At 38.4% G+C, this 922,746-nt stretch carries 799 protein-coding genes, 24 tRNA genes, 10 rRNA genes, 1 other RNA gene, 7 pseudogenes and 3 CRISPR repeat arrays (1 of these 844 running past the window's edge); of the genes and pseudogenes, 287 read left to right on the top strand and 554 right to left on the bottom strand.

Annotation, left to right across the window (positions count from 1 at the left end; genetic code table 11):
* Positions 1–403: 403 nt before the first annotated feature.
* Complete coding sequence (locus OLW01_RS06690; RefSeq protein WP_268075996.1) at positions 404–1,144, top strand: YciK family oxidoreductase; 741 nt, start codon at positions 404–406, stop codon at positions 1,142–1,144.
* A gap of 51 nt (positions 1,145–1,195) precedes the next feature.
* Here the strand turns inward: OLW01_RS06690 and OLW01_RS06685 are convergent, their stop codons facing one another.
* From OLW01_RS06685 to OLW01_RS06675, 3 genes are all read right to left on the bottom strand, one after another.
* Positions 1,196–2,206 (bottom strand): GGDEF domain-containing protein, encoded by a 1,011-nt coding sequence (locus OLW01_RS06685; protein WP_268075994.1) that lies wholly within the window; start codon positions 2,204–2,206, stop codon positions 1,196–1,198.
* Between the two features lie 45 nt (positions 2,207–2,251).
* Positions 2,252–2,698: a terminus macrodomain insulation protein YfbV gene (gene yfbV / locus OLW01_RS06680; protein ID WP_268075990.1), complete on the bottom strand. Its 447-nt coding sequence runs from the start codon at positions 2,696–2,698 to the stop codon at positions 2,252–2,254.
* A gap of 140 nt (positions 2,699–2,838) precedes the next feature.
* Positions 2,839–5,409: a VolA/Pla-1 family phospholipase gene (locus OLW01_RS06675; RefSeq protein WP_268075988.1), complete on the bottom strand. Its 2,571-nt coding sequence runs from the start codon at positions 5,407–5,409 to the stop codon at positions 2,839–2,841.
* A gap of 246 nt (positions 5,410–5,655) precedes the next feature.
* On the opposite strand from OLW01_RS06675, the gene OLW01_RS06670 reads away from it, so the two are divergent.
* A complete protein-coding gene (locus OLW01_RS06670) occupies positions 5,656–6,543 on the top strand; it encodes a gluconeogenesis factor YvcK family protein (protein ID WP_268075986.1) in 888 nt (295 codons plus the stop codon).
* A gap of 70 nt (positions 6,544–6,613) precedes the next feature.
* On the opposite strand, the gene dcd is transcribed toward OLW01_RS06670, so the two are convergent.
* Positions 6,614–7,204, bottom strand: coding sequence for a dCTP deaminase (dcd, locus tag OLW01_RS06665; RefSeq protein ID WP_268075985.1), 591 nt, complete (start codon positions 7,202–7,204; stop codon positions 6,614–6,616).
* A 50-nt stretch (positions 7,205–7,254) separates the two neighbouring features.
* On the bottom strand, positions 7,255–8,331 hold the full coding sequence (gene apbC / locus OLW01_RS06660; protein ID WP_268075984.1) for an iron-sulfur cluster carrier protein ApbC: 1,077 nt from the start codon (positions 8,329–8,331) through the stop codon (positions 7,255–7,257).
* A 101-nt stretch (positions 8,332–8,432) separates the two neighbouring features.
* Here apbC and metG point away from each other — a divergent pair, with 101 nt between their 5' ends.
* Together metG and OLW01_RS06650 are read left to right on the top strand one after the other, a co-directional pair.
* The gene (gene metG / locus OLW01_RS06655) at positions 8,433–10,475 is read left to right on the top strand and encodes a methionine--tRNA ligase (protein WP_268075983.1); all 2,043 of its coding nucleotides are present in this window, start codon (positions 8,433–8,435) and stop codon (positions 10,473–10,475) included.
* A 90-nt stretch (positions 10,476–10,565) separates the two neighbouring features.
* A complete protein-coding gene (locus OLW01_RS06650; RefSeq protein ID WP_268075982.1) occupies positions 10,566–11,750 on the top strand; it encodes a class I SAM-dependent rRNA methyltransferase in 1,185 nt (394 codons plus the stop codon).
* A gap of 95 nt (positions 11,751–11,845) precedes the next feature.
* Here the strand turns inward: OLW01_RS06650 and OLW01_RS06645 are convergent, their stop codons facing one another.
* From OLW01_RS06645 to OLW01_RS06615, 7 genes are all read right to left on the bottom strand, one after another.
* Entirely contained in the window at positions 11,846–12,751 is a 906-nt protein-coding gene (locus OLW01_RS06645; protein WP_268075980.1) for a glucosaminidase domain-containing protein, read from the bottom strand.
* A 21-nt stretch (positions 12,752–12,772) separates the two neighbouring features.
* A complete protein-coding gene (locus tag OLW01_RS06640; RefSeq protein ID WP_268075978.1) occupies positions 12,773–13,057 on the bottom strand; it encodes a hypothetical protein in 285 nt (94 codons plus the stop codon).
* A gap of 203 nt (positions 13,058–13,260) precedes the next feature.
* The gene (locus tag OLW01_RS06635) at positions 13,261–13,689 is read right to left on the bottom strand and encodes a hypothetical protein (RefSeq protein WP_268075976.1); all 429 of its coding nucleotides are present in this window, start codon (positions 13,687–13,689) and stop codon (positions 13,261–13,263) included.
* Between the two features lie 102 nt (positions 13,690–13,791).
* Positions 13,792–14,862 (bottom strand): 23S rRNA (cytidine(2498)-2'-O)-methyltransferase RlmM, encoded by a 1,071-nt coding sequence (rlmM, locus tag OLW01_RS06630; protein ID WP_268075974.1) that lies wholly within the window; start codon positions 14,860–14,862, stop codon positions 13,792–13,794.
* A gap of 17 nt (positions 14,863–14,879) precedes the next feature.
* Complete coding sequence (locus OLW01_RS06625) at positions 14,880–15,299, bottom strand: DUF423 domain-containing protein (protein WP_268075972.1); 420 nt, start codon at positions 15,297–15,299, stop codon at positions 14,880–14,882.
* Positions 15,283–15,915 (bottom strand): alpha/beta family hydrolase, encoded by a 633-nt coding sequence (locus tag OLW01_RS06620; protein ID WP_268075970.1) that lies wholly within the window; start codon positions 15,913–15,915, stop codon positions 15,283–15,285. The genes OLW01_RS06625 and OLW01_RS06620 overlap by 17 nt, the downstream gene beginning before the upstream one ends.
* A 108-nt stretch (positions 15,916–16,023) precedes the next feature.
* Complete coding sequence (locus tag OLW01_RS06615) at positions 16,024–16,914, bottom strand: transcriptional regulator GcvA (RefSeq protein ID WP_268075968.1); 891 nt, start codon at positions 16,912–16,914, stop codon at positions 16,024–16,026.
* A 220-nt stretch (positions 16,915–17,134) separates the two neighbouring features.
* Between OLW01_RS06615 and OLW01_RS06610 the strand changes: the two genes are divergently transcribed.
* On the top strand, positions 17,135–17,410 hold the full coding sequence (locus tag OLW01_RS06610) for a hypothetical protein (protein WP_268075966.1): 276 nt from the start codon (positions 17,135–17,137) through the stop codon (positions 17,408–17,410).
* A gap of 54 nt (positions 17,411–17,464) precedes the next feature.
* Here the strand turns inward: OLW01_RS06610 and kdsA are convergent, their stop codons facing one another.
* The gene (gene kdsA, locus OLW01_RS06605; protein WP_268075965.1) at positions 17,465–18,319 is read right to left on the bottom strand and encodes a 3-deoxy-8-phosphooctulonate synthase; all 855 of its coding nucleotides are present in this window, start codon (positions 18,317–18,319) and stop codon (positions 17,465–17,467) included.
* A 140-nt stretch (positions 18,320–18,459) separates the two neighbouring features.
* Between kdsA and cmoA the strand changes: the two genes are divergently transcribed.
* The 3 genes from cmoA (at position 18,460) to OLW01_RS06590 (ending at position 20,663) form a co-directional block, all read left to right on the top strand.
* Complete coding sequence (gene cmoA, locus OLW01_RS06600) at positions 18,460–19,188, top strand: carboxy-S-adenosyl-L-methionine synthase CmoA (protein WP_268075962.1); 729 nt, start codon at positions 18,460–18,462, stop codon at positions 19,186–19,188.
* A complete protein-coding gene (gene cmoB / locus OLW01_RS06595; protein ID WP_268075961.1) occupies positions 19,189–20,148 on the top strand; it encodes a tRNA 5-methoxyuridine(34)/uridine 5-oxyacetic acid(34) synthase CmoB in 960 nt (319 codons plus the stop codon).
* Between the two features lie 107 nt (positions 20,149–20,255).
* Positions 20,256–20,663: a hypothetical protein gene (locus OLW01_RS06590; protein ID WP_268075959.1), complete on the top strand. Its 408-nt coding sequence runs from the start codon at positions 20,256–20,258 to the stop codon at positions 20,661–20,663.
* 183 nt (positions 20,664–20,846) lie between these two features.
* On the opposite strand, the gene OLW01_RS06585 is transcribed toward OLW01_RS06590, so the two are convergent.
* The 6 genes from OLW01_RS06585 to sohB all read right to left on the bottom strand — a co-directional run bounded on the left by OLW01_RS06585 (position 20,847) and on the right by sohB (position 32,825).
* Positions 20,847–21,608, bottom strand: a complete 762-nt coding sequence (locus tag OLW01_RS06585; protein ID WP_268075958.1) for a DUF599 domain-containing protein — start codon at positions 21,606–21,608, stop codon at positions 20,847–20,849.
* Positions 21,608–23,764 (bottom strand): exodeoxyribonuclease V subunit alpha, encoded by a 2,157-nt coding sequence (gene recD, locus OLW01_RS06580; protein ID WP_268075957.1) that lies wholly within the window; start codon positions 23,762–23,764, stop codon positions 21,608–21,610. Before recD ends, OLW01_RS06585 begins: the two co-directional genes overlap by 1 nt.
* Positions 23,761–27,513, bottom strand: a complete 3,753-nt coding sequence (gene recB, locus OLW01_RS06575; protein WP_268075956.1) for an exodeoxyribonuclease V subunit beta — start codon at positions 27,511–27,513, stop codon at positions 23,761–23,763. The genes recD and recB overlap by 4 nt, the downstream gene beginning before the upstream one ends.
* On the bottom strand, positions 27,513–30,992 hold the full coding sequence (recC, locus tag OLW01_RS06570) for an exodeoxyribonuclease V subunit gamma (protein ID WP_268075955.1): 3,480 nt from the start codon (positions 30,990–30,992) through the stop codon (positions 27,513–27,515). The genes recB and recC overlap by 1 nt, the downstream gene beginning before the upstream one ends.
* A gap of 120 nt (positions 30,993–31,112) precedes the next feature.
* Entirely contained in the window at positions 31,113–31,517 is a 405-nt protein-coding gene (locus OLW01_RS06565; RefSeq protein WP_268075953.1) for a thermonuclease family protein, read from the bottom strand.
* Positions 31,518–31,778: 261 nt separating this feature from the next.
* Positions 31,779–32,825, bottom strand: coding sequence for a protease SohB (sohB, locus tag OLW01_RS06560; protein ID WP_268076171.1), 1,047 nt, complete (start codon positions 32,823–32,825; stop codon positions 31,779–31,781).
* Between the two features lie 1,267 nt (positions 32,826–34,092).
* Here sohB and OLW01_RS06555 point away from each other — a divergent pair.
* The 5 genes from OLW01_RS06555 (at position 34,093) to OLW01_RS06535 (ending at position 37,132) form a co-directional block, all read left to right on the top strand.
* Positions 34,093–34,611: a PTS sugar transporter subunit IIA gene (locus tag OLW01_RS06555; protein ID WP_268075952.1), complete on the top strand. Its 519-nt coding sequence runs from the start codon at positions 34,093–34,095 to the stop codon at positions 34,609–34,611.
* Positions 34,612–34,613: 2 nt separating this feature from the next.
* On the top strand, positions 34,614–34,964 hold the full coding sequence (locus OLW01_RS06550; protein WP_268075951.1) for an ArsC family reductase: 351 nt from the start codon (positions 34,614–34,616) through the stop codon (positions 34,962–34,964).
* A 117-nt stretch (positions 34,965–35,081) separates the two neighbouring features.
* Positions 35,082–36,224, top strand: a complete 1,143-nt coding sequence (gene dapE, locus OLW01_RS06545) for a succinyl-diaminopimelate desuccinylase (RefSeq protein ID WP_268075950.1) — start codon at positions 35,082–35,084, stop codon at positions 36,222–36,224.
* 13 nt (positions 36,225–36,237) lie between these two features.
* Positions 36,238–36,912 carry a M15 family metallopeptidase gene (locus OLW01_RS06540; protein WP_268075948.1) on the top strand — a complete coding sequence of 225 codons (675 nt, stop codon included), beginning with the start codon at positions 36,238–36,240 and terminating at the stop codon, positions 36,910–36,912.
* On the top strand, positions 36,905–37,132 hold the full coding sequence (locus OLW01_RS06535; RefSeq protein WP_268075946.1) for a DUF2897 family protein: 228 nt from the start codon (positions 36,905–36,907) through the stop codon (positions 37,130–37,132). The genes OLW01_RS06540 and OLW01_RS06535 overlap by 8 nt, the downstream gene beginning before the upstream one ends.
* A 468-nt stretch (positions 37,133–37,600) precedes the next feature.
* Here OLW01_RS06535 and OLW01_RS06530 read toward each other — a convergent pair.
* The 7 genes from OLW01_RS06530 to OLW01_RS06500 form a co-directional block, all read right to left on the bottom strand.
* A protein-coding gene (locus tag OLW01_RS06530; protein WP_268073582.1) for an IS3 family transposase occupies positions 37,601–38,712 on the bottom strand; the annotation gives its coding sequence in 2 pieces (ribosomal slippage) (positions 37,601–38,451 and positions 38,451–38,712; 1,113 coding nt in all).
* 582 nt (positions 38,713–39,294) lie between these two features.
* Entirely contained in the window at positions 39,295–40,188 is an 894-nt protein-coding gene (locus OLW01_RS06525) for a hypothetical protein (RefSeq protein ID WP_268075944.1), read from the bottom strand.
* A 45-nt stretch (positions 40,189–40,233) separates the two neighbouring features.
* The gene (locus OLW01_RS06520; RefSeq protein WP_268075942.1) at positions 40,234–40,650 is read right to left on the bottom strand and encodes a hypothetical protein; all 417 of its coding nucleotides are present in this window, start codon (positions 40,648–40,650) and stop codon (positions 40,234–40,236) included.
* Complete coding sequence (locus OLW01_RS06515; protein ID WP_268075940.1) at positions 40,640–41,440, bottom strand: hypothetical protein; 801 nt, start codon at positions 41,438–41,440, stop codon at positions 40,640–40,642. Before OLW01_RS06515 ends, OLW01_RS06520 begins: the two co-directional genes overlap by 11 nt.
* Positions 41,441–41,644: 204 nt before the next feature.
* Positions 41,645–41,721: transfer RNA gene (locus OLW01_RS06510), tRNA-Pro, on the bottom strand.
* A gap of 78 nt (positions 41,722–41,799) precedes the next feature.
* Complete coding sequence (locus tag OLW01_RS06505; RefSeq protein WP_268075938.1) at positions 41,800–43,338, bottom strand: DUF3413 domain-containing protein; 1,539 nt, start codon at positions 43,336–43,338, stop codon at positions 41,800–41,802.
* On the bottom strand, positions 43,339–43,554 hold the full coding sequence (locus OLW01_RS06500) for a DUF1414 domain-containing protein (protein ID WP_268075936.1): 216 nt from the start codon (positions 43,552–43,554) through the stop codon (positions 43,339–43,341).
* A 244-nt stretch (positions 43,555–43,798) separates the two neighbouring features.
* Here OLW01_RS06500 and OLW01_RS06495 point away from each other — a divergent pair, with 244 nt between their 5' ends.
* Both OLW01_RS06495 and rnd read left to right on the top strand, forming a co-directional pair.
* Positions 43,799–44,794 (top strand): nucleoid-associated protein, encoded by a 996-nt coding sequence (locus OLW01_RS06495; protein ID WP_268075934.1) that lies wholly within the window; start codon positions 43,799–43,801, stop codon positions 44,792–44,794.
* Positions 44,795–44,835: 41 nt separating this feature from the next.
* Complete coding sequence (gene rnd / locus OLW01_RS06490; protein WP_268075933.1) at positions 44,836–45,972, top strand: ribonuclease D; 1,137 nt, start codon at positions 44,836–44,838, stop codon at positions 45,970–45,972.
* A gap of 50 nt (positions 45,973–46,022) precedes the next feature.
* On the opposite strand, the gene OLW01_RS06485 is transcribed toward rnd, so the two are convergent.
* The 5 genes from OLW01_RS06485 to OLW01_RS06465 all read right to left on the bottom strand — a co-directional run bounded on the left by OLW01_RS06485 (position 46,023) and on the right by OLW01_RS06465 (position 51,152).
* Positions 46,023–46,535: an energy transducer TonB gene (locus tag OLW01_RS06485; RefSeq protein ID WP_268075931.1), complete on the bottom strand. Its 513-nt coding sequence runs from the start codon at positions 46,533–46,535 to the stop codon at positions 46,023–46,025.
* A gap of 236 nt (positions 46,536–46,771) precedes the next feature.
* Positions 46,772–47,776, bottom strand: coding sequence for an ABC transporter ATP-binding protein (locus OLW01_RS06480; protein ID WP_268075930.1), 1,005 nt, complete (start codon positions 47,774–47,776; stop codon positions 46,772–46,774).
* Positions 47,776–49,296 (bottom strand): ABC transporter permease, encoded by a 1,521-nt coding sequence (locus OLW01_RS06475; protein WP_268075929.1) that lies wholly within the window; start codon positions 49,294–49,296, stop codon positions 47,776–47,778. Before OLW01_RS06475 ends, OLW01_RS06480 begins: the two co-directional genes overlap by 1 nt.
* Positions 49,293–50,330 (bottom strand): type 2 periplasmic-binding domain-containing protein, encoded by a 1,038-nt coding sequence (locus OLW01_RS06470; protein ID WP_268075928.1) that lies wholly within the window; start codon positions 50,328–50,330, stop codon positions 49,293–49,295. Before OLW01_RS06470 ends, OLW01_RS06475 begins: the two co-directional genes overlap by 4 nt.
* A gap of 9 nt (positions 50,331–50,339) precedes the next feature.
* Positions 50,340–51,152 (bottom strand): hypothetical protein, encoded by an 813-nt coding sequence (locus OLW01_RS06465; RefSeq protein WP_268075927.1) that lies wholly within the window; start codon positions 51,150–51,152, stop codon positions 50,340–50,342.
* Between the two features lie 592 nt (positions 51,153–51,744).
* Between OLW01_RS06465 and sbcB the strand changes: the two genes are divergently transcribed.
* The 3 genes from sbcB (at position 51,745) to OLW01_RS06450 (ending at position 55,564) form a co-directional block, all read left to right on the top strand.
* Positions 51,745–53,187 carry an exodeoxyribonuclease I gene (gene sbcB / locus OLW01_RS06460; RefSeq protein ID WP_268075926.1) on the top strand — a complete coding sequence of 481 codons (1,443 nt, stop codon included), beginning with the start codon at positions 51,745–51,747 and terminating at the stop codon, positions 53,185–53,187.
* A gap of 204 nt (positions 53,188–53,391) precedes the next feature.
* Positions 53,392–54,012, top strand: a complete 621-nt coding sequence (locus OLW01_RS06455) for a hypothetical protein (protein ID WP_268075925.1) — start codon at positions 53,392–53,394, stop codon at positions 54,010–54,012.
* Positions 54,013–54,358: 346 nt separating this feature from the next.
* Positions 54,359–55,564: a conjugal transfer protein TraF gene (locus tag OLW01_RS06450; RefSeq protein ID WP_268075924.1), complete on the top strand. Its 1,206-nt coding sequence runs from the start codon at positions 54,359–54,361 to the stop codon at positions 55,562–55,564.
* Positions 55,565–55,713: 149 nt separating this feature from the next.
* Here the strand turns inward: OLW01_RS06450 and pyrF are convergent, their stop codons facing one another.
* The 8 genes from pyrF to gyrA form a co-directional block, all read right to left on the bottom strand.
* Positions 55,714–56,430 carry an orotidine-5'-phosphate decarboxylase gene (gene pyrF, locus OLW01_RS06445; protein ID WP_268075922.1) on the bottom strand — a complete coding sequence of 239 codons (717 nt, stop codon included), beginning with the start codon at positions 56,428–56,430 and terminating at the stop codon, positions 55,714–55,716.
* 2 nt (positions 56,431–56,432) lie between these two features.
* On the bottom strand, positions 56,433–57,581 hold the full coding sequence (locus tag OLW01_RS06440) for a hypothetical protein (RefSeq protein WP_268075920.1): 1,149 nt from the start codon (positions 57,579–57,581) through the stop codon (positions 56,433–56,435).
* Positions 57,581–57,868 (bottom strand): LapA family protein, encoded by a 288-nt coding sequence (locus tag OLW01_RS06435; protein WP_268075919.1) that lies wholly within the window; start codon positions 57,866–57,868, stop codon positions 57,581–57,583. The genes OLW01_RS06440 and OLW01_RS06435 overlap by 1 nt, the downstream gene beginning before the upstream one ends.
* A 10-nt stretch (positions 57,869–57,878) precedes the next feature.
* Positions 57,879–58,163, bottom strand: a complete 285-nt coding sequence (locus tag OLW01_RS06430) for an integration host factor subunit beta (protein WP_268075918.1) — start codon at positions 58,161–58,163, stop codon at positions 57,879–57,881.
* 97 nt (positions 58,164–58,260) lie between these two features.
* Positions 58,261–59,934: a 30S ribosomal protein S1 gene (gene rpsA / locus OLW01_RS06425; protein WP_268075917.1), complete on the bottom strand. Its 1,674-nt coding sequence runs from the start codon at positions 59,932–59,934 to the stop codon at positions 58,261–58,263.
* A gap of 136 nt (positions 59,935–60,070) precedes the next feature.
* Positions 60,071–60,754 carry a (d)CMP kinase gene (cmk, locus tag OLW01_RS06420; RefSeq protein WP_268075916.1) on the bottom strand — a complete coding sequence of 228 codons (684 nt, stop codon included), beginning with the start codon at positions 60,752–60,754 and terminating at the stop codon, positions 60,071–60,073.
* A gap of 29 nt (positions 60,755–60,783) precedes the next feature.
* Complete coding sequence (gene serC / locus OLW01_RS06415) at positions 60,784–61,869, bottom strand: 3-phosphoserine/phosphohydroxythreonine transaminase (RefSeq protein ID WP_268075915.1); 1,086 nt, start codon at positions 61,867–61,869, stop codon at positions 60,784–60,786.
* Positions 61,862–64,516: a DNA topoisomerase (ATP-hydrolyzing) subunit A gene (gene gyrA / locus OLW01_RS06410; RefSeq protein WP_268075913.1), complete on the bottom strand. Its 2,655-nt coding sequence runs from the start codon at positions 64,514–64,516 to the stop codon at positions 61,862–61,864. Before gyrA ends, serC begins: the two co-directional genes overlap by 8 nt.
* 218 nt (positions 64,517–64,734) lie before the next feature.
* On the opposite strand from gyrA, the gene ubiG reads away from it, so the two are divergent.
* From ubiG to rdgC, 6 genes are all read left to right on the top strand, one after another.
* Positions 64,735–65,433 carry a bifunctional 2-polyprenyl-6-hydroxyphenol methylase/3-demethylubiquinol 3-O-methyltransferase UbiG gene (gene ubiG, locus OLW01_RS06405; protein WP_268075912.1) on the top strand — a complete coding sequence of 233 codons (699 nt, stop codon included), beginning with the start codon at positions 64,735–64,737 and terminating at the stop codon, positions 65,431–65,433.
* Entirely contained in the window at positions 65,415–66,110 is a 696-nt protein-coding gene (locus tag OLW01_RS06400; protein WP_268075911.1) for an HAD family hydrolase, read from the top strand. The genes ubiG and OLW01_RS06400 overlap by 19 nt, the downstream gene beginning before the upstream one ends.
* A gap of 481 nt (positions 66,111–66,591) precedes the next feature.
* On the top strand, positions 66,592–68,871 hold the full coding sequence (gene nrdA / locus OLW01_RS06395) for a class 1a ribonucleoside-diphosphate reductase subunit alpha (RefSeq protein ID WP_268075909.1): 2,280 nt from the start codon (positions 66,592–66,594) through the stop codon (positions 68,869–68,871).
* A gap of 77 nt (positions 68,872–68,948) precedes the next feature.
* Entirely contained in the window at positions 68,949–70,079 is a 1,131-nt protein-coding gene (nrdB, locus tag OLW01_RS06390) for a class Ia ribonucleoside-diphosphate reductase subunit beta (protein WP_268075907.1), read from the top strand.
* Between the two features lie 14 nt (positions 70,080–70,093).
* Positions 70,094–70,357, top strand: a complete 264-nt coding sequence (gene yfaE / locus OLW01_RS06385) for a class I ribonucleotide reductase maintenance protein YfaE (RefSeq protein WP_268075906.1) — start codon at positions 70,094–70,096, stop codon at positions 70,355–70,357.
* A gap of 168 nt (positions 70,358–70,525) precedes the next feature.
* Complete coding sequence (gene rdgC, locus OLW01_RS06380) at positions 70,526–71,422, top strand: recombination-associated protein RdgC (RefSeq protein ID WP_268075904.1); 897 nt, start codon at positions 70,526–70,528, stop codon at positions 71,420–71,422.
* Between the two features lie 153 nt (positions 71,423–71,575).
* Here the strand turns inward: rdgC and OLW01_RS06375 are convergent, their stop codons facing one another.
* Positions 71,576–72,472 (bottom strand): hydrogen peroxide-inducible genes activator, encoded by an 897-nt coding sequence (locus OLW01_RS06375; protein ID WP_268075903.1) that lies wholly within the window; start codon positions 72,470–72,472, stop codon positions 71,576–71,578.
* A 190-nt stretch (positions 72,473–72,662) separates the two neighbouring features.
* Here OLW01_RS06375 and OLW01_RS06370 point away from each other — a divergent pair, with 190 nt between their 5' ends.
* The 5 genes from OLW01_RS06370 (at position 72,663) to OLW01_RS06350 (ending at position 78,765) form a co-directional block, all read left to right on the top strand.
* Positions 72,663–73,364 (top strand): response regulator transcription factor, encoded by a 702-nt coding sequence (locus tag OLW01_RS06370; protein WP_268075902.1) that lies wholly within the window; start codon positions 72,663–72,665, stop codon positions 73,362–73,364.
* Positions 73,357–74,769 (top strand): ATP-binding protein, encoded by a 1,413-nt coding sequence (locus OLW01_RS06365; protein WP_268075901.1) that lies wholly within the window; start codon positions 73,357–73,359, stop codon positions 74,767–74,769. The genes OLW01_RS06370 and OLW01_RS06365 overlap by 8 nt, the downstream gene beginning before the upstream one ends.
* A gap of 95 nt (positions 74,770–74,864) precedes the next feature.
* Positions 74,865–75,791 carry an AAA family ATPase gene (locus OLW01_RS06360; RefSeq protein ID WP_268075900.1) on the top strand — a complete coding sequence of 309 codons (927 nt, stop codon included), beginning with the start codon at positions 74,865–74,867 and terminating at the stop codon, positions 75,789–75,791.
* A gap of 11 nt (positions 75,792–75,802) precedes the next feature.
* Entirely contained in the window at positions 75,803–76,738 is a 936-nt protein-coding gene (locus OLW01_RS06355) for a DUF58 domain-containing protein (RefSeq protein WP_268075898.1), read from the top strand.
* Positions 76,735–78,765: a transglutaminaseTgpA domain-containing protein gene (locus OLW01_RS06350; RefSeq protein ID WP_268075896.1), complete on the top strand. Its 2,031-nt coding sequence runs from the start codon at positions 76,735–76,737 to the stop codon at positions 78,763–78,765. The genes OLW01_RS06355 and OLW01_RS06350 overlap by 4 nt, the downstream gene beginning before the upstream one ends.
* A gap of 100 nt (positions 78,766–78,865) precedes the next feature.
* On the opposite strand, the gene OLW01_RS06345 is transcribed toward OLW01_RS06350, so the two are convergent.
* The 4 genes from OLW01_RS06345 to OLW01_RS06330 all read right to left on the bottom strand — a co-directional run bounded on the left by OLW01_RS06345 (position 78,866) and on the right by OLW01_RS06330 (position 94,694).
* On the bottom strand, positions 78,866–79,486 hold the full coding sequence (locus OLW01_RS06345) for a hypothetical protein (protein ID WP_268075895.1): 621 nt from the start codon (positions 79,484–79,486) through the stop codon (positions 78,866–78,868).
* Complete coding sequence (locus OLW01_RS06340; RefSeq protein WP_268075893.1) at positions 79,486–92,154, bottom strand: cadherin-like domain-containing protein; 12,669 nt, start codon at positions 92,152–92,154, stop codon at positions 79,486–79,488. Before OLW01_RS06340 ends, OLW01_RS06345 begins: the two co-directional genes overlap by 1 nt.
* A 23-nt stretch (positions 92,155–92,177) precedes the next feature.
* Positions 92,178–93,401, bottom strand: coding sequence for a TIGR03032 family protein (locus OLW01_RS06335; RefSeq protein ID WP_268075892.1), 1,224 nt, complete (start codon positions 93,399–93,401; stop codon positions 92,178–92,180).
* Positions 93,402–93,539: 138 nt separating this feature from the next.
* On the bottom strand, positions 93,540–94,694 hold the full coding sequence (locus tag OLW01_RS06330; RefSeq protein WP_268075890.1) for a S8 family peptidase: 1,155 nt from the start codon (positions 94,692–94,694) through the stop codon (positions 93,540–93,542).
* Positions 94,695–94,886: 192 nt separating this feature from the next.
* Here OLW01_RS06330 and OLW01_RS06325 point away from each other — a divergent pair, with 192 nt between their 5' ends.
* From OLW01_RS06325 to OLW01_RS06315, 3 genes are all read left to right on the top strand, one after another.
* The gene (locus OLW01_RS06325) at positions 94,887–95,939 is read left to right on the top strand and encodes a tetratricopeptide repeat protein (RefSeq protein WP_268075889.1); all 1,053 of its coding nucleotides are present in this window, start codon (positions 94,887–94,889) and stop codon (positions 95,937–95,939) included.
* A gap of 10 nt (positions 95,940–95,949) precedes the next feature.
* Positions 95,950–96,393, top strand: a complete 444-nt coding sequence (locus tag OLW01_RS06320) for an FAD synthase family protein (protein WP_268075887.1) — start codon at positions 95,950–95,952, stop codon at positions 96,391–96,393.
* Positions 96,394–96,454: 61 nt separating this feature from the next.
* Positions 96,455–97,237: a hypothetical protein gene (locus OLW01_RS06315; protein WP_268075885.1), complete on the top strand. Its 783-nt coding sequence runs from the start codon at positions 96,455–96,457 to the stop codon at positions 97,235–97,237.
* Between the two features lie 164 nt (positions 97,238–97,401).
* Here OLW01_RS06315 and OLW01_RS06310 read toward each other — a convergent pair whose 3' ends face one another.
* From OLW01_RS06310 to bioB, 8 genes are all read right to left on the bottom strand, one after another.
* Complete coding sequence (locus OLW01_RS06310; RefSeq protein ID WP_268075884.1) at positions 97,402–98,097, bottom strand: SDR family oxidoreductase; 696 nt, start codon at positions 98,095–98,097, stop codon at positions 97,402–97,404.
* Positions 98,098–98,181: 84 nt separating this feature from the next.
* Entirely contained in the window at positions 98,182–98,898 is a 717-nt protein-coding gene (locus OLW01_RS06305) for a ZIP family metal transporter (protein WP_268075883.1), read from the bottom strand.
* A gap of 227 nt (positions 98,899–99,125) precedes the next feature.
* On the bottom strand, positions 99,126–101,660 hold the full coding sequence (locus OLW01_RS06300; protein WP_428980177.1) for a glycogen/starch/alpha-glucan phosphorylase: 2,535 nt from the start codon (positions 101,658–101,660) through the stop codon (positions 99,126–99,128).
* Positions 101,661–101,952: 292 nt separating this feature from the next.
* Complete coding sequence (gene pgm / locus OLW01_RS06295) at positions 101,953–103,596, bottom strand: phosphoglucomutase (alpha-D-glucose-1,6-bisphosphate-dependent) (protein WP_268075882.1); 1,644 nt, start codon at positions 103,594–103,596, stop codon at positions 101,953–101,955.
* Positions 103,597–103,860: 264 nt separating this feature from the next.
* Positions 103,861–104,553 (bottom strand): dethiobiotin synthase, encoded by a 693-nt coding sequence (gene bioD, locus OLW01_RS06290; RefSeq protein ID WP_268075881.1) that lies wholly within the window; start codon positions 104,551–104,553, stop codon positions 103,861–103,863.
* A 44-nt stretch (positions 104,554–104,597) separates the two neighbouring features.
* Positions 104,598–105,416, bottom strand: coding sequence for a methyltransferase domain-containing protein (locus OLW01_RS06285; protein WP_268075880.1), 819 nt, complete (start codon positions 105,414–105,416; stop codon positions 104,598–104,600).
* On the bottom strand, positions 105,413–106,576 hold the full coding sequence (gene bioF / locus OLW01_RS06280) for an 8-amino-7-oxononanoate synthase (protein WP_268075879.1): 1,164 nt from the start codon (positions 106,574–106,576) through the stop codon (positions 105,413–105,415). Before bioF ends, OLW01_RS06285 begins: the two co-directional genes overlap by 4 nt.
* Before the next feature lie 19 nt (positions 106,577–106,595).
* Entirely contained in the window at positions 106,596–107,642 is a 1,047-nt protein-coding gene (bioB, locus tag OLW01_RS06275) for a biotin synthase BioB (protein WP_268075878.1), read from the bottom strand.
* 101 nt (positions 107,643–107,743) lie between these two features.
* Here bioB and bioA point away from each other — a divergent pair, with 101 nt between their 5' ends.
* Positions 107,744–109,015 carry an adenosylmethionine--8-amino-7-oxononanoate transaminase gene (gene bioA / locus OLW01_RS06270; RefSeq protein ID WP_268075877.1) on the top strand — a complete coding sequence of 424 codons (1,272 nt, stop codon included), beginning with the start codon at positions 107,744–107,746 and terminating at the stop codon, positions 109,013–109,015.
* Positions 109,016–109,060: 45 nt separating this feature from the next.
* Here the strand turns inward: bioA and OLW01_RS06265 are convergent, their stop codons facing one another.
* Positions 109,061–109,441 carry a hypothetical protein gene (locus OLW01_RS06265; RefSeq protein ID WP_268075876.1) on the bottom strand — a complete coding sequence of 127 codons (381 nt, stop codon included), beginning with the start codon at positions 109,439–109,441 and terminating at the stop codon, positions 109,061–109,063.
* 83 nt (positions 109,442–109,524) lie between these two features.
* Here OLW01_RS06265 and asnS point away from each other — a divergent pair, with 83 nt between their 5' ends.
* Entirely contained in the window at positions 109,525–110,919 is a 1,395-nt protein-coding gene (gene asnS, locus OLW01_RS06260; RefSeq protein ID WP_268075875.1) for an asparagine--tRNA ligase, read from the top strand.
* Positions 110,920–111,046: 127 nt separating this feature from the next.
* On the opposite strand, the gene OLW01_RS06255 is transcribed toward asnS, so the two are convergent.
* The 8 genes from OLW01_RS06255 to thrS all read right to left on the bottom strand — a co-directional run bounded on the left by OLW01_RS06255 (position 111,047) and on the right by thrS (position 118,870).
* On the bottom strand, positions 111,047–111,349 hold the full coding sequence (locus OLW01_RS06255; protein ID WP_268075873.1) for an integration host factor subunit alpha: 303 nt from the start codon (positions 111,347–111,349) through the stop codon (positions 111,047–111,049).
* Between the two features lie 2 nt (positions 111,350–111,351).
* Positions 111,352–113,733 carry a phenylalanine--tRNA ligase subunit beta gene (pheT, locus tag OLW01_RS06250; RefSeq protein WP_268075872.1) on the bottom strand — a complete coding sequence of 794 codons (2,382 nt, stop codon included), beginning with the start codon at positions 113,731–113,733 and terminating at the stop codon, positions 111,352–111,354.
* Between the two features lie 25 nt (positions 113,734–113,758).
* Positions 113,759–114,739, bottom strand: a complete 981-nt coding sequence (pheS, locus tag OLW01_RS06245) for a phenylalanine--tRNA ligase subunit alpha (protein WP_268075871.1) — start codon at positions 114,737–114,739, stop codon at positions 113,759–113,761.
* A gap of 334 nt (positions 114,740–115,073) precedes the next feature.
* On the bottom strand, positions 115,074–115,628 hold the full coding sequence (locus tag OLW01_RS06240; protein ID WP_268075870.1) for a DJ-1 family glyoxalase III: 555 nt from the start codon (positions 115,626–115,628) through the stop codon (positions 115,074–115,076).
* Between the two features lie 126 nt (positions 115,629–115,754).
* Positions 115,755–116,111, bottom strand: a complete 357-nt coding sequence (rplT, locus tag OLW01_RS06235) for a 50S ribosomal protein L20 (protein ID WP_268075869.1) — start codon at positions 116,109–116,111, stop codon at positions 115,755–115,757.
* A gap of 14 nt (positions 116,112–116,125) precedes the next feature.
* Positions 116,126–116,323, bottom strand: coding sequence for a 50S ribosomal protein L35 (gene rpmI / locus OLW01_RS06230; protein WP_016955023.1), 198 nt, complete (start codon positions 116,321–116,323; stop codon positions 116,126–116,128).
* 74 nt (positions 116,324–116,397) lie between these two features.
* The gene (gene infC / locus OLW01_RS06225; RefSeq protein WP_268076169.1) at positions 116,398–116,937 is read right to left on the bottom strand and encodes a translation initiation factor IF-3; all 540 of its coding nucleotides are present in this window, start codon (positions 116,935–116,937) and stop codon (positions 116,398–116,400) included.
* Between the two features lie 19 nt (positions 116,938–116,956).
* The gene (gene thrS / locus OLW01_RS06220; protein ID WP_268075868.1) at positions 116,957–118,870 is read right to left on the bottom strand and encodes a threonine--tRNA ligase; all 1,914 of its coding nucleotides are present in this window, start codon (positions 118,868–118,870) and stop codon (positions 116,957–116,959) included.
* 323 nt (positions 118,871–119,193) lie between these two features.
* Between thrS and OLW01_RS06215 the strand changes: the two genes are divergently transcribed.
* Entirely contained in the window at positions 119,194–120,828 is a 1,635-nt protein-coding gene (locus tag OLW01_RS06215; protein WP_268075867.1) for a S16 family serine protease, read from the top strand.
* Between the two features lie 82 nt (positions 120,829–120,910).
* Positions 120,911–121,423 carry a 3-hydroxyacyl-[acyl-carrier-protein] dehydratase FabA gene (gene fabA, locus OLW01_RS06210; RefSeq protein ID WP_268075865.1) on the top strand — a complete coding sequence of 171 codons (513 nt, stop codon included), beginning with the start codon at positions 120,911–120,913 and terminating at the stop codon, positions 121,421–121,423.
* A 51-nt stretch (positions 121,424–121,474) separates the two neighbouring features.
* Here the strand turns inward: fabA and rmf are convergent, their stop codons facing one another.
* From rmf to OLW01_RS06180, 6 genes and pseudogenes are all read right to left on the bottom strand, one after another.
* Entirely contained in the window at positions 121,475–121,651 is a 177-nt protein-coding gene (gene rmf / locus OLW01_RS06205; RefSeq protein WP_268075863.1) for a ribosome modulation factor, read from the bottom strand.
* 256 nt (positions 121,652–121,907) lie between these two features.
* Positions 121,908–123,635 carry a DUF3466 family protein gene (locus tag OLW01_RS06200; protein ID WP_268075862.1) on the bottom strand — a complete coding sequence of 576 codons (1,728 nt, stop codon included), beginning with the start codon at positions 123,633–123,635 and terminating at the stop codon, positions 121,908–121,910.
* Between the two features lie 2 nt (positions 123,636–123,637).
* Positions 123,638–125,533, bottom strand: a complete 1,896-nt coding sequence (uup, locus tag OLW01_RS06195) for an ATP-binding cassette ATPase Uup (protein ID WP_268075861.1) — start codon at positions 125,531–125,533, stop codon at positions 123,638–123,640.
* Positions 125,511–125,777 carry a glutaredoxin family protein gene (locus OLW01_RS06190; protein ID WP_268075860.1) on the bottom strand — a complete coding sequence of 89 codons (267 nt, stop codon included), beginning with the start codon at positions 125,775–125,777 and terminating at the stop codon, positions 125,511–125,513. Before OLW01_RS06190 ends, uup begins: the two co-directional genes overlap by 23 nt.
* On the bottom strand, positions 125,774–127,876 hold the full coding sequence (gene rlmKL / locus OLW01_RS06185) for a bifunctional 23S rRNA (guanine(2069)-N(7))-methyltransferase RlmK/23S rRNA (guanine(2445)-N(2))-methyltransferase RlmL (protein ID WP_268075859.1): 2,103 nt from the start codon (positions 127,874–127,876) through the stop codon (positions 125,774–125,776). Before rlmKL ends, OLW01_RS06190 begins: the two co-directional genes overlap by 4 nt.
* 112 nt (positions 127,877–127,988) lie before the next feature.
* Positions 127,989–128,366 (bottom strand): annotated as a pseudogene (locus OLW01_RS06180) (TlpA family protein disulfide reductase); the annotation flags it as partial.
* Between the two features lie 194 nt (positions 128,367–128,560).
* On the opposite strand from OLW01_RS06180, the gene OLW01_RS06175 reads away from it, so the two are divergent.
* Together OLW01_RS06175 and OLW01_RS06170 are read left to right on the top strand one after the other, a co-directional pair.
* A complete protein-coding gene (locus OLW01_RS06175) occupies positions 128,561–129,373 on the top strand; it encodes a DUF2989 domain-containing protein (RefSeq protein WP_268075858.1) in 813 nt (270 codons plus the stop codon).
* Positions 129,374–129,952: 579 nt separating this feature from the next.
* Positions 129,953–132,271, top strand: coding sequence for a hypothetical protein (locus tag OLW01_RS06170; RefSeq protein ID WP_268075856.1), 2,319 nt, complete (start codon positions 129,953–129,955; stop codon positions 132,269–132,271).
* Between the two features lie 172 nt (positions 132,272–132,443).
* Here OLW01_RS06170 and OLW01_RS06165 read toward each other — a convergent pair whose 3' ends face one another.
* Complete coding sequence (locus tag OLW01_RS06165; RefSeq protein WP_268075855.1) at positions 132,444–134,378, bottom strand: CHASE3 domain-containing protein; 1,935 nt, start codon at positions 134,376–134,378, stop codon at positions 132,444–132,446.
* A 399-nt stretch (positions 134,379–134,777) separates the two neighbouring features.
* Here OLW01_RS06165 and OLW01_RS06160 point away from each other — a divergent pair, with 399 nt between their 5' ends.
* Positions 134,778–137,201, top strand: coding sequence for a hypothetical protein (locus OLW01_RS06160; protein ID WP_268075854.1), 2,424 nt, complete (start codon positions 134,778–134,780; stop codon positions 137,199–137,201).
* A gap of 165 nt (positions 137,202–137,366) precedes the next feature.
* On the opposite strand, the gene OLW01_RS06155 is transcribed toward OLW01_RS06160, so the two are convergent.
* Positions 137,367–137,792: a thiol-disulfide oxidoreductase DCC family protein gene (locus OLW01_RS06155; RefSeq protein ID WP_268075853.1), complete on the bottom strand. Its 426-nt coding sequence runs from the start codon at positions 137,790–137,792 to the stop codon at positions 137,367–137,369.
* A gap of 776 nt (positions 137,793–138,568) precedes the next feature.
* Between OLW01_RS06155 and OLW01_RS06150 the strand changes: the two genes are divergently transcribed.
* Positions 138,569–138,994: a SulA-like leucine-rich domain-containing protein gene (locus OLW01_RS06150; RefSeq protein WP_268075852.1), complete on the top strand. Its 426-nt coding sequence runs from the start codon at positions 138,569–138,571 to the stop codon at positions 138,992–138,994.
* Between the two features lie 499 nt (positions 138,995–139,493).
* On the opposite strand, the gene OLW01_RS06145 is transcribed toward OLW01_RS06150, so the two are convergent.
* From OLW01_RS06145 to metA, 15 genes are all read right to left on the bottom strand, one after another.
* The gene (locus OLW01_RS06145; RefSeq protein ID WP_268076168.1) at positions 139,494–140,333 is read right to left on the bottom strand and encodes a 2OG-Fe(II) oxygenase family protein; all 840 of its coding nucleotides are present in this window, start codon (positions 140,331–140,333) and stop codon (positions 139,494–139,496) included.
* A 25-nt stretch (positions 140,334–140,358) separates the two neighbouring features.
* Positions 140,359–140,886, bottom strand: a complete 528-nt coding sequence (locus OLW01_RS06140) for a phosphatidylglycerophosphatase A family protein (protein ID WP_428980184.1) — start codon at positions 140,884–140,886, stop codon at positions 140,359–140,361.
* The gene (gene thiL, locus OLW01_RS06135) at positions 140,870–141,847 is read right to left on the bottom strand and encodes a thiamine-phosphate kinase (protein WP_268075850.1); all 978 of its coding nucleotides are present in this window, start codon (positions 141,845–141,847) and stop codon (positions 140,870–140,872) included. Before thiL ends, OLW01_RS06140 begins: the two co-directional genes overlap by 17 nt.
* A gap of 15 nt (positions 141,848–141,862) precedes the next feature.
* Positions 141,863–142,282 carry a transcription antitermination factor NusB gene (gene nusB, locus OLW01_RS06130; RefSeq protein WP_268075849.1) on the bottom strand — a complete coding sequence of 140 codons (420 nt, stop codon included), beginning with the start codon at positions 142,280–142,282 and terminating at the stop codon, positions 141,863–141,865.
* Positions 142,283–142,304: 22 nt separating this feature from the next.
* Entirely contained in the window at positions 142,305–142,769 is a 465-nt protein-coding gene (ribH, locus tag OLW01_RS06125; RefSeq protein WP_268075848.1) for a 6,7-dimethyl-8-ribityllumazine synthase, read from the bottom strand.
* A 121-nt stretch (positions 142,770–142,890) separates the two neighbouring features.
* Positions 142,891–144,003 carry a bifunctional 3,4-dihydroxy-2-butanone-4-phosphate synthase/GTP cyclohydrolase II gene (ribBA, locus tag OLW01_RS06120; RefSeq protein ID WP_268075847.1) on the bottom strand — a complete coding sequence of 371 codons (1,113 nt, stop codon included), beginning with the start codon at positions 144,001–144,003 and terminating at the stop codon, positions 142,891–142,893.
* A gap of 12 nt (positions 144,004–144,015) precedes the next feature.
* Complete coding sequence (locus tag OLW01_RS06115; RefSeq protein ID WP_268075846.1) at positions 144,016–144,666, bottom strand: riboflavin synthase; 651 nt, start codon at positions 144,664–144,666, stop codon at positions 144,016–144,018.
* A 3-nt stretch (positions 144,667–144,669) separates the two neighbouring features.
* The gene (ribD, locus tag OLW01_RS06110; protein WP_268075845.1) at positions 144,670–145,800 is read right to left on the bottom strand and encodes a bifunctional diaminohydroxyphosphoribosylaminopyrimidine deaminase/5-amino-6-(5-phosphoribosylamino)uracil reductase RibD; all 1,131 of its coding nucleotides are present in this window, start codon (positions 145,798–145,800) and stop codon (positions 144,670–144,672) included.
* A 33-nt stretch (positions 145,801–145,833) separates the two neighbouring features.
* Positions 145,834–146,301, bottom strand: coding sequence for a transcriptional regulator NrdR (nrdR, locus tag OLW01_RS06105; RefSeq protein WP_268075844.1), 468 nt, complete (start codon positions 146,299–146,301; stop codon positions 145,834–145,836).
* A gap of 78 nt (positions 146,302–146,379) precedes the next feature.
* Positions 146,380–147,636, bottom strand: a complete 1,257-nt coding sequence (glyA, locus tag OLW01_RS06100; protein ID WP_268075843.1) for a serine hydroxymethyltransferase — start codon at positions 147,634–147,636, stop codon at positions 146,380–146,382.
* A 197-nt stretch (positions 147,637–147,833) separates the two neighbouring features.
* Complete coding sequence (locus OLW01_RS06095) at positions 147,834–148,799, bottom strand: PstS family phosphate ABC transporter substrate-binding protein (RefSeq protein WP_268075842.1); 966 nt, start codon at positions 148,797–148,799, stop codon at positions 147,834–147,836.
* Positions 148,800–148,989: 190 nt separating this feature from the next.
* A complete protein-coding gene (locus OLW01_RS06090) occupies positions 148,990–149,937 on the bottom strand; it encodes a porin (RefSeq protein ID WP_268075841.1) in 948 nt (315 codons plus the stop codon).
* 243 nt (positions 149,938–150,180) lie between these two features.
* On the bottom strand, positions 150,181–151,068 hold the full coding sequence (rluF, locus tag OLW01_RS06085; RefSeq protein WP_428980176.1) for a 23S rRNA pseudouridine(2604) synthase RluF: 888 nt from the start codon (positions 151,066–151,068) through the stop codon (positions 150,181–150,183).
* Between the two features lie 79 nt (positions 151,069–151,147).
* A complete protein-coding gene (gene metH, locus OLW01_RS06080; protein WP_268075839.1) occupies positions 151,148–154,846 on the bottom strand; it encodes a methionine synthase in 3,699 nt (1,232 codons plus the stop codon).
* Between the two features lie 172 nt (positions 154,847–155,018).
* A complete protein-coding gene (metA, locus tag OLW01_RS06075) occupies positions 155,019–155,951 on the bottom strand; it encodes a homoserine O-acetyltransferase MetA (RefSeq protein WP_268075838.1) in 933 nt (310 codons plus the stop codon).
* Between the two features lie 364 nt (positions 155,952–156,315).
* Here metA and OLW01_RS06070 point away from each other — a divergent pair, with 364 nt between their 5' ends.
* The 6 genes from OLW01_RS06070 to OLW01_RS06045 all read left to right on the top strand — a co-directional run bounded on the left by OLW01_RS06070 (position 156,316) and on the right by OLW01_RS06045 (position 162,960).
* Positions 156,316–157,497, top strand: a complete 1,182-nt coding sequence (locus OLW01_RS06070; protein ID WP_268075837.1) for a 3-dehydroquinate synthase — start codon at positions 156,316–156,318, stop codon at positions 157,495–157,497.
* Positions 157,497–158,405 carry a UbiA family prenyltransferase gene (locus OLW01_RS06065; protein ID WP_268075836.1) on the top strand — a complete coding sequence of 303 codons (909 nt, stop codon included), beginning with the start codon at positions 157,497–157,499 and terminating at the stop codon, positions 158,403–158,405. The genes OLW01_RS06070 and OLW01_RS06065 overlap by 1 nt, the downstream gene beginning before the upstream one ends.
* Positions 158,406–158,407: 2 nt before the next feature.
* The gene (locus OLW01_RS06060; protein WP_268075835.1) at positions 158,408–159,202 is read left to right on the top strand and encodes an EboA domain-containing protein; all 795 of its coding nucleotides are present in this window, start codon (positions 158,408–158,410) and stop codon (positions 159,200–159,202) included.
* A 52-nt stretch (positions 159,203–159,254) separates the two neighbouring features.
* Positions 159,255–160,139, top strand: coding sequence for a TatD family hydrolase (locus OLW01_RS06055; RefSeq protein WP_268075834.1), 885 nt, complete (start codon positions 159,255–159,257; stop codon positions 160,137–160,139).
* 136 nt (positions 160,140–160,275) lie between these two features.
* Positions 160,276–161,568, top strand: a complete 1,293-nt coding sequence (gene eboE, locus OLW01_RS06050; RefSeq protein ID WP_268075833.1) for a metabolite traffic protein EboE — start codon at positions 160,276–160,278, stop codon at positions 161,566–161,568.
* A 15-nt stretch (positions 161,569–161,583) separates the two neighbouring features.
* On the top strand, positions 161,584–162,960 hold the full coding sequence (locus OLW01_RS06045; RefSeq protein ID WP_268075832.1) for an alkaline phosphatase family protein: 1,377 nt from the start codon (positions 161,584–161,586) through the stop codon (positions 162,958–162,960).
* Positions 162,961–163,058: 98 nt separating this feature from the next.
* Here OLW01_RS06045 and OLW01_RS06040 read toward each other — a convergent pair whose 3' ends face one another.
* From OLW01_RS06040 to smc, 3 genes are all read right to left on the bottom strand, one after another.
* Complete coding sequence (locus OLW01_RS06040; protein ID WP_268075831.1) at positions 163,059–163,853, bottom strand: tetratricopeptide repeat protein; 795 nt, start codon at positions 163,851–163,853, stop codon at positions 163,059–163,061.
* A gap of 161 nt (positions 163,854–164,014) precedes the next feature.
* Positions 164,015–165,055 (bottom strand): cell division protein ZipA, encoded by a 1,041-nt coding sequence (zipA, locus tag OLW01_RS06035; RefSeq protein WP_268075830.1) that lies wholly within the window; start codon positions 165,053–165,055, stop codon positions 164,015–164,017.
* 45 nt (positions 165,056–165,100) lie between these two features.
* On the bottom strand, positions 165,101–168,616 hold the full coding sequence (smc, locus tag OLW01_RS06030) for a chromosome segregation protein SMC (RefSeq protein WP_428980183.1): 3,516 nt from the start codon (positions 168,614–168,616) through the stop codon (positions 165,101–165,103).
* Positions 168,617–168,749: 133 nt separating this feature from the next.
* Between smc and cysZ the strand changes: the two genes are divergently transcribed.
* Positions 168,750–169,466, top strand: a complete 717-nt coding sequence (cysZ, locus tag OLW01_RS06025; RefSeq protein ID WP_268075828.1) for a sulfate transporter CysZ — start codon at positions 168,750–168,752, stop codon at positions 169,464–169,466.
* A gap of 464 nt (positions 169,467–169,930) precedes the next feature.
* Positions 169,931–170,056: a hypothetical protein gene (locus OLW01_RS06020; protein ID WP_268075827.1), complete on the top strand. Its 126-nt coding sequence runs from the start codon at positions 169,931–169,933 to the stop codon at positions 170,054–170,056.
* 577 nt (positions 170,057–170,633) lie between these two features.
* On the opposite strand, the gene OLW01_RS06015 is transcribed toward OLW01_RS06020, so the two are convergent.
* From OLW01_RS06015 to dsbC, 5 genes are all read right to left on the bottom strand, one after another.
* The gene (locus tag OLW01_RS06015) at positions 170,634–170,975 is read right to left on the bottom strand and encodes a zinc ribbon domain-containing protein YjdM (protein WP_268075826.1); all 342 of its coding nucleotides are present in this window, start codon (positions 170,973–170,975) and stop codon (positions 170,634–170,636) included.
* Between the two features lie 127 nt (positions 170,976–171,102).
* A complete protein-coding gene (gene tadA / locus OLW01_RS06010; protein ID WP_268075825.1) occupies positions 171,103–171,612 on the bottom strand; it encodes a tRNA adenosine(34) deaminase TadA in 510 nt (169 codons plus the stop codon).
* 9 nt (positions 171,613–171,621) lie between these two features.
* Positions 171,622–172,653, bottom strand: coding sequence for a LacI family DNA-binding transcriptional regulator (locus tag OLW01_RS06005; protein WP_268075824.1), 1,032 nt, complete (start codon positions 172,651–172,653; stop codon positions 171,622–171,624).
* 92 nt (positions 172,654–172,745) lie between these two features.
* Positions 172,746–174,458: a single-stranded-DNA-specific exonuclease RecJ gene (gene recJ / locus OLW01_RS06000; protein WP_268075823.1), complete on the bottom strand. Its 1,713-nt coding sequence runs from the start codon at positions 174,456–174,458 to the stop codon at positions 172,746–172,748.
* 1 nt (position 174,459) lies between these two features.
* On the bottom strand, positions 174,460–175,182 hold the full coding sequence (gene dsbC / locus OLW01_RS05995) for a bifunctional protein-disulfide isomerase/oxidoreductase DsbC (RefSeq protein ID WP_268075822.1): 723 nt from the start codon (positions 175,180–175,182) through the stop codon (positions 174,460–174,462).
* A 478-nt stretch (positions 175,183–175,660) separates the two neighbouring features.
* Between dsbC and OLW01_RS05990 the strand changes: the two genes are divergently transcribed.
* The 4 genes from OLW01_RS05990 to OLW01_RS05975 all read left to right on the top strand — a co-directional run bounded on the left by OLW01_RS05990 (position 175,661) and on the right by OLW01_RS05975 (position 178,801).
* Positions 175,661–176,482, top strand: a complete 822-nt coding sequence (locus OLW01_RS05990; protein WP_268075821.1) for a mechanosensitive ion channel family protein — start codon at positions 175,661–175,663, stop codon at positions 176,480–176,482.
* Positions 176,483–176,584: 102 nt separating this feature from the next.
* Entirely contained in the window at positions 176,585–177,601 is a 1,017-nt protein-coding gene (gene msrP, locus OLW01_RS05985; protein WP_268075820.1) for a protein-methionine-sulfoxide reductase catalytic subunit MsrP, read from the top strand.
* 46 nt (positions 177,602–177,647) lie between these two features.
* Entirely contained in the window at positions 177,648–178,256 is a 609-nt protein-coding gene (gene msrQ / locus OLW01_RS05980) for a protein-methionine-sulfoxide reductase heme-binding subunit MsrQ (RefSeq protein ID WP_268075819.1), read from the top strand.
* 110 nt (positions 178,257–178,366) lie between these two features.
* A complete protein-coding gene (locus tag OLW01_RS05975; RefSeq protein WP_268075818.1) occupies positions 178,367–178,801 on the top strand; it encodes a hypothetical protein in 435 nt (144 codons plus the stop codon).
* A gap of 43 nt (positions 178,802–178,844) precedes the next feature.
* Here the strand turns inward: OLW01_RS05975 and OLW01_RS05970 are convergent, their stop codons facing one another.
* Positions 178,845–179,285, bottom strand: coding sequence for a tellurite resistance TerB family protein (locus OLW01_RS05970; protein ID WP_268075817.1), 441 nt, complete (start codon positions 179,283–179,285; stop codon positions 178,845–178,847).
* A gap of 37 nt (positions 179,286–179,322) precedes the next feature.
* Here OLW01_RS05970 and OLW01_RS05965 point away from each other — a divergent pair, with 37 nt between their 5' ends.
* Both OLW01_RS05965 and OLW01_RS05960 read left to right on the top strand, forming a co-directional pair.
* On the top strand, positions 179,323–180,150 hold the full coding sequence (locus OLW01_RS05965) for an SDR family oxidoreductase (protein ID WP_268075816.1): 828 nt from the start codon (positions 179,323–179,325) through the stop codon (positions 180,148–180,150).
* Between the two features lie 27 nt (positions 180,151–180,177).
* Complete coding sequence (locus OLW01_RS05960; RefSeq protein ID WP_326498594.1) at positions 180,178–180,606, top strand: FKBP-type peptidyl-prolyl cis-trans isomerase; 429 nt, start codon at positions 180,178–180,180, stop codon at positions 180,604–180,606.
* Positions 180,607–180,665: 59 nt separating this feature from the next.
* On the opposite strand, the gene OLW01_RS05955 is transcribed toward OLW01_RS05960, so the two are convergent.
* From OLW01_RS05955 to OLW01_RS05910, 10 genes are all read right to left on the bottom strand, one after another.
* Complete coding sequence (locus tag OLW01_RS05955; protein WP_268075815.1) at positions 180,666–183,068, bottom strand: ABC transporter substrate-binding protein; 2,403 nt, start codon at positions 183,066–183,068, stop codon at positions 180,666–180,668.
* Between the two features lie 47 nt (positions 183,069–183,115).
* Positions 183,116–183,553, bottom strand: a complete 438-nt coding sequence (locus OLW01_RS05950) for a YqaA family protein (protein ID WP_268075814.1) — start codon at positions 183,551–183,553, stop codon at positions 183,116–183,118.
* A 50-nt stretch (positions 183,554–183,603) separates the two neighbouring features.
* A complete protein-coding gene (locus tag OLW01_RS05945; protein ID WP_268075813.1) occupies positions 183,604–184,326 on the bottom strand; it encodes a gamma-glutamyl-gamma-aminobutyrate hydrolase family protein in 723 nt (240 codons plus the stop codon).
* A complete protein-coding gene (locus OLW01_RS05940; RefSeq protein WP_268075812.1) occupies positions 184,278–185,279 on the bottom strand; it encodes an amidoligase family protein in 1,002 nt (333 codons plus the stop codon). The genes OLW01_RS05945 and OLW01_RS05940 overlap by 49 nt, the downstream gene beginning before the upstream one ends.
* Positions 185,280–185,319: 40 nt before the next feature.
* Positions 185,320–186,396 (bottom strand): AI-2E family transporter, encoded by a 1,077-nt coding sequence (locus OLW01_RS05935; protein ID WP_268075811.1) that lies wholly within the window; start codon positions 186,394–186,396, stop codon positions 185,320–185,322.
* Positions 186,397–186,523: 127 nt separating this feature from the next.
* Positions 186,524–186,910 (bottom strand): septal ring lytic transglycosylase RlpA family protein, encoded by a 387-nt coding sequence (locus tag OLW01_RS05930; protein WP_268076165.1) that lies wholly within the window; start codon positions 186,908–186,910, stop codon positions 186,524–186,526.
* Positions 186,911–187,082: 172 nt separating this feature from the next.
* A complete protein-coding gene (locus OLW01_RS05925; protein ID WP_268075810.1) occupies positions 187,083–187,391 on the bottom strand; it encodes a hypothetical protein in 309 nt (102 codons plus the stop codon).
* Positions 187,392–187,755: 364 nt separating this feature from the next.
* Positions 187,756–187,944 carry a nucleotidyltransferase substrate binding protein gene (locus OLW01_RS05920; protein WP_326498599.1) on the bottom strand — a complete coding sequence of 63 codons (189 nt, stop codon included), beginning with the start codon at positions 187,942–187,944 and terminating at the stop codon, positions 187,756–187,758.
* 43 nt (positions 187,945–187,987) lie between these two features.
* On the bottom strand, positions 187,988–189,172 hold the full coding sequence (locus tag OLW01_RS05915) for a BaiN/RdsA family NAD(P)/FAD-dependent oxidoreductase (protein ID WP_268075809.1): 1,185 nt from the start codon (positions 189,170–189,172) through the stop codon (positions 187,988–187,990).
* Positions 189,173–189,720: 548 nt separating this feature from the next.
* Positions 189,721–189,999, bottom strand: coding sequence for a hypothetical protein (locus tag OLW01_RS05910; RefSeq protein ID WP_268075808.1), 279 nt, complete (start codon positions 189,997–189,999; stop codon positions 189,721–189,723).
* Between the two features lie 216 nt (positions 190,000–190,215).
* Here OLW01_RS05910 and panB point away from each other — a divergent pair, with 216 nt between their 5' ends.
* Positions 190,216–190,965 (top strand): 3-methyl-2-oxobutanoate hydroxymethyltransferase, encoded by a 750-nt coding sequence (gene panB / locus OLW01_RS05905; protein ID WP_268075807.1) that lies wholly within the window; start codon positions 190,216–190,218, stop codon positions 190,963–190,965.
* 101 nt (positions 190,966–191,066) lie between these two features.
* Here panB and OLW01_RS05900 read toward each other — a convergent pair whose 3' ends face one another.
* The 4 genes from OLW01_RS05900 to hemA all read right to left on the bottom strand — a co-directional run bounded on the left by OLW01_RS05900 (position 191,067) and on the right by hemA (position 195,917).
* Positions 191,067–192,602: a DUF3369 domain-containing protein gene (locus OLW01_RS05900; RefSeq protein WP_268075806.1), complete on the bottom strand. Its 1,536-nt coding sequence runs from the start codon at positions 192,600–192,602 to the stop codon at positions 191,067–191,069.
* 79 nt (positions 192,603–192,681) lie between these two features.
* Positions 192,682–193,557 (bottom strand): peptide chain release factor N(5)-glutamine methyltransferase, encoded by an 876-nt coding sequence (prmC, locus tag OLW01_RS05895; protein WP_268075805.1) that lies wholly within the window; start codon positions 193,555–193,557, stop codon positions 192,682–192,684.
* A gap of 1 nt (position 193,558) precedes the next feature.
* Positions 193,559–194,650 (bottom strand): peptide chain release factor 1, encoded by a 1,092-nt coding sequence (prfA, locus tag OLW01_RS05890; RefSeq protein WP_268075804.1) that lies wholly within the window; start codon positions 194,648–194,650, stop codon positions 193,559–193,561.
* Positions 194,651–194,660: 10 nt separating this feature from the next.
* Positions 194,661–195,917 (bottom strand): glutamyl-tRNA reductase, encoded by a 1,257-nt coding sequence (hemA, locus tag OLW01_RS05885; RefSeq protein WP_268075803.1) that lies wholly within the window; start codon positions 195,915–195,917, stop codon positions 194,661–194,663.
* Positions 195,918–195,989: 72 nt separating this feature from the next.
* Here hemA and lolB point away from each other — a divergent pair, with 72 nt between their 5' ends.
* The 5 genes from lolB to OLW01_RS05860 all read left to right on the top strand — a co-directional run bounded on the left by lolB (position 195,990) and on the right by OLW01_RS05860 (position 200,849).
* Complete coding sequence (gene lolB / locus OLW01_RS05880; RefSeq protein WP_268075802.1) at positions 195,990–196,583, top strand: lipoprotein insertase outer membrane protein LolB; 594 nt, start codon at positions 195,990–195,992, stop codon at positions 196,581–196,583.
* Complete coding sequence (gene ispE / locus OLW01_RS05875) at positions 196,580–197,431, top strand: 4-(cytidine 5'-diphospho)-2-C-methyl-D-erythritol kinase (RefSeq protein ID WP_268075801.1); 852 nt, start codon at positions 196,580–196,582, stop codon at positions 197,429–197,431. Before lolB ends, ispE begins: the two co-directional genes overlap by 4 nt.
* Before the next feature lie 79 nt (positions 197,432–197,510).
* On the top strand, positions 197,511–198,458 hold the full coding sequence (locus OLW01_RS05870; protein WP_268075800.1) for a ribose-phosphate pyrophosphokinase: 948 nt from the start codon (positions 197,511–197,513) through the stop codon (positions 198,456–198,458).
* A 158-nt stretch (positions 198,459–198,616) separates the two neighbouring features.
* Positions 198,617–198,880 carry a DUF3081 family protein gene (locus OLW01_RS05865; RefSeq protein ID WP_268075799.1) on the top strand — a complete coding sequence of 88 codons (264 nt, stop codon included), beginning with the start codon at positions 198,617–198,619 and terminating at the stop codon, positions 198,878–198,880.
* Positions 198,881–199,241: 361 nt separating this feature from the next.
* Positions 199,242–200,849: a GGDEF domain-containing protein gene (locus OLW01_RS05860; protein WP_268075798.1), complete on the top strand. Its 1,608-nt coding sequence runs from the start codon at positions 199,242–199,244 to the stop codon at positions 200,847–200,849.
* 12 nt (positions 200,850–200,861) lie between these two features.
* Here OLW01_RS05860 and lolE read toward each other — a convergent pair whose 3' ends face one another.
* From lolE to OLW01_RS05845, 3 genes are read right to left on the bottom strand one after another with little or no spacing between them, the layout of a single operon-like run.
* Positions 200,862–202,103 carry a lipoprotein-releasing ABC transporter permease subunit LolE gene (lolE, locus tag OLW01_RS05855; RefSeq protein WP_268075797.1) on the bottom strand — a complete coding sequence of 414 codons (1,242 nt, stop codon included), beginning with the start codon at positions 202,101–202,103 and terminating at the stop codon, positions 200,862–200,864.
* Positions 202,096–202,800: a lipoprotein-releasing ABC transporter ATP-binding protein LolD gene (lolD, locus tag OLW01_RS05850; RefSeq protein ID WP_268075796.1), complete on the bottom strand. Its 705-nt coding sequence runs from the start codon at positions 202,798–202,800 to the stop codon at positions 202,096–202,098. Before lolD ends, lolE begins: the two co-directional genes overlap by 8 nt.
* The gene (locus OLW01_RS05845; RefSeq protein ID WP_268075795.1) at positions 202,793–204,028 is read right to left on the bottom strand and encodes a lipoprotein-releasing ABC transporter permease subunit; all 1,236 of its coding nucleotides are present in this window, start codon (positions 204,026–204,028) and stop codon (positions 202,793–202,795) included. Before OLW01_RS05845 ends, lolD begins: the two co-directional genes overlap by 8 nt.
* A 494-nt stretch (positions 204,029–204,522) precedes the next feature.
* Between OLW01_RS05845 and dsbB the strand changes: the two genes are divergently transcribed.
* A complete protein-coding gene (gene dsbB / locus OLW01_RS05840) occupies positions 204,523–205,032 on the top strand; it encodes a disulfide bond formation protein DsbB (RefSeq protein WP_268075794.1) in 510 nt (169 codons plus the stop codon).
* 81 nt (positions 205,033–205,113) lie between these two features.
* On the opposite strand, the gene OLW01_RS05835 is transcribed toward dsbB, so the two are convergent.
* The gene (locus OLW01_RS05835; RefSeq protein WP_268075793.1) at positions 205,114–205,413 is read right to left on the bottom strand and encodes a hypothetical protein; all 300 of its coding nucleotides are present in this window, start codon (positions 205,411–205,413) and stop codon (positions 205,114–205,116) included.
* Between the two features lie 131 nt (positions 205,414–205,544).
* Between OLW01_RS05835 and OLW01_RS05830 the strand changes: the two genes are divergently transcribed.
* Positions 205,545–206,381: a CvfB family protein gene (locus tag OLW01_RS05830; protein ID WP_268075792.1), complete on the top strand. Its 837-nt coding sequence runs from the start codon at positions 205,545–205,547 to the stop codon at positions 206,379–206,381.
* 149 nt (positions 206,382–206,530) lie between these two features.
* On the opposite strand, the gene OLW01_RS05825 is transcribed toward OLW01_RS05830, so the two are convergent.
* From OLW01_RS05825 to fadI, 3 genes are all read right to left on the bottom strand, one after another.
* On the bottom strand, positions 206,531–207,304 hold the full coding sequence (locus tag OLW01_RS05825) for a glucosaminidase domain-containing protein (RefSeq protein WP_268075791.1): 774 nt from the start codon (positions 207,302–207,304) through the stop codon (positions 206,531–206,533).
* 200 nt (positions 207,305–207,504) lie between these two features.
* The gene (fadJ, locus tag OLW01_RS05820; RefSeq protein WP_268075790.1) at positions 207,505–209,652 is read right to left on the bottom strand and encodes a fatty acid oxidation complex subunit alpha FadJ; all 2,148 of its coding nucleotides are present in this window, start codon (positions 209,650–209,652) and stop codon (positions 207,505–207,507) included.
* Complete coding sequence (gene fadI, locus OLW01_RS05815; protein WP_268075789.1) at positions 209,652–210,962, bottom strand: acetyl-CoA C-acyltransferase FadI; 1,311 nt, start codon at positions 210,960–210,962, stop codon at positions 209,652–209,654. Before fadI ends, fadJ begins: the two co-directional genes overlap by 1 nt.
* Positions 210,963–211,225: 263 nt before the next feature.
* On the opposite strand from fadI, the gene OLW01_RS05810 reads away from it, so the two are divergent.
* On the top strand, positions 211,226–211,708 hold the full coding sequence (locus tag OLW01_RS05810) for a glutathione peroxidase (RefSeq protein WP_268075788.1): 483 nt from the start codon (positions 211,226–211,228) through the stop codon (positions 211,706–211,708).
* A 149-nt stretch (positions 211,709–211,857) separates the two neighbouring features.
* A complete protein-coding gene (ppnP, locus tag OLW01_RS05805) occupies positions 211,858–212,139 on the top strand; it encodes a pyrimidine/purine nucleoside phosphorylase (protein WP_268075787.1) in 282 nt (93 codons plus the stop codon).
* Positions 212,140–212,224: 85 nt separating this feature from the next.
* Here the strand turns inward: ppnP and parE are convergent, their stop codons facing one another.
* Genes parE through OLW01_RS05780 form a run of 5 tightly spaced genes read right to left on the bottom strand, consistent with a single transcriptional unit; the run spans position 212,225 to position 216,638 of the window.
* Complete coding sequence (parE, locus tag OLW01_RS05800) at positions 212,225–214,150, bottom strand: DNA topoisomerase IV subunit B (protein WP_268075786.1); 1,926 nt, start codon at positions 214,148–214,150, stop codon at positions 212,225–212,227.
* Between the two features lie 32 nt (positions 214,151–214,182).
* Complete coding sequence (locus tag OLW01_RS05795) at positions 214,183–214,764, bottom strand: YqiA/YcfP family alpha/beta fold hydrolase (protein ID WP_268075785.1); 582 nt, start codon at positions 214,762–214,764, stop codon at positions 214,183–214,185.
* A 24-nt stretch (positions 214,765–214,788) separates the two neighbouring features.
* On the bottom strand, positions 214,789–215,550 hold the full coding sequence (locus OLW01_RS05790; protein ID WP_268075784.1) for a metallophosphoesterase family protein: 762 nt from the start codon (positions 215,548–215,550) through the stop codon (positions 214,789–214,791).
* A complete protein-coding gene (locus OLW01_RS05785) occupies positions 215,551–216,015 on the bottom strand; it encodes a DUF1249 domain-containing protein (RefSeq protein ID WP_268075783.1) in 465 nt (154 codons plus the stop codon).
* Entirely contained in the window at positions 216,000–216,638 is a 639-nt protein-coding gene (locus OLW01_RS05780; RefSeq protein WP_268075782.1) for an NUDIX domain-containing protein, read from the bottom strand. Before OLW01_RS05780 ends, OLW01_RS05785 begins: the two co-directional genes overlap by 16 nt.
* An 81-nt stretch (positions 216,639–216,719) precedes the next feature.
* Here OLW01_RS05780 and OLW01_RS05775 point away from each other — a divergent pair, with 81 nt between their 5' ends.
* A complete protein-coding gene (locus OLW01_RS05775) occupies positions 216,720–218,069 on the top strand; it encodes a TolC family outer membrane protein (RefSeq protein ID WP_268075781.1) in 1,350 nt (449 codons plus the stop codon).
* An 11-nt stretch (positions 218,070–218,080) separates the two neighbouring features.
* On the opposite strand, the gene OLW01_RS05770 is transcribed toward OLW01_RS05775, so the two are convergent.
* The 3 genes from OLW01_RS05770 to OLW01_RS05760 form a co-directional block, all read right to left on the bottom strand.
* The gene (locus tag OLW01_RS05770) at positions 218,081–219,004 is read right to left on the bottom strand and encodes a GGDEF domain-containing response regulator (RefSeq protein WP_268075780.1); all 924 of its coding nucleotides are present in this window, start codon (positions 219,002–219,004) and stop codon (positions 218,081–218,083) included.
* A gap of 162 nt (positions 219,005–219,166) precedes the next feature.
* A complete protein-coding gene (gene tyrA / locus OLW01_RS05765; RefSeq protein ID WP_268075779.1) occupies positions 219,167–220,135 on the bottom strand; it encodes a bifunctional chorismate mutase/prephenate dehydrogenase in 969 nt (322 codons plus the stop codon).
* 6 nt (positions 220,136–220,141) lie between these two features.
* A complete protein-coding gene (locus OLW01_RS05760) occupies positions 220,142–221,209 on the bottom strand; it encodes a 3-deoxy-7-phosphoheptulonate synthase (RefSeq protein ID WP_268075778.1) in 1,068 nt (355 codons plus the stop codon).
* 283 nt (positions 221,210–221,492) lie between these two features.
* On the opposite strand from OLW01_RS05760, the gene OLW01_RS05755 reads away from it, so the two are divergent.
* The gene (locus OLW01_RS05755) at positions 221,493–221,888 is read left to right on the top strand and encodes a VanZ family protein (RefSeq protein ID WP_268075777.1); all 396 of its coding nucleotides are present in this window, start codon (positions 221,493–221,495) and stop codon (positions 221,886–221,888) included.
* Positions 221,849–222,793, top strand: coding sequence for a ketopantoate reductase family protein (locus tag OLW01_RS05750; RefSeq protein ID WP_268075776.1), 945 nt, complete (start codon positions 221,849–221,851; stop codon positions 222,791–222,793). The genes OLW01_RS05755 and OLW01_RS05750 overlap by 40 nt, the downstream gene beginning before the upstream one ends.
* On the opposite strand, the gene thiI is transcribed toward OLW01_RS05750, so the two are convergent.
* The 3 genes from thiI to pomA all read right to left on the bottom strand — a co-directional run bounded on the left by thiI (position 222,771) and on the right by pomA (position 226,057).
* Positions 222,771–224,219 (bottom strand): tRNA uracil 4-sulfurtransferase ThiI, encoded by a 1,449-nt coding sequence (gene thiI / locus OLW01_RS05745; RefSeq protein ID WP_268076161.1) that lies wholly within the window; start codon positions 224,217–224,219, stop codon positions 222,771–222,773. The two genes, OLW01_RS05750 and thiI, sit on opposite strands and share 23 nt — an antisense overlap.
* A 120-nt stretch (positions 224,220–224,339) precedes the next feature.
* The gene (locus OLW01_RS05740; RefSeq protein WP_268075775.1) at positions 224,340–225,287 is read right to left on the bottom strand and encodes a flagellar motor protein MotB; all 948 of its coding nucleotides are present in this window, start codon (positions 225,285–225,287) and stop codon (positions 224,340–224,342) included.
* Between the two features lie 11 nt (positions 225,288–225,298).
* On the bottom strand, positions 225,299–226,057 hold the full coding sequence (gene pomA, locus OLW01_RS05735) for a flagellar motor protein PomA (protein WP_268075774.1): 759 nt from the start codon (positions 226,055–226,057) through the stop codon (positions 225,299–225,301).
* Positions 226,058–226,371: 314 nt separating this feature from the next.
* On the opposite strand from pomA, the gene OLW01_RS05730 reads away from it, so the two are divergent.
* The 4 genes from OLW01_RS05730 to OLW01_RS05715 all read left to right on the top strand — a co-directional run bounded on the left by OLW01_RS05730 (position 226,372) and on the right by OLW01_RS05715 (position 229,912).
* Positions 226,372–226,617 (top strand): exodeoxyribonuclease VII small subunit, encoded by a 246-nt coding sequence (locus OLW01_RS05730; protein WP_268075773.1) that lies wholly within the window; start codon positions 226,372–226,374, stop codon positions 226,615–226,617.
* Positions 226,617–227,501, top strand: a complete 885-nt coding sequence (gene ispA / locus OLW01_RS05725; protein ID WP_268075772.1) for a (2E,6E)-farnesyl diphosphate synthase — start codon at positions 226,617–226,619, stop codon at positions 227,499–227,501. The genes OLW01_RS05730 and ispA overlap by 1 nt, the downstream gene beginning before the upstream one ends.
* A gap of 4 nt (positions 227,502–227,505) precedes the next feature.
* Complete coding sequence (gene dxs / locus OLW01_RS05720; RefSeq protein ID WP_268075771.1) at positions 227,506–229,371, top strand: 1-deoxy-D-xylulose-5-phosphate synthase; 1,866 nt, start codon at positions 227,506–227,508, stop codon at positions 229,369–229,371.
* Between the two features lie 97 nt (positions 229,372–229,468).
* Positions 229,469–229,912, top strand: coding sequence for a MarR family winged helix-turn-helix transcriptional regulator (locus OLW01_RS05715; RefSeq protein ID WP_268075770.1), 444 nt, complete (start codon positions 229,469–229,471; stop codon positions 229,910–229,912).
* Positions 229,913–230,003: 91 nt separating this feature from the next.
* Here OLW01_RS05715 and OLW01_RS05710 read toward each other — a convergent pair whose 3' ends face one another.
* The 10 genes from OLW01_RS05710 to sdhC form a co-directional block, all read right to left on the bottom strand.
* The gene (locus OLW01_RS05710) at positions 230,004–230,285 is read right to left on the bottom strand and encodes a c-type cytochrome (protein ID WP_268075769.1); all 282 of its coding nucleotides are present in this window, start codon (positions 230,283–230,285) and stop codon (positions 230,004–230,006) included.
* Positions 230,286–230,402: 117 nt separating this feature from the next.
* Complete coding sequence (locus tag OLW01_RS05705; protein ID WP_268075768.1) at positions 230,403–230,795, bottom strand: acyl-CoA thioesterase; 393 nt, start codon at positions 230,793–230,795, stop codon at positions 230,403–230,405.
* 83 nt (positions 230,796–230,878) lie between these two features.
* A complete protein-coding gene (sucD, locus tag OLW01_RS05700) occupies positions 230,879–231,751 on the bottom strand; it encodes a succinate--CoA ligase subunit alpha (RefSeq protein ID WP_268075767.1) in 873 nt (290 codons plus the stop codon).
* The gene (gene sucC, locus OLW01_RS05695) at positions 231,751–232,917 is read right to left on the bottom strand and encodes an ADP-forming succinate--CoA ligase subunit beta (RefSeq protein WP_268075766.1); all 1,167 of its coding nucleotides are present in this window, start codon (positions 232,915–232,917) and stop codon (positions 231,751–231,753) included. The genes sucD and sucC overlap by 1 nt, the downstream gene beginning before the upstream one ends.
* Before the next feature lie 182 nt (positions 232,918–233,099).
* Positions 233,100–234,662, bottom strand: a complete 1,563-nt coding sequence (gene odhB / locus OLW01_RS05690) for a 2-oxoglutarate dehydrogenase complex dihydrolipoyllysine-residue succinyltransferase (RefSeq protein WP_268075765.1) — start codon at positions 234,660–234,662, stop codon at positions 233,100–233,102.
* A 12-nt stretch (positions 234,663–234,674) separates the two neighbouring features.
* Positions 234,675–237,491, bottom strand: coding sequence for a 2-oxoglutarate dehydrogenase E1 component (gene sucA, locus OLW01_RS05685; RefSeq protein WP_268075764.1), 2,817 nt, complete (start codon positions 237,489–237,491; stop codon positions 234,675–234,677).
* A 108-nt stretch (positions 237,492–237,599) separates the two neighbouring features.
* Complete coding sequence (locus tag OLW01_RS05680; protein ID WP_268075763.1) at positions 237,600–238,310, bottom strand: succinate dehydrogenase iron-sulfur subunit; 711 nt, start codon at positions 238,308–238,310, stop codon at positions 237,600–237,602.
* Between the two features lie 12 nt (positions 238,311–238,322).
* Complete coding sequence (gene sdhA / locus OLW01_RS05675; RefSeq protein WP_268075762.1) at positions 238,323–240,086, bottom strand: succinate dehydrogenase flavoprotein subunit; 1,764 nt, start codon at positions 240,084–240,086, stop codon at positions 238,323–238,325.
* On the bottom strand, positions 240,087–240,434 hold the full coding sequence (sdhD, locus tag OLW01_RS05670; protein WP_268075761.1) for a succinate dehydrogenase, hydrophobic membrane anchor protein: 348 nt from the start codon (positions 240,432–240,434) through the stop codon (positions 240,087–240,089).
* Positions 240,428–240,802 (bottom strand): succinate dehydrogenase cytochrome b556 subunit, encoded by a 375-nt coding sequence (gene sdhC / locus OLW01_RS05665; protein WP_268075760.1) that lies wholly within the window; start codon positions 240,800–240,802, stop codon positions 240,428–240,430. The genes sdhD and sdhC overlap by 7 nt, the downstream gene beginning before the upstream one ends.
* A gap of 558 nt (positions 240,803–241,360) precedes the next feature.
* On the opposite strand from sdhC, the gene gltA reads away from it, so the two are divergent.
* The 16 genes and pseudogenes from gltA to OLW01_RS05590 all read left to right on the top strand — a co-directional run bounded on the left by gltA (position 241,361) and on the right by OLW01_RS05590 (position 262,408).
* The gene (gene gltA / locus OLW01_RS05660; RefSeq protein WP_268075759.1) at positions 241,361–242,641 is read left to right on the top strand and encodes a citrate synthase; all 1,281 of its coding nucleotides are present in this window, start codon (positions 241,361–241,363) and stop codon (positions 242,639–242,641) included.
* A 142-nt stretch (positions 242,642–242,783) separates the two neighbouring features.
* Positions 242,784–244,136 carry an MATE family efflux transporter gene (locus OLW01_RS05655; RefSeq protein ID WP_268075758.1) on the top strand — a complete coding sequence of 451 codons (1,353 nt, stop codon included), beginning with the start codon at positions 242,784–242,786 and terminating at the stop codon, positions 244,134–244,136.
* The gene (locus OLW01_RS05650) at positions 244,115–245,164 is read left to right on the top strand and encodes a DUF3080 family protein (RefSeq protein ID WP_268075757.1); all 1,050 of its coding nucleotides are present in this window, start codon (positions 244,115–244,117) and stop codon (positions 245,162–245,164) included. The genes OLW01_RS05655 and OLW01_RS05650 overlap by 22 nt, the downstream gene beginning before the upstream one ends.
* Before the next feature lie 190 nt (positions 245,165–245,354).
* Entirely contained in the window at positions 245,355–247,745 is a 2,391-nt protein-coding gene (locus tag OLW01_RS05645) for a PVC-type heme-binding CxxCH protein (RefSeq protein ID WP_268075756.1), read from the top strand.
* A gap of 10 nt (positions 247,746–247,755) precedes the next feature.
* Positions 247,756–248,901, top strand: a complete 1,146-nt coding sequence (locus tag OLW01_RS05640) for a Gfo/Idh/MocA family protein (protein WP_268075755.1) — start codon at positions 247,756–247,758, stop codon at positions 248,899–248,901.
* 151 nt (positions 248,902–249,052) lie between these two features.
* The gene (locus OLW01_RS05635; RefSeq protein WP_268075754.1) at positions 249,053–250,492 is read left to right on the top strand and encodes a divalent metal cation transporter; all 1,440 of its coding nucleotides are present in this window, start codon (positions 249,053–249,055) and stop codon (positions 250,490–250,492) included.
* Entirely contained in the window at positions 250,493–251,629 is a 1,137-nt protein-coding gene (locus tag OLW01_RS05630; RefSeq protein ID WP_268075753.1) for a Gfo/Idh/MocA family protein, read from the top strand.
* Positions 251,630–251,647: 18 nt separating this feature from the next.
* On the top strand, positions 251,648–252,340 hold the full coding sequence (locus OLW01_RS05625) for a 3-keto-disaccharide hydrolase (RefSeq protein WP_268075752.1): 693 nt from the start codon (positions 251,648–251,650) through the stop codon (positions 252,338–252,340).
* A gap of 618 nt (positions 252,341–252,958) precedes the next feature.
* Complete coding sequence (locus tag OLW01_RS05620; RefSeq protein WP_268075751.1) at positions 252,959–254,566, top strand: right-handed parallel beta-helix repeat-containing protein; 1,608 nt, start codon at positions 252,959–252,961, stop codon at positions 254,564–254,566.
* A gap of 131 nt (positions 254,567–254,697) precedes the next feature.
* Positions 254,698–254,856, top strand: a complete 159-nt coding sequence (locus tag OLW01_RS05615; protein WP_268075750.1) for a pyrimidine/purine nucleoside phosphorylase — start codon at positions 254,698–254,700, stop codon at positions 254,854–254,856.
* A gap of 161 nt (positions 254,857–255,017) precedes the next feature.
* A pseudogene (locus OLW01_RS18485) lies at positions 255,018–255,326 on the top strand (IS982 family transposase); the annotation flags it as partial.
* A 68-nt stretch (positions 255,327–255,394) separates the two neighbouring features.
* Positions 255,395–255,526, top strand: a pseudogene (locus OLW01_RS18480) (IS982 family transposase); the annotation flags it as partial.
* Positions 255,527–255,904: 378 nt separating this feature from the next.
* The gene (locus tag OLW01_RS05605; RefSeq protein WP_268075749.1) at positions 255,905–257,362 is read left to right on the top strand and encodes a carbon starvation CstA family protein; all 1,458 of its coding nucleotides are present in this window, start codon (positions 255,905–255,907) and stop codon (positions 257,360–257,362) included.
* Between the two features lie 361 nt (positions 257,363–257,723).
* Positions 257,724–257,800, top strand: a tRNA-Val gene (locus OLW01_RS05600).
* Between the two features lie 711 nt (positions 257,801–258,511).
* Positions 258,512–258,970 carry a hypothetical protein gene (locus OLW01_RS05595; protein ID WP_268075748.1) on the top strand — a complete coding sequence of 153 codons (459 nt, stop codon included), beginning with the start codon at positions 258,512–258,514 and terminating at the stop codon, positions 258,968–258,970.
* Between the two features lie 117 nt (positions 258,971–259,087).
* Complete coding sequence (locus tag OLW01_RS05590) at positions 259,088–262,408, top strand: bifunctional diguanylate cyclase/phosphodiesterase (protein WP_268075747.1); 3,321 nt, start codon at positions 259,088–259,090, stop codon at positions 262,406–262,408.
* Here the strand turns inward: OLW01_RS05590 and OLW01_RS05585 are convergent.
* The 5 genes from OLW01_RS05585 to OLW01_RS05565 all read right to left on the bottom strand — a co-directional run bounded on the left by OLW01_RS05585 (position 262,386) and on the right by OLW01_RS05565 (position 272,144).
* Positions 262,386–263,945 carry a diguanylate cyclase gene (locus OLW01_RS05585; RefSeq protein WP_268075746.1) on the bottom strand — a complete coding sequence of 520 codons (1,560 nt, stop codon included), beginning with the start codon at positions 263,943–263,945 and terminating at the stop codon, positions 262,386–262,388. The two genes, OLW01_RS05590 and OLW01_RS05585, sit on opposite strands and share 23 nt — an antisense overlap.
* 674 nt (positions 263,946–264,619) lie before the next feature.
* Positions 264,620–265,651 (bottom strand): cytosolic protein, encoded by a 1,032-nt coding sequence (locus OLW01_RS05580; RefSeq protein WP_268075745.1) that lies wholly within the window; start codon positions 265,649–265,651, stop codon positions 264,620–264,622.
* Positions 265,652–265,936: 285 nt separating this feature from the next.
* Positions 265,937–267,865, bottom strand: coding sequence for a bifunctional metallophosphatase/5'-nucleotidase (locus tag OLW01_RS05575; protein ID WP_268075744.1), 1,929 nt, complete (start codon positions 267,863–267,865; stop codon positions 265,937–265,939).
* A 597-nt stretch (positions 267,866–268,462) separates the two neighbouring features.
* Positions 268,463–270,526, bottom strand: a complete 2,064-nt coding sequence (locus OLW01_RS05570) for a hypothetical protein (RefSeq protein ID WP_268075743.1) — start codon at positions 270,524–270,526, stop codon at positions 268,463–268,465.
* 19 nt (positions 270,527–270,545) lie between these two features.
* Positions 270,546–272,144 carry a sulfatase family protein gene (locus OLW01_RS05565; protein WP_268075742.1) on the bottom strand — a complete coding sequence of 533 codons (1,599 nt, stop codon included), beginning with the start codon at positions 272,142–272,144 and terminating at the stop codon, positions 270,546–270,548.
* A gap of 476 nt (positions 272,145–272,620) precedes the next feature.
* A CRISPR array of direct repeats spans positions 272,621–273,188; the repeat unit is 28 nt.
* A 90-nt stretch (positions 273,189–273,278) separates the two neighbouring features.
* Positions 273,279–274,088: a CRISPR direct-repeat array (repeat unit 28 nt; unit sequence TTTCTAAGCTGCCTGTGTGGCAGTGAAC).
* Between the two features lie 169 nt (positions 274,089–274,257).
* On the opposite strand from OLW01_RS05565, the pseudogene OLW01_RS05555 reads away from it, so the two are divergent.
* From OLW01_RS05555 to OLW01_RS05545, 3 genes and pseudogenes are all read left to right on the top strand, one after another.
* Positions 274,258–274,824 (top strand): annotated as a pseudogene (locus tag OLW01_RS05555) (IS1634 family transposase); the annotation flags it as partial.
* 71 nt (positions 274,825–274,895) lie between these two features.
* A protein-coding gene (locus OLW01_RS05550) for an IS3 family transposase (protein ID WP_268073582.1) occupies positions 274,896–276,007 on the top strand; the annotation gives its coding sequence in 2 pieces (ribosomal slippage) (positions 274,896–275,157 and positions 275,157–276,007; 1,113 coding nt in all).
* Positions 276,008–276,024: 17 nt separating this feature from the next.
* A pseudogene (locus tag OLW01_RS05545) lies at positions 276,025–277,065 on the top strand (IS1634 family transposase); the annotation flags it as partial.
* An 18-nt stretch (positions 277,066–277,083) separates the two neighbouring features.
* Positions 277,084–278,611: a CRISPR direct-repeat array (repeat unit 28 nt; unit sequence TTTCTAAGCTGCCTGTGTGGCAGTGAAC).
* Between the two features lie 128 nt (positions 278,612–278,739).
* Here the strand turns inward: OLW01_RS05545 and cas6f are convergent.
* From cas6f to OLW01_RS05505, 8 genes are all read right to left on the bottom strand, one after another.
* Positions 278,740–279,393 (bottom strand): type I-F CRISPR-associated endoribonuclease Cas6/Csy4, encoded by a 654-nt coding sequence (gene cas6f, locus OLW01_RS05540; RefSeq protein ID WP_268075739.1) that lies wholly within the window; start codon positions 279,391–279,393, stop codon positions 278,740–278,742.
* A gap of 24 nt (positions 279,394–279,417) precedes the next feature.
* Positions 279,418–280,452 (bottom strand): type I-F CRISPR-associated protein Csy3, encoded by a 1,035-nt coding sequence (csy3, locus tag OLW01_RS05535; protein WP_268075738.1) that lies wholly within the window; start codon positions 280,450–280,452, stop codon positions 279,418–279,420.
* A gap of 25 nt (positions 280,453–280,477) precedes the next feature.
* Positions 280,478–281,449 carry a type I-F CRISPR-associated protein Csy2 gene (gene csy2, locus OLW01_RS05530; protein ID WP_268075737.1) on the bottom strand — a complete coding sequence of 324 codons (972 nt, stop codon included), beginning with the start codon at positions 281,447–281,449 and terminating at the stop codon, positions 280,478–280,480.
* Positions 281,446–282,699, bottom strand: a complete 1,254-nt coding sequence (locus OLW01_RS05525) for a type I-F CRISPR-associated protein Csy1 (RefSeq protein ID WP_268075736.1) — start codon at positions 282,697–282,699, stop codon at positions 281,446–281,448. The genes csy2 and OLW01_RS05525 overlap by 4 nt, the downstream gene beginning before the upstream one ends.
* Positions 282,693–286,067 (bottom strand): type I-F CRISPR-associated helicase Cas3f, encoded by a 3,375-nt coding sequence (gene cas3f / locus OLW01_RS05520; RefSeq protein ID WP_268075735.1) that lies wholly within the window; start codon positions 286,065–286,067, stop codon positions 282,693–282,695. The genes OLW01_RS05525 and cas3f overlap by 7 nt, the downstream gene beginning before the upstream one ends.
* On the bottom strand, positions 286,064–287,062 hold the full coding sequence (cas1f, locus tag OLW01_RS05515; RefSeq protein WP_268075734.1) for a type I-F CRISPR-associated endonuclease Cas1f: 999 nt from the start codon (positions 287,060–287,062) through the stop codon (positions 286,064–286,066). Before cas1f ends, cas3f begins: the two co-directional genes overlap by 4 nt.
* A gap of 127 nt (positions 287,063–287,189) precedes the next feature.
* On the bottom strand, positions 287,190–287,714 hold the full coding sequence (locus tag OLW01_RS05510) for a BrxR family transcriptional regulator (protein WP_268075733.1): 525 nt from the start codon (positions 287,712–287,714) through the stop codon (positions 287,190–287,192).
* Between the two features lie 77 nt (positions 287,715–287,791).
* Positions 287,792–287,962, bottom strand: coding sequence for a BrxR family helix-turn-helix transcriptional regulator (locus OLW01_RS05505; protein ID WP_268075732.1), 171 nt, complete (start codon positions 287,960–287,962; stop codon positions 287,792–287,794).
* A 293-nt stretch (positions 287,963–288,255) separates the two neighbouring features.
* Between OLW01_RS05505 and efpL the strand changes: the two genes are divergently transcribed.
* The 4 genes from efpL to OLW01_RS05485 all read left to right on the top strand — a co-directional run bounded on the left by efpL (position 288,256) and on the right by OLW01_RS05485 (position 290,990).
* Positions 288,256–288,822 carry an elongation factor P-like protein EfpL gene (gene efpL / locus OLW01_RS05500; protein ID WP_268075731.1) on the top strand — a complete coding sequence of 189 codons (567 nt, stop codon included), beginning with the start codon at positions 288,256–288,258 and terminating at the stop codon, positions 288,820–288,822.
* A 322-nt stretch (positions 288,823–289,144) separates the two neighbouring features.
* Positions 289,145–289,255 (top strand): YaeQ family protein, encoded by a 111-nt coding sequence (locus tag OLW01_RS05495; RefSeq protein WP_428980175.1) that lies wholly within the window; start codon positions 289,145–289,147, stop codon positions 289,253–289,255.
* Between the two features lie 269 nt (positions 289,256–289,524).
* A complete protein-coding gene (locus tag OLW01_RS05490) occupies positions 289,525–289,935 on the top strand; it encodes a YaeQ family protein (protein WP_268075730.1) in 411 nt (136 codons plus the stop codon).
* Between the two features lie 92 nt (positions 289,936–290,027).
* Positions 290,028–290,990 (top strand): alpha/beta hydrolase, encoded by a 963-nt coding sequence (locus OLW01_RS05485; RefSeq protein WP_268075729.1) that lies wholly within the window; start codon positions 290,028–290,030, stop codon positions 290,988–290,990.
* Positions 290,991–291,150: 160 nt separating this feature from the next.
* Here OLW01_RS05485 and OLW01_RS05480 read toward each other — a convergent pair whose 3' ends face one another.
* The 4 genes from OLW01_RS05480 to OLW01_RS05465 are packed head-to-tail and all read right to left on the bottom strand — an operon-like array spanning position 291,151 to position 293,674.
* The gene (locus tag OLW01_RS05480) at positions 291,151–291,663 is read right to left on the bottom strand and encodes a YcgN family cysteine cluster protein (RefSeq protein ID WP_268075728.1); all 513 of its coding nucleotides are present in this window, start codon (positions 291,661–291,663) and stop codon (positions 291,151–291,153) included.
* Entirely contained in the window at positions 291,663–292,328 is a 666-nt protein-coding gene (locus OLW01_RS05475) for a fumarylacetoacetate hydrolase family protein (RefSeq protein ID WP_268075727.1), read from the bottom strand. The genes OLW01_RS05480 and OLW01_RS05475 overlap by 1 nt, the downstream gene beginning before the upstream one ends.
* A 22-nt stretch (positions 292,329–292,350) precedes the next feature.
* Entirely contained in the window at positions 292,351–293,388 is a 1,038-nt protein-coding gene (locus OLW01_RS05470; RefSeq protein ID WP_268075726.1) for a lytic murein transglycosylase, read from the bottom strand.
* Positions 293,381–293,674 carry a YcgL domain-containing protein gene (locus tag OLW01_RS05465; protein ID WP_268075725.1) on the bottom strand — a complete coding sequence of 98 codons (294 nt, stop codon included), beginning with the start codon at positions 293,672–293,674 and terminating at the stop codon, positions 293,381–293,383. The genes OLW01_RS05470 and OLW01_RS05465 overlap by 8 nt, the downstream gene beginning before the upstream one ends.
* Positions 293,675–293,869: 195 nt before the next feature.
* Here OLW01_RS05465 and minC point away from each other — a divergent pair, with 195 nt between their 5' ends.
* From minC to folE, 4 genes are all read left to right on the top strand, one after another.
* Positions 293,870–294,604, top strand: coding sequence for a septum site-determining protein MinC (gene minC / locus OLW01_RS05460; protein ID WP_268075724.1), 735 nt, complete (start codon positions 293,870–293,872; stop codon positions 294,602–294,604).
* A gap of 11 nt (positions 294,605–294,615) precedes the next feature.
* The gene (minD, locus tag OLW01_RS05455; RefSeq protein ID WP_268075723.1) at positions 294,616–295,425 is read left to right on the top strand and encodes a septum site-determining protein MinD; all 810 of its coding nucleotides are present in this window, start codon (positions 294,616–294,618) and stop codon (positions 295,423–295,425) included.
* 6 nt (positions 295,426–295,431) lie between these two features.
* On the top strand, positions 295,432–295,695 hold the full coding sequence (gene minE, locus OLW01_RS05450) for a cell division topological specificity factor MinE (RefSeq protein WP_268075722.1): 264 nt from the start codon (positions 295,432–295,434) through the stop codon (positions 295,693–295,695).
* A gap of 269 nt (positions 295,696–295,964) precedes the next feature.
* The gene (folE, locus tag OLW01_RS05445; protein WP_346434232.1) at positions 295,965–296,606 is read left to right on the top strand and encodes a GTP cyclohydrolase I FolE; all 642 of its coding nucleotides are present in this window, start codon (positions 295,965–295,967) and stop codon (positions 296,604–296,606) included.
* Between the two features lie 100 nt (positions 296,607–296,706).
* Here the strand turns inward: folE and OLW01_RS05440 are convergent, their stop codons facing one another.
* From OLW01_RS05440 to ffh, 10 genes are all read right to left on the bottom strand, one after another.
* Positions 296,707–296,994: a ferritin-like domain-containing protein gene (locus OLW01_RS05440; RefSeq protein WP_268075721.1), complete on the bottom strand. Its 288-nt coding sequence runs from the start codon at positions 296,992–296,994 to the stop codon at positions 296,707–296,709.
* A 145-nt stretch (positions 296,995–297,139) separates the two neighbouring features.
* Entirely contained in the window at positions 297,140–299,179 is a 2,040-nt protein-coding gene (ligA, locus tag OLW01_RS05435; RefSeq protein ID WP_268075720.1) for an NAD-dependent DNA ligase LigA, read from the bottom strand.
* A gap of 17 nt (positions 299,180–299,196) precedes the next feature.
* On the bottom strand, positions 299,197–299,649 hold the full coding sequence (locus tag OLW01_RS05430; protein WP_268075719.1) for an EVE domain-containing protein: 453 nt from the start codon (positions 299,647–299,649) through the stop codon (positions 299,197–299,199).
* Between the two features lie 112 nt (positions 299,650–299,761).
* Positions 299,762–301,420 (bottom strand): long-chain-fatty-acid--CoA ligase FadD, encoded by a 1,659-nt coding sequence (gene fadD / locus OLW01_RS05425; RefSeq protein WP_268075718.1) that lies wholly within the window; start codon positions 301,418–301,420, stop codon positions 299,762–299,764.
* Positions 301,421–301,718: 298 nt separating this feature from the next.
* Entirely contained in the window at positions 301,719–302,369 is a 651-nt protein-coding gene (locus OLW01_RS05420; protein WP_268075717.1) for a DNA-J related domain-containing protein, read from the bottom strand.
* A 67-nt stretch (positions 302,370–302,436) separates the two neighbouring features.
* Positions 302,437–302,790, bottom strand: coding sequence for a 50S ribosomal protein L19 (gene rplS / locus OLW01_RS05415; RefSeq protein WP_268075716.1), 354 nt, complete (start codon positions 302,788–302,790; stop codon positions 302,437–302,439).
* 17 nt (positions 302,791–302,807) lie between these two features.
* Entirely contained in the window at positions 302,808–303,575 is a 768-nt protein-coding gene (gene trmD / locus OLW01_RS05410; RefSeq protein WP_268075715.1) for a tRNA (guanosine(37)-N1)-methyltransferase TrmD, read from the bottom strand.
* A gap of 3 nt (positions 303,576–303,578) precedes the next feature.
* The gene (rimM, locus tag OLW01_RS05405) at positions 303,579–304,109 is read right to left on the bottom strand and encodes a ribosome maturation factor RimM (protein WP_268075714.1); all 531 of its coding nucleotides are present in this window, start codon (positions 304,107–304,109) and stop codon (positions 303,579–303,581) included.
* 20 nt (positions 304,110–304,129) lie between these two features.
* Positions 304,130–304,378, bottom strand: coding sequence for a 30S ribosomal protein S16 (gene rpsP / locus OLW01_RS05400; protein ID WP_268075713.1), 249 nt, complete (start codon positions 304,376–304,378; stop codon positions 304,130–304,132).
* 246 nt (positions 304,379–304,624) lie between these two features.
* Positions 304,625–306,007, bottom strand: coding sequence for a signal recognition particle protein (gene ffh / locus OLW01_RS05395; protein ID WP_268075712.1), 1,383 nt, complete (start codon positions 306,005–306,007; stop codon positions 304,625–304,627).
* A 253-nt stretch (positions 306,008–306,260) separates the two neighbouring features.
* Here ffh and OLW01_RS05390 point away from each other — a divergent pair, with 253 nt between their 5' ends.
* Both OLW01_RS05390 and OLW01_RS05385 read left to right on the top strand, forming a co-directional pair.
* Positions 306,261–307,049, top strand: a complete 789-nt coding sequence (locus OLW01_RS05390) for a cytochrome C assembly family protein (protein WP_268075711.1) — start codon at positions 306,261–306,263, stop codon at positions 307,047–307,049.
* Positions 307,050–307,142: 93 nt separating this feature from the next.
* Positions 307,143–308,414 (top strand): HlyC/CorC family transporter, encoded by a 1,272-nt coding sequence (locus OLW01_RS05385; RefSeq protein ID WP_268075710.1) that lies wholly within the window; start codon positions 307,143–307,145, stop codon positions 308,412–308,414.
* Between the two features lie 97 nt (positions 308,415–308,511).
* Here the strand turns inward: OLW01_RS05385 and csrA are convergent, their stop codons facing one another.
* The 3 genes from csrA to OLW01_RS05370 form a co-directional block, all read right to left on the bottom strand.
* Complete coding sequence (gene csrA, locus OLW01_RS05380; protein ID WP_268075709.1) at positions 308,512–308,706, bottom strand: carbon storage regulator CsrA; 195 nt, start codon at positions 308,704–308,706, stop codon at positions 308,512–308,514.
* 151 nt (positions 308,707–308,857) lie between these two features.
* Positions 308,858–311,482, bottom strand: a complete 2,625-nt coding sequence (gene alaS, locus OLW01_RS05375; RefSeq protein WP_268075708.1) for an alanine--tRNA ligase — start codon at positions 311,480–311,482, stop codon at positions 308,858–308,860.
* A gap of 143 nt (positions 311,483–311,625) precedes the next feature.
* Positions 311,626–312,084: a regulatory protein RecX gene (locus OLW01_RS05370; protein ID WP_268075707.1), complete on the bottom strand. Its 459-nt coding sequence runs from the start codon at positions 312,082–312,084 to the stop codon at positions 311,626–311,628.
* Positions 312,085–312,494: 410 nt separating this feature from the next.
* On the opposite strand from OLW01_RS05370, the gene OLW01_RS05365 reads away from it, so the two are divergent.
* Complete coding sequence (locus OLW01_RS05365; RefSeq protein WP_268075706.1) at positions 312,495–314,204, top strand: sodium:solute symporter family transporter; 1,710 nt, start codon at positions 312,495–312,497, stop codon at positions 314,202–314,204.
* A 255-nt stretch (positions 314,205–314,459) separates the two neighbouring features.
* Here the strand turns inward: OLW01_RS05365 and OLW01_RS05360 are convergent, their stop codons facing one another.
* Positions 314,460–314,930, bottom strand: coding sequence for a YaiI/YqxD family protein (locus OLW01_RS05360; protein WP_268075705.1), 471 nt, complete (start codon positions 314,928–314,930; stop codon positions 314,460–314,462).
* A gap of 15 nt (positions 314,931–314,945) precedes the next feature.
* Positions 314,946–315,968 carry a GGDEF domain-containing protein gene (locus tag OLW01_RS05355; RefSeq protein ID WP_268075704.1) on the bottom strand — a complete coding sequence of 341 codons (1,023 nt, stop codon included), beginning with the start codon at positions 315,966–315,968 and terminating at the stop codon, positions 314,946–314,948.
* Positions 315,969–316,112: 144 nt separating this feature from the next.
* Here OLW01_RS05355 and OLW01_RS05350 point away from each other — a divergent pair, with 144 nt between their 5' ends.
* Genes OLW01_RS05350 through OLW01_RS05340 form a run of 3 tightly spaced genes read left to right on the top strand, consistent with a single transcriptional unit; the run spans position 316,113 to position 318,131 of the window.
* Positions 316,113–316,676, top strand: a complete 564-nt coding sequence (locus OLW01_RS05350; RefSeq protein WP_268075703.1) for an elongation factor P hydroxylase — start codon at positions 316,113–316,115, stop codon at positions 316,674–316,676.
* On the top strand, positions 316,673–317,827 hold the full coding sequence (locus OLW01_RS05345; protein WP_268075702.1) for an ATP-NAD kinase family protein: 1,155 nt from the start codon (positions 316,673–316,675) through the stop codon (positions 317,825–317,827). The genes OLW01_RS05350 and OLW01_RS05345 overlap by 4 nt, the downstream gene beginning before the upstream one ends.
* 4 nt (positions 317,828–317,831) lie before the next feature.
* Positions 317,832–318,131, top strand: coding sequence for a YfcL family protein (locus OLW01_RS05340; RefSeq protein ID WP_268075701.1), 300 nt, complete (start codon positions 317,832–317,834; stop codon positions 318,129–318,131).
* An 81-nt stretch (positions 318,132–318,212) separates the two neighbouring features.
* Here OLW01_RS05340 and OLW01_RS05335 read toward each other — a convergent pair whose 3' ends face one another.
* The gene (locus OLW01_RS05335; RefSeq protein WP_268075700.1) at positions 318,213–319,379 is read right to left on the bottom strand and encodes a lactonase family protein; all 1,167 of its coding nucleotides are present in this window, start codon (positions 319,377–319,379) and stop codon (positions 318,213–318,215) included.
* A 179-nt stretch (positions 319,380–319,558) separates the two neighbouring features.
* Here OLW01_RS05335 and OLW01_RS05330 point away from each other — a divergent pair, with 179 nt between their 5' ends.
* Positions 319,559–319,924 carry a cytochrome b562 gene (locus OLW01_RS05330; protein WP_268075699.1) on the top strand — a complete coding sequence of 122 codons (366 nt, stop codon included), beginning with the start codon at positions 319,559–319,561 and terminating at the stop codon, positions 319,922–319,924.
* Between the two features lie 214 nt (positions 319,925–320,138).
* Here OLW01_RS05330 and OLW01_RS05325 read toward each other — a convergent pair whose 3' ends face one another.
* Complete coding sequence (locus tag OLW01_RS05325) at positions 320,139–321,341, bottom strand: glycoside hydrolase family 117 protein (protein WP_268075698.1); 1,203 nt, start codon at positions 321,339–321,341, stop codon at positions 320,139–320,141.
* A gap of 374 nt (positions 321,342–321,715) precedes the next feature.
* Between OLW01_RS05325 and OLW01_RS05320 the strand changes: the two genes are divergently transcribed.
* The 3 genes from OLW01_RS05320 to OLW01_RS05310 are packed head-to-tail and all read left to right on the top strand — an operon-like array spanning position 321,716 to position 323,371.
* Positions 321,716–322,375 carry a YehS family protein gene (locus tag OLW01_RS05320; protein WP_326498593.1) on the top strand — a complete coding sequence of 220 codons (660 nt, stop codon included), beginning with the start codon at positions 321,716–321,718 and terminating at the stop codon, positions 322,373–322,375.
* A 60-nt stretch (positions 322,376–322,435) separates the two neighbouring features.
* On the top strand, positions 322,436–322,696 hold the full coding sequence (locus OLW01_RS05315) for a DUF5062 family protein (RefSeq protein ID WP_268075697.1): 261 nt from the start codon (positions 322,436–322,438) through the stop codon (positions 322,694–322,696).
* Between the two features lie 18 nt (positions 322,697–322,714).
* Positions 322,715–323,371, top strand: a complete 657-nt coding sequence (locus OLW01_RS05310) for a YceH family protein (protein WP_268075696.1) — start codon at positions 322,715–322,717, stop codon at positions 323,369–323,371.
* Between the two features lie 113 nt (positions 323,372–323,484).
* Here the strand turns inward: OLW01_RS05310 and OLW01_RS05305 are convergent, their stop codons facing one another.
* From OLW01_RS05305 to OLW01_RS05275, 7 genes are all read right to left on the bottom strand, one after another.
* Complete coding sequence (locus tag OLW01_RS05305) at positions 323,485–324,006, bottom strand: EF-hand domain-containing protein (RefSeq protein WP_268075695.1); 522 nt, start codon at positions 324,004–324,006, stop codon at positions 323,485–323,487.
* Positions 324,007–324,148: 142 nt separating this feature from the next.
* Positions 324,149–325,525: a sensor histidine kinase gene (locus tag OLW01_RS05300; protein WP_268075694.1), complete on the bottom strand. Its 1,377-nt coding sequence runs from the start codon at positions 325,523–325,525 to the stop codon at positions 324,149–324,151.
* Positions 325,526–325,590: 65 nt separating this feature from the next.
* The gene (locus tag OLW01_RS05295; protein WP_268075693.1) at positions 325,591–326,271 is read right to left on the bottom strand and encodes a response regulator transcription factor; all 681 of its coding nucleotides are present in this window, start codon (positions 326,269–326,271) and stop codon (positions 325,591–325,593) included.
* 311 nt (positions 326,272–326,582) lie between these two features.
* On the bottom strand, positions 326,583–327,728 hold the full coding sequence (locus tag OLW01_RS05290) for a DUF1501 domain-containing protein (protein ID WP_268075692.1): 1,146 nt from the start codon (positions 327,726–327,728) through the stop codon (positions 326,583–326,585).
* Positions 327,729–327,779: 51 nt separating this feature from the next.
* Positions 327,780–329,150 carry a DUF1800 domain-containing protein gene (locus OLW01_RS05285; protein ID WP_268075691.1) on the bottom strand — a complete coding sequence of 457 codons (1,371 nt, stop codon included), beginning with the start codon at positions 329,148–329,150 and terminating at the stop codon, positions 327,780–327,782.
* A gap of 141 nt (positions 329,151–329,291) precedes the next feature.
* On the bottom strand, positions 329,292–330,365 hold the full coding sequence (locus OLW01_RS05280; RefSeq protein ID WP_268075690.1) for an acetate--CoA ligase: 1,074 nt from the start codon (positions 330,363–330,365) through the stop codon (positions 329,292–329,294).
* A 39-nt stretch (positions 330,366–330,404) separates the two neighbouring features.
* Positions 330,405–330,965 (bottom strand): TMEM165/GDT1 family protein, encoded by a 561-nt coding sequence (locus OLW01_RS05275; RefSeq protein ID WP_268075689.1) that lies wholly within the window; start codon positions 330,963–330,965, stop codon positions 330,405–330,407.
* 173 nt (positions 330,966–331,138) lie between these two features.
* On the opposite strand from OLW01_RS05275, the gene OLW01_RS05270 reads away from it, so the two are divergent.
* Entirely contained in the window at positions 331,139–331,975 is an 837-nt protein-coding gene (locus OLW01_RS05270) for an HDOD domain-containing protein (RefSeq protein WP_268075688.1), read from the top strand.
* A 57-nt stretch (positions 331,976–332,032) separates the two neighbouring features.
* Here OLW01_RS05270 and argJ read toward each other — a convergent pair whose 3' ends face one another.
* From argJ to aspS, 15 genes are all read right to left on the bottom strand, one after another.
* Positions 332,033–333,277 (bottom strand): bifunctional glutamate N-acetyltransferase/amino-acid acetyltransferase ArgJ, encoded by a 1,245-nt coding sequence (gene argJ, locus OLW01_RS05265; RefSeq protein ID WP_268075687.1) that lies wholly within the window; start codon positions 333,275–333,277, stop codon positions 332,033–332,035.
* Between the two features lie 143 nt (positions 333,278–333,420).
* A tRNA-Lys gene (locus OLW01_RS05260) sits at positions 333,421–333,496 on the bottom strand.
* Between the two features lie 38 nt (positions 333,497–333,534).
* Positions 333,535–333,610: transfer RNA gene (locus tag OLW01_RS05255), tRNA-Lys, on the bottom strand.
* Between the two features lie 38 nt (positions 333,611–333,648).
* Positions 333,649–333,724, bottom strand: a tRNA-Lys gene (locus tag OLW01_RS05250).
* Positions 333,725–333,761: 37 nt separating this feature from the next.
* Positions 333,762–333,837 (bottom strand) — tRNA-Lys (locus OLW01_RS05245).
* Positions 333,838–334,052: 215 nt separating this feature from the next.
* Positions 334,053–334,838 carry a tol-pal system protein YbgF gene (gene ybgF / locus OLW01_RS05240; RefSeq protein WP_268075686.1) on the bottom strand — a complete coding sequence of 262 codons (786 nt, stop codon included), beginning with the start codon at positions 334,836–334,838 and terminating at the stop codon, positions 334,053–334,055.
* A gap of 23 nt (positions 334,839–334,861) precedes the next feature.
* Positions 334,862–335,407, bottom strand: a complete 546-nt coding sequence (pal, locus tag OLW01_RS05235) for a peptidoglycan-associated lipoprotein Pal (RefSeq protein ID WP_268075685.1) — start codon at positions 335,405–335,407, stop codon at positions 334,862–334,864.
* A 62-nt stretch (positions 335,408–335,469) separates the two neighbouring features.
* Positions 335,470–336,828, bottom strand: coding sequence for a Tol-Pal system beta propeller repeat protein TolB (gene tolB / locus OLW01_RS05230; RefSeq protein ID WP_268076157.1), 1,359 nt, complete (start codon positions 336,826–336,828; stop codon positions 335,470–335,472).
* Positions 336,829–336,832: 4 nt separating this feature from the next.
* The gene (gene tolA, locus OLW01_RS05225) at positions 336,833–337,756 is read right to left on the bottom strand and encodes a cell envelope integrity protein TolA (RefSeq protein WP_268075684.1); all 924 of its coding nucleotides are present in this window, start codon (positions 337,754–337,756) and stop codon (positions 336,833–336,835) included.
* 3 nt (positions 337,757–337,759) lie between these two features.
* On the bottom strand, positions 337,760–338,182 hold the full coding sequence (gene tolR / locus OLW01_RS05220; RefSeq protein ID WP_268075683.1) for a protein TolR: 423 nt from the start codon (positions 338,180–338,182) through the stop codon (positions 337,760–337,762).
* A gap of 5 nt (positions 338,183–338,187) precedes the next feature.
* On the bottom strand, positions 338,188–338,898 hold the full coding sequence (tolQ, locus tag OLW01_RS05215; RefSeq protein ID WP_268075682.1) for a protein TolQ: 711 nt from the start codon (positions 338,896–338,898) through the stop codon (positions 338,188–338,190).
* 330 nt (positions 338,899–339,228) lie between these two features.
* Positions 339,229–340,245, bottom strand: coding sequence for a Holliday junction branch migration DNA helicase RuvB (gene ruvB / locus OLW01_RS05210; RefSeq protein ID WP_268075681.1), 1,017 nt, complete (start codon positions 340,243–340,245; stop codon positions 339,229–339,231).
* A 3-nt stretch (positions 340,246–340,248) separates the two neighbouring features.
* Entirely contained in the window at positions 340,249–340,875 is a 627-nt protein-coding gene (gene ruvA, locus OLW01_RS05205; protein WP_268075680.1) for a Holliday junction branch migration protein RuvA, read from the bottom strand.
* A 30-nt stretch (positions 340,876–340,905) separates the two neighbouring features.
* Positions 340,906–341,427, bottom strand: coding sequence for a crossover junction endodeoxyribonuclease RuvC (ruvC, locus tag OLW01_RS05200; protein ID WP_268075677.1), 522 nt, complete (start codon positions 341,425–341,427; stop codon positions 340,906–340,908).
* Between the two features lie 174 nt (positions 341,428–341,601).
* On the bottom strand, positions 341,602–343,377 hold the full coding sequence (aspS, locus tag OLW01_RS05195) for an aspartate--tRNA ligase (RefSeq protein ID WP_268075675.1): 1,776 nt from the start codon (positions 343,375–343,377) through the stop codon (positions 341,602–341,604).
* Between the two features lie 249 nt (positions 343,378–343,626).
* Between aspS and OLW01_RS05190 the strand changes: the two genes are divergently transcribed.
* Together OLW01_RS05190 and OLW01_RS05185 are read left to right on the top strand one after the other, a co-directional pair.
* Positions 343,627–345,045 (top strand): DEAD/DEAH box helicase, encoded by a 1,419-nt coding sequence (locus OLW01_RS05190; RefSeq protein WP_268075673.1) that lies wholly within the window; start codon positions 343,627–343,629, stop codon positions 345,043–345,045.
* 390 nt (positions 345,046–345,435) lie between these two features.
* Positions 345,436–346,602 (top strand): hypothetical protein, encoded by a 1,167-nt coding sequence (locus OLW01_RS05185; RefSeq protein ID WP_268075671.1) that lies wholly within the window; start codon positions 345,436–345,438, stop codon positions 346,600–346,602.
* Positions 346,603–346,877: 275 nt separating this feature from the next.
* Here the strand turns inward: OLW01_RS05185 and OLW01_RS05180 are convergent, their stop codons facing one another.
* The 7 genes from OLW01_RS05180 to OLW01_RS05150 form a co-directional block, all read right to left on the bottom strand.
* A complete protein-coding gene (locus OLW01_RS05180; protein ID WP_268075669.1) occupies positions 346,878–350,363 on the bottom strand; it encodes a response regulator in 3,486 nt (1,161 codons plus the stop codon).
* Positions 350,364–350,471: 108 nt separating this feature from the next.
* On the bottom strand, positions 350,472–350,768 hold the full coding sequence (locus OLW01_RS05175) for a DUF1244 domain-containing protein (protein ID WP_268076155.1): 297 nt from the start codon (positions 350,766–350,768) through the stop codon (positions 350,472–350,474).
* A 53-nt stretch (positions 350,769–350,821) separates the two neighbouring features.
* A complete protein-coding gene (gene kdsB / locus OLW01_RS05170) occupies positions 350,822–351,595 on the bottom strand; it encodes a 3-deoxy-manno-octulosonate cytidylyltransferase (protein WP_268075667.1) in 774 nt (257 codons plus the stop codon).
* Positions 351,592–351,780: a Trm112 family protein gene (locus tag OLW01_RS05165; RefSeq protein WP_268075665.1), complete on the bottom strand. Its 189-nt coding sequence runs from the start codon at positions 351,778–351,780 to the stop codon at positions 351,592–351,594. Before OLW01_RS05165 ends, kdsB begins: the two co-directional genes overlap by 4 nt.
* Positions 351,770–352,759 (bottom strand): tetraacyldisaccharide 4'-kinase, encoded by a 990-nt coding sequence (gene lpxK / locus OLW01_RS05160; protein ID WP_268075663.1) that lies wholly within the window; start codon positions 352,757–352,759, stop codon positions 351,770–351,772. The genes OLW01_RS05165 and lpxK overlap by 11 nt, the downstream gene beginning before the upstream one ends.
* Positions 352,759–354,528, bottom strand: a complete 1,770-nt coding sequence (gene msbA, locus OLW01_RS05155; protein ID WP_268075661.1) for a lipid A export permease/ATP-binding protein MsbA — start codon at positions 354,526–354,528, stop codon at positions 352,759–352,761. Before msbA ends, lpxK begins: the two co-directional genes overlap by 1 nt.
* Positions 354,529–354,606: 78 nt before the next feature.
* The gene (locus OLW01_RS05150) at positions 354,607–356,997 is read right to left on the bottom strand and encodes a DNA internalization-related competence protein ComEC/Rec2 (protein ID WP_268075659.1); all 2,391 of its coding nucleotides are present in this window, start codon (positions 356,995–356,997) and stop codon (positions 354,607–354,609) included.
* Positions 356,998–357,030: 33 nt separating this feature from the next.
* On the opposite strand from OLW01_RS05150, the gene OLW01_RS05145 reads away from it, so the two are divergent.
* A complete protein-coding gene (locus OLW01_RS05145) occupies positions 357,031–357,558 on the top strand; it encodes a DUF2062 domain-containing protein (protein ID WP_268075657.1) in 528 nt (175 codons plus the stop codon).
* 219 nt (positions 357,559–357,777) lie between these two features.
* Here the strand turns inward: OLW01_RS05145 and OLW01_RS05140 are convergent, their stop codons facing one another.
* On the bottom strand, positions 357,778–358,149 hold the full coding sequence (locus OLW01_RS05140; RefSeq protein WP_268075656.1) for a hypothetical protein: 372 nt from the start codon (positions 358,147–358,149) through the stop codon (positions 357,778–357,780).
* A gap of 248 nt (positions 358,150–358,397) precedes the next feature.
* Between OLW01_RS05140 and OLW01_RS05135 the strand changes: the two genes are divergently transcribed.
* The 4 genes from OLW01_RS05135 to OLW01_RS05120 all read left to right on the top strand — a co-directional run bounded on the left by OLW01_RS05135 (position 358,398) and on the right by OLW01_RS05120 (position 364,829).
* A complete protein-coding gene (locus OLW01_RS05135) occupies positions 358,398–360,662 on the top strand; it encodes a multiheme c-type cytochrome (RefSeq protein ID WP_268075655.1) in 2,265 nt (754 codons plus the stop codon).
* A gap of 207 nt (positions 360,663–360,869) precedes the next feature.
* The gene (locus OLW01_RS05130; protein WP_268075654.1) at positions 360,870–362,216 is read left to right on the top strand and encodes a DUF2254 domain-containing protein; all 1,347 of its coding nucleotides are present in this window, start codon (positions 360,870–360,872) and stop codon (positions 362,214–362,216) included.
* Positions 362,217–362,353: 137 nt separating this feature from the next.
* Positions 362,354–363,469: a phosphoserine transaminase gene (locus tag OLW01_RS05125; protein WP_268075653.1), complete on the top strand. Its 1,116-nt coding sequence runs from the start codon at positions 362,354–362,356 to the stop codon at positions 363,467–363,469.
* Between the two features lie 190 nt (positions 363,470–363,659).
* Positions 363,660–364,829, top strand: coding sequence for a 3-phosphoglycerate dehydrogenase family protein (locus OLW01_RS05120; protein ID WP_268075652.1), 1,170 nt, complete (start codon positions 363,660–363,662; stop codon positions 364,827–364,829).
* 147 nt (positions 364,830–364,976) lie between these two features.
* On the opposite strand, the gene phoR is transcribed toward OLW01_RS05120, so the two are convergent.
* From phoR to OLW01_RS05085, 7 genes are all read right to left on the bottom strand, one after another.
* Positions 364,977–366,311, bottom strand: a complete 1,335-nt coding sequence (gene phoR, locus OLW01_RS05115) for a phosphate regulon sensor histidine kinase PhoR (protein ID WP_268075651.1) — start codon at positions 366,309–366,311, stop codon at positions 364,977–364,979.
* Positions 366,311–367,000 (bottom strand): phosphate regulon transcriptional regulator PhoB, encoded by a 690-nt coding sequence (phoB, locus tag OLW01_RS05110; RefSeq protein WP_268075650.1) that lies wholly within the window; start codon positions 366,998–367,000, stop codon positions 366,311–366,313. The genes phoR and phoB overlap by 1 nt, the downstream gene beginning before the upstream one ends.
* A 268-nt stretch (positions 367,001–367,268) precedes the next feature.
* The gene (gene der, locus OLW01_RS05105; protein WP_268075648.1) at positions 367,269–368,741 is read right to left on the bottom strand and encodes a ribosome biogenesis GTPase Der; all 1,473 of its coding nucleotides are present in this window, start codon (positions 368,739–368,741) and stop codon (positions 367,269–367,271) included.
* 188 nt (positions 368,742–368,929) lie between these two features.
* Entirely contained in the window at positions 368,930–369,349 is a 420-nt protein-coding gene (locus OLW01_RS05100; RefSeq protein WP_268075647.1) for a type 2 periplasmic-binding domain-containing protein, read from the bottom strand.
* Positions 369,350–369,362: 13 nt separating this feature from the next.
* A complete protein-coding gene (locus OLW01_RS05095) occupies positions 369,363–370,514 on the bottom strand; it encodes a hypothetical protein (RefSeq protein ID WP_268075646.1) in 1,152 nt (383 codons plus the stop codon).
* Between the two features lie 95 nt (positions 370,515–370,609).
* Positions 370,610–371,335, bottom strand: a complete 726-nt coding sequence (locus tag OLW01_RS05090) for a UDP-2,3-diacylglucosamine diphosphatase (protein ID WP_268075645.1) — start codon at positions 371,333–371,335, stop codon at positions 370,610–370,612.
* A gap of 99 nt (positions 371,336–371,434) precedes the next feature.
* Positions 371,435–371,926 (bottom strand): peptidylprolyl isomerase, encoded by a 492-nt coding sequence (locus OLW01_RS05085; protein WP_268075644.1) that lies wholly within the window; start codon positions 371,924–371,926, stop codon positions 371,435–371,437.
* Between the two features lie 136 nt (positions 371,927–372,062).
* Between OLW01_RS05085 and cysS the strand changes: the two genes are divergently transcribed.
* The gene (cysS, locus tag OLW01_RS05080) at positions 372,063–373,463 is read left to right on the top strand and encodes a cysteine--tRNA ligase (protein WP_268075643.1); all 1,401 of its coding nucleotides are present in this window, start codon (positions 372,063–372,065) and stop codon (positions 373,461–373,463) included.
* Between the two features lie 145 nt (positions 373,464–373,608).
* Here the strand turns inward: cysS and OLW01_RS05075 are convergent, their stop codons facing one another.
* The 17 genes from OLW01_RS05075 to pyrG form a co-directional block, all read right to left on the bottom strand.
* On the bottom strand, positions 373,609–373,980 hold the full coding sequence (locus OLW01_RS05075) for a c-type cytochrome domain-containing protein (protein WP_268075642.1): 372 nt from the start codon (positions 373,978–373,980) through the stop codon (positions 373,609–373,611).
* A gap of 98 nt (positions 373,981–374,078) precedes the next feature.
* Positions 374,079–374,193, bottom strand: a 5S ribosomal RNA gene (gene rrf / locus OLW01_RS05070).
* Between the two features lie 54 nt (positions 374,194–374,247).
* Positions 374,248–374,362 (bottom strand): 5S ribosomal RNA (rrf, locus tag OLW01_RS05065).
* 133 nt (positions 374,363–374,495) lie between these two features.
* Positions 374,496–377,377: ribosomal RNA gene (locus tag OLW01_RS05060) — 23S ribosomal RNA — on the bottom strand.
* Positions 377,378–377,645: 268 nt separating this feature from the next.
* Positions 377,646–379,177, bottom strand: a 16S ribosomal RNA gene (locus tag OLW01_RS05055).
* The 16S, 23S and 5S rRNA genes sit together here, the layout of an rRNA operon.
* A 520-nt stretch (positions 379,178–379,697) precedes the next feature.
* Entirely contained in the window at positions 379,698–380,645 is a 948-nt protein-coding gene (rpoS, locus tag OLW01_RS05050; protein WP_268075641.1) for an RNA polymerase sigma factor RpoS, read from the bottom strand.
* A gap of 82 nt (positions 380,646–380,727) precedes the next feature.
* Complete coding sequence (locus OLW01_RS05045; RefSeq protein WP_268075640.1) at positions 380,728–381,555, bottom strand: peptidoglycan DD-metalloendopeptidase family protein; 828 nt, start codon at positions 381,553–381,555, stop codon at positions 380,728–380,730.
* A gap of 29 nt (positions 381,556–381,584) precedes the next feature.
* On the bottom strand, positions 381,585–382,532 hold the full coding sequence (locus OLW01_RS05040; protein ID WP_268075639.1) for a DUF368 domain-containing protein: 948 nt from the start codon (positions 382,530–382,532) through the stop codon (positions 381,585–381,587).
* 76 nt (positions 382,533–382,608) lie between these two features.
* Positions 382,609–383,256: a protein-L-isoaspartate(D-aspartate) O-methyltransferase gene (locus tag OLW01_RS05035; RefSeq protein WP_268075638.1), complete on the bottom strand. Its 648-nt coding sequence runs from the start codon at positions 383,254–383,256 to the stop codon at positions 382,609–382,611.
* 89 nt (positions 383,257–383,345) lie between these two features.
* Positions 383,346–384,101 carry a 5'/3'-nucleotidase SurE gene (gene surE / locus OLW01_RS05030; protein WP_268075637.1) on the bottom strand — a complete coding sequence of 252 codons (756 nt, stop codon included), beginning with the start codon at positions 384,099–384,101 and terminating at the stop codon, positions 383,346–383,348.
* Complete coding sequence (gene truD, locus OLW01_RS05025; RefSeq protein ID WP_268075636.1) at positions 384,098–385,120, bottom strand: tRNA pseudouridine(13) synthase TruD; 1,023 nt, start codon at positions 385,118–385,120, stop codon at positions 384,098–384,100. The genes surE and truD overlap by 4 nt, the downstream gene beginning before the upstream one ends.
* The gene (gene ispF, locus OLW01_RS05020; protein WP_268075635.1) at positions 385,117–385,599 is read right to left on the bottom strand and encodes a 2-C-methyl-D-erythritol 2,4-cyclodiphosphate synthase; all 483 of its coding nucleotides are present in this window, start codon (positions 385,597–385,599) and stop codon (positions 385,117–385,119) included. Before ispF ends, truD begins: the two co-directional genes overlap by 4 nt.
* A gap of 27 nt (positions 385,600–385,626) precedes the next feature.
* The gene (gene ispD, locus OLW01_RS05015; RefSeq protein WP_268075634.1) at positions 385,627–386,328 is read right to left on the bottom strand and encodes a 2-C-methyl-D-erythritol 4-phosphate cytidylyltransferase; all 702 of its coding nucleotides are present in this window, start codon (positions 386,326–386,328) and stop codon (positions 385,627–385,629) included.
* Positions 386,329–386,373: 45 nt separating this feature from the next.
* Positions 386,374–386,673, bottom strand: a complete 300-nt coding sequence (gene ftsB / locus OLW01_RS05010) for a cell division protein FtsB (RefSeq protein WP_268075633.1) — start codon at positions 386,671–386,673, stop codon at positions 386,374–386,376.
* A gap of 23 nt (positions 386,674–386,696) precedes the next feature.
* Entirely contained in the window at positions 386,697–387,341 is a 645-nt protein-coding gene (locus OLW01_RS05005) for a hypothetical protein (protein WP_268075632.1), read from the bottom strand.
* A 103-nt stretch (positions 387,342–387,444) separates the two neighbouring features.
* Positions 387,445–388,740 (bottom strand): phosphopyruvate hydratase, encoded by a 1,296-nt coding sequence (eno, locus tag OLW01_RS05000; protein WP_268075631.1) that lies wholly within the window; start codon positions 388,738–388,740, stop codon positions 387,445–387,447.
* 63 nt (positions 388,741–388,803) lie between these two features.
* Positions 388,804–390,441: a CTP synthase gene (gene pyrG / locus OLW01_RS04995; protein ID WP_268075630.1), complete on the bottom strand. Its 1,638-nt coding sequence runs from the start codon at positions 390,439–390,441 to the stop codon at positions 388,804–388,806.
* 785 nt (positions 390,442–391,226) lie between these two features.
* Here pyrG and OLW01_RS04990 point away from each other — a divergent pair.
* Positions 391,227–392,600 (top strand): sensor histidine kinase, encoded by a 1,374-nt coding sequence (locus OLW01_RS04990; protein WP_268075629.1) that lies wholly within the window; start codon positions 391,227–391,229, stop codon positions 392,598–392,600.
* A 23-nt stretch (positions 392,601–392,623) separates the two neighbouring features.
* Here OLW01_RS04990 and yghU read toward each other — a convergent pair whose 3' ends face one another.
* The 3 genes from yghU to guaB form a co-directional block, all read right to left on the bottom strand.
* On the bottom strand, positions 392,624–393,487 hold the full coding sequence (gene yghU / locus OLW01_RS04985) for a glutathione-dependent disulfide-bond oxidoreductase (RefSeq protein WP_268075628.1): 864 nt from the start codon (positions 393,485–393,487) through the stop codon (positions 392,624–392,626).
* A 362-nt stretch (positions 393,488–393,849) separates the two neighbouring features.
* Positions 393,850–395,427, bottom strand: a complete 1,578-nt coding sequence (gene guaA, locus OLW01_RS04980; RefSeq protein ID WP_268075627.1) for a glutamine-hydrolyzing GMP synthase — start codon at positions 395,425–395,427, stop codon at positions 393,850–393,852.
* A gap of 75 nt (positions 395,428–395,502) precedes the next feature.
* Entirely contained in the window at positions 395,503–396,972 is a 1,470-nt protein-coding gene (gene guaB, locus OLW01_RS04975) for an IMP dehydrogenase (protein WP_268075626.1), read from the bottom strand.
* Between the two features lie 164 nt (positions 396,973–397,136).
* Here guaB and xseA point away from each other — a divergent pair, with 164 nt between their 5' ends.
* The 3 genes from xseA (at position 397,137) to OLW01_RS04960 (ending at position 400,203) form a co-directional block, all read left to right on the top strand.
* Positions 397,137–398,474: an exodeoxyribonuclease VII large subunit gene (xseA, locus tag OLW01_RS04970; protein WP_268075625.1), complete on the top strand. Its 1,338-nt coding sequence runs from the start codon at positions 397,137–397,139 to the stop codon at positions 398,472–398,474.
* Between the two features lie 59 nt (positions 398,475–398,533).
* A complete protein-coding gene (lpxL, locus tag OLW01_RS04965; RefSeq protein ID WP_268076153.1) occupies positions 398,534–399,460 on the top strand; it encodes an LpxL/LpxP family Kdo(2)-lipid IV(A) lauroyl/palmitoleoyl acyltransferase in 927 nt (308 codons plus the stop codon).
* 107 nt (positions 399,461–399,567) lie between these two features.
* Positions 399,568–400,203 carry a TcpQ domain-containing protein gene (locus tag OLW01_RS04960; protein ID WP_268075624.1) on the top strand — a complete coding sequence of 212 codons (636 nt, stop codon included), beginning with the start codon at positions 399,568–399,570 and terminating at the stop codon, positions 400,201–400,203.
* 56 nt (positions 400,204–400,259) lie between these two features.
* On the opposite strand, the gene OLW01_RS04955 is transcribed toward OLW01_RS04960, so the two are convergent.
* The 3 genes from OLW01_RS04955 to OLW01_RS04945 all read right to left on the bottom strand — a co-directional run bounded on the left by OLW01_RS04955 (position 400,260) and on the right by OLW01_RS04945 (position 404,181).
* Positions 400,260–401,921: a flagellar assembly protein A gene (locus OLW01_RS04955; RefSeq protein ID WP_268075623.1), complete on the bottom strand. Its 1,662-nt coding sequence runs from the start codon at positions 401,919–401,921 to the stop codon at positions 400,260–400,262.
* 87 nt (positions 401,922–402,008) lie between these two features.
* A complete protein-coding gene (locus tag OLW01_RS04950; protein ID WP_268075622.1) occupies positions 402,009–402,719 on the bottom strand; it encodes a DUF2982 domain-containing protein in 711 nt (236 codons plus the stop codon).
* A gap of 661 nt (positions 402,720–403,380) precedes the next feature.
* On the bottom strand, positions 403,381–404,181 hold the full coding sequence (locus OLW01_RS04945; protein ID WP_268075621.1) for a TatD family hydrolase: 801 nt from the start codon (positions 404,179–404,181) through the stop codon (positions 403,381–403,383).
* 149 nt (positions 404,182–404,330) lie between these two features.
* Here OLW01_RS04945 and OLW01_RS04940 point away from each other — a divergent pair, with 149 nt between their 5' ends.
* The 5 genes from OLW01_RS04940 to OLW01_RS04920 all read left to right on the top strand — a co-directional run bounded on the left by OLW01_RS04940 (position 404,331) and on the right by OLW01_RS04920 (position 410,401).
* Positions 404,331–404,792 (top strand): Hsp20 family protein, encoded by a 462-nt coding sequence (locus OLW01_RS04940; protein ID WP_268075620.1) that lies wholly within the window; start codon positions 404,331–404,333, stop codon positions 404,790–404,792.
* A 433-nt stretch (positions 404,793–405,225) separates the two neighbouring features.
* Positions 405,226–406,041: a 2,5-didehydrogluconate reductase DkgB gene (gene dkgB, locus OLW01_RS04935; RefSeq protein ID WP_268075619.1), complete on the top strand. Its 816-nt coding sequence runs from the start codon at positions 405,226–405,228 to the stop codon at positions 406,039–406,041.
* A gap of 565 nt (positions 406,042–406,606) precedes the next feature.
* Positions 406,607–407,632: a transglutaminase domain-containing protein gene (locus tag OLW01_RS04930; RefSeq protein WP_268075618.1), complete on the top strand. Its 1,026-nt coding sequence runs from the start codon at positions 406,607–406,609 to the stop codon at positions 407,630–407,632.
* 372 nt (positions 407,633–408,004) lie between these two features.
* Positions 408,005–410,008 carry a methyl-accepting chemotaxis protein gene (locus OLW01_RS04925; RefSeq protein ID WP_268075617.1) on the top strand — a complete coding sequence of 668 codons (2,004 nt, stop codon included), beginning with the start codon at positions 408,005–408,007 and terminating at the stop codon, positions 410,006–410,008.
* Positions 410,009–410,038: 30 nt separating this feature from the next.
* Positions 410,039–410,401, top strand: a complete 363-nt coding sequence (locus OLW01_RS04920; protein ID WP_268075616.1) for a DUF3718 domain-containing protein — start codon at positions 410,039–410,041, stop codon at positions 410,399–410,401.
* Between the two features lie 328 nt (positions 410,402–410,729).
* On the opposite strand, the gene groL is transcribed toward OLW01_RS04920, so the two are convergent.
* The 3 genes from groL to OLW01_RS04905 form a co-directional block, all read right to left on the bottom strand.
* Positions 410,730–412,376 (bottom strand): chaperonin GroEL, encoded by a 1,647-nt coding sequence (gene groL, locus OLW01_RS04915; protein ID WP_268075615.1) that lies wholly within the window; start codon positions 412,374–412,376, stop codon positions 410,730–410,732.
* A gap of 50 nt (positions 412,377–412,426) precedes the next feature.
* Positions 412,427–412,717, bottom strand: a complete 291-nt coding sequence (locus OLW01_RS04910; RefSeq protein WP_268075614.1) for a co-chaperone GroES — start codon at positions 412,715–412,717, stop codon at positions 412,427–412,429.
* Between the two features lie 221 nt (positions 412,718–412,938).
* Entirely contained in the window at positions 412,939–413,580 is a 642-nt protein-coding gene (locus OLW01_RS04905; protein ID WP_268075613.1) for an MOSC domain-containing protein, read from the bottom strand.
* A gap of 454 nt (positions 413,581–414,034) precedes the next feature.
* Between OLW01_RS04905 and OLW01_RS04900 the strand changes: the two genes are divergently transcribed.
* On the top strand, positions 414,035–414,727 hold the full coding sequence (locus tag OLW01_RS04900; RefSeq protein WP_268075612.1) for a hypothetical protein: 693 nt from the start codon (positions 414,035–414,037) through the stop codon (positions 414,725–414,727).
* Positions 414,728–414,858: 131 nt separating this feature from the next.
* On the opposite strand, the gene acs is transcribed toward OLW01_RS04900, so the two are convergent.
* Positions 414,859–416,799 (bottom strand): acetate--CoA ligase, encoded by a 1,941-nt coding sequence (acs, locus tag OLW01_RS04895; protein WP_268075611.1) that lies wholly within the window; start codon positions 416,797–416,799, stop codon positions 414,859–414,861.
* Positions 416,800–417,105: 306 nt separating this feature from the next.
* On the opposite strand from acs, the gene OLW01_RS04890 reads away from it, so the two are divergent.
* Both OLW01_RS04890 and OLW01_RS04885 read left to right on the top strand, forming a co-directional pair.
* Positions 417,106–417,444 carry a P-II family nitrogen regulator gene (locus OLW01_RS04890; RefSeq protein ID WP_268075610.1) on the top strand — a complete coding sequence of 113 codons (339 nt, stop codon included), beginning with the start codon at positions 417,106–417,108 and terminating at the stop codon, positions 417,442–417,444.
* Between the two features lie 52 nt (positions 417,445–417,496).
* The gene (locus OLW01_RS04885; RefSeq protein ID WP_268075609.1) at positions 417,497–418,777 is read left to right on the top strand and encodes an ammonium transporter; all 1,281 of its coding nucleotides are present in this window, start codon (positions 417,497–417,499) and stop codon (positions 418,775–418,777) included.
* 154 nt (positions 418,778–418,931) lie between these two features.
* Here OLW01_RS04885 and OLW01_RS04880 read toward each other — a convergent pair whose 3' ends face one another.
* Positions 418,932–420,185, bottom strand: a complete 1,254-nt coding sequence (locus tag OLW01_RS04880) for a DNA recombination protein RmuC (RefSeq protein WP_268075608.1) — start codon at positions 420,183–420,185, stop codon at positions 418,932–418,934.
* Between the two features lie 289 nt (positions 420,186–420,474).
* On the bottom strand, positions 420,475–421,626 hold the full coding sequence (locus tag OLW01_RS04875; protein WP_268076151.1) for an MFS transporter: 1,152 nt from the start codon (positions 421,624–421,626) through the stop codon (positions 420,475–420,477).
* A 162-nt stretch (positions 421,627–421,788) separates the two neighbouring features.
* Here OLW01_RS04875 and OLW01_RS04870 point away from each other — a divergent pair, with 162 nt between their 5' ends.
* Positions 421,789–422,580, top strand: a complete 792-nt coding sequence (locus OLW01_RS04870) for an AraC family transcriptional regulator (protein WP_268075607.1) — start codon at positions 421,789–421,791, stop codon at positions 422,578–422,580.
* 192 nt (positions 422,581–422,772) lie between these two features.
* Here OLW01_RS04870 and nqrM read toward each other — a convergent pair whose 3' ends face one another.
* From nqrM to OLW01_RS04800, 14 genes are all read right to left on the bottom strand, one after another.
* Complete coding sequence (nqrM, locus tag OLW01_RS04865; RefSeq protein ID WP_268075606.1) at positions 422,773–422,997, bottom strand: (Na+)-NQR maturation NqrM; 225 nt, start codon at positions 422,995–422,997, stop codon at positions 422,773–422,775.
* An 8-nt stretch (positions 422,998–423,005) separates the two neighbouring features.
* Positions 423,006–424,022, bottom strand: a complete 1,017-nt coding sequence (locus tag OLW01_RS04860) for an FAD:protein FMN transferase (RefSeq protein ID WP_428980174.1) — start codon at positions 424,020–424,022, stop codon at positions 423,006–423,008.
* Positions 424,023–424,036: 14 nt separating this feature from the next.
* The gene (gene nqrF / locus OLW01_RS04855) at positions 424,037–425,263 is read right to left on the bottom strand and encodes an NADH:ubiquinone reductase (Na(+)-transporting) subunit F (protein ID WP_268075605.1); all 1,227 of its coding nucleotides are present in this window, start codon (positions 425,261–425,263) and stop codon (positions 424,037–424,039) included.
* 26 nt (positions 425,264–425,289) lie between these two features.
* Positions 425,290–425,898 (bottom strand): NADH:ubiquinone reductase (Na(+)-transporting) subunit E, encoded by a 609-nt coding sequence (nqrE, locus tag OLW01_RS04850; protein WP_268075604.1) that lies wholly within the window; start codon positions 425,896–425,898, stop codon positions 425,290–425,292.
* Between the two features lie 9 nt (positions 425,899–425,907).
* Positions 425,908–426,534: an NADH:ubiquinone reductase (Na(+)-transporting) subunit D gene (locus tag OLW01_RS04845; protein WP_268075603.1), complete on the bottom strand. Its 627-nt coding sequence runs from the start codon at positions 426,532–426,534 to the stop codon at positions 425,908–425,910.
* A gap of 2 nt (positions 426,535–426,536) precedes the next feature.
* Positions 426,537–427,316, bottom strand: coding sequence for a Na(+)-translocating NADH-quinone reductase subunit C (locus tag OLW01_RS04840; RefSeq protein WP_268075602.1), 780 nt, complete (start codon positions 427,314–427,316; stop codon positions 426,537–426,539).
* Positions 427,309–428,514, bottom strand: a complete 1,206-nt coding sequence (locus OLW01_RS04835; RefSeq protein WP_268075601.1) for an NADH:ubiquinone reductase (Na(+)-transporting) subunit B — start codon at positions 428,512–428,514, stop codon at positions 427,309–427,311. The genes OLW01_RS04840 and OLW01_RS04835 overlap by 8 nt, the downstream gene beginning before the upstream one ends.
* Positions 428,515–428,516: 2 nt before the next feature.
* The gene (locus OLW01_RS04830; protein ID WP_268075600.1) at positions 428,517–429,851 is read right to left on the bottom strand and encodes a Na(+)-translocating NADH-quinone reductase subunit A; all 1,335 of its coding nucleotides are present in this window, start codon (positions 429,849–429,851) and stop codon (positions 428,517–428,519) included.
* Positions 429,852–430,137: 286 nt separating this feature from the next.
* A complete protein-coding gene (fabV, locus tag OLW01_RS04825) occupies positions 430,138–431,322 on the bottom strand; it encodes an enoyl-ACP reductase FabV (protein WP_268075599.1) in 1,185 nt (394 codons plus the stop codon).
* 79 nt (positions 431,323–431,401) lie between these two features.
* Complete coding sequence (locus OLW01_RS04820) at positions 431,402–432,508, bottom strand: TRAP transporter substrate-binding protein (protein WP_268075598.1); 1,107 nt, start codon at positions 432,506–432,508, stop codon at positions 431,402–431,404.
* 56 nt (positions 432,509–432,564) lie between these two features.
* Complete coding sequence (locus tag OLW01_RS04815; protein ID WP_268075597.1) at positions 432,565–433,938, bottom strand: TRAP transporter large permease; 1,374 nt, start codon at positions 433,936–433,938, stop codon at positions 432,565–432,567.
* 1 nt (position 433,939) lies between these two features.
* Positions 433,940–434,503, bottom strand: coding sequence for a TRAP transporter small permease subunit (locus OLW01_RS04810; protein WP_268075596.1), 564 nt, complete (start codon positions 434,501–434,503; stop codon positions 433,940–433,942).
* A 17-nt stretch (positions 434,504–434,520) separates the two neighbouring features.
* Complete coding sequence (locus tag OLW01_RS04805; protein WP_268075595.1) at positions 434,521–434,844, bottom strand: BolA family protein; 324 nt, start codon at positions 434,842–434,844, stop codon at positions 434,521–434,523.
* Between the two features lie 22 nt (positions 434,845–434,866).
* On the bottom strand, positions 434,867–435,463 hold the full coding sequence (locus OLW01_RS04800; RefSeq protein WP_268075594.1) for an alpha-ketoglutarate-dependent dioxygenase AlkB family protein: 597 nt from the start codon (positions 435,461–435,463) through the stop codon (positions 434,867–434,869).
* Positions 435,464–435,542: 79 nt separating this feature from the next.
* Here OLW01_RS04800 and OLW01_RS04795 point away from each other — a divergent pair, with 79 nt between their 5' ends.
* From OLW01_RS04795 to OLW01_RS04780, 4 genes are read left to right on the top strand one after another with little or no spacing between them, the layout of a single operon-like run.
* Positions 435,543–436,715, top strand: coding sequence for a methyltransferase (locus OLW01_RS04795; protein WP_268075593.1), 1,173 nt, complete (start codon positions 435,543–435,545; stop codon positions 436,713–436,715).
* 55 nt (positions 436,716–436,770) lie between these two features.
* On the top strand, positions 436,771–437,370 hold the full coding sequence (locus OLW01_RS04790; RefSeq protein ID WP_268075592.1) for a peptidylprolyl isomerase: 600 nt from the start codon (positions 436,771–436,773) through the stop codon (positions 437,368–437,370).
* 47 nt (positions 437,371–437,417) lie between these two features.
* Positions 437,418–437,741: a hypothetical protein gene (locus OLW01_RS04785; protein WP_268075591.1), complete on the top strand. Its 324-nt coding sequence runs from the start codon at positions 437,418–437,420 to the stop codon at positions 437,739–437,741.
* Positions 437,742–437,787: 46 nt separating this feature from the next.
* A complete protein-coding gene (locus OLW01_RS04780; protein WP_268075590.1) occupies positions 437,788–439,104 on the top strand; it encodes an AmpG family muropeptide MFS transporter in 1,317 nt (438 codons plus the stop codon).
* Between the two features lie 287 nt (positions 439,105–439,391).
* On the opposite strand, the gene OLW01_RS04775 is transcribed toward OLW01_RS04780, so the two are convergent.
* A complete protein-coding gene (locus tag OLW01_RS04775; protein ID WP_268075589.1) occupies positions 439,392–439,532 on the bottom strand; it encodes a hypothetical protein in 141 nt (46 codons plus the stop codon).
* Positions 439,533–439,964: 432 nt separating this feature from the next.
* Between OLW01_RS04775 and OLW01_RS04770 the strand changes: the two genes are divergently transcribed.
* The 12 genes from OLW01_RS04770 (at position 439,965) to OLW01_RS04715 (ending at position 450,926) form a co-directional block, all read left to right on the top strand.
* Positions 439,965–441,284: an alkaline phosphatase gene (locus tag OLW01_RS04770; protein WP_268075588.1), complete on the top strand. Its 1,320-nt coding sequence runs from the start codon at positions 439,965–439,967 to the stop codon at positions 441,282–441,284.
* Between the two features lie 116 nt (positions 441,285–441,400).
* Entirely contained in the window at positions 441,401–442,468 is a 1,068-nt protein-coding gene (locus OLW01_RS04765) for a transporter family protein (RefSeq protein WP_268075587.1), read from the top strand.
* A gap of 140 nt (positions 442,469–442,608) precedes the next feature.
* A complete protein-coding gene (locus OLW01_RS04760) occupies positions 442,609–443,109 on the top strand; it encodes a peptide-methionine (S)-S-oxide reductase (RefSeq protein ID WP_268075586.1) in 501 nt (166 codons plus the stop codon).
* Between the two features lie 128 nt (positions 443,110–443,237).
* Positions 443,238–444,029, top strand: coding sequence for a CZB domain-containing protein (locus tag OLW01_RS04755; RefSeq protein WP_268075585.1), 792 nt, complete (start codon positions 443,238–443,240; stop codon positions 444,027–444,029).
* An 80-nt stretch (positions 444,030–444,109) separates the two neighbouring features.
* Positions 444,110–445,132 carry a tetratricopeptide repeat protein gene (locus OLW01_RS04750; protein ID WP_268075584.1) on the top strand — a complete coding sequence of 341 codons (1,023 nt, stop codon included), beginning with the start codon at positions 444,110–444,112 and terminating at the stop codon, positions 445,130–445,132.
* Between the two features lie 59 nt (positions 445,133–445,191).
* Positions 445,192–445,797, top strand: a complete 606-nt coding sequence (locus OLW01_RS04745; protein WP_268075583.1) for a PilZ domain-containing protein — start codon at positions 445,192–445,194, stop codon at positions 445,795–445,797.
* A gap of 89 nt (positions 445,798–445,886) precedes the next feature.
* A complete protein-coding gene (locus OLW01_RS04740) occupies positions 445,887–446,945 on the top strand; it encodes an agmatine deiminase family protein (RefSeq protein WP_268075582.1) in 1,059 nt (352 codons plus the stop codon).
* 17 nt (positions 446,946–446,962) lie between these two features.
* Positions 446,963–447,847 (top strand): carbon-nitrogen hydrolase, encoded by an 885-nt coding sequence (locus OLW01_RS04735; RefSeq protein ID WP_268075581.1) that lies wholly within the window; start codon positions 446,963–446,965, stop codon positions 447,845–447,847.
* An 87-nt stretch (positions 447,848–447,934) separates the two neighbouring features.
* Entirely contained in the window at positions 447,935–448,576 is a 642-nt protein-coding gene (locus OLW01_RS04730) for a glycine zipper 2TM domain-containing protein (protein WP_268075580.1), read from the top strand.
* Positions 448,577–448,661: 85 nt separating this feature from the next.
* Positions 448,662–448,922: a PepSY domain-containing protein gene (locus OLW01_RS04725; protein ID WP_268075579.1), complete on the top strand. Its 261-nt coding sequence runs from the start codon at positions 448,662–448,664 to the stop codon at positions 448,920–448,922.
* Positions 448,923–448,942: 20 nt separating this feature from the next.
* Positions 448,943–449,611 carry a response regulator transcription factor gene (locus tag OLW01_RS04720; protein ID WP_268075578.1) on the top strand — a complete coding sequence of 223 codons (669 nt, stop codon included), beginning with the start codon at positions 448,943–448,945 and terminating at the stop codon, positions 449,609–449,611.
* Entirely contained in the window at positions 449,604–450,926 is a 1,323-nt protein-coding gene (locus tag OLW01_RS04715; protein WP_268075577.1) for an ATP-binding protein, read from the top strand. The genes OLW01_RS04720 and OLW01_RS04715 overlap by 8 nt, the downstream gene beginning before the upstream one ends.
* A 100-nt stretch (positions 450,927–451,026) precedes the next feature.
* Here OLW01_RS04715 and OLW01_RS04710 read toward each other — a convergent pair whose 3' ends face one another.
* Positions 451,027–453,933, bottom strand: coding sequence for a bifunctional diguanylate cyclase/phosphodiesterase (locus OLW01_RS04710; protein ID WP_268075576.1), 2,907 nt, complete (start codon positions 453,931–453,933; stop codon positions 451,027–451,029).
* A 508-nt stretch (positions 453,934–454,441) separates the two neighbouring features.
* Here OLW01_RS04710 and ettA point away from each other — a divergent pair.
* Both ettA and OLW01_RS04700 read left to right on the top strand, forming a co-directional pair.
* Positions 454,442–456,109 (top strand): energy-dependent translational throttle protein EttA, encoded by a 1,668-nt coding sequence (gene ettA / locus OLW01_RS04705; RefSeq protein ID WP_268075575.1) that lies wholly within the window; start codon positions 454,442–454,444, stop codon positions 456,107–456,109.
* A 104-nt stretch (positions 456,110–456,213) separates the two neighbouring features.
* Positions 456,214–456,591, top strand: a complete 378-nt coding sequence (locus tag OLW01_RS04700; RefSeq protein ID WP_268075574.1) for a PilZ domain-containing protein — start codon at positions 456,214–456,216, stop codon at positions 456,589–456,591.
* Positions 456,592–456,857: 266 nt separating this feature from the next.
* On the opposite strand, the gene grpE is transcribed toward OLW01_RS04700, so the two are convergent.
* Both grpE and hrcA read right to left on the bottom strand, forming a co-directional pair.
* The gene (grpE, locus tag OLW01_RS04695; protein ID WP_268075573.1) at positions 456,858–457,460 is read right to left on the bottom strand and encodes a nucleotide exchange factor GrpE; all 603 of its coding nucleotides are present in this window, start codon (positions 457,458–457,460) and stop codon (positions 456,858–456,860) included.
* Between the two features lie 53 nt (positions 457,461–457,513).
* The gene (gene hrcA, locus OLW01_RS04690; protein WP_268075572.1) at positions 457,514–458,557 is read right to left on the bottom strand and encodes a heat-inducible transcriptional repressor HrcA; all 1,044 of its coding nucleotides are present in this window, start codon (positions 458,555–458,557) and stop codon (positions 457,514–457,516) included.
* A 151-nt stretch (positions 458,558–458,708) separates the two neighbouring features.
* On the opposite strand from hrcA, the gene nadK reads away from it, so the two are divergent.
* From nadK to OLW01_RS04675, 3 genes are all read left to right on the top strand, one after another.
* The gene (gene nadK / locus OLW01_RS04685) at positions 458,709–459,587 is read left to right on the top strand and encodes an NAD(+) kinase (RefSeq protein ID WP_268075571.1); all 879 of its coding nucleotides are present in this window, start codon (positions 458,709–458,711) and stop codon (positions 459,585–459,587) included.
* An 85-nt stretch (positions 459,588–459,672) separates the two neighbouring features.
* On the top strand, positions 459,673–462,990 hold the full coding sequence (locus tag OLW01_RS04680; protein WP_268075570.1) for an MHYT domain-containing protein: 3,318 nt from the start codon (positions 459,673–459,675) through the stop codon (positions 462,988–462,990).
* The gene (locus tag OLW01_RS04675; protein WP_268075569.1) at positions 462,981–463,973 is read left to right on the top strand and encodes an HD domain-containing phosphohydrolase; all 993 of its coding nucleotides are present in this window, start codon (positions 462,981–462,983) and stop codon (positions 463,971–463,973) included. Before OLW01_RS04680 ends, OLW01_RS04675 begins: the two co-directional genes overlap by 10 nt.
* Positions 463,974–464,026: 53 nt before the next feature.
* Here OLW01_RS04675 and OLW01_RS04670 read toward each other — a convergent pair whose 3' ends face one another.
* The 15 genes from OLW01_RS04670 to OLW01_RS04600 form a co-directional block, all read right to left on the bottom strand.
* The gene (locus OLW01_RS04670; protein ID WP_268075568.1) at positions 464,027–465,061 is read right to left on the bottom strand and encodes a Kelch repeat-containing protein; all 1,035 of its coding nucleotides are present in this window, start codon (positions 465,059–465,061) and stop codon (positions 464,027–464,029) included.
* Between the two features lie 156 nt (positions 465,062–465,217).
* Complete coding sequence (locus tag OLW01_RS04665; RefSeq protein ID WP_268075567.1) at positions 465,218–465,466, bottom strand: YheU family protein; 249 nt, start codon at positions 465,464–465,466, stop codon at positions 465,218–465,220.
* Between the two features lie 85 nt (positions 465,467–465,551).
* A complete protein-coding gene (locus tag OLW01_RS04660; protein WP_268075566.1) occupies positions 465,552–465,956 on the bottom strand; it encodes a DUF2802 domain-containing protein in 405 nt (134 codons plus the stop codon).
* Between the two features lie 5 nt (positions 465,957–465,961).
* Complete coding sequence (locus OLW01_RS04655; protein WP_268075565.1) at positions 465,962–466,453, bottom strand: chemotaxis protein CheW; 492 nt, start codon at positions 466,451–466,453, stop codon at positions 465,962–465,964.
* Positions 466,454–466,480: 27 nt separating this feature from the next.
* On the bottom strand, positions 466,481–467,293 hold the full coding sequence (locus OLW01_RS04650) for a chemotaxis protein CheW (RefSeq protein ID WP_268075564.1): 813 nt from the start codon (positions 467,291–467,293) through the stop codon (positions 466,481–466,483).
* Positions 467,293–468,066 carry a ParA family protein gene (locus OLW01_RS04645; protein ID WP_268075563.1) on the bottom strand — a complete coding sequence of 258 codons (774 nt, stop codon included), beginning with the start codon at positions 468,064–468,066 and terminating at the stop codon, positions 467,293–467,295. Before OLW01_RS04645 ends, OLW01_RS04650 begins: the two co-directional genes overlap by 1 nt.
* Before the next feature lie 14 nt (positions 468,067–468,080).
* Positions 468,081–469,223 (bottom strand): protein-glutamate methylesterase/protein-glutamine glutaminase, encoded by a 1,143-nt coding sequence (locus tag OLW01_RS04640; RefSeq protein ID WP_268075562.1) that lies wholly within the window; start codon positions 469,221–469,223, stop codon positions 468,081–468,083.
* 22 nt (positions 469,224–469,245) lie between these two features.
* Complete coding sequence (locus tag OLW01_RS04635; protein ID WP_268075561.1) at positions 469,246–471,504, bottom strand: chemotaxis protein CheA; 2,259 nt, start codon at positions 471,502–471,504, stop codon at positions 469,246–469,248.
* A gap of 15 nt (positions 471,505–471,519) precedes the next feature.
* Positions 471,520–472,263: a protein phosphatase CheZ gene (locus tag OLW01_RS04630; protein ID WP_268075560.1), complete on the bottom strand. Its 744-nt coding sequence runs from the start codon at positions 472,261–472,263 to the stop codon at positions 471,520–471,522.
* 21 nt (positions 472,264–472,284) lie between these two features.
* Positions 472,285–472,668 (bottom strand): chemotaxis response regulator CheY, encoded by a 384-nt coding sequence (cheY, locus tag OLW01_RS04625; RefSeq protein WP_268075559.1) that lies wholly within the window; start codon positions 472,666–472,668, stop codon positions 472,285–472,287.
* A gap of 45 nt (positions 472,669–472,713) precedes the next feature.
* Positions 472,714–473,436 carry an RNA polymerase sigma factor FliA gene (locus OLW01_RS04620; protein WP_268075558.1) on the bottom strand — a complete coding sequence of 241 codons (723 nt, stop codon included), beginning with the start codon at positions 473,434–473,436 and terminating at the stop codon, positions 472,714–472,716.
* Positions 473,437–473,442: 6 nt separating this feature from the next.
* Positions 473,443–474,315 carry a MinD/ParA family protein gene (locus OLW01_RS04615; protein ID WP_326498591.1) on the bottom strand — a complete coding sequence of 291 codons (873 nt, stop codon included), beginning with the start codon at positions 474,313–474,315 and terminating at the stop codon, positions 473,443–473,445.
* 4 nt (positions 474,316–474,319) lie between these two features.
* Positions 474,320–475,741: a flagellar biosynthesis GTPase FlhF gene (gene flhF / locus OLW01_RS04610; RefSeq protein WP_268075556.1), complete on the bottom strand. Its 1,422-nt coding sequence runs from the start codon at positions 475,739–475,741 to the stop codon at positions 474,320–474,322.
* Positions 475,742–475,790: 49 nt separating this feature from the next.
* Positions 475,791–477,938, bottom strand: a complete 2,148-nt coding sequence (gene flhA / locus OLW01_RS04605; protein WP_268075555.1) for a flagellar biosynthesis protein FlhA — start codon at positions 477,936–477,938, stop codon at positions 475,791–475,793.
* A 175-nt stretch (positions 477,939–478,113) separates the two neighbouring features.
* Positions 478,114–478,626, bottom strand: coding sequence for a VC2046/SO_2500 family protein (locus tag OLW01_RS04600; protein WP_268075554.1), 513 nt, complete (start codon positions 478,624–478,626; stop codon positions 478,114–478,116).
* Positions 478,627–478,744: 118 nt separating this feature from the next.
* On the opposite strand from OLW01_RS04600, the gene OLW01_RS04595 reads away from it, so the two are divergent.
* The 3 genes from OLW01_RS04595 to OLW01_RS04585 all read left to right on the top strand — a co-directional run bounded on the left by OLW01_RS04595 (position 478,745) and on the right by OLW01_RS04585 (position 481,702).
* A tRNA-Tyr gene (locus tag OLW01_RS04595) sits at positions 478,745–478,829 on the top strand.
* Positions 478,830–478,998: 169 nt separating this feature from the next.
* Entirely contained in the window at positions 478,999–480,666 is a 1,668-nt protein-coding gene (locus tag OLW01_RS04590) for a response regulator (RefSeq protein ID WP_268075553.1), read from the top strand.
* Between the two features lie 46 nt (positions 480,667–480,712).
* Positions 480,713–481,702: a pentapeptide repeat-containing protein gene (locus OLW01_RS04585; protein ID WP_268075552.1), complete on the top strand. Its 990-nt coding sequence runs from the start codon at positions 480,713–480,715 to the stop codon at positions 481,700–481,702.
* 118 nt (positions 481,703–481,820) lie between these two features.
* Here the strand turns inward: OLW01_RS04585 and msrA are convergent, their stop codons facing one another.
* The 7 genes from msrA to mpl form a co-directional block, all read right to left on the bottom strand.
* Positions 481,821–482,357 (bottom strand): peptide-methionine (S)-S-oxide reductase MsrA, encoded by a 537-nt coding sequence (gene msrA, locus OLW01_RS04580; protein WP_268075551.1) that lies wholly within the window; start codon positions 482,355–482,357, stop codon positions 481,821–481,823.
* Between the two features lie 108 nt (positions 482,358–482,465).
* A complete protein-coding gene (locus OLW01_RS04575) occupies positions 482,466–484,085 on the bottom strand; it encodes a methyl-accepting chemotaxis protein (RefSeq protein WP_268075550.1) in 1,620 nt (539 codons plus the stop codon).
* 251 nt (positions 484,086–484,336) lie between these two features.
* Positions 484,337–484,996, bottom strand: coding sequence for a tRNA (guanine(46)-N(7))-methyltransferase TrmB (gene trmB / locus OLW01_RS04570; protein ID WP_268075549.1), 660 nt, complete (start codon positions 484,994–484,996; stop codon positions 484,337–484,339).
* Positions 484,996–485,766, bottom strand: a complete 771-nt coding sequence (locus tag OLW01_RS04565; protein WP_268075548.1) for an ABC transporter permease — start codon at positions 485,764–485,766, stop codon at positions 484,996–484,998. The genes trmB (OLW01_RS04570) and OLW01_RS04565 overlap by 1 nt, the downstream gene beginning before the upstream one ends.
* Positions 485,763–486,683: an ABC transporter ATP-binding protein gene (locus OLW01_RS04560; protein WP_268075547.1), complete on the bottom strand. Its 921-nt coding sequence runs from the start codon at positions 486,681–486,683 to the stop codon at positions 485,763–485,765. The genes OLW01_RS04565 and OLW01_RS04560 overlap by 4 nt, the downstream gene beginning before the upstream one ends.
* A gap of 2 nt (positions 486,684–486,685) precedes the next feature.
* Positions 486,686–487,312, bottom strand: a complete 627-nt coding sequence (locus tag OLW01_RS04555; RefSeq protein ID WP_268075546.1) for a flavin prenyltransferase UbiX — start codon at positions 487,310–487,312, stop codon at positions 486,686–486,688.
* A complete protein-coding gene (gene mpl / locus OLW01_RS04550) occupies positions 487,312–488,670 on the bottom strand; it encodes a UDP-N-acetylmuramate:L-alanyl-gamma-D-glutamyl-meso-diaminopimelate ligase (RefSeq protein WP_268075545.1) in 1,359 nt (452 codons plus the stop codon). The genes OLW01_RS04555 and mpl overlap by 1 nt, the downstream gene beginning before the upstream one ends.
* 217 nt (positions 488,671–488,887) lie before the next feature.
* Here mpl and OLW01_RS04545 point away from each other — a divergent pair, with 217 nt between their 5' ends.
* Positions 488,888–489,052, top strand: a complete 165-nt coding sequence (locus OLW01_RS04545; protein WP_268075544.1) for a DUF3545 family protein — start codon at positions 488,888–488,890, stop codon at positions 489,050–489,052.
* Between the two features lie 69 nt (positions 489,053–489,121).
* On the opposite strand, the gene ung is transcribed toward OLW01_RS04545, so the two are convergent.
* The 8 genes from ung to pdxH form a co-directional block, all read right to left on the bottom strand.
* On the bottom strand, positions 489,122–489,781 hold the full coding sequence (gene ung / locus OLW01_RS04540) for a uracil-DNA glycosylase (RefSeq protein WP_268075543.1): 660 nt from the start codon (positions 489,779–489,781) through the stop codon (positions 489,122–489,124).
* Positions 489,782–489,984: 203 nt separating this feature from the next.
* The gene (gene thrC / locus OLW01_RS04535) at positions 489,985–491,274 is read right to left on the bottom strand and encodes a threonine synthase (protein ID WP_268075542.1); all 1,290 of its coding nucleotides are present in this window, start codon (positions 491,272–491,274) and stop codon (positions 489,985–489,987) included.
* Positions 491,275–492,228 carry a homoserine kinase gene (gene thrB / locus OLW01_RS04530; RefSeq protein ID WP_268075541.1) on the bottom strand — a complete coding sequence of 318 codons (954 nt, stop codon included), beginning with the start codon at positions 492,226–492,228 and terminating at the stop codon, positions 491,275–491,277.
* 1 nt (position 492,229) lies between these two features.
* A complete protein-coding gene (thrA, locus tag OLW01_RS04525; protein ID WP_268075540.1) occupies positions 492,230–494,689 on the bottom strand; it encodes a bifunctional aspartate kinase/homoserine dehydrogenase I in 2,460 nt (819 codons plus the stop codon).
* 233 nt (positions 494,690–494,922) lie between these two features.
* Entirely contained in the window at positions 494,923–495,855 is a 933-nt protein-coding gene (locus OLW01_RS04520; RefSeq protein WP_268075539.1) for a GGDEF domain-containing protein, read from the bottom strand.
* Positions 495,856–495,872: 17 nt separating this feature from the next.
* Positions 495,873–496,487: a chemotaxis protein gene (locus tag OLW01_RS04515; protein WP_268075538.1), complete on the bottom strand. Its 615-nt coding sequence runs from the start codon at positions 496,485–496,487 to the stop codon at positions 495,873–495,875.
* Complete coding sequence (locus OLW01_RS04510) at positions 496,484–496,849, bottom strand: response regulator (protein ID WP_268075537.1); 366 nt, start codon at positions 496,847–496,849, stop codon at positions 496,484–496,486. Before OLW01_RS04510 ends, OLW01_RS04515 begins: the two co-directional genes overlap by 4 nt.
* Positions 496,850–497,076: 227 nt before the next feature.
* On the bottom strand, positions 497,077–497,718 hold the full coding sequence (pdxH, locus tag OLW01_RS04505) for a pyridoxamine 5'-phosphate oxidase (RefSeq protein ID WP_268075536.1): 642 nt from the start codon (positions 497,716–497,718) through the stop codon (positions 497,077–497,079).
* A 113-nt stretch (positions 497,719–497,831) separates the two neighbouring features.
* Between pdxH and OLW01_RS04500 the strand changes: the two genes are divergently transcribed.
* Positions 497,832–498,158 (top strand): DUF6170 family protein, encoded by a 327-nt coding sequence (locus OLW01_RS04500; protein ID WP_268075535.1) that lies wholly within the window; start codon positions 497,832–497,834, stop codon positions 498,156–498,158.
* Positions 498,159–498,175: 17 nt separating this feature from the next.
* Here the strand turns inward: OLW01_RS04500 and OLW01_RS04495 are convergent, their stop codons facing one another.
* The 43 genes from OLW01_RS04495 to OLW01_RS04285 all read right to left on the bottom strand — a co-directional run bounded on the left by OLW01_RS04495 (position 498,176) and on the right by OLW01_RS04285 (position 541,598).
* Positions 498,176–499,456, bottom strand: a complete 1,281-nt coding sequence (locus tag OLW01_RS04495; protein WP_268075534.1) for an ATP-binding protein — start codon at positions 499,454–499,456, stop codon at positions 498,176–498,178.
* Positions 499,453–500,166 carry a response regulator gene (locus OLW01_RS04490; RefSeq protein WP_268075533.1) on the bottom strand — a complete coding sequence of 238 codons (714 nt, stop codon included), beginning with the start codon at positions 500,164–500,166 and terminating at the stop codon, positions 499,453–499,455. Before OLW01_RS04490 ends, OLW01_RS04495 begins: the two co-directional genes overlap by 4 nt.
* On the bottom strand, positions 500,167–500,574 hold the full coding sequence (locus OLW01_RS04485; protein ID WP_268075532.1) for a DUF3019 domain-containing protein: 408 nt from the start codon (positions 500,572–500,574) through the stop codon (positions 500,167–500,169).
* Complete coding sequence (locus OLW01_RS04480) at positions 500,564–501,508, bottom strand: MipA/OmpV family protein (RefSeq protein WP_268075531.1); 945 nt, start codon at positions 501,506–501,508, stop codon at positions 500,564–500,566. Before OLW01_RS04480 ends, OLW01_RS04485 begins: the two co-directional genes overlap by 11 nt.
* Before the next feature lie 145 nt (positions 501,509–501,653).
* Positions 501,654–501,983, bottom strand: a complete 330-nt coding sequence (locus tag OLW01_RS04475) for a DUF1904 family protein (RefSeq protein ID WP_268075530.1) — start codon at positions 501,981–501,983, stop codon at positions 501,654–501,656.
* A gap of 105 nt (positions 501,984–502,088) precedes the next feature.
* The gene (adk, locus tag OLW01_RS04470; RefSeq protein ID WP_268075529.1) at positions 502,089–502,733 is read right to left on the bottom strand and encodes an adenylate kinase; all 645 of its coding nucleotides are present in this window, start codon (positions 502,731–502,733) and stop codon (positions 502,089–502,091) included.
* Positions 502,734–502,960: 227 nt separating this feature from the next.
* On the bottom strand, positions 502,961–503,206 hold the full coding sequence (locus OLW01_RS04465; protein WP_268075528.1) for a hypothetical protein: 246 nt from the start codon (positions 503,204–503,206) through the stop codon (positions 502,961–502,963).
* Between the two features lie 96 nt (positions 503,207–503,302).
* On the bottom strand, positions 503,303–505,222 hold the full coding sequence (htpG, locus tag OLW01_RS04460) for a molecular chaperone HtpG (protein WP_268075527.1): 1,920 nt from the start codon (positions 505,220–505,222) through the stop codon (positions 503,303–503,305).
* Positions 505,223–505,427: 205 nt separating this feature from the next.
* Positions 505,428–506,030 carry a recombination mediator RecR gene (recR, locus tag OLW01_RS04455; RefSeq protein ID WP_268075526.1) on the bottom strand — a complete coding sequence of 201 codons (603 nt, stop codon included), beginning with the start codon at positions 506,028–506,030 and terminating at the stop codon, positions 505,428–505,430.
* Positions 506,031–506,149: 119 nt separating this feature from the next.
* Positions 506,150–506,485 (bottom strand): YbaB/EbfC family nucleoid-associated protein, encoded by a 336-nt coding sequence (locus OLW01_RS04450; protein WP_268075525.1) that lies wholly within the window; start codon positions 506,483–506,485, stop codon positions 506,150–506,152.
* A 34-nt stretch (positions 506,486–506,519) separates the two neighbouring features.
* Positions 506,520–509,090, bottom strand: coding sequence for a DNA polymerase III subunit gamma/tau (gene dnaX, locus OLW01_RS04445; RefSeq protein WP_268075524.1), 2,571 nt, complete (start codon positions 509,088–509,090; stop codon positions 506,520–506,522).
* A 9-nt stretch (positions 509,091–509,099) separates the two neighbouring features.
* Entirely contained in the window at positions 509,100–509,648 is a 549-nt protein-coding gene (gene apt / locus OLW01_RS04440) for an adenine phosphoribosyltransferase (RefSeq protein ID WP_268075523.1), read from the bottom strand.
* A gap of 105 nt (positions 509,649–509,753) precedes the next feature.
* Complete coding sequence (locus tag OLW01_RS04435; protein ID WP_268075522.1) at positions 509,754–510,119, bottom strand: response regulator; 366 nt, start codon at positions 510,117–510,119, stop codon at positions 509,754–509,756.
* A 105-nt stretch (positions 510,120–510,224) separates the two neighbouring features.
* Positions 510,225–510,353: a hypothetical protein gene (locus OLW01_RS04430; RefSeq protein WP_268075521.1), complete on the bottom strand. Its 129-nt coding sequence runs from the start codon at positions 510,351–510,353 to the stop codon at positions 510,225–510,227.
* 360 nt (positions 510,354–510,713) lie between these two features.
* Positions 510,714–511,514: a flagellin gene (locus OLW01_RS04425; protein WP_268075520.1), complete on the bottom strand. Its 801-nt coding sequence runs from the start codon at positions 511,512–511,514 to the stop codon at positions 510,714–510,716.
* Positions 511,515–511,598: 84 nt separating this feature from the next.
* Positions 511,599–512,333 carry a hypothetical protein gene (locus OLW01_RS04420; RefSeq protein WP_268075519.1) on the bottom strand — a complete coding sequence of 245 codons (735 nt, stop codon included), beginning with the start codon at positions 512,331–512,333 and terminating at the stop codon, positions 511,599–511,601.
* Between the two features lie 49 nt (positions 512,334–512,382).
* Positions 512,383–513,177 (bottom strand): phytanoyl-CoA dioxygenase family protein, encoded by a 795-nt coding sequence (locus OLW01_RS04415; protein ID WP_268075518.1) that lies wholly within the window; start codon positions 513,175–513,177, stop codon positions 512,383–512,385.
* Positions 513,178–513,945 (bottom strand): TylF/MycF/NovP-related O-methyltransferase, encoded by a 768-nt coding sequence (locus OLW01_RS04410; protein ID WP_268075517.1) that lies wholly within the window; start codon positions 513,943–513,945, stop codon positions 513,178–513,180. It lies immediately after the preceding gene.
* Positions 513,945–514,601, bottom strand: a complete 657-nt coding sequence (locus OLW01_RS04405; protein ID WP_268075516.1) for a TylF/MycF/NovP-related O-methyltransferase — start codon at positions 514,599–514,601, stop codon at positions 513,945–513,947. Before OLW01_RS04405 ends, OLW01_RS04410 begins: the two co-directional genes overlap by 1 nt.
* Positions 514,602–514,648: 47 nt before the next feature.
* Positions 514,649–515,350: an acylneuraminate cytidylyltransferase family protein gene (locus OLW01_RS04400; protein ID WP_268075515.1), complete on the bottom strand. Its 702-nt coding sequence runs from the start codon at positions 515,348–515,350 to the stop codon at positions 514,649–514,651.
* Positions 515,347–516,303, bottom strand: coding sequence for a dihydrodipicolinate synthase family protein (locus OLW01_RS04395; protein WP_268075514.1), 957 nt, complete (start codon positions 516,301–516,303; stop codon positions 515,347–515,349). Before OLW01_RS04395 ends, OLW01_RS04400 begins: the two co-directional genes overlap by 4 nt.
* Positions 516,296–518,554 (bottom strand): N-acetylneuraminate synthase family protein, encoded by a 2,259-nt coding sequence (locus OLW01_RS04390; protein WP_268075513.1) that lies wholly within the window; start codon positions 518,552–518,554, stop codon positions 516,296–516,298. The genes OLW01_RS04395 and OLW01_RS04390 overlap by 8 nt, the downstream gene beginning before the upstream one ends.
* A 763-nt stretch (positions 518,555–519,317) precedes the next feature.
* Positions 519,318–520,832 (bottom strand): hypothetical protein, encoded by a 1,515-nt coding sequence (locus tag OLW01_RS04385; protein WP_268075512.1) that lies wholly within the window; start codon positions 520,830–520,832, stop codon positions 519,318–519,320.
* Positions 520,833–520,863: 31 nt separating this feature from the next.
* The gene (locus tag OLW01_RS04380; RefSeq protein WP_268075511.1) at positions 520,864–521,814 is read right to left on the bottom strand and encodes a hypothetical protein; all 951 of its coding nucleotides are present in this window, start codon (positions 521,812–521,814) and stop codon (positions 520,864–520,866) included.
* A 29-nt stretch (positions 521,815–521,843) separates the two neighbouring features.
* Positions 521,844–522,731, bottom strand: coding sequence for a LicD family protein (locus OLW01_RS04375; protein WP_268075510.1), 888 nt, complete (start codon positions 522,729–522,731; stop codon positions 521,844–521,846).
* A gap of 45 nt (positions 522,732–522,776) precedes the next feature.
* Positions 522,777–526,298, bottom strand: coding sequence for a motility associated factor glycosyltransferase family protein (locus OLW01_RS04370; RefSeq protein ID WP_268075509.1), 3,522 nt, complete (start codon positions 526,296–526,298; stop codon positions 522,777–522,779).
* An 8-nt stretch (positions 526,299–526,306) separates the two neighbouring features.
* Entirely contained in the window at positions 526,307–527,533 is a 1,227-nt protein-coding gene (locus tag OLW01_RS04365) for an acyl-CoA reductase (RefSeq protein ID WP_268075508.1), read from the bottom strand.
* Positions 527,517–528,596: a LuxE/PaaK family acyltransferase gene (locus OLW01_RS04360; RefSeq protein ID WP_268075507.1), complete on the bottom strand. Its 1,080-nt coding sequence runs from the start codon at positions 528,594–528,596 to the stop codon at positions 527,517–527,519. The genes OLW01_RS04365 and OLW01_RS04360 overlap by 17 nt, the downstream gene beginning before the upstream one ends.
* Entirely contained in the window at positions 528,589–530,061 is a 1,473-nt protein-coding gene (locus OLW01_RS04355; RefSeq protein WP_268075506.1) for an AMP-binding protein, read from the bottom strand. The genes OLW01_RS04360 and OLW01_RS04355 overlap by 8 nt, the downstream gene beginning before the upstream one ends.
* Entirely contained in the window at positions 530,061–530,837 is a 777-nt protein-coding gene (locus tag OLW01_RS04350; protein ID WP_268075505.1) for an SDR family NAD(P)-dependent oxidoreductase, read from the bottom strand. Before OLW01_RS04350 ends, OLW01_RS04355 begins: the two co-directional genes overlap by 1 nt.
* Before the next feature lie 13 nt (positions 530,838–530,850).
* The gene (locus OLW01_RS04345) at positions 530,851–531,090 is read right to left on the bottom strand and encodes an acyl carrier protein (protein WP_268075504.1); all 240 of its coding nucleotides are present in this window, start codon (positions 531,088–531,090) and stop codon (positions 530,851–530,853) included.
* Position 531,091: 1 nt separating this feature from the next.
* Positions 531,092–531,646, bottom strand: a complete 555-nt coding sequence (locus OLW01_RS04340) for a GNAT family N-acetyltransferase (protein ID WP_268075503.1) — start codon at positions 531,644–531,646, stop codon at positions 531,092–531,094.
* Complete coding sequence (pseG, locus tag OLW01_RS04335; RefSeq protein WP_268075502.1) at positions 531,643–532,734, bottom strand: UDP-2,4-diacetamido-2,4,6-trideoxy-beta-L-altropyranose hydrolase; 1,092 nt, start codon at positions 532,732–532,734, stop codon at positions 531,643–531,645. Before pseG ends, OLW01_RS04340 begins: the two co-directional genes overlap by 4 nt.
* A 29-nt stretch (positions 532,735–532,763) precedes the next feature.
* Complete coding sequence (gene pseI / locus OLW01_RS04330) at positions 532,764–533,828, bottom strand: pseudaminic acid synthase (RefSeq protein ID WP_268075501.1); 1,065 nt, start codon at positions 533,826–533,828, stop codon at positions 532,764–532,766.
* A gap of 77 nt (positions 533,829–533,905) precedes the next feature.
* Positions 533,906–534,934, bottom strand: coding sequence for a glycosyltransferase family 9 protein (locus OLW01_RS04325; protein WP_268075500.1), 1,029 nt, complete (start codon positions 534,932–534,934; stop codon positions 533,906–533,908).
* Positions 534,935–534,977: 43 nt separating this feature from the next.
* Positions 534,978–535,664, bottom strand: coding sequence for a pseudaminic acid cytidylyltransferase (pseF, locus tag OLW01_RS04320; RefSeq protein ID WP_268075499.1), 687 nt, complete (start codon positions 535,662–535,664; stop codon positions 534,978–534,980).
* Positions 535,661–536,806, bottom strand: a complete 1,146-nt coding sequence (gene pseC, locus OLW01_RS04315; RefSeq protein ID WP_268075498.1) for a UDP-4-amino-4,6-dideoxy-N-acetyl-beta-L-altrosamine transaminase — start codon at positions 536,804–536,806, stop codon at positions 535,661–535,663. Before pseC ends, pseF begins: the two co-directional genes overlap by 4 nt.
* Positions 536,803–537,801: a UDP-N-acetylglucosamine 4,6-dehydratase (inverting) gene (gene pseB / locus OLW01_RS04310; protein ID WP_268075497.1), complete on the bottom strand. Its 999-nt coding sequence runs from the start codon at positions 537,799–537,801 to the stop codon at positions 536,803–536,805. The genes pseC and pseB overlap by 4 nt, the downstream gene beginning before the upstream one ends.
* Before the next feature lie 119 nt (positions 537,802–537,920).
* Positions 537,921–538,244: a hypothetical protein gene (locus tag OLW01_RS04305; protein ID WP_268075496.1), complete on the bottom strand. Its 324-nt coding sequence runs from the start codon at positions 538,242–538,244 to the stop codon at positions 537,921–537,923.
* The gene (gene fliS, locus OLW01_RS04300; RefSeq protein ID WP_268075495.1) at positions 538,231–538,662 is read right to left on the bottom strand and encodes a flagellar export chaperone FliS; all 432 of its coding nucleotides are present in this window, start codon (positions 538,660–538,662) and stop codon (positions 538,231–538,233) included. The genes OLW01_RS04305 and fliS overlap by 14 nt, the downstream gene beginning before the upstream one ends.
* 31 nt (positions 538,663–538,693) lie before the next feature.
* Positions 538,694–540,142 (bottom strand): flagellar filament capping protein FliD, encoded by a 1,449-nt coding sequence (fliD, locus tag OLW01_RS04295; RefSeq protein WP_268075494.1) that lies wholly within the window; start codon positions 540,140–540,142, stop codon positions 538,694–538,696.
* A gap of 17 nt (positions 540,143–540,159) precedes the next feature.
* Positions 540,160–540,648 carry a flagellar protein FlaG gene (locus OLW01_RS04290; RefSeq protein ID WP_268075493.1) on the bottom strand — a complete coding sequence of 163 codons (489 nt, stop codon included), beginning with the start codon at positions 540,646–540,648 and terminating at the stop codon, positions 540,160–540,162.
* 125 nt (positions 540,649–540,773) lie between these two features.
* Entirely contained in the window at positions 540,774–541,598 is an 825-nt protein-coding gene (locus tag OLW01_RS04285; RefSeq protein ID WP_268075492.1) for a flagellin N-terminal helical domain-containing protein, read from the bottom strand.
* 355 nt (positions 541,599–541,953) lie between these two features.
* On the opposite strand from OLW01_RS04285, the gene OLW01_RS04280 reads away from it, so the two are divergent.
* Positions 541,954–542,592 carry a carbonic anhydrase gene (locus OLW01_RS04280; protein WP_268075491.1) on the top strand — a complete coding sequence of 213 codons (639 nt, stop codon included), beginning with the start codon at positions 541,954–541,956 and terminating at the stop codon, positions 542,590–542,592.
* Positions 542,593–542,647: 55 nt separating this feature from the next.
* Here OLW01_RS04280 and rraB read toward each other — a convergent pair whose 3' ends face one another.
* The 17 genes from rraB to yceD form a co-directional block, all read right to left on the bottom strand.
* Positions 542,648–543,001 carry a ribonuclease E inhibitor RraB gene (gene rraB / locus OLW01_RS04275; protein WP_268075490.1) on the bottom strand — a complete coding sequence of 118 codons (354 nt, stop codon included), beginning with the start codon at positions 542,999–543,001 and terminating at the stop codon, positions 542,648–542,650.
* Entirely contained in the window at positions 543,001–543,741 is a 741-nt protein-coding gene (locus OLW01_RS04270) for a 1-acylglycerol-3-phosphate O-acyltransferase (protein WP_268076147.1), read from the bottom strand. The genes rraB and OLW01_RS04270 overlap by 1 nt, the downstream gene beginning before the upstream one ends.
* 79 nt (positions 543,742–543,820) lie before the next feature.
* The gene (gene parC / locus OLW01_RS04265; protein ID WP_268075489.1) at positions 543,821–546,097 is read right to left on the bottom strand and encodes a DNA topoisomerase IV subunit A; all 2,277 of its coding nucleotides are present in this window, start codon (positions 546,095–546,097) and stop codon (positions 543,821–543,823) included.
* Between the two features lie 128 nt (positions 546,098–546,225).
* The gene (locus tag OLW01_RS04260) at positions 546,226–547,014 is read right to left on the bottom strand and encodes a TatD family hydrolase (protein ID WP_268075488.1); all 789 of its coding nucleotides are present in this window, start codon (positions 547,012–547,014) and stop codon (positions 546,226–546,228) included.
* Between the two features lie 22 nt (positions 547,015–547,036).
* On the bottom strand, positions 547,037–547,363 hold the full coding sequence (locus tag OLW01_RS04255) for a PilZ domain-containing protein (protein WP_268075487.1): 327 nt from the start codon (positions 547,361–547,363) through the stop codon (positions 547,037–547,039).
* Positions 547,364–547,386: 23 nt separating this feature from the next.
* The gene (gene holB, locus OLW01_RS04250) at positions 547,387–548,322 is read right to left on the bottom strand and encodes a DNA polymerase III subunit delta' (protein ID WP_268075486.1); all 936 of its coding nucleotides are present in this window, start codon (positions 548,320–548,322) and stop codon (positions 547,387–547,389) included.
* Positions 548,323–548,324: 2 nt separating this feature from the next.
* Positions 548,325–548,954, bottom strand: a complete 630-nt coding sequence (gene tmk, locus OLW01_RS04245; RefSeq protein WP_268075485.1) for a dTMP kinase — start codon at positions 548,952–548,954, stop codon at positions 548,325–548,327.
* Between the two features lie 16 nt (positions 548,955–548,970).
* Positions 548,971–549,978 (bottom strand): endolytic transglycosylase MltG, encoded by a 1,008-nt coding sequence (mltG, locus tag OLW01_RS04240; RefSeq protein ID WP_268075484.1) that lies wholly within the window; start codon positions 549,976–549,978, stop codon positions 548,971–548,973.
* Complete coding sequence (pabC, locus tag OLW01_RS04235) at positions 549,962–550,774, bottom strand: aminodeoxychorismate lyase (RefSeq protein WP_268075483.1); 813 nt, start codon at positions 550,772–550,774, stop codon at positions 549,962–549,964. The genes mltG and pabC overlap by 17 nt, the downstream gene beginning before the upstream one ends.
* A 42-nt stretch (positions 550,775–550,816) precedes the next feature.
* Positions 550,817–552,055, bottom strand: coding sequence for a beta-ketoacyl-ACP synthase II (fabF, locus tag OLW01_RS04230; RefSeq protein WP_268075482.1), 1,239 nt, complete (start codon positions 552,053–552,055; stop codon positions 550,817–550,819).
* A gap of 69 nt (positions 552,056–552,124) precedes the next feature.
* Positions 552,125–552,364: an acyl carrier protein gene (acpP, locus tag OLW01_RS04225; protein ID WP_262792080.1), complete on the bottom strand. Its 240-nt coding sequence runs from the start codon at positions 552,362–552,364 to the stop codon at positions 552,125–552,127.
* 203 nt (positions 552,365–552,567) lie between these two features.
* Positions 552,568–553,308: a 3-oxoacyl-ACP reductase FabG gene (gene fabG / locus OLW01_RS04220; RefSeq protein ID WP_268075481.1), complete on the bottom strand. Its 741-nt coding sequence runs from the start codon at positions 553,306–553,308 to the stop codon at positions 552,568–552,570.
* 4 nt (positions 553,309–553,312) lie between these two features.
* Positions 553,313–554,248: an ACP S-malonyltransferase gene (gene fabD / locus OLW01_RS04215; RefSeq protein ID WP_268075480.1), complete on the bottom strand. Its 936-nt coding sequence runs from the start codon at positions 554,246–554,248 to the stop codon at positions 553,313–553,315.
* A gap of 58 nt (positions 554,249–554,306) precedes the next feature.
* Entirely contained in the window at positions 554,307–555,266 is a 960-nt protein-coding gene (locus tag OLW01_RS04210; protein WP_268075479.1) for a beta-ketoacyl-ACP synthase III, read from the bottom strand.
* Positions 555,267–555,272: 6 nt separating this feature from the next.
* A complete protein-coding gene (plsX, locus tag OLW01_RS04205) occupies positions 555,273–556,295 on the bottom strand; it encodes a phosphate acyltransferase PlsX (protein ID WP_268075478.1) in 1,023 nt (340 codons plus the stop codon).
* A gap of 11 nt (positions 556,296–556,306) precedes the next feature.
* Complete coding sequence (gene rpmF / locus OLW01_RS04200; protein ID WP_268075477.1) at positions 556,307–556,477, bottom strand: 50S ribosomal protein L32; 171 nt, start codon at positions 556,475–556,477, stop codon at positions 556,307–556,309.
* A 14-nt stretch (positions 556,478–556,491) separates the two neighbouring features.
* Positions 556,492–557,022, bottom strand: coding sequence for a 23S rRNA accumulation protein YceD (yceD, locus tag OLW01_RS04195; RefSeq protein WP_268075476.1), 531 nt, complete (start codon positions 557,020–557,022; stop codon positions 556,492–556,494).
* Between the two features lie 106 nt (positions 557,023–557,128).
* Between yceD and OLW01_RS04190 the strand changes: the two genes are divergently transcribed.
* Positions 557,129–557,719 (top strand): Maf family protein, encoded by a 591-nt coding sequence (locus tag OLW01_RS04190; protein WP_268075475.1) that lies wholly within the window; start codon positions 557,129–557,131, stop codon positions 557,717–557,719.
* A 61-nt stretch (positions 557,720–557,780) separates the two neighbouring features.
* Here OLW01_RS04190 and OLW01_RS04185 read toward each other — a convergent pair whose 3' ends face one another.
* Both OLW01_RS04185 and rluC read right to left on the bottom strand, forming a co-directional pair.
* Positions 557,781–558,431: an HAD family hydrolase gene (locus OLW01_RS04185; RefSeq protein WP_268075474.1), complete on the bottom strand. Its 651-nt coding sequence runs from the start codon at positions 558,429–558,431 to the stop codon at positions 557,781–557,783.
* Positions 558,431–559,402, bottom strand: a complete 972-nt coding sequence (rluC, locus tag OLW01_RS04180) for a 23S rRNA pseudouridine(955/2504/2580) synthase RluC (RefSeq protein ID WP_268075473.1) — start codon at positions 559,400–559,402, stop codon at positions 558,431–558,433. The genes OLW01_RS04185 and rluC overlap by 1 nt, the downstream gene beginning before the upstream one ends.
* 610 nt (positions 559,403–560,012) lie before the next feature.
* Here rluC and rne point away from each other — a divergent pair.
* On the top strand, positions 560,013–563,195 hold the full coding sequence (gene rne / locus OLW01_RS04175; protein WP_268075472.1) for a ribonuclease E: 3,183 nt from the start codon (positions 560,013–560,015) through the stop codon (positions 563,193–563,195).
* A 136-nt stretch (positions 563,196–563,331) separates the two neighbouring features.
* Here rne and OLW01_RS04170 read toward each other — a convergent pair whose 3' ends face one another.
* Genes OLW01_RS04170 through OLW01_RS04160 form a run of 3 tightly spaced genes read right to left on the bottom strand, consistent with a single transcriptional unit; the run spans position 563,332 to position 565,683 of the window.
* Positions 563,332–564,168 carry a segregation and condensation protein A gene (locus tag OLW01_RS04170; RefSeq protein ID WP_268075471.1) on the bottom strand — a complete coding sequence of 279 codons (837 nt, stop codon included), beginning with the start codon at positions 564,166–564,168 and terminating at the stop codon, positions 563,332–563,334.
* Positions 564,169–564,188: 20 nt separating this feature from the next.
* Positions 564,189–564,809, bottom strand: coding sequence for an L-threonylcarbamoyladenylate synthase (locus tag OLW01_RS04165; protein ID WP_268075470.1), 621 nt, complete (start codon positions 564,807–564,809; stop codon positions 564,189–564,191).
* Between the two features lie 37 nt (positions 564,810–564,846).
* Complete coding sequence (locus tag OLW01_RS04160) at positions 564,847–565,683, bottom strand: PHP domain-containing protein (protein ID WP_268075469.1); 837 nt, start codon at positions 565,681–565,683, stop codon at positions 564,847–564,849.
* Between the two features lie 383 nt (positions 565,684–566,066).
* Here OLW01_RS04160 and OLW01_RS04155 point away from each other — a divergent pair, with 383 nt between their 5' ends.
* The 8 genes from OLW01_RS04155 to OLW01_RS04120 all read left to right on the top strand — a co-directional run bounded on the left by OLW01_RS04155 (position 566,067) and on the right by OLW01_RS04120 (position 573,567).
* Positions 566,067–567,623, top strand: coding sequence for an anthranilate synthase component 1 (locus OLW01_RS04155; RefSeq protein ID WP_268075468.1), 1,557 nt, complete (start codon positions 566,067–566,069; stop codon positions 567,621–567,623).
* Entirely contained in the window at positions 567,623–568,225 is a 603-nt protein-coding gene (locus tag OLW01_RS04150) for an aminodeoxychorismate/anthranilate synthase component II (protein ID WP_487307248.1), read from the top strand. The genes OLW01_RS04155 and OLW01_RS04150 overlap by 1 nt, the downstream gene beginning before the upstream one ends.
* A 15-nt stretch (positions 568,226–568,240) precedes the next feature.
* A complete protein-coding gene (trpD, locus tag OLW01_RS04145) occupies positions 568,241–569,248 on the top strand; it encodes an anthranilate phosphoribosyltransferase (protein WP_268075466.1) in 1,008 nt (335 codons plus the stop codon).
* Positions 569,241–570,605 (top strand): bifunctional indole-3-glycerol-phosphate synthase TrpC/phosphoribosylanthranilate isomerase TrpF, encoded by a 1,365-nt coding sequence (gene trpCF, locus OLW01_RS04140; protein ID WP_268075465.1) that lies wholly within the window; start codon positions 569,241–569,243, stop codon positions 570,603–570,605. The genes trpD and trpCF overlap by 8 nt, the downstream gene beginning before the upstream one ends.
* 13 nt (positions 570,606–570,618) lie before the next feature.
* The gene (trpB, locus tag OLW01_RS04135; protein ID WP_268075464.1) at positions 570,619–571,812 is read left to right on the top strand and encodes a tryptophan synthase subunit beta; all 1,194 of its coding nucleotides are present in this window, start codon (positions 570,619–570,621) and stop codon (positions 571,810–571,812) included.
* Entirely contained in the window at positions 571,805–572,614 is an 810-nt protein-coding gene (gene trpA / locus OLW01_RS04130; protein WP_268075463.1) for a tryptophan synthase subunit alpha, read from the top strand. Before trpB ends, trpA begins: the two co-directional genes overlap by 8 nt.
* Before the next feature lie 90 nt (positions 572,615–572,704).
* On the top strand, positions 572,705–573,265 hold the full coding sequence (locus OLW01_RS04125) for a septation protein A (protein ID WP_268075462.1): 561 nt from the start codon (positions 572,705–572,707) through the stop codon (positions 573,263–573,265).
* A gap of 2 nt (positions 573,266–573,267) precedes the next feature.
* Positions 573,268–573,567, top strand: coding sequence for a YciI family protein (locus OLW01_RS04120; RefSeq protein ID WP_268076146.1), 300 nt, complete (start codon positions 573,268–573,270; stop codon positions 573,565–573,567).
* Positions 573,568–573,727: 160 nt separating this feature from the next.
* Here the strand turns inward: OLW01_RS04120 and OLW01_RS04115 are convergent, their stop codons facing one another.
* On the bottom strand, positions 573,728–574,519 hold the full coding sequence (locus tag OLW01_RS04115) for a DUF2189 domain-containing protein (protein WP_268075461.1): 792 nt from the start codon (positions 574,517–574,519) through the stop codon (positions 573,728–573,730).
* 360 nt (positions 574,520–574,879) lie between these two features.
* Here OLW01_RS04115 and OLW01_RS04110 point away from each other — a divergent pair, with 360 nt between their 5' ends.
* Genes OLW01_RS04110 through OLW01_RS04100 form a run of 3 tightly spaced genes read left to right on the top strand, consistent with a single transcriptional unit; the run spans position 574,880 to position 577,201 of the window.
* Positions 574,880–576,097: a pyridoxal phosphate-dependent aminotransferase gene (locus tag OLW01_RS04110; RefSeq protein ID WP_268075460.1), complete on the top strand. Its 1,218-nt coding sequence runs from the start codon at positions 574,880–574,882 to the stop codon at positions 576,095–576,097.
* A gap of 22 nt (positions 576,098–576,119) precedes the next feature.
* Positions 576,120–576,710: a 5'-deoxynucleotidase gene (gene yfbR / locus OLW01_RS04105; protein WP_268075459.1), complete on the top strand. Its 591-nt coding sequence runs from the start codon at positions 576,120–576,122 to the stop codon at positions 576,708–576,710.
* Between the two features lie 59 nt (positions 576,711–576,769).
* Positions 576,770–577,201 (top strand): BLUF domain-containing protein, encoded by a 432-nt coding sequence (locus tag OLW01_RS04100; protein ID WP_268075456.1) that lies wholly within the window; start codon positions 576,770–576,772, stop codon positions 577,199–577,201.
* On the opposite strand, the gene OLW01_RS04095 is transcribed toward OLW01_RS04100, so the two are convergent.
* Genes OLW01_RS04095 through prmB form a run of 3 tightly spaced genes read right to left on the bottom strand, consistent with a single transcriptional unit; the run spans position 577,193 to position 580,440 of the window.
* Positions 577,193–578,380, bottom strand: coding sequence for an MFS transporter (locus OLW01_RS04095; RefSeq protein WP_268075454.1), 1,188 nt, complete (start codon positions 578,378–578,380; stop codon positions 577,193–577,195). The two genes, OLW01_RS04100 and OLW01_RS04095, sit on opposite strands and share 9 nt — an antisense overlap.
* An 11-nt stretch (positions 578,381–578,391) precedes the next feature.
* Positions 578,392–579,486, bottom strand: a complete 1,095-nt coding sequence (gene aroC / locus OLW01_RS04090; RefSeq protein ID WP_268075450.1) for a chorismate synthase — start codon at positions 579,484–579,486, stop codon at positions 578,392–578,394.
* A 24-nt stretch (positions 579,487–579,510) separates the two neighbouring features.
* The gene (prmB, locus tag OLW01_RS04085) at positions 579,511–580,440 is read right to left on the bottom strand and encodes a 50S ribosomal protein L3 N(5)-glutamine methyltransferase (RefSeq protein ID WP_268075447.1); all 930 of its coding nucleotides are present in this window, start codon (positions 580,438–580,440) and stop codon (positions 579,511–579,513) included.
* A gap of 59 nt (positions 580,441–580,499) precedes the next feature.
* On the opposite strand from prmB, the gene smrB reads away from it, so the two are divergent.
* Positions 580,500–581,036: an endonuclease SmrB gene (gene smrB / locus OLW01_RS04080; protein WP_268075445.1), complete on the top strand. Its 537-nt coding sequence runs from the start codon at positions 580,500–580,502 to the stop codon at positions 581,034–581,036.
* A 9-nt stretch (positions 581,037–581,045) separates the two neighbouring features.
* Here smrB and sixA read toward each other — a convergent pair whose 3' ends face one another.
* Positions 581,046–581,549, bottom strand: a complete 504-nt coding sequence (sixA, locus tag OLW01_RS04075) for a phosphohistidine phosphatase SixA (RefSeq protein WP_268075442.1) — start codon at positions 581,547–581,549, stop codon at positions 581,046–581,048.
* A 254-nt stretch (positions 581,550–581,803) separates the two neighbouring features.
* On the opposite strand from sixA, the gene OLW01_RS04070 reads away from it, so the two are divergent.
* The 6 genes from OLW01_RS04070 (at position 581,804) to OLW01_RS04045 (ending at position 591,655) form a co-directional block, all read left to right on the top strand.
* Positions 581,804–584,596: an insulinase family protein gene (locus OLW01_RS04070; RefSeq protein WP_268075438.1), complete on the top strand. Its 2,793-nt coding sequence runs from the start codon at positions 581,804–581,806 to the stop codon at positions 584,594–584,596.
* Between the two features lie 119 nt (positions 584,597–584,715).
* Entirely contained in the window at positions 584,716–586,128 is a 1,413-nt protein-coding gene (gene rimO / locus OLW01_RS04065; protein ID WP_268075434.1) for a 30S ribosomal protein S12 methylthiotransferase RimO, read from the top strand.
* A gap of 549 nt (positions 586,129–586,677) precedes the next feature.
* Positions 586,678–587,907, top strand: coding sequence for an outer membrane beta-barrel protein (locus OLW01_RS04060; RefSeq protein WP_268075426.1), 1,230 nt, complete (start codon positions 586,678–586,680; stop codon positions 587,905–587,907).
* 189 nt (positions 587,908–588,096) lie between these two features.
* Positions 588,097–588,624 carry a polysaccharide biosynthesis/export family protein gene (locus tag OLW01_RS04055; protein WP_268075420.1) on the top strand — a complete coding sequence of 176 codons (528 nt, stop codon included), beginning with the start codon at positions 588,097–588,099 and terminating at the stop codon, positions 588,622–588,624.
* Between the two features lie 10 nt (positions 588,625–588,634).
* A complete protein-coding gene (locus OLW01_RS04050; RefSeq protein ID WP_268075417.1) occupies positions 588,635–590,902 on the top strand; it encodes a GumC family protein in 2,268 nt (755 codons plus the stop codon).
* Positions 590,903–590,911: 9 nt separating this feature from the next.
* On the top strand, positions 590,912–591,655 hold the full coding sequence (locus OLW01_RS04045; protein WP_268075414.1) for a tyrosine-protein phosphatase: 744 nt from the start codon (positions 590,912–590,914) through the stop codon (positions 591,653–591,655).
* Positions 591,656–591,693: 38 nt separating this feature from the next.
* Here OLW01_RS04045 and OLW01_RS04040 read toward each other — a convergent pair whose 3' ends face one another.
* The 15 genes and pseudogenes from OLW01_RS04040 to OLW01_RS03970 form a co-directional block, all read right to left on the bottom strand.
* Positions 591,694–592,812: a right-handed parallel beta-helix repeat-containing protein gene (locus OLW01_RS04040; protein WP_268075411.1), complete on the bottom strand. Its 1,119-nt coding sequence runs from the start codon at positions 592,810–592,812 to the stop codon at positions 591,694–591,696.
* Positions 592,813–592,919: 107 nt separating this feature from the next.
* Positions 592,920–594,371, bottom strand: a complete 1,452-nt coding sequence (locus OLW01_RS04035) for an oligosaccharide flippase family protein (protein ID WP_268075409.1) — start codon at positions 594,369–594,371, stop codon at positions 592,920–592,922.
* Entirely contained in the window at positions 594,368–595,513 is a 1,146-nt protein-coding gene (locus OLW01_RS04030) for a polysaccharide pyruvyl transferase family protein (RefSeq protein ID WP_268075407.1), read from the bottom strand. Before OLW01_RS04030 ends, OLW01_RS04035 begins: the two co-directional genes overlap by 4 nt.
* Positions 595,514–595,516: 3 nt before the next feature.
* On the bottom strand, positions 595,517–596,029 hold the full coding sequence (locus OLW01_RS04025) for a glycosyltransferase (RefSeq protein ID WP_268075405.1): 513 nt from the start codon (positions 596,027–596,029) through the stop codon (positions 595,517–595,519).
* On the bottom strand, positions 595,983–596,468 hold the full coding sequence (locus tag OLW01_RS04020) for a hypothetical protein (protein ID WP_268075402.1): 486 nt from the start codon (positions 596,466–596,468) through the stop codon (positions 595,983–595,985). The genes OLW01_RS04025 and OLW01_RS04020 overlap by 47 nt, the downstream gene beginning before the upstream one ends.
* Positions 596,469–596,473: 5 nt before the next feature.
* Positions 596,474–596,647, bottom strand: a pseudogene (locus OLW01_RS18475) (DapH/DapD/GlmU-related protein); the annotation flags it as partial.
* A 332-nt stretch (positions 596,648–596,979) separates the two neighbouring features.
* Positions 596,980–598,119: a glycosyltransferase gene (locus tag OLW01_RS04010; protein WP_268075397.1), complete on the bottom strand. Its 1,140-nt coding sequence runs from the start codon at positions 598,117–598,119 to the stop codon at positions 596,980–596,982.
* Complete coding sequence (locus OLW01_RS04005) at positions 598,116–599,231, bottom strand: glycosyltransferase family 4 protein (protein ID WP_268075395.1); 1,116 nt, start codon at positions 599,229–599,231, stop codon at positions 598,116–598,118. The genes OLW01_RS04010 and OLW01_RS04005 overlap by 4 nt, the downstream gene beginning before the upstream one ends.
* Positions 599,228–600,304 (bottom strand): acyltransferase family protein, encoded by a 1,077-nt coding sequence (locus OLW01_RS04000; RefSeq protein ID WP_268075392.1) that lies wholly within the window; start codon positions 600,302–600,304, stop codon positions 599,228–599,230. Before OLW01_RS04000 ends, OLW01_RS04005 begins: the two co-directional genes overlap by 4 nt.
* A 162-nt stretch (positions 600,305–600,466) precedes the next feature.
* Complete coding sequence (locus OLW01_RS03995) at positions 600,467–601,759, bottom strand: O-antigen ligase family protein (RefSeq protein WP_268075389.1); 1,293 nt, start codon at positions 601,757–601,759, stop codon at positions 600,467–600,469.
* A gap of 3 nt (positions 601,760–601,762) precedes the next feature.
* A complete protein-coding gene (locus OLW01_RS03990) occupies positions 601,763–602,971 on the bottom strand; it encodes an acyltransferase family protein (protein WP_268075386.1) in 1,209 nt (402 codons plus the stop codon).
* Positions 602,972–602,973: 2 nt separating this feature from the next.
* Positions 602,974–603,861 (bottom strand): glycosyltransferase family 2 protein, encoded by an 888-nt coding sequence (locus tag OLW01_RS03985; RefSeq protein ID WP_268075383.1) that lies wholly within the window; start codon positions 603,859–603,861, stop codon positions 602,974–602,976.
* Between the two features lie 59 nt (positions 603,862–603,920).
* Positions 603,921–605,321 carry an undecaprenyl-phosphate glucose phosphotransferase gene (locus OLW01_RS03980; RefSeq protein ID WP_268075381.1) on the bottom strand — a complete coding sequence of 467 codons (1,401 nt, stop codon included), beginning with the start codon at positions 605,319–605,321 and terminating at the stop codon, positions 603,921–603,923.
* Positions 605,322–606,054: 733 nt separating this feature from the next.
* Positions 606,055–606,804: a methylenetetrahydrofolate reductase gene (locus OLW01_RS03975; RefSeq protein ID WP_268075379.1), complete on the bottom strand. Its 750-nt coding sequence runs from the start codon at positions 606,802–606,804 to the stop codon at positions 606,055–606,057.
* Between the two features lie 23 nt (positions 606,805–606,827).
* On the bottom strand, positions 606,828–607,571 hold the full coding sequence (locus OLW01_RS03970) for a dienelactone hydrolase family protein (protein ID WP_268075377.1): 744 nt from the start codon (positions 607,569–607,571) through the stop codon (positions 606,828–606,830).
* Positions 607,572–607,774: 203 nt separating this feature from the next.
* Here OLW01_RS03970 and OLW01_RS03965 point away from each other — a divergent pair, with 203 nt between their 5' ends.
* From OLW01_RS03965 to OLW01_RS03935, 7 genes are all read left to right on the top strand, one after another.
* Positions 607,775–608,659: a hypothetical protein gene (locus OLW01_RS03965; RefSeq protein ID WP_268075375.1), complete on the top strand. Its 885-nt coding sequence runs from the start codon at positions 607,775–607,777 to the stop codon at positions 608,657–608,659.
* A complete protein-coding gene (locus tag OLW01_RS03960) occupies positions 608,659–609,504 on the top strand; it encodes an HAD-IIB family hydrolase (protein ID WP_268075374.1) in 846 nt (281 codons plus the stop codon). The genes OLW01_RS03965 and OLW01_RS03960 overlap by 1 nt, the downstream gene beginning before the upstream one ends.
* 187 nt (positions 609,505–609,691) lie before the next feature.
* Complete coding sequence (locus OLW01_RS03955; RefSeq protein ID WP_268075371.1) at positions 609,692–610,918, top strand: glycosyltransferase family protein; 1,227 nt, start codon at positions 609,692–609,694, stop codon at positions 610,916–610,918.
* A 98-nt stretch (positions 610,919–611,016) separates the two neighbouring features.
* Positions 611,017–612,759 carry a sugar phosphorylase gene (locus OLW01_RS03950; RefSeq protein WP_268075370.1) on the top strand — a complete coding sequence of 581 codons (1,743 nt, stop codon included), beginning with the start codon at positions 611,017–611,019 and terminating at the stop codon, positions 612,757–612,759.
* Positions 612,760–612,944: 185 nt separating this feature from the next.
* Complete coding sequence (locus OLW01_RS03945) at positions 612,945–613,646, top strand: DUF3334 family protein (RefSeq protein ID WP_268075369.1); 702 nt, start codon at positions 612,945–612,947, stop codon at positions 613,644–613,646.
* Positions 613,647–613,804: 158 nt separating this feature from the next.
* The gene (locus OLW01_RS03940; RefSeq protein ID WP_268075368.1) at positions 613,805–614,566 is read left to right on the top strand and encodes a sporulation protein; all 762 of its coding nucleotides are present in this window, start codon (positions 613,805–613,807) and stop codon (positions 614,564–614,566) included.
* A gap of 105 nt (positions 614,567–614,671) precedes the next feature.
* Entirely contained in the window at positions 614,672–616,777 is a 2,106-nt protein-coding gene (locus tag OLW01_RS03935; protein WP_268075367.1) for a tRNA(Met) cytidine acetyltransferase TmcA domain-containing protein, read from the top strand.
* A 37-nt stretch (positions 616,778–616,814) separates the two neighbouring features.
* Here OLW01_RS03935 and OLW01_RS03930 read toward each other — a convergent pair whose 3' ends face one another.
* From OLW01_RS03930 to rsgA, 4 genes are read right to left on the bottom strand one after another with little or no spacing between them, the layout of a single operon-like run.
* Entirely contained in the window at positions 616,815–617,516 is a 702-nt protein-coding gene (locus OLW01_RS03930; RefSeq protein WP_268075366.1) for a glycerophosphodiester phosphodiesterase, read from the bottom strand.
* A gap of 7 nt (positions 617,517–617,523) precedes the next feature.
* A complete protein-coding gene (locus OLW01_RS03925) occupies positions 617,524–618,408 on the bottom strand; it encodes a DMT family transporter (RefSeq protein ID WP_268075365.1) in 885 nt (294 codons plus the stop codon).
* 9 nt (positions 618,409–618,417) lie between these two features.
* A complete protein-coding gene (asd, locus tag OLW01_RS03920) occupies positions 618,418–619,275 on the bottom strand; it encodes an archaetidylserine decarboxylase (protein WP_268075364.1) in 858 nt (285 codons plus the stop codon).
* Positions 619,276–619,317: 42 nt separating this feature from the next.
* Entirely contained in the window at positions 619,318–620,349 is a 1,032-nt protein-coding gene (rsgA, locus tag OLW01_RS03915; protein ID WP_268075363.1) for a small ribosomal subunit biogenesis GTPase RsgA, read from the bottom strand.
* A 170-nt stretch (positions 620,350–620,519) separates the two neighbouring features.
* Between rsgA and orn the strand changes: the two genes are divergently transcribed.
* The 3 genes from orn (at position 620,520) to OLW01_RS03900 (ending at position 623,392) form a co-directional block, all read left to right on the top strand.
* A complete protein-coding gene (gene orn / locus OLW01_RS03910; RefSeq protein WP_268075362.1) occupies positions 620,520–621,065 on the top strand; it encodes an oligoribonuclease in 546 nt (181 codons plus the stop codon).
* 235 nt (positions 621,066–621,300) lie between these two features.
* On the top strand, positions 621,301–621,888 hold the full coding sequence (locus tag OLW01_RS03905) for a hypothetical protein (RefSeq protein ID WP_268075361.1): 588 nt from the start codon (positions 621,301–621,303) through the stop codon (positions 621,886–621,888).
* Between the two features lie 103 nt (positions 621,889–621,991).
* Entirely contained in the window at positions 621,992–623,392 is a 1,401-nt protein-coding gene (locus tag OLW01_RS03900; protein ID WP_268075360.1) for a S41 family peptidase, read from the top strand.
* Positions 623,393–623,423: 31 nt separating this feature from the next.
* On the opposite strand, the gene OLW01_RS03895 is transcribed toward OLW01_RS03900, so the two are convergent.
* The 10 genes from OLW01_RS03895 to dnaQ all read right to left on the bottom strand — a co-directional run bounded on the left by OLW01_RS03895 (position 623,424) and on the right by dnaQ (position 629,749).
* Positions 623,424–623,591, bottom strand: a complete 168-nt coding sequence (locus OLW01_RS03895) for a DUF2986 domain-containing protein (protein WP_268075359.1) — start codon at positions 623,589–623,591, stop codon at positions 623,424–623,426.
* A 415-nt stretch (positions 623,592–624,006) separates the two neighbouring features.
* Complete coding sequence (gdhA, locus tag OLW01_RS03890) at positions 624,007–625,359, bottom strand: NADP-specific glutamate dehydrogenase (protein WP_268075358.1); 1,353 nt, start codon at positions 625,357–625,359, stop codon at positions 624,007–624,009.
* 68 nt (positions 625,360–625,427) lie between these two features.
* Positions 625,428–625,805: a GreA/GreB family elongation factor gene (locus OLW01_RS03885; RefSeq protein WP_268075356.1), complete on the bottom strand. Its 378-nt coding sequence runs from the start codon at positions 625,803–625,805 to the stop codon at positions 625,428–625,430.
* A 164-nt stretch (positions 625,806–625,969) separates the two neighbouring features.
* On the bottom strand, positions 625,970–626,350 hold the full coding sequence (locus tag OLW01_RS03880) for a GreA/GreB family elongation factor (protein ID WP_268075355.1): 381 nt from the start codon (positions 626,348–626,350) through the stop codon (positions 625,970–625,972).
* Between the two features lie 509 nt (positions 626,351–626,859).
* A tRNA-Asp gene (locus OLW01_RS03875) sits at positions 626,860–626,936 on the bottom strand.
* A 76-nt stretch (positions 626,937–627,012) separates the two neighbouring features.
* Positions 627,013–627,089 (bottom strand) — tRNA-Asp (locus OLW01_RS03870).
* A 47-nt stretch (positions 627,090–627,136) separates the two neighbouring features.
* Positions 627,137–627,213: transfer RNA gene (locus OLW01_RS03865), tRNA-Asp, on the bottom strand.
* A 127-nt stretch (positions 627,214–627,340) separates the two neighbouring features.
* Positions 627,341–627,417, bottom strand: a tRNA-Asp gene (locus OLW01_RS03860).
* Positions 627,418–627,535: 118 nt separating this feature from the next.
* Positions 627,536–629,002, bottom strand: coding sequence for a TIGR03503 family protein (locus OLW01_RS03855; protein ID WP_268075354.1), 1,467 nt, complete (start codon positions 629,000–629,002; stop codon positions 627,536–627,538).
* Between the two features lie 33 nt (positions 629,003–629,035).
* Positions 629,036–629,749, bottom strand: a complete 714-nt coding sequence (gene dnaQ, locus OLW01_RS03850) for a DNA polymerase III subunit epsilon (RefSeq protein WP_268075352.1) — start codon at positions 629,747–629,749, stop codon at positions 629,036–629,038.
* A gap of 585 nt (positions 629,750–630,334) precedes the next feature.
* Between dnaQ and rnhA the strand changes: the two genes are divergently transcribed.
* Positions 630,335–630,796 (top strand): ribonuclease HI, encoded by a 462-nt coding sequence (rnhA, locus tag OLW01_RS03845; protein WP_268075350.1) that lies wholly within the window; start codon positions 630,335–630,337, stop codon positions 630,794–630,796.
* Positions 630,797–630,872: 76 nt separating this feature from the next.
* Here rnhA and OLW01_RS03840 read toward each other — a convergent pair whose 3' ends face one another.
* Entirely contained in the window at positions 630,873–631,634 is a 762-nt protein-coding gene (locus tag OLW01_RS03840) for a class I SAM-dependent methyltransferase (RefSeq protein WP_268075348.1), read from the bottom strand.
* A gap of 60 nt (positions 631,635–631,694) precedes the next feature.
* Between OLW01_RS03840 and gloB the strand changes: the two genes are divergently transcribed.
* The 3 genes from gloB (at position 631,695) to yaaA (ending at position 634,959) form a co-directional block, all read left to right on the top strand.
* Entirely contained in the window at positions 631,695–632,465 is a 771-nt protein-coding gene (gene gloB / locus OLW01_RS03835) for a hydroxyacylglutathione hydrolase (protein ID WP_268075345.1), read from the top strand.
* 80 nt (positions 632,466–632,545) lie between these two features.
* A complete protein-coding gene (locus OLW01_RS03830) occupies positions 632,546–634,162 on the top strand; it encodes a LysM peptidoglycan-binding domain-containing protein (protein WP_268075343.1) in 1,617 nt (538 codons plus the stop codon).
* Positions 634,163–634,182: 20 nt separating this feature from the next.
* Entirely contained in the window at positions 634,183–634,959 is a 777-nt protein-coding gene (gene yaaA / locus OLW01_RS03825; protein WP_268075340.1) for a peroxide stress protein YaaA, read from the top strand.
* A gap of 159 nt (positions 634,960–635,118) precedes the next feature.
* Here the strand turns inward: yaaA and OLW01_RS03820 are convergent, their stop codons facing one another.
* The 3 genes from OLW01_RS03820 to folB are packed head-to-tail and all read right to left on the bottom strand — an operon-like array spanning position 635,119 to position 636,760.
* Positions 635,119–635,919 (bottom strand): undecaprenyl-diphosphate phosphatase, encoded by an 801-nt coding sequence (locus OLW01_RS03820; protein WP_268075338.1) that lies wholly within the window; start codon positions 635,917–635,919, stop codon positions 635,119–635,121.
* Positions 635,916–636,410 carry a 2-amino-4-hydroxy-6-hydroxymethyldihydropteridine diphosphokinase gene (gene folK / locus OLW01_RS03815; RefSeq protein WP_268075336.1) on the bottom strand — a complete coding sequence of 165 codons (495 nt, stop codon included), beginning with the start codon at positions 636,408–636,410 and terminating at the stop codon, positions 635,916–635,918. Before folK ends, OLW01_RS03820 begins: the two co-directional genes overlap by 4 nt.
* Positions 636,410–636,760, bottom strand: a complete 351-nt coding sequence (gene folB / locus OLW01_RS03810) for a dihydroneopterin aldolase (protein WP_268075333.1) — start codon at positions 636,758–636,760, stop codon at positions 636,410–636,412. The genes folK and folB overlap by 1 nt, the downstream gene beginning before the upstream one ends.
* Positions 636,761–636,954: 194 nt before the next feature.
* On the opposite strand from folB, the gene plsY reads away from it, so the two are divergent.
* Positions 636,955–637,545 carry a glycerol-3-phosphate 1-O-acyltransferase PlsY gene (gene plsY / locus OLW01_RS03805; RefSeq protein ID WP_428980182.1) on the top strand — a complete coding sequence of 197 codons (591 nt, stop codon included), beginning with the start codon at positions 636,955–636,957 and terminating at the stop codon, positions 637,543–637,545.
* A gap of 14 nt (positions 637,546–637,559) precedes the next feature.
* On the opposite strand, the gene OLW01_RS03800 is transcribed toward plsY, so the two are convergent.
* Genes OLW01_RS03800 through OLW01_RS03780 form a run of 5 tightly spaced genes read right to left on the bottom strand, consistent with a single transcriptional unit; the run spans position 637,560 to position 642,146 of the window.
* Positions 637,560–639,197 carry a GGDEF domain-containing protein gene (locus OLW01_RS03800; protein WP_268075329.1) on the bottom strand — a complete coding sequence of 546 codons (1,638 nt, stop codon included), beginning with the start codon at positions 639,195–639,197 and terminating at the stop codon, positions 637,560–637,562.
* 49 nt (positions 639,198–639,246) lie between these two features.
* The gene (locus tag OLW01_RS03795) at positions 639,247–639,537 is read right to left on the bottom strand and encodes a GIY-YIG nuclease family protein (RefSeq protein WP_268075327.1); all 291 of its coding nucleotides are present in this window, start codon (positions 639,535–639,537) and stop codon (positions 639,247–639,249) included.
* A 3-nt stretch (positions 639,538–639,540) separates the two neighbouring features.
* The gene (locus OLW01_RS03790; RefSeq protein ID WP_268075325.1) at positions 639,541–639,900 is read right to left on the bottom strand and encodes an MmcQ/YjbR family DNA-binding protein; all 360 of its coding nucleotides are present in this window, start codon (positions 639,898–639,900) and stop codon (positions 639,541–639,543) included.
* A gap of 15 nt (positions 639,901–639,915) precedes the next feature.
* On the bottom strand, positions 639,916–641,751 hold the full coding sequence (locus OLW01_RS03785; protein WP_268075323.1) for an ABC transporter ATP-binding protein: 1,836 nt from the start codon (positions 641,749–641,751) through the stop codon (positions 639,916–639,918).
* Between the two features lie 47 nt (positions 641,752–641,798).
* Positions 641,799–642,146, bottom strand: a complete 348-nt coding sequence (locus OLW01_RS03780) for a HopJ type III effector protein (RefSeq protein WP_268075320.1) — start codon at positions 642,144–642,146, stop codon at positions 641,799–641,801.
* A 196-nt stretch (positions 642,147–642,342) separates the two neighbouring features.
* Here OLW01_RS03780 and OLW01_RS03775 point away from each other — a divergent pair, with 196 nt between their 5' ends.
* Positions 642,343–644,127 carry a choice-of-anchor I family protein gene (locus OLW01_RS03775; protein WP_268075317.1) on the top strand — a complete coding sequence of 595 codons (1,785 nt, stop codon included), beginning with the start codon at positions 642,343–642,345 and terminating at the stop codon, positions 644,125–644,127.
* 545 nt (positions 644,128–644,672) lie between these two features.
* On the opposite strand, the gene OLW01_RS03770 is transcribed toward OLW01_RS03775, so the two are convergent.
* Both OLW01_RS03770 and OLW01_RS03765 read right to left on the bottom strand, forming a co-directional pair.
* The gene (locus tag OLW01_RS03770; RefSeq protein ID WP_268075315.1) at positions 644,673–645,275 is read right to left on the bottom strand and encodes an HAD family hydrolase; all 603 of its coding nucleotides are present in this window, start codon (positions 645,273–645,275) and stop codon (positions 644,673–644,675) included.
* A 52-nt stretch (positions 645,276–645,327) separates the two neighbouring features.
* Complete coding sequence (locus OLW01_RS03765; RefSeq protein ID WP_268075313.1) at positions 645,328–646,308, bottom strand: aldo/keto reductase; 981 nt, start codon at positions 646,306–646,308, stop codon at positions 645,328–645,330.
* Between the two features lie 248 nt (positions 646,309–646,556).
* Here OLW01_RS03765 and OLW01_RS03760 point away from each other — a divergent pair, with 248 nt between their 5' ends.
* Complete coding sequence (locus OLW01_RS03760; protein ID WP_268075310.1) at positions 646,557–647,189, top strand: YiaD family glycine zipper/OmpA-like lipoprotein; 633 nt, start codon at positions 646,557–646,559, stop codon at positions 647,187–647,189.
* 122 nt (positions 647,190–647,311) lie between these two features.
* Here the strand turns inward: OLW01_RS03760 and OLW01_RS03755 are convergent, their stop codons facing one another.
* The 3 genes from OLW01_RS03755 to OLW01_RS03745 are packed head-to-tail and all read right to left on the bottom strand — an operon-like array spanning position 647,312 to position 649,380.
* On the bottom strand, positions 647,312–648,148 hold the full coding sequence (locus OLW01_RS03755; RefSeq protein ID WP_268075308.1) for a hypothetical protein: 837 nt from the start codon (positions 648,146–648,148) through the stop codon (positions 647,312–647,314).
* A gap of 49 nt (positions 648,149–648,197) precedes the next feature.
* Positions 648,198–648,377: a hypothetical protein gene (locus OLW01_RS03750; RefSeq protein ID WP_268075306.1), complete on the bottom strand. Its 180-nt coding sequence runs from the start codon at positions 648,375–648,377 to the stop codon at positions 648,198–648,200.
* Between the two features lie 13 nt (positions 648,378–648,390).
* Positions 648,391–649,380, bottom strand: a complete 990-nt coding sequence (locus tag OLW01_RS03745) for a hypothetical protein (protein WP_268075304.1) — start codon at positions 649,378–649,380, stop codon at positions 648,391–648,393.
* 101 nt (positions 649,381–649,481) lie between these two features.
* Between OLW01_RS03745 and OLW01_RS03740 the strand changes: the two genes are divergently transcribed.
* The 3 genes from OLW01_RS03740 to ruvX all read left to right on the top strand — a co-directional run bounded on the left by OLW01_RS03740 (position 649,482) and on the right by ruvX (position 651,538).
* Complete coding sequence (locus tag OLW01_RS03740; RefSeq protein ID WP_268075300.1) at positions 649,482–650,402, top strand: LysR substrate-binding domain-containing protein; 921 nt, start codon at positions 649,482–649,484, stop codon at positions 650,400–650,402.
* Positions 650,403–650,449: 47 nt separating this feature from the next.
* Complete coding sequence (locus OLW01_RS03735) at positions 650,450–651,007, top strand: YqgE/AlgH family protein (protein ID WP_268075298.1); 558 nt, start codon at positions 650,450–650,452, stop codon at positions 651,005–651,007.
* A gap of 90 nt (positions 651,008–651,097) precedes the next feature.
* Entirely contained in the window at positions 651,098–651,538 is a 441-nt protein-coding gene (ruvX, locus tag OLW01_RS03730) for a Holliday junction resolvase RuvX (protein WP_268075296.1), read from the top strand.
* Between the two features lie 2 nt (positions 651,539–651,540).
* On the opposite strand, the gene OLW01_RS03725 is transcribed toward ruvX, so the two are convergent.
* Together OLW01_RS03725 and OLW01_RS03720 are read right to left on the bottom strand one after the other, a co-directional pair.
* Positions 651,541–651,996 (bottom strand): hypothetical protein, encoded by a 456-nt coding sequence (locus OLW01_RS03725; protein ID WP_268075294.1) that lies wholly within the window; start codon positions 651,994–651,996, stop codon positions 651,541–651,543.
* Positions 651,996–652,367, bottom strand: a complete 372-nt coding sequence (locus tag OLW01_RS03720) for a glutathione S-transferase N-terminal domain-containing protein (protein ID WP_268075292.1) — start codon at positions 652,365–652,367, stop codon at positions 651,996–651,998. The genes OLW01_RS03725 and OLW01_RS03720 overlap by 1 nt, the downstream gene beginning before the upstream one ends.
* Before the next feature lie 242 nt (positions 652,368–652,609).
* Between OLW01_RS03720 and OLW01_RS03715 the strand changes: the two genes are divergently transcribed.
* From OLW01_RS03715 to OLW01_RS03680, 8 genes are all read left to right on the top strand, one after another.
* Positions 652,610–653,008 (top strand): acyl-CoA thioesterase, encoded by a 399-nt coding sequence (locus OLW01_RS03715; protein ID WP_268075289.1) that lies wholly within the window; start codon positions 652,610–652,612, stop codon positions 653,006–653,008.
* Between the two features lie 28 nt (positions 653,009–653,036).
* Positions 653,037–653,456, top strand: coding sequence for a gamma-glutamylcyclotransferase family protein (locus tag OLW01_RS03710; RefSeq protein WP_268075286.1), 420 nt, complete (start codon positions 653,037–653,039; stop codon positions 653,454–653,456).
* A gap of 86 nt (positions 653,457–653,542) precedes the next feature.
* Positions 653,543–654,199 (top strand): HAD family hydrolase, encoded by a 657-nt coding sequence (locus OLW01_RS03705; RefSeq protein WP_268075284.1) that lies wholly within the window; start codon positions 653,543–653,545, stop codon positions 654,197–654,199.
* A gap of 147 nt (positions 654,200–654,346) precedes the next feature.
* A complete protein-coding gene (locus tag OLW01_RS03700; protein WP_268075282.1) occupies positions 654,347–654,487 on the top strand; it encodes a DUF3149 domain-containing protein in 141 nt (46 codons plus the stop codon).
* A 199-nt stretch (positions 654,488–654,686) separates the two neighbouring features.
* Positions 654,687–655,097, top strand: a complete 411-nt coding sequence (locus OLW01_RS03695) for a YacL family protein (protein ID WP_268075280.1) — start codon at positions 654,687–654,689, stop codon at positions 655,095–655,097.
* 61 nt (positions 655,098–655,158) lie between these two features.
* Positions 655,159–655,395, top strand: a complete 237-nt coding sequence (locus OLW01_RS03690; protein WP_268075278.1) for a hypothetical protein — start codon at positions 655,159–655,161, stop codon at positions 655,393–655,395.
* Between the two features lie 13 nt (positions 655,396–655,408).
* Entirely contained in the window at positions 655,409–655,825 is a 417-nt protein-coding gene (locus OLW01_RS03685) for a hypothetical protein (protein ID WP_268075276.1), read from the top strand.
* A 10-nt stretch (positions 655,826–655,835) separates the two neighbouring features.
* Positions 655,836–656,834 (top strand): hydrolase, encoded by a 999-nt coding sequence (locus tag OLW01_RS03680; protein ID WP_268075273.1) that lies wholly within the window; start codon positions 655,836–655,838, stop codon positions 656,832–656,834.
* A 291-nt stretch (positions 656,835–657,125) separates the two neighbouring features.
* Here OLW01_RS03680 and OLW01_RS03675 read toward each other — a convergent pair whose 3' ends face one another.
* Positions 657,126–658,526, bottom strand: coding sequence for a class II fumarate hydratase (locus OLW01_RS03675; protein WP_268075271.1), 1,401 nt, complete (start codon positions 658,524–658,526; stop codon positions 657,126–657,128).
* A 271-nt stretch (positions 658,527–658,797) separates the two neighbouring features.
* On the opposite strand from OLW01_RS03675, the gene acnA reads away from it, so the two are divergent.
* The gene (gene acnA, locus OLW01_RS03670; RefSeq protein WP_268075269.1) at positions 658,798–661,521 is read left to right on the top strand and encodes an aconitate hydratase AcnA; all 2,724 of its coding nucleotides are present in this window, start codon (positions 658,798–658,800) and stop codon (positions 661,519–661,521) included.
* A gap of 50 nt (positions 661,522–661,571) precedes the next feature.
* Positions 661,572–662,711: a patatin-like phospholipase family protein gene (locus OLW01_RS03665; RefSeq protein ID WP_268075267.1), complete on the top strand. Its 1,140-nt coding sequence runs from the start codon at positions 661,572–661,574 to the stop codon at positions 662,709–662,711.
* Between the two features lie 248 nt (positions 662,712–662,959).
* Here the strand turns inward: OLW01_RS03665 and OLW01_RS03660 are convergent, their stop codons facing one another.
* The 9 genes from OLW01_RS03660 to OLW01_RS03620 all read right to left on the bottom strand — a co-directional run bounded on the left by OLW01_RS03660 (position 662,960) and on the right by OLW01_RS03620 (position 674,618).
* Positions 662,960–663,685 (bottom strand): esterase/lipase family protein, encoded by a 726-nt coding sequence (locus OLW01_RS03660; protein WP_268075264.1) that lies wholly within the window; start codon positions 663,683–663,685, stop codon positions 662,960–662,962.
* Positions 663,686–663,948: 263 nt separating this feature from the next.
* A 5S ribosomal RNA gene (gene rrf / locus OLW01_RS03655) occupies positions 663,949–664,063 on the bottom strand.
* A gap of 133 nt (positions 664,064–664,196) precedes the next feature.
* Positions 664,197–667,078: ribosomal RNA gene (locus OLW01_RS03650) — 23S ribosomal RNA — on the bottom strand.
* Between the two features lie 206 nt (positions 667,079–667,284).
* A tRNA-Ala gene (locus tag OLW01_RS03645) sits at positions 667,285–667,360 on the bottom strand.
* 202 nt (positions 667,361–667,562) lie between these two features.
* A tRNA-Ile gene (locus tag OLW01_RS03640) sits at positions 667,563–667,639 on the bottom strand.
* A 191-nt stretch (positions 667,640–667,830) separates the two neighbouring features.
* Positions 667,831–669,362, bottom strand: a 16S ribosomal RNA gene (locus OLW01_RS03635).
* A gap of 326 nt (positions 669,363–669,688) precedes the next feature.
* Positions 669,689–669,803: ribosomal RNA gene (gene rrf / locus OLW01_RS03630) — 5S ribosomal RNA — on the bottom strand.
* Positions 669,804–669,936: 133 nt separating this feature from the next.
* Positions 669,937–672,818: ribosomal RNA gene (locus OLW01_RS03625) — 23S ribosomal RNA — on the bottom strand.
* A gap of 268 nt (positions 672,819–673,086) precedes the next feature.
* Positions 673,087–674,618 (bottom strand): 16S ribosomal RNA (locus OLW01_RS03620).
* Between the two features lie 543 nt (positions 674,619–675,161).
* Between OLW01_RS03620 and OLW01_RS03615 the strand changes: the two genes are divergently transcribed.
* Positions 675,162–676,907, top strand: coding sequence for a sensor histidine kinase (locus OLW01_RS03615; protein WP_268075262.1), 1,746 nt, complete (start codon positions 675,162–675,164; stop codon positions 676,905–676,907).
* A 14-nt stretch (positions 676,908–676,921) separates the two neighbouring features.
* On the opposite strand, the gene OLW01_RS03610 is transcribed toward OLW01_RS03615, so the two are convergent.
* Positions 676,922–677,479 (bottom strand): response regulator transcription factor, encoded by a 558-nt coding sequence (locus tag OLW01_RS03610; RefSeq protein WP_268075260.1) that lies wholly within the window; start codon positions 677,477–677,479, stop codon positions 676,922–676,924.
* Positions 677,480–677,497: 18 nt separating this feature from the next.
* A complete protein-coding gene (locus OLW01_RS03605; RefSeq protein WP_268075258.1) occupies positions 677,498–678,703 on the bottom strand; it encodes a sensor histidine kinase in 1,206 nt (401 codons plus the stop codon).
* Between the two features lie 170 nt (positions 678,704–678,873).
* Between OLW01_RS03605 and sppA the strand changes: the two genes are divergently transcribed.
* Positions 678,874–680,733, top strand: a complete 1,860-nt coding sequence (gene sppA, locus OLW01_RS03600; protein ID WP_268075255.1) for a signal peptide peptidase SppA — start codon at positions 678,874–678,876, stop codon at positions 680,731–680,733.
* A 145-nt stretch (positions 680,734–680,878) separates the two neighbouring features.
* Here the strand turns inward: sppA and OLW01_RS03595 are convergent, their stop codons facing one another.
* The 4 genes from OLW01_RS03595 to OLW01_RS03580 form a co-directional block, all read right to left on the bottom strand.
* The gene (locus OLW01_RS03595) at positions 680,879–683,182 is read right to left on the bottom strand and encodes an efflux RND transporter permease subunit (RefSeq protein ID WP_268075254.1); all 2,304 of its coding nucleotides are present in this window, start codon (positions 683,180–683,182) and stop codon (positions 680,879–680,881) included.
* A gap of 12 nt (positions 683,183–683,194) precedes the next feature.
* Positions 683,195–684,214 (bottom strand): beta propeller repeat protein, encoded by a 1,020-nt coding sequence (locus tag OLW01_RS03590; RefSeq protein WP_268075253.1) that lies wholly within the window; start codon positions 684,212–684,214, stop codon positions 683,195–683,197.
* Between the two features lie 23 nt (positions 684,215–684,237).
* Entirely contained in the window at positions 684,238–685,617 is a 1,380-nt protein-coding gene (locus OLW01_RS03585; RefSeq protein ID WP_268075252.1) for a DUF1329 domain-containing protein, read from the bottom strand.
* Positions 685,618–685,707: 90 nt separating this feature from the next.
* The gene (locus OLW01_RS03580; RefSeq protein ID WP_268075251.1) at positions 685,708–687,813 is read right to left on the bottom strand and encodes a DUF1302 domain-containing protein; all 2,106 of its coding nucleotides are present in this window, start codon (positions 687,811–687,813) and stop codon (positions 685,708–685,710) included.
* Between the two features lie 362 nt (positions 687,814–688,175).
* Here OLW01_RS03580 and OLW01_RS03575 point away from each other — a divergent pair.
* From OLW01_RS03575 to OLW01_RS03560, 4 genes are all read left to right on the top strand, one after another.
* Positions 688,176–688,252, top strand: a tRNA-Met gene (locus OLW01_RS03575).
* Between the two features lie 158 nt (positions 688,253–688,410).
* Positions 688,411–688,487: transfer RNA gene (locus OLW01_RS03570), tRNA-Met, on the top strand.
* 159 nt (positions 688,488–688,646) lie between these two features.
* A tRNA-Met gene (locus OLW01_RS03565) sits at positions 688,647–688,723 on the top strand.
* Between the two features lie 800 nt (positions 688,724–689,523).
* Positions 689,524–690,354, top strand: coding sequence for a sulfite exporter TauE/SafE family protein (locus OLW01_RS03560; protein WP_268075250.1), 831 nt, complete (start codon positions 689,524–689,526; stop codon positions 690,352–690,354).
* A 148-nt stretch (positions 690,355–690,502) separates the two neighbouring features.
* Here the strand turns inward: OLW01_RS03560 and OLW01_RS03555 are convergent, their stop codons facing one another.
* The 3 genes from OLW01_RS03555 to OLW01_RS03545 all read right to left on the bottom strand — a co-directional run bounded on the left by OLW01_RS03555 (position 690,503) and on the right by OLW01_RS03545 (position 694,019).
* Positions 690,503–691,537, bottom strand: coding sequence for a methionine synthase (locus OLW01_RS03555; RefSeq protein WP_268075249.1), 1,035 nt, complete (start codon positions 691,535–691,537; stop codon positions 690,503–690,505).
* 27 nt (positions 691,538–691,564) lie between these two features.
* Positions 691,565–692,554, bottom strand: coding sequence for a DUF1852 domain-containing protein (locus OLW01_RS03550; protein ID WP_268075248.1), 990 nt, complete (start codon positions 692,552–692,554; stop codon positions 691,565–691,567).
* 505 nt (positions 692,555–693,059) lie between these two features.
* On the bottom strand, positions 693,060–694,019 hold the full coding sequence (locus OLW01_RS03545; RefSeq protein ID WP_268075247.1) for a TIGR03899 family protein: 960 nt from the start codon (positions 694,017–694,019) through the stop codon (positions 693,060–693,062).
* 373 nt (positions 694,020–694,392) lie between these two features.
* On the opposite strand from OLW01_RS03545, the gene OLW01_RS03540 reads away from it, so the two are divergent.
* The 6 genes from OLW01_RS03540 to OLW01_RS03515 all read left to right on the top strand — a co-directional run bounded on the left by OLW01_RS03540 (position 694,393) and on the right by OLW01_RS03515 (position 702,486).
* The gene (locus OLW01_RS03540; RefSeq protein ID WP_268075245.1) at positions 694,393–696,606 is read left to right on the top strand and encodes a two-component system response regulator; all 2,214 of its coding nucleotides are present in this window, start codon (positions 694,393–694,395) and stop codon (positions 696,604–696,606) included.
* A 360-nt stretch (positions 696,607–696,966) separates the two neighbouring features.
* Positions 696,967–698,523: a 2-isopropylmalate synthase gene (gene leuA, locus OLW01_RS03535; protein ID WP_268075244.1), complete on the top strand. Its 1,557-nt coding sequence runs from the start codon at positions 696,967–696,969 to the stop codon at positions 698,521–698,523.
* Positions 698,524–698,544: 21 nt separating this feature from the next.
* Entirely contained in the window at positions 698,545–699,645 is a 1,101-nt protein-coding gene (gene leuB, locus OLW01_RS03530; RefSeq protein ID WP_268075243.1) for a 3-isopropylmalate dehydrogenase, read from the top strand.
* Between the two features lie 82 nt (positions 699,646–699,727).
* On the top strand, positions 699,728–701,137 hold the full coding sequence (leuC, locus tag OLW01_RS03525) for a 3-isopropylmalate dehydratase large subunit (RefSeq protein ID WP_268075242.1): 1,410 nt from the start codon (positions 699,728–699,730) through the stop codon (positions 701,135–701,137).
* Positions 701,137–701,739, top strand: coding sequence for a 3-isopropylmalate dehydratase small subunit (gene leuD / locus OLW01_RS03520; protein ID WP_268075241.1), 603 nt, complete (start codon positions 701,137–701,139; stop codon positions 701,737–701,739). Before leuC ends, leuD begins: the two co-directional genes overlap by 1 nt.
* Before the next feature lie 429 nt (positions 701,740–702,168).
* Positions 702,169–702,486 carry a hypothetical protein gene (locus tag OLW01_RS03515; RefSeq protein ID WP_268075240.1) on the top strand — a complete coding sequence of 106 codons (318 nt, stop codon included), beginning with the start codon at positions 702,169–702,171 and terminating at the stop codon, positions 702,484–702,486.
* 14 nt (positions 702,487–702,500) lie between these two features.
* Here OLW01_RS03515 and syd read toward each other — a convergent pair whose 3' ends face one another.
* On the bottom strand, positions 702,501–703,040 hold the full coding sequence (gene syd / locus OLW01_RS03510) for a SecY-interacting protein (protein ID WP_268075239.1): 540 nt from the start codon (positions 703,038–703,040) through the stop codon (positions 702,501–702,503).
* A 43-nt stretch (positions 703,041–703,083) separates the two neighbouring features.
* On the opposite strand from syd, the gene queF reads away from it, so the two are divergent.
* From queF to OLW01_RS03480, 6 genes are all read left to right on the top strand, one after another.
* On the top strand, positions 703,084–703,932 hold the full coding sequence (gene queF / locus OLW01_RS03505) for an NADPH-dependent 7-cyano-7-deazaguanine reductase QueF (protein WP_268075237.1): 849 nt from the start codon (positions 703,084–703,086) through the stop codon (positions 703,930–703,932).
* A gap of 152 nt (positions 703,933–704,084) precedes the next feature.
* Complete coding sequence (locus OLW01_RS03500; RefSeq protein WP_268075236.1) at positions 704,085–705,650, top strand: GGDEF domain-containing protein; 1,566 nt, start codon at positions 704,085–704,087, stop codon at positions 705,648–705,650.
* Positions 705,651–705,710: 60 nt separating this feature from the next.
* Complete coding sequence (ppnN, locus tag OLW01_RS03495; RefSeq protein ID WP_268075235.1) at positions 705,711–707,069, top strand: nucleotide 5'-monophosphate nucleosidase PpnN; 1,359 nt, start codon at positions 705,711–705,713, stop codon at positions 707,067–707,069.
* A gap of 2 nt (positions 707,070–707,071) precedes the next feature.
* The gene (locus OLW01_RS03490) at positions 707,072–707,773 is read left to right on the top strand and encodes an SDR family oxidoreductase (RefSeq protein ID WP_268075234.1); all 702 of its coding nucleotides are present in this window, start codon (positions 707,072–707,074) and stop codon (positions 707,771–707,773) included.
* Between the two features lie 84 nt (positions 707,774–707,857).
* Positions 707,858–709,726: a hypothetical protein gene (locus OLW01_RS03485; RefSeq protein ID WP_268075233.1), complete on the top strand. Its 1,869-nt coding sequence runs from the start codon at positions 707,858–707,860 to the stop codon at positions 709,724–709,726.
* A gap of 23 nt (positions 709,727–709,749) precedes the next feature.
* A complete protein-coding gene (locus tag OLW01_RS03480; protein ID WP_268075232.1) occupies positions 709,750–710,757 on the top strand; it encodes an isocitrate dehydrogenase in 1,008 nt (335 codons plus the stop codon).
* A gap of 2 nt (positions 710,758–710,759) precedes the next feature.
* Here OLW01_RS03480 and OLW01_RS03475 read toward each other — a convergent pair whose 3' ends face one another.
* Both OLW01_RS03475 and ppc read right to left on the bottom strand, forming a co-directional pair.
* Entirely contained in the window at positions 710,760–711,341 is a 582-nt protein-coding gene (locus OLW01_RS03475; protein WP_268075231.1) for an SRPBCC family protein, read from the bottom strand.
* A gap of 257 nt (positions 711,342–711,598) precedes the next feature.
* Positions 711,599–714,226 (bottom strand): phosphoenolpyruvate carboxylase, encoded by a 2,628-nt coding sequence (ppc, locus tag OLW01_RS03470; RefSeq protein WP_268075230.1) that lies wholly within the window; start codon positions 714,224–714,226, stop codon positions 711,599–711,601.
* 593 nt (positions 714,227–714,819) lie between these two features.
* On the opposite strand from ppc, the gene OLW01_RS03465 reads away from it, so the two are divergent.
* The gene (locus OLW01_RS03465) at positions 714,820–715,800 is read left to right on the top strand and encodes a DMT family transporter (RefSeq protein ID WP_268075228.1); all 981 of its coding nucleotides are present in this window, start codon (positions 714,820–714,822) and stop codon (positions 715,798–715,800) included.
* Positions 715,801–715,938: 138 nt separating this feature from the next.
* Here the strand turns inward: OLW01_RS03465 and OLW01_RS03460 are convergent, their stop codons facing one another.
* From OLW01_RS03460 to OLW01_RS03430, 7 genes are all read right to left on the bottom strand, one after another.
* Positions 715,939–716,637, bottom strand: coding sequence for a glutathione S-transferase family protein (locus OLW01_RS03460; protein ID WP_268075227.1), 699 nt, complete (start codon positions 716,635–716,637; stop codon positions 715,939–715,941).
* Positions 716,638–717,052: 415 nt separating this feature from the next.
* Positions 717,053–718,063, bottom strand: coding sequence for a YbaY family lipoprotein (locus tag OLW01_RS03455; protein WP_268075226.1), 1,011 nt, complete (start codon positions 718,061–718,063; stop codon positions 717,053–717,055).
* Positions 718,064–718,202: 139 nt separating this feature from the next.
* The gene (locus OLW01_RS03450; protein WP_268075225.1) at positions 718,203–718,616 is read right to left on the bottom strand and encodes a VOC family protein; all 414 of its coding nucleotides are present in this window, start codon (positions 718,614–718,616) and stop codon (positions 718,203–718,205) included.
* Positions 718,617–718,883: 267 nt separating this feature from the next.
* Entirely contained in the window at positions 718,884–721,352 is a 2,469-nt protein-coding gene (locus tag OLW01_RS03445; RefSeq protein WP_268075224.1) for a glycoside hydrolase family 31 protein, read from the bottom strand.
* 191 nt (positions 721,353–721,543) lie between these two features.
* Entirely contained in the window at positions 721,544–723,343 is a 1,800-nt protein-coding gene (locus OLW01_RS03440; protein WP_268076145.1) for an alpha-amylase family protein, read from the bottom strand.
* A 192-nt stretch (positions 723,344–723,535) separates the two neighbouring features.
* Complete coding sequence (locus OLW01_RS03435; protein WP_268075223.1) at positions 723,536–727,834, bottom strand: alpha-1,6-glucosidase domain-containing protein; 4,299 nt, start codon at positions 727,832–727,834, stop codon at positions 723,536–723,538.
* Positions 727,835–727,869: 35 nt separating this feature from the next.
* Positions 727,870–730,779, bottom strand: a complete 2,910-nt coding sequence (locus OLW01_RS03430) for a TonB-dependent receptor (RefSeq protein WP_268075221.1) — start codon at positions 730,777–730,779, stop codon at positions 727,870–727,872.
* Between the two features lie 565 nt (positions 730,780–731,344).
* On the opposite strand from OLW01_RS03430, the gene OLW01_RS03425 reads away from it, so the two are divergent.
* On the top strand, positions 731,345–732,388 hold the full coding sequence (locus OLW01_RS03425) for a GGDEF domain-containing protein (RefSeq protein ID WP_326498597.1): 1,044 nt from the start codon (positions 731,345–731,347) through the stop codon (positions 732,386–732,388).
* Here the strand turns inward: OLW01_RS03425 and OLW01_RS03420 are convergent.
* Entirely contained in the window at positions 732,385–732,927 is a 543-nt protein-coding gene (locus tag OLW01_RS03420; RefSeq protein WP_268075219.1) for a hypothetical protein, read from the bottom strand. The genes OLW01_RS03425 and OLW01_RS03420 overlap by 4 nt on opposite strands.
* Positions 732,928–733,030: 103 nt before the next feature.
* Between OLW01_RS03420 and dgt the strand changes: the two genes are divergently transcribed.
* The 3 genes from dgt to OLW01_RS03405 are packed head-to-tail and all read left to right on the top strand — an operon-like array spanning position 733,031 to position 735,705.
* Positions 733,031–734,497: a dGTP triphosphohydrolase gene (gene dgt / locus OLW01_RS03415; RefSeq protein WP_268075218.1), complete on the top strand. Its 1,467-nt coding sequence runs from the start codon at positions 733,031–733,033 to the stop codon at positions 734,495–734,497.
* Positions 734,490–735,284, top strand: coding sequence for a nucleotidyltransferase family protein (locus tag OLW01_RS03410; protein ID WP_268075217.1), 795 nt, complete (start codon positions 734,490–734,492; stop codon positions 735,282–735,284). Before dgt ends, OLW01_RS03410 begins: the two co-directional genes overlap by 8 nt.
* The gene (locus OLW01_RS03405; protein WP_268075216.1) at positions 735,277–735,705 is read left to right on the top strand and encodes a hypothetical protein; all 429 of its coding nucleotides are present in this window, start codon (positions 735,277–735,279) and stop codon (positions 735,703–735,705) included. Before OLW01_RS03410 ends, OLW01_RS03405 begins: the two co-directional genes overlap by 8 nt.
* On the opposite strand, the gene OLW01_RS03400 is transcribed toward OLW01_RS03405, so the two are convergent.
* Positions 735,702–736,751 carry a M14 family metallopeptidase gene (locus OLW01_RS03400; protein ID WP_268075215.1) on the bottom strand — a complete coding sequence of 350 codons (1,050 nt, stop codon included), beginning with the start codon at positions 736,749–736,751 and terminating at the stop codon, positions 735,702–735,704. The two genes, OLW01_RS03405 and OLW01_RS03400, sit on opposite strands and share 4 nt — an antisense overlap.
* Positions 736,736–738,256, bottom strand: a complete 1,521-nt coding sequence (locus OLW01_RS03395; RefSeq protein ID WP_268075214.1) for a glutamate-cysteine ligase family protein — start codon at positions 738,254–738,256, stop codon at positions 736,736–736,738. The genes OLW01_RS03400 and OLW01_RS03395 overlap by 16 nt, the downstream gene beginning before the upstream one ends.
* Positions 738,257–738,404: 148 nt before the next feature.
* On the opposite strand from OLW01_RS03395, the gene trmB (OLW01_RS03390) reads away from it, so the two are divergent.
* On the top strand, positions 738,405–739,130 hold the full coding sequence (gene trmB, locus OLW01_RS03390; protein ID WP_268075213.1) for a tRNA (guanosine(46)-N7)-methyltransferase TrmB: 726 nt from the start codon (positions 738,405–738,407) through the stop codon (positions 739,128–739,130).
* A 153-nt stretch (positions 739,131–739,283) separates the two neighbouring features.
* On the opposite strand, the gene OLW01_RS03385 is transcribed toward trmB (OLW01_RS03390), so the two are convergent.
* The 3 genes from OLW01_RS03385 to OLW01_RS18470 form a co-directional block, all read right to left on the bottom strand.
* Positions 739,284–740,723, bottom strand: a complete 1,440-nt coding sequence (locus OLW01_RS03385) for a sugar porter family MFS transporter (RefSeq protein WP_268075211.1) — start codon at positions 740,721–740,723, stop codon at positions 739,284–739,286.
* A 126-nt stretch (positions 740,724–740,849) separates the two neighbouring features.
* A complete protein-coding gene (locus OLW01_RS03380; RefSeq protein WP_268075210.1) occupies positions 740,850–741,002 on the bottom strand; it encodes an SDR family oxidoreductase in 153 nt (50 codons plus the stop codon).
* A gap of 7 nt (positions 741,003–741,009) precedes the next feature.
* On the bottom strand, positions 741,010–741,183 hold the full coding sequence (locus OLW01_RS18470) for an SDR family NAD(P)-dependent oxidoreductase (RefSeq protein WP_428980173.1): 174 nt from the start codon (positions 741,181–741,183) through the stop codon (positions 741,010–741,012).
* Between the two features lie 241 nt (positions 741,184–741,424).
* Here OLW01_RS18470 and OLW01_RS03375 point away from each other — a divergent pair, with 241 nt between their 5' ends.
* The 4 genes from OLW01_RS03375 (at position 741,425) to OLW01_RS03360 (ending at position 745,725) form a co-directional block, all read left to right on the top strand.
* Entirely contained in the window at positions 741,425–742,030 is a 606-nt protein-coding gene (locus OLW01_RS03375; RefSeq protein ID WP_268075209.1) for an ANTAR domain-containing response regulator, read from the top strand.
* Positions 742,031–742,400: 370 nt separating this feature from the next.
* Complete coding sequence (locus tag OLW01_RS03370; RefSeq protein WP_268075208.1) at positions 742,401–743,159, top strand: di-heme-cytochrome C peroxidase; 759 nt, start codon at positions 742,401–742,403, stop codon at positions 743,157–743,159.
* 29 nt (positions 743,160–743,188) lie between these two features.
* Complete coding sequence (locus OLW01_RS03365) at positions 743,189–744,499, top strand: di-heme-cytochrome C peroxidase (protein WP_268075207.1); 1,311 nt, start codon at positions 743,189–743,191, stop codon at positions 744,497–744,499.
* Positions 744,500–745,071: 572 nt separating this feature from the next.
* Entirely contained in the window at positions 745,072–745,725 is a 654-nt protein-coding gene (locus OLW01_RS03360) for an RluA family pseudouridine synthase (protein WP_268075206.1), read from the top strand.
* 131 nt (positions 745,726–745,856) lie between these two features.
* Here the strand turns inward: OLW01_RS03360 and aroA are convergent, their stop codons facing one another.
* Entirely contained in the window at positions 745,857–747,143 is a 1,287-nt protein-coding gene (aroA, locus tag OLW01_RS03355; RefSeq protein ID WP_268075205.1) for a 3-phosphoshikimate 1-carboxyvinyltransferase, read from the bottom strand.
* A gap of 205 nt (positions 747,144–747,348) precedes the next feature.
* On the opposite strand from aroA, the gene ffs reads away from it, so the two are divergent.
* An RNA gene (gene ffs, locus OLW01_RS03350) (signal recognition particle sRNA small type) lies at positions 747,349–747,445 on the top strand.
* A gap of 546 nt (positions 747,446–747,991) precedes the next feature.
* Here the strand turns inward: ffs and OLW01_RS03345 are convergent.
* The 4 genes from OLW01_RS03345 to OLW01_RS03330 all read right to left on the bottom strand — a co-directional run bounded on the left by OLW01_RS03345 (position 747,992) and on the right by OLW01_RS03330 (position 750,068).
* Positions 747,992–748,591 carry a hypothetical protein gene (locus tag OLW01_RS03345; protein ID WP_268075204.1) on the bottom strand — a complete coding sequence of 200 codons (600 nt, stop codon included), beginning with the start codon at positions 748,589–748,591 and terminating at the stop codon, positions 747,992–747,994.
* Positions 748,592–748,654: 63 nt separating this feature from the next.
* Positions 748,655–748,786, bottom strand: a complete 132-nt coding sequence (locus OLW01_RS03340; RefSeq protein ID WP_268075203.1) for a hypothetical protein — start codon at positions 748,784–748,786, stop codon at positions 748,655–748,657.
* Positions 748,787–748,939: 153 nt separating this feature from the next.
* Positions 748,940–749,083: a hypothetical protein gene (locus OLW01_RS03335; protein ID WP_268075202.1), complete on the bottom strand. Its 144-nt coding sequence runs from the start codon at positions 749,081–749,083 to the stop codon at positions 748,940–748,942.
* Positions 749,084–749,558: 475 nt separating this feature from the next.
* Positions 749,559–750,068 (bottom strand): MarR family winged helix-turn-helix transcriptional regulator, encoded by a 510-nt coding sequence (locus OLW01_RS03330; RefSeq protein ID WP_268075201.1) that lies wholly within the window; start codon positions 750,066–750,068, stop codon positions 749,559–749,561.
* Between the two features lie 97 nt (positions 750,069–750,165).
* Here OLW01_RS03330 and OLW01_RS03325 point away from each other — a divergent pair, with 97 nt between their 5' ends.
* Complete coding sequence (locus OLW01_RS03325; protein WP_268075200.1) at positions 750,166–751,341, top strand: multidrug effflux MFS transporter; 1,176 nt, start codon at positions 750,166–750,168, stop codon at positions 751,339–751,341.
* Between the two features lie 26 nt (positions 751,342–751,367).
* Here the strand turns inward: OLW01_RS03325 and OLW01_RS03320 are convergent, their stop codons facing one another.
* The 8 genes from OLW01_RS03320 to ilvY all read right to left on the bottom strand — a co-directional run bounded on the left by OLW01_RS03320 (position 751,368) and on the right by ilvY (position 761,051).
* Complete coding sequence (locus OLW01_RS03320; RefSeq protein ID WP_268075199.1) at positions 751,368–752,021, bottom strand: HAD family hydrolase; 654 nt, start codon at positions 752,019–752,021, stop codon at positions 751,368–751,370.
* 10 nt (positions 752,022–752,031) lie between these two features.
* Entirely contained in the window at positions 752,032–752,946 is a 915-nt protein-coding gene (locus OLW01_RS03315) for a D-hexose-6-phosphate mutarotase (RefSeq protein WP_268075198.1), read from the bottom strand.
* Positions 752,947–753,128: 182 nt separating this feature from the next.
* Positions 753,129–754,370 carry a malic enzyme-like NAD(P)-binding protein gene (locus OLW01_RS03310; RefSeq protein WP_268075197.1) on the bottom strand — a complete coding sequence of 414 codons (1,242 nt, stop codon included), beginning with the start codon at positions 754,368–754,370 and terminating at the stop codon, positions 753,129–753,131.
* Between the two features lie 91 nt (positions 754,371–754,461).
* Positions 754,462–755,244, bottom strand: a complete 783-nt coding sequence (locus OLW01_RS03305) for a thermonuclease family protein (RefSeq protein WP_268075196.1) — start codon at positions 755,242–755,244, stop codon at positions 754,462–754,464.
* Positions 755,231–758,209, bottom strand: coding sequence for an EAL domain-containing protein (locus OLW01_RS03300; RefSeq protein ID WP_268075195.1), 2,979 nt, complete (start codon positions 758,207–758,209; stop codon positions 755,231–755,233). Before OLW01_RS03300 ends, OLW01_RS03305 begins: the two co-directional genes overlap by 14 nt.
* A 43-nt stretch (positions 758,210–758,252) precedes the next feature.
* Positions 758,253–758,690 (bottom strand): hypothetical protein, encoded by a 438-nt coding sequence (locus tag OLW01_RS03295; protein ID WP_268075194.1) that lies wholly within the window; start codon positions 758,688–758,690, stop codon positions 758,253–758,255.
* Complete coding sequence (locus OLW01_RS03290) at positions 758,678–760,111, bottom strand: protein adenylyltransferase SelO (RefSeq protein ID WP_268075193.1); 1,434 nt, start codon at positions 760,109–760,111, stop codon at positions 758,678–758,680. The genes OLW01_RS03295 and OLW01_RS03290 overlap by 13 nt, the downstream gene beginning before the upstream one ends.
* Before the next feature lie 52 nt (positions 760,112–760,163).
* Positions 760,164–761,051: an HTH-type transcriptional activator IlvY gene (ilvY, locus tag OLW01_RS03285; RefSeq protein WP_268075192.1), complete on the bottom strand. Its 888-nt coding sequence runs from the start codon at positions 761,049–761,051 to the stop codon at positions 760,164–760,166.
* A gap of 270 nt (positions 761,052–761,321) precedes the next feature.
* On the opposite strand from ilvY, the gene ilvC reads away from it, so the two are divergent.
* Positions 761,322–762,812 (top strand): ketol-acid reductoisomerase, encoded by a 1,491-nt coding sequence (ilvC, locus tag OLW01_RS03280; RefSeq protein ID WP_268075191.1) that lies wholly within the window; start codon positions 761,322–761,324, stop codon positions 762,810–762,812.
* Between the two features lie 384 nt (positions 762,813–763,196).
* Here the strand turns inward: ilvC and OLW01_RS03275 are convergent, their stop codons facing one another.
* The 18 genes from OLW01_RS03275 to rlmE form a co-directional block, all read right to left on the bottom strand.
* Positions 763,197–764,150 carry a hypothetical protein gene (locus OLW01_RS03275; RefSeq protein WP_268075190.1) on the bottom strand — a complete coding sequence of 318 codons (954 nt, stop codon included), beginning with the start codon at positions 764,148–764,150 and terminating at the stop codon, positions 763,197–763,199.
* A 161-nt stretch (positions 764,151–764,311) separates the two neighbouring features.
* Positions 764,312–764,629 carry a ComEA family DNA-binding protein gene (locus OLW01_RS03270; RefSeq protein ID WP_268075189.1) on the bottom strand — a complete coding sequence of 106 codons (318 nt, stop codon included), beginning with the start codon at positions 764,627–764,629 and terminating at the stop codon, positions 764,312–764,314.
* 44 nt (positions 764,630–764,673) lie between these two features.
* The gene (locus OLW01_RS03265; RefSeq protein WP_268075188.1) at positions 764,674–766,083 is read right to left on the bottom strand and encodes a hypothetical protein; all 1,410 of its coding nucleotides are present in this window, start codon (positions 766,081–766,083) and stop codon (positions 764,674–764,676) included.
* Positions 766,067–766,948 carry a lipoprotein NlpI gene (nlpI, locus tag OLW01_RS03260; protein ID WP_268075187.1) on the bottom strand — a complete coding sequence of 294 codons (882 nt, stop codon included), beginning with the start codon at positions 766,946–766,948 and terminating at the stop codon, positions 766,067–766,069. Before nlpI ends, OLW01_RS03265 begins: the two co-directional genes overlap by 17 nt.
* A gap of 172 nt (positions 766,949–767,120) precedes the next feature.
* The gene (pnp, locus tag OLW01_RS03255) at positions 767,121–769,235 is read right to left on the bottom strand and encodes a polyribonucleotide nucleotidyltransferase (RefSeq protein ID WP_268075186.1); all 2,115 of its coding nucleotides are present in this window, start codon (positions 769,233–769,235) and stop codon (positions 767,121–767,123) included.
* Between the two features lie 154 nt (positions 769,236–769,389).
* The gene (rpsO, locus tag OLW01_RS03250; RefSeq protein ID WP_268075185.1) at positions 769,390–769,659 is read right to left on the bottom strand and encodes a 30S ribosomal protein S15; all 270 of its coding nucleotides are present in this window, start codon (positions 769,657–769,659) and stop codon (positions 769,390–769,392) included.
* Positions 769,660–769,826: 167 nt separating this feature from the next.
* Positions 769,827–770,765 (bottom strand): tRNA pseudouridine(55) synthase TruB, encoded by a 939-nt coding sequence (gene truB, locus OLW01_RS03245; protein ID WP_268075184.1) that lies wholly within the window; start codon positions 770,763–770,765, stop codon positions 769,827–769,829.
* The gene (gene rbfA / locus OLW01_RS03240) at positions 770,758–771,162 is read right to left on the bottom strand and encodes a 30S ribosome-binding factor RbfA (protein WP_268075183.1); all 405 of its coding nucleotides are present in this window, start codon (positions 771,160–771,162) and stop codon (positions 770,758–770,760) included. Before rbfA ends, truB begins: the two co-directional genes overlap by 8 nt.
* A gap of 170 nt (positions 771,163–771,332) precedes the next feature.
* Positions 771,333–774,056, bottom strand: a complete 2,724-nt coding sequence (gene infB, locus OLW01_RS03235; RefSeq protein ID WP_268075182.1) for a translation initiation factor IF-2 — start codon at positions 774,054–774,056, stop codon at positions 771,333–771,335.
* Positions 774,057–774,077: 21 nt separating this feature from the next.
* The gene (gene nusA, locus OLW01_RS03230; protein ID WP_268075181.1) at positions 774,078–775,586 is read right to left on the bottom strand and encodes a transcription termination factor NusA; all 1,509 of its coding nucleotides are present in this window, start codon (positions 775,584–775,586) and stop codon (positions 774,078–774,080) included.
* A 26-nt stretch (positions 775,587–775,612) separates the two neighbouring features.
* The gene (rimP, locus tag OLW01_RS03225) at positions 775,613–776,068 is read right to left on the bottom strand and encodes a ribosome maturation factor RimP (RefSeq protein ID WP_268075180.1); all 456 of its coding nucleotides are present in this window, start codon (positions 776,066–776,068) and stop codon (positions 775,613–775,615) included.
* A gap of 486 nt (positions 776,069–776,554) precedes the next feature.
* Positions 776,555–776,640, bottom strand: a tRNA-Leu gene (locus OLW01_RS03220).
* 28 nt (positions 776,641–776,668) lie between these two features.
* Positions 776,669–777,016 carry a preprotein translocase subunit SecG gene (gene secG, locus OLW01_RS03215; RefSeq protein ID WP_268075179.1) on the bottom strand — a complete coding sequence of 116 codons (348 nt, stop codon included), beginning with the start codon at positions 777,014–777,016 and terminating at the stop codon, positions 776,669–776,671.
* Between the two features lie 9 nt (positions 777,017–777,025).
* Positions 777,026–777,787, bottom strand: a complete 762-nt coding sequence (gene tpiA / locus OLW01_RS03210) for a triose-phosphate isomerase (RefSeq protein WP_268075178.1) — start codon at positions 777,785–777,787, stop codon at positions 777,026–777,028.
* Positions 777,788–777,855: 68 nt separating this feature from the next.
* On the bottom strand, positions 777,856–779,193 hold the full coding sequence (gene glmM, locus OLW01_RS03205; RefSeq protein ID WP_428980172.1) for a phosphoglucosamine mutase: 1,338 nt from the start codon (positions 779,191–779,193) through the stop codon (positions 777,856–777,858).
* The gene (gene folP, locus OLW01_RS03200) at positions 779,193–780,029 is read right to left on the bottom strand and encodes a dihydropteroate synthase (RefSeq protein WP_268075177.1); all 837 of its coding nucleotides are present in this window, start codon (positions 780,027–780,029) and stop codon (positions 779,193–779,195) included. Before folP ends, glmM begins: the two co-directional genes overlap by 1 nt.
* 94 nt (positions 780,030–780,123) lie before the next feature.
* Positions 780,124–782,061 carry an ATP-dependent zinc metalloprotease FtsH gene (ftsH, locus tag OLW01_RS03195; protein ID WP_268075176.1) on the bottom strand — a complete coding sequence of 646 codons (1,938 nt, stop codon included), beginning with the start codon at positions 782,059–782,061 and terminating at the stop codon, positions 780,124–780,126.
* Positions 782,062–782,081: 20 nt separating this feature from the next.
* Positions 782,082–782,711 carry a 23S rRNA (uridine(2552)-2'-O)-methyltransferase RlmE gene (rlmE, locus tag OLW01_RS03190; RefSeq protein WP_268076142.1) on the bottom strand — a complete coding sequence of 210 codons (630 nt, stop codon included), beginning with the start codon at positions 782,709–782,711 and terminating at the stop codon, positions 782,082–782,084.
* Positions 782,712–782,796: 85 nt separating this feature from the next.
* Here rlmE and yhbY point away from each other — a divergent pair, with 85 nt between their 5' ends.
* Positions 782,797–783,093, top strand: a complete 297-nt coding sequence (yhbY, locus tag OLW01_RS03185; protein ID WP_268075175.1) for a ribosome assembly RNA-binding protein YhbY — start codon at positions 782,797–782,799, stop codon at positions 783,091–783,093.
* A 70-nt stretch (positions 783,094–783,163) separates the two neighbouring features.
* Here yhbY and greA read toward each other — a convergent pair whose 3' ends face one another.
* From greA to OLW01_RS03160, 5 genes are all read right to left on the bottom strand, one after another.
* A complete protein-coding gene (greA, locus tag OLW01_RS03180; protein ID WP_268075174.1) occupies positions 783,164–783,640 on the bottom strand; it encodes a transcription elongation factor GreA in 477 nt (158 codons plus the stop codon).
* Positions 783,637–786,858 carry a carbamoyl-phosphate synthase large subunit gene (gene carB, locus OLW01_RS03175; RefSeq protein ID WP_268075173.1) on the bottom strand — a complete coding sequence of 1,074 codons (3,222 nt, stop codon included), beginning with the start codon at positions 786,856–786,858 and terminating at the stop codon, positions 783,637–783,639. The genes greA and carB overlap by 4 nt, the downstream gene beginning before the upstream one ends.
* Positions 786,859–786,882: 24 nt before the next feature.
* Positions 786,883–788,007, bottom strand: coding sequence for a glutamine-hydrolyzing carbamoyl-phosphate synthase small subunit (carA, locus tag OLW01_RS03170; protein WP_268075172.1), 1,125 nt, complete (start codon positions 788,005–788,007; stop codon positions 786,883–786,885).
* A 371-nt stretch (positions 788,008–788,378) separates the two neighbouring features.
* Positions 788,379–789,182 (bottom strand): 4-hydroxy-tetrahydrodipicolinate reductase, encoded by an 804-nt coding sequence (gene dapB / locus OLW01_RS03165; protein ID WP_268075171.1) that lies wholly within the window; start codon positions 789,180–789,182, stop codon positions 788,379–788,381.
* Between the two features lie 117 nt (positions 789,183–789,299).
* Complete coding sequence (locus tag OLW01_RS03160) at positions 789,300–789,905, bottom strand: flavin reductase family protein (protein WP_268075170.1); 606 nt, start codon at positions 789,903–789,905, stop codon at positions 789,300–789,302.
* 145 nt (positions 789,906–790,050) lie between these two features.
* On the opposite strand from OLW01_RS03160, the gene tcdA reads away from it, so the two are divergent.
* The 3 genes from tcdA (at position 790,051) to OLW01_RS03145 (ending at position 793,087) form a co-directional block, all read left to right on the top strand.
* Positions 790,051–790,839, top strand: coding sequence for a tRNA cyclic N6-threonylcarbamoyladenosine(37) synthase TcdA (gene tcdA / locus OLW01_RS03155; protein ID WP_268075169.1), 789 nt, complete (start codon positions 790,051–790,053; stop codon positions 790,837–790,839).
* A gap of 247 nt (positions 790,840–791,086) precedes the next feature.
* Complete coding sequence (locus OLW01_RS03150; protein ID WP_268075168.1) at positions 791,087–791,302, top strand: PsiF family protein; 216 nt, start codon at positions 791,087–791,089, stop codon at positions 791,300–791,302.
* A 189-nt stretch (positions 791,303–791,491) separates the two neighbouring features.
* Positions 791,492–793,087 (top strand): cation:proton antiporter family protein, encoded by a 1,596-nt coding sequence (locus tag OLW01_RS03145; protein WP_268075167.1) that lies wholly within the window; start codon positions 791,492–791,494, stop codon positions 793,085–793,087.
* A gap of 8 nt (positions 793,088–793,095) precedes the next feature.
* On the opposite strand, the gene OLW01_RS03140 is transcribed toward OLW01_RS03145, so the two are convergent.
* On the bottom strand, positions 793,096–794,064 hold the full coding sequence (locus OLW01_RS03140; protein ID WP_268075166.1) for a tRNA-dihydrouridine synthase: 969 nt from the start codon (positions 794,062–794,064) through the stop codon (positions 793,096–793,098).
* 196 nt (positions 794,065–794,260) lie between these two features.
* Between OLW01_RS03140 and OLW01_RS03135 the strand changes: the two genes are divergently transcribed.
* Positions 794,261–794,980, top strand: coding sequence for a hypothetical protein (locus OLW01_RS03135; protein WP_268075165.1), 720 nt, complete (start codon positions 794,261–794,263; stop codon positions 794,978–794,980).
* 4 nt (positions 794,981–794,984) lie between these two features.
* Here the strand turns inward: OLW01_RS03135 and OLW01_RS03130 are convergent, their stop codons facing one another.
* From OLW01_RS03130 to alr, 3 genes are all read right to left on the bottom strand, one after another.
* On the bottom strand, positions 794,985–799,535 hold the full coding sequence (locus OLW01_RS03130) for a transporter substrate-binding domain-containing protein (RefSeq protein WP_268075164.1): 4,551 nt from the start codon (positions 799,533–799,535) through the stop codon (positions 794,985–794,987).
* Between the two features lie 28 nt (positions 799,536–799,563).
* Entirely contained in the window at positions 799,564–800,613 is a 1,050-nt protein-coding gene (locus tag OLW01_RS03125) for a response regulator (RefSeq protein WP_268075163.1), read from the bottom strand.
* 137 nt (positions 800,614–800,750) lie between these two features.
* On the bottom strand, positions 800,751–801,836 hold the full coding sequence (alr, locus tag OLW01_RS03120) for an alanine racemase (protein ID WP_268075162.1): 1,086 nt from the start codon (positions 801,834–801,836) through the stop codon (positions 800,751–800,753).
* 252 nt (positions 801,837–802,088) lie between these two features.
* Between alr and OLW01_RS03115 the strand changes: the two genes are divergently transcribed.
* From OLW01_RS03115 to OLW01_RS03090, 6 genes are all read left to right on the top strand, one after another.
* The gene (locus OLW01_RS03115; protein ID WP_268075161.1) at positions 802,089–802,679 is read left to right on the top strand and encodes an SPOR domain-containing protein; all 591 of its coding nucleotides are present in this window, start codon (positions 802,089–802,091) and stop codon (positions 802,677–802,679) included.
* 184 nt (positions 802,680–802,863) lie between these two features.
* Positions 802,864–803,469 (top strand): DUF4402 domain-containing protein, encoded by a 606-nt coding sequence (locus tag OLW01_RS03110; RefSeq protein WP_268075160.1) that lies wholly within the window; start codon positions 802,864–802,866, stop codon positions 803,467–803,469.
* A 53-nt stretch (positions 803,470–803,522) separates the two neighbouring features.
* A complete protein-coding gene (locus tag OLW01_RS03105; protein ID WP_268075159.1) occupies positions 803,523–803,975 on the top strand; it encodes a DUF4402 domain-containing protein in 453 nt (150 codons plus the stop codon).
* A 62-nt stretch (positions 803,976–804,037) separates the two neighbouring features.
* A complete protein-coding gene (locus OLW01_RS03100) occupies positions 804,038–804,829 on the top strand; it encodes a fimbrial biogenesis chaperone (protein ID WP_268075158.1) in 792 nt (263 codons plus the stop codon).
* Positions 804,830–804,876: 47 nt separating this feature from the next.
* Positions 804,877–807,792: a carboxypeptidase-like regulatory domain-containing protein gene (locus OLW01_RS03095; protein ID WP_268075157.1), complete on the top strand. Its 2,916-nt coding sequence runs from the start codon at positions 804,877–804,879 to the stop codon at positions 807,790–807,792.
* 108 nt (positions 807,793–807,900) lie between these two features.
* On the top strand, positions 807,901–808,671 hold the full coding sequence (locus OLW01_RS03090) for a MipA/OmpV family protein (RefSeq protein ID WP_268075156.1): 771 nt from the start codon (positions 807,901–807,903) through the stop codon (positions 808,669–808,671).
* 291 nt (positions 808,672–808,962) lie between these two features.
* Here OLW01_RS03090 and OLW01_RS03085 read toward each other — a convergent pair whose 3' ends face one another.
* A complete protein-coding gene (locus OLW01_RS03085; RefSeq protein WP_268075155.1) occupies positions 808,963–809,568 on the bottom strand; it encodes a peroxiredoxin in 606 nt (201 codons plus the stop codon).
* Positions 809,569–809,828: 260 nt separating this feature from the next.
* On the opposite strand from OLW01_RS03085, the gene OLW01_RS03080 reads away from it, so the two are divergent.
* From OLW01_RS03080 to OLW01_RS03070, 3 genes and pseudogenes are all read left to right on the top strand, one after another.
* Positions 809,829–810,035 (top strand): bacterioferritin-associated ferredoxin, encoded by a 207-nt coding sequence (locus OLW01_RS03080; RefSeq protein ID WP_268075154.1) that lies wholly within the window; start codon positions 809,829–809,831, stop codon positions 810,033–810,035.
* Positions 810,036–810,366: 331 nt separating this feature from the next.
* Positions 810,367–811,020 carry a sulfatase-like hydrolase/transferase gene (locus OLW01_RS03075; protein ID WP_268075153.1) on the top strand — a complete coding sequence of 218 codons (654 nt, stop codon included), beginning with the start codon at positions 810,367–810,369 and terminating at the stop codon, positions 811,018–811,020.
* A pseudogene (locus tag OLW01_RS03070) lies at positions 810,980–812,581 on the top strand (YHYH protein). Before OLW01_RS03075 ends, OLW01_RS03070 begins: the two are co-directional and overlap by 41 nt.
* Positions 812,582–812,688: 107 nt before the next feature.
* Here the strand turns inward: OLW01_RS03070 and OLW01_RS03065 are convergent.
* The 15 genes from OLW01_RS03065 to OLW01_RS02995 form a co-directional block, all read right to left on the bottom strand.
* Positions 812,689–812,764, bottom strand: a tRNA-Gly gene (locus OLW01_RS03065).
* 48 nt (positions 812,765–812,812) lie between these two features.
* Positions 812,813–812,898, bottom strand: a tRNA-Leu gene (locus OLW01_RS03060).
* A 33-nt stretch (positions 812,899–812,931) separates the two neighbouring features.
* Positions 812,932–813,007 (bottom strand) — tRNA-Gly (locus OLW01_RS03055).
* 39 nt (positions 813,008–813,046) lie between these two features.
* Positions 813,047–813,132: transfer RNA gene (locus OLW01_RS03050), tRNA-Leu, on the bottom strand.
* Positions 813,133–813,156: 24 nt separating this feature from the next.
* Positions 813,157–813,230: transfer RNA gene (locus OLW01_RS03045), tRNA-Cys, on the bottom strand.
* A 16-nt stretch (positions 813,231–813,246) separates the two neighbouring features.
* A tRNA-Gly gene (locus tag OLW01_RS03040) sits at positions 813,247–813,322 on the bottom strand.
* A 179-nt stretch (positions 813,323–813,501) separates the two neighbouring features.
* Positions 813,502–814,047, bottom strand: coding sequence for a CDP-diacylglycerol--glycerol-3-phosphate 3-phosphatidyltransferase (gene pgsA / locus OLW01_RS03035; RefSeq protein ID WP_268075152.1), 546 nt, complete (start codon positions 814,045–814,047; stop codon positions 813,502–813,504).
* A 43-nt stretch (positions 814,048–814,090) separates the two neighbouring features.
* On the bottom strand, positions 814,091–815,926 hold the full coding sequence (uvrC, locus tag OLW01_RS03030) for an excinuclease ABC subunit UvrC (protein WP_268075151.1): 1,836 nt from the start codon (positions 815,924–815,926) through the stop codon (positions 814,091–814,093).
* Positions 815,927–816,067: 141 nt separating this feature from the next.
* Positions 816,068–816,712 (bottom strand): UvrY/SirA/GacA family response regulator transcription factor, encoded by a 645-nt coding sequence (gene uvrY / locus OLW01_RS03025; protein ID WP_268075150.1) that lies wholly within the window; start codon positions 816,710–816,712, stop codon positions 816,068–816,070.
* A 327-nt stretch (positions 816,713–817,039) separates the two neighbouring features.
* On the bottom strand, positions 817,040–819,589 hold the full coding sequence (locus tag OLW01_RS03020; RefSeq protein WP_268075149.1) for a glycoside hydrolase family 3 protein: 2,550 nt from the start codon (positions 819,587–819,589) through the stop codon (positions 817,040–817,042).
* Positions 819,590–819,811: 222 nt separating this feature from the next.
* A complete protein-coding gene (locus OLW01_RS03015; RefSeq protein WP_268075148.1) occupies positions 819,812–822,784 on the bottom strand; it encodes a TonB-dependent receptor in 2,973 nt (990 codons plus the stop codon).
* A gap of 79 nt (positions 822,785–822,863) precedes the next feature.
* Positions 822,864–825,542: a glycoside hydrolase family 16 protein gene (locus OLW01_RS03010; RefSeq protein ID WP_268075147.1), complete on the bottom strand. Its 2,679-nt coding sequence runs from the start codon at positions 825,540–825,542 to the stop codon at positions 822,864–822,866.
* A 227-nt stretch (positions 825,543–825,769) separates the two neighbouring features.
* On the bottom strand, positions 825,770–826,606 hold the full coding sequence (locus OLW01_RS03005) for a LytR/AlgR family response regulator transcription factor (RefSeq protein WP_268075146.1): 837 nt from the start codon (positions 826,604–826,606) through the stop codon (positions 825,770–825,772).
* Positions 826,606–827,718, bottom strand: a complete 1,113-nt coding sequence (locus tag OLW01_RS03000) for a sensor histidine kinase (RefSeq protein WP_268075145.1) — start codon at positions 827,716–827,718, stop codon at positions 826,606–826,608. Before OLW01_RS03000 ends, OLW01_RS03005 begins: the two co-directional genes overlap by 1 nt.
* Positions 827,719–827,912: 194 nt before the next feature.
* Positions 827,913–828,003, bottom strand: a tRNA-Ser gene (locus OLW01_RS02995).
* 320 nt (positions 828,004–828,323) lie between these two features.
* On the opposite strand from OLW01_RS02995, the gene OLW01_RS02990 reads away from it, so the two are divergent.
* From OLW01_RS02990 to OLW01_RS02970, 5 genes are all read left to right on the top strand, one after another.
* On the top strand, positions 828,324–828,992 hold the full coding sequence (locus OLW01_RS02990; protein WP_268075144.1) for a Bax inhibitor-1/YccA family protein: 669 nt from the start codon (positions 828,324–828,326) through the stop codon (positions 828,990–828,992).
* A 159-nt stretch (positions 828,993–829,151) separates the two neighbouring features.
* Positions 829,152–829,541 carry a sulfurtransferase complex subunit TusD gene (tusD, locus tag OLW01_RS02985; RefSeq protein WP_268075143.1) on the top strand — a complete coding sequence of 130 codons (390 nt, stop codon included), beginning with the start codon at positions 829,152–829,154 and terminating at the stop codon, positions 829,539–829,541.
* A complete protein-coding gene (gene tusC, locus OLW01_RS02980) occupies positions 829,541–829,900 on the top strand; it encodes a sulfurtransferase complex subunit TusC (protein ID WP_268075142.1) in 360 nt (119 codons plus the stop codon). Before tusD ends, tusC begins: the two co-directional genes overlap by 1 nt.
* Before the next feature lie 29 nt (positions 829,901–829,929).
* The gene (locus OLW01_RS02975) at positions 829,930–830,187 is read left to right on the top strand and encodes a DsrH/TusB family sulfur metabolism protein (RefSeq protein WP_268075141.1); all 258 of its coding nucleotides are present in this window, start codon (positions 829,930–829,932) and stop codon (positions 830,185–830,187) included.
* Between the two features lie 12 nt (positions 830,188–830,199).
* On the top strand, positions 830,200–830,532 hold the full coding sequence (locus tag OLW01_RS02970; protein WP_268075140.1) for a TusE/DsrC/DsvC family sulfur relay protein: 333 nt from the start codon (positions 830,200–830,202) through the stop codon (positions 830,530–830,532).
* 237 nt (positions 830,533–830,769) lie between these two features.
* Here the strand turns inward: OLW01_RS02970 and OLW01_RS02965 are convergent, their stop codons facing one another.
* The 7 genes from OLW01_RS02965 to OLW01_RS02935 form a co-directional block, all read right to left on the bottom strand.
* Complete coding sequence (locus OLW01_RS02965; protein WP_268073583.1) at positions 830,770–832,413, bottom strand: IS1634 family transposase; 1,644 nt, start codon at positions 832,411–832,413, stop codon at positions 830,770–830,772.
* A 214-nt stretch (positions 832,414–832,627) separates the two neighbouring features.
* Complete coding sequence (locus OLW01_RS02960; protein ID WP_268075139.1) at positions 832,628–832,771, bottom strand: hypothetical protein; 144 nt, start codon at positions 832,769–832,771, stop codon at positions 832,628–832,630.
* A gap of 88 nt (positions 832,772–832,859) precedes the next feature.
* Entirely contained in the window at positions 832,860–834,152 is a 1,293-nt protein-coding gene (gene serS, locus OLW01_RS02955) for a serine--tRNA ligase (RefSeq protein ID WP_268075138.1), read from the bottom strand.
* A gap of 44 nt (positions 834,153–834,196) precedes the next feature.
* Positions 834,197–834,583 carry a fluoride efflux transporter CrcB gene (gene crcB / locus OLW01_RS02950; RefSeq protein WP_268075137.1) on the bottom strand — a complete coding sequence of 129 codons (387 nt, stop codon included), beginning with the start codon at positions 834,581–834,583 and terminating at the stop codon, positions 834,197–834,199.
* Positions 834,576–835,925: a replication-associated recombination protein A gene (locus OLW01_RS02945; protein ID WP_268075136.1), complete on the bottom strand. Its 1,350-nt coding sequence runs from the start codon at positions 835,923–835,925 to the stop codon at positions 834,576–834,578. The genes crcB and OLW01_RS02945 overlap by 8 nt, the downstream gene beginning before the upstream one ends.
* Positions 835,909–836,544, bottom strand: a complete 636-nt coding sequence (lolA, locus tag OLW01_RS02940) for an outer membrane lipoprotein periplasmic chaperone LolA (protein ID WP_268075135.1) — start codon at positions 836,542–836,544, stop codon at positions 835,909–835,911. Before lolA ends, OLW01_RS02945 begins: the two co-directional genes overlap by 17 nt.
* 2 nt (positions 836,545–836,546) lie before the next feature.
* On the bottom strand, positions 836,547–839,369 hold the full coding sequence (locus OLW01_RS02935) for a DNA translocase FtsK (protein ID WP_268075134.1): 2,823 nt from the start codon (positions 839,367–839,369) through the stop codon (positions 836,547–836,549).
* Positions 839,370–839,717: 348 nt separating this feature from the next.
* Here OLW01_RS02935 and ald point away from each other — a divergent pair, with 348 nt between their 5' ends.
* Entirely contained in the window at positions 839,718–840,803 is a 1,086-nt protein-coding gene (gene ald / locus OLW01_RS02930; RefSeq protein WP_268075133.1) for an alanine dehydrogenase, read from the top strand.
* A gap of 9 nt (positions 840,804–840,812) precedes the next feature.
* On the opposite strand, the gene OLW01_RS02925 is transcribed toward ald, so the two are convergent.
* The 7 genes from OLW01_RS02925 to rssA form a co-directional block, all read right to left on the bottom strand.
* Complete coding sequence (locus OLW01_RS02925) at positions 840,813–843,188, bottom strand: EAL domain-containing protein (RefSeq protein WP_268075132.1); 2,376 nt, start codon at positions 843,186–843,188, stop codon at positions 840,813–840,815.
* A 2-nt stretch (positions 843,189–843,190) separates the two neighbouring features.
* On the bottom strand, positions 843,191–843,745 hold the full coding sequence (locus tag OLW01_RS02920; RefSeq protein ID WP_268075131.1) for a YfiR family protein: 555 nt from the start codon (positions 843,743–843,745) through the stop codon (positions 843,191–843,193).
* 157 nt (positions 843,746–843,902) lie between these two features.
* Entirely contained in the window at positions 843,903–844,427 is a 525-nt protein-coding gene (locus tag OLW01_RS02915) for a PqiC family protein (protein WP_268075130.1), read from the bottom strand.
* Entirely contained in the window at positions 844,417–846,072 is a 1,656-nt protein-coding gene (gene pqiB / locus OLW01_RS02910; RefSeq protein ID WP_268075129.1) for an intermembrane transport protein PqiB, read from the bottom strand. The genes OLW01_RS02915 and pqiB overlap by 11 nt, the downstream gene beginning before the upstream one ends.
* A gap of 1 nt (position 846,073) precedes the next feature.
* The gene (locus tag OLW01_RS02905; protein WP_268075128.1) at positions 846,074–846,718 is read right to left on the bottom strand and encodes a paraquat-inducible protein A; all 645 of its coding nucleotides are present in this window, start codon (positions 846,716–846,718) and stop codon (positions 846,074–846,076) included.
* Positions 846,679–847,317, bottom strand: coding sequence for a paraquat-inducible protein A (locus tag OLW01_RS02900; RefSeq protein ID WP_268075127.1), 639 nt, complete (start codon positions 847,315–847,317; stop codon positions 846,679–846,681). Before OLW01_RS02900 ends, OLW01_RS02905 begins: the two co-directional genes overlap by 40 nt.
* Positions 847,314–848,264 carry a patatin-like phospholipase RssA gene (gene rssA, locus OLW01_RS02895; protein ID WP_268075126.1) on the bottom strand — a complete coding sequence of 317 codons (951 nt, stop codon included), beginning with the start codon at positions 848,262–848,264 and terminating at the stop codon, positions 847,314–847,316. Before rssA ends, OLW01_RS02900 begins: the two co-directional genes overlap by 4 nt.
* A gap of 375 nt (positions 848,265–848,639) precedes the next feature.
* Here rssA and OLW01_RS02890 point away from each other — a divergent pair, with 375 nt between their 5' ends.
* Positions 848,640–849,860 carry an EAL and HDOD domain-containing protein gene (locus tag OLW01_RS02890; RefSeq protein WP_268075125.1) on the top strand — a complete coding sequence of 407 codons (1,221 nt, stop codon included), beginning with the start codon at positions 848,640–848,642 and terminating at the stop codon, positions 849,858–849,860.
* Positions 849,861–849,883: 23 nt separating this feature from the next.
* Here the strand turns inward: OLW01_RS02890 and OLW01_RS02885 are convergent, their stop codons facing one another.
* The 5 genes from OLW01_RS02885 to rapA all read right to left on the bottom strand — a co-directional run bounded on the left by OLW01_RS02885 (position 849,884) and on the right by rapA (position 855,811).
* Complete coding sequence (locus OLW01_RS02885) at positions 849,884–850,285, bottom strand: DUF2721 domain-containing protein (RefSeq protein WP_268075124.1); 402 nt, start codon at positions 850,283–850,285, stop codon at positions 849,884–849,886.
* Positions 850,286–850,388: 103 nt separating this feature from the next.
* A complete protein-coding gene (locus tag OLW01_RS02880) occupies positions 850,389–851,243 on the bottom strand; it encodes a DUF3530 family protein (protein ID WP_268075123.1) in 855 nt (284 codons plus the stop codon).
* A 342-nt stretch (positions 851,244–851,585) separates the two neighbouring features.
* Positions 851,586–852,083 carry a DUF6942 family protein gene (locus OLW01_RS02875; protein WP_268075122.1) on the bottom strand — a complete coding sequence of 166 codons (498 nt, stop codon included), beginning with the start codon at positions 852,081–852,083 and terminating at the stop codon, positions 851,586–851,588.
* Positions 852,084–852,103: 20 nt separating this feature from the next.
* Positions 852,104–852,757: a bifunctional tRNA pseudouridine(32) synthase/23S rRNA pseudouridine(746) synthase RluA gene (rluA, locus tag OLW01_RS02870; RefSeq protein ID WP_268075121.1), complete on the bottom strand. Its 654-nt coding sequence runs from the start codon at positions 852,755–852,757 to the stop codon at positions 852,104–852,106.
* A gap of 129 nt (positions 852,758–852,886) precedes the next feature.
* Entirely contained in the window at positions 852,887–855,811 is a 2,925-nt protein-coding gene (rapA, locus tag OLW01_RS02865) for an RNA polymerase-associated protein RapA (protein ID WP_268075120.1), read from the bottom strand.
* Positions 855,812–856,207: 396 nt separating this feature from the next.
* Between rapA and OLW01_RS02860 the strand changes: the two genes are divergently transcribed.
* Positions 856,208–857,596 (top strand): PhoH family protein, encoded by a 1,389-nt coding sequence (locus OLW01_RS02860; protein ID WP_268075119.1) that lies wholly within the window; start codon positions 856,208–856,210, stop codon positions 857,594–857,596.
* 30 nt (positions 857,597–857,626) lie between these two features.
* On the opposite strand, the gene OLW01_RS02855 is transcribed toward OLW01_RS02860, so the two are convergent.
* Positions 857,627–857,830: a DUF1289 domain-containing protein gene (locus OLW01_RS02855; protein ID WP_268075118.1), complete on the bottom strand. Its 204-nt coding sequence runs from the start codon at positions 857,828–857,830 to the stop codon at positions 857,627–857,629.
* Positions 857,831–857,954: 124 nt separating this feature from the next.
* Between OLW01_RS02855 and OLW01_RS02850 the strand changes: the two genes are divergently transcribed.
* The 3 genes from OLW01_RS02850 to argR all read left to right on the top strand — a co-directional run bounded on the left by OLW01_RS02850 (position 857,955) and on the right by argR (position 859,851).
* Positions 857,955–858,275 (top strand): Hpt domain-containing protein, encoded by a 321-nt coding sequence (locus OLW01_RS02850; RefSeq protein WP_268075117.1) that lies wholly within the window; start codon positions 857,955–857,957, stop codon positions 858,273–858,275.
* An 11-nt stretch (positions 858,276–858,286) separates the two neighbouring features.
* A complete protein-coding gene (locus OLW01_RS02845; protein ID WP_268075116.1) occupies positions 858,287–859,204 on the top strand; it encodes a diguanylate cyclase in 918 nt (305 codons plus the stop codon).
* A 179-nt stretch (positions 859,205–859,383) separates the two neighbouring features.
* Positions 859,384–859,851 carry a transcriptional regulator ArgR gene (argR, locus tag OLW01_RS02840; RefSeq protein ID WP_268075115.1) on the top strand — a complete coding sequence of 156 codons (468 nt, stop codon included), beginning with the start codon at positions 859,384–859,386 and terminating at the stop codon, positions 859,849–859,851.
* Between the two features lie 59 nt (positions 859,852–859,910).
* Here the strand turns inward: argR and OLW01_RS02835 are convergent, their stop codons facing one another.
* The gene (locus OLW01_RS02835; RefSeq protein ID WP_268075114.1) at positions 859,911–860,612 is read right to left on the bottom strand and encodes a DUF445 domain-containing protein; all 702 of its coding nucleotides are present in this window, start codon (positions 860,610–860,612) and stop codon (positions 859,911–859,913) included.
* A 136-nt stretch (positions 860,613–860,748) separates the two neighbouring features.
* Here OLW01_RS02835 and OLW01_RS02830 point away from each other — a divergent pair, with 136 nt between their 5' ends.
* Together OLW01_RS02830 and OLW01_RS02825 are read left to right on the top strand one after the other, a co-directional pair.
* Complete coding sequence (locus tag OLW01_RS02830; protein ID WP_268075113.1) at positions 860,749–862,764, top strand: putative bifunctional diguanylate cyclase/phosphodiesterase; 2,016 nt, start codon at positions 860,749–860,751, stop codon at positions 862,762–862,764.
* Positions 862,761–863,033 carry a hypothetical protein gene (locus OLW01_RS02825; RefSeq protein WP_268075112.1) on the top strand — a complete coding sequence of 91 codons (273 nt, stop codon included), beginning with the start codon at positions 862,761–862,763 and terminating at the stop codon, positions 863,031–863,033. The genes OLW01_RS02830 and OLW01_RS02825 overlap by 4 nt, the downstream gene beginning before the upstream one ends.
* A 6-nt stretch (positions 863,034–863,039) precedes the next feature.
* On the opposite strand, the gene OLW01_RS02820 is transcribed toward OLW01_RS02825, so the two are convergent.
* Positions 863,040–863,306, bottom strand: coding sequence for a hypothetical protein (locus OLW01_RS02820; RefSeq protein ID WP_268075111.1), 267 nt, complete (start codon positions 863,304–863,306; stop codon positions 863,040–863,042).
* A gap of 37 nt (positions 863,307–863,343) precedes the next feature.
* On the opposite strand from OLW01_RS02820, the gene OLW01_RS02815 reads away from it, so the two are divergent.
* Positions 863,344–863,994: a hypothetical protein gene (locus OLW01_RS02815; protein WP_268075110.1), complete on the top strand. Its 651-nt coding sequence runs from the start codon at positions 863,344–863,346 to the stop codon at positions 863,992–863,994.
* A 797-nt stretch (positions 863,995–864,791) separates the two neighbouring features.
* Here OLW01_RS02815 and rplQ read toward each other — a convergent pair.
* The 28 genes from rplQ to rpsJ all read right to left on the bottom strand — a co-directional run bounded on the left by rplQ (position 864,792) and on the right by rpsJ (position 878,396).
* Positions 864,792–865,193 (bottom strand): 50S ribosomal protein L17, encoded by a 402-nt coding sequence (gene rplQ / locus OLW01_RS02810; protein ID WP_268075109.1) that lies wholly within the window; start codon positions 865,191–865,193, stop codon positions 864,792–864,794.
* Positions 865,194–865,229: 36 nt separating this feature from the next.
* Positions 865,230–866,219, bottom strand: coding sequence for a DNA-directed RNA polymerase subunit alpha (locus OLW01_RS02805; protein ID WP_268075108.1), 990 nt, complete (start codon positions 866,217–866,219; stop codon positions 865,230–865,232).
* 25 nt (positions 866,220–866,244) lie between these two features.
* A complete protein-coding gene (gene rpsD, locus OLW01_RS02800; protein ID WP_268075107.1) occupies positions 866,245–866,865 on the bottom strand; it encodes a 30S ribosomal protein S4 in 621 nt (206 codons plus the stop codon).
* 28 nt (positions 866,866–866,893) lie between these two features.
* The gene (rpsK, locus tag OLW01_RS02795; RefSeq protein ID WP_268075106.1) at positions 866,894–867,286 is read right to left on the bottom strand and encodes a 30S ribosomal protein S11; all 393 of its coding nucleotides are present in this window, start codon (positions 867,284–867,286) and stop codon (positions 866,894–866,896) included.
* Positions 867,287–867,301: 15 nt separating this feature from the next.
* Positions 867,302–867,658 carry a 30S ribosomal protein S13 gene (gene rpsM / locus OLW01_RS02790; protein ID WP_268075105.1) on the bottom strand — a complete coding sequence of 119 codons (357 nt, stop codon included), beginning with the start codon at positions 867,656–867,658 and terminating at the stop codon, positions 867,302–867,304.
* A 100-nt stretch (positions 867,659–867,758) separates the two neighbouring features.
* The gene (gene rpmJ / locus OLW01_RS02785) at positions 867,759–867,875 is read right to left on the bottom strand and encodes a 50S ribosomal protein L36 (RefSeq protein ID WP_262794359.1); all 117 of its coding nucleotides are present in this window, start codon (positions 867,873–867,875) and stop codon (positions 867,759–867,761) included.
* A 26-nt stretch (positions 867,876–867,901) separates the two neighbouring features.
* Positions 867,902–869,230, bottom strand: a complete 1,329-nt coding sequence (secY, locus tag OLW01_RS02780; RefSeq protein WP_268075104.1) for a preprotein translocase subunit SecY — start codon at positions 869,228–869,230, stop codon at positions 867,902–867,904.
* 7 nt (positions 869,231–869,237) lie between these two features.
* Positions 869,238–869,672, bottom strand: coding sequence for a 50S ribosomal protein L15 (rplO, locus tag OLW01_RS02775; RefSeq protein ID WP_268075103.1), 435 nt, complete (start codon positions 869,670–869,672; stop codon positions 869,238–869,240).
* 2 nt (positions 869,673–869,674) lie between these two features.
* Entirely contained in the window at positions 869,675–869,857 is a 183-nt protein-coding gene (rpmD, locus tag OLW01_RS02770; RefSeq protein WP_268075102.1) for a 50S ribosomal protein L30, read from the bottom strand.
* A 6-nt stretch (positions 869,858–869,863) separates the two neighbouring features.
* Positions 869,864–870,370: a 30S ribosomal protein S5 gene (gene rpsE / locus OLW01_RS02765; protein ID WP_268075101.1), complete on the bottom strand. Its 507-nt coding sequence runs from the start codon at positions 870,368–870,370 to the stop codon at positions 869,864–869,866.
* A gap of 9 nt (positions 870,371–870,379) precedes the next feature.
* Entirely contained in the window at positions 870,380–870,733 is a 354-nt protein-coding gene (rplR, locus tag OLW01_RS02760; RefSeq protein ID WP_268075100.1) for a 50S ribosomal protein L18, read from the bottom strand.
* Positions 870,734–870,742: 9 nt separating this feature from the next.
* Entirely contained in the window at positions 870,743–871,276 is a 534-nt protein-coding gene (gene rplF / locus OLW01_RS02755) for a 50S ribosomal protein L6 (RefSeq protein ID WP_268075099.1), read from the bottom strand.
* Between the two features lie 11 nt (positions 871,277–871,287).
* Complete coding sequence (rpsH, locus tag OLW01_RS02750) at positions 871,288–871,680, bottom strand: 30S ribosomal protein S8 (RefSeq protein ID WP_268075098.1); 393 nt, start codon at positions 871,678–871,680, stop codon at positions 871,288–871,290.
* A gap of 26 nt (positions 871,681–871,706) precedes the next feature.
* Entirely contained in the window at positions 871,707–872,012 is a 306-nt protein-coding gene (gene rpsN, locus OLW01_RS02745) for a 30S ribosomal protein S14 (protein WP_268075097.1), read from the bottom strand.
* Positions 872,013–872,022: 10 nt separating this feature from the next.
* Positions 872,023–872,559: a 50S ribosomal protein L5 gene (gene rplE, locus OLW01_RS02740; protein WP_268075096.1), complete on the bottom strand. Its 537-nt coding sequence runs from the start codon at positions 872,557–872,559 to the stop codon at positions 872,023–872,025.
* A gap of 20 nt (positions 872,560–872,579) precedes the next feature.
* Entirely contained in the window at positions 872,580–872,894 is a 315-nt protein-coding gene (rplX, locus tag OLW01_RS02735) for a 50S ribosomal protein L24 (RefSeq protein ID WP_268075095.1), read from the bottom strand.
* A gap of 10 nt (positions 872,895–872,904) precedes the next feature.
* Positions 872,905–873,273 (bottom strand): 50S ribosomal protein L14, encoded by a 369-nt coding sequence (rplN, locus tag OLW01_RS02730; RefSeq protein ID WP_268075094.1) that lies wholly within the window; start codon positions 873,271–873,273, stop codon positions 872,905–872,907.
* 155 nt (positions 873,274–873,428) lie between these two features.
* The gene (gene rpsQ, locus OLW01_RS02725; RefSeq protein WP_268075093.1) at positions 873,429–873,680 is read right to left on the bottom strand and encodes a 30S ribosomal protein S17; all 252 of its coding nucleotides are present in this window, start codon (positions 873,678–873,680) and stop codon (positions 873,429–873,431) included.
* On the bottom strand, positions 873,680–873,871 hold the full coding sequence (gene rpmC, locus OLW01_RS02720; RefSeq protein ID WP_262794378.1) for a 50S ribosomal protein L29: 192 nt from the start codon (positions 873,869–873,871) through the stop codon (positions 873,680–873,682). Before rpmC ends, rpsQ begins: the two co-directional genes overlap by 1 nt.
* Positions 873,871–874,284 (bottom strand): 50S ribosomal protein L16, encoded by a 414-nt coding sequence (rplP, locus tag OLW01_RS02715; protein ID WP_262794379.1) that lies wholly within the window; start codon positions 874,282–874,284, stop codon positions 873,871–873,873. The genes rpmC and rplP overlap by 1 nt, the downstream gene beginning before the upstream one ends.
* A complete protein-coding gene (gene rpsC / locus OLW01_RS02710) occupies positions 874,284–875,000 on the bottom strand; it encodes a 30S ribosomal protein S3 (RefSeq protein WP_268075092.1) in 717 nt (238 codons plus the stop codon). Before rpsC ends, rplP begins: the two co-directional genes overlap by 1 nt.
* A complete protein-coding gene (gene rplV / locus OLW01_RS02705; RefSeq protein WP_268076141.1) occupies positions 875,000–875,344 on the bottom strand; it encodes a 50S ribosomal protein L22 in 345 nt (114 codons plus the stop codon). Before rplV ends, rpsC begins: the two co-directional genes overlap by 1 nt.
* A gap of 10 nt (positions 875,345–875,354) precedes the next feature.
* Positions 875,355–875,633 carry a 30S ribosomal protein S19 gene (gene rpsS / locus OLW01_RS02700; protein WP_268075091.1) on the bottom strand — a complete coding sequence of 93 codons (279 nt, stop codon included), beginning with the start codon at positions 875,631–875,633 and terminating at the stop codon, positions 875,355–875,357.
* Between the two features lie 17 nt (positions 875,634–875,650).
* On the bottom strand, positions 875,651–876,475 hold the full coding sequence (rplB, locus tag OLW01_RS02695) for a 50S ribosomal protein L2 (protein ID WP_268075090.1): 825 nt from the start codon (positions 876,473–876,475) through the stop codon (positions 875,651–875,653).
* Positions 876,476–876,491: 16 nt separating this feature from the next.
* Positions 876,492–876,797, bottom strand: coding sequence for a 50S ribosomal protein L23 (rplW, locus tag OLW01_RS02690; protein WP_268075089.1), 306 nt, complete (start codon positions 876,795–876,797; stop codon positions 876,492–876,494).
* On the bottom strand, positions 876,794–877,399 hold the full coding sequence (rplD, locus tag OLW01_RS02685) for a 50S ribosomal protein L4 (RefSeq protein ID WP_268076140.1): 606 nt from the start codon (positions 877,397–877,399) through the stop codon (positions 876,794–876,796). Before rplD ends, rplW begins: the two co-directional genes overlap by 4 nt.
* A gap of 16 nt (positions 877,400–877,415) precedes the next feature.
* Entirely contained in the window at positions 877,416–878,054 is a 639-nt protein-coding gene (gene rplC, locus OLW01_RS02680; protein ID WP_268075088.1) for a 50S ribosomal protein L3, read from the bottom strand.
* A gap of 30 nt (positions 878,055–878,084) precedes the next feature.
* Entirely contained in the window at positions 878,085–878,396 is a 312-nt protein-coding gene (gene rpsJ / locus OLW01_RS02675; RefSeq protein ID WP_268075087.1) for a 30S ribosomal protein S10, read from the bottom strand.
* Positions 878,397–879,445: 1,049 nt separating this feature from the next.
* Here rpsJ and folE2 point away from each other — a divergent pair.
* The 10 genes from folE2 (at position 879,446) to OLW01_RS02625 (ending at position 893,243) form a co-directional block, all read left to right on the top strand.
* The gene (gene folE2 / locus OLW01_RS02670; RefSeq protein ID WP_268075086.1) at positions 879,446–880,375 is read left to right on the top strand and encodes a GTP cyclohydrolase FolE2; all 930 of its coding nucleotides are present in this window, start codon (positions 879,446–879,448) and stop codon (positions 880,373–880,375) included.
* Positions 880,376–880,727: 352 nt separating this feature from the next.
* Positions 880,728–885,194, top strand: a complete 4,467-nt coding sequence (gene gltB, locus OLW01_RS02665; RefSeq protein WP_268075085.1) for a glutamate synthase large subunit — start codon at positions 880,728–880,730, stop codon at positions 885,192–885,194.
* Between the two features lie 10 nt (positions 885,195–885,204).
* Positions 885,205–886,620 (top strand): FAD-dependent oxidoreductase, encoded by a 1,416-nt coding sequence (locus OLW01_RS02660; RefSeq protein WP_268075084.1) that lies wholly within the window; start codon positions 885,205–885,207, stop codon positions 886,618–886,620.
* A 122-nt stretch (positions 886,621–886,742) separates the two neighbouring features.
* The gene (locus OLW01_RS02655) at positions 886,743–887,327 is read left to right on the top strand and encodes a 5-formyltetrahydrofolate cyclo-ligase (RefSeq protein WP_268075083.1); all 585 of its coding nucleotides are present in this window, start codon (positions 886,743–886,745) and stop codon (positions 887,325–887,327) included.
* Positions 887,328–887,642: 315 nt separating this feature from the next.
* Positions 887,643–888,545 (top strand): LysR family transcriptional regulator, encoded by a 903-nt coding sequence (locus OLW01_RS02650; RefSeq protein ID WP_268075082.1) that lies wholly within the window; start codon positions 887,643–887,645, stop codon positions 888,543–888,545.
* A gap of 73 nt (positions 888,546–888,618) precedes the next feature.
* The gene (dusA, locus tag OLW01_RS02645; RefSeq protein WP_268075081.1) at positions 888,619–889,596 is read left to right on the top strand and encodes a tRNA dihydrouridine(20/20a) synthase DusA; all 978 of its coding nucleotides are present in this window, start codon (positions 888,619–888,621) and stop codon (positions 889,594–889,596) included.
* Positions 889,597–889,698: 102 nt separating this feature from the next.
* Positions 889,699–890,511, top strand: coding sequence for a CheR family methyltransferase (locus OLW01_RS02640; protein WP_268075080.1), 813 nt, complete (start codon positions 889,699–889,701; stop codon positions 890,509–890,511).
* Positions 890,505–891,131 carry a chemoreceptor glutamine deamidase CheD gene (cheD, locus tag OLW01_RS02635; protein WP_268075079.1) on the top strand — a complete coding sequence of 209 codons (627 nt, stop codon included), beginning with the start codon at positions 890,505–890,507 and terminating at the stop codon, positions 891,129–891,131. Before OLW01_RS02640 ends, cheD begins: the two co-directional genes overlap by 7 nt.
* 60 nt (positions 891,132–891,191) lie before the next feature.
* The gene (locus tag OLW01_RS02630) at positions 891,192–892,235 is read left to right on the top strand and encodes a protein-glutamate methylesterase/protein-glutamine glutaminase (protein ID WP_268075078.1); all 1,044 of its coding nucleotides are present in this window, start codon (positions 891,192–891,194) and stop codon (positions 892,233–892,235) included.
* Between the two features lie 120 nt (positions 892,236–892,355).
* A complete protein-coding gene (locus OLW01_RS02625; protein WP_268075077.1) occupies positions 892,356–893,243 on the top strand; it encodes a tetratricopeptide repeat protein in 888 nt (295 codons plus the stop codon).
* Between the two features lie 201 nt (positions 893,244–893,444).
* On the opposite strand, the gene serA is transcribed toward OLW01_RS02625, so the two are convergent.
* Both serA and rpiA read right to left on the bottom strand, forming a co-directional pair.
* On the bottom strand, positions 893,445–894,680 hold the full coding sequence (gene serA, locus OLW01_RS02620) for a phosphoglycerate dehydrogenase (RefSeq protein ID WP_268075076.1): 1,236 nt from the start codon (positions 894,678–894,680) through the stop codon (positions 893,445–893,447).
* Between the two features lie 81 nt (positions 894,681–894,761).
* The gene (rpiA, locus tag OLW01_RS02615) at positions 894,762–895,415 is read right to left on the bottom strand and encodes a ribose-5-phosphate isomerase RpiA (RefSeq protein WP_268075075.1); all 654 of its coding nucleotides are present in this window, start codon (positions 895,413–895,415) and stop codon (positions 894,762–894,764) included.
* Between the two features lie 149 nt (positions 895,416–895,564).
* On the opposite strand from rpiA, the gene rep reads away from it, so the two are divergent.
* Entirely contained in the window at positions 895,565–897,574 is a 2,010-nt protein-coding gene (rep, locus tag OLW01_RS02610; protein WP_268075074.1) for a DNA helicase Rep, read from the top strand.
* On the opposite strand, the gene OLW01_RS02605 is transcribed toward rep, so the two are convergent.
* From OLW01_RS02605 to tatA, 9 genes are all read right to left on the bottom strand, one after another.
* Positions 897,541–900,192 (bottom strand): sensor domain-containing phosphodiesterase, encoded by a 2,652-nt coding sequence (locus OLW01_RS02605; protein WP_268075073.1) that lies wholly within the window; start codon positions 900,190–900,192, stop codon positions 897,541–897,543. The two genes, rep and OLW01_RS02605, sit on opposite strands and share 34 nt — an antisense overlap.
* A 714-nt stretch (positions 900,193–900,906) precedes the next feature.
* Positions 900,907–901,302, bottom strand: coding sequence for a c-type cytochrome (locus OLW01_RS02600; protein WP_268075072.1), 396 nt, complete (start codon positions 901,300–901,302; stop codon positions 900,907–900,909).
* 227 nt (positions 901,303–901,529) lie between these two features.
* Positions 901,530–903,077 carry a hypothetical protein gene (locus OLW01_RS02595; protein ID WP_268075071.1) on the bottom strand — a complete coding sequence of 516 codons (1,548 nt, stop codon included), beginning with the start codon at positions 903,075–903,077 and terminating at the stop codon, positions 901,530–901,532.
* 401 nt (positions 903,078–903,478) lie between these two features.
* On the bottom strand, positions 903,479–904,483 hold the full coding sequence (gene hemB, locus OLW01_RS02590) for a porphobilinogen synthase (RefSeq protein ID WP_268075070.1): 1,005 nt from the start codon (positions 904,481–904,483) through the stop codon (positions 903,479–903,481).
* A 59-nt stretch (positions 904,484–904,542) separates the two neighbouring features.
* Positions 904,543–905,898 carry a GGDEF domain-containing protein gene (locus tag OLW01_RS02585; RefSeq protein WP_268075069.1) on the bottom strand — a complete coding sequence of 452 codons (1,356 nt, stop codon included), beginning with the start codon at positions 905,896–905,898 and terminating at the stop codon, positions 904,543–904,545.
* Complete coding sequence (locus tag OLW01_RS02580) at positions 905,898–906,770, bottom strand: TatD family hydrolase (protein ID WP_268075068.1); 873 nt, start codon at positions 906,768–906,770, stop codon at positions 905,898–905,900. The genes OLW01_RS02585 and OLW01_RS02580 overlap by 1 nt, the downstream gene beginning before the upstream one ends.
* A gap of 12 nt (positions 906,771–906,782) precedes the next feature.
* Positions 906,783–907,535 carry a twin-arginine translocase subunit TatC gene (gene tatC / locus OLW01_RS02575; protein WP_268075067.1) on the bottom strand — a complete coding sequence of 251 codons (753 nt, stop codon included), beginning with the start codon at positions 907,533–907,535 and terminating at the stop codon, positions 906,783–906,785.
* Positions 907,535–907,876: a Sec-independent protein translocase protein TatB gene (tatB, locus tag OLW01_RS02570; RefSeq protein WP_268075066.1), complete on the bottom strand. Its 342-nt coding sequence runs from the start codon at positions 907,874–907,876 to the stop codon at positions 907,535–907,537. Before tatB ends, tatC begins: the two co-directional genes overlap by 1 nt.
* A gap of 7 nt (positions 907,877–907,883) precedes the next feature.
* The gene (gene tatA, locus OLW01_RS02565) at positions 907,884–908,150 is read right to left on the bottom strand and encodes a Sec-independent protein translocase subunit TatA (protein ID WP_268075065.1); all 267 of its coding nucleotides are present in this window, start codon (positions 908,148–908,150) and stop codon (positions 907,884–907,886) included.
* An 86-nt stretch (positions 908,151–908,236) separates the two neighbouring features.
* Here tatA and OLW01_RS02560 point away from each other — a divergent pair, with 86 nt between their 5' ends.
* Genes OLW01_RS02560 through OLW01_RS02550 form a run of 3 tightly spaced genes read left to right on the top strand, consistent with a single transcriptional unit; the run spans position 908,237 to position 910,093 of the window.
* Positions 908,237–909,211: a hypothetical protein gene (locus OLW01_RS02560; protein WP_268075064.1), complete on the top strand. Its 975-nt coding sequence runs from the start codon at positions 908,237–908,239 to the stop codon at positions 909,209–909,211.
* Between the two features lie 29 nt (positions 909,212–909,240).
* On the top strand, positions 909,241–909,441 hold the full coding sequence (locus OLW01_RS02555) for a YqaE/Pmp3 family membrane protein (protein ID WP_326498590.1): 201 nt from the start codon (positions 909,241–909,243) through the stop codon (positions 909,439–909,441).
* A 10-nt stretch (positions 909,442–909,451) separates the two neighbouring features.
* Complete coding sequence (locus tag OLW01_RS02550; RefSeq protein WP_268075063.1) at positions 909,452–910,093, top strand: DUF2959 domain-containing protein; 642 nt, start codon at positions 909,452–909,454, stop codon at positions 910,091–910,093.
* A gap of 69 nt (positions 910,094–910,162) precedes the next feature.
* Here the strand turns inward: OLW01_RS02550 and OLW01_RS02545 are convergent, their stop codons facing one another.
* The 4 genes from OLW01_RS02545 to OLW01_RS02530 form a co-directional block, all read right to left on the bottom strand.
* On the bottom strand, positions 910,163–911,755 hold the full coding sequence (locus tag OLW01_RS02545) for a porin family protein (RefSeq protein ID WP_268075062.1): 1,593 nt from the start codon (positions 911,753–911,755) through the stop codon (positions 910,163–910,165).
* Between the two features lie 61 nt (positions 911,756–911,816).
* Positions 911,817–912,740 carry an XrtA-associated tyrosine autokinase gene (locus OLW01_RS02540; RefSeq protein WP_268075061.1) on the bottom strand — a complete coding sequence of 308 codons (924 nt, stop codon included), beginning with the start codon at positions 912,738–912,740 and terminating at the stop codon, positions 911,817–911,819.
* Positions 912,740–914,359 carry an XrtA system polysaccharide chain length determinant gene (locus OLW01_RS02535; RefSeq protein WP_268075060.1) on the bottom strand — a complete coding sequence of 540 codons (1,620 nt, stop codon included), beginning with the start codon at positions 914,357–914,359 and terminating at the stop codon, positions 912,740–912,742. The genes OLW01_RS02540 and OLW01_RS02535 overlap by 1 nt, the downstream gene beginning before the upstream one ends.
* A gap of 33 nt (positions 914,360–914,392) precedes the next feature.
* Positions 914,393–915,028 (bottom strand): XrtA/PEP-CTERM system exopolysaccharide export protein, encoded by a 636-nt coding sequence (locus OLW01_RS02530; RefSeq protein WP_268075059.1) that lies wholly within the window; start codon positions 915,026–915,028, stop codon positions 914,393–914,395.
* 429 nt (positions 915,029–915,457) lie between these two features.
* On the opposite strand from OLW01_RS02530, the gene OLW01_RS02525 reads away from it, so the two are divergent.
* The 7 genes from OLW01_RS02525 to OLW01_RS02495 form a co-directional block, all read left to right on the top strand.
* Positions 915,458–916,873 carry a TIGR03013 family XrtA/PEP-CTERM system glycosyltransferase gene (locus tag OLW01_RS02525; protein WP_268075058.1) on the top strand — a complete coding sequence of 472 codons (1,416 nt, stop codon included), beginning with the start codon at positions 915,458–915,460 and terminating at the stop codon, positions 916,871–916,873.
* A gap of 33 nt (positions 916,874–916,906) precedes the next feature.
* On the top strand, positions 916,907–917,719 hold the full coding sequence (locus OLW01_RS02520) for an XrtA system polysaccharide deacetylase (protein WP_268076139.1): 813 nt from the start codon (positions 916,907–916,909) through the stop codon (positions 917,717–917,719).
* A gap of 72 nt (positions 917,720–917,791) precedes the next feature.
* Positions 917,792–918,829, top strand: a complete 1,038-nt coding sequence (locus tag OLW01_RS02515; RefSeq protein WP_268075057.1) for a FemAB family XrtA/PEP-CTERM system-associated protein — start codon at positions 917,792–917,794, stop codon at positions 918,827–918,829.
* A 13-nt stretch (positions 918,830–918,842) separates the two neighbouring features.
* Complete coding sequence (locus OLW01_RS02510; protein ID WP_268075056.1) at positions 918,843–920,051, top strand: TIGR03087 family PEP-CTERM/XrtA system glycosyltransferase; 1,209 nt, start codon at positions 918,843–918,845, stop codon at positions 920,049–920,051.
* A gap of 18 nt (positions 920,052–920,069) precedes the next feature.
* On the top strand, positions 920,070–921,515 hold the full coding sequence (gene xrtA, locus OLW01_RS02505; protein ID WP_268075055.1) for an exosortase A: 1,446 nt from the start codon (positions 920,070–920,072) through the stop codon (positions 921,513–921,515).
* Positions 921,502–922,623 carry a TIGR03088 family PEP-CTERM/XrtA system glycosyltransferase gene (locus OLW01_RS02500; RefSeq protein WP_268075054.1) on the top strand — a complete coding sequence of 374 codons (1,122 nt, stop codon included), beginning with the start codon at positions 921,502–921,504 and terminating at the stop codon, positions 922,621–922,623. Before xrtA ends, OLW01_RS02500 begins: the two co-directional genes overlap by 14 nt.
* A gap of 9 nt (positions 922,624–922,632) precedes the next feature.
* Positions 922,633–922,746, top strand: partial view of an XrtA/PEP-CTERM system amidotransferase gene (locus OLW01_RS02495; RefSeq protein ID WP_268075053.1) — the 5' end (the start) only. 1,791 nt of this gene lie beyond the right edge of the window; only the first 114 of its 1,905 coding nucleotides appear in the window; its start codon is at positions 922,633–922,635; its stop codon lies off the right edge, out of view.

The raw sequence follows: 922,746 nt of genomic DNA, 5'->3' as shown, positions 1-922,746 counted from the left end.
GCTACATAAATGAGCTATAAAGACTTTATGCTCCTGCAAAGTCACCTTACCCCACATCCATGTGGGGCAACACAGTAGAAATGCCAAACAAACGCTGCCCTTCGGGTTCGTCCTAAACGCTTTTTGCTCTTTGTTGCTCGATATTGACATAGAATAACTATGCTACATATCTCGCGTCGCGATCAAAAAGCGTTTAGTTAGAACAAAATTTGTACTCCAAACGTCAACAGACCCTAGCGACTTTATCCATGCAAAAAGCTGAATCTTTAAGTCTGTTAGGTATGATACCTAACTCATTTAAGGATATATATTAAAAAAAAATCAAGTTTTAACGATTAGCAATTGGGGTGAAGGTATTTTTTAGCTAAAATGAGCAGCTTATATATATTAATAGATGTTTTTTATGTTTTCATTTTCTCCACAAGCAAATTGTTTATCCGGTAAAACCATTTTAGTGACAGGTGCAGGTGACGGCATTGGAAAAAGTGCCGCATTAGCATTTGCTAAGTTAGGCGCAGAGATCATTTTACTTGGTAAAACGACTGAAAAACTTGAGTCAGTGTACGATAAAATTGTATCACTTGGTTATCCTGAGCCAGCTATAGTGCCGTTAGACATGCAAGGCGCAACCAAACTGCATTACCAAGGTATGGCCGAAACAATTGAACACAACTTTGGTAAGCTTGATGGCATTTTACACAATGCTAGTCAACTTGGCACGATTATGCCGTTTGAGCAATGGCCTCAAGATATGCTTGAGAAAGTGATGCAAGTGAATGTGAATGCAGCATTCGTTATGACTCAGTGTTTAATTCCGCTACTAAAAAAATCAGACAATGCGTCGGTTATTTTTACCAGCTCATCAGTGGGCCGAAAAGCAAAAGCGTTTTGGGGAGCTTATGCTATTTCTAAATTTGCTACAGAAGGCTTAATGCAATTACTAGCCGATGAGTTTGACAATACAAAAATCCGTTTTAATTGTATTAACCCAGGCGCAACAGCCACAAAAATGAGAGCGACAGCCTACCCTGCTGAAAACGCAAACACAATTGCGCAACCAGACGAGATAATGCCAGCTTATCTTTACTTAATGTCTGATGAGAGTTTAACGGTGAATGGTCAAAGTTTAGATGCTCAAGTTTAATTGAGTAAAAACGATTCAGTTGCTACTCAAGTAGCAACTTTTTTAAATTAACTAAAAAAGTTCGATATCACTGTCGATATCAACGGCCTCAATTAATTTTTTGACTGCCAATTGATGATGGAGCGCTACTTGGTTTCGGCCATTTTCTTTACAAAAATACAGCGCTTTATCGGCTTGTTCGATGACTGTGTTAGGGTGCAAACTTGGGTTAATTCGAGAGGCACCCGCGCTCATTGTTACTCGCCCAACTTGAGGGAACAAATAAGAAACGACTGCTAACCGGAAACGCTCTAAAATATCAATAACTTGAGATTCAGTAACAAAACTGATTACAACAATAAATTCTTCCCCTCCATAACGGAACAACATATCACTATGACGAAAATTATGTTTCATAATATCTGAAAACAATAACAGAACTTCGTCTCCGTAAGTGTGGCCATATTTATCGTTAATCAGTTTAAAATTATCAATATCTAGAATAACTAACCAATTGTGAACATCTTCAGAAGGACAAAGGTGGGGTTCTCTGGGTTTTAAATCAGAAAAAAAATCACTTAAATTATGCTCTAACGTTTTTCGATTTAACAATCCGGTCAGGGTATCTATTTCACTTTCATGAATGGTACCGAGTAAATTTGCGGTAATGTTTGTGAGTTGCTCAATCGTTTTAATGAGTGTTTTATCAAGCTTAGCTAAATAGATCACTAATACGCCATAAACTTGATTTTTAACTAAAAGTGGTAATGTCAGTTGGTTATATTTATCACATGCCCCAACTTGATAATGTTTATCGGTAACGCAGTTTAAAACTTGTGGATCGGAACTAAAATCTGTCTCTAAACAATCAGTAATGGCAGATTCATTATAACGAATCGCAACTAGTTCCATTTGATGACGATGCTCCTTCGTTGAGTTCGATTCTACTTTCAATAGCGTAATCACGTCAAAAGTTAATAAATTTTCAAGCTCATCAAGCAATGCCGTCTTGATTGCGGGTTTATTTTGCTTGCTGGTAATATTAGCAACAGACTTTAGCAGATCAATGGTATTAGTAGTCAAAACATTCCCTGAAAATACATAATAATCAGACCGAATTAAACAATATTATAATTTGTCATTTATCCAAGTCTTATCCAATTTTTTAAAAGCTACAGCAAGCGCATTAGCCAAATCTAAATATGTTGGTTTATGCCCTATTCCTTTAAAATCAATCCCTTGAGATAAGATTTTATGCTCTAGTTGATAATACCAACTTGCTAAGCTCACTGGCAATAATTGCTTTGCCCGTTTACCTAACCAAATATAGCCTTGTATTGGCAAACTTAGCATTAAACAGCACATTGCAATTGATTGAGCGATAAAAGACTGACCTAAATACTGATATTGAGTAAAAAAAGTTACTAACACTATAATGGGAATGACAAAAGTGGCAAATTGGGTCGCCTTAATTACCCGGCATTCTGGAAACATACTATACAACTCAGGCTTTAACGGCCACTTTTTACCATAATCATAACCATCACGTATAATTGCTATCAAATTAACGCTCATGATTTTACCTCTTTACTTAACCACTAGCCTAAGCAAACATAAAAGGGTTTAGTTATTCACTAAACCCTGTTTCTTAAATTATAATATATTTTTACACAAGTACTAACTATCTATGTCTCAAATTGTCTGATTAAGTTCAATTATTGTGAAATCACACTCGTATCCTCCAGCAAGATAGCTTGACCTTCAGAAGCAAAATATTTTGCAATAATTAATTGCATTTCTTTAGTCACGGCTGCATTTTTTTCAGGAGATAACAAAGATGAATGACTACCCGCATTAAACCGGACAATACCAGAAATAGCTTCGGTTTGCATGATACTTTCTGTTACCGAAGGTAACGCTAAAATTTGAGCTAACCCTTCCGTACCCGCTATTGGCGAACCGCTAGCTTTAGGTGGAATTGTTTCATCCCAAGTGGCAGGCGTACCATCACCCCATATTTCGGTGATCAATACTGGTGTTTGAGTTTGTTGTAAACCGACTGCGTAGTGATTAGGATCTGCACTGTCTATAACCGTTTGCATCGCAAACGCAAACTGGTTAACCAGTGAGTTTAATGTTGCTTGTTTAGTTACGCTTAACGATTGCAAATAAACTGGGTAGTTAGCTAAATGTTCTTGCGCCCCTAGAGCTTGCACATTGACACCATTTTGCACTAAATGTAAAAAATAACCTTCGGCCAATTCAAATAACCCAAGTTCACTGCTATCTAATTCAGCCTGTGCGATAAAATTGGTTTTAGTGCTTGCATATATCGTCTCATCTGCCAGCAATTCAGCTATGTTAATTTGATTTTCAGCTAAATAAGTTAAAAAAGGCTGATAGTTTGATAAAACAATATTGCCTTTAATAAAGTTACCAAATGAATTTGAATCTAATAAAAAGTTGGCAATGCCACCTGCTGCATTGGCAAATACGCTGGCTTTTATATCAAACAAAGGGTCTGCACTTGGCGCTAATTCAGTATTAGCAAGCGTTGTAAAGTTTACCCCGACAATACCACCTAACGAGTGACCAATAAAATACACCTGTTGATTATTAAGCTTTTGCGATGAAAACTCCGTTTGGCTTAAATTAGCCAGTCCCACTCGTAAACCTAATAAATCAGCCACACCCTGTTTTAGATTATCACGTGTTGCACGCGCATTTTCTAAATTCATAAAGGCAGTCACCGATTCTGGGTTAGCTTGAACGTCCAAGTTACCATCATCATCTGTATCAAATCCACGGCTGCCGTGTAGTGTCATATCGATACTGACAGTAGCGAACCCGGCTTGCCCTAGCGCCCCTGTTAACGCCAGCATATCTTCTTTTTTACTGCCGATACCATGCTGCATAATCACAACTGGCCAACCGGCTTCTGGCATTTGAGTCACAGTTGCAGAGGTAGCCGTTAAATAAACCGGATCAGGAACGGTAATTTGCACATCAAGTTGATCCATTGCTTTCATTTTGGGCACGGGATTATATTGGGTAATATGTCTGTCAGAATCTAAGCCTAAATCTCTGAGTCCAAAACTCATGCATACTTGATCGTTTTCTGATTGAGCTTGTGTTGGTAGCGTTTGGCCTTGCATTATTGCACCTTGTAAAGTGGCTCCACTATCACATCTTGCTTGCCACCATGCATTATCACCTGTCGCACCAAATTTATTTTCGGCGGTAGCAACACCGCTATAGTAAGGCAAGCTAATAGAGGCTTGATACATTTTATTAATACAAAAAGGCAAAGCTTGATTAATACTTGCTATTTGTTCATCACTCGCAAGACCCGATTGAGCCAGTGCTAGCATGTCGGGGCAAGTGGCAGCTTGCGGCAATAATACGTCCTTGGTGGTTAATTGCTGGCCGTTCACTTCAACTGGTTGTGGCTGAGTAATAACCGGCATAGTTTGTGGGTTTTGTACCAATAACGATTTTATTACGGATAAACTGGGTGCCGATTGGGTGGTCATTGCCGCGGTTAAAATTAAATTTTGTTTATCTACACCAAATTCAGCTAATGCTGTTTCAAAAGAATTAATAACAGCTTGTAAGCTTTTTTGAGCGTCAGTTGCTAACGGTTGGGTGTTTAAATCTTGCCGAACAGACTTGTAGGTACTTGACATAGCGACAGCGTTATTTTCACTGTCAGTAATTTGATTACTAACCGAAATTAAATAGTTCGCGTTTAATTTAAGTGGTTTTAATGGAATAACAGCAATCTGGTTTTGACCCGATAAACTGGTTACAAAATCAACGCCAAAGGTTAGCTCTGCTAATACTTTACAGGCTTGGCCTTGAGGTACATTTTTACATTCTGGGTGGTTGGCATCGTTATCGCCCCCCATTACCGATTCAAATAACCGAACGGCACCAGCTTGAGCAATAGAGGCTTCATTTAAACTATTCACTCGAGAATCTAATTCAACTTCAATTAAAAAAGGTTGCTGATACGACCAACCATCTAATGAACTTACTGCAACAATGGGATCGGTAAAATCGCTTGCGTCGTCAACCGGTAGATTCAAAGTACCGTCTTGTGTTTCGCTAAACAGTAAATCATTTGGAATAGATAACTCACCATCCGCGGGTGAATAAACAATTTTTGAACTTGGAATGACGGTTTGGCCTTCACTTGCTTTATTGATATCTGATAGTGTATCGCCATCACAACCTGCCAATAATACCAACCCAACTGAAATTGCACATAGGTTACGCTTATGCATACGGCTTCCTTAAATAAAATAATAAATACTGATTAGACCAGCTAAAAATAGCGCAAATTACGCGGTTTCTCCACCGCAAAAACATAATTTTTTAACACTTTTTTAAATACAGCTTAAATTATTTGTTAAATAGCCGTCTAGATTGATAAAAATAAAGATTTATAGATGTGCTCTTTGCGCTTCTATGTTAATTTAAAATTTATTTTTATGGGTTAGTTTAAAGCCATTCTTGGATTCAAATATTAAATGCAATTACAACAAATTAATTTGGTCGCTATTGGCGGTGGTCATGGCTTAGGGAAAGTATTAAATACATTTTCATCACTGGGTCCAAACTTAACAGGCGTGGTTGCAACAACTGACAATGGCGGCTCGACTGGGCGTTTAAGAGAGAATGTCGATTCAATTGCTTGGGGAGACCTGCGCAATTGCATTACGCATCTAAGCAAAAGCCAACTTGGGTCAGATTTACTTAATTATCGTTTTCAACACAATGAACTTGATCAACACTGTTTAGGCAACTTAATCTTTTTTGCACTTGAGCAATTGGATGTCAGTCCAGTTGGCGTTATGGAAGTAGTTAGAAGACTGCTAAAAATTGACAGTAAACTTTACCCCATGACCGAGCAGCCCACTGATTTGATAGCACACTATGCCAACCAACCTTTGGTTCACGGTGAAATCAATATTGATAAACAAAGCCAGATGCCCGAATGTCTAACATTAGCGGATTCAGTCATAGCGCCAAGCCGAGTCACTAGAGCAATTTTAAATGCCAATGTTATTTTATTAGGCCCTGGCAGTTTCTTAACCAGTATTATGCCTGCTTTATTAGTAAAAGATATTTACCAAGCATTAGCACAAACATCTGCAAAAATCATTTTTATTGATAATTTGGCACCTGAACACGGCCCTTGTGCCAACGCCGATTTAACGAAAAGACTTAATTGGTTTAAGCAAAATTGTCCAGATATTCAAATATCTGGGGTGCTTTCAGGCGAAAATACCGAGCCGTTAAAATTTGATAACCTGACGCATATGCAAAGAGCGCTAAACGATAAAACGGTTTTTTACCGTCACGATGAGCGCAAATTAAAACAGGCTTTAACCGAACTTATTTGCGCTTTAAGATAAATTAAGAAGCGAATCGCGATATACCCTAAATGGCATATTGCGATTGCAAGTTGCGAGATTATTTAGTTATTTAACTTTTATCATCTTCACTAATTCGACTAGCAATGGCACCGTCTTGCCCTTTATATTTAGCATCAACTCTTTTGTTGTAAGGTCGAATTGCAGAACCAGACATAGTTTCAAAATTAAGTGCACCAATTTTCATTTTTGGTCTTAACGCTAACGGTAATTTACCACTGTTAAAAAACTCTAATACAATATTACCCGACCAACCCGGATCAATACGATGCGCAGTTACATGCACCATTAAACCTAATCTTGCAAGCGAAGAACGCCCATCTAACCAACCAACAATATTATCGGGTAAAGTGACTGATTCATAAGTTACTGAAAGCGCAAGTTCACCAGGATGTAAGAAAAAAGCCTCCCCATCTTCAATATAAATTTCGTCTGACATGACGCTATCGAGGGCTTTGTTCACTTCTTCTTTCGGCCCACTTAAATCAATAAATGGCGCAGAATGTTCTTGAAATACTCTAAATTTGTTGCCGAGCCTAATATCAATACTCACTCCACTGATCATATCTTGAGTGGGCGTCGGTAGAATTTGAATTTTGCCTTCATCCAAAGCATTAATAATATCTTGATCACATAAACGCATGGTTAATCTTCTTTATTTTTGTTGATTGCCTTTAATCGCTTTTCTTGGCATTAATCAACTTGTGTTATCGAAATACTTTGGCTAGCAGGTCTGGCCTGCGCCAACAAATACAACTCTAAAGCTAATTTTAAAGCTATCGCTTGATACGAATTATAAAATTGGGCGCTATTAAACCCTGAACCATCGCCATTATCCATAGTTTCGCGAATATTTATATCTAATGGTGTATGGCCCAATACTTTAACGCCTTCTTGGGTCGCTAACGTTTTTCCCCCATCGCGCCCAAAAATCGGCTCAATATGTCCACACTGGCTGCACGTATGCATGCTCATGTTTTCAACTAACCCCAACACACTAACATCCACTTTATTGAACATTGCAATGGCTTTTTTTGCGTCAGCTAATGCGATATTTTGCGGCGTAGTGACGACTAAAGCGCCACTCAAAGGTAAACTTTGAGTCAACGTTAATTGAATATCGCCAGTACCAGGTGGCAAATCAATGAGTAAATAATCTAATTCGCCCCACTGAGTTTCATTAAATAATTGTTGTAATGCACGGCTTGCCATCGGGCCACGCCAAATAGCTGCGTCATCAGGGTCGACTAAAAAACCGATTGAGTTGCATATAATACCCTCTGCCGTTTTGAGCGGCTGCATTATTTTGCCGTCATAAGTGTCTGGCTGCTCACCTTGTAAACCAAACATAAGTGGAATGGAGGGGCCATAAATATCAGCATCTAAAACGCCAACTTTAGCACCTTGAGCACGCAAACAGCGCGCAATATTAACGGTCGTCGTTGACTTACCAACCCCGCCTTTCCCGGATGCAATCGCAACCACATGTTTTATTTGAGCGAGTTTATTTTGATGCGCCTTATTTAAAGACGCTAATTGCGGCTCTTGGGTTATTGTTAACTGACTAAAATGTGATTTTAAATGGTTGGTTAATTCGGCCAAGTTAAACGGCATAGTTAACGATTTGACTTGCTGAGGATCATTTTTTTTGGTTTCTAAGGAAATATATTGAGCCAGATGACCAGCCTGATATTGAGTCAAAACATCAGCAATTTGAGCTTCGACGTCGGCTTTTTTCGCTGAATTTGTCTTAAAAATAGATTTAAACAAAATAAATTTACCCTTACACGTGAATAAGCAGATGAAATTAAGCGTCAATTTCAGTAGTATTCGCAGTTAATTTCCCCTGCATTTTAACGAATAGAATTTAAATGACTGATACCAGAAAAATTTTAGTAACTTGCGCACTGCCCTATGCCAATGGCTCATTACATTTAGGCCATCTATTAGAACATATTCAAACAGACATTTGGGTAAGATTTCAAAAATCTCGTGGTAATACCACCTATTTTGTCTGCGCATCTGATGCGCACGGCACGCCAATCATGCTAAAAGCTGCTGAAATGGGCTTAAAACCAGAAGACATGGTGAGCGCAATTCAACAAGAACACATGCACGATTGTAGTCAATTTTTAGTTGAGTTTGATAATTTTCATTCGACCCATTCAGATGAAAATAAAGTATTGGCTCAACATATTTATACGCAGCTAGATAAAAATAATTTTATTAGCCGAAGAACCATCGAGCAATTATTTGATCCTGAAAAAGAAATGTTTTTACCTGACCGGTACGTTAAAGGCGAATGTCCAAAATGTGGCGCTGCAGATCAGTACGGTGACAACTGCGAAGTGTGTGGATCAACTTATTCTCCAGTTGAGCTAAAAAATGCCCGTTCAATCGTTTCAAATGCCAGCCCTGTTTTAAAAGAAAGTGAACATTACTTTTTTGAACTTGGTCAATTCCAAGATATGCTTCAAGGTTGGCTAAAGTCTGGTACGTTGCAAGAACAAACCTCCAATAAATTAAGTGAATGGTTTGAAGAAGGTCTACAAGCTTGGGATATTAGCCGAGATTCACCTTACTTTGGTTTTAACATACCAGGCACAACCGATAAATATTTTTATGTATGGCTTGATGCCCCTATCGGCTATATGAGTAGCTTTGAAAATTTATGTAACAAAGAAAACATTAATTTTGACGAGTTTTGGGCCAAAGATTCCACCGCAGAGCTTCACCACTTTATTGGAAAAGACATCATCAATTTTCATGGTTTATTTTGGCCGGCCGTGTTAGAAGGTGCCGGATACCGAAAACCAACGGGCGTTCATGCTCACGGTTTTTTAACGGTTAACGGAACTAAAATGAGTAAGTCAAAAGGGACTTTTGTTAAAGCTCAAACCTATTTACAGCATTTAGAGCCCGAATATCTACGTTATTATTTTGCAGCTAAATTAACCAGCCGAGTTGATGATTTAGACTTAAATTTAGAAGACTTTGCACAGCGTGTAAATTCAGATTTAGTCGGTAAATACGTTAATATCGCCAGCCGTTGTGCCGGTTTTATTACCAAACAGTTCGATGGCAAGTTATCTGCTGATTTAATTGAACCTGAGCTAGTGACCGCATTTACCGATGCAGCTGAAAGCATCGCCCAATTATACGAAAACCGTGATTACAACAAAGCAATTCGTGAGATAATGGCACTCGCCGATAAAGCAAACCAGTTTATCGCCGATGAAGCGCCATGGGTACTAGCGAAAAATGAAGAAACGAAAACTCGCGCCCATCAAGTTTGCTCGTTATCACTTAACCTGTTCCGCATTTTAACCATTTATTTAAAACCTGTTTTGCCAGCTTTAGCGGCAAAAGTTGCCGAGTTTTTAAATGATGACCTAAATTGGGCAAATCACGCCAATTTGTTACTGGATCATAAAATTGAGAAGTTTAAACCTTTATTACAACGTTTAGACATGAAAAAAATTGAAGCCATGGTAGCAGCATCTAAGCAAAACTTAGCACAAAAATCTCCAGCTAAAACACAAGAGACACCGGCAAAACCAGCAAGCAATGAAATAGAGCCCATTGCCGATGAAATTGAATTTGATGATTTTGCAAAACTCGATTTACGTATTGCTAAAATAATATCAGCTGAACATGTTGAAGGTGCCGATAAACTTCTTAAAATTCAAGTTGATTTAGGTGGTGTTCAAAAGCAAATATTTGCTGGAATTAAATCGGCTTATCAACCTGAAGATTTACAAGGTAAATTAACCGTTGTAGTTGCCAACTTAAAACCCAGAAAAATGCGTTTTGGTCTATCGGAAGGCATGATTTTAGCGGCCGGTCCTGGCGGTAAAGATTTATGGATTTTAAACCCTGAAGACGGCGCTCAACCGGGTATGCGAGTAAAATAACCTTAGTCTGCTTCAATACCTTGATAAAAGACTTACTTATTAATTTTTAAACAGCCGCGATTGCGGCTGTTTTGTTTTAGGAAACAAAACATGGCTACAATTACACTGGTTAAAGGTCGTGAAAAATCACTACTACGCCGCCACCCTTGGATATTCTCAAGAGCAATAGCCAACGTTGAAGGTAACCCCGGCAGTGGCGACACAGTAGAAGTTTATAGCTTTAAAGGCGATTGGTTAGCCACTGCTGCCTATTCACCTCATTCGCAAATACGAGCTCGTGTCTGGACCTTTACACCGAATACAAAAATCGACCTGAGCTTTTTCATTCAAAAAATAAAATCAGCTAAGCAGTTAAGAGACGATTTAATCGCACCTGTTTCAAATGCTTATCGCTTGATTGCAGGTGAATCCGATAGTTTACCTGGCATTACGCTGGATGTTTATGACCAAATTATTGTCGGACAATTTTTGTCAGCTGGCGCTGAAAAACATAAACCGCTTATCGTTGAAGCATTAAATAATGTATTTCCCAACCAGCCAATATATGAACGGTCAGATGTTGCAGTACGCAAAAAAGAAGGTTTAAAACAAACTCGTGGCTGGCTACATGGCGAATCAGAGCTTCAAGTTTGGATTAAAGAACACGGCTTAGATGTGTTAATTGATATAGATAAAGGCCATAAAACTGGTTTTTATTTAGACCAAAGAGATAACCGCCAAGTAGCGGCTAAATATAGCAAAGGTAAAACAGTGCTTAATTGTTTTAGCTACACGGGCACATTTGGTTTGTATGCTTTGCAAGCTGGCGCTGAGTCCGTTATTAATGTTGATGTGTCAGACAGTGCACTTGAAACCGCTAACTTACAATACCAAAAAAACGGTTTTAAGCAGGGTTTTGAACAAATAAATGCTGACGTTTTTAAGTATTTACGTGAATGCAAACAGCAAGGTAAGCAATTTGACACCATAGTACTAGACCCCCCTAAATTTGCAGAAAATAAAGGGCAAGTCATTCGAGCATGTCGTGGTTACAAAGATATCAATATGCTGGCTTTACAAATATTAAAACCAGGGGGCACTTTATTAACTTTTTCGTGTTCAGGTTTAGTCGATGCTGACTTATTTCAAAAAGTAGTGGCAGACGCCGCTGTCGATGCCAAGGTTGAAGCTCAAGTGGTTGAAAAGCTAACCCAAGCAAAAGATCACCCTATTTCACTCAACTACCCTGAAGCATTTTATTTAAAAGGCCTAGTTGTTAAAAAGTCATTTGGGTAAGCTAAAAAGACAAAATAAACAAAAGCGAAAACAATAAAAGTTGCTGACCGAATGAATCACAGTTTTTGTCAGCAACTTTTAATAATTGTAAATGTTTAAATATTTTGAGACGCTTGTTTGGCGGCTTGTGCTGCCGTCTCAGTGTTTGCTTTAGCTTGATTAATCACACTTTGGTTATCGCGCAGCATTTCAATTAAATCTTGCACATAATCAGCGCCTCGCTCTGAATAATCAATTAACCCCGTCGTTAATACTTCAGCTGAGGGTAACTGTCCCATTTTTCGATAACTTGCTCGCATGTCTCTAACCACACGGTAAGCAGCATGGGTATTAACGTTAATATAATAACTGTCTAAAGCCTGATAAGCATGCTGGTAACTTGCGACTTCATGATTCATTCCTTCAATTCGAGCGTTGGGGACTAAACCGCATCCTTTTTGATAACACCATTGGCCAAAAAAGTTATTACCTTCGCGTGCAAATCTCGACGTCCCCCAACCTGATTCATTTGCCGCTTGAATCAAAATAAGTTCCGCAGGTATTACATCCATACGAATAAGTAAACTTTTTATTTTTTGATTCATCTGATTCGAATTTTCGGATAACGAAATTTTGTAACGCGAAAAAAGTTGCTGCAAATATTGGGTGCTGGATTTCGCTAATTTTTTATCACCATTTTTAACCGCTGGCGTTTGACTTGCTCGTTGGTAAGTTTGAACAAATTGTCGTGCCTCCTCTATCCACGCATTATGAGCTTTAATAAGCGGATAAAAATAACTAAAAAAGGCTAATTTTTTTTGCTGAACATCTGACATGCTAGAAAAATCTGGCGCTTTAGGGTAATTAGATAACCAAGCTGCTAATTTAGGTTTTTCTATGGTTACGATTTTAGTGTCGGGTTCGGGCTTGGGTTGAGGAATGTGTTGGTTCTGAATAAAAGGGTAAAATAGGCAAGCAATAAAAGCAGCCAAAATGATAATTTTTACTAAGGTTAATTTCATAAAAAGAATTCTACTATTATTTTATTTATTGATACTTCGCCATAATATGAGCCCACATTGATTACAACTATGCACTCGCTTGTCGTCATTTCGACTCAACAAGCCCCAAGCTAATATATCTTCGCTCGAACAATCTCGGCAATATAGTTTCTTATCAGCTAGTGTACCTGGGTATTGATTGACGTAATCATGAAGGGTCAGCATTTTAGCATAAGCTTGACGCTTTGAGCGTTCTGCTTTAGATGTTTTGTCTTTCTTTATAAAACTGAATAAATTTTTTTGACTAAGCTTTATTTCATTTTGCATTATGGATAACCGATTATTTGCAAATCTATGCTGGTTTACCAAACTGGTAAACTCAAATTGAGCCGCTTATTTTACCAGTTGAGCAAAGCTGACTATAGGTTATTTATGTGATCTAGCAAACAAACTTAAGGTTAATTTCAACTATATGTACTCTGATAGTTACATTTATATACAGACGTTTAATGCCGAGTTATGGTTAAAACTTATATATTAAAAGGTTTTGGGCATTTAGCTTGCCAATAGTTTCGATCCACATAATTATAAGTGCGAATATAAAGTTGATAGCCAATAATTTTGCGCCAAAATTCAACATTATTTTTTTTGGGACAAATGGTTTGAATTAAATAATCAATATGTTGTTTATCAGTAATATCTAATCGATCAGGGATTTGAATATAAACAGCGATTCCTTCATCGACAGCCCGCGCCCCTCTATATCGCCAAACGCCTTGAACAAAATCACTGGCCATTTCTCGATCTACTTCTTTTAACATAGCAACGGGTGCATATTCATGTTTATTATCACTACAAGATAAGGTAAGCAAGCAAACTAGGCTTACCAGCAACCACTTATGCTGAGTTAATATTTGGCTAAAATAATGAATAAAAACATCGCTTAATACCCGTTTCATGTGTAAATCCTAAGCACAAAAAAGCATTTCTGTATCACTGAGTATAGCCAAGTTTAACTCAAGTTTATTTCTCTGGATAAAATAAACTTGAGCACGAAAAGGCTATAAAGCTCTTAACAAGCAAGTGATTTCTTCTCTGTCATGGTACAAATGCTTGGCTTTAAATTCGTATTGTACGCCGGCTTGATAAAATTGTGTTTCAAGCGAACTCATCACCTCGGCAACATTTTGAAAGCGCTGTTTCATCGGCAGTTTTAAATTAAACATCGCTTCCTGACACCAACCATTAATAATCCACTTTGCCATTAAACTTGCAACTCTGGCTGGTTTTTCAACCATGTCACAAACCAACCAGTGTACGTTTTTCTTTTTTGGGCTATATTTAAAACCATCTTCCATATAATGTTTAACTTGGCCTGTTTCCATTAAACTGTCTGCCATAGGTCCGTTATCAATCGCAGTTACCATCATGCCTTTTTTCACCAATTGATAAGTCCAACCGCCAGGTGCAGCACCTAAATCGACAGCTCGTAAACCTGAGGTTAAGCGCGTTTCCCATTCGTGTTTTGGAATAAAGTGATGAAAGCCCTCTTCTAGCTTTAATGTTGAGCGGCTAGGTGCTTCTGAAGGAAACCTTAAGCGGCGAATGCCCAATAATAAATCGCTCGAGTTTGAAACTAAACTGGAACCTATTATTAGGTTACAAGAATCAAACATAAATAAATGTAGCTGGTATTTTGATTCGCTATCTAATAGCTTTCTTTTTTTCAGTGCTTGTCTAAGCGGAACTGTAAATTTTTTAGCAAACCCGGCAATTTCTTTCCCCTGATTCGTATCAGGGTATTCCATTCTAATATCTGAGAATTGATAATTTTTCTTTTCACCGTTTTGATAACACAGACTTTCTATAATAGGTGAAATTCGATCTTGCTCGTTTAACTCATCCAGTTTTGCAATCACTTTAAACCACTGGCGGGTAAAAATAAGGTCGTCTAATTTTACTTTGTTGAATAAACAAACACTCACTTCCTGAGTGAGTTCAAATTCAACATAAGCTTGGTTTTCTTTGGTTCGACAAAAACCGTATAAACCGGCCTCAGCAGCTCTTTGTTGAATTTCAGCTGCGCAATCTCGCTCAAAGCCACTGCGGCAATACAAAATATATTGGTTCATAAAAATCTTCTTGTGGGCTAACTTTTTATCTTAGGTTCGGGGAAAGTAATGTCTTTGGAATTAATACTAAAGGACAGGTAAATTAAACACCCCCATGCAATAACAAACATAATACCACCAATCGGGGTTAACAGTGCAATTGCTTTAAGATTCAGCAGGCTCATCAAATAAAGACTGCCACTAAAACATAAAATGCCGCCGATAAAAAACCTTGCAGCCCAAATTATCGCTTTTCGCTTACATAACAAGCATAATATTGAGCTAAATAACAAACCAAGTGCATGAATAAATTGATACAGGACGCCAGTTTTATAGGCTTCTAACATAGAAGATGTTAATACGCTTTTTAATGCATGCGCCCCAAACGCGCCCAATAAAACCGCACTACCCGCAAAACAACAAGCAATACAAAAATAAGTTTTAAATGAGTTTAGCATCAACAAATTCCTTAATCGAGTTAGCGGCTGTTTCAATCATTTGTAGTTGCGTAAAACCAGATGCTTTAAGAGGTTTTAAGCTATGATCTCCCGTTGCTATCCAATTAAACTGATAATTATCATTTATTTGATAAGTATCTACTTCAGCCCTTTTCCCAAAAGTATCGCGTTCGCCTTGAACTATGAGTCCCGGCAAATCAACTGAATTAAGTAAGGCTAATCTTAATTTTTCGGGCTTGCCCACTGGATGAAAAGGATAACCCAACGCAATATAACCCAATAGATTCACAGGCATTTTTGCATCTAAGCAGGCTTGTAGCGCAACCCGAGCGCCCATTGACTTACCACCAATAAACAAAGGCAGGTTGGCATCAACTCGATTCATCTGCTCAATAAAGCTTTGAGACAAAACAGGCATTTTATTGGGTGGACGTTTTTTACCTGTCTGTTGGATAAGTTGCATATATGGAAAATCGAACAAGATCACTTTGATCTTATTTTGTGACACTTCTGTAATTTTATTACAGATTTGTTTCATGAAATCTGAATTTGAACCAGCCCCGGCTCCATGCGCTAAAATAATTTGTGCCCGATAGGCTGTATCTACGGCTGTCATACGATTAATTAACCTTGTCTATTTGTTTTTACATTAATGCGGTTTGTTAATTTAAATTGAACGAATAACATATTGCCATTCTAAATGAATGATCTGACTAACCACAGCTTAACTTTCTTCTTGTGCGATTAAATCAAGCGCCCAGTCGATAAAAGCAGATATTTTCGTATCGTTTACATCTTTATCACGGCAAACTAAATAATATGCATCCTTAGTAATTAAACGCTCTGAAAATGGCTCTATCAAACGCCCAGCTTCAATCTCCGGGCGAGCCAACACACTATGCCCCAACGCCACCCCCTGCCCTAAAACCGCGGCTTGTAAAACCATTGATGAATGGCTAAAGATAGGTCCGTGACGCACATCTAAATCTTTAGGGCCTAGCTTCTGCCCCCATAACCGCCAGTATTTACGGCTTTTATCGTGTAATAAGGTATGCTTACGAAGATCTTCAAAATCATCAAGTGGCATTTTATTGTTTAATATACTAGGGGCGCAAACTGGGGCTAAATATTCAGTATGTAACTTATAAGCTGCAAGCCCTTTCCAGTTACCGGTACCTAAATAAACAGCGACATCGACCCCTTCGGTTAATAAACCTTCGTCTAAATCAACCGCTTTAATTCTAACGTCAATCTCTGGAAATTGTTCAGAAAACAAATTAAGGCGCGGAACTAACCATTGAATCGCAAAACTTGGTGGTACACCTACGGTAATAGAGTCGCTATTTTGAGTATTAAAAATAGCTTGAGTAGCATCTAGAATATTTTCAAAAACATCTTTTATTTCAAAGTAATAACTAGCACCAACTTCAGTTAATATGAGTTTTCGGTTACGCCTAATAAATAATTTAACGTTTAAAAAGTTTTCCAGTGTTTTGATCTGCTGAGACACAGCAGCCTGCGTCACAAAAAGTTCTTCAGCGGCTAAAGTCACACTTAAATGTCTGGCTGCAACTTCAAAACTCCGCAGTGCGTTGAGTGGCGGTAAACGTCTCATTAATTTCCAGTCCTTTATTCACCCAAATACAGCAATAAACATTAGAAAATCTAATGCATTTCATTGTGTTTTTCTATCTTGTAATTTAATTACATGATAGCTATACTTACAAACATCAGATAAATAAAGGCTTACAGCCAATCTGATGATTAAATGTTAAATAAAAACCGTTATTTTATTTCAATTATATATAACCTGTTAAAAGGTTAAGGAGTTATAAATGTTAACACTTAAAAAAGTAACAACTGTACTAGGCGTTTCAATTGCGTTATTTGCTTCATTTTCAAGTTTTGCAAATACTCAAAGCCAAGCCACGTTAAAGCAAGATATTGAATCAAATATCCAAACTTTGGCTAAATCTGAAATTGCTAAGTTAGTCACTGATTTAAACACAGAGTCTGCACAATCATTTGCAGTTAAAGTGAATATCTCAAATGCAATTAAATCAGATAAGAAAGCACAACCTGAAAAGTTGCAAACCCTGACTGCAGAATAAGCCCTGCTTTATCTGCACAGGGCTTCATATTTTATTTTACTAGACTAAGGAGATTTATCTTTCAATTTCAATCGGTTCAAAACTTTTTATTAAATCGTCTACCGCTTTAATTTGCGATAAAAACGATTCTAATTGGGTTAATGGGAACGCCGATGGGCCATCGCATTTAGCTGCTGATGGATTTGGATGAGATTCCATAAATAAACCTGCTATTTTTGTTGCCATACCAGCGCGAGCCAACTCGACCGTTTGGTGTCTTCGACCACTAGAGGCTGATCCCATAGGATCTCGGCATTGAAGCGCATGTGTAACATCAAAAATAATTGGACTTCCCTTAGTGACTTCTTTCATCACTGGAAAACCTAACATGTCTACAACTAAGTTATCATATCCGTGGCAACTTCCGCGTTCACACAAAATCACTTTATCGTTGCCACTTTCTTCAAATTTTTCAACTAAGTTTGTCACTTGCGACGGCGACATAAATTGTGGCTTTTTAACATTAATGATTGCTTGAGTTTCAGCCATGGCTTTAACTAAGTCAGTTTGACGCGCTAAAAATGCCGGCAGTTGAATCACATCCGCTACTTCAGCAACAGCTTGACACTGCTCAATTTCATGAACATCAGTGATAATAGGCAAATCAAAGGTTTTTTTAATTTCTTCAAATATTTTTAAACCTTCTTCCATGCCTGGGCCACGATAAGAATGAATAGAAGAACGGTTTGCTTTATCAAATGAAGCTTTAAATACGTAAGGAATGCCTAGCTTTTCGGTTACCGTTTTGTAGCTTTCTGCAATTTGCATGGCTAAATCGCGTGATTCCAAAACATTCATACCACCAAATAAAACAAATGGCTTGTCGTTATTAATCTCAATAGAGTTTAATTGAATGGTTTTTTGTGTCATTAATCATTTTCCGTTTGCTAAAATTGCCCTTATGATAGCATTGATAATGTAAAAAAATACGCTAAAGGCACTACATTTGCGCTTACATCAGGTAAAATACTGGCACATTTTATTCTAACTCTGTTTTAAACATTCAACCTATGAGCAATTTAGATAATATTTATGCCAACCCCCACCACAAGGTAAAAGATTTTGTATTTGATGAAACTGTTGTCGATGTTTTTTCAGATATGATCCAACGTTCAGTACCCGGCTACCAAACTATCATTTCAACCATAGGTCATTTGGCGCAAGAATTTGCTCAAGATAATTCAACTATTTACGATTTAGGCTGTTCGTTAGGCGCCGCTACGTTAGCAATGCGCCGTTCAATTAAAAATACTAACTGTAAGATTGTGTCGGTTGATAATTCTCAGGCGATGGTTGAAAGGTGTTTAACGCAACTTAATCATTTTAAAAGTGATGTTGAAACCCAAGTAATATGTGAAGACGCACTACAAGTTGAAATTGAAAAAGCGTCCGTTGTTGTACTTAATTTTACGTTACAGTTTATCCCGCCTGAGCAGCGAGCTGAGTTAATTAATAAAATTTATGCAGGCTTACAACCGGGTGGCATTTTAATTCTTTCGGAAAAAATACGTTTTGACGCCAACCAAATTCAAAATACCTTAGATGAGTTACATTTAGACTTTAAACGGGCGCACGGCTACAGTGAATTAGAGATTAGCCAAAAACGAACGGCAATTGAAAACGTAATGCGAACCGACACTTTAGAGACTCACTACCAACGTTTTGAACAGGCAGGATTTACAAATTTTAGCCAGTGGTATCAATGCTTTAACTTTACTTCAATGATGGCAATTAAATAAATGTTTACTCAGTTTTATCAAAGCCTAATAGATCATAATTTAACAAGCTGGCTTACTCAAATGCCTGCTTTGCTTAACCAATGGCAACAATCTAGTCGCCATGGCGACTTTACTCAATGGCAAAAAACAATTACAAACTTACCTCAAGCTACGCCAAGTCAAATTGATTTAAAATCATCTGTGCAAATAGGTTCAGCTGATGATTTAAATCAAGGTGAACAAATTCGGCTGTCTAAGTTATTGCCCAACTTAATGCCTTGGCGTAAAGGACCTTATCAATTATTTAATATTGAACTTGATACTGAATGGCGTAGTGACTGGAAATGGGACAGGTTACTGCCCTATATTTCGCCACTAAAAGGTAAAAAAGTGCTAGATATTGGCTGTGGCAATGGTTATCACATGTGGCGAATGTTAGGCGAAGGTGCAGACTTAGTTGTAGGCGCAGATCCGACTGAGCTTTTTGTTGCTCAGTTTCAAGTCATGCAAAAATATATGAATGAACCCAATGTGCATTTATTGCCTCTTGGGGTTGAGCAACTGCCTACCAGTAATGCTTTTGATACTGTTTTTTCAATGGGCGTTTTGTACCACAGAAAATCACCCATTGATTTTTTACAGCAATTAAAAGCTCAGCTCAAACCTGGTGGTGAATTAGTTTTAGAAACCATCGTTATTCCGGGCGACGAACATCAAGTATTAGTGCCAGGTGAACGTTATGCAAAAATGCGAAATGTATGGTTTATTCCTAGTAGTAAAGCTTTATCTCATTGGTTAACCCGCTGCGGTTTTAAAAATATATCAGTGGTTGACGAAACGGTTACTAGCCTAGATGAACAGCGTAAAACTCAATGGATGGAAAATGAATCTTTAGCTGATTTTTTAGATCCGAACGATATTACCAAAACCATTGAAGGTTATCCGGCACCAATAAGGGCAGTAATAACCGCAAATAAATAAGTTATTTAATAAATTAACAAAGCGTTAAGCTTTAAATTAATAAATTGGCTTGTTAGGCTGATGCTCGATTGCTAATCTTAAGCTATCTGTAGAAAAGGATAATAATAATGAATCAAGTTGAAATTACTAAACTGATGGAAGAGTCTTCTATTGATGCGGTTAATTATGTAAAAGAAGAATACGATATTGAGCTTAATTTTAGCATGGACAGCGTAGCTCAAATTGATAAAGTGCTATTGTGGAGTGTTGCCAAATTAAAAGATCAGCCTAAAAAGGACGATTTTATTTTTGTAATTTGTAACATGTTAGGCTCTTACATTGGCGAAACATTTAGAAAACACATAGGTGGTGAATGGTTATACGATGAAACCGATCCCAACGCACCAACCGTTTTGTTAAGCTTTTCTAGCCATACTTTTGCGTTTCCAGGTATTTGTTATCAAAAACTAGTGAATGATATTAATACCAGTGTTAATAAATATTTTGAGCTGGCGATTCGTAACGTTACCCAGTAACTCATCAAATAATAAATAAACAGCCAATACAATCATGTGACTGACTCGGTTGACCGCTTTATTTACCTAAAAATAAAGCAGCTATAAACCAGATCACTTTCAATTGGCTGTTCGATTAACGGCTGATTCAACGCCTAGTTTCGCAATAACACAACACTATAACAAAACGACAAAGCCTGCCTTTTAGTTATCCGGTCCGTTCACTTTTAAAGTTTTAGGGTTATCTCTGTAATATTGGCTCATACCTAGACCATCAACCAAAGTTTTTAATGAACGAGACCTAAACTCACGTAAATATAAAATTCTCATCACGATTAAACTTAACCCAATAAAAAGTAATGGATGAATAAACCAGCCCACAATCGATAATGCAAAATAATAAGATCGCATCCCACTATTAAAGTTATGTTGAGCTTGATCAATTAATTTGCCGGCATTAACGGCAAAAGCTTTTTTCATGTCTTCGGTTGCATTAGGATCATCAGTATTAGGCGCTGCCCCTATCATCACCGAAGCAAACCCATATTGTCTTAAAGCCCATGTGTATTTAAAAAAGGCATAAACCAACACTACAATAATTGCGAGTATTTTAAATTGCACCACAAACACAGTTTGTGGCCAAACCCAAGGTACATGTTGGACGATTTCATGAATAGTACCGGCTGAGGTTAACGCGGTTAATGCACCCGCAATAATAAACAACGTAGTTGAAGCAAAAAAGTTAATATTCTTTTCAATGTTACCCATTAAAGCCGCATCTAAAATTCGATTATCGCGCTCTAATAAGTGGCGCATCCAATCAATTCTTAAAATAATGAGGACACTGGATAAAGTCGCTCGTTTTTTTGACATTTTTCGAGCAAAAGTTGCATAACCAAACCAAATTGTTAAAAAAATTAAAACGACTGACATATCAATTATTTCAGCACTTAAAAAACGCATCATTAGCGATTACCTTGTGAAAAATTTATTAAGCGGTGAGCCAACCCCGAATAACGGTTTAGCTGAGTATTTAAAGCAGCATACCAAATTGGTTTCGCTGCGAGTATGATTAACTTTTGTTTTGCCCTAGTAAGCCCTGTATAAATTAATTCAGGCGATAATAAAGGGTTTGTTTGCTCTGGCAAAATTAACGCAACCTGCGAAAACTCTGAGCCTTGAGTTTTGTGAATCGTCATAGCATAAACAGTTTCAACTAAAGGCAAACGCGCTAAGCTTACTTTTTTATAACCAGATTCAGTCTCAAAATAGGCTTGTAATTTATTGTTTTCATCTGCCCATATTAAACCAATATCTCCGTTAAATAATCCATTAGTATAACTATTTTCAGTCACCATGACAGGACGTCCAGCATAATGCTGATTAATTTTTAAGTTAGCGATTTTTTTGGACAGCGCTTGTTCAATTTGAATATTTAACTGCTCTACGCCGGTTTGGCCGACTCTGTTAGGCACCAAAATTCTAAATTTAGCTAATGCGTCAAACGCTTGCTTTAGCGAACTTGCACGGCTAATTGCTAAATAATACTGCTGGCAAGCTGCATTAATAAATGTCTCTAACTGGCTCGGTTCAATCAAAGCTAATTCAATTGGTGAATCACTAAACTGATCAAGTTTGAGTTGCTCTGCTTCGTTTGGCGTCATTTTATGCCTTGATAGCCTCTGCCATGAATTTACAGGATTAGCAGTAATCACTTCTTTGGCAATTTCACCAATTTGACCACCAAAGCGGTGAGTTTTGGTTAAAAAGCTAATATGATCTGCTTTTTGTGCTGGGTTAATCACAACAGCTTGACCTGAAATTTGTTTGATTTGCTCTGCCGCTTTTGGGCTTACGCCTACTTGATAATTGGCGACTAAATCAGCCAATATATTGCCAGTTTCAACTGACGGTAATTGCTGGGCATCCCCCAATAAAATTAATCGGGTTGAATCAGGTAACGCCCTTAGCAGTCTGGCCATCATAGCTAAATCAATCATTGATATTTCATCAATTAATAATAAGTCACACTCTAATAGATTTAACGGGTTATATTTAGGCATGGTTTGGTTAGGTTTAATACCTAAAAGTCGATGTAAAGTACTTGCCTCTTCAGGAATTGCATCTAGTATCTGCAAATCAAGGCCTGCAGCTTTGAGCTGTTCTTTAGCACCGCAAATAGACTCTTTTAACCGTTGTGCCGCTTTACCAGTCGGCGCAGCCATTTTAATGTTCAGGCTATTCGATTTATGACTATCTGCCAATGAGCTGGCTTGTAACGCAGCTAATAAGCGAGTAACTGTATAAGTTTTACCTGTTCCGGGTCCACCACAGATAATACTCAGTTTTCTGCCCAATGCGTTGGCGACCGCAACTTGTTGCCAATCGGGTTCGTTTAAGTGGGCTTGTGTTTGCGGGAATAACTGGGTGAAAATGTCTTTAACAGCTTGTATTTGCTGTTGCGATACTGGGTGGTGCTGCGACTTTTCTTTTATTTTTTGAGCAACTTCGTTCTCAAATTGCCAATATCGTCTTAGATATACATGGGTTGAAGTGGTGTTAGTATTACTAGGCGCTGTAATATCGTGATCGCTTTGATCATGCGTGTTTTGATTACTCGTCGTTACATGACAACTAGAGTTGTCGCTACTAGCGGATAGCTTTAATAGTAAGTTTTCTACAATAATGGGCTGCTGAAATGGTTCAACGGGCGTTGATATCTTAGTTTTATATTCAATTAATCGATTAAGTAAGTGCGTTAATTGTTGATGGTCGGCAAATAAAAAACCTGGCTTATTAGCTGCCGGTGCGGCAACAGGCAATGTAGCAGATGAATTTAACTGAACTGTTTGTTCTACTTCGTTTTCCCATAAGGTTATTCCCGCAATATGCTTCAAAGGCAAACACGAGTGTCCTTGCCTTTGGTGCCATTGCAACGCTAAAAACAAATGAAAAATTTGTGCGTAGTCGTTTTCATCAAAGCGCGGTTGTAAGTCGTTTGATTGACTATCAATATCCACTTGATAAAATTGAAACATTTTATCTGCAAAAAAATAATCAATGGCTTCAATTGAATCTAGTGCTTGTTGGCATTGAATTAAGTTTAAATAAACGGGATTCATTCAGCCTCTCCAGAGCGAGTATCTTGGAGCTGAGCAATTTGTGGCTGCTCATTTTTAAGATAATCGTTGCTAAAAACTTGCTCAAGTTCGGTTAATAACTCACAGCTAATCGCGCTATGGTAAACACCATAAGGTTGATTATTGCTTTGTGCCATACCTCGTAAATACAAATAATAAACCCCACCAAAATGGAGTTCAGGTTGATAATCATCAAGTCGTTTTGTTAAATACCGATGCAAGGCTAAGCAGTAAATTAAATACTGTAAGTCGTAAAAATGTTGTTGGTTATTTAAAGTTAAAGCTTCTGGATTATAATCTTCCACTTGATAGCCTAAATGAGTCGACTTGTAATCAGCTACGTAATAACGGCCATTAAACTCAAATATTAAGTCAATAAACCCATGCATCATGCCATCTAATTCACTGGCGGTGGGTAAATAAATTGCCTGATTTTGTTTTCTGTGCTGCTTTAAAACCTTCATCAATAACCCAGTTTGGCTTTGTGATAACGGAAAATAAAATTCAGCTTCGCGTAAGGTTTGCTCGCGGCGCAAGTCCGCTAAACAAAAGCGTTGGGTTTCTGGCTCAATTACCGGTAGTTGGGTATGTAAAACCGAGTTTAGCCAAGCAATTAGTTCATTTTGCTGCTCGTCGTCTAATTGGCCAAAACGCGATACGGGCTCAGTAATTGAACTTTGCCAATCAGGCTCACTAAAATCTGTGTATTCTAAAATATCATGTAGTAAATTGCCGGTAGACGCCCCTTTTGCTAACGTAAATCGAAAAGCGTCTGGTGATATATCGGGGTTAAGAGTCGATTGCTCCGTGAGATTAAGTTCATCATTTATAGGTAAATTTGGTGTTGCTTGGGTATCAGCTGCTAATAAGTGAGCGGCCTCATCTTGTCGTTCGTAATCTTTTATACTGACTGAGGCATGCGCATTGCGGGTTATTTTTGAAAACGAATACAAGGACCAATTATCATTAATTTTAGTATTAAAGATTTGCGCTTGTATATTTTCATCTGGCACATCATTAGCGGTATATTGTAATGTTTCAAATTCTGGCGACAGCTCAATTAATTGACTCGAATGATGTGACGTTTCAACTAAAGCTTTTAAATAGTCAGGCCAAGCTTGTGCATTTTTAAGCTGTAGCGTTTTTGCTAAAGCTGAGTATTCAGATTGTTCAAACGGCGCAATGCCTAAATAACATCTATGCTCAGCTCGGGTAACCGCGACATATAATAAGCGAATAGATTCGGCAATGCCTTGCTCAGTTACTTTAGCAATGACCGATTGGTCTGCTCCAATTTGATGCACACTTTTTTTCAATGATTCATCGTAATAAGTGAAAAATTGTTTAGTCTGGCTACCAATTTTACTCGGGTCTGAATAAATGCTGGCAAATGGAATAAAGACCACCGGATATTCCAGCCCCTTAGAGCTGTGTTGAGTAATAATTCTAATTAAATTAGCTTCGCTTTCTAAACGCTGCTCTGCTTCATTGTGGCCATATTCTCTTTGTTGCCGATACCATTTAACTAACTGTTGTGGGTGTTTATACTGCCTAGTCGCTTGTTGCAACAATTCGGCTAAATGGATCATATTCGTCAGCTCACGCTCATGTTGGTGCGAAAGCGGCTGATAATAATGATGGATCAGATGCATTAACATCGCCATTACGCCCTTGTATTGCCACAATTGTTTAAGCTCTATTGCGGTATTTAGCGCAGCTTCCCATTCATCTTGATATTCCGCATGTTGGAATTTGGCTAGTTGCTCAGCGTTAAACCCAAATAATCGGGTGGATAACGCGCGAATTAATAAAGATTCGTTTTCTACCTCTAATAAGGCCGTTAATACATATTCAATTTCTTTGGCTTGCTCAGATAAAAATAAATTGGCTCTATCGCTTAAATATACGGCGCTTAGCCCAGCATTTGCTAAAGCTTGTTTAATAAATTCAGCTTCACGTCCGGTTTTAACCAATACCGCAATATCTTGCTGTTTAATTAACGCATCACCTAATTTAGCTTGCGTTAATAACCGAATGATTTCATTAGCGCACCATGTAGATAAGCTTTGACAATAATCCTCTTTTGTCGCATTACCCTTACTGCCTGTAGGTTTAGCAACCGAATCCAAATAAACATAGTTAATTGCACCAAATGATTGATTTTCATCCGTTAATGGCCGTTTATTAGCCGCCGCTTTTGGGGTTGAATGAATGTTTTCATAATCGATTCCATATCCAAAAACTGATTGGGCATTTTGATTTAATGGCCCCCCCCAAAATAAACGATTATAACCTGTTACAACCCCAGCCATAGAGCGCCAGTTGGTATCCATTACCCATTTAAAATCGGCCGCGTCTCTGGCTTTTAAATAAGTAAAAATATCTCCGCCTCTAAAACCATAAATGGCTTGTTTAGGATCGCCAATCATCATTAAACAATGCTGAATATCTGATTTTGGATATAAACAATCCAAAATTTGGTATTGCGCAGCATCCGTATCCTGAAATTCATCAACTAACGCAACTGGAAACAAGGTGTTTAATGCACAGGTTAATGGTTTAAGCTGCGCCTTGTTTGCACAAGATGCACTTTCGGCGATATGAGTTGTCTCGTTGGGGTTATTCGCTACTTGCTTTTCTGCCTGCAGCAGTTCACTTAATTGCACAATTAAATCGTCAAAATCCATTAAACTATTTTGCTGTTTAGCGACAATAAAAGCTTGTTTAATTTGATAGATGCCTTGTAAAACCAACTGACAAATTGGCACACTTTCGCGTTGCTGCTGCACCTTTGATTCAAGTTTGCTAATATCTTTTTTAACTTGTTCTCTAAGCTGTTTAAAGGGTTCAAACAAAGATTTTAAAAACGCATTACCTCTGTATCTATTTCCATTTATAAAATCGCCTGCAGCTTTAGGCGCAAGTTCGCTACTGTCAGAGTCTAGCCAATTGAGCAACTGAAACCACTCATCCAAGCGCAGATCTTTATCTTTATGATGAGTCACTAATGCTTCAAATACGGCGTCTTGCTCCGCACATAAATCTTTTTTTATCGCTTGTTTTTGTACATAACAAGCGTGCGCATAAGTTGACAAGGCTAGCTGCTGACCTTGCGCTACTTTACTTTCATCGACAGCGGTTAACACCTCGTTTTGGCGAATTGCATTTGAAAAGTGCTTTAAAAATTGTTCAGGTGTATGCCAGTTATTTTGTTGTAACAACGCAAATTCAGCTTCATTCTGATTAATTTTTCTTAGCCAGTCTTGTGCTGCAGTTAATAATAACTCGCTGGTATCTGCTTCCATTTTGGTGTCAAAATCGATGCCACTGGCAAAGGCTTGTTGTGACAATACTCGATTACAAAATCCATGAATGGTAAAAATAGCGGCTTCATCTAAATCTAGTAGAGCGAGCTTTAAAATGGGCTTAACTCTATCCGCCGGATACTTTTGTTCCATACTCGCAAAAAATGGATCACTCTGCCCTAAGTTTCCCCAGTTATTTAAGGCATTTCTCAGCTCTTTATCAATTCTGGCTTTTAATTCTTGGGTAGCAGCTTTAGTAAAAGTCATCACCAAGATTTGCTGAACACTAAGCTGTTTTTCAATTAAAAACCTTAGGTACAAGCGAGTAATGTTAAAGGTTTTACCAGTGCCGGCACTGGCTTCAATTAAATGACGCCCCTGTAATGGGAGTTCGCTAGGCGCTAAAATTGCAGGCGTTTGACTCATTATTTCACATCCTGTAGCGCATCGTATAACGGATAAAAAGCCTTAATTAAGGTTTCATGGTTGTTACTATCAAACGCTTGTTCAACTGGAAAAAACCATTGATAATATTCATTGTTCATTAATATTTCCGTTTGGAATTTTTCCCAAAGTATTATTTGCTCAGGGTTAGACGATAGTTCGTTAACTTGTGGCTTTTGTTTTTTATTTAAGGTTTTGCCTAAATAAACTTTGGCTAAATCCGCATAATATAAGCTTGGCGTTTTTACCCCTTGTTGCCACATTTTAATTAACTGCGTCAAGTGTTCTTTGGCTTGTTCTGAATCCATCTCAAGCGATAATCGTACTTGGCTTACGCCATCTTTTTTCGAATTTAAAAATACGCCGGTACTGTTAACTTGACTTAGTGGCGATTCACCTTGATTAAAATATATACAAGCCATTAAGTGATTCAACCAAAGCCGAATATCATCTTTAGCTTTGCGCACAGCCGCCCGCCACACAACAATATTCGGTTCAGGCCTGTTTAAGCTTTTTGGATGAGTGTCTGAAGCGCTCACTACATTATAATTTGCCTCAGGGTTGTATTCTGATTCATTAGCTGGGCCAGCTAAACATATTTGGGTAGATAATAAATAACCATTTACTTCAAGCTTAATATGTTGATTTAACAGCGTGTTAAAACCAAGTTTTTCAACCATAAGTTCAGATAACGCCTGACTATTTTCAATTACCTGCTGTTTTAGTGGCGACTCTGGTAAACGACCAGATAAACTTACTTGACGCGCTAACGGGTTAAGCAAATTTTCAGTTACCTCTGTATGTGGTCGAGGCACTGCTGACGTTAACATTTGCTGACAAAATGACTGGCGCAACAAATATTCATCTAACACATTCACACTAAAAGGTTCAACATCTTCTAGATTCAGTTGATAGTCAGACAAGTTAAGATTGAGCTGCTGTCTAGCAAAATAAGCAAGAGGATCAGCAAAAAAGCGCACTAACTCTTCAATATCCACCTCTATTAAGGTGTCCTCAGCATGAGTTGCTGATAAATAAGTATGTGCCTGACTGTCTGATGGCTGATGATTATTATTTTTAGGATAAATTAAACGACACCAATTTTTATCAAAACTAGGCCATTTACCCCGATAAGCTTGTTCACTAAACGCATGAAGTGGATTCACCTTTAATTGATTATTTTCAGGGAGTAATGCTGTATCCAATACAAATTGCCAACCGTAAGCTTGGCTCAAATAATCCATTAGCTCTTTTAAAATTAAGCTGGGTTGACGCGCTTCATTGTTTCTAATATCTCGTCCTTGATAGCTTAAATACAGACTATTACGAGCTGAAATAAGCGCTTCTAAAAATAGGTATCTATCGTCACCCCGTCGCGATCTATCACCTAATTTAGCTTGAGTGGAGGCCATTAAATCAAAACTAATTGGGTTTTGCTGGCGTGGGTACTGGCCATCATTTAATCCTAAAATAGCAATTACTTTAAACGGAATACTGCGCATAGGCACCATAGAACAAAAGGTAATTTGGCCTGTTAGAAAATGATTGCTTGCATCGGGCTGGCTAAAAAGCTGAGTCAAAAAATAACGAACGGTCGATAAATCAAGTGACTCATTAAATTCAGCTTTTTCGCAGCGTTCGGTTAACGCATTAATCGCATTATCTATAATAAAAAATGCATCTTGCTCTTGATCGTTTTCAGCAAAAAATTGCGTTTTTAATTCGTGCAAATATTGATGCCACTCAGCAGGCGTTCTATTTAACGTTAAACTTTTTGCATGGTATTGTAAGCGTTCTAATAAAAAGCATAACCGCCCGAGTAATATAGCGTTATTGCCTTCTACATGAGGCAACCATAGTTGCTCGTTTTCAATATGAGCTTCATCGCCCCAAGCGAAACCATAAATGAGTCGATCAAGGCCCCATTGCCAGGTAAAAGTAGCATCCGCGCTATTTAAATGACTCATTTTTGCTTTATGTGATTCATCAATTCCCCAATGAACGGCCGCCTCTGATAGCCAATACTCTATGGTGGATAATTCACTTTCGCTAAAACCAAACTGAGCTTGCAGTGCTGGCAAACGGATATAATCTAAAATTTTACTCACTTCAAAGCGACTGTCTGGCAAATTGAGTAAATCGGTAAAACTGTTAATGAGTGGCTCTGCATCTAATGAATTTCGATCTGCAATAGAGCAAGGTAATTTTATTTCATTGTCAGCACCGTACTCAATGGGTCGTTTAAATACAGCCTCAATATAAGGTGCGTAATCTTCAATCGCGGGGCACATCACCACAATATCCTGTGGCTGCAAACTTGGATTTTGTTTAAATTGATGCAATAAATAATCGTGTAAAACTTGAATTTCTCTTAATGCACTATGGCTTGCGCTAACAACGATAGAGTCATCAACTCTAGGTTCAGCAGGTTCAGTAGTCAAAGCTTCGTGGCGTGCGTCCTGTAGCGTTAAAATGTCAGCTTGAATCTGTTGCAAAACCGAGCGTTTGTCTACGTCAGAATCAAGTGTGTCTAAATCGCTGTATGCACTAATTTCAAAAGTATCTAGCTGCTGTAAACTATTAAAAAATGCCCGCCCTTGCCCACCTAAGTTGGCTAATATAGGGTTGCTGAGTTCAGTTTGATCGTTATCCCAATTAATATTTTGCTGTAACTTGTCTCGCTTTGCTTTTATTTTATCAGTTTGAATATCTCCCCAAAATTCGACACTGGGGTTTAAATGAAATAAGTGCACTGGAATATGCTGCGAAATGGCTTCAAAAAATGACAAGCTTTTAGGTGGTAAAGCGTTAATTCCAAAAATGTAAATTTGCTTAGGCAGTTTATCAAGGTGGTTAGGTAATTGAGAAATTGCTAAATCTTGTAAATTAGCTTGATGATAGGGCGCCTTATCTACAAGTGATCGCCAAATTTCAGCTTGCCAACTTGCGGTATTTAATAAACTATCAGTTGATAATTCATCCGGTTGCCGGTGCGCTTGCCAAGTGTCTAGCCACTCTGGCCGGTACAACATATATTGCTCAAATACATCAGCTAATTTACTGGCGAGTTGAAAGCGCCTTAATTGCTTTGAATGCTGCGCCGTTTGCCAATACTGATTCACTTCATCAGAAAATGATGAATTTATAAATTCGCTTTGCGTTAAAATATGTTCAATTCTAAACGCTAAAATTTCACGGCTATAGGGAGATTTTCTAGGAATTAAATCATCACCTAAAATTTGTCGGGCTAAATTCCAAATAAATCGGGATGGCATTGGAAAATCGATATTCATAGCAACGCCTTGGCTGGCCGCCAGTTGCATGTTTATCCAGTGTTGCATTCCTTGGCTTTCAACTAAAATTTCATCTTGTTCAAAAACCGAAGCTTGGCGTGTTGCTAATACTTTTTCCAATAAAATGATCAAATCTTCAAGTCGATTTGATGGATAAACAATAAACATACTAACCCTAAAAACGCCCACTTTGTAATAAGTAAATGATAAACGCTAAATGGCTCAATTTATAGAGGTTTTACCTGTCTGTGGTCCACAATATTTTAATAATAAACAATTAAGGTTAAGTTAACACCAAGGGTTTTGTTTTTTGCCACCTTGATACCGCACCGCTAAATTATGCTGTATTAATAAATCAGCTAAATCGATGCCATCAATTAACACCACGGCCAGTATTCTAAAATATTTATCACGTTGAATTTGCGTTAACGTAATTTGTTTGGCCGAGCTTAATGTATTTAACGTAAAACGCTTTGCTTGTTTGGCTAATTGTTTCTCTTGATGGCATTTACCTCTAATTTCAGGAGTGTCTGCCCCACTCACGCGAACATTAATTTCGTGACCAATTATAGCTGGCCAATCGGCCAAATTAACGGTAAACGTGTCGCCGTCATACACTCTAATTAATTCACTAACTTGAATATCACCAAAATCTGGTGGGCTGGCAAATACTCTAGCGCTCAAGGCGCTCATAAAAAAACCAAATAAGAGGGCGTAAAAAGTAGCTTGTTTCATTTATATTTTATTTTTATTAGACTGCAATAACTGACTAATCGTCAATATACAGTTAATCATTTGAATAACAAGCAATAAAAGATAAATGGTAGACAAAAAATAACGAGAGTGCGGATGGGGGTGAATGCGTTTTTTACAGCATATTATATCGGGTATAAAAACTGAACAGGCTCAATAATGAAAAAGCCTGCTCGTGTGAATTTAACTTTGAGAGTATGCTTACCTAAATTTGAGCTCAGATAGTTTGGTATAAAAACGGACAAATAAAGTTTCGAATGCTGTGCTAGCTGCAAAGGGCAATTTTTCCATAACACCTTTATTTACTTTATATTTAAATTGGTAAACTGAATGATTGGCTACTTGTTCAAATACATAATCATCACTCGTTTTAAGTTCGTCAACTAAACCCAATTTAAGTGCTTGTGATCCCATCCAATGTTCACCTGTGGCAACAGATTCAACATTTAAGCCACTGCGATATTCGCTAATATGTTCAACAAATAAGTGATGAATTTCTTCTAACTCAGATTTGAATTTTTCACGTGCTTTATCTGTATTTTCACCAAACATAGTTAAGGTACGTTTAAATTCACCTGCAGTAATTTGCTCAAACTCAACATGATTATTTTTAAGTACTTTATTAAAATTGGGTAATTGAGCTATCACCCCAATTGAGCCAACAATTGCAAATGGCGCGCTAATAATTTTATCGGCAACACATGCCATCATATAACCGCCACTCGCAGCTACTTTGTCTATCGCTATCGTTAACGGAATGTTTTTAGCTTTAATTCTAGCTAATTGAGATGCGGCTAAACCATAGCCATGAACCACACCGCCACCACTTTCTAAACGAATTAATACTTCGTCTTCAGGTGTTGCAACTGTTAAAACGGCGGTTATCTCTTCTCTTAAATGCTCAACTTCATGCGCATCGATACTGCCTTTAAAGTCGATTACAAATAAACGTTTGTCATTTTTGTCCGTTTTCTCTTCAGATTTCGCTTTAGCCTGCTTTTTAGCTAATTTAGCTGCTTCTTTAGCTTGTTTTTGCTTTTGCTTTAATTGGTTTTTATCTAGTAATTCAGACTCTATAGCTGATTGTGTTTGTTTAAAACGTTCGGTTAAATTATTGACTTCAAGCTCACCTTTTTGTGCCGATTTACCTTTTTTAGCACTGGCTGCTACCGCTACAATAACGATAAAAGCTAAAACAAAAGTTACTGTTTTAGTAAAAAACAACCCATATTCGTATAAAAATTCCATCATAATTCTCTTTAAAGGTTACCAATTAAGATAGCTTATCATAACAAAGTTGTTTGGGTTAAGCTCTTATAGTTAAGACTAACACTGCATTTAGCTTGATTTTAACTAAACTTGCCTGTTTTAGTTAAAAGAAAACATTAAAACAAGCTATAAAAACGATTGATTAAAAAATAACACAAACAAAATACACATAAAAAACAACAACATAGAACCACAAAGCAATTCAATCAACAAGGATATCCACAAATCTAGTGGATAACCCTTAAAAACAATATAAACCTCTTATTATAAGCTGATAAATTGGTCAAAAAAATCAATCAACAAGTCAATTTTTGACCAGTTTAAAAAATTGTCAATTTACGATTTATTTATGGCATTAAATCGCGCATCAATTCCTCACAAAAAGGTTTTTAAAAACCAAAAACTGAATAAGCGATCAAAAAACAGACACAATAAAAAACAATACAAATCATAAACTTAAAACTTACACACCGACTCACCCACAAAGTTATCTACAGTTTTTGTGGATTACTTAGTGAAAATAAAACAAACCTTACTAAAATTTAAATAAATGGATATTTTAACACCAGTTTAGCTATGGCTGCCATTAAGTTATTCACAGATTTAAGTTTAAACATGTTAAAAAACACTCAATTATTGAATAAATAATTTAAAATTTACAAGGTTATACACAATATTGTGAATAAATTAATACTTCACCCTTTAATAACTTAATTGTCCGGCTATTACTTAAAATCATGGATTACTTTGTCTCTTTACCAAAGGTTGAAGCGTTCAATATTGTTGAGTTTTAAATCACGATACATAACACTTAAAATAAAACATGTAATTACACCCAGCATAAACCTGTTATTTTGGCATCTATAGCAATATTTTTATCATAAAGTCTTATTTCTCTATCTTATGCGCAAAAAACAACCAGATTTTTTTATCTTTAAATACAGTTACTTAGACTTTACCCACTGGCTACTCAACAGGCTTATCAACAGTTTTTGTGGAAGAATGCAATTAAAAGTGCATATTTCAATTAAATCAGCGTAAATTAACAAATATACGTTTTATTTATGTGTATAAATAAGTTTAATTCACCAGTTACTCACATAATTATTCACAACCTAAATATGTGTAGCTAGAAATGCATAAACTCTGATAAAGAAAATGGCTCACTCTATCGCAATTTTTCATAGTTTAGGTAAACTAACTGCATTCTCAATACCGGTATTTATTCGCTTAGCCTGCGCTAGCGTTGCCAATATCAATCAGCCAAACGATCAAATCAAAAGTGACGAATCAACCAACGCAATTTAAACTCTCTGTCATGGCGCCTTGTAACGCCAAATTGCAAACGCTTGAGTCACATCCTTTAGAGTTGGTTCAGGCGGGTATTCTAGGGCCTGGCGTTTGTTTTGAGCCACTTGGTAGTCAAATATTTAGTCCTATTTCAGGTGAAGTGGTTTACCTACCCGAAACCTGCCATCAAATTAGAATAAAACATCCATCCGGTGTACTCATTCACATTGAATTTGGAATAAACACCCAAACATTAATGGCTCATAGCTTTAAACGTTATGTAAAAGCGAATGAAGTTGTCAAACGAGGATACCTCCTGTTTGACTACAACTTACCTTTACTCAACCAAAGGTTAGATTCAACAATGAGTTTTATGGGAATTGCTAATTTAACGGAGAATTACCAATTTTCAGCGTTTTATCATTCCGTAAAAGCAAAACAAGACGTCGCTTTTGTTATTCAAACTAAGGTTTAATTATGCTCACTCTTTATGGTATTAAAAATTGCGATACCGTTAAAAAAGCCAAAAAATGGCTCGACGATAATCAAGTTCAGTATCAATTTCATGATTTCAGATCAGATGGCATCACCCAACCACAAATTGAGCTTTGGTTAACTCAAATCGCTTGGGACAAATTGTTAAACAAGCGCAGCACCACTTATCGTCAGTTACCCGACGAAGTAAAAAATAACTTAAGTGAAAATAACGTTGCCGAATTATTAGCTGAGCAACCCACATTAATTAAACGGCCTGTGGTCGAACATCAACAAACTTACTCAGTTGGGTTTAACGCAGCAAATTGGCAAGATAACTTTGCTAAAGCTTAACAATATAAAGCGAAAACCATACACCTAATAACAGCTAATATAGGTTATATAAGCCGCTTGATATTAGTTACAGGCGAGTATGCTTTTATCTAAAAATATATTCATTAGAGGTTAACTATGAGCCAAGTCATAGATGTATTAAAAGATTTAATCCAACGTCAATCTGTCACACCGGAAGATGCCGGCTGTCAGGAAATGATGGGCGACGCACTAAATGCACTTGGATTTAATATTGAATCCATGGTTTTTGAAGACACTACTAATATGTGGGCTCGAAGAGGTACACAAGATCCCGTATTTTGTTTTGCAGGCCATACTGATGTAGTCCCTACTGGCCCAATTACCTCGTGGAAAACGCCACCTTTTGTCCCAACCGAGTTAGATGGTTACTTGCACGGGCGTGGCACCGCAGATATGAAAGGCAGTTTAGCGGCTATGATGGTAGCAACTGAGCGATTTGTAAAAAAGCACCCTGATCACAAAGGCTCAATTGCATTTTTAATTACCAGTGACGAAGAAGGCCCATTTATCAATGGGACAACTAGGGTAATAGATACCCTAGAAGCACGTAATGAAAAAATAACTTGGGCTTTAGTTGGCGAACCTAGCAGTACCGATAAAGTAGGCGATGTTATTAAAAATGGTCGCCGAGGCTCCCTAAGCGCTGATTTAACCGTAAAAGGAATTCAAGGTCATGTTGCCTACCCTCACCTTGCAAAAAATCCAGTGCATTTAGCCTCGCCAGCGTTAACTGAATTAAGCCAAATTGAATGGGATCAAGGTAACGAATTTTTCCCACCAACCAGTTTTCAAGTTTCTAATATTCACGCAGGTACTGGTGCAACCAATGTTGTTCCGGGTGAGCTAACAGTTCAATTTAATTTTAGATACTCAACCGAATTGACGGCCGATGAGTTAGTAAAAAAAGCAGAAGCTATTTTAGATAAACATCAGCTTGAATATGACATTGACTGGACGTACAACGGCTTACCATTTTTAACCGACAGTGGTGATTTTGTAAAAGCAGCTAATTATGCTGTTGAAAAAGTAGCCGGCTATAAACCACAATTATTAACAACAGGTGGAACATCTGACGGCCGTTTTATTGCCCCAACAGGCGCACAAGTGGTTGAACTAGGTCCAGTAAATGCCACTATCCACCAAATTGATGAATGCGTCAAAATGGCAGATATTGAGCAACTAACAGATATGTACGAAGCCATGCTAACTTATTTATTAACTGACAGCGTCAAAGCTTAAACGGTTAATCAATATGCAATTCACCCAAGCACAGCTAACCGGACTAAACAATACTCATTTATTTGAGCTTTATCCTAATCACTGTGTGCATATTAAAGCGGTGAGTGCCGTACAGTCACTGCAAAAAGCCAGCAAACAAGCTGGCTTTGACCTACGTCTTGCTAGTAGCTTTAGAAGTTTTAACCGCCAGCAAATCATATGGAATAACAAAGCCAGTGGCAAACAAACCTGTTTTAATCGAAATGAAGAAAAGCTAAATATTGCTGAGCTTTCAGCATTTGAATTAGCTGACAGCATTTGTTTTTTTAGTGCGATTCCGGGCACCAGCCGACACCACTGGGGAACTGATTTTGATATTTTTGATGCTAATGCTTATCAGGCTGGACAATCTCCGGCGCTAACCCAAAGTGAATATCTAACAGACGGCCCTAACTATCCACTTTATACATGGTTACAAGAAAAAGCCGCTGAATTTGATTTTATATTTCCTTTTACTTCAGATAAAAATGGCGTAAGCCCAGAACCTTGGCACATTAGCTTTTTACCTGTTAGCCATCAAGCTTCGTCACAGTTTTCAAAAGATCATTTAAGCCATTTGCTGAATGATCAGGCTATTCTGCTATCAGATGTTATACTCAAAAACATTGACTATTTTTATCCCAAATATATAGGACAATATCATGTCTAACCTTGTTATCATTATTCTTATCATTGTTGTTGTCGTTGCTTTAATAATCGGCCCGCTTTTTATGCTTGAAGGTAATGGTCGCTTTAATATTCCTAAAGGATTCAAAAATAAACAAGGTTATGATCAGGATGAAGAAGATGATTGGGATCAAGACCGTCATCAAAGTGCTCAAAGTTCAAGCGAACCTAAACCAAGTGAAAGTGTTGATGATAAAAAGTAAAAATAACGCAGTGTTAAAACGCGATGTAAAATCGCTGCTACCATTTTTTATATGGTATTGGATGTGGTTAAAATGTGGGGAAGAATAGCATAAGCTATGGAAAAGATTGGTCGGATTGAGAGGATTCGAACCTCCGACCCCTGACACCCCATAAAAACAACAAAAATAACTTTAAAATCAAAATATCACACAAAGAAACCATACAAATCCAACCTTACAATTCATTAGAAATGTAAAATAAATAAATACTTTAAAATCAGATATTTAATAAAAAACCAAAACCACTGTATTTGCGAACGGGTAAAACACATAAACAAAGCTAACATTTATAAATAATTAAAAACATCTCAAAATAACAATTTAATTTTATATTTAATTGATATTTCTCACGAAAACACAAATCCACAATTGAATTAAATTCTAAACTCAATATATTTTCCGTGAGCATAACCGGTAATACACCCATTTTTAATTGACGCTAAAAGTAGAAGGTTGCGTTATTAAAGCCTGTTTGTATTTCGGTGGTATGCCACCAATTGCCTTATTTGGTCGTTCATTGTTGTAAAACCATAGCCATTCTGTCGCATGATCTTGCACTTCGGCAATACTGCTGAATAAATACTGGTTCAGCCATTCGTAGCGAACGGTGCGGTTATACCGCTCCACATAAGCATTTTGCTGTGGGTTGCCTGGTTGGATAAATTTTAGTTCAACATCACGTTTTTCAGCCCACTCAGCCAATAACGCACTGATATATTCCGGGCCATTGTCACTGCGGATTTGCCTGGGCTTTCCACGCCATTCAATAACTTGATTGAGAGTGCGGACAACACGTTCAGCTGGCAGCGAGAAGTCTACTTCAATCGCCAGACCCTCACGATTAAAATCGTCAATGATATTGAGTAGCCTGAAGCTGCGGCCATCAACAAGCTGGTCATGCATAAAATCCATAGACCAACACTGGTTTATCGACTCAGGCACAGCAAGTGCTTCAGGTTTATCCCGTTTTAAGCGCTTCTTAGGCTTTATGCGCAGATTAAGCTCCAGCTCCCGATAAATCCTCAACACCCGCTTATGGTTCCAGCCAAAACGTTTCACATTACGTAAAAAGTAAAAACACATACCAAAGCCCCAACTGCGGTGATTTGTCGTTAGCCAAAGCAGCCAGTCAGCAATTAGCGCGTTCTCGTCACTCAGTTTGGCCTGATAGCGATAACAGGTTTCGCTAATCCCAAACAAGGAACACGCTAACTTGATGGCAATGGAATGGTTTTGCACCGCCTTTTGCGCCAACTCCCGTCGGCGCGACGGCTTTACCACTTTTTTTCGATGGCCTCTTTGAGGATTTCAGCCTTTAGTCGCTCCTCGGCATACATCTTTTTAAGCCGTGCATTTTCGGTTTCCAGCTCTTTTAATCGGGCCATCATGGACGCATCCATGCCGCCAAACTTGGCGCGCCATTTATAAAAGGTAGCCGAACTCATGCCATGCTCGCGGCATAGCTCCGGAACCGGCGCACCGGCTTCCGCTTGTTTTAAAATTGCCAGGATTTGGCTGTCGCTAAATTTTGATGTTTTCATGCAGAATCTCCTGCGTTTATGTTACGAGAAAATTCTACTTTTGACGTCAGTTATTTTTAGGGTGTATTACCAACCGACTTCGCATTTTTCAAATGCCGCTTCGCGGTCTGTTTTTGCTACGCAAAAAAATCACTAAAAATTATCTAATAATAATTTTAATAAGGTATATTCAAGTGGGTGGAGGGCTCCAGCCATGACTAGCTCAAAAAATTAGAATATCCAAATGGCTAACAGAAAACTACCCTGATGATTCACCAACACGAGCAACTGTTATAAATTGGATTAAATCTGGTCAAATTAAAGGGGAACGTGTAGGCGATAACGTAGTTTCACCCTACTGAATACACAGAACCAAACGCAACAGCAACCCAACCAGCGCTGAATGTGGTCACTGGACCCAATTTACCAGCACAAACATCAGTAAAGTATTTTCAAAAGTAAGGGATAAACTAGGAATTAGATCGGAACTGGACAAACCCACGCGCCCTACTTTTCACGAAATAAGAGCGCTGAGCATTCATCTATTTACCAAAGCCGGCTACGACCCACAATCACGAGCCGCACATACTGATGCTAAATCAACTAAGATATATCAACGAGGCCATGTTGAATGGGTGGAAGTACCTGCAGGGGAGGTTGGTTGATTTCGCTAGATTTGACTTCACATTGTGACCCTATCTCGATGTAATTTTTCACATTTTCGTCGAATCTTGATGAGACATCTGGCCAATCAATATTGTTTTCAATGTGACAAAATTTACATAATTCACTATAAACAATTCTAGCTATAGAGTTGGATAGCCCATAGGTGTTATTGGGGCCTTCCATTAAAGGTAACTTATAAGCAACACCTACAGCTTGAAACATAACAACAGGGGTGTTTTCAGCGTGGCTAATATTAAATACCTCCCAGATAACAAACCACCAAGTTAACAATTTAATAAACCTATCATCATCTAATTTATTTGACAAAAGATATCGTTTAAAATCTTGATCTTCTTCAACCAGTTTTCCAACTTCCACTATTGGATTACCTCGTTTCAGTTCTGAAATATGTTTAAAGATATCTGGAGAATTCGAAGGGAACAATCTGCGGTATAACTTTGACTTATTTGAAAAATTAATGTTATATCGATTTTCTAATTCTTTTAATGTTTCAAAAAATACTTCACGATGCTTATAATAATTAGAGAAATTATTATTCTGCATTGACACTCGTATTGACTCCGCCGTTTGTTGTGTACGGTGATTGGACGCAACAATTGCTGCGAATGGTATAGCTAGAGATGCAATTCCAATGGGTAACCTAAATAAAGTCCAAAAATATTCAAAGCACTTATCTGAATAGCACATGCTTAGATTTAATTTGAAGAAAAAGAAAACTGATAAAACAAGAGCTAGTAATATAGGTATGCTTATCGATAGCCAAAAGGCTTTTAATTGAAATAAATTATTGTGAGTTGAATTTTTATTCATTTATATTAGAAATAGCTGACAATTTAGCTTTGAATGATGTGCGTATTATGCAACATTAGTTTTATTTACGTTATCACAAGCACTTAATAGCCTTTGAGACAACTCTCTAATAAGATTTAGCTGTTCCAAGGTAAAATCTTCATCTAAATCGTAATCTGCGTTATGTCTTATCGATTTCATTCTATTCAAACAAGCGCTAATGCTTTTAAGCTTTTTCTTGTCTAGTGCCTTTTCGTAAAAATGAGCTTCTTTCGATAAGTAATAAACTAATGTAGAGTGAGTGCTACTAGGTTTATCATCTTCACCACGGTAATCAGGTACCGGAAATTCTAAAATTGATAAAGCTCTATGGTAAGCACCATAATACTGTTCCCTAGCTGCACATCTATATTCAATTTCTGAATCAGCATTCTCGAAAGTCTTATTTGATTTATCCAATATATCTTGGTAATTAATAGACACAAGCCACCTCTCTAATCTCCCTTTGAGCATCAGGAACTGAAATTCGCGTAATCCTAGTTGCAATTTTAGCAATTGAGTCATCATCGAGAATTTCGAGCAAGTGATCCATTAAATCCATATTTGCATCAATACAGTCAAAATCTTGATCGCAAGAAGTAAAATGTAAATCTATGAGTTCAGAATCGATAATATTCATTCCAGAACCAATGAATTTGATATTTTTACTTTCCATGTAAGAAATGCTCTCGTGAGTAGCTGTTTTTAATTGTTCAAAACTTAAATTCAACGATGTTAATGCTGCCGAAACATACTCATAAATCTCTTTATAAACATCGAATTCTTCATTTCTAGAATCCCCTTCAAAAAATTCACATTGCTCTAATATAAATTTCGCTTTTTCCATATCAAAGGTTTCTATACACGACTTTAAAGATTCTATAAGCAAACTTGCATATCCGTTTGTGGTAGCTATAGAGAATGCCAAGTCATGGGCTTTTAAATGCGCATTCCCAAGTTTAAGTGCTGAGATATAATTCCCTGCGTTAACAACCCTAACTCCACCGCTTATTCTTTGGGCTTTTTTGAAAAAGCAGTCTGCAGAACTTAGATCCCCATTCCAAATATGAAGCATAGCCATCAAGCACTCCTTATCTTCACTAACAGGAATATCAGATATCTGCTTTTTCAGCCTTAGAAAATCAATTGGTAGAAGTTCATTCCCTGAGACCATAGTATCCAAAATCCTGCTCACGATATCGTTATATTTAGTTTGTGGAATAGCTTTTGGCAATGTAAAAGATCCTAAATAGGTTTATAAAACATTCTAACTTGAGCATTGTACAAAAATAAGTTATAGCTTAAAACAAACAAAATCAAATTTAATTTAACTAATTCTATCACTGGATAAGGGAACGGAAATGGAACGAATATGGAACGGTTAAATCTATAGGGAAGAGAAAACCGAAATAAATCCGTTTATTATCAGTTGTTTAACTGGTCGGATTGAGAGGATTCGAACCTCCGACCCCTGACACCCCATGACAGTGCGCTACCAAGCTGCGCTACAATCCGACTTGTCGATATAATAATTAAATACTCAGCTATTGCAAGTATTTAATTATTATTAAGTTTATTTAAATTACTGATTGATTATTTATCAATCAAATGGCGCTTTAAATGGTTCACTGCACGTACTAAAGTTGACATATTAGGCGGTTCAACTAAATCACCTGTTGTTAGATCTGTACTTTGCATTTGTGCATCACCTTGGATACGCGTATTAATATCGTTGTACCAAACAAAGATATTATTTTTATCGGCCGTAACTAACCAGTTAGCCCGATAAGGTACTGAATAAAGGTTATGCCCAAACTTGCCATAATTAGTATAAAACGAGCAAGATAACCAGCCTTCTAATATGGTTGGCAATAAATCAAAATTACTGGTTAATTTTGGTAATTCAACCAGTTCACCTTTTACCAAAATTCGCCCATAAGTGTTTTTGGTGTCGTTCGCTAAAATAATCAAAATTTGTTTGTTATCAACGGGCTTATTAATCCAGCCACTTGCCGCTGCAAGTTCATCAATTTGCTGAAAACGAATAAACAAACTGTCATCACTGATTCGTTTTTGAGATTGATATTGGCTTAAATTTAACTGTCTAGTTAAATTATCTGGCGTAACATTTAAACTCACATTTGTTGTGATCAGCGCTGTGTCTAACACATTATTAATGTGCTGAGCTTTTTGTTTATAAATAGCTGGCATGCCTGACAAAAGTTCAAATAAAGCATCGTGCGGCGATACCGGTGACCAATGTTTAGCCACTGCCATTGATGGTTCAAGCTTTGTTTTGGCTTTAACTAATGCATCAATATTAGCCGCCCTAGTCGATAAAATTTGGACGTGTAAACTGCCCAACGGCGGCAAGCAGCTAAACTGGTAAGCTGGTGTATTGATTAGCTGCTCAGATAAATCAAATGTGAGTTCTTTACGTTGCTTATATTCCGCTAAGTCAACCAAACCTGACTGGCTTAAAACCGTTTTAGCTGTCATAGGTTGAGACAACGGCAACAAATTATCTTGTTTGGTAATGGGCGTGTACAACTGTAAATCAGCCCAAATGTGCGCTAAGTGCCCTGCAATAAAACATACTAAAACAACAGGAATCAATCGAGCATTAATATAAAAACGACGAAATTTTTCAAGGTTACGCCAAAGTGCATTAGCAAGTACCAGCTCAATCACAAACATGGCTGAAAATAGTAACAATACCGCAGCTTTAAAGCCGCCCGGTAAATTTTGAGTTAATAAACTAAAGTCGTTTTTAATGTAGTCTAACGACAATAAATTAATATGGTAGCCATAAACTGAATAAACCAAAGCATCAATAAATAGCAATAATAAACCAACGGCTGCAACTAATGCCGCCCATGGTCTGGCTACTTTAGGCTGATTAAATAAAGTAACCGGAAAAACCAGCAATAAATAGCCAATAAAAAATAAAAAGGCCACGTGGCCAATAGAATAAATAGCAAGATAAAGTTGGCTTAATAAAGTTTGGGGAATAGGCTCAGCAAACCAATAAATGGTCGAAATAAAAAAGCCGATGATCATATTGCTTAAACTAAACCAATGGCCCCAAGAATAGAGTTGTGATTTAGTTTGGCTTGCTTTATTTAACAGCATTTATGAATCCTTCAAAATACCTTTTAATGCCTGGCAAAACTGCTCGGTAATATGGGCTTTTTGCTCTGGGTAATTGTTTCTAATTACATCTGCAACGGTTTCGCCTAATGCCATCATTGACAAGGCAGCTGGGGCTTTTTGCGCTTCGATTGCGACTTTAAGCGCAGTAATAACTTTATCTAAATCTTGATTTGAATATTTGCTGGTTTGAGACATAAAAGGTATAAGTTTCCAAAGGTTATAAACTAAAAATTGCGCCAGAAAAATATATTTTTAACTAGACGATTATTGTATACTGATTTTGATTTTATCTAAACGCCACTTAAGCATTATTATTAAGCACTATTAATTATATCATTTAGACAGATAAGAGTGAGACTTTATTCTTATCAAATTAAATATCTCAACCAGAATGCTGGTTTCTTATTATCTTTTAACCAAATTAGAGTAAAAAAGCGATATGGCCGTCACAAGCGCACAACTATATTTTAACCGTTATGTAATTCACAATGAACAAGTTGAACTTCAATTGGATCAGTCTAGTTTAGTTGAAGGTGACAATGCGCTTTTTTTAGCTGAGCAACTCCACCAATCATTTGTTAAAAAAGGCCAAAAACAATATTGTGCATTTGCCCAAGATTCAGCCATAGTTGAACAAATTCAACAAGAGGTTGAACCTGAAACACTTGCCAATAATATTGGTACCCGTATTTTGTCAGAGCTAGATTTAGAAACCATTCCAGCTGAAAGCATTTTAGTGATTGCCTTTTACCATTATTTAGCAACAGACTATATGCTGGCAGCCATGTTAGGCGTAAAAGAGTCAGTTCAATTAAGTGAAGCGATAAACCCTCAGCGCTCTCAATATTTAGATATTGCCAATATTCAACTTGCCCTACAAGCAGACTTATCAGAATTACAAATTAACCCAGATTCAAATAAAGCTTTAGCTTATATTAAAGGGCGAGTCGGACGAAAAGTGGGCGACTTTATGGCTGAAGCATTTCAAATTGAAGAAAAGTTTGATTCAAAACAAGCGACTCAAAAGCTGGTTGAAACCGTTGAAACTTTTATAGAACAAGCTGGCTCGGACCCTGAAAAAACAAAAGCCGTTCGCGATATTTCGGTTGATGTGATGAAATCAGCCTCACAGTCAGGAGAGTTTATTCAGGTTAAAGACTTATCCGAAGAAATTGAAGATAAAACGGGTTTAACTGGTTTTTATGATCTTGCCGCGCAAGACGAAGAATTTAATGAAGAATGCCCAGTTTATTTATCGGCTTCAAAATCATTGCAAAAGTTTTTTGGTCAAGGCGGCGGCATGAGCCTGTCTTTTAACCGCGACTTATTAGGCGATAAAATCAAATTTGATCCTGTGTCTGAAACCTTAACTTTTCATAAAATTCCGCCTAATTTATTAGATGCTTTGAAAAAAGCGATGAAGAACGATTCATAAAAAGCGATTTACAAAAAATAATTAACCTGTAGAGACGAATAATGTCAGCCACCATAATTGAACACGATATTCAGCTAAATGAATTATGCGAACACTTAAGTCGTCTGCCCTACTTAGCGATAGATACTGAATTTGTCCGTGAACGTAATTTTTATCCTGATTTAGGCTTAATTCAAATCTATGATGATACTCAGGTTTTTTTAATAGACCCGTTAAATATCTCTGACTGGTCAAAATTTAAAGCACTGATAGAAAACCCAAATGTGGTTAAAATTATTCATTCTTGCAGCGAAGATATTGAAGTTTTAAAAGTCGCGATAGATGCAAAACCACAAGCGCTTTACGATACACAAATTGCAGAATCTTTAATTAGCGGCAAAAATGCAATGGGCTTAGCCGTATTAGTTAAAAAGTATACGCAGGTTGAGTTAGAAAAAGGACACGCCCGTACCAATTGGCTAAAACGCCCTTTAGCAGAAGAGCAACTTAATTACGCGGCCGATGATGTATTATATTTAATTGACGTTTACCGCCAGCAAATTTCAGCCTTAGACAAAATAAAACGACTCGACATTGTATTTTTAGATGTTCAAGATATTATCGATAAAAAATATAAGCCTATCGTGCCAGAATTAGCATGGCGTGATGTAAAATCTGCGTGGCAGCTTTCTCGTCGCGAGCTTGCGGTATTAGCTGAGCTCATTAGCTGGCGATTACATTATGCAATGCAGCGTAATTTAGCTGTTAACTTTGTAGTGCACGAACGCAGTATTTTATTGCTTTGTCAACGCCGTCCAAGTAGCTATAAAAGCTTAAGTAATATTCCTGGAATTCATCCGTTGGAAATAAAACGGCATGGGCATAGATTATTAAAATGCATCGAAAAAGCCAAAGCAATTGATGAAGACAACTGCCCTGAAAAAATTATACGGGTGGCTGAACTACCGCAATACAAAAAAATGTATAGTCGGTTAAAATCTCAAATTCAGACGATTGCAGACAGCGAGAACTTAAATATAGAATTTGTCGCCTCTAAAAGAACCATAAACCAATATATTGGTTACCATTTTAATGTCACCCAGTGGAGTCAAGAGTCGCTTCCCGAGCTTGCCAAAGGCTGGCGCGGCGACTTATTAAAAACGCCGCTGGACGCCATCATTAGTGAGTATAAAGACTAAATTCGTAACTATATTCATATAATAATAGCCATACCAAAGTTAACCTTAACTTACTTAGTTAAATTAAATTCAATCAGTACTTGTTGATTTGAATTACCAGTCTCAATGTATCGCCATTGCGACAATGCTTTTACAGCCGCCTTATCAAATATTTTTTTAGGGCTAGAGTCTAGTACTTTAATCTGGCTGGTATGGCCTATTTCATCTGTATTAAATTTTAGTAAAACCCAACCTTCCTGCGCATTTTTAACCGCGTTAAGTGGATATTCAGCTTCAACTTTTTCAATTGGTTTTAACGCTGGCGTTTGAGTTAAAGCTGGGGCTTTTCTGGGCGCAGGCTCTGGCTGTAACGCTGAAAATTCAGGATTATTTTTAACCTTACCAGCTTGATTTTCAATCGCTCGTTGAGCTTCGTTTGGATCGGATGTTGGTTGAGGGGTTTGCTCGTTTTCAACCTTATTGACAGGTTTGCCCTCTTTATCTACGGGCTGTGATTGGCAAGCAACCAAATTAAATACCGTCAAGCCTAATATGAGTGTCGTATTCAGATAATTTTTTTTCATTGTTATTCCGTTTTATATAATTGTATTCAATACACTTACGTTTAAAACTAGAATAAAAATAGCGGGCTAGCAAACCTAATTCGCTAATTTGTTAATGATTCGGCATTTAAGAAAATAAAATTGAAAAAACAACACATTAAAATGAATTAAAACTTAAATAAAGGGCAAAATGCCCTTTATTTATTTGTCTGTTTATTCGTTAAAAAGTGATTCAAACTTTATCAATGAAGCTACCATTAACTAAAAACCGCCAACGGATGAGTTGTCGACACGACCACAGCCACACGAGCACCTATGGCGATTGAATTTTCGTGACTGCTGCGTACTTTAACCTGAATGCCGCTGTCTAAGGTAATTGCATAAAGTCTGGATTCACCTTCAAACCTTTGCCAATCAACCTGACCGTTCCCTCCTTCAGCAACTGCTTGAACAGATAGATCATCAGGTCGGATTAACAAATCACATTTAGACAAATTTGATTGCGCTCGAACCGGAGCCATGCCTAGCTCTGTATGAGCACAATTTTCATTAACTTCAGCTGTTAAAAACGAGGCTTCACCTAAAAAACGGGCAACAAAACGGCTTTTAGGTTGATCAAAACAGATTTCGGGAGATGCCAGTTGCTCTAATTGACCTTTGTTGAGTACCCCTACTCTATCGCCAACTGACAAGGCTTCGTCTTGATCGTGTGTTACCCAAATGGCCGGTACTTTTGCTACTTTTAAAGCTTGGCGTATTTCCCAGCGTAAGCTGTCTTTTAATGCGGCATCTAAATTAGATAAAGGCTCATCTAGTAATACAAAGGCAGGTTCGTGCGCTAATGTTCTGGCGAGTGCAACTCGCTGCTTTTGCCCACCGGATAAACGTCCAGGTTTTGCATTTCGAAACGCATCTAACCCTAGTAGTTTGATCCAGTGATCAGCTAGTTTTTCATCTTTTAATTTAAAACAAACATTTTCTTGCACGGTTAAATGTGGAAATAACGCAAAATCTTGAAAAACCATACCAACATTGCGTTTTTCTGGAGCAATATTTTTGTTAGTGGTGGCTGTCCATCCTGGCAAACTAATTTCACCTTCACTAATAGGGACAAGGCCAGCTAAAGCTTGTAAAATGGTGGTTTTTCCGCAGCCCGTTGGGCCTACTAACATGAGTATTTCGTCATCACCCAATTGCAAATTTAACCTATCAACTACTCGGGTTTCGCCATAACTTACAGATAAGTTTGTTACTTTTAGCATTATTGCTTGCTATCCTCTTTCACGGAAAATTCAGCGCGGCGTTCACCGCTCAGCATTAAGATGAGTCCTAAACCAGAAATCAATACTAGCATTAAGCCAGGTAAAGCAGCGCGGCCAAAATAGCCGGCCTCGTATACTCGCCACAAATAAGTCGCTAAAGTTTCAAATCCAGTTGGGCCTAACATTAAGGTGGCTGGTAGTTCGCGCATTGCCTCTAAAAAAACTAAAGCAGCTCCAGCAATCATACCCCGTACCGTTAACGGCAGTGTCACCCGCACAAACGCTTCACGCGGACTTGCCCCTAATACTCGAGCTGCTTTTACTAAACTACCATCTAAATTTTCAGTGGTTGTTCGTATACTGCCAACCGCCAACGGTAAAAATCTAAGCACATAGGCAATCACTAATAGCGCTAGAGTTTGATACAAAAATGGCAGTTTTAAACCTAAATAAACCAAAGCTGTACCCATAACTATGCCGGGCACACCAAAACCAAAATAAGTAATACGCTCCATTAAGCGACCCGCTGGCCCACTAATGGCTGCATAAGCAACAGGCATAGCTAAAATAACCGCAACCATTGCCGCAATAAAAGAGGCGTAGGCAGAGTTCCAAGCAAAGCTCATATCAAACCCAGAGCTACCTTCACGCAATAGCCAAATCACAAAAATGCTTAAGGGAACAATAACCGACAAAATAAACGGTGGTAAGGCTGCTATTATCATCAAAGATGACTGCCAACGTTTCGGCCAAAAATTAAGATGTTTGCCGGGTCTTTCTTGAGTGGATTTTACTCTGGATTCTAAAAATAAAACCAAAGCAACCACAACCATTAACTGTAACGACAACATCGCAGCTTGGCTAAGCCCAAACGCGTTATACTCAACAAAAATTACTCGGGTAAATGTATCTAGCCCTAAAATGGCAGGAGTACCAAAATCTGACAATGCATACAAAGCGGCTAACAAAGCGCCTGCTGCAACACTATTAAATAAACGAGGCAGTACAATTCGCCAAATAGCAGCCCCTAAAGATAAACCCAGCGTACGCGCTGCATTAATTAAACTCGCATCCTGACTTAATAGAGCCGCCCGAGTTGTCATCATTACAAAAGGGTAAGTATATAGCGACATAACCAAAGCTGTGCCCCACAACCCACTAATAGGTGGAGTTGAAAAGCCAAGTAGGTTTTCAATTTCGCCGCCACGTCCAAATGAAAAATACAGGGTAAAAGCGCCTACATAACTAGGCAATGCCAAAGGAGATGCAAATAAAATAAGCCATAGGCGTTTCATCGGCAACTGCACATAGGCCGTTAAAAAAGCCAAAGGTACACCAATTAACACAGAGCCAACCACAGTTAACCCCATTAACGCCAAAGTATTACCCAGAACCGCTAAATTACGGGCATCAAACAATTCTGCGCTGTCTGATGCTAACTCAAATAATACTAAAACAGGTAACAGCGCCAGCAATGCAATTAGCAATGCCAGCGGATAAGATTTGGGGCAGTTTTTCACAGTACGCCGACTTTTCTCATTAAATTAAGGGTTGGGCGCAAATCGGCCAGTTTACGTAAATCCATTTTCGGAGGAGAGATACTTGCCAGTGGCACTAAACCTTGTGGCGATTTAACACCTTTAACCAGCGGGATCTCATAAGCTTCACTCGACAGGTAAGATTGAACCTGCTCGGTTAACAAATAACGAATAAAGTTAGCGGGTAAATCACCTTCACTCAACGCAACAATACCACTGCAATTAACCAAACAACCGGCATCATTTTTAGTAAAAGCTAAATCGACGTTTGCATCTGGTTTGCCCGCTTTTAACCTGAGCGTGTAATAATGATTAGCAAAACCTAAATCAACTTCGCCGCGCTCAACACCCATCACAACACCCAACTCACCGGCGTAAGATTTAGCGTGTCGACTAACGCCTTTTAACCAATCGGCTGTCGCTTTTTCACCTTCCAAAACTCGCATAGCAGTAACAAAAGATTGAAATGATGCATAAGCAGGTGCCCAGCCAATTTGTAAATCACTATCGGCTAACGCCATGATATCATCTGGAATTTGACTAGGTTGAACCCGCTCAGTGTTATAAGGCAAGGTTCTAATTCTGCCCGTCACTGGCGACCAGCCCGGATATTGAAAACCTTCTTTGAGCTGGCTACTTAAATCTTGTGGCAACGACTGCGCTAAACCGGCATCAGTAATCATACCCACCGAGGCGGTATCAACCGCCCAGAATAAATCTGCCCGGCGCACGCCTGCTTTTGATTCAGCAATAATCGTATTGGTTAAAGCAGCGGTTGCCCCACGACGAATTTTTAAATTTAATTGAGGATTTCGCTGTTTGATCGCATCTAGTACGTTTTCATACAAACCACCCTCGCCTCGTCCTAAATATAGGGTTAAATCCCCTTTTAATTTTGGAAGCGATTCAACTGAAACAGCTTGTTGAACTGCCGCATAAGCGGCGGCAAGCGATCCGGGTAAACAGGCAGTTAATCCTGCCGCTGTTAACCCTTGTACAAATCTTCTGCGATGCATAAAAAGTCCTTAAAACACGGATTTTCGGCCTGCTTCAGCGTCAGCCAGCAATTTTTTAGCGCGGTTGAGTTTAACTTTCATCGACTCTACAACCTGACGCACTTTATCAACACTGTTTTTGCCATCTAAAGCTTGCGGTAGTGTCACATTAAAATCTTTTTCTAAATCTTCAACCAGATCCGCATCCTGCTCTATTAAGGCGCCTTCAATACCTTCAAAACGCTGTAAATAGGTATCATGCACTAAAGTAACGGCCACTTCGTTTAATTTTTCAGCGTATTTTGCAACAACACGATCTAAACGAGTTTTAATATCTTCAAGGATTTCCGGTGCACTGGTTGGCTCAACTTCGGTTGTTTGAATTTTTTTAATTAAACCACGTTGTTGATACTGGGCGGCAAGTTTAACTGCTCCTAAGGCTTGCCACAAGGCTTGATTCAGTTTCTCCTGCTCTTTTCGTACAACTTTAACAGGCTCGCCTTTATCAATATTTTGTTTTACGCCATAAATGCCCTGCCAAATACTGGCATAAATAGGTACAAATTGCGTTTCAATTGCAGAATGGAAATCAACTTCTTCCCAAAACTCAATTAACTTATCTGAATCAGTCGCTTTTTTACCTTGTTTTTCATAGGTATCTACTACTGAATTAAAATTGTCTAACAACCAAGTTACTTCTTCAGAGTATTGACCCAAATGCTCCTGCAGATGGTTAACCTGATCCGTAATTTCACCATTTGCAGAGGCTGTTTGGCTAAACAGTGCAGTACTTAATGTCAGGCTAAGAAACAAGGCAGACGGAAGTATTTTGAAAGATTTCATAATAAAGTTCTTTTTGGAGAAAGGTGTGCGAATGATACTTATTCTTATCTTAAAAGTAAACCTTATGTCATCTTATCGTCATAAAGTAGGTGTTAGGAAAATTATACTTGGATTTTTGTCCTGAAAAATACAGTTTTTGCTTAATGATAGCTCTACAAACTTAGATTACCGCTAATTACCGAACCTTCAATTGTATGGTTTTCCCTGGTAAGGTGTGTTGGATGATCTCATTGATGAAATTAAACATTCAATTTATAAAGCGCACTTTAGGACCTTAGGATGCAAATTACCACGATTTTCCTGCTAGATAAGCATCGTTTTTCGCATCTGAAAACAGATAGCCTCTTGCTTTGCAAACCTTGCTGACATACCATCTGGCTCAATAATCCTTTGTTCTTTTTTGTCTGCTACAGTGCCTGCTTTTATGTTCATTAACCGTATATATGCACTTAATTGCTAAAAAACAAGTACAGAATACAATGCACACTCAAAGTATCAGCTAAGCATAAATTAATGACACAAAAAGATCATAAACCTAAATAAAATTCTAACCATATGATTTAGTTAGATTTATGACAGAATGTAAAGACAAATGAATCAAAAAATACAACCATCCCTCCTTTGGCATGATTATGAGACTTGGGGGGTCAACCCTAAAAAAGATCATCCAGCTCAATTTGCTGCAATCCGAACTGATCTTGATTTAAATGAAATAGACGAGCCAAAAGAGTTTTTTTGTTATCCGCCTGTTGATTATTTACCAGACCCTCAAGCTTGTTTAATCACTCAAATTACCCCGCAACTAACCCAAAAAAAAGGGGAATGTGAGCATCAATTTATAAAAAAAGTATTAGCAGAAATGAGCCACCCGCAAACCTGTAGCGTGGGTTATAATACGATTCGATTTGATGATGAAGTCACTCGCTATACGTTATACCGCAATTTATTTGACCCTTACGCTAGAGAATGGCAAAACGGCAATAGTCGCTGGGATATTATTGATTTAGTTCGAGCTTGTTACGCACTGCGGCCCGATGGCATTGAGTGGCCAACAAAAGAAGATGGTTCACCTAGCTTTAAATTAGAAGATTTAACCAAAGCAAATGGTCTAGCGCATGAAAAAGCGCATGATGCGGTATCGGATGTTAGAGCAACCATTGCCATGGCAAGGCTTATTAAAGATAAACAACCCAAGCTTTATGACTATTTATTTAGTTTACGTGATAAACGTAAAGCGGCTGAGCTCATTGATATTAATAACTTAACGCCACTGGTGCATATTTCATCAAAAATTAAAGCCACTCAAGGTTGCTGCACATGGATTTGTCCTATGGCGTGGCACCCAACCAATAGTAATGCTGTTATTGTGATTAATTTGGCAGTTGATCCCAGCCCACTAGCTGATTTAACCGTTGATGAAATGAAACAAAAATTATTTACGCCTTCAAGTGATCTAAGCCCAGACGAAGAGCGTTTACCTATAAAGCTGATTCATTTAAATAAATCTCCGGTATTAGCGACGGCTAAAAGTTTGTCTCCAGAAAATGCACAGCGCTTAGGTATAGACAGACAAGCCTGTTTAGCTAATTTAAATTACTTAAAACAAACACCACAAATTAGAGAAAAACTAGTACAGTTATATGAGTCAATTAGCTTTGACGATGAATCCGATGCTGATTATGCCCTTTATCAAGGCTTTGCTAGCCGTTCAGATAAGGCATTAATGGAACAAATTCAAGCGATGGATATTGCGCAGCTTGCTGGATTTTCATCTAATTTTGAGTCTGAAAAATATAATCAGCTTTGGTTTAGGTTAAAAGCAAGAAACTATCCGGAGCTGTTAAATGAAGCTGAGCAGTTAAAATGGCAAAGCCACTGCCAAGAAAGGTTAATGTCTAATTCAGGTGAATATGGGTTGAGTTTAGATAGCTTTAGCTCAAAATTAGAAAGCTTAGCCATTGAATATGAGCAAGATGAACAAAAATTAGCTGTTTTAAAATCACTTTTTTTATACACTCAACAAATTTATGGATAATTTGTTAGACATCAAGGTGGATGGTCCGCTAAACTGAGAGTATAAATGAATAACGTTCAATTATTTATTTTATAATTATTCTAACCAAGTTATGCTCGCCAGGTTATAAATATTGGACACCATAGAATACCCGTTCAATACGATACGTTTTTTGCCTAATGTTTGTTTTATAACTTAAGTGTTAACTTTGAAACAGAGAGTTTAATGATTGTGTCATTACCAGAATACATCCCTAAACAATTAAGAAGCATTTTAGAAATTGACGCCCATGGAATTAGCTTTCCTTGTAAATCTGGCTGCCAAATGCGTTTTATTCGTGACAAAATGGATATGGGTGGCTTTTATTCGTATAAACAATGGGGCGGTATTGATAAAGCATTAAAAGCGGCTATGAATAGAAATCGTCAATTAAAAATGCTTTACCCTACTCACAGAATTAAACGCCAGCATAAGCCAAAACCTGGTACAAGCTGTGGCTTTAATGGCGTGGGCTATCGCGAAAAGCTTGATAAACGACGTAATGAGATTGAACGATTTTATTGGGTCAGTTATCGGCGAAATGGCAAACCTGCAGTTAAAACATTTTCGTTAGGTTATTCTGATTTTTCACCCGATTTGCAGTTGCATGCTTACCGCACAGCCATTCAATTTAGAGCGGAGTGGGATGTTGTAGGCAACAGTATGGACGAAGATAAATATAAAAAATGGAAAACGGTGCGACTATACGATCCGGGTTTACCAAAATGCGATTACAGCCGAAAACGACGAAAAAAAGCCAATAATCAACAGCGCGCCAAGACCGAGTTAAGCCAAGAAAAAGCTTAATTTGTAAATTTAAAAAATCAGAAGTATTACCCAGTTTACTTCTGATTTTCACCTCAAAATTTGATCTCAATCACACTTTTCACGCTAGTTTTGTCAAATTTAGTTTTCTCGCTAATTTGCCACTTAATAAAAAATTAATTAATTTTTAACCATTTCTGGATTACAATTAGAGTTAACGATATCAATTACTACTTTGCACTTTTCGTAGAAGATGGATGTCGTTAACCAATTTTCGCTATTTTATAGGGGTAGCGAAAAAATATTGATGTATAGGCAAGATAACAATTAAGCTCACAGCTTAGGGAATAACCAGCCTATTAATAATAAACTATCAAGGAAACACACCATGAAAAAACTGTCATTTGCAATTTTAATGTCGTTATACGGCGTGCATGCGCAAGCAGCAGAAATCCGTGCTATGGGTATGGGTGGCGTTAGTTCCGTTGGCGGCAGCTATCTAAGTGCACCAACGAACAATCCAGCTTTGCTAGCCAGCCAAATTGACGAAACCGATGATTTTGGGATGATTTTACCAGGTTTATCAATCGAAGCCGAAGATTCAGACGATTTGGCCAACGGCATTGATGAATTTCAAGATGCTTATGACAGATTAGAAGACGCTTTAGATAATTATCAAGCAAACCCTGATCCAAATGCCGATCCTAAAATGATCGCAAAAGAAGAAAAAGAAGCGTTAATTGAAGCTTTTACTGGACTAGATAGTGAGTTACTGATTGGTGTGGATGCCGGTTTAGTAATTGCCGGCCACACACGTTTTGGTTCTATGGCGTTATTTGGTGATACCCAAATTGATGCAAAATTAATTGCCGATATTGATGAAGACCACGATAGTGAAGTTATTCGCGAGGCAAAATCAACAGAAGAACTTGAAGATAACTTAAATTCAGCGGCTCAAGTTATTGCGGCAAATGTTTTAGAGTTAGGTGTGACTTATGCTGACAATTATGAATATCAAGGTCACCAATTTAGCGTGGGTATCACACTAAAAAATCAAAGAGTTGACTTTTTTAACTATCGCGAAAATATTTCTGATTTCGACGAAGATGATTTCGATGCAGATGAATACTTAAATGACGAATCTAATTTTAATGTTGATTTAGGTATGGTTTATAAAGTAGACCAAAACTGGACTTTAGGTTTGTCAGCCCGAAACTTAATGAGCGCAGATTACAGTTCAATTGAAGTTAATGATAATATTGTGACTTATAAAATTGGCCCTGAATTTACCCTTGGTGCTGCTTATCAAGCAAGTTATGTCACTATTGCTGCTGATGTAGAATTAACAGGTACTGAAAGATTCAACGGTAGTGAAGATGACAGCCAATATGCGTCAATTGGTATCGAAGGTGACTTATTTAAATGGGCTCAGCTTCGTTTAGGTTACAAGCATGACATTGAAGGTAATTACGACGGTAAATACACCTTTGGATTAGGTTTGGCACCATTTGGCGTATTCCATGTTGATTTAGCTGGTCAATATGCAGAAGATAGAAAAGGCGCATTAGGCCTTCAGTTATCTTACACTTTTTAAGCCTTATACTTTTTAAGCTTGGTTAAACCTTAATTTATATTAGCGTTTAAAAATTAGCTTTAAATATTGGTTAAGCTACAAAAAAAACGGCGATACTTTTTAAGTATCGCCGTTTTGTTTTAAGCCTTATTGATGTGTTGTGACTGCGCTTAAGCTAAAGAGGCATTAATTTGCTTAAGTACCTCAGCTGGATTTTCAGCTTGTGTTATTGGCCGCCCTACTACTAAATAACTAGCGCCTGAATCTATGGCTCGTTTGGGTGTCATTATCCGTTTTTGATCGCCTTTATCTGAACCTTCAGGACGAATACCTGGAGTAACCAATTCAAAGTTTTGGCCTATCGCGTCACGTAATATTTCAGCTTCTTGAGCTGAGCACACCACCCCATCTAAACCAGATTGCTTAACTAAAGTCGCTAACATTTTAACTTGCTCAGCCGCAGATTTAGTCACACCAATACCAGCTAAATCACTTTCGTCCATGCTGGTGAGTACAGTAACCCCAATTAATAAGGGTGGGTTTTCAAAATTCTCTTCTAGTGCTTTTTTGGCAGTTTGCATCATCACCTGACCACCACTGGCATGTACATTCAGCATCCAAACACCTAAGCTAGCTGCTGCAACACAAGCTTTAGCTGTGGTTGCAGGAATATCATGAAATTTTAAATCTAAAAAAACGTCAAACCCTTTCTCGACTAAGGCCTTAACAAACTCAGGACCAAATAAAGTAAACATTTCTTTGCCTACTTTTAAGCGACATTCACTTGGGTTTAGCTTTTCAACTAGCTCTATCGCTTTATTTTTATCATTGAAGTCTAACGCGACTATTACGGGGGAATTACAAGCTTTTATGCTAGAAAGAGTCAAATTTAATCTCCAGTTAAACCAATTATAGGTTTGACACTGCCCCAGTGTTTACATCTAGGGCACTGCCAAAATAATAAACTACCTTGATAACCACACTGCTCACATTCATAGTTTGGTAGTTGCTTTATTTTATTAACGACCATTTTTTCTAAATTAAGCATCATTTGCTGTGCTTCAGGTGCATCTGTTTTACGTGCATTTAGTTTTAATAATTGCGCAAAACCGGCGATAGTGGCGTGTTTATCAAGCATACCAAGGACATTTTTTCGGGCTTCAGCCACCCTGTCTTGCTTATCGAGTATTTCAGCTATAGCAGCCACAACAGACGTGCTCTTAATTTGACTCGATATAGATAACAAAAAATCTAGTTGAATGGCAGAATCAGGAAACACTTTATTTAATTTAGGAATCAATAACGCAATATAATCAGGGCAAGTTTCAGCAAACAAGCGACTTAGTTTAGCTGCTTCTTGTAAATTAGCTTGTTCAATATAGTAATCAATTAAGTCTAAATAAGCACGCGCACAGGTTGGATCGTATCCAAGCGCACGCTGAAGCATATCTTGCCTAAGAGTAGCCGACTCAGTTGAGGCCATTTCACATAACAGGTAAGCCTTAGTGACATGATACAATTCGCCATCTTGTGAAATAATAGGCTCTATTGCTTCAAATGCTTGCTGCCAGTCTTTAAATGTTTGATAAATACGAGATAATATTAAGCGCGCTTCGCGTGAGCACTCTTTATCATCTAATAGAGGTAGCAGTAAAGTTTCGGCTCGGTCGTATAAAGCACAATCAACATAATCGCGCGCAAGTTGAATTATCGAAAGTCGGCGTTGTTCTGGACTTAATACGTCTTGTTTAGCTAAAAATTGGTGAATTTTAATCGCACGATCGTTTTCACCTTTTGCTCTAAACAGTTTGCCTAAAGCAATGTGAGTTGTGAATGTTTCGTTATTCACCTCAAGGTTTTCAATCAGCACATTTATGGCTTTATCTCTTTGATTGCTCAAAAATAAGTTAAGGCCGGATAAAAAATCTTGGTTGATTTTTTCGTGCTGTTTTAATTGTGATTGGCGATAGCTATTGCGCCCCATCACATATCCATAAAAAGCTGCGATGGGTAGTAATAAAAATAATAATTCTGGCATTATTTATCTTTTAGCTGCAATCTGAGCAGTTCTATCTCTTGATTTAATTTATTGATTTTCCAATTGCGTTTTTGCAATTGAATACGCATTTTTAATAGGTAATATCCCCAAGCAAAACAGCCTAAAGCAAACCCAATAAAAAGAAATATTGCCAACACCACAGATAGCGGCATCGACTGAACTGCAAGCAGGTAATTTAACTGTACTACGTCTGTGTTGTAAGACGAAAGTAACAATAAAATACCAGCTACCGCCAGTAATATAATAAGATAAAGTGCAGTTTTCAAAACGTGTAATCTACAGGTTATCGTTAACGCGTTCGCGCATTTCTTTACCCGGTTTAAAATAAGGGACGTATTTTCCGTCTAGCTGGACACTTTCGCCAGTTTTAGGGTTACGACCAACACGAGGGGCTCTATAATGTAATGAAAAACTGCCAAAGCCGCGAATTTCAATACGTTCACCAGTAGAAAGGGATTCAGACATGTAGTCAAGCAACTCTTTAACGCTAGCTTCCATTTCTTTTAAAGGAAGACTGGGTTGTTTGTTTGCCATCAATTCAATCAGTTCAGATTTTGTCATAATTATATACTCCGGTTAGGTCAACACCATTAGGTTACCAAAGTATAACAAAGGTATGGAAAAGGGAGTAGAAATAATCTACTCCCAATAGACATTATTAGTCTTTTTGTGCGTTTTTGAACGCTTCAGCCATTGCATTGCTGAATACAGCAGAATCTTGTTGTTTATTAACAGATTCTACAGCTGCTTTTTCGTCTGCTTCATCTTTTGCCTTAATAGACAAACTGACAACGCGGTTTTTACGGTCAACGCCAATAAATTTAGCTTCAACACTATCACCTTCGTTAAATTCAGTTGATGCATCTTCAACACGCTCGCGTGAGATATCTGCAACACGGATGTAGCCTTCAACGCTTTCAGCTAATTCAACAGTCGCGCCTTTCGCGTCAACACTGGTAACCTTACCACTAACAATAGCACCTTTTTTGTTTGCGGTCAGGTAGTTAGTGAACGGGTCTTCGTCGATTTGCTTGATACCAAGTGAAATACGCTCACGCTCTGCATCAACTTGTAATACAACAGCAGTCAGTTCTTCACCTTTTTTGTAGTTACGAACTGCTTCTTCACCTGTAACATTCCAAGAAATGTCAGATAAGTGAACAAGACCGTCGATACCACCGTCAAGACCAATGAAGATACCAAAGTCAGTGATAGATTTGATCTTACCAGTAACTTGATCGCCTTTCGCGTAGTTCTTAGCGAACTCTTCCCATGGGTTAGGTTTACATTGTTTTAAACCTAATGAGATACGACGACGCTCTTCATCAATTTCAAGTACCATAACTTGTACGCTATCGCCCAAGTTAACGACTTTTGAAGGGTGAATGTTTTTGTTAGTCCAATCCATTTCTGAAACGTGAACTAAGCCTTCAACACCTTCTTGAATCTCAACAAAACAACCATAGTCAGTTAAGTTTGTAACACGACCTTCAAGCTTAGCACCTTCAGGGAAACGATCGGCTAATTCAGCCCAAGGATCGCTACCTAATTGCTTAAGACCTAGAGAAACACGTGATTTTTCTTTATCAAACTTAAGTACTTTAACTGTGATTTCATCACCCACATTAACAATTTCGCTAGGATGCTTAACGCGTTTCCAAGCCATGTCTGTAATGTGTAATAGACCGTCAAGACCACCTAAATCTACGAATGCACCGTAGTCAGTTAAGTTCTTAACGATACCAGCTACTTCTTGACCTTCTTCTAAGTTAGCAAGTAACTCGCTACGCTCAGCACTTGTTTCTTGCTCGATAACTGCACGACGAGAAACAACAACGTTATTACGTTTTTGGTCAAGTTTAATAACTTTAAATTCTAGCTCTGCATTTTCAAGGTAAGTAGTATCACGAACTGGACGAACGTCTACTAAAGAACCAGGTAAGAATGCACGGATGCCTTCAACTTCAACAGTAAAGCCACCTTTAACTTTGCCGCTAATTAAACCAGTAACCGTTTCACTGTCTTCGCAAGCTTTTTCAAGGCGAATCCAAGCTTCATGGCGCTTAGCTTTTTCACGAGAAAGAATTGTTTCACCGAAACCGTCTTCAACAGCGTCTAGTGCAACATCAATTTGGTCACCAACATTAACTTCTACTTCACCTTGAGCATTGAAAAATTGCTCTGCAGGAATAGCAGCTTCTGATTTCAGGCCAGCGTCAACTAAAACAACGTCTTTCTGAATGGCAACGATAGTACCTTTTACGATGGCACCAGGGCGAGTTTCGATTTCATTTAAGCTTTCTTCAAAAAGCTGTGCAAAACTTTCGGTCATAAATAAAGTTTACTTAATATATTAATCCGAGTTATATCCGGCTAACCCAGGGTTGTTAAAAATAACCAGAAAGTCCATATTCTAGTTTCCTGCTCAGGTTTATACTCAAACCATTTGAGTACAGAGCAATAAATAATTAGGATTCTAGCTTTTCTTGCATGTAGGAAAAAACTTGATCGACTACTTGCTCAATCGTCATACTCGTAGAATCAATTTCAAGTGCATCACTGGCTGGCAATAATGGCGCAACGCTGCGATTACTATCTCTTTCATCTCGAGCTTGGATGTCGGCTAAAAGTTGTTCAATTTTAACGCTAGGATCGTGATCTTTCAACTGTAGATAGCGTCTTTTTGCTCTTTCTTGCGCTGAAGCGTTTAAAAAAACCTTCACATCTGCATTTGGAAACACAATTGTGCCCATATCTCGACCATCTGCGACTAAACCTGGCGATTCTTTAAAAGCACGTTGACGTCTTAATAAAGCTTCTCGAACTGTCGGAAGTGCAGCTACTTTTGACGCAACGGCACCTACTTTTTCGTTTCGAATTTCTTTAGAGACATCTTCGCCTTCAAGAATCACCATGGTTGAACCATCTGCTGATGATTTAAAATGCACGTCTAAACAAGATGCCAGCGGCGCGACAGATTCTTCATCAGACGGATCAATATCATGGTGAACGGTTGCGAGTGCTAATACACGATAGATAGCGCCGCTATCTAAAAAGTGCCAACCTAGTTTGTCTGCAATCTTCTTGCTGACAGTGCCTTTTCCAGCACCACTTGGACCATCAATTGTTATGACTGGAATTTGTTCCGCCATCCCTAACCTCTAATTTGTTATTTGCTTAACTAACCATTTTTATTTGCAAAATCTTGCATAAAGTCAACTAATGCTTGCACGCCTTCTAGCGGCATCGCGTTATAAATACTTGCCCGCATTCCGCCAACTGAACGATGACCTTTTAATGCCAGCAAACCTTGCGCTTTAGAATCTTGTAAAAATGCGGTGTTTAAATTCTCATCTTTAAGATAAAAAGGCACATTCATTTTTGAACGATACCGAGTTTCAACCCGATTTTGATAAAAAGCATTGTTGTCTATAAATTGATATAAAAGCGCTGCTTTTTCTTTATTTCTTTGTTCAATCGCTTTAACGCCACCTTGCTGTTTCAACCATTTAAATACTAAACCCGCTAAATACCAGGCATAAGTAGGTGGTGTATTAAACATAGATTCACTGTTTAATTGAACCGAATAGTCAAAAATAGATGGTGTTTGAGCTCGTGCTTTACCAATTAAATCTTTGCGTACTATAACAATCGCAAGACCTGAAGGGCCAATGTTTTTTTGCGCGCCGGCATAGATAAGTCCAAATTTAGAAACATCAATTTCTTTAGATAATATGCAAGATGACATATCCGCTATCAAAGGTTTATCTGTTTCCGGTATATAGTCAAACTCAATACCATCTACCGTTTCATTTGGACAGTAATGAACATAAGCCGCGTTTTTTGACAGTTGCCATTGTTCAAATGGTAACACAGAGCCGAGCCCATCTTTTTTATAGGTCTCAGCAGCGATATTAACATCACCAAAACGCTGAGCTTCAGTTAAAGCAGATTTAGACCAAGAGCCAGTTAATATATAATCGGCTACCCTGTTTTCTGGTAACAGGTTTAATGGGACTGACGCAAATTGTCCACGACCACCACCATGCATAAATAACACAGCATAATCGTCTGGAATATTCATTAATTCACGTAAATCACGTTCAGCCTGATAAGCAACATCTAAATAATCTTGGCTTCGATGACTAATTTCCATCACCGAGCAACCTTGTTGATTCCAATTCACAAATTCCTGCTGTGCCGTTGCCATCACTTCTTTTGGTAGCATGGCCGGTCCGGCACAAAAATTATATACAGGTTTACTCATGGCTATCGTCTTCACCTTCTGTATTTTGATCATCCGCAGCGTCATTGGTTGGCGCGGGGGCTTCAGTTGATGCTTGCTCTAATTCTGCTACTTCTTCTAAAGCTTCTTCTATTTCGTCTTCTTCTATCTCGTCAATTCGCTGTAACCCCACAACCAGTTCGCTTTCACCGGTTCGAATTAATCTAACACCTTGGGTGTTTCTACCAACCACTGATACTTCCGATACTCGGGTTCTAACTAGGGTGCCTTTATTACTAATCAGCATAATTTCTTCATTGTCAGTGACTTGCACAGCGCCAACCACAGCTCCATTACGTTCACTCACCTTTATAGAAACAACCCCCATTGTGGCTCGGCTTTTCGCAGGGTAATCATCTAATGCAGTACGTTTACCAAAACCATTTTCAGTCGCCGTTAAGATTTCACCATCGTTATGCGGCACAATCATTGAAACCACTTTTTGGTTTTCACCTAACTTAATACCACGAACACCGGTTGCTGTTCTGCCCATTGAGCGAACTTGCTGTTCGTTAAAGCGAACCACTTTACCTTCATTTGAGAACAACATAATGTCGTTATCACCATGGGTAATATCAACCCCAATCATGTGATCACCATCATTTAAATTAAGCGCAATAATACCGTTTGCACGAGGCCGCGAGTATTCTTTTAAAGCCGTTTTCTTCACGGTACCATTTGCAGTAGCCATGATAACGAATTTATCGTCTTCGTATTCTCTAACCGGTAAAATGGCACTAATGCGTTCGTTTTCTTCAAGTGGTAATAAATTAACAATTGGACGACCACGCGCCGTTCGACTCGCTAATGGTAATTGATAAACTTTTAACCAGTACAAGCGACCACGGTTTGAGAAACATAAAATATTATCGTGGGTATTTGCCACTAACAGTTTTTCAATGAAATCATCATCTTTCATTTTGGCAGCTGCTTTACCTTTACCACCACGTCGCTGGGCTTCATATTCAGTTAATGGCTGATATTTAGCATAGCCTTCGTGCGATAAAGTCACGACAACATTTTCTTCTGCTATCAAATCTTCCATATTAATATCATGAGCTGCGGCGGTAATTTCGGTTCGTCGCTCATCACCAAACTCAGCTCGAATAGCAATCAATTCATCACGAATGACTTCCATTAAGCGCACTGAGCTCGATAAAATATGGAGTAGCTCTGCAATTTCAGCTAATAAGTTTTTATATTCGTCTAAGATTTTTTCATGTTCTAAACCGGTTAAACGGTGTAAACGTAATTCTAAAATCGCTTGAGCTTGTTGCTCTGTTAAATAATATTGACCATCTCGGATACCGTAGGCATCTTCTAACCACTCTGGGCGGGCTGCATCTGTGCCTGCTCGTTCCAGCATGTTGGCAACATCCCCTAATTCCCAAGCTGTCGATATTAAAGCAGCTTTGGCTTCAACGGGTGTCGGCGAGCTTTTGATTAGTTCGATTATCGGGTCAATATTTGCTAGCGCTATTGCTAGGCCTTCTAAAATGTGGGCTCTTTCTCGTGCTTTACGTAATTCAAAAATTGTACGACGAGTAACCACTTCACGTCTGTGGTTTAAAAACGCTTTTAAGGTATCGACTAAATTAAATAAACGGGGCTGCTGGTTATCTAGCGCTACCATATTAATCCCAAATACAACTTGCATTTGAGTTAATGAATATAAATGGTTTAATAACACTTCGCCCGATTCGCCGCGCTTAACTTCTACCACAATACGCATGCCATCTTTATCAGATTCATCACGTAATGCTGAAACAGAATCTATACGTTTTTCTTTAACTAATTCCGCTATTTTTTCAATTAAACGTGCTTTATTTACTTGATATGGAATTTCAGTCACGATTATGGTTTCGCGACCATTATCTGCTACTTCTACTTCAGCACGTGCTCGTAAATAAATTTTACCCCGACCCGTGCGGTATGCTTGTTCAATACCCGCTCTACCACTAATCATAGCGGCAGTAGGAAAATCAGGGCCTGGAATATATTCCATTAATTCTTCCACGTTAATATCCGGGTTTTCAATCATGGCTAAACAGCCACCAATGACCTCGGTTAAATTATGCGGTGGAATATTGGTTGCCATGCCTACGGCGATCCCTGATGAGCCATTGACTAATAAATTAGGCACGCGCGTTGGTAAAACTTCAGGAATTTGTTCTGTGCCGTCATAGTTAGGTAAGAAATTAACCGTTTCTTTTTCTAAATCAGCTAACAGAGAATGTGCAATTTTAGCCATTCTCACCTCGGTATAACGCATTGCTGCTGCCGAGTCCCCATCAACAGAACCAAAGTTACCCTGCCCGTCTACTAGCATATAACGTAACGAAAAAGGTTGAGCCATACGAACTATGGTGTCATACACAGCGCTATCACCATGTGGGTGATATTTACCGATCACGTCACCAACAATACGAGCTGATTTTTTATATGGTTTGTTAAAATCATTTTTGAGCTCGCTCATTGCAAACAGAACACGTCTATGCACCGGCTTTAAACCATCTCTGACATCAGGTAAAGCGCGTCCTACAATCACGCTCATTGCGTAATCAAGGTAAGAATTTTTTAATTCATCTTCTATATTGATCGGAAGAATTTCTTTCGCCAAATCGCTCATAAACAGGACTATTCCCTAATTTGTAATACTTGTTCTTGTTAAATGGAACTATCTGTAAGTTAACTAATATAAAACAGACAACCACTTTTTAGCCCGCAATTCTAACACATTGTCAGCCTCATACCATTGAAAAATACAGATAAGCTTTAATAAGATGCTTGTTCAATTATCAGATCATTTTATAATGAGATTAAAATTCGCAACAAAATGGCTACACAGTGAATAATATAGACCCATTAGAAATAGAAAAATTTAATCAAATCGCACAACATTGGTGGGATTTATCTGGCGATTTTGCGCCTTTGCATCAAATGAACCCAACCCGCGTCAATTATATTGCAGAGTTGGCCCAACCTTTATTCGATAAAAAAATATTAGATGTCGGCTGTGGCGGCGGTATTTTGGCTGAAGCTTTAGCCAAACAAGGTGCGCATGTTACGGCAATTGATGCCGCCCCCGATTCAATAAAAGTGGCGCAATTACACGCTAAATCAGAACAACTTGACATTAACTACCAACACACCAGCGTGGAGCCTTTTGCTGAGCAATATCAAGCTCAATTTGACGTTGTTACCTGTTTAGAAATGTTAGAGCATGTACCTGATCCTGCCTCTGTCATTGAAGCATGCTGCAAATTAGTTAAACCTGGTGGCTATTTATTTTGCTCAACCTTAAATCGCTCCGTTAAGGGGTATTTATTAGGTATTGTCGCGGCTGAATATTTGTTAAATATAGTGCCCAAAGGGACTCATGATTACAAAAAGTTTTTACGCCCAAGCGAACTTATCAATATGATTGAATTACAGGGTTTAAAAGTATCACGCGTTAACGGCATCCATTTTAATCCGCTATTAAAAAGCTTCAAAATCAATTCAGACCCGGGAGTTAATTACATTTTATGTGCACAAAAAATCTAAGCAAACCTGCGGCCGTTCTGTTTGATTTAGATGGAACCCTACTCGATACCGCTCAAGATTTGGGCGAATCGCTCAATCATGTATTAACTGAATTAAATCGCCCGGTTAAAACATTTGAAGAATATCGCCCAGTTGCCTCACATGGCGCTCTTGGGTTGCTCAAGTTAGGGCTCGGTGTTGATTTTGATCAATTTGATAACCCGGCTATTCAAGGATTACGCGATAGGTTATTGGCAGAGTACGAAGCCAATATTAGCCGCTACACTCAATTATTTGAAGGGGTAGAAGCCTGTATAAATGAATTAGACAGCCAAGATATTCCATGGGGCATAGTCACGAATAAGCCTGAATTTTTGACGGATAAGCTTATTACTTTTCATCCGGCGCTCGATTCGTCGAAAATAAATATTAGTGGCGATAGTTTACCCCAAAAAAAGCCCGATCCTACTCCGCTATTACACGCGTGCAAAAGAATGAACGTAAACCCTAATGCTTGCTGGTACGTTGGCGATGCACAAAGGGATATAGAAGCGGGTAACCGAGCAAATATGATAAGCATGGTTGCTAATTGGGGCTATACGCAAGATCCTATGCCGGTAGAGCAATGGCAAGCTAATTATATACTTGAAGATGCAAATACATTAACCCAATTGCTGACTCAATTTAAAAATACCTAAAACGCCAAGTTAAAATTAAGTGCTTTAACGTGTTTTAGTTAAAAATGACGAACAAAACATCAAGCTTAGTTGATTATTTAAACTGATTGATTTTTAACCTTTGAACAATAAAAAAACAGATCGTTTAATTAATCTTCTGCCTCATAAAATAACCTAATTTTAGTATGGTTTTTTAGTAGAAAAAAATGACGTAAATTTTAATTTTTTTATTCTCAAACATTCAGCATTGAAAAGTGAGATATTAGCGTATTTCAAAATTTAAGAAGTTAGTGGGTACTAACGCTTTTTACTAAACTTAAATTCTTGTGATTTTCAAATCAAAACTTGGCTTGCTTTCAATGCAAAACCTCATTATCTTGTGTTAATTCTGATTTCTGCCCCAACATCTTGTGTATACCATTTAATCAACAGATGTTCGGGATACACCTCAGTGTCGATTAACCGCAGAAAGACAACTAAAAAAACAGGATTGAAGATTCGCATGAATGACCAGCTTTTAGTGACCAAACGTAACGGCGTAAAAGAACCTCTAGATTTAGACAAAATGCACAAAGTGATTACTTGGGCTTCAAGTGGTCTTAATAATGTTTCTGTGTCTCAAGTTGAAATGAAATCTCACATTCAATTTTATGATGGCATCAAAACAGAAGATATTCATGAAACTATTATTAAATCGGCAGCGGATCTGATTTCAGAAGAGTCTCCAGATTATCAATATTTAGCTGCACGTTTAGCGATTTTTCACTTGCGCAAACGTGCATATGGCCAATATGAGCCGCCAGCTTTATACAAACATGTGGTCGACTTATGTGAAGCAGGCAAATACGATACACATTTGCTAGCCGATTATACCGAGCAAGAATTTGCACAAATGGACGAGTTTTTAGTTCATAACCGCGATTTAAACTTTTCTTATGGTGCGGTAAAGCAGTTAGAAGGCAAATATTTAGTTCAAAACCGAGTCACGGGTGAAATATATGAAAGCCCTCAATTTTTATATGTTTTAGTGGCTGCCTGTTTATTTGCAAAATATCCAGCTGAAACACGAATGGATTATGTTGAGCGTTTTTATCATGCGATTTCAACGTTTAAAATATCATTACCAACGCCTATTATGTCAGGCGTGCGTACCCCTACTCGTCAATTTAGTTCATGTGTATTAATTGAATGTGGAGATAGCCTAGATTCAATTAATGCTACCTCAAGTGCCATTGTAAAATATGTTAGCCAACGAGCTGGAATTGGGGTCAATGCTGGTAATATCCGAGCGTTAGGCAGCACAATTCGCGGCGGCGAAGCTTTTCACACAGGCTGTATTCCATTTTATAAGCATTTTCAAACTGCGGTTAAAAGCTGTTCACAAGGTGGGGTTCGTGGTGGCGCAGCAACCTTGTTCTACCCACTATGGCATTTAGAAGTAGAATCGTTAATGGTGCTTAAAAATAACCGAGGTGTCGATGATAACCGAGTTCGCCATTTAGATTACGGTGTTCAATTTAACCGTTTAATGTATCAGCGTTTGGTTAAAAACGAATCGATCACTTTGTTTAGCCCAAGCGACGTACCTGGCTTGTACGATGCATTTTTTGCTGATCAACCTAAATTTGAAGAATTGTATGTGAAGTACGAAAACGATCCTTCTATTCGTAAAAAGGCAATAAAAGCCACTGAATTATTTGGTTTATTTGCACAAGAACGTGCCAGCACGGGTCGTATCTATTTACAAAATGTGGATCACTGTAATACACACAGCCCGTTTGATCCAAAAGTCGCACCGATTAAGCAAAGTAACTTATGTTTAGAAATTGCGTTGCCGACTAAGCCACTACGCGATGTAAACGACGAAGAAGCTGAAATTGCATTATGTACTTTATCTGCGTTCAATTTAGGTGCAATTAAAGAATTATCAGAACTGGATGAACTTGCGCAACTTACCGTTAGAGCATTAGATTGCTTATTGGATTATCAAGATTATCCAATCCCTGCAGCCAGAAACTCAAGTATCAACCGTCGAACGCTTGGTGTTGGGGTTATTAATTATGCTTATTACCTAGCCAAAAATGGCGTACGTTATTCTGATGGCAGCGCAAATGGATTAACACATAAAACGTTTGAAGCCATTCAGTATTATTTATTAAAAGCATCAAACGAATTGGCTCAAGAGCAAGGTGCCTGTGAAAAATTCTCAGAGACCACCTATGCACAGGGTATTTTACCAATTGATACTTATAAAAAAGATGTTGATAATGTGTGTGGCGAACCATTGCACCTTGATTGGGAAACATTAAGAAGCAATATTCAGCAACATGGTTTGCGCAATTCAACCTTGTCAGCATTAATGCCGTCAGAAACGTCATCGCAAATTTCAAATGCGACAAACGGCATTGAACCACCACGTGGTTTTGTCAGTATAAAAGCCAGTAAAGATGGTATTTTACGTCAAGTTGTGCCTGATTTTGAAAACCTAAAAAATCAGTATGAATTATTATGGAGCATTCCCTCTAATAAAGGTTATTTAGAGCTAGTTGCTATTATGCAAAAATTTATTGACCAAACTATCTCGGCTAATACCAATTATGATCCGGGCAAGTTTGCCAATAACCGAGTACCTATGCAGCAATTATTAAAAGATTTGCTTTATGCCTATAAGTTAGGGGTAAAAACCCTGTATTATCACAACACTCGCGATGGCGCGGAAGATCCGCAAAAAGATAGCCAACCAGCTGATGATGATTGTGCTGGCGGCGCGTGTAAAATATAATTATTAATCACTTTAGTTTCAGGGCCGTATTATTACAATGCGGCCCTATGCTTTGTTAAAGAGAAAAATCGTCCCTTATGAGTTACACAACTTTCAATAAAAACAACACAGACTATCTTAACGAACCCATGTTTTTTGGCAGCCTCGTGAATGTAGCTCGCTACGACAAACAAAAACATCCAATTTTTGAGCGTCTTATCGAAAAACAGCTAAGCTTTTTCTGGCGTCCGGAAGAAATTGACGTCAGTCGTGACAGAGCCGATTTTCAAAAATTATCAGAGCATGAGCGCCATGTATTTTTAAGTAACTTAAAATATCAAACCTTGCTTGATAGCATTCAAGGCCGCTCACCTAATGTTGCTTTACTTCCGATCGTTTCATTACCAGAACTTGAAACTTGGATTGAAACTTGGGCATTTAGCGAAACCATTCATAGTCGCTCATACACCCACATTATACGAAACATTGTTAATGAACCTGGTTTAGTGTTTGACGATATTGTCGTTAACGAGCAAATACTCAAACGCGCTTATGATATTTCGCACTATTACGACAAATTGATTCAAGCAACACAGCTTTACCATACTCGTGGCGAAGGTTGTTATGAAGTCAATGGCGAAGAAGTTGAAGTTAATTCAAAAGAATTAAAACGTTTAACTTATTTGTGTATTGCGGCAGTTAACGTGTTAGAAGCCATTCGTTTTTATGTGAGCTTTGCCTGTAGTTTTGCTTTTGCAGAACGAGAGCTAATGGAAGGCAACGCTAAAATTATTAAATTAATCGCCCGTGATGAGGCGCTTCATTTAACTGGTACTCAGCACATGCTTAACATTATGGCTGATGGACAAGATGATCCAGAAATGGCTGAAATTGCCCTAATGTGTCGCGAAGATGTGATTGAAATATTTAAAATTGCAGCAGAGCAAGAAAAAGATTGGGCAAAATATTTATTTAAAGATGGCTCAATGATTGGTCTAAACGAAGAAATTTTATGCCAGTACGTTGAATACATAACCAATACTAGAATGACAGCCATTGGCTTGCCAAGTATTTTTCCTACAACGCAAAATCCTATCCCATGGATTAACGCTTGGTTGGTGAGCGATAATGTTCAAGTGGCGCCTCAAGAAGCTGAAATTAGTTCATATCTTGTTGGTCAAATTGACAGTGAAGTCAATACTGATGACTTTGATGATTTTGAGCTGTAATTGCACAGCTCAAAATGTCTGATTTAATAAAATACACTGTTATTCAAAGTGAATATCAAGCATCAGGTGAATCCTGCTTGCTTGATTACCTTGAAAAAAAAGAGCTAGTTGTACACTTTCATTGTCGAGATGGCTACTGTGGTGCTTGCCGAACTGTTTTAATTGATGGCCAAGTAGACTACCCTAACCTACCCCTCGCGTTTGTCCGAAAAGGCGAAATTTTGCCCTGCTGTTGTCATCCAACAAGCGATCTAACGATAGAAGCTGAACCTAAATAACCAAGCTCAACCCCTTGGGTTTATTGATCGTAAACATGCTTTCTAAACAGATGTCTCAAACTGCTGATTTATTCAACATCTAGAATATTTCACGCGATAATTTGATGCAGGCATTCAGTAACTTGGGTATGATAGCTCACAACTTTTTAGAAATTAAGATACGGACTTATGTGGTTTAAAAACGCCTTTTTTTATCAATTCACCCAAGATGTAGAATTTAACGCTGAACAAATTGAAGAGAAACTACAAGAGTTTAGTTTCCAGCCATGCGGTAAAACCGATATGCAATCAATTGGTTGGACACCCGCGTTAGGCCCCAAAGCGGCAACCTTAACTCATAACGCTGGCGACTTTTTATTAGTATGCTTAAAAAAACAAGAAAAAGTGTTACCAGCAGCCGTAGTACGCGAACAATTAGAAGACAAACTTAAAGAGATTGAAGAAGCCGAAGGCCGTAAAGTTAAAGGTAAAGAAAAACAAAATATTAAAGAAGAGCTTATTCATACCCTATTACCGCAAGCCTTTACTAAATCTTCTTTTGTAAATGCTTATATTGCAATGAAAGCAGGTTGGATCGTTATCGAAGCATCAAGTCCAAATAAAGCAGAAGAGCTAACTGCTTATTTGCGAAAATGTTTAGGCTCACTCCCCGTGATTCCACTTGAGATTGAAACCCCACTAATGGCTACCTTTACAGAATGGATGCGTGGTGATCACCCAAGCGATTTCAGCTTAGGGACCGAGGTTGAGCTAAAAGATTTTGCCGAAGACGAAGGAACACTTCGCATTAAAAACTTAAGTTTAGATTCTGATGATTTACAAAACCACTTAAATAACGGCAAACAGGTAACTAAAATTGCTGTGGATTGGGATGATACGTTAAGTTGTGTACTGGCAGATGATTCATCCATAAAACGGATTAAATTTAGCGATGTTGTCAAAGAACAAAATGAAGACATTACCGATGAAGATAAAATGGCACGACTCGATGCCGATTTTGCTTTAATGTCTGGTGAATTAACTCGCTTTATTGAGCGCTTAAAAGCGGTTTACACTCAAGCATAACCCAGAGCGCATTCATTATCGCCATTGTTATAATAATACTATAACAATGGCAGTTTGATATGTTGCAGATTTAAAGTGATGTCCTATCATTTTCTAACATATTCCAGATTGATTAAGCCTGTTTGCGGATATAATTATCATACTAAAAGTTAACTAAATAACTTGAGCTATTAACTCTGCAAACAAATTAAACGTGGTCACACGACGCGTTGTTTGACGCCAAACCAGTGCAATATCCCGACTGGCTGATTCATTGCTGGGCTGCAATAAAATGAGCTCAGATGAATCCATAATACCCGCGTCTATCGCCATTTGAGGCACAAAAGTTGCCCCTCGTAAACATTCAGCCATAGAAACCAAAGTATGTAAATTCGTGGCAGACATACTGCTAACTTTCGCTTTATTAACAAGCCGACAAGCTGTCACCGCGTGCTCGGTTAAACAATGTTCTGCCTGCAATAAAAAAATACTTTCATCTGGAAAATTATCATAACTAAAGTGCTCTACATTAAGTTTTTGATAACTTGGATGTGCCGCTAACCAAAATTTATCTTCGCCCAAAGTTTTACAATGAAAACCGTTTACCTCAACAGGTAAAGCCATCAAAGCACAATCAATTTCGCCACTTTCTAATAACGTCGATAAGTTTTGAGTTGTATCTTCAACTAATTGTAATTTAAGGTCCGGATAAACTTGCTGACACTGCTGAAAAATGGTTTTAAACAAAAAAGGCGCTATGGTAGGAATACAACCTAATTTAATCACCCCAGACATCGGCGCTTGATTATCTGCCGCGCAAGACTTTAATTCGCTCGCTTGCTGCACAATTGCTTTTGCCATCACCACTAAATCTTCTCCGAGCGGTGTAAATACAAAAGATTTATGATCTCTCTCAATTAATTGCTTTTCTAGTTGTTCTTCTAAATTTTGAATTCCCGAACTCAAGGTTGATTGGCTCACAAAACAGGCTTGCGCTGCTCGGTTAAAACTTTTTAAATCGTGCAGTTTAATCAGATATTGTAAGTTTCTTAAACTGGGTAATTTTTCCATTTTGTTTACTCTTCACTCTTAAATTAATGTCATTAATCACCAAGTTAGACTAGCTTAGTTAAGCCCGCATCCAAAGCTTTTTTAAGCAAAGCTAACATTTAATAGTGTAAAAATACTGTAAAAGCGTTGCACCAAATAAATCCGACAGTATAGTTAGCTTATCAATAGTAAAATGGGCGAATAAGTAACAGTGACTGTAAAGAAAATTCTAATAATAGACGACGACCAAGCCCTCGCTGAGTTATTAGCTGAGTACTTAAGTTCTGATTCACTTGAATGCGATATTGCCCAAGATGGTTACACCGGATTAGATAAACTTCGGCATGACAAAATTGATTTAGTTTTATTAGATGTTATGTTGCCGGGCATTGACGGGTTTGAAACATTAAAACAATTAAGACAGTTTTCGAAAACCCCAGTATTAATGTTAACTGCCAAAGGGGATGATTTTGATCGTATTTTAGGGTTAGAACTTGGCGCAGATGACTACCTACCTAAACCCTTTAATCACCGCGAATTGCTGGCTCGAATTAAAGCAATATTACGCCGGTTTGAATATGCGCAGCAACAATACAATACAGATTCAACCCAAGTCGGTAATTTAATTTTAGATCACAATAGTCATAACGTTAGGCTCAATGACCAAGAAGTTGAATTAACCGGTACTGAATTTCAATTTTTATTATATTTAATTGAACATTTATCGCAATTGGTTAGCAAAGAAACATTAAGCCAGCAAATACTTGGTCGCGAGTTAATGCAGTTTGATCGTAGCATTGATATGCATATCAGTAATTTACGTAAAAAATTAAAATCGGATGAGAGCATTCAAATTAAAACCGTTCGCGGGGCTGGCTATCGTTTATTAATTGAAACGAATCAAGATGCTTAGTTTTACTTCTTTAATTAATGTCAGTAAATTAAACCCATTTAATTATTTATTTGGGCGCATTTTTTTAGGCTTTTGGGGTGCTGTTGTTGCCCTTATCTGGCTGGCATTATTTATCAGTTATCAAATTTCCCAAATGGAAGGGTTAACGCCTGCCGATCCTTATCATATCAATCAGCTTAACAATGTCAGAAAACAACTTAATCGTAACCCACAATTAAGTGCAGTCGAGACCATAAAAAAATTACAAAACAAGCATAAAAGACGGATATTTATCCTTAAAAAACAAAATTCAAGACAGATAATACTACCCAATAGCTTACCTGAAGATATCCCAATGAAAAAACTAATGCTGTTAGCCATCGCTAATAGCAAACAACAAATACAACTTGATAAATATATTTTAACCGGTCCGGTTAAAATCATAGAAACTGGAGAGGAATATGAAATATTTATTGCTTACCGTGTCAAATCTCGAAATGAATTTTACAAATTATTATGGAGAATGCCTGATTGGTTAAAGCTGGTTTTAGCTGCGATTGTGACTATTTTACCTTGTTGGATTATTGCTCGTAATATCAGTGTTCCAATTAGCCAGCTTAGAAATTCTAGCCATGCTTTAGCTCAAGGTCACTACAATCACCGGATTGATGTTATTGCTAAGCGCCATGACGAACTAGGTGATTTAGCCCGAGACTTTAACTATATGGCGGGTAAAATTGAAAACCAATTTGAACTTCATAAGCGTTTACTCGGCGATGTTTCCCATGAACTTAGAACCCCATTAACCCGTTTAGAGCTGTCGTTAGCATTAGCCATCAAAAATCCACAAGATTGTGACAAACAACTCAACCGCATTGAAACAGAAATCCATAAACTCGATGAAATGATAGGTAATGTATTACGTCTTGCTCGCCTTGAGAACGAAGATATGGCATTAGATTTAACCCAAATTAATTTGGCCAAAACAATCAGCTCTGTCATTCAGGCAGCCGAGGTGGAAGCCGAGCAAAAGCATATTCAATTACATAAACAATTGCAAAGTGATATCACAGTGAATGCCGATATCATACTTTTGACCACAGCCATTGAAAATATCGTGCGAAATGCAATTAAATACTCTCCCGCATACGGTGAAGTAACAACCACACTTGAATTAAAAGATGGGCTCATTCATATTAATATTACTGACACTGGTAACGGGGTGGGTGAAAATGAGATAAACAAAATATTTACGCCTTTTTACCGTGTTGCTAAAGCGAGAGAGCGCCACTCTGGGGGAACTGGGTTAGGTCTGGCGATTGCACAAAAAGCCATTCACAGACACCAAGGACAACTATCAGCGAGTAACTTGACACCCAAGGGATTAAAAGTGAGTATTGTGTTACCACATTCATTAAAAGGCTAAGTTTATCTATGGTTACTTTTTAGCGTTAAATTGCAGATTACTTAAAGTTAAACTACCTTTAGATTCAATAACCTAAAGTAATAAGCGACGCTACAATGGATGATATAAACCAGCAAATAATTGATAAAATATCCAGTCTTGTATTAGGCAAAGAAGATCCCATTAAATTGTCACTTTGCTGTTTATTAGCTAAAGGACATCTATTAATAGAAGATCTACCCGGTATGGGCAAAACCACTTTATCACATGCCCTAGCAGCCGTAGTAGGACTAAGTTTTAGCCGAATTCAATTTACCTCTGATCTGCTCCCCGCCGATATTGTTGGGGTTTCTATTTTTAAAGCCGATATACATGAATTTAACTTTCATCCCGGTCCGATTTTTAATCAAGTCATTTTAGCTGATGAAATTAATCGCGCGAGCCCAAAAACACAGAGCGCATTACTCGAAGCCATGGCGGAAAACCAAGTAAGTGTTGATGGCACAACTCATTCACTCCCCTCGCCTTTTTTTGTTATTGCGACACAAAATCCGTTACATCAATCTGGCACTTATCCATTACCAGAGAGTCAACTAGACCGTTTTTTAATGCGAATTAGTATAGGGTATCCACCTCATTCTGCTGAGCTGGATATGTTAAAAAAGACACAAAGCCCTTCAATAAATGAAATTGACTTTGCGTGTATTGATAAGCAACAATTACAAAATTTGCAGCAACAAGTCACTCAAATACATGCCTCTGACGAGTTACTTAATTATATTTTAGAACTGGTTAATTTAAGTCGTCAAAGCAGTGAGTTTCCATTTGCTTTATCGCCTAGAGCCAGTCAATCAATTTTACAAGCGGCAAAAGCTTGGGCTTTTATTGAAGGCCGCCAATTTGTTACCGCTGATGATGTACAGGCTATTTTTCCTGCCGTTACTGAGCACAGGCTTGCCCCTGCGGCAACTCATCTTGGCGCAAATAATCAAAACGAATTAAATTATAGCCATAAATTACTCAGTGCAATTAATCCAGTTTAGTGATGTGGCCAATGATTAAGCAACCATTTAATCGTTGGTTAAAACAACGATTTCCAAAAAATGCGAGCCAACAACTTAATAAACGTAATATTTTTATTTTGCCCAGCCGAGCGGGCATTGCTTATCTGTTAATCACTTTTGCTATATTTTTACTCGCGACCAATTATGAAAATAATTTAAGCTTACTATTAAGCTACTGGCTTATCTCTGTTTGGATTATTATTTTGTATTTAAGTTATTTTAATTTATCAGGTCTTCACTGTCAGGCTAAAGCAATTCAAGCGGTGCATGCTCATGATAAAATTCAGCTGGATATTCATCTAAACTCAACCAAACTCAGATTCGACTTAAACTGGCAAGATGAAGCCCAAACCCATATTAAACAACTAAAACCAAACTTACAGCTACTAAAACTAAACTGGACAGCGCCTAGCCGAGGCGTATGGCAACTCCCTCGAATCAAACTATTTAGCCAAGCACCTTTAGGTTTGTTTACTGCGTTTAGTTATCTTGATTTTAACCAACAAACACTCATTTATCCTAAACCACTTGCGTGTCCAGAGTATTTAGCGGGCACAGGTAAAGCAGGCGATAAAAGCGATAACTATAATATTGACCATAAAATGTCAGGTTATGATTTTCAAGGCTTAAAAAATTATCAAGCTGGAGACGCTTTGTCTCGCGTGGCTTGGAAACGAATAACGATAAATCAAAACTGGCAAATAAAACAATTTGACCAACCACAAAGCAGCCAAGTCTGGTATGCAATCCAACATATCAGTGCGCAAACTCACGAAGACAAGCTCAGAAAACTCACATGGCTAATCATTCAAGCAGAAGCGCAAGGTTACCAATATGGTTTACAGTTAAATCACACTGAATTGCCGCCGGCTCAAGGGCCCGATCATTTAACACAGTGTTTAATTTTATTGGCCAAGCATCCATGAAAATCAAAAATCAAAATCACGTACAGCCAATATCGCTAACCAGTTTAATTTTGTTTATTGCTGGTAACCTGATCACTTTGTTTTACCAGGCTTTTGAAACCAGTTTTTATCCATTTTGTTTTGCGCTAGCCTGTATGGCAATTCGCTTATATGCCTACTACTACCCAAATTTTAAATTGAAAAAGCGACATTTAATTACTCTATATGTTTTTGCAACCGCTATTTTAATTAGCAGTTATTTTGCCAAAGATATTTTAACTTCCCTTTTCGCGATGCTAATTTGCTTGCAAAGTTTGAGTATTGCTAACATGAAACAGGGTCGAGAACTGAAAACTTGTGCTTGGGTTTTATTATTTTTAGTGGCGGCAAATTTACTATTTTATCCCCAATTTTATCATGTACTCATTTTATTTTTTGCCATCACTTTAGCCTTAAGCTCACTGTATAGCTATAGCTGCCAAATCACCTCACTAAAAACAGCCCTCGCGAAGCTCAGTCAAATTGCAATTTTAGCGTTGCCTGTAGCCGCCATTTTATTTTTAGTTATGCCTAGATTACCACCCCTGTGGCAAATGCCAAAAACAAGTAGTCAAACCCGCGGACTGCACAGTGAAATTAAGTTTGGCGATATCGCTGAGTTAAGTCAGTCTAATAATCTAGCATTTCGCGCCAATTTTAATGGTCAAGTGCCCAATAATAATCAATTGTATTGGCGAGCATTTGTGCTGCAGCAGTTTGATGGCGACAGCTGGCAACGCAGCGACTATATGAAGCGCTGGCAAGACAAAGCAGAAAATGAAAAAATAGGAACCCAAACAGCTCAATTAAGTGGCAAAACATTTGACTACCAAATCGTTACCGAAGCCAGCTTTCAAAATTGGTTATTTGCTTTAGATTTAGCCAGCAGTCAACATAGTCAAGTGGTGTCATTACCAGATTTTAGTTTGTATTCAACTGAAAAATTGACTCAAAAGTTTCAATATCAAGTTACTTCTTATCCGCAAGCCAATTTAGTCACTCAAGATAAAAACCAAATTAAGCTTTTAAATTTACAATTACCGAAAGGGGATAATCCAAAAACACGCCAATGGTTAGCACAGCTTAAGCAACAAACTAAAACTGATGCTGAGTTAATTAAACGCATACTCGCTCATTTTAATCAGCAGGCATTTTATTACTCAACGAAACCACCTAAGTTACAAGCGCCTAATAAAATAGATGATTTTATTTTTAATACTCAAACGGGGTTTTGTGAGCACTATGCCAGCGCATTTGCCTATGTAATGCGCCTAGCTGATATTCCAGCTCGAATTGTCGCTGGCTATTTAGGCGGAGAATATAATCCAACTGGTGGCTATTACAGTGTTTATCAATTCGATGCTCATGCATGGGTTGAAATTTGGCAAGCTGATACTGGCTGGACACGAATTGATCCAACCGCTTATGTGGCGCCTGACAGAATTGAATTTGACTTAAGGCAGGCAATTGGTAACGATAACTTTTTGGCTGATCGAGGGTTTTCATTGCTGGGCTATGATCAAATAAATGCGATCAAAAATATCAGATTACTGATTGCCAACTTAGATTACCAATGGACTTTGTGGGTACTAAATTATAATAACGCTAAACAAAAAGATATATTTAATTTTTTGTTTGGAAAAAGTGGTCAGTGGTTTACCCAATTCATTATATTGATCATGGTTATCAGTTTGCTTGCGTTCTTAACGTTAATTGCGTGGTGGCTTGCCTCTCAAAAAAGCCATAACAGCAAACTGGATAAACTATCTGCTAAAGCGTGCAAAATATTGGAAAAAAAGTATGCTATCCATAAACAAACAAGCCAAACATTCAATCAAATTAATTTATCTACAGTAACAAACGCAAAACAGGCACAAATAGATAGCCATTTAAATAACACTTGGGCTGATTTTTGTTACCATTTTGAACAATTAAAATACGCAAAACTCAGCGACACTGAATCAAAATACCATTATAAAAACTGTAAAAGGTTATTGAATCAGCTTTAGTAAAATAGCTTAGATATGATTTAAAATGCGCCTGTGATTTAACATATAGTTACCACACAGGCGCGCTTGGTTCTTGGTTATTTATTCCTATTACTTCAATTTAAAAATGATAGCTCAACTTACCCGAAAATTCGTGAATATATTCAGTTAAAATATAGGCACGATACTGCATTCCCACCGACCAGCTATCATTCAGTTGATACCCAGCTCTGGCCCCTAAATATCCATCTGTAGCTCTGTCTTGTGTTCGGTATCGAGTACCATTTTCACTTTCACTGATAATTACATTTTGCCAAATAATAGTGCCTATTTGACCATTAATAAACCAATTATCTTCAGCAAAAATCGTTTTTTCACCGCCAATAGTTACCCCCTCTACTAATATGGGAGCAAGCGTGACTACAGTTTCATGATATTGCTCTGGCGTGTAAGATTCAGCTTGCAGCTCAACATTTGCATGGCCTAAATCTAAATAACCAACTTGTAAGCTTGCCCAGTCAAATTGATAACCAAATTCAATTGACCAGCTCGTATCGCTATCATTTACACTAACAATATCTGGATGCGCTTGAGCCTGTTCAGTGCGTGCTTCACCAAAAGAAACTGATAAGCTATATGGATTTGCTATGACCTGAGCCGAACATAAACCTAAACTAATAAACGCACAGGCTTTAATAGTTGTTTTAGGCATATTTGCGCTGGTTAATTTATTCATTTTCATTATTTTTGTCCTTTTTGTGGCGCAACTGCACGTTTTTGTCTGTAACGAGTTAAGGCCCCTGCTAACAAGCCAAACAAACTCCAAATGCCTGTACTACCGCCAGAAGATTTATTGCTTATTTTAACTTGCTCAGGTCCTGTGACTGTGACCGTTACGCTGGCATTTGCCTGGCCGCCTTCACCATCGTTTATCACATAATCAATGGTATCTTCGCCGATAAATTCGCCCGCAGTATAAGTGATGGTATTATTTACGATAGCCACTTCACCTGATTGTGCGCTCGCAGAATCTATCTGCAAACTATCACCATCAATATCACTATCATTAGACAGTACATTAATCTGCACTGAACGACTGCCATCAATTGTTAACGTATCATTTTCAGCGATAGGCGCTCGGTTAGGTTTAACGGTAACACTCACTTTCGCAGAGCCTGTACCACCATTACCGTCAGTAATACCGTATTCTATCGTGTCATTACCTGCATAATTTGGATTAGGGCTGTAAGTAATTTGATGATTAGCTTCAATCAGTACACTACCAAAACTAGCTGAAACGCTACTAATTTGAATATCATCTCCATCGACATCTGTATCGTTATTTAATACATCTATCGTCACACTGGTATTCCAGGCCAATTCAGCTATGTCATCCATGGCAACAGGTGAGCTATTATTCGACGCTATAACGGCAATACCGCCTGGGTCAGTAATAGAACCGTTCGCCATACCGTCGTCATCATTAGGCCCGCCATCTTCAATGGTTAATTGAACGCACCAGTGGCCTTCGGTTAATCCAGCAATCCAAGCATCATCTCCCGGAGGTGGACAAACGCCAGCTTCGCCTAATGCTGATGATATTTGATTACGCTCATCTTCAACAAAATTGACCCAAGTTCCATCAATGATCTTGCGATAAACCGCACTTTCCGGAATCGGCATAGCTTGAGGTACAACAAGTTGATAGCTCTGACCTTTTTCAGGTAAACCATAGGCAATAAAGTCGATCAATCCACCCACGATAGTGGCTTCATTATCCGTGACTAGGTCATTTAAGATTTGCTCATCGTCTAACAGTAAACCACCTGTGTTGCTTAGTGCAGAGGTTGCCCCTTTTCGTAAACAAACGCCCGGGTCGCCTTCAACTAAAAATCCTTGTTGAACGTCTAATTGCTCCGGCATCACATTACAATCAGATATCGCATCCTGATAATCAGGAATACCGTCACCATCAGTATCTGCAAACCCTTCTTCTGCATCTGGGATTAAATCTCCATCTGAATCTATCTCCGCGCTTAACAATTGCAAACTATTACGCACTTCAATATACACAGTTTGCATATCACTTAATTGAGGTGAGCCTGAATCGGTTACGGTTAAGCTAATTGGATAAACCCCTGGGTTTAATAATAAGGGATCAAACTCAAACCGGTCGCTTTCTGAGCTTAAATTGACAATGTCATCATTGGTTGACCAGCTAAATGTCATGGTGTCACTTGGGTTTGGATCCGTCACTTTCGCCGTGACATTCACTAACCCGGTTTCCTGACTAACAATTAATCGCTCTTCCCCATCTTGCTCAACGGTTAAGTCAGCTGTTGGGGCGATATTATCTTCGCTAATGAGTAATCTGGTTGATTTTTTAGCGCCTGTATTTAACCCCTCTCCCAAATTAATGATGATACTTTCATCGGCTTCTATCTCGCTATCAGATAATAGTTTAAAGCTCAATTGAGCTTGTGTGCCCGAAAGAATATCAACGCTAGTTTGGTTCAACTCATAATCCACGCCTGCTTCAGCTGTACTATTATCATCGACATTAAACGGAATAGTCAGAGGGTATTGCGGCGCTGGACCATTTAGTAAAAAGTTAACCGTAACGGTAGAGCCTTCACTAACGACTTGGTCTTTACTAATAGAGATTAAAGGGTTAACTACGACAGCTTGTTCAACTGTGCTTTCATTCCCTTGGGCATCCACCGCTCGCCAGTAAGCAATATGATTGCCTGGCTTAAAGTAGGTGGTTCCGTCTACTAATGAAACCGGTAAAGGGTTCCCCAATGCGTCAACTGCGGTTGCAACACCTAAATCGACTTTAGTAAACAGGCCTGTCGCATTCACTTCAACATCATCAGGCACACTAATCACTGGTGGCTCGCCTAACTGAACACCTGTAATTTGTAATTTAACCTGCGCTTGCGAGCGACCTTTATTACCATCTCGAACTGAATACGCTAATGTTACATTTCCGGTGAAATTATCAGGTGCTTGGTAAATAATGCTATCTTGATTTTCATTTATAGTAGCCTGCCCTACAGAAGCACTAACACCTTCTATTATTAACGTGTCACCATCAATATCGCTATCATTTGAAAGCACGTTTAGCGTGTAACTGTCAGAGACTGCTTTTTCCAAGTTAAAGCTATCTGCTTGAGCAACTGGTAAATCATTCACGGCGGTAACCGTTAAATCTACCGTATATTCAACCGATTCAGCACTGCCGTCAGTTACCACATAAACAAAGCGATCACTTCCATTAAAATTCAAATTAGGCTGATATTGCCAACCCGAATCCTGTGGTATTAATAAGCCATTTTGTGGTGGTTGTTGAATCTCCAAACTCAGCATATCGCCGTCAACATCATTAATATCAGGCATTATCAACACAGTACCGTCTTCAATGACATTAACTTGCATATTCGTCCCTGTAGGCGCATCGTTAACAGCAGATACATTCACATTGACCGTGATAGAATCAGAATCCATGCCATCACTGACTTGAATCGTAAAGCTATCACTGCCATTAAAGTTTGTTTGCGGAGTGTAATTCACACTCGCTGTATCGCCTGTCCCGTTGATTAAAGCTGTTCCTGAATTAGCATCAGTTGAAACGGACCAAGATAAGCTATCTCCATTTGCATCTGTCGCATTAAGCAGCAACCCAAATGCAGTAGGTACACTATCTTCACTCATATCAACTTGGATAGCATCACCTTGAGTAATAACGGGTGCTTTTTGATAAAGTTTATTGACTGTATCGGTAAAGCGCTGGCTTTGATTGTTCGCTGCATCAATTAATACAATCGAAATAGTGAGCTCGCCTTCTGCTAACCCCTTAACATCAATGCCTTCAATCAATTGATTTGAGTCTGTCACTATACCTGTGCCGGTGACGGCTTGGTTGTTACTGTCGGTAATAGTATATTGGTATTGGCTACCAACTTCTGCACCTGAAAGTGAAACACTTGCTGAAGTATCATTGCTTAAGTCAATTAAACTTTGCTCAATATTAACATCAAAGTCAGCTGGTGTAGTTGAATCTTCTGTAATGTTAGGCACTGTGGCAAAGCTCGACACATTGCCAGCTTTATCAATTGCTTGAACCACATAACGATGCACTGTATTTTCACTAAGCGTGATGTCAAAAGCCCATTCATCATTTACTACATCGGCCACTGCTATTGCTTCACTAGTGTCAGGCTGTCCGTCATTATTTTCATCAATAAATAATTTAACCTGAATACCTTCTGAATGGGTGCCCGTGATTTGGATGCTGTCTGCGTTAATTACAGTTGCTTGTTCAGGGTACGAGATCAATGGTTGTTCTGGCGCTGAGGTATCTACTAAAGTTGCTGTGTTTTGTTCATTCGTGAAAGTTAAATCAGCTGGGTTGCCCGAACTATCTTCAATAACATCGCCATTAAGTACAACGCCACTCGCTAACACCACAACACCATCGTCATCCGCGTCGCCTGCCTCAACAATATATTGGTAGTTCAGTGCTGTTTGGGTCGCTGATATAAACTTGGCTTGCTTATCTTCACCACCGATATCAACGCTTAGCGTTGAATTTGTCCCCGAAACACTCACTGCTTTATCTAACGTAACACTAAAGCTCAGGGTATCACCCGCTTTAAAGTCACCTTCCATAAGCTGAATGTCTAAAACACCCGGTATTTGGGTATCTTTAGTTACTTGAGTATTATTTTCAGTTGACGTATTACCGGCTTCATCTGTTTGGGCAATATTAATCATCAATATACCATCAGATAGCGCTGATAAATCAGTTTGCGCTGTTGTCCATTCACCCTGGCTGTTAGCTGTCGTCTGCATTGTCACGGACGCGTTATTTTCGTCTGTAACAGTCAATTTAACAAGCGCGTTAGCTTCACTGCTACCGGTCAAAATTAGCTGACTGGCTTCTGCTGCATTAACGACATCATCAGCTGCTATAGGGGTTGTAATGACTGGCGCACTCGGTGCTGCATTATCTAAAGTGATATCTTGCGTTGCACTGCTTGATTCATTACCTGCATCATCAGTTTGCGTCACGGCGACCGTCAGTGTGCCGTTGGTTAATGCTGAGATATCTATCTCTTTGCTTTCAATTGTCCAGTTGCCGTTTGTATCGGCTGTGGTTTGAATTGAGACACTACCAATGGTAATGGTTAAGCTTGCATTCGCTTCTGCGCCACTGCCTGAAATCAGGACACTATCGTCTTCATTTGCATTGACGATATTGTCGATTTCAATCGGGGTGCTGATGCTTGGGGCCGTTGGGGCAGCATTGTCTAACATGATGCTTTGTGTGGCAGCCGTTGAGGTATTACCTGCTTCATCGGTTTGGGTTGCCGACACGGTTAAGCTGTCATTGTTAAAGGTAGAGACATCTATCTCTGAGCCGGCGAGTGTCCAGTTGCCTGAGCCATCGGTTGTTACTGTGCGTGATACGCTACTGTTATTATCGGTGATGTTCACTGTCACAGTCGCATTATTCTCGCCACCTGTGCCTTGAATTAATACATCATTGTCTTCCGCTGCATTGACGATGCCATCTGTTTCGATCGGCGTTGTAATAACTGGCGCACTCGGTGCGGTATTGTCTAACGTGATGGTTTGTGTGGCTACAGTTGAGGTGTTGCCCGCATCGTCCGTTTGGGTTGCCGAGACGGTTAAGCTGCCGTTGTTAAAGGCAGAGACATCAATTTCTGAGCCTGCGATGGTCCAGTTGCCTGAGCCATCCGCTGTCACTTGTGCAGTCTCTGTATTAGAGCCATCGCTGATTTTAATATCAACCGTTACATTCGCTTCTGCACCTGAGCCAGTGATGAGTACATCATTGTCTTCGGCGGCGTTAATATAGCCATCACCTTCAATTGGGGTGGTAATCGTTAATGCACTTGGCGCTTGGTTGTCTAACGTAATATTCTGAGTGGCCGCTGTTGAGGTATTACCTGCCTCATCCGTTTGGGTCGCAGAAACGGTTAAGGTGGCATTATTAAAGGCAGAGACATCAAGCTCGCTGCCACTCAACGTCCAATTACCGCTGCCGTCTGCTGTGACCGTGCTGCTCACTGTGCTGTTGTTATTGTCGGTGATAGTAACAGTCACGCTGTTATCTGCTTCTGCGCCACTACCCGCAATTAGTACATCATTGTCTTCTGCAGCATTGACGATGCCATCAGTTTCGATTGGCGTTGTGATAACTGGCGCACTCGGTGCTGCATTATCTAAAGTGATATCTTGCGTTGCACTGCTTGATTCATTACCTGCATCATCAGTTTGCGTCACGGCGACCGTCAGTGTGCCGTTGGTTAATGCTGAGATATCTATCTCTTTGCTTTCAATTGTCCAGTTGCCGTTTGTATCGGCTGTGGTTTGAATTGAGACACTACCAATGGTAATGGTTAAGCTTGCATTCGCTTCTGCGCCACTGCCTGAAATCAGGACACTATCGTCTTCATTTGCATTGACGATATTGTCGATTTCAATCGGGGTGCTGATGCTTGGGGCCGTTGGGGCAGCATTGTCTAACATGATGCTTTGTGTGGCAGCCGTTGAGGTATTACCTACTTCATCGGTTTGGGTTGCCGACACGGTTAAGCTGCCGTTGTTAAAGGCAGAGACATCAATTTCTGAGCCGGCGATGCTCCAGTTGCCTGAGCCATCGGTTGTCACTGTGCGTGATACGCTACTGTTATTACCTGTGATGTTCACTGTCACAGTCGCATTATTCTCGCCACCTGTGCCTTGAATTAATACATCATTGTCTTCCGCTGCATTGACGATGCCATCTGTTTCGATCGGCGTTGTAATAACTGGCGCACTCGGTGCGGTATTGTCTAACGTGATGGTTTGTGTGGCTACAGTTGAGGTGTTGCCCGCATCGTCCGTTTGGGTTGCAGAAACGGTTAAGCTGCCGTTGTTAAAGGCAGAGACATCAATTTCTGAGCCTGCGATGGTCCAGTTGCCTGAGCTATCGGTTGTCACTGTGCGTGATACGCTACTGTTATTATCTGTGATGTTCACTGTCACAGTCGCATTATTCTCGCCACCTGTGCCTTGAATTAATACATCATTGTCTTCGGCGGCGTTAATCACACCGTCCGTTTCAATTGGGGTGGTGATAGTAACTAAGTCTGGTACTGTATTATCAATACTTGCGTTAGTTGAATCAGCAGTGGTTGTGCTATTGCCTGAGTTATCAGTTGCTGTAACCGAAATATTTCGGTTATTAGCATCAATAGAGCCCGCAACAATAGTATAAGTAGCTGTCCAAGTACCTGATGAATCAGATGCTAAAACTGCGCTACCGCCACCAAATTGAGAAAAGTCTATTGCAACATTGTTTATTGTATCGCTGTTATTATCTCCACCTGCAGTGTTATTCCATGTTGCCGTAACCTTATCGCCAATTTTATAAGAGCCATCATTGCCAGAAGCGCCGGAAATTGAGATATTTGAATCTGAAACTGTTGGTGCGCTGTTATCAACGGTGACGTTTGAAGTGTCTGAGCTTGTTCTTGAACCAATGCTGTTGGTTACTGAAATACTAACATTTTGGTTTATTGCGTCTATAACACCAGCGACTATCGTATAGCTCGCTGTCCATGTACCTGCACTTTCTGTTGCAGCTACAGCAGAGCTTCCACCAAAGTTTGAGAAGTCGGCAGTAACACCCGTTACGCCTGAATTATTATCACCCGCCCCAGTATTATTCCAACGAACGGTAACTGTATCGCCTAACTTAAATGCGCCATCTGTTCCTGTTCCACCCGATATGGAAATATTCGCAGCATTAATGACTGGCTTAATTGCTACGCTAACGGTAGACGCAATTGATAATTCAGCAGTATCATCGCCGCCGTTTGCGGTACCACCATTATCTTTTAATGATGTAAGCGTAACCACTCTGGCACTAACGTTTGGCTGTACCTTGGTATTATTGTATTGAATCGCATTTAAAACCGACTCTGTTGCTGCATCAGTTAACGAGCCACCTGTTAGCGTAACAGTTGCAGTTGAACCACTAACATCTACCGCATAATTTAAGCTATTTGATGCTGTTGTACCAGATGTCCCATGAGTTAAAGCGATCGCCGTTCCGGCTATCGTAATTTTTTCATTTGCACCATCATTTACATTACTAACAGTCAAGCTAAAACCAGTCACAGCTTCACTTGCATCAATTGTGCTAACATCAGCCGAGCTGAATACGTTAACTGCACTGCCCCCTTCATTAAAGGTAGGGTTTATTGAAGTAGCCGTAACGGTTGGTTGATCGTTAACTGGGGTAACCGTAATCGCAAAAGTTTGACCACTGACTGTAGCATTCTCATCATCCGATACTTTAAAAACAAAGCTATCTGAAGTCGTTTCTCCGCCATTGTGAACATAATGCAAATCATCACTATCAATTGTGGTTTGAGTAAAGCTTGCATTACTAGGGACACTTAACGCTTCCCCGTCATCTAAAGTATCATTGGCGTTATTATCAACAAATAACGTACCATTTGTGGGTAAGGTTGAAACTGTGTAGGTTAATGCACTGGTTGCATCATCAACATCACTCGCTGCTAAAGCTGTGTTACTAATTTGGCTACTTGCCCCTTCATTCAGGGTTAAGCCATTATTGTTAGAAACAACAGGTGTATCGTTAACGGCTGCAATATTAAAGTAAGTAAAGCCTAAGGTTACATCTGCGTTTCCGTCATTAGCAATAACCGTTAACATCGCAGAATTTTCACCGTAAGCGTTATTCGCACCTGTGTATTTAATATTAGAAACTGTGTCTAAATAGGCGTTAATGTCTGCAGGGCTACCCGTTAGTGTGATCGTTGACGAATCCACTAAGGTTTCTATCACGCTACTTCCGTCGGCTGGCGTTGCAAAACTGCCGCCATCAATTTTTAATGTAACCGTAATTGTACCATTGTCTGTATCTGCAAATTCAACGGCTGATAAATCTAGGTTTCCATTAGTATCTTCGGTAAAACTTAAACCGCTAGGTAAGCTCGCTACCGTGGGGTTGTCGTTTACATTCGCAACATTGATTGAGAACGTCTGACCGGTCACACCGGCATTTTCATCATCTTTTAAATCAAAGATAAAGCTGTCAGTTAAATTGTCTGTGCCATTATGAACGTATTTAACCAGACCATTATTAATATCATCCTGGGTAAAGGTTTCATTCACCGCAAGCGCTGTGTCATTGAGCGTAATTGAACCATAGCTTGGCAGTGTGGTGACTGTGTAAGTTAAATTCGTTGCTGTGTCTGTTGTATCAACATCGGTATATTCAAGCTTGGCTTGGGTGATACTGGCGCTGCCGCCTTCGCTAATATCGCTCGTTGACAGACCTGTATTGGTATTGGCTGTTGGCGCATCATTCACCGGGTTAATGGTAATAGCGAATGTTTGACCGGTTACCGCCGCCACACTGTCTTCACCGCCATCCGCTAAGTCAAATTCAAAGCTGTCTGATGTCGTTTCACCGCCATCATGCTCATAACGTAAACCACCATTATTCAGCGCCTCAATATCTTGCTGAGTAAAGGTGTCATTCACACTTAACGCTTCGCCGTCATCTAAGGTGCTGTTGCTGTTTGCATCCACAAACAAGGTGCCGCTGCTCGGCACCGTGGTAACCGTATAGGTCAATCCGGTGCCAGAATCATCTGCATCACTGGCATTGAGTTCGGTGGTTGTGATTTGGCCGTTAGCGCCTTCATTTAAGGTTAAACCGGCATTATTTGCGACCGTTGGTGCATCATTAATTGGCGTGACAGTGATATTAAAAGTTTGGCCGGTTACTGCCGCCGCACTGTCTTCACCGCCATCGGCAACGCTAAATTCAAAGCTGTCTGTGGTGGTTTCACCACCGTTATGCACATAATGTAAGCCGCCATTATTGGCTGCATCAATATCATTTTGAGTGAGCGTGCCATTTAACGCAAGTGCTTCACCATCATCTAAACTGCTATTGCTGTTCGCATCAATAAACAATGAGCCATTTGCCGGTAGCGTGGTGATAGTAAAAGTAATATCCGTTGCTGCATCATCAACATCGCTCGCCGCTAAAACCGTATTGCTAATTTGGCTACTTGCCCCTTCATTTAGGGTTAAGCCGCTATTCGTTGAGACCGTGGGCGCATCATTCACCGCGGTTAAGTCGATATTAATACTACCAACACTCACATCGCCACTACCGTCACCATCGTTAACGCTAACGCTCAAGGTTGCCTGATTATCACCTGCAACATTTGCGGCGCCGGTGTAATTAATGTTAGTTGTCGTGTCTAAATAAGTATTAATGTCCGCTACACTGCCCACTAAGGTAATCGTAGTTGAGTTAACCAGCGTTTCCGTCACACCACTGCCCACACCTGAGCCATCGGCTGGTGTCGAAAATACGCCCGCAGAGATCGATAGAGTGACCGTTATATTCGCACTATCTGAATCGCTAAATGTAATAGCCGATAAATCAAGGTTGCCATTGGTATCTTCGGTAAAATTAGAATCGGTTGGTAAGCTCGCTACCGTGGTGTTGTCGTTTACATTCGCAACATTGATTGAGAACGTCTGACCGGTCACGCCGGCATCCTCGTCATCTTTTAAATCAAAGATAAAGCTGTCAGTTAAATTGTCTGTGCCATTATGAACGTATTTAACCAGACCATTATTAATATCATCCTGGGTAAAGGTTTCATTCACCGCAAGCGCTGTGTCATTGAGCGTAATTGAACCATAGCTTGGCAGTGTGGTGACTGTGTAGGTTAGGTTTGCTGCTGTATCGTCTACATCGGTATATTCAAGCTTGGCTTGTGCCAGTGTTGCACTGCCGCCCTCGCTGATATCCGAGGTGCTCAAGCCTGTGTTGGTATTGGCTGTTGGTGCATCATTCACCGGGTTAATGGTAATAGCGAATGTTTGACCGGTTACCGCCGCCGCACTGTCTTCACCGCCATCCGCTAAGTCAAATTCAAAGCTGTCTGATATCGTTTCACCGCCATCATGCTCATAACGTAAACCACCATTATTCAGCGCTTCAATATCTTGCTGAGTAAAGGTGTCATTCACACTTAACGCTTCGCCGTCATCTAAGGTGCTGTTGCTGTTTGCATCAACAAATAAAGTGCCATTGGTTGGAATTGTGGTGACCGTATAAGTTAAGCCTGTGCCTGAATCATCTGCATCACTGGCATTGAGTTCGGTGGTTGTGATTTGGCTATTAGCGCCTTCATTTATGGTTAAACCGGCATTATTTGCGACCGTTGGTGCATCATTAATTGGCGTGACAGTGATATTAAAAGTTTGGCCGGTTACTGCCGCCGCACTGTCTTCACCGCCATCGGCAACGCTAAATTCAAAGCTGTCTGTGGTGGTTTCACCACCGTTATGCACATAATGTAAGCCGCCATTATTGGCTGCATCAATATCATTTTGAGTGAGCGTGCCATTTAACGCAAGTGCTTCACCATCATCTAAACTGCTATTGCTGTTCGCATCAATAAACAATGAGCCATTTGCCGGTAGCGTGGTGATAGTAAAAGTAATATCCGTTGCTGCATCATCAACATCACTCGCTGCTAAAGCTGTGTTACTAATTTGGCTACTTGCCCCTTCATTCAGCGTTAAACCATTATTGTTAGAAACAACAGGTGTATCGTTGACGGCTGCGATATCAAAGTAAGTAAAGCCTAAGGTTACATCTGCGTTTCCGTCATTAGCAATAACCGTTAACTTGGCAGAATTTTCACCGTAAGCGTTATTCGCACCTGTGTATTTAATATTAGAAACTGTGTCTAAATAGGCGTTAATGTCTGCAGGGCTACCCGTTAGTGTGATCGTTGACGAATCCACTAAGGTTTCTATCACGCTACTTCCGTCGGCTGGCGTTGCAAAACTGCCGCCATCAATTTTTAATGTAACCGTAATTGTACCATTGTCTGTATCTGCAAATTCAACGGCTGATAAATCTAGGTTTCCATTAGTATCTTCGGTAAAACTTAAACCGCTAGGTAAGCTCGCCATCGTGGGGTTGTCGTTTACCGCTGCAATAGTGACAACCGCCTGATTAATACCATTACTACTTGCGAGTCCATCGTTAAAGGTATAATTCAGCGCAACCGACGAGGCTGGGTTATCTGAACTGTTACTGTACGTTATATTTTGTAATACGGAGTCAACAATAGCCGACGTGGCATTAGAATTAAAAGTTAAAACGAGTGTGCCCGATGAATTTGTGGTAACTGTCCCAACATTGGAGCCATTGTAGCTAAAGCTATTGCTCTGTGTTAACGCACCTAATAAACCACTATTTGCAAATATATCTTCACTATTAGCACCACCGTTTCTGACGATAGTTAAAGAGGCATTGTTGTAATTGCCAGTCCCGCTGTCTAAAGCGTCTAGCTCAGTATCGGAAATGGTGACATTATTATCTAATACAACAGCAGAGCCACCCTCTGTATAGCTTGAAGACCCATCTAGGTTTGCAAACACAGGCACAGTATTTGGTGCTGCGATAGTCGTTATATCTAGCTTAGTCGGCGTAGACTGTAAGTTAGGTGTTCCTTCATCATCCTCTGCGATAAAATAAACATCATAAGCGGTCGATGCAGTTAACCCTGTTAAAGTGATTGTCCCAGTATAATTACCTGAGTTTAATGTAACATTTGCACTGCTAATCACTTCTGCGGAGCGACCAGAACCCATATCATAATCAACACCCGCTTTAACCTGTGCTGCATTTGGTGCAAAAGCATCATCTGCCACCACAATTGCATAAACTTTTCCGCCTTCGTTAATATCGAGATTAAAAACTGCTTGATTATGATTAATTGCATTTTCAGAAGGTGTTGAACTATCAAAAGTAGGCGGGGTAGTATCTGCAGGCGAATTCGCACCATGCCAAGTCCCACTATTAGTAGTGCAAGTCATTTGCAAATAATGATAGGCGATCCAGCCATTGTAATGGCAATGAGGTTGTCCTGTATAACCCGCAAAGTTTTTTCTTGCTTCCAAATCCCCTGACACGCTCGCTACTTGCTTATTTCCACTATTCAACAAACCATTTTGTTTTAAAAATTCAATTGCACTATGAGTGGGGGTAGCAGTAGGGTTGGTTTGTTTGGCTATTTGCACCTTAGTTTTAGCTAGTTCGCTGGCCATAAATGGCTTGAACGGGGTTTCAATATCAACATTAAGATTAGCCGTTGCCTGCTTAAATGCTTGCGTTTGATTATATACGCTAACTGAACCACTTAAAGTGAGTAAGCTTGATGTATAGGAATTTTCAGCAAAACCATAAGGGGAAGCCATTGCTAATACTGGCAAAGCAGCTTTGGCTACTAAATTGGGTTTATGTATATGTGTAAATGTTTTCATTTAGCTATCCTTTCAACAGCAACTTAAAGCGGTTTAAATTCGTTAAAACAAAAATGGTTTCGCATTCTTGGATGATTCGGTTCAATTAGTTCAGGAAATTTTGTATTTTTTAGCACCGCAATATCGTATAACTGATCGACATTACCGGTAAATGACAAAGTTGCGACTATGGTGTTGTCTTCTAAATTTAGTAGCCAAACACCCGAGCTAGTATTTTCATGTTTTTGTGCAATAGGTGCGGGTCGGCTAACGTCACTTTGTCTGACCTTAGATAAACCAACAAACATAATGGCCCCATAAAAATCGATTCCACGGGTAAACCCTGGTAATTCTGCAATCACTGTATTGCTTTTAGTTTGAGGATCGTAACAGCACACTTGACCTAAACCAGAATTACAATAATAGACTTTACCTTGGTAAAAGCGAGGTGAATGTGGCATACATAAACCGTCGAGTAATATTTTATTTTCAACAACATCCATTAAGGTGCCATCAAACTTTTCTTGATTACGCCATTGTGCTTTTTCATTAAATTTTGAAAAGGTCGTAACAAACGCAGGCTTACCATCTTTTAGCGCCATCCCATTTAAATGACATCTGTCTTCTGCTGCTAATTCTGAAATAAAATAGGGCTTCCAACGGGGCACAAAGCTCGAATCAGGTTGGATTGTAGATAAACAAGAAAAGCTCGAATTAACGGCCCATAAGCCATCATGTCCCCAGTCTATATCATGAATATTAATCATACCTGTGTAATGGCTACTGCGGGTGATATAACAGGCATCTACTGCTTCATCAACTGGTTTATATTGAGAAGCTAAATAAATATTTTCAGGTTCATTTATAGTATCAGTTTCAGACTTATCATTGAGTTGAGTATCAGTTTGCTGATCCTGATTAGCTTTCAGTTTAGGTGCAGTTATATCGTCTTGTACTCTCTCTAAAGGTTGCTTTAATTTTTCAACCAAAGCATCTTCACGTTGGAAATGAATAATTTGAGTAAAGGTGCCAAGCGTCAAGCCGGTTTCAGTTGCAACTAAGCCCATCGGACGTTCAAATGATTTATAATTAATATCTAACTTGCCATCTTTACTACGGGCAAAAATCACGCGCCCTGCTTGGTAAGAGGTAAAAGCAAATGAGATATTCAAATGTGCCAAAATAGCTGGTAAGTTGCTAGTATATTCAGCGTTAAAATCTAACTCGATGTCTGCTTGAGTAGGCGGTTCATTTGGCGTTTTTGTCATTATATTGTTACATCACCGACTAAATAATCTCTGTATATAGTATTTAGCTAAATATTTAGCCCCAAGTTACACACTGGTCAGTCCATTATAGTAAAAGAATTATAAAGGGCAATATCCATGTTAAAGATAAGGTCATATTTAATTGTTTTCGCGTAATATATTAACCAATTGGTTAAGTTTTAAACGAGAGTTTGATATTAACGTGACAGCTAACCTTCTGGTCACGATAGCTGATGCTAACGATGTCCCTGAAAAATATCTAATATTTCCAAGTTTATCAGCCATACGTAGCGGCTCGGCGACAACAAAAAAATCTACATGCTCACCATAATTTGAGAATTTGGTTAACTCACCATCTCGGCGCTTAGCCCCCACTACGATTGCATTCTTTATAGCGGCTTCTGTTGATAACGGCTCAATTAATTTTCCTTGATTACCTGCTGAAATGACTACAGCAACCCCTTTTCCTTTTCGGCCATAAATTGCTAGATCGTCAATTACATCTTTTACGGGTTCAAGCAGAATATTAGAGTGCCAACTGCAATTGATAATGTCAGCTTCATTTAATTTTGCTATCTGGAATGCTAACAAAGTATTAGAAGTCCAAGTAGTAGGTTGCCTAATTGCAATAAGATTAGCTTGGGTAACTTCACCCTTGTATTGGTGTTTTCCAAAAATAGTTTGAGCTACCATAGTGCCATGGGTATCGGCTACTTGCTTAGGTGCGGCGGATAAAGTGTGGTGCTCAACATCATATTCAAATTTTACATTGGTATCAATTAATGTTGGATGCGTTAAATCAACCCCATCATCAATAATCGCAACATTCACAAGCTCGCCAGATGGCTTTAATACCTGCTCAACGTAATCAAATTCAAGATCACTATTTTTTAAACCCGAATACTTATTTTTAGAATCATTAGCGTAATGTCTGTACTGTATAATATCTGGTTGTACTAATAAAATACCATCCATGTTTATCAATTTTTTCATTGTGTTAAGAACGGACTGACTATCCTTGAGTTCTAATACAAAATAAGTAAAGCTTTCGCCTTGGTATACAGGCCAAAACTTAACTGAAACTTTCTTTATGTACGATGATTCTTTCAATGGTACCGATTTTTCTGATTTAATAATCAATCGGTTTGATAAGTTTACTTTTAAACTTGATGTATTTAAAACGTAGTGATCATTATATTTTGTCAATACCAAAGATTTACCAAAATTTGAAAATTTGATACCGGTATCGGCAAAACTAACAGATGAGAAGACATAAATGAGCGTAACACTCAAAATTAACCAATATTGGTTAATTTTTAAATTAAATTTGGGCTGGTACAAATGAGTTCGATTAATTTTGGGGCACTATATAAAATAATAGGTGGATTTATTTTTTAATTCAATCAATATAAATTTATAACTTAAAAAGTTTTAAAATCCATATTACGTTAAGCGTTATTTGAAAATATAACAGGTTAAACATTAGTGACATCCCCTATTATTTTTGCGCATTTAATAAAAGGCATTCAGCTTTATCAACAAAATCAACTTGAAGCCGCTAAAATTGAATTGTTGGCAGTGCTTAAATCTGAGCCTGATTCGGAGTTAGCAACCCGTTATTTAACTGAGATAGCCATCAATCAAGGAACCAGTCTGTCTTATATTGAGCAGCTTAAAACGTGTTTAATCCAGCACCCAAATTCGCTTGACTTATACCAGCTGTTAGCTGTGGTATATCAGCAAAATAAGTTACTCCCAAAAGCAATAGAGTATTACCGTAAGACACTTAATTTGTTATTAACCACAAAGCCAGCGCCTCTTAAACCAGTTAAACCTGCTACATTTGATCAAACAAAATATGAAACTACTTTGTGGCAAACTCTGGTATTGTTTCGCCAACATAATATTCGCTCATTTGCCACCTCGGGTACTTTGTTAGGCTTAACTCGCGATAACGCCCTACTACCATTTGATAAAGATATTGATATAGGTATTGACTGGGGACAAATGAACTTAGCAATGACTTTACTAAAACAAAATGGCTGGCATGAGCATAAGCGCTCTTACGATTTAATCAATCCTCGTTGTTTTATGCATTCAAATGGCGTTATTTTAGATTTATGCGGATATGGGGTGGATCAAAAAAGTCAGCGCACTATTTCGGGTTTATGGATGGCAAATATTCCATTTGCATGGAATCGGGTAACTACTTATCCCACAATTGATTTAGCTGATAAAAACACGCCTTTTGGCATAGCTTGGCATCCGGCTAAACCTGAGCTAATTTTGCAAGCTTTGTATGGCAATTGGCAAGTACCCGATCCACATTTTGATACGGTAATTTGCGCCAAAAATTTAGCTGGGTTTAGTTTGTTAACTCAATGCTTTGCTTATTCACGCATTTATATTTTATGGCGCAAGCAAAAATGGCAAAAAGTTGAAAAGCTATTGGCTCAAGTCAGACATTTTCAAAGCGACGATTCGTTATTTATCAAGCTTGAACAAGCATTAAAACATCAACTTAATCCATTAAAATAGACAAATAATTATGAATAAAAACCGCAAAGTATTGGCATTAGGTGTATTTGATTTATTTCATGTTGGTCATCTTAATTTTCTAAAATTTGCTCGCCAGCAAGGTGATGCATTAATTGTTGGGGTTGCTCCCGATGCCATGTGTTTAAAATCAAAAGGGAAAGCGCCTATTATTAATCAAACAGACAGAATGACAATTATTGAGGCCTTGGGCATAGTTAATACAGTCACTTTGGTAAAATATCCCATGATTGAAACTCAAAATGCCGTAAACTGGATGCTAGATTTAGGCATAAACAAAGTGGTTAGCGGTATTCAATGGCAAGGTACTGAGCGCTGGAATAAGTTAACAAAACACTTGGCGGCGCATCACATTGAGGTAATTTTTGCCCCTGAAACGCCTAATGTTTCAAGTTCAGCGATTAAAACGACTATTTATAATGTATTGTCATCATAAACTAACGCGGTGATAACCCAAATTAGCTGACGTTTTCTGTATTCAAACAGGTTAATATTAAATGCAAGCACAAGATATTATTGCAAAAAATTTACAAGCCATTATCGACGATTTGGCAAAAATTAGAATCAAAGCCGATCTTTCTTTATTACCTAAATATCCCTACTTTGGTGAAAAACCTTATCCTTTAGGGCGCTGTCTTGAAATTCGTGATCAAGTATTTGAAATATTAAAAGTAGCGCTAAAATCACCACAAAGTACTGGGTTACAAAGTATAGTTAGTTACATGCAACAAGGCCATCAGCTAACTAAAATATGGGGTGGGCTTCGTGATTTATACTTTCAAAATGCCATGTTATTGGGTGATTATTATATAGATGTGTCTAACGATACGGTTAACCCCAATAAACCAAGAGTTGAAATTACGTTAATGAAAGATTCTGGCTTCAGTTATATTAATGATTTTCAGCATTTTGCCAAAATAGCCGAAGTTTATTGGCAAGTTCGAATGGTTAAAAATACGGTCTGTACATCTCTGGCACCTTTTATGCCGCTGCTCTGTATTGGTAAAAATAATAAAAGCTGGCTGGCCGCAAATGACGTGATGATAAAAGTGGCGCAGCAATCTAACTTTGAAAAATCAGAACAAGCGTTGTTAATTTTTCCAGAGCCAAATGAAGCGGTTAAATTAAATTGGCAACGCCTATTGGCTAAGCACAATATACCTGAACTAAATAACAAGCATTCAGAAATTGAGTATTGCCAACATTATAGACAACAAGGTTTAGCGCAAGATACCGAGTTTAGAAACAAAATGGTAACGGCTTTCATGAAGATTAATTAAACGCATAAACCATTAAGGCCCTACGGATAAGTGTAGGATGAGTATGCACGATGATGTTAGTAAAGTGGTGTTAGTAGCCTAACACCAAAACCAAATGCGAGCAGGCTAACCCCCTCTCATTCGGCTTTTTTAACCATTTAAAATGAATTGTTTGTAATGAATAACTAAAAATTATCTTCAATACTCGGGCGCATGACGAGTTCATGAATATGAGTATTGGTATCTGTATTTAATAATTGAAGAGTAGCTTTAGCAACCGATTCGGCCGTTAAATATAAAGGCCGATCCGCTTCTCTAAATTGAGTATCAACCCCGCCAGGATAAACAGATAAGCATTTAATGCCCTCTTTTTTGAGCTCTTTACGCATCACTTTAAAATAACCATCTAATGCCGTTTTAGAAGCCGTATAAGCGGCTATACCGGGGTTAGCATGCAGGCAAACCGTAGACAATATATTGATAATGCAGCCAGAACCCGCTTGTTGCATTTTAGGTAAAACCGCTTGCATAAACCGAATAGGCGCGTAACAATTAATCTGCATCATCCAATCTAGCTTTTCAAGCGCCACTTCATGCCCCATGCCTCTGGCATTATTTAATCCCGCGCAGTTAATTAATACATCCACTTTGCCATTGTTGTGCTCTGCCTGTTTTACAAAAGCCAAACTAGCAGCTTCGTCACTAACACAAAAACAATCTGAAAAAACTGGGGTAGACTGAGTAAGCTTATTTAATGTTACTGCCATTTTTGTGCTGTCTCGTGCGCACAAACTTAAACGATAACCCAGTTGGTTGGCTTGAATGGCAAGCTCACGGCCGATGCCTGAGCTTGCACCGGTAATTAAAATATGTTGTGTCATTTATTCTCTTATAGTTTATTAAATAATTGTTTATTAAATAATTATTTATTTTTTCATGTGATTAAAAAGTTAAGGGTAAAACCATTAAGCATGAGTCATCATAAAGCCAGCTAACCCTAATGCAAAACCTAACACGGCCCCAAGTGTGGGTAACCAGTGTTTGTTTAATTTAGCTTGCGGTGCTATGTCTTGAAATACAGAATACAAAATACCACCGGCTGCAAATAACATAATGGCTGATAAAAAATGAGTTTGCTGAGCTAAATAAAAATACCCAATTAAGCCAGCTGCTGGGCCAAATAAAGCTAGTAAACTAAATAAACTGATGACTTTAAAATTGGTATAATCAGACGATTCCTTAAGTTCACGATAGGCATTAAAACCTTCGGGTAAATTTTGTAGTGCAATTAACCCGGCCAGTAAAAAACCACTTCCCTCACCCATAGCAAACGCCGCACCTAATGCAATCGACTCTGGAATAAAATCAGCCAGCATTGCAGCTAACTGGCTCGCTGGCGTATTAATTTTATATAAAATAATATCTAGCAACATAAAACAGACGCCGCCTAATAAAAAATAACCACAGGCTGGTAATAAACTTAAATTTTTAATTGCATCGGGTACTAACACAAGCCCAACGGCTGATAGCAAGGCCCCGCCACCAAAAGCGATAATGCCATGCCTTAATTCATTTTCAAGCCAATAGGGCCGAATATGCTCTAATGAAGCGATTCCAGCACCAACTGGCATAGCAATACCAGCAAGTAATGTGAGTATGATAATTAATGAAATTGGCTCCATAAACTAATTAAATATCCTGCTTTTTTTAAAGTTTGTAGCATCAACCGATAAAACGAAAAAGCAGCGAAAACCATTATGGTATCACTGCCATTTTATTTTTTTGTTAATACAGCTCCAATCCCTGTTTAAAGTTAAGGCGCTCTGCTACGTTAAATCTAGATAACCTTTGAATTTAAAAACAACTGAATTTAAAGATAACCATTAAATCCACATAACCGTTAAATTATTCACTTAACATTGCAGTCATCTAACTTCCAAATTTTATTTACGTAATCTCTAATCGAACGATCAGAGTTAAATTTACCCATAGTGGCGGTGTTTATTATTGCCATTTTCGCCCATACAGATTTATCTTGATATAATTTATCTACTTTCTGATGCGCATCAGAGTAGCTCTGGTAATCGGCTAAAGTTAAATAACTATCGCCGTAATCAAGTAAACTGCGCTTAATTTCAGACAGTTCTCCTGGCTTACCTGGGGTAAAATAATCAGTGTCAAACCAGTCTAAAACGGCTTTTAGCTCTTCATTCCCGTAATAATAATCCCACGGGTTATAACCTTGGGCTTGCAGCGCTTTAACCTCGTCAACATCCAACCCGAAAATAACTACATTATCTTCGCCGGCTTCTTCTGCTATTTCAATATTTGCCCCATCTAACGTGCCAACTGTAATAGCACCATTTAAAGCTAATTTCATATTACCTGTGCCAGATGCTTCTTTACCTGCTAACGAAATCTGCTCTGATACATCGGCTGCTGGTATCATTTTTTCAGCTAACGACACTCGGTAATTAGGCAAAAATACGACTTTTAATTTATCTTTAATTCGCTCATCTGTATTAATTCGATCAGCGACTTTATTAATTGCATAAATAATTTCTTTTGCTAAATAATAGCCAGGAGCTGCTTTTGCGCCAAAGATAAAGACTCGCTTAGGCATGTCGTAATCTGGGTTTTGTAATAAGCGGCGGTATAACGCCATAATATGAATTAAGTTAAGTTGCTGGCGTTTATATTCGTGCAAGCGTTTAATTTGAATATCAAATAAGGCGTTTGGATCAACCTCTACATCGGTTAGGGTTTTAATCACATGAGCTAGCTCAACTTTATTTTCGAGCTTAATTTGCATAAAGTCTTGCTGAAATTGTGGATCATCTGCTAACGGCACCAATGACTTTAATTTGTCTAAATGAACAGGCCAGTCAGCGTCAATGTGAGCGGAAATCAGCTTAGCTAATTTAGGGTTACAAGACTTTAGCCAGCGCCTTGGCGTTACGCCGTTGGTTACATTGGTAAATTTATCTGGCCATATTTGATCAAACTCAGGAAATAAGTCTGATTTAACTAATTTAGAATGAATTTGTGCCACACCATTTACTTTAAAACTGCCGATAACGGATAAATTACCCATTCTGACCATTTTTTCATGGCCTTCTTCGATGATAGATAATTTACGTTTTACTTCATCATTATCAGCAAAATGCTGGCTGACAATATCTTCTAAAAAACGGCTGTTAATTTCATAAATAATTTCTAAATGACGCGGAAGCACTTTTTCAAATAAACGCACTGACCATTTTTCGAGTGCTTCTGGCAACAAAGTATGGTTAGTGTAAGCAAAAATGTTTTGGCACATACTCCAAGCTTCAGACCAATCAAGTCCAACCCTATCGACCAAAATGCGCATCAATTCTGGAATAGCAATCGCAGGATGAGTATCGTTTAGCTGGATAACCACTTGATCAACAAAATGACTCCAATCATTTTCATGCGCACGCTTATAACGGCGAATAATATCTTTAATTGAGCAAGCGCAAAAAAAGTATTGCTGTATTAATCTTAACTCTTTACCAGCATCAGTATTATCATTTGGATACAATACTTTTGAAATAGTTTCTGCTTGCACGTTTTCAACTTGTGCGTCTAAATAACCACCGGCGTTAAATACATCCCAGTTAAAAAAGTCTGATGCTCGGCTTTCCCATAACCGTAAAATATTAACTGTGTTTGCCCCATAACCCACTACGGGTATATCCCAAGGCACGCCTTTTATAATGCGTCCCGGGTGCCACTCTTTATGAATTTTACCGCTTTCATCATATTGGGTTTCAACATAACCATATAATGGAATTTCTTGAATTGATTCCGGACGACAAATTTCCCAAGCATTGCCATATTCTCGCCAACTATCTGGTCGCTCAACCTGTCTACCATGTTGAATATCTTGGGTAAATAAACCATGTTCGTAGTGAATGCCGTATCCAATGGCTGGATAATCCAAAGTGGCTAAAGAGTCAACAAAACAAGCGGCCAAACGACCTAGCCCGCCATTACCTAATGCCATGTCGGGTTCTTCTTCACAAATTTGATTAAAATCTAGCCCTAATTCGGCAACCGCTTTTTGAGCAATATCAGTCAAGCCAATGTTAGTTAAATTATTTTTTAAAAATCGCCCCATTAAAAATTCAAGCGACAAATAATGAACCGCTCGCGTATCTTTTTGAAAGTGCGTTTTTTGGGTACGGGTCACACGCTCATAGACTAATTCATTCACAGCAGCACAAATAGCGTTCCACCAAGCTTTGTCTGAAGCTTTGTTTTCGTCGGTGCCCACGGTTACGTGCAAGTGTTTAATAATAGATTGTTTAAATGACGCAACATCAAGATTCATGTCTTGTGCAAGTAAAGTGGACGGTTCTTGTGAAGCTTTGGTAGTGAGATTACGAGATTGTTTGGTTGATTTGCGGCCAGTTGTTGTCATCTTTAATCCTTTAACACGGCAAGTGCCTGATGTGTTGATTGTTTAAAGTTACTTTTCAAAGCTTTCAGCCAAGTAACAAACGAGTTTAGCTGAACGGCAAGCCATAGCGTTAATATATGTAATGAGGATAAATTACCTAAATGTAAGATTTATTCATTTGAATTTAGGCTTAGTTATAAACTATCTAATTTTTAGTCAAAAGCATAGCTTAAATTTGAAGAATTTGGATTATTGGCGCAAAACTTTGAGCAATAGCAGAATAAACCGCTATCACTCATTGTTTGCTTAGTCGTTAAACGCCAGCTTTAGAAAAAGTTGCATTTACAATCGCTTGGGCTTCTTCGGCAATTTGTTTCAAATGTGATTCACCTAAAAAGCTTTCGCAATAAATTTTATAAATGTCTTCAGTGCCTGATGGTCTGGCAGCGAACCATCCATTTTCAGTAACCACTTTTAAACCACCAATAGCGGCATCATTACCCGGTGCATGCGTTAATTTAGCTTTAATCGCCTCACCTGCTAAAGTGTCTGCCTCTACATCATCGGCTGATAGGTTTTTAAGGACCGACTTTTGCTCTGCACTTGCCGCAGCATCTAAACGATTATACAAAGGCGCACCAAATTTTTCCGTCAAGGCTTGATAATGTTCTGCCGGATCTTTGCCTGTAACCGCGGTAATTTCAGCTGCTAACAAAGCTAAAATAATACCATCTTTATCGGTTGACCAAACTTGACCGTTTTTCCGTAAAAATGAAGCACCCGCGCTTTCTTCACCACCAAAACCATAACTGCCAGAATACAGCCCATCAACAAACCATTTAAAACCGACAGGTACTTCAGATAAATTTTTACCCAATGCACCAGCAACTCTATCAATCATGCTCGATGACACTAATGTTTTGCCAATGGCTAAACTGTCTTTCCACTCAGGTCTGTGGGTATATAAATATTCAATCGCAACCGCTAAATAATGATTTGGGTTCATTAAACCAGCAGACTTTGTCACTATCCCATGACGGTCATAATCGGGGTCATTAGCAATGGCGACATCAAAGTCGTCTTTTAATTTAATTAAGCCAGCCATTGCATAAGGCGATGAACAATCCATTCTAATTTTGCCATCTTTATCTAAAGGCATAAAAGAAAAAGTAGGGTCAACGGCCTTATTCACCACTTCAATATTAATACCATAAGTTTTTGCAATAACATCCCAGTAAGCGATACCAGAGCCACCTAAAGGATCAACCCCTATGGTTAAACCCGAATCAGCAATAGCTTGCATATCTATAACATTTTTTAAATCATCAACATAAGGCTGAATGAAATCATATTTAGTAACTAAATCTGATTCAAATGCTTGATCAAACGGAACACGTTTAACCGCTTCTAAGCCTGATTGAATAATTTCGTTAGCTCGGGCTTGTACCTGATTAGTAATATCTGTATCAGCAGGGCCACCATTAGGCGGATTATATTTAAAGCCGCCATCTTGCGGTGGATTATGGCTAGGAGTGATCACTACACCATCGGCTAAGCCAGTAGTTTTATCTTGGTTATAAGTTAAAATAGCATGTGAAATAACTGGCGTTGGTGTATAACCACGTCCAGCCTGAACAATAACTTTCACTTGGTTAGCTACAAAAACTTCAACCGCAGTAGCAAAAGCACATTCAGATAATGCATGGGTATCCATACCTATGTGCAAAGGCCCATCAATGTTATGCGCTTCACGGTACTCAACCAATGCCTGGCAAATAGCAGCAATATGTGTTTCGGTAAATGTAGAGTTCGTTGCTGAGCCTCTGTGTCCAGAGGTGCCAAAACTAACTAACTGATCGTTATTTGGCGTATTTAAATAATATTCACTCACTAAACGAGGAATGTTGACTAAATCTTCAAGTTGGGCTGGCTGCCCTGCTCTTTCATGCAACGCCATGATGCTTTCCTTTATGTAGACAAAATAATGAGAGACAGCGACTGGTAAAAACAGTCGTCATTGTGCTTATCGTGCTTTTTATTCGTAATCAGATTTTTATATAATACGGCTAATGGCTGCCTAATAGTGAATAAATAAAAATGATAGCGACGATATATGACAATTTGTTATCACCAGTTATACCCCAGCCTAAAAAGTATATCAATACGTGTCGGGCTTGCTTGTCTATATTTACAACAGCTTCTGCTTTTTCTGCTTGGGAATTTAAGCGATAAGTGATTTTAGTAATTGGATGTCGATAAACTCTTCAACATTTTGGGAGTTGGCTAAATATGGGACTGTACCTAAACAGGGCATATTCAGCCGATGTGCGAGTGCTTTTACATTTTCGGTTTGGCACTGCATATTAGGATCAACGTGATTGGCAATCCAACCAATTATATTACCACCCATTTTAGCCACAACCATTGCGGTTAATAATGCATGATTAATACAACCTAGCTTTAACCCGACCACTAATACAATAGGCATATTTTGCTTAACTACCCATTCAGATAAATATTCAGATTCATTTAGCGGAAGCTGCCAGCCACCTGCGCCTTCTACAATTAAATAATCAAGCGCTGTTTGCTGCCATTGATGGTAATGCCAATCAAGCTGCTCAATATTAATATTCGCGCCTTCTTGTTGCGCAGCTATATGGGGGGCTATTGCAGATTTTAAAGCAAACGGATTTACCTTTTGATAGCTAAACTGGGCATTAGAAACTTGCATTAAACTCAGCGCATCTTCATTTTTTAGCTGGCCGTCGATTAAATCGCAACCGGCCGCGATAGGTTTAAAACCAGCCACAGTTAAATTTGTCGAAGCTTGGTTAATTAAACCTGAAATGATACCTGACGCTATTGTGGTTTTACCCACTTCGGTATCGGTTGCCGTTATAAAGATAGATTTCATAAATTAATAACTTTTAAAATTTGATTAATACAAATGAAGACAACTCAGCTTTTTCGTAATTGGCAATAAGCAACCTGCCAACTAGCAATGGTTTGTACTGGGTTCGATTGGCGTGGATAAGCAAGCTCTAATCTGGCCAGTCTGTTTTTGGTTAAAGGCTGGCGTTTATAAAGCTGGTTATTTTTACTGACTGTATTCGCACCAATAGACTTAAGCTCTTTAAGTAATTGATAAACTGAATCATAATGTGTTTTTTCAGTTAGCACTTGTGCGTTTACTTGATGCCAATCTTGGCTATTTATTGCTTGTTCTAGCGCTTGAGAATCAATAAATTGATTAATATGTATTTGGTTATCTAGTTGTTTAAATGCTTGGTTTAACTCACATAAAGTACCATCTAATAAAGTGCTAAATATGAGCGTACCACCTGGCTTTAACACTCGATAACTTTGTGCTAAAACTTGTTCTAAATCACACCATTGCCAAGCTAAACTGGAAAACACAAAATCGAATTGGTTTTCTTCAAAAGGTAAATTTTGGGCATCCGCTAATTGCCAAGCTAATTGGTTATCTGCTGCTAAATATGAAAATTTTTCTGCTGAAAAAGCTAACATACCTTCGGCAATATCTACACCTGTATAAGCAAAAGGTGATGGTAAAAATTGTAATAAGTTAGCCGTGCCACATCCGACATCTAAAATATGTAGGTTTTTATTAGCTTGCATCATTTTAAACTCGGGCAGTAATTGATTAGCCAATTTTTTAATAACCTTTAGCTGTAATTGCGCTGCCGTATCATATTGAGCAGCTGCCCGTGAAAAATGCTCCGAAACTACTTGCTGTAATGCGTTTGACTGATTCATCGTAATTCAACCTTTACTGCATTTGCTAATTGAGTTGATAGGTAGCGAATGTCAGCTAAATTATGAGCTGTTGACAAAGTCACCCTTAACCTAGCACTGCCTTTTGCTACTGTCGGTGGGCGGATAGCGGTTAGCCAAATACCGGCTTTTTTAAGCTGTTCAGCTATTTTTAATGTTGCCTGATTTTCACCCACGATAATAGGCTGAATTGCAGAATTTGATCCTGTATCAGCAAAACCTAAGTTCGCAAGTTGCTGTTTAAAATAAGCAATATTTTCAATCAATTTATCTCGTCGCCACTGTTGTTTTTTAACCAACTCAATTGCGATTGAGGTCAGCTTAGCCTGATGTGGAGACATGCTCGTGCTATAAATGTAGTCACGAGAAAAGTTGACTAAATATTCAATTAAGGTTGCGTTACCACACACAACGGCTCCAGCTGAGCCTAGTGCTTTACCAAAAGTTGCCATATAAATATCAATCTGCTTAGGCTTTAGGTTATTTTCAGCCAAGCTACCGCGTCCATCTGTGCCAAGCACACCGATTCCATGAGCATCGTCTATCATCAACCCTGCATCATAATGACTCGCTAAATCTGATAGTGAAGCAATAGGCGCGTTGTCGCCATCCATGCTAAAAATGCCTTCACTCACAATCAGTTTTTCTGGATGCTGATAATTTGCACGTTTTAATTTTGTTTCAAGCTGAACCATATCATTATGAGCAAAGCGCATTGATTTAGCATTGGCTGTTAATCCTCCGTCAATTAAAGAGGCATGGTTTAACTTATCTTGTAAAATTAAACCGTTTTTTTCAGACATGACGGTTTTTATAACAGCTGAATTAGCAGCAAAACCAGTTGAGTACAAAAGCGCTTTTTCAAACCCCAACCAATCAGCCACTTGCAACTCTAACTCTGCATGTTCTGGGTTATAACCATTAATAAGCGCTGAGCCTGTGCTACCGGTGTTTAACTGTCGATAAGCAACTTTTATTTCCTCACTACTCGCAATCGCTAAATAGTCATTGCCAGAAAAATTTAAATATTGATTGTTTTGAACTTGCACATATTTACCATTAGGTTGGCAAATTTTTCGTTCTCTAAAACTATGTGCTCGTTTTTTATCAACTAGTGCTTTAGCTAAACGCTCGGGTAACATAATTAACTAATAACTCAATTTATTGAACCGCAGCGTCATAAAATAAAGCAGGCTCTTGTGATTCAACCACAGTTTCTAATAATGCCGCTTCTGTTACTTCGTCTGAATACCCGTGTCGCTTTTCAGGTTCAATCCCTAACTTACCAAACAGTTCCATGTCATGGTTCGCTTCAGGGTTTTCCGTTGTTAATAGTTTTTCACCATAAAAAATAGAATTAGCGCCAGCAAAAAAACACAAAGCTTGCATTTGCTCGTTCATTTCGGTGCGCCCGGCAGATAAACGAACATGAGATTTAGGCATTAAAATACGAGCCACGGCAATCGTTTTAATAAACTCGAAATGATCAAAGTCTTCATTTTCAGCCATTGGTGTTCCTTCTACTCGCACCAACATATTAATTGGCACGCTATCAGGGTGCTCTTCTAAATTAGCTAAACTACGTAATAAACCAGCTCTATCGGTTGCTTTTTCGCCCATCCCCACAATGCCGCCACTACAAACTTTCATTCCTGACGCTCGCACATTTTCAAGGGTATCTAGTCTATCTTTAAATGTACGAGTGGTAATAATTTCGCCATAAAATTCAGGTGAGGTATCTAAATTATGATTGTAGTAATCTAAACCAGCTTGTTTTAACGTAATGGCTTGTTCTTTTGTTAACATGCCTAAAGTCATACAAGTTTCTAAATTTAAATCGCGTACACCTTCAATCATTTTAACAATGTAGGGAATATCTCTATCTTTTGGGTTACGCCATGCAGCACCCATACAAAAGCGGGTTGAGCCATTTTTTTTAGCGAGGCGAGCTTTTTCAAGCACTGCTTCAACTTCCATTAGTTTTTCTTTATCGAGTCCAGTATCGTACCTTGCACTTTGCGGGCAGTATTTGCAATCTTCCGGACAAGCACCGGTTTTAATAGATAGCAAAGTACTTACTTGAACTTCATTCGGATTAAAGTTTTGGCGATGAACCGTTTGTGCCTTAAAAAGTAAATCGTTAAACGGTAGTTTAAATAGTTTTTGAATTTCATCGATTGACCAATCATGTCTGATAGCTGCTTGCATTTTTTATTACCCGTGGTGATTTTTGATAGACAGTTTAATCTTGTAGGTTAAACTGTCAACCTATTACAAACACAAAGTTGACAAACGATTAATTATTAACCATGACAATAGATTATCAATTTGACCAAGACCATATCTGGCATCCGTATACTTCATTAACTCAGCCTTTACCTACTTATGGCGTAACACATGCTAGTAAAAATCAATTATTTTTAGACGATGGAAAAAGCTTAACTGATGGTATGTCATCTTGGTGGGCGGCTGTACATGGCTATAATCATCCAAAACTGAATCAAGCTTTAACTCAACAAGCGGAAAAAATGTCGCATGTGATGTTTGGCGGTATTACCCATCAACCAGCAATTGATCTTTGTAAAAAACTGGTGGAGCTGACGCCAGCCGGGCTAGATAAAGTTTTTTTAGCCGATTCAGGGTCGGTTGGGGTTGAGGTTGCGATCAAAATGGCGATTCAATATTGGCAAAGCCAAAACCAAACTAGCAAAACTAAGCTGCTTAGCTTGCGCGGAGGCTACCATGGCGATACATTTGCCGCTATGTCAGTTTGCGACCCCGTTAATGGCATGCACAGTTTATTTAATAATGTGATTAATCAGCATTTTTTTGTTGAGTCGCCCACGGTTGGATTTGAGCAAACCTATCAACACAATTCAACCCATGAGTTAGAGCATTGTTTGGTAGAAAATTCACAACACATTGCAGCCATTATTCTTGAACCTATTGTACAAGGTGCAGGAGGAATGAAGTTTTATCACCCTGATTACCTTAAACACGTTAGACAATTGGCTGATAAATATAATGTTCTATTAATTGCTGACGAAATAGCAACCGGATTTGGCCGTACAGGTAAATTATTTGCCTGCGAATGGGCTGATATCTCTCCCGATATTTTATGTGTAGGTAAAGCTTTAACAGGTGGGTATATGACATTGGCAGCCACCTTAACGACACAAAAAGTGGCAGACGGCATTTGCAATGGCCAAGCCGGGGTGTTTATGCATGGACCGACTTTTATGGGAAATCCTCTAGCTTGCGCAGTTGCCAATGCCGCCATCGATTTACTGATTGACAACGACTGGCAAAGCCAGGTCAGACAAATTGAAGCTTGGTTAAACCAGAATTTAAAACCACTGGCAGATTTTGACGCGGTTAAAAACGTAAGAGTATTAGGCGCAATTGGGGTAGTTGAATTGCACCAGACTGTACCTATGGCTGAGATCCAAGCTTTTTTTGTAGAACAAGGGGTTTGGATTAGACCTTTTGGCAAATTAATTTATCTGATGCCGCCTTTTATCAGCGAGCAATCAGATATAATAAAATTGGCAGATGCCATTAAGGCTTGGTTGGCTCAATAATACAACTCCTGTTTACACTTAGTAAACAGGGTCATGTTTAGCAGACTAAAATTGCGGGTAGATCACCCAAACCAGATATAAAATAGCCGCAATTGAAATCATCACTAACATTAATAAGCTAGAATGAAAGTGATCTTCCTTGCGTCGGCTCCGCTTGAGGTTAATAACAACCGCAATAAAGCTGGTGATGCTACAAATAATCAGTTGAATGGTTAATCTATCAGTCCAGCGTTTTAACCATTCATCTCTAAATTCATCTTCTATCCCTTTGTAAACTGCATAGCCTGGAATTAACTCCGGGCTTGCATAATGAAACCAGATGAGTGCGAGTATAAAACTTGACCAAGCCAGTACCGAAAATATCGATATTAGCCGATTTATCCAATCAGAACCTTCTCTTCGGTCATTTTCAGTGAAATTTACCATGATTATGCTTGTTTATCTAAATTCTATGGGTAACATAAACGCCTTTCTATATTTAACAATAAAATACTGCCGGAGCAATTTACATGAGTCACAGCGCGATAAGTGATGTATTAGCAGGAAAATACCAATTAGACAGCAAAGTTACATTAAAAGGTTGGGTTCGTACCGTTCGCGCCAATCCGAATTTTGCTTTCATTAACTTACATGATGGTTCATGTTTTGACCCTATACAAATCGTAGTTGATAATACATTAAATAATTATAATGAAATTAGTAAACTTACGACGGCGTGCTCATTATCAGTCACTGGCACCTTGGTTGAATCAAAGGGCAAAGGCCAGTCATTTGAAGTTCAAGCTGAAGAAGTAGACATTATTGGGTTAGTTGAAGATCCAGATACCTACCCTATGGCACCTAAACGTCATTCGGTTGAATATTTACGTGAACACGCACACCTTAGACCTCGCACTAATTTAATTGGTGCTGCGACTCGTATTCGTAACTGTCTGTCTCACGCAATACATAACTATTTTTATGAAAATGGCTTTCAGTGGATAGCGACGCCGCTTATCACAGCAAGTGATTGTGAAGGCGCAGGCGAAATGTTTCGAGTTTCGACTTTAGATGCAGTCAACCCGCCATTAAAAGATGATGGCCGCGCTGATTTTAGCCAAGATTTTTTTGGTAAAGAAGCCTTTTTAACCGTATCGGGTCAATTAAACGTTGAAACATATGCCTGTGCATTATCAAAAGTTTATACCTTTGGCCCAACGTTCCGCGCAGAAAACTCAAATACAAGCCGCCATTTAGCTGAATTTTGGATGGTAGAGCCTGAATTAGCATTTGCTGATTTAGCCGCGGTAGCACAATGCGCTGAAGACATGCTTAAATATGTATTTAAAGCGGTATTAAAAGAGCGCATGGATGACCTAGAATTTTTTGACCTACGGGTACAAAAAGGCGTGATTGAGCGTTTGCAAAAATTGGTTGATACTGACTTTGTTCGTATGGATTACACAGACGCTATCGATATTTTACAAAAATCGGGCAAAAAGTTTGAGTTTCCTGTTGATTGGGGTGTTGATTTATCATCCGAACATGAACGCTATTTAGCCGAAGAACATGTAGGCGCGCCTATTATTTTACAAAATTACCCTAAAGATATTAAATCGTTTTATATGCGTTTAAACGATGACGGTAAAACGGTTGCCGCAATGGATGTACTTGCACCAGGTATTGGTGAAATTATTGGTGGTAGCCAACGTGAAGATAGATTAGATGTACTAGATTCAAGAATGGAAGAAGTGGGTTTAAATCCACAAGATTACTACTGGTATCGCGATCTTCGCCGTTATGGTTCAGTGCCGCACGGTGGTTTCGGTTTAGGGTTTGAGCGTTTAGTTGCTTATGTTACAGGGATTCAAAACGTTAGAGATGTTATCCCGTTCCCAAGAACACCTAATAGCGCACCTTTCTAAGCCGGAATATAAATAAAAACAACATCCCCAATAATGATATTAGGGATGTTGTTGATACTGCTTAAACCAGGTTAGCTACCCGTCAGCTAAGTATAAAAAAACCAGTCAATGACTGGTTTTTTTTGGTTTATTCAGCTTTATCAGCAAGTGATTTTTCAACCCGGTTTTTTAGTTTTTGACCTGGCTTAAAAGTCACAACCCGACGAGCTGTAATGGGTATATCTTCCCCTGTTTTAGGGTTTCGACCCGGCCGCTCTGCTTTGTTGCGCAAATCAAAATTGCCAAACCCCGACAATTTAACCTGCTCTCCGCTTTCAAGTGCAGCGCGGATTTCTTCAAAGAAAAGTTCAACTAAGTCTTTAGCGTCTTTTTTATTAACGCCTAGTTTTTCAAATAAATGTTCAGCTATTTCGGCTTTTGTCAACGCCATATCTAATCTCTCAGTGTGGCACCAAATTGCGCGTTTAAAGAATCAATCACTTTATCAGTGATTACTGAAATCTCTTTATCTTCAAGAGTTCGCTCTACATCTTGTAAAACCAATGAGACAGCAAAACTCTTCTCATCAGAAGATATACCAGATCCTTGGTATACGTCAAATAAGTTTAGCTCAACCAATTGATTTCCGCTAACTTTTTTGATTTCTTGCAAAATATTTCCAATTTCTGCATCTTGCTTCACAATAAATGCTAAATCACGACGGATTGAAGGGAACTTTGAAACCGCGTTAGCAACTGGAATATTGGCTTTTAAAAGTGCATCTAATTCAATTTCAAAAACAAAAGCTTTTTGTTTTAAGCCTATCGCTTTAAATGCCTGAGGGTGAATAGCACCAACAAATCCAACTGATTTACCATTCTTGTAAATAGCCGCCGATTGTCCCGGGTGTAATGCCGAATGAGCTTGCGCTTTAAATTCATATTGTTCAGCTTCGCCTGTTAAACCTAATAAAGCTTCAACATCGCCTTTAATATCAAAAAAGTCGACTAAATCACTTTCTAAATTCCAATGTTCAACATGGCGTGTACCACTAATGACACCGCTTAACACTGGGATTTGACTCACCCCATTTTCAGCGGCCGCGTCAGGCGTAAATTTTAAGCCTGATTCAAATAACCGGACACGGTTTTGCTGACGATTATGGTTATAAACCACAGCCGATAACAAACCTGGTAATAAACCTAAACGCATTGCCGACATATCGGCTGATATTGGGTTAGGTAAATTTAAACTGGTTTGCTCTGGATACAAAGCTTGTTGAACTTTAGGATCAACAAATGAATAAGTAATCGCTTCTTGATAACCTAAGGTCACCAAACTGGTACGAACTTTAGTTAAATTAAATACCGATTCCTGATGCTTGCGCATGGTTAAACGTGCTGTAGGCGCAATATTTTCAATGTTGTTGTAACCATAAACACGAGCAACTTCTTCAACTAAATCTTCTTCAATTGAAATATCAAAACGATAGCTAGGTACAACACAGTACCAAATTTGTTCAGTTAAACTTGGCGATAAACCTAAACGAGTTAAAATTTCAGTCACCTGAGATTCAGCAATCTCAATACCTAAACGACGTTTTAAAGCGTTTGCTCGTAAGCTCACTTTTTTAACTGGTGCTTTCTCAGATTTTGCTTCAATTACTTCGCCAGCATGACCACCACAAATAGCTAAAATTAATTGAGTCGCGCGCTCTATCGCATCTCGTTGAATTTGAATGTCGACCCCACGCTCAAAACGATGAGATGAATCAGTATGTAATCCATACTGGCGAGCTTTACCTCGGATAGCGTCCGGTGCAAAAAATGCACTTTCTAACAAAATGTCTTGAGTTTGTGCAGATACACCTGAATCTTGCCCGCCAAATATGCCAGCCATCGCTAAGGCTTTATTATCGTCAGCAATCACTAAAGTATTATCTTTTAATTTAACTTGATTACCGTCTAATAAAGTTAAAGGTTCGTCTTGATTAGCAAAACGTACTTGTACAGACCCTTCAATTTTAGCTAAATCAAATGCATGTAATGGTTGACCTAGTTCTAACATCACATAATTAGTCACATCAACAATAGCATCAATAGAGCGAATGCCACTACGGCGTAGTTTTTCAACAAGCCAAAGCGGCGAAGCGGCCTGTAAATTGACTTCTTTTACAACTCGACCTAAATAACTTGTACAGGCGTCACCTGCATTTAAATTAACGCTAACTTTATCGTCAATGCTAGCGGGCACTTGACTAATTTCTGGCTCGTTTACATCTTGGTTATTTAACACCCCTACTTCACGGGCCAAACCTTTGATACCTAAACAATCTGAACGATTAGGCGTTAAATCAACTTCAATGGTTTTGTCATTTAAATTTAAATATTCGCGGATATCTGTCCCGACAACAGCGTCATCAGGAACTTCCATAATACCGGGGGCGTCATCAGCCATGCCCATTTCAGCTTCTGAACATAACATGCCAAACGACGCTACGCCTCGTAACTTAGCTTTTTTAATTTTAAAGTTACCAGGCAATACCGCTCCCACAGTGGCAACGGCAACGGTTAAACCTTGACGACAATTTTTAGCACCACATACAATGTCTAACAACTCATCGCCGCCAACATCAATTTTTGTCACTTGTAATTTTTCAGCGTCTGGATGCGGGCCACACTCAACCACTTTACCCACTACAATGCCTGAAAATTCACCGGCAACGGGTTCCACAGAGTCAACTTCTAAACCCGCCATGGTAATTTGTTCTACTAAAGCTTCGCTGCTGATCGCTGGATTAACCCATTCGCGTAACCATGATTCACTAAATTTCATAAATTCTCCAAAAGTCTGTTATGGGTTACTTGAATTGCTTTAAAAAACGCAGATCATTTTCAAAAAATGAGCGTAAGTCATTAACGCCGTAGCGCAACATGGTAAGACGTTCAACACCCATACCAAAAGCAAACCCACTATGTTCTTCTGGATCAATTCCAACCGATTTCAACACATTTGGGTGAACCATACCGCAGCCTAATACCTCTAGCCACTTTCCGTTTTTGCCTTTCACATCAACTTCTGCTGATGGCTCAGTAAATGGGAAAAATGAAGGGCGGAATCGAATTTCTAAATCTTCTTCAAAAAAGTTATGTAAAAAGTCATACAGAATGCCTTTCAATTCAGCAAAGCTAACGTTTTTATCAATCATTAAACCTTCGACTTGGTGAAACATTGGCGTGTGAGTTTGATCGTAATCATTGCGATAAACTCGGCCTGGAGAAATGATTCTAAGCGGCGGCTTTTCAGCTTCCATTGTTCTAATTTGTACGCCCGAGGTTTGTGTTCGTAACACTAATTTAGGGTTAAAATAAAACGTATCGTGATCAGCTCGTGCAGGGTGATTTTCTGGAATATTCAACGCATCAAAATTATGCCAATCATCTTCAATTTCAGGACCCGTACGAGTTTCAAACCCTAATTCAGAAAAAAAAGATTCAATTCGTTCAATGGTTCGGTTCACTGGATGTAAACCACCTACTTCATTGCTGCGACCGGGTAAAGTAACATCTACTTTTTCTTCAGCTAGCTTTTTATTTAATTCAGCTGTTTGTAAGGCTTCACGCTTTGCATTAAGCTCTGCTTGAACGGCTTGTTTAGCTTGATTAATTGCTTGACCTGCGGCTGGTTTTTCTTCAGGTGGCAATTTACCAAGCGTTTTCATTTGTTCAGTAAATTGACCTTTTTTGCCCAGATATTGCACTCGAATCTCATCTAAAGCGGCTAGATCATTTGCCGCTGCAATAGCCTCTTTTGCATTTGCGACTATGCCATCTAAATTCATTAAAAAATATCCCCGGAGTTTGGCTGACTATAATAGATTTAACTTATTTCTAAATAGCCTCATTTAGAAATAAGTTATATCGTTAAAAATAAAGGGGATATTCTAACTGATTTTTACATTATACCCAAGATACTTGAGGGGGCTTAATTGCAGCAAAAAAGAAAACAGGCATAAAAAAGATAATTTATTTAACCTGTTTTTTAATTAAATTATTAAGTTAGGCGAAACAAGGTTAACAGCTCCTCAAAACGAACACCTGATATTGCATATGAAAACGATTAACTGAGTAAAACGTGCTCAAATAAGTATTAAGTGAAAATTGAGGATATTCAAACTATTTAACAAGCATAGGCTGCTTAACTTTTTCAGCGATCTCCCGAGAGCAAATTAACTCAATTAGTACTAATGCAAACTCAATTGCAGTACCAGGAGCCTGGCTGGTAACACAGTGACCATCCACTACAACCCTTAATTCATCAGCAGCGGGTTTAGCTAATTTATCTTTGAAGCTAGGATGAGAGGTCATCAGCCTATCGGTTGCTATCTTATGTTTTGCAAAGACTAACGCAGGCGCAGCACACATAGCTGCGATAAATTGATTTTGCTGGTATTGTTGTTTTAGTTTTTCAATCAACAATGGCGTTTGAGATAGTGTTTCAGCGCCTTCGACACCGCCAGGTAATACAATTAAATCGAATGCTTGTGCTTGAACATCAGTAAAAAAAGTATCTGCTTGTATTTTTACTTGGCGACTACAAATTAAGGTGAAATCGGTTTCGACTGAAGCTAGGGTTACATTGCAACCTGCCCGTCTAAGGGTGTCAACTAAACAAACAGTTTCTATTTCTTCACTACCGTGTGCAATTGGAATTAATACAGTTGCCGTCATTTAACGCTCCTTTTCGATACTCTAATGTTTATAGACTCTAATAGTTATAGACTCATTAAAACTTAAATTATAGACACAAAAAAAGGGCTATACAGCCCTTTTTGTCAGTCTTCAGCTTAAAAAATTTTAAACTAAGGCTTCTTTCGCTTTCTCTACTAATGCAGTGAAAGTTGCTTTGTCGTATACAGCGATATCAGCTAGGATCTTACGATCGATTTCAACAGACGCTTTTTTCAAACCGTTGATGAATCGGCTATAAGACAAACCGTTTTGACGTGACGCAGCATTGATACGTGCAATCCATAATTGACGGAATTGACGTTTACGCTGACGGCGGTCACGGTATGCATATTGACCAGCTTTAGTAACAGCTTGGAATGCTACTCGATATACACGGCTACGAGCACCGTAATAACCTTTAGCTTGCTTTAAAATCTTTTTGTGTGCTGCGCGCGCAGTTACACCACGTTTAACTCTAGGCATTATTCAATCTCCTCTTATGCGTATGGTAACATGCGTACGATTAATGGAACATCATTCTGATGTACTTGAGTTTTCGCACGTAAGTGACGTTTACGCTTAGAGCTCTTCTTAGTCAGGATGTGACGTAAGTGAGACTGTTTACACTTAAAGCCGCCATTAGCTGTTTTTTTGAAACGCTTGGCTGCGCCTCTATGACTTTTAATTTTTGACATTTTGCTACTCCGCATTGTCAATTTAACAAATATAGCATGGTGAATTAACCTAGGTTAATTACTTTATACCATAACTACTTCTTAATCGGTGCAAGTACCATAATCATTTGGCGACCCTCTACCCGTCTAGGGAAAGATTCGCACGTTGCAATGTCAGATAAATCGTTTTTAACCCGATTCATCATTTCAATGCCGATTTCTTGGTGTGCCATTTCTCGACCGCGAAAGCGAATCGTTACTTTAGTCTTGTCACCGTCTTCAATAAAGCGCCTCAGGTTGCGTAGTTTTACCTGATAGTCGCCTATATCAGTTCCAGGCCGGAATTTAATTTCCTTAACCTGAATCTGTTTTTGCTTTTTCTTCTGTTCTTTAGCAGTTTTACTTTTTTCGTAAAGAAACTTACCATAGTCCATAACGCGGCAAACCGGTGGTTTTGCATTTGGACTAATTTCAACTAAGTCCAGTTTAGCTTGGTCAGCTAAATCTTGCGCTTCACGCAAAGATACTAAACCTGCTTGCTCGCCATCCGCGCCAATTAAGCGCACTTCTTTCGCATCGATTTCTTCGTTAATACGTGCTTTGCCTGTTTCAGGGCCTTTTCTGCCACCTTTAATGGTTCATTCCTCCACGAAATTATAAAATTTTATTGTCAACATCGCTTCGTAAATGAGCAACAAACTCATCTACTGAAATACTGCCTAAATCGTCTCCTTTACGAGAACGAACTGCGATTTGACCACTCTCAAGCTCTTTGTCACCAACAACTAACATATATGGGACACGCTTTAATGTATGCTCTCGGATTTTAAAGCCTATTTTCTCATTTCTCAAGTCAGCAGAGGCTCTAAATCCATTTTCGTTCAATATTTTAGCAACTTTTTTGCAATAGTCAGCTTGTTTATCCGTAATATTTAAAATAACGGCTTGTTGTGGTGCTAACCAAGTTGGGAAATGACCTGCATATTCTTCAGTTAAAATCCCAATAAAGCGCTCAACCGACCCCAAAATGGCCCGATGAATCATTACCGGAACCTGACGGTCGTTGTTTTCTGAGACAAAACTTGCGCCAAGTCGTTCTGGTAATGCAAAATCTAGTTGAATAGTACCACATTGCCAAGCTCTGTCTAAACAATCATACAAAGTAAATTCAATTTTAGGTCCATAAAAAGCACCTTCGCCTGGTTGAAGCTCATAATTTATGTCATTTGACTTTAAAGCTTCAATTAATGCCGCTTCTGAACGGTCCCAAGTTGCATCGTCGCCAATACGTTTTTCAGGACGGGTAGAAAGTTTAACCGCAATATTATCAAAACCAAAAGTTTGATACGTATCGTAAACCATTTTTATACAGCTACTTACTTCCGCTTGAACTTGCTGTTCAGTACAGAAAATATGTGCATCGTCTTGAGTAAATCCGCGTACGCGCATTAAGCCATGTAAAGCACCTGATGGCTCGTTACGGTGACAACAACCAAATTCAGCCATACGAAGCGGTAAATCACGATATGATTTTAAACCTTGGTTAAAAATTTGTACGTGGCCAGGACAGTTCATTGGCTTAATTGCATATTCACGTTTTTCAGATTCAGTGGTGAACATATTGTCTGCGTATTTGTCCCAGTGACCTGATTTTTCCCAAAGCGATCTGTCCATCATCATAGGACCTTTCACTTCTTGGTAATCATATTCACGTAACTTGGTGCGTACAAATTCTTCTAGTTCACGATAAATAGTCCAACCATCATTATGCCAAAACACCATACCTGGCGCTTCTTCTTGCCAATGGAATAAATTAAGTGCTTTACCAATTTTACGGTGATCACGTTTTTCGGCTTCTTCTAATCGTTTTAAATAGCTTTTTAATTGTTTTTTATCCGCCCATGCTGTGCCATATACACGCTGAAGCATTTTATTGTCTGAATTGCCACGCCAATAAGCACCTGCCACTTTCATTAATTTAAAATGCTGACAAAATTTCATGTTAGGCACGTGTGGGCCGCGGCACATATCAATATATTCTTCATGATGATAAAGCGCTGGTTTATCATCTTGGCTAATGTTTTGATCTAAAATCTCTATTTTATAGCTTTCACCGCGATTCACAAAAACTTCTCTGGCTTCGTGCCAGCTTACTGTCTTTTTGATAACCGGATAATTCGTTTTTGCTAATTGAGTCATTCGTTTTTCAAGCGCCGCGATATCATCAGCGGTTAACGAATGCTCTAAATCGATATCATAATAAAAGCCATTATCAATCGTAGGACCAATTGCCATTTTTACATCTGGCCATAATTGCTTAATAGCATGACCTAACAAATGCGCGCAGGAATGACGAAGTATCTCTAAACCATCTTCATCTTTTGCTGTTATGATTTCTAATTTCGCATCTTTGTCAATAACATCACATGCATCAACTCGAACACCATCAACGCGACCCGCAATAGTTGCTTTGGCTAAACCAGGGCCAATAGATTCAGCAACTTGCATAGGAGAAACCGCTTGTTCAAATTCGCGTTGGCTGCCATCAGGCAAAGTAATTATAGGCATTGTAAATCCTTATCCAGTGGTGACCACATACCAAGGGCCACATGTTTTTAAATTAAAAAATTTTTGACTCAAAAAAATAAGGTGCAGATCATACATTTATCTACCTACTCTGTCGATACTTGACCACGTTCAAAACTATCTTTTAACTGGTTAGCCAGTATAATAAACAAAAAGCTATAAAATGAATGCTTTACGCCTTGAATTTAAGGCCACTATCAATTAAAAACAAGTCCAGCCTGAGGCAGCCTATGTTGTTGCTTAACTGTACTCATTTTAAACCTTTATAAATATGCAGCTTATTTAATGCATACGAGTTAATTTACATGACCACAACCAGCACTTTATTAACACCAGAACAACTAACGCTGCATTCTAAAATCGATAATATGCAGCTTGCATATAAAACGGCTGAGTTGAACCCTTACTTACTATTACCTCAATTGTCGCAATTTGTTAGTCGCGTTATCCAAGCTGATTTTGATGTTTATATGTTGGCAACGCATTACCCTGTGAAAGATTATTTAGGATGGTTAGGCTTATCTTTTTTTGCGCCCAAGCAAACGGCGAGTGATGAACTCCTAGGCTATTTTGCAACAGAGCCAAATCATAGAGTGGCATTTAAACCTGGGCTACTATTTACAACCAATAATCAAACTATTTTAATAGATGCAAATGATTTACTACAAGACAGCAAATTGCTTGATATAGTAGGCAAAGTCATCCGCAACCGTCATTTATCCAGCCGTTGGTTAATGACCGAAGATACCAGTAACGTTACACATAATAAGTACCGCCATCAAAAACTTAAATTTGATAAGCAAATTATTATTACCGGCGATTATGAAGCAATCCAAAACGTAAAATTTATTTTACCCTCTTTATCAAAATTAACTTGCGATGAAATAACAGAAGCAGATCAAATCACTGAGCTTAAAATAGAAACCGTCACCGCGTTTAACCACTTTATGACGTACTACATCAGTCAACATAAACTTGAAATTGATTTATCTATAGAGCAAACGCAAAATATTTTATGGGCATTGGCTCGCTTAATTGAAGAGCAAAGCTGGTTTTCATTAGATTTGTCGTACCTCAAACGTTTATTGAGTCGCCTACCCAAACATTTTATTGCCTCAGATGTAGAGTTGGCAGTACAAGATATAAACGGATTTAACTCATCCAGCCGTTTATATAATTTTGAACAAATATTGAAAAACACCATTAAAGTCGACTTTAGCGGTGAAGTCATTGGACAAATAAACGGTTTAACCGTAGTAGAAACTGCACTTGCCGAATTTGGTGAACCTTCCAGAATAACCGCTAATATTTTTGTTGGTGAAGGCGACATTGGTGATATCGAACGAAAATCAGATTTAGGCGGCAATATTCACGCAAAAGCCATGATGATTTTATCTTCGTTTGTTGCCCGCGTTTTTGCAAAAAATATCCCTTTACCTATTTCATCAAATATTGTTTTTGAACAGTCTTATCATGAAATAGATGGCGATAGTGCCTCTTTAGCCGAGCTATACGCGTTATTATCTGCTATCTCAAATGTGCCTATTAAACAAAATGTAGCGCTTACAGGTGCAATTGATCAATTAGGTAATGTTCTGGCTGTGGGTGGAATTGATTTAAAAATAGAAGGCTATTATGTGCTGGCCAAACTAAAGTCACCATCGCAAGTTCACCATGTCATTATTCCACATGCGAATATTGGTCACCTTAATTTAAGTAGTGAAATACTTAATGCAGTATCTCAGGGCAGCTTGCAAATACATGCTATTAAACATGTCAATGAAGCAGCTCATTTATTAACAGGGCTACCAGCAGAATCAGAAACCGAAGTCAGTTTATTTGATAAAGTGAGGGAGGAACTTGAACATTATGGCCAAGAATTAGAACATTCTCGCTCGTTTTTTAAAAAATTAGCACTTTTTTTCAGAAAAAGTGGCTAAATTTACGGCTTGCTCTTGTTTAGCGAACACCTGTTCGCTAAAGTATGCGCGATTTTTCTTGAATAAATATAGATGATAGCTAATGAATCAAAATAGTTTTAATAAAGAAGAGCTACTTGCTTGCAGCCGTGGTGAATTATTTGGCCCAGGCAATAGCCAACTACCCGCTCCTAATATGTTAATGATGGACAGAATTGTATCAATCACAGAAGATGGTGGTAGCGCTGGTAAAGGTTATATTGAAGCCGAACTAGATATCACGCCTGACCTATGGTTTTTTGATTGCCATTTTCCAGGTGATCCAGTTATGCCTGGTTGTTTAGGTTTAGATGCTATGTGGCAGCTAGTTGGTTTTTTCTTAGGCTGGAGTGGCGGCCCAGGTAAAGGTCGAGCTTTAGGGGTAGGTGAAGTTAAATTCACAGGCCAAATTTTACCAACGGCTAAAAAAGTAACTTACCGTATCGATTTAAAGCGTGTTATTAAACGCAAGCTTTTCATGGGCATTGGTGATGGGACTGTTGCAGTTGATGGTAAAGTTATTTACGAAGCTAAAGATTTAAAAGTCGGTTTATTCCAAGATACATCGTCTTTTTAATTCCCGTCTTTTTAAATGTCAGATAAGAAAAAAGCCCTTTCGGGCTTTTTTCTATTTTCCTCCAAAAAACGAGACTCTATCATCAACAGCGGTTCGCCATCCCCCAAGCCATTGAGCTTTAATATCAGCATCTTGATACGGACAACACTCTTTAGTTTTACCAACGATACCTGCTTGATAGCCTCTGGATTGGGCTCTTTCTAAACGATCACGCTTTTGTCTTTTCATTTAGCTTTCCTTATCCATTTTATTCGGATGAAAAATTAATATATGCCAACTTAAATGAGGATAACCAACGTAAAAATTTAACGCGTTTAGGATCTCAAAATCCCGATTAAACTCTCTAAGCAGCAACTCAAAAATTAACGAAAATAGTGTAGGAATGCAATATCAAAAAAGTAGACGGGTTTAGCATTTTGAAAGGTTAATTCACTAACACACTGATTTATCAGGTGTTAGTGAATTAATGAATAGTGGACTGTTTTTAGATTGTTTTCGAATGAATATTACGTCTCTTAAACAAAAATGTAATAAACAATAATAACAGTATGCTAGAGGTAAAACTTGCCCCTTTACGTTTAATGGTCACTTCATTATCTGGTGCATCACAGCTATCAGCGGCAATTAGGTCAGGTATTAATTTAACCGTGTATTCTACTTGCTCAATAGAAGAACTATCAGTACTTGAATTAATCACTGAATTGCCCATTAAATCACGTGCTGTCTGCACCAAAGAGGCTCTTGCCAAAATGACACCGTCATCGTTAATATCAACTGCATCCACAATGGTAAAGTCAGTCTCACAACTAAGTAGATCATTTAAATCTTGCATCTCATCCGTTGAAATATCATACACAAAACCATGTTTGGGTTTAGTGCCACTGGCTAGGCCAGCTGCATCAGTTTCGCCCACAATGATATTTTGGTCATTAATTGCTTTAGCTTTGGTATTCGCACTCACAAAAAAATCTGAAAGAGGTGTCACTTCTACCGAACCACTATCGATGTCGTAATAAAAACTTTTTAGAACCCCGCTTAAACCAGCCGTGTCGTACATAGTACCAATTACAATATCATTGTTATTAATGTCAATTGCGCGACTTTGTGGGTTTTCAAGTGGATTAGTCATCGCAAACACATTGGTTTCGTTAAACAATACCGCTTGCACTTTCAGTTGGTTATTAACATCAATCACGCTTGATTCGCCAACCGCAAGCCCTTTATCATTAACCGCAAATGCACGACTCGTATAATCCAAACTTTCAGCTAAATCTGGATTGTCAATTGCAATCCCAAGCGAGCGTTTTTCGGTAATGTCCCCATTGCCATTCACTTTCCATAAATAAGCACGATTTCTAAATAAACTATTTTGCGCTTGCACATTATTAAGATTTCGCCATAGGCAAACGTCTTCAGGTACGGTATCTCTATTAATTCGGCAGCTTTCAATTAATGCATCTAAAGTGCTGCTGCCAGCAACAGACGCATAGCCAACAACATAACCAGAGTCAGATATATCAGTTGCATAACTAAAACCACCTAAAGCATCTTCATCATCATAAAATGGCGGTAACGTAACTGCTCTATTGGAAAAACGAACAAAACCACGATGAATAAACTCAGGCATTAACCAAGTATCGCCATCAATATCAGTTTTGGTCAAAGGTGAACTGGTTGAGCCCGCTATCCAAGCTAAACTATTAATATCGTTTATTTGTTCAGTATGAAAATAGGTATATTCATCAGTTTCAGGGTTCTCAACATCAAATATTGCCAGCTCTTCTAAATTATCCTTATCAGATAAAGCACCGCGCATCAGACCTATTTGTTGGTGTACACCATCACCGTTATATTCCGCAAGATAATTTAATACGAAAGATAAGCTGGTCGAGTTAAAGCGTCCTTTTTTAACTGAGTCTAAAAACGTAGAGTTACCATCACTAAAAGATGACAAAGTGGCAGCCAAGCTAATGTCAGTTTGATCAAAATCCAGTAAAGACACATCAACAGGAAATTCAAATCGATTGCCAGTAATTGGAAAAGCTGCTGCTACATCACCTTGATTGTTTATGCCAATTGGAAAACTACTTTTATACTCCTCCGGCGTTTCAATCACTTCGATTCGGTATGTTGTTGTATTTGCAGCCCAAACCGAAGTTTGTAGTGCTATATACCCTAAGATCGCGCTTGATTTTAATATTTTATTTATCATATTTATTCGTTTTCCAGACTTTCCAATTCTTCCCACTGCTCAAATGCGGTTTCGAGCTCAGTTTCAACCTTTGCCAATTCATCCAGTTTTTGCTGAGTGATATCGGCTTGCAATGTAAAAAACTCTGGTGAATTAATTTCATCTTGTAGTGCCGCAATTTGAACTTCGAGTGACTCTATGGTTTGAGGCAGTGATTCTAACAAACGTTTTTGCTTGTATGACAGTTTTACTTTTGTATTTCGAGGTTTTTCGACCAACTTTTTTGCACTAGGTTCAGATTTATCACTTTGAGCTTGCTTTATTTGCGCTTCACGCTCAGCTAAATGAGGAATAATGGTTTCATATCCGCCCATAAATTCTTCAATTTGGCCATTTCCATGAAAAAAGAAACTGGATGTAACCGTATTATCGACAAATTCTCTATCATGTGAAACCAACAATAAAGTGCCTTGATAACTATCAATCAACTCTTCCAATAACTCTAAGGTTTCTACATCCAGGTCATTAGTGGGTTCATCTAATACCAATAAATTAGCTGGCTTTAAAAATAATTTTGCTAATAATAACCTATTTTTTTCGCCGCCAGATAAAGATTTTACCGGAGAGCGTGCACGCTGGGGCGAAAACAAAAAGTCTTGTAAATAACCTAAAGCATGACGAGATTGGCCATTAAAAATAACATCTTGTTTGCCATCGGCTACATTATCAATAACCGACTGGTCTTCATCTAATTGTGCTCGATATTGGTCGAAATAAACAATGTCTAAATTGGTGCCTAATTTAACTTCACCCGCATCTGGGGTAATTTGTCCCATAATGAGCTTAATAAAAGTCGATTTACCACAACCATTTGGTCCCACTAAGGCAATTTTGTCACCTCGTAAAATTAAGCAGCTAAAATCTTCAACTATATTTAATTTATCATCATAGCGATAGGATAAATGATTAACCTCTGCAACTAATTTACCGGATTTATTAGCTTCATCTAAATTCAGGTTAGCAGTGCCCTGTACCTCTCGGCGCTGTTTTCTATCTCGGCGCATTTGTTCTAAATGTCGTACTCGGCCCTCATTGCGAGTCCGCCTGGCTTTAATCCCTTGCCTAATCCACACTTCTTCTTGGGCTAGTTTGTCATCAAACCTTTTGTTTTCTGCTTCTTCTGCTTTTAAAAAGGCTTCTTTATCCACTAAATATTGGGTATAACCACGCTCAAAGCTAATTAAACGACCGCGGTCTAAATCAACAATTCTGTTGGCAACATTACGTACAAAAGCCCTGTCATGGCTAATAAAAACCAAAGCGCCATTATAATCTTTTAAAAATTGCTCAAGCCAGTTAATTGATTGATAATCTAAATGGTTAGTTGGTTCATCCAGTAATAAAATATCCGGCTCAACCACTAAAGCTTGTGCCAAGGCAACTTTACGTAACCAGCCACCTGATAAACCATTTAACGAGGCGTTGGCATCCAACCCTAACCGAGAAATAACTTGTTGTATTTTAGGTTCAAATTGCCAACCATCTAATTTATCAATTTTTTGTTGAATATTAGCAAGCTCAGTTAAGTCGGCATTTGCGTCTTGGCTCAGGTGATAAAAATGCGCAAGCGTTTCACCTACTTCCCCCAAACCTTGTGCCACATACTGATAAACTACGCCGCTAGAGGCTTTAGGAGGATCTTGTGGCAAACGGGCAATTTTGGTTTCGCTGCGAATATTAGTATCGCCACTATCCAGTTGTTGTTCGCCGGCTATTACTTTTAATAAGGTAGATTTGCCTGCGCCATTACGGCCCAAAATACAAATTTTTTCACCACGGTTGATATGAAAATCAGCGTTTTTTAATAATGAGTGATCACCAAAAGCCAGTTCAGCTTTAGTTATCCGATATAAATTCATAATGCGTATTTAACCAATTTAATAAGCTGGCTTCGTCAAACGGCCAGCATAACATTTGTTGACTCGGTACATCCAACAACACAGGTATTTTTTCACCAAATTGCGCAATTAACCATTCGCTATTCTCTGCCAGAGCAATATCAATTAAATCAACCTGAGTGAGCAAACCTAAATTTTGCAAAACAAGCTGCGCGTCGTTACATAAATGGCAGCCATCTGTACCGTATAAAACTAAGTCGCTCATTGTTGCTTTTGTATTTTCCAAACTTGTCTAATATTTGCTCTGCGTTTAAAGTCAAATGGCAAGGTTTGTTGGCTTAAATTAGTTGCTACTAATCCAAGTTCAGCTAATGCTTCTGTATCTAATTTAAAGCTGCGTAAATTATTAGAAAAATAAATGTCGCCATTTGGATTAAGCTTAGCTAAGGCGTTTTCAATTAAACTAATATGATCTCGTTGCACATCAAAAGTATTATCGAGCTTTTTAGAGTTTGAAAAGCTTGGCGGGTCAATAAAGATAAGATCAAAACTTTGTTTAGATTTTTTCAGCCAATCTAAACTATCTTCCGCAAAAAACTGATGCCAAGAAGGGTTAATATTGTTTAATTCAAAGTTTTGTTTACCCCAGTCTAAATACTTTTTCGATAGATCGACCGAAGTAACTTGCGACGCGCCGCCTAAAACTGCATGCACGCTGACACTGCAGGTATAAGAAAACAAGTTTAGGACCGTTTTGTCTTTTGATTCTTTTTGAATTAACAAGCGCATATCACGGTGATCTAAAAACAAGCCAGTGTCTAAAAAGTCGTGAATATTGACATAAAAAAGCGCATTGGCTTCTTGCACTGTAAAGTAATCATCGCGAGTCGCGTTACGCTGATACTGCGAGTTTCCTTTTTGACGCTTACGTACTTTTACCGCCACTTTATTATTGTCAATATCTAGAATTCTAGGTGCCGTCAACAATACTTCATTTAATCTGGCTTGCGTTTTTTCAACCGGAATATTTTTAGGCGCTGCATATTCCTGAATCACCAAACTATCGCCATATACATCAATCGCAACGTTGTAATTTGGTAAATCGGCGTCATAAACCCGATAACATTCAGTTGGTACTTGTTTAGCCAGTTTACTTAACTGTTTAATATTTTTTTTCAGTCGGTTTTGAAACTCTAACGCCATTTTATCGCGCGGGTCATCACCCTGACCGGCTTCAATGGTATATTTAGCAATCACACAATCTAACGAAGCATTTTTTAACTTATATTTTTTAGACGCCGACAATTTAATTTGGCGTAATTGCTCCACCGCCGAACTAATTAAGGTAAGTTGCCAGTTTTCGTATTTTTGTTTTAACTTGGCACCAAAATCTAAATACAAATTCGCTATTTTGAGTTCATCTTCTAAGCGTTCACCATAAGGTGGGTTTGAAATAATATGGCCTACTTCGTTAAAATCTATCATGGAGTCTAAAGCGTTACCGCGCTGAAAATGAATATGCTCTGCCACGCCGGCGTCTTGCGCATTTTGTTCTGCAATTTTTAATTCACGCTGATTAATATCTATGCCATAAATACGTAATTTGCTGTCGGTTATAATTTCACTATCGGCTTGAGCTTTAACTTGCTCAAACATATTTTGATTATGACCTAACCAATGGGTAAAGCCCCAATCTCGACGATATTGCTGAGGCGGAAATTTTAGTGCCATTTGTGCAGCTTCAATAAGCAAAGTGCCTGAACCGCAAAAATAATCAATTAAAGGTTGTTGCGTATTGTCTAACCAGCCCGATCGCAACACCACGCCTGCGGCAATATTTTCTTTAATAGGTGCACGCCCAGCGTTTACGCGATAACCGCGCTGATGCAAACTTGGACCTGATAAATCGATAAAAATATGCGCATTTTTTTTAATTAAACGACCCTGAAACCGGATATCTGATTGCGCTTTATCAACATTTGGACGACGCCCTAATTCGTCTTGAAACATATCAACAATTGCATCTTTAACGACTTGCGCACTAAACTGGGTGTTACGTAACTGCTCGTTTACCCCATTAAAATCAACACTAAAAGTGCAGCGGTCATTAAATTGCATCGACCAATCAATCGATTGAGTTAATTGATATAAATCTTCTTTGCCTGAGCACTCGGCACTCGCCAGTTCAAGCAAAACCTTATTTGCTAAACGCGAACGATAACAAACTTGGTATGCTTGCTCTAATGAACCTTCAAACCAAACGGAAGACACCGATAGTTTAATGTTTTCAATAGAAAAACTTTGCAGCTCTTGTTCTAAAAGATTTTCTAAACCTTTTGAGGTGGTAACTAAAAAACGCGCCATTGAATACTCCAGAAAATTGACGCGTTATTATAGCCTATCCCTGACTAACTTAAAACTTACAATTATCGTTATAAAGGTATCGAGTAACGGTTATTAACCCTGTTTTGCTAAATTAAATATCGAGCCTGAGTTTCATGCCTATCTCTGTAGTGTAGCCCGTTACTTTATCTGTCACTACACCAGTATCTTGTATTAAATAATAACTGGGATAACGGTTCACTTTAAATAAGTTTCGTAGCTCACGATTACCATAAAAAACCGGAAAGTTTAGTTCATGCTTCGCTAAAAAATCAGTCACCTCATTTTTAGATTGATAGTCTAAAGCGATGGCAATGATATTAACTTTATAGGCATAATTTTGATGGATATCAAGCAAATTAGGCATGCTTAAATGACACACCTGACACCAAGGCGCAAAAAAATACAACAAAGTCTGCTTATCTTTAGCTGCAAAATTAACAATTTGATTTTGATTAAATTGAACGGACTTTAGCGAAAATTGGGTTTATGGCACGGTTTTATCTGTATCCAACATATCTTTCGTTAAAAAATGTTCGATAAGAAAATAAAACAAGACGATTAAAAACAACTGGAACAGCATACTTGCGATTTTTTTTACATGCATTTTAAGGTATTATTTTAATTAACATCCCTCTTAGTAACTTTTAACTCACGGTGGTTCCATTGAAACTAACTGAATGGACAAAAAATACATTTTTTTTGTTAATTGCTATTTTTACCTTAACCGCTTGTGATTCAGGCCCAACACTACGCTCAATTTGTGAAAATCAACCTCAGCTTTGCAATGACTTAAATTCTGACTCTTGGTGTAAATTAGAGCGTCGAAAGGTTATTTTGGGACGTCACCAAGAACAACAAAACCCAAGCGATCAAGTTAGATACCAACTCATGCTTGATTTAGAGCGTTATTCGGTATGCGTTGAAAAAGCGTCACATATTGAGCACATTAAACTTAAAGAGAAAAAAACGTCAAGAGTTAAAGGTTATATTACTTCGTTAAAAGAATTAAACCGGCTTTCACAAGCTACCCAAGATTCAAACGACCCTTATTTATTATATTGGCACTGGTCACGCAATGGCAGCGAACAAGCCATGCAAAAGTTTTTAGCATTACGTGATACGGGCATTTTGCAAACGCCTGAATTACAACTCAAATTGGCAACATATTATGTAAAATTTGATCGTGACTTAACCATAGATACCCTTTATCACGCACTTGAAATTTATGATGGGACAGCGCCTTTGCAGGTCGAAATTTTAAAAACGCTAAGTACGCTATTTATTAAAGAAGAAAAATATAGGCACGCTTACGTTTGGGGTAAAATCGCTCAAGAATATGGCTATAAAGATATTGATCTTGCGCCATTAACTGCACTGTTACAAAACCAAGGCAACAATATAGACGGACTGAACCAACTAGTTGAAAAGTACAGCGAGCAAATACGCGACGGCCAATTTATTCCGCCAAATCGCTAAATACAAAATGCCTAAAATGTATGTCGCTCTAATTTTTAAATTTCATTACCCCATGGTTTAAAAAAGCAGTTTTATAAATTATTTAAATTTAACTAACTCAATTAAACCAATAGTAAACTTGTTAGCTAACTGGCCAATTTTGAAATGGCCGGTATTTCAATGAGTTTATTTTAAGCACTGGTGCAAACCAAGCATAAAAAATACACACTTTAGTTTTATATTTAAAATAAAGGATTCATAAAACAATAAGTTATGTGATTGTTCAATCTGATAGCTTTCAGCTTCATCGCCCTCCCTAAAGTAGCCTACTTTGTGTTAAAAGACGCTCAAAATTAGCCTTCATAGTTTAATTTTATAGCTTACATAGTACGCCGTGTTATCCCTACCCTGCTTTGCTAAACAATTTAATCTATACCGCCTAGCTGAATTCATATTTAACTAAATGGCACTTCATACTTAAACCCACTCGCTTATTTTATATTAAAATTAACAATTTTAAATTCAAATTGAAAACAAAATAAAAAACACCTAACATTGACAACAATACACAAACAACTATTAACATAGAAAGGAATGACTATGAATAAAAATTATAAATTCAAATTATCAAAACTCAGTTTTATTTTATTAACCTCTGTTTCATTGATAAGTTGTGGTGGTGGCTCAAGTAATTCAAATAATGACAAACCAGAAATAACAGAAGACACCACGCCTGATGCTTTTAGCTTTCAAGCCCAAAGTAATTTAGCTGTTAATACGTTAATAGAATCAAACAGTGTCACAATAACGGGTATTAACAGTGCTACAAAGATCAGCATATCAGGAGGCGAATATGCAATTGATAATAATTCTTATACATCTTCTCCTAGTACAATCAACAATAACCAAAACATAAAAGTGAGAGCTACAACAGCTGAAACTTACAGCACCTTAACTAAAATAACGCTAACTGTAGGTGAGCTCAGCAAAACGTTTGAATTCACAACAAAACCAGAACCCGTAACGGCATTAGGCTATCAAGTTGATGTAAATTTAAATGTGAGTCATACCAAAGGTGGCGTTGATTCATTTGATCGCAGCAGATATATCACCATGCATATTGCAACTAGCGATAGCGAATGGCCTGATAACGAAACACAAAAGCAATTCATTGAAGATTATGATGTGTATTACGGGAGAAACAATGGCGCACTCCCCTGGCAATTAAAGCGACTAGAAACAAGCGCAACCGAAGGCATTGTTGATGACGATCAAATGACCATTTTTGGCAATCAAACAAAAAGCAATTACATTAACAGCACGCACGAGCACCAATTTGAAGATCGCATGGCTAACATGATGTATGGGGGCCAACCGGTTATGTACCCTCATCAAGAAAAAAATAACTGTAATACCGACTGCTATGGTAACACTTGGCTGGCAAGCTATGATGAATACGGCCGTTTTTTAAGTGAGTGGTTAAATAAATATTTTGGCTCTGGCGGTACAACTGGTGAGCAAAAACCAAAAATAATTGAAGTAATGAATGAACCTTTTGTTCATTCCGGTGATTTAAATTCGTCTAATGCCAATATAACTGAGCTACATAAAGTGGTGGCACAACGTATACATCAAGATCACCCCAACGTAAAAGTTGGCGGCTACACTGCTGCTTACCCCGCGCTAGAAGCCAATAACAGCGGCTTTCAACTATTTGATAATACATGGAAAACCTTTATTGATGGCGCTGGTGAGCAAGTCGACTTTTATTCAATTCATTTATATGATGGACACGATAACAGCAACCATCAATTTAGATCAGGCTCTAACGTTGAAGCTATTTTAGATATGATTGAGCAATATAGTGTGATTTCAACCGGAGATGCTAAACCTTGGGTTATATCTGAATACGGTTTTTATTCACCACATTACAAAAGCACGCCCTACTCGAAGCAAGAAGATTGGTGGAATATTCGCTCATTTTCTTCAATCATGATGCAGCTGATGGATAAACCAGATCAAATTATGACCTCTATGCCATTTTTTATCTTAAAAGCGTTATGGTCAGGTAATGCCGGCGTGGATAGTGACGGTCATCGCTATCCATCACGTTTATTCGTATTAAAAGATGAACTAGATGGTAGTATAAATGTGACCAACAATGATGGCGAATGGGTTTTCTCTGAAATGGAAAAATTCTATCAATTATGGTCTGAAGTAAAAGGCAAGCGCATTGACAGCAAACCCTCTGATTTAGATTTGCAAACAGATGCCTATGTCGATGGTAATACTCTGTATTTAATTGTGAATAATTTAGAAGCAGATGATGTTGAGTTTAATTTCAATTTAAACGAAAACAATAATACACAAATTAATTCAATCAGCTATAAGCATTTATACTACAATGATGCTCAATCAGCGCCTGAATTGGCGCAAGGTGATTTAGATAATAATGCAAAACAATTTACTGTGAATGCACATGCAACCAGCATTATTAAAATCACGTACGCATCTGACATAGTGGTCAATGAAACCTCAAACGAAACTAAATATTACGCTGACAAATTTAAACAACAAATTACCGCTAATAACAGTACACAATTTGCGATTAATGATGTGCAAACTAGCACCACATCCGGCGAAGCTGTGTTGCGTTTAGGTTTAGGTCGGGCGCATAACTTGTCATTAGAACCAACCATAACGGTTAATGGTACTAATTTAATCGTGCCAAAAGATTTTAGGGGCTATGATCAAAAAACGCGTGACAGCTTTTTTGGGGTAATTGAAATTCCTGTTCCCTACCATTTACTCCAAAAAAACAACACCATTGACGTTCGTTTTGATGACACTGGCGGTTATATTTCAAGTATGACAATGCAAGTATTTGAAACTTCAGCGGCTTTAACTCGATTTAATTAACCTAAATTAACGATATCACAGGTTAGTATCCAGTTTGGATACTAACCTGACTATTGAACAGATTATCTAACACCTTTTAGATGCAGTTGAGCATACCTGCAGGATTAGGCTAATTAAACCTAGAGTGTGTTTATCTTTGTTTATAAAAAAATAATACAAAGATTCACACGCCCTAGTGATTAATCACTGACTGAGCTAGATATGTATTAAGCTTTTGATGTAATAAATCGATAATAATAGGTTTGCCCAAGTGATCCGTAAAACCAATCGAGTAATAAAATTTAACGTCATCCGCCATTACATTGGCGGTCAGAGCTAAAATAGGTAGTGAAGGATACATTGCACGAATAATTTTACAGGCTTCAATACCGTCCATCACTGGCATTTGAATATCTAAAAAAATCAAATCAGGTTGCTGAGCTTCAGCAATTTCAACTGCCTCTTTCCCATTATTTACAATGATGATTTTTGCCTGAGATGCACTTAACATCGCCTCTATAATGGTTTGATTAATTTCGTTATCTTCTGCCACTAATATTGTTTTAGCTGATAAGTTGGGCATTTCAGTCGCAATTTGATCAACTTTTGCGCCCGTTAACTCAGCTTGCGCTAATGGCAAGGCAACTTTAAATAAGCTGCCTTCACCTAACTCACTGGATACGTTTATGTCGCCTTCCATTTGGGTCACTAAAGAGTGAGTTATCGCTAAACCTAAGCCAGTTCCACCAAATTTACGGGTGGTTGAACTATCCGCTTGCTTAAAACGGGTAAAAAGCTGGCTGACCGTTTGAGGACTCATTCCCGAACCTGTATCTTCAATTGTTATCATCAGTTTAGATTTTGCATCCAATCCGCTACTGGATATATATATTTTGACATAACCCGATTCAGTAAATTTAACAGCGTTTGATGTTAAGTTAAGTAATATCTGATGCACTCGAACCGGGTCACCCATCCAACCATCCACAAAATTTTTATCATAATGCAATTCTAACGCTATGCCTTTTTCTCTAGCTATGGCCGTTAAATCTGAAATAACTAATTCTGCAATTTCTTTGAACGCAAATACCGTTTTTTCAAGATTTAGCATACCAGCATCCATTTTAGAGAAATCTAAAATATCATTAATAATGGTTAATAAACTCTTACTTGAAAGAAGCGATTTATCAATTAAATTTTGAATTTTTATCTCGTTTTTGCTCTGGGCTAAAATTTGTAAGGTACCAATAATACCGTTTAATGGCGTACGAATTTCATGGCTCATGTTAGACAAAAACTGAGTTTTGATTTGGCTACTTTCTTCTGCTGTTCTTTGAGCTAGTTTAAGTGCATTCATGTTATAATTAACATCCTGCATCAACCTTTTTAGCGTATTGCTCAGTAGTTTTACTTCTACACTAGCGTGCTTTGAGCTAATAGATGGCATATTATCGTCTGTTGTGTTTGTTAGTTGCTGTGTTAATTTTGCAAGTGGGTCAATGGCACTTCTTTTTATATAAATCGTAGCGCTAAAAACCAAAAATAAAATTAAAATAATGCATCCAATAAATAGGAATTTACTCATGTTTTTAGCATCGTTAAAAGCATTTTTACGTATTTTGAGTAAGTATTTTTCGTGATCATTAAGCTGGGTAATTATCGTGTTAATCTGGTCCATTAACTTTTTACCCGAATTATTTTTTAATATATTTAATGATTCGGATAATTGACTTGATTTCGCTAATTGCACGGTTTTTTTGAGCTCTGAAAATTTAGCTTGAGTGAGTTTGGTTAGCGATTTAAGTTTTTGTTGTTGCTCTAAACTATCTGTGGTTAGCTGCTTTAATTTAACTAATTCATCAAGAGCTAAATCGATAGACTCAGTGAAAGAATCAAGATAAGCCTCATTTAACGTCAATAAAAAACCACGTTGGTTTGACTCTGCTATTTGGATATGATTTCTAACAGACTCTAATACAATAATAACTTGATAGGTATGAGTCACCCACTCTTCATTCTCCTGAGCTTTATGAAGCGTTGAATTAACAATGTAAAGACAAGTAATACCAATCAAAACAATAGAGACTAAAAATAATTTAAGCGTTTGCTGTAACGTCAGTTTGGTCATCAGTAACCATGATTCCTGTTTATACTTACTAACAATTGTAGTAAAAATACTTATTTAATACCTAATTATCTTATAACTTTATAAATAAAAACATGCCTAATACAAAGTATTTTATTTAAGACTATATCAAAATATATCCCTAAAAATTAAATGCTTATATTTTTAGCTAAACAATGACTAACCATTATTTAGCTATATTCCTGCCTTTTATCTGTTTTCATCTAATGATAACAGAGCGCGTATAAAGCTAGTTTCTATTTTTACATTTCAACAAAACAAACAACATCTAACATGCATTAATAAAACATTAAAAACACAATTATTGTATACAATATACAAAATTATGTATAAAATTAACCAAATTAAAATTTTATAATCAATCCTATGCAAGGTGTTAACATGACATTAATCGATCGTAAGATGAAATTCAGCTTAGCCGCAATTTGTATTGCTTCAGCGCTCAATTTAACAGCCTGTGGCGGATCTGGAGGATCAGATGACGCCAATACCCCAGAAGAAACCGCTAAAGATACAACACCTAATAACTTTACCCTAACCGCAATTGACGACGCCACTTTAAATACCCAGATTAACTCAAATACGGTGACGGTAAGCGGTATTAATACAGCAACCCCTATTTCAATTGAAGGTGGTGAATATGCAGTTAATGGGGGCGAATTCACTCAATCTGAGGGGCAAGTAAACAACCAAGATTCGGTCGTCGTTAGATTACAATCATCCAGTACTTTTTTAACCGAAAATTCAGCGACATTAAGCATAGGTGGGGTAACCCAAACTTTCACGGTAACGACCTTAGCCGAGCAAATTATTGACGATGGTGTTGTTCAAGTGGATGTCAATTTAAACATGAAGCATAGTGTTGGCGGAATAGAAACCTTAGACCGACAAAAGTATATTACGATACATGCAAATAATTTAGAGAATGGTTGGGGTCAAAACGATGTACATAGCTTAGATGCACCTAACGAATTAGGTGAAGATTTAATGCTAGATTTTATGCGCGGCTATGACGTTTATTTTGGCCGAGATACTGGTTCAATAGGCTGGAACTTACGTAATGTCTCACAAGATGCGACTAAACCGGGTTTTGTAGATGAAACATCTGCCAGTCAACGTGGCGGTGATGTTAAGTGGATTTACGATAATGGCACAAGTTATAAAAACGTAAATGCCCGTTTAGTAGAAGATCGAATGCAAGATATGATTGCTGGTGGTCAGCAACATCCATATTGGCCAGAAGGTACGTTAATAAAGCCTGTAAATGGCGATCCCGACTGGGCATTTTCGCAAACAGATACTGCGCAAGAACCCTTCGGAACAGCAACGGGCCATTATATGTCGCAATTTTTAGCAAACTTTTTTGCTCAAAGTGAAACTGATATGGGCCAAACCAAACCCACTTACTTTGAAGTAATGAACGAGCCTTTATATGATTTAACGACAGATCGTGAAGGCCAAGCTAATTATGTTGAACCCCTAAAAGTCTTTGAGTTTCATAATACAGTGGCGGCAGAAATTAGAAAAGAAAGTAAAAATGACGATATTATGATTGGAGGTTATACCATTGCCTTCCCTGATTTTGATAAAAATAATTTTCAACGTTGGGAAGAAAGAGACAAACTCTTTATTGATACAGCCGGTGAAAACATGGATTTTATATCAATCCATTTATATGACTTTCCTACGTTTCAAAACTCAGAGCGATACCGCCGAGGCAGTAACTTAGAAGCGACACTTGATATGCTTGAGCACTATACTTATTTAAAATTTGGTCAGGTTAAACCCATTTTAATTTCAGAAGTGGGCTCATCGGTACATGCTAGAGTAAATGAAGACTGGACACCTCAACGTGATGCTGAAAAGGTATTATCAATTACGACCATGAATACTCAATTTTTAGAGCGACCTAATAATATTTTAAAAGTTATTCCTTTTATACCTGTAAAAGCAGAATGGGGACGCCGTGAAGTAAACGGAAAAAGCATCGCTTACTCTAGTCGTTTGATGGTTCAGAAAAAAGAACGTGATGGTTCGAATGATGACACTTGGGTTTATTCAGATCATGTCAACTTCTACAAATTATGGTCACAAGTAACAGGTACTCGAGTAGATAGCTATTCTGACGAAATAGATGTATTAACGGATAGCTATGTTGATGGCAACCAGGCTTACATTGTATTAACCAACCTAGAGTTTGAAGATGTAAAAATTAACTTAAACGCCCTTGGTGTCGACGGTAACACTTTAGATTCAATTAGTTATAAAGAGTTAAGCTATACAGCTAATAATGAATCTCAATTCATTGAAGAAACCTTAACGGAGCTGCCAGAAGCGCTAACATTACCTGCAGAAGCCACAACCATTATCCGTTTAGAGTATGCAAACAATATTGAGGTAACCGAATCTAATACTGAAAAACGCTACTACGCAACTACCTACCAACAAGCAATAAATGCTAACCAAGCCATTAACTTTACATTTGACGATGTAAGTGTCAATGCTCAAGGGGAAGCGGTTTTACGCTTAGGATTAGGGCGAGACCATGATAAGTCGCTTTCTCCAGTTGTCGCTGTTAATGGCAATTTAGTATCAGTGCCTTCTGATGTAAAAGGCTACGATCAAAAACAAGGCAAAACAGCAACTGGCCGACCTAACTTTTTTGGCGTGATTGAAATTCCGGTTCCTTATGATCAACTTCAAGCAAGTAACACGGTTACGGTTGAATTTTCAGACACTGGCGGTTTTGTGAGTTCAGCTGTACTTCAAGTATTTTCAACTTCAGTTGAATTAAGCCGTCATTAAAGTTGGCTTTGGAATAGCTTATAAGCTTAAGCCACAACCTAAGCAGCGCATGAGAACAATGCGCTGCTTTTACAAACTCTGCCCGCCCCAAAAAAAGCGAGTGATAAAGAACGATTAATAAAGCTTCTAATTTTTAATAAAATTCAGTGAATAAGATCAACTCATTTATAATTTATACAGAGATGCTTCTGACCACAAAAACTTACTATCAAGTTTCTCATCAGGCATTAAGCAGCGATCTTTTTTACCAAACCATTTATATCGATTTGACGCTAACAAACGATAAAAATAATCACGAATCACCGCGGGTACTACCTTAAACACCGACAATAAATACCAAGCACCAGATAAATCTTTAGTGACTTCAATTGCTGCATGCGTTCTTAAATAACAATGACCTTTTTTTATCAATATGAAAGAATCACATCCAGCGTCTGCTAATTTATACTCTGCCATTAATCTTTGTGCCGCAGGGCTTTGCATAGGCGCAAATACAAATTGATTAGCATAATCGCGCTTAATGATAAAATTAACAGCGCCATGACAAAAATTGCAAACGCCATCAAAAATAATAATATAGTGATTGTCCATAATGCTTACCTAAACCGAGTTTACCTTTGTTTATAATTTAAGCTGGAAAATGTCTTAGCCAAGGCAGAAATAGTTAGATTTAGCAATCTAACTAAGATATTTCTAACACGGCATATGGTTACACTGCAATTTACAGCAGGCTGCTGTATTTGAAAAGCTAACTTATTCAGTTCAATCCAAACTCCGGATGATGCTCAAAGTCATAAAATCGCATTACGCTAACTAACCACAACTCGGGTTAAGGTGTTGTATTCTAACTAATTGAATTGTTTAATCTTACAGCCTTGCATGGTTTTTAACGAGATTTCTTTGCGTGGATAAGGTAAATTAACGCGTCAATAGCTAGCCTCGGCTTTGGTTCCGGCATCGCACTGTCTCCCCCACCCATAGGGTTGTATGCAAAGGAATTTAACACAGTCCCCGAGAAAAAACGCCGTTTGATACATATTGATTAAACCGAGTTGAGGTTAATTAAGTTTATATACAGTCATTTAAATATAGCTATGTATATAAATGGGTTTATAAAAATTCAAAAGCATGATTAAAATTATTTTCTCAATGATATCTCTCAATACAACTTATTAATAAAACTAAATTTAACCTATTGTTTTTAAATAATTTTAAACATAACCCGCTATCTAGCATAGAAAATTATTATTTCAACAAAAACCTTAAAATTGCTTTTTATTTAAACTTTTTTGTATATTAAAGTTGACCTGTATAAAAAACCAGTATACTGTATATCCATACACACAACACTGTATGGATAACTAACAATGAATACCTATATATTGACTGATGCTGTAAGAAATACTCGTTTCTTTTCGACTAACTCGACTAGTGATCTATTTGAAATGCGATTTTGGGCTGGTATTGCAAGGCTACAAGAAGATAACCGCTGGCTTTGTGTTGTCGCACCAAAAAAAATGCCAAGTAAACAGCGTTTAGCGCAAGCTGGTATTCAACTAAACAGAATGTTAGTTATACATCCGCACGCAAATGACAACATTGCCAAAATATCTGAAAAAGCCTTAAAGTTAGGAAAATGCTGTGCTGTGGTAGCTTGGTTTGATGAATTAGAAAAAGCTGAAAGAAACAGCTTAATCGAAACAGCTCAAAGTTCAAATGCAGCTTGTATTATGATTAAACCAACAGGATCTAAGCGTAACTCAACCAATAATACAGTCATAAAAATCGCTTAGTGGCAGCGGGTTTCCCCCGCGTTTTTAAAGCTTTGCATGTTATAAATTAGCCTGATTACATGTTTTCACGCGATGTAAAATCGCTGCTACCTGAACCATCTTAACACCCTTGGGCCTTCGGGCCCTTTTTTATCACATTAATACATGAATAAATCGCGTTACGTGAACCAGACACCATAACCTAGCCCGTAGCAGCGGGTTTACCCCGCGTTTTTAAAGCTTTGCATGTATAAATTAACCTAATTACGTGTTTTCACGCGATATAAAATCGCTGCTACCTGAACCGTCTGTCTTCGGCTTTTGTATAATATTGATACATGAACCAGACACCATAACCTAGCCCGTAGCAGCGGGTTTACCCCGCGTTTTTAAAGCTTTGCATGTATAAATTAACCTGATTACGTGTTTTCACGCGATGTAAAATCGCTGCTACCTGAACCCTCTGTCTTCGGCTTTTGTATAACATTGATATATGAATAAATCACGATTGCTATAAAGTTTACAAAACCCCGAGTTCTGTTAAACGCTCTATTAAGTAACTCTGAGCTGTATATCTATCTGATAATTTTACATCTGGCCGGGCATGTAAAAAAAGTGGCATTGATATGCGCGATTGGGTTTGTCCTGCTCCCGTTGGGTTGATAACTCTATGGGTTGTAGACGGAAAGTAGCCATTTGAAGCTTCTTGTAACATATCGCCAGTATTAATAATTATATAACCAAAATCACTGGGTACATCAAGCCACTCCCCCGTTAAAGTTTTAACTTGTAAGCCTGGCTCATTAGCAGCAGGTAAAACCGTTAATAAATTAATGTCTTCGTGGGCGGCGGCTCTTATTGCACCAATGGTTTGATCTTTTTTAAGAGGGGGATAATGCAAAATACGCAGTAAAGTATTTTCGCTATTTTCAATCATGCTAGATAAGGGCTGAGTATAATGCTTTGAAACAATATTTGGAGATTCCGCTTCAACCCAAGTTAATAATGTTTGTGCTAACCGATTAGCTTTTTGATAATAATCCAGTGTTATTTGCGTTAAGTCTTCCGGACATTGACCCCAAGGGTAATAATGAAAGTATTCTTTTAAATCTTGATATTGTGCGCCTTTGGCAGTTTCAGCTTTGTTAGTTGAAAAAAATCCATCTTGTTTAGGCTGAGTAAATTCAAAATCATATTTATGAGTTGAATCAAAAAATTGCTGCCATTGCAGATATAAATCTTGAACTAAATTTTTTGATAACGGGTGATTTTTAAGCACTCCAAAGCCTGTTTGTTTAAGTGATTCAACAAATCGTTCGGCCGCTTCTGGTCCGTTATAATCAATGGCGGTTAATTCTATCATATCGTGAATTAGCTACGCTGAGTTAAGTTAAAGCAATTAGGTTAAGGTTAATCAAATAGTGGTTGATTAAATACAGTGAAAACCAAGCCATAAAACCCGCAATCACATCATCAATCATAATGCCAAAGCCACCATGCATATTTTTGTCGAACCAACTAATCGGCCAAGGTTTTAAAATATCAAAAAGGCGAAATAAGGCAAAACCTAAAACGATATTTAACCAAGTTGGCGGAAACAAAAAAAGGGCAATTAACAAACCAACTATTTCATCCCAAACAATACCAGGGTGATCATGTACATTTAACGAGCGTGCTGCATAACCACAAATCCAAGGCCCTATTAACATAAAAAATAGGGTGACCGCAAAATAAACTGGGGTCGAAAATAAACTCAAAATTAAAAATAAAGGAATTGCCGCTAACGTGCCAAATGTACCAGGCGCTTTTGGCGCTAAACCTGAGCCAAAACCAAATGCTAAAATATGAACCGGATGAAGACAATTAATAGTTTTAAATTCTGGACGAATCGAAAATTTAGACAAAATGTTGATATCCTGTTTGGCTGAGTTGAGTTGGCTTATTATTATGATTAACCACAAATGATTTGTCGGAACTTATTTCGCCAACACAAGTTAACGGTAAATCAAGTTGTTGGCTGAGTTGATTTAACTCATTTACGTTATCTGCGGGTACGGTAAAACATAGCTCATAGTCGTCTCCCCCCGTTGCTGCCAATTGCTGAGCTTTCGCTGCGGAAAACTGCGCTAATAGCGCCTCAGAACAAGGTAGTTTTGCTATGTCAATGCAGGCTCCAACACCAGACGCTTTTAAAATATGCTGTAAATCAGCTAATAGCCCATCGGATATATCAATCGCACTACTCGCAAGTCCTAATAACCGAGTACCTAACTCGACTCTGGCAGTTGGATAATTAAAACGAGCTAATAAAGCCTCTTGAATGTTTTGTGTTTTGGCTTTTGTCTTTTTCAACAAAATTTCTAATGCGCCTGCAGCATCTCCTAAGGTACCTGAGACAAATATTTTATCTTGTGCTTTGGCGCCAGAACGTTTGTGTGCTTTTTGATGATCAACTTCACCCATTGCATTAATTGTGATGCTTAAAGGCCCAGAAGTAGTATCTCCACCAATTAGATGAATATGATGTTCATTTGCCAACTCAAATAGCCCTTCGCTAAATTGAGCGAGCCAGGTTTGATTATCACTAAGAGCTTTAGGCAAACTTAACGCTAAACTAAACCACTTAGGTTTTGCCCCCATTGCTGCTAGATCACTTAAATTAGTGGCTAAACAACGATAAGCCAATGCGTGCGGATGAATATCAGGTAAAAAATGGGTACCACTATTTAGGGTATCTGTGGTGATCGCTAAAGAAGCGTTAGTGAGTTCAAAATTAGGGACAACTAACGCGCAGTCATCCCCTTTATCTAATTTGACACTTTGTGGCGTTTGGCCAACTTTAAAATAACGATTAATTAAATCAAATTCAGCCATAAATCATTTAACGCTTTATTTTCCGTGCGGACGAAGTTTTTTAACGGCTTTATCTAAAACACCATTAACAAATTTATGGCTTTCATCTGCGCCAAATGTTTTTGATATTTCAATAGCTTCGTTAATCACAACTCTATACGGCACTTCTGGACAATGTACTAATTCAAATACTGCCACTCGCAATATAGCTTTTTCAACCATATCGAGTTCTTCAAGGTCACGCGCTAAATACTCAGCGTAAGCTTTATCTAAATCACCTGAATTTTGCGCTGTGCCTAATACTAAATTACGATAAAAGTTAACATCAAAGCTTTTAAGATCGGTTTCATCTATTGTGCTTTCAATAATATCTTTAATCATATTTTTAGAGATTTGCCATCCATAAATTGATTGGGTCGCTAATTCTCTCGATCGTCTGCGGTGTGAAGGTTTCAAACTGAACTCCTGAGCAATGCAATTATAATTGGCTAACTAAATTGACCATTTCTAATGCACTTAAAGCAGCTTCGCCACCTTTATTGCCCATTTTTGTGCCTGCTCGTTCTATCGTTTGTTCAATTGAATCTGTGGTTAATACCCCAAAAGCCACTGGTAAACCAAAATCTAAAGAAACTTGAGCTAGGCCTTTGTTACATTCGTTGGCAACAAAATCAAAATGCGGTGTACCACCACGAATAACGGCACCCAATGCAATAATCGCATCATAATTTTTTGTCTCAGCAACTTTTTTGGCCACTAAAGGTAATTCATAAGCACCAGGACAACGAATAATCGTAATGTCTTTGTCTTCAACCTGACCATGACGTTTTAATGTATCAATTGCGCCTTCGACTAAACTTTCAACAATAAAACTATTAAAACGAGATACCACAATGGCAAACTTTTTACCTTGTGCTGAAAATGCACCTTCAATAACTTGCATCAGATAATTACCTTAAAATTTGTGCTGTAAAAATTGGCGCTAATTCTAACAAAAATTTGCCCCAACCTGTGAATATTTAATGGTGAAATACAAAAATAAATGTCGAATTAGCCAAAAAAGACTATTCGTCAACGTATTCAACTACTTCTAAACCGAAACCGGCTAAAGAATGATATTTTTTTTGTGAGCTCAATAAACGCATTTTGCCAACATTTAACGCCGATAATATTTGCGAGCCGACACCGACGGTGCGAGACGTCTGTTGCCAGCTATCGATTCGACGGACTGGTTTGCCTTCATCTTCAAGCTGATATCCGCTCACTTTAGCCATTAACTCTTCTGGCGTTTCATTTTTACCCAATAACAGCAACACACCACCTTCTTGAGCAATTCGTTCCAGTGAGCGACTCAGCGTCCAATTTTTGCTTTCGTCTCGGGTTGAGCCTAATAAATCAGCCAAAATATCTTTAACATGAACCCTTACTAAACTGGGTTTATCAGGCGTTAGCTCAGTATTTTTTAATGCAAAATGTACCTGACCATCGATCGTATCTTTAAAGGTAATTAAGTCAAATTCACCAAACTCAGTTGGTAATTTGCATTCTGCAATTTTTTCAATTGTAGTTTCTGTATTGTTTCTGTATTCAATTAAATCAGCAATAGTACCAATTTTTAAATCATGCTTTTGTGCAAATTTTTCAAGCTCGGGCCGGCGCGACATAGTACCGTCTTCATTTAAAATTTCGACGATAACACCAGCTGGTTCCAACCCAGCCAAACGTGCTAAATCGCAGCCTGCTTCTGTATGTCCGGCTCTATTTAACACGCCACCTTCTTGCGCCATAATCGGAAAAATATGACCCGGTTGTACAATATCTTCTGGTTTTGCATCGCGTGCGACCGCGGCTCTAACCGTGGTTGAACGATCTGCCGCTGATATCCCTGTTGTTACACCGGTGGCTGCTTCAATAGACAACGTAAAATTAGTACCAAATTGAGCTTGATTACGATCTACCATTAAAGGTAAATCAAGTTGCTGGCAACGGTCTTTAGTCAGCGTTAAACAAATTAAACCACGCCCATGAGTCGCCATAAAGTTAATTGCTTGTGGGGTACAATGCTGCGCTGCAACTATCATATCGCCTTCGTTTTCTCTGTCTTCATCATCCATTAATATAACAATTTTACCCTGCTGGATATCTTCAATTATTTCTGCAGCTGTGTTCAATTTCATTAATCTTGTACCTTATTTGATAAATCCACTTTTAGCCAATAACTCCATAGTTACACCAGAAGAAACTTGACTTGGGGCTGACATTAAACGCTCAAGATATCGGGCTATTACATCAACTTCTAAATTTACTTTACTGCCAACATGCCAGTCATTAATTGTGGTTTTTTCACTTGTATGAGGAATAATGGTTAACCTAAAATCACTCTCTTGAATATCATTTACGGTCAGGCTAATTCCATCCACAGTAATAGAGCCTTTTTGTGCGATATATTTAGCCAACTCAGCGGGCGCACTAATCCAATAATCAATGGCATTGGCATTTGGCGTAATGCGAGAAACATATCCGACACCATCCACATGTCCACTCACTATATGGCCACCTAAGCGACTAGTTGGCAAGCAGGCCTTTTCTAAATTCACCTCTGAACCAACCGACAAATCGGCTAATTTAGTTAGTTTTATCGTTTCCGCTGACACATCAGCTGAAAAGCTCTGTGAATCAAAATGGGTAACCGTTAAACATACGCCACTTACGGCAATACTATCGCCTAACTTAACATCATTTAAATCAAGGGATTGACTATTAACGACTAATTCAAAATCACCCGCTTTGGCGTTGATGGCTTGAATCTTTCCAACTGCTTCAATTATACCTGTAAACATGTGTTATTTGGCTCTTAATGTTAATCTTAAATCTGGGCCTATCTGGCGAACGTCTGCATATTGCCATTCAACGGCTTGGCTTAGCTCAGTTAAATTTGGCACATCTAATAAACCTTTCGTATTTTCGCCCATTAATTTAGGCGCCTGATAAATTATAAGTTCATCAACTAACCCTTGCTGAATCAATGCACCTGCTAATTTGGCACCGGCCTCAACCCAAATATGGTTCATCTGACAGGCACCCAACTCGAGCATTAATGCTGTTAAATCAATATTGTGGTCATTACCTGATAATTCAATCTGAGTGACGTGTTTAGGCCAATTTTGTTGGGGCGGTGTCACTTTAATTTTATTTTTAACGACAAAAACAGGTGTTTCGCTCGCAAAAATATTTAAATCAGGTGTCAGTTGTGACTGATTATCAATAATAATTTTTGCAGGTTGACGAATACTTTCTATTGGATAATCAGTCAAAGGAAAATCGCTTTCGCGCACATTCATTTGCGGGTTATCCGCCATAACAGTCCCTGAACCTGTTAGAATAGCACAAGCTTTCGCACGGTAAAGCTGAACATCTTTTCTGGCCTGATAACTGGTTATCCACTTACTTTCGCCCGATGCCATTGCTGTTCTGCCGTCTAAGCTAGAAGCCAATTTAACCTGAACAAAGGGACGCTTATGCGTCATCCGTTTATTAAAGCCCGGATTAATTTTTTTACAGGCTGACTCTAAACAACCTTGGTGCACTTGAATACCGGCATCACGTAGCATTTGAATACCACGTCCGCTTACCAAAGGGTTAGGATCTTCCATGCCAACAATTACAGTCGCGACGCCTGCTTTAATTAAAGCACTGGCACAAGGTGGCGTTTTTCCTGTGTGACTACAAGGTTCTAAAGTTACGTAAGCTGTTGCACCTTGAGCGGTGGCTTGGCTTTGTTCAACTTGGGTAAGTGCATTGATTTCGGCATGGGGTCCGCCAGCTTGAATGTGAAAACCTTCACCAATAATTTGATTGTTTTTTACAATCACACAGCCCACACAAGGATTAGGAGATGTGGTAAATCGTCCCCGTTCTGCTAATCGAATAGCCCTCGCCATGTAGTTCAAATCTTCCGGATAAAATAAGCTCATCTGTAATTGGCCTAGCGTTGAATTTTATTCAGCTTAGTTGTGTTTAGCCGTTTTATCATCTAAACCGGCAATTGCTTCACCAAACTCTTTGATATCTTGGAACGAACGGTAAACAGAGGCAAATCGAACATACGCGACTTGATCCACTTGTTTGATTTTTTCCATTAGTATATTACCAATTAACTTACTTTCGACTTCACGTTCGCCCGTTGCTCTTAGGGCCGATTCAAGTTGACTAATTAAAGTTTCAATTTGCTCTGTACTCACAGGTCGTTTTTCAAGCGCTCTCATTAACCCTGCTCGCAGCTTGTTCTCATGATAGGGTTCACGTGAACCATCTGTTTTTATAACTCTTGGCATCACAAGCTCAGCAGTTTCAAACGTTGTAAATCGCTCTAAGCAATCTAAACATTGACGACGACGCCTAACTTGATGGCCTTCCGCAACTAAGCGGCTGTCGATCACTTTGGTTTCCTGTGTTGCACAAAATGGGCAATGCATATCAAACCTTATAATTAAAACAGGCCGCATAAGCGGCCTGATTAGGTCAATTAATTCGATAAATCGACATTAATTCTATTAAGCGTAAACCGGAAGGCGCTTACAAATATCTAATACATTTTGCTTAACCGTATTAGTGACTTCTTCGTTTTCAATATTATCTAATACATCACAAATCCAACCCGCTAATGCTTTGGCATCATCTGCGTTAAAACCGCGACGAGTAATTGAAGGTGTACCGATTCTTAAACCAGACGTAACAAACGGTGAACGTGGATCGTTTGGAACTGAGTTTTTATTAACCGTGATATTTGCTTTGCCTAGTGCAGCGTCTGCTTCTTTACCTGTAATATCTTTGTCGATTAAATCAACTAAGAATAAATGATTTTCAGTTTTACCAGAAACCACTTTGTAACCACGCGCTTGTAATACTTCAACCATAGCTTGTGCATTTTTAACCACTTGCTGCTGGTACGATTTAAACTCGTCTGACATTGCTTCTTTAAAAGCAACCGCTTTAGCAGCAATCACGTGGCATAAAGGACCACCTTGACCACCAGGGAAAACTGCGCTGTTTAATTTTTTATAAATATCTTCATCGCCTTTCGCCGATAAAATTAAACCACCGCGCGGGCCAGCTAATGTTTTATGAGTCGTTGTGGTAACAACATCTGCATACTTCATTGGAGAAGGGTAAACATCAGCCGCAATTAAACCTGCAACATGCGCCATGTCTACTAATAAATAAGCACCAACTTTATCTGCGATTTCACGTAAACGAGCCCAATCAACCACTAAAGAATAAGCTGAGAAACCACCAATAATCATTTTTGGTTTGTGCTCTAAGGCTAACGCTTCTACCTGTTCATAATCGATTTCGCCCGTTTCTGGGTTTAATCCATACTGAATTGCGTTGTAATGTTTTCCTGAAAAGTTAACATGTGCGCCGTGTGTTAAGTGACCACCATGCGCTAAGCTCATCCCTAACACAGTATCGCCAGGTTGTAATAAAGCTTGAAAAACTGCACCATTGGCTTGCGAGCCTGAATGAGGCTGGACATTCGCGTAATCTGCACCAAATAATGCTTTTGCGCGATCGATTGCTAATTGCTCAACGACATCTACGTGCTCACAACCACCGTAGTAACGTTTGCCCGGATAGCCTTCAGCATATTTATTAGTTAGTTGAGAACCTTGAGCTTCAAGTACACGAGGACTCGCATAGTTTTCTGAAGCGATTAATTCAATATGTTCTTCCTGACGAACCGTTTCATCTTGAACGGCTTGCCATAACTCAGGGTCAAAATCAGCAATATTCATGTCACGTGTTAACATGGTTTCTCCTGTTAAAAAGCGCAGTAAATTTTAAAAGGCGCATTGTATAATTTTCTTCGGCTTATGCCTACTATTTGTTAATGGTTTTTATTGCATCATCAAACTGAAAAATTTTCAATCAATCATTTTAGCCAAAAAAAAAGCTGTGAATACAAATTCACAGCTTTAAAAAACATCTAGAGCTTGCAGTCGTTTGCTTACAAGCCTAATTTAGCCAGCTCTTTTTTTGCGATAACCGCGGGTAACGGTATATAACCATCTTTTTCAACAATATATTGGCCTGATTTTGATAAAACCATAGTGATAAATTCAGCCGTTAATGGATCAAGCGGTTTATTCGGATGCTTATTCACATACACATATAAAAAGCGTGACAGTGGATATTTACCAGCAACTGCGTTTTCAATAGTCGCATCAACATATCCACTTCCGCGTTTTGATAAAGGAACCGCTTTAACGCCCGAAGTGCGATAGCCTATACCAGAATATCCTATCGCATTTAACGAAGACGAAACAGATTGCACAACAGAAGCAGAACCCGGTTGTTCATTGACATTATTTTTGAAATCACCTTTACATAAAGCTTTAGATTTAAAATACCCATAAGTACCAGAAACCGAGTTACGACCAAACAATTGAATATCTTTACGATCCCAGTCACCCGTTAAACCTAACTCACCCCAACGTTTACTATCTGTGTTCGACCCGCACTTTAAAGTTGAGGAAAAAATAGCGTCGACTTGCTTAATCGATAGTCCTTCAATTGGATTATCTTTATTTACAAATACAGCCAGTGCATCAATTGCAACCCGCACGGCTGTTGGTTTGTAACCAAAGCGTTCTTCAAATGCTTCAATTTCTTTTGATTTCATCGAACGGCTCATAGGACCAAACTGCGCAGTGCCTTCCGTTAATGCTGGCGGTGCAGTTGATGAACCAGCTGCTTGCACTTGAATCATCACATTTGGGTATATTCTTTTATATTCTTCAGCCCAAAATGTCATCATATTGGCTAACGTATCTGAGCCTACAGATGATATTTTTCCTGAAACACCACTCGTTTTTTGGTATTCAGGTAAGTTATTATCAATCGCGCTGGCTTGACTGGTGATCAAGAAAGTCGTTAGAAAACCTACATACTTAATAATAGTTTTTAGATTCATACATGCTCCAATAGCCGATTTTATCTATATTTCTTGTGTCGCCATATGTTATGACAAATTCATTTCAAAAATATGACAGTCGGTAAAAAGAATTAGATATAGAAAACCACAGCAAGGCTGTGGTTTTTAGGTATTTTACTAAAATAAAGATAAGTTAACCTTAACCCGAGTTGAGGTTTAGTTAATAAAATTAAAATTTGTGTTCAAGCCCGAACGCAACTGTGGTACGGCGATCTTGGATAACAATATCGTTATTTTCGTAGTGATCATCATAGCTAAGCCATGCAAAAGCTTTCGTAGCACTGCCTAACTTATAATCAACACCGATAGAAGATGTGCTGCGCTCTCTATCACCATTAATTAATTGGTGCTGAACTTTATACTTAAATTCTCCACTTTGATAAGCCGCATTCAACAAATAGCCTGTCGCTGACTCACCTGAATTATTATTTTTTTGACGTTGGGCCATTGCACCTAAAGTAAATTGACCTAAAGATTTTTGCACGACAAAACGAACTCGGTCTTCGCCTTTTACATCATTATCCAAAGCCAAAGCTGAATATAAGCTGCTTTTCTTCAAATTTTTGTCGCCGTACATTAGGGCAGTTGACAAGCCAGCACTGTCTCGCTCAGCTGCGTCGTTTTCTTCCTGCGTTAAGTAAGTCACGCCTAACGAAAATTGGTTGTAGCTTGGTGAAATATAAGTAATTGAATCATTAGCTCTAATTTCGCCCGAAAACAATCTTTTAATATCGGCGTTATAATTGTTAAATAAATCGACTTTGCCTTGTGAAAATTTATGAGCTGTGTCCATTCGGCCTAATCTAACTTGCCCAAAGTGGCCTTTTAAACCAACATATTGATTACGAGCCGTGATGTTTTGTTCTTTAGACTCATCGGTAAAATCAACCCCGAACTCAGCTTGATAAATTGCAATTAAATCATTTTCCAGTTTAGCTTCACCTTTAACGCCAAACCTTGAACTATTGCTCTTTAAATCAGTTGCAGTTTCATCCGACTCTGAAAACTGCAGCGAAATATTTGCTCTGCCATAAACAGTTAATAAATCAGATTGAGCTTGAGCAGCCGTAGTTAACAAAACAGACGTTGCAAGCGCAGTGTAAAAAACAGATTTCATAGAGTCGTCCCACATTAAAAGTAACAGCTTAAGATTAGCGATAATTAAGCTTAATTCAAGCAACTTAGACTAAGTAAAGTTAAGCTTAATTTTGATAATACGAGAGATTATATTAACTTTATATGACACTTTTATTTCAAACTGAAATATAAATGTCATTTTATATTCATCTACATTTCATTTAACTGAAATATTTAATTAAATCAAAAATATAAAATTTAAACTTTCAGTTAATTTCTTAAGCTATCTTTTTAAACTGAGTTTGGCACGACCCGACTTAGGCTTTTCAATCTTTTTAGGTTTAGCAACTTGAATAAAAACTTTTTCTTTTTTTGTTTTGCTGGCGCTCGGATTTACGCTACTCACTTGCTCATTTACATCTGCTGTTTTAGTTGAGTCAGCAACTGCTTGGTTTATTTCGTGCATTTCTTGTTCTGTTAAATCACGCCATTGGCCTTTTTTTAAATCGCCTAATTTAACATTCATAATTCGTGTGCGTTTGAGTTTAACGACTTGGTAATCTAAATATTCGCACATGCGTCTAATTTGACGATTCAGGCCTTGGGTTAAAATAATTTTAAAGACAAAACGACTAACTTTTTCCACCTGGCAAGGTTGCGTCACTGTTTCCAAAATAGGAATGCCGGATGCCATTTTATCGACAAAATCTTGAGTAACTGTTTTATCAACTGTCACTATATATTCTTTTTGATGATTATTGCCTGCCCGCAAAATTTTATTAACGATGTCGCCGTCACTGGTTAAAAAGATTAACCCTTCAGAGGGTTTGTCTAGGCGCCCTATCGGAAAAATTCTCTCTCTGTGTTTAATCGCGTCAATAATATTGCCTTTAACATCACGCTCTGTAGTGCAGGTAATACCAACAGGTTTATTATAAGCAATATAAACCCTATCAACTTTACTTTTAGGGCTAGAAAATATCCGTTTCCCTTTTACCTCTACATAATCAGTTGGCATCACTTTGGTGCCTAATTCCGGCACTTTTCCGTTAATAGTTACGTTTTGTTGTTCGATCAACTTATCGGCTTCACGACGCGAGCAATAACCTGAATCACTGATAAATTTATTAAGACGAATGCCCTTCGATGAGTTCACAAAAAGCCCTACCATTTCATGTTAATTAAAATATAAATCCCACAAAAATGTGGGATTTATACGGCCAACTGGCTAAATTTAAGCATATGAGTTGTTATGCGTCTGGATCGTAATCCAAGTTAGGTGCTAACCAACGTTCAGCTTCTGTGAGTGTCATGCCTTTACGCTCAGCATAACTTTCAACTTGCTGCTGCTTAATTTTACCAACCGCAAAATATTTACTATCTGGATGAGCAAAATACCAACCACTAACGGAAGCGCCCGGCCACATAGCACAACTTTCAGTTAGGCTAATTCCAACTCGGTTTTCAACATCCAGTAACTGCCATAATAGCTTTTTCTCTGTGTGTTCTGGACAAGCTGCATAACCTGGAGCCGGACGAATACCTTGATATTTTTCACGAATGAGCATTTCATTATTTAAATCTTCATCCGGTGCATAACCCCAGTATTCGGTACGCACTTTAAGATGTAAATATTCAGCAAAGGCTTCAGCTAATCGATCGGCGATTGCTTTTACCATAATGCTATTGTAATCGTCGTGCTCAGCTAAAAACTCGTTCGCCCATTCATCGACACCAAAACCAGCAGTTACCGCAAAGCCACCTATGTAATCATCAATGCCTGAGTCTGCATCGGCAATATAATCACTTAATGCTCGGTTGTATTGGCCCGCTTTTTTCTCACCTTGGTTTCTTAAATGATGTACCCGCATTAACTCTGAGTTACGGTTTTCATCTTCAAAAATACTAATATCATCGCCCTGGCGCGCAGCCGCAAATAAACCAAATATACCTTTGGCTTTAATTTTGCCTTCACGCTCAATGGTATCCAAAATTTGATTAGCATCATTGAATAATTTTTGCGCCTCTTCACCGACTAATTCATGTTGTAAAATAGCAGGATATTTACCGCTTAGCTGCCAAGTTAAAAAGAAAGGTGTCCAGTCGATATATTGGCGAATATCACTGATAGATACATCTTGTAACTCAGTTATACCTAATTTTTTGGGTTTTACTGGTGTGTAATTTTCAAAAGACAACGGGAAGCGATTCGCTTGGGCTGCTTCGTAACTGACTAATTTGGTACGAGGTCCACGGTTAGCATGTTGTTCACGAACTCGCTCATATTCTTCATCTATACGCTTAACAAATGCCGGACGTAACTCTTTACTTAATAAAGATGATGCAACCGAGACACTACGAGAAGCGTTAGGTACATAAACTACCGGATGTTCATATTGCTGCTCTATTTTTACAGCGGTATGAGCTTTTGAGGTCGTCGCACCACCAATCAGTAATGGCAATTCAAAACCTTGGCGTTTCATCTCTTTTGCCACGTGAACCATTTCATCCAGCGAGGGTGTAATTAAACCTGATAAACCTATAATGTCACATTTTTCTTCAATCGCCGTTTTTAGTATTTTGTCTGCTGGCACCATGACACCTAAATCAACAATTTCATAGTTATTACATTGCAGCACCACACCTACAATATTTTTGCCTATATCGTGAACATCACCTTTCACCGTGGCTAATAAAATTTTCCCGTTGGTTTGGCCTTCTTCTTTTTGGGCTTCGATGTAAGGTTCTAAATAAGCAACCGCTCGTTTCATTACTCGGGCAGATTTGACCACTTGTGGCAAAAACATTTTGCCTTCACCAAATAAATCGCCTACTACATTCATGCCGTCCATTAACGGCCCTTCAATCACATGCAGTGGTTTTTCAGAAACTTGACGAGCGGCTTCTGTATCTTCTTCAATAAAATCAGTAATCCCTTTAACTAACGAATACTCCAAACGTTTTTTCACGTCCCAACTACGCCATTCCTGTGCGGCTGGATCTTCTGCTTTGGCACCACTGCCACGATAATTTTCTGCAATCGCGAGTAAGTTTTCTGTTGCTTCATCGGTTTTGTTTAAAACAACATCTTCAACCGCAGCTTTTAATTCAGCTGGAATATCATCATAAATAGCTAACTGACCTGCATTAACGATACCCATAGTTAGGCCATTTTTTATCGCATAATATAAAAATACAGCATGAATGGCTTCTCGAACGGGATCATTACCACGGAACGAGAATGATACATTTGAAACACCACCAGAGATCATTGCATGAGGTAAATTATCAGTAATATCTTTACATGCCTCAATAAAATCGACTGCATAGTTGTTATGCTCATCAATACCAGTTGCAACGGCAAAAATATTCGGATCGAAAATAATATCTTCTGGCGGAAATCCAACTTTGTTAACTAAAACATCATAAGAGCGTTTACAAATTTCATATTTGCGAGCGCGTGTATCTGCTTGGCCATCTTCATCAAATGCCATAACAATAACAGCGGCGCCATAACGTCTTAATAATTTAGCTTGTCCAATGAATTTTTCTTCACCTTCTTTCAGACTAATAGAGTTAACAATGCCTTTGCCTTGGATGCATTTAAGGCCCGCTTCTAAAATTTCCCACTTAGATGAATCAATCATAATAGGGACACGAGAAATATCAGGCTCTGAGGCAATCAGATTTAAAAAGCGCACCATCGCAGCTTGTGAATCTAACATGCCTTCATCCATATTAATGTCGATGATTTGCGCACCATTTTCAACTTGTTGGCGTGCAACATCTAAGGCTTCGTCATAAAGCTCTTCTTTTATTAAGCGTTTAAATTTAGCAGAACCCGTAATATTGGTTCGTTCACCAACATTTACAAATAACGAGCTGCTATTAATCGTAAGAGGCTCTAAACCAGATAAACGACAGGCAACTTCGCGCGGTTTAATTTCGCGTGGTGTCACCCCATTTACCGCTTTTGCAATCTCTGCAATATGTTCAGGGGCGGTGCCGCAACAACCACCCACAATGTTGAAAAAGCCTGATTCAGCCCACTCTTTAATATGAATGGCCATATCTTCCGGCGATAAGTCGTACTCACCAAACGCATTAGGTAAACCTGCATTTGGATGTACTGAAACAGCAAAATCAGATACTCGACTAAGCTCTTCAACATATTGGCGAAGCTCAGCTGGGCCTAACGCACAGTTTAAACCTATCGAAATTGGTTGAAGGTGGCGAAGCGAATTATAAAAAGCTTCTGTGGTTTGACCTGATAATGTTCGACCGGATGCATCAGTAATGGTCCCCGAAATCATAATAGGTAATTCGATACCCGTATTTTCAAATGCTTGCAAAACCGCAAAACCAGCCGCTTTAGCATTAAGCGTATCGAAAATAGTTTCTATTAAAATTAAATCGGCGCCGCCTTCAATTAACGCTTCTGTTGATTCCGTATAAGCATTAACCAATGCATCAAAACTGACATTACGAAAGCCGGGGTCATTTACATCAGGAGAGATAGAAGCTGTTTTACTAGTTGGGCCAATAACACCTGCGACAAATCTAGGTTTATCCGGGTTTTGAGCGGTAAACTTATCTGCTATACGACGAGCCAATTTTGCTGATTCAACATTTATTTCACGACTCAGAGACTGCATTTCATAATCAGCCATTGAAATCGTTGTTGAGTTAAAAGTATTGGTTTCAATAATATCAGCCCCTGCTGATAAATAATCGCTGTAAATTTCTTCGATAATTTCAGGCTGGGTCAAACTTAATAAATCGTTATTCCCTTTAACATCTAAATGCCAGTCAGCAAAACGCTCGCCACGGTAGGCTTGTTCGGTCAGCTTGCGGTTTTGAATCATAGTTCCCATACCGCCATCTAAAACTAGGATTCGCTCTTTTAATAGCGATTTAATAACCTGACTGACTTCACTCTGTTTACTCATACAATACCTTCTCAAAACCTTTATATTGTTGATAATTCGCGTTCATCAACTCAATGTATATTTGTTGTTATACAGGCCTGTAATAAAATAAAAACCTGTATTTTACTTGATTCTTGAAAATGCAAAAGCGCCAACCTGTGGCGCTTTTTTCATTCAACCTAATTACCTAAACTTAGCTTTGCCCGGATAATTGAGACAAATCAAATGGTGTCGCTTGATACACATAATGATTTAACCAATTGCAAAACAGTAAGTTACCATGGCTTCGCCAGACATTATTTGGCGCTAATTGCGGATTGTCATCCGGAAAATAATGTTCCGGTATCGCTGGTTCTAAACCAGTTTTAACATCACGTAAATATTCATCTTGTAGCGTGGTTGCATTATACTCTGGATGTCCAGTAATAAATACACTTCGTCTGTCTTTGCTGGCAACTAAAAAAGCGCCGCCTTCATCACAGCTAGCTAAAACATTCAATTTATCATGCGCTTCAAGTTCCTCAAGTGGCACTTGTGCATAACGTGAATGTGGCATATTAAAAACGTCATCAAAACCCTGAGTTAAAGGCTCAAGTGGATCTAAGGTTTTGTGTTTAAATACACCTGAAATTTTTTCGTCACGTAAAAAACGATTTAAGCCATATTGATGATACAAAGCCGCATGTGCCGCCCAGCACAAATATAACGTAGATTGTACATGTTGCTGTGCCCAATCCATAATTTCTTTCATTTTATCCCAGTATTTTACCTCGGTATAATCAATTAAACCTAAAGGTGCACCTGTAATAATTAAGCCGTCATAATTTTTTTTGTTCTTTTTTATATCATCAAATAAATGATAAAAAGCAGACATATGTGACTCTGGTGTATTTTTAGAAACATGCATATCAATACGCAGCAAATCAATATTCACCTGCAATGGTGAATTTGCTAATAAACGCATTAATTGAACTTCGGTTTCAATCTTGTTTGGCATTAAATTCAGAATGGCTAACTCTAACGGCCGAATATCTTGACTTTGCGCTCGACTGTCAGACATTACAAAGATGTTTTCCTCACCCAAAACTTGGATCGCGGGTAACTGATCAGGAATTTTGATAGGCATCTATTATGGCTCCAGACTGATTTAAAGAAGGTGAATTGTTGCTGGATTTGCCGCTTTTGTCAAATAGTTTACGTCTAGACGTCTAAACGTCTAAATATAAGCAATTAGTTTGCGGTAAATTGTTAACACCAAAGCCTCTTTTTAAACGGTAAAAAACGTCAAATACAGATTTCTGGTAGTCTAAAATGAATAAATAGTAAACGTTATACCCTAAAAAACAAAAACTATAACAGCATTTCAACATATAATATTGATTGTGTTGAACTAAGGTTATACTATTTGCCTTTGATTAATATTTTAGTAATAACTGAAGCTTATTAGCGATTCTAATGTACAGATTTGTCGTCGTACTAAAGAGGTAAACATGACTCAAAATAATCCATTTGACTATTCGTCAGTTAATATCCGTCAACAATTTCAGGTGAGTTATGATTATCCAGTATTATTTACCCGGCAAAGTTTTAATGTAAGCAACGATACCTTATTTAAGCTCATTGATAACTTACATGAATCTCCTAAGCTATTACCTGTTATTGATTCTGAGGTGGCAAAGCATCAACCTGAATTAATCGCACAATTAAAAAATTATTATAAAACCCATCAAATCCCTGTATTGCCTGAAATTATTATTCAAGGCGGCGAAGCTTGTAAAAATGATGAACTATTATTAGATACTATTTACCAAGCTGTAGAAACACATGCAATTGACCGACACTCATATATTTTAGTAATCGGCGGTGGTGCTGTGGTTGATGCTGTCGGCTTTGCAGCTGCAACCGCCCACAGAGGGATTCGTTTAATTAGAATGCCAAGCACAGTTTTAGGTCAAAACGATGCCGGTGTTGGCGTTAAAAACGCAATTAACTACCACAAACGCAAAAATTATTTAGGCACTTTTGTCCCCCCTTTTGCAGTTGTAAACGACTTTGATTTACTCGATTCTTTATCTAACCGCGACAAGCGGTCTGGTATTTCCGAAGCCATAAAAGTGGCATTAATCAAAGACCAACGCTTTTTTAATGAGCTTTATCAAGCCCGCCATTTATTAGCTCAATTTGAAGATGTCTCCATGGAAAACATGATTATTAAGGGCGCAAAATGGCATTTAAATCATATCGCAAACAGCGGTGATGCCTTTGAATATGGTAGTGCGCGTCCATTAGATTTTGGTCATTGGTCTGCACATAAACTGGAAGAATTATCGAATAATGAACTAAGACATGGTGAAGCCGTTGCCATTGGTATTGCAATGGACAGCATTTATTCGTTCAAACTTGGCTATTTAAGCGAGCATGAATTAAAACAAATTTTATCATTGCTCGATGTGTTAGGTTTTGAGTTAAATCACCCTGCCCTACGTAAATTAAATGTAGAGCAAGCACTTAACGAATTTAAAGAGCATTTGGGCGGTCGCCTATGTATTACTTTATTAAACGGAATTGGCAAAGGTTTTGAAGTCAATGAAATTGATATTCAAATCATGGCGGATTCAGTTAAATGCATTCAATCTGAGCAATATTGCCAGCTGATTGAGCAAGTAGCATAATGTTAAAATCGATATTACAACTAGTTAGAGCGCCAAATGGATTAACCGCAATAAGTAATATAATTGCGGCCTCAGTAATTGCTAGTTCTGGTCAAGTCAACAGTAGCCTAGTAATTTTGGTGCTGGCTAGTCTCGCTTTTTATTATGGCGGTATGGCGCTTAATGATTGCTTTGATTACAAAGAAGATTTAGCAGAACGTGCAAACCGACCGCTCCCCAGCGGACAAATCTCACTAAAAATAGGCTGGCTGTTTGGCTTAGGTTTAATGGCCGCAGGTTTATTATTAAGCGCTTATTTTTCATGGCCTAATTTAATTCCTTTTTACGTTGGGTTTGGGTTAGCCGCTTGTATTTTGCTTTACAACAGTGTTTTTAAAGAAGGCTTAGCCGGTTCTATTATGATGGGCTTTTGTCGTTATTTTAATTGGCTATTAGGCGCAAGTTTTGTTGTTTTTACGTTTCAATCAAGCGAGCAAGTTTTACCTCAAAGTATCTATTTAATTGCCCTACCCATTTGGTTTTATATCACTGGCTTAACCTTTTTGAGTAAGCAAGAGACCCAAGCTAAAAATCGTAATGCATTATGGCTAACCTCTGGATTATTGCTAGCCACGGCAGCCAGCTTATTTATGTTGCTGTTTTATGTATTAGGTGAATCAATTCAAACTCAATTAATCGGTAGTGGTTTAATTGTGGTTTGGCTTATTTTAATGCTGAAACGTTTAATACCGCTTTGGTTTAACTTCACGCCTGATAACATTCAAAAAATGATCATGTTTATGATTATTGGTGTAATCCCACTCGATGCGCTAATGTTGGCTATTTCCGGATATTACATTTGGGCATTGGTGGTACTCGCTTTATTGCCACCCTGTCGTATCTTAAGTAAATATTTATACATGACCTAAAAATGAATAATTTAGTGACAAAAATTTCCGAACAGCTTTCGCCGTTATTAACAGATGAACAACAGTCTTGGTTAACAAAAGCAATTAAGCTAATTAAGCAAGCTAAAACCCATGATGATTTAGAACTTGAGCTACTCAATCAATCGGTTTTTGTTAAAAGAAAGTTCACCCAAGAAATTGATTTTTCAGCTGAGTTTAACGCATTAAACTTAGCTCAGTTAGTTAGACTGCTATTAATTAAAAACGCGCTTGAAACCGACAAAAAAATAACGTTTGAGTCACAAACAGAGGTCACAACCAAACTATTAAAAAACTACTATCAGTTTGGCGATGAAAGTGAAAAATGTGCTTTACTAGCAAGTTTAATCTGGCTTGATCCTCAAGGTCTAGCCGTACAAACGGCAATTAAAGCTTGCCGTTGCAATAGCTTAATTGAGTATTCAGCGATTGCACTTAATAACCCCTACCCAGCTGAATATTTTCCGGAACTTAATTTTAATCAGTTGGTCTTAAAATCTTTATTTATGGGCTTAGATATTAGCCAAATAACAAACTTAAAAAACAGGCTAAACCCTAAGTTATCTAACATGTGTTTTGCTTACGCAATTGAGCAAGCACTGGCAGACAGATTGCCTCCGGCTTCAATTTGGCAAGCCGTTATTTTTAACCAGCTTGATAACAACAATCAAAGCCAGGTTCAACAGTACCTTAAGCATTTTATGCATCAAGATGCTCAGCATCAGGCACAAATAAATCAACAGCTTCATGAGCAAAATGCGCTCTCATTGTTAGATTAATATAAGTATCAACGCTTATGCCGGCACGCATTAGCATTAATAAGGATGATTTATGAATTATTTTGACCCGCATATCCACATGCTGTCACGCACTACAGATGATTATCAGAACATGGCCGAAGCCGGAATTGTTGGGGTAATTGAACCTGCATTTTGGTTAGGTCAACCACGAACACAAGTTGGTTCATTTATTGATTATTTTGATACATTAATTGGCTGGGAACATTTTAGGGCATCACAATTTGGCATTATGCACTTTTGTACTATGGGGCTAAATCCTAAAGAGTCTAACGATGTTGAACTGGCCGAAGCAGTTATGAAATTATTACCGCGTTACTGTCAAAAAGATAATGTAGTTGGCGTAGGTGAAATTGGTTACGACGACATGACACCAGAAGAAGACAGGTTTTTACTAGAGCAATTAGAACTGGCTAAAAATTTAGAGCTACCAGTGCTGATTCATACGCCACACAGAGACAAAATCAATGGTACCAAACGCACATTAGATGCCATTAAAGAAAGTGGTATCGCCGAAGAAATGGTATTAGTTGATCATTTAAACGAGCAAACACTCCCACTAGTGTTAGAAACAAACTGTTGGCGTGGGCACAGTATTTATCCAAATACTAAAATGTCTGAACCTCGTATGGTTAACTTATTAAAAGAGTACGGCACTGAGAAAATGATAATCAATAGTGCAGCTGATTGGGGCATTAGTGATCCGCTTAAAGTACCTAAAACAGCTAAACATATGCTTGAATCAGGATTTAGTGAAGCCGATGTTGAATTAGTTACTTTTAATAACCCAATTAACTTTTTTGCTCAAAGTGGCCGTATATCAATTGATATGGTGAAAAAACCATTAATTGATCAAACTCAAACCTACAATGATAATAGAGTGACTCGCGGCCAAGATCCTATTATTGAAAAAAACTAACCGCTTATTGAGTTTGTGCGGACTAAATACGCACAAACTCAATTGCCTTAATTTTCATCAATTTGTTATTATTTAAACCGTCTTACTTGCTGACAAATTGATATATTCACTTAATAAACGATCAAATGTAATACTTATGCTGCCCATTAATTTATGGCAATCTCAAGAGCTTGCTTATTGTAGTAATGTTCATCCGGGTACCGAATTAACTCAAGTGCTAGCCAATATTCAAAATTGGTTTAATCCGGTTTTAAAAAAACGCCAGCAAAATTCAATGGCATCCGGTTTATGGCTTGCGTCTCCTGTTGCAAAGCAGCTGGTTAATGATAATGATGCCCTACAAAATTTTGTGAATGTTATTACACAAAACCAACTTGCGCTAACCAGTTTAAATGGTTTTCCGTATGGTAATTTTCACCAAGACATTGTTAAGCAAGCCGTTTATTTGCCTACTTGGGCTGATAAAAAAAGACTTGTGTACACTCAAAATCTTGCAAATATATTAAGCCAAACGATTTGCAAAAAAACGGCAACCCAAATTCAGCTCCAAGGAGAAACACGATACTTAGGCGCAATATCGACCCTGCCCCTAGCATATGCAAAAGAGTGGACCTCACAATTACACCAAATTGCAATTGAACACTTAATTGAGCTGGCGCAATATTTAAAACAACTTGAACAAAACACCCAAGTTAGAATACAAATTGGTTTAGAAATGGAGCCTGATTGTGTTTTTGAATCCAGCCAACAATTAATCGATTTTTTCAAGCAAGATTTGCTGCCCGCTGCAAAAAATAAAGGCTTAGCCGCGCAAGATATTTTAAATTATATTGGCTGCTGTTTTGACACTTGTCACCAAGCGGTAATGCACGAAGATATTCAATTATCGCTTAAAAAAATTCGCGAAGCAGGTATTCAAATTTGTAAAATTCAAATATCTAACGCTATTCACGCAACCCTTAAAAACAAGCACAATATTGAAGCGCTTTGCCAACTATTAAACGATAAAAAATTTCTTCATCAGTGCAAAATAAATCAGTCAAACGTAAACAACAAAACCAACTTAATTCATATAGCTGATTTAAATAGCGCTGAGCTCAATCAAGTTTTAGCGCAAAAACAGCTGCAAGGTGAACCTGAGTTCAGTTGTACTGTACATTATCACGTACCTATTCATCTAAGCCAAATTAAATTAAGTGAAGCTCAGAAAATTAATACAACACAAACTGGCATATTAGCCTGTTTAGATTATTTACAGTCTCAAGCTGATTTTAAGCCTTATCTTGAAATAGAAACTTATACTTGGCTGCAATATTTAACCAGTCAGGCACAAGATTCTTTTGATTTAACACAAGGCTTAAGCGAAGAGTTTTTTTGGTTAGAAGCGCAACTTAACAAACGCAATTTATTAGCAAACAAAATTACATAATAAAGGATTATCACAATGCCATCTCCATTAATCGTTATCAATGTTGTTGGGTTAAGCCCATATATGTTGGGCGACAATACCCCAAATTTAAATAAGTTAATTCAACAAGGCTATCAATCAAAACCATTAAAAGATGTTTTCCCCGCTGTGACCACCACAGCACAAAGCACAATGGTAACTGGTAAAACAGCAGATGAGCATGGCATTGTAGGTAACGGCTGGTATTTTAAAGAGCTAGCCGAAGTTGGCTTTTGGAAACAAGCCAATCAAATTGTGCAAAGCGATAAAATTTGGGATGTGTTAAAACGTGAAATTCCGGAATTTAAAGTTTCAAAATTATTTTGGTGGTACAACATGTACGCCAACGTTGATAACAGCATAACTCCCCGTCCGCATTATTTAGCCGACGGCGGCAAAGTGTTTGACCTTTATTCATCGCCTAATGGCTTACACCAAGGTATTGAAGATAAAATAGGTATCTTTCCATTTTTTAATTTTTGGGGGCCTAAAGCAGGTATAGGCGCGAGCCAATGGATAGGTAAAGCTGCAATCGAAGAATTTAAACAAAATAAACCTGATTTACAGTTAGTTTATTTACCTCATTTAGATTATAACTTACAAAAAATTGGGCCAAATCACCCAGATATCGCCAAAGATATTCAGGCGATAGATGCGGTTGTAGGTAATATCATCTCAGAATTGGCAGCGTTTTCACCTGAGTATCTGATTGTTTCTGAATATGGGATCACGCAAGTGAACCAAGTTATCCCAATTAACCAAATTCTGCGTAAAAACGACTGTATAAAAGTACGTGAAACCAAAGGCTTTGAAAATTTAGACTGTGGTGCTAGTGATGCATTTGCCGTTGCTGATCATCAATGTGCACATATTTATATAAATAAGCCAGAGCGCCTAGCGGAAATTAAAACACTATTATTAGCAACCCCAGGCGTTGAACAGGTATTAGATAAAACGGAGCAGCAAGCCTTGAATATTAACCACGAGCGCAGTGGTGATTTAGTTGCTATTAGTACAAAAGAGGCTTGGTTTAGCTATTATTATTGGCTTGATGATAAAAAAGCCCCTGACTTTGCCCGTACAGTCGATATTCACCGAAAGCCTGGTTATGATCCGGTTGAAATGTATGTTGATCCAAACATCAAATTTCCAACACTTAAAGTCATTGGCAAACTGATTAAGAAAAAACTTGGCTTTAGAATGTTAATGGATGTGATTCCGCTTGACCCTAGCTTGGTTAAAGGCAGTCATGGGCGCTGTGTAGATAACCCAGAGCAAGGACCTATTTTAATTTTACCTGACTCACTGGCTGGCGATAAAGACTATCAAATGACAGATGTGTTTGATTTAATTTACCAACATTTTAAACGCTAAATCAATTGCTAAATTGCTCAATAAATAATAAGTCGCGGGAGAAACCCGCGACTTATTAAAAATAAAGTTATAAAAATACAGTTATAAAAAATAAAAGCTTAGTGGATATCTCGACGATGATTTTGCATATTCGGTAACTGTGTTTTTAATACCTGAGCAACCGGATCTTTAGGGCACTGTTTAATAAAAAACTCATAATCAGCCACAGCTAATTTATCACAATCCATCTGTTGCAATAAAAACCCACGATCTCGTCGCTCATATGGATTATCAGGATCTAGTTCTAGCAACACCTGAGATACCTCAAATGCTTGTTCAAATTCAGCTAACTCAATCAGTTCCGATTTAAATAAATTTAGCAACAGCAAATCAATTTCTTTATTGTCTGCAATGGTCAAATCATTTGGTCCTTTAACCTTGTTGTCATCTTTATTTAATTTGTCCTGACTGCGCAAACCAATATGCTGTTCAACTTCAGACCAGTCTAAACTCATACCAGAATCAGCTTTAATAAATATAAATTGGTTTTCACTTAATGAAACTCTAACCAAGGCGCCCGCTTGCGCCATAACAGGATCCGCGTCAACACCTGCATGTCTGAGCAAATCAACTAAAATAACAGCTAGTAACGGGGTTTCTGCGCAATGAAAAGCCAATGCGCTAGCCATATTGTGCCCCGCATTGTGAGGTTGGTTAACGGATAAACAAAACAGATTATCAAAATAGAAAATATCTAAAATCAGCTGTACTTTATCAATTGTATCGTCAATTCCTTGTAACTTATCTTGCACTTGTGCCACTGTATCATCAAACTTTTTCTGGGCTTGTGAAATGTCGCTAGCAGGTAAAAAAGCGCTTAGTTGCTCAAGCTGTGAATGGACTGGTGAATACAAATTAAACCTCAACAAATACCAAATAAAAGATCAAGTTAGCGTTTAAAAATATAAACAGGCTAAACTTAGATTATGGTGATTATATGGGATTAAAGTAAGCTGAATTCAAGTCAATTGCCAAAAAATTCTCAACAATTGACTTAAAAAGGTAGGCGTTGGTTCTATGATTTTATAAGCTGACGACGTTCAAATTCTCTAATTCGTTCAATATAATGTTGAACGGTTTGGCCTGTTAACAAATTACGTTGACCATCTAATACTTGGCCATCAAATTCAGCTGCTATCTTTTTCGCCGCATTATGCATCATGTTAAAAGTCGCTGTGGAGTCAGCATTCACTGGTAAGCTTAAAAATAATGAAACCCCTTGAGTGGTAAACTGTTCAATATTATCGATATCAAACGTACCAGGATTAAACATATTCGCTAAGCTAAATAATACATCGCCCGATCCAGATTCGTCTTGATGACGATGAAATATATTAAACTCACCAAATTTAAATCCAAGCGTTAATAAAGTAGGTAATAATACTGCGCCCGACATCAACTGGCCTTCTGGCGCAACCACATTTAATATCAAAACTTCTTGTGGTTGGGTTGATGGCTTTTCATCTGAAACCGGCTTTTCAGCGACCGACTCAGCTGCACTTTCACTCGCACCCGCGCTTTGCTCTGTGTTGGCTGATTGAGTAGATGAAGATTCGCGAGCCAATAATTGCTCTGAGATATCAACATCTTCATCATCTGCTGTTATGTCTTGATCTGCTACATTATCTTCTGGCAGATTCATTTGCAATTGAGTCGCTTCTATTTCAGGTTCAACTCGGGTTCTTTGTGTTGCTTTTTTCTCAGGTTTAATCCGATTAATACCGTCTTTAAATGAAAACTTTTTCGTTTTATTCAAACTTTCTTTGAAACCACTTAATTTATCAGTATCAGCTTGGGGTTCTGAACTAGAGAAAACAGATTCGTCTTGTATTTCTGTTTTCTCCGCTTTGTCTGATCCATTATTGCCACCACTAATTACACGAGCTTTTGAGACATATTCAATATCATCATCTGCGCCCATATTTGAATTAGCGTCTAAATCTTCTTCTTTAGGTATCTGCTTATTTTTTCTGACGGTATAAAATCCGTGTACCACTAGCGCAACAATCGCTAATAAGCCTAACACCATAAATACAATTCTTAATTCTTCGGCCATTATTTACCTTTATAAGTTGTTCTAATTTAAGTTATTTTGTTTAGGTTATTCTAATTCTGCTAACTCAATTGCTTTATCGATATCAACCGCAACCATCCTAGACACGCCCGGCTCTTGCATAGTTACCCCAACCAAATGAGTTGCCATTTCCATTGCAATTTTATTGTGTGAAATAAATACAAACTGTACTGATGATGACATTTCTTGAACCAAACGACAAAAGCGTCCTACATTTGCATCATCTAAAGGCGCATCTACTTCATCTAACATACAAAATGGGGCTGGATTTAATCTAAAAATCGCAAATACCAATGATAATGCGGTTAAGGCTTTTTCTCCACCCGAAAGTAAATGTATTGTACTATTTCGTTTGCCCGGAGGTCGAGCCATAATTGACACTCCAGTTTCTAACAAATCATCATCTGTTAATTCAAGCCAAGCTGCCCCACCACCAAACACTTTTGGAAATAATTGTTGAAGATCTTGATTCACCGCTTCAAACGTATTGCTAAATTTGGCTTTGGTTTCACGATCAATTTTTCTGATCGCATCTTCAAGTGTATTTAGAGCCGCAATTAAATCTTGATGTTGCGCATCTAAATAATCTTTACGCTCAGCCTGATGATCGTATTCTTCTATTGCTGCTAAGTTAATAGCACCAAGACGCTTAATAGATTGGCCTGTTTTATCTAATTGAGTTTGCCAATTTTCTTCTTCTGCTTCTGGTGGTAATGTTTCAAGTACGTGTTTTAAACTGGTATTGAGCTCATTCAATACTTCTAAAACTGATTTGGCACGCACCCGATAACCTTCTTGATCCAACGCAAGCTGATTAATTTCATCTTTTAAAGTTTGTTGCTTAGCGAGCAAACTATGTTGGCCTTTTTCAATATCAGCAAGCAAACTTTCTACTTCGGCCAAGTCGTCATTGGCTTGTAATTTTTCTTGTTCTTGCTGTGTTTTTTGTTCAATTAATTCCTGTAGCGATTCGCTTTCAGTTTCTTGAGGTAATTCAATTTCAATCAAACGTTCGGCAATTTCTGCTTGTTCTGTTTCAATATCAACTAATTTATGCTGTGCATTTTCCAAACTCGCTTGATGCGTACTGATTTGATGAGTCAGTTGTTCTAAATTCAATTTAGTTTGGTATTGATTTTGTAACTGGGTTTCTCTTTGTTCACGTAGCGCCGTCAATTTATTTTGAGCGCTTTGGCTGGCAATTTCATCAATTTGATACTCAGATTCAGCCTGTTCCAATGCTTCTTCACTCGCTGCCATTGCATCTTCTAACGCTAATTGCTTTTCAGTTTGAATCTCTATTGAGAGTCTAAGCTCATCAATGTCAAATTCAAGCTGTTGTTTTTGCTCAGCTTGATAATTTAATTTATTTTGTTCCGCATCCCATTGGCTTTGTAACTGATAAATACGTTGTTGAGATTGTGCAAGGCTTTGCTCACATTGTTTTACTTGTAATTGAGCCGCATCTGTTGCTTCAGTTAACCGCTCAATTTCCAAAGAAATTTGCGCTATATTTTGCTGGCTGCTTTGCAATTGTACATTTAAATCGTCTCGTTCTTGTTGCAGTACAAACAAATTATCTTGAGTAGATGCTGCTAACACCTGCCAACCTCTTCCTTGCCAAAATCCATTTTCGCAAATTACAGAGTCAATAGAATCTTGATGTAATAAATCATTAATTACTTGATTATTTATGTTGCCAGATTCAACAATCGCGACTTTAGCTAATATAGATAATATAGGCCAAGGCGCCTCAACTTTATCATCCAAACTTGCATGTTGGGATTTTTCCGCTATTAAAACATTTGATTCAGGCGTTATGTTGCTAACTAAACTCAATGAATGCGCTGGTATTTGTGTACACACGTTAGGCAAATCTTGCTCAATTAAATAGGCTTTTTGCCATTGATTCAACACAGTATCAACCGCGACTTCCCATCCAGGCTGCACCTTAATATGTCCATACAGTTCTGAAACAGATTGAATCCCACACTCTGCAAACCAATGATCTAAGCTACTTTGCTCTGGTTTGGTTTGTTTAGAAATTAACACATTAAGCGAGGCAATTTGTGCTTCAAGCTTTTGCTGCTCGCCAGTTAATCCTTGTTGCTGCAGTTGTTTTGTTCGTAAGTTCGACAGATCAATCTGTAATTGAGCTTCCGACGATGTAATTTGTTCCTGTATTGTTTCGCAACGAGCTTGCGCAATACTCTTTTCTTCTGAAATCTGTTCAAGGTTAACACTTTGTTGTTGATTAAGTTCGGATAACCGGCTTTGTGATACTGCAAGTCTTTGCTGCTCACTGCCAATCAGCTGTTGAGTCGATTGATATTGTTGTTGCTGGGTTTTAACTTGATTATCAAGCTGATGAAACGCTTTAGCTTGCCTTGACAACGCTTGGCTTGCCTGATGGCCGTCTTGTTCTGCAGCTTCAATTTGAATCGCTAACTCCGCTAATTTTTCATCACAAAAGTCTAACTCTGGCGCCAGTGCTTCATATTCAATTTGGCTTTGCTGTAATGCTTGTTCGGCTTCGTTAATACTTTCAAGTAATTGACTTAATATAGCGTCGTTTTTATTTTTTTGTTGAATTAACTGTGTTTTTTGTGCTTTTAAATGCACTAAATTCTGCTCTGCTCGGCTAATAGCTTGTGCATGTTTAAATAGGTTTTGAGTAATGTCTTCTAAAGCCTGGCGAGCTTGAAATTGACGAATACGTAAATTTTGCAGTTGGGCTTCATCGCCCCGTTGATGGCTTGTTAATTGCTCTAGCTCTAGCTTAAGTTGATTCATTTTTTGTTCAAGCTGGTCAGCTTCACCGGTCAATCGCTGCCATTTTAAAACATTCAACTGGGCTTTATAATCACGCTCTTGTTGTTTTAATGCTTTGTAACGTTTTGCTGCGCTGGCCTGGCGTTGCAATTTTTCAAGTTGTTGATTCAACTCTGCAATCACATCTTCTAAACGCTCTAAGTTTTCTCGGGTATGGCGAATTCTATTTTCAGTTTCGCGTCGCCGTTCTTTGTATTTAGAAATACCAGCAGCTTCTTCAATAAACAATCTTAGTTCTTGGGGTTTCGACTCAATTAACCTTGAAATCATCCCCTGCTCAATAATTGAATAAGAGCGTGGTCCCAAGCCTGTACCTAAAAATAGATCGGTAATGTCTTTTTTACGGCACTTGTGGCCGTTTAAAAAATATTGAGAGGTAGGATCGCGATTAACCGAGCGTTTAACTGAAATTTCATTATAATTTGCGTATTCGCCAGCCAAACGCCCTGCACTATTATCAAAAATAAGTTCAATACTGGCTTGTGATACTGGTTTTCTGGCGCTGGAACCATTGAAGATAACATCTGTCATAGCATCACCTCGCAGATTTTTTGCCGAGCTTTCACCCAGCACCCAGCGTACCGCGTCTATAATGTTAGATTTGCCACAGCCATTGGGTCCAACAATAGCCGTCATTTGAGCAGGAAACGGCACCTTAGTGGGATCAACAAATGACTTAAAGCCAGCTAATTTTATTTGTTTTAATCGCATGCTTTTAAAAGACAAATCAGATTTAGAGAATACAGACACAGAACATACCAAAAGCTGACTGAATCCACAATTTAGACTTGGGTAAAATAGCTAAATTGCGGTACATTATTCAAAAATAATGACAGGAGACACTATGAGCGCCGGCATTCGATGCTTTTTAGATGGTTTTTCGTTGATAAACCAAAAAGGGATCAGACGTTTTGTTTACATCCCTATTTTAATTAACTTTGTATTATTTAGTATCACCTTTTGGTGGTTACTAGGACAAACCAGTGCTATTTCTAATTGGGTGATGAACTGGCTGCCCGAATGGCTGTCGTGGTTAACCGCCTTAATTTTGCCTTTTATGATTGTGGGCTTTTTCGTTTTATTTATATTTTTATTCACCAGCTTAGCAAATTTTATTGCTGCGCCATTTCATGGTTTACTGGCCAGTAAAGTAGAAAAAATGCTGGCACCGGCACTCGCAAAAAAAGCAGATGTTGAGTTTAAGTTAAGCGCCGAAATTTCACGCACACTCAAACGAGAATGGCAAAAATTAGCTTATTATATACCTAGAGCGATTGGTTATTTTGTTTTGTTTTTAATTCTGCCAGTTGGTGGGCAAATTATTTGGTTTTTATTTATTGCTTGGATGATGGCAATTCAATACTGTGACTATCCGTTCGATAACCACCAAGTAAGCTTTAGTCAAATGCGTGAACAGTTGTGGCGCAAAAAGTCTGCAACATTTGGCTTTGGTATCATCGTTAGTTTGTTTTCGATGATCCCAATTATTAACTTAATTGTGATGCCTGTTGCGGTTTGCGGCGCCACCAAACTCTGGGTCGAAAGACTGCATAAAGACTAAAAATAAGTGAAAGCTACACAAATACAACACACTAACGAAAGATATTTAGGGTAAATCTGAATATCTTTCGTTTAAACCGTATACCTGGTTAACTCAACACGAAAATAACACAAAATCGACTGCTAACTTTGCCACAATGCGTGCTTCTATGCGTTTACACGCAAACCTATTGTTCGAAATCACGTGCTTTAAAGAAACCGATTAAATCGTCAGTAGCTAAAGTTTTATTCGTGTATTTGGCTTTAGCTTTAACCCTAAGACTCGAATTCGCGAGCGTATTGTATAATGAATAACTATTTTTTAGCTTCGAGTTTATGCTAATTAGCGGGTCAAATATTTAAAACAACGGTATTAAGCCGCTAAATGTAAGCCAATTGATCATTTAATTCATTTTTCTGTCATATTTGTTTGTTTAAATAACTAAAAGCTTGTAGTCTAAGAAACTTAATATAAAAGGAAAATAAATGAAAAGAAGATTAAATACTGGCGCAGCCGGTCGACGTAAAAATATGTTAAAGAAAATTCACACTAAAGTAATCAATCGAAGAAAGTTTTTTGCAAATATGCAGATGGAAGATAACGCACTTTAATGCGTTTCAACCTTCTGTTCTCCCCCACCTCATGTTCATAAATTCACTAATTATATTATCTACCCTTTCTACCCTCTTGACTGATACACCTTGATAAAAACGCACTATGAGTAACCTATACTCTATCAACTTGAACTTTACCATATTGGCGATATCAATTTGCTTGCTGTTATTTGGTTTTGCAGTCATAACAGCCGGATAGTTTGCATTCAACAAATCCAAAATAGACAATCTAAAGATTGCCGAACACAGTTTATAGCCGTGATACTTCAAAATGCATTTGGTGCCTTGTTCACGTATCGCTATTTATTTATATGTCAATATCGTAAAAAAGAACCCGAAGGTTCAGGTTATAGTAGCAGCGATTTTATATAGCGTGAAAACATCATCTATACCTATGCAAAACACTCACCTATAAAAACGCGGGATAAACCCGCTGCTACGGACTAAGCCTATAAAACGCGGGGTAAACCCGCTGCTACGGGCAAGGTTATTTTATCTCCGGCTGAAATCAGTATCTTGAAATAACACGGGTTTATAAACTATCCGCCAGAAGTTATCCAAATATGAGGTTCGGTTAAGCTTTTTTAACCACACTGGTTTTTAATAACATGTCGCCGGCACCATCTACTTTACAGTCAATATCATGATCGCCACTTAAAAACCTTTTGATAGTTGCTTTGGTACCAATTTTAATGACACTCGAGCTCCCTTTTACTTTTAAATCTTTTACCACGGTCACTTTATCCCCTTCTGCTAATGGATTGCCGTTTACATCTTTTAAGCTAATCGCATCTTCGTCAACTTCTGGTTCATTTGGATCCCATTCGTAGGCACATTCAGGACAAATTAGTAAATTTTGATCTGGGTAAACATATTCAGATTCGCATTTTGGGCAATTTGGGGTTTCGCTACTCATTAAAGACTCTTTGATTATTTAAAGGTATATTAAAAATATTGCTATTATACCTTTGCTTTTGCAATCGGCTATCTTTGTTATAAAAAAATAATAAATGAATACGCTAAAATATATAAAATGGAAGGTGTTATTTTTCAAGCATTTGGGCTTTAAGTGCTTTTTTTTGCTGTTTAATTTCAGCTCGTCTGCGTTTAAAAAAAGCAGATAGTTGAGCACTCGCGACATCGCTTAATATACCCGCAGTCGTATCAATTTGATGATTTAACTGTGGATGGTTTACTAAATTTAAAATAGACCCACAAGCACCTGTTTTGGCATCACTCGCGCCGTAAATTAAACGTTTAATTCGGCTATGAACCAATAACCCTGCGCACATAGGACAAGGCTCTAACGTGACATACAAATCACAATCGACCAATCGATAGTTGTTAAGCGCCTGCCCAGCTTTTCGAATGGCCAAAATCTCTGCATGCGCAGAAGCATCATGCAGCTGAATTGATTGATTATAAGCGCTAGCAACCAGTTTGTTATCTTTCACTACAATTGCAGCAACTGGAATTTCATTTTCAGCTTCAGCCTGTTTTGCTAACTCAATTGCCTGCGCCATCCAGTATTTATCAGTTTCTGTATTTTTCATTTTTTAAATTTAGGTTTGTTCGCTACCGCAGGACTCTCTAACAATTAAAGTAGCTGGCGTTAAGCTGGCTTTAACTTCTAAGTTATGAATTAAATTAATCAAAGCATCAACCAACATTTCACCAGCTAAGCGGGTATTTTGTTGGATGGTAGTTAATGGTGGGTTGGCAAAATGCGCAATTGGAATATCATCAAAGCCAACAATAGAAACATCGGTAGGAATTGTTAATCCATGGGCTTTTATCGCTCGTATTCCGCCAATCGCAATTAAATCCGATGCGCAAATAACTGCATCAAATTTTATTTTTTGCTCAAACGCTTGCTGAGCTGCTTGATAGCCAGATTCTTCTGTGGATATAGCATCTAATTGTGCGTTATCTCGAATACGTAAGCCTGCTTCTTTTAACGCTTGGCAATACCCCTGATAACGAGCTCTAAATTCAGGGCTATTATCTGAAGCGCCACCTAAAAATATAAAGTCTTTGCGCCCCAGTTTTATCAGATGCTGGGTGGCCATATAACCGCCTTGGTAATTATCGCAGCCAAATGAAACACCAGGTTGGTTTTCAGCTACTGAACCATAGCGCACAAAATGTGTGCCTTGTTCATATAGTTTTTCTAGCTTTTCTTCATAATCTAGGTAATCGCCGTAACCCAGTAAAATAATGCCGTCGGCTTTTGAAGCATCTTCATAATCAGCATGCCAGTCATCGCTAAGCTGTTGAAATGAAATTAATAAATCATAACCTTTTTTAGCCGCAGCGCGGGTAATACTACCAAGCATAGATAGAAAGAAAGGGTTAATTAAAGAATCATCCATTGTTGGATCTTCAAATAGCAACAACGCCAACGTACCCGTATGCTGCGAGCGCAAGTTACTCGCATTTTTATCTACTTTATAATTAAGCTCTTTAGCGATAGCATGAATTTTATGCCGCGTTTCTTCATTTACCAACGGGCTATTACGCAAAGCCCTAGAGACTGTTGATTGCGAAACCCCAGCTTTATAAGCAATATCAAACGAAGTCGCTTTGTATTTCATTGGCTTGACCTAATAAACTAAACGAAATCCTAAATATTAAAGGTATATTAAGGCATATATTTTAAAGTTTAAACAAAACAAAAGCTTAGCTGTTAAGCAAGCTCAAGTCCAGCTTGTAAAATAAGTTGCACCTGCGACTTGCCTCTAAAATGATTAACATCCAGCTGAAACGCAGCGTGCATTTGGGTATTTTTACCTAGTTTCCAATATTTTGGGTTATAGTTAAACCAAATTGCATCAACTGCAATACCTGACTGATGAATTAACACCAATTTTAAGTGTTTTTCTTGCAGCAGTTTTTCTTGGGCTACGGTGAAAATATCATCAAATACTGGTGAGTCAAAACACTGCCCCCAAGGCATGGCTTTTTTAAGCAAGTCTGCCACTTCTACGGTTAAATCCTGAGCTTGCAATTCTCCGTCTGATAAAATGGTATTCGTTAGTAAATGTGGTTGAATACGTTCATCAATAATCAATTCAAAAGCTTGTTTAAATTGCTCAAATTTAGATTTATGAATTGATAAGCCCGCTGCCATTGCATGGCCACCAAATTTAATAATGATCCCCGGATACTGTGAATCAATCGCTTCAAGTGCATCTCGAATATGAAAGCCGGTAATCGAACGGCAAGAGCCTTTTAACACATCATCATTATCTTCGGCAAAAATAACCACAGGCCGATGAAACCTTTCTTTAATTCGGCCAGCTAAAATGCCAATAACCCCTTGGTGCCAATCATCCTGAAATAAACAAATCCCTGCTGGAATTTTTTCAAAATGAACTTGCTCCATGGTTTTTAATGCTTCGGTTTGCATGCTGGCTTCAATCGAACGACGCTCTTTGTTGAGTTCATCTAAACGACTCGCTAAATGCATGGCATGAGTATAATCAGGCGCTAATAAACAGCTTATCCCTAAACTCATATCATCTAGCCGACCAGCGGCATTTAACCTAGGGCCAAGTGCAAAACCAAAATCAGACGACACTAATTGCTTATGATCTTTTTGGCTAATATCTAATAACGCTCTAATGCCCGGCCTGCAATAACCTTGGCGAATTCGGTTAATGCCTTGCTGAACTAAAATTCGGTTAATGTTATCAAGTGGTACTACATCAGCCACAGTACCTAAAGCAACTAAATCGAGTAATTCAGCAAAATTAGGCTCGGCTATTTGGTATTGACTAAAATAGTTTTGTTGACGTAAATGCGCCCTTAGCGCGAGCATTAAATAAAACGCAACCCCCACACCGGCAATATTTTTGCTGGGAAACGGACAATCAGCCCGATTTGGATTAATAATAGCATCAGCATTAGGTAAGTTTGGACCAGGCAAATGATGATCAGTCACAATAACAGAAATACCGAGTGCTTTTGCTTTAGCCACCCCCGCCAAACAAGCAATGCCATTATCAACGGTAATAATAAGCTCAGCATTCATCTGCTGAGCAATATCAACTAAAGGTTCAGATAACCCATAACCAAAATCAAATCGATTCGGTACCAAAAAATCAATTTTTTTAGCACCGACTTGTTTAAGCGCGCTGTAGGTTAATGCGGTGCTAGTTGCGCCATCTGCATCAAAATCTCCCACTATCAGTATATTTTTATCTAGCAAAATAGCTTGATGCAATAGTTCAACTGCCACGTCAATGTCGGCTAACACAGGTTTAGCAAGCTGCTTAACCGTTAAGTCTAATTGCGTGGCATTCGTTACTTGGCGTTTGAGTAAAACATCACGTAGTAAAGGATGTAGATTTTGTGGTAATTGATCAGTTAATTCAGCCGTTCGCCGAACTATTTGCATATTAACTACCTTGCAATACTTTAAGCATATCTGCTGGCGGACGATAACCTGGCACCAACATACCATTGTCTAAAACAACCGCTGGTGTCCCTGTAACACCCACTTTTCCACCCAGTTTATATTGCTCGGCTACATTATTTTCACAGGTTTTGGCAATAACTTTATTGCTCATTTTTGCATCTGTTAATGCTTTCTGCCCATCTTTTGCACACCAAACGCTCACCATATCGTTATATGATTGGCTGTTTAAACCACCACGTGGGAAGGCTAAGTAACGTACTGTTATACCTAAATCATTATAACCTTGGATTTCGTTGTGCATTTTTCGGCAATAACCACAGGTAATATCAGTAAAAACATTAATGCTATATTTTTCATTTTTTGCTTTATATACGATGGCATCGTCTTTAAATTTAGCCATCTCATCGCTTCGCATCTCTGTCATCTTAGCTTCAGTTTCGTTTTTCATGCCTTCATTAATATTAAATAAATTGCCATGAAATAAATACTGACCATCGTCTGTTACATAAAAAAGGCCACGATCAGTTAACACACTGGCAATACCTTCCACCGGAGATGAACTGATTTCTTGCACGGATAAACCAAGCTGACCTTGCACTGATTGGCTAATGGCCGCTTCATTTGGTTTAGCGACCGCAGAAAATGTCATTACGACTGATGAAATAATAAATGCTGTTTTTTTCAACATGCTTTTTTTAAACATAAAATACTCAATTAAATTAAAAATATATATACCCGTGCTATTTCAAGATGCATGTTTCAGAGCTATCACAGCGCTTTCAATACAAGGCATATTGGTAAAGGAATGTAGACACCTTTCAAACCAATATAACGCAGTAGTGCAAGCGCTGTGAAGCTCCCAAGGGGCCGGGCTAAAAATGCGTGATACGCCGTTAAATTGCTTTGATGTAGAACGACTATATTTTTAGCAATTTGCCTTGTCTCATGCATTTTTTTTCTCCGGCTGAAATCAAGCATGTTGAGGTAGCACGGGTATAAAAACAGAGCCGATATTGCTCAACAGTTTATATGACCTAAAACAAACCCTAAAAGTTACAGCTTATTTTGTTTTTTTTCAATCAGAGTCTCCAATTAGCGCTAAATTTTAGCGAAGTGACTTCATCAAGGGTATAAACTAGAGTATAACTATTAAGCTACCTATTATTAATACAGGCTCGTTTATGTTCGATCAAGATATTGAAAAATTACAAAAATATTATGACATGGCCATTGAATACCTCGTTACCTACAGCTTTCAATTGGTGGGTGCTCTCATTATCTTTATCCTGTTTTTATGGCTTGCTGCCAAGTTTTCAGGACTGGTAAAGAAGTTCTTATTAAATAAGCATGTTGATATCACCCTAAGTCAGTTTCTGGCTAATCTACTTAAAATTGCAGTTTTAGCGATTGGTATTATTATCGCATTAGGCAAAATAGGTATTAGCATTACCCCTTTTGTTGCCGCAATTGGTGCTATTTCTTTAGGTGCAGGCTTGGCACTGCAAGGCATGTTATCTAATTATGGAGCTGGTTTAGCTATTATTTTAACTCGCCCGTTTAAAGTGGGTAATACCATTACGGTACAAGATGTAACTGGGGTGGTACAGGAAATTCGTTTAGGCAATACCTTGCTGATAAATGAAGAAAAACAAGATATCGTAATCCCAAATAAATATTTAATTGGCGATATTTTATATAACTCTTACGAAAACAAACTTGTAGATACGATTGTCGGGATTAGTTATGACTCAGATCCACACAAAGCGGTAGCAGTAATTTCACGAATATTGGCTGATTTTGAAGGCATTGATAACAATAACCCAGCACAAATAGGGATCGATGAGTTTGGTGATAGTTCGATTAATATTGGGGTACGTTATTGGGTGCCAACCACTCAATTTTTTGAATTAAAATACCAAATTAATGCCAAAATTTATGAGCAGCTCAAAGCAAATGGAATTAAAATTCCATTTCCGCAACGCGAAGTGCGTATTTTGTCTTAATGATGAATTTGCAGGCTTTTGAAATATAAATGCCTGCTTTCCTGTCTGCTTATATATATCCAAATGAAATCATTGCGTATTACAGAATTAACAGGATGAAACATGAGAATTGTAAAATCTAATCGCGCACAATTTAAAGATAATCAAATTACCGACGAATCTGTGTTCAATGAAAAACGCAGCTTGTTAAAAAAGCTTGGTTTTGTTGGCGCAGGCGCACTGTTAAGCACGCCAGCACAAGCTGATATTTTAGATTGGTTTAAATCTGACGAGCAAAAGCCAGCCACAAAAACTCAAACGTTACGAGACTTAAATTTTCAAACCCAAGATAAATCAGGCGTTAAACTGACTCCAGAAGATAAAGTGACTAGCTATAATAATTTTTATGAATTTGGCACGGACAAAAAAGATCCTAAAGCATACGCCGATGCACTCACTACCGACCCTTGGCAAGTTAAAATAAATGGGCTGGTCGATAAACCATTCAAGCTAGAATATGACGACTTATTTTCACAATTTAGTTTAGAGGAGCGTGTATACCGGCTGCGTTGTGTCGAAGCTTGGTCAATGGTGATTCCTTGGGTTGGGTTTCCATTAGCTAGTTTATTAAAACGAGCTAATGTGAGTTCAAAAGCGAAATACGTAGGCTTTAAAACCCTGTACCGCCCAGATGAAATGCGCGGCCAAACCAGTCGATTTATTGGTGGATCAATTCCATTTCCATATACCGAAGGCCTACGTTTAGATGAAGCTATGAACCCGCTCGCATTTTTAGCTGTCGGTTTGTACGGCAAAAATTTACCGAATCAAAACGGTGCCCCTATTCGTTTAGTCGTACCATGGAAGTATGGCTTTAAAAGCATAAAAAGTATTACCGAAATCACTTTAACTGACAAACAACCAGATACAACTTGGAATTTATCAGCCCCAAGTGAATATGGTTTTTATGCGAACGTAAACCCAAATGTTGATCACCCAAGGTGGAGTCAAGCTAGTGAACGTTTAATTACCGACGGAGGGTTATTTAATCAAGAGCGAATTAAAACATTACCTTTTAACGGATATGGTGAACAAGTTGCCAGTTTATATAAGGGCATGAATTTAAAGCGCTACTTTTAATAAAAATAATAATCCAAAATTTTTAAATCAACCTTAAATGGCATTTATGACCAAACAACACTTATTGTGGTGGGTTAAAGCTGTTATTCATTTATTAGCTTTAACCCCTATCACGCTTAACTATTACTGGTCTATCACAGATCAAAATGGCGCAGATCCGGTAAAAGCGATCATTCATTTTACGGGGATAGGTGCACTCAATTTATTAATCATAACTCTCATGGTGTCATTGATAGCCAAATATTTTAAAAAAGCATGGTTCATGCAAACCAGACGTTTAATTGGCCTATATTGCTTTTTTTATGCAGCTACTCATGTACTCAATTTTTGGTGGTTTGAGCTTAATTTTCAGTTTACTTTATTTATTGAGGAATTAGTTAAAAGGCCTTATATATGGCTGGGTATGTCGGGGTTTGTCATTTTATTCGTTCTTGCCGTCACCTCTCCATTTTTTGCGAAACGTAAATTAGGCAAAAATTGGCAACTCGTCCACAACTGGATTTATCCTGCCAGCCTTTTAGTTTGGATTCACTTTTACTGGTCACGCAAAGCCGATATTACCGAACCCTTAATTTATTTATTAATCATACTCAGTTTGCTTTGGTTTAAACGAGATAAAATTGGCCGTTGGTTAAAACCCAATACTAGAACCTAGTACTAAAATCTCATACTAGAAGCTAGCGCTAAAATAGTCATTAAAAAATATTCAAGTTTTAGTTTTTAAATCCGATAACTTAACTAGTTAGCTTATCGGATGAAATGACTATGTTAAATTTAAAAAAAGCAATTAAATTATTTGCATTCAGCGCTGTCATTAGCATGCTTGCAGGTACATTATCAGCCTGTAATAAAGCATCCGCTTATCAAACCAGCCAGGCGCTTAACGCTTCAAACGGAGATATTCCCAAAACGATAGTACAAAATGTAAAACAAACATTTCAAGCTAAATTTGTCTATGGTGACTGGCGTTTTCAAGGAACTGAAGTGACAAACAACAGCATTAATGCGTATATTCAAATTCCCAATAAACTGGATATGTCAGAAGATCAACAACAGGCTTATATCAATCAAATGATTTGCCCTGCTGCCCAACAAACAGATTTTTGGAATGAATTAGCCACGCATGAATTATGGGTGCATATTTACACTTACGACAAACGATCAAGCGTGCAAGCTCAATGTAAAAAACCAAACGTATAAATTTTACCCGCTATTCAATTACCTGCATTAGTCTTTAACTTGATTAATCTTTAGCTTGACTCAGTTTCGCTTGAATAAAATCGCGATGAGTCAAGCCAATTAATTCGCTAATACGACGAATAATATGCTCTTCATGAGGATCAATTTTCCCGTCTGCATATGCAACATGCCACAAGCCTTGCAACAAATCGATTCGCTTTTCATAGGCTAGCGCTTTAACGACACTCGTAAATTGATATAAATCACTCGCTTGTTGAACTTGCTCTTTTGCTGAGTCTGCTAGTTCGTTGAGCGCTTCGTCTGATAAATCCAAACTACGCTTTAAACGCCCTAACAGCGTTTGCCATTCTTGCTGATCAAATTCATTATCTGCAAAAATAACTTCAGCTAATAAACAAGCAATCGCTAGCTCATCACTCATTTTTTTTGATTCATTTTGTTTGCTCAGATTTTTTTCAAAAAACTGCTTTAATCCTGATAACATATGTTTAATCTCAATCATTTATAAAAATGGCGTTATTATGCATCAACAAACTATTTTAATAACAGGTTGTTCGTCGGGTATTGGATACTATTGCGCGCATGAGCTACACAAAGCGGGTTACCTTGTATTAGCAACGGTTAGAAACCCAAAAGATATAAGCAAATTAACAAACTTGGGCATTTTATGCCAGCACCTTGATTTGTCTGATTCAAATAGTGTGGAACAAGGTTTTAAGTGGGCAATGGCACAATCGTCAGGACGAATTGATGCGCTTTTTAATAACGGTGCTTATGCCCAGCCCGGTGCACTTGAAGATATTAGTCGCAATTTATTACGCCAACAGTTTGAAAGCAATGTATTTGGCTGGCACCAACTAACGCAACTGTGTGTTGCACAAATGCTTAAGCAAGGCAATGGTCGAATTATTCAAAATAGCTCGGTATTAGGTTTAGTTGCGATGCGCTTTCGCGGACCTTATAATGCATCAAAATTTGCAATCGAAGGGTTAACGGATACGCTAAGACTGGAGCTAGCCGATACCAATATAAAAATAAGTTTAATCGAACCCGGTCCGATTTTATCGAATTTTAGAGCCAATGCATTAACTCAATTTGAGCAAAATATTCAACCGGAACAGAGTCGATTCAAGCAAACTTATCAAAAAATGGTTGAGCGTTTAAAAACAGAAGGACCAGCTGTTAAATTTACCTTAGGTCCGGATGCAGTTTATAAAAAGTTAATTCATGCACTTGAATCCAACCGACCTAAAGCCAGATATTATGTCACCGTTCCAACTTACGTAATGGGTACATTAAAGCGGATTTTACCTACCGCTTGGCTCGATAAAATTTTAAAAAAATCATAATTTATATTAAAAGGTTAAAGCAAAATCGTGGCGAAAAAATCTGTAAAGTCAAAAGGTTCAGCAGGCCTTAACAAAAAAAATAGTGAAGCATTTTTAACTAAATTTAGTCAGCACCCTGACAGCATTACAACCGAGTCAGGTTTAATGTACAAAATAATTGAGCAAGCAGAGCAAAAAACCTATCCGCAGCTAAGTGATACAGTGGTGATAAATCAACGCATATTACTAGCAGATGGCAGTGTTATTGCCGATAGCTATAAAGCAGGTTTACCTGAAACCTTTGCCCTAAATGAAGCAATAGAGGGCTTACGCGAAGGTATATTATTAATGCCAATTGGCGCCCGTTATGAGTTTGTTATTCCTGCCGAACTGGCTTGGGGTAAAAAAGGGAACCGCGGTAAAATTGGCCCAAACGCCCTACTTCATTTTGACGTGCGTTTGATTAGAGTTGAATAAACACGCCATAAGCCTAAAAAACGCACGCAATTTGTTGTACCTGTTTACACATATAAAACTTAGGCGATGGTGGATGCAGTCGAGCTTAAATATAAGTTCAGCACACTGGTGAGCTTTTCAAACTCAATGGGTTTGGTAATATAATTATTCATACCAGCCTGTTTACCTTGGCTAATGTCTTCAGAACTGGCATTGGCCGACATTCCAATAATACAAACCCTTGAATTAAACGCTCTAATCGCTTGAGTTGCACTCAGCCCATCCATAACTGGCATTTGTACATCCATAAAGATAAGCCTATAGTCATTCTGCTTACATAGGTTTACCGCCTGTTCGCCATTATGAGCAAGATCCACTGACAGACCTAATTGCTCAAGCATGCTTTGTGCTATTATTTGATTAATTTCATTATCTTCAACTAACAGCACAGTTTGATGTTGGTATGCCAAAGGTTGTATTTCATTTTTTGTCGTACGAGTAAGCGTAACTTCATTAGTTTGTACAATAGCTTGTTCAGAATAACCAAGCTCAACTTCAAAGGTAAAATTAGAGCCGACGCCAACTTCGCTCGTTACCCAAATATCGCCATTCATTAAACGAATAATTTGTTCTGAGATAACTAAACCTAAGCCCGAACCACCATAAAGGCGAGTCGTCGAATTATCGGCTTGAACAAATGGTTTAAAAATTAAATCTAGCTGCTCTTGGCTCATTCCAATTCCGCTATCAATCACCTCAATTACCAAGCGAGTTATGTTTTGCTGGCTTTGCTTTTCAATGGTTTTATTTTTTATAATTAACTTAACAGCGCCTTGCTCGGTAAATTTAATCGCGTTTGACAGTAAATTAATTAACACCTGCTCAAACCTTAATGCATCGCCAATTAAATGATCTTTCACATCCTGCTCAATGATGAACTTAAGCTCTATATGTTTATCATTTGCTTTTAATGCACAAATTTGAATAACTTTTTCTACTGAACTTTGCAATGAAAAGTGCAAAGACTCGAGTTGGATCGCATTAGACTCAATTTTTGATAAATCTAAAATATCATTTATTAAAGCCAGTAAATGATTAGCTGATACTTTAATTTGGCGTAGATAATCAATAATTTTTTTGGGATCAGATGTTAACGTCGCGAGTTGAGTAAAGCCGATTACCGCATTTAAAGGCGTACGAATTTCATGACTCATGTTAGATAAAAAACTCGATTTAGCTTTGTTTGCAGATTCAGCCATTTCTTTAGCCTGCAACAAAGATTTGTTCGATTCTTCAACTACCATTACCTGTTGCTGCAACCTTTTGTTTAAATTTTCTAATTGCTGTGTTTTTAAGATAACCGCTTGTTTTAAACGCCGATTAAAAATATAAAGCAACATAAGGGCTAATAAAAAAAACATAATGGTAATGGACGCAACCTTGAGTTGCATTGCCGCGTCACGTTTATCGGTTTCAAGATAAGAAGGCAAAGTTAAGCGATCTAGGCTAATAGCTGTCTCAACCATGCCTAGCTTTTCATATATTTGAACTATTTTTTCAAACCTTTGTTGATGCAATGTACCAATGGGGACAAAATCTGACGCTATCATCGACAAACTGCGCTCAGCTTCATAGTGCAAATGTTCTGCGCTTTTACTTGAATTGTAACGCTGGACAATCAACTCGACAGTTTCATCAATATGGGCTAATGCGTATTGCCAACCTAATATACTCGCGCGTTTAAAAGCTGCGGCGCGTTCAGGATTTTCCTTTACGTAATCACTGTGCGTATATAAAAGGTCTCCATAAAAATCGATGCCATAATTGCTTGGTTCCATGATTCTAATTGACATATTTGTTTGCTCATATAAATAAGGCTGATTCGTTATATAAGCAGACATTGCATCCAGATCCGGATTATTTAAAGCTAACGGATCAAAGTTTTGGGGGATTAAATTGTATTGATTATTTTTAATACCAAGCGTTGTAAACATAGCATGAAGAGAGGCATCATCGACCCCTCGCTGATACATTACATTTTTGCCAATCAACTCATAAGGACTATAAATATTATCTTCATTTCGAGTTAATAAAACGAGTGGGCTGTGTTGAAATATTGCCGCTAAAATAACAAACGGCTGTCCTTGTAAATACTGCAAAACAATCGAAGAATCAGCCACCCCAAATTCAGCGGTTTTATCTAAAACAGGTTTAAATATGTTTTGTGTAGCGTCTCGCTCTTTAATAATAACATTGAAACCTTCGGCTTGATAAAATCCTTTTTCTTTTGCCATATAGTAGCCGGCAAATTGAAATTGATGTTTCCACTTTAAATTCAAGGTTACAGTTTCAGCGCCAAAAGCCAAAGGCGAGTTAAATAGCGCACATAAAGCAATGCCAAAGTGACTTAAATTAATATCGTATCGCTTTTTAATGAAAGCATTAAACGTGAGCCAAAATCTTGTTTTGTATAAGAAGATCATTCATTACCTATAGCCCTTAATTAATTCAAATAAGTGTAGTAGCAAAATTAACTTAAGTAATTTAAACTCAATTGAGTAGCATATAAAACAGCTACATAGCGTAAAAATTTACCGACACCAACTAGCGCGATAAAAGTAAAAAATTTAACTCTCATTACCCCAGCGATTAAAGTTAACACATCGCCCCCTAAAGGCAACCACGCAAATAATAAACTCCAAACACCATAACGCTGAAACCAAATTTGTGCCCTTTCTATTTGCCGGTCTTTAAAATAAAACCAGCGTTTATCTTTAAATTTGAGTATATATAAACCAATATACCAATTTACAACTGAGCCTAATGTATTACCCGCTGTTGCTAATAGCAGCAATAACCACGCGGGCTCACCTTGTTTTAATAAAGCAAATAACACAAATTCAGAGTAAAATGGCAGTATCGTTGCTGCTAAAAAAGATGACGAAAATAATATAAAGTAAGAAAGCATAAGCCTCCGTTAAATGCGATAAGTCGGCCAATTAGGCTTTTTCAAGTCAGCTATTTTTGCTTAGCTTGGTTCACTAAACGTTTAAATAACCCTCGTTGAGATTTTAAATACCATAAATATTCAGGGTGCCACTGCACACCCATAACTTGGCTTACATTTTGATGGTTAAGTTTAGCTAAACTTTGATTGCTTTCAATAGCTTGAATGAAACCATCTTTATCGGTGGCAACGGCTTTTAAATTAGCGCCCAATTGTTTAATAGCCTGGTGATGTAAACTATTCACTTTGCAATGGTTTTTATTGCCCAAACAAGTAAAAAGCAATGAATCAGCTTGAATATCAACCGTTTTAACCGGTAATAATTGATTTTTATTAGACGTTTTTTTACGCATTTTGCTGATATCTGCGTACAAACTCCCACCCGCAACTACATTAATCAATTGGTAGCCTCGACAAATGCCGAGCATAGGAATGTTATTAGCAAAAGCATATTCAATATAGCTAATTTCTAATTTATCACGCGCTGTATCATAATATAAATTAGGATCGATTGGTTCACCATACAGCTCGGGGTGAATATCATCGCCGCCACTAATCACCAACCCTTGCAACTGCGCCGAATTAACTAAATGATCCGTGCTGATTCGCTTAGCCTTACCACCAGCTAAAAAAATGGCTAAACGAATACAAATCCAAGATGGTGAAAAACTTTTATTATTACCTGTTACGCCGATAATAGGTTTTGATAAAGTTGATCGAGTGTTTTGTGCCATGGTGCCTTTTTAAATTGAATAATTGAATAATGTTCAAACCATTGTTGCGATAATTCGGTGAGTAAATTTTGTCGGTTTGCTAGCGACTCAACCACACTCCAAATATTCCAACTTTGAGCCAATGACCATGTTTTTTGATCAATTTCACAATTAGGTAAGCGATAATGAAAAGTCGGTCTTGCGTTAACTCGATCATCCCCTATTTTAGCGAGTACTTTGTTCTCATCTAAAAATTTAAACAGTGGCAATACATCTAATGCTCGGTTACGAGTTGGGTTGTGCTCAAGATAATCGTCTATCAACTGACTAATGGTGACCTTATCGTCATAAGACAACACAACTTTTATATACTGGTCTGGAAACGGATTAATATAAGGCGTAACTCGCCTTACTGGATCAACCTGATGCGTTTTAATTAACCAGTCTTGGCAAATTGAGTAAGCTTTTAAATAATTGGCGATAACGCCTGGTGTTAAATCAGGTAACTCGGGATTAATATGAACCCCAAAAGCGTAAAGAATAGATTCATCAGTCCCTAACGCGCCAGCCGATGTTAATTGATTAATAGCGGGTTCAAGTTTATGTAAATCTTCAATTGCGATTGGCGGACAAACGATCTCAACTGGCACAATTTGGCTCGCAATTTTAGTTAACCAATGTGTTAATTTATCATCGTTTTTATCTTTACCTAATTCTTGCGCTCGCTCAGCGGCGGTTTCTTTGGCGTATTGCCAATCTAGCTCGACCTTGAATTTACCTAAAGATTCACTAAACACAATGCTTTCAGCTTGCGACTTAGCCTCAATCTTTGCATCTAGTTGCTTGGCTAAAATATTAACCACTTTATCTAACTCTAAACCGGCAAACTCTAACTCATAGCCCACTCGCCGAGGTGAACCATCAGCTTTATTTAACTGCTGAGGCAAAACAAATTTTACCGAATTATTCACCATATACATCTCCTTAAAAATACAAACTTAAAATAACATTAAGTTAAGCACGAGTGACAATTCGAGTGACTTTATCCCAATTCATACAATCAGCAGTAACCAATGCAACGGTTAGCAAAGGCACAGCCAAGATTGCCCCTGCAGCGCCCCATAACCAGCCCCAAAAAATAACCGAAACAAAAACAACAACTGGGTTCACTTTTAAACGAACGCTGTGCACCATTGGATCAACAAAAAAGCCAAAAATAGTCGACAACCCCATAAAAATACCTAGCGGCATTAGGGTTTCCTGTAAACTCTGGAAGTGAGTCATTGAAACTAACAGTAATAATATCGCGATTAAACTAATACCGACATAAGGAATAAAACGTAAAAAGGTAATTAATACCAACCAAGTCCAAGCAAGTGGCACTTCTAAATACCAAAATACCGTACTGGTAATACAACCTAATGCTAAATTAACTAAAAATGCGGCGCCCAAATATTGCCCAACCTCTCGCCTTAAACGCTGAAATAGCCGAATAAGCCGCTTTCGTTTTTTGGGTTGGCTAGATAAATGGATTAAATTTAAAATTAGCTCATGACCACTCGTTAATAAAAACATAGTGAGGGCAAAAATGAGCAAAGTTCGACTGAGCCCCAACTGTAACGCATTTAAAATATCTGACGACCAAGAAGTTTGCTCAATTACAACCTTAGTTTGACTGGCTGGTTTATCTTCAATGGCAATTTTTTCAACTGCGTCATTTACTTTTTTAGAGGTTTCTTGCAGTTTATCTATTGTACTTTTAATTTCTTTATCTGTGCTTAAGCGTTGCTCTATTTTTTCAGGCGCAGCCGACATCCACTGAGCGACCCCCGGCGTCACCAGCCATAAAGCGCCGACAAAAATGGCGCAGCTCACCATTAGCATTATTAAACTCGCTAAAACAACTGGGATTTTAATTTTTATTAAAAAGCGAACTGCAGGTGATAAAACCAAGCTCAATAAAAAAGCTAAGATAACGGGTAATAAAAAATCTTTTGCGAATGAAAGCGAAGTAATGGTAATAACAATAACTAAAAATGGGAGTCCCCAAACTTTATAATTATTTTTTTTAATCGATTTTTGAGGTTCCATGTTAATCAGCCCTTGATAACCTTTTATATGTGTTATTTATTTTACGGTAAGCCTACTAACATAAGGATTGTCTCTATAAATAACAAGTGATATATCAACAAAGCCGTATTAAAGTGAAGCAGTCAACTTAATCAACAACTTGAATGGTTACTTGAACAACCCCTTGGTTTAGATTTGCTATTTTTGAAAAAGCAGCACGAGATAAATCAATTACACGGCCAGAGACAAAGGGGCCTCTGTCGTTAATTTTAACCGTCACCGATTGATTATTTGCAAGATTTGTAACTTTAACTCGAGATCCAAAAGGCAATATTTTGTGTGCCGCCATTAAATGATTTTGATTAAAAGTTTCACCGCTAGCGGTTTGTCGGCCGTGATATTTAGCCGCATAATACGAAGCACCGCCCGATTCAGTATACCCAACGGCGTCAGATTTTGATTGCATAGGCACTGTTGAGCAAGCCGCTAACATACCAAAATAAACAAATATCAATACGGGTTTAACTAGTTTAATCCACTGCAAAGTTAATCTTATCTCCTAAACTTGCGCGTTACAGACTTTTACGGTCAACGCTTTAACCTGTATAATTAACACAATCTAGACTCAGTTATTTAGTTTTAAAGAAAAATTGCGTTATTACGCACAAACCGCTCATAAATTAAATTTTAATTTGTTTTAAGTGCGCTCAATCATCAGGGTCTTGTAGCGTAAAAACTAAATGCCGCCGCATATCTTTAACCAAAATTCCTTTTTTAAGTAATAAGCCAGCTAATCGTTTTCGCCACATTAATAGCTGCGGCTCTGCTGTTTGTATATCGGCTTCATCAATAAATTGAACTCTCACTAATAAAGACCCAGGAAAAGCATCGTAATCCATATCAAACCAGCACTGCTTTACACCTGCTAGCTCAGCAAGTGCTTTTTCTTCTAATTTTGTAACAGCCGACATCACAGCCGCTTGTTGTTTAAGTTGTACTTTTGACAATTTTTTCATATTAAATCTATTTTATTATTGCTATTTACTAGCCCGCTAGTTTACAACACATTTAAAAAGAAAGCCCAATGCTGGCACGTTAATTAAACTCGCCCCACCTTTGATTTCCTTACCGTCAACAGATATCTGAACTATCTTTAAAAACGCTACAGAATCACTCGAACAACACTAAAGTTAATACAACTGGAGTTAATTAGACTAATACCGGATAATGAATCTATATAAAAAATTTTTATTGTATTTCACTATGGCTGTTTTGAATAATAGATTTGAATGAATCCGATAGCATCGACCAGTTTAATAAATCAACTTTCCAAGATAAATCTGACTCGTCATAGGTATGACCCGTTTTGCCTCTCATTTATCAGTATAAGTGCCAATGAGTCCAGTCGTCTTTGAGTAAAGCTTTTTCATTAGCGCTGCGAATAATGTATTGAAAACTAGCTTGCTCAAACTCTGTTGGATCGGCTGCGCTTGATTCTAAAAAACGCTTTAGCATTTTATGACGGACTTCACCCGTAAATTCAAATCTTTGGATTAATCCATCTCTAATTTATTCGTCTGTTGTATTAATTTATCGTTTATTGCTGAATAAACTAAACCGCCAACCCACAAGCGACCCCACTACTCCATGCATATTGAAAATTATAGCCGCCTAACCAACCTGTCACTTCGGTGACTTCGCCAATAAAATACAAGCCTTTGGCTTTTTTGGCTTCAAAGGTTTTTGAGCTGAGTTCGTCTGTGTCAACGCCGCCTAGTGTGACTTCTGCGGTTCGATATCCTTCCGTGCCATTGGGTTTAATCATCCAGTTATGAAAATAATCATGAATTTGTTTAATTTCAGTATGGGTCAATTGATTGACCGCTTTGTCTGGAATGGCTTGCTCATTGATTAATATTTCAATAAAACGTTTGGGTAAAATTTCAGATAAACAATTTTTAAGTGATTTTTTAGGGCTGTTTTGACGCCAGCTTGCTATTAATTCTGATAAGGTTAAATCAGGTAATAAATTAATACTCACCGCTTGGCCTGCTTGCCAGTAGGATGAAATTTGCAAAATAGCCGGGCCTGATAAACCACGATGGGTAAATAATATATTTTCGCGAAAGCTTTGTTCGTTTTCGCTACTAACCAAACAATCAATACTCATACCAGATAAACCATCAAAGCGTTGTTTATCGTGATCATGTAAGGTAAATGGCACCAAGGCTGCTGTAGTTGGCAATACAGCTAAATTAAATTGCTCGGCAATTTGATAGCCAATAGGCGTGGCACCTAGTTTTGGCATGGTTAAGCCACCACTAGCGACGACTAAAGATTGGCATTGGTAATCGCCATTTGAGGTATTTAAATAATAACCATCTTCATTTTTTGATACTTTGAGCACTTCGGTACGCAACGTAACCTCTACGCCTGCCCACTCGCACTCTGTCATTAAAATATCAACAATATCCTGGGCACTGTTGTCGCAAAATAACTGACCTAAGGTTTTGTGATGAAATGCCAAACCATGTCGGTCGACCAAGTCAATAAAATCAAATTGAGTGTAACGACTTAAACAAGATTTAACAAAGTGAGGGTTTCGGCAAAGGTAGTTTTCTGGCTTAGTGTTTTCATTAGTAAAATTACAGCGACCACCGCCACTAATGAGGATTTTTCGACCGGCTTTTTTACCCATATCAAGTATGGCCACGCTTTTACCGCGATATCCTGCTGTTGCACCGCACATTAAACCTGCCGCGCCCGCGCCTATAACCACTACATCAAACTCTTTCACACTATTATCCAGTCACATATTTAAATCCAAAAACTACACGCATTATAACAGGATTTAAATGTATTTAAGGACAATAGGTTTTATTTGAAGTTATTTTCGCTAATCCTTTTACAATTTTAAACACAGCCCAAATCCAGATTGCACATAATATAAAATAACCAATAAAAATAAACCGCAAGATAAAACCGATAACACTAAATAACATACTCCACCAAAAGATGGAGACAATATTTGAGTCATGATCTTCAAATATTGATCCTTTAGCGTCGCCGCGTTTCACCATGGCCCAAAATGCGCCAATAAACCACAAAATACCGTTCAATAATCCAGCGACCATGAGCCCATAAGCAATTAGCGCGTTGAGCTTAGCGGTATCGTCAATGCGGATAATTAATGCGATTTCGGCTGAGTAGGATCAAATTAATACATTGTGTTTCCTTGCAAAGAGCTTGATTCGCGCTGTTCTTATTAACTTATTTAAATTAACAGTGCACTCGTATAGATTTAAATACTTTAGCCTACTTGCCGCATAACTCGAGCGGAAAAGCTTAATTAAGTTTATTTTGATTTTGCTGCTGTTCAAATTGAGCTTGTAGTTGCTGCTCTCGCTTTTCACGTTTCATTTTTTCGTTTTTTTGTTTACTTGAACTTTGATTGTTTTCATCACTTATATTTTCAAGTGCTTGTTCTAATTCACGTTCTCTTTGTTGATGTTGTTCAACCGCTTTAAGGTTGCTTTGCTTATTTGTTTGAGTTTGATCGTTGGCATAACTGATTTGAATGCAACCCGCCCATAATAAAGCAGAGCATAATAATTTTATTTTCATAATCACCTCATTATAAATTGTTGAGATTAACAGCTTAAACTCTGAATACGAATTTAACGGTTATTTAAATCATGGCCAGCGTTACAAATTTATTTTGTGAGCAAGCTCACTCAATTTTTTACAATTTGCGAGGTACTTAACGGGTTTAAATCTTTTTATTTTACTCAAAAAAAGAGTATCCTTGAGCGTTATTGAACGTGCTATTTTTTGAACTTTATGAAACAAACATTAAAACAACTTCAACAATTTAAAGGCGTTAACCGCATTAGCATGTTAACTGCTTATAACTGTCCTATTGCTCGTAGCATTGAACAAGCAGGCATACCTATCATTTTGGTCGGAGATTCTGTCGGCATGGTTGAAATGGGCTTTAGCAGCACTCGCGATGTTACCATGGAACATATGATTTATCATATTGAAGGCGTTCGTCGTGGTGCCCCTAATACGCATATTATTGGCGACTTGCCCCATCTGTCGTATGAATCAATTGATGATGCCGTCACAAATGCCAAGCGAATTATTGCTGCCGGGGCCGACAGTGTAAAATTAGAAGGGCCTTATTTTGATGCCGTTAAAGCAATTTGTGCCCAAGGCATTGAAGTTGTTGCTCATACTGGATTAACTCCCCAAAAAGCAACCAGTTTTAAAAAAGTAGGTAAAGACGAAAACGAAGCTCAGCAAATTATTGAAGATTCAAAAAAATTAATTGAAGCTGGCGCTGGTATGTTGGTGGTGGAGCATGTACCAGCTCAACTTGGCGCACAAATAAGCAATGAGTTGACTGTACCTGTTATTGGTATTGGTGCGGGCGGCGAAACTGATGGACAAGTATTAGTAATAAACGATGCACTAGGTATAGGAGATTATTGGCCGCCGTTTTCAAAGCAATACGCGCATGTTAGCGATACAGTATTAAAAGTGGCAACACAATTTAAAGATGAAGTGCAACACAAGCAATTTCCTTAATTTAAAAGCATAAATTAGCGTCTTTAATTGGTGTAAGCAGCTTGTATATCGGTTTTTTAACCGCGCGAGACAGACAGTTAAATGGCTGTCTCGGTAAAACTTTAATCAGGATAATCCGTTAAAATAGCTTCAAATTCATCTACATGACTGAGACAAATTTCAACTAATTCAGGATCAAAGTGCAAACCTGATTCATTTTTAATTAGTTCTAATGTTTGCTCGCAAGACCAAGCTGCTTTGTAGCAGCGTTCATTTCTAAGTGCATCATACACATCTGCTAATGCAACAATTCGACCAAACAAATGAATATCAGTCCCTTTTTTATTATTAGGATAGCCACTACCGTCCCATTTTTCGTGATGATCTAATGCAATCACAGCACCGGCAGCAATGATAGGTTTATTGCTATCTTTTAATATTTGATAGCCCAAATCGGCATGGCTTTTCATAATATCTCGCTCTGCATCATCTAGCTTACCTGGTTTATTTAAAATAATGTCAGGAATACCGATTTTACCAATGTCATGCAAAGGCGCTGCAAGCACTAAATGCTCAGTATCTTGCGCTGACATATGTAAATATTTAGCCATTACCCGACAATATTTAGCCACCCGCTTAACGTGATTACCGGTTTCCTTTGAGCGACATTCAACCGCTTCACTCATCCGAATGACAACTTCTTTTTGAGTATTTTCAATATCTTGGGTTAATAACACGTTATCAAATGCGATTTGCACATTTTGAGTAAATAGCTCTATTAGATGCTTATCTGTTTCTGATAAAGTTTCGGCTATATTGGCAATATATAGCAAAGCGCCTCTAGTGGTTCGGCTTTGGCAATACGCAACAATATATCCTTGCCCATAAATAATGCTTCTGTTGCCAATAGCCTGTTCAAAAGATGACTTTATTTGTGGATCGACAACATCAAATAGCTTTTTGCCTTCAACCCCTTCAAATTCACCTTGTCCTGCTACGATAATTAATTCTCCACTGCCCGTTTCATCATCTGCAACGAGTGAAGTAATATACATAGCTTCATTTGAGCAAGTAACGATTGAAATTAATTGTTGTAATAAGCCTTGAATAAAGCTTTCCATCGAATGGTTGCTAAATAAATTAGCTGACGCTCGGATAACGGTTTCAAGCCCCACTCGGTTTTTTTCAAGTGCCATCATATCTCGGTACGATCTTAGGCTAGACATTATTACCGTAAATAACTTTTGCGCGGTCAGTTCAGTTTTTGATTTGTAGTCATTAATATCATAATTAATAATGACCTGACGCTCCGGCGCTTGGCCAGGTTGCCCGGTGCGCAAAATCACTCTAACAAAGTGGTTGTGAGCTTGATTACGAATAAAATCGACAACGTGTAAGCCTGCATCGTCTGTTTCCATAACAACGTCTAGTAATATAACCGCGGTATCTGGATGATCAATAATTGCTTTTTTGGCTTGCTCTCCAGAATAGGCGCTAATAAACTCAAGCCCCCTATTTTGAAATTGAAAATCATTTAATGCTAATTTAGTAACCGCATGAACTTCTTCTTCGTCATCAACTATCATGACCTTCCAATTAGAATCTAAAGCAGGTGCATCTTCAATATTTTCATCATTGAATAAAAAATCATTGGGCATACCAATTAATCCATAGGCGAGTTTAATTATTATTGATCTATATAAAACTAGTTTAGGTTATTAAAGTTAACAAGAAAATTTAATAAAATTGTGCAAAGGTAATTCGAGGCTGACCAGATAAATCAGGCTGAGTTTGGATATGTTTAAAATGGGGAAATAAATTAAATAAGCTTTGTACGGCCTGAGCTTGCTGATAACCGTGTTCTATTATTAGCCAAGCTTGTTTGGTTAAATAATTTGGGCTTTGCTCTATTATATGTTTAATATCAGACAAGCCATTGTCATTTGCAATCAACGCAGATTCAGGCTCATATCTCACATCACCTTGCACTAAATGTGGATCATTTTTATCGATATAAGGTGGATTTGATACAATAAGATCGTATTTTAGAGGTGAGTTATTACCCTGCTTTAGTGGCTCAAACCAACTCCCCTGATATACATTAATAGGCAAATTTAATCGTTCAGCATTACTTTTAGCAAGCTGATATGCGGGCGCTGAGTATTCTACCGCATCAACCTGCCATTGTGGACATTCTGATTTAATGGCCAAGGCAATTGCACCGGTTCCAGTGCCTAAATCTAATACCTTTATTTGCGACATTAATTTGCTTTGGTACAAATTTAATACGGTATCAATAACAATTTCGGTATCAGGTCGGGGAATTAAAGTTGAAGCATTCACTTGGAGTTCAAGTCCCCAAAATTCCTTAAACCCTAATATGTGAGCAACGGGTTTGCCTGCTAACCTTTGTTGTAAATCTTGCTCAAAAGCTAATATTTGAGTTTCAGTTAGGATTTTTTCAGGCCAAGTATGCAAATAAGCACGGTCATTTTTATTAAGTATTTTTAATAACAAAAGTTGGGCATCTAATTGCGCCGAGTCAGATTCAGTTAACAAGCTGGCGGCCTGACGCCAAACTTGTTCAATTGAAAATGGCGCTTGAATTAACATCTTAAATATCAGATTCAGATAAAGCTGCAAGCTGGTCAGCTTGATGTTCTTGAATAATAGGTTCTAATACTGCACTTAAATCACCGGCTATTACATCATTTAAGCGATATAAAGTTAAGTTGATTCTATGATCTGTAATTCGACCTTGCGGATAATTATAAGTACGGATACGTTCAGAACGATCCCCACTGCCCACTAAACTGCGACGAGTTGATTCTTCTTCGCTGCGACGTTTTTCATCTTCTACCGCTTGAATACGTGCCACTAAAACCGACATGGCTTTGGCACGGTTTTTATGTTGCGATCGTTCATCTTGACACTCTACAACAATACCTGTTGGTAAGTGAGTTAGTCGAATAGCTGAATCGGTTTTATTTACGTGCTGACCACCGGCACCAGATGCACGATAGGTATCGACTCGTAAATCGGCTGGGTTTAATTGAATGGCTTCTGATTCTGGTACTTCTGGTAATACTGCTACCGTACAAGCCGAAGTATGGATACGACCTTGAGACTCTGTTTCAGGTACACGCTGCACGCGGTGGCCGCCTGATTCAAACTTAAGTTCGCCGTAAGCGCCATCGCCATTTATTTTGGCAACAACTTCTTTATAACCGCCCTGTTCACTTTCGTTTGCACTGATTAACTCAACCTGCCAACGCTTACTTTCAGCATAACGTGAATACATTCGGAACAAATCGCCAGCAAAAATACCCGCTTCATCACCACCAGCACCAGCTCGCACTTCAATATAACAATTGCGGCTATCGTTTGGATCTTTAGGTAATAACAAAATTTGTAGTTCATGAGTTAACGCTTCAAGTGTCGCTTTTGCGGCTTTGATTTCTTCCTGAGCCATTTCTTTCATTTCAGCGTCATCTTCTTCAAGCATTTCTTCAGCGGCAGCTAAATCTTCTTGTGCTTGTTGATAAGCTCGAAAACCTTTTACGACTTCTTCAAGTTGTGCATATTCTTTAGATAAAGCTCTAAATTTGTCTTGATTTGTAATGATTTCAGCATCACCTAACATGGCTTGAACTTCTTCATATCTTTCTTCGAGTAGTTCAAGTTTGTAAATTATAGATTCTTTCATGATATATTTTTTACTCTGGATTAACGCCAAGATGCTCGGCTAAAAATTCAATATTGGATTTATCTTCTGCGCTTGCAGCCACTTTTAATGCCACCGTGGGTGTATGCACTAATTGATTGGTTAATTTATTACTTAACTCAGTAACAATTTTTTGTGCATCAGCGCCCTGCTCTAGTTGATTTAAAGCACGCTGCAATAAAGTATTTTTAATTTGCTCGGCCTGCGCACGATAACTTCTAACGTAGTCAACTGACTCAAGCGACTTAAGCCAAAGCTGATAGTTTTCAATTTCAACTTCAATTATTTGTTGTGCTTGCTCGGCTGCGACTAAACGCTTTTTTTGATTGCGTTGGACTATGCCTTGTAAGTCGTCAACTGTATATAGATAAATATTATCTATATCGTTAACTTGGGTTTCAATATCTCTTGGCACAGCTAAATCAACCATAAAGATTGGACGATTACGGCGTTGTTTTATTGCATTTTCAACCATGCCTTTACCAATTAAAGGTAACGTACTGGCCGTTGAACTAACCACAATATCGACTTCAGTTAATAAGTCTGGGATTTGCGACAAGGTTGAAACATGAGCGTTAAACTCATTCGCTAAGCTTTCAGCGCGCTGTACACTTCTATTGGCCACTGTCAGTTCGCGAGCGCCTGAATCATATAAGTGACGAGCAACTAATTCGGTTGTTTCACCTGCTCCAACTAATAATACTTTTGCTTTAGCTAAATCAGCAAAAATTTGTTTTGCTAAACTCACCGCCGCAAAGGCAACTGATACCGCAGATTCGCCAATTTCAGTGTTGGTACGCACATCTTTAGCGACTGAAAAAGTCATTTGAAATAATTTAGATAAAGGACCGCCAATAAATCTGTGCTGATCAGCTACTGCATAAGCTTGTTTTAGTTGCCCTAAAATTTGCGGCTCGCCTAAAACCATAGAATCCAAACCACAAGCTACTTGCATAACATGGCGCACACTCTCTGATTCACTATAAAAATATAAGCAATCATTTAGCTTTTCACTATTTACACCATGTATTTTGGTTAACCAATTGAGCGCATCGGCTCTATTAAATTCGCTACTGGTCAGGTAAACTTCGGTTCGGTTACAGGTAGAAACAACGACAGCTTCGTCAGCGATATCGGCTTGCTTGAGTGCCAGAACAAATTCAACAATTTGCTCAGTGGAAAATGCAACTTTCTCCCGTATACTAACCGGAGCTGTTTTATAGCTAATACCGAAAGAAAATAATGCCATTGATACGTCTTAGTCTGCCTAAATGATGTATGATTTTGCGAAGTGGGTAATTTTACGAGATGGACACACAGATTGAAAGCCTTTAGCACCTTGAATCGACTAACTTTATTGATATTTGTTATATTTATACAAGCTTGTAGTAGTTTATCCCCTGTCGACTTGTCAAAAATTGAGCATGCAAACCAAATTCAAAACTATACCATTAAGGGTAAAATAGCCTTTAAAACAACACAACAAGCAAAATCAGCCACCTTTTATTGGCAACAAAAATCCAGTGACTACCATATAAAACTAAGTACTTATTTAGGTATTCAATTAGCCGATATAAAAGGCACAACAAACTACATTGAAATTGATGCCGACGGTGCAAATTACCAATCAAACGATCCACAAGGTTTAATTGCTAAACAAATCGGCTGGAAATTACCCATTCAACATTTATCTAACTGGGTAAAGGGCGTACATAATGGCGTTGTCATTAATACACACGATAACGGTTTGGCAAAAAAAGTATTGGTCAGAACCAGTTCAACTCAAGAGTGGACCATAACTTATTTAAGTTATCAAACACTTGGTCACTTAAAACTGCCTCAAAAAATAAAGTGCGAAACCCCTACTTTAACTGTCATTTTGCAAATTAATCAGTGGGACCATATTAATCAATGAAAACTGAATTAAGCTGTTTATCACCCGCTAAAATAAACTGGTTTTTACACATTACGGGCCAAAGAGAGAACGGCTATCACGAATTACAAACTTTATTTCAATTTGTTAGCCTTGCCGACCAGATGCATTTTAAGCTAACCCAAGACAATGAAATAAAATTAACTGGTGATTTATTAAATTTATCGCCTAAAGAAAATTTAATTTATAAAGCGGCAAAAATTTTACAGCCGCTCGTCAAAAATAATTTTGGCGTTGAAATTAGCGTGCAAAAAAATATTCCAACGGGTGCTGGTTTAGGTGGCGGTTCTTCAAATTGCGCCACAACTTTATTAGTTTTAAATAAATTATGGCAACTTAATTTATCGTTAAAAGCGTTAACTGAAATAGGCGTAAAGCTAGGCGCAGACGTGCCTGTGTTCGTTCAGGGGCAAACAGCCTTTGCACAAGGCATAGGGGAATTTTTGTATCCAACTCAAGTTCAGCCGCAAACTTTATTATTGGCAATTCCTAAAAATTGCCATATTTCAACCCAAGCTATTTTTGCCGATAAAGCGCTGCCTAGAAACACCTCAAAAATAGATTTTGCTCAATATTCGTTCGAAAAAACGCATAATGACTTTGAATCTATTGCAAAAGCACGCTTTCCTTTGGTTGCCAAAACCTTAAACTGGTTGATAGAATACGCGCCATCGAGAATGACAGGGTCTGGTGCTTGCTGTTTTGCTTTGTTTGAAAACAAAAAACAAGCGGAAGAAATTGCAAACAATGCGCCACAAGGTATTCAAACATATGTTGTTGATACCCTAAATCTTTCACCTGTTCATGCTTTGTTAGCAGAACAGTTTTAGCCTTTAGTCTAAGCAAGCTACACTGATTAGACTAATTTGTAAGTACTATATTTATTGATATTGCCTGAGGTTTATTACCGTGCCTGATATGAAAATTTTCACAGGAAACGCAACCCCTGAGCTGGCTCAGAGAATCGCGGATCGCCTATACACTAAGCTAGGCTCGGCTGTTGTCGGTCGTTTTAGCGATGGTGAAATTAGCGTTCAGATTAATGAAAACGTTCGCGGTGCAGATGTTTTTATCATCCAGTCAACTTGCGCTCCTACGAATGACAATTTAATGGAACTGATTGTCATGATCGATGCGTTACGTCGTGCTTCAGCAGGCCGTATCACTGCGGTAATTCCTTATTTTGGTTACGCACGCCAAGACAGACGAGTCCGTTCTGCTCGTGTTCCGATTACTGCCAAAGTCATCGCAGACTTTTTATCAAATGTGGGTGTTGACCGTGTTATGACGGTTGATTTACATGCTGAGCAGATCCAAGGCTTTTTTGATGTGCCTGTTGATAATGTATTTGGCAGTCCAATTTTGCTTGACCACATGTCTGAGCAAAAATTTGAAAACCCAGTTATTGTATCGCCAGATATTGGTGGTGTAGTACGTGCGCGGGCAATTGCAAAACAGTTTGATGATTGTGATTTAGCCATTATTGATAAACGTCGCCCTCGCGCCAACGTTGCTCAAGTAATGCATATTATTGGGGATGTTCAAGGCCGAGACTGCATTATTGTCGACGATATGATAGATACGGGTGGCACCTTATCAAAAGCCGCTGCTGCACTAAAAGAAAAAGGGGCTAATCAAGTATTTGCTTACGCAACCCACCCTGTATTTTCTGGCAATGCGGTTGAAAACATCCGTGATTCACAAATCGATAAACTTATCGTCACAGACAGTATTCCGCTAGATCCCGCGATGGCTAAGTTAGATAAAGTAGTACAGCGCACATTAAGTTCAATGCTAGCTGAAGCAATTCGCCGCGTTAGTAATGAAGAATCTATTTCTGCCATGTTTGAAGGTTAGTTACCCTTTTCGCCTTTTTAGCGTGAGCTCAAATATGTGAACAAATTAGTTTTTTTATTAAGCCATGTTGTGATTTTTCACCACATGGCTTTTTTTATGCCCAACCCATCCCCATATAAAGTTAAGGTATCGAAAAAACCATAGGATAGGAGCTAAAAATGAAAAACAGTTTAGATAGTAAAATGATTTACCGTGTTTTCGCGATTATTCAAGAAAAGGGAATTGAAAAAGAAGATGGCTGGTATCACCATGGTTTAATTGCCAATAGTGATCAAGAAGGTTACAACATTTGCATTAAAGACCCCTATGTCACTTTAACGTTAGGCTTTCATCATAGTTATCATTTAGATTATCGAAATGGTGTTGAAGCAGAAGATTTTACCAATAAATTATTAGATGTATATCGCGAAAAGTCTAATTAAAGCGATTGCAACAGCCGGTTATACTGCATAACCGGTTTATTTATTTGTTCATTAATTCTAGGTGTACAAATAACGAAACATATTTTAATTATATTAATATTTTATATATTGAATATCCCGCCTAATTTACTAAGCTTAACTTTATCCACTCTCACTCTTAAAAACTATAAAAAATAAAAATAGAAACTACAGACAGCGCGGCTTTTATCTTGACTGAACTAAGAACTAAGCCTCAATAAATATATGGTAATGCATAACCTGTGCAATAATCGCAACAATGCATCATTAACTATGGTAATGCATAACCTGTGCAATAATCGCAACAATGCATCATTAACAGTAGCTGACTCGAGACTACTCAATGAACTTAATACATTTTAAAAAAACCAAATCGTTTTGGTTTTCAACCATAGTGATGCTATTTGCCATTATTTGCATTCAATATTTTGTAGAGAATCAATTAAAGCAACAACAGCAGAAACGACTGGAACAATTTGCAAAAATTTACTCAGAAGTCTTTAAGCAAATTTATGTAAAAGAGCTTGAGCCTGCTTACCATGAAACTCAGCAAGTTTTTTCACAAATGCAAGACAACTCATTTTATACTTCAATTATAGCGCCTGACGGTGAACTATTAGTGGACACTCGATTACATTGGAGTGAAATCAGCAAAGTAGAAAACCTAGCTTCGTTACCTGAAATTAAAGCTCTTAACAACCAAAATAACAGTTTGCATTTGAGCCGTTATGATGAAAATCAGCAATATTCAGCCAGCTTTTTTACAACTTACTTCACCACTAACGATAATCAAAATTTAATCATTCGGGTAGGTCAAAATAACAAAGCAATCAATCAACTCATTATTAATATCCGAGTGCAAGTGGCTGCATTTTTATTAACCTTAGTAACTTTTTACTGGTTAAGCTTGTTTTCCGAACGAAATAAAATAAGCCGACTGGCATCTCGACATACCCAAGAGTTAAAAAGCAAAATAACCGAAACCGCACAATCCTATATTGATCTGCAGCAGACCAGTTCTTGCTTATCGGTTGCAAATTCTCAAACCGAAGCGGAAAATATAAGCCTGCAATTTTTGGCTCATATTTTACCTAATGTAAAAACTGAAATCCGACTTGACCCAATAAACCATTCACAACGAGAGCAATTCGACATGCTGGATTGCTGGGCACTTAGAACCAGCAAGCCTTATTTAGCCGACAATTCCAGCACTCAGTGTTTACATGTAAAGCAGCAAATGAAAAACACATCTGATTTTGTAAAGTGTTTTCCACTCATGAGCCAAACCAGTATTTATGGGGTACTCACACTTTATTTTAATCAACAAGATTACCAACATGTAGAAAATACCTACAGTACTCAGCTCGTTTTTTTATGTCAGAATTTATCTTTAAATTTATCCCGCATTCGCTTACGGGACGCTCTTGATAAAAAAGCCCATACAGATCCTTTAACAGACTTATGGAATCGACGTTACTTTTTTAAAAAATTAAAGCAATGGACTCCCAATCAGCCAGAAACCAGCGCGGCATTTATTATGGTTGATATAGATCACTTTAAAAGCGTTAATGACTCGCTCGGGCACGATGAAGGTGATAAAGCATTAAAGTGGGTTTCAAAAACCCTAACAGATATGTCTAGAGAATCTGACATTGTTGCCAGGTTAGGCGGTGAAGAATTTGCACTTTTATGCCCTAAAATGAATAAATCTCAAATTCAAACTTTTTTTGACCGAGTATCCAAAGCCCTGACAGACTATAAATTATCAGACACAAGATCAATTACCTTATCAATGGGTGTGGCATTTACAGTTAATTATACAATTGATAATGATGAGCTAATTAAAGCCGCAGATAAAGCCTTATATAAAGCGAAAAACCAAGGCCGAAATCAGCTTTGTTTTGCCGATAGTCAAAACATTATCTCTATTGATTCATTTGAAAAAAATTAAACAGGCAAGCCGTTATACCTTGCCAACAACCTGAGCCGGATCAACTGTAGCAGCTTTTAAAGCCGGATAAATAGTTGCAAGTAACGACATAACAATCGCAACAACGGCCGTTATCCATACATCACTCCAAACCAATTGTGTGGGCAAAAAGTCAATAAAATAAATATCACTAGATAAAAATTGAAAACCAATTAATCGCTCAAACCATGCAAGCCAATCGCTTAAATAAAATCCACCAAGAACCCCAAAACCAACCCCTACACTGGTCCCTAACAACCCATGATAAAGCCCTTGTAACATAAAGGTTTGTACCACGCTATTAGCAGGCATCCCCATGGTTCGCAAAATAGCAATATCGCCTTGCTTTTCATTTACTGCCATCACTAAAGTCGACACAATATTAAAACAAGCAACCGCTATCACCAACGCTAAAATCAGGTACATAATGCTTCTAACTAGCTGGATATCGTTATAAACATGACCAAATTGGCGTGTCCAATCTTGTACATACACATAAACAGGCAAACTATAACCTAGCTCATTTGCAATTTTGCTAGCATTAAATACATCATCAATTTTCAGACGTATCCCCTGTACACCTTGTGTCCAGCCTGTTGCTTTAGCCGCTAACGGTAGTTGCGTAAAGCCCACTGCATGATCTAATTGCCCACCTGTTTTTAATAAACCAATTAACTCAAAACGAATTGATTTAGGCGGTAATAACCGTTTATCTTTATCCAGCTGAGGAACTAAAACATCAAAATTATCGCCGATTGATAAATTTAAAGATTCAGCTAATCCCGCGCCCAAAATAACGCCCTCTTTATTTTGAAAACGCGCTATTGCGTTAGCCGATACATAACTTTTTAAATCTGATACTTGTTGTTCAGCTTGCCAATCAATTCCTCTGATTTCGACAGGTTTTAACGCATTTTGATTTTGAATCAGGCCACTAAAACGGACAAAAGGTGCCACCCCTAAAACTTCTTTGTTTTGGGTTAAATTTGCTGCTATTGACTGCCAATCAGTAATCCCAGTGGCATTGACCGCACTAAATTCAATATGCGGGACAACCGAAAGTAACCTATTTTTAAGCTCACGTTCAAAGCCATTCATAGCAGATAACACCCAAATCAACACGCAACAACCTAACGCTATCCCAATAGTTGAAGATGCTGAAATAAATCGAATAAAGCGATTATGTGCCTGACTTCGTGCATATCTTAAACCAATTTTAAATGCTAAATTACCCATGCTCGATCACTTCTGCATGTAGCTTAGATAATTGACCCGAGCTCAATTTAAATTGTCTATCCATTTTATTTGCTAAACTTAAATCATGCGTTACAAATACAAAGCAGGTTGATAATTCATTTTTTAGCTGCAGGATTAAATCAAAAACAGCCGCTGCGTTTTCAGCATCTAAATTACCGGTAGGCTCGTCTGCAAGCACTAAATTAGGTTGATGAACTAATGCTCTGGCGATTGCGACCCGTTGGCGCTCACCGCCAGATAGTTCACTAGGTTTATGTTTAAACCTGTGTGGTAACCCTACTCTGTCTAACATAGATTTTGCGGCTTTTTCAGCACTAGCCATACTATGTTTAGCAATTAGCAGTGGCATAGCCACATTTTCTAGTGCACTAAATTCACCTAATAAATGATGGAATTGATAAACAAAACCTAAATTTTTATTGCGGAATAAAGCTTGTTTTTGCTCAGAAAGTTGATGAATATCTTGACCATTAAACAGCACTTGGCCAGAGGTGGGTGAATCGAGTGCACCCATTATATGGAGTAAACTGCTTTTTCCTGATCCTGAACTGCCGACTATCGCAATATTTTCTGCCGCGTGTAAGGTTAAATCAAGCTCGTTTAGCACTACAATTTCAGAAGCACCGTCGTGATATACTTTTTTTAGGTTTTTGCATTCAAAAATTGGGTTATTCATAGCGTAAAATCTCTGCTGGGTTTGTTTTAGCGGCTCTATATGCAGGATACAAAGTAGCAATTAAGCTCATAGCAATCGCTGAGCTGGCAATGTAAGCAACTTGATGCCAATGCAAATCAATAGGTAAACCTTGCATTGCGTAAGCGGGGTTTGCAAAAACCCCTACACCTAATAAAGACATAATCGGATTTAAATTAAAGGTCAGTAAAATCCCAAACACTGTGCCAATAACAGCACCAACACAACCTTTGTACATACCTTGTAGTACAAACACCAGAATCAATTGTCGGTTTGTCATTCCTATGGTTTTAAGTGATGCAATTTCTACACGCTTATCATTCACAACCATAACCAGTGCGGATACAATATTAAAAGTCGCGACGGCAATAATTAGCGCTAACATCATCCACATCATGTTTTTTTCCATTTTAACCGCTTCGAACAATTCACCTTTTGTCGCTCGCCAGTCACTCACCTTGAGTCCAGGAAATTGCTGGGTTAAATTTTGCTTAACTAAATTTAAATTAAATGCATCGTCCAAATATAATCGGTAGCTGTTCAACTCATCCTGTTTTTTTCTGAGCATACGATTTAAATCTACGATATTAATCAGCACAACGTTAGAATCGACATCTGAGCCAGCATTAAAAGTAGCGCTTACGGTAAAATTACGTTGCACTGGCATCCGGCCCATCGGTGTATACACGCTACCTTTGGCTAGCATAACTCGAATTTTATCGCCCACTCTCACATTTAATTGATCAGCCAAAGGTTGAGCAATAACCACATTGTAGGCACGTGGCTTGAGCTGATTAAACTCTCCGCGGATAACATTAGAGGCAATAATGGAATATTTAGCTGACGCATCAGGATCTATCCCTTGGACATATATTGCTCGCATATCTTGCGGTGACTGCACTAAACCAGCTTCCTGCTGAAACGGCGTCACACCAACAACATCAGTTTGTTGTTTTAATTGGTCGAGTAATTCTTGCCGCTCATTCATCTGGTTATCAGGTATTTGCACAACCATATGCGGGATAACGCCTAAAATACGTTTTTTCAGTTCACTTTCGAAACCGTTCATAACCGATATGACGGTAATTAACGCAATCACTCCTAAACTAATACCAGCAACAGAAAAGAAAGTGATAAACGAAATAAATTTGTTCGAATGGCTTCCACGGCTGTAGCGATGAGCAATAAACAAGCTAGTTGAATTAAACAAAAGGTTCCTCAAGATAAACCGCGAAAATTTGCGCGAAACTATAGCGAATTTTATAAGCTAATCCTATAGTTATCTTTATAAAGTCAGTTCAATTTGAATCAGTTTACTAAGATAAGTTCCAAATAATGACCATCATGGATTAATTTGCTAGCGGATAAGTTAAAATTACTCTAGTTTTAAGATAACTTGTTCTTTAATTAAAATAATATTTTGCTGGTAAAGTTCGTATTTTTTATTTTGATTAACCTGCACTTAGCGCCTTTACTTAGGTTATTATATGTAAGATGAGCATATCAGGCGCTACCTTATCGGTTAGTGGTAACCATGGTTAATTTGCGGTTTGCTTGAGCATCATAAACTGACTTCAGCTCACACCCTAAAAATAATAAAATGAATAACTAACTGAACTAAAATACTCAACCTAAACTCTGATAACTCACTATTGAGGCCCAATTTTACCCCGAGTTTGCTCGGATTTATTGATAGGAAACTAGATGTCGTTACAATTTAATCAAAGTCGGCTAGCTTGGTTTATTTTATCTAGCTCAGCATTAATCCTCGAATTAATCGCTTTATATTTTCAATATGCAATGGGATTAGAGCCTTGCATAAAATGCATTTACCAACGGCTTGCGCTCTGGGGGGTATTTATTGCCAGTTTACCTGCGCTTATTTTCCCAACTGAAAAATTCACTCGATTAATAAGCTACCTATCCGGGATATTTTTTGCAGGCTGGGGGTATAAAATTGCTTCTGAACATGTCGATATACAAACCAATCCAAATCCGTTTGCCGGTTGCGCTTTTATGCCTGATTTTCCAAGCTGGTTTGCACCAGATGTATGGTTTCCGGCATTATTTGAAGTAAGAGGAGATTGCGGATCTATAGACTGGCAATTTTTAAGCTTAAGTATGCCTCAATGGATGCAACTGATATTTGGACTTTACCTGGCGGTATTTTGCTTGGTCCCGCTCTATCATTTAGTTAAATTTAAACAAATTTAATATACCCCATCTTAACTCAATCAAGTTAGCTTTGCGGGTACTCGAAAAATTTTATCTCTTAATAAAGCTCGGTGTATACATTCACTGAGTTTTATTATGTGACACCTTATTTCTAGCCGCTTTGTTTTGCATTTTTTTATACTGATGAAAGCGTTTAATAAATCGTTTTTCTTGATAGACACGCCAAAACCGAGTTACCAGCGCAATTAACGCCGCTATAATAATAACTAGCCACAAAATTGGGCTAGTTATAGGGTTAGTAGAATAACTTGCATCTAAATAACGCTCACCTGCGTGGAATAACCAATAAATACCAGCAGCTATCGCAATAATCATGCAAGCGGCTAAACAGCCGATTAAAATTTGTTTAAAAAAATGCATAAACCTAAAATAGCTTAATCAAAACTCATTGATAATGGCATAAATTAACCACTTTCCCAAGTTAAGTTTAACTATAAGCCAACGCCACAAAGGTATATAATCGCTGCAATTTGATTTAATAAGAGTCTGTTATGATTTCTTTAGGTAAAACTTATCCGTTAACAGTGATTAAAGTCGTCGATTTTGGCTATTATTTAGATGCTAAAAATTTAGGCGAAATTTTATTACCTCGCAAACATGCAAAAAAAATATTTGATATCGGCGACGAAATTACGGTTTTTTTATATTTAGATTCTAAAGATCGCCCTATTGCAACAATGCAAAAACCAAAAGCCGAAATAGGTCAATTTGCTTATTTAACAGTCACAGAAACAACCGACTTTGGCGCATTTGTTGATTGGGGGCTTGATAAAGATGTTTTAGTACCCGTTAAAGAACAAAAACGCCCTATGTTAGTAGGCGAATCTTATTTGGTTTATCTATATCAAGATAAATACGACAACCGAGTGGTTGCATCTGCTAAAATCGATAAGTTTTTAGACCAAACGCCAGCCGAATACAAAACCAACCAAGCCGTTGATTTAGTCATTGCCAACACCACAGATTTAGGCTTTAAAGCAATCGTTGATCACAGCCATTGGGGGGTTTTATACCGAGGTGACGTATTTCAGCGTTTGAGTTTTGGCCAATATAAAAAAGGGTTTATAAAACAAGTTAGGCCGGATGGAAAAATTGACTTAACCTTACAAGGTGGGCAAGAAACTCGGGATAAATACGCAAAAATAATTGAAAACTATTTAACCAACAACAATGGCTTTTCGCCAGTTAATGATAAATCAGATCCTGAACTAATTTATCAAACCTTTGGTATGAGTAAAGCTGCGTTTAAACGCACTATAGGTGGCTTATATAAAGCGGGTGTCATAAAAATAGAAAAACAGGGCATCACTTTACTTAAAGACGATTAGACTTTAATTAAGCTTAGGTTCAAATGATGTTTTTGAACAAAATCGTTAACTTTATTAATAATAGATAAAATAGCCAGTATTAAACAATTAATACTGGCTATTAAATTTTAACCTAATTAAGTGATAAAAGCTCAAAGCATTTAAGCGTTTTATTTATAGATTACCGAATCTAACTGATCCAATTTATTGTATCTAATCATATGCTTGATTTCGTTTACATACACTTCACGCTTTTCTGAATATTGAAGTAAACCAGTCGCTAAAGCTAAGCCCGTTATCGCTTTGTTTTGAGCGCGTAATTTAGCCCGAATGTTTCTTAATGATTTATAAGCTCTATGGGTATTGATATTACGCATATAAGACTTGACCGATTCGATTGGTGTGTTAAATCGTGCAACTTCATGTACTGCGCCAGTATTACGTCGACTTGGAACAAAACCACACCCTTTTTTATAACACCACTGACCAAAATAGTTATGCCCTTTTTGCGCAAATCGAGACAGCCCCCACGCACTCTCATTAGCCGACTGCGCTAAAGCTAAAGAAGTTGGTACTATATCAACTCGCTTAACCAGTTGAGCCCAATCTTCTGGTTTATTAATATCAAAAAATTCAAGATTATAACGGCTTGCAATGTCAAACACTTCTTCTTTTTCAAACCACCAGAGATTACCCGCATGCGCTTGATGATCTAGCAGTGTATTACGTTCTTTTAAAATTTCTTGATTATTATAATTGACCAGTTGAGCCATATATTCAAAAAATACGGTTTTACGCTCAATCCCTGCTGCATACTGTGCAAAAGCAGGCCGCTCTGGAAGGACCACTTTTTTTGACTGTACAGCTACCACAAAGATCACGACCAGTGCGACTACTATAAAACTAATTAATGTATACCCTAGTGCTTTGATGGTGCTTTTCATAAACGAACGTCTCCTTATTACAACGTCCATATTGATTATTTTTAACTACAACTCCATGTAACTTATATAAAAATTATGTTTAAAGTTTAGTACAAAAGTTTAATAAAACGAGTTTTTAGGCAAATAAGCTGGCAACGCGCAAGGAGATAAAAGAGAGGGAGCGCGCAGCAAATTTATTTGCCGCGCGCTTGAACATTTAATTACGAATAAAACAATTTATTTTCAACTTCGTAGTCTAACAATATTTGAGCTGGTGCAAAACGGTCTCCAAATCTAAGTTGAAAGCTTTGTAAGCGTTCAACTAAATTGGCGATTCCATAAGTATCCATATATCTAAATGGACCGCCTAAAAACGGTGGAAAACCAATACCAAATATTGCGCCTATATCACCATCTTGAGGACTATTAATGACCCCTTCTTCCAGACAGCGAGCAGCTTCATTTAACATTTGAACTAAACAACGCTCGGCTATCTCTTCTTGATTAAGTGATTGTGCGGCATCTAAGTTAAGTAAATCATAAATAGATTCATCAATAACAGGTGCTGGCTTAACTTTATTTAACCACTTATTTTGCTGATGATAATTGTAAAACCCTTTTTTGTTCTTTTTCCCTTTACGGTCATCCGCTAAAATCGTATCTAAACCAGATGGAGGCGTAAATCGCTCACCATAAGCCGATTCTAAAATAGGAATTATTTTAGTACCAACATCAATTCCCACCTCATCCAATAATTTTAATGGCCCAACCGGAAATCCAAATTGAACTAGTGAGTTATCAATAACATCAATAGGTTCGCCTTCCATTAGCAGTTGAGCGGCTTCATTAATGTAAATTGCTAAAATACGATTTACATAAAAACCTGCGCAATCTTTTACCACAATAGGGGTTTTACCTTGTTTTCGGGCAAAATCTAATACCGTCGCAATCGTTTTTTCACTGGTTTGAGAATGCGGAATAATTTCTACCAAAGGCATTTTTTCAGCTGGTGAAAAATAATGTAAGCCAACTACGTTTTCTGGCCGCTTAGCATTTGAGGCAATATCCGCTATTGGTAAAGACGAAGTATTTGAGGCAAAAATAGTGTCAGCTTTACATTCTTGCTCAATATCTTGCAGCATGGTTTGTTTTAGCGCTAAGTCTTCAAATACCGCCTCTATCACTATATCTCGCTGTGAAAAACTTGCGTAATCCGTGCTGCCAGTTAACAAGTTCATTTGCTTTTGTGCGACTGATTTGCGAATAAACCGACGCTTTACTTTTTTATCAAGTAACTCATGGCTATGACGCAAAGCCTGTAAAATACCTTCTTCTTTAATATCTTTAATGCGCACCGGTAACTTAGCTTTAGTTGCACTAACATGTGCAATACCACCGCCCATTAAACCACCACCTAACACTGCCACCTTTTCAATGTTAGAAGCCGCTTTAATACGTTCTGATTGCGATTTTTTATGATCAGTCGTTGCTAAAAACAATTGCCTAAGTTGGAAACTTTGCGGCGTTTGAGATAAGTCGCCAAACCCCTTTGCTTCTGCTAAATAACCTTGTACTGTGCCATTTTCAATACCAATTCGAACTACCTCAATGATGCGTTTTGGGGCGGGGTAATTACCATGTGTTTTTTTCTCTACTTGTTTAAGCGCTTGATCAAATAAAATGCCGCGCCCAAATGAATTTTTTTCTAATGCTTTGACCCAAGCTTTTTGCTTAGGTGCTTTGCGCTTTGAAAACCCACATAAGGCTAATTTTTTAGCGGTATCAAGTAATATGCTTTTGGGGACTAAATCATCCACTAGCCCCATCTTAAACGCAGATTTTGCGCGAACTTGTTTCCCGGTTAGCATCATATCTAAAGCAGCTTGAACGCCTACTAATTTAGGTAACCTTTGCGTACCACCACTACCTGGTAATAACCCTAATTTGACTTCTGGCAAGCCAAGTTGTGTTTTTTCATCATCTGTTGCAACTCGATAATGGCAAGCGAGCGAAAACTCTAAACCGCCGCCTAAGCAAATACCATGTATAGCGGCTACAAATGGAATAGATGATTTTTCAATTCGAGCGAAAATAGATTGCCCTGACCGAGCCAGTTCTTCTGATTCTTCAGCATTTTTACAGCTTGAAATCATTTTGACATCCGCACCCGCAATAAAAGAATCGGGTTTACCGCTCGTTAATACCACGCCTTGAATACTATTGTTTTTTTCTATTTCATCCAGCAAGGTTTCTATTTCTTGCATGGTTTGGCGCGACAATACATTCATACTTTCGTCTGGAACATTTAGCCGAATAATCGCAATATTGTCAGCTTCAATTGATAGTGAAAAATGTTGTAGTTTATTCATTATTCAGCCTCCAATACCATAGCAACACCCAAACCACCCGCGGCACAAGCTGTGGTTAAGCCAAGCCCACCGCCTCGTCTTTTAAGTTCATTTAATGTTTGGGTAATGAGCCGTGCGCCAGTTGCAGCAAACGGATGTCCATAGGCGATTGAGCCGCCGTTAACGTTAAACTTGTCCATATTAATTTCACCAATTTTCTGTGAACGGTTTAATTTTTCTTGTGCAAATTTTTTGCTGTCAAACATTTTTATATTAGCCAAAGTTTGTGCTGCAAAGGCTTCATGCATTTCAATTAATTCAAAATCGTTAAGTTCCATGCCCACTTTATCAAGTAATTTAGGGGTCGCATAAGATGGCCCCATCAGCATATCATGCCAAACATCTATGGCGCTAAAAGCATAACTGTGAATATAACCGAGTGGTTTATACCCTAGTGCTTTTGCTCTGTCTTCACGCATTAATAATACCGCAGCCGCCCCATCTGTTAACGGTGTAGAGTTAGCAGCTGTTACGCTGCCATGGCGTTTGTCAAATGCAGGTTTTAGTTTTCGATATGAGGCTAAATCTGAATTAAAGCGAACATTATTATCTTGTGATAGAAATGTTTTGTAAGGTTCAGGGTAAGCTGTCATCACTTCATCAGCTAATAGATTACTTTGCCATGCTTTTGCAGCTAAATCATGTGAACGGTGTGCCAGTTCATCTTGTGCTTGACGACTAATTTTGTGCGATTTAGCCATTTGCTCTGCGGTTTGTCCCATACTCAAGCCTGTCGAGTATTCGGCAACTGCAGGCGGGACCGGAACTAAATCTGACATTCGAAATGCTTTTAATAATCCTAATTTAGCTTGTAAGCTTTTAGCTTTGTTTAAATCAACTAACATTTTTGCTAAATTTTTCGACACGCCAATCGGTAAAACAGAAGAAGAGTCAGCACCACCTGCTATGCCGCAACTGATTTGACCAGATAAAATCGCTTCAGTGACACTAACGGTTGATTGAAAACTCGTTGCACAAGCTCTTGAAACAGAGTAAGCATCGGTATTAACGTCCATTCCCGTGCCCAATACAATCTCACGTGCAATGTTAGGCGCTTCCGGCATTTGAATAACTTGACCAAACACAAGTTGTTCGACCATTTTGGGGTCAAAATCGTGCTTAACCATAAGTTCATTTACGAGCATTTTACCCAGATCTAATGCTGATACCCCATGATAAGCGGTTGCTTGTTTAGCAAAAGGGGTTCTTAATCCAGTAATAACAGCAATACGCTGTCCGTCGTGCGTTTTACAAGCAGTTGATTGTGACATTTGGTTCCCTCACATTTGAAAAAAAGCCATAGTACTTAACCTCATTTTAGAGCAAAAAATAAAATATACTTTTTCAGTAAATAATAGCCATATACCCGTCTAACATTGAGATTACTTGACTTTGATTGTATGTTGTTTTTTACAAAATTAAAACACTTGTTTAAAAATGAGTGGTTTGATTTTTTAAGTGATACTGTCATAGTTATTATAGACAGTAATCATAGCTTAAAAATTCAAGTTCAATTAACTAAGTGGAGCATATCATGAGCCAGATTTATCAATTTTCAGTTACTCAATCGAATGGTGAAACTTTGTCTCTAAATGACTATCAAGGTAAATGGTTGCTCATTGTAAATACGGCTAGCGAATGTGGCTTTACATCCCAATACGAAGGACTGGAAGCTTTATATCAGCAATACCAACCCAATTTAGAAGTGTTAGCTTTTCCTTGTAATCAATTTGGTCAACAAGAGCCAGGCGATAACCAATCAATCCAAAATTTCTGTGAGCAGAAATTTAAAATCAGTTTTCCATTGATGGCAAAAATTGACGTGAACGGCGACAACGCGGATCCTTTGTTTAAATTTTTAAAATCGGAGAAAACCGGTATTTTGGGCAGTAAAGCCATCAAATGGAATTTTACTAAATTTTTAGTTAATCCAACCGGCGACGTAGTTAAAAGGTACGCGCCAACCGATAAGCCTCACGAAATTGAAAAAGATTTAGCAGTTTTTACTCATTCATAAACAACGGGTTTAATTAAAATTAAATTGCCTTTCGTTAATGAAAATGTGACTTTTCACAAGTTTTGGTTTCTTTTTTTTGTCTAAGCCTTAAAATGCGCAACAAATTAATGATATTGGCTTTAATTAAAGCTAACTAAAAGAGGCTATTTATGTTTGATGTAAATGAATATTTTGACGGAAAAGTAAAATCAATTGCACTACAAGGTGAATCACTGCCAGCGACAGTTGGCGTAATGGGTGCAGGTGATTATGAATTTGGTACAAGTCAAAAAGAAGTCATGTCCGTGATCAGTGGTGCATTAACTGTGCTTTTACCACAAGCAAACGAGTGGCAAACCTTTAAATCTGGCCAAAGCTTTGAAATTGAAGCAAATGTTTCGTTCAAAGTAAAAGTTGAACAAGATACTGCTTATTTCTGTACTTACGAATAAGTATAAAAATAAAAAGCCATTTGATAGACAAATGGCTTTAAAATTAGATGTTTGCGTTTTAAAAGAGGTTATTCAGAATTCGAACTTACTTAGGATTTTCGCTTGCAAGTAAATCAGCTAACGCAAGCGCGGCTTGATCACCTTTTTGCTCCAACCAAATTTTTCTATCCCCGCTACGCTTTTTAGCTAATAGCATATCCATTAACTCTTCAGTTTCTTGAGCTTCGTCTATGGTTAATTGAACTAAACGTCGGGTATTTGGATCCATAGTGGTTTCGCGCAGTTGTAGCGGATTCATTTCACCCAAACCTTTAAAGCGCTGTACATTTACTTTGCCCCGCTTTTTTTCAGCTTCAATTCTATCTAAAATACCTTTTTTCTCATCATCGTCTAATGCGTAGTAAACTTCTTTACCCACATCAATTCGATATAATGGCGGCATAGCAACAAATACATGACCCGCTTCGACCACAGGCCTGAAGTGACGAGTAAACAAAGCACATAATAAAGTTGCTATATGCAAACCATCAGAGTCAGCATCGGCGAGTATGCAAATTTTACCATAGCGAAGACCGCTTAAATCAGTTGAATCTGGATCCATGCCTATCGCAACTGAAATATCATGAATTTCTTGAGATGAGAGTATTTGCCCTGAATCAACTTCCCAAGTGTTTAAAATTTTACCCCTGAGCGGCATAATCGCCTGAAATTCTCTGTCTCTTGCTTGTTTAGCAGAACCACCTGCTGAATCACCCTCAACTAAAAATAATTCGGAGCGTGACGGATCTTGCGAAGTACAATCCGTTAATTTACCGGGTAATGCTGGACCTGAAGTGATTTTTTTACGAACGACTTTTTTTGCAGCTCGCATCCGCTTTTGTGCATTCGCAATAAAAGCTTCAACCAGTTGTTCTGCGATATCGGTATGTTCATTAAGCCATAAACTAAAAGCATCTTTAACCACGCCTGATACAAAAGCAGAGCACTGGCGAGATGATAAACGCTCCTTGGTTTGACCTGCAAACTGTGGATCTTGCATTTTAACGGATAAAATATAACTACATTTATCCCAAATATCTTCCGGCGTTAATTTAACCCCACGCGGGATTAAGTTTCTAAACTCGCAAAATTCACGAGTTGCATCTAATAAACCTTGGCGTAAACCGTTAACATGGGTGCCACCTTGCGCGGTTGGGATTAAGTTTACATAGCTTTCATAAACCCCTTCGCCGCCTTCAACTAACCAAGTAACAGCCCACTCAGCCCCTTCAGTAGCGCTTGAGAATTCACCGACAAAAGGTTCTTTAGGTAGGGTCTCGTAGCCTTTGACTGAATGAATTAAATAGTCTCTTAAACCATCTTGATAACACCATTTATGCGTTTCATCGTTTACTTTATCAAGAAACTCAATTTCAAGACCGGGACATAATACCGCTTTAGCTTTTAAGTTATGAATTAATTTAGAGACTAAAAATTTAGCCGAATCAAAAAAGCTTGGATCGGGCCAAAAATGTAAACTGGTACCAGTATTACGTTTGCCGCAAGTACCCACCACAGTTAAATCTGAAACTTTGTCGCCGTTTTCAAATGCAATTAAATAGACTTCACCGCCTCTTTTAACCGTCACTTCAACTCGGTTTGATAACGCGTTTACAACTGAAACACCGACCCCGTGTAAACCGCCTGAAAATTGGTAATTATCATTAGAAAATTTACCACCAGCGTGTAATTTGGTTAAGATTAATTCAACCCCAGGCACGCCTTCTTCTGGATGAATATCAACCGGCATACCCCGCCCATTATCCGATACCTCTAAAGATTGATCTGGGTGCAGTATGACTTTGATTTGACTGGCATGTCCTGCCATAGCCTCATCAACTGAGTTATCAATAACTTCTTGACCTATATGGTTAGGACGAGTGGTATCTGTGTACATGCCTGGTCGTCGGCGCACAGGCTCTAAACCACTTAAAACTTCAATGGAGCCAGCGTTATATTGTTTTTCAGACATAATTCATTCTTTTCGTTATTAAGTTATTTGTTTTATTTTGACGTTAAAAAATCTGCAATTTCGGGCAAGTAATGCTTATAGTTTTGAAATGCATGATCACCGCCTTCAATGATGCAAACTTGATCCGCGCTGAATTTTTGACAAGCTTGACGGTAATCTAATGTTTCATCACCTGTTTGTATATAGGCTTTTATACTTAAATTTGTCACATTTGCAACTTCAAAGCTTTTTAACAGCTGATTATATTCATCGGTTATTTGGAAAATTTCGCTCGTATAAGGGTGCGTATGCTCACCAAGATAATTCGCCAATAACAAGTATGGATAAACAGCCGGATTAATTAACACCGCGGGTATATTAAATAAATGAGCACAATAGGTTGCAAAATAACCGCCAAGCGAGCTCCCTATCACTCCGATTAATGCGTGTTTGTATTGCGTTTCAATCGCTACCAGTTGCTGTTTAATTTGCGCTGGCGTATTACTCAACTGTGGGCAAATAACATCTATTTCAGGATAATGCTGTTTAAAATATTCAATAGTTAGCTGGGCTTTGAGTGATTGCGGCGAACTTAAAAAACCATGTAAATAAAGTAAAGCTTTTTTGTTTTTCATAAACTTCCAAATTGAAATATAAGCTTAAACTAAATGGGCTTTTACGTTCACTGTCCCATCTGACGCTAAACTAATTTGGTTATAACTTGGATTATTATCTGTGATTGCAAACCCTTGCGGTGAATGACCAAATTGTACCGAACTCGCTGCACATGCATACCAAGGCTTACCATAAAACTGACCAGATGCCGCACTATGCACATGGCCATGTATTATTGCTTTAATATTAGGTGTCTGTGCCAACCATTGCTTAAAATCTGTAGAGTTTTGCAAATCATATTGATCGATAAAACTATTAAACGGCACGACATGATGATGCAAAAATACCAGCCAATGCGTTAAGTGAGCATTGGGTTTTAATTTAATTTGTTGCTCAATTTTGGCCAATTGTTCATGGCTAATATACCCAGCCCCTTTTTGGGTTGGGTGATAAGAATTAAATAACACCAATAACCAGTCATCTAATTCAATGACTTTATCTTGCGTGAACAATTCATCTTGCGAAAATCGTTCAAATAAATTTGGCTCATCATGATTACCTGGAATTAAATAAATGGGTAATTGCCATTTAAACTGATGCAAAGCATTTAAAAAATTCTGATAACTTTGCCATATTTCATCTTGAACAAGATCACCCGTTAGCACAATGGCGTCGTATTCAGATTGCTTGTTAGCAATATCAGTTAATACTAACATTAAATTTTGATAAGGCTGACAACCATAAAAGTCATCCTGCTTGTCGGCTTTTAAGTGACAGTCCGTAATTTGAGCAATATTAAAGGTCATTTAATTTAAATTAGAAATTTGATTTGGCAAGCTCATGCCTTTTTCTTTACAAAACGCGAGCCAATCATGTAAAAACAAATTAATTTGATGTTTTTCATCTGGTTGATGCATTTGTTTATTTGGATAAATATAACTTGGCTGAATTCGGCTAACATTTTGACTTTTCACAACCTCAGCCATTTTTGCATCGTGATACACTCTAACCTGTACGTTAGGCTGCAAAAAATCAGGAAAACTAGTCGATAACTGTCTTATTTCCAGTAAATTCGTATAACGGCTTTGTTCTAAAACCCGAATCTGAAAAGTAAATTGCGGTGAAGTTTCAAATTGATTCACTTCGCTTTCATAGCGCCAGTCATCCACTAGGTAACTTAATAGCAAAAAGTTACGTTCACATAAGCTATTAAGTGCCACTAAATCAGGCACATATTTTTTAGGTTTTGCCAAAATCACTGAGTTTGCCAATTTTGTTTCACCTTATCTAAGTTTTGCTGCAACCAATGCAGACCAATTAATGCAGATGCATTTTCTATTTTACCCTGATTTAACCAATCCATCACCTCTTGCCGAGTAAAAACATGCACTTTAATATCTTCATTCTCATATTCAACCCCACATATTAACTGAGTTTTAGTGGAGTCGACCTGGGCTAGAAATAAGTGTATCCGCTCGCTCGTGCCACCACAGCTTGATAAGTAACTTTGCATCGGTATCAAAGCTTGCGGGATTAATCCAGTTTCTTCAAGGGTTTCTCGCTTTGCAACTGACTCTATGGTTTGGTTTTCTTCCACCATGCCGCCAACCAATTCAAATGTCCATGGGTGAGATGCATTTAATATAGCGCCAATTCTCACTTGTTCAATCAATACAATTTTATCTCGTATTGGATCGTAAGGTAAGACAACCACAGCATCGCCTCGTTCAAATATTTCTCTTTGGACAGGCGCTGACCACCCCCCCGCAAAAAGCTTATGTTTGAATGTAACTAACGAAACATTGAAAAAACGAGAGAATAGCTTTTCTTTTTTTAAAATTTCGACATCTTGATTGCCAAACTGGTAAGGCATTATTTTATTTTTAGATTTCATTGTTTTAACCTTTTATGCCAAGATTGTGTATGATAATAATAAAGTTTAAACTCACTACGTTTGCCATTTTTAGGATATAGCATGTTCAATAATCGGATTATTCAATTAATCAAAACCAGCATCCCTTTAACTAGCTTGCTTGTTTTTAATCCAAGCCAGGCTCAAGATTTACTAACCGTTTATCAGTCGGCGCTTGAGCAAGATCCGATTCTTCTACAGGCCAAAGCGCGCTACCAAGCCATTTTACAAAATAAACCGCTCGCTCGCTCTGCCCTATTACCGCAATTAAACGGCTCACTCAGTTATACAGATGATGATTTACAATCTATGAACCGACAAGCGGCAGTTGTTAGCCTATCTCAGTCTCTTTATCGGCATGACAACTGGCTCAATTTATCAAAATCTGAAAAATTAATTCAACAGAGTGAATTTAGTTTACGCCAAAGTCAACTGGAATTGATGACTCGTGTTGTCTCAACTTATTTTTCTGTGCGTGAAGCTATGGATAATTTAAACTTTGTTGAAGCGCAAAAAGCATCTATAAAACAAGAACTTGAAAAAACACGTCACCAGCTTGAAGTGGGTATTTCGGCTATTACTAACTTACACGAAGCCCAAGCGCAATATGATGCTGTGGTCGCTCAAGAAATTACCGCACAAAATGCAATTGAACTAGCAAAAGAAAATTTACGTGAAATTACTGGCCAGTATTATTCATCGCTCGATGGTCTCAATACTGAGCAATTTTCTCCACCCAAGTTATCTCCTAACCGTGTTGACAACTGGTTAGCATTAGCTGAAAAAAGCAACCCTATTCTTTTACAACAAAAGCTTTCAATGGCAATAGCAAAACAAGATATAGACATTGCTCAAGCCGGACATCTGCCAAATGCGAACCTATCAGCCAATTACACTTGGGCAGATGGTGAAGCTGATGTAATGAATAGTCAAGCAAATGCAAATCAAACCGTTAAAACCAATAATGATGGCTTATCTTGGACTGTTAGCGTAAACGTACCTATTTATTCAGGCGGCAACACTAGTGCACGAACAAAACAGGCCAGACAAGAATATGTTGTTGCCAGTCAACAACTTAATCAGGCTCACCGCCAAGTTATAAAACAAGTGCGCAGTGCCTATAACGATGTAAACGCAAGTTTGGCTCAAATTAGTGCGCTAAAACAAGCTGTTGTATCAGCGCAAAGTGCGTTAAAAGCAACCAAAGCTGGTTTTTCTGTCGGAACTCGAACGCTAGTCGATGTATTAGACAGCACCCAAGTGCTATACAGTGCAAAACGTAATTTAGCCAGCGCCCGTTACACTTATATTAATGCAATTTTAGGCTTAAAAAATGCAGCCGGCGTATTAACAGTGGAAGATTTAGCAAGTATTAATCAAACTCTAATAGCTGATACTGAGCAAACCAAATAATATCAAAAAGATTAAGCGGGCAAACAGACTGAATCCGCCACAACGACTTGATTACGACCTGATTCTTTGGCTTTAAATAATGCCCTATCAGCCAGCTCTAAAGCGGCACGAGCATTATCGCTGGTATTTTTTGCGACCATACTATGAATACCAGCGCTTAACGTAATAACAGATGAGCATCCAGATCCTTGATGGGCTATTTGCAAATCGCTAACCTGCTTAATTGCGTTTTCCACTATTTCAACTGCAAATTCAACGGGGGTATTAGGTAAAATCATAGCAAATTCTTCACCGCCAATACGGGCGATAAACCCATGCGTATGTTCTAAACCATGCTTGAGCGACAAAGCGATTTTTTTCAAAACCGTGTCTCCGGCTTGATGTCCATAACAGTCATTATAATCTTTAAAGTAATCAACATCTAAAATAACCAGCGATAAAGGTGTGCCAAGTGACAAACTATTTTTCCATTCACGCTCAAGTACTTCGTCAAACTGGCGTCGGTTAGCAATGGTTGTTAAAGCATCAATATGCACAAGCGCATCTAACAAACGTTTTTGAAAGACATTTTGGAGTTGAGTATAAATTCGAGCCTGAACTACGCCCGGGTGCAAAGGTTTACTCAGCACATCAACCGCCCCTAGTTTAAGCCCTTTCATTTCGACTTCTTCTGAGTCGCTACCGGTAATAAAAATGATAGGAATATGCTGGGTTTGTGAACGATTTCTTAGCGTTTCAATCACGCTAAAGCCATCCATGTCTGGCATTACAATATCTAAAACAATTAAATCAGGTAACAGCGACATGCTTTTTTCTATCGCCTGCGCTCCATTTTTGGCTAACAAAACTTGTGCCATGCCTGAAATACATTCTTTTAAAACTTGTCGATTACTTTTATCGTCATCAACAATCAATACGCTTAGTTCATCATTCAAGGTTGAATCCCTTGTGCTAAAATGCCTGTCATTTTAATTAAACCCTTTAGCTCTAAGAGTAACGCATCCGTAAAACCGAAATCAATGCGCAATTGAGTAAAATTATATCGAAGCTGAAATCAGTCCAACCCACGTAAAATTAGATTTTTTAGCGGATATAAGTTATTCGTTATAATGCGCTGCTTTTAACATCCGCTGGCTTTCTGCCAAAAAATGATCAGCGTAATTGCCAAACCATTGATGCACTTCTTCAAACTCTTGTTTAAATAACGCTTTATCGCCTTTCTCAAGTAATTCAATTCCAGCTTGAAAACGCAATGAAAAACGCTTTAATAACGCAAGATTATCCGGGTTCGCGTAGATAATATCTGCATATAATTGAGAGTCTTGCGCAAATAAGCGCCCAGTCATCGCCAGCTCAAGGCGATAAATAGGTGAACTTAGCGCAATCAGCTCTGACAATTTGGGGTTTTCTTGTTTAAGGTGAAAGCCATACATAAAAGTTGAAAAGTGGCGCATAACCTGAATAAAGGCCATTGCATTATCATGTGATTGTGCGCTTACTTGTTCCAATTTGGCATTTAATAAGGCTAAATCGTCTAAAACCCATTGAGTCGCCTGTACATCACGCTCAGCACAATAAGCGACAACTTGTTCATCAATATTATCAACATCCGGACCAAACATGGGGTGTAACCCTAAAACAGGGCCCTGATGATGCTTTAACATGGCATCAACTGGTTTTCGTTTAATACTGGTCAAATCAGCTAAAATGGTGGAATCAGATATGTGTAATGCCACCTTTTCAATGACATCCAAGGTTAAACTGATGGGTACTGAAATTAATACTAAATCTTGTTCTGCTAATATTTGTTTGGCGTTAGGCCAGTCATCGCGTTCTAGCGTTTTTACTTGATGACCAAGCTCACTTAATAAGCGTACAAAAAGCCGCCCCAACTTACCTTGCCCGCCGACCACTGTAATTTTTTTAGTTTGCGTGTGTTGGTTTTGTTTAAGCTCGGTTAAGCGCTGTTGTTCCAGCGCTTTTTCTAACTCTCTTTTCTGTTTGGTTAAAGCGTCTATTTGTGCTTGAACGTCAAACAACTGAGCACGTAAATCACGTTCAACCATTGCAAATTACACTCGCTCTTTTAAAGGTTTTTCAAGCTTTTGAGCCATTTCGCGCAACAAAGTATCCGTTTGTGACCATGATATGCAAGCATCGGTAATTGATACGCCTTTTTTCATGTCGCTAATAGGTTGGTCTGCCGATTGATTACCTTCATTTAAATGACTTTCCAACATAATACCAATAATAGATTGATTGCCTTGTTCAATTTGCTGAACGACATCTTGCGCTACAATTGGCTGGCGGCGATAATCTTTATTTGAATTACCATGGCTACAATCAACCACAAGCGCAGCATTTAAACCCGCTTTACGTAGCTTTTCTTCACACAAAGCAACATTTTCAGCATCATAGTTAGCGGCTTTACCACCACGTAAAATTACATGTCCATCAGGGTTGCCATTGGTTGATATAATTGCAACTTGCCCTTTTTGGTTTATCCCCATAAAGCTGTGACCAGAAGCCGCTGCTTTTAAAGCATTAATAGCCGTATCTAAACTACCATCTGTGCCGTTTTTAAAGCCAACGGGCATTGATAAACCACTTGCCATTTCACGATGAGTTTGAGATTCAGTTGTTCGCGCACCAATAGCAGACCAAGTAAATAATTCAGCTAAATATTGCGGGCTGATAGGATCTAGGGCCTCAGTTGCCATTGGAATACCCATCTCGGCTAACTCAATTAATAATTTTCTGGCTTTGTGTAAGCCTTCTTCAATGCTAAAAGTACCGTTAATGTTTGGATCATTAATCAGCCCTTTCCAACCGACTGTCGTTCTAGGTTTTTCAAAATAAACCCGCATAACCACATACAAAGAATCGCCTAATTCGTCACTAAGCGCTTTTAAACGCACGGCGTATTCTTTAGCGGCGTCAACATCATGAATTGAACAAGGGCCACTAATAACAATTAAACGTTTATCTTTTTTATTAATAATATCAGATAAGGTTTGACGTGCCTGGGCAATAAAACTTAAAGCTTTATCTGATACAGGTAAGGTTTGTTTTAATTTTTCAGGGGTGATGAGTACAGTTTCGGCATTTACATGCACGTTATTCAATTTATCTTTAATCATTCATTAATCCAAATAATGAGTTTTGATTATCCACTGTTACCATTGCGAGCGGCGATATACAGCTTAAAATCAGTCAGCAGTAGGCTTTATATATATTGCTCCATTTTAGACAAGTTTTTAACAAAGTTCAGCTAATAATTGGGTTTGAGTCAATTATTATTATAAAAATGAGCCTTAAGGATAAAAAACAAACAAAGATAGTGAAAATTTCATTTTTGTTAAATCATAAAACTGTATAATTGATCAATTATTAGCGCTTAAAACCTTAAACCAAAAAATTAATATGAAATTATTTCTTTATTGCATTAGCCAAACTTGGTTTTATAAAATATTGGCCTGTATTGCTTATATTATTGCGACCAGCTTATTTTTTAGCCCCATTGACCCAAATGCAACAGGTTTATTTCCTCACTTTGATAAAATTGCGCATTGCATTGTGTTTTTTATTCTTGCGGGCGTAACGGAATTTAGTTTTCATCAACAAGCTAAAAAAATCGTGATTGGCTTAATTATTTATGGCGCCTTGATTGAAATACTCCAAGGGCAATTTTTTAACCGTCAAAGCAGTGGCTTAGATTTATTAGCTGATGCCAGCGGCGTTGCTTTGTTTTATATTTTATTATTGAGAACAAAACTATCATGTTTACGATCTTGGGTGGCGGCTCAATCGGGTCACTAATTGCTTGGGCATGTGCTAAAAGCAAATTAGAGTACCAACTGATTCTAAGACAAAACTCAGCCAAGCAATTAACCCAAACTATTAAAATTGAGCCAATCAATTTATCTAAGCACCATTCGTCTCAAAGCGGTGAATATCAAAATAAATCGCAAGTGTTTGAAGCCGCTGTTTATCAATTTGATAAGTTAATACAAACGTTAGTGGTGCCTATTAAAGCTTACCAAGTTGAAAGCGCAATTAAACAGATCGCCCCTTACCTAACTGACAATTGCACTATTATTTTGCTCCATAATGGTTTAGGTACAATCCAAACCGTTAAACAATACTGTCCCACCGCAAACATAATTTTAGCCACTACAACACACGCCGCTTTTCAACCCCACAAATATTCAACGATACAAACCGGGTTAGGTGAAAGTTTTTTTGGACCTGTTCAATTGACTAATCAGTATGAGACTAAACTTTTACCCACCCCAGCGGTTAAAGCATTAATGAGCGCATTCAAACCTGCGTGTTGGGATGATAATATTCAAGTAAGGTTATGGGAAAAGCTGGCGATAAATTCGGTGATCAACCCACTCACAGCATTAGCTAACATAAAAAATGGCACGTTAACACAAGCCGAGTACTTACCTAAAATTAAGCAACTAGTTGATGAGTTTTGTGAGGTAAGTGAGTTGGAGGGGTTTAAATTTGAGCCACAAAAAATACTAAACTTAATTTTAACGGTCGCTAAAAATACCGCCAATAATTATTCATCAATGAACCAAGATATCCACCACCACAGACTCACAGAAATTGATTATATAAACGGTTATTTATTAAAAATTGCGGCAAAACATCAATTGGTTTTACCGCACCATCAAGTTTTATTTGATCAAATTAAACAGGTTGAAACAAACTAACATTTTGATAGCCTTGCTCATGCAAATAAAGCGCTTGTAAGCGGCTCATTACGCCTTTTTTACAATAAAGTAAATAATGCTGGCTTTGATCTAAATCAGCAAACTTATTGGCTAATTTAAAAAATGGGATATGAAGGATAGTAGCGCCCTGCAATTCTAAAGGCTCGTTTTCTTCTTCCTCTGCAGAGCGCACGTCAATAATCACCTGATTTGCTGTTAGCGCACTGACAGAAGCAACTTCTTTAACTTCTTCTTCGGCTTCTTTGGCTAAATCGCGAATATCATAAACGCTGGCATCATTTACAACTTGCTCAATCAGCGGCATATGAAAATGCGATTCCGTTGCTTCTACTTTTTCTTCGCGCGCTGCTATATTTGGCTTTTGTGAAATTACACCGCAATATTCAGGCATGGTTTTAGCAAAATCTTCAGTACCAATTTCACGAGCAATATCGATAATTTCTTGTTTATCTGTAGTAATTAATGGCCGTACAATGAGCTGCTCGGTTACTTTATCGATTAAGCCCAAATTGATTAAGGTTTGACTCGATACCTGTCCTAAGGCTTCACCTGTTACCAACGCATTATGGCCCATCCGAGCTGCCACTAAACTGGCGGCTCGCATCATCATACGTTTTAAAACAACGCCCATGAGTCCCGAATCAATATTTTCTAAAATTTCAGCCACAACAGGTTGAAAGTCAACTGAAATAAATTTAACTCTGTGCGAGACTCCATATTTTTCCCACAAATAATACGAAACTTGCTTAACCCCAATTTCGTGGGCTGCACCGCCTAAATTAAAAAATAAAAAGTGAGTTTTATAGCCCCGGCGCATGGTTAAGTAACTGGCAACACCTGAATCGTAACCACCTGAAATAAGAGATAAAACATCATCTTGAGTCGCAATAGGAAAACCACCTAACCCTTGAAAACGCTCACCAATTAAAAATAATTGATCATTAGTGACCTCTAAATTAACTGTCATTTGTGGACGAGTTAATTTAACGCTAGCCGACTCAATTGTTTGGTTTAAATATCCGCCCACATAACGTTCTAAATCTTTTGATGAAAACTCATGATTACCGCGGCGCTTAACCCGAACACAAAAGGTTTTGCCCTCTACATCTTCACGATATAAAGCTAATACTTTGTCGCAAACATCATCAAAGCTGACAAATTCAGACTGTTTAACTTCAGAGAAAAACGCAATACCCGGCACACATTGCATGCGCTCAATCGCTATATCTCGTTTATCGTCACTGACTCTTACTTCTAAACAGTCCCACTGTTTTTGAACCCAAGCTTTTTCATCTACTCGGCGTAATACATTTTTAATATTGCTTTCGAGTATTTTGGTAAAGCGTAAACGCACCGAACGACTTTTAATCGAAATTTCAGGATGCATTTTAACTATAAACTTGATCATATCTTGGGTCACATTATTAAATCGGATAAATTTGGTCGGCGATTATACTGAATTTAATCATCAGAAAGAATGGTTTTACTAAACTAATTGCCCAAGTCAATTAACTTGGGCAACCCTTTATTGGGTAATTGTTGTATTGGGTGAAACGGTAATTGGGTCTGACTCTTTTGCTTTACCTTGCAATATCGAAATTTCGACTCGTCGATTACGACGTCGATTAGCCTGCGTATTATTAGGTACTAATGGCCGTGTATCGGCATGGCCTACTACAATTAATCTATGTTGATCAAACCCGGGGACCGTTAACATTTCGTGCGCAACCGCAACGGCACGTTTTGCAGATAACTCCCAATTTGAGCTATACAATTCAGAGATAGCATTTTGGTTATCTGTATGTCCTGAAACTGTGATTTCGCCCGGAACTTCATTTAAAAGTTCTGCCACTTGACGAATAATAGGCTTAAATTGAGACTGTAAAAAAGCAGAACCTGATGGAAATGCACCATTTTCTCGAATTCGAATAATAATTTGCTGGCCTAAAGATTCAAGTTCAATTGCGCCATCGACAATTTGCTCTTCTAGTTGCTGCGCTATCTTTTTAACGAGTTCACTCATTTCTTCTGCTGAAGATTGTGACTGAGCGGTGGATGACTGGGCGCTGGCCGAGTCTGCGGCTGTACCACCGCGTTGATCGCCTCTTTGTTTTTGCCGACCACCCGCTGAATCTTCATCACCGGCTTCAAACTCTAAAGTGGGCTGAGTCATTTCAACAGTTTGCTGTTGTATGGTTTCAATAGGCGTTGGATCAGGGCGACCTGGTCTGAATTCTTGTGCAATTACAGACGTTCCTTTAGGGATATCTTTAATTTCTAATTTGTTTTGTACCCCAAACGCAAATTTCATTGAGCCTGCAATTTGTTTAAATTTAAGTACGTCCATTTCTGAAAATGCGAGCAGTAAAACAAAAAAGCACATTAATAACGACATTAAATCCGCAAATGTGCCCATCCACGCTGGTAAACCCGGCGGTGGACATTTTTTACATGGAGGACAATCATCAACCATTGCTTTGCTCCCTACTCTTGAGCCACTGAGCGTTTAGATTCAGCCAAATAGTTTTTTAATACTCCCTCAATCACCCTAGGATTTTGACCATCTTGAATACCCAGAATAGCATCCAAAATCAAACTTTGATTCAGTTTTTCTTCTTCTTTACGCAAAGTTAATTTGGCCGCAAGCGGCAATGCGATAACATTTGCTAAAAAAGCGCCATAAAGCGTGGTCAATAATGCAACTGCCATCGCAGGGCCAATTGCTTTAGGATCGTCCATATTCGATAACATAGCAACCAAACCAATCAGTGTACCTATCATCCCCATTGCAGGCGCAACATCGCCTAATGCTTTTAGCAAGCCAACCCCCGCTTCATGGCGCTCGGTGGTTAACTCAATATCTTTAGACAAGGTGGCTTTTACTACATCACCATCATGCCCATCCACAAGCATATCAACCCCTTTACGCATAAAAGGATTATCAATTTGAGCTTCTTCTAAGGCTAAAAAGCCGCCTTTTCTGGCTGCATCAGCCATTTCAACTGATTTTTCGATCAATTCTTCAGGGCTTTCAATTTTAAACATAAAAGCTTTGCCAAGAATTTTACCAATGCCAAAAAATTGCCCCATGGTAAAATTGGCTAACACAACAAACAAAGACCCACAAAATACAATAAGCACTGATGGCACATCAAAAAACATGCTTAAGTCGCCGCCCAGGATCATTGCCATCACGATAAATGCGATTGCACCAATTATTCCAATAACCGTTGCTAAATCCACATAGGCCTCCAAATTGTAGTGTGTAAGCTCATTTTGCTCATGTTTATTAACTGCTAATAATAGTAAATATAATTTTTAGAATTGATTTAAATTTAAACCGACTTAAGGTTAGCCGCAAGTTTAGACGTTGCAAAACCATAGGTACTGGCTAATCTATCGGCAAGATAAACCAAAAGCTTAGCTTTTTCATCTGCTTAAGTTAATTTATTTTCAATTTACACAGGTTTTTTTTAAATTAACCAATTTATCTGATAGATTTGGGGTAAAATATTTGCGTAAATTATATAGACAGATTGAAAAGAGACTAAAGAACAATGCCGAGTAAAAAACCAGAAAACATGAGCCTTGAAGCAAGCATGTCGGAATTAGAAAAAGTGATTGAGCAATTAGAGTTAGGTGAATTACCACTTGAAGAAGCACTCAAACAATTTGAACGAGGCGTAGGTTTAGTTAGAGCCAGTCAACAAAAGTTAGATTCTGCAGAGCAAAAAATTAAAATTTTAATGGATAAAAACGGCCAGTCAGAATTAATCGATACCAGTATAGAGACATTAAATTAATGTGTATTCAAACCGAGCTACAACGTTTTCAAACTGAGTTTAATCAAACCTTGGTCCAAACGTTTAGCCAGTTGCCTAACGATATAGCGCCTAAATTGCATCAGGCAATGGAATATAGCGTGAGTAATGGCGGGAAAAGACTCAGACCTTTTTTACTGCAAATTATGGCAAAAGTATTGGCAATCGATCCTAAACTTATCCAACCTGCAGCCGTAGCGCTTGAATGTATCCATAGCTATTCACTAGTGCATGACGATTTGCCTGCCATGGATGATGACGATCTTCGCCGTGGTAAACCAACCTGTCATATTCAATTTGATGAAGCGCATGCTATTTTAGCAGGAGATGCATTACAAACGCTGGCATTTGAATTACTGATTAACGCCGATGTACAGACTGACATAAAACTCAGCTGGGTAAAAATTTTAGCACAAGCTTCAGGTTACCAAGGCATGTGTGGCGGCCAGTCTCTTGATTTAGAAGCTGAAAATAAATCTGTTGGTTTAGAATCACTTGCCAACATTCATAGCTTAAAAACCGGCGCTTTACTTAAAGCCGCGGTTAGCATGGGCTGCGCAGCACAACGTAATTTAAGCGATGAGCAAAAACAAAAATTTGAACGATTTGCAGAGCTAATCGGTTTGGCTTTTCAAATACAAGACGATATTTTAGACGTAACTGCAACCACAGATGCATTGGGTAAACCACAAGGGTCAGATCAAAAGTCAAATAAAAGTACTTACCCTAGCTTACTTGGTTTAACGGGCGCAGTGCACAAAGCGGAGCAAGTTTTTCAATCAGCACTAGAGCAAATTGAAGATCTCCCCTACAATACACAGCCTCTAATGGATTTTGCCCAGTTTATAATTAAGCGACAACACTAATTACATGAGCACTAATATACACAAATACCCCAGATTAAGACTAATTAACGAGCCAGACGAGTTACGTAGCTTGCCAGTTAATGAGTTGCCTGAACTCGCTAATGAGTTACGTGACTTTTTATTAGCTTGTGTTAGCAAAAGCAGTGGTCATTTTGCATCAGGTTTAGGTACAGTTGAGCTAACCGTCGCGCTGCATTATGTTTATAATACGCCCTTTGATAAATTAATTTGGGACGTGGGCCATCAAGCTTACCCACATAAAATTTTGACTGGTCGTCGCGAGCAAATTAACAGTATCAGACAATACAATGGCTTACACCCGTTTCCCTGGCGTGAAGAAAGTGAGTACGACACTTTAAGTGTGGGTCACTCCTCAACTTCAATCAGTGCGGCTTTGGGGATTGCAATTGCTGCCGAAAAAGAAGCCAAAGGCCGACAATCAGTTGCCGTTATAGGTGACGGTGCTATTACCGCTGGTATGGCATTTGAGGCAATGAATCACGCAGGTCACCTTAATAAAGATATGTTAGTTGTGCTCAATGATAATGATATGTCAATTTCGGAAAACGTCGGCGCACTAAATAGTCATTTAGCTAAAATTTTATCTGGCTCTGTTTATACCTCGTTTAGAGAAAGTGGCAAAAAAATCTTAAGCTCTATGCCGCCAATTAAAGAGCTAGCCAGTAAGGCTGAAGAACATTTAAAAGGCATGATAGCACCAAGTACCATTTTTGAAGAGCTGGGATTTAACTATATTGGCCCAATTGACGGTCATGATGTACTAGCGTTAGTTAATACCTTAAAAAACATGCGCAGTTTAAAAGGACCACAGCTGCTACATGTTGTCACAAAAAAAGGAAAAGGCTATCAACCCGCTGAAAAAGATCCCATTGGTTATCACGCCGTTCCTAAATTTGATTTAAAAACCACCGAGCTACCTAAAAAATCGAGCCCATCCCCCACGTATTCAAAAGTATTTGGTGATTGGCTGTGTGACATGGCACAAAGCGACAATAAATTAATGGCAATCACCCCTGCTATGCGTGAAGGCTCAGGCATGGTTAAATTTTCAAAAGCGTTTCCTAAACAATATTTTGATGTTGCCATTGCAGAGCAACATGCAATTACGTTAGCGACAGGTATGGCTATTGCAGGTTTAAAACCAGTTGTTGCGATTTACTCAACCTTTTTACAGCGTGGCTATGATCAACTCATTCATGATGTTGCTCTGCAAAACTTGCCGGTTTTATTTGCGGTTGATCGTGCAGGGATTGTCGGTGCTGATGGCCCAACCCATCAAGGTACGTTCGATTTGAGCTTTTTACGTTGCATCCCTAATTTAGTCATAATGACACCCTCAGATGAAAACGAGTGTCGACAAATGCTATATACAGGCTATCAGTTACCGCAACCCGCTGTTGTGCGCTATCCAAGAGGCACAGGGCCAAACACACCAATTAATGCCACTATGAGCGAATTAACAATTGGGCAAGCTAAACACTTACGCCAAGGCCAAAAAATAGCTATTTTAAATTTTGGCACGCTTTGCCAGTATGCGACACAAGCCGCAGAAAAATTAAATGCAAGTGTTTATGATATGCGCTTTGTTAAACCGATTGATATAAACGCTATAAAAACAGCAGCAGAGCAACATGATTACATTATTACGATAGAAGATAATTGTGTAAGCGGTGGTGCTGGTAGTGCCGTACTAGAAACCCTAGCTCAGCTTAAACAGTTTACACCTTGTTTAACTATTGGTGTTCCTGATGAGTTTGTAAAACACGGTAGCCAAGCCGAGTTATACCAACAGCTAAAGTTAGATACCGACGGTATTATTGAGCAAATCAATTGTTTTATTACCCATTAATTAACTCGTTTAACGATGATTTAATCATGACTAAAAACGTTTATTTAATGCCGTTATAGGTTATGTGGCATTAAATCGGGTTCAGGATAAAGCCATAATGCCAAAATCGGATATTGAAAAAACCTTAGGATATGCGCTCAATGGGAGCGCATTCTTAATGAAGCAAGTTATCAAGCAACTTATTCAACAACACCATTACCAAACAACTCCAGAAGCATTTTTTTTATTAAATTTAATCCCTAAAACTGGAATTGAGCAGCACCAACTCATTAATAAAACGCATAAAGACAAAGCAGCCATAACCCGCTTATTAGATCAATTAAATCACCAAGGTTGGATTGTCAGACGCGTCATCAAAGAAAATAAACGCCAAGCGACTATCCGCTTATCGGAAACCGGAGAGCAAGTTAAAACAAATTTAAATCAAGCGCTTGCGTCGGTCAGTACCAGCATGATTAAAGGCATACCTACAGACGAGTTACGTACCACAACCAAAGTTTTAAATATGTTAAATGAAAATTTGACCGATATTTTAGACTAGCCATCAAAAAAGCCACTTAATATTTAAGTGGCTTTTAATATAAATTCAACCAAATGGAATAAATATTTAGAGGTTAATTAACGTATCTCTATTATTTTAGCTCGGCATAATATTTAGCCAACGCTTTCATATCGTCTTCAGTTAAAGCTGCAACCATACCTTTCATTATTGGATCAGGGCGAGTTCCATCTTTAAACTTTTTAAGTTGAGATAGCAAATATTGCTCTTTTTGGCCTGCTAAATTTGGATAAATAGGCATAGTGGAAATACCATTTTGACCATGGCATGTTGCACATAACGCCACTTGCGCCGGTGCTGCAAATAAGTGCCCAGAGAAAATTAAACCAGAGAAAACAAGTAGTGCTTTTTTCATAATATTTCCTTCTTTAGTTAAGTCCTTAATATAGATTAAATTAAGTAAAATAAAAATATAAAATCGTAATCTATATTTATAATTTTTATAAATTTGGCGATGAATCACAAAACAAGTTTAACTATTTTGTTCAAATACCGCTAATAATTTACTTGGAAATTGAGGTCGTCCTTTCTCATTAATAGACGTACCTGTTACTTTGGCTTGTAAAATAAGTTTACCTTCTGTTGTTTTAATCGTTTGATTAAATGCAAAACGAAGTTTAGATATTTGTTCAAGCTGCACACTAACAGTGAAATGATTGCCGCTTTTTAATGGGGATTTATAATCTAATTCAGCACGTACAACCACTAAATTAATTCCAGCTTGAGTCAAAGCTGCAAAATCAAGATTGATACTTTTTAAAAATTCATGTCGCGCATGCTCTAAATAATTCATATAAACACTATTGTTTACAATGGATTGCATATCACATTCGTAATCTCGGACTGACATTAATAATTCAAACATTTTAGTTCCTACAACAAAAAAACCGACAGAGACCGTCGGTTTTATCTTGAAGCACAAAAACTTGCAAGTGGGTTAGCTAATAATTACCAACCAGTGCTTTCTTTTAATGCTTTACCAATATCAGCTAATGATTCAACTGTAGTAACACCTGCATCTTTCAATGCCGCAAATTTTTCAGCTGCTGTACCTTTACCACCCGAAATAATCGCACCAGCATGGCCCATGCGCTTACCCGGAGGCGCAGTTACACCTGCAATATATGAAACCACAGGTTTGGTTACATTTTGCTTAATAAAAGCAGCGGCTTCTTCTTCTGCACTACCACCGATTTCACCTATCATCACAATCGCTTCGGTTTTAGGGTCATCCTGAAAACGTTGTAAAATATCGATAAAATTAGAGCCTGGAATTGGGTCGCCACCAATACCAACACAAGTCGATTGACCAAAACCTGCATCAGTTGTTTGTTTTACCGCTTCATAAGTCAACGTACCTGAGCGCGATACAATACCAACACGACCTGGCAAATGAATATGACCTGGCATAATACCAATTTTACATTCGCCTGGGGTAATTACACCTGGACAATTAGGACCGATAAGCACTACGCCTAATTCATCACACTTAACTTTACATTCCAACATATCTAGCGTTGGAATGCCTTCAGTAATACACACAATCAATTCAATGCCTGCGTTAGCCGCTTCTAAAATTGAATCTTTACAAAAAGCGGCTGGTACATAAATCACACTCGCTTGAGCGCCTGTTTCTTCAACAGCTTCTTTAACCGTATTAAATACAGGTAAATCTAAATGCGTTTGACCACCTTTACCTGGGGTTACCCCACCCACCATTTTTGTGCCATACTCAATCGCTTGCTTTGAATGAAAAGTACCTTGCGAGCCAGTAAAACCTTGGCAAATAACTTTTGTGTCTTTATTAATTAAAATGCTCATTATTTCGCCTCCGCTGCTTTTACGGCTTGAACGGCAGCATCTGTTAAACTCGTTGCCGCTATAATATTTAACCCACTATCAGCGAGTACTTGTGTACCCAATTCAGCGTTATTGCCTTCAAGGCGAACCACTACTGGTACTTTAACGCCAACCTCTTCTACCGCACCAATTACACCTTCAGCAATCAAATCACAGCGTACAATACCACCAAAAATGTTAATTAAAACCGCTTTTACTTTGTCATCTGAAAGAATAATTTTAAATGCTTCAACCACGCGCTCTTTAGTCGCACCGCCACCAACATCTAAAAAGTTAGCTGGTTTACCGCCATGGTGCTGAACAATATCCATTGTGCCCATCGCTAAGCCAGCGCCATTAACCATACAGCCAATGTTGCCATCTAATGCAACGTAATTAAGCTCCCATTTCGCCGCATGTGCTTCACGCTCATCTTCTTGAGTTGGGTCATGCATTTCACGCAAATCTGGATGACGGTACAAAGCATTACTATCAATAACCACTTTGGCATCTAAACACAACAAGTCATCTTCGTCGGTAATCACTAAAGGGTTAACTTCAATTAGAGCCACATCTTTTTCAACAAACAGTTTAGATAAGCCTAATAAAATTTGAGTAAATTGCTTAACTTGCTTACCTGCTAAACCTAATTTAAACGCCATTTCACGGGCTTGATAAGGTTGAGCACCTGTTAATGGATCTATAGTCGCTTTTAGTATTTTTTCAGGCGTTTCTTCAGCTACTTTTTCAATTTCTACACCGCCTTCAGTCGACGCCATAAAAACAATACGACGAGTTGAACGGTCAACAACAGCCCCTAAATAAAGCTCTTGCTTAAACGGGCAAGCAGGCTCAACCAAAATACGGCTAACCGGCTGACCATTTGCATCTGTTTGATAAGTGACTAGGTTTTTACCTAGCCACTCTTTGGCAAATGCTTCAACTTCTGCTTTAGTTTCAACTAATTTTACACCGCCAGCTTTACCACGCCCGCCAGCATGGACTTGAGCTTTAACGACATATTTGTCGCCTTCTACTTGGCTCATTGCTGCGACCGCTTCTTGTGGCGTTTGCGCTGCGATGCCGCGAGATACCGGTAAACCATAATCCGCAAACAATTGCTTACCTTGATATTCATGCAAATTCATGACAATTATCCTTTGTTATTGAAAAGTGTTCTTCCTGACAAATAAATTAAAATGATTAAATTATTTGTATTGGAAAATATGATATGGACCTAAACAGCTTAAAGATTCATACTCGGCCATTTCAAGTTGTTTAGGTATTAAAAAAGCGATACTGAGTATCGCTTTTTTAACGTATTTTGATATTAAATATCAAGTAATAAACGAGTTGGATCTTCAAGTAACTCTTTAATTGTTACTAAAAAGCCAACCGATTCTTTACCGTCAACTAATCTGTGATCATATGACAAAGCTAGATACATCATAGGTAAAATTTCTACTTTACCATTAACAGCCATCGGTCTGTCTTGGATTTTATGCATACCCAAAATTGCTGTTTGTGGTAAGTTGATAATGGGTGTTGAAATTAACGACCCAAACACACCGCCATTGGTGATGGTGAAGTTACCACCCGTCATTTCATCCAACGTTAACTTTCCGTCACGACCTTTTAAAGCCAGTTCGCGAATGCCTTTTTCAATTTGTGCTAAAGACAATTGATCACAATCACGTAATACTGGTGTTACTAAACCACGTGGCGTAGACACCGCCATGCTTACATCAAAATAATTATGATAAACAATATCATCGCCATCAATTGAGGCATTTACCGCAGGGTAACGCTTAAGCGCTTCGGTTACCGCTTTAGTGAAAAAAGACATAAAACCTAACCGGATACCATGTTTTTTCTCAAACACATCTTTGTATTCTTGACGAATATCCATAATGGGTTTCATGTTAACTTCGTTAAACGTTGTTAACATCGCGGTCGAGTTTTTCGAATCTAATAAACGTTTAGCAATGGTTTTACGTAAACGTGTCATAGGAACACGTTTTTGAGTACGATCACCTAAGGCTTCAGTTGCTGACTCTGATGATTTTTTGCTTTCGCTCGATTGAGATTGTTTAGCTTGTTTTGATTTAACATAGGCTTCAACATCTTCTTTCATTAAGCGGCCTTTTTCACCTGAACGGCTAATGTTCTTGGCTTCTTCTGTACTAATTCCATTTTGAGATAAAGCACGGCGAACTGAAGGCGTTAATGAATTATCCGCTTCATCACTTGATGATGACTTAGCTTCTTCTTTCTTATCTGCTTTTGGTTCTTTTTTCGACTCGCCAGCTGCACCTTTTTCTAAGTATGCTATCACTTGGCTAGCTGCAACCGTTGTGCCTTCTTGTTCTAAAATTTCGGTTAATACACCGTCAGCTTCAGCCGTTACTTCAAGTACAACTTTGTCGGTTTCTATATCCACTAAATTTTGTTCACGCTTAACCGAATCTCCAGCTTGAACATGCCAAGTAGCAATCGTTGCATCCGCTACTGATTCCGGTAATACAGGGACTTTAACTTCCACACTTTCTCCTTTGCTTTTGGATTCTGGTTGTGATTCTGTCGATTTCGATTCTTTTGACTCTTGTGAATCTTTTGACTCTTGTGCTTTACCTGAACTAGAGTCTGATGCTTCATTTGCATCACCTAATTTACCAATCACTTGATCAGCAAGTACGGTGTCGCCTTCTTCATGGATAATTTCACTAATTACGCCATCTTTTTCAGCAACAACTTCTAAAACCACTTTATCGGTTTCAATATCTACTAAATTTTGATCTCGTTTAACCGAATCGCCCGGCTTCACATGCCATGTTGCCACGGTTGCATCTGCAACTGATTCTGGTAATCCTGGTACTTTAATATCAATAGCCATGTGTTTAATCTCTTATTCTGTTTCTAGTCCAAGTGCTTGATGCACTAAATCTTTTTGTTGTTGATTGTGCACTGCTAAATAACCAACCGCAGGCGACGAAGATGCACTTCGACCAACATATTGCAATGTAGAACCGACAGGAATCACATCTCTAAAATGATGTTGGCTGCAATACCAAGCACCTTGATTTTGCGGCTCTTCCTGACACCAAACAAACTCTTTAACATGCTGATATTGCTCCATAATTTTATCCATATCAGCTTGAGGGAATGGATATAATTGCTCAATTCGGATAATTGCAACATTTTCGAGTTCATTTTTAGCTCTGGCATCACGCAAATCGTAATAAACTTTGCCGCTACACATCACAACTCTGTCTACTTTATCTGCCGCAATGTCATCAATTTCGCCAATAACATTATAAAATTCACCGGTTGCTAGTTCTTCTAAAGAAGAAACCGCTTGCGGATGTCTTAACAATGATTTAGGTGACATCACAACCAATGGACGACGCATGGGTCGAACCGCCTGGCGACGTAACATATTAAACACTTGGGCTGGCGTAGTAGGCACACAAACTTGAATATTATGATCGGCGCAAAGTTGTAAAAAGCGTTCCAAACGAGCAGATGAATGCTCAGGACCTTGTCCTTCATAACCATGAGGCAATAATAAGGTTAACCCACATAATCGACCCCATTTTTGTTCACCTGAACATAAAAATTGGTCAATAACCACTTGAGCACCATTGGCAAAATCACCAAACTGGGCTTCCCAAATGGTTAAAGTTTTTGGTTCTGCTGTCGCGTAACCATATTCAAATGCCAATACCGCCTCTTCTGATAATACAGAGTCAAATATTTCAATTTTACCTTGGTCTTCACTTACATGGCTTAATGGCATGTAAGGTTCGGCCGTTTCTTGATCATAAATAAAGGCATGTCGATGGAAGAAAGTACCGCGCCCACAATCTTGGCCAGTTAAACGAATTCGAGTACCGTTATCTACCATATCTGCATAGGCAAGTGTTTCGGCAAAGCCCCAATCCAATAATTTTTCACCAGATGCCATTTTAAAGCGATCTTGATAAATCTTTTTAACTCGAGATTGAGGTGTGACTGAATCAGGATACTGCGACACTGATTTAGCTAAGCGTTTTAACTCATCAATTGGTATTGCTTTATCGTACTCAATGTCCCAGTTATGATTTAAGAAAGGTCGCCAATCAACAGAGTGTTCCATCATAGAGCGCCATTCTTCAACCACACACGCGCCATGATCTAACGCTGAACGGTATTCTTCTATTGCTCGCTCGGCATCTTGTTCGGCTAACACGTTTTCGCTAATCAGCTGTTGCGCGTAAATTTGACGAGGTACTGGATGTTTTTTGATTTTTTTGTACATCAATGGCTGGGTTGCACTTGGCTCATCTGCTTCATTATGACCATGACGACGATAGCAAACTAAATCAATTACAACATCACGCTTAAATTTATTTCTAAAATCAAGTGCGACTTGCGTTGCAAAAATAACGGCTTCAGGATCATCTGAATTAACATGAAAAATAGGTGCCTGAACCATTTTTGCAATATCGGTACAATATTGAGTTGAACGGGTATCTTCCGGATTAGAAGTTGTAAAACCGACTTGGTTATTAACCACAATCCTAACCGTACCACCCACTGAATATGCACGCGTTTGTGACAAGTTAAATGTTTCTTGAACAACACCTTGACCTGCAATGGCTGAATCACCATGAATTGTAATTGGTAGTGCAAGTGTACCATCTGGGCAATCTCGTCTATCGATACGAGCGCGAACTGACCCCATCACTACAGGGTTTACAATTTCAAGGTGAGATGGGTTAAATGCTAACGCTAAATGCACGTTGCCGCCTGCAGTTGCAAAATCAGATGAATAACCCATATGATATTTCACATCGCCAGAACCTAGTGTTTCATCATGTTTACCAGCAAACTCATCAAATAAAACAGATGGATTTTTACCTAACACATTCACGAGTACATTTAAACGCCCGCGGTGAGCCATGCCAATCACGACTTCTTTAGTGCCTTGTTCACCGGCACGTGAAATTAGGTTTTTAAGCATAGGAATAAGCGCATCGCCACCTTCAAGTGAAAAGCGCTTAGCCCCTGGGAATTTACTCGCCAGGTATTTTTCTAAACCATCAGCTGCGACTAATTCTTTATATAATTTAATTTTTTGCTCTGACTCGAGCTGAGGTTCACATTGAACTGATTCTAATCTTTGTTGCAACCAGCGTTTTTCATCTGTTGATGTTAGGTACATATACTCAGCACCAACAGAGCCACAATAAGTTTTGACTAATTTACTGTGAATATCTTTTAGCGGCAGTTTTTCTTGTCCTACAGCTAAAGAGCCAACATTAAATGTTTTTTCTAAATCGTCTTGACTTAAATCATGATACGCTAATTCTAAATCTCGAACTCGCTGTTGCTGCCAAAGTCCAAGTGGGTCTAAATTAGCATGTTGATGGCCTCTAAAACGATAAGCATTAATCAGCTGTAAAACTTTTACTTGCTTAACATCAGAGTTGCCTTGCTGCACAACAACATGATTACGGCGTGGATTTTTCGCAGTTTCGCGAAACTCTTCACGAACATCTGAATGTTTTGTTTCAACAGAAACCCCTTCCACTTTAGGAAAAGAGTCGAACAGGGCTCGCCATTCATCATTAACACTTTGCGGGTTGTCTAAATATTGTTCGTATAACGCTTCAATATAAGTTGCATTGCCACCAGCTAACTGCGAAGACTCAAGCCAAGCTTTCATCGTGCCTTCATGCATTTTTATATCCTTCACCACTTTAATATTAATTTTTTAAAAAAAAGCCACTCTCTAATTGAGAATGGCTATTTAGTCACATCAGCTTAAACACTAAGTTTAAGTAACTATCTAAACAGCCTTGCTCAAAAGCATTGACTTAATTTTGCCAATTGCTTTTGTCGGATTTAAACCTTTAGGACATACACTAACGCAATTCATAATGCTATGACAACGAAATACGCTAAATGCATCATCTAAATCGGCTAAGCGTTCATCTTGAGCGCCGTCTCTGGTATCAGCTAAAAAACGATAAGCATGCAATAAACCAGCTGGACCGATAAATTTATCCGGGTTCCACCAAAATGAAGGACAAGAAGTTGAGCAACAGGCACATAAAATACATTCATACAAGCCATCTAATTCTTCGCGTTCTTCTGGTGATTGCAAATATTCTCTGGCAGGCTGCTCTTTCGCATCTGGAATTAAATATGGCTTAACTTTTTCATACTGAGTATAAAATTGACTCATATCAATAATTAAATCACGTACAACGGGTAAGCCCGGCAAAGGCCGAATAATAGCCTTTTTACCTTTTAATTCCGATAACGGGGTAATACAAGCCAAGCCATTTTTACCATTCATATTTAAACCGTCTGAGCCACAAACCCCTTCACGGCAAGAACGTCTAAATGATAAAGTTGGGTCTTGTTCTTTAAGCTGGATTAACGCATCCAACACCATAATGTCGCTACCCTCTTCAAGTTCAAGTTCATAGTCTTGCATCCGAGGTTTAGTATCAACATCTGGGTTATAGCGATAAATAGAAAATATACGTTTCATTACAGTACTCGCTTAATATGTTCTAACTTTTGGCGGGAACGCTTCACGTTCAACCGGCTGCATATTCACTTCACGACGAGTCATTGACTCAGTTTGAGGCTGATAAATTGAATGGCATAACCAATTTGCATCGTCACGATCTGGATAATCAAAACGACTGTGAGCCCCTCTACTTTCGGTTCGGTAATTTGCAGCAACCGCGGTTGCATATGCGGTTTCCATTAAGTTATCTAGTTCTAAGCATTCAATACGTGCTGTATTAAATTCGCGGCTCGTGTCATCTAATCTGGCAGATTTTAAACGCTCTTTAATTTCTTTTAATTCTGCCAAACCTTTTGCCATCGCATCGCCTTCTCTAAATACCGAGAAGTTTAATTGCATGCACTGCTGTAAATCTTTGCGAATTTGCACTGGGTCTTCACCCTTTTGCGTATTTTCCCAACGATTGGTTCGGGCTAATGCTTGTTCAATATCGTCTGAGTTAGCATCTTTAACCGCATAATCATTTAAGGCGCTGCCTAAATGTAGGCCAGTCGCTCGACCAAATACCACTAAATCTAATAACGAGTTACCACCCAAACGGTTTGCGCCGTGAACCGACACACAAGCTATTTCGCCACAAGCAAATAAACCTTCAACTAGTTTATCATTACCATTTTCATCAATCGTAATTGCTTGGCCATTAACGTTTGTTGGTATCCCACCCATCATATAATGACACGTTGGAATAACCGGAATCGGTTCTTTTACTGGGTCAATATGAGCAAAAGTTCGAGATAACTCTAAAATACCAGGTAAACGGCTTTCTAAAACTTCAGCGCCTAAATGGTCAAGTTTAAGCTTAATGTGTGGCCCTAATGGTCCTTCACAACCTCGACCTTCACGAATTTCAGTCATCATTGAACGCGCAACTACATCACGCCCAGCTAAATCTTTAGCATTAGGTGCATAACGTTCCATAAAACGTTCGCCGTCTTTATTTAATAAATAACCACCTTCGCCGCGGCACCCTTCAGTCACCAGTACACCAGCACCCGCTATCCCTGTTGGGTGAAATTGCCACATTTCAATATCTTGCACTGGAACACCCGCACGAAGTGCCATACCAACACCATCACCGGTATTAATATGAGCATTAGTGGTTGACGCAAAAATGCGACCTGCACCACCAGTCGCTAACACAGTAGCTTTGGCTTTAAAATAAACAATTTCACCAGATTCGATATCAATCGCTGTACAACCAACCACTGCACCATCTTGGTTTTTAACTAAATCTAATGCATACCATTCGCTAAAAACAGTTGTTTTATTTTTAACATTTTGTTGATACAACAAATGAAGTAACGCATGGCCGGTTCTATCTGCAGCAGCTGCGGTTCTTGCTGCTTGCTCACCACCAAATTCTTTTGATTGGCCGCCAAATGGTCTTTGGTAAATTTTACCGGCTTCCGTTCGTGAAAACGGTAAACCCATATTTTCAAGCTCAATAATTGCTTCTGGACCCGTTTTGCACATGTATTCAATTGCGTCTTGGTCACCAATATAATCAGACCCTTTAACAGTGTCATACATATGCCACTGCCAGTTATCATCATGTGCGTTACCAAGCGCTACGGTAATGCCACCTTGCGCCGAAACTGTATGTGAACGGGTTGGAAAAACTTTAGATAATAACGCACAGGTTTTACCTGATTCAGTAATTTGCAATGCTGCGCGCATACCCGCACCACCAGCACCAATCACGATAGCATCAAATTCTCTTACTGGAATTGTCACTTACACACCCCACAATACAGTTATGCCTGTTGCCACATAGGCAAGCGCAGCAATATTCAATAAAAATTGCAAACTAATACGAATACAAGTTGGTTTTACATAATCAGTTAAAACCTGCCATAAACCAATCCAAGCATGAACTAACAAAGCAAGCAAAGTTAATAAAGTAAAAACTTTAACCCAAATTGAAGAAAATAATTGAGTCCACTGAACGTAACTTAAATCTGGCGTGGTTATGAAAAAGCCAACCATAAATAAACTGTACGCCATTAAAACAATTGCAGAGGCTCTTATTAAAACATAATCGTGAACGCCGCTGCGGCCTAAAGATGCTGCATTTGCTACCATAACCATACTCCCGCTAATACCGACAGAATCAATGTCAGCGCAAAACTAATGATTGCACTTGACTGACCTGATTCAAGTTCTTCCCAATATCCCATATCCTGAATGATATGGCGGACGCCACCAATAAGGTGATATGCCAATGCGGTTAAAATACCCCAATAGATAAACTTGGCAAAAAATGTATCTGACCATTGCGAAACCATGTCAAAACCACTTGGCGATGACAAAGATTTAGCTAATAGCCACATTAAAATGCCCATTGCAAAAAACATGATGACACCGGAAATACGGTGCAAGATGGAAGCAATTGCGGAAGCCGGAAAGCTAATGGTTGTTAGCTCTAAATTGACTGGTCTTTGCTTTTTCACTGAATTATCCCACTTGTGTTATATTTGAAACTCATTCTCGTAGCGCGGTAAGTATAGTCAATACTTACGGTTTAACTATATGACTTTACAATTTATTTAAAAGCATTTTTTGCTTAAAAACCAAAAAATCTGATGATTGTTAATTATTACGCATTTGAATAGCGCTAAAATTTAAATTCACCTTTAATTTTATACCCTAAAAATTTAACAAAAGTTCATTTTTTTAATGAATTAAACCCATCATTGAAGTGAATGCTTTTTTCTGTATGGCTAAGCAAAAAATTAAGCTAGTATGTGGTTTGAAAAATATCAATGCAGTAAGCATAAATTAACAAATCTGATTTAAAACTTAAAATAAACGTATAAACGTTCGCTTTTTGTTTTCTGGTTGTTAAATTGATTGAGCTTATAAATTAAGTCTTTTATAAATTTAGTCTATCGATACAGCAGATTATCAGGTAAAGTAGTAAAAGTTCTATAAATTGACTTTTCTGGTCGATTTTAAGTATAAATAATTAAAATCACATGTCGCATGACTTGCTCGAAAGGAGAATTTCTATGGCTGACAAGAAAGCCATCCTTACTATTGACGGACAACAAATAGAATTACCTATTATGTCCGGTACTCTAGGCCAAGATGTAATCGATGTCCGTTCTTTAGGTAAGTTTGGTCACTTCACATTTGACCCAGGTTTTTTAGCCACTGGTTCTTGTGAATCTGAAATCACCTTTATTGATGGTGCAAATGGTGTATTACTACACCGTGGTTACCCTATTTCTCAACTAGCAACACAAGCTGACTACTTAGAAGTTTGTTACTTGTTACTTCACGGCGAAGCGCCTTCTGAAGAAGAGTATCAAGAATTTGTTAGTACCATCAAAAACCATACAATGGTTCACGAAGGTATTGAGTTTTTCTTTAGAGGCTTCCGTAGAGACGCCCACCCAATGGCGATGTTATGTGGCCTAGTTGGTGCATTGTCTTCTTTCTATCACAGAGATTTAGATATCACCGACCCTGAGCAAAGAGTTCGCTGTGCGACTCGCTTAGTAGCTAAGTTACCAACCATTGCTGCCATGTGTTACAAATACAGTATCAGTCAGCCATTTGTTTATCCTAAAAATGCCTTATCTTATTCTGAAAACTTTTTAAACATGATGTTTTCAGTACCAGCAGAAGATTATAAAATTGAACCTGCTGTTGCTAAAGCAATGGATAGAATTTTCACTTTGCATGCTGATCATGAGCAAAACGCATCAACGTCTACTGTTCGTTTAGCTGGCTCTTCTGGTGCTAACCCTTATGCATGTATTGCTGCAGGTATTGCGTCACTATGGGGACCTGCGCACGGTGGTGCGAATGAAGCTTGTTTAAATATGCTAGAAGAAATCGGTTCTGTTGACCGTATCGATGAGTATGTTGCAAGAGCAAAAGACAAAAATGACCCGTTCCGTTTAATGGGCTTTGGCCATCGAGTTTACAAAAACTTTGATCCACGAGCTAAAGTAATGCGTGAAACTTGTCATGAAGTACTAGAAGCATTAGGTATTAACGACCCATTATTAGACATTGCAATGCGTCTTGAGCAAATTGCATTAGAAGATGAATACTTTATTAGCAAAAAATTATATCCGAACGTTGATTTTTATTCGGGTATTATATTAAAAGCAATTGGTATTCCAACTAATATGTTTACCGTTATTTTTGCGATGTCTAGAACAATCGGTTGGATCTCACATTGGCATGAAATGCTTAGCCAACCAGGTGCTAAAATTGGCCGTCCTCGCCAGCTTTATACCGGTGCAAATGAACGAGAATTTCAACCCATTAAAAAATAATCGATTACATTTTTGATTATTTAATTGATTAAAACCACCTTCCGAGGTGGTTTTTTTATTTAGTTTTAAATTTCATAGCTCTAAGCGCTTGCTATCGCGTATAATCTCACCCCATGATTGTCTCTTTGTTATAAGTTGTATTTTGCTTCAATTTATTCGTCCTATTTTCAAACTCGCCTGGCCTATTTTTATCACCCAAAGTATTCAAACTTTAATGGTGACGGTTGATTTATTAATGTCTGCACAAGTGAGTGAGGCTGACATGGCCGCAGTAGGTACTAGTTTATCTATTTGGCACCCAGCATACTTTTTTTGTATGGGCGTTATTATGGTATTAGCCCCCGTATTGTCACACGCCTATGGTGAAAGTAATTATAAAAAACTCGGCCAATATTTTAATCAAGGGCTGTGGCTCGCGATCATTACCTGTGTATTTACTTTGTTTATTTTGGCTTTTTCAAAAGATTTTTTAGCCATTTTAAATTTAGAGCCCAAATTACAATCTATTGGCAGCGAATATCTATTTTATTTAAGCTTTGGCTTACCCTTTGTATGTTTAATTTCATGCTTTAGATTTTTAAATGAAGCGGTTGGACAAACCAAACCATTAATGATTTTAAGTGTACTTGCCATGCTTTTAAATATCCCACTTAACTGGATATTTATATACGGATTTTTAGATATTATCCCAGCATTTGGTGGCGCCGGTTGTGGTATTGCAACCAGTATCTCTACCGGTTTATTGTTGCTCGGTTTTATCTGTGTTACATTTATTCGTCCACTTACAAAACAAGCGCTTAGCGAATTTCGTTTAAGCTGGCCCGTATTTAGTGAGCTTTCTTATTTAATAAAAATAGGCATCCCAATTGGGTTTACTATTTTTATGGAGCTTGCGTTATTTGGCGCCGTTGCTCTGGCTATTGCAACGCATGGTACTTACCCTGCAGCAGCTCATCAAATTGCCTTAAATGTCACCACCAATTTTTATATGGTCCCGCTCAGCCTAGGCATGGCAACCACGGTATTAATTGGCCAAAAACTCGGTCAAAAACAAACAATACAAGCCAAAAAAGTTGCGCAATCGGGTATGGTAATGTGTATTGCCTTTGCATTATTTTCTTGTACTACCATTATGCTTTCACGTAGTTGGGTTATTCCCCTTTTTAGCGATTCGTTACCTGTATTTACCATTGCAATGTCACTATTATTTTGGGCTGCGTTATTTCAAATGTCAGATGGGATCCAAACTATCATTGCAGCCAGTTTACGCGGATATGCAGACACTCAAAAACCTATGTTATTGGTATTATTATCTTATTGGTTAATCGGGTTTCCTATGGGTTATATACTTGCCGAAACCAATTTAATTATATCGGCCATGGGGGTTAGTGCCTATTGGATAGGTTTATTGATCAGTTTATCTATGTCGGCCATACTACTAACGATAAGGCTTCTTTATTTTTGGCGAAAACCATGTGCGCAGCTCAACCAATAACTCAATCAATAAAAAGGTATTTTAGTTTATTCATCGTCATTTACTTACTTGCAAGTTGTGGTGAAACAGAGTTAACTCGTGAATGGCGAAAATACCCCGAACGCATAGCCAACTTAACAGACACTTCATTAAAAAGTTATCCTGATGCTCTAAACCAAATCCGGCTTAGCCCAGCGGATAAAAAACAATATCACATTCAAATTAATGCCATCGAGCTTAATTTATTTAAAGCGTTATCAATTAGCGATTGTAATTTACAACGGTATGTTGGTGAACGAAATTCTAGTTTAGGTAAAGTACATACCCCAACCAACCGGCTCATTTACGAACGCCAATTGCTCGATAGTTTAAATTTTTGTACCAGTATAAATGAGTCTGCTCATCAACTGATACTGACGCAATTAAAAACTAAAAAAAATAATAACTGGCCAGCAATCATTAATAACTACCTATTAAACTCAGAACCTTCAACCACGATTTTAGCGTCAAGTTCAACCCTGTTAGAGTCTGATAGCACAGGTTTTAATGCAAGTTTACATTTTATTGAACAATTAACTCGCTTTACTCAAACGCAACAAGCTGTCAAGTCAGACACTATTACTCAATTCAAATTGAGTGCCGCTCAATTATATAACCGCGCTTTTTTAAGTCGGCTTTTTTACACATTAGAATACACAAGCTATCAATTAAATCAGGTAACTTGGCTATTACAAAAACAAATTAACAAACAAGCCTGTAAAACCAATTTTAAACCCGTTGAAATTGAATATTTGCACAACGTGTTTATCAAATATTATGCCAGCATATTACAACCACACTTAACTAAACTAAATCGAATGCAGCTACAACTAGCGCCTAAAATCGCTAAATTATGGCAACACAGCCGTATCCAACAAAGTCAATTTGGACAAAGATATTTAAATAATGCTCATGATTCGGTTTTTCATGAGTTTGAGCTTAGTATTAAAAATCACACTCAAAACTGGCAAACTTTATTAAAACAGTGTCAACTTATGCCTACATCTTAAGGTAACCAAGCTTTGTAATTTAATAACAGTTAGCTATATATGTGTGACATTATATTTAAAAATAAAACTACAAACTCAACATTTTCCCTACAAATTTAATCAAAATAAGTTTAGTATGCTGTAAAATCTGTGAGCGCAACTGATAATAACGCCTTATAATTAACTGCTAATTTTCGAAAGATCAGGGTTTATGAAAAAAAGAATTAAATTGAATATCCCACTTTGTGCAATTATACTCTCCCTTTCGGGTTGCCAAAGCCAAGATCAAAACCAATCAGTTGTAACTTCGCCTACTCACGAACATAAACATGAGCAAGCCCAATCAAAGCCGGGAGATCGCAAAGGTCATGTTATGGATGAAGTTGTTCCCCGCGATGTTATTCCAAAAGCACCGATTTTAAATTTAGAAGAAGCTTTAGCCTCTTTTGAAATTCATCCTGACTTTGAATTAGAAACCATTGCGCACGATCCACTCATATTTGATCCGCTTGTGATTCAGTACGATGCAGCTGGCCGTATCTGGGCTTTAGAAATGACCACCTATATGCCAAACACTCAAGCTGATGGTGAAATGAAGCATGAAAGCCAAATTATTGTATTAACCGATACCGACAAAGACGGCAAAATGGACGACCGTCAGGTTATTATTGGAAACATTTTGCTACCGAGGGCACTCGCCTTTATTCAAGGCGGAATCCTATGGGCAGACCATACTAAACTCTACTTTTCAAAGGTAACAGAGCAAAATGGAAAGTTTAAATTAGAGAAGACAGAAGTCGTTGATCCCACATACGCTAAAGGCGGTAATATTGAACATAAAACCAATAGCTTATTATTCAATTTAGATAACTGGTATTACAATGCAAAATCTGCAAAACGATACCGCCCTTACCCTTTAGATGCTGAACTACCAAAAGATGCAAAAGAAATTTACCGCAACGAGCATTGGAAAATGGCCTTGGCCAGTACCGAGTACCGAGGCCAGTGGGGGTTAACAAAAGACGATTACGGCCGTTTGTACTTTAACGATAACTGGACACCCATTAAAACCACCTCATTTTTACCTAATGTTGCTAATCGAAATCCTAAACATAAATTCCCACCCGAAATTTTACAGCAAGCATTAGGCACAAACACTATTTACCCTATTCGCGTAACACCTGGCATTAACCGTGGGTATCAAGAAGGTAATTACCGCGAAGGCTATAAATTAAAGTATCACACAGCAGCCTGTGGGCCTGTAATTTACCGCGGAAATCAATTTCCTGAAAAATATTATGGAATTGGTTTAGTACAAGAACCAGCCGCTAATTTAATAAAAGCGACAAAAATTACCGAACAAAATGGTGTGGTTTCAGGCCAAGATTTATTCAACGAACAAGAAATCTTAGCCTCTACCGATGAAAGGTTCCGTCCTGTAAATGCTTACAACTCACCGGATGGCACCATTACCATCGTTGATTTTTATCATGGCATTTTGCAGCACAGAACATTTTTAACCAGCTATTTAGCTGAACAGATTAAAATGCGAGATTTAGAGCGCAGCAAACACATAGGCCGTTTGTACCGCCTAAAATATAAAAATGCGCCTTTGCCTAAAGTGGATTACTTGAATGATTTATCGGCGACAGAGTTAGTGCCATTTTTAACGCACAACAACGGCTGGCACAGAGACATGGCGCAGCAATTACTGGTCATGAAACAAGATAAGTCCGCTATCGCCGAGTTAAAAAAACTGTCATTAAACACGACAAACCCGCTGGCTCAAATTAAAGCTTTATGGACTTTAGAAGGATTAGGCATAGTCGATTTTGAGCTCATTAAACAAGTATCTACTTCTGCTAACAGCAAAGTAAAACGCAGCTTATATCGTTTAGTTGAGCTTCTGCCAACCAATGGTCAAATAAAAACCTGGGTACAAACACAAGTAGCAACAGTCAATTCAGAAACAGCACCTATTTTAAGTTTAGCAGCTGGCACACACCAAGTATGGCCAGCACTTAGCTCGCTGATTAACCAATTTGGTATTAACGATTTTACTTTTGCTGCCTTAGCGAGTCACGAGAATGATTACCTACAAAATCAAGCAGAGCATATTTCAGCGCAAGCTAAAGCAAAAATTACAGCTGTTGCCAATTATGTAAAAGCAAACGATAACAAATTAGCTTTAACCACTGCCCAGCGTGAAAGCGTGAATCGCGGCAAAGCCTTATATAACGGTGAAGCAGCTTGTTTTGGCTGCCACGGCGCAAATGGTGAGGGCAATACAATGATCCCGCCGCTAAACAATAGCGAATGGGTAGTGGGCTCAGAAAAACGTTTAGCTGCCATTTTATTACATGGCTTTTCTGGCCCGATTGAAGTTAATGGAAAAACTTTTACTTCGCCCATGACAATGCCGGGTTTAGCGCAAAATCCAGCAATGACAGACGAGCACCTAGCGGATATCTCAAGTTACATTCGCCATGCTTGGGATAACAATGCAAAACCAGTAAAAGCTAAGACATTTAAAAAGCTAAGAGCAGCAACCCAAACACAAAGTAAACCTTATACGGTTGAAACCATTAAAAATATTAAATAACGGCTTTATTATGAAAGAAATTAGATTAGGTATTATCGGATTGGGCAACATAGCCCAACAACACATCAATAATATTATTCAGGGTGAAGTAGCCAATTGTAAAATTACGGCAGTTGCATCACGTAACAAAACCCCATTAGCAGATGAAATTGGTGCACAGCATTTTAGTCATTACAGCGAATTAATGGATTCAGGTTTAGTGGATGCCGTATTAATTGCCACCCCTACGCTTTCTCATTTTGAAATGTCAGAATACGCCTTAAAGCGACATTTGCATGTCATGTTAGAAAAGCCGATTGGGCTATCATCTTATGAAGGCGAACAACTACTTAAATTAGTGCCGCAAGGTTGCCAGTTTGCGTTAATGCTCAACCAACGAACTGATCCCACTTACGCTAAAATTAAACAAACCGTTGATTCAGGCGTACTCGGTAAAATTCAACGCACCCATTGGACAATGACTAACTGGTTTAGACCCGACATTTATTTTAACGTAAGCGACTGGCGCGCGACATGGAAAGGCGAAGGCGGCGGTTTATTAGTTAATCAGTGCATTCATAATTTAGACATTTTTCAGTGGGTTTGTGGCTTACCATCGCAAATTACCGCATTTAGTGAATTTGGTAAGTATCATCCCATAGAAGTAGAAGACGAAGTTACCGCCTATTTACGATACGACAATCAGGCAACAGGCGTATTTATTGGCTCTACTGGCGAAGCGCCCGGTGTAAACAGATTCGATATTATCGGTGATAAAGGCAGCTTGCATTTTGACTCAGGTAAATTGATTCAAAAGCTTAATAACCAAAGCACTTCTGAATTTTGTCATACCACTACCGATATGTTTGGCATGCCAGAAGTTGCTGAAACAGACATAAGTACGACTGAAAAAGTCAATCAACACGCCATTATTATGAATAACTTTATCGATGCCATTAATCAAGGTACACCTTTAATTGCACCGGCTGATGCCGGACTGGCATCGTTAGATATTGCCAATGCCATTTTGTTATCTTCATGGCAGCAGCAAAGTATTAACTTACCGTTAGACAGAATCGCGTATCAACAAGAGCTTGAGCAAAAAATAAGTCAATCTAGTTTACGTGAAAAATCAAACGTAACGGCAACCGTAGATATGAGTAAATCATATCGCTAAATTGCTTAACCATAAAAACCAAATTTTTATGGTTAAAACTTTATTGTCAAAAGCAGCCGTTTAATAAAAAGTGCTAAAGATGGCTAAAGATAAGCTAGCCACTTTTTATTAAAACTAAAGTGTGAAAAACAAATAATAAGAGAAATACGAAATGCCTCAATCAAACACTCAAGCGCCTCTTGATAACACAAGTGAACAAGGAAGCGCTCAAAATAATAAGCAACTAGCGCAGCTACGAGCAATAAAAGATAAAGCTTGGTACGCCCGAGTCCCAACTTATTTAAAATTAAGCGGCCCAGGATGGCTACAAGGCGCAATGACATTAGGGGGCGGTAGTGCGGTCACCTCATTAACTATAGGCGCATTATTTGGCTACGATTTATTATGGGTTCAGCCCATTGCCATGCTCATTGGCTGTATTATGTTATTTGCACTTTCGCAGCAAACTTTGCATACCCAAAAGAAACCTTTCAATTCAATGAAAAAACACGTAAGTGTTTATATTGCATGGGGCTGGGCTATTGCTGCATTTGCATCCAGTATTATATGGGGTTTTGCACACTATCCGCTTAGCGCCGGCATGCTTGAAGAAATCATAGTGGTATCCACCGGGTTTGAAGTAGATAAAAGCAACACCCTAACCCGCGATTTATACCTACTCGCTTTAGCCATTATTATTTGGGCAGGCTGCGCCTTTACCGCTTGGCAATATGGCAACCACGATGCCAATGACCCAAATAAAAGTAATCGCGCTGTTACTTGGTTTGAAAACAGCATCAAAATTTTAAGTGGACTAATTATTATTGCATTTGCTTGGGTTGTGATTAGCGCTTCACTTAATGGCAAAGTTGATTGGTCGGCTGTTATGGCGGGTTATATCCCAACATCGTTACCAAATGACAGCCAAGGGGTTACCGTAGTAATGGCCGCGTTAGGTAGCGCAGTCGGTATTAACATGACTTTTATTTATGGCTATACCCTACTTCATAAAAAATGGACATCAGAACATATTGAACTATCAAGATACGATATCGGTGTTGGTTTAGTAGTACCTTACATTTTAGTCACCAGCTTAATTTCTATTGCTGCAGCTGGTGCGTTTTACGGCTCCGATTTAGACATTCAAGGTAAACTCAGCCCAACCCAAGCAGGCACTATGTTTATGTCTGCAGGTTTAGACGAAGTAACCAGCCGACTCATTTTTGCATTTGGTATTTTAGGTATGGCGGTTGGCTCACTCGTTATGCACATGCTTTGTTGTGGCTCAGCAGCAGCCGCTATGTTTAACTGGCCAGAAACCAGCATAAAATACAAACTTGCTTTATTAGCCCCTACCCCAGCCGTATTAGGGGTTTTTGTATGGTCAACCATGGGCGCATACGTGGTATTACCCACTTCAGCTATTTGCGGCTTTTTATTACCTATTGCTTACATTGGCTGGGCTATTTTAAACAACAAAAAAAGCTATATGGGCGATGCTATTCAAACTGGTTTTAAAAAACATGCATTCAATTTAGCCATGGCGCTTTGCATTATTACCGTATTAGCCAGTGTCACTTATTCAACCTTAGTTAAATTAGGATATATTTAAATGAGCGATAAGAACCAATCCCAAACGCTTAACACACAAGATAACAATCCGGTTAAAAAACCAGATATAAAAGACGGCGCAAACTATGCGCCTGTCGGCAAAGCGGTAAAAGTCGTTAAAGAAAACGAATTTATTTTTTCGGTAGCCTATCTAGACCATGGCCATATTCATGGTCAAACCAACGGTTTATTACAAGCAGGTGCTACCTTAAAATATGTTTACGACACAGATGAAAAACGCCTTGCTGAATTTTGCAAAAAATATCCGCAAGCCCAAGTCGCAGACTCATTTGAACAAATTTTAAATGACCAACAAACGCAATTAGTCGCTGCAGCGGCCATTCCTAATTTGCGTGCAGATATAGGCATTCAAGTAATGCAAGCCGGCAAAGACTACTTTACCGACAAATCACCTTTTACCAGCCTAGAACAACTTGAAAACGTAAAACAAGTTGTAGAACAAACCGGCCAAATTTACGCCGTTTATTACGCTGAACGGTTACACAATGAAGCCGCATGGCAAGCGGGTGAATTAATAAAACAAGGTAGAATCGGCCGCGTATTACAAGTGATTAACTTGGCACCGCATCGGCTGTCAAAAGACAAACGCCCTGACTGGTTTTTTGATAAACAGCAATACGGCGGCATTTTAACCGATATAGGTTCACATCAGGTTGAACAATTTTTAACTTACGCTGGCGAGCCAAATGCAACACTTAATTTTGCCCGCGCCAGTAACTTAAATAATGCAGACAAACCCGGCTTAGAAGATTTTGGCGAAATTTCAATGACAGGCCAAAACGGCAGCTCCTTTTACACCCGGGTAGACTGGTTTACCCCAGACGGACAAGCCACTTGGGGCGACGGCCGTACTTTTATTATTGGCACCCAAGGTAATATCGAAATTAGAAAATATAATGATGTAGCCCGCCAAGCGCCAGCGTCTAAATTATTTGTTACCGACGGCCAGCAAGAGCAAGAGATTGACTGTTATGGTGAATCAAGTTTTCCTTATTTTGGACAACTTATTTTGGATGTACTCAATCGCACTGAGCATTCAATGACACAAGCTCATACCTTTAAAGCGGCTGAGTTAAGCTTACTTGCTCAACAATTTGCCGACCGCAATCCAAACTAACCCAACTAAGGACTCAAAATGAAAAAGCTCATACTAGCATCATTTATTATGGGGATCTCAGCTTGCAGTATGCTACCTGGCTCAAACACCCAAGCTTTAGATGATAATTTAGATCACTGGAATAACGTATACAACGACGGCCAAGCTAAATTAGTAGGCGACGAAATTCAGCTTATCTCTAATGGCAACTGGTTTTATTTAACCGAAAAACAATATTCGGACTTTATTTTTGAAGCCGAAGTAAAAATGCCAAAAGTAGACGAATATTCAAACTCAGGTATTATTTTTAGAGCCCAAACCCGCCCAAGTAAAAAAGGTGGATTAGAAGCTTACGGATACCAAGCCGAAGTGGATCCAAGTGACAGAAAATGGAGTGGCGGCTTGTACGACCAAGGTAGAAGACAATGGTTAATGCCACTGCACAAAACCCGTTCAGCGCCAGATGGAGATTTTAAACAGAATTTATCACCAGAATGGACAGCTGAAAAAGCCAACGCCTACAAACCTTATGACTGGAATAAATACCGTATTGAATGCCGCGGCAGCGAAATTAAAATTTACCTAAATGGTGTGCTCACAACTCATGTAATTGATACTAAAGACAGTAAAGGTTACATAGGTATTCAACACCATGGCAGCCATGCATACAAAAAAAATGGCGACATGACTAACACGGTTAAATTTAAAAATATCAAAATAACCGAGCTATAATCGTTCTGTTTACCTAATCTACCCAAGCCTACAAGCCTTGGGTAGGTTGGATAAGCGCATAGCACGCACCCAACATTTTGGCGGATAGGTTGTAAATATCAGCTGTCAGGTAATAAGCTGACGTTTACGCAGCTCAAATCTTCCATATATGGTAGATTGAAATCAGCCTAGGCAACCCCCCAACATTTTGGCGGATGTATTTAAAATGTCAGCTGTCATAACGATTTATTAGAATTAGCTGCATCTCCAATCAGATGGCCAAATTATTCTGCCACTACACTTAGTACGATTGAAAAACAATAGCCTCACCCTCTCACCTATATTTTACTGGTGATAACACCTATTCATAAAACCTTCTATTATATCAAAAGCATCACCAACCTTGGCTGATTAAGCTGCTTTCGAGTATTAAAAATAGTGCATCTATAGCACCAATTCCATTATCACTCACACTTTTAAAACATAAAAATCAATTATTTATATCGAGTTAAACTACTTAACACAAGTAGCCCGTAGATTAAATTTTCAAATGATTGCTCTATAAATGTTTACGTATAGTTAATTTTATGTAATTATTATAAAACTTCATATGTAAATATATAAATGCAGGTGTAATAAATGACATATTCTTTTCAAAAAAAATTAATAGCTTTAACGGCTAGCTTGTTAATTGCAGCACCAAGCATCAGTGCTCCTTTTACTCAAGGGGGAACTTGGTATTGGGATGATGCTGACCGCCACGACACTAACGGTAGCTACCCCAACGACGATGGCGTAGTCAGAACCCAGCAAGCCCCGACGCTCGGCAGTGATAATGAACGAAACAATATTCGCAATAAATTTGATTCCGCTGGTGTACCTTGGGTTGAGGTAATTAATACCCCCTACTTTCTTGGCAATAACGCTCCGTTTGGAAACCAAATAGCAACGATGAATGCAGTGGAAAACACCGCAGACGCTTTGGCAAACCGCCCCGAGTCTGGGCCCGATGAGTGGCAAAGGGCTGTAAATCCAATCACTGTATTGTGGGGACCTGTTCAACTTGATAATGCTCGCCAAGAAATAGCAGATGATATCGAGCGTACTTTTGTATTTCGAGGCAACTGGAATATTGATGCGCCTATTTACGTTGGTAGCAACAAAACCATTTGGATCGATGGAGATCTAACTTATACAGGTGCGGATACCCCACATGTTGGCGGCGCAGCTTACACTCCAAAAGGTTCCAAAATGCATGGCGTTTTTACAGTTCGGCGTAAAGCGAGTGCTTGGGATGCAAATCGCGGAAATATCGGCGAAAATGATTGGACATCCTTGGGGCAAAACTATGCAGAGCCCCCAAATATTGTCGAGTTAAATAAACCTCTCAAAGAATCAATAGAAAACCAGCCGATTGTTCAGAATGTCACTTTTTTAGGTAGCCAACGAGGTAAAATCAAAGTTGAGTTAAGTACGGCACAATCTAACCCAGATGGCAATTGGGCTCGCTATGATCCTGATTTAAAACCTCGTAATTCTAATGGAACCCTAGCTAACACAGGCCAGGTGATTCCAAGAACCAATGGCATTCATTTTGATCATGCGAGAAATGTTGTTGTTGACGGTGTTCGACTCGAAGGTGCTTTAAACGCTATCTATGTCTCAGGCACGTTCCAGGTTGATATTAAAAATAATTTTATCGACAAATCTGTATTTAGAGGCGTGCACCTGCACGGTAGCGGTCATGCTGCAGATAACTTAGCTTTTGTACGTAATAACTTAATCACCCGAAACCATTGGGACGGCATAGATATAGATTCCCATTCAGCTCGCTATCAAGTTGAAGAGAATGTGATCATTGGTGCAGACAACAGGTTTTTAATCTGGACGGAAATTGATGCCCACCACAACCTTATTAACGATAATGTTGGAATCATTAATTTAACTCAACATTCTCCTATTGGCGCGGGCGGTTTTCAAGAAAATGGCACCGAAATGAATATTGGCGCTCAAGGTACACGTTGGAATACTTGGCAAAACAATAATATTTTTAATGCACTAGAAGCAAAACAAGGGTTTTTAATGCGTGGTACAGAATCTAACCGGGTCGTGCAGCAAGATAATGTAACTTGGTTTAACAACTATGTTTGGCAGCAAAAACGGAGCATGACAACAAGCAACCCAAAAATGGATGGCATTGTTGATGATGTTATGTATTTGTGGTTAAACAACGACGGTAATCCATAATCGATAAGCGGTGTTTGCCTACTTTTAAAACAAACACCGCTGTTGTTTGAAACGCCTACGGCGGTTCAAACCTACGAGAAATACGCAAACTTTTTCGAGTTTTGCCCTTATTTGATTAAAGAACTAGATACTTGTTTGATCTTAAAAACTATTTTGAAGGTGAACAATTGCCGACCTCCGTTAGTGTAATGGCGGCGGGTGATCATGAGTTTTCAAACAGCAAAAAAGAAGTAGTAACTGTTATCTCAGGTGAGATGACGGTTTTATTGCCGGGCGAAAGTGAATGTTAAATTTTTACTAATAGATCAAAGTTATGAAATTCCGACCAACGGTAGCTTTAAACTAACATTAACCTCATTTCGGGATAAAAAATCAAAAATATAAGGGACTATGAGTCTGTTCCACGAGCCGATCTTTCGACCAAAAAACACCGGAAAAATAAGGAACAGGCATGATCAAACTAGTAGAAACCTTCTGTGATGTCGATGACTTTTGCAAAGTTTTTATTCCAGAATGGGAAAAGCAGATGCTCGAAAATGGTACGAAAAAACGTCAGCGCAAAGGGCAAATGCAGATGAGAGAAATTATGACGATTCTTATCCTTTTTCACATGTCTCACTATCGAGATTTTAAGAATTTTCACCTTGATTATGTGCACCAATTCTATCGCAAATAATTTCCAAATTTACTTAGCTATACCCGATTTATTGAAGTTATGCCAAAGGCTTTAATACCAATCTGTTCTTACTTTACCACCTTGTAACGTAAGCCTACAGGCTTTGAATTTATTGACTCAACTAACCTATCTGTATGTCACTAGACATATAACATTCAAGACATAGAAGTATTAATGGTTTTATGCTGAATTTGATGTCAGGATTGGTGGCCTATTGCCTTAAAGATAACAAGCCAAGCCTTAATATTCCTGACATAGAGAAGAATTCTATGGTTAAGGCCTAAACCGATCTCGGGTTATTTAAAATGTCAGCTGTCCTAACGATTTATTGAAATTAGCTGCATCTCTAATCAGATGGCCAAATTATTCTGCCACTACAAAATCTATAGAAAATTAAATTGCATTTAAAAGAGACTCCCTTTCAACTTGAGATTTGGCAACGTTTATTAACATGCCATTTGCTCAATTAAGCATTCATGCCAATATTGCTACGCAAATAAACCCTAAAACAATTAGTATTTTGTTATTGTGAGTGACTTTGTTATGTTCAGCGCATAATATTAACAATTAATATATATTTTCATCTTCTTTAGAGTTGCGTTTTGTACTCTGAGTACTTGATTTACTCTGATAATTTATCTTTAAAAAGGACATGCCTGTTTATGATTATCTTTTTCATTTGCCTCACTATTTTGATTTTAGGATATAAATTTTATAGCCCGTTTGTTGAAAAACAGGCGGGGATCGATCCATCGGTAACCACTCCTCAAGTCCGTTTCAACGAGGGCGTTGATTATGTCGCAATTCATCCTGTGAGAGCATTTTTAATTCAATTTTTGAATATTGCAGGCGTTGGACCTATTTTTGGGCCCATTTTAGGGGCTTTATATGGTCCTATTGCGTTGGTTTGGATTGTGCTTGGGAATGTTTTAGGCGGTGCGGTACATGATTATTTTTCGGGGGTGATGAGTATTAAAGAAGATGGTAAAAGTTTGCCGGAAATTGCTGGTCATTATTACAACATTGTGTTTAAAGGATTAATGTTAATTTTTACGGCGATGTTACTCTTTTTTGTCGGGGTGGTTTTTATTATGAGTCCCGCAGGTTTATTAAGTAATTTAGACTTTTTTAAAGATACCTTCATGGCCGACAATACTTTTTGGGTGTTAATAATTTTAGGTTATTATTTTTTAGCTACTTTACTACCGATAGATAAAATTATTACTAAATTTTACCCTATTTTTGGGTTATTGATGATAGTGATGACAACCCTGATCGCGATTGCGCTATTAATGGATGCACCACATTTGCCGATGACTGGAGATTTTTTAGCTTATTTTGAAACTGATCATGCTCATGATTTTTTAGCCCCTAACCCTGATGGGCTACCAACTTGGCCATTATTATTTATTACGATTACCTGTGGAGCAATTAGTGGATTTCATTCTACACAGGCACCGATTATTGCACGTTGCCTAACGAATGAAAAATATGTTCGCCCTGTTTATTATGGCGCTATGACATGCGAAGGTATTGTAGCTTGTGTATGGGCTTTAGCGGGAATTGCTGCGTTTCCAGAAGGGTATGCTGGATTAAAAGCAATGTTAGATATTGGTGGCCCTGGTTTAGTGGTGAACCATGTCGCAACAAGCTATCTAGGCGTTTTTGGTGGTATTATGGCAATTATGGCAGTGGCGGTTTTTCCAATTACTTCGGGCGACACTGCGTTTCGTTCACTGCGCCTAACGATAGTTGACGCTTTTAATATACCGCAAAGTATACGTAATCGTTTATTGTTAGCTGTACCTATTTTGACGATTGCTTATTTTATGACAAAGCTCGACTTTACTGTTATTTGGCGATATTTTGCTTTTTCTAATATGTTGCTTTCAACTAGTGTCTTGTGGTTGGCCACTAAATATTTGTTTGATCGAGGTACTTTCCATTGGGTAGTCAGTATTCCAGCCGTTATTGCAACCGCTGTCACGGTTTCTTATATTATGACCGCTGCGATTGGCTTTAATTTATCGCCTGAGTTAAGCAAACCAATTGGCATTGTTGTGGTCCTAATCGGCTTGATTGCGTTGGTATTCACTCATAAGAAACAGCAATTAGCTTAGGTCTAGTTTTAGCTTAATTCTATTTAGTGAGTTATTTTGTCAGTAACTCACTAATTTATTGGCGGCTTGCTAATGAATAGTTTGTAATTGATTCATGCCGGCGTTGGCTGTTGTGCCCCACCCACAGCTACCAGAACCACCAAACTTAAAAATTTCAAACTTTATTGTTAACTTACCCTTTAGAGATGATCGTTAAATATGCCATGCAATAAAAAAGTTCCAATCTTTGTTGTTTGCCTACAACGTCCTCTTGATTGAACAAAAAAAAAGCAAACAAACTTATTTTACAAAATAAAGCTTGCTATCGACCAAACGAATCGCTAATATTCGCGCCGTTGCACAAGCAACCTATCTATATTGTACGACCGTAGCTCAGCTGGTTAGAGCACTACCTTGACATGGTAGGGGTCGGTGGTTCGAGTCCACTCGGTCGTACCAATTTTAACTTTAAATTCCCTTTGCCATTTTACTTATTTCTAAGACTTTATAACTCAGCTGATTAGTGCACTACCGCTCTCTATAACCCGTACCAAGGGTCGGTGGAGTCCACTCGGTCGTACCAATTCTCTTCTCCACTCAACAAATGTTTTCTCTGCCTCAATTTATTTTCTTAGTACATTATAACCCAGCTGCTTAAAGCACTACCGCTCTTTATCACCCGCACCAAGGGTCAGTGGTTCGAGTCCACTCGGTGGTACAAATTATAAAGGTCTCCCGCGCTAGTAGACACTTACAAAATCTTTTAAAAATCCAATCTGCAAACAATATGCAAACATTAGTAAGCTGTGTTAATTTTCTAAAACACCCCAAAATTCACTAAATTTAATTTTTAACCTGTCTGTCCATAATTGATTATATTCACGCTCTAACGTGTTCAATTCTCGCTGTGCTTTGGCAAAGGTTGAATAATGCAAACCTTTGGGCTTAGGCTAAAACATTGAAGCTTCCATTAAATTGTTTTTATCTGGGGTAATCAGCCCCCCAAATTTTAGTGCGTATTTTTGTTTGTTAATTTAACCACCTAAGCTTACCAAAATTGAACTATACTAACTCTAATTAGGATTTAATCAGATAGCCTAAATAGTTTATAAAATAAGTAGATAATTATTTTTATCCTATTGTGATAAATAGCATGCTAAGGACTGGTGTATGCGCAATGACAAGCCTTTTAATAAGAATTCAACCGTATCCAAGCGTTCCAAACAATGGTTGGGCGCGACTGGCCTGAAGGAATATATTAAGGGATATCACAATATTTTTATCCAAAATATCATTTCTAAAAAAACAGCGTTGATTGTTAAACCACATGATATAGCTAAATGCCGAACGCTATTTCAAAAATTAAAAAAATTGGTAAGGATCTTCTGCTGTGCAATAAGCTTAACGTCAAAACAGAAATTAAATATAAACGAGCTGACGAGCATAATGATGCAGATTTTAGCTCAACCCAATTTATGTGCTTTTTCTCTCCCCTCTGCAGTCTCTTTCAGCAATCAAAAAATCACAAAAAAATTAACTTTTTCAAACCGTTTGGAAACTAAAATTAAAAAAAAGACTACAATTACCAAAATAATAAGACTTTTAACGTACCTAATAAGAAACATATAAGCTGGTTTTCTGGTTTCAAATCTAGGCTAACAGATAACCGCTTGACTATTCATTCAGCTGCAAAACTTATCTCTAATAACAAATCAAATATCATAAATAACGCTTGCGGAGAAACATATGAACACCCCTAATAAACTGAACAATGAAACCGAACGTTTATTCGCGCTCAAGCAAACAAAATTACTAGACTCCCCTGCCGAAGCACATTTTGACCGAATTACAAGACTGGCTGTTTCTATTTTTGGAGTTAAGGCATGCTTTATTTCACTGATTGATAAAGACAGAGTGTGGTTTAAATCTAAGCAAGGAATTGATACCTGCCAGATGGCACGAAATACTTCTTTTTGTACCCATACAATATTATATTCCGATATTTTTATCGTTAACGATGCAAGCAAAGATAAACGTTTTTCGCTAAACCCGATCGTAACACAAGCGCCCTATATTCGCTTTTATGCAGGTGCTCAATTGCACAGCCCAAGCGGCCATCCTATTGGCACACTGTGCCTGATTGATCCGCAGCCACAAACATTCTCCACCCATCAAAAACAAATGTTGCGTGAGTTAGCAGATATGGTTGAGCATGAAATTGCCAGACACGACCAACAAAACCAGCAACACCCACTATCATCAGAAATAACTAGAACAGCATCCATCCTTTCGACACTACCCGATATTGTTTTTGTTATTGACCGCGACTTTCGATTTTTAGCCTGTAACGACCACCCTGATTTATTAAAACCCCAACATGAAATTTTGGGGAGTAAAATTCTTGACATTCTACCGTATGAACTAGGGAGTCAAGTGGTGGAGAATGTTAATCAAGCTTTTAGTAAAAAAACTGTTATTCATCACACATATACCTTTGAAAATTTAAATAAAACTTTTGAAGCGCGTTACAAAAAAATTAATGAAAACGAAGTCCTAGTTGTTATTAGAAATATTACCGAACAAACCAATGCCCACTCAGTGTTAAGGCGCCTGTCAGAAGTCGCTAGACAAACAACAAATGGCGTCGTCATCACAGATACAAACGGATTAGTTGTGTGGATAAACGAAGCTTTTGCTGAAATTTCTGGCTATAGCCTTGAGGAAATGTCGGGTAAAAAACCTGGCGAATTACTGCAAGGTCCAGATACATGCGCAAACGCCATAAAAAAGATGAGAGAAGCACTGGCTTCAAAAACAAGCTTTAATGTTGATGTGCTCAATTATTCAAAAGAACAAAAAACCTATTGGATTAGAATAGCCTGTAACCCTATGTTCAACGAAAATGGCGAGCATAGCGGCTATATTGCCATTCAAACCGATGTGACCAAAGAAAAACGCGATGAAGAAATCATTCGTAATAGTCAAAATTTGTTAAAGGCAGTTATTGACGCCAATACCATTGGCACCTGGCGCCTCAATTTACAAGATAACCAGTTAATAATTAATGATAAATGGGCAACACTATTAGGTTATGAACTTGCTGAGTTGATGCCAGCAAACAGAAGCACCTGGGAAAGACTGACCCACCCGGACGATTTAGCTTATTGTACCGAACAAATAGAAAGGTACACAAATGGTTTAATCCCAATATACGAAGCCAATATTCGTATGAAACATAAAAATGGTACCTGGGTCTGGATTAATACAAGGGGGAAAATATCATCAAAGACAGATGATGGGAAGGCCGAATGGTTGCTGGGCACACACTTTGATATTAATGACCAAATAAAAGCCGAAAGCTCCCTAAATGAAAAATCAAGACAGATGGAAGCTGTTGTAGAGCGTTTACTCGATGGGATTATTACTATTAATACCAAAGGAATCGTGCTCACTCTAAATCAAGCGGCAAAACAAATTTTTGGTTATTCCGACCACGAAATTGTGGGCAAAAATATCAGTATGCTAATGGACTCCCCGCACCGAGAAAATCACGATAGTTATCTTTCCAATTACATTAACAGAGGTATCAGTGATATTACTGGCCGTATTCGTGAACTGGATGCTTTACACAAAGACGGTAGAAGTTTTCCGATTGAACTGGGTGTAGTCGAAGTACAAATGGATGGCGAAACCAACTTTATTGGCATTGTACGAGATATTACTCAGCGCAAAAAGCGTGAGCAAGAGATACACAATTTAGCATTTTATGATCCACTTACCTTACTTCCCAATCGGCGTTTATTTTTAGAAAAGTTACAAGGTGCAATTAACCATTGTTTGCACGTAAAAAAATTCGCAGCGTTAATGTTTCTTGATTTAGATAATTTTAAAACTTTAAATGATAGCGCTGGTCACAATATAGGGGATTTGTTATTAAGACTAGTATCTGGACGCTTAATTAAATCTGTCAGTCAAAGTGATACCGTTGCAAGATTAGGCGGAGATGAGTTTGTTATCTTAGTCACAAACCTAAATAGAGATAAACAAACTGCGGCTAATCAGGCTGAATCTATTGCGCAAAGAATAATGATTCATTTGGCTCAGGAGTATGAACTTGAGGGCTTAACGTATAATTCCTCTGCCAGTATTGGTGTCACCATGTTTAAAAATGGCACTGTGCGCAAAGAAGATTTGCTTAAACAAGCCGATATGGCTATGTATAAAGCTAAAGATGCAGGCCGCAACCGGGTTCAGTTTTTTGATCCTAAAATGCAAATTGCGGTTAGCGCGAGAGCAACTTTAGTTAATGACTTATACTGTGCAATTCACTACCAACAATTTATCCTATTTTATCAAATACAAGTTAACCATCACGGACAGATCGTTGGGGTTGAGGCACTACTGCGCTGGCTTCATCCACAAAAAGGGATGATTTCACCAGCGCAATTTATTCCATTAACCGAAGAAACAGGCCTTATTGTGCCTATAGGAGACTGGGTATTAGATCAAGCCTGCCGTACCTTAGCTCTATGGGCAAAGGATCCCGCTACACAAAATTTAACCATTGCTGTGAATATCAGCGTGGTTCAATTTAACAAAGATGATTTTGTGCATAAAGTACTGAACAAATTAAAACATTCGGGCGCGAACCCCAAGCGTTTAAAATTAGAAATAACTGAATCCCTGTTAGCCAACAACATCAAAGATGTTAAAGCTAAGATGGTCGATTTGCAGCAACATGGGATCACCTTTTCAATTGACGATTTTGGTACCGGCTATTCATCGTTATCATATTTAAAACAGTTACCCATCAACCAACTAAAAATAGACCAAGGTTTTGTACGAGACATCATTCACAGTAGAAACGATAAGTCCATCGCACAAGCGGTGATCACACTAGCCAAATCCATGGATTTACAAGTGATTGCCGAGGGCGTCGAAACGAATGAGCACCGCCAGTTACTACACCGTATGGGCTGCAATTTTTATCAAGGATATTTATTTGGCAAACCACGTAAGCTTGAAGAACTGAACCTATTGAACATTACAAATGTGACCAAGCCCTAGATGTATTTCTACCATCTGATTTAGCAGCATATAAGGCTTTATCTGCCCTCGCGATAATATCATCTGTTTTTTGTTCTTGTGCTATACACGCAGCAACTCCCAGACTAATAGTTACATGCTTTGATGAAGAAAATTGATGAGCTTCCACTTTTTTGCGTAACTTTTCGGCCATGGTTAAAGCATCACCTTCTTGTGTGTTGGGAAGCAACAAAACAAACTCTTCCCCGCCCCAACGTGCAAAAATATCCGTATCTCGAACGTTAGCTGAAACTAATTTACTGAGTTCTTTAAGGTATTCATCGCCTACATTGTGGCCAAGCTCATCATTAATGCATTTAAAATGATCAATATCAAAAATAATGACACTAAACACGGACTGCTCAGGGTTGTATTTTAGAATTTCTAAGTGGAGCATTTCGGTAAATTTTTTACGATTGTATAACTTGGTTAAAAAGTCCGTATTAGACAATGAAAGCAGCTGCCTTTTATGAAAAAAATCAGAATAAACACTCCACAGGTAAGTTATCACCACTAGCAGAAGTAAGATGCCGTAAATTAAAAATTTATTAAACAATTGATTAAAACTAGCGTCTTTGGAGGTCACAATTAAATACGCGACATGCTCGTTTTTAAAATTTTTGATTGAATAAAAACGAAGGGCATAATCGACTCCATCAATAGACACAACCTTTGTAAAGCTAACCATGCTATCAATTGAATCTTTGAGTTTTTTGCGCAATAACGCCACATTTTTAACCAGCGTACGGTCTTTTACTCTTATAACATTTTGTTCAAAAACCCCTTTATCATAATAGTAATCTTCAGATAAGGAGCTTGATATGTAATTTGTTTTTGCATCATTAAACACCTTTTTTTCGACTGCAGACTTTTTAATAATAAAATAAAAATCTTTATCCGAATAAAGCTCGTATAAAACATCCAGAATACTGCCCATTGACAAAGAAACTTCTACACTGCCTAGATGCTCCCCGCCATAAATAACAGGGTACACAAACCTATATCCATTAAACGTTCGCCCCTCTTCAAAGCCTTTTATTATTCTTTGTTCTAAATTGGCTAACCTAACAGATTCTCTAACCGAAAATAGGTTATCTCCATATACTGCTGGTTTATGGACTCTAAGAAACGTATCACCATTAGCAAAATGAAAATGAAGCTGTCTGAAATTTTGCTTAACCAATAACCGATAAGTCGGATTAAGTATATCTAAAACTTTTTGGCGATTTTCTTCTCGAATCGCTCCATCCGAATTAGCAGCTTGCTGGAAAAGTTTCATTACCTCATCATTATTTATAATTTGTTGATAGATAAAATTTGAAAACTTCTTATAAACACCAAGACTGGCTTCAACTTTTGATTTAACGCCCAATGAATAATTATTAAATAATTGCTGCTTTTGTTCTTGATATTGTTTAATTAAAAGAGCAAAAGAAAACGCACAAAAAACGCACAAAATAACTATATGAACAGCCAATTTAGAGCCTATCGTTTGTTTAGAGTGAACAAGAGGTGTCAAAATTAAACCCTTATAATTACTTAATGAGCTATAAACTTCTCATTTTGTTTTCTAGCGGTACAATTATTCATGAGTCAGCTTTAACTTCCGGCGGATTTTAGCTAACGAATACAAACAAAAAAACTTTAAAACCATATTTAATTTAAAAGTCTCTTGCTCTCGAGCGTTATAAAATTGGCATTAACTAACTGAAAAATATTGCTTAACTAATGTAGCCGCTACATCGCACACATAAAAATACCGCCAACTTCGAAGCATCGAAGCTACCGCAATCTCAATATATTATTCTAACCGTTAAAGTTTGTCCAAAGTGTCGACCCATATATGTCATAACATGATATAAAAGCGCCAACTAAAACTATCAATTTTGCTGATCGACGACAATTAACTTGGCCGGTACTTAAATATACTTTCATTGCTTGTTTTTAATGTTAGCTATCCGTAATTGCGCTACGAGCTGTATCGTTCAAATACTGCGTGCGCAAGCTGCACGCCTACAAGGTTTATAAAAGCTAGCAGCGAAGCGCCCCAGAAATCCATAATCTCAAAATGTAATTGTACGCTTACGCGCCCACGCCGCTAATCGTACCTACGGATCTAAAGCCTAGCGCCTTAGCTCACTGGTCGGTAAGTGCATGAAAAGTTAGGATTATATTTTTACATTAACTTAAAAACTAGCTTAATTGTTTGAGTTTGTGCTCAACCAAAGGATCATCTGGTACTAATTGCTGGGCGGTTTCAAGTAGTTGAACCGCGTCTTGAGGGTGTTTATCCTGATGCTTAATCGCAATATCAATTAAGGGTTGAATATCTATTTTTGCTTGATGTTCTTGCACATGCGCTTCTTTTTCATCAATTAAAATACGATGTGCTTTACTGAGCAAACCTAAGCGGTGTGCAGAGTTCACATTGGCTTTATTCAGCGATTGATAATAATCTTCTTTCAGCCTTAATGTTCTGGTTTGCTGACGAAATTGAGCAATATCAATTTGCTGGTTATTAATAAAATCGACCGCAACTTGTTTATAAAAGCCAAATTTATTTAAATAACTTGCGTGAGTGCCATGCCCCATTCCAAATACTCTTAAATGCGTAAGTTCTGGGTAACGTTTAGCATGCAAACGATCAATATGATTAGTGGGATCGTAAATAATATAGCCTTTAGCCTTGCCCAAATTTAAATCGTGGTAATCACTGTCCCAATCAAATTGTTGAGCTAAATCAGTGCTGCTTCTATCGTCCCAAGGTACTATATTTTTATTTTTTGTACTAACCGGATGAAACAATAATACTTGATCGAGTTTCAGTAATTGAGCAAACGCGCCAACGGCAAACCCGCCTCGGCTTAAACCATAACCTAATTTGCAGCTAAAAGGCGTTAATAAAGTAGATAGTTGCTCAAGGAAAAAAATTAAATTTCGGCTGCGAAACCAATTACTTTTGCCCAAATGCTGAAAAGCAATAATATTCACTTTTTGTTTTTGGGCTAAATGATAGCCCCAAGGTGAAAAATCAGCATGTAAATCTTGCGCTTGCACGTTGGTGCCTGCTGGTGAAAACGTAAAAAGTAAAGGTTTATCGGGGTCAACAAAATGATACTTAACAAACACATCGTCTAGTAAATCATTGCCTAAAATAGGCAAACTTGCTTGCCGTTTATCTTCGGCTAAAGCCAACCATTCATCTAACCAATACAATAACTTCATTATTCCTCCAGTAATACGGAGCGCAGATCCTAACAAATTTACTTAAATAACGCGATAACAAGCTTATCTGGCAGCGGCTTCACTTGCTCCACTTCGCTAGTTCGTGTGAAAAATTTTCAACTATAATTTTGCCCTGCATTATCTTAAACAACATTATTGTAAACAAACAAAAACGGCCAGTCATATAACTGGCCGTTTTAAAAATGTTTAGCTAATTTAAGCTAGTACTTTATATTAGTATTTTATGTTAGTAATTTAAGCTAGCTAACACTTAATACTTGGTAATTAGTACCCTGTGCAATCGGTATCTGTACTGTGATTACATGCATCACGTCCGATATAGTTTTGGGTTGAATATTCCTCGGCAGGCAATTTATCTATTGTCATGTTGTCCTCTGATAACATTTCAGCATAGTCAATTAAACCTTGCGCGTATTCAGTGTAAGTATCTACATAATCACCTGAGTTAAACACAGTACCAAAAGTGGCATAACCGTCTTGTCCGCTTGCAATAAAATCATTGGTGACCACGGTATAAGTTGTGTTTAAATCAATTGTCGTCCAGCTCGCTGCTACACGCGGATTAACTTCAACATTGCTCACTCGGCTACCTTTAGCTGCAGACGCATCTACATTAAAACGCAAACCAGAAGCATACGGATAAGAACCCGTTGAGCCCTCATTATCTAATGTATTGGCTAGTGCATCTTCTAACACATCAACAATTTGCTGACCTGTCATTTCTAATGTAACTAAAGTATTTGAAAAAGGTAATAAGGTAAAAGCATCGGCAATTGTAAAATCGCCAGCTGCCACATCAACTCGCACACCACCTGCGTTTTGAATACCAATATCAGCCGTTGGCGTTACCATCATAAAGGCTTTAGCCACCACATTAGAAATATCACTGCCATATTCGTAAGTTGCGGTTGCGTCACACAAAGTAGAACGTGCTTGACCAGGGAAACGGTCTAAACATAAATCGGTTGCAACTGTACCAATCACTTGTTGGGTTAATTCGTTTACTTGTTGATCATAATCGGCAATTAACGTGCTGGTAGCGGTATCTGCTTGTGTTACAACCACTTCAGAATGTTGTGTTAAGGCTTGGCTAACAAGCATTTTGTCTTGTTCGCTTAGCTCGCGCGTTTCGCTGTCGCTAAATTCGTAGGCAAATTGATCGCTAACCGGCATCAAAGGTTCGCCCTGACAAGAAACAACATGACCTGCTTTGTCAAAACTTACGTCTAATTTACCCATAATATGCGCATATTCCCAAGCTTGGACCACACAAACTTGATTGCCCATTTTATCTGTTACTCGAGTTGGGTATTGGCCTACTGGATTAAATCCTAAATCAGAAAAAGTAGAATCGCCCAATAATGTGTGTGAGTCACCACCCACAACCACATCTACCCCTTCTAAATTAGCGACCATGGCTAAATCATTTTCATACTGATAGTGCGTTAACAAAATAATTTTATTCACACCCATATCAGTTAATTCATCAATATATTGCTGTGCGGTAGTGGTTTCATCCAAAAATACAGTGCCATCATCAGGCTGAGAAGAATTTTTGGTTTTACCCGCGATATCTATACCAACAATACCAATTTTTTCGCCTTCTTTTTTGATAATGGTATAAGGCTGAATATAACCCGCTTTAATGGCTGAATCATCTGCTGGTGATACGTTTGCAGCTAAAACAGGTGTCTCACAGCTGCCTGAACTCAATTCATCTAAAAAGTTGGCTAAGCCAGAATCACCATCGTCAAACTCGTGATTACCTAAAGCAAAGGCATCAAAACAGACTTGATTCATCATTGCTGCATCGGCTTCGCCTTTATATAAGCTGTAATATAAAGTACCGGTAATAGCATCACCCGAGTGCAATTTTAAAACATTTTTATGGTTAGCCGCTTCTTGCTCAAACAAACTCACTAACATTGGAAAACCACCATAAGTGACTTCAACTTCGTTTATTGCAGCGTCGTTTTCAGCTTTCGCTGACAAACTTAAAGTAGACACATCAAAATCAAACGAATCTGCCGCAATGTGCGAATGATGATCGTTCATATGCAAAATAGTAACATCAATCGCTTTAGCTTGGTTATTTTGGTTATCGTCGTCGTTATCATTAATGTCAAGATTGCAACCTGCTAATAAAGCAGTGTAAGCCGCACTCACTAAACTGACTTTGAATCGGTTTTTCATACGTACTCCATGTGGATGTCTTTTGGCAACTAAAAATAATTATGCCCAAACAATAAACATCAAATGGGACGCAATCATGACACTTAAATGAAGCTAATTTGACACCCATTTAATTAAATCGAATGCCTTTAAAACCGATGCAAAAACACGTATGAAAATAAAAAATATGAAAGTTATATAGCCTGTCAGGTGTACAAAAATAAAAAGCTATTTTAGCCAAAGGAGTTAGCCGTATCATGTTACGGGCTAACGCTAATCACCAGCTCCCCCCACCTTTAGATCCGCCCATTTTGGCTGCATTACACGGATATGATGATATCAGCCAATGCTACGCAGTAATCTATAACCGGAATGTCAAATTAACAACACCCTTACCTAAACCTTTACTTTCAATGTTACTAAAATTTACCTTAAAATTTTCCTTAAAAAGTAAAACGGTAACGGTAAATATGGTTTGGCAAACGCAAAAGCTAGGTTGAAAAACCTAAAAATATAAGTAAAAACGATAAAAATGAAGAGAATAGTAAGCGATAAACTAGAAAGATTATAAATTGCAGCAGCACGTTATAAAACCTTAAACGCACTGCCGCGCCCAATTTATTGTGGGCGTTTAACGGCTTGAGTCATATTAAAAACTTGTAGCACTGCGGTGGTGGCGGTTCCGCCGTTGTCTGGAAAAACAACTTCAATATTGTTCGTTTCTGCCACTGCCGAAAAAGGCACAGGTATTTCTAAAATACCAAAAAAGTCTTTACGGGGTTTATTTTCATAATGGCCACGTAAATCGGTTGGTACCTTAAGTGCAACACCATTAATCTTAACTTGCGGGGTTAAACTTAAATGATGCTTGCGCCCCACTCCAAGCCTTAACATTGCTTCGCCATGTTGACCTTTTTCAACCTGATTAACGTTAAATGCTATCGGTTGATTGGCTTTAATAGCTTGACGAAAACTGTTTTTATCGGCGGCATAATATTTATGCTCATCTAACTGTTGATCAATTTTTAAGGTTTTAGCAAATTCAAAGGTGATAATGCGAGTTGCTTCTGGCGCAATTGAAAAAGATTTTTCATCCGTTTTTAATGTTTTAACATCTAGCACTGAGCTTTGTTGTTCTGGATGCCAATACAAATGTTTGCTACTGATTTTATTAATTTTATTGCCATAAGTACCAGCCAAATCCAATTGCAATGGCTGCTCACTATGTTCCATGTTATTAACGATTAAATGTAGCTTGTTGCTATCTACATACGCATCCACTTGCATATCAATTTCGTTTGCAAAGCTATCAACGCGGGTCCCTTTAACATCCGACCACAACTGATACCATTTAACAATATCAGAATACACCCATTTAGAATCTGCTTTTTCGTGAACATGTTTTTTGCCGCTCAGCTCTTCTTCCATCACAAATAGCCGCGTGCTGTATCTTTTTCCGTCCGAGTCAACGCCACCATTTTGCGAGTTGTACCAAAGTGCTTTATTAATATGAAACGGCATAGACACTGCAATTTGATCAGGGCGCTCTAAAAACCCCATCATCATCGACGAAAAAGAGCGAATATTAAACCAATCAAGTTTTTTAGAATAACCTGCATTTTTTATTTCGCCGCGCTCAATCGAGTTAGGCGTAAAGTACCCATATTCAGAAATTACCCAAGGTTTACGAGTACCCGTTGCCAGCAAACTATATTGATCTAACATGTCTAAAATAGCTTCGGCATTAGCACCGGCGCGGTAGGCTTCTTTTTTTCCGCGATAACTGTCATAAATATGGATTGAATAAAAATCCATATCTTTACCTGCAGTATCAATAAATACCTTCCAGCGTTCATCAAAGGTGGCAAAATCCCGCTCTTCTATCCCCGGCCAAGCCGCGGTGTAACCGCCAACTTTAACTTCTGGGTGCGCTTTTTTAATTTCGCGCGCCACTTTTACATGTAATTCTGAAATAGATTTAGCCGTAGCCCTATGTTTTGCTGCAAATAAAATGGGCTCGTTCATTACCTCTATATAAGCGGGTTTAGGTTCGCCCGTTTTGCCGCCCTGCCCATAAGAATAGGTTAAGTTAGTTGCATAAAATTTTGCCAGCTCATCAAAATCTTTTATCCAAGTATTATATTGGCTGCACTTTTTTACCGCACACGGAAACTGATATTCTAAATGTGGGTACATAACGGGCTGACCGCCCCGCATCATATTAACAGTGCGTTTTTCTAATGCGGCAACGGCTACTGGGTCGGTGTTATAAAAAGATGCATAGTTTTGTTTATCCTGCTGGCCAAACTTTTGCACCTGCTTTAAAGATATTTCACCGTTTTTTGATGATTTTTTTAGTCGGTTAAGATGCCACGGGTAAGCCCCATTATCTCGCCCTAAATACACATCATATTCATTTAAAAACTGATCTCTTAATGTTGCATCTTCAGCCGACAACCCTTTGCTACCATCGCTATTCCCCCAATTAGAATCGTTAATAAAACTATGCAACGTAATATATTTACTGCGATCTAACTCGGCTACACCCCCTACCGCATGTTGCATATTAGCATTGACTGAAATTTTAACCGGGTCAGCCGCATGCAAGTTAGCCTGCAATACCAATGGCGCGCTTAAAATCGCCAGATAAGCAACTTTAAATTTAAAATTAACTCGTTTCATTATTTTTTGCTCTCTATTATTAATGCCAGTGCTTTTTAATAATCTTGTCTAAATGTGGAAAATTGACATCTGTTTCTTGATATTTTTCTCGCTGTCTTAACAATTCGTGTTTAAGCTCGGCGACCACTTGGGCGTAATCTGGGTTGTTATATTGATTAACTAACTCGTTAGGGTCCTTAGTTAAATCGTATAATTCCCATGCGGTAGGTGTTTTTGCTTGGTTAGGGTTTTGGCCTGTTTTTTTAACCCAGCCGGGCTGATAAAACGGTGCTGAGGGCTGTAAAAAGTTAGCGCCATAATAGTAAATCAGTTTGTAATGTTGACTGCGTAACCCAAAATGTGCCGGCACATCATGATATTTTCGATGCGACCAATAACGGTAATAACTTGCGGTGCGCCAGTTAGCTGGGGTGATATTGTTTAAAGTAGACGCAAAGCTTCGGCCTTGCATGTACTCAGGCGTTTTTACGCCAGCAATATCTAATATAGTAGGTGCAAAATCCGTATTATTAATAATAAGATCAGAGCGCTGCCCAGCCGATTGCATACGCGGATCAAACACAACAAAAGGCATTTTAATAGACGGCTCAAACATCCAGCGCTTGTCTTGGTAATCATGTTCACCCAACATCATGCCTTGGTCGGCGGTATAAATAACAATGGTATTTTCATACTGTCCGGTATCTTTAAGGGTTTGAATTAACCGTGAAATATTATCGTCTATCCCGCGCACACATCTTAAATAGGCTTTTAAATATTGCTGATAAGTGGCTTTAGTATAAGCAACATCATTAAGCTCTGGGCTTATGTTAAAGTCTTGCCCTAAATTTCGGCGTGGATTACGTTTAGATATTGAAGAGCCAATTTGGTCAACCAGAGTATCGTTTTCACCTCGGGTGGCTTTAGAACCAAATTTGGGGTGCCACTGGTGTAAATCGACCGGCTCGGGTATCTCTGTATCGGCTAAATAATCTTCATAGCGAGGAGCGTATTCAAACGCATAGTGCGGCGCTTTAAATTGATGCATCAAGAAAAAAGGCTTATCCGATTTTCGGTTTTTTAACCAATCTATGCTGATATCGGTGATCACATCGGATGAATGACCTGGGTATTGAGTTAAATTTTGTGGCCAAGATTTATCGCCTCGTACTCTAAACTCAGGATTAAAGTATTTTCCTTGCAGTTTTAATACTTGGTAGTAATCAAATGCGGCAGGCTCAGATTTTAAGTGCCATTTACCAATAATTGCGGTTTGATAACCAGCGTTTTTCATTAACTGTGGCAAATATTGCTGTTTTTCGGGCAAGGCTCCGGTTAAATCTAATACCCCGTTTTGCTGGCTATATTGGCCCGTTAATATGCTCGCTCGGCTAGGTGCACAAATAGAGTTGGTTACAAAAACATTGTTAAATAAAATGCCTTGCTTGGCCAGCGCATCTATCTGGGGTGTTGGGTTTAGTTTTGCTAAACGGCCGCCATAAGCACCCACCGCATGCGCGGCGTGATCGTCACTCATAATAAATAAAATATTCATCTTTTTATCAGACGCCGCAACAGCACTCGCCAACAAACAACACAAACTTAGACCGGCAGTCAGTAAAGCTTTGAAAGGTTTCATACAATGCCCTTTTCTCTTTTATTAAAATTGTAAACATTAGACATAAAACACAGATTACCAAGTTATTAGATACAAAACTTGCATTATTTACAATATGGTAAATTTTATAAATCTTCATGGTAACCAATATAAACAATATATTAACAAGAATAGAGGCGAGAGTTTTGAAACTGATAATGATTTAAGGCAGGTGTCGGGGTTAAGCAGTATAGGCTTTATAAATATTGGGGGTGAGTTTACAGTCAAAATAGGCTAAATATACTCATCTCTGAAGCCTGGTCACATCGGTCATCCATGACCTCACTTCCTCCTGCTGCGAAACTTCGTTTCGGTCAGTCGTCACCTAAGCTGCCTGTTCGGCAGTGAACCGAACTTCAAACAAACTGAGGTGTAAAAATCCTTCCATGGAGCTCGGTTACATCGGCCATCCATGACCTCACTTCCTCCTGCTGCGAAACTTCGTTTCGGTCAGTCGTCACCTAAGCTGCCTGTTCGGCAGTGAACGCGTAGTTACAGGTATTGGTGCGGTTGCCGCATTTCTGAGCTGCCTGTGCGGCAGTTAACAAGAATACAAACCTGGCGAATCGATTTATATATTTCTAAGCTGCCTGTGCGGCAGTTAACATTACATTGCCGCCGCCTGAGTGTATGCGAACTTTCTAAGCTGCCTGGGCGGCAGTTAACGATTCAGTTTTAGTTTCATTGCCGCTCGGCGGTTTCTAAGCTGCCTGGGCGGCAGTTAACATTTATCAGACTTCATTGAAATATGACGAATATTTCTAAGCTGCCTGGGCGGCAGTTAACCCCAAGATAGAAATATCGTACCTAAATCCGTATTTCTAAGCTGCCTGGGCGGCAGTTAACTTTGTGCCTAAGTTTTCTTCTTGTTTTACACGTTTCTAAGCTGCCTGGGCGGCAGTTAACAACGACCCGGCCAAGTTCGCGGCATACCAACCTTTCTAAGCTGCCTGGGCGGCAGTTAACGACAGATTAGACGAAGTATTAAAAGCGGCGATTTTCTAAGCTGCCTGGGCGGCAGTTAACGGCTTAATATTCGTGGCCTGCGTTTAAAGTAGTTTCTAAGCTGCCTGGGCGGCATTAACTTTCTAATAAGCTAACCAAGCGCCCAACTATGTTTCTAAGCTGCCTGTGTGGCAGTGAACCCTGCGCCTTTGTCCGATGATTTGGCTATGGTTTTCTAAGCTGCCTGTGTGGCAGTGAACTACATCAATCAAGCATGTGTGCCCTTCGGTATTTTCTAAGCTGCCTGTGTGGCAGTGAACTTTTTCTGTGTTTTGAGCTGCTTTTACTTCCATTTCTAAGCTGCCTGTGTGGCAGTGAACCAGCGCCAGAGTCGTGGGCGTTTATTGATGATTTTCTAAGCTGCCTGTGTGGCAGTGAACATACTAAAACATTTGACGGTACATTTCCGGACTTTCTAAGCTGCCTGTGTGGCAGTGAACCCACAAGCACCCCCATGTACGTGGGCCACGGCTTTCTAAGCTGCCTGTGTGGCAGTGAACTCGGAGCTAATCAATTTAATCATGCTATTGTTGTTTCTAAGCTGCCTGTGTGGCAGTGAACACAACCGAGAAAAATGTGCTTTATTTACTGTTTTTCTAAGCTGCCTGTGTGGCAGTGAACTTGCCTAATCGCTGCGCGGTTTTTTGCGCCTGTTTCTAAGCTGCCTGTGTGGCAGTGAACTTGCGCAATACTGACCGTAAGGGTGCGCATTATTTCTAAGCTGCCTGTGTGGCAGTGAACCTACAATGCCGATACCGTACTCGAGTTGGAACTTTCTAAGCTGCCTGTGTGGCAGTGAACATTTATTTTGATTAAATTCACTCGGCTTTTCATTTCTAAGCTGCCTGTGTGGCAGTGAACATTACAAACCGCTCAAAATCACTTGCAAGCGTTTTCTAAGCTGCCTGTGTGGCAGTGAACGGGAAAACTCAGGTCATCTAATAACAGTGACCTTTCTAACCGTCATTCCGCACCTAGTTTTTAATTAATCTTGGTGTTTTTTTATTCAGTTGATCGTATTATTTAAAAAAAGACTTGACCTAGATCCCAGATCTTGATCTATTACTCTCTTTTGAGAGTGGTGATCACAATGCCTAACCCTTTTACTAAAACACTTGAACATCACGGCTTGGTGGCTGGTTTTTGTCATGAAATCCAATTGGTCGACTTAATTGACCGTAAACTCGGTCAATCAAACGATCGTACTTTAAGCTTTGGCCAACTGGTTTTGGCTATGGTGATAAATGGCTTGGGGTTTACTGGCCGAACGCTACACATGTACAGTGAGTACTTTAAAGATAAGCCACTTGAGCGCTTAATTGGTGAAGGCGTCAAGGCTGAGCAAATCAATGATGATGCGTTAGGTCGATGTTTAGACAAGCTGTATGAATTTGGTGTATCCAGTTTATACCAAGATCTCGGCGAAACGGTTGTTAGTCACCTTGGTCTGGGCGGAGAATCACTACATTTAGACTCCACTAGCTTCCATTATGATGGTCAATCAAACGATGTGGATGATGATGTTAATACTATCCACATTGCCAAAGGGTATTCTCGCGACCACCGCCCCGACTTAAACCAAGTGGTTTTAAACCTCATCTGTGAAAATCAATCCGGCATTCCGGTTTATATGAAACCCGCCAGTGGCAACTGCAATGGTAATACACCCTAAAAATAACTGACGTCAAAAGTAGAATTTTCTCGTAACATAAACGCAGGAGATTCTGCATGAAAACATCAAAATTTAGCGACAGCCAAATCCTGGCAATTTTAAAACAAGCGGAAGCCGGTGCGCCGGTTCCGGAGCTATGCCGCGAGCATGGCATGAGTTCGGCTACCTTTTATAAATGGCGCGCCAAGTTTGGCGGCATGGATGCGTCCATGATGGCCCGATTAAAAGAGCTGGAAACCGAAAATGCACGGCTTAAAAAGATGTATGCCGAGGAGCGACTAAAGGCTGAAATCCTCAAAGAGGCCATCGAAAAAAAGTGGTAAAGCCGTCGCGCCGACGGGAGTTGGCGCAAAAGGCGGTGCAAAACCATTCCATTGCCATCAAGTTAGCGTGTTCCTTGTTTGGGATTAGCGAAACCTGTTATCGCTATCAGGCCAAACTGAGTGACGAGAACGCGCTAATTGCTGACTGGCTGCTTTGGCTAACGACAAATCACCGCAGTTGGGGCTTTGGTATGTGTTTTTACTTTTTACGTAATGTGAAACGTTTTGGCTGGAACCATAAGCGGGTGTTGAGGATTTATCGGGAGCTGGAGCTTAATCTGCGCATAAAGCCTAAGAAGCGCTTAAAACGGGATAAACCTGAAGCACTTGCTGTGCCTGAGTCGATAAACCAGTGTTGGTCTATGGATTTTATGCATGACCAGCTTGTTGATGGCCGCAGCTTCAGGCTACTCAATATCATTGACGATTTTAATCGTGAGGGTCTGGCGATTGAAGTAGACTTCTCGCTGCCAGCTGAACGTGTTGTCCGCACTCTCAATCAAGTTATTGAATGGCGTGGAAAGCCCAGGCAAATCCGCAGTGACAATGGCCCGGAATATATCAGTGCGTTATTGGCTGAGTGGGCTGAAAAACGTGATGTTGAACTAAAATTTATCCAACCAGGCAACCCACAGCAAAATGCTTATGTGGAGCGGTATAACCGCACCGTTCGCTACGAATGGCTGAACCAGTATTTATTCAGCAGTATTGCCGAAGTGCAAGATCATGCGACAGAATGGCTATGGTTTTACAACAATGAACGACCAAATAAGGCAATTGGTGGCATACCACCGAAATACAAACAGGCTTTAATAACGCAACCTTCTACTTTTAGCGTCAATTAAAAATGGGTGTATTACCCAATGATATGGATGGGTTTAAAAAGATAGTTAAAGCCCATGTGAATAGCTTAAAGGCAGCACAACGCTGTCGCTACTTGGTGGGGGATGCTGCTTTATATGTTCAAGAATCCCTTTCTCATTTACAGCAAATCAATCAACTATTTATCACGCGTGTCCCTCAAACACTCAAAGAAGCTAAAACGCTCATCAAATTAGCTCCGACTTTAAGTTTTACGCCTTTATCTTCAGGCTACGAAGGCGTGTTTCATGAATGTGAATATGGTGGCGTAAAGCAAAAGTGGTTGCTAGTACGCAGTGAGCAAGCTGCTAAACGCGAAACACATACGTTAAGTAAGCGCATGCACAAACAAGCAGAGCAAGCACGTAAAAGCTTTAAACAACTCAGTCAAAAAATATTTGCTTGCGAAGGTGATGCACAAAAGTCATTGGAGGAATGGAAAAAGAAACAAATACTCTGTGATGTTGAAGGGCAAGTTGAGCAAGTCCCCGCATTTGCCGGAAAAGGGCGACCTAAAAAAAATGAAAACCCGATACGGATTGATTACCAAATTACAGGGCGTTTATTTACCCCGCTGGCTCGACGCCAAGCGGCACTGGAACAATTGGGGTTGTTTATCATTGCCACCAATGACATGAGTGAAGCGTTAACCATGGATAAAATGCTCAGCACGTATAAATCACAGCAATCAGTAGAAAAAGGCTTCCGCTTTCTGAAGAGCCCAGACTTTTTAACCAACGCCATTTTCTTGAAAAAGCCAGAACGAATAGAAGCGTTATTAATGGTGATGACGGTCTGTTTAATGGTATATGCAGCCTTGGAGCATCAGATCCGCAAACAACTTGTAGAGCAAGAGCAGTACTTCCCGGATATGAAATACAAACCCCATCAGAAACCCACCGCTCGCTGGGTGTTCCAATGCTTTCAAGGGATCACCATCATGTATATCAACCAAGACACTGAGATCGTTGCTAATCTTGAGGATCGCAATCACACGATCATTGATTGCTTAGGTTATCATTACCAGAAAATTTATTCCTAAAAGTGGTGCGGAAGATCGGTTCTAAGCTGCCTGTGTGGCAGTGAACACGTCAACAGACACAGCGCAACACTGGTACGGTTTCTAAGCTGCCTGTGTGGCAGTGAACCTGGATGGCCTAAACAGTCACTGCAATATTGTTTTCTAAGCTGCCTGTGTGGCAGTGAACTAATTGAACCGCCTAACAACATTCGCGGTTTATTTCTAAGCTGCCTGTGTGGCAGTGAACGCGCACGTACATCAAGATGATAGGGCGTGGATTTTCTAAGCTGCCTGTGTGGCAGTGAACGACCAAAAATTCCAAGGCGAAAACGGCCAAATTTTCTAAGCTGCCTGTGTGGCAGTGAACCGCCTCAACGGGCGCTTTTAAATTAATTACAATTTCTAAGCTGCCTGTGTGGCAGTGAACTCTGCTTCAGGTGATGCTTCTCAGCGCTAATATTTCTAAGCTGCCTGTGTGGCAGTGAACTCTGCTTCAGGTGATGCTTCTCAGCGCTAATATTTCTAAGCTGCCTGTGTGGCAGTGAACGATTTGGAGACAGGCGGGTTAGATGGCCGGCTTTTCTAAGCTGCCTGTGTGGCAGTGAACGGTTTATTTTAACCGGTTGGTCACGGTTGGCGTTTCTAAGCTGCCTGTGTGGCAGTGAACTTTCAAATACCAACGTTAGCTTTTCGGTTGCGTTTCTAAGCTGCCTGTGTGGCAGTGAACCAAACGTGCATCAAGAAATTGCAAAACTTGAGTTTCTAAGCTGCCTGTGTGGCAGTGAACTGGGTTTGTTATGTCAAATTCACCGGCGGTGCTTTCTAAGCTGCCTGTGTGGCAGTGAACCCCCATACCAGCGCTTCGCCAAGTGTTGTCCATTTCTAAGCTGCCTGTGTGGCAGTGAACATCAAGGTTGTTTTAGCGCGTTGGGGCGCGTGTTTCTAAGCTGCCTGTGTGGCAGTGAACCGTCAGGACAACTAGCGGTTTCAGGGGGGACATTTCTAAGCTGCCTGTGTGGCAGTGAACTGAGAATTCAAAGAACAATCAAATGCATATTTTTTCTAAGCTGCCTGTGTGGCAGTGAACTTGCTGGTTTGTCGTGATGTGAATGCTCATGCTTTCTAAGCTGCCTGTGTGGCAGTGAATGCAAGCGTAGTTACAGGCATTGGCGCAGTCGCTTTCTAAGCTGCCTGTGTGGCAGTGAACCGTCAGGACAACTAGCGGTTTCAGGGGGGACATTTCTAAGCTGCCTGTGTGGCAGTGAACTGAGAATTCAAAGAACAATCAAATGCATATTTTTTCTAAGCTGCCTGTGTGGCAGTGAACGTGGTTTTTATGTTCATGTCGTTTACGCGTTCTTTCTAAGCTGCCTGTGTGGCAGTGAACGTAGCCAAGGCTTTAATCATCCGTTGTTTAAATTTCTAAGCTGCCTGTGTGGCAGTGAACGTTATGAATAAGTTTATTTTGTGGGGCGATTTTTTCTAAGCTGCCTGTGTGGCAGTGAACGCTAGAAGCTGTAAAAGATGATTTAGGTTATGTTTCTAAGCTGCCTGTGTGGCAGTGAACAATAGAATATCAGGCAAAAAATAAGTTACAACTGGTGATTAGGCAAAATTATGTATTTTTACCTAATTTTTTAGTGCTGTTGTAACTTATTGTTTTAGTTTCTAATTTTTAAAGAGCAAAAATAAAGGTTAAAACTGGGGAATACTTGCCAGTTTTTCTTTATTGCTGTTATTTACACTTAAACCATAACAATTAAACGTACCAAACTGCTGCTCAGTAGTTTCTACTTTTTTGATAAACAGTGGAAATTTTCTACTGTTGGCTGCATCACGTTGTTTAGTTTCTTGGCTTTCTAACCAAATAAAGGGTAATGAGTTAACGGCTTTGGGTTTAGTTTTTTCAAGCTCTGCCAAACAAGTATCAAGCGGTTGACCTGACTTTTCAGCCCAACGCTGAGCTTTACTTAGCATATCTTTTTCTATCCGCGCTTCACCTTTAACTTGTTGGCGAACAAAAACAACGTGAGTAGCATTATCGGGCACTGGTTTAACTGACTTAATATGCACGTAGTCTCCTAAACGATTTAACCATTTTGAAATGTTAAGTTGAGTCAGTTGCGATTCTTCATTTGCCAGCAATCTTAATTGATTGCCGAGCGGAAATTTCTGCTCGCTATTTTTTTCAGCACTATAACGAGGAAAACTCACCGCAATTGCTGATTGGTTTTCAGCAATTTTGTTTTCAACTAAGGCAATATGCACTTGTTGATAAACCTTTTGCCAGAGGAAACCGAGGGTAATGTCAGCTTCTGGCAATAAGGTAATATCGAGATAATATTTCATGTCTCTCTCCTATATGGCCAAAAGCTACTTGTCACTTTCGCCAAACACACCACCGCGCACTAGAATGGCCATCACATAGTGCTCATCTTCAATACGTTCTAACTCTGTACCGCGTGCCCATTTGTCAAAAAAGGTGTAAAAATCTTGTTTGTCTTTTGGGGTTCGATACGCTTTGCCTAAATTGGTAACCGCACCATAAGGTTCAATAGCGATTGGCCCAGCGGATTTTTCAGCATCTTCAAATTCTGGATACCAAGTATCAATACTGCGTAGTGCATTACCTAACTTTTGCGAGTGCATTGCGGCAATATCATTCACGCAATAGAGGATTTTACTTTTCTTCCCTTTACCTTTATCAAGTACCAGCTCCTCACTTGGGTAGACTTCTTGCGCCTTACCCACTTGTACAAAGCAATTAATTTCTAACATTAAAAAATCATCTTCACTTGATAATGCTGCAGCAATACGTTCACCTAATTCAACAACTTGTTTATCATCAATATTAAAATGACGTGTACTAAATTGTGTTGCGTCAAACACCCATGATTGCTTGCTATCTTTATTTAAAGCATTCACTTGTACTTCTATGTTTTCTGCGCCAACACGGTTGCGCCATAAAAATCGAGCGTTCGCTAAGTTAAGGGCATAACGTTTGCCTAGCTCTTTAAAGCCTTCTTTTTCAATGTATGAATTTACCGCTTGAGTGTAACTTTCTTTAAAAAGTGCATTGTTACAAGCTGATGGTTTTTGTACTCCACCTAATACTTTTAAAGTAAAGTGTAGTTTTAACGTGTCTTGCTCTGGTGCTAATGCACAACTATCAACAGTTTGTAAGTTAGGACTTTCTACTTTTGCATTTAATTTTACAGGATCGCCTTTTGTCGCCTTATCCAAACGATTTGAAATAGTGCCGCGAACTGATTTTTCAATAAGTTGTAACGCTGTTTGGCTAGCGCTATTATTTCGTTCTTCCCATTGGTTACCATACATATAGCCGTCAGACGGCACTAATTTCTTTTCAAATGCGAGTACTGATGCGGTGTCTTGATTTTTAGCCATGATAATTTTCCTTTAATAAATTAAGTTATGCGTAATAAGCGTTTTCAATTTCTTGTTCGGTTTGAATGTTTTTTTGAGTTTGAGCACAAAGATATAAGTTATTGGTTTGATCCGTTTGATAACGCCACAATATTTCATCAATTAATTTAATACTGTGTGGCATTTTAAATTCCCCCAAAGTCACGACACTTTCAGCGAAACGATGCGGGGTGTTTGGGTCACGTTGATTTTTAGCTTCGCCTAATTCAGTTAAACCATGAAAGCCCGTAGCAATGGGCACAATCCAGCCTTTATTATTTTTACGTTTACTTGTCCATACCACTTTCTCTTCATTCATTTCATCTGCTACTTTTTCACAGTGATGATGAATAACGAGGTTATCTAATAAAGCATCCATTGCATCTTGCCCCGCAGCCATTGCTTCCGTCATTAAGTCACGACGCTCAATTAAGGCATAGCCCGGCATAAGTTTGCGTGTTAATGCATTAAGATCGGTTGTATTTCCATTTTCAACTTTGAAAAATTGTGGGGCTTTAAAGGTCAAAATATCACCGCCAGCCATTTTCATATTGCTGTTAAGTAAATGGGCGATTTTTTCTCGCACTTCTGATTCATCATCTTTTTCAATACCAGTATATTCAAGTACTAAAGACACATCTAAATGGCAACGTGCTTCTTCGATGAAAGTAGGAGCTTTTCCTGAATTAAATTTGGTTAACTCCTTTTTAGTGAAAGATGGCCGCTTAGCTATAATGATAGAATTAACATTATCCTCAGCACCTTTGTAAGTTTGTAGCTCAAATTGATGGCTGATGACGGCAACACTATTAAATTGAATATCACTACAACCTTGCGTATTTAACTTGCGCTGTAATGCATGTACCGCGCCAAGCCATGCGGTCATCGCAGGAAAGCCAATGGTAAACGGGCTAGAAAGTGCATTAGCGTTATGCACTTTTATATGGGGTAATAATAACAATCGCTTTATGTTGTTCATTTTAAAAACTCCCTATTACGTTCAATCACTTCTGCAAAATGTAAGCGTTCCGCATCGCCTAATTTGATGGCTTTTTTATCTAGCACCTTTTCATAACTACGCGTTAACCATGTAGATATTTCAGTGATGAGTAAATTTAACCATTGCTCTGATTTTTCTCTTTCATCAGCAAAATCACTATGTAGCCAAGTCATCTGCACGCTTGATAGTGAAGATGTATCAGCGTGAAATTGTGCTTGTGAAACAGCACGCACTGACCACATTTTTTCAATGATTAAATCTATGATTTGTTGAAGATTACGATCTCTCGCATCACGTAGTTTGATGTTGTTATAGTCGGTCTTAAATAGTTTATGCAGTGCTTTGAAGTTATCGGCGTATTCATACTTTTTAAATGACTCGATAAAAAAGTCACTTTTAGGAAAATGAACATTTCGCTTTTCAATACACGGTGGACAAGAACTTAATAAGTAGCTTTCTCCAAAATTATCCTTATTCAACTGGCTGATGCATTGTGGGTTCGACTTAACATGCCCTTGTATAGTTAGATCAAAAAGAGTTTTATAACCCCCTTCACAAAATAAATTATCTTTTTTTGCTTTTATTTTTGATTCATTTATTTCAAAGGAATTTATATGTTTAATCCTCTTCTTTAAATCAAACATAATTATGGAAGAAGAAACTACTGATAATAAGTGATAATCATCGTAAACAGGAAAGTAAACTTGCTTTACTTTCTCACTTGTAACTACGTCTGTATTATTTGAAATAACTTCTAACAACTGAGTTTTCAATAAATCATAATCATCAACAATAGAAAACTGCTTCCTTACTACCTCTGAGTCATTCATTAAATGCTCTAAAATATCTTTACCGTCTATCAATACAAGCCTAAGGAATGAGTAAATTGGCATATACGCAGCTGTAGAGAAAAGCACATCCGTATTATTTGATATAGAAGATTGAACAAACCCTTTATTATCAACTTTTTTATTAAAATATATAGAAGTCGTTTGCGCATCAGGGTGACTATATTTGCAAGGGTGAGTTGTCATTGAAACTCCATTTGCATTTTTAGCACAATATAATAACCAGTTTTTCAAGTTATATTCATCCTTAGCTGAATTTTCAATTACTAACTTTTCACTTTCATCAATTACACCATTTTTTTTAATAACTTCTTTGCATTTAAACTCAACCCGTCTATCAATTCTTCCCTGTAAAAATTCTTGTATTGTAGGATCTAACATTGCTGACCTCCTTTTTTATTCACTCTAACTAACCCAAACTGGTCATTATATTCGTATTGTGCATTTTCACGTTCTACCATATTTATTTCTCCGTAACGCAATGACACCCGTTTAGGTGTGGCTAACCACGGCTCACTAAGATACTTGGTTAACAAGCTTTGATAATTACGTTCAAACCATAAATTTTGTCTTTGCTGTTCTGTTAATTCTATTTTCTTGATGTTGAGTATTGTTTCTCGGTTGATTACTTGATCATTAATATCAACTAAAGGCTTACCTTTTTCGTCTTTTTCAGTGAAATAGCATTGTTCTGTATTTTCGTTATAAAACAAAAATAAGTTAATGCTCGCTTCACTTTTTCTAAAAGGGGTTAACACTTGTGGTAAAGCGGTTAAGTACCATGTTTCGGTTAAGTAACCTTGTAGGGTGTTTGCGCCAAATGCAGAAAAATTGGTTAATTGCGCAGCCGTTACTTTATGCTCGATAAACGCTAATAATTGTTTATCTGCTTGGGTAGGGACTTTTATTCTAGGAATGGCATTTAAACCTTCATTAATGCATGTTTCATTCACTAATTTATTGAGGTCATGGCTGTGTAGGCTTTTATCCCAACCGTCTTCATAACCCGGTTTAACGAAATATTTGCCATCTGGCTTATCATTTGTTTTAAATGCCTTAAGGTTATATTGCATTACGCCAATATTAGCCAACTCAACTGCCTCGGCTCTGTGACGCCTTACACGTCCAGCTAGTTGTACAATTGAGCGATAAGATGAGGGTTCAATAATTGCCCAGTCAAAGTCATGATCGCGCCCTACTTCTTCAACCGGCGTTGCCACTAAAATAAACAACATATTCTTAATGTAACTATTATTTTTAGCGCATGAGTCAAGATGATTACGGATCACAGAGTTGGAAAATGCTTGCTGTGGGACGCCAGCTTTTTCTTTGCGTTTTAATACGTCATCAAGGTGTTTTTCTTGTTCATGTCGTAGCAACAAAACTTGCTGACTATGGTAAGCCATTACTTTTACTTGGGTATCTTCTGGGTAGTCGGTGTGTAATAAATATTTAGTTAATTCTACACATGGCGTTATATTTGCCACTCGTATTACACCAAATGAAACCTTGATTCCTGTTGTAGGATCAATATCATAATGCAGTGAATGTTTAGCTAAAGTCGCTTGCTTTACTGTTGAAAAATAATGAGACTGCTTGCTTTCTTCAGCTTCATTTTTTGGTGTTGATTCGTCTATTGAGAGTAAAGGACAAGGCACAATATCTGCTTTACGTTTAGCGACTTGTTTACTTAGACTATTTACTCGTTTATCTATAAAGTGACTATGTTTTAATTGATATTGCTCAATGGCCGATTCACTTTGTGCAACACTGATACTATCTACTTGAGTAGTAAATTCATCGATCCATGCGCAGCCTATTTCAGCTTTTGCTTCGTCTCGACTTTTAGTGAAAATTTTCCAGCCGTTTTTATAAGCATTAAAATAACCCAGTGCTAAATCAGGCGGGATAGTGGCTGATGAAATCATTACTTTTCTGCCTAACATGCCTGCTAAATGAATCAATCGACCAATCGCGATTAAATCATTACCGGTGAAATCATCTATTTCATCAATTACTACGTCAGATGACATTAACCGTAAACTTGGCAGAATATAGCGTCCACCTCGTTTGGTTTCTGTCGCCGCCATTAAGTGATCAATCGTGCATGCCAGCACTGGTGCATATAAAAACTGTTTATCTTTAGTGCACGTTAATACTGTACTTAGTCCTTCTTCGGGTATTTCACAATCATAATCAATAAACTCATCTAGTAAGGCTTCTTGTGATTCTGAACCTAAGACCTCATCAGTGATTTCATCTTGTTTAATTTCTCGTTGATTATGCAGTTCAGCCACCGCCCGTGAACCTATTAACACGGCAAGATCAGCATTGGTTAAGCCTATTCTATCGCGATATTCATCACCTGTTTGCAAGGTTAATGTTCTTAAACCTAGAGCTAGAATATAACGTAAACTTTTGCCGTCAGCCGATAACGCACGCATTACTTTAGCGTTAGCAAAGGTTTTACCACAGCCAGTGCTTGCCATGTTAACCGCAAAAAAACCTGTTACTTTTTTATCTTGCTGAGTTTTCCATTCATTAATTTTAGTTACGGCTTTATCTTGCCATTTGAATGCTGTGGGACTTGCTTTTCTTAGTACTTGTATGTCAGTTGCAACTGGAGGCTCTTTTTCAAATGCAGGTAATAAATGCGCGGTATTAAGCGCATTCTTTGCGACACCAACTAAGTGTTCATCAAGTTTTTGCTTTAATTCGCTCGTTTCTCGATCAGTATTTGCGAATAACCCTGTGCTATCTTGCCAGTTTTTGGCGGCATCTTGTGATGAATAATAGTGATCTCCTAACATCAAACACAAACGTGCATGGTGTAATATCAAACGATAACTACCGTCTTTCATCGCAGCTTCAAGCAAAGGTAGGTTGTTTATTAGGCTAGTTGCCCAACGTTTTACTTTTTTTCGCCATTCTTTCGATTCAGATAACAAACCACTAGGAAACTCAAAACAGTGTTTAACACGTTTGTTGTATTCTGCAGGGTCAATTTTGTTTTCATACCCCCATTCTTGAGTGATGCGTTTGAGCATTGATGGTAAATCAGATGCCTTTTCATCACGCCAGTCACTTTTTATATAAGGCAAGCGGTGATGCGAGACTATTAACCAAGCCAATAATTTAGCGGCATTGGGCAGCCTATCTAATGGTGTTAAGTTTTGAGCTTTAACGCTTTGCTTTAATTCATTGTCATTTACGCCCTTGCCTATCAGGTCACTTAACCATGTTTCATCCGATTTATTGTTTACCAATGCATTGAGTAATAAAACAGAAATCCACTCATGCCTTAACGGATCTCCTTTGAATTTATTTTTACTGTTAGGATTTAGTTTCTCTTGGAATAAACGAGACGCTTTACCCCAATCATGGAACAATGCTGAAAGTGCAGTAAGTGACTTAATTAAAGGCAGGTATTTCCAATCATTTTCTATTTCACTGTTTAACAAATTTCTTCTCGTACTATTAACTGGCACTATACCTTCACTATTAAATTTACTTTTATTACCCACTACCCACAAAAACTGGCTACGTGAACGTGACCTAATCCAATGGCAACTGACGGCGGTGCTTTTACTAGCGGTTTTCCGGAGCATTTTTTTGACTGTGAGTAAACCGTCTTCGGTTATCACGGTTTGCCAGGTATTGTCACCAATGCGGTTGGCGAAGGCATCCAGCACACGGCGGGTTTTCTTGAGTGCATTTTTATTACACTGTGAAACAAAAGTGACCATCATAGCGGCTGTGCTCCATCGTCACTGCCGTTGTTTAGCGCTATGCTTTTCACAGTATCAAACATAAAATCCAATGCTTTATGGTCGGTAAAAGCTTGTAATATTTGTTGTCTAAATTCTTGTTCTGTTGCGTTTTCAGCCGCGCAAATAAAGGCCCAAGGTAATACTAACGCGTCTTTTATTAAATCGGCTATGTCAAAAACTAACGCCCCACGCCTTGTTTTACCGTGCATAACGGCAAAGCCATGAGGTATACCTAAAACCCATAATGTGCAAGCTGCCAAGCCGTAGGCTAAGTAATTTCCGTGGTTTAAAAAATCGTTGGCTTTATCGGTATGTTGTTTACTTGAGCCTTGATGCTGGCGGGTAAAATTTTCCAGTTTGGTATTATTGGCGGCAAACTTGTATAAGGTTTTGGTGAGTTGTGCTTCGGTTAAAAGTAAATCGCTATTTTTATTCGCTTTTTCGTTTCTTTGGTGAAAAGTTGCTAACGCACTTTGAATGTTTTTAGCGGTGATATCAAAGCCATTTTGTTTTAACTCTTTATCTTTTTGCCAAACTTGGGTCAGGTATTCTATTCTAGCGGTTTGTATCTGTTTACCCGCCGCTAGTCGCTTTCCATCATCAAACCAAAAACTAACCCAACCTTGCAAATATTCAGTAGGTCGGTATTCACTTTGTGGGGTTATCCATTCAATGGCATGTTCTACATTATTTGCCATGTATAAAGGGGTACCGCCACCACCACTAAACCCAACTAACACGCCTGCTTGGGCTAACATTCTCATTGCCGCTTGGGTAATAGATGTGCCGTTTCCTAATAAAATAACCGTGGTATTTGCAATCGGTATATTAAAATACAGGTTTTCTTTATTGGCTTCGGTTAAGTACAACACCCGGCCATCTTTTTGCATCACACGACAATATTCTAAATAAAAAATATTAGCTCGTTTTGAATGCAATATTGTTTTTAAGTCTGACGGTGAAAGATCGTCCATTCCTGTATCCTTATCAATTTATTCTTTTTCCATTGAACTCAATATTTTGCACCCTATCAACCACTGGTATTTTTAACAGGTATCAAATTTGATCCGGTTGTTAAGACTTTTATTTAAGCTTGCTTTGTTAACCTGGTACATAAGGTTTTAGTGCTTTTTGGCAATTAGGCTCTAGCATAATTTGCTGAGCTTCGGCGGTGTTTTTGTATATATCTAGCCTGAGTCTGAGCAGTACATATTTAACCAATGCGGCGCGGCACTGAATAATAAGCTGGCCGTTTTGCATTTGGTATTCGCGTTCAATACAGGCTTTTTGTGCTGGGCTTAGCCGTGGATCGGGTACAATAACGACATCAACTTGGGTTTGCCATTCGTTATCATCTTGGGCGGTGGGTGGTTTAATGGTGTTTTCTTCGATTTCGCCTGCCCCTTGAAATCGAGATAAATTAAAATCGAGAAAAGCTTGATGTTTTTCATCAAATGCACGTACATGCCAGCGCAGGCCGTCATATACAAAGTGATGAGGCGCAATAATACGGCCATCGTATTCCGTGCTACGTAATGAAATATAATCCACTTCGATTCTTTTTTGTTGCTCAATTGCCGTTAGTAAGTTGGCCACTAAACTCGGTTCAACAAAATGGGCTGGCAAGCTGACAGATTCAAAACAGGGCTGTTTTTGATCGGGTTCCGCTAAAAATAAATGTTGTTCAAAGTAGGCAAGCTCATTTAATTCGCCACGAGTATAAACTGGTTTAGATGCTGGGTTTGATAAGCTTGTAGTACGCGCTTAGCGCTGCCTTTTGAAAGTAAAAATTGGCTGGCAATATCAGTTGCGTTAATTTTGCCTCGCCACTTTGCGCACGCTTCAATAAATGTAAATTCCTTTTGGTACTTCATTACGCTCCTAATTGCTTTTTATTGTTTTGTGCTTTTTATTTTTTGCAATTGTGATCATAGTCACATAATTGTTATAACAAAATCTTTCAAGCGTTAGCAAGCGCTTTTTTACATGTCTTTTATATCGTTTATATTCAACAGGTAACTGTTTATTTATCGGTCAATTTTTAATTTGCGGGGGTAAACTTTTACTAAATTAGGGTTAATTAGGGTTTAACTGTTGGTGTGTGTGAAAATATCTGCTATTTTTCTGAAAAATTGCACTTTTTATGTGAATTTAAGGAAAAAATAAAATGCCTAAGGCAAGTGATATTAAAAAAAATACGGCGATTGAAGTAAACGGTCGCACTATGATAGTTAGAGATATTGTTCGTTCTGTCCCACAAGGTCGGGCTGGTGGTAGTTTGTACCGTATGCGTTTATACGATGTGGTCACTGGCGCAAAAGCTGATGAAACCTTTAAAGATTCAGACATGCTTAATTTAGCTGATTTAACACGCCGCGATGCAATGTTTTCGTATATTGATGGCGATGAGTACGTGTTTATGGATTCTGAAGATTACACGCCTTATCATTTAAATAAAGATGCAATCGCTGACGAAGTCTTATTTATTAACGAAGATACTCAAGGGATTATGGTTGTCATTATTGATGATCGTCCGGTTGCTATTGAGTTACCGGCAACCGTTCAGTTGGTTATTACCGAGACTGCACCTTCTATTAAGGGCGCTTCTGCCAGTGCCAGAACCAAACCCGCTACCTTAACAACAGGTTTGGTGGTACAAGTACCTGAGCATATCTCTAGCGGTGATAAAATTAAAATCAGTACGGCTGACACTAAGTTTACCGGCCGCGCATAATTAAGCCGGTTGATTAAAATGTTAGTCACTCAATAGCCATTAATAAATAGCATGATAATAGAGTGAGTCGTATTGAGAGATAGCCATGATTTAGAGCAAAATGTATTTTTCAGGATGAAAAATCCAAGCTTACAGGGATGTACTTGCAGCGTTTTTGCGAAAATTATGGCTTTTCCTTTAATTTTTGTATAAAAATTATTCAAGTATGATTTTGCTCTGGTTTACCTTGCTTACGCAGCTATTATTTACAATTAAATTTTGAAAGATCTCCACACATAGCGTACATTCAAGCCTTTAAAATAATGATTAAATATGGATTATTGTGGCGCTTAAACCGACTATTTATAAAATGCGAATCGGCTTGTCTAATTTTAATAATGATTATTACGACAACTTAAATTTAACCATAGCCCAGCACCCTTCTGAAATTTAGCTAAAGCAATACAAATTGATAAAATCAGCTGGAGGTAAAAGCCATTTAAACAAGGCAAGTTGGTGCTGGCATAGTGGTTCTACGTTTAGCCAACTTAACGAAGAGTAAATGGCTTTTAGACCAGCCCGTTGGGAGCTTCACAGACGACCCACTCTTATGTTGTTTTATCTTGAAAGGTACTAACATTCCTTCGATAAAACGCCTTAGATTGAGCCGTCTGTGATAGCTCTGATAAAATCAATTTATATTGTTTTAGCTAAGAACGTTTAATGGCTCGGATTATTGCTTACTGCTTGCATGCCAAAGCTCAACTGACTTTTACCAAAGGTTTATGTGCGGTTGATGAGCCTGATATTTGGCATAAAACCTTAGACGATCAAATTTCGCTTTGGATTGATGTGGGTGAACCTAGCTTTGACCGCATTAAAAAATCTTGCCGATTAGCCAAAAAAGTGTTGGTTTATAGTTTTAATTCAAAATCTAATGTGTGGTGGACACAATCTAAAAATAAAATGCGCACCACCTCAGCCGAATTTTATCAGTTTGATGATAACGACATTGCCAAGTTAGCGGGGTTGATTGAAAGAACGATGGAATGGTCGGTCACCATTAACGATAATTGTGCTTACATTACCAGTGAACAAGGCGAGTGCGAAGTAAATTGGCAAAAACTAAATTAAGCCTTAGCTTGTCAATAACGGCGGTATGTATTGCAATAAAATAAATTACACAAAATAAACTACAACAGAATAACAAAAACAAGGTTGCCAAAATGAATATTAAAACTTGCCAAAGACTGATCACAATTAGCTTGTTATCTATTTTATTAGCCGCTTGTAGCTCAACATTAAAGCCCACTCAAATGCCAGAAAAACATCCAGTAACAACGCCTCAAACCATTAATTTATACGCTGATAATATCCCAGGTGAAATCAAAAAAAGTAATCAGGAAACTGTTCGAGATGCATCAGCAGAGCATACTTTTATAATGGATATCAATCAGCCGCAGTTAACCATATTTAAAGCGGCTCCACATTTAGCGAACGGCACGGCCGTTATTATTTTACCCGGTGGTGGTTATAAAGGGGTTTCTATTGTTAAAGAAGGTTACGATATCGCCAAACGCTTTAACTCGATAGGTATTACCGCCTTTGTTTTAAAGTACAGAATGCCTAACACAAATACTATGTTAGATAAAACAACTGGGCCGTTGCAAGATGCTCAACAAGCCATTTATTGGGTGCGTAGCAATGCAAAGCTGTGGGGTATTCATCCTGATAAAGTCGGTATTATGGGCTTTTCGGCAGGTGGGCATTTAGCTTCAACCGCGGCAACTCATTTTGATAACGCGGTGATGAGTCAGTACCAGTCTGAAAACTTAAAGCCAGATTTTCAAATTTTAATTTACCCTGTAATTAGCATGAAAGATGAAGTTACTCATAAGGGCTCACGTAAAAATTTATTAGCGCCTGAGTTAACGCCCGATAATATTGCTTATTTTTCTAACGAAGACCAAGTCACCCGTGCTACGCCCAAAGCTTTTATTGTACATGCAATAGACGATAAAGCTGTACCGGTAGAAAACGCGTTATTATACACCCAAGCCTTAACTCAACATAAAGTGCAAACTCAGTTGTTATTACTGCCAGAGGGTGGGCATGGGTTTGGTATGGATAATCCGTTTGATTGGTTTGAATCTTTAGCGACCTGGCTTAAAAACAATCAATTGAGATAAATGTTAAATTAGCTCATGATTCAGCACTTTTTACCGTATTTATAGCATAAAGATAAAGCCAAGCTGAAATTGCAGTTTGGCTTTTTAATTAATGGCTGGCATTTTCTTTATTTCTTATCTCGCCTCTTTTCCCTTTGTGCCTTATTCCACTTTGTACGCCCTATTCGACTTCGTTTAAAGGCCACACGGCAATGTAGTCTTCAAAAAACTCTAAATCGACTTCGTTATCTTTAATCACTTTGCCGCGAACAGACATACCCGCTTGGTGCATTTTAGACTTTTTACCTTTATTTAATAAAGGGTGCCAGCTTGGCAGGCCTTTACCTTCTTGCAACCGACGATAACTGCAGCTTGTTGGCATGTAAAAAATATCATCTAAATTATCGGGTGTGAGCTCAACGCAGTCTGGCACTAACTTTCGGCGTTTATCATAAACGGTGCAGCTGCATGTTTTATCGTTTAAATATTGGCAAACAATATTAGTGTATTCTAGGGTTTCGCCTTCATTGATTTGGTGAGTGGTTTCAATATCGTCCACCTCATCGTCGGCAATAAATTTATGTAAACAACATTTGCCGCAACCGTCGCAAATTTGCTCCCATTCTTGACGGTTCATTTGCTCTAAGGTTTTGGTTTGCCAAAATGGCGCCTGCGTTTTGCTTTGCTCTGTCATTAACTGCTTACTTGTGTATAAAATGAATATGGTTTAAGCCTAAGCTCTAGTTTATCTCCCGCATCAAGCGGGCCAACCCCTGCCGGAGTGCCGGTTATAATGACATCACCGGCCAATAAAGTAAAACAAGATGACATTTGTGACAGTGTTTTAGCTATGCTGCGTATCATATATTTTGTATTGCTGGCTTGCCGCACTTGTTGATTTACAGTTAATGAAAAATCGACATTTTGAATATCGTCAAATTCATCTTTTGCAATAAAAGGTGACAACGGGCAAGCTCCATCAAATCCTTTAGCGCGCTCCCAAGGTCGACCTATTTTTTTAAGATCAGCCTGTACTTGCCTTAAGGTTAAATCAAGCGCTACCCCGTATCTCCAAATAGCATCTGTGGCTTGGGTTTCGTCAGCGTTTTTCAATTTATCTTTTAGCAAAACGGCTATTTCTAGCTCGTTGTGGCAAGGCCCCAAATTGTGAGGAATATCAAAACTCGGGGTTAAAGGAACAATCGCTGTGCTGGGTTTAATAAAAAAAACCGCTTCATCGTTTACAACAGATGACATTTCTTTAATGTGATCGGCGTAGTTACCACCAATGCACACAACTTTACCAACGGGCAAATCTATCGATTCGCCCGTTATATTTTGATGTTGATAATCAGCCATATATTTTTCTTATTAAATTATTTTATTTAACGGGCGGATAGCCAATACGATCAGCTAATGTCCCCACTGAACTCACAAAGTAATAAGAACGATTCCAGTGCATTAATACTTTGTAATTGTCGTAAGCTAAATAAATACGTCCTTTTTTACCATCTGGCATTAACATAGCGGCTTTAATGTCTACCTTGGGTAAATCGCTGCCATCCATGCGGCGCACGCCTCTGTCTTGCCAAGTTTGCAAATCAACTCGGGTCGATTTCCATTTTTTAAGCCAGTCACTACGGCCATTGGTTTTAATTGGAATTGCCCAGTCGTAATTAAAATCGTCTGGTACTTTAACTTGCCGTCCCCAAGTTAAGTTATCGTTCCAGCCTTCGCTGCTTAAATAGTTAGCGGCACTGGCAAATACATCGGCCTTGTTTTTCCATACGTCTTTAATTCCATCACCGTCATAATCAACCGCATAAGCTTTAAATGAACTTGGAATAAATTGTACCTGCCCAATGGCACCTGCCCACGAGCCTTTTAATTGTTCAAGCTTGGCATCACCGTTTTTAACTATGTCTAGCGCATCCCATAACTGGGCTTTAAAAAAGGCGCTGCGGCGTTTGTCGTAACTTAATGTCACTAATGATGAAATAACTGGCATAGTACCTTGGTATTTACCAAATCCACTTTCAAGCGCCCATAAAGCGACAATAAATCTAGGCTGCACACCATATTTTTTACCAATTTCGTCGAGCAGAGTTTTGTTGTTTTTGTACTCTTGGCGAGCTTTATTAACGGTCCAGTCGGTTACGCGCTTGGCTAAATAGGTTTCAAGCGTTTCAACAAATTCAGGCTGGCCACGATCCGCTTTAATTACTTTGGGTTTGTATTTAATATCCGCAAAGGCATTATCGACTAACTCCGAATCATAACCTTTGTTAAGTGCTTCTGTTTTAAGCTCAGCTAAAAATTGATTAAAATGTGCTTCGTCTGCCGTAAAATCAGTTTGTGCATACGCTATAGAACATTGCAAACCGGCGGCAATTAATGCCGCTTTTAATAATTTAGTCATTCACTTTTTTTCCTTGTTTTGTCAAGATAGCTTTATGCTCTTCTAACAAGCTTTCTTTAGGCGGTGGCAATTGCAAATAAAAGCCTTTTTCAGATAATTCGGCTTTCACTTTATCAATGTTGGCTATCGCCAGCGAGTTTCTCTTAGCTAAGTTGAGAACTAATACAAATTCAGGTTTACCAAATTTTTCTAATAAAGCATCAGGCACATTTTCAAAATCACCTCTTTTGGTAATGTATAAGTAAGTGTCTTCTAATAAACGACTTTTATAAACATAGCTCAGCACTGGTCACACCTTTTCACGTTAAATGAGTTATATGATTGTGGTTTTTAAATAAAAATATTGCCCACATTCAGAATACGTCAATCTTGCCCTAAAATAACGCATCTATAAAGAGATAAAAACTTGCGTTCACATAAAGTGCGCTATAACATGCCTTTAAAACGCGTTACTACTAAAAAGTCTTATAAAAATTAATTTATGTCTGATTCAAAAATTGAGTTAAAAGGCAGCAGTTTTACGTTGTCTGTACTACATATACAAAATGGCGATGTTGCCAATATTGTTCAAGCTATTTCAGCTAAAATACAGCAAGCTCCTTCATTTTTAAAAATGGCACCTATTGTAATTAATGTTACTCAGTTAGGTGACGATGAACTGGATTATTTAAAGCTAAAGCAAGAACTTGAAGCACTTGAGCTCGTTGCAGTGGGCGTTTCTGGTGCAACCGACACTCAAAAAGCCGCCGCAAAAGCGGCTGGTTTAGCTTGCTTAACTGAGTCAAAAGCATCTGCACCGCAAACCAAAACCAGTGCCGATGGTAAAACGCAAATCAGATATGAGCGCGTTGAAGTGCCAGTTGAAGTTAAAGTGCCTTCGCATACGCCGGCTAAAATTGTGAGACAAAATTTGCGCTCTGGTCAGCAAATTTATGCACGCGATTCAGATTTAGTTATAATTGGCGCAGTAAGCAATGGTGCAGAAGTGATTGCAGATGGTAATATTCATGTTTACGGTACATTACGAGGCCGAGCCATAGCTGGGGCACAAGGTGATTCAAGCGCTCGTATTTTTGCCAACAAATTATCGGCTGAATTAGTTAGTATTAATGGTCATTATTGGACCAGCGAGCAATTGCAGCAGCAAGACTGTAATGGCGCTGGGTTTGTATTTTTAGACGGCGAGCAATTAGCCGTTTCCGATTTAGAAATTTAGGGAGTGAGTCAATGGCTCAAGTTATTGTTGTTACCTCTGGTAAAGGTGGCGTAGGTAAAACCACATCGAGTGCGGCAATTGGCACAGGATTAGCTTTAAAAGGCCATAAAACCGTTATCATCGACTTTGATATTGGTTTACGTAATCTTGATTTAATTATGGGCGTTGAACGCCGTGTCGTTTACGATTTTGTGAATGTGATTAATGGTGATTCCAATTTAAGCCAAACATTAATTAAAGATAAACGAGTGGATGGTTTATATATATTACCAGCTTCACAAACACGCGATAAAGATGCTTTAACGCTTGAAGGCGTTGAAAAAGTCTTAAACGAGTTGGCTGAAACCTTTGATTATATTCTTTGTGATTCACCAGCAGGGATTGAAGCTGGCGCTTTAATGGCGTTATATTTTGCAGATGAAGCTATCGTTGTAACAAATCCTGAAGTTTCTTCGGTTCGTGACTCTGACCGTATTTTAGGTATTTTAGCCTCTAAATCTCGCCGTGCTGAGCAAGGCAAAGACCCAGTTAAAGAACATTTATTATTAACGCGTTATAACCCAAGCCGAGTACAACGTGGCGATATGCTAAGCGTTGAAGATGTAAATGATATTTTAGCCGTAAAGCTAATTGGGGTCATACCTGAATCACAAGCCGTTTTACGCGCATCTAATTTAGGCGAACCCGTTATTTTAGATGAGCAAAGTGATGCTGGACAAGCTTATTTAGATACCATTGAACGTTTATTGGGTAACAAAGTTGAATACCGATTCGTAGAAGAAGAGAAAAAAGGTATTTTCAAACGATTATTCGGAGGTTAATGGACTATGTCATTGCTCGACTATTTTAAACCCAAGAAACAAACAGCTGCCTCACAAGCCAAGGAACGCTTGCAAATTATTGTTGCTCAGCGCCGACGCGCTGATGGCTCAAGCAATAAGTTAAGTGAATTAGAAAGGGATATTTTAGAAGTTATCCGCAAGTACTATGACAATATTGACCCAGAAGCGATTTCTGTTCAACTTGAACAAAACGAAGATGATTTGTCGGTACTTGAACTAAATGTTACTTTGCCAGAAGATAAAAAATAAAGTACGTAACTTTTGATATTATAAATGCACAATTCACTTGCCTGTGTAGGCTAATATTGTGCATTTATTCGCCTACCCTACTCAGTTGAGTGCAATTCAATTAATAAATGAATAATTTTTAGATCCAATATTCTCAACTTGATGTATATTATCCGCATATTATATCTGTACCTGTTTTGCTGATGGCTAAAACTGATATTGATTGACCCACCTTTAGCATTTATTAAGAATAAAGGTTTAGTAAAAAATAGATTGAACGGAGTATTGTTATGCTTAGTAATGAGGCCAAACTCGTACAAACAGCATTAATTGAAAGACAACTTGAAAACCCTCATATTGAATCAACTCATTCAAGTGATGAAAAAATTTCTAAAATTACTGGGTTAATGACTCAAGTTTTAGAAACACTTGATTTAGATTTAACAGATGATAGCTTAGCCAATACGCCCAATCGGATAGCCAAAATGTACGTTGAAGAAATTTTCAGCGGCTTAAATTATTCACAATTTCCAAAAATCACCACCATCGAAAATAAGATGCAGGTTGATGAAATGATTATCGTTGACGAAATTGCCGTTAACAGCACGTGTGAACACCATTTTGTGACGATAGATGGTTTAGCTAAAGTCGCTTATATTCCTGCAAAAAAAGTAATAGGTTTATCTAAAATCAATCGCCTTGTTAAGTTTTTTGCACGCCGCCCGCAAGTGCAAGAGCGCATGACGCAGCAAATTTTAGTTGCGCTGCAAACCTTACTTGAAACCGATAATGTAGCGGTGAGCATTAAAGCGACTCATTTTTGTGTTAAAGCACGAGGCATTATGGATATGAGCTCTAAAACTCAAACCACGGCCTTGGGTGGTTTATTTAAATCCAGTTTAAATACTCGCCAAGAGTTTTTAGCGAAATAACCTGAACCGAACAATCTAACATCGTTAGCTTGAACAATTAAAAATCCCGGTTATTTCAAATTAACCGGGATTTTTTATCGCTGCCAGACATAAAGATGGTTTAATCGTGCGATAAGCTTTTAGTGGTAAATAAATAATCTTTCAGTTCATCATCTAATACTTTGTCGCGCCGTCGTATCCACTCTAATACCATAGCGGCATGCTCTTTTTCTTCGTCTCGGTTATGAATTAATATTTGTTTTAATTCTTCGTCTTTGCAAGCATCCACTCGTTGATTGTACCAATCGACTGCTTCCAACTCTTCCATTAAAGATGTAATTGCGCGATGCATATCACGCGTTTCATCCGACAATTCTTCAATTGGTTCATGGTAACCTTCGTTTGACATGCGCTTCCCCTTTACGTGGCTAATTAAATAAGTTGATAATTATTATCTACTTAAGTTTAGAACATCGTTTAGCTTTTGCTTATAAATTATCACTAAATAGTGTATTTATAAGCAAATATTACATATCAATTTATATTTTAAATATTTATATTGCGCCATACGTTTGCAATAATTGAGTTAAATCGTCTTCGGTTAAAACTTCGACTCCCAGATCTTGCGCTTTGGTTAATTTAGAGCCTGCACTTTCACCCGCTACCAAATAATGGGTTTTAGCTGATACGCTACCTGTTACTTTGGCACCCAAATTTTGTAAATGCGCTTTAGCATCATTTCGCCCCATGGTGGTTAAAGTACCTGTTAACACATAAATTTGATCTTTTAGCGGTTGTTCGTCAACACTTAACGTTTCAATTTGAGGCCAGCTAATGCCTGCATCTAGCAGCGCCTGAATCACAGTTTGATTATGTTCTTCGGCAAAAAAAGAAACAATATGCTCTGCGACTATCTTGCCAATATCACTGACTTCAATTAACTGGTCATAATTTGCATTTTTAACGGCGTCTAAGCTTTTAAAATGCAGCGCTAAATTATTGGCAGTGGCTTCCCCTACTTCACGAATGCCTAACGCATACAAAAATTTAGCTAATGTGGTTTGCTTAGCTTTATCAAGTGCATTAACTAAGTTAAGTGCAGATTTATCGCCCATTCTATCCATGGTGGTAATTTGTTCAACCGTTAACGAAAACAAATCAGCCGGATTTTTTATTAGTTCTAAATCAACTAAGGCTTCTACGATTTTGTTACCTAAACCATCCACATCTAATGCTTTACGTGAAGCAAAATGTTTAATCGATTCTTTTAGCTGGGCACCACAAATTAAACCACCACTGCAGCGCGTTATTGCTTCATCTTCAATTCGTTCAACCTGAGAGCCGCATACTGGACATTCTGTAGGGAACTCAATTTCACGAAGGTTAGCAGCCTCGGTACGTTTTTCTTCAACAACTGAGACAACTTGAGGGATAACATCCCCCGCTCGCCGGATAATTACAGTATCGCCAATTTTAATCTGTAGGCGAGCAATTTCATCCGCATTGTGTAAAGTGGCGTTAGAAACCGTGACACCGCCAACTGAAACTGGTTGCAACCGAGCAACCGGCGTAATTGCGCCGGTGCGCCCAACTTGAAATTCAACATCTAGCAATTGGGTTATTTCTTCTTGTGCCGGAAATTTATGTGCGGTTGCCCAGCGCGGTGCACGTGCTACAAAACCTAAGTTTTGTTGAAGCTCAATTGAATCAACTTTATAAACAACCCCGTCAATTTCATAGCTTAGTGAGTTACGTTGCTCACCTATCCAATCATAATATTCTGCTAACGCTTGGCTGCCTGTGACTTTTTTAATAACTGGACACACTGGTAGGCCCCAGTTTTTTAATTGCATCATGCGCTCAAAGTGTGAGTTAGCAATGTCTGATTCAGGCTCAAAATATCCCATTGAATAGGCATAAAAAGCTAAAGGTCTGGCAGCGGTAATTTTAGAATCAAGTTGACGTAAACTACCAGCGGCAGCATTTCGTGGGTTGGCAAATACTTTATTGCCTTTTTCTTTTTGCTGTTCGTTTAGTTTTTCAAAACCTGTTTTTGGCATAAATACTTCACCGCGCACTTCAAGCTCAGCCGGATAATCGCCTCTGAGTTTAAGCGGAATAGCCCGTATGGTTTTGATATTATCGGTTACGTTTTCACCAATCCGGCCATCACCTCGTGTTGCTGCCTGAACTAGTTTCCCTTCACGATATAAAATAGAAATGGCCAAGCCATCTAATTTGGGTTCACAACTAAATTCAATGGCTTGATTATTTTTAAGACGATCAAAAATGCGTTGCTCAAAGGCTTTTAGTTCATCATCGCTAAAAACGTTATCTAACGACAACATAGGGACTCTATGTTCAACTTGCTCAAATACACTTAATGCTTCGCCGCCCACTTTTTGTGATGGCGAGTCTGGGCTTTGAAATTCAGGGTGCGCTTTTTCTAGCGAGATAAGCTCTCGCATGACTCTGTCGTATTCTGCGTCTGGCACACTTGGGTTGTCCATTACATAATATTGGTAATTATAATCTTCTAATAAGCTTCTCAATTCAGAGATTTGCTGTTTAATTTGGTTTAAGCTGTCGTTCACTGATATATCCTAACGTTTTATTTAGCGCGTGATGTTATAAATTGCCACTGTTGCTCACTGACAGGCTGCACCGATAAACGGCCTTGTTTTATTAATACCATGTCATTTAATTCGGGTTGTTGTTTAATCCAGCTTAGTGGAATAACTTGATTGAATTTTTGTTTGAACCGAATATCAAAGCTATACCACTTGGGTTTGTCTTGGCTTGATTTGGGATCAAATTTGGCATGTTGTGGATTAAACTGTGCTTGCTCTATACAACCATTGGTTATTATCTCAACCACACCGGCAATACCCACTTGCTTACAGGAACTATGATAGATAAAAGCCAAATCGCCCTGCGAGACTTGATCGCGAATAAAGTTGCGCGCCTGATAGTTTCTAATTTCATCCCAACAAAATGTATCGAGTTTTGCGATATCATCAATTGAATATTCATCGGGTTCGGTTTTAAGTAGCCAGTAGCTCATGGGCATTTATATCATTTACAATTTGTGATGATTTTACCCTAAAAAAAAAGCTTGTTCAGCAGACATTTTAAGCGACTGAACAAGCTTTAATATAATTGACGAATTTTAACGCTTAATCTTCCCGTAATTCGCGACGTAAAATTTTACCGACATTTGTTTTTGGCAATTCGTCAATAAATTCAATTAATTTAGGTCGTTTATAGGCCGTTAAATTGTCTTTGCAATGCGCTTTAATTTCATCTTCGGTTAAGCTTTGATCTTTTTTCACGACAAATACTTTAACGACTTCGCCGCATTTTTCATCTTTTTGGCCTACAGCCGCAACTTCTAGCACTTTATCGTGCATGGCGACTACTTCTTCAATTTCATTTGGGTAAACATTAAAGCCGGAGACCAAAATCATGTCTTTTTTACGGTCTACTATTTTGAAAAAACCTTTTTCATCATATTGGGCAATATCGCCCGTGCAAAACCAGCCATCTTTAAGTGCATCTGCTGTCGCTTCTGGGCGATTAAAATACCCTTTCATGACTTGCGGGCCGTATACTTGCAATTCGCCTGGCTCGTTTGCGCCTAGTTCATTGCCCTCTTCATCTACCACCCGACAAATAGTGGATGGAACCGGCAAGCCAATGGTGCCATTATAAGCGTCAATATTAAGCGGATTGATGGTGACCGCAGGTGAACACTCAGTTAAACCGTAAGCTTCTAATAATCGTGTGCCTGTCATTTTTTGCCAGCGCTCAGCAACTGAACGTTGCACAGCCATACCACCACCTAACGCTAATTTAAAATGGCTAAAGTCTAAATCAGTAAATCCTTTTGCATTTAATAGCCCATTAAACAAAGTATTTACCCCGGTTAATGCCGTAAATTTGTGCTTTTTAAGCTCTTTCACAAAACCCGGCATATCTCTTGGGTTGGTAATAAGTACATTGGTAGCACCGTACTTCATAAAGTTTAGACAGTTCGCCAGCAATGCAAAAATATGATAAAGCGGCAATGCCGTTATAACGGTTTCTTTTCCGTATTCTAAGGTGCTATCAAGCCATGCTGCGGCCTGTAATAAATTTGCCAACATATTGCGATGGGTTAACATGGCACCTTTAGCAACCCCAGTAGTGCCGCCTGTATATTGCAAAAATGCAATATCATCTGCTTTGATATCCAAGGGTTTAAAACGAGCTTGATGTCCTTGTTTAAGTGCTTTATTAAATGATACTGTGTCTGGTAAATTAAAATTAGGCACCATTTTTTTAATGTGTTTGACCACTGAATTGACAATAAAACCTTTAACACAACCAAGTTGATCACCCAGCTGCGTTAAAATAATATTTTTTACTGGTGTTTCGGGCAGCACTTTCTCTAAGGTATTAGCAAAATTTTCGACAATAACAATGCTGGTTGCCCCTGAATCGGTTAATTGGTGTTTTAACTCCCGTGCCGTATATAAAGGATTCACATTTGCCACGGTACAACCTGCTTTTAACACCCCAAATAACGCAATTGGGTATTGCAACAAATTTGGCATCATTAAGGCAACCACATCGCCTTTTGCTAAACCGAGTGTATTTTGCAAATAAGCTGCAAACGCAGTCGACTCTTGATCTAACTCACGATACGTAATGGATTTACCCATATTAATAAAAGCAGTTTTGTCAGCAAAACGTTCGCAAGCTTCGTCCATAACATGAATGATATTGGTATATTGATCAGGATTAATTTCAGCGGGTACCCCTTCTGGGTATTGTTCTAACCAAATTTTATCCATTAATAACTCCACTTAAATAATAAAATGCTCAACCATCGTTTATCTACATTTTCTGATTTAAACTGTGCAGTTTAACCGCACGAATAAGATTGAGCGTACCTAAAACAAAGTAGTAAACCTTAATACATAACACAACAAATTAGCATTACCATTGTGGTTCAGTTTATTTTAGATGTTCAATACGCTGTAACAATTTTGTTACTGGAATACATGAAGTATTGCAGCTTGCTTTTAAATAATCAAACACTTGTTTTAAAACATTTTTAAGCTGCTTGATAAATAGCAACACTGGTCAGTTTTAATGTTCGTTAAGCTGGTTTTTTAAAACTTGGTAGGCTTTGTTTATTTGCTGTAAATCGGTTTTGCTGCCACCGCGATCAGGGTGATGTTGTAAACATTTTGCTTTATAAGCCGCTTTAATATTTAACATGCTAGTACTTGAAGAGACATTTAATAAAGCTTGAGCTTGTTCAATTTCTACCTGTGATGCTAAAGGCTTTTGAATTTGTCGCCAAAAATTGTCTAGCATAGACTCAACATCCTGCGCTTGAGTCGCAATTAAATTGCTTAAATCTAGGTAATAGTCTTGCAGGTTATCTTTGTTGGCAAGTATCTGAGTCGTTAAATTTTGCTGATTATTTAACCAAGGTTGAACGCTTATACTTGCTAGTCCCAATTTTAAATACGCAGTTTGGTTTTGCGAACACTTAAGTTTAAGCTGATAGAGGCTGTGATATAAAATAAAGTGAATTTGAAACAGAGCAAAACTGTCGTCTAATTGGTATTCGGGTAATAACTGATAAGGTGACTGCTGTAATTGTTTAATGAGATCTGATTCTAAATAAACAGACTCTACTTTAATCGGTTGCGCATTAAGCGCTAATATTTCAGTTAAGGCTAACTGAAGTTGTTTAGATACGTTTTTTGCTTGGTTTAAAATATCGTCCATAAAGCAACATAAAAATAGTGGCGCTAAATATTAAAAAGGCTCGCAATTGCGAGCCTTTTCGTGCCAATTATTTCTTAGCAAGCTTCTCTTTAATACGAGCTGCTTTACCAGTTAAGCCACGTAAATAGTAAAGTTTCGCTTGGCGAACATCACCACGACGCTTAACGTCAATTTTTGCAACTAATGGGCTATAAGTTTGGAATGTACGTTCCACACCTTCGCCACCTGACATTTTACGAACCGTAAATGCAGAGTTTAAACCGCGGTTTCTTTTAGCAATCACAACACCTTCATAGGCCTGTAAACGCTCGCGATTACCTTCTTTTACTTTAACATGTACAACAATTGTATCACCAGGAGCAAACTCAGGAAGCTCCTTGGTCATTTGCTCTTGTTCGAGCTGTTGAATGATTTTACTCATAATAAACCTACCTTTACCTAGATTTCACCACACTTTTTGCCGTCTTCAGTTTGGAATGCTTCCAATAACTCAAGTTGCTCAGCAGTCAGAGCTAGGGTTTCAATTAAATCTGGGCGTCTTAACCAAGTTCGGCCTAATGCTTGTTGCAATCGCCATTTTTCTATCAGTTTATGATTACCACTGAGCAGAACCTCTGGTACTGCTTTATCGTTTAATATTTCCGGACGTGTATAGTGTGGGCAATCCAATAATCCATTTTGAAATGAATCTTGTTCTGCTGACAACTTGTGTCCTAACACACCCGGTATTAAACGAGTCACTGAATCAATTAATGTCATTGCGGGGAGTTCACCACCGCTTAATACATAATCGCCTACCGACCATTCTTCGTCGATTTCAGACTCAATAAGTCTTTCATCAATGCCTTCATAGCGGCCTGCAATTAACAGCAATTTAGGTTGTTTTGCTAATTCTGCAACTGCATTTTGATCAAGCTTTTTGCCTTGCGGTGAAAGATAAATGGTTTTTACCCCTTCACCCGCTTGAGCTTTAGCAGCTTGAATTGCATCTTGCAAAGGTTGAACCATCATTAACATCCCAGGACCACCACCATAAGGCCTGTCATCAACAGTCCTATGTTTATCGTGGGTAAAATCACGAGGATTCCAACGATGAAATTCAAACAACCCTTTTTTTACAGCTCGACCTGTTACACCGTATTCTGTAATTGCGTCAAACATTTGCGGAAAAAGGCTTATCACCCCTATCCAATTTAATGCTGGCATCAATTAAAAATCCGCTTCCCAGTCAACTGTAATCAGCTTTGTATCTGTATCAATCGATTTAATCACTTGGTCTTCGATTAATGGAATTAAACGTTCACTTATAGAAAACGCGTCATTCGTATTACCTTTAACCACTAAAACGTCATTTGAGCCAGTTTCTAATAGAGATTTTACAACCCCCATATTGTAGCCGTTTAAGTTAACGACTGATAAACCCACTAAATCACGCCAGTAATATTCATCTTCAGATAAATCTGGAAATTGCTCAGGCGATACACAAATATCCATACCTGTAAGCAATTGGGCTTTCTCTCGAACATCAACGTTTTCTAATTTAACGATGAGTCCTTTGTTATGTCGACGCCACTCGACAATGTTTACTTCTTGCCATAATTTATCTCGGCCAACTGACCAAGGACTATAGCTAAAAATACTTTCTGGCTCGTCGGTAAAAGATGACACTTTTAACCAGCCTTTAATGCCATAAACCGCACCAAGACGACCTACAACAATGTTATTTTCTGGTTGGGCCATATCTTACTCAATTCACCATATTAAGCCGCGCTACGCGCGTCTTTAATTAAACTTTTTACACGGTCGGTGGTTTGTGCACCTTGCGAGATCCAGTGATCTACGCGATCCAAGTCAAGACGTAAAGTTTCTTCTTGACCACGAGCAATTGGGTTAAAAAATCCAATGCGCTCAATGAATCGGCCATCGCGAGGGCTACGGCTGTCCGCTACTACCACTTGGTAGAAAGGACGCTTTTTAGAACCACCACGAGATAAACGAATTGTTACCATATCGTACCCATAGTTGATTGATTAAAAAAATAAATAATTGGCTGCTTTCCGGCCACTAGGCTGAAAAGCTCGTGAATTGTACACTTATTCAATTTTAATGCAACTGAAAGCCTCTATAATCATTAGCTTTACTGCTAAAAACGAACGACTTTTAAGTTGGATAAAACTAAAATTGAAAATATTGTGTGTTATAACGTAAAAATGCAGCGGTTAAGCTGCATTTTTTACTTTTAAGCTGATTTAAATTTAACGGCCGCCAAACATGCCGCCCATTCCACCACCCGGTGGCATCATACCTTTCATGCCGCGCATCATTTTTGTCATGCCGCCTTTACCCGACATTTTTTTCATCATTTTTTGCATTTGAGTAAATTGTTTAAGCAAACGATTCACATCTTGAATTTGTGTGCCTGAACCTGCAGCGATTCGTTTTTTACGCGAACCTTTAATTAGATCTGGATGCGAGCGTTCTTTTGGTGTCATTGAATTAATAATGGCTTCCATTTGCACAAATTGCTTGTTGTTTACTTTATCTTTTACATTATCCGGTAATTGGTTCATACCAGGCAACTTATCCATTAATGACATCATCCCACCCATACCACGCATTTGGGCAAGCTGATCTCTAAAGTCTTCTAAATCAAAGCCTTTTCCTTTTTGAACTTTTTTAGCCAACTTCATGGCTTTATCTTTATCAACTGATCGCTCAACATCTTCAATCAGTGACAACATATCACCCATGCCTAAAATTCGAGATGCGATTCTATCTGGATGAAAAGGTTCTAAAGCATCAGTTTTTTCACCAGTACCAATAAATTTAATCGGTTTACCGGTAATATGACGAATCGATAATGCTGCACCACCACGTGCATCACCATCAGCTTTCGTTAATACTACACCAGTTAACGGTAAGGCTTCGTGGAAAGCTTTTGCTGTATTGGCCGCATCTTGACCTGTCATTGCATCTACAACAAATAACGTTTCAACCGGATTAACCGCAGCGTTTAGCGCTTTTATTTCGTCCATCATGTCTGTATCAACATGTAAACGACCAGCAGTATCGACAATCACAACATCAAAAAATTGAAGCTTTGCATGTTTAATGGCTGCGTTAGCAATATCGACCGGCTTTTGCTCAACCGAGCTTGGGAAAAATTCTACCCCAATATCTTCGGCTAAAGTTTCAAGCTGTTTTATCGCAGCTGGGCGATAAATATCAGCACTCACCACTAATACTTTTTTCTTTTCGCGTTCTTTTAAAAACTTAGAAAGTTTACCCACAGAGGTCGTTTTACCCGCCCCTTGTAAACCCGCCATCATAATAACCGCTGGCTTTTGAGCGGCTAAATTAAGCGCTTCATTGGCTTCGCCCATAGCGGCAACCATTTCAGCATTAACAATTTTTAAAAATGCCTGTCCTGGATTTAAGCTTTTGCTAACTTCTAATCCTAATGACTTGGTTTTAACGTTATCAATAAATTGTTTAATAACAGGGAGTGCAACGTCAGCTTCTAATAAAGCCATACGTACTTCGCGTAACGTTTCTTTAATATTATCTTCGGTAAGACGTCCTTTGCCTGTTATATTTTTTAGCGTTTGGCTGAGGCGATCAGATAAATTTTCAAACATATTAATTTACTTCCTAAAATGTCAGTTCAGTGTGACATGCGCGGCAATTTATGGGTGTTTTACTTAACAAAACATAGAATTGCCGACATTATATACCTAAAGCACTTTAACATGCGAGTTTAAGACCGAAATTAGCACTGTAAAAATGTAAGCAAACTCGTTAAAGTAGCCTCATCTGTATTTAACAGAAAATCCCTTTATTATTTTAATTTATCTCATGATTTGATTGATAGAAAAACAACAAGGAATCAAAATGATTTTAGCGCCTTTGGCTATAACCTGTTATTTGTTAAGTGCAATTGGCCTGTTACTCGCTTTTTTAAATAAACGTACCATTAATTTTATTAGCCTAACAACCATAGGTATGGTTGGCTTACTAATGCATATTTTATTTATAGGCCAACATTATCAGTTTAACGATGAACATGCTTATTCATTATTATTGGCAACCAATGTAATGTCTGCCACTGTGATGTTGATCTCATCTGGGTTTGCTATTTATTCACGTAATTTTTTTGCTTTGCCGGTTAACTTGCTGTTTTCGGCTTTGGTATTACTAGCCAGTTTGTTTATTCCAATTGAGCAAACCAGTTTTGCTACCTGGTCACTCGAAACGCTATGGCATATCGGCTTAGCTGTTGTCAGTTTTGCAATATTATTAATCGCCACCTTACTTGCCGTGCAATATAGTTTTATTGCCAGTCGTTTAAAACATCACGATTTATCTGTATTATCTTTGCCCATGCCGCCGTTAGATGCCATTGAGAAGCAAATTTTTGGTTTGCTTAAATTGGGCGTGCTAGTATTAACAGCTTCTATCGTAACTGGGTTTTTCTTTATCGATAATTTGCTCGGTTCGGGGCAGGCACATAAAGCAATTTTATCTATTTTAGCTTGGATTTGCTTTGTAACTGTTATAGTGGGACATTTAAAACTTGGATGGCGAGGCAAGCGCATTTTAGTTTTAAGCACATTAGGCAGTGTATTATTGACCCTAGGCTACTTTGGTTCTCGTTTAATTAAAGAATTTATTTTGCGTTAAACCTTGACTCTAAGCTTGATAGTTCATACTTATATATTCAAAATTTATTTAATAACCTCTATTTTGGTTAAGCAAAAATTATAGGACACACTGTTGGACGAAATATCCACGAGTACACTTTTTATTATTTTAACTGTACTAATTTTCATTTCTGCTTTTTTCTCTAGTTCAGAAACAGGCATGATGTCTTTAAACAAATACCGTTTACGTCATTTAGTACAAAACGGCCATAAAAGCGCAAAACGAGTGAGTACTTTACTTGAGCGCCCTGACCGTTTAATTGGACTTATCTTAATTGGCAATAACTTAGTTAATATTTTAGCCTCATCTATTGCGACTATCTTAGCAATTCGTTTATATGGTGATTATGGCGTTGCTGTTGCTACGTTTGGTTTGACTATAGTGTTATTGATTTTTGCTGAAGTGACCCCAAAAACCTTAGCGGCTTATTTTCCTGAACGTATCGCCTTTCCTGCCTCTTATGTACTCCAAGCTTTACTCATTCCATTTTATCCTTTTGTTTGGGGTTTGAATCAAATCACGAATTGTGTGCTGAAAATGTTCAGAATTAACATTGACGATCAAGCCGATGCACTCACCCATGAAGAGCTTAGAAGCGTGGTAAATGAATCTGGGGCGCTCATTCCAAGACGTCACAGAGATATGCTATTGAGTGTGCTAGATTTAGAAAACGTCACCGTTGAAGATATTATGGTTCCCAGAAATGAAATTGCCGGGATAGATATTAACGACGACTGGAAAAACATTGTAAAAAAGCTAACTCACAGTACTCATACCCGGATCTTATTATACAGAGATACGCTGGATGATGCGGTTGGTTTTGTGCATTCTCGTGATGTTTTAAGATTATTATCTAAAACCAAATTTTCTAAAGAAACCCTACTAAGAGCCGTTCGTGAAATTTATTTTGTTCCTGAAGGGACTCCACTGAATGTGCAATTATTAAAATTCCAGCGCAATAAAATTAGAATCGGTTTAGTGGTAGATGAATACGGTGATTTACAAGGATTAATTACCCTAGAAGATATTCTAGAAGAAATTGTGGGGGATTTTACCACTACGATGGATCTGCCAACGTCAAACAATGTTAAACAAACTGATGGAACCTATTTGATTGAAGGTAGTAGTAATATTCGCGATTTAAATAAACAGTTTAAGTGGCGCTTACCCGAATCTGGACCTAGAACCCTTAACGGCCTGATATTAGAACATTTAGAAGTCATTCCTACTGATCCACTTTGTTTGCGCCTACATGGTTACCCTGTCGAAATTCTTGAAATAAAGGACAATATGGTTAAACAAGTTAAAGTGTTTCCACATTTATATAAAAAGCGCCGTATATAAAGCTACATCAACTCATACGTAACGCCTTTAAATGGCAAAAATCAGACATAAAAAAACCGGCATTAGCCGGTTTTTTTTATACTCAAAAGAACCTAGATCAATAATCTGTATTGCCAGAGGCTTGATTCTTTTCAGCTTGAATTCTCATGTAGATCTCTTCACGGTGAACCGAGATCTCTTTAGGTGCATTAACCCCAATTCGAACTTGATTACCTTTTACACCCAAAACCGTTACAGTGACTTCATCACCAATCATCAGTGTTTCACCAACACGTCTGGTTAAAATTAACATATGTGCAGCTCCTATTCCTATTCCTATACCGTCAACAGCGGTCGCACTCTATGCTAAAGTTAGCTCAAATTACCTGAAAAACCAGTGTTTTTTTAAACAAATCAATCATTCAGCTAAATAAAGTACAACCAAAGTTGGCTATATTACTGGTTTACAGTTTTGTTGCAAGCCATGATTTAACACTATCTAACGCTTTTTCTAAATTTTCAGGTTGACTACCACCAGCTTGTGCCATGTCTGGTCGTCCTCCCCCCTTGCCACCAACCTGCTGCGCTAAATTACCAATTAGTTCGCCTGCCTTAACAGTTTTGGTTAAATCGGCGGTTACACCCGCAATTAAATTGACTTTTCCGGTGTTTTTTAAACCTAAAACAATCACACCTGAGCCAATTTTTTGTTTTAGCTGATCAAGTGTTCCACGCAATGCTTTCGCATCAATGCCTTCAACTTGCGCTGATAACAATTTAACCCCATTAACTTCAACAACTTGATTGAGTAAATCAGCACCCGCTTGGCTAGCTAATTTATCTTGCAATTGTTGAAGCTGTTTTTCAAGCTGTTTATTTTTATCTAGAGTTTGTTTAACTTTATCAACCACACTGCCCGTGTCTGATTTTAATAAACTAGCAATGTCTCCAATGGTTTGCTGTGTTTGGGCAACAAAATGACAAGCAGCATCACCTGTAACGGCTTCAATTCGACGAACGCCTGCAGCAATACCCGCTTCTGAGCTAATTTTAAATAAACCTATATCGCCGGTTCGCTCTACGTGTGTACCACCACACAACTCTGTTGAAAATGAGCCCATGCTAACCACTCGAACTTCATCATCATATTTTTCACCAAACAATGCCATAGCGCCTGCTTGTTTAGCTGAGTCTAAATCCATCAGTTGAGTGCTTAATACGTGATTTTGACGAATCTCTTGATTCACAATGTCTTCTACTTGGCTGATTTCAGCCGCAGTCATGGCTTCAAAATGCGAAAAATCAAAACGAAGTTTATCCGCCATCACTAATGAACCTTTTTGCGATACGTGTTCACCTAAAACTTGCCGAAGTGCTTCATGTACCAAGTGCGTGGCTGAATGGTTCAGTTTAATTTTTTGTCTACGTTCATTATCAATAACTGCATCCAGAGTATCCCCCACTTTTACAGTGGCTTTAGATACCCCTTTATGAGCAAATGCTTTGTTTAATTTAACGGTATCTTGTACTTCAAATACTTCGCTGTCTGATACCCACAATGCACCGCTATCACCAATTTGACCACCAGATTCAGCATAAAAAGGTGTTTGGTTTAATACAACTAAGCCTTTTTGGCCAGCTTCAATCGCATTGACAGATTCATTTTCAACAAAAATTTCAACGACTTGGCTTGAATCTTTGATTAACTCATAACCAGTAAATGCAGATTCATTTGTCGAGCTTAATGAATCATTATAATCTTTACCAAATTGATTTGCTTGTTGCGCTCGCTGACGCTGTTCAGCCATGGCCTTTTCAAACCCTGCTTCATCAATTTTCACTTTACGTTCACGAGCTACATCGTTGGTCAAATCAACCGGAAAACCATAAGTATCATAAAGTTTGAACACTGTTTCGCCTGCAATAGTGTCGCCTTTTAAATTATCTAATGCTTCATTTAAAATAGCTAAACCACGATCTAGTGTTTTTAAAAATTGCTCTTCTTCTAGACGCAACATCTTTTCAACAATGGCTTGCTGAGATTTGAGTTCAGGGTACGCATCGCCCATTTGATTAACTAATGACTGATATACTCGCCAAAAGAAAACTTCATTTGCGCCCAGTTGATTACCATGTCGAATTGCGCGACGAATAATTCGTCTTAATACATAACCACGACCTTCATTTGATGGCATCACACCATCAACAATTAAAAAGCCACACGAGCGAATATGGTCTGCAATTACTCTAAGTGATTTTTCAGTTAAATCATCAACTGACAACAAAGCAGCAATATCTTTAATTAAGTTTGCAAAAATATCAATTTCGTAGTTGCTATGAACGCCTTGTAAAATGGCGGCTATGCGCTCAAGCCCCATGCCGGTATCAACCGAAGGCTTTGGTAAAGGTTCCATTTTGCCGTCGGCATGACGGTTAAATTGCATGAAAACTAGGTTCCAAATTTCTATATAGCGATCGCCATCTTCTTCAGCTGATCCTGGTGGTCCACCCCAAATATGTTCACCATGATCATAAAAAATTTCCGTACAAGGACCACAGGGGCCCGTATCACCCATTGACCAAAAATTATCTGAATCGAATTTTTTATCTGCTGATTTATCACCAATACGAATAATGCGATCGGCTGGTACGCCAATTTCGTTTTGCCAAATTGCAAAGGCTTCGTCGTCGGTTTCATAAACAGTGACTGTCAGTTTTTCTTTTGGTAATTTGACGGTTTCAGTCAAAAATTGCCATGCAAAATGAATAGCATCGCGTTTAAAATAATCGCCAAAGCTAAAATTACCTAACATTTCAAAAAAAGTATGGTGACGTGCTGTATAACCTACATTTTCTAAATCATTATGTTTACCACCCGCACGCACACAACGCTGCGATGAGGTCGCTCTGGTATAACTACGTTTATCTTGGCCTAAAAAGCAATCTTTAAATTGGTTCATACCCGCATTTGTAAACAAAAGCGTTGGATCGTCTGCCGGAACCAAAGAACTGCTTGCTACAATTTGGTGTTGTTTGCTTGCATAAAAATCTAAAAATGCCTGCCTGATCTCAGCAGTTGTCATTGTCATTTGTCTATCCTGTCAATTCAATCAATACAGTAATGGGCGGGAATAGATGAAACTAACTTAAAATTAACTCATCCGGCCGAAAAATTTGCAACGAAATGTACCACAAACCAGCGATTTAGTTAATACTTAAGCAAAGCTTTGTATTAAAAAACCTGTTGAATTAAATCACTTGGAAAGCCTCTGGAATATAAGAAACGATAACGTTTTTGCTTATCTTTGTAATCTTTAATGGGTTTATCTGCAAATTTTTTTTGATAGCAATAAAAAATAACCTCAGTCCAATCAACTTCTGTTTCGGCTTGTAAATCATCTAAATCGACTGTAATTTGATGCTGCTTTAATATTTGCTTTATGACATTGGGGCCATAACCTGCAGCCGCTTTGTATTTAACTATGCTGACCGCAAAGCGATGATCACTTTGTAAACCATCTTCACTTAGCTCAGCCAATAATTGAGCTTGAATCGAGCTTGGGCAACTACGCTGGTCAAGTTTTCTCTGAAGCTCAATTTTTGAATACTCGCGTCTGGACAATAAATAAAATAAATATTGCTTTGCTGGTTGGTATTCAGTTAACGGCGGAATAACTTTATTTTGATACATGACTCTGATTTAACCTAAATGACCTAACTTTAGCTATTAATTTAAATACACTCACTTTTTATTTAGCCTTAACTATGGTAACCCAATGTGGTCCGCCAAGCGAATAAACAAACGGTGCCACGATAAAGCGAAACAAAAATAAGATAAAACGCTTTACCTTGTTTTTTCAGTTTTAAAATACCCGTTGTCGAAACTGCAAGTTACTTTCTTTTATCAACCTTTAAAATACACTAAACTAACAAAAAAATTAAAAATATTTATTTTTTTGTATCGTAATCCAAATTTATTAGGCATAATGAGGTGTAACGTTTACCTTTTTATATTATGTAAATTAAAGGTTAAACATTTTTAGTGGCGCTATTCACATTCAGTGATAGTTTCGGACAACAAACAGAGAAAACAGATAAAATATGAATTACATTGAAATTACCCTTTTTATCCTCGCTGTCGGCGGTGTGATAGGCATGGGCATATGGAAAAGTAAGCAAGGCGTTGATGATTTGGAACATCAATCTAGTAGCTCTTATTTCCTAGCTGGCCGTGGTTTGTCTTGGTATTTAGTTGGCTTTTCACTGATTGCCGCTAATATCTCAACTGAACAATTTGTTGGTATGTCTGGTAAAGCAGCCGATTGGCTAGGCATGGCAATCGCTTCTTACGAGTGGATGGCTGCAATTACCTTAGTTGTGGTGGCATTTGTATTTTTACCTCGCTTTTTAAAAGCGGGTATTTATACGGTTCCTGAGTTTTTAGAATACCGTTACGGTTCTTTCTCACGAACAGTTATGGCGGTCGCAACTTTATTTATTTTAGTGGGTGTACCAACTGCCTCTGTTATTTACTCAGGTGCGAAAGTCATTTCAGGCTATTACCCTGAAGTATTTTTATTAGGTAACTTAACCGCTTCTTGTTGGTTAATTGCAGTTTTAGCCGCAGGTTATGTATTTGTTGGTGGTTTAAAAGCTTGTGTATGGACTGACTTAGTATGGGGCTCGGCACTTATTATTGGTGGTGCAATTGTTGCTTATTTAGCGTTTCAAGCACTAGGTAGCGCAGATCCAGCTTCGTTAGTTAAAACGGCAACTCTGAAAGATGTCACTGTTGATCAACTTCAAAACGCAGGCAGTTGGGACAGATTCCAACTATTAAATGCCGGTAGTGCCGAAGAAGGCGGTAAATTGCATATGATTCGTCCAATTGATGATGCTGAAATTCCATGGACAGCACTTATCATTGGTTTATGGATTCCTAACTTTTTCTACTGGGGTTTAAATCAGTACATTATTCAACGTACTTTAGGTTCTAAATCGTTAGCTGAAGGTCAAAAAGGTATTGTTTTTGCGGCTTTCTTAAAACTATTAATTCCATTTGTTGTTGTTATTCCAGGGATTTTAGCCTTTAACTTATACTATGAGCAGTTAGCATTACAAAATGGTGGCTTTGATTATGACGCAGCCTTCCCGACGTTATTGCGTAATTTAATTAAACCTTACCCTTGGATATCTTGGTTTATTTTAGCAGCTATTTTTGGGGCCATTGTGAGCTCACTTGCTTCAATGCTTAATTCAGCTTCAACCATTGCAACTATGGATTTAGTTAAAAAAGTTAAACCCGATTTAGCAGATGAAAAATTGCCACAAGTTGGCCGTATGTGTGTTGTCGTATTCGTTATTATTTCAGCGTTTATTGCACCTACATTAGCAAGCCCTAGTTTTGGTGGTATTTTCACCTTTATTCAAGAGTTCCAAGGCTTTATCAGCTCAGGTATTATTGCTATTTTCTTATTCGGTATGTTAGTACCTCGTGCACCTCGCTTTTTAGGTTGGAGTGGTATTTTACTAAACGTTGTATTATACGGTTCAATCAAATGGGTGTTTGGTGACATGATTGTGGCATCTGGTTTATGGTTCTCTGACGAGATTGCGTTTTTAGACCGAATGGCACTATGTTTCATTTTAGTTATGCTTTATTGCACAATAGCGACTTTAATTAAACCATTAAACAAACCTATTGAATTACCAGTTAATGAAGCTATGGATCTTGAGTCTTCAAAAGGCGCCAAAATTGCCGGTGTAGCGGTTGTTATCATGACAATTGCTCTATATATCCAATTTTGGTAAGCCGATAACAGTTAGTCATGTATAGTCCAAGGAAGGGCTTTTTTAAATGGCATAAAAAAACGATAGGTTAATCAGTTAATCTATCGTTTTTTGTTTTTAGGGTTTGAATATTAAAAAAACGCTGAGTAGCGATTCATTTACCGCAACATACACACTGAAAAATGAGGTATCAACTGTCTGCTTTTATACCAATTGACATTAATATAATAAACATCCAACCGCCAGATACAGCAACAAGACTATTTCTCGCTCAATTTACTTCCCATGCTTTTGGGGCTTATTCAAATATGCCGTTATCACTTTGTCTAATTCATTAGCAAAATTGCGTTTATCGGTTTGATTTAAACTCGAAGGTCCACCTGTATGTACGCCACTGGCGCGCATGGTTTCCATAAAATCACGCATACCAAGCTTTGCTTTAATGGTAGCTAGGCTATACATTTCGCCTCTGGGGTTTAGCGCTTTTGCTGATTTTTCTAATATCTCACTCGCCAGAGGAATATCTGCCGTAACGACCAAATCGCCAGCCTCAATTCGCTGGACAATTTCATCATCTGCTTTATCAAATCCAGCGGGTACCTGATAAGATTTAATATAAGGTGACTGTGGTATTCTAATATTATGATTTGCAACTAAGGTAGTTTCAATTTTTGCGCGTTGCGCAGCTCTGAATATAATTTCTTTAATAACCACCGGACAAGCATCGGCGTCGACCCATATTTTCATTTATATTTCCGTTGTTTAAAATAATTCAATTTCGCCCACTTCAAGTTCACTATTGCCAAAACTATCACCGAGCAGTTTTGCCACAGTATCAAAACTGATACTGCAATTTTTGCCTGACTCTTTGGCATAGATTAAACTTCTATTCGCTCTTTCGATCAGCTCGCTCGTTAATATGCCTGACAGTGTCATAGTATAACCAATACTAATAGTAACAGATTCAATTCTCGGAAAGTGTGATTCGGCCACCCGATGACGAAACCGCTCTAGAATTTCTTCTGCGCCTCGTTTACTCACATAACGAATTAATACCGAAAACTGTTCACCATTGTAACGACAAATTAAATCTGTTTCCCTAAACGACACCTCCATTAAACGCGCGAGTTTAATAAGCACTTCATCGCCAATTGTATGACCAAAACGTTCGTTCACAATTTTAAAGTTATCGATATCAATTAGAGCAACCGCATGAGAACTGGGTAAATGTAAGTCGTCTCGCCGATCATTTTTAAATTTAATGACTTTATCATTTTGCAATGATTGCTCTGAATAAAACGTATTACCGTTAACCGCGTCGGTAAATATATTAGGCGTGCACAAACCAGTTAAGCTATCGCGTTGATAAAAGGACAAAACGGATATTTGATTTGTCCAAATTGCAATCAAAGTTTTTATAATGTTGAGTCGCGAAATGTCACTCGTTTCAATGCCGGGTTTAAACGCAAGCAAGGCAACACAAGCCCCATCATTATGGACCATCATGTACTGGATGCCCGCTTCTTCAAAATGATAGGCAATCGCTTTTCGCCCAGCGGCAATGTCTTTTACAATTTGAGTTTCGTTGTCGCTAATTTCGGCTGGTCCATTAATAAAAGCTAACTCTAACTCTTCTCCAGTATGTGTTAATTGATTAATATAAATTCGATATTCATAAACAGAAATTAACTGACGACAAAATTTTAACCCCAGAGTATTAAGTTGAGTTATTGAAGTTTGCTTGGTGATTTTATCAAAAACTTGGTGTAACTTATCCCACTTCATGCAATCCCCTTTAATGACACAGCTTTATAAATAGGTTTAATCAATAATAGTCTTTTTAGCGGCTAATAATAGTTTATTTGAGCTGAACTTAAATTTAATAACAGGTAACATATGGGTTTAACCTAAAAACTGTTCTATTTTTAAATGCAATTTTGTCGTAAAAAATCCATTGAACCAAAAATAGAAGATTTAACTCATCTTTTTTTTGAATCCGTTGGACATAAATATAATACTCGTTTAATCAAAGGCTCAGATGAACCCATTTACTTACCCGCCAACAAAAATGTAGCTTATCATCAAATTGTATTTGCTCATGGTTTTTATACAAGTGCGTTACATGAAATAGCACATTGGTGTTTAGCGGGTGAAAAACGTCGTTTGCTAGAAGACTACGGGTATTGGTATTGTCCTGATGGGCGCGATCAAGTTCAACAAAACAAATTTGAACAGGTTGAAATTAAACCTCAAGCAATTGAATGGTGTTTATCGGTTGCCAGTGGGCTTACATTTAAAGTCAGTTGCGATAATTTAAATGGCAGCTACACGCCCGACCGCCATGTTTTTAGAGCTAAAATATATCAGCAACTCACCTACTATTTAAGCACAGGCTTACCTGCACGGGCTGAGTTAATTTGCCAAGCTTTAGCTGAGTTTTATCAAATATCTTACCCCTTTTCTTTATCTCAATTTAATGAGTTTGAACGGTGAAAAAATTTAATTTAGGGTTAGTTATTAATCCGATTGCTGGCATTGGCGGCAGCGTTGCTTTAAAAGGCAGTGATGGTGAATCAACCCAAAAACAAGCTTTTGCGTTAGGTGCAAGTAAACAAGCCAATCAAAAAGCTCAATTGACGCTTAATCATTTAGCCGGATTTAGCGAGCAAATATGTATTTATACTGCAAATGGTGAAATGGGCGGTGACTTAGCGCAAGCTTTAGGTTTTGAAACCCAGATAATTCACCAAAGTGCCATACCAACCCAAGCAATAGATACTCAAAAAACCATTCAGGCACTTGCCCACCATAACGTTGATTTAATTTTATTTGCGGGCGGCGACGGCACAGCCAGAAATGTATGCGAAGTAGCAGGAGAAGATATCCCTGTATTAGGTATTCCAGCTGGCTGTAAAATTCATTCAGGTGTGTATGCAATTACTCCAGGCGCTGCGGGCCAGTTATGTAAAAAGCTAATTCAAGGTGAGATGTTAACCTTGGCAGAAGCTGACGTGATGGATATCGATGAAACTCAGTTTAGACAAGGCATAGTCAAAGCTAAACGTTATGGTGATTTGCTGGTACCAATGGATTTACGTTTTGTACAAGCGGTAAAACAAGGTGGTAAAGAAACCCAAGCTTTAGTGCTAGACGATATCGCAGCCGATATTATCGAACGGATGGAAGATGACGAAGATTGCCTTTATTTAATAGGTTCAGGCTCAACTACCCAATCGGTCATGCAAACGTTAGATTTACCTAATACCTTATTGGGGGTTGACGCCATTTACAAGCAAAGGTTAGTTGGCAGCGATTTAACTGAAACGGAAATTTGGCAATTAATACACGAATACCCTAAAACAAAACTGATTTTTAGTTTAATTGGTGGTCAAGGACATATATTTGGACGCGGCAATCAGCAAATTAGTGCTCGTATTATTAAGCAATTAACTAAAGCGAATTTACATTTAATTGCCACTAAAACTAAATTACAACAGCTAAATGGACAACCACTTATTGTTGATACACCAGACGAACAACTTAATCAGGCTTTAGCTGGCTTGATTAAAGTGACCACAGGTTTTCATGATTCAGTGCTTTATCCAGTTGGTTTTGATCACCCAACTCACAAATTGAAAGGTTAATACAATGACAGTGCAAATAAATCAGCAAGAACAAGCTCAAGCGTTTATTACGCGAATCGAAGCTCAACTAGACGATATGGTCAGCGAAGCCGACGCTGATACTTTATTTACTTCCGGCTACCTGCGCGGGCATATTATGTTAGCGGCTGGTTACTTAGAAATGGAAGAAAAGCTCAATATTGATCAGTTAATTGAAAATACCAACCAATCATTACAGCAAGCCATAGAAGCCGGTGAATTAGATGATAAAGATAGCGTATTAGTTAACCGCTTATGGACAGATTTGCAGCAGCTAAAAGCTTAAATAAACCTCATCTGCCGTCGGTTTTGAACGTGTTGAGTATGATTGTATAAAACTGCCAGCCTCAACACGCAAAGTTTAAATTTAAAGTGGTGATGCCTGTACAAATTTTGGCGCTGCAATTGGGTATGCCATGCTGGTATTGGTTAATCGCCCTGTTTTAGAATTGCGCTTAAATAAATTAACCTGATCGCCTCGCGTATTTGCAACTAACAAATAATCTTGCTCTGCAGAAAAGTTAAAATCACGTGGCCAATCACTGCCAGTGCTAATCGTTTGAATGTGTTCAACTAAACCAGATTGCAATACTTTAAATGCGGCTATGGTATTTTCGCCTCGGTTTGAAACATACACAAAGCGCCCATCTGCTGATATACGAATCGCAGCTGCTTGACTGTGCTCGGTAAAATCTGGCTTTAACGTGCTTATTTTTTGAACCCTATTTAACTCACCGGTTGTTAAGTCTTGCTCAAAAACCACCAGTGAATTTGATAGTTCGTTAAGTAAATAAGCTTTGCTATGAGTTGGGTGAAAAGCTAAATGGCGTGGCCCGTCGCCTGCATCTAATTTAGCGGCAGTTTGCATTTTCCATTGACCATTACTTTTAGTGTATTGCTTAACTTCATCTGTGCCTAAGTCGACCGCATATAAAAAACGGCCTTCTGGAGACCAACCTGACCAATGCGGATGAGGTTTCCGCTGCCTTGAGGTAATACTTTTACCTTCATGGGTAAATTGATGTAACTCATTTATCTGCCCAGTGTTTGATTTATAAGTTAATAATTTAGTAAAAGGTGACGAATAAAAAGCAAGACTCACTAAATCTTCAGTTGGGTGATAACTAACATGACAAGCGTTATTCCCCAATTCCATTAACTGCGCCGCTAACTTATATTGCTCTTTGTCACTTGTATTAGCGCTAGGCTTGTAAATAACCACCCCACCCTTGGGCGCGCCAACTGAGACAAAAATTTCACCATTGGGCTCAACATTTAAATAAGATGGATTTTCCACCGCAAATAATAAATCCAATTGATATGCCGATAAATCATCGGTTTGTAATGTGAGCTGATAAACGCCTGATTTTTCATTATGAGCCAATGATTGATCCGCCACCACACTATTTAAAATGAAACTAATAGGTTTAGCCCATAAATTATTACTAAAAACAAGTATTACCATCACTAAGCTGGCACGTAAGCTGATAAGCAATTTGTTCAAAGTGTTTACATTTTTCTGTCTAACATTCATATTATTTCTATCCTATTTCACATTTCCAAAAATTGTACATTCCGTTACGCTTGATAGCTGATCTAAAATAATTTTTTATAATTAAATTTTTTAGTATCTCAGTTTTGGTACAGCATAGCTTGAATCCAATATTAATTCATTTTAAAGTAAGCGTATTAAAATAACATTTAGGAAAAATAATGAAAAAGATTTTACTAGCAAGTTTATTAAGCGCGACCTTTTTAGCTGGTTGTAGCCAACCGGATCCATTACATGATGCAATGGAATCTATGGGTAACAATTTCAAAGCACTTAAAAAAGCTGAAAGCATCGATGAAAAGAAAAATATTTTAAAGCAATTTAAACAACAGTTAGATGTTGCAAAGATGCAAAAAATCAGACCTGAAGATCAAGAAACGTTTGATGAAGGTATGGAAAAATTAGTCAATCAAGTTAACTTAGTTATCGCGCAAGTTGAAGCTGGACAAGTTGAAAACCTTCAGATGCAGCTTAAAAAGCTAGGTGAAATCCGCAAAGAATACCATGAGTTATTAGAAGTTAAATAAACACATTATTTACCAAATAGCTTATTTAAAAAGTACAGCCTGATACTTTATTTCAGGCTTTCTCCGCTTCCAATTCCCATTTTTATCAAAAAAACCGTTAAATCATACTCGTATATAGATCAAGCAGGATATTGACGGCCTTAATTTTCCTGAGAATAGATTAATCTTAACTATTTAGCCTCTTAACTTATTGAAGAGGCTAAATAAATTTTCTCTAAATACGTTTTTTAAACACCGGAGAAAAAGTAAAGCGAGTAATATGGTTATCTGATTCTAACCAAGTTTTACCAGGCTTTGCTTTATATGTATGCGCAAGACCCCATTTTAGCGCTTCTGTTGGATGCTTTTCAGAATCTAACGATTGAACTAGACCCAGCGCCGGCGGAACATCATTTACAACCGCCATAATTTCAAAATTGATACCATCTTTAGCCCATTGAATGGTTTCTTTCTCTGGGCCATCGTGGCCAGAGACCATAGCTATACCGCCATCATAATGCCAAATAGCTAATTCATGCCCGCTGTGGGTAATTGGGTTATATTTAGATTTAATATACGGCCCTTCGATATTGTCTGCGATTGCCACACCCCAACGAATTTCGCGACCGCCCATGGTCATTTTTTCTCCTTTACGCTCGCCTTTATAATATAAATAAAATTTATTTTTATAAGATATTAAGGTGGGATCATGTACTTTATGGCTGTCCCACTCACCTTGAGAAACCACAGCAAAGCGGTCGTCTTTATCACCTTTCCATTCACCGGTTTCACTGCTTGGGCTTAAAATAGGTTTGTCTAATTTTGTCCATGGACCGCTGGGGTTATCAGCAACAGCCATTCCAATTTGATTGTAGGTTCTAAGCAAATACGGCGCTTTAACCGTTTGGTAAACTAAATAATATTGGCCTCCATGCGCTAACACTTCCGGCGTAAATACCGAGCGGTCGTCGTAACTGCCGGTAGCCCCCATGCCAACCGCAATGCCTTCTTCTTTCCAATCATAGCCATCTGCAGAAGATGCATACCAAATTTCTGATTTATCCCAAGGAAACACTTTTTTATTCGGATCGCCAGTTTCAAATCCGTGACCTGGCCCAATACTTTTAGTGTACCAAGTATAATAACGACCATTAATTTTCAATACTTTGGATGGGTCGCGTCGGATCACGCCCGGCTCATATGCAAAATCACCTGTTAGGTTTTCAACTTGAAAGTGACCAAACCATTCGGCATTTTTATCATAGCCACGTTCTAATGCGCGTTTGGATGCTGCACTTAAATGTTCAGTATCTTTGATACCTAAATAATTTAAAGTCTCTTGAGAATATTGACTATAATCTTTTTCGGTGTGAGTCGTACAAGCACTGATGAAACAAACCAACGCTGCTGATTTTAAAACATTTGTTAAAGCATTCATTATTAACTTCATAAAAATTGTAAACATTAAATAATATTTAATCAATTTTTGACAAATTTTAAAAGGGTTATTTTAAATTTGTTTTTTATTATTTCTTAGGCTGAAAGTTTTTTACCAAACTTGAACACTAATAAACCTAATCAATATTAAATTTTTACGCTAACCAAAGTAAAATCACACTTTAAAACACCTAAAATATAACGCAAAATAACAAGCGCAAAGTTTATCGCGTTTCTTTAATGGCGATATAAAAATCTCACCAATATGATTTTGAGCTGCCGAAATTAAAACACTTTTTAAAGCATTGATTCCGCGCAAGGCACTTCTCTGATAAAATAAGCAGGTAACCTAATAACTAATACAGGAAAGCCTGCATGACCAATAACGACATTCTTCGTCGCATCCGTTTTACATTTAATTATACCGACCAAAAAATGGCCGATATAATCGCCTCAGCTGATTACCCAGTTACCCCAGAGCTGATCAAAAAATGGCTAAAAAAAGAAGACGATGAAGATTATGTCAGATGCAGTGACCGTGAGTTTTCACATTTTTTAAATGGACTCATTAACGAAAAACGCGGTAAAAAAGAAGATGGAAAACCTGCCAAAGCGGAAGATCATTTAAATAATAATATTATTTTAATGAAACTTAAAATTGCACTCAATTTAAAAACAGAAGACATTATTGCATTACTCAAATTAGCAGATTTTAACGTAAATACGCCTGAAATTACCGCTTTGTTCAGACGACCCACCCATCACCATTTTCGCGAATGTAAAGACCAATTTATGCGCCGATTTTTAACGGGAATGCAACTTAAATACAGTGGTAAGCCTATGTCTAATGACCCGCACGCCAAAATACAAAAAACCGCCGAAACAGTTACTGATAAACCAAAAAAGCAATCAAAGCCAATTGTTTATGGTGACTATGGTAATAATATAAAAGTCAGCAAAATAAAGAAAACGGATAAACCAAAACAAAAAACAGCGCCCAAAAAACGCAACCTATCATTAAAAAATTTCAAATAGCCAAACGCCTCAGTTTACGCTAATGTAATAACCATAAAGAACGACTATTTAAGGCTATTTATGAAAAAATTAAAAAACGAATCTGCACTACTTAAAAAAGCCTTAGAAATTGGCGAAACTTACGCCAATAACCGAGGCTTTAACTCTTTCTCCGGTACCGACTCTTCGAAACAAAAAATTGAATGTATCTACCGTTTATTAGTGAACGATAAGCTCATCGCACCGCTACCTGAAGATAAAGAAGATTTATTAAGCATGAAACACAGGCTTGCGATGTGGATTGCCAAAAAACTACCAGACAATCATCCTTTATTAAAATAGGCTAAAATCGAAGAAATTATGAAGTTAACATTATCATTTGAGCAAACTCGTGTTTTAGGTGTTTTTTTAGAAAAAGAAATTACCACACCAGATCAATATCCACTTTCAATCAATGGGGTAACCACAGCCTGCAATCAAAAATCAAACCGCGATCCCGTGGTTAACTTTAACGAAAGTGATGTACAAAACATTGTAGATGAACTGACTCAACTTAGATTAGTAAGTGATACTGGCCCAAGCGGTCGAGTGACCAAGTACCGACACCGTTTTTACGGTAGTGACTTTTCAGCCTTTAAATTTACAGCGCAACAAGCCGCCATTTTGTGCGTGTTATTTTTAAGAGGTCCGCAAACGCCAGGTGAATTACGTACCCGTACCAACCGCTTAGCTGACTTTAGTGACGTAAACCAAGTTGAAGCTTGTTTAACTGAGCTGCTTAATGATGAAAACGGTCCATTTGTGGTTAAACTAGCCAGAGAGCCCGGAAAACGAGAATCTCGTTATGCACATCTTTTTAGCGGTGATGTCGATTTAGAACAGGCACCCGCGCCGTCAATAGATGATAATGGCTCAACTCACTCAGAGCTTGAATCACAAGTAAAGCAACTAAGTATAGAAGTTGAGTCGCTTAAAGCTGAGATCATAAAAATAAAACAGGCTGTTAATATAGACTAGTTGTATTGGTTGGCGGAAAATATTTAAATTAGCTGTCTATTTGTTAATACAAATATAAAAATGTCGGCTAACACTTTATCGTGCTAAACCGACATTTTTTGTATTCAGCTTATTTATTCTTCAGTTGAACGTTTGTGCCCTTTTTTGTGTTTGAAAAGCTCTGTTAACTCTTCAAGGCTAACTAAACTATCTTGGTTTTTATCTGCCTTTTTTAATAAACGAGGTTTAATTTCGTTTTCATCTAAAAAAGTATCTCCATTTTTATCTAGTTTAGCAAAACGCTCTGCTTTTTGCTCATCAGTTAACGAAGCACCACGCTTACCCTTATGCTGTTTTTTACCTTTACGAAGCGCTTTACAACCTTTTTTACCTTCTTTTTCTGCTTTGCTTTCACATCTTTCTTTATGAATCGCTTTAAGGTCGTCTTTAGTGATTTCTCCGCTTTGATCAATATCAATTGCTTGCAACACTGTGCTCGCATTTGCTATTTCGCTCGCAGAAATACTACCATTTTTATCTTGGTCGAATAATTTAAACAAACCACCCGCTTTATGATGTGGTTGCGCTAACGCACTTGTACTCATAGTTAACAGGCTTGCAGTTAATAAAGTTGGAATTAAATTAGTTACTTTCATTTTATTGCTCCTCAGGTTAATGAACAAAACAAGTAAAAAGAGAATCGTGTCAGCGTTTGAGCCATTTACTTTGTTTTGATGAATACATAATAAGCAAATAAAGATGAGCAGATGATGAGCGTAGCGTCATCTTTATGTAAAGTTATTCATTTTTAAGGTTCGATTGCTGATTAAATTGGACTCGCATCGCGATTCGTTGATGATCGTCTAATTGAGCTGTGATTGAAAACCCTAATAAATCAGCACATCGCTTGGCAATAGAGAGCCCTAGCCCCGCATGTGTTTCAACCGTTCGTGATTTATCTGCTCGCCACAAACGTTCAAATAAATGTTTAACATCATCGGCTGTTAAATCAGGTGCGTCATTAACTAACAAAAAATAATTTTTGTTTAAAACCAAATCAAGTTCTGATTTTTCAGGCGCGTACTCAATTGCGTTGCCAATAATATTAGAAAGTAACATTTGTAAAATAACAGCATCGGTTTGAATATGACAACTGGTATCTATCTGTTGTTTCATTTGTAATGACTTAGCATTGAATTGCTCATTCCACAAACCTAAAATTGTCTCGACTATGCTATCGACCTGACAGCTTTGTGTATTACTTGACTCAATTTTATTTTCGAGCCTAGCCAGCATCAGTAAACGATCAACCGTAAGCTGCATTTGCGCCGCACTGGTGGCTATATCATTAAAATCATTTTCTGGTGTTTTATCCGGCCATTTTGCCGCAACTTCAGCCGTTGTTCTAATACCGGCTAAAGGCGTTCTTAATTCATGGGCTAGATCATCACTAAATTGGCGTTCGCGCGTAAAGCTTTGTTCGAGGCGAGCAATTAAATCGTTCAAGCATTTTGCTAATGGTTTAAGCTCTTTAGGCAATGGCTCTACATCAAAGCGAGAAGTGAGTGAGTCAGCATTAAGCTGCTGTGTTTGCTGAGTTAAATTTTTTAGGGATCGCAACGCAAAACGCAGCGCAAATGCGAGTAATACAAAAAAAATAGCCATTGACAACAAGCCGCCAATTACCAACTTTTTCATGAGCTTAGATAAATTTTCATCCATGATTTCAGTGCTCATCGCATACGCAGTGATATTATTACGTCGTGGGTTAGCCTGAACTTTAACTAACATAGTTTTGCCTAAAACCTGCGCATAATAAGGTCTGCTTTTGCGTTTTTGCCATCCGGGAAATTTGAACGAATCTTCAGCTAAATTATCTGTTTTATTAATGGTATTACCATCTTTGTCCCAAACTTGAATATAAAGGTTTTGAAAATCACGATAATCAAAATCAGCTAAAGGCCGTAACCCTCGTTTAATAGGTTTGAGTAATTTAAATCCCTCCGGCGTCGGTTTTACTCTTATAGCCATCGCTGACAGGTGGTTACGTAAGCGGTTGTGAAGCGTGTTTTTTTCTGTTTGGTAAAGACCAATACCGACCACTATATAAACCAGAGCAAAACCTGGTAATAGCCACAGCAATAATATATTTCTAATACTGTTAAAGCTTTTCAATTAAATGACACCTCTTTACCAAAATTGACGAAACATATTATTTAACTAATTATGCAACTGCTCATTCAAAGCGTGTTTGACTGCATAACATAACCTAAACCTCTGCGTGTTTTAATCAGTTGCGGCATGTCAGGTTTAGGCGTTATGGCTTTGCGCAGTGCATACATAGCGGATTCAACTACATTGCTCAGTGGTGAATTAAGCTCATCATATATTTTTTCTTCGATTTCATTACGGGTAACGACTTGATCAACTCGCAACATTAACAACTCAAGTAACCTAAAAGATTGAGGCGTTAGATTAAGTTCAATACCAGCTCTAAAAACGGTTTTATTTGCACGGTTTAATTCGATATCACACACTTTAATAAGCGGTTGAGATTGCTGATAATGGCGTCGGGTTAATGCTTCGACCCGTGCTAATAACTCTTCAATTGCAAACGATTTAACTAAATAATCATCGGCCCCTAAACGTAACCCATTGACACGATCGTCAATTGAATCTAATGCCGTTAGCATTAAAACGGGCGTATGGTTTTCAGTCGCTCTCATTTTTTTTAGCACTTCCCGACCATCTAATTTAGGCAACATAATATCTAAAATGATCACATCATAATCGTATTCAGTTGCGTGAAATAAACCATCGGCACCATCACTGGCTTCATCAACTGCATATCCATTAGCTCTTAAAGCTCTAGCAACTGATTTACGAATTGGTTCAGCATCTTCAACTAATAATACACGCATAATAAAGCTCTCAGAACAGTCTGCCTTATAAGTGACTAAAACAGACTGGTTAAATTGTTAAATCCGTGAGAGTAGCATAACTTAAATGAGGAGAAGATGAGCAAATAAACTACTTTTTTATAAGTGCAGGACAAAATCATACTTGAATGATTTTCAGACAAAGATTAAAGGATGAGCCATCATTTTCGCAAAAACGCTGCGAGTACATCCCTGTAAGCTTGAATTTTTCGTCCTGAAAAAACATTTTGCTCTAAATAACGGCTCTCCTAGATTCTACGATTCTACCCACTATATTTCAAAGTGAAACTGCGCTATACCACCAGCTGCACGGTTTGTGGACGTACAGATGGAAAAACTTGTGCAATTTGTGCTGGATTCAGGCGCCAATGTTGGTGTAAAAGAGCGCCAAGCCAACTGCAGATATCTGAGGTTGGTGATAAATCTCGCCCCTGATACAGCTGATTAGGCGCTAGCCCTGGCCAGTCGCCTAACACTTTTCCACCTTTTATCGCGCCACCTGCAATAAACATCGCACTCCCTGTGCCGTGATCTGTACCTGCAGTACCATTCACTTTAACGGTTCGTCCAAATTCAGTAGCTACCACTACAACGGTATCACGCCACTGCTCACCGAGTGTTTGTTTTAATACATTTAATCCTTGGTCCAATTGTTTAAATTGATTATTTAACCTATTTGCTTGGTTATTATGAGTATCCCACCCTCCCATATCTAACATGGCGCAATTGGCATTTTTTGAACTGGCTAATAATTGGCCACAGCTTTTAGCCAATTGATTAAATTTTGCATTTCGGTTTTTGCTTTTTTGCATATTTAACGCTTCACGGGTTTGCATACCTGTTTCTAATTTATTTAAAAATTCAGGATGCATTTTATAAAGATCGGTTAATTGTCGATATAACTCGTCTTCTGCGTCTGGTAAATTTGAGGGGTACCAAGTAAGTGATTGCTCGTAACCTCGCATCGAGATAGGAATTGAACGAGCAATGGCTATACCCTCACCATTAATTGCACGAGTTGCTCTAGCTAACCAACCATTGTCATGCTCTACATGAGATAAACCTGTTTCTAAAATGTCTTGTCCATCAAAGTGAGAGCGCGAACGGTAAGAAGAGGCAACGGCAACAACGGGTAATAGCTGTTTTTGTTGATACCACTGGTGTAAATTTTTAAAAGCGGGATGCAAACTGTACCCATTTTCCAACGGCAATAAATTAGCTTCAATTGGTGCCAATAATGATTGACGGTGCATTTTTAAATGCGAATCAAACGATGGTATTACAGCGTGCAATGAGTCCATTGCACCACGAAGCACAATCCATACAATTTTTTTATTTTGATTAGTTAACGATTTTTCCCTGTCGCTGCCCTGCACTTGCCCAGTATTAAGTAACACCCAGCCTGCGCATGTTGCTTTTAAAAAATCACGCCTTTGCATAATCAAATCCACCTTAACACAAAAATAAAGAGTTCAATTTCAAGCCTGCCATTAGCGCTGTTGAAACTCTGGACTCATTAACAATAAAGCAAGTGCTTGTTGCCTACTCTCTGCACGTTTAATAAATTGTTCAGTACGCGCAGAAAGCAAATTACCTAAACAGGCTTTTGCTATCGACGCAGGCTCTTTTTTTATCCTCTGGCTAAACTGATCTGCCCATTCAATTCTAGCCATAAAAGCTTCAGCGCCATTCCAGTCGTCTTTATGATCCCCAAAGCCGGCGGGAGAACCCGCTGAAAATGGCGCTTGGCCCATTGTCATTAATGAGGTAAACAGTTTCTTTGTTTTATTTTTTGATGGTTCACATGCACGACAAGCTGAAATAACAAAATCTCTTGGTGTTTTGTACTTCTCAAGAGTGGTTTTCCAGCTGGAAGGGTGCTCAATCAGTGTGGTTAACACGGCGGTTAAATTACCGTCTGTCGCCAACCAGATCTCTTTCATTAATAAAATTAAGTTGGTATCAGGCTCATCGCTAATAAAATGCTTAGCCAATTTATAACTAATGTGCTCTGCGGTATGAGGATGTTTCGCCAAATCTGCCAATATCTGTTTGCCTTGCTGTAAACCGCCCGCGTTGTAATTTTTATTTAATATTTTACGGATGCCAGGCTGATGCGCATACTCTCGATACATAAAGCCAGCAGATTTTCCAGCTTTAGGATAACTCACGCTCCAACCCGAGATTGCCATAGCTAATTCACGCACATCTGCTTGGGTATAACCTCCGTTAACACCTAATGTGTGAAGCTCTAAAATTTCTCGGGCTAGATTTTCATTTAACCCTTTGTTTTTACGCTTTTTCGCTTGTTTTGAATCAGGCCCAATAGATTGCTCGTTATTTAAATAAATTAACATGGCTGGGTGAGTTTCAACTGCAAGCAATAAATCTTCAAACTGACCACTCAGGTTTGGCGCTATGGCTTCTCGCTCAAGCGTAGGCGCTAAGCTGCGCATTCTTAATCCTGCGTGACTAACGCTAAAATGATTAGAAAAAAAGTCGAGTAATCTGGCTTGAAAAGCGGCTTGCGTTTCAATGGCGTGTTCAAATGTGGCTTGCGCTAACTGATCAGCTTGGCGCATAATATTTTTGCGCATTAAATTCGACTGGGCTTGCATTTGCATCATAGGCTGCCCAGTTTGTTTCATTTTTTTAGTTTGTTTTTTTTCACGTTTTTTTAATTGATTAAACTCCACTACTTGAGCGATGGCTTGGGCAGATGTCCAATTAGCATCGGCAAATTGAAGCGGCTTTAATTGTTGGGTCAGCCAAGTTTTGGGATCAGATTGAATCTGAGAGATTTGATAAGGCCGAGCACCATAACCAAATCGATTTAACGCAATTTCTGCTGAATAAGACACTATCCTAACCTCTTATCGTAAGTTACTTTTTTAAACGTAATTTAAACTCAGAATAAGTATAAGGCGGATTCAACAGACAAAACTATTAATTACAAATAATTTACATTAAAAATATTTATTGTTAGCAACTGTTTTTGCTGATTATTTCTTTAACAAAATAGTCGCTTTAACAAAATCAGGTAAGTGCTTGTTCGCTTTATGATAATCTGACCACCCATAATAGCTACCAGTTAGCAAATCTAACTGGAAATTATTATTATCAAAAGCACCACCCTGATCGGCTAAAATCACGAGTCGATTAATTAATTCGCCACTGGCATTTTTATAGCTAAGCATAATTAATTTACCTAAACCAAGTTGCGCCACATTACCCGCTACTGTGACTTGGGGAATGACTTGTATTTTATCTTCTGGCTCAATTCCGTAACCTAAAATACCAGGCACTTTTTTAAAGTACCAATACCTTGCTTGCTGATCTTTATTAATTGCATAATCATAATTAATTCCATTATTTCGGTGTACGTTAAAATAATGGGTTTTTTCATCTTCTTTCACCACTGCTGTGCCTTGCAACATGGCATCGTGTAATCCTGATTCTGTTAACCACAAAATAGGTTTTGCCAACGCTGGGACATCTAGCGCCCCCTGCATGACTTGCTGGCGAGTAAATTTAAATCGAGTGAGCGTGTCTTTTTGTGCCATTGCTTGTGATTGCGATAAACCTTGTTCATCAAAAGGTAGTTGATAAAGTGCATGATTAAATTCATTTGTTTTATCAAATTGAGCGTGTACTAGCTTGGTATAGTATTTGGTAAGTAAAATTTTATCCGTCGGAATACGATTTAATAGATTTTTTTTAGCTTGATTTTTTGTTTGTTTCGCAATGTTATGGGCTAATTTAAGATCCGGTTGCCAATGAACTTGCTGAAAGTTGTTAGCAATAAAAGCCGGATCGTGCAGCCGGCTTTGTCGGCCGGCTCTCACATCTTCGCGGTAGGTCTGACAAATAAATTTTAGTGTTGATTTAACTTGTGCTAAATCAAACTGATATTGATTTAGCTGCCCGCCATGTATCGCTTTACTATCAAATACAGCACCTCGATTTAGATAAGTTAATGTATTTTCAGCTAAGTTGCATAGGTCTGAGCCTTTAAATACCGACATTTTTCCAGTCAAAGATTCTGCGTTAAGCAAAAACGAACTACAAAAAAACATAATGAATATTATTTTTAAATTGAGCACAATCCACTCCAACTAACGAGATAAGGTTAGGGTTAACACGCCTAACAAACAAAATACGCTACAAGCGCTCCACCTTACCCAATGAAACGGTATTTTTTTCATTAACCACTCACCTGTATAAGCAACTGGCACATTAGCGATTAACATGCCTAATGTAGTGCCAATGGTTACCCACATAAAAGCGTCATACTTTGCGGCTAATATAACAGTCGCGATTTGTGTTTTATCACCAATTTCTGCTAAAAAGAATAATACAAGTGTCGCGACAAAAGCCCCGTGTCGCATAACACCGGCGTTTTCGTCATCATCTTTATCGGGTATCAATATCCACAATCCGACTAAAATAAAGCTTACCCCGACCAATATATTGGCGTACCCGCTTGGTATAACATCCATTAACCAAGTGCCTAAATAAGCTGATAAACCATGATTAACTATGGTAGCAATTAAAATTCCTAACAATATTTGATTTCGCTGGGCAAAACGAGCAACTAAAAATAAAGTTAAAAGTTGGGTTTTGTCACCGATTTCAGCTAATGCGACCGTAAAAGTAGAAGAGAGTAAAGCTTCCATTAAAATAGAGACCTTAATATGGTAAAGTTGGATTAATAAAATTGAATTTTGTATCTTAACAAATTAAGCTAAAAGCTGCAGGACTATCAGGATTTTATTGCCAAGGGATATACCGTTTATTTATTTTTTAAGCCTGCAAAACCTATAATAATATTCATAAATGAGTGTGCCGGATGAAAATTGATAACTATATTGCCCAAGCTGATGAAATCTGCGCTTTACCAGACACTTGTATAAAAATACAAGCCTTGATGGAGGACGAAACCGCATCAATAGACGATTTTGCGACCGCTTTATCTTGCGATCCTTTATTAACCTCCCATGTATTAAAGTTGGCTAATAGCGCTTTATATAATTTTTCATTTACCATAGATACTCTAGCTAAAGCCATTAATGCCCTCGGTATTCAAGCCATTTATAGCTTAGTTTTAATATCAGGTTCAGTAGAAACGTTAAACAAATTAAATACTCAAGCCATAGATACCGATCGGTATTGGCGCGTTAGCATTAATACCGCGCTTATTTTAAAGCGCTTGCATGCTAATAAAAATAAAAAAGACGCGGAACGCTTATTTATGCTGGGTTTATTACATAATGTTGGCGAGTTAATCGTGTGTCAAATCACGCCAGATAAAGCACACCAGTGTGAACAATATTCAGCCAACTTGTTACCAAAAAACAAGCAGCTTATTGAATTAGGATTTACCTATGCCGAGCTCAGCAGTACAATTTTTGAAAACTGGCGCTTTCCAAGTGATATGGTTGAGACCATTAAATTACAACATACACCCGATGATCATCTAGAAGCACAGTGGCTTCATTTAGCCAGCAATATGGCGTTAATTAGCGTGCATCCTGAATTATATACAATTGACAACCTATTAGATGATTATTTACTTGAAAAATTCGATTTATGTGAAGAGAAGCTTAACGATGCAATTGATTGGGCTCACATAGGCTCTTTTAACTTATTTTCGTTTATGAACCCAATGGACAGTACTGTTTATTAAACAATAATAACTAAAGCACACTAAATAGTGTGCTTTATTAAATTATTTTATTAGCTATTACGTTCGGTAATCTGCATTTATACGAACATATTCGTAACTAAAATCGCAAGTCCAAATCGTTGCCTGTGCATCACCTCGATATAAATCCACCGAAACCTCTATTTCAGCCTGATCCATTACGGCTTGACCCATTGATTCTTGATAAGATTTAGCCCTGCCGCCTTGTTCAGCAACAAGCACATCACCTAAATATAAATCAATTTTATTGGTATCTAAATCATTTAAACTTTCACATTCTCGTGATGCATAGCCAATCGCGGCTAGGATACGTCCCAAGTTAGGATCTGAAGCAAAAAAAGCGGTTTTCACTAAAGGACTTTTACCAATAGAAAAACCAATTGTTTTGGCTTCTTCAACTGTTTTTGCACCTTTGATGGTCACTGTCATAAATTTGGTTGCACCTTCTCCATCTCTGACAATTGCCTGCGCTAAAACTTGTGCTGCTTCTAATAGAGTTTGATAAATACTCACCAACTTAGGATCATTTCTATCTGTAATTAAATCAGTTCCGCTTTGCCCTGTAGCAATAACAATAAAAGAATCATTCGTCGATGTATCTCCATCCACTGAAATACAGTTAAACGATAAATCGGCAATTTCTTTTGTAAGTTCATCCAATAACGGTTGCGCAATTGCAGCATCTGTTGCCACATAGCCTAACATAGTCGCCATATTAGGATGAATCATGCCCGCACCTTTTGAAATACCCGTTACATGTACAGATTTACCATCGACTTTTAACTGGCGTGAAAATGCTTTTGGTGCAACATCGGTTGTCATGATAGATTCTGCGGCGTCAGCCCAATGGTCGTCCGCTAAATTTTGGTAAGCGCCCGCAAGGCCAGCTAATAATTTAGCCATGGGTAAATGCTCTAGAATAACCCCTGTTGAAAAAGGCAAAACTGCTTGCGGCGATATAGACATAATTTCAGCCACGTGCTGACACGTAGTTAGCGTATCTTGCATCCCTTGCTCACCCGTCCCTGCATTAGCACAGCCAGTATTAACCACTAAAGCGCGAATTGAAGTATGACTGGCTAAGTGAGATTGACACACAGTAACAGGAGCAGCACAAAAACGATTTTGAGTAAAAACACCAGAGACACTGCTGCCTTCAGCTATTTCAACTAATAATAAATCTTTTCTATTAGGTTGTTTAATTTGGGCTTGGGTCCAACCTAAACGAACACCGGTAACTGGAAATAAAGCTTTAGGATCAATGACGGGTAAATTAACAGGCATTTTAGTTCTACAAAAATAATAATAATCGGCAAATTTTACAAAGAGCCGAGGGCAGATGCAAAAGAAACTTATTAATAATTAAAAATAATAAAAATACTGAGTGTAATAACAAAAGAAAGACAGAACTTTAAAATCTAAGGAGATGGTGGGTCATGTTGGATTCGAACCAACGACAAATGGATTAAAAGTCCACTGCTCTACCAACTGAGCTAATGACCCAATACTAATATTTAGTAAGGATGTTTAAATATAAAAAGTGGTGGGTCATGTTGGATTCGAACCAACGACAAATGGATTAAAAGTCCACTGCTCTACCAACTGAGCTAATGACCCGATACTAAGATTTAGTAGGGATATTTAAACATAAAAAGTGGTGGGTCATGTTGGATTCGAACCAACGACAAATGGATTAAAAGTCCACTGCTCTACCAACTGAGCTAATGACCCGCTAATACTTTTTATAGGGTTGTGCATATTAATTAAGTGGTGGGTCATGTTGGATTCGAACCAACGACAAATGGATTAAAAGTCCACTGCTCTACCAACTGAGCTAATGACCCACTTAATTAAAATTGTTAGTTTACTAAGCTTTCGCCCTGCTTGCTAACGGGGGCGTATGATACTGATATACGAGTTGAACGCAACAAAAATTTCATTTTTTTTAGTAAAAAAATTATTTTTTTGATAATCGGTTATAAAAAGACCGAAAAGGCTCAAAAATCAAACAATTAGCGACCAAAACAAAAAAAAACAGTTTCGATCACCGTTTAATTTTTTATAAGCCTGAAAGTCGAGTTCTAGCCAATTTAGCAGCTGTTGAATCTGGATATTCAGAAATAGCTTGTTGATACTTTTGTTTAGCTAAGCTTGGCTTATTTAATTTTTGAGCAACCATGCCTAATTTAAATAACGCGTCTGGTCTTTTATTTGAATCTGTATAACGTTCAACCACTGTATTAAAACTACTAGCGGCTTCGTCATATTGACCTTTGGTAAATAAAAGCTGCCCTAACCAATAATGCGCATTTGGCTGATAAATAGAGTTTGGGTATTGCTGAATAAAGGTTTGAAACTCAGGTATGGCTTGCTCATACCGTTTGTCTTTTAATACCAAGTTAACGGCTTTGTCATAAGCTTGATTCTCACTCATGTTACTTGAATATGAGGAATTATCATTACCTGTTCCAGAACTGCCTTGGTTATTAGATAACCCAAAACCTTGATCCGAACCATTGCTTTGATTTTGATTAAGCTGGCCCATTTGTTGAGTCAATTGTGACAGTTTATCAAACTCTTGATAAAGCTCGCGTTGGCGTTCAAGAATTTGCGAAAGCTTATAATTATACTCTTCGCTAATGCCTCTGAGTTGCGCGATTTCACCTTGCAATGAATCAACTTGCTGGCTCATTTGTGCTTGAGAGCGGCTTCTAGCATCCACTGAACGCTCTAACTGTTCAATACGCTCACCTAATGACATATTTCGTTCAGCATAAACAGCAGGAGTGCACGTTACAGACGCCACTCCCATGCTCAAAGCCATTACGGTAAATAGCTTATTCATAAATATTCGCTTATCCGATAATATTAATAAACTAATACAGCGCGACGATTTTTAGCAAACGCAGCTTCCGTACGAGATTTATCTAGTGCTTTTTCCTCACCATAGCTCACCGTTGAGATTTGTGAAGACATAACACCTAAATTTTGTAAATATTTAGCAACACTTTTTGCACGACGCTCGCCTAATGCAATATTGTATTCTGGCGTACCACGCTCATCAGCATGTCCTTCAATAACAACTTTAGCGCTTGGATTAGCACGTAAATACGCAGAGTGCGCCTCTAATACTTCAAAATATTTAGCTTGAATACTGGTACCATCAAACTCAAAAAATAACATATTTGTTTGACGCAATGCTGCCTGCTTTCTTTCTTCAGCTTCGATTTCCATTTGACGTTTTTTCTCTAGCGTCATTACTTCAACGCCGTCGTCATTTCCAGACATTGCACCTGTTGTGGTTTCTGAGCTATTGGTACCTGCTGTTTGATCTTCACCCGTGGTAGTTGAACAAGCTGCTGTTAACATAGGAAGAACAACAACCAAATATTTTAATAATTGCTTAGCTTGCATGTGCTTTTTCCTTATTATTGATATAAGTTAAATTATTGATATAAATAAAGTTAAAAAATGGTTTACATATAAGGCGACCACGATGGCGACTTAACTTGCCCTACCCCTGCAGGCAAACGAGCTTTAAATCGTCCATCTACTGAAACCAAAGCAAGTACCTGATTTTGCCCATGTAACGTACTATAAATTATCATATTTCCGTTTGGAGAGAAACTAGGCGACTCATCCAAATGGGTTTTAGTTAATACTTGCAGCGCGCCACTTCGCAAATCTTGCTTAGCAATATGATAGTTGCCCCGAGTGCGATTAACCATGATTAAGCTTTTTCCGTCAGGCGTATATGAGCCGCCTAAATTCATTTCACCGGTAAAAGTTAAACGCTTAACTGTACCACTATTCACATTAATTTGATAGAGCTGAGCACGACCACCACGTTCAGATGAAAAAACTAAGTTTTCTCCGTCTGGTGACCAATTCGGCTCTGTATCTATGGTTCTATTATTGGTTAAACGGCTGAGTTTGCGTGTTAGTAGATCCATTACATAAAGTTCTGGGTTACCATCTTTTGACAATACCATAGCCATTTTTGAACCATCTGGTGACCAGCTTGGGGCTCCATTTATGCCTGGGTAAGAGGCTATCATTTCACGAGAGCCTGAATATAAATCATGAATGAAAATTTGTGCTTGTCGATTCTCAAAGGTCACATAAGCTAATTTTGTGGCGTCTGGAGACCAAGTAGGTGACATTAAGGGCTCTTTACTACGAACAATTTCTTGTTCATTAAAACCATCATAGTCTGATATCACTAATTTATAAGGCCTTGATTGAGTATCATCGACTAATACATAGGCAATTTTAGTTTGAAATGCCCCTTTAATCCCGGTTAGCTGTTCAAAAATTCGGTCGCTCATTGCATGGGCTACTCGGCGAAAATCAGACACTTCAAACTGGATGGGACGGCTTTCAAACACAATATGGTCGTCTGATTGCACTAATTCACCACCGCTCAACATTTGTGAACCACCACCAGTGACTTGCCCTCTAACAATATCAATAATTTGATATTGTGCGACAAACAAACCTGGTCGAACATCTTTAAGTTGACCAATAACGATAGTGTCTATGTTTTTTTCGGCCCAAGCACTAAAATCAATACTATCAACTTGCACCGGGCGCTGAGGCATTTGTTCGGGTTGAATTGGGTTAAACTTGCCACTTCTGCTTAAGTCCGCCGAAATAATTTTAGACACATTTTGCGGTAAGTTCTGGGTGCCATTGTATTCAAAAGGCACAACCGCAATTGGCTGCGCGCTATCTAAGCCTTCTGTAATTAATATATCAATAGCCGCTTGGCTTGAAAAAGCCGTTAACAACATTGATATAGATAATAATATACGTTTCATGATATCACTCTTAATTTTATTAATTTTCAGGTGCGACGGTTAAATTGATATCTCGCAATAAACTGGTCACATCAGGATCTGGAGACACAGGTAATTGATTGGTTTTATAAACGGCTTTTTCTGCTGCCTGGCAGGTTTGTGCATTGCCAGATAACGTTTTTACAGAAGTCACAAAGCCATTATTAGCCAAACGAATATTCAATTTACAACTGGTGCCTGTTAACGATGGATCAGTGTATAAATTACTTTGAATTGCCGAACGGATTAAAGCAACATATTTATCTTTTTCTGATAGCACTTGTCGGCGTCGCTGTTTATCTCGAGCGGCTTGCTCTTGCGCCATTTGCTCTTCTAACAACCGCTGCATCTCGGCTTGCTCTCGCGCTTCTTGCTCACGTTTTTTACGCTCAGCTTCAGCTTTTTTGGCTGCTTCTTCACGTTGTTTCGCTTCTTCTGCTGCTTTTTTAGCGGCTTCTTTCGCTTTTTTAGCTTCGGCTTCCGCTTTACGTTTTTCTGCTGCTTGTTGTTCTGCTGCTTTTTTAAGCTCCCTTGCTCGTTTCGCTTCTCTAATTTGCTGCTGTTTAGCTGCTTGCGCTTGCGCTTCTGCTTTTTTTCTTTGTTCTGCTAATTTTTTAATATTAGATTCGTTATCTTGTCTAGCCCGTTCTGCCGCTTTGGCTCGCTGCTCTAGCTCTGCAACCCGCTTTTCTTCAGCCGCTTGTTTAGCTGCCTTTGCGGCTTGCATTTTTTGAACTTGTTTTTCAAGTGCACTTTTATCAACAGAAACCGCTTTAATCACTTCTTTTTTAGCTGGCTGTTGCTCCGACGCTTGTGCATTAGGTTCTTTTTCAGGGGGGGTAAATTCCATACTGAAAACTAAAACGATACCAATAGCGGCATGAACTAAAACTGAACGAGTAATGGCATTAGGATAACTTAACATAATTTATTCCTCCGCTGGATCTGTCATTAAACCAACAGATTCAACGCCTTGCTTTTGCAATAGCACCATTAAATTAACAACAGCATCATAGGTAACCGACCCATCCCCTTCAACCATCACAGGTCTATCAGGCTCAACTTTTAAATAAGCGCCTACTACAGCAGCTAATTCTTGAGGCACCATAGGCCCTTCTTTTTTATTACCGTCCGTCACAAAATACTCATAGTTTTCGGTAACCGACACAACAACGGGTGGTTTACTGTCTTCTGCTAACGGGTTTGCATCTGCTTTAGGTAAATCAACATTAACCCCAGCGGTAATAAGCGGGGCGGTTACCATAAAAATAATTAGCAATACCAGCATAACATCAATGTAGGGTACAACGTTGATGTCAGATACAGGTCTACGTCGCTTACGTTGGTACATCAAAATTAAGCTCCGTGTTGGTTAGCAGGATTGGTAGCTGGTTTACTCATTGCTTGGCGGTGTAAAATTGCTGAAAATTCTTCCATAAAGTTATGAAGATTGTTTTCCAGTTTTTCAACTTTGTGTGAAAAGCGATTATATGAAATAACAGCAGGAATCGCGGCAAATAACCCCATTGCAGTAGCAATCAAGGCTTCGGCGATACCCGGCGCCACCATAGCTAAAGTAGCTTGCTGAACTTCGCCTAGGGCGATAAAAGCGTTCATAATACCCCAAACCGTACCAAATAAACCAATATATGGGCTAATTGAGCCTACTGTAGCTAAAAAAGGTAAATGCGTTTCTAACTTTTCAGTTTCGCGAGATAAGCTAACTCGCATTGATCGATAAGTTGCATCCATCACAGCTTCGGGTGAGCTATTACTGCCTTTTCGAACTCGCGCAAATTCTTTAAAACCAGCTTTAAATAAATTTTCTGATGCAGACAAATCCCCCACTTTATGGGTTACTTCATGATAAAGATTACTGAGTTCAACACCGGACCAAAACCTATCTTCAAATACTCGGCTTTGTTTGCTAGCACTGTTCAATGCTGAGGAGCGTTGAAAAATCATAGTCCAAGAAATAACTGACATGGCAAGCAACATAATCATAACCGCTTTTACCAACAAGCTTGCTTGCATAAATAAACCAAAAAAACTAATTTCTGCAGACACTGTGTAAATTCCTTCGCAATTGTTATATTTAATGAGATTTAGCGATTAGCCTAACTTATACTTAATTTATAATAACGTTATATTTGTTGTCATTTTAATGACTTAAGTGAGTGCAAGTCAATTGACATATTAATTGAGGTGTTATCCCACCAATAACAGGCCACTGACAACAAACAATCATGTTCGATAAGTTATTTTTAATAAAGTTCCACTAGACTATTTAAAGCTTAATGAAATATACGCTAATTTTTGACGAGAAAACATGACTCAATACACAATTATCAAGCCCAACTGGCTTAAGTGATTATTTTGAGAACTATACCCAATAGGCTATTTGGGTATTTCCGTTTTTATAGTTAAGCCAAAATGTAAATACGCTCTTTGAGTTGCAATGCGGCCTCTAGGCGTTCTCTGAATGAAGCCTTGTTGAATTAAAAACGGTTCAATAACATCTTCAATTGTATCTTTTTCTTCCCCAATCGCTGCGGCAATATTATCTAAACCAACAGGCCCACCATCAAATTTATCGATAATCGCATCTAATAATTTACGATCCATAAAATCAAACCCTCGATTATCGACGTTCAATAAATTTAATGCGGCTGCCGCAATTCTATCATCAGCAATACCGTCTGCTTTAACATCAGCGTAATCTCTTACTCGGCGCAATAAACGATTTGCAATTCTAGGGGTGCCTCGGGAGCGAATCGCAATTTCTTTTGCGCCTTCAGCACTTAGCTCCAATTGCAAATGCAAAGCTGAACGGGTAATAATTTTTTCAAGCTCCACAACATCATAAAACTCTAGCCGCTGTACCAAACCAAATCTATCTCGTAATGGCGACGTTAGTGAACCTGCGCGTGTCGTTGCGCCGACTAAAGTAAAAGGCGGTAAGTCGAGTTTAATAGAACGTGCCGCCGGTCCTTCACCAATCATAATATCGAGTTGGTAATCTTCCATGGCAGGATACAAAACTTCTTCAACAACTGGGCTTAACCTATGAATCTCATCAATAAATAAAACATCATGAGGCTCTAAACTGGTTAATAGTGCCGCTAAATCCCCCGCCTTTTCAAGTACTGGCCCTGACGTTGTTTTAATATTCACGGACATTTCATTTGCAATAATTCGGGCGAGTGTGGTTTTACCTAGACCTGGTGGCCCAAAAATTAATACATGGTCGAGTGCATCTTCACGTTTTTTAGAAGCTTGAATGGCAATTTCCATTTGCTCAACCACATGTTTTTGTCCGGTATATTCAGCCAAGGTTTGGGGCCTAATGGCTCTATCTACCACTTCTTCTTCGGTTTGAACTTCGGCGCTTATCAGGCGATCAGCTTCTATCATAATTTACAACATGCTCTTTAAGGCTAAACGAATAATATGCTCGCTAGATAAATCATTGCTAGCCACTTTTTTAACTGCACTTTCTGCTTGATTTGCTTTATAGCCCAAAGCTAATAAAGCTTCAACCGCATCTTGACTTGCCGAGTGAGATTGATTCAATGAAAAGTCGGTCACATCGGCTTGAACCGAGCCTGTAAAGTCTTGATTAGTGCCGCTTAAAGCCTGCCATTTAGCTAACCTATCTTTCATTTCAAGTAATAAACGCTCAGCCGTTTTTTTACCGACACCCGGTATTTTAACCAGCCGGCTTACTTGTTCATTTTGCACGGTCGCAATAAATTCTTGCGCTGACATCGCCGACAAAATCGCCAAGGCGAGTTTAGGGCCTACGCCATTGGCTTTGAGTAATTCTCTAAATAAATCCCGTTCATAACGGTTATGAAAACCATACAGGGCTTGAGCATCTTCTCTAAAGACTTGATGAATAAATATGGTTTGAGTTTGCTCTAGTTCTGCCAATTGATAAAAGCTCGTCATTGGCAAATTGATCTCGTAACCGACACCATTGACATCAAGCACACATTCAGGTGGCAGTTTTTCAACAATTATTCCGGTTAATCTGGAGATCATACTTTTACCTTTAATTTATAGTTAAATAATCTAGCGTAAACGACGCCTAACCGTTTTACTAGCTTGCCCAGCAAGTCCAACTAAACTTTGGCGCGTATGAGCATAGCATAAGGCGACTGCTAGTGCGTCTGCGGCATCGGCCTGCGGCCTTTTGTTTAATTTTAGGATATGCGAAACCATATGCTGCACTTGGCTTTTTTCAGCATTACCTTTACCGACGACGGCTTGTTTAATTTGTCTGGCAGAAAACTCAGCAACTTGTAAGTTGGCTTGCCCTGCAGCAACGATTGCCGCGCCTCTCGCTTGACCTAGTTTTAACGCTGAATCAGGATTATGAGCTAAAAAGACTTGTTCTATTGCAAATGAATCAGGCTGAAATTGCTGAATAATTTCACTCACACCATGAAAAATTTTAATCAAACGTTCGGGTAATGGTGCATCACCTAAACGAATACAACCACTGCCTAAATATTGGAATTGGTTTTTTGTATAGCGGATAACCCCATATCCAGTAATACGAGACCCTGGATCTATGCCTAATATAATACTCAAGCTGTATCCTACATCATAAATAAAATTACGCGGACCAAGCTGCTATCCGAGCGTTCAAAAAGACATTCACCCAAATAACTAAAATGACATATTCAAATTATTTGCGCAGATAGGGAATAAAAGGCTAAATGCCGCACAGCCAAACTGCACGGCAATAAAACGCTTTTAAATTACCTATTCAGCTTTATCGGATTTAACCGTTTGTATACCCAACTCTTTAATTTGGTCTGGGTTTGCAAAACCAGGCGCGTTTGTTAGTGGGCAAGCTGCCGTGGTGGTTTTAGGAAACGCCATTACATCTCGAATTGAGCTAGCGCCTGTCATTAGCATGACTAGGCGATCTAAACCAAATGCTAAACCAGCATGTGGCGGTGTGCCAAATTTAAGGGCTTCTAGTAAAAATCCAAATTTTTCTTCCGCTTCTTTTTCGTCAATACCCAAAATATCAAATACCGCAGCTTGCATATCTTGCTGATGGATACGGACCGAACCGCCACCCACTTCACAACCATTTAAAACCATGTCATAAGCGTTAGATAACGTTTTTTCTGGACTCGCTTTAAGCTCTTGGGCCGTTACCCCAACGGGTGCGGTAAATGGGTGATGAAGTGGCGTCAAACCATTTTCAATTTCTTCAAACATTGGAAAATCTACGACCCAAAGCGGCTTCCAAGCATCTTCCACTAAATTTAACTGCTCACCTACTTTTAATCGTAGTGCGCCGATTGCTTCACTGACCACTGAGTATGTATCTGAACCAAAGAAAATAATATCGCCTGTTTGAGCCTCAACACGCGATAAAGTAGCCGTTGCTACCGTCTCAGGTAAAAATTTAAGAATAGGAGATTGTAAACCTTCCATCCCTTTATCTAGATCATTTACTTTTAACCAAGCAAGCCCTTTTGCACCATAAATACCAACAAATTTAGTCAACTCGTCAATATCTTTACGAGAAAATTTATCAGCCCCACCCGGCACTTTTAGCGCAGCTACACGTCCTTTAGGATCGTTTGCCGGACCTGAAAACACTTTAAATTCAACTTCTTTTAATAAATCAGCGACATCAACCATTTCAAGAGAAATACGTAAATCAGGCTTGTCACTACCATATTTAGCCATTGCGTCTGCGTATGTCATTTTAGGAAAATCACCTAAATCAACATTCAATAATTTGGTAAATAATTGACGTACCATATCTTCTGTCACGGCCATCACTTGATCTGCAGACATGAAAGAAGTTTCGATATCAATTTGAGTAAATTCCGGTTGACGATCTGCTCTTAAATCTTCGTCTCGAAAACATTTAACGATTTGATAATATCTGTCTAAGCCAGACATCATTAAAAGTTGTTTAAATAATTGAGGCGATTGTGGCAGCGCAAAAAACTGACCTTTATGAGTGCGGCTTGGCACTAAATAATCACGAGCCCCTTCTGGCGTCGCTTTAGTTAGAATTGGGGTTTCAACATCCAAAAAGTCATGGCTGTCTAAATAATTACGAATTTCGCTGGTTACTTTTGCACGAAATTTAATTTTGTTAGCCATATCTGGACGACGTAGGTCTAAATAGCGATACTTTAATCGTTGCTCTTCAGAGTTATTTTGATGACCACCCATGTCAATTGGTAAAACGTCAGAGCCATTTAAAATGGTTAAATCAGATGCCAAAATTTCCACCGCACCTGTTGCCATGTTTTGGTTCACTTGGCTCTCTGGACGTGCTCTGACTGTACCTGTTAATTGAATACAAAATTCGTGTTTTAATTTATTTGCCGTTTCAAATAAAGCTTCAAAATCAGGGTCAACCACCACTTGAACTAAACCTTTAACATCACGCAGATCAATAAAAATTAAACCACCTAAATCACGACGACGATTTACCCATCCGCACAAAGTAACGGATTGACCAACTAAAGATTCATTAACCTGACCACAATAATGGCTTCGCATATTTATTCTATTCCTGAGTCTGATATTTAATAATGAGCCTACCGAGTATTAAAACCGCTTGTTTAGCGTCGCTTAAATACCCTTGCAGAACCAATGCAAAAATTGGTCAAGATTATAACCGTAAACAAGCTAATTTAACAGGCTAAATATAGGATTCACATAGCACTTTTGAGTGGATTAAGGTAAGCTTCACGCCCGCTAAACTGGCGGTGTAATTAACATGCCATACGCACCTAATAAGAGAAAGATATGAAGTTTGCCGATTTGGGTTTATCAAAACCTATTTTAAAAGCCATCGAAAGCCAAGGTTATGAAACCCCATCACCCATTCAGGCGAAAGCCATTCCGGCTATTATTTCAGGCCGCGATGTGATGGCCGCAGCTCAAACAGGAACAGGAAAAACAGCTGGTTTTACCTTACCCATTTTAGAAAAATTGAGCCAACAAAAACGCGCTAGTGCGAATCAAGTAAAAACCTTGATCTTAACCCCTACCCGCGAACTAGCTGCACAAGTTGCTGATAATGTGGCTAAATACAGTCAGTTTTTAAATTTAAAATCAGATGTAGTATTTGGGGGCGTAAAAATTAACCCACAAATGCAAAGGTTAACCAAGGGCGTTGATATTTTAGTTGCAACCCCGGGCAGACTGTTAGATTTATACCAGCAAAATGCAATACGATTTAATGAACTTGAGACTTTAGTCTTAGACGAAGCAGACCGAATGCTGGATATGGGTTTTATAAATGATATAAAAAGAATCATTCGACTGTTGCCAAAAGAACGCCAAAATTTAATGTTTTCGGCAACCTTCTCCGATGAAATTAAGGGTTTAGCCAAAGGTTTAATTCATAATCCAATTGAAATTTCGGTTACCCCACCTAATTCAACCGTAAAAAGTGTTGAGCAATGGATTTATCCGGTTGATAAAAATAAAAAAACAGATGCACTCATTGAGCTAATTTTAGATAAAAATTGGCAACAAGCTTTAGTGTTTAGCCGCACTAAACATGGCGCAAATCGTTTAGTTCGCCAATTATGCTCGGCAGATATTAGCGCTGCGGCTATCCATGGCAATAAAAGCCAAGCGGCAAGAACCAAAGCATTGGCTGACTTTAAAGCTGGCAATACTCGAATTTTAGTCGCAACTGATATTGCAGCCCGTGGTATAGATATTGATTTATTGCCGCAAGTTATTAACTTTGACTTGCCTAACGTTGCAGAAGATTATGTACACCGAATTGGCCGAACTGGCCGTGCGGGAGCGTCGGGACAAGCGGTATCTTTAGTTTGCGCAGCAGAAAGCAAACAATTGAATGATATTGAACAATTGATTCAACAACTAATACCTCGCCAATTTTTAGCGCGTTTTGAGCCAGTCAATCCATTACCTGAAACTGTACTAAGAGCACCTAAACGTAAAAAGCCAAAGAAGCCTAAAAAGCCTGACCGCTTTGAACAAAATACAGAATCCCAAACAAAGCAAAAGCGTTCTCCTCGTTCAAGCGAACAGTCGCAAAATAGCAATAGCAATGGCCCTAATGCCGCGAATAATAGAAAGCCAAGAGCAGGCGCAAATAAGCGCAGACCTGCATCACAAAAAAATGACGCTCGAACTCGAGCTAAAGGCGAGTCTACAAACTCAGGGCGTAACCGCAAACAAAGCTAACCTTCATATAGCGGCGTAAGCAAGTAATCAGTAAATAATAGTCAGATGCACATCACCTGACTATTACATTTATTTGAGTTAAAAATCATCAACCAGTCAAATAAAATACACTATTTCGAGCTTAATCATTGCCTATATGAGATAACAGCGTATGATCATATCCCCTTGTTACAAACAACCTGAGCCTGGGATTAATTTCCCGATTTAACCTAAACTCTGGATACGCACTTAGCTAGGATATTAAATTTATTGGTTTTATGTTTTATATAAAACACAATATCTTTGTAAAATATTTTGTTTTAATCCAAGCAAATAGGCTATCAAGAATTTAGGCTATTAAAATAAAACTCAGGTTATTATCTCCCTAAAATACAGAGTACACAAAGTTTAATGAGAAAGTTATTAACTGCCCCGGTAAAAATGCCCTTAACGGATAGTGAAAATCAAAACTATCAGACTATTTTAAAACACGCACAAGAGCTCAGCTTAAATTTAATGGCGATAAAGGTAGAAAATCGACCTGAAGACTTTTTGAGCTGGTGTGAAGAATTTTATCGTTTATGCAGTCAGGAACTTAACCTAGAGCTATTAGAGCCGACTCAATTTACGCCACTAAAAAAAATGCAAGATACGTTAACTAATGCAATCAGCGCCGCACAAATTAAAATGCTACGTGTAGCCCCTTGGCCGGTATTTGTCAGTTATATTAAAGATAAAGCTGACCTTCATGCCTTAGACGAACGGTTAAAGCTTGTTGCGCATTGTAAAGCCTTACAAACACAATCATTGTCTGAAATGATTGACGAAGATTTAACCGCGCTAATTGGTAAGCACACAGCCAAACACGACACCAGCATTTATGATTTTGATTGCGAATGGTTTGGCTCTGCCAAAACGAGCAAAGTGTTTATTCAGTTATGGCAAGCACAACCGAGTCAATTTGAAACGGCTATCAATTGCATTCCACTGGAAGGTGAAGTAAGTCATGCCGATTACACTAATTTTGTTTCAGCGTATCAGGCTATTTTTGCTGAAAATGACCTAGGCGCTGCACCTTTGATACCTGCTACTCGGCTGTTAGCAATGCGCCGGCCTGACCAGTTTGTGGCACTGACTAATGCTAAAATTGATTTATTCAGCCAAGGTCTATCTGTTGCTAAATTTAATAATAAAGATTTTGATGGATATTGGCGGGATCTTATCCTTACAATTCGCTCATTTGCTTGGTACAAGCAAGCTTTACCCGCCGATGAATTTGAGCAAAGTATTGCCGATGCGAAAGCGATTTTAATTGATGTATTTTTGTTTGCCGATGAGCAAACAGCTAAAAATTCAAATTATTTGAAGCTAAAAAATAAACCAAGCAAATCATCAACCACCTCAGGTAAACGTTCGCGCCGTAGCAGAGAATCTGTTCAGGTGCTGGTTGATAAGGCATTAGCTGCTGATGATATGCCACAATATCTGTTAGATAAGCGGGATTCTATCGTAGCCGAAGTTCAAAACGGCAAAAGTATTGACCAAGTAATTAGCTTATTGCGCTCTATTTTTGGTTGATATTTAAAATTAACATTCAAGCGCGTTTTGATTAAACGCGCTTTTTAACTTTTACCACTGCCCTAATCAACCATCCACCTCAACTCGGTTTAATGAATATGTTTCAAACGGCCTTTTTTCACGGGGACTGCGTTAGACTCTAGCTGTTAACACGTGAAAACACATGAATTTGCCTTATCCACGCAAAAAATCCTCGTTAAAAACCATGCAGAGCTATCAGGTTAAATCATTCAATTAGTTAGAATACACCTTAACCCAAGTGGTGGTTAATCAACTTACATAGAAAGATTTAAGTCTCGTTTATTATTTTCAATTAATATTAAGGCTTTTTTATACTCGACATCTTCTATTTCATCTATTAATGCTTCAATAAATGCACCATCATCTAATTGGCAACCCAATTGTTTAAGAGGCTCTATATAGTCTTCAATTTTCGCGTTGGAGGTTTTCAAATAATGAACAATTTGTTTAAACATTTCATCGATTTCTTTATCCGTAAATTCTTTAGTCTGTGAAGATACTTGGGGTTTAACTTGCGGTGAAAAAACAACTAACTCAGCTAATAAGCTAGACAATTTATCAGTTAGTGAAACCAATCTTGTTTCAAAAACTTGGCCTTGATCAATTAAAACTTCAATATCCGCAGCATCTTTTGCTAACTGTTCAGCACCTATGTAAGCCGCATTTGATTTAAGTGAGTGAACCTTTAAACGTAAGCCATGCAAATTTTTATCTTTCGCAAGTTGGTTTATCTCTTCAACTAAATTTTCATTTTCTTCAATAAAAGTGGCTAATAAATCAATGTATAACGCTTCTTTACCATGCATTTGTTTAAGTGCACCCGCGACATTAAGCAAACCTATTGATTGTAAGTTAGATAATTTTTTTTCATTTACATTCAATGTAATTGCTTCAGGCTCTTGCTTTTTTAATTTGTCTTTATCAATCCATTTAACAATGCATCTGTACAGTTCGTAAGGGTCAACGGGTTTAGTTAAATGATCATCCATACCTGCTTCATAGCTGCGTTGTTTATCTCCTTCCATGGCGTGAGCCGTCATCGCAATAATGGGTAGATCGGAAAATCCATCCATCTTTCTAATTTCCTGTGTTGCGGTCAAACCATCCATTTCAGGCATTTGAATATCCATTAAAACAATATCAAATGATTGTTTTGATACTTTCTCAATGGCCTGTATACCATTTTCGGCGACGTCGATTTGAATTTTAGTATCTCGTAAAAAGCCAGCAGCCACTTGTCGGTTTAATTTATTATCCTCTACGAGTAACAAGTTAATATTAGATAAATCGAGTAATATATTAGGCTCTGATTCTACAAAATTCTCTTGAGCTTGCAGGCTATCAAGCGGTAAACATTCAGAAATGACGTTAAATAAAGTTGATTCACCTACAGGTTTTTCAATAAAAGCATCAATACCGGCGCTTTCTCCTAGACGCTTCGCTTCATCTTTATCATAAGCTGAGATCATTAAAATGGCTGGCAGTTTACTTAAATTTAAATCATGCTTAATAATTTTAGCGGCTTCAATTCCATCCATTTCAGGCATTTTCCAATCCATAATGACTAAATCATAGGCCTGTCTAATTTGAATAGATTTTTTCAGTTCGGTAATGGCTTTAGCACCATTTTTTACTAACGTTATATGCGCTTTATGACGTTTAAATAATGCAGAAACGACTTCGCTAGCGACTTGATTATCATCAACAATCAATACATTTAAAGGGCGACCTTTAATTGTAAAAACTTTATTTGATATCGCTTTTTCTGTTGATTTGGCGGTAATTGAAAAATGAAAGGCACTCCCAACATTTGGCTTACTGTTAACCCAAATATCGCCGCCCAATAGTTGCACTAACTCTTTACTGATCGATAAACCTAAACCTGTTCCCCCATATTTACGGGTAATTGAGTTATCCGCTTGAGCAAATGAATTAAATAACTGACTCACTTGCTGTTGATTCATCCCTATGCCGGTATCAACCACTACAAACTCGAGCTTGTACTCTGCTGGATTATCGCCAGATGCTAGCGGGGTTGCACTAACTCTAATACTCACATGACCAAATTCAGTAAATTTGACGGCATTGGCAATAATATTCACTAAAATTTGCTGAAGTCTGAGTGGATCAGACTCAATAAATTTCGGGACATCGGGCTGTATATCTAAAATAATTTCGATGTTTTTTGTATGAGCTTTGAGCGAACATAAACTGACAGCTCTTTCGATAGTTTTGGTTAAATCAAAATTGATTTTATCAATATGTAACTTACCAGCTTCGATTTTAGAGTAATCGAGTACATCGTTAATAATTCCCAATAGTACGTCGGCGGAGCCTGATATTTTTTGAATATAATCTTTTTGTTCAAAATTAAGGGGGGTTTTTAATGCTAATTGACTTAAACCAATAACCGCATTCATGGGGGTTCTGATTTCGTGACTCATTTGTGCTAAAAAGCGGCTTTTAGCTTGATTTGCTTCAATTAAATCTTGTTTCGTTCTTTCTAATTTTTCGGTTCTGTGTGCTACTTTTTCTTCTAGGTTTTCATTTAACTCTACATTTTTAAGATTAACCAAACGCACCTTTTCAGCCATTGCAAATGCCAATAGCAAGCCATCCAACATGGTGCCAATTAATCCCAATAAATATATATTAATATTCATCGACGGAATAAAACCCATATTCATCAAATTACCAACCATGTTAGGCATTAGCAGCATAATATAAGCTAACAAAAAGTAACGTGCCGGTTTAAAACCTGCTAATAACGCTTTTACCCCTAAGGTAAACCCAACAACTAGCATGCCTCCCGTACAGATTGAAGCCAGCATTAACCCTAAAGCAGGAGATTCAATTGCAATTGGCAACCCGGCAATACCGACTACCCCAAACCCAATTGCAGCCTTAGAAAGCCATGGGTTCGATTCCCTAACTTGTAAAAAATTGATAAAAAATAATGCGTTAAAAATAGGAATTAATAAAAAGCCTGCCATTAAAAAGCCAGGAGTACGGGTACCAAACCATTCTTCAGGTAAATTAAAAGTATGTGCCCAGCCCCACATCCAGCTTAATGTAAATAACGCATAATACAAATAAATACGCTGGCGGGTGCCAAAATAAACAAAGGCGTTAAATAAAGCGAGTGCTAAACCTATTCCAAAACACAAAATAATTATAACGTTTTCTATTTTAGCTTGACGTAAAAATTCGGAACTGGGTTTAAACTGCATTCTAAGAGGCGCGAAAAAGAAATCGCTCGACAAACGAGCTAGCAAAACATACTCAGTTTGCGGCTCTAAATCAAAAGACACGCTATAATGATATGGAACCTCATGTGTTGCAAAATAACCTGTTTTTGCGTTTTGAATATTAGCTTGTTGACTACGATTTAGCGGATAAAGTTTAAATTCAATATGCCCGACCGCAGAACCAAATAAGTAAGCTGTCCATTTTTTTTGGTCTGTATCATTGTAAAACGAGTGTGCAGTCCAAAAAATATCGCCATCAAATTGAATTTTAGGGTGTTCTGATAAGGTTTGCTGCCAGTTTTTTAATTCTGAAACGTCATCTGGAAAGTCAGCGTTCGTGCTATAAAAAGTCTGATCTTTAAATAAATCTTTATTTTGTAATTTACTTAAATAAATGGTGTTCTCTAAAGGTTGACTAAATGCAGGTAACGCACCCCCTGCATTTATTAACACTCCCAATAGCAAACTTAAAATTAAGCCTAAGTTACGCATCAAATTACCTTTTTCAAGCAGTATTAATACTCAATTAATATTTATATCCGGGGGTAATAATACATAAACCACTGACCAACAACCTGGTTTTTATATCGCTAATTTGCCTTACTTACTTTTGTTTTTTTGTTCAAACTGAGCTAATTGCTCTGGTGTTGCCGCTTGCTGATATTTATCTTTCCACTCACTGTAAGGCATACCATAAATAACTTCTCTAGCTTGGTCATAATCAATCTCTACATCTAATTGCTTTGCTTCCGCGCTGTACCATTTCGCTAAGCAATTTCGACAAAAATTTGCTAAATTCATTAATTCGATATTTTGAACTTGCTTATTTTCATCTAAATGCGCCAATAATCGGCGAAATACCGCGGCTTCAATTTTCTCTTGCTTCTCTTCTTGCATCGACATTTTTAACTCCGAGATAGAGTGGCTCGAAAGCCACCCAGTTTATGGCTTTAAGCTTTCTGTTTCTTTTTAGATTTTAAATATTCAATCGCGTTGGCTAAATCTTCTGGGGTATCAATACCAGCTGGTGGTGTTTCATTTGCAATACCCACATGAATTTTTTCTCCGTGCCACAATACTCTAAGCTGCTCTAAAGACTCAGCTTCTTCAATTGGCGATGCTGGCCAATTTAAATACTGACGAACAAATTCAGCGCGATACGCATATAGTCCAATATGTCGTAAATAATATTTTCCAATATTGTTTACTGATTTTTTAGCAAAATTATCACGGTCGTATGGAACTGGAGCTCGACTAAAATACAGTGCATAACCATTTTTATCCGTAATCACTTTAACAGCATTAGGGTTAAATACTTCTTCAACCTCATTAATAGGCACAGCTAAAGTTGCCATATCGGCTTCAGTGTACAATGCCATATTACTCGCGACTTGATCGATAATAGAGCTGGGGATAAATGGTTCATCTCCTTGAACATTCACCACAATCTCGTCATCTTTTAAATTTAAAGATTGAATCACTTCACCAATTCGCGCTGTCCCTGATTGGTGATCACTTTGTGTTAAGCAAACTTGCGCACCGATACTAATGGCTTCTTTTTCAATTCGCGCATCGTCAGTTGCTATTACAATATTGCTCGCTTTAGTTTTTTGGCACTGCTTATATACTCTATGCAGCATGCTTTTACCGGCAATATCAACCAAGGGCTTGCCCGGAAATCGAGTTGAAGCATAACGTGCAGGTATTACAATAGTATAACTCATGATTGAACCTCATCTAATTCAAGTGTTCTCGCCTCTGGTTCAAGTAGCACAGGAATGCCATCTTTAATTGGGTAAGCTAAACGCTCGCCTCTACACCATAGTTCAGCTGCATCCGGCTGGTACGCTAGCTTTCCTTTACAAATTGGGCAAGCGATAATTTCAAGTAATTTAGTGTCAAAGGCCATACTGTTTCCGTAAATTTATTATCTGTTGATCAAGTTTTTGAATAAAGGATTGATCGGGTTGAATTGATATTGGTAAATACCACCAATTAGATTGGGCAAATTCATTACATTTAACTGCATCTTTCTCTGTCATTATGATTCCAGCCCCTTCACATTGAGAAAAATCAGATAAACTAAATTGATGATGGTCGATAAAAGTATATTTTTCAAGAAGCTGAATTTTTTTATCTGCAAGAGATTGATAAAAACGCTGTGGATTACCGATTGCACACACCGCATCATACTTGAGTTGGTAGTCAAATGGCTGCGAGTTGTTAATCAATACAGGCTTAGGCACTTGAGCTTGCGTAGAAAAATAATAATCGGTTAAAACTAAAGGCTGTAGACCATTTTGAATAACAAAATCTGTGGTTTTCAAACGCCATTTTCCTTCACGTAAAGGCCCTGCCGGCAGTAAACACTGATTACCGAGTTGACGTGAACCATCCACTAAAATAATTTCAAGATCGCGCTGCAATTTATAATGCTGCAACCCATCATCACACAATAAAATATCGCATCCTTGTGCTAATAAGAGCTCAGCACTTTTGATTCGGTTCGCACCAACGGCGACTGGAACTTGCGCTTTAAGCGAAATGAGTTTGGCTTCATCACCCACATCGACCGCATTATCTTTTGCTGAAACGATTACATTTTGATTACCCACTTGGCTGCCATAACCACGATTGATAATACCGGGTTTGAACCCTTGTTCGATTAAATGTTGAGTTAACCAAATAACAAAAGGCGTTTTACCCGTGCCCCCCACAGTGATATTACCAACAACAATAACAGGTGCTGAAGCTTTATAGGTTTTTTTTAGCCCGTATTTAAATAACCCACGACGAATAGCAGATAATGCCCAAAATAAAGCTGTTAGCGGCAGCAACAAATAAATAAATTTATGTTGCTTATACCAGCCTTTTTCAAACCAGTTCATTAGTGACCTACAAATTGGATATCATAAATTTGTCGGTAGGCCCCATTTTGCTCTAATAGAGCTTGGTGGCTCCCCTTTTCAAGAATCCGGCCATTATCCATCACTACAATTTCATCCGCATTTTCAATAGTCGATAAACGGTGTGCGATCACAATAACGGTTTTATTTTGGCTGAGTTTATCTACGGCTTGCTGAATAACTCGTTCTGATTCTGTATCTAAGGCCGATGTAGCTTCATCTAAAATTAATATTGGGGCATCTCTTAAAATAGCACGGGCTATGGTAATTCTTTGTCGCTGACCGCCCGATAAATTCATGCCGTTTTCGCCAATAGGTGTATCTAAACCAAGTGGTAATTGATCAATAAAATCCGTAACATAACCAGCCTCGGCTGCAGCTTCAATATCTGACCGGCTTACTTTGCCTTGCATACCATACGCAATGTTATTGGCTATCGTATCATTAAACAAAATAACATGTTGAGACACAAGCGCAAATTGGTGCCTTAGCGCCGATAAACTATAATCTCGAATTGGTACATCATCAATTAATATACAACCTGAATCATACTCATAAAACCGAGTTAATAAATTGGTTATTGTCGATTTACCACTGCCAGATTTACCCACCAGAGCGACTGTTTTACCCGCATTAATCGTTAAATTAATATCGCTTAAGGTAAGGCGTTCACTGCCCGAATACGAAAAGTTAAGCTGTCTAAATTCAATTTTCCCGTTCACTTTATCAGTTTCAATTGTGCCTTTATCATCTTCAACATTAATATCTAAAAGCTCAAATACACTAGCGCACGCGGCCATCCCTTTTTGAAATTCACTATTTACTGTGGTCAATAATTTAAGTGGGCGTAGCAATGTCATCATGCAAGTCAGGACGGTTGTAAATGCGCCAGTACTTAAACTGTCTAAAAATTCTTTATTACTAGCAATTAACAGCACTGCAGCAAGAGCGATTGAGGCGATAATTTGAATAGCTGAAACACTTAGCGCGCGCGTGCTAACTAGTTTCATTTGCTGTTGACGTGTTTTTCCTGTGATTTGTGAAAAACGTTCAGCTTCAATTGCTTGTGCGCCATGCATAACAACAACTTTATGACCATTTAACATTTGCTCTGAAACCGAAGTTACATTACCCATCGCCTTTTGAATTCGTTTACTCACCATTCTAAAACGGCGGCTAACCTGCTTAACAACCACGCCAACGATCGGCCCTATGACTAAAAAAACTAAAGACAATTGCCAGCTTAAATAAAACATCACCACTAATAAGCCAATTACAAAAGCGCCCTCGCGTACCAATGTCATTAAGGCTTTACTTGAAGCAGCTTGTACTTGCTCTATGTCGTAAGTAATTTTAGCAATTAAATCACCAGTTGAGTTTTGATCATGAAAAGCCACTGGCACTTTCATTAAATGATTAAATACATCTTGACGTAACTCATTAACGACGTGCGTACCCACCCAACTTAAACTATAAGTCGCAATAAAATTTGCTAATCCGCGCAGAAAAAATACAAAAGGGATAGCGACCCCCATGTAAAACAATAAGTCATAATTTTTTTTGGTTAGACCGTCATCAATAAAAGTTTGGATCTGTGAAAAGAAAAAAGCATCAATGGCTGAATATCCAATCATTCCGACAACCGCCAGAAAAAAACCAACTCGATAATTTTTAATATATTTGAATAAACGCTTAAACAGCGGGCCTGTCGCGTCAGGAGATACTGGAGTTAATGGCGGTTTTGGCTTCATTGTTCAACTATAATTAATCAAAAGACGGGGTATTCTAATCGCTTAAACAACAAAGATCATCTGTTATACCAAAGTGTTTTAAAAATAGGAATTTGCACTCCTCCAAATTTTACTATGCCAAGGTCGCCATAAATTTTTAGTATAAGTACCCCACAGTATTGAATCGGCTTTAAACTGGATTTGAATCTGGCCTTGCGTCGCGGTATTTAAAAACAAAACCTGTTGTTGCTGATAACGCTTTTCTATCTCAGATGATGGATGCCCAAACCGGTTAAACAAGCCGGCACTGTTTAAACTTATTTTAGGATTAACCTGATTAATAAATTCCGGGGTAGATGACGTTTTACTGCCATGGTGAGGCACCAGTAATACATCCGATGGTAATAAATGAGCATAATTTTTAAGTAAATTTTTTTCGGTCTCTTTTTCGATATCTCCAGTTAACAATACCGAATGATTCAACCCCGTCACTTTAAATACACAGGAACTATTATTGCTATCAATACCAGCTTGCTTATCCATTACGGGCAGATATTGCCAATTGAGCCCTAACTTGTTCATTTTTGCAAAATCAGCGCAGCCGTGTTGCCCTTGCCAAATGGGTAAATTTGGATATTTTTCACGAATCACATTTAAACCGCCTGCATGGTCTTTATCTGCATGACTCACCACTACGCCGATTAAATCGCTATTAAGCTCTGTTAAGTTAGGTTCAACAACCGCTTCAAATAAATTAAAACCTGAACGATAAGCATCCCCAGTATCATACAAAATGCTTTGCTGATCTCGCGTGATTAATACCGCTAAACCTTGCCCAACATCAAGCATATCTAGTTGCCAATACAGCTTTTTTGGATGCGCTAAAGCCAATAATAAAAAACTAATAGGGATGGTTAATAAATAACAAGTCGTTTTTTTGCTCATTGGTAATTTAAGTAATAGCAATGCAATAACAAAGAACCATAAAAATTTTAGATATTTGGATGAAACTGACGCTGTAGCTAAATCAAGTTGAGCAATCAAATAAAGCCATTGCCACAATATGTCTAATAAAACATGACTCAATTGATAGCCTATATCAACAAGACGTTTTAAAAGTTCTAAGTCAAACCAAGTTAACGTTTCTAACTGAATCACGAAAAAGTCTAACCCACCAGCCAGTAACAAACTTGGCAACACAACTAAACTCAATAAAGGAATCGCAATCAAATTAGCGACAATACTTAGATATGGCAGGTGCTGAAAGAACAGGATTTGAATAGGAATTAAGCCAATGCTTAACCACAATTGCAATAATATAAATCGCTTTAATTTGTCCCATCGTTTTAATTTAAGATGCCATTTAAAATACCATAGTAAAAAGACAATAAACCCGGCGGCATAAAACGAGAGCCAAAATGATAATGATAACGGGCTTGTCGGCAATGCAATTAAAACTAAACTCACCGCAAACAAAAACCGACAAGCCAAACCAATATGCCATCCTAATAAACCGAATAGGGCAAAACAGCTAATAAAAATGGCAGCTCGAATACCTGGTAAAGAAAAGCCCGTTAGTGCACAAAATAACCAAGTAATCACAATTGCAACAATTAAAGCTAGGTTATCTAAATTACTGGTTAGCAAATAAGCGAATGGTCTAAGTAATAAACGCAGCAACCAATAACACCAAATAAACACTAATCCTAAATGCAATCCAGACACAGCTAATAAATGAGCTGTCCCCGTTTGTTTTAATACATCCCAGCGACTCGATTCCATGAGTGACCGCTCGCCCATTAGTAAACCAATCATCAAATCTTTATGAGTTAAATTTGCAAATTGCTGCTGCAAATAATCGAATGTGCTTTGCCGCCAATCTATATCTGTGCCAATTAATTTTATTTGCTTAACATAGCCTGTCGCTACAATGGCTTCACTTATTAACCAACGCTGATAATCAAATCCAGCGGCATTGTGCACGCCATGTGGTGGTTTTAAACGCACACTTAACGACAATAATTGGCCTTGTTTAACCACCCATTCGGGTTGATACCAAGTGAGTCTCACTTTCGGTTTAATTAAAAATGATTGAGCAGTCTCTTGAAATTTTTCTTGAAGAGGCTCTGGGCAAGTGTCTTTGCTTAAAGCTGGCGTTTGAATAGATCCCAGACTGGGATTTTGCACACAATCTAGCAATAAATTAAATCTAACTTGCTGTTTTTCTGATTTAACCAGTGTGCTGACCCGACCTGTTATGTTAATATCAGTAGAGATATCGAGTTGAGTCGGTTGCCAGGCTAGTTGAAGTATCATTGCAACTGATACAGTGACAAACCCAATTAAGCAGGCTGCGGCACGAAACAAGCCTTGCTGAAGCAGTACCAATATAATCGCAATTGTCACAACGCATTCATTAACCGAGAGTAAAGTCGGAAATACGTTTGCCAAAAAATTGCCGCTGATAAAAGCCAGCAGTAACGCTTCCATGTGTTTAACCTTATTGATAATTAGTAAGACTGTATGCCCAAAAAATTGATACAGCGATGTTTACCAGATCATCACAAAATAAAAAGTCAGAAATCCTTAAAAATTTTTGGCTCTCTGCTACATGATCCCAACCTATGGCATTTAAACCGAAAATCGGTTGCGGGTGCCTTTGCGTTAGGCTTATTTAATGCGTTTATTCCGGTGCCATTTCAAATGTGGCTGTCAGCCGCCGGTGCCATTTTGTTTAGAGTTAATTTACCCCTTGCCGTTGTAATTGTATGGCTGACCAATCCTTTTACCATTCCGCCTATCTTTTTTGGCTGTTACCTATTGGGTGCGACTGTGCTTGGCCAAGAGCCTCTTCAGTTTCATTTTCAGCTTAGTTGGGACTGGCTGGTGCAAAGTATGGGCACCATTGGCCCGTCGTTAATTGTCGGCTGTTTAATTTGCGCCACTTTTTTTTCAATTCTAGGTTATTTTGTCATGAACATGGTATGGCGATTTTCAGTCAAAAAGAACTGGCAAAAAAGACAAACAAAACGCGACACTAAACTACCTTAAAGCTAACTAAATAATGTAGCCAAATAAGACACAAGCAATATCACAATAAGTTAATTTTTTAGCCAAGCTGCCACTTTGGTATTTAAAGCGATAAAGCGCTTTTTATCTGTATATCGATTTTTAAATATATAGCAGCTAACTTCAAACATAAGAACTTGCGAAATAATAAAAGATTTACTTTTTTAGGGCGTGGGTTATGGTTATTGCCAACCGTAAAACTCAATCATTAGCCGAATCAAGCCACCCTATAGCCGTTTCTTTTGTTCGAAAAGATTTAATCGTCCAGTTTCGACTACGTGGTTGTCTATTTAAATTTTGCGTCGCCAGTTCACTTATTTTGTTATAGGTCACGATTGCCATTTTATCAATTTCACGAATGGTGCCTATTTCTCGCTGAGCTTCCGGCGTATAGCTATAAGAATTCAATTTATTAATCAGTAAATTAAATGGCGCTGATAGATGTGTCCGTAAAAAAGTATGGTATTGATCAACTTGGGCTAAATCCATAAATACACCTTGGTTGACTATGATTTCTGCTAAATTTTTACGATGAATAATTATTCGGGCAAAACCTAATTGGTGCTCTGTCATTGCTTCCCTGCTACAAAAGTGCTAATTAAACGCATGCTAGCTTAAAATATCGATAACTTCATTAAAAATATTTTATTTAAATTAGCCATCAATATCCCATCATTTAATAATAAATCATCTAAACAAGGCTATTTTAAAGAAGTTATCAATAATTGATTATGCAAAATCTTTACATTCATCAGCTCGTTATCCTCAGTTAAGTTTGTTAAACTCTCAGTTATAAACTTTTAAAATGATTGTGAATTTTAATGAATAAAAATTATCTTTATGGGTTGGTATTAGCCTGCTTTTTTTCAACCAGTTTTTTTAATCTATTACACGCAGATCCAGCTTCCCTAACTAATGCAGAATTTGTAGGTTCAGGTGAATGTAAAAGTTGTCACCTAGATGAATACAAAAGCTGGCAACAATCTGATCATTTCAAAGCCATGCAGGAACCAACATCTGAAACGGTTTTAGCTAATTTTAATAATAAGACGGTCGAATTTCATAATATAAAAAGTCGTTTTTTTAAAAAAGATAACGATTTTTTTGTTGAAACCATAGGTAAAGGTGGCAAACCTCAGCGTTATAAAATTAAGTACACCTTTGGTTACCACCCACTCCAACAATATTTAGTAGATACGGGTAATGGTCATATTCAAGCGCTCAATATCGCTTGGGATAGCCGGGATAAAAGTGAAGGCGGACAAAAGTGGTATCACTTACAACCCGATGAAGATATCACGCCAGAGCATCCTTTTTTCTGGTCTGGTCATTTTCAAAACTGGAATACACGTTGTGCTGAATGTCACAGTACCAATGTAGTTAAAAATTATAATCCAAAACAAATGAGTTATCACACCACATTTTCAGAAATCAATGTGGCTTGTGAAGCCTGCCATGGCCCGGCCAGTGAACATGTAAAATTGGCAAAAAGTGATAATTTAACAAAAGATAATCTTGCATTGGCTTTTACCAAACCAGCAAAAATAAACTGGACTTGGAAAGAAGGCGATCCTATTGCGAATCCAGAAGGTGAACCTAGCACTTCCCATATTGATATGTGTGGTGGCTGTCACTCTCGCCGGATGCCATTAAAAGAGATAAAAGTAGGTACCGATTACCATGACCAATACCGATTAGAGTTATTAGGCGAAAATTTATACTTTGATGACGGCCAAATTCAAGACGAAGTATTTGTATTGGGTTCATTTTTACAAAGTAAAATGCATCAAAATGGGGTCACTTGCCAAAATTGTCATAATCCGCACTCTGGTAAGCTTGTAGCCGAAGGCAACAGCTTGTGCGCGCAGTGTCATGCGCCAACTACATTTGATACACCAAAACATCATAAACATCCAGCAGATTCATCAGGGGCTGAATGTGTAAGCTGTCATATGCCAACCCGCACCTACATGGGGGTAGATGATAGACGTGACCATAGCTTTAAAATACCGCATCCAGATATAACACAAACTGACAAACCTAACGCGTGTACTAACTGCCATCAAGATAAAAATAATCAATGGGCAGCAGATGAACTACAAAAATGGCCAGTTAATATTGAACAAAGTAAATGGGTTCTAGCCAACCAAAAAGCCCGTAGTCAAGATTCATTGGGTGTTGCAAAAATAGCTGCATCGGCGAGCGATGCGCAATTACCTGCTATTATGCGCGCCACTTTATATCAAGCGTTGGCCAATTTTCCGTCTCAAATTTCGGTTCAAGCGGCGAAGTTAGCTTTAATGGATTCTAATCCGTTAATCCGCCGGTCTGCGGTGTCATCGTTAGCCGGTTTGCCAGCAGATATGCGCTGGCAAATATTAGAACCTATGTTGAATGATCAAAATACCAGCGTTCGATTTGAAGTTGCCGCCATGCTAGCTGATGTACTTGATGGTTTATCGAACAGCGCGCGCCAAAAAATTAGCGGTTTATTAGATGAATACGAAACCAGTATTAAATTGATGGAAGATTCCCCATCCTCACAAGTCAGCTTAGCCAATCTGGCGATGCGTCGAAACCAACCTAAAAAGGCTGAGCAAGCTTATTTAACCGCATTAAAACTAACGCCTGCTTACATTCCCGCGCTACTTAATTTAGCTGATTTATATCGCTCGCAAGGGAACAGTGTAAAAGAAGAAAAGCTATTAAAAGAAGCGCTTGAAATTATGCCTGACAGCAGTGCAGTGCAACATTCTTACGGCTTATTATTAATTCGTTCTAAACAGTACAATAAAGCCATTCCTTACTTAAAAGAAGCAGCGGAACTTGAAGATGCACAGCCAAGATATGCGTACGTATATGCGGTGGCTTTAGATGGTGTTAAACAGACAGCGCGCGCCATTGAAGCGCTTAAAGCAGCCGATAAACGCTGGCCAAACCAATATGAGCTGTTAGCCACTCAGATTCTCTTTATGGAAAAGCTGGGGCTCACTAATCAAATATTAAGGCCTTTATCTAAATTATCTATGATTGCACCGAATGCTCCTCAGGTTCAAAGCTGGGTACAACAATACGCTCGCCAATAATTATCGCTTAAATGGATATAAAAAGCCGTCTATTGTGAAATGACGGCTTTTTTATTTACCTGAAAATCCATGCCAAAGTTGCTTTGTTCTCTCGTTGGAAACCCACTAAATGTCACAAATTAATACAAGTACTAAGAGCTAATAAAAAACACGCGGCTTTTTAGTTGGTTAAGCTATACTTTTAGATAAACGATAATAGGAAGTTAGATGTTTACACCCCGAAAAGTTGCCGACCGGTATCGTGATTTAATTAGCAGCATTGGATTTTACCCATCATTATTAAGTATTTTATTTTTAGTCTTTGCTTTTCTTAGTATTTCACTTGAATTTAATCCCCATGTAATTGAGCTTAAATCTTCAATGCAATTTATGTTATTAGATACACCTGATAACGCTCGTACCTTATTAAGCATTTTAATTGGCAGCACCATTTCGTTAACGGTTTTTAGCTTTTCAATGGTAATGATAGTACTTAATCAGGCAAGCTCGGCTTTATCGCCGAGAGTCATTCCGGGCTTGATTACCCGAAAGTCACATCAACTAGTTTTAGGGGTTTATTTAGGTTCAATTATTTATGCTACGGTAATGTTAATTAATATTAAGACGGGTCAATCAGTAGAAGGCGATATTCCTAGTTTAGGGATTTTATTTGCCCTGTTATTTGGTTTAATTTGTTTAGCATTATTTGTTTATTTTATTCACTCGATTTCAAAAGCGATTCAGGTTGATAATGTATTAAATGAATTATTTCAAAATACGTTGACTGAAATTAAAGCCTTATATACCCGCCAAGACAGACAAGCAACCCCGGATATTCCTGATTTTGAACAATGGTTTACGTTGTGCAGCGATAAAGCTGGCTACTTTAAAGGAGTAGATACTAAAAAATTATGTGTCATTTTAAAACAAAATGAAATTCAATTATTTATTGCGGTTAAACAAGGCTATTTCACGGTTGAAGGCTACCCTTTTTTAAAATGCAGTAAAGACTTATCAGCGCAAGAAGCACTTAAAAATCAAATCTTAAATTGCTTTGTTTTTTATATTGAAGAATTTATTAGCGATCATTATCGCTATGGATTAACTCAAATATCAGAAATTGCCGTTAAAGCCATGAGCCCTGGCATTAACGATCCGGGCACAGCCGTTAAAGCAATCGATATGTTAAGCATACTGATTATTGAAAGGCTTGGCTTGGAAGATATCAATTATTCTTACAGTGATTCAGACGACGCTGACCCCTTATTATTTATTCACGAAACTTCATTAATGGAGCTAATGCACGATAATTTTACGCCTATTCGCCACTACGCAAAATCAGATGCTTACGTAATGGCAAATGTATTAGAGGCCTTTAAAAATATTATTTTTGTTGCTAATAAAAAATCTAATGAGCTTGCCACTATTTATGCTTATCTAAATTCAATCATTATCGATATAGATACACATACAGATAATCCGTTTGATCGTCAGGAAATAGCCGACATGATAAATGCGATCAAAAAAATAAATCCCAAAATAGCTCAGACAGCCTTAAGCCACTTCGAAGTATAAATGCCAACCGCTATTTCGCAAAACTCAACAAAATAGCCGTAATCTAATTAGTCAACAAAACACCAGTTGAGTCAAACTACAAAATAAGGCAATATCAGCCAAATTGTTTGTATCACATTTCGCCATAAGGAAAATAAATGAAACCCAGCTTAAAACCCAATAACCCAAACTTTTCATCTGGTCCTTGCACAAAAAGACCTGGCTATAATTTAGCTGAGTTAGACACTGCATCTTTAGGACGGTCACACCGCAGTAGCTTGGGTAAAAATAAATTAAAACAAGCCATAGATGAAACGGCTCGTCTGCTTAATTTACCTGCAGGTTATAAGGTTGGGATTGTGCCTGGCTCTGATACAGGCGCCATGGAAATGGCAATGTGGTCATTACTAGGGCAACGTCCGGTTGATGTATTTTCTTGGGAATCTTTTGGCTCTGGCTGGGCAACAGAAATTCTTAAACAGCTTAAGTTAGATGATGCTAATTCATTCACCGCGCCTTATGGAGAATTACCTGATTTTAGTCAGGCAAATTCAGATCATGATATTGTCTTTACTTGGAATGGCACAACCTCAGGGGTAAAAGTAAATAATGCAAACTGGATTAGCGATGACCGTCAGGGCTTAACCATATGTGATGCGACCAGCGCCGTTTTTGCAATGCCAATACCATGGGAAAAAATTGATGTAGCAACCTTCAGTTGGCAAAAAGTGCTAGGCGGTGAAGGCGCTCACGGCGTTATTATTTTAAGCCCACGAGCCGTCGAACGGTTAGAAAACTATACCCCAAGTTGGCCAATGCCTAAAATATTCACGTTAGCAAAAAGTGGTAAATTAATTTCAGGTATTTTCGAAGGTGCAACCATTAATACCCCATCTATGTTATGTGTTGAAGATTATTTAGATGCGCTAAATTGGGTTGAAAGTATTGGTGGCTTATCTGCTGCAATTGCAAAAAGTGAAGCTAATTTGCAAATATTTAAAGACTTTGTACAGCAGAATGACTGGATTGACTTCTTAGCTGAATCTGACGACATTTGTTCTAATACCAGTGTATGTTTTCAGCTAAAAGCAGACGAAGCACAAGTAAAAACCATCATCAAATTATTAGATTCAGAACAAGTCGCTTACGATATTGGTGCATACCGAGATGCACCTGCTGGCCTTAGAGTTTGGTGCGGTGCAACCGTTGAAGCTGACGACTTAAAAGCTTTATTACCTTGGTTAAGCTGGGCGTATCAAACCGCAACAGCTTAAAATCAAACGTTAATAAAAATGCTGGTATCTTACTGGCATTTTTATTAATACTCGTTGGCAATATCCGTTCATGAATAAATTGCTCACAAAATAAAATGCGAAAATTTAATTTTAAACACTAACACCAAATTGAAATTAGGCCGTATTCAATGAATTAAAAATAAATAATCACTAACAGAAGATGGATATCATGAAAAAAATTAGAACTTACAATAATATTGCCGATAAAGGCTTAAACCAATTTCCAACTCAGACTTATCAAGCTTCTTCCGATCAACAAACACCAGACGCTATTTTATTGCGCAGTCATAAACTGCATAACGAAACTTTACCTAAATCCGTATTAGCAGTTGCCCGAGCTGGTGCTGGGGTTAATAATATTCCCGTAAACGATTACACTCAACAAGGGATTGTCGTATTTAATACCCCTGGAGCCAATGCTAACGCCGTAAAAGAACTAGTCATGGCCAGTTTATTATTAAGTGCCCGCGGTATAACGCAAAGCATGAATTATGTAAAAAGCTTGATTGATATCACAGACGATAATGAACGCCACCAAAAAGTAGAAGCGGGTAAAAAACAATTTGGTGGATTTGAGCTGCAAGATAAAACCCTTGGAGTCGTTGGCTTAGGCGCGATTGGTGCTAAAGTAGCGAATATGGCATTAAGTTTAGGCATGAAAGTAATAGGCTATGATCCTAAATTAAGTGTAGAAGCGGCATGGCAATTATCTAGCCAAGTCACTAAAGCTGATAACCTTAACTCTTTATTAGCCCGCTCAGATTATGTTACTTTGCATGTCCCCGCTGTTGAATCAACAATAGGCTTTATTAACCAAGAATCGCTAACCAGTGTCAAAGAAGGCGCGACTCTCATTAATTTAGCCCGGGGCGAATTAGTTAATGAAACCGATGTAATCCATGCACTGGATACAGGTAAATTAAATGCCTATGTCGCCGACTTTCCTACTGCTAACTTAATCAAACATGATAAAGCCATATTATTTCCGCATTTGGGTGCAAGTACCGCTGAAGCTGAAGAAAACTGTGCTGTTATGGCAGCGAACCAATTAATCGACTTTTTAGAAAACGGTAATATTAAAAATTCGGTTAATTTTCCAACCATTAATATGGAACGAACTCAAGGCGATAGAATTACTTTTGCTAATGATAATGTGCCAAAGGTATTAGGCGAAGTCCTAAATTTACTAGCTGATTTAAATATTAACGTGATCGATTTAGTTAATAAAAGCCGGGATGATATTGCCTACACGATTTTAGACATTGACCAAACCGTCACGCCCGAGTTAATTGACAAAATAGCTCAGGTAGAACATGTTTTTCATGTTCGAGCGGTGTAGCGCTTTAAATTCAATCGCCTGAGTATTTACAGCAGGATTAGATGACCTCTATTCCTGCGCCTTCTGAGCACATCAGAAAAATTAAACGTAAATGTTAATTAAATTTTTATTTTTTTAAGGTCAGATATCAAAGCAATGCGGACTTGGTTAAAGAGCTGGCTTATTTTTACGCCTGTGAACAATTAAATCAGTTGGAAAACAAAACGAAAAACAGCTTCCCTCTCCCACTTTACTATTGATTTCAAGTTCAGATTGGTGATGCGCAAGGACATGTTTGACTATAGATAAACCTAAACCTGATCCCCCGGTTGAACGAGAGCGGGCTTTGTCGACTCGATAAAAACGCTCAGTTAAACGGTTTAAGTGGAGTTCTTCTATCCCATCACCGTTATCTGTCACTTTAAAGCAAGCTTGCTGGTTATGTTCACGCCAACTCACCAAAACTTCGCCTTCATTTTGCGTATATCGAATTGCATTTTTAACAAGGTTAGTAAACGCACTTCTTAATTCATCTTCAATGCCATACAGTAATAAATTTTGATCGATATCAAAACTAATTTTATGGTGACGGTCAAAATTAAGCTGTTCAGCTTCTCGTTCTAATACCAACATCATGGCTGGAACATCAACTTGGTACTCAAAAATATTATCTCGATTAACTTCTATCTTTGATAAAACTAGCAGCTGATTTACTAGGTTAAACATACGCTCACATTGGTCTGACATCATGCCGACTGCTTTGCTATTGGGTAAAGTGCCGCCCATATCTGGGTCTTGCATCATTTCCAAGTAGCCTTGCAGTACTGTCAAAGGTGTACGTAACTCGTGTGAAACGTTGGCGATAAAATCTTTGCGCATTTGATTTACACGCTGCATTTGCGTCACGTCTCGCCCTAAAATAAGCAACTGACCTAACGCATAAGGCACCATTCTAATTTCAATTGTGCTATCTCTATCAATAGGCGACGGCATTAATACGGCTTCGTCTACATCTTGTTTCAGTTTTTGCTGGTTGAATTGCTCGATAAAATTTGGATGGCGTAATAAGTTAGTGATCAGTAAACCATTATCCTCTGGCCATCTGAGTCCAAATACATGGTGGGCTAGCTTATTACACCAAAGTATTTGTCCATTTCCTTGAACAACAACTGCAGCATCGGGCAATGCTTCAGCACCATCTCTAAACCGTTTTAATACCTGACCAAGTTCTTTTCGCCTAGAACGATTTTTTCGCTGAAGGCGATAAATACCATCAAAGGCTTCTGACCAAATACCACTACTTGATGGTGGATACAGATTTTTTTTACTCCACAACCATTCATTTAAACGAATTAAATTATAGCTATACCAAGCAAATAAACCGCCCATCAAAATGACAAAGACCAATAGTATTTGGTCAAGCAGCCATCCAATAAATAAAGCGCAGCTGGTTAAAATAACAAACCGACTTAATGCATTAAAATATTGAGTTGGTTGCTTCATTAGATTTTTGCAGAAAACCGATAACCAGCACCACGCACCGTCTGAATGAGCTGATCATGCCCATGCATTGAAATAGCTTTACGTAATCGACGAATATGAACATCAACCGTTCTGTCTTCAACGTATACGTTTGTTCCCCACACATGGTCTAGTAGTTGTTCTCGGCTGTAAACACGCTCTGGATGTGACATAAAAAAGTGCAATAATTTAAATTCGGTTGGCCCCATATCCAGCCCATCTTCATTGGCACTGACTCGATGAGACACAGGATCCAGTTTTAGACCTTGCACTTGGATTAAATCTTCAACACTCGTTGGTGCAGCACGACGCATAACAGCTTTAATTCGAGCTAATAGTTCTTTAGGTGAAAAAGGTTTCGTCATATAATCATCAGCCCCTACTTCTAGGCCTCTAATTTTATCTTCTTCTTCTCCACGCGCTGTTAACATTATGATAGGTATTTGACGGGTAAATTCGTGTTGTTTGAGCTGTTTAGCTAATTGAATACCACTTCCACCGGGCAACATCCAATCTAATAAAATTAGATCCGGATAAGGCTCTACAATTTTTTCTAATGCTTCATTGTAAGTTTCAGCTTCTAAGGTGTAATAACCTTTTTGCTCCAATGCGAAAACAAGCATGTCTCGGATTGGCATTTCATCTTCTACAACTAAAATTCTGCGTGACATAAATTTTGTCTCTATATAATCATTCGTCCATACTGATTATGGATTAGGTTTTTGACACTTTTATGAAAGCGAAGCAATAATTAAGTCAAAATTGCAATATTTGTGTCATTAGCATAGCAGATGCAATTTGCTTAGTTATTGAATATAAGCAAAATTAATTAAGAAGCCAAGATATTCAAGTAGTAAAGTGTAATATAAATGTCATATTAATGGCCAATGGGAGTCATCATAATAACAAAAAGTTGAAATTATGATGACTTAAAGCAGATTATTTTTTTCCTATGCTAAACCTTTGCATACGTCGACGGTTTCGCTGTTGAGTAAGGGTTAATTTATGATTATCTTTTGTTGAATATGGGTTACTGCTTTCTTTAAACTCAATTCGAATTGGCGTGCCCATCATATCTAATGATTTTCTAAAATAATTCATTAAATAGCGCTTATATGAGTCAGGCAAATCATTTACTTGATTACCATGGATGACGATAATAGGTGGGTTATGGCCGCCAGCATGCGCGTATTTTAATTTAACCCGACGACCACGAACAAGCGGTGGTTGATGTTCATATTTTGCAGAGTCTAAAATTCGGGTTAACAGTGAAGTGGTTACTTTGCGTGTTGCCGACTCATAAGCTTCAGTCACTGACTCAAACAAATGACCAACACCTGTACCGTGCAATGCTGAAATAAAATGAAGACGAGCAAAATCAATAAAGCCGAGCCGTCTATCGATTTCAGATTTTATGCGATCTTTTACGTAGGTATCTAATCCATCCCATTTATTTACCGCTAAAACCACTGAACGGCCTGCATTCAAGGTAAAGCCTAGCAAGCTTAAATCTTGGTCGCTAATCCCTTCTCGAGCATCTATCACGATTAACACAACATTTGCGTCTTCTATCGCTTTTAACGTCTTTATAACAGAAAATTTTTCAACCGTTTCATTTATTTTTCGTCGTCTTCTCACGCCTGCTGTATCAATCAGTACGTATGGTTGATCATCCCTTTGCATTGGAATGTATATACTATCTCTGGTGGTGCCGGGCATATCATAAACAATAACTCTATCTTCACCCAAAATTCGGTTGGTTAAAGTCGACTTGCCTACGTTAGGCCGTCCTACAATTGCCAATTTAATCGCTTTGGGATCCAGTTGAATTTCTTCGTCATTTTCTTCTAGCGTTGAATCTGTAGCCACATTTTCGTCTGACTCGTCTTCTTCTTGAGCAATTCGCATTTCAGGAAATTCTTCAACCAGCGGAGACAAAGTTTCTTGCAGTAAGCCGTTAATACCACGACCATGAGCCGCAGCAATTTTATAAACTGGACCAAGCGCTAAACTATAAAACTCGGCAATTGCTGAATCGGCATCAATGCCATCTGTTTTGTTTGCAACTACATAAGCTGGCTTACTGTTTCGTCTTAAATGCTCTGCTAACATCTGATCAGCAGCTGTCACACCCTCTCTGGCATCTACAATAAACATAACGACATCAGCTTCTTCAATTGCTTGTAAAGATTGCTCAGCCATTTTGCTGTCTATACCTTGCTCGTCACCTGTGATACCTCCGGTATCAATCACGATAAATTGATATTCACCGTATTCAGCTGAACCGTATTGACGATCACGAGTTAAACCTGGAAAATTAGCGACAAGTGCATCACGGGTTCGGGTGAAACGATTAAATAAAGTTGATTTACCAACATTAGGTCGGCCAACCAGTGCGACAACAGGGATCATGTATGAATCTCCACAAAACATTCTACAGGAACTAACGATAACTTAGTTACCAGCATTCAAAGTATAGCTATATCAAGGCGGCGGAGTATATCACAGCTTTAGTTATAGCGATAAAAAAACCGCCATTACAGCGGTTTTTATCAAATCTATATTTGTGCTTTTGTTTCAACAAATACACTTAATAAAATTTAATTCAACTTACTTATCACTTTAACCGAGCCATCAACAATACTGGCGTCAATATAACCAATCATATTAGGGTTACTTGACACCAATTTAAGCACCTCAGCCGAAGAATTTACTTCCTTAGGTGGTGTACCTTTACCAGTAAATACCAGTTTAGACCAATAAGCTTTTAGTTGACTACTATTTTTGTTAAGTGCTTTTTCATTAAAGCTGGCACGTGTCGCATCACCTTCATTTAGATTAATAGGCACCGCAGTATCACCTGACGAAAAAGCTTTCTTTTTGCCTAAAAAGATACGCTCAATATCCTCTGCTGAAATATTTGCAGAATTAGACGGATGAACCACCACAGCTATTTCAGCAAAACACTGGCTTGCAAATATGGTGGCGGCGATGAAACTTGTCTGGATTAATTTATTCATTATTCACTTTCCCCTAAAAAACCATATCAACTGCAAATGAAATAACTTGAGCATCTCTTGTATACTCACCATCCCAAATGGTTAAATCAGCTTTAAACGTGGCCGATGGGTTAAAGTCATATTTAACCCCTAGCGAATAGTACTCACCTTCTTCACCTTGCTCTTGGCCTTGCAAAAACGATTTTAATCCAGCTAATACCGGAGCCGGTACCACACCACTGTCTAACGCTAAGTTATAACCTACTGGGTTTGCTTTATCATCAATTTTTTGATAACTAAAGTAAGGTGTTACTACATCTAAACGGTGCGCTAATGAAATATAACTACGGTATCTGTCAGCAATAAATGAATCATCTACTTTAGTTTGGGTGATTTCCCCCTGGAATATCCAGTCATTTTTATCAATACCAAAGCCTAAACCTGCAAATGAACCAGTATCAGAATCAGCCATCACTTGAGCTAAAGCTGCGCTATTGCCTGTTGCAGTCAACGCATCAGTTAATAATAAATAATCAGGATTATCTGCAAAATTAAAAGTCACACTGGACTTCATATAAACCGCCCGCAAATAAAGCCAGTCATAAGTTGCAGCAACATTAAGTCCGTATAAGTCATCTAATTCAGTTTGAGCATCAGCCCCATTGACCACAATATCTTCACTAGCAGTCCCGAGCGTCGCTTGAACTTCAACATCAAACTGGCCTACACGAGTTGAATGTAATAAGCTTAAACCGTCATAGGAGCTATAAGGTAAGTCATAAACGGCCTGAGGGGGACGAATCCAAGTATAAGCATAACCTACGTCTAAAAAATCGGAATAACGGAAAAACGGTAAACGTAGATGACCCGCATTAATTCGGGTGTTATCTGTCAACTCATATGACAAATAAGCCCATTCAACTTCTAAATTAAAATCGTCACGACCTCTCGACATTAATTGTGCAGTTGCAGAAAGTCCTTCATCTAAATCAGCAGAAGCTTGCAGCGCAAACAAACTCTCGTTTTTAAAATCTAAACTATCTTCATATCCTAATAACGTTTCTCCACTTTCTAATGTGCTGCCAGCAGCTATGCGGGCAAAACCATTAAAATTGATGTCGGCATAAACAGGTGAAGATAATGCTAACATTACCCCTACTGTTAACACTTTATATTGATGTCTCATAGCATCTCCGTGGTTAAATAAATATGTGTGTATTCCAATGTGAAACTTTAAACGACGCTATTTTGCTTATCCATAAACGCAGTTTCAAATTACCCTTAAAATTGTAGACTAAACAATAGATAACCGTCTTTATTTACTTCCAATACACTGCCATGGTCGTACCAGTCACCCAAAACAATCCTTACCCCAATATTTTGTTCTATCGCATTATGATGTATCGCGGGTCTATGTGTGTGGCCGTGAATAAGCAGTTTCACATCATGCATTTTCATCTGAATCGCAACTTCAGGTAGAGAAACATCTAAAATTGACATATCAGTCACCGTTTGTTGTTTTTCCTTGCTTTTTTTTCGACCGGCGCCAAATATACTTAGCCTTGTTTTAAGGGGTAATAATGAAAATAAATATTGCATCCAAGGTTTTCTTACCCACTTTCGTAATTTTTGGTAACTTTCATCTTGGGTGCATAAGCTGTCACCATGCATAAGTAACACGTTTTGATTATATAAATTAACCACACTGGGTTCAGGTAAAATTTTCATTCCACATTTATCTGCAAATTTTTCCCCTATTAAGAAATCTCGGTTACCATGGATAAAATAAATAGGACAGATGTGTTCCGCTATATCCTTTAATTTATCTTGAATAGGCTTAAACCATTTACAGGGGTGATCGTCTCCTACCCAGTATTCTAAAAAATCACCAAGTATATATAACGCTTGAGTTTGCTCGGTAATCTTGGAAAGAAACTGCAGTAACGCTTGGTTAATATCATCACGCTGTTCCGATAAATGTAAATCTGAGATGAAATAAACCGACATTAATAGCCCATAACAACTTGCTCTAAACAACAAGCATAAAAATAAATAAAAGCTCAGCCATAATCATGACTGAACCTATTGAAATATAGCCGAAAATAACTATTCTACGATTGTATCTTCAATCACTACATCTTCTACTGGCACGTCTTGATGCATACCCGCATTGCCCGTTTTAACTAATTTAATTTTTTCAACTACATCCAGGCCTTCAACAACCTGGCCAAATACACAATAACCCCAACCATCCATACTTTTTGCACGGAAATCTAAAAATGTATTATCTGCAACATTAATAAAGAATTGGCTTGATGCTGAATGGGGATCCATAGTGCGAGCCATGGCTAATGTACCTACCTTATTACTTAAGCCATTATCAGCTTCGTTTTCGATAGGCGCATTAGTCGCTTTTTCTTTCATGCCAGCTTCCATGCCGCCACCTTGCACCATAAAACCGTTAATAACACGATGAAAAATCGTATTATTATAAAAACCGTCTTGTGCGTATTGTAAAAAATTAGCAGCTGTCTTAGGTGCTTGCTCGTTAAAAAGTTCGATTTTAATATCACCAAAATTGGTTTTAAACGTAATCATTAGATAACCCTAGATACAAAAACATCTATTTTAGCCTAAGTTAAACATATCGAAAAGTGATTAACCTTTTATTCCTTGAAATGTTAGAATACATAAATAAGATCAAAACCATTAAATTCACAGATTAGAGAGTCATATGCTACAAATTTTTAATACCTTAACGCGTGAAAAACAAATTTTTCAACCAATAAGAGCTGGCAAAGTTGGCTTATACGTATGCGGCGTTACAGTTTATGATTTGTGTCATATTGGTCATGCCAGAACCTATATTGCCTTTGATAATATGGTTCGCTACCTAAGAGCAAAAGGGTTAGAAGTTACTTATGTTCGAAATATCACCGACGTTGATGACAAAATAATCAAGCGTGCTATCGAAAATAAAGAAAGCTGTGAAACATTAACAAATAGAACCATTAGCGACATGCATCAAGATTTTGATTCATTAAATTTACTACGCCCTGATGTTGAACCTAAAGTCACTCAGCACATGGACGATGTAATAACAATGGTAAAAACGTTAATTGATAAAAAACATGCTTATGTCGCCACTAATGGCGATGTCATGTTTAGTGTCAATAGTTATGAAGACTACGGTAAGTTAAGTAAACAAGATTTATCACAACTTCAGGCCGGCGCTCGGGTAGAAACCGATTCAAATAAAGAAAATCCACTCGATTTTGTACTATGGAAAATGGCTAAAGAAAATGAACCAAGCTGGCAATCTCCATGGGGAAATGGTCGTCCGGGCTGGCACATTGAATGCTCAGCAATGAATAGTGTTGTGCTGGGCAATCATTTTGACATTCATGGCGGTGGCTCAGATCTCGCTTTTCCACATCACGAAAACGAGATAGCTCAATCTTGTTGTGCGCTTGATACCCCTTACGTAAATTACTGGATGCACTCGGGAATGGTTCAAGTAAACCAAGAAAAAATGAGCAAATCTTTAGGCAACTTTTTTACCATACGAGAAGTTTTAAAAAAGTATGACCCAGAAACGGTAAGATACTTTTTATTATCAGGGCACTATCGTAGCCAATTAAATTATTCTACTGAAAATTTAGACCAAGCACGATCCGCACTTGAACGTTTATATACCTCTATTCGCGACATTGAAATAAGTCAGTCGCCCATAGATTTGTCAAACCCTCAGAATAATTCTCACATACAAAAATTTGTCGAGGCAATGGATGATGACTTTAATACACCTGTTGCTTTATCCGTTTTATTTGATTTAGCAAAAGAAGTTAACCAGGTAAAAGCAAACAATTTAGACCAAGCACAGCAAAGTGCTAATTTATTAGTTAATCTTGCTAGTATTTTAGGATTGTTACAAAACAACGCAAACGATTTTTTACAAGGTAGTAATCAAGAGCTTGACGAAGAAGTTGCTGAAATAGAAAAATTAATTATTCAGCGAAAAGAAGCTAGAGCCAATAAGGACTGGGCAAAAGCTGACGAAGCAAGAGATAAACTCAATGCAATGAATATTGTATTAGAAGACGGTGCCAACGGAACCCAATGGCGTAGAAAATAAATTAAGCAAAACCTGATATTCAAAATCGAAAAAGCCGTTTCAATAAAAATGTATATTTGCATTTAATTGAAGCGGCTTTTTGTTTTTAACAAAGTGATAAGTAAAGATAGCCATTAGAAAGCAATTGATTACCTTAATTTGTTATCTAACGGCTATTAAGCTCAAAGCGTTTTTCCAACCAGTTATTTACTTCTAAATAGGTTTCATCATCCGGACGCTCTACCCTTTCATCTTCAGGTGGCATTTCTTTATGTTTTAAAACATGTGCGACATCTAACCATAAAAAAGGACGATCATTTAACTTACCCTCAACTGCACGTGTTAAATCTATATTGCCTTTCATTTTTTCGGGGTTATGGCAATCAAGGCAATAAGTTTGAACTGTCTCATACAAAACAGAAGGTTTTATTGGAAAGTCTGGGGATTCTGCTAGAGGATTCGGGCGTGGTGCGGGTAAACACGCAAATAACAACATAGAACAAGTCAGAATAATAAAAAGTTGAAAACAATTTTTCATTAATTTATAGCCACTTAAATTGAAAATAGCATTATAACATATTACACAACATAAATTTTAAGCATAAAAAAACCCGTCATAGACGGGTTTGAATAAGGATCTGACAATGTGCTACTCTCACATGGGAACTCCCACACTACCATCGCCGCTATTGTGTTTCACTTCTGAGTTCGAAATGGAATCAGGTGGTGCCACAATGCTATTGTTGTCAGAAAAAACTGGTTAATTTTAGTTTTTGTTTTATATCTAATCTAGATAAAATAAAGAGCCTGGCAGTGTGCTACTCTCACATGGGAACTCCCACACTACCATCGCCGCTATTGTGTTTCACTTCTGAGTTCGAAATGGAATCAGGTGGTGCCACAATGCTTTGGCCGCCAGGCATAAGTCGGTTTGTTAATTCACTTTTCAGTCAATTAACCAATCAGGACAATACATAATAAAGAGTCAATCAAGTTTGTTTATTCATTCGCGCAGTCACACTTCACGTCATGTTAATAAACATTCGGCGTTGTATGGTTAAGCCTCACGGGTCATTAGTATTGGTTAGCTCAATGCCTCACAGCACTTACACACCCAACCTATCAACCTTGTAGTCTACAAGGGCCCTACTGGAGCTTATAGCTCAGTGAGAACTCATCTTGGGGCTCGCTTCCCGCTTAGATGCTTTCAGCGGTTATCGATTCCGAACTTAGCTACCGGGCAATGCTCTTGGCAGAACAACCCGAACACCAGTGGTTCGTCCACTCCGGTCCTCTCGTACTAGGAGAAGCCCCCCTCAATTCTCAAACGCCCACGGCAGATAGGGACCGAACTGTCTCACGACGTTCTAAACCCAGCTCGCGTACCACTTTAAATGGCGAACAGCCATACCCTTGGGACCGACTTCAGCCCCAGGATGTGATGAGCCGACATCGAGGTGCCAAACACCGCCGTCGATATGAACTCTTGGGCGGTATCAGCCTGTTATCCCCGGAGTACCTTTTATCCGTTGAGCGATGGCCCTTCCATTCAGAACCACCGGATCACTATGACCTACTTTCGTATCTGCTCGACGTGTCTGTCTCGCAGTTAAGCTGGCTTATGCCATTACACTAACCGTACGATGTCCGACCGTACTTAGCCAACCTTCGTGCTCCTCCGTTACGCTTTGGGAGGAGACCGCCCCAGTCAAACTACCCACCAGGCAATGTCCGCATTCCCGATTAGGGAACAACGTTAGAACATCAAACATACAAGGGTGGTATTTCAAGGTCGGCTCCACACCATCTAGCGACGATGCTTCAAAGCCTCCCACCTATCCTACACATGTAGGTTCAATGTTCACTGCCAAGCTGTAGTAAAGGTTCACGGGGTCTTTCCGTCTAGCCGCGGGTACACAGCATCTTCACTGCGATTTCAATTTCACTGAGTCTCGGGTGGAGACAGCGTGGCCATGATTACACCATTCGTGCAGGTCGGAACTTACCCGACAAGGAATTTCGCTACCTTAGGACCGTTATAGTTACGGCCGCCGTTTACCGGGGCTTCGATCAAGAGCTTCGACCTAAGTCTAACCCCATCAATTAACCTTCCGGCACCGGGCAGGTGTCATACCGTATACGTCATCTCTCGATTTAGCACAGTACTGTGTTTTTAATAAACAGTTCCAGCCACCTGGTTACTTCGACCACCTCTCGCTCCAGGCGTAAAGCCCTTCACAATAACGTGGCGTACCTTCTCCCGAAGTTACGGTACTATTTTGCCTAGTTCCTTCACCCGAGTTCTCTCAAGCGCCTTAGTATTCTCTACCTGACCACCTGTGTCGGTTTGGGGTACGGTTCTTAATGACCTGAAGCTTAGAAGATTTTCCTGGAAGTATGGCATCAACTACTTCACCCCCTTGGGGGCTCGTCTCGTGTCTCAGTCTTAAGGAAATCCGGATTTACCTAAATCTCCAACCTACACACTTTCACATGGACTACCAACGCCATGCTAGTTTAGCCTGCTCCGTCTCTCCGTCGCAGTCATTAAAAGTACGGGAATATTAACCCGTTTCCCATCGATTACGGCTTTCGCCCTCACCTTAGGGGCCGACTTACCCTGCCCTGATTAGCATGGGACAGGAAACCTTGGTCTTTCGGCGAGGGGGTTTTTCACCCCCTTTATCGTTACTCATGTCAGCATTCGCACTTCTGATATGTCCAGCATGCCTTACAGCTTTGCCTTCAACCACTTACAGAACGCTCCCCTACCACTTGAACCTAAGTTCAAATCCGCAGCTTCGGTTGCTTATTTAGCCCCGTTACATCTTCCGCGCAGGCCGACTCGACTAGTGAGCTATTACGCTTTCTTTAAAGGGTGGCTGCTTCTAAGCCAACCTCCTAGCTGTCTAAGCCTTCCCACATCGTTTCCCACTTAATAAGCATTGGGGACCTTAGCTGGCGGTCTGGGTTGTTGCCCTCTTCACGATGGACGTTAGCACCCACCGTGTGTCTCCCGGATATTACTCTCAGGTATTCGGAGTTTGCAAAGGGTTGGTAAGTCGGGATGACCCCCTAGCCTTAACAGTGCTCTACCCCCTGAGGTATTCGTCCGAGGCGCTACCTAAATAGCTTTCGGGGAGAACCAGCTATCTCCCGGCTTGATTAGCCTTTCACTCCGATCCACAGGTCATCCCCTAACTTTTCAACGTTAGTGGGTTCGGTCCTCCAATTGATGTTACTCAATCTTCAACCTGCCCATGGATAGATCGCCGGGTTTCGGGTCTATACCTAGCAACTCTACGCGCAGTTAACACTCGCTTTCGCTACGGCTCCCCTATTCGGTTAACCTTGCTACTAAATATAAGTCGCTGACCCATTATACAAAAGGTACGCAGTCACAGAACAAGTCTGCTCCCACTGCTTGTACGTACACGGTTTCAGGTTCTATTTCACTCCCCTCACAGGGGTTCTTTTCGCCTTTCCCTCACGGTACTGGTTCACTATCGGTCAATTGGGAGTATTTAGCCTTGGAGGATGGTCCCCCCGTCTTCAGTCAAGATATCACGTGTCCCGACCTACTTAATGCGTGAATGATAAATCTTCATATACAGGGCTATCACCTTCTATGGCTGCACTTTCCAGTGCATTCTACTAATTTATCATTCATCGGCTGTTCCCCGTTCGCTCGCCGCTACTTGGGGAATCTCGGTTGATTTCTGTTCCTCGGGGTACTTAGATGTTTCAGTTCTCCCGGTTTGCCTCTTACACCTATGTATTCAGTGCAAGATACTCTAAAAAGAGTGGGTTGCCCCATTCGGAAATCTATAACTTAAGCGTCTTTTATCGACTCGTCATAGCTTATCGCAGATTAACACGTCCTTCATCGCCTCCAATTGCCTAGGCATCCACCGTGCACGCTTAGTCACTTAACCATACAACCCGAATGTTTATCCAGATTGTACGTAGGACTGCTTGCTACTTTGAATACTAATTCAACTTGATTGAATTCGTTTTTCTTTATTACTTCTTGTCCAGATTGTTAAAGAGCGTTGGATGTTAACGTTGCCGTTAAAAAAACCAAACTGAAGCATTGATGCAGTTTATTGCACCCCAACACTTGGGTTTGGTTTTTGCTTGCCTTTTAATTTGATAACCGTTTATTTATCTGTGTGAACACTGTGCATGTTTAATGAATTTTTGTAAGGAGGTGATCCAGCCCCAGGTTCCCCTAGGGCTACCTTGTTACGACTTCACCCCAGTCATGAACCACAAAGTGGTAAGCGCCCAATGTTAAGCTACCTACTTCTTTTGCAGCCCACTCCCATGGTGTGACGGGCGGTGTGTACAAGGCCCGGGAACGTATTCACCGCAGCATTCTGATCTGCGATTACTAGCGATTCCGACTTCATGGAGTCGAGTTGCAGACTCCAATCCGGACTACGAACAGCTTTAAGGGATTCGCACACTATCGCTAGTTAGCTGCCCTCTGTACTGTCCATTGTAGCACGTGTGTAGCCCATCCCGTAAGGGCCATGATGACTTGACGTCGTCCCCACCTTCCTCCGGTTTATCACCGGCAGTCTCCTTAGAGTTCCCGACCGAATCGCTGGTAACTAAGGATAAGGGTTGCGCTCGTTGCGGGACTTAACCCAACATTTCACAACACGAGCTGACGACAGCCATGCAGCACCTGTCTCACGATTCCCGAAGGCACACTAAAATCTCTTCTAGCTCTCGTGGATGTCAAGGGATGGTAAGGTTCTTCGCGTTGCATCGAATTAAACCACATGCTCCACCGCTTGTGCGGGCCCCCGTCAATTCATTTGAGTTTTAGCCTTGCGGCCGTACTCCCCAGGCGGTCTACTTATCGCGTTAGCTTCGCTACTCACGGATTAAATCCACAAACAGCAAGTAGACATCGTTTACGGCGTGGACTACCAGGGTATCTAATCCTGTTCGCTACCCACGCTTTCGCACCTCAGTGTCAGTAATGGGCCAGGGGGCCGCCTTCGCCACCGGTATTCCTTCAGATCTCTACGCATTTCACCGCTACACCTGAAATTCTACCCCCCTCTCCCTTACTCTAGCATGACAGTTCTGAATGCACGGCCGAGGTTGAGCCCCGGTTTTTCACACCCAGCTTATCACGCCACCTACGTGCGCTTTACGCCCAGTAATTCCGATTAACGCTTGCACCCTCCGTATTACCGCGGCTGCTGGCACGGAGTTAGCCGGTGCTTCTTCTGTCAGTAACGTCACAGTAAGTTGGTATTAACAACTTACCTTTCCTCCTGACTGAAAGTGCTTTACAACCCGAAAGCCTTCTTCACACACGCGGCATGGCTGCATCAGGGTTTCCCCCATTGTGCAATATTCCCCACTGCTGCCTCCCGTAGGAGTCTGGGCCGTGTCTCAGTCCCAGTGTGGCTGATCATCCTCTCAAACCAGCTAGAGATCGTCGCCTTGGTAGGCCATTACCCCACCAACTAGCTAATCTCACTTGGGTTCATCTCGTCGCAGGAGCCATAAAGGCCCCCTTTAACCCGTAGGTATTATGCGGTATTAGCCATCGTTTCCAATGGTTATCCCCCACAACGAGGCAGATACCCAAGCATTACTCACCCGTCCGCCGCTCGACGCCTGAGAGCAAGCTCTCATCGTTTCCGCTCGACTTGCATGTGTTAGGCCTGCCGCCAGCGTTCAATCTGAGCCATGATCAAACTCTTCAAAAAAGTTTTTAAATCTTGCTCAATTAACTCAAAATCACATTCTCATGTGAGCCTGAATAAATTGATAAATTGTTCATTCATCAAATCTATGCCAGTGCTCACACAGATAAATAAGGTTACCTAATTTTTAAAGAACGTTGCGGATATTCCGCTGCTTCTACCGAAGCGAGGCCGCGCATTCTACGCTGTCCTCTTTTGTTGTCAAGCCTTTATTTTTCGTTATTGATAATTAACGTTAAACAGGTCTTTTCAACGGTTTGAACTCTATTGAGCTGCGCATTCACTCGCTGATGTTTGTTTGCGTGTTGCTGCGTTGTTGGGGGCGCATTATAGGGACTAATTAAACCCCGTCAACGCTTTTTTTGAATTTATTTGAAATTAAAGTTTGTTTGCTTAATTAACAAACAAAATGTTGATTTATGCATCGATATGAATGGAATTTATCTTAATTTAAGGCTTTAAACACAAAAAGGCTTTTAAGTAATTAAAAGCCTTTTTATTTCTTTTATAGAGAAATCACTTATTACATTTGAAAAATAGATTCTATAGATAAGCCTTCATTGCCTAAAATATCTTTTAAACGACGTAAAGCTTCAACTTGAATTTGACGAACTCGTTCACGGGTTAAACCTATTTCTTTACCTACATCTTCTAACGTTGAGGCTTCATAACCTAATAAACCAAATCGACGAGCTAAAACTTCACGTTGTTTTGGATTTAATTCTTCAAGCCAATGGACAATGCTGGTTTTAATATCTGAATCTTGTAAAGTTTCTTCAGGGCTATCAAACCGTTCATCCGTTAATATATCTAATAAGCCTTTTTCTGAATCGCCACCTATGGGGCTGTCGACTGAGCTTATTTTTTCGTTTAAACGAAGCATTTTACTGACTTCGGAAACTGGCTTATCTAGCTCCGCTGCAATTTCTTCTGCAGTTGGTTCATGATCCAATTTTTGAGCAAGCTCTCGAGCAGTTCTTAAATATACATTAAGCTCTTTAACGACATGAATAGGTAAACGAATTGTCCGAGTTTGGTTCATAATCGCCCGTTCAATCGTTTGTCTAATCCACCAGGTAGCATAAGTTGAAAATCTAAAACCTCTTTCTGGATCAAATTTTTCAACAGCCCGAATCAGACCTAAGTTCCCTTCTTCAATTAAATCGAGTAAAGCTAAACCGCGGTTATTATACCGTCTGGAAATTTTTACCACTAAACGCAAATTGCTTTCAATCATACGTTTACGGGAAGCATCACACCCTTTGAGCGCTTTACGAGCAAAGTAGACTTCTTCTTCTGCGCTTAATAAAGGTGAAAAGCCTATTTCACCTAAATAAAGTTGGGTTGCATCAAGGTTTTTGTATGAATCTTCTGATTTGCTTAAATCAGCTTCGGCAGGCTTTTTATCCACAACAGCTAAATTGTCGTTGGTTAAAGTATTAGTTTTAGTGGTGCGTTTAGCTTGGCTCATTGTCATTCCCCTTTAAGAAAACAAAGATAGCATTTTTTGCTATTAAATATGTCCGTATTGACTTAACTGTTTACCTAAAAAATTATCGTTTAGGTAAAAATTTTTCCGGATTGACAGTATTACCTTTGTAACGTATTTCAAAGCGTAATTTAACTCTGTCAGTGTCAGTGTCACCCATGTCTGCTATATGCTGACCTACTTTAATCCAATCTTTTTCTTTTACTCTGATCAATTTATTATGTGCATATGCACTTAAATAATCGTCTGAGTGTTTGATTATGATTAGGTTACCGTAGCCTCGAAGCGCATTACCGGCATAAACTACTTTGCCTGAATTTGCTGCGTAGATAGGTTCGCCTTTCTTCCCTGTTATATCTAGCCCTTTATTTCCTAATTCTTTGTAGGAAAAACGCGCTATGATCCTGCCGTTAGCAGGCCATTGCCAGTTACTCAAATTAAAAGATGCAAACTGCTTTTCAGTTAATTTATTATTTGTAACATTTTGTTTACCTTGTTCAACAACATACTCCTGACGGTTTTTTTTATCAAGCTTTTTTTTAACTACTGTTGTATTTTTTTTATTCCTTTTTTGTCTTTGAATAGAAGTATTCGATTTACCTGACGAATTTAGCTTTATCAATTGCCCAGGATAAATAGAATAGGGTTCAGATATGTTATTTAGCTCAGCGAGTTGTCTAAAATCTTTGCCTGCTCGAAAAGCAATACTATACAAAGTATCGCCTCTGCGAACTTGGTACTGAGTTTGTTTTAAGCTACCAGGCTGAAAATCATGAATAGACTTGCCTTTATAAACTGAGTCGACAGGCGCTGGGGATTGACGTTGGGCGCATGAAAGTAACGCTAAACAAGTGAAAACAACTATTTGTTTTTGGATGAATGCTTCCTTCATGGGTAAAATTCAACTTGTTTTTTAAGCGTTTAATCGCTTTTTTTATTCATTTGATTAGCAATATATTCAATACCTATTACAAATACAAGACCCGTAATAGCCAAAATTAGTACATAGCTAAACTGACTATTTATACCTGTAAGCTGGGCGTATTCAAAAGGTGAAACATTGGTTTGCTGTAACGGAATGATTTCACCATGCCGGTTGGTTGTAGAAGAAACCACCTGCTTCCATGGCCAGGTTACATTTAAAGAACCAATTAAAAACCCAATAAGAACCGAGATGGTAGTATGATGAAAGCGCTTAAGTAGCCATGCCAATATTCGAGAAAAAACCAATAGGCCAGTAAAACAGCCTGCGCCAAAGCTGGCTAGTGCGAGCAAATTAAATTGATTTATCGCATTTAAAAAAATGGGGTACAAACCAACTAGTAATAAAATAAAACTGCCAGAAATACCCGGCAAAATCATAGCACAAATAGCAACGAAACCACCCAAAAACAAAACCCACCACTCATTTGGAACTTGGGCAGGCGTAGCCAAAGATACAGCAACCACAATTCCGATACCGCTCAACAAGCCAAGCCATTGGGTAAGTTGCCACTTAGGTTGAACCTTAACTAGCAAATAAACAGAGGCGAGTATCAAGCCCGAGAAAAAACCCCAAACGAGCAAAGGTTGATACGCAATTGCCGCACTAATCAAAGCTGCAAATGTTTTTAAGCTAATTAAAATACCACCAAAAACACTGAGTAGAAAAAAACCGTTAATATAACTCCAAAACGCAGAAAAGCCTTGCTGGAATAATACCTTAAGTGATTCGGGGCCAAGCTTTTTTAGTGAATTTAACAACTCATCATATATACCTGTAATAAACGCAACTGTGCCACCTGAAACACCGGGTACAACATCAGCGGCCCCCATTGCCATCCCTTTTACCGTTAGTAGTAAATAATCCTTTCTTTTTCTGACTGTCATATCCAATATCTTTTTAATTATGTAATTTTACGATGAGCTTCAGCCGATAGTAAATCAGTTAAATAAGGCTGATTTACTATTCTGTATCGCCCGCAACTAATGGTACAAACTTAACGTTTGCAACATCTGTTATTTGATAGTCATCGCCCGTTCTGATTATCCTTTTCAAGACTTGTTCTTCGGTTCCGATTGGGATAACCATGGTGCCACCATCCGTTAGTTGCTCTAATAATTTAGTCGGCAAATTTGCGGCTGCTGCGGTTACAATAATGGCATCGTAAGGTGCTTTACTTGACCAGCCTTTCCATCCATCACCGTGTTTGAAATTGATATTATGCAAATCTAATTGGCGTAGTAAACGCCGAGCTTGAAACTGTAGTGACGAAATTCGTTCGACCGTATAAATCTTATCAAATAATTGAGCTAAAACGGCCGTTTGATAACCACAACCAGTGCCTATTTCTAGCACATTTTTGACTGGTGCCTCATTATCAATAATGATTTCTGTCATTCTGGCAACAATTGCAGGTTGCGATATAGTTTGACCTTTACCTATGGGCAATGCCGTATTTTCATAGGCTTTATGTGTTAGCGCTGGTTGCACAAAAGCTTCTCTGGGTACTCTTGCGATTGCTTCTAAAACTTGATGGTTTGTGATCCCAGCCTGTATCAACAGATGCGCTAAGCGCTCTCCACTTCGAGCTAAATTTAAAGTTAATGACATTGATTAATCTATACCAAATATACTAATTAACCTTAACCCTTAATTTTGTTTCAATTACCATTTATTAGCGTGTCATCAATAGATGGCAATTAAATTTTTATTTGGGTTAACCAATTTTCTAATAAAGCAACACTCTTGTACGCTGTCATATCAACAGTTAAAGGTGTAACCGATACATAATGCTTGGCGATGGCGGCAAAATCAGTACCGTCTCCAGCATCTTTTTCTTGTCCTATTGGCCCATACCAAAAAACATCCCGACCAAATGGGTCTTTCGATTTTACCATAGAATCGGCTTGATGCCTTCGCCCGCAACGTGTTGTCTTTATACCCTGAATTTTTGCCTGAGTCACCGCTGGTACATTAATATTCAATATTTGATCACCAGGGATAGGATGATTTTGAATTTGCTCAATAATTTTTGCGGCTATTTTGGCAGCCGGTTTAAAATCAGCATTAATATCGTGAGAATTTAATGATACCGCTACCGCAGGTAACCCCATGTGCCGGCCTTCAGTAGCAGCCGCAACCGTGCCAGAATAGATAACATCGTCGCCTAAATTAGCACCATGATTAATACCAGAAACAACAATATCAGGTTCAAAATCAAGAAATTTATGAACTCCTATGTTTACACAATCGGTTGGGGTGCCAGTGACAGCATAAAAACCAGTCGGCATTTGTTGTAGCCTAAGCGGATTACTCAAGGTTAAACTATTACTAGCGCCACTACAATTTCGATCCGGTGCAATCACGACAACTTGATGAGACTTATTTAGCTCGTGATAAAGTGCCGCTAAACCTTTAGCGTGCACACCATCATCATTGCTTAATAAAATTTTCATGAACGGGTAATATCCACATAATCAACAATTTCTCTAAGCACAGATGTTGCAAAGCAACCGGCACTTAATTCAAACTCAACGGTTATATAAAATTCAGTATTATCGTTTTGGTATGACCATTTTAAATCATGAGCTGGTAACTGCAATGCCCGCCTTTCTTGTTTTAAACCCGCTTCCGTTAACCCATTCGCCAATAATTGATGTTGAGTTAAAACTTGGCTTTCAAGCGCTGCAACTTCACCAAACACCAAGGTATCACCTGCACCAGCCAAAGCGCCGCTTAGCAATATATCACCAGATTCAAACCTCTGATTAATAACAGCATCAATCGCCTCAGGTACAAAAAATGAGTTAGAACCCGCTAAAATAAAAGCATCACCTAAAACAGGTTTAAATAAATCAGCATTAATGCGAGCGGTTAGCACTTCATTAAACAAATAAGAACGGGCCGCCGATAAATAAATGCTTCTCAATTTTCGGTCTTTAACGGTTAGCTCACCTTTAAATAAATTAATCGCATTATCTAAATTAGCACCATCTCGACCAAACCTTTGCTCGCCAAAGTAATTTGCCACCCCATATTTTGCGATGGCATTTAGCCTGTCATCTAAGTTAGCCGCATGCTCTAACTTTATTTTAATTTTAAAACGATTTGCTTTATGTGTGCCAATTTTTAATTTTTTGCCATGCCGAACGACTTTTAAAATTTGTGCATCTTCCAATTCGACTTTTGGGATTTCTTGTTTAATTGGCCAGTGTAAATTAAACCATTGGCGTGTAACCGCATGGCGATCTTTTAAGCCTGAATGACTTACACTTTTGGCTGATACACCAAAGGCTTTCGCAATTTGTTTTCCTATATAGGCTGTATTTTGTCCTGACTTTTCAACCCATAGCCACAAATGTTCACCGCTTCCGTCAGGCTCAAAACCTAATACTTCTTCTACTTCAAAATCTGCGTTAGCATTTCTTATGCTAGCTGCAACATTTGGTTTGCCATGCAAAAAGGCTAAATTCATACTTGTTTCTCCAAAAGCACAACACTATGAACGGCAATGCCTTCTTTACGTCCGGTAAAACCCAGCTTTTCAGTTGTGGTTGCTTTGACATTAATATTATCTAAATCTGTGTTTAAATCTTGCGCCAAAATTTGTCGCATAGCTTGAATATGAGGCGCCATTTTAGGAGCTTGTGCAACGATAGTCACATCTAAATTACCAATTGAAAACGCTTTGTCTTGCATCAGTTTTACAACTTTCGCTAATAACAACCGACTATCAATATTTTCAAATTGGGTATCTGTATCAGGAAATAAATAGCCAATATCGCCTAAGGCTAAAGCCCCTAGAATTGCATCTATAATTGCATGAATGGCCACATCACCATCGGAGTGTGCAAGAAAGCCTTGCGTATAATCAATTTCAATACCAGCTAATATAATAGGTCCCGAGCCACCAAATTGATGTACGTCAAAGCCATGCCCAATTCTAATTTTCATTATTGTCTCAATTTACTATTCGTTTGTTTAAATCGCTCGGTTCAAAAAAAATTCCGCCAATGCCAAGTCACTCTTTCGAGTAATTTTAATGTTACTCTCATCTGCTTCAATGAGTCGTACTGGTAATTGGAGTAACTCTATAGCAGATGCTTCATCGGTTATTAGTTTATTTTCTAGTAGCCCATGTTCAATGGCCGTGATAAGTTGGTTGGTCATAAACATTTGTGGCGTTAATGCATGCCATAAACCGCTTCTATCTTCTGTTTTACCTACCACAGGTATCAGTGTATCATTTTGTGGCTGCTCACGTTTCATAGTGTCACGAACGGGCGTGGCTAAAATTCCGCCCTCTTGATTCCCAATACAAGTATCGATAAGTTTTAAAATATCGCTTTTAAGAACACAAGGTCGCGCAGCATCATGAACCATCACCCAATTATGCTCATTCGCGTTTAACGCATGTAAACCGGCCAAAACTGAATTAACACGCTCTTGCCCACCTGTCACAATTGTCACTTTTTCAGGAAAATGATGTTGATATTGAGCGATATAAGAGTCTTGAGCGCTGACCACTAAAATAATTTTTGTTACTTGCTCAATGTCCGCCAACAATTGGACTGTATGTTCCAATACGGTTTTATTTTTAATTGTTAGGTATTGCTTAGGAATAGTAGATTGCATTCTTCTACCGCTACCGGCTGCAGGAATGACAACAGCTATATTATTCATTGTAAAACCCTATTGGTGGGGTTTGCTATTTTGTTACTAGCTAAATTATTGATTATTTGTATTTTGTTTTTTAGTTGTTGGCACAATTCGATAAAAAACTTCATCTTTTTTAATTAATCCCAGTTCATTGCGTGCTTTTTCTTCTATTGCATCCAAACCTGATTTTAAATCTTGAATATCCGCCATCATTATTTTGTTGCGCAGTTGTAATGCCTCATTTGCTTGGGTGAGTGATGCCACTTTTTCCGTCATTTCTAAATGTTCAGAATAAGCATTATCTCCAAACCATAAACGATAATGTAAGGTTATAAGTAAAACAATTAAAACAATACGAAATATTTTCATGCAAAAATCTGCCGTTAAATGTGCTAATGAGTTAATTGCATTGGTTTACTTAAATTAGGCCAGTTAACTACTGTGGTTAATAATAATTCTCGCAGCGATAATGTTCTAGGGAAAGTAATATCGTTGCCAATCCATTGATGCCCACAACAGGCTGAGACCATAATTTCTTTAGACGCTTTCAGCAATTTTTTCTCTACTGAGTTTGATTCTAAAGATTCACCTAAAAAATTAAACCATCCATGTTCATTTAATCTAACTTTGTCGGCTTCGATCACATCTATGCAATCCAAACGGTAATGAACTTGACCAATATCTTTAACTGCAACAGGTAAAATTAGACCAATTTTCGCATTTTTTTGAAGCCATGTTTGATTTGTACTGGGTGAGATTTTATCTGCTGGGGATTTTCGCTTTTGTTTAGCAGACCAAGTGCCATTTTGTGCATCTAACGTAAGTGGATTTTCTAACGACAAAACCGCTTCTGCTGCTCTTTTTATATAAAAAGGCAGACTGGTTAACTTTTTTGCTAACTGCGTCGGACTCAACTCACATTGTGCTAATAGCTTTAATTCACGTTCGTAAAAAACGTTACACAACTGAGCATAATCCAATAAACGTTCACTGTTACTTGCAAAATCTTGTTGTTGCAACATTGGAAAGTCTGCCAATGTTATTTACTCCAGACAAAAAAAAGTGTTTTAATTGATAACAATTAAAACACCTTATCATACAGATTAGTATGCTTAATTTAAATCTTATTCAAAGTTAAAATTAAGCTTGGCCTTTAATTTCACTGCGACCGTTAAAAACCGCTTTATCGCCTAACACTTCTTCAATACGCAATAATTGGTTATATTTAGCAACACGGTCAGAGCGGCTCATTGAACCTGTTTTGATTTGACCTGCCGCAGTACCCACTGCTAAATCCGCAATCGTTGCATCTTCAGTTTCGCCACTACGGTGAGAAATAACAGCTGTAAAGCCTGCATCTTTTGCCAACTTAATCGCTTCTAAAGTTTCAGTTAAAGAACCAATTTGGTTAAACTTGATTAAGATAGAGTTACCGATGCTTTGCTCGATACCACGCTTAAGGATTTTAGTGTTTGTAACGAATAAATCATCACCAACTAATTGAACTTTGTCGCCCAATTTTTCAGTTAATACTTTCCAGCCGTCCCAATCGCTTTCGTCTAAACCGTCTTCAATTGATACAATTGGGTACTGGCTCACTAAATCAGCTAAATAATCAGCAAACTCAGTTGAGTTAAATGATTTACCATCGCCTTTAAGGTTATATTTATCGTCTGCGTAGAACTCAGAAGCAGCACAATCTAATGCTAAAGTTACTTCTTCATTCATTTTGTAGCCAGCTTTTTCAACAGCTTCAACAATAACAGCTAAAGCTTCAGCGTTAGATTTAAGATCAGGCGCAAAACCACCTTCATCACCTACCGCAGTGTTATAGCCTTTTGAAGATAATACTTTTTTCAAGTTATGGAAGATTTCCGCACCCATTTGAATCGCTTGCTTGAACGATTTAGCACCAACAGGCTGTACCATAAATTCTTGAATATCTACATTATTGTCTGCATGCTCGCCACCATTGATGATGTTCATCATAGGTACAGGCATGCTGAACTGGCCTGAAGTACCGTTTAAATCAGCAATGTGCTCATATAAAGCAACGCCTTTTTCAGCTGCTGCAGCTTTAGCTACAGCTAAAGATACTGCTAAGATTGCATTAGCGCCTAATTTATCTTTGTTTTCAGTACCGTCTAAATCGATCATCACTTTATCGATTTGAGCTTGTTCTAAAGCGTTTTTACCAACTAAAGCTGGTGCAATTAAATCATTTACGTTAGCTACTGCTTTTAATACACCTTTACCTAAAAAGCGTGTTTTGTCACCGTCACGTAATTCTAAAGCTTCACGTGTACCAGTAGATGCACCTGAAGGTGCTGCTGCACGGCCAAACGCGCCGCTTTCTAATGTAACATCAGCTTCAATTGTTGGGTTACCACGTGAATCAATAATTTCACGAGCGTGAATTTTTGCAATAGTTGCCATTATTATCTTCCTCTTTAAAGATTTATTCAGAGCGTAATCTAACGCTTTATTAATTTATTAAAATTATCTATCAGTTTGTTTTTGACATTCAAATGCTGCAGCAACAAACCCTTTAAATAACGAGTGACCATCTCTTGGAGTCGATGTAAATTCAGGGTGGAATTGAGCTGCCACAAACCATGGATGATCAGGAATTTCAATTACTTCAACTAATTTACGGTCCGCTGATAAACCAGAAAAAACTAAACCTGCTTTTTCTAAGCGTTCAACATAATTGTTATTTACTTCATATCGATGACGGTGACGTTCATAAATTTCAGTTGAACCATAAACATCTGCCGCTTTCGTACCAGCTTTTAAATGACAAAGCTGACTACCTAGGCGCATAGTGCCACCTAAATCAGAATTGTCTGAGCGTGTTTCAACGTCCCCTTCTGAGTTTAACCATTCAGTGATTAACCCCACGACTGGATGCGGTGTTTTTGAATCAAATTCTGTACTATTTGCATCATCTAATTTAGCAACATTGCGAGCAAATTCTATTAATGCCATTTGCATACCTAAACAAATACCTAAATAAGGTATTTTGTTTTCACGTGCATATTGAGCCGCCAACATTTTACCGTTTGTGCCACGTTCCCCGAACCCACCTGGTACTAAAATAGCATCCAAACCTGCGAGTTTTTCAACGCCTTTAGACTCTAAATCTTGTGAATCAATATAAACGATATTAACCGTTAAACGATTTTTCAGGCCAGCATGTTTCAGTGCTTCATTCACAGACTTATAAGCATCAGCCAGCTCAACATATTTGCCAACCATACCAATAGAGACTTCACCCATTGGGTTTGACTCTTCATATAAAACTTGTTCCCATTCAGTTAAATCTGATTCTGGGCATTCAATATGAAAACGACGAAGAATTAATTCATCTAAACCTTGTGAGCGCAATAACGCAGGAATGCGGTAAATACTATCTACATCTTTAAGTGAAATAACGGCTTTTTCTTCAACGTTAGTAAATAAAGAGATTTTTTTACGCTCATTGCCAGGAATCGTATTATCGGAGCGACAAATTAAAATATCAGGTTGGATCCCGATAGAGCGTAATTCTTTTACCGAGTGCTGAGTTGGTTTAGTTTTTACTTCACCAGAGGCTTTCATGTATGGTACTAAGGTTAAATGCATATACATAGCGTGTTCACGCCCAATTTCAGTACCAAGCTGGCGAATAGCTTCTAAGAAAGGCTGTGATTCAATATCACCAACCGTGCCACCAATTTCAACTAACGCAATGTCAAAACCTTGAGCACCTTCAACGACACGTCGTTTAATTTCATTAGTAATATGAGGGATAACTTGAATGGTCGCACCCAAATAATCACCACGTCGTTCTCGTGCAATGACATCTTGGTAAATACGACCTTGCGTAAAGTTATTTCCTTGAGTCATTTTGGTACGAACAAAACGCTCATAATGACCCAAATCTAAATCCGTCTCTGCGCCATCTTCAGTCACAAAAACTTCACCGTGCTGAATTGGACTCATGGTACCTGGATCCACATTAATATAAGGGTCAAGTTTCATGATAGTCACTTTAAGACCACGAGCTTCAAGGATAGCGGCTAAAGAGCCTGCTGCAATACCTTTACCGAGCGAGGAAACCACCCCACCTGTTACAAAAATAAATCTAGTTGTCATGTGGAACCTGAAAAAATAGAGCAAAATTAGACATTATCGACGGGACAGCAGTATAACAGAGAGCAGGTTAACAAAACAAACTTAGTCTGCACAAAGGCAATAAAATAAATTGATGATAGCGATATATTCTATCGTCACTGACTTAGAGTTCATTGTTTTATACCTTGCCTAACCATTAAAAACACAGACGCCGACAAAAATTGATGAAAATTATATACCAGTTTTTATCTTCAAACTGAAAAAATTTACAATTTTATCAGCGAAAAGCCGCAACTCTTGACATAAACGGCAAAAGAATGCTCAGTACCATAGTTAACAACCCATTAGCGTTTCAGTTAAATACATGGGTAACTGTATGAGCAACTATAAAGGTTGCACCTTAATTGAGCCACCCCGCACAAAAGTAAACTTGTTCTATCACTTATCTGAAAACTCACTTAATTGTTTGCAAAGCGAGCGATCATCACATTGTTTTGAAATCTGTTAAATATACAAAATAAACCCAAAAACAAACCTGTAAATATAATGATTCATTCAACTGTTAATTATTAATAATTATGGCTCATTATCATTTTAAAGACTCAGTCTGAATACGAGTCCAAGATGTTAAAACGATATAAAATATAACCAATCACAATGCAGAAAAGTAAACGATTACGTGAAACCAACCTTAAAATAGATAATTCAGGTCAATTATTTAGCTTATTTTTATTTTGCAGCTTAGCTGTAAACTAGACGGGTTTACGACTATATTTATAACAGTTTTTTGCTGAGCAGGCGTCTTTATGAAATCCTCCTTAGAAAATATTTTATTAACCGTCTCAAAATCAAACGTGATTGATGAGGGCAACATAACTCAAGCAGAGCGTTTGATTGTTGAGTCATTATTACAAGGTCTTGATATTCCTCGAGCGGGAATATGGCTAAGCAATGAAAATAAAAGTGCTATCGAATGCAAGCTATTGGTTGATACTTTCCATCAAACTGAAACTGAAAGTTTAAGTCTACAGCGAGTCGATTATCCGCATTATTTTAGTCAACTAGATAGTGAACGAGCCATTATCGCCAATGACGCTCAAACCGACTCCGCCACAAAAGAATTTACACAGGTTTATTTAAAGCCAAACGACATTCGCTCTATGCTAGATATACCAATTCGCCACAAGGGGAAAATGATAGGCATTATTTGCCTTGAAGAGATCGGCAAAATTAAACTTTGGAGCCAGGACGAAGTCACTTTTTCTGCTGCGATTTCCGATTTATATGGTCGAGCTATTAGCGCATTTGAACGTAACCAATATCAATATCAATTAGAACAACAAAACCAAAATCTTGAAGAGCAAGTAAAACAAAGAACCCAAGCATTAGAAAATAGCCTTGAACATTTGCAACAAACTCAAGAAAAATTAATAGAGTCAGAGAAAATGGCTTCTTTAGGCAATTTAGTGGCGGGTGTAGCGCATGAAGTTAATACGCCTATCGGTATTGCAATAACCGGTATTACCCACAGCATTGAGAGTATAAAAGAGTTAGAAACCCTACTCACATCAAACAAACTGAGCAAACCAAAATTTGAGCAAAGCTTAGCGCATATAAAAACTGCAAACGAACTTATTTATAACAATTTAACCCGTGCAGTAGATTTAATTCAAAATTTTAAACAAACCGCAGCAGATCAGTCTGGCTACGAAAAATACACTTTTAATTTAGCTCGCTATATCGAAAATACACTGTGCAGCTTAAAACCGCTATTAAAAAGTTACAAAGTTATACTATCAACTGATCTCCAACCAAATATCGAACTATATTCGGTCCCAGGCTGTATTGCTCAAATCATCACTATTTTAATTCAAAATGCGTGTTATCACGCCTACCAAAATGGTCAAACTGACCGTCGATTTACTTTTACTTTGTACCAAAACGAAGAAATGATTATTTTAAGCGGTAAAGACAACGGAAAAGGCATTGAAAAAGAGGTTCAAAAGCGCGTATTTGAACCATTTTACACAACTAGCCGTAAAGATGGTGGAACCGGGCTTGGTCTTTCTATTTTATACAACTTAGTGGTCAACCAGCTAAATGGTGAAGTGCAGCTTATTACTGAACCTCACCAAGGTTGTGAGTTTATTCTAAAGTTTCCCCAGCCAAATAACGCTTAACTTCATACGCTTACCTTGCTCTTTTAAGCTAATTTATCTTGAGTTCGCGTATCAAAATCGCTACTGTCATGCCGCTCATGCAACTGCTCACTTAATTCACCCCACGTCCTATTAACCATACGTCCACGCTGAACCGCTTTACGTTCTCCAATTTGCTCAGCCCACCGAAGAACATTTGTATAAGTATTAACAGATAAAAACTCTGCAGCGTCATAGATACTATTATTAATTAACGCACCATACCAAGGGTAAATCGCCATATCCGCAATGGTATATTGGTCGCCGCAAATAAATTCATTATGCTTTAACTGTCTGTCTAAAACATCAAGCTGACGTTTTACTTCTAGTGTATATCTGTCTATTGGGTATTGATATTTTTCAGGTGCATAAGCGTAAAAGTGACCAAAACCGCCACCTAACAATGGACCTGTCCCTACTTGCCAAAACAACCAAGATAAACATTCAACTCTTTTCGCTGGGTCGATCGGGATAAAATATTTAAATTTTTCGGCAAGATGCAACAAAATAGCGCCCGATTCAAAAATTGGAATTTCTGGCTCGCTGCTTTTATCAATTAAGGCAGGGATTTTTGAATTTGGATTGAGTTCAACAAAACCTGAACCAAATTGGTCGCCATCCATTATTTTAATTAAGTGAGCATCATATTCGGCACCAGTGAAACCCGCAGCTAAAAGCTCCTCAAGCATGATAGTTACTTTAACGCCATTAGGAGTTGCTAATGAATAAAGCTGTAACGGATGCTTTCCTGTTGGCAGTTCTTTTTCATGTGTTGCACCTGCAAAGGGACGGTTAATATTTGAGAATTGGCCTCCGTTATCCGCATCCCACTTCCACACTTTTGGCGGCGTATATGTTTTATCTGACATTAACTTGCTCCTTTTAAAACTAAAAAATGAATTTAAATTTTTAAGCATGTGACCTTTTGTACGCTGTAAGCAAACAATAGTTCAATTTTGTCTAACGCGCCGTAATATCTTGAGTACAGGTAGACAATTATACAAAGACACTTTTGCCAGTATATTTTTTCTTCCCGTTAGTTGATTACGGGCGCATTAAAAACGCGAGTTTAAGGGAGATGTGTGACAAGGCGTTGCAGTTTTTTTAAATAGCCCGATACTGATTACGAACAAACACGACTAGGCCATAACTTTTGATAAATTGCACTCAACTTAGAATAAAAAAAGCCCCTGCTAAGCAGAGGCTTTTAAAATTATCAACACCTAAGCAGCTACTCCCACTCTATCGTTGCTGGGGGCTTGCCTGATATGTCATAAACCACACGTGAAATACCATCAATTTCGTTAATAATTCGATTCGATACATGACCTAAAAATTCATAAGGTAGGTGTGCCCATATTGCCGTCATAAAATCAATAGTTTCAACCGCACGAAGCGAAACAACCCAATCATATTTACGAGCATCGCCCATTACACCAACAGAGCGTACCGGTAAAAATACCGTAAATGCTTGGCTCACTTTATGATATAAATCGGCTTTATGAAGCTCTTCAATAAAAATAGCATCTGCACGACGTAATAAATCACAATATTCTTTTTTAATTTCGCCTAAAACGCGAACCCCTAAACCTGGTCCAGGAAAAGGATGACGATAAAGCATATCGTAAGGTAAGCCTAATTCTAACCCAATTTTTCGAACTTCATCTTTAAAAAGTTCACGCAAAGGTTCAACCAAACCCATTTCCATATCATCAGGTAAACCACCCACATTATGGTGTGACTTAATGACATGCGCTTTACCTGTTTTAGAACCTGCAGATTCAATTACATCTGGATAAATTGTGCCTTGAGCTAACCATTTGGCTGACGTTAATTTTTTAGATTCTTCGTCAAAAATTTCAACAAACACACGTCCAATAATTTTACGTTTTTTCTCAGGATCGTCTTCACTGGCTAGCGCGTCTAAAAATCTATCTTCAGCATTAACATGGATAATATTTAAACCAAAATGATCACCAAACATTTCCAATACTTGATGGCCTTCGTTTAAACGTAATAAACCGTTATCAACAAATACACAAGTTAACTTATCGCCAATGGCTTGGTGTAATAGCATTGCGGTCACTGATGAGTCGACGCCACCAGATAAACCTAAAATCACTTCGTCATCACCAACTTGCTCTTTTATACGAGCCACCGCATCTTCAATTATACTGGCAGGTGTCCATAACTTTTCACAGCCACAAATATCAACCACAAAACGCTCTAATAAGCGCATGCCTTGTTTAGTATGAGTCACTTCAGGATGAAATTGAACGCCATAAAATTGTTTTTCTTCATTAGCAATTGCAGCATGCGGACAACTAGGCGTACTAGCAATGGTTTCAAAACCAGCAGGAATAGCGACTACTTTATCACCATGGCTCATCCAAACGTCTAAAGCTGCGTTGCCATTATCTAACACTAAATCTTCAATTTGGGCAAACAAAGGGCTTTGTTTTACGATTTCAACTTTTGCATAACCAAACTCTCTGTGTTCAGAGCCTTGAACTTGCCCCCCTATTTGCTGAGACATGGTTTGCATACCATAACAAATGCCAAATACAGGAACACCTGCTTCAAATACATATTGAGGCGCTCTTGGAGTATTTTCAGCGGTTACTGTTTCAGGGCCACCCGATAAAATAATACCGGTTGGGTTAAATTCTTTGATTTGCTCTTGCGTAACGTCCCAAGCCCATAACTCACAATAAACGCCTATTTCGCGAACTCGGCGTGCAATTAATTGAGTATACTGAGAGCCAAAATCTAAAATTAAAATTCGGCTTTGATGAATATTTTTGCTCATAAAAATTCCGCTTTCCAGAAATAAATCAGGCCAGCAAAGGCTAGCCTGATAAAAAATTGAGGGTGTCTAATCAACTTAACCTAAACGATAGTTAGGTGCTTCTTTTGTGATTTGCACATCGTGAACATGAGACTCACCCATACCTGCAGAGGTAATTTTAACAAATTCTGCTTTTGTATTTAGCGCTTCAATTGAACCACAGCCAGTTAAACCCATTGCCGAGCGAAGGCCGCCCATTTGCTGATGAATAATATTAGCAATTGGACCTTTGTAAGCGATACGACCTTCAATACCTTCAGGTACTAATTTATCGGCTTCGTCAGATTTTTGGAAATAACGATCGCTGGAGCCTTCTTTTTGTGACATGGCACCTAATGAGCCCATACCACGATAAGATTTATAATAACGACCTTGGAATAACTCTACTTCGCCTGGAGCTTCTTCAGTACCAGCAAACATTGAGCCAACCATTACACAGCTTGCACCTGCTACTAAAGCTTTTGCAACATCGCCAGAAAAACGAATACCGCCATCGGCGATAACTGGAATACCACGTTTAGCCATCGCTGTCGCCGCATCATTTACCGCGGTAATTTGCGGTACACCACAACCTGTAACTATACGAGTAGTACAAATTGAACCTGGGCCTATACCAACTTTAACCGCATCCACACCCGCATCAGCTAAAGCTTCAGCGCCAGCGGCCGTTGCAACGTTACCTGCAATCAACTGAATGTCAGGAAAGTTTTCTCTTACCCATTTAACTCGATCAATTACACCTTGTGAGTGTCCATGTGAGGTATCAACTAAAATAACATCTGCGCCAGCTTCAACAAGTGCTTTTACTCTCTCGTCAGTACCTGCGCCAACACCAACAGCAGCACCAACACGTAAACGACCTAATTCGTCTTTACAAGCATCTGGCTTATCAGCGGCTTTATAATAATCTTTAACGGTAATCATACCCGCCAATTTAAAGTTATCGTCAACAACTAATACTTTTTCAATACGATGAGTATGCATTAAATCTAGAATATTAGCTGGATTTTCACCCTCTTTCACAGTGACCAATTTTTCTTTTGGCGTCATCACTGACGAAATGGGTAAATTTAGATTTTTTTCAAAACGAATATCACGAGCAGTCGCGATACCTACTAAATTATTTTCGCAGTCAACCACTGGGAAACCAGAAAATTTAACCTGTGCAGACAAAGCGATCACTTCGCTAATTGACATATCTGGCTTAACGGTAATGGGATCGGAAACGATACCAGATTCATATTTTTTAACTTGACGAACTTGAGCTGCTTGCTCTTCGATTGTCATGTTTTTATGAACGAAACCTAAACCGCCTTCTTGAGCTAACGCGATCGCTAAACGAGCGTCAGTAACTGTATCCATAGCAGCGGATATCATCGGAATGTTTAAGCTAATTTTGCGAGTTAATTGAGTTTTTAAGTTTGCCGTATGAGGCAAAACAGTAGAGTGTCCGGGGACAAGTAAAACGTCATCAAACGTTAGGGCTTCTTGAGCGATTCTTAGCATTGCAACTTCTCACCAATTGTCATGAGGTATAAATAGTTGCGGCAGAATTTTAACGACTTTATTGCCTCAGGTAAACTAAATTTTTCATGAAAATAGATAATTTCTGCTTTATCTTTGATAAAATCACTATCAATTAAACTAAACGGGCAAAAACACGCTATTTTATGACAATTTCGCAACAAATTTATTCAGTTTCAGCCCTTAATCAGCAAATCAAAAATTTGCTGGAGCAAGAATTTGTCTCGCTATTATTAGAAGCCGAAATCTCAAATTTAACCAAAGCCAGTTCGGGGCATTGGTATTTTTCATTAAAAGATGCACAATCACAAGTAAAATGCGCCATGTTTAAAGGCAGCAACCGATTTGTTCAGTTTGCACCTGAAAATGGTAAACAGGTTCTAGTTAGAGCTAATGTGAGTTTGTATAAACCCAGAGGCGAATATCAGCTTATTGTTGAATCTATGCAGCCTGCTGGTATTGGCCAACTGCAACAGCAATTCGAAGCTTTAAAATTAAAACTCTCAGCCGAAGGTTTGTTCGATAGTCAAACCAAACAAAGCCTGCCTAAAGATATTCAAAAAATTGGCTTAATCACCTCGGCTAAAGGCGCTGCAATACACGATATATTGAGCATTATGGCTCGGCTAGCGCCTAATATTGAAGTCATCATTTATCCCTGTTTAGTGCAAGGCGAGCAAGCCTGTGCTCATATTTGTAAAATGATTGAAATTGCAAATCAAAACACATCTCTTGATTTATTAGTTGTTAGTCGCGGCGGTGGTTCAATTGAAGATTTATGGGCATTCAATCAAGAGCCCATAGCCTATACTATTCATTACAGTCGTTTGCCTGTCATCAGCGCAGTGGGTCATGAAACCGATATAACCATTGCTGATTTGGTAGCCGACATCAGAGCCGCCACCCCTTCTGCTGCCGCTGAAATGGTATGCCAATCAAGCTTACGACAAAAAAATCAACTGCCTCGATTAACCACTCAACTTAAAATGAATGCTGAGCGGCACATCAGTCGATATCAAAACCAATTAAATCGTTTAGAGCTTAGGCTAAACCAGCAAGATCCCGTTAAGCAAATGCTTAACCGCCAACAATGGCTAGATGAGACACTGCATCAACTAAACCAATACTTACAAAATAATCTAAAAACAAAAACCAATAAACTTGCCCGATTACAACAAAGGTTATTAGAAAACCATCCCAAATATCGGCTTCAGTCTGCGCATCAAAAACAAATTCAAATGCGGCAAAAACTCCACCAGGCAATGCATGATCATTACAAACGATATTACAACCAACACCTTGTTTTAACCGAAAAATTACAAGCTTACAGCCCTTTATCTACATTAAGTCGAGGTTACAGTGCAACCTTTGATGAACAAGGTAATAGTATTCAAAGTAGCCGCGACGTAACCATAGGACAAACCATTAAAACTCGGTTGGCTGATGGTAAAATTACCAGCCAAATAAAAGATATCGAGTTTTAAACTAGCCGTTAAGTATTTTTGTGCTTAAAATATGCGCCACTCATAACCTGGATTGATTTATTTTGAATACGCCTACATTTAGTTTTTCATTTTTATTGCCTCGCTATTGGATCAATTGGCTTGGTATTATTATTTTATATACGATTTCATGGTTACCTTATCGCTTGCAACTTGGCTTAGGCAAGTTAATTGGCCGTTTGTTATATATTACGGTAAAAAGCCGCAGAAAAATTGCCGCGCGTAATTTAGAAATCTGTTTTCCTGAAATGTCAGAACAAGCGCGAAAAAGCTTATTGATCAAAAATTTTGAATCTACCGGCATTGCATTATTTGAATCAAGCATGGGTTGGTGGTGGCCGCAATGGCGCATTAAACGTATCGCTCACGTTGAAGGCTTAGAACATTTAGAAGATGCGTTAAAATCAGGCCAAGGCGTTTTACTTGCTACCTACCATATGATGTGTTTAGAAATTTGTGGTCGTGTATTTGGCCAAGCCCACCCCTGTGTTGCTTTTTATCGTCCGCATAACAACCCTCTAATGGAGTATTTTCAGTATAAAGGCCGAGCCAGAGATAATAGATACTTAATTGGTGCAAAAAACGTAAAAGGTTTATTAGAGGCCCTCACCAATAATGAAGCTTGTTATTATTTACCGGATCAAGACTACGGCAGACGCCGCAGTGTATTTGTGCCTTTTTTTGCCGAACCTCAAGCTTGTACCACGACAGGAACCACGTTATTTGCAAAAGAATCAAACTGTAAAGTAATCGTTTTAATGCCTGAACGGTTGCCTAATGGAAAAGGTTATAAGATTACCTTAACACCCGCTTTAGATAATTATCCAAGTGGCGACGACCAAGTTGACGCTACACGTCTTAATAAATTAATAGAACAAGGCATTATGAAAGCACCTGAGCAGTACATGTGGCTACATAGACGTTTTAAAACTCGGCCAGACAGAAAACAAGCTTCGGTCTATAAATAACTTCAGCTTGAAATGACGATTAAACTCTGCATTTAATCGTCTTGCTATTTTTTATAAATCTTGGCAACCTGAGTAGAGATACAAACAAGGATTTGGGTACACACACCATGTGGTTTTGGATAAGGCATATTACTGCCGCACTTATTTTAATATTTTTAGGTATTTACCTTGCGGTAAGTGAATCTCCTTTTTTATCTCGCGACACTAATCTAAGCGGTGGTGAAGCACAGCGCAGTTCAGGAACTAAAACTGCTGAAGGGTTTAGTAATTTTTATACCTCGCTTAAGGCCAAAATAGACTCATTCAGCGATCCATCAAGAGCGCAATTTATTATTGATTTAAAGCGGCCTGATTCAAGCTTAACTGCCGAGTTAAAACAAATTGGTACAAGTGTAAAACCCATCAATGTCAATTGGGTTGGCCCGTTTAAAAACCGACGGTTTGTTGAAGGGGATACGCTGAGAAAGCGAATGGCTGACATTGCAACCGACGAACATATGAATTTAATTTGGTGGCTAGAGCGCGACTTTATCGTCAAGTTGCCCTTTAGAGTAGAAGAAACCGCCGTGGGTACTTTGTACAAGATGTCGACCGCTATAGACAGCGATTTTGAAAAAGATGTTTATGGATTTTTCTGTCCGCGTCAGCGCACGTTAATTATCACTGATATCGTTGAACATTACGTACGAGAGCAGTGCATACCCGCTCGTTCAAGCAATAGCCAAGACTGGAAGCTATTTTGACGACTTCAGTGAATAATTGAGCCAGCTTACCTGACCAAGCATTGAGTGAATACTTGCTAAATTCGGGTGAATTGGCCATCCCGAAAACCGTATTTCACATTTTTTAAATCATCTTGCGTGACAAAGTGCACTTGACCTAATTTTAAATGCGTTTTACTAAAAAATTCTCGACTCGCTTGGATATAAACGCTGTGCATTTGCTTTTCAATTTGATGCGTTAGATGAACAACTGCGCGCGAATACTTTTTTAATTCTTTATCATGCACTTTATAAGAGTTGATGGTTTGTTCAATTAATTCAGCTTTATTTTCCTGCTCATTGCCTTCTCGTAAAAACTCCCAGGCAGCTTTAATTTCAGACAAAATATCTTCTTTCTCTTTTCGCAGTTTTAACAAGGTTTGTTTTTTATCTTGCTTCTGAGCTAATTCCGGAAATAAATGAAAGGTAGTGTTAGTGGATGCTAGTGCGCCAATGGTTGCACAACGCACGCCTTGCGTCACTTCATAAAAACCACCTACAATTTTACCTACTGCTGCCTTTTCAGTGCCTCCGTATATACTCTGAGCGAAAATCCGAGAATGCAATATTTGACCTTGAAATTGCACTTGCTTTTTAACGACTAAAGCCGAATTTTGAATATATTTGGCACACAGGTTGCCCGATACTTTAACATTACAGTGGTAATCCGTTGTTTCAGGATCTGAATCATCTGAAATTTTACGACCAATAATGCCTTTCATAACGGTTAAATCGCCATCAATTTCAATTGACGCATTCTCAATAAAACCGCCCACGGTAACATTACCACTGGCTTTTAATTTCATGCCTTCAGACACATCCCCATTAACAATTACCCCACCTTCAAAATTAATGTGTCCAGTAGAAACATCTACTTTCTCTAGCTCTAAAACATTATCAACCCGTGCACCCTGTTCCAATATATAAGGAATGCCGGGAATCTCAGCAACTAATAGGTTACTATCTTCAGAGGAAACGACAGCTCCGGGACCAACGTCAAATGCGATACATTCACCAGGCTGAGCTAATACAGCATTGCCTTTAACATCAAACCCAGCTCGCCCTTTTGTGGGTGGGTGTCTGCGCATTAAAGGATCATTAGGTTTAACTGAAACTAAAGAGCCTAAGTCACGCATATCGACTTTACCGTTATCGGTTTCTTGAGGTTGTAATACACGTTCTGTAGCTGTTTTAGTCAAGCGCTCAAAGGTGCTATCATTGCCATTTAACGGCATTTGCCCTTTTGCGATCACTTTCTGATAAGTTTTACCCTGCGACCCTACTTGCGCATCTTTTGCTAAACCTTTAATTGCTTCTAAATCCAGCCCCATCACCACGCCCATTTTTGCGGCACAGCGTACAATTTGTTTATCTGTTAAGTTTTGTCCTCCAAACGCTGCTGTTAACTCCGCAGTGGCCGACATATTATCTGCTGATAAACGAATCTTTATTTTTGCAGGCCGCACTTCTGCCACTACAAAGCGCACTGGTTTACCAAATTGTTTAGCAGTCATGTATTGGGTCAATAAAGCAACCGCTTTTGAGGCTTCTTCAGGCAAATAATATAAAGATTGAAATTTAGACTGCTCAAATTGCTCTCTAACAATTGCATCTGTGGGTAATTTTTCCCCTTCTATGCAAGAGGAGATCAGCAATAATTTATTATTATTTTTATCAAACTCAAACGCCAACTCAGACATATACCAACCTACAGGCTACAACGAATAAAAAATGTAATTAACGTGTTAACAACATACCACAACCTAACGAATTAAATCTAGACAAACTTATTGGCTATTTTCAGCTTGGGTTTGCGCTTGTAAATTAGCTGTATGGTGTTTTCGCAATAAACCAATAAACTCTTCCACTGGGCGGTCAAATGCAGTAGCAGGAATTAAAATATCATAACCACTGTAACGCCTAAAATATTGCATTCTATGTGCAAACATTCCTCTTAAACCTTTATAAATATAACCGCTTTTTGCTTTAAATGGCTCTGTATTTAAAGATAATTCAGAGGCACTTTGGCTTAAATTAATTTCATTTTGGCGAACATATTGATGAAAAGTCGCCCTCTGTTCAATTAACAAATGTGAAATTAAGCGTAAACTAATGGCTGGTAAAATAGATTCAGGTTGCTTTAATTTAACCCCAACAAAAGACAATTCTTGTAAGTCGAGTCCTTTGTGAATAGTTGGAATACCAAAGCCTTGAATATTATCCCATTCAATTAATAAAAAGCCACGTTTATGATGATACAACAAACCTTGGTTATTCAGCATAAAACTATAGTCGGGCTCTTGTATCTTACAAATGGCAATCACTAAACCAACAATGCAGGCTGTCATTAAAAAAATTAACGGCAGTTGCGCGTCTTCAGAAAATACTGAATAAAGAATCGCAAAACCAACAAAAGCTAAGCCACTAAACACTCCTAAACTATAACCTTTGTGTTTAGTGATTGACCGAATATATTGAGTTTCAATATTGCTTGACATAAATCACAACCTACAACAAATATGTTATTGAAAAGCGCAAACGCGCTATATACCTATATCGTACAAAACATAAAACATCATAATGATGCCCCATAAAATAATGAGTCGCCATTTTCTGCAAGTAGGACATTTAGGCCATAGTAATTTTTTAAGCTGCTCTTTCATTATATACCCGTATTGCTTCAAGATACTGATTTCAGCCAGAGAAAAAATGCTTGAGGCAAGGCAAATTGTTGTCGATATAATCATTCTCGATAACTGCTCCTGCGTTATTCTACCTCCCGCATCCATGCGCTCGTACATCAAAATAATTTGACGCAGTATCTGGCATTTTTAACCCAGCCCTTCGGGAGCTTCACGGGTATACAACCTTAACACTCAGTTTAGACTAAGAAGATTTTTTACCCAAATAAGGTAACAACTACAGCCAACACATATATTTTGTATTTTATATTCAAATAGATAAACACTTTAAACGATTAAAATAATTAATCACAGCTTTGCTCACTTTATAATTAATAATTAACCCAAGCTTAATTAAAATACCGTCACCGCGCGACCAAAGTAACTGCTTAATTGAATCTAGAGAGCGTATTTATCTTTATTTATAATTTGAACGGAGACAAAAAATTTGTTTTCGGCTATACAAAAATAACGTGATTTAGCTACCTAAACGCGCAAAGCAATCAAAAGTATTTTGCCATAATTTATCGCTTAACTCTGTTTTATCTATTTTTTTAAGCCGAGCCAGCTCATTAAAAGTTTCGATAATAAAAACAGGTGAATTGACTTGCCCTTGCCTGCCGTTAATAGGCATATCTGGTGCATCGGTTTCTAATAACAAGTGTTCGGCATCTACATTAGCGATAGCCTGCCTTGTCTTTTTGGCTCTGGGATAAGTAATAGTGCCGCCTATACCTAACTTAAATCCTAAATCAATTAACTTTTTGGCCTGTTGCTCGCTACCAGAGAACGCATGCACAACGCCACCGTAATCAAAATGCGCTTGCTTAACGAAATGACTAATTTTATCTATGCTTTTTCGATGATGGATAATTACGGCTAATTTTGCTTGCTTGGCCAATTTTAGCTGTTGATAAAAAAGTGAAATTTGATTCTGGTGCGCTGAGGCACCTGTATCAGGCAATGAAAAATCCAAGCCTATCTCACCAACGGCAATACAGTTTGAATCACCTGCTAAGCTCGATTCTAATTCAGATAAATCAGCTTCAAATTGATGCTGAGGCATAAAGTACGGATGTAAACCTAATGCATAATCTAATTTACAAGCCGAACTTGAATAAACTTGTTGAATGTTCTTAAGCTTACCCCAATTATCTTTTTTAACACCGGGCATTAATATTCGCTTAACTTTGCTTTTTTTGCATTTATTAAGCTCTTGAAGTAAATCGAGTTTTTCAGCTAATAAATCTAAATGACAGTGGCTATCAAAAAAAATCATAAAAAAACCTTGAAAACAAAATAGGCAAACCTTATATCTTTTATAGGCGCCGATAGCGGGCCTAAACCGCCAGCCCAATAGGGTGGCATACAATTTAAATTTAAACGCTAATAACGCGTTACATATTGCTTAATCGTGAGGATATGAATATGAAAACTTTTGATTTCACTCCATTATACCGTTCATTTATTGGTTTTGATCATCTAGCTAACATGATGGATGATGCAGCTCGTAGCGATAAATCAGCCGGTTACCCACCATACAATATCGAATTAACCGATGAAGATAAATACCGAATTACTTTAGCGGTGGCTGGGTTTGCTGAAGAAGAGCTAGATATAAACCTTGAAAATAATACCTTAACCGTCACTGGCCAAAAAGCAAAAGCAGATGATGAAAACGACGGTAAAAAACAATTTATCTACAAAGGTATATCAGCTCGAAATTTTGAACGCAAGTTTCAACTTAGCGACCACATTAAAGTAAGTGGTGCTGAACTTGAACAAGGGCTACTGCATATTGATTTATATCGCGAAGTGCCTGAAGCTCTAAAACCAAAGTCAATTCCAATTGGCGTTAAACAATCGCAAGATTATTTAGAAAACAAATAATCTTGACTGAATAAACCCGACAAAGGCCGTTGCATTAATAACGGCCTTTTTGTTTACATCAATTTAGTCAGCTTTATTATCCAGTTTTTTCATCGCTTTTTTATAACTAAAGTACATACTTAAAATTGCAATTGAACCACCAAAAATGACGCAAATACTCAAAAATCCCCACAAATTAATTTCCATCTCAAGCCCACCGTTTTAATTAACTAAAATAAAGTTACCACTCAATTTATATTTTTTCTCATTTTTTCGTAATAAATAAAATAGCATGTGCGGTAAAAGCCTAGCCTATCTAACTGCATTTTTTGAGCATACACTTGGCTATTCATTCACATTTTATAATCCTTTTTTGTTACTTAACTTGAAAATTCAATTTAGACCCTCAGTCTTATATTACAGCAACATTCATAGTACGAAAAAAGGAGCCGTTATGACAATGCACGTGATTGAAATGCCAGATTTAGGTATGGGGACCTTCCGCTTAGAAGGTAAAACAGCATATAACTCAGTTCGTATGGCCCTAGAAGTTGGATTTAGACATATTGATACTGCACAAATATATGGTAATGAAAAACAAATTGGCGAGGCAATTAAAGACAGCAATATACCTCGTGACGAATTATTTATCACCACTAAAGTATGGAACGATAATCTTAATAAAAAGAATTTTATTAAGAGCGTAAAAGAGAGCTTAGATAAATTACAAGTTGACCGAGTGGATTTGTTATTGATTCACTGGCCTGCCTCAACAACTGGCGACTCGATGAGTGAATACTTAACCGAACTCAAAAAAGCAAAAAATCAGGGACTGACAAAGCATATTGGGGTTTCTAATTTTACCATTGCGAATCTAAAAGAAGCGATGCAAACATTGGATAGCCGAGAAATTTTCACTAATCAAATTGAGGTTCATCCTTACTTAACAAACACTAAAATGCGTTCATTTTGTCAGCAACATGATATTCATGTAACAGCTTACATGCCATTTGCGGTGGGCAAAGCTTTAAAAGATGACGTTGTTATTGATATAGCAAACAAACATAAAGCAACGCCAGCACAAGTTATTTTAGCTTGGGTTAATGCCAATGGAATGACCACAATCCCTTCTTCAACTAAACGTGAAAACCTAAAAGATAATTTTGATGATTCAGTTAAATTAGATAAAGAGGATATTGATCGCATTGACGCGCTTGATCGCAGTGAACGTCAAGCCACCCCAGATTTTGCGCCAGATTGGGATGAATAAATACAAATAGCAATTTATCAATACTTTGATAATGCAATAAATATAGTAAGCATGCGGGTTCATGCTTACTATACAAAAGCAAACAAATAAAAGTTTGCTGAAATATAAATTTAGCAATAGGTATGCATATTTTTAGGGTTAGCTTTTTAATTATTAGCCTCACCTATTACCTATTTAGTAGCATCTTGTAATGTTTGTACATTGACTTACTAATAATTTTACCATTAGCTTCGCATACGCTTTCTAGCACGCCAGCTTGTCAACTTAAAGTTGCTAAATACCCAACCGAATTATACCAAACCAAATAATAATCGATCTCAGTTCCATTTAAGCATTGGAATTTATCATTTCATATTAATTAAACTAGCTTGATCGTGTCCACATTTCGAAACATAGAGCAAAGAAATAGAATTTAAAAAAGCTTCAAAATCGGCTACTAATCCACTCATATTGAGGCTAAATACTATACTAATGAGTATGATTCAGTGAACACTCTGAGGTTGTAATGCACGCTTGTTTATTAACAGTCAGAAAGCGGTTTTCAATTATACTAAGCATGATAGTTATGTTAATCCCCGCCTGTAGTTTAATGCCTGAACATTTAATTACCCGACAACGAAAACCAAATTTACCTATAACCATTGCTCAATTAAATTTACCTGACTCCCCAGTTAACGAAGCTCATTTTTTAACGGTGACACCACAAATGCAAGCTTTTGTTGATTCACTAAATTTAACAATGCTCAGCCCAGATAAAAAAGTAACAAAGATATATAATACTTTGTTTTATCAGAAAAACTATATTATTGATTACGATATGTTCACCACTTTAAATGCGGGTGACACTTTTGCCAAAAAGCGAGGGAATTGCTTATCATTAACGGCGATGATGGTTGCTTTAGGCCGTGCAGCAGGTTTAAAAAGTCAATTCAGGGAAAGCTCAGCAAAACCCGCTTGGTATTCTCACAATGGGTTGTTAGCAAAGCTATCACACATCAATACACTTATGCACAAAACCCGTCGAGTTTCCGTTATTGTCGATTTTAATGAAAAATCTTATGATTCGAAAAATATAGGTGTTATCTTAAATGACCAATTAGCAAAAGCCATGTATTTAAATAATGTCGCATCCGAAGCGTTAATTAAAAATGAGCTGGATTTGGCTTATTATTATTACCGACAAGCTATTTTGTTAGCACCTAATCAATCAGACATCTGGAACAATATGGGTGCGTTATTAAATCGCATTGAGCAATATGAATTATCCGAGTCTATTCTAAAATATGCAATTAAATTGGATCCTAAAAACTACAGTGTTTTAATAAACTTACAAAATTTATATCATAATACTCAGCAGTTTGAGCTTAAACGATCCGTTAAAAAAAGCATTCATACACTATATGCTGATAATCCTCATTATATAAAATCATTAGCTGAACGCGCATTGATTGAAGGTGATATGCAAAACGCTATTAGGTATATCAAACGTGCAAATCAGTTAAGTCCAAATTTAATTGACCCATCTAGTATTTACGTTAGTAACGATACCGAACAACTCCACTACCAATTATCACCTCAAAAATTTCACTAATTCAATGGACTAAATTCAAAAAAACCTCATTATATTTTACAAAAATCTAACTAAAAAATTTATTCATGACAATTTTTTTGCAATTAACCTATACAGATTTAACAAACAGAGAAAAACAAAAATAACAATTAAAACAGACAGTTAAACTAACTTCAATTTGCAATATACCGAGGTTAACCAAGTCTCGCTAAAAATAAAACAGATTAACTTAGTACATGTATTGCAGATGTTATTGAGTTGTTTTTATCTTTACAGGCTTATACTTTATTGTCATACTACATTTCTAATGTATATTAAATATATACTTGTCGTAATATTTGACCGACCTTCAGTTTTGAGCGCCTGGTCACAAAACATTAAATGATTGAATCTATGAAGTTTACTATCGCTAACAAAATTATCTTCGGCTTTACCGTTATCACCGCATTATTAGTTTTTATAGGAGTCTCTTCATTAACCAGTATTTCAGAAATCGCAAGCTCGACTAAAGAAATTACCCAACAAGCTTATCCAATGCAGCAAAGCAGCACAGAGTTGCAAAGTGTGACATACGCTATCAGTAAATTAAGCTTAAGCGGCTACCATGCAACCTCACTTAGTGAACTTAATTCAATTCAAAGCAAAACCCAAACCGAAGATCAAAGCTTTGAACAATATCTAACAAAATTAAACGCTTTAGATATTCAAGGCCACGCAAAACTCGGCGATATTGCCAGTCAGTATAAACAAGAAATCAGTAATGTATTTGCTCACCGTCAATCAAGTATTGAGGCTGAAGCTTCTATTAAAGATAAATCAATGGATATTGAAGATGCTGCTGATACCGCTTTATCACAACTTATCGACTTAATGGATTCTGGCGTGAACGACCAAGCTAGCCGAATTATCAAAGAAGGCGAATCAACTTTAGATGTATTATTAAATTATTTATACGACGTAGCTAACGTAAAAACGCTTGCCATGTTTAGCACTTACCAATCAGCCGTTAATACATATCTTTCTAATTTAACGGATAGCAGCCAGCGATTAAATACCACTATTATCGATAACCCTAACAGCTCTGAAGAAGCTAAAGAGTATGCTGAAGAATTTATTAATGCAGCACAACAAGTTGTTGATGCCTTTACATCAAACTCAGGGTTACTCAGCGCTAAAGAGAGCCAGCTAACATCAAATGAGCTCACGACTAATAGCCTACAAAATTCAGAAGAAAGCTTAATTAAACTGACTAATAGTTTAAAATCGCTTGCGAGCACGTCTGAAGCTTTTGTTGAAAATTCAGAACAAGAAATGCAAGAAAGCATTACCTCAGTAGAAATAAAAACCTTTGTCGTAATAGGCATTTCATTAGCACTCGCTATCGCTATTGCTATTACAGTATTGCGCAGTATTACTAAGCCACTTGAGCGTATTAACTTAGCATTATCTAACATTGCCATTGGTGACTTAAGCACCCGCTTAGACGACAGCAGTAACGATGAATTAGGTCAATTGGCACGCAGCTGTAACTTGGTTGTAGAGGGACTAAGAGACGTTATTAATGAAATTACATCAAGCTCTACTCAAACTGCATCAGCTGCTGAGCAAATGTCGACAATCACTACTAAAACGGCATCTGAAATCCAACGTCAAAAACTACAAGTTGACCAAATTGCCTCGGCAACTATGCAAATGAGCGCCGCTTCTGAATTAGTTGCCCGCTCTGCACAAGAGTCTTCAGAGCAAATTGAAATTGTGACATCTGAAGCTGAAAATGTCCGAGGAATCTCAGATTCTAACGCTGAAACCATCGAAAAATTAGCAGAAAAAATTGAGTCGGCTTCTACCGTAATTGACCAATTAAGTGCTAACACTGATGCGATTGGCGGCATATTAGATGTAATTCGAAGCATTGCAGAACAAACTAACCTACTCGCCCTAAACGCAGCCATTGAAGCAGCACGAGCAGGTGAGCATGGGAGAGGTTTTGCTGTTGTTGCTGACGAAGTTAGAACATTGGCAAGCCGAACACAGCAATCAACCAGCGAAATCCAAAACATGATTGAAGGCTTACAAAAAGGAACAGAAGAAGCGGTTGGCGTAATGCAAAGCAGTCGAAAACAAGCAATTGAAGTCGTTGGGTTAGCCAAACAATGCTCAGACGCCCTATTAAATATTTCAAGCGCGATTAGTACAGCTAATCAGAAGAGTTATGAAATATCCAGCTCTGCTAATGAACAAAACACCGTGAGTGAAGAAATTAATCAAAAACTCATGTCAATTGTCGAAATTGTCGAAAGCAATGCAGAAGGCGCATCACAAACCTCTGAATCGAGCAAAGAAGTTGCACACTTATCTGGACAGTTATTAAGCTCTGTACAGAAGTTTAAAATTTAATAATCTATATGTTGTAAAAAGAGAAGTCGTATGAAAAATAAGTTTTTATTCGCTAGTAGTTTATTCGTTGCATGTTTAAGTGTTAATTCGGCTCAGGCAAATGAGCTAGGTGTCACTATCTGCAAAAGTGTAATGAATAATGATAAACATGGTTTACGTTTGGCGTTACGCTCAGGCGGGTTTAAGTTACGTAGCCTATATAAAGATCTACGCTGTAACGATAAATCTCTAATTCAACTTGCGCTGGAAAGTAGTGCAAACGATGTTGGCAGTTATATTGTCAGTAAAGTCTCAAAGTCTACTTTAAAAGACGTTGATGATTTAGGTTGGGCTGAATCTAATGGCCACTCAGCCTCTCCTATTGTAGCTGAGCTAAAAGATCGCGTTAATTAAAGTTATAATTAACACCGCAAAGCAGGCTTAACTATATGTTTAGCATATGTTGGTCTGCTGCGTTTTACATTACTCCCCTCATCACAACCTAAGCATAAAAATACCGACAGTACTAGCTTCACGTCCCACTTACCCCAATAAGCGCCTCTCCTTCAATTGCCTTAAAAATATTGAGCAAAATAACTAAATGAAATGTGTCTGGAAAAATAAAAAATTGAACAAAAAATGACAATGTATGTAAAACTAAAAAACCCCGTAAGACAATGCCTACGGGGTTTTCAAAAGCTTCTGAGTTTCTATGAAACGTTCAGATATAGTCTTTTTCAGACTACATCATGCCGCCCATTCCACCCATACCGCCCATGCCACCCATATCAGGTGCTGCAGGCGCGTCATCTTGTGGTACGTCGGTAACCATAGCTTCAGTCGTTACCATTAAGCCAGCGACTGATGCTGCAAATTGTAATGCGCTACGAGTTACTTTAGTTGGATCTAAAATACCCGCTTCTAACATATCACCGTAAGTATCGTTACCTGCGTTGTAACCAAAGTTAGCTTCACCTTCTTTCACTTTGCTTACGACAACAGAGGCTTCTTCACCTGCGTTAGTAACAATTTGGCGCATTGGCGCTTCCATTGCGCGTAGCGCAACTTTAATACCATGGTTTTGGTCTTCGTTATCACCTGTTAATTCAGTGATTTTTGCTGCAACTCGAACTAATGCAACACCACCACCAGGTACCACACCTTCTTCAACCGCTGCGCGAGTTGCGTGAAGTGCATCTTCAACACGTGCTTTTTTCTCTTTCATTTCAACTTCAGTTGCTGCGCCAACTTTAATCACCGCAACACCACCAGCTAATTTAGCTAAGCGCTCTTGAAGCTTTTCTTTATCGTAGTCTGAAGTTGATTCTTCAATTTGGCCACGAATTTGAGTAACGCGAGATTGAATATTAGCTTCTTCACCTACGCCATCGATAATTGTTGTATTGTCTTTTGAAATAACAACACGCTTAGCTTGACCTAAATCTTCAAGTTCAGCTTTTTCTAACTCTAAGCCGATTTCTTCAGAGATAACGGTACCGTTTGTTAATACAGCAATATCTTGTAACATTGCTTTACGACGGTCACCAAAACCTGGTGCTTTAACCGCTGCTACTTTAACAATGCCACGCATGTTGTTAACAACTAAAGTTGCTAAGGCTTCGCCTTCTAAATCTTCAGCGATAATTAATAATGGTTTGCCAGCTTTAGCAACCGCTTCTAACGTTGGTAATAACTCACGAATGTTAGATACTTTTTTGTCCACTAATAAGATAAATGGGCTATCTAAATCAACTGTACCGTTTTCAGAGTTGTTGATGAAATAAGGTGATAAATAACCACGGTCAAATTGCATACCTTCAACAACGTCTAATTCGTTATGAAGTGCCTGACCTTCTTCTACAGTGATAACACCTTCTTTGCCAACTTTTTCCATTGCATTTGCAATGATTTCGCCAATTTCGCGATCAGAGTTTGCTGAGATAGTACCTACCTGAGCAATCGCTTTATTATCTGCACAAGGTTGTGATAATGCTTTTAATTCAGCTACAGCGGCAATCACAGCTTTATCAATACCACGTTTTAAATCCATTGGATTCATGCCCGCAGCAACTGCTTTTAAGCCTTCGTTTACAATTGATTGCGCTAATACAGTTGCAGTTGTTGTACCGTCACCTGCTTCATCATTCGCTTTAGACGCTACTTCTTTAACCATTTGTGCGCCCATATTTTCAAACTTGTCTTCAAGTTCGATTTCTTTCGCAACTGATACACCGTCTTTAGTGATCATTGGTGCGCCAAATGATTTGTCTAAAACAACGTTGCGGCCTTTAGGACCTAAAGTTACTTTTACTGCGTTTGCTAAAATATTCACGCCCGCTAACATTTTTACGCGTGCGTCTTCACCAAATTTTACGTCTTTTGCTGCCATGATTATAATTTCCTAAAATCTGTTAATGAATTGATAATATGAATAAAGAATTAAGCGTCAACTACGCCTAAGATATTTTCTTCTTTCATAATTAATACTTCTTCGCCGTCAATTTTTTCAGCTTTTTCGATATAGTTGCCAAACAGTACTGTTTCGCCAACTTTCACGTCTACCGCTTTAACTTGACCATTATCTAAAGTGCGACCGTTACCAACAGCCAATACTTCACCTTTAGATGACTTTTCTGCAGCACTGCCTGTTAACACGATACCGCCAGCTGATTTAGTTTCAACTTCCAAACGCTTTACGATAACGCGATCATTTAAAGGACGAATATTCATCTTCTCCATTCTCCTGAGAAATTAATTAACACTATTGTTGTTAGAAAAACCTGTACATTTTGAACAGGTAATTTTTAGATGTAAGATAAATGGGGTTGTATGAATGCAAAACAAGGGGAAAATAAAAAAAATTTTGTAATTTTTTATACTTTATATCGCTAAAAAAACAGCAGCCTGTTAAACATTATATAATCACAAGCTGCGTATAAGTTATTATTAGGCTAACCTAAATATTGTTCTATTTGGGCTTTCCATTCGGGTGATAAACCTTCTATTTGCAAGGCTTGTTCTAGCGTATCTAGGGATTCTGTTTTTTCCTGATGAAAATAAGCATAAAACAGGTCTTTTATTGAAATGCTATTTTGCTGCTTATGAATTAATTCAAACCGATCGCCAACTGAAATGTCACCACTTTCAACCACAGATAAATATAAGCCCGTTCGTAAAGACTGAGAAAACAATTTAGGCATATTGGCCAGTTCAAATTTAAGCCCTAATTTAAAACACGGAACTCTGGGTTGTGTAACTGACAAAACCGCTTCACCTAATTTAAAAGTGTCGCCTATATGTATCTCGTTTTCATCTAACAAAGAAATAGTCAAATTTTCACCAAAACTGCCATAAGGCAAAGCTGCTCGCTTTAATTTATTTTGCCAATATTCATAATGCTGATAGCCATAGGCATAAACCGCTTTGCTAAAACCACCATGATTTTTTAAATCAGCTTGCTCATCGCCTTCAATATGATCAGGCATGACTCTGACTGGTGAAGCAACAGGCTTTTTAAAAATTCCGGTTTCTATTTCTCGTTTGCCGTAAGGTAAGTTTCTTTTTTTAGACGTATTAATAGATAAAAGCTGCATGATAAATTCCTATTTAACCTTAATTCAGGTTAAGGTGTATTCTAACTATTTGGATTATATAAACTTATCTCTACGCATAGTTTCTAACGAGCATTTTCTTGCGTGGGCAAGGCAAATTCACGCGTCAATAGCTAGCCTATTGCAAGTGGATTTAACGCAGTCCCCGTGAAAAAAGGCCGTTTGAAACATATTCATTAAACCGAGTTGAGGTTATTTAATTTTTCAAGCACAAATTTATCATAGCAGCTTTTTTTAGCTTGTAACAGCCAAGCTATATCGATCATTTTAAAGCTAAAACTATGCGCTAATCCACAGCGATTATGTGTTAATTAATTGGGAAAAAAATAATGATAATTAAACGCCAATAATAAAATATTATAACCAAATTAAACTTTGTGATATTTATCTTAGCAGTTAAACTAAAATCGCCTTTTTCATTTTAATATTTATGTTTATGTCTGCTCATCATTTTTCTGCCCAAATCAAACATGCATTAAAACAAAATTTAATACCAGGTCTGGTTTTGCAACTGTTTGCTATCATAATTGTGCTTAGCTATTTTTATTTGCCTCAAGTTCATTATTTTTTTGCTCATCTAACAGAGTTAAGGCAAACGTATGGGATAGCTTTTGTATTTATTTCAACCGCTTTATTTGGCGGTTTTATTCCATTTTTATATTTATGGTTTAGTTCATCCTTTAAGCAAAATCAATCGATTGGACTTGTTGGTGTTTTTTATCTGATTTTTTGGGGAATAAAAGGCGTTGAGGTCAGTTTTTTTTATGAACTACAAGGCTACTTATTTGGTTACGAAAATAATTTAGCCACCATAGCTGTAAAAACCGCCGTTGATCAGTTTATTTATTCTGCTTTATGGGCGGTTCCAAGCATTAGCATCGCTTATCTTTGGATGGAAAATAGCTTTAGTTTAAAACAAACCCAGCTGCATATTAATAAGCATTTATTTACCAAAGTGATTCCTGTTGTGGTGCTATCAAATTGGATGGTTTGGATTCCGGCTGTTTCTATTGTTTATTTAATGCCTGCCGATTTACAAATAATGCTATTTAACTTAGTGCTGTGTTTTTGGGTACTCATGCTTGCCGTATTAAATGAAAACCCCGATCAAGATCCGCATTCAAGCTAAAACAAGTAAAGCTTACTCTTTAACGGGTGAATGTTAGTTTAGAATATAAAAATGCCTGCATAAGCAGGCATTTAATGTTAGTCGATGCAATTATTTATTGTGTATGCGCGAGTTTGTTTAAATTCAACTATTTAGTTTTTGCAGTTTTTAATTAAGTCATCAACCACACTCGGATCAGCCAAAGTACTGGTATCACCTAATTGATCATGCTCATTTGTTGCTATTTTACGTAATATACGGCGCATAATTTTACCGGAACGTGTTTTAGGTAAACCAAGTGCCCACTGTATTTTGTCCGGACAAGCAATTGGGCTTAAATCTGTTTTAACCCAGTCTCGGATTTGTTTAATAAGCTCGTCTGTCATTTCTACCCCTTCAACTGGGGTAATATACGCATATATCGCTTGGCCTTTAATATCATGCGGATAACCAACAACAGCAGCTTCAGCAATTGAAGTATGTGCAACTAACGAGCTTTCAATTTCTGCTGTGCCTAATCTGTGTCCAGAAACATTTAATACATCATCTACTCGGCCAGTGATCCAGTAATAACCATCTTTATCCCGTCTTGCGCCGTCGCCAGTAAAGTACATATTTTTGTAGGTACTGAAATATGTTTGCTCAAAACGCTCATGATCACCATATATTGTACGGGCTTGACCCGGCCAAGAATCTAGTATTGCTAAATTACCGCTTGCCTCACCTTCTAATATACGGCCGTCACTATTAACTAAAGCAGGTTTTATCCCAAAAAATGGTCGAGTGGCTGAGCCTGGTTTTAAATCAGTCGCACCCGGCAGTGGCGTAATCATAATGCCGCCAGTTTCAGTTTGCCACCAAGTATCAACAATAGGACATTGGCTGTTACCAATATTTTTGTAATACCATTCCCAAGCTTCGGGATTAATAGGTTCACCTACACTCCCTAAAATGCGTAAACTAGTCCGTTTGTTTGTTGCATAAGCTTCGTCGCCTTTCGCCATTAAGGCGCGGATTGCAGTGGGTGCTGTATATAAAATATTCACTTGGTGTTTATCGACCACGTCGCCAATTCGGGAAGCGGTTGGGTAAGTTGGAATACCTTCAAAAATAACTTGGGTCGCACCATTTGCTAGCGGCCCGTACACAATATAACTGTGTCCGGTAATCCAACCTACATCAGCGCCACACCAATATATATCGCCTTCTTGATAATCAAACACATATTTGTGGGTTAGCGCTGAATACAATAAATAACCGGCCGTGGTATGTAATAAACCTTTAGGCTGACCAGTGGAGCCTGACGTATATAAGATAAATAAAGGATCTTCAGATTTCATCACCTCAGGTTCACAAACCGCAGGCATGTCGTGTGTGAGCTCGTGTGCCCAAATATCTAATTTATCATCCCAGTTAATTTGGCTAGATAAATGTTTAAATACCAAACAATGTTCAATCGTTGTCACATCTTTTCTGGCAAGCGCTTCATCTACATTTTGCTTTAATGGAATCGAGCGCCCGCCTCTTTTGCCTTCATCAGCAGTTACAATCAATTTAGCATTGCAATTAACAATACGATCAGCAATAGCATTCGGTGAAAAGCCACCAAATATAACTGAATGCACCGCGCCAATACGTGCACAAGCCAACATAATATAAACGGCTTCACATATCATAGGCATATAAATCGCAACAGTGTCACCTTTGCCTACCCCTAATTTGCGTAATCCATTAGCTAATTTAGCGACTTCATCATGCAATTGCTGATATGTCACTTTTTGGTCTTGAGTTGGTTCATCCCCTTCCCAAATTAATGCCGTTTGATTTGCTTTTTGTGGCAAATGGCGATCAATACAATTAACACTGGCATTTAGCTCACCGCCTTCAAACCAATTAATAGAGACTTGATTGGGTTGGTACGATGTATTTTTTATTTTGTCAAAAGGGGTAAACCAATTGAGTCGCTTAGCTTGCTCTGCCCAAAATTGTTCAGGGTTGTCGATAGACTCTTGATATAAAGATTGATATTGCTCGTTAGTAAGCAAACTTTTCTCAGCCACTGATGGGCTTACTGGAAACACTGACTCTGACATAGGAGCTCCTTTTCTAATTGCTAGTCTTAAGTTTTTATAAATATTATTGTTAAATGATATTAACTTTTTTATTGCAAACTTGTCGATAGTAAAAATACTGAATATCCTCCCAAAAACGCACCAAAACAAGACCCCAAAATAGTGCAATGCATTGTTTTAGAACAATTTATCGAACAACTTTAACTTTTTAGTGCATAAGGATCCACATTGGTGATATTTCTGATATGATGCGCGCTTTTATGGTGAAAGGTGAATTTTTCAGCATAAAATTGCCCCAATTTGTTACAAAGTGGACTAATCTAAATAATGAAAAAAATTACGGCTATCATCAAACCCCATAAGCTAGATGAAGTTCGCTGTGCCCTAAGCGAAATCAATGTAACTGGGATGACAGTGACGGAAGTAAAAGGATTTGGCCGACAAAAAGGACATTTAGAGTTATACCGAGGCGCTGAATACACTGTAGAGTTTGTATTAAAAACAAAAATAGAAATTGTGGTTGAGTCACAAAATGTCGATTCAGTAATAGACACCATTGTGAATACAGCACGCACCCATAAAATTGGCGATGGCAAAATTTTTGTAGCGCCCGTTGAGCAAACCGTTCGAATAAGAACAGGCGAGCAAGGCGAAGACGCAATTTAATGACCCACCCTCAAAACTAAACTTATTAATACCACTATATAGGAAGCTAACCATGCGTTATTTACTAACAATACTCGCATTATTGCCTAGCATTAGTTTGGCAAATACCCAAGATACAGGCGATACCGCTTGGATCTTAACCTCAACTGCTTTGGTGTTATTTATGACACTACCCGGCCTATGCTTTTTTTATGCAGGCTTAGTACGCAGCAAAAACGTACTGTCGGTTTTAATGCAATGTTTTTCCATTGCCTGTGTCGCCTCACTTATATGGTTAATTGCTGGCTATAGCTTAGCTTTTGGCGAAGGCAATGGCTTTATTGGCGATTTTTCAAAAGCATTTTTAAATGGCGTCACTAAAGATTCCTTATCAGGCACTTTACCTGAACCTCTCTTTTTTATGTTTCAAATGACCTTTGCCATTATTACCCCAGCACTTATTGTGGGTGGTTTTGCTGAGCGAATGAAATTTTCTTCGGTTTTATTATTTTGCTCCGCATGGTTAGTGCTAGTTTACCTGCCAGTTTGTCACTGGGTATGGGGCGGCGGATGGCTGGCAGAAATGGGTATGTTAGATTTTGCGGGCGGTACAGTGGTACATATCACCGCAGGTGTAGCCGCATTAGTAGCCGCTTTAGTCATTAAAAACCGTAACGGTTATGGAACAGCATCCATGATCCCGCATAATTTAACAATGACTATGGGTGGTGCGGGTATGTTATGGGTTGGTTGGTTCGGCTTTAATGGCGGTAGCGCAGTTGCCGCTAACGGCGATGCAGCTATGGCGATGCTAGTTACTCATATATCTGCTGCAACTGGTGCATTAACTTGGATGGTAATTGAATGGATTAAATATGGTAAACCATCTGTACTGGGTGTTGTAACTGGTATGGTAGCAGGCTTGGGTACAATTACCCCGGCATCTGGTTACGTTGGTCCAGCAGCTGCGCTAATTATAGGTTTATTGGCAGGCATAATTTGTTTCTATTGCACCAATTTAATTAAACAAAAGTGGAAAATTGATGACTCGTTAGATGTATTTCCGGTACATGGTGTGGGTGGTATTTTAGGTACATTTTTAGCCGGTATTTTCTGCTCAACCGAGTTAGGCATATTTAGTGGCTATGGTTTTGGCGGCGATAACTCTAGCATTGCTGAACAACTACAAGTACAACTTATTGGCATTGGGGCGACGTTTGCTTATACCGCTGTCGTTAGCTTTATTTTATTGAAAATTGTAGGCCTGATTACCAAGGGTATTCGAGTTGAACGCGACGAAGAAATTCAAGGTTTGGATATTACCAGCCACGAAGAACGCGGTTATAACCTTTAATTAACCACTCAACCCTAATTTAAAAGCCCCGATTGGTTAAAACCAAACGGGGCTTTTTTGTTATCGCGCGAGCAAGCTTCGCGCCTACCTGAAATAAAAACGCTGGCATAAAAACCAAAGTAACGTAGATGCGCGCCCACGGCGCCTATCTAGCCTACGTTTGCTCTATTTCATCGAGTTTGACTTGTTCTATGGATTGGAATCGATTGGTAATTTTGCTGGCTGAGGTGTGGATTTGTTTCACATCATTAGCGGCCTGATCTATATGTCTTGCCAATTGATCGAAACGCCCCTGAAAACGATTAAAATCGCTCGATAGCTTAATTAAATGCTGCTGAATTACATGAACTTGCTGCCTAGTCGCTTCGTCTTTTAATACCGCTTTAGCTGTGGTTAATATCGCCATTAAAGTGGTGGGTGAGGTTAACCATACGCGCCTTTGCCAAGCAAATTCAACAATATCAGGATGGTAAGCATGAATTTCAGCAAAAACAGCTTCGGCAGGTAAAAATAAAATTGCGCTGTCTGAAGTTTCTTTTTCAATAATGTAACGCTCAGCAATATCTTGCACATGCTTTTTAACGTCAGCTTTAAATTGACGTTCAATCGCCTTTCGTTCAATCTCTGATATGCCGTCAGCCATCATACGTTGATAATTTTCAAGCGGAAATTTTGAATCTATCACTATATTGCCAGTCGGCTCTGGCAACTTTAATAAGCAATCGGCAATACGCCCGTTGGACAATTTAGCTTGTTTTTCAAATTGCTCTGATGCTAACGTGTTTTCAATTAAGTTATATAACTGAACTTCACCAAACGCACCACGGCTGCGTTTATCGGTTAATACATTTTGCAAACTCACAACATTACCAGATAGCTCTGAAATTTTCTGCTGAGCTTGATCAATCAAAGCTAAGCGCTTAAGAATATCATTAAAAGTTTTAACGGTATTTTCAAACCCTTCGCTCAATTTTTCGTTAACGCGATTCGATAACTTATCAAGCCGGCTTTCGGTAATATTAGCTAGCTCGCCCAATCTTTTGGAAACTGTTTCGCTTTGCTGGTGCACAGCTTTAGCCAGCTCTTGCCTATGCTCGGCATGATTGCGATTAATTAAATCAAGTAATTCAAGGTGGCTACGTGAGGCGCTTTGTTGAGACTGATGTTGCTGCTCTTGCAGTTTACTTTGTTGCTGATTTAGTCTTTGCTCTAGTGCACTAAATTGCTCATGCGTTTGGTTCATCAGCGATAAACGTAAATCAGTTAATTGGCTTTGTGCATTATTTTTATCAAGGTTCAATTGCTGTAGCTGACGGCGCTGACTAACCAGTAATAATACTAACCACAATTGAATAACGACACCACAAGCAATTAAGCCAAGTAATAACCAATTATATTCTGCAAACACAAGACCACACCAAACTGTATAAAATTACAGGTAATGTAGCATAATCTTATCATAATTAAAGTATTAACCGATTTTATTCATGCTCTAGCTCAACAACTAAATAAAGCAGATCACACTCTGAAATATGGTAGGTAGTATCTAGGAGAGCCATTATGTTAGAGCAAAATGTATTTTTCATCACGAAAAATTCAAGCTTACAGCGATGTAGTTGCCGCATTTTTGCGAAAATTATGGCTCATCCTTTAATCTTTGTCTGAAAATTATTCAAGTATGATTTTGCCCTGAACAACTAAGCTGGTAACTGAGTATTACGGCCACACCAAAAACCAACGGTTGCACAAATCAAATTACCCGCTGCACATAACCAAACAGCGCCCGACCAATCACCAATTTGAGTGTGTAAAAAGCCTGCCAACATAGGACCAAACGCGGCGAGTGAATAGCCAAAGCATTGCCCCATTCCAGATAACGCAGCTGCTTGTTGCGAATTTTGCGTACGGTAACTAATAAAAGACAAACCTAAAATAAAACAAGCGCCTGAACAAAAGCCAACAATCAAGGTAAATAAAAAAGCTAAACTTGGAAAATAAAATAAACTCAATGAACTGATAGCTGCAAGTAAAGCAATACCCACAGCAGGCGCACGTTGATCTTTTAATTTAGCCAGCAGTGGGACCAAAATTAACCCGGGTACGGCGGTCGCAATTAAAAAAACGCCATGCAAAACGCCTGCTTGCTCAGCAGAATGTCCACTTTCAATTAATATACTAGGCAGCCAACCCACAATAATATAAGTAAATAATGAGTTGCACCCCAAGTAAAAGGTCACTTGCCAAGCAAGCGCATAATGCCATATTTTAGCATTTGCTTTGGTTTGCACTAAATTTTGTGTGGGCGGCGTTTTTTGATTTAATTGAGGCAACCAAAATAAAATGGCAATCACGACAACTATTGAAAACAAAGCTAAAGATATTTGCCAGCCAAACTCATTAAATTCAGCCAATGGGATCACTAAAGCCGAAAAACCACCGCCAACTATCCCCATTGAAAGCACATAAATAGAAGTCATTATTGCCACTTTTTGAGGAAAATCTCGTTTAATTAAACTAGGCAGTAAAACATTACCAATCGCAATCCCTACCCCAATAATACCAGTACCAATAAATAATACAGATTGAAAATTAAATACGCGTGAAAAACAGCCTAAACCAATAAAAATAAGCGCGATCAGTAACGATATTTCTAAGCCTAACCTTTTTGCAAGCATCGCTGCTAAGGGAGAGGCAATCGCAAATGCAATAAGGGGTAAAGTAGTTAACAAACCGGCTTGTGAGGCAGTTAAATTAAAGTGGCCTATTACCTGCTCTAAAACGGGTGCTATCCCGGTGATTGGCGCTCTTAATGTTGTCGCAATCAGCACTATCCCAACCACTAATACCATGGTTTTAATGGTGTTCGATTTTAATTGAGCTGGGGATTGGCTTTGGGTTTGTTGCAAAGTCGACCTCTAAAATAAATACGCGTAAAAACAATCTGCTATTATAAAATAAGTTAAAGCCTTATAATTTAGAAATAATGACATTAAATCACTAAATACAGACAAATGGTCTTAGATTATTATTTAAATTGGGGTGACTTACAGCACTTTGAAAACATGCCTCAACCGCTCGTTGCCAAAGCTGAGCGAAACCAATATGAAACCGAATTGCCTTTACACTCCCATACCAAAGGGCAATTGATTGTTGTGCTGGGCGGATATGTTACTTGTGAGGTAGATTCAAATTTGTGGATGGTGCCCACCAATAACGCAATTTGGATTCCAGCTAAGACAATTCATACCAACCGAACGCCCGTGCATGCAAATTTATGTCATGTATATATTCAACCTGATCTGCATGGTTTACCCAATAAAACCTGCACTATTGCTATTACTCCGGTTGTGAAAGAACTGATTTGCCATTTCGCCAGTTTAAATCAACATTATCAAGCTAACAGTTCAACTGACCGCATTGCTCAAGTCATTTTTGATTTATTGTTAGAAATGCCTGTACAAAGGTTTAACTTTCCGCAATCTAAACACCCACTAATTCAATTAATGGCTAAACAGCTTTGGTACAAGCCAGATAACCGAAAAACCTTAACACAATGGGCGACAGAGCTTGCGATAGGTGAACGAACATTAGCGCGGCTAATTAAAAAAGAAACAGGCATGAGCTTTGGTAAATGGCGTAGCCAAATGCATATCATTATTGCATTGCAAAAGCTTGAGCAAAAATACAGTGTGCAACAAATATCAGATAGCTTAGGCTACGACTCTGTCAGCGCTTTTATAACCATGTTTAAAAAAGCGCTTGGGCTGTCACCTAAAAAATATATCGCGCAAATTAATCATTAAGCTTTACCATTTTTAAGTTTTATTACTTTAGTGTACATCACCTCAACTCGGTTTAATAAATATGCTTCGCTGAACTAATTTACAGCAACTCATTATAGTGTGAATTGGGCTAATCTAAATAATTTTCGTTTAAAACGTAAAAAGCCTGATAAACATCAGGCTTTTAAACTAAAAATAACTGAAAAAACTTAGTTAAATAATTCGGTTTTCATTAAGCATTTGCTGCTTTTTCGCTTCTTTTTCCAGCTTAGCTTTACGTCTGTCGCATGGGTTATCACAGTCGCAGGCTTTTTCAACACCTATTGCCCCTAAGCCCCCACAACTACCCGAGATTGATTTTTTCTGAACCAAAAAACCAACTGACATAGCAACAACAACAATTAAAAAAATACCAAATGCTAATAAAATAGTTGTCATGATAAAGCTCACTTCATATAAGGTTTAAATTGCTCTGTGTATAATACATCAAAGCCTGTATCAGATTTTACCACCAGATATACCGCAAGATCATGCATTTTTGCAAAATCAAATGCTTTTTCCGGGCCCATAACGTTAAGTGCAGTTGCCAGTCCATCTGCTTCCATACAAGTTGAGGTAATAACTGAAACTGAAACTAATTTATGATTAATCGGCTTAAATGTGGTTGGATCAATGGTATGCGAAAAGCGCACACCGTCTTGCTCAAAATAATTACGATAATCACCTGACGTCGCCAATGCGTTATCACCCGGTTCAATCACCTGTTGAACTGCACGATCAAAACTTTCTGGCTTTTCAATCGCAATACGCCAATTTTCACCGTTTAGCTTTTGGCCTTTTAAGCGCATCTCACCGCCGATTTCCACCAAGTAATCAGCAACACCCACTGACTCTAAATGATCAGCCACTTGATCCACACCAAAACCTTTAGCAATTGCCGATAAATCTACATAGACCTTGGGATCAGATTTGGTTAAATGACCTTGATCATAAGTTAATTTGTCTAACCCAATATGTGTTTTGATAGATTCAACTTTGCTGTCTGAAGGTACTTTATTAGGCCGACCATCAGGCCCAAAGCCCCAAAGATTAACCAATGGGCCAACCGTAACATCTAACGCGCCATGCGTTTGCATTCCAATATCTATTGCTTTGCTAATCACTTTGGCGGTCTCAGCAGATAAAGCCACAGCATCAGTAGACGTATTTTGGTTGAACAAACTGAGTTCAGAATCTGACTGATAAGTCGACATTTTGTTATTTACATCAACTAAAATGGCGTCTATATCAGCTTGAAGCTGAGTTTTATCGATTTGATTAGATTTACCAACGAGCGTGACATGATAAGTTGTGCCCATGGTTCGACCTTGCAATGCAAGCGTTTCGAATTCATTTTGCTTCGTACAAGAAACAAAAAAGGCCAGCGCAATAAGCGCTAGCCATATTTTATTAAACATCTTCATTCAAAGAAATCCGATTAACCACCAAAGTCATCAAGCAAGATGTTTTCATCTTCAACACCTAAGTCTTTCAACAAGTTGATAACTGCGCTATTCATCATTGGAGGACCACACATGTAGAACTCACAATCTTCTGGCGCTTCGTGATCTTTAAGATAATTATCATATAACACTGTGTGGATGAAGCCTGTGTAACCTTCCCAGTTATCTTCTGGTTGTGGATCACTTAAAGCAACATGCCATTCAAAATTATCGTTTTCTTCTGCAAGCATATCGAAATCTTCAACATAGAACATTTCGCGGCTTGAACGCGCACCATACCAGAATGACATTTTACGTTTTGATTTTAATCGACGTAATTGGTCAAAAATATGTGAACGCATTGGCGCCATACCAGCACCACCACCAACAAAGACCATTTCAGCATCTGTTTCTTTAGCGAAGAATTCACCAAACGGACCAGAAATTGTCACTTTATCACCTTCTTTCAAGCTCCAAATATAAGAAGACATGATACCGCAAGGTAATGACAAGTTATTTGGCGGCGGAGTCGCGATACGAACGTTAAGCATAATAATACCCTCTTCTTCAGGGTAATTAGCCATTGAATACGCACGGATCGTTTCATCGTCAACTTTAGATTCTAACTTGAAGAAACCAAAACGCTCCCAGTCAGGACGATATTCGTCAGGAATATCAAAATCTGCATATTTAACGTGGTGAGCTGGCGCTTCAATTTGAATATAACCACCTGCACGGAAAGGAACAGATTCACCATCAGGAATTTGTAGCTTAAGTTCTTTGATGAAAGTAGCTTTGTTATCGTTAGAAATAACTTCACATTCCCACTTTTTAATCCCAAAGATTTCTTCTTCAAGCTCAATTTTCATATCGTTTTTAATTGACACTTGGCAAGACAAACGACAGCCTTCGCGCGCTTCACCTTTAGTAATGTGATCAAGTTCGGTTGGTAAAATATCCCCACCGCCGTCTTTCACATCAACACGGCATTGGCCACAAGAGCCGCCGCCACCACAAGCAGATGAAACAAAAATACCCGCATTTGCTAAAGCGCCTAATAATTTATCGCCTGGCTTAGCGGTAATTGCTTTGTCTGGATCATCATTGATCAAAATAGTGACATCGCCACTACTGACTAATTTTGATTTGGCAAACAAGATGATAGCAACAAGCGCTAACACCATTGCGGTAAACATACCTACGCCTAAAATAATTTCTTGCACGGTTTATTCCTCTAATTGCTCTGGATTTACAGCGACACGCCAGAGAATGACATAAAGCCTAAACCAATCAGGCCAACTGAGATAAAGGTAATCCCTAAACCACGTAAGCCATGTGGAATATCAGCATACTTTAACTTTTCACGAACAGCTGCAAGTGCAGTAATAGCAAGTGCCCAACCGACACCACTACCAATACCAAAGACCACACTTTCGCTGAAGTTATAGTTTTTCTCAACCATGAAGGCAACACCACCAAAGATTGCACAGTTAACTGTAATCAATGGTAAGAAAATACCTAATGCGTTGTATAAAGCTGGAAAGTACTTATCTAAAGACATTTCTAAGATTTGTACCAATGCCGCAATTACACCGATAAAGGTTAAGAATTTTAAGAAGCTTAAGTCAGCATCTGGGAAACCAGCCCAAGCTAATGCACCGGGTGCTAATAGGTTTGAATAAACCACTTGGTTAACAGGTACCGCAATACCTAGTACTACAATAACTGCAACACCTAAACCAAATGCAGTTGTTACTTTCTTAGATACCGCCAAGAAGGTACACATACCTAAGAAGAAAGATAATGCTAAGTTTTCAATAAAAACCGCACGGACAAACAAACTAATATAATGTTCCATAACGTCCTCTTACTTCTCTATCTGTTCTTTACGGAAAGTACGTAAAACCCAGATAAATCCGCCAATAATGAAGAATGCACTTGGTGGCATTAATAACAAGCCCATAGGTTGATACCAACCACCGTTTGAAACTAGTGGTAAAATTTCAAAGCCAAATAAGCTGCCAGAACCAAATAATTCACGGATAACGCCAACAGTTAATAACACAAAGCTATAACCTAAACCGTTACCAATACCATCTAAGAAACTCATAAATGGTGGACTCTTCATTGCGTAAGCTTCAGCACGACCCATTACAATACAGTTGGTAATAATCAAACCAACAAAAACAGATAACTGTTTTGCGATATCGTAAGCATATGCTTTTAAGATTTGGTCAACCACGATTACGAGTGAAGCAATGATTGTCATTTGAACAATAATACGCACACTAGAAGGAATGTGATTACGGATTATAGAGATAAATAAACTTGAAAACGCAGTAACCAAGGTAAGTGCTATACACATTACCGCTGTCGTTTCCATTTTACTGGTAACCGCTAACGCAGAACAAACACCCAAAATTTGCAGAGCAATTGGGTTATTCGCGAAAATCGGGCCAAATAAAACCTCTTTAGTTTCTTTAGAAAAGGCCATGTTTATGCTCCTTGACGCTGTTTTTCAAGATAAGTTTTAAAGCCTAACTCACCCATCCAAAAATCAAATGTGTATTGAACACCATTACCGGTTAATGTTGCACCTGATAAGCCATCAACTTTATGCTTTGACTCTTTCGGCGCTTCACCTTTAATGATCTTAATTGCCATTTCACCATCGTCGTTGTAAATTTCTTTACCAACCCAAATTGATTTCCATTTAGGATTTTCAATTTCAGCACCTAAGCCGGGTGTTTCACCTTGCTCATAATAGTTTAAGTTGATAATAGTATTAGCATCAGGCTTAACCGCTACAAACGCATACATAGTTGACCATAAACCATAACCATGTACGGGTAAAATGTAGCTTAAAAATTCGCCTGAATCATCTTTTGCTAAATAAACTAAAGCTTTATTTGAACGACGTTTAATACTGGCAACATCTTGCTCACCGGTTAAATTGATTGAATGCTCAGGATCTTTTGAACGAGCACGCTGATCAAAGTTTGATGCATCAATATCTTCAACATATTCACCGGTATCTAAATCAACAACTTTAGCCGTAATTAAATTTTGATAAGTTTGTTGAATCACATCTGGTGTTGCATTATCCGGTAATAAATTAGCAGCAACTAAAATATTTTTTTGTTTATCTAATACTCGGTTTTCGGCCTGTTTAGGTTTTAAAGATACCGCAGTACCCGCAACGATTATCGCGCAAACTAAACATAATAAAATAACAACCGTCAACGTTTTGCTGATTGAATCATTTCCTTTAGACATTACGTGCTAACCTCCGCTTGATGTTTGCTTGCACAACAAAGTGGTCAAATAATGGCGCGAATACGTTGGCAAATAAGATAGCTAACATCATACCTTCTGGGTATGCTGGGTTAACAACACGGATCATAACCACCATAAAGCCAATTAAAATACCGTAAGCAAATTTACCTTGGTTCGTAAATGAAGCAGATACAGGATCGGTTGCCATAAACATCATACCAAATGCAAAACCACCTACCACTAAATGCCAATACCAAGGCATTGCAAATAACGGGTTGCTATCACTACCAATTAAGTTAAACATCGTACTGAAAATAACTAAACCAGCTAGTGTACCAGCGACGATTCTCCATGACGCGATACGGAAATAGATTAACGCTAAACCGCCAATCAAAATCATTAAGGTAGATACTTCACCAACAGAACCTGCGATGTTACCGTAAAAAGCGTCCCACCACTGAGCCGTAATACCGTAATCTAAGCTACCCGTGTAAGCTTGGCTTAATAAAGTTGCGCCGGTAAAACCATCAGCTGCAACCCAAACCGCATCACCTGAAATTTGAGCAGGATAAGCAAAGAATAAAAAGGCACGACCCGCTAATGCAGGGTTTAAGAAGTTACGGCCTGTACCACCAAAAACTTCTTTACCAATAACGACACCAAATGTAATACCTAAAGCAACTTGCCATAATGGAATGGTTGCAGGCAAAATAAGTGCGAATAATACAGAGGTAACAAAGAAACCTTCGTTAACTTCATGTTTACGGATTGATGCGAATAAAACTTCCCAAAAACCGCCCACAATAAAAGTGACCGCATAAATTGGTAAGAAGAACATAGCACCGTAGAGCATCATGCTGCCCCAACCGGTTGATTCAGCACCTAGTTGACCACCAAGCGCGGTAAATAAGTCAGTTCTCCAGCCTTCAGCTAAAGCGCCGCCGGCATCTAGTGCCATATCAGCTTGTAAACCAACATTATACATACCATAAAACATAGCTGGAAATGTCATCATCCAAACTAAAATCATGATACGTTTTAAATCGATACTATCACGTACGTGAGTTGCACCTTTAGTTACTAAACCTGGGGTATAAAAAATAGTTGCAGCTGCTTCATATAAAGCATAGAACTTTTCGTATTTACCGCCGGCTTCGAATTGAGGTTCAATTTTTTCTAAATATGACTTTAAGCCCATAATTAGCCCTCCTTCTCGATTTGCGTTAAACGATCACGCAAGATCGAACCATACTCGTACTTACCCGGACAAACGAAGGTACATAAAGCTAAATCTTCTTCGTCTAATTCCAAGCAACCTAATGCCTGCGCCGAATCTAAATCACCCGCAATTAAATCACGTAATAATAAAGTCGGTAAAATATCTAAAGGCATAACACGCTCATAGTTGCCAATTGGCACCATAGCTCGGTCCGAACCACGAGTAGTGGTTGTAAAGTTAAATAACTTTTTAGGACTTAAATGCGATAAGTACGCACGTGTCACAGAGAACATATCTGAACCCGGCATTACCCAGCCAAACAATTCTTTTTCTCGGCCTTCAGGCAATACTGATACTAAACTAGTATAACGACCTACATAAGCATGCGGACCATTGGCTTTAAAGCCAGCTAATACAGAACCAGAAATCACACGTTGTTCGCCATCGGCTAATTCACCAGCAGTTAGCTCTTCAATTGAAGCACCCACTACGGTTTTAATTAAACGTGGATTTTTAACAGAAGGACCCGCTAAGGCAATCACTCGTTCAGTGCTTAATTGACCTGTTGTAAACAACAAACCAAAAGCAATTACGTCTTGATACCCAATGTGCCAAACTGATTTTTCCATGCTGACAGGATCTAAGAAGTGAATATGTGTACCCACTAAGCCTGCTGGATGGCCGCCTGCGAATTCTTGTACATCTACGTTAGCGGCTTCAGGAATTTTAGCGCCTGGTGCTTTACATAAAAATACTTTACCCGCTAATTTTGATAACAAAGCTAAACCATCTTTGAAGGCTTGCTCTTGTTCACCAATAATCACTTCAGGATTGGCTGCAAGTGGATTGGTGTCCATCGCAGTGACAAAAATTGAAGATGGGGTCGAATCGATAGCAGCTACTTTACTGAATGGGCGAGTTCTTAAAGCTGTCCATAAACCAGATTCGACTAAAGTGTCGACTACTTTTTGGCGCTCTAAGTTAGCTAACTCTGAAGATGCTACTTTATCAAAAGTAATCTCTTCATTACCTTGTACTTCAATCACAACGGATTGCAATACACGTTTAGCCCCACGATTGACTTCTTTAACTATCCCTGCAGCTGGTGCAGTAAATTTAACACCGGGATTCTTTTTATCTACAAAAAGAACCTGCCCTTTTTTTACAACGTCGTCTACACGAACGTGCATTGTAGGGCGCATGCCGATGTATTCTTCACCAAGGATAGCAACTTTAGTTACGGCTTTGCCGCTAGATATTGCTTGTTGTGGTGTGCCAGAAACTGGAACATCCAAGCCTTTCTTGATAGTTATCATACTCATTGCACTTAGTTTTAAGGTTTAAAACGAAAAAAATAAAGAAAGTGTTGCCTCATTTTTCGCACTTATATATCGGCAAAAAATGAAAAAATAATTCGTATTCACCACGCTTATATTTAACCCGTGGATTTTAACATTGTTTTGGGACTCGTATCTACGAAAAATCTATAAATGAACCAGAATAGAGCAAAAAACTCTTATTTCATGCATAGATATTTAATCTACTGAGCCTAATTGTGCAAAAATAAAACAAAAAGGCCGACATTAAATGTCGGCCTGTTTATTAAGCATCAAAATCAACAATTGGGTTAACATCTTGCTCATAATCAACTTCTTCAAATCCAAAGCCAAAGAGTTTCAAGAAATCTTCGTTATATGATTTGTAATCCGTTAATTCAAAAATATTGTCACTGGTTACTTGAGGCCATAAAGCTTCAATTTTTGCTTGAGTTTCAGGTTTAAGCTCAGGTAAGTCCATACGGTAACGACCTTCAGGATCTTGTAACGGCTCATTAGAATACAAACCTTGAGCAAACAAACGGTACGCCTGTTCAATACAACCTTCGTGAGTGCCCTCTTCTTTCATTATTTTATAAAGTAATGAAATGTATAGCGGCATAATAGGAATAGCAGAGCTAGCTTGAGTCACTAAGGCTTTTAATACACCAATTGATGCTTCGCCTTTGTAGTTAGCTAACGTTTCGTTTAGTTTGACACTGGTTTGATATAAATCTTCTTTTGCTTTACCTATGGTGGCATCACCATATATAGGCCAAGTTAATTTATCACCTAAATAGGTGTACGCAACCGTTTTAACACCATCGGCTAGCACGTCGGCTTGCTTTAATGCATCAATCCACATTTCCCAATCTTCGCCACCCATAACAGCCACAGTGCTATCAATTTCTTCTTGATTAGCAGGTTCAATGGTAACGTCTTCAATCACTAATTTATCAGTGTTTAAATTTTTAGCTGTGTATGCTTTTTCAATTGGCTTAAGCGTTGACGAAATCAGTTCACCTGTTTTGGGATGTTTACGACGAGGTGAAGCCAAGCTATAAACAACTAAATCAATTTTACCCATTTCGGCTTTGATTTTTTCAATGGTTTGCGCTTTGCACTCATCTGAAAATGCATCACCATTAATATTATCAGCCCATAAACCTTCAGCTTCTGCCGCAGCTTGAAATGCAGCTGAGTTATACCAGCCTGCAGAACCGGTTCGTTTTTCAGTTGCTGGCTTTTCAAAAAACACGCCTAAGGTTTTAGCACCGCCGTTAAAGGCTGCCATAATACGTGAAGCTAAACCATAACCAGTTGATGAGCCTATCACTAATACATTTTTAGGTGCATTGTCTAGCTTAGGTTGTTGTTTAACAAATTCAATTTGACGTTGAACACTTGCGGCACACCCTTTTGGATGGGCGTTTGTGCAAATAAAGCCACGAACTTTTGGCTTAATGACCATAATTTAAGTCCTATAAATATCTGATAAATGAATTATCTGTTGTTGTTAACGCAGTTAAGTTGCAACCATAAATAGTAATTTATGGCCACTCTACGCCTTGACGATTTTGGTAATAATTTAATTCGGTTAACTCGTGATATTTTGCAGAGCGAGTTAAAAATGACTTATAAGATTGATAAATTTTAGCGGTTTGTGGATCGGTTGCAACTAAATCTGCAATCACTTCTTGACTTGCTTGTTTTAAACCCTTTATCACATCTTGCGGAAACTGTTTAACCTGAACTTGATGATCATTAATTAACGTTTGTAAAGCTTGGTTGTTTTTAGCCGTGTATAACGCCAACATATTTGCATTGGTTTTTTCAGCTGCCACTTTTACTATTCGTTGTAAATCTTTTGGCAAGGCATTCATCGCTTCTTCATTAATAATAAATTCCATTGCAGCGCCCGCTTCTTGCCAAGCTGTAGCATAGTAGTATGGCGCGACTTTATATAGACCAAATGCTTGATCGTTGTACGGGCCAACCCAATCGGTCGCATCAATAGCGCCACTTTGCATTGAACTAAAAATTTCACCACCAGGTAACGAAACCGGAATGGCGCCAAGTTTAGATATAACATCGCCCGCCAAGCCCGGGATCCGCATTTTTAAACCTTTTAAATCATCTAATGAATTAATCTCTTTACGAAACCAACCTGCCATTTGCACGCCAGTGTTGCCACCCGGCAACGGAATTAGCCCAAATGGTTCATAAAGTTCACGCCATAGCTCATTACCACCACCGTAGTAAAACCAGCTATTCATCTCTTGTGCATTCATTCCAAAAGGTAGCGCTGTAAAAAATTGAGCCGCTGGAATTTTTCCTTTCCAATAATAAGCCGCGCCATGGCCCATTTGAGCCGCGCCACTTTTAACAGCATCAAAAATTTGCAACGCTGGCACCATTTCACCTGCGCCATAAATTTTAATATTTAAACGGCCAGCTGACATCACTGCCACATCTTTAGCAAATTGCTCAGGTACTGTTCCTAACCCCGGAAAATTCTTAGGCCAGGTTGTGACCATTTTCCATGTAACTGGTTTGAAAGACTCTCTCAACTCTGACTGATTAACTTTGTCTTCTGAACAAGCGGTTAACGCTAACGCCAGTGATAAAGCGGTCATCATTTTAATTATTGTTTGCATGGTAAACACTCAATGTATGATTAATTTATAGTAGATACAATGTCGGTTAATCTAATTTATGGTTGATATACTTGCGCTGGCAGCCAAGTTGATAATCCGGGCCATATAGCCAAAATAATCAATACACCTAACTGAATAGCAATAAAAGGCATTACGCCTTTATATATATCCGGGGTTTTAATTGTGCTGGGCGCAACCCCTCTTAAATAAAACAAGGCAAAACCAAATGGAGGCGTTAAAAAAGACGTTTGTAAATTAAGTGCAATCATAATCCCTAACCAAATCGGATCTAGCCCCATACTTAACAACACAGGCGCAACAATAGGCACCACCACAAAAGTAATTTCAATAAAGTCTAAAATAAAGCCAAGCAAAAAAATGATTAACATAACTAACAAGCAGGCCGTAAATACGCCGCCCGGCAAGTTATCAAACAAAGAATGTATTAGCTCTTCGCCGCCTAACCCTCTAAATACCAATGAAAAAATAGAAGCACCAATTAGAATCAAAAATACCATACTGGTGACTCTTACACTGGACTGACCTGTATAAGCTAATTGAGAAAATAACTGTTTTTTCATTGCCGCTAAAATCATAGCCCCAAACGCGCCGACACCTGCAGCTTCGGTTGGTGTTGCAAAACCAAATAAAATAGAGCCCAACACCACAAAAATAAGCGATAAAGGCGCAACCAAAGCTTTAATTAGTTCAACTGTTGTGGGTTTTGGCTGATCATCATTTATTTCAAACTTAGGCATCGCTTCAGGGTTACGCCAAGCCGTAAATAAAATATAAACCACATATAAGAGTACTAATAATATGCCAGGACCTATCGCCCCAACAAATAAGTCACCAACAGAAACCGTTTCAGGCGAAAAAATACCCTGCTTTAATTGCGATTGCTGATAAGCGTTAGAGATCACATCACCTAATAAAACCAAAGCAATAGACGGTGGAATAATCTGCCCTAAGGTGCCTACCGCGCAAATAGTGCCACAAGCCAATGAAGGCGAATATTTTTGTTTAAGCATAGCGGGCAAAGATAAAAGCCCCATGGTGACCACAGTTGCGCCAACAATCCCAGTACTTGCGGCTAACATAGCGCCAACTAAAATAACCGCAAAGGCTAAACCACCTCTAAAACGGCTAAATAACTGCGAAATCGAAGTTAATAAATCTTCCGCTACCTTAGAGCGTTCTAACGTAATGCCCATAAACACAAACAAAGGAACAGCGAGCAAGGTTTGATTATGCAAAATACCAAATATTCGGCTTGGCAAAGCATACAAAAAAGCAGGTTCAAAAACGCCAAGCAAATAACCAATTAACGAAAATAACAGCGCAGTACCCGATAAAGCTAAAGCAACCGGATAGCCTGTTAATAAAACACAGCAAACAAAAACAAACATTAGCAAAGATAAATATTCCATTTTATCCCTCGCCTTTTTCTGAAGCAGAAACAGCAGGTGATAACGATTTAGCAGTTGCAATGGTTTGCCATGCTTTAATCATTTCACTTATCCCTTGCAGCATTAATAACACCGCAAACACAGGAATACAGGTTTTAAGCAAATATAAAAAAGCTAACCCCCCTGATTCGCTAGACGATTCCATAATAGTCCAGCTATCCATCACAAAAGACCAACTCATCGTAATAATAAAAATGTTAACGGGCAAAAGTAAAAGCAAACCGCCAAGTAAATTAACCCAGGCTTTTTTAACCGCAGAAAATTTTGCGTAAAACAGATCTACCCGAACGTGCTCATTATGTTTTAAGGTGAATCCAGCGCCAAATAGCAAAACAATCGCATGTAAATAGATAACCGATTCTTGCAATGCAATTGAGCCTAAATTAAATCCGTATCTAAGCAATACAGTGCTTGTCATTAATATAACAACAGCAACCGCAAGCCAGCCAAGTATTTTGCCAAGGGCTTCTGAAAAAGCATCTATTTTTGCTGCGAGTAAATTGAGCATCAATGACAATGATTCCATTTAATAATAAGTTAAAATTAATTGACTTCTTTTTTGCTGCCGCCCATACAATTAGGTGATAATGGAACTTGATCTTGAGCGGTTTTCCAATCGTCTTGAGTGTAAGTATGAATTGCCAACGCATGCACCGGACCAGCTAATTCATCCGCCAAACAAGCATTGACTAAGCGATGGCGCGCTAATAACCTTTTTCCGTCAAATTCATCGCTAACAATAATCACTTTAAAATGTGAATCTTGCGCATCACCACTATGCATGTGGCTTTCATTTTGAACATCTAAAACAATGGGTGAAAAACTAGCTGATAATTTATCAATAATGGTTTGATGTGTTTCGTTCATATAAGTGTCTTTATCTTTCCTGTTAAGCGTGTAGGTACCGAAAAGTTAAATTTATACGCCCTTGATCTATTCGAGCGCGTTTGGGCAACGAATGATACCAGAATTCTTGCGTTGTGCCTGCCATAATTAACAAACTGCCTGATTCTAATTCTAATGAAAATACTTCATTTGTTAATCTATGCTTTAATTTAAAACTACGTTTTGTCCCTAAACTCAGTGAGGCAATCACAGGGTTAGGTCCCAATTCAGCTTCATTATCTGCATGCCAGCCCATACAGTCTTGACCATTGCGATATAAATTCGCCAATACACAATTAAATTGTGCGCCACTTGCTTGCTCAATACAGTGTTTAAGTTGTAATAAATTTTGAGTCCAGGGTGTTATTGAAAATCGTCGTTTTGAATATTGGTAACTTAATCCGGGTTCGCCATACAAAGCTTGCATTCGCGGAATTAAATGCGTTTTCCCGTACACCACTAACTCTTCCTGACGCCAATTTAATTCCTGATAAAGCGTTTGATACCATTGCATCGCCACTGAAGTTTCAAATAAAGATTCGAAATAATATAACTCGGCGTTGTTAAGTGAAAAACTTTGGGGCTGAATTAATTTTGTCATCGAAAATAGATAAGACCTCTTTTATTATCGGCCAGAGCCAGTAGACTATAGCCACTTAAAATCAGCTTGAATATGACTTGTGCAAAATAATCTTCCACAAAATAATCACCAACTTCAATTGGACGGGCTCCCAAGCCGTTTATCAAAATCAGAACTAACGCTTTGGCGCTACCCAAAGCAGGCAGTTCATTCACCGCTTCAAGCATGGGATAATGCTGATATTCTGTTAGCAAAAACGGCTGATAAAATATTAGCAATTGATGATGCGCCTAAAAATCTAGCCATTATTAACGATCAGTTTGGAGCCATCTGCTGCTTATTATCAGATTATAACCTTGATATTTATCAAGATTCAAAAATTGGCCGACTTGCTACCATAGAAAATTTGAAAAATAATCAATGCGCCTCTGTTTCTCAGCAGTTTAAAAATAATTTAGCCGAATTAAATTCACTTGATTTAGTTTTAATCAAAATTCCCAAAAATCTAGATTATCTTGAAGGTATCTTGGCTTACCTACATCAAAACGCCCCTGAACACTGCCAAGTAATCGCTAGTGCAAAAGCCAATCATGTTAACAAATCAGTTGTTAAGTTATTTAACCGCTACTTTAACCAAGTTAATGTCAGCCTAGCTGAAAAAAAAGCCAGAACCATTAACGCGCAGCAAAAACAGAAATCGCCCTACTCTTCATTTACCCCGTGGCTTAACTGGCAAACTGAGACAGGTTTACAAATTACAAATGCAGCAAATGTATTTTCTCGGTCTAGTTTAGATATTGGCGCGGCTTTTATGCTTACACACTTACCTTTGGCAAAAGACAAAACGGTAATAGATTTAGCCTGTGGTAATGGTGTACTTGGCTTACATTTAATAGAGCAGCAACCTAGTCGATTAATATTTTCAGATGAATCTTTCCAAGCAATTGAATCAGCTGAAAAAAATGTGCTAAAAAATCACCCTGACTATTATTCAAACTGTCAATTTGTCTGGCAAGACTGCTTATCTGAACAAGCAGACGAGTCTGCCGATTTAATCATATGTAACCCGCCTTTTCATCAGCAACACACAATAACGACTCATATCGCACAGCAAATGTTTAGTGATGCGCTTCGCGTCTTAAAACCAACCGGTGAATTAATCATTGTGGGTAATCGGCACCTTGGCTACCATAAAACACTAACCGATTTATTTGGCCAGTGTTCAATTGTCGCATCTAACCAAAAATTTGTTATTATTAAAGCCACAAAATGAACCGTAAAACCGACGGCTAAAAAATATTTTCACCAAAAAATCAGCGAGGCTCGCCATGAAATATCAGTTTCCTAAATTACTTTTAATTGCCATTACTTTTATTTTTAGCCAATTTAGTGCGCTTGCAAAACCCGATACTCAAGATTCAAATTTGTACCCTAGTGTTAAAATTAGCACTAGCATGGGCGACATTGTAGTTGAACTAAACCGTCGAAAAGCACCTATAACTGTGGCTAACTTTATCGAATATGTGGTTAATGGAGATTATAACGGCACTGTATTTCATCGAGTAATTGATGGATTTATCGCCCAAAGCGGCGGTTATGATAAAAATTATGAAGAGCTAAAAAAACGTGAGCCTATTTTTAATGAAAGTGGTAACGGGCTAACAAATGACCGAATGACTATTGCTATGGCGCGAATGAATGACCCACACTCAGCCGCTCGTCAGTTTTATTTTAATTTAGCAGATAATCAAAACTTAGACCCAGGTAGAAACTGGGGTTATTGCGTATTTGGCATTGTATTAGAGGGGGAAGCTGTTGTTGAAGCTATTGCAAAAGTGGAAACTAATTTTAACGAAACCTTTGGTGCGGCCGACGTTCCTGTAAAACAAATCACAATAAATGAAATGACTTTACTACCACGTCCTTAATTGCTGTCTATACTAGATAATATAAGATTCATTGAACGGGCCTAACTGTGAGAGTAACTCAATTTATTGATCTTAAATCAAAGCAACTTGCATTTTATGTGCGCGCTTTTTTATCGCACAGTATTGAATATGCCGAGCTTGATATTTTTATTTGGGATACCTTTGAAGAGTGGACTCAAGTAACAGTATCAGTAAATGACCCCTACTCAGCGAAAGAGCGTGTATTTTGGCATCTAATTCATCAAATCAGTTTTTGGCCACAAGATACTTTGCTGCATGATACTTTGCTTAATGACGAACTTAATATTTGTTCAAATTATATTAATGGCGATGGCAGTTTTCCGATGGATTGCGTTGGCATTCGGCCCTAATCTGTTAAGCTAACCTAATAATATAATAAACAAATTTTGAGTTTAAATGGACTGGTTTACACCTTACAAAGATAAACGAGTAATTGCGCTTTTATTCCTAGGGTTTTCATCTGGCTTACCCTTGTTACTGGTTTTTTCAACGCTGTCTTTTTGGCTTAGAGAAGCAGGGATAGACAGAGCTAGTATTGGCATGTTGAGCTGGGTGGCATTGGCATACGCCATAAAATGGTTATGGTCCCCGCTCGTAGATAAGTTAAAAATTCCGTTTTTAGACCGCATGTTAGGCCGGCGCCGTAGCTGGATGCTACTGGCTCAGCTATTAATCGCATTCAGTTTATTTTTAATGTCTGTTGCGAATCCACAACAGTCTCTGTGGTTATTTTCTTTATTAGCGCTTGCGGTGGCTTTTAGCTCCGCAACTCAAGATATTGTAATTGATGCGTTTAGAATCGACAGTGCGCCAACTGAGTTACAAGCGGCTATGGCTGCAACCTATTTAGCTGGGTATCGAATAGCTATGATTACAGCAGGTGCTGGTAGTTTGGTTATTGCAGCTTGGTTTGCACCTACTGAGCTTGAATTTAGCAATCTAGCTTGGCAAAAAACATATCAAATTATGGCGTTGTTAATGCTACCCGGAATTATTACAACCTTGCTCTGCCAAGAGCCTAACGCGGCGATATCTCAGCATACATCAACGCAAACAGCACATCCTTTTTCTCAACGAGTAATCAACGCTTTTTGGCAACCCATCGCTGATTTTTTTAATCGGTTTGGACAAACCGCATTTTTACTTATGGCGTTAATTGCCGTTTACCGTTTATCTGATGTGGTAATGGGTGTTATGGCTAACCCATTTTACATAGATACTGGCTTCACTAAAGTTGAGATCGCTTCTATTTCTAAAGTATATGGTGTGATTATGACTTTAGTCGGCGCGGCATTGGGTGGGATCATTTTAAAGCAAAAAGGCACGCTTTTTTGCTTATTTTTAGGTGGTCTTCTGGCTGCCGCCACTAATTTATTATTTGTCACTTTATCTATTAAAGGTAACGATTTAACTTGGCTAACGCTCGTTATCTCAATTGATAATTTAAGTGCTGGCATAGCCACCGCTGCTTTTATTGCATTTTTAAGTGGCTTAACAAATAAACAATTTTCCGCAACTCAATATGCCATTTTTAGCTCTAGTATGTTGTTATTACCTAAATTTGTCGCTGGGTTTTCAGGATTTGCAGTAGATGCATTTGATTACACCCTCTTCTTTATCGGGACAAGTTTATTGGGTTTACCTGCCTTGCTATTTATTGCCTTGCTTGCTAAAAAGAAAATACTAACCAATCAACAGGTGTCAAATGATTAAATTATTCGCATTATTACCTTTATTAACTTTCGGTTTATGGTGGCTATATTTACGTCATAATAACTGGACAATTAAAGAAGGAATGAGAGGGTTTAAAGTAATATTTGTATTTAATATTATTGTACTGGGTTTCTTTACTGCTATGTATTTTGCTACTCGGATTGAATAGCAAAATAATAGCTTGCTTACCACAGCATTGAAACCTGACACCCAAAATAATTTACGTTTTTAAGGGTCAGTGCATTAAAAGCGCTTAATGCATTTAATGCTGCAATAATTTAAAGTAATTACTGATTTTCTTCTTGTTCAGCAACACTTTGATTGACGACTTGGTCATCTGCTTTTGACGTATTGATAAACGCCGACACTGCCATAACTACTACAGCTAAAGCGACTGTCGTTAATTTTATTCCACCAGCTTTATTCATAATTTAACACCAAAAAATAGTTGAGCTTATTATTGTTATTGTTTGCTATATGCCAAACATTAGGTTGCTATAAAGTGATTTAGTTCCCATATTTGCATATTTATCCACAAAAACTATATTTAACACTAAATGAACGCTGGTAATATTAGCTTAATAAATAATCGGCAACAAGGCTAGATTACTAATTATATTAGATTTTTTATTTATTTTTTGAATCACAAAATCACCTAAATTAATCCACATTTTTTATTTTTCAATAAAATAATATAAAAAACAACAACCTAAATTAAATGACCTTTAAATTAACTGATCTTTCAATTGCTTAGTTACCACATCTGTTAGCTTAAATCGCTTATATTTGTCACAGCTCTCAGCTAAACTAATGCACAAAGTAGCAAAATGATGTCCACAAATATTTATTAAGGGAATAGCATGTCTTTTTATAGAAAATCTTGCTTGTTTGCCGCACTACTATTGTGTCAGAGTCAAGCTGTTGCGGCACCGAAAAACATCATTTATATGATAGGTGATGGTATGGGACCTAATTATTTAACCGCTTTTCGCTATTGGCATACCCAAACAACCGACAACCCAGTAAAACAAACTATTTTTGATTCTATTTGGAAAGGTGTCGCTATGACCTATCCAAAAGACAAAACGTTCGTGACCGACTCAGCCGCTGCAGGTACGGCATTGGCCACTCATCATAAAAGCTATAATGGCGCAATTTCAGTTGATCATGACCATAATTCACTTTATACCTTAATGGAATCAGCTACTCGAAAAGGTAAAAAAACCGGCTTAGTAGTTACTTCACAAATGACTCATGCAACACCTGCTAGTTTTTATGCTCACCAAAAAAATCGCGAAGAATATCCACAAATTGCGGATCAAATTGTTGATAACCGTATAAATAATAAGCCTGTCATGGACTTGTTATTAGGTGGAGGTCAAAATGATTTAATCCGTGATGACAGAAATATATTAAAAGAATTAGAGCTGTTAGGTTATCAAACAGAAACTGAATTTAGCCAATTAAACCAACTTTCAAGTTTACCCGCCATTGGTGTATTTCACCCAGTCGCCTTTCCATCAGCAATCGACTCTGATAACCAGCGCCTTGCTGATATGACAGGCCAAGCATTAAATTTATTAAGCGCTAGCGAAGATGGCTTTGTGTTGTTAATTGAAGGCAGCCAAATTGACTGGTGCGGACATGCCAACGATATTGCTTGTGCGATGGCAGAAATGCAAGATTTCGCAAATGCACTCGAATTAGTGGTTGAATATACGAAAAATAATCCAGATACACTTGTAATGGTGACTGCCGATCATGAGACGGGTGGTATGTCATTAGGTGCAAATAGCCAGTACCAGTGGTTTCCAAATATTATTGCCCAAGTTCATAACTCAAGCAAAACCATTAGCAAAAGTTTAGCATCTGCAAAAAATGTCCCGGTTGATATTGCTAAAGCTTGGCAAAAACACGTAGATTTTGTACTAGAAAAAAGTGAGTTAGTGGCATTTACTCAAATTAAAAGTAATAAAGCGCTGACAGCAGAACAACAACTTAACCAGCTTGATAAACAAATTAAAAATATCATTAATACTCGAAGCCACACAGGATGGACGTCTGGCGGGCATACTGCGTTAGATGTGCCCGTTTTAGCCTATGGTGAAAGTGCTGATATATTTAATGGTTTTCAGAACAATACTGACATTGCCGAAAAATTACTAAAACTCGTTAAATGAGCCCCGAAAAAATAATATCACCAAAAGGTGCGACAATATGTCGCATCCTTTTTATGGTTAAATCCTTTATAATTTCAATCAATTAACATTAATAATTGATTAAATTGAGAGGTTTTATGCGCAGTGCTTATTTTTACGTGTCCACATTATCTAGTTTAATTTTATTCTCAACCGTAACCCAAGCAAATCCAAATCATGGTCAAGACGTTAACCCTGCTTCCCACGCCCCTGCGGGTGTAATGGCTGAACACACTCATAAAGCGGGTGAAATCATGATTGGTTATCGTTTTATGCAGCAAAACTATGACCAACTGTATCAAGGCAGCGAAAAAATCACTCATCAGCAATTAACACAAGCCGGTTATAGTATGGCGCCAACCAGCATGACCATGAAAATGCATATGCTGGATTTTATGTATGCATTAAACGACAAAGTGACGTTAATGCTCATGCCACAATATATGAGCATGGATATGGACATGACAATGTTGGATAGTGGCTCTATGCAACATGATATGGGCGATATGAATCATATGGATGACATGCACGATATGCATACAAGCCATCAACATGGCACCTCAGGTTGGACTGATACGCAAGTAAGTGCTTTAGTTAATCTATATCAAAACCAGCATCATCAAGTGATTACTAATCTTGGGATTAGCCTACCGACTGGCTCAGTAGATGAAAAAAATAGTTCAGGCCAGTTTACGCATTATGGTATGCAACTAGGATCGGGCACTTATGATTTTGTGCCGTCGGTTACCTATACCGGACACTTGAATGCATTGTCTTGGGGCGCTCAGTTAGGCGCAAATATAAAACTAGAAGATGAAAATGATTCAGGTTTTAGTTTTGGCGATAAATATCATGTGACTGGCTGGTTAGCTTATCAAGTGCTTCAACCTTTAAGTATTTCAGCTCGTTTAAGCTATCAAACTCAAGAAGATATTAAAGGTCATTACAATGGCCCTCACGGTCACAGCGCCCCTTCTGATATTCAAGCCAACTATGGTGGACAATTTAGTGATTTGGGTTTAGGTTTTAATTATGCTCAGCAGACAGGTCCCTTAAAAGGTGTTCGCTTAGGATTAGAGTGGCAAACCCGCGTCGCACAAGATTACAATGGCTACCAGCTAGGCTTAGATGATGGTTTAAATGCCAGCCTCACTTACGCATTTTAACTAATAAAGCTAAACAATACGCATAATGAGTAGTTCCACGCTAGGACAGAACTGCTCATTAATTTTTTTAAAGTCACTTTATTTCCATATCTTTTGTAAGGCAATATAGAAAAAACCAACAAACACATCCTAAGGACAATATGCAAGAAATCGGTTTAGGCGGCAGTTGCCACTGGTGCACAGAGCCGATTTTTCAAAGCTTAAAAGGCGTAAATCAAGTACAACAGGGTTGGCTCTCAACAACCACAGAGCCTGATGTGTTTTATGAAGGTATTTTAGTCAATTTTGAGTCAGACATCAGTTTACATACTTTAATTAACATACACTTACATACCCATAGTTGCACCAGCCAACATGCACTTAGAGCCCGATATTTATCTGCCGTTTATTGTTTTAATGACCACCAGCAAAAGCAAGCGCAAACTATTATAAAAAAATGTCAAAGCGAATTTACAAAGCCGCTATTAACTCAAGCAGTCTGCTTTGCTCATTTTAAATCGTCACGCGATGATATTTTAAATTATTATTATCAAAACCCAGATAAACCTTTTTGCCAAACCCGAATTACCCCTAAACTAAAAAAGTTGCTTAAGCAATTTCCGGAGCTAATTTCAAATGACAAAAAAGCATGGATAAAATAACCAAACCTGTTTTCCAGCTTATGGTTTTAAGCTTCAGTTTCTCTTTGAACAAATCGCATAAATTTTGCTTGTAAATTATTTATCAATGGCTAGAGTTAAAGCATTAAAAATTAAAAAAGTTAAACCAAATGGAAGTCGTTAATTTTAGGGTGGGTAACCGCTTAGTTGCCTTCAACATATTAGATATTTTACTAACAGAAAAATTTGTGAATGATCAAACCTCTGTACCAAGTGACGATCAATCTTTTCTAGGGGTAAAAGACTTTATGGGACGACCAACTCCGATCTACGATCTGGGTTTAGCAATGAATAATATATCTACCCAAACCCAAAACAATAACGTGCTTCAAGTCTTAAGTGAAAAAGAACAGGCACATGAAATTTGGTTAGATACACTTGAAGAATCGGTTAAAAAAGAGCAAAAGTTCACCTTAACACGCGATCCAAAAAAATGTGATTTAGTGCAATGGTACACCCAGTTTACAACCTCAAACCAAGATTTATTAGATGTTTTAAAACGGATTGAAGCGCCCCACCGCCAACTGCATGCACTTGCCGACAAAGCGATTGCACTCACTGAACAAAATAACAAAGCGCAAGCCATTAAATTAATCCAACAAGAAAGAATACATACGCTTGCAAGCTTAAAACGATTATTTTCAATCGCTCGAGATCAACTAGCAGTCACTTACAAACCTGTTACTGTTTTTACCACAACGGATGGACGAACCCCCGCCTTGGGTTTTGTAGTCGATAAAGTAGAAGATTCGTTACATATTGAAGAAGAACATATTCGGCCACTGAAAGATATTGCTCCACACATCGGAAATATCGATCATAGAGTTAAAAATATGATTGATGGACTATTGACAGCCGGAGTGCAAAATAGTCTATTACTCAGTAGTAAATCTTTTTTATAAGCTCAGTAGCTGTTTATTGATAAGAGTCTGTATTTACTGATAGCATTAATCATCTATTCATCTTAATAACGAATTCATTCATGCCTGATAGCAAAATTAATTGGATAACCTTAGAACATGCGTCTGAAATTAGCGGCGCTTCTGTTGCTATCATTCAAGATACAATTCGCCGCTACCAAGACAACCCAGAAGCGTTTCGTTCTAAACTTGAAAACGATATTTATTATGTTGACCAAGCTCAAATTTTGCATTTATTTTCATCTTCATCACATCCTACTATAAAAGATAAAATTCCGGGGACCTTATTTCGCTGGTTTGATGAACTTAGAAAAACTTATGAAAACAGCCTATCTAGTATGCAAAAAAAAGTTGAAAAAGTTCAAGATGAAAACCAGCAAAATTTGCAACAGCAATATGAAACCCGAATATTTGAATTAGAAGAACAATACCAACAACAAATACTTAATTTAAAACAAGCCCATACCGAGCAAATTAAATTGCTCAAACGCAATATTTTAAAACTTGAAAAAGATATTAATTTTTATCAAACCCAAGCAACCAGCCAACATGAATCTATGGCTCAGCTCAACGCTCGATATGATGCAATTTTATTTGCCTTAAAAGGTCAGCACCAATCAACGTACGCTGAAAAAAATATAACCCCAGCGTTGCAAGACACCAAGCAGCCAGATAATATAAAACCCGCACCTAATAACGAACCAATCACCCAACATAACTCTAATTCGTTACTACAAAGTGCTTTTAAAGCAAGAGACAACCAAGATTACACACTTGCCAATGAGTTATTTGAGCAAGCAGCCATGTTAGGTAATAACAAAGCAATGGGCGCCTTAGCCAAAAGTTATTTTACGGCACAAGGCGTTGCTCAAAATTACGAAAAAGCGATTGCTTGGTTATATCTAGCTGCTGAGTTTAAATTTGAGCCAGCGATACAAAAAATAACCCAGTTTAAGCAAAACTATCCAACCCAATATCAAAATGGAATTGAATTAGCTCAAGCCATTGGTAGTCAAATCTTGATAACCGAAGACGACGCTGCTCAACCTTCTGAGCAAAAACCGGATAACTATCACGAAGCTTAATACTTTGGGGTTTATCATTTATTAATGATGTTTATTATCTTTAACGCGAGAAATCAGCAATGACATTAGTGGAAAAACAGGCACTCTACAGCGAATTTTTTACCATTTCGCTTTCACTGCAACTAAATTTAGTTGAATTTAAAGATAACGAAACCGTGCCTGATAAAGCTGGCTTTCTTGATGAAATGCCTTTTGTATTCAAACTCGCTACTCAAGTTAACTCAATTGAAGCAGAATCGCTGCGCACCATTAAAAATATGGGTAAACAGGCTGACGAATTAATTAATTTTTTAAATTTACAATCACAAAAAATTGATTTAATAATATCATATATTTTAATGCAAGAAGATAGCGAATCTGACCGCTACCAAAGCCAAGAATTTGGCGCTGGCGGATTAACCATTCAATCAGATAAAAAGTGGCCTCTGGAACAAAAATTTAGATTAAAAATATTTATTCCAGATGAATCAAGTGCAGTATACTGCTACGCTGAAATTATTGAAGCCACCCCTATCGATAACGGCTTTAACTATAAATTAGTTTATAGTCAAATAAGGGAAGAAGATCGCGAAATACTGGTACGAACGGCCTTACACCAACAAAGTAAGCAATTGCGTCAATTAGCACAACAAAAAGCACAGCAAGCGTCTGATTCGTCAAATTAGCGTTAACAAAAAAACATATAGTACTTGGCACTATCAATAATCATAGATAAATAACCAAACCATTTACAAATTAAACGCAGACAACAAAAGTGACAACAAAATTGAAAGCCTCTTTTAGCCTACCAGCAGAATGGCATCCACAAGATGCAGTGTTATTTACTTGGCCGCATCAAGAAACCGATTGGCAACCGATTTTGGCTCAAGTAGAGCCAATTTATGTCCAGCTCGTTAAAACCATTACCCGTTTTCAAGCGGTCGTATTGGTTTGCCATAACTTAGCTTTACAACAAAATATAAAACAACAATTAATCGAGGCTCAAATAAATTTAGCCGCCATTTTTTGGGTAATAACCCCCACCAATGATACTTGGGCGCGAGACCATGGCCCTATTACCTTGGTAAATAAACATCAAATAAATGCCTTAAATTATACTTTTAACGGCTGGGGAAATAAATTTGAAGCTGGCTTAGATAACCAAATAAACTCAGCCATTTTTGAACAACTTAATATCCAGCGTAGCCAAGATATACCACTAGTGTTAGAAGGTGGCGCAATTGAAAGCGACGGCCAAGGTGTATTAATGGTCACCAGTGAATGCTTATTAAACCCGAACCGCAACCCTAGCCTGACTAAACAAATAATTGAAACCCAGCTATTAAAACAGCTTGGGCTAAAAAAAATGCTATGGCTTGAACACGGCGCATTAGCCGGCGATGATACTGATGCACACATAGATACGCTTGCACGTTTTGCACCCGATAATCAAATTATTTACCAGGGTTGTAACGAGCAAAATGATCCGCATTATCAGCCACTCAATGCGATGAAAAAGCAGTTAAACGAATTTAAAAACAGTAGCGGACAAAATTATCAATTAGTTGAACTGCCTTGGCCCGAGCCTCAGTTTAATGCAAAAGGTGAGCAATTACCGGCAACCTATGCTAATTTTTTAATCATTAATCAGGCGGTATTAATACCTGTTTATGGGGTTAAACAAGATGAAATGGTATTAACCATTATGCAAAGTACCTTTAAAAATCACCAAGTCATCCCCATAAATTGCCGTGCTTTAATTGAACAATTTGGTAGTTTACACTGTATTAGTATGCAATTACCTAAAGGCTTTTTAAGCCATTATTTATCTTAATTTAGAGTGGTTATCACATGAATCCATTAACTGCCGCATTAGTCCAACAAAGTAATAATGCAGATGTAAAGCACAATTTTGCTAAAAGCATTAAAGGAATTAAAGAAGCTGCACAAAAAGGTGCCAAGCTGGTTGTTTTGCAAGAGCTACATCATTCGTTATATTTTTGCCAAACCGAAGACGTTAGCCAGTTTGATTTAGCTGAAACCATTCCAGGCCCCAGCACCAACACCCTTGGTGAATTAGCCAAAAACTTAAACATTGTAATTGTTGCTTCGCTTTTTGAAAAACGAGCTGCTGGCTTATACCATAATACCGCTGTGGTAATTGATGCAGATGGCAGCATTGCCGGCAAATACCGAAAAATGCATATCCCAGATGATCCGGGATTTTACGAAAAATTTTATTTTACCCCTGGTGATATGGGTTTTGAACCTATTCAAACACAGGTAGGTAAATTAGGCGTTTTAGTTTGTTGGGATCAATGGTTTCCTGAAGCAGCTCGTTTAATGGCAATGGCAGGCGCTGAAATCCTTATTTATCCAACCGCTATCGGCTGGGATCCTAATGATGATGAAGCTGAACAAAAACGGCAATTAGACGCCTGGGTTATTTCGCAAAGAGCCCACGCTGTTGCGAACGGTGTGCCTGTTATTAGTTGTAACCGCACTGGGCATGAAGCCGATCCAAGTGAACAAAGCAAAGGGATTTTATTTTGGGGTAATAGCTTTATGACTGGCTCACAAGGCGAAATTTTAGCGCATGCAAATGAAAGCGAAGAGGAAATATTAATTGCAGAGCTAGATTTAACGCGCAGTGAACAGGTGCGCCGAATTTGGCCTTATTTGCGGGACCGCCGAATTGATCACTATGCTGATTTATTAAAACTCTATCGAGATTAATTAACCAGTTCAGCTTGTATTCAGTTTAGTTTGATTAAACTCGTTTTGACCATAGGGTCAAAAGGTCGGTAATCCGAGGAGAATCAAATGAAATTTTTAACTCAAGCTCAGTACTTAGCTGCAACTGCGACCCTAACCGGGTTACTATCGTTACCCGCATTCGCAAATCATGATATTTATTCAGATCAGCAAATAAAAAAAGGAAAAGTGATTCAGGTAACGCCCACCTACGAAACAGTTCATGTTCAGCGGCCACAAAAAAGTTGCTGGACAGAAACCACTTATCCAAATAGACAATATGACCACGGCCATAGATATAGGTCAATTAACCATGCCCAATATCGCAATCAACACAATGACACCGCGGCGCCAATTATTGGTGCTATCATTGGCGGCGTTATCGGTAATCAATTTGGTAAGGGCAATGGTAAACCGGTTGCCACCGTAGCGGGGGCGGTTATTGGTGGCTCACTTGCAAATAAAGCAGCGTCTCACCGAATAGAGAAATACAACAAAGGCCGTTATAAACATAATAAGCACAGAGGCAAATATAAAGGTGCGATTACTAAAAAAGTATGTCGAGTTTCGCATCAAAATGTACAAACTATTAACGAATTGACAGGCTATGATGTAAGCTACCGATATCAAGGTAAAACCTATTATACGCATACTCAAAATCATCCAGGTGAGTATATAAATTTAGCTGTTCAAGTTACACCAATTGAATAACAGATTATTTTTAATCGTTTTTTAAATGCTGAGTCCACTTATCTCAATGAGTTAGCTCAGCTTTATTTATAAATTGTGTGAGTTTATGTTTAAACAATGCCGCCTTTTATTTTTGACCATTAGCTTAATTGCATCTTTGTGCTTGATCAGCCCTGTGCAAGCTCAAACAATGAGCATGCGCCATGCTGTTAATTCTGTGCAACAAGTTTACCAAGGCAAATTACTTAAAGCTTATAAAACACGCATAAAACAGCAAACCTATTACCGAATAAAAATGCTAATGCCATCAGGCCGAGTGGTGAGTATTTTAATAAATGCGCACACAGGCAAAATGCAAAAAGAATAAATTTATAGGATAAGTAAGCTATGCGGTTATTATTAGTTGAAGACGATCATCAGTTAAATCAGCGTTTATATCAAAATTTAACAGCACAAGGTTATGCCGTGGACACTAGCTTTGATGGTGAAGAGGGCTTGTATTTAGCGCAAGAAACTGACTATGATGTTGCCGTAATTGACATAGGTTTACCTAAATTAGATGGCCTAGCACTCGTTGAACAACTCAGGCATCATAAAACCTACCCTATTTTATTATTAACCGCACGTGACACTTGGCAAGATAAAGTACTTGGCTTGAATTCAGGCGCCGATGATTACTTGGCCAAACCTTTTCAAGAAGAAGAATTATTTGCACGTCTTAAAGCGCTCATTCGCCGCTCAGCTGGACAAGCCAACCCTGTTTTGCAGTTTGATCAACTTAAAGTCGATACCAATTTATCGCAAGTTCTTGTGAGCGACAAAGCTATTTCCTTAACCGCGTATGAATATAAGTTACTTGAGTATTTTGTTCGCCACCCACAAAAAATCATATCGAAAACCGAACTCACCGAACATTTATATGAACAAGATTTTGATCGAGATTCAAATGTTATTGAAGTATTTGTAAAGCGGCTCAGAAAAAAGCTCAACTCAGAACAAGCTAATTTATATATTCAAACCGTTAGAGGACAAGGATATAAATTCAGCCATGGTTAATTGGCGCACGATTAGCTTAACGAAGCGCCTATTGATTAGTAATATGCTGGTATGCATATTAGTTTTGCCTTTATTTGGCCTTAGCTTGTACCAAGCATTTAAACACCAAGCTCACTTATCACAAGCACAAGCATTAGAAGCTTATAGTTATAATCTGCTGGCCTCGAGTGAAATTGTGAATGGCAAACTAAAAATTATTGATGAGCTCGATGCGCCCAGTTTTCAACTACCAGATTCTGGCTTATATGCGATTATTCGCCACAAGCACCAAATTATTTGGCATTCTAACTCATTTATTGCGCCCACCACGCCAATCAAATGGCAAACAAGTCAAATAGGGGTGAGCCAATTCAACTCCATTCATTTTAATGGACAAGATTATTTTAACTGGCAACTGCATGTTGAATTTGAACAAGACGAGCAAATTTACCCTTTTACCTTTCATATTATAAAGCACAAACTAGACTACCAAACTCAACTGGATAGCTTTTTGAATACCATTTGGCGCTGGCTTTTGCTGATTGCGATTGCCTTTATTTTGGTTCAAAGTCTGTGGATTATTTGGTTTAGACGCCCACTAACCCAATTAAATCAAGAAATAAAAAGTGTAGAAAACCGTCAACAAGCGCAGCTTAGTGAAACCTATCCTATTGAAATAAATGCACTTAGTAAAAATTTAAATCGTTTAATTCAAACCGAACAACAACAAAGAAGCCGCTATAAAAATACCCTAGCCGATTTAGCCCATAGTTTAAAAACGCCCCTAGCGGTTATATACAATAGCCAAGACGTGAGTCCAAACATACAACCTCAGCTAGAGCAAATAAAACAAATTATTAACCACCAGCTAAAACGCGCTCGATCTAACGCGCAAAATAACTGGCATCTAGGCTGCAAAATTGAACCCATTGCTAAAGCTATTATTGAAAGTTTAAACAAGATTTATCAAGCAAAGTCCATTCAATTTCAATTGTCTATTGATACAAATAGTCTGTTTTTTGGAGAAGAAGCAGATCTTTACGAACTGTTAGGTAATTTGCTAGATAATGCCTGTAAGGCATGCCAATCAAATGTATTACTAGAAATTAGCCAACAAGAAGTTTTGAAAATTTGCGTCTCAGATGATGGCAAAGGACTATCAGATACCCAAATACAAAAGATATTAAAAAGAGGCCACCGAGCTGATACTTACGAGCAAGGGCATGGAATTGGGCTTGCTATCGTTCAAGATCTGGCCAATAGCTATCAAGCTAAACTTAAAGTGCATACGACTAGTCAACTTGGCGGCGCATTATTTGAGCTTAACTTTAAATAGCGAACACTATATTATCTATTAACTGTATTAACCGCCTTTTTCTATAAATTGTGCCTAAACCTGTGAATAAAGTACTGCGATTATTTTAAACAACTCAATATTAATGATTAAACAAGTGTTGATACACTTGGCTTTCATTCAAAAAAAGCTCAATTTGCTTTTCAGGTATCGGTGGGCTAAATAAATAACCTTGGCCAACTTGGCAGTGTTTCTCAACTAAAAATTGAACATGCTCTTTATGTTCAATTCCTTCGGCAATCACTTTCATATTTAATTTGTGCGCCATCGCTATAATCGCATCCGAAATGGCCATATCATCTTTGTCGTGGGGAATGTCTTTAATAAAAGCTCGATCGACTTTAAGTGTATCAATTGGGAATCGTTTTAAATAACTAAGCGATGAGTATCCCGTACCAAAATCATCAATAGATAGCTGAACACCCAAAGCTTTAATATCCTGCATTTGATGGATTGCCTCGTTAATATCACCCATTAACATAGATTCTGTTAATTCAATATCTAACCATTCAGATTTAATACCGGCTCGAGCGATACTATGCTGAATAATGTTAGCTACATTTTTATCTTTAAATTGGCGGGCAGATAAATTTACAGCCACCATGTAAGATTGATTATGTTTTTGGTTTAAACGAGCAATGAATAAGCTTGCTTCTGTTAACACCCACTCCCCTAACGCAACAATTAAACCGGACTGTTCAGCCACCGGAATAAAGATATTAGGTGGGATCATGCCTCGGGTTGGATGATTCCAACGTAAAAGCGCTTCAAATCCAAAAATTTTACCTGTTTTTAAATCAATTTGCGGCTGATAATATAGCTCAAACTCTTGCTCTTTTAAGGCAATTCTTAATTCACTTTCTAACAATATACTTTCTTGTAGCGCTTTATTTAATTCATCATTATAAAAATAAAAACCATTTCGGCCCGCATTTTTCGCTTTATACATAGCTAAATCAGCATTACGTAATAAATCCTCAATACTTAATGCGTCTTTAGGTGACAAGGTAATGCCCATACTCGCTGTTACTAAAACTTCAGCTGCTGCTAATTTTATCGGTTTAGCGATAATATTTTGTACATCAGTCGCCATTGATTGCGCTTTTTCAACACTTGAAATGCCACTCATAATAATCGCAAACTCATCTCCGCCTAACCGTGCAATCGTATCTTCGGCTCTGAGTCGCTGTTTTAGCCTTTTAGCAATTTCAGTTAATAATTGATCACCCGCTTCATGACCTAAGTCGTCATTCACTCGCTTAAAATGATCTAAATCAAAATAAAATAGACTAAAGGCATAATGTCCCCGCTTAGTCATTTCAAGCGATTTAGTTAATTGTGCTTTAAAAAAAGTTCGGTTATATAAATTCGTTAATGGATCATGGTAAGCCAGCTTTTCCATTTTTTTCTGGCTTTGCTTGATAAAACTAATATCTTGGGTTGCAGAAACAAAATGATTTGCGCCTTGCTTATCTTGAGTCATAGGTGAAAAAGTTTGAGATACCCAAATGCCTTCTCCTAACGGATGATCAATAAGTAGCTCCCCCTTCCAGGCTCGTCCGTCATTTAATTGCTCATACGCCATATCTAGTAACCAATGCATTTGTTTATCAACAACTGATTCAATATGAGCCCCAATCAGTTCAAATTCATCACGCCCCGTTAATTCAACAAATTTAGGATTCACAAATTCAATTTCAAATTGATTATTTAAAATAGCGATAGCCGTTTCACTGTGTTTAACCGCATTAGAAAGCTTTAATGCTGATAATTCAGCTATTTCTTTTTCGTGTATTTTTTCGTTTAAGCCTTCAATTAAATTATGAATTTCACCAGACATGCTTTCTAAAGTTCGAGCCATAGTGCCGACTTCATCTGAACTTTCTGTTAATTTTCCCAGCTTTAATTGCCCTTGTTTATGCTCTGTTAATACTTTTGCACAGTGGCGTAAACGAGATAAAACATAACGATTTAGAAAGCAATAAATAATTAACGACAGCAAAACCGCGACAAAAAACGCACCAAACAATAAATATTGCCTAAATCGCTGTAGGTGGTGTTCATCAATACTAAACGCATCGGTTAATGCAAAATACCAACCCAATTGAGGTATTGCGGTGACAGCGACTAATCGTTTTTCGCCATTTAAATTATATTCTTTTACCGATAAATCATTGGTATTTTGTAAACTAAAACGAATCACTTGATGGATATCTTGATTTAAAGAGGCTTCGTTGTTTAGCTCTGCAAAATTTCCTTGTTTTTCAGTTGTTAAAATAGATTCGTATTGCGGATGAAAAATTAGGTTATTTTTGCTATCAAACACAAACGCATCTCTATCTAATTGATCCGGCATTTTAGCTAGGAGTATCGTTTTTAAATCTTGAATTAAAAAATCAAAACTAGTGACCCCATAAAATTCATTATCTAAATAAACAGGAATGACTAAACTGCTCATCCAATGGTCTTGCAACTGATCATAATAAACAGGTGTCCAAATAGGCTGACGTGTGGGGTTATAAACTGGCGTACCAAGCTTGTAAAATAAATCGCGATTAAAGTCATAAACAGCGGGTAAGTTTTCAGCTATATCGGCTGGCTGAACCACAGTCAAACCTGATTTTGAAATATAATAAAATGCTGAAAACGATTGTGTTAAAACGGGCGAAAGGGTTGGCCAAATTGAAGTAAGCTCGTTTGCTTGCTGTTTTACTTGTTCATTTAGTGTTTGGTTGGCGGCTAAAAATATCCCTGTATTGTCTTTAGTACTGCGGTAACTTGAATCAGTTTGTTGTACCAAAAGCGTTTGCTCAGTAGCGCCTTTTACTGGCTTGTTTAGCGCATGCTTTACCTGACTATTTGTTATTTTTGCTAATTGAACCAAGCTATCAAGGTAGTGTGAAACAAATTGGGCATTTTGCTGTGCTGATGCGTTTAAATCACGACTGATAATAGATTCAATATACTTATCTTGTGCTTGGGTAAACATATAAACCCCTGCGGCGCCAATTAGCATACATGATAAAAAAATCGCGATACTGGCTTTAACAGAGATTGAGTGCAAAAGTTGGAATTTGAGCCACTGCATATAGATGACCGAGCCTCTTATTATATTTATTATTTATATTAGGATCTGTTTTTAACTGACTTTGTGTCTTATTATTTAAACGCCAGCCTCATTAAGGCGTTAATATACGACAAAATGCAAATGTTTTATACTATTAGTCGTTCACCAAAAACTAATACTGTATACAATCAGTTAAATTAACTCCCTTTTCTTAAATTTAAATTTTTAACTTTAAATATTAAAATTTATATAAAAGCAATTCAGCTTTTTCTGTTAGTCATTAATAGGCTCCATATAAAACCTTAACGATTCAGTCAAAAATTTTAGCGAAATCCAGCTTAAGTTTGCTCCCAAGTGTTTCTATCTCAGACTACAACCGTTAAAATAATCAACATCATTTCAAACTGTTTGAAAAATGGAAGAATAATTAATGGCTCAATATGTATATACGATGTCGCAGGTTGGAAAAATTGTTCCACCCAAGCGCGAAATCCTCAAAAATATCAATTTGTGTTTTTTCCCCGGCGCTAAAATTGGTGTTTTGGGTTTAAACGGCGCAGGTAAATCAACCTTACTTAGAATTATGGCGGGTCTTGATACCGAAATCGAAGGTGAAGCCAGAGCGCAAACTGGGATCAAAATAGGTTATTTACCACAAGAACCTCAGCTTGATCCAAATAAAAATGTACGAGAAAACATTGAAGAAGCCATTTCAGTAATTAAAAATGCAATTGAACGACTTGATCAAGTTTATGCGGAATATGCAGAGCCTGATGCTGACTTTGATGCACTTGCAAAAGAGCAAGGCGAATTAGAAGCCATTATTCAATCAAGTGATGGCCACAACATAGAAAACATGCTTGAACGAGCAGCGGATGCACTGCGCCTACCCCCTTGGGATGCCGATGTTAATAAATTATCAGGTGGTGAGCGACGCCGTGTTGCTCTATGTCGTTTATTACTAGAAAAGCCTGACATGTTATTGCTAGATGAACCCACTAACCACCTGGATGCAGAATCTGTTGCTTGGTTAGAGCGGTTTTTACATGACTATGAAGGCACCGTGGTTGCTATAACCCATGATAGATACTTTTTAGATAATGTAGCGGGCTGGATTTTAGAGCTAGACCGTGGCCAAGGTATTCCGTGGGAAGGGAATTATTCATCTTGGCTTGAACAAAAAGATGCTCGTTTAGAACAAGAAGAAAAAGCTGAAAATGCTCGCCAACGTTCAATTAAACAGGAACTTGAATGGGTTAAACATAATCCAAAAGGTCGACAAGCTAAAAGTAAAGCTCGTCTGGCACGTTTTGAAGAACTAAATAATCAAGACTTTCAACGCCGTAATGAAACCAATGAATTATACATCCCACCTGGCGAACGTTTAGGTGATAAAGTTATCGAAGTGAGCCACCTCAAAAAATCTTATGGGGATCGTGTATTAATTGATGATTTAAGTTTTAGCATTCCAAAAGGTGCAATTGTTGGGATTATTGGTCCTAATGGTGCGGGTAAATCAACTTTATTTAGAATGTTATCTGGTATTGAGCAGCCTGATTCTGGTGAATTAGTTTTAGGGGATACCGTAAAATTATCAAGTGTTGACCAATTTCGCGATGATATGAATGATAAAAATACCGTTTGGCAAGAAATATCAGAAGGCCAAGATATTATTCAAATTGGTAATTTTGAGATCAACAGTCGTGCATACGTTAGCCGATTTAATTTCAAAGGCAGCGACCAACAAAAAAGTATTGGTGAACTGTCAGGCGGTGAACGAAATCGTGTTCATTTAGCTAAATTATTAAAAGCTGGTGGTAATGTATTACTACTAGATGAGCCAACCAATGATTTGGATGTAGAAACATTACGAGCACTAGAAAATGCCTTGCTAGATTTTCCGGGCTGTGCCATGGTTATTTCGCATGACCGCTGGTTTTTAGATAGAATCGCTACTCATATCCTAGATTATAGAGATGAAGGGCAAGTGAATTTTTATGAGGGTAACTATACCGAATATGAAGCTTGGTTAAAGCAAACATTAGGTGAAGATGCAGTGTTAAATCCACACAGAATTAAATATAAGAAGCTTTCGTAGCTTGCTCTGATAAAACGATTAAAAGATTCAAAAGCAGCAATTTATTGCTGCTTTTTTGTATTTAAACTATCTTTAAAGATATCACGCGATTCAAAAGTAAGCTTATGACTGAACGTAGACACTATACTCGAATTATTTTTGCCAATGATGCGGTTTTAAGTAATGGACATTATAACTGGACCGTTAAATTAATTGATCTATCACTCAATGGCGCGCTCATTAGTCACCCCGATCAAGTACTGCCATCTCAACTTAATCACCAAGATAGCTTTAATCTAACTTTTACGTTGCCTCAATCTGATAATGTGAGTGTTCAAATGTCAGTAAAAATTGTACATGTTGAACCTGAAGTATTAGGTTTGCGATGTGAAAAAATGGATATTGATAGTGCAACTCATCTGCGCCGTATCGTTGAGTTAAACATGGCTTCAGAAGACTTACTAATGCGAGAGCTTGAACATCTAATCGAACAAAAAATTTAAGCGTATTAAAGCGAAACATTAAATAAAAAATGAGGCTAAGGCCTCATTTTTTATTTAACCTCAACTCGGGTTAAGGTGTATTCTAACTAGTTGAATGATTTAACCTTATAGCTCTGCATAGTTTCTGACGAGCATTTTTTGTGTGGAAAAGGCCAATTCACGCGTCAATAACTAGCCTATTGCACGTGAAATTAACCCAGCCCCGTGAAAAAAGCCGTTTGAAACGTATTCATTAAACCGAGTTGAGATTATTTAGCTAAAGCAAACTAAGCTTGTGTATCAACCCCACCTGCAGCCGAAACAATCACCATAGCTGGCCTTAATAAACGACCATTAATAGTGTACCCTTTTTGTAAGCAATCAATAATCGCATTTGGGGCTACATCAGGATTCGGAACCATTGACATTGCTTGGTGTAAGTCAGGATTAAGTGCATCACCCGTTTGCGGGTCAACAACTTCAATCCCAAACTTAGATAAAGTAGCGTCAAAGCTCTTTAAGGTTAACTCAATACCTTCAATCATAGGCACAAGTGCTTCGTTGTCTTTATCTGCCGCGTCCAACGCACGCTGTAAATTATCAGAAACAGGTAATAATTCACCTGCAAATTTCTCTAACGCAAATTTATGTGCTTTTTCGATATCTAGAGAAGTACGGCGACGCATATTGTCAACTTCAGCTTTGGCACGAATAACAGAATCTTGCTGCTCAGCCACTTTAGCTTCAGACGCTGCTAACTGTGCAGTCAATTCAGCAATTTGAATATCCTGCTCTGTTTCAACTACACCTTCTGCTGCTTCAGCATTTTGTGCTTCAACAGTTTCCTCTACCTGCTCTTCAGCTTGAGTACCTTGTGGTTCATTACTCATTTTTTTAAAACTCCAAAACGGTTTCACTTAACGATTTTCCTCAAATATGGGGGCTATCTTGTATGATTCAAGGCCGAAGTTAATAATTTAGAAGTCATATCAACAATTGGGATTACTTTACGATAATCCATTCTTGCAGGGCCAATAACGGCTAGGCGTCCAATCACTTTTCCATCACATTGGTAAGGCGCACTGACTAATGCACATTCTGACAAGAGGTCAATTCCTGTCTCTTCTCCAATAAATATTTTGATGCCATTTTCATCACGACACCTTTGCATTATATCCATCACTAAATTTTTGTTTGATATAGCTTCAAATACTGCCCGAACTCGGCTCAATTCAGGACTAATACTTTCATTTAATAAATAATTCTGACCTGCGACCATTAATTGAGTCACTTTATCATCAGTCTCTGTTTGCTGGCCTAAGGCAACATCACTTAAATATTTTAATTGTGCGTCTGATCGCGCTAAGATCTGCAAGCTCTGATAGCCTTGAGATAAGGTTTTTCCGGCTAACACCATATTCATCAAGGCGGCAGTTCGAGTAACATCTGATGCTTTAATACTATGAGTTAAATCTATAATTTTATTTTGAATTTCACCATTTTTAAGCACAATAATTGCCATTAGCCGCTGATCACTTAATTGTACGAACTCTACTTTTTCAACGGCAACTTCTGGCTTATCAGCAATAGACACCACACTGGTTAATTGACTCGCATTTGCGAGCCAATTATTTGCCTGTTCGCATAATTCGCTAGCCGACATGTAACCTTGTTTTACTTGTTTGGCAAATTCATTGAAGCGGTTTTCTTGTCGGTAATCTTCAAAATTTTTTAAGGTTAATAACTCATCAACAAAAAGCCGTAACCCAGATACAGTGGGTATCCGCCCCGCAGATGTATGAGCTGAAGTCAATAAACCAGAACGCTCTAATGTCATCATTACGTTTCTAACGGTAGCTGAACTAGCTGCTATGGATTTAACTTGAGCTAAGCATTTTGAGGAAACTGGCTGACCTTGGTTCAGGTATTGCTCCACTAAAACGCGTAAAATTTGTAATGCTCTGTGATTTAAAGTCGCGTCAGTCATTATCCTAAACTTCTTATTGAGTTAAACTCTGTTGTTCATACAAAAACAATATTTATTTAACTTATATGAGGTGTAATAGATAAATTTCAATTAAATATTGCTAAACTTACCTAAACTCGATTTAACACCCCTGTGGATAACAAAAGCAAATATGACAAGCGTATTTAATAAAGTTGGCATTGTCGGTAAAGCCAACCATTCAGAGACTCAGCAAACTGTTGATACTTTAATAAATTTTTTGACACAACAAGGTTGTGATATTTATCTTGAACAAAAAGTTGCCACGCCCAAGCAAATTCAAGTTAAAGCGCTAAGTTTAGTTGAACTCGGTGAAATTTGTGATTTAGTTATAGTCGTGGGTGGCGATGGCAATATGTTAGGTGCAGCTAGAGTGTTAGCCCGCTATAATACGGCTGTTATTGGTATTAATCGCGGTAATTTAGGTTTTTTAACAGACATTAGTCCTGACGCATGTGAAACCGTATTAGAGCAAGTACTTAAAGGTCACTTTTCAACCGAAGAGCGCTTTTTGTTGGAAATAGAAGTTCATCGACATGATCAAATAAAATGCAGTAACACCGCAGTCAATGAAGCTGTTTTGCACTCTGATAAAGTCGCTCATATGATAGAATTTGAAGTCTATATAAATGACAAATTTGTTTTTAGCCAAAGAGCTGATGGGCTCATCATGAGTACGCCTACGGGGTCAACCGCTTATTCTTTATCTGGCGGAGGCCCAATTTTAACCCCAAATTTAAATGCTATTTGCCTACTACCTATGTTTCCTCACTCGCTCGCCAATCGCCCACTTGTTGTCGATGCTAGTTCAGACCTTAGATTAGTTGTATCAAATAAAGCACAAGCTCAGCTAGGTGTAACTTGTGATGGTCATGTGGCGCTTCCTGTTTTACAGGGTGACGAAATTCGCGTCAAAAAATCAGCTCATCTACTAAAATTAATTCATCCTGAAGATTATAGTTATTTTAGTGTATTGAGACGAAAGCTAAACTGGGGAAGTAAGCTATATTAATTTAAATACTAGATTAATATTTTTATATGGTTATTATTTCTATAAAAAGTAGTTCGACAATAAAATTAACAGGTTGTTTGTGTAAATGAATTTTTTAGACAAGTTATTTAATATCCCGTCAGGAAGCTTACTCACGAATGGTGACTATAATGCTTGGCTGGTTATGTTGTCGGTATTAATTGCCATTTTTTCATCGCATATGGCGTTAAAAGTATCTGAACGTGCAGCTTCTGCTTGTACCAAATTACGCCGCCATATCTCGTTATTTACTGGGGCTTTAGCTCTGGGAGGCGGCGTATGGTCAATGCATTTTATTGGCATGACAGCCTTTCGCTTATGCACGCCCGTTAGTTACAACTGGCTAATCACTTTATTATCGATAATTCCTTCGATTATTGCTTCTTGGGTCGCACTAAACATCATTAGTGAAGATGAATTAAATAAAAGCAAACTTCTTTTAGGTGGATTATTGGTTGGCGCTGGTATAGGGACTATGCATTATTTAGGCATGGCTGCGATGGAGATGGCACCTCTTCTTAGATACGATTTAAGCTTATTTTTATTATCTATCATTGTTGCGGTAGGTTTGGCCATTTTAGCTTTATGGGTTCGATTTGCTCTAATCGGTTCTACAAGGTTTAACTTCTCAGTTAACCAAATTACCTTAATTGCCAGTGTAGTTATGGGCTGCGCTATTTCTGGCATGCATTACACCGGCATGGCGGCTGCACGTTTTGTTTTACCTGAAGGCTTAGAGCTTTCAAAACAGCCAAATGAAATATCTTTATATTTAGGCCTGACGACTGCTGGTCTCACCTTTATTATTCTGAGTTTAGTTTTGGCCGTAAATTACATTTTTAGATACCGTGATTTATCCCGAACTGCCAGCAATAATGAAAACCGATTAAAAGCGATAATGAATACCGCAATAGATGGCATTTTAACAATAGATAAAGACGGTCACGTATTAAGCGCCAATAAAGCAACTGAAGACCTTTTTGGTTGGTGTGAATCCGAATTAATAGGACAGAATATTTCATACATATTTAAAACAGATTCAGTTGAAGGCCAAGCACAGGCCGATACTTTAAACAATAGTTCATTTATTGGGAAAAGCAGCGAACTGAGCATCAAACATAAAAATGGAATAATGATAGATGCCCGCGTAGCAATTGGACAGGTCGACTTAGGCTCAGAGACTTTATTTGTTGCAATCGCGTCTGATTTAACTGAACGGGTAAAAATGGAGACAGCGCTTAGAGAAAATGAAAATAAATTTCGTTCTTTAATATCAAACATCCCAGGGATTGCATTTCGCTGTTTAGATAAAGGCGACTGGCCTATGGTGTATATTAGCGATGCTGTTGAAAGTATAACTGGCTATCCTGCTGAAGACTTTCAATTACCTCATCCTAAACGCTCATTTAAAGATTTAATCCACCCTGAAGATCTAGCCAATGTAATGCTTTACCATCAGCAAGGCAGTCATTATACCTTTGAATACCGCATACTGACCAAAACAGGCGATATAAAATGGCTATTAGAATATGGTAGCCAAGTATTAGATCCAACGACTCAATTTCCGTGTTTAGACGGCTTCATCATGGATATCACTGAACGACGGTTAATGGAAGAAGAGCTTATTATCGCGAAAGAAAATGCAGAGCAAGCAGCAGCGGCCCGCTCCGCGTTTACTGCGAATATGAGCCATGAAATCAGAACACCCATGAATGCAATTATTGGCTTTAGTGACATTATGCTCGATTCTCCCCTATCAGACGAACAAGCAAAACACCTCAAAACCATTAATCAATCAGCAAAATCCTTATTGCATTTACTAAATGATATTTTAGACAGTGCTAAGCTAGATAAAGGTAAATTTGAGCTTGATATCCGAGATTTTAATTTAATAGAAGAAGTAGATTCTGTTGTATCAACGCTTTATATGGAAGCTAAACACAAAGGGTTAATATTAAATATTGATATATCAACTCAAATCTCTGATTGTTATAAAGGCGACCCTGATAGAATTCGCCAAATCCTAACCAACATAATTGGCAACGCAATTAAATTCACTCCGACTGGCAGGATTGATGTGATCGTCAGACCAAATGACTATGGTCAAATCGATTTTATTATTAAAGATACGGGCATTGGCATGGATCAGGCTCAACTCAACAATATTTTTAATGCTTATGCACAAGCCGATAGCTCAATTAGCCGAAAATTTGGTGGTACAGGTTTAGGTACAACCATTAGCTATCAATTAACTGAATTAATGGACGGCAACATTAGTGTTGAAAGTGAACCTAACAATGGCACCTGTTTTACCATTAGCCTGCCTTTAACCAAAAGTGATCAATGTGGTATTCAAGCAATTCAATCAGACAATATTGAATTGCCGAAACTTAAAGTATTGGTCGTAGATGACATTCAACAAAACCTAGATTTGATCTCTATTTTGTTACAGCGTCAAGGCCACCAAATCATTACCGCTCGTGATGGTGAACAAGCATTATTGCGAATGAACAAAGACACAGAAATTGATCTTGTGTTAATGGATATACAAATGCCAGTAATGGATGGACTTACAGCGGCAAGTTTACAACGTGAATATGAAGCGCAAAATAATTTACCTCCGCTTCCTATTATCGCACTAACAGCCAGCGTGATGGAAAACGATCGATTACAAGCCAAAGAGGCTGGTATGAGCGGTTTTGCTAACAAACCGGTTGATTTAAAACAAATCCAGCTACAGATAGCTCAAGTACTTGGAATTAATGTACAGCACAATCAAAAACAAGAAATAAAGCAAAAAACGGAATTAATGAATGTTGAAAAAGGAACACTGCTATGGGGAAGTGAATACCAATACTATAGCGAGATTCAACGCTTTTTAACCGATAATATAGATTTTTATGATTCATTTAAACAATGCTTAGACAAACAAGAATGGGCGCAATTAAACCAAACCGCACACACTTTAAAAGGTCTCACAGGTAATTTAGCATTACCGGCTTTGATGCAAAACTTTGTGCTTTTAGAAAAGCAAATCAAACAACAAAGTACCGCAGATATTATGGGTATACTTGAAAATATCACGCAGCAAATGCATCAATTAACAAATAAAGTGACCGATTATTTTAAACACGCGGTAGCGCCAAAAACTTTATCTGAAAAAACCGACCTCATTGGCGTTATCGACGAAGTTATTAGGTTAGTTGAACAAAATCAATGTGACGACTCTATCTTAGCTAAATTTAAAGCCGCCAGTAGTCCCCCTCAAATTCAACATCTCATTGAACAAATTATCGAAGAAGTTAACGATTTTGAATTTGAGCTAGCGCATCAACATTTAACTCAATTACAGCAAATTATTGCTCAGGAGGAAACATGTCCTTAATCCCTGAAAGCAAACCTAAAATTTTGATTGTCGACGACGAACCTGCGAATTTAAGAGTATTAAAAAGCATTCTCCAGTCAGACTACCAACTCACTTTTGCTAAAAGTGGTGAAGATGCGCTTAAATTAATTGATAAAGACAAGCCCGCTTTAATTTTACTCGACATTATGATGCCCGGAATGTCGGGGTTTGATGTTTGTAAGACCCTAAAAAGCCAAGTCGAAAATAAAAGTATTCCAATTATATTTGTTTCGGCACTATCTGAAGAGATGGACGAAGCAACTGGCTTTGAAATGGGTGCTGTAGATTATATAACCAAACCCGTTTCTCCAACACTCGTAAAAGCACGAGTCAGAACCCATTTATCTTTAGTGCAAGCTGACGTGCTTAAAGAAACACGATTGCAAGTTATTCAGGTGCTTGGCAGAGCTTCAGAATACAAAGATAATGAAACGGGCATGCATGTTATTAGAATGAGCCATTATTCAAAAATTTTAGCAAAAGCTTATGGATTTTGTGATGCGCAGGCAGAACAAATTTTAAATGCAGCACCAATGCATGATGTGGGTAAAATAGGCATTGCAGATAGTATAATGCTAAAACCCGGCAAGCTAACTGATGATGAAATGAACATCATGAAAACGCATCCAAATATTGGTGCTGATATTCTTGGCGAAGGTGACTCAGACTTATTAAGGCTAGCCCGTTCTATTGCTTTAACCCATCACGAAAAATGGGATGGTAGTGGTTACCCTAATGGTCTATCAGGCGAAGATATTCCAATAGAGGGCCGAATTGTCGCTTTAGCCGATGTATTTGATGCTTTAACCAGCAAACGTCCCTATAAAGATGCTTGGAGTGTAGAAAAAACCATGGATTTAATAAAGTCTGAAAGTGGACTTCATTTTGATCCAACACTCGTCAATTTATTAATTCAAGAAATGGATCAAATTCTAGCGGTTTACCATAAATGGCAAGAGTAAAAACTGAATCAATGCATCCATTATCTGTTGATGCATTGATTCATCCATATCGCTTACTGGGTTAGCTTAATCGACTCTATCGATGTAAGTTCAGGGCTTCCGCCTCTTGAACCAGATCCGCAGCATGTCCAGACTTGGTCTTGATACAAAATAGCACCTGTGCCATGCCTACCTCGATTCAAAGGGGTAAAGCTGCGCCAACTTTGATTACTCGGATTTAAAATCTCTACTTCATTATGCGCCGGAGGTGGACGATTTGTTTCTCCACCCAAGACCCAAATTTCGTCTTTAACTACCAAAGTAGATGTACCGGCTCTAGGTGTAGGTATACCTTGTTTTAACGTTTGCCATGTTTGAGTTTTAATATTAAAGACATCAGCCGCTTTCACTACCAGATCAAAAACTTGATTAGTTGCAGATGATGTAGTGCGGCCTCCCACAGCATAAATTTTCCCATCTAAAATAGCAGCCTGAAAATGGTCTCTAGCATGAGGGGCGTCTGCTAATGTTGTCCATTGTTTAGATTTAAAATCATAAACATCCAGCCAAGGCACAAAACCGCCTACGTGACCATTTTGAATACCTGCTACTAAATAAAGTTTATCTTGATAAATAACGCTGCCAGCACCACCTCTTAATCTATTCTTAGGTAAATTTACTTTAAATTCCCATTTATCTTGTTCAGGATAATAATAAAGCATCTTATCTATAGGCGTTTCGTTAGGATATCGCCCCGTCATGGCTCCAGCTAAAATAATCGCATCTTGGTAGACCACAGGTTGAAAATGATGAATTTCGACAGGAGGTGCGCTACCTTGTCGCCACTGCTGAGTTTGCGGATTATAAATATCAACGGGCTGAATTCTACGTCCACCCAACGAATAAAATTCACCTTTAAACTCCACAAAAGCTGCTTCATGTCTAGGATGCACATGACCTGTCGTTTCTAACGTTTGCCATTTGTTTGATTGAGTCAAGTTAGACTGTTCAGCGTTTGCACCTGAATTTTGCTGACAAGAAACCAATAACAAGCACCCAAAACTTAGACAGACGCCTTTAATTAACTTTCTAAATTGATTTTTTTTCATTATTTATCTTTGCTCCTTTGTAATATCCCATGCTGAACATAACATATATGCTTATTTTTAATACAATACAACCTCATCCAATAAGCTTTAGCTAAACTGCATTCTTAATATCAGCTTAGTCAACTGTGCTAATAACACGAATGGCATCATTTTATGTTAATAATCTATGCTCTCGTCACTCTCATAAGCATTTTCATCAAAAGATTGTTTATCTTGGATATTGAAGCTTTGATGCAACTCAGACCATGTAATAACCATTTCTTTACGATTTAACGCGTTAACAACCCTTTCAACTTGGGTATTTTGATCTTGAAAATCTGAACTATCAAAATCACATCGTGTTAAATAATCTTTGATTAGTCCATTAAGTGCGTCCTCACTTAATAATTTATGATCTATGAACATTTATTTTCATCCTAATAACCTCAGCTCTAATTAAATACAAAAAAACCGACTTGCAAGTCGGTTTTTTTATTTAATTAATGCAAATTTAATTTGATTTTTGTCTCAGCGAAACAATCAGCTCTGCTTCCACCATGGGTATTTCACAATCGGTTGAAATCTCTTGTGCTGTTGCCCCTTTCTCTGCCATTTTAGCCGCCCGGGTATATAACTTAGATTCAGGATCTTGAAGTTCTAACTCACCTTGACGAGATTCAATATCCAGCACAATAGCTTGAATTCGTTTAACACTTTGTCCGATCCCAATTGAACCTGAACGAATTTCATCGATTTCATGGCGTAAAATTTTATTTTCACGCTCCAAATGACTATGTTTATCACTCAGAGCTCGATAATCTGACGCCTGCTTTTTTAACAGTTTACGTAAAATAAAGACGCTAAAAAAACAGCCAAATATAGCAAGCCCAAGCGATATCCAAGATAGATCAATCATACTGATTAAAAACTATTAAGTTCATCCCATTCTTCATCGCTGAGCAACTTGTTTAAATCAACCAAAATTAATAGCTCACCATCGCGATTAGATACCCCTTGGATAAAGCGCGCGCTTTCATCAGTGCCTACATTCGGTGTGCTGTCGATCTCATTAGATTTAAGGTACACAACTTCTGCCACACTATCTACCAAAATACCAATAACTTGCTTTTCAGCTTCAATAATCACAATTCTTGAATTATCAGTTACCGTGCTTGATTCTAAACCGAAACGGCTACGCGTATCGATTACGGTAACAACATTACCGCGCAAATTAATAATCCCTAGCACATAACTTGGTGCACCCGGTACAGGAGCAATTTCCGTATAGCGCAATACTTCTTGTACCTGCATCACATTAATACCATAGGTTTCTTCATCTAATTTGAACGTAACCCATTGTAATACTTCGCTGTCAGCTGCGTCGGCTGCGATATTTCTTTCTGTATTGCTCATAGTTCTGCTCCGCCAGAATCTTTGTTATCAACCATCTTGACTGTCAAGCCCTTTGTTTAAAAGCAAAATGAGCTGTTCGACATTCAACAAGGCACACATTTTTTGTTTCACCAGCCCTGCCAACCAAGGTCTTTTGCCAGCTGATGCTCGCCATTTAATATCTTCTTGTTTCAGTGTCACTGTGTTAACCAAGGTTTCGCATGCTAATCCCCAGCGACTTTCTCCTAACATAATAATATATTTATAACTCAAAGCGTTAACTAAATCTTGATCACATTTTTCTGGCATCACCCAAAGCGCAGTGTCAACTACATTAATTTGCATCTCTCGGTTCACCATTAATCCTTTAAACCAAGCAGGCTTGCCAAAAAGCGGAGACGTTTCTGTTAGGTTATGAATCCCCCCCAGCTCCGTTAAAGGTAAAGCTAAGGCCAAACCCGCCACTTCAAAAAATAATGCTTGAAAGTCACCTTCCTGATATTTTTTTTCAGCTAATGTAGGTGGTTCTCCTACCGGTGGCTCGGCTACTACCTCCAAATCAGCTAGTGGGATGTCTCTTTCATTCATTATTGGCGAAACAAACTCATCAAGCTCTGGTGCATTAGCCGTATCAATTGTATGCGTTTCAATTTCGTCTGGGTGTTTACTGACTTGCTCCAATAAATGTTCAACTGGATTCAAGGTAGTTGGATATAAAGGTTTACTCGCGTCTATTTTTACTGTGTCTGAACTAAACTCTGTTTGCGGTGTTTTTTTTGCATTAACCGGTTCAGATTCAAATAATAAAGCATCAAGATACTCTTCCATGACATCTTCGTTTGCAAAAGTGCCTTTGCTCATTAGTCGTCAACCTGCAGTATATAAGTCAATAAATTTTGATATGCAAATACACCACGTGATTTAGGTGTATAAACTGACGGAACTCGCTGTGCTAAACTCGCATCTCGCAATTTAGTATCGACCGGGATTACGTTAGACCAGACTTTATTTTGATAGAGCTGTTTTAATTCTTTGTAGGCTTCCAATGATGCTTTCGTCCGCTTATCAAACATAGTTGGAATAATTGTATATCGATAATTCTTTTTTTGCGACCGCCCCATTAAATATAAGGTTCGCATCATGCGATCTAAGCCTTTAAGGGCTAAAAACTCAGTCTGTACGGGAATTAAAATACGTTCACAGGCAGCCAAAGCATTAACCATTAATACCCCCAAAACAGGCGGACAATCAATTAATGCATAATCATATTCATCCGCTAACAAATCAAGTGTATTTTTTAAAACTAAACCCATACCATGCTGATTGCCCATCCGTCGGTCTAATGTTGCAAGCGCCATAGTTGCCGGCAAAATATCTAAATTATTCATCGAAGTTGGACACAAAGTTTGTAATATTTGTTCTTTTGATAAATTTTGTTTATGTAAAAATAAATCAAAAACACTATTATCAAGCTCTTCTGAATCTATTCCAAAATAATAAGTCAGTGATGCATGTGGGTCAGTATCAATTAGCAGTACTTTTTTACCTTGTCCGGCTAAAATACCTGCCAAGGTGACCGTGGTGGTGGTTTTTCCTACCCCCCCTTTTTGATTTGCTACCGTCCAGACAATCACTATATCTCCTTATATTAACCACAAATTTCAGCTTGGATCTTAGCTGACATTTGGTTAATTGAGATACTTTGTGTCGCTATACCTGCAACTGTAACGGCTTGAGGCATACCATAAACAACGCATGACGCTTCGTCTTGAGCCCAGATAATTGAACCTGCGCTTTTTAACATTCTTGCACCTTCTCGACCATCAGCACCCATACCAGTTAATACCACAGCCAATACTGAACTTTGATAAATTTTAGCAATTGAAGCAAAGGTTAAATCGACACTGGGTTTATAAGTAAGTCGCGTTGAATCATCCGCCTTGATAACTATTTTACCGCCACTTGCGCTACCTTCTATCATCATTTGCTTACCACCTGGGGCAAGATAAGCGCAGCCAGGTTTTAATACATCGCCTTGCTCGGCCTCTTTCACCTGAATTTTACACATCCCATTTAAACGTGAAGCAAAAGCTGCTGTAAAAGCGGCTGGCATATGCTGTATTAATAAAATAGGCGTCGGAAAATTCGCAGGCAACTGAGTTAATATTGTTTGTAATGCAACAGGCCCACCCGTTGAAGTACCAATTGCCAACAATTTATAAGAGCTAGGGGCACGAGAGGCTCGCTCTCTAACAGGCGAAATTGAACTTCTGACACTAGTGGATGTTTTTAATGAGGTATCAGTGGACAATGAAGCTGGTGTTGTAAAACGTCTTTTGTCGGACGCGGTATGCGTTACAGGCGTTGCGACCGGATTCGCTCGCTTGAAAAAACGGCGTTTTGATATTTGCTTAATTCGAGATAGCAACTGTTGAATGGCTTCATCTCGATTTCGAGCGATATCTTCAAATTTTTTAGGTAAAAAATCTAAAGCACCAGCTTCTAACGCATCTAATGTCGCTTGGGCCCCATCATGAGTCAATGATGAAAACATTAAAATAGGAACGGGTTGACGCTGCATAATTTCACGCACAGCTGAAATACCATCCATCACTGGCATTTCAATGTCCATGGTGATCACATCTGGTTTTATTGCACTGTTTTTTTCAACGGCATCTTTACCATTGACTGCAGTATCAATGACATGCAGGTCAGGATCTTGCTCAATGATTTCAGAAACTCTACGTCTAAAAAAACTAGAGTCATCAACCACCAGTACATTTATTGGCATTCATAAATCCTAGATAAAAGATTTAACGTTTTGCGTAACGTTTTAATAAACCGGGTACATCTAAAATCAATGCAATTCCACCATCACTGGTTATTGTTGCACCCGCCATTCCCGGTGTACCTTGCAATAAGGCGTCTAGTGGTTTAATAACCACTTCTTCTTGACCAATCAAAGAATCCACCACAAAACCAACTTGTTTGTGTGTACTTAATTGCAGTACAACTACGTGGCCGATTTTACGATCAGCTCGCTTATTTTCAGCATTAGGACGTGTAAGCCAGTCTTGTAAATAAAACAAAGGTATCGCTTTATTGCGCACTATCATCGTTAATTGATTATCAACTGTATTCGTTTTTTGTAAATCTAGGTTGATAATTTCGTTCACCCCGGCAAGCGGTAACGCAAATGTTTGACCAGAAACAATAACCATCAGCGTTGGTAAAATTGCCAAAGTAAGCGGTACTTTTATTTCAAGCTCAGTGCCGTAGCCTTGTTCAGAGCGTATTACAACTGAACCATTGAGTTGGGTAATTTTGGTTTTAACCACATCCATACCCACACCACGACCCGAGATATCAGAGATTTTTTCTTTTGTTGAAAAACCAGGCGCAAAAATTAAGTTGTAAGCTTCACTATCAGACATTCTTGAAGCTGTATCTGTATCAAGAATACCGTTTTTAATCGCAATTCCTTTAAGCTTTTCCGGATCCATACCTGCGCCATCATCAGTGATGGTTAACAAAATATGATCACCTTCTTGTGATGCAGATAAACACACAGTACCGTTGCGAGGTTTACCTTTCGCGGCACGCTCATCCGGCATTTCAATACCATGGTCAACTGAGTTTCGAACCAAGTGAACTAAAGGATCAGCCAGCGCTTCAACTAAATTTTTATCTAAATCGGTTTCTTCACCCTCTAATTTTAAGGTGATTTCTTTATTGAGAGAACGTGCTAAATCACGAACGACTCTTGGGAAGCGACCAAATACTTTTTTAATTGGCTGCATCCGAGTTTTCATTACCGCACCCTGTAAATCGCCTGTTACCACATCTAAATTAGCAATCGCTTTAGACATAGCCTCTTCATTTACATTAACACCTAAGCTAACGAGTCGATTACGTACTAATACTAACTCCCCAACCATGTTCATAATTTGATCAAGTCGTTTCGTATCAACCCTTACAGTGGTTTCTGCAGCTGGCGCTGATGGTGATGATTTTTTAGCTGGTGCTGGCGGCTTGCTAGCGGCTGCCGGTTTTCCAGAGCTTGCTTGACTTGTTACAGGTTTATTTACGTTAGACGCATTTGGTTTATTAACGGTATTGACCGCATCAGGCTGAGATTTTGCAACGTTGGGCGCGCTTGCTTGAGGCTTTTCAGGTGTGACACTTTTACTTGGGGCTTTTCCTTTACCATGTAATTCATCTAACAGTGATTCAAATTCATCATCAGATATATCATCAGATGATTGGTTATTTGATACGGATTGACTCGCCTGTGGAGCTGGATTCGATGACGGTTTTTTAGGGCTAGCAAATTTACCTTTCCCGTGTAGCTCATCTAATAAAGCTTCAAATTCATCATCTGTAATTTCATCAGTATTATGGCTGGGAGTTGAAGGATTATTTGCGGGTAATGTGGCTGATGTTTGACTAGACGATGGTTCATTTGAACTTGCACCCGGGGCTTTATTTGCACCATGTAATTGATCTAATAAAGCTTCAAATTCATCATCTGTAATTTCATCAATTGAATTAGATTCTAAATGGCTGTCAGCTACGTCTGAGACAGGCAAGTTCGACTCCTCCACGGACTGCTCAAACAATTCAACATCCGAGTCACCCACAGTAGGGTCTATTGTAGCACTCGCAGTATTTTCATCTTCACGTTCGGGTTCACTTAACGTATGTAAAGTATCCAATAGTTCTTGAGAAGCTGGTTCTGGCTCTTCTCGGTTTTGGATTTGCGAAAACATTAAATTAATACAGTCTAACGACTGTAAAATAACATCCATAAGTTCAGGTGTTACTTTGCGCTGGCCTTTTCGTAAAATATCAAACACATTTTCAGCGCCATGACATGCATCTACGAGGGCTGTCATTGCTAAAAAACCTGCTCCGCCCTTTACGGTATGAAAGCCTCTGAAAATAGCATTGAGTAAATCCGCATCTTCAGGATTATTCTCAAGCTCCACTAGCTGCTCTGATAACTGCTCTAAAATTTCTGCTGCTTCAACTAAAAAATCTTGCAGTATATCTTCATCTACATCAAAGCTCATGGAACTCGTCCCCTATTAAAAACCTAAACTGGATAACAAATCATCAACTTCATCTTGGCTCGCCACGGCATCAGTTCTTTCTTCTGCATCGATAATTGGGCCTTCAGCGCCTTTATTTATTGTCGTTGGTTCGGCTGGTTGTGATTGTTGTTCTTGTTGTGGTGTGCCAAATACGGTTAATAAGTGAATCAAGTTATCTTCAACTTCTTTAACCAATTCAATAACTCTGCGTATTACTTGTCCGGTTAAATCCTGAAAGCCTTGCGCCATTAAAACTTCGTTAAGTTGAGTTTGTAGGCTTTGGGAATCTTTCTCAGACTGGTGCAGTATATGATTAACGCTGTAACATAGACTCTTAAATTCGCTCAACTCAATTTGACGATTCATTAATTTATCCCAAGTTGGGATAATTTCTTGAATATTCTTATTTAAATCAGAGGCGATTGGTAAACAAGCATCAACAGCATCCATTGTTTGATTTGCTGCTTTTTCGGTCATATCCATTACATAGGCAAGCCGGGTTTGGGCATCAGGAATATCTTCATTAGCCAAATCAGCAATGCGCATATCTAATTGGAAGCTGCCCAAAGAATCATGTAATTGTCGAGTTAATTTACCAACTTGAGCAAACAGCTCTTCAGACGTTGCTTGTGTCACTTTTTGCAAAATGTCATTAGCGGCTTGGTTTTCACCCCGCTCAAGCAAACTAACTAACTGTTTTGCGTCTTCAAGGCTAATTAACGGTTCATTAGGTAACAATGGTGTTCTCCTGATACCTAATTAAGCTAAACGCTCAAAAACCTTGTCTAACTTTTCCTTTAGGGTTGCAGCGGTAAAAGGTTTAACAATATAACCATTTACACCCGCTTGGGCTGCTGCAATAATTTGTTCTTTTTTCGCTTCAGCAGTCACCATTAAAACCGGAATATTTTTTAACCGCTCATCCGCTCGAATTGCTTTTAATAAATCAATGCCTTGCATACCTGGCATATTCCAATCAGTCACCACAAATTCAAAATCGCCATTTTGTAACATTGGCAATGCCGTGGCGCCATCATCCGCTTCAGAGACATTAGTGAACCCTAAATCTCTCAGCAAGTTTTTAATAATACGCCTCATGGTTGAAAAATCATCTACAACCAAAACTTTCATATTTGTATCCAAAGCTTCCTCCGCCTCTGAGATTATCTCATGGATTAATAATAATTTTTATATCTGTTGCCAGCTATTTAATTTTGCTTTTAATCTGTGCATTGCTTGACTATGAATTTGACTCACTCGAGATTCACTCACATCAATAACGGCACCAATTTCTTTTAAATTCAATTCTTCATCATAATATAAAGAGAGCACTAATGCTTCTCTTTCTGGTAGTGTTTCTATCGCTTTAACTAATTCGCTCTGAAACGCACCGTGAGCAATATCTTCAAATGGTTCATCTTGATGTTTATCATCAGAGCTACCAATCACATCTTCAGTAACACCAAGATCTTCTATTCCTATAATCTTACCACTATTTACATCATTTAAAATATGATGGTAGTCATTAATGCTTAACTCTAATTTTTCAGCAACTTCAATATCACGCGCATCACGCCCAGTTTCATTTTCAACATCATTAATCGCTTTCGCGATAAGTCGGCTATTTTTGTGGACTGAACGCGGCACCCAATCGCCACGGCGAATTTCGTCTAACATGGCGCCTCGAATCCGAATTCCAGCAAACGTCTCAAAACTTGCGCCTTTGCTACCATCAAAATTCTTTGACGCTTCAAGCAGGCCTATCATACCAGCTTGAATTAAATCATCTACTTGAACGCTTGCAGGTAACCTTGCCATCATATGATGAGCAATACGTTTAACTAGGCCAGCATGCAGCTCTACAAATGCTTGTTTTTGATTAACAGATTGATAAGCAGCCACTTTATTCACAACAGACTACACTCCCGGAGAGACCAATTGTTCAATAAAAAATTCTAAATGACCTGTTGCGCTTTCAGGGGTTGGCCATTTTCCGGCTCGAGAAGCTAAGGTTTTAAACGCCATAGATGCGGGCGATTTAGGAAATGCTTCGACAATCGTTTTTTGTCGACGAACAGATTTACGAACATTTTCATCAAATGGAATAATAGCCACTAAATCCAATGCAACATCCAAAAACCGATCGGACACTTTAGACAACTTCGCGAATAATTCCTGCCCTTCACGCATAGAGCGAACCATGTTAGCCACAATTTTAAAACGAAAAACATTGTAATCACGATTCAATACTTTAATCAATGCATAAGCATCGGTAATGGATGAAGGTTCATCACATACCACTACCATGACATCTTGCGCTGCGCGTGAAAAACTAAGCACCATGTCTGAAATGCCAGCTGCAGTATCGACGATTAATACGTCAAACTCTTGTTTAAGCTCACTAAATGAACGAATTAAACCAGCATGCTCTTGAGTCGATAGTTCAACCATATTACGCGTACCTGAAGTGGCTGGCACAATTTTAATGCCTTGTGGGCCGGTAATTAAAATATCGTCAAGTTCACATTCACCAGCTAACAAGTGAGATAAGTTTTTTTCAACTCGCAAGCCCAACATAACATCCACATTGGCCAAACCTAAATCCGCATCAAAAACTAAAACGCGTTTACCTTGCTGAGCCATCGAAACCGCCATGTTTAAAGACACATTGCTTTTACCAACACCGCCTTTTCCGCCGGTGACCGCAATTACTTTAATTCTTTCATTCGCGCTTTGTTTCATTGTTCGAAGGCCACTTGCTTGATCACCTAACTGGTTATTTAATATCATAAATTTATTTATATATAGGTTGTCTTGAGCTATCTGTAAACCAGTGAGGATGAGAAAATTCATTTTCATCCATATAACCGGCAGCCTGGTCGATTAAATATTGCGCAGTTGCAGCTTTAATATCTTCCGGCACTCGCTGACCATCCGTAAGATACCCTATTGGCAACGCATTTTGAATGGCAACACTAATAATTTCTCCCAAACTCATGCATTCATCTAATTTGGTGAAAATACAACCAGTTAAGTTAGTACGCTTAAACTGTTGCACGGTTTCCATTAAGACACTTTGCTGCGACGTTGCTTGCAATACTAAATAATTTCTAATTTTAATTTGAGTTGATCGCATTAAACTATCAAGTTGTTCAGCTAAACGAACATCTCTTTGGCCTACCCCTGCAGTATCAATTAAGATTAATTTTCGGTTTCTTAATTGATGCAAAGTGTCGGCTAATTCATCTTCATGGCGAACCACTTTACATGGACAACCAATAATCCGAGCATACGTTTGTAATTGCTCATGAGCACCAATACGATAACTGTCTGTTGTCACCAAGGCAACTGAGTCTGCGCCATGTTTTTTAGCAAAATGAGCAGCAAGTTTAGCTACCGTCGTTGTTTTTCCAACGCCAGTTGGTCCTAATAATGCAACCACACCACCACGACGCATAATGTCGTTATTAGTCACATTGATTTGCCCACTTAATAATTCAAGCGCGCTATCCCATGCCTGATGGTCTTCAATCCCTTCAGGCATAAAGCTAGCAACTTGTTCAGCAACTTGCGCTGCTATACCCATTCGAGTTAAACGGTCAACAATATAAGCTCGGGTTGGCTCGCTTCTCGCCATTTCTTGCCACATTAATCCAGACACTTGATGCTTTAATAAATGCTTAAGTTCCGCCATTTCTGATTTAATCGATTGTAGCTCGCGTTCTGTCGTTTGCCCAGTATTTGATGTGCTTTGTTGTGTTTGATTGCTTAAACTTTGTGTTGTTTGATGATTTAACGACCAATCGTTAATAGATTCATGATTATCGAGCTGCGTTTGCTCTACTGCTTGAGCTATTTTTTTTGCTCGAGCAGCAGCATGTTGCTTATTTGCATACTGATTTTTAAATTCAGGCGTGGCCTGACGCATTAATAATGATTGTAAGCTATCGGATACTTGCACATCTTCTTCAGCCGAAATAGCAGAATCTTCTGGCTGATTATGGCGTCTGTATGCCGCTTGTCTTGAAGTAGGTTTTGTCGCAGCTTTAGCCGGTTGTTCAACTTTAGGCTGAGGCTGTTCATCTACTGCAGCAACAACTTCAACGCCCTCGGCTACTTTTGTATTAGACATAATAATAGCTTCGGGGCCTAAGCAAGCTTTTATTTCTTGCATTGCCGCTCTGATATCTTTTGCAACAAAACGTTTAATTTTCATCTTTCCTCCAAAGAACAGGCAAATGACCTATCCAGACAAAATTTTGACACTACTGACCTATCGAATTCACAATCCGAATTTGTTTATCATCCGGAATTTCTTGATAAGACAATACATGTAATCCAGTTACTGTGTGTTTGGTAAAGCGAGCCAACACTGAACGTAATATCCCAGAGGTTAATAAAACCGCAGGTTCACCGTTCATTTCTTGTTGCTCTGATGCCTGAGATAGCGCGGTTTGTATTCGCTCAGCTAACCCAGGTTCTATACCACCACCCTCTGAACCACCAGCTTGCATTGACTGATGCAAAATTTGCTCCAACTCTGGCGCCAATGTTATGACAGGTAACTCATCCAAACCGCTGGAAAGCTCTTGCACTATTAATCGTCGCAGTGCAATACGTACTGCAGCCGTTAAAACATCGGGATCTTGGCTTTTTGTTGCATACTCAACTAAGGTTTGAACTATCGTTCTCATATCTCGAATAACGACGCCTTCAAACAATAAATTTTGAAAGACTTTAACCACAGTTGATAAATTAAGCATGTCTGGCACTAATCCTTCCACCAACTTAGGATAAGATTTAGCCAGCATATCTAATAAATTTTGAACCTCTTCATGGCCAATAAGCTGCCATGCATTATTCGTTAAGAGCTGACTTAAATGAGTCGCAACGACAGTCGCGGAATCAACAACGGTATAACCTAACGTTTGCGCTTGTTCTCGCTGCTCAGGGGTAATCCAAATAGCCTCTAAGCCAAATGCGGGATCAACAGTTTTAATGCCCTGCAGCTTACCAAATACCTGGCCTGGGTTAATGGCCATTTCACGATCGTGATAAATTTCAGCTTCACCAATCACCACACCCATTAAAGAAATACGATAAATATTGGGCGACAAATCTAAATTATCTCGAATATGCACAGCTGGTACTAAAAACCCCATATCCTGAGATAATTTCTTTCGTACACCTTTAATCCTAGACAATAACTCCCCACCTTGAGATTTATCTACCAATGGGATCAAACGATAACCAACTTCTAACCCAATCACATCCATAGGTTGAACATCATCCCAGCTAATTTCTTTAGGTTCTGAAGTGTTATTAGCGGGCAAAGCATTTGCTTGTGTATTTTGAGCCTGACCTGCAGGCGTTGATTTGCCTTTAGGCATTAAACTGCCTTTTTTAGATTTTCTGTCGGCCCGCATCTGCGACATAAAATATCCCAAACCAGCCAACGCAAAAGCTAATGACAAAAATGCAATGTGTGGCATACCAGGCACAACCCCCATCACAAATAAAATGCTGGCTGCAATATAAAGCGCTTTAGCATTGCCTAATTGCGTTGATAATTGGTCGCCAAGTTGAACTGCATTATTTTCACGTGTTACCACGATTGCTGTTGCAACTGACAATAATAAAGAGGGGATTTGCGCAACCAAGCCATCGCCAATCGTCAGCATGGTGTAGATTTCTATCGCAGCAGAAAAACTTAATTCATGTTGAACCATACCAATAATTAAACCACCAACAATGTTGATGATCATAATCAATAAACCCGCAATAGCGTCGCCTTTAACAAATTTACTGGCGCCATCCATAGAACCATAAAAATCTGCTTCTTCAGTTATTTCTTTACGTCTTGCAATTGCTTGTTCCTGGGTAATAAAACCGGCATTTAAATCCGCATCGATTGCCATCTGTTTACCCGGTAAACTATCTAAGGTAAAGCGCGCTGTTACTTCAGATATACGTCCAGCACCTGCGGTAACAACCTTAAAATTAATAATCATTAAAATGGCAAAAACGACTAAACCTACAGCATAGTTACCACCAATCACCACCTCGCCAAATGAAGCTATCACTTCACCTGCAGCATCACCACCATTGTGGCCTTCCAATAACACAACTCGCGTAGATGCAATGTTAAGGGCTAAACGAAATACGGTTGCAATCAAAATAACACTAGGGAAAGAACCAAACTCAAGTGGTTTTAATGAATAAACCACTACTAATAAAACCACCATCGATAAAGCGATATTAAAAGAAAACAAAATATCAAGTAGCAAGGCTGGTATCGGTAATACCACCATAGCTAATACCGCTAATACAAAAATTGCGACACCAAGACCTGTGACTTGGTCAAAACTGCTTTTATTTAAATTAATTTTTTGAAATACATCAGCGATTTGCATATCGTCAAAAATCCAGCGTTAAAAAGGCTGAATGCAATAATGCAAACCTTAGACCATTTTAGACAAGTTTATTTAATTGAGGTGATAATTGATTTGATTGTTGGTATTTATTATTGGCGAGATGCGCTAAGAAATTGAACATAACTGGCATTATTAAACGTTAACAGCTGAAAGTTTAAGCCACTTGAACATGATTAATTTTATTTAAAATATCATACAACTGAGTCGCATCCGCTTCAGGTTTTGAGTTAACCTTATTTTGCGCATCTGCTTGTTGCAATCGATATAAACTATGGCGATCTAAATTTGCGACTAAAGTATCATCTAACTTTTCACTATCATTAAATTGCGACAATGCTTCTGGCTGAAGATAAGTGAGTAACTTAGTTTGTAAAATGCCGCTTTGATTTAAGGTATATGATGCATTAACAGCCGTTAAATATGCATTATCATCTGCCGCTAATTTATTAAATGTATGAACTCCTAACTCGGCTTTTAATTGCGATTCAACATCGTTTTCTTCATTCGCTTGTCCGTCGGGCAAAGAAAATTGGGCCTGCTCCGCCACATTTTGACTTAAACAAGCCAAAGTCAGTGCAAAATCATAGCGTTGATTCGCATTGACTGCTTGATTCAAACGACCAGCAAAAGCAGATTCATTCAGCGGATTTTCAAAGCTAATGGACATAAAAAAACCAATTCGTATAAAGATTATTCATTTAATCGGCAATTTGAAAAATAACTTTAATTTTTTAATAAAAAGACTTTACAGATCAAAATTATTTGGTAGTATGCGCCCCACTTCCGGAGGGGTTCCCGAGTGGCCAAAGGGATCAGACTGTAAATCTGACGGCTCCGCCTTCGCTGGTTCGAATCCAGCTCCCTCCACCATTATTTAAAAACCCGCCTTATGGCGGGTTTTTGCTTTTATAGCTTATATTTTTAATCCTTCCAGCTTGTATATTGTGTCAGTAAAAAATCAGGTTAGCGGTGAATCAAGCTTGTACTCAAAGCTTTTTCAGTAAATACTAAAGCCACTGATTCAACTCATCTATTTGCTATGTCATCCAATTTAAATTACCCAGAACAAAATTTTTTAGTCGTAGACGACCAGCGCCCATTTCAATTAATGCTTAAAGGTATTTTGGTCAACTTAGGAATTCGGCAAATTAATCTGGTGACCACAGGTGAAGCAGCACTACAAGCCTGCAAAGAACGGGATTACGATTTCATATTAATTGACTATAATTTAGGTGGACACCGAAAAAACGGTCGTCAGCTTATTGAAGAGCTCAAGCAAAAAAAATTATTAAAACCTAGCTGCGTAACCGTAATGGTTACAGGTGAAAGCCACCGCCCTATGGTTTTAGGGGCAATTGAACTGCAACCAGATGACTACTTAATGAAGCCTTTTTCACAAAACGTATTAAAGTTACGCTTAGAAAAAGCTTTCAAAAAGCGACATGCACTTAAATTTATATTTAGCGCCATGCACAAAGGCGACACAACCCGAGCCATCACCGAATGCCGTACACTAATCAGCGAGAACAGTCGATATCGCAATGCTTGTAACAATCTACTCGCCGAATTGCTCTGCAACGCTGGTTTGTACGACCAAGCCGAATATTTATTAAACAAATTGCTTGAGGTTAAACCCTACACATGGGGGCAAGTTCAACTATCAAGAACCTATCTGTATCAAAAGCGCTACCCGCTTGCAGCAAAGCTGGCACACCAGGTTATTTTACAAAGCCCGCTCGTTATAGACGCTTATGATCTATCCGCGCAAGCACTGGTGGGGATGAATAGGCTTCCCAATGCATTAGAGATGGCGATTAAAGCGGTTGAGTTATCACCATATTCAATTGAGCGACAATATCAACTATGCGACATCGCCCGACTCAATGGTATGTATGATATTGTAAAAGATGCTTGTTTCGCGATTTTAGAAATGAGCCGAAAGTCGGTTTATCAAGATCCCGTTCACTTTTTTAACTATATTAGAGCCACAATTACCGCTGCCCAGCATTGTGATGATAAACATGAAAAAAACAAACTCAAACAAGAGGCATCGCTTGCATTGCAGCGCGGCCGGCATGATGACATTAAAGAGTTAAAAAACAACTACAACTTATTTGAAGAGCTTTGTCGCGCGCAAATTGAGGTATTGGATAATAAATTGTTAACGGCTAAAAGACAGTTTTATAAACTGCATTCTCACATTCAAAATTTAGAGCACAATTACATTCCAAATGAACTCAGCTTTGATGCTTTATCTATTATGTATAACATTGGCGAGTTTGAAATGGCTGAGCAAATTATTAACCATCCCGAATACCAAGCATCTGACAATCAATTTGTAAAAGATAGCTTGGCCCATTTGCAAGATTTAAATCAAGACAAACAACAAACCTTTACTGAACTCAATAAAGAGGGGATATACGCCTATAAAGAAGGCGATTACCGCCTTGCCGCTCAACGTTTTGAGCAAGCTTTACAGAGCGCGCCGATGAACACAGGAGGAACATTAAATTTAATCTTAGCCATTTTACAGCTATTTAAAAAAGTAGATAAGTACCCAGATGATTTATTAAAAAAAGTAAAACAAGCGTTTCATAATCTACAAGGTGTTGAATTACCTGAGATTCAACAACAACGGCTAGCTGATCTAAATGAACAATATAAAAAATTAATCTTTGATAAAGACAATAAGCAAAGACGCAAATAAACGTCTAAACTAAACTAAAGTTTACAGATTGGATGTTTATTTAAAGATGCAAGCAGATGAAAAATTTGGCACCTGCCAATTTAGTTCAAGTGATGGCCACTATTGCCAAGAAGTGAATATGGGAAACGGTTTTTGTTTTTGGCACGACCCTAACTTTGATAAACAAGGTATGGCGCTGGCCGATAAACTAGAGCGCTTTGTTAATAACGGCGGCATTACCCAAGGTCTGCAATTAAAATACGCTGATTTATCCGGTATTAATTTAGTCAAAAAAGATAGCAAATTAGGTTACGATTTTTCTGGTTCAAATCTATATCGAGCTAACTTAAGCCATGCACACCTTTTTAATATAAAATTCAATAATGCCTCTTTAATGAAAGCTAACCTAACGGATGCGAATTTGCACTGTGCGCAATTAACGCAAGCTAATTTATTAGGCGTTAAACTCGCCAATACAAAAATAGATAACATCCAGCTCGGGACAAGTTTAATTCAAGAAACAAAAGCAAGTGAGCTAATCGATGAAAATGATGCAGCCAAACGCCAAGACCTATATCAACAATCAGAAGAGATTTATCGTGATATCAGAAAAGCAGCTGAGCATCAGGGGTTATTTGATCTAACCAGCCATTGTATTTATAAAGAACTCACAATGCGCAGAATGCAAATGCCCGCTCTTTCAAAGCCTCGCATTATTTCAAAAATGGTTGATCTATTTTGTGGCTACGGTGAAAAGCCAGTTAATGTGATTATTTTTTCCTTTGTATTTATTTTAGGCTGTGCTCTTGCTTATTTTTTATTTGGCATTCAGCAAAATATGCATTTAGTGCAACTTAATTTTGAGCAAAGTCTGAGCCAAAATATAAGCCACTTTGTCACAGCTTTGTATTACAGCGTAATTACATTTACCACATTAGGCTACGACAACATCGCCCCCATTGGAATTAGCCGTTTAATTGCCGCAATTCAAGCCTTTTCAGGCAGTTTTATTATGGCATTATTTGTATTGGTATTTGTGAAAAAAATGACAAGGTAGACGGTAAACAAAAGGCGCGAAACAAACATCTGTATTATCCAGAATTACACGGAACCCAGACTAGCTAGCGCTTCTTAGTCCAATTGAATAAAACAAATTCCGCGCCAAGCAATATAAGTTAATCAGCTAGCAAATGACTAAAAGTTTGGCTAAATTTAGCCATTTTAGGAGCAATAATAAACTGACAGTAACCTTGACTAGGATTCTCATCAAAATAGCCCTGATGATAAGCTTCAGCTGGATAAAACGGCATCGCTTCTGTGACCTCTGTTACGATTTTCTGCTCAAATTGGCCTGAAGCTTCCAAGGCTGATATTTTATCTAAGGCTTGCTGCTTTTGCGCCTCATTAGTATAAAAAATTGCGCTACGATACTGAGGACCAATATCGTTACCTTGCCGATTAAGCTGAGTTGGATCATGTAAAAAGAAAAACACATCTAAAATTTGCTGGAATTCTATAACCGAATCGTCAAACTCAACCCGGACCACTTCGGCATGAGCAGTTTGCCCCGTGCAAACCTGCTTATAAGTTGCGTCTATCTTTTCTCCTCCACAATAACCCGATATAGCTTGTTTAACGCCTTTTAATCTAGAGAAAGATGACTCTATACACCAAAAGCACCCACCAGCAAGAATCGCTGTTTGTATCGACATTGTATAATTCCTTTCCTGAGTTTAAATAATTAACCTGAATTTATGTAGCTAACAGCTTATTCAAAAATCAAGTTAATTAATAAGCAAATTGTCATTAGTAAATAATGCCTACACTTTAAAGCGACCGACTAAATCCGATAAATTATTCGCCAGATCTTTAATTTGTGCTGCAAGCTGCTCGCTAGATTCAGCAATTGCAGTTGCTGACGTTGTTTGTTCATTTAACGAAAATAAATTTTGGCTAATTTCATCAGACACAGTGGACTGCTCTTCAGTCGCTTGCGCCGTTTGAGTCGACATGTCATTTAATCTAACAGACGACTGCAGCAAGGTATTGAAAACCTCGTTGGCTTCTTGAAATATGCTTACCGTATCATCTGCATTTTGTTTTCCGTTAGCAATAGAGCGAGCCGATTCACCTACGCTCGCCGTTAACTGCTCTATCATAGTATGAATATGATTTGTACTTTCTTGAGTCCGCGTTGCCAATGTTCGTACTTCATCAGCTACGACGGCAAACCCTCTTCCTTGCTCACCCGCTCTAGCAGCTTCTATCGCGGCATTTAACGCTAATAAATTAGTTTGTTCTGCAATGCCGCGAATAACATCTAAGACCGAAGCAATATTTTCCGAGCTTTTTTGTAATTGTGAAGAGCTATGCAGCGCTGTTTCCATATTTGAAGATAAATGACTGATAGATTCATTAGATTGCTCAACAACCTGAATACCTTGCTTTGCCATTTGGCTCGAGGTATCTGCTTCCGTCGCTGTGCCGTTCGCTACTTCTGCCATTTGTTTATTCGATAAGTTCATTTCATGAACGGCGCTAACAATTGAGTCCGAAGCCTGATTGATCGTGGTTGTAATACTTCGAGTTTTTTCTGACGATTCGGTTAGAGTAGCCGTTAAATTGGTTAAATCAGATGCTTGATCTAATATCGTTACAATTAATTCTCGTAAGCTTTCAACAAAACGATTAAATTCGGTCGCTAGTTCACCAAATTCATCTTTTGAACTAACCTCAATTCGGGCTCGTAAGTCGCCTTCACCCGATGCAATTTCATTCACGCGTTTCGTTAAATAATTAATTTGTTCAGTTAATAGCTTAGGTACTTTATAGCTAAACCAACCAGCAATTAATAATACAACGAATAAAAATATCATTGCCGTAGTTTTAAATGCTGTAATTTCTGTTTCAAGTATTTGTTGAACCTTATTAGCCTGAATTTCTGCAGCTTCACCTGCTTTATCTAACACGCTTCTCAGTTCATTAAAACGTAATTCAGCAGTTTGTTTGAGTGACGATAAATCTTGATTAGGTTGTTGTGTACTCGCTAGCTGTAATGCAGTTGACGCGTTTTCCCATGCAACAAAAGCTTGATCAAACGATTGAAATTGGCTAACCACATTTGGGTACGACGATAAATACTTCCGGTATTCATTAAATCGATTTTTAACTTGCTGAGCATTTTCACTGATTTCTTGCTTGGCACTTTGAGGATCAGTCAAACCAGAAATTAATTTCGTTTGAGCAAGTTCAGCTTGATATAAATCGCGATCAGCATTTAATACAACGGATATCGCTTTTAAAAATTGGTTAGACTGTGCTTCTAATGCTTGTTCTTGCAACTTAATTAAATGTGAAAATGCTAAAAAAAGTGTTAATAAAGCGGTTGCTAATAAAACAATTGGGATAGAACTTTTAACTCTAATTTTGTGAAAATTCATCAGTGTGTCTCTTATTTTTAAATAATAGAGGGTGGTTAAAGTTTGCAAACTTTAATGTAATTTGAATCAATCAGCCTTAACTTGTTTTTGATTCAGCTCCAAAAAAACGTTCTAAAAATTTGTTTCAAACGTATTAGATATAACTATAGCTAAGGAAAATTGAACTGCAAAACCGATAAAATCCCGCACCATCAACGCTAAAATGAGGGGCGCCTTTTATTATGTTTTGATTTTATGCAGCAATGAATATATTAAACTGTTAATAGTTGATAAATAGTTTGTCCACTAGCATTATATTTAGCCTCAAAGGGCGTCATTGCATGCTCTACTTGAATTGGCTTAACCTGACTTTTTATCCCGACTAGATTTAATGCAAACTGAAACTCTTCCAGATACGTTAACCAATTTGAGCGCATTTCTATATTCGAGCATACACTCACTAAATCGGGAAAAACGGGCGCGCCATGCCAGCGCCTTTTAATATGAGCTGATTTTGGCCAAGGGTTTGGATAATATATTTTATGCTGAGCAATTTGTATCTGATTACGTTTAATTGCCTGAGCTAATAAGCGATAAAAATCATTCAAATCTGCACGCAATAAAATAATATTATGGTCAGTTTCAGTTCGGTTTTTATGAATTCGCTCATCAGATTTATCCACCCCGATTATTGTATGCTGCGGATAAAGCTGGGCTAAATTTCGGCTGCTATCTCCTACCCCACAACAGGCATCTAAGATAACAGCTTGTTTTTTTGATTGAACAAAATCTAACGCCTGCTCAAATGCCCCTTGCGTATGAGCTGAGATCGGCTTTAAAAAAACGCTCGATAAATGCCGCGCGACTATTTTTTCTAAATCTTCATGAATACCTATTTGATTGGTTTGTACTGAACGTGAGTTACCTAGCATTAATGTCTAATCCCCACACCTTTATTTAGTAAACGCATAGCGAGCAAAAACAAACTTAAAGTCACAACAATTAACACTGAATAAGCAGTCCACAAACTCACGTCACTGCTGCCTAAAAAACCGAATCTAAAGGCATTAACCATATATATAATAGGGTTTAACTGGCTAACCGACTGCCAAAACTCTGGCAACATAGAAACAGAAAAAAATACGCCACCTAAATATGTCAGCGGCGATAAAATAAAGGTGGGTATAATGCTGACATCATCAAAACTTTTTGCAAAAATCGCATTAATTAATCCACCTAACGCAAACAAGGTAGCTGTTAATAACAAGGTTGAAAGAATAACAAACCAGTTATGTACTTGAATATCGACAAAAAATAACGCGACAACAGTCACCAGTGAGCCAACTATAACCGCACGGGCAACGCCACCTAATACATAGCCAGCGACAATCACAAAGGTAGGAACAGGTGCAACTAAAAGCTCCTCTACGTTTCGCTGAAATTTGGCGCTAAAAAACGAGGAAGAAACATTAGAGTAAGCATTATTAATAACGGCTAACATTATAAGCCCAGGCATCATAAACTCTACATAATTAAAGCCATTAACGTCCCCTACTCGCTTGCCAATCAAACTACCAAAAACCACAAAATAAAGTGTCATTGTAATCGCTGGTGGCACTAGCGTTTGCACCCAAATGCGTAAAAATCGATTACACTCTTTGTATAAAATACTGTTTAATGCAATTAAATAATTTGCTTTCATGATGCCGTTCTACCTGCTTCTACTAATCTGACAAATAACTCTTCTAAGCGATTGGCTTTATTGCGCATACTTTTTACAACTATGTTTTGTGCACTAAGCTGATCAAATACCTGATTTAATGAATCATTTTTATCAATTTCAATTTGTAATGTATGCGCATCTGTTTGCTCGTACTTAACTTTTTCTAGCTGAATATTAGAATAATCTTCAGCCAAATCTAAAATAAAAGTTTCAACGGTTAATTGAGTTAACAAACGTTTCATACTGGTGTTTTCGACTATTTGCCCTTTATCAATAATCGCAATATTTCGGCACAGACTTTCTGCCTCTTCTAAATAATGCGTGGTTAAAATAATAGTCACCCCTTGTTCATTAATTTTACGTAAAAATTGCCACATAGAGCGGCGTATTTCGATATCTACGCCCGCGGTAGGCTCATCCAAAATTAATAATTTAGGTTGATGCATCATGGCTCTAGCTATCATTAATCTGCGCTTCATGCCACCAGATAGATTGCGAGCTGGGGTGTCTTTTTTCTTCCATAAATCTGTTTGTTTTAAATAAGTTTCACTTCGAATTAACGCTTCTTTTCGCTTAACACCATAGTAACCCGCTTGATTAACCACTATTTGCTGAACCGTTTCAAACTGATTAAAGTTAAATTCTTGTGGGACTAATCCAATATGCGATTTAGCCAGCTCTAACTCGTCATTAATATCATGACCAAATATTTTTACCTGCCCACTGGTTTTATTAACGAGTGAACTTAAAATTCCAATCGTTGTCGACTTACCTGCACCATTAGGCCCCAACAAAGCAAAAAAATCGCCTTGTTCTACCATCAAATCAACACCTTTAAGTGCTTCGACACCACCATTATAAACTTTCTTTAAATTTTTAATTTCTAATGCGTACATAATTATTTTTTATAGCCCCAAGGCTCAATAAGCGCTTGTTTTATTTTCAAATGATCTAAAATGCGTGCCACTACAAAATTAACTAAGTCATCAATGCTTTCAGGTTGATGATAAAACCCTGGTGAGGCAGGCATAACCGTTACTTGCATTCGGGCTAACTTAGTTAAGTTTTCTAAATGAATCAGTGAAAACGGCATTTCTCGCGGCACAATAATAAGTTGGCCTTGCTCCTTAATGACAACATCGGCCGCCCGTTCTATTAAATTATCACTCGCCCCGCAACTAATCGCTGAAACCGTGCCCATGCTAGCCGGACAAATGATCATTTTTTTAGGCGCAGCAGAACCAGATGCAACCGGTGAAAACCATTCATCCTTACCATAGCATTTAATTTGTGATTCTTTTGCCTGACATAGCTCTATAAAAAATCGACTAGCCAATTCAGGCTTAGCTGGCACATTGAGCTGGCTTTCTGTTTTAAGCACCACCAAAGCTGCCGACGACACCAATAAATGCACTTTTTGGTTTGCGTTTACCAAAGCCTTTAATAAATTAATTGCGTAAGGCATGCCGGAGGCCCCAGTTAAAGCTAACGTGACCTCTGCATTAAATTCATTGTGATCAGACATTAATTAACCTTTTTTGCCAAACTATCCAGTAATTTTTGATGAATACCACCAAAACCACCGTTGCTCATTACCAGTATACTGTCACCTGTCTGCGCTGATTTCACTATTTGATCAACTAATTCAGGCAAGGCATTATAAATACAAGCATTAATATCCGACGCTTGCATTATGTCCGCTAACGCCCAACTGATTGATTCTGGTTGTAGCATAAATACTTTATCGGCGAGTTTAAGTGACTCTGCTAATTCATGCTTATGAATACCCATTTTCATTGTATTCGATCTAGGTTCTAAAACCGCAATTATACGTCCGCTTTCCATATGGTTTTTTAACCCGCTGAGTGTTGTTTTTATCGCGGTAGGGTGATGTGCAAAATCATCATAAACCTTTATTTGATTAACACACCCTTTTAACTCTAGTCGTCTTTTAACATTTTCAAATCGCATTAATGACTCAATTGAGTATTCAGGTCGAACACCTACATGATAAGCTGCAGCTATTGCCATTGTTGCATTGTGCGCGTTATGTTCACCCAACAAATTCCATTTAACAACCCCTGCACTTTCGCCTTGCTTGAAGAGTTCAAATTCACTGAAATCAGAATTAACCGCTTTAAAATCCCAATCATGGTTTGCTGCTAATTTTTCAGTTTCACTCCAACAACCTTTTTCAAACACCTCATCAATTGCAGCGGATTCAGGTTTTAAAATTAAACCACTACCAGGAATGGTTCGAATTAAATGATGAAATTGTTTTTGAATGGCGGCTAAATTATCAAAAATATCTGCATGATCAAACTCAAGGTTATTAATAATTAACGTTCTAGGATAATAATGGACAAATTTACTACGCTTATCAAAAAAAGCAGAGTCATATTCATCAGCTTCTATCACAAAAAAGATAGAGTCGCCTAATCGCGCCGAGATGCCAAAATTATTAGCTACACCGCCAATTAAAAAACCGGGTTTACACCCGTTAGCTTCTAAAATCCAAGCTAACATGCTGGTCGTTGTTGTTTTTCCATGAGTACCAGAAACTGCAATCACCCATTTATCTTTGAGCACATGTTCGTGAAGCCACTGGGGGCCAGATAAATAATATAAATTTTGCTCTAAAACAGCTTCAACTTCTGGATTTCCTCGTGATAAAGCATTGCCGATCACCACAATATCCGGCGTATCTTTTAAATTATCCGCGCTATAGCCTTGCATTAATTCAATGCCTAGTGCGGATAATTGCTCACTCATCGGTGGGTAAACATTAGCGTCAGAACCAGTCACTCGATAACCTAATTGCTTAGCCAGAACGGCCAAACCACCCATAAAGGTGCCACAAATACCTAAAATATGAATATGCATAACTAAAACACAGATAAATTAATTAAAGTCACTATGATAACAGCTTACGCTATTAAAACGATCTTGGATTTAAAAAACCTGAACTTGGGATAAAAAATAGCATTGATTAATTCGCACTATTGTCACCTCAGCTTAATAAATGCTTCATATATTCAAATTACCCTGCAATTGTCAGCCAAGGCTGCGTAATTCTTTAATTTGTTTGATGGAGCATAATATGGAAACGCATAACGATTTTTATTCGACCCCTGCCAAAAAAAGCAAATGCCAGAAAAAACGTAAATGGCGAGAAATTGAAGCCATTTTAGATCAGCGTAGTTTAGAACACGAATTAAAAGAAATTGACGAGTTTTTTCAGCTCGATGAACTAGAAAGAGTATAGCTTCTACCAAAATAACAAACCCTAATCTGTTGGTAAATAAATAACCAACAGATTGTGTTTGCTTTCAGGTTATACCTGCCAGTCAATCGGTTCTTGATGTTGGCTAACTAATATTCGATTAGTTTCACTAAAATGGCCGCAACCAATAAAACCGCGATAAGCTGACAAAGGCGAAGGATGCACACTTTTCAAGATACTATGTTTATTAGTATCCAGCATTTTTGCTTTTTTTTGGGCATGTGCGCCCCACAGCAAAAATACTAATCCATCACAATGTTGGTTGAGCTTATCTATTACCACATCGGTAAATTGCTCCCATCCACATTTAGCATGCGAATGCGCCTTGCCCTGCTCTACGGTTAGCACCGTATTTAGCATTAAAACGCCTTGCTCTGCCCAAGCTTGTAAGTAGCCATGATCCGGTATTTGAAACGCTTCAATATCACGCTCAAGCTCTTTGTAAATATTAACTAAAGAGGGCGGTATTTTTATTCCAGGTTGCACAGAAAAACATAAACCGTGTGCTTGGCCAGGTCCGTGGTACGGATCCTGACCTAAAATAACGACCTTAACTTGCGATAATTCAGTACTCGAAAAAGCCGAGAAAACTTTATCCTTCGGAGGGTAAATGACTTTTCCATTCGCCCTTTCAGTTTCCACAAAATTAAGAATATTTTGAAAGTAAGTTTTCTCTTTTTCACTCGCTAAAACGGTTTGCCAAGTTAACATAATTATCGCTCTAATCTAAATTCTGAGTAAGAACTTAACTAAAATATTAAATTTATAGACTTTAAATAAACCTTAATCCGAATTGAGGCAAGTACTACAAAAAGGTCTGTACTAGAAAGCAATTTATTATCTAGCGTCAGGCCATTAAACAAAAACGCTCTGCAAGCAGAGCGTTTTTGGGGCCGATTCGTTAATTACTTTACTTAGCTCGTTTTAAGCGTTGTAAATAAATAACTTTTCAACGTAGCAAAATCAGCAGATAAACTATCCGATAAAATATCTTTATTGGCAACTTCAGCAAGCGCTTTGGGTAACGCAACCGGTGTACCTAAAATATTTTCAACCGTTTCTTTAAATTTAGCTGGGTGTGCAGTACCTAAAAAGATACCAACTTCATCATCATTCAATGAACGTTTTAATGCTTTATAAGCAACAGCAGCATGCGGCTCACTTAAATAACCCAATTCATTTAGTTGACGAACACCGATATGAGTATAATCTTCATCAACGCTTTCAGCCGTTAACAAAGATTTATCAACTATACCTTGCTCCATCATAGCTTCAATTCGCGGCCAGTTATTTGGAGAGCTGATATCCATCGCATTTGACATCGTAGAAACCGTTTTCTTAGGTTCCCATAAACCGTTCAATAAATAGCGCGGTACTGTATCGTTTGCATTTGTTGAAGCAACAAAACGTTTAATAGGTAATCCCATTGCTTGGGCAATCATAGCCGCCGCTAAATTACCAAAGTTACCACTTGGTACCGATATTACAGCATCTTTTTGTTTGTCTTTTGGCAATTGAGCAATCGCTTCAAAATAATAACAAACCTGAGCCATTAAACGTGCAATATTAATAGAGTTTGCAGAATTTAAATGGAGTTCATCTTTAATCTGTTGATCATCAAACGCATCTTTAACTAGAGCTTGACAATCATCAAAGGCACCATCAATTTCAACTGTGTGAATATTGTCACCAAGCGTTGCAAACTGTTTTTCTTGTAGTGGGCTAACCATACCTTTAGGGTATAAAATAACAACCTGAATTTGTGACAAGCCATGAAACGCATGGGCCACTGCTGCACCAGTATCACCGGACGTGGCTGTTAAAATAGTAACTGGACTGTCACCTGATACTTGGGCTAAACATTGGGCCATAAATCGAGCACCAAAATCTTTGAATGCCAAAGTTGGACCATGATAAAGCTCTAAGCTATATATATTATCTTTCACGTGTGCCAAAGGTGCTGTGAATTGAAACGCATTATTAACCATTTCGGCTACGGTTTCTTCACCTAGCTCATCGCCAATTAATTGATTTAAAATATAAGCGCTGCGCTGTTGAAATGGCATTTCTAACAAAGCGTCAATATTGTCTAATTTAGGCAAGCTAGTTGGAAAGAATAACCCTTGGTTACGACCTAAACCTTGTTTAACTGCTTGGCTAAATGTTACAACTTCTGATGGATCTTTTAAATTAGCTAATTCCACTTATTCGTCCTCTAAGACTTGTGTTCCACGGGTATCCACTTTACAAACGTGGGCAAACCCGTTTTCATTCTGAATATAATTTTGCTCTAACCAAGATTTAATATCATTCGCTGCATTTAAGTTATCAACTGCAGCGAATACTGTTGGTCCTGAGCCTGAAATACCAAATGCTAATGCACCTTGTTGCAGTGAATAAGCTCGACTGGCATCAAAGTTATTAAGTAATGATTTACGATAAGGTTCTGCCACAACATCTTTCATCATACTGGCTGCTAAAGCGCGATCGCCACGATGAAGCGCATCAACAAATACAGCCAACTGGCGACCAAATTCAATAGTGGTCGCTTTATCATATTGTGCGGGTAAAATCTCACGCGCTGCAGCGGTTGATACACTAGCACCTGAGTAACAAATAACCCAGTACCAGTCATCAAAAGTTGGTAAACTTAAACTAATTTGAGTTTCACTCTCTAGCATTAGCTGCAAGCCACCTAAAAAGCAAGGCGCAACATTATCATAATGAATACTGCCGCTGATTTGGCCTTCTAATTTACCCATTAATCTTAACAATAATTCAGAGTTAAGCGGGTTGCCATAAAAACCATTTAATGCTGCAAGAGCCGCAACAATTGAGCTGGCAGATGACCCTAAGCCACTACCAATTGGTAAATTCTTTTCAAGTTTCATTTTAACAGGCTGAACATCAATACCTAATTCAGCCATTTCAGCTTTAAAGCCTAAAAAGCAGTCATAAACGATATTTTGAGTCGGGTCTTCAGGCAATTTATGCGCAAAACGACCTGAATTTTCTAGACTAAAAGCTTGGGTTTCTTCAACTACTGACACTCTATCGCCTAACAAGCTGCCATCAATAGGGGCTAATGCTAAACCTAAAATATCAAAACCTAAACTGACATTACCCGTTGATGCCGGGGCATATGCTGTTACCGCCATTTTATACCTCTCGTTTCCATGGCATAGTGCGCATCAAATCAGAAAATACACCTGCAGCTGTTACATCTGCACCTGCACCATATCCACGGATAACCAGCGGAATGGGTTGATAATAAACACTCTCAATCGCTAGTGCATTTTCACCGTCTTTAATCACGTAGAGTGGGTGCTCTGCTCCAACCGCTTGAATACTACAACGACATTTGCCATCTTCAATTAAACCAACGTAACGTAACACCTTACCTTCAGCTTTAGCTGACTCAGCAATCTCTTTATAATAAGCATCAGCTTTTGGTAAGTTCTGCATAAAGTCATCAATTGAACCGCTGGCATCAAATTCTGGCGGTAATACTGACTGAATGTTAATGTCGTCTAATTCCATTTCCATGCCCGCTTCACGCGCCATGATTAATAACTTACGCGCAACATCCATACCACTTAAATCATCACGAGGATCGGGTTCAGTAAAACCATTTTCTCGCGCAATTTCAGTTGCTTCAGATAAAGTCATACCTTCATCTAATTTACCAAAAATAAATGATAGCGAGCCAGATAAAATACCTTGGAAACCGGATAATTCATCACCCGCGCTTAATAAACTTTGCAAAGTATCAATTACCGGCAAACCTGCGCCTACGTTTGTCTCATATAAAAAACGACGATTAGTTAAGGCTGCTGCTTGGCGAATATCATGATAAAACGCCATGCTGCTGGTATTGGCTTTTTTATTGGGTGTAACAACATGAAAACCTGACGATAAAAAGTCTGCGTATTGCGCTGCAATTTGGTCATTGCTGGTACAATCAATAATAACAGGATTAATTAAATGGTTATCTGCTACAAACCGTTGCAAGTTTTCTAAGGTAAATTTGCTCTCACCTTCAGCTAATGCCGACTCCCAGTCAGACAAGTTAATACCTTGTTGAGCCAAAGCCATCTGACGGCTATTAGCCAAACCATAAACCTGTAAGCTAATGTTACGCTCTTTTAAAATCGGCTGCTGTCTTTCTAGTTGTTTTAATAAAGCTTTGCCGACTGTGCCGCAGCCCACCATAAATACGTCTATTACATGTAAATTTGTGAAAAAGTTTTGATGAGTCACTTTAATCGCATCTTGGCTTTTAGCGCCTTCAATAACAGCTGAAATAGAACGCTCAGAAGATCCTTGAGCAATGGCCACTATATTCACTTTAGTTTGGCTTAACGATGCAAAAAATTTGGCCGCAACCCCTTGATGTAAACGCATACCATCGCCCACAATTGATATAACTGACAAATGGTCACGTAATTCAATTGCTTCTAGTAGCTGATTACTTAACTCTAATTCAAATTCTGCATTTAAAATTTGACGAGCTCGAGCTGAATCGCTTGAGTGAATACAAAAACTAATGCTGTATTCTGATGATGACTGGGTAATTAACAAAACCGATATTTGTGCACGTGAAATCGCATCAAAAATTCGACTTGCCATGCCAACCATGCCTTTCATTCCAGGCCCAGCCACATTCACCATAGTGACATCATTTAACGTTGAAATACCTTTAACAACATGATTTGAGTTAATGCTTTCTTGCGAAATCAAGGTGCCAGGTGCACTTGGATTTAAAGTATTACGAATACGACACGGGATATGATATTGAGCAATTGGACCTATTGTTTTAGGATGTAAAACTTTAGCACCAAAATAAGATAGCTCCATCGCTTCTTGGTACGAAAGCTGGTCAACCAATTGGGCATTATAAACTTTGTTTGGATCAGCATTATAAACGCCATCTACATCTGTCCAGATTTCACAAACCGATGCATCAATACAAGCGGCTAAAATGGCCGCACTGTAATCTGAGCCATTACGCCCTAAAGTAACTAATTCACCTTCTGCGTTTTGTGCACAAAAACCAGGCATAACCCAAATACTGTCTTTAGCTAATTCAGCATGAGCAAATTTAGTTCGGCTAGCTTCAATATCAGCTTGAGACGTTAAATATCCTCCATGAGCGATGACTAATTTAGTGGGATCAATAATGGTGGCTTTTTGCTCGCTTGCTCGCAACAATTCGGCAAAAATTTCAACACTAATCAGCTCGCCTAAACAAATAATTGAAGCTTTTACAGCATCCGGACATTCCCCTAATAATTGAATGCCTTCTAATCTTTGTTTGAGAAAGCTCATTTTCTGTTCGACAACAGCATCTAAATGCGCTTTGTTGTAATTTTCATACTGAGCAGATAAGGCCTCAATAATTGTGCTAAGCGTCGTGTCTAATTGATTTAATAAGCTGCTAATATCTCGACTCTCAATCGCAGCATCAACTAAATCGACTAAGTTATTAGTCACACCTTTAGGAGCTGAGAGGACAACCGCTGCAGCTTCATTTGCTTGTTTATCTAAAACAATATCTCTGACCATTTGATAGCGTTGTGCATCTGCTAACGATGACCCACCAAATTTTAAAACTTGCATCAATTTTGTTCCTATTTCTCAGACAAAAAAGCCCGCGACTTGTAACAGTCACGGGCTTTTGCAAAAATTAATTTATTAAGCGCATTAGCCAGTGACCACTCCTTAAATAAAGGTAATGGTAATTATGTGGATAATGGTAATAAATGCGCTATATTTCATGGGGCGAAACTGTGCCTTATCTGGCGCTGTCTGTCAACGGTTTTTAACGAAAATTCATAAAGACAGCCAGCTAATCAGCCGGCTTCATAAATCGTTGTTTTATTTCTTCCTGAGCGTTTAGACTGGTACAACGCCATATCAGCACGAGTGAGCATATCATCGTAATTACGAACCCCTGCATGATAACTCACAACACCAATACTTAAAGTAGCTTTGATTTCATGTGACTTATACTGAATGACTTGAGACTCAAAGGCCTGACGAATTCGCTCGGCCAACTCGTATGCGCCTTTGGAACCTGTATGAGGTAATAAAATAGCAAATTCTTCACCACCATACCGGCCAAATACATCGTGCTGGCGCAACATAGATTGAATTAACACTGCAGATTCAATTAAAACTTTATCACCAGCTTGATGACCGTATTCATCATTTACCAGTTTAAATTTATCTAAATCAAATAGAATTAAGCTAAGCTCTTCATGGTAACGAACAGCAGATAAAAACGCTGTATTGAACCGCTCTTCCCAATATCGCCGATTCGCTATTTGCGTCAGGCCATCAGTTCGATTAGAGCGTTCAAGTTCAGCCAGTGTCAGCTTTAGTTTTTGCTGATAAAAGCATACGTCGGTCGCATCTTCAACCATAATACAAATATGATCAATTTCCCCTTTACCCTGAGGAGATTTAATTGGCTGCATTTCAATATTTTGCGCCATGAATTCGCTATTGGTTGTTATCGGACGAGTATGTCGCATTTGAAATAAAAATTGGCGCTGTTCCCATGCACTAAAGGCAGGTGAATCTAGCATCACAACGCTTTCAAGCTTGCGAGTCATCCATTTAACGGGTAATTCAGGGAAAAGTTCAAATAGATTTTTACCAACCGCATCTGCTTTTTTTAACGCTGGGTGAGATTTCATAAAGTGATTATAATAAACCAATCGATAATCTGTATCGATTAAAAGCACACCTGTATTGAGTGATTCTACCACTAAAGAATGCATAGCTGATGACCCAATAATTAATAGGCTTCTAAAATACTATCTAACACGTGTTGAATATTCTCAATCGCTTCACCCGGAATCAACAACACCATATCGCAATTAAATTCATAATCAGTCACTTGATAGCTAATGGCTACTTTGAGGGCTAGTTCCCAATTAAATGACAAATCCTGCAAATGTCTTTCAATGGAAACCTCTTGTGATGAAACGACTCTAGGCGCACTATAAGCAATTTGATTATCAATTTGCTCGGCCAAACCGTTTAAAAAGGTTGTGGTTAAAATAGAACTAATATCAGTTAATTGCTCCATCTCAGACACTTCGCCCGGTTCATAACCCAAAATTTGTGCAATATTTTGAGTATGATCAGCCCGATATAATAATAAGGTTTCACCAGTTATTCCATCTTGCCCATAAAACCCTTGGCTTAGTAAAGTAACGTTATCATCACCATAAGTTTCTGCAAATGTGGTTGGTAATTCTGAAGAGGAAACGAGTTCAATATGCGGTACTTGCAAATGTACAAAAGTTTTTAAATAACGAGCTAATTTATCACTCGCACGACCCATGGCGACATTAATTAATTCTTGCAAGCAATCTCTTTGCTCTTCCGTGATAGTAATATCAATCATAACAATCCGTATTCTTTTAATATTTGGTTTAATTTTTGTGGATTGACTGGTTTTTGAATAAACGCTAACGCGCCTAATTCAGTCACCCGCTTTTGCATTTCTGGCTGAATATCAGCTGAAATTACCACAACATGCTCTGCCAGCTTTTTTACTTTGAGTAATTCAAGCACTGAGATTCCATCTAGTTCAGGCATGGTTAAATCTAAAAACAAAACATCTGCAATCTGTTCACGCATCATGTTAATGGCTTCGAGGCCATTTGATGCTAAACGCAATTCAATGTCCCAATTTTCAGGTAAGCTTTTTTTGACTTGTTTACGGGCTAATGCCGAGTCATCACAAATTAAGACAGAAAGACTCATTTATTATTATTCTCTGCTTCTACTGATTTGTAGGTCTATTGTTGACTGATCAGACCACAAAATACAAGTGTTAATTAAATATCGTTTTTAGGAGGCGGAAAAATAGCACAAAATACCACCAACTGAAACATTTATTATACAAACCACCCACAAAAAATTATTCTAACGCTTATTTTTTTAAACTTATATTGTCGTCACAAACGTGCATAAAAACGCAAAAATCGGTTTTATGGTTGTAAACGCTGTATCTCCCACTGTCCATTTTTTTTAATGTAGTTAAATCTATCATGTAGCCTATGCTCGCCACCTTGCCAAAACTCAACTTGGTTAATTTTAATTTTAAAACCACCCCAATGGGCTGGTCTTGGTACATTACCGCCTTGATATTTTGCTAGCAATTGATGATAAAGTTGCTCAAGCTTCGCTCGTGAATCAATCGGCTGGCTTTGAGCAGATACCGCCGCTGCGACTTGACTGGTTAAGGGGCGAGATGCAAAATATTGATCGTTTTCAGCTTCTGTAAGCGACTCCACGTGCCCTGAAAAAATAACTTGTCGCTCGGCAACTAACCACGGAAAAATAGCACTCACTTTTGGGTTATTAGCTAAATCTTGGCCTTTTTTACTTTGCTTGTTGGTGTAAAAAACAAGCCCGTCTTGATCGACTGACTTCATTAATACGGTTCGCTGAGAAGGTAAGCCCGTAGAATCAACGGTGGCCAGTATCATAGCTGTTGGATCTTTAACGGCTTCAATTTTCATCACTTGCTCAAGCCATTGCTCAAACAATTCGAATGGCGTTTGAGTTAACTGCTCTTCTGTTAGATGGCTTAAGTCGTACTCTCTTCTTACCTGATAAAAAATAGACATTTAAAAGTTCTCTGTATTCGTTTTAACTCAGAATTTGAATGTAGGAAATGATTTTTACTCATTCAATAAAATGTTAATATTAGCACTTAACCGTACCCAATTTTAGAGTAGCTATGGCATTTTATTTTAAATCATCTCAAATTCCAGACCTTAAGTCTTACAGTTTTACCCAAAGAGCTCAAATTATAAAATTGGCTCAAGCGCATTTCACCGTGCCAGATAAATTTATTTTAAATATTTCCAAACTTGTGGTGTTATCTCCTATTTTTGTCATGGTGGCACAATTTGAAGCTTGGTGGATGTTATTTCCTATGCTTGTTGTTGGGCTATGTTACCCAATCATTACCAACCCAATTCAATTAAATTTAGCTAAAAAATATTTACCTCAAGCGCTTAAAAATTATAAAGTACAAACCGAGGCAGACTTAGAGGAAACATAAAAAGTGAAAGTTTTAGCTCAGTGTTGTTTCATTTCAGAGCTTGGGCTTTCAATGCTTGGCAAGCAAATCGCAAACTTAGCTCCGCCCATCAAAGAGCGAGATAAGTAACAATTGCCTTGGTGCCAATGACAAATTTTTTGTACAATCGCTAACCCTAGACCAAAGCCGGCGCTATTTTTATTGCGGCTGGAGTCAAGCCTTGAAAATGGCTTAAATACGGTTTGATAATCTTTAGGTTCAATGCCTTCACCATCATCTTCAACAATAATATATAACTGATTTTTCCTACAAAACACATTGAGCAAAACTTTGGATTGGCTATAACGACAGGCATTCGATAGTAAATTTAATAAACAGCGTTCAATTAAATAGCCATCGCACAACCAATTTATTTCTCCTTTGATTTGAACTTGAATCTGCTTATCTGTCTGTAATGCTAATTTATTGGCTTGATGGCTGATCAGTTGGTTGAATAGCACATAATCTAAATTTAATTTTTGAGTTTGACTGTCCAATCTAGCGTAGCTAAGCAATTCATCAATCAGTTTTTCTAATTCATTTATATCTTCACGTACATCTGGTAATTGCTCTAAGGTATCTTTAGGTAGCAAACCAAAAGAAAACTTAATTCTGGATAAGGGTGTTCTAAGATCATGGCTAACCGCATTAACTAATTGTCTTTGTTCTTCAATCAATTGGCTAATTTGTTCAGCCATCGCTTGAAAACTACTAGCTAATGGATAAATACTAGATGATTTTTTAACTCCAGTTTGGTGTTTAAATAAGCCTCTAGCATAATATTGACTCGTGCTTTGCAATGAGCGTAAATCTCGCCACAGTGGCCATGTCCAAGCCGCAATAAATACAGCCAATACTAAATAACTAATAGACCGCAAAATAAAACGTAATTGATCAGTATGGTTGCCTTGAGCAATTGGGCCAATTTCAATTATTTTGGCTTGAGCTGGCCAGTATTGATAAATAGTGCGAAACTCATTTTGATCATAGCTATTAATCGCAATGCCTTGCTTTAACTGCTGAATTTGGGCGTCTGGCCATGCCAAATCCTGTTCAGATATAATGTTAACTGGGCTATTAAAAATTTGTTCGAATTGCTCAACGAGCGATCGTGGAGAACGAAACTGAGATAAACTTAAAGGTATAAGTTGCATAGCTTGCGCTAAAGGGTCAGCTTGCTTCTCTTGGTTAAGCGTGCGCCACAAAGCTTCGCTTCCCCAGCCAATTGCAAATAACCCTAGCAACACTAGTGCATACAAGCTAACAAATAATCGCGTCATAGTAATTGGTTTAAATTTTTATCCCAGGCCGCTGGACTAAAAACATAGCCTTTGCCCCAAACCGTTACAATTCGATATGGTTTTTTTAAATTATCATTCAACTTTTTACGCAACCTTGATACCCGGACATCGACACTTCGATCTAAACCGTCATATTCGCGTCCTATCATTTGCTGATGGACATATTCTCGGCTTTGAACTTCACCGGCATGGCTTGCTAACAACCATAATAATTCAAATTCATGAGTAGTTAGCTCTATCTCCTCGCCGGCTAAAGTGACAATTCGGGAGTGTTTTTCGATTTCAAGCTCACCGAAAATAAGCTTTTGCTCACCGTGAGGCTGCGTAAATTGACCGCGCCGAAACGCATTATGAATACGCGCTAATAAAACATGCGGCTCTATCGGCTTAATAATATAATCGTCCGCGCCCATCTCTAGGCCACTAACATGATCAAAATCGCTGTCTTTGGCTGTTAAAAATAACACTGGGTTTGTGTATTGCTGGCGAATTGCACGACAAATCGAAAAGCCATCCATTTTAGGTAAATTAATATCTAACAACACTAAATCTGGCTGGGCATGTAAAATAAAATTAACGGCTTTGTCACCTTCACTAATATGGCTCACTTGATAACCGTTTTGTACTAAAAACTTTTCAATTAAACTGGCTAATCTGTCATCATCTTCAATTAAGGCTATATGTTGCATTTAGAATAAACTCCACTGAGAATGTAAACGACGACGATATTTTGCAGGCTGATGCGCCTGCAATTGAATAGATTGTTTAGCCAACACTTGTTCTTGCTCGTTAATTAAATAAAAATCAGTCGACTGACTAAGTGTTAATTGTATTTGATATTCCGCTGACATTTTTTTAGCCCAACACTTGAGCTGTCGCTTTTCTTGCCATAAACAAACCGCCATAGGTTGAGACAGTCGCCACTTAAATTTAGCAGTGAATTGACACGAGTCACCTAACTGATTAACCAAACAACGGTTAGGCTTAACGTTAAATTCAAAATCTGTATTCGCCCAGCTCCCCTTAGACAAAAAGAGTGAATAAAAAAAAGCAAAAATTAAGCAGCAAGATAACGCCCCTTGCGGCTTAAAATGCATAGTTGAGCCCCACAAACCAAGTTATCCTTTGTTTCTTTTTTACAATTGGACTATTTTGAAGCTCATTATCTAGCAATTGGTATTTAAATAAACTGACTAATCGCCAAGTTTGATTAATTTGATAACTGGGCGACACTTTAATATATGGGTTAAGTGCAGAGTTGGTTTGATAAAAATAAGTTGGATCGACTGTATCTCGCTGATCAACACCATAATAATATTGGCTTAACTGCTGGTTCAACCAGTCGACTCCTAATGACCAATTTATTTGCCAACGGTTCTGAAAATAATGCTGAGCACTATAAGCCAAGTTTATATTTTCACCGTAATGCACTTGGCTTGCATCGGTTAATAACCGCAATCTAATTTGACTAAAATCAGTCAAAAACCAATCTAGCTGTATACCAGCGTCTAACGACCATTGGCGATTTTCTAGCTGTTGAAAACTCAATTTACGTGGACTAGAGATAGCGTTATTCTCAGGTTGAAGATAATCGTTCCCAAAATCTCCTGAAGCATTTTTTTGCACGCTGTTTACATCATTTGCAAAAGATGTCACTAAAATATTGGATGGATGCCAGTCAACAAAGTGAACAACTTCTTCGTTTAAACGAGTAATCGCACTCACGGCATAATCAGCATGACTTATTAAGGTATAGCCTAAATCGCCATTTTCAAAAAATAGATTTTCACCATAATAATAAACTGATGGCAATATTAATAATGGGAAATCATCGCCTTTGACTAAAGGGTTGTTTTTAAAACCATAACCAAAAGCCACTGAAAAGTGCCACTTTCCAATCTGGGTATAATTATGGTTTGATGCTTGTGAAGAAGCTGATTTAACATTCAGAACAGCTCTATCATCATCCGCGTTCACATTAGCAGTAATGAATAAGAGAACAGATAATAATAACCACACACTTTTTTTCACAGCAAAACCAGAAGAGATAATCAATTATTAATAATTTATCACTTTAGTTGCAGATTACTAGCGCACATTACAAATGATTACAATTAGATGATGCATGAAACACAAGCCCAACGTCAGCATGCTAAAACCCTTATTCATCAGCTAACTAAAAATGAGCGCCATTGATATAGTATTGCTTTTGCGCGAGAACACAAAAAGCAACTTGGATATTAGTTTCACTATAATAGGGTAACAAAGCGTTGGTAATGGCTTTTGCGCACTGATTTTGGACATGTAAGCCTCGATCAAACCAAATCACTTCGACTTGAGGGTTACCTTCACAACGCTGTCCTGCCCGATAAAACTGGCCTTGGACAACTTGCAGTGTAAATTCGTCTGTTTGAGTTTGAGTGAGCTGTGCAAGCTCAGGAATAAGTTTTTCACTTAACGTTTCCGCGACCGCTTCAGAAACCGCATAGAGCCTTAAGTGTGGCATAAAATCTCCTCTTTAAAACAAAAAAGCCCATAGTGTAGCACTATGAGCTTTAAAGATAGATAATTTAAGCTAAATAAGCCAGCACTAATTATATCAGATAAATCATTAGCCTAATAAAGATTGTAACTTTTGGCTAATCTCTTCAACGGGTTTAGTACCATCTAATTTATGATATTTTGTTTTACCCTGTTCAGCTAAATCTTGGTAATAAGCAACCAAAGGTTCAGTTTGTTCATGATAAATGTTTAAGCGCTTTTTAACAGTTTGAGCTTCATCATCTGCACGGATAATTAAATCTTCACCTGTTTTATCATCTTTACCTTCCACTTTTGGTGGATTATAAACAATGTGATAAACACGGCCTGAAGCAGGATGAACACGACGCCCACTCATTCGCTCAACAATAACACTATCTGGCACATCGAACTCAAGCACATAATCAATATCAATATTGCTTTCTAACATAGCGTCAGCTTGTGGAATAGTTCTTGGGAAACCATCTAATAAAAAGCCGTTTTCACAATCGGGTTGTGCAATACGCTCTTTAACTAATCCAATAATGATTTCATCTGAAACTAATTGACCTGCGTCAATAACTTTTTTTGCTTCCAATCCAAGTGGTGTGCCCGCTTTAATAGCTGCACGTAACATATCACCAGTTGAAATTTGTGGAATGCCAAACTCTTGCATTAAGTACTGCGCTTGAGTTCCTTTGCCGGCACCTGGCGCACCTAATAAGATGATTCGCATAACGACCTCTAAATTGCTAAAAATAAACTGCGCGAACAATACACAAAAGTACCTAAATATACAAGCTCAAATAAACGTTCGCACCGCTAAAGCGCTTACTATTACGGCATTAAATGAACTTTTATAATTTTTTATACACATTTTATAATATTAAAAACAAGCCTTGTAATATTTCACTTTGTTAACAATCAATAATGCCGTTTGGTGGCACTTTGTCTATCTTTTTCTTAATTATTTGTTTTATGTGCAAGCTGATATAAGCGTTCAAGTTCGGCTGGTAATGTATTATCAGGCATTTGGGTATTAGCCCTTTTATACCAATATTTTGCATTGCCGATGTCACCTTCCACTCGATGTAAATAACCATGGATTAAACACGATAATGAATCAGAACCATCTTGAATTAAATCGTGCGACTGCTCCCATTTGTCCTGTTTAGCTAAATCTAATGCTTTTATATGAACCAGACTCACTTTAATCTCCTTAAATTTGCTTTGAACATAAACGTAAAAACGCGGCAGGTAATTAACCTGCCGCGTTTAAAATTGTCATATCGCTTAAATAATGGATTAAGACACTTTCACCAACAATTTATTTAAACGAGTTACAAAGTCTGCTGGGTTATCTAGTGAACCACGTTCAGCTAAAGTAGCTTGGTCTAATAATACTTCAACCCACTCTTTAAACGCAGCTTCATCAGATTCATCCGCGACACGTTTTACTAATGCATGCTCAGGGTTTACCTCAAATATATACTTGGTTTCAGGTAATGGCTGCCCTGCAGCTTCTAATAGTTTAAGCATTTGGGTATTCATGTCATGTTCATCCGTGGTAATAACCGCTGGTGAATCTGTCAATTTATGCGTTACTTTAACTTCTTTTACTTTATCGCCTAATGCAGCTTTAGCGCGCTCGACAAAGCTTTGAAATTCTTTTTCAGCTTCTTCATGTGCTTTTTTAGTTTCTTCATCGTCCATTTCCGATAAATCAGTATTGGCTTTAGCGACATGTTGGAACTGTTTTTCACTATATTCAGTTAAGTGACTCATCATCCATTCGTCAACACGCTCAGACATTAATAACACTTCAATGCCTTTTTTGCGGAACACTTCTAAATGCGGGCTGTTTTTAGCTGCCGAGAAAGTATCTGCCGTAATATAATAAATTTTCTCTTGACCTTCTTTCATGCGGCCAATGTAATCATCTAATGATACATTTTGCTCAGCGGTGTCAGCGTGAGTAGAAGCAAAACGATATAATTTTGCAATTTTTTCTTTATTAGAAAAATCTTCAGCTGGACCTTCTTTTAATACGTTACCGAACTCTTTCCAGAAAATGGCGTAATCTTCTGGGCTATTATCAGCCATTCGAGTTAGGGTTTGTAAAACACGTTTTACATTACCGTTTCGAATCGCTTGCGTCGCTTTATTATCTTGTAAGATTTCACGAGATACATTTAATGGTAAATCATTTGAGTCAACCAAACCTTTCACAAAGCGCAAGTAGCTAGGTAAGAATTTTTCAGCTTCATCCATAATAAAAACACGCTGCACATATAATTTAATGCCGTGTTTTACATCGCGGTTCCATAAATCAAATGGAGCTCGTTTTGGAATATATAATAAGCTGGTGTATTCAGTTTTACCTTCAACTTTATTGTGAACCCATTTAAGCGGTTCATCAAAATCATGCGCTACAGATTTATAAAACTCTTTGTATTCCTCATCTGAGATATCAGATTTATCACGAGTCCACAATGCTGTACCTTTATTAATGGCTTCCCAACCACCTTCTGTAGCAGGGATATTATCGCCATCTTCAACTTCCTGTTCTGGTGTACCTTCTTTATACATTTCAACCGGAATGCCAATGTGGTCAGAGTAACGGGTAATAATTGAACGAACTTTCCACTCGTCTAAAAACTCTTTTTCTTCTTCTTTAAGATGAAGAATAACGTCAGTACCCCGTTCTGCTTTTTCGATATCAGCAATTGAAAACTCACCTTCGCCAGCAGATTGCCATTGAACACCACGATCGGTACTTAAACCAGCTGCTCGTGTTCGTACCGTTACATTATCAGCAACGATAAATGATGAGTAAAAACCAACACCAAATTGACCGATTAATTGTGAATCTTTAGCTTGGTCACCCGTTAAGTTACCAAAAAATTCTTTGGTACCCGATTTTGCGATCGTGCCTAAATGCTCAATCACATCATCGCGAGTCATCCCTATACCGTTGTCACTAATTGTAATAGTATTAGCTTCTTTATCGACCGAAACTCGCACTCGAACTTCGCCATCGTTTTCAAATAAAGCGCTGTTTTCAAGTGCCTTAAATCTTAATTTATCAGCCGCGTCAGATGCGTTTGAAATAAGCTCGCGTAAAAAAATCTCTTTATTTGAATAAAGAGAATGGATCATCAGTTGTAATAACTGTTTTACTTCGGTTTGAAAACCATGCGTTTCTTTATGTGCAACTTCACTCATTGAATAAGTCTCCGCTCTATTCGATTAAATTGGATTTAGATAATTACAAAAATTATGCGATAAATAAGGTTTCGCAATTTAAATTGCTAGTGTAACCAAAGTGGGGGTAAGAGCGGCTTTTTCAAGGGATTTATAAAAAATATTAGCATTTTTGAACCGATAACAAGATAGCGGCTTAGCCAGCTAACGTTAACAATGTAATGATTTAACTCATTGATTTTCGCCCACTGAATGCATGACCTAGTGTTTTACCATCGATTGCAGCCAACTCACCACCCGACGGTAAACCTTGCGCTAAACGAGTGATGGTTAAATCAAATTGCGCTGCCATTTCAGATATATAATAAGCAGTTGCTTCGCCTTCTACACTGGGTGACGTTGCCAAAATTAACTCGTTGATATCATCGGAAATCATCCGTTTTTCCAATAAATTTAACCCTAGTTCGTCAGGGCCAATACCATCAATGGGCGATAACAGCCCCATTAAAACAAAATAACGGCCTTTATAATGGGCGGTTTCTTCAATGGCTAAAACGTCCATTGGAGATGCCACAATGCACAATTGGCCACTGGCTTGTCGCATTTCAGAATTGCAAATATCACATACATCGTGTTCGGCAAAATTGCGACATTGCTGACAATGTTGAACCCCTAATAAAGCTGAGTCTATCGCTTTGGAAAGTCGCCGGGCTCCTTTTTGCTGCCGTTCCAATAATTGAAAGGCAATTCTCTGGGCTGATTTTGGGCCCACACCTGGTAATACTTTTAAGGATTCGATTAACTCTTCAATTAGCGGAGAAAACTTCATATAAACTCATTATGGTAGGGATTTAAATAAAAATGCAGTGCAAAACGCACTGCATTTATCCCCAACTTATGGACGGCTTATTGGTTCCATTAAGTTGGGTATCAGTTAAACGCAAATCATTAGAATGGCATTTTCATACCGGGTGGCAATTGCATACCGCCGGTCACTTCAGCCATTCGTTCTTGGTTTTGTTGCTCAACACGTCGCACTGCATCATTACAGGCCGCCGCAACTAAATCTTCAATCATCTCTTTATCTTCGGAAATTAATGAATCATCAATACTAACGCGACGCACACTATGGTTACCTAACATAGTAACTTTAACTAAACCGGCACCCGCTTCGCCAATGACTTCCATTTTTGCAATTTCTTCTTGGACTTTTTGCATACGCTCTTGCATTTGCTGAGCTTGCTTCATCATATTGCCAAGACCACCGCCACCTTTATTAAACATAATTTTTCACCTTCATTATTTAAAACTGAATCATTTACACAGGTTGAATTGAACCTGCAATAATTTGTCCGGAGAATTGAGTCAATAATGCTTGAACTTGACTATCTGAGTCAATCAATTCATTTGCATAGATTAAACGGCTATCCTCGATTGCTTGTTGAATTTGGTAAGGTGTTGTATCCACCGTTTCGCTAATTTCAACTTTTAATTCAATAGGCTGGTTTAATGCCTGGGCCAGCCTTTCTGATAAAATTTGACAATGATGTGCTTCATTTAGGTGCTGTTGCGTTGCGCTTAACCTTAAATGTACCACGCCATTGTTATATAGGTAAGTTGAATGTAGCGCGAGCTGACGCTGCAAGCCCGTTAAGTTAAGCTGCTCGACTAATCGCGCCCACTCATCAATTTCGTAGGCTTTACGGATACCTTGGTGCACTTTTTTATCAATATTTAATGCATGGAATTTTTCACTTTCATTACGCGCTGCCCGATCTTGCTGGGCTTGTTCATCGGTTGCCAACCATTCCACTTCATTATTTGGTACAGCAGAAGTGGGTTGGTAATTGGCTAATTCACTATTTTGCGACTCGCTCATATCCCAAGGCGGCATATCCGTTAGCACTCGATTAGAGGTTTCGGCAGCTTGTTTAGCGGACAATTCCGCTAATTGATTTATTTGATTAGGATCGTAGCCATCATTTTCGATAACTTGTTCAGCCTGCTGACGCTTATCTGATTTAGTCGCTTTGAGCGAACTTAGCATATCGGATATTTCCGAGCTAACCGGTTGATCCAGCGTGGCGCTCACTTTGTCGAAATTATCTTTTCGATTTTCGCCAGCCTCTATATTTGTAGAATCCGACCTACTATTTAACGCATTAGTTTGCGCGTAAGAAGCTATGTCATTTTGATAACTAAGATCCGTATCCATATTTTGAGGATAGCTATCATATTGTGGATAATCGCTAAATTCGTTGGAATTAGATTCTTCTTGCGAAACCGGTGAAAATTCGGCGGCCTCAGTGAGCGGCTCTGACTCATTTGCACATTTTGAAGGCGTTGCTTCACTTTGTATTTCGTTCGTGCTAGTCGATTCATCAGACATATTTGTAGAAACTGGCGCTAACGCAGCGTCTGACTTATTTACTTGCGATTGTGCTAAATCTAAAATTTGATCTTGTTGTGCATTTAACTGAGCCGTGGACGTCTCATCCTGTTCCTGTTCAATTAATTTGGTGTTTTGCCCAGCTTCACTTGAATTATTGATCAAGTCTGGCGAAGTGTCTGAATGATTATCCCGCTGAACAACAACTGGCTCTGAGTGAGTTTGCATCGGCTGATTGTCGAGTGATTCAACCTTAGTCTTTTCATCTACACTAATACCACCAGAATTAATACCATCTGAATTAATATCAGATCCTAGGCTTTGCGTAGCTTGGTGAGTGCTAGATTCAGTTACGTCCGACTCAGCGGACTTTGTTAGTTGCTTTTTTGCAGTAAATACCTCTTCACGATCAATACTCACCGGATTAAATGCAAATAACCGCATTAAGGTCATTTCTAACCCTGCTCGTGGGTGCGCAGCATAAGGTAAATCTCGCCGTCCACGCAAGCAAACCTGATAATATAGTTGCACTTGCTCACTTGGCCAGCTGTCAGCTGCTTGCGATAAAATATCTGCAAGCGCATCATTTAATTTTACATAGTCAGGTAAACTTTGAATTAACGCAATTTGGTGAAAAGCATTCATTAATTCAATCAGTACTTGTTCGCTATCAACCGCTGCTTGAGATAATTGCTCAACCGCATCCATGGCTGCAGAAAAATCATTTTTTAAAATAGCTGTCAATAGCTTTTCTGTATGCTGTTCATCAAGTAAACCCAGCATATTTCGAACATTTGCTTCAAACACTTGACCATTGCCTTGAGCAACAGCTTGATCAGTTAAACTCAAAGCATCTCGCATACTGCCATTAGCTGATTTAGCCAACTGCGCTAATGCGCTGTCTTCGTACTGAATTTGTTCTGCATTTAAAATTTGTGTAAGTTGCGTTTCAATTTGACTTAAGGTCATTGCTTTTAAGCTAAACTGCAAACAACGAGACAAAATAGTAACAGGCAATTTTTGTGGATCAGTCGTTGCCAGCAAAAATTTTATATGCGGAGGTGGCTCCTCTAGAGTTTTTAACAGAGCATTAAATGAATGACGAGATAACATATGAACTTCATCAATCAAATAAACTTTGTAGCGACCTTGGGTAGGCTTATACTGTACGTTGTCTAATATTTCTCGAGTATCTTCAACTTTAGTTCTTGAAGCTGCATCCACTTCAACTAAATCAACAAAGCGTCCTTCTTCAATAGCAACACAATGCTGACATTTACCACAGGGTTCAGCAGTAACACCATTTTCACAGTTTAGGCTTTTTGCAAAAATACGAGCAATTGTTGTTTTGCCTACACCTCGCGTACCCGTGAATAAATAAGCATGGTGAAGTCTGTCATTACTAAGTGCATTACTTAAGGCTGCCACTACATGAGCTTGTCCCATTAGCTGAGAAAACATTTGAGGGCGCCATTTACGTGCTAAAGCCTGATAACTCATCGGATTAATTTATTCTCCGTCAAAAGACACTAAACTATAAGATTGAATACCCAAATTATGTAATTTTTGCTCACCGCCTAAATCAGGCAAAGTAATCACAAAGGCCGCATGATCAACTTCTGCGCCTAGTTTTCTAATAAGCTTAGCCGTTGCTTCTATTGTGCCGCCTGTCGCCAATAAATCATCAACCATTAAAACTTTATCACTTTCGTTAAGTGAATCTTTATGAATATGTAATTCGTCTTGTCCGTATTCAAGCTGATAAGTTTGACTAATGGTTTCACGAGGCAGTTTATTTGGCTTTCGAGCTAACACAAAGCCTGTATTGAGAATATTGGCAACCGCAGCGCCAAAAATAAAGCCGCGAGCTTCGGTGCCCACTACTTTAGTAAACCCTTGATTGATAAATGGCTCTGCTAACGCAACAACAGCTTGCTTAAAGGCGTCACCATCTTCGACAAGACTCGTTACGTCTCGAAAAATAACGCCCGGTTTAGGGTAATCAGGAATGGATTTAATACTGTCTCTGATTTGAGCAAAATTAATACTGTCGGTCATGATATAAAGATCTTTAAATGAATATCGTTGCATTAAAACAAAATAAGCTAAAATTGCAACTTTAAAGCTTGTTTAACCATAAATTCATTAACTGACCGATACAGATTAAGCCGCTTCGGTATCACAACACTGCGAAATATGACAGTTTACTTTTTCGGCACTAACAGGTTTTTCAAACCATTTTATATCAAGCTGTTTTAATTTGAATTTAATCGCTTGAGAACTATCAGTTGTAAGCACCAAAATTTGACTTGGCTGATAAGCTAACTCAGCAAATAGATTTTCAACCAATTTAATGCCATCCATTAGTGGCATCTTGTAATCTGTAACAATAAAATCAAATGACTGACTTTGAGTCATCGATAGAGCAGCTAACCCGTTTTCAGCATAATGCACTTGATGTTCATCTGCTAACTGATTAACTAACTCAGCGCGTACGCTTGCGTTATCATCTACAACTAATATTTTCATTATTATGTCCCTACTCTATTCCAAAATAATAATTTGAATATTCTACTTTGGAAAAGTTTCAATTTTATGTGCCAAAATCATCCCCCTTTGGCACATTTAAAAATTTTAATCACTAAAGATTAAAATCCAAGCTAATACAGCTGGTAACAAAGGTAAAGCAATTGCGGCAATGGTAGCTATGTGCAAATGTTTTACACTGGAAGTATCGATTTCACCTGATTCATGATGACCCATAATGTCTCCTAAAAATATGGCTAAATAAAAACGCCGCTATATTAGACAATTGTCCGTTAAAAACCAAATTTATTTTGTATAAAATCTCAACTATGGGGGGTAAAGTATATTTATTGCTTAGCTTTCAAAATATATTAAAAACGATTCTTATATAAAAGTTGGATATCCGAAAATATAATTAGCTCAGCGTTTTGACAAAAAATCATTCACAGCTCTTATTTACTAGGCTAGCTGTACATATGAGCGCTACTTTATTTATATTTGATTTTTAATACAAAAATATTAATGGTTAGCATTAAAGCGCACGCTTGATGGCGTGCACTTTAATATTGGGCTGGATTACCTAGATTACGTACTAAACTAAGATAATAAATTCAAAACCGACTGCTCATTTTGCCTTGCTTGAACAGCTACGGCATTTGAGCTTTGGCTAAGCACATCGTTTTGCGCTTGTTGAGATGCTGCTTGTGCATAATCTGTATCCTGAATACGGCTTTGAGCTGCTTGCACATTCTCATTAGTGGTAGAAAGATTATTGATAATAGATTCAAACGCATTTTGCTGCGCCCCTAGCTCACCACGCTCTGCGCCAATAAATGATAAAGCACTGTCTAACGATTCTAATGAGCTGGTTAAATCACCATTAGTCACATCAATATTTTGCAAGCCTGATAATTGTGAAGCTAAATCTGAGGTATTAACCGATGCCGTTTGCCCAGCCCCTGAGCCGACCTGAAATGAAAATTCGTTACCTTGAGTAAACAACGACTGGCCATTAAATTCAGTATTATTAATGGTATCTTGAATATTTTGTTGTAAGCCCGAAATTTCAGATTGAATCGCACTGCGATCACCATCAGTTAAAATACCACTACCTGATTGAAGCGTTAATTCGCGAATACGCTGCGCATCTTGATTAATGCCTTGCAAAGCACCATCAGCAACTTGGGATAGAGAGATACCATCATAAGCATTACGCGAAGATTGCTGATAAGCATTTGATTCAGCCGTCAGCCTGTCAATAATTTGCTGCGCAGCCGCGCCATCAGAAGCCTGATTAACTTTTTTACCAGACGCTAATTGCTCAAAAACAGAATCCTGCTTTTTATTAATCTGATCTAAAAAATTAGCATTATTTGACGATACATTATTAACATTCATGACTACAGCTCCTCAGTCGAGATATGTTTGCTAAGTATAGCGTATTAATAACATAGGTCAATTAATCATCAATGAACTTCAAGCTTAAGCCATGTTTTCACCTAACTCACACAAAATAAAATAATGATACGGGTTTTGAGAATGAAACCGCTTGATGACAGTTAACCCTACTGACTCTATGTCATTTAATACTTTCTTTAACTTAAATCCTTTTCGTCCAATCTCCCAATAGTGAACTGCCCATGGGAATTCTTCCATATATTCAGTTCTGTATCGTCGATTGGGTAAATTCGTACCTAGATAAAAATCGAACTTTCGTAACCACCTGTTATTTTGACCATTCTGTATATTTAAATTTACAGAAAACCCTCGGCAAGAATAAGGTAGACTAATAAAAACATATTTATTTGACATTGCTTTTAACTTTAAAAGGTTTTTTTTGAACATGTCATAAGGCATATGCTCTAATACCTGAAATGCACAGGTCAAATCATAAAGTTGCGAATGCTCAAAACTTGGTTCATATGTTGCAAAGTCAGCGACATATGTGGGCGAATGTGTGGTTTCAAAATCTAAGGTGTCGTAACATAACCCTAAATTTCTGAGGTTATTAGCACAATAAGCTTCTCCTGGACCAACCTCTAATACTCGTTTAACACCCCTCAGATTGTGAATAACTTGCATCTGACATAAGTAAGAGTGTGCATGCGCCAATGTCAAAAATTTGCCTTTATTAATTGATTGGCTGGCCAAAATTTTATCAATTTTTTCTGGCGCATGAGCTTCATCAAACAGTTTTATAGAACGATCGTATGTCATATTACATTAATCCCAATGATGCGTATTGTTTCTGCACTTAAATCACAAATTATGTCCAACTCACAGGTTTAAAATCTTCCGCTCGCCCATCGGAATAACGTGCAACTATGGTGTAACGAACTTTATTAGAGATATTATCACCAGAACGGTGTATTAGATGAAATTTCTGAAATGCGATATCGCCGCTCTGAGCTTCTAGCGTTTCTTCAGTATATTGTTCCGTGATATCTGTCGGTACACTTGCCCGTTTGTGTTTAAAGTTAACTGGATCTTCATACCATGTTTGATGTTCAACCTGACCATTTTTGTGAGAGCTCTGGAGTACTTTTAAAGCACCTTCCGCTTGCGAACAATCAAATATCGGAATCCAAAGCACAATACCGGTAGAATGACTCACATTCATTTTAAAATAACCACTTTCTTGGTGAAAGCCAAGGTGGATTTTCTTTTTGTTACTGGCATATTCGTCTGGTAAATCAACTCTTAATCTCGGTTGTGTTAAAATTAAATCACCCAACTGTTTTGTACCAATCAAATTAGCGGCATGAGTAAGTACAGATTCTGAGTTGATTAATCTATGCATACACACATTATTACTTGACGCGTCAACCACCATTTGAAAAAGCTTTGAGTTTAGTTCATATAATGCCAGCATTCCTTGATCAAATAATTGAGATTCATCGTGACACTTTTGTTCAAATTTTTTTTGTTGGTCAAAATCTAATCTCTCATAGGCGGTTAATATCAAGTTCTTAATTGCAAGTTTATAATCATCCATTAATTCAGCATTAATAGCCGAAGGGTAGCGAACATAACCATCTTCTTCAAATCGACTATCCATCATTTACTCTCCTATAACGACATAAGCCAACATTGGAGAATACTCAAAACGACGTAATCTTAAATTATTAATACCGAGCGAATCCATCACCGCCAATGTTTCACCCGGATAGTCTGTATGATTAAGCTCATCAAAAACAATTACAGCACCTTTAGGCATTCGTTTAATGATTAAATTAATGGCATCTAACGTCGGCTTATATAAATCCATGTCTAAATATAATAGACTCACCACCATACTAGGATCATCCTTTAAATATTGAGGCAAGGTTTCAGAAATATCCCCTTTTCTTAATTCAACTTTGTTTATATGTCCTAGCGGGCGATTCATATCATATAGTCGAATAGATTCTTGCAATGTTTCATAGGTATCAAATTTGAGCCCACCAACTTTCATGTGCTCTGCTTTCGTTTTATTTCCGAAATCTTTTTCATCAAAACCAACAAAACCTTCAAAGGTATCAAAGCCGATTATTCTGCGTACATAATGGGTGGCTTCAAAAATGCTACATAAATGCGCAAAAGTCATCAGCCCATATCCGCTACCAACACCACATTCTAAAATGTTACCTGGTACAGTTTTAACCAAATTATATATTTCGTACCTTTCAATAAACCGGGTAATGACCTGTCTTGTTGTATACACAGAAGGCGAACGCATTTTATCAAGTAAAGGGATAGGTGATTCATTTAAAAAACGATTAAATTGATCATAAAAATTTAATTGTTCTTCAGTGTTTCTTGTTTTTTCAATATTTTTTGTAAATTCCACTATGATTCCTTAATCACAAAACTAGGTGACTTTCCATGCGGCATTTTTTGGATAATGACCGAATTGTGCGCAAAAAACTCATCTACAGCGATGGTTTCACCAGGAAAAACACCATAATCGTCCAATATTAGTACGCCACCTTTTACGATTTTTGGCCAAATATGCTCTAAAATACAAACTGCCGGTTCGTATATATCAGTATCTAAATTAACAAGACTGAAACGTGCATGTTGGTTAGCAAGTATCCATTCCGGTAGTGTTTTTATGATATCCCCTTTCACTAATTCAATATTTTTATCTAATCCTCGAGCAGACAAAGAACTCATTAATTCTTTATCGCTAATTCCACAACTGCCTGCACTAGATACAAATTGGTCTCTAAGAGCTTGATCTGCTTCAAACTGAGTTTCAGGAAATTCACCAAATACATCAAACCCAATAATTTTTTTGCTCGCAGGTACCATAAACAGTTCCCTAAGTAACGCAAACCGGCTTAGAGAGGCGCCTTTAAACACACCAAACTCAGCGATGTCACCACTCAAATTCATTGCTTTTTTGAATAGTTCATAGTGTGAAATAAACTTGCTGATACGTTGAGAATTACAGGTCAAATAAAAACCATTTTCGTAATCAAACGCATTATCACAATCATACATATACTTTTATCCTGTCGCTTAAATACAAATACCTATTCAAAAAAGCACTAACTAAGTTCATTTAAAAGAATTTCCGCCATTCTAAAGTCTGTTTCCGTATCTATATCAACAGATTGCTTTCTGTCCATTATGTATGGCGTTGCTCCTTGATAGAACGACATTAAGTGCTCATTTTCAAGTGACGATAGTGGCAAGTAATAAATAGCACCATTAGGGTGATAAGCTGTCTTTTGATCTTGGCTTCTAGTGTTACCAGTATTCATAGGGCAACTTTCAAAAGCAGCTTCCCAGTGTGTATCATCAGATTGATAGAAAGCGAAAGAAATAGGAGCATCATATTCAACAGCCGAAAACACACCTAAATCTTTATCTAATGATAGTTCAATTGCTTCATTGATATGCGTATGCTCTCTTAGCGGCATAGTCGGTAATGCCAATAAAAAGTGAGTTGTATCGAACGGAAAAATAGTTCGGAAATTTGATTTTATATAATCAAAAATTTTGACTTTATCCCCTGCTTCTTCAGCTGTTCTTAAACTTAGCGTCAACTTGTCTGATTTAATATATTGGCTAACAAGCTGCCAATAATCTTCGGAATCAGTTGAAAAAATAACTTGATCTACATATTTCGAATTTATACATGCTTCAAGGGTCCAAACAACTAAAGGTTTACCTGCAAGCATTTTTATATTTTTATTTGATAAACGTTTAGAACCAGAACGAGCAGGAACAATTGCAACTGTTTTCATCCTTTCTTAGACTCCCAAGTTTTCCATTTATATTCTATTTCATTATAAATATTTTGAACTTCTAGAAATTCTGTATCTGATAAATGCTTAAGTGGCATTCTATCTCTTCTGTGCATTAATATAGCGGCTTGAAGCAATGCTTTATTTGTGCGATGCCAACCATATTTTTTAACAACGCCTGAAAAAAAAGGCTGTTCTAATTCATTTATAATAAAATCTTGGGTTGCAACGTCGCCGTTTATACAGGCTTTCCAAAATACTTCCGCAATTTTAGCATCTATAATAGAGATACCATTTAGCCAAGCATCCGCACCATGTGGTCGGTAATTACGAAACGCGGCTTTACCTCCACCCGCTATAATCACTTTAATATTAGGCTCTAAGGAAAGCGCTTTGCATGTAATATCAAAATCTTTTGCATCTTCTTTCAACGCAGCAATATGTGGTACTTTTGGTAAATTCTCTAACAATGAGACAGGCCAATGCATTTGCACACCATCAAAACCGGATAAAAATGGCATTTCATGAACAAGTAAAGGGAAATCGGATTTTTGGCCGATATAATCAAAATGCTCTAAAACCTGATCATCTGTAAAATGTTTTTCCCTAAAAATTAATGAAATTAAATCCGCGCCATGTTCTTTGGCATGTAATGTAAATTCCAAGCTTTCTTTTGTCGAACAATGTATTGGGTCACCAACAATAACGATGTTGTCTTTATCTAATTTTTTGAGTGTTTTAATGCAAAATTCATTAAGCGATAAAATTTCTGCATGTGTCAACTGTGAATATCTAGAGTTATATGCCATAGCATAAAATCTTCTAGCACCTCTTTGATATAAAAAGGTTAAATACTTTTCCAGTGCCTCAAAATCAATATTTTCGTCTTTATCAAAAGGCGTAAATATGGTGTACCAAGGGCCTGACATTTTTTGTTTAATTTCACTAAACATTACAAAGCCTGTTATTAAATTTTTGTTCTAAATAGCTCAGAGCTTGCCAAAAGCCTTCACCGTGGTTTTTATGCCCTTGCCAAATTTCAGGGATAAACTGTACATTTGGTAGCATACTATTAAAGCTAGCTGCCAACTCGGAAAAATTAACGTCCCCCTCACCGATTTGAATCCCTTCACCATCAACGCCTAAAGCATCAGAAACATGTAAATGAACAACTTTATCAGCGATTTTAGCAATAAATTCATTCAAATCGTGACCATTATAATTACAGGCCATCATAGAATGCGAAATGTCTAAACAAATATTTAAATTCGTTTCAATACAGAACTGCTTTATTTCATCAGCAAGCACAAATAAATTGTGATAACTCTGACCACCAAAGTGCCAAGGATAAGGAGGCATTGTTTGAATTGCTATCGTTACACTAGAATGATCAATTTGCTTTAACGCATCTGCCACCAAACCATACTTTCTTTGTTTATCACATTCAGATAAAAAACCGTGTTTACTCCAACCTCCTGCATTTAATACCAATACTGGCTTTGAGTTATTAGGGAAGAATTTCTTGACCTTATTAACATGCTCGATAACTCTTTGTAATTGATAAATTGAATGGCCTCTGTACGCCATATCATCCGATGCCAAATCTAATAAATGATCAAATTGAAATAACTCGGGTGTGTGCACAGCAAATTTTTGATGCTCACAATATGGTAAATAATTAGACAGCTCTAACTCTAGATCTTGGTAAGATAAATGAAATTCAACAAAATCTAACGCGACTTCAGAAGTTAGTTTAGTAAAGTCATGATATCTGGCTGGGATTCCGTAAGGTCGATCAAATTGATAATTTTCTTTTTTGTGGTTTTCACCTGTAATATCCGTTTCAAAAAAACATTCTCCTAACCTAATGCTTCTATATGCAGTTTTGCCGACTAATTCATTAATACGATTTGGCTGAATCCCTTTTCCTGGACTCTTAACTGCCACAAATTCAGGTTTAATAATTTGTCCTTTTTCAATTGGGTGAGTTGCCACTAAACTTTTAGCTAAAACTTCTCGATTCATTAACTCACCTTGAGACACAGTTCTTTCTTCACTATGTCCCATCGCAATCTCCAAATCACGAATATCCTTAACCATTTTTGAAAATTCTTCAGGTAACAAACTGACTTGATGGTCATTACCTTGTAGCGATTTATCCGTCGTAAAATGTTTCTCAATAACTTTACATCCCATTGCGACTGCAGCAATTGGCACAAAAAAACCTCTTTCATGGCCAGAATATCCAACGACACCATTAGATAAAGGTTTGAGGCGATTTAAATAATTTAAATGTACATCTTTAAAGGGGGTTGGATACGTTGAATTACAGTGTAATAAAATATACTGTGCTTGTTGACGCTTTAAAAAACTCACCGTCTTAAGAATCTCATCCTCTGAAGACATACCTGTTGAACAAAACATAGGTTTACCTGTTTTGGCAATGGCTTCTAACAATTGAAAATTGGTAAAATCCGCTGATGCAACTTTATAGGCAGGCATGCCGTATTGCTCTAACTTGTTTAGAGACTCCATATCCCAAGGTGTACATAAAGGCAAAAGTCCTATTGACTTTGCATAATCGAATACTTCAATTAATTCATCATCAGATAATTGGTATTTTTCTAGCAAATCTAGCGTGTACTGGGCACCTAAATCTTGCTCATCATGTTTCTCATTTCCATACAAACTCTGCATGTCACGCATTTGAAATTTTACGCAGTCTGCGCCGGTCTCTTTCGCTAAATCAATTAAGCGCTTTGCAAGTTTAAGGTCACCCTGATGATTATTACCGACTTCGGCTATAATAAAACAGGGGTCTTCCTCAGAGATCCGCCTTCCATTTACATCAAAAAAACGCCCTCCGGACTCCAAAATCTCGACTAAATGCCCTACTTGATCAACAAGTGGTAAAACTTTGGCTGTGTGGGCTAAAAAACGCTCCAATTGAGAGGTCGGTGTATCGATAAGAAATGAAATACAATTCGAATTCATCACCTGATTGACAGGTACAGATAAGTCGATTTTTGGTTGCGTTAGCGACCAACGACGATAGTCACCATCTGCGATACATCCTACTAACACATTTTTTTCGTCAACAACAAAAACTAGTTTATGTTTATTTTGTTCTATTTTTTTTAAAGCTGAAGACAGTTTTGCATTAACCTCAACAACGAATGGCAATAAATTTCTATGCTTTACCATAATAAGTTCTTCTATAAATCTCAGACACAGTTAATAGGCTTCTATATAAAATTATCGGCTTATAACTCCATTTCTTAAGTATAAAGAATACAATACTAGCAATTAGGGTAATGAACACCAATCAAAAGACTATTCCCTACCGTTTTTCTACCGCTCAGCTAAGCTAAAAATTAGCAGCACCGAAGGTAATAAATACGCTACCAGAATCTATGCTAGGGACGTCATTAAAAGTTTTTGTACTCAATTTAAGATTCTATCCATAAGTGTTATATTCAGAGCAATTGAATTCTAGAAAATCACATTTTGTACTAGGGGTCCATGGATATCATAATATAGCCCGCTTACTTCCCTAGTACCTAAAAGTTGTAACGTGGATTTTAACGACTAATTCGGGTACAAATATAACCGTGAAATAACGGTTCGAAGCTATTTCCTGGTTATCTGAGCAAGGCTATCTGTGTTATATTCATATTTTCAAAATACCTCTCTTTCTCGGAGATTGAACTATGCAGCATTTCTTAACAGCGCTATTCAAAAATCGATAGATAGACGAATAAAAGAGGTATTGGTGCTATAACATCACGACTCACCAAAGAGGCTATAAACCATTTCTACTTCTTTATATCACTAATAACTTTGAATACTGTAAAATTATCTATAAAGAGAGGTTTATTTAAAATTCTTCTGTTGTCTAGATTAACCTAAATCGCTAACTGAGCTCGCTTTCTACATTAAAAATTCCAATTAGTTAGCGTATTTAATGTTAATTCAATTGATTTTCAATTTCCACTACAAAAGATACTTCTTTGGCCATGAAAACCGGTTCAATTTCATCCAGTTTCATAGCGTTTTGAATGTTAGAAGTTAAGGTTTTTTTGTCGAACGCGAAAAGCAAATGAGGCGTAGATTTAATTAAATTTTCATATCCTAGCCAACCATTTTTATGATAAAAAATAGTTGGAATTCCATAAAATTCACATTCAAAAGCAACGGTAGAGAATGCCGTCAAATGCACTCTAATTGGTAATGTGCTAATCATTTCGTAAGTTGATAAATTTCTTTCTATATGCCAATTATTCGTTTTCAAATTTCCAAACTCGTCTTCAATCTGCTTTTCCGACAGAGGAGCTCTAGGGTGCTCTTTGATAATCCAATACCAATTATCAGGCGCACCTTCCATAACTTGTGTCACAAAACTATTATAGTGGCCTGGGAAACCCTGTAGTGAAATCAATATAATTTTTTTATCAGCACTAATAGATGGCGATTTTTTCTGTATTTTATTAATATCAAGCGCACGATTAAAATAAGGCAACCATGTATTTCCAACAACTTTAGTGGTGTGGAAAGATTGCTTATCCGTCCACTGATTTAAAATGGCTTGGGTCGCCCGTCCCCACAACCAAAACTGTTCAGGTAACATTTCATATCCGTCGGAAGGAACATTCGTCCAATTGGTATACATAGGGTGATATTCAGTTTGTGCACCATGTTGATATTCAATTGCTCGAATATTGCTCTTCCGACAAGCCAACATTACAGCCATGCCGATATAACTGTAGTAGCAAATAATAAGTACCTTTTTAATTTTATTACGAGCCAAATATTTCTCAAAAATACTTGATAATAAAATAACCCTTTTAATTTCATTGTAGACTTTATGGCACTCAAGTCTCACGGGGATATTGAGATAAGCTAGTTCCTGATTTATATCGTCTACAAATGCAAAGGTGTCTTGATTTTTACTGAGTAGTTCATCAAATAATATACGTAGCTTGCAAAGCTCGTTGATCGCAGTGGTAAGTAAGGTAATATTTAAGTTATTTCCACCTTTCTGCTTAACTTTTTTTCGTGGCTCCGTACGTTCCAGTACTTTGTAATTAATGAGTGATTGCTTGCCGTTCTCTGGGAGCAGTCCAACTAGATGCCTATTAATCCGTTTGTCGCCTACCTCTAAATATGAACTATTAAAGCAAACTGCCAATAAATCAGTACAACTCTTTTTATAAAATGTTAACCACGGAAATTTAAATAACAGCAAACAAAAAGCTAATACGGTATTTCCCAATTGTTTTAAAAACAGCACCGATGGCTTTTTAATTTTTGCTTTTACTGTCTGTCTTTTTTGGATGAAAAAGTAAGAATCTATCTTATTTTTTATTGACAAACGTATATACGGCCAAACTTTTATGCCATCAACTTGGAAGGTATGCACTGGTAATTGAGACTCTATATGATTTAAAGCGTCGACGGTTCCTTTATAAGTATTATTATTCATGTGTAGCATCACTTCTGAGTATATCTGTTAGTTATTGCGTTTCACTTATCATAGGTGGACCGCAGTTATCTTCAAGGAAATCTTTGACAAACGGAATTCTTGGCCACAACGATTGGAATTCATTTAAGCAAAACATTTTGCGCTGCCCTTTTTTAATTAAATTAAAAAGAAATTTAATTTTTTCTGGTTGACCAATACGACATAATTCAAAACTAAAATGAACCATAGGCTCTGTGCTTTTTAAAATACCTTCTTGATTTTTTATACAATAATGAATATACAAAGATTCGAGTAAAAACTGACTTTCGTGCCTAAACTTATGCTTAAGGTTATTCTGAAATTCCGTAGGAAATTGACGTTCTAAATGTTTTATTCTGGCTTTATCTAAAGGCACAAAACCATGGCTAATTGGAAAAAACTTACTTTTGGAATAGCCTATCATCTCAGCACCATTTATTACGCCCTGTTGATGAAGAGTGACTCTCTCTTGTTCCATCATGCCATGTTCCTCAACGTAAAGCATTGGCTGATTATCAACAAAAAAGAAATCCGGTTCAATTTTTGACCCGAGTATAAAATCGTCGTTGCCATAAATAAAATAATCGCTCAATTTAGCAAGCTTATGTAACTGAGTCGTTATTACACGGGAATTAAATGTGGGTAAGTATTGTGGACTTTCGGAAAATAACTCTTTATGATCAATAATCTCTATTCTATCCAAATGCAACTTGCTGGCGTCAAGAAAAGTAGGTATCTGCTCATCCGTTATCAAATAAATTTTATTATACCAAGGCGCAAAGCGTTTAATGGAGCGAAGGCAGAACTTTAGTTCATCATGCTGAACAAACCTTAATGAACTCGTGGATTGTTCTTGATGTTTAACGTCAATTTTAAAATCAGCTAAATAGCGTTCTCGTTTAGCCTTATGAGCGGTACAGTTTCCATCTACCCACAAAATAACAAAGTCTATATTTTTATACACTGGGACACCTCAAAAACTGAATATTCAAATCAAAATAATACTGAATTGCTCAACATACTTAAATTCCATTTTTTGATAGGTACTCTCCAACCGCTCCCATAATGCTCTTCTAAATACCTTTCGGGATCTTTAGGTATAATCAATCCATATCCCTTAAAGTCAAAAGTTTTAGTATTGTAAATATACTGGCTTGGCATACTAATCCCTCGGGATGCCAACACATAATCCATCAAATCTCCAGATACATATTTAACGAATAGATCGATAGAGGGTAAATAGACGTTATTACCTGTAGGTCTTAGTTTAATTGATCTTATAGTTCCCTTTTTAACCGTTCGAAAATTGCAAGCACTAAAATGCTCTTTCGCGCTCCACTCGACCCCCGTTAATTGTTGTAAAGCATTTAAAATATTAACTAACTCTTGACAGACTATATCCAAACTTGAGCTTAGCAACGCAAAATCTAAATCATCATCCCAAGGGATTAAGGCATTGTCGCGATAAACACCTAACAAAGTCCCAGCATCCACATAAAAAGTAGCGTTTATCTGTTTAAGCATCTGACAAAGCAAACCTAAAATTTGTTCTGAAATATCTCTTGCTTCGGTACTTACTCCAAAATAGAAAGGTTTAATTTCACTGGCAGACATTACCCTAGTTTTGTTTGCGCAAACATGATATTCATTCAATAACTGATATTGAATTTGCTCAAAGAACTCACTAGCAATATAAATATAATCAAAGTTCAAGCTAGGTATAGAACTTGGGCACTTGATAGGCTTTCCGCACAAAAACGTGCCCACCTTAGATTGATTATTATCAAAAAAACCCAACACCTCTTTATCATCAAGGTGAGCCAAAGCTGCTTTGCCCGCCAAGCCCGCACCAAATATATAAACTTGTTCTTTATTGCCCACTAGAATTATTCCTAAAAAATTAAAGCCGAATTACTCAGTAAAAAACTAATCTTTAATATAGTCTAAACGCTTTGTAATACGGCTTCTCATATCCTGCGGATACACTCTCAAAATAAGATCGGTTTCCAAAGTACGAACCTGGCGTAACCTGCCTCTGCCCCCGATATTATCCATTATGCAATTGCTAATACTAGCTCCTCGTTTCGGCACAGCAATTAAATTTGGAAAATCAATATATGAAGAAAATTCAGGTAAATATTGGATCCACTTTTTCATAAACTCATGGCAATTGGAATTTTGACTATCACCCGTGTCGAAAAAAGAGAGTTTAGGAATAATAAATTCAAATTCACCAGCCATTGCGAAACCTCTCAACGCAAAAAAACCAATCCCTATGAAGTCTACAAGGGGATATTTACCAGCAAAAAATAATTCTTTTTGGGACAGATCGCTTATCACTTTTGGATAAAATATCAGCGCAATATTTGAATTCTTAGTTATAAGCGCTTGTTTAAATTTCGAATAATCATCAGAAAAATAGAGTTTACGGTTGTTTTTTGAACTTTTACTTTCAATAACGCAAGGAAATCTTTCATGCACAGATGAATATTGATTAATTTGAGTATTAACTAAACTGGCTTTAATAACAGAAATACTACTGTCAATTTCGTTGCCGTAAGAATGATAAATAACCAACTTTTTGGGAGTTAAACGCGACAAAAATGACCTTTCTCTATGATTCGTCATAGCGCTGCAGGTATCAAAATTGTCTAACGTCAGATGCAGCTCATCGTTACAGGTTTTCAAAAAAGCTACCCACTGTTCCTGAGCTAGACACACAGACTTATCATTTACTTTTATTCGGGTATTTAATTTACTAAATACCGTATTGGCATAATTCACAGTTCCATACAAAAGATAAAACAATAAAGACTTACCATGCGAATAGGACGCAAATAACATTTCTTTTTGTTTGTTTATCAACTCATCAATATCGGTTGAACTCGTTAATGGTTTTTTAGCTAGTTCTATCATGCCATTTAACTCAAACTCTAAGTTTTTTTGCTGATATTTAGCGTCAAATTTATTTTTGTATTGCTCAAATTGCTTGGCTGGACTAAATGCAATTGTTTTCAGGGCGTTAAGTGAATCTTGCTTGGAAGTTTGTGAATTAACTAACAAAATATTGTCTATGGTTAGTGGGATAGTGCCGGCTATTTTGGCGCCATCACTGGTATTAAAACAATCTAATTTTCGACTGGTAAGCGTTTGCTCTAATATTTCTTTTGATACTTTAAATTCATGCTTAGTAAAGACACTAGACCTAAAGTTTCCTGGAACAACAATTGAGGTATTATTTTTTTCACGATAATTATAAGCTTCTTTGCCATCTTTATTATAGTAACCGGATTGCTTGGAGTGATGCTTCTCTTGATCTGCAAACCCTAAATCGACACCAAACAAATAAAGCTGATTAAATCCAATTTTAGAAAATATATTAGTGGCGAAATTTGAAACCGTCGGAAAAGCGAATTTCAGCTCTTCGTAGTGCTCTCGACCTAAAATATTAAGCGCTGATATAGTAGAAGATTCGCCTTCTTTAAATGCAATATACACATCTTTAAATAAATCACAGGTATCCGGATGAATACCATTACAAGAGATTAAACTAATTTGCTTTAAATAATCAAAATCACCAACTCGACATATCCAATCAAAGGTAGAACGGTTTTGTTCTATCTCTGCATGAAAGTCAGGCACAATGCCATTTTTATGAAGCGGCATTAAAGCGGTACCGCAAGAAACAACAATAGCTTGATCACGCCATTCTTTTAGGGTTTCTATCGCATTATCTAAAGAAGGCCCATTTCCGACGATAAAAACAGGCACCTCTTTTTGTTGCTTAGTTAATTTTTTTTCGGGCTTAGCCTCTAATAAAGGATAACCTCTGGCAATGGTTTCTGTGGTATGAGCGATGCCATATCTGGCATGATCGTAATACTCTCCCATCGAAATAACGATTTGAAGCTGCTCTCTCAGCTGAGCAATGGCTCGAACTAAATTGGCATTGTAATAGCCTTGATAAAAGTAAGTACTCGCCAGAATATAGGGGCCAATAGAATAAAATTGAGAGAGCAAGTCTCTAAATAAGTGTGACCCATCATCGCCTATATTGATATATATTCGTGAATCCGTTTCGTCCACTTTTTTCAGTATTTTATTCCAATCAATTGCAAATAAAGAGGCGTAAAAAAAGTCTCGATTAGGTTCACACAAAAACAACTTTTCAACATTACATTGCTCAAATAAGGCTTCAATTTGATAACCTAGACCAATACCAAACATAATTAGCGATTTAACCGTTTCAGGTAAATTGCCTGCATCGTCATCAGTATCTTTAAGCAATTTTTCGGTTTGCTCAACAAATTGATAGTGCAAATATTTTTTAAGCTTGGTTCCACTATAACCAAGCACTAAACCATCTTTATTTGGATACTGGGTGAAGTGCTCAAAGTTAGCTTGAGCCTCTGATTTAGGCGATGGTCCACAAAATGAGATTAATGAGGCTTTTTGAATTAAATTAATTTCCCCATTATGATCTTGGATTGGCAACCAATGTTTAGGTTGGTAGTTTGAAAATTCTTGATAGATATCTGGAAAATATTTTTTAAATGCAGATAAATTATCGTTAAATAATTTGTTTTCATCATTAACCGAATGATATTGATTTAATTCAATGCTTTGAGTCCATATTGGTAAATAAAGGTTTGGATCAGGCGCATAGTTAAAATTGAACCCCTCCTGCTTTAGTAATAACCAATTTTTATTTTTTAACGCGCTATCAATTGCATCAAAAACGGGGTGGTTGTAATGCTTGTAAAAATAAAAACCATCAAGCGGGTAATGCTCGGCTAACTCCTCAATATTACTAACAATATCTCGTCCATCTTTCTCTAGTTGAAAATAAACCGATGTGCCTTTCGCTTCCATGGTTTTTAATATTTTTTGCCAGTTAATTGCTAATGCTGAACATTGAAAGTACTGGCGCTCTGGTTCATAAATAACGAGATGTTTTATTTGATACTGTTCTACCAGTTGTTGAATATGTAACCCTAAACCTATTCCAAAAACGACCAAAGCATTCATTTTTTCAGGCAGAGGAGGACTTTGTTGGTATTGCTGATAACTGCTCAATTCAGTTAATCGGTTTTCTTGTGGATTAGTTTCACCAAATGAGCTTGTATTGGCGATTGGTGTTATTGATATATAAGGGCAATGTTTAGAAAAAGCGTTAACCTGAGCGCTAATCTCTTTATTTGGATTTAACCCATATACAGTTCTGCCCGCCCCGTAATCGACAAGATTAACTTCACCATTTTTATTACTAAAAATAGAAATATTTTGAGTCGTTACATTTTGAACGTCAGCTAGCATTGACGGAATAAATTGCGCAAAAGCGGTCGCATTTTGGTTGTGTATTTTATGTATTTTTTCTGATAATTGTGTTTCTAATTGCGCTTGCTTATCGTCATCTTCAGCCAGATGCATACGGATATCTTTTAACATCCATTACCTCAAATTTTATCTACTGGCGACTTAACCCATAAAAATGTTTGAATCAAATCAACACCATCCCAAGTCGGGTTAAATTCTAATGCTTTGCCTAACGGAACGGTTCGCTTATGCAGCCCCTGAAATTTTAATGAGCCCAAGTTTTGTTCACCGGCATAACTAATACCTTGCAGTTTCTCAGCGTAAGGTATTTCATTGGTAGATTCGATATCAACTTCAAATACCAAACCATTGCCAGAATGTTCAGCTAGCATGTTTGCAGTCAAGTTTTTGACCTTACAATGGCCAATCGGCCCGATGCTTTGTATTTTGGCAAATGATGCAACTTTATTGCCACAATTTTCATTTAACTCAATTGCGTATGCTGCTGCCAATTTTTGCAATAATATATGTTGCTCAACTTTATTGCTTAACCCCAGTTGATGTTCGGTATTGTTTAGTAATGTTTTAACGGTTTGCCAAAATGTTTGCTGAATATTTTGCTCGGTATTTAACCAATAAATCGCTTTAGGCGATGAGCAAGCTTGTTGATTAAAAGGCAGCACATCCGTTAATAAAGCTTGGGCTGCGCTTTTTATATCTGAGTTAATATCTAAACTGATAACAGCGACAGAATATCTGTCTGGAAAACAAATTTGTTTCGTCTGTGGGGCAATTTTCGAAATTGCATCAATGGCGTTATCCCCACCCCAAATCACTCTTAAATCACACCAGTGGCTGAGCTGCTCCGTCACCCCTTCAAGCTGTGCAGAATACTGATTAATAGAAATTAAAGGTTTTAAAATAAGCCCCTTAGGGGTATTTAAATAATGCTTAAGCAACTCAATTAATAACCAAGTGATGTCTCCACTGCGCTCACTAACACGCACAATATTTTGATTGCCCGCCAAAACAGATAAAAAGACTGAATATAAAAATACAGTGTCTACATTCGCAGGCGCAATATGAAACACTTTACCTGACGCTGGCGTCAAATTTTGTGTGTTTGATAACTTTTCAGTAGCAGATTGCTTTAATTGATTAATATGTGATGCTCTAAACCAATAGGCTAACGCGATTATTTCAGGGTACTGCCTAAGTTCAGTTTGTTTTAATACAAAAGCTGAAAAGCCAGATACAGATTCACACACAAGCGGATGCCAAGGAGCAATTACTTGCGCCATGTCTTGTTGATTTGCTGGCTTGATATGCCATTTAACCTGTTCGGTAAATTTAAGCAAATGTGTCACTGCATCCTCTTACTTCTGCTTTGGGTACACGTCCGTGTACACTAAAATATTTCCCCAGACGTCCACATTGGCAGTCGTCTTCACCGTGGATGGTGCCCAAATCTTCGGTCAAAATACAATGGCCTGGGTAACTGGTCGCTAAAACTGAGTTCACTTGAATTAGCCCTGTTTCGCCAAAATCTGCCAAACTCAAATCATCTGGACGGCGAATTAAAATATCCGACCAAACCGGCGCATGTAAATGACCATACTCACATTGCATATAAATAGTACCGGTTTGCTCAACCATGCCATAATAATCATTCACACTCACATGACCCAGCTGAGCTTTTATCTGCTGTTTAAATGAAGCATCGTTTACGGCCTGTTGCTGCATTTTTTTCCAACCGCCACCATGGATGAGGATGGCATTTTTAAAATTAAACTTTATATTACGGCGCTGCAAGGCTTGAATAAATTGCTGCCAAATAATAAAAGTAAAACCAAATATTAAAACAGGTTGCTCAGCATATTGATTAAAAAAATGGCTAACCTTGTCAATATCCAATTGCATATTTTCATCCAGTGCGTAGCAATGATTACGTCCAAAAAAAGACAGTCCTTGCAAACCAGCCGCTCTGGCCGACATACCACCAGCAGTTTTAATGGTTTGGGCTGAATCAATTAATAACATAGGCCGTCTTTGTTTGCCTAACCAAGCTTGTAAAATTTTGACCAAAACCTGGCTTTGCCGTTTAGCTGAGCTTGCATCTAACACAATTTTAGAAGCTAAACCACTGGTGCCCGACGAGCGCATTTGCCTAAATTCATGCTCATTGGCAATACTGGTTAGTTTAAATTCCTTAAATAATCTAGCGGCCACTGGCAAAATATCTTGAGCCTTATTTATTTTTTTTATTGAAACAGGATTATCGACAGCGTCAATTAGCTGCTTATATTCAAGGCAGTTTTGGTAGTGATAGTGCGTTAATTTTAACAAAGTTTTGTCTAACCAAGCTTGTTTGTCTACTTTATTTAAGCCATAAACAGGCAAATCTATTATGGGTGGATCAAATTCAAACATCTGATTTAACCTGTTTTAATAGTTGTCGATAATCGAGCTTTCCATTACTTAAACAAGGTAAGTGATTAACGTGCACTTGGCGAATATACTTTGGGTGTATCGCTATTTTTTCAGCTAAATCATTCACTAAACGACTATACTCGGGTTCCGTGAGGGTAAAATTGCTCACGACAATTAATTGATCATCTTCACCGACAACACAAGTTTGCATCTGGCTTAATTTAGTTTTATTGCTATTTTGAACAATGGCTTCTACTTCATCTAAATTAATCCGTTTGCCTGTCACTTTAATAAATCGTTTTAAACGACCCACTATTTTAAAATCGCCATCTTTATCAAAACAAGCCAAATCGCCTGTCGCCAGCCACTCTTGCTGATTGACGTGAGTTAAATCTTGTCGGTTGTGAGCCATCCCCAAACACACATTATCGCCTTGATAATAAAGCTCGCCGGTTTGATTCGTTTGTGTAACTGGTTGTCCGTTTTCGTCTATCAGTTTTAATTTTCCGCCCGGTATTGCTTGACCTATATATCCAATTTTTTGCGGTAATTTAGCAGGTTTTAAATAGGCGATCCTAGCCGTTGCTTCTGTTTGACCATACATAATATAAAGCGATTTATGCGTTTTTTGACAAAAATCAAATAGTGCTTGAGTTAAACTATCTGACATTTTTCCACCTGCTTGCGCAAAGTACTGGCAAGATTTAAGTGCGAGCCTAGCCAATCCCAGCTGTGTCATCAACTGGTAACTAAATGGCACGCCATAAAAGCCATTTGGCTCAAATTGTTTAAATAACTGCCAAAATTGCTTTTGCATTAAACTGTAATCGCTTAACACTATATTAGCACCTACTTGCAAATGAGTATGAATAACAGATAATCCAAAACTGTAATGCATAGGCAAGCTAGTCACGACAGTATCTGTTGAGCTAATAGGTAAATAACCAAGAATGGCTGTGCTATTCGCTTGAAGGTTCTTAGCACTTAATTTCACTAACTTTGAGCTGCCGGTTGAACCACTGGTTGATAACAATAAAACAATATCTTGGGCTATCGCGCTATTTAAATAAGTCAATCCTGAAATTTGCTGTAAATTAGCCGGATCCGCGACTAGCTGAATATGTTGACGCACAGCCGTTAAGTTTATCGGTGCCGCTAAATCGCTAGGCAGTTCCACTTTAAAATCGACTTGATAGTTGGCTAGTAATGTTTGCTTTTGTACTCCAGCTAATTCAGGTTCAAGCAATAAAATACAATGATTTGTTCTTAATAATGCAAGGTAAGCAATTAAACTGGCTAAGCAATTGGAAGCTTCAAGCGCGATAAGCGACTTCTTTTCAGGTAACGATTGACAAAATACTTCAACGCATTGATTTAACTGTGAATAAGAGACGGTTTGTGTACTTGTTGCGTCATATATAAAACCGGCATGCTTAGCTAAATTATCTTGCCAAAAATATGTCATTATCCGTGATCCAGTGTTAAACCACCATCCACCGCAAAGCTTTGACCGGTAATATAATGACTGGCATCAGAAATTAAAAACAACATTAAATTAGCCACGTCTTGCGCCTTACCTAACCGCTTTAAGCAAGTTTGCTCAGCAATATGTTGCTTTTTATTTTCATCATAATGCGCAACTAAACCTGTTTCAATAAACCCGGGTTCAACCATATTGACCCGGATCTGCTGCGACCCTAGCTCTTTTGCCAAACTTTTAGTTAACCCTGATAAACCAGATTTAGCACAGGCGTAAACACTTTGTCCGGCTGCGCCTTGATTAGCAACCACAGATGAAATAAAAACGAGGCTACCACCTAAGGCATTTCTCATCATTAATCGACTGGCTAATTGAGCTAATAAAATACTTGAAGTTAAATGCTGTTGAAATTGCTGCTGAATATCATTTAATTGGGTCGTCATTAAACTGTTTTCATATAAGCTTCCTGCGCAGTGCAGCATAGCGTCTAGGCCGCCCAATAATTTTTTAATTTTGATAAACAGGGCTTTATTCAATTCATTTTGCTGACTATCTGTTACCCCTATATCTAACAAATGTGTCTCAATATAAATTGGATTATCTTGCGTTGAATAAGTTTTAAGCAAGTTTTGTTGTAACGCTTCAAGCTTATTTTCATCGCGCCCCGTTAACATTAATGAAAAACCCAACTCAGCACATAAAGTGGCACAAGCCTGACCGATTCCACCTGTTGCTCCGGTAATTAAAACGCGTTTACTCATGGCTTAACCTAAATTAAAATTGAACGTCATATTTTGCTAAAATTTCTTTTGCTTTAGCAAACGAGCTCATATCAATAATATCGTCCGTATCCAGCATAATATCAAACTGAGATTCTAGCTCTGCAATTAACACCATATGCGCGGTTGAGTCCCACTTAGGGTGTTCACTATACGCTAAGCTGTCGCTTACTTCATTTTCATCAATTGCTAACGCACTCACAAATGCGTTTTTAAGTTGTGCTTGTGTCGACACTTTATCCTCTACTTAACCAGTTTTTTAATTGTTTAGAAGCCTGTTCATAATTATCGGCCGTTAACGTGATTTCTGTAAATTCATCGTTTAGCGGATTAAATTGATAACCCAATTGCTGATTATATTTAATCGCTGGCTGGTTTGACTGCCTTACTTTGCTTTTAAGCTGATTAATATTTAAAATTTGAAATGCATAATCATTAATCGCTAAAGATGGAGCGAACGCAAGCATATTATTTTTATATTTGGGCTCAGTAATATATAAGCCCACTTGAGCGATTTGTGCTTGTTGCAACGAGGCTTCTTCAGTTGCAATGTTAATGGCGCCTATTGCTTGCTGTTTGTAATAAATAATAAAATGTTGCTGATTATGCGCCTGCTCTATTTGTTTAAACCAAGCTAAATGCTGCGCTGGCGTAATCAAGTTTTGATTCACCATCTGCTTTCGAATATCAGCTTGGTTTCGCCATTCTCTTAACAAATGCATGGTTTGCTGATCAATTTGCTCTAACCTGACTGAATAAGCTTCAATAAACTTTAGGGTATTGTTATTCATATTAAATTTTTTTCATTAGCCTGATTGGCGATTAACAGTAACAAAGCCTGTGCTAAATTTTCAGCTCCGTTTGCTTGACCACCGTGCATTTTTTTATGCATTGTCTGACGCGCCGCGGTATCAAAAATCAAGCTAAATACTTTTTTCAGCTGAGCAAAATCAATTTGCTGGCGACAATCCAAAACCTCAGCCCACCCTTGTTGTTTGGCAGCTTGGCTATTACGCCATTGGTTATCAAATGAAACCAATAAAATAGCTGGAGTTTGCATGGCGTATAATTCAAACTGAGTGCCGCCAGCTGCAGATATTACCAGTTCTGTTTCAGCAAAAATTTTAGCTATATTATCAGCTTGCTCTAGATAACTAAAATTTTTTGGTAAACAATCAATTTGCTTAATAAGCTGTTTTTTATGCTTAAAGCCATTTGAAATTAACACAGTTACAGGCTGTTCAAGCTGCATATTTTGTAATGCTTCAAGGCAATGTTGTGAATAATTAAGCGGATCAGTTCCGCCCATGGTGAGCACTATGCCTTGTCTATTGCCATACTCAATGATGGGCTGTTCTGCAAACTCTTGACGCAATAAACGAAATTTTTCACCCGCAAATACCCGTGCAAACGGGGCTACACTGCCATAATCAGGAGGCTCATGTTGAAGACATGTCGGGTTAATAATAATATCTGCATGTATTAAGTCGCCTGCTTTTTCACCACCATTATCATCTATGATGACTAAATCGGTTTTCATTTGAACCAGGGAAGACTTTAATTGTTCACGGTAATGCTGGCTGTAATGGTAACCATCTAATATAAATAATTCAGGCGATATATGATGTGAAGTCATTAGCTTAAAGAAATAATCGAGTGCATGATTTGTGACAGCTTGATGATCAAATTCAATCTGATTAAATCTGAATGCAGGTAAAGACTGAGCTATTTTCTGGGTTTGAGCATCAACTAAAAAAACAACCTCGACTCCATTTTTAATAAAAGCTTGAGCCAAAGCGATGCAGCGCATTAAATGCCCCATGCCTATTGCTGGGCTGGCATCTGCTTGAAACACTATGGTTTTGGCTTGATTCATCATCTGCCTTATTTTTTCAAATTATCAACGCTTTAAACTAATAAATCATCAGTAAGTGCACTACCCGCTTTAATATCCTGCTTGGCGATTTTGCCTAATACGCGATCCCAGTGTTTAGGCGCTAAGCCGATTGCCGGACGCACAATTTTTATATTATCGGTGGTTAACTTTTCACCTGCTTTAAGATCACAACAAACAAATATAGAGCGCCGGTAATATTTAGATTTTTCTTCTGCCGCGCTGCCGCCATAAGTGACTTTACCTAATGCTTTGTGAGCCATTGCAGCATTATCACACAAAGCCTTAAATTCGTTCGGTTCTAATGAAAACTCAGCATCTACTCCACCAGCGGTTCTATCTAATACAAAATGCTTTTCAATCACACAGGCGCCTAAAGCAACGGATGCAACGGCAACGCCAATGCCGGTAGTATGATCCGACAACCCCACCAAACAGTTAAATTTTTGCTGCATATCTTGGATTGTAATCAGATTGGTATTACCAGCACTGGCCGGATAAGTGCTGGTGCACTTTAAAATAATAATATCTTGGCAACCTGCACTTTTGGCAGTATTAATGGCTTCAATAATTTCAGCTTCTGTTGCCATCCCCGTTGACATAATTAAAGGCTTGCCTGTACTCGCCGCTTTTTTAATTAAAGGTAAATCCGTTAATTCAAATGAAGCGATTTTATAACAAGGCACATTTAAGCTTTCTAAAAAATCAACAGCGCCTTCATCAAAAGGTGAACTAAAGGCAATTAACCCAAGTTCGTTTGCATATTCAAATAACGCTTTATGCCATTCATAAGGTGTGCAAGCTTGTTGATATAATTCATGTAAATGTCTGCCATACCACAAAGAATCTGGCTCCATTATTCTAAAATTATCTGAGTCGATATTTAAAGTCATTGAATCAGCAGTATAAGTTTGCAATTTAATGGCATCGACACCGGCATCAGCCGCCGCTTTAATCATCTGTTTGGCAAGCTCAAAACTTTGATTGTGATTACCTGATAATTCAGCAATCACAAAGGGTTTAGCTTGTTCGCTAATTTCTCTTTGTCCAATATAAATCGTTTTATTGAGTGCAGACATTATTTTTATCTTTTTAATTCAATTACTAAACAACTAATAATCCAGTAATAATCCAGTAATAAGCAAATTTAAATAAACTAAGCTAACAATTCTGTAATTTGTTCCGCCAAAACATCAGGTTTAATGCACGTGCAAGGCAAATCACTATGCTGACCTTGAATTGCTTGTATACAAGCCTCACAAGCGGGTGTTTTATCGGTTATATAATCAGGCATTAAAACCGCTGGTTCAGAATCACCTGTAATTAATAACGTAGGGCATTTAGCCGCTTTCGCGAACCAATAAAATTCTGAAGGCGGGGTAACAAGTAAGTCGGTGGCAGCTAACATGGCAATTTGCTGTTGAACTGGTTTTTCAGCTAATGATTCTAACCACACATAAAAACCTTTCGCTTCTAACTCACTTTTAAGTTCAGTTAAATAGGGGTAATTTGGCAGTGCATTAGTGCTCAGTGCAATTGCTTTTTGTTTAGATGATTGCTGCTTTTTGGCAAGCAGATTAGAGTCTGGGTCAAGATTAAGACTCATATCAAATTCAAGCCGGTCAAAGCCACAACAATGTGCTAAATAATATTCTGGATAACCATTTTCAGGTAAAAAGCTAGATTCCCACCATTTAGTATTCCATCGACTCATTAATGCAAAGGTGCTATCCATATAGTGACTAGGCGAGCTCACATATTCAGGTTTTAATTGCTGTGCCTGAAATTGCTCTACTAATGATTGCACTGATTGATTCATAAAATTACCCATCACTCTCTCACCTGCATCTTTTAAAAAGCGGGTTAAAAAGCAAGCCATAAAGCTGGTATCTAAATTAATAATTTGATCATAGCCTTCACCTATAATAGTTTCAGCGTGACCTAAAAACGATTCCATGGCAGGGATTAAACTATCCGGCCAATCATTTTTGTTAAGATGAATCAGCTTAACTGAATCATCAGCCAATTTGAGCACTTCTGCCCCTTGAGTAAATGTCATAAAATGAAATTCAGCTTCTGGGTATTGCTTTTGAAAATAACGCAGCGCAGGCACACCAATAGAGGTGACATCAGATACATTTAATAAGCGAATAATAAGAATTTTTAATGGGCTAGACGTATTCATAGTGACCTTTTTTAAGATAAATCTTTTTTAGGCAAGTGCCGTGTTATTTTTGGTTAAGCTTATAGAGTATTTCGGCCGTTTTCCAATCTTCTAAAGTATCAATATCTTGAACTAAATGACGCGGTAAAAATATAGGCAGGCTGTGCTTAGAAAATATTTTTTTGGCCGACAAATAATCACGCCCTCGACCCCAATAAAACTGTCCAGCATCATGAAAAGCTTCGGTTAAATCTTGAGAACGACTAGCAATATGCTCTGGATACATAGGTGCGGTACCACCGGCTTGCATTTGAAGCGCTCGCTGAACCGGAAAGGCAAAAGTACACACAGAAAACGCAAACGCTTTGCTTACATCGGCTTGTAATGCGGTGAGTCCTTGTAGCAAAAATTCAGGCTGTAACAAAGGCGCTGTTGCATAAATACAACAAGCAAATTCAACTGCATGACCTTGCTCTATATAATGTTGAATAGCATGATTGGTCACAGCGCGTGTGCCCGTATAATCATCAGATAAAGCTTCAGGTCTGATAAAAGGCACTTCTGCGCCATAATCTTTTGCTACCTTGGCAATTTCTTCACTATCAGTTGAAACCATAATGACATCAAACACCCCCGCTTTTTTAGCGGTTTCAATGCTATGCGCAATTAAAGGTTTTCCGGCAAAATTTTTAATATTTTTTTTAGGGATACGTTTACTACCACCCCTTGCAGGTATTATCGCTAACTTCATTGAAGCAAATTCTCCAGCAGTGCTATCACTTGGTCTTGTTGTTCAATACTCATATCAGGGAACAAAGGCAGCGTTAAAGTCCGTTTGTAATATTGCTCTGAGATTGGAAAATCACCTTTTTTAAAGCCTAACTGCTGATAATAAGGTTGCCAATGCACCGGCATATAATGCACATTGACACCTATCTGTGCAGCTTGAAATGCAAGATAAGCTTGTTTGCGATCAAACGCTAAAAATTCAATTGAAAATAAATGGCAAGCACTGCTTTTAAGTTGCAACTCACTCGGTAAAACCAATGCTAAATGCTGAAGTTTTTCAAGGTAGCGATAAGCTAATTGGCGTCGCTGTTTAATAAAACTATCGAGTTTTTTGAGCTGCGAAATACCCAGCGCAGCATTTAAATCACTTAACCTATAATTATAACCTAAGGTTAACTGCTGATAAGCCCAGGGTTCATCCAATTGAGTTTGCATGAGTTGTGAATCTCGGGTGACGCCATGTTTAGCATACAATTTAGCTTTTTCAATCAGTTCAATTTGATTAGATAATAGCGCGCCACCTTCAGCTGTAGTAATAGACTTAACCGGATGAAAACTGAAAATGCTGATATCTGAATAGCGGCAATTACCAATTTTTTGATTTTGATAATCACCTCCTAAAGCATGGCAGGCGTCTTCAATAATTTTAACGCCGTATTGCTGGCAAAGTTGGCTGATTTGCTGCATTTCACAACTCACGCCTGCAAAATGAACCACGATTAAGGCTTTAGGTAATTGCTGATTTTGCTCAGCTAAAATCAATTTTTGTTTTAATACATCAACTGAAACGTTGCGACTAGCTGGATCAATATCCACAAAATCAACGGTAGCGTCACAAAAACGGATACAATTTGCAGAAGCCACAAAGGTGATTGGAGTGGTCCACACAACATCGTTTTTACCAATGTCTAAGGCAAGGCAAGCAACATGTAAAGCAGAGGTAGCGCTATTAACCGCAAGGGCATAATCTGCACCTGTATAATCGCATAAAGCTTGTTCAAATAAAGGAACTTGTTGACCTTGAGTTAAAAACTGATTTTGTAATACTTCAACTACGGCTTCAATATCTGTGTTATCTATTTGGTGTTTACCGTAGGGGATCATAAAAGGCTTTTATCCAGTTCTTTTAATTCACCTACCGTTAAAAAGTGCGGGTTAGTGCCTGAATGATATTCAAACTGTTCATCAACCGGCTGACCTTGCTCCCCTAATTTATTGGTAGAGTAATCTAATTGGCGTTCAAAAAATTTAATCGGAGGAGTTATAACATAATGATCATCAAACTCATATGTATGATGAGCCACTTCTTCAGGCACCATTACTTCATGTAGCTTTTCACCGGGGCGAATACCTATGGTTTCATATTCGCGTTGACCGCTCATCGCCTCTACTAAATCCAGAATTCTAACTGAAGGAATTTTAGGCACAAAAATTTCACCACCTTGCATACGCTGGAAATTCTTTATGACAAACTCAACACCTTGCTCTAATTTCAACCAAAATCGAGTCATTTCAGCATGTGTGACTGGTAATTTAACCCGGCCGTCATTTAACAGTTTTCGATAAAAAGGCACCACAGAACCTCTAGAGCCGACGACGTTGCCATACCTGACAACTGCAAAACGAGGCCCATCTGAGCCAGCAATATTATTAGCGGCAACAAACAGCTTGTCAGATGCGAGCTTAGTCGCGCCATACAAATTGACTGGGTTAGCTGCTTTATCTGTTGATAACGCAATGACCCGCTGAACGCCCGCTTCAATGGCGGCTTCAATCACGTTTTGTGCACCCATGATATTGGTTTTAATACATTCCATAGGATTATATTCAGCAGCAGGTACTTGCTTTAACGCTGCGGCATGAATAACAAAATCGACATCTCGCATCGCGGTCACTAGCCGATCTTTTTCTCTGACATTACCAATAAAATAACGCATTTGCGAGTGAGTAAAGACTTGCTGCATTTCAAATTGCTTTAACTCATCACGCGAAAAAACAATTAATTTTTTAGGTTTATAATGAGTTAAAACATAATTAATAAAACATTGGCCAAACGAGCCTGTTCCGCCCGTAATTAAGATCGATTTATTATTGAACACTGTTTTAACCCTAGTAAATTTATTTTTATGATTGCCTGATTGTAATATATTATTTTGAATTTGCACCTATGAAAGGCTTAATTCTTTCATTCTTATACTATTTTTTACGGTTGAAAGCTTTATTTATAATGCTGAACTGCTTTTTGACCTTTCTTTAAATTAATCAGCTCTTTTTCAGTCGAGCTGAATAAAGTTTTACAAATAGAGATTAATTTGTCGTTGGTCGCCACTTCTGCCTCTATAAAAGATTGCTTTAATTCAAGCTGTTCGCTTAACTCTCCAATATAGGTTTGTAAATATTGATCCCGCTGATCAATTAAATCCATTAAAGCCTGGCTATCCAAAGGAACATGATTGATCACAGTTGCCACCTGAGCATTTAATGTTTGTAAATGCTCAGGTGTGTATGGGTGGGAAAAGTCGGATGATTTATACTGCGGCATTTTGTTGTCGTTGCATTTCGTAAGCTTGCTGCTTAGCCTCTTCTGGAATTTGTGACCAAGCAGTTTTAATCGGCAACATTAAGTTAATAACTTCATCCATAATAGTGGTATTGTTTTGAACATGTGCATCCGTTAACCGATTGATCATGTATTCATATAAAGCATATAAATTATCGGCTACTTGCGTTTCATCACCATTAAAATCTAAGGTATCTCTTAAATTCACCAAAATAGCAGAAGCTCTTGATAAATGCTCCGATTTAGTTTCGAACTCTTTTCGTTCCATTGCCCCTTTTGCGTAGGCCATTCGGTCTAACGCACCTTGCATTAACATCAAAGTGAGTTGATGCGGGTCTGCCTGCGCAATTTGCTGTTTCAAATTACCTTTTTTGTAAGCATTAATACCGCGGTTATACATATAAAAACCTCAACTTTTAACTATCTGTCGCTTAACCGTAACCTAAAGCAGCCATTAACGAGCTACCGGTACGCTGTAATTTAGATACTGTTAAATCTAAATTAATATATTTGTTTCGGAGTAATTGTTCATAGTCTGCCATTTGCAATTCAAAGCGTTCACGCTCATCAGACAGTAAGTCTTTTTGATCTTTTGTAGATGATTCCCGAGTTCTTAACAAGCCGCCAAATGTAGTGTACTCGTTAACATATTCATACATTTTAGTTGCAATACCATCTTCACTATCCGAAAAAAGTGCGGCTATCTCATCAAAATTATCGTCTAACGCATCATCTAATAGTTCCTGACCACTGCCAATGCCAAACTCATCACTTTCCGATATTTCTAATTTACCATCATCGTCAAATGAAATACCAATTTGAAATAAAGTGCCAAGCGCTGAAGCATCTACCGAGCCACTAACAATATTACTCAACCCTGTTTGGATACCTCTAACCATATAATCCCCAGCTAGTGCACCATCTTCTTCTAACTCAGATGCCCCATACCGAGTTAAAGCTTTGATTTCATCCATAATACCATTGTAATTGTCAACAAAGTCTGTCACTTTGTTTTTAAGGTTGTCTTTATCAAAACCAATTTCTAGTCTTGATGTTTGAAATTCACCTAGTGCATCTTTGCTGCTGACTTCTTGCGCTTCAAAAGTGACATTTTCCAATACATTTTCGAATTTATTAGTATCACTCTCAACGGTAATTCCATCAATGGTAGCACGTGCATTTTGCGCAGCGGTAACATCCATATTAACTGTGGATATTTTATCCAGTTCTGCATTATTATTACTAACGACTAAATCATTACCGTCACCTGTTTTATCGGACGTATAAACTAATCTAGCACCATCCGCTGTACCTGTATCTACTATGCTGGCCTGTATTCCGAATTCTTCACCTGCTGCATTCACTTTAGAGCGAAGCTCACTCAACGACATACCTGCTGTTACATTAATATCAAATGAATCGCTTCCTGCGGTAAAGGTCATCGTTCCTGCCGTTGAACTGACTGCATCTGATGAACTGTTAAAAACAGCAGTGCCACCATTATCTGCCGCACTTAAAGACTCTAAACGGCTACCACTGGCAAGTTGCTCAATCGCAATTTTATATTGACCTTTCTCTGCACTATTAGAAGCTTCAGCGGTAAAAGGGCCAGTTGCAGTTTCATCATCTGAACTGATATTAGGGTGGGACAATAAAGCCTTTCGGCCTTGAAGATCATAACTATTTCTTAATTCGTCAACGGATGTTTTAAATTCATCTAGTTTAGACTTAAGTTGACCAATGGCCGAAATTTCGGTTTCAAGTGATTCTTCTCTTTCATCAAAACGAGCTTGCTTGGGTGCACGTTCGGCTTCCAGTAACTGCTGTACTAGACCACTCAAATCTAGACCTGAACCCACACCAATAGAAGAAACACTCATAACAACCTCTTATTCATTTAAACTTGCCGATTAATTAAAACTCCTATTGCTTCACCAGCATCGGTTTGCAATTCTTTAATCCGCTGAGCCAATTTTAATACATCTTCAGATGGAATTTGTCTAATCATTTCACCTGAGTCAGAATCAGTTACTTTAATAATAGAACGGTTACTCTGTTCATCAAACGAAAAATTTAGTTGACGATTTTGAGTTTGGACAAACGTTGTCACTTCATCTAGTGCCGTTTCAATTTGATTCTGTTCTGCATCTATTAAGTTATCGGCATTAAGCGCCGAGACTTTAGCTTGCTCCGCTAGTTTATTTTGTTCTGCCGATATATTAACGACATTTTTTTGACTACCCAGATCACCAGCCAATAAATCCGATTTTTTTTGGTTAGAATCTGCCCCCTCATCCAAATTATTGACTTTATTTTGTATCAATTGACTACCATCAGCATAGTTACTAGCAATTTGGTTGCCAATTTGCGTTGTTTGAATATCCATCTGATTCTCCAACTAGACAAGCATAAAACAATAAATAACCAAAATTTAGGTTAAACAAAGGTTGGTTAAAGTGATGATCTAACCAACCTTTTCTCTTTATCATTTTGTGCGATTATTGGTCATAATTAACCTAATAATGATAAAGCACTTTGAGGTCGTTGGTTAGCCTGGCTTAGCACTGACAAACTTGCTTGCTGCACAATTTGGTTTCGAGTTAATTCTGCGGTTTCAGTTGCAAAATCAGTATCTCGAATTTGCGAACGTGCTGAAGTTACATTTTCAACCACATTACTTAAGTTTCGAATCGTTGATTGGAAACGATTTTGCAAAGCACCTAAATCTGCTCGCGCAGCACCTATGGTTGAAATAGCCGTATCTATATCAGACAGTGCACCTGAAGCACCTTCAGCAGTCGAAATATCCGTACTTGCTAAACTTAAACCAGAAGCACCATAACCACCAGCTTGGTTTAACGAGATCTCAATTGTCTGACCACCATTTGCGCCCACTAAAAATGAAGCTGAATAGTCGCCTTTTAGTAGATCAACACCGGCGAATTGAGTATTTTGACCAATTCGGCTGATTTCTTGTTTTAAGGCAGATACTTCTTTTTGCAGTGCCGTACGATCCGCTGAGCTGTTAATACCGTTTTGAGATTGAACGGCTAGTTGACGAATACGCTGAAGTGAAGTCGTTACTTCTTGTAATGCGCCCTCTGCGGTTTGGACCACTGAAATACCATCATTCGCATTTCGAACGGCTTGATTTAAACCTTGAATTTGCGTCGTCATTCGATCTGAAATCTGCATACCTGCAGCATCATCTGCTGCACGGTTAATACGAAAACCAGATGATAAACGCTCAAAAGATGTGTTTAACTGACTTGATGAATTCATTAATTGACGTTGTGCATTTAATGAAGACACATTAGTGTTTACGAACATACCCATAATAATACCTCCTGAGAACTGCTTTAGGTTCCCTCAAACCTAAACAAAAACAGCTCGCCTATAAATTAAACTCTGAACGAGTCGCCTCTTTCTTTTTGGAACAACTTGATAACGGCCCCTCAACCTTAATCAAATTAATTTTCCCCTCGTATAGCTGTATCGGCGATTTCTTGAGAAACTTTAGCGTTTTTTGTGATTTTTTTTATATTTTTATAAAAAATAATTATTTAATTGATTTTAATAGTGTTTTTAAAACTAAATTAGCATTACTTCATGCCTAAATTAAAAAATTTAAGACGCATGAAAAAAAATATTTTAAAATACACTTACCTAAAAACACGTAAGAGATATTTGTATGAAAGATATTTTTAAAGGCGTCATGGCATTTAAAGAGCATGGCTTTGAAGAACGCAAACAATTATTTTCAGATCTGGCGAATAGCCAAAACCCTGATGTTTTATTCATTACCTGCTCCGATTCCCGAATCGACCCTAATTTACTAACCGACACCAACCCAGGTGATTTATTTATCTGTCGTAATGCAGGTAATATTGTTCCTCCTCATACAAACGAAACTGGCGGTATGACAGCATCGATTGAATTTGCGGTTGCTGTTTTAGGCGTTAAACATATTATAATTTGCGGTCATAGTGATTGTGGTGCGCTAAAAGGTGCAATTAATCCAGATTCGTTAAAAGATTTACCGCATGTAAAAGAATGGATTGGTCACTGCCGCTCGGCTGCCGAAATAGTAAAAGCAAAACATGGCTGTTTAGGCCATGAGCAACTAGATGAAGTGATTGCAGAAAACGTCGTCATGCAACTTCAACATTTGCGCACACATCCTTCTGTTGCAACTAAACTTGCGCTTGGGAAAGTGGAATTGCATGGCTGGGTTTACAACATCAAAAAAGGCACAGTAAATGCTTATAGCGATAAGAAAAAAGGATTTATTTCTATAGAAGAAGCGTACGAAGCTTGGCTAGCGCAATAAGCCTGCACGCTAGTAATTTAAGGGTTGTCAATAAACAACCCTTAACAAAGTAATGCTAATCCGGCATTGGTATGTATTCAGTTCCCCAGCCGTCATATTCAACATTATACTGGCGAGCAATTTTTTCCATTTGTTCAGTTTGCTGATTTAATTTTTCAACATCCAACTCAACTTCACCTAAGGCATCAAATGCGAGTATTTCAATCCCATCATCTGTTTCGAACTCTTCTGCATCCGATACCTCATAATTTAGCTTAAATAAAGCCACTGCGGCCTTTTCAAGCATATCGAAATTGTTAGATGAAAAATGATGCTCAATTTCATAAACTGCATCAGGATCACTACCATCTTCTAATAAAGATTCAATAACCCAAGCATTAAATGCTTGTGGATCGTCATGGTATTCCATTAATTTAGCCCTTTAGATTGATTTAACTGTGCAACTTCTGCATCAAGTTGATTAATTTTATCTAGCATCAAGCTATGGAAGCTTTCGCAGGTATGTTTTAAATCTTTTTTCTGCTCATCTGATAATGGAACGGCTTGCATGCCTTCAATAATGATAGCGCCATTTGACCAGCGATTCAGTTTAATTTGACCCTGAGTGTTACTCATACAAACTGGTACGATAGGGACTTTGGCTGCTAATGCTAATTGAAATGCACCCCGTTTAAAAGGCAATAGGCCCCGTCCATATGACCTTGTTCCTTCGGGAAACATCCAAATAGAGGTTTTACGTTTATTAATAACAGTAGCTGAATGCTTTAATGCTGCAATTGCTTTTTTTCGATTTTCTCTGTCAATTAAAATATTCCCGCTCAACCAGTAAAGCTGGCCAAAAAAAGGTATCCACTTCAAACTTTTTTTACCTATCGTCACCGTATACGGCAACACCCCACCACATAAGGTAAAAATATCATAACTATTTTGGTGATTTGCTATAAACACAGCTGGCATATTTTGTTTCGTTTCCGGATGATGACGAATAATAAGTTTACATCCTAAAATCCAAGCAGCTTTGCAAAATAACTGGCCCAACCAATAAACATTATTGGCATGAAATGGCCTAATTAAGCAAAACAAGATACCCAACACACTGGCAAAAATAACAAAAAAACCTAATAAAATAACTCGAATAATGGCTAACAAAACAATAAATCCTAATGAATAACAGTGATACATAAAAAAACCCAGTAATACTGGGTTTTATCATCAATAAAACAATTTTTTATTCTTCAGTTGATTCTGTTGCTGTATTACTTTCAGCAAAAACATCGTCAACCCGTTGTAATCCTCTTGGCAATTTATTGCCGCGACGCCCTCTTTCACCTTGATAATGTTGCCAATCACTCGGCTTTAGCGTCATTTTACGTTTACCTGCAACTAAAACGAGAGATTCATCTTCACCAATCACGGTTAAATGGCGAACAAACTCTTCTCGATTACGTGAGCGCTCACTGCTAATACTAATCATTTTATTGCCTTTACCTTTACTTAAACAAGGCAATTCAGACAATGGGAATAATAACATACGGCCTTCATTTGAAATCACCACAACCAGCTGTTCATCAGGATTTTTAATATAAACTGGCATCAGTACTTTTGCATTCGCAGGCAAGGTTAGGACAGCTTTACCATTTTTATTTTTACTAATAAGGTCAGCATAACGAGTTACAAAACCATAACCTGCATCCGAGCCCAACAACAAAGATTGCTCTGGGTTACTCAATAAAGCATGCTCAACCTTTTCACCTGCCGCAATGGTAAAGCGACCAGATAACGGCTCACCCTGACTTCGAGCCGACGGTAATGTATGAGTTTCGGTCGCAAATGCTCGACCACTGGAATCAATAAAAACAGACGTTTGATTAGAGCGACCTTTAGCTGATGATAAATAAGTATCTCCAGCTTTATAATTTAAACTACTCGGTTCCACATCATGGCCTTTGGCACATCTTGCCCAACCTTTATCTGAAATAACCAATGTAACAGCTTCGCTCGGTACTAAATCTTTTTCACTTAATGCTTTAGCATCTTTGCGTTCAACAATAGGTGAGCGTCGGTCATCACCATATTTTTGCGCATCTTCCGTTAATTCTTTTTTAACTAATTTTTTGAGTTCAATTTCAGAACCAAGGATAGATTCTAACCATTGGCGCTCGGTCTCTAATTCATCTTGCTCGGCACGAATTTTAAATTCTTCTAGTTTAGCAAGCTGTCTTAATTTTAATTCTAAAATAGCTTCTGCTTGTTTATCGCTTAGCTCAAAACGATCCATTAATACTTGTTTTGGTTTATCTTCGGTTCGAATAATATGAATCACTTCATCAATACTTAAAAAGGCAACCAATAAACCTTCTAAAATATGTAAACGTGCTAACACTTTATCTAGTCTAAACTGCAAACGTTTAGTGACTGTCTCTAACCTAAATTGCAGCCATTCAGTTAAAATTGTACTTAAGCCTTTAACTTGTGGACGCCCATTGAGCCCCAGCATATTTAAATTAACACGATAGCTTTTTTCTAAATCGGTTGTCGCAAATAAGTGATTCATTAAAACATCTAGATCAACCCGATTAGAACGCGGTACAACCACTAAACGAACAGGATTTTCATGATCTGACTCATCCCGTAAATCAGCAACCATAGGCAGCTTTTTAGCCTGCATTTGTGCTGCAATTTGCTCTAGCACTTTACCACTGGATGCTTGATGTGGTAGTGCATTAATAACAATTTCACCATGCTCGTATTCATAAACCGCACGCATTTTAATAGAGCCGCGGCCCGTTTGGTAAATTTTTCTTATATCATCGCTAGGGGTGATAATTTCTGCTTCGGTTGGATAATCTGGCGCAGGCACAAAAGACATTAACTTTTCAATACCCGCATTTGGATGATCTAATAAATATTTCGCGGCTGCAGCGACTTCGCGCACATTATGAGGCGGAATATCCGTTGCCATACCAACCGCTATACCCGTCACCCCATTTAATAAAATATGAGGCAATCTGGCTGGTAAATTAACAGGCTCTTTAAGCGTGCCATCAAAATTAGGCCCCCACTCAACCGTGCCTTGGCCTAACTCAGTTAATAAAACTTCAGAAAACTTAGATAATCGAGCTTCGGTATAACGCATTGCGGCAAATGATTTAGGATCATCCGGGGCACCCCAGTTACCTTGACCATCCACCAAAGGATAACGATACGAAAAAGGCTGAGCCATTAACACCATAGCTTCATAACAAGCTGAATCACCGTGTGGGTGGAATTTACCTAAAACATCCCCCACAGTACGAGCTGATTTTTTGTATTTTGCCGCTGCTGATAAACCCAGCTCTGACATGGCATAAACAATTCTGCGCTGTACCGGCTTTAAGCCATCTGAGATATGAGGTAATGCTCTATCCATAATCACGTACATGGAGTAGTTTAGATAAGCATCTTCTGTAAATTTTCGCAGCGCGAGTTGTTCAACGCCATCGGTATTAATTTCTATTTCTGACATAATTTTATAAGTTATTCGCCGTCAAAATATGATTTCTTGAATTCAAGTTTTAAAATCGCCTGAGCTTAAAGCCAAACGCTAAGCTAACAATGTACAACACACTTGGGCGTTAACACAACAAAACTTATTTAAGCTACTTTATTCCGTTTAATTTGTTTAAATAAGTTATAAAAATTATTAGTCGTAATTTCAGCCAGTTCAGCCAAACTTATACCTTTTAAATCCGCAATAAATTGGGCAACTTCATGTACATAAGCGGGTTGATTTTGCTTTCCTCGATAAGGCTTGGGGGCAAGCCAAGGAGAATCGGTTTCAACTAATAAACGTTCAAGAGGCAAAGCTCTTACCACATCTCTTAATTCACTGGCATTACCAAAAGTGACAATACCTGAAATCGAAATGTAAAAATTTAAATCAATCGCCGCTTTAGCCATGGCTAACGATTCAGTAAAGCAATGCAATACCCCACCACACTTGTCTGCTTGCTCTTGCTTTAAAATATCTAGGGTATCTTGGCGCGCGTTTCGGGTATGGATAATCAAAGGCTTGTCTAACTCTACCGCGACTTGGCAATGATGACGAAAGGCTTGCTGTTGCCAGGGTTTCGTTTCTTCACTGTAAAAATAATCCAGTCCGGTTTCACCTATGGCAACCACTTTATCCTGACTTGCCAAATTTAATAATTCCGCTTTATCAAACATTTCTTCTTTATATAGAGGGTGAACACCACAAGAAATTGATACATCTGAATAAGGTTGAACGGCTTGTGCCATTTGAGCAAAATCATTTAACGTCACACAGACACATAAAAAGTGTTCAATATTTTTAGCTCTGGCCTGAGTTAACACCTTATCTAACGAGCCACCCAAGTCTTCAAGTTTTAGTCTATCTAGGTGGCAATGTGAATCAACTAACAAAATAATGCTCCGAAAATTTGATTTATAAAGTATAGGTGGCTTCATTTGAGCCCAATAAAGGACCTAAATGGGTTTCTATTCGTTGTTTTAAATTATATTTATCATCAATAAATGCAATGCCAATCCCTTGAGGTGCATTACTGTGTGATGCTGACGGATTCAACCAAGCGACTTTCCCAGTCACCACAAAATGAGATTCTTCTTCTGGTAATAATACATTAATGGCTAATGAATGGCCTAAATCATATTGTCGGTTAGTCACCACAAACAAGCCTCCCTCTTTTAAAAACGACATATAACATTTGTACAATACATGAACGTTGTTAAATTCAACGGTTAACTCTTCCATTGTTTGCCTCTAGTACCTTTGTATTAATATTTTAATCCGTCGACTAAGTTAAAACATAAACGTTGAAAAATAGTTTTTTTATTCATACCCGATTGTAGCATTTGCGCTCTGGCATGCGCGAGTTGAAGATTCAAATCGCTAATTAGCAGCCGTTTCACAGCTTGTTTTGGATCGCTTGAATTAGATTGTAATTTTGCAGCTAACCATTTTGAAATGGCTTGATTTAACCAATCGAGCTGTTGATTATACGCCTTTTCATCAAAAACTTGGCTAAACTGAAAAGCCGAAATTTGACCGGTAATTAATTGTTTAAAGTCAGCTAAAAAAGCTTTCTGCTTATCTAAATAATCTGATTTGGCATAATCAAGCGCAATTAAAGGTGAGCCATTCATTTGCTGATAAATGGTTTCAAACCTGGCTAAGTCTACATGTTGCTCAGCAAGCCAACTAGTTAATTCTGATAATTGAGGTGGCCGAAGTACATATTGTTGGCACCGACTTAAAATGGTCGGCAATAAGCGGTTGATAGATGCGGTCGTCAAAATTAAGTATTTGTCTTGACCGGGTTCTTCTAAAGTTTTTAACAAGGCGTTTGCCGATGCTTCGGTCATTTTATCGCAATCAGGAATGTAAAATACTAACGCACCACCCTGTTGAGATTTTTGCTGTGCTCGGCTCACCACCTGACGAATTAAATCCACACCAATGCTTTTAGCGGCTGGATCTTCTGCAATAAAAAAGTCAGGATGAGCCTGAGTTTCAAGTAGTAAACAAGATTTACACTGCCCGCATGCTTGACCCGTTTTTTTATCACATAATAAGCCTGCAGCGAAATCCATCGCAAATTGACGCTTTCCCACACCAACGGCAGCATTAATCAATAAAGCATGGTGTAACTGATTAGTTTGATATTGCTGGCTGAGCTGTGTATGTAATCCGGTTAACCAAGGATATTTCACTGTCATCCCTTGTCAAAATAGTTAGATAAAATGGTTTTAATTTGCTGGCCCACTTGAGCTGGTTTTTGCTCTGCATCAACAGTTTCTATTTTATCTTCGGTTTGCGCAATCGATAAATATTTATCTCGAGTCTGATTAAAAAAATCCATTTGTTCTAATTCGATTCGGTCTAATTCACCTCTTTTGCGAGCTCGCGCTAAGCCAATTTCTGGGCGAATATCTAAGTATAGCGTTAAATCAGGCTCAAATCCTTTTAATACTGCTTGGCGAATAGGCTCTATTAACGTATCAGAAATACCGCGACCACCCCCTTGATACGCCCGAGAAGATAAATCATGTCGATCACCCACCACCCACTTGCCTTGGGCTTGGGCAGGCTTAATAACATTCTCAATAAGCTGTATTCGGCTAGCATACATAATTAATAGTTCAGCTTCAGCCGTCACTTTTTCATTATCACGAATGGCTTTTACTAGTTCACGTAACTGCTCGGCCATAGGTGTTCCACCCGGCTCTCGAGTTTGAATAAACTCAATATCTCGCTCAGTTAACCAGTCAATAACATGACCTAAAGCGGTTGTTTTACCTGCGCCTTCTAAGCCTTCAATTACGATAAAGGGTGCTGTTTGCATTTTTTCTCTATTCATTTTAATTTTTGGAATTAACTGATGGTTTAGTTAAGCTCAAATAGCGCTTTACAGCTTGATTGTGTGCTTTTAAATTTGTAGTAAATACATGCCCACCTTTACCATCTGCCACAAAATAATAATAATCCGTATCAGCCGGATCAATCACAGCTTTAATTGCATTTAAACCCGGCATCGCAATAGGTGTGGGCGTTAAACCTTTTATATGATAAGTATTATACGGATTTTTTTCTTTTAGGTGTACGCGTTTTATATCTCCCTGATAACGAGTCCCTAAGCCATAAATTACAGTAGGATCCGTTTGCAAACGCATATTTTTATTGAGTCGGTTATAAAATACTGACGCCACTTTTGGCATTTCTTCAACAAGTGCGGTTTCTTTTTCAACTATAGATGCCAGAATTAAAGTTTTATACCATTGCTCATCACTTAAAGCCGAAGCTAATTGTTGACGGGTTTGTTGCATTCGCTCAAATGCAGCTTCAATTAATGAAAAGTCATCACTATTAGCGGTAAAATAATAAGTATCTGGAAATAATAAACCTTCGGCATGCTGGTATGGAGCAATCAACTGACTTAATTTATCTGCATAATCAGTCTGCTTAAGCCATTGATGCTGTGTTAATTTTTCTTGCCATTGGCTAAAACTAATCCCTTCAGGGAAAGTCATTTTAAATTGATGTGGCTGACCTTGAGTGAATATTCGAATGACATCAAGGCTAGATAACTGACCTTCCAGTAAAAAAGTGCCTGCTCTGATATGCGTGAGCTCTGGGTTTAATTTACTTAATAATTTAACTTGCCAAACTGGCGTAATGATTTTTTTTTGTGCTAACTCATCAAGCAATGAATATAAAGATTCACCTTGTTTGATCGTAATGAGTTGCGATGAAATCTCTTGTGTTTGAGATAAATCCTGATTAACTTTCCAGACAAATGCAATGAGTAGTGAGCTTGTCAAAAATACAGCCGCAATCAGACTGATCAAAAATTTAAAAGATAGTTTCATTAACCGGCTCTACAAATTGTTGTGATAGGGTCAAATCAAATTCTTGATTTGCTATTTGTGCAATCGGGGTACAACCCAATAATGCATTCGTAATAAACCCTGCTTGAGTTTGCGCCAACTCGTTAACAGCAATAGGTCTAATTTGGCAATTTACATTTTGCTGTTTAAACCAATCTAAAACATAAGCCCGCATAACGCCTTCGACTCCAGATAATTCAAGTGAAGGTGTACACCATTGGTGATTAATATATAAAAAAATGTTGGCTAAACTGGTTTCTATAATATGCTGTTGTCTGTCTAAAACCAAACCATCGGTTTGCATTAGTTGACTTAACTCACGTTTAATTAAAACCTGCTCTAACCTATTACAATGCTTAAGCCCAGCTAAATCGGCTTGTTGAGCCGTTTGTGTTTTTAATACCGCAAGATCTATCCCTGATGGATATTTAAAATGCGTGCTATGGTAATCAGAGCAATATAAAAAAACCTCTGCTTCAATATCATTTGGTATTGCATAACCACGCTGACTTTGTCCACGACTCACTAAAATTTTTACAATTTGAGGGGTCGTTTTATTATTTGCAATAATAGATAGCTGCTGCTCTAGTTGTTTGAAACCAAATCTGGGAAAAAATAAGCGTGTATTGGCTTGTTTAAGCCTGGCTTTATGATAAGCCCATAGCTGGATTTGCTGGTTTTTAATTAATAAGGTAGTGAAATGACCATCACCAAATTGAAAAGCTCTGTTCAAAGCACTGATTTGATGATGGTTGGAGTTAACCTGAATGAGTTTCATAACATTGAATCAATGGCTGAATCTAGCAATTCAGCCTGCAGGTTAAGCTTTTCGGAACAATAATGAACCGTTAGTACCACCAAATCCAAATGAATTACACAAAGCGTAATCAAATTTCGCTTGTCGTGCTTCATGCGGCACATAATCTAGATCACAACCTTCTTGAGGATTATCTAAATTAATCGTCGGTGGAATACTTTGATCTTGCAACGCTTTGACTGTTACGATCGCTTCAATCGCACCGGCAGCACCCAATAAGTGACCCGTCATCGATTTTGTTGAGCTAACCATCACTTTGCTTGCATGATCTTTAAACAGGTTTTTAACCGCATTGGTTTCCGCTAAATCGCCTACCGGCGTTGAAGTACCATGTGCGTTTAAATAACCAACGTCTTCAAGTGCAATTTGGCCATCTGCAATAGCGTTTGCCATCGCGCGTTGAGCACCTGCACCGTCTGCTGGAGGTGAAGTAATGTGATTTGCATCGCCACTCATACCAAAACCTGAAAGCTCTGCATAAATTTTAGCACCACGAGCTTTTGCATGTTCGTATTCTTCAAGCATCATCACGCCAGCACCATCACCCATTACAAAACCATCACGGTCTTTATCCCACGGACGACTCGCTTTAGTCGGTTCATCATTACGAGACGAAAGCGCTCTTGCTGCGGCGAAACCACCTAAACCTAAAGGTGTCGTTGCGGCTTCTGCACCACCTGCTAAAATAGCATCGGCATCACCATAAGCAATCATACGTGCTGCGTGACCAATATTATGCACACCAGTCGTACAAGCCGTTGTAATCGCAATATTTGCGCCTTGCAAACCAAATAAAATAGATAAATGACCTGAGATCATATTAATAATGGTTGAAGGGACAAAAAACGGTGACATACGCTTTGGACCACTATTTACCAGTTTGCTATGATTTTCTTCAATCAACGACAAACCACCAATACCAGAACCAACAGCTGCACCAATACGATGTGCATTTGCTTCGGTTACTTCAAGGCCTGAATCTTTAAAAGCTTGAATGCCGGCTGCAACACCATACTGGATAAAAGTATCCATTTTTTTTGCTTCTTTTTTTGGTAAATAATCTTCGAAGTTAAAGCCTTTTACCAAACCACTGATACGAGTTGAAAAGCTGCTGACATCAAACGTATCAATTAACTGAATACCGCTTTGACCCGCAAGTAACGCTTTCCAAGAATCGTCAACTGTATTACCGACCGGAGATAACATTCCAAGTCCGGTGACAACGACACGACGTTTTGACACTAGATAGCCCCCAGGAGGAGTATTTGAAAGGTATAAAAAAGGCGGTCAAAAGACCGCCCGAGGTAAAAATTATTCTTTGTTAGCAACTACGTAGTCGATAGCAGCTTGAACTGTTGTAATTTTCTCAGCTTCTTCATCTGGAATTTCAGTATCGAATTCTTCTTCAAGAGCCATTACTAATTCAACTGTATCTAAAGAGTCAGCGCCTAAATCATCAACGAAAGAAGCTTCGTTTGTGATTTCTTCTTCTTTAACGCCTAATTGCTCAACGATAATTTTGTATACTCTTTCTTGGATGTTGTTACTCATAATATTAAGTTTCCCTCAGACAAAATGCAGTATGCATAGATTTGCCGTAGTTTATTAAAATAAATTCGTTAGTTGCAAGTTAAAACTTGCTTTTAATAACTGGTCTAACCTGTAAACAAATTAACCCAGATCCAAACTAAATCATTCGAATGGCGCAAATGATACCCGTAAATTTAAAAAGAATCTACAGGAAAACACAGCAATTACGCCATGTACATGCCACCATTCACGTGAATAGTTTCACCCGTAATATAAGCTGCTTCTTTTGCGGTTAAAAATGCAACGGCTGCTGCGATTTCTTCCGGCTGACCTAAACGACCTGCTGGAATTTGAGCAAAAATGGAATTTTTCTGCTCATCAGTCAGCTCTTTTGTCATATCGGTATCGATAAAACCTGGCGCCACTGAATTAACGGTAATATTGCGTGACGCGACTTCTTTTGCTAACGCTTTAGTAAAACCGATTAGACCCGCTTTTGCTGCACAATAATTAGCCTGACCAGGATTACCAGTAGAACCTACAACCGAGCCAATGTTTACGATACGACCCGTTCGCTTTTTCATCATAGCGCGCAGTACAGCTTTAGATAGTTTAAATACTGAGGTTAAGTTAGTGGTTAAAATATCTTCCCACTCATCTTCTTTCATACGCATCATTAAATTATCGCGGGTAATACCAGCATTATTGACCAAAATATCAATATCGCCAAAATCTGCTTTTATTTGTGCAAATAAGGCTTGGATTGAATCATTATCCGTTACATTTAATGCCAACCCTTTACCATTATCTGCTAAATATTCAGAGATAGCTGCTGCACCCTTTTCAGACGTTGCAGTGCCAATCACAGTTGCACCTGACTTAACTAATTGTAAGGCAATCGCTTTACCAATCCCTCGGCTTGCACCTGTCACTAATGCAACTTGTCCTTCTAAACTCGAAAACATAAACTTACCCGTTAATAAATGATTCTAAAGATTTTTGATCATTAACAGACACAGCTGTTAATGTTTTTACAATACGCTTGGTTAAACCGTTTAATACTTTACCTGGACCCACTTCAACTAATTGAGTCACACCCTGAGCTGATAAGTATTGAACTGTTTCTGTCCAGCGAACCGGACAATATAATTGACGTACAAGAGCTTGTTGAATTGCGGTAGCGTCAGTTTCAATTTTAACATCCACATTATTAACAACCGGCGTACTCGCTGCTGAAAATTGAATATTTTCCATCGCACTCGCCAACTCTTGTGCAGCTGGTTTCATTAATTCACAATGTGAAGGCACACTAACAGGTAAAGGCAGCGCTCGTTTAGCACCAGCCTCTTTACATAACGCCGATGCAGCTTCTACCGCTTCTTTGTGCCCGGCAATAACCACTTGCCCTGGTGAATTAAAGTTTACCGCTGCAACAATTTTATCTTGGCTAGCTTGCTGACAAACTTGAATAACAGCAGCATCATCTAATCCGATAATTGCAGCCATAGCGCCCACACCTTGAGGAACAGCTTGCTGCATTGCTTTACCACGTAATTCAACTAATTTAATGGCATCTTCAAATGAAATAACGCCTGCTGATGTTAACGCTGAATATTCACCTAAACTGTGACCTGCCATCAATGCAGGCGCTGGTGCACCTTGCTCAGTCAATAAACGATAAATAGCCGTACTAGCAGCTAATAGTGCAGGTTGAGTAATTTCTGTTTTACTTAACTCTTCAACTGGGCCTTGTAAAACAAGGTTACTTAATTCGTAACCTAAAGCATCAGAGGCTTGTTCAAATGTTTGTCTCACAATTTCATGGCTTTCATACAAGTCAGCCAACATACCAACCGCTTGGGAACCTTGCCCAGGGAAAACAAACGCAATTTTTTGATCAGACATGAATTATTCTCATTCTTTTTATTAAAAATATGATTATCGAAATTTAATTAAAACCTTATTAATATTTAATTAAGGTTGAAGCCCAAGTGAAACCACCACCAAATGCTTCTAATAAAATAGTTTGACCACGTTGAATACGGCCATCTCGTATCGCTTCATCTAACGCTGTGGCGACTGATGCCGCAGACGTATTACCGTGTTTATCAAGTGTTATCACAACACGATCCATTGTCATGTTTAATTTTTTAGCTGTTGCTTTAATAATGCGATAATTAGCTTGGTGTGGTACTAGCCAATCAATTTCAGATTTTTCTAAATTATTGGCTTTTAAGGTTTCTTCAACAATTTCACTTAATTTGGTTACGGCAACTTTAAATACTTCGTTACCTTTCATGTAACCGTATGCTTCGTGAACACTTGCCTCTATACCCCTTGTTGGTAAATCGGCGCCTAGTAAATCAGCAAATCGACCATCAGCATGAATATGAGTTGACATAATCCCTGCATCTTCACTAGCCTCTAAAATACAAGCACCTGCCGCATCACCAAATAAAACAATCATCGTTCGGTCTTTAGGGTCAAGCAAACGTGTTAACGCATCAGTGCCTACCACCAAAACTCGTTTTGCTGTACCAGCTTTAATATACTGATCAGCAACACTTAAGCCATAGCAAAAACCAGCACAAGCAGCACCCACATCAAACGCTGGCACACCAGGTAAACCTAATAAGTTTTGAATTTCGCAAGCAGCACTAGGTAATGCTTTTTCCCAGCTTGTGGTAGCAGAAATAATCAAATCGATGTCACTAGCTTGTAAATTAGCCGCTTCAAGTGCTTTTAACGCAGCTTGATGACCCATAGTTGCTACATTTTCATCAGGTCCGGCGATTCGGCGTTCACAAATACCTGTTCGCTCAACAATCCAATCATGGCTGGTTTCAACCATTTTTTCTAAATCTGCATTGGTTCTAACTTGCTCAGGAAAATAGCTCCCTGTGCCGATAATTTTTGAATACATACTTATCTAAGACCTGTCTGTTAACGCCGTTTCTATTCTGTTACCTATTTTTTGAGGTACTTGGTGGCGAATTTCATTAATTGCTTCTTCAATCGCATATTGAAATGCATCTTTAGAAGCATTACCGTGACTTTTTATAACAATACCGCGTAATCCTAACAGACTTGCGCCGTTATACTGGTCAGGGTTCATTTGTCGATAAAGCTTTTTTAGCATAGGTAAGGCAATTGCTGCAAATATTCTGCTCATCAAACTGTCATTTGCGACATTTTTTATTGAATTAATAACCGTTTTTGCTAATCCTTCGCAAGCTTTCATTGCAATATTACCAACTAAACCATCACAAACCACAACATCCACTTTATCTGTAAAAATATCATTCCCTTCAACATAACCAATATAGTTAATTGATTTGTCTTCTTTCAATAGCTTAGCCGCTTTTTTGATCGTCTCGCTACCTTTAATTTCTTCTTCGCCTACGTTAAGCAAACCAACTTTAGGATTTTTACATTCGCTTTTTTCGGTCAACACACTACCCATCAATGCAAATTGATGCAAAATATGTTCATCGCAAACCACGTTCGCACCCAAATCTAATACGTAAGTTTTGTGCCCCTCCGCATTGGGAATAGCGGTAACTAAGGCTGGACGTTTAATACCAGGTAGCATTTTTAAAACCCGATAAGCCATAGTTAATAGTGCGCCAGTATTTCCGGCACTCACACATGCTTGCGCTTTCTCGTCTTTAACTAAGTTAAGCATAACGCGCATTGATGATGCAGGCTTATTACGAAGCGCAACAGATGGTTTTTCACCCATAGCAACTACTTGCGAGCAATGTACAATATTTATTCGTTGGGAAAGACTAGGTGGAATATCAGATAATAAAGGCTGTATTTGGTATTTATCACCACATACAAGCAGATGTAACTGGGGGTTTTCGGCTAGCACACTAAGCGCAGCAGGAATGGTAACGGGAGGCCCATAATCGCCTCCCATAGCATCTAACGCTATCGTTAGATTCGTCAAAGCAAACTCTCTTATGCAGAAACTACTTTTTTGCCTTTGTAGTAGCCATCAGCAGTAACGTGGTGACGAAGATGAGTTTCACCAGAAGTACTATCGATTGACAAGCTAGCAGCAGTTAGCGAATCGTGAGAGCGACGCATGTCACGCTTAGAACGAGATTTTTTGCTCTTTTGAACAGCCATTTCTTATCTCCTGTTTATTTGGGATTCTTTAAACTTTTAAGTACATCAAACGGGTTCGCTGGCTTTTTGTAGGCAGCTTCATCAAGCTCCCCCCAACTCATGTCTTGCTCCTGAATTGCGCACTCATCAACTGGATGTTTCGGAACAAGCGGCATAGATAATATTAACTCATCTTCAATTAAAGTTAATAAATTTAATAAACCATATTCGTTTACATCAACAAGAGTATAGTCAGATGGGATTAAATCTTCATCTGTTCTACTCAGTTTAGGAGTAAAGGTTGAAGATACACTCAAATTTTGAGTTAATCTACCACCACAACGCTCACAAGAAACATCAACAACCGTTTTAGCATTGATGAGCATGATTGGTAAGCCTTGCTCATCATAGGTACATTTAAGATCAGTATCGACTTGTCCAGAATCAGACAATACGATTTCGTGTAAACGAGTTAAATCTTTCAGTTGATATATACCTACAAAGTCGGAACGCTTTTGCGCACTTTTTACAGGATCTAATTCAACTGGCATTTTTACCTTTTGCATAGGGCGCGAATACTAGCGATCTGCTATTGCTTAGTCAAATAAAAATCAGAGAAAATAGCGTATCATGGTAAAAAAATATTTTCTAACCACAAAATAGGGTCAAATTATGCCAACTCAGAGTCAAATTGTCTTAGCTTCTACCTCTGCATTTCGAAAAGCACTGTTAGAAAAGTTAGGAGTAGACTTTATTACATGCAAGCCAAAAACAGATGAAACCCCATTAGAAAATGAGCAACCTCAACAACTGGTTGCTCGTTTAGCTCAATTAAAAGCACAAGCTGGAGCAAAACTGCATCCTAATAGTTTTATTATCGGTTCAGATCAAGTCGCGGTCGTCAAAGGCGTGGTGCTAGGTAAACCCGGCACAACAGATAAAGCATTGCAACAACTGGCAATGTTAAGTGGGCAAGCGGTAACTTTTTATACCGGGTTAACACTTATTTCACCTGATCAACAACTAAAAACAATAGTTGAACCTTTTGTGGTTCATTTTCGCTCGTTAACCCAAGATGAAATAAAAGCTTATGTTCAAAAAGAGCAACCGTTAAACTGTGCTGGTAGCTTTAAAAGCGAAGCGCTGGGTATTTGCTTATTTGAGAAGCTCGAAGGACGAGATCCAAATACTCTAATTGGTTTACCATTGATTGCGTTAAACGAAATGTTAATTGAATTTGGATTAAATCCATTATTAGTTTAAATCTAAAGTGAGTAAAGCAGCATCTACATGCGCCTTTACTCACAAATTAAACCCAATCGATTTAGAGCTTAAACAAAGTTAATAAGGCTGTTAACTGGTCGATAATGGCAATCGGCTGATAGGTTTTTAGTTCATCGGCCGTATTTGCGCCCATAGTAACGCCAATCGAACGCATGTTGGCGTTTTGAGCCATTTTAAGATCATGTACACTGTCACCAATTAAAATAGCTTGGTTCATCTCTATTTGATTCCGTTTTGCCAACGTCACCAGCATATCTGGCGCAGGCTTAGATACACTTTCATCTGCACAAATAGAATCATCAAAATAGTGAGTTAATTGAGACGACCCTAACACCCGATCTAATCCAGCGCGTGCTTTACCTGTTGCGACCGCTAATTTAAATCCCGCATTTTTAAATTGACTTAAAACAAATTCAGTATCATCAAACAATGGTGACGGGGTGAGATTTTTCTCAACATACTGTTGGCGATAAGCATCACACAACAATTGATAGTTTGTATGACTAATTCCTGGAAACAAGTTTTCAATTGCAATCGGCAAGCTCATACCAATAATCGATTTAGCTTGAGCATCTGTCGGTACTGGCAAATTCACATCAACGGCGGCAGCCTGCATTGACGCAACAATGCGCGCAATTGAATTCATCAAAGTACCATCCCAATCAAAAATCAGCCATTTAACCTCATTCATTAACGTTTCCCTTTTACTTCGCTCGCTAATCTTTCAAGTGATTGCTGTAAAGCAGGTTCAAGCGGCGCTTCCATCGTAATTTTTTCTTCTCGTCTTGGATGCACAAAAGTCAATGAAGCCGCATGTAAAAATAAGCGATTAACCCCTGCTTTTTTCATCTTTTTGTCAAATTCTGAATCGCCATATCTGTCATCTAATGCAATCGGATGCCCACTTTCGGTAGCATGCACTCTAATTTGATGCGTACGCCCTGTTACCGGAAACGCTTCCACTAAAGTAGCTTGATTAAAACGCCTCAACACTTTAAACCTAGTTTGAGATGCCTTACCTCGTTGTTGATCAACTTTAACATTGCGACCATTTGCAGCGGTTTCATTTTTAAATAACGGCAACTCTACTCGTCTAAGTTTGGCTGGCCACTCACCACTGACTAACGCCCAGTAACGCTTATCCACCACTTTTGTCCGCAATTGCTCATGTAAATTTCTCAAAGCTGAACGTTTTTTTGCAATCATCAGGCAACCAGAGGTGTCTTTATCCAATCTATGTACTAATTCTAACTGATGTACATTTGGTCGAATTTGACGCAAGGTTTCTATCACCCCAAAATTTAAACCTGAACCACCATGCACAGCAATACCCGAAGGTTTGTTAATCACGATCATCACTTCGTCTTCAAACAAAACAGAATCTTCAATGACTTTTTTTAAACGATCACCGGCAACAAAATCGGCTTCTTTTTTTTCATCAACCCGAATTGGCGGAATTCTTAATAAATCTCCTGATTTTAATTTGTATTCAGGTTTAACTCGCTTTTTATTTACTCTAACTTCGCCTTTACGAAGAATTCGATAAATTAAAGAGGTAGGCACACCTTTAAGTTCTCGTTTAAGCCAATTGTCTATTCTTTGACCAGAATTATCCTCATCTATGTCCAAAAAATAAACCGACCGGTGGTCATTTGTCTTCATATGCAATTATCTTCATATATTTAGTTAATTTAGATTGCCGCTATGGCAAGAGCTTTGCTATATTTTCACTGATGGTATTAATTAATACCAGAGTTTTTCAAAAACGTGTATGATAACACGCTATTTGGTGGTGACATTCTGACTGTGTAAGAGGTTAAGTTGCAGCATTATTTTGAGCTATTGATTTAAATTCAATAAGGCTCAATTTAAAAACGCATTTTTAAAACAATCGAAGTGTGTAATTGTTCGTTTTGTTTTAAAACAACTCCCCAACAGAGAATGCCAAGTTTATTGATAGAAACGCCATTACCCAATTTAAAAGTAGAGAACAGACTGACAATATAATAAACAGAGCCAATTGCTCGTTTATTAGTTTGACATAACAAAAATAAAGATAACACAACAACCCGCACAAAACGGTTGTTGATATTTTTTAAGGTGACCCTTCGCAGCGATAGCCAAAATCAGTAAAAACTGTTTTTGTGATCCCGCAAGATAAGTGAGTTGCCTGCACGTCAAACAAAAAAGAGACTCGCGAGAGTGACTTAGTTCAGATAACGGTATATTTCCAACTTGGATATGGCGTTTCATTTGTGGTGAAAAAAACAATATGAAACGTATGTTAATTAATGCAACTCAAGAAGAAGAGTTGCGTGTTGCCCTTGTAGATGGGCAACGTTTGTATGATCTGGATATCGAAAGCCATGGTCATGAGCAAAAAAAAGCAAATATTTATAAAGGTAAAATAACTCGAGTAGAACCTAGTTTAGAAGCTGCATTTGTCGATTATGGTGCAGAAAGACATGGTTTTTTACCATTAAAAGAAATAGCAAAAACTTATTTCCCTAAAGGGTACACCTTTTCTGGACGACCTAATATTAAAGATGTGGTTCAAGAAGGCCAAGAAGTTATTGTGCAAATTGATAAAGAAGAGCGCGGCCAAAAAGGCGCGGCCTTAACAACTTTTATCAGTTTAGCCGGCAGCTATTTAGTTTTAATGCCTAATAACCCAAGAGCTGGCGGTATTTCTCGTCGCATCGAAGGGGATGAACGTACTCAGTTAAAAGAAACCTTATCTAAACTTTCTTTACCCAATGGTATGGGCTTAATTGTTCGAACTGCCGGTGTTGGCAAAGCATTTGAAGAACTAGAATGGGATTTAAATGTTTTACTTAAACATTGGGAGTCGATTCAAACTGCAGCTAATAGCCGCCCTGCTCCATTTTTAATTCATCAAGAAAGTAACGTTATTGTCCGTGCGATTCGTGATTATCTTCGTCGTGATATTGGTGAAATCTTAATCGATCACCCTGACGTTTACGAAAACGCAAAAGCGCATATTTCGTTAGTGCGCCCTGATTTTGTAAGTCGAGTTAAACTTTATCAAGGCGAAGTGCCATTATTTACGCATTATCAAATTGAAAGCCAAATTGAATCTGCTTTCAAACGCGAAGTCAGATTACCATCCGGCGGCTCAATTGTTATTGACCCAACCGAAGCTTTAACGTCAATTGATATTAACTCTTCTAAAGCGACTAAAGGCGGCGATATTGAAGAAACCGCTTTTAACACTAATTTAGAAGCTGCTGATGAAATTGCTCGCCAACTTAGATTACGTGATTTAGGTGGTTTAGTTGTTATTGACTTTATCGATATGGGACCAGCTCGCAACCAACGTGAGGTTGAAAACCGTCTACGCGAAGCTGTACGCCCTGACAGAGCTCGAATTCAATTAGCCCGCATATCTCGATTTGGTTTGATGGAAATGTCTCGTCAGCGTTTGCGTCCGTCTTTAGGCGAAAGTTCAAATATGAGCTGCCCGCGCTGCCAAGGTACAGGTGTTGTCCGCTCAACTGAGTCGCTTGCTTTATCTATCTTACGTTTGTTAGAAGAAGAAGCGATTAAAGAAAATACAGTTCAAGTACAAGCTCAGGTCCCGGTTGAAGTGGCTACTTACTTACTGAATGAAAAACGCGGTGCAGTTCGTTTTATCGAGAAAGGACACGATGTTCGCATCGTTGTTGTACCAAACCCGCATATGGACACGCCTAACTACGAAGTGTCACGTGTCAAGGTAGATGATTCAGGTGATGAGTTAAGCTACAAGTTAATCTCAAAACCAGATGAAGATATGAGTATTCCCATCTCTCCATCAATCAAACCGCTCGATAAAAAAGAAGAACCTGCTTTAAAAGGCTTTGCTGCGCCTAGTACTCCAGCCCCCACGGTTGACGAAAAACCAGTTGCTGCAGTGACTAAACCTGTGCAAACAAGTCAAAAATCACCTAGCATCTTAAGTAGTTTATTTAATTGGGTTAAGTCTTTATTCGCGGATAATAGCGACAATAAAAAGCCAGCAGCTGAGCCTGAAAGCCAGCAGCCAGCTAATAAACAAAGGCAACCTAATCGTAATAAACCGCGAAATAATAAACGCAACAAACGTAGCCAAGGTAACCGCGATAATCGCTCTCGTGACAATGATTCAAATGAATTTAACGAGAATAAGCCACAAAAAGCGAATGCCAACAATAAAGGTAAACCAGCCAATCGCAAACCTAGAGCGGCGAAGCCTCAAGGTGAAGGTCAAGAAGATAAAGTAAAAGAGCGCAGAGCGCGTCGGCAGCAGCGTCGAAAAGTTCGTGTAGATAACAATTCGCAAGCTAATTCAACGAATAATTCGGCAAATAATACACAAGCTGAACGTAAGCAGTCGCAAGTTAATCAACAGCCAGTTCAACAAGCGACAACTGAGCAGAAAAAAGAAGTTCAAAAGCCTGAAGTCGCTCAAGTTCAGCCAGTTGAAAAGCCAGTCGATAATGCAACTTCAGAACACGTTAATCAGGTGCACGAAGTTACACAAGCCATTCAAACCTATGTGAGTGAACCTGAAAATACTGAAGCTGTAAATACTCAAGGTGTGGTTGAACAACTTAGTGAATACCCTAAAACAACTGAGCAGAGTCAGGACGATAGTGCGGCTAAAACCAACGATCCAAAAGCAAATCGTCAACGTCGTGGCACTAGACACCTTAGAGCCAATAGTCAGCGTCGCCGTCGTAATCAAAACGAGCAAAATTCAAACGGCCAAAAATATGATGCATACTATAAAAAACATGAGCAGCAAAACGAACTCGCGTTTGAAGTAATGCAGCACGCTGAAGTCACAGAAGATCCGGTTGAATGCCGTTATCCAGAGGTACAAACCAGTGAGACTGATGCGCAAAAGGCTTCACCTGAACAAACTGAAACGGCAGAAGTTAAACGCGATGACTCAACTGAAGTTCAGACTGAGACTAAAACTCAACCGTTAGAAAATACTGAGAACGTGAGTAATGAGCCAGAAGCCGAAACGGTTAATGAGCAACAGGAGCAAACATCAGAAGTAGTAACAATTGATGAGCCTATAATCGCTCAACCTGTTGAACCGGCAGAAACAACGCCAGCCCCAACAACTCAGACTCCCGAGAGTGAGCAAGTTCAGCATAAGTTACCATTAGAGGATTCAGAGCTTAATGCAGAACCAATCGCTGAACCTGAGCAAGTGGATGACAACATAGCCCCTGAGCAAAGTAAAATTGAAATAACAGAGCAAACCGCTGTAAAACATAGCTTATCTGGTTTTGCCAGTGCGCCTATGACGCAAACATTACCGGGTGAAATTGATATCAATCAAGCTTTACGTATTGAACCAGTACCTGCTGATTTAAGAGGTGTGGTACAAAAATCTGGTAAATATGGTGGTGCTGAAGCGGCAACGGCTAAAAGTAATGCCCCAGCCACAGATGCTAAATAAAGATAAGCGTTAGCTTATTTAATTGGCTTGGATTAAATAAAATTACAAGCCAACTTATTTTTGCTTACATAAAAGCCAATTATTGAAATGAACCCAATAATTGGCTTTTTTCAATATATAGCTTAATTTCTTTAAATTAAATATCCGAATAAGATGCGTTGGGGGTAGATGAACGGCGAATATGAATATCGCTATAAATTTGATTTTGAACTAGTAAGATTAAACTTTCTTTTACTAATTCCATAATGGCTAAAAAGGTAACAACAACACCAGACTTACCTTCTGATATATCAAAAAAATCGCCAAACGGCATATAATTATCAGTTTTTAACGCTTCCATAATTTTAGTCATTCTAGCTCGGGTTGACAAAACCTCTGGCGTAATATGATGATGTTGAAAGTTATCCACTCTTTTTAAAACAGCTGCAAAAGCCAATGCTATTTCTTTAATATCAACGTGAGGCTGAATTACGACAGGCTTACAGTTATTAGCGACATTAACTGGCGCATGAAAAAAATCTCTTTCGTCACGCGGCAAATTATCTAAAGATTCAGATGCACGTTTAAAGACTTCATATTCTTGTAGTTGTTTAATTAAAGCCGCTCGCGGATCGGCTTCCTCTTCTTCCTCTACTTTAAGCTTAGGCAATAAAATTCGAGATTTGATTTCAGCTAACATGGCCGCCATCACTAAGTACTCAGCCGCTAATTCTAAGTTTACGTCTTTCATCACTTCAACATATTCCATATATTGTTCCGTGATTTGACGAATAGGCAACTCGGCAATTTCAAACTTTTGCCGTTTAATCAAATACAAAAGTAAATCGAGCGGCCCTTCGAAAGATTCTAAAATAACCTCAAGTGCTTCGGGCGGAATAAACAAATCCTCGGGCTTTTCAATAACCGCTTCACCCCTAACATAGGCAAGCGGTAATTCTTGCTGTATTTCGATTTGTTCATTCGCTTGATTCATTTCATTAACTTATTAAATGGCTACTGAAATGGCGTCACATCGCCATTGCCTTCGCGTACAATTACAACTTCATCTTCTGACATATCAATCACACTGGTTGGCGTTTCAGACAAATTCCCCCCATGAATAATCAAATCTACTTGATGTTCAAGTACATCCCTTATCTCTTCAGGATCTGATTCGGCAAACATTTTTCCTGGCAAAATAAGCGTAGACGACATTATCGGTTCACCTAAGCAAGCCAGTAAGTCTAAAACTATTTTATTATCTGGGACACGTAAACCTATCGTTCGCTTTTTAGGGTTTTGTAATTTTTTGGGGGCTTCTTTAGTCGCTTTTAAAATAAAGGTGTAAGGCCCAGGTATACTATTTTTAAGCATTCTGAACGTTTGGTTTTCTACTCGAGCATAATTAGACAATTCAGATAACTCACTACATACCAAAGTAAAATCGTGATCGAGCTCTAACTGACGAATGCGACAAATACGTTCAAGCGCTGCTTTATTACCAATATGGCAACCGATTGCATAACCTGAATCTGTAGGATAAACCACAACACCGCCTTTTTTTATAATTTCACAGGCTTGATTAATTAAACGTTTTTGTGGATTGTCTGGATGCACATAAAAAAATTGACTCATATTTTGCTCCATTTATTGAGGTTTAACGTTTTGGTGATTATGCGATTACCCAATTTTGCCAAATCTTTTGGCAATCATCAGGCAAATTTAATGTTTTTCCCAATTCAGTATAAGGGGTTATACGATGAAAATCTGATCCTTGCGACACTTTTAACCCCGCTTCTTTAGCATAGTTAAGTAATTGCATGAGCTCATTTTTATTCTGCCTGGGTAAGGCCGCTTCAATTGCATCCGCGCCTAATGATTTGCACTCAGTAATGAGTTTTCGAACCCATTTATTCGTCATATCATAACGTGTTGGATGCGCTAATACGGCTTGACCACCGGCTTGGTGAATCCAGTGAATGGCTTCTTCAATACCCACCCATTGCGGTGCCACATAAGCTTTTGATCTGCGCGCTAAATATTTATCAAAAGCTTGTTGAATGTGGCTAACATGCCCCTCTCTTAAAAGGTATTTCGCGAAATGGACACGGCTGATACTTCGACCTTGAGCTATTGCTTTAACTGGCTCTAAGCAATTTTCAAACCCAATTTTTGCTAATTTCTCTGCAATTCTTTCTGCTCTATTTTCTCGCTTTAATAATTGCTCATCTAAATTTTTTAATAACTGATCATCGTCTGAATTAACATTTAAGCCGACAATATGAATTTCAAAACCATGCCAGCTTGTAGATATTTCAACCCCTTCCACCAGCTTTAATTTTAAATTGTGTTTCGCGATGGCTGATTTAGCCAATGGTATTGCCGCCACTGTATCATGATCAGTAATCGCCAGTACATCAATGCCTTTATTTTCAGCGCGTAGTACGAGTTCTTCAGGCGTTAATTCGCCATCCGAGCAGTTTGTATGACTATGTAAGTCAAATTTCATGGACACCATCAACCTAATAAAATAACAAAAACAGTTGACTTTAACACAAATATGCGTTTCATTAGAGCTATTATTTTATCCATTGAGAATTGAACATGAATTGTACAACTTTAACACACATTTGGTGGTGGCCTTCTTATCGATGCGGGTGAGTTGTATTTATTGGATAAACAAAATACAAAAAAGCCCGCATTTGCGGGCTTTTTTCTTTTCAGGATCAGGTACAATAGTGCTGATAGCGATGTTAGCAGAGAAATAATAAAAGAGAGAACACAGTGAGTTTATTGTTTAAAAATTTAGGTTGTTGGCGATGGCAAAATCAGACAAACAAAAAAACCATATCCTGTATTTATTAATTTTGCCCAGTTTAATTAGAGCCTAATATGAAAAAACAATTTACAACGACTCAGGTTTCAACCCTATATATCGCAGATCCTTTAGCTGTCTATTCATCACTTGCCAAAGATCACGTTCACAGTTTGTTACTCGAATCAGCTGAAATCGATAGCAAAGATAATTTAAAAAGTATTTTAGTATTAGATTCGTGCGTAAGGATAGAATGTAATGCACAGCAAGTTGATTTAGTTGCACTTAATCAAAATGGACAAGTGGTGCTAGATGAAATCAGCCATCATTTAAGCGATTATTTAATTGAGCGCACGGATAATCAAGTGTCTTTTAAATTTCCACTGCCGATAAAAGATTTAACTGAAGATGAGCGATTAAAAACGGCAAACCCATTTCAAGTACTACGCAGCATTTTACAACTTAATCACGTTTCAAAAAACGCGACAGATAAACCACAAGCACCTGTCTTTTTAGGTGGCGTATTTGGTTATGACTTAATTGGTGTCGTTGAAGATTTAACGCAGGTGGAAAAAGGTGAAAATACCTGTCCAGATTATGTGTTTTATTTAGCAGAAACTTTACTCATTAGCGATCATCAAAATCAATCTGCTGAGTTGATCCATTATAACTTTTCAACGGCCGAGCAACATCATGCCGACCAAGTATTAGCTGACTATAAACAGCAACTAAGTCAATTAACCTCTGACCAAACACCGTTAACAACTACCCAATTGTCACTAGACGATGTACGAGTTGATGTGAGTGACCAAGACTTTTGCGAATCTGTTGAGTCGTTAAAATCGCATATTAAGGTGGGGAATATTTTTCAGGTTGTGCCTTCTCGAACCTTTAGCTTACCCTGCCCTGATTCGGTAGCGGCTTACCGAAAGCTCAAAAAACAAAATCCCAGCCCTTATATGTTCTATATGCGGGATCAAAATTTTGAACTATTTGGTGCATCGCCAGAATCGGCCGTTAAATACACACAATCTAGTAACGAAGTAGAAATTTATCCGATTGCAGGCACTAGACGTCGTGGCTTTAATGACGATGGAAGTATTAATTTGGATTTAGATGCCCGAATAGAACAAGAATTGCGTAGCGATAAAAAAGAACTAGCAGAACACATGATGCTAGTTGATTTAGCCAGAAACGATGTGGCTCGAGTATCAGAACCCGGTACTCGTTATGTTTGCGATTTACAAAAAGTTGACCGCTATTCTTTTGTTATGCATTTGGTATCACGTGTGAAAGGCCAATTACGAGCGGATTTAGATGCCCTGCATGCTTATCAAGCTTGTTTAAATATGGGCACATTAGTAGGCGCCCCTAAAGTTAAAGCTGCTGACTTAATCCGTCAAACCGAACAAAAGCGACGTGGCAGTTACGGTGGTGCGGTAGGATATTTAACCAGTGATGGCGATATGGATACTTGCATTGTTATTCGCTCCGCGTTTGTAGCTAATGGTACTGCCCATGTGCAAGCGGGTGCAGGTGTTGTATTTGATTCGGTTGCTCAATCAGAAGCGGATGAAACTCGCAGCAAAGCACAGGCTGTATTAAATGCCATAATCTCATCTCAGGAGGCCTAATCATGTCTGCCAGCAAAGCAACCGTATTTTTACTCGACAATTTTGATTCATTTACCTACAACCTAGTTGATGAGCTAAAGTCTATTGGTTTTGAACTAGTGGTTTACCGCAACAATGTGTCCGCTAAGCTTATTTTTGAAAAAATGCAGACCTGCGATACACCTGTCGTGTTAATGTTATCGCCAGGTCCAGGCAACCCTCAGCAAGCGGGGTGCATGCTAGAATTAATCAAAATGACAATTGGGCATTTTCCAATTATTGGAATTTGCTTAGGTCATCAAGCCATTGTAGAAGCCTATGGTGGTACAGTGGGCGGATCAGGTGAGATTGTACATGGTAAAGCGTCTCCAATTGACCATAATCAACACGCCGTATTCGATGGTTTAGCTAATCCGCTATTTGTTGCTCGGTACCATTCATTAATGGCCACTCAAGTACCTGATTGCCTTGATATAATTGCAAAAGTAAATGACATTCCAATGGGCGTAATGAACCAAAAAGACAAAGTTTTAGGCTATCAATTTCATCCTGAGAGCATACTCACAACATTTGGCTCAAAATTATTACGCCAGAGTTTAACCTTTTTAACTGAATCAAAATAATAATAAGGACAGCTGATGTTAGATTTTATCAATAATACATTTAACGGCCAAGATTCAAGCAAATCGCAAAGCTTGGCGTTTTTTAACCAAGTTGTACAAGGTCGGGTTGACCCTTTATTGTTATCTGCGATGTTAGCGGGATTAAAAGTAAAAGGTGAAAAACCACAAGAAATAGCGGGTGCAGCACAGGCAATGCGTGACAATGCACTTGATTTTGAACGACCAAATTATTTAATTGCCGATAGTTGCGGCACTGGTGGCGATGGCGCAGATACCATTAATATTTCAACGACGGCAGCTATTGTAGCAGCAGCTTGCGGTTTAAAAATGACAAAACATGGTAATCGAAGTGTATCGAGCAAATCAGGCTCATCAGATTTACTAGAAGGACTAGGTATAAATTTAACACCTAGCCCTAAACAAGCCAGAGCATGTTTAGACAAAGCCGGTATTTGCTTCTTTTTTGCGCCTCAATACCACGCGGGCGTAAAGCACGCAATGCCCGTAAGACAAGCCCTAAAAACCCGTACTATTTTTAATATTTTAGGGCCGCTTGCTAATCCGGCCTCACCAGATATTCAGTTACTAGGAGTCTATACACCTGAGTTATTATTGCCAGTTGCACAAACCTTACAACAACTCAATGCCAAACGCGCTATGGTTGTTCATGGCTCTGGTCTAGATGAAATTGCGATCCATGGTGAAACTCAAGTTTGCGAATTAATTAATGGCGATATTAAAGAATATGTTTTAAGCCCCGCAGACTTTGGCGTTGAACAAGCGCAATTGGTTGATATTAAAGGCGGCACGCCAGATGAAAATAAAAATATTTGCCTAGACATGTTATCAGGCAAAGGCAAACAGGCACATTTAAATGCGGTAGCTATAAATGTATCTGCTTTACTAGTCATGGCAAATTTAGCCACTGATTTTAAACAAGGTGCTCAACAAGCACTTGATGCCATGGCTTCAGGTAAAGCCTTGGCAACTTTAAAACTATTCGCGGAACATTCAAATGGCTAACGTATTAGAAAAAATTTGTGCAGACAAAAGAGTTGAAGTCGCTCAACAAAAAATTGATTTTCCCTTAGCAGGTTTCAAAGACAAATTAACTGTGTCGGATCGCAGCTTGTATGATGCTATTAACAAAGCCAATGTCGGTTTTATATTAGAATGCAAAAAGGCCAGCCCGTCAAAAGGGCTCATCCGCGCGGAATTTAATTTAGATGAAATTATTGATGCCTACCTGCCTTATGCATCGGGTATCTCTGTTTTAACCGATAAAAAATATTTTCAGGGCGATCACCAATACCTTGAGTATGTTCGCGGTAAAGTGCATCAACCCTGTATATGCAAAGATTTTTTTGTTGACCCCTATCAAGTTTATTTAGCTCGTTATTATAATGCCGATGCTATTTTATTAATGTTATCTGTATTAAATGACGATGAATATAAAACCCTAGCAACATTAGCTAATGAATATCAACTAGATATTCTTACCGAGGTTTCAAATCAATCTGAGTTAGAAAGAGCCATTGCCTTGGATGCAAAAATTATTGGTATTAATAACCGCAATCTCCGCGATCTTTCTACCAATTTGCAAACGACGCGCGATTTAGCTCCACAAATACCTAAAGATAGATTGGTCATTTCTGAATCCGGTATTTACACCCATGATCATGTTTCAGAGTTACGCGAATATGCTAATGGCTTTTTAGTGGGTAGCTCCCTAATGGCTCAGAATAACTTGCCCCTAGCAGTGCAAAAACTGGTAATGGGTGAAAATAAAGTCTGCGGGCTGACCCGAGCACAAGATGCTCAAGCTGCAAAAGCCGCTGGTGCTGTTTATGGCGGGCTAATTTTTGCGGAAAAATCGCCTCGCTGTATCGATATAGCACAAGCCAAACAAATACAAAAAGGTGCAGATTTAGCCTATGTAGGTGTTTTTGTTAACGCTCCGGTTTTAACCATTGCCGACACAGCTAAAGCATTAAACTTAGATATCGTTCAGCTTCATGGAAACGAAGATCAAGCCTACATCAATAAATTAAAACCTAAGCTAGCTGAGCATGTTAAAATTTGGAAAGCACACAATCCAAGTAAAGCGGCTTTACCCAATCTAGTTGATATTGACCGTTGGTTACTTGATTCTAGCACTCAATCTGCTGCGGGCGGCACCGGACAAACCTTTGACTGGCAAAGTATAAAACAACAACAGCTAAAAATCCCATTTATGCTCGCTGGCGGTATTAGCCCAGACAATGCATTAGAAGCAGCACAACAAGGTGCTATTGGTCTTGACTTAAATTCAGGGGTTGAAAGCCAACCCGGCATTAAATCGGCAGAAAAATTAAACGCCGCATTTAGCGCACTTAAATAATATTGAGGAAATTATGACACAACATCTAGACGCTTACTTTGGCGAGTTTGGTGGTATGTTTGTTCCAGAACTGTTAGTTCCTGCATTAGAGCAGCTAGAACAAGAATTTATCAAATCTCAAAACGATCCTGAATTTCAAATAGAATTTGAACAACTATTAAATGAATATGCTGGCCGCCCTACTCCGCTGACATTAACTCGAAATTTTTCGCCTAATCCATTGGCTAAGATTTATTTAAAACGTGAAGATTTATTACATGGCGGCGCACATAAAACAAACCAAGTACTGGGCCAAGCTCTGTTAACAAAGCGTATGGGTAAAAAATGCGTTATTGCAGAAACAGGGGCTGGCCAGCATGGCGTTGCAACGGCTTTAGCATGCGCATTATTAGATCTAAAATGCAAAATTTATATGGGTGCAAAAGATTGTGAGCGTCAACAGCCTAACGTTTTTAGAATGAAATTAATGGGTGCTGAAGTTATTCCTGTTGATGCAGGCTCGGGTACATTAAAAGATGCTGTAAATGAAGCATTACGTGACTGGTCTGCCAGCTATGAAGATAGTCATTATTTATTAGGCACAGCGGCTGGTCCTCACCCTTTTCCAACATTAGTACGTGAATTTCAAAAAATGATTGGTGAAGAAGCTAAACTGCAAGTATTAAAAACCGAAGGTCGATTACCTGATTACGTGGTTGCTTGCGTTGGCGGTGGCTCTAATGCAATTGGTATGTTTAATGATTTTATTGACGAAAAGTCAGTTAAATTAGTTGGGGTTGAACCTGGCGGGCATGGTTTATCAAGTCTTAAACATGGGGCGACTATTTGTAAAGGCACAAAAGGTGTTTTACACGGTGCAATGACCTACATAATGCAAGACCAATTTGGTCAAATTGAAGAGTCATACTCTGTTTCTGCCGGTTTAGATTATCCAGCAGTTGGCCCTCAGCACGCCTACTTACATGATATTGGCCGCGCTGAATATGTAGCCGCCAATGATGATGAAGCACTCAATGCATTCCAATTATTGTGCAAAAGTGAAGGTATTATTCCTGCCCTTGAATCATCACATGCACTCGCTCATGCATTAAAAATTGCCGAGCAAGCCACAGAAGAAACCATTATTGTGGTTAATTTATCAGGCCGTGGTGATAAAGATTTAGCGCACGTGCACAGAGTATTAGAACAAGGGGGACATTATGAGTAAGCGTTATTCATCGCTATTTACACAGCTTAAAGCTAAAAACCAAGGCGCTTTTGTTCCTTTTGTCACTATTGGCGATCCTAATTTAGAACAATCATTTGAAATTATTAAAGCACTAATTGATGGTGGTGCTGACGCGCTTGAACTGGGTATTCCGTATTCTGACCCAATTGCGGATGGCCCGACCATTCAAAAAGCGAATATCCGAGCGATTGATGCACATGTAACACTACCGGATTGCTTCGATATAATTAAAAAAATTCGTGAATATACCGCTGATATCCCTATCGGGTTATTACTTTATAGCAACCTAGTGTTTGCTAAAGGTTTAGATTCATTTTATCAAACTTGTAGCCAAGTTGGGATCGACTCAGTATTAGTCGCAGACGTACCAGCACGAGAAAGTAAAGTTTTTTGTAGCGTTGCCAAAAAATACGATATCGCACCTATCTTTATTGCACCACCAAATGGCAGCGAAGCAACGCTCAAGCAGGTTGCTGAGCTAGGTCAAGGATACACCTATTTATTGAGCCGAGCAGGCGTTACCGGCACAGAAACAGAAGCCAGTATGCCGGTTGAAAATATAGTTAATGCTCTCAAAAATTTTAATGCGCCGCCTAGTTTGTTGGGGTTTGGGATATCGAAGCCAGAACACGTAAAAGCAGCTATTGAAAGTGGCGCAGATGGCGCAATAAGCGGTTCTGCCGTGGTAAAAATCATTGAAGATAATTTAACAGATCCAGCCAAAATGTTGAATGAGCTAAAAACATTTGTCGAAAATATGAAAGCAGCGACCCAAGGTTAAGCGAACATAATAAGACGATTGTTAATGCATTTTTAACTAAAGTGCAGGTGGTTTCCTGCACTTATTTTCTAACCGAATATCGAGCACAAAATGCAAAATTTATTTGAATACCTCCATATTGCAGTTTTTTTTATTGTTTACAAAACCGTTGATATCTATTGGGCTACGGCTGCGCTAATTGGTACTACCGGCTTACATTTAATTTATGCATGGGTTAAAGAAAAAACTTTACCCAAAAAGCATCTTATTTTATTTTTAATTGTATTGTTAATGGGTGGTCTAACCATTTATTTTCAAAATGACGAATTTATTAAATGGAAAGTAACTGTCGTAAATGGTTTATTTGCGCTGGGCATATTTATCAGCCAAGCGTTCTTTAAAATTAGCCCAATTGAAAAAATGCTAGGTAAAGAAATTCAATTACCCAGCTCATTATGGGCTAAAGTAAGTTATGCGTGGAGTGCATTTTTTGCTGCGCTAGCCGTGCTTAATTTATATATCGCCTATAATTTTTCGCAAGACTTTTGGGTTAATTTTAAATTATTTGGATTAATGGGGCTAACAATCGCATTTACAGTGATCACCATTGCCTTTTTATACCCTCACCTACCCAAAGAAGAGACCCCCAACAAGGAAAAAGAGGAGCATTAATGATGTGGTATGCCATTATTAGTCAAGATGTAGCAAACAGTTTACCGCTTCGCAAAAAATCACGCGAAGCGCATTTAGCACGTTTAATGGATTTAAAAGAACAAGGCCGGTTATTAGTTGCCGGACCAAACCCTGCAATTGACAGCGAAGAGCCTGGCGATGCAGGATTTACTGGTTCAACTGTCATTGCTGAGTTTGACTCACTTGAAGATGCACAAACTTGGGCTGACGCTGACCCATATATTAAAGCAGGTGTTTACCAAAGTGTAACAGTCAAACCTTTTAAAAAAGTACTACCCTAATTAGCGAATAAACCGTGCAAGTAGAATGAAAAGTTGCAGCAATACGCCCAATTTTCCATGACCCTGAAAACTAAAAAGGCGAATACAAAATTCGCCTTTTTATTTGTTTAATTGGTACTGGCTAATATTGATTTAACCAATAAACCACTTTCCGTCTTATTTACATAAAATTACGTTTGCGTTTAGTTGTAATAGTATCCAAATAACCATGCCAAGTCGCAAAACCAAGTAATGGCATAATCACAATAAAAGCAATAAAGTTAGTTAAAAAGCCTATCAACACACCCACAAATATAATGGCCGCCCATAATATCATGACCAATTTATTAGACCACACCGCATTTATACTGCTTAATACCGCTGTCATTAAATCCACTTTTCGTTCGATCAGTATCGGCTGGGTAAAAGCGCTAATGGTAAATACAAACATAGCCAATAAAGCGCCCACGCCACTACCAATGACAAGAAAAGGAATCAGTTCAGAAAAATCGTTAGAGATAAAAGGTGGATAAAAAGCGTGAATTAATGAGGCTATTCTTAACCAAAAAATCATAATAACCAGCAGTAATACCGCAAAAGCCCATTCATGCACTGAGTTTCTGTGTATTGCTTTAATACTATGCCATAAACTGGGTTTACGCCCTTTCCCAAACTCCCAGCTTGCGTCATACAGCCCCGCTGCTAAAAAAGGCCCTAATAACATAAAACAAACTAACGCTGGCGCTATTACCAAGTGATTCTCTGTCAACGACACTAGATAAACAATCCCCATCGGAATTAACGTAAAAATAATGCCATAAAATAAAGTAACTAACGGTGCCCTGGTCAAATCTACCATTGCAAGTTTTAACCAAGTAAAAGGGTCTGACCAATCTAATTCATTACAGGGAATCACTCGACCCAGTTCATTATCATGTAGCGCATTTTCCTCTTTTCTCATTGTATGTGACATAGCATTTCCTCTATCATCATCGTTTAAGCAGACATAAACGAATTTTTAATTGCCTTGTTAAATCCTAAACATGAGCTTTTAGCATTTCCGCAAGGCTTAAATTTATTATTAACCTGTTAAATGCAAACTCTAGCCCAGATTTCAGCTAACTTAGCTGCTTGTGCTTATCTATAAATATAGACACTAGCCCGCAAAAACCGCAACCAATTAATCAAAAAAAATTAACTTTTTATTATCATTTTTGATTATTTATTCAGCATGCTGGATTTCTTGTTATTTTTATCAAGCTAAAGCTTCACAACTTCGCCTGCTTGCGTTAATTTGCAATTAATTAAACAAGAGTAAAGGCTACATAAATTCATGGTGTCAATTAAGCAATCTAATAAGCTACAGCACGTTTGTTATGATATTAGGGGTCCAGTACTAAAAGAAGCAAAACGCTTAGAAGAAGAAGGCCACAGGGTTCTAAAACTAAACATTGGCAACCCTGCACCATTTGGATTTGAAGCGCCAGACGATATATTAAAAGATGTCATTCGAAATCTACCAACTGCGCAAGGTTATTGTGATTCGAAAGGGATTTATTCAGCAAGAGTCGCCATTATGCAGTACTACCAGCAAAAAAATATTACCGGTGTTGATATCGAAGATATTTATGTTGGTAATGGCGTTAGTGAGCTTATTTTAATGGCAATGAATGGTTTATTAAATCAATCTGATGAAGTGCTGCTACCTAGCCCAGATTACCCGCTTTGGACAGCATCGGTTGCATTATCTGGAGGCAAACCCGTGCACTATATTTGTGATGAAACCAACGAATGGAATCCAGATGTTGCCGATATTGAAGCCAAAATTACCGACAAAACCAAAGCGATCGTTATTATTAATCCAAATAACCCGACTGGCGCCGTTTACTCTGATGATGTACTTAAACAAATCATCAATTTAGCACGCAAACATAACTTAATTATTTTTAGTGACGAGATTTATGACAAAGTCCTATACGACAAAACCACGCACACGCCCACTGCTAGCTTAGCAGATGATGTATTTATAGTGACATTTAGCGGACTTTCAAAAAATTATCGCATTGCGGGTTTTAGAGCCGGTTGGATGATGCTGAGCGGTAACAAAGCCATTGCTGAATCTTACATTGAAGGTTTAGACATGCTAGCGTCTATGCGTTTATGTGCTAATGTACCTTGCCAGCATGCAATTCAAACTGCGCTGGGCGGCTTTCAAAGCATTAACCAATTAATTGAACCTGGTGGTCGTTTATATGAGCAAACTATGTTTGCCTGGCAACGTATTAATCAAATTGATGGGGTTACCTGCGTTAAACCTAAAGGCGCTATGTATTTATTTCCTAAACTCGACCAAGATAAATTTAATATTAAAGACGATGAAAAATTTATATTGGACTTTTTACGACAAGAAAAAATTCTGATGGTCCACGGGACTGGATTTAACTGGCATCAACCTGATCATTTTAGGGTTGTTACGCTACCCCACATTGAAATTTTGACCGAAGCATTAGATAAATTAGAACGCTTTTTAAGCCGCTACCGGCAGCAATAGCAAACGATTAACAGGAGTTATCATGACCGACGCAAGCCACTTTTTTGCTTACATGGCCAGAATGAAATTAATCAATCGCTGGCCATTAATGCGCAATACCCAAATTGAAAATGTACAAGAGCACTCCTTGCAAGTAGCCATGATAGCTCACGCGTTAGCAATTATTCATAACGAATATTTTGACGGCGAGGTAAACCCAGAGTCCGTAGCAACTTTAGCCATTTTTCATGATGCCCCTGAAGTGCTCACTGGCGATCTCCCTAATCCCGTCAAATACTTTAATCAAGACATAGCTCAAGAATATAAAAAGATAGAAAAAATTGCTGAGCAAAAGCTGGTTAATATGTTACCTGAGCGCCTACAAGGTTATTATAAACCTTTGGTCTGCTCAGATGCTCACGATGAACAATTATATAAATTTGTAAAATCAGCTGATGTGTTATCTGCTTATTTAAAAACGGTAGAAGAAATCAACGCGGGCAATCATGAGTTTGAACGCGCTAAAGACAGGCTCAAAGATACTCTAGATAAAATGGCTCAACCTGAAATTCCATTCTTTTTAGATGTGTTCTTACCGAGTTTTAGTTTAACGCTAGATGCATTAACCGAGTAATCCAAATTTAATTTAGCTCCGTATATAGGCTTAACAGATAATGATATACGGAGTCTATTTTGATTTACCAAATAGCTTATTGGAGTAAAGCCTCCATTCCCATGAGCCAGTCAGAACTTACCCAGCTTGCGCATCATGCCAAAAATTATAATTTTGCCCACAAAATGACTGGTTTTTTACTCTATGGTAATCATACTTTTTTTCAAATCATTGAAGGGACTTATTCACAAGTACAGGCTTTATACCAAAAAATTTCAGCAGACAATCGCCACCACCAACTACAAAAAATTGGCGAATGGTGCCTGCCCGAGCGTCAGTATTCACATTGGGCAATGGGTTTTGAACAACTGGCTAACCCAAACCATTATAAAAATTATCAATATTTATATAGCTGGCGAAGCGAGCAGCTAACACAGAATAAAGATGCAATGCGTCGCTTATTATTAGAGCATGCCAACTTACATCAAGCTAAAAATATTAAATCAGTGTGAAACGTCATTGGTACTTTCATTTGGCTTGTCTGTATCTAAAAACCGCCACGCAATTAAAGCAGCAATAAAAACACAACTAGCCGAAAATAAATAAGTTTGCTGCTGCACAAACTGCCAGCTATAACCAGATAAAAAATTTCCAACCGCACCACCTACCCCAAACGAAAAAGACAAATACAAAGCTTGCCCTTTTGCTTGTGATTGATTTGGAAACTCATTGTGAATAAATTTTTGAGAGGCAACATGATACAGTCCATAACTAAAAGCATGAATGAGTTGAATCAAAATCAGAAAGAATAAATTCTCACCCCATAACCCTAAGGTAAACCAACGAAATGCAGTAATGGCTAAACAAAAAACAAATAAAGATTTTAACGAAAAGCAATTAACAATTTTGCCTGAGATTAAAAAGATCCCTATTTCAGCTAACACCCCCAAAGCTATCATTACCCCAATTTGATAACCCGTGTAACCAAGTGACTGCAAATAAATAGAGAAAAAACCATAATAAGCAGCAAAACTCATTTGCAATAAAAATGAACAAACAATAAAAGCTTGAATCGGCTTTTGCTTTAGCTTATCACGAATAGAAACATGCCCTTGATCAGCGTCGGTGATTGGCTCAACTTTTGGTAATCTAAATGTCGACAATAATAATATCCCTAATAACAACAAGGTAAAACCTTCAATACTAGCGACGATACCAAACACTTCAAACAACCAGCCAGCTACAATAACTAAACAAATAAAGCTCACGCTGCCCCACATGCGTACAAAACTGTAAGCACCAGAATCACCCTTTAGCGTAAATTGAGAGATGGCTTCAAGTTGAGGCATGACCGCTGACCAAAAAAAAGCAAACGACCCTAAACTAAGCAATATAATAAAGTGGCTATGGCCGAAGATAAAAATCAGACTAAAAGAAAGCAACGCAAACAAACAACCAAATTGAATGTTTTTCTCCGGTCGGTGTTTAAAATAAGGAAGGTTGGCCCAGATATAAGGGCCGGCAACACGCCCGATTGTCATCACCGCTAATACAATGCCGATCAAACTTGGGGATAACGATAGACTGTGTAAATACAAGCCCAGATAATGCGAGACAATGCCCAATATTGTAAAATAGGCAAAATAAACTTGAGACAGTCTCGCTTTATCTGACGAAATAAATGACGACATTAAAATCGTATTTATTTTTTAGCAATATCAGGCGTTTGAGTGCTAACACCCGAATTTTGTGCGCTGTGACGTAATAAGTGATCCATTAAAGTAATTGCTAACATAGCTTCTGCAATTGGTACAGCACGAATGCCAACACAAGGGTCGTGACGACCTTTAGTAACAACTTCCATGGTATTACCATTTACATCAATCGTTTCACCCGGAATAGAGATGCTAGAGGTTGGCTTTAACGCGATGCTGGCAACAATATCCTGGCCGGTTGAAATACCACCTAAAATACCACCAGCATTATTTGAACCAAATCCAGTGGGGGTTAGCATATCTCGGTGTTCTGAACCTTTTTGCTCAACAGATTCAAACCCAGCGCCAATTTCAACCCCCTTAACCGCATTAATACTCATTAAAGAATGCGCAATTTCAGCATCTAAACGGTCAAAAACAGGTTCTCCTAAACCAACCGGAACATTTTCTGCAACCACGGTCACTTTAGCACCAACAGAATCACCCGATTTTTTCAAATCCCGCATGTATTGATCTAGCGCTTCAATCTTGCTTTCATCCGGAAAAAAGAATGGGTTTTTTTCAACGAAATCCCATTTTATTTGTTCAGGTTTAATTGGCCCTAACTGAGACAAATAGCCTTTAATTTCAATGTTATGCTGTTGCTTTAAATATTTTTTGGCAATGGCACCCGCTGCAACCCGCATTGCTGTTTCGCGAGCAGAAGAACGACCGCCACCACGGTAATCTCGAATGCCGTATTTTTGATGATAAGTGTAATCCGCATGCCCAGGACGAAACATATCTTTAATTTTTGAATAATCTTGGCTGCGCTGATCTGTATTCTCAATAATCATGCCTATGCTAGTGCCTGTTGTTTGCCCTTCAAACACACCACTTAAAATACGTACTTCATCAGCTTCACGTCTTTGTGTTGTATATTTAGATGTACCCGGTTTACGCCTGTCTAAATCAGCTTGTAAATCTGCTGTTGTGATTTCGATTCCCGGAGGGCAGCCGTCAACAATACAACCCAATGCTGGACCGTGGCTTTCACCGAATGTTGAAATTGAAAATAATTTACCAATTGAATTACCAGACATTTATTTGCCTCTTATTTTAATCTATTACGCTGTAAATATAGCTTGATACTCAACCAGTGTCGCTTTATCAATTGCGAATACACCGTGTCCACCAAACTCAAACTCTAACCATTGGAAAGGCACTTGTGGAAAAGCTTCCTCTAAATGGATTTGACTATTGCCTACTTCAACAATTAATACACCCTGGTCTGTCAAGTGTTGACTGGCTTGTGCCAAAATAGTTCTCACTATATCTAAACCATCAAAACCTGCGGCTAAGCCTAATTCAGGCTCATGCCTAAATTCGTCCGGTAAATCATCCATATCTTCTTGATCTACATAGGGTGGATTACTAACAATAATGTCGTATTTTTGTTGTTCAAGTCCTGAAAAAACATCAGATTGAATCGGAATGACCTGTTGCCATAAGCCATGTTGCTCAATGTTAATTTCACAAACTTCTAGTGCATCTAACGAAATATCCGCAGCATCTACCTCAGCATCAGGGAATTGATGCGCGCAAGCTATCGCAATACACCCACTGCCTGTGCACAAATCTAAAATACGAGAAACTGAACTTGGCTCAATTAATTGGCTAAAGTGCTGCTGAATGAGCTCAGAAATAGGCGAACGAGGCACTAACACTCTATCATCGACATAAAAAGGCAAATCACAAAAAGTCGCATAATGGCTGATATATGCTAACGGTTTTTGCAGGTTGATACGCTGTTTCGCCCAACTTATAATTTTCTGTTTTTCGTTACTGGTCAGCTTGGCACTATCTAAGGTGGCGGACTGCTCAAATGGCAAATGAATGGCTTGAAAAACCAAACTATAAGCTTCTGCCCACGCATTGTCTGTCCCATGCCCAAAATAGACATCCGCCTGATTAAAACAAGAAACGATCCAGCGCACAAAATCGAATACAGTTTCTAACTCTGCCTCAGCGGCTTCATAATGTTTGTCATCAATCATTGATTAGTTTGTTCTGAATTTAGATAATAGCCCCACATTGTACACCAGAATTAAACAAAATGACTGATAAATCACAACCAGACAACCAAGAAATTGAATTTTTTATCCAACAAATGGCTGGGGTGAAACGTCTTAAGCAAGACAAGGTTGAGCCTGTGCTGCTGAAAAAAAAGAAACAGCCTAAAAAGCAGATAGAAAAAAAAGCAGTGCAAACCGCCAACTTTTATTTTTCGGACAGTTTTGTGCCCTACTTTAACCCCGATAAACCTATGCAATATGTGCAGCATAATTATCCGAGTGATTTAGCAAAACAACTAAGAAAAGGCTTATTTTATCCTGAATTAATACTAGATTTACATGGCTTAACACAGGCGCATGCAAAGCTTGAAATTGCAGCATTAATTAACGAAGCAAAACAGCAACATGTAGCGTGTGTTTGCATTGTACATGGATTAGGTAGCGGTATTTTAAAACAAAAAACACCAGATTGGTTAGTACAACACCCAACAGTGATAGCACTTCACCAAGCACCGCTTGAATGGGGTGGTAAGGGAGCTCTGCTTGTTTTACTGGACGTAGGTCAAGACTTTATTTAGCGTTTAACTTCAACGTCCAGCGGCACAAGCTTTTGAGTTAACCTCAGCCTCTGCTTGATTTGGCGATACTAAGGTTAATAAATGACCTTTAATGTCGTTTTCTTCAATTTCAACAACTGCAGTCGAGCCTGTCGCAAATAAAGGACAAGTTTCAGCAACCAGCTCATCAACCAAAAAGCAAACTAAAGGTAAATGTGATACCACTAACACTTTTTTCAGCCCCTGACTGTAAGCTTTAATGGCACAAGCGGCCGTTTCAGGATCGCTTTCAGGCGTCAAATCTTGCAATATTTCAAGCTGTTTAGTGGTAATACCCTGCTGTTCAAGCATTTTCCACGTTTGCTGGGCCCGAACAAATGGGCTAATTAAGACTATGTCAAAATCACAACATTGCTTTCCAATCCAGTGACCTGCGCTTTCACACTCTTGCTGACCCTGTAAATTCAGTTGCCTTGCACTGTCTGGTTTAGTGTCCAGTTCAGCCTCACCATGGCGAATAATAAATAATTGCATAACTAAAAGGTTCCCAACGCAACTAAACAAAATAAACCAATTAACTCAACAAAACCGAATGTCACCGGTTGCGAAATATAATTAGTGGCGTAATATTAGCTACATATAACTAAAATGATTAAGCTCTAGTTTAAAATAAAACACTTATTACAAAAAATATAGTTTAATTGCTTAAATTTAGAGAAAATATTTAATGCTAAACCCTTGCTCAATTAGCCGTATCCAGAGCTCTGAATACAAATTAAGGTACCCTCGTGATAAAAACAGTTAACAAAAACCTGGCTAATTATAAAAGTGGTAAATTAGAGAACGGATTACAAATATTAACAGTTCAAAGCCAACAGCAAAAAGCTGGGGTGGCGATGGCGGTTAACGCGGGTAATTACCAAGACCCTGACGAACATTTAGGGCTTGCTCATTTCTTAGAGCATATGCTGTTTTTGGGTACACAAACAACCCCAGATCCCGAAAAAGGCTTTAAAAACTTTGTAGAAAAACGAGGTGGTCGTTGCAATGCTTGGACGAGTTTAGAATATACTAACTTTTTTTACGACATACCGGCTCAATTTTTAGCCGATAGTTTAGCGCAATTTAGTCAACTTTTTAGCTGTCCGTTATTTTCTGAATATTGGATAGCAAAAGAAGTTCAATCAATTGACCACGAGTTTCATTTAAAACTAAAAGATGATATCCGCCGACTTCACGAAGTTCACAAAGAAACCAGCAACCCTAAACATCCATTTTCTCGCTTTAATACGGGCAACAAACAAACCCTAAATGCCGATGCTAAAACGTTGCAGTCAGCTTTATTTGATTTATTTGAGCAAAATTACCATGCTAGTAATATGTGCTTAGTCATTGTGGGGCCTCAATCTTGCGATGAATTATTAACACTTGCTCAAACTCATTTTAGTCAAATAAAAGCCAATAAATCTGCGCGTAAAACATTACCACAAGCACTTTATTTACCTGAACAATTAGGCGTTAAGTTTCAAGTCACCACACTTAAAGCAAGCAACCGAATTATTTTTAGTTTTCCATTACCTAGTGAGCAACAAAATTATTTAGCGAAAAGCTTAACCTATTTAAGTTGCTTGTTTGGTCATGAGGGCGAAGGCAGTTTATTATCTGGATTAAAAAAACTGGAACTTGCGACTTCCTTAACCGCTGGCGGTGGTTTAGATACAGGTACCACTCAAGACTTTAACCTGAGTATTCAACTCACCCAATACGGGTTTAATCATGCTGAGACCGTTTGCGAAACTTTATTTGCCTATATTAATTTTTTAAAAGAGCAGCCTTATTGCGATTACATATACCAAGAAAAAAAGCAGCTGAGTGAGTTAGCTTTCGCTTATCAAGATGCCGAAAAGCCAATAGATTTAGCCAGCCAACTCGCGTTAAAAATGCATCATTACAGTTTAGATAACATTATGGTTGCAGACTATTTAATGTCTGGCGTAGACCCTGAATGGCTAAACCAAGCTTATAGTGCATTAACACCAGACAATTTACGTTTAACCTTGCTATCGTCAAATACTTTAACAAATATCCAAACAACCCCACGCATTTCAACCTGGTATCAAGTGCCCTATACCGTAGAGCCGCTTAGCCAATCATCTATGGAACAATGGAAAAATGCGCAGGCGACAAATTTATTTAAATTACCTAAACCCAATCCTTATTTGCCAAGTACGCTCCCTTTAAAAAATAGTGGTTATAGCGATCCCAAACCACATAAAATTTTAACCGAAAAAGGCGTGGATATCTGGTTTAAACAAGAAACGCGGTTTCAAGCTCCGCATGGACATATTTATATTTCGCTTGATCTGCCAAATAGCCAAGGTAACTGCAAAAAGATAGCAATGACACGCTTATTTATTGAGCTATTTATGGATGATGTCGCTCAAGAAAATTACCCTGCCCAAGCAGCTGGAATTCACTATCAAATATCGCCACATCAAGCTGGCATGCGCATTCATATTTCAGGTTACGCTGAAAAACAAGCGGTCTTTACCAAGAATTTATTGAGCCAATTTAGATTACGCCGATTTACCCAAAAACAATTTGAACATATTAAACAAGTCACCTTATCTAGCTGGTTTAATAGTGGCCACATCAAACCTGCTAATAAAATATTTAACCAGCTAACTTACATGATGCAAAACAATCAGTTTTCGCATCCAGATTTGGCTGAAAGTATTCAAGACCTTGATTTTGCGCAATTTGCCGAGTTCAGCGTACACTTGTTTGAGAGAGTTAATTTAGAAGCTTACCTTGTTGGCTACTGGGATATGACACAAGCTTTACCACTTGCGCAAACGATAAAAGATAGTTTATTGGCCCGCGCCCAACCATGCAGCGAAGTAAACCGGCGGGTCTACCAAATACCCAACCAGGCCACGCGCTACCATATGCATACCCCACATCAGGGCAGTTGTGTCGTGCATTATTATCAAGCTGATGATATTGATGAAAAAAGCATTGCCACTTACATGTTGCTGACTGAGTTACTTTCGCCTATTAGTTTTCAAGTATTGCGCAGCGAAAAACAACTAGGTTATTTAGTTGGCTGTGCTTACTTTCCAATTAATCGTTGTCCTGGTTTAGTTATTTATGTTCAATCTAGTCAATTTTCCAGTACCGCTATTGCTGCTGAAATACGGCAAATGCTGAATGACTTGCCTGAATATTTATCTCAGTTAGAAGACCAAGACTGGCAATCAATTAAACAAGCCCTTATCTATAATTTAACTGACAGACAAAGTAATTTACATGCCAGTGCACAAAGTGATTGGATGTCTATAGGGTTAAAAGACCATCAATTCAGAAGACAAAATTTAATTTGCGAAGCCATTCAACAAACGTCACTGGAAGATATTAAAACCTTAATACAATCGGTTTTTGTTAAAACACAAACGCAGCCTCCTCGAGGACTTGTTCTGACAGCCGCTCCTCAAACAGATTGCAGCGACATTCAAGCAATGAGCTCAACTGATATCATTCGCGACTTTCAACAACAAGCCAACACGCTAAAATTAAATTAAGGGCTAAAATCCAAAAGTATAAAAGGATTGTCTGGTCACTTTTATCTGGTAATGATGTGCAGCGCGATTAAATAAGGTATAATCGCGCCAGATTTAGTCCATATACAGCGCGAAACATCATGACAGTAGAAACCTATCAACCTGAACCAACCGAAAACCAAACAACTACCTTATCAAGCCCACAAAAAGCTTTGCATCAACAAAGCCAAAACCACTCGGGTGAAGGCTCTAAAATTGGTTTTGTTTCTCTTGGTTGCCCCAAAAACCTTGTAGATTCAGAGCGCATTTTAACCCAATTAAGAACAGAGGGTTATGATGTGGTGCCATCATATGATGACGCTGATATGGTTATCGTTAATACCTGTGGTTTTATTGATTCCGCAGTGCAAGAATCATTAGACACAATTGGTGAAGCACTGGCAGAAAATGGCAAAGTATTAGTCACAGGCTGTTTAGGCGCCAAAGAAGATGAAATTAAAGAAGTTTACCCTAACGTGCTTGGTATTACCGGCCCGCATGCATACGAAAACGTACTTGAACAAGTTCATCAGCATGTTGCTAAACCTAAACATAATCCTTTTTTAAATTTAGTCCCTGATCACGGCGTTAAACTCACGCCAAAACATTATGCCTATTTAAAAATATCTGAAGGGTGTAATCACCGATGTACTTTTTGCATTATCCCATCAATGCGTGGTGATCTAGACTCTCGTCCAATTGGCGAAGTATTAAATGAAGCCAAACGTTTGGCCGATGCTGGGGTAAAAGAACTATTGGTTATTTCTCAAGATACCTCAGCATATGGCATTGATACCAAAGGTAAAACCACTTTTTGGGATGGCATGCCGCTTAAAACTAACTTTTTAACTTTATGTGAACAGCTAGGAAAACTAGGTATTTGGGTACGCCTGCATTATGTATATCCTTATCCACATGTTGATAATGTGATCCCATTAATGGCTGCAGGCAAAATCTTGCCTTATTTAGATATTCCATTTCAACATGCCAGCAAACGTATATTAAAACTCATGAAGCGCCCGGGTAATGTTGATAAAACCTTAGAGCGGGTTCAAAAATGGCGTGAGATTTGTCCGGAATTAGTGATTCGTTCAACCTTTATTGTTGGTTTTCCAGGCGAGACAGACGCAGAATTTGAAGAGTTACTCGAATTTTTAAAACAAGCTCAGCTAGATAGGGTTGGCTGTTTTAAATATTCTCCGGTAGAAGGTGCAGTTGCCAACGACTTACCTGACCCTGTATCAGAAGAAGTTAAAGAAGAAAGATTTCACCGCTTTATGGCGCTACAACAAGAAATCAGCACATCTCGTCTTGCTAAGCGTGTTGGTCACACTTACGACATTTTAATTGACGAAGTGGATGAAGAAGGCGCGATTGGCCGTTGTTTTGCTGACGCGCCTGAAATTGATGGTTTAGTTTATTTAAATGATGAAACCAGCATTAAAGTAGGCGATGTCGTAAAAGCCAAAATTATCGCATCTGACGAATATGATTTATGGGCCGAGTTAATATAACGGTCACTACTACATTTTTGTATTTACACTTAAATTGATAGCCAGCTCAATCTTCAGCATCTGGCTATCAATTTTGAGCCCAAACCATCCAAATTAAAAATCCTCGACCCCTGTCACGAACTAAAAAAAAATATAAAGATTACCTCCTGTATCATACCCGCTGTTGTCACTGATGAGCTAAAGCATATTTCGCTTTGTTTATAATTTGAGCTGGTAAAAACGGTCTTAGGTATACAGAAAATAGAGTAATACAAAAGCTATTACCGAGAATAACAATGTCTTATATTTCGCGTTGCCAACAAAAGAGCATTTAGTAAGCACAAAATTTGCACATGCAACGTAAACAGACGCTAGCATAAAGCTGTCATTTTTTACCAATATCATTATTCAAATCAAATTGAGTATATTTTTTGCAGATGATTTGTAGATGAATAAGTCGCGACTAAATACGCTTATTAAATAAAGTACTTGTACGTGCTCATCGCCAATAAACAAACCAAAAGCATCATTAGTAGCTCAGTATTTGGCATTAAATAAAAGGATATTACAATGAATCAAATAACACATAACTCACTTATAAATAAGCCAAGCAGCAAAGCCACTTTATATCCCAGTGTCTTTTATCTTGTTTTATTCAGCTCGTCCCAACTTTCAGCTGAACCCCAAAATGGCTTTGCAGGTAATTTAAGTGCTGGTGCGCATTATGATGACAACATTTTCAGACTTGATAATGAAGAAATAACAGACACATATTATCGCTTATCACCTAATTTAAAATTAACTGGATTAGCCGGTAAACATCGCTTTAGGCTCAACTACTTTGCAGATTACAACCAATATAATCAGTATGAAAATCTCAATTATAACGAACACCAAATCATTGCTATTGCCGATTTAGATCACAGCTATCGCAGCCAGTCAGAATTTAAATTGCGCTATTACAACGAACGCGAAACACCAGGCAGTAACGATGCCCCTAACGATATTAGAGATGAATTTAATTTAAGGAAAGGCTTTGCCGCTAACGCCAAATTTAGTTATGGGCGTTATGCCAGCACTGGGCAATTAGTTATCTCTGGTGAACACTTAAATTTGAATTACACTAACAACCAACAGTTTTTTCGTGATTACAATCGTAATAGTGTAAATGCGACTTTTTATTACAGGGTTGCACCAAAATCTCGCGTTTTGCTAGAAGCTCGTTGGCTAGATTACCAATACGATCCAACAGAAGACTATATTGATAAATCGAGCCAAAAATATATTTTTTTAGCAGGTTACGAATGGCGTTTAACCGAACAGACTAAAAGTACAATTAAAATAGGTTATCAAAATCAAACTTATCAAGCTGATAATTTAAGCGATTTAGATAATTTATCATTTGAAGTAGCCACTCTGTGGCGCGCCAATGAATACAGCCAATATGGGCTAAGTGCGAAACGTGAAACCAGAGAATCATCGCTGATAAACCGTCCTAGTTACATTCGAAATTCATTAAAGTTAAACCTAAATTACAACTTATCGCAACGAAGTCAGCTCAATATTGATCTAAGTATGCTAAAAGATGAGTTAAACCCAAATGATAATATTGAACCAAATACAGAGGCAGCAGAGCCTAATGAGAATCATCGCTATCAAGCAAATCTAATTTTTAATTATGAGCTCAGCTATAACTTAGAAACTCAAATTAATTACACATTTAATAACCGAAAAGCTGATAATGAATTAAATCAATATACCGCAAATCAAATTGGCTTAACGTTAAATGCAAAGTTTTAACTAGTTCACAGTGATTAAAGCCAAATAAAAATTACTCGTTTGAGTTTGGTATCATAATTGCCTAATTATTAAAGAAGGACGATCAAGACGGTTAATCACTCGTAAATTAATGACATATTTAATAATAATAAATCGCTCAATCATTTTACGCGCCACACACTATCAACGTCACACAATGGAATTTAAACAATGAAATGGTCTACCAATATTATTTTATTTGTAGTGCTTTTGCTTAGCGTTAACCTTCAAGCTAACGAGTTAACAGGCTACCAACTAGGACCCGATGATAAAATTAGCATTAACATTTTTAACGAACCCGACCTAAGTGCCAAAAGCCTTAAAATATCAATAAACGGAGCTGTCTCCTTACCTTTAATTGGTCAAGTCTCCGTTTTAGGGCTCACCACCTCACAAGTGGAATCAAAAATTGCAGCACTGTATTTAAATGGCTACTTGAAAGATCCTCAAGTTTCAGTGTCTGTTATTGAGTATCGCCAGTTTTATATTAATGGCGAAGTAAAATCGCCAGGCGGTTATCACTACCGTGAAGGACTAACAGTGCAAAAAGCCATTTCATTAGCGGGCGGTTTTACGCCTAGAGCAGCGCGAAACGACATAACACTGATTAGAGAAAACAATAATCATGAGAAAAAGGCTAAATTATCAGATTTAGTCAAACCCGGTGATCTTATTACCATTGATGAAAGTTTCTTTTAAGGATGACCCGATGAGCCAAAATTCAATGCATATTCAAACAAACAGAAAAACCAAACTGGCAAATCAAAACCAAGATACCAACTTATTTGATATTGCGGGCTATTGGATGATTTTACTACGTAATAAATGGTTAATCTTATTTTGTGGTCTGTTCTGTTTAGCGCTAGCAAGTTTATATGCCGCTAAATCAGTGCCTATTTACCAAGCCAGCGTAAAAATTCAAGCCGATCCGACAACACCCAGTGCATTATCTGGTGGTCAAAACATGATGAGTCCACCCGTATTTTTATTTTACGAAACTCAATATGAAATTATTCAATCACGTACCGTCGCCGAAGCCGTAGTCAAAAAATTAGATTTGGTTAACCGTTATAAACAAGCCCAACTCGCCAAACAAAATCAACCACAAGGTAACGGCATTATCAGCCAAATTAAGGGCTTGAAAACAAAATTGGCAACTTTATTTGGTCAATTAAAAGCGGATATTATAGGCCAGCCAATTCAAGAGTCGAAACCAAGTCCACGCACAGATGAACAAATAGCCATTCAGTTAGCACAAAAAATTCAATCCGGCTTAAAAGTAAAAGGCGGACGAAAAAGCCAAATGATTGATATTAGCTATCAATCAGATAACCCAGAGCTTGCCACTGAAATTGTAAATACAGTGGCTGATGCCTACATTTCGTTTGGACTACAAACTCGTCTGAGCCAAATCAAAGACACCGCAAGCTGGCTTAGTGAGCAATTAACCGAACTTAAACAGAACTTAAAAACCTCTGAAGACAAACTTCAAGCTTATAAAAAAACGCAAGGGTTAGTCGATACACAACAACAGCAGCAAATTGCCAATACTCAACTATCTAATTTAAATACAGAATTAATTAAAGCGCAAACTCAACATGCTGCAGCACAAGAGCTATATACCCAAGCCATGCAAGCTAAAAATAAACATAATGGATATTTATCGCTCAGCCCAGTTATGCAAAACTCGAGTGTAAAAGCGCTGGTTTCAGAGGAAGCACGTTTATCTAACCGAGTCATAGAGCTTTCAAAACGCTATGGTGAGAAGCACCCTAAAATGGTTGCAGCCCGTTCGGATTTAAATAGTACAAGTCAAAATTTACAGCGTGAAGCTGAAAAAGTAGTGAGTAATATTGAAAAACAATACAGATTAACTCAATTACAAGTCACCAACATTGAAAAACTTATCCGTGAAAATAAACAAAACTTACAATCATTACAGGGTAACAATTATGAACTCGGCCGCTTAGAGCGGGAAGTGGAAGAAAACCGCCGTGTGTATGATTCTTTTGTTACCCGTTTAATGGAAGCCGATGTATCTGGTGACTATGAAGCTTCTAATATAAAAATAATTGATAAGGCCACCCAGCCTAAACGTCCAATAAAACCGAATGTAAAAGCAATATTAGCAGCTGGCCTGTTTGTCGGACTCGTTTTAGGCGTATTAGTCGCGTTATTAAGAGCCTCTTTAGAACGCAGCTTCCACACGCCTGAACATGTTGAAAACAAATTGAAAATTTCTGGATTAGGTATTACTCAGCTCGTAAAAAACTTTAAAAAAGAAGGCAAACCCGAGGTTCAGTACTTAACCAACAACCGATCTACTTTTGCCGAATCTATCAATACGATACGAACCGGGATTTTATTTAGTGAAATTGAAAACCCACCCAAGGTTACTTTAGTTACCTCAAGTTCAGGATCTGAAGGTAAATCAACCCTGGCTGTTAATTTAGCATTAGCGTTTAGCCAATTAGATAAAACTTTATTATTAGAGCTGGATTTACGTAAACCTTCAATTTCAGATTCATTAAAGCTGACCAACCCGTTGGGCATGCGTGAAATTCTCAGCGAAGGAGTGAGTCATCAGCAAGCGATCTGCCAGCTTGAAGGCGAAGAAAATTTAGATATTATTCACGCAGGAAGTATTCCAAACAACCCATTAGAGCTTATTTCATCAACTGCATTCAGACAGTTATTACAAAATCTCAAACAAGTTTATACGCATATTATTATTGATAGCCCACCTATTTTACCGGTCAGTGATGCTGGCGTGTTAGCGCAACTAAGCGACTCTGTCATTTTAGCGGTAAGAGCCGAACGCACCAGCATTAAAAACGCTCAAGAAAGCGTCAAGCGACTCAATAAATTAAACGCCAATATCGCTGGTGGCGTTTTAACCGCCGCAGAACCTAAAAAAATGAGTTATTACGGCGAAAGCTATCATCAAGCAGAATATTATGGTTACCAAGCGACTTAAGGTAGGAACATGATTGATATACACAGCCATATTTTACCTAATGTAGATGACGGGGCGCGAAGCCTTAATGAATCGATGGACATGCTCAAGATGGCCGAACAAAACGGCGTAACCACGCAAGTGCTCACGCCGCATATTCATTTAGGTCGGTATGATAATAATCAAGCCGACTTAGCCAAACGCTTTATAAATTTTAATGAAGTGGTTGAGCAGTCTGATCTTAATATTAAATTATTATTAGCTTGTGAGTTAAGAATTAGCTCAAATATAATCCAATTAGTTAAACAACAAAATTTACCTATTTTAGGGGAAATGGAGGGGTTTAAATTATTTTTACTGGAATTCCCGCGAATAGAGTTACCTGCCGGCTACCTTAATCTAATTCAATGGTTATTATCAAAGCAATACCGGCCGATTATTGTGCATCCTGAACGAAATAAAACCTTTGTCAGGCAGCCTGAAAAATTACAAGCCCTGCTTAAGCTTGGCTGTTTAACCCAGATTACGGCGAGCAGTTTAACTGGTAAATTTGGGCAGAGTGCGCAGCAAAATGCACAATCTTTGTTATTGAACAATCAAGTTTCAACTATCGCCTCTGATTGTCATAACCTGAAAGGTCGGCAACCAGATTTAAAACAAGGGATTGATAAAGCTGCAGAACTCATTGGCCAACAGGCAGCGCTGAAACTGGTAACAACCCAAGCGGAGCAGTTAATTTACAAAAATCCGTTTACCGAGATCTGCATGGCTTAAATAAATGAGCCAAAGTTGATTAACACCAATAACTTTGACTAATCAACCTGGTTTTTCCAATTACTAACTTGCGCAGGTTTAAAAATACCCGTGCCGCCATTACCGCACTGAGGGTTCAGCAAACGTCCTTCTCCTGTATAAAGGTTTGACTGAACCCAAACCTGATTAAATTGCTCATCCATAAAGGTCGTCATTAAACATATAGCAATCGCTTTTGCGTCTGCAATTTCAATCTTGTTGTTAAAAATTTGAGTATTGCCATGCCCTACAGCAATCCCCTGCGGGCGGTAACCAGAACGATTGGTTACTGCTTTAATATCATTGCCCAGCACAAAATAGTCGCCACCTTTTAAAAAAGCTGCTTCTGTTCCAATCGTAATCGCACCATTAAATTTAAGATCCACATTACGAATCACGTTATTTTCAACTCTTACATTATTCGCATTAATTTTAATATCTATCGCTTCACTGGTCGTATTTTGGATTACATTATTACGAACTTTAATATCAGAAACGCTATGCTGCGTTTTCAGTGAGCCATCGCCTAAATAAATGCCTTCTCCATACTGATTATTACGCTTACCTGTATGCTCTATTAAATTATTTTCTAAGATAAAATTCGTGCCACCTTGGTGCTTCGGCTTTACCACTAAAGCTTCTTGACCCACATTTAGAACATGCAAATCAGATAACCTAATATCGCTTGAGTCAATGACCTCAACCCCATATAAACCACCTTCTATGGTAAAACCAACTAAATCGATCGATCGGCTATTTTCAATAAAGACACCTGTGCCGCGATAATTTTGATTGCTAATAGTGACTTTTTTCTCAACCGCTAACGGCTGAATCGTTAATTTTCCTGATTCCGGAGAGAAATCACGAATTTTAAAAGCAGGTTGAGATTGATTGGCAACGCAAATAACATCATTGGTTTGATAATCATCAATTGCGTCGTTAATAGTTTTATATGAGTCAAGATCAAATATTTGTCCATCGCTTTCTGCACTAAAATTGTTATTAACTATTTTAGTGCAAGTGTTAAGAATAGGCTCTGCACAAATTGAAAAATGAAAAAAGGCAACCAATGTTATGACTAATTTAGGGTGCCAGTTAAAGTAAAATTTGTTTTGCAAAAAGCGGGTTAAATGAAACACAAGATACTCCTTAATTAATAACCAAAACGCCAACCCATCGAACTATAAATGCAAACACAAGATATTTTTATCTAAATGAACTGCCCGACAGGTAATCTCTGTTTAACTCAAAGTGATGTTTTAATAGATACAGTGCGGTTGAACCAATTTTTAGTACAAACAAACACGACAAGCGTAATCCCAAAACCCAATATTGAAACTAGCGTTGAATGCTGAAATGCCGATAGATATGAATCTGTTTGTTGAGCGTTATAGGTGTAAAAAAACAAATTGAAGTAAGGCAAAAAACACAACAGTGAAATCACTCCAAAATGCAAATTAAATTTAGCACTAAACACCTTATACTGCAGCACATAAAAGCACTGTAAATAATTAACACAAAAAGCGCTGACTAGTAATAAACACAATAAGGAAATGTCTTTAAAATAAACCCCTATGCAAATTGCAGCAACATTAGTCATGGCAGAAAATAATCCACATACCAATTGAAGATTTGTTTTGCCTAACGCTTGATAAACACCGCCAGTTGAACTTAATACCATTTGTAGTGGAATACTCACTGCTAGCAAACTTAAGATAGGCGCAGTTTTATCCCATTGAGGTCCAAATAATATATAAACCACATCACTTGCAGCCCAAAATAAAATAAATGAAACGGCGCAACCAAGTAGTGCCAATCGGTAACAGACCTGATAATACGAACTTTCTATTTTATCTGGATAATCTCGATATTTAGTTAAAATGGGCTGCAACGCTGGTGTAATTGCAAATGTAAAAGCCTGCAAAGGGTAGCGCATTATCTGATAAGATTTTTCATAAAAACCTATCGTAGTCACCCCAAAGTATTTAGTAATTAAAATTGTATCTAAATTACGCGAAAAAAAGTTTACGAGTTGAAATAAAAACTGAAATTTCGCAAAATCATAAAATAGCTTGATAGCATTAACTTGTTTTCCGAATTTTGGACGGCCCAGAGTCGTTTTACCCGCCATCCAATAATAAAAGGCCATTCTAAAAAATGGTGTTAGTGCAAATTTCATTGCTAAGGCTATAAATTCAAAATTTAAAAAATATAGGCATATACAAACACTAAAAGCAGCTACTTCAGATAATATTTCGGCTTGTGCCATTTTGATAAATTGAGCATCTTTTTGAATGCTTGCAGCAGGCACAATAGATAAGGTAGATGAAAATACAGCTAGTGCTAATACATAAATCAGAAGGTGATATTCAGATAACGATAACCAATTGAGCAGCGCTTCACCGATAAACAAAAATACAAATGCTAGCAATGCAGCCAATATTAAAGTAAAGCTATATAACCCATCCCTAATGTCAATCGTGATATTTTGCTGATAAACAATTGCTGGCGCTAAACCTGAATTTGTCACTAATTGGAAAAACATCACCAGCATCTGCACTGTTGCCAGTACACCAAACATTTCAGGTGTAAATATTCTAGATAAAATGGCTAACGAACCAAGCTGAAAAATATATAAGCTATATTTACCAAGCAAACTTCGAACAATAGCCGATTTAAGTTCACGATTTAAATTCATGTTGGATCATCAATTAAATTAGCATATTGAGTTTCAATTTGATTAAAATCAAACTCAATTTGGCTATCACTGGAAAACAATTTAGGTAGCTCATCAGCTAAACTTTGTAAATCTTGAAACACCCTATCTTCATAACCAACCAAACTGAAAAATGAAATTACTTTACTATCCCAGCCAACAGAAAAGGAAGGTATCTTGAAACTAAAGGCTACAATGTTAGCGTGCAAGCGATGCGAAATAATCAAATCAGTGGAGCGTATGAAATTAACTAACTCAATACTTGACTGGCACCTTGGTTGAACTGAGTACTCCAGGTCTGTATGTACTAATTGAGCAAGCACAATATCATAAAGGTAAGCTTCGTCTTCAGCCGCACCATTTGTAAATAACTGAACTTGATAACCTTGATGGTTTGCAAATTTTATTACCGATACTAAATGAGCGACTGAATTAGCCTCTAAATCAGATTTAATATCACCGGAGTAATTCAAACTCTGTAAATCAGCAATCCCTAGTCCGAGTGTTTTGTTTAATTTTTTAATAGGCGTTTGCGTATATTCATTTAGCGAAGCACTCATTAGTGCTGGGTCCGGAATAATGTCAGAATCAACACCAAAAAAATTAAACATATTGTCTCGTGATACTTGATCCCTTACCGAGATTTTATCTAGTACCTTAGAATGCAATACTCGGCTCATTAACTTCTTCCCTAGCCAACTCCATTTATTAGCAACCCCAACTGATAATATTTGAGTCGGTATTTGGTTTTTTTCTGCTAACCGAATTAACAAATAAAGTTTAAACGGGAAGTTTAAGTCAACATCACTAATCAACTGCCCTCCACCTATAACCAATTTATCTGCCGCAACCAGTTTGCGCTTCAAATATACTCTTCCTACCCGTAAATATTTCAGTGAAAAAAACAGCAGAACCATTAACTTTCTAATTGGGCTAGGTAATTTAACAAATAAATTAAAACCTTGTGCTTTACCAGCTTTGTTTGGCACTTGATCACGATAACTGATATCACAAACTTCTACAGTTTCTATATTTTTACTTTTAAAGTAAAACCTAAGGTTATCTGCAATAATGCCATCCCCTAAATTGTCCGAATAAGGCACTGCCGCAATTACATATTTCATAATTTATTCCGCATATAAAACTGTCTTAATATGGTTCGCCAATTGATAATTTACTAAATCCCGCTCTGTCTTATCATGATTGACTCCCTCTTGATAAAAAGTCATAAATTTAGTTATCACCTTAGGATCATTATCTTCCAATAAAAATAATAAAGGATTCGTTGCGATTTCACGGGCGATTTGTAGCTGGTGATCATCAGAAAACTCTTTATATTTCTCTAGCCTAGGAATAATTACCGTCGGCGTATCATGTTTAATAGAATTAAAAATACTCCCGATGCCACAATGACTAAAAATAAGAGCCGCATTTTTATAAAAACCTTCGGCTTCGTCTCTTGAAACAAACTCCGTCTGACGAGTACTATTATAAAGTTTAATGTTAGAAGAACTCCCATATTGCACCACTAATTCATATGGTGTTGTAATTTGCTTAATACATTGGTTAACTAACCTTAACATTCGGTCAAATTTATAATGGCACGTTCCCGTGGTCACATATATTAAAGGTTTTTCCATGGTATTGAATCCTCGGATATTTATTGGCTACAGCTTGCCATTGACAAAAAATTTGGTCTGCTAATCTGAATCTATATAGAAAAGCACAAGTATGAGAAGGCTCAACAACACGGGATAAAGTATCCAGATAAATAAACTTAACGCCCAATAATTTAGCCGCCAGAGCAAAAGGAATACAAATAGGTCCGCCTGTGCTAAAGACGGCCTGCGGATTAATTTTGCGTATTATACCAATAGCTTTAAACACGTTAGTAAAATGACGCAATGGATTAAATTGTGAGCTTTTGATCACTGTTAGAGACTTAGCGCCTGTATCAGCTTTTATATTGACGGACGTAACCAAATGAAACTCTGGTATTGCTTGCATTATGCAAAGTGCTTGCGTTAAATGCCCTCCAGCATTAACAACTGTCAATATGGGTTTGACTTTTTTCGTCATTGTTTTCTCCGTTTAATCAAAATAGCAGGTACACCACCCACAATTGAAAAAGGTTCCACGTCTTTGGTAACGACTGCACCGGCTGCAACAATAGATCCTCGACCGACTTTAACACCGGGCATCACGATCACATTACGGCCTAGCCAAACATCATCGCCAATAACCACACCTTTTTCAGGTCGATATCCTTGCAGAGACATAGGAATATCAGTTCGTTCAAATTCATGCATTCGGCTTAAAATGGCCACATTTGGCGCAATCAATACATCATTGCCAATATCCGCTTTTTCAATATATACATTTTCATTCACCCGACAACCGTACCCAAACTGCACACGCTGACCATTGGCAATGTAAATGTTGTGACCTAACATAGATTCATTAGGTCCTGATTTCATAATTTTAAGCACCCGAGTAAAGTACCAAACTCGCCATTTTGAAAATAACAAGGTAAAGCGAGCTGACGGCAGTTTGGCAAAAATTAAATAATACAAAGCAATTTTTATCATCATTAAACAACCTGCTTTAAATGAGTTAAATAATGATTCGCCGCATAATCAGCAGTAAATTCTTTTAAATATCCTTGGTTGATCAACTTTTGTACATTGGCCTTATATAAAGGGTATTGCACTTCAAGCTGTCTTAGTGCAACAAAGAGTTCACCAATACTTTGCTCTGATACTTTTACTCCGAGGGGAAACGCATCAAAAAACCCGTCTACCCCCGTATTTTGGTGATACAAAATAGGACAACCACAAGACAAAGCTTCGATATAAGCCATGCCAAAGGTTTCATTTTTAGCAGGCAATAAAAAGCCTTTGCTCTTTTTCATTAATTGCAATAATTGATCGTGCGGCAGTTGCCCTAATAGTTTTACTTGGTTTTCTAAATTTAACGATTGGATCAATTCAATTAATTGCTGCTTAACTGAGTCATTGCCACTGCCACAAACATTCAACTCAATCTGAGTTCCTGCCTGCTTTAACTCTGAAATAGCTTCAATTAACGGCATAATACCTTTGCGCTGGTATTGATGAAAACTTAATACGGTTAGGTATTGATTGCGCTCAACTGGCAAATCTTTCAATTGCGGATCAATTTGGCAAATATTGGCAAACCTGGCTTGTTTATCTACCCTCTCAACTCCTAGTTTTTGCTCTACGCTCGCCTTCGCCCACGGACTGACCCAAAAAACAAATGCGGCCTGTTGGTATACTTTTGAAAACAGCTTTTTACAATCAGCTAAACGCCCTATATTGTGTAAATCAGAGCCTCCTCTAACTGACACTAAATAAGGAACTTTCCACGCTTTACTCAACCGATAAGCCAGTACACCTTCGCTGGTTAACTTATGGCCGTGCACCGCCGTAAATTCACATCGTTTTAATTTTCGAGCTATTAACCAAGCCCAAAAAAATAAGCTAGGCGCGTACAAAAAAGGCAAAGGGATTGCCCAATAAACAATACTGACTCCTTGCTTAAACGTTTTAAACGAAACCTTAAATGGATTTGAGGTACGGTTAACCGACAGCACAAAATGCATAGTAGATGCATCTTGCTGCTGTGCCGCTTTTATTAAATGATGCACTGCCTTGGTATGAGGAAAAGGCCGTCCATCGGGGTAATCTTGATGGATATGCAATATTTTCACGCGTTTGCCTCCTGCGTACGTGTTATTACCGTCGATAAATTTTGTTTAAAAGATTCTACTGAAAATTTCTCTGCATGCTTTCGAACTTGAGCGTAATCTAATATTGTTCCTTGATTTTCAAATTCATTAATCGCATTCATTAAACAGCTTAAGGTTTGAGTTTCAAAATGTATACCTGATACATTAGCGGCTACTGTTTCTAGGCTACCACCCTTGCCATAAGCAATCACAGGTGTGCCACATGCCTGAGCTTCAACCGGTATAATGCCAAAATCTTCTTCTGCCGCAAAAACAAAGGCTTTTGCTTGCTGCATCGTTTTAATCAGCACTTCATTTGATTGAAAGCCCATTAATTCAATATTGTCATGACCTTGAGCCAGTCGTTTAAGCTTTTCCATTTCTGGGCCGTCGCCAATCACTTTTAATTTTTTTTCTGGCATTTTGGTAAAGGCTTCAACCACTAAATCAATTCTTTTGTAAGGCACTAAACGCGAGGCAGTTAAGTAAAAATCCTGTTTATCATCGCAATACTGAAATTGAGATAAATTAACTGGCGGGTTAATCACCTCAGCTTCACGTCGATAACATTTGTAAATTCGCTTTTTAATAAACTCAGAGTTGGCAATAAATAAGTCAACACCGTTGGCCGTGCGACTATCCCAAATTCTAAATTTATGTAAAAAGTGACGAATTACCGCAGATTTAACACCGCGAGTCATCCCGCTTTCCTTTAAATACTGTGCTTGTAAATCCCACGCATAACGCGCTGGCGAATGGCAATAACAAACGTGAGTTTGCTCTGGGCTGGTAATAACCCCCTTAGCAACACAGTAACTAGACGAAATAATTAAATCGTATTCAGACAAATCAAACTGTTCTACCGCAATCGGAAAAAATGGAAAATAATTTCGATACTTACTTTTAGCAAAAGGCAGTTTTTGAATAAACGAAGTATAAACCTTATTGTTTTTTAACCAGTCCCGGCTATCCTCCGGTAAAAAGTCCACTAAAGTGTAAATATCAGCCGTTGGGTACAAAGCAATGATTTCTTGTAAAACTTTTTCGGCTCCGCCATTCACCACCAGCCAATCATGAATAATAGCAACTTTCATATAGGTTCCTTTGTAACAGTTTTAGATTTCATATTATTTTTGTAAGTATCCCATACATATATCAATACAAAGCTTGTAAACAGCATAACCATAAAGCCTACCACCTCCAGCCAAATAACCGGTTTATATAATTTTGCTAGTATGCTAGGTAAATACAGAGTGTAATGAGCTACATAAGCAATTAAAGTATTACGGCCCACCACAGCAAGAACTCGAGATAACGTTTGAGGAATCAACTTATGTTCGGTTAATGCTGCGAGAATTAAAATGAGCAATACAGTTACCCCTCCATAAAGCGATAAATATAAAAAATGAGGCGGCGCTTTAAATAAAGCGATGGCTAGATCATGGATAGGTTGCTCGCTAATAACATTTATGCCTGTCCCACCGAATAACAATAAAAACATTGCAATGGGTAGCAATACATTTACCCGAGTCTGATTAGAATTAACAGAAAAATAAAACTGTCCGATTAGCATTCCAAATGCAGCTAGAAACATTAAAGGAAAAAACGGATAAACATCTAAAAACAATAACCTTAATACTCCAGCACTATCAGAATCTACAAAGTGAGTACCTATGTAATATGCACAAGCATATACAATTAACCAAATCAGCACATACTGCCAATTCGCAATTTTATTAAGCATCCAAATATTCAAGGGCGCAACAATTAAGGCGAGCAAATAAAATGTCAGGATTTCTCCGCCCATTGAAAAGCTTTGATACAATAAAATTTCATACAATCCATTTGCTTGCTCTGGAAACCTAAAAGCTAAAATAACAACAATCAATTGCCGGGCCAGAAAAATTTGAGCTATTCTTTTGCACAGCTTTTGATTATAAAAAGCCCCAATAGAATTCTTAGTCAACAACTTTCGGTGTGCGACATAATACGTAAAACCAAAAGTTAAAATAAAAAACGGAGTAGCTACACGCAAAAATGCTTGTATATATTCAAGCAGCTCTAAAGATATAACAGCCCGACTCTCTAAAGCCCCAATATAATGAATCGCTATTAACAATAAGATGGCCATCCCTCGACAGGAATCTAACCAAGTAATTCTAGCCATTTACTACTCCTTTTTTACACAAAGCGTGAACCTCTAAATGTTCGCCAGTATAAATCCTCCTCCAAGTCCAACTTAATAACGACACATTTATTTGACCGTTAATCATTAAGCTGATATCCATGTTAATTTTTATCATTGTGCTCCCATACAATTCGTTTTAATTTATTTATAAGCCTGTGGAAAGCTAACTTCCTTAATTGCAGTTTGCTCAGCATCATCATAGTCGTCGCTATCGTCAACTTGCTGGTAAGCCTCTTGATAGTCAGCAATATAAGCAAATAACACTATGGTTAAAAACCACATCATGCTTTGATCCCTAAACACAGCAGCTTCAGTAAAGCTGTAAATCACCGGCACAATTAACGCTCCTGCCAGCCATTTTGATTTAACGCCTGCACACAAAGTGATAAATAAACTAATTAAAAAACTACAACCGAGTACACCAAATTGCAGAAACATGTCCAAATAGCCATTATGGGGTGACGTGATTTGTTGCAAGAAGCTCCATGGATCGTCAAAAAAATAAGGAATAACGCCAACGCCAAAATAAGCGCCATATCCATAACCTAAAAGCACTTTAGAAAAATAATCCATGTCATAATAAAGCGTATCCCAAATTAACCCCCGGCCAGTAAATGCCGCTGGTTCCATATATTGGCCAATATGAAACATCTCACCTGAAATATATGACAACCCAGGAATAAAAATAAAGACTGAGCTCAATACCAAAAAACTAAACCCAACAATAAACTTTGCAATCAAGGTACCGGATAAAGCCAAGCCAATAAATAGCATTGCCAACGCTAAACTCGTTTTACTGCCTGTCAAAACTAAAAAACAAAATATCATTGCTAAACAAAGGTACAGCTTTTTAACTTCAATACCATCCAGTTTAATTAACAAGATCATCATGACAAACATGGCCAGTAAGTTTTGCCCCAATAAGTTTTTACTTCGATTAAATCCTGCTAAAGCGCCATCCGGTCCAAAGGCCCCCCCCATTCCAACAGACAAAAAAATCATAAAAATAATCAGGCATATAGCCATAAATAGAGATTGAGCATAGCTTTGATGCAATCTGGATAAATAAAAAGAAGTAAAAATACAAAAGCAAAATATAAGCTGAAATAACGCTCTTTTTATTGTGTAAGTCATATAAGCGGACCACAACACACTGGCCAAAGCTAACCCAGAGATCATCAATAATGTAAGCAATTGCCGTTGAGCGGGTAAACTCATAAAATTTAATTTAACCAAGCGCCAGGCTAAATAAAAAAAAGCTAAAAACCAAAACAACTGCTTAGTTATATTACTACTTGACATAGAAGTTGCGCGGTACTCAGCTTCTGTATCCATCATTGTGCCTTTGGGTGCTAGCTCTGGCGAAAACAACCCCAAGCAATAAAGTAAAATAATTAAAAACGCGTACTTATCTAACCACTCAATAGCTCGCATTGATCAACCTTCAGACTTTACAGGTGCAGTTTTTATCGATTCAGATTGGGCCACATACTGGTGTGCAAACTGGGCAAAACGTTTTCGCCATGGATTTTCAAAAAATCGATACACCAGATAAGATGAAGCTACTACTAATAATAAATAACAGACCAGTATCAAGTCAGCAAAATACAAATTCGAAAACTGTACAATTTGATTGTACCCGTGCGCATCATCCACTGACTTTATATACTGGCCCTGACCTTGGTCTATCAAATAAATGACACGCCATAATAAAGTTAAAATAAATGAATGAATCATATACATAGTAAATGAAAGCACAGCCAAGAGCTGAACCCATTTACCACTTAACCATTTAGACACCACACCGGCTTCTGCTGCAAAACAAAACACAATTAAACCAAATAAAACAGGTGCTAATAATGACCATTGATTTGCGCCAAATTCAGCTACAAAATAAATCACACTAGCAACAGCTATTAGTTCAAGAACACTGCCTTGTATAAAGCTTAAATTTAACCCGATCACAGCTTTTAAACGATAAACCAATACTCCTACAAAAAAGCCCGCAAAACACCTGAGTAAACCATAGTCGTAGGTTAGATCTAAATTTGTCTGCATCACATTAAACAAAATAACAAGTGATGCTATGGTAATAGCTACATAAGCTAAAATTCGTCGAAAACTGAATAATAATAAACAAATAACGGCAAACGCCATATATGTGATAAATTCAACACTGATACTCCAACTTGGATTATTCCAAGTTAGCGAATCATGTATGCCTAAAGCATGAATTAAAAAAACATTTGTAAACAAGGCGTCTAATGAAAACCGTCCAGAAAAAGCACTGGTCTGACTGTCCACCGCATACTGGCTGGCAACATACCATTTCGCAAACTCTAAGCTCAAAAAGCCCAATAAAACTAATAAATGCAAAGGCCAAATACGCCCTAAGCGCTTAATAAAAAAGACACTTAATTGATTAAAATTATTGAGCTTATGGCTATAACTGGCACAAATCACAAAGCCACTTAAGACAAAGAAAAAATCAACAAATAAATATGCATTTCTAATAAAATCAAGTGGATATAAATGAGTTAATAACCGAGCATGCAAAATACAAACAAGCAGCGCACAAACGCCTCTTAAGCCATCTAAAGCAATATATCTTTCTGGTTTACTCATTTCATTTACCTTGTCTGTCATGCTTAATACATCGCCTTAATTTGACCTGTGACTAAAAATCGCAACTTGCCGTATTTATCAATAAAGGTTAAAAATCTATGGTAATAAACAGCTTTTCCTAACGGCAGACAAAGCAGGGTAAAAGCCAAACTCAACACAGCTAAGCCTGAGGTTTTAGCAATATAAAATAACTTTTCCCCTAGGGTTTTCTGAGCAAATCTATATTTGCTGAAAGTAGCGCCAATTCGCATTTTTCGAGTAATTAAATAGCGAATATTTAAGCGGTTAGCTTCAACTTCTTCGCTTACAATGGCGTCATCACAATAGACAATTTTACAACCTTGATTATGCAGGCCATTAAAAAACTCAGCATCTTCGCCGCCGGTTTTTCCGTAAGATAAATCGAACCGGCGATCTTGAATTTTATCTCGTTTAAATAAAGTGCAATTAGCGGCACAACTGCTTAACTGCGTTCCATTTGAATGGCGTTTACGATCAAAAAATCCACCATCAATAATCCATTGTTCTGTGCCTGCAGGGTACGTAGAAACAACCTGCCCACAAACAATATCTGCCTGATACTGCTGGGCGGCTTGATATAAATTAAGTAACCAGTTTGGATCGGCTATTTCGTCGTCATCAATTAAAGCGACCCAATCACCCGAGGCTTTTTCTAAACATAAGTTTCTGGCGGCAGAAATATTTTGAGCCGTTTGCTGTAAATAATGCAGAGAACAATTTAACTGACTTCTGGCTTGCTCAACTAATGGTTTAGCAAACAAATCGGCATCATTATCAACCACCACAATTTCAATCTCACAGCCGTGTGGTAAATTTAAGTTATTAATACTGGCCAGCGTTTGGCTAATATGCGCGCGTTTATAAGTGCATATACAAACAGAAATTAACATAAGAATCCTTTACTTTGGGTTGAATAAAATAATCATTTAAAGACAAAAATTATCTGATATTAATAAACATTTTTTCCAACAAAGCCTTTGTAAAAGGTATAAATAACAATTTTAAAATCCATCCATAGCGACCAATTACGAATGTAATCTAAATCAAACTGAATCCGCATTTGCATTTTGTCTAGCGTATCTGTTTCGCCGCGCCAGCCATTAATTTGGGCCCAACCAGTAATACCCGGTTTCATTTTGTGCCTGAGCATATAATAGTCAACCACTTTGCGGTATTGCTCGTTATGAGCAACGGCATGTGGTCTTGGCCCCACCACCGACATTGTGCCTTGTAAAACATTAATAAACTGCGGTAATTCATCAAGTGAGGTGCGACGTAAAATACCGCCTAGCCAGGTAATACGAGCATCTCCTTTTTTAGCTTGGGTAACTACGTTGCTATTTTCGGTTACTGTCATACTTCTAAATTTCCATATTTTTATACGCTTTCCATCCATGCCATACCTGTCTTGCTTAAAAATAACCGGACCTTTTGAGGTGAGCTTAATTGCAATCGCAATGAGCATCATAGGCACTGCAATAACAGACAAAATACAACCTGCTAATATCACATCTTCTATTCGTTTCATCATAGAAGCGCCGCCGCGCATTGGCGTGTCGTAAACACTAATCGTTTGAATTTCACCAACATGAGCCATGCGTGAATGTAGTAAGTTGTAGGTAAAGAAATCTGGAATAACATGCACATCTAGGGTGGTATCCCCTAACGCCAATAATACGCTTTCAACTTGATCTTTTAAACTAAGGGGCAATGCAATAAAGAGCACATCTATTTCACCTACTTTGGCAGACTCAATCGCTGCTTCAATATTACCTTTATACCAAGCTCGGTATGTTTTGCTAAAGCTTTCTTCTGGTCGATCGTCATAAATGGCTGATAATTGATAACCCATTTCAGGGTGTTCTAAAATTTCTTGAGCTAATTTTTTTCCTGATTCAGTTACACCAATAATACCTACCGAGCGAGTGTTAATGCCTTTTCGTCTGACAGCAAATAAAAAATAACGAAAAACAACACGCCAAGAAACTAAAGAAAACAAACTCAATAAAATCCAACTGCCTAAGGCGAGTCTTGAATAATAATCCGCGGTTTTAGTGAAAAAGATAAACAACAATGCGGGCAACAACATTACAAACCAGCTTAAACACGTATAAAAGAGTATTTCTTTTAACGCGCCAGCCCGCCATGAACGATAAAGCCAAAATGCTTCTGCGGTGAAAAAATAACCGACATTAGCTGTTAATGCTAAAACAAAATATAAAAAGTCATATTGCACATCCATTAAATGACAAGCTAACCACAAACTGATCTGAATAAAATAAAAGTCTATGGCACGGTAAATAAACGCGAACTGATTTATATTGTTTCTGACAAATCCCTTAGAAGCCACAACAATCCTCCTAATTTAACTATTATTTATTAATTAATAAAATCATTCAAATCATGATTAAGGACAGCTCATCTCAATAACTCAATATGACTCGGCTTCAGTGATTAAACTAATACGCGTGAACAATTGTAGTGATTAAGCTAAGCGCTAAGAATTTCAAAAATATTAAACTAAATTGACTAATTAATTATGCTATCGAAAACCAATGATAAACTAGCCGTTAATTTGATCGCTCAGATGGTATACAAAACAGATGACCTAAATCAAAAGCCAAGGTTTATTTTTTAGAGTTAACTCACAACTTCAATAAATTCACTCAATTATTAAATTTTAGTATTGCTTCGTTGCAAGCTAACTGATGCATAAAGTAAACCAGCCAATTAGTTCACGTGGGTAATTATTTAATTGACCATGGGTTATTTTATTTTAATCTCTATTATTAAAGCGCCTAAACAAATTTTCGTCATTAGATCGAGCAATCGCAATCATTAAATGACCAATAGTTTTTTATTTTAACGCTAATACAGATGCACCAAAATAATAAAAATGCATCAAAAAGATCGGTTTTATCAGCTCAAGAGGTCGAGTATTTTAAGTTTATCAACAACGCAAATCTAAAACTGAAAAAGAAAACTAGCGTATGACACTCTGTGCGGTAATAAATAAAAAAGCCAAAATTTAAGCTAATTTTTGTGCTTAAATTTTGGCTTAATAAAAATTTTAATTTACGAAGCTAAAACTGAATTTGCTCACGGATAGGCAAAAAATATTTTTCTAAATTAATTCTAATCGGCATAAAGTAGCAATTAGCATTATTTTTCTGGCAATGTTTTAACACATCAATCGCAAACTGGGTATTCCACTCATAAGTTGCTTCAAAATCTTTAGGAAAAACCACTTTATTAACGTTTTCCCAATAAAGCTTACTTTTTTCAGTAATAACTGGCGAAACGCCCCAATACACTTTGTCTGCAGGGATAAAATCAGCGTAAACATCTAATAAGCGCATATCGAAAAAGGGTTGAGATAAAATAAAATCGCATCCGGCATCAAATTTATCGTAGATATAATCTTTTTCTTCTTTTACCCCACTACGATAAGGGTCAAACCCGCAGTAAATTTCTATGGATGGGAAATCTTTTCGGATTTGTCTAACCATATCCACTACATGTGTGCGGTATATGCGGTGCGAACGATCCGGCGGTGGATCGCCCGTAACGATTAATACTTTATCTAGCTCTTTTTCTTCAATAATTTGCTGCAATCTATTTTCTTTTAAATCAAAGTCAATCGAGCGTATATGCGGAATAAAATTATATTTATTACGATTAACATAATCAACGCCGTCCCAACTGCGGATCGGTAAGCGTAATAAGTCAGGTATATTAATGGTATCAATAAAGGGTAACTGCTCTGCGACAAAGTTGAGTTGGTCAACTGTGGCTTCGGCTGTTCTGGGTACTACTTCAAATGAAATATTCATAATTATTTATACTTTACTAAAATTTAGGCTTTGAGCGTTCGGTTAAATAATTCAACCGACATTTGATACACTTGTAAGGCAAGCGCTGGATCGTAACGGTCTAATCCTTCGTCACGCATAAAAGCGTGAGCCGCATTAAATTCGAGCCAACTAAAGTGCACCTCTGAATCAATTAAATTTTGATGAACTAAAAAGCGACCTTCATTAGGGACATGTGGATCTTGTTTACCCCACACCATTAATAATTCCCCTTTTATATCTTTAGTACGGGTTAAGGAATCATTATTTGCTTGGCTTGGCAACGTACTAGAGTGGATATCGGTTGCGTATAAACAAGAAGCCGCTAAAATATTAGGGTTAACCGCCGCACGATATGCTAAATGGCCACCTATGCAAACCCCCATACTACCTACTTTTCCTGTGCAATAAGTTTGCTGGTCAACAAAATCAAGCATAGCTTGGGTATCTGAATCATGCGATTCTAGTGGTTTTTCAAATTTATCTGCATTGCCTTTGTCTTTACCAGCGTCATCATAGGCTAAAACTGTCCCTAATGGGTTTAGCTCATGAAATACTTCAGGTACTAGCACCACAAAACCGTGCCCAGCCATGATTGCGGCAGAACGAGCAATTGGATCGGTTTGTTGAAATATTTCTGAATAATAAATAATCGCAGGGTATTTACCTGGTGCTTTAGGACGATATATATAAGTTCGCATTACACCCGTTGGGGTATCTATATCGACAAATTCGGTTTGGATAATCACGTAGCCATCCTTTATATGCATATAAAAACTACTGGTATTATACAGAAACTCAAGTTCAGTTCGTGCTTTTTTCTAAGAATAAAAAATTCAACGACCGTTATTTAATTTAGTTTCATTGTAAAACTGGCAATATACTTGCTTATCATTTACCACAGCAAAACTATATCTAATTAAATATACAGGCGCGAAACAAGGAGAATTACATGCCGGCCCAACATTTAATCGCGGATTTGATTAAAGCACATCAACTACCTGATTCTTTTTTTGAGATCGTTGAGCATGAATATTTACCGCTATGTGCTAGGCTGATGCAATTGCAAAAAGAAAAATCTGGCACATTTTATGTTGCGATAAATGGAAGCCAAGGCAGCGGAAAGTCAACTATGGCGGCCTTTATAACAGATTTACTTTCACAAATATGGCATCTAAAAGTCGCTAATTTATCAATTGATGATTTTTATCTCACCCGTAAAGAGCGTAAACATTTAGCTGAGCATATCCATCCACTGTTAATTACACGTGGTGTACCCGGCACGCACGACATTCAGCTAGCTATGCAAACCTTAAAAAAATTAGGGTCTGACTGCCCTAGTGTTCCTTTGGTTCGATTCGATAAAGCGATGGACGACAGAGCAGATAAAAACAATTGGGATACCATCCAAGGTCCGGTCGATATCGTTATTTTAGAAGGATGGTGCGTAGGGGTTCAAGCACAATCAGAAGCCGACCTATACACGCCTATAAACCGACTTGAGAGTGAAGAAGATAGCAATACAAAGTGGCGGCATTATGTAAATGACCAACTCGCTCAGCAATACCCTAACCTGTTCAAGCAATTTGATTATTTAATTATGTTAAAAGCGCCCGATTTTGATTGTGTTTATCGCTGGAGACAGCGCCAAGAAGATAAATTAAAAGCCACATCAAAGCGTCAAACTCATGTAATGTCTGAACTTGAATTAAAACGATTTATTGAACACTATCAGCGCCTTACTGAGCACGCGCTGGAAAATTTGCCCAGTGAAGCTGACGTCGTTTTTTATTTAAATCAAGATCAGCAATTTACCAAAACGACAGGGTTAAACTAATGAATCAAACGAAACAGCCATTACTCATATTCACCGATATGGACGGCACTTTATTAGATCACAACAATTATAGTTGGGATGCAGCTAATGGCGCTTTAAATGAGTTGGCAGAAAAACAATTTCCCGTCATCTGCAATACCAGTAAAACATTTGCAGAAGTTGCGCAGCTTCATCAAGATATTGGTTTAGATTGCCCTTTTATTGTTGAAAATGGATCGGCTATTTACCCACCCGCACCAAAATGTAGCAACAATCAAGAATCAGTTGCACACTCAAAAAACTTGCACCAAATAGGTTCATCTCGACAAACTATTTTACAAAAGCTCAGTACTCTACGCCAACAAGGATTTAAATTTAGTGGCTTTAGTGACTGGAACAATGAACAAATTATTCAACATACAGGGCTTAATTTAACGCAAGCGAAACAAAGCGCCCAACGATATTATTCTGAACCACTCATTTGGCAAGATACTGACGAACAAAAACTAAAATTTATTCAACACCTTCAATCATCAGGGTTAACCGCATTACAAGGTGGCCGTTTTTTATCAGTGCAAGGTCAATGTAATAAAGGCTTAGCATTAAACTGGTACAAAAATTACTACGAAAACCAAATTAAACAAAAGGTGATAACGGTAGCCTTGGGAGATAGTGAAAACGACATTGCAATGCTGGAAGCTGCCGATATATCAATTTGGATAAAATCGAATAAAGCATTTCCACAACTGCAAAAAACAACACAGGTTTATCACTCATCGAAATTCGGCCCTGCTGGTTGGCAAGAAACAATGGCGCACATATTGCATTTATACAATACGAATCAACTGAATATTCAGGCCCAGTAGGTATTAAAAACTTACTGGAAAACTAAAATTACAGGTTTGCGGTTTAAGCCTAAAGCACTCAACTTTGACATGAAAAATTGTGCATACTAGGCAATTTTTATCAATAACTGAATTAAATTCATTTCAATTTTGGGTATTACGCAATGTCGCGTCATTCTAATTAATTAGGATATTTAAAGGAGCATTCATGGGCGATTTCTATCAAAATGGGGTTATAACAACACTGCATAACTTATCAAGGGATTCAGTTTCAACTGAAGAGCTTGAAGCGCAAATGGTTGAATTTGCAAAAGTGCGTCCCCTTTCACTGGTATTACCTTCACTGTATTCAGAACTGCAAGGCCCAGCATTAAGTAATATTTTAGATCATTTAGCTAAAGTGCCTTATTTAAAACAAATTGTTATAGGTTTAGACCGAGCTACGGAAGAAGAATATACACACGCGCTTAAATTTTTTTCACGGTTACCACAAAATATAAAAGTGCTTTGGAATGACGGACCTAGACTACAAGCATTAGATGCTGAATTGAAAAAAGCAGGTTTAGCGCCCAAGGAGCTAGGCAAAGGTCGTAACGTTTGGTATTGCCTAGGATATGTACTAGGTTCTGGCGAATCAGAATCGGTCGCATTACATGATTGTGACGTTTTAACTTACGACAGACGCATGCTAGCGCGTTTACTCTACCCTGTCGCCAATCCAAATTTTAACTATGAATTTTGTAAAGGTTATTACGCCCGTGTCGCTGATAGCAAAATAAACGGCCGAGTGAGCCGTTTATTAGTAACACCTTTACTTCGTGCATTGAAAAAGATATTCGGTAACTTAGATTACCTAGAATATTTAGACAGTTATCGCTATCCGTTAGCTGGTGAATTTTCGTTTAGAACAGATGTCATCAATGATATTCGAATTCCAAGTGATTGGGGCTTAGAGATTGGTGTCTTATCTGAAATGGAACGCAACTATTCTAACAACCGACTCTGCCAAGTAGATATTGCAGATACTTATGATCACAAACATCAATCTCTTTCAAAAGATAATGATGAAGGTGGTTTGTCAAAAATGTCGATTGATATTTCAAAAGCCATTTTTAGAAAACTGGCCACGAACGGTGTAGTATTTAACAGCGAAACCTTCCGCTCAATTAAAGCAACCTATTATCGAATCGCTCTCGATTTTGTTGAAACTTACCGTAACGATGCGATTATTAATGGCTTAGACTTCGATATTCACAGCGAAGAAATGGCGGTTGAATTGTTTGCTCACAACATTTTAAAAGCGGGTCTAAACTTTTTAGACAACCCAATGGAAACACCCTTTATTCCGAGTTGGAACCGAGTAACCAGCGCGGTGCCAGACATTGCCCAGCGTATGATAAAAGCCGTAGATGAAGATATGGCTGAATTCAGTTAACCTAAACTAGGAGTCAGTATATGGCCAGCTTGCTTAGAGCGGGATTGGCCATAATTCGTGTTTTGCAATATAAAATTAAGTAACGATGGAGTATGGTTATGTCAGCGCAACCTCATTCGGAATTAAGCCACAGAGTTATTACCCACATTCAATTTATTTATCCGCATCTTAATGCCGAAGAAATTTGCCAACAATTACTGAGTATTATGCGACTGGACGACAATACTCCGACACCAGCTAATCATCAAAATCACTGGAATCAAGAAGATATTGTTGCTATTACTTACGGCAATAGTTTACTAAAAGAAACCGAAAAACCGTTACATAGTTTACATCAATTCTTCAATAAGCATTTAAAAGGCACTATTAATAGTCTGCACTTACTCCCTTTTTATCCGTATAGCTCCGATGATGGTTTTGCCGTAATGGACTACTCAAAAGTATCCGATTCATTAGGTGAATGGGAAGATATTAGTGCGTTGTCAAAAGATTATAAACTCATGGCTGACTTGGTTATTAACCATTGCTCAAGCAGAAGCTTATGGTTTGACAACTTTAAACAAGGCAAACATCCAGGCAAAAATTTCTTTTTTACGGCCTCGCCCGAAGATGATTTAGAAAATGTGGTACGCCCACGAACGAGTCCACTCTTACGAGAAGTGGTTACCCCTCAAGGGACTAAACATGTTTGGTGCACATTTAGCCACGATCAGGTCGATTTTGATTTCCGGCAAATAGAAGTACTTTACGAGTTTATCAAAATAATTCGTTTGTATTTAGATTATGGTATCCGTATTTTTAGATTGGATGCAGTCGCGTTTTTATGGAAAGAAATAGGTACTAACTGCATTCATTTAGCGCAAACCCATGAAATGATCAGGTTAATACGCTGTTTAATTGAACACAGCGCAAATGAAGCCGTCATCATTACAGAAACCAATGTTCCCAATCATGAAAACTTGAGCTACTTTGGTAATGGTAACGAAGCACATTGTGTTTATAACTTTTCGCTTCCACCTTTACTACTCAACACCTTAATTAGCGGTAATTGCCAGCATCTAAAAAGTTGGATGATGACAATGCCACCCTCACAAATGGGCACAGCATATTTTAATTTTATTGCGTCGCACGATGGCATAGGTTTACGACCCGCTGAAGGTTTACTTAATGACGATGAATTAGCAACCTTGGTTAATACCATCACCCAATTTGGTGGCCGAGTATCGTGGCGTAACGCGAACGGGATACAAAAACCTTATGAACTAAATATTAGTCTATTTGATGCATTGCAAGGCACTTTTAAAGGACCAGATAAATACCAAATCGACCGTTTTATATGCGCTCATGCCATTATGCTTGCGCTTGAAGGTATTCCTGGCATTTATATCCATAGTTTATTTGGCACTAACAATGATTATGACCGAGTTAAAAATACCAGCCACAACCGCAGTATCAATCGCCATCAATGGTCTGTCGAGCAGCTTGAGAGCGAGCTAGAAAATCCATATAGCGCCCACCATAAGGTGTTTAAGCGAATAAAAAGTCTAATTGATAAACGTACCAAGCAGCCGGCATTTCACCCTAATGCAGTGCAATTTACTCTACAATTAGGTGAAAAACTGGTTGGTTTTTGGCGACAAAGCCAAAATCGACAACAAAGTATCTTTTGTATTTATAATATTAGCGATCAAACCCAAACCATCGCGATGACAGATATTAACTTAATTGATACTGCTAACTGGTTTGATTTGATAAATGAAAAAAGTATTGAGGATTTACATAGTGATTTAACTTTAGCACCTTATCAAAGTGTCTGGTTAACTAACTTAGTTCACAAATAAGTTAAAGATTAAAATTTAACAATTAATCTCCCTTAGCTTTAAGCTAAGGGAGTCATGGTATTAACACTTTAAATACACTCGCAAATCTTCAATTTTACTTGCCTTTCAAACACTAAGCGCCTACCTTATACCAACCTAGTGCCTAAACCAACTTGTGACGCTATCTGCATTTTCAGGAAAACAATATGAATAAACCAGCAATAAAGTCTAATAATAAAACCACGGTTATCACCACTGATGACATTTTAGTGATGCTTTGTAAGTCAGTTACAGATGTTTTAGCAAATGCTAACGCCAATATGGTAACTTACTCTGCGCTGGTACAAAAAATAAGTAAAACCAGTTTAAAGCCTGATATTGGTTCTTTTGTTTTATTTGATGGCGGCTTTTCAGGTTTAGTCGTGGTTAATTTTAGCGCTGCCGCTGCAATTGAAATTTACCAAAGCTATATGACAAATATGGGCATTCCGCTCCCTGAACTTTCAACACGCCACACTTCTGATGATGTAGGTAATGTGATGGGTGAATTACTGAATCAGATTTTAGGGGACTTCACCAGTTTAGTTGGCAAAGAGTTGCAAACTTCAATAACTCAAAGCCAACCAAAAATGTTAACCGTAAATAAACAGCTGATTATCTCTATTGATACTAATTTAGACAGACCTCAAGCCAGACGTGTGACATTCACCACTCAAAACGGCAATATTTTTTACCTTGAATTAGCTATGGATAGAACTGAATTTATTAAATTACATGATTTTGTACCAGAAGATTATGATCCGGATGACATTATTCGCGGTGCATCCGAGCAAGCTAAAAAAGATAAGAAAGATGAAAAACCAGATGATGGGTTTGATGCCAGCCTATTAGATGAACTTGGCATATAATATTTTCCACTTTCAAACATTTAATTATCTCAAAGCGTATTGTTACGTTTTGAGATACAGATCTGACCTTTAATAATCAGCCCTACAACCTCTTGCGGATAACTGCCAATTTGCTACTCTAATAAATAGGTAACTCATCACCAGCAAGGAAAGCGGTCATGCCTTTATTAAAATGGATCGAGCAACTCAGCCAACCTAAAACGTTTTTTAACGCCAAGTTAGAGCAATCACAATACGCCCCTGGTCAGTCAATAGGCTTAACCTTATATACCCAAGGTGGGCAACACGAAGAGTATATTCAAACAATCCAAGCTCGCATTACTTGCCAGTTTAACGAATTAGCACAAACTTATGAACAAAGCAAAGTACTGATTACTCAACCCACTTTGGCAAAAAACCTACTGTTGCAACCTAAACAACATTGTCAGAATTTTTATCTCATTGAGTTACCACTAAATTGCCCTGTTTCTAATTCAGCGAATAAAATTAATCTAGATATTGTTTTCTTTACCGCTACAGGCGAAGTGTACACGCAAACTTATCCACTCATTATACGTCATACCCAACTAGGGACTTACTTTTTAAATGCACTAACTCAACTCGGCTTTACACAAACACTATGCTGGGTTAACCAAAATAAATTGCATAAACAAGCAACTTTAAATTACATCCAAAAATTTAAATATAACAATACGACAAACCCCGACTTACCCGATGACTTGTCCGTTACTTTTTGCTTTGAAACATTTATCGATTATTTAGATGTGCATTTACAAATCCAAACCGCGCAGCTAACAACTGAAAAAATTAAATTTAATAGCCGCTTTAGTTTAACCGAACCTAATTTTGCCCATATAAAACAATCGCTGAACCAATTATTAATCAAGTCCAAAAAGTATGACAGCTTTAAAATAGCTTAAATTTACCGTAAATTGTTTCACGCTAAGTCGCCGTTCACATTGCAAAAAAATGATAAGCGCAGCAATTATTGTTACAATGCACTAAAGCATAAAAACGATAAACTGATGTCAAATTTAACCTTATTTCCATTTACTGCATTTAAGCAAGCTGGCTGGCGCTGTGTTGTTATAATTCAAGGCGATCATGCTTGGAGAACGGAACAAGCGACTCAATTATGTCAAGCGGCTAATGGCAATAACGGTTTAATTTTTACTCACACCAACAACCAAACTCAAGCAGGAATAAAACATTATCAGCAATGGCTCGGGCAAGAGTTTGACTATATTTGGATAGACAGCCAAGTAGGGTTAAATCCAGATGCTATTTGTGCATTAGCTGGCAGTATTAAGGCGGGTGGCGTTTTAGTATTAACCCTATCTCAAGATATTTTAATTGATGATCCAGATATTGCCCGGTTTATGCCTTGGCAAGCTCAAAATAAACCTCACTACTCGCTATTTATTCAGCGCTTAATAACATTAACAAAAGCCAGTAAACAAGCTTACTTTGTTTCACAATCTGCGCAAACCCAATTAACACCACAATGGCTTAACGTTCCAACTCAACCTTCTAAAAACTGGCAAAAAATAACGCATTTAACACCTGCCCAAATAGAAATTATCGACCAGGTTAGTCAAAAAAACGCTGGGCATTATATTATTACGGCTGAGCGAGGCAGAGGTAAATCAGCGACTCTAGGTACTATTGCTGCAAAAATACGTCAAACCTCGCCCCTAAGCTCTATTTGCATTACCGCCCCAGCAAAAAACTGCACGTTAACTTGCCAAGCTTGGTTTAAGAAAAGCTTAATATCAGCACAAGTCGACCCAAAAAATATCGAGCTTGATTTTAATGCGCCCGATGCGCTTTTACAAAATAAGCCAGTTTATGATGTCTTAATTATTGATGAAGCCGCAGCTTTGCCAGCTCAAATTTTAAAACAATTGGCACAAATATATCCCTTTATTGTTTACGCCACAACCGAGCATGGATACGAAGGTTCAGGCAAAGGATTTAGCAAAAAATTTATTAATCAACTCAAACTTAAACAATATACCCTTGCCCAATTTAGCTTAGAAAAGCCCATTCGTTGGGCAGTAGGAGATCCGCTAGAAAATTGGTTAAATCGTGTATTTTTATTAAATGCTGAGCCCAATTTAATCTCTGCAAGCGCTCAGGATTCAATCACTTGGTTATCCAAAACTGAGCTTCTTCAGCATGAACACAAGTTACAAGCTGTATTTGGATTATTGATCCAAGCCCACTACCGTACTACGCCATCAGATTTGCGTTATTTATTAGACAGCCCTGATATGCAAGTTTGTATAATGCAAAATCAAGCCCAACAAATAATTGGCGTATGTTTAATATCAATTGAAGGCCCGCTTCCAGCTACATTAGCGAGTGAATGCCAACAAGGAAAAAGACGCCCGAATGGCCATTTAACACCTCAATTAATTGCCGCCCAAACTGGCTATGATGAATTTGCAAAATTAGCTGGTTGGCGAATCGTCAGAATTGCAGTAGACCCTCAATGCCAGCAGCAAGGGCACGGCAGTCAGTTATTAAATTGGCTTTACCAGCAAGCAACAATACAAAACATAGATTACCTTGCTAGTAGTTTTGCGACCAGCGCCAATTTATTTAAATTTTGGCTTAAAAATCAGTTTAATTTGGCTAGAAGCAGCACAACGGCTGAAACCAACACAGGACTATTTTCAAGTTTAGTGATGCGTCCTTTGTCGGCGCCTGCCAAGCAATTACTTCAACATATCGCGCAGCAAAATCATATTCAAATTCGCTATTTATTAACCACAAGGTACCAAAATATCCCAGCGGATCTCATCTGGTTATGGCTAAGTAGTAAACCTATACCGCAATTGCCGACACAAGTCTCTGCTCAAATTAATATGCAGTTTATTCATGGGTTTGCATTTCATGCCAGCAATTACTTTTCGGCCCAAGCAACATTAGCCATGTATTGTATTGATAACGCCACCCATGTTGTAAACACAGTATCTGAATTTGAAAGCGCATTATTGTATCGCGCATTATTATCGCAATGGGAAATGAAAAAACTGTGCTTAACATTTAATTTATCGGGGAAAAAAGCCGTTATTAATAAATTAAGAGAAATTTTTGCGCTGTTATTAGTTAACAACTCAAAATAACTAAAATGAACCTCGCGTTGTGATCGTAAAATTATCTTTAACAAGAAATAGAGTTTAAATATTGAATCGAACGGCTAGGATAATCGGTAAAAATTGCGTCAACGCCCAATTTCAGCATCGCATCAATGTCTTCAATTTGATTAACAGTATAAACCCACACTTGTAACCCCCGTTGATGTGCATCATCTACAAATGCTTGATCAATAAAGTCAATGGCACAATGAACAGACCAAGCTTGTATATCAGTAGCAAATTGAGCATAACTTAAGGGTAAATTGGCAGTTAACGCCCCCAGTTTTAATTCAGGGGCAAGCTGCTTGATTTTCTGTAAACTATGGTGATTAAAAGAGGAAATCAAAAATTGTTCAACCGAAAAATTTAACGCGGCTAACGCATATTCAATTTCAGCTAATACAGCCAATTCGCAATCTGGCGCTTTAAGCTCAATATTCACTAAACAGCTTCCATTAATAAGCTGTAAAACATCACCTAACCTAGGTACAGATTGCCCACCTCCGGCATCTAAGCTTTGTAAATAAGCTAGATCAATATCTTGTGTTAACCCCATCCCATTTGTCGTTTTTTGTAACCACCTGTCATGCAGTACAACCGCCACACCACTTACCATTTGAACATCTAATTCAATACCACTCACACCTGCGTCTAACGCCAACTGAAATGCAGTTATTGTATTTTCAGGTGCAGTGCCGCTGGCACCTCGATGAGCGATAATTTGCATGTGATTCCTAAGTTTGTTTATGCGCGTGTAAAGTTTCGTACATGGCTGCACAGACAACTAAACTGCCACCAATCATGGTTTGTAGGTTGGGGTATTCTGCCAGAATAAATATAGCAAAAACAGTCCCATAAAAAGGTGATAAACAAGATACTAAACTCATGGTTTTAGCTTTAACATGCCGCAGCCCATTTACAATTAATGAATGCGGCAATGCCGTGAATACAACACCCAACAAAATAAGCCATAACCAAGTGGATAACGGTAACCCTACGTAAAAATGATGGTACTCAAATGGAAATAAAATAATCGCCACAACAATCGCTTGAACCATCATATTCTTAGTACCTGTGTAGTGTGAAAACACACGACGATTCATAATATTGCGCGCTGCAAAAAAAACAGCTGAAAACACACCTAACAAAATACCCAAGGTATATTCACTATCTAAACTTAAATCGGGAATTAATAATACAACGCCAATTAACACCACCAGCGCTATCACTATATCTTGCTTATTAGGAATTTGTTTGTGCATTAAAGGTTCAAATAAAACAATCATCACCGGATAGGTATACAAAGCAATCATCCCTGTCGCAACCGTTGAATATTGCATAGCCAAAAAATAAGTAACCCAATGAATCGCCATAAATACACCTAAGATAATGCCATTTATGAGATCTTGTCGACTATTTAACTTAAGTTTCCCCTCGGTCAATTTAACCAGAATAACTAAAAATAATCCGGCGATCACTGCGCGGCCAAAGGTAATTGCATCACCCGGCAATGGAATGAGTTTAGAAAATAAAGCGGTTCCACCTAATAATAAAACGCCAACATGAATTTGTAGCAGAGCAAGTTTTTGCTCTGCTTGAGAGGAGGTAGGTAACGACATAAAACCTTATTAAATAACTTGTGCGATCGACTCGCCCAGTTTTACTTTAGTTTCTGCACCAAAGTCGGCGTTAAATTGAAGAGTATTTTCAGGAAAGGTACAAACAACAGTTGAGCCTAGCTTAAAGCGCCCCATTTCTTGTCCTTTTCGCAAAGTAATATTATCGCTATCTGTATAGTGCCAAGTAAAAGTACGAGCACCTGTTGGCGGTGTAATATTGCCTGCCCATACTGTTTCAATGCTGGCAACTATCATAGCGCCAACCAAAACCATTGCCATTTCACCAAACTCAGTATCAAAAAAGCATACCAACCTTTCATTGCGTGCAAACAACTCAGGTACATGACGTGTAGTAGCGTGATTTACCGAAAATAATTTACCCGGTACGTAAATCATCTTCTTTAATTTACCATCGCATGGCATATGAATGCGGTGATAATCACTTGGTGATAGATATATTGTCGCAAAGTCGCCATTTTGAAATGGCTTAGCATTTTCTTCATCACCGCCTAATAGGGTTGTTAAACTGTAATGATGGCCTTTCGCTTGAAAAATTGAGTCTTGCTCTATTTTCATTGCTTGGCTGACTTGCCCATCAACCGGACTCACAATAGCCGTTTTTGATTCAGCAATTGGACGAGCATCAGGTTTAAGCGCACGAGTAAAAAACTCATTAAATGACTTAAACTCACCAAAGTGTTCTATTTGAGCTTCCGCTAAACTAATATTAAATCTTTTAGCAAAACACTTAATAAAAGTTTGGCTAATCAATTTATTTTCTGACGCTGCCAACCAACCAACAAGTCGAGATAATGCATGTTGAGGGGTACAGTATTGCAACCCAATTTTTATTTTTTCTAATGACACAAAAGTTTCCTTATCATTTTCATTCACTTGTTCAGTACCAATTTAGCTATTGGGGATATACGATGGCTTGTTTTCACTCACTGATTGAATAATTCGGTGGTAGTGCTCAAGCCGAGACGCTTTAATATCTCCATTTTCAACTGCTGCGCGTAAACCACATTTAGGATCATCTAAATGTTTGCAGTCTCTAAATTTACACAAGTGGCGATATTGCTCAAATTCAACAAACCCATCAAATATCTGAGATTCGGTCAAATGCCATAAAGCGAATTCACGAACCCCTGGAGAATCAATTAACTCGCCTGAACTAGGTAAATGATATAAGCGCGCCACAGTAGTGGTGTGTGTACCTAAACCTGAATTATCCGATATTTCATTAGTTAATGCATCTGTTTCTGGCAATAAACGATTTACTAATGACGATTTACCAACGCCTGATTGCCCGACCACAATAGAAATTTTATCCGCCAGCACATCTTCTATTTGAGCCAACCCTTGTGCTTGTTTTACACTCAACCAATAAACCTGATAACCAATGGTTTTATAATAAGCCAATTCTGCTTCAAGCGTTTGTTTTTCAACATCTGTCAATAAATCAGCTTTATTAATTGCAATAACAGGTGTAGCGCCCATATTTTCAACCGCAACCAAATAACGGTCAATAATATGCAAAGATAACTCCGGACGAATTGAAGATAAAATAACCACTTGGTCAATATTCGCAGCCACTGGTTTTACCCCATCATAAAAATCAGGACGCGTTAATAAAGACGATCGTGGCTTAACGGCTTCGATCACCCCTTGATTACCGCTTTCAGCTTGATTTTCACGGCAAATTACCGCGTCTCCGGCGACTAAAGAATCAATCGTTCGGCGAATATCGCAACGTCGTAACTGGCCTTGCTCATCTTCGATATCGGCATGTTGGCCAAATCGACTGATCACTCGACCCTCAAAACTATCTCCCAACAAACTAGTATCGAGCTGAGTTTGTTCAGTTTCGTTAATTTTTTTGTTACGATTAGACTTCATTCGTCTAAGTTGTTGTTTAGTTAATTTTTGTTTTTTTGCCACAGTGCTACTTTTAATGAATAATAATGAAAGATAACCCAAATGGGCGCAATCGTATCAAGCTAACATACAATTTGTTAAGCTGCTGAGCAAATTGCGTATTAACCACTTTTTTAAGATGCTTCTATTGTACACTATGCATTGATAAGAAAGGATGTTGTTTAGGAACATATATGTCATTTAGCGAAAATAACCTGATTTGGCTGGATTTAGAAATGACTGGCTTAGAGCCAGCAACCGATAAAATTTTAGAAATTGCGACCATAGTCACCGACAGTGAACTGAACATTATTGCTGAAGGACCTGTTTTTGCAATTCACCAGTCAGATGAAATTTTAGATAATATGGATGAATGGTGCGTTAACCAACATGGTAAATCGGGTTTAACGCAGCGCTGTAAAGATAGTAGCACCGATTTAGCCACTGCGAGCCAAGAAACCATTAACTTTTTAGCTCAATATGTCCCTGCGGGGAAATCTCCGATGTGTGGCAATAGCATAGGCCAAGACCGACGGTTTATGCATATTCATATGCCTGAATTAGAGCAATTTTTCCATTACCGAAATTTAGATGTCAGCACAGTTAAAGAACTTGCACGACGTTGGAAACCCGAATTGTTAGAGGGGTTCCAGAAAAAAGGCGCACATTTAGCGTTAGATGATATAAAAGAATCTATCGCTGAGTTAATTGAATACAAAACGCATTTTTTCAAACTATAAATCCCGACCGTTTTTGATCTTACAAACGATACACAATCCATAAATACACCGTTTTTAACTAAAACGGTGTAAGTTTATGAGCCCCATCTACTTAGCCTACTTAGGCATTTACCAATAAATCTAATAAATCGCATAAAAAAATAACCAATGTTTTTTGTTTTTAGACTACACTTAATTTTGTTATGAAAAAATAAAATAAAATTTCACGGTCAACTTACACGGCGGAGCACACGCTATGGAGCAATACAAAGTATTGATGTTGGTTAGCTGTCTATTAATTAGCATTCAGGTAAAGGCAATTGAATCCAAAACTGTTTTAACCAATAAAGAATCCACTTTAGCTTATTTTCAACTCGACCCAAATCAAGCCGTGTCATTAAAGGCTAAAACAACGCCTAATATTTCTGGCGCTAGTACCAAACAAACACAAAAACAAGTCTATGTAATTGCTCAGGTAGATTTGCGTAACCAAAGCCATTTAACCGGCATTAGTTATCGCTATCCATTTTCAGCTAGAGTCAATTTAAAAACCAGTTTGCTTTATCAAAATGATCTGACGGATAAAACCGTTAAACGACGCCAACCTAGTACAAATTCAAACGATAGCATTCAACTTGAAGCAGGCACCGGCATTAAACTTTCATCAAGGTTACGCCTTTATAGCGCTGTGGTGTATCGTATGCCACAACAGTTTGAACAAAACCGTTTAGGGTTAAAGTTAACCAGTGATTATTATTTTAATCGTCATATTTCAGCAGGTATGCATGCACAAATTATTGCTGAAAATAAAGTTTATGGTGTGCATGGCAGCTTTCACTTTTAATCGGAAAATTGAAACAAATTGGTAACAATTAACTTGATTCTCTGATTCTCTCGCATTATTCTCTAACTTCTAAAAACAACATCTAAAATTAGGGAAAATAACAATGCGCTTAGGATTAAAATTACCGCTTATTGCTGCGACTATCGCTGTATTATCATCTTGTGGCGGCTCCTCAGATTCTGACAATTCACTTTCTCAATCAACACTCGAAGAAAAATGCTCCAAGGACAGTTTGCATAGCTATTGGTATGATACTTTAGCGCTGGAATACTTATGGCTTGATGAGTTATCTATCCCCAAGAAAGCGTTTGCCAATTATACAGATACCAATGAGTTGCTAGAGGATGTCGTTGCAGCCGGCGACAGGTTTAGTTATGCGATTCCAACGGATCGCTGGGAAGAGACCATTACAGGCTCAGGATTAGATTATGGTGTCGAATTCGGCCCTGTTAACGGTGAATTAATTGTCTATCAGGTTTACCAAAATTCACCTGCTGACGTAGCAGGCTTAAAGCGAGGTGATAAAATCACAAAAATAGGTATGGTTGCTGCAACGACAGTTGTCGATTGGCTATCCGAACCTTATCAGCTTACAGAGTTTTTTGATTTATTAGGTCCAGATACACAGGGATACTCACTTAGATTTTCTTGGACTACGCCTCAAAATATAGAATTTAGCCAATTAATTCAAAAAGAAAAAATTACTATTAATACCGTTGCACTTGCTAAAGTTATTTCAACTAACGCGGGTAATGTCGCTTATTTGTCTTTTCCTACTGGCTTTTTTGAAAATAGCGCAGATGAAATTGATAACGCATTTAGCTATTTCAAAAACCAAAATATTGACCATTTTGTGTTAGATTTACGTGACAACGGTGGCGGTTTATTAAGTGTAGCAGCCAGGTTATCGCTTTACCTAGCAGGGGATAAATTAGATGGCGAAGTATTTTTAAATATCACCCATAATCAAAACCTCGTAAGTTTAGATGCGGACTTTACCGTTGAAGATTTAATCAATAGTGAAAAAGGCGCTAGCTACAATCAAATACTAAGCAATAGTTTAAATTTAAATGAGTTGGTTGTACTAACTAATGGCCGCTCAGCCTCCGCCAGTGAGTCAGTCATTAATGGATTAAATCCGTATTTAAACCTCACTCAAGTTGGCCAAGATACTTATGGTAAACCCGTAGGATTTTATGCCAATAAAGGTGAACAAGATGGTTATGATATTTGCAACCAGACTTTGCTCGCGGTTAATTTTCAAACTGAAAATTCACTTGGCTTTGCCGATTATTTAAATGGCTTGGAGGCAGGTTGTGAAGTGAGCTCAGATTACCCAGCTGGTGACTGGGCACAGCTGGCCGACCCAGCTCAAAGCGCTGCATTATATTATCTTGAAAACGGCGAGTGTAAACCATCGACAGCAGCCAAGGCATTAACAGCCCCAGCAAACAGTAAAGTTTATCAACCTATTACTATTCCAGGAATGCTATTAGCGCCGTAACGTTTCATCATGAATACAACGAGCAAAAAAATTAAGCTGGCGTTTGAACCTGAGCTATCGCTTGCTCGGCTTCGAGCGTTGGGCTCTCGGCGCGATCCGCTTTTGAAATATACTTAGGCTTATTTGAACGGACATTTTTAGCATTCGCTTTTTTAGCTCGTTTTTTTAAAATTGTATTAATTTTTTTCTTACGGTTCATAAAACACCCAAATTTATAAAGTATCAACCGCCCTATTATACCCATCAAAAAAACATTTTGCGCTAAAGAGTTTTGGCTAACTAAATAACTAGTGCCTGCTCATTGGAACATCTGTGTGTTACTCGTTATAAAATCGCTCAAGCGACACATTTTTTTGAGCCTCGCGGGTTATAAGCTTTAAGCATTAATTATATCAATTAACGCAGCAATACACCTTAACCTCAACTCAGGTTAAGGTGCATTCTAACTAATTGAATTATTTAACCTTATAGCTCTGCATGGTTTCTAACGAGTATTTTTTACGTGGACAAGGTAAATTCACGCGTCATAGCTAGCCTATTGCAAAAGAATTTAACAAAGTCCCCGCTAAAAAAGGCCGTTTGAAACATATTCATTAAACCGAGTTGAGGTTAGCTTACACCACTCCTTGCTCTATCATAGCATCGGCGACTCTACGAAATCCCGCAATATTAGCGCCTAATACCAAATTCCCTTGCTGGCCAAACTCTTTGCTAGCTTCATTTGCATTCACAAAAATATTTTTCATTATTTGTTTAAGATGCCCATCTACTTCGTTAAAAGTCCACCTTTGCATGCTCGCATTTTGTGCCATTTCTAACTGACTGGTTGCTACACCACCAGCATTGGCAGCTTTAGCTGGTGCAAAAGCAATATTCGCCTCCAAAAAGGTATTAACTGCATCTCTGGTCGTTGGCATATTAGCGCCTTCGCTAACCAGCTTACATCCATTTGCAATTAAAGCATCAGCATCTATTTGAGTTAATTCATTTTGTGTCGCACAAGGAAACGCTGCATCTGCGTTATAATGCCAAACCGCATGACCATCCTGAGGGTACTCTGAAACCGGCGTGAAAATAGCATTCGGATAAGTTTCTAAATAGTTAATCAAACCCAGTTTTTGAACCTCTTTTAACCGTTTAAGTAATTTAAGATCAATACCTTCAGCATGATAAATAGTTCCTGTTGAATCACTACAACTCACAGGCAATGCGCCTAACTGATACAATTTTTCTATTGCATAAATTGCTACATTACCTGCCCCAGACACTAGACATTTTTTCCCTTTTAAACTGTCTCCTCGCTCATTCAACATATAATCTGCAAAATAAACAGTGCCATACCCAGTTGCTTCTTTTCGGGCTAATGAGCCACCCCAAAGTAGGCTTTTACCGGTTAAAACCCCTTCGTATCGCCCTGTTAACCGCTTATATTGACCAAACATATAGCCAATCTCACGAGCACCTACACCAATATCCCCAGCTGGCACGTCTGTATGCGGTCCAATATGACGATAAAGTTCATTCATAAATGACTGGCAAAAACGCATAATCTCGCCATCTGACTTACCTTTGGCAACAAAATTAGCACCGCCTTTACCACCACCTATGGGTAGGCCTGTTAATGCATTTTTAAAAATTTGTTCAAAGCCTAAAAATTTTATAATACTGGCATTCACAGAGGGGTGAAACCTTAACCCCCCTTTATATGGCCCGAGCGCCGAATTAAATTCGACGCGATAACCTTTGTTAACCTGAATAACACCATTATCATCAACCCAAGGCACCCGAAACATAATTTGTCGTTCAGGTTCCACAATACGCTGAATAATAGCTTGATTTTGATATTGCTGATTACTTTCTAGTACAGGCGCCAGCGAAGTTAACACCTCTTCAACCACCTGATAAAACTCTGACTGCGCAGGGCTACTTTGCTTTAAGCTTTCTATAGTTTGGTGAATATATGTCATCAAATAACCTTCTACATAAGTGGTTCAGCATAAATTTGCACGAAATATTTAAAATGTCTCAATTTGGCTTATTGAGTGACCCATACAACCTCAACGGTCTGCAGCGACCGCTGGACTTGCCAGTTAATGCGCTGACCTGTACTCAAGCCAATAATTGCCGAACCGATAGGCGCAAAGACCGAAATACCATCATCATATTTGCTAATGTCTTCTGGTAGGCACAAAGTTTTAGTAAATGTCATATCGGTTTCTAACACTTTGAATTTCACCTGACTGCCAATAACAACAACATCATTTGGCATTTCTTTATTTGGTAGTATTTTAGCCCGAGCTAGCTCTTCCTCCAAAGCATCAACCAATTCCGCAGGTAATTTGCGCTCTTCCAATTGCCGTTCAATTTCCGCTAAATCAGTTGACGAAATGATAATTTTGGGTTTATTTTCCATCGTAATTCTTCTATGAGTAAATGTTTAAAAATAAGATTCTTAAGAATCACCTAGCAACCTAATAATTCACTTATTTAATCTAAACTTGAATCACTGCACAGTTCAAAATCCAAGCCATGCTGTGTTTGGTTTTTCCTCCATTTTTAATGATTTATTAAAATTGCTTACCGTCCAATACTGAGCACTTTCCAAGCACTTGAATGTTTAAGAGTATCGACATAAACAATACTTTCTCGCTGACACCCTAATAACTCAGAGCCCAAAGTTGATAAGTAAGAGATGTCACCTATCTCAATACATGCCTGCTCAGGACTAACTACTCTTAAATTCATAATTTGGTGAGTGGCTAAATTTTTTAAGACAACTCGACAACCCACTCTAATTTTATTCTCTAACCGAGACGCATGAGTTTGACTGAACTCAAACCGATTCAGAAAAATACTGAGCTTTACAGGGTTCATTAAAATTTGATAACTAGCGTCTCTAAATGCACAGTTTAAAAGGCAAATTAAAGATTTTTTAAAACAATAAATACAATTAAGCACGGCTTTTTCTCCAACCGAACTGAGTAAAAAATTTTATAAGGGGGATGTAAAAATAGAATAGCTGCCGAGCGTAAAGCCTACGCTCGGCTTAAATTGGGAAGGTGAGTAAGTTACTCTTAATAATACTGATCGTGTATTTTTTAGACATAGTTTCCTCTAAGGTGACATTCAAGTATAGCTTTAAGAAAAATATATACAAGGTTTAAAAATTCACGTTATAACTAACCTTAACTCGAATTAAGGTTCACTAGAAAACTTAAAGATCTTAAAAATTATAGGCAATGACCTGAAGAAATACTTATATCTGGTCTATGGGCAAGAATAACGGTCTGGCCGCTAGTGTTAAAAAAAGCTAACCGACTGAGCGGGTACTAACGCATCTAGATTTAATACAAAAACAGAGTTAAGTCAGCTCGACTAGTCTGATAAAAAGGCAGCACAAAAAAATAGTAATATTTTTAATAATTAAAACAAGATATAGGGGGATATATTTATCAAGAACAGATAAATGGCGGAGTGGACGGGACTCGAACCCGCGACCCCCGGCGTGACAGGCCGGTATTCTAACCAACTGAACTACCACTCCGCAGTGGTATGATTTACATTTCGGTTTTAGCTTAATATTTTAAAGCTTCACTCGACAGTGATTTAAAGTTGAATGATGGCGGAGTGGACGGGACTCGAACCCGCGACCCCCGGCGTGACAGGCCGGTATTCTAACCAACTGAACTACCACTCCGCAGTGGTATGCTAAAAAGCAAACATTCAAACTTCGTAAAAATATAATGGCGGAGTGGACGGGACTCGAACCCGCGACCCCCGGCGTGACAGGCCGGTATTCTAACCAACTGAACTACCACTCCGCAGCGATATATTTTTAATTTAGGTATTTTAGCTTATTTAGATAAATTAAAACCGTAAAGAATTTAAATTTAGCCAATTAAGACAACCACTCCACAGTGGTGTTATTAAAACCAATTGCAATAAAGTTGGCGGAGTGGACGGGACTCGAACCCGCGACCCCCGGCGTGACAGGCCGGTATTCTAACCAACTGAACTACCACTCCGCATTACCTTAACTATCAAAGGTTTAATCTTCTTGTTGAGGTTCCCCTCCGTCAGAAGCGGGCGCAATAATAAGGACTCAAGCAAGTTGAGTCAACTGCTTTTTGCAAAAAAAATGAATTAAGTTTCTTCAGGCAAGGTTAAGTCGATAATATCATCACTTTCTGATGAAAAATCATCCATTAGTTGATTTTCTTGCTTAGTCTCGTTTTTATTCTGACTTTTTTTCTTAGACCAAAATTTTAGCTTGGCAACTGGTATCTGCTTCCAAAAAGGCGTTTTAGCTAAAAAACCATATTTAATTAAAATAAATGCCAATATAAAAATCACAAGGTTACAGCCAACAATAATAAGCATAATACTTGTCGCCGACATTTTAGGCTCCGCAGGCTCAGGTACAGGTTGCATAATTTGTTCAGCTAGCTGAGCTTCTAGATCTGGCGTATCTGCCACTACAGGCGTGGACGCTGCTATATTAAAGCTATATTCAGGGATATGAATCATCATATCTCGACCATTTTTATTTTTGCCAAATGCAGAGAGTTTTACTTTATAAGTACCAGCTCCATAGTTAAACAGCATAAACTGCTTTTTGTCAGTTTCTTCTTCAGGAATTGAAAATCGCTGAGACTCACCTGTTGGATAAAAAATTTCACCACTAAAAGCAAACGAGCTAAAGTTAATAAGCTCTGTATTCGCGCTAATATTTAAGCTATGCAACTCATTATCATCTAATGCGGTATCAACTTGCACATCAAACGGCACTGGATGCAAAATCACAGGATCGAGTAATAATTCGCGGTTAAATAGCCCTAGGTCTAAAAATAAACTAGGTACCCATTCACCGGATGCGACATTTAATTTAAATTCACCGGTAAAAACACTGTCTTTTCGGCGTTCATCAAACCCTTGTCCATCGTCTTTAAATTGTGCAACTTTGACCGAATCGGCAGCAAAATTTTGATATTCATTATTATTGGTACTTAAAAAAGTGACATCCAGTTGGACTACATCGCTAAAATTAGCGTACTGAATCGGTTTTCCACCATTTAATAAAGATGCGGTTAATTTAATAATTTCGCCTGAAAATAATAAACTAGGCAAAGGTTCAGCTTTTAATTGCACATCAGACAACACCATAATTTTACTATCGGGCGTAATATTACCGACTACTTGCCAAGGCCCTACCATAGGTTTTTTTAACTGAATCATGTCAAAAGTTAAATCGTCATACCACTGACCTTCAACTTGCTCAATGGTTGGCGCGTAAAGCTTACTACCATCAGGACGAATTAAAATGAGGGGGGCTGAACCATATTTACGAAAAAACACCATCACAATATCATCAACATGTTCATCTATTCTAAAACGATTTTGAATCAACTGGATGCTAGAAAGGTGGTCAGGTGCATCAACTAGCCGAATAACATCCATTGGGCCTAATGTTTGATTTGCTGTTTGCTGCTCTATTTCATCACTATCGAGAATAGGCTTTGAATTTATAATAGGTGGGCTTTGCGCCAAACTGGTACTACAGATAAAGGCAAGTAGAACATAGGTTTTAATTGATAAAATAATTTTTGCCATACTTGCCTTCATTTAATTGTTAGCTTTTATAAGCTAGCCTCGCCATAAACAACTTCCTGCGCTTTTTTCAATTAAATCAAGTCTTTCTTGATGCGCACTTATTTCATCGGCAGCTGCAGATAAAACCTTTAGCGGTTTTCGATCTGAATTTAAACGAATTATTTTTCCAACATCTTTGCTATCGCCACTATCTGACGATAAATTAAGTGCGGTTTGCCCGCCTGTCATTAATAAATAAACGTCAGCTAATATTTCTGAATCGAGCAAAGCGCCGTGCAACGTTCGATGCGAATTATCTATGCCATAGCGATCACACAACACGTCCAAATTGTTTCTTTTACCTGGAAATATTTGTCTGGCCATCGCTAACGTATCAGTAATGGTACATATATCTTCAGTTTTAGTTGAAATGCCTAACTTTTCAAATTCATAGTCCATAAAACCGACATCGAACGGTGCATTATGAATGACTAAATCAGCTCCTTTAATAAAAGCGATAAAATCATCCACAATTTCGGCAAACGAGGGCTCGTTTGCTAGCCTTTCATCCGTAATACCGTGAACTTGAATCGCTTCAGGATCAACACTCCGATCTGGTTTGATGTAAACATGAAAGTGATTACCGGTTAGCTTTCGATTAACCACCTCTACGCAACCAATCTCAATAATTCGATGGCCTAAATAAACTGGACCACCGGCCTGATTCATCCCTGTAGTTTCTGTATCTAATACGATTTGTCGTGACATGATCAACCTAATAGAAAATTAATAAATAATAAAATAGCAATTCCGGATTCAATCTATGCAAGCAAATTATCTCGCATAAGCACTCGTGTCTATTGACGTTTTGAGTACAAATTTTGTGCTAACTAAATACTTTTTGATCACGACGCCAGATAGGTAGCATAGTTATTCTCGGCAATATGCGCCTGCATTGCGCTACCTCTTGTATCCCACGTCGTATGCCCATATCTAGCACAGCTACCGCATCCTGCTCGCGCTAAGTACCTCCCCTTGTAAGCAACAAGAAGCAAAAGCGTTTAGCACAAACCCGAAGGGCAGCGTTTGTTTGGCATTTATTCTGTGTTGCCCCCACATGGATGTGGAGTAAGGTGACTTTGCAGGAGCATAAACTCTTTATAGCTCATTTATGTAGCTCACTACACATCAATCGCTATGCCTTGTATAAATACCAAAAACTGCTGCAAAATTGTACCCAAAAGATCAGCAGACCCTAGCAACTTGTTTAGGTATAATACACGTAAATCCGGTTTCAGCTTTTAATTTTAACACACAGCTGGCCTGAATCGATAATCACAGTAAGGAAAATAAATGAACACAGTAGAGCTTTATACTGATGGATCATGCTTAGGTAACCCCGGCCCCGGTGGTTATGGTGCGGTTTTACGATACGGTAATCATGAAAAAGAATTAAGCGAAGGTTATCAACTCACAACTAACAATCGTATGGAGCTATTAGCGGCCATTGTTGGTTTAGAAACATTAAACAAGCCTTGTCAGGTAATACTCACAACCGATAGTCAATATGTCAAAAACGGGATTACTCAGTGGATCCATAACTGGAAAAAGAAAGGTTGGAAAACCTCAGATAAAAAACCGGTTAAAAATGTCGATTTATGGAAGCGGCTTGACCAACAATGCCAACATCATAAAGTTGAATGGAGGTGGGTTAAAGGCCATACTGGTCATGCTGAAAACGAACGCTGTGATATTCTCGCTCGTGATGCGGCCAGCCAAAGCAAATTATTATCTGATACAGGTTATCAAACTTAATCAATAAATTTTTCGATCATCAATATGCTTCATATTACATCCTCATCTGAAGCATATTTAAAGCCACATTAGCAACTTAGCTATGCTTTGAGGTTGAATGCACTCCTGAACGAATCCGCACCCCTTGCCCTACCGGTTGCAATTGAGGCTTCACTTTCCATTTTGGTTTACTCGGGGTTAATGGCAACTCACGTTTACGAGCTACAATTAAATAAACGGCTCCAAAATGAGATAAGTATTGATGTGTAATAGCAGGGATCCAGCGCTTAGTGTAATGACCATGACGGCTAGATGATAAAGAACCATATACAAATCGCCGATCAGAAACTACCTCACAACCTAACAAATGTAGCCAGTCTTTAATTCGATTAGGATTGAAAAAACGAGCTTGGGATAAGCTCGACTGCCTCAATTTAGGTAAAAACCGAGTTACACCCGTTAAGCTTAACGGATTAAAACCTGTAATAAAAATATAGCCATTGGGAATTAATGCCCGATACGCTTCACGTAATACCTGATGAGGATCATGCGTAAATTCTAACGTATGAGCTAATAACGCTGCATCAACCGAGTGCTCCGAAAAAGGTAAATAATGTACATCGGCAATAACCCCCTGTTTTGCACCTGAAGTGGCTAAATTGATTTGATGTTTAATTGGACAATACGCAGTATCAATTTCAGAACTCAAATGGCCAATTTTTAACAAATGATATCCAAACACTTGCGGCCACCAAGGATTTAAATGGCGCTCAATTTGTTTTTGAACAAAGTTCCCCTGTGGCATATCCTGCCAATTTACAGGTGAATTCAATAATGCATCTTGCAGTGCTGGTTTCATCAAAGGCTCAACTTCAGTTACAATTAACTAAGTGTGTAACAATATTAGAGTAAATCAATTATGAATCAAGTCTTTGCATTAAAAGCGTTTGAAGATAACTATATTTGGGTTATTCAAAACCAATCACATTGCTTAATTGTCGATCCAGGTGAATCTGCCCCCGTGATTGACTATTTAAATCAACAAACCCAAATTACGCCCGTTGCTATACTTATCACACATCATCACTCTGACCATGTGGGTGGTGTACAAAAGTTAACGCAAATTTATCCTAACCTAAAAGTATATGGCCCAAAAGATAGTCCTTTTACAAAAACGGATTATTCGTTAGTTGACGGTCAAAAAATTCATTTTAATGAATTTAATTTAAGCTTTGATATATGCCATATTCCAGGTCATACCTTAGATCATATTGCGTATTATAATGATGACTGGCTATTTTGTGGCGATACCTTATTTTCAGTCGGTTGTGGCCGCATGTTTGAAGGTACAGCTAGCATATTCCAACACAGTTTAGAAAAACTCCGAGCATTAAGCGACGATACTTTAGTTTTTTGTGCCCATGAATACACCCAAGCCAATATTCGTTTTGCACTCACCATAGACACCGATAACCAAACATTACTTAACCATGCAAACAAAGTAAAACAACTGAGACAAAACAACCAAGCAAGTTTACCTACCACTTTAAAACTTGAAAAAGCGATAAACCCTTTTATTCGAACCCATATTGCGAGCATTCAAGCACAAGTAAGCAGCAAGTGGGGTCAAGTAGTATCCGAGCCAATTGAGACGTTTGCCGCACTCAGAGCACTCAAAGACAGATTTTAGCCGGAGCTAACCGCTTTTAATTGCTTTAATGAGCAGTAATCAGTAACATTCCGCTCAGATTTTTAAGGTGAAGGTTAGTTATGTATAAATGTGTATTTCCACTAGTTGCTTGTCTGGCATTATCAGGCTGTCAACAACTCTCTAAAGTACAACAAAGCGCAACCGCTAATGTCACAGACTCAGCAAGTGAAGATACCAACAATAACTTTATTGCAGCCGAAGTAAGTACTGACGAACTCGCAAATATTTCTGATGTTACAAATAGCGAACCCCAAACACAAAGTAACAAAGAATCAGCTTTAGTTTACGGCGATGTTTGGAAACGCATTCAAGCTCAGCTTAATTTTCCAATCCCCAATAACCGACGTTTGCAAATTCAGCGTACTTGGTATGCCAAACATCCAGACTACCTTAATCGTGTTGCTAAACGAGCCGAACCTTTTTTATATTATATTGTCGGTGAAATCGAAAAACGTGGTTTACCCATGGAATTGGCATTATTACCAATTGTTGAAAGTGCCTTTGACCCTTACGCACATTCTCATGTTAATGCTTCTGGTTTATGGCAATTTGTTCCGGGTACAGCGAAACATTTTGGTTTAGCTCAAAATTGGTGGTATGACGGGCGCCGCGATGTCATAGCAGCCACTAAAGCTGCTTTAGACTATCTTGAAAGGCTAAACAAACAGTTTGATGGTAACTGGCTCCATGCGCTGGCTGCATACAACTCAGGCGAAGGTCGAGTGGCTAGAGCCATTCAAAAAAACTATCGTGCTGGCGAGAATATTGACTATTGGTCACTAGAATTACCACGCGAAACCGATGCCTATGTTCCTAAATTATTAGCCCTAGCTGATATTTTTAAGCGCCCTTATAAATACGATTTAACCCTTTATAAAATACCAAACGTACAAACACTTGATGTCGTTGAGTTAGACCGTCAAATCGATTTATCGTTGGCTGGTAAATTAATTGACATGCCAGTAAAAGACATTAAAGCGCTAAACCCAGGTTATGACCAATGGGCAACCTCACCTGACGGCCCACACCGCTTTTTATTGCCAATTGAAAAAGCTGAGCTATTAGCACGTAAAGTTAAAGCCTTACCGGCCAATGAATTAATGACTTGGACTCGCTATAAAATTCAAAGAGGCGACAGCTTAAGCAAAATTGCAGAAAAATATAAAACCACAATGGCGGTTATTAGAAAAGCCAATAAAATAAAAGGTAACAATATACGAGCAGGTAGTTATTTACTGATACCCGGCCACGATGCTAGCGCCTCTCAAATTGCCGAGGTATCACAAGCAGCACAAACTAAAAGTGTGAGCACAAGTGAAACTAATGATATTGAATATATCGTAAAATCAGGTGATAGTTTTTGGGAAATAAGCCAAAAACACAAAGTTAGCATCAAAGAAATTACCAAATGGAATAACCTTTCTGCTAATGCATCAATTTTTCCTGGTCAAATTTTAATTATTAAACGAAAAGACGGCCAGATTACCGGCTTTGAACCTGGTACAGACACACAAAAAGTTAAATACAAAGTTCGACCTGGCGACTCCTTAGCTAGGATTGCACAAAAATTTAAAGTGTCTATTAAAGATATTGAAGCTTGGAATAAAATTAACCGAAAGAAATATCTACAACCTGGCCAAATGCTTGATTTACATGTTAATACCAGCCAAATTTAATTTTAATAGCGAGAACCATTATGTTAGTTGTTATATCACCGGCTAAAAATTTAGATTATGACACTCAGGCACCCAATACACACTACTCACAGCCTGAACTACTTGAATACAGCCAACAACTGATTGACGTTTGCAAACAGTTAAGCCCTGCAGACATTTCATCGCTGATGAAAATAAGTGATAAACTAGCTGGTTTAAATGCCGCTAGGTTTGCTCAGTGGCATCCAAATTTCACATTAGATAACGCAAAACAAGCCATCTATGCCTTTAATGGTGACGTTTACACAGGGTTAAATGCAACTCGTTTAAATCATAAAGATATTGAATATGCACAAACCCATTTACGCATATTATCGGGTTTATATGGTGTGCTTAAACCTTTAGATTTAATGCAAGCTTATCGCTTAGAAATGGGCACTAAGTTAGAAAATGAACGGGGCAGTAATTTATACCACTTTTGGGGTGAAATTATCACGCAAAAGTTAAACGATCAGCTTAGTGCCATTCAATCTGACATTTTAGTGAACCTCGCTTCAAATGAATATTTTAAGGCGGTTAAAGTAAAATCATTAAACGCATCTTTAATTACACCCACCTTTAAAGACTGGAAAAATGGTCAATATAAAATGATTAGCTTTTATGCCAAAAAAGCTCGTGGGTTAATGGCTAAATATATCATTGAAAACCAAGTTAAAACAAAAGCAAGTTTATTAAACTTTGATTCAGCTGGATATCAATATTCAGACGAATTTTCCACGGCAGATAAACCAGTATTTACCCGACGCCTAGAAGACTAAACGGGGCTTTGAACCAAGAAAACTAAAAAGGCGGGATACTTCAAAACAAGTATCCCGCCTTTTTAGTTTAAACAAGCTAACGAACACCTACTTAATGACCTGTTTAAGCTATCTGCTTTTTCTGCCCTACTACACCGACTACAGGGCTTTAAAAACACATTAAGCTAATACAAAATAGAACAATCCTACCCCTAGAATAAGACGATAAATCACAAACGGCAGCATGCCCATTTTTTCAATTAAAGCTAAAAACAAATAAATACAGGTATAGGCACTTGCAAACGATAATAGCGTTCCTAAGCCAATCGCTGTCCAATCTACAATTTCGTTTGAGGTAATTAATTTTAGTGTTTGGTAACCACCGGCAATTAAAATAATTGGAATTGACATTAAAAACGAAAAACGAGCCGCTGCGGTTCGATTAAGCCCTAGCATTAAACCCGCAGTAATAGTGATACCTGAGCGAGACGTTCCCGGAATCATTGCTATAGCTTGAGCAATACCAATAATTAACGCTTTTTTCCAACCGAGCATAGGCACATCTATATTTTGTTTTGCTTTTACATCCGCCCACCAAAGTAACAGGCCAAATACAATCGTTGTCGTCGCGATCACTAAACTTGAACGAGCGTATTGCTCAATCATATCTTTAAACGCCAAACCAAATAATAACGCCGGTATCGTGGCAATAATAATCCACCAAGCTAACTGGCTATTGGGCGTTTGTTGTTTGGTTTTCAAGCTGGTAAACCAAGCCCCTAATATTTCACACACATCTTTTCTAAAATAAATAAGTACCGCCGCCAGTGAACCAATGTGAACGGCTACATCAAAGGCTAGGCCTTGATCCTGCCACCCTAATAGCTGTGAGGGTAATATTAAGTGAGCTGAACTAGATATAGGTAAAAATTCGGTAAATCCTTGTAATAACGCCAGTACTACAATTTCTAAAATACTCATGTATTATTCCATTCAAAATTAACTTGCCATATTTTTTGGCTATGATTATTAAATTTTTGCCAAAGTTGCGCATAACTTTGGCCTGCAACTGGGTGTGATTTGTCGGCTAAAATCTCACTTAAAGGCTTTAATACAAATGCATTTTTTAGGATTTCAGCTCGAGGCAATTCGACAGGTTGTCGACACACTAAATCATCATAAATTAAAAGGTCTAGATCCAGTGTTATTTTAGCTTTATTGCTTTTTTGTCGATTACGTTGAAATTGTTGCTCTACAGCTTTAAACAAACGAATAGTATCGGATAAATTTAAATCAATCTCGCCAGCAAAAACAATATTTAAAAAATTGTCACCGCCAATTGAAACCGGCTCGGTTTCATACACAGGTGAAATGACCAACTGTTTAATAAAAGGGCGCAGCAAAAAAATAGCGGTTTTTAAATGAAATTCAGCGTTAATATTGCTTCCTAAACTCACCGCAATATTAGCCATTAAGATTTTCTCCGCTCAATTTGTACGCCAACAGTCGCCTCTTTAATTGCTCCGGGTTTTCGTATTTTTAACTTAACGTATTCAATATTAAACTGCTCAATCAACAAAGCTGCTATTTTTTCAGCTAAAGTTTCAATCAATTCAAATTGCCGTGACAGGGCAAATATTTGAATTTGAGCCACCACCGCGCTGTAATCTAATGCTAAGTTGATATCGTCCGTTGCTGCGGCAGGTCGGTTGGGCCAAGCTAAATCTAAATCGAGTATTAATTTTTGTTCTATGTGATGTTCCCAAGCAAACACACCAATTTTGGTCGTTAGCTCAAAATCATGAATAAAAACCATATCCATGCTGTTTTACCCTATCATCATGTATGCCAAGTACATTTAAAAATAACTATTCCAGTCGCTTCAAATGTGACTCGCTATATAATTTGAAGTCAATTACCAATGCTAGTAATGAATTATATTCACAAATATTGTAAGCTTCGTAAAACAAGGCAGTTTACCTTGTTTTTTAATAGGAAAAAACTCACTCTATGTCGATAATGCTGTTTGTTTTGTTGATCGCCAGCTATTTTGTAGGCTCTTTGTCAGGAGCCCGCATTGCGCAGCGCGTTTTTCATACAAACGACCCTACTCAGTCGGGCTCTGGAAATCCGGGCGCAACCAACGTATATAGAGTGTCGGGGTGGAAACCAGCGTTACTCACTTTAATGTTTGATGTATTTAAAGCGGTATTACCCCTTTGGGGATCTTATTTTTTAAATCTCCCCCCAATTGAATTAGGCTTAGTCGCCATTGCCTGCTGTTTAGGCCATATCTTTCCAATATATCATAAATTTAAAGGCGGCAAAGCAGTCGCGACAGCTTTTGGTGCTATGCTTCCTATTGGGCTTGAACTAGGCGCTATATTAATTTTTACCTGGGCGGTTAGTGCTTATAAATTTAAATACTCGTCACTTGCATCGCTTATTTCAGTTAGTTTAGCGCCTTTATATGTTTATTTACTCAAACCTAAATATACTATTGCGGTTACTATGCTCAGTATTTTAATTATTTTACGTCATCTGCCCAATATCAAAAGGCTACTCACAGGTAAAGAGCCTAAAATTCACGAAAAGCGTAAAGGTTAAAAATTAACGCGTTATCAGCACTTTTTACTGTGCTTGAGTCGATACATTCTTTGATCTGCTAATGTTAAACAATCAGACAAACTATTGCTCTCTATACTCGTTGCCAGTCCGTAACTTAATCCTGCGCTATTCCACTTACTCTGCTTTATTGCTTCATCAACATTTTCTAATAAATGTTTTAAAACACGGGTTAACTCTTCTACATTATCCGCTTGTTCATTTATGTTGACCAACCATATAAACTCGTCACCACCCGCACGATATATCTCCCCCACATCGGCTAGTTTCTTTTTCATTAAAGTACAAACTTCAATTAAATAGCTATCTCCCTGAGCATGACCCAGCTTGTCATTTATTGATTTAAACCCGTCGCAATCAATAAATACAATGCAATAAGGCTGGCCTTGTAATTGCTGCACGTCTTCGTTAAACGCATACCGGTTACCAATTTGAGTTAATGTGTCAACACGCGACATAACATAACTGCGTTTATACTCTTTTTGCTGAAGCTGTAACCATTCACTTAACGATAATAAAATACAAAAACAGTCAATAGCCAAAGCAGCAATGACTAAAAATTCAGACGAGCCAGTATAATTGATATCGGTCACGTGCAAGACAATAAAAAACAGTAAAGCTACACCATAAAAAAGATTACCGACTAAATAATATTTAGCACGGAAATCATTTTCGTTGAGCATAACAATCCCCGTATAAATGGCCACTGGTACCCAAACAATACCGATAATATGAGCAATAAAATAGCTACTTGAAAAAGGCAAAAATAACATTCCCGTCCCAAGTACGACACAAATCACGGACATAGTATTAAAAAGCCTGGCTAAACCAACGTGCTGCAGCTGGCAATAAAATAACAATTTAGTGAATTGACTCGCCGCAGCAATTGCAAATGGAAATAGCAACATCCCGAGATAAACAGGATTAAAATAGCCATGCAAAAAAAAGTGACCAAGCCCTCCAGAGGCAGCTAGCCAACCCAAGCCATGTAAACCGACATAACCAGCACAAGCCAAGGTTACCATTTGGCCCGTGCGAATAAATGCAAATAAAGCGATTGTTGCCAACGTTAACATGACAGATATTGCCATTAATGACGCCGCGTTATTTTGAAACAATTTCGGATAAAAAAGTTGATCTGGAATAATACTTGGCTGCACCGCCACTGGAAATTTTTTAGCATCTATATACAGCCACAAATAACCAGATTCTTGGGCGTTAAGTGCAAGTTGAAAGCTTTGACTGTGCAACATACGTATACTGTTGCCGTTGAGTTGGCCAAAGGTCGGTAGTTTAAATATTTGACCATCTGCCGATTGCCAATAGGCTTGACCAACATCTAAATAATTAGCATGAAGCTGAACAAACCAAATGCCATTTTGTGTTAATTTATTTGATAACTTTAGCTTTAAGCCAAATGCGCCATCTTGGCCTAGTGTGGTTTCTACTGGTTTGCTGTGTTCAATTGCCTGCTTAAGTAGAGCGAAGGATTTTGGAGCAGTAATTAAGCTTAATTTGCGCCATAAAAAGGATTCTTCCGGTCGTTTTATCTCAGAGTCCGTCAACTCCAAAGCAGTTGTAGGCAAACTGAATATCGAAATACCGAACCAAAATAATAAAACCCAAAAGCGCATTTTTCACTCACTTTTTATAAAGGTACATACAGCCACTCAATGGCTATTATCATGCACCCAAACCAATAGTAGGTTTATAACTAAATACCAATGCTTCCTTTTTTGCTTTAGGTAACTTTTTTAATTGTGCTTCTATTTTGCTCGCCGCTGATCGGTTTTCTACTTTATCTAAATAAACAATTGAAATGGCTTGGCGACCCTTAAAAAATTTAGCCTGACGTTTTTTATCCGTTTGGTGTTCTAACAAACGCCTTTGAGGATCAGTCGTAATGCCTGTGTAAAGCGCATTATCGCTCGCGCGTATTATATATACGTACCATGTCGTTTTTTTTACAACCATAATTTACAGCTTTATTTCAATCGAAACCCTGTCTTTTTTAGGCATACCTTTAACCACCAGCAAAAAGGAGTTATCTATCATTCTTTCTACTTCACCTTGAGGAATAGAGTCATCTAATATTATAGTATTCCAATGCTTTTTATTCATATGGTAGCCGGGTTTAACTGCATCAAATATTTCTCTTAATGCCAGTGCTTCCTGCGGTTCGCATTTTAAATTCATGTTATCAATACCGGCTTGAGCTGAAAGGGTCGCAAACATTTTTCCTTTCACTTTAAAAACAGCAACATTTGGGCCAAATGGATAATCTTCGCGCGTATCAGGTTTTGCTAATAAATAGTTTTTTATGCTCAAGGTATCCATTTATTTTCCTAAAAATTAATTTGTATCTACGCCAATAAAGCCACCGGTTTGATGGGCCCAAAGCTGCGCGTAAATACCGCCCTGTTCTATTAATGACTGATGTGAACCTTGCTCAACAATCTCACCTTTATCCAAGACAATCAGTCTATCCATTGCAGCGATAGTGGATAACCTATGAGCAATCGCGATCACAGTTTTGCCTTCCATTAATTGATATAAGCTTTGCTGAATCGCGGCTTCTACTTCAGAATCGAGTGCAGAAGTTGCTTCATCTAATATAAGTATAGGCGCATCTTTTAATAATACCCGAGCAATCGCTATTCGTTGTCGCTGGCCACCTGACAATTTAACCCCACGCTCCCCGACTTGAGCGTCGTAACCTTTATTGCCTTCAAAGTCAGTTAAATCTTGAATAAATGCATCTGCCTCTGCTTTTTTTGCTGCGGTTAATAATTCGGCTTCGGTTGCATTTTGCTTGCCATATAAAATATTTTCACGCACGGTTCGATGCAGTAACGAGGTGTCTTGAGTTACCATACCAATTTGAGCACGTAAGGTTTCTTGTTGTACCTTAGCAATATTTTGCCCATCAATTTCAATACTGCCTGAATTAATATCATAAAAACGCATCAATAAGTTAACTAAACTTGATTTACCTGCACCCGATCGACCAACAATCCCAACCTTTTCACCTGGCTTAATATTTAAATCCAATTTATTAAATACGCTATGTTCATCGCCATAATTAAAAGTAACTTGGTTAAAACTAATTTGTCCTTTTGTTACGGCTAACGCAGATGCCTCTTTTTGGTCTTGCACTTCTCTTGGTTTAGCTAGGGTGCTCATTCCATCTGCCACTGTGCCTATATTTTCAAATAAGCTGCTGATTTCCCACATAATCCATTGCGACATACCATTTAATCTAAGTGCCAAACTGACCGCAATTGCAATTGCCCCAACGGTAATTAAATTGTCTTTCCATAACCAAATTGAAACGGCACTAATCACAAAAGCTAAAATATAGTTACTAATCTGAACAAACGAGATCATACCTGTGGCAATTCGCATTTGTTTGTAGACGGTCTGTAAAAAGCCATTCATGCCTTCTTTGGCATAAGCCGCTTCTTGTTGGGTGTGCGCAAATAATTTAACTGTATTGATATTAGTATAACTATCGACTATTCGGCCAGACATAATAGAACGTTCGTTTGCTTGTAACATAGAAGCGCGTTTTAGCTTAGGCACGTAGTACATTTGAATGCCGATATAGGCCGCCATCCAAATTAAAATAGGTACTAATAAACGAATATCGGCTTGCGCAATTAACACTAACATGCTGATAAAATAAACGAGTACGTACATAAATACATCCAGCAGTTTCATCACACTTTCGCGGACCGCCAGCGCTGTTTGCATAACTTTAGTAGAGACTCGACCGGCAAAATCGTTTTGAAAAAAGCTAATACTTTGACCCAGTAAATAACGATGCGCCTGCCAACGTATTATCATCGGGTAGTTACCCAATAAGGTTTGATGAACAATTGCGGTATGAAACCAAATAACTAAAGGCGCAATCACTAAAACCAATATACTCATGACGATGAGTTTCGTTTGTTGCGTTTCAAAAAATTCTGCAGGCGTAGAGTTGGTAAGCAAATCCACCAGCTGACCCAAAAAACCCATTAACGAAGCTTCAATAACAGCCAGACACGCCGTTAAAAATGCCATGATAAACAGGTGTATCTCAATGCCTTTAGTATAGTGACGACAAAAAGCGTACAAAGTTTTAGGTGGCTGAACTGGCTGCTGTTCAGGAAACGGATTGACCAGTCGTTCAAAAAAACCAAACATTAAAAACACCTTGTTTATCAAATTTATCTATTTTGGGGAAATAAGAATTAGTCCGCTTTTGGACTCAATGCGATACCGTTAAATTCAATTCCCTGCCAACCAAATTGAATAAAGTTACGAATATTTTGATGATCGTCTGCTTCAGGGTGTTCAAGCACATCTTTTCGGTAGTAGTCACCAAATAAGTTTAACGTTTCAGCTTGGCTAAGTTGATGTAATTGAGCAAACGCAAAAATTTTACATGAGCCTGAATTTTGACCCGCTTTGTTGACAATATCACCATTTTTAAACTCAGTTTCGTTGAATTGGTAATTCGCTTCAATCACTTTCATGGTTTGACTGAATTCAATTGCCGATGGTTGCTGTTTTAAGTCAGATAAAAACGTATTAAGCATGATAAGACCTCGTAGAAAAAGAGCCAATATTCTACGCGATATAATAAGTCAAATCAGTTACTTTCTATAATTTTTCTCTGCTATCGACTGCAATAAAACTGACATTATTGCTTCAAATTTACATCACCTAAATGTCACATAAGTTCGCTAACTTATATCCTGCCCGCGCTTAATAAAACTATTAAAAGAGAATACCATGCTAAAAAAATCAATATTATCACTTGCCATTATTAGCTCGCTTTCAGCTTGCACCCTTGAACTAGATACAAAAGATGACTCAGAAAACACAGCAAACTCACAAAAGCTCACCTTTGAATTAGCAGGCCGTACTGTGCTCAATGCTGAATCACCAGAAGGTGCTGCTGAAATCGTTAGCTTTCACAAATCAACTGGTCATATATATGCCATTAATAGTTCAGGCGATAATGCCACCGTAGAAATTATTGACGGTAATAACATCAACCCAGAAGCTTTAACTAAAACAGCAGAAAATGTGGTTACCAATAGTAATTTAGTTATTTTACAAACTTTAGACGTTTCATCTGACGTAACTGGCGATGCTAACAGTTTAGCTATTGATGATAACAATCACATTTTAGCGGTTGCGATGGCAGCGCAAACAACAGGCGAAAAAGGCCATATCGCTTTTTATGATATATCAGGTGCAGCACCTCAGTTTATAAAATCAGTTGAAGTTGGGTATTTACCCGACATGGTTACTTTTACCCATGATGGGAAAAAAGCTGTGGTTGCTAATGAAGGTGAACCTAGCGGTGATTATACAATTGATCCAGTTGGCTCTGTTTCTGTAATTGAAATAAACGCAGGTATACCAAGTGATACCGCAACCGACATTCAGTTTGATTCACTAAATAACATGCAAGATTCATTAATGGCGCAAGGCGTAAAGTTTGCTAGCCCTCATGCAACTACGCTTGTCTCACAAGACTTAGAGCCTGAATACGTTAGCATTACTGAAGATAACCAAACCGCGTTTGTTTCTTTACAAGAAAATAATGCCATTGCTGTCATTAACTTGCAAACCAATGAGTTAACACAAGTATTTGGTTTAGGCTTTAAAAATTGGAACAACTACAAACTTGATGTATCTGACAAAGATGATGCAATAAATTTACAGTCTTATCAGCACTTATACGGTATGTATCAGCCCGATACGATTGCCAGTTATAAGGTAGATGGACGTAACTACGTAGTAACTGCAAACGAAGGTGATGCTCGTGAATACATAGATTCAGCATTATCTGGCGGTTCAGTTGAAGATGAAAATAAAGCCGCGTGTTTAGAAGCTCATCCTAATGGTCTTTATGATTTTGATGATGACGAAGAAGTTTGTTTTTCGTATTTAGAAGAATCTCGAATAAAAGATTTAGAGGATATAGCGCCACTGAGCACAGACCTTGAAGCTTTGGTTACCGCTAATGGTGGTAAAGATGGTTTAGGCAGATTAATTGTTACCACGGCTTTAGGTTATAACCAAATGGATAACCAGTACGAAGACTTTTATAGTTACGGTGCTCGTTCATTTTCTATTTTTTCGCAAGATGGTGATTTAGTGTTTGACTCAGGTGATGATTTTGAAATGATCACGGCTCAGAAACACGGTAATCAATTTAATAACAACGAAGACGAAAATGAAGGCGATACTCGCTCAGATGCAAAAGGCCCAGAGCCTGAAGCACTCACTTTAGGTAAAATAGGCGAACGTACTTATGCTTTTATTGGTTTAGAACGTATGGGCGGTATTTTTGTTTACGATATAACAAATCCGTTTGAAAGCACTTTCGTTGATTATTTTATCAACCGAGGCTTGGTTGAAGGTGAAGAGATTACCGGCGATTTAGCGCCTGAAGGTATGAAGTTTGTTTCGGCTAACGATAGCCCGACCGGCCAAGCTTTATTAATTATCGGCAATGAAATTTCTGGTTCCGTAGCCGTTTGGGAAATAAGCGTAGAGCAGTAAATTATTGCCTTATAATAGCGCAAAATCTTAACCACTATGGTTTTCTAAAAGATAAAAAGCCATAGTGGTTACCTAGGGTCTGTTGACCTTTTGGGTACAATTTTTCAGCAGTTTGTTTGGTATTTATACAAGGCATAGCGATTGACGTGTAGTGGGCTACATAAATGAGCTATAAAGACTTTATGCTCCTGCAAAGTCACCTTACCCCACATCCATGTGGGGCAACACAGTAGAAATGCTAAACAAACGCTGCCCTTCGGGTTCGTCCTAAACGCTTTTTGCTCTTTGTTGCCTGCATGGATGCAGGTACTTAGCGTGAGCAGGATGCGGTAGCTGTGCTCGATATTGACATAGAAGAACTATGCTACATATCTCGCGTCGCGATCAAAAAGCGTTTAGTTAGAACAAAATTTGTACTCCAAACGTCAACAGACCCTAAGCAATCAAATATTGTTTCTGTTGCCACTCAATCCTGAGCAAGCTCATATTTTTGAAGAAATTGAAAGTATCCGTGATATCAAATAGCCCTGCACAAGAGCAACAATTTAGAGCACATTTAACTCAATTAAAGTTTGCTTTACTTGCTCAAACCCTACCACCCTGTAAGCACAAATTCCACAAGCTGTGGCCGCATCGACATTAATCTGATTATCATCTAAAAATAAGACTCGATCTGGTGACCTATTTAATTGCGCTAGCATGATTTGATAAATGGACACTTCAGGTTTAACCTCGCCCATTTCAAAAGAAACGAACGGCGTATCGATCAAATCAATGACCCCAGTGTTAACCACCTCTTGCCAATGCAAGGTATTAGTATTGGTCAAACAGGCTAATTGGTATTGAGGTTTAAGTTGTTTTAATAGTTCTGCTACTCCACTAAACATTCCTTTTATCCAACCGGAGTAAGATTGTTTAAAAGTTTGATAATCGATAGGCAATTTAAATTCAGTTATTATGTTTTTAATAAAAGTATCTTCATCCATTTGACCCGATTCAAATGCACGTACGGCAGGCGAATTTATCCATTTAAGCCAAAATTCCGGTAAGCTTTCTTGATTATTTCGCCAATCTAAAATTGCTTGAACACCAGAAATATCTAATAATACGCCACCTAAATCAAATACAATAACGTCAAATTTTTGCACTCGGTAATCTCCTTATTTAATTCGTCAAAATCATTCACTTTTCGTTAATTATTTATGGCAACTCTTCGCCGCGTGCTAATTCAAATAATTGATACCAGTGCTCAGGTGTTAAACGAATGCTTTCAACCTGCGCACAAGCTTTAACGCGCTCAGGTTTTAAACTCCCCACTACCGTTTGCATATTCATGGGGTGTCGCCATAAAAAGCCAAGCACAATCGATTCAATGCTAGTTTGGTACTCTGCCGCTAACTGAGCGACTCGTTCGGCCGTTTTTTGCATTGGCTTAGTAGCCACTTGGATTTTACCACCACCAGCAAACAAACCTTGCGCCATACTGCCCCAGCTTTGCATTTGAATGTTATTTAAACGACTATGCTCTATCGTACCTGGATTAAACCCAATTTGAGATAAACGGGTTTGATTTGCGTGCACCCCTTCATTTAGCCAACCTAACTGCGCCAAACTCATTTCAATTTGATTGGCGATAATCGGCATTGGGCAAGCTTGCTGCAGTAAATCAATTTGGAAAGCATTCATATTAGATACCGCAAAATACTTAACTTTACCGCTTTGTTTTAATTGACGAAAAGCATCCGCGACCTCTTCTGGCTGCATTAAAGGATCAGGGCGATGCAGAGATAAAATGTCTAAATAATCTGTATTTAACCGAGTTAATGACTGCTCTACACTTTTTAAAATCCAATCTTTTGAGAAATCGAATCGCTTTACCTTTTGATCTGCCCCATTGCTAAATCGAATACCACATTTAGACTGAATGATCATGCTATCTCGTAGCTGATTTTGCTGCTTTAAAGCTTGACCAAACGCAGCTTCGGCCAAACCATGCGAATAAATATCAGCATGATCAAACATATTAATACCTTGCTCTAAACAGGTATCAACCATATTGCAAGCTATTTTAACATGTTCACTTTGCAGTGAATTGGCTTGCCAGTTGCCCCCCAAATTCATACAGCCGTATATGAGTCGGCTCGCATGAGGCAAATAAGTATGGATAGGTAGAGTTTGCATAAAAGAGTCCGGTTTGATTAATAATAAGCTGCTTGAGGTAAGCGCTTTGGCATTTGTAATGAGTAATAGATTATATGGATTCAGAGTTAATTAAAAGTGCGACTTAGTGCATACGTTTGCAAAAATTCAGTTTATATTCAGTTATTAACGCTATAATAGCGGGTATATGTTTATTATGTATTATTTAACAATTAGGATTAGTTATAATTATTAATCTTGTATTTCAAACAAATAATGGAGTTTGTAAGATGATAAAACCAATTAGTAAAATATGTGTTTCAGTCACAACAGCCGCCCTATTGGCCAGCTGTGCAGCAACTAATACAGAAAAAGGCGTTGCCATTGGCGCAGCAGCTGGTGCGGTTTTAGGTAAGTCAACATCTAACCATTCAACTAAACGCACCGTTTTAGGCGCGGGTATTGGTGCTATTTTAGGTGGTGCAGTTGGTAAATATATGGATAACCAAGAAGAAGAATTAAAACAAGAGTTAAGCGATTCAGGCATTGAAGTCATTCGTGAAGGCGATTCACTACGCTTGGTGATGCCTTCAAACATTACATTTGCAACTGGCCAATCTAATATTACCCCTAACTTTGCTCCAATTTTAGACGATTTAGCTCGGATTTTAACGCATTATGACAAAACCATTTTATACATTGAAGGTCACACTGATGATGTAGGCAGCTTTGATATGAACCAAAGATTGTCAGAAATGCGAGCTTTAAGCGTACGAGATGGCTTGTTAAATCGTCAGGTTAATCAAAACCGTTTAGCAACTCAAGGTTATGGTGAAAGCCGACCATTAGTGGCTAACAATAGTGAGCAAAATCGTGCGATGAACCGACGAGTAGAAATTAAAATTATCCCAAATGAAAAATAGTTAGCACCAACTGTATTTGATCCCTTGAGATACTCAAATGAAGGGATCAAATGCGATTTTTGTCTACCTTTTAATGAATGCCACCGTTACGCTTTCAAATTAAAAAGCCAACCTAAAATAGTTTACATCGTTAATTCAATTCGCTTTAATTCCTGATCAAATAGCTGGTTAATTGCACTAATACTGTCACTAGCTAACTGAAAATAACTATCTCGATCCATGTCTATATCTTTGGTTTCAACTAACTCATGCTCTATCGCTGAACATAAATAGCGTGTACATTTACTTGCGTAAGTCACATTTTTGGCCAAATCTTCAGATAAATTTTGCTCCGATAACCTTTGGTAGAGGTTTTCTGACAAATCAGTTATTTGGTGCCTCAGTGCAATCAATTTACTTCGCTCTACACGATTAAACTGTTTTATAGTCGCCATCGCTGTGCCCAAAGCTCGCGCTTGCCCGATAAATTCAGACAATTGCAATAAATCTCGCCACAGTAGCTTATCGGGCAATGCCTCTTTGTTGGTTAAATAGTATGTATGAGCAACGTCTTCTAATAAAAACAATACACAGCCCAACAATTGAGTGTGCTGTTTAAAGTTATCGCTGGATGATAAATGAAGTGCTTTTTCTGATAAACGCTGCCAATGCTCAACATACGCTTGCCAGCGGTCGTATTGAGTTAAGTGATAAGCTTTTGAAAGCGCTGTATTTTGCCGCTGAATATCGTTTTTAAGTAACCTAAGCTGCTCCTGCGCCTTGATATCACCTAGCGTATAAACCGTGGACCAACCGCGATGTTGCTGTACCAAAACCATTAAATTTCTAACGTCAATAATGGCCTGCAAACCAATGCGTAATCTTTTTTTATCTTTTTTACGTTTAACAGAAATATAAATAACGAGCACGCTAGCCAGTATTAAACATAATGCAATCGATAAATAATGAACCCGGCTCATTGAAAACGCATACTCCTATGTATAGCTTTAAATTTAAAGTAATCGACGACTACCCATATAAAAAGAAAGCAAAATAAGCGCCAATCAGCATAAATAACCACATACATTGCGTATCGCCTTTAAATAATACATCCGGCTTGAATTGAACGCTTTGTGCTTTAACCCAAATTGCACTAACAATTTGATTAAACGCACCTTTAACGTGCAAATTAATTATCCAAAAGCGCATTTAGTGTGCAAAGTTAAGCTTGTAACTGAGTTCTGTATGGGACTAGAGCAGTGTTGCTGTAAGCTATCACAGGATCTATTTCATAGTCGATTAATGCACTTTTTAGCAAATTAAGCTCGGTTAACTTTTGCCCGTTAAACAGATTACGCTCAGCTGAAAACTCAGTGGTTAACCATAAATTATCCATCAACTCATCGTATATCGGCTGTATTTGCCTGAGTAAGTCAGCTAAGTTCGTTTTTTGTGTAACGCCGCCTTGAACAACCGCCACTGAGATAACCTTAATTTGAGAAACTAACGTTAATAGTAAAGACCAATTAAAGTTTTTGTGGCTAGCATTTATTTGAATCCCTTCTAGCGACAATATAGGTAGTAGATTATCCAACCTTGCTTTCCTGCCCTCTTCGATTAAGGTTTGAATAAAACTAGATTTAAGTATTAATTTTGGTCGTTCAACAGTTGATAATGCCTGACAAACCTTAATTAATTGTTGTTCGTATTCCAGTTGTTGATTATCGTCTGATCCCGTTAAGACCGACTCTTGTAACTGAATCCAATCGACATCCGCACTGTTTAGTTCCGTTAACAGCTGTTGATATAGCGGTACTAGTTTTTCTAAAACTGCTGCTTTGGTGCTATCTTCAATTTTCATTAAACATAGCAACTCAAGTGGCCCGATTAAATTAATCTTAAGTGACTTTTGATAAACTTTAGCTTGGGCAATATCATTTAATAAATGATTGATATTTAATTTAAATTGTGTCTTTTGAGTGATTACCGTATCTACTTGGTTAATACCAAACATGGCTAATGTGTGCGTTAATAGACAAGCTTTAGGATGATTTAAACCTTTGTTTAAATCATTGCAATTTAACGTGAGTAAATCCATCTCAGCTGCCATTTGCTGATGCCAATGAAGGTATTTAATTTGAAATGCTGAGTTTAAAACTTGCTCATTCAATGATTCCGCGGCATTTGAGTCAACCAAGCTGTGTATTTTCATATGTCTATTCGCTTAAATTATTTAACTGGATTGCACTATGTTGCAATAAACAATAAAATGAGTATATCTCAACATATTCAAAATAAAGTTGAATATAATTCATGATTGAAATTAAGCACCTTAAAACCATTAGAGCACTGGCACAAACAGGCAGTTTAGCCAAGTCAGCTCAGTGGCTACATACCACTGCATCGGCCTTGTCCCACCAGCTAAAAGAGCTAGAAAGCCGAGTAGGCAACCCTATTTATCTGCGTAAAACATCACCTATTAAGTTTACAATTGAAGGAGAACTATTACTCAAATTAGCTGACGATGTTTTACCTAAAATTTTAGATACTCAGGCTCGGATTCAAGATATACAACACCAAGATAAAGGAACACTTAGACTCGCTATTGAATGCCATAGTTGTTTTCAGTGGTTAATGCCAGCTATTAGCCAATTTCATAATGCATGGCCAATGATAGAGTTAGCTTTTGATAGTGAATATACCTTTGATGCCATGCCCGGATTAACGCAAGGTGATTTAGATTTAGTGATTACAGCGGATACATTTGAGTCAAAAAATTTTCATTTTGAACCCTTATTTAGTTTTGAGATGGTCTTAGTAACATCGCCATCTCACCCGTTGGCACAAAAAAAATTTATTACTGCAGAAGATTTAACCGATCAAACTCTGCTGACCTATCCTGTTTCACCAAGTCGCTTAGATATATTTAAATATTTATTGCTACCTGCTAATTGCCAGCCTGCTAAAATTAAAACAGTTGATCAAACATTAATGATTTTACAAATGGTCACGGCTGATTTAGGTGTTGCTGCGCTGCCGTCTTGGGCTGTGAATGAATACGAGCAACAAGGTTTAGTAAAAACCATTGCATTAACGCAATCCGGCATGCAAAGTAAGCTTTATGCTGCTATTAAATCACGTGAAAAAAACAAGGCTTATATCCGCTCATTTTTTGAAATCAGTAAAACTGTGAGTTTAAATAATCTGAAACAAGTGACACCCTTAAACGAATAAATAATCGATTAAGCCCCATTTTAAATCAAACAGCTTTTAGGATAACAATGCAAAGTTTACAAAATCATTTATTAATTGCGATGCCGTCAATGCAAGACCCTTATTTTTCGCGCAGCGTTACCTACATTTGTGAACATAATGAAAAAGGAGCGATGGGCATTATCATTAACCAACCAATGGAAATGTCAATTAGTGAATTGTTAGCGCAAGTAAGCGATGGCACTAACAATAAACACATAGATCCTGATATTCCTGTTTATGCAGGCGGTCCTGTCAGTGCTGAGCGAGGCTTTATTTTACATACACCACAAGATATTTGGAAAAGCTCATTAGAATTATCGGATGAATTAATGGTGACCACATCGAAAGATATATTAGAAGCGATTGGCGGTGAGCATCAGCCAGATAACTTTTTAATTTGTCTAGGTTACGCTGGCTGGCAAGCTGGACAATTAGAACAAGAGTTACTTGAAAACAGTTGGATTACGATCGCAGCCGATAAAGAGCTACTATTTTCTACTCCCATCCATGCGCGTTGGCAAAAAGCGACTGAAAAGTTAGGCTTTTCACCATGGCAAATGAGTGACGATATTGGCCACGCATAAATCAATTACCCTAACGTCTAACTAAAATCTAGAGGCTAAATTAGCTAGCCTTTTGTAAATAAATTGAACAACACTGTAAGTGAAACATAAATGACAAACAAAACCCCTATAGGTCAAAGGTGCGTAATGGCTTTTGATTTTGGCATGAAAAGCATTGGTGTTGCCATTGGCCAAGAAATGTCTTATTCAACCCGGTCAATGCCAGCAATTAAAGCAAGAGATGGCATACCTAATTGGGCGCTAATAGAACAACAATTAAATGATTGGAAACCCGATTTATTATTAGTGGGATTACCACTTAATATGGATGGCACCGAGCAAGATATAACACAAAGAGCTAAAAAATTTGCGAATCGTCTGCATGGCCGCTTTGGTTATCAGGTAGAAACTTGGGATGAAAGGTTAACCACAGTTGATGCAAAAGCTTATTTGTTTGAAGTGGGCGGTTATAAAAATTTAACTAAAGAAAAAATTGATTCTAAATCGGCAGAAATTATATTAATGAGTTGGTTTGAAAACTTATATGGCTAAATTTATTGAAGGCTCAACTCTCGTGTCCGCTTCGCAAACTCAAACAAAGCCGTATTAAAAACATTTGTTGAAAATGTTTTATTTTGACACAAAGTTTTAATGGCTGGTGTAAAGGCAATTATTAACTCAACTTGGTGATTTTTGAGCTGATAAATAGCCTGGAACAGCAAATTATCCTGCTTAGAATTTTTTAAACTTAAGTTAAGCGAAGTCCATTGATTGTCGCTTAACTGCTCACTTTTATGACCGTTAATTTGAATAACGTCTTGCTTTAAATGTTCGAACTCAGACAAACCGATTAATTTAAATTTATGATGAATCATTGCGAGTTCATCAGAATACCAATTGGCGGACATCCCTTGAAAATTTAACCAAGCTTCTAATTGCGTAAAGTACCGCATTAGAAGCTCATCATTGGCTATTGCTTGAGTATTCAGCCAAATAGGTAAATCATTCATTAAGCAAACCTTTGGTTTAAATAATCAATAATGTCATTAGATTCATACATCCATCGGACGGCACCTTGCTCTTCAATTTTTAAACAAGGTACTTTTACGCGACCACCACCTTGTTCTAATTCTTGTCGATAAGGTGCTTTACTCGCATCTTTGTAAGTCATGGGTAAATTAAGCTTATGAATGGTTCGACGAGTTTTAATACAAAATGGGCAGCCATAAAACTGATACAAAGCTAAATTTTTCACATCTAGATTAACTTGTTTTTGTGAGGCCTCATCTCGCTTGATACGCTTGGGGCGGGTTACAAAACTAATAAATGCGATCACTCGCCCCAAACCTTCACGTACACCTTTAATCAATAATGATTTCACATTAACCTCTTATATACTTCCAAAAAAACGAGCAGCTAATTTTAACAAGTTAACGAGATGACTTCACCTGTTATCTCTAAACACAAACAGCAAAGTAAATCATAAACAGGGAGGACATAGTCATTATTAACATTTATTATTTAAAGCAAACTATGAAATAAGTCACAATGTTATACAACCTAAACTCTGGATAACCCTTACGAGTATCCATCTGAGCGATATTGATAAAAAACGAGGAAAAAATGGGCGATATACAAGCTGAAGGCGAATTAATTTTAAGAACACAAGCCATGCCTGCAGATACCAATGCAAACGGAGATATTTTTGGTGGCTGGATTATGTCACAAATGGATATTGCCGGAGGCATGATGGCTAAAGCCGTCGCTAAAAGTCGCACTGTCACTGTTTCAGTTGATGGTATACGTTTTATCAAACCTGTCCACGTTGGAGATATTTTTAGTTGCTACGGAACTGTCAGTCACGTGGGCAATACCTCATTAAAAATCACACTAGAAGTATGGGTTGAACCTGTCCTGAGAAGCAATTTGCCATCTAAAGCAAGTTTTAAAGTATGTCAGGGTGAATTTACTTATGTAGCAGTTAACGACAACGGCGAAAAACACAAAGTAATTCGCGAATAACTTACCTAAATTTTGGTGCGGGGATGAAATGACAAATATATTTACATATGGGTCTTTGATGTACGCTCAAGTTTGGCAAAGTATTGTCAGTCAGACTTATCGTAGCACCCCTGCAAGGCTAGCCGGCTTTGCTAGATACAGTATTAAAAATCGGTCTTATCCTGCGATTATTCCCAGCCAAAATGCTCAAACTCAAGGTTTAGTTTATTATCATGTTTCAGACGCAGATATTGCTTTACTAGATAAATTTGAAGGCCAATGTTACCTGCGCCTTTCTCACCCTGTAGAATTAAATGACCAAACGTACATACAAGCCGATTGCTATATTTTGAGGCCAGAATTTGAACATCTTTTGAGTTTGAATGCGTGGTCCGTCAAAAAATTTGAACAAGATGGATTACAAACATTTTTAACTCATTATAATGGTTTTAATAAGCTCAAGAGCTAAACATTAAAATGAATATTTAAATTAAGGTTCAAAACCTAAAACCTTGAATATAAACCACTAATTAGAGGAATAAAATTACCCACCTTATGTCCAAAATATCTGATTTAAAAGCCGTTTTATTTGATATGGACGGCACTATTTTTGATAGTGAAAGTTTATATAGTCAAGCTTGGGTTGCCAGCGCGCAACACTTTAACCAGCATTTCACCCACCAAATGTATCAAGATTTTGTCGGCGTTCGTTCCGTTGAGTGCTATCAAATTGCACAAAAAATGTTTGGTGAAGATTTTGACATGACGCCTTTCATCCAGTTTTTCCGCAATTATATCAGTGCTGAAAAAGCGCAAAACATGCCAATAAAACCCGGGTTTACCGCTCTATTCGAGCGTTTAAAAAATTCTGGCCTCAAGTTAGGTTTAGTTACATCAGCACGACAGGCTTCTATTTTAGAAAATTTTGCTAATTTATCCTACTTGGCTGATTTTGACGTGGTGATTTCTGGAGATGATGTCACCCATGCCAAACCATCGCCTGAGTGTTATCAAACAGCTTGTCAAAAATTAAATATTACCCCCCAACAAGCATTAGTTTTTGAAGACTCTAACCCAGGCGCCTTAGCCGCCATAAGAGCAGGCTGCCAAACCGTTATTATTCCAGATTTATTGCCAATTGAAACACATATTGAAAAGCAGGCTTTCCGAGTGTTTGATAACTTATCGCAGGTACAACATAGTTTATTTTAAGCCCAAATTTTAATATATTGATCTAAATCAATATTAAGCGCTATTGGCATTTAGCGGATAACAAAAATTGATCTAGCTCATCTCTTAAGTAAACAAATTGGTTATTCTGTATTGAGTTTAATTAATCAAATTATATAGAGGTGAGTGATGAGCAGCTTACAAATGTTACTAGCCGATCCTGTAGTTTGGGGTTCGCTACTTGGGTTAAGTATTGTATTAGGTTTGTGCGGTTACTACGTTTGGTTATTTTTAACTAAAATTGCCCATTCAGATTCAGAGCAATGTTAACTCTAAATATGCGCAAGTTTGTATAAGATTTGCGCGTCCTTCCGTTTTCCTCACGTTTAGATCACATCTTATCTAAAAACCGCTTATTCTTTTGCCTATGCTATGTTAAATTTAGCGGTTAGAATTAATGAATACCAAAATGACTCAAGCTTTAAATTAAGATCTTGATTTGTCATTATATTGGTTGAGGTGGAATCAAGTGGAATACGACTTTTATCGCACGCCCGATGGCTATTTTGAAGCAGAGTTTTCAACTGAACAAGAATACTTTGGCCATTGGTTAACGTATCAATTAGCAACAGACAAAACACAAATTGTTGAGCTGCTTAATTTAATAACCCAATTAAAGAAACGCCAATTAAACGACCATAAAATTGCTGGCTCTGAATACAGCCTATATTTAAATCAAGATGAGGCAGTCATTCAAACCAATGCTTCACCACTTGAAAAGCCTGAACTAAAAGATCCTGAAGACGCAGCTGACGATGAAGATACTAACCAGTCAGATGATATGAGCGAGCTAGATCCTGAATCGTTGAAAAATGGATGTGGCATCGATGACTTTGAAAAAGTGGTTAAAGCTTGGCTACACTTTATTCAAAATCACTAATGTATTTTTTGCTTGTCATTATAAACCTTAAAGTGATAACGATTAATTGAGCGGTGCCTGTATGAAATTGACCAACCCAGTAAAAAGTATTTCGAAAAACTTGGATAAAAAAATCCGTGAGTCAGCCATTCAGGCGGCAAATTCTCGTATTATTCTTGCTGGGCGTAAAGCAGATGAATTAGCACCAGATGATTTAGAAGTTATCGTAAAGGAAGAAGAAGATAAAATACGTGGCCGAATAAAAGAGAAAGGCTTATTGGCGGTGGCTGCGGTACTAGGTCTAGGTTGGTGGATTTAATAGGTGGCTGCTCGTGTTTAAACCCTTATTAAGGCTCAGTATATTAGCCAGTATTTGGCTTAAATTTGGCAAACAAATTGTTCTCGGTTTGTTAATCATTATTGCACTTACCATTTTGCAATTTATTAGCCACGATATAAATGAGTATTTAAATACAACTAAGCAAACACAATATTTAGGTTATGTGCTCATAGCTAAGTGGTGTTTAATACTGGCCATCGTTGTGAGTTATTTGCTGTATATAAAATATAGCCTTAAATCCAAGCGAGCAACTAAGCTAACGCAAGCGTCTAAACAAGCCAATTCTAAACAAGCGTCGCTACCAAAAAACCGTACCAATGAACACGACCCTTTTGCGCATCTACGAGATAAGAAAAAATTACGTTCTAAAGGCGATCTTTTAATAGAAAAACAAAAACAATCAAAATAAAGAACCCTATATGATTATCGAAAGCCAGTTTAAGCCCGCTTGGTGGCTAAATAATAAGCACCTTCAAACTATATGGCAAAAAATTGAGCGCCGAAATTTATTGTGCCCTGTCATAACAGAGCAACTTGAGTTAGTCGATGGGGATTTTTTAGAAATTAACTGGACTGAGAAACCGGCGTCAAATTCAAATAAACCCATTATTGTGGTGTTACATGGGCTAGAAGGCTCTGTAAACAGTACTTATTCAAAAGGCATGATGAATGCCATTCGAGACAATGGCTGGGTTGGCTTGTTACTTCACTTTCGTTCGTGTGGTGGCAAAGCCAATCGCCTACCCCGTGCCTACCATTCAGGTGAAACTGGAGATTTGGCGTATATCTGTCAATGGCTAGAACAAAGCTACCCTTGTGCACCACTTGCAGCAGTTGGTTTTTCATTAGGGGCGAATGTATTATGTAAATACACTGGCGAAACCGGATATAACAATCCGTTTATTGCCAGTGTTGCAATTTGTCCGCCGCTTGATTTAGCCCAAAGCTGTCAATATATTCAAACTGGTAGCTCGCAAATATACCAAAAATATCTATTAGATATGCTACTGGATAATGTGGCACGTAAAACTCAGCGTATCAATTTACACCCTTATTTAAAGTTAACACCTGAACAGTTTAGATCCATTAAAAATTTATGGCAATTTGACGATTTAATTACGGCACCATTGCATGGTTTTAAAAATGCCCAAGATTATTACGAGCAATGTAGCGGTAAACAGTTTCTAAAATCAGTCAAAAAACCTTTATTAATAATTCATGCTCAGGACGACCCTTTTTTATCGCCCAAAAGTATCCCATCTAACGATGAATTAGCTGAAGCTGTTACTTTTGAGCTCAGTAAAAAAGGGGGACACGTTGGCTTTATCTCAGGTAGTACTTTATTTAAAGGCCATTATTGGTTAGAAGAACGCAGCCTAAATTATTTAAATCAATATTTAGACCCTGCGACGATGTAAACATAAGCTAGGTTCAATTAGTATCTAACCTCAACTCGGTTAGGTTAGAGACTAATTGAATTATTTAACCTCATAGCGCTGCCTGGCGCATGGTTTCAAGCGAGATTTTTTTGCGTGGGCAAGGCAAATTCACGCGTCAATAACTAGCCTCTGCTTTGGTTCCTGCGTCGCTCTACAACCCCCAACCATGGGGGTTGTATACAAATGAATTTAACGCAGTTCCTGTAAAAAAAGTCCCCGTGAAAAAAGCCGTTTGAAACATACTCATTAAACCGAGTTGAACTTATCTACTCATTTACCATGAGGTTTCGCCTGCTGAATAGGCTCTAATAATTTTTCTAACTGTTGTGGTTCTATGTCTGTCATTTCAAGTGCGACTTCAATAATACTGCGGTTTTCATGCATCGCCGTTTTTGCAATTTTAGCCGCTTTATCATAACCAATAATCGGATTTAAAGCGGTTGCTAAAATCGGATTCGCTTTGGCTTGTTGAGTCAATTTTTGCTCGTTAATCACCAAATCATTTAACGCTTTATCGGCAAAAGCTTGGCTAGCATCGGTCAATAAGGTAATTGATGTTAATAGCTTATCAGCTATTAAAGGTAGCATTACATTTAACTGAAAATTTCCAGACTGATTGGCAAGCGTGACACTGGTATCGTTTCCTATTACTTCGCTCGCCATCATAATGATAGCCTCTGGGATCACCGGGTTTACTTTTCCTGGCATAATACTCGAGCCAGGTTGCAGTGCTTTAAGTTGTAGTTCACTCAAGCCTGAATTTGGCCCTGAATTCATCCAGCGCAAATCATTAGACAATTTAATATATATAGTCGCTAATAACTTTAATTCGTTATGAGCATGTAAGCTGACATCCTGAGAACTAATTCTCGCCGCTAGATTTAAACAAGGCTTGATCTCTGTTTGGGTTAGTTGGCTTAAATGGCGGCACACTAAATTAGAAAAATTAGCATCGGCATTAATTCCTGTACCTATTGCCGTACCGCCCAATGGCAACTCGGCTAAATAAGGCAATATGGCAAGCAAGCGCTGTTTGCTTTCGGATATTTGAAATGCCCAAGTAGCAAACTCATCACCAAGTGATAAAGGCATCGCATCCATTAAATGAGTTCGTCCCGTTTTAACGATATGTTGGTAAGTACTGGCTAACTGTTCAAGTCTTTCAATAAGTTTATCTAACGATGGTATGAGTTGTTCCTTAATCGCCAACATTGACGAAAGCTGAATGCAAGCTGGAATCGTATCGTTGCTGCTTTGACCATAGTTAACTTGATCATTTGCATGTACTTTTACCACTGTGCCAGCTTTTGAAGCAAGCTGTTGCGCTAATGTCGCAATCACCTCGTTCATATTCATATTCGTGCTAGTGCCCGACCCCGTTTGAAATACATTTACCGGAAATTGGTTATGATAGTCTTGAGTAATAATTTCATCGGCAGCTTTAACAATGTATTCCGCTTGATCTGGATGAATACAATTTAACTCTGCATTCGTTTTTGCAGCTGCTTTTTTTATGAGCGCTAGCGAGCGAATGAATTGAGCTGGCATACGTCTGGTTGTAAAGTTAAAATTTTCAACGGCACGCTGCGTTTGAGCGCCATAAAGTGCATCTACGGGAATATTTAATTTACCAAAGCTATCTTCAACTTGTCGGTAGTCTTTATCATCCATTTCAAGATCCTTAACTGAATTGATATGTTGGGTTAACTTAAACTCAATTTATTTTAGCAATTCTTAATAATAACTTCTTAATAATAACTATTGGTATGCATTAGCACATTTTAAAGCCTAAACTATCATTAAGTATAATTAGGCTAACCTTGAATACTCACCGTTTGACCCTTATGCTAAATATTAAGACAAATTTTAATTAAGTCATTTAAGCTTATTAATACACGTTCAATTAAATGAACTCAAACCAGATAGCCACTAGGGAGGCAAGATGCAACAGCATTGGCGCAATATTCAACCACTTACTATCGATAAGCAAACCTATCAAGCCATTAGCTTTGATAAACTAGCAAAAGAGTATGATATCAACCGGCTTCCCTACTGTATTAAAATTTTATTAGAAAACTTACTACGTCATGAAACATCTGATTTCGTAGAATCTAGCCATATTGAAACTTTAGCTAAATGGGATACTCAAAACCCGAAACAAATTGAAATTTCGTTTGTCCCATCGCGTGTTATTTTACAAGATTTTACCGGTGTTCCAGCCATCGTAGATTTAGCCGCAATGCGTAATGCAATGGCCGATTTAAAGGGCGATCCTGAAAAAATAAATCCATTCAACCCGGTGGAGCTTGTGATTGATCACTCAATTATGGTGGATTATTTTGGTACAGATGATGCGTTTGACAAAAATACGAAAATCGAAGTAAAACGAAATGCTGAACGTTACCAGTTTTTAAAATGGGGACAAAATAACTTTAATAACTTTAAAGTTGTACCACCAGGCACAGGCATTGTACATCAAGTTAATTTAGAATATTTAGCGCGCTGTGTTTTTTCAAAAGAACAAAATAACGAACAGTGGGCGTATCCAGATACCTTAGTGGGTACTGATTCTCACACCACTATGATTAATGGTTTAGGAATATTAGGCTGGGGGGTTGGCGGTATTGAAGCTGAGGCCGCCATGTTAGGCCAACCCGTTAGTATGCTGGTCCCTAAAGTAGTCGGGTTTGAATTATCTGGAGAATTAACCGAAGGTGTAACCGCAACTGATTTAGTGCTCACAGTTACAGAGCAATTAAGAAAGCACGGCGTAGTCGGAAAGTTTGTTGAATTTTATGGTTCGGGCCTCAAGCACTTAACCACAGCTGACCGAGCAACTATTGCAAATATGGCACCAGAATACGGCGCAACCTGTGGGATATTTCCGTTAGACAAAGAGTCTACCAATTATTTACAACTTACAGGCCGTGACCAAAACCAAATAGATTTAGTTGAACAATATGCTAAGCAGCTTGGTATTTGGCATGACGAACAAACACCAAAAGCTAGCTATCATGAAACCCTAAGTTTAGATTTGACCCAAGTGGAGCCTTCAATTGCGGGGCCTAAACGACCGCAAGATAGAATCCCCCTTGCACACGCTGCTGAGCAATTTGAACTGTGGTTAGAACAGCGCATAGTCAACATAGATCAACCAGCAGAAGCAGAATTTGCAGCAGAGGGTGGTGACGAGCTAGATGCAAACCAGCCTCAAAAAGAAGATTCAGGCATTGAAGTAACATACCAAGATAACACCTTTTCGTTAGATCCTGGCGCAATCGTTATCGCTGCAATTACTAGCTGTACAAACACATCAAACCCATCTGTATTAATTACTGCTGGCTTAATGGCGCGAAAAGCAAGAGAATTAGGGATTACAACTAAACCTTGGGTTAAAACTTCGTTTGCCCCCGGCTCGCAAGTTGTAACCGAATATTTGCAAAATGCTGGTTTAATGGACGATTTAAACGCATTAGGGTTTAACTTAGTTGGCTATGGATGCACAACGTGCATAGGTAACTCAGGGCCTTTACCAGAAGAAATCAGCAACGCAATTCGAATAGCAAAACTCCCCGTATGTTCTATTTTATCTGGCAATCGAAACTTTGAAGGCAGAATTCATCCAGATACGGCTGCTAACTATTTAGCTTCGCCGCCTTTAGTTGTTGCATATGCTCTAGCAGGCAATATGAAAATTAATATTCACCAAGATCCTATTGCGTACAATCAACAAAATGATCCTGTGTACTTAAAAGATCTATGGCCAAATGAAGAAGAAGTAAAAAAATTAAGCCAAACTTTTGTTACCAACAAAATATTTAAAACTAAATATGCTGATGTTTTTGAAGGTAACCAAAGTTGGAATGACTTAAACGTATCTGACGAAAAAACATACGACTGGCCAGAATCTAGCTATATCAAACAGCCTCCATTTTTTGAAAATATTTCAGCAAATGCTAATCCCACGGAGGCAATAAATAAAGCTCGATGCTTAGTAAAAGTAGGCGATAGTATTACCACAGATCATATTTCTCCGGCTGGGGCTATTGCGCCGACAAGCCCTGCGGGTAAGTATTTAAATGATTTAGGTGTTCAAACAAAAGATTTTAATTCATATGGCTCACGCCGGGGTAATCATGAGGTCATGGTTAGAGGGACATTTGCTAACGTTCGGCTAAAAAATGAATTAGCTCCAGGAACTGAGGGCAGCTTTACATGTTATTTTCCAAGCAATGAAACCATGTCTATTTATGAGGCTGCGATGCAATATCAACAGAATAATACCCCATGTATTGTTATCGCAGGTAAAGAATATGGTACAGGTTCAAGCCGGGATTGGGCCGCTAAAGGGCCATCACTATTAGGCGTTAAAGCAGTTTTTGCCGAAAGCTACGAGCGAATACACCGTTCTAATCTAATTGGCATGGGCATACTCCCTTTACAATTTAAAGCAGGCGAAAGCGCTAACAGTCATGAATTAACAGGTAAAGAAATATTTTCTATACCTGCAGTTAAAGCAGGACAACAAGAAGTAGAAGTAACATATAGCGATGATGAAGGCGCAGCAAAATCAATTGTAATGGACATTAGAATCGATACAAATAATGAATTTAAATACTACCAAAACGGAGGAATTTTACCTTTCGTACTGAGACGCTTGCTTTAATAAAATTAGGTGTATAATTATAGATACAGGATGATAAAAACATACCATAAATGACAGATAAAAATAAATTTGGACTTTTATTATTAGGCGGCGGCGCGCGTGCAGCTTATCAGGTAGGTGTTTTAAAGGCACTTGCGCAAACGTTACCGCGTAGCCACGGCCTCCCCTTTCCTATTTTATCTGGCACCTCTGCAGGCGCAATTAACGCGACTGCATTATCCTGTTACGCATCTTGTTACCATTTAGGTGTTAAAAAATTAGAGTGGGTTTGGAAAAACTTTCATACCGATATGGTTTACCAAAGCAACTTTAAAACGTTATACCGAAACTTACTCAAAAACTTTTCGCCTATTAGAGACGAAAACATTTCTATTAAAAACGAGAGTTGGTTTGACAACGCACCTTTAAAATCTTTATTAGAGGAATTACTCGATTTAAATCGCATTCAAATTAATATTGAACGGCAATATTTAAAAGCAATATCGGTGACCGCTTCATCTTACCATTCGGGTGATTCTGTTTGTCTTTACCAATCGGGTGATGAGATCCAGCCCTGGGTGAGAGCAAAACGTCGTGGAATACATAGCGCCATAAAAATTGAACACTTGATGGCTTCGTCTGCTATCCCAATGATTTTCCCATCCGTTGAACTTCATAGTGAATTTTTTGGTGACGGCTCTATAAACCAACTTGCCCCGCTTAGTGCGCCCATTCATCTTGGAGCAGAGAAGATTTTCATTATTGGTATGGATCAACCTAAAAATCGTTTTTTCTACCATGAAGACAAAGCTATCCCACCGACGGGAGGTGCCATAGTGGGTCATTTGTTAGATACTATTTTTAGTGATGTATTAACCAGTGACATAGAACGCATGGAGCGTATTAATCAGACACTTAACTTTATAAAACCGGAATACCAAAATTTATCGGGGCTTAAAAACATTCAAACTTTGCAAATTAACCCAAGTAAAAGTTTTAGTGAAATAGCTGCAAAGCATTATGAAAGTATGCCATTCTCAATTCGGGCATTACTTCGTATTCTCGGCATTAATTCTAATACGGCTCATAAATCTAGTTTAATTAGTTATTTATTATTTGAACAAAATTATTGCCGAGAGCTCATTGAATTAGGGTGGTCTGATGGTTTAGCCAGAATAGATGAAATTAAAACGTTTTTAGAAATCGGCTAAGTTCATAGTTGTAACCAAAAAACATAAAAAATTGATATCTATTAACTCAAATGCTTTATTAATCATTTCTCTTTCTAAACATGATAAACCACATTAAGCCTTCAAATAGTAACCCCATTAGGATAGCAATAAAAAAACCTTTAACATTACCAATAGCATAACAAATTATCGCTAGAGCGAATAAAATTAAAACTTTAAGCCACCTCATTCCAACCTCCAAAACCAAACGTGCTTTAATTGAGTTTAGCTCATTTAAAGCATAAATTATTTTGAGCTGATGAATGAGCAAAGTGACCTGTTTTCAGATAAGAAATAACTTGCCGTTCCACTACATCATTCATCATCATAAAAGTATGAGTTACAGGTAATTTAATAAAACTACACATTCCATCTATTTTTGTGCTTTCAACAGTCACTTTACCATCATCTTGATTCGGTAGAATTGTCGACAAGATCCAATTAATGGTTTTAGTCCCTGCGATAATACCTAATTCAAAATCAACAGCCCCAAGCTGATTCACTAAACTTTGCTGACCTGTTCCCAATTGTTGGCCAGCAGGACCATTTATCCACTCAAAAATTTCTAAATCTCTAAGTTCATCTACCACCTCACTTCCTTTGTTAGGTGGGCCTAACATAACGACACGCCCAAGATTATCAATTTGTTTTTTGTCTAAAAAATACCTAACTAAGATACCGCCCATCGAATGCGTGACAAAATTAATATTTTGAGCGCCCTGTTGGCGGCATTTATAAATACCTTCGTTGATCGCAAGATCTGCTAAAAATTCAACTTTTGCTTTACGAGATGGGTAGTCAATATTGGCAACTGTATAATCAGACTGTTCTAAGCTATCTTCTAATTGTTGCATAGAATCAGCGCCTCTTGCTAAACCATGCAATAAAATCACACAGTCTTTTGCTATAACAGAAGTACTGATACATAACAAAATTAGCAATATAATTCTTTTCATCGTTTTTCTACAATTAATTCTTTTTACATTTATAACATTCCAAAACTCAATTTAGCAAATAGTTTTAAAATTTTAGAAGAGGCTTAAGCTTTAAATAGTGATAGGAGGTAAATATTAGGTCAACCAACAAAAAAGCCCGACTCTTTCGAATCGGGCTGAATCTTGGGATGCTTTCACATCAAATTTTTATGTACAGGATGTACGGTATGTCTAAACTGCATAAATGCGTTGTTTAGACCTTATCCTAAAGGATAAAATAAAGAGCCTGGCAGTGTGCTACTCTCACATGGGAACTCCCACACTACCATCGCCGCTATTGTGTTTCACTTCTGAGTTCGAAATGGAATCAGGTGGTGCCACAATGCTTTGGCCGCCAGGCATAAGTCGGTCTGTTAATTCACTTTTCAGTCAATTAACCAATCAGGACAATACATAATAAAGAGTCAATCAAGTTTGTTTATTCATTCGCGCAGTCACACTTCACGTCATGTTAATAAACATTCGGCGTTGTATGGTTAAGCCTCACGGGTCATTAGTATTGGTTAGCTCAATGCCTCACAGCACTTACACACCCAACCTATCAACCTTGTAGTCTACAAGGGCCCTACTGGAGCTTATAGCTCAGTGAGAACTCATCTTGGGGCTCGCTTCCCGCTTAGATGCTTTCAGCGGTTATCGATTCCGAACTTAGCTACCGGGCAATGCTCTTGGCAGAACAACCCGAACACCAGTGGTTCGTCCACTCCGGTCCTCTCGTACTAGGAGAAGCCCCCCTCAATTCTCAAACGCCCACGGCAGATAGGGACCGAACTGTCTCACGACGTTCTAAACCCAGCTCGCGTACCACTTTAAATGGCGAACAGCCATACCCTTGGGACCGACTTCAGCCCCAGGATGTGATGAGCCGACATCGAGGTGCCAAACACCGCCGTCGATATGAACTCTTGGGCGGTATCAGCCTGTTATCCCCGGAGTACCTTTTATCCGTTGAGCGATGGCCCTTCCATTCAGAACCACCGGATCACTATGACCTACTTTCGTATCTGCTCGACGTGTCTGTCTCGCAGTTAAGCTGGCTTATGCCATTACACTAACCGTACGATGTCCGACCGTACTTAGCCAACCTTCGTGCTCCTCCGTTACGCTTTGGGAGGAGACCGCCCCAGTCAAACTACCCACCAGGCAATGTCCGCATTCCCGATTAGGGAACAACGTTAGAACATCAAACATACAAGGGTGGTATTTCAAGGTCGGCTCCACACCATCTAGCGACGATGCTTCAAAGCCTCCCACCTATCCTACACATGTAGGTTCAATGTTCACTGCCAAGCTGTAGTAAAGGTTCACGGGGTCTTTCCGTCTAGCCGCGGGTACACAGCATCTTCACTGCGATTTCAATTTCACTGAGTCTCGGGTGGAGACAGCGTGGCCATGATTACACCATTCGTGCAGGTCGGAACTTACCCGACAAGGAATTTCGCTACCTTAGGACCGTTATAGTTACGGCCGCCGTTTACCGGGGCTTCGATCAAGAGCTTCGACCTAAGTCTAACCCCATCAATTAACCTTCCGGCACCGGGCAGGTGTCATACCGTATACGTCATCTCTCGATTTAGCACAGTACTGTGTTTTTAATAAACAGTTCCAGCCACCTGGTTACTTCGACCACCTCTCGCTCCAGGCGTAAAGCCCTTCACAATAACGTGGCGTACCTTCTCCCGAAGTTACGGTACTATTTTGCCTAGTTCCTTCACCCGAGTTCTCTCAAGCGCCTTAGTATTCTCTACCTGACCACCTGTGTCGGTTTGGGGTACGGTTCTTAATGACCTGAAGCTTAGAAGATTTTCCTGGAAGTATGGCATCAACTACTTCACCCCCTTGGGGGCTCGTCTCGTGTCTCAGTCTTAAGGAAATCCGGATTTACCTAAATCTCCAACCTACACACTTTCACATGGACTACCAACGCCATGCTAGTTTAGCCTGCTCCGTCTCTCCGTCGCAGTCATTAAAAGTACGGGAATATTAACCCGTTTCCCATCGATTACGGCTTTCGCCCTCACCTTAGGGGCCGACTTACCCTGCCCTGATTAGCATGGGACAGGAAACCTTGGTCTTTCGGCGAGGGGGTTTTTCACCCCCTTTATCGTTACTCATGTCAGCATTCGCACTTCTGATATGTCCAGCATGCCTTACAGCTTTGCCTTCAACCACTTACAGAACGCTCCCCTACCACTTGAACCTAAGTTCAAATCCGCAGCTTCGGTTGCTTATTTAGCCCCGTTACATCTTCCGCGCAGGCCGACTCGACTAGTGAGCTATTACGCTTTCTTTAAAGGGTGGCTGCTTCTAAGCCAACCTCCTAGCTGTCTAAGCCTTCCCACATCGTTTCCCACTTAATAAGCATTGGGGACCTTAGCTGGCGGTCTGGGTTGTTGCCCTCTTCACGATGGACGTTAGCACCCACCGTGTGTCTCCCGGATATTACTCTCAGGTATTCGGAGTTTGCAAAGGGTTGGTAAGTCGGGATGACCCCCTAGCCTTAACAGTGCTCTACCCCCTGAGGTATTCGTCCGAGGCGCTACCTAAATAGCTTTCGGGGAGAACCAGCTATCTCCCGGCTTGATTAGCCTTTCACTCCGATCCACAGGTCATCCCCTAACTTTTCAACGTTAGTGGGTTCGGTCCTCCAATTGATGTTACTCAATCTTCAACCTGCCCATGGATAGATCGCCGGGTTTCGGGTCTATACCTAGCAACTCTACGCGCAGTTAACACTCGCTTTCGCTACGGCTCCCCTATTCGGTTAACCTTGCTACTAAATATAAGTCGCTGACCCATTATACAAAAGGTACGCAGTCACAGAACAAGTCTGCTCCCACTGCTTGTACGTACACGGTTTCAGGTTCTATTTCACTCCCCTCACAGGGGTTCTTTTCGCCTTTCCCTCACGGTACTGGTTCACTATCGGTCAATTGGGAGTATTTAGCCTTGGAGGATGGTCCCCCCGTCTTCAGTCAAGATATCACGTGTCCCGACCTACTTAATGCGTGAATGATAAATCTTCATATACAGGGCTATCACCTTCTATGGCTGCACTTTCCAGTGCATTCTACTAATTTATCATTCATCGGCTGTTCCCCGTTCGCTCGCCGCTACTTGGGGAATCTCGGTTGATTTCTGTTCCTCGGGGTACTTAGATGTTTCAGTTCTCCCGGTTTGCCTCTTACACCTATGTATTCAGTGCAAGATACTCTAAAAAGAGTGGGTTGCCCCATTCGGAAATCTATAACTTAAGCGTCTTTTATCGACTCGTCATAGCTTATCGCAGATTAACACGTCCTTCATCGCCTCCAATTGCCTAGGCATCCACCGTGCACGCTTAGTCACTTAACCATACAACCCGAATGTTTATCCAGATTGTACGTAGGACTGCTTGCTACTTTGAATACTAATTCAACTTGATTGAATTCGTTTTTCTTTATTACTTCTTGTCCAGATTGTTAAAGAGCGTGGTTAAAAAAACCAAACAAAATAATTAGCGTTAACTATTTTGTTTGGTTTCTGTGTACCTGACTTCGTTTTATATAATAATGCAAAAGTGGTGGAGCTAAGCAGGATCGAACTGCTGACCTCCTGCGTGCAAGGCAGGCGCTCTCCCAGCTGAGCTATAGCCCCATTTTTGCAGTCTTTTTTCGTAAATGTAATTCACTTTAATTCAAGGCATTTTAATGCGAACGTTTAGCCTGCTAAACGAGTATTAAAATAACGCAGAAGTAATGTGAATTTGGTAGGTCTGGGCAGACTTGAAATAACCAAGCCGACTCACCGCTAATATCAAGAGCGGGGTGCGCTCTAACTTATCAACGTCCTACGTTATTGGTAGGTCTGGGCAGACTTGAACTGCCGACCTCACCCTTATCAGGGGTGCGCTCTAACCAGCTGAGCTACAGACCTATACTTAATCTTTCACTTCAACTTGTCGGCAAACCGACCTCACCGCTTTACAAGGGATTGGGGTGCTAACTAGCTGAGCTACAGACCTATCTTATGACTTTCATCATTCGGTCTGTTGACCTTACGAAGTCTTTCTTTCAGTAACCAGTTATTTATCTGTGTGAACACTGTGCATGTTTAATGAATTTTTGTAAGGAGGTGATCCAGCCCCAGGTTCCCCTAGGGCTACCTTGTTACGACTTCACCCCAGTCATGAACCACAAAGTGGTAAGCGCCCAATGTTAAGCTACCTACTTCTTTTGCAGCCCACTCCCATGGTGTGACGGGCGGTGTGTACAAGGCCCGGGAACGTATTCACCGCAGCATTCTGATCTGCGATTACTAGCGATTCCGACTTCATGGAGTCGAGTTGCAGACTCCAATCCGGACTACGAACAGCTTTAAGGGATTCGCACACTATCGCTAGTTAGCTGCCCTCTGTACTGTCCATTGTAGCACGTGTGTAGCCCATCCCGTAAGGGCCATGATGACTTGACGTCGTCCCCACCTTCCTCCGGTTTATCACCGGCAGTCTCCTTAGAGTTCCCGACCGAATCGCTGGTAACTAAGGATAAGGGTTGCGCTCGTTGCGGGACTTAACCCAACATTTCACAACACGAGCTGACGACAGCCATGCAGCACCTGTCTCACGATTCCCGAAGGCACACTAAAATCTCTTCTAGCTCTCGTGGATGTCAAGGGATGGTAAGGTTCTTCGCGTTGCATCGAATTAAACCACATGCTCCACCGCTTGTGCGGGCCCCCGTCAATTCATTTGAGTTTTAGCCTTGCGGCCGTACTCCCCAGGCGGTCTACTTATCGCGTTAGCTTCGCTACTCACGGATTAAATCCACAAACAGCAAGTAGACATCGTTTACGGCGTGGACTACCAGGGTATCTAATCCTGTTCGCTACCCACGCTTTCGCACCTCAGTGTCAGTAATGGGCCAGGGGGCCGCCTTCGCCACCGGTATTCCTTCAGATCTCTACGCATTTCACCGCTACACCTGAAATTCTACCCCCCTCTCCCTTACTCTAGCATGACAGTTCTGAATGCACGGCCGAGGTTGAGCCCCGGTTTTTCACACCCAGCTTATCACGCCACCTACGTGCGCTTTACGCCCAGTAATTCCGATTAACGCTTGCACCCTCCGTATTACCGCGGCTGCTGGCACGGAGTTAGCCGGTGCTTCTTCTGTCAGTAACGTCACAGTAAGTTGGTATTAACAACTTACCTTTCCTCCTGACTGAAAGTGCTTTACAACCCGAAAGCCTTCTTCACACACGCGGCATGGCTGCATCAGGGTTTCCCCCATTGTGCAATATTCCCCACTGCTGCCTCCCGTAGGAGTCTGGGCCGTGTCTCAGTCCCAGTGTGGCTGATCATCCTCTCAAACCAGCTAGAGATCGTCGCCTTGGTAGGCCATTACCCCACCAACTAGCTAATCTCACTTGGGTTCATCTCGTCGCAGGAGCCATAAAGGCCCCCTTTAACCCGTAGGTATTATGCGGTATTAGCCATCGTTTCCAATGGTTATCCCCCACAACGAGGCAGATACCCAAGCATTACTCACCCGTCCGCCGCTCGACGCCTGAGAGCAAGCTCTCATCGTTTCCGCTCGACTTGCATGTGTTAGGCCTGCCGCCAGCGTTCAATCTGAGCCATGATCAAACTCTTCAAAAAAGTTTTTAAATCTTGCTCAATTAACTCAAAATCACATTTTCATGTGAGCCTGAATAAATTGATAAATTGTTCATTCATCAAATCTATGCCAGTGCTCACACAGATAAATAAGGTTACCTAATTTTTAAAGAACAGTCGTTAAAGCAGCAATCTGCTGTAACGAGGCGCGTATAATACGCTTATATTTCAATAAGTCAACAACTTATTTTAAATAGTTATCTATTTAAAATAACCTGTCAAAAAAGTTATTTATGTACAGGATGTACTGCATGTCTAAACTGCATAAATGCGTTGTTTAGACCTTATCCTAAAGGATAAAATAAAGAGCCTGGCAGTGTGCTACTCTCACATGGGAACTCCCACACTACCATCGCCGCTATTGTGTTTCACTTCTGAGTTCGAAATGGAATCAGGTGGTGCCACAATGCTTTGGCCGCCAGGCATAAGTCGGTTTGTTAATTCACTTTTCAGTCAATTAACCAATCAGGACAATACATAATAAAGAGTCAATCAAGTTTGTTTATTCATTCGCGCAGTCACACTTCACGTCATGTTAATAAACATTCGGCGTTGTATGGTTAAGCCTCACGGGTCATTAGTATTGGTTAGCTCAATGCCTCACAGCACTTACACACCCAACCTATCAACCTTGTAGTCTACAAGGGCCCTACTGGAGCTTATAGCTCAGTGAGAACTCATCTTGGGGCTCGCTTCCCGCTTAGATGCTTTCAGCGGTTATCGATTCCGAACTTAGCTACCGGGCAATGCTCTTGGCAGAACAACCCGAACACCAGTGGTTCGTCCACTCCGGTCCTCTCGTACTAGGAGAAGCCCCCCTCAATTCTCAAACGCCCACGGCAGATAGGGACCGAACTGTCTCACGACGTTCTAAACCCAGCTCGCGTACCACTTTAAATGGCGAACAGCCATACCCTTGGGACCGACTTCAGCCCCAGGATGTGATGAGCCGACATCGAGGTGCCAAACACCGCCGTCGATATGAACTCTTGGGCGGTATCAGCCTGTTATCCCCGGAGTACCTTTTATCCGTTGAGCGATGGCCCTTCCATTCAGAACCACCGGATCACTATGACCTACTTTCGTATCTGCTCGACGTGTCTGTCTCGCAGTTAAGCTGGCTTATGCCATTACACTAACCGTACGATGTCCGACCGTACTTAGCCAACCTTCGTGCTCCTCCGTTACGCTTTGGGAGGAGACCGCCCCAGTCAAACTACCCACCAGGCAATGTCCGCATTCCCGATTAGGGAACAACGTTAGAACATCAAACATACAAGGGTGGTATTTCAAGGTCGGCTCCACACCATCTAGCGACGATGCTTCAAAGCCTCCCACCTATCCTACACATGTAGGTTCAATGTTCACTGCCAAGCTGTAGTAAAGGTTCACGGGGTCTTTCCGTCTAGCCGCGGGTACACAGCATCTTCACTGCGATTTCAATTTCACTGAGTCTCGGGTGGAGACAGCGTGGCCATGATTACACCATTCGTGCAGGTCGGAACTTACCCGACAAGGAATTTCGCTACCTTAGGACCGTTATAGTTACGGCCGCCGTTTACCGGGGCTTCGATCAAGAGCTTCGACCTAAGTCTAACCCCATCAATTAACCTTCCGGCACCGGGCAGGTGTCATACCGTATACGTCATCTCTCGATTTAGCACAGTACTGTGTTTTTAATAAACAGTTCCAGCCACCTGGTTACTTCGACCACCTCTCGCTCCAGGCGTAAAGCCCTTCACAATAACGTGGCGTACCTTCTCCCGAAGTTACGGTACTATTTTGCCTAGTTCCTTCACCCGAGTTCTCTCAAGCGCCTTAGTATTCTCTACCTGACCACCTGTGTCGGTTTGGGGTACGGTTCTTAATGACCTGAAGCTTAGAAGATTTTCCTGGAAGTATGGCATCAACTACTTCACCCCCTTGGGGGCTCGTCTCGTGTCTCAGTCTTAAGGAAATCCGGATTTACCTAAATCTCCAACCTACACACTTTCACATGGACTACCAACGCCATGCTAGTTTAGCCTGCTCCGTCTCTCCGTCGCAGTCATTAAAAGTACGGGAATATTAACCCGTTTCCCATCGATTACGGCTTTCGCCCTCACCTTAGGGGCCGACTTACCCTGCCCTGATTAGCATGGGACAGGAAACCTTGGTCTTTCGGCGAGGGGGTTTTTCACCCCCTTTATCGTTACTCATGTCAGCATTCGCACTTCTGATATGTCCAGCATGCCTTACAGCTTTGCCTTCAACCACTTACAGAACGCTCCCCTACCACTTGAACCTAAGTTCAAATCCGCAGCTTCGGTTGCTTATTTAGCCCCGTTACATCTTCCGCGCAGGCCGACTCGACTAGTGAGCTATTACGCTTTCTTTAAAGGGTGGCTGCTTCTAAGCCAACCTCCTAGCTGTCTAAGCCTTCCCACATCGTTTCCCACTTAATAAGCATTGGGGACCTTAGCTGGCGGTCTGGGTTGTTGCCCTCTTCACGATGGACGTTAGCACCCACCGTGTGTCTCCCGGATATTACTCTCAGGTATTCGGAGTTTGCAAAGGGTTGGTAAGTCGGGATGACCCCCTAGCCTTAACAGTGCTCTACCCCCTGAGGTATTCGTCCGAGGCGCTACCTAAATAGCTTTCGGGGAGAACCAGCTATCTCCCGGCTTGATTAGCCTTTCACTCCGATCCACAGGTCATCCCCTAACTTTTCAACGTTAGTGGGTTCGGTCCTCCAATTGATGTTACTCAATCTTCAACCTGCCCATGGATAGATCGCCGGGTTTCGGGTCTATACCTAGCAACTCTACGCGCAGTTAACACTCGCTTTCGCTACGGCTCCCCTATTCGGTTAACCTTGCTACTAAATATAAGTCGCTGACCCATTATACAAAAGGTACGCAGTCACAGAACAAGTCTGCTCCCACTGCTTGTACGTACACGGTTTCAGGTTCTATTTCACTCCCCTCACAGGGGTTCTTTTCGCCTTTCCCTCACGGTACTGGTTCACTATCGGTCAATTGGGAGTATTTAGCCTTGGAGGATGGTCCCCCCGTCTTCAGTCAAGATATCACGTGTCCCGACCTACTTAATGCGTGAATGATAAATCTTCATATACAGGGCTATCACCTTCTATGGCTGCACTTTCCAGTGCATTCTACTAATTTATCATTCATCGGCTGTTCCCCGTTCGCTCGCCGCTACTTGGGGAATCTCGGTTGATTTCTGTTCCTCGGGGTACTTAGATGTTTCAGTTCTCCCGGTTTGCCTCTTACACCTATGTATTCAGTGCAAGATACTCTAAAAAGAGTGGGTTGCCCCATTCGGAAATCTATAACTTAAGCGTCTTTTATCGACTCGTCATAGCTTATCGCAGATTAACACGTCCTTCATCGCCTCCAATTGCCTAGGCATCCACCGTGCACGCTTAGTCACTTAACCATACAACCCGAATGTTTATCCAGATTGTACGTAGGACTGCTTGCTACTTTGAATACTAATTCAACTTGATTGAATTCGTTTTTCTTTATTACTTCTTGTCCAGATTGTTAAAGAGCGTTGGATGTTAACGTTGCCGTTAAAAAAACCAAACTGAAGCATTGATGCAGTTTATTGCACCCCAACACTTGGGTTTGGTTTTTGCTTGCCTTTAAATTTGATAACCGTTTATTTATCTGTGTGAACACTGTGCACGTTTAATGAATTTTTGTAAGGAGGTGATCCAGCCCCAGGTTCCCCTAGGGCTACCTTGTTACGACTTCACCCCAGTCATGAACCACAAAGTGGTAAGCGCCCAATGTTAAGCTACCTACTTCTTTTGCAGCCCACTCCCATGGTGTGACGGGCGGTGTGTACAAGGCCCGGGAACGTATTCACCGCAGCATTCTGATCTGCGATTACTAGCGATTCCGACTTCATGGAGTCGAGTTGCAGACTCCAATCCGGACTACGAACAGCTTTAAGGGATTCGCACACTATCGCTAGTTAGCTGCCCTCTGTACTGTCCATTGTAGCACGTGTGTAGCCCATCCCGTAAGGGCCATGATGACTTGACGTCGTCCCCACCTTCCTCCGGTTTATCACCGGCAGTCTCCTTAGAGTTCCCGACCGAATCGCTGGTAACTAAGGATAAGGGTTGCGCTCGTTGCGGGACTTAACCCAACATTTCACAACACGAGCTGACGACAGCCATGCAGCACCTGTCTCACGATTCCCGAAGGCACACTAAAATCTCTTCTAGCTCTCGTGGATGTCAAGGGATGGTAAGGTTCTTCGCGTTGCATCGAATTAAACCACATGCTCCACCGCTTGTGCGGGCCCCCGTCAATTCATTTGAGTTTTAGCCTTGCGGCCGTACTCCCCAGGCGGTCTACTTATCGCGTTAGCTTCGCTACTCACGGATTAAATCCACAAACAGCAAGTAGACATCGTTTACGGCGTGGACTACCAGGGTATCTAATCCTGTTCGCTACCCACGCTTTCGCACCTCAGTGTCAGTAATGGGCCAGGGGGCCGCCTTCGCCACCGGTATTCCTTCAGATCTCTACGCATTTCACCGCTACACCTGAAATTCTACCCCCCTCTCCCTTACTCTAGCATGACAGTTCTGAATGCACGGCCGAGGTTGAGCCCCGGTTTTTCACACCCAGCTTATCACGCCACCTACGTGCGCTTTACGCCCAGTAATTCCGATTAACGCTTGCACCCTCCGTATTACCGCGGCTGCTGGCACGGAGTTAGCCGGTGCTTCTTCTGTCAGTAACGTCACAGTAAGTTGGTATTAACAACTTACCTTTCCTCCTGACTGAAAGTGCTTTACAACCCGAAAGCCTTCTTCACACACGCGGCATGGCTGCATCAGGGTTTCCCCCATTGTGCAATATTCCCCACTGCTGCCTCCCGTAGGAGTCTGGGCCGTGTCTCAGTCCCAGTGTGGCTGATCATCCTCTCAAACCAGCTAGAGATCGTCGCCTTGGTAGGCCATTACCCCACCAACTAGCTAATCTCACTTGGGTTCATCTCGTCGCAGGAGCCATAAAGGCCCCCTTTAACCCGTAGGTATTATGCGGTATTAGCCATCGTTTCCAATGGTTATCCCCCACAACGAGGCAGATACCCAAGCATTACTCACCCGTCCGCCGCTCGACGCCTGAGAGCAAGCTCTCATCGTTTCCGCTCGACTTGCATGTGTTAGGCCTGCCGCCAGCGTTCAATCTGAGCCATGATCAAACTCTTCAAAAAAGTTTTTAAATCTTGCTCAATTAACTCAAAATCACATTTTCATGTGAGCCTGAATAAATTGATAAATTGTTCATTCATCAAATCTATGCCAGTGCTCACACAGATAAATAAGGTTACCTAATTTTTAAAGAACGTTGCGGATATTCCGCTGCTTCTTACCGAAGCGAGGCCGCGCATTCTACGCTGTCCTCTTTTGTTGTCAAGCCTTTATTTTTCGTTATTGATATTTAACGTTAAACAGGCCTTTTCAACGGTTTGAACTCTATTGAGCTGCGCATTCACTCGCTGATGTTTATCTGCGTGTTGCTGCGTTGTTGGGGGCGCATTATAGGGACTAATTAAACCCCGTCAACGCTTTTTTTGAATTTATTTGAAATTAAAGTTTGTTTGCTTAATTAACACTCAATATGCTTATTTAACCTTCATATTAAATACAATTTCCGTTAAATAGAGCAATAAAGAAAGCAAAGAACAAAAATCATGGGCAATATATATAAGTAAAACTATATTTATTGAATCTAGTTTATTTATTATCGTGAATTTATGAAAGCGATTAGCCTCTCTCGAAAACTACTGACTCAAGTTTTAACTATATATATCGCTTTAACTGTCATTATTACGGCAGTACAAATTATTAGTGAGTACTATATAACTAAAGAACACATACAGGATGAGCTCGTTGTATTGCAAAAAACGGTCAGTAGCAGTTTAACTCGCTCGATTTGGGAATTGAATTCACAGCAGTCATTAACTATTACCCAAGGACTGCTTGCTATGCCTGTTATAGAAGGCATTGTCCTTAGAGATGAAAACGGCAATATAATTACCAAATTGGGGAAGTATGTTGAACCCCGTGTATCAAACGTGAATTATGACGAAGCTCAACTCTTAACGACTAAAGATGCAAGAGGCTTATTTGGCTACCTTTCTGTTTTAGTGTTTGAGTTTTCAGGTAAGCCCGTTTTAGTTGGAGATATTAGTCTATTTTCATCTAGGCAAGTTATTTTCGATAGGATTAGCGTTCCAGTAACATTTTTATTATTTAAAGCTTTCTTTATTACGATTTGTTTATTTTTAATTATATTATTTACATTTAAGCGCTTATTGCGTCAGCCTTTGTATGAGTTCACAGAACAAATTGAAAATTTTGATATTGAACGATTAGAAGCATCCAAATTATCAATCGACATGCAAGAGCAAAATGAGCTCACCATTTTACAACAAGCCTACAACAAGTTAATTGACCAATTACACATTTACAGTGAATGTTTGGATGCAGCAAATAAAAATTTACTTGATGCCAATACCAAGCTAGATGAACAAAATTTATTATTAGAACACCAAGTAGCTAAAAAGACATCTAATCTAAGCAGAGTTTTATTAAATATAGAAAATCAAAAAAAAGAGCTAGAAGAAAGCAGAAACGAATTAGCCATTGGTATTGAAACCCGTAAACAAGCTGAGCATGCGCTATTGGTTAAACAGTCTGAACTTGAAGCCTATGTTCAGCAATTAAAAGCGGCGCAAAAACAATTATTAGAAACCGAAAAAATGTCTACCCTTGGTGGATTGGTTGCAGGCATCACCCATGATGTAAATACACCAATTGGAATAAGCATTACTGCGGCCAGTTTTTTGTCTGAGCAAGTCACTGTAATCAACCAAAATTACATAGATAAAACACTAACGTCTAACTCTTTAGGCCGATTTTTGCAAGATTCAACAGAAAGCATTAATTTAATTGATGCTAATTTAAAAAGAGCCTCTGAACTCATAAATAGCTTCAAGCAAATAGCAGTTGATCAGGCAAGTGATGCAAAACGAGATATTGAGATTGGAAGTTATGTTCAAGAAGTCATAAACTCGTTAAAACCCAAACTCAAAAAAACTCACCAAAAAATTCAATTTCACTGCGATGCTAAGATAAAGATGTCCTGCCCTGCGGGTGCTATCTCACAAATATTAACAAATTTAATCATGAACTCCATCATTCATGGATTTGAAGGCTCTACGGGTGGAAGAATAGATATTAGAATTACAGATTTAAATCATGATTTAATTCAGCTTGATTACCTAGATAATGGTAAAGGCATGGATACTGCTGCACTAGCAAAGTTATTTGCTCCTTTTTACACAACAAAGCAAAATCAAGGTGGTAGTGGTTTGGGCACTCATATCGTTTACAATTTAGTCACTCAAACACTAAAAGGAGATATAAAAGTCAACAGTGAAATCGGCAAAGGATTGGAATATGTAATTACGCTTCCTAAAGTAACAAACGTTGATTAATTTACGTGACTTTATTAACTTGGAGCCCGCTTATATAACTTACGCTGAAGTGTTCTGCGATGCATATTCAATACTCTTGCTGTTTGTGAAATATTACCCTGATTGCTTTTTAAGACCGCTTGAATATGCTCCCACTCTAATTGAGACGCTGACATAGGTTTTAAAGTGGGGTTTTGCTCGCTAATGCTAGTCTGTTCAGACTTCGACGAATTTTCTGCTATTAACAATTTAATTTTATCATATAAAGTTTGAAAACTAACTGGCTTAGTTAAATAATCATCCGCCCCCGCTTTTATCGCATTCACACAAGTAGCAATACTGCCATAACCAGTTAACATTAAAATAATCGCATTAGGATAAGCAGAACGTAATGGAGGAATGGCCGCTAGGCTCGAACTTGAACCTAAATTCAAATCTAAAATAATAAGTTGAGGACAAAACATATCTAACGTATCTAGCAAACTAGCAGTATCGTGAAAAATATTAGCCGTACAATCCATGCGCTGAAATTGTCGTTGCAACGTCTGGGCAAACACTTGATCATCATCTAGCAGAACGACTTCATAACTCATTTAAACTCAACCTATCTTTTATCCAATGGTATTACTAAGTAATGGTAAATTAATAATGGTTAGTGCGCCGCGTTCATTGTTAACCAAAACAATTTCCCCTTGGCTGCGCTCTATTGCTGCGTTTGCTAAAATAAGCCCAATTCCCATTCCAGATGCTTTTTCTGATGTAGACTTTAAACCTAAATTCGCCATACGTTGTAAATCAAAGCCGTCTCCATAATCTTGAATTTGAATAATAAGTTTATCTTGTTCGACTTTTGATGACAGCTCAATTTGGTTGGACTGGCGAGCTAAACTGGAATCAGCCGCATTATCTAATAAATTAGAGATCGCCATTTCTAAGTTTAAGTCGGTCATAATTTCAACATTATCTAAACTCAGTTCAAATTGCGTGTTTAATTCGATTTCATTACGTCGATTCCACCAAAATTGAGTAATCTTTTCAACAAACTGTTTTGCCTGGCACCGGTTGGGCGTATTTAACTTAGCTTGCTTAGCTATATTTTTAACGATTGTCTGGCAAAACGACACCTGTTCTGATAATTGGTGTTGTAAATCGGCAGGTATTTCAGACTCTTTATTAAATAATGAAAGTTCGTCAATTAGCATACCCAACGTCGACAAGGGCGTTGAAAGCTGGTGAGCAGTATTAGCAGAATAAGTAGCTACCGCTAAAATTTGCTCATCTCTCATTTGTTGCTCTTTTAATTCCGAGATTTCATGGCTTTGACGAATTAACCTTGAGCGCTGTGCAGACATAAACCAAGTCATAGCTACTGCTGATAATACAAAAGTAAACCACATACCTTGTAAATGGGCTCCCATCATATGATGGTGTGTACCTGAAGTCACTTGCCAAATTAACCCACTATAAAAAGCGATGGCAAGCATTGATATAAGCCAAGCATGTCGCCATTTTAATAACAAAGAAGCGGATACTATGGGAATATATAAAATAGAAATAGCTCCATTCATTGCACTACCATGCAAATAAAGCAAAATGCTAAACCCAATTAAATCGACAAAATGAGAAAGCAATAAGCTAAATGATGTATTTTTTATCGTCAAATAAGCATGGCTAAGACAGTAAAGCCCCACTACCAAATAACTTTCAAAAGCGGTTATCGAAAATACCCAAAATACCAATAAACACGAAAAACTAAAGATGAGCCGAACTAAAGTCAACGCATGATACTTTTTAATTTGCTTCCAATTTAACTGCAAAATAAGCAACCTTAATAAACCCATTAAAATGAATTGCAGTATATCGTATGCAAAAAAATCAGTCCTCTATTTAAACAATCGCTTAATTTAGATCTCTCTTGGCAAAAAACTACCACTTTAAAATTACACACGTTAACATATAAAAAAATTTACCAACCGACTGGATTATTATGTCAACAAAAAATGGTGTTTCTAGATTATTTTCAGCACTTTGGGGGAGTATTAACTTTACTCGAAAGCTATTATTAAATTTACTTTTTTTTGGTGTTATTGCCGTTATCATTGTGGTTATCAGCACAGATAAGCAAACATTCACCGTGCCGGATAAAACAGCTCTGCTTTTAGATTTATCCGGCAATATTGTAGAGCAAAAGCAAACGGTTAACCCTATCGATAATATTATGATGCAAGCTTCTGGTTCCCCGAATCAGCCTGCTGAAACGTTATTATCTGATGTTTTAAATACCCTAGATGCTGCAAAAACAGACAGCCGCATTAAAGCCATCGTATTAGACCTAAAAAATATGACAGGTGCAGGTTTAAATAAACTTGAAGCTATTGGTGACAAGCTTAATCAGTTTAAAGCAACCGGCAAACCCGTTTATGCCATTGGTGATTATTATACTAAATCACAATATTTTTTAGCCAGTTACGCCGATGAAATAATCCTGCATCCAATGGGCTTTGTGCTATTAGATGGATTTAGTAATTACCAACTATATTACAAATCTGCACTAGAAAAGCTAAAAGTATCAACTCATATTTTTAGAGTTGGCACCTATAAATCATTCGTTGAACCTTATATTCGAGACGATATGAGTGAAGCCGCCAAAACCGCAAGTAAAGACTGGTTATCACGACTTTGGCATATTTATAAAACGGATGTTGCTAAACGCCGAGATATCGACATTAATAATTTTGACGAAGAGTTAGACGTATTTCGTAATAAATTTGAAGAGTCTAACTATGATTTCGCGCAATATGCTCTCAATAATCATTGGGTCGATAGCTTAAAAAACCGTGAAGAAGTAGAACAAACCATTGCCAATATTGTCGGTTGGAAAGATAACAAGCGCAGCTACAATAAAGTTAATTTTGAACAATACTTAAGCGTTATAAAAAAACCAAAAATTAACTTAGGCTCACAATCGCAAGTTGCCATTATTGTAGCCGCAGGCAATATATATGATGGAAAACAACTTCCCGGCTCAATCGGTGGCGATAGTACCGCAAAGCTATTGGAAAAAGCACGTTTAAACGATCAGGTTAAAGCTGTCGTTTTACGGATAGATAGCCCAGGTGGCAGCGCTTTTGCTAGTGAAATCATTCGCCGTGAAATAGATTTATTACAAGCAGCAAATAAACCTGTCATAGCGTCAATGAGTTCAACAGCCGCATCGGGTGGCTACTGGATAGCAAGCAGTGCCGATGAAATTTGGGCTCACCCGGCAACTATTACTGGTTCAATTGGAGTATTTGGTATGTTTATGACATTCGAAAATACACTTGATTACTTAGGTGTTCATACTGATGGTGTTAAAACAACAGAATGGCCGCCATTAACGCCAACTATTTCTTTAGATGAAAAAGTGGGCGATATACTGCAAAAAAGTACTGAAAGAGCTTATCAAAGGTTTTTACAACTGGTATCTGAACATAGGAATATGACAATTGAAGATGCAAACAAAATAGCTCAAGGCCGAGTATGGACAGGTGAGCAAGCGCTTGAGTTAGGTTTGGTAGATAAGTTGGGCAATCTAGCTCAGGCAGTGAAATCTGCTGCCGAACACGCAGGGCTTGATGGGGATTACTCAACATTAACCATAGAGCAGGATCTAACGCCTCAGCAACAATTAGTAAAAGAGATATTTGGTCAAGCGAGTAGCTGGTTAGGTCATGAGCAAACGACACAAATTAATACCCAGCTACAAAAACAAATCAATCAAGTAATTGCTGAATACCACACATTAAATAAATGGAATGATCCTAAAGGACATTACGCTTGGTGTGTACCTTGTAAGATCGAATAAGTAGTCATTCTATCTTTAATAATAAAAAGCCGAATTAATATTTTTATTTATTAATTCGGCTTTTTATTAACCTGTTAAATCAATTCAAGCCAATACAATACCAACTTTAATCGCCAGCCGTTTTGCATCATATAACGTCATATAACTATCGTTTCCACCAAAATAAACGGCATAACGCAGGTAAAATAATTACCGCGGCAAGCATATTAACGATAAACATAAAGGTTAGTAAAATGCCCATGTCTACCTGAAATTTAAGTGCAGATAATAACCAAGTGCTTACCCCTATCGCCAATGTTAACCCTGTAAAAATAACCGCACTGCCTCGTTCTTTTAAAGCTTCGAAATAAGCTTGGTTTAACGACATACCTTGTTTTAACTTAGCACTCATAGTTGATAAAATATAAATGCCATAATCAACCCCTATACCAACCCCCAACGCAATCACGGGCAGCGTATAAACCGTTAAACCAATTTGCAGATAAGTCATTAAAGCTTGCGCTAATGTAGAAACAATAAACAAAGGCAATACCACAGCAATCGTTGCACGCAGCGATTTAAAACTTAATAAACATAAAATGAAAACAGCGCTATAAACATAAAGCATCATAGGTAATTGAGCCGCTTTTACTGCTTCGTTAGTTGCCGCCATCACTCCTGCTGGACCTGACGCTAAACTAAATTTCAAATTATCTAACTGGTAGTGTTCTCGCTCTTGTTTAACCGTTTCTATCACTTGTGCAATTGTCTGTGCTTTATGATCAGTCAAATACAAAACAATTTGCATGGCGCTACAATCCGTATTCAACAAACCCGTACTGGTTTCAACCCGCGAAACAGATTGGGCTAATGTGGCGCTATTTCTTGGTAAAACTTGCCACTTAAGATTACCTTCGTTATAACCTGCGGTAATTATTTTAGTCACACTGGTTAAACTAATGCTTGATTGCACAGCGGGTAACTGAGTTAACCGCCATTGAAAATCATCAATATTTTTCATCACCTGATAATCGGTACACGCATCTGGCTCAGTTTCTGCGATCACAGATAAAATATCCACACCCACACCAAATTTCTCAGTGATCAAAAATGTATCCTGATTATAACGTGCGTCTTCATGTAGTGCTGGCGCGCCTGCATGTAAATCACCAACCTTAAGTTGCTGAGATTGAACAAGTCCGAACATCAGCACAATAACGGCAAGCATAACAACGCTAATTGCTTTTTTATGATGTGTTAACTTTATTAAATAAGGCCAAAGTTTTGCGCTGCGACTTTTGTTTACTTTCATTAAATATTGTGGTGAAAATTTAATATAAGAAACAAGTACGGGCAACAGTAATAAGTTGGTTAAAATAATAACACCAACGCCAATAGAAGCCGCTATTGCTAATTCTTGAATCACGCCAATATCAATACTTAATATAGTAATAAAGCCGATGCAATCTGATAACAGGGCAACAAACCCAGCTAAAAATAACGTATTAAAACTTAGCTTTGCAGCATCCAGTGTTGATAAGCCTGTAGCCACATTTTTTCCAATAGCGTTAATCATCTGAACACCGTGGCTCACACCTATCGCAAAAATTAAAAAAGGCAACAAGATTGACATAGGATCTAAACCAAACCCAAGTAAGGAAAGAATGCCAAGTTTCCACACCATAGCAATCACAGAGCAGCAAACGGGAAATAGCATCAATCTAAATGAATGACAAAAGAAATAAACTAATAAAGCAGTAATTAAAATTGCAATGCCAAAAAACATCACGACTTCTTTTGCCCCCGAAGCGACATCCCCCACCATTTTAGCAAAACCGATAATATGGATACTATGTTGTTGAGTTTGGTATTTTCCTCTAATTTCTTGTTCAAGTTGTTTTGCAAAGCCAATCGTATCAATTGGCTGCTCTGTGGAAGGATCAAAATCTAGTAGCAAAGCTGTCACCATAGCACAACTATAATCATTAGAGACTAAGCGACCTACCTGACCAGATTTTTCAACATTGCGCTTAACTATCTGCAAACCTTGCTTATCGTTTACAAAATTAGCAGGAATAACAGGACCACCTGTAAACCCTTGTTCAACAATTTCGGTAAAACGGATACTGGGGGAGAACAAAGATAAAACTTGAGAACGGTTGACCCCAGGAATAAAAAATAACTGATCATGAATTTTTTTTAGTTTATCAAAAAAGCCTGCGTTATAAATATTGCCGGACTCATCACAAAGTGAAATTAACACGCGGTTTGCACCGCCAAAATCATCCGCATATTGAAGGTAAGTTTGCATATAAGGATGCTTAAGCGGGATGTTTTTTGTAAACGCCGCATCTAATTTAATTTGACTTGCAGAGTAAGCAAAAATTAGAGTCAATACAGCAAAAATGCTGATCACCCATAAACGTTGACGAAAAATAAAGTTTTGCAGCAATAAGATGAATTTGCTCAAATGAAACCTCTGCTATTGAATGGGGGGTGACTCTGGTAATTCGATTTGCTCTAGCCCTTTATCTCCGACTAGCCATATTTTTTGATCAAAAATAGCAGCGCTGATAATCGCTTTGCTTTTTAATTGAGCAACTGGCTCTGCTTGCTGCATACCAACAGACCATTTCCAATACGTTTGACTATTGCCAAACAATCTCCAAGTTTGATCTGGCAATTTAATTGCAGTATTAATATTAACAGGTTCGGATACTTTGATAGATTGCCATTGCGTAGACTGATTTAGTGGTTGTTCAGAGTAAAAAATATGGCCTCGTAAACCCGAAACAATCACCTGTGATTGCGCCGAAACATCAAAAAATGATCCCACATAAATCTCATCTAATCGTTGCCAGCTTTTACCTTTGTCGTCACTAGTGGCAATTAGTCCAAATTCACCTACCATAATTAAACGATTTTGGTTCAATAATGTTATTTGGTTTAAGTGAGGTTGAAGGGCGGCAACTTCTTCTTTATAAAGTTCGTCAGATTCAGTTTTAACATCGGCCAAATATGTCTGGTCATCTAACAGTAAAATACTTGGGTGTACTTCTTTATTCCAGCTTTTTCCACCATCTAATGTACGGTAAAACAAACCATAAGCACCAATCGCAACACCATGATTTTCATCAAAAAATAAAATATCCATAAAAGGCGAGTCAGTATCTACTTTAAAATTGATTTGCCAAGTTTTACCTGCATCAGGGCTCATTAAAATCGTACCTTGATGTCCAACTGCCCACACTTTGTTATGGTGCGGAGCAGTCACCGACGTGAGTGTAATATCAGAAGGGGAAGCCACTAATTGCCAAGGTTGGGCTGATTTTTTACGTAAAATATGACCGCGCTCACCAACAGCAATTAAAGCCTGCTGATTGACTGAGGTAATATCTAAAAGCAAAGAGGATTTAACCAAGGCTAACTTTGCATCAGCCTTGGCTACTTGCATGACTAAATTAGCACACAAGATCAATATAAAACATTTAACTAATTTCATTTTTTATAAATCTTTATATTGATTTAACGTAAACCTTCACGTCGTAAGGCTTGAGGCGTAAAATCCCCTGTATCTAAATCGACACTAAAGTCATACATTTTTTCGTTATTATCTAATCCAAGTGCTAAGTAGCGTCGTGAATTTAAATCATGATAAACATCCAAAGTGCTCCATAAAGTCGGCACTTCATAATAGTTAATTACATACGTAAAATTAACTCGATACAAAGAATCTCGATTATCATAAGTATCTACGACAGAAATTTGCCAACTATCTTCGTCTATATAAAAAACACGTTTTTTATATATATGACGCATGCCTGACTTTAAATTTGCTTCAACAACCCAAACTCTATGCTTTTCATATCGAGTTAGCTCTGGATTAATATGGCCCGGCTTTAAAATATCATCATAATCAATACCTTCTTGATGAAGGGCATAATTATTATAGGGTATGTACAACTCTTGTTTACCAATAAGCTTCCAGTCATATCGGCCTGGCGAGCCATTATACATATCAAATTCATCTGTTGTTCTTAACCCATCAGAAGCAGTACCAGGTGCGTCAAAAGCAATATTGGGTGCTTTACGAACTCGACGCTGGCCTGTGTTATAAGTCCAAGCTTGTCTTGGTTGCTTAACTTGATTTAAGGTTTCATGAACTAATAATGCGGTGCCTTTTAAACGAGAAGGAGACGTCACTTTTTGCTTAAACATAGAGATAATGTTAGTTTGAGCTAAATTTTCTGGCGTTGCAGATTCTCTTGAATAATCAGTCATTACCTCTTCTTCAAAACCAATAAAGGTATAATCGCCCGATGCTGTTGGTGAAGCTTGGCCGCCCCACCTGGCAATATCGGTTCCCCGAAAACGCAAAATATGGTTCCAAATAGCTTCAAGGCCAGACTTAGGAATAGGAAAAGGAATCCCAGTGGCTGCACCTTTAACCCCTTCACCAGAATCGACTAATTCGGCAGTTAACGCGTTTGCTTTTGTTGCCTTATAAACATAATTCGGTTGAGATGCAGAGCGATGCGTTTGATAAATTGGCATTATAAAAGAGTCTGGATACGTATTAAATAACGCAATTTGACCCGGCGTTAATAGTTTTTCATATTGCTTATAATTTTGACTGGTAATTTCAAACAGTTTTTTATCGTCTGAATATGGATCTAGGTGATGATCCCCAACGCTATATTCAGCTGGCGGCTGAGTAATTCCGCCTTGCCAAGCCGGGATAGACCCATCGGCATTAGCTTTTTTTTCAGCCCCTAATGCAGTCAATGATTGACCTAGCTGCTGAGCTTCACTTTCGGTTACTTTTGCATGTGCAATTGTGCCAGACAATCCAAGCGCAACCATGCTTACCAATAAAGAAATTCGCGATTTTATCAATACACTCATAAATACAACCTTATAAATTTAATAATGAATATCCTTTTCATCTCACTAAAAACTAGTGCCTTCAATTAATTTAGCAATACTACTGCTAAATTAAAGCGAATATTTAACGCTTAGTGATACATAGTCTCTATCCGCAAAACCATTACTTTTACCAACTCCGCCCCAAAATGAATTGTAGCCTAATTCTACCGCTAGCTTACTTTGATAATCGAAATTAACACTAAATGCAGCTGATTTGCGATCTTCGACAAATAAAAACATAGGATCTGGGGTTATGCCATTAACATCGTGCGAAAATACAATTTTAGGCTGAACATTTACACCATAAAATAAATTATTGTAAGACAATCTAGCTAAAATTTTATAACCCCACGCTGAAGCAGTCGGGAAAGGCGTCGTTTCTATCCCATTTGAAAGACCAGTAATTAAACCTTGATTCACAGGTAAAACCCCACCGCGAGCTGTGCCTGGGCCATTTAACCTTAATTCATCGTATTCAGGCATATCTTGAATGTGAACAACACCTGCCTCCCCTAGCAAGGCAAGCGAATCAGATCCTAACATTGGACCAAATAAATGTGTCAATGTGGCTTGCGCCTGTACTGTATCCCGTAAAATATAACCTTGTGCAATACCACCAGAGGGTACTTCTGGTAATTGCGAGACTCCTTCCAAATCTGGACGTAAACCTGCATTTGCTAATTGTTCAGGCATCCCAGCATAAAGTAACTCAACATCATCGACTTGCAATGGTTCATCTTGACGGTAAGCAATTTCGCCTGCAAGTGCTGTTTCATTGATACTGGTATTAAAACTAAACCCATATAGTTTAATGTCTTCTGGGTATTCTAAATAAGCTTGGGTAAATACATTCAAATTTTGGAAATTTTTATTTGAAATTGTATTATTTAACAAATATTGAATATCCTGATAAACACTACCCAACTCAAAATTACTCGCTTTACCTGAATTAATTGGTCGACGACTATGGTAGTTCATAAAATAAAAACCAAATTCAGAGTCATTTAAATCTGGCGAATAAACCCCAAGTTTTAACCCGTACTGACCGCCATTTTTCGGTTTTTGGTCACCATTTTCTTCTCTAGCTTTAATCGCTGTTTTTGTACCGTATAAATAATAAGGGGCCGTGATTTGATAAAATTGTTCGGCTAATTGTGCTTGCTGGCTTGCATCTGCCTGCGCAATTTGCCCAACTAAATTATTAATATCATCAATATTTGCATTTAAATACCCCTTAACAGAGCCATTTAGCTGATTCACCAAATATTCGGTATTAATGTCTGGGTTTTGAGTAAAACCAATTTGCACATTATTTTGATAGCCGCCATATCCAGCAAAATCATTGGTTGAAAAATAGCTACCAGGTGCCGGTAAAATAGTTTCTTGCCATTCATACTGATAAAAGGCATCTAAATAAATATTATCCGTTAAACTAATCGATCCCCATAACATGCCAACCGGAATAAAAGCTTCTTTTAATTCAGCACCTGGCGCTTTTAATCGAGATATATCAACCGGGTTAATAGCGTTAATCCCATGCGCGATTAACGAACTTTCCCCCCAGCTTACTACTTGTTTACCTAATTTGACGGAGACGGGTTTATCTGCAATATCAAAGTAGCCATAGACAAAAGCATCTAAAAAGCGAAAATCTTGGCAAATTCTTTCTTTGGCTTGTTTATCAGCACAAAGGTCATAATATTCACCTGTTAACGGATGTTTCCATGCTTTCTTTTGTTGTGCAGCCTGATCGTAAAAATACATAAACCGAGTAAAAACACCCCAGTCACCTGCATTGATATCTAACTCGTGCGTTCCTGAGAACATTCGAGAAAATGCTTCGCCTGGATCATGATTTAAATTTGCTAAGTCACCATTTGCAGAATATGAGCCAGGTTGATCCCAAATATCGGCGGGATCATATATCGGATTTAACACCGCGTTGTAAGGACCTTGCTCGTTTGCCCATTGAACATTGGGATGATTATTTTTCCCAATTAATGACCAGTCTCTATTTTCAACTCTATAACTTGTGCCCAGCGTAAATGTAGAATCAAAGCTAACGTCTAAACCAGCAATATCAAACTGGGCAGCAAAAGAATTTGAAACGCTCAAAAAGCTTGCGGCAATAACAGGCACTAACTTTATAGTGCTTAACCGTACAAATCGACTCATATTAATTTAACTCCTTCTACAACTCCAAGTAGGATAATACTAATTAAACAAATTAGACTTTACATATACAATTACAATATTTTAACACAATATAGTGGTCTTACCACCTAATTCCTAAAAAGTTAATCTAATTATATTCCATTAAACAATTTCTGCTAAAATAGATAATTAAGATATAGATATAAGTTATTAATTTACAGTTAAGCTGAAAATTAATAATAAACAAGGCAAATTGATTACCAATTGAGCAACTGAAATATTATTTAAGATTAAAGCTTGCAATATAAAACAAATCCATTAGTATGCACGCCTCGTTACGCAGCAACGCACTTTTAAGTTGTAGCGATTAACAAAAGAATTGTCGCGGGATGGAGCAGTCTGGTAGCTCGTCGGGCTCATAACCCGAAGGTCGTAGGTTCAAATCCTGCTCCCGCAACCATTTTACAATTTGGTTAGTAGATATAAAGTATTCGCCCTCAGGCTCTCACTTATATCTCAAAGGTCGTTAAGTTAAATCCAGCGCCCGCAACCATTTTAAAATATAAATACTAGAAAGGATTTCTAGTCGCCAGTAAACGGATATACACATCTCATTGTCGCGGGATGGAGCAGTCTGGTAGCTCGTCGGGCTCATAACCCGAAGGTCGTAGGTTCAAATCCTGCTCCCGCAACCACTTTACAATTTGGTTAGTAGATATAAACAATTCGCCTTCAGGCTCTCACTTTATATCTCAAAGGTTGTAGGTTCAAATCCTGCTCCCGCAACCACTTTTAAATGCAAATACTAGAAAGGATTTCTAGTCGCCAGTAAACGGATGTACACATCTCATTGTCGCGGGATGGAGCAGTCTGGTAGCTCGTCGGGCTCATAACCCGAAGGTCGTAGGTTCAAATCCTGCTCCCGCAACCATTTCTTTTTTATTTGATATCTTAATCATTTCAAAATATAGCCTTGGTCACTCGTCGGTCTCAGCTTATATAAGACCAGCGAACGTCGTAGGTTCAAATCCTGCTTCCGCAACCATTTCTTTTTTTTATTTGATATCTTACATTTCAAAATATAGCCTTGGTCACTCGTCGGTCTCAGCTTATATAAGACCAGCGAAGGTCGTAGGTTCAAATCCTGCTCCCGCAACCATTTCTTTTTTATTTGATATCTTACATTTCAAAACATAGCCTTGGTCACTCGTCGGTCTCAGCTTACATAAGACCAGCGAAGGTCGTAGGTTCAAATCCTGCTCCCGCAACCATTTCTTTTTTATTTGATATCTTAATCATTTCAAAACATAGGCTTTGTCACTCGTCGGTCTCAGCTTACATAAGACCAGCGACGCTCCGCAACGCTTAAAGCTAAAAAGCCAATGACCGCTCCCCCCTCTAGTACCGCTATAGTTGAACTGCAATTAACATAAACATAATGTACCGCCTTTCGTGATTGTTTTAACTGGCGCTTTCAACTTTACTTGCTCAGGCTTTTATTTTAATGATGATAAAATTTCATTAATTGATGAAATTTTATCACTTACTAATCAGCCAAATACCTTTAAAATTAACGGATTAAAAATATAACTTCAGCAACATATCGCAAGCTCGTACGATTTATTTAATAAGTTTTATCGTTTACATCATAGATCGCCTTATGATCGACCACGTTTTTAACTAGTTGGTGATAAGATCTTTATCAATAATTAAACATAGCAGCCGTCATTAATGAATATAATTGAATTTATTACAAACAACTTATCGACTTTTTTAGCGTTAGCCGCCACTGGGATATTCGCAGGTGTTTTAGCCGGTCTATTAGGCGTAGGTGGTGGTATTGTCATAGTACCGGTACTATTTTTCTTATTCCAAAGTTTTGGCGTATCGCCCGAATCAGCGATGTTAATTGCAACTGCCACCTCACTGGCTACGATAGTTCCTACTTCAATCAGTTCCATCCGCTCTCACAATCAAAAAGGCAATGTCGACTTTAACCTTCTTAAACGTTGGGCGGTTTTTATTTTTATTGGTGTATTAACTGGCAGTTGGTTAGTCACTCGGGTTGATGGCACCATACTGACCATGCTATTTGGGGTAATAGCGACCTTATCTGCACTCAATATGCTATTTAGAACAGGAAAATCTGCCCTATTTCAACAACTGCCTAATACTGCAGGCCAAAACGTTATGAGCGGGTGTATTGGTTTTTTCAGTGCAATGGTCGGAATTGGCGGCGGAACTATCTCTGTGCCATTATTAACACTTTATAACTACCCAGCTCATAAAGCAGTGGGTACTGCTGCAGCTATCGGTCTTATTATTTCGTTGCCGGGTGCCCTCACAATGTTTTTATTCGGCACGACACCAGCCGATGCACCGGTTGGCACATTTGGCTTAGTTAATCTAATGGCTTTATTTTGTATTGTACCGCTTACTGTATTATTTGCACCGGTAGGGGCATCATTATCAGCTAAATTAGACGCTATAAAACTGAAGAAAATTTTTGCGCTGGTATTGCTATTCACTGGCCTGCGCATGTTGGCTGAGCTTGTTTTATAAGCTCATGGTGAAAGTTTACGAATAGGATATTGATTAGCCTTTAGTTCAGTATCTGATTTAACGGGGCAATTGCTCCTCGTTAAATCAATAATGTAAGCAATCAAAAATATAAACCGCTAAGAAGTTATATTAATGACTGCGCACTGGTTTACGATGTTTGCAAAAGTTCGTTTCGAACAATCTCTGCGCCAGCACTTAAAGCATTGAGTTTACCTCTTGCAATTTCACGAGGTAAAGGTGCCATACCACAGTTTGTACAAGGGTAAAGTTTGTCGGCATCAACAAACTTTAGTGCTTCTCGCAACGTATTAGCGACTTCTTCAGGCGTTTCAATCATATTATTTGCGACATCAATGGCGCCTACCATCACTTTTTTACCCCGAACAAGTTCCAACAATTCAATAGGCACATGAGAGTTATGACACTCTAGCGATATAATATCGATATTAGAGTTTTTAAGTTTGGGGAAAACCGCTTCGTATTGTAGCCATTCTGAGCCTAACGTTTTTTTCCAGTCGGTATTCGCTTTAATACCATACCCATAGCAAATATGCACGGCGGTTTCGCACTTAAGCCCTTCAATTGCTCGCTCTAAACAGGCAATACCCCAATCATTAACGTCATCAAAGAATACATTAAATGCGGGTTCATCAAATTGAATGATATCCACCCCTACAGCTTCTAACGCTTTCGCTTCTTGATTAAGAATTTTGGCAAATTCCCAAGCAAGCTTTTCACGGCTCTTATAGTAATCATCAAAAAGCGTATCTATCATTGTCATCGGACCTGGCAAGGCCCATTTTATAGGTTGTTTAGTTTGTTTGCGTAAAAATTTGGCATCTTCCACAAAAACTGGCTTTGGTCGAGAAACAGCACTAACCACCGTTGGAACGCTAGCCTCGTAACGATCACGAATTTTAACAGTTTTACGGTTCTCAAAATCAACGCCACTCAAGTGCTCAATAAATGTCGTCACAAAGTGCTGCCGGGTTTGCTCGCCGTCACTCACAATATTAATATTGGCTTGTTGCTGTTCTTGCAAAGACAAACATAATGCATCATGTTTTCCGTCGATTAACTCCTCACCTTGCAATTTCCAAGGTGACCAGAGTTTTTCAGGTTGTGCCAGCCATGATGGCTTAGGCAAACTGCCTGCTGTTGAAGTCGGTAATAAGATTTTCATAATAAATTTTATTGTTCCTTTTAATGGTTAAGCAGGTTCGTTAAGTGAGTTATTAGCAGACCACTGCTCAAGCACGCTTTGGTATGGTTTGATTAAATGCTCCTCGGCAAACTTTCCTTGCTTAATAGACAACTTGCTACGCTCCTCTCGATCGTAAACAATTTGTGTTAACGAATGATCTTGGTTTTTTAAATTTGGTTGATAAGCCTTGCCTGCCACCGCATTGGCATTATAAATTTCTGGTCGATATATTTTTTGAAACGTTTCCATCGTGCTAATAGTGCTTATCAACTCCAAGCTTGTGTAATCATTTAGCAAATCGCCAACAAAATAAAAAGCCAAAGGGGCGACACTATTTGGTGGCATAAAATAACGAACGTGTAAGCCCATTTTTTTAAAGTATTGCTCAGTCAAAGAAGTGTCATTGGGTTGATACTCAAGACCTAATACGGGGTGCTGGTTTTCAGTTTGATGATAAATTTTATTATCCGATACGCTCAGGCAAATAACAGGCGGTTTATTAAAGTGCTGTTTATAAGCGTTTGAATTCACAAAATACTTAAATAGCTTTCCATGCAGCTCGCCAAAATTATCCGGGATACTAAATGTAGATTGATTCTTATTATGTTCAGACAGCAATACACTAAAATCATAATCTCTCACATAAGAGGAAAAATTATTGCCGACTATACCCTCAATGCGTTTATTCGTTTTATGATCAACTATATTTGTTTTCAGTATTTCAATCGTTGGAAAGGTATGAGTTTCCCCTTCTATTTTCATATCGACAGAAATGATATCAAGTTCAACTGAATAACGTTCGCCTTTAGGGTTATCCCAATGTGCTAACGCATTAAAACTATTGTTAATCATTTTTAAAGCTTTGCGTAAATTCTCTTTACGGCTCTTTCCTCTGGCTAAATTAGCAAAATTAGTTGTGATACGAGTGTTGTCTGAAGGCTGATAATTTTCATCGAGACAATTATATTTAATCGTAAATGTGAAGTCTTTATTCATCGTAATTTGCGACCCTATTTTGTTAGAACAAAATGCTCCGAAACCAAATCCCATGAAAAATATCCTGAGATAAAATTTAAATTTATTTTTTACGTTTGGTGTATTTTCCAATCTACCGCGCTGAGCTCTCTAATGAGTCGTCTTTACGTATATCTACGATATCTAACAAGATCTCACAGCGATATTGACGAAAGTTAAGAGCAGAGTGTGTTTTATACTTTGAAGCTAACATGAATAAAATTGATTTTAATTCATTAATTAATGAATTATTTTTATGGATTGGCAGTGGTATATTTTTAGAGTTGGCTACAAACGCCGTCCACAGGGAATTTCGGGCTAAAGTTGCTTTATCGTTTAAAACAACTTTTAAGACAACATTGACTAAAATTTAAATAATTTTTTAGGTAGAAAACCTAAACGCGGAACCATTCGCTAACTCGGCATAGAAAAAGCTTACGATTGACCATACAGTTATCAGTTATTAATTTCGAAAAATAACGGTCGACTAACTGTCTTGGGTGGAATTAATCGATATTTCAAGCTCTGGTGTAAAAGTATCAGTCATTTGTTTAAAATAATCTTGCTTAGCGTTTCCGGCAATTAAACTAGCTAATTCGATTCCTGTTTGTGTCAGCTTATAATAAGTCAAGATGGTGTTATCATTTTTCACTTTTATATTAATTTTGTGCTGTCTGTTCTCAAGAGCTAACGCATGGTTGATTGGATAAGGTGAGCTTTCAATTTCACTTGAATAGATTAATCCAAGTTCAATCAAGCTGAGCAAATCAGGATAGCTCAACCCAAATTTACTTAAATTAAGGTGTTTAGGTTTAACGGATTTAAACCAACTTAACAGCCCAAGCTGGCAATATAAGCCAGTTAAAATTTTACCGCCTTTATCTGATTTATCTGTCATTGCCAATGCGCACGCAGCTTGAAAAATATTCGCCTCTTGATAAGTCATTGTCTTTAACGTAACAAGCGCTCGCAACGAAAAACGGTTTGGTTTAGCAGTTTGCATGGCTAATATTTTGCCCCACAATTGCTGCATTGGGCGTGCATAAATACTTTCAGCTGCTTCAAAAAATTGATATAGCCAATCTGGATCGACTTCTGCTTGGGTTCGGCTACTATCAATATACTCAGCTGAAAATTCTAATATTTGCTCAACATTTTGTTGCTTTTGCAGCATTTTCAAACGTTTGCGTCGATTAGCCCTTTGCTCTAGGTTTAATGGTTTGTCATCTTTTTTAGCTTTATCAAACCCAAATTTATGTGCAATTTGCTGTAATCGATATAAATTATTCGCGGTATTATCAATCGACACTTTTGCTTTGGGAAAAGCCTCTAACTGATTATCTTTTTGCACATGCGCTACACTACCTGATTGTGGATTGGGTTTCTTCACTGCTTTATTATCAGTTTGTAAATCTATATTAGCTTTAGAATGGCCGTCTATTTTCACCTTATTCACCCGTTGTCAATTTAATCGATAATTTCTGGTTAAAAGCCTTTAGCTAATACAAAAACATCGTAATTTTGTGACCCTTTTTGCTTAACTTAGCTTTATTTATTAGCAGTTCATTTCTAAGCTATTTAAGTGTATTTAGTTTTTTAATTCAATTACAAGCATAACATCAGGTAAATTAAATTGACGTTATTGTGAGCATAACTCGGCTCTGCCAATTGCTAAATACAATGTGTTATCACTATCGTCAAAATAGCATAAAAATAACGCGAAACAGCCTAAGTTAAAAATAAACAAGGTTAAACTCATATACATTAATCATCGTATTCATTTATATGTCACCGTATCAACTGAACAAAATAGGTAAATTATGAGCGCACACCCTAGCGGTAATGATAATCTTTTTTTATTTGCCGACGAAGAAGAGCCGCAAGAAGAGGTTAATGATACTGATAATTGGCATATATTAATCGTTGATGATGACAAAGAAATCCACACCGTAACTCAGCTCGCATTATCGGGCGTTAAAATTTTGGGAAAAAGCTTATTTTTTGGTCACGCTTACTCCGGTAGAGACTCTGTTGTTTATTTACGGGAACATTCTGACGTTGCTATTATTTTAATGGACGTTGTAATGGAGAGCGACAATGCGGGTTTAGATGCGATTAAGCAAATTAGAGATGTTTTACACCAACACGATACCCGTATTATTTTACGTACAGGACAACCTGGCTATGCACCTGAAGAGCAAATAGTCCAAGACTATGATATTAATGATTATAAAACGAAAACCGAATTAACTCGCAGTAAATTAGTGACGACGATTATTTCGGCTCTGCGTAGTTACAAACAACTTTGTCAAATAAAACAAAATCACGTTTATCTCCAGCAAATAGTCGAAGCCAGTTCTCACATTCAAAAACAGCCCCAGCCGGAAAAATTTGTACAACTAGTAGTTTCTCAATTTAGCCAATTATTACGACTCCCGCTACAAGGTTTGCTACTAGTTCAAACGCTTAATCAAAGTGAAAATAGAACTTATGTCGTAGGTGCCACTGACGAATTTGAATCATTAACTCAGCAATCACTTGAACAAATTGACAATGGACGAATTATTCATCAAGTCAGTTTATGTTTAACTCAAGAAGATCATCAACTTAATGAACATGACACTGTACTTTTCATTCCGGGACAAAAGCATCATGCTGCACTTTATTTAGATTCCGGCATTCAACGATTAGAACAACGCCCTTATATTGACGTATTTTTATCAAATATTTCAGTTGCTTTAGATAATATTAAATTAATCCAGCAGCTTAAAACAACCGCCTATACTGATAAACTAAGCGGTCTCTATAACCGTGCTGGTTTTATTAAAGCCGTGAACCATTATTTACAAAACGAGCAAATGGGAGATGTAATCGCATTAATCGACATTAGCCATTTTTCAGAAGTCAACCATGGGTTAAGTCAAGAAATTGGCAATTTAATGCTCAAAGCCTGTGCCGACCGATTAGCTGAACAGTTCTCTAACCATTGTCAACTGGCCAGAGTTAACGCCGATGTATTTGGCATTATAGGTTCAAAAGAAACGTTAAATCCAGAATCAATCGAATCCCTATTCAGCTTTCCGCTAATGGTTGCAGAGCAACGCATGCCTGTTTATTTTAATATGGGTTTTTTATCTCGAGATGATTCAACCACAACAGGTTTGCAAGCTCTAAAGCGAGCTGACATTGCGCTAAACCATGCTAAAAAACATAATACCCAAAAATACGCCTACTTTGATGACACACTCGAACAAAAAATGGCTTGGCGCCTTGGAATGGCTCAACAACTTAGAGCTGATTTTAAGGCCCAAAAATTACAGCTTTGGTTTCAACCGCAAATTGATCTTCAAACAACAAAAGTAGTTGGTTGCGAAGGTTTGCTAAGATGGCCAACTGAAAATGGAAACATGATATCGCCCGATATCTTTATACCAATTGCTGAACATTCAGGGCTTATCATTGAAATTGGCGATTGGGTCATTGAACAAGCTTGCAGAGAGATAAAACAGCTGGAAAACTTAGGTATTACTAAGATTAAAATTTCAGTCAATGTTTCCATTGCCCAGTTTAGAGACCCTACTTTTTCCAAAAAATTGGTCCACACCATCGAATCTTTCAACGTTAATCCTGAATTAATTGAACTCGAAATCACCGAGAGCATTCTAATGAATAACCCTAACGCGGTTATTAACGTACTTAATCAACTAAAAGCACATGGCATTCAAATTGCGTTAGATGATTTTGGGACTGGGTTTTCTTCATTAAGTTATTTAAATAAATTGCCGCTTAGTCGCATGAAAATTGACCGCTCATTTGTCCAAGATATGGATAGCGGAAATGGAAAAACCATAGTACAAACCATTTTATCATTAGGCCAAAAATTAACGCTGAAAACAATTGCTGAAGGCGTAGAAACCGAAACACAAGCTCAATACTTAACAGAGTTAGGCTGTGATATTATTCAAGGATATTTATATTCAAAACCCCTGCCCCCGGAAGACTTTAAACTATTTATCGAGCAGTCACTTAAATAAATTTTACAGAAAATGGCCTGTTCAATATTGAAATCCAACAATTTCGAACCCATTAGCTAAGCCTTGATTTGTTTGGGCTGTTCAATTTGAATTATCAATTGACATTGGCGCTCGGGCAACTCAAAATAGGTCTTACAAATAGTATTTGTTAGATCAATACAAAACTCAATTTAAGGTTCTGGTAAATGAAAACTTTATGTCTGATAACTCACTTACTGCGATTGCTAAAATTGCATAGGCGGGTTTGTACTTGGCATAAATAATTATTTAACCGAATGTCATTACAAAACCCGTGCTTTAGGCGCGGGTTTTTTGTTAGATTCGTAGCTGATTCCGGGCCCGAAAAACAGGAGCTGAACAATGTCAGACCAAGTCATAATCTTTGATACTACCCTACGTGATGGTGAACAAGCGCTGTCAGCAAGTTTATCTGTGCGCGAAAAATTACAAATAGCGCTAGCCCTTGAGCGTTTAGGCGTTGATGTAATGGAGGCTGGTTTTCCTGTTTCAAGTCCTGGTGATTTTGACTCCGTGCAAACAATTGCAAAGCATATCAAAAATTCTGTAGTTTGTGGCTTAGCTCGGGCTGTTGAAAAAGACATAGACGCATGTGCTCAATCATTAAGTGTTGCCGAGCAATTTAGAATCCATACATTTATTTCTACATCAACCATTCATGTTGAACAAAAATTAAAACGAAATTTTGATCAAGTTTTAGAAATGGGCGTAAACGCAGTTAAATATGCCCGTAAATTTACCGACGATGTTGAATTTTCGTGTGAAGATGCTGGCAGAACCCCAATTGATAATTTATGCCGCATGGTTGAAGCCGCGATTCGTGCTGGCGCAAAAACCATTAATATTCCTGATACGGTTGGCTACACAATTCCAAACGAATTTGGTGGCATTATCAATACCTTATTTAACCGCGTGCCTAATATTGATCAAGCCATTATTTCCGTTCATTGCCATAATGATCTTGGGCTTGCCGTCGCTAATTCAATTTCAGCTGTACAAAATGGCGCAAGGCAAGTTGAATGTACTATAAATGGCATTGGTGAACGCGCTGGTAATTGTGCTCTTGAAGAAGTCGCCATGATATTAAATACCCGCGAAGATTTAATTAAAACCAATAGTCGACTTAACAACAAAGAAATTTTTCATGCATCACGCTTAGTGAGCCAGCTATGTAATATGCCAGTCCAACCTAACAAAGCGATTGTTGGTGCAAATGCGTTTAGCCATTCGTCCGGCATACATCAAGATGGTGTTTTAAAAGCAAAAAATACCTATGAGATCATTACCCCGGAAAGCATCGGCAAAAGCACCAATGATTTAAATATGACCTCGCGCAGCGGTCGTCATGTTATTAAACACAGGATGGAACAATTAGGTTACGCAGCGACGGATTATAGTTTAGATGAACTTTATGCCAGCTTTTTAAAATTGGCAGATAAAAAAGGTCAAGTGTTTGATTACGACTTAGAAGCACTACTTTACTGCAACCAGCAACAAATGGACAAGCAGCATTATCAGCTTACCTATTTAGCTGCAGTGTCAGGTTCGAACGAAACTGCAACTTCTGGGGTTAAATTAAAAGTTGGTGATGATATAATAGCAGGATCTGCTCTGGGTAATGGCCCGGTTGATGCAACCTATCGAGCATTATTAGAACTAATAGATTTAGAGTTAGAAATTATAGACTACGCCATATCAGCTAAAACAGGCGGCGAAGATGCACAAGCTCAAACTGATATCGTAGTCAAATATAAAGGCAAAAAATACCGAGGTTTTGGTCTTTCTACCGATATAGTAGAAGCTTCAGCGCAAGCATTAGTTCATGTAATGAACTTAACCTACCGCGCCGACCAAATTGAATTACAAAAGCAGGCTAAGCAAAACGAGCAAGCTAAATAAGTTAAAATTAGGAAGTCAGTAATGTCTGAAAACACAATGAAAATTGCAGTACTCGCCGGTGACGGCATAGGCCCTGAAGTGATGGCCGAAGCGCTTAAAGTACTTTCTGTCGCTGAGCAAAAGTTTAGCGTGAAATTTAATTTTGATGCCAAAGATGTCGGCGGCGCTGCAATTGATAATCATGGTGAAGCTTTACCAAAATCAACCGTTGCAGCTTGCGAAGCTGCTGATGCTATTTTATTTGGTTCAGTTGGCGGGCCAAAGTGGGCAAATTTACCCGCCCAAGAACAACCAGAACGTTGTGCATTATTAGGCTTACGTGGCCACTTTGATTTATTTAGTAACTTACGCCCTGCTCGTATATATCCAGGTTTAGAAGCTTTATCACCACTACGTGAAGATATTGCTAAAAGTGGTTTTGACACATTAGTGGTGCGTGAACTTACCTCTGGTATTTATTTTGGACAACCAAAAGGTCGAAGCGGCGAAGGTGAAGAAACCTATGGGTTTGACACTATGCGATATTCTAAAAAAGAAATTCGCCGAATCGCCAAAATAGCGTTTGAAGCCGCTTTAAAACGCGGTAGTAAAGTTCATTCAATTGATAAAGCAAATGTACTACAAACAAGCGTATTATGGCGCGAGGTGGTTGAAGAAGTTGCAAAAGATTACCCAAGCGTATCACTTGAACACATGTACATTGACAACGCTGCTATGCAACTTATCCGTTATCCAAATCAGTTTGACGTGATGCTTTGCTCAAACTTAATGGGTGATATTATTTCAGATGAGTGCGCTATGATTACTGGCTCTATGGGGCTACTACCTTCAGCTTCAATTAACGAAGCCGGCTTTGGTATGTACGAACCAGCTGGCGGTAGTGCGCCAGACATTGCAGGTAAAGGCATTGCTAACCCTATTGCACAAATATTATCAGCCTCTATGATGTTACGTTTTAGCTTTAACCGAGGCGATATTGCAGACGCAATAGAAAAAGCCGTGGTTCAAACGTTAAACGATGGCTATTTAACAGGTGAATTATTAGCACCTGAAAAACAAGACCAAGCAAAAACGACATCTCAAGTCGGTGATTACATCGCAAATTTGTTATCTGCAAGCTAACAAATAAGTAAAATCACCAGACAGTATTTGGCTTAATTAATCCTCAATTTAAGCCAAATTAATAAGCTAGCCGGAGTTTAAAATGGGCAAAACTTTATATCAAAAAATTTATGATGCACACATTGTTCGTGCACAAGAAGGTGAAACACCTTTAATTTACATTGACCGACACTTAGTTCACGAAGTGACATCACCTCAAGCTTTTTCAGGATTGCGTGAAAAAAACCGCCCTGTTCGCGCGGTTAATAAAACATTTGCCACTATGGATCATAATGTATCAACCAAATCATTAGCCGTAGATGCAGCTAGTCCAATGGCACGCATTCAAATGCAAACCCTTGAAAATAACTGCCAAGAGTTTGGTGTACCACTTTACAAAGTAGGTGATTTACGCCAAGGGATCGTTCATGTTATCGGCCCTGAACTCGGTATTACTTTACCTGGCACTACCATAGTATGTGGTGACTCTCATACCGCTACCCACGGTGCATTTGGCGCACTTGCGTTTGGTATAGGTACATCAGAAGTTGAACACGTTTTAGCAACACAAACCTTAAAGCAAAACGTTGCTAAAACAATGAAAATTGAAGTAAATGGTGTATTACCTTTTGGGGTTACCGCCAAAGATATTATTTTAGCCATTATAGGTAAAATAGGCATGGACGGCGCAACAGGCCATGTTATGGAATATACAGGGAGTGCGATTGAATCTTTATCAATGGAACAACGCATGACTATCTGTAATATGAGTATTGAAGCTGGTGGTAAAGCAGGCTTAGTTGCACCGGATCAAACCACAATTGATTATTTACAAGGGCGCGAATTTGCACCTAAAGATGATGCTTGGGTTGAAGCCGTTGAATACTGGAAAACATTAAAATCAGATCCAGACGCTCAATTTGATACAGTTGTCAATTTAAAAGCAGAAGACATTGAACCCCAAATTACTTGGGGCACAAACCCAGGTCAAGTTATTGGCGTAAACCAAGCCATACCTAAACCCAGTGATTTTTCAAATGCAGTAGAAAAAGCATCAGCGCAAGCTGCGCTCGATTATATGGGTATTCAAGCAGGTCAATCGCTAACTGACTTACCTGTTGATAAAGTATTTATTGGTTCATGTACCAACAGCCGTATTGAAGATTTACGTGATGCCGCTGCAGTTGCCAAAGGCCGCCAAGTAAAACCGGGAATCGAAGCAATTGTGGTACCAGGCTCAGGTCAAGTAAAACAGCAAGCTGAAGCTGAAGGGTTAGACAAAGTTTTTATTGAAGCTGGCTTTGAATGGCGTTTACCTGGCTGTTCAATGTGTCTTGCAATGAACGATGATAAATTAGGCTTTGAAGAACGTTGTGCTTCAACATCCAACCGCAACTTCGAAGGTAGACAAGGCCGTGGGGGCCGTACCCACCTAGTAAGTCCTTCTATGGCGGCGGCTGCTGCTGTTGAAGGTCATTTTGTTGATGTTCGTCAATTAATGGAGGCTAAATAATGTCAGGTATTACACAAATCAAAGGCAAAGTTGCCCCATTAGATAAATCAAATGTCGATACTGATGCCATTATCCCAAAGCAATTTTTACAAAAAGTAGACCGTACCGGTTTTGGTGTACATTTATTTCACGACTGGCGCTATTTAGATGAAGCCGGAACCCAAGACAATCCAGAATTCACATTAAATAAACCTGAGCACCAAGGTGCCAATGTATTGTTATCTCGTGAAAATTTTGGCTGTGGTTCAAGTCGAGAGCATGCGCCTTGGGCAATAAAAGACTATGGTTTTGATGTTGTCATCGCTAGCAGTTTTGCTGATATTTTTTACGGCAACTGCATGAATAATGAAATTTTGCCAATTAAATTAACAGATGTTGAAGTAGAAACATTATTCCAAGCCGTGCAAGCAGATGCAAATGTTACATTTGATATTGATTTACCAGCACAGACCTTAACGGTAAATGGTCAAACGTATCAATTTCCAATTAATGAGTTTCACAAGCATTGTTTAGTCAACGGCTTAGATTCAATTGGTTGGACTTTACAGTTTGCCAGCGATATAGATACCTATGAAGCTAAATTGCCAAACTGGTTAAAGTAAAGATTAGCTTTAAAAGCTCGGTTATTTCCCGCCGAGCTTTTGTATACCCGAGCTACTTCAAGATGCATGTTTCAGAGCTATCACAGCGCTTTCAATACAAGGCATGTAGGTAAAGGAATGTAGGCACCTTTCAAACCAATATAACGCAGTAGTGTAAGCGCTGTGAAGCTCCCAAAGGGCCGGGCTAAAAATGCCTGATACGGCGTTAAATTGCTTTGATGTAGAATGACTATACCTTCAGCAATTTGCCTTGTCTCATGCATTTTTTTCTCCGGCTGAAATCAAGCATCTTGAGGTAGCACGGGTATATCTACTCTGCAATTTTTCCACTTGCCAAGGTAAACACTACCACCTTACTCAAAATACTTGGCCTGCCATACACGAGCTGATAATATTTAAATTATCAAAAATAACCATAAAGCCTTATCAATGAAACAAGAACTCGCTCTTCAGCAAGTATTTGAAACTATCTGTCAGTTGCACATGGACAATAAACAGGTTTCAGTTGCCAACATCAAAAATAAAATGATTATCTCAGCGCCACTTCCACTTATTACCAAAGCAATTTCAGCGTTTAAGCAAGATCCAGATAACTATCTAAAAAGCTATCAAGAAAATAAACCTCGCCAGCTTGAGGTTAATAGCCCAGATATAACAAAACCCAGTAGCCTTGAGCAAAGAGTTGAACAATTAGAACGCCAAGTAGCAGAGTTAAGTAAACAACTACTCGAGCGCTCTAAAAATTAACTCACTCAAAATTTTTATTTAAACGTCAGTAAATCAATAAACTCGCTTATGCTGTCTGCTAATTTTAAATGAGGCTCACAACCCACTTTTTCTAACATGACTTCGCCCGTTTTATTTAATACAGAAATCAGATACTCATCATTATCTGTTGTTGCAATAAAAACACTGGCTTGCTGTTTTAATTTACGCTTCATCATTAGATGACCCAGCATATTCTCTTGTAAAATAGCAAAGTCATCTTCGTTCCACACTTGAATTAAACTCAATAAATCACCTTGCCAGTAAGCTTCAAGTGTCGGGGCGTAAAAGGCGGTATAAAAAGAATGGATATCTGGGTGCAATTGAACTTCAAGCGCTATCTCTATATTGTTTAAGCTTTCAGATGTACTTCGCTTAACTGGCTTCCAGTTTATTTTCCCTTCATTCTCATTTCCAGATTGACAAGGGCTTTGCCATTCTGGATCATATTCAATTATACCATGGTCAATTAAACCACTGGCCTGAATGTGTCGCTGGAAAAATCCAGCCAAAGCACTTTCAACAGAGTCAGACATATTCAACTACTTTTACTTAATTAATAAACGGTTATTTAGCCTTATGTCACAGCAGAAAACAAGTGCTTTACTTCAAGAATTAACCCTAGGTAAAACAACTAGCTATACCAATCAATACGATCCTACCCTACTGCAAGCCGTACCTCGAACAATGGCACGCGACACTTTAGGTGAAATTGACACACAATATCTTGGGCAAGATATTTGGACAGGTTATGAAGTATCATGGCTAGAACCTACAGGCAAGCCTGTGGTTAAAATTGTTGAGTTTGTATTTCAGGCTCACTCTGAAAATTTAGTTGAATCTAAGTCATTTAAGCTATATTTAAATAGTTTTAACCAAACTCGTTTTAAATCTGAGCAAGCCGTAAAAAAACTCATGCAGCAAGATTTAGCCGCTATGTCGGGCGAAAAAGTAGAAGTAACCATTTACTCACTCGACCAATACACCCAAAAAGGCCTTACCTTATTTTCAGGAGAACTCATTGATGACGCGCCCATTGAAATCGATACATTTGAGTATAACCCAAAATTATTAACCGCTGAAACACCTGCTGAAAACGTGAACGAAACCCTGACTTCACATTTGCTTAAATCTAACTGTTTAGTCACAGGCCAGCCAGACTGGGGCAGCGTATTAATTCAATACTCAGGCCCTAAGATTTGCCGCAGCAGTTTGTTAACTTATTTGATTGGTTTTAGAAATCATAACGAATTTCATGAACATTGTGTCGAACGAATATACACAGATATAAATAACCAGTTTAAACCTGATGAACTATTAGTGTATGCAAGATATACTCGACGTGGTGGTTTGGATATCAACCCAATCAGAGCGAGCCATACTCAATTAATAGCACAAACTAAATGGTATCGGCTAGCTAGGCAATAACAGTTAAAAATTAACTTAACCTCATTGCAAAATCTAAGCTACACTATTTGCAATAGGTTGAGATTAATCAATAAGTTGCTATTTAACTAATTTTGTAAAGCTGCCAAAAATGTATACATAAGCTATATTATCGAATTTGCCAGGAAAACTCTGTGTCTGACGAAAAAATAGAATTATTAAAAAAGAAACTATTATCTTCCATTCAAGCTCGCCAGAGCCTTGAGCGAAGTTACGAAAAACAATTCACAAGCCTAACTGCATTTATAGGTAAGTTAACGAATACCTGCAAAGGATTAGATGTTGAATTAGATAATCGTTTAGGCAAACTTCGAACACATTTAAATAAAAATACCAACATTAGCAAACTAGAACCTCTCATCACTGAATTGAGCAAGCTACTCAACCAGCAAAGCAATAAAAACGCACAACAACTACAACAAGCTCAAGTTGCGCTATTAGGTGCAGCTAAAACCCTGCAAAAATTTAAAGGTTTACCCAACGAATTTAGAAGAAGTTTACGAGGGGTTATTCAACAAATAGAGCAACCAGATAACAGCTATATACATTTAATCCCCGTGTTAACTCAGCTCGTTAATTTATACCAAGAGTTTGCAACTTTAGAAATTAAAGAGCTCGAAGCAACGCCAGCATCTACCGATGACACAGCAGCACTTGAGCCACTTCGTCAAAAAGCCTCCGCTGAGCTCATTAATATTTTAAGCCATATTGCGTTTTCAGGTGAAAACGCCGATAAAGTTGATAAAATAAGACACACCCTATCGAGTCATGTTTCAGCAGCATGTTTAGTCGAGTCTTGTGTAGAGGTGATTCGCTTAGTTGTCGGCAGTATTACAGAAGAGCGCCAATCCGCTCAAAGCTTTCTATTTAGCTTAAATGATGCGTTAAGTTCCGTTCATTCGGCAGTATCTACCTCTATCTCTGGCTCTCAGTCAATTAACGAATCAAAACAAAAGTTAAATGCTCAGCTAAAAGATAACTTAACGGGAATGTCCGACGAGGTAAATAAAGCCACAACTTTAGATGGCTTAAAAAAGCAAATCAACTTACGCATAGCTGATATTATTGATGCGCTTAACCAAAAAGAATCACTGGAATCACAAGAGCATCAGCTATTAATTGGCAGCTTGTCAGAAATGGAATCTCGCTTAAAAGAATTAGAAGTCGAAGCTGAAGAATATAAAAAGAAACTATCGGAACAACGCTTTAAATCACTTCAAGATATGCTGACTAAGCTACCTAACCGAGCCTCGCTAGATGAACGCATGGAGCTTGAATATCGCCGTTGGATGCGGTACAGCCACGATTTATGTGTCGTTGTGGCCGATATTGACCACTTTAAAAAAATTAATGATAAATTCGGCCACTCAGTGGGCGACCGAGTACTACAAATTGTGGCCGCTACCTTGCAAAAAGGCCTGCGAGAGACAGACTACATAGCACGTTATGGCGGGGAAGAGTTTGTATTAATTTTTCCTGAATCTAAACTAAAAGAAATTGACATCAAATTGAATCACTTGCGTGAAGCCGTTAATAAAATACCTTTTAAATTCAAAAATGCAGATTTAAAGGTAACCATTTCAATGGGTGCGACCCAATTTAAAGCGATAGACCAACCACAAAGTGCATTTGATCGAGCCGATCAAGCCCTATATAAAGCAAAAGCATCGGGCAGAAATAAAGTCATATTAACAAGATAGATCAGTTTCCATTTATCTTTATCTAAACGATGGCTCACTCCCAAAGATCAAGAGGTGTATATGATCATAGAAATTAACCCTGTTGGCACAATGGATTTATTGTCTCAACTAGAGGTAGATAAATTAAAACAATCTTCAACTAGTGATTTATATCGCTTATACAGAAACTGTTCACTTGCGGTATTAAATGTCGGCAGTGATACAGATGACAGCGCTGAAATTTATGACAAATTTAAAGATTTTGATATTAATGTGATTCCACGCGAACGCGGGGTTAAATTACAACTCATCAACCCGCCCAGCCACGCATTAGTTGACGGTGAAATTATTACCGGTATTCAAGAGTTATTGTTTGATGTGTTAAGAGACATTCTTTATACCGGCGTGCGCTTAAAAGAATTAAGTAATATTGATTTAGCCCATCCGGCTCACCTAACCCATTATGTGTTTGATATTTTACGAAATGCAGGTGCCCTGCAAACCCATAAAGATCCAAACATGATTGTTTGCTGGGGTGGACACTCTATTCGCTCTCATGAATATCAATACACCAAAGACGTTGGCTACGAAATGGGTTTACGTGGTTTAAATATTTGCACAGGCTGCGGCCCTGGTGCAATGAAAGGCCCCATGAAAGGTGCAACCATAGCGCATTTAAAACAACGAATAAAAACAGGCCGATATTTAGGTTTAACTGAACCTTCGATTATAGCCGCTGAGCCGCCTAATCCTATTGTCAACGAACTCGTTATTTTACCTGATATTGAAAAACGCTTAGAAGCTTTTTTACGGGTTGCACATGGTATTGTCATTTTTCCGGGCGGCGTAGGTACGGCTGAAGAACTTTTATATATTTTAGGCATTATGCTCAACAGTGCCAATCAAACCTTATGTTTACCTATCGTATTGACTGGGCCAAGCGAAAGCCAAACTTATTTTGAAGAGCTTGATCAATTTATCCGAGCCACCTTAGGCGAAGCTGCAACTAATTTATATACGATAATTGTTGATGACCCTGTTGCAGTTGCCCAGCACATGAAAAACTATATGTCAGAAGTAAGAGCAAACCGCCGGATGACAGGCGACGCCTATCACTTTAATTGGTCACTAAAAATTGAGCCCGAGTTTCAACAGCCCTTTGTCCCAACTCATAAAAATGTAGCCGGGCTCAATTTAATGCTCAATCAAGACACCGCCAGCTTAGCCGCCAATTTGCGACGCACTTTTTCTGCAATTGTTGCCGGTAATGTAAAAGAGGAAGGGATAAAAGAAATACAAGAGCACGGCCCATATAAAATACACGGCGACCATAGCTTAATGCTCATGATAGATGATCTCTTAAAAGCGTTTATCAAACAAGGTAGAATGAAACTTCCAGGTGCGGTTTATAAGCCTTGTTATCAAATAGTACAGGATTAAATATGCAAAAAACGGTTTTAATAACAGGCGCCAATCGTGGTATTGGGCTTGAATTTGTTAAACAATACCATAGCGCTGGATACCAAGTCATTGCGACAACTCGTAACCCACTTGCGCAAGATGGACTCAAAGTATTTAGTCAAGCCAACCCAGATGTTAAAGTCATTTCAGTGGATATTAGTGACGATAAGCAACTCGCTGGGCTGGCGTCTATGTTAAAAGATCAACCCATTGATATCTTAATTTCAAATGCAGGATATTACGGACCAAAAGGTGAAGCGAGCCAATTTGGTCAGGTTAATCACCAAGAATGGATCAAAACCTTTAATATTAACACCATAGCGCCTCTAAAGTTAATTGAAGCCATCCACTCTAATTTAATTGCCGGTAAAGAAAAAAAGGTCGCTTTTTTAAGCAGTAAAATGGGTAGCATGGCAGATAATAGCTCAGGTGGCAGCTATATATATCGTTCATCAAAAGCAGCGTTAAACGCTGTGATTAAAAGTTTATCCGTTGATTTAGAAAAAGATAAAATTAATGTCGTTTCGTTACATCCAGGTTGGGTTCAAACTGAGATGGGTGGCGTAAACGCGTTAATCGATACCCAAACATCAGTTAAAGGAATGACCAAAATCATCACCAAGTTAAATTCTAAAAACTCTGGTGAGTTTATTGCCTATGACGGTAAAAAAATTCCTTGGTAGCGAGATACAAATAGTTGCTATCTATGCCATCATAGGTAGCGCAAAGCATCTTCCGGTTGCTTGGTTATATAAGGTTAACTCAGCATGTCTGTTACTACTGCGGATTTAATTCAATCCACATTTCGTTTATTAAAATCACACCAAAAACTGCACCAAGATGCACTTCAAGCCCAGAAACAAGAAAAAACCAATAATCTAGCACAGCCAATATCACTGACGCAGTGGATAGCTAAGTTTCGAAAAATTTCAACTCAATGGTTAACTGATTTTTATCACGCTCCTGAGCTTATTTCTAGCTTTTACTTTTTACCTACTCCATTAAAGCTCAATCAACAAAGATATTTAAAAACAAACATTTTATTACTTAATTTCATTAACGAACTTAATTTACCCAAAGCACTCGCAATCGAATTGTTGACCGCTAGTGCAATTAGAGATAGCGCAATATACCCTCTACTCAACCAAACTGAATATCATCTGTTTGAGCTCATAAAAAACAAACCTCAAACCAACCCCCTTATTAACATTATTTATAAGAGTGCCAGTAAAACCGCGCAGTTTATAAAACCTGAAACTAACGAAACAACACAAAATTTACTTATCAATTCATTACTAACCAATCAATATGAATTTATAGATGGTTCAGGCGTTAACCAACGCATTATCTGTACGTATCATCCACAAAACCCAATTGCATTAAGCCTGTTTAGCTTTTGCTGCCATTTAGTTAATTTAGATATTTTGTATCCCAAACTCGCTAATTGGACACTCAAATTAAAATTTTTAAGCCGGCACTGGTTTCAAAAAGTCGATACTTTTTACCTCAACTTATTACATAAACAGTGGCAATCACTTCCGTTAGGCAGTTTAATTAATTACCATAATCAAGCTGGCTATTTACTCTTTAAATACCAACAAAACAAAAGCGACTACGCCATTATATATGCACAAGATAGCTTGCACACATGCCATTGGGATAGTTTAAGCATGGCATTGCCAAGTGACTTTGCAGTCCTACCTGATCAAACAAAATTGCTCGCTTTATACAAAACCCAGTTGCCTTCGTATATGTCGGCACTTGAGCTAAACTTTAATTCAAAACCAAAACATAACTCAATACCAAAAATTCAATTATCGGCACATTTACCTACCTTGCAGCTAGTTCAAAATTTGCAACAAGCTAACGACCCAATTGATTTTATGTGTAAGCAATTAAATCAATCAAAAAACCAAACAATAACCCAAGATTTAATTGACTATACGAAACAAAAAAGCTCAAAAGTTTCAAACAATTTAAGCGTTAATCAAGCAATAATGATGCTAGGCAGCGACGCGATAGCGCCTTGGTTAGTTCAAAATACAATTGAAAAACCAATGATGTCACAGCATCATCAAAGCAAGCATTGGCTTCAGTGTTTTCAATTAACAGCTCAACATATTGCTGAGCAAATCGCACTCGATGCAGCCAAAATAAATCCCCAAACGGCTCGTTTATTAGTGAGCTTTGCGCTTTTACCCTACTTTTACCATTCAAAAATAAACACTAAATCTGCATTTCCATTTAAGCTATCCACCGATTTAGCAAATATATTTTCACTAGATAAAAATTATGCTCAGTTGAGTCAACAAATCGCGGTCAATTGGAGGCAGCCAAGTTGGTTGTGCCAAGCGCTCATTAATAATCAACTTACTCTTAATAAGTTACCTAGAGATATCGAAAATAGCCTAGCAAATGAAGCAGTCTGTTTATTAAAAATAAGCTTTTTTGCCACCGTCATAACTTACCAGTCGTATCATTTAAAACAAATGAATGATCTTGCCCAACAAAACAAAGCCGTCTATGATGATCTCAATTACAGCATGAGTCGACTTAATATAACTTGGCAAAACTTGCTCACTCTCATTGATAACACTAGCTTTAAACACCACTTTTTTTGTCCCATAGCACACTAACGTTTTGTGAACACGAGGTTTATATGACACAGCAACGCATCACCATTATTCCCGGCGATGGTATTGGGCCCAGCATTGTCGAATCAGCTGTGCAAATTTTAACAAAATTAGATTGCGGTTTTGAATTTGAATATGCAGACGCCGGTTTAGCCGCCTTAGAAAAAACAGGTGAATTACTACCCGCCGCGACACTTGAATCTATTAAAAAAAATAAGGTGGTCTTAAAAGGTCCTCTAACAACCCCTGTTGGTGAAGGTTTCACCTCAATAAATGTTACTTTGCGTAAACAATTTTCTTTATACGCTAATCTACGCCCTGTTATTTCATTTAAAGGGACTCAATCACGCTATGAAGATATTGATATAATTACCATTCGCGAAAATACACAAGGCATGTATTCTGGTTTAGGCCAAACCTTATCTGACGATGGTGAAACCGCCCAAGCGACAAGCCAAATAACTCAACAAGGCGTTAAAGCTATTGTCACCTTTGCGTTTGAACTCGCTCGTAAAGAAGGCCGAAAAAAAGTCACCATGGTGCATAAAGCCAATATTCTAAAATCAACCTCAGGCCTGTTTTTAAAAGTAGCAAAAGAGATTGCGGCACAATATCCTGATATAGAATCAAACGACATGATAGTGGACAATACCTGCATGCAATTGGTTATGAATCCTGCGCAATTTGATGTTATTGTCACCACCAATTTATTTGGCGATATTATCTCTGATTTATGTGCAGGTTTAGTTGGCGGTTTAGGTATGGCACCCGGGGCTAATATTGGCCAAGATTGCGCTATTTTTGAAGCCGTACATGGCAGCGCCCCGGATATAGCCGGTAAAAATTTAGCAAATCCCACATCAGTTTTACTGGCTTCAGTTCAAATGCTTGAGCACCTGTCAATGAAAAATAAAGCCGATAAACTCAGGTTCGCAATCAGAGATGCTATAGCAGCCGGTGATCGCACAACTCGAGACTTAGGCGGTGAATCTGGCACTAGTGAGTTTACCCAAGCGATTTTGGAAAGATTATAAGCTTAACCTTTTCTTCCTATTAGGGCTTTTAAGTTATTAAAACTTTGCCACATACTGCGCAGCAGTATTTTATTTGTTAGCATGGCAGGCGCATCGCCATTTAAATGGGTAATTGAGGTGTAAGTTAAGGTACGGCTTTTATTCGTTTTGTCGTCAGTGAGCAGCCATATAGAGTAAGGTACGCTAACAATAGTTTCATTTAACAAGTGAGTATATTTATCTTGCTGGTCTACCGATACAATTTTAAAGCCTGTGTCGGTAAATTGAAACTCAGATGTTAAAACCATTTGCCGAGCACTTAAGGGCCAAACTGCTTTAAATTCAAATAAAGTCGTCATCTGAGTTTGACCATGATGCGCGACCACTTCAGCTTTATCTAAAAAAGCCATCCATTGTTGGATATGATCAATTTGAGAGATAAAATTTAACGCACTTTCTGGTGTCGTATTATTAATATTTAGCTGCGCTTTTATTGCTAAAGCACCACTCTTTTTTACCCTTTGGTAGCTCACGGAAACGTCATTGGCTTGTCGCCAGATTCGCCAACTATCATCCAACATAGGCTCAGCTCTAGTTGCACTCATAGTTAAAAGCCAAATCAATAATAGCAATTTACATTTCAACATTACAAACCTTTTGAGCATTGGAAACCAGCCCTTATTTTATGTTTTAACTTAATCTAAATAACCTGAATTTTGGATAAAAAATTCAATACTTTAACTAACGCCTCATCCAGATCAGGTTAAATATAATTAATTTTAGCTAAATTATTAACGGCTATACGCAAAAAGCCAACTCAAATTGAGTTGGCTTTTTCTTTTTAGCTTTAATTCGCTAAATATTAACCTGTGTTACGTAAACCTGTTGCAACACCGGCAATACTGACCATTAAGGCTCGCTCTAAATGATAATCTAGCTCTTCACCTTCAGCCGCTCGTGCACGCTTTAATAGCTCTACCTGTAAAAGATGCAACGGCTCTAAATAGAAAGCGCGAATCTGCATAGATTCTTTACTCGCTGCATCGCCTTGCATAACTTCTTCTTGCTCTAGTAATTTAAGCAATAAATCATTACTAATCGCTAATTCTTCACGCAAGTTTTGGCCGAAGTATTTTAACTCTTCAGGTACTAAGGTTTCATCATATAATGCAGCGATATGCTGATCAGATTTCATAAATACCATTTCAAGCATAGATAAACGCGACGCAAAAAAAGGCCATTGAGACTTCATTTCTTTCATCACAGCCAAATGGCCATTATCTATTGCTGATTGGAAGGCTTTCATTACACCTAACCAAGAAGGTAATACTAAGCGATTTTGTGCCCATGCGAAAATCCACGGAATAGCACGTAAGCTCTCTACACCACCATTTGGTTTACGCTTAGACGGACGACTACCTAAAGGTAATTTAGATAATTCTAATTCCGGTGTTGCACTACGGAAATACGCAACAAAATTAGGATCATCACGTACCACCGCTCGATAATTATCACGTGCACTTGCACCCATCTCTTTCATTACTTCACGCCATTCATCGCGCGGCGCCGGAGGTGGTAACATTAATGCTTCTAAAATCGCACTGGCATATAAACCAAAACTACGTTGTGCTAGTGGCTCAGTACCAAATTTATAACGAATCGTTTCGCCCTGCTCTGTTACCCGTAAACCACCTAAACAAGACCCAGGAGGCTGAGATAAAATAGCACCGTGCGCAGGTAAACCACCACGACCAATTGTGCCACCACGGCCGTGGAATAAAGTAAGCTTAACATCATACGCTTGTGCTAAATCGACCAAAGCTTCTTGCGATTGATATTGTGCCCAACCCGCAGCAAGTGCGCCTGCATCTTTAGCTGAATCTGAATAGCCAATCATGACATACTGGTGATTTTGAATAAAACCCCGATACCAATCAATGCTTAACAATTGAGTCATGCTGTCGTGTGCGTTATTTAAATCGTCTAATGTTTCAAACAATGGCGCAACCGGCATAGGCCATTTAATACCGCTTTCTTGCAATAATAAATGTACTTCTAATACATCTGACGGTGAACGTGCCATTGAAATAATATAAATCCCTAACGCATCTTCACTTTGTTTAGCAATCACATTACAAGTTTTAAGCACTTCTTCTACGTCAGCAGAGGGATTCCAATTACGAGGCACAAGTGGACGCTTAGAGCTTAACTCACGCAATAAAAAAGCTTGCTTATCTTGCTCTGACCAGTTTGAGTAATCACCTAAACCTAAATAACGGGTAATTTCACTAAAAACTTGATCGTGGCGATCAGAATCCTGACGAATATCTAATTTTAATAAATGAATACCAAAACAGTAAGCGCGGCGGATAGTATCGGTTAATAACCCAGATGCGATACCTGACATCCCCATTTCAACTAACGAGCGGTAACAAGTCTCTAATGGCTCGGTAAGTTCTACTTGTTTGTTAATCCAGTTATTTTGATTAACAGACTCTCCATTGAAATAAGCGTCAATACCTTCAGTGGTAGCGGTTAATTTATCTTTTAATGAAGAAAGAGCGGCGCGATAAGGTTCACGTTGTTCCTGACCTACATAATCAAATAACTCTGAGCTACCATCTGCCATTGAAAGCTCAACATACAAAGTGCTGATGTCATTCAAAAATAAATTCGCTGCACGTTGGCGTGCCAATAATAAAACAGTTTCAGTCACTTCAGACGTGACAAACGGGTTGCCGTCTCTATCACCGCCCATCCATGATGCAAATCTAACTAGGCTTGAGTTTAACGGTAAACCAATTTCAAATTGTTCTGATAATTGTGAATCAAGATTGCGAATAAAGTTTGGTACCGCTTCCCATAATGAATTTTCAATAACTGAAAAGCCCCATTGAGCTTCATCGACAGGAGTGGGGCGTGCTGCTCTAATTTCGTCAGTGTGCCAGGCTTGGCTAATAATTTCTGCAATTCGGGCTTCAGTTTGGGCACGTTTTTTATCAGTTAACCCTTCAATGTGCAGATCAGACAAACACTCTGCTAAACGAGCATACTTATAAATTAAAGTTCGACGGGTAACTTCGGTTGGGTGAGCGGTTAATACTAACTCTATATCTAGTCCTTTAATCGCATCTTCCAAAGACATTTGAGTTTTATCGATGCCTTTAAGCTTATTAAAAAACTCAGTAACCGGCTCTTTTTCACTAAAATTAGCAACTGTATGTTCTTGTTCTGCTAAATTAGCTAAGTTCAAAAACTGAGAAAAAGCACGTCCTACCGTCAGTAGGTCTTTATCATCCATTTGTTGAAACAAAGATTGTAACGATTGAGTACAATCTGCATCACCTAATGTTGATTGCCTGCCTTGCTTACGAATCGTTTCAATTTTCTCCAACCATTCATCACCTAAGTGCTGCTGGATAATCTGTCCCAGCTCACTGCCTAAGTAACGAACTGTTTCCAATAAAGAATCATCGATCCCTTTTTGCATAACAAACCTCTTTAATTTTGAGTTGACTGAGCTTCATAGCTAAAATCACTTCGTACTAACAAAATTAGCCTCATCATTTTACTAAAAACCTGTTAGCACTATATCAGAAGTCATTTAGCTATAAATGGTCAGTTTTATTTCACTTAACAGTCAGAATCTAACACAGTCAGAATCTAACTTTTGCATAATGTATCAACACGATGATTCAGTTAGCTGATTAATCTGCCGCCTGACTATTTAAACACTAAACAAGCTGAGCTAAAACTAGCATATTGGTAATACCAAATCACCACACAAACTGTAATTTTATTCCAAAAAATGCAAAAAAATCACCGAAAGCTCAAAAAACCGCCATAAAAACCTTTAAAACTGACATAAAATGACAAAATAAATTAATAAAAAATGGTTGACCTCTTGGTTAAAAAACTCCAAACTCATTTTTCATCAGCAAATTAACGTGACCTATTTAAAAATGTTATTCATCAATTGTAACCTTAAACCACGCAGAGTGATTTGGAATGTGCTTAATATGCGCATGCCTTTCTATTGTTGTGGCTAGTTGAATAATTAATTTTCGAAAGCCGCAGCCAAAAATGACTGCGGCTTTTTTGTTTAAGCTGCAAAGCATTTTTGGCACCAATAATAAGGAAGATCCAAAAATGCACGCTGCCACACCCTTTAATCCAAAAATAAGTGCTGCTTATACCGCCGTTTTATTAATTTGGTCTACAACACCATTGGCGATAGTCTGGAGCAGTGCCAGCATGCACCCTATTCTGGCTGTAGCAATACGTATGCTAATTGCATTAGTGATTGGTTTGGGTTTAATCCGCTTATTTCATATTCGATTACCTCTTAACAAAACCAGTTTAAGTTTATATAGCTATTCGGCTATTGGGGTATTTGGCGGCATGGCATTTAGCTATTTAGCAACTTGGTATATTCAATCTGGGTTAATCTCTGTTATTTTTGGTTTAGCGCCTATTTTATCTGGTTTAGCAGGACAAAAAATCCTCAATGAAAAACCTTTTAGTGCAACTCGCTGGTTGGCTTTAATTATTTGCTTATTAGGCTTAGCCGTTATATTTAAAGATGCATTAACCACAGATAATCATACTTGGGTAGGCATTGTTTGTGTCTTACTTGCTGTGAGCTTATTTAGCTTCAGTGGCGTTATGGTTAAAACTGTGGTCATTAGCATACATCCGATGGCAACGACAGTTGGAGCACTTATGGTATCAGTTCCTTTATTTATCGCTTTATGGTTAATAATGGGCGCTGAAATCACGCCAGAACAATGGCAAGCCAAATCAATTTACGCCATTGTTTATTTAGGTATATTTGGATCTTTAGTCGGGTTTATTTGCTTTTATTATGTTTTGCAAAAATTAACTGTTTCTAGCGTGGCTCTAGTTACCTTAATTACGCCAGTTGTTGCTCTATTTTTAGGCAACCAGCTTAATAATGAACCCGTTTCGCTTAATTTAATACTCGGTGCTAGCGCTATCTTAGTCGGTCTTAGTTTGTATTTGTGGGGGGATAAGCTCAAAGGTAAAATACGCGTAAATAGCTAGAGCTCCGACGTCGCTCTCCCATCCATGGGGTTGTATATAAAGGAATTTAACGCATCCCCTGTAAAAAGGCCGTTTGAAACATATTCATTCAACCGAGTTGAGGTTACTTATAATCAGGTTGTCTTTATTTAAATGGGTTTAATAATAAGCTTGGTAAATTCGATCACAATAGCTGACTAAACTAGGATATGTTTTAGCAATGTCATTAAATTCACTTTGCAAATCAGCCAAAATAAACTCCGCTAGCATCGCAAATGCAGTCGCATCTAAGCTTGTGGGTTGCTCGCCTAAAAAATAGGTTTGCTCGCCCAGTAAGTCAGCTAAGCTATTGAGCGAGTTAATAAAGATATGTTTAATTTCCGTTTCACTATGCCTGCCTATCCCTTGCTGATTTAAAGCATTAACCACCCGCCGACGTGCAACGACAGGTACAATGTGCTTTAACGGAAAACTTAAAAAACTAAAAGTTGAAGCTTTCATATCAAGCCAAGTAGATTCATTTATCCACCGAGAATACACAAAGCACCAATAAAAATTTTCATCTAATGATTTACTCACTAAATAGGCGATTGCTTGCTGGTGAGGCGTTAAAGCAATATCTAAAATATCACCGTACTGCTGCTTTAAATGTTCAATAATAAAGCTAGAGTCAGCTATCAATTTATCTCCATCGGTAATAAACGGCAGTTTAGCTTTAGGCGCTTTAGTTAAATTAGAGATTTTAGACCGAACTTGATAAGGAATTTCAGCCATTCGTAAATAAATATCCACTTTTAGCACAAACGGACTGGCATCCATTAACCCAAATTGCGGACCAAACCCATGTAACCTAATCATTTAATGCCCGGCTCCATTGTAAACTTATTTTATAAGCATTAGCTTAGATGAAAAGCATAAATAATCCAGCTTCGTAAAATACCAGTTAAAACAACCGCTGGGTGCAGGGAAACAATATACAAAGAAGGAAATATTTAAAAAAGGTCAAGGTGTGATTAGGATCTGATAATCTTTTGGGTATAATTTTTTGCAGCCTTTGCTTGGTATTAATACAAGGCATAGCGATTGAGATTTAGTGAGCGAGATAAACAAGCGATAAAGACTTTTGCTCCTGGAAAGTCAGCTTGCCCCACATCCATGTGGGGCAACACAGTAGAAATGGCAAACAAACGTCCTTCAAAAAACCTAATTTAGCCTGCTTATAATTTAAATCATAAGATTCCTCAGACTAAACGAGAAAGCTATTAAGCTCAGTTTACTCGGCGATTAGTTTATTTCCGCTGCCATCTAGTAAAGTTAAGTTGTTATTACCTGTTGTAAATTGCTTAACTTCACCTAAAAGTATTAAAAAACGAGATTCCTGCTCTGCCAATTCTGCCGCCATACAAGCTTTTTTGGTAACAGCAATCGTTGATAATTTAATTTCAGGTGAATTTAACTGATAGTCGGCCGTATATTGATTACAACCCGCACTACCATAAATTTTCTGCTCTGAAAAATTGATAGTTACTTTACTATTTTCAATTAAAGCTTGGTTATTAATTTGCGTTACTTGCCATTGAGTATTGGCTAATTTATTATCTGAATGGCTTTGCTCTTCAGACTGGCAACTAAGTGTTTCTCCATCAATTGTTAGCATAGCTTCATCGCCTTTTTGCCAAAAATCAATCGCTGGCTGGCCTGCACTATCAAGTTGATATTTTTCACCTGACGCTGCCACCACTCGATTTAATAAATAAGATTTACCATTAAAAATCAACTCTAACTGATTATCACGCAAACGACTTTGAACACTTAACTCATCACATTGATATTGTGTAAGATCAGTTATTGAGGTCGACGTGTGTGATTGTTCAGGCGATTTCACTTTAACTAAACGCAGCATTCCCAATTTTTGTTCGCTCGTGGTCGATTCAACCGGATAGTTAGTATCCGTGGTCCATAATAACTGACCTTGTTGGCTTTTAATGATAGCGCGTATTGCATAACGGCCATTCTCTTTTAGTTTATCCGCCTCAAACTCAAGTTTAAAAGCAATAGGCACTTGCTTGTCTTTCAGATCGATTGTTTGCTCAGTAATCAGCTCAGATTTTTTATCTGCGATAGATACATCGTATAAACTGATTGTCGCCTGACTATTAGGTAATAAAGCGATTCGCTCTAAATAGCCAATATTCCCGCTGATTACAGCCTGTTCAGGTGCTTGCTGGCAGCCCACAACAAAAATAAACAATAAGCTCGTAGCAATATATTTAAAAATTTTCACATTAGGCTCCTACAAAGGTGTCATTGAAATAGATCATGAATTAATGTTAATCAAATTAATGTACAAAGCCAGCACTTGCCTACAAAACTGTCCACTGGTACTCAAATCATACAAATCAGCCCTAAAAAGCGACTTGTGATTAACCCTCATCTACTTTGGGCTTTAGCTCAACCGTATTACCTTGTGGATCGGTTAGATAAACAGATAAACCAAAACCTTGCGCGCCATAACGATTTTCAGGCTCGGTATGAGGGATATAATGCTGAGTTAAATATTGGCAAATTTCATCCATCGAGCTGGTTTCCACTTGCAAACAGAAATGGTCTAAATTAGGACTGTTTAAATCGGGAGGGTTATCTGCTAGTTTTCCTAACTTGCTATCAAAAGTAACAATATCAATTAGCGTATTACCTGCTCTAAGCTGAGTTAAGCCAAGAGAATCGTCGGTTTTACGCTCCAAAGTACATCCCAAATGTCCACAGTAAAAGTCTAACATTTGGGTTAACTTTGTGGTTCGTAACACAATATGATCAAGCCCTGCCATCTTTAACATAGAAATCTCCTTTTCGGTTTCATTACACTCAAGTTTAACGAGAACTGGTAAATCTTTGTGTTAGTAGAGCCATAGGCTATTTTCATTATTAACAAAACTGAATAAGTTTGATTTATATAGTCGCTAAATCTTGTTATTTCTGCTTTGCTTAAAACAATTTTTTACCTCAGCTCAAGTTATAAACAAAGATAAACACGCCCTAAGCTAAGTGTACAAGTGAATTAGCCTAAAAAGCAAAATACCTTTTAGGCTTATCGTTGAAAACCTTTATTTAATAGAAATCTCAACAGCTTGGGTATGCCAGTTTGTTTTAAGCATTAATTGCTTAGTCTGAGAGTTAAACCAAGCGCTTGAATTAGTTTGTTGATATTGCTGATAAGAAGCCGCTATCGTCACATCTTTTTGATTTACCCTGATTGTCCGTGGCTTGACAGCTTGATGTACCACTAAAGTTAATTCTCGATTTTCAGGCATACCTTGATAAGGTTTAGCTCCTACATCTCGCTTAAAGTTAAAATTGAGCTGCGCCTGTTCTGGTTTAAATGTCGCATTAAATTTTAGTTTTTCATACAAGCCTTTGGTAAATGCATTAGCTGTTTTACCATCGTCTTCATACATATAACCATCAGATTTTATCACTTTAGGATCATGATAATAATGTAAAGTAAGTTGCTCAGATGAATAATGAGCTGCATTCTCTACCCTTTCAACCATAGGAACAAAAGCCCCAGCTTTAACAAACACAGGAATACTTTCTAAATTAACAGCCACCTTTTGAGTTTTACCACCGGCGTAAATTTGATCGGTGAAAAAATCAAACCATTGCCCTTCAGGTAAATCTACCGTTTTCTCAGTTACTCCACTGTTGATAATAGGCGAAACAAAAAAATCATCGCCCCATAAATAGTCATATTTATTATCTATATCTTGGGGAGCCTGTGATGCAAAAAATACAGGTTGCATTAAAGGTTTGCCTGTTTGTGAGTTTTCAAATGCCATCGTATACAAGTACGGCATGAGCTGATATCGCAAATTAACTGACTGGCGAATAATATTTTGCACTTTTTCAGAATGAAAAACAGGCTCAGGTGCAACTGCTTCTTGTGCGTGAGGCCGGTAAATAGGTTGAAACACCCCATATTGTAACCAGCGAAGATACAGCTCTTCATCTAAATTATCGCCCGCAAAGCCACCTAAATCAGAATGCGTGTAAGCCAAACCAAACAAGCTCATTTGCAGTGACAATTCAACTTGAGGTTTTAATCCATCCCAGTTGCGACCTACATCACCAGTCCAAGGGATAATGCCATAACGTTGAGAACCCGCAAAACCAGAACGCATTAAAATAAAAGGCCGTGTATTAGGATAATTTAACTGCTGATTTTGATACACCAATTTCGCCCATTCATGTCCATACGCATTGTGAATAGCATCAGCCACTAATGTATTTCCATTAACTTGATGCAAGGTATCTGCTGGGTGAACTTCGGGTTCACCTAAATCGCCCCACCAACCAGCTATTCCTTGTTGCATAAGCTCATGGTAAATATTGCCAAACCAAGCTTTAGCTTCTGGTTTAAAAATGTCGACTAAGCCTGTATTCCCAAAATAAAAATCAAATGTTTTTGGGTTTCCTGTTTTATCAAGCGCCAACACTTGGTTATCAACTGCGTTTTGCCATTTTTTACTGGTCGTTAAAATAAATGGCTCAGTAATTAAAACTGTATTCACTCCAGCTTGTTTAAAATCTTTTATCATTTTTTCAGGGTTTGGAAAAGCCTTGTTATCCCAAGCTAAATTGCCCATATGGCCTTGTACATCTTTACCAAACCAGTACAGATCAAAAATAATGGCATCAACCGGAAAATTTTGCTGTTCAAATAAATTAAGCGTCTCACGCGCTTCTTGCTCGCTATGATAACCAAACCGAGAAGCAATATAACCTAAAGCCCAACGTGGTGGCATCGGTTGTTTACCCGTAACATTGACATATTGAGTCGTTAAATCACTAAAACTATTCCCCGCAATTACAACGTAAGTCAGTTGTCCTAACTTAGCTTCAAACGCCAAAACATCAGCTTTAGTTTTGCCAATATCTAACCAACCTGACGCTGGGTTATCAAATAAAATCATGTATTGATTACTTGAATAAACAGCCGGTAAACCATAATTCATTTGGGTTGATTCAGTACCATATCCATAATGCGCTTTATTGTATAAAGGCAGCCTGTTCCCACGTCGGTCCATACCTAAAACACGTTCACCACCCCCTAATATTTTCTCATTAGGAGCCAGTTTAAATTGAATACCTCGCGCTTGAGTATTTGAATTTGCAATAAACCCACCCGCTTCACGCACTAATAATGTTCCTTGCTGAATATATTTAATGTTTAAAGGTGATTTTTGAATAACAGCGCTCAATTGTTTGCTATTAAATATAAGCTGATTGTCAGATTGTTCTAACTGAACCTTCACATCCTCAGTTTGTTCAACCAGACTGAAAGAAGCCGTCACTTGCGACTGCTTGCCTAAATTGGGTTCAAAGCTCACTTCAACAGAAAAATCAGTTAAATAGTCCAGAGTAATTTGACCATCATCAGTTTGAATAATTAAATTATCACCCGACACCTGATGAGATACATAATCGCGCGCATTAACATACTGAGTTGATAATAAAAAAAACAGCAAGCTAAATAAGCAGGTTCGGCCGAGTTGACCTTTAGAAAATAAAGCCATATAGCAATTTCCTTGTGAAAAACTGAAAAATTAGAAGAAAAATGAAAACCACAATGATGAAGTAAAATAAATCTTACCCGTACAGCAAAATGTATTTTCAACACAGAAAAACTTGAACTAACAACCAGCCGGTATTTAGCGCATTTGACATCAATACCGACTTCGCAATTGAAAGCTCAAGCAAAATGGCGTTATTTGTTGTAAAGCAATACCAAAGACTCTAACCCCGCCAGCTTAACTTTGATTCGTCCCATCCCATTTTTCACATTCAAATTTGCCGAAATCTCATGGTAGAGTTGATCGGTAAATGTATATTTACCATCACTTAATCCCATTTTAGTAATGACTTGCTGCGGTACAATTAGCTCAATTTCTTTACTCTCTGTTTGATCAAAGTTACTGATCACAATAAGCTTTTCATTGTTATTAAAACGGGCAAATGCAAACTGTCGCTCAGTGTAATTAGGGTTTGCACTACGGTTAACACTATGTAACTCAGCATACTGTCCAACTAAAGCTTCACTTTGTAAGGTAAAGTTTAGCAAGCGTTGATAAAAATCACGTAATTCTGCCTCTTTGGCAGATAACTGACCGCCATCGAATTTGCCATCATTCATCCATCTTTGATGCGCTGGCACTCCCGCATAATCAAAAATGGTCGTGCGACTAGGATCTCCAAATCCAGTTTCTTCGCTACCGTCTTCTCCCACTTCTTGACCAAAGTAAATCATAATAGGCGAAGAGCTGATTAAGCTTGAAACGACCATTGCAGGTTTACCTATATTAGCGTCACCTGCAAATTCAGGGCTAGAAATACGCTGCTCATCATGGTTATCTAAAAAGTGAAGTAGATTATGCTCAATATCAGCAAACCGGTTTTGGATAGACACTAAATTGTCAGCTCCTGCTTTTCCTTGCATCAGTGGTTTTAGCGTGTCATAAAAATCGACTTTATCGTAAAGATAATCCATTTTACCTAAGCGAATATAATCGCGGTATGCGCTTGGATTATAAATTTCAGCTAATAAAAAAGCATCAGGATTCGCCATTTTAATGGCAGAGTTCATATAACTCCAAAATTCCACTGGCACCATTTCAGCCATATCAAACCTGAATCCGTCAACCCCTTTTTGGGTCCAGTAAAGTGCAATATCTTTAAATTTCATCCATGAATCAGGCACATCCTGATTTTGCCAAAACGCATAATGCGCTTGGTAATTTTTATCCGCATAATCGTCTGGAAGCTTAGCAAAATCATGGCTACCATCTTGCTTAACGCCATAATTTACTTTCACGGTTTCATACCAGTCGTTAAAGTCTGGTTGGGCTTTTCGCGATCCATTACCTGTCCATTTCGCGGGTGATTCATCAAACTGGCCATCTGACAATGAATGTTTTTCACCCCCTAACGGCTGATAACCATTTTGGGCTTCGGGTACATTAAAGTCTTCACCGACCACATAATAAAAATTATTATCACGTGCATACTCAACCGAGGTATCGTCCGCTGCGCCAAAATCTTGCACGCCTGTGGGTTTTGCCAAAGAGTGATAATTGCGCGCCACATGGTTTGGCACTATGTCAATTAACACTTTCATGCCCTGCTTATGGGTACGCTCAATTAAAGCCTCAAACTCAGCTAAACGATTAGCTGGATCTTCTGCTAAATCAGGGTTAACCGTGTAATAATCTTTAACCGCATAAGGTGAACCCGCACGGCCTTTAACTACATCCGGATCATCTAAATTAATTCCATAATCAGTATAATCGTTAATCACAGCATGATGCGGCACACCTGTGTACCAAATATGACTCACCCCAAGGCGTTTTATTTCAGATAGGGCCTTATCCGTAAAATCATTAAATTTACCGACCCCGTTTTCTTCAATCGTCCCCCAAGGTTTATTGGTGGAATTCGTATTACCAAACAAACGCGTGAATACCTGATAAACCACGTGTTTATTAACTGATTTTTGCGCATTGTTAGACATTTCAAGCGGCTCAGTATGTTTGTTATTAACCGCACACGCAGACAAAACGAATGCGCTACTAATAACGGTTAAAGATAAATTTTTTCTTAATAAATTCATAAAAATTAACGCTTTGGCTAGTAAAGTTTAAAAGATTATAGATAAAGCCGCCCGTAGGCGGCTTAGCAAAGTTTAGCTAAAACTAAGGCAACACTAAGGCAATAAACTAATCGTTAAATTTGGATTTGCCCCATCCGGCCCTTCAACTAAAAACCGATATATCCCATCTGAATCAGCGGTAAATGTCATGTTGTCGCCTTTAAATGCCAACTGCTCATCTACGGCTAGCTCAACATTTGCTACATTCTCTGAGACCGCACCTAAGTCAACTGTTGACCAGTCAGCAGAAGCAATTTTAAATTCATAATCGCCCGCTGCTAGTGTCAAATCAACTGAATAAGTACCATCGTTGTTGTAACTAAGTTGGTCCACTTCTCCCCAGTCATTCATGCCACCGCGTATAAATACTGGTGTGTCAGCGAAAAAGTTTGCTTTATAAACTCTTAATTTAGGCTCTAAATTGGTCATATCAAAAATGAAAACCAACTCAGCGTCTTCTGCTAACGTAATGCTTAAGTTATTTTGAGTACTTGCTAAATACTCTGCTTCAGCTAATTCAACTTGAGCTTGCGCCTCAGACTCCGCTCCAAAATTAACCCCAAGCTCGCCCCACTGCGCGTCAGCAATTTTAAAGCCGTATGTACCCGCAGCTAAGCTAGTATTTAAGATATATATACGCCCACCTTGATAAACAAAAGCATCCGTTTCGCTCCAACCGTTCATATCACCTCTAAGTAACACATCTACGCCTACAAACGGTTCTTCGTTTACAATATTTAATACAACGGCATCTTTATCAGAAGCATCAAAACTAAAGATATAAGTTGCATCTGTATCTGGAGTAAAACTTAAATTACCCGTTCCGCCACCAAGCGATAAGGTTTTATCGGTGCCTTCCGCAACTGCCCCGTCAGCACCTTCAGCTGCACCATAAATAATAGATGCCCAATCCGCGTCTGCTAATTTAAAGCCATAACTTTGACCCGCCATTAACTCAACACGTGTTTGGTAAATTCCATTGCCTACATAACTTAGCTGCATTTCATTAGACCAGCCATTCATATCGCCTTTTAAATACACTGGCGTATCACCAAAAGGCACGACATCTGGTGCACCTTGAGTAGCTTGAGCTGATAAACCCGCCCCTTGCGCATCGCCTTGAGGTTTCACAAAGACAGCGGTAGTTAATGCCGGAACATCAAATGTGCCTTCACCTTCGCCTTGGGTAAATGAAGCACCTGTTACAACCGAATCATAAGAGTTCTGCTGAATGGAATGCAGTTCAAAACCGCTCGCTGTGGCGATGGTATGAGATTGCGCGATATTTGAGCCGTTAATCACAATAAGCATAGCGTCAAGATTAGGATCAATATCAGTCCACTCGGAGCCATCATCAATACTCATTACAATTAACCCTTGAGTTTGACGCGCACCCACATTATGAAAACCCACACGGTCAATAATATCTTGAGCGTTGGTTAACCGCATCAGTGGGCTTTGGTCGCGAATTTGTAAAAACTCAGCAAACACGTTAGCACTCATCTCAAGTTCATAACTGCTTGGTTTATCTACTGCGTACAAAAGCTTAGCAATCGCATCCCATTTTTCTTCATTTTTTTCAGCAGGCGGCAAACCAATATTCCAATTGTGTTGCTGCATAGATAAATCAATGTAGTTAAACCAGTCGCCCGAATTATAGCTATCTCTGTCCATTGATTTTGAGCGCATTAAATCAACGCCCAATTGAAAAAATGGAATACCTTGGCTTAACACAGGAATGCTCGCTGCAATATTATGTGCTCTAACCCGCTCGGCTAAATTGTAGCTTTCTGGTAAGCCATATTGCAGTTGATCCCACAAAGTTTCATTATCATGTTTAGATACATAGTTAATCACATCGGCTGGATCAAGTGCATAACTCGCTCGAGCAAAACTACTACCCGTTGCAACGTTTCCTAAATTACCCATTAATGGAAAATCAGCCAAAGTGCCAGCTAGCCCCAAGCGGATATAATCTTGCGAATCTAAACTGCCATCTTGGTTAAATAGTGCCGCATTTCGAATATCATCTCGTGGTCTGTCGTTAAAGGTGCCTATTTCGCTGCCACCCATATTATCCTGACGAGCTTGTTCAAATAATCTGTCATTTTGAACATCTTCGCCAAAATTCCAGCCTTCACCATAAAAGTAAGTATCAGGATCAATTGCCGCCACTTTATCGCGGGCCTCTAATAAAGTAGATTTAGGAATATGCCCCATAATATCAAAGCGGAAACCATCAAATTTATAAGCCTCTGTCCATAACACTAATGAGTCTTGAATAAACTTATCAAACATTTGGTTTTCAGTTGCGGTATTGTCACAACAACTTGAGTTTTCAACGTTGCCTGACACTTCATTACGTCTGTGATAATAACCCGGTACCACTTTATCAAATACTGAGTTATCCCATAAACCCGATGCGCTGGTATGGTTATAAACAACATCTAATACCACGCGTAAACCTAATTTATGCAACGCCTGATTCATTTCACGCATTTCAATAATTCGCGTTACGCCATCCGGATTTGAAGCATAACTCCCTTCGGGTGCGTTAAAATGATGTGGATCATACCCCCAGTTAAAACCATCAATATCTTTAATTTCAGTAATTAAAGTTTGTGCTTTTTTAGGCTCATAATCATCAACGTAAGCTTCTAATACCTGCCACAGAGTATCAGTTTCATTTTCAACGCCGCAAATAGCTGCGTCGGTTTTTACTTCACAAAGCTCTGCGACACTGTTAGTTAAATCAATTCGAGAAGCAGTGTCTTCTTCAATTGTGGCAATATCATTAGCGGGTAACATATGAAAATGAGTTACCCCAGCATCTGCCAAACGTTTTAAGTATTTAACTGAATTTGAATCTGTTTCAGTAAAAGCTAAATATTTACCTCGGTTTTCAGCTGATACCGTTTCATCGTTAATACTGAAATCACGGATATGAGCTTCCAATAAAACCGCATCTTCAATATTTTCAATGGTTGGGATTGCATGTGTTTCCCAATCTGTAGGTTTTAAATCTGGGTCATTTAAATTAACAAACTGAGAAAACTCACCATTGGTTGATAAGCTTACTGAGTAAGGGTCTGAGGTTAGCAAGGTTTCAATTTGCTGATTAGTATAATGATAAACAGTTACTTCATACTGGTAAAATTTTCGGTCTAAATCCGCACTATCGCCTTGATAAGACCAAATACCGGTCACCTCATCATAATTCATTGCATGGCTGGCAAGTTCAGTTTTATTGGCATCATAGACTTTAAGCATAACTTGCTGTGCAGTGGGTGCCCAAACCGAATTTTGAATAATACCGTTTTCGTAAACTGTTCCTAATACAGCCTCGTTGGCGTCATTATCTGCCATGGTATAAAGCGCATCTAAGGCTTTTGCAGTTTGCACCCAAGTTGCATCTATCGCGATACCATCTGCATCATAAGCAACTGCCACCAATTGCGATTTTAATAAGTTTTTAGCTTCATCCGCCGTTAAATCATTAGCAAATGCCGCCCACGCGTTAATCACAGGGGCACGTTCAATTTGAGCGTCCGTTAAATCTGTTTCAGTAAAGCTCACGGTATCGCCTGATACCACAGAGTCAGCAACTTCAATATCCGCCATGGCAGAGTGATGAAGTTTAACTTCAGCCACTTCTAAAGTATCCAAGTCCCAAACCAAGGTGTTGGCATCAATTAAATGCGCCGCACTTTCGCTAATTTCTAATGCTTTATCCCCCAAAGATTTGAGTGGATATTTAAAAATCGTCGTTTCAGATTTGAAGGCAAATCCCATTCGGGCGTAATCTGCTTCAGGCTGAGTTAAATCCAATTTTTTATCTGAGCTACCTAGATCTTTTTCATCGCCTTTGTGCACAATAAAATTAATGCAATCCCCATGCTCGGCTTTTAAATCTAAAATCCAATAAGCGCCAAAAACTGGGTCAACACCATTATGAATTAAACCGTCATTCCAACTGCTAGCAACCGAAGTATCTGCTAACGAATCGCAAGTTTCGTTATTCCAGGTATGTAGCTTCCAACCGTTATAATCGTCTGCACCTCGGTTGTAATATAAAATAGCCTGGCTTTCATTTGGTGTAATCGCAGGTAAGCCGATTTCAGGGTTAGGGCCTGTTACACATACTTCATTGGTGGCATCAGGCACAGATGGAAACGGGCAAACTTTAGCTTCTGGTGCCACACACTCGGTACCAGCTGCATTAGCAACCATAGGCGTATCGCAAGTTAATAAAACTGCGCCTGATTGAATGTCTTCACTCTCGCCACAAGAAACAAGCGACATGCTAACAAATGCCGCGAGGGGCAAAATTGAAAAATGTTGATTTAGTTTCATACTAAACTCCTAAAATTTGTTTCAGTTTGACGAGATTACAGAGCGTAATTCACACCTAGATAAAATTGACGACCAAAGTATTGAATGGTGCCGGTTTTCGCTTCAGTGCCAAAATAACTTTTAGTGGGTGCATCAGTTAAGTTATTGGCCTGAAATAAAACACTTAGGCTGTCGGTTAGTTTGTATGAGGCCTGGTAATCAAGCACAGTTTCAGCGTCGTAATTAACAATTTGAGTATCTCGAGCGGTTTGATCAGAAACAAATTTGTCGCGATACCTTACGCTTAACCGAGTTTCAAAATTTTGATACTCCCAAAATGCCGTACCCGTAAATAAGTTTTTAGATAAGCCTGGTAAGCTAGTGCTAAAAGTATCACCATCCACATTTTGCAATTGGTCAATTTCACTTTCGGTATACGAATAATTTAAATTCACCCCTAAACCGGAAAATAATTCAGGTAAATCAACAAAAATTTTAGTGAAAGACACTTCTAAACCACGCAGGTAACCGCCATTGTCATCATTGTAAGCGATTTCAAAATCACCATTAGTCGTCTCTAACATAGCGCCGCTTTCTTGCTCGATTGCGTCTGGTATTGGAAAACCATAGCCTTCAAAATCAAAGTTTTCTAAAGTCACAGCTTGAATACCAGTTGATTCAATGTCTTTGTAAAACAAAGCAACCGCTAACGACCCTGATGCATCATCAAAATAACGTTCAAACGATAGGTCGTACTGAGTTGCATAAAAAGGTTTTAATTCTGGGTTATTTGTTGCGCTCCCAGTGACTTCACCTGTTAATGCATTAATGTTATATGAGCTTTGCGCCGCTAAACGATGAATTGGAGGGCGAGACATGACTTTAGCAGCCGCAACCCTAATTTGATCATTGTCGGTAATTTTAAAGTTTAAATTAAGCTGAGGCAGGTAATCGGTGTACTTAATTCCACGAACTTCTTTACTATACTCAGTATTAATCAACCCAGCTTCATCTTTAATATTTTGAGCACCAGCTTTTAAGTTGCCATCTACGTTTTTTAGCTCGGTTGCTGATTGCTCAGTTTCAACCATGCGCACGCCTAAATTACCAGTTACAGGAACACCTAAAAACTCAGTATCTATATTTGCCATAGCGTATGCGGCAAATACGTCTTCATATACATTACCACTTTGCACCATAGACCAAGAGTAATCGGTATTAGTGGTAATATCGTCTTGATTATCAACACCCGGTGCGTTACCCCAGGTTTGTACTGGTTCAGGTACGCCAGATGGAAACCAAGCATTAAGCGCTTTATCCATGTCAATTGCTAAATAGCTTGGAAAGTATGAAAATTCACCTTCCCAATCAACTTGATGAACCATATCATCAGTTAGTTTAAGCGGAGCTTCTTCAGTTAAAAATTCACCATCACTACCGTACTCAAACACTTGTCGTTTAGCGGTATATTCGCGTTCAGATTCACGTGCACCAAATTCAATTGACGAGAAAAAATCATTATCTAGGGTGTAAGTTAAATCAAATTTAACTGCATCCACCTGATCTGAATAAATGTAAGGATAAATCCCATATTTACTAACCATTAAATGATTAATATCGGTCAGTTTATCGCCTTGATTAACGCCTAAATCAGGTAAGTCTAAACCGTTGAGTTGATAGTTAATTGACAAATTTTTATCAGTAACGGGTGAGTCAGCATTAGCATCTTCAGCAATCAAGCTCCACAGCAAACCATTTCTAAAATCGCTATCCGCTTTTGAATGAGATACATCAAATTGAACTTGTAAATTATCAGTTATAAACCAGTCGGCATTCACGCCATAACTCGTAATACTGTTTTCTTTATTATTGTTGTCATTAGCGGTTTCAATACGGGTATAACCATTTGAATAACGACTAATAGTACCGCCAATCATATAATCGCCATCTTCTAAAACAGGATTATTAATACCGGCATCATCTGGCTCAAATTTAATGCGTAGGCCGCGAGCAAATTCTTCTGAATCAAATTTAGATTTAAAATAATCGGCTTTTAACACAAAATTATCAGTGGGTGCATACTCAATAACACCCATTAATCCTGTTCGAGTTTCGGCGCCACCTCTGTGTTGCAGCTCCATTCCCTCACTTAAATACTCTTGCCCTGGATTTTCTAAGCCAAGTGCTTCATCTCGTTCTTGTTCGGCTTGATCAAAATCAAGCTCTTTACGCTCGTTATAAGCTAAACCTATAAATTGAGTTGAAACACTAGGTTGATATAAACGTGCTGCGCCAACAGCAACCCCTAAAGTGTCATCCAACAACTTAGTTTGATACGAAACACTTAATCTATGCCCTGTACCGTCGGCATCATAAATCTCGCTTGAACGATCATTTTTCATCATTCGCGCATTAGCAGACAATTTATAGTCATTTTTAATACTTAGTGGGCTTGCTGTAGTAAGCTCAACCGTGCCCGCAACACCGCCTTCAATCAGTGAAGCTTTGGGCGATTTATAAACAGCGCCCGAACTAATAAGTTCAGATGGATATTGATCAAACTCAATATTTCGTTCACCTTTAGTAGACACCTGCTCACGACCATTTAATGTGGTAAACACAAAACCACCCGCTAAACCACGAATGTTAATTTCGCCAGATTGACCGTTAGTTCGTACCGCTGAAATACCCGGTAAACGCGTTAAAGCATCTGATATAGATACATCTGGCAAGGCACCTAAATCATCTGCTGAAATTTGTTCTGAAACCGTATCTGAAAAACGTTTTGTGTTAATTGAGTCAATCAAACTACGACGAAAACCAGTAATAGTAATGGTTTCTATTGATTCTTCTTGTTCTAGCGTAGTTTGCTCAACCTCACTCTCTGCACTATAAGCGATAGCTGGCATGGTTAAACCTGCAGCCCATAACGCGATAGTTAGTGTGTTAGGCTTGAATAAAGACATAGGAACTCCCCAATTGTCATTTGAATAAATGAAATACCATGAATAAAAGTATGTTCATCAAACAAAACATTATTATTTGTTAAATTAATGTTTCACAAATAATAGACTTAAATTGGTCAGGGGGGTATAGCTTTGCATACGTATTCAATAAAACACCCCCCTTTCAAAAACGCCATAAAACCCTTTAAAAACAGTCAACTATTCAAATAATTGAGCTATAAAATGACAATGCTTTGCATACGTATGCAGTTATTAACAAATAAAAAACAAATAAAAATGGGATTTTTATTCTGTTACCGCTAAAATAAGCTGATAAACAATATAGAAATGCACTTAAAAATATTAAACGACTTAGTTATTAATCATTACAAGGAAAGTAATTAATGAAAATTCAATTGGTTTAATAAGCAAAACGTAAGCTTATCTCATAATCGAGCGGGTCCAATAAGTTACCTTAGCTCAAAGCATTCATTAGCAGAAGATTATAGTTGTGTGGTCATATCTTAAAAATAATTTGATTAAATATTGTGAAAGCGGAATTCCCAAAGGTGCCGATCAAGAGGCCATGCGAAGGATATTTATCCTTAATTTATTCTCGTTAGTTGGTGCTAGCGTGACTGCTATTATGGGTGGCAACGCCTTAATTCATGACAATTACCTACTCGCCAGTAGTTTATTACTGGCTTGTATATGTTTTTATGGTGGTCATTTTTACCTAAAAACAACTCAACATCACAAAGAGCCTGCCACAGGTGTATTAATCGCCTTATCTAGTTTAATGCTCTATTTAATCTATAGTGGGGGGGTTGACAACACGGGGCCACTTTGGATTTATATCATTCCACCCGTGGCACTTTTTTTAGGGGGCTTATCTGTTGGGCTTTTTAACATTTTTGTATTCATTAGCCTAGCCATATTACTGATGTTTTATGATAACGGCGCTTTGTTAGCCACTGAATATAGCGTTAGCTTTAAACTCAGGCTTATATATTCATTTTTAACGGTCACCTTTTTATCTTACTGTTATGAGTATTCGCGCAAACTTTCTTTAAATAATATTAAAGAATTAAGTGAAAAATTTGAAAAAATGGCAAAACACGATGCACTCACGGGTTTATCTAATCGAAGAGATATGATGGATAAAATTCAAATTGAATATGCCCGAATTTCTCGCTCGCATAACACTGCCTGCCTATTATTATGCGATATAGACCACTTTAAACAGGTTAATGATAACTATGGTCATGAAGCTGGAGATATTATTTTAACGCAACTTTCAACACACTTTAAAAACATGGTTCGCCAACAAGATGTAGTATCACGCTGGGGAGGCGAAGAGTTTTTATTTTTATTACCCGATGCCAACTTAAACAGTGCAGAAGCTGCGGCTGAAAATATTCGCGAAAAAATAGCCGACATTCAGTTTAAAATCGGCAAAAGCTCGACGAAAATCACCCTGAGTATAGGCGTTTCAACCCTTTCTGAAAATCGGTCAATAACAGACAGTATCGGAAAAGCTGATAAATTTTTATACAAAGCAAAACAAAATGGCCGCAACCAAGTTTGCAGTTCAAAGTCTGTCGCGCTCAATAAAAATACAACTAACTAAAACAACTCAATATCATTTTGGTTATTATTAACGAGCAATAAGGCTTTAAATTGTTCTAGCGCTTGTTCTGGAGAGTGGCCTTGCATTATTAACTCAAACATTTGATGCTCGGCTTGCATTGTGTATTGCTGCCGTATTTGTTCTCGTAAATCTAACCAGCCATCCGGTAACGTTAAATGAGCATCATCTTTTAATAAATCGGCTAGTCCATTTAAACTAGTTGTAACATGCTCTAATCGCTGGCAAAGCCTATCATAAAACTGAAATGCCACAATGGCTTCGTTAATTTGTGATGACATGCTTTCAGCTAATCTAATAATTTCTTGATTGCCTTGTTCAGCTTTATCTTCTTTTGCCAAATTTTCTACTTTTATACAAAAATTGGCAAGTTTTTGAAATGATTCCGTCAGCGTATCAATTGAATTATCACCTTCGGTTAAACTCATATGAATTTGCGCGATAGATAACGCTAATAAGTTAGTAGTTTCTGCTCTGTGGCACCATTTTTCATCTTGAGATTGCGGCTTGTTGTATGACATTTTGTTTCCTTTCAAGGCCTTTAAATAAATTTACGCAAAGGTTATCCAAAGTATAACTGCAATTTACAATTAAGAAAGGCGACAAGCTAACTTTATAACCCGTATGAAAATTAAGCATTTTATTGATTTTTCAGACAACTTAGCTCAGGATAATAACTTTGCATTAATAGGGAATATCAACATGCTCAACTGGGCTCAACTTTTAAACGGTTTACGCCGAAAAGATATTCACGGACAAGGGAGCCAAACCTTATCTGCTAATGGTCGCATTGAGTTAGAGCGCGACTATGATCGCATTTTATTTGCTACACCAACAAGGCGCATGGCCGATAAAACTCAAGTGTTTCCACTTGAGCGCAACGATAGTGTTCGTAATCGCCTGACTCATAGTCACGAAGTGTCTAGTTTAGCCCGCAGCATTGGCATCCGCCTCGCGTTTGACTTTAGAGAACAAGTATTTTCACAACACGCTAGTCGTGAATTGGAACGTTGTGTCCCTGCTTTATTAGCCGCCATTGGCTTAGCTCATGATTTAGGTAACCCCCCTTTTGGACATCAAGGCGAAATCGCCATCCAAAATTGGTTTAAGCGCCACCAAGAAAACATTTTTGGCACTATCAATCATCCCGACTCAGAAGATTTTATTAACTTTGACGGTAACGCTCAAACCTTTAGGCTGGTCACACGCTTACAGGTTTTAAACGACAAATTTGGCCTAAATTTAACCTATGCTACGTTAGCATCAATGATTAAATACCCAATTTCCAGCCAACACTGTAAAGCGTATGGCTGGAAAAAATCAGGCTTTTTTCAATCAGAGCAACATATTGTTGAAGATGTTTGGCAACAAACCGGGTTAGCAGAAGGCATTCGCCACCCATTTACGCTTTTAATGGAAGCCTGTGACGATATCGCCTACTCAGTTTTAGATGCGGAAGATATTGTTAAAAAAGACATTGCCTCCTTTTCCGATATAGTCGATTTTTTAGAGCATCATAATCCAGATGATACAATCACTAAAAAAATATTAACCAGCGCTAAGCAGAAAAACAAATCATTTAAAAATTCAAGTATTAGCCCAAAAGAGCTAAATGAAGTTTCAATGCAAATGTTTCGAGTATATGCAATCAGTGCTATGATCCAAGCCTTATTAGAAACGTTTGTAAACGACATTGACAAAATTTTAGCTGGTGATATCAAGCCCGGTTATGAACTGTTAGATAACAGCGCAGCGAATCAATTTTGTAAAACCATGAAAAAGTTTGACAGCATTCATGGATATCAACATAAATCTGTATTGGAGCTAGAGCTTAAAGGCAATAACTACATATCCGGTATTATGGATATGTTATGGCTAGGCATTGAAAACGAGCAACACGAAAAAAATCACAGTTTATTTGGCAAATATGCTTATCAGCGTATTTCAGAAAATTATCGCCGTATTTTTGCTGAAGAAAGCCATGTTAGTTTAAATTACCGAAAAGCCCAGTTATTAGCGGATGCCGTATCCGGAATGACAGACAACTATTTAATTCAATTATACAATGAGCTACAACATTTAAATGACTAAAATTGCTACATCGTCTTCAATTTTACGTCAACGAATTCAACGCTTTTTATACGCCCCGCACAATGCTGGGCGACTTCAGGTAGCCCAACTGGTTGAGCAACTTTCGCATGGGGGCCCCGTTTATTTATTTGGCGGTGCAATTCGAGACTTTGCGCTGGACGGTATTCGCTATTTTAATTCGGATTTAGATTTTGTTGTGCATTGCCCCGCTCCTGAATTGGCAAAAATAATGCGCGATATTAAACAGTCGCATCCAGTACATACCAACAAATTTGGTGGCTACAGAGTTAAATGCGATAAATGGTGGCTAGACATTTGGCCACTTGAAGAAACTTGGGCATTTAAACAAAACTGGGTTAAATTGACTCAGCCACAAGCCTTATTAAAAACAACCATCACAAATTGGGATGCCGCTTTATTTGACTTATCCAATCAAAAATTATTACTTGCGCCCCACTATTTTGATGATTTAAACCAAGGCATTTTAAAATTAAATTTATCCCAAAACCCAAACCCACAAGGCACTTTGCTTAGGCTCCTGCGCTGCTTGATATCCAAGCCTGTAACATGGTTAGATACGCATTTATTTGAATATTTATCTACTTGCTTATCCCCGCCTCAAATTGCACAATTAAGGCAATACGAAAAGGTTCAGTATTCAAGCTGCTATTTAGCTCAAATATCTGATGAATTAATTCAATTACAACTTTCACAGCCAATATCCGCTTCAGGCTTAATTGCGAACCGTTTATATCAACTTAATTTAGAACTGGATTACCATGATTAAAAACCGTTATTTACTATTGGCCTTGGCAGGCTTATTTGCGCTACTGACTTTTTTATCGTTTTATTTTTATTGGCAGGAAAACGGCCAAATGTTAACCGAAGAAACGGAACAAGCCCGAGTTGATGGCGCCCAATATGCTAAAACAAATAACCAACAAGCTTGTTTAGATACAGTTATTGATAAAAGTCAGAGTTGTCGAGATTCAAACTGTACCGTTGCTCTAAAAAACTTTTTAAATAGCTGCTTTAAAAATGCAGAAAAAAGCCCTGATATATGTAACAAAGTGCCGTCTAATCACGACTATATGAATAAAGTAAGCTGGACAGTTTCCACTTGCCGAAAAGCCAAAGTTCGTAATGGAAATTGCACCAACATCATTAACGAAATGCCTTTATTATGCGAGATAAAAACGCGACATTAATCCGCTAAACAATCTGGCTCACAACATATTGCGTAAAATAAGCAGTCTTTTTGCGCAATAACCACATGGCTGGTTGCCATAAAAATGCGTAGTGGCTGTTTGGTATACAGCTCGCCATTTTTGCAGTATAACAACTGGCTTGATTGAGCTTCACCAGCTTCGTTTTTTACCGCAAAAGCATCCGTGCCAACTCGGCTCCAGCCAATAAAACAATCCGCCCGGGTTACCCCCATATTATGCTGTTCAATATCAGCGACTAAAGTGACATCTACATCAGCATGCTGATGCTGAGCAAAAGCCAAACTAAAGCCAGACAAGATCTCTAACCTAAGCGGATGCTCTATAATATCGATTAATTTAAAATGATGACCACTAAATAAGTCGTCGGCTGATAAATACTCAACTAATCCCTGATAGGCCATTTCATGTGCTTGTTGATCTTTAGCCCCGCCACACTCAATAGTGACAATGGGGCAATTAAAATCTTGCTCCATTAACGCGCCTAATTTAAGGCGCGTGTAAATCATCGTTTGGCAAAAAAATGAAGCAAGCGCTTGTGCCTGCATATCAATTCGCGTTGCCACACTAAAAGGCGGACTGGCAGATGACGTATTATGCATGTCTATCACCGCTTCTGGTTTTACTTCTAAAATAGCTTGTTTAATACTTGCTGCCCTAATTTGCGCTGGGCTGGCTTCATTTAGCTGATCAGGTAAAATTGCAAACTGACGGTTTAAATCAGTTTCACCATCCACATAGCGTAAATTAAAATAAGGCTCGCATTTAGAGGCCTCAACCGAGGCAATCACAAAGCGTACATTGCAATAAGCTTGTTTATCTGATTTTAACCAACGATGAATCGCATAAAAACTAGAAGGCTCATTGCCATGAACAAGCGCAGATAGCACCCGCGTTTTATGGCAATGTATGCCTTTTATATCAATCACCACGCCAGTAGTGAGTTCACTTAACCAAGCCTCGGCTTCATCCGGCAAGGATTCGCGTTCAAGCTTAATGTACCTAAGTTTATTTAATTCAATTTCCATATCCGCTCCCATTGACTAACCGCTTGATTTGATTTTGATAACCGAATGTAATCTTGCAGCATTTGTCGGCAAGCAACCTCTCTAGCAACTTGAGGCTCATAATGCTGCTGGTAGTGTGTTTGATATTCATTTTGATAATACTCAACACAATTTAATTGCCAGCGTGCGCCTGTCATGCCGCTGCTTAATCTGTTTTCAATCACATTCAGGTAGTGCTTTGCTTCATCTTGCCTGATTCCTAAATCAACTAAACCTTGTTGAGCAATCGCTAAATAGCTGCGGATAATTTGACTTATCGGCTGTTGAACTAATTTATACTGCTCCCAATCTGGCCACATGATTTGAGCATCTAGCCCTTGGTGCGCGGCGCGATAAAAATTATAATCGGCAAAATCAAATGGCATCATTGCAATAATTTGCGGGCTTTGATTTCTAAGGCCGTAAGCTAAACCTATCGCAAACGCAGCATTAGCTGTCATATCAATACAACTTGGGCCTGCCGGTAAAGCTCTAAGTTCTATCCGAATATGCCCTTTATCATTTGGGCAATAAACCGGACGATTCCAACTCCAAATCGTGCCCATATGTAAATTTAATTCAGCTAATTCCGGCAAAGTGCTGGTCGCAGTGTCTGGCTCAGTTAAATAAGGCAATAAAATAGGATATAAAGCCACTGCCTCGGCATATATTTGCCAAGCATCTTGTTGCAACCAACCACAGGCTAAATTTACTCTAGACGGTAATTTATGCTGAACCATATCTGGTATCCGACAATCTAGCGATTGCTTTAGCAGGGCAATGCGTGTTTCTTGCCAGCCTTTTTTAGTTAAAAAAAAGGGCGAGTTAGCACTAATAGCGGTAACCAGCGGCTGGGTTAACAAAATAGCATTATAAACTTGTGCAAATTCATTATGCGGTACCATCATATGCACCTGAAACGAAGTATTAGCCCCTTCGGCTGTCACATCATTTAAATCTAAGTGAATGTTTTCTTCGCCATGAATATCAATTTTAAAGGGCGCACCGCGTGCATTAGATAATTGCTGAGATAACAATTTATACCTGAGTTGATCTGTCATATTAGCAATATCAATATCACCCGCCTTTAAGTTAGGCAATATACCAATAGCGGCATAATCTAAATTAAGCTTTTGAGTCACAGATTCAAGCTGAGCCAATTTATGTAGCATGGCCGATTCAAGCTGACTAAAAGGAGTGCCAAGGGCATTCACGGCGGCTAAATTAAGCTCTAAATTATATTGATTAATTTCAAACTGAAATAAAGGATCATCCAGCTTTGTTAAAACGGCTTCACTTTGATTAGCTACATAGCCTTGTTTATCGACTAAATAAAGCTCTAACTCTGCCCCTATTTTTAAAGGCAATTTGCCAAAAGCAGGCGCATTTATAATCTGTTTAAGCTGTTTTAGTTGTTCAACAAGACGCCTTCTAAATTGAACAAAGTCTGAGTGAGAAAAATGCTGCTGAACAATTTTTTGACCCATAACATTCCCTCAGCCAATAAATAAGCTAAGTATAGTCAAATATACTTGCACTTACTTTTTAGATCACAATAATATGCGCTATGATCGCTCCGCTAAGACAGGGAGTATGAACACCCTAAAATTATAATTTTCCGATAGTGGACAAAATATGAGTGAAACGCCTCAAGACAGGCTCAAAAGAGCAGTAGATAATGGCCGAGTGATTCGCGAAGTAAAAAGCTTTGTTGTACGCCAAGGCCGATTAACCAAAGGCCAAGAGGCCGCCATTGCCCAATACTGGCCGTCAATGGGGTTAGAGCACCAAACCAGCGTATACAATTGGCATGACGTGTTTGGTAACGATAACCCGGTTACCTTAGAAATTGGGTTTGGTATGGGCGGTTCGCTTGTTGCAATGGCAAAAGCAGCACCTGAAAAAAACTTTGTCGGAATTGAAGTTCACCACCCAGGGGTTGGCGCTTGCTTAAAAGAAGCAACCGATGCAGGCTTAACCAATTTACGGTTAATTTCACACGATGCGGTTGAGATTTTAAAAGATTCGATTGCTAATAACAGCTTGGATACAGTGCAATTGTTTTTTCCTGATCCTTGGCATAAAAAACGTCACCATAAACGCCGTATTGTACAACCTGAATTTGTTGAGCTGTTACGTCAAAAACTTTCTATTGGCGGTGTATTTCATATGGCTACTGACTGGGAAAACTATGCCGAACATATGGCAGAGGTGATGAATGCTGCGCCTGGCTATAAAAACGTAGCCAGCGATGGTGATTATGTGCCTAGGCCAGAACACAGACCTTTAACTAAATTTGAAAAACGTGGCCAAAATTTAGGCCATGGCGTGTGGGATTTAATCTATAAAAAAGTAGATTAAATTTACGCAACCGTAACTCAGTTTAATGAATGCGTTTTTAATACATTAACTAACAGATTGTTACGGAATTAACCTTAAAACAAAAAAAGCCGCTCAAGTATGAGCGGCTTTTTTATTGTTTAACAAGCTAAAATTAACCGATAAGTTTGTAGCTTAACCCTGCATTTCTTCAAGCTCTTTACCTTTGGTTTCTTTAACCAACTTGAAAACAAAGACGGCTGAAATAGCTGCCGATATTGCATAAAAGCCATACGAGCCTGCCAAACCAACTGAACCTAACATAATTGGGAACGTCATTGTGATTGCAAAATTTGCAACCCATTGGAAAAAGCCTGCAACAGCTAAACCTAATCCTCGAATGCGGTTAGGGAACATTTCGCCTAACATTACCCACATAATGGGGCCCCAAGACATATTAAAGAAAATAACATACAAATTAGCAAAAATAAGCGCTAGCGTACCCATAGAATCAGATAATTGAGGCTGACCACTTTCACCTATTGTGGCAGTATTAAAGGCATAAGCTGCAACAGATAAAGTCACCGCCATGCCAATTGAACCAATCATTAATAATGGTTTACGACCAATTTTATCAACTAAAGCAATTGCGACTAAACAAGCGCCAATACTTAATGAACCCGATAAAATGTTAATAAATAGCGAATCGCTCTCTGAAAAACCAACCGATTGCCACAATACCGCACCGTAATAAAATACCACATTAATGCCAACAAACTGCTGGAAAATCGCAAGACCAATCCCAACCCAAACAATGGGTCTAATTTTGCTCGTAGCAGAGTCTAACAAGTCAGACATTTTAGGTTTATCTGACGATTGCGAAACGGTATGTTGAATTTCAGATAACTTTTGCTTAGCTTCTTGCTCACCATATAAACGAGTTAAAGTAGCTAGGGCTTTTTCATCTTTATGACGAGCAACTAAAAAGCGAGGACTTTCAGGAATTAAAAATAACGCTAGCAAAAAGATACTAGCCGGAATTAACTCAACCCAAAACATCCAACGCCAAGTTTCAAAGTTAAGCCACAACGGATTTAATGCCGAACCCGAAATATTCGCCAGTACATAGTTACTTAAAAAAGCAGAGGTTAAGCCCGAGATAATGGCCACTTGTTGAATAGTAGACAAACGGCCTCTGTAGCGTGCTGGTGCAACTTCACTAATATAAGCAGGTGTCATTACACTGGCTGCACCTACTGCTAAGCCACCAACAATGCGGTAAAAAATAAACCAACTAGAATCCGTTGAAATACCTGTACCCCATGCTGACAATAAAAACAAAAGAGCCGCAATAATTAACATAGTTTTGCGGCCATAAACATCAGCTAACCGACCTGCCGCAGCAGCGCCTACAGCACAACCTAGTAACATTGACGCAACATTAAAGCCGGTATTAACTGAGTCAGAATTAAACGCAACCTTAATGCCTTCAACCGTTCCGTTGATCACGCCACTATCGTAGCCAAATAAAAAGCCACCTATTGTTGCAATGCAACTAATCAAAATAATAAATGCTTTGTTTTCTGCTTGTGTGCCAACAAATTTACTATTTGCTGTTTGTTCTATTTGTGCCATTGAAGTGTCCTATGATTATTATCACAACAAAATTTAGAAGATAATATAACATTTAACATGAGCTTGTTAATGTAAAATATAATAACTTAGTAATAATATTTCATAAAAGAACCAAAAACAATCAAATTAAACCAAATTAAGCCCACCACCTGCCATTATAATTTTTCCCGTTAAATACGAGATCTCAAACAACATAGCCGCAATACCAGCAATATCTTCAGGTTCTGCGTATCGTTTCATAGGCGATTTATTTTTCCATAATGTCTGAGCGTCTTCCAATTGTCTGTCATTGGCGTATTAACCCCAGAACTATCGCGTTAACACGAATGTGTGGAGAAAGATTAAACGCCAATAATTTGGTCATATGGTTTAATGCAGCTTTACTTTCCGAATAAAGAACGGATGCACCTTTGGGACGAACGCCTGCATGTGATTGGGTCTGTTGATTTTTTGGGTGCAATATTGTTTAGATTAAAGCTTAACAATAAAACTTACCATAAACTCAAAACACATACACAAACCAACGCACGTATTTTGACTATATTCATGCAAATTGCCGTATTTCAGTGCAAAACGTTTCACCAATATGAGCCCATGCTGAATGAAAACCGCTAAAATAACCGCCTACAGCTTTAAAATAAGCATTAGGCGCACTTTTTGCTTAGCCTTATTTAAGTGATCAATAAACCTGTTAAGAGCATATGCAAAATCAATATAAATCAAATAATAGCAACGGATTAAAAGTTTTATTATTAATAGAACACCCTCACTATGACCATGATTTACAAAATGCATTATTGACCTGTGGTTATCATGTTTATCCAAGGCTAACGACTTGCTCAATATTAAAAGTAGTTGATGAGGTCATTCCTGATGTCATTATTTTAGATGTGGACAAACTCAGTAACGAAAGCATTCATAGTTTAGTTATTCTTAATCAAATTGATCCTAAACCTATGGTGGTTTTTACTGAATTTTCAGACCAAATTATGATCCAAAAATTACTTAACTCACAAATTAATGCTTATATTGTTGGCGACAAACTGCCCCATCATGTGGGCCCGACAATACAAGTCGCCATCGCGCGGTTCAAACAAGTACAATCATTGCAAAGTGAGCTTATCGAGACCAAGCGCAAACTCGATGGCCGAAAATGGATAGACAAAGCCAAAGGTATATTAATGCAGCATAAAGGGCTGTCTGAAGATCAAGCATATAAAACGCTGCGAAAAATGGCGATGGACAATAGCCAAAAAATGGACGATGTCGCTAAAAATATTGTGTCTGTGATGCAAGCTGTCAATTAAGCCTGTTTTGGCTGCCAATAATGTTATAAAAATTAACCGGATTTAATTTTGAAAAGGGTATAATATTCCGCAGGATAAAAATATTACTTGGGCGTGTTGATCTTTGCTGTATAAATTTTGTTCTAACTAAACGCTTTTTAATCGCGGCGCTGGTTTGTAGGCCTAGCGGGCTAAGTCAAAAACCAGCAACAAAGAGTAAAAAGCGTTTAGGACGAACCCTTCGGGCAGCGTTTGTGCGGCATTTCTACTGCCTCAGCACTCATTTATGTAGAACAACTACACTACAATCGTGCTTCATTGTATAAATACCGCACAACTCGCTGTAAAATCATACAGAAAAGATCAACACGCCCTAATAAACGGAGTTAGTATGCATACCCTTTCAAAGCTGGGCAAGCTAACAAAATGGCTAGCCATTGGCTTAATTATTTTAGCGATTGTAATTGCCATTTCAGCCAAAATTAAACACTACCAAAGATTTAAAGACAATAACGAATACCGCGGCGCAGATATAGTTAACAACAGTCAGTTTTTAGATAACTATCAAAAAATATATCCAAGCCCAGATTTTAAAAATTGGGAAACAAGTAAAAATTGGCAAGGTTGGTCGCCAGCGCAAAGCATGTGGTACTACAATGCCACTCAAGGGTCAGATTTATTACCTTATGACTTTTTCTTAAGTTTAGAGCAGTCCAACTCTCAATCTCTTTTTCGCGACAACCAACATATTGATCAATTTAGATATATTCCCCAACAAAAAACCAAATTAAACCCAGATGCTCTCCCATTAGGAATGGTGAAAGATGAATACCAAAATAAAAGCTATTTAGGGTTTACCTGCGCCGCCTGTCATACCAGCCAAATCGTTTATCAAGACACCGCAATTAGAATTGATGGCGGGCCTGCTATGGCTAACATGGATGGTTTTATGCGCGAGTTAGAAGTTGCGTTATCCATGACTTTAAATTCAGCTGAAAAACAACAACGCTTTGTTGAGCGCGTATTAGCGCTAGATATTAATTATGATAACAAAACCGCTATCGTTAAAGATTTAGCTTTTTACCAGCTACAAATCAGCTTATACAATTATATTAATACCAGCGACACTCATACGGATACGCTAGGTTAGATGCGTTTGGACGTATTTATAACCGCGTATTGCAGCACGTTATCAACAAAAAGCAACTCACAGCTGTCATTGAGCAAAGCTTTGACGCCGAGATGGCAGCACAATTAAAGCAACAGTTAGCTCAGCAATTAATTAGCTCTACCGACATGGTGCACCTATTTGATAAATTAGTTTCAACTTTTCACTTAACGGCTCACAATAATCAATTACCTCAAGACCTGGCCAAACTCAAAACGCTTAAACAAGCCCTATTTAATCAACCAGATGCACCTGTTTCATATCCATTCTTATGGGATATCGCGCAGCATGATTATGTACAGTGGAATGGCATAGCGGCCAATTCAGGCGTAGGGGCCATTGGCCGAAATTCAGGTGAAGTCATGGGCGTATTCGCCACATTAGACTGGCAAGAAACCGATCGTTCTAGTTTGGCAACTTGGATTGGCGGCCAGTCAAAACAAAACGAAAATGGTAAATTAATTAACTTTCGCTCTTCTATTGATGTGGATAATTTACGTTTATTAGAATCTCAGTTAGCGGAACTTACCTCACCAAAGTGGCCGGAAACCGTTTTACCTAAAATTGATCAGCAAAAAGCAAAACTCGGTAAAAAATTATTTAACCAACATTGCCAAAGCTGTCATCAAAACATTGAACGCGACAACCCATCACGCAAAATTGTCGCGCAAATGACCCAACTCGATAATATAAAAACCGACCGGAAAATGGCGTTAAATGGTGCAACTTACCAAGGTAAAAGTGGCATCTTAGAAGGCATTTATTTATCTACCGACGTGGGCAATATATTGATTCAAGAAGAAGCCGCCGTTGCCAGTATATTAACCTCAGCCACCAAAAATGTTGTTGCCACACCAGACCCAGATAAATGGGCCCCAACCCGCTTTTTTAACTGGATTTACAACTTAATGGTTACCGCATTTGATAACACCATAAAAAGCAGTGTGAAACGCGGCGACTATCAGCCTGATACAACCCAAAATCCGTATGCATCTTTACTGGCTTATAAAGCTCGGCCACTCAATGGTATTTGGGCAACGGCTCCTTATTTACATAATGGTTCAGTGCCCAGTTTATACGATTTACTACTGCCTAAATGTGAAGCGGATAACGATATACAAACCCAATGCAGGCCAAATCAATTTACCGTGGGTAGCCGATATTATGATCCCAAAAAAGTAGGTTTTATTAGCAGCGGTTATTTAGGTTTTGAATTTAAAACCGACAAAGTCGCCAATAGTAATGCCGGACACAATTACGCGACAACGCAGCTAAGCGATCCGCAAAGATGGCAATTAGTTGAATACATGAAAACACTATAAACAAGCTACCCCTTCTTAACACCAGGTAACACCAGACAAAAAAATCCCCTCAAGCCGCACAAACTTGAGGGGTACACTTAGGAGAACACATATAGTCCCTTGCGGGTTATTATTATAAAATTTTTAAATTGACCTAAAAAATTGAATAACTTGGTTCAAACCAATTTAGGGTATTGTGTCTAAATTAATCAACCAATAACAATTAAAAGCATCAATATTCAACATTCGGTCAAAATATCGACATTCGTTTTTACTAATTCAATTTTTAAAATGCAATTAGCTACTGTATCATTAACCGTTCTGCTTAAGTCCATGCCATAGTTAACCTAAAAGCTTGCAGGCGTTTATTTTTATTAGTAATTTATAACTAAAAAATAAGATAAAAATTCACACGCGTTTGCTAACACGTTAACGAATACATTGAATTTATAGGCTTTAAGTAAAGTTTAATCGGTTGGTGGAATAGCTTGTTTTAATATCAGTTTGAATACCGGTTTAACTAAGTATTAAGATAAAACAGCCATTAAAAATCAATTTGTGATTCAACAATTCAGGTTAGTTAACCCCTAATTATGCAAAAATTTATTTATAAACCGCCCCAAGCGCCATTACAAATAATCTACCAAGACGATGCCTTACTGGTTATTAATAAACCCTCTGGTTTGTTGTCTAACCCCGGTCGTGCACCCGAAACTCAAGATTGCGCACTAACCCGATTACAAAAACAATTTCCCCAAGTTTTTTTAGTTCACAGGTTAGACTGCGAAACATCAGGCATATTGCTATTTGCAAAAACCAAAGCAGCCGAAATTCACCTCAAAAAACAATTTGAAGCCAGACAAACTCAAAAAACTTATTTAGCCGAGGTCGCAGGCACACCACAACCGTTAAGCGGCATAATGGACTGGCCGTTAATCGCCGATAAAACGCGGGTGCCGTTACAAAAAGTGGCGTTAGATTCAGGAAAAAAAGCACTCACTCATTATCGTGTTTTACAAATTCATCCTGCATCGAGTTTAATTGAACTCAAGCCTGTTACCGGCCGCACTCATCAACTGAGAGTTCATTTGTTAACTTTAGGACATGCTATTTTAGGTGATAATTTCTATGCGCCAAAATCAATTAAAAATGCCAGTGACAGATTATGTTTACATGCCATGCATTTACAAATTACCCACCCAGAGACAAATCAATTAATCGAGTTTCACTGCCCTGCTAACTTTTAAAAATAAAGGCATAACAAGATTAAGTGTAACCTTAAAATACAAATAAAGTGACGCATTAAGATAAGTTAAACAAAAAAGCCAAGCGGTTTGCATCGCTTGGCTTTTCTTTTTATTTTTTATTAAAACTGAGTTTAACGCTGTACAACAGACTCAAACAACTCAAAATAATTAGGGAAGGTTTTAGCCGTACACTTAGGATCATTAATAATCATAGGGTTAGCGCCCATGGCCGCTAACGAGAAACACATTGCAATTCGGTGATCATTATAAGTATCAATCGCAGCGGTTGTGATTTCAGTTGGCGGCTCAATAACAATATAATCTTTACCTTCTTCAACCGTTGCGCCTACTTTTCTTAACTCAGTTGCCATTGCATACAAACGGTCGGTTTCTTTTACTCGCCAATTATAAATATTACGAATTGCCGTAGTCCCTTTCGCAAATAAAGCAGCGGTGGCAATTGTCATTGCAGCATCTGGGATATGATTTAAATCAACATCAACCGCTTGTAAAGGGCCTTGTTTAGTCACTTGAATGTACTCATCGCCCCATTCAACCTGCGCGCCCATTTGTTCAAGCACTTCTGCAAATTTAGCATCACCCTGCACACTTTTTAAACCTACGCCATTAACCTTAATCGTACCGCCTTTAATGGCCGCAGCAGCTAAAAAGTAAGAAGCAGAAGATGCGTCGCCTTCAACTAAAACTCGACCGGGTGATTGATAAGTTTGATTACCTTTAACTTTAAACGTTTGATAATTGTTATTTTCAACGTCAATGCCAAATTGCTTCATTAGATGCAAGGTAATTTCAATATAAGGTTTTGAAACTAACTCACCTTTTACCTTAATTTCCATATCACCTTGCGCCAAAGGCGCCGCCATTAACAACGCGGTCAAAAATTGGCTCGAGATACTGCCATCAATTTCAACCTGTCCACCTTGCAAACCACTGGCCTGAATTTTAAGCGGTGGGTAATCTGTATCTTTTAAGTATTCAATATCAGCACCAACTTGTCTGAGTGCATCAACTAAGTGACCAATGGGGCGTTCAAACATTCTTGGCTCACCGGTTAACGTAAATTCACCTTCACCCAAACATAAAGCCGCCGCTAGCGGGCGCATCGCCGTACCTGCATTACCTAAAAATAATTCGGCGCTGCCATTATATTTAATTGCACCAGCTAACCCTTGAACCTTACATTCACTTTTATCGGCTGATAACTGATAATCGACGCCTAATAACTTAAGCCCGTTTAGCATGTGGCTAATATCTTCACTGTCGAGCAAATTAGTAATATGAGTTTCACCTTTGGCTAACGCGGCTAATAATAAAATTCGGTTTGATAAACTTTTAGAGCCGGGAATGGTCACTTCGCCACTAACATGTGAAATAGGTTGAATTGTAATGCTTTGCATGGAGGCACTCTTAAAATATGATACAGGATAAAAATGCGAGCAATTATAACGTGAGCGCGCGCATATTGCACAAGCAAATCACACTAAATAACTCAATTTAGGTGAGTTTTTAAGCAGTTAATTTAAATATAAGCAAAGAATTCCAAATAGCACTTGATCAGCGCCGCTTAATATGGATAATGCGGGCTTCACATTATGGTGGCCTTGTTGGTTCCCCCGCAATGATAGTTTGTGAATTTGGTCAGGCCCGGAAGGGAGCAGCCACAGCGAATGACTCATGTGCCGGGGTGTAGCTGGCTCGGCCACCACCCTCAATTTTTATTTTTTGTTGATCCAATCATCCCCTGAAAAATTACAAGTATCATTTTATAAAAACGCTTTGTGGCTGATATTATATTTATCTTATATCTAAATTTATTACATTTTAGCAGAAACGCAAACTCAATATAAAATAGCGACTGTTAGGTGCTAAAATCGGAAGTTCAAGCATTTGTTATTTAATGTCGGCTGGCTGGTGATAAGCAGACATTAACGCGACTCAAATTTTGTATATGAGGTAGGTTGGCTAAGCCAGAGGCGCACCCAACATTTTGGCAGGATTGACTAATTTGTTGAGATTCACTTCGTTCGATTCAATCTACGTGGGTTTTAATGGATTAATACGAAAACAAGCTTGTGGTAAAACCGCTCTAAGAGAGCCTATATATGGGTTTGTTGTAGACGATGGTGACCTGACAGCCATAATGACATACGAAGTAGATTGTTTTGCTGATTAACTTGGATTCGACAACCGAAAAGTTGCCTAAAAGATCATTATTACCTATTGACCGCTGGGTGGCTTATATGTTTTACGTGGTATTAATTTTAATCGAATTTATGTTGTTTTCTACGTCCTCTTGTACTGAGATTAGAGACTCTCTAATAATTGATGAAAGTATATAAGTGTCATCGTATTTTTCAAAAATCGATAAAACCTCGATTATTAAGCTAATACACTCGCTTGGGCTAAAAAACTGTTCTGGATTTGAGTATTTTCCAAGTTTAGTGCTTTTATGATGAACCCAGTGCCTTCGGAGTTTGTTAAGTGCTTCTAATTTGAAGTATAGATCGCTTTTTTCAATTTCTGGCTGATTCAAATATGTTTTAGCTAAATAGACAAAGCGAGCCAATGGTTGCTTACATTTCTTATCTGCTCTATCTTTAGACTCTTTTTCGAATAAATAATCATAGTAAAACGCTTCAAGAATCATTGCTGTGAAAGTTTGACAAATTAAATAACTATTATTCCATTTATCACACTCTTGAATTGGTATTTGACCATTATATTTTTGATACTGAAGTTTAAAATACTCTGCTCTTTCAAACTCTTGGCTAACAAGTACTTTTAAAAGCTTATCAATATTAGATGCTCTTGTTTGTTTAATTTCTCCATCAACTTCTTTAAACATAAAACATCCTCACTTTATAGAATTACTGCAAAACTTTGTAAATCACATAAAACACTTCAGTATTCATGCACACCTAGTTTGTGTGAATAAATCATTTTTTGAACGGGCAAACAACGCTGTTGTATGGTTTATGCTAGAGACATTTGCTTTTTCAAGCTGAGTCGATATACCAAATTCATTCCTTGTGATTTGCATTTTATCAATCCATTTAACTTGAGTTTGCGCGTTGAATTAACGGTAATTTAAGCCAATTAGCATACTTATTGCAACTTTATTTTTATAGGCTCAACAAGGCTTTACCTAACCTAATGGGTTTTGTTTTTTATAGGCTTTATTACCCTAAAAGCTTTAGCCAGTTAATACTGGCTCTGTTAACTTTCGGGCTTGGTAATACAGCTTTAACTCGCCTAATTTGCATTTAGTGCATGGCCAATGCACTACTTTGTATGGCTTTGGTTTTGCTTTGCTGATTTTTTGAATTGAATTTGTCACGCTATGCTTACCTCAACATGGCTGGTGATAAGCAGACATTAACGCGACTCAAATTTTGTATATGAGGTAGGTTGGCTAAGCCAGAGGCGCACCCAACATTTTGGCAGGATTGACTAATTTGTTGAGATTCACTTCGTTCGATTCAATCTACGTGGGTTTTAATGGATTAATACGAAAACAAGCTTGTGGTAAAACCGCTCTAAGAGAGCCTATATATGGGTTTGTTGTAGACGATGGTGACCTGACAGCCATAATGACATACGAAGTAGATTGTTTTGCTGATTAACTTGGATTCGACAACCGAAAAGTTGCCTAAAAGATCATTATTACCTATTGACCACTGGGTGGCTCGGTAATCCCCATATTTTTAGGCATGGCGCACTATGAATAGTGGAAATAAAGATACCGCAAGAGCAGTTATTGGTTTTTTAAGTGTTAAAAAAATTTGCACATTAATCGTCAACCCGCTTTAATATTACTCTGCTCGAGTTGGCGTTTCCCAGTTTAACAACATTTTATTTAGTAGCTCGTTTAGTTGTTGCTTTTCAGCTGGGGTCAATGCGTTGTGACTGGCTTCTAATTGCTGTATTTCAGGCATAATTTTTTCAACTAAAACTTTTCCGGCAGGTGTTAATTGTACCCATTTGCTGCGCCTATCTTGTGGGTTATCCAAGCGTTCAATAAACCCTTTCGTACTAATTCTATGCAATACTTTTGTTAACCCACCCGAACTAAACAACATTGACTGAATCAATTCAGTTGGTGTTAAACAGTAAGGCTTACCACTTCGCCGTAGTGCAGCTAGTACACTAAAATCGGCTTGTTGTAGCTTATATTCAACTAATACATTGGCGATGTCTTGTTGTAAGTATTCTTGCAAACGATGGATTTTAACTAACTCAGGGTTAAAGTGTGAGTTAATTTCTGGCCAGTTTTTTTGAATGTTGGTGATGAAGTGAGTCATAGTTTCACGTTTGTTGTACATAAAAGTTTCCAATCTAATATAAGCTCATTTTCAGTTTACCTTGCCAGAAAGATAAATACCAAATATTATCTTTCCGGTAAGATAACTGGAGCCATGAATGCCAAACCCAATCCCTCTAAAATTAACCATACTGCTTGCTTGTATTTTTGCGTTATCGCCGCTCGCCATTGATACTTATTTACCTGCCGTTACCTTAATTGCAGATGATTTAAATACACAGGCTGAGCTTGTCAGCATGACAGTGAGTTTATATGTAATGGGGTTGGCATTTGGGCAATTAATAGGTGGGCCTTTATCTGATAAGTATGGTCGTCGTCGGCTTATGTTAATCGGTTTACTTATATTTTCGTTCGCATCTTGTTTATTAATTACGGCGCAAAATGTTGAGCTGCTTTGGCTATATCGTTTAATTCAAGCTTTGGGCGGTGGTATTTCTGCTGTGTGTGTGCCTGCTATTATTCGAGATCATGTATCGGGTGCTCAGGCAGCTAAGCTTTTGTCGTTTATTGCTTTACTAATGATGTTAGCACCTGCCATTGCACCTAGCATTGGGGCGGGTATTTTAAAATTTACCGATTGGCACGGCATTTTTATCTTTTTAGCGTTTTTTTCGGCCATGACTGCACTTGCCACTAAATTGATACTCAAAAAACCGAGAAAAGATAACGCCAAAAGCTTACAAAAAATGTCATTTAAACAAATATTAAGCCACCCGCAAGCTTATAAATATGTGCTTGCTCAGGCTTTTGGTTATTCGGTTTTAATGATTTTTTTGGCTAACTCCCCGTTAATTTATATGGAATATTTTAAATTAACATCCAGTCAGTTTTCGATGGTATTTTCGGTTAATGTTGTCGTTATCATTTTCAATAATAGATTAAACAGCTTTTTGTTAAATAAGTTTGAACCTGATACGTTATTGAAAGTATTTTTTGCAATGCAAATAACAGGGGCACTTATCTTATTAACAGGGGCTACCCTTTTTCCACATCAAGTTGCTTTTTCTATCATAGGATTTGCGCTGTCGGTTGGCGCAATTAGTGGAATTGGACCTAATGCACAAGCTTGTTTTTTAAATTATTTTCCAAATAATTCAGGAGCTGCATCGGCCACTTTTGGTTTTATTCAATATGCCTCTGGCGCTATTATTAGTGCAGTTGTCAGTTATTTTTATAATCAAACTTTGTGGCCAGTCAGTATTACTATTGCATTTTGTGCTGGGTTTTCAATGTTTGCGATTCATTATTTAGGCAAAACGCAACTTGTAAAATAGCATTGCTTTAAATAATGAACCCTTGTTTATTTTGTTAGCTTAGCGAGCTGACGTAAAATATGTAGGTGGTGCTCAAATACCTGATTGGCCTGTTTTAGTTTTTCTACTTGGGTAAAATCATGCTTAATCGCCCAGCAGGTTAAACCTGCTGATTTTGCTGATTGAATACCACTTTCAGAATCTTCAATGGCTATTGCTTGTTCAGGGTTTAATTTAAGTTGCTCTACAGCTGATAAATAAGCATCTGGCGCGGGTTTGCTATTTTTTACATCGTTACCCGCAACCACTAAATCAACCACATCATCAATTTCATGCAAAGCCAAACTTCGTAAAACACTGCTTCGCTCTGCGCCTGATACTATGGCTATTTTTAGCTTTTGCTTAACTGCCCAATTTAATAATTCAACCATGCCCGGCATTAATGGAAAAGGCTGATTTAATAAAAAATCGTTAGTGCGCTGCTCTTTCACTAACGCTAATTCAGTAGCCGAAACTGGCAATTTATATTGTTTAATTAAATATTCAGCCGTAACATCGCCCGGAATGCCGATCCGTGGGATAAAGGCTTCAAACGAAAAATCGACTCCGTACTCAGCTAAAATTGCTTGCCAAATTTGGTGTTGGCAAGGCTCCGAATTAACAAGCGTGCCGTCATGATCAATTAATAAAGCAGTCAACATAGGCAACTCGTTAAATAGTATGAGAAATTTCTAATTCAGCTGTTTTTGTTTCGTTCGCAGCTAAATACCAGCTGTCAGAAAACGCATTACCGCGCTCAACACAAACAAATTCTTGATAGTGTTCGCCCCCTAAATCACCCATTGAATCTGCTTTATCAAAGCCTGGATTCCATACCACAGCGCTATTACAAGTTTGGCTTGATAATTTAATCTTAGGTTCGGTTTTAATCACTTGGTCGTTTGGAACGTTTAGATAAATACGATCAACTTCGCCTTTAAATTCGACCGGCCCTTGTTGAATATGAGCTTGGTAAGATTGAGTGTTATCTAAAAAGCTAGTCCAGTGTAAGCCTTCAATTTGAGTTTGAGCTAAATCTTTTACCGGATGATAGCTGTGCAACGCAAAGCTGACTGGCATGGTTTTTTCTGATTCATTATCAACAGTTAATGCTAACTTTAACTTTCGACCTAAAGTAATTTTATAGGTTGCTTTAAAATGATATGGATACAATGCGTATGTTGAATCATCACTTGAAAAACTTAAGGTTAGTTCTATATCACCGTTAGCTTGGGCAATGGCGCTGCTTAGCTGCCAATCTCTGTTTCTTACAAAGCCATGGCTAGGTTGGCTTTTATCTAATTGATTTTCACCAAACCAAGGAAAACAAACAGGAACACCGCCACGAATCGCTTTACCCGATTTATATTCTACTTTTGGGCTCACCCACAATAAAGGCGATTGTTGCTTAGGGGTAAACTCAATAACATGAGCGCCTTGTATAGCAATTACGGCATCGCAAAGTTCAGTTTCAACTATGACTAACGGCAAAGCTTGATGTTGCGCGCCATAGTGTTCTTTAGCGGTGCTTAAACGAACATTCTGCATAGATTCTAACGTACCTAATAAGGTTTCAAATGAAGACATTGACTACTACTCCAACTACTTACGTCAATTTTAAAGCCTCTATTTTAATCGTAGATGGATAAATGAACAAGGAAAACGTTTTACATTCAAATTTGCTAACTTAAAAATTGTAAACTTAGAGAGCTTAGGTGCTAAGCTCTCGTTGCTTTCAACCACATTTACGGTGCTTACAAGTACTAAATTTAAAGCATGTAATGCTCGGGTAATTCAACTTGTGCTGCACCTGATTCAACCGCTGCCACCGCAACAGCGCGAGCCACTCGCTGTAATAATCTAGGGTCCATGGGTTTAGGAATAATATAATCTTTGCCAAAACTTAAATGCCCAACACCGCTGGCGGTTAACACGCTTTCTGGCACAGTTTCTTTTGCGAGTTCACGAATCGCATGTACCGCGGCTACTTTCATCTCATTATTTATTTCAGTCGCTCGAACATCTAAAGCTCCCCGAAAAATAAAAGGAAAACACAATACATTATTCACTTGATTTGGGTAGTCACTGCGGCCAGTTGCCATGATAATATCTTTGCGCGCTGCTAGTGCCAACTCTGGTTTGATTTCAGGATCTGGATTAGAGCAAGCAAACACAACAGGATTTGGGTTCATTAATTTTAATGCTTCAGGCGGCAGTACATCAGGGCCAGACACTCCAACAAATACATCTGCGCATGAAAGCGCATCTTCTAGGGTTCGCCGGTCGGTATTATTGGCAAACAATTTTTTATGCTCTGCTAAATCTTCACGACGGGTATGAATAACCCCTTTTCGATCTAACATATAAATGCGTTCGCGCTGTGCGCCCACTTGAATTAACAGCTCCATACAAGCAACGGCCGCGGCACCTGCGCCCATACAAACAATAATGACGTCAGATATAGCTTTACCTTGAACTTCAAGCGCATTTAACATGGCAGCTGCCGTAACAATGGCGGTGCCGTGTTGGTCGTCGTGAAATACCGGCACGCTGCAGCGCTCAATCAATGCTTGTTCAATTTCAAAACACTCTGGTGCTTTAATATCTTCTAAATTGATGCCGCCAAATGTGTCTGCAATACTTGAAACCGTATTAATAAACTCTTCTGTTGTTCTGTGTTTTACTTCAATATCGATGGCATCTAAGTCTGCAAATCGTTTAAATAATAATGCTTTGCCTTCCATTACCGGTTTTGAAGCTAATGGGCCCAAATTGCCTAACCCTAAAATTGCGGTACCATTTGTAATAACCGCAACTAAATTGCCTTTAGCGGTATATTTGTAGGCCTCTTCTGGATTAGCGGCTATCTCTCTGACTGGCTCGGCCACGCCTGGGCTGTATGCCAACGATAAATCTTTGATGGTTTCGGCGGGTTTACTTAACTCTACACTAATTTTTCCGGGTCGAGGTTTTGCGTGATAATCTAAAGCTTGTTGACGAAAATCTGTCATATAATCTTTCCTATTTTCGTGACGCTATTGAATAGCCTAATAACGAATGTGTAGATTGACACTTTGATACCGCATTAAGGTCAACACAGTGTTAATTTAATTGCGTTCCTAACGTTAACTGCCAAGGTTTACTTAAATAAGCTCGCCAATGTTTGTCTTTATAAAAAACACTGGCTTGGATATGGATATCCTGGCCAATGAGTCTTGTGAAATCTATGGTTTTAAATGACTGATATAAGTCTTGCTGGCGAATGCCAACATATAATCTTTCATCTAACACGAACCACAAGACCTGATCTTTATTAAAAACTCGATTTAATTGCCCTACCCATTCGTGTTGATAGGCTTGGCTTTTTGCCACTGTTTTGGCTCGTTTGGGTTGCCATTTTGGATATTGCCAAATACCCAATTTATTGACTCTAGCGCTTAATTCCGCTTGGCGGTAGCATTGCCAAAACAAGCTATTACTGCCATATACCCATGCATCTGCGTAGCCTTTATTGACTAATTTTTGCTGCACATTTTCATCTTTATGGTTAAACACGTGCGCTAACATTCGATTGTAAGAATCAACTAACTCATTATCTAACACTAGATTAATTTTTTTATTTTTCCCAATTAATTCAGTTAAATATTGTTTCGCTTGCAATGCTAACGGCTCAGATTTTGTTTTATTTTTATGGTTAATTTCAGGTGTATCAATACCAATTAATCGCACCAATTGACCAGAGGTTAGTTTAACGGTGTCACCATCAACCACTTTATCAACTTGAGCTTGGCTATGATAAGCCAACACACTGCACTGTTCGTTAGCAGCTGAGTAATAGCTAAACAATAGGCTACATAATAAAATACAAAAATTAAGTGCTTTCAACGGTTTCCAACTTTTTATTTTTAGTGAGCATAGCAGATAAAGGTTTAGGTTTTGCAATAGCATAACCTTGCGCGTAATTAACGCCAATATTTTGTAGCTCAATTAAAATATCTTTTGATTCAACATATTCGGCTACTGTGCCCATCCCTATTGCTTTCGCAACTTCGTTGATAGACGTTACCATGGCTTTGTCAATAGGATCTTGAAGCATGTCTTTGACAAATCCTCCATCAATTTTTACGTTATTAACTGGTAAGTTTTTAAGATACCCGTAAGATGAAAAACCACTGCCAAAATCATCCAATGCAAAAATACATCCTAGCTTTTTAAATACTGCAATAAACTCAAGTGTTTCATCTAATTGTTGAATCGCCATAGATTCTGTAATTTCAAAACATACTTTATTAAATGGAATTTGATAACGTTCAAAACAGTCTAATATAAAGGTTTGCATGTCTTCATCAGCTAATGAAGGACCTGATAAGTTAATGGCGCATTGCCCAAGTTGTTCAAGTTGCTCAGGGTGCTCATTGAGCCATTTAAAATAATGATTAATCACCCAGCGATCAATTTTAGGCATTAAACCATAGCGCTCGGCTGCGGGTAAAAACAGCCCTGGCGGGACAATTTGACCGTTTTTATCTATCATTCTTAATAATACTTCGTAGTGTTTTAATTTAGCCCTTGTTTGAATTGATAAAATAGTTTGTGCGTATAAACAAAAGCGGTTTTGTTCTAGTGCTTGTTTGATTTCGCCAACTTGATGCATTTCGTCATGGCGGTTGTTTACATCTTTATCTGTAAGCGAATATGCGTGAATGCGGTTACGCCCTTTATCTTTTGCGGCATAACAGGCGGTGTCTGCAATACTGAGTGCATCTTCAAAATTATCTATACTTTTACCTAGGGTCATCATTCCTATGCTAACGCCCAATGTAAATACTTGTTCCCCCCATAAAAACCTAAAATCTTGTACCGCTTGTTTTAGATCGTTGGCAATAAGCAGGGCTTGTTCATCAATTTTATTTGGAATTAATACACCAAATTCGTCGCCGCCTAAACGAGCAATTTGACCTTTTTTATCCAGTACCATTTTTAGTTCACTCGTGAGCTGTTTAAGCATGGCGTCACCCGCTTTATGTCCACACGTGTCATTGACTAACTTAAATTGGTCTAAGTCCATGTAAAGTAAGGTATGTAATATTTGTTTAGTTTGGCTGCGCTTTATCACTTCGGTAACCAAATTTTCAAAAGCAAGACGATTTAATAGCCCTGTAAGCGAATCATGCTTAGCAATAAATTCAAGCCGCGCATCTGCTTTCTTTTTAGAACTAATGTCTATTGCTGAACCTATTAAAATACCGCCTTCATCCGCATCATTTTGGTACCTTAAGCACAATGAAACCCAAATTGTTTGTTTATCTTTTGTTTGCCACTGGGCTTCAAAATGCAAAACGCTCCCTTTATCTTGGGCGTTTTCAACTAGATTTTTTCGCACGGCTAAATCAACATAAAAATCAGTTATGCTGGTATGCTGAGCTAATAAATCTTGCAAGCTTGAATAACCTATTAATTCACAGAATGCTTTGTTTGCGTGCAAAATTTTACCATCTACAGTAGTGGTAAAGTGCCCTTCAACTGCATATTGATAAATATTATAAAACTGCTGATAATGATGCATTGCATCAAGTTGAGCGGAAAGTGTTTCTCTTCGTGATTGTTTAATGCGTTCTGTTAACACAGTAAATAACACAAAAAATGCTAAAAATTGTGAGCCAATTAAACTATATTCGGTCATCAAACTATAGTTAACCCAACCAAATCGACTAACCACAAATAAACACGCAGCGCCATTCATAAGCCCAAAGCAGAATAAATAGCCTTTACTCGCCATCATTTTATTTACACTGATTAGCCCCGCAATGAGCATTAAAATACAGCTGAGCATAAATATACTGATCGCCAGTGATATTCGATAATAATGCGGTAAAAACAAGCTTACAAAACTGAAAACAAAACACCCACATGAGACAGCAAATAACGTGGTATAAAGCCAGTAGGCCCTATTTTTTAACCCTAAAAAGCTAATGCTAAATAAATTAAGAAAACCTAAGCCAACAATTAAGGCAAAAAAGCTAATGGGTTGACTTAAATAAGCTTGATCAGGCCACAAATATTCCAGCGCAAATCCTTTTAGCGCGCTATAAAAAACAAAAAAGCTAACACTGTAACAGGCATAATAAATAAAACTGGTTTGTTGGTAAGTTACGGCCACAAAAACAGACAGCGCGATAATGACCGCTAAAATGCCCAGCGCGATACCAAAAGCTAAATTAAATTGCTGCTCTTTTTCAATAAAACCTTGTTGGGTATATAAACGCAGCGGTAATAAAAAAAAGCTTTCGCTTTTCATTTTTATAAAAATTTGCGCTTGAGTATTAGCACTTATGTTTAAGGGAAAAACAAAGGCTCGATGGACAAAGCTACGTTGATAATAAGCTTGATTCACGCCACTAGTGGCTATTGTAGTGAGTGCTTTAGTGGCTGAGTTATATTGGTAAACCTCGATTTGTTCAAGCAACGCATAATCTAAATATAAATAAACTTGTGTTGACTGCTTTTGTGAATTAAGCAACGTAAAATTAAGCCAATAAGGGTTTGGTGTTCTAGGTAGCGCTAGGGTTGAACGCTCGGTATTTTGCCAATTAAGATTTAAATCGCCATTTACTAATTGTTCAATAGTGAGCGGATTTTTAGCTTCTGTATATTGAATATAAGTACCCAAGGTTAGCGAGTTTTGAGCGCCGTTCAATACGTTATTTAGGTCAACTACTGAGTTGTGTTTATGAATAAATGGTTTTTCAGCAGGATTAGTTGCCGCTACGGCTGTTTTTATTGGGTGAATAAGCCCAATAAATATCATCCATAAAAATATAAGCACACCGCTGTTTATTTTATTTACCATTTTTATAGTAGCCTAACCGCTCAAGCTTATGTTTAGTCATTTACTATACCTGCTTTTGGTTAAAATAATCTAGTAACCACACGCTAAAAACTGATAAAGCGTTAACCTTTTTTTCACTTAATTTAACATTCATAGCTTTTAGCTGGCCTGCTTGTAACGGATCTATTTCAAAGTCATCTGAATCAAAGCAATCACTTTCAAACCAAGTAGATTCAGATAAATCTTCAAAATGAAAATAAAAGTCTTCTTGCAACAAGCAAACCCGCCAAGTAATGCGATCTGCACCTAAAATTACTTCCTGTATTTTAAATCCAGATTCAATCAACCATTGCTCTAAAGCCTGCTGACACTGGCTCCACTGCGGCCAATGCGTAAAGTGACAAATAACGGCATTGGGTGTGTCCTGAGTTGCGATTAATTGCGCCAGCTGAAACTGAGCTGGCGCAACGGGTGAAAAGTCTAGTTGGATTAACTGCTGCATGATATTGCTAACTCTTTAGCCCATTGTGGCGGGGTTTGTGCGTAATCTGCTTTGCCGCTTTGGCTGATAAATGGTTGTTTTAATACTTGGTATAACTCATTAACTGGCGTAAAGTCGCCTTTTTCGGCGGCTTCAATCACATTTTGCGCTAAATAATTTCGCAATACGTATTTGGGGTTAACTTGCTGCATTTGAGTTAAACGTTCAGCTTGTGGTAAATCTTGTTGAGTAACTCTGTGTAGATACGCATTAACCCACTCAGTGCTTTGTTCTGTGGCACCAAACCAAGCCAATAGTTTTTCTTGCTCTGGCGACTCTGATAATAATCTAAAGGTATTGGTAAAATCTAGTTGTTCTACTTGCATTAAATCTAGCAGTTGGCCTAATAAAGTTTTATCTGACGATTCAAATTGTGTTAATCCCAATTTTGCCTGCATGTTTTGGCTATAATATTTTATAAATTGAGGTTCGTATTGCTGTAAAGCAGCGCGTAACTCGTCGATAGATAACAGCTCTGATAATGCATGAGCTAAACAGTTTAAATTCCATAAAGCGATACTCGGCTGGCGATTAAATGCATAACGGCCTGTGTGGTCAGAATGATTACAAATAAAATCTTCTTGATAAGCATCTAAAAAAGCATAAGGACCATAATCAAACGTTAACCCTAAAATAGACATATTATCTGAGTTCATCACACCATGACAAAATCCAACCGATTGCCATTTTGCTATCAAGTTGGCCGTATCCTTAATCACTTGCTCAAAAAATGCCAATATAGGTTTGTCTGCGTTTAAGCAACCTGGAAAATACTGTTCAATTGTAAAATCAACCAACTGCTTTAACGCGTCACCTTGTTTGGTATGAAATAAATATTCGAAATGACCAAAACGAATATGCGAGCGACACACGCGGGTTAACATAGCAGCTTGCTCTTGGGTTTCGCGATAAACCGGGTTATCACCCACCGTTAAGGCGAGAGCCCGACTGGTTGGAATACCTAAATGATACATTGCTTCGCTGGCTAAAAATTCACGAATAGATGAGCGTAAAACGGCTCGCCCATCAGCACCTCTGGAATAAGGTGTTGGGCCTGCGCCTTTTAAATGCAAATCCCAAGTTAACCCGTCACTGGCTATCGCTTCGCCTAATAATAATCCGCGGCCATCTCCTAGCAAAGGATTGTATTGACCAAACTGGTGTCCTGTATATTTTTGAGCAAGCGGCTGCATACCCTCTATCAACTTATTGCCACTAAACACTTGTAAAAAATCATCTTTACTAATGAGCTGATTATCTAAGCCTAAAAAATTGGCCAGCTCATCATTATAACAAACTAGCTGTGGCTGGCTTAACCCCATAGGTGGTTGTTCAGCGTAATGACCTGCCATTTGCTTGGCATAACGATTATTAAATTGCATACTAACCTTATTAACTTTATAACTTTCAATTTGCGACATATACTCAAAACGGTTAAGTATTTTCGATGACAGCTTCTTGCCAAAATGCGTTGACTAAAGGTTCTACTAGGTGTTTTTGTAAACAGCACACCCCTAATTCAAAGGGCTCTATATCGGTACCGGCTTCTAGTTTTTTGACCTTTTCACGAACGGGACTGTTTTCAATCACAATATCAGGCGCAAGCCCTATTCCGCAACCCAAAGCCACCATAGAAACAATCGCTTCGTGACCTGTGACCGTGGCATAAATATTAGGTTTTAGATGATGCGAGCGAAACCATTTATCACTTCGGCTTCGTGTTAAACCGGCATCCGCCATAATAAATGGAATACTTTGCCAGTCAGTATCTGTTTGTTTTATTTTATTTGAGGTGTCGCAATCAAAATTAGGGCCTATTAATGAAAAGGGAATATTATCTATGGTATGAAATGCCATATTATTGGCTAAATGTTCGGGTCGTGCCGATAACGCAATATCAACTGAACCCTCTTCTATTTTACGCATAGCCAAAGAGGCCGCCCCTGTTTCTAACAAAATCTCAATTTTTGGGTAAGCTTGGCTTAGCCGCGTTAAAATAGGCGGGATATGTGAATAGCAGGCAGTCACTGAGCAAAATACTTTAAGCTGGCCTTTTAGCTCTTTACCCGAAGTTTGAGTTTGTTGTTTAAACCCGTGCCAAGCATCAAGCGTTTGCCGTGCGAAGGCTAAAAATTGAATACCGGCCTCTGTTAACACCACGCTGCGATTATCACGTTCAAGTAATACACAACCCGTTTCATCTTCTAACTTTTTAATCATTCGGCTTAATGTTGGTGCGCTGGTATGCATTGCCTCTGCGGTTCGCGCAAAGTGCAAAGTTTCAGTTAAATGAATAAAACAACGTAGTGATTTTAATTCCAAGAGGCACCCGTTTTGACCAAAGTTTAGTGGTTTGCTGATTAACTTAAATCAAGCTTTTATCAGTCGCATATTTAAAAAACAGTATTTCACAAACTGAAATACTGTTTTTTAAATATATCACTTTAAGCAACATTTGTAATGCGGTAAAGTATGCGCCATTCGGCTTGTCAGTAAACTGTCACTGACTTGGTTTAGACTATTTTATGCGAAAGCAAGTCTATGAATATACCGAAACAATTTTCTTTTATATCAATCAGCTAAGGATTAATCATGGCTAGTAATTATTTCAATACGCTTACTTTACGTGAGCAATTAGACCAGTTAGGTCGTTGTCGCTTTATGGAACGCAGCGAGTTTGCTGACGGTTGTAATGCATTAAAAGGCAAAAAAGTCGTTATCGTTGGTTGTGGTGCTCAAGGTTTAAACCAAGGTTTAAACATGCGCGATTCTGGTTTAGACGTATCATACGCTTTACGTGAAGCTGCCATTACTGAAAAACGTGCTTCATGGAAAAATGCTTCAGACAACGGTTTTACCGTTGGTACATACGAAGAATTAATTCCTTCAGCTGATTTAGTTTGTAACTTAACACCTGATAAACAGCATACCGCTGTTGTGGGTGCTGTTATGCCATTAATGAAGCAAGGTTCAACTTTAGCTTACTCACACGGTTTCAACATTGTTGAAGAAGGCATGCAAGTTCGTGATGATATTACGGTTATTATGTGTGCACCTAAATGCCCAGGTTCAGAAGTACGTGAAGAATATAAGCGTGGTTTTGGTGTACCTACATTAATCGCAGTACACCCTGCAAACGATCCGCAAGGCCATGGTTTAGAGTGGGCTAAAGCTTACGCTTCAGCTACTGGCGGCGATCGTGCTGGTGTTTTAGAGTCGTCTTTTGTTGCTGAAGTTAAGTCTGACTTAATGGGCGAGCAAACCATTCTTTGTGGTATGTTACAAACAGGTGCTATTTTAGGGTATGACAAAATGGTTGCCGAAGGTGTTGAACCTGGTTATGCCTCTAAATTAATCCAATACGGTTGGGAAACGATTACTGAAGCGCTTAAATATGGCGGCATCACAGGTATGATGGATCGTTTGTCTAACCCTGCAAAAATTGAATGTTTTGCGTTAGCTGGCGAATTAAAAGATATTTTACGTCCTTTATTCTACAAGCATATGGATGACATCATCACAGGTCACTTCTCAAAAACCATGATGGAAGATTGGGCAAATGATGACGTTAACTTATTAAAATGGCGTTCAGAAACAGCTGAAACTGCATTTGAAAAATCAACCGCTCAAGATGCACCTATCGATGAACAAGAATACTTTGATAACAACATTTTCTTTGTTGCTATGGTTAAAGCCGGTGTTGAATTAGCATTCGAAGCAATGACGGAATCAGGCATCATCGAAGAGTCTGCTTATTATGAGTCATTACATGAAACGCCGTTAATTGCTAACACCATCGCTCGTAAGAAATTATACGAGATGAATGTTGTTATCTCTGATACTGCTGAATATGGTTGTTACTTATTTGCTCACGCAGCCGTGCCATTATTAACTGATTTTGTTAAAGACTTAGACACAGCCTTTATTGGTCAGTATGTTGCGCCTGAATCAAATACAGTTGATAACGCACTATTAGTACGCGTAAATGACGAAATCCGCAACCATCCGGTTGAATGGGTTGGTCAAGAGTTACGTGGCTATATGACTGATATGAAAGCGATTGTAGATAAAGCTTCTATCTAAATTAGTCGCTAATTATTACAACTAAAAAACCCAGCCTGCGCTGGGTTTTTTTATGCCTGACAGTTAACGACTCTCCTAAGATTTTTAAATAAAAAGCGATGATTGAGCTTATAACTGTGGAGTGGTTGCAACTAGCCAACTGCCTTCCTTTTAGTTTTTTGTTTTTTATGGCAATACGGTTTAATTTTTTGATTTAAGCAGCGGTCGTGAATTGAGGTGACTGGAAATAGCTTGAATCAAGCTGACTTGGGTTTAAGTTAAATAGAGGTGAGTTAACTAAGCTTGAAATGCAATGTCGATTTTTAAAATCCAGATACAAAAAATCCCCGCAAAGCGAGGATTTTTGATTTTGTTAAACTACTAAAGTTTAGTTAAAAACTAATCTTAGTTAATACCACCAGAATTTGAACCAGAACCAGTGCCAGTGCCTGTACCTGTGCTGGTTAATTCACCACCATCTTCTAATTCAATAGCTGGATCTTCATATTCAAGATCTTCATCTAATTCTTGAGCTTCTTCTTGGGCAGTTTTCACATAAGACGCAACTTCATCTAATAAAGCTTGTAATTCAGCAATATTGTCTTTATTTGCAGCGGCAACTGCTTTTACAGAGTTAGCCATAGCCGTTAGTTTATTCGATAAAGTTGTTTCGCCTGAGTTAGTATCAACACGAGCTAAAGCAGCGTTAAAAGCAGAAAGCTTTTTAACAACAGCGTTTGATTGCGAAGCTACATCTGTACCGTCAACTAATTTTAAAGAGAAAATATCAATGCCATCTTGCTCTTCTTCCGTTAAACCCACTAAATCTAAAACAATTTTTTGTAATTGTGCTTTAGTTGCATTAGGAACGTCTTTTGCAATTTCAGCTGCTAATGTCGTTAATGTATTAACAGGCGTTGAAGATACGGATTGGCCTGAAGATACATATGCCACTGATGACAAGCTTACACCAGTAAGATCTGTCGCTTGAACTTCATCTTCGTATGCTACACTACCACAGCCTGAAGGTGCATCACATACCATAGTTGTATCACTATCAGCAGTTACAACAATAACAACATCGCCACTCACGTCTAAAGTGAAATCGTATTCACCGTTTGCATCTGTTTGGATGTCTTGATCAGCTAATAAGTCATTTGAACGATTAGTGTCTGATTTTAAATATGCAGAAACAGTTGCTCCGGCTAAAGGACCTTTAATAGCAGCACCATCAAAAGCGACTGTCATAGTAGGATCAGTAAAAACTGCATCGCCGTCGCCAATAAAGTTACAACCAGTTAATGCAAATGAACCCGCTAGGGCTAGTGATAAAGCAGTGTGCTTAAACGTTAATTTCATTTTTTCAGCTTCCTTGTATTTTGAGATCTGAAAGGATTTTTTAAACTTAGCCTGATTTAAAAACAGTTTTGCTAAATTTGCAAGTGTCTTTTTTGTGACGACCATGCCACTTTAATTTTCACTGTCCATTGTATCGTTTATTATAAAAACCGCAAACGAGTTTATTGACCTAATTCAAATTTTTTAACTATTTTGGCTAAAGTTTTTTTCCCTATCCCTTTAATTGATTTAAGTTGCTTTTCATCTGTAATATTTCCATGTATTTCACGGTATTTAATGATAGCTTGCGCCTTAGATTTACCTAAACCAGGAACGGCCGTTAACTGAGCCAATGTCGCGTCATTTATGTTGATTTTGGCTTTTTTGTCTTCGGTTTGGACAACTTCCGTGCTGTTCGATGAGGTTTCGTTTGCAAGGGCATTAAATTGAATTGAATTTAAGCTAGTAAGTAATGCAATTGAGAGTATTAAACGTTTCATATCCTTTATCCTTCGCTCCATTTATTAGTTAAATTCAACCTTAGTCAATGGTCTGTAATGTCGCCACTATGAAGAATTATTTTTTTATATAGATTTGGAATATAATACTCATGGTTTTGCATAAAGGTATTTTTGCTGATAGGTTTTAACGAAATGAGATCAAGGTTATTACATGTTGGTACTGGGTAAAACCCAATTGCACTTCCAATTCGTTGATATTGAATACGATAACCGGCTTGCTCTTTAACGATCCAGTTATCTTTTTGCTCTATATAATCAAACCAAGGTACAGTTTGCTCCATCCAGCCTAGCAATTTTTTTTTCGATTTAAAGTAATAACTTGGTTTTATTACGACCAAATTATGGCCCAATTTTTTGCCAAATTGGTCAACATTTAATGCACACCTTTGGCGGGCTTTATCTTCATTTAGTAAATATTCATCTTCTAGCCCTAGCCAATGTGCTAACTCATGCCCTAGTACTTGGGTATTAAGTTCACGCGGCATAAAAATAAATTGCCCTTGCCGATAGGCTCTTGTTAGGTTTGGTGATTCAATCAACCAATGTGTGGTTTGAAGTCGCTTATCATTAATTTCTGGTGTTTTCGTGGGTATATTTTTCGACCAATGATGACCACTAATACAAAAGCTAGACTCCGCAAAAAAATCAAGGTCAAGTAGTGTTTGTAAGCTATATTGAATCTTTTGTAACTGCTGATAATTGCTGGCAAGTAACTGAATGGGTTTGCGGCATTTAATTAAAGCATGAGTGTCATAATTAGCTGGGTGGACTTTACTGTTTAATGCTTTCAAAACCTGAGTAAAATCATACTTGTAAGTGACTAATTCGGTTTGAGTGTAGTTTTGTGCTAACGGGTTATTGTTAATTAAATAAGCCCATTGAGATTCTGGTTCACCTTGTTCAATGAGAAATTTAGCATACTCAAATTTAAAATTAGCATCTTGATTTAATGATAAAGCTTTTTTATACCAAGTATCTGCCACTAGTGGGGCCGATTGCTGATTCATTTGTGCTAATTTAAATGAGGCTTTAGCGGCATAATGATCTGCTTTGTGATTGTTTGCTAGCTTTTTAAGCCAATAATGACGCTCAAACGAAGATTCGCTGTGGTTTGATAAATACCACTGGCTGATTAAATGCTGTTGATTGGCCCAGTCTTGCGCCATAGTTTGAGGAATGTTTAGTTGAGTAACCGCTTGCCAGTTAGTTTGTTGTTTGAGTTGTTGATGAAAATTACGCTGCTCATGAGGGGATAAATTGTTGTACCAGTCTATTTCGGCAGCCGTTAACTGTAATAGTCCGCTGTTTGCTCTGGTGGTAATTTTATCAATAGTGGGATAAAAGCCTAAGCTAAAATACCAATAAGCCGAGCCAGCTAATACGCTGGCCAAACCAATAACGAAAGGTAAAAAAAATTTAGCTTTTATCAACATCGACAGTTAGCATTTCTAGTTCAAGCTGAGCATACCTGTATTCAATAAATTCATAAACTTGAGTTGACAAAACAGCTTTAAAATACGTTTTTGCTGCTTGCTTTTGTCCCTTTAACTTCAATTTTTTGCCAATATAAAAATACGCTTCGCACAAATTTTGGTTAATACTTTGTGTGCCTTCTGCTGCATATTGCTCTGCTTGATTCAATAACTCAGCTTCAGATAATTCACCTTGGATATAGCGCACTATTTGAGCACTCCAGCTATTGGTATCTAATGCTTTAGTCTGAGTTGCTAATTGCTTTTTAGCAGCCTGAGGATCATAACTTTGTTTAGCAAAATACCACCACAACACTCTAAACCCATCGGTTTGGTCAAACTGGTAAAAGCTTTCAAAATCCATTTCAGCTAGTTTCGCTCGACCGCCATAATATAAGGCAATCGCACGGTTAAAATAAGCAAATTGATGTGACGAATCTAATTCGATAACTGAATCAAATGATTCATATGAGCGACTAAATTCTTGTTGGCGCAAATAATAAATGCCTATCATATTATAAGCATCAGCTAAATCAGGTTTCAGCTCAAGGGCATATAACCAATCAAAATATGCAAGGTGTGATAACCCAATCGCATCGTATAACACCCCTCGCTGAAAGTAGATTTCGGCTCTGTCAATTTGATTAAATGCAGGGTCACTTAATAAATCCGATAAACGTTTAATCGTAACTTGTTGTTTAAGTGTATGCGTAACTGGCTTTATTTTATTTAAATCGGGTGTTGTTTGGATTGACTGGTTTGCGCAGCCCGCTAACAAAACCCCAGTTAACAACGGCCAAATTGCTACTTTTGTTAAAATTGACATAAACCAACCCATCCAAGTTATAATTTTATGAGTGTGCCAGAGTTTAGGATCAGATACAAAACTCATGCTAATCGTGTAAAAAAGATTAGCTAACCTTAACTCGAGACAACTAGAAACAATAAAGGGAAGCTAATAGCTTCCCTTTAGGTTATAAACAAGTCTGTAAACGAGTTTATTCTGGTTGAGCTTCTGCAGCTTCAGCTGGCTTTTCTTCTAAGCCTTTCATTGTTAAACGTACACGACCTTGACGGTCAATTTCTAGTACTTTAACTTTAACTTGCTGGCCTTGAGATAAGTAATCAGACACCGCATTAACGCGCTCTTCAGCGATTTGAGAAATATGAACCAGACCTTCTTTACCTGGTAAAATTTCAACAAAAGCACCAAAATCAACACAACGCATGACTTTACCGTCATAAATTGCACCTACTTCAACCTCAGCTGTAATGGTTTTAATTCGGTCGATTGCCGCATCAGCTTTATCTTTGCCTGTTGCTGCAATTTTAACCGTACCATCTTCTTCAATTTCGATCGTTGTGCCTGTTTCTTCAGTTAACTGACGAATCGTTGCGCCACCTTTACCGATCACATCACGAATTTTATCTTGGCTGATTTTGATAGTATAAATGCGTGGTGCAAATTCAGAAACTTCTTCTCTGTGTCCACCAATTGCATCATCCATTACGTTTAAGATATGTAAACGTGCAGCTTTCGCTTGGTTTAATGCAATTTGCATAATTTCTTTGGTGATACCTTCAATTTTGATATCCATTTGAAGTGCGGTAATACCTTCGGTAGAACCTGCTACTTTAAAGTCCATATCACCTAAGTGATCTTCATCACCTAAAATGTCAGAAAGTACCACAAAGTTTTCATCTTCTTTAACTAAGCCCATTGCAATACCAGCAACAGACGCTTTAATTGGAACACCAGCATCCATTAACGCTAATGATGAACCACAAACAGAAGCCATTGAACTTGAACCGTTTGACTCAGTAATTTCAGATACGATACGGACTGTATACGGAAATTCTGTGGCATCAGGCATAACGGCAGCAACACCACGCTTAGCTAAACGACCATGACCAATTTCACGACGCTTAGGTGAACCAACCATACCCGTTTCACCAACACAGTATGGAGGGAAGTTGTAGTGGAATAAGAAACGATCTGTTTTATCGCCCGTTAAGCTTTCAACATTTTGTGCATCACGCTCTGTACCTAAAGTAGCCACTACAATTGCTTGAGTTTCACCACGGGTGAACAATGCAGAACCATGAGTTCTTGGTAAAACGCCAGTGCGAACGTCAAGTGCGCGAACCATTGTAGGGTCACGACCATCAATACGTGGTTCACCTGAGATAATTCGGCTACGAACTACTTTTTTCTCAACTGAACTTAAAATATCACCGGCTAAATCGGTATCGATTTCTTCATTTTCTGATACTAACTCTGCTAATACTTTATCTTTTAAAGCATTAACTGCGTTTTTACGCTCGCCTTTATCTGCGATTTGATAAGCATCGTTAAAGCCTGCTTGTGCTAAACCTGATACTTTTTCAACTAAAACGCTATCAACCGGATCGGGTTGCCAATCCATTTTTGGTGTATTCACTTCAGCTGCAAATTCGTTGATATTTTTAACAACAGTTTGCATTTGCTCATGGCCATACATAACAGCGCCAAGCATAGTATCTTCAGATAAAATCGCGGCTTCAGATTCAACCATAAGTACTGCATTTTCAGTACCCGCAACCACTAAGTCTAAGTCTGAAGTTGCTAATTCACTGGTTAATGGGTTTAGCATATATTGGCCGTCTTTATAACCAACGCGAGCTGCGCCGATTGGGCCTTGGAATGGAATACCTGCAATTGATAAAGCCGCCGAAACACCCACTAAAGATACGATATCAGCTGAGATTTCAGGATTTGCAGACATTACAGTTACTACGATTTGTACATCATTAGTAAAGTCTTTTGGAAATAAAGGTCTAACTGGACGGTCGATTAAACGTGCGGTTAATGTTTCGCCTTCACTTGGACGACCTTCACGTTTAAAGAAACCACCAGGGATTTTACCTGCAGCATAAGTTTTTTCTTGGTAATTAACCGTTAACGGGAAAAAATCACGACCTGGCTCTGCTTCTTTTTTTGCCACAACACTGACTAATACAGTTGTGTCGTCCATACTTGCCATTACAGCAGCTGTTGCTTGTCTTGCTACTACGCCTGTTTCTAATTTGATCTCATGTTGACCATATTGAAACGATTTAGTTATTGGAGTCACTATAAATTTCCTTTACGCTTACTTTGCAATTTGTCTTTAATTTCGAGCTAATTATACGGAACAATTTAGCAAATAAGTACAGATGTTGTGCAGATAAACAAAAAAAAAAGGGCCAAAAGGCCCTTTTTTTAGAATTTTTTCGATAATTGGCAAATTAACGACGTAAACCTAGACGTTTAATCAATGATGAATAACGTTCAACATTTTTACGCTTTAAATAATCTAACAAGCTACGACGTGAGTTAACCATACGGATTAAACCGCGACGTGAATGGTGATCTTTCTTGTGATCAGAAAAATGACCTTGTAACTTATTGATACGGTGCGTTAATAAAGCAACCTGAACTTCAGGTGAACCTGTATCAGATTCTTTAGTTGCATACTCAGCTACGATTGCAGCTTTTTCATCGTTAGTTAGTGACATAATGTTCTCCAACAAAAATTAGGGGTTGCCGATCACTAATCCAGCAATCCTAGGGTATTTCAACAAGATAATCTGAGTTGAAATAATGAGGCGCAGATTTTACCCTAAAGCGACTATATTACAAGCATTAGCGATTACTTTTTTGCTTGTAGGCTAAATCGCCAAAATTATGTACGAGAAGCTTTTTGTTCCGCTAATGCACTCGCGGTATTGAGTAAACGTTTAGTGCGCACAATTTTGGTATGGTCTAATACCTCTACTACACCTAAAAACGTGTTATCTGCCTGAGTGTAAGCACGGTAAAGCGCTGCACTTTGTTCTGGCATAGCAAATTTTTGTCCTTTACGTAGCTTATCTGCTTGCTGCTCGTTTAGAACCAATACCGGAATATGTTTAATACCGGCATCAACTGCCAGCAACGCATTGTCTCTTTGGTCGGCCGATAATTGTTCTAGTTCTGCAGCCGTTAGCATATGTTCGCTATCAAACCCTGAAATATGAGTACGTCTGAGCTCAGTAACATGTGCACCACAACCTAGGTTTTCACCTAAATCATCAACAATCGTTCGGATGTATGTCCCTTTAGAACAAGCGATGGTCATTGTGACATAAGGCAAATCTATTTCATCAACCGTTAAGGCATATACTTCAATTTGACGAACAGGCCTAGGAACTTCAATGCCTTTACGGGCATAATAATACAGCGGCCTGCCTTCATATTTTAATGCAGAATAAATTGAAGGCTGCTGCTCAGAACATCCCTTAAACTTAAGTGCCTGTTCAGTTATTTGCTCGGGCGTTACATTAACAGATCGAGTTTGTACAATTTCACCTTCCGCATCTGAGGTGTCAGTTCGCTCACCTAATTTAGCTGTTACCTGGTAAGTTTTATCAGCATTTAACAAATATTGACTAAACTTGGTTGCTTCACCAAAACAAATAGGTAATAAACCGGTTGCTAATGGATCTAACGCACCGGTATGGCCGGCTTTTTCAGCTTGATATAAAAATCGTATATTTTGTAATACTCGATTGCTAGACAAACCTTTTGCTTTATCTAATAAAATAATGCCATTAAGTGGCCTAAATTTTACCTTTTTATTCAACCGAATCGTCCTCGTCACCCGCATTATTTTTTGCTTTTTTGGTATCTGTCGCAATCGCTTCATCAACCAGTTTAGACATGCGAATACCTTCATTAACACTGGTATCTAAATAAAATTTAATGTTAGGTACCACACGCATCCGCATCGATTTAGCTAAAACAGATCGAACAAAAGGCGCACTTTCGTTTAACTGTTTAACTGCTATTTCAGCTTTTTCATCTTCTTGTAATAAGGCAGAAATATAAATTTTTGCATAAGCAAGGTCTCTTGACACTTCAACTGCAGAAACAGTGACCATGCCAATTCGAGGATCTTTTAAATCCCGCTGTAAAATTTGAGCAACCTCTTTTTGAATTTGCTGAGCCACTCGCTCTGCACGAGAAAAATCTCTAGCCATTTCATTCACCTAATTAGTTATTCACAATGATATAGTTAATCTGAAAATTCTGGTTAACTATATTAAGGGTTTATACCAAAAATCTGAAATACTTACTCTCAAATACCTTAGTATAGTGTAAAACGAAAAAGGGCCTTTCGGCCCTTTTAATCATTTAAAAATCGAAGTCTTTACAGTTGACGTTTAACTTCAACTGTTTCAAATACTTCAATCATATCGCCCACTCGAACATCGTTGTAGTTCTTAACACCAATACCACATTCAGTACCGTTGCGAACTTCTGGAACGTCGTCTTTAAAGCGGCGTAATGATTCTAATTCACCTTCATATATTACAATATTATCACGTAATACACGGATTGGATTGTTACGCTTAATAAGACCTTCAGTCACCATACAACCAGCAATTGCACCAATTTTAGGTGATTTAAACACATCACGCACTTCAGCTAAGCCAATGATTTCTTGTTTAAATTCAGGGTCAAGCATACCGCTCATTGCTTTCTTAACTTCATCTAACAAGTCGTAGATAATGCTGTAATATCGTAACTCAATACTTTCAGCTTCAATCATGCGGCGTGCAGTAGCATCCGCACGAACATTAAAGCCTAAAATAATAGCTTGAGATGCCGCTGCAAGTGAAGCATCGGTTTCGGTAATACCACCAACACCAGAGCCAATGATTTTAACCCGAACTTCATCTGTAGAAAGCTTAAGTAATGATTCAGAAATCGCTTCAAGTGAACCCTGTACGTCTGATTTAACGACTAAGTTCAACTCTTTAACATCACCTTCGGTCATATTAGAGAACATGTTTTCAAGCTTAGATTTCTGCTGACGCGCTAACTTAACTTCGCGGAATTTACCTTGACGTTTAAGCGATACTTCACGTGCTTTTTTCTCATCACGAACAGCAGTTGCTTCATCACCAGATTGTGGTACACCTGATAAACCTAAGATTTCCACTGGAATAGATGGACCAGCTTCTTCTATATCATTGCCGTTTTCGTCTCTCATTGCACGAATTCGGCCATACTCTAAACCACAAAGGATGATATCACCCTTTTTCAGTTTACCTGACTGAACTAAAATACTTGCAACCGGACCACGCCCTTTATCTAAGCGAGATTCAATCACAACACCTGATGCTAAACCATCGTGAACTGTGTCTAAATCTAATATTTCAGATTGAAGTAAAACGGCTTCTAGTAGCTCATCAATGCCTTGACCTGTTTTAGCCGAGACATAACAGAATTGAATGTCGCCACCCCATTCTTCAGAAATAACATCATGTTGTGATAATTCAGTTTTAATTCTTTCTAAATCAGTTTCTTCTTTATCAACTTTGTTCACCGCCACAACTAAAGGAACTTCAGCTGCTTTTGCATGCTGAATAGCTTCAACAGTTTGAGGCATAACACCATCATCTGCAGCAACAACCAAAATAACAATATCGGTTGCTTTTGCACCACGTGCACGCATTGAGGTAAACGCAGCATGACCTGGAGTATCTAAGAAAGAAACCATTCCGCCTTCAGTTTCTACATGATAAGCACCAATGTGCTGAGTAATACCGCCCGCTTCGCCAGAGGCTACTTTTGCACGACGAATATAATCAAGTAATGATGTTTTACCGTGGTCAACATGACCCATAACAGTAACAACTGGAGGGCGACGCCTAATTTCAGTTTGCTCACCACGATTTGCTAATAAATCTTCTTCAACCGCATTTTCGCTAACTGCAACACCTTTATGACCCATATCTTCTACCACTAATAACGCGGTTTCTTGGTCAATAACCTGATTAATGGTCACCATAGCGCCCATTTTCATCATGGCTTTGATTACTTCTGTACCTTTAATGGCCATTTTTGCAGCTAATTCAGCAACTGTAATGGTTTCACCAATTTTCACTTCTCGCTCTGTCGGCGAAACTGGTTTTTGGAAGCTATGCTGCATATTTTTAGGCGTAATTACTTTTTTACGCTTGCCTTTAGGTGCACGACGACTCGCCATAGCTTCCGCTTTTTCATCTTTTTTAGATGCTTTTTTCTTGCGGTGACGTGAAGATTTTTCTTCTTGTCTGTCTTTTTCTGCTTCAGCTTCTTGTGCATGTTTTGATGTATGCACATGCACTTCTTCTTTTTCCGCAGCTTTACGGCGAGCTTCTTCAGCAGCCCAACGTTCAGCATTTTCTTCAGCAAACTTTTTCGCTTCTTCTGCGATTCTAGCTGCTTCTTCTTCAGCTTTGCGTTGCTCTTCAGCTTCTTTTTTCTCACGTAAAGCAATTTCTTCTGCAGTCTCAACTGGCTTTTTACGCGTAGGTTGAGGTGCATCCGTGGTTATTTTAGTGTGAGCCACTTTGCTTGAAGGCGTTTTTAAATCTTTTTCTACTGGCTTAGTTGAACTTGCCGCAGCTTTTAACGCTTTTTCTTCAGCTTCTTTTTTAGCTTTAGCTTCTTGCTTAGCCTGCTCTTCAGCTTCTTTTTTAGCCTTTTCTTGGGCTTCAAGTTTCGCTTTTTCTTCAGCTGCTTTTTGCGCTTCAGCTTCAAGTTTAGCTTGCTCTTCAGCTTCTTTTTTCTGGTCTAGTTCACTTGCTTTTACATAAGTACGTTTTTTGCGAACTTCAACTTGAACAGACTTAGACTTACCGTGATTGCCAGCAACACTTAACGTGCTTTTGGTTTTTCGTTGTAAGGTCATTTTACTCGGCTTAGCCACATTATCTTGGCCACCGTGATGTTTATTCAAATGTTCAAGCAAAGTTTGCTTTTCTTGCTCGGTAACTTGGCTGCTGGGTGTTTTAGTGATCCCAGCTTCTGCAAATTGCTGAACTAATTTGTCGACTGATGTACCTACATCTGTGGCAAGCTTATCAATTGATACTTCTGACATTCAGTTATACCTCCGCCGTTATTACTCAGCTTCGTTTTCGCCGTCAAACCAACAAATGTTGCGGGCTTTCATGATTAATTTTCCTGCACTTTCTTCATCCAACTCATCAATATCTGATAAGTCGTCAATACCTTGCTCTGCAAGGTCTTCTAACGTGCAAATACCTTTATTCGCTAAAACAAAAGCTAGATGGCGATCTAAACCTTCTAAGTTTAACAAGTCTTCGGCTGGCTCTGTGTTTTCTAAAGACTCTTCATTAGCTAATGCTAATGTTGTTAATGCTGCTTTTGCTCGCTCGCGTAATTCTTCAACGATATCTTCGTCAAATCCTTCGACTTCCAGTAATTCGTTAACTGGAACATAGGCGATTTCTTCTAGTGTCGAGAAACCTTCTTCAACTAAAACGGTTGCAAAGTCTTCATCTATATCTAACTTTTCAGTAAATAAGTTCATCACTTTATCAGTTTCAGCTTGATGCTTCTGTGTCATGTCATCCACTGTCATAACATTAAGTTCCCAGCCAGTTAATTGGCTAGCTAGACGTACATTTTGACCACTACGGCCAATTGCTTGCGCAAGATTATCTTCTTCTACTGCGATATCCATTGTACGTTTATCTTCATCTACGATGATAGACGCAACATCGGCTGGTGCCATTGCGTTAATAACGTATTGTGCAGGGTTATCATCAAATAATACGATATCGACTCGTTCACCATCTAATTCGCTTGAAACGGCTTGTACCCGAGAACCTCTCATGCCAACACAAGCACCTACAGGATCAATTCGCTTATCATTTGATTTAACTGCAATTTTAGCTCTTGAACCTGGATCACGAGCGGCTGAACGAATGTCCAACATTTCTTCACCAATTTCTGGAACCTCAATTCGGAATAATTCAATCAGCATGTCTGGTTTGGTGCGGCTCATAATTAACTGAGGGCCACGCGCTTCAGGTCTGATTTCGTATAATAAACCACGCACTCTGTCACCAGGACGGAATGTTTCGCGTGGTAATAATTCTTCACGACGAATAATCGCTTCAGCGTTACCGCCTAAATCAAGAATGACGGCATCTCGACTCGATTTTTTAACAACGCCTGTTAAAAGCTCGCCAACTCGTTCTTCATACTCTTCAACAATTTGAGCTCGCTCTGCTTCTCGAACTTTTTGTACGATAACTTGTTTTGCTGTTTGAGTAGTAATACGGTCAAACTTAATTGATTCAATTTCATCTTCGACGTAATCGCCAAGTTGAGCAGTAGGATCTTCATACTGAGCTGCTTCTAAACCAATTTCAGCGTATGGGTTTTCTAAGCCTGTACCATCTTCACCAACAATTAACCAGCGACGGAAAGTAACAAAATCACCAGTCTTGCGATCGATGCTCACTCGAACTTCAATCTCGCCGTCGTATTTCTTTTTAGTCGCCATTGCAATAGCAGATTCCAGCGCCTGAAAAATTTTTTCACGAGGAACCGCCTTTTCATTTGATACAGCTTCCGCTACTAACAAGATCTCTTTATTCATTATTCAGCCTCGTTAATTAGATTCCATTAAAATTGGGGAACCACTTGTGCTTTGTCTATGTTTTTTATTGGAATCACATACTCTTCACGATCCACTTCAATCACTATGGAGTCGTTTTCTGTGCCTTTCAATAACCCTTTAAATTTACGTCTGCCATCTATAGGCATTTTAGTTTTTAAGTTGATTTGATGGTCGCTATACGCTGCATATTGTTCTAATTTAAACAATAACCTATCTAAGCCAGGCGACGAAACTTCGAGTGTATATTCATTAGTAATAGGATCTTCAACATCCAAAACGGCACTCACTTGCCGACTTACCTCTGCGCAGTTATCGACACTAATACCATCTGGATGTTCAATATAAACACGCAGTATTGAATGTTGACCAGCACGGACAAGTTCAATGCCCCACAAATCAAAACCTGTTACTGCTACCGCTTTTTCAACAACAGATTCGAGCTGTAATTCTTGTTTCGCCAAGCTATATGACCTCAATATTTAAAAATACAAAATAAAAAGCCCCGACTTGCGACCGGGGCTTCTCAAATAATAAAACCGGTTAAAATTATTAGGTTAAAAAACATTAGACCCAATAATTTAAGCATTAAATAAAAACTTAATGCTTACCAAATTTCTTCCTGAAAAGTGGTTGCAGATAATTGAATGAAAATTATACCATTTTCTCAACTTTGCAAACTCAATTTAGCTTTGCAGTATCCTGCGAAATACTTTGCCTTTATTTATACAGCTGACTCGCTGTAAAGATAATTAGTTTAAAAAACCAAACTGTTTTTCACTTTGATGAACTTGACTTTATTTTACTTTAAAAGACGCATCAGACTAACTAGCTTGTATAATTGGCAAGCATTATAGTGATTACAGAGTGTAAATTCAAACTTAATACTTATATATCCTGAGTTGAAGTAATTTAGATAAGGATAATTTCATTAAGTATTGTTTAATATTTGGTGCCGTGGGCGGGACTTGAACCCGCACGAGCTATGCTCACCACCCCCTCAAGATGGCGTGTCTACCAATTCCACCACCACGGCTAAAAATATTTATTGGTTATGTAAACCTTTATTGTGGTACTTCAGAAGGCGTACTTTCAGCGGCTGGGACATCTTCAGAACCTGGCGCTACAACTTCTTCAGCTGCTGGTACTTCAAGATCATTCCAGTTATCGCCTTCGCCTTTTTGTTTAGCTGTAATACCGCCTAACACTAAACATAAAACAAAAAAGGCTGTCGCTAGTATGGTTGTTGTTTTAGTTAAAAAATTACCTGCACCTGATGAACCAAAAACGGTATTTGAACCGCCTGATCCAAATGAAGCGCCCATATCAGCACCTTTACCTTGTTGGATTAAAATAAAACCTACAAGTGCTACCGCGACAATAATGTAAACAACAATTAAAACTTCAAACATTTAATTCACCTATGCCGATTGACATATTTTTATAAACTGTTCAGGCACCAAACTGGCCCCACCGATTAGACCGCCATCAATATCTGGCTGGCTAAACAAAGCCGCAGCGTTTTCAGGTTTAACGCTACCACCGTATAATATTCTGACACTAGCTGCTGTTTCAGGACAAATCGAACCTATCATTCCACGAATGAATCGGTGAACTTCCTGTGCCATTTCTGGCGGTGCAGCCTTACCTGTACCGACAGCCCAAATAGGCTCGTATGCGATCAGGCAATCTTTAAAAGCTTGTTTTCCACCTAGATGTAAAACAGCTTCTATTTGTGCGGTTAAGCTGCTAAATGTTTTACCTTGTTCATGTTCTTCAGTGGTTTCACCAACACACAAAATAGGTTTTAAACCTGCATTTAGCGCTTTCATAAATTTTTGAGCTGTGACTTTCGAACTTTCGTTAAAAAGCGAACGTCGCTCTGAGTGACCACAAATAACCCATTGGCAACCACTTTCTTTGGCTAAACCAACCGATATTTCACCAGTAAGTGCACCACTATCTAATTCATTGATATTTTGTGCTGCTAAGAAAACATGCTCAAGAGAATCATTTTTTCGTTGCTGATCAAAATAGCTATAAAGAGTAGCAGGTGGACTAATTACAACTTCGATGTCCTGACAAACACCTGATTGTTTAACTTGCCGCAGAATTTGGTCAACTAATGCTCGACTTCCGTTCATTTTCCAATTTGCTGCAACAACGGGCATTCTTTTTGTCATTAGCTACTCCGTTTAAAAGCGGGCGTGATTGTAACTATCATCGCCCTGTGATACAAGCAAAAAAACACTTAATTAAGAGCTTGCTTAACGGTATCTGCTATTTCTTGCGCAAAACGTTCCACATCGTCTAAATTTTGACCTTCAACCATCACTCGAATCAATGGCTCAGTACCAGACTTGCGCATTAAAACTCGTCCGGTATCGCCTAATTTAGTCTCAACGTCGGCAACAGCTTGTTTAACTAATTCATTTTCGAGCGGCTCTTGACCAGCTTGATATCTCACATTGATCAATTTTTGTGGAAATTTCTCCATACCAAGTGATAATTCATAAAGTGACATTTCTGAGTTTTGCATTGCACGCAGCACTTGTAAGCCTGAAATAATACCATCACCAGTTGTGGTGCTATGCAGGTTTAATATATGGCCTGAACTTTCGCCGCCAATAAACCAACCATTTTGTTTGAGTACTTCCAATACATACCTGTCCCCCACTTTACTGCGAGCAAAAGGAATACCAAGACGTTTTACGCCAATTTCCATCCCTAAATTACTCATCACAGTACCGACAACACCACCATGCATTTCACCTCGGCGAAGTGCATCTCGAGCAATAATAAAAACAAGCTGATCGCCATCAACGACATTACCTTTGTGATCGACCATCATTAATCGGTCGCCATCTCCATCCAACGCAAAACCAATGTCAGCTTGCTCGGCAATGACTTTTTCTTGTAATGCGGCTAGGTCTGTGGCGCCACAATTTTCATTAATATTAACCCCATCTGGAGTGCAGCCAATTTCAATCACATTAGCGCCCAATTCTCGTAAAACATTAGGTGCTATATGGTAAGTTGCGCCATTGGCACAATCGACAATAATTTTGAGTCCTTTTAACGACATATCTGAAGGATAGCGACTTTTACAAAACTCAATATACCGACCAGCCGCATCTTCAATTCGTTTTGCTTTGCCTAATAAGCCAGACTCTACAATAGTCATAGGTTTATTAATTTCTGCTTCGATTGCTAGTTCTAACTCATCGTCTAATTTAGTGCCGTGCTTTGAAAAAAACTTAATCCCGTTATCTTGAAAAGGATTATGCGAAGCACTAATAACAATCCCTGCGTCGGCTCTAAAGGTGCGGGTTAAATAAGCAATTGCCGGAGTAGGCATTGGCCCTAATAAACCAATATTAACGCCTGCAGCAGATAAACCAGACTCAAGCGCTGATTCGAGCATATAGCCTGATATACGCGTGTCTTTACCTATTAAAACTTTATGGTTGCCTTGGCTTGATAGAACTTTACCAACAGCCCAACCTAACTTAAGCACAAATTCAGGTGTAATTGAGCCTTTACCTACTTCACCTCGAATGCCGTCGGTACCAAAATATTGTTTACTCATTATTGTTTTTCTCCTTTTGCTTTTTGCATCGCATCAACCACTTTTAGCGCATCAACTGTTTGTCCAACATCGTGTACACGAATAATATCAGCGCCATTTAAAGCTGAGATAACGGCTCCAGCCAAGCTGGCTGCCAGCCTTTTAGCTGGCGGTTTATCAGTTACGGCACCCAACATTGATTTTCTGGATAAACCTGATAGTAACGCGCAACCAAGTGATTTAAATTGTTCAAGTTCAGCGAGTAACTGATAGTTATGGCTGGTTGTTTTTCCAAAACCAAACCCGGGATCTAAAATAATTCTTTGCTTATTAATACCTTTTTCAGCACAAGCAGCTAAGCGTTTTTGCAAATACTGATAAACCTCACCCATGACATCATCATATGTCGGGTTTGCCTGCATACTAACTGGGTTACCTTGCATATGCATTAAACAAACTTCAACATTGCTTTGCGCAATAATATCTAGTGCGCCCGGCATTTCTAATGCTCTGACATCATTAATTAAATCAACCCCTAACGCAATGGCTTCTTGCATTAATTCAGGCTTGTAGCTGTCAAGTGATACAGCAATATCAAATTCTGCTTTAATCGCTTGAATAACGGGTAAAACTCGTTGTTTCTCTTCTTCTATTTCAACATAAGAGGCACCAGGGCGGGTTGATTCTCCGCCAATGTCAATTATATCAACCCCATGATCAAGCATATGTTCTGCTTGTTTTAAGGCATGTGAAATTGAATTAAATTGACCACCATCGCTAAAGCTATCGGGAGTAACATTTAAAATCCCCATCACTAAGGGTTTTGTTGACTGTTGGATTAGTTTATTTATTTTCATTGTTTAGAAAGGTTGGACGTGGACTATATTATTTATTAATCAGGTCTAAAACAATAAAGCCCCATAAATGGGGCTTTATTAAACTAGCCTATTTTTATTTGGCTGTTTGTTCGTCAGAACTTGAGCTGTCAGCTGTATCATCACTTTTAGTGCTCTGGCCAGTTGAGCCAGAATTACCTGATGATGGTGGCTGATTGTCTTTACCCCAATCTTGCGGTTCTCTGACTTCAGTTCGTGCCATTAAGTCATCAATTTGCTTGGCGTCAATGGTTTCATATTTCATCAATGCATCTTTCATTGAATGCAAGATATCAATATTTTCATTTAGCATTGTTTGTGCACGCTGGTAATTTCGGTCTAATAAACCTTTAACTTCAGTATCAATGATTTTCGCTGTTTCATCTGACATGCTTGAAGATTTTGAAGTACCTCGTCCCATAAAGACTTCACCTTCTTCTTCAGCATATAAGATTGGCCCTAGCTTTTCCGATAAACCCCATTGCGTTACCATTTTTCTGGCAATTTCGGTTGCTCGTTCAATATCATTTGAAGCGCCTGTTGTGACTTTATCTGCGCCGTAAATAATTTCTTCGGCTAAACGACCGCCATACAAGCTTGAAATCATGCTTTCTAAATGCTGTTTACTATGACTCACTCGATCTTGCTCAGGTAAATACATAGTCACACCTAAAGCTCTACCTCGTGGAATGATAGATACTTTATAAACCGGATCATGCTCTGGTACTAACCGACCAACAATTGCATGCCCCGCCTCGTGATAAGCTGTCATTGCTTTTTCTTCTTCACTCATGACCATTGACTTACGTTCAGCGCCCATCATGATTTTATCTTTTGCTCGATCAAACTCGTCCATTGAGACAACTCGTTTGTTATTTCGAGCAGCAAACAATGCAGCTTCATTAACCAAGTTAGCTAAATCCGCACCAGAAAATCCTGGTGTACCACGTGCTATTAGCGAAGCTTCTACGTCATCTCCTAAAGGAACTTTACGCATATGAACTTTCAAAATTTGCTCACGACCACGAACATCCGGTAAACCAACCACAACTTGGCGGTCAAAACGACCTGGACGCAATAAAGCAGGATCAAGTACATCTGGTCGGTTAGTTGCAGCAATAACGATAATACCTTCATTACCTTCAAAACCATCCATTTCAACTAACATTTGGTTAAGCGTTTGTTCACGTTCATCATGACCTCCGCCTAAACCTGCACCACGCTGGCGACCAACCGCATCTATTTCATCAATAAAGATAATGCAAGGAGCTGATTTTTTTGCTTGGTCAAACATATCACGTACGCGAGATGCACCAACACCCACAAACATTTCAACAAAGTCAGAACCTGAAATGGTAAAGAAAGGGACTTTAGCCTCACCAGCAATCGCTTTAGCTAATAATGTTTTACCAGTCCCTGGAGGCCCTACCATTAAAACACCTTTAGGTATTTTACCGCCTAGCTTCTGGAATTTACTTGGGTCGCGTAAATAGTCAACGAGTTCGGCTACATCTTCTTTCGCTTCATCACAACCTGCAACATCAGAAAAGGTAGTCTTGATTTGATCTTCACCCATTAAGCGAGCTTTACTCTTACCAAATGACATGGCGCCTTTACCGCCGCCACCTTGCATTTGGCGCATAAAGAAAATCCACACTGCAATCAATAAGATCATTGGGAACCAAGAAATAAAAATAGTGCCTAACAAGCTAGGCTCTTCAGGTTCAACCCCTTCTACTTTTACATTGTTAGCCAATAATTCATCTAATATTTTTTCATCACGCATGGGGAAAATGGTTTCAAATTTTTCGCCAGAACGCTTTTGCCCAACAATAGTGCCAGTTGAAGGATCTATTTTCACTTCACTGATCATGCCTTGATCAACTTCTTTGACAAAAGCACTATATTCTAATTTGCGTTCACCACCGCTACCGGGTGAGAAACTCTGAAAAACAGCCATCAAAACAACAGCAATGACGACCCATAAAATTAAGTTTTTTGCCATATCACTCAAGACACTAACCTCTTTTCAACTTAATGTTTGTAACCAGATGCAACTATATACACTTCACGAGAACGACCCCGAGAAGAATCTGGTTTACGAATTTTTACCTGGCTAAATGCATTACGCACTTCATTCAAATATTGATCAAAGCCAGCGCCTTGGAAAATCTTTACGATGAACTTTCCATTTTTCTTTAAAACTTGATGACACATATCAAATGCAAGCTCAACCAAATACATAGAACGATTCTGATCCACTGTATCATTACCACTCATATTCGGTGCCATGTCCGATAGTAATACATCTACGTTTTTACCGCCAATACGATCTAATAACGCATTAAGCACAACTTCTTCTCTAAAATCGCCTTGCAGAAAATCAACACCTGCGATTGGATCCATTTCCAATATATCACAAGCAATCACATCTGCATCAGCACCTACCTTTTCAACCGCAAATTGCGACCAACCGCCTGGAGCTGCACCAAGATCAACGACTGTCATCCCAGGACGAAATATTTTATCTTTACTGTCTATTTCTTCAATTTTAAAAACCGCACGTGATCTTAACCCCATTTTCTGGGCTTTAAGTACATATGGGTCATCAAAATGTTCTTTTAACCAGCGTTGACTACTGGCGGATTTTTTTTTCTGCACAATTCTAGCTTGGTTTAATTAGTAATAAAGTGTAGATGGCGTTAAAATAGAATAAATTCAAGCTACATCATCTTAAAAAAGTGAAATAATGAATATATCTACTAAACAAAAGCAATTCCTTAAGGGTTTAGCCCATTCTTTAAAACCTATTGTGCAACTAGGCAACAATGGATTAACAGAAGGTGTTATCGCCGAAATCGACCTTGCATTAAGTCACCACGAATTAATAAAGGTAAAGGTTCCAACTGATGAACGAGATCTTAAAAAGTCCATCATAGACGCAATCGTCCGTGAAACTCAAGCTTTTCAGGTACAAATTATTGGCCACACTGTGATTCTATACAGACCAAGTGAAGAGCAAAAAATTCAATTACCTAAAAAATAAATGATATTTGCCTTTATTCAAAGCACAAATAAATAAAAAGCCGACAGAGTCGGCTTTTTTATATTAAGTGTTAAATATACTCAACTTTTACCACTTCATATTCAACTTCACCACTGGGTGTTTTCAATATAAAGGGTTCATCTATTTCTTTACCTATCATAGCGCGAGCAATAGGTGAGTTTACTGAAATTAAATTTTGTTTAATATCAGACTCATCATCACCTACAATCCGATATGTGGAGACATCACCTGTATCTACATTTTCGATTGTAACTGTAGTACCAAAAATAACACGGCCAGATTTTGGCATTTTAGTTACATCAATCACTTGAGCATTTGATAATTTAGCTTCAATTTCTTGAATGCGACCTTCACAAAAACCTTGCTGTTCACGTGCGGCATGGTACTCGGCATTTTCTTTTAAGTCACCATGTTCACGAGCGTCAGCAATCGCAGCAATAATTTCAGGCCGCTTAACCGTTTTTAGTTCTTTCAATTCAGCTCTGAGTGATGCTTCACCCTTCACTGTCATTGGGTACTGGCTCATATATCCACTCGCTTATGTAATGATTGTACAGAATTAACCGTATTTCTATCATCTGCCGCATGCGCCATGCAAGTCGCAAACGCCGCATTTAAAGTGGTTGTATAGTTAACCTTATATCTTAATGCGCCACGTCGAATAGGCACTGAGTCTGTAATCGCTTGGCGACCTTCAGTCGTATTCACAATATAGTCGTATTCACCGTTTTTGATACGGTCAACAATATGTGGACGACCTTCTGATACTTTATTCACGACTCTAGCTTCAATACCTGCCGACTCAAGTAAGCTCGCAGTCCCTTTAGTGGCATCAATGGTATAGCCAATAGCCGTTAATTGACTTGCTAGCTCTACAACACGCTTTTTATCGCTTTCGCGAACAGAAATTAGTACGCGTCCTTTTTTAGGAACCGTTTCACCAGCACCTAAACAAGATTTAGCAAACGCTTCAGCAAAAGTATCACCTACCCCCATGACTTCACCGGTAGAGCGCATTTCTGGGCCTAAGATTGGATCAACACCTGGGAATTTATTAAACGGAATCACTACTTCTTTTACTGAGTAATAAGGTGGAATCACTTCTTTAGTGACACCTTGCTCAGCTAAAGACTGACCTACCATGACTCGCGCTGCTACTTTAGCTAACGGGATACTGGTCGCTTTAGAAACAAAAGGTACTGTACGTGCAGCACGTGGATTAACTTCAATTAAATAAATTTCGTCATCTTTAACTGCAAATTGTGTATTCATCAAACCAATTACATTAAGCTCTAACGCTAATTTTTTGATTTGTTCACGCATACGGTCTTGAACATCCGCACTTAAAGAATAAGGCGGTAATGAACAGGCTGAATCACCCGAATGAACACCCGCTTGTTCGATATGTTCCATGATGCCGCCAATAACAACGTTTTCGCCATCACAAATTGCGTCAATATCCACTTCAATAGCATCATCTAAGAAACGGTCTAACAATACAGGTGAGTCATTTGACACCTGAACTGCTTCATTTAAATAACGTTTCAAATCGTTTAAGTCATAAACGATTTCCATTGCACGGCCACCCAATACATAAGATGGGCGAACAACCAATGGGAAGCCAATATCTGCAGCTTTTTCAATTGCTTGTTCCATGGTTTTAACCGTGGCATTAGGCGGCTGTTTTAAACCTAAACGCTCAACAGCATGCTGAAAACGTTCACGGTCTTCTGCGCGGTCAATTGCGTCAGGCGATGTACCAATAACAGGCACACCAGCAGCTTCTAAATCTCTTGCCAATTTAAGTGGCGTTTGACCACCATATTGAACAATCACGCCTTTTGGCTTTTCAATGCGTACAATTTCTAACACATCTTCTAAGGTAACTGGCTCAAAGTATAATCTGTCAGACGTATCGTAATCCGTTGAAACCGTTTCAGGGTTACAGTTAACCATAATCGTTTCGTAACCGTCTTCACGAAGGGCCATAGCAGCATGAACACAACAGTAATCAAACTCGATACCTTGACCAATTCGGTTTGGTCCGCCACCTAATACGATGATTTTTTCTTTATCGCTTACGTTCGCTTCACATTCTTCATCATAAGTTGAATACATGTAAGCAGTAGAAGTTTCAAATTCAGCAGCACAAGTATCAACACGTTTATAAACAGGATAAATATTTAACTGTTGACGCTTTTTACGAACTTCGCCTTCGGCCACACCAATTAGGTCAGCAATACGCTTATCTGCAAAGCCTTTGCGTTTTAACGATGATAAGAAGCTATGTGATAAGCCAGCCATGCCAATTTCAGAAATAGCTTGCTCAGATTTAATTAAATCTTCAATTTGCACTAAAAACCAAGGGTCTATTTTTGTAATTGCAAAAATTTCATCCAAAGTCCAGCCAGAACGGAAAGCATCCGCAATATACCAAATGCGTTCAGCACCTGGCTCTTTTAATTCATGACGAATTTTAGCCTGCGAATCTGACGCTTTTAAGTCGATAATTGGATCTAAACCAGATACACCAATTTCTAACCCGCGCAATGCTTTTTGCATTGACTCTTGCTGGTTACGGCCTATCGCCATCACTTCACCAACCGACTTCATTTGAGTTGTTAATCTGTCGTTTGCGCCGGCAAATTTCTCAAAGTTAAAGCGAGGAATCTTAGTTACAACATAGTCAATTGATGGTTCAAATGAGGCTGGGGTTTTACCATTGGTAATATCGTTATCCAACTCATCCAAGGTATAACCTACTGCTAACTTGGCTGCGATTTTTGCAATTGGGAAACCCGTTGCTTTTGACGCCAAGGCAGATGAACGCGAAACACGTGGGTTCATCTCGATAATAACCATACGGCCATTATCAGGATTAATACCAAATTGAACATTTGAACCGCCTGTTTCAACACCAATTTCGCGCAATACCGCCATAGAGGCGTTACGCATAATTTGGTATTCTTTGTCGGTTAATGTTTGAGCTGGCGCAACGGTAATAGAATCACCAGTATGAACACCCATAGGGTCAAAGTTTTCAATCGCACAAACAATAATACAGTTATCGTTTTTGTCGCGAACCACTTCCATTTCATATTCTTTCCAACCAATGAGTGATTCATCAATCAATAATTCGTTAGTTGGTGATAAGTCGAGGCCACGAGTACAAATTTCTTCAAACTCTTCGATATTGTATGCAATACCGCCGCCTGAGCCACCCATAGTAAATGAAGGACGGATAATACATGGAAAGCCAATTCGTGATAACACGTCTAAAGACTCTTCCATAGTGTGCGCAATTTCAGCTCTAGGCGTTTCTAAACCAATGGCTTTCATTGCTTTATCAAAACGGTTTCTATCTTCCGCTTTATCAATGGCATCAGCGGTTGCGCCAATTAACTCACAACCGTACTTAGCTAAAACGCCATGTTTATCTAAATCAAGTGCGCAGTTTAAGGCTGTTTGGCCCCCCATAGTTGGCAAAACTGCATCTGGGCGTTCTTCTTCAATAATTTTTGCAACCACTTCCCAGTGAATTGGCTCGATATAAGTTGCATCGGCCATTTCAGGGTCAGTCATAATAGTCGCAGGGTTAGAGTTAACAAGAATAACTCGATAACCTTCTTCTCTTAACGCTTTACAGGCCTGGGTGCCTGAATAGTCGAATTCACAGGCTTGGCCAATTACGATTGGCCCTGCACCTAGAATCAAAATGCTTTTTAAATCAGTACGTTTTGGCATCTGTAGTATCTCTGTTTGGCTCGTTTATTTAGCTTGTTTGATAAGCTCGATAAAGTGATCAAATAAGTCTGCTGCTTCGTGTGGACCCGGACTTGCTTCTGGGTGCCCTTGGAAACTAAACGCTGGCTTATCTGTGCGGTGAATACCTTGCAGTGATCCATCAAATAACGATTTATGAGTTGCCTTTAAATTATCAGGCAAAGTTGTTTCATCTACTGCAAAACCGTGGTTTTGGCTGGTGATCATTACCACTTTAGACGTTAAGTCTTGAACTGGGTGGTTAGCACCATGATGACCAAACTTCATTTTAACCGTTTTAGCGCCACTTGCTAACGCCAATAATTGGTGACCTAAACAGATCCCAAATACAGGTATATCGGTTTCTAAGATGGTTTTAATTGCTTCAATAGCATAATCACAAGGCTGTGGATCGCCCGGACCATTTGATAAAAAGATCCCATCTGGGTTCATTGCTAGTACATCACTGGCCGGTGTTTTAGCCGGAACAACTGTTAAATCACAACCGCGATCCACTAACATACGTAAAATATTGTGTTTCACACCAAAATCATAGGCAACCACTTTAAATGGTTTATCACTTGGTTCAGCATAGGTTTCTTGCCCTAATTGCCAAGTGCCTTCGTTCCATTGATAAGTTTCTGATGTAGTCACTTCTTTGGCTAAGTCCATGCCTTTCAATCCAGGGAAAGCTTTTGCTTGCTCTAATGCTTTTTGCTCATCTTCTCCCGTAATTAAACAACCATTCTGAGCCCCTTTTTCACGTAAAATACGTGTCAATCTTCGGGTATCTATATCAGCAATCGCAACAATGTTACGTGCTTTTAAATACTCAGTTAAAGTTTGTTGATTACGAAAGCTTGACGACAATAAAGGCAAGTCACGGATCACTAAGCCTTTAGCCCAAACATTATCAGACTCTTGGTCTTCTGAGTTTGTGCCTGTGTTTCCAATGTGCGGGTATGTTAAAGTAACAATTTGCTCCGCGTACGATGGATCCGTCAAAATTTCCTGATAACCAGTCATTGAAGTGTTAAATACAACCTCACCAACTGACATCCCCTCAGCACCAATTGAGGTGCCCTTGAATACAGTACCATCTTCAAGTACTAACAAGGCGGTTTCAGCCAAAACGACCTCCTGAACATTAAAAAACGGGTGCTATATTTAAACAGCTGCCCGTTTTCAGAATTCTGCGAATGCGATTAAAAAATCGCGTAGATAAATCTTGTCTATTCTAGATGATTTAACTGAAATTAGCTAATGAAATTTACAAAACTGATTGAAATAATGCTTTATCAGCTCATTTTTAACTAAACAGACAAAACAAACCTTTTATTTAAAATACAGCCAATCGCTTTAATTCATTCAATATTAACTAAAATTCAAAAAAATCATCTTATAAAACAACAAACTATTATTATTTTATTTACCCTACATAGCAAAAAGCCAGTGCTCAACCTCAACACTGGCAAATTTAAGCTTGGTGAATAAAGCAACAGTTAGCTTTTCAGTCCAAGTACATCCTGCATATCGTATTTTGCAACAGGTTTACTTGCCAACCAATTGGCTGCGCGCACCGCTCCTTTAGCAAAGGTTAAACGTGACGAAGCTTTATGAGTAATCTCAATACGCTCACCAATATCGGCAAACATCGCGGTATGTTCACCGACAATATCACCTGCTCTAATTGTCGCAAAACCAATCGTATTTGGATCGCGTTCTCCCGTGTTACCTTCGCGGCCATAAATGGCGCATTCATCTAAATCACGTTTTAAAGTATCAGCAATAACTTGGCCTAAAGCCAAAGCTGTACCTGATGGCGCATCTTTTTTATGTCTGTGGTGTGCTTCCCAAATTTCAATATCGGTATAATCACCCATGACTTTGGCCGTGGTTTCTAATAACTTAAATAGTAAATTAACACCAACACTCATATTGGCAGCAAACACAACCGGAATTTGCTGGCCTGCTTCATCTATTTGTGCCAACTGATCTTTATTAAAACCTGTAGTGCCTATAACAATTGGCTTTTTATTCGCAACACACCATTTTAAATTTTCAATGCTGGCATCAGGTAAAGTAAAGTCGATATAAACATCGGCTAATTCAGCTTGTTCTGATAAAGTAGCCGTTTGGATATCTAACTTGCCAATACCTGCTATTTCGCCAACATCCATACCTAAAAACGCTGAGGTATCGCGTACAATCGCTTGAGATAATTCAACTTCGTCGTTTAACTTACATGCTTCAATTAATGCACGTCCCATTCGGCCATTACTGCCAAATATACCTATTTTTGTCATCGTTTGTTAACCTGTATCTTGTATATTGCGCGCAATTTTAGACCTTCATGCTATTAATTTAAATGTTTAATCTAAATTAATTAAATTTAGCTTGTTTCTTTTTGTTTATAAATCACATTACTTAGGTAAGATAACATCTGATAAAGCTGAGTATTCTAGTCCGCCTAAACGCGCTAACGGATCAAGCTTTTGGCTATCCACTTTCAGCTTGTCGTCCTGAGTAATACTCACCATTTGCTCACAAATATAAGTTTGTTTAATCTCAACAAATACTAATGACATTGGTTTATTGCCAATTTCATCTATCTGATATAGCTCACAACCAAATGCAATAGGAGAGTTTTTGATTCGTGGTAATGAAAACTCAGAAAAATCCGTCAGCTCAATATTATATTCGTCAATTTCAGATTGCTCTGGCGCTAAAGCGGTACCAGTTTGGTGAACCTGATTAATTTGATTACTATTTGCAATATGAATTACACATTTTCCGGCTCTTTGAATATTAGTTAATGAGTCTTTATCGCTGCCTTCTCTTCTTTTTCCAGCACTAAACATTAATAATGGCGGATCTGAACTAATCGCATTAAAAAATGAATAAGGTGCTAAATTAAAGCTTTGGTTTTGATTTTCAGATAAAACCCACGCAATTGGACGAGGGATAATGGTTTGAGTCATCAAAAAATAAGCCTTCGCCGGACTTAAATCTTCCATATTTATTTGCATAATTTATCCTTATAAAAGTAGTTAGCTGTAATCAGGCTAAGTTAGCAACTTAGCCTGATTAGCTCAAGCTGAGATTGCATGATACCCAAGCGAATCTAAGTTCGTTATAATACCGCTTTTACCGCCCAAACTTTCAGGAAACAACATGAGATCAGACACATTTGAAAATCGTTTTAATGGCAGCCAGCGTTTGTATGGTCACCAAGGCGTCAATCAATTAAGTCAAGCTCATGTTGCCGTGGTAGGGCTAGGTGGCGTTGGCACCTGGGTAGTTGAAGCATTAGCTCGCACTGCGATTGGACAACTTTCTTTATTCGATTTAGATGATATTTGTGTATCTAATACTAACCGTCAACTCCATGCCATAACTGGCCAATATGGTCAGTCGAAAGTAGAGGCTATGGCTAATCGCGTTAGAGCGATCAACCCCGATTGCATCATCAATGAGATAGAAGATTTTGTCACCCCTGAAAATGTACGTGATGTTTTTAGCACAACTTTAGATTATGTCGTTGACGCGACAGACAACGTGAAAGCAAAAACGGCCATGATAGCTTGGTGCAAACGTAATAAAATAAAAATTGTAACCATAGGTGGTGCTGGGGGCCAGCTTGACCCTAGCCAAATAAAAATAGCTGATTTGGCCAAAACCATTCAAGATCCACTATTGGCGAAAGTACGCAATCAATTAAGACGTGATTTTAATTTTTCTAAAAATCCGAAACGAAAGTTTGGTGTTGATGCAATTTATTCAACCGAACAACTCAAGTATCCAACAACAGCAGGCGAAGTTTGTTTGCAAAAACCGGACACGAATGGCCCCACTCGGCTAGATTGTGCCACCGGCTTTGGCGCTAGTACTGTGGTAACTGGCAGTTTTGGCTTTTTTGCCGCTTCCGTGGTAATAAATAAACTAAGTTCTCCTAAAAAATAGTGCCAGTAAAATAGAGCTCACCTTGAAAATGTAAATTTAATGTAAATTAAATAGCGCGTTTTGCAATTTTTGATATAAGTCATTTGCGATTCGATAATCGAATGGCTCAAGCAAGATGAAAACGCTATTTGTTTTGCACAGGTTGAATGAAGCGAGACTAGTTCAATTTCAACTCAAACAACAACATAACTGGCAATAAACTAGCTAATCATTCTTAGTTGTTTTACTTTATAAAAGGTATTCAGTTATGAAATTAAAATTAATCAGCTCAGCTTTAATCATTGTTCTCTGCTCGGCTAATGCTTTTGCAGGTGATAAGCCAAAAATGTCAAAAGAAGACCGTAAAGCTTTTATGGAAGTCTGTAAAGCCGAAGCAAAAGCAGAAAAAGTAACAAAAGAAGAACGCAAACAATGGATGAAAAAATGCATCCGCGCCCAATTTAAAGCGGCAAACGCTGAGTAATTCACTAAAAGCAGAAGATTCCCTTCTGCTTTTTCACCTGACCACCTCTGGGTTACCACCTCACCATCAATAATTAACCTAAAATACTACTCATAATTGCGCTAGATCAGATAAATAGTGGAGATGCTTTGTTTTCTTAGCCTGACTGATTTAAGATAAACTTACACGTATTTTGAATAGCTTGATTGAATGGATTTTTACTGGATTCTTATAACTTTTGTTTTTGGCTTTGGCTTAAAACAAATTGGCTTGCCGCCCATGATAGGGTATTTAATTGCCGGCTTCGCCATGAACGCATATGGCCTCACCCCAATTTCAAACTTAGAAACTTTTGCCAATTTAGGTATTACCTTACTCCTATTTACTATTGGGTTAAAAGTTAGAATAAAAGATATCACTGATACCGTGGTATTAGGCGGTTCAATTTTACCTATTTTGTTAATTACCTTAATAGTGACTGCTGGTACCACAGCACTAGGCGTGATCAGTGCCATTAACTTGTTTGATGTGAATTGGAAAACAGCGGCGCTTATAGGCTTTGCGTTGAGTTTTTCAAGCACAGTTTGTGTTGCAAAAATGCTAGAAGAAACCGGTGAACTCAAAACTCGCCACGGTAAAGTATCAATAGGCATTTTAGTCATTCAAGATTTTGCTGCGGTTATATTTTTAGTTGCCGCTTTGGGTGTGCTACCTAGCATATGGGCCTTGAGTTTAATTTTACTCCTCCCATTAAAGCCTTACTTAGGCCGTTTACTTGAAAAATCAGGTCATGGTGAATTATTACCTTTAGTTGGCTTTTGCCTTGCATTTGGCGGATATGAACTCTTTTATGCTTTTAATTTAAAAGGGGATTTAGGCGCGTTATTAGTTGGAATGCTATTAAGTTCTAACGCTAAATCAAACGAACTTTATAAATCGTTAATGCATTTTAAAGACATATTTTTAATTGGCTTTTTCTTATCCATTGGCTTTACGGCACTGCCCACACTTGAAACCTTAAGTTTAGCTTTAGCCCTTACGATATTGATCCCAATTAAATTTGGTATCTTTTTCTTTATTCTCGTTAAACTCAAATTACGCGCTAGAACGAGTTTCTTGACTGCAATGGCGCTCATGAATTTTAGTGAATTTGGCCTAATTGTAGCTAAAATTTGTGTTGATAAAGCTTGGTTAAATTCGGACTGGTTAGTCGCCATTGCAATGGCTGTTACCTTGTCTTTTGTTATAAGCAGCTTTGTTTTTAAACATGCTCATCTTTATTTCAGTCGATACAAAGACACTTTATTAAAATTCGAAAGCGCCGAAACCGTCAATAACACCTGCCCTAACATGCCAACATCTGCCGAAGTATTAGTGATAGGTATGGGACGTGTAGGTAGCGGGAGTTATGACGCACTGGCTCATCAAATTGGCGATAAGGTATGGGGTATAGATGCAGATTCAGACAGAATCGAAAAGCATAAAATCCATCATCGAAATGTTGCATTAGCTGACGCTGAAGATATTGAATTTTGGCAACAGGTTAACCTAGCTCAAGTTAAATTAGTAATGATTGCCCTGCCCGCTCTGGCCGATATGAAAAACGTAATAGCCCAGTTAAAATTAAGCCACTATCAAGGACGTATTGCGGCCATTTCACAATACGCTGATGAAGGCGAAATTTTATTAAAAGCAGGCGCAGATACGGTATTTAATTACCATAAAGAAATAGGGGCTGGCTTTGCTAAAGAAAGCATGAATTTATTAGGAACAGTAGAAGCAGATAAAGTAGCTGCTTATTCCTAACACCCAGTTTAGCTAACCGACTGCTCAAAATAAGGTAAAATTTCAACTTTTGTTTTGAGCTTTTTAATTTGAGTAAATAAAGTTTGAGCCTGTGGGTAAGCAATGCGTAAATAAGTCAGCCATTGCTTTACTCTATTTGGATAATATAAGCCTTGATCCCCACTAATTTCATAGCCCGCATATTGTTGCAATAACCCTAAAACTCTATCCCAAGGCATTATATCTTCGCCATAACGAATACAAGCTGCCAAATTAGGTACAGCTAAAGCGCCTCGCCCCAGCATAAGTCTATGAGCGCCTGAAGCAGCTATACAAGACTGAGCATCCTCTGCATTCCAAATTTCGCCATTGGCTGTTATTGGCATTTTACAAAAACTTTCAAGTGTTTTAATTTCATGCCAATAAGCAGGTGGTTTATAGCCATGTCGTTTTGTTCTGGCGTGAATCGCTAATTCGTTAACACCTGCTGCTTGGATAGCATTTACATTTTCATGAAATAAATGCGCATCATCAAAACCCAAACGAATTTTAGCACTGACCACATGTGGCTTAGGCACTGTCTCCCGAATCGCTTTCATCACTTTAAATAAAGTTTCAGGCTCTTGCAGTAAAACCGCTCCTCCTTTTGATTTGTTCACCGTTTTAGCCGGGCAGCCAAAATTAACATCAACGCCATGCGAACCTAACTCAATGGCTCTTAGGGCATTAACAGCAAGCAGCTCAGGATCATTACCTAATAATTGAATACGTACTGGTGTACCGGATGGCGTTTTGCCCGCTTGATGCAATTCAGGGCACAGCCGATAAAAAACTCGCTTTGGTAATAACGCATCCGTCACTCGGATAAACTCAGTAACACATAAATCAAAACCACCTGCTTGCGTTAACATATCACGCATTAAATGATCGACCACACCTTCCATAGGGGCAAGCGTCAGGCGTTCAATTGTATTTTGAGAATTATCTGAATGTATCATTAGCCAACACTGAATTGCATGGGGGAAAGAGCGCGTATTTTAACGAGATAAAAATAAAAATATAGCCAAACGATGAATTTTTGACGTTTTAACTGGCATTATAGTTGCTTGTATAAATGCTTAAGTAAGGGCACTGGTTACCGAAAAATAATTAACCCAGCAAACTTGCACATAACCTAAATTGATTGATGCGACTATGAATTTAAAAAACTTACCTTATATCCTGCTTGCCAGCAGCACAATTGTATTAACGGCTTGTATGACGTCTCCAGGTTATTTATTTTCACAAAATGAGACCCAAGAACCACAAACAAGTGAGATGAGCGAGCCAGAATCGCCCGCGGTTTCAAAACCAGTTATCTCCAAACAAATGCAGGCATTAAGCCAAAGCTGTCGAAATAATGAAGCATTAAAAATCACCCGAGATCAACAAGCGTCTGCCGCTTTAGAACCATTAACACTGCCGATAAGACAAGGGTTAATCGATTTAGCTTGTCAATTAACCGATCAACAAATTGCTGGATTAGTACTTTATATTCCACCCGTTGAAAGCCCAACGCATCACCGAGCGTACCCAAATTTAGTACATCAGACATTAATCAGCCAAGCTAAATTATTAGGCATTAAAGTGATGAGATTAGCAGTCAGTAGCACCCAAAGCTGCAAACTAAATAGTCGCCTATTTTCGCTCGAAACGAATGATAATCAGATTAGCTCTGTATTACAGATGAATTTAATCAGCGCTGATACACAAGCCATTTTAGCGAGCAAGCAAGTGGTTTTAACCCAAAGCTCAAATTTAAAAAAACCGATAAGCATTCAACTAAGGTCAAATGATAGTACCCACTATTCCAGTACAAACAATTCAACAACAAGCTCAAGTACATATAAAAAATCTGTCTTTTTAAAACCTTAAACTATCAATCAGTTAAATCGATTTCTCGTAATAATTTAGCAAATTGTTTTAACAGTAACCCCATGGCCGCTATATCAAAGCTATCAACTTTCGCCAGCAGCAAACTAGAGTAGCGGTCTAACACTAAACATTGGTGTTGAATCGCTAATTCAGCTAAGTGCTTAGCAAAGGCTTTTATTTCATTGACTTGATTATTACTCGCCGCTTGCTGGTAGGCCTGTTGCACATCATCGTTTAATATTTGCTTTAATTTTTCTTTTTCATTAACGGATAAGGTTTCAACTTTAAAGCCGTCAAACTCTGTTTGGGGAGATTCTAGCTGAGTATAATTTAAATGTTTACTTAAAGTCGCGAATAAGTCCGTTCTTAAAATGGGTTTTCGTAAATAATCATCAAACCATTTTTGTTTTGCTTGATCATATTCATCCTGCATAACAGACGCCGTTAACGCAACGATGGGTAAATTAGGAAACTGAGTTTTAATTTTTTCTGCTGCCTGATAACCATCCATCACCGGCATTCTAATATCCATAATAATTAAGTCTAATGCCTGTTGCTGGCAAATTTCTGTCGCTTGCAGTCCATTTTCAGCTTCAAGCACGGTTAATTTAGATTGTTCAAAATTGCCTTTAAGTAAGGCTCTATTATTTTCAATATCATCTACCACCAAAATACGAGCTGGCTCAAATATCATAGTATCTGGATTAATATTAAATGAGGTGTCAACCGTTTTCTGCTGGGCCACAGCGGCAATATCTAACCCTTTAAACAATACCGAAAAACAAGCGCCTTTATTAGGCTGGCTAGCGACACTAATTTCCCCTCCCATCATTTCAACTAAACGCTTGGTAATAGATAAGCCTAAACCAGTGCCTCCAAACTTTCGCACATCCTGACCTTCTTGCTGTGCAAATACATTAAATATTTTTTCTTGTTGTGACTTTGCAATACCAATACCAGTATCTTTTATTTGAATAAGCAAATCTACTTTGGAGGTGTGGGTTTCAACCTTTTGTGCGGTTACACTTAAAGAGACTGTCCCCTGCTCTGTAAATTTAACGGCGTTGCCGACTAAATTAAATAAAATCTGACGAAGTCGAGTGGCATCAATTAAAATAGATTCGGGTATATTTGAATCGACATCTAGGGTAAATAAAAGGTCTTTTTGTTCAATTTTAAGTAAAAATACACTTTTTACGTCTTCACATATACTCGCAATACTATTCGCTTTATGTTCAATTCTAAGCTTGCCAGATTCAATTTTTGAGAGATCAAGAATATCGTTAATCAGCATTAACAAAGTACTTCCGGCCGATTGAATCACATTAACAAAAGATTTGAGTTTATCATCTTGCAACTGCGCATCTAACAGTTCAGTAAAACCAATAATCGCGTTCATCGGGGTGCGTATTTCATGGCTCATATTAGCTAAAAATTCAGATTTTGCTTTATTGGCTGATTCAGCTAACTCTTTAGCTTGCGTTAGCTGAGCTTCCATTTCAACCCGCTCACTTAAATCAACTGCTATGGTTAATAAGCTATGCTGATTATTAAATAACAGCGGGATCACAGAAACCATCATTGATTTGACCCCACCGCCATATTTTTTCATTTCAAGAATGCGTTGATACACGGCTTGCCCCTGATTTAAACTGGACACTAAGCGGTCTCTATCCGTTTCACGGTAATAATAATCGCTCACATTTAATTGTGTTGCTTGCTCTGCCGTGAGTCGATATTCATCTAACGCTTTTTGGTTTGCCAATAATATGTTGCCGTCTAAATCGGTAACCAACACAATTAAAGGCAAATTATTTAGCAATAACTCTAACTGACTTTGATTGTCTTTTAGCCGAGTTTCTAATCGTTTTTGTTCGGTTTTATCGCGCAAGGTTAAAAATAAACAAGACTCGCCCTGATGCTGAATAGGCACTGCAACAATATCGACCCAAAATAATTGATTTGTAGTTGGCAAGCATTGCCAATCAAACCGATTACCACCTTGTTGAATCGCTACATTCAAAGCTTTATTCAGCTTATCTCGACTACTGTTATCATCAAACTGATAGGTAGGTGCCCATTCGATTAATTCGGTATTAAGCAATTCAGACTGGTGCCGTAATCCAAACAAAATTAGAGTTGCTTTATTACATGCCGTTATTTTTGTATCTTTTAACAAAATATAAGCATCAGCGGCTTGTTCAAATAAAGCTTTAAAATTGTTTTTCTCTATCGCGAGTTGATGTTCGGTATGCTTGCGTTGGATTATTTCTTTTTTAAGCTTTAAATTCCAAAATACAATAAATAATAATAGGGTTACCGCCACCAAAATAACCTTAATAATTATCGTATAATCAATAGGCTTATTCAGTTCTAAACGAGTCCAGCGGTTAAGAATTTCATTACCATTTTGCTCTGATAAATGTTGCATCATTTTATCTAAAATTTGATGTAACATAGGTTTGTTTTTATCAACAAACAGTGTAACTTTCATATCGACCGACGTTTTACCCGCCACTTTCACATTATAATAATCGCCTTGAATTAATAAGTATCTAGCTTTGGCCAATGACAGTAACGCCGCATCAAATACACCATCGCTCACGCCTTGCAATGCCGCTTCTGCATCCAATACTTCAATAAAGTTTAAACCCGGGTATTGAGCTAAAATTTTATGCGTGTATCCATACCCTTTAATTACTGCAATTTTATAGCTTTTCAAGTCCGCTAAATTATTAACGAATCCTGCGTTTTCTTGAGTAGCAATAACAATTGGGTTGCTTAAATAAGGTTTAATTGGCCGATAATTTTTCTTGAGCGTAACATCATCAATATCACCAGAGATAACGTCTGCAACGTTTTTTTGTGATAAAGCTAAAGTCTCTTGCCAACTTTTGGTGGGGATAAAATCAAACTTTAACAAACTATTTTCTGCTAATAGCTTTATATAATCAGCAACTATGCCTGTATATTCACCTTGGCTGTTAACGCCTTCATAAGGTAACCAGTTTGGATCTCCTGAAAACACCACATTAGGATGACGCTGCATCCAATCAATCTCAGCTTTATTTAACCCTTTAAATAAAAATGAAGTTTCTAACTGCAATTTCAATTCAAGCCATTTTCGTTCAATTGCTTGTTTATCTTGTCGAGTCATCAAGTTTATGCCTTGATTCAAAATTGCTGCTAACTCTCCGGTATTTTTCCCTAACATAAAATGAAGCTGCGTAAGCTGACTGTCTTTTGCCGAACGAAACGGAATAATAGTTTTAATACCTTTATGATTTAATACATTAGTTAACACCGCATAGGTTTCATAAATAATATCGGCTTTTTTATTAATAACCGCTTCAATGGCTTGGTTTATGTTTTCAGTTTCTAGTACTTTAATATCAGGGTACAATCGTTTAAATGTACTAATAAACGCATGGCCTCGAGTCACCGCTAAAGTTTTGCCGGCTAAATCATCAAGGTTGTGTGCGTTAATATCATCTCGAATAAAAAAGTAAGTAATTGCGTCGTAATAAGGCTCTGAAAATTGAGCGAACTGTTGCCTGTCTTCAGTTTTATAAGCCGCTATGATTAAGTCCACTTCCTCTTGCTTCACTTTGTCTAAGCTTTGCTGCCAGTCGTAAGCTTGATATTCAATATTTAAACCCACTTTTTGCGCTAAAAGGTTAAGGTAATCCACTGAAAGGCCGACCGGTTGGTGATCGTTATTTAAAAAAGCGAACGGACGCCACGACTTATCAAACGCCACTTTAATCACAGGGTGTTCTTTAATCCAATCTTGTTGCTGCTGGGTTAAATTTAATTTTGGTTTTAATGACTCATGAAACCATTTATTTTGAATAAACAAATGTTGATCTAAGCTAATATCGCTTAATGCTTTTTGCATTATCGAAAATAAAATTGGCTTTTGTTTACTAATGCCAATGGCGGTGCGAGTAGCCAGCTCATTAATTTTGGCAGCGACTTTTAAGTTAGTTAAATAACTGGCTTTAATTGTATAGGTGGCAACGGCAATGTTCCCTAAGTAAGCGTCCGCTTGGCCAAATGATACCGCCTCAACGGCTTCAATATTCGAGCTAGCTAATAACAAGTTAATGTTTGGATGATGTTTATTAAGCCATTCATGCAAATACGAGCCTTTGTTTATGGCTGCAATTTTCCCGTTTAAAGCCGAAATAGACTTAATTTGAGTATTAGTATTTTGGGTGACTATCGCCAACGGCATTACCGCATAGGGTTCTGTAAAGTAGAGAAAATCTTCACGTTTAGGTGTGGGTGCAGCACAAACTAGTCCATCCACTTGCTGGCGATGAACTTTTTCCATTGTGTTGTTCCAAATATCAGATTCAACTTTAAATTGAAGACCCGTTTTGGCTGATATAAGCGCTAAAATATCCGAAGATATTCCTCTATGAACCCCTTGCTTATCAACAAAGTCAAACGGCGGCCAAGCAAAATCAGACCCTAACGTAATTACTGGTGAGGTTTTGAGAAAATCTTTTTCTGCTTCAGTCCATTCAATGGCTTGTACCGAAAAAGCCATTAACCATCCAATGGTCATCAGAAAAAGCCTAGCCATGTTGCTTCGCTATTTTTAAAAATTCGTCAAAATGGTCAACAAACAATTCAACCAGCAAAGGTTCAAAGTGACTGCCTTTTTGCGCCACTATATAAGCTAAGGCTTCTTCAATTGGCCAAGCATCTTTATATTTTCGTTTATGAATAAGCGCGTCAAACACATCGGCTAGCGCAACTATACGTGCAAATATATGAATATCTTTACCGATTAAACCTTGCGGATAACCTGAACCATCCCATTTTTCATGATGTTGCAATGCAATCACATCTGCCGCTTTGATATATTTACGTTTAGACATGCGTAAAATATCATGTGCTTTGGTGGTATGGGTTTTCATAATTTCGAGTTCAGCAGGGGTCAATTTACCCGGCTTGTGTAATATTTCAGGTGGAATCGCAATTTTACCAATATCATGCATCGGGGCGGCATGTAATATGGTGTCACAATCATCTGCGGTTAAACTGGGATAATAACTTGCTAGCAAACTTGAGTATTCTGAAACACGCTGGATGTGGCTACCAGTCTCATCAGAGGTTGCTTCCATCAATTCCATCAATACGTAAATCATTTCTTTTTGACTGTCTTCTAATTCAGTCACGTATCGCTTTTCTTTGTGGATTAAATTGGTTTGTAATTGGCAATTTAGCTGATTTAATGTTTGTCTGGCGGTGTATAGCTCTAAATGATTTTTAACTCGGGCGATCAGTTCTTCAGAGTGGAATGGCTTGGTTATATAATCTACCGCACCCAGCTGAAAGCCCTTTGAAATTGAATCTATATCGACTTTGGCGGTTAAAAATATAATGGGTATATTGTGTGTTTTAGGGTTGTCTTTGAGTTGTCGGCAAACTTGATAACCATCGATAACCGGCATCATAATATCCAGTAAAATCAAATCAAATTCGTGTTGCTGGCACATATCGAGTGCCTGTTGGCCATTTAGAGCAAAGGTAAATTGATAGGCTTGCTCTTTTAGCATATTCATCGCAACTTGAATATTATCTGCGACATCGTCCACAATTAAAATGTGATACTGATTCATTTATCTACGTCTTCCCTACAGATATTTGTTATCGTTTTTATATATTACTAAAACAGTTATCAGTTAGTCAGCGCGGCTGACTGTACGATCCTTGTACATTTATACGCTATTTTACATTGCGACACAATCCACAAATTTTAGATATATTTCCATTTAACTCTTGTTGTGAGTTGACATAAAATTTCATAGGCGATGGTTTCAGCTGATTCGGCTACCTTTTCTATCGGTAAACCTGCCCCCCATAAAACCGCTTTATCCCCTATGTTATCCTGGCTATCACAGCCTAAATCAACGGTGATCATATCCATAGAAACCCGGCCAACCAAAGGCACTATTCGGCCATTAATTAACACAGGTGTGCCATTTTTAGCATGTCTTGGGTAACCATCTCCATAACCAATCGCCACCACACCCAGTATCGTTTTGCTCGGCGTAACCCAAGTTCCGCCATATCCCACTGGTGTATTCGCATCCACTTTTTTAACTGAAATAAGTTGGCTAGATAAGGTCATCACAGGTTTTAAATTACGCTCAAGTCCGGTTTCGCCCTCAATAGGAGAAACCCCATAAAGCATAATGCCCGGCCGCACCCAATTTTGTTTGGCACGGTCAAGCACCATAGTCGCAGCGGAGTTAGCAATTGAATGCGAAAATGAGTAAGCACTACTTGCCTGTTTAAAGGCCATTAACTGGGTTTGGTTATATTTGTTATTTAATTCATCCGCGCAAGCCAAATGCGTCATTAAAACTAAGTCAGGATGAACACAAGCACAAGCTTGTAAACGTGAAACAAATTCATCCACTTGAGAAACATGAATACCTAAACGCGACATGCCAGTGTCAATTTTAAGCCACACTTTTATCGGAATACCAATTTCAAGTTCAGTAGCGGCTTGCTCTAGTTCAGCTAATTGCTTTTCATTATGGATAACAGTTTGAAAATGATTAACCGCAATACTGGCAATATCTTTCGCTTCAAAAAAACCTTCTAACAAGACAATGGTTTTATTAATGCCAGCGGCTCTTAAATTAAAAGCTTCTTCAATTCTGGCAACCCCAAATGCATCGGCTTTATTTAATGCTTGTGCCACTTCAATTAACCCATGTCCGTAGCCGTTCGCTTTACAAACCGCCATCACCTGACTCTCGGGCGCCATTTGTTTTACTTGTGCTAAATTGTGTTGCAGCGCGGATAAACTAACTTGAGCAAGTGCTGTTTTCATAACAGAAATAATTCCACCAACAAAGATCTAAGCTCAGGGTAAGAAAACACAATATCAAACCAGAGCGAGAAAAAGCTAAATATTTTCACACAAACTCACTAGTCAAACCAGTTATATATCTTTAAACTGCGACTTTATTGTTAATAGGTTTGCTGAGGTTAAAGCATAAAAATGAAGTATAAACGGAATTTAATTAAGTTTACTTGCCCCTCAATATTTAAGTACGGCCTGTTGACCTTAGCATTCCTCAACTTGGTAAGTTGCTCAAGTATTAACCAGCAACAATCAGCTAAAATTGAAACCTTAACCCAACGCATTACAGAGTTAGAGACTCAATATAAACAAGATCAGCAAACCATTGCTAACTTTAAGCAAAAAGAAGCTGATTTAGATTTATTAATTGATGTTATTAGTCAGCAAAATTCACTCACTGGCTTTAAAACGGTTAACGATAATCAAGCTCAAATTATTAAAATTAAGCAACCCAAACCGCTTGCACAAATGCCCGCTGTAAAAAAAGTAACGCCCGAACATAATCAAACAACGATTACTAATACAACAGCCAAAACAATCTCTGCGACACCCCCCGCTTTTGCCGTGCAAATTGCATCGCTCACCTCAAAACAGCAAAGCCAACAAGCTTGGAATAATTTTAAACTTAAATTTCCTGATTTAAGCCAAACCGTTACCCCTATTTTAGAAAGTGTCAACAAAGATAATATTAATTTTATTCGGCTAAAAATTGGTCCTTATTCTAAAGCTAAAGCATTAAAAACCTGCACTTTTTTAAAGCAAAACCAGCAAAACTGCCTACTGAAAAAATACACAGGTGAACAGTTTTAAATTGACAAAATGAGACTTAAATCACAAAATACTAAAGTCCGACCAGTTTTGGTCGATAAACAAATAGACTAAGTGGCGAATTTAGCAACGGAAGGCGCGCTCAAATACTCTTCTGGCTATACTCAGACCTTTAGTTTCAATCATTTATAGAATTTATAAGTTGTATCATTTTTAGGAGAACAAAATGAAATTAAAACTATTAAGCTTAGGTTTAGCTGGTTTATTTGTAGCAAATGGGGCAATGGCTGTTACAGAAACGTTTGACGCTACCGTTACTGTTCAAAATGCACTAACAATAACAGAGGATGCGTCTCTAAACTTTGGTACTATTCGCGCACAACTAGCAACAGACATCTCTGGTGGTGCAGAATCAGAAGTTGCATCTTTAATTATTGCAGCTGATGGTAGCGGTGTAACAGCAGAAGAAGGTGATACTTCAGTGATCCAAAGTTTAGAAGATGGTGAACCCGGAGCTTTTAGTGTCGGGGGAGCTGCTAATTATGCTCTACTAACAGTCACTGTAACAGCTGACTCCACCGGTATTACAACAGGCGCCCCCGGAACTCCTGTATTTACCATGTCTGATTTTGCTGGATATGTCACAACTGGTGCTAACCCAAACACTGATTTTGCATCCGGTTCTCAAGTTCGTGCAAGCGCAGACGGCTCTTTGTCTTTTAATCTTGGCGCAACAATTACTGTTGATACAAGCCTAGATACTACTAACGATAATGCCTCGTATGATGACGGTACATACACTGGTAGTTATACTGTAGCAGTTGACTACTAAATTTAGCTCAGAAGTCAAAAACAAAGTCGTTCTTTGTTTTTGACTTAAATCATATGAAAATTTTTATATTCTCAATTTTTTTGCTTCCTGTTGTTTGCCTTGCTCAACTTGATATGATTCAGCCCTTAACCTTTGGCACTATAGTTGTGGGAAAAAACGATGGAGTTAGTTATATTGAGGTATCCCCTTTAGGCACAATGAAAGCATATAATCATATATGGATAATAAAATCAGGACAAAATGCTGAATTTTTAGTGTCTAACTTACCACCATATAAAGAAGTTAATATACAAGTTGATACGTTAACCACAACGACAAGTACCCAAATCAATGATACAGAACAATTCTTAGTAGATACCGTAACTATTTTGCCCTCGCCCATAACTACCGATAGTACTGGGAAAGCTAAAATTTATATTGGTGCGGTGCTCAAAACAACCGGCAATAACAAAATATATTTAAATACCGAATATACAGCTAATTTTAGAATTACATTGAATTATTAATTAAGGATAGAATTTTGAGTTTGTTTAAAAAACAAAGATTTTTAGTTTTATTGCTTTGCTTTATGAGTGAAATAACCCAAGCACAACTTTTAATTTCTCCGACCAGAGTTGTTTTAGATGAAAGGCAACGCTCAGCAAAAGTAACTTTAATTAACCCAACTAACCAGACTAGGACTTATCGTATAGAGTGGGAAGAAAAAATAGCAAAAAGCATAGGAGGATATAAAACTTTAGAAAAAAATGGATTCGCTAATTCTGACATTAAGCTCGCCAGCCCTATGTTAAGAGTTAGTCCAAGACAAGTAACACTTCAACCAAATGAAAAGCAATCCGTAAGACTAATGTTTCGCAGACCAAAAAGCTTAACGGATTCAGAATATAGATCACACTTAGCATTCAAGCCGCTCCCAATTCAGAAAAAAACTAACAATTCAGAAAATTCTGGAGTAAAAATAGAAATTGAGACGCTACTGGCTTTCACTATTCCAGTCATCGCACGCCAAGGTAGCGTTGACGCAAGTGTTGATATAAACAAAATTCAAGTTATAAAAAACCAGCAAAATACTTCAGCACAAGTAGAACTTACTATAGATAAAGCCGGCAAATATAGCACTACAGGCAATATGCTGGTTTATTGGAAGCCAACATCGGGCGCTGCCGAACAAGTTGTGGCTCAGGTACATGGTTACAATATTTACCCAGATCAAAGCCAATACCAACTCAGCTTAGATTGGCCGGATTTTAATGCAAAACAAGGCAGCTTAAGAGTTGAATATATAGGTAAAAAAGAATTTAACGGCCAAGTATTTATTAATAAAACCTTTGATTTGGCGTCAAATCTAATTATTAAATGACGCACCCAAAGCCTGTTTTAAAGCTCAGCTTAATAAGCAGCTTGTTTGTGTTTGCAGCAGGCTGTTTTTTTGATCTTGCGGCGCAAGAACCCCCAGCTACCACGGCTCAAACACAAGCTCAAATCGAGCAGGTACAAATTAACAATTCAGGTATTCCGACCGGTGAGCCTTTACTGCTGTTAATTAAACTAGGCAATTTACAATTAGCGGATGTATTTGCGATAAAAAGTGAAAAAGGCGCTTTAATTGGCCTACAAAATTTAGCAGATGTACTGGATTTTGCGATTGAAGTTTCACTGAATAACAAAACGGCTTCGGGTTGGTACATTAACGAAGCGCAAACATTTTCACTTAACCTAAATTTATTAAATCAACAAATTCAAAGTGGCGATAATTTATACACAATTTCAGCTGATAATTATCAAATTGACGATGATATTTACATTGAACTCGCTGAACTGGAAAAGTGGTTTAAACTAGAGCTGGATATTGACTACCGTAATTTGGAACTCGATATCTCATCAGCACAAACCTTACCGATAGAACAAAGACTGGCACGTAAAAATAAATTAACTCGCTCCAGCCACCGCGTGCCCTCTGAAGCCAGTTTACCTTGGCGGGAAACAAGCTATCAATTATTTTCGTCTCCTGTGTTAGATGCGCAAATTTTTTATTCAAATCGCAGTACTGGCAATACCAGCACCACTGCCTCAGTGGTGGGTGCGCATGATTTGGCTTATTTATCTAGCCGTTATTTTATTAGAGCCAACGAACAAACTAACCGTTCTGCCAATATTAGCGATGTGCGGCTCAATTTATTTGAAGAGTCCACCGACAAAAATTTACTTGGCCCATTGCAAGCCAGCCGGTACGAATTTGGCGATGTGCAACCCATTAATATTGGCTATAACAGCATTACTTCCGTTAGCCGAGGCATTAATTTTAGTAACCGCCCTTTGTTTCGTGAAATTAATAACGAAACCACCAGCTTTTCGGGTGATATTCAACCCGGTTGGGATGTTGAGCTTTACCGCAATAAAATTTTACTAGAATCGAGTTTAAGTAATGACAATGGTCGCTACGAATTTAATAATGTTGAATTACTATATGGCGATAACCAGTTTGAACTCATTTTTTATGGCCCTCAAGGCCAAGTGAAAACCGAATCTAAGCAAATTATTGTGAATCAAAACCCGGTTGAAGATAATCAATTTGTTTATCAGTTATCGTTAACGCAACAAGGCCGGCAACTATTTGATGAAGTGCTAGATAAAAATTATCGGGATGGCGGCTGGTTGCTCTCTGGCCGTTACGATTATGGCTTTAGCGATTGGGCATCGTTTTATGTCGGCCACGGTTTGTATTTAGGGGCTGATGATAATATTGATGTTAATAACACTACAGATAATCAATATGCGATTGGCGGCCAGTTTAATTTATTTGATCGGGCTATATTAAGTACCAGCTTTGATGGCAGTGAAAACGGAGACCGTAATTTACGCTCCGCTTTACGTACTAAATTTGGCGATCAAGCGGTTACCCTAAATTATCAATCTCGTCATGTCTCTGAGGGCTCAAATAATCAAGTATTCTCTGCAAGTGTGGGCGGCAATCTTTATTCGTACGACAGGGTTCATTTACGCCACCAAAATAACTTATCAATAAACGATTCAGGCAATACGCAAACTCAAAGGTTTAATAACTCGTTAGCGCTTTATACGCCTTGGCTTAATTTAAATAATCAAATTAGCTGGCAACACAACGCTAATTCAGAGTTTGAGACAGATACTAGTTATGGTCAGCTTCAATTGCAAAAACGCTTTTATCGTTTATCAACCCGTTTTAGTGCTTTGTATTCACTTAAACCCGTTAACGAAATAACCGCTTATCGTGCTGAGTTTTCATATCCGCTGAGTAATACATTTTCTGCCGAGTTGGATTTATATCAACTCAACACAACTGATTACCAGTCGGTTCAAACTAATTTAACTTGGAGCCAAGATAACTTTCGTTTATCCAGTTATTTTGATTATGACAGTGAAGATAAATGGCGTTTAGGTTTATCCTCTAACTTTAGTTTTGGCTACCACGCGCAAGAAAATATTTATTTTTTAAATAAAATATCACTCACTAGAGGCGGCTCTGTTTTAGTACGTGTGTTTGAAGATGAAAATTTAAATGGCCAATATGACATAGGTGAAAAACCGCTTGAAGGTGTTAAAGTCGCGGCTTTACAAGGTGGCCGTCGCAGCAATACCAATGAGCTAGGCTTGGCTTTATTACGCTCGCTAAGCTCGGGTCGAACAACAGATATAACAATAGATAAATCAACCTTACCCGATCCATTTTCAATCCCCAGCCATAAAGGTATTTCAATTACCCCAAGAGATGGTTATGTTGATATGCTAGATGTGCCTATTGTCATGTCGAGCGAAATAGAAGGCACTGTATTTATGGCTAGCAGCGACCAGCCAGCCACTTATGTACCAATTCAATTATTAAATAAAGAAAATGAAGTTATCGCCAGCACAGACAGTGAATTTGATGGGTATTATTTATTTGTTGATATTCCACCTGGCGAATATCAGATTAAAGTGGCTGATCATTATCTTAAACAAAAACAACTTAAGCCTCATCAAGCACAATTAATTGAATTTTCTGGTGAAGGAAAAATTGTTAATGGCATGGATATCCATTTAGAAAAATATCAAGCTAAAACGATATATGCTGTAATAGGACCAAGCTTTGATTCTTTGCCTATTTTAAATCTATACTGGCAACAGCTCAAACTTAAAGCAAGTGAACTGATTGATGCAACATACAAACTGAACTCTACTACGAGTCGTTATACGTTAGTTTTTGCTCAATTAAACAATCAACAAGCCAGCTTGAATTATTGCAAAAAAATTAGCTCGATTTTATCAATTGATTGTAGTGTCAGTGAGCTTGAATTACTTGAATAGTGGTAATATTTACAACACAATTTCAAACTAAAGTTATATTCTCTCCGTATCACCTAATATTAGTAGCTGAATTTAAGATAGCTTAAACGTTAAACGGAAATAAAATTTATGAAAAAAACGCTAACCGCCACCAGCTTATTGCTGATTTTTAGCTGTTTTAGCACTCAGGCTAAACAGGCCCCCTCACCTAAACGTCAGTTTAGCGCACCTCAAGGTTTTACCTATGGGGTTGGTGTAGCGGTCAAACGTGAAATTTATAAAGGCTACAAACAACGAGTTGTACCCCTGCCATTGTTTGGTTATCAGGGGGATAAATTAAGTGTTTATGGGCCTTTTATTAGTTATAAATTGTATCAACATAACCAAGTTAAAGTATCCGCATTAGTTGCCCCTCGATTTGAAGGCTTCGATGAATCAGACAGTGATTATTTTGAAGGAATGGAAGAACGTAAGTTTTCAATGGATGCTGGTTTAGGGGTTGATTACAAACCTAAAGGCTGGCATTTATCTGCTAAGCTCAGAGCCGATGTATTATCACGCTCAAACGGTTATGAGGCTAACTTTAAAGTGGCTAAATCATACCGTTATGGGCCTATTAGTTTTGGCCCAGACATAGGGTTAACTTATTTAGATAGCCACAATGTAGATTATTATTATGGTGTTAGAGCAAGTGAAGCAACGGCTGACAGAGCGTTTTATCAAGGTCAATCAGCGCTTAATAAAAGTGTTGGCTTTTCAGCCTCTAGTCCTATGTATGGCGGTTTTGTCCGCGCGGGAATCAACCACACTTGGTATGACGATGCCATTACTGATAGCCCGCTAACGGAGCGAGATGCTAGCTTAAGCTTTATGTTGACCTACTCTAGATTTTTTAATTAATCTAAACTTTTAACCTCAATTTTAATTTCACTTTCAAGTTCATCTTAAATAAATTAAAAAGCCGGAGCCTTAACATTCAAGACTCCGGCTAGATAGATACCTCAAGCACAGTTTTTTTATATCTAAACAATTTTAACTTTAAATAGCCTAAACTCAGGTTATTTAAGTAAAGTATAGAACAAATTAAAAAATTTGCGCTCACAAAAACAAAAAACCGCTTGGCGTAAACCAAACGGTTTTTTAGCTGGTATTTAACTATAAAAACTAACCCTAAATTAGGGCTGAGCTAAATTATAGTTTATCAGCGTTTTCTGAAAGGTAAGAAGCAACACCAGATGTGCTTGCGTCCATACCTTTATCACCTTCTTGCCAGCCAGCAGGACAAACTTCACCATGCTCTTCGTGGAAGTTTAATGCATCAATTGTACGTAGCATTTCGTCGATGTTACGACCTAATGGTAAATCGTTAACTACTTGGTGACGAACAACACCGTCAGCGTCAATTAAGAAAGAACCACGGAAAGCAACACCAGCTTCTGGGTGCTCAACATCGTATGCTTGACATACTTCGTGCTTAACGTCAGCAACTAAAGGATATTGAACTTGACCAATACCACCGTCGTTTACTGCTGTGTTACGCCATGCGTTATGAGTGAATTGTGAATCGATAGAAACACCAATTACTTCAACACCACGCTTTTGGAACTCAGCAAAACGCTTATCAAAAGCGATTAATTCTGAAGGACATACAAAAGTAAAATCTAATGGATAGAAGAAAATAACGGCTTTTTTGCCTTTGATTTTTTCGCTTAATTTGAAATCTTCAACAATTTCACCATTACCTAAAACGGCAGCGGCTGTGAAATCCGGAGCGGGACGACCTACTAATACTGACATTATAATTCTCCATACGTATTTTTGTGGAAATAAATTGATTGGTTTGCTACTTGCAAACAACCAATATGTGAAAAGATTATATGGGCGGATTATTAAAAACCAAGGATTTAAAAGCGAATTTTTAATTTTTTCGATCATCTACAAAAGTTTTTGCTTAAAACGACGCATTAAATGACAAAATTGTCATAAATTTAAAAAACACTGTTGCTAATACGAACGTTTCTCATTTATAATGAGATTACTAACTAAGAGAGGTAATTATGTACGTTTGTTTATGTAACGGCATTACAGATAAAGCGATTAAAAAAGCAGTTGAAAACGGCTGTGATAGCTTGGCTGATCTTAGAAAACAAATGGATGTTGCTGACCAATGTGGTAAATGCCGTAAGCATGCGGTTGAAGTTATCCAACAATCAAAAATTTTAGCGGACAAAGAAAACGGCTTATTGATCGCAGCATTTGCTTAAATTTATTTCCCCTTCTGTTAATTTAAGCACTATTACCCTATACCAATTTATTCCTATACCCACTTAAATTTTTATTCCTAAAGTTCGACCATCAACAACTCACTCAACTCAATTTTAACTCACTCATCTTTAGCTCATATTGTTTTTGCTAAGCTGTAAATAATCACGACTCGACCGGCATTGGCTATGTATTATCGCTCACTTAACTAAACTTAGTTAACAAGGCTAAATTACTCATCCAAACCGTAAAATAGTCCCTAACGAGCCGTGAGGTTATTTGTAGGTATAACTTAAGCTACCTGCTGGATTAACATTAACTCCGGAAACTCTTATGAATAAATTAGCAGTCACCTTATTTACAGCTCTAATATTAGCAGGATGCAATACCAGCAAACACATACCCGATACAGACAATACTGATAATTTAAATAATGGTAATACCACTCCTGAAACAGCTTCCTCTAAACCCAATATTTTATTAATTATTAGCGACGATCAAGGTTTAGATGCCTCCGCGCAGTATAACTACAGCTTAGATTTACCCAATACACCCACGTTAGATTCAATCGCACAAAATGGAATCATTTTTGACAATATGTGGACAACGCCCGCTTGTGCAACCAGCCGCGCACAAATTTTAACAGGTAAGCACGGTATTCATACCGGCGTAAATTCGGTGCCTGCGAGCTTATCTTTAACTGAACAAAGCATTCAGTCTTATCTTAAAAGCCAAGCTGCCACACAAGATTACCAAACTGGCTTTTTTGGAAAGTGGCATTTAAGTCCAGCCGATGAAGCAGCTCGCCCCAACCAATTTGGCGTAGATTACTACGCAGGCTCGCTGACAAATTTAAGTAGCTATACTGATTGGACATTAACCGTTAATGGCGAGCAAACACAGCAAACTCAATACCATACCCAAAAAATTACAGACTTAGCCATTAATTGGATTAAACAGCAACCTGCAGATACCCCCTTGGTTTAGCTGGCTTACTTATGCAGCGCCACATGCACCATTTCATCTACCGCCTGCTGAGTTACATAGCCGAAACGATTTGAGCGGAACCCAAGCCGACATAAATAATAATCCACGCGATTATTATTTAGCGTCAATTGAAGCTATGGATCATGAAATTGCACGTTTACTTAACTCACTCCCCGAACAAACACGCAAAAATACGAGCATTATTTATATGTCAGATAATGGAACGCCCAAGCGAATCATTGAGCCGGAAACGGGGTTATTTAGTAAAACACAATCTAAAGGCACTTTATATCAAGGCGGTATTAATGTGCCTTTTATCATTAGCGGTGATCTTATTACCCGCAAAGGCGAATACGAAAGCGCTTTATTATCCGGTGCTGATTTATTTTCAACCATAGCTGAAATGGCAGGTATTGAGCTGCATTCAATTAACGACAGTCATAGTTTTTACGATTTATTGTTTGATTCTAGCGCAGCAGCCGAGCGCAACATTGTTTTTAGCAATTATCAAAGCACTACAGGTATGAGCTATGCCATTCGTGAACCGCATTATAAGCTAATTAAGTATTCCGATAACGACATGGAGTTTTATCAACTTATTGATGATTTGGTGGAAACGGATAATTTACTCAGTAACCCTACCCTAACTAGCGAAGGGCAAACTGCATTTGCTCAGTTAAAAAACCAGCTTGATGTGTTAGTCTGTCATGAAAACTCAGCAATCGACATTACCTATGCGACTTTTAACAATCGTAGCGCTAATTGTGCATCTTACGTCAATACTTACATGTCAGATGTATACGACATAAATGAAATGATTGCTTACCAAGGTGCTTTTACAATTAGCTTAACGGACGATAAATGCTTATTTAATACAAATGCCATCCCAAACCATGATTTTAATGATGGTGCCAGACGCTTTCCTAATCAAGTATCACCACAAAATGATCAGTTTGAAGTAACCACTAATCCAACACTGGCCGATGAAACGACGGCATTATCTTTAGTCACTGATAACGCGCTATTACTGAACGGAATAAAAGTCGATTTACTCGCAGCAGCTTGCTATGGTGTTGGTGACGGAAAAATTGGCTGTAACGATATGTCAACACCGTGGCGATATGATCCGATACATGAAGCGAATAACTTTAATGTTGATTCTCACAACGCTCATACACAACCTGACGGTACTTACCATTACCATGGTACCCCAAACGCCATGTATGAAACAAATGCAAATAGCAGCTCTGCGGTAATTGGCTTTGCAGCTGATGGCTTCCCAATATTTGGACCTTTTATTGATGATAAAGGCATCATTCGTAAAGCTGTTTCAAGTTATCAGTTAAAATGAGGTGAACGTCCTTCTGGTGAAGCAGAATCTGGCGGCATATATGATGGTACATTTAGAGATGATTATGAGTACGTGCCAGGGGCTGGCGACTTGGATGAATGTAACGGCGTGACTTACAATGGAGTTTACGGATATTATATTACCGAAAGCTACCCTTACATTTTAAACTGCTTTAAAGGGACACCCGATCCATCATTTAATAAAAGATAGAGTTTAGGAGCTAGGAACTAAGATCTTGGAGCTAGGATCTAAATCCAAAATATTAAGCATAATAGATAAAAATGAAGAATAGAAAACAAGAGAGATAAAATAAGATTTGGAGCGGCTAACGAGACTCGAACTCGTGACCCCGACCTTGGCAAGGTCGTGCTCTACCAGCTGAGCTACAGCCGCATAGTAGATAAGTATTACATTTTATTGCAGCATTCCATCAAAAAGGAATGGTGCCCGGGGCCGGACTTGAACCGGCACACTCTATGAGCGAGGGATTTTAAATCCCTTGTGTCTACCAATTCCACCACCCGGGCGACACAATACAGATAGCTAAAAAGCTTAAAATTTGGAGCGGCTAACGAGACTCGAACTCGTGACCCCGACCTTGGCAAGGTCGTGCTCTACCAACTGAGCTACAGCCGCAACATTTGTTTGCTCCATTCACGCTCTGTTAAACGAGAATGGTGCCCGGGGCCGGACTTGAACCGGCACACTCTATGAGCGAGGGATTTTAAATCCCTTGTGTCTACCAATTCCACCACCCGGGCGACACAATTTTTGTTTTCAGTTTATGGAGGCGGGTCCCGGAGTCGAACCGAGGTAGACGGATTTGCAATCCGCTGCATGGCCACTCTGCCAACCCGCCGCATCAGCTAAACTATTGGAGCGGCTAACGAGACTCGAACTCGTGACCCCGACCTTGGCAAGGTCGTGCTCTACCAACTGAGCTACAGCCGCAACATTTATCCAGAACTACAAAGCAAAACTATCAAAGTTTATGTTTCACAGCATCCCTGAAAACGAGGCGCATTTTACAAAGTATTGAGAATGAGTCAACACTTAATTTCAATATTTTTTCTAACCGCTCAATAAAACAGCTATCCGCGCTAAAAACAGCCATTTTTACGCTTTGAAAACTAATTTACTTTAAATTCTGGCCAAGCTGCTTTTAAGTAAATGAGCATAGACCAAAAAGTTAAAACCACTGCAATATAAAATAATCCGATACTAAACCAAAACGGCATTCCAGTGAGTGGCATTAACAAACCAAATATAGCCCCCATTTGTGCAAAAGTTTTATATTTGCCCAAATTAGAAACTTTAACCGCAGCTCGTTTGCCCAACTCTGCCATCCACTCTCGTAGCGCCGAAATTAAAATTTCACGACACACCATCACAATGGCGGGCAAGGTGATCCAAAACACATTGTAATGTTCAACGATCAAACCTAAAGCGGTGGCTACCATGAGCTTGTCGGCGACTGGGTCTAAAAACGCACCAAAAGGCGTTGATTGCTGCCAACGCCTTGCCAAATAACCGTCTAACCAATCGGTTGCCGCAGCAAGCGCAAAAACACCGGCCGCTAAATAAGCACCCCAAGCTACGGGGAAATAAAAAAACAGTACAAAAAACGGAATTAAAACTATTCTAAACACCGTTAATATATTAGGTATATTCCACATCTAATCATTCAACCTGTATAAGTTGGCGTTATTGTCGCACTATTTAATGGGGTTTGTCATGTAAGTATGAAAAAACCACCTCCGCGATTTTAGCACTAATACCTGGCACTTTCGCTATTTGTTCAACAGAAGCATTTTTTAGTTCTTGCATTCCGCCTAAATATTTTAACAGTGCTTGGCGCCGTTTGGCCCCAATACCTGGAATAGATTCAACCGATGATGTCGTTTTAACTTTTTGCCGTCTGACTCTGTGGCCAGTAATCGCAAAACGATGTGACTCATCACGAATGTGCTGAATTAAATGCAGTGCGGGAGAATGAGATTCCAAATTTAAAATTTGATGACTGCCAGCCATAATTAATGTTTCTAACCCGGGCTTTCGAGTCACGCCCTTTGCGACGCCAACTAATAATGGCATTTTTCCAGTCCAATTTGCAAAATGAGACTCTGCTTGCGCGAGCTGGCCTTTGCCCCCATCAATAAAAACAACATCAGGTATCTTATTGTCTGGTTGAGAATCTTTATATCGCCGAGCTAATACTTGAGCCATAGCGGCATAATCATCGCCTGGCGTAATGCCTTCAATGTTATATTTTCGGTAATCGGCCTTTAATGGACCATCTCGATTAAAAACAACACAAGAGGCAACTGTTTGCTGACCCATCGTATGGCTAATATCAAAACATTCAATTCGGCCAATAGGTTGAGACAATTCTAATGCTAAATCAAGCGCTTCAAATCTGCGCTGCATAGATAAAGATTCCGTCAACCGAGTACTCACCGCATTTTGTGCATTGGTTGAAGCTAACTGTAAATATTTAGCTTTTTCACCCCGGGTGGGTACAACGAGCTGCACGGCTTGTTGATAGAGCTCTTGTATTGCTGATTGTAACCCTTGCTGCTCTGCAATTTCGTGCGGTAAAACAATTTCTTTGCCCGGTTGGCGACCATCGTCTTGATTTAAATAATACTGTGCGACAAACGACGTTAATATCTCTTCGCTTTCAGCTTGTTTTGGCATTTTAGGAAAAAAACTTTTACTACCCAAAATTTTGCCTTCGCGAATAAATAATAAATGAATACAAGCCACGCCATGCTGATAAGCAAACCCAATAATATCTAACGCTTTATGATTACCGGTAACATATTGCTGCTCTTGTACTTTACGTAATGCGGTAAGCTGGTCTCTGTATTGCGCTGCTTTTTCAAATTGGAGTAATTGACTGGCCGATTCCATTTTGTCAGCCAATAAATTAATAACTTCTTGGCTTTTACCCTGTAAAAACAATTTTACCAGCTGTACTTGCTCCAAATATACATTGTCAGAGACATAACCTTCAACACAAGGGGCTAAGCACCTTTTTAATTGATACTGTAAACACGGCCGCGTACGTGCCTGATAATAGCTATCTTCACATTGGCGTACCGGAAATACTTTTTGCATTACCCGTAAACTTTCTCGCACCGCTCCGCCTGATGGATATGGGCCAAAATATTGCCCTGCTTTCTTTTTCGCTCCGCGATGAAAGGCTAAGCGTGGATGTTGGTGGTCGGATACCAAAATATAAGGGTAAGATTTATCGTCACGTAGCAAAACATTATATTTTGGCATGTACTGCTTAATATAATTGTTTTCTAAAATAAGCGCTTCAGTTTCAGTATGGGTAACAGTGACATCAATATGATTAATCTGACGAACCAAAGCAACTGTTTTAGCATTACTTAAGTTATCGCGAAAATAAGAAGGCACTCGTTTTTTAAGGTTTTTTGCTTTTCCCACATAAATAATATCACCCGCCTTATCGTACATTCGATAAACGCCGGGCTGTTGGGTTAAATTTTTTAAAAAAGATTGGTAGTCAAACTCAGTTTTTGCCACTAAAAATATCCGGTTCGGCCAAAAAGTTATGAAGTATAATACGAGGATTTAATCAAAAAGTTTAGTATGAGTTCGTTTTATGCTTTATTAAACTTATGCTTATATTGCATAACTCATACAGCATAATTGAGCAGCTTAATTTTATAAGCTGCTGGTATCTAACATATGATATTTAATGGCTAAATGCGTTAATTCAACATCTCCACTCACTTTAAGTTTTTCGAACATGCGATAACGATAGCTATTCACGGTTTTTGAACTCAAACTCAGTTTTTCTGAAATATTTTGCACTTTTTCGCCACGGGTTATCATCAGCATGATTTGCAATTCACGCTCTGATAATAGATCAAAAGGATTATCGTCCTGACCAGAAAATTGTGATAATGCAATGTGCTGAGCAATTTCAGGTGCAATATATCGCTGCCCAGAATGCACTAAACGAATCGCTTTTATCATTTCGTCAGGGCAAGCACTTTTAGTCAAATAACCTGCTGTGCCTAATTGCATTACCTTGTAAGGTAGCGGCCCTTCAGCATGTACCGTTAGAAAGATCACTTTAGTTTCAGGACAAAAACGAACAATTTTTTTGGTAGCTTCAATGCCACCTATCCCCGGCATATTCATATCCATGAGCACGATATGTGGATTATGTTCTCGGCAAAATTTAACAGCCTCTTCGCCTGTTTGTGCCTCACCAACCACTTTTATCCCTCGAACTTCATTTAAAATGCGACTTATCCCTGTCCTCACTAATTCATGGTCATCTACTAATAATATATTAATCAAATGAACTCCGGAGCCCACTGGCCAAGTCAAAAGTTTTAAAACGCATGTTATCACCCAAAACTACTCAACAAAATTGAACCTAGGTCAGTTAAATAAATTGTATTTAAGCAAATAACCCTAAGCAATATGTGAGTATGTATATATCCAGATTTTTAACAAATCCGCTATAAAAGTAAAGAATAGATTGCGTATTTAGCCAAATAAACTAAATTCGCTCGGTGAATAGTAGATAAAATAGACAAAAACCTCACTGTCGTTTAAAAACAATGAGGTTTAACTTGGCGAGTTTGCTGCTTTGACTAATGTAAAGCGAGCAGTTAACCTGAATTAATTACATGAAATATGATTTTTTTCAGATTTTTTAGCAGAAAGTTCAATTTGACTAATTGATAAATTAAGCTCAGCTAAACTATTTAGCTCAAAAGGCACAGTTAATTGGCTATCGCTCATTATTGCCGCTTCAAAACAATTTGGACTAACTGATAAAGTTTGCCATTCATTTAATCCAAGTTTGTTTAACCCCTTCGAAATATCGACACTTGACTTGCAAGTCAAATCCTTTTCGCAACTCATAGAAATAAAAACAGGTGCGTTAACTTCACTTTCTCGTTTAAGATCCAGTACTAAATTAGCTTGCTGCTTGGCTAATGTTGAGAAAAAATCGGGTAAATCCCCCACAAGTTCAAATTTAATGCCTGCTTTATTCGAAACATCAAATCTAACTCTAAACGCATCTTCCTGAATGAATCTGTCAATGGTGCGGTAGTAAACTCCATTAAGTTGCTCTGAATTTGAGTTAATCGTTTTTTCAGTAGACTGATTAAATAAGCGTATTTCCCATACGTTGCCCACTTTGCCATCAAACAAGTTCAGTTGATTAGTTTTGTTTGATGCTAGTGTTGACACCTCATTTAGTTGACCTGAAACCAGCGCTGTATTGTTACTGCGAGTTTGATAAGTTAAACCATAGCCGTAATCAAATAACGCGGTTTTATTTTTATCAAACCGGTTTACTTGTTGCGTTGCGCTATTGGGCCAAGAAAACGACAACTTCCCAACAAAATCATGTTGCACTTGGGTTGAGCTATCAGTAAATAAGACATCTGCCACAGCACTGCCTTCTGAACCGGGTAACCATGCGGCAACAAATGCATCGCTTGCATTCAGCTCAGCATTAACCCACATTGGGCGACCACTAATAAAAATTGAAACCACCGGGATGTTTTGCGCTTTCAAACGTTTGAGTAGAGCCAAGTCTGTTTTGGAGTCTAGTTGGTAGCCAAGGTGCGCTCGATCTCCAACCCCTTCTGCATAAGGCTCTTCACCAAACACCACAATAGCAACATCAGGTTTTTTGGTAAAATTTGCATTTTCATTAAGCTCTACTGAGCCACCTGCGGCTTTAACTTGCTCTGCAATCCCATCGTAAATTGAGCTACCACCCGGAAAATCGGAATTTTGGTTACCCGTGCCTTGCCAAGTAATTGTCCAACCACCTGACTGCTTACCAATATTATCAGCCGCATCGCCGGCTACTAATACATTAATATTTGGGTTGAGCGGTAATAATTGCTGGTTGTTTTTTAATAACACCAGTGACTCTCTAACAGCCTGCTCTGCCACTTTTCTATGCTCAGGGTGTCCGATAAGCTCAGGTTTATTAGCCAATACACGTTTTGCCGGGCTGGGTTTGTCAAATAAACCAGCTCTAAATTTAACCCGTAAAATTCTTGTCACTGCATCATTTATTCTCGACTCAGGTATAACGCCTGATTGAGCTTGTGCCAAAGTATTTTCATACAAAGCTTTCCAGTTTCCGGGCGCCATATAAATATCTAAACCGGCATTGGCTGCTTGTGGGCAGTTTTCATTAGTACAGCCTTTTATTTGGCCGTGTCCATTCCAGTCACCCACAACAAAACCATCAAACCCCATTTTATTTTTTAAAACTTGAGTTAATAAATAGTGGCTACCATGAATTTTTTCACCATTCCAGCTGTTAAACGAAGCCATCACAGATTGTGCACCTGCGGTTAACCCCCCCATGTAACCTTGCGCGTGGATATTAAACAAATCAGCTTCTGAAGTGGTGTTATTGCCTTGGTCAACTCCATCTATAGTGCCGCCATCACCAACAAAATGTTTCACTGTGCTGATGACTTGCTCATCACCTAAAAACCCGGTTTTTTCACTACCTTGCAAGCCTTTCACGATAGATTCGGCATACTGCTTTACGATTTCAGGATCTTCTGAATACCCTTCATAAGTTCGACCCCAGCGATCATCTCGTACCGTTGCAACCGTAGGGGCAAATACCCAATCAATCCCAGTTGCCATCACTTCTTGAGCGGTCGCTTTTGCAATTTTTTCAATCAATGCAGGATTATTAGCGGCGCCTAAGCCGATATTGTGTGGAAATAAAGTCGCACCAATGACATTATTATGGCCATGTACAGCATCAGTGCCCCACATAGTTGGAATGGTGCTGCCATCCATTGAGTCATCAACTGACGCTTGATACATTTGTTCGGCTAACTCAATCCAATCTTGCGTAGTAGAATGTTTATTCGCATTTGGAAATGAGCCTCCCCCATTTAAATATGAACCAAAGCCATACTTACGCATATCTTCAACACTAATATCACGAATTTCTGGCTGAATCATTTGCGCAATTTTTTGCTCTAATGTCATATTTTTTAGTACGGCTTGTACTTTTTGTTCAATTTTTGGATCTTTTTTAATGGCTGAATCAATTTTAGGCCAAAGTGGTTGACCCTCATTATTAGCATCAGTCGTTTCTGGCGAGATCGAGCTTTGACTACAAGCCGATATACATGCCACAGTGACTGCCAAAGTAATGCGTTTAAGTTTTTTCATTTTAGTTACCTTCGTAAACAAGGTTATTGGCTTGATGTCAATCAAGTCGTTTTGCGCTAGCCAACAACACTAAAGCCTTGTACCTGACCACAACTCCGCTAGGATCGATTAATACCAAACAGCAAAGTTAATTGATAAATTTAAAATCATGAGGATTGAAATAGTTAAAAGCTAGTAGCCCCGCTGGCTAACACTAACCCAGCGGGGTATAGCTTTTATAGATTAAAAGCTATAACGAGCACCCAAGGTGTATCTGGGACCATATTGACGGGCAAATAAGAATTGCTCTTCAAACCGACCATACCCTTGCTCTGTTTCATTGTTAATATTAACGCCATCAAAAAATACCGTCAGGTTTTCATCTACGTCATAATTAACACTTACATCCCACTGACCAAAGGCTTTGGCAAACTGTGGAGGTGCTTCAGAAGACCCTTGATCTTGGCCTTGACCAATTAAATAAGCATCACGCCAGGCGTAAGTAAATTTAACTGATAAGTCGTCTTTTTCATAAAAAGCTTGGAAGTTAGCTGAATCGCTAATCCCCGGCAAAACCGTTTGCGTATCTAATATGCTGGGATCGTAAGTCACATCACCGTCAACGATGGTTGCATTAAATGCAGTACCAAAGCCAGATTCCCCAAACATATGTTGAATAGCAATTTCTGCACCATACACTTCACGTTTTTCGACGTTTTCAGGTGAGGTAACAGACCAAACCAATAACGGGTCACTACTAGGATCGGCTTCAATCGCATCGGCATCATTACCGTAACCATTGGCGATTAATTGAGCATGAATGGCAGAGTCGGTTGCTTGCTCGCCATTGGCTTCAATTTGTGACACGGCTTCATTATATCGTTCGCCTTGATAAACATCATGAACCCCATCTAAAGTGACAGCGACCGTTGTCGTATCAATCCAGTCAGCTACTTTTTTAGCAAATAAGCCAAGCGACATGTAACTGGCTTCTTCATAGTAATATTCAACTGACAAATCAATGTTGGTTGATTGATAAGGCTTAAGGTTAGTGTTGCCTCGGCTACCTGTTCTCGTCCCGAGTTTAGGGCTACCGGTATAAGATTCACCGCCTAATAGAAAACCAAGCTCAGGGCGAGTCATGCTTTTACCTACCGAAAAACGTCCAACAACATCATCGGTTAAATCAACTTTAAGGTCGAGCATTGGTAAAAATACGTCGTAGCCCCCTTCATTAGTGACTCTTTGAAACTCGCCATCACCGGCAAAATTAGTAATCCACTCTGATGAGGTCGACCAAACCACGTCTTCAACAATTCGGCTTTCAGATGGACTAATAACATCTGTTTTTTCATAACGCATACCTGCATTAATTTGCACAGGAAAGTCCATCACATCAAAATACCATTCACTTTGCAGATAAAGTGCACTTGTAGTTTCTTCAACTAAATCTTGAGGGGCGTCTTCTGAAATACCAAGCATAAAGGCATCACTTTCCCCAACTACATCTGCAGTCAAATAAGCTTGTTTAATTGCTAAAACCTGATCAAAGTCATAGGTATAAAAATAATTAGGCGAAAGTGCACTGCCACCACCTGCAAACTCATCTAAAAAGCCCGATGTATCTTGCTTAGTAAATATGCTTGATGGGAAAATATTCGCAAAACTGGGGTTAAAGCCAGGCTTACCTAGCAAACCACTCCACGCATTACTGCCTGAAAGGGTTTGTTTAGTATAAGAGACCCCCCCTTTAATTTTTGCTAACGCGCTATATTCAGGATTCGCCCAAGTGGTATCTAGCTGAACCTGCTGTACTTTAGATTCGCCTGGCGTATGCGTAAATTGACCAAAATTAGAGTCAATTTCATTCGCAGCTAACTCATTAGTACCGTTATTCCATAAGATTTCATAATGCGGGATTTCACCGGTTCGGTAATCATAAATTTTCTTTTCAAGCTTATCCGAACCTAAAATAACTTGGCCGTTACTTTTTATTCCTTTATCTTTACCATTATCAATTTTGCTAATAGAGTCATGCATATCAAGCTCAACATGAATGTCGCTATTGAGCTGCCAGTCAAGATTTAAACCAATTGAACGCGAGTCTACTTCTGTGGTATTTCGGCTCATGGTAAATGAACCATCGTCACCGGCAATATCAGCAAAAACGGCTGTACCATTTTCATCCAATTCATAAGCATTAATATTACCACCAAAGTTATTCCAAATACCCCAACCTGTTGTTTCTACCCCGGTAGTGGCTAACGTACCGGTAAAGTCAGTGGTAATGGTTAAATCTTCAGTTGGTGCGTACTGTAAGGTAACTTGACCATTGATTCGCTCACGCTGAACATCGCTATAACTATAATTCATGTCTTTTGGAAAAAAATGACCTGCCACTGCATTACCATCTTTATCGGTATAAGCTGCAACTGGGTTACCTTCTGAATCGGTTGGCCTATGATCAATCACCTCGCCATTTGGCTCACTGGGGAGTTCAACATTGGCGTGCCAACCTTGAATATTAGCCGTTTGCTGTTGAAAGTCTCGTCGGTGGTATGAAACAGTCGCCGCAACACCAAAAGTATTATCCATAAATGTATTGCTGTATAAAGCGGCAAACTCTGGCGTAAAATCATCACCTGCCACATTAGAGGTATCATTAATTAGCTTGCCCATCACGCTAACTTTTTGCCCAGGTGATTGTAATGGTTTAGGCGTTACAATATTTACGGTTGCGCCCAGACCACCTGTTGGAGTTTCAGCTCGAGCGGTTTTCATTACTTCTAAGGTTGAAACCCCTTCAGATGATAAGTTTTCAAAGTTAAAAGAACGGGTAAAACCTGTTCCCGGCATTTGACGGCCATTTAACGTCACCAAGTTAAAGTGAGGACCAAAACCACGCACTGTGATCTCACTACCTTCACCGTTTGACCGACTAATAGTAACACCGGTAATGCGTTGTAGAGATTCAGCTAAGTTAGTGTCTGGAAATTTACCCATTTCTTCAGCAGAAATCGCATCCATGACCCCAAAAGTATCGCGCTTTAAATCCATTGAGCGAATTAAACTGCCTCTAATGCCTTTTACCGTGATAACTTCATCAACTTCTGCTTTTTCACTATCTTGGGCCATAACTTGGTTGCTAAAACTCATTGCAATAATTGCTGAAACACAAGTCGCTAATGGTTTTTTATAAAAATTGTTTGTATTCATAATTTGCTACTCTTTAAATTTATTAGACTAGATTAAGTAATTGTTGTAAGCGGCTTAGTCTCGCCGCTCATTTTACTGCCTACTCTTGCGGCTTAATCACCATATTGTCGATTCGGTATGTTGCACCTTCACCGCTACCCCAAGCAGGGAACACCATCACCACATCAACTGCACTTAAATCTAAACCTGCATCAAATAAATCTTGTAATGAGTAAATATAAGTTTGCCATTGCCCAGCCACTGGTGCTGCGCCTTCCTGACTATCTGACAAGTTTAACTCAACCGCACTTGCAGCATCATTAGACTCAATCTTAAATAACCAAGCTGCCTCAGCGTCATTTGGCATAGAAATCACTTTCATTTCAAACTGAACAATACCGTTAGTTAATAAATTAGAAACATCTAAATACACATCATCATCTGCGTTAATACCCATTACGGTTGGCTCTGCACCAATAGAGAATTCCGCAACCATGCCATGTTCAGTATCATCATTGACAATCGCTGGTGTTGAACCGCCACAACAATCCCAAATTGACCAATCAGTTAAAGCCTCATCAGCAAATAACATATGCCCGGCAAAACTATCTACTGCATTAGGATCGTATATATTCACGTTGTCTACCTGATAGATAGCTCCGTCACCGGTGCCCCATGCTGGAAATATCATCAATACGTCAATCGCACTGGCATCTAAACCTGCATTGGCCAAATCAGATAAATTAAAAGTATAAGTTTGCCACTGGTCAGCGACTGGCGACTGCGCCTCAACACTGGCGTCGAGCGCCATTTCTACCGCAGTATCACCATCATTCGATTCAACCTTAAATAACCAACCACCACTGGTGTCGCTTGGCATTGACGTGACTTTCATATCAAACTGAATAACCCCATTTGATAAAATCCCAGTTGCGTCAAAAGGAGCGGGTGAAACGCCTTCAGCTAAATTGGCCGTTCGTGAAATAAAGCCCATTACAGTTGGCTCTGAGCCAATTGAAAACTCTGCTACCATGCCATGTTCAGGATCGGTTGAATCTATCACCATAGGGGTTGTACCACCGCAACAGTCCCATAAAGGCCAAGTGTCTTTTGCTGATTCTTCGAATACGTTCAATTTAGGCGATGCTGAGTTAGCGCCCTCAATGGTTAAATTTGTAATTTGATAAACGGCACCTTCTCCAGCGCCCCAAGCAGGAAATACCATGATCACTTCAAGCGCACTTAAATCTAATCCGGCATCCGCCAAGGTTTTTAAATCAAAGGTGTAAGTTTGCCATTGCCCGGCTCGAGGGGCTTGGCCTTCATTGCTTGCCGATAAATCAAAGCTTGCTTCTGTTGTTGCCCCTACGCTTTCTAACTTGATTGACCATGCAGCACTGGTGTCATTTGGCATTGAAGTGACTTTCATATCAAAGCTAATTTTACCTGTTTCAGCCATAGGCGAAGCATCAAACGGAAGCACTTTTCCGCCAGATTCGGTATCAACCACATCAGCTCTGGATAAAAAGCCGTTTACCGTAGGGGTTGCGCCAACATAAAACTCCATAACATCACCTTTATCAGCGTCGTTAACCACTGTCGGTGTAGAGCCGCCACAACAATCCCAAGCTGGCCAATTTGGATTAGCCGTTCCGTCAAAAATCGTTAAATTTTGTGCCACACCTGTTGATGGCGGTGATGGAATAGGTGCTGCGCCTTCAACCAAAACGCCACCATTATCTGTATCTAGGAAATAATTTTGAGGAAAAGTGCCACAACCATCACCCGTTTCTAGATCTAAACTGCATTGATAAACCCGAACATAGTCAACTTCTAAACTTTGACCATTTTCAAATGCACTAGCGTCGATACCTGTGTTGTTTACATTCTCAGGCCAATCGCCGCCGACCGCTAAATTTAGGATCATGAAAAATTCTTGATCGTAAGGTGCGCTCCCCCAATAAGTCGTTAGCTCACCTTGGGTATTGTAATATTCTGTATACCAACCTCGGTGAGCTAACCCAACCGCTTGATTTTTTGAGTTATAACGTACTTGTGATTGGCGCTGAGTGGCATATAAATTATTATCTACATACCAACGTATTTCGCCTTCTTGCCACTCTACAGCATAGGTATGAAAGTCGTCTGCTGGGTTTAAACCCTCTGGAAACTGATAAGCTTGTCCGCTGCTATCGTTATTCGGCCATTCTTGTCCGTAATGCAAAGTGCCATGAATCCGGTTTTCAACATTACCTTCGGCATCTTCAACTTTTAGATTGACAGCTTCCATAATGTCAATCTCACCAGAACGAGGCCAACCACCGTATTCAGAATTAGTTGGCATCATCCAAAACGCAGGCCAGCTGCCTTGTCCACTCGGTAATTTAATTCTTGCTTCAAAACGGCCATATTTAAAATCAGCTTTATATTGAGTCACTAATCGCGCTGACGTATAGGGTTTTTCTGCATCTTCCCCTGCTGGTAGTGCAACTATATTAAGCTGACCGTCAGCTACGTAGGCATTTTGCTCAGAATCTGTGTAACATTGCTTTTCATTATTGCCACCACCTGCACAATTTACTTCATGAGACCACTTTTGGTTGTCGATTTGGTTGCCATCAAATTCATCTGACCAAACTAACTCCCAAGCACTTGAAGTTTCTTCTGGCGTGTAATTAGAAGTATCAGTATTGGTTTCAACACTACCTCCACATCCCAGCAAAGTGCTCGCTGAAACAACAGCACAACTTATTGCTAAATTTTTAGTCGTTAATTTCATAATATCTCTACCTAAGTTGACGATGTACTGGCATTTCCATCGTAAGGGTTATTTAACAATTAAAATTATTTTTAGTTATTAGATTGTTAAATTAATATTGATATAAAATTAACTTTAGCTCAATTTAAATGCGCTATATGGCTCTGAGGATGCGGCAACTCTAAGTTTTTGAAATAAATTACGACAAAGTGAGCTAAATTTAAGATGAAAGGGGAAAGTTAAAAAATTTAAAGTTGTTTGGATTCAATGAGCGCTTGAATCGCGGCGCTATAATTACGGCTCACTTTTAGCTGGACATCATCACCTAACTCAAGAATAGATTCACTATTACGCAAACCTTTGATTCGCTGAATAAAGTTAATGTTCACTAACGTTGATTTATGGATCCGTTTAAAAATTTTATCATCGAGCTCTTGTTCTAGTTTTTTCATCGTAATGCGCACAATATGGGTTTCATTTTTGGTGTGTACGCACATATAATCACCCGCGGCATCTATCCAGCGAATATCTGCAACAGGTAAAAAAACTTTTTCATTATCGCTATTTTTAATCACGAGCTCGGTTGCAAATTGGGTAGGCAATGGCGAGTTTGAACTTGATTTTAACCAATTTTCTAATTCTGATACTGAAATACCTGAAGTTTCTTTTAATGCATTTAATAATCTAAATTTTTCAGATTCGTTATGTTGCGGAGCGGAGCGTGCTAAAATTTTTTCAACTGTTTTTTGCAAACGCCCTAAATTAGCAGGCTTTAATATGTAATCAATTGCGTTAAGTTCAAACGCATCTATTGCATATTCACCATAGGCACTCACAAATACAATCATAGGCAATGTATCGGCTTGCAGCGCTTGCACCACCTCAATTCCATTAAGACCCGGCAGCTGTAAATCTAAAAACAATACATCGGGCTGTAACTGCTGGCATAGCTGAATCGCTTGATCGCCATTTTCAGCTTCGCCTATCACTTTAATTTCAGGAATTTTGGCTAGTCTTAAGCTCAAGCCCTCTAGCGCCAAAGGCTCGTCGTCTACAATCACCGCTGTTAGTATTTTATTGCTCATTAATCTTTTTCACAGGGCATTTTAATAATCACACTGGTTCCTTTTTGCTTATTTTCCAGCATCTCAATCGTATATTGTCCATTAAACATAGCATCTAATCTCGCTTTCGTATTGCTCATGCCAATCCCAAAACCTTTATTTACTTTGTGCGTCTGCCCATAACCATTATCTTCTACTTGAATCACTAATTGCTTATTTTCTGGTTGAGCACTAATTTTTATTTTACCATCCGCTTTACGAGGTTCAATTGCGTATTTAATTGAATTCTCAACCAAAGGCTGCAGTAACATACTGGGTAACCTACATGAAAGTACACTGGGTTCCACATTAGTATCTACTTGTAAACGCTCACCAAAGCGAATTTTTTCACAAGCCAAATAAATATTTAATAGCTCAAGTTCTTTGCTAAGTGTGGTTTGAGGTTTAGCATTTTTATCCAATGAATACCTTAAAAATTCACACAGCTTGTCTAACATATCGTTGGCTTTGTCATTTTCAGCTTTGTAGATCAACGTAGAAATTGCGTTCATGGTATTAAACATAAAGTGTGGGTTTAATTGATATCTAAGCATTTGCAATTGCGCATCCTTTGCTGAAGTTTGCGCACGTAACAGCATTTCATGCTCTTTTTGCAATTTAGTATTGTAAAGCATGATAAAAAATATAGCGGTCCAGACAAACATAGTCGTTAATGAAAACATCAGCCAACCACCAAACTCTAGCATGCTCCATTCATGGTTCCATTGCTGCTGATAAACAATAACTTTATAGCTACCTAGTTTAATTACGTTATAAATAAGCCCTAAAGCAGCAGCGGATAAAAAACTTAAGCTCAAAGTTTGCCTAAGTGGCAAGTGAACAATTTTACGAATTAAAATCCATTGTAAATAAGACAAAGTAAAACCACTGAGTGTTTCTACCGCCAAATTAAACAATTGTCCGGTTAAATTAAATGCAGGATCACCAAATTGCGGGTGAACAATAGCGAAAAAAACAATTAAGCTATAAGCCAACCAACCAGTAATTTGTAGGGTCCAGAATTGCTTGCGTTGTCGCTCGAATGCTTGAGACTCCAACTGCAATATATTTTGTTCGTGAATTTGATCGCTCATAATCGCTGCATTCATCATACTAAGTCATTTTTACAATATACAACATTTTGCAAACATAACTTATGTTTTCAAATTAAGTACGAATAATGCGACAAGAAGAAATAAATTTAAGGCAAACGGAAAAGATAAAGAATTAAAAATGACTGAAAATAAGAAATATAATATAAAGAAACGATAACTAACAAGAGAGAGAATGGCGGTGAGGCAGGGATTTGAACCCTGGGTACGCTATTAACGTACGCTGGTTTTCAAGACCAGTGCTTTCAACCACTCAGCCACCTCACCGCATTGTGGTTGCTCCGTAAGGAACGGGGCGCATATTAAGGAGATTAGGAGCCCTTGTAAAGGACAAATTTAATTTTTTTCTATTTTTCTGTTCATTCGGTTATAGAACACGCAATTAGCACAAATAACACACAACAAAAGCCGATAATAAACCTTTTCTCTAAATAACCTGCTGCATTAGACATAAAATGTCATAAAACACTTGAAATTAATAGACACAGGTGCAATATTCTGTAGCATAGAGTGAACAAAAGCTGTTTTTAACGATCTAATCTATCAACAGAAGCTTTATAAGAATTAAATTTAACTAGAGGTCTATTATGGAAAATCGTACTACTTATGCTCAACAGAGCGGTACTTCAGTTTTAGAAACGAATAAGGTACTACGTAATACTTATTCGTTATTAGCTATGACACTTGCATTCAGCGCGTTAGTTGCTGGCATTACCGGTGCTATGAACTTACCTCATCCACACTGGGCTGTATTTTTAATTGGCGCTTATGGCTTAATGTTTTTAGTACATAAAACAGCTAATTCTTCAGCTGGTATTTTATCGGTTTTTGCGTTCACAGGTTTTATGGGTTACACCTTAGGCCCAATTCTTTCAATGGTTGCTGGTGCAGGCCAAAGTGATTTAATTGTTATGGCATTAGGTGGCACAGCATTAACTTTCTTCGCATTATCTGGCTATGTATTAACCACTAAAAAAGATATGTCTTTTTTAGGCGGCATGATGACAGCGGGTTTTGTGGTTTTAATTGTGGCGGTTATCGCAAACTTGTTTTTACAAATTCCAGCGATTTCATTAGCCATTAGCGCTATGTTTATTCTATTTTCTTCAGGCGCAATTTTAATGCAAACCAGCTCAATTATTCGTGGTGGTGAGCGCAATTATATTTTAGCGACTGTCACTTTATACGTATCGCTTTATAATATTTTTGTGAGCTTATTACAATTATTAATGGCATTTGCTGGTAACGATGATTAATCACTCTAATTAACGCTTTAAAAGCCGAGTATGGGTTACCCTACTCGGCTTTTTTATTGCCTAATAAACTCACTTGCTTGGCAAAATGAAATTGGCTTTGTAGCGGGCTTCAATGTCGATTAAAATAAGATATATGTTTTTTAATATAACAGCCGCGTAATGACCCAATTTATTCTTTTTATCACAGCGCCTGCCGATAACCAGGCGAGCTTTAGTGCTTATCAGTTTGCGAGCAGCATCATTGAGCATAAAAGCAATCAATTAACCGCAGTGTTCTTTTATGGCGATGCAGTGCAAATAGCCAACCAGCTTAGAACCCAACCAAGCGATGAATTTGATTTAACCCAAGCTTGGAGTGATCTAGCTGCCAAAACTCAGACTCCATTATTAGTTTGTTCAGCAGCGGCTCAAAGACGCGGGGTTTTAGATCAATCTGAAGCTGAATATCACGGCCATAGCCAATATAACCTTGCACCCAATTTTACCATTGCAGGTTTGGCTGAATACGTCACGCTACAAACCAAATGCGATAAGGTGGTACAGTTTTAATGCAACCAACTCATGCTATTTTATTTAAACAATCCCCTTTTCAAAATAAAGCGGGTCAAGATGGATTAGAACTTGCCCTCACCTTGGCAACATTTGAACAACCCGTTGAATTATTTTTTAAAGGTTTAGGTATTCAACAGCTACTCAAAGAATTGACAGGCGAACCAGCTGGCCGCAAAACTTATACGGCTGCATTTAAATTACTTGAGCTGTACGACATTGAAGCCGTTTATGTTTACCAACCCAGCTTGGCGCAATTAAATGTAACACCAGAACAACTGGCTATTGATGTAACAGTGCTAACCCCCTCTCAATGGCATCAAAAGTTAAAATCACAAAATAGAGTATTAAGTTTTTAAACTATTTTCGTTTAATATTAGGTATTAATATGAGCACTTTATATCACGTTACCCAACTTCTCAGTGCAGATGAAAAATCGGAGTTGGCAAGCCTGCTAGCCGAAGATGATTTAGTTGTTTTTAGCCAAGATGGAGTCTACAACCAAATCAACACCAATAACATTTGCTACTTAGCAGATGACATTAAAAGTCGAGCAATTAATTTAGTGCAAGATAATGTTAAACTCATTAGCTATACAGACTGGGTAGATTTAGCAAGCCAGTTTCAAACCAATATAAAATGGTAATTCAAATTCATTATGTGTAAAACTGAACCGCTAAAATCAGTCGAATTAGATAAACACGGCTACTTAAAAAACCATCAAGATTGGACTCAGACATTAGCTGAGGCATTTGCGGAAGCTGAAAATATTCAACTTTCAGATAATCATTGGGAAGTCGTGCATTTTGTCAGAAATTTTTATCTTGAATACCAAACCAGCCCAGCAATGCGTATTTTAGTCAAAGCCGTAAAAAAATCTTTGGGCGAAGACAAAGGTAATAGCCGGTACTTATATAAACTTTTTCCAAAAGGTCCAGCCAAACAAGCAACCCGAATTGCGGGTTTACCTAAACCAGTTAAGTGTATTTAACCGAAACTCGGTTTAATGAATATGTTTTAAACGGCCTTTTTCACGAGGACTGCTTTATATTCACTTACCGATCTCATGGATTTGCGAGGTAGAGCGTGGTTGGAGCTAAAGCCGAGGCTAGCTATTGGCGCGTACGTAAATTAGCCTTGTCCACGCAAGAAATTTTTGTTAGTAACCATGCAGAGCGATAATATTAGATAATTCAATTAGTTAAAATACCCCTTAATCCGACATTGATCAGACCCCAAGCTCAAAATTATTAATTTTATAGTAGCGTTCAGCACATCCTGCGAGCTGCTGGATTACACTATTCCTCACGTCATTTATCCCATCCACATGCACCAACTCATAGTCATAGTGGGTATCAAGCTGCACTAGGTTTACACCTTCAAAACACTGGAATACCCAACGTAAAGTTGGATTGCTAATTGGTTTATTTATCTGGTTTGGAATGGTTACTTGCGCTTTAGCCATATTCGCACGTAACCGTCTTTGACCTATGCTATAAACCAATAACGACAGCGTCATAATCATCAACAAGGCATCGATTCTGCTTGGCTTTTTTATAAAAAGTGACGAGACAAAAAATAGTGGGTCTTTTAAAAATCTAAACCCTCGCTCAACATGAGATTGCGCTTTGTAGCGCTCAAAAACGCATTCATCGCTTAACTCAGTTTCACAGGCATTTGTTGCCAATACAAAACAAGATTTTTGTTCGACGTAATTCTGTTGCGCGGCTTTATCTTCGGTCACTTGGCCGATAAGTTGCCATTGCACTGATTGAACCACCGCATCTTTTTTGGGTCGGCCTTTTCCTTCATATTGATTATGTGCGTTGCACTCAGCAATGCTTAAACTATGGTATTTTTGCTTTTTATCTAATACTGCTAAGGCGCTTTGTGCATCCGTTTCACAAGCAAATCTTTGCGCTTGCAAATGAAATAGGGCTTTATCCAATGCTTTGCGCTCTTTAGCCACTAAACCTTCGATGCTTTTCTGTGCACGTGCTTTTGCTGCGTTAGAGTAAACAACCAGCCAACGCTGCTCAATATCCATATGCTCAACTCTAAGCGGTCTGTATTGATAGTTGTCGTTGATACGTGTCCAATCATTGGCCGTTAACGCTTCTGAAATGGACTGATTTTCTAATTTTATCGTGGATGGAATGAGAGTGATAAATCGAATTTGTTGGAGAAATTCGGCATTTTCTTTGTGGTAAAATTTGCTGTCTGCTATACAAAATTTGGGGGCATCGCTTGCTTTGAATGTATCTACCAATGCGCTGGCACGCTCTCTAAATATAGTGCTGTCAGATGCATTGCCATCCCAATTTTTACTGAGCATAGGGACGCCGCCGTCTTGCGTAACAATCATCTCTTGCACGATTTGTTTTAAATCAGGTCTATGGTCTTTGCTGTATCCATGTTTGATTTGAATTGGAATTTCATCTTCTTGTTCATCATCTATATTGTATTGGCCTGTAAGTGAATAACTTGTTGTATCTAAAGATTGAAATTGGGTGTCGACTTGCTCTATTTGGCAAGCTTGATAGGCAATACGAGCAAAAAGATTGTCACAACCAAAGTCGCTGCATTGGTCGAGTGTGCGTCCTAATTTGTGACGGTTAAAGTGACTTGCCTCGACTCCTTGTCTAAAAAGATGCTCCATTGGCAAATTTTCAAAAAATTGTGGTGTGAGGCTCAAAGGTCGGTTAGAAAAGCCCAACCCGTTCATAATCATGCCTTTAACCGCTTCACCTGGTGTTATCTCTTGCTTTTCATCTTGAGGTAAATATTGGTCTATTAATTCAACTAGTTTCAAGTCGTCAATTACGCCTGCTACAATGCCATGATGATCTAACCGTTTGATTTTTAATTTCATATTCACCTCACTAAATTGAGGTGCTATTTTATGTTTTTTAAGAGGATCTGACGATCCCTAAAAATAAAATTATTGAATGATCGTCTGATCAATGTCGGCTTAATCCGAGTTGAGATTGGCTAAATTAATTGAATTAATTAAATGCACTAAAACAAAAAAAGCAGCTGGCGTAAACGCGCAACTGCTTTAATTACTACATTCGGTGCTGAGCTTATTAGTTTCTATAAAACCAAACTAAATAAGCTTCAAATGCTAAATATACAACACTTAAGCCAATCGCACCTATCATTGCCCAGTAAACCATTTTTAAAAAAAGTTTCACTGGTGCGGTTACGTTTGGTGAGTTAGTTTTTGCCATTTTTATTACTTCTATGTAACGACAGCCTTCACTCAACTGCCAACAAATAAAATACAACAATAAAAATTAGGCTATTCGCTAGCCATGTTTAACCAGAAATAACTTCAAGCCCACCCATGTACGGCTGTAATGCAGCTGGCACTTTAATACTACCGTCAGCTTGCTGATAGTTTTCTAAAATGGCTACTAAAGTGCGCCCTACCGCTAAACCCGAACCATTTAAGGTATGTAATAGTTCTGGTTTTTTAGCGCCTTTACGGCGAACTCTTGCTTGCATTCGACGAGATTGAAAGTCAACCATATTTGAGCAAGACGAAATTTCACGATAGCAATCTTGCGCTGGCAACCAAACTTCTAGATCATAAGTTTTCGTCGCGCCAAAGCCCATGTCACCCGTACATAAAATCATTTTACGGTAAGGTAACTCTAACAATTGCAGCACTTTTTCAGCATCTTGAGTTAAGTTTTCAAGTGCTTCAAATGAATCTTCAGCTTTGACTAATTGAACTAACTCAACTTTATCAAACTGGTGCTGACGAATTAAACCTCGAGTATCTCGCCCTGAAGAACCTGCTTCAGAACGAAAACAAGGCGTATGTGCCGTTAACTTGATAGGCAATTCGTCTTCGTCATAAATTTCATCACGCGCTAAATTAGTTAACGGAACTTCTGCCGTTGGAATTAGCGACAAACCATACCCATGTTCCGTTTCAGCTTGAGTGTGGAATAAATCTTTGCCAAATTTAGGCAGCTGGCCTGTTCCGTATAAACTGTCAGAATTCACTAAATAAGGTACATAGGTTTCTTGATAACCATGCTGCTCAGTATGAAGATCTAGCATAAATTGGGTCAGCGCTCTGTGCATACGTGCAATTTTTCCACGCATTACCACAAAACGAGAACCAGATAATTTAACACCGCTTTCAAAGTCTAAACCTTTGTTTAAGTTTTCAGCTAAATCAACATGGTCTTTAACCTCAAAATCAAATGTTGGTAATTCACCAAAGCGACTGATTTCTACGTTTTCAGCTTCACTTTCGCCTAAGGGTACAGATTCATCCGGCAAGTTAGGTATAGATAATACTGCAGCATCCCATTCTTTTAATACTTGGGCTAGATCTTCTTTCGCCTGTGAGAGTTGCTCACCTAATTCGCCTACTTCAGCTAATAATGGCGCTATATCTTCGCCTTTGGCTTTTGCTTGACCTATTGATTTTGAACGAGCATTTCGTTCATTTTGAAGTTGCTCAGTTTTAACTTGCAACGCTTTGCGTTTCTCTTCTAACTCTGCAATTTGCGCAACATCAAGCACAAAATCTCGGGTTTTTAATCGCTCAGCAGTTTGTGCCAAGTCATTACGTAAAAATTTAGGATCTAACATTATTTATCCAATTATCTGTTTAATATCTTTTAATTTTAAGCCAATTATATTTTGATACCGGCTAGTTTACTACCCAACCAAACAGCGATTAAACAAATACCTACATTTAGCACAACATTTAAACCAGCTTTAAGCCAATCGCCTTGCTGCGCCAATAAAAAAGTATCCATCGAAAAGGTTGAAAAAGTGGTTAATGCACCTAAAAAGCCAATACCAATAAATGTTTTCCAAGGAACTAACTGAAAATACCCCTGTGTCATTAGCGTATATAATAAACCAATTAACAGTGAGCCTATGACATTGACCAGTAGTGTACCAAAGGGAAAGCTTTTACCAAACCAAACAAGCATTAATTGCGACAGAAAATAACGCAAGCAAGCGCCAAAGGCGCCGCCAAGTCCAATAAATAAATAAGTAACTGCGCTATTCATAACGTTTTTGCCTGCTGTTTGAATCTAGCTCAGCTAAATAAGCTAATTTATCACCAATCTTTTTCTCAAGGCCACGTGTTGACGGGAAATAATACTGTTGGTCTTTAAGCTCCGCGGGCATATAAACTTCACCGGCGGCATAAGCATTTTCTTCATTATGCGCATATCTGTATTCTGCTCCATGCCCTAAAGCTTGATTTACGGAGGTTGGTGCATTACGTAAATGATGCGGTACATCATAACTGGCGTGCGTTTTAGCATCTTTAAGTGCGGCTTTAAATGCCGTATACACAGCATTACTTTTAGGTGCACAAGCCATAAATACAGCCGCTTGCGCAATTGCTCGTTCACCTTCGGCTGGACCTACTCGGGTAAAACAATCCCAAGCGTTAATGGCAATTTGCATTGCTCTGGGATCAGCATTGCCAATATCTTCCGAGGCAATGGCCAATAACCGTCTAGCAACATATAAGGGATCAATACCCGCAGTTATCATTCGCGCATACCAATATAACGCGGCATCAGGATCCGAGCCTCTCACCGATTTATGGAAAGCCGAGATTAAATCGTAATATAAATCGCCACCTTTATCAGCGGCAACGACTCGGTATTGCAACAGAGTTTCAATATGCTGAGTTTCGACAACTCGTTCACCACTTACATTTGGCTCAATTAAATCGGTTAATATTTCAAGCTGATTTAACAGTTGCCGGGCGTCGCCATCGGCGTAATCAATCAGTAGGTCTGCTATTTTATCGGTAAACAGTAAACTGGCTGCGCTTTCGCTTCTACTCGGATCTTGCCTGACTTGTTCAAGTAAAACCTTTAGTTCTGATGGCTGATGTTTTTTTAATAAATAAACTCGAGCTCGAGACAATAAAGCTCGGTTTAATTCAAATCCAGGGTTTTCCGTGGTGGCTCCAATAAAAATAACGGTACCATCTTCAATAAAAGGCAAAAACGCGTCTTGCTGTGACTTATTAAAACGGTGGACCTCATCTACAAATAAAACCGTTTTTCGACCACTTTGCATTGCGGTTTGCTTTGCCGCGTCAATCGCAGCGCGAATATCTTTAACCCCTGCATTTACCGCTGATAGTCTCTCAACATGAGCATCAACATATCGAGCAATTAATTCGGCTAACGTGGTTTTACCCGTGCCTGGTGGACCCCATAAAATTAATGAATGAACTCGACCTGCCGTAATCGCTTTATATAAAGGTTTACTCGGCGCTAAAATATGTGATTGACCAATATAATGTTCCAGCTTTGTTGGCCGCATTCGTGCAGCTAGTGGTGCATTTACACTGTCAAATAGATTGGCTTCATTGTCGTTGGTCATCTAACTCAACACCAGCTGGCAATTCAAAATTAAAATGAGTATCACTAAAATCGCTAGCTTGCTGGGCGCTAAATTGACTAAAACGATAAACGCTGGTTTGCCCCTGCTTATCTAATATACTTAAGCTAGATAGCGCATTTTTATTAGATAAGACTAGTTTAACTTGCACTACCTGACTTTGTTCATCCTGCGTTGAGATGCTAAACACAGATTCTGATTGCTGGCTAATTTGATAAGCGTCCCATGCATTTGAATTTGGTTTTAGCAACAGTAAAATAGGATTAGATTGAATCGTATCTTTTAACCAATATGCAGTTACCTGTTCAACAAAAGGGTCATAAAACCAAACGGTTTCACCATCTGATTGAAGCGTATTTTCATTTGGTTCTGCAGTTACCCAGCGAAATTTGTCGGGCTGAATAAGCTCAACATAACCGTGCGATTGCTGGACTACTTGTCCGTCTCTGTCGGTAACCTCCTGTTCAAATTGAGCACTAAATCCTGATAGCTGCCCTAGTTTTTGTTTTAGTAATTCTGCAGCGCTATTGGCTATTGCATTTGATTGAAAACTGATAAAACTCACTAATACAAGAAAGATAACGTTAATTTTTTTTAGCATGATTAATCCAATTTAGGTGGTGGTGGCGCCAAAACTTCACGCGCACCATTATGACCGGCTGTAGTTACGACCCCAGTCGCTTCCATTTGTTCCACAATTCGGGCGGCTCTATTATAACCGATTCTAAATTTACGTTGAACGCTAGAGACTGAAACTTTGCGAGTTTCAGTTACAAAAGCAACGGCTTCATCATAAATAGGATCTGATTCTTCATCTGCCATCATTTCAGCCTGTTCGCCCGGCAATAAAGTTTCTTCAGATGAATCACCATTTAAAATACCATCAATGTAAACAGGTGTGCCACGGTCTTTCCAATCAGCTACGACCGCATGCACTTCATGATCATCAACAAAAGCACCATGCACCCGAGTTGGTACCCCTGTACCCGAAGGCAAATATAACATGTCCCCCATCCCTAATAAGGTTTCCGCCCCTTGCTGATCTAAGATAGTTCGTGAGTCGATTTTAGATGAAACCTGAAACGCCATTCGCGTTGGGATATTCGCTTTAATTAAGCCAGTAATCACATCAACCGATGGACGCTGAGTTGCCAACACTAAATGAATGCCAGCGGCTCGTGCCTTTTGAGCGATGCGAGCAATTAGTTCTTCCACTTTTTTACCCACTATCATCATCATGTCGGCGAATTCATCGATAACCACGACAATGGCTGGGAGTTTTTCTAAAAATGGAGCTTCTTCGTCCATGCTATCGCCTGGCTTCCATAAAGGGTCGCGAATCGGATTACCGTTTTCAATCGCATCATTAATTTTGGTGTTATAGCCTTTCATGTTTCTAACACCTAAGGCAGACATTAATTTATAACGTCTTTCCATTTCACCAACGCACCAACGCAGGGCGTTAGAGGCTTCTTTCATGTCGGTAACGACTTCACATAATAAGTGAGGAATGCCTTCATAAACTGATAACTCTAACATTTTGGGATCGATCATAATTAAACGAACATCTTCCGGCGTTGATTTATATAACAAGCTTAAAATCATCACGTTAACGCCAACCGATTTACCCGAACCCGTTGTACCAGCTACTAACAAATGAGGCATTTTTGCAAGATCAACCACCACAGGTTTACCTGCAATATCTTGCCCAAGCACCATAGTTAATGGCGATTTAGCTTTATCAAATTCATGGCCTTCAATTACTTCTGATAAACGAACAATTTCTCTGTGTTTATTTGGTAACTCTAACCCCACATAAGATTTACCCGGAATAACTTCAACTACACGCACACTCACAGCTGATAACGAGCGCGCTATATCTTTTGATAAATTGGTAATTTTAGAAACTTTGACTCCAGGTGCTAAATCTAATTCAAGCCGAGTAATCACAGGTCCTGGATACATCCCCATCACTTTAGCCTGCACCCCAAAATCTAATAATTTGGCTTCGACTAAAGCACTCACAGCATCCATTTCTTCCTGAGTAATTGGATTTTGTGCTTTATCGGGTCTATCTAACAACTCAAATGATGGTAAGACGGTTGTCGGCTGTTGCTCTTTTTCCATACTCGCCTGAATTAATTCATTTAATTGCTGGTGCGCAGGCGACAGCGGCTTTTTGTTCTGCTCTTGAGCTGCTCCGTTTGAGGTAGGCGAGCTGGTATTGGCTTTTGGCTGGGCGCTTGGCTGAGCTTGATTATATGGCGAATCTTGTGACGCTTGTTTTGAACTAACGACATGTGAACTGGTTTCTTGCACAGCGCTCACCGAATCGTTTTGTTTGCCTTGTTGCTGCCCTAGCGGTAACCGTGTTTGCATGTCGTCATCGTCGACTTCAGGCAAATCGCCAATCACAGGTTCAATAAAATCATTATTTAAATCGCGCTTTTCATCCGCTTGTTTATTCTGCTGAGTTTCATTCTCTGATTTACTAGGTTTAGCTCGCTTAAGCCATTTACTAATACCACTTGGTTTTTCATCCGCGTGTTGTTGGCGATCAGCTTCCATTGAAGCTTCAGCAGAAAAGGTCATTTCAGGTTCATCAGTTGGTTCATTAGCAAATTGATTAAAAAAATCATTTGCCAGTGCTGCATCATTAGATTCTGAATTTGACTCGACTTTTTGCTTATCTTGGCGATAGTTGAGCTTAGCAACGCCCTTTTGCTTAGCTTGTTTTTTATCCGCTTCATCATCATTTAGTTCGATTACAAAAGCTTCATCTTCAGTTGATTCTTTGCTCGCTTTAAATTCACCTTGCGTAAAAGCTTTCAATTTTTGCCAAGTATATTCGCCGCCAAAAATTAAATATTCACCGGTTTTATCAACCAAATACAACCAAGACACGCCAAACAGTAACGTAATGCCTGTGCAGAAAAAACAAAGCAACAATAAGGTTGTGCCAACAAAATTAAAATAAGGCAGCATCGACTGACTAATTAAATCACCCAATAAGCCGCCTGATGAGTAGTCAAATAAATCAACAAAATTTAAACTAGATAAAGAAGTACTTGAAATTAGCAATAAAACAAAGCCAATTACTCGTAAACCCAGCGCTAAATAGTCAATTTCAAAAAAGTTTGGTTTTTGCTGAAATATCGCCCAACCAATAAAAGCGATGAAAATAGGGACTAAATAAGCAACAAAGCCCAAAAAGAAAAACAATAAATCCGATAGCCAAGCACCCGCGGCCCCAGCTAAATTATGAATGGGCACGTTATAACCGGACTGACTCCAACTTGGGTCCAGTGGATTAAATGAAATAAGTGATATGAGAATAAATAAGGCACAGCCAGCTGAGGTAATTAACCCAACTTCCAGTAAGCGCTGAATACCTGTTAATGATTGCTTTGGCTTGATGCGATTCAAACTATTTTTATACCTTAACGTTTAATAAATTGACGAATACTACAAAATTGTTTTTATAACTTGAAGTCTGGTGCTGACATCGAATTTGAAATTAAATGAGTTTCTAAAAAGCGACCCTGTCGAATCAGACTGACATTTTATATTGCCCTATTCTAAACAGGATTGAACAAAATTCACATCCTTGATCAAGAGTTATTGTGATCCAACTACAAAAGCTATCCAATATTAAATAAATTTTATAATTTACAAGCCAGATATATGGACAAGAAGGTAAATAAAAACCAAGCTTAATTAAAGATGTTATCTCGTCTCGAGCATTTTCTTTACCTTTAAAAGGAGCGGCATAAAATGAAAATAGGAATAGCCAAAGAAGTTAAAAATAGTGAATACCGTGTAGGATTAACGCCAAATTATGTTGCACTTTTATTAGCGTCTGGGCATCAGGTTTGGGTAGAAAACAATGCTGGATCTGGCGTTCAAATGTTGGAGGAAGCCTATCAAGATGCGGGCGCAAAAATAGTTAACCAAGCAGAGCTTTATCAAAATGCTGAACTCATTATTAAAGTAAAAGAACCCCAGCCGAGTGAGTATTCACTATTAAAGCCGAACCATATTTTATTTACCTTTTTACATTTAGCAGCCAACCCTGATTTAGCAAAGGCTTTGTGTAATTCTGGCGCTACCTGTATTGCCTATGAAACCATTCAAATGAGTAATGGTCAACTTCCTGTGTTGTACCCTATGTCTGAAATTGCAGGTCGGTTGTCTATTCAAGCTGGCGCTAGAATGTTAGAAAAGCCCCAAAGCGGTATGGGTAAATTGTTATCTGGGTTAGCGGGTGTAAAACCAGCTGACGTAGTGATTATTGGCGCAGGTGTGGTCGGTAAAAACGCGCTTCAAATGGCAATAGGCGCGCAAGCTAACGTGACAATACTAGATACAAATCTAGATAAACTGAGAGCGATTCAAAGTCATTACAAAAACCAAGTCTGTTGTTTGCTTTCTAATTCAGTAAACTTGAAACAGTGTGTATTAAATGCAGATTTAATTGTTGGTTCAGTTTTATTACCTGGTAAGCAAGCCCCTAAATTAGTCCCTCAAAGCTGGCTATCACATATGCGTCGTGGTGCGGTGTTAGTCGATGTTGCTATTGATCAAGGCGGGTGTTTTGAAAGCTCAACGGCAACCACACATCAAGAACCTAGTTATGTGAAACAAGGCATTGTCCATTACTGTGTTAGTAACATGCCTGGCGCTGTGCCGATTAGTGCAACAGAGTCATTAACCAATGTTACTTACCAATATATTGAGGCTATTGCTGAATTAGGTTTGCAAAACGCAATACAAAAACTGCCAGAATTAAAACTTGGGCTCAATATTCAAGCAGGCGAGATTATACACGAGGCTATTGCTGAAAGCTTAGCCAAGGGTTAGAAGTTAAAGTTAACGCTTAAGAGATTTTAGTTGGCTAACAGGCATAGGCTTGGCGTAAAAATACCCTTGTATGCAATAACAGCCTTGAGCTAATAAAAAGTCGCTTTGCTCTTGAGTTTCAACGCCCTCAGCAATGGTTTCTAATCCTAATTTTTGAGCCATCGCGATAATAGCGCTGGCAATTTCAATATCTTGCTGATCATTTGGTATATCTCGGATAAAAGTGCGATCAATTTTTATGCAATGGATTGGGAACTGTTTTAAATAAGCCAGCGATGAATAGCCCGTACCAAAATCATCAACTGATAAACGACAACCTAACTCTCGTAGTTGTTGCATTACATCAATCGCTTGCTGGGTATTTTCCATTAACACGGATTCAGTTAGCTCAAACTCCAATTGCTCTGGTTTAACTTTATATTCGTTCAGAACCGCTTTAACTTGCGGCATAAAGCTTTTCGCAAAAAATTGATTACCTGATAAGTTAACTGATATCCCTTCGATCCCTAAGCTTTTCAGTAGTAACTCATGTTCAACTAAATAATGACAAACTTGTCGAAGTACCACTAAGCCTAATTCATGGATTAAACCGCTTTCTTCTGCTAAAGCAATAAAAATATCTGGTGGAATAAACCCGTCTTCGTCATCAACCCAGCGCACTAAAGCTTCAGCCCAATAAAATCGATTATGCTGCAAGTTAAATTGTGGCTGCAAATATACCATGAGCTTATCATCGGCTAATGCCTGACGTAGTTTTTGTTCTAATCTAATTTTATTTTTTATTTCTGCATCTAGGGTGTAACTAAAATATACCGCTTGGTTTCTACCAAAATCTTTTGCTTTATACAAAGCTATATCAGCATTTCGAATTAACTCTGCCCCCGTTAAACCATCTTTAGGGTAAACGGCAACACCGATAGATGCAGTCACGTCTAATAATGAATGATGCTCCATTGGCGTAATGACATGAGATAATATCTCGTTGACTATTTTATCCAGTTGAGACAAAGCATGCGCATCTCGGATTAAAATCATAAATTCATCGCCGCCCATGCGGGATACTAAATCTTCAGCCGACAGCAATTGGCTTAATTTGCTAGCCACAGTTTGCAATAGCTCATCACCAGACTCATGCCCTAAGCTATCATTTACTCGCTTAAAATGGTCTAAATCTAACATAAGCACAGCCATGCTTTGTTTTAATCTTGCAGCATTAGCAATTTCAAGTTGCAAATGGTCATTAAAAAAGCGTCTATTCGCTAGCCCGGTTAGCGGGTCTTTAAATGCAAGCTTTTCAAGATCTGCCCGCGCTTGCTTTAATTCAGTAATGTCTAACAAAGTACCAATGTAGCCAGCAAATTGATTTTCTTGTAAATGAATAGGGGCTAATTGCTCTAAAAAAGTTTTAACTTCTCCATCAAATGAACAGTATTGATACTCGATCACTAACGGTTGCTTAGATTTTTTGGCTGCATCTACTGTGCTAACAACACGCGATAAATCATTGGCATCTATTTGCTGGCAATAGTCCTGATAATTAAGTGGTAATCGGCACTCCGTCATTTGCTGCCATCGCTGATTTACAAATAAATAAGTATCGTTCTGGTCGCGTAAAAATATACCAATTGGCGCATTTTCGGTTAACGTTCTAAATCTTTGTTCTGAAAATTGTAATTGTTCATGCTCGTTAGACAAACTATCTAACATATTATTAAACACATCGACCAACTCACCCACTTCATCATCTTTCACTTTCGTTGCGCGAGTTTGTGAAAAAACATTTTGAGTAATGCTAAGTGCGGTACCATGTAATTGCTGAAGTGGCGATAAAATTCGCTTTAGTAAATGATTGACCAATAAATAGATCGTAAGTAAAGACACCATTAAAACAACAAATAAAATACTGAGTATATTGGCTTGAGTTGTTTGTAAATAGCCTAAATTTGAGTGTATGTTCAGTATTCCCAGCATGTCACCTTGCTCTATAACGGGCATATTTACTATTAGTTGATCGTCGGTAAATTGATGGCCGCTTAAATCAATTAGCGCATTAGAAGGTTTGCACTGATAAGCGTTATCCTGGTTTGAGTAGCTGGCAAAAAATTGCCCAGCCTGATCGTATAAGCAAATTTTTTCTATTGATGGGTGGTATTGCGCTGCTTCTAAATTAGTGGTGGCAGCGGTTTTATCATTAAAAATAAGTGCTGCGCTGGTTCGGTTAGCCAAAATATTCGCAATAACATTTAAATCAGTTACTAGCTTTTCTTTAACTAACTCACGCTCCACAAAAGATAAAACAGTACCAAGAACAATAAAACAAGACAGGATGACAATCGCCAATCGTTTTATAATGGAGAGTTTTAGCGAGTGCTTGTTAAATGCCATCGCTAATTGCCCTTAATTTCAGTAGCCAGCTCTAATAATGATGAGCTAAAAACAATATTATTTTGTTTCGCCAATACTAAATTCACTTTAAAACCGATACCACTATTACGTTTAAAGATTTCAATCGCAGAATAATTCAATCCATGCTCGCAGCCATCGCACACAATTAAGGGTTTTCGTTTATGTTGGCTCAGTTTTTTAAATGTCTGCTCTGTCGCTAAAGCGTTTTCGCCTTCAATAATGACATGGCAAAAATCAGTATTTTGTTTATAAGAATCTATTTTAGTTAAGGTGAGTTTTTTTTGAGCTACACGCAGGCTTGAAATAACGCTACCCAATTTTTTTTCAACTAACGGCTGACCGACCGTACAAACTTGAATTTTGGTCACATCGGCTTCAAGTGGTAATTTTGTAAAGCGTAAAATGCCAATCACCATGGCTGCACGTAAGCTTTCTTCGTCAGGTTGATTGATCAAGGCATAAGCTGAACTTGCGCATATAAAATTGAGCAATACAAATATTAAACTTAACTTTGCAACCAATCGCTTTTGTTTCATCCTTCGTCCATTATATTAACTTACTTTGCTCACACATCCCTTTAACTCAACTTACGCACAATGTATCGGCGCTTTTTGAGGCCGCAACACTTTTTAGCAGCCATCTTTTTAGTGTAGCAAGCAACTCTGCTAGTTACTAGATTAGCGACTAGCTAAATTAGTTCCGATTAGACTGTTTTATTTGAGCGACTAATTCACGTAATAAATCGGATGTCGTCAACACAAAGGCCTGATATCCTGTTTTATTTTGTTCTTGTATGATATCAAAATAATGCCGCTGATTAGTAGCGTTATTCCATTGCCAATAACCAGACAAATAGACTTGACCGGAAACACTACCAACTAGACGTTCAATCTTAAGTTTTAAGGCTCGCTTTGTTTGCCCTTTTGTATCCACTTGCATCAACAATAACTGGTTGCTGATGTATCGCTCAACCATTTCATCAAGCGGTTCAGCCCAACGATGATAATGCGCAAAAGTAAGTTCAGATTTTGCACTTTCGATCACAATATTTTCTTGCTTTAAAAATTCTGGCAACTGAACATCAACTTTAACCCAAGGGGTTAATACTTGCTTAATTGGAGTATAGTCTAAAGCATAATAAGTTACTTTGGGTTTAGGTGTTGTGCAACTTACCAAAGTCATCATTAAGCTAAATAAAAAAATATGTTTAACGCTCATTTTGGCTTCCCGGTACATAATCAACCTGATCATCTGAACCAAAGATGACAGAATTCGGTTTTTGTTCTAACGTGTCTGCAGCTCGCTGCACGCTATTAAGCGTAGACTTTAACTTGGATAAAGTCGCACTGAGTTCACTAGCTAGCTCAGATTCAGGTGACAGTTGAGCAAGGCTTTTGTTAGCTGTTGCCATTAATTCCTTTAACTGCGCAGGCAAGGCTTTGATCTCATCAGAATTTAACAAACTATTCGTAGAGTTCGCAAGCTGATCAACACTACCCAAAGTGTTATTCGCCGTGGTTAAAGTTTGATTCACTTGTGCTATCGTTGCATTTAAACCACTCACGGTTTGCTCAAGTGGTAATTGATTCAGCTTATGCGTAAATGCAGTCATGCCCGATATTAAACTATCTAAATCATCTGCTGTCGTAGGAATGGTATGATAACGCCCCGCTTTCCCCATTTTTCCGGGGGCTAAATCAGGGTAAAAGTCTAATTGGATAAAGCTTTGGCCCGTTACTAAACTACCCGTTTTTAATGCTGCTTTTAGCCCTTTATTAATGTGTTTCTCTAACAGCTTAGTCAGTTTCCCTCTCGCTGCTGGACTATCTTGAGCAATAATTTTACCGGGATCAATTCGAATTAACACTGGGACTTTAGGATTTTGTGCTGATTCAAATTGCTTTTCAGGTAAATATTTAAAAGCAATATCGATTACACTACCAACTTTGATGCCTCGGTATTCAACGTCTTCACCCACATTTAACCCACGTACTGAACGATCAAATAACAATAAATAATCAACTGAATATTCAAATGGATGGGCTTCAATTGCTTGCCGGTTATCATATAAATTAAATTCAGTGCCATCAACCACTTGCCGACCGGGCTTTGATGATTTTGGTAAATCAAAAGCAACACCGCCAATTAAAGTGCTTTCCATTGCATCTGTGTGCATAGCGACACTTTGCGCGTTAATTTGCAACGATATTCCACTCGCATTGTAAAACCGTGTATTACTAGTCACCATTTTATCGTAGGGTGACTCAATAAATAATCGCGTTTTAAGCTTCTGCTCATTTAATATTTCAACTTGGGTAATTTGTCCCACTTCAAATCCTTTAAATAAAACAGGATCGCCTGCATTAAGAGACGCTGCGCTATCACTTATTAAAAATACATTGATACCCGCTTTATTCGCAGGCGTTAGCGGTGGGTTATCTAAACCAACAAAACTGGTTTTTCCCGGGTAATCATTACCAGGTTCTAGTTCAATATAAGCCCCTGAAAACAAAGTACTTAAACCTGACACACCTTTTGACCCAACTCTGGGTTTAACGACCCAAAACTGAGAATCTTGTCTGAGTAAGTCTTCAGCTTGAGCTTGTATTCTAGCCAGCACAGTAACGGTTTGTGAATCTTGATTAATTTTTACTTGGGTAACAACGCCCACTTCAACATTCAGGGTTTTAATTAAAGTTCGCCCTGCTTCAATACCTTCTGCGTTCTCAAAGCGAATTTCAATTTCTGTGCCTCGCTGCAAATAATGCTGAGTAACAAACCAAATACTGGTAATCATTGCAATCAATGGAATAAGCCAGACAGATGACAAACGAGTTCTTTTTTTTACAATCGGATTATTCATTTTACTCCATCACATCAGGTGAGTTAACCTTTGTTGGTTCGTTTTTAACATCCCAAATTAGCCTAGGATCAAATGCTTCTGCTGCCAGCATAGTGGTAATCACCACAGCAGCAAAGGATAACGCGGCAATCCCCGGCTCAACAACCATAAAGCCTCCTAGTTGCAGTAATGCAACTAAAATCGCAACCACAAAAATATCAATCATCGACCACCGGCCAATCAATTCTGTGTATTTATAAATAACAGTGCGCTCTTTTTTGTGGGTTTTAAGCCCTAATTTTAGTGAAAAACACAGCCAAATTAATACTAAAATTTTAGCAATCGGAATGACTATACTAGCTAAAAATATAACCATCGCAATGATATACGACTCTTGCTGCCAAAGCTCAATTACACCACCTACAATGGTATTGGGTTCGACCCGAGTAAATGCCACGGTAGACATTATGGGATAAATATTAGCGGGTATATACAAAATAATAGATGTGACTAACCAAGCTAATGTGCGTTCGTAAGAACGAGGTTGGCGCACATAAACTTCACCACCACACCGTGAGCAGTGTCCGTGCTGCGCCTGATTTAATTGATGACACACCAAACATAAAGCTAAGTGTTCTGATTTTGCTGTTTTAAATTTTGATGACATTTTACTTTATCCAAATAACGCCAAAATCGGTGCCGGTCTAAATTAGTTAAAGTCGCCGATAAACAAATTGTAAAACTAATATACCCCCACAAACCAATGCCAAACTCAATACTGGCCAATGCCGTTAATTTAGTCAAACTCGCTAATACAGCTACTAAATATACTTCCACCATACTCCAGTTTTTTAACTGAAAAATAATGCGGGCTAAGCGACAAGTACCAACCGCTATTTTGCGTTGAAATAACAATGGCCATAAAATATAAATTAAACTAATAATTAAACCTAAAGGTATCAGTAAAACAACCAAAAGTACTAAAATAGCCAATAAAACTTGGTCATATTGCCAAAAAACAAAGCTCGCTTCAGCTAATAGCATTTGATGATACTGACCCTGAGCATCTATTGCTAAAAAGGTAAACACATTACTCAAAACAAACAAAAATAAACTAGCAATCGCAAATGATAAACAAAACTGTAAGCTATATTTGGGCCGCTGAATCAGTTTTTGTTTACACATAGGACAAAAAGCCGCTTCATTGTGACTAATCGCTGGCGCGTCAAATAAACAATCACAAAATTTGCAGGCCATTTGCTTCATTTAAATAGCCCTACGTACTCATCTAATAAATGTGAAATTTGCATTACTGACGATTGACCAATATCAATGGCTTCTTGCGCTCGGTTAAATTCCATAATCCCAATATGGGTGACTTTTGGTTGGATCAAAATATCTGGCGGATCTGCCGCTAGGCGACTACGAGTAATTCGATTTTGCATGATATCAATTGCACCATTCGCCACAGCCATAAATCCAGGTGCAGAAGGTTCTGCAGATGCTTTGCGTTTTTTAATAATATTATCAATAAAGTTTTTACTATTGCCCAGCAAATCTTGAAATTTATTAGGCTGGTCTGGGTGAAGCTCTGGCGCAATTTCATTTGCATCTGTATATAAAATATCATGCGGGTTGGACAAAGGTTGAGGTTTACCTGAGTTTAAATCTACTGCAATCACATGTGTCGCGCCCATTGCCCGGCATACCGACACTGGCACGGGATTAACCACAGCGCCATCTATCATCCAATGCTGGTTAATAAATTGCGGAGCTAATACACCGGGAATAGCACATGATGCTCTAATCGCATCTAACATAGAGCCTTCGCTAAATACATGCTCTCGTCCAGTATATAATTCAGTTGCCACCGCTGCATATTCCGTTGAACAGTCTTCGATTTTAGTGCTACCTAGGGTATTTTCAAGTTGAGTAAATAGCTTGCTACCGGAAACCATACCGCCTTGTCCCATCCCCCAATCGAGTAAGCGAATTACTTGCCAAGTATCTAAAGTACGAACCCAAGTTTCTAAATCGTCTAATTTTTCAGTGCAATAAGCAGCCCCAACTAAAGATCCAATTGAACATCCAACAATAACATCCGGTTTTAAGCCCATTAGGTCCAGTTGTTTAAGAATGCCAATTAATGCCCAACCTCGCGCTGCGCCACTTCCTAAAGCCAAACCCAATTTAGCTTTTTGTTCACCTGCCATTGCTATTTATACCTCTTGTTGATACCAATCTATAAGATAACTTGTCGCCCATTTATCGAAATAGCGATGACTGATTAAGTTAAATTGCTTCTACGTTTTGAGTATACAAGCCACACATGAATAAATTAACAAGATAATGCTATAAGTTCACAAAAAGCTTGATTTACTTAACATAACGTTAGATTATCAAAGTGTTAATCATTATCTCTAACTCAGAGAAATAATACTATTTCAAAGTAACAATTTACGTTCTCTACATTATAAACAAGGCTCCTGAGTTAGAGTTAAATAATGAGAATAATGCAATTTTGGCATTTGACTCATTACCATATTTAAATCAAAAATTTTTATAAGCAGATAAACTGGGATTAAAGGATGTTTTTTTACGCGGCTCGCCAACCAATATTTACTCAAGATAAAGCACTATACGCATACGAGCTATTGTTTAGAGATAGCATTGTAAATGCGTTTCCAAATGTAGATGGCGATCAGGCAACTTCTAAACTCATTGAAGCTAGTCAATTTAATTTGGGCTTGGAAGATTTTACCGACCACCATCCAGCTTTTATTAATTTTTCAGACGAGCTTGTAATTAAAGGTTATCCACAGCTCATTCCAAAAGAGCAGCTTGTTGTTGAACTATTAGAAACAGCTAGACCCACTAAAAGACTTTTACAAAGCGTACAAGCGCTAAAGCAAGCGGGTTACCAAATAGCGCTAGATGACTACGTACATAACCCGGTTTGGCTACATTTTTTCCCCTATGTTGACATCATTAAAGTTGACTTTAGGACATCTACTAACGAGCAAATTTTAGAAATAAAAAAAGCAGCTTCTGACTTTGCCATTGAGCTGCTCGCTGAAAAGGTAGAGAGCCACGAAGAATTTAATCATGCAATTGAATTAGGATTTACCTATTTTCAGGGCTATTTCTTTAGTGAACCAGAAATGATGCAAAGTAAAGCGTTAGGCCCATCACAAATGAGTTTAGCCGAGCTATTGTACGAATCATCTAAATCTGAAATGAATTTAGATAGTATTATTACTATTTTTCAACGTGACGTAACTTTGTCGTTTAAATTATTACGGTATGCCAATTCAGCCGCATTTAAACGAAGAAATGACATTGAGACCATTCGCCAAGCGATTGTGGTTTTAGGCCAAGCCGAACTGAAAAAATTCTTAGCTGTGCTATTTGCAGCGCAAGTAAACACGAGCAAACCAGTAGAGCTAATCCGTTTATCGATGGGACGAGCTAATTTTTGTGAAGCTATTGCTAAATCACATCAAAAATTACGCGACCCTTCCACCGCCTTTTTAACTGGCATGCTGTCTGTCATTGATGCAATTTTAGATGAACCTATCGAAAGCGTCATGAATAAATTACCTTTATCTGAAGATATTAAAACCGCGTTAATCAAAAAGACAGGCATACTGGCCGATTATTTAAGTTTGGTACAGCATTACGAAAAAGCGCAATGGGATGACGCCAATGCCTTAATATCAAAATTAGGCATCGACGCTAATAAAGTACCTGATTTTTATCATGACTCAATTCATTGGGCGAGTGAACACGCAAACCAAATCGCTGAGTAGATAATTTAAAAATGGAAAACACCTTAACCCCGGTGTTTTCCAATATTTTCAATTTGTTTATTTAATGCATAACTACTTATATATACTTCAATAAAACAAATAACTAAAGAAACCACCAGCGACACCAAACTCAAACCAAAACTGAGATTAGCAAATAGCTCTAGTTTAACCAGCATTAATCCCATTGCTAAAGTGCACATAATAAATGAAAACACGCCCCAAAGCTGCATGTGCCGAATGAGTTTAACTCTCAATTTTAAATGTTCAATTTGCGCTCGCATATTTCCGTCTTCAGTTTCTTTATATTGCTTATATAAAGAACGAGTTAAGTCTGCAATCACTAAAAATCGATTGGTATAAGCTAATAATAATAACGAAATAGCAGGAAACAGAAGTGCGGGAGTAGTTATACCTATACTAGACAATTAAATTCTCCGATCATAAAAATGAACTTTAACTCTGACTTTAATTTGGTACGCTCAAAGTTGGCTATATGAATTCTACTGTATCGAACACAAAAAATAAAAATCACCAGCCTAAATACGTCATATAAGCGTAAATTTCTTTTGCGAGTCGGTTTTCCCTTACGGATAATCCAGATAAGCCAAAGAGTTGCCGTTGACGATAATGCATCGTTAAGTATTTTCGAGCCGCTTGCTGCCTATTTTTTACGGTGGCTAATGCCCAGCGGTTATCATGTTTTGACCATACGTCTAATATTGGCAAATCTAATTTAGCTATTTTAGCTGGTAGTTTTTTATTCAGGTAATACTCGGGTAAATAAGGCGATAAGAGCACCAGTGCATCAGGCATAGGTATATCACCAGCGGTTAAGCTTTCAATTAACCAACCTGCCGTTGCGCCTTGAGCCACCAGCAAGCGCAAACCAATATAGTTTTGCGCTTCTGTATTAAGCGCATTCACAATAAGTTTTAATTGATCTTTAATCGCCGCGCTATCCGCTACTTTAATTTGCTCTGCACCTAGGGTTGGTTGGCCTGTTAACACTTTTGCTTGTTCATCATCAAGCTGCCAAACACCTGCGCCATTATCAGGCGCAATACTACCTATAGTTATCCAGCCATAATCATTTAATAATAAGCGTAAATCAGCAAAACTTTGAGAGGCTTGTAAACCAATATCCGGTAATAAAATAGCACTGCCTTTAGGGTGAGGGCCGTTTTGTTCACTAATCATTACCGGAATACTTTGCTCGCCAGCCTGTACCGTTTTCACTTCATCACTTGGAAAATAGCGAGTTAAATCCGCTAACTGATTTTGGCTATGGCTAAGCTCTGCGGCAGTAGCTATAGAACAGACACAGCTAAAACCTAGAATAATTTGTAAGTGACGCTTATTTGGGCCGCTAAACCAGTTAAACATTTTGCAATGCTTCCTATGTAACTCAAACTAAAGTTTATTAATTTACTTATCGGCCAGTTAATCAATAAATAAAGAAAAATTCATATAAACGCAAGGGCGTATTGATCTGTCTTGGACAAGTTTAGTTCTAACTGAGCGCTTTCAGATCGTGGGGCGAGGCTTGTAGCATCGCAATTATATATAAGTCGAGTCCAGTTACCGCATCCTACTCCCGCTAAGTACCTGTACCCATGCAGGCAACCTCTTATCGCTCATTTATGTCGCGCAATTACACTTCAATCATTCTTAATTTTATAAAAACACCCAGTCACTACAAAAATGAACAAAACCGTACAAAAAGCCCTAAAAGCCTTTAATTAGCTTAACTAAGGTATCTAGTCGCTCGTTAGATAATTGACGGTAATCAAAATAGGGCGCAACAATCAGTTTATGTTTTTGATTTATCGCAAAGTGAGGAGAAAGCCAAGTGAGTTCAAACGGAAAATTGAGTTTAGCAGCATATGTACGGCCGCTAATAATATGAATTGTAGCGCTTTTTGAAAAATCAGGCGTTGAAAATAATAGTGCAAAGTTTTGATTTTCGGATAATAGCTGAGTGTCACGAAGCAATTGCCAAGTTTTGCAATTGTTAGGTTCAATCGCAAAACACAGCTTGGCAAAACAATTAAAAATTTTACGCCAATTATTGCTGGTATTGGCCAAAATAAAATTGAGTTCGCCTTTAGTTAATGGCGTTAGCTCAGTTTGTGCTAAATAACGCTCAATAGGCGGCCTGTGTTCAAAATAAACAGCAATCTTAAATTTAGGGTCACCAAATCCAATTTTAGTCGTGGATTTCATCTTAAGTCTCTCAGCAACCACTAAAATGGGCAAGGTGCCGTAAAATTAAGTACTTCAGCGCTAACCGGATGAGTAAAACCTAGCTCCTCAGCATGTAACTGTAATCTTGGTGCTAATTCTAATGCGTTTGAATGCGCATAGAGTCTATCACCCAAAATAGGATGCCCAATTGACAACATATGCACTCGTAATTGGTGTGAGCGGCCAGTAATAGGATGTAATATCACCCTCGTTGATTCGCTATCGCGGCTTAACACTTGCCAAAAAGTGCTCGATTTTTTGCCATTTACGTGCGCCACCATTTGTTTAGGTCGGTTAGGCCAATCACAAATAAGCGGGAGTTCAATCATCCCCTGCTCGGCTTCAACTTGTCCATATACACGTGCAATATAACGCTTAGTAGTTTGTCGTTCTTGAAACTGTCTAGCTAAATGCGAATGAGCTGGTTTATTAAGCGCCCAAACCATTAGCCCTGAAGTCGCCATATCTAGCCTGTGCACTATACCAATTTTTGGCCAAACACGCTGAGCTCTTGCTTCTAAACTATCTTGATGTTCCGGCAATTTACCTCTTACTGACAATAAACCGCTGGGTTTATTAAATACCACTATATCTTGATCACGATAAAGAATAGGTAATATAGGTTCTTGAGGCGGGTTATAAACAAAATGCATTCAATTTAAATCGCTAATTATATCTGTAGGTTATTGTACCTTTAATAATCTCCCCTTTGGAACCAGTTAATCAGAAATTATCCCAAGGCATTAAAACTGCCTTGGGATAACCGTTAACTTTGCGTCGCTTTATGCTTGATGACTCACTACAACTAGCCTTAACGCATCAAATTTAACCCTAGCTTGTTGAATATGTTCAACCAGCTCACTTTGCTGTTGAGCAAGTGACTCTAACTCAATGGCCCGAATATTCGGATTAACTTTCTGTAATGATTCAAGCCTTTGATATTCATCACCTAAGTTTTGTTTGATAGACTCTACCGCTTGTTCAATTAATTCACCACAAGCCGATTCAGCTATACTCTGTGCTTTAACGATTAACTCGTGCACCTGCACTTGCAGTGCCGTTGCCAATTGAGATCCCACTTGCCGACCCACAGGTTTTAGCTGCTTGTTTAAGTTATCAAAACTGACATTAGCGGCTAAGTTGTTACCCGCTTTATCTAGCAAAATGCGCACTGGTGTTGGCGGTAAAAAACGACCCGGCTGTAATTGTTTTGGGGCGCTGGTTTCAACCACGTAAATAAGCTCAACTAAATAAGTGCCTTCAGGCAATGCTTTATTGTTTAGTAAACTAACAGTGTTATTACCTATTTCACCTGCGTTAATCATTTCAAAACAGCCTTGAACCATTGGATGATCCCAGCTAATAAAACGCACATCTTCACGTGCAAGCGCCGCATCGCGTTCAAAACTTACTGTCATACCACCATCGCCTAATTCAGGAAAATGAGGTTCGAGCATATGATCTGTTGGGTTAACTGCTAAGCATCGATCGCCTTTATCGTCTTGCGAAACACCGTAAACATCAAATACCTGCAACATAAAAGCGACCAGTTCGGTATCGTCATCGATTTTTTCAATTTGCTCGGCAATGGCCTCACCATCAAAACCTTTTGAGTTAATCTCAAGTAATATATCTCGGCCCTGCTCCATTTGCTGATTTAAAGTTTCAACTTGAACTTTAGCTTTTTCAATTAAAGGCGCTAGGTCATCATCGTTATGATTATTTTGGCCCAGTATAGACAACAAAAATTCTTTTTGCTGTTCATATACATGAATGCCTGCTGGACAGGTTTGCGCATAAGCATTAATGCCATAGTGTTGCCATTTAAAAATAGTTTCACTAGCGCTTCCTTCAAAATAAGGCAAATGTATTTGAATATCATTTTTTTGGCCAATTCGGTCTAATCGACCTATTCGCTGCTCAAGTAAATCAGGGTTAAGTGGTAAATCAAACAAAACTAAGTGACGTGCAAATTGAAAGTTTCGACCTTCAGAGCCAATTTCTGAACAAATGAGTAACTGGCAACCTTCATCTTGATCAGCAAACCAAGCCGCAGCTCGGTCTCGTTCAACTATGCTCATGCCTTCATGAAATACAGACGCATTAATACCATGTTTTACACGAATTGCTTGTTCTAATGTTAAGGCGGTAGAGGCTCTCGCACAAATAATTAAAAATTTATCTGTTTTATTCTCTTTTACCTGTTCACTTAACCAGTCAACTCTGGGATCCACCCGCCACCATTCAATTTCGTCGTTAATAGCGCTTTCATATAAAAATTCAGGCGTTAATAAAGGCGCTACTAACTTTTCGTCAACTTGATTTTGTGAAATCGCGTCTGCATTGCGATTTAACCACCAATCACAAGCTGCTTTGTATTCTTGCGGAAGATCTAATTTAACAGGTAAAACACAACGCTTTGGAAAACCTTTAACTGAAGCTCGTGTATTTCTAAACAACACTCGACCCGTGCCATGTTGGTCAATTAGGCCTTTTAAGCATTTTTGACGAGCGATTTGGCGAATTTCGGGCTCTTTATTATTTAATTGTGCTGCGTTGTCATCAATATTAATTGATTGTATTTGCCCGAGCTGCTCAATTTCTTGTGCAGTTAAATCTTCTTCTGACACCAAGGTTTTAGCTAAATCAGCTATCGCTTGATAACCAGATTCTTCATCAACAAATGCTTGATAGCTATGAAAGCGATCTGGGTCTAACAACCTAAGCCGAGCAAAATGACTTTCATGACCTAGTTGATCAGGTGTTGCGGTTAGCAACAACAACCCGGCGGATACGCTGGCTAGTTTTTCAACTGCTGCATATTGATCGCTTACCTCGTCTTGACTCCATTTTAAATGATGCGCTTCATCTACCACCACTAAATCCCAGTGGGCTGTTAAAGCTTGTGATAAACGGCTTTCAGATTCACTTAACAACGCCATAGGCGCGATAATTAATTGCTCTGTTTCAAATGGGTTTTCATCGTCGGCTTGGTATTCTGCGCAACGCTCTTCATCAAATATCGCAAATTTAAGATTGAATCTGCGCAACATCTCAACCAACCACTGATATTGTAATGACTCAGGTAATAAAATAAGAACACGTGAAGAACGACCGGTTAAAATTTGCTGATGGATAATCATCCCAGCCTCAATCGTTTTACCCAGTCCAACTTCGTCAGATAACAAAACACGCGGCGCTATACGCTGGCCTGCTTCTTTAGCAATATGAAGTTGATGTGGAATTAGCGATGTCCTTGCACCAGCAAGTCCTACTAAAGGATGCGTTTGGTATTTGTGTTGTAATCGTAGCGAATCATATCTAAGGCTATACCAGTCATTACGATCAATTTGTCCGGTAAATAATCGGTCTTGTGGTTTGTTAAATTTAAGGTGATGGTTTAAGCGGGTTTCAATTAATTGAGCCACTTCGCTGTTATCGTCCCTTTGACCAAGATAAATATTAACCCCATCTTCAGTAACAACTTGTGCAACCGTCAGGCTCCAGCCTTCGGCGCTTTCAACTTTATCTCCCGGATTAAAGCTCACTCGCGTTAAAGGCGCACTGTCCATCACGTATTCTCTTTGTTCTCCAGTTGCAGGAAATAACATAGAAATTCGACGGCCATTCATGGCAACTATAGTTCCTAAGCCTAAATCAGATTCTGAATCACTAATCCAACGTTGCCCTAATGCAAATTCACTCATTATTTAAACTCACTCCTCAAATCTGGCCGCGTATGTTACCTAAAGCTGCATTGGCTTTCACTGAATAATTACACTTAACGCCAGTTAATTGAACCAACTGTTTAATTAAAGAACAAGCTGGCCCTTTTTGTGAAATATTTATTTACTATCGTATTTATCTTTTTTATTTTTGAGCCATCAATAATATTAAAAAGATCGTAAATTTGTTCAAAAAACAAACAAACGAGTTAGCTATCTGAAAATAAATTAAAAAATGCTTGCTCAGATCAAAATTTAGTCTAATAGTAAAGTTATAGGGAAAAATAGGACATACCACGACCGCGTAAAGCTTAGGGCTTAATTAAATACAATAACGTAAATATCCCATCAACCGCCAGATTGGCCATTGGAGGCAAAATGAGCGAAGCACACACCAAAATTTATATTTTAGATACAAATATCCTTTTACATGAACCTTTTGCTTTTCTCAATTTTCAAGAACACGATGTTTATATTCCAATGACGGTATTGGAAGAGCTAGATGCAATAAAAGATCGTAAAAAAGATGTTAGCCGTGATGCCCGAATTGCAATTCGAGCATTGGAAGAAGCTTTACAAGATGCTCCACCCGAAGACATAGTGCAAGGTGTGAGCATTGCTAAATATTCAGCGGATCATAGTTCTACTGGTAACCTAGCTATTTTTCCAGATCACCTTTTAAATCAAGAATTAGTTACCTTACCCGGCCCCGAAAACGACAACCACATTATAAATGCTGCACTGCATTTACAAAAAGAAAAGTCTCCCCGCCAAGTCGTATTAGTTACAAAAGACATCAACATGCGTTTAAAAGCTAAAGGGGCTGGCTTAGAGCGAGTTGAAGATTACAAAACCGATCAACTTATTTCTGATATCAAATATTTGAGCACAGGCTATGTTGAGGTTGAAGGGGAATTTTGGGAAAGCGTTACTAACTGTGACAGTCAAACATCCGGCCGCGAAACCGTACACACAGTGGCTCGTGAAGTTTTACCACAAACCGTTTTTATCAACCAATATGTTTTTGACCAAAATCATCATTTTGCGGGCAAGGTCGTTGAACATGATAGTGCGAATGTTCGGCTAAAAGATTTAGGCTATGAACGCATGATGGGACGAACTGCGTGGGGCATCTCTCCTAAAAATTTTCACCAAGCGATGGCGCTTGATTCGTTGTTGGATACCAATATTGACCTCACTTTATTAACCGGACCAGCTGGCAGCGGCAAAACTTTATTAGCCTTGGCTGCAGCACTTGAAATGGTGGTTGAAAAAGGCATTTATGAAAAAATAATAGTCACCCGAAATACGCCTGAAATAGCTGAGTCAATTGGTTTTTTACCTGGAACCGAAGAGGAAAAAATGGCACCTTGGTTAGGGGCCATCAATGATGCGCTTGATTTCTTACACCGCCACGATGAGTGTCGTGATAGTAGCATGCGTTATATTATGGAAAAAGCAAACATTCAGTTTAAATCCGTCAACTTTATGCGCGGGCGTAGTATTCAAAAATCAGTGGTAATTTTAGATGAGTGCCAAAATATGACCTCACAACAACTGAAAACGATAATAACTCGAGCAGGCGAAGGCACCAAACTCATTTGTTGCGGTAATTTAGCTCAAATTGATAGCAATTATTTAAGCCCGCTAACCTCTGGTTTAACCTATATTGTTGAACGATTTAAAGATTTTGAAGGTAGTGCAACCGTGCATATTGCTGGTGTTATGCGCTCTCGACTCGCCTCTTTTGCAGAAAACAACCTGTAAGCTCAAAGCTTCTTGAAAACTAAACTCAGTTCATTCTTTGCCTGAGTTTAGTTTATCAAGCCTAACCTTGGCTTTATTGACCACTTGAAACTTTTCTGCTTGAGATAATATTATCCAATCTAGTTTTTCATCTTTTGAGCGCCCACAGCCAATACAAATATCAGCTAAATTTAATCGGCAATCACCAATACATGGGTTTTCAACTTTATCATTTGAACTAAAATTTTGATTCATTTTGAGCAATACACTGTTTTAATTTCATAATTTAAGCCTAATTTAATAAAATAAACTTAAAACTCGGCTAAATATCGTTATACTCATTTTATATGGATTTTTTGCTCAGGTCTTAATAAATATTATGGTAATAGATAAAACGCAAGCACTGGAACGTTTAGCAGGTAATGAAGCCTTATTAGATATGCTAATTAATAAATTTATTACTGATAACCAAACTTCTAGCGACACTATAACTCAAACGATTCACCAGGGCGACTTAGAATCAGCATCTCATTTAGTTCATTCCATCAAAGGCGCTGCCGGTAACCTAAGCATGAATGATTTATTTGTTTCTGCAAAAGCGTTAGAAACATCTCTTAGACAAGATGAAGCTGTCAACCCAAACCTGCTAGATACATTTAACCAAGATTTAAACGCTGTTTTAGCCTTAAATCGCAAGTAATTTATCAAATTATGACGTTTATATTAGATAAGCCAACTATTTTAATTGCCGATGATGAGCCGATTAACGTTAGAGTACTAGCGCAGAATTTAACGCCTAACTACCGAATTAAAACTGCCACTAACGGCCAAAAAGCACTCGCTATTGTTAACTCAGATGATCCACCTGATTTGGTTTTACTAGATATCCAAATGCCCGATATGGATGGCTATCAAGTTTTAGTCGCCATGCGCCAACAAGACTCAAGCAAAAATATTCCTGTTATTTTTATTACAGCAAAAGACGGCGCAGAAGACGAGGCTAAAGGATTAGATTTAGGTGCGATGGACTACATAACGAAACCTTTTAATTTACCGGTCGTTAATGCCCGAGTAAAAAATCAAATCGCGCTTAAACAAAAAACGGATTTATTAGAAAAATTGGCATTAATTGATGGTTTAACAGAAATCCCGAATCGCCGCCATTACGATTCTAGGATTGAAGTTGAGTGGCGTCGAGCGATTAAAGACGGTCTACCTTTATCTTTGGTCATGATCGACATCGATGAGTTTAAACTATTTAATGATAATTATGGGCATGCTCAGGGAGATGTTGCGTTGAAACGGGTTGCAGCTATCACTGCGAGCCAGTTAAAACGTAATTCAGATTTAGTCGCCCGATATGGCGGAGAGGAATTTGTCGTTTTATTGCCTGATTGCACACTCGCTTTTGCACGCACAATTGCCGACAACATTCGCCAAGCAGTTTACTCACTTAACTTAGAGCACGAATACGCTAAAGCTAAACAGGTTACCGTAAGCTTAGGTGTAAGCTGCATAATTCCCAGCCGCGAACAATCAGTTGAAAGTTTACAAAAAAAGGCTGATGAATTATTGTATTTAGCCAAAAAAAGTGGCCGTAATAAAGTGGTTGCCGAGCCATTTAATTAACTTAATTAAACACTAAATCACTTAATCTTAAGTTAAAATGATAAACTGGCGTTTTTTATGCTTTCATTGAGGTCGAAATAAAAGCATAAAAAACACGGTACTTTCAACTCTCAATAGCGCAACTTAACACATTTCAACTTTGTACGTGCTAGCAATTTAAATAGTAAATGGATAACTAAGTGACTCAGTTAGATAAACAAGACAACCTATTAAAAGCATTCAAAATTTTATTAAAAGAACAAAATTTTTCATCACAAGCTGATATCGTTGAAGCATTAAAAGAGCAAGGTTTTGATAATGTAAGCCAATCTAAAGTGTCTAGGCTATTAAGCCGTTTTGGAGCTGTGAGGGCTCGTAACGCAAAACAAGAGATGGTTTACTGTTTACCGCCTGAACTAGGCATACCCACAACTGAAAGTCCATTAAAGCAACTCGTATTAAGTGTAAATAGAAACCAATCACTTATCATTATTAAAACGTCTCCAGGTGCAGCGCAACTGATAGCAAGAATGTTAGATTCGCTAAATCATGATTTAGGGGTATTGGGTACCATTGCAGGTGATGACACTATTTTTGTAGCGCCACTGGATAATAATGAAATAGAACAGACGCAACAAAAATTAACTGACTTTTTTGAAACAGTCTAATCAGTATAAAGAGCTCATCTATTAAACTCTTTATACTATTTTAATTTTATCGTTGATTTTTAAATTAAAGCTGCCACTAAACCAAAAGTCCCTCCAAATACGCCGCCCCAAACAACGAGCCAACCTAAGTGCTGTTTAATCATGTCTTGCACTATGGCTTTAATCATTTTAGGCGTTAATTCATCCAATCGCGTAGAGACAATTTGTTCGACTTTATTTCTTAGTTCTTCGATAACACTAGGTTGCTCAACTGAATCTTTTAATAATTCATTGAATTCATCACTTTGACTAATTTCAATTAACTTAAGTTTGATTTTTTCAATAAAAGGCTCTTTCAATGGTTCGATTGCAGAAGCGCCACCAAACATCGCTAACATGCTGCCAAATTTAGACTCATTAACCGTACTGACTAGTGAGTCATAAGCAGGTTCAAAGTTTATTTTTTCTATTACAGGCGCAAAATTAAAGTGATTAGCATGACCTTGTTGATCAGTTAGAAAATTATCAATATTCTGATGAGTAAAAAATTGTTCCATCATTAAATTTTTAATGGCAGATTTAAACTCTTCAAATCTATCTTCAATTACCCCTGAACCATATAGCCCCGGCACTTTTTCAAATAACATATGCACTGCAAGCCAGTTTGTAAAAGCGCCAGATAGCGCAAATAAGCCAATAGACAAAACCATTGGGTTATCTAAAAAATATCCTATGGCAGTTAATACAGCTGCGAGTAAATTAGTGATTAAGCTTTTATTCATAAATAATTCCGGTAACAGTCATGGTAATAAGAAACGATAAATAATCGAACAAGATGCGAATTTTAAAGAAAATTAGATTTATGCTAACGATTTCACTATTATCAATCAAGTATGCTCATAATAAAAGAGAGAAACCATGTTTGCGGCTTGTTACGCCCTGCTAAAAAAGCTATCCCTTACATCCTTGAAAGCCAGAGTCGTATTAGCCATTTTAGGCTCTAGTCTAGCCACTACTTTATTGGCTATTAGTATTTTTAGTGCGTTTCAATATCAAACTTTTCATGCACAAGTAAATAATGATGTACAAGAAAACATTAATATTATTATCGAGCCGTTATCCGAGGCATTATGGAGCTTTAAAGGTGAAACCGCACAATTTATTGTTAACGGGTTAACGCAACTACCTTTTGTTTCTGCCGCCAAAGTCACAAGCGAAACTTCTGAAGTTTATTTGGTTGGCGAAAGCGCCTCTCAGCCTACTTATATACACCAACTTATTTACCAAAATGAAAATGTAGGAGAGCTTTGTGTTTGGTTAAACAATATCGCACTCGATCAATATATATTAGATTCATTAGTCTATATTGCGATAGTTTATATTTTATCATCCTTGATGATTACCTTAATATTAATAAAACTCTTTGATTTTATGGTATCTCGGCATTTATTTTTAATTGCCAGCAGTTTAAAAAAATACAATGTCAGTGCAAGTTCAAATGAGCATATTAATTTAAATCGACATCCTTGCATCAAAGATGAACTGAGTATGATCGTCGATAATTTGAATCGACTTAAATTAGATACCAGTAAATTCATTTCAGCCAAACAAGAATTCGAAGACCACTTAACATATCAAGCTAACTATGATGATTTAACTGGACTACCTAACCGCCGCTATGGGCTTAGCTTATTAGAAAATAAGATAAAGGCTAATAATTCTGACTTCTCGTTGATGTTTATTGATTTAGATGGTTTTAAAGAAATAAATGATACCCACCAACATTTGGTCGGCGATCAGATTTTGCAAATTGTTGCAGATAGGCTAAATAATATTGCGTCATCCTACCCGGCTGATGTGGCCCGCATTGGTGGTGATGAATTTATGTTTATCGTCGATATAAATGGTGTCGCTTTAGAGAACTTAGCTGGCATCATTATTAATACGATAAAAGCCCCTTACCATATTAACAATGATAAATTACTACTTAGTTGCAGCATAGGTATCGCTAGTTACCCAACCGATGCTCTTAGTGCAACAGCGTTAATCGCTAATGCTGATACAGCAATGTTTGAAGCAAAATCTGCAGGTAAAAGCCAGTATAAACAATTTTCTGCTGAAATGTTTGATTCGCTCATGTTTAAGTCAAAATTAAAAAATTCGCTGGGGTCAGCTATTCAAAACCAAGAAATTAGCGTGTATTTTCAACCTATTTTTTCAATTGATAATACTGAATTACTTGGGTTTGAGAGTTTATGTCGTTGGTATAACCCTGAATTTGGACATGTAAGACCTGACATTTTTATTGCACTGGCTGAAGAAACAGGTGATATAGTTAATATAGACCGCTTTGTGTTAACTCAAACAGTTCAACTTTTACATTCACTTGAATCATATTGCCCTAATTTATTTGGCACTGTTAACTTTTGTCCTTTAGATTTTGCACAAACTGATTTAATAGCATTTTTAAGCCGTTTGCTAACAAAATACCCTTTAACTCAAACAAAACTTGAAATAGAAGTTACCGAACGATCGCTATTGCATAATGATTCAGAAAGCGGTATTCAAACTATTTTAAATGCGTTGAGTAAATTAGGGGTTAAAATTTCTATTGATGATTTTGGGACTGGCTATTCAGCTTTAAGTTATGTGAAGCATTACCGCCAGTATATTTCAAAAATAAAAATAGATAGTGTTTTTATTCGTGATATTGTAGCAGATAAGGCTGATTCGGCACTCGTCAACGCAATCATAAAAATGGCAGAAGGGTTAGAGATGAAGGTGGTAGCTGAAGGCATTGAAACGCATGCTCAACGTACCACATTAAACCAGTTAGGTTGTGAATATGGTCAAGGTTACTTAATCAGTAAGCCGCTCAGCCAAGATGACTTTTTAACTTATATCAATACAAAAAATAGTAGAGCAACAGCATGAGAACAATAGCCAGAGGGATATTTTCGCCTATCCTGAATCAATTCGAACAAGGCACAAAAGCATTTAACTACAAGCCATTAAATCGCATTATTTTAAATATAGTTGGAGTACTATTTTTACTATTAACTATCAGCATTTTTTATCTTGTGCCAAGCGATCAATCAGGCAAATTTATTCCAATTATCATTTTCGGCTTAGCAAGCTTAGTTTGCCTAGTAGTTGGCATATTAGGTAATAATAGAGCCGTTGCTAAAATTTGGGGCAGCTGATTGCTGCTAAACAATGTTATCAATAAAAATCATTCGTTGGTCAGTTTTAATTTTACTGATAATAACCATTATCAGTTTATTAAACTGGTTGTTTCCCACGCAGATAGCAACAAAAAATTCAGCCTTTATCAAAGTAAAACCCGCGGCTTTTTCAACAAAAAATGTTGATGAAGTTAAAAAATCTCCAGTGGCGAACTCCCCCTCGGATTTGTCACTCAGTAAATCCGAAAAAACAGTCATAATTCCAGCCTCCGCACCTAAAACTGTCACCATAAAAAATATCGCCGTAATCGAAGCGATGACTGGATCAGTGATATTATTATCTAACGAGTTTAACTTCAATGAGGCGGATGATGAATCTAAATTTGCTTACTTAGCTGCACTCGCACAATGCGCTCAATTTATGCGATACGCACAACAAGGCTACTTAAAAATAATAAAAGAAACTGAGCAAACTAAGCCAAATGCTAAGATCTCAATTACCAAGCAAAAACAAATAACAAACTGCCAAGGTGCACCAGTAGAATTAATTAGCCCTGTTTATTCGATGTTAGAAAAATTGGCATTAAATACTAAAAATACTGAGGTCAGTATCCAAAGTGATTTATTACTATCGCATTTACCTAATATTCAGCCTTCAATAACGACAAAAGAGGCACAAGAAGACGTATTAGCTCATTACAAAAAACAATTGATGTGGCTTGAGCACGCAAGGCAACAAGGTAGCTTAGAAGCCGTGCTAACATTAGCGATACGTTACCAGTATGGTGAAGTTCCGGATCCGGTAACTGCAAGCAGTTACTATTTAACTTTACAAAATATTGCCCCTGAATATCAGCTAACAGATCAAGTCAAAAAACTTACTGAAAATTTAAAAACTTGGCAGTTAACGCAAGCTAAGCAAAACAGCCAATTGTATCTTAAACAAATGGAACAATTAAATACGCTATACAAATGGTAACCACTTATTAACCAATAATTGGAATTTATCAGCTATAGTTTTTCAAATATACCCAACTTCATAAATGTTAAACCGTTAGACTAAATATCAAAATCAGTATTTTGTTAAATCACTTTTACCTTGATGTCTAAGTAAAAACAAAATTCGCTTTAATAATTCACTTACATTTGGGGCTATTCACGTTAAGCTAAAATCACACCCTTTACTCCTATTTTAAGGCCTGAATGAACACATATTTTGTGGTTTATAACCTAGATTAAAGATTGGCGTATCAGCTGCATAGCGAATTATCAAAGGCGCTCTATTCTGCGCTTTTTTCGAATGCATATAAGCCTCCTACCTACTAGTTAATTCACCATATTGAAGATTACAAAGCTTCATTTATTGCCCATACATTTTCGGTTCACAATTATCTCGCCTGTTATTTTTAAGAGCTGTTTAAATGGTTCTAATTTGCTACTACCTATAATTTTTGTCCGGTATTGCTTCAGATCAAATCGTAATCGAGTTTATGTGTCTGCTTTGAATCATGTTATGAATCGTAATTCGATAAAAATATAACTACTGAGTATTGCGAACCATATTTTCAGGTCATTGTTGATAATCTAGTGACGGCTTAGATTTGTAGGATGGACAAAATACAAAACTTGATATGTTAGATCGCCATTACGATTAGAATTGGATTTCGTTTAGGTGAAGGTGCGCCAGTTTATTCCAGTCTGACAAGTTTGCTAACTGCACTAGGAAAACAAAAAAGGCGCCCTAAGGCGCCTTTTTTAATAATCAGCTAAATAAGTTTATTCAGCTGATTCTGTTGCTTCTACTTCAGCTTCATCAACTTCTGGTCTATCAACCAATTCGATGTAAGCCATAGGTGCGTTATCACCTGTGCGGAAACCACATTTTAAGATGCGAGTATAACCACCTGGACGAGACTCATAACGAGGACCAATCTCAGAGAATAATTTACCAACAACTTCTTTATCACGTGTACGAGCAAACGCTAAACGGCGATTTGCAACACTATCTTTTTTAGCTAGTGTAATCAGCGGCTCGATAACACGACGCAGTTCTTTCGCTTTTGGCAATGTAGTTTTAATAATTTCGTGACGAACTAAAGAGCCCGCCATGTTACTAAACATTGCAGTACGATGACTGCTGTTTCGATTAAGCTGACGTCCACTTTTACGATGACGCATAATGCTATCCTTCTACCAATAACTATGTAGAATTGGTTAGTCTTTTTCAGCGATACTAGCCGGAGGCCAGTTTTCAAGACGCATACCTAAAGACAAGCCACGAGAGGCCAAAACGTCTTTAATTTCAGTAAGCGACTTTTTACCAAGGTTAGGTGTTTTTAACAACTCAACCTCAGTGCGCTGAACAAGATCACCAATGTATTGGATCTGCTCTGCTTTTAGGCAGTTGGCAGAACGTACAGTTAATTCAAGATCGTCAACTGGTCTTAACAGAATTGGATCGAATTCAGGTTTTTCTTCTTTACGCTCTGGTTCAGAAACGTCGCGCAATTCAACGAATGCGTCTAACTGTTCTGCCAGAATCGTAGCAGCTCGGCGGATTGCTTCTTCCGGATCAATCGTGCCATTCGTTTCCATATCGATGACCAATTTGTCTAGGTCAGTGCGCTGTTCAACACGTGCTGATTCAACCGCATAAGCGATACGCTCAACCGGGCTGAAAGACGCGTCGACCAACAAACGTCCAATTGGACGATCATCTTCTTCAGAGGAACGACGAGCTGAAGCTGGAACATAACCGCGTCCTTTCTCTACCTTAATACGCATATTAACTTCTGCGTCGCCGGTAAGATTGCAAATGACGTGGTCGGGATTCTTAACTTCAACATCACCATCATGGGTGATATCTGCTGCAGTAACAGGGCCCGCACCTTTTTTACTTAAGGTTAAAGTTGCTTCGTTCTTATTTTCAATATGAACAGCAAGACTTTTCAAATTAAGTAAAATCTCAATTACATCCTCTCGCACCCCTTCTTTGGTACTATATTCATGCAGTACACCGTCGATTTCCACTTCGGTTACTGCTGCACCGGGCATAGAAGACAATAATATACGTCTTAACGCATTTCCTAAAGTGTGACCAAAACCGCGTTCCATCGGCTCTAAAGTCACTTTTGCACGAAAAGGACCAAGACTTTCAATATCGACTAATCTTGGTTTAAGGAACTCAGTAACAGAACCCTGCATCGTTTCCTCTCTATTTTATATAACTTTACTTAGAGTAAAGCTCAACAATTAGCTGTTCGTTAATATCAGCAGATAAGTCTGTACGCTCAGGCAAACGCTTGAACACACCTTCTTTTTTCTCTGCATCTACTTCGACCCAAGTTGGCTTCTCACGTTGGCCAGCAAGCTCAAGAGCTGACTGAATACGCGCTTGCTTCTTAGCTTTCTCGCGAACTCCGACTACATCTTCTGGTTTCACAGAGAATGATGCGATGTTAACAACTTGATCATTAACAGTGATTGCTTTGTGACTAACCAATTGACGAGCTTCTGCACGAGTTGAAGCATAACCCATACGGTATACTACGTTGTCTAAACGCTTTTCAAGTAATTGTAACAAGTTTTCACCTGTATTACCTTGTAAACGTGCAGCTTCTTTATAGTAGTTTCGGAATTGCTTTTCTAATACACCGTAAATACGACGTACTTTTTGCTTTTCACGTAACTGTAAACCATAGTCAGACAAACGACCACGACGAGCGCCGTGTTGACCTGGTGCTGTATCAATTTTACATTTTGAATCAATTGCACGAACGCCGCTTTTCAAGAACAAATCTGTTCCTTCGCGACGACTGAGCTTGAGTTTTGGCCCTATATATCTTGCCATCTTCTTTCTCCGCTATCTGAGGAACAAATTAAACGCGACGTTTTTTCGGTGGACGACAGCCATTATGTGGAATTGGCGTGACGTCTGTAATATTTGTAATTTTGAATCCAGTTGCATTTAATGCACGGATCGCAGATTCGCGACCAGGACCTGGACCATTTACAAATACTTCCAAATTCTTTAAACCGTACTCTTGAGCAGCAGTACCTGCACGCTCTGCTGCAACCTGAGCTGCAAACGGAGTAGATTTACGAGAACCACGGAAACCTGAACCGCCAGCTGTTGCCCATGAAAGAGCATTACCTTGGCGATCTGTAATTGTTACGATCGTATTGTTGAAAGAAGCATGGATATGAGCCATACCATCTGCAACTTGTCGTTTTGCGCGCTTACGCGAGCTACGAGCTGGTGCTTTAGCCATTATTCACTCTCCTGCTTACTTCTTGATTGGCTTACGAGGACCTTTACGCGTACGTGCGTTAGTCTTCGTTCTTTGACCGCGAACAGGCAAGCTACGACGGTGGCGTAAACCACGGTTACAGCCAAGATCCATCAAGCGCTTGATATTCATTGAAACTTCACGACGTAAGTCACCTTCAACAGTAAACTTACCAACCTCTTCACGAAGCAAGTCAAGCTGAGCTTCATCAAGATCTTTGATCTTGGTAACTTCAGCGATCCCAGCAGCAGCACAAATTGCTTTTGCTGTGGTTTTGCCTACACCGTAAATTGACGTTAAGCCAATTACTGTGTGCTTGTGTAGAGGAATGTTAATGCCAGCTATACGGGCCATTGTATGCACTCCAAATTATTAGTCTCGACCGAAAAGCCCGTAAGGATACTCAAGCCGAGACTAGATTTCAAATAAAAAGACGATTTTCGTCTAAAATATATTAACCTTGGCGCTGTTTATGCTTTGGATCTGTTGAACAGATCACGCGCACAACACCATTTCGCTTAATAATTTTGCAATTACGGCAAATGGTCTTAACAGATGCACGAACTTTCATTTTCCGACTCCGTTAACCGTTACAGCCTACCGGCCATAACCCTTTAAATTAGCCTTCTTCAGAACAGATTCATACTGACTTGACATCAGATGAGTTTGCACTTGCGCCATAAAATCCATAATAACAACTACGATAATCAATAATGAAGTACCGCCAAAGTAGAATTGTACATTCCAAGCTGCCATCATAAATTCAGGTACTAAACAAACTAAAGTTATATATAAAGCGCCTGCTAGTGTTAAGCGGGTCATGACTTTATCGATATAACGCGAAGTTTGCTCACCCGGACGAATACCCGGAATGAATGCACCCGACTTTTTCAAGTTGTCTGCTGTTTCACGTGGATTAAACACTAATGCTGTATAGAAGAAGCAAAAGAATACAATCACTATTGCGTACAATATCATGTACAAAGGTTGTCCTGGTGATAGCACTATGGCTATTTGAGCGATTGCTTCAGCAAACGCACTGTCACTTTGGCCAAACCAAGTCGCTATTGTACCCGGAAACAACATAAGACTAGAAGCAAAAATTGGTGGAATTACACCAGCCATGTTTACTTTTAGTGGCAAATGCGTGCTCTGCGCTGCGTAAACTTTTCGACCTTGTTGACGTTTTGCGTAGTTTACAACGATACGTCGCTGACCACGCTCAACAAATACAACAAAGTAAGTTACCGCACAGACAATAATACCAATAATCAATAACAAGATTAGAGGTAGTTCACCTTGACGCGCTTGTTCAGCAGTCTGACCAATCGCAGTCGGTAAACCAGCAACGATACCAGCAAAGATGATCATAGAGATACCATTACCAATACCGCGCTCAGTTATCTGCTCCCCTAGCCACATTAGGAACATAGTCCCTGTAACTAGACTCACTACAGCGGTGAAGTAGAAAGTAAATCCAGGATTAATCACTAAGCCTGGCACCATATTGGGCAGGCTGTTGGCTATAGTTGTAGACTGGGCAATTGCTAACAATAATGTACCATAGCGTGTGTATTGGCTAATTTTCTTACGCCCGCTTTCACCTTCCTTTTTCAATTCTTGAAAAGTAGGATGAATATGCGTCATTAACTGCATAATAATAGAGGCAGTAATGTAAGGCATAATACCTAACGCCAACACGGAAGCACGCTCTAATGCGCCACCTGAAAACATGTTAAACATTGCTAACACGGTGTCTTTTTGTTGCTCAAACAGTTGCGCAAGTACCGCAGGGTCAATCCCTGGGATAGGAACATAAGAACCGGCACGGAAGATCACAATTGCTCCTAATAAGAACAATAATCTTCGTTTAAGTTCTGATAAACCGCCTTGCGTGCTGTTAAATTCCAGTCCTGGTTTAGCCATGGATCAATTATTCCTCGATTTTACCACCAGCAGCTTCAATAGCCTCACGAGCACCTTTAGTCACACCTAAACCTTTAACAGTTAAAGCACGAGATACATCGCCTGATTTTACAATTTTCACTGCTTGAATATGCTTTTTAACCAAGCCAGCTGCTTTTAGCGTAGCCAGTTCAACGATATCACCTTCAACTTTAGCAATTTCATTCAAGGTAACTTGATCTGACACTAAAGATTTACGTGAAGTGAAACCGAACTTAGGTAAACGGCGTTGAAGTGGCATTTGACCACCCTCAAAACCTGGTTTTACTGAACCACCTGAACGTGATTTTTGACCTTTGTGACCACGGCCACCTGTTTTACCTAAGCCAGAACCAATACCACGACCAACGCGCTTTGCACTTGGTTTTGAACCTGGAGCAGGACTCAGTGTATTTAAATACATAATTACCCCTCCACTTTAATCATATAGATTACTTTGTTAATCATACCACGAACAGCTGGAGTATCTTCCAACTCAACAGTATGATTAATTCTGCGTAAACCTAAACCGCGTAACGTTGCTTTGTGTTTAGGTAAACGTCCGATAGAACTTTTGACTTGAGTCACTTTTACAGTTTTACCAGTCATAATTGTTTACCCCAAAATTTCGTCGACGCTCAAACCACGCTTAGCTGCCACTGTTGATGGCGATTTCATATTTGCTAATGCTTTGATTGTTGCGCGAACAACGTTAATAGGATTGGTTGAGCCGTAGCATTTTGAAAGTACGTTATGTACACCTGCTACTTCTAAAACCGCACGCATTGCACCACCAGCGATGATACCAGTACCTTCAGATGCAGGTTGCATATAAACCTGTGAACCTGAATGACGGCCTTTTATCGGGTGTTGCAAAGTATTACCTTGTAAGTCGACATTTACCATGCTGCGACGAGCTTGTTCCATAGCTTTTTGAATAGCTGCAGGAACTTCACGTGCTTTACCGTAACCAAAGCCAACGCGACCTGCACCATCACCTACCACAGTCAATGCTGTGAAGCTGAAGATACGGCCACCTTTAACAACTTTAGATACACGGTTAACCGCGATGAGTTTTTCTGCCAACTCTGGGTTGTTTTTAACTTCTGCGTTATTAGCCATTATCTACCCCTAGAATTGAAGTCCAGCTTCACGAGCAGCGTCAGCTAAAGCTTGAACACGACCGTGGTATTGGAAACCACTACGATCGAACGCTACTGTGTTAATACCTTTCTCTAAAGCTGCTTCTGCAATTGCTTTACCAACTACTTTAGCTGCTTCAACGTTACCAGTATATTTGATGCTTTCGCGAATGGTCTTCTCTACAGTTGATGCAGAAGCCAGAACCTCACACCCATTTGCTGCAACTACTTGTGCATAAATATGGCGTGGCGTACGGTGAACGACCAGTCTGTTTGCACCCAACTCTTTAATTTTCGCACGTGCGCGGGTAGCGCGACGAAGACGAGATGCTTTTTTATCCATCGTATTACCTTACTTTTTCTTAGCTTCTTTACGAAGTACAGTTTCATCAGCGTAACGAACACCTTTACCTTTATAAGGCTCTGGTGGACGGAAAGCGCGGATTTTCGCTGCAACTTGACCAACCAACTGCTTGTCAGCACCTTTAACCAAAACTTCTGTCTGGCTAGGGGTTTCAATCTGAATACCTGCTGGTACTTCGAAGTCAACCGGATGAGAAAAACCTAAAGTTAAGTTTAATGTATTACCTTTTGCAGCTGCACGATAACCAACACCGATTAGTTGCAATTTGCGTTCAAAACCTTGGGTTACACCAACAACTAAGTTGTTAATGATTGCACGTGCAGTACCGCTTTGCGCTTGCGCGTCATCGAAACCGTCACGAGGTAATGTACGTAATACATTGTCTTCGTTTACCACTTCAACAGCAGCGTTAATGCTAACAGCTAATTCACCTTTAGCACCTTTCACTGTGATGTCCTGACCTGCAATATTTATTTCAACGCCTGCAGGAATAGCGATAGGAGATTTACCTACTCGAGACATTTTATTTCTCCTTACGCTACGTAACCGATGACTTCGCCACCCATGCCCGCTTTACGCGCTGCACGATCTGACATGATACCTTTAGAAGTAGATACAATCGCTACCCCTAAACCGCCCATCACTTTTGGTAACTCGTTAGCCTTCTTATAAATACGAAGACCTGGACGACTTACACGTGAGATAGACTCGATAACTTTCTCACCATCAAAATATTTTAATGTGACTTCAAGTTCTTTTTTAACATCACCAGCCACAGCATAATTTTCGATATAACCTTCAGCTTTTAAAACTTCAGCAATTGATGCTTTCAGTTTTGATGAAGGCATGGTCACAGCTACTTTGTTTGCCGCTTGACCATTACGAATGCGGGTGAACATATCCGCTATTGGATCTTGCATGCTCATAATTCGTTACTCCAGTCTGTAGCCGCTTACCAGCTTGCTTTTCTTAGTCCAGGGATTTCACCACGCATGCAAGCTTCACGTACTTTGATTCGGCTTAAGCCAAATTTACGTAAATAACCATGCGGACGACCAGTCACGTTACAACGGTTACGTTGACGTGAGCGACTTGAATCACGTGGAAGTGATTGCAATTGCAATACTGCTGCCCAACGCTCTTCTTCAGATACATTTACATCGCTAATTACTTTTTTCAAAGCAATACGCTTATCTGAATATTTCGCTACTAATTTTGCACGCTTAGTTTCACGCGCTTTCATTGATTGTTTAGCCATAACTCTACACCTATTTCTTAAACGGGAAGTTAAAGGCAGCCAGCAACGCACGACCTTCCTCGTCAGAAGCTGAAGTCGTAGTGATGGTAATATCCATACCACGTACTTTATCAACCTTATCGTAATCGATTTCTGGGAAGATAATTTGCTCGCGTACACCCATGCTGTAATTACCACGGCCGTCCAATTTTGAACTTAAGCCACGGAAGTCACGGATACGTGGGATAGCAATGGAAATCAGACGCTCTAAGAATTCCCACATACGCTCGCCACGTAGAGTTACTTTACAACCAATTGGATAGCCCTCACGGACTTTGAAGCCTGCTACAGATTTACGAGCATTACAAACAACTGGTTTTTGACCTGAGATAGCTGTCATATCAGCAACTGCGAACTCAAGTGCTTTCTTGTCTGCAAGAGCCTCACCCACACCCATATTAAGTGTGATCTTTTCGATCCGAGGGACTTGCATGATACTTTTGTAACCGAACTGTTTGGTCAATTCAGCAACAACTGTATCTTTATAAAAATCATGCAGTTTCGCCATCGTTTATACTCCAAACAAAATTAGATTAATTCGTTATTAGACTTAAAGAAACGAACTTTCTTTCCGTCTTCAATACGAAAACCTACACGATCCGCTTTACCCGTTTCCGAGTTGTAGATCGCTACGTTAGATACATGAAGAGGCATTTCTTTGTCTTGTAAACCGCCTTGCTCACCCGTTTGAGGGTTTGGCTTGACCGCTTTCTTAACAACGTTAATACCTTCAACAACTACTTTTTCACTTGCAGATAAAACTTGAGTAACTTTACCGATCTTACCCTTGTCTTTACCTACAATTACTATTACTTCATCATTACTACGAATCTTAGCTGCCATGTTTAGCTCCTTATAATACTTCTGGTGCCAATGACACGATCTTCATGAACTTTTCAGTTCGTAATTCACGTGTTACAGGGCCAAAGATACGAGTACCGATTGGCGCATGCTGTGCGTTTAATAAAACAGCTGCATTACCATCAAAACGGATCAAAGAGCCATCTTGACGACGAACGCCTTTTCTGGTGCGAACGACCACCGCATTGTAAACGTCACCTTTTTTAACCTTACCGCGAGGATTAGCTTCCTTAACAGTAATTTTAATGATGTCGCCTATACCTGCATAGCGGCGGTGCGAACCACCGAGAACCTTGATACATTGAACGCTACGAGCTCCGCTGTTATCAGCAACGCCTAGCATTGTTTGCATTTGGATCATTTCGTGCTCCGCTTAATAAAAAAAACCCAACATCTTGGGGCTGGCTGCCCTAAGGGCGCGGCATTATACCACATCTTTTTTATTTTCATAGATAAAAAAATGATCGGATTCAAATGAACCCGATCATTTTTAAAAATAACAGCTAAAACAATAACTTAAGCTTTTTCTACGATCTCAACCAAAGTCCAAGATTTTTTCTTAGATAAAGGTCTACATTCGCGAATACTTACGATATCGCCTAAACTGCAAGAATTGCTCTCATCATGAGCATGGATCTTAGTTGTACGACGGATAAACTTTCCGTAAATTGGATGTTTTACGAATCGTTCAATTGCAACAACAATTGATTTATCCATCTTGTCACTAATTACACGCCCTTGAAGTGTACGAATAGTTGCTTCGCTCATTACGCACCTGCCTTGCTATTTAACACAGTTTTTACACGTGCAATATTGCGACGAACTTGCTTCAGTAAGTGAGTTTGTGAAAGTTGACCTGTTGATTTTTGCATACGTAAGTTAAATTGCTCACGTAACAACTCTAAAAGTTCAGCTTTCAATTCTTCAACTGATTTGTCTTTTAATTCGTTCGCGTTCATTACATCACCGTCCGAGTTACAAAGGTTGTTTTAAATGGTAACTTAGCAGCTGCTAAAGCAAAAGCTTCACGAGCAAGCGCTTCTGGAACACCTTCCATTTCATATAAAACGCGACCCGGTTGAATTTGGCAAACCCAATATTCAACACTACCTTTACCTTTACCCATACGTACTTCAAGCGGCTTTTTAGTAATTGGTTTATCTGGGAACACACGGATCCAGATTTTACCTTGACGCTTAACATGACGAGTCATAGCACGACGAGCTGCTTCAATTTGACGCGCAGTCATACGACCACGCTCTGTAGCTTTCAAGCCATAGGTACCGAAGCTTACTTTGTTACCGGTAGTAGCATTACCACGGTTACGCAATTTGAACTGTTTGCGAAACTTGGTTCTTTTTGGCTGTAACATTATCGGTCTCCTTGCGGCTTACGACTTTTACCCTTAGGTTTGCGGTCGTTTTTCTTTGGTTCTTCAACTTGGTTAGTCAATGGCAAACCACCTAGTACTTCGCCTTTGAAAATCCAAACTTTGATACCAATAATACCGTAAGTAGTTAAAGCTTCTGCTGTAGCATAGTCGATGTCCGCACGTAAAGTGTGTAATGGAACACGACCTTCGCGATACCACTCTGAACGAGCGATTTCAGCGCCGCCTAAACGACCACTTACTTCAACTTTAATACCTTTTGCGCCTAAACGCATTGCATTTTGTACCGCTCGTTTCATTGCACGACGGAACATAACACGACGCTCTAATTGACTTGCAATACCTTCACCAACCAACTGGGCGTCAAGTTCTGGTTTACGAACTTCACTGATGTTGATTTGTGCTGGTACGCCAGCTAATTTAGCAACTTTTAGGCGTAATTTTTCAACGTCTTCACCTTTTTTACCGATAACAATACCCGGACGAGCCGTATGGATTGTTACACGAATACTTTTTGCAGGGCGTTCAATTACGATACGTGAAACAGAAGCTTTTTTAAGCTCAGCTGTTAAGTATTTACGTACTTGAAGATCACTGCTTAAGGTAGAAGCGAATTCATTAGAACCTGCATACCAGGTAGCGCTCCATGGTTTCGTGATACCAAGGCGAATACCGGTAGGATGTACTTTCTGACCCATTACTTATTCTCCTCGCTATCTGAAACAACCACACTAATGTGGCTGGTGCGCTTGATGATACGGTCTGCACGGCCTTTCGCACGAGGGCGAATTCGTTTCATTACCGGACCTTCATCCACAAAGATCTTAGCAACAGATAATTCATCGATATCTGCGCCTTCATTGTGCTCCGCATTAGCGATAGCTGACATTAAAACTTTCTTGATTAAATCTGCACCTTTTTTAGGGCTGAACGTCAAGATGTCTAACGCCTGACTCACTGGCAAACCACGCACTTGGTCAGCGACCAAGCGACCTTTCTGTGGAGAAAGGCGGGCAAATTTATGTTTAGCTAAAACTTCCATCATTTACCCCTTACTTTTTCTTCGCCTTTTTATCAGCGACATGGCCGCGATAAGTACGAGTTGGCGCAAATTCACCTAATTTGTGACCGATCATTTCATCAGTTACAAACACAGGAACGTGTTGACGGCCATTATGGACAGCGATGGTCAAACCAATCATATCAGGTATGATCATTGAGCGACGTGACCAAGTTTTAATAGGTTTCTTGGCCCCACTTTCCACCGCTGTTTCAACCTTCTTCAACAAGTGTAGGTCAATAAAAGGACCTTTCTTGAGAGAACGTGGCATGGTGTTTCCTCACAAAATTATTTAGAACGACGACGTACGATATATTTATCAGTACTCTTATTTTTACGCGTTTTGTAACCTTTAGTTGGTGTACCCCAAGGAGATACAGGATGACGACCGCCCGAAGTACGACCTTCACCACCACCATGTGGGTGATCAACAGGGTTCATTGCAACACCACGAACTGTAGGTCGCACACCGCGCCAGCGTGAAGCACCAGCTTTACCAAGCTGACGAAGCATATGCTCAGCATTACCAACTTCACCAATAGTAGCTCGGCAATCAGATAATACTTTACGCATTTCACCAGAGCGCAAACGTAAAGTTACATACGTACCATCACGTGCAACAATTTGTGCATACGCACCAGCAGAACGTGCAATTTGAGCACCTTTACCTGGCTTCAATTCAACCGCGTGAACCGTTGAACCTACTGGGATGTTACGCATTGGTAAAGCATTACCTGCTTTGATTGAAGCATCAACACCAGAAGCAATTGCGTCACCAGCACTTACACCTTTCGGTGCAAGAATATAACGACGTTCACCGTCTGCGTATAAAACCAATGCAATGTTTGCACTTCGGTTTGGATCGTATTCTAAACGTTCTACTTTAGCTGGAATGCCATCTTTATTACGTTTAAAATCGATAACACGATAGTGCTGCTTGTGACCACCACCAACATGACGTACGGTAATACGACCATTGTTGTTACGGCCACCAGACTTAGAGTTCTTTTCAAGCAAAGGAGCGTATGGTGCACCTTTGTGCAACTCAGGGTTAACCACTTTAACTACGTGGCGGCGACCCGGAGATGTAGGCTTACACTTAACTATAGCCATGATTCATATCCTCCTGTTACTCAGCGCCGCCAATGAAATCTAATTCACTGCCTTCGGCTAACGTGACATAAGCTTTTTTCCAATCGCTACGGCGACCGAAACGAGCACCAAAACGTTTAGTTTTACCTTTCACGTTTAATGTTCGTACGCTATCAACTTTCACGTCTTCGAAAAGTAGTTCAACAGCTGCTTTGATTTCAGCTTTAGTCGCATCATTCAATACCTTAAATACAATTGTATTTTGGTTTTCAGCTGTCACTGTTGCTTTTTCAGAGATGTGTGGACCTAAAATAACTTTTAGACAACGTTCTTGACTGATCATGCTAACGTCTCCTCAAGCTTCTTAACCGCACCAGCAGTTATTAATACTTTTTCAAAACCGATCAAGCTAACTGGATCGATACCTTGAATGTCACGAACGTCCACTTTAACTAAGTTACGAGCCGCTAAGAATAAATTCTCTTCAATCTCTTCAGTTACGATTAAAACATCTTTCAATTCTAATTCGTTTAACTTAGCCGCAAGTGCTTTAGTTTTAGGTGTTTCAACAGAGAACTGTTCAACTACCACTAAACGATCTTGACGGATCAATTCAGATAAAATGCTACGGATTGCACCGCGGTACATTTTACGGTTTACCTTTTGGCTGTGATCTTGTGGGCGAGCTGCGAAAGTCACACCACCTGAACGCCAAATTGGGCTTTTTACAGTACCAGCACGAGCACGACCTGTACCTTTTTGGCGGAATGGTTTCTTAGTAGAACCAGTCACCTCAGCACGAGTTTTTTGCTTACGTGTACCTTGACGCGAAGCTGCTGCGTAAGCAACAACTACTTGGTGAACGAGTGATTCGTTAAACTCAAGTCCAAAGGTCGCTTCAGAAACTGTAAGCGCGCCAGATGCGTCTTTTAATGCTAATTCCATCATCTGTCTCCTTTGACTATGCTTTAACAGCCGGTTTAACAACAACGTCACTATTAGTCGCGCCTGGGATGGCACCTTTAACTAATACTAAGTTACGTTCAGCGTCGATGCGTACCACTTCAAGGTTTTGAGTCGTTACACGCTCAGCACCCATATGACCACTCATTTTCTTACCTTTGAAAACTTTACCAGGTGATTGGTTTTGACCAATTGAACCCGGTGCTCGGTGAGAAATTGAGTTACCGTGTGTTTCGCCTTGACGGCTAAAGTTCCAGCGTTTAATTGTACCCGCGAAACCTTTACCTTTTGACGTACCAGTAACATCTACTTTGTTAACATCAGTTAAGACGTCAACTTTGATTTCAGCACCAACTTCAATGCCCTCGCCTTCGTTATCACCTAAGCGAAATTCCCATAAACCACGACCAGCTTCTACATTTGCTTTAGCAAAGTGACCTGCTGAAGGTTTGTTTACGCGATTTGCTTTTTTAGTACCGGTGGTAACCTGAAGTGCACGGTAACCGTCAGTTTCGACAGTTTTAACCTGAGTGACACGGTTGGCTTCAACTTCGATAACCGTAACTGGTACAGAAGCGCCATCTTCAGTGAAGATGCGAGTCATACCAACTTTACGTCCGACTAAACCAATAGCCATGTTAATAACCTCTTACTTTCAAATTGCTGGTTAGCCAAGGCTGATTTGAACATCAACGCCTGCAGCCAAGTCTAATCTCATCAATGCATCAACTGTTTTTTCAGTTGGCTCAACAATATCTAGCATACGCTTATGAGTACGAAGTTCGTACTGATCACGTGCATCTTTGTTAACATGAGGTGAGACTAAAACAGTGAATTTCTCTTTGCGAGTAGGCAAAGGAATCGGACCACGCACTTGTGCGCCGGTACGCTTAGCTGTTTCAACAATTTCCATCGTTGATTGGTCAATCAGACGATGATCGAATGCTTTCAATCGAATGCGAATTCTTTGATTTGGCATTGACCAAGCTCCAGTAAATAAAGAACGAAATAAATTAAACCCGCCCTACCGTACCTCTTAAGGTAAGTGGGTGAGTTCGATGTAGTGTTGACTCTCAATTGGAGTCGTTGTAATCACATTATTATGGCGATACTAAAAAAATGTATCATTAAGCTAATATAATAACGTGCCGCTTAATGTCTTAAAAATTCTAACTCTATAAGCAGTGGTCGCGTATTATACAAACAAATAAAGCGAATGCAACTATTGATTCCCGATCAGGCAAAATTAATACGGGATCTTTAATAAAGAAATAATTGTTTTTAAACTGGGATTCCCGTTTGCCACACTTTACCTACTGCTTACCTACTGCTTACCTACTGCTAAAAGTATCAAATACTATTATGTTTTCTATGCTTTTATGCTTTCGTTTTTACCAATTTAATCTTTATAGCTTTTATCTAAAAGGTGTACGTGAACATGCGTCTATTTGATTATTAAATTATTTACCTTTCATTTATTACTAGTATTAGCTATTAGCGCTTCTTACTATTTTACCATTGGTGAACACAGCGCGACTTACACATAAAACTGTGCAATAACGGCTTAAATTTAAGCACTTAAGATTAGGTTGCTATATAGCTATATAACATAACGACCGGTACTAAAGCACTACTAATTATGTACTTAATACCGTGTTTTTTTGTCAACGTATCTGCAGAGATAGAACATGGATTTCATCTTAATATCGTTCGGTAACAAAGCGAAAACTTACTCTATTTTGTTAATGATTAAATAACCTACTCCCCAAAATGTAGCGTACAGGCTCATAGAAGCTAAAAATTAATCATTTATTTTAATCTTATGTTGAATTATTGCTAATTTTGATACGCACAATAAATCACTATAAAACATAGGTTTTAGGATACTCAGAGCGATGGTAGAATAGCCGATATAAAGCCACTTCGCGTAACTTTGAAAAAAAATCGAATCAAAATACGCAATTTTGTGGTATAAAGTGCGCCCTTTTTTTCAAACGGGTTCGTAACTCAAGTTAATTTGGAGAATAAATGCCAACTTCTATGCCTGACGTAGCCAACCAATCCTCAGCACAAACTGAAGGTGTTTTAGATTGGGTTGGAATGAGTGAAATTGAAGTGCCTTTGATGATTGAAGCCAAGGGAGAGGCTATGCGCCCGGTTAGCGCAAAAGTCGAAGCCTTTGTAAATTTAATCCAAGCTAAAGCCAAAGGTATTCATATGTCTAGGCTATATTTGCTTTTAGATCAGCTTTCAACAGATGGTAGCTTGACCAAAACATCTTTAACTAAGCTATTAGCTGATTTTATAGAAAGCCATGAAGAGCTTAGCGATAAAGCATTTATCAAATTTAGCTTTGATTACCATATGCGTCGTAAATCACTTATCAGCGGTAAACAAGGCTGGAAAGCCTATCCAATTACCATTACAGGTTGTGTTCGTGATAATCAAACGCATATTGAAATGAAAATTGATGTCCCTTATTCATCAACTTGCCCTTGCTCTGCGGCTCTGGCCAGACAACTGATTCAAAAGGCATTTGAAGAAAAGTTTGACAACAATGGTCTGGTAGACAGTAAACAAGTTCATCAGTGGTTAGGTACAACAGAAGGTATCGTTGCTACGCCTCACAGCCAACGCAGCACTGCTGAAGTGAAAGTTAAATTGGGCGCTACCATTGAAGAATTTCCAATTACTGATTTAGTTAATCTTGTTGAAGGTGCATTACAGACACCTGTACAAGCTGCGGTTAAACGCGCTGACGAACAAGAATTTGCACGCTTGAACGGGCAAAACTTAATGTTTTGCGAAGATGCAGGACGCCGTTTAAAGCACGCCTTAAACTCAATTGAAGCTTACACAGATTTCTGGGTTCGAGTGAATCATTTTGAATCACTTCACGCTCATGATGCTGTTAGTGTTTCAACTAAAGGTATCGAGAACGGATACCTTCCTTATTAAATATTTATACACTAGTATAGAATAAATATTCACTAAGATTATTTATTCATATCACTATAAAGAAAAGATAAGGATAAAATGGAAAAATCAAGTTAACAGCAAGAAAGCTAATATTAGCAACACATTTGCCGAAGTTAGGCATTAATAGGCAGTTCTTCCTAGTTTTATTTATTAAATTATTGGCAAGAACGGCACAAGTCTGAGATTGACCTTTTTATAATAAATAGTTATTGTATTAGGTTCTGTCGAAAATATTACTGAATGAAAATTACATGGTTGAGCCTAAGCTATCGAGTTATATCTATATAACTCGATTTAGCCAGCGGAAAAGCCGTGGGCCTCGGAGGTTTTGATGAAACTATATGACGCTAGCCAAACAAAAGATAACTGTGGTTTTGGCCTAATTGCGCATATGGATGGCGAGGCGAGCCATAAATTGGTTCGTACCGCGATTAGCGCGTTAGATCGAATGAAACATCGCGGTGGTATTGCTGCTGATGGTAAAACAGGTGATGGTTGTGGCTTGCTTATGCAAAAGCCAGATACTTTCTTTAGAGCAATCGCTGAAGAAAATAACTGGAAGCTTGCGGCTAACTATGGCGTAGGTACCATTTTCCTAAATCAAGATGAAGCAAAAGCTGCATCTGCTCGCTGTATTATAGAAGAGGAACTTGAAAAAGAAACTCTTAGTGTAGTGGGCTGGCGTGAAATGCCAACCAACCCTGAGATTTTGGGTGAAATTGCAGCATCGCAATTACCTAGATTTGAACAAATTTTTGTTAATGCACCAAGCGGCTGGAAAGATGTCGATTTAGAGCGACGCTTATATGTTGCTCGTCGTCGAATTGAGCAGCGTGTAACTGATGATTCAGATTTTTACATTGCCACTTTATCTGGTTTAGTCACCGTATTTAAAGGCTTGGTAATGCCGGCTGATTTGCCTTCTTTTTATGAAGATCTTGCTGACCTTCGTATGCAATCAGCTATTTGTGTATTCCACCAAAGATTCTCAACTAACACATCTCCACGTTGGAAATTAGCACAGCCTTTCCGTTTCTTAGCACATAATGGTGAAATTAATACCATTAAGGCTAACCGTCAATGGGCCGCTGCACGTACCAGTAAATTCTCATCTCCAATTTTACCGGATATGAAAACCGCAGCACCTTATGTAAACACAGAAGGTTCTGATTCATCGTCACTTGATAATATGCTTGAGCTATTATTAGCTGGCGGTATGGACTTATTCCGTGCGATGCGTTTATTAGTGCCACCTGCCTGGCAAAACAACCCAGATATGTCAGCCGAGCTTAAATCATTTTATGAGTTTAACTCTATGCATATGGAACCTTGGGATGGTCCAGCAGGTATCGTATTAACTAATGGTCGACATGTAGCTTGTAACTTAGACCGTAACGGTTTACGCCCTGCTCGTTATGTTATTACCTCAAACCGATTCATTACATTAGCGTCTGAAGTTGGTATTTGGGAATACTCACCAGACGAAGTTGTCGAAAAAGGTCGTGTTGGTCCAGGCGAAATGTTAGCGGTTGATACCCAAAGCGGTCAGCTATGGCGAACTAATGAAATCGATCAAGACTTAAAAGATCGCCATCCGTACCGTGCTTGGTTAGATGAACACATCCAACATTTAACACCATACGAAGCTTGTGAAACCAGTAAAGCCGGTCATCGAAATTATGATGATGCGCAATTAGCGGTTTACCACAAACTATTTAATTACAGCTACGAAGAAATTGACCAAGTTGTTAAAGTATTGTCTATAAACGGACAAGAAGCAGTTGGCTCTATGGGTGACGATACCCCTATGGCGGTTCTTTCTCGTAAGCAACGTACATTGTACGATTATTTCCGTCAGATGTTTGCACAGGTTACCAACCCGCCAATTGACCCGTTACGTGAAAACCATGTAATGAGTTTGCAAACCTGTATTGGTCGTGAGCAAAACGTATTTAGTGAAACAACAGGTCACGCGCATCGTGTCTTGTTCGAATCACCTGTATTAACCAATACAGATATGACTCAATTAAAAGCATTAGATGATAAATACTATGCATCTGAAACTTTTAGCTTAAATTATGACCCGAAAGCTGAAAATTTATCGCAAGCTATCGAGCGTGTGGTCAATGAAGCAATTACAGCAGTTAAAGAGCGCAATGCAGTTATCTTGATTTTATCAGATAAAGATATAGAAAAAGGTAAGTTGCCAATTCCAGCTCCAATGGCAGTGGGTGCTTTACAACAAGCGTCATTAGATACCAATATCCGTTGTGACAGTAATATCGTTGTTGAAACTGCATCTGCACGTGATTCTCACCACTTTGCAGTCTTAATTGGTTTAGGTGCTACTGCGGTATATCCGTATTTAGCTTACGAAACAGTTGAGCAATTAGTTGAGAATAAATCTCTAGAGATTGAACCACAAAAAGCGATTAGTAACTATCGTAAAGGTATTGGTAAAGGCTTATTTAAGATTATGTCTAAAATGGGTATCTCAACTATTGCCAGTTACCGTTGTTCACAATTGTTTGAAGCAATTGGTATCAACAGTGAAGTAATGGAACAATGTTTCCGTGGTGTCACTAGTCGTATTCAAGGTTCTAATTTCAGCGATTTTGAACAAGACATTATCAACCTTGATCGCATTGCATGGTTACCACGCAAAAAAATGACTCACGGTGGTTTGTTAAAATTTGTTCATGATGAAGAATATCATTCATACAACCCTGATGTAGTCACCACTTTACAAAAAGCGGTTCAGTCTGGCGAATATACCGACTACCAAGTTTTTTCAAACTTAGTTAATACACGGCCTATTGCAACAATCCGTGACTTGTTAGCGATTAAAGCAGGTCAGGCGATTGATATTAACGATGTTGAACCAGCGGATAATTTATTCCCGCGTTTTGATACTGCGGCCATGTCAATTGGTGCACTTAGCCCAGAAGCTCACGAAGCATTAGCCATAGCGATGAACCGTTTAGGCGGTAATTCGAATTCAGGCGAAGGTGGTGAAGATCCAAAACGATTTGGTACTTTGAAAAATTCAAAAATCAAACAAGTTGCTTCGGGTCGCTTTGGTGTAACACCACATTATTTGGTTAATGCAAGCATTATCCAAATTAAAGTAGCCCAAGGTGCTAAGCCGGGTGAAGGTGGTCAGTTACCAGGTGATAAAGTAAATCCATACATTGCGACATTACGTTTCTCTGTACCGGGTGTAACCTTAATTTCGCCTCCACCGCACCATGATATTTATTCAATTGAAGATTTAGCGCAGTTAATTTTTGACTTAAAACAAGTTAACCCGTCAGCTTTAATTTCAGTTAAACTCGTATCAGAACCTGGTGTGGGTACGATTGCAACGGGTGTTGCCAAAGCTTATGCTGATTTAATTACTGTTTCAGGTTATGACGGTGGTACGGCTGCCAGTCCATTAACTTCAGTAAAATATGCTGGTTCTCCTTGGGAGCTTGGCGTAGCTGAGACACAACAAGCTTTAGTTGAAAACAACTTACGTCATAAAGTTCGTTTACAGACAGATGGTGGATTGAAAACTGGTTTAGATGTTGTAAAAGCTGCATTATTAGGTGCCGAAAGCTTTGGTTTTGGTACAGGCCCTATGGTTGTGTTAGGTTGTAAATATTTACGTATTTGCCACTTAAATAACTGTGCGACTGGTGTTGCAACTCAAGACGAGAAGTTACGTGAAAATAATTTCCACGGCTTACCAGAAATGGCTGAAAACTATTTCAAATTTGTTGCTCAAGAAGTCCGTGAAATTATGGCATCGCTTGGTATTAAACGTTTTGATGATTTAATTGGCCGCACCGATCTATTAGAAGTTTTAGAAGGTGAAACCGTTAAACAACAGCGTTTAGACCTATCTCCATTATTAGTAGATAACGTGCCATCTGCAGCAACAGCTCGCCGCTGTACTGAAGCTAAAAACCCACCATTTGATGAAGGTGTGTTAAACAAACAAATATTAGCAGATTGCCAATCGGCAGTGGCCAACAAATCAGGCGGCCTATTCCGCTACTCGGTTAAAAATACAGACCGTTCGGTAGGTGCGTTGTTAAGTGGTGAAATTGCAAAACTTCATGGCAACAATGGCATGAATCTGTCTCCTATTACCATTAATTTAACAGGCGCTATTGGTCAAAGTTTTGGTGTATGGAATGCTGGCGGTTTAAACTTAATTTTAACCGGCGATGCAAATGACTATGTTGGTAAAGGTATGGCTGGCGGTAAGCTAGTTGTTCGTCCACATAAAGGTGTCAGCTTTAAATCTCACGAAAGTGCGATTATTGGTAACACTTGTTTATATGGCGCCACTGGCGGTAAATTATTTGCAGCTGGCCGAGCAGGTGAACGTTTTGGCGTTCGTAATTCTGGTGCAACGGCTATTGTTGAAGGTACCGGCGATAACGCATGTGAATATATGACAGGCGGTATCATGGTAATCTTAGGTTCTGTTGGGGTAAACTTTGGCGCAGGTATGACTGGCGGCTTTGCTTACGTTTTAGACGAAAACGACGACCTAACAGGCAAACTAAACAAAGAACTTGTGGAAGCTGCTGACTTTGCAGATAAAACAATTCTAGTTGAACACTTACGTGGGTTAATTAACCATCATTTTGAAGAAACAGGTAGCCACAGAGCGCATGAAATGCTTGCAAACTTTAATGCATACTTGCCTAAATTCAAATTGGTTAAACCAAAAGCAAATGACGTAAATAACTTACTTGGTCACATCAGTCGTTCTTCTGATGAGCTAAGAGTTGAGATCAAGTAAGGAGAATCTGATGAGCAAAAACGTATATCAATTTATGGATGTAGAGCGTATCGATCCGCCAAAAAAGCCGATCGAAACGCGTAAAATTGAGTTTGTAGAAATCTACGAACCTATGAGTGGTGAACAAACCGCAGGCCAAGCAGATCGCTGTTTAGATTGTGGTAACCCATACTGCGAATGGCAGTGCCCTGTTCACAACTATATTCCTCAATGGTTAGATTTAGCCAACCAAGGCCGTATATGGGAAGCTGCAGAGCTTTCTCATAAAACTAACAGCTTGCCTGAAGTTTGTGGCCGAGTTTGTCCTCAGGACAGATTATGTGAAGGTGCTTGTACCCTAAATGATGAGTTTGGTGCCGTTACTATTGGTTCAATTGAGAAATACATTACTGATACTGCTTTTAAACAAGGCTGGCGCCCTGACCTATCTGACGTAGTTAAAACTGATAAAAAAGTGGCTATCGTTGGTGCGGGTCCTGCAGGCTTAGCTGCCGCAGATGTATTAGCTCGAAATGGTGTTAAAGCCGTTGTTTTTGACAAATACCCTGAAATCGGTGGCTTGTTAACTTTTGGTATTCCAGCCTTCAAACTTGAAAAAGATGTGATGACATTACGTCGCCAAATCTTTGAAGAGATGGGTATCGAATTTGTTTTAAACACAGAAGTTGGTAAAGACATTCAATTCCAAGATTTAATTGACCAATACGATTCAGTATTTTTAGGTATGGGTACATACAAATACATGAAAGGCGGATTCGAAAACGAAGATGCTAATGGTGTATATGATGCGCTACCTTTTTTAATCGCAAATACAAACCGTCAAATTGGATTTGAAAAATCACCTGAAGAATTCATCGACATGAAAGGCAAAAAAGTCATCGTGTTAGGTGGTGGTGATACCGCGATGGACTGTGTGCGAACTTCCATTAGACAAGAAGCAACCAGTGTAACTTGTGCTTATCGCCGTGATGAAGCAAACATGCCTGGTTCACGTCGTGAAGTGCAAAATGCACGTGAAGAAGGCGTAGAGTTTTTATTCAACATCCAGCCTATTGGCGTCAAAGTAGACGATACAGGTAAAGCTGTCGGAGTTGAATTTATAAAAACTCAAATGGGTGAGCCTGATGCTAACGGCCGTCGCCGTGCTGAACAGGTTGAAGGTTCAGAGCATGTTATTGACTGCGATGCGGTAGTAATAGCTTTTGGTTTCCAACCAAACCCAGCACCTTGGTTAGCGGAATACGGTGTCGAGTTAGACCAATGGGATCGCGTAAAAGCATCTCCTAAAGATACTTTTAAATATCAAACCTCTAACGAAAAAATCTTCGCTGGTGGTGATATGGTTCGCGGTGCCGATTTGGTTGTAACGGCAATTGATGAAGGCCGAAAAGCAGCCGAAGGTATTTTAGATTATTTAGAAGTATAAGTACGACTAAATCAATCATAAAAAGCCGACTTTAACGTCGGCTTTTTTGTATCCAATATTTTTGATTTACTACATTTATGTCTATTATCATAACCACAAAACCAAAGAAATAACGCCTAATTATGCAAAGTAACTTAAAACGCCAAGCCATTCGCCAAACCATTCGCCAGCAACGACAGGCTTTAACAGCTAAACAGCAAACATTAGCGCAGCAATCCATTGTCAAACAAATACAAGAACAGCAACTTATTCAAGCTAACGACAAAATTGCATTATATTTGGCAAACGATGGCGAATTAAATCCACAAGGCATTATTGAACATGCTTGGAAAATAGATGCACAGGTGTTTTTGCCCGTGCTACATCCTTTTGCAAGAAACCATCTCGCTTTTTTAAAATATAATCCTGATACTTCGCTCATTAATAATAAATTTGGCATCCCAGAACCGCAGCTAGACGTTCAATTTATTTGTCCACCCGCTGAGTTAACTCATGTATTTATGCCACTGGTTGCTTTTGATAGTAACGGAAACAGAATGGGAATGGGGGGTGGTTTTTACGACCGAAGTTTTGCACATGTACACCCTAAACAACAGAAAATTGGTTTAGCGCACGACTGCCAACAAGTCGATAACCTTCCGACAGAAAGCTGGGACGTGCCACTCGATATGATAATTACTCCCACTCAACTAGTTAAAGTTAAATAAAAAATTGAGCCTGTGCCTAAAGTGCCCAAATAAGCGCAGGCGTTACTTTAATTCAGTAACCTAATTTTACCGCACCAGCTTTAACAGCATAGTGTTTAAATCAACGTTTATGTATTACTCAATCACAATCCCACCTCTCCAAAATGCTTTTATACAACCGGTAATGCTAATTTTCACTAACAGTATTAAACATCCTAAATTCAGAGTTGATGCCATTATTTGTCTCTGCTTATTAAATTAAATCATGCTAGAGCGTTTAATCTATGAATAAAAATGGTATATTTTTAATTATTCACAAATAATACTCATAATAAAATGATTGAAAGAAACCATCTACGAATTTTAAGAGAAGTTGAGCTTCAAGGGTCGCTAACAGCAGCAGCTGATAGCTTAAACTTGACTCAGTCGGCTTTAAGCCACACTATCAAAAAGTTAGAAAATCAAAAAGGTACGCCACTGTGGGTTAAAGAAGGCAGGGCCATTCGCTTGACTCAAGCCGGCGAATACTTACTCAGTGAAGCTAAGCGTATATTGCCTCAGCTTGAAAGAATTGATGAAGTGCTCAGACAATATGCCGATAGTGAAAAAGGCACTTTACATATAGGTATGGAATGCCATCCTTGCTATCAATGGCTATTAAAAGTGGTTGAACCGTTTTTACAAGATTGGTCTGGTGTTGATATTGACGTTAAACAAAAATTCCAATTTGGTGGAATGGCAGCTTTATTTAACCACGATATAGATGTTTTAGTTACGCCTGATCCTATCTTTAAAGAACAAATTTTATTTGAACCTGTATTTGCTTATGAGCAAGTATTATTAATGAGTGCAAATAATCCACTAGCCACTTTTGAATATTTAATGCCCGAGCAATTATCTGATCAAACTTTGTATACCTATCCTGTCGAAATTGAACGATTAGATATATACCAACAATTTTTATTACCCGCTCATTGCCGGCCAAAAAAGCACAAATCGTTAGAAGCCACTGAAATCATTTTACAAATGGTCTCAGCAAACCGTGGAGTTACTACCCTACCCCAATGGCTGGCGAACGAGTATGCTAAAACACATCCAATAAAAGCGGTTCGTCTAGGCAAAGCAGGCATCCATAAAAAAATTCATTTAGGTGTTCGTAAACAAGACAATTTAAACGAGCATATTAGAGCATTTATTGAACTGGCTAAAAATACGGATTTGCGCAAATCGTTGGCGTAAACCAGCAAGAATAAGGTAAAATGCGGTCTCGCATTAAAATGAATACCATATTGATTAGGCTTTAAATATATTTATGAATCCAGCTGTAAATACAATAGATCACAAATTTTCTGTGGCACCCATGCTCGACTGGACAGATCGCCATTGCCGTTACTTTTACCGAGTTATGTCAAAAAAAGCCGTTTTATATACAGAGATGGTCACAACAGGTGCAATAATTTATGGCAAAGGCGACTATTTACAATTTGATGAATCAGAGCATCCCGTCGTTTTACAGCTAGGCGGTAGCGATGCAGCCGATATGGCGAAAGCCGCTGTTAAAGCACAAACCTATGGTTATGATGAAATTAATATTAACGTTGGTTGCCCATCTGATCGCGTTCAAAATGGCCGATTTGGCGCTTGCCTGATGGCTGAACCTGATACGGTTAGCGATTGCTTGAAAGCAATGCAGCAAGCTTGTGATTTACCTGTTACCGTCAAATCTCGCATCGGAATTGATGAGTTTGATAGTTATGAATTTTTAACGCAATTTGTTAATACGGTTAAAAATTCTGGGTGTGAGCACTTTATCGTCCATGCAAGAAAAGCATGGTTAAAAGGTTTAAGTCCAAAGCAAAACCGCGAAGTCCCTCCTTTAGATTACCAAAGGGTTTACCAGTTAAAACAAGACTTTCCTGAACTCACTTTTAGTATTAATGGCGGTATCCAAACATTAGAACAAACGCAACAGCATTTAACCAAAATAGATGGCGTTATGGTTGGTCGTGGCGTATATCAAAACCCTTTTATTATGCAGCAAGTTGACGAAAAAGTTTATGCGCAGCCAGCCAGCAAAATGACTCGCTTTGATGTTATTGAAGCTATGTGTGAGTACATGGAACGAGAAACAGCTCTAGGCGCGACCAGTTGGCATATCGCCCGCCACATGCTTGGGTTGTTCAACGGCCAACCAAAAGCTCGCTTATGGCGTCGTTTTTTAAGTGAAAATGCACGTCAATATCCTCAAGGCTCTGAGTTGTTAAAACGCGCTGCAGACATAATGCGTTAGATTTTGCACGGTTAAAAACTGGTAAAACAGGCAAAAACTTCTATTCTAGAATGGAATCTAAATTAAGTTAGCAGGTAGCCATTGGAAAACCGTGAGTTCAGGATGACAGATAACAATTTCAGTGTTATCAAAGAGTTAGTTTATAAATCTTCAGGGATCGTATTAGGGCCACATAAACGAGAAATGGTTTACTCTCGTTTATCGCGCCGTTTAAGGGTTCTTAAGCTTAGTGATTTTGATCAATATTGTGAGCTCTTGGCTATTCAAGATGGTGAAGAGCTCAGTCATTTCATCAATGCGATCACCACCAATTTAACGTCATTTTTCCGAGAGCAACATCACTTTGATTTTATCGAACAAACCGTTATTCCTAAGTTATTAGCTCAATCAAAACACACTAATCGAATTAGAGTTTGGTCTGCAGGTTGCTCCAGCGGTGAAGAGCCATACTCAATTGCGATAACAATGGCCCACGCGTTTCCCAAATCAACCTGGGATTTAAAAATCCTCGCTACTGATTTAGATTCAAACGTATTGGCGAAAGCCACTACGGGCATATACCCAATCCAATCACTCGAAGGTTTGTCAGAGACAGTCAAACGAACTAACTTTGTTTATAACAAGCAACTAGACCAATATAAGATAAAACCCTGCATTGCCCAGCATATCCACTTTAAACGGCTTAATTTGCTTGAAAAATGGCCGATCAAAGGAAAATTCGATATTATTTTTTGTCGCAATGTGGTTATTTACTTTGATAACGAAACCAAAAACAATCTAATTCGACGATATGCTAACTTGCTAAAACCTGGAGGCTATTTATTTTTAGGCCATTCCGAAACCATGAGCCGAGAAGTGTCTAACTTTACGCCATTGGGGCACACAATATATCAACTAAAGGAGTCGTCGTGCTAAACATTCAGCCATGTATTAAAGGTTTTGAGCACATCAAACGTTTTGCTGATAAACGACGCCATATCGTTATAGCCAAAATTTTACCAGGGGAAGTCTATGTCAGTAAAAATAATGAACTCATTTCAACTGTTTTAGGCTCCTGCATTTCTGCCTGCATTTGGGATGAAAAACTCGGTATCGGTGGAATGAATCACTTTATGTTACCAATAAAGCGCGATAATCATGGCAACGATGGCTGGCAGCTTGATGTCAGTTATACGTGCCGTTATGGCCACTGGGCAATGGAATTTCTTATTAATGAAATCACTAAAAATGGCGGACACAGGAGTAACTTAGTAGCAAAAGTATTTGGTGGCGGTAAAATAGTGCCCAAGATGTCAGAGGTAGGCACCAGCAATATCCACTTTGTCCGTCAATATCTACAAACCGAAGAAATCCCTGTTATTGCTCACGATGTAGGCGGCCCTTGGCCTCGTAAAATCATGTTTCACCCGAATTCTGGAGTCGCCAAAATGAAACGCTTACGCAGCATACACAACGATACAATTCGTCAACGAGAACAAATTTACTTGCATGATATTGAAGAAAACGAGATTCAAAGCGATATTGAGTTGTTTTAACCCTAGCGCCTATTTTTATACATGACAAATCAAAACGTCTAATATGAGTGATAACACACCATGAGCATAAAAGTATTAGTCATAGATGACTCACCTTTGATTAGAGGTTTATTAACAGAAATTCTCTCTAATACACAAGACATTGAAGTAGTGGGTAGTGCTGAAGATCCATATGATGCAAGAGAGAAAATAAAAACGCTAAACCCCGACGTGCTGACCCTAGACATTGAAATGCCAAGAATGAATGGCATCACTTTTTTAAAAAATTTAATGCGCCTACGGCCAATGCCTGTCATTATGGTATCAACCTTAACTGAAGCCGGAGCCCCTGCGACACTAGAAGCCCTTGAATTAGGCGCGCTAGACTATATTGCTAAGCCAAAAGTGAATGTAATGGCAGAATTTAATTTATACGCTGAAGATTTAATTGAAAAGGTACGGACGGCGGCTCAATCTAAAATAAAAAAAGCCACGCAAGCGCCGCAAATAACTCAAGCTAAAGATTTAAGCGAACTAAAATTTAATCCAGATTATATCATTGCAATTGGAGCTTCAACTGGCGGCACTGAAGCGATTAAAGAAGTTATCACTCAATTTCCCGCTCAAATGTGTCCAGTGGTTATTACCCAACATATTCCTCCCATATTTTCAACTTCATTCGCTAAGCGCCTGGATACACTCGCTAATATGAAAGTTCATGAAGCTTGCCACGGCCAATTATTAGAAGCTGGACATGTTTATATTGCACCTGGTGATGAACATTTAATCATAAAAAAAACAAACCACGGCTATATCTGCCAGCTTGAAAAAACGCCTTTGGTTAACCGGCATAGACCAGCTGTTGATAAATTATTTAATTCCGTGGCTGAACAAGCGAGAGGTAAAGCTACCGGAATTATTTTGACCGGCATGGGCACAGACGGCGCAAATGGCTTATTAGCAATGAAACAAGCAGGTTGCAAAACGATTGCGCAAGATGAAGCCAGTAGTATTGTTTGGGGAATGCCAGGAGCTGCTGTGAAGTTAAATGCTGCGCATAAGATATTACCTTTAATAAACATTCCAACTATCGCGATGAAAACAGCAATATCTAAAATTAAATAAGATGGCCAAAAGAAATTCACTTTCATAATTTCTTTTGCGTTAAACCTTGTTAAACCTGCCTCTCGTTAATATATTCTACTAATAACCCGTGAATACGAATGATGAACAAATAGGATTAACGTGGACAGCCTTAATTTAAATCAACAAGCAAATAATAACATTATCCAAATTACAGCTGAAAATGTTCAGCACGAAATTATCACCGCCAGCCAAGAGAAATTAATTGTTATTAATTTTACAACTCAACGCAGCGGCGAAAGTATCAATTTATCTGAAACCTTAGTGAAAGTTGCAGGCCAGTACGTAAATGATCTAAATCTTGCTATTGTCGATTGTGATGACCAGCAAATGCAACAATTAGCTATGCAGTTTGGCGTACAAAATTTACCCACTGTAATTTTGTTTAAAGATGGTAAAGGGCTAAACGGCTTTGCCGGTGAGCAGACCCACGAACAAATTATCGAGTTTTTATCACCCTACTTGCCTAAACCAGAAGATAAATTAATTCAGCAAGTTGCTCAGCTGCTCAGTGAGAATAATTATCAAGATGCGTTAGTACCTGCAAAAGAAGCGTATCAACTAGCGCCTGATCGCGCCGATGCCAAAAAGCAACTCATTGACGTATTATTAAATTTAGGACAAAACAATGATGCTGAAAGCCTACTAGCGGAAGTAGGAATGGTCGACCAAGATGACTATTATCACAGCTTAGTCGCCAAGCTTGAACTTAATAAAGAAGCTGCAGAATCCCCTGAAATTAAAGCATTAAGAGAATCACTCGTCGCACAACCTGGTAACGCTAATATCAGTATGAAGCTGGCTGCTCAATTGCATCAAGCTCAACAAAATGAAGAAGCGCTTGAATTATTAATGCCAATTTTAATTAAAGATTTACATGCCGAAGATGGTGAAGTGAAAAAGATGTTAATGGATATTTTAGCGACTATGGCTAAAGGAGACCCTGTCGCAACCCAATATCGCCGTAAGCTTTATAGTTTGTTGTATTAATTTTAAAAGGGGTTGGGATTCGCTACTCTCGGCCCAACCTACGTGCATGTAGCACGGAATTTTGTTCCCGACAAATTCCAAGTACTTACCTCCATGTAAGCACGGAATTTTGTTCCCGACAAATTCCAAGTACTTACCTCCATGTAAGCAAAAGGCGCCCTGAGGCGCCTTTTAAAATCTCACAAACAGTTCAATTATTCGTTAAAGTAAAACACGCGCACGAATAGTACCGTCGATTTGCTTTAACTGATCTAATGCAGCTTGGCTATCGTCTGAATCAACTTCCAACACCACATAACCAATATCTGCGGTTGTTTGTAAATATTGCGCAGAGATATTGATACCTTTATCTGCAAACGCTTGGTTAATGCTAGTTAAAATACCCGGTTTATTTTGATGAACATGTAATAAACGGCTACGACCTTCATGCGAAGGAAGAGATACTTCAGGGAAATTAACAGCAGACAAAGTTGAACCATTGTCACTGTATTTAGCTAATTTACCCGCAACTTCAATCCCAATATTAGCTTGAGCTTCTAACGTAGAGCCACCAATGTGTGGGCTTAAAATTACGTTACCAATACCACGTAATGGCGATACAAATTCTTCTGCATTTGATTTTGGTTCAACTGGGAATACATCAATCGCGGCGCCGCCTACTTGCGGTGATTCGCCAGTTAACGCTTGAGCTAAAGCTTCAATATCAACAACCGTACCACGAGATGCATTAATGAACATTGCACCTTTTTTCATTGCGGCAAATTGTTCTGCCCCAAACATATCTTGTGTGCTTTTTGTTTCAGGTACGTGTAAAGAAACCGCATCAGCTTGCGCTAGCATTTCATTTAAATCGGCAACTTGCTTAGCGTTTCCTAATGGTAATTTATCTTCAATATCATAAAAAATAACGTTCATACCAATAGTTTCGGCTAAAATGCCTAACTGTGTACCTATGTGGCCATAACCAATAATACCTAACGTTTTACCACGAGCTTCAACAGAACCGTTTGCTGATTTATTCCAAACACCTTGATGTGCTTGAGCACTTTTTTCAGGGATGCGACGTAATAATAATAAAATCTCACCAATAACTAACTCAGCAACGCTTCGAGTATTTGAAAACGGTGCGTTAAATACCGGAATACCTAATTCTTTTGCTGCTTGCAAATCAACTTGGTTAGTGCCAATACAAAAGCAACCAATACCGATTAATTTTTCAGCACTTTGTAATACTTTACGAGTTAAAAACGTACGTGAGCGCAACCCAACAAAGTGAGCGTCTTTAATTTTTTCAATTAGCTCTTCTTCAGCTAATGACGTTTTTAAATACTCAATATTGGTATAACCCGCATTGTTTAGGGTTTGAACTGCACTTTGGTGTACACCTTCAAGCAGAAGGATTTTGATTTTATCTTTCGCTAGGGAGAATTTACTCATTTCATTTGGCCGTTTGGATTGCTAGACGTCTAAAGAGAGCCTGCAATTATATCGTTTGAAAAAAAAACTGCATCTTTTTTATCAATAAGTTTTTACGCCATTATCGCTCGCCACCAATAAAACATCAGCGCCTCGCTCGGCAAATAAACCGTTAGTCACTACACCAACAATTTGATTTAACTTATTTTCAAGAGCAATCGGATCGGTAATTTTTAAATTATGTACGTCTAGGATAACATTTCCGTTATCTGTTACAACGCCCTGTCGGTAAACAGGGTCGCCGCCTAGCTTAACAATTTCACGAGCAACATAGCTACGTGCCATCGGAATCACTTCAACAGGTAAAGGGAATGCCCCCATTACCTCAACTTGTTTGCTTTCATCTACAATACAAATAAATTGTTTAGCCACAGCTGAAACGATTTTTTCGCGTGTTAATGCCGCCCCGCCGCCTTTAATCATATGTTTTTGTGGATTTACTTCATCGGCACCGTCAACATAAATATCAAGTGAAGCCACTTCATTTAAATCAAAAACGGTAATGCCTAATGCTTCCAACCGTTTAGTCGAAGCTTCTGAACTAGAAACTGCGCCTTCAAGCAGATCGGCAATCGGTGCCAACGCATCAATAAAATAATTAGTCGTACTACCAGTACCGACACCAATAATAGTGCCTTTTTTAACATATTCGATTGCGGCTTGGGCGACGGCTTGTTTTTTTTCATTCTGGTTCATTGTCGTATATTCCTTGCTGGCAAGAGGCGCATATTATACCCAATAAAAGCGTGGCGAGAAACAATAAAGCTAATTTGCGATAAATTTTGCTTAAGCCTGCAAGAATGACTACAATCTGCGCCTGTTTTTTTGCTGCCTGAGTATTCTAAATGAAGTTAAATCCCGCCCAATCCGATGCTGTCAGTTATGTTACAGGTCCCTGTTTAGTACTCGCTGGCGCAGGCAGTGGCAAAACCCGAGTGATTACCAACAAAATCGCACACTTAATTACCCGATGCGGTTATAAAGCTAATCAAATTGCAGCTGTGACCTTTACGAATAAAGCGTCCAGAGAAATGCGCGAACGCGCGACAGCCACTTTGCCTAAAGGTGCAGGTAGAGGTTTAATGGTTTCAACTTTTCATACCCTAGGTTTAAATATTATTAAAAGAGAATATAAAACTTTGGGCATTAAACCCGCTTTTAGCTTGTTTGATGATCAAGACAGTAAAGCTTTATTAAAAGATCTAACTGAAAAAAGCCTGCAAGGTGACAAAGACTTACTAAATCAATTGCAAAACCGAATTTCACAATGGAAAAATGATTTAATTTTGCCTCCGCAAGCACTCCAAAAAGCCAAAGATGAACAAGAGACATTTTTCGCTCAGTGCTATCAACAATATGCTAAGCAAATGACAGCCTATAACGCCTTTGATTTTGATGACTTAATTTTAGTACCCACGCTACTATTAAAATATAATGAAGAAGCTAAAAACCGTTGGCAGCGGAAGATTCGTTATTTGTTAGTTGATGAATATCAGGATACCAATACCAGCCAATACGAAATGGTTAAGCAATTAGTTGGGAGCAGAGGGTTATTTACCGTTGTTGGAGATGATGACCAATCAATTTATAGCTGGCGTGGCGCTAAACCTCAAAATTTAGTATTACTACAAACTGATTTTCCTCGGTTAAAGCTTATTAAATTAGAGCAAAATTACCGCTCAGTTCAATGTGTATTAAACGCAGCTAATATTTTGATTGCCAATAATCCTCATGTATACGACAAATCTCTATTTAGTGAAATGGCGTATGGCGATCCAATTCGGGTATTAATTGCTAAAGACGAAGAAAACGAAGCAGAGCGCGTGGTATCTGAATTAATTGCTCATAAATACATGAGAAAAAGTAAATTTAAAGATTACGCTATTTTGTATCGCGGAAACCATCAATCACGCGTATTTGAAAAAAGTTTAATGACCAACCGCATCCCATACAAAATTAGTGGTGGCACCTCTTTTTTCTCGCGTGCAGAAATTAAAGATATTATGGCTTATTTACGTTTGCTCGTTAACCCTGACGATGATAACGCGTTTTTGCGTATTGTGAATGTACCAAAACGTGAAATTGGCCCAGCGACACTTGAAAAAGTTGGTACTTTTGCCAATCAAGCTCACCTTAGTTTATTTGAAACTTGCTTTGAAAATGGATTAGCAGAAGATTTAACTGGCAAAAAACTAGAAACCGTTCAGCAGTTTGCTCGCTGGATGGTAGAACTAGATGACAGAGCTCAACGCGGGGATGCTATTTCAGCGCTTAGAGATTTAATTAAAGGTATTCGTTACGAAGAATATTTATACGAAACCTCCCCTAGCGGAAAAGCCGCCCAAATGCGTATGAAAAATGTAAGTCAACTATTTACTTGGCTAACCGGTATGTTGGAAGGAAATGACGATGATGAACCTCTAACGCTAAAAGAAGCAGTTAACCGGCTCACATTGCGCGATATGATGGAGCGAGGTGAAGACGATGATGATGCCGATCAAGTTCAACTGATGACATTGCATGCATCTAAAGGACTAGAGTTTCCTTATGTATTTTTAGTGGGCGCAGAAGAAGGCTTGTTGCCTCATCAAGCGAGTATTGACGAAGACAATATTGAAGAAGAACGGCGACTAGCCTATGTTGGCATAACACGAGCGCAACGAGAATTAGTATTTACCTTAGCCAAAGAGCGCCGTCAATTTGGCGAAATTATAAAACCAGAACCCAGTCGATTTTTGTATGAGCTACCTCAGGATGATTTGAAATGGGAACGAAAAAAAGTAAAAGAGCCTGAAGCTGTACGTAAAGAAAAAGGCCAGGCTCACATTGCAAATTTGCGTGATTTACTAAAATAAGACCCTTGCTGTTGAATGTTTGATACGGGCTGAGGTTCAACTATTTCTGAGCCTTGTGCAAATGTACAATCAATCGACTGAGCATTTAATAAGGCTTGTTCGCTATTAACCCCATCTGCAATCATAATAATGTTATGCTGTTGCCCTATTGCTAGAATAGTTTGGGCGTATTTTTGCTTATCTATTTGAGAATGCAGGTTTTGAATTAATCCTTTATCTATTTTAACAAAATCAATTTTTGCTTCAAATAACAAGGATAAAGACCCAGAACGAGCACCAAAATGATCAATGGCAACCCGAACACCTAACTGAGTCAACTTATCAATAGATTGAATAGCCAGATCCATATGCTTAATAGACGTCTCACTAAACTCTAATACGAGGTAATGCAAATCAAGTCCGCTATGCTGCAAGTAGTTAAATAGTGGCTCTAAATACGTTTTATTTTCTAAAAATAAAGCATCTAAATTAACCGAGATCACAGTGCAGGCATTGCACGATGTTGCCTGTTGTTCATGCAGATACGCACACGCTTGCTCAAGCGAAAGCATATCTATGTCATATATTAGGCCAGTTTGTTCAGCTAATTGAATAAATTTTCGGGTTGGAATTAAGCCTTGTTCAGGGTGTTGCCAATGAATTTGAATTTCAAGTGCAACTATTTCGTTAGCCAACAAATTAACAATAGGCTGATATTCCAAATTAAATTGCTTTTGCTTAATCGCTATTCTTAAAGCGGATTCAAGCGCCAGTTGCTCAACTAAAGTATCATGTAAATTCTCATCAAATAATACGTAGCAACCTTTTCCTAAATGTTTAGCGCGATACATAGCGGTATCAGCATCACGTAAAATATCAGCTGGTTTTTGATAGTTTTGCTCCGACGAAGTAATGCCAATACTGCAGCCTGCAAAAATTTCATGGCCTTCAATATTAAAACAAGTATTAAGATTATCTAAGATTTGTTGTGCTATTTTTTGAGCCACTTTAACAACTTGTTGCGATTGCAATAAAATGACAAATTCATCGCCTCCCATCCTTGCCAGTATTGCATGCTGACTAAGACAGCTTTTAATTCTTCGACTCACTTCAATTAAAAACTGATCGCTGACTAAGTGGCCAAAAGTATCATTTATTATTTTAAAACGATCTAAATCTATAAATAAAACGCCATATTCAGCTGACGGATTTACATGAAATTGCGCTAAAGCATTTAATAACTTGCGATTAAATAATTGTCGATTAGGTAAACCTGTTAAATGGTCATGATTTGCATCATGATAAAGTTGAGCTTGTGCCTGCTCTTTTTGGGTTATTTGCTGATTCAAATTTACATTAGCCGAATTTAAATCTTGAGTTCGCTCTTCGATAATACGTTCAAGTTCAAAATGAGTTTGGTGCAACCCGTGCTGTGCATCCCACTTTTGCAGTAACAAATTACATTGAGATACTAAAAAATGAAACCGCTCGACATCATGGTGCTGGTAGCCTTGCTTATCCGGTATCCCCGCCTGGACTTTTCGCACCATACAAATACAAGATAAAGATTCACTATAGCTTAAATCTTCTATCTGCTGACCATATTTTGTAGGTCGATATAAAGGCGCAGCAACCCAAGTATAATTATTCAATTCCTTTTGTTGCTGCTGGTTAATATTCAGCGCGCCCAATTCAGTTAAACGGTTAATTTCAACTTGGGATAATAATAAAGGAACAGGGTCTAAGCTAAAATACTCATTAAAAGGCATAAAAATATTATGAGCATCCAGCATTTTAATATTTTGATTATCGACAAAGGAAAATCCCCATTGCCCATCAACTTGCCGCTGTGCAATGTATTGCATATCAGGGTTAAATACTTTTTGAATTACATCAGTAATCGCCTGATGTAAACTTTCGATAGGCAAACTAAAATCAAACGACTCATTTAACGTCAATAATAAACGCTGCATATATTGATATTGTGTTTTATCTTTAACTTCATTTTTAAGCGTTTTTTTGGCGGTCTGTAAAGCTTTGCTACGAGCTAAAATTTCACGCTCAAGTTGTGTTTGCTGTTTAAGCCGCTCTATTGCATGGGTAATATGGACAGATAATATATCTAAAATTGCTAAGTCTTGCTGTGTAAACTCAACGTTGGGATCATAGCTTTGAATGACTAAAGCACCCGTATCACCAGAAACCAATTGAACAGGAACCCCCAGCCAACTATACGCAGGCTGCCCCAGCTGTAAAATTTCGCCTTGCTGCAGCAAGTTTTGGTAACCTTGGGCATCGCACAATAAAGGTTTTTGTGTACGTAATAAATAGCCCGTAAGCCCTAATTCAATAACATTCGTAGGTATTTTAGGAATTTCAAAAGTAGGCTTTTGCTGGCTAGCATAATATAAAAACTCATACTCTTTTGACGTTGAGTTTTTAAATACCACATACAAATTAGGCGCTTTAATAACACTGCCAATAATTTCGTGTAATTGAAAATAAAAATCTTCAGGGCTATTAGCAAAACGAGTTAAATCGGCAATCTCTAATAAGCACGCATGAACATCCTGAGCTTTTCTTTTTAAGCTCAGTAATTTTTTTAGTTGTCGGTTTCTAAAATTTTGTTTAGCAGCCAATGGATTAACTCACTACAAAAATAAAATGGTCATAAAATTGAAATAAATATAAGTTAACTTGAACCTATGCTGTCGGTACATGTTCCGTTACCTTAGCTGATCCAGATTCATATAGAATCGTTTTATATTTATCTCAGCATAAGCACATCAGGCTTTATTTATTTGTAGACTTTTAAATAGCAAAATGACAGTAATACAAATAATTTAACGAAATAAAAAAAATATTTTTGTAAAACCTGTCGCAATATATAGATTTATTCCGTTTAACAGCCTATTCTTGCACGTTAAATTAAAACGCCCGTTTCAAGTCTGACCAGCTTATCATACCTCTTATCGTGAAAAACCCAAAAGCGAAAATTTAAAACGAGCTTGTTTTGTAAAAATGCTCAAGAATAAATTAACCTGAATTCGGGTTAAGGTATATTCTAACGAATTGAATTATTTGACCTTACCGCTCTGCACAGTTTCTAACGAAAATCTTTGCCTGGACAAGGCAAATTCACGCATCAATGGCTAACCTCGGCTTTGGTTCCAACGTCGCTCTACCTCCCCCATTCATGGGACTGTATGCAGGGAGTTTATCGCAGTCGCCGTGGAAAAAGGCCGTTTGAAACATATTCATTAACCTGAGTTAAGGTTAATTACATTGCCAGATATAACAAAAACGCCGCTTAATTAAGCGGCGTTTTAATCTTAAATTTATAGCTAAAAGTACTATACACCTTCAACCATGTATTCAATTGCAGCTTTTATTTCGTCGTCGCTACAATCCATACAAGTCCCTTTAGGTGGCATTGAGTTAAAACCTTCGATAGCATGTTTTAATAAAGTATCCATGCCTTTTTCTAATCTTGGTGTCCAGTCATCTGAGTTTGGCTTAGGTGCACCTAAAACGCCTACACCATGACAAGCTGTACAACTTGCATTATATACATCTTCACCTGAACGAGCGCCACCAGAACTGCCTGCGGCTTGAGCACCCGCAACATGCACAGAGCCTATCGGCTTAATTCTGTCTTTGATTGCGTCAACGCTCATGTCATTTGCTTGCACTAAAGGCGCAACAAATAATGCAGCCACGGCAACCGTTTTATTCAATTGTTTAAACATACCCACAAGAATTCTCCGAGCTTGGATAAAATAATTTTTTAGATTAAAGTGATGATACTAAGTTGCGCCGATTATAACTAAATTTTGGGGTAAAATAGAGGGGTTTTTAAAGAGATTTATCGATTACTTGAGCTAAATTTCTTTAAAATAAGGTTTGAATGCTATAAAACAACAAGCCTGCTAAAAGCAGGCTTGTTAAATTTGAGCTTAATATTAGCTAAATTTAATTATTCTGATTTAGATGCTTCAGCAGCAGTATCATTCATAGGTACGCGATTTAAGACAGCATCACGCCCAGATACGGAAACATCGACAGATCCATCAGCTTGATCATTCGCAGGTTCTGCAAAAATAATCCAGTCACCTAATTGGTCACCTTCATCTGAACCAAACTCTACATTAAATTCACTCGCCAAGGTAACAGGTACATCGTTTTCATTATCATAAGTTAAATAAATATCATAAGTACCTGATGGAATGACAAAGCGATTAATATCGCCTAGCTCACGTTGAATTAAGCTATAAGCACTATTGTCAATAAATTCACCTTTTTTCACAAAATAAAAATCAACCGCATCATCACCTTGGTTATTTAATAAGTTAACAAAAGTAACTTGGTGATTATCGGTAATGGCTCTATTTGTATTTGAAAATGCAATGTTTTCTAATTCTGTTTGGCGATCATCATTTGGCTCACCACGGTAATAAACAATGGTCTTATCTTCACCGTTTCTAAATGAATACGGCGAACTGCTACACTTGTCTGCTAGCGGTGCATCTTCAGCCTCTGAACAGTCGTCGTGCTGCAATGTAACATTGTAAGTACCAACATTCTCAGGTTCAAGTGTTCCAAATAAGCTTAAAGTATCAGGAGCTACATTCTGAACATACTCATTACCTTCGTCATCTGTTAGTGCTTCACCATTTAGTTTTAAGCTTACTTCACCTAAAGCATCAGCGCTATTGTAAATACGGAAATAAGATTCCAATGAGGTATCACGGAACTCTAATGTTGCACCAGTTGAATTATATATACGAGCTAATGAAGGTATGAGTGTATCGTTCAATTTTGAGTCTTTTAATGCAAAAAAGTACTGGCTTTCACCAAACGCGATACTAGCTGAACGTAGTATTTGAGTACCTTCTGAATCTTTCAAAATAACGTAATATTTCTCAGCGTCATCATCAATGGTGAGCGTTTTGCTCTCTTTAAAATTAACATTAAAGCTTTCTAAAACGGTGTAATCATTATCATCGTCGTTCCCATCGTTAACAGCTGCAGCATAGTCTTCTGTACTCACAAACTCGACTGTGATTTCACCATGAAGACTACTTATTTCAGGTGCTAAGTGCATTAAGTTAAATTCGAACGTTTCTTCGTCGATATCGCCACTTTTGTTATCAAACCTAAATAAAACAGGTAGATTGTCTGCTGAATCCTCGCCTAGGTCATTGAACGAGATAAGATAATTAAATTTATCTTTACCTAAATTAATATCTTCTTCATATAAAGTTTCATTAAGATCTTCACTTACCTCAACTTTCAATTCAATCTTATTGGTGCCTGATTCAAGTGTCTTAAGAGAAGAAGTTGATTCATAACCCACAACCGAAATTAAAGTGTCATCATCATATAACAACACAGAGGCTTTATTTGGAGATAAGTTATAATACGTTAAATAAGTGTTTGATGAATCACCTGAATCACTACCACAGCCTGCGATCAGCGTTGAGCCCATTACCAATGCAGACAATCCAATTTTTTTAATGCTCATGAGCACCCCTTTAGTTACGCTCTTAAATTAATTCATTTAACTTTGTTTTTAGGTTGATAACTCTAAAAATAAAGCGCTTATTCTGACTTTAGTTGAGCCAAAATAAACAAAAATATTCGATACTTGTGTCGGCTAATTAGTTTTTATAAGCAAGCAAAATGTCTCGTAAGCTTAACTAATCTATGGTGTCGACACATTTAATGTAATAGACCGCAGTCTAAAATAGCCCAACATGATAATCTCAATTGGATTTAGATTAAACCTATATCTGAATTAGATTCGCTATTATTTGCTATTTTACTGCTGTTAACCCTGACTTAATAGTCTTTTATATCAAATTGCTTGGGTATAGACTTAAGCTTTGTGACAAAGTTCAATTGGCTAAGTCGGTTTGCCTGTATTTAGTTGTCTTGAGCTAACCAAGTTGCAACATCCTTTGCAAAGTAGGTTAGTATGCCGTCGGCACCTGCCCGTTTAAAAGCTAATAATGATTCTAATACACAAGGTTTTTCGGCCAACCACCCATTATTAATAGCCGCTTTGTGCATTGCGTATTCACCAGATACTTGATATGCAAATGTTGGCACCTTATAAGTTTGTTTAACACGGTGAATAATATCCAAATATGGCATCCCGGGTTTAACCATAACCATGTCTGCGCCTTCAGCGATATCCATTGCGACTTCATGTAAAGCTTCATCGCTGTTTGCTGGATCCATTTGATACGTTTTTTTATCTGCCCCTTTTAAATTTGCGGCAGACCCTACTGCATCTCTAAATGGTCCATAATAAGCCGAGGCATATTTTGCTGAGTAAGCTAAAATCCGAGTATTAATTTGTTGTTCTTTCTCTAACGCATGACGAATAGCAGCAATTCGACCATCCATCATATCTGAAGGGGCAACTACGTCAGCGCCTGCTGCAGCATGAGATAAAGCTTGTTTAACTAAAATATCTGTGGTGACGTCATTTAATACATAACCGTTATCATCAATAATACCGTCTTGTCCGTGAGTGGTAAAAGGGTCAAGTGCGACATCTGTAATTACCCCTAATTCAGGAAACTCGCTTTTAAGCGCTCTAACGGTTTTTTGCGCTAATCCGTCTTCAGCATAAGCTTCTTCAGCCATCAATGATTTTTTTTCAATAGGCGTGACCGGAAATAAAGCGACTGCGGGAACCCCTAGCTTAACTAAAGTTTCGGCTTCCTTTAATACCAAATCAATTGATTGGCGGTTTATGCCCGGCATAGAGTCAACGGTTTCTGTTCTGTCTTTACCTTCAACCACAAACATAGGATAAATTAAATCTTTTACGGTTAGTTGGTTCTCGGCCATTAAATCTCGGCTAAAGGCATCTTTGCGCATTCTACGCTTACGTGAATTAGGAAATTGAGAAAAGTTCATTTGAGTACGACCTCTAAAATAAATCTAAAATGGAATATTCGTTCTACAAGTTGATACAGTTAGAGTTGACTTGCATTTAATGCTAAAACAACATTCTGTTCAGCGCAGACGGTTCGGTTACGTCCTTGCTGTTTTGCTTGATAAAGCGCTTTATCTGCCTGAGCAATTAATTCACCCTCGTTATTGTTATCATTGGCATATAAAGTTGCGACGCCAAAGCTGGCGGTAATGGTTAGACTGACATCACTCGTCACCAATGGTTCGCTATTTAATTGTGAACGAAGGTTTTCGGCAAAGAGCTTTGCTCCTTGCCTATCAGTCATCGGTAAAATAATTGCAAATTCTTCACCACCATATCGGCAAATACAATCTGATACTCGACGTAATTGCTGCTGCATTAACCGAGCTGTCTGCCGGATAGCTTGATCGCCCACCAAATGGCCATAATTATCGTTAATCGATTTAAACCTATCTATATCAACCATGATTAAACTCAGCGGTGCTTTTTCACGGCGGCTTCGTCTAAATTCAGATAAAATTCTTTGTTCAAAATAACGCCGGTTTTTAACACCAGTGAGCGCATCTTGAGTATTGAGCTGCTCAAGCTTTTTATTTTGCTCTTGAAGTTCTCGCATTGTGACTTCAAGTTCAAAATTTCGCGCTTGCATTTCTACTTCAAGCTGCTGATAAGCCTCATGCTCTGCTGCAAGTTGATTTTGAGCGGACATTTTTTGCTTAGAGAGCAATTCAAGCTGGTGCTCTCTTTCCAACTTCTGCGCTTTGGTCGCATCGCTATATTGCTGGCAAATAAACAACAAACTAGCAAATACATATATCAGCATGCTCAAGTTATAACTGGTTAGTGCAAACTGAGAAAACTGCACCGATTGGACCAACCAATAATTCAAAAAAATTGCAGCGAATAAAAAGGCGTCAAACCCTAAAACAGGCCATTTATACTCATCTTTAAAAGCCAGTTTAAATTGAAAAAACACCGTTATTACCAACATAACACTCAGCCCAGTAGTAATAATAAGCGGGTAATAAGATTTAAGTAAAACAAGACTAACCACCACAAGTAAACAGCTAATTAACCAACTCATATGCAATCTTTTTTCGCGTATCAATACCATTGGCCGACGCACTAAAAGACTCACCGCTAGTACGAGCTGAATAAGCAAAGAGAGATAAACCCCGCCGGATAAAATGCTTTGCACCCTATTTAAGGTAGTCACTTCAGGTACCTTCGCTCCGTATAATGGCCACACAAAAGCCAGCATATTTAAGCTTAAAACAATCAGTGCTAGCATGGCATTCATAGCAAATCGAGATTGTTTTAAAAAATACCACAAAGCACTGTTAACAAGTAGCAGGATAAACACCATAGACATTAAAGCTAATGTCAAGGAGGTCATTAGATGGTCCCTTGCGTTAAATTAAAAAAGGCTAAGCTGTTATAAAATGTTTGACGCGCCACGGTTGCGACATCGAGCTGTTTTTGCTTTGCGATTTGCTCGGCAATATGCGGTAAATAACAAGGTAAATTTTTTCTACTTTTAGGTTTAGGCTTTAAGTTTCGTGGTATTAAAAAAGGCGCGTCTGTTTCAATCAATAAACGATCATTGGGAATTTGACTGACTAACTTTAAAACATCTTGCCCGCGACGTTCATCGCATATCCAGCCAGTAATACCAATATAACAATCCAATTCAAGATAATCTTCTAATTCAGCTTGTGAGCCAGTAAAACAGTGCACTACTATCTGTTTAAGTTGATTGCGTTGCGCTTTTAACTGGTTTAAAAAAGCTTGGTGAGCATCTCTTTGGTGTAAAAATAAAGGGGCATTTAATTCACTTGCTAGCTGTAATTGCTCATTAAATACCTTTATTTGAATTTCTTGTGGTGAATAATTACGATTAAAATCTAACCCACATTCACCTATTGCTCTGACTGAAGCGTTATTTTGGTAGAGATCTTTTAATACATTCAGATAATTATCAGACACATCTTTAGCATCGTGCGGGTGAACGCCAGCAGTGGCGTAAACCTGCTCATACTGCTGCGCCATATTAGCCGCTAAAATAGACTCTTGCTCGCTAGTACCAGTAATACACAAGTGTGAAACACCGGCAGCGTTAGCTTGTTTAATTTGCAGCTCGTAATCATTTTCGAATTGAGTATTGGTTAAATTAACCCCAATATCAAAACAGTTTTCTAAAGCTAATGTTGTACATTGCAACTCAGTTGAAATTATATGTTGAGTCTTTTTCGATTCAAACTGCTGCATGGATTAACATCCCTAATTTAGATCCTGTTCATCAGGTTCGGTTTCATCATTATCTGGCTTATAGTAAAAACGTGAGATCATCACGCCTACTTCAAATAATAACCACATTGGAATAGCTAATAATATTTGAGAAATAACATCTGGCGGGGTTAGCAACATACCCACAATAAACACCCCCACGATCACAAAGCGGCGTTTTTGTGCCAAATCAGCGGGCGTAGTCATTCCAGTCCAAACCATTAACACGGTGGCAATTGGAATTTCAAACGCAACCCCAAATGCAAAAAACAATTTTAAGACAAAATCTAAATAACTATTAATATCGGTTGAAACGGTAACACCCTCCGGCGCAGCTCCAACAAAGAACGGAAACGCTAGCGGAAACACAACATAATAAGCAAATGCAATCCCCAAATAAAACAGCAATGAAGAACTGGCAATTAAAGGCGCAACCAACTTGCGTTCATGCTGATAGAGTGCAGGCGCTATAAATGCCCATATATGGTAAAGTGCATAAGGCATAGCGGCAAAAATAGACAAAACTAAAGTCAGTTTAAATGGGGTTAAAAATGGGGTTGCAACACCTGTTGCGATCATACTGGTAGATTCAGGTAATGCCTGAATTAATGGCAAAGCTACCCAATGATAAATATGATTAGAAAAACCAACTGATGCTAAAAAAATCACTAGTATCACTAAAATAGTTTTAACTAAACGGTTTCTTAACTCGGTTAAATGGCTAATTAAAGGTTGTTGCTCACTCATTATTTTGATTCTTTTGAGTTAGATTCAGATTTATTTTCCAGTGATTCAGGTTGAATAGAAGCATTAACTGAGCGAGCTGCTTCTTGAAGTTCAGCCACCGCATTTTGTTCAGTTTCAGTTAAATTTTGCATACCTTTTGCTTCAGCCTGTTTGAGCTGTTCATGTAACTCAGAGACTCTCAGTTCATGGTTAAACTCAGATTTTAAATGATTTGCAGTTTGCTTAACTGTACGCACAGCTTTACCTACCGAACGCAATGCACTCGGCAAGCGTTCAGGTCCTAAAACTAACAAAGCTAATATACCTATCAGCGCTAATTCCCAAAAACCAATATCCAACATCAATAATCTACTTTTCTTTTGAGGTTTGTTCAGTTGTTTGTTGAGTTTGATCTACATTCTTAGCATTTTGTTGTTCAATGTTTTTATGAGTCTCTTCAGACAAATTGTCATCCTCTTCTTTTGAATTGGATTCGTCCGATTTATACTCTTCTTTAAAACCTCTCAATGCACCACCTAAATCACGACCCATATTTTTTAATTTTTTGGTGCCGAATAATAAAACGACTATGATTAATATAATGAGTAATTGCCAAACACTAATGCCACCGAGCATAAAAGACTCCTATCGTTATCTTGTAGTTATAATTTTAGCTAAGCTTGTTTTAATCAAGTTTGCTATTTGCAGGGGTATCAATAAAAATGATATTCCCTATTAAATTTTCTTTAGCCATTGCGCCGTATATTAATGTAACTTGTCGGTATTTGCCAACAACTCTTGCCATATTTGCCATTTTGTTTAATCAAAACATTTTCGCGAAAGAGCAAATTGGGTGGCTAGATAATGTACAAACCGGAGTTACCCACTCAATTGATGCAAGTGCTAACTGGATCGACGATTTTTTCGAGCAAAGTAATGCAACTGAACAAGCTGAAGCTTTCGCTAAAGTTCGTTTAGGTTTAATTCCCATTGAAGGTGACTGGCAACGTTTTGAGAGTAAAATAAGGTTGCGAGCTAAACTGCCCAATTTAAAAAATAAATGGGACATTATTGTTTCAGATTATGATGACAACAATGAGCAAAGCATCACAGATGAAGCCATTAACGATACCAATGGTACACAACGAGAAGAACAGCTCAATTTAGCCATAAGAGTGACCCACAGTTTAAAAGATAACCAATACATTTCGAGTCGCATTGGCTTTGCTAAAGGTGCTGATCTATATATAAAAACACGCTACAAACGTAGCTTCACTCCATTGAATTGGTTAAAAATAGAATTAGAGCCTGCACTATACTATTATTTAAATCATGGCTGGGCGAGCCGAGTGAATTTAGATTTTGAACTCGCTAAAACTGAACGTGGTTTATTAAGACAAACCAATAGCTGGGAAAGTATTCAAGATGAAGATAGTCCAACTTGGCGTCAAAGCTTACTATATTATTATCAACTAAATACCCAGTCCGCGATTATCGGTGGTGCTTTTGCTACAGGCGAGATAGAGCAAGGCTATCGCTACAATAATAAAGGCTTTTTTGCACGTTACCGATGCCAAGCTATCAGAAAGTGGATATACTTTGAAGTTGAACCTTTTGTACACTTTCCTGATTACAGAGAGTTTGAACGTACTTATGGTATCGCTTTACGAGTCGAAGCCAACTTTGGCAACAATTAATTCAATAGAATAATAACCAGGAATACAATATGTTATATCTTCTCGCTATTTTACTACCGCCTATTGCCGTCTTATTTGTTGGACGACCTATCCTTGCGTTACTAAATTTATTTTTGTGTTTATTTTTTTATATTCCAGGGATAGTGCATGCACTTTTTTTAGTACACAGTGCAAAATCTGATAAGCGCCAAAAAGAATTAATCGAAGCGATGAAAAGCAATCAAAGATAAGGAAAAATTGATGAAAAATTCACTATTAATAGCATCAAGCTTTTCGCTATTAGTCGGCTGTCAGTCGGCTTACTATTCAGCGATGGAAAAAGTAGGCTATCACAAAAGAGATATTTTAGTCGATCGCGTTGAAGATGCTCAAGATTCACAAAAAGATGCTCAAGAACAATTTAAATCTGCGCTAGAGCAGTTTAAATCAACCGTTCAATTTGATGGTGGAAAACTTGAAAAAGTATATAACCAACTTAACGATGAGTATAACGAGAGTAAAGAGGCTGCAGAAGCAGTTAGCGAGCGTATCGAAAAAGTAGACAGCGTTGCTCAGGCGCTTTTTGACGAATGGCAAGATGAACTTGAAGAATATAGCAATGCCAGACTCAAACAGCAAAGTGCAGAGCAACTCAGGGAAACCAGACGCCAATACAGCAAGCTAATTCGTTCAATGCGTAAAGCAGAAGATAAAATGAAGCCATTTTTAACCGCCTTTAACGACAATGTTTTATTTTTAAAGCATAACCTAAATGCGAGCGCAATTAGTTCACTTAAAGGAGAGTTACTTAATATTCAGCGGAATGTCGATGGCTTAATTAAAGAGATGGGCAAATCAATTGATGAGTCAGATCAGTTTATCAAGTCGTTAAAAACGTCATAGCGGCAATAAAACAGCTAAAAATTGAAAGGCTAATTTGTATGGACCTTTCAATTTTTAACACCGTAATGGTTAATACTGATAACTTATTTGTGCATTAAACCGAGTATCGTAAGATTCAATACCCGCGGCATTAGAGTCGCGTTCTCTTCTAGACACACCAATTTGTGTAGACAAATACTGCGATAATTGTTTATTTATAAAAAAGGAAAGCGAGGTATTTTTATCAACCCGGTCTCCTGCGTCAGACTCATACGTATTTTCATTCCGTCGCAAATTAGCAACCGCGCGAGTCTTGGGAGAAATAGCATAACTTGCTGCTAATGTAACAGATTGTGTTTTACGATCATTTCCGACAGAAAGCCCTTCTAGCCCTCGTTGCTGACTGTACACATAGCTAATGTTTAATTTTAACTTCCGAGTGTTATCATACCCTAGGCTTAACGCTCCTGAAGAGAATTTAACCACTTCGTCATTCAACTCTATGTCCTGTCCGATAATATCGAACTGTTGTTCACCCGGTTGCATCTGATAATTTGGATCGGTAGGCTGAAAACATTGGGTAAAATCGATGGCCTCGATAGGACAAACAAATGACCCTACAACACCGGAAACAAACTGCCGCCTAGAATTAATATCAACACCTTCACTGTAAGATGCTCGAGTTTTAAAAAACCGGCTATTTTGATTTACATCTAATTGATAATTTTCACCAAATTGATTTCGGTTTGCACTGAACATAAGCGATGATCTTGATGATGGAATCCAATTAATTTCACCACCAATATAACTCTGTGTCTCCTGTTCGCCCGTTTTTGAACGGTAAGCTAATAAATTGATGTAACTCTCACGAGTAAAACTCCAACGTAAGCCAGTACCATACTCCCGGTAAGATAAGCCATCACTTAGTGCCGTATCATTATCTATTTTATTTTTATCAATTCGAGCATTAAGAACCCAACCAAATGAACTCGAAAGAGGGATATCTAGATCCGTGGAAAAACTAGATTGAGTATAATCTTCTTGGTTTGCTCTGTCTGACTGAGACACAGCCATATTGACGTTCCACCCAACCCCTTGATTAAGCGGACCACTACCAAGCGTTACAGACCCACCTTTAGCACTTGTGTCGAAGTTATTTACTGAATAATTACTATCGGTTAAGTCAGCCTCTACCGTATCATCGGCTTCGGTTTGTCGATAAAACACATTTGCCAATAAATTTAACTGGTGCTGACTAACAATTTGATAGGTTAAATCGGTTTGTAAATTGGTTACACCCGTTAAATTTTCACTGCCAACTATTTCATCACTAAATGATCCAAGGCGTGAATCGGCAACACGGTGAGATTTACTAATAGTAGACCGCCAATTCAAAGCATCTGCAAGTATTTCCAAATCAGTTGTTAAATTATAATTCAAAAATTCAGAGTCAGTCTCTGCTTCTTCTTTATGCTGAGTTTTAATATACTCCGCATAACTAGATATATTTAGCTTACGACTCTCATAAACCATAGCCAAAGACGGCGTATACTTAATAACCTGCTCGTTTACTTTGATCTCATCTTGCTCAGAGCCAGTTAGGCTTGTGCTTTTTGAATCAACTTTATAATAATCTACGCTCATCGCGGGTTTAATTTGAAGATCGCCGGCGTTTGCTGTCATACAAATCAAAGAACCAGTTACAAACCAAACCCTTCGCGAATGCAATGTGAGCAGTAAAAAATTATTTTTCAGAGGCGTAAGCATACGCGTAGCCATATCCATATCCTGTAGTTGAGTCTTGCTTTTTAGCTTTATTCATCACAAAGCCAATTGCTTTCTCTTGATCCAGTTGTTCAACGGCTTGCTTAAGCTCACCTAGATGCGTTTTTTCTTCTTCAACTACGATTAAGATTTGCCCTGCCAAATTAGCTAATACCGCAGTTTCGTTAATCCCTAATAGAGGCGGCGCATCCATGATAACGATTCTGTCTGGGTAACGTTTTACAAACTCTTCTGCCAACAGCGCCATTTTTTCACTCGCCAGTAATTCTGTAGATAAATGACTTGGCCTACCAGCAGGAATAAATCTGAGATTATCAATATTGGTCTTATACATAATGTCGGTGACGTCATTGACTTCTTCAAGTAAAAATTCCATCAAACCCGCATCGACTGAATCTTCTACTTGAAATTTTTTACTAATCGAAGGTTTTAAAACATCTGCATCTACCAAAAGTACCGTTTTGTCTTGCTCGAGAGCTATACTCAAAGCTAAGTTAATTGCCGTGAACGATTTTCCTTCTCCAGGCCTCGTGCTTGTTACAGTAATCAAATTAGAAGCTTGTAAAGTTTTCGCCAAACCACCAAACGCGTTACGTATTACTTTGCGTTTAATCGCTCTAAGTTCTTCGTTAATCAGTTTTCTATTTGAAGAAAGCGACACATAGCCTTGCTGATCCATAGTGTCCAGCGGAATCGTTACTGATTTCTCCGACGTATTACTAGGTCGAGTTTCAACTTGCTGAACCCTCGCTTCGGCATCAACCGGTGTTGAAGAAGCTGAAAACGATTTTTCTTGCAACGTTTCTGATTCGACTTGTTGATTTTTTTTCTTTTCTTGCTCGGCAAGTTTTTGCTTAGCCAAAGCTTTTTCAATGGTACTCATTAGAAAATAGACCTCACTTGCTCAGTCGCCACAGAAAACAACTTAGACATAAATTCACTATTAAGCCGGTAGCCCATAGCATCTAACAACATAAATCCAGCAAAACCAATAAGAATTAAGCTGTTAGAAACCCAGAACACAATAAGTTTTTTGTTTTCAACTTGTTTAAGCTGCTTGATACTAACGTGCGAAATAGCACCAAAGACAGGAAACCCTGTTGCTCGAGTTAATTGAGATGGCCTTAACACAATAGGCTGTAACTGACTAATTAAAAATGCCAACGCAATACCTGAACCAAAACCAACAATTAATATTGCGACATTAAATAGCAGTCTATTTGGGCCTGAAGGCTCAAGCGCTTTTCGAGGTGGTTCAATTACACGAAACTGCACGTCATCCGATTGCAAATCTGCTTGCTGTGACATCTGCATGGCTTCTCTGCGACTAAGTAGCTCATTATATTTACTTTTAGTAATACCATAATCTCGATTTAGCCCAGCCATTTCGGCTTCAATTTGGGGAATTAAATCCATTTTACCTTCAAGGCTCGCGATTTTTTCCTGATACGACTGCTTTCTAACCTTCAAAGATGCCAATTCATTCTTTAAATTTTGCATCGTTATCGCCATTTCTTCACCAACTCGACCTTTCACGTTGGTTGCATCACCTGGCTCATCACCCAATGATTGTTGATAGCTTTTAATTTCTTGGTTACGCATTTTTTCTAACGATGTGAGCATAGAACGAGTTTCAATTACATCTGGATGCCGAACAGTATAACGAATTAATAACTCATCCAACTGCTGTCTCAACGTTTCAATTCTACTGTCATATTGAGTTTCAATTAAGTTCCCCGTTGACGATGACGTAGACAAAGAATCTTTTGTTTTTTGAAGAGCACCCGTTAATTGCTCTAAACGAGATTCCGTTTCTTGAATCTGTAACTCATTGTTTTCAAGTTGACTTTTGAGCGAAGACAATTTGCCATAAACGCCTCCAGAACTCTCAACTAAAACATCATTATGCTTGCGCTTAAAATCAGACAGTCTCAATTCAGATGCCGCTAAACGTCTTTCATATTCAGAAATCTGAGAATCTAAAAATTTGTTCGCTGTATCAGAGTCTTTGCGGTTTGAGCCCAAGGTTGATTCAACAAATAAAGTTAAAGTTTCTTCAACTACACGCTTTGCGACATTCGGATCTTGATGTTCAAAATTAATCGTATAAATATTTTCACGACCTGAAGCACGAAAAGAAATTTCTCGTTTCAGCATATTAATAAGTGACTCATATTGCACCGCATTTTGAGCCGTTATATCTAAATCTGTATTACGTGCAATTTTTTCTAAATTTGGACGGCTCAACAATGTTTTTGCCATCAATTGCAACTCTTGGTCTATATTAGTTTGAAGTGCCAAACCTCTCAATAAAGGTTGTAATATTGAGCGAGTGTCAGCATAAACCTTGGCAGATGATTGATACACATCTTGCATATTAGCGACATATAACCATGAAATAGGGCAAATCAGCCAAGTGCAAACTATAATAAAACGCTTTTTGATCCAAATGCCTTTTAGATAGCCAAAAAGCTCATCCAGCGTTTGTTGAATGTTATCCATTAAAAACGAAACCTCAAAATATCAAGCTAAAAGTTAAAACCAAGCTTCTGGTATTATTATTATATCGCCAGGCAATAAATCAACATTTTCGCTGATATCACCAGAATTAATTAAACTATTAATTTCAACGTCATAGGTTACTTGTTTGCCTTCTACTACACGCACTAATTTAGCGCCGTCGCCATCTGCAAACTGTGTTAAGCCGCCCACTTGAATCATTAAGTCAAGTAGTGTCATATTTTCTTGATAGCTAACAGCCATGGGCTGCGAAGCTTGACCGATCACTCTAACCTGCTCGCTTAGTGGGCCAATAAAACCATTAACACTAACAGTGACTATTGGATCTTTAATATAAGTTGCAAGTATCTGTTCAACACTACGCGCAAGCTCAGTGGGTGTTTTTCCAGATGCTTCGATATCCTCAACCAAAGACGTGGTAATTTTACCATCAGGTCTAACTGTAAAAGATCCTGATATATCTGGGTTACGCCATACAAATATACTTAAACTGTCGCCAGGACCAATTAAATAATTATAAGCGTTGATATTGGTGGTTTTCGATGGGTGATTTGTAGCTGGGGGGAGATAATTAGCCGAGCAGCTAATTAACGTGTATGCCACACCACAGGCTAATGCGATACGGGCTATATGCTTGTTCGTACACAGCATTTTGTTATTCCTTTACTTATAGTCAATATTATCGAATTAATTTTAAGCTATTAGATCATAATAGAGGAATCAAAAATTAAATCAATCAAACAATCGAAGTTAAATTATTTTGACGCAGTTGAATATGCAAAAGTTTAAGCTTATGTTAGTTTAATTGCCTAGATAAGATTATAAAATTAATAGTGATATTCTTGGATATGAAATATAAGTATAATTTTAATATCATTTAAAGTCTGTTGTTGTTCGTAACACAGCATAGTATACTGAAAACTTAAAAACTCACGCCAATCTGTAATTTTTTAAATTTGCTGTCGGATAAGCGTTGTGCGCCAATAATATAAATCTATTTGAGATCTAGTTAAGCTTAAATATTAGTCTTACTATTTAGCCTTACTATAATGCACAAAGTGATATGGAATTATAACAAGCATGGCTTACACCTACTCTGGTCACACACACCAGAAAATCAAACCTTTAATCATAATAGAAACAACAATCTTATGTATCGCTGGGTACATTGGGCTTTACTTATCATCATTTAATCACCCCTTTAATGATTTTGAAAGTATTCAAGTTCATATTGTTAATGTACTCATCTTTGTTGTTATTGCTCAACTTTCACTACTTTCAGTGGGGCTTTATGAACTAAGGTTACGAGAATCAATACGCGGTATTTTTAGAAGAATATTGGTCAGTATAGGTTTAGCCTACTTCTGCCACGATGCCATTATTTTAAACATCATCCCCAGTCTTAAATTAAATCCATTTTTTGTTCCGTATACCGCCTTAGCTGGGATTGTTGGAGTTTCAGCTTTTAGATACATCATTATGGATAATGAATGGTTTGGCTTCTCGCGAAAAGATGTATTGGTGATAGGTGCAGGTGAACGAGCGTCAATTATTGAGCGAAGAATGCGACGCAGAGCTGACCGACGAGGTATCAATCTTGTGGGTTTTATCCCCCTGCAAGGCGACAAACAAAATAGTATTATTAATGAAAATATTATCGAGCTTGATGTAAAAAAAGATCTAGAAAAATTTGTTATCGAAAATGACATTCAAGAAATCATTATTGCATGTGATGAAAGACGAAATGCACTCCCTCTCGAAGCGTTATTTAACTTTAAAATCCGTGGTATAGAAATAACAGATATTCTAGATTTTATTGAACGTGAAACCGGACAAGTAGCAGTCAACTTAATTTATCCAAGTTGGGTCATCTACTCTAACGGCTTTCACACCAATAACCACCTGCGAGATTCTATTGATTATTTATTTAATGCCTTTATGGGCCTATTAGTATTTTTACTAACATGGCCGCTGATGTTGATTACTGCCTTATTAATTTACATTGAAGACGGCAGACGAACTGGTGCTTCTGTATTTTATAAACAAGAACGTGTGGGCCTAGATGGACGAGTATTTAAAATTATAAAATTTAGAAGTATGGGCCCTGATGCTGAAAAATCCGGCGCACAGTTCGCACAAAAGAATGATGATAGAACCACTAAAGTAGGTAAATTAATTCGTAAATACCGGATTGATGAACTTCCACAGTTATTTAATGTATTCCGCGGTGAAATGGGGTTTGTTGGCCCTAGACCTGAGCGACCTCAGTTTGTTACTCAATTTATTAAAGACATCCCATATTACAACCAAAGACATAATGTAAAGCCAGGGCTAACGGGTTGGGCGCAATTAAAATACCCTTACGGTTCCACATCGGAAGATACAATTGAAAAACTAAAATATGACCTTTATTACATTAAACACAGATCAATTATGTTCGATATTTTAATATTACTTAGAACCTTTGAAATTATTTTGTTTGGCAAAGGGCGTTAAACTGTGAATAAAAAGTCTAGTATTATTAATGCAATGACAGTTGATGTGGAAGATTATTTTCACGTTTCGGCTTTTGAAAAACAATTTAGTCGAGATGATTGGGATAAAATTCCGCATAGAGTCGAAAAAAACACTTACCGCCTATTAGATTTATTTGATGAAAATAACTGTAAATCAACTTTTTTCATATTAGGTGTTGTCGGTGAAAAATACCCCCAATTACTTAAAGATATTCATAATCGTGGGCATGAAGTCGCCAGCCATGGTTACGCTCACCGGCGGGCAACCACTCAAACTCGAGAAATATTTAAAGCAGATGTAGAACGCTCTAAAAAACATATCGAAGATACCATTGGGGCATCCGTTTTAGGGTATCGAGCACCCAGTTTCTCGATAGATGAATCAAACGAATGGGCTTTTGAAGTATTAACAGAATTAGGCTTTTTATATAGCTCTAGTACCTACCCTGTAAAACACGATTTATATGGCACACCACATTGGCCTAGATTTAAATATCAAAGATCAGAAGGAATCACTGAAATTCCAGTACCTACTTTAAAATTAGCAGGTAAACAGCTGCCAATAGGTGGTGGGGGTTATTTTAGATTATACCCAACTTTTTTAGCGCATGCGTTAGTTGATAAATATCATGAAAAAGAACAAAAACCTTATTCGTTTTATTTTCACCCGTGGGAAATAGATCCAAAGCAGCCTAGGGTTGAAGATGCTCCGTTTAAATCTAAATTTAGGCATTATTTAAACTTAGATAAAATGGAATCTAGATTAGCGACTTTGTTAAAAAGATATCACTGGTCAACCATGAAAGATGTTTATCAAATAAAATAATAACTACATTTCCATCAAGCTCAGTGGTACTAACCATTACAAGCTTAAAAAAATTAAAAGAAGAGCGATAAAATGGCGTCGATTCAAAAGTTAGCGGTAAACTCCAACTCAGAAAAATGGGATCAGTTTGTCCATAACCACCCTGAAGGCACTTTTTTTCATTTAGCTGGCTGGCAAAACGTTATTCATAACACTTATCAACATAAATGCTGGTATTTGTATTCAGAAGATGAAAAAGGCAATATTTTAGGTGTGTTGCCTTTAGTTGAACTAAAAAGCAAATTGTTTGGACATTCATTAGTTTCAACCCCTTTTTGCGTATATGGCGGTGTCATAGCTGAATCAAACGAGAGCAAACAAGCGCTTGAAGAGCACGCTATTGAACTTGCAAAAGAGCTAAATGTTGATTATCTCGAACTAAGATACCAAGCACCACAACACAACGATAAATTTCTCACTAAAAGCATGCATTCCTATTTCACTTACGAATTAGGAGAAACTGATGAAGCTATTTTAGCGGGCATAAAAAAGAAGCAGCGAGCAGTTATTCGCCACGCACTGAAAGAGCCTTTAACAACGAACTTTGATGCTAAAGTCACTCATGTTCACGATATCTACGCGGAAAGTGTACGTAATTTAGGCACTCCTGTATTTCCAGCTAAATACTTTAAAAATTTAAAACAAGAATTTGGTGAACAGTGTGAATTAATGACGGTAGAAAGTAACAATAAAGCGGTCTCGGCCGTCATGAGTTTTTATTATAAAAATGAAGTGTTGCCATACTACGGTGGCGGTTTGAGCGAAGCTAGACAGTTAAAAAGTAACGATTTAATGTACTATGCGTTAATGTGTCATGCAGCCAATAATAAACAATGCACTCGTTTTGATTTTGGGCGCAGTAAAAATGATTCAGGTGCCTATAAATACAAAAAACATTGGGGCATGGAGCCTCAGCCTTTGTATTATCAATATTATTTAGTAAAAGCCACTGAGTTACCCAATTTAAGCCCTAATAATCCTAAATATAAAATGTTTATAAAAATGTGGCAAAAACTGCCGTTGTGGGCAAGTCAAAAACTTGGACCTTTTCTGTCTAAGTATTTAGGTTAAGGGAGATACATGGATGGAACCTTTATTGTTTTTATGCCATCGTATCCCTTTTCCACCAAACAAAGGCGATAAGATACGCTCATTTAATATTCTGAAATATTTAAGTCAGTCGTACGATATTTATCTAGGCGCTTTTGTTGACGACGAAAATGACTGGCAATATCTTGATGCGTTAAAACCCTATTGCAAATCCAGCTGTATTTTGCCGCTTCCAAAAAAGCGAGCTACCATTAAAGGCTGCACAGCATTTTTAACTGGTAATCCAATTACCATCCCCTATTACGCCGACTGGCAAATGAAAGCTTGGGTGGAGCAAGTGGTTGCCTCTCACATTGAGCTCAGCAAAGCATTTATTTACTCTTCATCGATGGCACAATATTTAGAGCGTCCAGGTTATAACTTTCTGACCAAAGTTATCGATTTTGTAGATGTAGATTCAGATAAATGGCGACAGTATGCCCAAGGTAAACGCGGGATTATGCGTTGGGTTTACCACCGAGAATACAAACGATTAGCGCAATACGAAAATGATATTTGTGCCCATTTTCAGGCCAGTATTTTTGTCTCGCAAGATGAAGCCGAACACTTTAAACAGCGTCAAAGTGAAGCCAATGCAAATAAAGTGCATGCAATACAAAACGGCGTTGATTCTGAATACTTCAACACAAATGCCAGTGGTATAAAACCTTTAATCACATCAGAGCCTAGTATTTGTTTTACTGGCGCAATGGATTACTGGGCTAATGTAGACGCTGTGGTCTGGTTTTGTGAAGCCGTTTGGCCTGAATTAAAAAAACAGATTCCTCAATTAACCTTTAATATTGTCGGTGGCAATCCAACCGAAAAAGTAAAAGCGCTTAGTCGTCTGGAAGGCGTTAACGTCACAGGCAGAGTTGAAGATGTCAGGCCTTATATTAAAGCAGCCACGCTTGTCGTTGCCCCAATGAGGATTGCACGAGGAATTCAAAATAAAGTATTAGAAGCCATGGCAATGTCGAAAACCGTTGTAATGACCAGCATGGCTGCAGAAGGAATTCAATTGCCTTTCATACAAAAACAGTACATTCAGGATGATGAACAAGAAACAATTAAAGTAATAAAAACACTGTTTTCAGATCAAGAAAGTTTAGATAAAGTTGGCAGTGCTAATCTCGAAATTATCCAATCACATTATCAATGGCAGGCCGTCTTAAAGCCTTTTGATCAAATCTTTATTGAGTAAATTTGAAGGCATATGGATATGAAAATAAATCAAAAATTCTTCAGTTATTGTCTAGGTTTATTATTCATTTGGTTGTTAAGCTATTATTCTGCTTTATCTAATATGGTGCAGGTTTGGTATCAATCAAATACCTACACACATGGTTTTTTTATTGTGCCGATTGTATTTTATTTACTCTGGCAAAAAAGGCATGGTTTAGATTACCGGCTACAAAAAAGTGAATGGTTTTGGCTGCTACCTTTAATACTAATCCAAGGCGCATTTATCGTTTTTACGCTACTGGGTATTAATTTATTAACTCAATTATGTGCCTACTTAACACTTTTACTTGGTATCACCAGCCTGTTTGGTTGGAGATTTGTTATTCAAATAGCTTTTCCGCTTGGCTACTTAATTTTTGCCATCCCTTTTGGTGAAGAGTTTGTACCTGGATTACAGAATATTACGGCTCAGCTAAGTGTATTTTTTCTAAATTTAATCAATATCCCAGTATACCAAGAAGGTTTATATCTATATATACCCAACGGTACATTTGAAGTCGCAGAAGCTTGTGCAGGCATTCGATTTTTAATCGCATCGGTCGCTTTGGGCTGTTTATATGCGTATCTGAATTATCAAAAAATGTGGAAGCGAACCTTATTTGTACTAATCGCTTGCACTTTGCCAATTTTGGCTAATGGTATTCGAGCATTTGGTATTATTGTTATCGGCCACTACTCTGATATGAAGTATGCAACTGGCGCCGATCACTTAATTTATGGTTGGTTCTTTTTTGCTTTTATCATTTTATTATTGTTTTGGATTGGTCAGATAGGTCGAGATCCTGAGCCAGAATATAAAACCTCGTCTAAACATAAAACAGGCTCGTTAAACGTTAGCCCTTATTTAGTCAGCTTAATTGCCATTACTTTGGTTGCAACTGCTGGTTATTTAAATTACTTAAAAAAATCAGATTCAATCCAAAAAGCTAATTTACAAACCCAAATCTCACAAATATTCCCAGGCTTCGAACTAAGTAACGAGTTAACATGGCAACCTATATTTACAGACGCCCACGCTCAAGCTCAAGGTAAACTTGAGAGTAACTCTGTTTATGTTGCGCAATATACCCACGACAATTCATCACACGAGTTAGTTAGTGGTTTACACCGCCATTTCGACATTGAAAGATGGACATTATTCGACAGCCATCAAGTTAAGCTAAATAACAAAAGCTATACCGAATTAACACTCGTCACAGTACAGGGACACAAAATAAAAGTCAGATACTGGTATCAAGTAAAACAACAGCAAAGTAGCGACAAACTACGCACGAAAATAGCCCAGTTAAAAAGTAAATTACTACATCAACATGGTGCTGGGTATTTTATTGCTGTGCAAATTAGCAAAGATTTCGACGAGCAAAATTGGCCAGCCTTAATGCACAGATTTAAACAGCTAGACATAAATTATGAAACCGAATAAACCTAAACATATAGTTCATTTAATTTACCGGTTAGACATTGGTGGGCTTGAAAGAGTTATGGTCAATTGCATCAACGCCATGCCACCTACTCAATATAAACACTCCATTATTGCGCTCACAGACTATTCTGATGAATTTGTAAAGTTAATTGAGCGCGACGTCGACTTATATTCCATCAAAAAACCTGAAGGTCATAGCTGGAAAGCCTTTTGGTTGGTATTTAAACAACTATGGAAACTAAAAGCAGATGTACTGCACAGCTATAATTTACCCACACTAGAGTATCAAATTTGCGGTTTAATCGCAGGTATACCAAAACGTATTCATGCTGAGCATGGGCGAGACATATACGACCCAGAAGGTAACAACAAAAAATACCAAAAATTACGGCAAATTATTTCACCTTTTTTAGATAAATTTGTTTGTGTATCTGACGACTTATATTCATGGTTGATGCAAACTGTCAATATTGCCCCAAGCAAATGTCAGCTCATTTATAACGGAGTTGATACCGAAAAGTATCAAGTATCAGACCGTAAGTCAGTATTAGATGAAAGCCAGCAAGATAAGTTTGTATTTGGCTGCGTTGGGCGCTTACAAGCAATTAAAGATCATCAGTTACTTATTCGTGCATTTACGTTAGCATGCGAGCAAGATACTAGTTTTGCAAATTGCACACAATTAAGTTTAATTGGTGATGGTCCGCTTCGTACTCAGCTCGAGCAACAAGTACAAATAGCCGATACACAATTTAATATTTGGTTTGCCGGTGCTAGGCATGATATGGCAAATGTCTATCATTCCTTTGATGTATTTGTCATGTCTTCTTTAGGGGAAGGCATTCCTATGACAATGCTTGAGGCCATGTCTACAGGTTTACCCGTTGTTAGTACTAATGTCGGTGGCATATCTGAAATTGTATCAGAACACACGGCAATACTTGTACCACCAGCACAAGCTAACTTATTAGCAAATGCCATGCTTAAAATATTTTACCAATCCAAGACTGAAGATTTTCAACAAATGAAAATAACAGCAAGAAAAGACGTTGTGGAAAACTTCAGTGAGCAAAGCATGGTTAGCAGTTATCAGCGAATTTATAAATAGGACCATCATATGTGCGGAATTGCCGGCATTTTATCATTCACGCCTGACGAAAAAATTGAGCAAACTCTACTTGAAAAAATGAATAACGCTCAACAACACCGAGGTCCAAACGATCAAGGCTAC

It is taken from the genome of Catenovulum adriaticum, assembly GCF_026725475.1.
Lineage (GTDB): Bacteria > Pseudomonadota > Gammaproteobacteria > Enterobacterales > Alteromonadaceae > Catenovulum > Catenovulum adriaticum.
Note: the sequence above shows the minus strand (reverse complement) of the source record. Positions and strands in the feature narration are given on the sequence as shown.

Excerpts from the sequence above, each read along its gene's own strand:
- OLW01_RS06690 (WP_268075996.1), top strand. The coding sequence starts at position 404 with ATGTTTTCATTTTCTCCACAAGCAAATTGTTTATCCGGTAAAACCATT.
- yfbV (WP_268075990.1), bottom strand. The coding sequence starts at position 2,698 with ATGAGCGTTAATTTGATAGCAATTATACGTGATGGTTATGATTATGGT.
- OLW01_RS06675 (WP_268075988.1), bottom strand. The coding sequence starts at position 5,409 with ATGCATAAGCGTAACCTATGTGCAATTTCAGTTGGGTTGGTATTATTG.
- OLW01_RS06670 (WP_268075986.1), top strand. The coding sequence starts at position 5,656 with ATGCAATTACAACAAATTAATTTGGTCGCTATTGGCGGTGGTCATGGC.
- dcd (WP_268075985.1), bottom strand. The coding sequence starts at position 7,204 with ATGCGTTTATGTGATCAAGATATTATTAATGCTTTGGATGAAGGCAAA.
- metG (WP_268075983.1), top strand. The coding sequence starts at position 8,433 with ATGACTGATACCAGAAAAATTTTAGTAACTTGCGCACTGCCCTATGCC.
- OLW01_RS06650 (WP_268075982.1), top strand. The coding sequence starts at position 10,566 with ATGGCTACAATTACACTGGTTAAAGGTCGTGAAAAATCACTACTACGC.
- OLW01_RS06645 (WP_268075980.1), bottom strand. The coding sequence starts at position 12,751 with ATGAAATTAACCTTAGTAAAAATTATCATTTTGGCTGCTTTTATTGCT.
- OLW01_RS06640 (WP_268075978.1), bottom strand. The coding sequence starts at position 13,057 with ATGCAAAATGAAATAAAGCTTAGTCAAAAAAATTTATTCAGTTTTATA.
- OLW01_RS06635 (WP_268075976.1), bottom strand. The coding sequence starts at position 13,689 with ATGAAACGGGTATTAAGCGATGTTTTTATTCATTATTTTAGCCAAATA.
- rlmM (WP_268075974.1), bottom strand. The coding sequence starts at position 14,862 with ATGAACCAATATATTTTGTATTGCCGCAGTGGCTTTGAGCGAGATTGC.
- OLW01_RS06625 (WP_268075972.1), bottom strand. The coding sequence starts at position 15,299 with ATGCTAAACTCATTTAAAACTTATTTTTGTATTGCTTGTTGTTTTGCG.
- OLW01_RS06620 (WP_268075970.1), bottom strand. The coding sequence starts at position 15,915 with ATGACAGCCGTAGATACAGCCTATCGGGCACAAATTATTTTAGCGCAT.
- OLW01_RS06615 (WP_268075968.1), bottom strand. The coding sequence starts at position 16,914 with ATGAGACGTTTACCGCCACTCAACGCACTGCGGAGTTTTGAAGTTGCA.
- OLW01_RS06610 (WP_268075966.1), top strand. The coding sequence starts at position 17,135 with ATGTTAACACTTAAAAAAGTAACAACTGTACTAGGCGTTTCAATTGCG.
- kdsA (WP_268075965.1), bottom strand. The coding sequence starts at position 18,319 with ATGACACAAAAAACCATTCAATTAAACTCTATTGAGATTAATAACGAC.
- cmoA (WP_268075962.1), top strand. The coding sequence starts at position 18,460 with ATGAGCAATTTAGATAATATTTATGCCAACCCCCACCACAAGGTAAAA.
- cmoB (WP_268075961.1), top strand. The coding sequence starts at position 19,189 with ATGTTTACTCAGTTTTATCAAAGCCTAATAGATCATAATTTAACAAGC.
- OLW01_RS06590 (WP_268075959.1), top strand. The coding sequence starts at position 20,256 with ATGAATCAAGTTGAAATTACTAAACTGATGGAAGAGTCTTCTATTGAT.
- OLW01_RS06585 (WP_268075958.1), bottom strand. The coding sequence starts at position 21,608 with ATGATGCGTTTTTTAAGTGCTGAAATAATTGATATGTCAGTCGTTTTA.
- recD (WP_268075957.1), bottom strand. The coding sequence starts at position 23,764 with ATGAATCCCGTTTATTTAAACTTAATTCAATGCCAACAAGCACTAGAT.
- recB (WP_268075956.1), bottom strand. The coding sequence starts at position 27,513 with ATGAGTCAAACGCCTGCAATTTTAGCGCCTAGCGAACTCCCATTACAG.
- recC (WP_268075955.1), bottom strand. The coding sequence starts at position 30,992 with ATGTTTATTGTTTATCCATCAAATCGACTTGAAGATTTGATCATTTTA.
- OLW01_RS06565 (WP_268075953.1), bottom strand. The coding sequence starts at position 31,517 with ATGAGCGCCTTGAGCGCTAGAGTATTTGCCAGCCCACCAGATTTTGGT.
- sohB (WP_268076171.1), bottom strand. The coding sequence starts at position 32,825 with ATGGAATTTTTATACGAATATGGGTTGTTTTTTACTAAAACAGTAACT.
- OLW01_RS06550 (WP_268075951.1), top strand. The coding sequence starts at position 34,614 with ATGCTCACTCTTTATGGTATTAAAAATTGCGATACCGTTAAAAAAGCC.
- dapE (WP_268075950.1), top strand. The coding sequence starts at position 35,082 with ATGAGCCAAGTCATAGATGTATTAAAAGATTTAATCCAACGTCAATCT.
- OLW01_RS06540 (WP_268075948.1), top strand. The coding sequence starts at position 36,238 with ATGCAATTCACCCAAGCACAGCTAACCGGACTAAACAATACTCATTTA.
- OLW01_RS06535 (WP_268075946.1), top strand. The coding sequence starts at position 36,905 with ATGTCTAACCTTGTTATCATTATTCTTATCATTGTTGTTGTCGTTGCT.
- OLW01_RS06525 (WP_268075944.1), bottom strand. The coding sequence starts at position 40,188 with ATGAATAAAAATTCAACTCACAATAATTTATTTCAATTAAAAGCCTTT.
- OLW01_RS06505 (WP_268075938.1), bottom strand. The coding sequence starts at position 43,338 with ATGCTGTTAAATAAAGCAAGCCAAACTAAATCACAACTCTATTCTTGG.
- OLW01_RS06500 (WP_268075936.1), bottom strand. The coding sequence starts at position 43,554 with ATGTCTCAAACCAGCAAATATTCAAATCAAGATTTAGATAAAGTTATT.
- OLW01_RS06495 (WP_268075934.1), top strand. The coding sequence starts at position 43,799 with ATGGCCGTCACAAGCGCACAACTATATTTTAACCGTTATGTAATTCAC.
- rnd (WP_268075933.1), top strand. The coding sequence starts at position 44,836 with ATGTCAGCCACCATAATTGAACACGATATTCAGCTAAATGAATTATGC.
- OLW01_RS06485 (WP_268075931.1), bottom strand. The coding sequence starts at position 46,535 with ATGAAAAAAAATTATCTGAATACGACACTCATATTAGGCTTGACGGTA.
- OLW01_RS06480 (WP_268075930.1), bottom strand. The coding sequence starts at position 47,776 with ATGCTAAAAGTAACAAACTTATCTGTAAGTTATGGCGAAACCCGAGTA.
- OLW01_RS06470 (WP_268075928.1), bottom strand. The coding sequence starts at position 50,330 with ATGCATCGCAGAAGATTTGTACAAGGGTTAACAGCGGCAGGATTAACT.
- OLW01_RS06465 (WP_268075927.1), bottom strand. The coding sequence starts at position 51,152 with ATGAAATCTTTCAAAATACTTCCGTCTGCCTTGTTTCTTAGCCTGACA.
- sbcB (WP_268075926.1), top strand. The coding sequence starts at position 51,745 with ATGAATCAAAAAATACAACCATCCCTCCTTTGGCATGATTATGAGACT.
- OLW01_RS06455 (WP_268075925.1), top strand. The coding sequence starts at position 53,392 with ATGATTGTGTCATTACCAGAATACATCCCTAAACAATTAAGAAGCATT.
- OLW01_RS06450 (WP_268075924.1), top strand. The coding sequence starts at position 54,359 with ATGAAAAAACTGTCATTTGCAATTTTAATGTCGTTATACGGCGTGCAT.
- OLW01_RS06440 (WP_268075920.1), bottom strand. The coding sequence starts at position 57,581 with ATGCCAGAATTATTATTTTTATTACTACCCATCGCAGCTTTTTATGGA.
- OLW01_RS06430 (WP_268075918.1), bottom strand. The coding sequence starts at position 58,163 with ATGACAAAATCTGAACTGATTGAATTGATGGCAAACAAACAACCCAGT.
- rpsA (WP_268075917.1), bottom strand. The coding sequence starts at position 59,934 with ATGACCGAAAGTTTTGCACAGCTTTTTGAAGAAAGCTTAAATGAAATC.
- cmk (WP_268075916.1), bottom strand. The coding sequence starts at position 60,754 with ATGGCGGAACAAATTCCAGTCATAACAATTGATGGTCCAAGTGGTGCT.
- serC (WP_268075915.1), bottom strand. The coding sequence starts at position 61,869 with ATGAGTAAACCTGTATATAATTTTTGTGCCGGACCGGCCATGCTACCA.
- gyrA (WP_268075913.1), bottom strand. The coding sequence starts at position 64,516 with ATGAGCGATTTGGCGAAAGAAATTCTTCCGATCAATATAGAAGATGAA.
- OLW01_RS06400 (WP_268075911.1), top strand. The coding sequence starts at position 65,415 with ATGTGCACAAAAAATCTAAGCAAACCTGCGGCCGTTCTGTTTGATTTA.
- nrdA (WP_268075909.1), top strand. The coding sequence starts at position 66,592 with ATGAATGACCAGCTTTTAGTGACCAAACGTAACGGCGTAAAAGAACCT.
- nrdB (WP_268075907.1), top strand. The coding sequence starts at position 68,949 with ATGAGTTACACAACTTTCAATAAAAACAACACAGACTATCTTAACGAA.
- yfaE (WP_268075906.1), top strand. The coding sequence starts at position 70,094 with ATGTCTGATTTAATAAAATACACTGTTATTCAAAGTGAATATCAAGCA.
- rdgC (WP_268075904.1), top strand. The coding sequence starts at position 70,526 with ATGTGGTTTAAAAACGCCTTTTTTTATCAATTCACCCAAGATGTAGAA.
- OLW01_RS06375 (WP_268075903.1), bottom strand. The coding sequence starts at position 72,472 with ATGGAAAAATTACCCAGTTTAAGAAACTTACAATATCTGATTAAACTG.
- OLW01_RS06365 (WP_268075901.1), top strand. The coding sequence starts at position 73,357 with ATGCTTAGTTTTACTTCTTTAATTAATGTCAGTAAATTAAACCCATTT.
- OLW01_RS06360 (WP_268075900.1), top strand. The coding sequence starts at position 74,865 with ATGGATGATATAAACCAGCAAATAATTGATAAAATATCCAGTCTTGTA.
- OLW01_RS06355 (WP_268075898.1), top strand. The coding sequence starts at position 75,803 with ATGATTAAGCAACCATTTAATCGTTGGTTAAAACAACGATTTCCAAAA.
- OLW01_RS06350 (WP_268075896.1), top strand. The coding sequence starts at position 76,735 with ATGAAAATCAAAAATCAAAATCACGTACAGCCAATATCGCTAACCAGT.
- OLW01_RS06345 (WP_268075895.1), bottom strand. The coding sequence starts at position 79,486 with ATGAAAATGAATAAATTAACCAGCGCAAATATGCCTAAAACAACTATT.
- OLW01_RS06340 (WP_268075893.1), bottom strand. The coding sequence starts at position 92,154 with ATGAAAACATTTACACATATACATAAACCCAATTTAGTAGCCAAAGCT.
- OLW01_RS06335 (WP_268075892.1), bottom strand. The coding sequence starts at position 93,401 with ATGACAAAAACGCCAAATGAACCGCCTACTCAAGCAGACATCGAGTTA.
- OLW01_RS06320 (WP_268075887.1), top strand. The coding sequence starts at position 95,950 with ATGAATAAAAACCGCAAAGTATTGGCATTAGGTGTATTTGATTTATTT.
- OLW01_RS06315 (WP_268075885.1), top strand. The coding sequence starts at position 96,455 with ATGCAAGCACAAGATATTATTGCAAAAAATTTACAAGCCATTATCGAC.
- OLW01_RS06310 (WP_268075884.1), bottom strand. The coding sequence starts at position 98,097 with ATGACACAACATATTTTAATTACCGGTGCAAGCTCAGGCATCGGCCGT.
- OLW01_RS06305 (WP_268075883.1), bottom strand. The coding sequence starts at position 98,898 with ATGGAGCCAATTTCATTAATTATCATACTCACATTACTTGCTGGTATT.
- OLW01_RS06300 (WP_428980177.1), bottom strand. The coding sequence starts at position 101,660 with ATGACAACAACTGGCCGCAAATCAACCAAACAATCTCGTAATCTCACT.
- pgm (WP_268075882.1), bottom strand. The coding sequence starts at position 103,596 with ATGGCGTTGCATGAAAGAGCAGGGCAGCCAGCCCAACTTGAAGATTTA.
- bioD (WP_268075881.1), bottom strand. The coding sequence starts at position 104,553 with ATGAAATCTATCTTTATAACGGCAACCGATACCGAAGTGGGTAAAACC.
- OLW01_RS06285 (WP_268075880.1), bottom strand. The coding sequence starts at position 105,416 with ATGAATCAGTCAAACGCATTACAGCAAGTAGTTTCGGAGCATTTTTCA.
- bioF (WP_268075879.1), bottom strand. The coding sequence starts at position 106,576 with ATGTTACCCGAGCGTTTAGCTAAAGCACTAGTTGATAAAAAACGAGCA.
- bioB (WP_268075878.1), bottom strand. The coding sequence starts at position 107,642 with ATGCAAGCAGCTATCAGACATGATTGGTCAATCGATGAAATTCAAAAA.
- bioA (WP_268075877.1), top strand. The coding sequence starts at position 107,744 with ATGACAATAGATTATCAATTTGACCAAGACCATATCTGGCATCCGTAT.
- OLW01_RS06265 (WP_268075876.1), bottom strand. The coding sequence starts at position 109,441 with ATGGTAAATTTCACTGAAAATGACCGAAGAGAAGGTTCTGATTGGATA.
- asnS (WP_268075875.1), top strand. The coding sequence starts at position 109,525 with ATGAGTCACAGCGCGATAAGTGATGTATTAGCAGGAAAATACCAATTA.
- OLW01_RS06255 (WP_268075873.1), bottom strand. The coding sequence starts at position 111,349 with ATGGCGTTGACAAAAGCCGAAATAGCTGAACATTTATTTGAAAAACTA.
- pheT (WP_268075872.1), bottom strand. The coding sequence starts at position 113,733 with ATGAAATTTAGTGAATCATGGTTACGCGAATGGGTTAATCCAGCGATC.
- pheS (WP_268075871.1), bottom strand. The coding sequence starts at position 114,739 with ATGAATTTAGATGGCATAGTCGCAAATGCAAAAGAGGCTATTGCAGCG.
- OLW01_RS06240 (WP_268075870.1), bottom strand. The coding sequence starts at position 115,628 with ATGACGGCAACTGTATTAATTCCAATTGCACACGGTAGTGAAGAAATA.
- rplT (WP_268075869.1), bottom strand. The coding sequence starts at position 116,111 with ATGCCTAGAGTTAAACGTGGTGTAACTGCGCGCGCAGCACACAAAAAG.
- rpmI (WP_016955023.1), bottom strand. The coding sequence starts at position 116,323 with ATGTCAAAAATTAAAAGTCATAGAGGCGCAGCCAAGCGTTTCAAAAAA.
- thrS (WP_268075868.1), bottom strand. The coding sequence starts at position 118,870 with ATGCCTATAATTACTTTGCCTGATGGCAGCCAACGCGAATTTGAACAA.
- OLW01_RS06215 (WP_268075867.1), top strand. The coding sequence starts at position 119,194 with ATGACCACAACCAGCACTTTATTAACACCAGAACAACTAACGCTGCAT.
- fabA (WP_268075865.1), top strand. The coding sequence starts at position 120,911 with ATGAATCAAAATAGTTTTAATAAAGAAGAGCTACTTGCTTGCAGCCGT.
- rmf (WP_268075863.1), bottom strand. The coding sequence starts at position 121,651 with ATGAAAAGACAAAAGCGTGATCGTTTAGAAAGAGCCCAATCCAGAGGC.
- OLW01_RS06200 (WP_268075862.1), bottom strand. The coding sequence starts at position 123,635 with ATGATAAATAAAATATTAAAATCAAGCGCGATCTTAGGGTATATAGCA.
- uup (WP_268075861.1), bottom strand. The coding sequence starts at position 125,533 with ATGAATTTATATCGGATAACTAAAGCTGAACTGGCTTTTGGTGATCAC.
- OLW01_RS06190 (WP_268075860.1), bottom strand. The coding sequence starts at position 125,777 with ATGAGCGACTTAGTTTTATACGGTACAGATGGCTGCCATTTATGTAAC.
- rlmKL (WP_268075859.1), bottom strand. The coding sequence starts at position 127,876 with ATGGCGCGTTTTTTAGTTACCACCTCAAAAGGTTTAGAAAATCTTTTA.
- OLW01_RS06170 (WP_268075856.1), top strand. The coding sequence starts at position 129,953 with ATGAATAAAAATTATAAATTCAAATTATCAAAACTCAGTTTTATTTTA.
- OLW01_RS06165 (WP_268075855.1), bottom strand. The coding sequence starts at position 134,378 with ATGACCAAACTGACGTTACAGCAAACGCTTAAATTATTTTTAGTCTCT.
- OLW01_RS06160 (WP_268075854.1), top strand. The coding sequence starts at position 134,778 with ATGACATTAATCGATCGTAAGATGAAATTCAGCTTAGCCGCAATTTGT.
- OLW01_RS06155 (WP_268075853.1), bottom strand. The coding sequence starts at position 137,792 with ATGGACAATCACTATATTATTATTTTTGATGGCGTTTGCAATTTTTGT.
- OLW01_RS06150 (WP_268075852.1), top strand. The coding sequence starts at position 138,569 with ATGAATACCTATATATTGACTGATGCTGTAAGAAATACTCGTTTCTTT.
- thiL (WP_268075850.1), bottom strand. The coding sequence starts at position 141,847 with ATGGCTGAATTTGATTTAATTAATCGTTATTTTAAAGTTGGCCAAACG.
- ribH (WP_268075848.1), bottom strand. The coding sequence starts at position 142,769 with ATGCAAGTTATTGAAGGTGCATTTTCAGCACAAGGTAAAAAGTTTGCC.
- ribBA (WP_268075847.1), bottom strand. The coding sequence starts at position 144,003 with ATGAAATTGAACACAGCTGCAGAAATAATTGAAGATATCCAGCAGGGT.
- OLW01_RS06115 (WP_268075846.1), bottom strand. The coding sequence starts at position 144,666 with ATGTTTACAGGTATAATTGAAGCAGTTGGAAAGATTCAAGCCATCAAC.
- ribD (WP_268075845.1), bottom strand. The coding sequence starts at position 145,800 with ATGAGCTTATTTTATCCGGAAGATTTGAACTACATGGCGAGGGCTATT.
- nrdR (WP_268075844.1), bottom strand. The coding sequence starts at position 146,301 with ATGCATTGCCCATTTTGTGCAACACAGGAAACCAAAGTGATCGACAGC.
- glyA (WP_268075843.1), bottom strand. The coding sequence starts at position 147,636 with ATGTTAACACGTGACATGAATATTGCTGATTTTGACCCTGAGTTATGG.
- OLW01_RS06095 (WP_268075842.1), bottom strand. The coding sequence starts at position 148,799 with ATGAATCTAAAAACTATTATTAAGTATGTAGGTTTTCTAACGACTTTC.
- OLW01_RS06090 (WP_268075841.1), bottom strand. The coding sequence starts at position 149,937 with ATGAAATCTGTTTTTTACACTGCGCTTGCAACGTCTGTTTTGTTAACT.
- rluF (WP_428980176.1), bottom strand. The coding sequence starts at position 151,068 with ATGGTAGGGCTTTTTGTGAACTCATCGAAGGGCATTCGTCTTAATAAA.
- metH (WP_268075839.1), bottom strand. The coding sequence starts at position 154,846 with ATGAGTAAACAGAGTGAAGTCAGTCAGGTTATTAAATCGCTATTAAAA.
- metA (WP_268075838.1), bottom strand. The coding sequence starts at position 155,951 with ATGCCTATCAAAATTCCTGATCAGTTACCCGCGATCCAAGTTTTGGGT.
- OLW01_RS06070 (WP_268075837.1), top strand. The coding sequence starts at position 156,316 with ATGACTCAAAATAATCCATTTGACTATTCGTCAGTTAATATCCGTCAA.
- OLW01_RS06065 (WP_268075836.1), top strand. The coding sequence starts at position 157,497 with ATGTTAAAATCGATATTACAACTAGTTAGAGCGCCAAATGGATTAACC.
- OLW01_RS06060 (WP_268075835.1), top strand. The coding sequence starts at position 158,408 with ATGAATAATTTAGTGACAAAAATTTCCGAACAGCTTTCGCCGTTATTA.
- OLW01_RS06055 (WP_268075834.1), top strand. The coding sequence starts at position 159,255 with ATGAATTATTTTGACCCGCATATCCACATGCTGTCACGCACTACAGAT.
- eboE (WP_268075833.1), top strand. The coding sequence starts at position 160,276 with ATGCTGCCCATTAATTTATGGCAATCTCAAGAGCTTGCTTATTGTAGT.
- OLW01_RS06045 (WP_268075832.1), top strand. The coding sequence starts at position 161,584 with ATGCCATCTCCATTAATCGTTATCAATGTTGTTGGGTTAAGCCCATAT.
- zipA (WP_268075830.1), bottom strand. The coding sequence starts at position 165,055 with ATGGCCGAAGAATTAAGAATTGTATTTATGGTGTTAGGCTTATTAGCG.
- smc (WP_428980183.1), bottom strand. The coding sequence starts at position 168,616 with ATGCGATTAAAACAAATAAAATTAGCTGGCTTTAAGTCATTTGTTGAT.
- cysZ (WP_268075828.1), top strand. The coding sequence starts at position 168,750 with ATGAGCGCCGGCATTCGATGCTTTTTAGATGGTTTTTCGTTGATAAAC.
- OLW01_RS06020 (WP_268075827.1), top strand. The coding sequence starts at position 169,931 with ATGAAAAGAAGATTAAATACTGGCGCAGCCGGTCGACGTAAAAATATG.
- OLW01_RS06015 (WP_268075826.1), bottom strand. The coding sequence starts at position 170,975 with ATGAGTAGCGAAACCCCAAATTGCCCAAAATGCGAATCTGAATATGTT.
- tadA (WP_268075825.1), bottom strand. The coding sequence starts at position 171,612 with ATGAAAAATACAGAAACTGATAAATACTGGATGGCGCAGGCAATTGAG.
- OLW01_RS06005 (WP_268075824.1), bottom strand. The coding sequence starts at position 172,653 with ATGAAATACAAAGCGACTTCGTTTGATATTGCTTATAAAGCTGGGGTT.
- recJ (WP_268075823.1), bottom strand. The coding sequence starts at position 174,458 with ATGCAAATAGTTCGGCGAACGGCTGAATTAACTGATCAATTACCACAA.
- dsbC (WP_268075822.1), bottom strand. The coding sequence starts at position 175,182 with ATGTTTAAAAAAAGCATGTTGAAAAAAACAGCATTTATTATTTCATCA.
- OLW01_RS05990 (WP_268075821.1), top strand. The coding sequence starts at position 175,661 with ATGTTCGATCAAGATATTGAAAAATTACAAAAATATTATGACATGGCC.
- msrP (WP_268075820.1), top strand. The coding sequence starts at position 176,585 with ATGAGAATTGTAAAATCTAATCGCGCACAATTTAAAGATAATCAAATT.
- msrQ (WP_268075819.1), top strand. The coding sequence starts at position 177,648 with ATGACCAAACAACACTTATTGTGGTGGGTTAAAGCTGTTATTCATTTA.
- OLW01_RS05975 (WP_268075818.1), top strand. The coding sequence starts at position 178,367 with ATGTTAAATTTAAAAAAAGCAATTAAATTATTTGCATTCAGCGCTGTC.
- OLW01_RS05970 (WP_268075817.1), bottom strand. The coding sequence starts at position 179,285 with ATGTTATCAGGATTAAAGCAGTTTTTTGAAAAAAATCTGAGCAAACAA.
- OLW01_RS05965 (WP_268075816.1), top strand. The coding sequence starts at position 179,323 with ATGCATCAACAAACTATTTTAATAACAGGTTGTTCGTCGGGTATTGGA.
- OLW01_RS05955 (WP_268075815.1), bottom strand. The coding sequence starts at position 183,068 with ATGATCTTCTTATACAAAACAAGATTTTGGCTCACGTTTAATGCTTTC.
- OLW01_RS05950 (WP_268075814.1), bottom strand. The coding sequence starts at position 183,553 with ATGCTTTCTTACTTTATATTATTTTCGTCATCTTTTTTAGCAGCAACG.
- OLW01_RS05945 (WP_268075813.1), bottom strand. The coding sequence starts at position 184,326 with ATGGCACAAAACACTCGATCAACTTTATCAAAACCTATTATCGGCGTA.
- OLW01_RS05940 (WP_268075812.1), bottom strand. The coding sequence starts at position 185,279 with ATGGTGAATAATTCGGTAAAATTTGTTTTGCCTCAGCAGTTAAATAAA.
- OLW01_RS05935 (WP_268075811.1), bottom strand. The coding sequence starts at position 186,396 with ATGGAACCTCAAAAATCGATTAAAAAAAATAATTATAAAGTTTGGGGA.
- OLW01_RS05925 (WP_268075810.1), bottom strand. The coding sequence starts at position 187,391 with ATGAAAAAATTGTCAAAAGTACAACTTAAACAACAAGCGGCTGTGATG.
- OLW01_RS05910 (WP_268075808.1), bottom strand. The coding sequence starts at position 189,999 with ATGAAAATAAAATTATTATGCTCTGCTTTATTATGGGCGGGTTGCATT.
- panB (WP_268075807.1), top strand. The coding sequence starts at position 190,216 with ATGAAACAAACATTAAAACAACTTCAACAATTTAAAGGCGTTAACCGC.
- OLW01_RS05900 (WP_268075806.1), bottom strand. The coding sequence starts at position 192,602 with ATGCCCAATGATTTTTTATTCAATGATGAAAATATTGAAGATGCACCT.
- prmC (WP_268075805.1), bottom strand. The coding sequence starts at position 193,557 with ATGTTAATTCAAGCGCCATTTTCAATTGAACAAGTTTGGCGTCAGGCC.
- prfA (WP_268075804.1), bottom strand. The coding sequence starts at position 194,650 with ATGAAAGAATCTATAATTTACAAACTTGAACTACTCGAAGAAAGATAT.
- hemA (WP_268075803.1), bottom strand. The coding sequence starts at position 195,917 with ATGGCATTATTTTCTTTCGGTATTAGCTATAAAACAGCTCCGGTTAGT.
- ispE (WP_268075801.1), top strand. The coding sequence starts at position 196,580 with ATGAAAACTGAATTAAGCTGTTTATCACCCGCTAAAATAAACTGGTTT.
- OLW01_RS05865 (WP_268075799.1), top strand. The coding sequence starts at position 198,617 with ATGAAAAACAGTTTAGATAGTAAAATGATTTACCGTGTTTTCGCGATT.
- OLW01_RS05860 (WP_268075798.1), top strand. The coding sequence starts at position 199,242 with ATGAACTTAATACATTTTAAAAAAACCAAATCGTTTTGGTTTTCAACC.
- lolE (WP_268075797.1), bottom strand. The coding sequence starts at position 202,103 with ATGGGTAATTTAGCATTTAAAATTGGTTTAAGATATGCACGAAGTCAG.
- lolD (WP_268075796.1), bottom strand. The coding sequence starts at position 202,800 with ATGAATAACCCAATTTTTGAATGCAAAAACCTAAAAAAAGTATATCAC.
- dsbB (WP_268075794.1), top strand. The coding sequence starts at position 204,523 with ATGTCGTTACAATTTAATCAAAGTCGGCTAGCTTGGTTTATTTTATCT.
- OLW01_RS05835 (WP_268075793.1), bottom strand. The coding sequence starts at position 205,413 with ATGCATTTTTTTAAACAAATTTTAATCGGCTGTTTAGCCGCTTGCATG.
- OLW01_RS05830 (WP_268075792.1), top strand. The coding sequence starts at position 205,545 with ATGATTTCTTTAGGTAAAACTTATCCGTTAACAGTGATTAAAGTCGTC.
- OLW01_RS05825 (WP_268075791.1), bottom strand. The coding sequence starts at position 207,304 with ATGAAAAGCACCATCAAAGCACTAGGGTATACATTAATTAGTTTTATA.
- fadJ (WP_268075790.1), bottom strand. The coding sequence starts at position 209,652 with ATGAATAAACTACAACATTTTTCACTATCAATTGAAGCTGACAATATT.
- fadI (WP_268075789.1), bottom strand. The coding sequence starts at position 210,962 with ATGTCACAATCAACTGCTTGTAAAACGCACGACGGACAGCGTATTGCT.
- OLW01_RS05810 (WP_268075788.1), top strand. The coding sequence starts at position 211,226 with ATGAGCCAGATTTATCAATTTTCAGTTACTCAATCGAATGGTGAAACT.
- ppnP (WP_268075787.1), top strand. The coding sequence starts at position 211,858 with ATGTTTGATGTAAATGAATATTTTGACGGAAAAGTAAAATCAATTGCA.
- parE (WP_268075786.1), bottom strand. The coding sequence starts at position 214,150 with ATGTCTGAAAAACAATATAACGCTGGCTCCATTGAAGTTTTAAGTGGT.
- OLW01_RS05795 (WP_268075785.1), bottom strand. The coding sequence starts at position 214,764 with ATGAAAAACAAAAAAGCTTTACTTTATTTACATGGTTTTTTAAGTTCG.
- OLW01_RS05790 (WP_268075784.1), bottom strand. The coding sequence starts at position 215,550 with ATGACCTTTAATATTGCTCAAATTACGGACTGTCACTTAAAAGCCGAC.
- OLW01_RS05780 (WP_268075782.1), bottom strand. The coding sequence starts at position 216,638 with ATGAAATCTAAAAATAAAATAATGCCTTACCAGTTTGGCAATCAAGAT.
- OLW01_RS05775 (WP_268075781.1), top strand. The coding sequence starts at position 216,720 with ATGTTCAATAATCGGATTATTCAATTAATCAAAACCAGCATCCCTTTA.
- tyrA (WP_268075779.1), bottom strand. The coding sequence starts at position 220,135 with ATGGTTGAACGTGATTTACGTGCTCAGTTGTTTGACGTTCAAGCACAA.
- OLW01_RS05760 (WP_268075778.1), bottom strand. The coding sequence starts at position 221,209 with ATGATTAAAGATAAATTGAATAACGTGCATGTAAATGCCGAAACTGTA.
- OLW01_RS05755 (WP_268075777.1), top strand. The coding sequence starts at position 221,493 with ATGAAATTATTTCTTTATTGCATTAGCCAAACTTGGTTTTATAAAATA.
- OLW01_RS05750 (WP_268075776.1), top strand. The coding sequence starts at position 221,849 with ATGTTTACGATCTTGGGTGGCGGCTCAATCGGGTCACTAATTGCTTGG.
- OLW01_RS05740 (WP_268075775.1), bottom strand. The coding sequence starts at position 225,287 with ATGGTTGATGATTGTCCTCCATGTAAAAAATGTCCACCGCCGGGTTTA.
- OLW01_RS05730 (WP_268075773.1), top strand. The coding sequence starts at position 226,372 with ATGCCGAGTAAAAAACCAGAAAACATGAGCCTTGAAGCAAGCATGTCG.
- ispA (WP_268075772.1), top strand. The coding sequence starts at position 226,617 with ATGTGTATTCAAACCGAGCTACAACGTTTTCAAACTGAGTTTAATCAA.
- dxs (WP_268075771.1), top strand. The coding sequence starts at position 227,506 with ATGAGCACTAATATACACAAATACCCCAGATTAAGACTAATTAACGAG.
- OLW01_RS05715 (WP_268075770.1), top strand. The coding sequence starts at position 229,469 with ATGCCAAAATCGGATATTGAAAAAACCTTAGGATATGCGCTCAATGGG.
- OLW01_RS05710 (WP_268075769.1), bottom strand. The coding sequence starts at position 230,285 with ATGAAAAAAGCACTACTTGTTTTCTCTGGTTTAATTTTCTCTGGGCAC.
- OLW01_RS05705 (WP_268075768.1), bottom strand. The coding sequence starts at position 230,795 with ATGTTTGAATTATTAATGTCAGTCCGAGATTACGAATGTGATATGCAA.
- sucD (WP_268075767.1), bottom strand. The coding sequence starts at position 231,751 with ATGAGCATTTTAATTAATAAAGACACAAAAGTTATTTGCCAAGGTTTT.
- sucC (WP_268075766.1), bottom strand. The coding sequence starts at position 232,917 with ATGAATTTGCATGAATATCAAGGTAAGCAATTGTTTGCGGATTATGGT.
- odhB (WP_268075765.1), bottom strand. The coding sequence starts at position 234,662 with ATGGCTATTGATATTAAAGTACCAGGATTACCAGAATCAGTTGCAGAT.
- sucA (WP_268075764.1), bottom strand. The coding sequence starts at position 237,491 with ATGCATGAAGGCACGATGAAAGCTTGGCTTGAGTCTTCGCAGTTAGCT.
- OLW01_RS05680 (WP_268075763.1), bottom strand. The coding sequence starts at position 238,310 with ATGAAACGTATATTTTCTATTTATCGCTATAACCCAGATGTTGATACT.
- sdhD (WP_268075761.1), bottom strand. The coding sequence starts at position 240,434 with ATGGTAGCAAATGCAGCATCTTTAGGCCGCAGCGGCGTTCACGATTAT.
- gltA (WP_268075759.1), top strand. The coding sequence starts at position 241,361 with ATGGCTGACAAGAAAGCCATCCTTACTATTGACGGACAACAAATAGAA.
- OLW01_RS05650 (WP_268075757.1), top strand. The coding sequence starts at position 244,115 with ATGTGCGCAGCTCAACCAATAACTCAATCAATAAAAAGGTATTTTAGT.
- OLW01_RS05645 (WP_268075756.1), top strand. The coding sequence starts at position 245,355 with ATGAAAAAAAGAATTAAATTGAATATCCCACTTTGTGCAATTATACTC.
- OLW01_RS05640 (WP_268075755.1), top strand. The coding sequence starts at position 247,756 with ATGAAAGAAATTAGATTAGGTATTATCGGATTGGGCAACATAGCCCAA.
- OLW01_RS05635 (WP_268075754.1), top strand. The coding sequence starts at position 249,053 with ATGCCTCAATCAAACACTCAAGCGCCTCTTGATAACACAAGTGAACAA.
- OLW01_RS05630 (WP_268075753.1), top strand. The coding sequence starts at position 250,493 with ATGAGCGATAAGAACCAATCCCAAACGCTTAACACACAAGATAACAAT.
- OLW01_RS05625 (WP_268075752.1), top strand. The coding sequence starts at position 251,648 with ATGAAAAAGCTCATACTAGCATCATTTATTATGGGGATCTCAGCTTGC.
- OLW01_RS05620 (WP_268075751.1), top strand. The coding sequence starts at position 252,959 with ATGACATATTCTTTTCAAAAAAAATTAATAGCTTTAACGGCTAGCTTG.
- OLW01_RS05605 (WP_268075749.1), top strand. The coding sequence starts at position 255,905 with ATGATTATCTTTTTCATTTGCCTCACTATTTTGATTTTAGGATATAAA.
- OLW01_RS05595 (WP_268075748.1), top strand. The coding sequence starts at position 258,512 with ATGCGCAATGACAAGCCTTTTAATAAGAATTCAACCGTATCCAAGCGT.
- OLW01_RS05590 (WP_268075747.1), top strand. The coding sequence starts at position 259,088 with ATGAACACCCCTAATAAACTGAACAATGAAACCGAACGTTTATTCGCG.
- OLW01_RS05580 (WP_268075745.1), bottom strand. The coding sequence starts at position 265,651 with ATGAAGTTATTGTATTGGTTAGATGAATGGTTGGCTTTAGCCGAAGAT.
- OLW01_RS05575 (WP_268075744.1), bottom strand. The coding sequence starts at position 267,865 with ATGAAAAACCGATTCAAAGTCAGTTTAGTGAGTGCGGCTTACACTGCT.
- OLW01_RS05570 (WP_268075743.1), bottom strand. The coding sequence starts at position 270,526 with ATGAAACGAGTTAATTTTAAATTTAAAGTTGCTTATCTGGCGATTTTA.
- OLW01_RS05565 (WP_268075742.1), bottom strand. The coding sequence starts at position 272,144 with ATGAAACCTTTCAAAGCTTTACTGACTGCCGGTCTAAGTTTGTGTTGT.
- cas6f (WP_268075739.1), bottom strand. The coding sequence starts at position 279,393 with ATGAAATATTATCTCGATATTACCTTATTGCCAGAAGCTGACATTACC.
- csy3 (WP_268075738.1), bottom strand. The coding sequence starts at position 280,452 with ATGGCTAAAAATCAAGACACCGCATCAGTACTCGCATTTGAAAAGAAA.
- csy2 (WP_268075737.1), bottom strand. The coding sequence starts at position 281,449 with ATGAACAACATAAAGCGATTGTTATTATTACCCCATATAAAAGTGCAT.
- OLW01_RS05525 (WP_268075736.1), bottom strand. The coding sequence starts at position 282,699 with ATGTTAGATCCTACAATACAAGAATTTTTACAGGGAAGAATTGATAGA.
- cas3f (WP_268075735.1), bottom strand. The coding sequence starts at position 286,067 with ATGATGGTCACTTTTGTTTCACAGTGTAATAAAAATGCACTCAAGAAA.
- cas1f (WP_268075734.1), bottom strand. The coding sequence starts at position 287,062 with ATGGACGATCTTTCACCGTCAGACTTAAAAACAATATTGCATTCAAAA.
- OLW01_RS05505 (WP_268075732.1), bottom strand. The coding sequence starts at position 287,962 with ATGAAGTACCAAAAGGAATTTACATTTATTGAAGCGTGCGCAAAGTGG.
- efpL (WP_268075731.1), top strand. The coding sequence starts at position 288,256 with ATGCCTAAGGCAAGTGATATTAAAAAAAATACGGCGATTGAAGTAAAC.
- OLW01_RS05490 (WP_268075730.1), top strand. The coding sequence starts at position 289,525 with ATGGCTCGGATTATTGCTTACTGCTTGCATGCCAAAGCTCAACTGACT.
- OLW01_RS05485 (WP_268075729.1), top strand. The coding sequence starts at position 290,028 with ATGAATATTAAAACTTGCCAAAGACTGATCACAATTAGCTTGTTATCT.
- OLW01_RS05480 (WP_268075728.1), bottom strand. The coding sequence starts at position 291,663 with ATGACAGAGCAAAGCAAAACGCAGGCGCCATTTTGGCAAACCAAAACC.
- OLW01_RS05475 (WP_268075727.1), bottom strand. The coding sequence starts at position 292,328 with ATGGCTGATTATCAACATCAAAATATAACGGGCGAATCGATAGATTTG.
- OLW01_RS05470 (WP_268075726.1), bottom strand. The coding sequence starts at position 293,388 with ATGACTAAATTATTAAAAGCGGCATTAATTGCCGCCGGTTTGCAATGT.
- minC (WP_268075724.1), top strand. The coding sequence starts at position 293,870 with ATGTCTGATTCAAAAATTGAGTTAAAAGGCAGCAGTTTTACGTTGTCT.
- minD (WP_268075723.1), top strand. The coding sequence starts at position 294,616 with ATGGCTCAAGTTATTGTTGTTACCTCTGGTAAAGGTGGCGTAGGTAAA.
- minE (WP_268075722.1), top strand. The coding sequence starts at position 295,432 with ATGTCATTGCTCGACTATTTTAAACCCAAGAAACAAACAGCTGCCTCA.
- folE (WP_346434232.1), top strand. The coding sequence starts at position 295,965 with ATGCTTAGTAATGAGGCCAAACTCGTACAAACAGCATTAATTGAAAGA.
- OLW01_RS05440 (WP_268075721.1), bottom strand. The coding sequence starts at position 296,994 with ATGTCAAACGAAGGTTACCATGAACCAATTGAAGAATTGTCGGATGAA.
- OLW01_RS05430 (WP_268075719.1), bottom strand. The coding sequence starts at position 299,649 with ATGAGCTACTGGCTACTTAAAACCGAACCCGATGAATATTCAATTGAT.
- fadD (WP_268075718.1), bottom strand. The coding sequence starts at position 301,420 with ATGGATAAAATTTGGTTAGAACAATACCCAGAAGGGGTACCCGCTGAA.
- OLW01_RS05420 (WP_268075717.1), bottom strand. The coding sequence starts at position 302,369 with ATGGACGATATTTTAAACCAAGCAAAAAACGTATCTAAACAACTTCAG.
- rplS (WP_268075716.1), bottom strand. The coding sequence starts at position 302,790 with ATGAGTAAAATCATTCAACAGCTCGAACAAGAGCAAATGACCAAGGAG.
- trmD (WP_268075715.1), bottom strand. The coding sequence starts at position 303,575 with ATGCCAGCATTAAATTGGATAGGGGTGATAAGCCTTTTTCCGCAAATG.
- rimM (WP_268075714.1), bottom strand. The coding sequence starts at position 304,109 with ATGGCCCAACCAGAAAATAACATTGTTGTAGGTCGTCTTGGTGCGGTT.
- rpsP (WP_268075713.1), bottom strand. The coding sequence starts at position 304,378 with ATGGTAACAATTCGTTTATCTCGTGGTGGTTCTAAAAAGCGTCCTTTC.
- ffh (WP_268075712.1), bottom strand. The coding sequence starts at position 306,007 with ATGTTTGAAAATTTATCTGATCGCCTCAGCCAAACGCTAAAAAATATA.
- OLW01_RS05390 (WP_268075711.1), top strand. The coding sequence starts at position 306,261 with ATGATTTTAGCGCCTTTGGCTATAACCTGTTATTTGTTAAGTGCAATT.
- csrA (WP_268075709.1), bottom strand. The coding sequence starts at position 308,706 with ATGTTAATTTTAACCAGACGTGTTGGTGAAACACTGATGATTGGTGAT.
- alaS (WP_268075708.1), bottom strand. The coding sequence starts at position 311,482 with ATGACAATGACAACTGCTGAGATCAGGCAGGCATTTTTAGATTTTTAT.
- OLW01_RS05370 (WP_268075707.1), bottom strand. The coding sequence starts at position 312,084 with ATGTATCAAAATAAAGTTATTCCGCCGTTAACTGAATACCAACCAGCA.
- OLW01_RS05365 (WP_268075706.1), top strand. The coding sequence starts at position 312,495 with ATGAATTACATTGAAATTACCCTTTTTATCCTCGCTGTCGGCGGTGTG.
- OLW01_RS05360 (WP_268075705.1), bottom strand. The coding sequence starts at position 314,930 with ATGAAAATATGGGTCGACGCCGATGCTTGTCCGGTGGTTATTAAAGAA.
- OLW01_RS05355 (WP_268075704.1), bottom strand. The coding sequence starts at position 315,968 with ATGAAGTGGGATAAGTTACACCAAGTTTTTGATAAAATCACCAAGCAA.
- OLW01_RS05350 (WP_268075703.1), top strand. The coding sequence starts at position 316,113 with ATGCAATTTTGTCGTAAAAAATCCATTGAACCAAAAATAGAAGATTTA.
- OLW01_RS05340 (WP_268075701.1), top strand. The coding sequence starts at position 317,832 with ATGACAGTGCAAATAAATCAGCAAGAACAAGCTCAAGCGTTTATTACG.
- OLW01_RS05335 (WP_268075700.1), bottom strand. The coding sequence starts at position 319,379 with ATGAATGTTAGACAGAAAAATGTAAACACTTTGAACAAATTGCTTATC.
- OLW01_RS05330 (WP_268075699.1), top strand. The coding sequence starts at position 319,559 with ATGAAAAAGATTTTACTAGCAAGTTTATTAAGCGCGACCTTTTTAGCT.
- OLW01_RS05325 (WP_268075698.1), bottom strand. The coding sequence starts at position 321,341 with ATGAATGCTTTAACAAATGTTTTAAAATCAGCAGCGTTGGTTTGTTTC.
- OLW01_RS05320 (WP_326498593.1), top strand. The coding sequence starts at position 321,716 with ATGACCAATAACGACATTCTTCGTCGCATCCGTTTTACATTTAATTAT.
- OLW01_RS05315 (WP_268075697.1), top strand. The coding sequence starts at position 322,436 with ATGAAAAAATTAAAAAACGAATCTGCACTACTTAAAAAAGCCTTAGAA.
- OLW01_RS05310 (WP_268075696.1), top strand. The coding sequence starts at position 322,715 with ATGAAGTTAACATTATCATTTGAGCAAACTCGTGTTTTAGGTGTTTTT.
- OLW01_RS05305 (WP_268075695.1), bottom strand. The coding sequence starts at position 324,006 with ATGAAAGTAACTAATTTAATTCCAACTTTATTAACTGCAAGCCTGTTA.
- OLW01_RS05295 (WP_268075693.1), bottom strand. The coding sequence starts at position 326,271 with ATGCGTGTATTATTAGTTGAAGATGCTGAACCAATTCGTAAATCAGTT.
- OLW01_RS05290 (WP_268075692.1), bottom strand. The coding sequence starts at position 327,728 with ATGCAAAGGCGTGATTTTTTAAAAGCAACATGCGCAGGCTGGGTGTTA.
- OLW01_RS05280 (WP_268075690.1), bottom strand. The coding sequence starts at position 330,365 with ATGTTTTTTTGTAGTTCGTTTTTGCTTAACGCAGAATCTTTGACTGGA.
- OLW01_RS05275 (WP_268075689.1), bottom strand. The coding sequence starts at position 330,965 with ATGGAAGCTTTACTCTCTTCTACTTTTACGGTCGCATTAGCTGAAATC.
- OLW01_RS05270 (WP_268075688.1), top strand. The coding sequence starts at position 331,139 with ATGAAAATTGATAACTATATTGCCCAAGCTGATGAAATCTGCGCTTTA.
- argJ (WP_268075687.1), bottom strand. The coding sequence starts at position 333,277 with ATGCCTGTTAATTTACCCGTCATTGATCCTAAAGCTTTATTTCCAGTT.
- ybgF (WP_268075686.1), bottom strand. The coding sequence starts at position 334,838 with ATGAATAAGCTATTTACCGTAATGGCTTTGAGCATGGGAGTGGCGTCT.
- pal (WP_268075685.1), bottom strand. The coding sequence starts at position 335,407 with ATGCAAGCTAAGCAATTATTAAAATATTTGGTTGTTGTTCTTCCTATG.
- tolA (WP_268075684.1), bottom strand. The coding sequence starts at position 337,756 with ATGTTAAGTTATCCTAATGCCATTACTCGTTCAGTTTTAGTTCATGCC.
- tolR (WP_268075683.1), bottom strand. The coding sequence starts at position 338,182 with ATGTACCAACGTAAGCGACGTAGACCTGTATCTGACATCAACGTTGTA.
- ruvB (WP_268075681.1), bottom strand. The coding sequence starts at position 340,245 with ATGATAGAAGCTGATCGCCTGATAAGCGCCGAAGTTCAAACCGAAGAA.
- ruvA (WP_268075680.1), bottom strand. The coding sequence starts at position 340,875 with ATGATCTCCAGATTAACCGGAATAATTGTTGAAAAACTGCCACCTGAA.
- aspS (WP_268075675.1), bottom strand. The coding sequence starts at position 343,377 with ATGCGAAGCCATTATTGTGGTCAGGTTAATGAATCTTTAGTTGGTCAA.
- OLW01_RS05190 (WP_268075673.1), top strand. The coding sequence starts at position 343,627 with ATGAAGTTTGCCGATTTGGGTTTATCAAAACCTATTTTAAAAGCCATC.
- OLW01_RS05185 (WP_268075671.1), top strand. The coding sequence starts at position 345,436 with ATGAGAAAGTTATTAACTGCCCCGGTAAAAATGCCCTTAACGGATAGT.
- OLW01_RS05180 (WP_268075669.1), bottom strand. The coding sequence starts at position 350,363 with ATGCGTAACTTAGGCTTAATTTTAAGTTTGCTATTGGGAGTGTTAATA.
- OLW01_RS05175 (WP_268076155.1), bottom strand. The coding sequence starts at position 350,768 with ATGCAAGAAGAGAAGCAAGAGAAAATTGAAGCCGCGGTATTTCGCCGA.
- kdsB (WP_268075667.1), bottom strand. The coding sequence starts at position 351,595 with ATGAGTTATACTATTGTAATACCTGCACGTTATGCTTCAACTCGATTT.
- OLW01_RS05165 (WP_268075665.1), bottom strand. The coding sequence starts at position 351,780 with ATGGCCTTTGACACTAAATTACTTGAAATTATCGCTTGCCCAATTTGT.
- lpxK (WP_268075663.1), bottom strand. The coding sequence starts at position 352,759 with ATGAACTGGTTTGAAAAAGGCTGGTATAAGCAACATAAATTTATTTAT.
- msbA (WP_268075661.1), bottom strand. The coding sequence starts at position 354,528 with ATGAAGCCAAAACCGCCATTAACTCCAGTATCTCCTGACGCGACAGGC.
- OLW01_RS05150 (WP_268075659.1), bottom strand. The coding sequence starts at position 356,997 with ATGGAAGCGTTACTGCTGGCTTTTATCAGCGGCAATTTTTTGGCAAAC.
- OLW01_RS05145 (WP_268075657.1), top strand. The coding sequence starts at position 357,031 with ATGCCCAAAAAATTGATACAGCGATGTTTACCAGATCATCACAAAATA.
- OLW01_RS05140 (WP_268075656.1), bottom strand. The coding sequence starts at position 358,149 with ATGACAGAGCACCAATTAGGTTTTGCCCGAATAATTATTCATCGTAAA.
- OLW01_RS05135 (WP_268075655.1), top strand. The coding sequence starts at position 358,398 with ATGAATAAAAATTATCTTTATGGGTTGGTATTAGCCTGCTTTTTTTCA.
- OLW01_RS05130 (WP_268075654.1), top strand. The coding sequence starts at position 360,870 with ATGTTTACACCCCGAAAAGTTGCCGACCGGTATCGTGATTTAATTAGC.
- OLW01_RS05125 (WP_268075653.1), top strand. The coding sequence starts at position 362,354 with ATGAAACCCAGCTTAAAACCCAATAACCCAAACTTTTCATCTGGTCCT.
- OLW01_RS05120 (WP_268075652.1), top strand. The coding sequence starts at position 363,660 with ATGAAAAAAATTAGAACTTACAATAATATTGCCGATAAAGGCTTAAAC.
- phoR (WP_268075651.1), bottom strand. The coding sequence starts at position 366,311 with ATGAAGCAACCAACTCAATATTTTAATGCATTAAGTCGGTTTGTTATT.
- phoB (WP_268075650.1), bottom strand. The coding sequence starts at position 367,000 with ATGTCACGCAGAATTTTAGTTGTAGAAGATGAAATGCCAATCCGAGAC.
- der (WP_268075648.1), bottom strand. The coding sequence starts at position 368,741 with ATGATCCCTGTTGTCGCACTGGTTGGCCGACCTAATGTTGGTAAATCA.
- OLW01_RS05100 (WP_268075647.1), bottom strand. The coding sequence starts at position 369,349 with ATGAATAAATTAATCCAGACAAGTTTCATCGCCGCCACCATATTTGCA.
- OLW01_RS05095 (WP_268075646.1), bottom strand. The coding sequence starts at position 370,514 with ATGAGACATCAATATAAAGTGTTAACAGTAGGGGTAATGTTAGCATTA.
- OLW01_RS05090 (WP_268075645.1), bottom strand. The coding sequence starts at position 371,335 with ATGTCGGTTTATTTCATCTCAGATTTACATTTATCGGAACAGCGTGAT.
- OLW01_RS05085 (WP_268075644.1), bottom strand. The coding sequence starts at position 371,926 with ATGATTACGTTTAAAACCAATTTTGGTGATATTAAAATCGAACTTTTT.
- cysS (WP_268075643.1), top strand. The coding sequence starts at position 372,063 with ATGCTACAAATTTTTAATACCTTAACGCGTGAAAAACAAATTTTTCAA.
- OLW01_RS05075 (WP_268075642.1), bottom strand. The coding sequence starts at position 373,980 with ATGAAAAATTGTTTTCAACTTTTTATTATTCTGACTTGTTCTATGTTG.
- rpoS (WP_268075641.1), bottom strand. The coding sequence starts at position 380,645 with ATGAGCCAAGCTAAACGCACCACTAAAACTAATACTTTAACCAACGAC.
- OLW01_RS05045 (WP_268075640.1), bottom strand. The coding sequence starts at position 381,555 with ATGAAGGAAGCATTCATCCAAAAACAAATAGTTGTTTTCACTTGTTTA.
- OLW01_RS05040 (WP_268075639.1), bottom strand. The coding sequence starts at position 382,532 with ATGACAGTCAGAAAAAGAAAGGATTATTTACTACTAACGGTAAAAGGG.
- OLW01_RS05035 (WP_268075638.1), bottom strand. The coding sequence starts at position 383,256 with ATGTCATTAACTTTAAATTTAGCTCGAAGTGGAGAGCGCTTAGCGCAT.
- surE (WP_268075637.1), bottom strand. The coding sequence starts at position 384,101 with ATGAAAATTTTATTAAGCAATGATGATGGTGTGCACGCTAAAGGTTTA.
- truD (WP_268075636.1), bottom strand. The coding sequence starts at position 385,120 with ATGAATTTAGCCTTTTTGCATGGCAAACCAAATGTTGCAGCTAGCATA.
- ispF (WP_268075635.1), bottom strand. The coding sequence starts at position 385,599 with ATGAAAATTAGAATTGGGCATGGCTTTGACGTACATCAATTTGGTGGC.
- ispD (WP_268075634.1), bottom strand. The coding sequence starts at position 386,328 with ATGAATAATATAGCTGTTGTCATTCCTGCAGCCGGTAGCGGTAGAAGA.
- ftsB (WP_268075633.1), bottom strand. The coding sequence starts at position 386,673 with ATGAAAATATTTCGTATTGTTTTAATTGTTTTACTTATAACCTTACAT.
- eno (WP_268075631.1), bottom strand. The coding sequence starts at position 388,740 with ATGGCAACTATTGCAAAAATTCACGCTCGTGAAATTATTGATTCACGT.
- pyrG (WP_268075630.1), bottom strand. The coding sequence starts at position 390,441 with ATGACAACTAGATTTATTTTTGTAACAGGTGGGGTGGTTTCCTCGCTC.
- OLW01_RS04990 (WP_268075629.1), top strand. The coding sequence starts at position 391,227 with ATGAAATCCTCCTTAGAAAATATTTTATTAACCGTCTCAAAATCAAAC.
- yghU (WP_268075628.1), bottom strand. The coding sequence starts at position 393,487 with ATGTCAGATAAAACATATACGCCGCCAAAAGTGTGGAAGTGGGATGCG.
- guaA (WP_268075627.1), bottom strand. The coding sequence starts at position 395,427 with ATGAGCAAAAATATTCATCAAAGCCGAATTTTAATTTTAGATTTTGGC.
- guaB (WP_268075626.1), bottom strand. The coding sequence starts at position 396,972 with ATGCTAAGAATCGCTCAAGAAGCCCTAACGTTTGATGACGTTTTACTT.
- xseA (WP_268075625.1), top strand. The coding sequence starts at position 397,137 with ATGACAATTTCGCAACAAATTTATTCAGTTTCAGCCCTTAATCAGCAA.
- OLW01_RS04960 (WP_268075624.1), top strand. The coding sequence starts at position 399,568 with ATGTGGTTTTGGATAAGGCATATTACTGCCGCACTTATTTTAATATTT.
- OLW01_RS04955 (WP_268075623.1), bottom strand. The coding sequence starts at position 401,921 with ATGTCTGAGTTGGCGTTTGAGTTTGATAAAAATAATAATAAATTATTG.
- OLW01_RS04950 (WP_268075622.1), bottom strand. The coding sequence starts at position 402,719 with ATGTCAAGCAATATTGAAACTCAATATATTCGGTCAATCACTAAACAC.
- OLW01_RS04945 (WP_268075621.1), bottom strand. The coding sequence starts at position 404,181 with ATGATTTTTTTTGATAGCCACTGTCATTTAGATTTATTAGCTGAAAAA.
- OLW01_RS04940 (WP_268075620.1), top strand. The coding sequence starts at position 404,331 with ATGAAAACTTTTGATTTCACTCCATTATACCGTTCATTTATTGGTTTT.
- dkgB (WP_268075619.1), top strand. The coding sequence starts at position 405,226 with ATGACAATGCACGTGATTGAAATGCCAGATTTAGGTATGGGGACCTTC.
- OLW01_RS04930 (WP_268075618.1), top strand. The coding sequence starts at position 406,607 with ATGTTAATCCCCGCCTGTAGTTTAATGCCTGAACATTTAATTACCCGA.
- OLW01_RS04925 (WP_268075617.1), top strand. The coding sequence starts at position 408,005 with ATGAAGTTTACTATCGCTAACAAAATTATCTTCGGCTTTACCGTTATC.
- OLW01_RS04920 (WP_268075616.1), top strand. The coding sequence starts at position 410,039 with ATGAAAAATAAGTTTTTATTCGCTAGTAGTTTATTCGTTGCATGTTTA.
- groL (WP_268075615.1), bottom strand. The coding sequence starts at position 412,376 with ATGGCAGCAAAAGACGTAAAATTTGGTGAAGACGCACGCGTAAAAATG.
- OLW01_RS04910 (WP_268075614.1), bottom strand. The coding sequence starts at position 412,717 with ATGAATATTCGTCCTTTAAATGATCGCGTTATCGTAAAGCGTTTGGAA.
- OLW01_RS04905 (WP_268075613.1), bottom strand. The coding sequence starts at position 413,580 with ATGCAGCTTTTATCTATTAATACGTCTAAAAAAAGAAACTTACCTTAC.
- OLW01_RS04900 (WP_268075612.1), top strand. The coding sequence starts at position 414,035 with ATGTCTGCTCATCATTTTTCTGCCCAAATCAAACATGCATTAAAACAA.
- acs (WP_268075611.1), bottom strand. The coding sequence starts at position 416,799 with ATGTCAGAGTCAGTGTTTCCAGTAAGCCCATCAGTGGCTGAGAAAAGT.
- OLW01_RS04890 (WP_268075610.1), top strand. The coding sequence starts at position 417,106 with ATGAAAAAAATTACGGCTATCATCAAACCCCATAAGCTAGATGAAGTT.
- OLW01_RS04885 (WP_268075609.1), top strand. The coding sequence starts at position 417,497 with ATGCGTTATTTACTAACAATACTCGCATTATTGCCTAGCATTAGTTTG.
- OLW01_RS04875 (WP_268076151.1), bottom strand. The coding sequence starts at position 421,626 with ATGGTATTAGTGGTTGGGATAGTGCTGATTGCGACAACATTAAGAGCG.
- OLW01_RS04870 (WP_268075607.1), top strand. The coding sequence starts at position 421,789 with ATGGTCTTAGATTATTATTTAAATTGGGGTGACTTACAGCACTTTGAA.
- nqrM (WP_268075606.1), bottom strand. The coding sequence starts at position 422,997 with ATGACAACTATTTTATTAGCATTTGGTATTTTTTTAATTGTTGTTGTT.
- OLW01_RS04860 (WP_428980174.1), bottom strand. The coding sequence starts at position 424,022 with ATGAAGATGTTTAATAAAATATGGCTAGCGCTTATTGCGCTGGCCTTT.
- nqrE (WP_268075604.1), bottom strand. The coding sequence starts at position 425,898 with ATGGAACATTATATTAGTTTGTTTGTCCGTGCGGTTTTTATTGAAAAC.
- OLW01_RS04845 (WP_268075603.1), bottom strand. The coding sequence starts at position 426,534 with ATGGCCTTTTCTAAAGAAACTAAAGAGGTTTTATTTGGCCCGATTTTC.
- OLW01_RS04840 (WP_268075602.1), bottom strand. The coding sequence starts at position 427,316 with ATGTCTAAAGGAAATGATTCAATCAGCAAAACGTTGACGGTTGTTATT.
- OLW01_RS04835 (WP_268075601.1), bottom strand. The coding sequence starts at position 428,514 with ATGGGCTTAAAGTCATATTTAGAAAAAATTGAACCTCAATTCGAAGCC.
- OLW01_RS04830 (WP_268075600.1), bottom strand. The coding sequence starts at position 429,851 with ATGATAACTATCAAGAAAGGCTTGGATGTTCCAGTTTCTGGCACACCA.
- fabV (WP_268075599.1), bottom strand. The coding sequence starts at position 431,322 with ATGGTCATTAAGCCAAAAGTTCGTGGCTTTATTTGCACAAACGCCCAT.
- OLW01_RS04820 (WP_268075598.1), bottom strand. The coding sequence starts at position 432,508 with ATGCAAACAATAATTAAAATGATGACCGCTTTATCACTGGCGTTAGCG.
- OLW01_RS04815 (WP_268075597.1), bottom strand. The coding sequence starts at position 433,938 with ATGGAATATTTATCTTTGCTAATGTTTGTTTTTGTTTGCTGTGTTTTA.
- OLW01_RS04810 (WP_268075596.1), bottom strand. The coding sequence starts at position 434,503 with ATGGAATCATTGTCATTGATGCTCAATTTACTCGCAGCAAAAATAGAT.
- OLW01_RS04805 (WP_268075595.1), bottom strand. The coding sequence starts at position 434,844 with ATGAACGAAACACATCAAACCATTATTGATAAATTATCAGCTAGTTTT.
- OLW01_RS04800 (WP_268075594.1), bottom strand. The coding sequence starts at position 435,463 with ATGACAAAATTAATTCAGCCCCAAAGTTTTTCACTTAACAACGCCGAG.
- OLW01_RS04790 (WP_268075592.1), top strand. The coding sequence starts at position 436,771 with ATGAAATATCAGTTTCCTAAATTACTTTTAATTGCCATTACTTTTATT.
- OLW01_RS04780 (WP_268075590.1), top strand. The coding sequence starts at position 437,788 with ATGGACTGGTTTACACCTTACAAAGATAAACGAGTAATTGCGCTTTTA.
- OLW01_RS04775 (WP_268075589.1), bottom strand. The coding sequence starts at position 439,532 with ATGAATAAAGCTGGTGGAATAAAATTAACGACAGTCGCTTTAGCTGTA.
- OLW01_RS04770 (WP_268075588.1), top strand. The coding sequence starts at position 439,965 with ATGTCTTTTTATAGAAAATCTTGCTTGTTTGCCGCACTACTATTGTGT.
- OLW01_RS04765 (WP_268075587.1), top strand. The coding sequence starts at position 441,401 with ATGCGCAGTGCTTATTTTTACGTGTCCACATTATCTAGTTTAATTTTA.
- OLW01_RS04760 (WP_268075586.1), top strand. The coding sequence starts at position 442,609 with ATGCAAGAAATCGGTTTAGGCGGCAGTTGCCACTGGTGCACAGAGCCG.
- OLW01_RS04755 (WP_268075585.1), top strand. The coding sequence starts at position 443,238 with ATGGAAGTCGTTAATTTTAGGGTGGGTAACCGCTTAGTTGCCTTCAAC.
- OLW01_RS04750 (WP_268075584.1), top strand. The coding sequence starts at position 444,110 with ATGCCTGATAGCAAAATTAATTGGATAACCTTAGAACATGCGTCTGAA.
- OLW01_RS04745 (WP_268075583.1), top strand. The coding sequence starts at position 445,192 with ATGACATTAGTGGAAAAACAGGCACTCTACAGCGAATTTTTTACCATT.
- OLW01_RS04735 (WP_268075581.1), top strand. The coding sequence starts at position 446,963 with ATGAATCCATTAACTGCCGCATTAGTCCAACAAAGTAATAATGCAGAT.
- OLW01_RS04730 (WP_268075580.1), top strand. The coding sequence starts at position 447,935 with ATGAAATTTTTAACTCAAGCTCAGTACTTAGCTGCAACTGCGACCCTA.
- OLW01_RS04725 (WP_268075579.1), top strand. The coding sequence starts at position 448,662 with ATGTTTAAACAATGCCGCCTTTTATTTTTGACCATTAGCTTAATTGCA.
- OLW01_RS04720 (WP_268075578.1), top strand. The coding sequence starts at position 448,943 with ATGCGGTTATTATTAGTTGAAGACGATCATCAGTTAAATCAGCGTTTA.
- OLW01_RS04715 (WP_268075577.1), top strand. The coding sequence starts at position 449,604 with ATGGTTAATTGGCGCACGATTAGCTTAACGAAGCGCCTATTGATTAGT.
- OLW01_RS04710 (WP_268075576.1), bottom strand. The coding sequence starts at position 453,933 with ATGTTTACCCAAGCACAAGATAAGTATATTGAATCTATTATCAGTCGT.
- ettA (WP_268075575.1), top strand. The coding sequence starts at position 454,442 with ATGGCTCAATATGTATATACGATGTCGCAGGTTGGAAAAATTGTTCCA.
- OLW01_RS04700 (WP_268075574.1), top strand. The coding sequence starts at position 456,214 with ATGACTGAACGTAGACACTATACTCGAATTATTTTTGCCAATGATGCG.
- grpE (WP_268075573.1), bottom strand. The coding sequence starts at position 457,460 with ATGAGTAATGAACCACAAGGTACTCAAGCTGAAGAGCAGGTAGAGGAA.
- hrcA (WP_268075572.1), bottom strand. The coding sequence starts at position 458,557 with ATGACTGACGCGACTTTAAATCACAGAGCATTACAAATTTTACGCGTT.
- nadK (WP_268075571.1), top strand. The coding sequence starts at position 458,709 with ATGACAAGCGTATTTAATAAAGTTGGCATTGTCGGTAAAGCCAACCAT.
- OLW01_RS04680 (WP_268075570.1), top strand. The coding sequence starts at position 459,673 with ATGAATTTTTTAGACAAGTTATTTAATATCCCGTCAGGAAGCTTACTC.
- OLW01_RS04675 (WP_268075569.1), top strand. The coding sequence starts at position 462,981 with ATGTCCTTAATCCCTGAAAGCAAACCTAAAATTTTGATTGTCGACGAC.
- OLW01_RS04670 (WP_268075568.1), bottom strand. The coding sequence starts at position 465,061 with ATGAAAAAAAATCAATTTAGAAAGTTAATTAAAGGCGTCTGTCTAAGT.
- OLW01_RS04665 (WP_268075567.1), bottom strand. The coding sequence starts at position 465,466 with ATGTTCATAGATCATAAATTATTAAGTGAGGACGCACTTAATGGACTA.
- OLW01_RS04660 (WP_268075566.1), bottom strand. The coding sequence starts at position 465,956 with ATGATTGATCTATCTTGGATATCGCTTGGGCTTGCTATATTTGGCTGT.
- OLW01_RS04655 (WP_268075565.1), bottom strand. The coding sequence starts at position 466,453 with ATGAGCAATACAGAAAGAAATATCGCAGCCGACGCAGCTGACAGCGAA.
- OLW01_RS04650 (WP_268075564.1), bottom strand. The coding sequence starts at position 467,293 with ATGAGCAAAGGCACTTTTGCAAACGAAGATGTCATGGAAGAGTATCTT.
- OLW01_RS04640 (WP_268075562.1), bottom strand. The coding sequence starts at position 469,223 with ATGCCAATAAATGTACTGGTGGTTGATGACTCTAGTTTTTTTAGACGT.
- OLW01_RS04635 (WP_268075561.1), bottom strand. The coding sequence starts at position 471,504 with ATGAGCTTTGATGTAGATGAAGATATACTGCAAGATTTTTTAGTTGAA.
- OLW01_RS04615 (WP_326498591.1), bottom strand. The coding sequence starts at position 474,315 with ATGATATTAAATAACCAGTTAGGTGATCAAGCAAGTGGCCTTCGAACA.
- flhF (WP_268075556.1), bottom strand. The coding sequence starts at position 475,741 with ATGAAAATTAAACGTTTTGTTGCAAAAGATATCAGAGCGGCAATGCAA.
- flhA (WP_268075555.1), bottom strand. The coding sequence starts at position 477,938 with ATGCAAATCGCTGATGTATTTCAAAAAATTAATTTAAATAAAAGCAGT.
- OLW01_RS04600 (WP_268075554.1), bottom strand. The coding sequence starts at position 478,626 with ATGTCCATTAGCTTTGAAAATCCGCTGAATGAATCTGCTTTTGCTGGT.
- OLW01_RS04590 (WP_268075553.1), top strand. The coding sequence starts at position 478,999 with ATGTCATCCAATTTAAATTACCCAGAACAAAATTTTTTAGTCGTAGAC.
- OLW01_RS04585 (WP_268075552.1), top strand. The coding sequence starts at position 480,713 with ATGCAAGCAGATGAAAAATTTGGCACCTGCCAATTTAGTTCAAGTGAT.
- msrA (WP_268075551.1), bottom strand. The coding sequence starts at position 482,357 with ATGTCGATACAAACAGCGATTCTTGCTGGTGGGTGCTTTTGGTGTATA.
- OLW01_RS04575 (WP_268075550.1), bottom strand. The coding sequence starts at position 484,085 with ATGAATTTTCACAAAATTAGAGTTAAAAGTTCTATCCCAATTGTTTTA.
- trmB (WP_268075549.1), bottom strand. The coding sequence starts at position 484,996 with ATGCTAGGTAACTCACGTTCAGTACAAACCAATCAAATAGGTATTCAT.
- OLW01_RS04565 (WP_268075548.1), bottom strand. The coding sequence starts at position 485,766 with ATGAAAGCAAATTATTTAATTGCATTAAACAGTATTTTATACAAAGAG.
- OLW01_RS04560 (WP_268075547.1), bottom strand. The coding sequence starts at position 486,683 with ATGTACGCATTAGAAATTAAAAATTTAAAGAAAGTTTATAATGGTGGT.
- OLW01_RS04555 (WP_268075546.1), bottom strand. The coding sequence starts at position 487,312 with ATGTCTGATCACAATGAATTTAATGCAGAGGTCACGTTAGCTTTAACT.
- mpl (WP_268075545.1), bottom strand. The coding sequence starts at position 488,670 with ATGCATATTCATATTTTAGGTATTTGTGGCACCTTTATGGGTGGTTTG.
- OLW01_RS04545 (WP_268075544.1), top strand. The coding sequence starts at position 488,888 with ATGGAAACGCATAACGATTTTTATTCGACCCCTGCCAAAAAAAGCAAA.
- ung (WP_268075543.1), bottom strand. The coding sequence starts at position 489,781 with ATGTTAACTTGGCAAACCGTTTTAGCGAGTGAAAAAGAGAAAACTTAC.
- thrB (WP_268075541.1), bottom strand. The coding sequence starts at position 492,228 with ATGGCGGTAACAGCATATGCCCCGGCATCAACGGGTAATGTCAGTTTA.
- thrA (WP_268075540.1), bottom strand. The coding sequence starts at position 494,689 with ATGCAAGTTTTAAAATTTGGTGGGTCATCGTTAGCAGATGCACAACGC.
- OLW01_RS04520 (WP_268075539.1), bottom strand. The coding sequence starts at position 495,855 with ATGCATTCTTTAGTGGTAGAATCACTCAATACAGGTGTGCTTTTAATC.
- OLW01_RS04515 (WP_268075538.1), bottom strand. The coding sequence starts at position 496,487 with ATGATTGATATTACTATCACGGAAGAGCAAAGAGATTGCTTGCAAGAA.
- OLW01_RS04510 (WP_268075537.1), bottom strand. The coding sequence starts at position 496,849 with ATGAGTCTTTCTGTCTTAATTTGTGATGACTCGGCATTAGCCCGTAAA.
- pdxH (WP_268075536.1), bottom strand. The coding sequence starts at position 497,718 with ATGTCTATTTTTTATCAGGTAAGAAGAGAGTACGACTTAAGCCATCTA.
- OLW01_RS04500 (WP_268075535.1), top strand. The coding sequence starts at position 497,832 with ATGGCATTTTATTTTAAATCATCTCAAATTCCAGACCTTAAGTCTTAC.
- OLW01_RS04495 (WP_268075534.1), bottom strand. The coding sequence starts at position 499,456 with ATGACGCGATTATTTGTTAGCTTGTATGCACTAGTGTTGCTAGGGTTA.
- OLW01_RS04490 (WP_268075533.1), bottom strand. The coding sequence starts at position 500,166 with ATGCAACATATAGCCTTAATTGAAGATGATGACAGATTAGCCAGTTTA.
- OLW01_RS04485 (WP_268075532.1), bottom strand. The coding sequence starts at position 500,574 with ATGCATTTTAAGCCGCAAGGGGCGTTATCTTGCTGCTTAATTTTTGCT.
- OLW01_RS04475 (WP_268075530.1), bottom strand. The coding sequence starts at position 501,983 with ATGCCACACTTAAGGCTCTATGCGGTTTCTGAAGCGGTCGCGGAAACG.
- adk (WP_268075529.1), bottom strand. The coding sequence starts at position 502,733 with ATGCGAATCATCTTATTAGGTGCGCCAGGTGCCGGCAAAGGAACTCAA.
- htpG (WP_268075527.1), bottom strand. The coding sequence starts at position 505,222 with ATGAGTGAAGTTGCACATAAAGAAACGCATGGTTTTCAAACCGAAGTA.
- recR (WP_268075526.1), bottom strand. The coding sequence starts at position 506,030 with ATGAAGTTTTCTCCGCTAATTGAAGAGTTAATCGAATCCTTAAAAGTA.
- OLW01_RS04450 (WP_268075525.1), bottom strand. The coding sequence starts at position 506,485 with ATGTTTAATAAAGGTGGCGGTGGTCTTGGCAATATGATGAAGCAAGCT.
- dnaX (WP_268075524.1), bottom strand. The coding sequence starts at position 509,090 with ATGAGTTATCAGGCTTTAGCACGTAAATGGCGCCCTCAAATGTTTTCT.
- apt (WP_268075523.1), bottom strand. The coding sequence starts at position 509,648 with ATGACCGACAGTATTAATTTTGCTCAAATCAGAGACAGTATTAAATCC.
- OLW01_RS04435 (WP_268075522.1), bottom strand. The coding sequence starts at position 510,119 with ATGAAAATATTAGTTGTAGATGATAACGCAAGCGTACGCGCTGAGTTA.
- OLW01_RS04430 (WP_268075521.1), bottom strand. The coding sequence starts at position 510,353 with ATGGGTCATCATGAATCAGGTGAAATCGATACTTCCAGTGTAAAACAT.
- OLW01_RS04425 (WP_268075520.1), bottom strand. The coding sequence starts at position 511,514 with ATGAATGTTAATAATGTATCGTCAAATAATGCTAATTTTTTAGATCAG.
- OLW01_RS04420 (WP_268075519.1), bottom strand. The coding sequence starts at position 512,333 with ATGACATACGATCGTTCTATAAAACTGTTTGATGAAGCTCATGCGCCA.
- OLW01_RS04415 (WP_268075518.1), bottom strand. The coding sequence starts at position 513,177 with ATGATGGATAGTCGATTTGAAGAAGATGGTTATGTTCGCTACCCTTCG.
- OLW01_RS04405 (WP_268075516.1), bottom strand. The coding sequence starts at position 514,601 with ATGTATGATTGTGATAATGCGTTTGATTACGAAAATGGTTTTTATTTG.
- OLW01_RS04400 (WP_268075515.1), bottom strand. The coding sequence starts at position 515,350 with ATGAAAACAGTTGCAATTGTTCCTGCTCGTTCTGGTTCTAAACGTTTA.
- OLW01_RS04395 (WP_268075514.1), bottom strand. The coding sequence starts at position 516,303 with ATGTTTAGTGAAATTAAACAAAAAATGTCAGGCCCTTGGTACACCATA.
- OLW01_RS04390 (WP_268075513.1), bottom strand. The coding sequence starts at position 518,554 with ATGGTAAAGCATAGAAATTTATTGCCATTCGTTGTTGAGGTTAATGCA.
- OLW01_RS04385 (WP_268075512.1), bottom strand. The coding sequence starts at position 520,832 with ATGAATAATAATACTTATAAAGGAACCGTCGACGCTTTAAATCATATA.
- OLW01_RS04370 (WP_268075509.1), bottom strand. The coding sequence starts at position 526,298 with ATGTTAAAAGATATCCGTATGCATCTGGCTGAAGATGACGATAAGCAA.
- OLW01_RS04360 (WP_268075507.1), bottom strand. The coding sequence starts at position 528,596 with ATGTTTGAATTTGATCCACCCATAATAGATTTGCCTGTTTATGGCTTA.
- OLW01_RS04355 (WP_268075506.1), bottom strand. The coding sequence starts at position 530,061 with ATGACATATTTTTGGCAAGATAATTTAGCTAAGCATGCCGGTTTTATA.
- OLW01_RS04350 (WP_268075505.1), bottom strand. The coding sequence starts at position 530,837 with ATGAGTAAACGCGTTTTAATTACCGGAGCAACAGGTGGAATCGGTCAG.
- OLW01_RS04340 (WP_268075503.1), bottom strand. The coding sequence starts at position 531,646 with ATGAATAACAATACCCTAAAGTTTATTGAAGCTTATTCAGTCAGGTTA.
- pseG (WP_268075502.1), bottom strand. The coding sequence starts at position 532,734 with ATGATGAATCAAGCCAAAACCATAGTGTTTCAAGCAGATGCCAGCCCA.
- pseI (WP_268075501.1), bottom strand. The coding sequence starts at position 533,828 with ATGTCTGCACTCAATAAAACGATTTATATTGGACAAAGAGAAATTAGC.
- OLW01_RS04325 (WP_268075500.1), bottom strand. The coding sequence starts at position 534,934 with ATGAATACGTCTAGCCCATTAAAAATTCTTATTATTCGCTTATTAAAT.
- pseF (WP_268075499.1), bottom strand. The coding sequence starts at position 535,664 with ATGAAGTTAGCGATAATACCTGCAAGGGGTGGTAGTAAACGTATCCCT.
- pseC (WP_268075498.1), bottom strand. The coding sequence starts at position 536,806 with ATGATCCCCTACGGTAAACACCAAATAGATAACACAGATATTGAAGCC.
- OLW01_RS04305 (WP_268075496.1), bottom strand. The coding sequence starts at position 538,244 with ATGCCGCAGTATAAATCATCCGACTTTTCCCACCCATACACACCTGAG.
- fliS (WP_268075495.1), bottom strand. The coding sequence starts at position 538,662 with ATGTATAACCGCGGTATTAATGCTTACAAAAAAGGTAATTTGAAACAG.
- fliD (WP_268075494.1), bottom strand. The coding sequence starts at position 540,142 with ATGAGTGTTTCTTCTATTGGTGTGGGTTCAGGTCTAGATTTGAGTGGT.
- OLW01_RS04290 (WP_268075493.1), bottom strand. The coding sequence starts at position 540,648 with ATGGATATTCAAACAACGCAAATTGGCAACCAAATTGCTAGTAACTAT.
- OLW01_RS04285 (WP_268075492.1), bottom strand. The coding sequence starts at position 541,598 with ATGGGTATGTTCGTAAACACTAATGTGTCTTCATTAAATGCACAACGT.
- OLW01_RS04280 (WP_268075491.1), top strand. The coding sequence starts at position 541,954 with ATGAAAGATATTTTTAAAGGCGTCATGGCATTTAAAGAGCATGGCTTT.
- rraB (WP_268075490.1), bottom strand. The coding sequence starts at position 543,001 with ATGGAATACCATGACGATCCACAAGCATTTAATGCTTGGGTTATTGAA.
- parC (WP_268075489.1), bottom strand. The coding sequence starts at position 546,097 with ATGTCAGAAATAGAAATTAATACCGATGGCGTTGAACAACTCGCGCTG.
- OLW01_RS04255 (WP_268075487.1), bottom strand. The coding sequence starts at position 547,363 with ATGGAAGAGTTAACCGTTGAATTTAACAACGTTCATGTATTGTACAAA.
- tmk (WP_268075485.1), bottom strand. The coding sequence starts at position 548,954 with ATGCAAACAGCACCCTTTATCGTAATTGAAGGCTTAGAAGGCGCAGGT.
- mltG (WP_268075484.1), bottom strand. The coding sequence starts at position 549,978 with ATGAAACTATCTTTTAAATTTTTGATCAGTCTGATTGCGGCTGTATTT.
- pabC (WP_268075483.1), bottom strand. The coding sequence starts at position 550,774 with ATGAAACTCATTCAGGTTAACTCCAACCATCATCAAATCAGTGCTTTG.
- acpP (WP_262792080.1), bottom strand. The coding sequence starts at position 552,364 with ATGAGTAACAACATCCAAGAAAGAGTATACAAAATTATCGTTGAGCAA.
- fabG (WP_268075481.1), bottom strand. The coding sequence starts at position 553,308 with ATGTTTTCGAGTTTAGAAGGACAAGTTGCATTAGTGACAGGTGCAAGC.
- fabD (WP_268075480.1), bottom strand. The coding sequence starts at position 554,248 with ATGTCTGATCAAAAAATTGCGTTTGTTTTCCCTGGGCAAGGTTCCCAA.
- OLW01_RS04210 (WP_268075479.1), bottom strand. The coding sequence starts at position 555,266 with ATGTATTCAAAAATTATCGGCACAGGGAGCTATTTTCCTGAGCAAGTT.
- rpmF (WP_268075477.1), bottom strand. The coding sequence starts at position 556,477 with ATGGCTGTTCAAAAGAGCAAAAAATCTCGTTCTAAGCGTGACATGCGT.
- yceD (WP_268075476.1), bottom strand. The coding sequence starts at position 557,022 with ATGCAAAAGGTAAAAATGCCAGTTGAATTAGATCCTGTAAAAAGTGCG.
- OLW01_RS04190 (WP_268075475.1), top strand. The coding sequence starts at position 557,129 with ATGCCAACTCAGAGTCAAATTGTCTTAGCTTCTACCTCTGCATTTCGA.
- OLW01_RS04185 (WP_268075474.1), bottom strand. The coding sequence starts at position 558,431 with ATGAATGAGGTTAAATGGCTGATTTTTGATTGGGATGGTACTTTGATG.
- rluC (WP_268075473.1), bottom strand. The coding sequence starts at position 559,402 with ATGAAGACAAATGACCACCGGTCGGTTTATTTTTTGGACATAGATGAG.
- rne (WP_268075472.1), top strand. The coding sequence starts at position 560,013 with ATGAAACGTATGTTAATTAATGCAACTCAAGAAGAAGAGTTGCGTGTT.
- OLW01_RS04170 (WP_268075471.1), bottom strand. The coding sequence starts at position 564,168 with ATGAATCAAGCGAATGAACAAATCGAAATACAGCAAGAATTACCGCTT.
- OLW01_RS04165 (WP_268075470.1), bottom strand. The coding sequence starts at position 564,809 with ATGAGTCAATTTTTTTATGTGCATCCAGACAATCCACAAAAACGTTTA.
- OLW01_RS04160 (WP_268075469.1), bottom strand. The coding sequence starts at position 565,683 with ATGAAATTTGACTTACATAGTCATACAAACTGCTCGGATGGCGAATTA.
- OLW01_RS04155 (WP_268075468.1), top strand. The coding sequence starts at position 566,067 with ATGAAAAAACAATTTACAACGACTCAGGTTTCAACCCTATATATCGCA.
- trpD (WP_268075466.1), top strand. The coding sequence starts at position 568,241 with ATGTTAGATTTTATCAATAATACATTTAACGGCCAAGATTCAAGCAAA.
- trpCF (WP_268075465.1), top strand. The coding sequence starts at position 569,241 with ATGGCTAACGTATTAGAAAAAATTTGTGCAGACAAAAGAGTTGAAGTC.
- trpB (WP_268075464.1), top strand. The coding sequence starts at position 570,619 with ATGACACAACATCTAGACGCTTACTTTGGCGAGTTTGGTGGTATGTTT.
- trpA (WP_268075463.1), top strand. The coding sequence starts at position 571,805 with ATGAGTAAGCGTTATTCATCGCTATTTACACAGCTTAAAGCTAAAAAC.
- OLW01_RS04125 (WP_268075462.1), top strand. The coding sequence starts at position 572,705 with ATGCAAAATTTATTTGAATACCTCCATATTGCAGTTTTTTTTATTGTT.
- OLW01_RS04120 (WP_268076146.1), top strand. The coding sequence starts at position 573,268 with ATGTGGTATGCCATTATTAGTCAAGATGTAGCAAACAGTTTACCGCTT.
- OLW01_RS04115 (WP_268075461.1), bottom strand. The coding sequence starts at position 574,519 with ATGTCACATACAATGAGAAAAGAGGAAAATGCGCTACATGATAATGAA.
- OLW01_RS04110 (WP_268075460.1), top strand. The coding sequence starts at position 574,880 with ATGGTGTCAATTAAGCAATCTAATAAGCTACAGCACGTTTGTTATGAT.
- yfbR (WP_268075459.1), top strand. The coding sequence starts at position 576,120 with ATGACCGACGCAAGCCACTTTTTTGCTTACATGGCCAGAATGAAATTA.
- OLW01_RS04095 (WP_268075454.1), bottom strand. The coding sequence starts at position 578,380 with ATGTCGTCATTTATTTCGTCAGATAAAGCGAGACTGTCTCAAGTTTAT.
- aroC (WP_268075450.1), bottom strand. The coding sequence starts at position 579,486 with ATGTCTGGTAATTCAATTGGTAAATTATTTTCAATTTCAACATTCGGT.
- prmB (WP_268075447.1), bottom strand. The coding sequence starts at position 580,440 with ATGATTGATGACAAACATTATGAAGCCGCTGAGGCAGAGTTAGAAACT.
- smrB (WP_268075445.1), top strand. The coding sequence starts at position 580,500 with ATGACTGATAAATCACAACCAGACAACCAAGAAATTGAATTTTTTATC.
- sixA (WP_268075442.1), bottom strand. The coding sequence starts at position 581,549 with ATGCAATTATTTATTATTCGCCATGGTGAGGCTGAACTGGACACTAAA.
- rimO (WP_268075434.1), top strand. The coding sequence starts at position 584,716 with ATGACAGTAGAAACCTATCAACCTGAACCAACCGAAAACCAAACAACT.
- OLW01_RS04060 (WP_268075426.1), top strand. The coding sequence starts at position 586,678 with ATGAATCAAATAACACATAACTCACTTATAAATAAGCCAAGCAGCAAA.
- OLW01_RS04055 (WP_268075420.1), top strand. The coding sequence starts at position 588,097 with ATGAAATGGTCTACCAATATTATTTTATTTGTAGTGCTTTTGCTTAGC.
- OLW01_RS04050 (WP_268075417.1), top strand. The coding sequence starts at position 588,635 with ATGAGCCAAAATTCAATGCATATTCAAACAAACAGAAAAACCAAACTG.
- OLW01_RS04045 (WP_268075414.1), top strand. The coding sequence starts at position 590,912 with ATGATTGATATACACAGCCATATTTTACCTAATGTAGATGACGGGGCG.
- OLW01_RS04035 (WP_268075409.1), bottom strand. The coding sequence starts at position 594,371 with ATGAATTTAAATCGTGAACTTAAATCGGCTATTGTTCGAAGTTTGCTT.
- OLW01_RS04030 (WP_268075407.1), bottom strand. The coding sequence starts at position 595,513 with ATGAAATATGTAATTGCGGCAGTGCCTTATTCGGACAATTTAGGGGAT.
- OLW01_RS04025 (WP_268075405.1), bottom strand. The coding sequence starts at position 596,029 with ATGGAAAAACCTTTAATATATGTGACCACGGGAACGTGCCATTATAAA.
- OLW01_RS04020 (WP_268075402.1), bottom strand. The coding sequence starts at position 596,468 with ATGACGAAAAAAGTCAAACCCATATTGACAGTTGTTAATGCTGGAGGG.
- OLW01_RS04005 (WP_268075395.1), bottom strand. The coding sequence starts at position 599,231 with ATGAAAGTTGCTATTATTCATGATTGGCTGGTGGTGAATGGCGGAGCC.
- OLW01_RS04000 (WP_268075392.1), bottom strand. The coding sequence starts at position 600,304 with ATGGCTAGAATTACTTGGTTAGATTCCTGTCGAGGGATGGCCATCTTA.
- OLW01_RS03995 (WP_268075389.1), bottom strand. The coding sequence starts at position 601,759 with ATGCGAGCTATTGAGTGGTTAGATAAGTACGCGTTTTTAATTATTTTA.
- OLW01_RS03990 (WP_268075386.1), bottom strand. The coding sequence starts at position 602,971 with ATGACAGACAAGGTAAATGAAATGAGTAAACCAGAAAGATATATTGCT.
- OLW01_RS03985 (WP_268075383.1), bottom strand. The coding sequence starts at position 603,861 with ATGTTAATTTCTGTTTGTATATGCACTTATAAACGCGCGCATATTAGC.
- OLW01_RS03975 (WP_268075379.1), bottom strand. The coding sequence starts at position 606,804 with ATGAATATTTCATTTGAAGTAGTACCCAGAACAGCCGAAGCCACAGTT.
- OLW01_RS03965 (WP_268075375.1), top strand. The coding sequence starts at position 607,775 with ATGCCGGCCCAACATTTAATCGCGGATTTGATTAAAGCACATCAACTA.
- OLW01_RS03960 (WP_268075374.1), top strand. The coding sequence starts at position 608,659 with ATGAATCAAACGAAACAGCCATTACTCATATTCACCGATATGGACGGC.
- OLW01_RS03955 (WP_268075371.1), top strand. The coding sequence starts at position 609,692 with ATGGGCGATTTCTATCAAAATGGGGTTATAACAACACTGCATAACTTA.
- OLW01_RS03950 (WP_268075370.1), top strand. The coding sequence starts at position 611,017 with ATGTCAGCGCAACCTCATTCGGAATTAAGCCACAGAGTTATTACCCAC.
- OLW01_RS03945 (WP_268075369.1), top strand. The coding sequence starts at position 612,945 with ATGAATAAACCAGCAATAAAGTCTAATAATAAAACCACGGTTATCACC.
- OLW01_RS03940 (WP_268075368.1), top strand. The coding sequence starts at position 613,805 with ATGCCTTTATTAAAATGGATCGAGCAACTCAGCCAACCTAAAACGTTT.
- OLW01_RS03935 (WP_268075367.1), top strand. The coding sequence starts at position 614,672 with ATGTCAAATTTAACCTTATTTCCATTTACTGCATTTAAGCAAGCTGGC.
- OLW01_RS03930 (WP_268075366.1), bottom strand. The coding sequence starts at position 617,516 with ATGCAAATTATCGCTCATCGAGGTGCCAGCGGCACTGCACCTGAAAAT.
- OLW01_RS03925 (WP_268075365.1), bottom strand. The coding sequence starts at position 618,408 with ATGTCGTTACCTACCTCCTCTCAAGCAGAGCAAAAACTTGCTCTGCTA.
- orn (WP_268075362.1), top strand. The coding sequence starts at position 620,520 with ATGTCATTTAGCGAAAATAACCTGATTTGGCTGGATTTAGAAATGACT.
- OLW01_RS03905 (WP_268075361.1), top strand. The coding sequence starts at position 621,301 with ATGGAGCAATACAAAGTATTGATGTTGGTTAGCTGTCTATTAATTAGC.
- OLW01_RS03900 (WP_268075360.1), top strand. The coding sequence starts at position 621,992 with ATGCGCTTAGGATTAAAATTACCGCTTATTGCTGCGACTATCGCTGTA.
- OLW01_RS03895 (WP_268075359.1), bottom strand. The coding sequence starts at position 623,591 with ATGAACCGTAAGAAAAAAATTAATACAATTTTAAAAAAACGAGCTAAA.
- gdhA (WP_268075358.1), bottom strand. The coding sequence starts at position 625,359 with ATGACATATATTCACCAAACTATAGAAAGCTTAAAGCAAAGTAGCCCT.
- OLW01_RS03885 (WP_268075356.1), bottom strand. The coding sequence starts at position 625,805 with ATGGAAAATAAACCCAAAATTATCATTTCGTCAACTGATTTAGCGGAA.
- OLW01_RS03855 (WP_268075354.1), bottom strand. The coding sequence starts at position 629,002 with ATGGCAAAAATTATTTTATCAATTAAAACCTATGTTCTACTTGCCTTT.
- dnaQ (WP_268075352.1), bottom strand. The coding sequence starts at position 629,749 with ATGTCACGACAAATCGTATTAGATACAGAAACTACAGGGATGAATCAG.
- rnhA (WP_268075350.1), top strand. The coding sequence starts at position 630,335 with ATGAACACAGTAGAGCTTTATACTGATGGATCATGCTTAGGTAACCCC.
- OLW01_RS03840 (WP_268075348.1), bottom strand. The coding sequence starts at position 631,634 with ATGAAACCAGCACTGCAAGATGCATTATTGAATTCACCTGTAAATTGG.
- gloB (WP_268075345.1), top strand. The coding sequence starts at position 631,695 with ATGAATCAAGTCTTTGCATTAAAAGCGTTTGAAGATAACTATATTTGG.
- OLW01_RS03830 (WP_268075343.1), top strand. The coding sequence starts at position 632,546 with ATGTATAAATGTGTATTTCCACTAGTTGCTTGTCTGGCATTATCAGGC.
- yaaA (WP_268075340.1), top strand. The coding sequence starts at position 634,183 with ATGTTAGTTGTTATATCACCGGCTAAAAATTTAGATTATGACACTCAG.
- OLW01_RS03820 (WP_268075338.1), bottom strand. The coding sequence starts at position 635,919 with ATGAGTATTTTAGAAATTGTAGTACTGGCGTTATTACAAGGATTTACC.
- folK (WP_268075336.1), bottom strand. The coding sequence starts at position 636,410 with ATGGCTAATATTGCGGTGAGTTTAGGAAGCAATATTAACGCTGAATTT.
- folB (WP_268075333.1), bottom strand. The coding sequence starts at position 636,760 with ATGGATATGGTTTTTATTCATGATTTTGAGCTAACGACCAAAATTGGT.
- OLW01_RS03800 (WP_268075329.1), bottom strand. The coding sequence starts at position 639,197 with ATGCGCTTTTGGGTTTTATTATTTTGGTTCGGTATTTCGATATTCAGT.
- OLW01_RS03795 (WP_268075327.1), bottom strand. The coding sequence starts at position 639,537 with ATGGTTGTAAAAAAAACGACATGGTACGTATATATAATACGCGCGAGC.
- OLW01_RS03790 (WP_268075325.1), bottom strand. The coding sequence starts at position 639,900 with ATGGATACCTTGAGCATAAAAAACTATTTATTAGCAAAACCTGATACG.
- OLW01_RS03785 (WP_268075323.1), bottom strand. The coding sequence starts at position 641,751 with ATGTTTGGTTTTTTTGAACGACTGGTCAATCCGTTTCCTGAACAGCAG.
- OLW01_RS03780 (WP_268075320.1), bottom strand. The coding sequence starts at position 642,146 with ATGCTTAATACGTTTTTATCTGACTTAAAACAGCAACCATCGGCAATT.
- OLW01_RS03775 (WP_268075317.1), top strand. The coding sequence starts at position 642,343 with ATGCTAAAAAAATCAATATTATCACTTGCCATTATTAGCTCGCTTTCA.
- OLW01_RS03765 (WP_268075313.1), bottom strand. The coding sequence starts at position 646,308 with ATGCAAACTCTACCTATCCATACTTATTTGCCTCATGCGAGCCGACTC.
- OLW01_RS03760 (WP_268075310.1), top strand. The coding sequence starts at position 646,557 with ATGATAAAACCAATTAGTAAAATATGTGTTTCAGTCACAACAGCCGCC.
- OLW01_RS03755 (WP_268075308.1), bottom strand. The coding sequence starts at position 648,148 with ATGAGCCGGGTTCATTATTTATCGATTGCATTATGTTTAATACTGGCT.
- OLW01_RS03750 (WP_268075306.1), bottom strand. The coding sequence starts at position 648,377 with ATGCGCTTTTGGATAATTAATTTGCACGTTAAAGGTGCGTTTAATCAA.
- OLW01_RS03745 (WP_268075304.1), bottom strand. The coding sequence starts at position 649,380 with ATGAAAATACACAGCTTGGTTGACTCAAATGCCGCGGAATCATTGAAT.
- OLW01_RS03740 (WP_268075300.1), top strand. The coding sequence starts at position 649,482 with ATGATTGAAATTAAGCACCTTAAAACCATTAGAGCACTGGCACAAACA.
- OLW01_RS03735 (WP_268075298.1), top strand. The coding sequence starts at position 650,450 with ATGCAAAGTTTACAAAATCATTTATTAATTGCGATGCCGTCAATGCAA.
- ruvX (WP_268075296.1), top strand. The coding sequence starts at position 651,098 with ATGACAAACAAAACCCCTATAGGTCAAAGGTGCGTAATGGCTTTTGAT.
- OLW01_RS03725 (WP_268075294.1), bottom strand. The coding sequence starts at position 651,996 with ATGAATGATTTACCTATTTGGCTGAATACTCAAGCAATAGCCAATGAT.
- OLW01_RS03715 (WP_268075289.1), top strand. The coding sequence starts at position 652,610 with ATGGGCGATATACAAGCTGAAGGCGAATTAATTTTAAGAACACAAGCC.
- OLW01_RS03710 (WP_268075286.1), top strand. The coding sequence starts at position 653,037 with ATGACAAATATATTTACATATGGGTCTTTGATGTACGCTCAAGTTTGG.
- OLW01_RS03705 (WP_268075284.1), top strand. The coding sequence starts at position 653,543 with ATGTCCAAAATATCTGATTTAAAAGCCGTTTTATTTGATATGGACGGC.
- OLW01_RS03700 (WP_268075282.1), top strand. The coding sequence starts at position 654,347 with ATGAGCAGCTTACAAATGTTACTAGCCGATCCTGTAGTTTGGGGTTCG.
- OLW01_RS03690 (WP_268075278.1), top strand. The coding sequence starts at position 655,159 with ATGAAATTGACCAACCCAGTAAAAAGTATTTCGAAAAACTTGGATAAA.
- OLW01_RS03680 (WP_268075273.1), top strand. The coding sequence starts at position 655,836 with ATGATTATCGAAAGCCAGTTTAAGCCCGCTTGGTGGCTAAATAATAAG.
- OLW01_RS03675 (WP_268075271.1), bottom strand. The coding sequence starts at position 658,526 with ATGGATGATAAAGACTACCGACAAGTTGAAGATAGCTTTGGTAAATTA.
- acnA (WP_268075269.1), top strand. The coding sequence starts at position 658,798 with ATGCAACAGCATTGGCGCAATATTCAACCACTTACTATCGATAAGCAA.
- OLW01_RS03665 (WP_268075267.1), top strand. The coding sequence starts at position 661,572 with ATGACAGATAAAAATAAATTTGGACTTTTATTATTAGGCGGCGGCGCG.
- OLW01_RS03660 (WP_268075264.1), bottom strand. The coding sequence starts at position 663,685 with ATGAAAAGAATTATATTGCTAATTTTGTTATGTATCAGTACTTCTGTT.
- OLW01_RS03615 (WP_268075262.1), top strand. The coding sequence starts at position 675,162 with ATGAAAGCGATTAGCCTCTCTCGAAAACTACTGACTCAAGTTTTAACT.
- OLW01_RS03610 (WP_268075260.1), bottom strand. The coding sequence starts at position 677,479 with ATGAGTTATGAAGTCGTTCTGCTAGATGATGATCAAGTGTTTGCCCAG.
- sppA (WP_268075255.1), top strand. The coding sequence starts at position 678,874 with ATGTCAACAAAAAATGGTGTTTCTAGATTATTTTCAGCACTTTGGGGG.
- OLW01_RS03590 (WP_268075253.1), bottom strand. The coding sequence starts at position 684,214 with ATGAAATTAGTTAAATGTTTTATATTGATCTTGTGTGCTAATTTAGTC.
- OLW01_RS03585 (WP_268075252.1), bottom strand. The coding sequence starts at position 685,617 with ATGAGTGTATTGATAAAATCGCGAATTTCTTTATTGGTAAGCATGGTT.
- OLW01_RS03580 (WP_268075251.1), bottom strand. The coding sequence starts at position 687,813 with ATGAGTCGATTTGTACGGTTAAGCACTATAAAGTTAGTGCCTGTTATT.
- OLW01_RS03560 (WP_268075250.1), top strand. The coding sequence starts at position 689,524 with ATGAATATAATTGAATTTATTACAAACAACTTATCGACTTTTTTAGCG.
- OLW01_RS03555 (WP_268075249.1), bottom strand. The coding sequence starts at position 691,537 with ATGAAAATCTTATTACCGACTTCAACAGCAGGCAGTTTGCCTAAGCCA.
- OLW01_RS03550 (WP_268075248.1), bottom strand. The coding sequence starts at position 692,554 with ATGAATAAAGACTTCACATTTACGATTAAATATAATTGTCTCGATGAA.
- OLW01_RS03540 (WP_268075245.1), top strand. The coding sequence starts at position 694,393 with ATGAGCGCACACCCTAGCGGTAATGATAATCTTTTTTTATTTGCCGAC.
- leuA (WP_268075244.1), top strand. The coding sequence starts at position 696,967 with ATGTCAGACCAAGTCATAATCTTTGATACTACCCTACGTGATGGTGAA.
- leuB (WP_268075243.1), top strand. The coding sequence starts at position 698,545 with ATGTCTGAAAACACAATGAAAATTGCAGTACTCGCCGGTGACGGCATA.
- leuC (WP_268075242.1), top strand. The coding sequence starts at position 699,728 with ATGGGCAAAACTTTATATCAAAAAATTTATGATGCACACATTGTTCGT.
- leuD (WP_268075241.1), top strand. The coding sequence starts at position 701,137 with ATGTCAGGTATTACACAAATCAAAGGCAAAGTTGCCCCATTAGATAAA.
- OLW01_RS03515 (WP_268075240.1), top strand. The coding sequence starts at position 702,169 with ATGAAACAAGAACTCGCTCTTCAGCAAGTATTTGAAACTATCTGTCAG.
- syd (WP_268075239.1), bottom strand. The coding sequence starts at position 703,040 with ATGTCTGACTCTGTTGAAAGTGCTTTGGCTGGATTTTTCCAGCGACAC.
- queF (WP_268075237.1), top strand. The coding sequence starts at position 703,084 with ATGTCACAGCAGAAAACAAGTGCTTTACTTCAAGAATTAACCCTAGGT.
- ppnN (WP_268075235.1), top strand. The coding sequence starts at position 705,711 with ATGATCATAGAAATTAACCCTGTTGGCACAATGGATTTATTGTCTCAA.
- OLW01_RS03490 (WP_268075234.1), top strand. The coding sequence starts at position 707,072 with ATGCAAAAAACGGTTTTAATAACAGGCGCCAATCGTGGTATTGGGCTT.
- OLW01_RS03485 (WP_268075233.1), top strand. The coding sequence starts at position 707,858 with ATGTCTGTTACTACTGCGGATTTAATTCAATCCACATTTCGTTTATTA.
- OLW01_RS03480 (WP_268075232.1), top strand. The coding sequence starts at position 709,750 with ATGACACAGCAACGCATCACCATTATTCCCGGCGATGGTATTGGGCCC.
- OLW01_RS03475 (WP_268075231.1), bottom strand. The coding sequence starts at position 711,341 with ATGAGTGCAACTAGAGCTGAGCCTATGTTGGATGATAGTTGGCGAATC.
- ppc (WP_268075230.1), bottom strand. The coding sequence starts at position 714,226 with ATGCAAAAAGGGATCGATGATTCTTTATTGGAAACAGTTCGTTACTTA.
- OLW01_RS03465 (WP_268075228.1), top strand. The coding sequence starts at position 714,820 with ATGACTGCGGCTTTTTTGTTTAAGCTGCAAAGCATTTTTGGCACCAAT.
- OLW01_RS03460 (WP_268075227.1), bottom strand. The coding sequence starts at position 716,637 with ATGATTAGGTTACATGGGTTTGGTCCGCAATTTGGGTTAATGGATGCC.
- OLW01_RS03450 (WP_268075225.1), bottom strand. The coding sequence starts at position 718,616 with ATGTTAAAGATGGCAGGGCTTGATCATATTGTGTTACGAACCACAAAG.
- OLW01_RS03445 (WP_268075224.1), bottom strand. The coding sequence starts at position 721,352 with ATGGCTTTATTTTCTAAAGGTCAACTCGGCCGAACCTGCTTATTTAGC.
- OLW01_RS03440 (WP_268076145.1), bottom strand. The coding sequence starts at position 723,343 with ATGTCTAACAATGCGCAAAAATCAGTTAATAAACACGTGGTTTATCAG.
- OLW01_RS03435 (WP_268075223.1), bottom strand. The coding sequence starts at position 727,834 with ATGAAACTAAATCAACATTTTTCAATTTTGCCCCTCGCGGCATTTGTT.
- OLW01_RS03430 (WP_268075221.1), bottom strand. The coding sequence starts at position 730,779 with ATGTCTTTATTCAAGCCTAACACACTAACTATCGCGTTATGGGCTGCA.
- OLW01_RS03425 (WP_326498597.1), top strand. The coding sequence starts at position 731,345 with ATGCGAAGGATATTTATCCTTAATTTATTCTCGTTAGTTGGTGCTAGC.
- OLW01_RS03420 (WP_268075219.1), bottom strand. The coding sequence starts at position 732,927 with ATGTCATACAACAAGCCGCAATCTCAAGATGAAAAATGGTGCCACAGA.
- dgt (WP_268075218.1), top strand. The coding sequence starts at position 733,031 with ATGAAAATTAAGCATTTTATTGATTTTTCAGACAACTTAGCTCAGGAT.
- OLW01_RS03410 (WP_268075217.1), top strand. The coding sequence starts at position 734,490 with ATGACTAAAATTGCTACATCGTCTTCAATTTTACGTCAACGAATTCAA.
- OLW01_RS03405 (WP_268075216.1), top strand. The coding sequence starts at position 735,277 with ATGATTAAAAACCGTTATTTACTATTGGCCTTGGCAGGCTTATTTGCG.
- OLW01_RS03400 (WP_268075215.1), bottom strand. The coding sequence starts at position 736,751 with ATGGAAATTGAATTAAATAAACTTAGGTACATTAAGCTTGAACGCGAA.
- OLW01_RS03395 (WP_268075214.1), bottom strand. The coding sequence starts at position 738,256 with ATGGGTCAAAAAATTGTTCAGCAGCATTTTTCTCACTCAGACTTTGTT.
- trmB (WP_268075213.1), top strand. The coding sequence starts at position 738,405 with ATGAGTGAAACGCCTCAAGACAGGCTCAAAAGAGCAGTAGATAATGGC.
- OLW01_RS03385 (WP_268075211.1), bottom strand. The coding sequence starts at position 740,723 with ATGGCACAAATAGAACAAACAGCAAATAGTAAATTTGTTGGCACACAA.
- OLW01_RS03375 (WP_268075209.1), top strand. The coding sequence starts at position 741,425 with ATGCAAAATCAATATAAATCAAATAATAGCAACGGATTAAAAGTTTTA.
- OLW01_RS03370 (WP_268075208.1), top strand. The coding sequence starts at position 742,401 with ATGCATACCCTTTCAAAGCTGGGCAAGCTAACAAAATGGCTAGCCATT.
- OLW01_RS03360 (WP_268075206.1), top strand. The coding sequence starts at position 745,072 with ATGCAAAAATTTATTTATAAACCGCCCCAAGCGCCATTACAAATAATC.
- aroA (WP_268075205.1), bottom strand. The coding sequence starts at position 747,143 with ATGCAAAGCATTACAATTCAACCTATTTCACATGTTAGTGGCGAAGTG.
- OLW01_RS03345 (WP_268075204.1), bottom strand. The coding sequence starts at position 748,591 with ATGTTTAAAGAAGTTGATGGAGAAATTAAACAAACAAGAGCATCTAAT.
- OLW01_RS03340 (WP_268075203.1), bottom strand. The coding sequence starts at position 748,786 with ATGCAAATCACAAGGAATGAATTTGGTATATCGACTCAGCTTGAAAAA.
- OLW01_RS03330 (WP_268075201.1), bottom strand. The coding sequence starts at position 750,068 with ATGTACAACAAACGTGAAACTATGACTCACTTCATCACCAACATTCAA.
- OLW01_RS03325 (WP_268075200.1), top strand. The coding sequence starts at position 750,166 with ATGCCAAACCCAATCCCTCTAAAATTAACCATACTGCTTGCTTGTATT.
- OLW01_RS03320 (WP_268075199.1), bottom strand. The coding sequence starts at position 752,021 with ATGTTGACTGCTTTATTAATTGATCATGACGGCACGCTTGTTAATTCG.
- OLW01_RS03315 (WP_268075198.1), bottom strand. The coding sequence starts at position 752,946 with ATGTCTTCATTTGAAACCTTATTAGGTACGTTAGAATCTATGCAGAAT.
- OLW01_RS03310 (WP_268075197.1), bottom strand. The coding sequence starts at position 754,370 with ATGACAGATTTTCGTCAACAAGCTTTAGATTATCACGCAAAACCTCGA.
- OLW01_RS03300 (WP_268075195.1), bottom strand. The coding sequence starts at position 758,209 with ATGGTAAATAAAATAAACAGCGGTGTGCTTATATTTTTATGGATGATA.
- OLW01_RS03295 (WP_268075194.1), bottom strand. The coding sequence starts at position 758,690 with ATGCAGCAGTTAATCCAACTAGACTTTTCACCCGTTGCGCCAGCTCAG.
- OLW01_RS03290 (WP_268075193.1), bottom strand. The coding sequence starts at position 760,111 with ATGCAATTTAATAATCGTTATGCCAAGCAAATGGCAGGTCATTACGCT.
- ilvC (WP_268075191.1), top strand. The coding sequence starts at position 761,322 with ATGGCTAGTAATTATTTCAATACGCTTACTTTACGTGAGCAATTAGAC.
- OLW01_RS03275 (WP_268075190.1), bottom strand. The coding sequence starts at position 764,150 with ATGAAATTAACGTTTAAGCACACTGCTTTATCACTAGCCCTAGCGGGT.
- OLW01_RS03270 (WP_268075189.1), bottom strand. The coding sequence starts at position 764,629 with ATGAAACGTTTAATACTCTCAATTGCATTACTTACTAGCTTAAATTCA.
- OLW01_RS03265 (WP_268075188.1), bottom strand. The coding sequence starts at position 766,083 with ATGTTGATAAAAGCTAAATTTTTTTTACCTTTCGTTATTGGTTTGGCC.
- nlpI (WP_268075187.1), bottom strand. The coding sequence starts at position 766,948 with ATGTCAATTTTAACAAAAGTAGCAATTTGGCCGTTGTTAACTGGGGTT.
- rpsO (WP_268075185.1), bottom strand. The coding sequence starts at position 769,659 with ATGTCACTAACTAACGATGAAAAAGCTGCAATCGTAGCTGAGTATGCA.
- rbfA (WP_268075183.1), bottom strand. The coding sequence starts at position 771,162 with ATGGCTAGAGATTTTTCTCGTGCAGAGCGAGTGGCTCAGCAAATTCAA.
- infB (WP_268075182.1), bottom strand. The coding sequence starts at position 774,056 with ATGTCAGAAGTATCAATTGATAAGCTTGCCACAGATGTAGGTACATCA.
- nusA (WP_268075181.1), bottom strand. The coding sequence starts at position 775,586 with ATGAATAAAGAGATCTTGTTAGTAGCGGAAGCTGTATCAAATGAAAAG.
- secG (WP_268075179.1), bottom strand. The coding sequence starts at position 777,016 with ATGTTTGAAGTTTTAATTGTTGTTTACATTATTGTCGCGGTAGCACTT.
- tpiA (WP_268075178.1), bottom strand. The coding sequence starts at position 777,787 with ATGACAAAAAGAATGCCCGTTGTTGCAGCAAATTGGAAAATGAACGGA.
- glmM (WP_428980172.1), bottom strand. The coding sequence starts at position 779,193 with ATGAGTAAACAATATTTTGGTACCGACGGCATTCGAGGTGAAGTAGGT.
- folP (WP_268075177.1), bottom strand. The coding sequence starts at position 780,029 with ATGAAAATAAATAAACTAATCCAACAGTCAACAAAACCCTTAGTGATG.
- yhbY (WP_268075175.1), top strand. The coding sequence starts at position 782,797 with ATGAATATATCTACTAAACAAAAGCAATTCCTTAAGGGTTTAGCCCAT.
- greA (WP_268075174.1), bottom strand. The coding sequence starts at position 783,640 with ATGAGCCAGTACCCAATGACAGTGAAGGGTGAAGCATCACTCAGAGCT.
- carB (WP_268075173.1), bottom strand. The coding sequence starts at position 786,858 with ATGCCAAAACGTACTGATTTAAAAAGCATTTTGATTCTAGGTGCAGGG.
- dapB (WP_268075171.1), bottom strand. The coding sequence starts at position 789,182 with ATGACAAAAATAGGTATATTTGGCAGTAATGGCCGAATGGGACGTGCA.
- OLW01_RS03160 (WP_268075170.1), bottom strand. The coding sequence starts at position 789,905 with ATGCAAATAAATATGGAAGATTTAAGTCCGGCGAAGGCTTATTTTTTG.
- tcdA (WP_268075169.1), top strand. The coding sequence starts at position 790,051 with ATGAGATCAGACACATTTGAAAATCGTTTTAATGGCAGCCAGCGTTTG.
- OLW01_RS03150 (WP_268075168.1), top strand. The coding sequence starts at position 791,087 with ATGAAATTAAAATTAATCAGCTCAGCTTTAATCATTGTTCTCTGCTCG.
- OLW01_RS03145 (WP_268075167.1), top strand. The coding sequence starts at position 791,492 with ATGGATTTTTACTGGATTCTTATAACTTTTGTTTTTGGCTTTGGCTTA.
- OLW01_RS03140 (WP_268075166.1), bottom strand. The coding sequence starts at position 794,064 with ATGATACATTCAGATAATTCTCAAAATACAATTGAACGCCTGACGCTT.
- OLW01_RS03135 (WP_268075165.1), top strand. The coding sequence starts at position 794,261 with ATGAATTTAAAAAACTTACCTTATATCCTGCTTGCCAGCAGCACAATT.
- OLW01_RS03130 (WP_268075164.1), bottom strand. The coding sequence starts at position 799,535 with ATGGCTTTTTCGGTACAAGCCATTGAATGGACTGAAGCAGAAAAAGAT.
- OLW01_RS03125 (WP_268075163.1), bottom strand. The coding sequence starts at position 800,613 with ATGAATCAGTATCACATTTTAATTGTGGACGATGTCGCAGATAATATT.
- alr (WP_268075162.1), bottom strand. The coding sequence starts at position 801,836 with ATGAAAACAGCACTTGCTCAAGTTAGTTTATCCGCGCTGCAACACAAT.
- OLW01_RS03110 (WP_268075160.1), top strand. The coding sequence starts at position 802,864 with ATGAAATTAAAACTATTAAGCTTAGGTTTAGCTGGTTTATTTGTAGCA.
- OLW01_RS03105 (WP_268075159.1), top strand. The coding sequence starts at position 803,523 with ATGAAAATTTTTATATTCTCAATTTTTTTGCTTCCTGTTGTTTGCCTT.
- OLW01_RS03100 (WP_268075158.1), top strand. The coding sequence starts at position 804,038 with ATGAGTGAAATAACCCAAGCACAACTTTTAATTTCTCCGACCAGAGTT.
- OLW01_RS03090 (WP_268075156.1), top strand. The coding sequence starts at position 807,901 with ATGAAAAAAACGCTAACCGCCACCAGCTTATTGCTGATTTTTAGCTGT.
- OLW01_RS03085 (WP_268075155.1), bottom strand. The coding sequence starts at position 809,568 with ATGTCAGTATTAGTAGGTCGTCCCGCTCCGGATTTCACAGCCGCTGCC.
- OLW01_RS03080 (WP_268075154.1), top strand. The coding sequence starts at position 809,829 with ATGTACGTTTGTTTATGTAACGGCATTACAGATAAAGCGATTAAAAAA.
- OLW01_RS03075 (WP_268075153.1), top strand. The coding sequence starts at position 810,367 with ATGAATAAATTAGCAGTCACCTTATTTACAGCTCTAATATTAGCAGGA.
- pgsA (WP_268075152.1), bottom strand. The coding sequence starts at position 814,047 with ATGTGGAATATACCTAATATATTAACGGTGTTTAGAATAGTTTTAATT.
- OLW01_RS03020 (WP_268075149.1), bottom strand. The coding sequence starts at position 819,589 with ATGAAAAAACTTAAACGCATTACTTTGGCAGTCACTGTGGCATGTATA.
- OLW01_RS03015 (WP_268075148.1), bottom strand. The coding sequence starts at position 822,784 with ATGAATACAAACAATTTTTATAAAAAACCATTAGCGACTTGTGTTTCA.
- OLW01_RS03010 (WP_268075147.1), bottom strand. The coding sequence starts at position 825,542 with ATGAAATTAACGACTAAAAATTTAGCAATAAGTTGTGCTGTTGTTTCA.
- OLW01_RS03005 (WP_268075146.1), bottom strand. The coding sequence starts at position 826,606 with ATGAGCAATAAAATACTAACAGCGGTGATTGTAGACGACGAGCCTTTG.
- OLW01_RS03000 (WP_268075145.1), bottom strand. The coding sequence starts at position 827,718 with ATGAGCGATCAAATTCACGAACAAAATATATTGCAGTTGGAGTCTCAA.
- OLW01_RS02990 (WP_268075144.1), top strand. The coding sequence starts at position 828,324 with ATGGAAAATCGTACTACTTATGCTCAACAGAGCGGTACTTCAGTTTTA.
- tusD (WP_268075143.1), top strand. The coding sequence starts at position 829,152 with ATGACCCAATTTATTCTTTTTATCACAGCGCCTGCCGATAACCAGGCG.
- tusC (WP_268075142.1), top strand. The coding sequence starts at position 829,541 with ATGCAACCAACTCATGCTATTTTATTTAAACAATCCCCTTTTCAAAAT.
- OLW01_RS02975 (WP_268075141.1), top strand. The coding sequence starts at position 829,930 with ATGAGCACTTTATATCACGTTACCCAACTTCTCAGTGCAGATGAAAAA.
- OLW01_RS02970 (WP_268075140.1), top strand. The coding sequence starts at position 830,200 with ATGTGTAAAACTGAACCGCTAAAATCAGTCGAATTAGATAAACACGGC.
- OLW01_RS02965 (WP_268073583.1), bottom strand. The coding sequence starts at position 832,413 with ATGAAATTAAAAATCAAACGGTTAGATCATCATGGCATTGTAGCAGGC.
- OLW01_RS02960 (WP_268075139.1), bottom strand. The coding sequence starts at position 832,771 with ATGGCAAAAACTAACTCACCAAACGTAACCGCACCAGTGAAACTTTTT.
- serS (WP_268075138.1), bottom strand. The coding sequence starts at position 834,152 with ATGTTAGATCCTAAATTTTTACGTAATGACTTGGCACAAACTGCTGAG.
- crcB (WP_268075137.1), bottom strand. The coding sequence starts at position 834,583 with ATGAATAGCGCAGTTACTTATTTATTTATTGGACTTGGCGGCGCCTTT.
- OLW01_RS02945 (WP_268075136.1), bottom strand. The coding sequence starts at position 835,925 with ATGACCAACGACAATGAAGCCAATCTATTTGACAGTGTAAATGCACCA.
- lolA (WP_268075135.1), bottom strand. The coding sequence starts at position 836,544 with ATGCTAAAAAAAATTAACGTTATCTTTCTTGTATTAGTGAGTTTTATC.
- ald (WP_268075133.1), top strand. The coding sequence starts at position 839,718 with ATGAAAATAGGAATAGCCAAAGAAGTTAAAAATAGTGAATACCGTGTA.
- OLW01_RS02925 (WP_268075132.1), bottom strand. The coding sequence starts at position 843,188 with ATGGCATTTAACAAGCACTCGCTAAAACTCTCCATTATAAAACGATTG.
- OLW01_RS02920 (WP_268075131.1), bottom strand. The coding sequence starts at position 843,745 with ATGAAACAAAAGCGATTGGTTGCAAAGTTAAGTTTAATATTTGTATTG.
- OLW01_RS02915 (WP_268075130.1), bottom strand. The coding sequence starts at position 844,427 with ATGAGCGTTAAACATATTTTTTTATTTAGCTTAATGATGACTTTGGTA.
- pqiB (WP_268075129.1), bottom strand. The coding sequence starts at position 846,072 with ATGAATAATCCGATTGTAAAAAAAAGAACTCGTTTGTCATCTGTCTGG.
- OLW01_RS02905 (WP_268075128.1), bottom strand. The coding sequence starts at position 846,718 with ATGTCATCAAAATTTAAAACAGCAAAATCAGAACACTTAGCTTTATGT.
- OLW01_RS02900 (WP_268075127.1), bottom strand. The coding sequence starts at position 847,317 with ATGAAGCAAATGGCCTGCAAATTTTGTGATTGTTTATTTGACGCGCCA.
- rssA (WP_268075126.1), bottom strand. The coding sequence starts at position 848,264 with ATGGCAGGTGAACAAAAAGCTAAATTGGGTTTGGCTTTAGGAAGTGGC.
- OLW01_RS02890 (WP_268075125.1), top strand. The coding sequence starts at position 848,640 with ATGTTTTTTTACGCGGCTCGCCAACCAATATTTACTCAAGATAAAGCA.
- OLW01_RS02880 (WP_268075123.1), bottom strand. The coding sequence starts at position 851,243 with ATGTTTAACTGGTTTAGCGGCCCAAATAAGCGTCACTTACAAATTATT.
- OLW01_RS02875 (WP_268075122.1), bottom strand. The coding sequence starts at position 852,083 with ATGAAATCCACGACTAAAATTGGATTTGGTGACCCTAAATTTAAGATT.
- rluA (WP_268075121.1), bottom strand. The coding sequence starts at position 852,757 with ATGCATTTTGTTTATAACCCGCCTCAAGAACCTATATTACCTATTCTT.
- rapA (WP_268075120.1), bottom strand. The coding sequence starts at position 855,811 with ATGAGTGAATTTGCATTAGGGCAACGTTGGATTAGTGATTCAGAATCT.
- OLW01_RS02860 (WP_268075119.1), top strand. The coding sequence starts at position 856,208 with ATGAGCGAAGCACACACCAAAATTTATATTTTAGATACAAATATCCTT.
- OLW01_RS02855 (WP_268075118.1), bottom strand. The coding sequence starts at position 857,830 with ATGAATCAAAATTTTAGTTCAAATGATAAAGTTGAAAACCCATGTATT.
- OLW01_RS02850 (WP_268075117.1), top strand. The coding sequence starts at position 857,955 with ATGGTAATAGATAAAACGCAAGCACTGGAACGTTTAGCAGGTAATGAA.
- OLW01_RS02845 (WP_268075116.1), top strand. The coding sequence starts at position 858,287 with ATGACGTTTATATTAGATAAGCCAACTATTTTAATTGCCGATGATGAG.
- OLW01_RS02835 (WP_268075114.1), bottom strand. The coding sequence starts at position 860,612 with ATGAATAAAAGCTTAATCACTAATTTACTCGCAGCTGTATTAACTGCC.
- OLW01_RS02830 (WP_268075113.1), top strand. The coding sequence starts at position 860,749 with ATGTTTGCGGCTTGTTACGCCCTGCTAAAAAAGCTATCCCTTACATCC.
- OLW01_RS02825 (WP_268075112.1), top strand. The coding sequence starts at position 862,761 with ATGAGAACAATAGCCAGAGGGATATTTTCGCCTATCCTGAATCAATTC.
- OLW01_RS02820 (WP_268075111.1), bottom strand. The coding sequence starts at position 863,306 with ATGGTGACAGTTTTAGGTGCGGAGGCTGGAATTATGACTGTTTTTTCG.
- rplQ (WP_268075109.1), bottom strand. The coding sequence starts at position 865,193 with ATGCGTCATCGTAAAAGTGGACGTCAGCTTAATCGAAACAGCAGTCAT.
- OLW01_RS02805 (WP_268075108.1), bottom strand. The coding sequence starts at position 866,219 with ATGCAGGGTTCTGTTACTGAGTTCCTTAAACCAAGATTAGTCGATATT.
- rpsD (WP_268075107.1), bottom strand. The coding sequence starts at position 866,865 with ATGGCAAGATATATAGGGCCAAAACTCAAGCTCAGTCGTCGCGAAGGA.
- rpsK (WP_268075106.1), bottom strand. The coding sequence starts at position 867,286 with ATGGCTAAAGCACCAGCTCGTAGCTCGCGTAAGCGCGCAAAACGACAA.
- rpsM (WP_268075105.1), bottom strand. The coding sequence starts at position 867,658 with ATGGCCCGTATAGCTGGCATTAACATTCCTCTACACAAGCACACAGTA.
- rpmJ (WP_262794359.1), bottom strand. The coding sequence starts at position 867,875 with ATGAAAGTTCGTGCATCTGTTAAGACCATTTGCCGTAATTGCAAAATT.
- secY (WP_268075104.1), bottom strand. The coding sequence starts at position 869,230 with ATGGCTAAACCAGGACTGGAATTTAACAGCACGCAAGGCGGTTTATCA.
- rplO (WP_268075103.1), bottom strand. The coding sequence starts at position 869,672 with ATGTATTTAAATACACTGAGTCCTGCTCCAGGTTCAAAACCAAGTGCA.
- rpmD (WP_268075102.1), bottom strand. The coding sequence starts at position 869,857 with ATGACTGGTAAAACTGTAAAAGTGACTCAAGTCAAAAGTTCTATCGGA.
- rpsE (WP_268075101.1), bottom strand. The coding sequence starts at position 870,370 with ATGGCTAATAACGCAGAAGTTAAAAACAACCCAGAGTTGGCAGAAAAA.
- rplR (WP_268075100.1), bottom strand. The coding sequence starts at position 870,733 with ATGGATAAAAAAGCATCTCGTCTTCGTCGCGCTACCCGCGCACGTGCG.
- rplF (WP_268075099.1), bottom strand. The coding sequence starts at position 871,276 with ATGTCTCGAGTAGGTAAATCTCCTATCGCTATTCCTGCAGGCGTTGAA.
- rpsH (WP_268075098.1), bottom strand. The coding sequence starts at position 871,680 with ATGAGCATGCAAGATCCAATAGCGGATATGTTCACCCGCATTCGTAAT.
- rpsN (WP_268075097.1), bottom strand. The coding sequence starts at position 872,012 with ATGGCTAAACAATCAATGAAAGCGCGTGAAACTAAGCGTGCAAAATTA.
- rplE (WP_268075096.1), bottom strand. The coding sequence starts at position 872,559 with ATGGCGAAACTGCATGATTTTTATAAAGATACAGTTGTTGCTGAATTG.
- rplX (WP_268075095.1), bottom strand. The coding sequence starts at position 872,894 with ATGGCAGCTAAGATTCGTAGTAATGATGAAGTAATAGTAATTGTAGGT.
- rplN (WP_268075094.1), bottom strand. The coding sequence starts at position 873,273 with ATGATCCAAATGCAAACAATGCTAGGCGTTGCTGATAACAGCGGAGCT.
- rpsQ (WP_268075093.1), bottom strand. The coding sequence starts at position 873,680 with ATGAGCGAAGCAACTATTCGTACACTTCAAGGGCGTGTAATTAGTGAC.
- rpmC (WP_262794378.1), bottom strand. The coding sequence starts at position 873,871 with ATGAACGCGAACGAATTAAAAGACAAATCAGTTGAAGAATTGAAAGCT.
- rplP (WP_262794379.1), bottom strand. The coding sequence starts at position 874,284 with ATGTTACAGCCAAAAAGAACCAAGTTTCGCAAACAGTTCAAATTGCGT.
- rpsC (WP_268075092.1), bottom strand. The coding sequence starts at position 875,000 with ATGGGTCAGAAAGTACATCCTACCGGTATTCGCCTTGGTATCACGAAA.
- rplV (WP_268076141.1), bottom strand. The coding sequence starts at position 875,344 with ATGGAAGTTTTAGCTAAACATAAATTTGCCCGCCTTTCTCCACAGAAA.
- rpsS (WP_268075091.1), bottom strand. The coding sequence starts at position 875,633 with ATGCCACGTTCTCTCAAGAAAGGTCCTTTTATTGACCTACACTTGTTG.
- rplB (WP_268075090.1), bottom strand. The coding sequence starts at position 876,475 with ATGGCTATAGTTAAGTGTAAGCCTACATCTCCGGGTCGCCGCCACGTA.
- rplW (WP_268075089.1), bottom strand. The coding sequence starts at position 876,797 with ATGATCAGTCAAGAACGTTGTCTAAAAGTTATTTTAGGTCCACACATC.
- rplD (WP_268076140.1), bottom strand. The coding sequence starts at position 877,399 with ATGGAATTAGCATTAAAAGACGCATCTGGCGCGCTTACAGTTTCTGAA.
- rplC (WP_268075088.1), bottom strand. The coding sequence starts at position 878,054 with ATGGCTATTGGTTTAGTCGGACGTAAAGTTGGTATGACTCGCATCTTC.
- rpsJ (WP_268075087.1), bottom strand. The coding sequence starts at position 878,396 with ATGCCAAATCAAAGAATTCGCATTCGATTGAAAGCATTCGATCATCGT.
- folE2 (WP_268075086.1), top strand. The coding sequence starts at position 879,446 with ATGCCAACTTCTATGCCTGACGTAGCCAACCAATCCTCAGCACAAACT.
- gltB (WP_268075085.1), top strand. The coding sequence starts at position 880,728 with ATGAAACTATATGACGCTAGCCAAACAAAAGATAACTGTGGTTTTGGC.
- OLW01_RS02660 (WP_268075084.1), top strand. The coding sequence starts at position 885,205 with ATGAGCAAAAACGTATATCAATTTATGGATGTAGAGCGTATCGATCCG.
- OLW01_RS02655 (WP_268075083.1), top strand. The coding sequence starts at position 886,743 with ATGCAAAGTAACTTAAAACGCCAAGCCATTCGCCAAACCATTCGCCAG.
- OLW01_RS02650 (WP_268075082.1), top strand. The coding sequence starts at position 887,643 with ATGATTGAAAGAAACCATCTACGAATTTTAAGAGAAGTTGAGCTTCAA.
- dusA (WP_268075081.1), top strand. The coding sequence starts at position 888,619 with ATGAATCCAGCTGTAAATACAATAGATCACAAATTTTCTGTGGCACCC.
- OLW01_RS02640 (WP_268075080.1), top strand. The coding sequence starts at position 889,699 with ATGACAGATAACAATTTCAGTGTTATCAAAGAGTTAGTTTATAAATCT.
- OLW01_RS02630 (WP_268075078.1), top strand. The coding sequence starts at position 891,192 with ATGAGCATAAAAGTATTAGTCATAGATGACTCACCTTTGATTAGAGGT.
- serA (WP_268075076.1), bottom strand. The coding sequence starts at position 894,680 with ATGAGTAAATTCTCCCTAGCGAAAGATAAAATCAAAATCCTTCTGCTT.
- rpiA (WP_268075075.1), bottom strand. The coding sequence starts at position 895,415 with ATGAACCAGAATGAAAAAAAACAAGCCGTCGCCCAAGCCGCAATCGAA.
- rep (WP_268075074.1), top strand. The coding sequence starts at position 895,565 with ATGAAGTTAAATCCCGCCCAATCCGATGCTGTCAGTTATGTTACAGGT.
- OLW01_RS02600 (WP_268075072.1), bottom strand. The coding sequence starts at position 901,302 with ATGTTTAAACAATTGAATAAAACGGTTGCCGTGGCTGCATTATTTGTT.
- OLW01_RS02595 (WP_268075071.1), bottom strand. The coding sequence starts at position 903,077 with ATGAGCATTAAAAAAATTGGATTGTCTGCATTGGTAATGGGCTCAACG.
- hemB (WP_268075070.1), bottom strand. The coding sequence starts at position 904,483 with ATGAACTTTTCTCAATTTCCTAATTCACGTAAGCGTAGAATGCGCAAA.
- OLW01_RS02585 (WP_268075069.1), bottom strand. The coding sequence starts at position 905,898 with ATGACCTCCTTGACATTAGCTTTAATGTCTATGGTGTTTATCCTGCTA.
- OLW01_RS02580 (WP_268075068.1), bottom strand. The coding sequence starts at position 906,770 with ATGCAGCAGTTTGAATCGAAAAAGACTCAACATATAATTTCAACTGAG.
- tatC (WP_268075067.1), bottom strand. The coding sequence starts at position 907,535 with ATGAGTGAGCAACAACCTTTAATTAGCCATTTAACCGAGTTAAGAAAC.
- tatB (WP_268075066.1), bottom strand. The coding sequence starts at position 907,876 with ATGTTGGATATTGGTTTTTGGGAATTAGCGCTGATAGGTATATTAGCT.
- tatA (WP_268075065.1), bottom strand. The coding sequence starts at position 908,150 with ATGCTCGGTGGCATTAGTGTTTGGCAATTACTCATTATATTAATCATA.
- OLW01_RS02560 (WP_268075064.1), top strand. The coding sequence starts at position 908,237 with ATGATATTCCCTATTAAATTTTCTTTAGCCATTGCGCCGTATATTAAT.
- OLW01_RS02555 (WP_326498590.1), top strand. The coding sequence starts at position 909,241 with ATGTTATATCTTCTCGCTATTTTACTACCGCCTATTGCCGTCTTATTT.
- OLW01_RS02550 (WP_268075063.1), top strand. The coding sequence starts at position 909,452 with ATGAAAAATTCACTATTAATAGCATCAAGCTTTTCGCTATTAGTCGGC.
- OLW01_RS02545 (WP_268075062.1), bottom strand. The coding sequence starts at position 911,755 with ATGACAGCAAACGCCGGCGATCTTCAAATTAAACCCGCGATGAGCGTA.
- OLW01_RS02540 (WP_268075061.1), bottom strand. The coding sequence starts at position 912,740 with ATGAGTACCATTGAAAAAGCTTTGGCTAAGCAAAAACTTGCCGAGCAA.
- OLW01_RS02535 (WP_268075060.1), bottom strand. The coding sequence starts at position 914,359 with ATGGATAACATTCAACAAACGCTGGATGAGCTTTTTGGCTATCTAAAA.
- OLW01_RS02530 (WP_268075059.1), bottom strand. The coding sequence starts at position 915,028 with ATGCTGTGTACGAACAAGCATATAGCCCGTATCGCATTAGCCTGTGGT.
- OLW01_RS02525 (WP_268075058.1), top strand. The coding sequence starts at position 915,458 with ATGGCTTACACCTACTCTGGTCACACACACCAGAAAATCAAACCTTTA.
- OLW01_RS02520 (WP_268076139.1), top strand. The coding sequence starts at position 916,907 with ATGACAGTTGATGTGGAAGATTATTTTCACGTTTCGGCTTTTGAAAAA.
- OLW01_RS02515 (WP_268075057.1), top strand. The coding sequence starts at position 917,792 with ATGGCGTCGATTCAAAAGTTAGCGGTAAACTCCAACTCAGAAAAATGG.
- OLW01_RS02510 (WP_268075056.1), top strand. The coding sequence starts at position 918,843 with ATGGAACCTTTATTGTTTTTATGCCATCGTATCCCTTTTCCACCAAAC.
- xrtA (WP_268075055.1), top strand. The coding sequence starts at position 920,070 with ATGAAAATAAATCAAAAATTCTTCAGTTATTGTCTAGGTTTATTATTC.
- OLW01_RS02500 (WP_268075054.1), top strand. The coding sequence starts at position 921,502 with ATGAAACCGAATAAACCTAAACATATAGTTCATTTAATTTACCGGTTA.